This window comes from Micromonospora craniellae, assembly GCF_014764405.1.
Taxonomy (GTDB): Bacteria; Actinomycetota; Actinomycetes; order Mycobacteriales; family Micromonosporaceae; genus Micromonospora; species Micromonospora craniellae.
Window position 1 is genome coordinate 806,719 of record NZ_CP061725.1, and the last position, 922,746, is coordinate 1,729,464.

Here is a 922,746-nt window from a genome sequence, read left to right on the forward strand (position 1 = left end):
CGGGTACGGAGACCAAGAACTCGTTCCTGACGACCGAGTTCTGGATCTACGCGGCGGCTGTCACCCTCGTGGTGATCTCTGCCTTCTGGCGTGGGACCACTGCGAACGGCCTGAACCTGAACAACCCCGGCCAGGCGTGGTTCTTCATCACGCTGCTGACCATCGGTTACCTGGGTAGCCGTGGCCTCGCCAAGGCGGGTAGCCAGCGGCGTTCGGCTGCGGAGCGCAAGCAGCGCGGGCGGCGCTGACCCCTCGCGTGCGGTGGCCCTCCGGGAGACTTCCCGGAGGGCCACCGTCCTGTCTCCACGCGTCCCGCCGAACGCGTGCGGCGTCGCCTAGAACTCCTCGAAGCCGCCGAAGTCACCGCCGCCGTCGAAGTCACCGCCGAAGTCGCCGGCCGCCTCGGTGACCTCCTCCTCGCCACCGTCGAAGGCGTTGCCGATCATGTGACCGGCGAGCATGCCGCCCGCCGCGCCGAGCGCCGCGCCGGCGACCACGCCGCCCATGCCGACCCCGCCCCGCCGCTGCGGCGGGCCGAACTTGTTCGGGGCGCCGTAACCCTGCGGACCGTAGCCCTGCGGCGCGCCGTACCCCGGCGGGCCGAAACCGGGCGCACCGTAGCCCTGGGGGCCGTACCCCTGGGCACGCAACGCGCCGAACCGCCCGATCGTCTCCTGGATCCAGCCGTCGACCGTCTCCACCCAGTCGGACCGCTCGGCGTCGGAGTGGGCCACCTGGTACCGGCCGAACACATCCTGGCCCGGTGCGAGGAACCCGCCCCGCTTGTCGCACTCCAGCACCACGTCCACGCCGTGCGGGTTGGCCACGAACGTCACTTCGAGCTCGTTGACGGTCTGCGCGTACTGAGGCGCGGCGAAGAACTCGATCTCCTGGTAGAACGGCAGCGTCTGGCGTACGCCCTGGATCATGCCGCGCTCCAGGTCGGCCTTCTTGAAGCGGAAGCCGAGCTGGAGGAACGCCTCCAGGATCCGCTCCTGCACCGGCAGCGGGTGCACGTTGATCTCGTCCAGGTCGCCCTTGTCGACCGCGCGGGCAATCGCCAGCTCGGTACGCAGACCCATCGTCATGCCGTGCAGCCGCTGGCCGTACAGCCCGGTGATGGGAGTCTCCCACGGCACCGGAAGCTGGAAGGGGATGGACAGCGCCTGCTTCGCGGCAAGCTGGAGCGGGCCGCTGACGACCTGCCGGTGGAACTCCATCACCCCGGCCTGCTCACCGACCTCGACCCGGGTGACCAGGCCGATCACGATCTGCTCGATGCTCGCCACCGCCTCCCCGCCGAGCAGGTTCACCTGACCGTCGAGGGCCAGCCCGGGCCTGGTGTTCGGGTTGGCCAGGACGGTGTCCACACTCGGACCGCCCACGCCGAACGCGCTCAACATCTTCTTGAAGACCATTCAGTTCTCCTGCGGGTCTGGTGCCCGGGCTCCCTTTAGGAACGGACGCTGACGGCGGCACCGTATCGGGCCGCCCTGAGAGCTAGCTGGGAAGACCTGCGCGGGACCGGGGCCAGTCACGCGGATTCGTGCTGCTCGACGCCGACGATCACTGCCCAGCCGACCTCGGTCCACGCCTACTCGGCCGGGCGCAGGCAGCCCGGGCGAACACCAAAGTCGGGGTGGTCCTACCCAAGGTGGACCAGGCACCCTTGGCCGCAAAGTTCGATCTGCACGCCGCACGGGCGAACTCATCGTCGTTCGACAAGCTCTGGCGGGAGGTACAGAACCTTCTCCTGATCGAGTGGCACACCGTGCAGGTGTCACGGCCGCCGACCTGACCGCCAGCCTGCCGGAACAGCGCTACCTGCTGATGCGCGCCGTTCGTCTCACCTGAAAGGGTGATGGTGGCCGGGCCCGCGCGGGACCCGGCCACCGAGGAGGTACGTCGTCAGCTCGCGGTGCAGGTCACCGCAGGAGCCGGGTTGCTGCCGTTCCAGCTACCGATGAAACCGAAGCTGGTGCTGGCGCCGGCCCCGAGCTGACCGTTGTAGGAGACGTTGCGAGCGGTCACCGCGTTGCCGCTGCTGGTGACCGTGGCGTTCCAGGACTGGCTCACCGACTGGCCGCTGGTGAAGGTCCAGCGCACCGTCCAGCCCGTGATGGCGCGGCTGCCGGCGGTCACCCGGACGTCGCCCTGGAAGCCGCCCTGCCACTGCCCGGTGATCGAGTACGTCGCCGTGCAGCCGGCACCCGGCGGCGGGGTGGTCGTCGGCGGAGGCGTGGTGGGCGGCGGGGTCGTCGGCGGAGGCGTGGTGGGCGGCGGCGTGGTCGGCGGCGGCGTGGTCGGCGGCGGCGTGGCGCCGAAGACGCTGGCCTCCCGGGCGGTCTGCCGGATGCCGTTGGTGCCGTTGAACAGGCGCTGGCCCCAACTGGTCAGCTGGTTGGGGTTGAACGAGGTGGCCATGTCGAGGTAGCCCACTTCGCTGCTGTTGCCGCTCCACGACCAACCCAACCAGCCGATGCCGTTGGCCTGCGTGTAGGAGAGGATGGCGTCCTCGTCGGGATCGCCGTCGGAGTGGTAGTGGCCGAACTCGCCGACCACGATCGGCAGGCCCCGGCTGCGGAACCGGCCCAGGTAGTCGCTGATCTCGGCGGCGGTGTCGAAGACGCCGTACATGTGGATCGAGAAGACCGTGTTGCGGGCCGGGTCGGCGTTGAACACCGTCGGCGCGCTGTCCCGCATCGTGAAGGACCAGTCCTGGCCCCAGTTCGGGCCGTCCACCATGATGGTGTGCGCGAAGCCCGCGGTACGCAGCCGCCGGATCGCGTTCGACGTGTCGGTGGCCCAGGACGAGTAGTTCTGGTTCCCGTAGGGCTCGTTGCCGATGTTGACGATCACGTACCGTTCCTGGCCGTTGAGCACGCTGGCGATGCTCAGCCAGTAGTCGACCGCCTGGTCCAGGGTGGCGGCGCCGCTCTGCTCGCCGTAACCGGTGGTGTCGTGCACCTCCAGGACGCAGATCAGCCGGTTGGTCTTGCAGAGCTGGATCACGTTCGCCACGTCGTCGGCGCTGTTGCGGGTCCACCGGTCACCGCTGGCCAGCACCACCCGGACGGTGTTCGCCCCGAGCGCCTTGATGTTGGCGAAGGAGCTGGTCTGGTTCGCGTACCAGGTGTGCGCGTGGTTGACGCCGCGCATGATGAACTCGTTGCCGTTGGCGTCGTAGAGTTTGCCGCCGCTGACCGTGAACCCGGTGGCGGCGTGCGCCGACGGGCCGAAGGCGAACACTGCGGCGACGGTCGCCAGCAGGACGGCGCCGACGGCCCCGAAAAGTCTTCTCATCGATTCCTCGCAGGAGTTTCTCTCCCCCGTGCCCAGGAGGGATTGCGGTGAGTGGCAGGTGCGGCGGCTGTAGCCCGGCAGCCGCGGTGAGAGGCCCGGCGAGACAGGCATCAGCGTAGGCCGATGGAGCGTCGGAAGCAACCGGTTCAGGAGGGCGGCCGATGGACGGCGACCCGTGACGGCCCACGAGAAGCCGAGCCGCCACGGGCGGGCCATCCCCACCACAGGATGGGCGCCACGCCGGTGTCTGAACCGGTTCAGGCAACGGTATGCAGCCTCCGGAGAGCCCGTCAAGCGTCGATGAGGGTTGACCTCACCAGGTCCGGCTACCCGCCGACCACTACTACCCCTGGCTGGAGTCGCAGGGCCACTCGCCGTACGCCTGGTCGGTGCTGGGCGCAGTCGCCCACGCCACCTCCCGCGCGGAGCTGATGTCGTTCGTGACCTGCCCGATCCGCCGCTACCACCCGGCGGTCGTGGCGCAGAAGGCCGCCACCGTCGGACTCCTCTCCGACGGGCGGTTCACCCTCGGCCTCGGTGCCGGGGAGAACCTCAACGAGCACGTGGTGGGAGCCTGGCCGCACGTGCAGCAACGGCACGAGATGTACGAGGAGGCCGGCGGCGCCGGGCGACCCCGCTACGGTCAGGTGGCCATCTGCTACGGACCGGACGAGGCCGAATGCCGCACGATCGCGCACGACCAGTTCCGCTGGTTCGGACTCGGCTGGAAGGTCAACGCCGAACCGCCCGACACCGGCTTCACGCACGTGGCGCTGGTCCAGGTCGGCGGCGGCAGTCAACCGATGTTCCTGGACTGGGCGCAGGAGCAGTTGCTGCCCCGGCTCCGCGACCTGTGAGCGGCCGGGTGTGATCAGCCAAGCGCGGCAACACGGAGCTCCGACCGGCGGGCGGCGGCCTCGGCTGCGTGCCCACTGGAGTTGACCAAGGAGTTTGCGCCCTCCGCCCTCCTCCTCCGTGACCAAAACTCCTTGATCAACGCGGGTAAGAGCGGGTGGGTCAGAGCGGGTGGGTGAGGGTGAAGGTGGCCTGGAGGGGGTGGTGGTCGGAGGCTTGGTAAGTGTCGGGGGTGCGGATCACGTGGGTGTCGACGAGGTGGGCGGCCAGGGCGGGGGTGGCCAGCAGGTAGTCCAGGCGCATGTCGGCGAACTCCGGTGTGCAGCCGTGTGCGGTGGGCACGGTCGGGCCGGCGGTGGCGGCCAGGTCGACCAGGCCGGCGTCGAGTAGCCGGGCCACCGCCCGCGTGTCCACTCTCCGTCCGTCGCGGCGCAGGTGCCGGCGACGGTACGCCGGTGTCAGCCGCTCCAGGCTGGCGGCGTGGTCGGCGTACGGGGCGAGGGTGTTCAGGTCCCCGGCGAGCAGGGCGAGGGCGGTGCGGGCCCGGCGCAACGCGGTGGCCGCCCAGCGGGCCTCCACGAGTCGCCGTCCGCCACGGTACGGATAGAAATGGGTGTTCAGGACCACGAGCGGCCCGGCGTCGGTGCCCAGGGTCACGCGCTGCGCCGCGTGGTGGAACGGGCGACGGACCGGCCCGGCCGCCCGGGTCGGCCAGCGCGGGTGCACGAGTATCGCGACCGGCTGGCCGAAGGGCGACCGGGCCAGGTGGGGTGTCAGGCCGGCGTCCGCCGCGAAGCGGGCCACGTCGAGGCCGCGCAACTCCTGGAGGGCGAGGACGTCCGGCCGGTGCGCGGCGACGACCCGGGCCAGCAGGGCGCGCCGGTCCGGGCCGCCCCGGTCCTGCCCGCCGTTGCGGATGTTCCAGGTCATCACCCGCAGCACGGTCGCCTCAGCCCGGCCGACCGGCCTTGGCCAGCTCGTCGTCGAGGGTGTCCACGTCCTCCGCCTCGATCTCCGGCCGGTTGCCGGCCCGCACGTCCTCGTTGGGGCGCACCACCCAGTAGAGCAACCCGATCCAGAGTGTGGTCAGCATGATCGCGCCCATGAAGTCGGTCGGGTGGTGCATGCCCCGGTACATCCGGGAGACCGCCACGCCGACCGGCATGATCACCGCCGCGGCCACGAACAGCCACCGCCACCACCGGTCGGTACGCGGCAGCATCACCACGGCGATCGCCACCCACAGGCAGAGCGTGGCCGCGATGTGGCCGGACGGGAAGGAGGACGTCGGCATCGGGCCGTCCAGGTTCTCCACCGGCGGGCGCGGCCGGTCCACGGCGGCGGCGGAGGCGAGGAAGAGCGTCAGCTCGCCGATCATGGTCAGCGCCACGAAGAGCACCGGCCGCCAGCGTCGCCAGATCGCCAGCACCAGCGGGCAGAAGACCATCGAGATGAGCAGGATGGCGTGGGTGTCGCCGACCTTGCTCCACCACCAGCTTACCTCGTCCAGGAACGGGGTGCCGTGCTCGGCGAACCAGCGCGGCACGGTCTCGTCGAGCCGGGCCAGGAAGGTGCCGTCGGCGTAGTAGCTGACGAACATGCCGAAGGCGTAGAGCGCGCCGAAGACCAGCACCCAGCCGACCACGATCTCGGCGATGCCGGCGCGCGCGTGCGGCAGCAGCTTCTCCTCGTCCGGAGCGGGGGCCACCTCGTGTGCCGCCTCCGGTTCCAGGCCCTCGGTCAGCGGGGCAGCCGGCCGGCCGCGTTCCAGCCGCCACAGCCGGAAGGCGTACGCGGTGACGCCGAGCCAGGCCGCGCCGAGCAGCCAGGCACCGAGCACGTCGGAGAGGAAGTGCACGCCGAGCGCGACCCGGGTGAATCCGATCAGGACCACCACGGTGGCGACCAGGGCGATCGCCGGCTTACGCCAGCGGGGCGCCATGGCCGGCAGGAACACCAGCAGCAGCGCGCCGTAGGCGACCATCGACCCGAGCGCGTGGCCGCTGGGGAAGCTCTGCCCGGCGTACGTGCCGATGGGCACGTCCACCTCGGGGCGCAGCCGGTCGACGAGCGTCTTGAGCGACGGGTCGAGGATCAGCGCGCCCGCACCGGTGACGATCAGGAAGACCGCGAGCCGCCCCTGCCGGCGGATCAGCAGCCCGACCACGGCCACGGTGACGAGCCAGACGATCACCGGTCGGCCGCCGAGGTCGGTGATGGCGTTGAGCACCGTCACCAGCGGACCGACCTGCGACACCTGCTCGTTGAGCCAGCTCGCCACGCCGTGGTCCACGTCGTACAGCGGGGACCACTGGACGCGGACCAGCACCAGCAGCAGCCCGAAGCCGACCCCGGCACCGAGGACGAGCAGCAGCCCGGCGAGGGTACGTTCGGTGAAGTGACCGAGGGGTCGTCGCAGTACGTCCCTGACCGCTCCCACGGCAGCCTCCTTCGCCAGGTGGCGCCGTACGGCGGCGCCTTCTGGCGTGGCGCTGTACCCGCGTCGATGCGCCCCTACACCCGACGGGGCGCTACAGCGCGGTCATCTCACCGGTGTCGAGCAGGCCCGCTCGCGGGTTGTCCGGCTCCCACAGGTCCGGCTTGGCGGGCCCGGACACGCCGATGCGGACCGCCTCCAGTTGGGCGGCGAAGGCGAGTCGGCCGAACAGCGCCATGCCGGTGAGGTTTGCCCAGAGCAGCAACGCCATCATGCCGGTCAGCGCGCCGCACGCCAGCCGCCATCTTGGTGCTACTCCCCCCGGCCCTCCTCGATGAGCCGCTCACCCCGCTCGGCGGCGGCGGACGCGTCCTCGGCCAGGTCGGGTGTGCGGTCCGGCTGCGGTACGCATAGCCACAGGGCCCGTCGGCGGATCCGTACGCTCAGCTCGCGGCCGGGCTCGATCAGGTCGCCGTCGAGTTCGCGGGGCTGGGCCCGGTTACTGGTGATCGTCACCCGACGGGCGCGGAAGACCTCCATCCTTGGCACCCGGTCACGGCGGCGTATCACCGCCCAGCCGAGGGAGAGCCAGTGCCGCAGCGTGTGCGGGGTGAGCACGGCGACGTCCAGGTAGCCGTCGTCGGGTTCGGCCTCGGTGAGCAGGCGTACCCCGCCCTGGAGCCGGCCGACGTTGGCGACCAGCACCGAGCGGGCGCGGCGACGCAGCGGCGGCTGGTCGTCCAGCGAGATCCACACCCTCATCGGCCGGTCCCGCAGGTGCCGGGCGGCGCCCACGACGTACGCCGGCCAGCCGATGCGCCGCTTGGTCGTCTCGCTGGTGGCCTCCAGCATCTGGGCGTCGAAGCCCATGCCGGCCATCACCGCGAAGTGCTGCCCGTCCACCTCGCCGACGTCGAGCAGCCGCCGACCGCGCTCGACGGCCACCTCGATCCCGGCGGCCAGGTCGTTGGAGAGACCCAGGTTGGCGGCGAGCAGGTTGCCGGTGCCCTGGGGAAGCACAGCGAGCGCCACGTCGGTGCCGACCAGGGCGCTCACGCAGGCCATCACGGTGCCGTCGCCGCCGCAGGCGAAGACCACGTCGACGCCGTCGGCCAGGGCCTGCTCGGTCTGGCCGCGACCGGGGTCGTCGACGGCGGTCTCCAGCCACAACGGCTCGGGCCAGCCGGCGACGGCCAGCGCGTCGACGACGGTACGGCGAAAAGCATCGAGATCGTCGACCTTGACCGGGTTCACCACGACCGCGCTGCGCAGCGACCGTCCCTGCCGTCCAGCTTCCACGGCGTCAGTGTGCGGCACGGTAGGCGGTTCGGCGACCCCACGCCGGGTGACCAGGTTCACCCACCCGGCGGGTGTGCCGCCGACCTGTGGCGTCGCGGCTCAGGCGGCGGCCCGCAGAGCGGTCTCCGCCCGGTGGCGTACGTCGGCCAGGTCCGGCCCGGCCTCGGTGAGCACCAGCGCGTGCCCTCCTCCGCTAGGGTCAGGGCCGCGCGGGAGCCGCCCCGCCGGTCGTCGGTCGGAGGTCGAGTGAGCCGGGTCGCCAGAGACGAGGTGCGGCGCTTCGCGCTCGCCGACCTGACGCTGGAGGTGGCCGGCGGCAGCGTGGTCGGCAACCGCTACCGCGAGAACTACGACGTGCTGCACGTCGATCCCGCGCTGCCCTACGCGGTGGTGGCCGACGGCATGGGCGACGGCGAGGGCAGCCGCCGTGCCGGTGCCGCCGCCGTACCGACGTTCGCCGCCCAGGTCCGCGCCGGGTGGCCCGAGGTCGGGGCGGACCTGTTGCGCACCGCCGCCGCAGCGGCCCAGACCGCCGTACGCGAGGCCGGGACGGAACGCGCCCAGCTGACCGGGTGCACCCTGACCGGCCTGGTCGTCGAGCCAGCCGGTGGGCAGGGCTGGGTGGTCCAGCTGGGAGACTCGCGCGCCTACCGGCTCCGCGACGACCTGCTGGAACTGGTCACCACCGACCACACGGTGGCCTGGCTGGGCGTGCTGCACGGCTGGTACCCGATCGGCTCGGCCGCCGCCGCCCGGGCCCGCTACCAGCTCACCCGCTACGCCGGCCATCCGGCCGCGCCCGAGGCCGACCTGCTGGCCGTGACCCTGCGCCCCGGCGACACCTGGCTGCTCTGCACCGACGGGGTGAGTGACCAGGTGAACTACCACGGGATGCGGGACGCCCTGGTCCGCCCCGACCTGGCGGACGCGGTCGCGACCCTGCTGGACGCCTCGCTGGACGCCGGTGGGGCAGACAATGCCAGCGCGGTCGTGCTCCGGGCCCGGCCGGCACCCTGACCAGGGCGGCCGTCCGGCGATCACGCCCCCGGGCCGCACCGGCGCGACTAGCCTCGACAGCAGGCCGAGCGCAGCTGCGGGGGTGATGGCGGATGGCCCCGGGCAGCGAGGCACCGGTCCTGGTCGGCGTCGGTCCGGACGACGCGCTGCCGGTGGCCCGGACCGCCGCGCGGGTGGCCGCCGCCCACGGTCGCGCGTTGCACCTGCTGCACGCCTTCAACTGGGCCGCGCTGGAGGCACCCGCGGTCACCGCGTCCCGCTCGCACGCCGAGGAGCTTCTCGCCGGGGCGACCGGGGCGGCCAACCAGAGCGAACCGGGCGTCCCGGTCAGCACCGAGATCATCGAGGGCGCGGCGGTGGCCACCCTGGTGCGTAAGTCCGAGGCGGCCTTCCTGGTGGCCGTCGGCGACGGCGGCATGGCCCACTGCGACCGCTGCATCCCGGCCGACACTCCTGCCGTCCAGGTGGCCGCCCGCGCCGAGTGCCCGGTGCTGGTCGCCCGGCAGGAGCCCCCGCCGGCCGGGCCGGTGCTGGTCGGCGTGGACGGCTCGGCCTCCGCCGAGATCACCCTGGCCTGGGCCTACGCATGCGCGGGCCGACACCGCTCGCACCTGCTGGCGGTCTGGGTGGTCGAGTCCGACGCGGCGGTGGGCGAGGCCACCGACCGACTCGCCGCCCTGGTGGCCCGACACCGTGGCGCGTACCCCGACGTCGCGGTGGAGTGCCGCGTCCTGCGGGGCGAACCGGGTGAGGTGCTGATCGAGCAGTCGCGCGCCGCGCAACTGGTGGTGGTCGCCGCACGGGGCGACGAATCGTGGCGCGGCATGCTCGGCGCGGTCAGCCAGTCGCTGCTCTACCACGCCCCGGCCCCGGTGCTGGTGGTGCGCGGCGTGACCGGCCCGCCCACCGACGACGGGCCGGGGCACCCGGGCGGGCGGGACCAACGGCCCTGACCCACGCCCGCCGATCCCGCGAAGCTGGAGGCAGGAAACCCGCGCTGCGGATGCAGAATCCACCGACCCGCGAGAGGCTCAAGCAGTATGGACACGGCCGTGGACATCCCGAGCACCCTGACCGATGAGGAACTGCGCCGCCTGGACGCCTACTGGCGGGCCGCGAACTACCTGAGCGTCGGGCAGATCTATCTGCTCGACAATCCCCTGCTCCGCGAACCACTGACCGCTGAGCACGTCAAGCCCCGACTGCTCGGGCACTGGGGCACCTCGCCCGGCCTCAACCTGATCTACGCCCACCTCAACCGGGCGATCGTCGCCCGGGACCTGTCGGCCCTCTTCGTCACCGGCCCCGGCCACGGCGGCCCGGCGATCGTCGCGAACACCTGGTTGGAGGGCACCTGGAGCGAGCGGTACCCGGGCGTCGGCCGCGACGAGGCCGGCATGGCCCGGCTGTTCCGGCAGTTCTCCTTCCCCGGCGGCATCCCCAGCCACGTGGCGGCGGAGGTGCCGGGCTCGATCCACGAGGGCGGCGAGCTCGGGTACGCGCTCAGCCACGCCTACGGCGCCGCGTTCGACCACCCCGATCTGCTGGTGGCCTGTGTCGTCGGCGACGGCGAGGCGGAGACCGGCCCGCTGGCCGGGAGCTGGCTGTCCACCGTGTTCCTCAACCCCGCCCGGGACGGCGCGGTGCTGCCCATCCTGCACCTCAACGGCTACAAGATCGCCAATCCGACGGTACTGGACCGGATCCCCGAGTCCGACCTGCTCGCCATGCTGCGTGGCTACGGCTACCAGCCGTACGTGGTGGCCGGTGACGAGCCCGCCGCCGTGCACGAGGCGCTCGCCGGCACCCTGGACCGGGCGCTGGACGAGATCGCCGAGATCCAGCGCCGGGCCCGCTCCGGTGCCACCAGCGAGCGTCCGCGCTGGCCGATGATCGTCCTGCGTACGCCGAAGGGGTGGACCGGTCCGCGCGAGGTCGACGGCAAGCAGGTCGAGGGTACCTACCACGCCCACCAGGTGCCGTTGTCGAACGTCCGCAGCAATCCGGAGCACCTGGCCGAGCTGGAACGCTGGCTGCGCAGCTACCGGCCGGAGGAGCTGTTCGACGCCACCGGCGCCCCGGTCGCCGAACTGGCCGCCCTGCCGCCCACCGGTGACCGGCGGATGAGCGCCAACCCGGTCACCAACGGCGGGACGGTGCTGCGTGACCTGGTCCTGCCGGACTTCCGCGACTACGCCGTGGACGTGCCCCGGCCCGGCGCCACGGCCACCGGCGCCACGGGGGAACTGGGCGGATGGATCCGGGACGTGATCGCCGCGAACCCGCAGACCTTCCGGCTGTTCGGGCCGGACGAGGTCGCCTCCAACCGGCTCCAGGCGGCCTTCGAGGTCACCGACCGGGCCTGGATGGCCACCACCGTGCCCGGCGACGACCATCTCTCCCCCGACGGGCGGGTGATGGAGGTCCTCTCCGAGCACCTGTGCCAGGGCTGGCTGGAGGGCTACCTGCTGACCGGCCGGCACGGCCTCTTCACCAGCTACGAGGCGTTCATCCACATCGTCGACTCGATGGTCAACCAGCACGCGAAGTGGTTGAAGGTGACCCGGGACATCCCCTGGCGGATGCCGGTGGCGTCGCTGAACTACCTGCTCTCCAGCCACGTCTGGCGGCAGGACCACAACGGCTTCTCGCACCAGGACCCGGGCTTCATCGACCACGTGATGAACAAGAAGGCCGAGGTCGTCCGGGTCTACCTGCCCCCGGACGCGAACACCCTGCTCTCCACCATGGACCACTGCCTGCGCAGCCGGCACTACGTCAACGTGGTGGTGGCCGGCAAGCAGACCGCGCCGAACTGGCTGACCATGGACGAGGCCGTCCAGCACTGCCGACGCGGGGTGGGCATCTGGGACTGGGCCAGCACCGACGGCGGCAGCGAGCCGGACGTGGTCCTCGCCTGCGCCGGTGACGTGCCGACGCTGGAGACCCTGGCGGCGGCGGACCTGCTGCGCCGGCACCTGCCCGACCTCAAGGTACGCGTGATCAACGTGGTCGACCTGATGCGGCTCCAGCCGTCGAGCGAGCACCCGCACGGCCTGCCGGACTCCGCGTTCGACACGCTGTTCACCCGCGACAAGCCGATCATCTTCGCGTACCACGGCTACCCGTGGCTGATCCACCGGCTCACCTACCGCCGCACCAACCACCACAATCTGCACGTGCGCGGGTACAAGGAGGAGGGCACCACCACCACGCCGTTCGACATGGTGATGCTCAACGACCTGGACCGGTTCCACCTGGTCATCGACGTGATCGACCGGGTGCCCGGGCTCGGCGACCGGGTCGCGTACCTGCGGCAGGAGATGACCGACGCCCGCGACGCGGCCCGCGACCACACCCGCCGGTACGGCGAGGACGACCCCCGGGTGGCGCAGTGGCGCTGGGTCCGCGAGACCGACCCGACCAACCCCTGAGGAGGACGCAGCGATGACCAGGAGTACGAGCGACGCCGAGATCGTGGTGGGCTATGACGGCTCGCCGGACGCGGCGGCGGCCCTGGACTGGGCGCTGGAACAGGCGCGCCGGGACGGCCGGCCGATCCGGCTGGCGTACGTCTTCGAGTGGCTCACCGTGGCCGGCTGGGTCGGGCCCGGCGTCACGCCCGGGATGTGGCCCGACGAACAGGCCCGGCAGCAGGTCGAGGAGCTGGTCAACAAGGCTGCGGCGGACGCCGCCGCCGCCAACCCCGAGCTGACCGTACGCGGTGAGGTGCGCGACGGCCCGCCGGCCCTGGTGCTGGAGGAGAGCTCGGCGGAGGCCGGCCTGCTGGTACTGGGCGGCCGGGGACACGGTGGCTTCACCGGCCTGCTCGCCGGCTCGACGGCGGTCAGCGTCACCGCGCATGCGCACTGCCCGGTGGTGGTGGTCCGCCGGGACACCGCCGAGGCCGCGCGCGCCGGGCACATCACGGCCGGTGTGGACGGCTCAGAACCCTCCCTGGTGGCCCTCGGCTTCGCCGTCGAGCAGGCGGCCCTGCGGAGGGTGCCGCTGCAGGTGGTACGCGCCTGGCAGCCCGGACGCGAGCACTGGAACCTCACCGGTGAGCAGGCCCGCGACGCGGCGCTGGCCGAGGGCCGCGCGGAGCTGGACGAGGCGCTGCGCCGTTGGCAGGAGAGGTTCCCCGACGTCGAGATCAGCGTGCAGACGGCCACCGCCGCACCGGCCGCCCTGCTGATCGATTCCAGCCGCCAGGCGCAACTGGTGGTGGTCGGCACCCGGGGCCGGGGTGGTCTGCGCGGCATGCTGCTCGGCTCGGTCAGCCAACAGCTCATCCAGCACGCGCACTGCCCGGTGGCGGTCGTCCGGGAACGCTGACGATGAACCCGAGCGGACCCTGCGAACCGAGGTGCGGCACGATGAGCAGAGACGAAAGGTCGTGAGGATGAGCCACCAGACGCCGGCCCCGCATCGCCCGCTGCCCACCGCACTCGCGGAGGCCGCCACGATGGCCGGGCGGGCGCCGTCGGTGCACAACGCGCAGCCGTGGCGCTGGCGGGTACTGCCCGACTCGCTGGAACTGCGGATGGTCCGCGACCCCCAGTTGACCGCGACCGACCCGGAGGGCGACCTGGCCCGGCTGAGCTGCGGGGCGGCGCTGCACCACGCCCGGCTGGCGCTGGCCGCCGAGGGCTGGACGGCGACCGTGCGGCGGATGCCCGACCCGGCGGAGCCGGACCTGCTCGCCCGGCTGACCGACCTGCGTCCCAGCAAGGCCGACCCGGACGCGATGCGCACGGTGCAGTGCATGCAGGTCCGGCACACCGACCGGCGACCGGTCAGTGACGAGCCGGTCGGCGACGAACGACTGGACGCGGTCGGCACCGCCGCCCATCGGGAGGGCACCCGGTTGGAGATCCTCGACCGGGACCAGGTGCTGGAGCTGGCCGCCGCCGCCTCGCGCGCCGCCACCGTCGAGGCGGACGACTCCCGGCTGCGCGAGGAGTTGGACTACTGGACCAGCCGGGCCGCCGGGACCGGGTTGACCGCCGAGGTGCTGCCCGAGGAGGCGGCGCAGACCACGGTGCCGGGCCGGGACTTCGGCCGCCTGGGGACGTTGCCGGTGGGGCCGGGGCACGACCGGGCCGCATCGTACGGGGTGCTGCACGGCGACCAGGACGAGCCGGTGGACTGGCTGCGGGCCGGTGAGTCGCTCTCGGCCGCCTGGCTGACCGCCACCCGGCTGGGTGTCTCGGTGGTGCCGCTGAGCGGGGTGGTGGAGGTGCCGGCGACCCGGCAGGTCCTACGCGGGGTGCTGGCCGGGCTCGGTAACCCGTACCTCGTCCTGCGTCTCGGGGTCGCGGACCCGGCGCACGCCGGTCCGCCGCACACGCCGCGACTGGACCGCGCGCAGGTGGTGGACCTGTCCGCCGTCGAGGGGACGGCGGGGTGAGCCGAGGTCCGGCGGGCGTTCTCCGCCCGCCGCCGACCGGTTAGCATCGCCGGGTGACCGTCGGCGAACCTCACCCCCGGCACGAGCCGCCCTCCCTCGGGCTCAGTCCGCTCTCCCGCGTCCACCTGGACGAACTGCTCCAGGAGATGCTGGACCGCGTCGGGGAGGTGATGACCAGCCGGGAACGGCTGCGGGCCCTGCTCGACGCGGTGGTCGGCATCGGCAGGGACCTGGACCTGCGCAGCACCCTGCAACGGATCGTGCAGTCCGCCTGCGACCTGGCCGGCGCCCGGTACGGCGCGCTCGGCGTGATCGGCGCCGACCGGATGCTGCACGACTTCATCGTCCACGGCATCTCCCCCGAAACGCACGCCGAGATCGGAGACCTGCCGCACGGCCGGGGCGTACTCGGCCTGCTGATCGACGACCCGAGGCCGCTGCGGATGCCGGACATCACCCAGCACCCGCGCTCCTACGGGTTCCCGCCGCACCACCCGCCGATGCACACCTTCCTCGGTGTGCCGGTGCGCATCCGCGACCAGGTCTTCGGCAACCTCTACCTGGCCGAGAAGCAGGGCGGCGCGCAGTTCACCGAGGACGACGAGGAGATCGTCGTGGCGCTCGCCGCCGCGGCCGGGGTGGCGATCGAGAACGCCCGGCTGTACGCGCTGGCGCACCGGCGGGAACGCTGGCTCGCCGCCACCGCCGAGATCACCTCGCTGCTGCTCGGCGAGGTACGCCGCACCGACGCGCTGACGCTGGTGGCCCGGCGGGCCCGCGAGGTCGCCGAGGCTGAACTGGCCCTGGTGCTGCTCTACGACGACGAGGCCGACCACTTCACGGTGGAGGTGGTCGACGGCGCCGGCGCTCAGGCCCGCGCGCTGGTCGGCACGGTGCTGCCGGCGGCGGACACCAGTTTCGCCGGTCCGATCGCGGAGGGCCGCCACGACTCGGTGGACGACCTCGCCCACGCCGCTCCCTGGCCGGCGGTGCTGCACACCGGGCCGGCGGTGATCTCGCCGCTGGCCACCGCCGACACCCTGCACGGCGTCCTGGTCATCGCGCACACGGCCGAGCACGGTGGCGCCACCGACGAGGACGTGGCGCTGCTCGGCAGCTTCGCCGGGCAGGCCGCGCTGGCCATGGAACGCGCACGCGGCCAGGAGGAACGCGAGCAGTTGGTGGTCCTGGAGGACCGCGAACGCATCGCCCGGGACCTGCACGACGTGGTCATCCAGCGGTTGTTCGCCACCGGCCTGCACCTGCAGAGCGCGGTGCCGCTGGCCGCACGGCCCGAACTCACCAAACGGCTCAACGCGGCGGTCGACGACCTGGACGCCACCATCTCCGACATCCGCCGCACCATCTTCGAGCTGCGCAGCCCGGTGAGCGCGGCGCTGCGTACCGAGATCCGGGAGGCGGTGGAGGTGGCCGCCGAGTCGTTGGGCTTCCGTCCCCGGCTGGACCTGACCGGCCCGGTCGACAGCGCCGTCCCGGACGCGGTCCGCCCCGATCTCACCGCCGTGCTCCGCGAGGCCCTGTCCAACGCGGTACGCCACGCCGAGGCGTCGGCGGTGACGGTGTCGGTGCGGGTCGACGGCGGCCGGGTGACCGTGGTGGTCACCGACGACGGGGTGGGGTGCGACCCGGCCGCCGCCCGGGGCGGCCTGGTGAACCTGCGCGAGCGCGCGGAGCGCCACGACGGTACCTTCGAGGTGCGTCCGGCCCGTCCGCACGGCACCGAACTGCGCTGGTCGATCCCGCTGCGGGACTGACCGGCGGGGTGGCGTGTACGGTCAGCGGGGCTTGCCGAGCAGGCGGGTGGCGAGCACGGCGGCCTGGGTACGCCGTTCCAGGCCGAGCTTGGCCAGCACGCTGGAGACGTAGTTCTTGACCGTCTTCTCGGCCAGGAACATCTTGCCGGCGATCTCCCGGTTGGTCAGCCCCTCGGCGACGTACTCCAGGATCCGCCGTTCCTGCTCGGTCAGGGACTGCAACTCGCGCGGCTGCTCCACGCCGCTGCGGATGCGGTCCAGCACGCGGGTGGTGATCGCCGGGTCGAGCAGCGACTGCCCGGCCGCCACCCGGCGTACCGCGTCGACCAGGTCGGTGCCGCGGATCTGCTTGAGCACGTACCCCGAGGCACCGGCCATGATCGCCGCGAACAGCGCCTCGTCGTCCTCGTACGAGGTGAGGATCAGGCCCTTGATCGAGGAGTCCACGGCCCGCACGTCCCGGCAGACGTCGATGCCGTTGCCGTCGGGCAGGCGGGCGTCGAGGATCGCCACGTCGGGCCGCAGGGCCGGGATCCGGCGGGCGGCCTCCGGGGCGGAGCCGGACTCGCCGACCACCTCTATGTCGCCGCTGGCCTGGAGCAGGTCGGCAAGGCCACGACGGACGACCTCGTGGTCGTCGAGCAGGAACACCCGGATCATCCCTCGTTTCTACCCGTTCCCCCCACCGTATGCACGGGCCGAAGGTCCCGTACCGCGCCGCCCGGAGAACCGGGGTGGGGGCGGGGTGTCCCGGAGGTTCGGGACGTGTGGCCCTGCTGGGCGGGGGTCCCCGAGGCGCACCGTAGGGAGGTACCGGCGAGCGTGAGGGGGCAGGACCATGGAGACCGGCTACACCGTCGAGCAGCTTCGCGTCGCCGCGGCCGACGCGGTGCGCGCACCCTCCCTGCACAACGTCCAGCCCTGGCGGTTCCGGCTGCGCGACGGCGGGATCGAGGTGCTACTCGACCCGCAGCGGCGGCTGCCCGCCACCGACCCGAGCGGCTGGGGCGCCCGGGTCGCCGGTGGCGCGGCACTGTTCAACCTGCGGCTGGCGCTGGCGGTGGCCGGCACCCCGGCCGGCGTCCGGCTTCGGCCGTACCCGGCGGAACCGAGTGTGCTGGCCCGGCTGGTGCCGGACCTGCCGCGCCGCCCCACACCGACCGAACAGAACCTGCACGCGGCGATTCGCCGCCGGCACAGCAACCGCGCCCCGTTCTGGCCCGACCCGGTACCCGCCGACACCCGCTGGCGTCTCGGCGAGGCGGCCCGCGCCGAGCATTGCTGGCTGGAACTGCTGATCGGGGTGAGCGCGGTCACCGCCTTCGCCGAGATCGCCCGCGGCGCGCACCGCGTCCTCGAACGCGACCCCGCCTACCGGGCCGAACGCGTCGCCTGGGTACGCGCCGAGCCCGCGCCCGACGGGGTACCGGCCGCCGTCGGCGGGCCGCAGGCCGAACCGCAGGACCTGCTGCCGTCGCGCGGCTTCGGCGTCGCCCAACGCGCACCCGGCCGCGACTTCGAGCCGGAGCCGCTGGTGGCGGTGCTCGGTTCGGCCGGCAACACCGCCGTCGACCAGGTCGTCGCCGGGCAGGCGTTGCAGCGGGTGCTGCTCACCGCGACCGACTCCGGGCTGTCGGTGTCGATGCTGTCCCAGCCGATCGAGGTGCCCTCGGCCCGCGAGCAGCTCCGGATGTCGTTGGGGCGGTTCGGCACCCCGCAGATGGTGATGCGGATCGGGTTTGGCCGTCCCGGCCGGCCCACTCCGCGCCGCCCTGTCGACGAGGCGCTGGACCTGCCGGTGCGCCTGGGCTGACCGGCGCGCCCGCAGGCCCGGCGTGGTGGGCTGCGGTGGTACTCAGCGGGCCGGCGGAACCGGATGGCCGGTGGTCAACTCGGCGAGCAGGGCGGACTCCCGGCCGGGTCGAGTCCCACCGGCTCCCGGGCCGGCCGACCCGCCCGGCCGGGCACCTCACCGACCCGGCGCAGCCACGCCCAGGTGTCGGCATTCTCATGCGGTCCACCCTGCCGTGTGTCAGGCGCGGCGAGGGGCCTCGTTCACCCTGAGCAGATCTGCCCTGGGCAGAAGCCGGTCAGTGCCGTGCCCGGCGTACGCCTGCGGCGTGCGCCGGGCACGGGCTTCGGCAGGGTGATGCCGCGGGCACGGCGGGCACCCCTGGCCGGCTCCTTCATCGAAGGTTGGCACGCTAAATCGTCGTCCCGGACCGAGACGCGCGTCAATGACTTCCGGAAATGTATCGGTACCTCATCCGGTGGCGGGCGCGGCGGCGCTGTCCCGGACGACCAGTTCGGTGGCCAACTCGATCCGGGGACTCTCCACCTTCTCCCCCTTGGCCAACCGCAGCACCGTACGCGCCGCCAGCATCCCCATCTCCGCCAACGGCTGACGCACCGTGGTCATCGGCGGTGAGGACCAGCGCACCTCCGGCAGATCGTCGAAACCCACCACACTGACGTCGTCAGGCACCCGAAGCCCCCGCTGCCGGACCGCCTCGTACACCCCCAACGCCATCTGGTCACTGGACGCGAAGATCGCCGTCGGCGGATCGACCAACCCCAACAGGCGGGTTCCGCCGACGAAACCGGACTCGTGATAGAAGTCGCCCGGGCGGACCAGCGCGTCGTCGAAGACCAGCCCGGCGGCCTCCAGCGCCGCCCGGTAGCCGTCCATCCGGGCCCGGCTGCACATCAACTGCGGCGGCCCGGCGATGAACCCGATCCGCCGGTGCCCCAGCCCGATCAGGTACTCGGTGGCCCGCAGACCACCCGCCCAGTTGGTGGCGCCGACCGTGGGCGCATCCTGCGGCGGCAGGCCGTCGGCGTCCACGATCACCACCGGGACGTCCATCCGCCGCAACTCGGCCCGCATCGGGGCCTCCACCATCGAGAGCACGAAGATGACGCCCTCGGTGCCCCGTCCACGCAGGCCGTTGAGCCACTGCTCGGCGGGGGCCGTCTGCCGGTGGATGGCGGAGACCACGGTGCCGACCCCGGCAGCGTGCGCGACGTCCTCCACACCCCGAATGATCTCCACCGCCCACGGGCTGTCCAGATCATTGAAAACCAGATCCACCAACCCCGAACTCGCCCGCATGCTCGGCGGACGCCGCCGATACCCATGCCGCGTCAGCAACTCCTCCACCCGCTGACGCGTCTGCGGCGCCACATCCGAACGCCCGTTGATCACCCGCGACACCGTCGGCACCGACACCCCGGCCAGATCGGCGATCGCCGAAATGGTGACCCTGCGGGTCTCTCTGGCAACCACAGCTCCACCCACCCAACCCGGTACGGCGACCCACCCCGGCGAGGCAGCCGACAACCCCCACCCTAGTGCCGGAATTTTCACGCGCATACCGGGAGGTGGGACAGATCCGCCGGGCCGTAGGGTGGTCAGCTCCTCGGCGCCGCCGCGCTGTCCCGGACGACCAGTTCGGTGGCCAACTCGATCCGGGGACTCTCCACCTTCTCCCCCTTGGCCAACCGCAGCACCGTACGCGCCGCCAGCATCCCCATCTCCGCCAACGGCTGACGCACCGTGGTCAACGGGGGTGAGGACCAGCGCACCTCCGGCAGATCGTCGAAACCCACCACACTGACGTCGTCAGGCACCCGAAGCCCCCGCTGCCGGACCGCCTCGTACACCCCCAACGCCATCTGGTCACTGGACGCGAAGATCGCCGTCGGCGGATCGACCAACCCCAGCAACCGCACCCCGCCGGAGAATCCGGCCTCGTGATAGAAGTTGCCGGCCTGGATCAGCCGGTCGTCGACGGGTATGCCGGCCGTCTCCAGCGCCGCCCGGTAGCCGTCCATCCGGGCCCGGCTGCACATCAACTGCGGCGGCCCGGCGATGAACCCGATCCGCCGGTGCCCCAGCCCGATCAGGTACTCGGTGGCCCGCAGGCTGCCGGCCCAGTTGGTGGCACCGATCATCGGCGCGTCCTGGGCGGGGACACCGGCCGGGTCGACGATCACCACCGGGATGTTGAGGCGGCGCAACTCGGCCTGCTGCGGCGCTTCCAGCGTGGAGGTCACGAAGATGACCCCCTCGGTGGAGCGGGTCCTGATGTTGTCGAGCCACTGCTTCGCCGAGGAGGTACGGCGGTGGATGGCGGAGACCACGGTGCCGACCCCGGCAGCGTGCGCGACGTCCTCCACACCCCGAATGATCTCCACCGCCCACGGGCTGTCCAGATCATTGAAAACCAGATCCACCAACCCCGAACTCGCCCGCATGCTCGGCGGACGCCGCCGATACCCATGCCGCGTCAGCAACTCCTCCACCCGCTGACGCGTCTGCGGCGCCACATCCGAACGCCCGTTGATCACCCGCGACACCGTCGGCACCGACACCCCGGCCAGGCGGGCGATCGCTGCGATGGTCACTGTGCGATTGTCGTTGGCAGCCACGCGGCGCCTCCATCTCCTCGCTCGCCCGGGGACACCGCCGACGGGAACGTCACTGCTGGCTCTTTGCCACCGCGGTGATGTCCCTGACGATCTGATCCGGCCGTTTGCGGCCGACCATCAGCTCGGCGACGCTGTCGTTGACCTGCTGACCGACCGCCGGCGGGTACGCCTGGTCGAGGTAGAGCTGGAAACCGCTCGCGACGGCCAGGTGCGCCGCCACCACCTGGTTGTTCGGGTCCTTGATCCGGCCCACGGCAGCCAGGTTGGTGGGGAGCACGGCCCCGGTCTCGGCGGCCCGACGCTGATTGTCCGACCGCAGCAGCGAGCGCAGGAAGTCCACCGTCGCGGGCGGCGCGTCACGGCCGACCGCGAAGCCGTTGCCGCCGCCGAACGCGTCGGTGGCGTCGCCCTTGCCGCCCTCCACGGTCGGGAAGGTGAAGAAGCCGAGCTGGTTGCCGATGCCGCGCTTGCTCTTCGACGACGACGCCTGGATCGAGGGCGCCCACTGGCCCATCAGCTCCATCGCGGCATCGCCGTTGCCCATCGTCGCGCCCTGGCCGTCCTCCGTGCCGTACTCCGCGTTCCGCCAGTTCCGCTGGAACGGCCTGAGATCGACCAGCTCCTGGAGGCGCTCACCCGCGGTCACGAAATCCGGGGTGTCGAAGTTGCCGGTCTCACCTGCGCGGCGCAGGGCCTCCAGGCCACCGACGCGCATCGCCAGGTACGCCCAGTAGAAGTGCCCCGGCCACTTGTCCTTGCCGGCGAGCGCGATGGGGGTGATGCCACGCGCCTTGAGCTTGCCCACCGCCTCCAGCAGCCCGGTCCAGGTGGTCGGCGGCGAGGTGATGCCGGCGTCGGAGAAGTGGTCCCGGTTGTACCAGAAGCCGGTCATGCCGACGTCGAACGGGATGCCGTAGATCCGTCCGTCGATCGTGTAGGGCTGCAACGCGGCCGGCAGCAACTGCCCGATCCACGGCTCCACCTCGGCGGTGATGTCCTTGACCAGGCCCGCCTCCACCTGCTGACGCAACAGGCCGCCGCCCCACGACTGGAACAGGTCCGGTGGCGCGCCCTGCTTGGTGATCTCGGCCAACTCGGCCTTGAAGATCTCGTTCTCCAGCGGCTCGATCTCGATCGTGACATTCGGGTGCCGGCCAGAGTACAGCCGTGCCATGTCGGCCCAGACCGGCAGCATCGGCTCGGTGTTCTGGATGTGCCACCAGTTGATCGTCTGCGGGCTGCCGGGGCTGTCGGACTCACCCCCGCCGCACCCTCCGAGCAGGAACGCGCCGGTGCCGAGACCGGCCAGACCGAGCAGTGACCTACGGGAGACGGGTGCTGTCATCTGTATCCCTTCGACAACCTGTGGGGTAGGCATCGCGACACCACGATCGGCGACAGGGCACGAAGGCACCCCGAAAGTTTTCAACCCGTTGCCGGTATTTTCGCCGTGATGGCCGGCACGTTACGACGCGTCGCCGTACGCGGTCAAGAGGGCTGTCTCAAGCGGACAGTCCGGGCAACCGTGAGCCGAATCCTGGCGGTTCCCGCAGCACACTTCCGGAAATTCACCGGGATCAAATTCTGAAGGAGCGCAGCGTACTGTCCCTCCTCGTCTACATCGACGTGGCCAGCTTCAAGGGCGGCTACTGGGACGGGGTCGGCCTGCGGGTGACCTTCGACAGCCGGCACGCCACCTACCTGGAACACTGATCGGCGGGCTGTCCGGAAAGTTCTCGATATCGCTTTCCAGGGCTGCCAGCAGGCAACATGTCGAGAGTTGGACGTATCGACGGTTGACGCCGCGGCATCGATGGCCGTAACGTTTCGACCAAGTTACCGGACGCTCCCGGAACGACCGCATCGCCACCGCAGCATCGTCGCCGTGCCGGGTGGGGCGGGTCCGCGCCCCACCCGACCTACTCGCCGCACCACCCCCGTCGGAAGGCCACCGGTGATGCCACCGTCCACCCAGCCTCGGCACACCCCCTACCCCGCCGTCACGCTCCGGCTGGGCATCGGGCCCCCACCGGCACGCCCGGTCGAGGTGATCGACACCGGGCAGGTCCTCTGCCTCACCTTCGACGACGGACCACACCCGGTCCACACCCCGCGCCTGCTCGACGTGCTGGCAGCCCACGATGTCCGGGCGATCTTCTTCCTGCAGGGCAGCCAGGTCGTCAAGCACCCCGACCTGGTCCGCCGGATCACCGCCGCCGGTCACGCGCTCGGTAACCACAGCATGCGGCACGACGACATGAGCACCTGGGCCGCCGGCCGCATCGCCTCGGACCTGTTGCAGACCAACGCGGTGATCCGGCAGGCCGTGCCGTACGCCCGGGTCGGCTACTTCCGCGCCCCGTACGGCGCCTGGGGCCAGACCCCCACCGTGGCCGCCGCGCTCGGGATGCGGCCGATGGGCTGGCGGCTCGCCGTCACCGACTGGGAGCCACCCGGCACCGACGAACTGCTGCGGCGACTCACCGACGGCACCGTACCCGGCGCGGTGGTGCTGCTGCACGACGGCGGCGGAGACCGCAGCCAGACCGTCGACGCCGTCGATCGCTTCGTGCCGTCGGCGCGTACCGCAGGATGGCGCTTCGCCCTGCCCGACAGCAGCGGCCGTCACTGACGGCGTGACCGGATCGGACGACGGGTGACACCTAGCGCCTCAGCGCTACGTGGTGGTGGGCGATACTGGGTTTGAACCAGTGACCTCTTCCGTGTCAAGGAAGCGCGCTCCCACTGCGCCAATCGCCCGTGGAGACCGCCGGCACCCGAGAGTGCGGCAGACTGCGAGCGGACGACGGGATTCGAACCCGCGACCCTCACCTTGGCAAGGTGATGCGCTACCAGCTGCGCTACGTCCGCGTGCCCCCGTCGAGTGCCGAGGACGGGCCAACTCTACCCGATGACAAGATCGCCCGACCAGCCACCCCACTTCCCGGAGTGATTGTGCCGGTCACCGCCGGGGTACAGACCTCACACGACAGCACATCGCGCCCCTTGAGAGAAGGAGGCTGTCATGGGTATCGGAACAAGTGTTTTTCTGCTCGCGCTCGGCGCGATCCTCGCCTTCGCGGTCAACGCCAGCATCGGTGGTCTCGACCTGGACGTGGTCGGCTGGATCCTGATGGGCGCCGGCGTACTCGGTCTGATCATGACCACCCTGCTCTGGGGACGCCGCCGTCAGGTGGTCGCCGCCGAGCAGCCGGCCGAGTACCGCCGGGTCGAGGAGCGCCGGGACGTCGCGCCGCCGCTGTGACCGGCGTCCGGCGGGCGGGTCGGCGGCAGACGGAGCTGATCGGTCGCCGAGGGCCCGGTGGGGGCGGTCATCGTGATGGTGGCTGTTGTCGCGCCGGCACCTGAAAGATCAATCGGCCCGCTATCAGGTTCTGATAGCGGGCCGCCCGATTTGCGACTATCGATGGTGGGCGATACTGGGTTTGAACCAGTGACCTCTTCCGTGTCAAGGAAGCGCGCTCCCACTGCGCCAATCGCCCGTGCTGTTGTTACACCGAGGTGGGGACGGGATTTGAACCCGCGTACACGGCTTTGCAGGCCGTTGCCTCGCCTCTCGGCCACCCCACCGAGGTTGCCCCCGTCACGCGTGGCGGCAGCTCCGAGCGGACGACGGGATTCGAACCCGCGACCCTCACCTTGGCAAGGTGATGCGCTACCAGCTGCGCTACGTCCGCACGTCTCCGGTTTTCCGGTGACGGATGAGAACTTTAGCCGAGCGGTGGAACGGTTGCCAAATCGGGGTCCACCCGGCGCGTCCGGTTTTCCGGCGTGCGTCCGACCTCTCCCGGGCGCGCCCACGACCGAAGTCGCGAGTGTCCGGGTTCCGACTGTCGCAAGGCGGATCACCAGGGGTTTGGTGACACGCCGTGTGCGCCCCGATGGGCTACGGTGACGGGCGTGACGAGACGTGCGGCCGAGATCCGCCTGGATGCCCTGCTGCGCACCGCTTGTGACGTGATCGTGCAGCGTGGGCTGGCGAACACCCGAACGGCGGACGTGGCGCAGGCCGCCGGGGTGAGCCAGGCCCTGGTCTTCTACCACTTCGCCACCAAGGAACGGCTGCTCGCCCAGGCCTTCGCGTACGCGGTCGAGCAGGATCTGGCCCGACTGGACACGGTGACCCGGTCGAGCGCCCCGCCGCTGACCAAGCTGCGCCGCATCCTGCGGCTCTACACGCCCGCCGGCCGGCCCACCTCCTGGTCCATGTGGATCGACGGCTGGTCGGAGTCGCTGCGTACCCCGGAGTTGGAGAAGGTCTCCCGCAAGCTCGACCTGCGCTGGCGACAGGACCTCGCCACCGTGATCTCCGACGGGGTCCGTGAGGGCGTCTTCGAGTGTGCCGACCCGGCCGGCGCGGCCTGGCGGATCAACGCGGTCATGGACGGCCTGGCGGTCCAGCTCGCCGTGCACGACCGGGTGATCTCCCGGCGGCAGTTCGCCGAGTGGGTCCGCCTGGTGACCGCCCGCGAACTGGGTCTCGACCCCGCGCAGCTCGACTGAGTCCGCACCGGGGCGACGACCCGACGGCCGAGGTCCGACGCCGGGCGAACGGCCGCCGGAACCGCCCGGCGGCGACGACAATGACGCCATGGACCTGCTCGAGATGTACGTCGTAGCGGTCGCCCACCGGCGACCAGCTCGGCGACGACCCGGTCGGGGCGGCACGCGACACGGCGGCACAGGCCGAGTTGGCCGCCGCCTCCCCCGGGGCGCTGGCCCGCACCGTGCACCTCTCGGCCGGCGACACCCCCGCCGAGGAGTACCTGCACCAACTGCTCGCCGAGCATCTCGTGCACGGGTGGGACCTGGCGGTGGCGATCGGCGCCGACCCGAGGATGGACGCCGACGCGGTCGCCGAGTGTGCGCGCTGGTTCACCGGCACGGTCGGTGACTACCGACGCGACGGGCTGGTGCACGACCGGGTCGGCGTCCCGGCGCAGGCCGACGAGCAGGACCGGCTGATCGCCGCGTTCGGCCGCTATCCCGGCTGGGCCCCGTGACGGCACGCCCGACCGCCCGCACCACCGCGACCCGGCCCGACACGTACGGCGGCCGGCGCGGGATCACCCGCGCCGCCCGCACCCCCGGTGTGTGAAGTACGCGGACGGTCAGCCCAGCCGACCACCGTCACGGGGTACCGTGCGCCATCGCTGGCGTGGCCCGGGTTGCCGCTCCCAACGGTCCGCGGCGGCCACCGAGACGCCGTCGGCCGGAACCGGTTCCGGATCCTTGGTCAACTGCCGCAGCCGCATCAGCAGGCCCACCCCGAGGAACAGCAACAGCCCGCCGAGCAGGAAGGCGACCTCGGTCAGGCCGAGCCCGGCCCCGGTCTGCGAGACGTTGCCGGCGGCCCCCGCGTCCGGCGCGTCGGCACCGCCCCCGGCGGCACCGGCATCGACCCTCTCCCCCGGCCCCTCCTCCGGCGGGTCCTCCGTCGGCTGCGGCTCCAACTCCCGGGGCGACTCCGTCGGCGTCACCTCGATCGGGGTGGGCGCCACCGAGGGGCGGGCCGCCCCTCGGCCGACCACGTCGCGGTTCGCCGTCTGGCGGGACAGCAACCGCAGGTTCTGGTCGTACGCCTCGACGGCGAGCCGCACCTGCCCCTGGTCGGCGTCCCGGGCGAACGAGATCCGGTACTGCGCGGTCACCGTACGCCCCGGGCAGAGCGTGCCCGGGTCGAGCTGCCGGTCGGTCAACCGGGCCGCGTTGCCCTCGGTCCGCACCTGCACCGGGAACGAACCGTTCTCCTCGATCCGGTCGATCCGCACCTGGTCCAGCCGCACGCCCTGCACACCGACCACCATCGACCAACGCACCTTGATGCAGCCGCCCTGGTCCGAGCGGGACACCACGGCGGAGACCGTCTCCACCCGCCCACCGGCGGTGAACCGGTCCGGCAGGCCGCCGAGTTCGGTGGCGAACGCCGCCTGCGCCGGCGCGGACATGGCCAGGTGCACCCCGGTGACGCAGGCCAGTACCACCCCGATCCGTAGCGTGTTCCGCCACAGCCTTCTCACGATCCGTCCTCCTGTTGGTCGCCTCCATCGGCCACGCTATGAGGGCCGGACGCCAGCCGGTAGACGGGCGTGTTCGCACGTGGTGTGAAGCAAGATGCCCCTTTTCACGCACGGTATTGAACTGATCACCCGACACCCGCGACACGCCGAACAGGGTCACGATGGACAATCAGCGGGTGTCCGCGCTCTCCACCGCTTTCGTCCAACTGCACGCCCGGCTCGGCCCCGTCGCCTTCGTACCCGAGGTGCGGCTGCACCAGGCGGACGAGCCGATCGGCCTGTGGGAGCTGACCGAGGGCGAGTTCCGCAGCGACCGGCCACCGCCGTTCTGGGCCTTCGCCTGGGCCGGCGGCCAGGGCCTCGCCCGGTACGTCACCGATCATCCGGCGCTCGTCGCCGGCCGGCGGGTCCTCGACCTGGCCTCCGGCTCCGGCCTGGTGGCCATCGCCGCCGCCCGGGCCGGCGCCGCCGCCGTGCGCGCGGTGGAGGTCGACGAACTGGCCGTCGCGGCGGTCGCGCTCAACGCCGAGGCCAACGGCGTACGCGTCGACGCCGAACTCGGCGACGTCCTCGATCGGGACGCCGGGGACGCCGAGGTGGTCCTCGCCGGGGACGTGTTCTACAGCGAGGCGATGGCCAACCGGGTGCTGCGGTTCCTGCTGCGCGCCACCCGGTCCGGCGCCACCGTGCTGGTCGGCGATCCCGGACGGGCCTTCCTGCCCAAGGATCGCTTCGACGAACTGGCCGCCTACGACGTGCCGGTCAGCGAGGCGCTGGAGAGCGTACGGGTGAAGCGCACCACGGTGTGGCGGCTGCGCGCGGGACGGCCCTCGGCGGCCCGCTAGCGTGACGCGGTGCTGTTCCGCGCCTGGGAGCAGGCCCCGGAGGCGACCGGAAGCGCCGGGGCCGGTGCCGACGTGGCCCGGGTCGTCGACCACGTCGGCGGCGTACACCTGCTGGTGACCCGGCACGCGTTGGTGCGGCAGGTGCTGACCGACCAGGTGACGTACCGGCCGGACAACGCCCTGGACGCGGTGACCCCGATCCCGGTGGCCGCGCTGCGGGTCCTCGCCGCGCACCGGTTCCGGTTGCCGCCCACGCTGGCCAACAACGGCGGCGCCGACCACCCGGAGATCCGCGCGCTGGTCGCCGACGCGCTGCACCCGAGGCGGGTGGCCGACCAGCGGGACTGGCTCGCCGCGCTGGTCCGTCGGCGGGTGGCCGGCCTGGACGCCGCGCTGGACGAGGGCGTACCCGTCGACCTGCACGCCGGGCTCGCCGCGGACCTGCCGCTGCTGGTCCTGGCCCGGCTGGTCGAACTGCCCGACGCGCCGGTGGCGGCGGTGAAGGAGTTCGCCCGCGCCGCGCTGGAGCTGTTCTGGGCACCGCTGGACGCCGACCGACAGCAGGCCCTGGCCGTCGAGGTGGGTCGCTTCCACCGGGTACTGCGCGAGTTCGCGGCCACCGGCGGCGGCCTCGCCGCGTCGCTGCGGGACGCCGGGCACCCGCCCGACGTGGTGGGCGGCGCGCTGTTCTTCCTGCTGGTCGCCGGCCAGGAGACCACGTCGCAGTTGCTCACCCTGCTGATGCACCGGCTGATCGGGGAACCGGCCGTACTCGCCGGGCTGCGCGACGGCTCGGTGGCGGTCGCCGACGTGGTCGAGGAGGGGCTGCGGCTGGAACCGCCGATCGTCACCTGGCGGCGCGTCGCCGCCGTCGACACCACGCTGGGCGGGACGGCGGTGGCGGCGGGCACCAGCGTGGTGCTCTGGCTGGGCCGCGCCGGACGCGACCCGGGCGTGGTGGAGTCGCCGGACGGGTTCCGGCCGGGGCAGCGCGGGTCACGCCGGCACCTGGCCTTCGGCGCGGGTGTGCACCGCTGCGTGGGCGACCAGCTCGCCCGGATGGAGGCGGCGACCGTGGTGACCGAGGCCGCCCCGCTGCTGGCCCGGGTACGCGTGCTCCGCGCACCCCGCTACCCGGACAACCTCACCTTCCGGATGCCGGACGCTCTGGTCGTGACGCGCGACCCGCTCAGGTGATCTCGTCGGCCTCAGTTGATCTCGTCGGCCCAGGCCCGCCAGTCGTCGAGCACGCCGTACAGCGCGGGGGTGAGCCAGCCCGGCGCGGACCGCCGGAACACGCCCGGATCCATCGCCCCGGCCCCGGACGGCAGCGCGCCGAGCAGGTTCGGCAGCAGGTCGCTGACGTTGGCCCAGTGCACCAGCTCCGGGTCGGCCGGCCAGGCGCCGATCACCACCCCCGCCGGCACCGCCCGCCGGTCCAGCGCCTCCAGGGTGAGCGCGGTGTGGTTGATGGTGCCCAGCCCGGCACGGGCCACCACCACCGCCGGGGCGCCCAACGACACCGCCAGGTCGGCCACCGTCCACGCCTCGCCCGAGGGGCGCAGCCCCATCGGTACGAGCAGCCCGCCGGCCCCCTCGACCAGCACGAGGTCGTGCTTGTCCGCCTCCTCGCGGATCGCGTCGACGGCGTTGTACAGCTCCAGCGGCGGCAGCTCGGCCACCCGGGCGGCGGCCAGCGGGGCGAGCGGATCGGGGTAGGCGGCCAGGGTGCGGGCCGTCATCGGGGCGGAGAGCCGGGTGACCGCCTCGACGTCGCCGGGCTCCCCGGTGGCCGTACCGGTCTGGCCGGGTTTGATCACCGCCACCCGCAGCCCGGCCGCCTGCGCGGCGGCCGCTATCGCCGCGGTCACCACCGTCTTGCCGACCTCGGTGTCGGTCCCGGTGACCAGCACCGGTCCGCGCCACTGATCCGTCATGGCGCACATTCCACGATGACCTCCAGGGCCCGCTCGAAATCCGCCCGCGACGGCCCGGCACCGATGGTCAGCCGCAGCCGGGAACGGCTGTCCGGAGTGGAGGGCGGCCGGAAGCAGCCGACCGCCACGCCCGTCTCGCGGCAGGCGGCGGCCCAGTCGGTCGCCGCCTCCGGGCCGGGCGCGGTGACCGAGACGACGGCGGCGTCCGGGGCGGAGACGTCCAGGCCGGCGGCGCGCAGGCGGTCCACCGCGAGCGCGGCCCGGGCGGCCAACTCGGCCCGGAGGCCGTCGCCGTCGCGGGCCAGCCCGACGGCGGCGTGCACCCCGGCGGCCACAGCCGGCGGCAGGGCGGTGTCGTAGATGAAGGTCCGCGCCGTCTCCACCAGGTGCCTGACGAACTCGGCCGGACCGGCCACCACCCCGCCGGCGCCACCGAGCGCCTTGGACAGGGTGGCGGTGACCACCACGTCCGGCTCGCCGGTCAGCCCGGCGGCGGCCACCGCGCCGGCCCCGGTCGGGCCGACGACACCGAGCGCGTGCGCGTCGTCGACCAGCAGCACCGCACCGTGCACGCGGGCGGTCGCGTGCAGCCGCGCCAGCGGCGCCAGGTCACCGTCGACGGAGAAGACCGACTCGGTGACCACCACCGCCGGACGGTCGGGGGCCGCAGCCAGGGCCGTCGCGACCGCGTCGACGTCGGCGTGCGGGGTCACCACGGTCTCCGCGCCGGAGATCCGGCACCCGTCGATCAGGCTGGCGTGGTTGTGCGCGTCGGAGACCAGCAGCGTGCGGGGGCGCACCAGGGCCCGGACCGCGCCGAGGTTGGCCAGGTAGCCGGAGGAGAAGACCAGCGACCGGTCGACGCCGAGCCAGTCGGCGAGGGTCTCCTCCAACGCGTGGTGGGCGCCGGTGGAGCCACGGACCAGCCGCGAACCGGTCGCGCCCAGCCCGTACTCGGACAGCGCCTTCGCCGCCGCGGCGACCACCTCGGGGTGTGCGGACAGGCCCAGGTAGTCGTTGCCGGCCAGGTCCACCACGGCGTCGTCGGCGGTACGCGGAGACAAGCGGCGGGTGAGTCCCGCCTTCGCCCGCAGGTCGGCGCGGCGTGCCAGGGCCGCCAGCCAGTCCGCCACCACCACGCCCCTTCCCCGCCGGTTCCCACCGTCAGGCGTCGTCGCCCGGTCGCACGCTGTCGCCCCGGGCGCTTCCGCCGGGCGAAGTTACCACCCGTCCGGGCTGTCCCGGCGTGGCGGCGTCCGGCTCGCCGGAGGGCACCGGAGCGGGGCCGCGCGCGTTTCCGCCCGTCGGACGGCCTTGTAGGGTACGTGCCATGCCAGAGATCCTCGACCAGGCCCGTACCCAGGTGCTGGAGGGTGGCGTCGGTCTGGACCAGGCCGGTGTCCTCGCGGTGCTGAACCTGCCCGACGAGCACCTGACCGCCACGCTCCAACTCGCCCACGAGGTGCGGATGCGCTGGTGCGGTCCGGAGGTCGAGGTCGAGGGCATCGTCTCGCTGAAGACCGGCGGCTGCCCGGAGGACTGCCACTTCTGCTCGCAGTCCGGACTGTTCACCTCGCCGGTGCGCTCGGTCTGGCTGGACATCCCCTCGCTGGTCGAGGCGGCCAAGCAGACCGCCGCGACCGGGGCGACCGAGTTCTGCATCGTGGCCGCCGTACGCGGCCCGGACGCCCGGCTGATGACGCAGATGCGCGAGGGCGTCGCCGCGATCAAGGCCGAGGTCGACATCCAGGTCGCCGCCTCGCTCGGCATGCTCAGCCAGGAGCAGGTCGACGAACTGGTCGACGTGGGTGTGCACCGGTACAACCACAACCTGGAGACCTGCCGGTCGTACTTCCCGAACGTGGTCACCACGCACTCCTGGGAGGAGCGCTGGGAGACCCTGCGGATGGTCCGCGAATCCGGCATGGAGGTCTGCTGCGGTGGCATCCTCGGCCTCGGCGAGACGGTCGAACAGCGGGCCGAGTTCGCCGCCCAGCTCGCCGAGCTGGACCCGCACGAGGTGCCGCTGAACTTCCTCAACCCCCGGCCGGGCACCCCGCTCGGTGACCGCCCGGTGGTCGAGGGCAAGGACGCGCTGCGGGCCATCGCCGCGTTCCGGCTGGCCATGCCGCGCACCATCCTGCGGTACGCGGGCGGCCGGGAGATCACCCTCGGTGACCTGGGCACCCGGGACGGCCTGCTCGGCGGCATCAACGCGGTGATCGTCGGCAACTACCTGACCACCCTCGGTCGACCGGCCACCGACGACCTCAAGATGCTCGACGACCTCAAGATGCCGGTCAAGGCGCTGTCGGCGACGCTCTGATGCCGATGGGCGAGTTGGTCGGGACGTGGTGCGACCGCTGCGGCGAGGCCGTGGCGACCGGCACGCACCAGGGCTGCGCGGCGGCCCGGGTGCTCGAACCGCCCCGGTACTGCGCCGGATGCCGACGCCGGATGAAGGTGCAGGTGCTACCGGTCGGCTGGTCCGCGACCTGCGTAGAGCACGGCGAACGGCGAGGCTGAGGCGTGACGTTACGCGGACAGGCGGTGACCCTGCGGCCGGCGAGCGCCGGCGGCCGTTCTCGGGTGGTTGGTCATCGGGTCTCGCCCCGACCAGCCGGAGGAGATGGCACAAGCTTGCCTGCCGAACGGGCCGACCGATCTCAGGCGAACGGTCCGACCTGGGCGGACGGGCGGGTCCCGTGTCGGGGCGTCGGGGTGGAATCAGGGTCCGCGTGCGGCGTGTCGGTGTAACACGATTCGGCCCTGAGACGCTCCTCGCCCCGGCCCGCTCTTGGCCCGATTTCGGCGTGGCGTTCGCCCGGTCGCGATCGGCCTTCCCAAACGGGTGAGCGCCAGATTACATTGCTAGTCATCCATGGGAGCGCTCCCGGTCCTGCTGGAGCCACTCTGCCACCACCGCCGGCAGCCGTCCACCCCGATGCGACCGCGTCGACGCTGCCTGCCCCACACCGACAGGAGCAGCCGCATGCACCACATCAGACGGCCGGGCCGCGCTCGCGGCGACGATCCCGGCCGACACGGCCACCGGTCGCGTCGCCTCCGCAGCGCCGGTACGGTCCTCGCTGCCGGGCTGGCGCTGGTGATCGGCGTGCCGGCGGCAGGTGTCGCCGCACCGACCAGCACCGCCCCCAACGACACCGCACCCAACAGCGCCGCCGCCGCGCCGACGTTCAACTACGCCGAGGCGTTGCAGAAGTCGCTGCTGTTCTACGAGGCGCAGCAGTCCGGGAAGCTGCCGGACTGGAACCGGGTCTCCTGGCGCGACGACTCGGCGTTGCGGGACGGCGCGGACGTGGGGCTCGACCTCACCGGCGGCTGGTACGACGCCGGTGACCACGTCAAGTTCGGCTTCCCGATGGCGTTCAGCGCGACGATGCTGGCGTGGGGTGCGGTCGAGTACCGGGCCGGGTACGTGGCGTCGGGCCAGCTCATCCACCTGTTGAACAACCTGCGGTTCGTCAACGACTACTTCGTCAAGGCGCACCCCTCGCCGAACGTGCTGTACGGGCAGGTGGGCAAGGGCGACGACGACCACAAGTGGTGGGGGCCGGCCGAGGTGATGCCGATGGCGCGGCCCGCGTACAAGATCGATGCGAGCTGTGGCGGCGCGGACCTGGCGGGTGAGACGGCGGCGGCGATGGCCGCGTCGTCCATGGTGTTCCGGCCCACCGACGCCGCGTACGCTGACAAGCTGCTCACCCACGCGCGGCAGCTCTACACGTTCGCCGACACGGTGCGGAAGAGCTACAGCGAGTGCATCACCGACGCGACCAGCTTCTACCGTTCGTGGAGCGGCTACCAGGACGAGCTGGTGTGGGGTGCGATCTGGCTGTACCGGGCCACCGGGGACGCCACCTACCTGGCCAAGGCGGAGAGCGAGTACGACAAGCTCGGCACCGAGCCGCAGACCACCACCCGTTCCTACAAGTGGACGGTGGCCTGGGACAACAAGCAGTTCGGCGCGTACGTGCTGCTGGCCAACCTGACCGGGAAGCAGCGCTACGTCGACGACGCCAACCGGTGGCTGGACTTCTGGACCGTCGGCGTGAACGGGGAGCGGGTCCGGTACTCCCCCGGCGGGATGGCCGTGCTCGACTCGTGGGGCGCGCTGCGGTACGCGGCCAACACCGCGTTCGCCGCGCTGGTCTACAGCGACAAGACCACCGACGCGACCCGCAAGGCCCGCTACCACGACTTCGCCGTCCGGCAGATCAACTACGCGCTCGGCGACAACCCGCGCAACTCCAGCTACGTGATCGGCTTCGGCACCAACCCGCCGAAGAACCCCCACCACCGCACCGCGCACGGCTCGTGGTGGGACAGTCAGACCGTACCCACCGAGACCCGGCACACCCTGTTCGGCGCGCTGGTCGGCGGGCCGTCCTCGCCGAACGACGCATACACCGACAGCCGGTCGGACTACGTGATGAACGAGGTCGCCACCGACTACAACGCCGGTTTCACCTCCGCGCTGGCCCGGCTGGCCCAGGAGTACGGGGGTACGCCGCTGGCCGGTTTCCCGGGTGTCGAGCAGCCCGACATCGACGAGTTGACCGTGGAGACCACGGTCATGCAGAACGAGACCCGGGCCACCGGCCTCAAGGTCATGATCTACAACAAGTCGGCGTTCCCGGCGCGGGCGCTGACCGACGCGAGGTTCCGCTACTACTTCCGCCCCGACGGCACCGGCCCGGTGCAGGTTACGCCCGGCTACACCCAGGGCTGCCCGGCACCGAGCACCGCCCGCCAGGCCGGCGGTGACCTCTGGTACGTGGAGGTCGACTGCACCGGCCACACCATCGCGCCGGCCGGGCAGTCGCAGCACCGGATGGAGGTGCAGTTCAAGGTCGGGGTGCCCGAGGGCGGCACCTGGAACACCGGCAACGACCCGTCGTTCCAGGCCACCGCCGGGCCGAACCGCAACGTGCCGTTGTACGCGGGCGGGGTCCGGGTGTGGGGCGTCGAGCCCACCGGTGACACCGACCCGCCGCCGCCGGACCCGGACGACACCGTCGCGCCGACCGCCCCCGGCCCGGTGACCGTCTCCGGGATCACCGCCACCGGAGCCACCCTGAGCTGGGGTGCGGCCACCGACAACGTGCGCGTCACCGGGTACCGGATCTACCGCGACGACGTGCTGGTCACCACCGTCACCGGCACCACGTACGCGGCGACCGGGCTGACCGCGCAGACCACGTACCGCTTCCACGTGGTGGCCCTCGACGCGGCCGGCAACGTCTCGCCGCCCACCACGAAGGTCTCGGTGACCACCTCGGCGCCGCTGCCGACGATGCCCTGCCGGGTCAGCTACGGCACCAACGACTGGGGCAGCGGCTTCACCGCGAGTATCACCATCGCGAACACCGGCACCTCGACGATCAACGGCTGGACCCTGGCGTTCACCTTCCCGCACAGCGGCCAGCGGGTCGGTCAGGGCTGGGGGGCGACCTTCCAGCAGACCGGCACGTCGGTGACCGCGACCAGCCTGTCCTACAACGGCACCATCGCGCCGGGCACGTCGACGAGCATCGGTTTCAACGGTACGTACACCGGCAGCAACCCCCGACCGACAGGCTTCACGGTCAACGGGGCCACCTGCACCGTCGCCTGATCCGGAAGAGGCGGTACGGCCGGGCACGTCGGTCTGGCCGCACCGCCCCTCCATCACGCGGAATCCCCGATCGGTTCACCCTCAGTGCAGATTGTGTGAACCTCCATAAGATCCACCCGCACGATCGCGGCGGCGTGGTCGGGTGTGCGGGGATGGGGAGAGCACGACTCGCCGCAACCCGGCGGGCATCACGAACAACTGCCGCTTCTCCGTACCGGTCGAGCTGGTAACACTGGATCCAGGTCCAGCCGTACGGCGGATGCCAGTCGGCCTGCTCGCGGACGACCCGCACCGCGATCGCGTGCGAAACTGCGGGCTCGCCTCGCGGGTCAGCAGGTACACACCGGGCTCGACCACCGGCGTCCCGTCCGGCCGACGCCGCTCACCAGGCACGACGCGGCACGACCACGGCCCGGTCCACCCGCACCCGGGCGTACCGGCGACGGGCCTGGAGCGTCCCGTCGGCCTGCACCGCGTGCCCGCTCACCTCGGCCCACACGTGGCCGTCCGCCTGCTGCGCCCGGCCGATCACCTCAGCCACGTAGAGCAGCAGCTCTCCCACCCCGGGCAGGTACGCGATGGGTCAGCCAGGGACGTGTTCCGCCAGATGCGTCATCGTGCCCGCGTAGCAGAGATCCTGCGAAGGGACATGGAGGACCTTTGGCCGGACGCGCAGCGACGTGAGGAGCCCGCGTGGTTTCTGCCGTGGACGCAGGTCGAGCGGGAGGCCACCGGACTCCGCTGTTACGAGTCGTCGGTGATCCCGGGGCTGCTGCAAACCGAGGAATACGCGCGGGCCGTGATCGTCTCCGGGCCGCTGATGGCCGACGCCGAAAGCCTCGTCGCACTCAGGATGGAGCGGCAGGCAGCGGTGTTCGACCGGCCCCGACCACCGCTGGCGGTCTTCGTGATCGACGAAGCCGCGTTACGCCGGGGCGCACCGGAGATCGTGGGACCGCAACTCGACCACCTGATCTCCATGGCGCAACGGCCGAACGTCATGGTGCATGTCATTTCACTGACAGCCGGTCTACATCCGGGCCAGGCCGGACCGTTCGTGATCGCCACGACGGCAGACGGAGGCGACGTCGGTCATCTGGACGATCAAGCCCAGGGCCGGATCACCAATGACGTTGCTCCACTCTGGGCCGTCTGGGATACCGTGAGGTCGGTGGCGCTTCCGCGTGACCAATCCATCGAGTTTCTGAGAGCGCGGGCATGGCTGACCTGACCGGCGCCCACTGGCGCACAAGCACTCGGAGCAGCTCCAACGGCGGGAACTGCGTGGAAGTCAGCGACAACCTTCCCGGCACCGTCCTTGTCCGCGACACCAAGGACCGTGACGGCGGGACCTTGGCGTTCGCCCCGACCATGTGGCAGACGTTCGTCTCCCAACTCGCCGAACGAGCCTGACCGACCACTCCGGACATTCGAGGGCGCCCGGCCCACCGGGGCCGGGCGCCCTCACCGTCCCCAGTAGCCGCCCCGACAGCTCCGTCAGCCACAGGTCCCGTCGATCATGGAGTTGTGGCATCGACAAAAAGCGCGCGGCCCGCCCACCTCACCGTCCTCCGCACCGGAGGTCGGTCGTCTGTGCTGTCAGCCGGCGCGTTCCGTCGCCACCGGCATCTCGACCCCGAGGGGCACGGTCATGGTGAGCAGGGAGCCGTCGCGTTCGGCGGTGGTGGGTCGGGCCAGCCGACGCAGGGTACGCAGCATGGGCGTGTTGTCCGCCTGGATGTGCAGCACCATTGCCGCGTACCCGGCGGACTCGGCCTGCCGCGTCAACCGGCGCAGCAGGGTCGAGCCGAGGCCGCGCCGCTGCCAGTCGTCGCGGACCAGCAGGGCCAGTTCGGCCTCGTCGCCCTCGGCGAGCAGGTTCGCCATCGCGACGACCGACTCCGCCGCCCCGTCGGAGCCGGTCGTCACGGCGATCAGGGTCTGCCCGCGTGCCGGCTCCAGGAGCTGACGCAGCCGGGTCGGGGTGGGCAGGCAGGCACCGCCCAGGTAGCGGCGTCGGCGGGTGCCCGCCGTGCACGCCTCGTGCAGCTCGGTCACGGCCGCCAGGTCGTCCGCGACGGCGGGGCGTACGGTCAGCTCGGCGCCGTCCGGCAGGACCACGGTGACCTGTTCGGTGGCGCGGCGGGCTGCGGTGGCGCCCAACTCCAGCAGGGCCTGCGCGCGGGCGTACTCGGCGGGGGTGAAGCTCGGCGCGACCCGGCGCAGCAGGTAGGACCCGCCGTTGGGGTCGGTCAGCAGCATCATCGCCCCGTCGACTCCGGCGCGCGTCATGGAAGGCGCCGGACGCCAGGTCACGTGGTCCGCGCCGAGCAGGGCGCGCAGCACCTCGCCGGTCGCGTCCGGGTCGTGGACCAGCCGGGTGGCCAGCCCGAGTACGCGGGTCGGCTGGTCCGCCAGGCCACGCGCCTCGCTGCGCGCCACCCAGCAGTCCCGCCCCCGGCCCCGTTCCACGGCGGCGATCAGACCCGCCTCGTCGAGAGTGTCCGGCGCGTCCACGAGGAAGTCGTCGACGGCGCCACGTTCGGTGGTGTGCACCTGCACGGTGAGGATGTTGACTCCACGCAGCGCGAGGCTCGCCGTGAGCACCGACAGGTAGCCCGGCCGGTCGTCCACGGTGGCCCGGATCCGCCACAGCGTCATGGTCGCCTCCTTTCCCCTGTCACCCTGGCCTGCGGCTGTTGCGGGCCGGTTGCCCGACCGTGTCCGGCGGCGACGGGCCCTGCGGTCTGCGTCACACCAGGTCGCGGCCGGTCAGGGGTTGGCGGTGACGGTCGGGGAGCCGACCAGGTCGAGCCGGTCGCCGAGAATCACCGCGCTGGCCCGGACCAGTTGGGCGAGCCGGTCGACCTCGGTGCTGTGGAAGGCGGCCGGGGTCAGCGTCTCGTTGTGCTCGCGGGAGACCACCAGGACCAGCCCGGCGCGGCCGAAGGGCGCGACCGCGAAATGGCCGCCGTCGGGCATGGTCATCGACCGGGCGCGCAGCGGGGTCACCTCCGGCAGCTGCGGCGGCACCGGCGTACGCCAGCTCGCGTGCCCGACCGTCGCCCCGCCGCCTCCGCTACGGGAGGCCCAGTCGACCGGTACGACCGCGGCCACGGCCCACTCGGCGGCGAGCAGCCCGGGTACCGCGTCGACCAGGCTGGCCAGCCCGTCGGCCGGGTTCGCGGCGACCTGGGCCAGCAGTTCGGCGTCCTGCCCGGTGGTGGTGGGCGCGCCGATCGCCCGCCAGACCCCGTCGACGCGTACGCCCGGGATCGCGGCCAGGCCGGCCAGTAACCGTTCCACCCGGGCGGCGCCTGGCCAGACCACGGTGAAGTCGTCGACCGCCCGCCCGCCGAGCCGTTCCAGGACGACCACCTGGACGATGTCCGCGCCCGACACCCCGAGGGTGCGGGCCACCTGGCCGAGCGTGCCCGGCCGGTCCGGCAGGGTTACCCGAACGCGCAGCAACATCTGAACCCTCCGCTCGGCGGGCCGGCACAATGCCAGCAGGCTGACCCAGAGCCTGGCAGTTGACCATTTCGTCCCTGTTGCTGCGGCATGTCCCCCGAGCAAAACCTGACCTTGACAACCCGTCGGGGCTGCCATCAACTGTCCGGATGACCGATCCGGTTGCCCGTTCCCCCGCCGGTCTGGACCTCGACCGTCTCGGCGCGTACCTCGCGACGCATCGACCGGAGCCGACCGGGGCGCCGCTGCGCGCCGACCTGATCGCCGGTGGGCGGCCGCGAGTTCCGGCTGATCTCTGCGCTGGCCGCCACCGACGTGCCGGTCCCCCGCGCCCCTGCTGCTCTGCGCCGACCTGGAGGTGCTCGGCACGCCGTTCTATCTGATGGAGCGCGTTCCCGGCGACGTGTACCGGAGTCGCGAACAGACCGACCGGCTCGGCACCGGGCAGCGGCAGTGCCTGGACATGGCGATCCAGACGTACGGCGCAGCCGGCGTCAGCCAGGACACCCCACCCCGCCCACCGGGCGGTCGCCTCCAGACCCTGCTCCGCCCGGAACCTACTCGCCCCCGGCCCGCCTCGCGTCCGCCGGAGGTACCCACCGCCGCCCGAACCTGTATCCGAGCCGGCCGCCACCCGCCCCGCTCCTGCGGACACCACGACGAACCAGTACTGCCACCCAGCGCCTTTCGAGCTGAGAGCGAGGACGGATAGCCGCCAGTCGACCTGCCAGGGACCATCCGGCGGCGACCAACCAGCGGCGGCCGGCTAGCGGCGAGAGCAAAAACGGTTCAGCTCGACAGTGCCCCAGCGGGAGACACCCGCGTCGCTGGCAAATGCTCCTGACCTCGCTCTGGTCTGTCTCGACGCCTTCCAAAGGCGGTCGGCAGTCGAAGACGATGAGAGTGCCAGCGGGCAGCGGGAGTGGCCGGGCCGGGCTCCCGGCTCCATGTGGCTGGTGGCGGCAGCGCCCGGAGGGCCGGGGGTCAGGCGGTGGCGCGCTCGACGAGTTGGGTGTCCAGGACGATGTGCGGATCGGGGATCTCGTCGCCACGGATGCGGGCCACCAGCAGGCGGGCCATCTGCCGGCCCATCTCGTCGACCGGCTGGAACACCGAGGTGAGCGGCGGGTTGGCCTGCCGGGCGATGGGCGCGTCGTCGAAGCCGATCACGGCCACGTCCTCCGGTACGCGGCGGCCGGTCTCGCGCAGCGTCCGCATGGCGCCGAAGGCCATCAGGTCGGCGGCGACGAAGACCGCGTCCAGGTCGGGGCAGCGGTCCAGCAGCTGCCGCATCGCGGTCGCCCCGCTCTCCTCGCTGAAGTCGCCGTACCCGATCAGGTCGGGGTTGATGCCGAAGCCGGCGGTGCGGACCGCGTCCCGGTAGCCGGAGAGACGGGCCAGGCCGGCGCCCATGTCCTGCGGGCCGGCGATGGTGGCGATGCGGCGGCGGCCCCGGGCGGCGAGGAACTCCACGGCCTGCCGTGCGCCACCGGCGTTGTCCACGTCGACGAAGGAGACGGGCTGGGCCTCGGGGTGCAGCATCCGGGCCGGACGGCCGCCCAGCACGGTGGGCAGCCCCCGCTCCTCCAGCAGGGTCGGCAGCGGGTCGGCGTCGTGCAGCGACAGCAGCAACACCCCGTCGACGTGCTGGTTGGTGAGGTGGTGCTCGACCCGTTCCCGCTCCAGCGGTGACTGGGCCATCGCCAGCCAGAGCTGCAACGGCGTCTCCAGCAGGACCGAGCTGATCCCCCGCACGATGCCGGCGAAGAACGGCTCGGCGAAGATGCGCTCACCGGACTCGCTGACCACCAGGGCCACCGAGTCGGTGCGTTGGGTCACCAGGGCCCGGGCCGCACGGTTCGGCACGTACCCCAGTTCGGCGATGGCCTGCTGCACGGCGGCGCGGGCCTCCGGACTCACCTGGGGGGAGCCGTTGACCACGCGGGAGACCGTCCCGCGCCCGACTCCGGCGCGGGCGGCGACCGCGTCGAGGGTCGGGCGCCCGAGCGACCGGGTGCGCTGCGTTGTCATCGTCTGCTCCTCCGACGTGGGCGGACCCGGCACCTGGTTCAGCGCCGGTGCCGGGCCACCCGTTACTGGCTGGCCGTCGCCCTATTGTGCGGCCAGACCGTTGCGTCGGATCACCTCCGCGTACCACCTGGCGCTGGACTTGGGGATGCGGGCCTGGCTGTCGTAGTCGACGTAGATCATCCCGAACCGCTTCGTGTAGCCCCAGGCCCACTCGAAATTATCCAACAGCGACCAGGCGAAGTATCCCCGCAGGGGCACGCCCGCGCTGATCGCCTCGTGCGAGGCGCGCAGGTGAGCGTCGAAGTACGCCAGCCGATCGGCGTCGTCGACCTGGCCGTCGACCACCGCGTCGACGAACGCCGACCCGTTCTCGGTCACGTAGAGCGGCAGGTCGGTGTACTCATCGTGCACCCGGCGCAGGGTCTCCACCAGGCCGGGAGCGTCGATCTCCCAGTTCATGTCGGTGACCGGGTAACCCCGGGTGACGAACCGGACGTTCTCGCTTCCCGGCCAGGTCGACGGGGCCCGCCAGTACTCCTCCGGGTCCTCGCCGGGCACCGGCGCGGCCACCACGTGCCGGCTGTAGTAGTTGATGCCGACCACGTCGAGCGGGCTGGAGATGACCGCCAGGTCACCGTCGTGGACGTGCCCGAAGTCGGTCACCGTCGCCAGGTCCGCGACCAGGTCCTCCGGGTACGCCCCGCGCAGGACCGGGTCCAGGAAGAAGCGGTTGGCCAGTCCGTCGATGCGCCGGGCGGCGTCCAGGTCGCCGGGGGCGTCGCTGGCCGGGGTCACCGGGTACAGGTTGACGGTCACGCCGAGCTGGGCGCTCGGGATGGCCGCGCGCAACGCCTGGACTGCGAGGCCGTGGCCGAGCATCAGGTGGTGTCCGGCGCGGACCGCGTCCGCACCGTTCTGGCGGCCGGGCGCGTGCACGCCCGAGCCGTAGCCGAGGAACGCCGAGCACCACGGCTCGTTGAGCGTCGTCCAGTACTTCACCCGGTCGCCCAACGCACCCGCCACGAGCTGCGCGTAGTCGGCGAACCGGGCGGCCGTGTCACGGGCCGGCCAGCCGCCGGCGTCCTCCAGCTCCTGGGGCAGGTCCCAGTGGTAGAGGGTGAGCCACGGCTCGATGCCGTTGGCCAGCAACTCGTCGACCAGCCGCTGGTAGAAGTCCAACCCCTCGGCGTTTGCCGGGCCTGTGCCGCCCGGCTGCACCCGCGGCCACGACACCGAGAACCGGTACGACTTCAACCCCATCTCGGCCATCAGGCGAACGTCGTCGCCGAGCCGGTGGTAGTGGTCGCAGGCGACGTCGCCGGTGTGCCCGGCGACCGTCCGGCCCTCGGTGTGGCTGAAGGTGTCCCAGATCGACGGGGTACGGCCACCCTCGCTCGCCGCGCCCTCGATCTGGTAGGCGGCGGTGGCCGCGCCCCAGAGGAAGTCGGACGGGAAGGTCAACGGCGCGCGTTCGTCGAGGACACCCACCGCGGGTGGGATGGCGGGGTTGCTCACGACTTGACAGCACCTTCCATGATGCCGCCGATGATCTGGCGGCCGAACAGGATGAAGACCAGGACCAGTGGCAGGGTGCCGACCGCCGTGGCGGCGAAGACCTGGGAGTAGTCGGTGTAGTAGGCGTACGAGAGGAAGGAGAGCGAGACCTGGAGGGTCGGGTTCTCCGGGGTGAGGATCGCGTACGGCCAGAGGAAGGAGTTCCACGTCTCCATGAAGGTCAACAGACCGAGGACGGCTGCCGCCGGACGCAACGCGGGCAGCACGATGTTCCAGTAGATCCGGAACGTGCTGGCGCCGTCGACCCGACCGGCCTCGATCAGCTCGTCGGAGATCGCCTGGCTGGCGTACTGCCGCATCATGAACACGCCGAACGCGCTGACCAGGAACGGCACGGTGACGGCGTAGAGGGTGCCGTACCAGTCCAGGGTCTGCATCATGCCCCAGAGCGGGATGAGGCCGAGCTGGGTCGGGATCATCATGGTGATGACGATCATCAGCAGCAGGATGTTGCGGCCCCGGAAGCGCAGCTTCGCGAAGGCGAAGCCGGCCAGCGAGCCGGTGAGGACCACCGACAGGGTGACCACCGAGGAGACGATGACCGAGTTCATCAGACCGGTGAGGAAGTTGGCCGCGTCGTTGTCGAGCACACGCCCGAAGTTGTCACCGAAGGCCCCGCCCGGGGTGAGCGGCGGCGGCACGTCGTTGATCGAGTCCAGGCTGCGGGTACCGATCACGATCATGTAGTAGAACGGGTAGATCGACAGCAGCGCCGCCAGGACGAGCGCGATGTAGGTCAGCGGACTGGTGCGCCACAGGCGCCGGGAAGCCGAGGTCACAGCTCTCTCCTCACTTGGCCGAACGGCGGACGAGTAGGAAGTTGAGCAGCGACATCAACGCGATGATCAGGAAGATCGCCCAGGCGACGGCGGCGCCGTAGCCAGCGGTGTTGAGGTTCTCGATGCCCTTCTCGTACATGTACATCGCCAGGGTCTGGAACTCCCGCTGGTTACCGCCGAGGATGCTGCCGTTGGCGAAGAGCAGCGGCTCGGTGAAGAGCTGCATGCCGCCGATCGTGGAGAGGATGACCACGAAGATCAGGGTGGGACGGACCATGGGCACGGTGATCTGCCAGAACTGCCGCCACGGGCCGGCGCCGTCGATCGAGGCCGCCTCGTAGAGGTCCTTCGGGATGGCCTGCATCCCGGCGAGCAGGATCAGGGTGTTGTAACCGACCCAGCGCCAGTTGACCATGGTCGCGATCGCGGTCCAGGAGCTCCACCGCTGGCCGTCCCAGTCGATGTTGTCGACGCCGACGAAGCTGAGCAGCCAGTTGATGAGGCCGAACTCCCGCTGGAACAGCATGCCGAAGACGATCGCGACGGCGGCCACCGAGACCACGTTCGGGATGAAGATCGCCAGCCGGAAGAAGGTCTTGGCGCGCAGCAGGGTGCTGTTGAGCAGGTTCGCCAGGAAGAGCGCGAGCAGCAACTGCGGGATGGTCGACAGCGCGAAGATGCCGAACGTGTTGAAGAGCGCGTTCCAGAAGTAGTCGTCCTTGACCAGCGCGACGTAGTTGTCGAGCCCGATGAACGAGTTGTCGCCGATCATGTCCCAGTCGTGCAGGGACATCCAGGCGGTACGCAGCATCGGGTACAACCCGAAGATGCCGAAGATCAGGAAGAACGGCGCGATGTAGAGGTACGGGGAGTACTTCAGATCCAGGCGGTTGAGCAGGTGCCCGCGCCGACGCGGGGGCTCGGAACCCGGTGGTGTGACGTTCGACGGGGGGGCCGTCGTGGCCGAGAGGCTCATGATTTTCCTTTCCCGGCGGGAGCCCTTCCGAGGGGGCCCACGCGCAGGGTGCAACCCAGACGGGGACCGACCGATGGCGCCCGGGGTAGTCCCCGGACGCCACCGGTGGGAAATCACTGTCAGAAGGCGCCCTGGATGGCGGCGTCCTTGACGAACTGCTCCCAGGCCTTGTCCTTGTTGGCCTGCCCGTTCTCGAACGACCGCAGGGCCGGCTCGAGCGCGTTCTCCTTGACCGCCTGGTGCTTCGGGCCGAGGTGGACCGGCTCGATCTTGGCGACGCTCTCACCGAAGATCTTGCCGGTCGGCGCGTCGCTGAAGTACTCGTTGGTGTAGCTGAGGAACGCCTCGTTCTTCAGCGCCTCCAGGTTGGTCGGCAGCGGGCCCTTGAGCTTGAAGGCCTCGACCTGGCTGGTGGCGTTGGTCAGGAACTCGGCGAGCTTCGCCGCCTCCTTCTGGTGCGCGCTCTGCTCCGGCACGGCCAGCCACGAGCCGCCCCAGTTGCCACCGCCGCCCGGCACGGCCGCCACGTCCCACTTGCCCTTGTTGGCCTCACCCGAGTTGTCCGCGACGATGCCGAGCATCCAGGACGGGCAGAAGGTCGCCGCGAAGGTGCCCTGCTTGAAGCCGCCCGACCACTCCGGCGACCAGGTCGCCGCCTTGGCGGAGATGTCCGACATCGAGGTCGCGGTGTCCCACGCGGCCTTCACCGCGGGGCTGGAGTCCGCGATGATGTTGTTCTCCTTGTCGTAGAACAGGTCGCTGCCCTGCTGGAACAGCACGCCGTTCGAGACCGCGGTGATCGAGTCGATGAACGCCTTGCCGGTCGCGTCCTTGTACTTCTTGCCAGCCGCGTGGAAGCCGTTCCAGTCCGGCCAGAGCGCCGAGACCTGGTCACGCTCGGTGGGCAGGCCGGCCGCCTGGAACAGGTCCTTGCGGTAGCAGACCGCGAGGCTGCCGACGTCGGTCGGCAGGCCGATCAGGCGCCCGTCCGGCGCCTTGCCCAGCTCCCACTTCCAGGGCAGGTACTCCTTGGAGTGGTCGTCGATCAGCGGAGCGAGGTCGACCCAGTTGCGCGGGTTGGCCTTGAACTCGTTGAGGATGCCCTCCTCCAGCGCGGTGACGTCCGCCGCGCCCCTGCCGGTGGCCAGGTACCGGACCAGCTTCGGCCGGTACTCGCCGAGCTGCGCGGTCTTCCGCAGCTCGATCTTGATGCCGCTCTGCTGCTCGTACTGCTTGACGAGCTCGTCGTAGCCCATCTCGCCGAAGGTGTCGACGACCAGCTTGGCGGGCTTGCCGCCCTCGCCCGAGTTGCTGTCGTCGTCGCTGCCGCAGGCCGCGAGACCGCCGACGGCGGTGACCGCCGCCAGGGCGGCCGCCGCCAGGCGGGTACGCCGCGTGGTGAGGCTCATCCTGACCCCTCTTTCAGTGGTGAGGCTGGTTTATGTGTGGTGGGGGTGCCGCAGCGCCATCCGGCACCGGCTTGGTCAGCCGGTGTCGGGCGCTCGGGGCGGGACTGTGATCCACGCCATCTTGGGAACGCTCCCATGAGATTGCCGGGAGGTATCCGGAGTGTCAATAGCCCGCTGGGAGCGTTCCCAGATCGTTACCGCGAAAATGTTTACCCCGCGCTCCAGTGCGGATCGCGGGGCTGCTCAGCGTAGTGGTCGAATGGACGATTCAACAGAGTCGGCGCAGCAGCGTGCGGACCCGACCGGGGTCGAACGCCTCCGGATCGAACCCGGGGCCCACCCACTCCCGCATCGACCGGTGCTCCGAATGGCCTGGATCGCTCAACGCGGCAAGCAGCAGCAGATAACCCTGCGGGCCGCCGACGTCCTCCGGCGGGCCGGCCCGTTCACCGTCCAGGCAGGTCGGGTACCGCTCGTCCGGGTCGGCGGCGACGGCGTCCTCCACCACCAGGTCGTGCTCCCACCAGTCGCCGAAGTCGTACGTGTAGTGGAACCGGCTGCCCTTGCCCACCACCGCGTCCAGCCGCACGTCCAACTCGTCGTGCACGCTCAGCTCGCAGTCGGGGTCGGGCTCGCCGTACTGCATCCCGTCGATCTCGAACGAGTGCAGGTGGCAGTCGCGCCACCCCATCGCGTGCTGGACCACCCGGTGCACCCGGTCGAGCGTGTACCCGCCGGGCACGAGGACCCGACGCCAGATCGTGGGACGCACCCCGGCCAGGGACATGCGCAGCGCGAAGATCTGACGTGGCATGCCGCGTCACCCTCCCTCGGCATAGGCTGCCGGCATGATCTGCCGAGCGTGCCGGAGGCGACGGCACGACGACTGTCCGGGCCGAAACTGGTGCGACTGCCAGCACCGTACCCCTCGACCCACCCCTCCGGTCACCGGTCCGGCCGGCGAATGACCGTCGGCCTTCCGATTCGCGCACTCTGGCCCGACCCGTCACCGGGACCGGTCGGCGACGACGCGCTCACCGCGCTCTACCGGCGTGCCGATCGACCGCACCTCCGGATGAACTTCGTGACCAGCGTCGACGGCGCGGTCAGCCTCGACGACTACTCCGCCGGGCTCTCCGGCGAACCCGACAAGCGGGTCTTCGGGCTGCTCCGGATGCTCTGCGACGCGCTGCTGGTGGCCGCCGGCACGCTACGCCACGAGGGCTACCGGGCGATCCGCCTCGACGCGCGGCGTCGCGCCTGGCGGCGGGCGCACGGGCTGGCCGAGTACCCGACCCTGGTGGTGGTCTCCGGCAGCGGCCGGCTCGACCCGGCCCAGGCCGCCTTCGCCGACGCCCCGGTACGCCCCGTGGTGCTCACCCGCTCCGACGCCTCCCCGCCGCCCGGCCTGTCCACCGTGGCCGACGTGGTGCCCTGCGGCGACGATCGGGTCGACCTCGTCGCCGGCCTCGCCGAGGTACGTCGACGCGGGCTCGCCCAGGTGCTCTGCGAGGGCGGTCCGTATCTGTTCGGCGCGCTCACCGCCGACGACCTCGTCGACGAGGTGTGCCTGTCGATCGCCCCGCTGCTCGCCGGTGCGGGCGTCGGCCGGATCACCGCCGGTGACCCGAGTCCCGCCCGCCATCTGCCGCTGCGGCACGTCCTGCACGCCGCCGACGGCACACTGCTGCTGCGCTACGCCCGAGGGTGACCCCACCGGCCCGAGTTGCCGCAATCCGCCACGTCACCGCAGCTGCGCTCACTACCGTGAACCGGGATCGGCAGATGCCGGGAGGCGGGGCGTTGACGCACGAGGTGGTCGAGCTACGGGTGCACGGGGTCTCCGGCTCCTCCGCCGAGTCGCTGCTCGACCACCCGGTGGTGATCCGCGTGGCCGGCGACGCCAACGCCGGGTTCTACCGCCCCCGCCCCGGTTTCGGGATCAGCAACCGGCCCGCAGGGATGCACGTGGAGGCGTACCGGTGGAGTGCGCTCACCGCAGGCGGCGCGGTGCGTACCCTGTCGCTGCTCTTCCTGCTGCCGTTCATGCTGGTCAACCTGGCCGTGTGGGCCCGACCGCCGACCGGCGGCAGCGGCGGTCTCATCGGCCCGGTCTGTCGACTGCTCGCCGCCACCCTGACCGCCGCGTTCGTCCTGTCGATCGTCGGCGTGACCGTGGACATCGTCGGCTGGCAGTGCACGCCCTACGAACCCTGCGTACGCAACCGCCCGTACCTGTCCTGGCTGTCCGACCTGCCGCTGGGGCCGCGTCTGGCGCTGCTCGCGCTGCTGCCGATCGGCGCGATACGGCTGCTCTGGTGGCTCGGCGAGCGGTCCGCCCGGGTGTTCGAGGCGTTCCCGGCCGCACGCGGGCAGGACCGGGGCGGCGTGGAGGACCGGATCGACAGTCCGGGTTTCTGGAACGACGCGCTCGTGGTGCAGCGCCTACGCGCCATCCACGTGGCGGTCGGGCTGGGCACCCTGGACGCCATCCTGCTCGGCGCGCAGCTCAAGATCTATCCCACTCCGGTCGCGTACGTGCTGTTCGTGGCGACCTGGTTCCTGCTCGCGGCCTGCGTGGTACTGCTCTGCGTACCCGCCCGCCGGGTCGACGACGGGCCAGGTCGGGGGGCGGTCGACGAACGGGGCATCCACCCGCTGCGGCTGGTCGTCACCGTGCTCACCGTGTCGGCGCTGGTCTACACCGCGCTGCCGCTGGAACCGCCCCCGCCCCGCGAGCAGTTGCCCGGGTACGAGGGTGCGGTGGCCGCGCTGATCGCGGTCCAGGCCGCCCTGCTGGCCGTGCTGACCGCCGCCACGCTGCACCAACGGCGACACAGCCCAGGCAACGGCTCGTCCTGGTTGGGCGGACTGGCCGCGCCGGTGTTCGCCGCGGCGGCGATCGCCGCCGCGTACGGGTTCTCCGCCGCCCTGGTCTACCGGGTCGCCGACTTCCTGGACCGGGGCGAGATCCCGAACCCGGCCCGGCCGAACGTGGCCCATGCGCCGCCGCTGGAACCGCCCGCCTCCTACCGCTGGGCCGCGCTGGCCGGGCTGGTGGCGATCGTGCTGGTCGCCGCGACGACAATGTGGCGGGTGCTGAGCAGCCGACGTCGCCGACGCCGGATGGCCGAGGAGATCGTGCGGCGGGACTTCCCCGACGTGCCGCCGGAGGCGGTTCCCCGGCGTCGGGTCGTCCGCGAGGTGGTCGCCCGGGCCGCGATCGCCGAGCAGCTCAGCCCGGCCTTCATCGTGTTCCTGGTGCTGTCCCTGCTCGGCGTGGCGGTGGTGGGGCTCGACCTGGTCGGCACCGGGCCGTCGGAGCTGAGCCAGCGGCTGATCGCCACCGGAGGCGAGGCGAGCACCAACCTGGCCATCGCCACCGACGTCGGAATGTACGTCATCGGCCTGGTCGCCCTCGGCATCCTGGTGCTCGGCCTGTTCTCCTACCGGTCCGAGGATACCCGCCGCTCCGTGGCGGTGATCTGGGACCTGGGCACGTTCTGGCCGCGTACGGTACATCCGTTCGCACCGCCCTGTTACGCCGAGCGCGCCGTGCCGGAGCTGGCCAAGCGGATCACCGCGCTGACCACCCGGGGCGACGTGGTGCTCTCCGGGCACAGTCACGGCGCCGTCCTCGCCGCCGCCACACTGCTCCAGTTGCCGGCCCCGGTGCGGCAGCGGGTGGCGTTGCTGACCCACGGCAGCCCGCTGCACCGGCTCTACGCCCGCCTCTTCCCCGCCTTCCTCGGCGATCCGACCCTGTACGAGCTGGGCGACCGGGTCGGCTGGCGGTGGGTGAACCTGTGGCGCGACACCGACCCGGTCGGCGGGCCGATCTTCTCCGCGCACCACCCGGGTGAGCGTCCACGCGTGTCGGGGCCGGCCGGCACCGTCGACCGACGGCTCCGCGATCCCTGCGCGGTCGTGGTCGACCCGGACGACACCGTCCCGCCGCCGATCGACCAGCACTGGCCGTACCACACCGACCGGGGATACGAGGCGGCCGTGCACGAGCTGGCCGGGCGGCTCGACCCGAGCGGGTACCCGCCGCAGCGGCACCGGTAGGCGCCCCGGTCACGGGCACGCACGGTCACGGCCCGTCGCGGTACGCGACCGGCGGGTGGCCGGGGCGTGGTCTCCGCCGCGTCGCGTGGCGGCCTGTCGTACTCCTCCGGCAGGATGCAGGGCGTGTGTGCCGACCGCGACGACCAGCCGACCGGAGCTGCCTGATGACTGACCAGGGGATCCACAGTCCGGGCGAGATCGACGGCCCGGGCGAGGGGGTCGGCCGGGTGCTCGGCACCGCCGACGCCACACCGCTGCAGTTCTGGACGGCGGTCTCCCCCGGCAGTTACCTCCAGCTCGACGACGTGGTGGTCACCCGGCGGGAGCTGCCGGACCGCGAGCCGGTGACCATTGCCGGGGTGGTCACCCAGGTCCGCGCGCGGCACGAGGGCGCGCAGTTCGACTCCGACGTGTTCGCGATCGCCGACGGCACGCTGCCGGCGCAGGTGCAGGAGGCCGCCGAGATCACCACCACCCGGGTGGATCCGGAGTTCTACGTGCCGCCGCACCCGGGCGCGGTGGTGCACCGGGCCGAGGGCGACGCCCGCGCCCGGGCGCTGCACTTCGACCGGATGGAACGACGTGTCCCGATGGGCACCGGGCGGGACGGGGTGCCGGTCTACCTCAACGCCGACTTCCTCGACGGCACGCGCGGCGCGCACGTGTCGATCTCCGGCATCTCCGGGGTCGCCACCAAGACCAGCTTCGCCACCTTCCTGCTCTACTCGGTGTTCCGCTCCGGCCAGCTCGGCGGGGACGCGGTCAACGCCAAGGCGCTGATCTTCAACGTCAAGGGGGAGGACCTGCTCTTCCTCGACCACCCGAACGCCCGGCTGGACGACGCCACCCGGGCCGCGTACGCCCGGCTCGGCCTGGTCGCCGACGCCTTCCCGGACGTGCGGGTGTACGCCCCGCCGAGGGTCGGCGACTCCTCCGGCACACCCGACGTGCACAACCGACTGACCGGGGTGGACAGCTTCTACTGGACGCTGACCGAGTTCTGCGAGAAGCGCCTGCTGCCGTACGTCTTCGCCGACGCCGACGACGAGCGGCAGCAGTACACGATGGTGGTCCACTCGGTCGCCGCCCACCTGGCCCGCTACGCCCAGCCCGCCGACGGCGGGGTCAGCGTCGACGGGGTGCGGCTGGGCACCTACGCCGACCTCGTCGACCACATCGTCGAGCAGCTCAGCGACGACGAGACGCGCAGCGACTGGGCGGGCAGCGCGGTCGGCCTGGGCACGGTGAACGCCTTCGCCCGCCGACTGATCGGCAGCAAGAAGGATCTGTCCCGGCTGATCCGGGGCGACCTGGCGACCCGCCGCCCGCACTCGATCAACACCGCCGAGTCGGCCCAGGTCACAGTCGTCGACCTGCACAACCTGCCGGATCGCGCGCAGCGCTTCGTGGTCGGCGTGACCCTCAAGACCGAGTTCGACAACAAGGAGAAACAAGGCGCCAAGCCGCTGCTGTTCGTGGTGCTCGACGAGCTGAACAAGTACGCCCCCCGCGAGGGCGCCTCCCCCATCAAGGAGGTGCTGCTCGACATCGCCGAGCGGGGCCGCTCGCTCGGGGTGGTCCTGATCGGCGCGCAGCAGACCGCCAGCGAGGTGGAGCGACGCATCGTCACCAACTCGGCGATCCGGGTGGTCGGCCGGCTCGACCCGGCCGAGGCGTCCCGCCCCGAGTACGGTTTCCTGCCCCCGGCGCAACGGCAGCGGGCGTTGCTGGCCAAGCCGGGCACGATGTTCGTCAACCAGCCCGACATCCCGGTGCCGCTCTGCCTGGAGTTCCCGTTCCCGGCGTGGGCCACCCGGGTCTCCGAGGCCGGTGCCGCCCCGTCGCAGACGCTGCGCTCGATCACCCAGTCCGCCGACCCGTTCGCCGTGGTGGGCACCGGCGGCGGCGCCGACGACGACATCCCCTTTTAGAGAAAGGGCGAGTCCGGTGAGCGCGAGGAGTGCAGCGAAGCGGAGCCCCGCAGTCGCGAACGAAAGGCCAGTTCAGTGAAGATCCTGCACACCTCGGACTGGCACGTGGGCAAGGTCCTCAAGGGGCAGTCCCGGGCCGAGGAACACAAACAGGTGCTGGCCGGTGTCATCGACATCGCCCGCCAGGAGCGGCCCGACCTGGTCGTCATCGCGGGCGACCTCTACGACACCGCCGCACCGACGGCGGAGGCGACCCGCCTGGTCACCCGGGCGCTGACCGCGCTGCGTCGCATCGGCGCGGACGTGGTGGCGATCGGCGGCAACCACGACAACGGGCCGGCGCTGGACGCGCTTCGGCCGTGGGCCGAGGCCGCCGGCATCACGCTGCGCGGCGCGGTCCGTGAGGATCCGGCCGAGCACGTCGTGGACGGCACCACCGCCGACGGGGAACGCTGGCGGTTGGCCGCGTTGCCGTTCCTGTCCCAGCGGTACGCGATCCGCGCGGTGGAGATGTACGAGCTGACCGCCGCCGAGACCAACCAGACGTACGCCGACCACCTGGGGCGCATCCTCACCCGGCTCACCGAGGGCTTCGACGAGCCCGACCGGGTGCACCTGGTCACCGCTCACCTGACCGTGGTGGGCGCGACCACCGGTGGCGGCGAGCGGGACGCGCACACCGTGCTGGGTTACGCGGTACCCGCCACGGTCTTCCCCGGCACCGCGCACTACGTCGCGCTGGGGCACCTGCACCGTGCGCAGCGGGTGCAGGGGCCGTGCCCGATCCGCTACAGCGGCGCGCCGCTCGCGGTGGACTTCGGCGAGCAGGAGAACGTCCCGTCGGTGACCCTGGTCGAGGTGAGCGCGACGACGGCGGCGCGGGTCCGGGAGGTGCCGGTGGCCGAGGCGACGGCGCTGCGCACGGTACGCGGCACGCTGGCCCAGCTCGCCGAGATCACCCCGCCGGAGGGCTGGCTGCGGGTGTACGTCCGCGAGCAGCCCCGGGCCGGGCTGCGGGAGGAGGTGCAGGAGTTGCTCCCCCGCGCGTTGGAGATCCGCATCGACCCGGAGCTGGTGCCCGCGCCGGGCAGTGGCACCCGGGTCGCCCAGCGGGCCGGGCGGTCACCCCGCCAGCTCTTCGCCGACTACCTGGACAGCCGGGGTCACGCCGACGACGGGGTCCGGGAACTCTTCGACGAGCTGATCGAGGAGGTCGATCACTGATGCGGCCGATGCGGCTGGACATGGCGGGCTTCACCGTCTTCCGCGAGGAGACCACCGTCGACTTCACCGACGCCGACTTCTTCGCCCTGGTCGGGCCGACCGGCTCGGGCAAGTCGACGGTGCTCGACGCGATCTGTTTCGCGCTCTATGGCACGGTGCCGCGCTGGGGTGGCGCGCGGGGGCTCGGCAACGCGCTGGCCCCGTCGTCGACCGAGGCGCGGGTCCGGCTGGTCTTCGAGTCCGGCGGGGCCCGCTACGTGGCCACCCGGGTGGTGCGCCGGGACAGCCGGGGCAACGCGAAGACCGCGAACGCCGGTCTGCAACTGATGCCCGACGGCTTCGACGTCACCAAGCTGGACACCGGGCTCAGCCCGGAGGACCTGGGCGAGGTGGTCGCCGGTACGCCGGCCGACATGGAGGCCGCCGTGCTGGAGGCGGTGGGCCTGCCGTACGAGCAGTTCACCAGTTGCGTGGTGTTGCCGCAGGGACAGTTCGCCGACTTCCTGCACGCCCGCCCGGCGACCCGGCAGCAGATCCTGGTCAACCTGCTCGGTCTCGGCGTCTACGAGCAGGTGCAGCAGCGGGCCACCACCCGCGCCGGACAGGCCGAGGCCAAGCTGGAGGCGGTCGACCAACTGCTGGCCGGGCTCGCCGACACCGACGACGCCACACTGGCGCAGGTCACCGACCAGGTCGACCGGATGCGGGACCTGGCGGAGGCGGTGGAGCGGTGCGTACCGGAGCTGGACGCGGCGCGGGCGACGGTGCGCGAGGCCGGTGCGGCGCTGGCCGCGCTGGACGCCGAGTTGACCGTGCTGGGCGACGTCCGGGCGCCGGACGGGGTGGCCGAGGTGGCCCGGGCGGTGGACGCCGCGCGGGCCGAGGCCGACGCGGCGGCGGGCGCGGTGTCGCTGGCCGAGGAGCGCGAGGAGAAGCTGCGCGGGGAGTTGGCCGCCGCCGGTGACGAGAGCGCGCTGCGGATGCTGCTGCGGGCGTACGCCGACCGGGAGCGGCTCGCCGCCGAGGCGGAGCAGGTACGCGCCGTGGTGGAGACCGCCGGCGCCGAGCACGAGGCGGCGGTCGAGGCGCTGACCGAGGCGCGGACGGCGGCCGAGGGCGCCGAGGCGGACCTGGCGGCGGCGTTCCAGGCCCACGAGGAGGCAAAGGCGGCCGATCAGGCGGTGGCGCTGCGGGCGCACCTGACCGACGGGCAGTCCTGCCCGGTCTGCGAACAGACCGTCGCCCGGGTGCCGGCGATGCCCGCCGGTTCGGCGGTGGCGCAGGCGGTGGCGGCCGGCAAGGCGGCGCGGACGGCCAGCGAGGCGGCCAAGCGGCTGCTGGCCGACCGCGACTCGGCCGCCCGCGACCTGGAGCGGGTGCTGCTGCGGGCCCGCGCCGAGCAGGACGGGCTGCGGGCCCGCCAGACCGAGTTGGACGAACGGCTGGCCGGTGCGGCCACCGCCGAGGCGCTGCGGGCGACGCTTGCCGAGCTCGCGCGGCTGCGGCAGGGGCTCGACGAGGCGGCAGCGGCGGTCCGCGCCGGTCGGGACACCGCTCGGCGGGCGCGGGGGGCGTTTGACGCGGCGCAGGAGCGACTGCGGTCGGCGTGGCGGCGTTTCGACGGCGTCCGGGACGGCGTGGCCCGGTTCGGGCCGCCGGCGGCCGACCGGGACGACGTCGCCGCCGCGTGGACCGCACTGTCGGAGTGGGCCCGGGAGCAGGCGCGGCAACGCCAGACGCTGCGGGCCGGGTCGGCGGCGTCGGTCGCCGCTGCCGAGACGGTGGCCACCGAGGTCGCGGCCCGGATCGCGGGCATCTTCACCGCCGCCGACCTGCCCGCTCCCGACGATCCGGTACGCGCCGCCACGGTCGCCGTGGAGCGCGCCGAGGCCGACCTGCGCCGGTTGACCGAACGCCGGGCCCAGGCCGAGGAGCTGCGCGCCCAGCGGGCCGGGCACGAACGGCAGGCCCGGGTGGCCCGGGCGCTGGCTGGGCACCTGCGGGCCAACAACTTCGAGCGGTGGCTGCTGGCCGAAGCGCTGGACCTGCTGGTCGACGGCGCCTCGGGGATCCTGCGGGAACTCTCCGGCGGGCAGTACGACCTGGTCCACGACAAGGGCGAGTTCTTCGTCGTCGACCACTACGACGCCGGGCTGCGTCGCGGGGTGCGCACCCTCTCCGGCGGTGAGACGTTCCAGGCGTCCCTGTCGTTGGCGCTGGCGCTCTCCGAGCAGTTGGCCGGGATGTCCACCACGGCGGCCAGCCTGGAGTCGATCGTGCTGGACGAGGGCTTCGGCACCCTCGACGCGGCCACTCTCGACACGGTCGCCGCCACACTGGAGAACCTGGCCGCCCGGGGCGACCGGATGGTCGGCGTGGTCACCCACGTACCGGCCCTGGCCGAACGCATCCCGGTCCGCTTCGAGGTCCGCAAGGACGCCCGCTCGGCCCGCATCGAACGGACCGGCCGGTGAGCGCGAGGAGTGCAGCGCAGCGGAGCCCCGCAGTCGCGAACGAAGGGCAAGTCCCGTGAGCGCGGGGCGGTTCTTCGTCGACGCGTGGGATCCCGCCTACGGGGCGTCGTTCGAGGCGTCCACGGCGGGTCCGGCCGCGCCGAGCAGCGCCCAGGTCGAGGCGGATCACGAACTGCCCGTGGTGGACTGGCGGGCGATCGGCCCTCGTCCCGGTGTCCGCGCCCCGGACGTGGTGTTGCTGGTCGACGGGGTACGCCGGATCGACGCCAGCGTCTGGACGGCGGAGGAGGACGGTACGTCGTTCCCCGGCCTGGCCGCCTCGTACGCCGCCGGGGTGGTCCGGTGCGACCTGCAGCAGGGCGCGGCCCGGTTGGCCGGCGCCCAGGTGGGCCGGGGCCTGTTCACGGCCAGCCCGTCGGCCACCGACGTGGTCGCCGGCACCGTCCGCTATCCGGTGCACCGGGTCAGCGGCAGCGGGGAGTTGGCCAAGCTGCCGGCCGCCGTGCAGGGGCCGCTGACCGCGCTGGAGGTGGAGGTCTCGGCCGCCGCGCGTACCGATGACGACCTGCTGGTGGTGGACGGTCCGTTACGCAACCGGCGGCAGTTGCCGCGCACCCTCGGCTACATCAAGACCCAGCACAGCCAGTACCTCGACGCCCGGCTCACCGCGGTGGTCACCGGGCTCGCCGCCGGCCATCGCTCGCCGGTGTTCCGTCTGGGCACGGCGTGGGGCGGATGGTCGTGGTATCTGCGGCTGCCGGTGGCCGCCGGTGCGCCCTGGGCCGGGATCGTCCGGTTGGAATGCTCGGCGGACCTGGAGATCGCCGAGGCGGTGCGGCTGGCCGACCTGTCGCTGGTCACCCTGCCCCGCTTCGCCTCCACGCCCTACAAGGACCCCCGGGCCCCGCAGAACCTAATTCCGATCGCCGGGCTGGAACGGCTGCTGCGGTCCCGGTTGGGCGACTCCCGGCTGCTGCACCGCGCGCTGACCGCCGCCGCGCGGACGGGCCGCTGATGGGGCGGAGACGCGACGCCGACCGGATCAGCGTGCGGGTCGACACCGGGCAGGCCGAGCTGGCGCCCGACCCGGACCGGCCCGGAGGGTGGACGTTGCTGCTGGACGGCGCCCCGCAGTCGCATGTGGACCTGAGCGACCCGACCCACCTGGAGTTCGAGTACGTGCGCCGGCTGGCCGCCGCGACCGACCTGGTCGCGCCCGCCGGGACACCGTTGCGGGTGCTGCACCTGGGCGGCGGTGCGCTCACCCTGCCCCGGTACGTCGCCGCCACCCGGCCCGGTTCGGTGCAGCGGGTGGTCGAGGTGGACGGTGCGCTGGTCGACCTGGTCCGGCGGGAGCTGCCCTGGCGGCCCGATCCGCGACTCAAGGTCCGGGTGGGCGACGCGCGGGCGGTGCTGGCCGCCGGCCGGGACGCCGGCTACGACGTGATCGTCGCGGACGTCTTCGCCGGCTCCCGGACGCCGGCCCGGCTGACGTCGGTCGAGTTCGCCACCGAGGTGGCCCGGGTGCTGCGACCGGACGGCTGGTATCTGGCCAATGTGGCCGACGGGCCGCCGCTACGGTACGCCCGTGGGCAGGTCGCGACCGTCCGCGAGCTGCTGCCCCGGGCCTGCCTGGTGGCCGACGCCGCGGTGCTGCGCGGGCGGCGCTACGGCAACCTGGTGCTGGTGGCCGGCCGTCAGGAGCCGCCGGTGGCGGCGTTGACCCGGCGGGCCGCCGGTGACTGGTTCCCCGGTCGGGTGCTGGCCGGCGCGGACCTCGACCGGTTCTCCGCCGGGGCCCCGGTGGTACGCGACAGCGACGCCAGCGACTCCACACCGCCTCCGCCGGGGATTTTTTCCGTCCGCCGTTGATCCGTTCGGCGAGGCCCTCCGTACTACCCGGCAGCCATGCCCGTGGGGGGACGGCTTCTGTCCAGGGACATCCGGAGGTCTGCATGCATGCACTGGCGGTCGGTTGGCAAGGCGACCGGGTGCGGGCGGACTGGATGTCCGCGCGATCCCAGTCGCGGCCGACCACGTCCGATCGTGGGGTCGACTCCCGCGCGACGCCTCGCCAGAATAGCCCGGTGACGCCGCGACCCGCCCCTGGCCGGCACCAGGCCACGACGACTGAAGCCGCCCACTCCGACCAGTTGATCCGCACGCTGTACGCCGAGCACGCCGGCCCGCTGCTGATGTTCGTGATGCGGCTGACCGGTGGGGACCGGCAGCGGGCGGAGGACATCGTCCAGGAGACGCTGCTGCGGGCCTGGCGCAACGCGCACCGGCTGGGTACGCAGGGACAGGGATCGCTTCGGCCGTGGCTGGTGACGGTGGCCCGCCGGATCGCCATCGACGAGCACCGCAGCGAGCAGGCCCGCCCGGCCGAGACGTACGACCGGGATCTGACCGCCTTCGCCGAGTCGGACAGCACCGATCGGGTGCTGCGCTCGATGACGGTGGCGGACGCGTTGCGTACCTTGAGTCAATCGCACCGGGAGATCCTGGTGGCGACGTACTTCCGGGGCCGGACGGTCCCGGAGGCGGCCGAGGAGCTCGGGCTGCCGTTGGGCACCGCGAAGTCGCGGGTCTACTACGCGCTGCGCGCGCTGCGCACAGCTCTGCAGGAACGGGGGGTGACGGAATGAGCCGGGTTGACCACATGGACGTCGCCGCGTACGCGCTCGGCGTACTGGACGAACAGGACATGGAGCGGTTCGAGGAACACCTCGCGACCTGCTGGGCCTGCGCCGCCGAACTGGAGTCGATGGTGCCCGTGGTCGGGCTGCTCTCCGACATCGACGAGGAGTCGGTGACGGTGCTGGAGCAGACCCACTCCGATCCGGTCCTGTTGGACCGGACGCTCGTGGCGTTGCGGACCCACCGGCGCAAGGCCCGGTTCCGGCAGATCCTGGCGACCGCGGCGGCCGTGGTGGTCTTCGGCGGGCTGACCGGTGTGGTGTTCAGCAACCTGGCCGGCGAGAGCAGCGCGCCGCCGATCGCCGGGGGCCCGAGCAGTGTCCCGTTCGATCCGTCGGGCGGCGGCCCCGGTAACCCGGGCCCCGGCGTCGGTGGCAACGAGCAGGAGGGCGAGCAGGTCGACGTCACCGACCCGAGCACCGGTGTCGAGGGCACGTTCTGGCTCATCGGCAAGGACTTCGGCACCAAGATGGACTTCAGCCTGGGCCGGCTGCCCGGGCCGCGCACCTGCCGCCTGGTCGTGGTCAAGAAGGACAACAGCACCGAGGTCGTCTCCACCTGGACGGTGCCGACGTCCGGGTACGGCACCAACAGCAACCCGACCAGGGCCGCGCTCTCCGCGACCACGTCGGTGCAGATGGAGGACATCAAGCACGTCGAGGTGCAGGAGGTGAACGGCAGGGGCACCGCCCGGCCGCTGCTGACCGTGCCCGCCCCCTGATCCGTACCGCCCGAACGAAGGCCCGTCTCCGGCTCGGAGGCGGGCCTTCGCGGCGCTGGTCAGCGGATACGGACTCCTACGCAGGTTCGGGCCTTCCGGTTCAACGGCTCGCTGTGAAATGAGCCACCGTTCTGCATTCAACCTTGACACTGCCACCCCCGTATATCCCGGTGACTGTCAAGCATGAGGAGGGCACGTGGCACAGATCAAGCGGACCGTCATCGCCGTGAGCGCCGTGGGCGCCATGGTCGCACTTACGGCCTGCGCTCCCGCGGGCTACGACGGGACGAACGCCGGTGCGGCCGAGCCGGTCGCCGTTGCCGCGGCCGAGCCCACCGTGACCGTCGACCCCGAGTCCAGCGCGAACCCCGAGGCGAGCGCCACGCCGGGCGCCTCGGCATCACCGGGCGCGGAGAGCGAGAACGACGTTCCCCTGCCCGACGGCCTCGAACTGACCGAGAGTCTCACCGGCAAGAAGTTCCCCCGGATGGGCAGCGCGGTGGTCAACCAGGACGGCTTCCTCCTGTACCGCTTCGACAACGACACCAACGACCCGCCGGCCAGCAACTGCGAGGGCCAGTGCATCGAGGTGTGGCCGGCCGCGCTGACCGACGGCAACCCGACGCTCAAGGGCGTCTCGGACGACGCGGTGGGCACCATCACCCGCCCCGACGGCACCCGCCAGATCACCCTCGACGGCTGGCCGCTCTACACCTACATCGGCGACAAGAAGCCCGGCCAGTGGAAGGGTCAGGGCGTCGGCGGGACCTGGTTCGTGGTCAACCCGGACGGCAGCAAGAACCTGGAGTGCCTGCCCAAGGGCACCCCGAAGGCGGTCTCCCCGCCGTCGAAGACCAAGTCGGACAGCGACTCGGACTACTGATCCGACGCCCACCGGTGGCCGGTCGCAGCCCGTACGGGCGCGGCCGGCCACGGTCGTTCTGTCGGCGCAACGGGACGCGGCCATTCCAGCGGTCGACCGAAGTGGCACAGTAACCCCATGACCGGGACCGCGCCGACCGCGAGCCGGACGCTGTGCCCGCCGCCCGGCTACCGGCTGGCCGCCACGATCCGGCCGCTCACCTTCAGCCCGTACGACCCCTGCGCGCGGATCGTCGCCGGCTGGAACGCTGCGCGGACGCCGCCGAGGCCACCCGCCGGTTGACCGCCGTCGCCGGCATCGGCGCCTGGACCGCCGCCGAGGTGGTTCGCGTGGCGTACGGCGACGCGGACGCGGTCAGCGTCGGCGACTTCCACGTGAACACGGTGGCCTGGGCGCTGGCCGGTGAGCCGCGCGGGGACGACGCCCGGCTGCTGGAGCTGCTCGAACCGTTCCGGGGACACCGGGGTCGGGTCTGCCGGCTGCTGGAGGTCGCCGGCGTCCAGGCGCCGAAGTTCGGCCCCCGCGCGCCGATCCGCTCCTTCGCCCGCTTCTGAGCGGATCAGGCGGCTTCGCGCAGGTCGGCCAGGCTCACCGGGGTACGTACCGGCGGACACCGCACCCACGGCGCGACCGTGATCTGCCTCACCGCTGTCGCTGCCGTCTGGTTGACTGGCGCCGTGGACCTGCCGATCAACCCGCCGGTGGAGCCGATGCTGGCGCGCAGCGTCGCGTCGATCCCGACCGCGCGGGGAATGACCTACGAGCCCAAGTGGGACGGCTTCCGCTGCATCGTCTTCCGGGACGGCGACGAGGTGGAGCTGGCCAGCCGGGGCGGCAAGACGATGACCCGCTACTTCCCCGAGGTGGTGGAGCAGGCCCGTCGGCAGCTGCCGGAGCGCTGCGCGGTCGACGGCGAGCTGATCGTGATCCGCCGGGACGGGCCGGGCGGGCAGCCCCGGCTGGACTTCGAGCCGCTGGCCCAGCGCATCCACCCGGCGGCGTCCCGGGTGAAACTGCTGGCCGAGACGACCCCGGCCGACTTCGTCGCCTTCGACCTGCTGGCGCTGGACGGCGAGAGCCTGCTCGACGCGCCCTACCCGACCCGCCGCGCCCGGCTGGAGCAGGCGTTGGCCGGGGTACGACCACCGGTGCACGTCACCCAGGTCACCACCGACGCGGACACCGCCCGCCGCTGGTTCGACGTGTTCGAGGGCGCCGGGCTGGACGGGCTGATCGCCAAGCCGGCCGACCTGCCGTACGAGCCGGGCAAGCGGCTGATGTACAAGGTCAAGCACGCGCGTACCGCCGACGCGGTGGTGGCCGGGTTCCGGTGGCACAAGTCCGGCCCGGTGGTGGGTTCGCTACTGCTCGGGCTCTACGACGACGCCGGGGTGCTGCACCACGTCGGGGTGAGCGCCTCGTTCACCATGGCCCGCCGGGCCGAGCTGCTGGAGGAGCTGGCGCCCTATCGCGACGTCGGCGCCGAGCACCCGTGGGTGCACGGCGACCACGAGCGGGGCCAGCGCATCCCGGGCGGGGTCAGCCGGTGGACCGGCACCAAGAACCTGGAATGGGAGCCGGTCCGTCCGGAGCTGGTGGTCGAGGTGGCGTACGACGCGATGGAGGGCGACCGGTTCCGGCACACCGCGCGGTTCGTCCGCTGGCGGCCCGACCGCGACCCGCGCTCCTGCCGATACGATCAACTCGACCGGCCGGTGCGGTTCGACGTGGACCAGGTCCTGCGGGGCGACCCGGCGGTGCCGGTGGGATCCGCGCCCGACTGACCCGCGGCCGTCGACCCCGATCACGGAGGCCCAGCTCGTGACCCGTACTTCCGACCGGATCCGCCGCCTGCGGCTCACCCTGGCCGGCCTGACCGCTGCCATGGTCGTCACCGCCGGCTGCACGCTGCCGGCCTTCGCGCCGCGCGCCGACGTCGACGCGCAAGGGTCGGCCGCCCCGCCCGGCACGGCACCCGACTGGCGGGCCTGCCCCGAGGTCCCCGACGACCTGGTCGGACGCAGCGCCCCGGGCGTCCGGTACGAATGCGCCCGTATCCAGGTGCCGCGCGACTGGGCCGGCGGCACCGGCGCCACCACGGGTCCCGGCGCCGACGAGACCTTCGAGATCGCCCTGCTGCGGGTCCGCTCCGACAACCAGCGCAACCGCATCGGCTCGCTGCTGATCAACCCGGGCGGCCCGGGTGGCTCGGGCGTGGACACCGCCGTCTACCTGTCGTTCGGCGAGCAGTTCGGCGGCCTGCCCGACAGCATCATGGAACGATTCGACATCATCGGCTTCGACCCGCGCGGCGTGGCCCGGTCCAGCCCGGTCGAGTGCATCTCCGACGCCGACCTGGACGGCGTCTTCGGCTACGACCCCGACCCGGAGAGCCAGGAGAAGTTCGACGTCCTCGTCATGATGGCCAAGCGCATCGGCCAGGGCTGCGGTGACAAGTACGGCGACCAGCTCAAGCTCTACTCCACCGAGCAGACCGCCCGGGACATGGACGCGATCCGCGCGGCGGTCGGCGACGACAAGATGACCTACCTCGGGTACTCCTACGGCACGCTGCTCGGTGCCACGTACGCCCAACTCTTCCCGCAGCGGGTGCGGGCGCTGGTGCTCGACGGCGCGGTCGACCCCCGACAGAATCTGATCGCCGGCTCGGAGAGCCAGGCCAGGGGCTTCGAGCGCGCCTTCGACAACTTCGGCCGGTGGTGCGCGGCCAACGCCGCAAACTGCCCGATCGCCCCCGACGCCCGGGCCGCGGTCGTCTCCGCCATCGACAAGGCCAGGTCCTCCCCGATCCGCTCCGCCGACGGCCGCGAGGCCACCGCCGGCTGGGTCTTCTACGCGGTCATCTCGTCGCTCTACAACGAGACCGGCTGGCGGCAGCTCGCCCGCGCCATCGACCAGTTGGACAAGGGCAACCCCGAGGCGGTGTTCCAGCTCGCCGACAACTACGCCGACCGCGACCAGAACGGCCGCTACACCAACCTGTTCGACGCCAACACCGCGATCAACTGCGCCGACGACGAGGAACGACCCAGCCTGGAACGGATCCGCCAGTTGCAATCCCAGTGGCGGACGCAGTACCCCCTCTTCGGACCAGCGCTGGCCACCGGCCTGGTCTCCTGCACCGAATGGCCCGGCGGCACCGACCCCTACCCCACCGGCCGCGCCACCGGCGCCCCGCCGATCCTGGTCATCGGCACCACCGGCGACCCCGCCACCCCCTACGAGCAGACCCCGGCCCTGGCCGAGATGCTCGGCGTCGGACGCGTGCTGACCTGGGATGGCGAGGGGCACACGGCTTACCCGCAGACCCCCTGCATCACCGAGGCCGTCGACGCGTACCTGATCGACCTGACGCTGCCCGCCGAAGGCCTGCGCTGCCCGGCCCGTTAGCAGTGGCGGTGATCGAGGCGGTGCGGATCCGCTCGGACCAGCGCGGGCGGGGCGTGGGCCGCCTGATGCTGGCGTGGGCGATCGACCGGGCCCGGCAACGTGGCTGCGGGCTGGTGCAGCTCACCACCGACAAGAGCCGCCACGACGCGCACCGGTTCTATCTCGGCCTCGGCTTCGTTTCGAGCCACGAGGGCATGAAGCTCAGTCTCTGACACCCTCTGCGGATCGTTCCTCCAGAGTCAGCGAGGGCGGTCGCGGTCCTTGGAGGGTTGGACCCGCTTGGGTTCGCCGGGCATCTTCGGGTGGTCCGGCGGGTACGGCAGGTCACCCTCGCCGGCTGCGGCGTCCCGCTCGGACCACTCCAGCAGCGGGGTGATGTCCCACCCGGCGTCGTCGATGCCGGCGTGTGGGTCGCCGCGCTCGGCCAGCCGCTGCGGGACGGTACGCAGGTCGAAGTCGTCGGGGTCGACGTCGGGCAGCTCGTCCCAGGTGACCGGGGTGGAGACGGTGGCCCGGGCGTTGGCCCGCAACGAGTACGCGCAGGCGATGGTGCGGTCCCGGGCCATCTGGTTGTAGTCGACGAAGACGCGCTCGCCGCGTTCCTCCTTCCACCAGGCGGTGGTGACCAGTTCGGGGCGGCGGCGGGCCAACTCCCGGGCCAACGCGATGGTGGCCCGGCGTACCTCGACGAAGCTCCAGCGCGGCTGGATGCGCAGGTAGACGTGCACTCCCCGGCCGCCGGAGGTCTTCGGCCAGCCGGGCACCCCCAGCTCGTCGAGGATGGCGCGCAGCTCGGCGGCGGCGGTGGCCGCGTGGGCGAAGTCGGTGCCGGGCTGCGGGTCGAGGTCGACGCGCAGTTCGTCGGGGCGGTCGACGTCGGCGGCCCGGACCGGCCAGGGGTGGAACACCACGGTGCCCATCTGCGCGGCCCAGGCCACGTGGGCGAGGTCCGCCGGGCACAGCTCGGCCGCCTTGCGTCCGCTGGGGAAGCTGATCTCGGCGGTACGCACCCAGGGCGGCACGCCTCGCGTCGGCACCCGCTTCTGGAAGAACATTTCGCCCTCGATGCCGTCAGGGAAGCGTTGCAGGGTGGTCGGGCGGTCGCCCAGCGCCCGCATGATGCCGTCACCGACGCTGCGGTAGTAGTGGAAGACGTCGGCCTTGGTGAAGCCGCGCTCCGGGAAGATCACCCGATCCGGGCTGGACAGCCGGACCGTGTGCCCGGCGACCTTGATCTCCTCGGCCGCAGCCTTCGCACCTGCCATGGCGCGACCATATGCGATGGGTCCGACCTTCGACGTACGGTTGGCCGGTGAGTCTTCCCGACAGCGAGCTGCCCCGCACCGAGGATGAGTGGCGGGTCCGGCTCAGCCCCGAGGAGTTCCAGGTGCTGCGCGAGGCCGGCACCGAACGGGCGTGGACCGGAGAGTACGTCGACACCAAGACGCCGGGGAGGTACCGCTGCCGTGCCTGCGGCGCGGAGCTGTACCCGAGCGACACCAAGTTCGACTCGCACTGCGGATGGCCGAGCTTCGACGACGCCATCCCGGGCGCGATCACCGAGATCGAGGACGCCAGTCACGGCATGCGGCGGACGGAGATCCGCTGTGCCCGCTGCGACAGCCACCTGGGGCACGTCTTCCGGGGCGAGGGCTTCACCCCGAAGAACACCCGGCACTGCGTCAACTCGCTCTCGATCCGCCTGGACCCCAGCACCCCCTGACCGCCGGGCACCCGTCGGCCCCCGCGCCGCGTCCCGGTCAGCCCTGAGCCCACGCCGCGTCCGGTCAGCCGTCGGCTGCCGGGCGCGCCGCCAGCATCGCCACCTGGGCGGTACGCGACTGCGCGACGCGCCGGGCGAGGTCGCGTACCCGCTCGTCGGTGCCGGCCTCGAGATGCGCCCGGGCCAGGTCGGCGGCGGCCTGTTGGTGGGCGCCGAGCACCTCGATCAGCACCGCGTCGACCTCGCCGGGTGCGGCGTGGCGGAGCCGGGCCAACTGGTCCGGGCCGGTGCCGTGCCCGGTGTGGTCGTCGGCCCGTGCACTGCGCCCGGCCTGCGCCAACCAGGCACGGGCGTCGGCCAGCTCGTCGGTCTCGGTCACCTCGATGGCGGCCACCAGGGTCCGCAGCTCACCGTCGACCAGCCGGTCCCGGACCAGGCGGACGATCTCCAGGGTCTGCTCGGTGTGCCCGGCCATCATCGACAGGAACAGCAGGTCGATGCCGGTCATCCCGGTCGCCGCGGACGGCGTTTCCGGGGCAGCGACCGCTGACGGCGTACCGGTCGGCGCGTGGTCCACAGCCGGCACGGACGGGCCGCCGCATCCGACGGCGAGCAGCACGACGAGCAGGGCGGCGAGCGCGGCACGCCAGCGACGCGACGCGACGGACCGCACGGTACACCGGTGGTGCCGCAGGCGGGACGCGGTGGGGCGTGTCGCCGGGTGGGGAGCCGGCGTGAGGTGCGGTGCGGGCCGGGCCCGACCGCACCTCGCGCTGGTCAGACCTGGGTCCACAGCGCCGCGACGTTCGGCGGCTCCCATCCGGCGATGGCGGTGTGCGCCTGCCGGCAGCGGTACGTGCGACCGCCGTAGGTGACCTGGTCGCCGACGGCGTACGCCCGGCCGGCGGTCCAGGTGCCCCCGACCGGCGGGTTGGTGGTCGGGCCGGTCGTCGGGGTAGGCGACGGTGCCGGCGGGGTGGTCGGGCTCGGGCTCGGCGTCGGGTTGCCGCTGCCGCCACCGACCTGCAGGTCGACGCAGGAGTAGAAGGCGTTGGCGGTGTCCGAGATGTTCCACACGGCCAGGAGCTTCTGTCGGCCCGAGTAGCCGGACAGGTTGACGGTGTGCGAGACCGTGGCACCCGGCTGGCGACCGCCGCCGCTGAACACCGCGACCCGGGTGTTGCCGATGAAGTACTCCCAGTCGCGGGTGGCGTGCATGGCGGTGTTGCCCCAGGTGAAGGTCGCCGTGGTGCCGACCGAGGTGGCGGGCCAACCCCGGTTGTCATCGTTGAGGGCGGCGAAGTGGGAGATGTTGGCGTGGCAGTTCCGCAGCCCCTTGGGGCCTTCCACGCTCTGCGGCTCCCAGCGGATCTGGCCGCAGTCGGGGACCCGGTTCTGGGCACAGAGCGCCTGGCGGCTCGGCGGCGACGAGACGTAGCCGTGGGCCTGGGCCGGGGTGGCGACGGCCAGGGTGGAGACCACGGCCCCGGCGGCGACGAGTGGGAGGGTGATTCTTCGACGCATGGCGGCACTCCCTTTCGGCATGTTGCCTGGTCAGGTGCCACCAACATAATTTAAACCTTGTTAACAGTAAAGACCGACATCGATAAAGCGCGCAGCTCCGCGAGCTGACGGACCAGCGGCTCGCGGGAGTCGACACGCCCAGCCGGCCGGCCGAGTCGCCGCGATTCCCGCCGAGCGGGCCCGCAGTTGGCGCAAGCTTGGACAAAGGGTTCTAACTGGAGGGGGCTACGGTGGCGATCTGCGAGGTCTGCGGTAACGACTACTGGCTGGCGTTCGAGGTGCGTACGGTCAGCGGCGACGTGCACACGTTCGACAGCTTCGAGTGCGCCAGCCACAAGCTGGCCCCGATCTGCGAGCACTGCGGCGTCAAGATTCTCGGACACGGCGTGGAGGTGTCCGGCCGCTTCTTCTGCTGCGGGCACTGTGCGCGAGCGGTGGAGAGCGAGCAGGGTGCCGAGATCCGCGACGCCGTCGGTGCCCGCCCCGCCTGACGGCTCCCCCACCGATCGCCGCTCGGGCGTTAGGAAGGGTCCCCTGCTATACACGAGGCGTTAGCAAGGGTCCCTTCCTTACCACCAGGCGCCGTGACGCCGGCCCCGAGCAACCTACCCGGGTCGACCGGGTCGACCGGATCGGCACGGCCTAACCTGGCCGGGTGTCGAGCACCGAACTGCAGGTCGCACGCTTCGCCGACCTGGACGCCCGGACCTTTCACGACCTGGTACGCCTGCGCGCCGACGTGTTCGTGGTCGAGCAGCAGTGCCCGTACCCGGAACTCGACGGGCGGGACGTCGAACCGGGCACCCGGCATCTCTGGCTGACCCACGACGACACACCCGTCGCGTACCTGCGGATCCTGGCCGACCCGGACGGCGCAGCCAGGATCGGACGAGTGGTGGTGGCCCCGGCGGCGCGCGGCGGCGGGCACGCCGGGCGGCTGATGACCGAGGCACTGGCCCGGATCGGCGACCGGCCCTGCGTGCTGGACGCCCAGTCGCACCTGGTGGCCCTCTACGCCCGGTACGGCTTCACGGTCAGCGGGCCCGAGTACGTCGAGGACGGCATCCCGCACACCCCGATGCGCCGCACCGCCTGAGCCGCGGACACCGGGCCCCCGTCAGCCCCACCGACCCCGCCACCACATTGACCAGTGGCGATGGTCTGTGCCATTCTTCGGGCGAAAGCCGGGGCAACGTGATCAGGCCGGGAGGGGCAACTCCCGAGCGATCCGGGCGATGTCGCGATCCGACGACTCCCCCTGGGGGCTCCATGTCCAAACTACTCCGAAACTCACGGGCACTCTCGCTGCTGGGTGTGACGGCCGGCGCCATGCTGCTGCTCTCCACAGCGCTGGTCGCCCCCGCGTCCGGACACGGTTCCGTGGCCAACCCCGTCTCCCGCAACTACGGCTGCTGGCAACGCTGGGGCAGCGACTTCCAGAACCCGCGGATGGCCACCGAGGACCCGATGTGCTGGCAGGCCTGGCAGGCCAACCCGAACGCCATGTGGAACTGGAACGGCCTGCTCCGCGATGGGGTGGGCGGCAACCACCAGGGCACCATCCCGGACGGCCAGCTCTGCTCGGGTGGCCGTACCGAGAGCGGGCGCTACAACGCGTTGGACGCGGTCGGCGCCTGGCGGACCACCTCCGTGGCCAACAGCTTCCGGCTCAAGTTCTACGATCAGGCCAGCCACGGCGCCGACTACATCCGGGTGTACGCGACCCGGCCGGGCTACGACGCGCTGACCAAGCCCCTGGCCTGGTCCGACCTGGAACTGGTCGGCCAGATCGGCAACACCCCGGCGTCCCGGTGGCAGCCGGAGACCGGCGGGGTGTCCACCGAGATCCCGGTGAACGCGCCGGGACGCAGCGGACGGCACGTGCTGTTCACCGTCTGGCAGGCCAGCCACACGGACCAGGCGTACTACATCTGCAGCGACGTGCAGTTCGGTGGCGGATCCAACCCGCCCCCGACCACGCCGCCGGCCTCGCCGACGCCGACCCCGACCTTCGACCCGCCGACCACGCCCCCGCCCACCACCGCACCGCCCGCCACGGGCGCCTGCTCGGCGACGTACCGGGTCACCTCGACCTGGTCCGGTGGCTTCCAGGGTGAGGTGCAGGTGACCGCGGGCAGCGCGGCCATCCGCAGCTGGCGGGTGACCTGGACGTACGCCAGCGGCCAGCAGGTCAGCCAGGCGTGGAACGCCACCGTCAGTTCCAGCGGTTCGACGGTGACCGCCCAGAACGTCAGCTACAACGGCGGGCTCGGAGCCGGGACCAGCACCACCTTCGGCTTCCTGGCCTCCGGCAGCGGGTCGAGCGCGCCGACGCTCACCTGCACGGCGACCACCTGACCCCGAGCGGGGCCGCGCCCACCTCCCTCGGGCGCGGCTCCGCCCGGCTCGTCACATCCGCCGGTGCCGGTGCCGGTGCCGGTGTTAGCAGGGGTCCCCTGCTATGCACGAGGCGTTAGCAGGGGACCCTTCCTTACGCCTCAGCCGAGCGCGGAGACGATGTCGGCGATCGGGCGGCGGCGGCCGGTGTAGAACGGCACCTCCTCGCGGACGTGCAGGCGCGCCCGCGAGCCGCGCAGGTCACGCATCAGGTCGACGATGCGGTGCAGTTCGTCGGCCTCGAAGGCCAGCATCCACTCGTAGTCGCCGAGCGCGAACGAGGCGACCGTGTTGGCGCGTACGTCCGGGTAGCCCCGGGCCATCTGGCCGTGCTCGGCGAGCAGCTCGCGCCGCTCTGCGTCGGGCAGCAGGTACCAGTCGTACGAGCGGACGAACGGGTAGACGCACAGGTAGGCGCGGGCCTCCTCGCCGGCCAGGAACGCCGGGATGTGGCTCTTGTTGAACTCGGCCGGCCGGTGCAGCGCCATCTGCGACCAGACCGGAGTCAGCGCCCGGCCCAGCGTGGTACGCCGCAGCCGCAGGTAGGCGTCCTGGAGGTCGTCGCTGGACGAGGAGTGCCACCAGATCATCAGGTCCGCGTCGGCGCGCAGGCCGGACACGTCGTACGTGCCGCGCACCACGATGTCCTTGCCGGCCAGCTCCTCGATCAGCGACTCGACCTCGCCGGTGACGCTGTCCCGCGACGACGGCAGCGGCGCGCTGGCCCGGAACACCGACCACATCGTGTAACGGATGGTGGCGTTGAGCTCCCGCAGCCGCGCCGCGTTGCTCTGCTCGGTCATCTCCCCGATCCCTCCAGTGCTGTGATGATCTCCTCGGCCGCCGTCTCGCCGGAGCGGACGCAGACCGGAATGCCGACCCCGTCGTAGCCCGCGCCGGCCAGCGCCAGCGTCGGACGTGTCGCCCGCAGCGCGGCCCGCGCGGCGGCCACCCGGTCGAGATGACCGGGGGTGTACTGCGGCAACGCGCCGCCCCACCGCTGCACGTGCCCGTCGACCGGGGCGGGCAGCGGCGTGTCGAGCACCGCCGACATTTCCCGGTGCACGGTGGCGGCGAGATCCTGGTCGGGGCGCTGGAGCTGGGCCTCGTCGCGGTACCGGCCGACCGAGGCGCGCACCAGGGCCAGCCCGTCCGACCGGCGCAGGTGCCCCCACTTGGTGGTGAAGAAGGTGGACGCCTTGATCAGCAGCCCCTCGGTGCCCGGCACCAGGAAGCCGGAGAGCGCCGGCAGCGCCGGCTCAGGCAGGGCCAGGGTGACCAGCGCGACGCTGGCGTAGTCCAGTTCGCCGATTTGCGCCGCCACCTCGGCGGCCGGTCCGGCGAGCAGCCGGGCGGCCGGGCGGGCCGGGACGGCCAGCACCACCGCGTCGACGTCGACGTGCTCCGGGTCGCGGGTGGGACCGACGGTGAGCCGCCAGCCGGGGCCGACCGGGGTCAGTTCCCGGACCGCGGCGTTGCGGCGGACGGTCGCCTCGCCGGCCGTCGCGGCGGCGTCGACCAGGGTGCCCAGTCCGCCGGCCAGGGTGCCGAAGACCGGCTCGCCGGGGGCACGCGGGGTGGCGGCCTGCGCCGCGCGTACCGCGCCGAGCAGCGTGTGCTCCACCCGGGCGGCCCGGGCCAGCGCCGGCATGGTGGTGGCCAGCGACAGGTCGTCGGCGCGGCCCGCGTACACGCCGCCGAGCATCGGGTCGACCAGCCGGTCGACCACCTCGTCGCCGAAGCGGGCGCGGACCAGCGCGCCGACCGAGACGTCCTCGCCGGGCCCGAGCAGCGGACGACCGCCGTCGTGGTCGGCCGCAGGCGTCGGCCGGGCCACCGCCGCCACCTTCGCCAGATCACCGGGTACGCCCACCAGCGTCCCGCCGGGGATCGGGCGCAGCCCGCCGTCGACGGCGAGAGCGGCCTGCCCGACGGTCGGGTGCACGATCCGGTCGGCCAGCCCGAGCCGGCGGACCAGGGTCACCGCGGCGGACTCGCCGCCGACCGGGTCACGCATCAGGAACGACTCGGCGCCGAACTCCACCGGCCCACCGGCCAGCTCGCCGGTGCGCAGCTTGCCACCGAGCGCGCCGGACTGCTCGTACACGGTGATCTCGGTGCCCTCGGGGGCCCGGTCGCGCAACCGGAGCGCGGCGGCCAGGCCGGTGATGCCGCCACCGACCACCGCCACCCGCCACCGCGTCGCCATGACGGTCAGTCCCGGTCGGCGGGCCGGGCGGAGAGTTCGTGCACCAGCGCGACCACCCGGGTCAGCACCTCCGGGTCGGTCTCCGGCAGCACGCCGTGGCCCAGGTTGAACACGTGCCCGGGAGCGGCCCGGCCCTCGTCGAGGATCCGGCGCACCTCGGCCTCGATCACCGGCCACGGGGCGAACAGCAGGCACGGGTCGAGGTTGCCCTGCACGGCCTTGTCCGGCCCGATCCGGCCGGTCGCGACGTCCAGCGGCGTACGCCAGTCCACGCCGACCACGTCGGCGCCGGCCTCGCCCATCGCGCCGAGCAGCTCGGCGGTGCCCACCCCGAAGTGGATCCGGGGCACACCAGCCTCGGCAAGCCCGCTGAGCACGGCCGTCGAGTGGGGCAGCACGAAGCGGCGGTAGTCGGCCTCGGAGAGCGCGCCGGCCCAGGAGTCGAAGAGCTGCACGGCGGAGACCCCGGCCTCGATCTGCACCCGCAGGAACGCCAACGTCACCTCGGCCAACCGGCCGGCCAGCGCGTGCCACAGCTCGGGCTCGCCGTACATCAGCGCCTTGGTCTTGGCGTGGGTCCGCGACGGGCCGCCCTCGACCAGGTAGCTGGCCAGCGTGAACGGAGCGCCGGCGAATCCGATCAGCGGGGTGTCGCCCAGCTCCTCGACCAGCATCCGGACCGCCTCGTCGACGTAGGCGACGTCGCTGCGGTCGATCAGTCGGATCCGCTCGACGTCGGCGGCGGTGCGTACCGGCTCGGCCGCCACTGGGCCGGTTCCGGGCACGATGTCCAGGTCGACCCCGGCGGCGGCGACCGGCACCACGATGTCGCTGAACAGGATCGCCGCGTCCACGTGGTGCCGGCGCACCGGCTGGAGGGTGATCTCGGTGACCAGATCGGGCCGGCGGCAGGACTCCAGCATCGCCACGTTGGCCCGGATCTCCCGGTACTCCGGCAGCGAGCGGCCGGCCTGGCGCATGAACCAGACCGGGGTGTGCGGGACGGACCGGCGGCGGCACGCCCGCACGAAGGGCGAGCCGGCCGGCCCGTCGGGGCGGGGTGCGTCGTCTCGGGCAGCGTCGCCCGTGGTGTCGGTGGCCATCGCGGCCATCGTGCCACGCGCCCGATCCCCGCTCCGCGCCCACCACCGGCTTTGTGACGTGAAAGGAAGGGCCCCCTGCTAACGCCTGCGGTAGAGCAGGGGACCCCTGCTAACACAGCAGGCGGGCGGTGGTCGTGTGGGGAGATCGTCGGCGCGCCGTCCGAGCCGGGAACCGGGCGGCGGCTTAGGCTGCGAACATGGCCGCCCCGATCGTGCTCCCGGACACCTTCGCCCGCGCGGTCACCGGACTCCGGGTGGCGGCACCCCGACCGGAGATCGAGCTGGAAGAGGTCGGCGCGCCGCAACGGCTGGCGCCGTACTCGTTCGCGCTCTCCGCGGCGGTGCTGCGGGACGGCGACGAGGTGGCCACCGCCCGGCTGATCCTGCTGCACGACCCGGCGGGGCACGAGGGGTGGCAGGGCACCCTGCGCCTGGTCACCTACGTGACCGCCGAGCTGGAGGTCGACCTGGCCGCCGACCCGCTGCTGCCCGCGGTGGCCTGGACCTGGCTCACCGACGCGCTGGAGGCGCACGACGCCGGGCACCGCGCGATCGGCGGCACGATCACCCAGACGGCGTCGACCCGGTTCGGCGACCTGGCGGGTCCCGCGGCGGCCTGCGACATCGAGATCCGCGCGTCGTGGACTCCGACCGGTGTCGAGCTCACCCCGCACCTGTACGCCTGGTGCACGCTGCTCGCCTCCACCGCGGGTCTGCCGCCGCCCGGCGTCACCGCGCTGCCCGAGCGCCGCGCCGCGGCTGCCGGTTGACGGGGCCGCCCCGGCCCGGAGTCGGCGAACCGCCGACACGCGGCAGGGCGGGTGCGCGCCGCACGATCCAGTGGCGCACTAGGGTTGCCAGGTGACCGACGAACCACCCCTGCGCCGTCGGACCGCCGCAAGCCGTACGGGAAACGACACGCACCACGAGCCGTCGGCGCGGCCGGAGCCGTCGGACGCGGGGACCGAACCCACCGGCGGCGAGTCCGTGCCGTTGACCGCACCCCGTGAGGGCACCCCCGAACCGGTGGCGACACCGGACCAGCTCGCCGAGGTGGTGGCCCGTTTCGCGGCCGGCACCGGCCCGGTGGCCCTGGATGCCGAACGTGCCTCCGGCTACCGCTACAGCCAGCGGGCGTACCTGGTGCAGTTGCGCCGCCAGGGCGCCGGCACCGTGCTGATCGACCCGCTACCGCTGCCCGACCTGAGCACCCTCGACGCCGCGATCGCCGAGTCGGAGTGGGTGCTGCACGCGGCCAACCAGGATCTGCCCTGCCTCGCCGAGTTGGGGTTGCGACCGCGCCAGCTCTTCGACACCGAGCTGGCCGCCCGGCTGGCCGGCTTCGAGCGGGTCGGCCTGGCCGCGCTCACCGAGCAGTTGCTCGGTTTCAGCCTGGAGAAGCACCACTCGGCGGCGGACTGGTCCAGTCGGCCGTTGCCGGAGTCCTGGCTCACCTACGCCGCGCTGGACGTGGAGCTGCTGACCGACCTGCGGGACGCGCTCGACGCGGAGCTGTCCCGGCAGGGCAAGTCCGCGTGGGCGGCCGAGGAGTTCGCCGCGCTGGTGAACAGCGGGGACCGTCCACCGCGGGTCCGGGCCGATCCGTGGCGGCGTACCTCCGGCATCCACCGGGTACGCGGGGCGCGGGCGCAGGCCCGGGTGCGCAGCCTCTGGTACGCCCGGGACCAGATCGCCGCCCGCCGCGACGCGGCACCGGGGCGGGTGCTGCCCGACTCGGCCATCGTGGCCGCCGCCGAGCTGGACCCGAAGGACGAGAAGACGCTGCTCACCCTGCCCGGTTTCGGCGGTCGGTCGGTACGCCGGCTGGCCCGGACCTGGCTGACGGCGCTGGACGACGCCCGGCAGTTGCCGGACGACGCGTTGCCGGTGACGCCGACGGTGGAGGGTCCGCCCCCGCCGCACCGTTGGGCGGAACGGGATCCGGCCGCCGCCGCCCGGCTCACCCGCTCCCGCGAGGTGGTGCTGCGGGTGGCCGGCGAGCACCACCTGCCGCCGGAGAACCTGATCTCCCCCGACACCATCCGCCGCGTCGCCTGGCAGCCCCCCGAGGAGATCACCGAGCACACCGTCGCCGAGGCCCTCCGCAGCCACCACGCCCGCGACTGGCAGATCACCCTCCTCCTCCCCGCCCTAGCCCAAGCCCTCACCACCCCACCCCCACCCCCACCCCCCGACTCCCCCACCCCACCCGCCTGATCCAGCGTTGATCAAGAGGTTTGCGTCGGCGACCGCACGCCTGCCTGACGCAAACCTCTTGATCAACGCGACAAGACGAGCCGTCGACGCGTGGGGTGGGTGTGGGGGTGGGTGTGGGGGTGTGGGGGTGGGTGGGGGGGTGTGGGGGTGTGGGGGTGGGTGGGGGTGTGGGGTGGGCCACAGCGGGGGCGGAGGCGCGGGTTATTACCGGCTAGTAGCATTCGGGGGAAACGCCAGTGCTGGCTAGGAGGCTCAAGTGCCCCGTGAAGTTCGGGATGTCGTCTTCGTGGACGGCGTCCGTACCCCGTTCGGCAAGGCGGGTGGGATGTACGCCAACACCCGCGCCGACGACCTGGTGATCCGATGCATCCGCGAACTGCTGCGCCGCAATCCGCAGCTACCCCCCGAACGGGTCGAGGAGGTGGCCATCGCCGCCACCACCCAGATCGGTGACCAGGGCCTGACGATCGGCCGAACCGCCGCCCTGCTGGCGGGCCTGCCCAAGACGGTTCCCGGCTTCGCGATCGACCGGATGTGTGCCGGTGCGATGACCGCGGTGACCACCGTCGCCAGCGGCATCGCCGTGGGCGCGTACGACGTCGCGATCGCCGGTGGGGTCGAGCACATGGGCCGCCACCCGATGGGCGAGGGCGTCGACCCGAACCCACGCATCGTCGCGGAGAAGCTTGTCGACCCGTCCGCGCTGGTGATGGGCTCCACGGCGGAGAACCTGCACGACCGGATCCCGCACATCACCAAGGAGCGCACCGACGCGTTCGCTCTCGCCTCGCAGCAGAAGACCGCGAAGGCGTACGCCAACGGCAAGCTCCAGGACGACCTGGTCCCGGTGGCGGTCCGCGACCCGGAGACCGGCTGGGGCCTGGCCACCGTGGACGAGGCGCCCCGGGACACCTCGCTGGAGAAGCTGGCCACGCTCAAGACCCCGTTCCGCCCGCACGGCAAGGTGACCGCAGGCAACGCGGCCGGGCTCAACGACGGCGCGACCGCCAGCCTGCTGGTCGCCGAGGACGTCGCCCGCGAGCTGGGCCTGCCGGTCGCCATGCGGCTGGTGTCGTACGGTTTCGTCGGCGTCGAGCCCGAGGTGATGGGCGTGGGCCCGATCCCGTCGACCGAGAAGGCGCTGCGCATCGCCGGTCTGACCATCGGCGACCTCGGCCTGTTCGAGTTGAACGAGGCGTTCGCCGTGCAGGTGCTCGCCTTCCTCGACCACTTCGGCATCGCCGACGACGATCCCCGGGTCAACCCGTGGGGCGGCGCGATCGCCATCGGGCACCCGCTCGCCTCCTCGGGCGTACGGCTGATGACCCAGCTAGCCCGGCACTTCGCCGAGCACCCGGAGGTCCGCTACGGCCTCACCGCGATGTGCATCGGCATCGGCATGGGCGGCACGGTCATCTGGGAGAACCCGCACTGGACCGAGTCCGGCCAGCCGGCTCAACGGGAGGGTGGAGACAAATGAGTCTCGCGGCACCGAACGAGGTGGTCACCAGGGCGCTGCTGCGTCAGGTGAACGTGCCGGGGCTGGACCGCCCGGCCACTCTGATCACCCTCGACAACGGATTCGACCACACCAAGCCGAACACCTTCGGCCCGGGCGGCCTGACCAGCCTGGACGAGGCGATCAGCGCCGCGCTGGCGGCCGACCCGGCGTTCATCGCGGTGACCGGCAAGCCGTACATCTTCTGCGTCGGCGCGGACATCACCAGCCTGCCGCTGCTGGCCGACCGGGCGCAGGCGTTGGAGATCGGCCGGCTGGGACACCGGGTCTTCGCCCGGCTCAAGGACAGCCCAATCCCCACCTTCGCCTTCGTCAACGGCGCGGCGATGGGCGGCGGCCTGGAGCTGGCCCTGCACTGCCACTACCGGACGCTGTCCGGCGGCGCGGCGGCGCTGGCGCTGCCCGAGGTGTCGCTCGGGCTGATCCCGGGTTGGGGCGGCACCCAGCTCCTACCGAACCTGATCGGCATCCCGGCGGCCACCCAGGTGATCATCCAGAACCCGCTGATGCAGAACAAGATGCTCAAGCCGAAGCAGGCCGCCGAGCTGGGCATCGCCGACGTTCTGCTGGAGCCGGCCGACTTCCTGGAGCGGTCGCTGGAGTGGGCCGCCGGGGTGGTGCGCGGCGAGGTCACCGTCACTCGGCCCGAGGTCGACAAGGACATGTGGGCGGGCGTGCTCTACTTCGCCCGGCAGACGCTGGACCAGCGGCTGCACGGCGCGGTTCCGTCCGCGTACCGGGCGCTGGACCTTCTGGAGACGGCGAAGGACGCCGACTTCGCCACCGGCACGGCCGCCGAGGACGAGGCCCTGGCCGACCTGGTCTTCTCCGAGGAGCTGCGCAGCGGCCTGTACGCCTTCGACCTGGTGCAGCGGCGGGCCAAGCGGCCGGCCGGCGCGCCGGACAAGGCGTTGGCCCGCCCGGTGACCAAGGTCGGCATCGTCGGCGCGGGCCTGATGGCCGGCCAGTTGGCGCTGCTGTTCGCCCGCCGCCTCCAGGTGCCGGTGGTGCTCACCGACCTCGACCAGGCCCGGGTGGACTCCGGCGTCGGCTACGTGCACGCCCAGATCGAGAAGGCCGTCAGCAAGGGCCGGATGGACAAGGGCACCGCCGCCAAGCTGTACGGCCTGGTCAGCGGCACGGTCGACAAGAGCGCATTCGCGGATGCCGACTTCGTCATCGAGGCAGTCTTCGAGGACCTGTCCGTCAAGAAGCAGGTCTGGGCCGAGCTGGAGAAGATCGTCTCGCCGGAGGCGGTGCTGGCGACGAACACCTCCTCGCTGTCGATCACCGCGATGGCCGAGGGCCTGGCGCACCCGGAGCGGGTGGTCGGCTTCCACTTCTTCAACCCGGTCGCGGTGCTGCCGCTGCTGGAGATCGTCCGCGGTGAGCGGACCGACGAGGCCACCCTGGCCACCGCCTTCGCCGTCGGCAAGCAGCTCAAGAAGTCGTCGGTGCTGGTGAAGGACGCCCCGGCGTTCGTGGTCAACCGGCTGCTGACCCGCTTCCTCGGCACCGTCTTCGCCGCCGTGGACGCGGGCACCCCGCTGGAGGTCGCGAACCGCGCGCTGGACCCGCTGGGCCTGCCGATGCGACCGCTGGCACTGCTCCAGCTCGTCGGCCCGGCCGTCGCCCACCACGTCGGCGGCACCCTGCACGCGGCCTTCCCGGAGCGGTTCACGGTCAGCGAGAACCTCAAGCGGATCGCGGATTCCGGCCAGCCCATCGTGGTGGACGACGAGATCAACGCCGAGGTGGCGAAGCTGCTGGTGGTCGGCGACCAGCCGCTCACCGAGGAGCAGGTACGCCAGCAGGCGCTCGACGCGCTGGCCCAGGAGATCCGGCTGATGCTGGACGAGGGGGTCGTCGCCGAGGCGCAGGACGTGGACCTGTGCATGATCCTCGGTGCCGGGTGGCCGTTCCACCTGGGCGGCGTCACGCCGTACCTGGACCGGACCGGCACCAGCGAGCAGGTCACCGGCCGGCGCTTCCTACCGCGCGGTGTGGCCAGCCTGGCCGGCTGAGCCGAGCCGCGTCACGGTGGTCGCCCGGTCCGGGCGACCACCGTGACCTGGGGCAGCTGCATGAGCGGCGGTTGGCTACCATCACCGGTTCCACCCTTCACCAGGAGCTGACCGCATGTCCCACCCGGACCAGCACCACAATCCGCCCGGCGCCGGCCCGTACCCACCGGGCGGCAGCTACCCGCCGCCGAGCAGCGGCCCCTACCCGCCGGCCGGGTCGTATCCGCAGGCCGGTGGCTACCCACCGCCGCCGGGTGCCGGCTATCCCTCGCCTCCGCCGGGTGCCGGCTATCCCCCGCCCCCGCCGGGCGGCGGGTACCCTGCGCCCGGTCAGTCGTACGGCGCCTTCCCGACGCCCCCACCGCCGAAGAAGTCCAGCGCCGGGAAGATCGTGCTGATCGTCCTCGCCGTACTCCTGGTGCTCTGCGTCGGCGGCGGCGCGGTCGTCTGGTTCGTGGTCCGGGACACCGTCGGCGAGGCGGTCGACGCCAGCCGGACCCGGGTGGTGGCGCCGGAGACCCTGGCCGGGCGCCCGAAGGTCACCGATCCGGAGTTGCAGCAGCTCTCCGACTCGATGGTCCGGGAACTGAAGTCCTCGATCCAGAACGAGACGGGCGCGGTCGGCGCCTTCTACGGTGACCCGTCACAGGAGAGCCTCGTGATGATCGTGGCCGTCTCCGGGCTGATGGCCGACCCGAAGAAGGAACTCGACGAGGCGGTCCAGGCGATCTCGACCGAGCTGGCGGTCAGCAACATGACGCCGGTCGAGCCGGGCCCGCTCGGCGGCGAGGCCCGCTGCGGCGACGGCCGGGCCGACGTGGCGCTGGGCATCTGCGTCTGGTCCAACCGGGGCAGCCTCGGCATGATCGTCATGTACTTCTCCTCCCGCGCCGACGCCGCGGCCGAGTTCGTCACCATTCGGGGCCAGATCGAACAACGATCCTGACCAGAAGCAGCACACTCCGTCGACGGCCCGCCCGCCGAGCCGGGCCGTCCGTCCCGGTGGCCACCTGCTCGTCGGGTTCCAGGCCGGCGGAGGGGTGTACTGAGCGGTCAGCCGACCGTCGTGGAGTGTTCCGCCACGCTGCGTTCCACGCAGAACTCGTTGCCCTCCGGGTCGGCCAGTACCGCCCATCCCTTACCGTCCGGCCGACGGTGGTCGGCGACCAGCATGGCACCCAGGTCGAGCAGGCGGTCGGCCTCCTCGTCCCTGGTCCGGTCGATCGGTTGGATGTCCAGGTGGATGCGGTTCTTCGCCACCTTGCCCTCGGGCACCCGCTGGAAGAGCATCCCGCCACCGGCCACGTCCGGGCCGGACAGCAACGCGCACTCCTCATCCCCCGGCTGGTCGTCCGGGTCGGGCCGCAGCCCGGTGACCGCTGCCCAGAAGGTCGCCATGGTGTACGGGTCAGCACAGTCGACGTCGATCCAACGCACTCGGGAAGCCATGCCCCCAACCTCTCACCGTGATCAAGCGAATTTCTGCCCGGCGGTCAGCGGGCGTCCTGCTCCACGGTCGGCGCGGCGTCGGCCGCCGGCAGGTTCACGGTCACCTCCAGTCCGCCCCCGGGCTGCGCCACGGCGGTCACGGTGCCGCCGTGCGCGTCGCAGACCGCCCGGACGATGGAGAGGCCGAGGCCGGACCCTCGGGCACCGGTCCGTTCCCGGCCGCCGCGCCGGAACGGCTCGAACAGCCCGGGTACGTCGGCCGGGTCGACCTCGAAGCCGGTGTTGCCGACCACCAGCCACGATCGCTGTCCGTCGGAGCCGGTCCGCACCCAGAGCCGGCCGTGCAGGTGGTTGTAGCGGACCGCGTTCTCGATCAGATTGCCGGCCAACCGGTCCAGCAGCCCGGGGTCGCCGACCACCGGTGCCGGTTGGAGGGAGGTCCGCACGTCCAGTTTGATCCGCTCCACCTCACGGCGGACCGCGGACAGCGCGTTGAGGGTGCCGGCGGCCAGGTCGCACTCGGTACGCCGAGCAAGCCGCCGGCCCGTCTGCGCCTCGCTGCGGGCCAGCACCAGCAGGGCGTCGACCAGCCCGTTGGCCCGTTCGGAGGCGTCGCGCACCACGGTCGCCATCCGGCGGTACTCGGCCGCGTCCGCGTCGTCGTCGCTGAGCGTCACGTCGATCTCGGTACGCATCACCGCCAGCGGCGTACGCAACTCGTGCGAGGCGTTGGCCACGAACCGTTTCTGCGACTCGAAGGCGGCGCCGATCCGGTCCAGCATCGCGTCGAAGGTGTCGGCCAGCTCGGCCACCTCGTCGTCCGCTCCGGAGTAGCCGATGCGCTGGTGCAGGGTGGTCTCGCCGAGTCGCCGCGCGGTGGCGGTCACCTGGTGCAGTGGTCGCAGTGCCCGCCCGGCGACCGCGTACGCCCCGATCACGCCGACCGCCCCGATGGCCAGCAGCGCGGCCAGACCTTTGGCCAGCAGTTCCCCGGACGCCGAACTGACCAGTTGCCGCTGCCACGCTCCGGCTTCCAGGGTGCTGCCGTCGGCCAGCACCACGGTGGTCCCGGGCAGGAGTTCGTCGGTGGGGCGCAGCGCGTCGCGGACCAGCAGCCAGGCCAGCAGCAGCAGGATCGCCCCGGCGCCGATCAGCAGCACGCCGTTGAGCAGGGTCAGTCGCAGCCGCAGGGTGGGCCGCGGACGCAGCCGTGCGACGGGCCCGAGCCCCAGTGCGGGCGTCACGCCGCCACCCCGGCGGTACGGTAGCCGGCCCCGACAACGGTCTCGATCAACGGCGGGTCGCCGAGCTTGCGGCGCAGCGTCATCACGGTGACCCGGACGATGGTGGTGAACGGGTCGGTGTTGGCGTCCCAGACCCGTTCCAGCAGTTCCTCGCTGGAGACCACCGCGCCACGGGCCTTGAGCAGCTCGCAGAGCACGCCGAACTCCTTGTTGGTCAGCTCCACCGGTTGCCCGGCCCGGGTGGCCACCCGCCGGGCCGGGTCGACGACCAGGTCGGCCAGCTCCAGCACCGGCGGCGCCGCCGGGGTGGCCCGCCGACCCAGCGCCTGCACCCGGGCCACCAGCTCGTCGAAGGCGAACGGCTTGGGCAGGTAGTCGTCGGCGCCGAGCTGCAACCCCTCGACCCGGTCGGCGACCGTCCCGCTCGCGGTCAGCATCAGCACCCGGGTCAGCGCCCCGGACGCGGCCAGCTCGGCGCAGATCTGGTCACCGTGCATGCCGGGCAGGTCCCGGTCGAGCACCACCACGTCGTACCGGGTGACGAAGGCCATCTCGTGTCCGCTGTCGCCGTCGTAGGCGACATCCACCGCCATGCCGCGTTTGCGCAGGCCGCGCGCGATCGCGTCGGCGAGGTTGCGCTCGTCCTCGACCACCAGTACCCGCATGTCACGCCCCTTTTCCGCCGGTGACCACCCGACAACCTAGCGTCGGCCGCCAAGTCGCCGCGGCGCCACCGGCCGGTGTCACTCCGGCAGTCGCCAGACCCCGAAGTCGCCGTCCTGTCGGCGGCAGGCCACGAGGTCGTAGCGGGCCTGGCATCCGCCACGCGCCCCGGCCAGCACCTCGATCGGCCGGGCCTGGTCCTGGTCCGGATCGAGTCGGGCCAGCACCAGGCCGACGTCGGGCACCGGTCGCACGGCGAGCAGGTGCGGCGCGTACTCGTAGCGGTGGACCTGCTCCCACGTCCCGTGGTCGGCCAGCACCGCCCCGGTCGTCATGTCGACGGTGACCAGTTCCGTCGCCCCGCTGGCCCGACCGGACAGGGCCAGCGCGCGGCGTTCCCCGGCCAGCAGAAGGTCACCCACGTTCCGGTCGTCCCACCGTGCGGCGCCGGTGGCCGGGTCGAGGACCTGTACCCCACCGCTGGCCATCCAGGCGCAGAGCAGCGCGGCGCAGACGGTGACGTGGTAGACCGTCGGCACGGTGGTCTGCCAGCGCGGGGCCAGCCCGTCGACCGCATAGGCGGCGACGGTGTTCGAGTTGCGGACCACCGCCACCAGGTCGCCGACCACCCACGCCGACTGGTAACCGGCCGGGTCGTCGGCGGGCGCCGGCAGACGGTGCCGGACCTTCCCGGTCTCCGGGTCGCGCACCTCGACGTCACCGTCGAGGGTGGACACTACGATCGCGTCGACCGCACCGTCGCGCAGCCGGTAGTCGACGCTGGACGCCGAGAGCGGCACCGACCACAGCTCGCGGGCGCTCGGCAACTCGATCGCCCGCAGCGTGTTCGGCATGCTCTCGCGGTGGGTCCGCAGCAGCGCACGGCGGGGGTCATCGTGGAGCGCCACGCCCGGCTCGCGCCAGCGAGGCCGACCGGTACGCGCGTCGAGCAACAGGCTATGGCTGTTCTCGGGCGCCTCGGCGGACGTCGAGACCAGCACGCCGTCGTCGGCGACGGACTGCACCCGGAAACCCCAATGGCCGGACGGCAGGAGAACCCGCCACGACGGCGTCAGCTTCGGCGGCGTACCGATGGCCCGCTCGGGAGGGGGAAAGGCGAGCAACTCGGGCCTGTCGCCGGTGGCGTCGGTGCCGGGGACGACGGCGAAGATCTGGTCCGCCGTGAGATGCAGGGAGGCACCGAGCGGCACCGGCACCGTCGCGTACACCCGGCGGGTCGGCGGCGCGGCGCCGGCCATCGACATCAGCACGACCACCGCGAGCAGCGCGGCCCGGAAGTGGCGCGAACCGGCGACGGTCCGGCGGCGTCTCGGCGGCTGGTCGGTCGGCTCGGTGAGTTCACCGAGGTCGATCACCGTCACGGTCGTCCTTCCTGCGGCGCACCGACGCGGCCCTCACGGGCGTCGGCGGCCCCGGCGACCGCCTGTACGATGGCCCGTCGTGGCTGTGCCGGTGATTGATTCCTCGTTGAACCCCGTCCCCGAGACCGTCGAGGCGGAGTCAGCGACAACACGTCGCCGACGCGGGCCGACGCGCATCGACGTGTTGGCCATCGGAGCCTACGTGCTGCTCGGTGTCCTCGTCTGCCTCTACTACTGGGTGGACGTGCAGAACCGCGTCTCGTCACATCTGCCCACCGACCACAGTTGGTTCGAGTGGTTGTTCTCGCACGGTGCGTACTCGGTGCTGCACCTGGAGAACCCGCTGTTCAGTACGCGGCAGAACGCCCCCGACGGGGTGAACATGATGGCCAACACCTCCCTGCTCGGGGTGACCCTGCCGCTGGCCCCGCTCACCTGGCTGCTCGGCCCGCAGGTGGTGTACGCGCTCTACCTGGGTGGTGCGCTGGCGGCCACCGCCGCCACCTCGTACTGGATGCTCTCCCGGCACCTGGTGCGGTCCCGGGCTGCCGCCTTCGTCGGCGGCGCGTTCCTCGGCTTCGCCCCCGGCATCGTGCACCACGCCAACGGCCAGCCCAACTTCGTCTCCAACTTCCTGCTGCCGCTGATCGTGGTGCGGGTGTTCCGGCTGGCCGAACCCGGCCGGTGGCGGCGCAACGGGCTGGTGCTGGGCCTGCTGGTGGCGTACCAGATCTTCATCAACGAGGAGATGCTGCTGCTCACCGCGATGGCCTGCCTGGTCATCGTGATCGCGTACGCGGCCATGCGGCCGCGCGAGGCGTGGGCCCGCGCCGGCACCTTCGGCGCCGGTCTGGGCCTCGGCGGTGGCGTCGCCCTGCTGCTCACCGCCTATCCGATCTGGTTCCAGTTCAACGGCCCGCAGTCCTACCGGGGCCTGCAGGGCGGGGTGTTCCACAGTTGGGGCGAGGACGTCGTCGCCTTCGTCACCTTCCCCCGCGACACCATCGCCGGCAACGAGGCGGTCGAGGCGACCATCGGGCTGACCGAGCAGAACACCTGGTTCGGCTGGCCGATGGTGCTGTTCACGGTGGTGGCGCTGGCGCTGCTGGTACGCCGGTCGCTGGTGGCCCGGATCCTCGCCGTGCTGGTGGTGCTCTTCTCGGTGGCCTCGCTCGGCCCGGAGATCCGGTTCAACGGCGAGCTGACCGGCATCGCCGGCCCGTGGTCGTACATCCCGGAGGACGTGCCGCTGATCGAGATGATGATGCCGACCCGGCTGACCCTGGTCACCACCGCCGCGCTCGGTGTCCTGCTCGCCCTGGCCTGGGACGCGGTGGCCGGCAACCGTCGACCGCCGGTGCCGGCCCCGCGCTCCGGCGAGCCCACGCCCGCCGCCGGGTCCCGGCCCCGGTGGCAGCGCGGCGTCGGGTACGCGGCCATCTCGCTGGCCGTGCTGCCGCTCTTCCCCACCCCGCTGCCGGCCGAGGAGGTCGCCCCGCCGCCGACCTTCATCACCTCGGGCGCCTGGCGGCCGTACGTGCCGGCGGGCCGCACGCTGGTGCCGGTGCCCCTCCCCAGCAACGTGCACGGGCTGTCCACGCTGCGCTGGAGCGCGTTGACCCAGCACGAGTTCCCAATCCCGGCGGGCTACTTCATCGGCCCCAACCTGGACGGCGAGGGCGTCTTCGGCGCACCGAACCGGCCCACCAGCACCCTCGTCTACCGCACCATGGACGCCGGTGAGGTGCCCGAGCTGACCGACGAGAACCGCCAGCAGGCAGTCGAGGACCTGCGCTTCTGGCGGGCCTCGGTGGTGGTGCTCGGCGCCCACCCCCGGGAGGCCGTGTTGCGGGACCTGCTGACCGGCCTGCTCGGTGAGCCGCAGCGGGTGGACGACGTCTGGCTCTGGGACGTCCGCGACCGAGTCTGAGGATGTGTAAGGAAGGGTCCCCTGCTAACGCCTCGTGCATAGCAGGGGACCCTTCCTAACCCGCCGGAAGCCGGCGGAGCCGCCGCCGGACCGCGTCGCCCGGACCGCGCGCCGCCGGGGGCGGCTCAGTCGACCAGTGGGCGGACGTCCCAGACCAGCGCGCCGTCGATCTCCCCGGGCGGGCCGAGCAGGGCCTCCAGGGTGTGCCGCACCGGCTCGCCGTGGTGCAGCCCGCCCTGCACGACCACGGCCGCCCGCCAGTGCCGCAGGTCCACCACCGCCTGCCGGCGGTCCGTCTCGGTGATCGGCGGCACCACGCCGGTGTCCGCCACCCACCGCAACAGCACCGAGGTGGGCCTGTCCGGGGCACCCCACCGGGCCGTCGGGTCGTCCGGGGCGCGCGGGCCGATGAAGAAGCCACCCGGCGCGGTGAAGGCCAGGCCCGTCCGGGCCGACCAGAGCATGCCCGGGCTACGACCGGCGTTGGTCACCGGCGGCACCGGCACCAGCGTCCGGCCCGCCGGCACGTACGCCCGCCAGGCGCCGTCGGCGACGAACGCCGGCACCGGCCGGCTCGGCACGGTCCGGATCGGGGTCGGCACCAGCGGCAGCAGGGCGACGGCCAACGCGGCGGGCCCGACAAGGCGGAGCGGCCGGTGCCACCGGCCTCGGGCGGGCGCGGTGTCGACGGCCGCGCGCCGAATCCACAGGTCCACCGCCAGCGCGACCAGGACACCCAGCACCGGGGCGCAGACCAGCGCGAACCGGGCCGGCACCACGTGGTCGAGCAGCGGCAGCTCGGCGATCAGCCGGTACGGCCCGGGCAGGTCGGTGGCCGTCCCGTCGAGGCGTACCCGGGCGCCGAGGGAGAGCAGGGCGAACACCAGCCCGCAGGCGGCCAGCGCGCGGACCAGCGGCCGACGCCACAGCCGGACCGTGACCACCACGGCCAGCACCAGCAGGCCGACGCCGAAGAACGAGTTCTCCTCGGTCGGGTTGGGCGCCAGCAGGCCGGGCGGTCGGTCGTCGCCGAACAGCGTCTGCCGGGCGAACCCGGTGAACGAGGCCGCGTCCAACTGGTAGCTGTACGCGTGGAACGGCATATCCCGGTAGTGGCCCGGCCCGAAGAACTGGAACCACAGCGGGTATGCCAGCAGCACCCCGGCCACCAGCGCACCGATCCCGATCCGCCCGGCCGTCGACGGGGCGAGCCGGCGGGCGGTGGCCGGGTCGGCCGCCGCGTAGCCGAGGACGAGCACGCCGGACGCCAGCGCCACGAACAGCAGGACCTCCTCACCGAGGAAGACCTGGTACGTCACGACCAGCCCGAGCAGCACCCCGTGCCGCCGCACCCGGCCGTCCGGCTCGGGGCGGAACACCAGCGCCAGGATCACCGGCACCAGGAACTGGGCGGCCATGTGCAGGTGCGTACCGGCCTGGGCGATCATGCCGGGCGCGAAGCCGCAGATCAGCCCGCCGACGGCGGCGGCCGGCCAGGCGGCGGCCAGGCGGCGGCGCAGCAGCACGTACCAGGCGGTGGCGGTGCCGGCGAGGCAGAGCACCACCGCGACGCCGAAGGCGGCCTGCGACCCGAACAGCAGCGTGACCGGGGTCAGCGGGACACCGAGCCCGAGCACGGAGGTGTTGGCCATCAGGTTCACCCCGCCGGGCGCGTTCAGCGCGTCGCTCCACAGCGGGTTCTCCAGTCCGACCACGGCACGGGCCGCGCGGGCCAGCATCCACTCGAAGAGGATCTGGTCACCGGCCTGGTGGAACAGCCGGTCCGGAGGGCCCCACTGGCGGTGGGTCAGCCACACCGCCAACGCGAGGTAGCCGACCGGCACCGCCATGTCCGGGGTACGCGCGGGCAGCCACCGGCGACGGCGTGACGCCACCTCGGCGGTACGGTCGGCCGTGCCGACCACCGCCATCAGGTCGTCGGAGCGGTCAACGACCGTACGTCCCACACCCAGACGTCCAACTCCTGCCGGGCCGGGCCGACCAACTGCTCGACGGTCTGCCGCAGCGGCTCCGAATGCGGCTGGCGCAACGGCAGCACCAGCACGGCCGCCTTCCAGTGCCGCAGCTCGTCGAGGGAACGACGCCGCTGACGATCGTCCAGTTCCGGCGTACGGCCGGTCGTCGCGACCTCCTCCAGCAGCTTCCCGACACCGCTGGGCCGCCCGTTGAAGCGACCCGGGTCACCGGTGGTGGCGTTGCGCGGGGCGAGGAAGTAGCCGCCGGGCATCTTGAAGTCGAGGTTGGTGGAGGCCGCCCAGCGCATCCCGTGGGTGTTGCCCATGCTCGGCACCGGGATCGGCACCAGCGTCTGGTCCGGCCCGACGTAGGCGCGCCAGCGGTCCGAGGTGATGAAGTCGGGCACCGGCGGCCGGGAGGTCATCGGCAGCGGCATCGGGGCGATCGGCAGCAGGGCGAGCACCAGACTGGCAACGGTCAGCGTACGCACCACCCGCCGGTCCAGGTCCAGCGTGCGGCTGCGCTCGATGGCCAGCGCCAGCAGGATCGCCACCACCACGCTGACGATCATGCCGAACCGGGTCGGCACCACCGCGTCGAGCAGCGGCAGCCGGACCAGCCACTCCCACGGGCCGACCATCAGCTCCCGGTCCCACCAGGTGATGCGCTCGCCCAGGGAGAGGACGACGTAGAACCCGGCGGTCGCCGCCAGCGCCCGGACCAGCAGTTCCCGCCGTAACCAGAGGACGATCCCGGCCGCGATCAGGGCCAGGCTCCACCCGAAGAAGGCGTTCTCCTCGGAGTAGTTCGGGGCCAGGTTCACGTTGGCCCGCTGGTTGCCGCCGATGGTCGGCGAGCCCGGGGCGAAGTACGCGGCGATGTCGTTGCCGTAGTCGCGGACCGCGTCGCTCAGCCCGTGGTAGGCCATCGGCCCGGCGAACTGGATGTAGAGCGGGTACGCCAGCAGCGCGCCGGCGATCACCGTGCAGGTGGCGACCGCCTTGCCCAGCGGACGCCAGGCCGCCGACCAGAGTCCGGGACGCTGGACGACCACCGCGATCAGGAAGATGCCGCAGCCCATCGCGGTGAAGAGCAGGATCTCCTCGTTGATGAACGCCTGCACGGTGACCATCAGGGCCAGCAGCGCACCGTCCCGGTACGGCCGGGTGGAGCGGGTGATGACCATGACCCGCCACACGATGAACGGCAGCAGGAACTGGCTGATGATGTTCGGATGCCAACTGGCGTGCGACAGCATCGCCGGGGAGAACCCGCAGAACCAGCCGCCGACGATCGCGGCCAGCGGGTAGCTGACCACGTGCCGGGACAACACGTAGTACCAGGCCGAGGCGGTGCCGGCGAGGGCGAGCGTGACCAGCACCACGAAGGTGACGGCGGGCCCGAACAGCAGGGTCACCGGCACCATCGGGATGCCCAGCGCCAGGATGGCCGTGTTGGCCATCAGGTTGACGCCGTCGGGGTAGTTGAACTGCTCGGTGAAGAACGGGAACTCGCCGTGCAGCACCACCCGTACCGAGTGGGCGAGGAAGAACTGCACCTGTGCCGGGTCGCTGCTGTAGAGCGAGGCCACCCGACCGGCCGGGTCCATCCAGATCTGGCTGGTCACCCAGATCGCGGTGAGCAGGAAGCCGCCGAAGACCGCCAGGTCCTGCCGGCGGCGGGTCCAGCGGAACCGTCGCCACCGTGACGGTGCCGAGCCGGCCGCTGCGGCGCCCGCCAGCGGGTCCGCGTCGGTCGGCGCGTCAGGGGCCGACGTGGTCGCGGAGTCGGCCGGGGCGTCGACCGCCGGCACGGTCCCGGCGGCGGTGGTCGGCGTGTCGTCGATTACCGGCGTGCCCGTGCGGGCCTCCACAGTGGACGCGGCGGAGGCTCCGTTCCCCACAGAAGCGTCCGTGGCGTCGATGGTCGGCGCGGAGTCGCGCGCACCCTCACCCTGCGTGACGGGTTCGAACGGCGAGCCTGCGACGACGTCGGACTTCGGCGGCGATGCGGCGCGGGTCTCAGCAGGCGTCACAGTCGGCGGAGTCTACCCGAGTGGGGAAATAGCTCCCAAGTCGACGCGGCGTCCCCTGTGGCCGGTGTTGCTGCCCGGGCGACGCAGCGTGAGGCGGCGCGAGCCGACGACCGGGCGTCTCGTACTATTGCCCAGCGAAACGACGGCCGATGTGATCGGGGGCGTGACAGGTGGCTCCAGCCCGCTGGCGCGGCTTGACCGCCACCGGCCTGTCCAGTCTGCTGCTCGCCGTCACCGCCTGCGGTCCGGTCGCCGAGCGTAGGCCGCAGGACCTCCGGGTCGGCTACGACAGCATGGACGGGTCGCTGACGGTGTGGCCGCCCCGCGGCTCGCTGGTCGAGGACGCGGCGGCCATCGCCGCGGTGACCGAGGCGGTCCGTGAGTGGCGCTCACCGATCGACGACCGGGTGCACGTACCCTCCTCCGGCATCCTCTTCTCCGGCGAGGTCGACGGCGCCCCGCTGGCCCTGGTGGCCGCGTCGGTGCCCGGCCAGGCCGCGTCCTGGCTGCTCCAGCTCGGCGGCGGCGAGGGCGGGTACGAGGTCAGCCAGGCCACCGAGTACACCGACCCGGGCTATCTCGTCTACTCCGACGTGCTGCCGGTGCAGACCGCCGAGGGGCGGCGCTACCTCACCTCGGAGCGGGTCCGGCGGCTGGTCGGCCCGAACGGGCGTGCCGTTTCGGCCACCGACGGCCTGACCGACCCGGTGGACGTCCCGCAGTGCGAGGCGGTGCCGGTCACCGCCACGCTGCGCTCCACCGTGTCGCTGCCCCGGGGCCGTGCCGCCGACCGGCTGCTGGATCTCGGCACCGGCACCGCGAACCCCCGGTACCCGCTGGTCCGCGACGACAGCGGTTCGGGTCGGCGGGCCCTGGCGGACCTGGACACCTGTGCGCTGGCCGGCGAGGATGGTCCGTTCGGCAGCGTCACCCGACGGGTCGGCGACCGGGACACCCCGGATTCGGTGCCGGCGTCCTGGCCGAAGGCGAAGGTCGCCGTGCGGACCCTCGGCGAGCTGGCCCTCGGCGGCGGCGAGCCGGCGGAGCTGGAGCAGCTGACCTGGGAGACCGCGGACGGCACGATGACGGCGCTGGTCTACCGGCCCGCGGACAGCGGCGCGACGGTGCTCTCCCCCGCCGACCGGACCAACCCGTTGCAGGTCTACGAGCTGCCGGTGCCGGGCCAGCCGCTGGTCGTGCTGAGTTGGCGCGCCACCAAGGACACCACGCTGTCGGTGCCGCCCGACACGACCCGCCTGCTCGACCGTCCCGGCCTGGTGGTGGCGCCGCTCCCCGAACGCAGCGAGACCTTCAGCCTCGCCGCCGACGACAAGACGCACTACCGCTCCGCCGGCCACCGCCGCTGACCTCACGGGCCGCCCTCCCCCGCCACGCACCGCCCCGCACCGCACGCCCCGGTGCGGGCCACCGGGCGAGACACGCCCGCGATCATGGAGTTGTGGCGCTCACAAAAGGGGCGCAACACGCCAAAAGCTCAACCCGAACTCCATGATCGGCGCTGAGCCGACCACGCCTCCATGATCGAAGGGGCGAGGCGAGGCGCCGCCCGTACGCCGTCGGCGTACGGGCGGATGGCCCACGACGGGAGCGTGCGGCTCCCGAGGGTCAGTTGGCGGACGGGGTGGGGGTGCTCTCGGAGGTCAGGCGGGGCGGGTCGACGGGGGTGCTGTCCAGGCGGGATATCCAGCCGGTGACGTCGCGCGCCACGTCCTGCGCGGTCAGGCCGAGGTCGGCCAGGATCTGCGCACGGGAGCCGTGCGGGTGCCACTCGGCCGGTACGCCCAGGTCGCGCAGCGGCACCTGGACGCCCGCGTCCCGCATGGCCTGGGCGAGCGCGTCCCCGACGCCGCCCAGCCGGACGCCGTCCTCGACGGTGACCACCAGGCGGTGCCCGACGGCCAGCTCGACCAGCTCGGCCGGGATCGGACGCACCCAGCGCGGGTCCACCACGGTGACCCCGTAGCCCTGCTCGGCGACCCGGGTGGCGACCTCCATGCCGAGCTGGCCGAAGGCGCCGACCGCGACCAGCAGCACGTCGGTACGCGCCGACTCGGCCAGCACGTCGACCGTGCCGATCCGGCGGATCGCGGGCAGGTCGGCGGCGACCGAACCGGTCGGGTAGCGCAGCACGGTCGGGCCGTCGTCGACGGCGACCGCCTCGCGCAGCTCCTCGCGCAGGGTGGCGGCGTCCCGGGGGGCCGCCATCCGCAGACCCGGCACCACCCCGAAGACCGACATGTCCCAGATGCCGTAGTGGCTCGGCCCGTCCGGGCCGGTGATGCCGGCCCGGTCCAGCACGAACGTCACCGGCAGCCTGTGCATCGCCACGTCCAGCAGGACCTGGTCGAAGGCCCGGTTGAGGAAGGTCGCGTAGACCGCCACCACCGGGTGCAGCCCGCCGAGCGCCAGACCCGCCGCCGAGGTGGCGGCGTGCTGCTCGGCGATGCCCACGTCGTAGGTGCGCTCGGGGTACTTGCGGGCCAGCTTCGCGATGCCGGTCGGCTCGGCCATCGCGGCGGTGATGCCCACCACGTCGGGCCGCTCGTCGGCGATCGCGACCAGCTCGTCGCCGAACACGTGGGTCCACTTCACCGACGGCGCGGCGGTGGCCTTGCCGGTGGCGATGTCGAAGGCACCCGGGCCGTGGAAGCAGTCCGCCTCGTCCTCCTCGGCGGGGCGGTAGCCGTAGCCCTTGCGGGTGACCGCGTGCACGATCACCGGGCCGCCGAAGTTCTTCGCCGCGCGCAGCGCGGTCTCGACGGCGGCCACGTCGTGCCCGTCGACCGGGCCGACGTACTTGATGCCGAGGTCCTCGAACATCGCCTGCGGCGCGACGGCGTCCTTGATGCCCTTCTTGACCGCGTGCAGCACCTCGTACATCGGCTTGCCGACCAGCGGGGTCGAGCCGAGGGCGTCCTTGACGGTGTCCAGGATCTTCTCGTAACCGGGGTTCAGCCGCAGGGTCGAGAGGTGGTCGGCGAGTCCGCCGATGGTCGGCGCGTACGAGCGGCCGTTGTCGTTGACCACGATCACCAGCGGGTTGCCGGCGGCGGCGATGTTGTTCAGCGCCTCCCAGCACATGCCGCCGGTCAGAGCCCCGTCGCCGACCACGGCGACCACGCTGCGCGCCTCGCCCCGCAGCGCGTACGCCTTGGCCAGCCCGTCGGCGTACGACAGGGCGGTGGAGGCGTGCGAGTTCTCGATGATGTCGTGGTCGCTCTCGGCACGGCTCGGGTAGCCGGAGAGCCCGCCGCGCTGGCGCAGCTGGTCGAAGCCCTCCTGGCGGCCGGTAATGATCTTGTGAACGTACGCCTGGTGGCCGGTGTCGAACAGCAGCCGGTCCCGGGGAGAGTCGAAGACCCGGTGCATGGCGAGGGTGAGTTCGACCACGCCCAGGTTGGGACCGATGTGTCCACCGGTGCGGGACACCTTGGCGACCAGGAAGTCGCGGATCTCGGCGCCGAGGATGTCCAGTTCGCTGGCGGACATCCGCTTGACGTCCTGGGGACCATGCACCGTGGCCAGCAGCCGGCCCTGGTTGGCCGTGTCCTCTTCAACACTCATGACCGCAGAGTCTATCGGCCTTCACACACCTCGCAGCCCGGGTCACCGCCCCCGCTCCCTGACCGCCAGGTCAGGCCCGCACCCGTAGGCGGCGGGCGGCACCACCCCGGCGGACCGGGCGGTCAACTCGGTCAACGTGGCGAACACGTCGTCGACGGCCACCGGCTCGTCCAGAGCGGCCAGCCTCCGGTCGAGGTACCCGGCGTGGAACAGCTCCCGGCCGGTCGACCACCAGCGGCGCGCCCTGCCCACCGGCGGCGACGTCCGCCGAGCGCAGGTCGGCGAGCACCGGTACGCCGGCCCGGGTGGCCACCCGGGCCGCCGCGCCGAGTTGCAGGGTGCCCCGGGCCCGGCCGCCCTCGACCCAGTGGAAGACCGTCTGCCCCGGCGAGACCACCACGTCGACGCCGCCCCCGGCCAGGTCCAGACCGACGGTCGCCGCCTCGGCGAAGACCTCGCCCAGCCGGTTGTCCAGCCGGCACACGTCGGCGATCGTGGTCGCGCCCGGCGACAGCACCGCCCCGATCGCGGCGCGCAGCTCGTCGTCGTAGGCCAGTCCCCGGTGCCCGAGCGGCCGCAGCAACAGCGTGTCGCCCTCGACGGTGAACTCGGCCGCCACCACGTCCACCCCGTCGTACGAGGTCCCCGACATCAGCCCGACGATCTTCACCGGCCCAGGCTAGGCGCCCGGGCCGTCAGTCGGCGGCCGGGCCTGGGACCAGCAGCGCCACCAGCTCCACGTGCTGGGTCATCGGGAAGAGGTCGTAGCCGCGCAGCGTCGCCAGCCGCCAGCCCAGGCCGGTGAAGACCCGCAGGTCCCGGGCAAACGCGGCCGGGTCGCAGGCCACGTAGGCCACGGCGCGCGGCCCGGCGGCGACCACGTCGCGCACCACCCGGGCACCGGCGCCCGACCGGGGCGGATCGAGCACCACCACGTCGACCGGGCCGGTGATCCGGCGGCGGGCCAGCGCGGTCTCCACCCGGGCCGCCACCACCTCCACCCGGGGCAGGTCGCGCAGGTTCTCCCGGGCCGCCGTGACGCCGGCGCCGGCCGCCTCGACCAGCGTGACCCGGCCCGACTCGCCGACCCGTTCGGCCAGCGCGGCGGCGAAGAGTCCGGCCCCGCCGTAGAGGTCCCAGGCGGTCTCGCCCGGCTGCGGGTCGGTCAGTTCCCGCACCGCGTCGACAAGCGCGTCCGCCGCCGCCGGGTGCACCTGCCAGAAGGACGAGGCGGGCAGCGCCCACTCCCGGCCCGCGGCCCGCTCGCGCACCCGCTCCGGGCCGCTGACGATCCGGGTACGCCCGGCCACGACGGCGGTCACCGTCACGTCCCCGCCGGTGGAGGCGACCGTCTCCACCGCCTCGGCGTCGGGCCACTGCGCACCGGCGGAGGTGAGCACCGGCAGTTCCTGCACGGCCGGGTGGGCGATCAGGCAGCGGTCGATCGGCACCACCTCGTGCGAGCGGTGTTTGAGCAGACCGGCCCGGCCCGCCGCGTCGACCGCGTAGCGAACCCGGGAGCGCCAGCCCAGCGGCCCGCCGGGCAGCGCCTCGACCCGGACGCCCAGCGCGTCGCAGGCGGCCTCGTCGAGGCCGCCGATCCGGACGAGTTGCTCGCGGACGACCGTGGTCTTCCAGTCGAGTTGGGCCTGCGGGGCGACGTGTTGCAGGTCACACCCGCCGCACTGGCCCGGGCGGGCGTACGGGCAGGGCGGGGTGACCCGCTGCGCGGCGGTCTCCAGCACGGTCACCGCGTCGGCCCGGACGAATCCCCGGTGCACCTCGGTCACCTCGGCCACCACCCGTTCGCCGGGCAGCGCGTGCCGGACGAAGACCACCTGCCCGTCGACCCGGGCCACACAGTGGCCACCGGGGGCGACCGCCGCGACGGTCAGCTCGACCCGCTGGGCCTCCTCCAACCCGCCGCCAGCCGGCCCGCTCATCGCGGCTCACCGCCCGGCGTCTCGCCGTCCCGGGACGACACCGAGCCGGCCGGTGGGACGCTCGGCGGCAGCGTGCTGCGCGGCGTCACCCGGGGCCCCCGGGCCGGTCCCCGGCTCAGCGTGGCGTCCATCCGGTCCAGGTCCTTGCCGGCGGTCGAGGCGAGCTGCCACGGCACACTCGTCACCATCACTCCCGGTTCGAAGAGCAGGCGGCCCTTGAGCCGCAGCGCGCTCTGGTTGTGCAACAGGTTCTCCCACCAGCGGCCGACCACGTACTCGGGGATGAAGACGGTGACCACGTCGCGCGGCGACTCCCGGCGGACCCCCGCCACGTAGTTCAGGATCGGCCGGGTGATCTCCCGGTACGGCGAGTCGACCACGGTGAGCGTGACCGGCACCTCCCGCCGCTCCCAGTCCGCCTGCAACTGCCGGGTGTCGGTGTCGTCCACGTTCACGGTCACCGCGGTCAGCGTGTCCGGCCGGGTGGCCTGCGCGTAGGCCACCGCCCGCAGCGTCGGCTGGTGCAGCTTGCTGACCAGCACGATCGCGTGGTTGCGGGCGGGCAGCACCGGGCGGCCCTCGTCCGGGGACAGCTCCACCGCGACCCGGTCGTAGTGCCGGCGGATGGCCAGCATCAGCAGGTAGATCACGCCCATCGCGACGATCGCGATCCACGCGCCCAGCAGGAACTTGGTGATCAGCACGATGACCAGCACCGTTCCGGTCATCGCCATGCCGAAGGCGTTGATCGCCCGGGAGCGGACCATCCGGGACCGCACCCGGGGGTCGCGTTCGGTGCGCAGCAGCCGGTTCCAGTGCCGGATCATGCCGGCCTGGGAGAGCGTGAACGAGACGAAGACCCCGACGATGTAGAGCTGGATGAGCTTGGTCACCTCGGCCTGGAAGCCGACGATCAGCACGATCGCGAAGGCGGCCAGGAAGAGGACGCCGTTGGAGAAGGCCAGCCGGTCGCCCCGGGTGTGCAGTTGCCGGGGCAGGTAGCGGTCCTGGGCCAGGATCGAGCCGAGCACCGGGAAACCGGTGAAGGCCGTGTTCGCGGCCACGAACAGGATCGTGGCGGTGACCCCGACCACCAGGAACAGCAGGATCGAGCCGGATCCGAAGATGGTCTCGGCGAGCTGCGCGGTGACGGTCTTCTGCACGTACCCGTCCGGGCCCCCGACGATCTGGTGTCCCGGGGCCTCGACGAACTGCAACCCGGTGAGCCGGGCCAGCCAGACGATGCCGACCAGCATGGTCACCGCGACCAGGCCGAGCATCAGCAACGTAGTGGCGGCGTTGCGGCTCTTGGGGGCCTTGAACGCCGGCACCCCGTTGGAGATCGCCTCCACGCCGGTGAGCGCGGCGCATCCGGAGGAGAAGCTGCGCAGCAGCAGGAACGCCATCGCCCAGCCGGTGGTGTCGTGCCACTCGGCGGCGATCACCAGGTCGGCGCTGGGGGCGCGCAGATCCTCGCCGAGCACCACGATCCGGACCAGCCCGGTGAGGATCATGCCGATGATGACGATCATGAAGCCGTAGGTGGGGATGGCGAACGCGCTGCCGGCCTCCTTGAGCCCGCGCAGGTTGACCGCGGTGAGCAGGACCACCGCGCAGACCGCGATCAGCACCTTGTGGGTCGCCACGAAGGGGATCACCGAGCCGAGGTTGGCCACCCCGGAGGAGACCGACACGGCGACCGTCAGCACGTAGTCGACCAACAGGGCGCTGGCCACCCCGACTCCGGCCCGTGGACCGAGGTTGACCGTGGCCACCTCGTAGTCGCCACCGCCGGAGGGGTAGGCGTGCACGTTCTGCCGGTAGCTGGCCACCACGGCCAGCATCACCACGACGACGCCGAGGGCCACCCACGGCGAGAACACGAAGGCCGAGGCCCCCGCGATGGAGAGCATCAGGAGGATCTCGTCCGGCGCGTACGCCACGCTGGACAGCGCGTCCGAGGCGAACACGGGCAGGGCGATGCGCTTCGGGAGGAGGGTGTGCTTGAGGCGGTCGGACCGGAACGGTCGACCGACGAGCAGCCGCTTCAACAGGGAGGTGGATCGGGCCACAACCGCCAAGCGTACGACCGCTGCCGGCCGGGACGCGCGGTGGTCGCCCGCAGTCGCTCCCGGAGCCGGAGTACCGTCGGTCCCCGTCCGCGACGCCGACGTGGCAGGCTCGCAGGCGACGAGGCGCGGCAGTACGCACCGTGGGAGGAAGCGTGCATATCGTGATCATGGGATGTGGCCGGGTCGGCGCAACCCTGGCACACAGCCTCGAAGCCCGGGGGCACTCGGTGGCGGTGATCGACCACGACGCCGAGGCGTTCCGCCGGCTGGGTCCGGACTTCGCCGGGATCACGGTCACCGGGGCCGGTTTCGACGGCGACGTGCTGCGCGAGGCCGGCATCGAGCGCGCCGACGCCTTCGCCGCCGTCTCCAGCGGCGACAACTCCAACATCATCTCGGCCCGGCTGGCCCGCGAGACGTTCGGCGTGTCCCGGGTGGCGGCCCGCATCTACGACCAGCGTCGCGCCCAGGTCTTCGAGCGCCTCGGCATCCCCACCGTGGCCACCGTCCGCTGGACCTCCGACCGGATGCGGCGGCACCTGCTGCCGGAGGGCAACGTGGAGATCTTCCGCGACCCGACCAGCACGGTCTCGATCATCGAGGTGCCGGTGCACGAGGACTGGATCGGCCGCCCGGTTCGGGCGCTGGAGGAGGCCACCGGGGCCCGGGTGGCGTACCTGATCCGGTTCGGCATCGGCACGCTGCCCACCGGTTCCAGCGTGGTGCAGGAGGGCGATCAGGTCTTCATGCTGGTGACCGACGACATGGTGGCCACGGTCACCGCGACGGCGGCGGCGCCGGAAGGGGGGCAGTGACGTGCGGGTCGCCATCGCCGGCGCCGGCAACGTGGGCCGCTCGATCGCCCAGGAGCTGATCGAGAACGGCCACCAGGTGATGCTCATCGAGCGGCAGCGGCGGAAGCTGCGGCCGGAGCGGGTCCCGGACGCGCAGTGGGTACTGGCCGACGCCTGCGAGCTGACCAGCCTGGAGCAGGCCGACCTCGCCGGTTGTGACGTGGTGGTCGCCGCCACCGGCGACGACAAGGCCAACCTCGTGGTCTCGCTGCTGGCCAAGACCGAGTTCGCGGTGCCCCGGGTGGTCGCCCGCGTCAACCGGGCCGAGAACGAGTGGCTCTTCACCGAGCAGTGGGGCGTGGACGTGGCGGTCAGCAAGCCGCGCGTGATGGCCGCCCTGGTCGAGGAGGCGGTGACCGTCGGCGACCTGGTCCGCCTGATGACCTTCCGGCAGGGTGAGGCCAACCTCGTCGAGATCACGCTGCCGCCGACCGCGCCGTACGTCGGGCAGCCGCTGCGGGCGGTGCCGCTGCCCCGGGACGCCGCGCTGGTGGCCATCCTGCGCGGCAAGCGGGTGCTGGTGCCCAGCCCCGACGACCCGATCGAGGCCGGCGACGAGCTGATCTTCGTGTGTACCGCCGAGATGGAGGACGCGGTCCGGGCCGTGATCCTCGGCCCGGACAGCGTCGAACGGACCCGCGAGTCGCGCTGAGCCGACGGTCAGGTCGGCAGCGGCGTCGGCTCCGACTCCCGCATGACCCGCCGGACGGTCCAGACCGTGATCAGCAGCAGCAGGACGTACGGCGGGTAGCCCAGCGCGAGCCGGGCCACGCCCAGCGCGGTGTCCTGCTCGGCGAGGTAGAGCCCGGCCTGCACCCCGACCTTGGCCAGCCAGACCACGCCCCACAGCACGGTCAGGCCGGTGAAGGTCCGCACCAGCTTCGGGTCGTCGCGCCACGCGGAGCTGCCCTTGGCCACCAGCACCGACCACAGCCAGCCGACCAGGGGCTGCCGGATCGCCGCCGAGATCAGCAGCGCCACCCCGTAGCCGATGCCGTAGAGGATGCCGGGCAGGTAGAAGTCGCGGGCCTCGCCGGTCCGCCAGGCGATGGCGGCACCGATGCCGATGCCGAACAGCCCGTTGACCGCGTGGCGCACCGGCCGGCGCTGGGCCAGCCGCAGCACGCCGATCAGGACCGCCACGCCCACCGACGCGATCACCGCGGGACGCAGCTCGCCGAGGATGTTGACCACCACGAAGACGACCACCGGGATGCTGGACTCCACCAGCCCCCGCCATCCGCCGAGCTGGTCGGCCATCTGCTCGGCGACGGTCGGCAGCCGCTCCTCGTCGGTCGGCTCGGTCTCCGGCTGGGTGGCCGGATGCTGTCCGGTGGTCATCGCCCGCCTTTCATCCGCCGCGTCCGCGCAGTCACGTCGACGGCTCCAACTCGTAGTACGGGTTGTAGATCACCTTGCGGTCGTCCCGCACCGCGATCCGCCCCTTCGCGGTCAGGTGTCGCCCGGGTTCGATGCCGGTGATGCGCCGTTGCCCCAGCCAGACCAGCGTCACGACGTCACTGCCGTCGTAGAGGTCGGCCTCCAGCGCCGGTTGGTTGGTGCGCGGCGTGTAGACCACCGTACGCAGGCGGCCGGTGACCGACGCCACCTGGCCCCGGGCACACTGCGCCGCCGGGACACCGCCGCACCGGGCGCTGTCCCGCTGCAACTGCTGCGCCTCGATCTCGGCCTCACTCGCGGTGAGCCGTCGCAGCATCCGCCGCAGCGAACCCCGCCCCTCGCCGGTGCTCATGACCTCCGCGTCACCCCATCCACGCCGGCCGGGACGTCACCGGCACCCGCCGCGATCCCGGCGGCGCCGGAACGACTCACGCCAGCGTACGCCGGTCCGGGCCGTCCCGGCGTGTTCGCCGAAGCCGGACTCAGCGCGCACCGGGTGCCGGTGCCGCCTCGGCGTCGGCCTCGACCTGACCGCCCGCTTCGCGGGGCAGGCGCAGCGGTAGCGGTTCCCGCACCGGCTTGGCCTCCTGTCCCCGGTCGACGACCAGGCCGTCGAGGCAGTCGGCCAGCGGACCGGCGGCGGCAGGGTCGGTGGCCGCCGCACCCTGGTACACGGCACGGACCATCCACCGCGGCCCGTCGACACCGACGAACCGCAGGTTGGTCAGGCCGTCCTCGGTACGCACCCGGGCGTGCAGCTCCGTGCCGTACTCGCCGACGACCTCCTGGGCGGCGGCGCCGTCGTTGTACAACGATTTGCGGATCTCCTCGCGCACCTCGTCCCAGATCCCCTCGGACCTCGGCGCGGCGAAGACGCCGAGTTGCAGGGCGCTCGGCCCGTGCACCAGGACGACCTGCTGGATCACCCCCTGCGGGTCGGCCTGCACCCGCACCTCGACCTCGGGGACCGCCGGGATCTGCAGGCTGCCCAGATCGAGCCGCTGCACCCCGTCCGGCGCCTCGGAGACGTCGTACGGCCCGCGCGCCGGCGCCTCCGACGCCGACTCGGCGCCGTCGACCGTCTGGAGCGCGTCCGTGGCTCGCTCGTCACGGGCGTGCCGTCCCGCGGCCCGCTTTCGGGAGAAGATCACTGCGTCCACCCTCCGCTGTTCGCACTCACCGTGCCATCTCTTCCGTCCGCGCCGTCCGAGGCCGGCGGCGGCACCAGCCCGACGTGTCCGCCGGTGGAGCCGTGCCCGCCGGTCCCGCGTCCGGACGCGGGCAGCTCGGCCACCGGCTGGAAGGCCGCCCGTTCCACCCGCTGCACAACGAGTTGCGCGATCCGGTCGCCCCGCGAGATCTTCACCGGCGCGGCCCGATCATGGTTGATCAGGTTGACCAGGATCTCACCCCGGTAGCCGGCGTCGACCGTACCGGGCGCGTTGAGCACCGTCACGCCGAGTCTGGCCGCGAGCCCCGATCGGGGATGGACCAGGCCCACGTACCCGTCGGGCAGCGCGATCGCCACACCCGTCGGCACCAACGCCCGGCCGCCGGGCGGCAACTCGACGTCGGCCGCGGCCACCAGGTCGGCCCCGGCGTCACCGGGATGCGAGTACGCCGGCAGCGGCAGCTCGGGGTCGAGCCGCCGAACCGGCACGGGCACCAGGTCGGTCACGGTTCACCTCTTTCGTCCGTTCCGCTGGACTGACCCTGCCATCCTGCCCGGTACCCGGCTTGCCGCGCGCCGTACCCTGGCACGAGTGAGCACGTCACCGTCCCCCTCCCCCACCACGGCGACCCCGACGTACACCGAACGGCTCCGCCTGCCCTGGTGGCTGTGGCCCACCGGGCTGGCGGTCGCCGCGCTGCTCGCGGTGGAGGTCTGGATGGGCGCGGCCGGCGTACGCGCCTGGCTGCCGTTCGCGGTGCTCGTCCCGCTCGCGTTGGCGACCATGGCGTGGCTGGGCCGGGTCCGGGTCGCGGTGACCGACGGGGAGCTACGGGTCGACGACGCCCGCCTGCCGGTGCGCTTCGTCACCGACGTCGTCCCGTTGGACGCCGACGGGCGGCGTGAGGTGCTCGGTGTCGGCGCCGACCCGCTGGCGTTCGTCGTGCAGCGACCGTGGATCCCCGGCGCCGTCCAGGTGGTGCTGAACGACCCGGACGACCCCACTCCGTTCTGGGTGGTCAGTTCCCGGCGCCCGGTCGAACTCGCCGAGGCGCTTCTGGCCGCGCGGGACGCGGCACGCTGACTCCCACCCACCCGGCACTGACTCGGGCCTCCTCGACGCACTCAGGGCCGTTCCCGGCACTGTTCCGGGGCTCAGCCGCCGCCGGACGATCGGTCAGGAGGCGGGCAGCGCGGGCGGTCCACCGGACGACGGCGGCCCGGGCGGCGCACCGGGCAGCGGCCGCCGCTGTCGACGCAGATCGGTGCGGAGCTCGTCGGCCAGCGCCCGGGTGGCCCGCCGGTTCAGGAAGCTGGCCACCGCCGCGCCGGTCAGGAAGGGCCCCAGCGTGGTCAGGTTGCGACCGAACCGCTTGAGCAGTGTGTCCCGCAGTTCGTGACGGGCGGCCGTGCCGAGCACCGCACCCACCCCCACGCCCGGCATCATCGGGTTGACCCCGCGCCGGTTGGCCCACGCCTGCACCAGGGCGACCGTGCGCTGGGTGCCGCCGCCGGGCAGCGGGACGCCGTAGATCTCGTGCAGCTCGCCGGTCAGCTTCAGCTCGATCGCCACCACGGTGACCGTCTCGGCGGCCAGCAGCACCGGCGCGGACAGCAGGCTCGGGGTGACCGTCCACTGCACCGCGGAGGCACCGCCGCCGGCCGCGCCGATCCCTGCGGTCGCTCGGGACGCGTTGCGCACCAGCCGGTCGGCCAACTGCTCGTCGTCCAGTCCCGGGAAGTGCCGGCGCAGGGTGGCCAGATCGCGGATCGGCACGTGCGGGGCGATCTCGGCGACCGTGTCGACCATCCAGCGCACCGCCGCCTTCGGTTTGAACAGGTCACCGATGCCCCGGGCCCGGGCCTGCCCCACCAGGCGTCCGAGCAGCTGACGGCGCGTCGCCGGCTCGACGTCGTCGGCGGTCAGCGCCACGACCGTCGCGCCCAGCTCGTCCGTACCCTGCTCGTCCGCGTTCCGCCCGTTCGCGTTCGGCTCGCTCATGCCGCCACTCCGCTGCCCTCCGTGCCGGCATGACGCACCGCGACACGGAGCCGATGACTCGACCGCTGCCGCGCGCCCATGCCTGACCTCCACCGGCTGACCGCCACCGCGTGGCGCGTCACCTCACGAGTGAATCAGGTCTCGCGCACCGCCGCGCGCCGAGCCGCGTAGCGGCGGCCCCGTGGAGGAGCCGCCGCTGTGGTGGTGTCGGGCCGTCGGTCAGACACACTCACGGCAGATCAGCTCGCCGTTGCGCTCGACTGCCAGCTGGCTGCGGTGGTGCACCAGGAAACACCGGGCACAGCGGAACTCGTCCTGCTGCATCGGCAGCACCTTGACCGTGAGCTCCTCGTCGGCCAGGTCGGCGCCGGGCAGCTCGAAGCTCTCCGCCACCTCCGCCTCGTCGACGTCCACGGCACCCGACTGCGAGTCGACGCGCCGGGCCTTGAGCTCTTCCAGGCTGTCCTCGCCGAGGTCGACCTCGTCGCGGCGCGGGGCGTCGTAGTCGGTGGCCATCGGTTTCACTCTCCCATTTCGATGTTGTCGCTTCCGGTTGTAACGCCGGACGACGCTGTTTCGGTTCCGCTGGCGGGCCACCGCAAGTGTCGGCCACCCGACCCGACGACTCCGCGGGCCAGACCGCCAGAGGATCTCCCCGACGAGCGCGGAACCTACCCCCCCTTGGGCGAGGCATGTATACCGCCCTCGTGGCCGAGATGTACGCCCCTGCACGGGAAGTTGTTCCCAATGTGACTCAGGCGACACGAAGATAGGGGTAGTACTACCCGGTTCCAGGGTGGCGCGCCGGTATGTCGGACTGTTTCCACGCGACGGTCGGACAACCGTTAACCTCAGCGGCGTACCCGGCGGCCGGCGGGACGGCCCTTCACGCCGACGGCCGCTGCCACCCATCCATCGCCCGGGAGCGCCCTGATGAGCTTTGCGCGAGTGCGAGCACTCGTTGTCGTCGGCATGCTGGCGGTGGTCGCCCTGGTCTTCGTGGTCGTCGCACTCGTCAAGGACACCCAGGGTAACGCGGGCTCGGCCCAGGGCTGCCCGGAGGACTGGCCGCGTGCCGACGTCACGTTGCGTGAGCGCAAGGACGTCAGGATCAAGGTGCTGAACGCCACCGACCGCCCCGGGTTGGCCGCCAGCGTGGGCGACGAGTTCCGCAATCGCGACTTCCAGGTCCAGAAGGAAGGCAACCAGAAGAAGCAGGTCGACGACGTGGCGGTGCTGCGGTACGGCCCGAAGGGCGTCGGCTCCGCCCACCTGCTGCGGGCCTACTTCCTGAATGCCGCCGCGTACGAGTACGACGCCACGCGCGAGGACGACGTGGTGGACGTGATCCTCGGCAACGGCTTCCGGCAACTGGCGACCACCACCGAGGTCAACCAGTCCCTCGGCGACCTCGGTTCCCCGGTGGCCCCGCCGATGACCTGTCCCATGCCGGTCGAGGACTGACCGACGGATCGGTCCGGCCGGGTGGACCGGACGAGCCGGGCGGGTCGATCTGGCCGGCCGTGCGTCCGGACTACGGATCATCCGGCCGGACGATCACGGGCCGCCGGAGGCGTCCAGCGCGGCCAGCCGGTCATGCAGGGGCGCGAACAGGTCCGGCGGCGCGGCGATCACCATGTCCGGTCCGGGGCCCTGCCCGTCGATCCCGCCGATCCGCAGACCGGCCTCGGTGGCCACCAGCCCGCCGGCCGCCCGGTCCCAGTCCGCCAGGCCCTTCTCGTAGAACGCGTCGGCCCGCCCCTCGGCGACCAGACAGAGGTCGACGGCGGCAGCCCCGAGTCGGCGGATGTCCCGGACGTGCGCGATCAGCTCGGTCACCACCCGGGCCTGGTGGGCGCGGCGGGCCGGGTCGTAGCCGAAGCCGGTGATCACGAGCGTCTGCCCGAGGTCGGTCTCGGTGGAGCAGCGCAGCCGCCGGCCGTCCCGCCAGGCGCCGCCACCGGCCGTCGCGGTCCACTCCTCGCCGGTGTGGATGTTGCGCACCACACCCGCCACGACCTCGCCGTCCACCTCCGCGGCGATCGACACCGCGCAGTGCGCCAGCCCGTACAGGTAGTTGACCGTGCCGTCGATCGGATCCACGATCCACCGCACCGGCGCCGGTGCCGCCGTACCGCGCTGCGCCGCGCCGTACTCCTCACCCAGCACGGCGTCGTCCGGGCGCAGCCGGCGCAGCGCGTCGACGATCTGGCGCTCCACCGCCCGGTCCGCCGCGGTCACCACGTCCGTGGCGGTGCTCTTGGTGGCCGCGACCCGGACCCCATCAACCCTCATCCGGTACGCGGTGGCCGCCGCCTCCCGCGCCACCTCGATCGCGATCTCCAGCAACTGCCCTGGCTGCGGTGCCGAGCGGTCCATCGTCCGTCCCCTTCCCCGCACGGCCGGGTTTCCGAGGCCTGCGCGGGTATCATCCTTACAAAGTCCACAAGCGCACCGAATCGGCGGTCTCGATCGCCGGTCAGCCGTGCGGCGCAGGATGATCGCCGCAGACGGCGTTACAATTCACCCCTGCCCACCGCCACGGGCGGCCGGACGACCGGTCGACCGGGGACACGGGGGTTCCTCAACCACATCGCCCGGCGTGGTGCCCTACGCTGCGCCGGACGATCCCGGCCGTGCTCGCTCTTCGCCTCCGGAAGGTCATTCGTGACAGAACCCCGCCAGACCGGCGCCGACGTTCGCTCGCTCACCGACACCCTGATCGCCCACGCGCAGAGCGCCGGCGGCCAGCTCACGTCGGCCCAGCTCGCGCGCACCGTCGAGTCCGCCGAGGTGACTCCGGCCCAGGCCAAGAAGATCCTGCGGGCGCTCTCCGAGGCCGGGGTGACCGTGGTGGTCGACGGCTCGGCCAGCACCCGCCGCCGGGTCGCAGCCGCCCGCTCCGCGACTCCCGCCTCCCGGGCCACCACCGCCAAGACCACGAAGAAGGCGGCGGCTCCTGCCCCGAAGCAGGCGGCCGCAGCCGACGAGGCACCGGCGCCGGCGCCCCGCAAGGCGACCGCGCGCAAGGCCGCCGGCACCACCGCCGAGGTGGCCAAGGCCGTCGCGCCGGCCAAGAAGTCCACCCGCGCCACCAAGGCGACGGTGGCCGCCGCGACCGGCGCCAAGCCGGCCAAGACCGCCGGCAAGGCCAAGGGCGAGGGCCCCGGGGGTGAGGTCGACCCCGAGGAACTCGCCGCCGAGATCGAGGACGTGGTGGTCGAGGAGCCGGCCGAGCTGGCCCAGGCCGCTGCCGCCGACGCGGCGAGCTCGGCCACCGACAACGACTTCGAATGGGACGACGAGGAGTCCGAGGCGCTCAAGCAGGCGCGCCGGGACGCCGAGCTCACCGCCTCGGCCGACTCCGTCCGGGCGTACCTGAAGCAGATCGGCAAGGTGCCGCTGCTCAACGCCGAGCAGGAGGTGGAGCTGGCCAAGCGGATCGAGGCCGGGCTCTACGCCGCCGAGCGGCTGCGCGCGGCCGACGAGGGCGAGGAGAAGCTCGTCCGCGAGATGCAGCGCGACCTGCTCTGGATCTCCCGCGACGGCGAGCGCGCCAAGAACCACCTGCTGGAGGCGAACCTCCGCCTGGTCGTCTCGCTCGCCAAGCGGTACACCGGCCGTGGCATGGCCTTCCTCGACCTCATCCAGGAAGGCAACCTCGGCCTCATCCGCGCCGTCGAGAAGTTCGACTACACCAAGGGCTACAAGTTCTCCACCTACGCCACCTGGTGGATCCGCCAGGCCATCACCCGCGCCATGGCCGACCAGGCCCGCACCATCCGCATCCCGGTGCACATGGTCGAAGTGATCAACAAGCTGGGCCGGATCCAGCGTGAGCTGCTCCAGGACCTGGGCCGTGAGCCCACCCCGGAGGAGCTGGCCAAGGAGATGGACATCACACCGGAGAAGGTGCTGGAGATCCAGCAGTACGCCCGGGAGCCCATCTCGCTCGACCAGACCATCGGTGACGAGGGCGACAGCCAGCTCGGTGACTTCATTGAGGACTCGGAGGCCGTCGTCGCGGTCGACGCGGTGTCCTTCTCGCTGCTCCAGGACCAGCTCCAGCAGGTCCTCCAGACGCTGTCCGAGCGGGAGGCGGGCGTGGTACGCCTGCGCTTCGGCCTCACCGACGGCCAGCCGCGCACGCTGGACGAGATCGGGCAGGTCTACGGGGTGACCCGGGAGCGGATCCGGCAGATCGAGTCCAAGACGATGTCCAAGCTGCGGCACCCGTCGCGTTCCCAGGTCCTCCGGGATTATCTCGACTGATCAGCGCACGTCAACTGATCGTGTCGTTTTGACCACCTGGCGTCAACGCCGGATGGTGATCAGGCGGTTGCACGAATGTGATCGTTGACGTGGCACCCTGGGTGCACGGCACACTGTCCGTGCCAGGTGTGACCTCGGTCCCCCGCGGGCACACAGGGAAGGCGAGGCCCTACAAGGGTGTTGCACGATAGGTGACCAAGACCGAAGAGAGTGTTCATCGGTGACGACCAGAGGAGGAAGGCGATGACCCCGACCCTCACGCCGCCGCCCGAGACGGTGAGCCCCCCGGCCGCCGATGAACGGTGCGACCGCTGCAATGCCGCCGGCAAGCTCCGGATCACCCTCTCGGGTGGCAGTGAGCTGGTGTTCTGTGGGCACCACGCCAACAAGTACGCGGAAGATCTCGTGAAGATCACCGTACGGTTCGCGACGGACCCGGAGTTCACCTGGCGTGGCGCCGATCTGATGGCCAACTAGAACCCACGGCCCACATAGCCGGCCGGAGGCCCCTCACGGGACCTCCGGCCGGCTCCGTCTCTCCCCTCCCCCTCCCCCCCTCCCCCTCCCCCCCACCTCGGGGTCACGCGCGTGATCAAGAGGTTTGGGCCACAATCGCCGATTCGCCCGACGCAAACCTCTTGATCACGCGCGTCAGGGGTGGGGTGGTGGGTGGAGTTAGAGGGTTTGGACGGTGGCTATGCGTTCTTCGAGTTGTTCGATGGTGGCTTGGGCGCTGGGTGGGCCGCCGCAGAGGCGGCGGAGCTCGGCGTGGATCTTGCCGTGCGGTTGGCCGGTGCGGTGGTGCTGGGCGGCCACCAGGGCGTTGAGCTGGCGGCGTAGCGCGACTCGGCGTTGTGCGGCGTTCATCGGTGCCGGTGCGGCCGGTGCCGCCGGCTCGGCCGGCCGTTCGGTCGCCCGCCGTTTCCGGGCCGCCAGTTGCTCGGACTGCCGCTTGGACAGCAGTTCCGCCACCTGCTCCGGGGTCAGCAGCCCCGGCAGGCCCAGGTACTCCTCCTCCTCCGGGGTACCGGCCTGGGCGGCGGTGCCGAACGAGGCACCGTCGAAGATCACCTGGTCCAGCTCGGCGGTGGCGGACAGTGCGGCGAACCGCTTCTCCAGTTCGCCGCTGGCCTGGTCGTCACGCTGGGCGCGCTCCAGCAGGTCGTCGTCGAAGCCCTCACGGTCCTTCGGCTTGCCGAGCACGTGATCCCGCTCAGCCTCCATCTCGCTGGCCAACCCGAGCAGGTGCGGGACGCTGGGCAGGAACACCGAGGCGGTCTCGCCCGGCCGACGGGCCCGGACGAACCGCCCGATCGCCTGCGCGAAGTACAGCGGGGTGCTGGCACTGGTGGCGTAGACGCCGACCGCCAGCCGGGGGATGTCGACCCCCTCGGAGACCATCCGTACCGCGACCATCCACCGTTGCTCGGACGCCGCGAACGTCGCGATCCGGGCCGAAGCGCCCACGTCGTCGGAGAGTACGACAGCCGCCTTCTCCCCGGTCACCTGCTCGATGAGCTTCGCGTACGAGCGGGCGGACTGCTGGTCGGTGGCGATCACCAGGCCCGCCGCGTCCGGCATGCCCGCCTCGCGCAGCACGGTCAGTCGGGCGTCGGCGGCGCGCAGCACCTGCGGCATCCAGTCGCCGGCCGGATCCAGGGCGGTACGCCAGGCCTGGGCGATCAGATCCTGGGTCATCGGCTCGCCCAGCCGGGCCGACAGCTCCTCCCCGGCGTTGGTACGCCACCGGGTCTCGCCGGAGTACGCCAGGAACAGCACCGGCCGGACCACGCTGTCACGCAGCGCGTCGCTGTAGCCGTACACCGAGTCGGCCCGGGACCGCAGCAGCCCGTCCCCGCCCCGCTCGTAGCTGACGAACGGGATCGGGTTGTCGTCGGAGCGGAACGGCGTGCCGGTCAGCATCAGCCGGCGTACGGCCGGCTCGAAGGCGGCCTTCACCCCGTCGCCCCAGGTACGCGAGTCGCCGGCGTGGTGGATCTCGTCGAGGATGACCAGGGTGCGTCGGGTCATGGTGCGCCGCCGGTGCACCTGCGGCGCCATGCCGACCTGCGCGTACGTGATCACCGCTCCGTGGAAGTCCGCCGACGAGTGCAGGTCGGCGTTGCGGAACGCGGCGTCGAGCTGGATGCCGACCCGGGCCGCCGCAGCCGCCCACTGGGTCTTCAGATGCTCGGTCGGCGCGACCACGGTGACCGCCTCGACGGTGCCGTCGGCGAGCAGCTCGGCGGCGATCCGCAGGGCGAAGGTGGTCTTCCCGGCGCCGGGCGTGGCGACCGCGGTGAAGTCCTCGCTGCGTCGTCGCAGGTACTCCACCATGGCTTTGCGTTGCCAGGCCCGTAAGGGCGGGAACGTCTCGAGCGCCGGCGTCCGGGGTGCCACGGCTCGCTCCTCTCCGACCGCAGTGTCCCGACCGCAGGCCGGCGGACCCGGGCCGGGGGCGCGGTAGTCGCCCCACGAAAACGCCTCCGCGCACAAGAAGCCGCGAAGGCCGACTCAGCATAACCAGGACCGGCGACCGGCCCCACGCGACGCCACACCAGCCGGCCGGTGCCCTTCGCCACTGCCCGGCCGGACGGCCACCAGGGTCACTCCGGCGGTGGCCCGGGCGCCTCGGTGCGGGGTGGGTGCAGCATTGCCACCGGCGCCGACCAGCGACGCCGCAGCGCCACCAGGCGTACGCCGAAGACCAGCACGGCCGCGGCGGTGAGCGGGATCGGGCCGGTCTGGTCGAGGCCGTACAGGACCGTGACCACGATCGCGCCGACCAGTGCCGCGAGCGCGTAGATCTCCCGCCGGAGCACCACCGGTATCTCGCCGGTGAGCAGGTCCCGGACCAGGCCGCCACCGATCGCGGTGAGCATCCCGATCAGGCACGCCCCGACCGCCGGAACCTCAGCTTCGAGCGCTTTGAGGGTGCCGGTGACGGTGAACAGGCCGAGCCCGGCCGCGTCCAGGATCAGGACTGTGGTGCGCAGCCGGGCCAACTGCGGGTGCAGCCAGAAGATCGCCCCGGCGGTCAGCGCGGCGGTGGTCGCGTACCGCCAGTCGCCGAAGGCCAGTGGCGGGGCCTCGTTGATGACGAGGTCACGGAAGATCCCGCCACCGAGGGCGGCGACGAAACCGACGAAGACCACACCGAACAGGTCGAGCCGTTTGGCGACCGCCGCTGAGGCTCCCGCGGCGGCGAAGACCGCGACCCCGGCCAGGTCGGCCAGGAGCAGGGCGGTGGAGGTGGTCACCGCCGCAGGTTACGCGGGCGGACGGGCGATCGGCCCGGGGTCACTCGCGGTACGAGTCGTAGATCTCCTTGCACTTGGGGCAGACCGGCGAACCCTTCTTGGGGGTCTTCGTCACCGGGAAGGTCTCCCCGCACAGTGCTACGACGAAGGTGCCCATGACGGCACTCTCGGCGATTTTTTCCTTCCGGACGTAGTGGAACATCTCCGGACCGGTGTCGGCGTCCTTCAGCTCCGGACGCTCGAGTACCTGTGTGCTCACGTCTGCACCTCCAACCGTCAAGTCTGGCAGGTCACTGTGGCCCCGGTCCACCTGAGGTGACCGGGGCGGCGGCAGTACGGTGGGCGACTGTGACCGACTTTCACCTTCGCCACGGCACCGAGGTGGCCCGGGCGCTGCGCGAGCGGCGTCCTGTGGTCGCCCTGGAGAGCACCATCGTCTCGCACGGCCTGCCCCGGCCGGACAACCTGCGGGTGGCCCGGGAGATCGAACAGGCCGTCCGGGACGCAGGCGCCGTCCCGGCCACCATCGGGATGGTCTCCGGCGAACTCGTGGTGGGCCTCGACGACGCCGAGCTGACCCGGCTGGCCACCGCCGAGGACGTGACCAAACTCTCCGTACGCGATCTCGCGGTGGCCGCCGCGACCGGCGCGGACGGCGCCACCACGGTGGCCGCGACGAGCGCGGTGGCGGCCCGGGCCGGCATCGGTGTGTTCGCCACCGGTGGCCTGGGCGGGGTGCACCGCGAGGCCGCGCAGACCTTCGACGAGTCGGCCGATCTGGTCACCCTCGCCCGGACGCCGATCGCAGTGGTCTGCGCCGGCGTCAAATCGATCCTCGACGTGGGCGCGACGTTGGAGCGCCTGGAGACCCTCGGGGTGGCCGTGGTCGGCTACCGCACCCGCCGGTTCCCGGGCTTCTTCATCACCGACAGCGGCTTCGACCTGGACTGGTCCGTCGATTCGCCGGAGCTGGTCGCCGACGCGCTGGCCGCCCGCGAGGCGCACGGCGTGCACCACGGTGGTCTGCTCGTCGCCAACCCGCTGCCCGTCGACGAGCAACTCGACCCGGACCTGCACGACCGCACCCTCGCCGAGGGACTGGCGCGGCTGGAGCGCGACGGAGTGAGCGGCAAGGCGGTCACGCCGTACCTGCTCTCCCACTTCCACTCCGCGACCGAAGGGGCCAGCCTGGCGGTCAACGTCCGGACCATCCTGCGCAACGCCGATCTCGCCGCCCGGATCGCGGTGGCCGCCGCCACCCGACGCGACGCCGCGTGAACGGATTTGGCGTACGGACCGGCACCGGAGCGCGCCGCGTCGGCGTCGCCGGCCGGGTGCTTTTGGTCGGTGACGTGATCACCGACGTGCTGGCGGTGCTGGCCGCCCCGTTGGCCCGTGGCACGGACACGCCTGCGGCGATCCGGTTCACCGGCGGCGGGCAGGCCGCGAACACCGCCGCCTGGCTGACCACGCAGAGCGTGCCGGTGACTCTGGTCGGCGCGGTCGGCGACGACGCCGCCGGACGGGACCGGATCGCGGAGCTGACCGCCGTGGGCGTCGACTGCGCGGTGCGGACGGTGACCGGGGTCGGCACCGGCACGGTGATCGTGCTGGCCGGTGGTGGCGAACGCACGATGGTCACCGAACGCGGGGCGAACGTGCGGCTGCGGCCCGAACAGGTCGACGCCGCGCTGGCCGAGGCGCCGGAGGCGAGCCACCTGCACCTGTCCGCGTACACCCTGTTGGACCCGGAGTCCCGCCCGGCGGGCCGGCACGCGTTGGCCGCCGCCCGCGAGCGCGGCCTCACCACCAGCGTGGACGCGGCCTCCGCGGCGCCGCTGCGGGCCGTCGGCTCGGCGGCCTTCCTGTCCTGGGTACGCGGGGTCGACCTGCTGCTGGTGAACACCGACGAGGCGACGGTGCTGGCCGGCGGCCTGGATCCGGCCGCCCAGGGGCGGGCACTGGCCGCCACCGCCCGGCGGGTGGTGGTCAAGCGCGGTGGGGCGGGCGCCACCTGGGTCGAGCGGACCGGCACGGTCGTCACCTCACCGGCCCGTCGGGTCGCGGTGGTGGACGTGACGGGGGCGGGCGATGCCTTCGCGGCCGGGCTGCTCGCCGCCTGGCTGGCCGGTGCGACTCCGGAGGCCGCCCTGAACCGGGCCACCGACCTCGGCGCGGCGGCGGTCTCCCAGGTGGGCGCCCGACCGGTCGCCTGAACCGCTCGATCAGTTCCGCCCGGGTCGGGGCGTTCCGACCCACGCTCCCCGGGTGGGACTGCGCCCGCGTCAGGGCTCGGCGTCAATGACCTTGTGCGGCCGTTCCTCGGCGGTGAGGCTCATCGTCGGTGCCTCCTGCCGCCGCCGTGCCGACCGGCCGATCAGACGGTGCTGTTCCTTCGGCGGCCGGTCGTTGGCCAGCAGCACCGCGAGCCACGGGACGACGATCATGCCCAGCGCCACCAGCGGCAGCCAGAGCCAGAGCAGGGGCGCCCGCATGCCGACCAGGATCGCGCCCACGATCACGCAGGCCACCCGGACGCCCATCATCGCGACGTACCGCCGCTGCCGGCTGGTGAGCTGGTCGTGCTGGCTGCGCGAGGCGTCGGTGATGAGGATCGGCCGGTACGCCTGATGCTTCACCGTGTACCTCCTTGAGGGGTCGCTCCCATCCTGTCACCTCGACCGGGCCCACGACGACGTTCGTCGGGCCATCGCCTCGCCGGACCGCTCAGCCCCCGGCGGCCTTCGCCTTCGCCGCCGCCTTCTGCTGCTGCTTGTACTCCCGGACCAGGCGCAACGACTCGGCGTCGGTGACGTCGGCCACCGACCGGTGGACCTCCGGCTCGCCGTAGCCGCCGGCCGCCTCCTGCCAGCCCGGCGGTCGTACGCCGAACCGCTTGCCGAGCAGGGCGAGGAAGATCTGCCCCTTCTGCCGGCCGAGCCCCGGCAGGGCGGTGATCCGCGTGAGCAGTTCCGCACCGTCGGCGGGGTCGGCCCAGAGCCGGGCGGCGTCGCCGTCGTACCGGTCGACCAGCGCCCGGCAGACCTCCTGCACGCGGGCCGCCATCGCCTTCGGGAACCGGTGCAGCGCCGGCGGCTGGGCGAAGAGAGCCACCAACGCCTCCGGGTCGTACTCGGCGAGTTCCCGGGCGTCCAGGTCGTGACCGAGCCGCTGGGCCAGCACGTACGGCGAGGAGAACGCCTTCTCCATCGAGACCTGTTGGTCCAGAACCATCCCCGTCAGCAGCGCCAGCGGACTCTGCGTGAGCAGCCGGTTCGCCTCCGGGTCGATGGGCAGTGCGAGTGTCATGCCCCTCATCCTGCCCGCCCCGGCCGCAGCAGGTGATCCAACACTCAGCTTGATTCCGGATTAGGTTAGGCCGTGCTAACTCCGGCGCTCGGTCGCCCCGGGCCGCGGAGGAAAGGGTTCATCGTGCTTCTCACCCGCCGTACCACCGGCGCGTTGCTCGCCGCCAGCTTGCTCACCGTCGGGCTGGCCGCCTGCGGATCAGGTGAGGAGGACGGACGCGGCGGCAGACTCGGGCCAGTCGACCGACAAGTCGATCACCGTCAACGCCCGGTACGCGAACACCGCGCAACTCGCCGCCCAGCTCGTGGAGGAGGGCGACCGGTCCCCCGCCGACGTGTTCTTCGCGCAGGACGCGGGCACCCTGGGCACCGTGGCCAAGCAGGGCATGTTCACCACGCTCGCCGAGGAGACCACGGCGAAGGTGCCGGCGTCCTACCGCGCCGGCAACGGCCAGTGGGTCGGCGTGAGCGCCCGCGCCCGGGTGCTGGCGTACAACGCCGACCTGGTGAAGGCCGAGGAGTTGCCCGCATCGGTGTTCGACCTGACCGGCCCGGCCTGGAGGAGGTGGCCCGGTCGCTCGGCCGTGGCCCCTGGACCGTGCTGCGCACGGTGGCCCTGCCGCTCACCCTGCCGGGCATCGGCGCCGGGGCCGCGCTGGTCTTCCTCACCGGCATGAAGGAACTCCCGGCCACCCTGCTGCTGCGCCCCACCGGCACGGACACCCTCGCCACCGAGTTGTGGACGAGTACGGCCGTCGGCGCCTACGCGGCGGCGGCCCCCTACGCCGCGCTGCTGGTGCTGATCTCGGCGGTACCCACCTGGCTGCTGGTCGCCCGCAGCGGCCTGCTCGACCGGGAACGCAACGCATGAAACACGCAACGGAGTGGAGGGGTGGCATGAGTGACGTCGTGCTCGACGGGGTGGTCAAGCGGTACGGGCGGGTCACCGCGTTGGCTAGCGCCGACCTCAGCGTGCCGTCCGGGCAGTTGACCGCGGTGCTCGGGCCGTCCGGCTGCGGCAAGACCACGTTGCTGCGCTGCCTGGCCGGCTTCGAGCGGCTCGACGGCGGCGAGATCCGGATCGACGGCGCGGTGGTCGCGGGCGGCGGCCGGCACCTGCCGGCGCACCGGCGCCACATCGTGGTGGTGCCCCAGGAGGGTGCCCTCTTCCCGCATCTGCGGGTCGCGGTGGCCCGCGCGCTCGCGCCCCGACCGTCGGTGGTGCTGCGCGACGAGCCGTTCAGCGCTCTGGACGCGGGGCTGCGCGCCGGGCTGCGGCACGACGTACGCGAGGCGCTGCGCGCCGACGGGGCGACCGGTATGCTGGTCACCCACGACCAGGGTGAGGCGCTGTCGGTCGCCGACAAGGTGGTGGTGCTGCGCGACGGTCGGGTGGTGCAGGCCGCCGCGCCGACCACGGTCTACCGGAAACCGGCCGACCCGTGGGTGGCCGGCTTCGTCGGTGACGCGGGCGCGGGTCTTTCCGGCGGACGCCGCGCGCAGGTCCCCGGTCGACCTCGCCGCCTGACCTCGACCGGTGGTCCGGCGGGCCCTGGTCGGCACCGGTGGCGTCGGCCCGGTTCGGTCTGGTCTTCGGTGGTCACGCGCGGGCCCGGCGGACGCTGGAGCCGTCCGCCGGGCCGGTGTGCGTCAGGGTCAGTTGACCACGAACAGCAGGCGGTTCGGCGAGCCGCTGCCCGGGCTGGTCACCACGCCGGTGGTGGCGTTACTGGTCAGGTAGTTCTTGACCTGGGCCGGGGTGTAGGACGGGTTGGCCGAGAGCACGAGCGCGGCGGCGCCGGCCACGTGCGGGGAGGCCATCGAGGTGCCGCTCAGCGTGCTGGTCGCGGTGTTGCTGGTGTGGTACGCGGACAGCACGCTCGACCCGGGCGCGAAGATGTGCACGCAGGAGCCGTAGTTCGAGAAGGACGACCGGGCGTCGGTGCTGGTCGTCGAGCCGACGGTGATGGCGGTCGAGGTGCGGGCAGGCGAGTAGTTGCAGGCGTTGGCGTTGAAGTTGCCGGCCGCCACCGCGTAGCTGACGCCGGAGGCGATCGAGTTGGCCACCGCGTTGTCGATCGTGCTGCTGGCCCCGCCGCCGAGGCTCATGTTCGCCACGGCCGGCTTCACCGCGTTGGCGGTCACCCAGTTGACCCCGTTGACCACGCTGGCGGTGGTGCCGCCACCGGAGCAGTTGAGCACCTTCACCGCGACCAGGCGGACGGACTTGGCGACGCCGTACGTCGCGCCGCCGACGGTCCCGGCGACGTGGGTGCCGTGGCCGTTGCAGTCGGTGTTGTTGGAGTCGACCGTGTTGGTACCCCAGGTGGCCCGGCCACCGAACTGGTTGTGGGTGGTCCGGATGCCGGTGTCGATGATGTAGGCCCGTACGTTCGAGGCCGTGTTCGGGTAGGTGTAGGTGCCGCTCAGCGGACGGTTCCGCTGGTCGATGCGGTCCAGGCCCCAGGTGGGGTTGGTCTGGGTGGCCTGGACGGTGAACGCTTGGTCCTGCTCGACGTACGCGACCGCCGAGTTGGCGGCGAGCCGGGCCGCCTGCTTCGCGGACATCTTGGCGGCGAAGCCGGTCAGTGCCGCCGAGAAGGTGTCGGAGACGCTGCCCCCGTACCGCTGGACCAGGGCGGTGGCCCGGTCCGGCACTGCGGTGCGAGCCGCCGACGAACCGGCGGCGCCGACCGCGTCGGAGCGCAGGACGACGAGGTAGCTGCCGCTGACCGCGTTCGCGGCGCCGGCGCCACGGATCTCGCCGGTGGGTGCGGCGACCGCCGCGGTGGTGCTGGCCGCCGAGACGGCCGCCGCGGTGGCGACGACGGCGAGCGCCCGGATGACGTGCCGTCGCGCGGTGAACCCTGAGGACATCGTCTGCCTCCCTAACCGGAACGACCGACCGGGTCATGGCCGGACGGTGCGTCCCATGGACTCGAATGGATGAGATGCTAGCGCTAGATCGATGAACATGACAGAGATGTTCATCGATTGACTGAGATTGTCACGGGCGCCCGCACCCCGCCCCGACGTCACCAGGCAGGATGGCGGTGTGGACGGAAACGACATGCTGCTCTCCCCCGCCGGCGTCGAGGCGCTGCGGACCGCGTTGACGCGAGCCGCGTTCACCGCCAACGGCATCGCCACCCGGCTCGGCCCGCAGGCCACCGGCGGGGTGGCCCGCAACGACTTCCGGGCCGCGCTGCGCGCCACCACCGACGGTGATCCGCTCGCCACCCTGATCCGGGTCTTCGTCTGCGAGCAGACCGAGCCGGAGGCCGCCGTCGCCGCCGCGCTGGCGCCGCTCTCGATCGACGAGGCGCTCGCCGCCGGACTCGTCGAGCGGTACGGCGACGGGCTGCGGATGGGGCTGGACCTCGAACCGTACGGCGACGACTGGTGGGTGCTGGCGGATGTGCCGGCGAGCGCCCGCCCCGGTCGCTCGCTGCACGCCGAGCACGTGCTGGGCATCGGCGGGGCGACCCAGACAATGATCGGCGCGGCCGTCCGGCAGCCGGTGGGGAGCGCGCTCGACCTGGGCACCGGCTCCGGCGTCCAGGCCCTGCACCTGAGTACGCACGCCCGGCAGGTCACCGCCACCGACGTCTCCCGGCGGGCGCTACGGTTCGCCGCCACCACCGCCGCGCTCAACGGCCAGCAGTGGGAGCTGCTGCGCGGCGACATGGTGGAACCGGTCGCCGGTCGCCGCTTCGACCTGGTGGTCAGCAACCCGCCCTTCGTGGTCGGGCCGGGCACCACCACGCACGTCTACCGCGACTCGGGGCGGGTCGGCGACGCGATCGGCGCCGAGTTGGCTGCCGCCGCCGACGGGCTGCTCACCGAGGGCGGCACCATGCAGTACCTCGCGAACTGGGTGCACGTGGCCGGGGAGGACTGGGGCGAGCGGGTGGCCGGCTGGTTCGCCGGGACCGGCCTGGACGCCTGGGTGATCCAGCGCGAGGTCGCCGACCCGATGGCGTACGTCAACCTCTGGCTCACCGACGTCGGCGAGGCGACCGACCCGCAGCGGATGGCCGACTGGCTGGACTGGTTCGACGCGCACAAGGTGGAGGCGATCGGCTTCGGCATCGTCTCGCTGCGTCGCGGCGGGCACGACGACCCGGTGCTGCGGGTGGAGGACCTGCGACAGCGGGTGCAGGCCCCGATGGGCGACCGGGTCGCGGCCTGGTTCGACCGGCAGGACTGGCTGCGCCGGCAGGGCGCCGACGGGCTGCTGGACGCCCGCTACCGCGCCGCCGACGGGCTCCAGTTGCGGCAGGAGGCGACCATGGGCCCGGAGGGCTGGGGCGTCGACCGGCAGGTCCTCACCATGCCGCACGGGCTGCGTTGGACCGAGGAGATCGATCCGCTGGTACTCGCGCTGGTGGGTGGCGCCGACGGGCGCCTGCCGCTGCGCGACCAGATCGCGCTGCTCGCCGTCGCGCACGACGTGACCCCGGACGAGCTCGGCGAGGCAGCCGGACCGATCGTGGCGCACCTGGTCGAACGCGGCTTCATCGAGCCGGTGCGGTCGTGACGCGCCCCGACCCGGCACGGCCGTCCGGGTACGACGACCCGACGACGACCGAGGAACGGCGCTGATGCGGGCGGTGGTGCAGACCGTCGGACGGGCCGGTGTCACCGTCGACGGTGAGGTGGTCGGCGCGGTCGAAGACGGCCTGCTGGTGCTGGTCGGGGTGACGCACACGGACACCGCCGAGACCGCCCGGACGCTGGCCCGCAAGGTGTACGAGCTGCGCATCCTGGACGACGAGCGGTCCGCCGCCGACGTCGGGGCGCCGATCCTGGTGGTCAGCCAGTTCACGCTCTACGGCGACGCCCGCAAGGGACGCCGTCCGAGCTGGACCGCAGCGGCTCCCGCCGAGGTGGCCGAGCCCCTGGTCGACGCGGTGGTGGAGGCGCTGCGTCAACGCGGCGCGACGGTCGCCACCGGCCGCTTCCGGACGCACATGCTGGTCGAGAGCGTCAACGTCGGGCCGCGCACCATCCTCCTCGACCTCTGACGCGCGACCACGGGGCGGGTGGGCGTCGGACCACGTCGCCCGCCCGTCCCGTGGTCACCGGTCAGCCGAAGAGCCCCCGGCGTTGCAGGGACTGACGCAGCCACCCGTCGAGCTGCGCCGCCCAGTCCGTACGGTCCATCGTGGCGTAGTCGACGGTGAAGCGGCCGAAGACGTCCCGTCCCTCGCTCAACAGGCCGCCGCGCTTGTCCAGCTCCAACACCACCTGCATCTGCCGGGGATCGGCGACGAAGGTGACCTCCAGTTGCTTCATCGCACCCGCGTACTGCGGCGCGGGATAGAACTCGATCTCCTGGTAGAACGGCAACGTCTGGTGCACGCCGTAGATGTGTCCCCGCTCGACGTCCGCCCGGGCGAACCGGAAACCGAGCCGCAGCAGCGCCTCCAGCAGCCGCTCCTGCGCCGGCAGCGGGTGCACCGCCACCGGGTCGAGGTCACCCTTGTCCAGCGCCCGGGCCACCTCCAACTCGGTACGCAGCCCCATCGTCATCCCGTACAGGTGCTGCCCGTACAGCTCGGTGACCGGCATCTCCCAAGGCACCGGGAACCGGAACGGGACGTCGTAGCGCTGCCCGGCCTCCAGGCGAAACGGGCCGGTCACCTGCTGCCGGTGGAACTCCTGGTTCGTGACGTACTCGCTGTCGCCGCTCTCCACCTCGACCCGGGTCATCAACCCCAGAGCCACGTACGAGATGTCCACCCCGTGCTCGCCTCCGGTCACCGCGATGCTGCCCGTCAGCTCGCCGCCCGGCCGGCAGTTCGAGTTCGTCAGCACCGTCTCCACGGACGGGCCGCCGACTCCCATCGCCTGCATGAGCCGCTTGAAGACCACCGTTGCCTCCGTCGTGTGATCGCCCGATCCCGGCACCCGGGGTACGGGGTTGCGCCGGCCCGACGGCCGACCGCTGGCACGGTAACCCGGCGCCACCAAGTCGCATCTGCCGAACCGGCACACCGACCCGCAAGGAGGGGGTAACGGAACGGTCACTGTCGGTTCTCCGATCGCCTCACTCCCGTTTTACGCCTCACCCGCCAAGCTGGGTGTCACCGGCTGCTACTGGGCCGGGGCGACACGGCACGGACGTGGAACGGGGAGAGACAGAGATGGCCCTGCAGATGATGGAGCACCGGATGCGCGCCGGCACCGAGGCGGAGCACGGCGTCGACACCCTTACCGACCTGGACGCCACCGACGAGCGCGGCGTCTCCACCGACCTGGTCCGCGCGTACCTCAACGGGATCGGCCGGACCAAGCTGCTCACCGCGGCCGAAGAGGTGGACCTGGCGAAGCGGATCGAGGCCGGATTGTTCGCCGAGGAGAAGCTGTCCACCTGCACCCCACTCTCGGCCGACCTGCACGCCGACCTGGCAGTGGTCGCGCAGCAGGGGCGGGCCGCCAAGAACCACCTGCTGGAGGCGAACCTCCGCCTCGTGGTGAGCATCGCCAAGCGGTACACCGGCCGTGGCATGGCCTTCCTCGACCTCATCCAGGAAGGCAACCTCGGCCTCATCCGCGCCGTCGAGAAGTTCGACTACACCAAGGGCTACAAGTTCTCCACCTACGCCACCTGGTGGATCCGCCAGGCCATCACCCGCGCCATGGCCGACCAGGCCCGCACCATCCGCATCCCGGTGCACATGGTCGAGCAGGTCAACCGGATGGTCCGGGCCCGCCGCGAACTGTCCGTCTCGCTGGGCCGGGAGCCCACGGTGGCCGAGGTCGCCCACGCGCTGGACGTACCCGAGTTCCAGGTCATCGAGCTGATCTCGTACGACCGGGAGCCGGTCAGCCTGGACCAGGCCGTCGGCGAGGACGGGGAAAGCGCACTGGGTGACTTCGTCGCCGCCGTCGACCCGGCCGGCGAGCCCGGCGACGCCACCGCCCAGGGCGAACTGCGCAACGAGGTGAGCATCGTGCTCGCCACGCTGTCCCAGCGCGAGCAGGCGGTCATCCGGCTGCGGTTCGGGCTCGACGACGGCCGGCAGCGTACCCTGGACGAGGTCGGCCGCGAGTTCGGACTGTCCCGCGAGCGGATCCGGCAGATCGAAAAGGTGACGCTGCTCAAGCTGCGGGCCCCGGAGCGGGCGCAGCGGCTGGAAGCGTACGCCTCCTGACGTGACTGGTGTGCGATCGGCCCCGGCGGTGCGCCGGGGCCGATGTCGTATGTGCCCGGGGTCGTATGTGCCCGGGTGCGACCGTCCCGGGCGGCTCGTGTCGGGCGGCCGCGATGTAAGGAAGGGTCCCTTCCTATACACGAGGCGTTAGTAGGGGACCCTTCCTTTCACAAACGGCGGGGGCCGGTGTCGGGGCGGGCGGCGGCCGAGCCGATCCGGACCGAGGCGTGCAGCACGGACAACCCGTCCGGACGGGCCAGCACCGGGTTCAGCGTCAGTGCGCGTACCCGGGGCTGTTCGTCGGCGAGCCGCCCGATGCGCAGCAGCAGGTCGGCCAGGGCCGCCCGGTCCACGGGAGCGGCACCACGGTGACCCCGCAGCAGGGGTGCCGCCCGTGGGGCGTCGACCAGCTCGGTCGCGTCCCGGTCGGTCAACGGCACCGCCCGCCAGGCCCGGTCGCCGAGCAGGTCGGTGGCGACCCCACCGAGACCGAAGCCCACCACCGGGCCGAACGCCGGGTCCTCGACCAGCTCCACCACGCAGGCCACCCCGGGCGGCACCATCGGCTGCACCAGCACGTCCGCACCGAACACGGCGGCCAGCTCGGCGTACGCGCGGCGGACCGTGTCGGCGTCGGGCAGGTCGAGGCGGACCGCACCGAGGTCGAGGCGGTGCCGTAGTCCACCGGAGGCAGCCTTGAGCGCCACCGGGAAACCGAGCCGCGTCGCCGCGTCGACCGCCGCGTCGACCGAGTCGATCCGCGCCGACTCGACCACGTCGATGCCGTACGCGGCGAGCAGCGCCTCCGGATCGCCACCGTCCGCCCGCAGCGCCACCTGCGCCGCCACCGGATCGACATCGGAAAGATCGGGCAGTACGCCGGCGGGACGACGCCGCCAGTTCGCGTACGCGGTGACCCGGGCCAGCGCGTGTACCGCCTCCTCCACGCTCGGGTAGGCAGGCGTGCCCGCCGGGGCCCGACCGACCAGGAAGGTGGCCACCGTCGGCTTGTCGGTCGTGGGCGCGGTGAGCGCGGCGGCGAAGTCCGCCTCGGTGCCGGTGAGCTGCCCCGGCAACGGTGGTGCGAAGAGGACCACCAGCGCGTCGACCGAGTCGTCGGCGGCGGCCCCGGCGAGCGCCGCGCCGAACTCGGCGGCACTGGCCCGGGGACCGACGTCGCGTGGGTAGCCCGGTGCGACCCGCAGGCCGTGTGCCGCGCAGGCGGTGGCCGCCAGTCCGGCCAATGCCGAGGAGTTGGCGACCACACCGACCCGGTTCCCGACCGGCAGTGGTTGATTGGCCAGCAGCGCCCCGACGTCGAGCAGTTCGGCGACGGTGTCCACCCGGATCACCCCGGACTGGGCGAACAGGGCGCTCACCGCCGTCTCGTCCGGGCCTGCGGAGTCGCCCAGCCCGGGCGGGCGGGCCGGGGAGGCCAACGCCACCACCGGTTTGTCGCGGCCGATCCGCCGGGCCAGTCGGGCGAACTTGCGCGGGTTGCCGAAGGTCTCCAGATACAACATGATCACGTCGGTGGCGGGGTCGTCCTGCCAGTACTGCAACAGGTCGTTACCGGAGACGTCGGCCCGGTTGCCGGCCGAGACGAAGCTGGACAGGCCCAGCCCGCGCCGGTCCGCCTCGGCCAGCAGCGCCACCCCGAACACGCCCGACTGGCTGAAGATGCCGACCCGGCCGGGCACCGGCAGGCGTGGCGCGAGGGTGGCGTTGAGGCGTACCGCCGGGTCGGTGTTGGCCACCCCGAGGCAGTTGGGGCCGATCACCCGCATGCCCGCCGCGTGGGCGGCGCGCACCAGGGTGCGCTGCACGGCGGCGCCCGCCATCCCCGCCTCGGCGAAGCCCGCCGAGATGACCACCAGGCCGTGTACGCCGGCCACCGCGGCGTCGGCGACCACCTCGGGCGCCGACTCCGGCGGCACCGCCACCACGGCCAGGTCGACCGGCAGGCCGGCGTCGACCGCCGACGGGTACGCGGGCAACCCGGCCACCCGGGCGGCGGTCGGGTGCACCGGCACCACCGACCCGGCGTACCCGCCGTCGCGCAGGTGCCCGAGCACCGCCGCGCCGACGCCCTGGCCGGTGGCGCTGGCACCGTAGACGACCACGCCGCGCGGGGCGAGCAGCCGGGCGATGGACCGGGCCTCGGTGCGGTGCTCCCGCCCGCGCTGCACCTCCAGGGTCGCTTCGGTGGGCGCGATCGGAAAGGTCAGGTGCACCACGCCGTCGGCGAACTGGCGCTGGATCTGGTAGCCGAAGTCGGCGAAGACGCGCAGCATCGCGCCGTTGGCCGGCAACACTTCGGCCACGAAGTTGACGATCCCGCTGCGCCGGGCCGCGTCGGCGAGGTGTTCCAGCAGCACCGAGCCGATGCCCCGGCCCTGGTATGCGTCCTCGACCACGAACGCGACCTCGGCGTCGGGCGAGGCCGGGCCGAGCCGCTCGTACCGGCCGACGGCGACGATCCGGTCGCCGACGAGCACCACGAACGCCTCCCGGTCGCGGTGGTCGACGTTGACGAAGCGGTGCAGGTCCCGCTCGGGAATGCGCGGGTACGGCGAGAAGTACCGCAGGTAGCGGGTGCGCTCGGAGAACCGGGAGTGCATCTCGACGATCGCCGCCGCGTCGGAGGGGCGGATCTGTCGCAACTGGACGGTGCTGCCGTCGCTGAGCAGCACGTCCACGGCTGGTTCGGTTGTGGTCACCTCGGGCGGCCCTCCCCCGGCCAGCTCAGTCGCGCGGGTCGTACGGATCGAGGCCGAGCAGCGGGAAGACGGCCTTCCGGGTGGCTGCGATGGCCCGGTCCACCGGGTTCGGCTCGCCGGTGGGCTGCCACGGCTCGTAGCCCGGGTCGACGTCGTCGGTCATCCGCAGCGGGATGTCGGCACCGGGACGCCGGGCCCGGGCCAGGTCCCGCCAGCCCGGCGGAGTCAGCGTGGCCGGGTCCAGCGGCGCGCCGGTGGCCACCGCCAGCAGGTGCGTCCAGGCCCGGGGCACCACCTCGACGAGCGCGTACCCGCCCCCGCCGGTGGCCACCCACCGGCCGTCGCACAGCTCGTCGGCGAGCGCCCGCAACGCCAGGTAGGTGGCGCGCTGCCCGTCCACCGACAGGTGCAGGTCGGCGAGGGGGTCGACCCGGTGGGCGTCCGCCCCGCACTGGGTGAACAGCACCTGTGGACGGAAGGCGCGCAGCACCGACGGCACGATCGCGTGGAAGGCGCGTTGCCAGCCGGCGTCCTCCACCCCGGGCGGCAGCGGGACGTTGACCGCGCTGCCGGCGGCGTTCGGGCCACCCGTCTCGTCCGGGAACCCGGTGCCCGGGAACAGCGCGAGCGGGGTCTCGTGCAGGCTGACGGTCAGCACCCGCGGGTCGTCCCAGAAGATCTGCTGCACCCCGTCGCCGTGGTGCACGTCGACGTCGACGTACGCGATGCGCTCCGCGCCCAGGTCGAGCAGCCGGGCGATGGCCACCGCCGGGTCGTTGTAGACGCAGAAGCCGGCGGCCCGGTCGGCCATGGCGTGGTGCAGGCCACCGGCCACGTTGACCGCACGCCGGGCCTGGCCCCGCCACACCGCCTCGGCGGCGGCCACCGTCGCTCCGGCGATCAACGCGCTCGACTCGTGCATTCCCTCGAAGACCGGGTTGTCCGAGGTGCCCAGACCGAAGCCGGTGAAGAACGGTTCGCGCGGCGCCATCCGGACCGCGCCCAGGTAGCGCGGGTCGTGCACCCGGCTGAGCAGTTCGTCGTCGGCCGGGTACGGCTTGACCATGCGGACTCCGGGCCGGTGCAGCACGCCGAGTTCCCAGGCGAGCGCGAGGGTCAACTCCACCCGGACCGGATCGAGCGGGTGGTCGCCGAGGTCGTAGGCGAGCAGCGACTCGTCCCACATCACCACCGTGTCGTCGGACATCTGCCCATGGTCGCACGCGACCGGGCAACCGGCCTGGTCAGGCGTCGGTGCCCGAGCCGGTGGCCACCGGCCGGTCCGGGTCGGCCACCCAGTTGCTCCACGAGCCGACGTACAGCGCGGCGTCCGGACGCCCGGCCAGATGCAACGCGAGCACCGCCTGCGCGGCGGTCACCCCTGAGCCGCAGTACGCCCCCACCGGCGCCCCGGCGGCCACCCCGGCTGCGGCGAAGCGGTCCCTCAGCACCTCGGCGGCCGGGAAGCGGCCCTCGGTGACGTACTCGGAGGCGGGCACGTTCACCGCGCCGGGGACGTGCCCGGCGACCGGGTCGATCGGCTCCTGTTCGCCCCGGTAGCGCGGCGCGGCCCGCACGTCGAGCAGCACCCCGTCAGCGGCGGCCAGCCGGGCGGCGGCCGAGGCGTCGAGCACCGGCAGCGCAGCCGGGCGGACGGTCACGTCGCCGGGTTCGGGCGTCGACACGTCGTCGCTGGTGGACAGGCCAGCGGCCAACCAGGCCGGGAATCCGCCGGACAACAGGCGTACCGGCCGGTGCCCGGCCCAGCGCAACGTCCACCAGGCGCGGGCGGCGGACATGCCGTCACCGCCGTCGTACACCACCACGGGGTGCCCTTCGCGCACCCCGGCGGCCCGCAGTGCCGCCTGCAACGCGGCCGGGTCGGGCAGGGGATGCCGGCCGGCCGGGCCGGGCGGGCCGCAGAGCGCGGTGTCCAGGTCGACGAAGACCGCGCCCGGGACGTGCCCGGCCGCGTAGTCGTCCCGGCCGGGTGGGCCGACCAGGCGCCACCGCACGTCGAGCAGGGTGGGCGGCTCGGCCCCGTCGAGTTCCGCAGCGAGTGACCGCGCCTCGACCAGAAGATCGTCTGTACCGGACATGCATCCAGTCAACACCATCAGTGACGGCAACAGCGGTTCGGTGACCGTCGATCGGGGTGCGGCAGGGTAGCATCGATACCCGGAGGGCCGCTGACACTATGAAGTCTCACGACTTGGTCGATACGACCGAAATGTACCTGCGCACCATCCTCGAACTCGAAGAGGAGGGAGTGCCGCCGCTACGCGCACGGATCGCCGAACGGTTGCGCCAGAGCGGCCCCACCGTGAGCCAGACCGTCGCCCGGATGGAGCGCGACGGCCTGCTCACCGTCGAGGGTGACAGGCACCTCAGCCTCACCGATCTCGGCCGCGCCACCGCCGTCTCGGTGATGCGCAAGCACCGGCTCGCCGAACTGCTGCTGGTCAACGTGATCGGGATGCCCTACGAGGAGGCCCACGAAGAGGCCTGCCGCTGGGAGCACGTGATGAGCGACGCGGTCGAGAAGCGGGTCTACGACCTGCTCAACCGGCCGACCCGGTCGCCGTACGGCAACCCCATCCCGGGTCTGGACGCGCTGGGTCCGCCCGCCCAGACCGAACCGGAGACCGCCGAGAGCGAGCGCAACCTCGCCTTCCCCGGCCTGAGCGGCAAGGTGATCGTCCGGCGGATCTGCGAGAGCGTGCAGACCGACGCCGAGGTGCTGCGCCAACTGCACGCCGCCGGAGTCGACCCCGGGGCCACGGTCACCGTCGCGCAGGAACGCGACGGCGTGTCGATCGACCGTTCCGGCGAGAGCGTCCGGCTGCCCCGCGAGGTCGCCTCCCGGGTCTTCGTCGCCGCCGCCTGACCCGTCACTGGACGTACGGACAGTGCCGGCAGCCCCGGCCGCAGCACGTACCCCGGCGGGCCAGGAAGCCGGCACTGAGCACGAACAGGCCGGTGTCCGGGTCGAGGTAGCCGGCGTCCCCGGCAGCCAGGGCCGCATCGTGCGCGGCGATGATCCGCTGCCGGCCGGGATGCTCGGGCGACAGCCGGGACGGGTGCGGCTCGGTCAGGGGCCGCGCCGCCAGGGGCTTTCGCTCGCCGCTCATCCCGGGCAGTCTAAGGACTGTTCCACGAGCCCCGGGCGGATGATCCACCCGGGGCTCGTCGCGTACTCGTGGATCAGCTGCAGCCGCTGGTGGAGCCGCAGCCCTCGCAGACGTAGCAGCTACCGGCCGGGCGCATCTTCGTACCGCAGGTGAAGCAGAGCGGTGCGTCGGCGGCCTTGCCGATCACGGCCTCCAGCAGCTCGGTGCTGGAACCGACCGACGGTGCCGGCTTGATCGCGGCCGCGTCGGTGAGTTCCTGGGCCGGCTGGGCGACCGGGCCGCTCTTCGGCTCGTCCGGCTTGTCTTCCACCGGGGCGGACGCGGCCATGGCGGTGAGGTCCGTGCCGTTGGCCTCCGCCTCCGCCTCGGTGGCGAGCTGGGCGGCCCGCTCCTTGGCGGTGAAGATGCCGATCTCGGCTCGGCGCTCGTAGGGCAGGAAGTCCAGCGCCAGGCGACGGAAGATGTAGTCCATCACCGAGGCGGCCATCCGCACGTCCGGGTCATCGGTCATGCCGGCCGGCTCGAAGCGCATGTTGGTGAACTTGCTGACGTACGTCTCCAGCGGGACGCCGTACTGCAGGCCGATGGAGATGGCCACCGAGAAGGCGTCCATCACCCCGGCCAGGGTGGAGCCCTGCTTCGACATCTTGAGGAAGACCTCGCCAAGGCCGTCGTCCGGGTAGGACGAGGCGGTGAGGTAGCCCTCGGCGCCGCCGACCGAGAAGGAGATGGTCTCCGAGGGGCGCTTCTTCGGCAGCCGCTTGCGTACCGGGCGGTACTCAACGACCTTCTCCACCACGGGCTCGACCACGGTGGCGGTCGCCTCCGGCTCGGCGGTCTTCTTCTTCGCCGCCGACAGCGGCTGGCCGACCTTGCAGTTGTCCCGGTAGATCGCCAGCGCCTTGAGGCCGAGCTTCCAGCCCTCGAAGTAGATCTTCTCGACGTCGGCGACGGTGGCCTGCTCCGGCATGTTGACCGTCTTGGAGATGGCGCCGGAGATCAACGGCTGGACCGCCGCCATCATCCGTACGTGGCCCATCGGCGCGATGGACCGCTCGCCCATGGCGCAGTCGAAGACCGGGTAGTGCTCCGGCTTGAGGCCGGGGGCATCCACCACGTGTCCCTGGTCGGAGATGTGCTCGACGATCGCCTCCACCTGCTCCTCGTGGTAGCCGAGGCTGCGCAGGGCGCGCGGCACGGTCTGGTTGACGATCTGCATCGAGCCGCCGCCGACCAGCTTCTTGAACTTGACCAACGCCAGGTCCGGCTCGACACCGGTGGTGTCGCAGTCCATCATCAGGCCGATGGTGCCGGTCGGGGCGAGCACGCTGGCCTGCGAATTCCGCCAGCCGTTCCGGTCGCCGATCTTGTTGCCCTGGGTCCACTGCTTGGTGGCTTCGCGGACCACCGCGTTGGCCACCGTGCCGGCCGGCTTGATCTGGTCGTTGGCGGCGGCGTGCTTGCGCATGACCCGCTTGTGCGGCTCGGCGTTGCGGGCGTAGCCGTCGTACGCGCCGACGATGCCGGCCAGCTCGGCCGAGCGGCGGTACGCCGTGCCGGTCATCAACGAGGTGATCGCGGCGGACAGGGAACGGCCCTGGTCCGAGTCGTACGGCAGGCCGGACGCCATCAGCAGGGCACCGAGGTTGGCGTACCCGATGCCGAGCTGCCGGTACGCCCGGGTGGTCTCCCCGATCTTCTCGGTCGGGAAGTCGGCGAAGCAGATCGAGATGTCCATCGCGGTGATGACCATCTCGACGCTGCGGACGAACTTCTCCACCTCGAAGCCACCGTCGGCGCGGAGGAACTTCATCAGGTTCAGCGAGGCCAGGTTGCACGAGGAGTTGTCCAGGTGCAGGTACTCCGAGCACGGGTTCGACGCGGTGATCCGGCCGGTCTCCGGGCAGGTGTGCCAGTCGTTGATGGTGTCGTCGTACTGCAGGCCGGGGTCGGCGCACTCCCAGGCGGCCTGGGAGATGGTGCGGAACAGCTTCTGCGCGTCGATGGTCTCGATCACGGCACCGTCGAGTCGGCCGCGCAGGTCGAAGCCGCCGCCCTGCTCGACCGCCGCCATGAACTCGTCGGAGACCCGGATCGAGTTGTTGGCGTTCTGGTACTGCACGCTGACGATGTCGGCGCCGCCCAGGTCCATGTCGAACCCGGCGTCGCGCAGCGCGCGGATCTTGTCCTCCTCGCGCGCCTTGGTGACCACGAACTCCTCGATGTCCGGGTGGTCGACGTCGAGGATGACCATCTTGGCCGCGCGCCGGGTGGCGCCGCCGGACTTGATGGTGCCGGCGCTCGCGTCGGCGCCGCGCATGAAGCTGACCGGGCCGGAGGCGGTGCCGCCGGAGGAGAGCAGCTCCCGCGAGGAGCGGATCCGGGAGAGGTTGACCCCGGAGCCGGAGCCGCCCTTGAAGATCAGGCCCTCTTCCTTGTACCAGTCGAGGATGGAGTCCATCGAGTCGTCGACGGCGAGGATGAAGCAGTTGTGGACACGGAGGTTTCCGGCCAGGAACTCGCCGCTCTCGGTCTGGATGTCGTAGACCGCCATCGCGCCCAGCGGCTCGATCCGGTCGATCTCCAGCCGCTTGACGTCGTTGGCCGGACGTCCCGGCGTGGCGAAGCTGGCCTCAAGCTTGGCCATCTTCTCCGCGCCGACGAAGCCGATGTGGGTGGCGAAGGCGTCGCGGTCACCGTCGTTCTGGATCCGGACGGTCCACATGTCCTGCCGGTTCGGCCGGGGGTCGGCCTTCCGGGAGACCCGGGAGAAGATCCCGAACCGCAGCAGCAGGCTCTGCACTCCCCGGATGAGCTGCTCGGAGACCATGTCCGCCGCCACGAGGGTCGAACGCTCCCGGGACGAGACGTACCCCTCGGCCTGGAAAATGCTGCGCAGGTACGCCGTGACAACCGGCAGCGGCGCGGTGAACAGCCGCTGCGGCACCGTCATGTCGGCGCCCCGGACCGACAGGTTCCACTTGTCCACGAAGGGCCGCAGATGCTCGCCGTGGAGGCGGGTGCGCCGGCAGTCCAGCTTCTCGTCCTGGGTCGTCACGGTGCGAACCTTGCGGTGCGCGTCCGGGAAGACCTCGTCGATGGTGCCGGTCACCCAGTCCAGTTCGTCGTCGTTGACGGTGATCGCCTCGATCGTCAACGACCGGTTGGCACCCTCGGCGTACTGGCCGACGAACCCGTCCGACTGGAGCCAGCCCGCGAGGGCGGCCTCCCGGATCTCCCGCAGGTCGATCTCGCCCTCGCCGTGGGCGAAGGTCCGGTGCCACTCGAGCTGGTCACCCGGCTCCAGGGTGCCCGCCTCCACCCAACGCCCGGTGCCGACCCCGGTGCTGAGCCAGACGACGTGGTCCGGGGTGACGTCGAGCTGGTAGCCGGCCTTGGTGTGCAGCCGGATGACCTCCCGCACACCGTTGTCCTTGACGGCGACGATCTTGGTTAGCCCGGTTCCGTCGTACACCTTGGTCCCGACGGCCCCGTCCTCGATCAGCTTGCCGATCGGCACCAGGCCGTCCGGGGTGCTCACCAGCGAGTCGTACGGAAGACAGGCGCTGACCTGCTGCGGCGAGGGCGTGCCGACGTTGAACCAGACCGGCGAGTTGAAGCTGAACACCTGGTGCAGCAGCATCCAGGTCAGCTCGTGGGCGAAGACCTCGGCGTCGGCCGGGGTGGCGAAGTAGCCGTACTCCTCACCGGCGGTGCGGTAGGTGGTGACCACCCGGTCGATCAACTGCTTGAGCGACCACTCCCGCTCCGGGGTGCCCACCGCGCCCCGGAAGTACTTGGTGGTCACGATGTTGGCCGCGTTGACGCTCCAGCTCTCCGGGTACTCCACCCCGCGCTGCTCGAAGTTGATTGAGCCGTCCCGCCAGTTGGTCATCACGACGTCGCGGCGCTCCCAGGCGACCTCGTCGTACGGGTGCACGCCCTCGGTGGTCCAGACCCGGTCCACCCTGAGGCCCGCGTTCGCCTTGTTCCGTGACCTGCTTGTTGTCGCACCGTCCCCCGGCATCTCATCCGCCCCCTCGCTCACGCGGGCACCCCGCGTGATCCGACTGTCACTACTGCTGCTCAGAAGTTCACTGCGCGTGGGCCGCTTCGGCCCCGGCACCCTCCCGGGCGCGCGCGGCGGCTCGCAGCGTCTCGATCTCCCGCTCGAAGTCGGCGAGCGAGTCGAACGACCGGTAGACGCTGGCGAATCGCAGGTAGGCGACCTCGTCCAGGTCCCGCAGGGGACCCAGGATGGCCAGCCCGACATCGTGGCTGGGGATCTCGGCGGCCCCCTTGGCGCGGATGGTCTCCTCGACCCGCTGTGCCAGGATCGCGATCGAGTCCTCGTCGACCGGCCGCCCCTGGCACGCCTTGCGCACTCCGCCGATGATTTTCGTACGACTGAACGGCTCGGTCACCCCGCTGCGCTTGACCACCGCCAGCACCGCCTCCTCGACGGTGGTGAACCGTTTGCCGCACTCCGGGCAGGAGCGCCGCCGACGGATCAACTGGCCGTCGTCCGCCTCCCGCGAGTCGACCACCCGGGAGTCGGCGTGCCGGCAGTACGGACACCGCATAGCGCGACCTCCTTGATCGACTTCGAGTGGTGCCCCCACCCACCTCCGGGCACACGCAGGGACGGCGGAGCCGTCCCGCAGGACGACCGCCGGCTCGGCGGTGCAGAAGCGCGGTGGGTAGTCCAACCCAACCTGTAGGCGACTTACGCCAATGTGACTACTACATCTAGGGGTCGACCGTATGTCGCTGGCGATCCGAGGTCAAGTTGACCGGCGTGTCCGGCGCGCCACCCGACAGCCCACCTACTCCCCCCTCTCCGCGCAACCGGAGAACCCAACGCGAACCGGTGGCGGGGGTTACCGTCCGGCCGGACAGGACCACCGACTATCCGTACGGGGTCGAACACCCGTTCGACCCGCGTACCATTCATCAGAACGGACGTACGACTGTCGCGCTATTCCGGCCCGACACGCGGAGACAGGTCGTACAGATGTTTGAAAACGACCGATCCCACCGATACGGTCAGGAACAGCCGGAGGTGACCATGGTCGCCGCACCGGCCGAGAGATCACCGTGCGCACCATGAGCCGCCGAGGCACCCCAGCGCCGACCAGGGAGGACGGACGTGACCGAGGACCGGGCCAACCGGCCGAAGAGCCCGCAGCAGAGCACCGAGGCGGGTCCGCCGGCCGCCCGTCGCCGCAGCGTCACCCGCACCCGTTCCGGCCAGCCCGCCGTACGCCCGGTGACACCGGTGGTCAGCGGATTTCCCGACCCGGCGACCGTCGACCTGACCGCCCGTCAGCGACGCATCCTCGACTTCATCCGCACCTGGGTGGAACGGCACGGCTACCCGCCGAGCGTGCGTGAGATCGGCGAGGCGGTCGGGCTGGTTTCCCCATCGAGCGTCGCCTACCAGCTCAAGGAGTTGGAAAAGAAAGGCTTCCTGCGACGCGACCCGAACCGTCCCCGCGCGGTCGACGTCCGCTCCCCCAGCGACGTCGACGACGAGTTGGCCCGCTCGCAGCGCCCCACGCCCGCGTACGTGCCGATGCTCGGCCGGATCGCCGCCGGTGGACCGATCCTCGCCGAACAGTCCATGGAGGAGGTCTTCCCGCTGCCCCGCGAGCTGGTCGGCGAGGGCGAGGTCTTCATGCTCCAGGTCAAGGGCGACTCGATGCTCGACGCGGCGATCTGCGACGGCGACTGGGTGGTCGTCCGGCAGCAGCCGACCGCCGACTCCGGCGAGATCGTCGCCGCCATGCTGGACGGCGAGGCGACCGTGAAGACCTACCGGCGGCGCGACGGCCACGTCTGGCTGATGCCGCAGAACCCGGCCTTCGACCCGATCTCCGGTGACGACGCCACCATCATGGGCCGGGTGGTCGCGGTGCTGCGCCGGATCTGAACCGCCACGCGACCGGTGCCGGCCCCGAGGTCAGTACCGGTCGCCTCGGTAGCCGTAGTTGCCGCCCGGCATCTGGCCGTACGGCTCGTTGCCGTCCTCGCGGTAGCGGCCGGAGCGCCGGCCCCGGTAGTCCGGTTCTCCGCCGGATCCACCCCGCCGGGGCGGTTCCGCGCGGCCACTGCCCCCGGGCTGGCCACCCTGCCCACCGCCGGGCCGCCCGCCCGCACGGCCGCCGCCACCGGGCACACCACCGCTGCGGCCACCGCCACCGGGAGCACCACTGCCACGGCCGCCGCCGGGCACGCCACCACTGCGGCCGCCACCGCCGGGGGCACCACGGCCGTCGCCACCGCCACCGGGCGGCGGCCCGCCGGCCCGGCCACCGCCGCCGTAGACACCGCCGCCGCCGGAGCGTCCGCTGCCCGCCGGGCGGCCACCACCACCGGGGCGGCCGCCGCCGTAGGCCGGGCCGCCCTCGCCGCCGGACCGGCCGCCACCGCCGTAGACGCCACCGCCCTGCGCCGGGCGAGAGCCGTTGGCAGCCGCGGGACGGCCGCCGCCGTAGACCGCCCCCGAGCGGGCGCCGTCGGGCCGTTCACCCTTCGCCGGACCGCCGTGGACGGCACCGGACTGGACGCCGCCGTACACCGCGCCCCGACCTCGGTCCTTCGGACCAGAGCCGGCGTCCTTGCGGCCCGGGTCGTCGTCACCGTCGCCGTCGCGGCTCTTGCCGGCCGGCACCGGGCGCTTGCGCGCCCGCAGGATGCCGACAATGCCGGCGCCCACCAGTAACGCGCCGAGCACGCCCACGGTGGCGATCAGGTACGTGATGTCGTTCAGGGTCAACCCGTCGAACCACGACCGGCCGGCAGCGTTCTGCACCGCGTCCGGATCGTCGGCGAGGTTCTTCGGACCCTCCGTGGAGGGGGTGTAGCTGAGGATGTCGACCGGCTCGTCGTCCTCGAGATGTCCCGCGTCGGAGACGGTCAGGAAGGTCTTGCCGTCGGTCGAGTACGCGATCGCCTCGCCGAACGGGTCGGCCAGCGCGGTGACCCGGGGCGTGGTCCTGGTCAGCGCGCTGACGATGTCCCCGTTCTGCACGTCGTACTCGAAGGCGTCGGCGTACGTACGCAGCACCACCCGGGCGCCGTCCGGGGAGCGGGCCGCGCCGGTGATCGCCACCCGGCCGAAGGTGCTCAGCGGGTTCTCGGTGTCGGTCTTGGGCAGCTCGATGTCGCCGAGTTTCTTCATCGGCACCGGCTCGGTGTCACCGGTCTTGAGCTCACCGTCGGCGGTGAAGATCTCCGCCTTGCCGGAGGTGACCTTCGTGATGATCAACGGGAGGTTGTCGTTGCCGATCAGCAGCGCCTCGGCGTCACGGGGCTTGCCGTCCGGGTACGCCAACCGGTGCAGGACCGGCGACTTGCTTCCGTTGATCGGCATGCTCCAGACCGCGACCCGCTTGCGGCGCTCCCGGCTGGTGATGTTGTCACCGGTGTCGGCGATCCACAACGTCCTGCCGTCCGGTGAGACGGCGAGGTCCTCGGTGTCGAACGGCCCCGCACCGGAGTACGGGACCGCGCGGGTGACCTGGCAGTCCTTGTTGAGATAGAAGACCTGCTTGCGGCTGTCCTGTTCGGTGCTGTCGTTGATCACGATGTACCCGTTGCGGGTGACCACCAGACCGGACATCTCCCGCAGCCTCGGGTCGGTGACCGAACACTGCTTCCTGGGCACCGCCGTGAGCGGCCCGGCCGCCACCGGCGCAGCGGCCACCGGCACCGCCGCCGGCGCGACGGCGCCAGCGGCGAGCACCGGCCCCACGTCGGTCGATGCGGCCGGCGGGGCGACATCGGTCACCAGCGATGCGGCGTACGCGGGCGGCGACGACCCGGGCGCGGCGATAGTGACGCCGGTGACCGCCACGGTGGCCCCGAACAGGCCGAGCGCAACCGTGACCGAGGAGACAGTGCGGTGCATGGAAGGAAGTGTCGCACGCCGCAGGTTTCCTTCGGGTGACGCGCCTGGGCGCTCACCGCGCGGTACGAACCGCCTGCGTCGCGTCGACGTACTCGATCAACTCGGCGGCAAGCGCCTCGTTGACGCGTACGTGCAGCATGGTGCCCTCGGGCAGGTGCGCGGTGCTGAGTACCTCGCCCTGCCGGTGCAGGCGGGCCACCAGGTCACCCCGCTCGTACGGCAGCACCACGCGCAACTCCACCGCCGGGCGTGGCAGCCGCTGCTCGATCGCCGCCCGCAGATCGTCGATGCCGCTACCACGGTGCGCGGATACGAAGATCGCCTCGGGCCAGAGTCGCTTGAGGTGCAGCAGAGTCTCCTCGTCGGCGGCGTCGGTCTTGTTGACCACCAGCAGCTCGGGCAGCCGGTCCGCACCGACCTCGCCGAGCACCTCGCGGACGGCCCGGACCTGCTCCTGCGGGTCGGGGTGGGCACCGTCGACCACGTGCACCACCAGGTCCGCCTCGGCAACCTCCTCCAGAGTCGAGCGGAACGCCTCGACGATCTGGTGCGGCAGGTGCCGGACGAAACCGACCGTGTCCGAAAGCGTGTAGACCCGCCCGTCGGCGGTGGTGGAACGGCGGGTGGTCGGGTCGAGCGTGGCGAAGAGCGCGTCCTCGACCAGCACACCGGCACCGGTGAGCCGGTTGAGCAGGCTCGACTTGCCGGCGTTGGTGTAGCCGGCGATGGCCACGGCCGGCACCGCGTTCCGGGTACGGCGGGCGCGCTTGGTCTCGCGTACCGTCCGCATGGCCTTGATCTCACGGCGGAGCCGGGCGATCCGGTGGCGGATGCGCCGCCGGTCGGTCTCCAGCTTGGTCTCACCCGGACCGCGCACACCCACGCCGCCACCGGCGCCGCCGCCACGGCCGGAACCACCGGTCTGCCGGGACAGCGTCTCGCCCCAACCACGCAGGCGGGGTAGCAGGTATTCGAGCTGGGCCAGCTCGACCTGGGCCCGGCCCTCCTTGCTCTTGGCGTGCTGGGCGAAGATGTCGAGGATCAGCGCCGTCCGGTCGACCACCTTGACCTTGGTGCGCTGCTCCAGGTTGCGCAGCTGGGACGGGGACAACTCACCGTCGCAGATCACCGTGTCGGCACCGGCCGAGAAGACCACCGAGCCCAGGTCGTCGACCTTGCCGCGCCCGATGTAGGTGGCCGGGTCCGGCCGGGTACGCCGCTGGATCAGCCCTTCCAGCACCTGCGAGCCGGCGGTCTCGGCCAGCGCGGCCAGCTCGGTCAGGGAGTTCTCCGCATCGGTCTGGGTGCCCTCGGTCCAGACTCCGACCAGGACAACCCGCTCCAGCCGGAGCTGGCGGTATTCGACCTCGGTGACGTCGGTCAGCTCGGTGGAGAGGCCGGGGACCCGTCGCAACGCCTGCCGCTCGGAGAGCTCGTAATCACCGGTGGTGGCGTCGAGCTCGTCGTCGAGAAATGGAACCTGGGTCTCCTGGTCGCGCAAGCGTCTCTCCTGTCCGTTCTGTGCATGTACCGAGCAATCCTGACATGTGTAAACGCCCGGTGCACCTGCTATATGCCCACCGCGAGAACGGGCAAAAGCGGGGGCGGCTGCCAGCCGCCCATCCAGGGCGAGTAGAAATGGGCGAGCCGTTCAGCGCCGACGGAGGGGATCCGCGTGCCCACTACCCGACTGCCCAGTGCCGGATTCTCGATCACGATCCGGATCGCCGTACCCGCCGATGCGTCCTCGATCGGCCGGTTGACCACCTCCGTGGGCGAGGCCGGGGCCATCGTCACGGCACTGGACGTGGTCGACTCCGACCCGACCCACGTGATCGTCGACCTCACCTGCGACACCGCCGACGCCGGGCACGCCGACCAGGTCGTGGACGCGCTCACCGCGCTGGACGGCGTGGACGTGCGCAAGGTCTCCGACCGTACCTTCCTGCTGCACCTCGGCGGCAAGATCGAGGTCAGCTCGAAGGTGGCGCTGCGGACCCGGGACGAGCTGTCCCGGGCGTACACCCCGGGGGTGGCGCGGGTCTGCCAGGCGATCGCGGAGAACCCGGCCGACGCCCGGCGGCTGACCATCAAGCGCAACACGGTCGCCGTGGTCAGCGACGGCTCGGCCGTGCTCGGACTGGGCAACCTCGGGCCGGCCGCCTCGCTGCCGGTGATGGAGGGCAAGGCGGCGCTGTTCAAGCGCTTCGGCGGGGTGGACGCCTGGCCGGTGGTGCTGGACACCCAGGACACCGACGAGATCGTCGCCATCGTGAAGGCGATCGCGCCCGCGTACGGCGGGATCAACCTGGAGGACATCGCCGCGCCGCGCTGCTTCGAGATCGAGGCGCAGCTGCGCGAGGCGCTGGACATCCCGGTCTTCCACGACGACCAGCACGGCACCGCGATCTGCGTGCTGGCCGCGCTCACCAACGCGCTGCGCGTGGTGGGCAAACAGCTCGCCGACGTGCGGGTAATAATCTCCGGCGCCGGCGCGGCAGGCACCGCGATCATGAAGCTGCTGCTGCGCCAGGGCGTCGGCGACATCATCGCGTGCGACCGGCAGGGTGCTCTGTACCGCGGCCAGACCGACCTCAACCCGGCCTGGGAATGGCTGGCCCAGAACACCAACCGGGACGGCTACTCGGGTGACCTGGCCGGTGCGCTCGACGGCGCGGACGTCTTCATCGGCGTGAGCGCGCCGAACCTGCTCACCGGCGACGACCTCGCCACCATGGCCAAGAACTCGATCGTCTTCGCGCTGGCCAACCCGGACCCGGAGGTCGACCCCCGGGAGGCGCGCAAGCACGCCGCCGTCGTCGCCACCGGCCGCTCCGACCAGCCGAACCAGATCAACAACGTGCTCGCCTTCCCGGGCGTGTTCCGCGGCATGCTCGACGCGCACGCCGAGGAGTTCACCGAGGAGATGGCACTGGCCGCCGCCCGGGCAATCGCCGACGTGGTCGGCGAGGAGAAGATCAACCCCACGGTCATCGTGCCCAGCGTCTTCGACTCCCGGGTGGCCCCGGCGGTCGCCGCCGCCGTCCGCGCCGCCGCCCAGAACCCGGCCGCCACCCCTCCCCCCGCCGCCGACCCGGGCCCCGCCGACCTCCCCGAGATCGCCGCCAACGCCTCCGCCACCCCCTGACACCCCCGCCCACCGCCCGCCCTCGCGCCGCCTGACGGTGCCGCACGAGGCCAGAAGCGCCACGCCGGACCGGGGTCGATCATGGAGTTGTGGCGCGGACAATAGCCCTGCAAGTAGGGCATATCGTCAACCACAACTCCATGATCGGCGCGGTCAACCAGGGGGTGCGGCGGGGGGTGGGGGGGGTGGGGTGGGGTCAGACGAGGGTGATGGTGCCGGTGGCTACGAGGACGGCGGGGCCGGAGAGCCAGCAGGAGCCCTCGTCGACGGTCACCGTGAGACGGCCGCCGGGTACGTCGACCGCGACCGTGCCGGTCTCCCGGCCGGCGTCGTACAGGGCGACGGCGGCGACCGCGCACGCGCCGGTGCCGCAGGAGAGGGTCTCGGCCGAGCCGCGCTCGTAGACCCGCATCAGCACGTGCGGGTCACCGCCGTCGACGGCGTCACCGGGGGCGGTGAACTCGACGTTCACCCCGTGCGGGAAGAGGTCCTCGTCGACGTGGGGCGCCCGGGTCAGGTCGAGTCCGGCGAGATCCAGGCCGGCGGGCAGCGGGCAGACCAGGTGCGGGTTGCCGACGTCCACCGCCGTGCCGGGCAGGGCCAGCCCGCCCAGGGCGGCCGTCGAGGCGGCGTACAACCGGGGACGACGCATCTGGACGGCCACAGCGTCGCCGGCGACCCGGGCGTGCACGATGCCGGCGCGGGTGGCCACCGGGAGGTCGCCGTCGCCCGGGGTGGCCAGCCCGGTGTCCAGCAGGTACCGGACGAAGACCCGGGTGCCGTTGCCGCACATCTCGGCGAAGGATCCGTCGGAGTTCCAGTAGTCCATGAACCACTCGGCCTCGCCAGCCAGGGCGATGCCGTCCGGGTGCCTGGCAGCGCGGACCACCCGCAGCACACCATCCCCGCCGAGGCCGCGTCGCCGGTCGCAGATCGCCGCCACCTTCTCGGGTGTCAGGTCGAGTGCGCCGTCCGGATCGGGCAGGATCACGAAGTCGTTGGCGGTGCCGTGTCCCTTGGTGAACTCCACGCCTTCCATCATGGCGCAGCGGCACGGACCGTCCGGAGGGTGGCCTCGATCAGTCCCGGATCGGCCGAGTCGAGCCAGTGCACTCGCGGGTCACGCCGGAACCAGGACCGCTGGCGGCGGACGAAGCGACGGGTGGCCCGGATCGTCTCGTCATGCGCCTCGGTCTCGGTCAGCTCGCCGGCGAGGAAGCGCAGCACCTGCTGGTAGCCGAGCGCCCGACTGGCCGTACGCCCCTGCGCCAGGCCGTGGCCGACCAGCTGCCGGGTCTCGGCGACCAGACCGTCGGCCCACATCCGGTCCACCCGGGTGGCGATGCGGTCGTCGAGCCGGGCGGTGTCCAGATCGACGCCGAGCTGGACGGCGGGGTAGTACGGCGTCGGCTCCGGCAACGCGGCGGTGAACGGCCGGCCGGTCAGCTCGATCACCTCCAGCGCCCGGACGATCCGCCGGCCGTTGCCGGGCAGGATGCCGTCCGCCGCCGCCGGGTCGGCCGCGCGCAGCCGCGCGTACAGCGGTGCCGGGCCGACGGCGACCAGCTCGCCCTCTAGGCGTTCGCGCAGTGCCGGGTCGGTGCCGGGGAACTCGAACCGCTCCAGCACCGCCCGCACGTACAGTCCGGAGCCGCCGACCAGCAGCGGCACGCGGCCCCGGGCCAGGATGTCGTCGATCGCCGCGCGGGCCAGCCCCTGGTACTCCGCGACGCTGGCCGGCTCGGCCACCTCCCAGAGGTCCAGCAGGTGGTGCGGCACGCCCTCCCGTTCGGCGACGGTGAGCTTCGCGGTGCCGATGTCCAGGCCCCGGTAGAGCTGCATCGAATCGGCGTTGACCACCTCGCCGTCGAGCGCGTGCGCCAGCGCGATGCTCAGCGCCGACTTGCCCGCCGCCGTCGGCCCGACCACCGCGACCACGGTGCCCGGGGCGCTCATGCGCGTTCCCAGTTCGCCACGAGGTAGGCCACGCCGTAGGGCGCGCTGTGGTGACGCAGCTCGCCGCGCCAGTCGCCGCCGGTCGCCCGCGCCGCGCCGGCGAGCACCTGCCAGGGCGCCCGCCCAGCGACCTTGAGCTGCGCCGACAGGACAGGGTCCAGGCCGAGCAGCGCGTCGACGTCCGCGTCGGCGAGGGCTTTCCCGACCGTCTCGTCGTACGCTTCGGCGCGCGGATCGGCGTAGCCAGGCGCCTTCTCGCCCCGGCTGGCCGACCCGTCCCCCATCACCAGCAGCGCCCACGGATGGTTCGGCCCGAGTTGGGCGCCGAGAGCGGCACACGTCTCAGTCGACGTGTCAGCGGCGACGGTCGACATCCGCCAGCTCGTGCCGCCCGACGCCGTCACCGGTCGCCGGCTCAGCAGCCAGGCGCCGACGAGCAGGCTGAGCGGCAGGCGGTCGGTGCCGACCCGGCCGTCGGGAAGGCTGCCGAGCAGCACCTCCACCGACACTCCCCAGGGCGCGAAACTGCCACGGTACGGAAAGTCGAGATCGGCGGTGCGGTCGTCGACGCCGATCACCAGGACACGGCGGGCGCCGGAGTCGAGCAGCCGGGCGACGGCGGCGTCGCAGGCGGTACGCAGGTCGTCCAGTTCGGGCGCGGCGGCACCGGCCGCCTCGGGGACCAGCAGCGGTGGGTGGGGGCAGACGGCGGCGGCGACCAGTGGCACCCGGCAACCGTATCGGGCGGCTGGGCCGGGACCGTCGCGTACCGGCCGCCCACGCCCTGTCGGCGGGCCCCTCGGTCGTACGCCGTTCGGCGAAGAGCGGCACGCCGGTTCGGACGGTGACGGTAGGTGGCTAGGACACCGTATGGTCACGGTCGGCGATAGGCGCTCGACGCGGACCGGGGCGGACCTGTGACAATGCCCGGAGAAACTTGGCTGCGCCGTGGCGGGCCCGGGAGGCTGCTCCCTGGGCACCGGGAGATCGAGGATGGGCACATGAGCGACTGGACTGCCTTCGGACGGGTGGACGCGGACGGCACCGTTTACGTCAAGACCGCCGAGGGCGAGCGGGTGGTCGGATCCTGGCAGGCGGGAGCACCGGAGGAGGGATTGGCGCACTTTGCGCGCCGCTTCGCCGACCTGGTGACCGAGGTGGATCTGACCGAGGCGCGGCTCAACTCGGGCGCGGCGGACGCCAACCATTCGCTGAGCACGATCCGCCGGATCCGCGCCTCGTTGGCCGAGGCGCACGTGGTCGGTGACATCGACGCCCTCGCCGCCCGGCTCGACAAGCTGGCCACGGTGGCCGAGGAGAAGGCCGGCGAGGCGCGGGCCGCCAAGGAGGCCGCCCGCACGGAGGCCCTGGCGCGGAAGACCACGCTGGTCGAGGAGGCGGAGAAGCTGGCCGCTGAGTCGACCGGCTGGAAGACCGCCGGCGACCGGCTCAAGGAGATCCTCGACGAGTGGAAGACCATTCGGGGGGTCGACAAGAAGGCCGACGGTGAGCTGTGGAAGCGGTTCGCTGCCGCCCGGGACGGCTTCACCCGCCGTCGGGGCGCCCACTTCGCCTCCCTGGACGCGCAGCGCAAGCAGGCGCAGACGGTCAAGGAGGAACTGGTCGCCGAGGCCGAGAAGATCTCCGACTCCACCGACTGGGCGTCCACCGCCAACCAGCTCAAGGAGCTGATGAACCAGTGGAAGGCCGCGCCGCGCGCCTCCAAGGAGGCCGAGCAGCGGCTGTGGGAGAGGTTCCGGGCCGCGCAGGACGCCTTCTTCACCCGGCGCAGTGAGGTATTCTCGGCGCGCGACAACGAGCAGCGCGCCAACCTGGAGCGCAAGCAGGCGCTGCTCGGCGAGGCCGAGGCGCTGGACGTCGAGGGCGACCCGAAGGGCGCGCAGGCGAAGCTGCGGGACATCCAGGCGCAGTGGCACGAGGCCGGCCGGGTTCCCCGGGAGACGGCGGCCGGGCTGGAGCGCCGGCTGCGGGCCGTCGACGAGAAGGTCCGCGAAGTGATGGACTCGGCCTGGCGCCGGACCACCCGCGAGGACAACCCGCTGCTGGCCCAGATGCGGTCCCAGGTGGCCGAGGCCGAGGAGCGGCTGGCCCGCGCTAAGGCGGCCGGCGACGCCCGACGGATCAAGGAGGCCGAGCAGGCGCTCGCCTCCAAGCGGCAGTTCCTCCAGCTGGCCGAACAGGCCGGCTGAACGCACTTCGGACAACCCCGGTCCCCCGTGCGGGAACCGGGGTTTTTCGTCGTCGAAACTCCTGGTCAGGGAGATGTGAACGTACGACATTTACATCAAGCCGATTCTATGGTTATCTGGGGAAAGCGCTTGCCCTACGGGGCCAGACACGCCGAGCCACTCCGACCCACTACGTCCGACGGCAGGCCGCACTCCGCGACCGCCACCGGCACCGCTGCCACTGGGCAGGGCAGTCATTGGCGCCGGGGCGTACTCCCTGCCGACCGGACGACGCATCGAGGCCAGCCACGGGACGCACCACCGGCACCCGACCGTGGCGGGCCGCATCGCGGACGTGTCCGGGCACCGACAGTCGGTCCGCGAGCACCACGCGTCGTCCGACCCGTTCCGCGTACCCGAGGATGAGGAGAAATCTCCGTGCTTGCATTCGTCACGCGTCGCCTGACCCGGCGACTCGCGGTGCTGGCCGCCACGGCGGTCGCGCTGCCCACGGCGCTCGTCGCGGTGACAGCCGCCCCGGCCACGGCGGCGACCGTCGACACCAGTGCCTACTACGTGTTCGTGAACCGCAACAGCGGCAAAGCGATGGACCTGTGGGAGTGGTCCACCGCCGACGGTGGCGAGATCCGCCAGTTCAACCGCCTCGACGGCACCAACCAGCAGTTCCAGTTCGTCGACGTGGGCAACGGCTACTACCAGCTCCGCAACCGGCACTCCGGCAAGGTCGTGACCGTACCGAACTCGAACGACGGCGTACAGGTCACCCAGGTCACGGCAAGCAGCGACACCAAGCAGCATTGGGCACTGCGCGACTCCGCCAACGGCGACGTACGGTTCATCAACCGGCACAGCAGCAAGGCGCTAGAGGTGTGGGAGTGGTCCACCGCCGACGGCGCGGTCGTCTCGCAGTACGCGGACCTGGACGGCGCCAACCAGCAGTGGCAACTCGTCAGGCTGGGTGGCGGCACGACTCCCCCGCCCAACCCCGGCCCGCAGACCGGGCTGGTCGGCTGGGCCACCCAGAACGGCGGCACCACCGGCGGTGGCAACGCCGGCGTGACCACGGTGACCACGGCGTCGGCGTTGACCAGCGCCCTCGGCTCCAGCAGCGCGGCGGTGATCCGGGTCTCCGGCACCATCAACTGCTCGGGGATGCTGCGGGTCCGGTCCAACAAGACCATCCTCGGCAACGCCGGGGCGACGATCGCCGGCTGCGGCTTCACCATCAACGGTGACCGCAACGTCATCATCCGCAACCTGACCTTCCGGAACTGGGGCGACGACGCGATCAACATCGAGCAGTCGGCCACCAACATCTGGGTCGACCACAACACCTTCAGCGCCGGCTACGACGGTGCGGTCGACATCAAGCGCGGCTCCGACTTCATCACCGTCTCGTGGAACCGGGTGTTCAGCCACGACAAGACCATGCTGCTCGGGCACAGCGACAGCAACGCCAGCCAGGACGTCGGACGGCTGCGCGTGTCGTACCACCACAACTGGTTCGACGGCAGCAACCAGCGCAACCCGCGGGTCCGCTTCGGTAACCCGGTGCACGTCTACAACAACTACTACAGCAACGTGCGCGGCTACGGCGTGGCGTCCACGATGAACGCCGGCGTGCTGGTCGAGGGGAACTACTTCGAGAACACCCCCGACCCGTACCACCGTGGTGAGGGTAACTCCGGGCCGGGCGGCCTGGTGGCCCGCAACAACCACTTCGTCAACTCGGGCGGCGGACAGGCCGGCGGCAGCGTGGCCGGCATCCCGTACCCGTACACCCTGGACACCCCGAGCAACGTCAAGTCGATCGTGACGGGCGGCGCGGGCGCCGGACGGATCTCGGTCTGACCGCGCGGGTCGGTCGGGGCGCGGCTCGCCGGGCCCCGACCGGCCCTCAGGGCGAGACGGCGCAGCCGGTCGTCGGCGCGGGCGCCACGGCCGGCGCGCCGACGGACGGCAACCCGAGCAACACGCCGGCAGTACGCGGCGAGCGGCCCGCCTCGGCCGCGTCACCGGCCCGGGTACGCCGGTGCGACAGCGGCGCCCCGTCGGCGTTGAGGTGGTGCGGGGCGGCGTAGGTGATCGCGGTGTGCACGATGTCGCCCGGCCGGATCACGCCGGGCTGGCCCTTCGCGCCGGCCTCGCCCGTCGCGAAGTGCACCAGGCGGCCGTCGCGGGCCCGGCCCGACATCCGGCCGGTGCGCTCGTCCTTGCGCCCCTCCCCGACCGCGACCAGCACCTCGACGGTCTCGCCCACCAGCTTGCGGTTCTCCGCCCAGGTGATCTCCTCGACGCAGGCGATCAACCGCTCGTACCGCTCCTGCACGACCTGCTTGGGCAGCTGACCGTCCATCGTCGCGGCGGGCGTGCCGGGGCGCTTCGAGTACTGGAACGTGAACGCGGAGGAGAACCGCGCCTCGCGGACCACCTCCAGGGTGCGCGCGAAGTCCGCCTCGGTCTCGCCGGGGAAACCGACGATGATGTCGGTGGTGATCGCGGCGTCCGGCATCGCGGCACGGACCTTCTCGATGATCCCCAGGTACCTGTCCGACCGGTACGACCGGCGCATCGCGCGCAGCACCTCGTCGGAGCCGGACTGCAACGGCATGTGCAGCGAGTGGCAGACGTTCGGCGTCTCGGCCATCGCGGCGATCACGTCGTCGGTGAAGTCCTTCGGGTGCGGGCTGGTGAACCGGACCCGCTCCAGCCCGTCGATCTCACCGCAGGCGCGCAGCAGCTTACCGAAGGCGTACCGGTCGCCGAACTCCACGCCGTACGAGTTGACGTTCTGCCCGAGCAGCGTCACCTCCAGCACGCCCTCGTCGACGAGCGCGCGTACCTCGCTGAGGACGTCCCCGGGGCGGCGGTCCCTCTCCCGGCCCCGCAACGACGGCACGATACAGAAGGTGCAGGTGTTGTTGCACCCCACCGAGATCGAAACCCAGCCGGCGTACGTGGACTCGCGGCGGGTCGGCAGCGTCGACGGGAACACGTCGAGGGCTTCGAGGATCTCCACCTCGGCGGCCGCGTTGTGCCGGGCCCGCTCCAGCAGCACCGGCAGCGAGCCGATGTTGTGGGTGCCGAAGACCACGTCGACCCAGGGCGCCTTGCGGACGATGTCGCCGCGGTCCTTCTGGGCCAGGCAGCCGCCCACCGCGATCTGCATCCCCGGGTGCCGGTCCTTGACCGGACGCAGGTGCCCCAGGTTGCCGTACAGTCGGTTGTCGGCGTTCTCGCGGACCGCGCAGGTGTTGAACACCACCACGTCCGGGGTGTCGTCGGCCTCGCCCGCGCGGACGTAGCCCGCCTGTTCGAGCAGGCCGGAAATGCGCTCGGAGTCGTGCACGTTCATCTGGCAGCCGTAGGTGCGCACCTGGTAGGTGCGCGGGCCGCCCGCCGCTGCGGTAGTCATGACGTGCAAAGCGTAGCCGGACCCGTGGAACGGTCGGAACGAGGAGGAGCCGTGTGTCGGAGCATCAAGACCCTGCGTGAGCCGTACACCCCACAGGTGACCGACGCGGACGTGGAGGCCGCGGCGTTGCAGTACGTCCGGAAGATCTCCGGGTTCCGGGCGCCGGCGGCGCACAACGCCGCTGCGTTCGACGCCGCGGTGGCCGCGGTCGCCGCCGCCACCCGCACCCTGCTCGACGAGCTGGTGGTACGCGGCGCCCGCCCCAGCTGACCCCGCACGTCGTGGCTCGCCGTGAAAGGTGAAAGGTGAAAGGTGAAAGGAAGGGCCCCTTGTTAACGCCTGCGGTAGAGGAGGGGCCCCTTGTTAACCGCAACCTCGCGCCAGCGGCTCGTGCCGTTAAAAGGGGGCCCGTGCTATGCACGAGGCGTTAACAGGGGGCCCTTCCTTACACCTCAGGCGGCGGCGAGGGCGGGGTTCACCGAGTCCGGGGTCCAGCGGGAGCGGTGGCACCGGGACCAGCCCCGGCAGCGCGAGTCGGCCTCGGTGCAGAGGCGACGCTCGCTGAGCACCTCGCCGTCGTCGGTCTCGCGCACGTCGAAGTGCACCGGGCGGATGCTGCCGTCGGGAGCGACCAGCAGGTGCCGGGTGTCGTCGAGCGTGTCGTCGCGCAGCAGGCAGTTGCGGTCGAGCAGCCGGGCCAGGGCCGCGACGCTGGGCAGCTCGGGCAGACCGTCGGGTACGCCGTAGCAGTCCACGATCGTGGCGAACTCCCCCGGCGCCTGCCACACGTCGCAGATCACCGCGTACGTTGGCAACCGGGCCGGGTCGGCCACGGCCAGGGGCATGACCACCCGGCCGATCGCCTCGGCCAGTGCCGGGTAGACCTCCACCGGTCGTACCTGGTCGATTCTCCAGTTCCACAGCTCGGTCACGCCGCCTCCTCGCTGTGCTCGTCCCACCGGCCTCCGGATCGGGCCTTACTGACGATGGTGGGGGGCATTTGCCCCGGGCCGGGGGCAAGTTACCGGTCTGTGACCATTCTGGGCAAAATTTCCCGACCCGATATCGCCGCGGGTAGCGGGAAGGTGACAGTTTATCGGGTATGGTCCGCGCTCCCACACAACGGCTCGCCGGGTCAGCGCCGCACGAGCCGGCGCTCGGCCCGGCCAGGGCAGCACGAGCCGGCGCTCGGCCCAGCCAGGGCAGCACGCTCAGGCGCTCGGCCTGGTCAGCGCAGCACGAGCCGGTGCTCGCCGCGGGGCAGCAGTTCGCCGATCACCGGGGCGCCCGGCACCTCGCCGGCCACCAGCAGGCCGCCGGAGGTCTGCGCGTCGGCCAGCAGCAGCCGTTCCGTCTCACCGACCGTGCCGAAGTCCGTCCACGGGGTCACCCATTCGAGGTTGCGGCGAGAGCCGCCGCTGACGTACCCGTCACGCACCGCTTCGGAGGCGCCGGCCAGATAGGGCACCCGGGCGGTCTCGATCGCTACGGTGAGTTCGCTGGCCCGGGCCAGCTTCGAGGCGTGCCCGAGCAGACCGAAACCGGTCACGTCGGTGCCGCAGCGCACCCCGGCCGCCACCGCCGCCCGGGCCGCGTCCCGATTGAGGGTGGTCATCGCGGCGACCGCCTCGGGAAAGCTCTCCCCGGTGTTCTTGTGCCGGGTGTTGAGCACGCCGACCCCGAGCGGCTTGGTCAGCGAGAGCGGCAGTCCGGCCCGCCCACCGTCGAGGGTGATCAGTTCCTCCGGCCGGACCAGCCCGGTGACAGCCAGCCCGTACTTGGGGCCGTCGTCGTCGACGCTGTGCCCGCCGGCCAGGTGACAGCCGGCCTCCCGGGCCACGTCCAGGCCGCCGCGCAGCACCTCACGGGCCAGTTCCAACGGCAGTACGTCGCGCGGCCAGCAGAGCAGGTTGAGCGCGACCAACGGGCTGCCGCCCATCGCGTACACGTCGGACAACGCGTTGGCGGCGGCGATCCGGCCCCAGTCGTACGCGTCGTCCACCACCGGGGTGAAGAAGTCGGCGGTGGTCACCACGCCGGTCCGCTCGTCCAGCCGGACCACCGCGGCGTCGTCGCCGTGATCGAGCCCGACCAGCAGGTCGGCGACGCCGGCGGCGGGACCGAGGCCGGCCACCATCGCCTCCAGCTCGCCGGGTGGGATCTTGCACGCGCATCCGCCGCCACGGGCGTACCGAGTCAGCCGCACGCGTTCAGTCATCTGCCCATGATCTCCGTCACTGGGCGTGAACACCAGCGCTCACCGGCAATTTCGGACTTGGGGCCGCGATCCAGGTCGGTGTTACCGCTCCGTGACCAACTGAGTTGTCTTCTGCCATCTAGCCCCGCCTACAGTGGCCGCTAACCGAGGGTCAACCGGCCCTCAAAGCAATGAGGGGGACGGTGGACGCCGTGGCGACGGGCGAACCGCTCATCGTGTTGGACTCGGTCAACAAGTGGTTCGGGCCGTTGCATGTGCTGGACGACGTCTCGGTGTCGGTCAACCGCGGCGAGGTGGTCGTGGTGATCGGACCGTCCGGCTCCGGTAAGTCGACCCTGTGCCGCACGATCAACCGGCTGGAGCCGATCAACTCCGGCACCATCACGTTCGACGGCCAGACGCTGCCAGCCGAGGGCAAGGCCCTGGCGAAGCTGCGCAGCGAGGTCGGAATGGTCTTCCAGTCCTTCAATCTCTTCGCGCACAAGACGATCCTCGAGAACGTCACGCTCGGCCCGGTCAAGGTGCGCAAGGAGAAGGCGTCGGTGGCCCGCGAGCGGGGTCTGGCCCTGCTCGACCGGGTGGGCATCGCCAACCAGGCCGACAAGTACCCGGCCCAGCTCTCCGGCGGCCAGCAGCAACGGGTCGCGATCGCCCGCGCGCTGGCCATGCAGCCGAAGGCGATGCTCTTCGACGAGCCCACCAGCGCGCTGGACCCGGAGATGGTCGGCGAGGTGCTGGACGTGATGACCTCGCTGGCCCGCGACGGCATGACCATGGTCGTGGTCACCCACGAGATGGGCTTCGCTCGGCACGCCGCCAACCGGGTCATCTTCATGGCCGACGGCAAGCTCGTCGAGGAGGCCACCCCGAGCGATTTCTTCGCCAACCCGCAGACCGAGCGGGCCAAGGACTTCCTCTCCAAGATCCTCACTCACTAGTCCGCCCGAAATAGGAGCACGCCGTCCCCCGGCGGCGGAGCTTTGTCGCAGAAGGAGATGAAAAGTGCGTATTAAGCGCATAGCGGCGGTTGCCGCCGCAGCCACCCTCGCCCTCGGCATGACCGCCTGTGGCGGGGACGACGCCGACGAGGGCACCGGCGGCGAGACCAAGGACTTCGCCGCCGGCAGCACGATGGAGCGCCTCAACCAGGCCCAGTCCATCAAGATCGGTACCAAGTTCGACCAGCCGCTGTTCGGCCTCAAGGGCCTCGACGGCGCCCCGCAGGGCTTCGACGTCGAGATCGGCAAGGTCATCGCCGCCGAGCTGGGCATCCCGGAGAGCAAGATCCAGTGGGTCGAGACCGCGTCCCAGGTCCGCGAGCAGCGGATCGAGGAGTCGGCGGTCGACATCGTGATCGCGACCTACACGATCAACGAAACCCGCAAGGAGCGGATCGACTTCGCCGGGCCGTACTACATCGCCGGCCAGACGGTCCTGGTCCGGGCCGACGAGAGCGAGATCACCGGCCCCGACTCGTTCAAGACCAGCGGCAAGAAGGTCTGCTCGGTGCAGGGCTCGACCCCGGCCAAGAACATCGAGCCGTACCTGGGCAACATCGCCGAGCAGCTCGTCGTCTTCGACGTGTACAGCAAGTGCCTCGACGCCCTCAAGGGCGGCCAGGTCGACGCGATCACCACGGACAACGTCATCCTGACCGGCTACATGTCCCAAAACGAGGGCCAGTTCAAGCTCGCCGGTGAGACCTTCACCGAGGAGCCCTACGGCATCGGCCTCAAGAAGGGCGACAACGACTTCCGCACCTTCCTGAACGACACCCTGGAGGCGGCCTTCTCCGACGGCCGTTACCTGCAGGCATGGAAGGACACCGCGGGCAAGGTCGACTCGGCCGACCCCAAGATCCCGACCGTCGACCGCTACTGATCCCTTAGCTGAAGGGTGATCTCGTGAACGTCCTCGTCGACAATTTCGACGTCTTCCGCAGTGGATTCTTCGTCACTCTTCAGCTCTGCATCCTGTCGGCCACGGGGGCGTTGATCCTCGGCGTTCTCGTGGCCGTCATGCGGATCTCGCCGGTGCCGCCACTACGGTGGCTCGGCGGAGCGTATGTCACGGTGCTGCGCAACTGTCCACTCACGATCGTCATGTTCTTCGCCGCGTTCGGTCTCCCGGCACTCGGGTCCAACGCCGACTTCCTCCGGATCCCAGGGCTGGACGCGATCTTCCAGCGTATGGGCACCGACCTCCCGTACTTCCGGTTCGCGTTCATCGCGCTGAGCGTCTACACGGCCGCGTTCGTGGCCGAGGCGGTCCGCAGCGGTGTCAACGGCGTCGCGAGCGGCCAGGCCGAGGCGGCACGGGCCATCGGGCTCACCTTCACCCAGAACCTGCGCTTCGTCGTCCTGCCCCAGGCATGGAAAGGAGCGATCGTGCCGCTCGGCAGCGTGCTGATCGCCATGATCAAGAATTCGGCGCTGGCCGGCTTCTTCGGCGTCACCGGAGACCTCTCCGCCAGCGGCGTGTCGCTCACCAGCGTGGGCGGCCACCCGATCATCCCCGTCTTCATCGGCATCAGCGTGGGCTACCTGATCCTCACGGTCCCCCTCGGCCTGACGCTGGACCGGATCGAGCGCCGGCAGGCGGTGGCCCGATGAGCAACCAGACCTCCGTCCTCTACGACGCCCCGGGTCCGCGCGCCCGCCGGATCACGATCATCTCCAGCGTGCTCGCCGCCGTCGCGGCCGTCGCCGGGGCCTACTTCCTCGTCTACCGCCCGCTCGACGAGCGTGAACAGTTCACGATGGAGAAGTGGGGACCGCTGATCGACCCCGGCAACGAGGTCTTCGGCCAGGTGTGGACCCAGCTCGGCCAGGGATTCCAGGCGACCCTGATCGCCGCCGCGCTCGCCATCGTCAGCTCGCTGGTCTTCGGCACCCTGCTCGCGATCCTGCGGGTGCAGCTCAAGGCGCTGATGCGCCGCCGCTTCACCACCCTGGCGCCGCCGGTGGCCCTGGCCGTACGCGGGCTGAGCTGGGTGCTCAACGGCGTGACCAAGTTCTTCGTCGAGGTGTTCCGCGGACTGCCGGTCGTCATCACGATCTTCTTCTGCGCCAGCGGCCTGCCGGTGCTCGGCGTGGACCTGGGCAGCATCCTGTGGTACCTGGTGATCGGCCTGACCATCTACAACGGTGTGGTCATCGGCGAGATCCTCCGCTCCGGCATGGAGGGCCTGCCCGGCGGCCAGCGCGAGGCGGCCGACGCCATCGGTCTGACCTCGTTCCAGGCGACCCGGATGATCCTGCTGCCGCAGGCGTTCCGGATCATGCTCCCGGCGCTGATCAGCCAGCTCGTCGTGGTCTTCAAGGACACCTCGCTCGGCTTCATCATCAGCTACGAGGAGGTCCTTCGGAAGAGCAGCTTCATCATCCAGGTGCTGGACAACCCGATCCAGGTGTACTTCGTCGTCGGCGTCATCTACATCGCCGTCAACTACCTGCTGACGAAGCTCGCCGAGTACACCCAGCGGCGCCTCGCCCAGGGCCGTCGGACGGCCAAGAAGCCGGAGCCGACGCAGGCCGCCCCCATGACGGGATCAGCCACCCCCCAGGAGACCGAGGCGGTCGCCGGCACGGCCACCTGACCTCGATCAGGAGCACCACCCGAACCGGATGGCCGGTCGGAGGCGAGAAGCCCCCGACCGGCCATCGGCGTCAGCGGGCGATCTCGGTGACCCGGGACTCGCGTACCACCGTCACCCGGATCTGCCCCGGGTAGGTCAACTCCTCCTCGACCTGCTTGGCCACGTCGCGGGCCAGCACCGCCGCGCCGATGTCGTCGACGTCGTCGGGCTTGACCATCACCCGGATCTCCCGGCCCGCCTGCATGGCGAAGACCTTTTCCACACCGTGCTTGCCGGCCGCGATCTCCTCGATCCGTTCCAGCCGCTTCACGTACGCCTCCAGGCTCTCCCGCCGGGCCCCCGGCCGTCCCCCGGAACAGGCGTCGGAAGCCTGGGTGAGCACCGCCTCGACGGTCTGCGGCGGCACCTCGTTGTGGTGCGCCTCGATGGCGTGCACCACGTCCTCGCTCTCGCCGTACTTGCGGGCCACGTCCGCGCCGATGATGGCGTGACTGCCCTCCACCTCGTGGGTGAGCGCCTTGCCGATGTCGTGCAGGAACGCCGACCGCTTGATCAACGGCACGTCCAGGCGCAGTTCGGCGGCCATCACCCCGGCGATGTGCGCGGTCTCGACCAGGTGCTTGAGCACGTTCTGCCCGTACGAGGTGCGGTATCGCAGCCGCCCCAGCAGCGTCACCAGCTCGTCGTGGATCTCGGTGATGCCGACCTCTACCAGGGCGTCCTCGGCGGCCCGCCGGCAGAGCTGGTCCACCTCCTGGCGGGCCAGGTCGTGCACCTCCTCGATCCGGTGCGGGTGGATCCGGCCGTCGAGCACCAGCTTCTCCAGCGTCAACCGGCCCACCTCCCGGCGTACCGGGTCGAAGCAGGACAGCAGCACCGCCTCGGGGGTGTCGTCGATGATCAGGTTGACGCCGGTGACCGACTCGAAGGCCCGGATGTTGCGGCCCTCCCGACCGATGATCCGGCCCTTCATCTCGTCGCCCGGCAGGTGCAGCACGCTGACCACGCTCTCCGCGGTCTGTTCGCTGGCCACCCGCTGGATCGCGTCGACCACGATGTGCCGGGCCCGCTGCTCGGCCGTGGACCGGGCGTCGGTCTCGATGTCCCGCACCAGCAGCGCGGCCTCCCGCTTGGCCTGGGTCTCGATCGCCTCGACCAGCTCGGTCCGGGCCGCGTCGGCGGTCAGTCCGGCCACCCGCTCCAACTCCCGCCGCCGCTGGTTCTCCGCCTCGGCCAGTTCCGCCTCCCGGACGGCCAGCGCCGCCTCCCGGGCGGCCAACGCCGCACTCGCGGCGGTGAGCTGGCGCTCCCGCTCGGCGAGCCGCTCAACCTCCTCGGTGTGCAGCCGTTCCCGCTCGTCCATCCGGGCGGCTCGCCGCTCGACCTCGGCGGCCTGCTCGCGGGTGGTCGCGGCGAGCACCGCCACCTCCCGCTCACCGCTGCGCCGAGCCGCCGTCCGCAACTGTTCGGCGTCCGCCTCGGCCTGCTTGTGCGCCCGCTCCAGCACGGTGTCCGCCTCGGCGCGGGCGTCGTCGAGCACCCGCCGGGCCTCCGCCCGGGCCGCCTTCGCCTCCGCCTTGGCCCCCGCCGCCTCCGCGCGTGCCGCGGACGCCGCCGACTTGGCCACGTCAATGGTGCTGTTCACCTCGTCGGCGGCGGTCCGCAACGCCGCCAGCGACTGCTCCTGACGGTCCTTCTCCGCGATGTACGCCGGATCCTCCGGCGCCGGGCGCGCCTGCATGCCGCGCAACACCCGCAGCCCGAGGAAAGCCGCGCCGAGCACCACCACGGTCAGCAGCAGGACGGCGACCAGGAGCACCACGTCCAGGGCGCTCATACAGCGGCTCCCCGGAATGTGTCACCGGTCGCCGCAGCGTCGCTCGGCGGTGGGGCCGGCTGCTCACCCGGCGACCCTGAACTCTGCTCACCGTCGTCGGTGGCCCCCGCACCCGGCGCAGCGGATGCGCCCGTTCCCCCGCTCATGCCGGCCACCCGATGGACCCGTACCGCCTCGACATGGCGCGCCTCCCCTGAACGTCGCGCCGCAGGCAGCATGCCGGTGGGCACGCTCCTACGGCTCTGGACGCCCGACCGGAGCGCCTGGCCGTGGGATGGCTTCCTCCGCCGACGGGGTCGCTGAGACCGTCGGCGGGCCGGGTGCAGGTGTCCCGTCGACCCGGACCGGCCTGTCCGTGGTCGACGTATGCAGCCGGTGAAACCGGCCAAAGTGATGCTGTTCTGTTACGAGATCTATGTTGTGCGCTTAGCCTGCGCCGGTCGGGCAATGTGAGCCTTTATGGCGAGGCTAGGACTCCGACGGCCTCCGGTCAAGAAGTCATGATCAAACCACCCGGACGGAGAGAAGTTAACTCATCACCCTGAGTCACTAAAGAGTCGGACTTCAGCGGACAAACAGTACCGGCGACCGGACGAACCGCGGTCAGTCGCCCGGGCCGCCCGCAGCGTCCCCCTCGGCGTCGATCAGCGCGTCCGCGTCGAGCCGCTCGGCGAACTCGGCCGCCTCGGCGCTCTGCGCCGCCAGGGCCTCCTTCACCGCCCGGATCGCCACACCCGGTGGATAGCCCTTGCGGGCGAGCATGCCGACCAGCCGCCGGAACACCGCGTCCGGCTCGCCCCGGGCCGTCCGCAGTTTCCGCTCGACCAGGGCCCGGGCGGTCCCCGCCTCGGTGGTCTCGTCCAACTCACCGAGCGCCTCGCTGGCGGTGTCACCGTCCACGCCGCGTCGACGCAGCTCGTTGGCGAGCGCCCGGCGGGCCAACCCACGGCCGGCGTGCCGGCTGGTCACCCAGGCGCGGGCGAACGCGGCGTCGTCGATGATGCCGACCTCGTCGTACCGGTCGAGGACCTGGTCTGCGATCTCCTCGGAGATGCCCCGTCGGGCCAGCGCGGTGGCCAACTCGGCACGGGTGCGCGGGCGCGCCGCGAGCTGCCGCAGGCAGATCTCCCGGGCCACCTCGGCCTCGTCCCGAGGCGGGCCCGCACCTCGACCGCCCGCCGTTGCGTCGGCCGACGGCGTGCCGGAGCCCGTCTCGTCGTCGGGCAGACCGGCGGTCGAGCCGGACTTGTCACCGGTGGTGCGGCGACCCCGGCGTGGACCCGGGGTGCCGTCGCCCGTACGAGGCGGGCTGGCATCCCAGCCCCGCCCCGTACGCGCGCGTCGTCCTGCCACGAGTCAGGATCAGAAGTCGACCGGCGGCAGCTCCGGCCCACCGGCGGCATCGCCCGCGCCGACCCCGACGCCGAGCTTCTCCAGGATCTTCTTCTCGATCTCGGCGGCCACGTCCGGGTTCTCCCGGAGGAACTCGCGGGCCTTCTCCTTGCCCTGGCCGAGCTGGTCACCGTCGTAGGTGTACCAGGCGCCGGACTTGCGGATGATCGCCTGCTCGACGCCGACGTCGATCAGCGAACCCTCGCGGGAGATGCCCTTGCCGTACATGATGTCGAACTCGGCCTGCTTGAACGGCGCGGCCACCTTGTTCTTCACGACCTTGACCCGGGTGCGGTTACCGACCACGTCGGTGCCGTCCTTGAGGCTCTCGATCCGGCGCACGTCGAGCCGGACCGAGGCGTAGAACTTCAGCGCCCGACCACCCGTCGTCGTCTCGGGGCTGTTGTGCACCATGACCCCGTCGACGAAGTAGTTGTGGTTGCCCTCCACCTCGATGTCGAACCGGTTCATGGAGCGGGTCTTCGGCTTGACCCGCACGTCGATCACCCGGGCGGGAACCGGCGTGAGCTCCTCCGGAACGAACTGCGGCTCGACGGCGTACCGACCACGGAACCGCGGCAGCAGCTTCGACTCCATCGCCGCCGGCACGTACGGAGCGACCAGCTCCTGGAACCTCGCCGACGACTCGGTGGTGAAGATGATCGACGCCGTCTGCCGAGCCCCACGGGAGACCAGCTTCACGTCCATCCCGTACGCGTCACGCAGGTGCTCGACCAGCCGGTCGCGGCTGCCCTCCGCCATCGCCTCGACGCAGATCTCGATCCGCCCGGAACCGCCGGCCGTGCGCTCCTGCACACCCTTGGACCGGACCGTGAAGCAGCCGTCGTCCATGTACCACACCGCGAGGGCCAGCGGAGTCAATGCCTTGAGGTAGTCCCAGCTCAGGTGCTTCTTACCGTCGCCCAGGTAGACCGCGCGACGCAGCTCGTCCAGCTCCGGCAGCGGAGTGAAGTCGACGAAGGCCGCGCCTCGGGAGTCGGTGCGCCGGGAGTGGCTGAGGTTGCCGAGCAGCGAAACCTTCCAGTCGAGGTAGTCGACCTGCTGCGCGCCGTGACCGAGGCGGAAGCGGACACCGGAACGGTCCCGGCGGTTCGGCGACAGGGCACCGTCACCCATCAGCGAACCGAGCACCACCTGCCACTGCTGCTCGCTGAGGCGCCGCGCCTCGGCCAGCATCACCCGGTCACCGGCGATCACCTCGCCCGCCTCGCGCCAGCCACCGGGAGTGCGAATCAGGTGGTTGGCGGTGGCGGCGAACTGCGCCCGCCCGTTGCCGCCGGACTTGGCGACGGTGAACTGGAGGAACTGCTCCGCCGGACCGTTGTTGAACCAGTTGACGATCCGCTTCGGCTCGACCCGGTCGGTCTCCGGATCGTAGGAGAGGACCTCGACGTCCATGCGCTGGTTGACGATCTTGCCGATCTTCTCCTGGGTGCCGTCGGCAAGGGTGACCCGGGTCGAGTACGACATGCACCCGAACATGACGCCGATCTTCTCGCGGAGCTGGTTGATGAAGATCGCGGTGGTGCCGGTGTTGTTGAGCACACCGGTTATCTTCCGCAGCGCCTGGCTCATCAAGCGGGCCTGCAGACCCACGTGGCTGTCGCCCATCTCGCCCTCGATCTCGGCGCGCGGCACCAGCGCGGCGACCGAGTCGATCACGATGATGTCGAGCGCGCCGGAGCGGACCAGCATGTCCGTGATCTCCAGCGCCTGCTCGCCGGTGTCCGGCTGGGAGACCAGCAGGGCGTCGGTGTCGACGCCGAGGGCCTTGGCGTACTCCGGGTCGAGCGCGTGCTCGGCGTCGATGAACGCGGCGATGCCACCGGCCCGCTGGGCGTTGGCCACCGCATGCAGGGCGACCGTGGTGTTGTGGGAGAGCACCCCGTTCGCCAGGAAACTGTGCGTTCCCGGGAGCATCACGTCGAACGTGGGCTGGGTGCCCGCATCGATAGCCTCGACGACCTTCTCGTAGGTGTAGGCGGAAGTGGACAGGTGCCCGAGGTGCGCCAGAATCGCCTGGCCCGACGCCGACAGGCGGTCCGCGCGCTGGTCAGCCCACTCCACGATCTTCATCAGACGGCTGCGGGAGCAGGCCAGATCGGCGTCCGCGCGGAAGAGGTCTCCGGCGGCCCGGTCGAACGCCCGGTCACCTCCGCAGTCGTCGCGCAGGTCCTGGATGAGCCCCTTGAGATGCGGGATGTTCTCGAACTGGGCGTCACGCGTGCTGACCCGGAAGCAGCGCTCGACCTGCGCGCGGCGTCGGGCGGACCGGAACCCGACCTCGTTGACGAACCGATGCGCGACCGAGGGGTTGACCGTCACGGTCCAGTGGTCGCGCTGATACTTCTCGTTCCACTTGGCGGAGATGGTGTTCGGGATGTTGAGCCCGTAGAGCAGCAACTGAACCTCACGGGCCAGTTGCTCGGATGCGGTACCGAGCCCGATCGTGGAGCTCTCGTCGATCCATCCGTCGCCCTCGAACAGCGCCGACAGGAACGCGCGCTGCGCCTTGTCGCCAGCGGTCCGCACCCGGTAGGGGACACTCTTGCCGTGCGCGGTCACGTAGTCGAGGCCGTACTCCTCGGAAAGGCGCTTGCGGAACGCCCCGCCCGAGACGACGAACTCCTTGTTGTCGTAGTTGCGGACGTCGACACCGAAAGTCTGCTCCATGAGGCGGGAGTACTCACCGCTCACCTCAGGATCCCAGTTGGCGAACCGGACGCTGTGCTGATGGCCAAGTGAGCCCTCGGCGACGAGATAACCCAGGAGCACAGCCTCATCCTCGGAAAGGCCCTCGCCGTGAGCAGCCTCTGATGCGCCGAAGGTGGCCGACACGAGGTAGTCGCCCGGCCGAATGCTCCCGACCGTCCGCCATGCGATGAATCCGCGCTCGGTAACCACCCGTAGCGGATGATTCTTCGTCGCGGTCACGGTCCGCCCGGATCGCAGCCTGAGCTTGATCACCGGCTTGCGGTTGTTGTGAGTCAATGCCGCGACAGGTTCGAGCTCACCACGCTCGTTGACCATTCTCACGCCGAGTTCCCGGATGTCAGTGACTCGACTGGTGCAACTCGTCGGCTGACCGCATCGCGCGAAGAGTTCCTCGACAGTCTCGAGGCCCATGTCCGTCCAGAGGTGCGTGTCAGCGGTCAGGCACTTACCGCTGCTCTCCGGGCCGTAGATCTCGACGACCCGGCCCCGGGGCAGGCCGCCGACACCCAGCGCGACGTCGAGCGCGATGGAGCTGGTCTGGATCACCGCGGTCTGGATGACCGGCCGCTCCCCCAGTCGCATCACCGAGCCCTTGCCGAACTGTTTATCGATCTGGGCGAGAGCAAGGTCGAGCGCCTTCTCCCGGTCCGGCCCTGCCGCCATCGTTGCCACCCCTGCCTTCGCCGGCGTCTTTCCTGAGCTTCGCGTCACGCGGGACACGCTAGGCGCTGGGTCCGACAGAAAACCAGCCGACGGGCCGCGATCTGTGGACGAGCACCCCGCTGTGGACAATAGCCGAACAGGTGTACGAGTCGGCAAGGAACACGCGGAAGTAACGAATCAGCTGCTCAGCGTAGTCGGGCGGGTACCCGGTCGGGGTAGGCGGCGACCACCGCACGCCACACCACGTGCGTCTGGGCACCGGCGGCGAGCGCCTGCTCGATGGTCCGCCCGTCGAGCTGCGCCAGCACCTGGTCGCGGGCGATGCTGGCCGCGTACCCGGGGCCGAACGCCTCCTCCAGCCGCGCCCAGAAGTCGGTCAGCCGCACGTCGATCAGTCCTCCTCGTCCGGTGCGCTCGCCGGCACCGGCCGCAACGCTAGCGCCAGCAGGGGGGCCACCGCGACCGCCGCCAGCAGGGTCAGCACGGGATATCCCGACACCTGCACGACAAACCCGCTGACCGCGCCGGCCAGCGCGCCGGCCAGCCCCATGAGCAGGTCGGACAGGCCCTGGGCGCTGGGGCGTACCGCGTCCGGCACGGACTCCGACAGCAGCGTGGAACCGGCCACCATGGTCGCCGACCAGCCGAGCCCGAGCAGCACCAGCCCCACGACCAGCCGGGGGGTGTGGTGCCCGGCGGTGCCGGCGACCGCGCAGGCGGCCAGCAGCGTGCCGACCCCGCCGAGGATCACCGCGCGTCGGCCGAACCGGTCGGCGAGCAGACCGACCACCGGCGCCAGCGCGTACATGCCGGCGATGTGCAGGCTCAGCACCAGCCCCACCACCGGCAGCACCTCCTCCACCGGGTGGAACTCCCGCAGGTGCACCGGGGTCATCGCCATCACGGCGACCATCACCAGGTGGCCGATGGCCACGGCGGCCACGCCGAGCCGGGCGGCCGGCCGGGCGCGTACCACCGACCAGGCGGCGCGCAACCCCGCGCCGCGCCGGGCCGACGGCGCCGGCACGGGCTCGGCCGTCACCGGGTCACCAGGCGGCGGCGCGGGGGTGGACCGCGCACCGGCCGCCTCGGGACCGACCTCACCCGGACCGTCGGGGACGGCCGCCGCGAGACGGCGCGCGGTCAGCAGCGGGTCGGGCCGCAACCGGATCAGCAGTACGCCGGCGGCGAGCACGAACGCGGCGGAGCTGAACGCGAACGGGCCGGACAGCGGTGGCAGTCCCCAGCCGCCGGTGACCCGGTCGGCCAGCGCGGCGAAGTTCGGGGCGGCCACCGCGCCGACGGTGGTGGCCCAGACGACCAGGGACAGGTGCCGGGCGCGGCGGGCGGGCGCGGCCAGGTCGACGGCGGCGTAGCGGGCCTGGAGGTTGGCCGCGGACCCGCCGCCGAACAGCAACATGCCGAGGAAGATCAGCGGGATCCACCCGGTCGCCGCGGCCAGCACGATCAGCGTCCCGCCCAGCGCGCCGACGCCGTACGCGACGGCCAGGCCCGGCCGGCGACCGTGCCCGGTGATGATCCGGGTGATCGGTACGGCCAGCAGCGCGCCGCCGACCACGGCGGCGCTCTGTGCCAGGCCGGCCGCGGCGGTGCCGGCGATCTCGGCGACGAGCAGCGCACCGACGGCGAAGCCGATGGTCACCCCGATCCCGCCGAGCACCTGGGTGGTGCAGAGCAGGCGCAGGGTACGCCGCTGGAGCGACGCGACGTCAACGGGCGCCATCGTCGGTGTGCTCAGGTCGGTGGCCAACGAACCGCTCCTCGGTAAGGGGTTCCGATCCTGACGCACCCTACGACGGCGATCGCCGGGGCGTCCGACGGGCGGTCAACGGGTGAGCGCGCGGGCGGCGACGGTGAGGTCGGCGACGAGGCCGTCGTAGGCGATGTCCTGGTTGTCGGCGCGCAGCACCGCCGACGGGTGGATGGTGGCCAGCACCCGGGCGCTGGCGTCGCCCCGGCCGAAGACGATCCGCGAGGCGTCCCGGTGCAGCTCGCAGCCTCGGCAGCCGGCTGCGGCGGCGCGACAGGTCGTCGCATCCTGGTCAGGCGCTGAACCCGGCGGGTGGGGCAGGGCGGGCCGCGCGGGCCAGGGCGTCGGCCAGCGCCGGCAGGTCCTCCTCGTCCAGCGGGCTGACGGTGATCCGCAGCGCGGGCGGGCCGGCGATACGGTAGAGCGCGCCCGGGGCGGCCAGCCAGCCGGCGTCCCGCAGCACGGTCGCGGCGAGGGTCTCGTCGGCCACCGGCAGCCACACGTTGATGCCGCTGCGGCCGTGGGCGGGCAGGCCACGGGTGGCCAGGGCGGCGACCAGGCCGTCGCGCCGCCGTTCATAGCTGTCGGCGGCCCGCTCGATGGACGCGGTCACCGCCGGGTCGTGCCAGAGCGAGAGCACCAGCCGTTGCAGCACGGTGGATACCCAGCCGGCACCGACCCGGGCCCGTCCGGCCACCCGGGCCACCGTGGTCTCGTCCCCGGCCAGCACGGCCAGCCGCAGGTCGGGGCCGAACGGTTTGCTGACCGAACGGAGGAAGGCCCAACTGCCGGTCGCGCCGGCCAGCGGGTGCAGTGGCACCCGGGCCAGTTCGGCGGCGTGGTCGTCCTCGATCAGCAGCAGGTCGGCGTACTCGGCGAGCAGGGCGCGCAGCGCGGCGGCCCGGTCGGCGGAGACGGCCGCGCCGGTGGGGTTCTGCGCCCGGCTGGTCACCACCAGCGCCCGCGCTCCGGCGGCGAGCGCGGCGGCCACCCCGGCGACCATCGGCCCGTCGTCGTCGACCGGTACGCCGATCGGCCGCATCCCCAGGGCGGCGATCAGGTCGAGGAGGCTGGCCCAGCCCGGGTCCTCCACGGCGACCGCGTCGCCGGGCCGCAGGTGCGCGCCGAGCAGGCGTTCGATGCCGTCCAGTGCGCCGCCGGTGAGGGTCACCTCGGCCGGGGGGACCCCGTCGGCAGCCAGTCGTGCCCGGGCTGCCTCGGCGACCTCCGGCAGCACGCCGACGTCGGGGTAGCCGACCGGCGTACCGGCGGATTCGGCCAGCCGGGCCAGGTGCGGGCCGAGCGGGGGCAGCAGCCGGGTGTCGGGCTCACCGGCGGACAGGTCCCGCAGCCCGGGGGCGGGAGGTGGGCGCAGGGCGGCGCGGCGGGCGGCGACCGGCGGGCGGGGGCGTACCCGGGTGCCGTGCCGGCCTGCGGTGACGACCAGGCCGCGTCGGCGCAGGTCGGCGTAGGCGCGCGAGACGGTGGCCGGGCTGACGGCCAGGTCGGCGGCGAGTGTGCGGACCGGCGGCAGCGGGTCACCGGGGACGAGGGTGGCGTGGCGGATGCCCGATTCGATGCTGGCCGAGATCTCGGCGGCCGTCGCACCGGTCACCTGATAGCGTGCTGACACAAAAAAGAGATCGTACTAGAACAAAGGTGGGAGCATGTACACGCCGACCGCCCGCACCACCGCCAGCCGCTCCCGGGAGCGGATGAGCTACGACCGCGACGCCGCGCACGCGGTGCTCGACGAGGCGTACCACTGCGCGCTCGCCTTCACCGTGGACGGTGCGCCCCGCGTCCTGCCCACCCTGCACGTCCGCGTCGGCGACACCCTCTATCTGCACGGCTCCACCGGCAGCCGGCCGCTGCTGGCCGCCCGCGGCGACGGCCTGCCGGTCTGCGTGGCGGTCACCCTGCTGGACGGCCTGGTCTACGCCCGGTCCCAGTTCCACCACAGCGCCAACTACCGATCTGTGATCGCGCACGGCACCGCCCACCTGGTCACCGACACCGGCCTGCGGGCCGAGGTCTTCACCGCTCTGATGGAGAAGATCGGCGCCGGTCGCGCCGCGCAGAGCCGCCCGCCGAGCCGGCGGGAACTGGCCGAGACCGCCCTGCTGGGCCTCCCGCTGCGCGAGGTCTCCGTCCGCTCGCGCACCGGCGGCGTCCGCGACGAACCCGCCGACCTGGCGCTGCCCTACTGGGCCGGGGTGGTGCCGCTGCGGCTGACCGCCGGGTTGCCGCAACCCGACACCGGGGTCACCGCGCCGATGCCGGCGTACCTGCGACCGGCCACCACGCCATGGCACGAGCCGGCCGTGCTGCACGGCACGCACGTCCGGCTGGAACCGCTGGACCTGTCGCACACCGACGAGTTGTACGCGGCCACCACCGACCCGGAGGTCTGGCGGCACCTGGGCGTCCCCCAGCCGACCGATCCGGAGGCGCTGCGCGACGGGATCGCGACGGCCCTGGCCGCCCAGCACCGTGGCGAGCGGGTCGCCTGGGCGCAACGGTGCGCGGTGACCGGGGCCGTCGTCGGCGCCACCTCGTACTACGAGATCGACGACGACCGGCGGTCGGTGGCCATCGGCTACACCTACCTCGGGCGGCCCTGGTGGCGTACCGGGATCAACACCGAGGCGAAGCTGCTGCTGCTCGGCCGCGCCTTCGACGACCTGGACGCGGTCCGGGTGGTCTGGCACACCGACATCCGCAACGAGCGCTCGCAGCGGGCCATCGAACGGCTCGGCGCCACCCGGGAAGGCGTACTGCGGATGCACCGGCAGCGGCCGGACGGCTCGTGGCGGGACACCGTGCAGTACTCGATGACCGCCGACGAGTGGCCGAACGCACAGGTCAGGCTGCGGGAAAGGCTTCTCGGGCGCTGTTCCTCGGCTTCGGATTCAAGCTCGCTCAGGGCTGAGGGCACTCGGTGTCGTTGTTTGTAAGGAAGGGTCCCCTGCTAACGCCTGCGGTATAGCAGGGGACCCTTCCTTACACCGGCGGGCGCGAGGTGCCGCGAGGCGAGAACGGGCGCGAGGTGACGCGGCGGGCGTCAGGTGCCGTCGCCGCCGCCTCCACCGCCGCCTCCGACACCCGCTCCGCCGGCCGTGCCGCCCAGGCCGAACCCGGGCGTGATCGGCCGGTCGGGCGGGCGGCTGACGTGGGCGGACTCGGTGATGGTGGCCGACCAGTCGGCCTGCGCTGCCGCTGCCGCGTGCCGGTTGATCGCCTCGCGCAGCCAGCCGTCCACGATGGAGATCCAGTCGCGCTGACCGGCGTCGGCGTGCCAGATGCGGAACCGGCTGATGCTGGTGTGGGTGATCCCGGCCAGCGCCAGCCGGCGGTCGCACCAGAGGATCACCTCGAGGCCGGCGGAGTTGGCCACGAAGATCACCTCCAGCTCGGTGATCGGCCCGGCGTAGAGCGGCCCCACCCAGAAACCCCACCGCTGGTGCAGCGGCAGGGTCTGCTCCACCCCGGGCAGCCGCCCGTCGACCAGCCCCGACTGGCGCACGCTGAACCCGAGCGTGTCCAGCGCGGCCAGGACGTGCTGCTGGGTGGGCAGCGGATGGACGAAGACCGGCACCATGGCGCCCTGGTCCAGCGCCGGGTCGAGCGCCACCTCGGTCCGCAGCCCCATCCGCAGGCTGAGCAGCGGCGCCCCGCCGTACGTGGTCACCGGCGTCTCCCACGGCAGCGGGAACTCGAACGGGATCGACCGCGCCCGACCGGCCCGCAGCACCAGCGCGTCGGCCACCTGTGCCTGGTGGAACTGCACCAGCCGCCGAGGGGCCTCCGGGTCGTCCGGCTCGACCGAGCTGACCAGGCCGAGCCGGACGTGCAGGACCGGCACGTCCACCGCACCGGCGATCAGGTTCACCCGCCCCGGCAGACGCAGGCCGGGACGGGTGCTCGGATTGGCCAGCGCGGTCTGCACCGTCAGGCCCGTACCGCCCGGTGACACCCCCGTCAGCCGCATCCGCGTCGCTCCTACCTCAGGCGGCGTACCGCGCGCGGGATCGGATCGGTCTCGTCGTCGAACTCCCCGATGACCTCCTCCAGCAGGTCCTCCAGGGCGACGAAGCCGACCGGCCGGGCCGGACCACCACCGTTGCGCACCATCGCGAGCTGGGATCGGCGGGCCCGCATCACGGCCACCGCCTCGGTCACCGTGGCCGTGCCGGGCAGCGTGATCGCCTCGTTCATCAGGTCCACCGCCCGGGCCTCGGGTCGCACGGCGGTGGCCCGCACCGCCTCCCGTACGTGCACCAGACCGCAGACGTCACCGGCGGCGTCCAGCACCGCCAGGCGGGACCGGCCACTGTCCCGGCTGACCTGCTCGATCCGGTCCACCGGGTCCTCCCGGCGTACCGTCACCATCCGGTCGAAGGGCTCCATCACCTGCGCCACGGTCGTCGCCTGCAACTGGAGCATGCTGGTCAGCAACTCGTGCTGCGCGGCACCGAGCAGCCCGTGCTCGTGCGACTGCTCCAGCAGCATCCGCAACTCGTCCGGGCCGTGCACCTGGGCCAACTGGTCCTGCGGGTTGACCTTGAACAGCCGCAGCATCGCGTTGGCCACCGCGTTGAGCACCGACAGCACCGGCCGGGCCACCCGGGCGAAGGCCCGGAACGGCAGGGCCAGCAGCAGCGCGGACCGCTCCGGGTGGGTGATCGCCCAGGACTTCGGCGCCATCTCGCCGACCACCAGGTGCAGGAAGGTGACCAGGCTCAGCGCGAAGATCAGCGCGATCACGTGGCTGGCGCCGTACGGCAGGCCGACGGCGTGCAGCAGCGGCGCCAACAGCCGTTCGATCGCCGGCTCGGCAAGCGCACCGAGGCCCAGCGTGCACAGGGTGATGCCGAGCTGCGCGCCGGCCAGCATCAGCGACAGCTCGCGTACGCCGTCCAGGGCGGCCTTCGCCGCCCGCCCGCCGCCGGCCGCCGCCTGCTCCAGGCGGTACCGCTTGCTCGCCACCAGGGCGAACTCGGCGGCCACGAAGAACCCGTTGAGCGCCAGCAGGACCACCGAGGTGATCAGCGCGAATCCGGTACTCACGCGCCCACCTCCTCGGGCCCGCCGGTGACCTGGAGACGGACCGAGTCGGCCACGTGCCGGTCCACCGCGAGCACCTCGACCAGGGCGCGCAGCCCCGGACCGTGGTCGCCGTCGGCCGGCAGGCTGATCTTCAGCCGGTCACCGACCTCGGGTACCCGCCCCAGCTCCCGCATCACCAGCCCGGAGAGGGTGTCGTACTCGGGGCCCTCGGGCAGGGCGATGCCGGTGCTGTCGGCGACCTCGTCGATGCGCCAGCGCGCCGGCACCACCCACGAGCCGTCCTCCTGCCGCGCCGGAGCCCGCTCCGGCGGGTCGTCCTCGTCGCGGATCGGGCCGACCAGCTCCTCGGCGATGTCCTCCAGCGTGATGACGCCCGCGAAGCCGCCGTACTCGTCGACCACGCAGGCGAGCTGCCGGTGCCCGGACCGGAGCCGGTCCAGCACGGTGGGCAGCGGCAACGTCTCGGGTACCAGCAGCGGCGCTCCGGCGACCGTGCTGACCGGGGTGCAGGCGCGCTGCGCCGGGGGCACCCGGAGCACATCGGCGATGCCGATCACACCGACCAGGTCGTCGACGCCCTCGGTGCCGCGTACCGGGAACCGGGAGCGCCCGGTGTCGAGCAGCTCGACCACCCGGCTGATCGGATCCTGGGCCAGGACGGTGTGGACGTCGACCCGGGGCACCATCGCCTCGCCGGCGGTCAGCTGGCGGAAGTCGAGCCCCCGGTCCAGCAGCTCGGACATCTCGGCGTCCAGGTGGCCGCCCTGCCGCGACTCGGCGATGATCTGCTCCAGGTCCTCCGGGGTGGCGCCGCTGGGCAGTTCCTCGATCGGCTCGATGCCGACCCGACGCAGCAGCCGTACCGCGGCCCGGTCGAACAGCTTGATGAGCGGCCCGGCGACCGCCAGGTAGACCAGGGTGGAGCGGGCCAGGGCCCGGGCCACCGGCTCGGGGCGGGCGATGGCCAGGTTCTTGGGGGCCAGCTCACCCACCACCATCTGCACCACGGTCGCGATGACCAGGGCCAGCGCCACCGACAGCGGAAGGCTGACGGCGGTGGACACGCCGGAGACGCCGAGCAGCTCGGCCAGGCCGGCACCGAGGTAGGGCTCGGCGAGGTAACCGACCAGCAGGGTGGTGACGGTGATGCCGAGCTGGGCGCCGGAGAGCATGAACGACAGCCGTCCGGTGACCTCCAGGGCACGGGCGGAAGCCTGGTCGCCCTCGTCGGCGCCCTGCTTGAGCTTGCCCCGGTCGACCGCGACGTAGCCGAACTCCTGCGCGACGAAGTAGCCCGTCGCGACGGTCAGAACAATGATCAGTACGAGACCGACGGTGATCAACACGGGAGGCTCAGGGCTCCCGGTGTCGTCGGGTCGGGTGGATGCCGGGGCTTACCCGGCTGGCTACTGCTGCCCTCCTGGGCAGAAGAGTCGATCATCCCGTCATTCTACCGGCGAGGACGCCCGCCTCGCGGGTTGTGAAGGCACCCCGTCACCGCTCGGCCAGGTCGTCGGCCTCCAGCAGTTGCCGGTCCAGTCGCCCGCTGCGGTACGCCGCCCTGCCGATCATCTGCGCGGCGACCGGCGCGGTGGCCAACTGGAATACACCGACCAACGCGATCATCCCGAGGTCGGAGACCGTTCGCAGCCGCAGCCCCACCCCCAGCAGCAGGAGCAGGACGCCGAGCACCTGCGGCTTGGTGGCCGCGTGCATCCGGGTCGGCGCGTCCGGGAACCGCACCACGCCGATCGCGGCGGCCAGGCTCAGCAGCGCACCGGCGATCAGGCTGGTCGCGCCCAGCCAGTCGGCGACCGCGCCGGGCGTCACCCCGTCCAGCCAGTCGGCGGCCGACACCCCGGTCGCCCAGGCGGTGGCCGTCACGGCTTCTCCCGCACGGCGAAGCGGACCATCGACACCGAGCCGACGAAACCGAGCAGGCCGAGCGCCACCAGCACCGGCAACGTGGTGGCGTGCCGGTTGATCGCCGCCTCCGCGCCGACCGCGCCGATCATCGTGGCCAGCAGCATGTCGGCGGCGATCACCCGGTCCAGCAACGACGGTCCCCGGTAGAGCCGGGCGAGGGCGAGCAGCGCGGTCACCGACAGCAGACCGGCCAGTACGACGATGAAGACGGTGTTCACGAGGGCTCCTTGTCGGCCGGGTCGGCGCGCAGGCGACGGACCTCGGCCGTCGAACCCACCGCCTCGATGATCCGTTGTTCCACGGCGCGTACCTGCTCGCGTGCGGCGGCGAGGTCACTGCGTCGACGTACGTCCAGCACGTGCGCGTAGAGCGTCGCGCTGGCCCGGTCCACGTCCACGATCAACGTGCCCGGCACCAGCGAGAGCGCCTCGGCGGTGAGGGCCAGGTTGAGGTCGGTGCGCACCCGCAGCCGGACCGCCACGATGGCCGAGTGGGGCACGTACCCGGGCTGCACCGCGATCCGGGCGACGTGCACGCTGGCCCGGACCAGGTCGACGACGAACCGGACCGCGAACACCAGCAGCCCCCGGGGCCGGAGCCGCCCGGCGAAGGTCACCGGCGGGAGCGGGAAGAACACCAGCACCGCAGTGCCGAGCAGGATCCCGCCCAGCAGATTACCCCAGGTGAACTCGCCCCAGAGCAGGTTCCAGACCAGCACCAGCCAGCCGACCGCGATGGCCTGGTCCCGCCATCGGCCCGCCCGGCCGCGCACGTCCCGGCCCGGCCCGTCGGCCGACCCGTCGCCGGGGTCGGTCCCGGTCACGGCGGACCGTCCGGCAGTACGGCATGGATGTACGGGGTCCGGTCGCGCAGGTCGACGGCGGCGCCGGTGGTCACGTCGAACAGCGGGCCCGCCACCACGGTCAGCGATACCCCGAGCGCCACCAGGGCGACGGTGGCCCCGACGGTCAGCGCGGGCAGCGGGGCGGTCGGTTCGACGGTCTGGCAGGGCGTACGCCAGAACGCCAGGTTCCACACCCGACTGGCCACGTACAGGGTGAGCAGGCTGGTCAGCGTGCCCACCGCCACCAGCGTCCAGGGCAGCACGCCCCCGACGGCCACGCCCGCCTGGAGCAGCCCGAGCTTGCCGAGGAAGCCGGAGAACGGCGGGATTCCGGCGAGGTTCATCGCCGAGACGAAGAAGAGCACGCCGAGCAGTGGCGTCACCCGGGCCAGCCCGCCGAGCCGCCGCAGGTCGGTGCTGCCGGTGCGTTGTTCGATCAGGCCGGCGACCAGGAACAGGGTGGTCTGGATGGTGATGTGGTGGACCACGTAGAAGATGGCACCGACCAGCCCGGCGACGGTGCTGAGCCCCACCCCGAAGATCATGTAGCCGATGTGGCTGACCAGCGTGAACGAGAACAGCCGTTTCAGGTCCGACTGGGCCACCGCGCCGAGGATGCCGACCAGCATGGTCAGCCCGGCCACCACCATCAGCAGCTTGCCGGCCTGCTCACCGGGGAAGAGGAGGGTCTGGGTCCGGATGATCGCGTACACGCCGACCTTGGTGAGCAGGCCGGCGAAGACCGCGGTGACCGGCGCCGGGGCGGTCGGATAGCTGTCGGGCAGCCAGGCCGACAACGGGAAGACCGCCGCCTTGATCCCGAACGCCAGCAGCAGCATCAGTTGCAGGCTCAGCCGGACGCCCTCGGGCAGCCCGTCGAAGCGGGCCGCCAGGTGGGCCAGGTTGAGCGTGCCGGTGGCCGCGTACACCAGGCCGACCGAGATCAGGAAGATCATCGAGGCCAGGACGTTGACCACCACGTACGTCGAGCCGGTGCGGATGCGCAGTCGGGTGCCGTTCAGCGTGATCAGGACGAAGCTGGCGGCGAGCAGCATCTCGAAACTGACGAAGAGGTTGAACAGGTCACCCGCGAGGAAGGCGTTCGTCACGCCGGCGGTCAGCACCAGGTAGGTGGGGTGGAAGATGGCCAGCGGCGCAGACTCGCCGGTCTCCGCCTGGCCCTGGCCGATCGAGTAGAGCAGCACGCACAGGGTCACCGCCGAGGAGACCACCAGCATCAACGCGGCCAACTGGTCGGCCACCAGCACGATGCCGACCGGCGCCGGCCAGGCCCCGATCTGCACCACCGCCGGCCCGTACCGGTACGCGTGCACCAGCAGCAGCACCGCCACCACCAGTGTGGTGGCCAGGCAGCTCACGCTGACCACGCGCTGCGGCACCGGCCACTTCGCCAGCAGCAGGGTCAGTGCCGCGCCCAGCAACGGCAGCAGCACCGGCAACGGCACCAGGGCGGTCATCGGCGCCTCCGGCGGGGCGGCGCGTACCGGCTCATCCCAGGCCCTCCTCGCGGCGCTGCCACGGCGCGGGCACGTCGACCTGCTCGGGGTCGCTCTCCGGCGGTTCACCGCCGAGGTCTGCGGTGGAGACCTCCTTGCGCGCCGCGCGGCGCACGATCTGCTGGTCCTCAAGGTCGTCGGGCACCTCGTCGTCGCCGGTCAGGTACCAGCTGCGGTAGCTGATGGCCAGCAGGAAGGCGGTGAACCCGAAGGTGATGACGATGGCGGTGAGCACCATGGCCTGGGGCAGGGTGTCGCTCATCCGCTCCGGTTCGGTGACCCCGGCGATCGGCGCCCGCCCGGACCGTCCACCAAAGATGATCAGCAGGTTGACGCCGTTGCCGATCAGGATGATGCCGAGCAGGACCCGACTCAGGCTGCGCTCCAGCAGCAGGGTCACCCCGCAGCCGACGAGTACCCCGATCGCCACGAACGAGACCAGGTTGGCGTCGGCGCTCACCGGGTGCCCCCCCGACGCTCCACGGCGAGCCCACCATCGGGTCCACCGGCCGCCTCGATGTGCCGGTCCACCTCGGCGCCGAGACTGCGCAGCACGTCCAGCGCCAACCCGATCACCACCAGATAGACGCCGATGTCGAAGAAGAGCGAGGTGATCAGGTAGAAGTCGCCGATCACCGGCAGCCAGAGGTCGATCCGCGTGCTCTGCAGCACGGTGCCGCCGGCCAGCAGCGAGGCCACCGCGCCGCCGACCGCCAGACCCAGACCGGCGCCGAGCACGGTGCCGGCGGAGATCGGTGCGGCCTCGGCCAACTCGTACCGGCCGCCCGCGAGGTAGCGCATGGTCAACGCCAGGCTGGCGACCAGGCCACCGGCGAAGCCGCCACCAGGGGCGTTGTGGCCGGAGAACAGAAGGTAGAACGAGAACAGCACGGCGGTGTGGAAGATCAGCCGGGTGACCACCTCCAGCACGATCGAGCGGTTGCGCTCGATCAGCGTGGCGCCGCCACGCAACCAGATCGGCCGCCCGGCCACGCTCTCGCCCCGGTCGGCGTCCAGGCGGCGGGGACGGGGGCCGGTGCGGGACTGCTGGAAGATCAGGCTGGCCACCCCGGTCGCCGCGGCCACCAGCACCGCCAGCTCGCCCAACGTGTCCCAGGCCCGGATGTCGACGAGCGTCACGTTCACCACGTTGCGGCCGTACCCCCCCTCGACGGCGAAGCGGGGGAATTCCTCGGAGATGGTGCGCGTGTGCCGGGCCGCCGTCGCGGCCAGGGCGAGTCCGGCCACGGTGAGGCCGACCAGGACACCGATCGACCGGCGGATCCAGCGGCTGCGGCGCAGTGGGCGCACCGAGAACCGTTCCGGCAGGCGACGCAGCACGAGCACGAAGACCGCGATCGTCATGCTCTCCACCAGGAACTGGGTGAGCGCCAGGTCGGGCGCGCCGTGCAGCACGAAGACCATCGCGGTGCCGTAGCCGGTCACCCCGACCAGCAGCATCGCGGTGAGCCGGCGGCGGGCCCCGACGGCGAGCAGCGCCGCCATCGCGATCACCAACAGCACCACCGGTTGCGCGGGCGAGCCCCACAATTTCAGGGCCTGCTCCCACGGCCGGATCACCAGCAGCACGCCGCCCGGCACGGCGGACAGCACGATCAGGATGAGACCGAGGTACTGCGGCAGCGAACCCCGCTGGGTGACGCTGGTGACGTCCACGGCGGTCCGGTCGAAGCGGTGGACGAGCCACTCGTAGCCCTGCTGCCCGGTGACCGGCGACCGCAGCCGGGCCAGCGCCGGAGCCAACGGACCACGCAGCAGGAACAGCACCGCGCCGCCGGTGAGGGCCAGCGCGGAGAGGCCGAGCGCGAGATTGAGGCCCGGCCAGAGGGTCAGGTGCGCGTGGACCGGTCCGAGGAGTCGCGCGTACGGGCGGATCACATGGTCCAGTGCGCCGGCCGCCGGCCCGGCGACGAGTCCCGCCCCGGCGAGCACGGCCGGCGGCACCAGCATCGCCGTCGGGATCCGGCCCAGGTCGGTCGGGGCCCGACCGGGACGGGTGCCGAACGCGCCCCAGATGAACCGGAGGCTGTAGGCGACCGTGAGGACGGTGCCGACGACAAGCACAGCCAGGGCCGCCGGGCGGTCGGTGAAGGCGGCGAAGATCGCCTCCTTGGCGACGAAGCCGACCAGCGGCGGCACCCCCGCCATGGAGGCGGCGGCGAGCCCGGCCACCACCGCCAGGTACGGGGCACGCCGGCCCAGGCCGGACAGCTTCCGCAGGTCACGGGTCTGCGCGCCGTGGTCGATCACACCGACCACGAGGAACAGCGCCGCCTTGAACAGGGCGTGCGCGACCAGCATCGCCACGCCGGCCAACGCGGCGTCCGGGGTGCCCACCCCGATCGCCACCGCCACCAGGCCGAGCTGGCTGAGCGTGCCGTACGCCAGCAGCAGTTTCAGGTCGGTCTGCCGCAGCGCGGCCCAGCCGCCCATCACCATGGTGGCCAGCCCGGCGACCAGCACCACCGGACGCCACGGGCCCACCTGCGCCAGCACCGGGGCGAGCAGGCCGAGCAGGTACACGCCGGCCTTCACCATGGCTGCCGCGTGCAGGTAGGCGCTGACCGGCGTCGGTGCCGCCATCGCCACCGGCAGCCACGACGTGAACGGCAGCAGGGCCGACTTGGACAGCGCCCCGAGCAGGATCAGCAGCACCGCGACGACCAGGTACGCCCCGCCGGGCAGCGGGTGCTGCGACAGTTCCGACAAGCGGTAGGTGCCGGCGTGGTGGCCGAGCATGATGAACCCGACCAGCATGGCCAACCCGCCGAACGTGGTCACGGTCAACGCCTGGGCGGCGGCCCAGCGGGCGGAACGCCGCTCGGCGCTGTGCCCGATCAGCAGGTACGAGAAGACCGTGGTCAGTTCCCAGCAGACGTAGAGCAGCAGCAGGTCGTCGGCGAAGACCAGGCCGAGCATGGCCCCGGCGAAGCCGACCACCACCCCGACGAACTGGGCCGTGCCGACGGCCGGCGGCGGGAAGTACCGCGCGCTGTAGACCAGCACCAACGCGCCGACACCGCCGATCAGCAGCGTCATCACCCAGGACAGGGTGGTGGTCCGGAAGGCCAGGTCGAGCCCGAGCTTCGGGATCCACGGGTACGTCTCGACCACCGCACCGCCGTCGACCACGTCGGGTGTACGGAACACCGCCCAGCCGAACGCGGCGGCCGGCGCCAGCGCCAGCGGATAGCAGGCGCGTGCACCCCACCGGCGGACCAGCAGCGGTGCCGCCAGCGCCACCACGAGGTGCAGGATCAGCAGTACGAGCACGCGCGCTCCCGGTCGAGGTGGCAGCGGCGCCTGTTCCGCGTGCATGGCGCCTACCTGCGATCAGACGACATCCGCAGGGCGCAATAGGCGGTTTTGTCGAAAAAAGCCCACATTCACCTTTGTCCGGCGCGCATGCACCAGGAAGTGGGCCATTGGCAGCGGCCGCCGGGACCGCCCGCCCTACCCGGCGCGGGTCTCGACCATCAGGTCCGGTCGGCCGAGTTGCCGTGCCGCCTTGTTGACCAGCCGCTGCGCGGCGGCGAGGGAGCGTACGGAGAGTAGCTGGCCTCTGCTCTCACGGCGGAGCACGAAATAGTGCACGGCAACGCGCACCCGGGCCCGGTCGGCGGCGCTGGCCTGGGCAGTGGAGACGACCAACTCCCGTAGGCAGCCGGCGAGACGCTCAGCCAGCTCAAGATCGGGGCCGTGCAGGCCAGCACGGAGAGTGGCGACATGACTGTCGACCTTGCGAATGAGGACGTCGGTGCCGGACCCTGGACTCCGCTCCTCCACGTCCATCCGACCTCCTCGCCGCGCGCCACACCGCGAGTGAAGTTACTTTATGTTGCAGGATGCGAGCAAGCAGTTAAGTAAGACTTAACGGATTCAACGGCCATGACGCCTGCAACGCCTTAAACCGGCATACCTCTCCACGGCCGTACCCCGGCGATGCCGGTCACCGGGGGCAGTATGGGGTCGTGGCGGATTCCAGCGGTGGGTCGACCGGGGTGCTCTCCCGCTTCGGTCCGGCGACCCGGGAGTGGTTCGGGACGGCCTTCGCCGCGCCCACGGCGGCGCAGACCGGCGCCTGGACGGCGGTCGCGGCCGGGCAGCACGCCCTGGTGGTGGCGCCGACCGGTTCCGGCAAGACCCTTGCCGCCTTCCTCTGGTCGCTCGACCGGCTGGCCCGCGAGCCGGCCCCGGCCGACCCCCGGCGCCGGTGCCGGGTGCTCTACGTCAGCCCGCTCAAGGCGCTCGCGGTCGACGTCGAACGAAACCTGCGCGCACCCCTGGCCGGCATCCGGCAGGCCGCCACCCGGCTCATGCTCCCCCCGCCGGAGATCACCGTCGGCATGCGGACCGGCGACACCCCGGCCGACGAGCGGCGGGCCTTCGCCCGAACCCCGCCGGACATCCTGATCACCACTCCGGAGTCGCTGTTTCTGCTGCTCACCTCCGCCGCGCGGGACGCGCTGCGGGGTGTCGAGACGGTGATCGTCGACGAGGTGCACGCGGTCGCGGGCACCAAACGCGGCGCCCACCTCGCGCTCTCCCTGGAGCGTCTCGACGAGTTGCTGCCCACCCCGGCGCAGCGGATCGGGCTCTCCGCCACCGTCCGGCCGGTCGACGAGTGCGCCCGGTTCCTCGGCGGGGCCCGCCCGGTCGACGTGGTGGCCCCGGTCAGCGCCAAGACGATCGAGGTCAGCGTCCAGGTCCCGGTAGAGGACATGACCCGCCTCGACGAGCAGGAACAGCCGGAGGACGAGCTCGGCGGCCCCCGGTCGGCGTCGATCTGGCCTGCCGTCGAGGAACGCGTCTACTCGCTGATCCGGGCACACCGCTCGACGATCGTCTTCACCAACTCCCGACGCAGCGCCGAGCGCTTCTGCGCCCGCCTCAACGAGCTCGCCGTCGAGGAGAGCAGCGAGGAGCAGGCCGGTGGGTCGGTGCCGCCGACCGGGCGGCTGGTCCGGACCTCAGCGGAGATGATGGCCCGGGCCGGGGCGGTGGCCGGCGCCCCGCCGGTGATCGCCCGCGCGCACCACGGCAGCGTCTCCCGGGAGGAACGCCGGCACATCGAGGAGTCGCTCAAGGCCGGGCAACTCCCGGCCGTGGTCGCCACCTCCAGCCTCGAACTCGGCATCGACATGGGCGCCGTCGACCTGGTGGTGCAGATCGAGGCGCCGCCCAGCGTGGCCGCCGGCCTGCAACGCGTCGGCCGGGCCGGGCACCAAATCGGCGCGGTGTCCCGAGGGGTGGTGCTGCCCAGGCACCGGGGCGACCTGCTCTCCTGTGCCGTGGTCGCCGAGCGGATGGGCGACGCCGCGATCGAGGAGCTGCACCATCCACGCAACCCGCTCGACGTGCTCGCCCAGCAGATCGTCGCGATGGTCGCGCTGGACGAGTGGCCGGTGGCCGACCTGGCGGCGGTGGTCCGCCGGGCGGCGCCCTTCGCCGAGCTGCCCGACTCCGCGCTGCACGCCGTGCTCGACATGCTCTCCGGCCGCTACCCGTCGACCGCCTTCGCCGAGCTGCGTCCCCGCCTGGTCTGGGACCGCGCCACCGACCTGCTGACCGGCCGGCCGGGCGCCCAACGACTCGCGGTGACCAGCGGCGGCACCATCCCCGACCGGGGCCTGTTCGGCGTCTTCCTGGCCGGCGCCGAACGCGCCGCCCGGGTCGGCGAGCTGGACGAGGAGATGGTCTACGAGTCCCGGGTGGGCGACGTCTTCCTGCTGGGTTCGTCGTCCTGGCGGATCGAGGAGATCACGCCGGACCGGGTGCTGGTCTCCCCCGCACCCGGCCAGGCCGCGAAGATGCCGTTCTGGAAGGGCGACCAACCGGGCCGTCCGTTCGAGCTGGGCCGGGCCATCGGTGCCCGGGTCCGCGGCCTGCTGCGCCAGGGCGACGAGGAGGCGACCGCCGCGCTGCGCGCCACCGGCCTGGACGACTGGGCCGCCGGCAACCTGATGGCGTACCTGCGCGAGCAGCAGGCCGCCACCCGCGCCCTGCCCGACGACCGGACGGTGGTGGTCGAGCGCTTCCGCGACGAGCTCGGCGACTGGCGACTGGCGGTGCACAGCGTGCTCGGCGCGCGGGTCAACGCGCCGTGGGCACTGGCCGTCGGCCGTCGACTTGCCGAGCGGTACGGCGTGGACGCCCAGGTCCTGCCCGCCGACGACGGCATCGTGGTACGCCTGCCGGACACCGCAGACACGCCGCCCGGCGCCGACGTGGTGGCGTTCGACCCCGAGGAGATCGTCCAGCTCGTGGAGGAGTCGGTCGGCACCTCGGCGCTGTTCGCGGCCCGGTTCCGGGAGTGCGCCGCGCGATCGCTGCTGCTGCCCCGCCGCGACCCGCGTCGCCGCCAGCCGCTGTGGCAGCAGCGGCAACGCGCCGCCCAACTGCTCGACGTCGCCCGCGAGTACGCCGACTTCCCGGTCACCCTGGAAGCCGCCCGGGAATGCCTCCAGGACGTCTTCGACCTGCCTGCGCTGACCCAGGTGATGCGGGACCTGGCCGGTCGACGAGTCCGGCTCGTCGAGGTGGAGACCCCGCGCCCGTCGCCGTTCGCCCGCTCACTGCTCTTCGGGTACGTCGGCGCCTTCCTCTACGAGGGCGACTCGCCACTGGCGGAGCGCCGGGCGGCGGCGCTGGCGCTCGACTCGGCCCTGCTGGGCGAGTTGCTCGGTCGGGTCGACCTGCGCGAGTTGCTCGACGCCGAGGTGCTCGCCGAGACCGAGCGGCAGTTGCGCTGGCTCACCCCGCAACGTCGTCCCCGCGACGCCGAGGACGTGGTCGAGCTGCTGCGCCAGATCGGCGACCTGAGCGACGACGAGCTGGGCGTACGCGGGGTGCCGGTGGAGTGGCTGACCGAGCTGGCCGCCGCCCGACGGGTGCTACGGGTCCGCGTCGCCGGGCAGGACCGCTGGGTCGGGGCGGAGGACGCCGGCCGGCTGCGGGACGCGTTGGGAGTGGCGCTGCCGGTGGGTGTCGCCGAGGCGTACCTCGAACCGGTCGCCGATCCACTCGGTGACCTGGTCGCCCGGTACGCCCGTACGCACGCGCCGTTCGCGGCGAGCACCTGCGCGGCCCGGTTGGGGCTGGGCGTCTTCGTGGTGGAGCAGGCGTTGCGTCGGTTGGGGGCCACCAGCCGGGTGGTCTCCGGCGAGTTCACCCCGGAGTCGGTCGGCGCCCAGTGGTGCGACGCCGAGGTGCTGCGCATGTTGCGTCGCCGTTCGCTCGCCGCGCTACGCCGCGAGATCGAGCCGGTGCCGCCCCGGGCGCTGGCCACCTTCCTGCCCCGCTGGCAGCAGGTCGGCTCGTCGGCGCGGGGAGTCGAGGCGGTGGCCGCCGCGGTGGAGCAGTTGCAGGGCGTCTCGGTGCCCGCCTCGGCCCTGGAACGGCTGGTGCTTCCGGCCCGGGTGGCCGACTACTCCCCCGCCCAGCTCGACGAGCTGTGCGCCAGCGGCGAGGTGCTGTGGACGGGCGCGGGTGCGATCTCCGGTGGCGACGGCTGGGTCGGCCTGGCGTACGCGGACGCCGCCGCGCTGCTGCTGCCGCCGACGGACGGCACGCTGGCGCGTACGCCCCTGCACGACGCGGTGTTGGACGCGCTCGGTGACGGGCAGGCGATGTTCTTCCGTCCGCTGGCCGACCGGGTCGGGTCCACCGACGACGCCGCGCTGACAGCGGTGATCTGGGAACTGGTCTGGTCCGGTCATCTCACCAACGACACGCTGGCGCCGCTGCGGGCGCTGCTCGGCGGCGGTGGCGCGCACCGGTCCCGACCGAGCGCCGCGCAGGGCCGCTACCGGCGATCGGGGCGGGTGGCCCTGCCGGCCCGGGGTGGCCCGCCGACGGTGGCGGGGCGCTGGTCCCGGCTGCCGGAGCGGGACACCGACCCGACCCGTCGGGCCGCCGCCCTGGCCGACGTGCTGCTGGAGCGGCACGGTGTGGTGACCCGGGGCGCGGTCGTCGCCGAGCAGGTGCCGGGCGGGTTCGCGGCGGTGTATCCGGTGCTCGCGGCGATGGAGGAACGCGGCGCGGCCCGACGGGGGTACTTCGTCGACGGGCTGGGCGCCGCGCAGTTCGCGGTGCCCGGCGCGGTGGACCGGATCCGGGCCCTGGCGGAGCCGCTCGACGGCGGGCGGGCGAGCCGGGGTGCCCCGGCGGTGGTGCTGGCCGCGACCGACCCGGCCAACCCGTACGGCGCGGCGCTGCCCTGGCCGGAGAGGGTGGTCGACTCCGGTGACGCGTCGACACCGGCGCCCACCGGGCACCGCGCCGGGCGCAAGGCCGGCGCCCTGGTCGTGGTGGTCGCCGGTGACCTGGTGCTCTATGTCGAGCGTGGCGGCCGGACGATCCTCAGCTTCACCGACGACGCCGACGCGTTGACCGCCGCCGGCATGGCGCTGGCCGACGCGGTCCACTCCGGTGCGCTCGGCCCGATGTCGGTGGAACGCGCCGACGGTGAGGCCGTCCGCTCGTCGCCGCTGCGGGACGCCCTCACCGCCGCCGGATTCCGCACCACCCCGCGCGGCCTGCGGCTCCGCACCTGACTCAGTCGAGCTCGGTCAGCGCCTTCTCGTAGGCGGGGCGGTCGGCGCGGGGGGTCTTGGCCTCCAGGTAGTTGAGCACGACGGTGCCGGAGCGGAACGAGGCACCGGCCCACACCTCGGCCATGTCGGTGGCGCTGACCTCGTCGGGGAAGACGTAGACGGCCACCCCGTCGGTGACCACGATCTCCGAGCAGCCCAGGCCGAGCCCGTCCGGCCCGCAGTCGACGGAGCGGTCCTTGGACCTGCCCGCCTTGAGCCCGGCGCTCCGGAACGCGGCGACGACCTCCCGCGCGCTGGGCTCGCCGGCCTGACGAGGCGGCAGCTCGACCGGGGGCGGGCTGGGCGGACGGCGTTCGGTGCTGCCGGTGACGGTCGGCTCGGCGGTGGACGGCCCGCTCGACGGGGCGTCCGACGGGGCTGGCGCGGTGGCCGGCGCGCTGGCCGAGGGCGGCGCGCTCGTCGGGTCGGCGGCGGACGGCTGTTCCTTCTCCCCACCACCGCAGGCGGTGAGGGCGGCGGCGACCGCGACGAGGACGAGGGCTGGCAAGATCCGGTGGCTCACTCCGAGGAGTCTGCCGGGCGGGCGGCCCGCTGTGCAGTGGCCGGTCGGTCAGGCGGCCTGTCACCTATCCGGCACCCGCACCGGACCGTACGATGCGGTGCCGTGACCAGCAGCGTGGACCGCGTCGTCTCGTTCACCACCGACTACGGCCTGACCGACGGATTCGTGGCCGCCTGCCATGGGGTGATCGCACGGCTCGCCCCGACGGTGCGGGTGATCGACGTGACGCATCTGGTGCCGCCGGGCGACGTCCGGCGGGGCGCGACGGTGCTCGCCCAGACGGTGCCGTACCTGCCTGGCGGCGGGGTGCACCTGGCGGTGGTCGACCCCGGGGTGGGGACGGCCCGGCGGGGAGTCGCGCTGGCCACGCCCGGGGGCCTGCTGGTGGGGCCGGACAACGGTCTGTTGTGCGACGCGGCCGACGCGCTGGGCGGGGTGCGTGCCGCCGTGGAGCTGACCGATCCGGCGTGGCTGGCCACGCGGGTCTCCGCCACGTTCCACGGCCGGGACGTGTTCGCGCCGGTGGCGGCCCGGCTGGCCACGGGCGCGCCGATGGCACAGGCCGGTCCGGCGATCGATCCGGGGACGCTGGTGCGGCTGCCGGATCCGGTGGTCGAGTCGACGCCGGACGGCTTCGTCGCCGAGGTGCTGACCGTGGACCATTTCGGCAACGTGCAGGTGGCCGCGTCGGCCGACCTGCTCGCTCCGCTGCCGGGACGGTTGCACCTACGCCCACAGGACACCGAGTCGGTACGGGTCGCGGTGCACGGGCGGACGTTCGGTGACGCGCCCGTCGGTGGGCTGGTGGCGCACGCCGACTCGGCCGGTCTGGTGGCCCTGTCGGTCAACGGTGGACGCGCGGTGGACCTGCTCGGGGTGGCACCGGGTAGGCTGCTGCGGGTGTGGGCGGCCCCCGCCGACGAGGTGCCCCGCGCCACACGCCCGTAACGTCTACTGTGGAAAGCTGTTCCGGTGAACGATCGCTGGGTTCCCGCCGCCTGCCCCTGCTGCGCGTACCGGACCGGCGGCGGCACCTGTCCGGTCTGTTTTTGGACCGACGACGGTCAGGGCGACGCCGACGCGGATGTGGTTCGTGGCGGCCCCAACGGGGACCTGAGCCTGTCGCACGCCCGGCTGAACTTCGCCGTCTACGGCACCTGTCACCCTCGCTACCAGGACGCGGTCCGGGCACCCCGGCCGGACGAGCTGCCCTGAGCCCAGGCCGGGCCGGCGTAGGAGGACACCGGCCCGGCTCCGCGCGCGGAGTTCAGCAGCGCGGCACCGTGGGGCCCAGACCGCCCAGACGTTCACGGCGCGGCTGCCGGCGCCGGTCCACAGGTAGGCCACGTCGACCCAGGCGTTGGTGGTCCGGGGGAGGATGGTGGAGTGCCCGAAGGTGACACCGTCTGGAACACCGCCCGCGTCCTGGACCGCGTCCTGGCCGGTGCCCGACTGACCGGCAGCGACTTCCGGGTGCCCCGACTGGCCACCACCGACCTGACCGACTGGGCGGTACGCGAGTGCGCCAGCCGGGGCAAGCACCTGCTGCTCCGCCTGACCGCGCCGGCCCACGTCGGCCCCGCCACCAGCCCCACCCCGACCGGCGGCACCACCCCGACCGGCGGCACCACCCCGACCGGCGGCACCCGTACCGGCGTCGGCCAGGAACACTGGACGCTGCACTCGCACCTGCGGATGGACGGCGCCTGGCGGACGTACGCCCCCGGGGAACGCTGGACGGCCCGGCCGGCGCACCTGATCCGGGTGGTGCTGCGGGCCGCCGCCGCGACGGCCGTCGGCTACCACCTGCACGACGTGACCCTGGTGCCCACCGCCGACGAGGACCGACTGGTCGGGCACCTCGGCCCCGACCTGCTCGGCACCGACTGGGATCCGGCCGAGGCGGTACGCCGGCTCGGCGCGCACCCGGACACCGCGATCGGTGTCGCGCTGCTCGACCAGCGCAACCTGGCCGGAGTCGGCAATTTCTACAAGTGCGAGGTGCTGTTCCTGCGCGGCGTGCATCCGCGTACCCCGGTCCGCGAGGTGCCCGACCTCGACGGCCTGGTCCGGCTGGCGCAGGAGTTGCTGGCCGCGAACCGGGGGCGGTGGACGCAGAGCAGCACCGGCTCGCTGCGGCGGGGCCAGACCAGTTACGTGTACGGCCGCCGGGCGCAGCCGTGCCGCCGCTGCGGCACGGCGATCCGCAAGGAGGAGTTGGGCGAACGGGTCACCTACTGGTGCCCGGTCTGCCAGCCCGCCGCCTGACTCCCGACGGCGTGGAAGTTCCGCCGCTCCGGACGCAAGTTCCACGGTGTCTGCGCAGGTGAAGGGCCGGGCCGGAGTGGCGCAGTCGACACGCCGGGCGGTCGGCAGATAGGGACGATTGGGTACTTCCTAACCGACCCCGGGTCGTCGCATGCTGCGATTGAGCGCTCACGGATCGTCAAAGTCGCGCGCCGAGCCTGCCACATCGCGGTGGTGGCCGCCGCGCCCCGACCCCGGGGAGAGCCATGGCCGTGTTCCGCAGATTCCGGTCGACCTGGCGGGATCGCGCCACCCGCAACGGCGAGTCGAGCCCGGGTGCCGTCCCCGAAGCCCGCACCGACCCGGACCACGCGGACCCCGGCTCCGTCCCGCCACCGCAGGGCGCATCGGCTTCCCCGGCACCGCCCGCCCCGCCGGCCAGTGCGCGACCCGCCACGGCCCGGAGCGCACCCCCGGCGGAGGCGTCACCGCACGCGCCCGGCCGGACGGCACCGCACGCGCCGACCCGGAGCGCGCCGGGCGAGCGACCGTCGGCACCGGCCAGCCTGGACCCGGCGGCGGCGCCCCGGCTGTTCGGCCCGGTGCCGAACCACGCGTACAGCCCGCTGCCGGTGGTGGACTCCGACGGCGCGGTGGTGGGCGGCACCGGCATCCGCAAGTTCGTCGACCCGCTGCCCGGTCTCGGTCCACTCGGGCGTACGCCGCGCGGCGCGCACCTGCCGGTCGCGGTGCCGGACACCATCAGCTATCCCGGCTGCGACTACTACGAGATCGGTCTCGCCGAGTACGACCAACGCCTGCACACCGACCTGCCGGCCACCCGGTTGCGGGGCTACCGGCAACTGAACCTCGGCACCGACGTCGACGGGCACAACACGGTGGCCCCGCCCCGGCAGCCGTGGCACCTCGGGCCGGTGGTGCTGGCCCGGCGCGGCCGACCGGTACGGATCAAGTTCATCAACCAGCTCCCCGCCGGGCCGGCCGGCGACCTCTTCCTGCCGGTCGACCCGACCGTGCCGGGTGCCGGGACCGGGCCACTCGGCGGACCGGCACCGTACCCGCAGAACCGGGCGGTGCTGCACCTCAGTGGCGCGTCGACCGGCTGGAGCAGCGCCGGCAACCCGTGGCAGTGGATCACCCCGGCCGGGGAGATCACCCCGTACCCGACCGGTGTCGGGCTGGTGCACGTCCCCGACATGCCGCACCCGGGCCAGGGCGCCACCACGCTCTGTTTTCCCAACGAGCAGAGCGGGCGGCTGCTCTGGTTCCACGACAACACCGCCGGGCTGTCCCGGCTGACCGTCTACTCCGGACAGGTCGCGCTCTGTCTGCTCACCGACGAGGCGCAGGAGCGGCTGACCGACGACGGGTTGCTGCCGTGCGAGCAGCTCCCGCTGGTCTTCGAGGACAAGACCTTCGTACCGGACGACGCGCAGCTCGCCACCCAGGACCCGACGTGGGACCGCAGCCGCTGGGGGGCGCGTGGCAGCCTCTGGCACCCGCACGTCTACCAGCCCCGGCAGGACCCGCACCGCCCCGAGGGCGTCAACCCGACCGGCCGCTGGGACTACGGCCCGTGGTCGCGTACCGCCGTGTCGGCCGGGCCGGAGGTCACCGCCGCCACCGTGCCCAACCCGCACCACGACCCGGTCACCGACCCGGACGAACCACCGGAGGTGCCGGGCGTGCCGCACCCGAGCGCGGTGCCCGCCGCGTACGGCGACACGGTGCTGGTCAACGGCGCGGCGTACCCGTACCTGGAGGTGGAGCCGAAGGTCTACCGGTGGCGGATCCTGAACGCCTGCACCGACCGGTGGCTGAACCTCCAGCTCTACCGGGCCGCCTCGGACGCGCCGATGTGGACACCGGAGGGCCGGCTGGCCGACGCCGACGCGGGCGAGGTGCCGATGGTCGAGGCGGTCCGGGCACCCGACCGGCCGGCGGGTTGGCCGACGGACGGCCGCCCCGGTGGCGTACCGGACCCGGCCGCCGCCGGACCGGAGCTGATCCGGATCGGCAACGAGTGCGGCCTGCTGCCCGAGCCGGTGGTGGTCCCGAGCCGCCCGATCGGTTTCCGGTACGACCGGCGCGAGGCGACCGTGCTCAACGTCGAGGGTCACGCCCTGCTGCTGGCCCCCGGCGAACGCGCCGACGTGCTGGTGGACTTCGCCACCGTCCCGCCCGGCAGCACGCTGATCCTCTACAACGACGCCCCCACCCCGCTGCCCGCGTTCGACCCCCGGCACGACCACCACACCGGTGGACCGGACCGCACCGCCGAGGGCGGCACGCCACCGACCCGCCCCGGGTACGGCCCGAACACCCGCACCCTGATGCAGTTCCGGGTCTCCGGCACCCCCGCGTCCCCGTACGACCTGGACCGGCTGCGCGAGCGGCTGCCCGGCGCGTACGCGGCCAGCCAACGTCCTCCGGTCGTGCCGCAACCCGCCTACGACGCCTGCTTCGGCACGGCCTCCGCGCCGACCCGGCTGCCGGTGCACGCCGCCGCCCTCACGTTCACCCCGACCGGCGCACCCGCACCGGTGACGCTGCCGCTGGCGGTCAAGGCCGTCCGGCAGGTCTTCGAACCCGAGCACGGCCGCGCCACCGGCCGCCTCGGCGTCGGCCACCCGCACGCCGGCCCGCTCGACGAACCCACCCTGCCGCTCGGCCCCGCCGACCCGGCCACCGAGACCCTGCACGTCAGCGACCCGGCCCTGCCGGTCGGCGCACCCGGCGACGGCACGCAGCTCTGGCGGGTACGCGGCACCGGCCGGCACACCCATGCGGTCCGCTTCGACGGGGTTGACGTGCAGGTGGTCAACCGGGTCGGCCGCGACGGCCGGATCCGGCCACCACACCCCGGCGAACTCGGCTGGAAGCAGATCGTCCGGGTCGACCCGGGCGAGGACGTGCTGATCGCGCTGCGGCCGGAGGCACCGCCGCTGCCGTTCAAGCTCGGCGACAGCGTCCGGCTGCTCGACCCGACCCGACCGGCCGGCGTACCCACCGGCTCCACCGAGGTCAGCCCGCTCGACGGGCGTCCCGCCTCGGTGGTCAACCGCCTGGTCAACCTGGGCTGGGAGTACCGCTGGGGCAGTGCCGCAGCGGGTCTGCGCGACCAGGGCATGAGCCGTCCCCTGGTGGTCCGCGTCGCGCCCCGCTCCCCCACCGGCCTGAACGCCACCCCGGCCCCCGGCTCGGCCACCGCCCTGCCGGCGATCAACCTGACCTGGACCGGCAACGGCGGCCTGCCCGCCGCCACCAGTCACCGGTTGCACCGGGCCACCGACTCCGCCTTCACCGGCGGCCTCACCGAGATCACCGTGGCCGGCACCGCCACCCGCTACACCGACGCCACCATCACCCCCGGCGTCACCTACCACTACCGCCTGCGCGCGGAGAACACGGTCAGCTGCTCCGCCTGGTCGAACAGCGTCCCGGCCGCCGTGCAGCTCACCGCCCCCACCGGCCTGACCGCCACCGTTCCACCGGCCGCCCCGCTGCGGGCCGCGCTGCGCTGGGCCAACCGCTCCTTCGCCACCGGCATCGACGTCCAACGGGCCACCAACCCCACCTTCACCAGCGGCCCCGGCACCACCGCCATCGGCGTCGGCGACCACCACCTCGACACCGCGCTCGCCCCCGACACCACCTACTACTACCGGGTACGCACCACCTACCTGGGCGTCGCCTCGCCCTGGTCCACCGTGGCCACCGTGATCACCCCGCCGGTGCCCGGCGTACCCACCTCGGTCAGCGTCGCCACCAGCACCCCCGGCCCGGACACCGCGACCGTCGTGCTCGGCTGGGCGGCGAGCACCCCCACCGGCACGGGAGCCGGCTTCACCGTGGAACGCGCCCTGGACGCCGCGTTCACCCGCGAACTGGCCACCTTCACCGTCACCGGACGCGGCTTCACCAACACCGGCCTGGCCCGGGGCGTCACCTACCACTACCGGATCCGCTCGTTCAACGTGGTCGCCGCGTCGCCGTACACCGGCCCCATCCCGGTCACCACCCCGGAGTGACCGGAGGGTCATCTTCGGCGACGAAAACGGCGCCCGTGGCGATCCGGACATCCCGTGTGGGCGGGGTTGTTCGCTGTCCGCTTCGGCCAGATGCGCCCGACGGCAATACGTTTGACACCCTCTCCTGGTGAAGGAAACCTGGCTCTACCAGGAAGAAATAGCGGCTTTGCCCTTGACGGCAGTTGTCGGCGCTGCCGATAGTGAGCGCCAAGGCAAAACGTTACGCCGTGGAGGTGCGATGACATCCGAAGCGATTCCCGTCGCCGAGCTCATCGACATCTCCAAGTGTTATCCCGGTGGTCTCGCCTCGGCCGTCCGGGGCGTCAACCTCGAACTCCGCGAAGGGGAGTTCTTCTCACTGCTCGGACCGAGCGGCTGCGGCAAGAGCACCACGTTGCGCATCGTCGCCGGCCTGGAGAGCCAGACCACCGGCACGGTCAGGATCAAGGGTGAGGACATGGGCCGGCGACCGGCCAACCGCCGGCCGACCAACATGGTCTTCCAACACCTCGGCCTCTTCCCCCATCTCGATGTCGCGCAGAACATCGCCTTCGGGCCGAAGCTGCGGCGGGTACCCCGCGACCGGCGTGCCGCCGACGTCGACCGGGTACTCGAACTGGTAGAACTCTCCGGATACCAACGCCGCTACCCGGAACAACTCTCCGGCGGTCAGCAGCAACGGGTGGCTATCGCGCGGGCGTTGATCAACCGGCCCGCCGTCCTGCTACTCGACGAGCCGCTGGCGGCGCTCGACCTCAACCTGCGGCACCAGATGCAGCAGGTGCTCCGCGAGGTGCAGCGCAACTCGGGCACCACCTTCCTTTTCGTCACCCACGACCAGACCGAGGCGATGACGCTCTCGGACCGCATCGGGGTGATGCGCGACGGGGAACTGTGCCAGGTCGGCGGCGCGGAGGACCTCTACCGTCGCCCGGCCGACCGTTTCGTCGCCCGCTTCATCGGCGACGCCAACGTCCTGGAGATCCCGGTCGAGCAGGGCAGTGCCCGGATCGGCGAGAACGCGGTCCGGGTGGCCGTCGGGGGCACCGGCGTCGCCCTGTCGGTCCGCCCCGAGGACGTCCGGATCGGTCCGGACACCACGGCCGCCGGAACCACCGCCGACGGCTCGGACGCACCGGCCGGCACCGACACCCCACCGGGACTCGCCGCCCGCATCACCGGCGCCACCTATCTCGGCCCCCAGATCCGCTACGACCTGGAGACCGTGGACGGATTCGCGCTCCGCGCGGTCCGCCCGGCGAACGCCGACCGCCTGCCGGTGGGTGACCTGGTCACCGTCCGCTGGCGCCCGGAGGACGCCGTCGTCCTGCCCGCCTGACCCCACCGCACCGTCACGCCGCCGACGATCGGCCCAGGCCTCGGCCGGAACGGGCCACCCCTCCCACCCCCGACACAGCGAGCGACGGGCGACCCGTGACGGCCGCCCGCGGAAGGAGTTCCGCGATGAGACAAGGTCGGATCAGCCGGAGAAATTTCCTCGCCGCGGCGGCAGCGGCCGCCGCACTTCCGGCGCTGGGCGCGTGCGGACGCGAACTCGACCCGGCTGACCAGCGGTCGGACGGCGGCGGCACTCCGGGCAAGGAGACCGTCACGATCTTCGCCTTCCTCGGCAACCGGCTCGCCGACATGCCGAAGGCGTTGGCCGAGGACTACATGAGCCGGCACCGGAACGTCGAGATCAAGATCTACGAGGACAGCAACGCCGTCGGTTACCCGAAGATCCTCGCCGCCCGGCAGACCACGCCCGACAGTCCGCTGGTCAACATGGGCTTCTTCAACTCGCAGATCTCCGCCCAGGGCGACCTCGACGGCGTCTGGAACACCCTCGACTACGCGGGCCTGAGCAACGCCGCCGACGTCAGCGACACGTTCCGCCGTCCCAACTTCAACGGCATCGGCATCGGTGCCGACCAGATCGGCATCCTCTACAACACCGAGGCGATCACCACCGCCCCGACGGGCTGGGCCGACCTCTGGGACGACCGGCACCGCGGCAAGGTCACCCTCTTCGACTACTGGTGGCAGGTGGTGATGATGGCCGCGAGGCTCAACGGCGGGTCGTTGGAGAACATGGAACCGGGTTGGGCGCTCTGGAAGGAGAAGGCCCGCAACATCCGCACCCTGGTCACCGCCAATCCCGAGTGGCAGCAGGTGCTCAGCAACGGCACCGCCGACATCACGAGCTGCTGGAACGGCACCGGCCTCCAGTTCAAGGACGACGGCGCTCCGGTCGACTACGTGGTGCCGCAGGAGGGTGCCATCGCGGTCCCGGTCTACCTCCAGACGGTGGCCGGCAACACCGACAACCAGCAGGAGATCTGCCTGGACATCCTCAACGAGATGCTCTCCCCCCGCTGGTGCCAGATGTGGGCGGAGACGGCGGTGCAGACACCCGCCAACAGTGCCGTCACCCTTCCGGCCGAACTCGCTGACCTGCCCGGCTTCCAGCAGGCCAACGTCGAGAAGCTGATCTCCGTCGACTGGGGTCTGGTCGCCGAGAACATGACCGCCTGGCGGTCCCGCTGGGACGCCGACATCAAGGCAAACATCTGACCGGCATGGTCCAGACCACCCCGACCGCGCCGGACCGGGCCGCCACACCGGCCAGGAGGCAGCGGATGCGCGGCGTCGCACCCCGCTACCTCCTGGTCCTGCCCGCCCTCGTCCCGCTCGCCGTCATCTTCCTGGGCAGCCTGGCCCAGCTCGCCGAACTCGGCCTGCGTCCGTACTCCGCCGGGCGGATCGGCACCGGGGTCACCCTGGACAACGTCCGCCGGTTCGCCGACGACCCGTACACCTGGCGGGTCCTGGGCGACACGGTCACCCTCGGCGTGATCTGCGCGGTGCTGGCGGTGGCGCTCGCCTATCCGATGGCGTTGGCGCTGCACCGGATGCGCAGCGCCGCGCTGCGTTCCGTCGCCGTCTTCCTCATCTTCTCGCCGCTGTTGACCAGCGTGGTGGTGCGGGCGTACGGCTGGAACGTGCTGCTCGGCGACGGCGGAGTGGTCAACCGCTTCCTGATCGACATCGGGCTGATCGAGACGCCGCTGCGGATGATGTACGGCTTTCCCGCAGTGGTGATCGCCATGGTCCACGTCCTGCTGCCCTTCGCCGTGTTCCCGCTGCTCGGCGTGGTCGCCCAGGTGCCGGCCTCGGCCATCGCCGCCGCCCACGACCTCGGCGCCAACCGGCACCAGGTCTTCTGGCGGGTCACCTTCCCGCTGACCCGGTACGGGGTGGTGCTCAGCCTCCAGCTCTGCTTCGCGCTGACCGTCAGCGCCTTCGCCACCCCGGCACTGCTCGGTGGCGGGCGGGTGCAGGTGCTCAGCGGGCTGGTCTACACCAACGTCGGTGCGGTCGACTGGCCGATGGCGGCCGTGCAGTCGTACGCGCTGCTGTTCATCGCCCTCGCGCTTATCGGTGTCGTCAGCGTCGCCACCCGACTGACCGGACGGAGGCGGGGATGAACCGCAACCGGACCTTCACCCTCACCGCGCTCCTGCTCGGGCTGGCCTTCCTGGTCACCCCGTTGGTCTTCGTCGTGGTCAACTCCTTCAACGACTCCGGCTACGGTGCCTGGCCGCCGCCGGGCTGGTCGTTGCGCTGGTACGAACGCCTCGCCGAGCAGGAGGGCTTCGCGCAGGCCGCGCTGCGCAGCCTCGGCATCGCCGTCGTCGCCGCCCTGGCGGCGGTGGTCGCCGGCACGGCCGCCGCGGTCTCGCTGACCCGGTTCCGCTACCCCGGCCGGGGCCTGGTCGAGTCGCTGCTGCTCGCTCCCCTGATCGTGCCGAAGGTCGCGATCGGGCTCGGCGCGTTCATCCTCTTCCTGCAGGCCGGCTTCTACGGCAGCGACGGCGCGTTGGTCGGCCTGCACCTCGTGCTCCTGCTCCCCTTCACCGTCAACATCGTCGGCGGGGCCCTGGTGCGGATCCCCCTGGTCTACGAACAGGCGGCCCGGGACCTGGGCGCCGGGCCGGTACGGGCCTTCGTCTCGGCGACCCTGCCCCAGCTACGCCGCTCACTGCTCGCCGCGTACGTGCTCTGTTTCATGATCAGCTTCGACGAGGTGGACGCCACGGTCTTCGTGGTCTCCCCCGACCAGCTCACCCTGCCCGTGTCGATGTACCAGTACCTGCAGCGCTACCAGGACCCCACGCTCGCCGCGCTCTCCACGATCCTGATCGGCGCGACGTTCGCCCTGGTCGCCGTCGTGATGGCGACGGCCGGCACCTCGGCGGTCTCGGGCCTGCACTCGGGGAAGGAACGCCGCCGATGAACCCGACCGGACGGACGGAGCCCACCGTCACCGTGATCACCGGCGCGGCCGGCGGCATCGGCGCCGCCGTCGCCCGCCGCCTGGCCCGCGACGGCCACCACCTCGCCCTGGTCGACCGTCCCGGTCCGGCCCTGGAGGCACTCGCCGCCGAGTTGCGGGACGCCGGCCATCCGGTGCTCACCCTCGACGCCGACGTCCGCGACCCGGCCGCCACCGAGTTGGCGGCGGCCGCCGTCGAGAACCGCTTCGGCGGCTTCGACGCCCTGGTCACCTGCGCCGGCATCGGTCGCATCGACCCGATCGACCAGACCACCGACGAGATCTGGGCCGACACCCTGGCGACCAACCTCTCCGGCACCTTCTGGTGGTGCCGGGCCGCCGTACCCCGACTGCGCCGCCGGGGCGGCGGGGTGATCGTGCCGGTCTCCTCCACCACCGCGCTGGTCGGGCTTCCCGGCCGGAGCGCGTACGCGGCGGCCAAGGCCGGGGTGCTCGGACTGGCCCGTACCCTCGCCGTGGAGTGCGCCGCCGACGGCATCCGGGTCGTCCCGGTCTGCCCCGGCGCCACCCGCACCGACCTGGTCCGGCAGGGGTACGCCCGAGCCGCCGACCCGGCCGCCGCCGAACGGGCGCACGCCGCCCTCCAGCCGATCGGGCGACTCTCCGAACCGGAGGAGATCGCCGAGACCATCGCCTTCGTCTGCTCGTCCCGGGCGGCGACCATCACCGGCGCGACGCTCGTCGTCGACGGCGGATACACCGCGGGAGGACCCTCTTGGAACACGTGAACCGCCGCCACGCCGCGCTGCGGGAGATGAACGCACGCGGTGTCGACACACTGCTGGTCTCGAAGATCACCCACGTGCGGTACCTCACCGGCTTCACCGGCACCGCCGGTGTGCTGCTACTCGGCCCCGAACCGGTGCTGGTGGTCGACTTCCGCTACGCGGCCCAGGCGGCGCAGCAGGCCGAGGGAATCACCGTCGACGGCGGCTGCGCCCCACCCCGGCTCTGGGCCACGATGCTCGACCGGTTGCGGGCCGACCAGGGCCGGATCGGTATCGACCCCCGCAACCTCACCGCCGAGCAGTACCTCTCCCTCCCCGAACCCGGCGCGACGGTCGACTGCGCGGGGCTCGTCGAGCGGCTGCGCGCGGTCAAGGACGCCGACGAACTGCGCGCCCTCCGCGACGCGGCGGACCTCGCCGAGACGCTCGTCGCCCGGCTGCCCGAGTGGCTGCGTCCCGGCCGCGCGGAGAACGAGATCGCCGGTGAGATCGAGTACGCCCAGCGCCACCTCGGCGCCGAGCGCAGCGCCGCCCCGATCCTGGTCTCCTCGGGCGAACGCTCGACCCTGCCGCACGGTGCCGCCTCCGACCGGGTGATGCGGGCCGGCGAACCGGTGGTGGTGGACCTCTCGCCGGTGGTACGCGGGTACCGTGCCGACATCACCCGCACCTTCCACCTCGGACCGGCGCCGGCCGCGTTCCATCGGCTGCACTCGGCCGTCCGGGAGGCGCACGGCAGGGCGATGGCGACCGTCCGGGCGGGGGTCCGGGCCAGCGCGGTCGACGCGGTGGCCCGCGGGGTGTTGGCCGGTCACGGCCTGGACGGCTATTTCAAGCACTCGCTGGGCCACGGCATCGGCCTGGACCAGCACGAGCCGCCGCTGCTCTCTCCGCACGACGACACCGTGCTGGAAGCCGGCATGGTCGTGATGATCGAGCCGGGGGTCTACGTACCCGGCGTGGGCGGCACCCGGATCGAGGACGCGGTGCTGGTCACCGAGACCGGCTGCACGCCGCTGACCACGTCGGACCCGGGATTGCGCGAGCTGTGAGCGGCGGCGAGCAGCGGGCCGGCGTGGAGGTCCCCCACGCCGGCCCGCACCCCACCCCGTCGACCGGGGAACACCGGATCGCGTTCCGAGGCGTGATCCGCACCGGCGCGATCACCCTCGGCCCCGGCGACCTCGCCCTGCTCGATGCGGCCGGCGGGGACGTCACCGCGACGGCGGGCACCCCCGGCGATGTGGTCCGGGTGGCGTACCCGCCCCGGCTCGCCGACGCCGAGGCACTCGCCGCCCGGCTCGACCGGAACCACCCCGCGCGGCTGGTGGCGATCGGCAACGGCGCGACCCTGGACGTCGCCAAGCAGGCGTGGCGGCTCGGCGCCGCCGGACCGGCGCTGCTGTTGGCGCCGGTCGGTGACGAACCCTGGCGGGCCTTCGCCCCCTTCACCAGCCTCTACGACCCGGACGGGAGCCGGGTGAGCCGACCGGACCCGGCGCTGGGTGACGCCGAGGTGCTCCTCGACGCCGCCGCGCTCGCCCGCCGACCGGAACGGGTACGCCACCTGCACCGCGCCGACTCCATCGTGCACGCTATCGAGGTGCTGCTGAGCAGGCGCACCCAGGAATGGGGGCGGGCTCTCGCCGCCGCCGGCCTGACCGCGCTGGGCCGGGACGCACCGGACGACCACCTGGCCGGAGTGGTCGGCGCCGGGCTGGTGACCGAGGCGTTCGCCTCGACCGGACTCGGACTGGCCCACGCCGCCGCCTCCCCGCTCGGCGCCCACGCCGGCCGTACCCACGACGCGGTCAACGTGCTGCTCGCGCCGCACGTGGTCGCGTACTGGGGGGACCGGGTCGACTGGCGGGCGGTGGCGGGTCCCCTCGGCACGGCGCCCCGCGCGGACGCCGTCACCACGCGGCTGACCGACCTCGCCGACCTCGCCGGAGTCCCTCGGGCCCTGAGCGCCGCCGGCTTCTCGTGGGAACAGGTACGCGCCGCGGTCCCCGCCGCGATGCGCAGCTCCGGTATGCCGTGGCTGCCCGCGCCGGTCGACGAGGCGACGCTGACCGAGCTGCTGCGCCGCGCCTGGGCGGGACAGTGAACGGCTCAGACGAGGCTCAACCCGCCGTCGACCGTCAACGTCTGACCGGTGAGGTAGTCGCAGCCGCCAGTGACCAGCAGGTGCACCAGACCGGCCAGCTCCGCCGGCTCGCCGACCCGGCGCAGCGGCACCCGGCCGGTCAACTCGGCCTCCACGGCCGGCTCCCGGTCGAGCCGCGCGGCGAGCAGCGGGGTACGGATCGCCCCAGGGCAGACCGTGTTGGCGGTGACGCCGTACGGGCCGTACTCCAACGCGAGCTGCCGGGTGAACGCGATGACCGCCCCCTTCGCGGCGGCGTAGCCGGCGCGAAGGGGGATGGGACGCAGGGCGGTCAGCGAGGCGACGGTGACCACGGCGCCGCCTCCGCGCGCCACCAGGTGCGGCAGCACCGCACGGCAGACGTGGAAGGCCGTCGACACGTTGGTGTCCAGGTTCCACCGCCAGTCCTCGTCGGTGGTGTCCACCACCGAGCCGGCGCGGACCGCACCGGCGGCGTTGACCACACCGGAGAGGTCGCCGTGGGCGGCGAGCGCCTCGGCGACGACCGCCGTCACCCGGGCCGGATCGGTCAGTTCGGCCCGGTGGACGCTCACGCCCCGCGTACCGCAGGCCCGCGACGCGGCAGCCAGCCCGTCGCCGTCCCGGTCGACGAGCGCCACCCGGTGGCCCTCGGCGGTGAGTCGACGGGCACAGGCCAGTCCGATCCCGGAGGCGGCGCCGGTGACCAGCACGGTGGCCGGGACACGCCCCCCACCCGAAACAGAAGGATTTTCGGATGACGTCATTCCGCGACGCTATCAACGCAGGCCAGCTTGGTGAAGTGCAGGAACTCACCGTGCTGCGGGGTGGACGCCTCCTCACCGCCGACGCTGCGCCGACCGTGGTCGACCTGGTGATCGCCGGTGAGCGGGTGCAGGCGGTCGAGCCGGTCGGCACCGTCGACGCCGGCACGGTCGTCGACGTCGACGGTCTCGACGTCATGCCGGGCGCCATCGACCTGCACGTGCACCTGCGTGATCCGGGACAGACCCACAAGGAGACGGTGGAGACCGGCACGGCTGCCGCGGCGGCCGGCGGCACCACCCTGGTCTGCGACATGCCGAGTACCCAGCCGCAGGTGACCTCGGTAGCCCGCTACCGGGAGAAGATCGCCTCCTGGAGCGGACGCGCCACGGTGGACTTCGCGCTCTGGGCCGGTGGCACCGACCCGACCGCGCTCGCCGCGATGGCGGAGGCCGGGGCGATCGGGGTCAAGATCTACATGGCCACCTCCCCCGGCTTCGAGGAGCTCTACTCCCCCGACGCGGCCGCCGTCGCCCGGGTGCTGGAGGTCTCCGGCCGGCTCGGCTGGGCGGTCGCGGTGCACGTCGGCGACCAGCAGGCCAGTGACGCCCACCGGGACCGGCTCATCGCCGCCGGGCGACGCGACCCGGCCGCCGTCCTGGAGGTCACCCGGGGACCCGGCAACCTGTCCGGCCTGCGGACCGTCCTCGACCTCGCCACCGCCACCGGACAGCGGGTGCACCTGGCCCACCTCAGCGCGTACGGGCTCGGCGCCCTGGACCTCTTCGCCCACGCGCGGGCCGGGCATCCCGGGCTGACGGCGGAGACCTGCTTCCCGGCCCTGAGCGAGGAGGAGGACCTGGTGACCCAGGGGGTCTACGTGCTGCCGACGGTCTTCTCGGCGACGGCCCGGCGGCGGTGGCTCACCGCCCTCGCCGATGGAGTGGTCGACGCCGTCGCCACCGACCACGCGCCGCACACCCGGGCCGAGAAGGACCGGGGCCGCGACGACGCCTGGGCGGCATCGCCGGGATACCCGGCACTGGAGACGTCGCTGCCGCTGGCCTACGCGGCGATGCTCGACGGTGAACTCAGCCCGCAGCGGCTGGTCGACGCGGTGGCCGGTGCCCCGGCCCGGATCCTCGGGCTGCCGCGCAAGGGCCGGCTGGCGCCGGGGTGCGACGCCGACCTGGTCCTCTTCGACCCGGCCGGTAGCTGGCGGGTGGACCAGGCGACGATGCGGACGAAGGTCGGGTGGAGCCCGCTGCACGGTCGGACCCTGCATGGCCGGCTACACGCCACCTGGCTACGGGGACGACCGATCGTCCACGATGGTGAGATCCTGGAGCCCGGTGGTGGACACTTCGTCCGTCGGCCGGGTGCCGGCGACGCGGATCCGGGACGGGGTTGAGACGACTGTGACGGGTACCCAAGGCACCCAGCCGACGTTGCGGGACGTGGCCCGGGTCGCCGGGGTGCACCTGGCCACCGCCTCGCGCGCACTCAGCGGCTCCAAGAGCCGGCCGGTCAACTCCCGCACCGAGGCGCTGGTGCGGCAGGCCGCCGCCGAACTCGGCTACGTACCGGACCAGATGGCCCGGAGCCTGCGCACCCACCGCAGCGCGGCGATCGGCGTGCTGATCCCCGACATGTCCAATCCGGTCATGCCACCGCTGGTGCGCGGCGCCGAGCAGGTGCTCGCCCGGCACGGTTACACCACGCTCTTCGCCGACACCGACAACGACCCGGTGGCCGAGGCCAAACGCCTCGGCATGTTGCTCTCCTGGCGGGTCGCCGGCATCATCCTGGCCACCGCCCGCCGGGACCAGCCGCTGCCCGTGGAGCTGACCGCGTCCGGAGTGCCGGTGGTGATGATGTCCCGCAAGGTCGACGCCACCACCGTCCCGTCAGCGACGGTCGACGAGTCGGTCGGCGTCGCACAGGCGCTCGACCACCTGATCGGCCTGGGACACCAGCGGATCGCCTACCTCGGCGTGCCCCTCTGGACATCTGCCGGCCACGAGCGGTACGTCGCCTTTCACGACATCATGCGCGACCGTGGCCTGCCGGTGCCCGACGGATACGCCGTCGCCCGCGAGGGCTACTCGGAACGGGACGGGGAGAGCGCGCTGGCCGCCCTGCTGGCTGGCGGCGACCCACCCACCGCGGTCCTCGCCGGCAACGACATGATGGCGCTGGGCTGCTACGCCGCGATCCGCGCCGCCGGTCTGAGCTGCCCCGGGGACATCAGCGTGGTCGGCTACAACGACATGCCGCTGACCGACCGCGTCGACCCGGCGCTGACCACGGTGCGGGTCCCCTACTTCGACGTCGGCCGTCGGGCGGCGACCCTGCTGGTCGAGGCACTCACCGACGGCGACGCGCTGGACCACTCGGTCCGGCTCACCCCACGGCTGGTGGTGCGCGCCTCGACCGCGTCGGTCCGCCCTCGCCCGTCACAGGACACCGGGCCGTAGGGTCCATCGGTCAGGAGGTGGTGGCGGGGCGGCCGACGGCCCGCAGCTCGGACAGCGCCGACGCGAACCCGTGCAGCATGTCCGTGGCCTCGGTCAGCCGCGCCGCAGAAGGGTGCTCGCTGTCCGGCCGGTACTCCCCGGCCAGGTATCCGGCCGCAGCCACCACCAGCCGTTCGTACGCTCCCACACCGGCATCCAACTGCCCGACCAGCGTTTCGTGCGCCTCGGTCAGCGCCGGACGCGCGTCAGGCGGCGCGAGGTGCGCCGCTCGCTCCACACTCGCCACCCGGTTCGCCAGTTCCCGCAGCGACTGCTCGGCCACGGCGGCCTCGGCGACGGCCGGTTCGGCGAAGCCGGTCAGCCGGCCGCCCATCGACGCCAGGGTCGACGCCGCCCGGTCCAGCCGTTCCCACGGCCGGGCCGCGCTGGTGCCGCGTAGCGCGGTGCGGGACCGCACCCGGCGTACCTCGGCCACCACCCCGGCCCCGACCGGCAGCCGCTCCACGGCGGCGACCAGGCGGGCGCGGCTGCGGGCGGCGGCCTGAGCGGGGTCGAGGGCCGGTGGGGCGGGCTGGGCGGCCAGCGCCCGCAGGTCCACCCAGCGCCAGGCGGCCAGGGCGGTGGAGGCGCCTGCGGCGGCGGCCCAGAAGGCGTCGGCGAGGCCGATGCCGGCGTACGGGGTCAGGATGACGGTGGCGCCGCCGAGCCCGCCGGCCAGGACACTCCACCGGCGGGCGGAGCGGCGAAGCTTGCCCAGCCGGCGGAAGTAGCGGGTGCGCTCGTCTGCTGCCACCGTCGCCTCCTTGACGCCTCGGTTCAGCCGGCGGCGCTGGCGTCGCCGGTGTTGCGATCCCGATTCATGCTGGCCCGCAGCTCGTCGAGGCGGGCCACGCCCGGGTCGTTGGTCTGTGCGGCCGGCTGCTGTCCGCCCACGGCCTCCCGGTCGGCGGTGCCGCCGAGCTGCTCACCGGCCATGCTGGCACGGATCTGGTCGAGCCGGGCCGATCCGGCCACGTCCAGCGTCGCCTTCTGGATCTCCAGCATCCGGCCCTCGGCCGAGTTGCCGGCCAGCTCGGCGCGGCCCATGGCGTTGGAGTAGCGGCGTTCGATGCGGTCGCGGACCTCGTCCAGGCTGGGCGTGCTGCCGGGGGCGGTGAGCGCCGACATGGACTCCAGCGAGGAGGCCACGGTCTCCTGCATCTTGGCCTGTTCGAGCTGGCTGAGCAGCTTGGCCCGCTCGGCGAGCTTCTGCTGAAGGATCATCGAGTTGTTCTCGACCGCCCGACGGGCCTGACCGGCGGCGGCGAGCGCCTGGTCGTGCAGGGTCTTGAGGTCCTCGGCGGCCTGCTCGGAGGAGACGAGCTGGCTGGCCAGGGTCTGCGCGGACTGCTCGTAGCGGCCGGCCTCGGTCTCGTCGCCCTTGGCCCGGGCCTGGTCGGCGAGGACCAGCGCCTGCCGGGCGTTGCTCTGCAACCGCTCGACGTCGGACATCTGCCGGGAGAGCTTCATCTCCAGTTGCCGCTGGTTGCCGATCACTGCGGCGGCCTGCTGCACGAGCGCCTGGTGTTGCCGGTGCGCCTCGTCGATGGCCTGCTGGAGCTGCACCTTGGGATCGGCGTGCTCGTCGATTCGGGCGCCGAAGAGCGCCATCAGGTACTTCCACCCCTTGACGAACGGGTTCGCCATCTCCGCCGTATCCCCTCAGTCACGTCGCTGCGCCAACCGCCATGTCCGGCCGGCCCAGCTCGGCCACCGGCGATGGTGGGTCCATCGTCCCAGCCGAGCGCCAGCACGGCATCCGTACCGGCGCGAGGGGGACGCTGCGATCAACCCTACGCGGCGGTCGCCACCTCGACCATCGGCGGCGGCTCACGCGGTGTGGAACACGCTCAGGCGGCGCAGACCACGTCCCGGTCGGCGCGCTCGGCGGAGCGGACCCGGGTGCTGCGCAGGGTCGCCTTGAGCGGGGACTCCTGGCGCACCGCGACCGCGACCGAGCCGTCGGAGCTGACCTGGCGTACCTGCCGGCCGGTGGCCCTCTGCACCGCCGTCGCGCCGACCGGCGTCGTCTCGGCCGGCTCGTCCTGCACCGGGACCAGCACACCCGGCAGCTGCTCGGCGAGGGCGACGGTGTCGCTGACCTCGCGCAACAGCTCGGACAGGCGGGCGCCGAGCGCGTCGCAGATCGCGGCGAGCAGTTCGCTGGAGGGTTCCTTCTGGCCGCGTTCGATCTCGGACAGGTAGCCCAGGCTGACGTTGGCGGCGGAAGAGACCTCGCGCAGCGTGCGGTGCTGCCCCTGCCGGCGCGCCCGTAGTGCGTCACCGATCACCCGGCGTAGCAGGACCATCGCACCTCCCCTGAGGGACACAGTTCGCCCGGCCGCCGGCCCGGTGCTGCGCACCGGCTCCGACTGTCGGAACTTTCCCGCAACCGTACCCGTTGCGGGCCGCCACGACATCCCGCCCCGCCCTCCTAGCTTGCGGCGGGAACGTCCCCCTGGACGTGGGCGGCGACCATCCGCAACGCCTCGGTGACCGTTTCGCCCCGAATATGGTCCCGGCTGCCCTCCAGGCGCAGTTCGCGTACCTCGGCGCCGTAGGGGCCGGCGACCGCGACGTAGACCAGTCCGACGGGCTTGCCGTCCTGCGGCTCCGGGCCGGCGACACCGGTGGTGGCCAGGCACCAGTCGGCGCCGCAGCGCCGCCGTCCGCCCTCGGCCAGGGCGGCGGCCACGTCGCCGTCCACCGGGCCGCGCGCCGCCAACAGATCCGCCGGTACGTCGGCGAGCTGCTCCTTCAGCTCGGTGGCGTACACCACCAGCCCGCCCCGGTAGACCGCGCTCGCCCCGGCGACCTCCACGATCGTGGCGGCCAGCAGCCCACCGGTCAACGACTCGACGGTGGCGAGGGTCTCCCGCCGCTCGGTGAGGCGGTGCACCACGCCGGCCGCCGCGCTGCCCATCTGTCCTTCGCCTTCTTTGACACCCACACCCTGCATACTTCCCGACAAGCGGGCGGTCTACTCGCCGCACCGCCCGGGCGAACGATCACCCGGTGCGGCGCAGCCGCAGGGCCTGGACGATGTAGTCGAAACCGGTGACCACCGTCACCGCGACCGCCGCGGCCATGATCCAGGGGCCGATCATGGCCAGCTCGGCCGGCATCGGCCAGAGGTACCAGGTGATGGCGAGGATCTGGAGCGCCGTCTTGATTTTGCCGCCCCGGCTCGCGGCGATCACCCCGCGCCGGATCACCCAGAAGCGCAGCACGGTGATGCCCAGCTCGCGGGCGAGGATGACGACCGTCACCCACCAGGGCAGTTGGCCGTACCAGGAGAGCAGCAGCAGGGCGGCTCCGGTGAGCGCCTTGTCGGCGAGCGGGTCGGCCACCTTGCCGAAGGCGGTGACCAGCGAGAACCGGCGTGCGATCCAGCCGTCGACCAGGTCCGTCGCCGAGGCCACCACGAAGATCACGCAGGCGACGCTGCGCCACCCGGCGTGTGTCATGCCGGAGACGGCCACGCAGGCGGCGAAGACCGGTACGAGCAGCAGCCGCAGCGCGGTCAGCGCGTTGGCGGCGTTGACCACCGGGACCACCCGGGCCGCCACGGGCAGCGGCGTGGACTCCGTCGCCTCGGTCATCGGCGCGCTCTCCGGCACCACACCTGGTCGCTCCCCCGACTCGTCCTGGCCGGCGGTCACCGTGCCGCGCCGGGCGCCGCCGAGATCATCTCATCGGGTACGGCGACCAGGTCGACGCCTTCGGTGTCGGTCACGGTGGCCCGGACCAGGTCACCGGGGCGCAGCGCGGCCAGGTCGACCCCGCCGCCGTCCGGGGCGACCAGGGTGGTCGAGCCGTCGACCTCGGGCGCCTGGTGTGCGGCCCGCCCCTCCACCACGCCGCCGTCGACCGAGTCGACCAGCACCTCGACCGTGGCGCCGAGGCGGTCCTCGGCGCGCTGCGAGCACAGTTCGTCGGCGAGGGCGCTGAGCTTGTCGTACCGGCGCTTGATGGTGGCGGCGGAGACCTTGCCGGGCAGTCCGGCGGCCTCGGTGCCGTCCTCGTCGCTGTAGTCGAAGACCCCGATCGCGTCGAGCCGGGCCTCGGTGAGGAAGCGGACCAGCTCGTCGACGTCGGCGCGGGTCTCGCCGGGGAAGCCGACGATGAAGTTGCTCCGCGCGCCGGCCTCCGGTGCCAGGGCCCGCGCCGAGGCCAGCAGTTCCAGGAAGCGGTCGGTGGAGCCGAAACGCCGCATCCGGCGCAGCACCGGCTCGCTGGAGTGCTGGAACGACAGGTCGAAGTAGGGGGCCACGCCGGGCGTGGTGGCGATCGCCTCGACCAGGCCGGGCCGGGTCTCGGCCGGCTGGAGGTAGCTGACCCGTACCCGGACGATGCCGTCGATCACCGCGAGCTGCGGCAGCAGCTTCTCCAACGCGCGGGGGTCGCCCAGGTCCTTGCCGTACGACGTGGAGTTCTCGCTGACCAGCACCAGCTCACGGACACCGCTCTTGGCCAGCCACTCGGCCTCGGCGAGCAGCTCGTCCGGCGTACGCGAGACGAACGCGCCCCGGAACGCCGGGATCGCGCAGAACGTGCACCGCCGGTCGCAGCCGCTGGCCAGCTTGAGCGAGGCCACCGGGCCGCTGTCCAGGCGACGACGCAGCACCGGGCGCAGGTGCGCCGGGGTGTGCCCGTCCACCTCGACCACCGTGCCGTGACCGGGCAGCGACACCGCGCTGTCCCGCCGGGCCACCGGGGTCAGTGGCAGCAGTTCCCGCCGGTCGCGGGGGGTGTGCGCGGCGAACTCCCGCCCGGCGACGACCGCGTCCAGCCGGGCCGCGATGTCCGGGTAGTCGTCGAAGCTGAGCACCGCCTGCGCCTCGGGGAGGCTGTCGGCCAGCTCCCGGCCGTACCGCTCGGCCATGCAGCCGGCCGCGACCACCTTGGCCCCGGTGTCGGCGGCGGCCAGCAGCGTCTGGATCGAGTCCTGCTTGGCCTTCTCCACGAAGCCGCAGGTGTTGACCACCACCACGTCGGCGCCCTCGCCGTCGGTGGTCACCTGCCAGCCGTCGGCGTGCAGGCGGGCGGCCAGCTCCTCCGAGTCGACCTCGTTACGGGCACAGCCCAGGGTCAGCAGGGCGACCCGGCGGCCGTCGGCGGGCGACCGCTCCGGGTCGCGGGGCGACGCCGGACGCACCGCGTGGGAGTCGTCGACAGGAGAGGTGGCAGACACCATCCGAGGGTACCGGGCCACCGGCCCCCGGCCGACAGCCCGGCCGGGCCACCACCGGCCGGGCGGGCTCGGGCCGACCGGGCAGGGCGCGCGCCGACCGACCGGGCACGGCCGGGCCGGACGTCAGGCGGCCGGGGCGAGAACCGAGACCAGGCGGTCGAGCAGGAAGACCTCGGTGCCGGCCAGGCCGACCGAGCAGAAGACCGAGATCTGGTCCGCGTCGGTGCGGCCGGGTGCCGTGCCGGCCAGCACCGCGCCCAGGTCGCACAGGCGCGCGGCGTACGGCGGCTGGGCGGCGAGCATCGGCGGGACGTACGCGCCGGCCTGCTCCGGGGAGTCACAGGCCAGCACCGCGGCGGCGTCCAGCAGGTCGGTGCCGAACTCGGCCCGGTCGCACTGCTTGAAGCCGACCGCGTTGACGTGCGTACCCGGGGAGACGTCGGCGGCGGTCAGCAGCGGCGTGGTGGACGTGGTGGCCAGCACCACCACGTCCCGGTCCCGGGTGGCCCCGCGCACGGTGTCCACCGCGCGGGCCGGGACGCCGAGTTCGGCGCGGACCCGGGCGGCGAACGCCTCCCGGCGGGGCACCGAGCGGCTGTGCACGGTCACCTCGCGCAGCGGTCGTACCGCGGCGGCGGCCCACACCTGGGCCCAGGCCATCCGTCCGGCACCGATCACGCCCAGCGTGGCGGCGTCCGGGCGGGCCAGCGCGTCCACCGCGGCCCCACCGATCGCGCCGGTTCGCCGCGAGCCCAACTCCTCCCCCACCGCCACCGCCCGCACCGCCCCGGTACGCCCGTCGTGCAGCACCACCACCTGCTCGGATCCCGGGTGCCCGAAGGTGTCGTACGAGCGGTAGCCGTACCACTCGCCGCGCAGGTGTCCGGCGGTCAGCACCATCCGGCCCCCGCCCAGCGGCGCGGCGGCCCGGGGCGGGGCCACCAGCCGTCCCTCGTACGCGGCGATCAGGGCGTGGCGCATCGCGTCCACCGTGGTCGCGGCGTCCAGCGCGGCGGCGACCTCCGGGTCGGAAATGAGGACCGTCATGTCGCTATCGTGCAAGTTGAAGTCACATTGAAGTCCACTCCCAGTGAGCGTACTCACCCGGGCCGGCCGCCGGGCCCGGTGCTACGGTCGGTCCCGACGGCCCGCGTGGCCGTCCCGGACGAGTCGTGGGCGTACCCGGTGAGCCAAGACGCCCCGCGTGATGGACCCGACTCGTCCCGGTGCCCCGGCGGCCCGGGCGGCCCTGAAGAGGTGACCCGATGGCCTGGATCGCACTGGTGATCTCCGGACTTCTCGAAACGGCGTGGGCGATCGCCCTGGACCGCAGCGCCGGATTCACCCGACCCGTCCCCTCTGCGGTCTTCGCGGTCACGCTGGTGCTCAGCATGGCCGGCCTGGCGTACGCGCTGCGCGAGATCCCCGTCGGCACCGGCTACGCGATATGGGTCGGCATCGGCGCGACCGGCACCGCCCTGGTCGGCATGATCGCGTTGGGCGAGTCGGCCAGCCTGCCCCGGCTGCTCTGCCTGCTGCTCGTCGTCGCCGGTGTGGTCGGGCTCAAGATCTATCACTGATCCGTGGTCCGGGTGCTGTTTGGACAGCGCCCCGGCATGGGTACTGGCCGATCAACGACGAGTCGACCACCGGAGGAGATCATGGCCAACATGCACGCCGGCACCCGCCCGCGCACCAACGCCGCCCGCATCTGCACGATCCTGGGCTTCGTCTTCGCCGGTATCGCGCTGTTCCTGTTCCCGCTGCTGTTCGGCCTGGTCGCCGTCGGTCTCGGGGTGGCCGGTGCGGTGCAGGGCGACAAGCCGCTCGGCTGGTACGCCGCCGGTGCGGGCGTGGCCGCGATCCTGCTCAACATGATCCTCGCGGCAGCCCTGATGTGACCAGCGCAACCGCGATCGAGGGCCCGCCGGATATCCGGCGGGCCCTCGACTTTCGTGCGTTCCGACGGGCGGTCAGCCGTCGGCGCCCCGCAGGCCGTCCAGGACCTCTTCCAGCTCGTCCGGCTTGATCAGCACGTCGCGGGCCTTGGAACCCTCGGAGGGGCCGACCACACCCCGGGTCTCCATCAGGTCCATCAGCCGGCCCGCCTTGGCGAACCCGACCCGCAGCTTGCGCTGGAGCATCGAGGTCGAGCCGAACTGCGAGGTGACCACCAGCTCGACCGCCTGCACCAGCAGGTCCAGGTCGTCGCCGATGTCCTCGTCGATCTTCTTCTTGCTCTCCTGGGCGGCGGTCAGCACGTCCGAACGGAACTCCGGCTCGCGCTGGTCCTTGCAGAACTTCACCACGTCGACGATCTCGCGCTCGGTGACCCAGGCGCCCTGGATCCGTACCGGCTTCGACGCGCCCATCGGCAGGAACAGGCCGTCACCGCGCCCGAGCAGCTTCTCCGCGCCGGGCTGGTCCAGGATGACCCGGGAGTCGGCCAACGACGAGGTGGCGAACGCCAGGCGGGACGGCACGTTGGCCTTGATCAGGCCGGTCACCACGTCGACGGAGGGGCGTTGGGTGGCCAGCACCAGGTGGATCCCGGCGGCCCGGGCGAGCTGCGTGATCCGGACGATCGAGTCCTCCACGTCGCGCGGCGCGACCATCATCAGGTCGGCCAACTCGTCCACGATCACCAGCAGGTACGGGTACGGGCGCATCTCCCGCTCGCTGCCCGGCGGCGCCTTGATCTCACCGTTGCGGACCTTGCGGTTGAAGTCGTCGATGTGCCGGACCCCGTTGGCCGCCAGGTCGTCGTAGCGCATGTCCATCTCGCGGACCACCCACTCCAGCGAGTCGGCGGCCTTCTTCGCGTTGGTCACGATCGGGGTGACCAGGTGCGGGATGCCCTCGTAGCCGGTCAGCTCGACCCGCTTCGGGTCGATCAGCAGCAGCCGCACCTCGTCCGGCGCGGCCCGGGTCAAAACAGACATAAGTAGCGAATTTAGACAACTCGACTTGCCCGCGCCGGTGGCGCCGGCGATCAGGATGTGCGGCATCTTGGCCAGGTTGGCCACCACGAATCCACCCTCGATGTCCTTGCCGAGGGCCACCACCATCGGGTGGTGGTCGCTCGTGGCCGCCCGCGACCGCAGCACGTCGCCGAGCGCCACGTTCTCCGGGTCGGTGTTCGGGATCTCCACGCCCACCGCGCTCTTGCCCGGGATCGGGCTGAGGATGCGTACGTCCGGCGACTTCACCGCGTACGCGATGTTGCGGGAGAGCTGGGTGATCCGCTCGACCTTGACGCCGTGGCCCAGCTCGACCTCGTACCGGGTCACCGTCGGCCCCCGGGTGAAACCGGTCACCGCCGCGTCCACGTCGAACTGGTCGAAGACGCCGGTCAGCGCGGCGATCACCTCGTCGTTGGCCTTGCTGCGGCTCTTCGGCGCGGCACCGGTGCTCAGCATGTTCGGCGGCGGCAGCGTGTAGTCCCCGGCCATCCCGGTCAACGCGAGCTGCTCGGCCCGGGTCGGCGCGGGCGAGTGCTCCGGCGGGTCGGCCGGCTTGCGACCGGCCGGTACCCGGGACGGCGCCTTGCGCGGCAGGACCACGGTCTCCTGGAGGTCCACACCGTCCAGGTCCTCGAAGTCGTCCGGGTCGACCGGCGGCGGCGTCCGCTTCGCCGGCCGTCGCCGGGGCGACCCGGCGGGCGTCTCCGCCTCGTCCTCCTCGTCGGTGCGGCCGATCACCGTCCCGGCCAGCAGGCCGAGCCGCTCGGGCACCTTGTTGATCGGCGTCGCGGTCACCACCAGCAGCCCGAACACGAGCAGCAGGAGCAGCAGCGGCACCGCCACCCAGGCGGTGACCGCCCGCTCCAGCAGGCTGCCCACGCCCGCGCCGACCAGACCACCGGCGAAGTCCCGCTCGCTCGGGTCGGCCGGCTGCTGGCCGATGTGCAGCATCGCGGCGGTGGCGACCAGCATGGAGCCCCAGCCGATCAGACCGCGTCCCCGGTGCTCGGGGTCGCCGGGCTGCCGCATCAGCCGCCACGCGCCGATGCCGAGCAGCACCGGCACCACGATGGAGATGGCACCGAGGAACAGCCGGATCGTGTCGGCGAGCTGAGCGCCCAGCGGACCGGCCCCCGAGAACCACAGTGCACCGGCGGTCAGCAGGGCGAGGCCGATCACCAGCAGTCCGGCGCCGTCGCGGCGGTGCTCCGGGTCGATGTCACTCGCGGAGGCAGCCTGCCGGCCGGCGGCGCGTACCGCCCACCCGACGCTGTGCGCCAGGCCCATCCACACCGCCCGGACCGCCCGGCCGACGTACGCCGCCGGGCCCGGTCCCCGGGCCGTGCTGCGACGCCGGACCGGCGCGCGGGTCTTCTTCGCCGGTTGGCGGGCACGACTGTTGTTCGTGCCACCGCGCGGCGACGCGCCGCGTCGGCGGCTCGCCTGAGAGGTACGGCCCGCCATAGCATCACCGTAACGGCGGGCTCCGGAATACGCCGGTCTTAGTGGTCGCCTCCGCGTGTCGCAGCGCGACCACCGCCGCATGCCGTGATATCCGCCGCACGGAAGGGTGCCCGATGGCGTCGCCGGAGTTCGAGGACGGTCCGTTGAGCGGGTACCCGTCGGCACTGCGGCCGTTGACGCACGACCTCGTCGCGGCCGTGTTGGCGCACCGTGGGCACCCGGTGACCGCCGACGCCGGGGGTGCGCTGGTCGGCCGGTGGGCCGACGGCCACATCTGGTTCCTGCGCGCCGGGGACGACGGCGAGATCCTCCAGGTACGCACCGTCGCCACGCGCGCCTTCGACGTCGAGGAGGTCGCCCGGCTGCACGAGTTCTGCAACACCTGGAACCACGACCGGTACTGGCCCAAGGCGTTCGTGCACGTCGACGACGCCCGCCGGGCACGGGTCTGCGGCGAGGTGATCACCGACCTGGAACGCGGCGTCACCCCGCACCAACTCGACCGGCTGCTGGACCGGGGCATCTCCACCGGCCGCCGGCTGGCCGCCGAGGTGGGTCGGCTCGTCGGCGTGGAGCGTCCGTGACCGGGCGGCGTACCGGCCCCGGACGTGGCCGGCAGCGCAGCCGCACCGCACCGCCGGCGTCCGGCGAGCGACCCGCCGACGCGCTGCACGCCGCGCGGGACATGCCGGACGGCGAACCACGGATCACCGAGCTGGAGCGCGTCGCCGCCCTCGCCGAGGCCACCGGTGACACCGCCACCGCGCGGTCCGCCTGGTCCGAACTGGTCGAGACGCACCTGCGCGGCGGTGAGCGGTGGCGGCTGTTCGAGCCCGTCCGGCGGTGTCTCGCCGCCGCCCGCGCTCGGCCGACCCCCGGCGGCCCCGACGACGAGACGCTGCGCCGCTACCGCCGGTACGCCGTCGAAGCCCTGCTCGGCACCCCCCGCATCGGTCTGGACCAGGCCGCCGACCTGCTCGACACCCGCACGGAGGTCGGGGTGAAGGCGGCGGTCGGGGACGGTGCGGACGCGGTGGTGGCACAGGTGCGCTGCCGGATCGCCGACCACCTCGGCGACGAGCCCGCCGCCCGGCACTGGCTACGCCGGTGGCAGGCCGTGCCCGCCGACCCGGCCGCCGGTTGTCCCGACTGCCTGCCGGTACGCCAGGCCGAACTGCTCGCCGGGTGGGGCGACTGGACGGAGGCGTGCGCCGTGGTCGCGTCCGTCCTGGACGGCCCCGACGGCTGCACCGCCCAGCCCGAAGCGGCCCTGACCGGCGCACTGCTGCCCTGGCTACGGGCCGGCGAGACGCACCGGGCGGCCCGCGCCCACGTACGGGCGTACCGTCGGCACCGGGTCGAACCCGACGGGTTCGGCCACCTTGCCACCCACCTGCGCTTCTGTGCCCTCGGCGGGCACCTCGGGCGCGGGCTGGCGATCCTGGTCGAGCAGCTGCCCCGGTTGGACCAGCCACACGACGACCGGTCGGTGATGGAGTTCGCCACGGCCGGCGCGTTGGTCTGCGCGTGCGCCGACGCCGACCGGACGGTACTCCGCCCGGCCTACCGGGGACGACCGGCGGCGCAGGTCACGGTGAGCGCGCTCGGCGCCGAACTGCTCGCCGTCGCCACCGCGCTGGCCGGCAGTTTCGACGCCCGCAACGGCACCGGGCACCAGTCCGGCCGGATCGCCGCCTGGCTGGCCGAACGGCCGCTGGCCGAGCCGGTGCCGCTGCCCGCCGAGGACGAGATCGAGCCGGACGACGAGCCGTGGCCCGGCGACGCCGCGACGACCGGGTCCGAGGACGGCGGGACCGGGGCCGAGGTCACGGCGGGCGGTGGAGTCGATCGGTCGGCGGACGAGATCGGCGCGTTGACCGTGACGATGATCACCGAGGCGCTGGATCGGCGGGGCGACGGGTACACCCTGGATCCCACCGGCACCGTCCTCGGGCGGTGGGGCGACGCGGTGATCCAGTTCCGGCGGACCGGGGAACACGGCGAGATCCTGCATGCCCGGGTGGTCGCCGGTCGCCGGTTGCCGGCGGCCCGGCGCGCCGAGGCGTACGCGTTCTGCAACGGGTGGAACCGCGACCGGCTGCTGCCCACCGCGTACGTGCACGATCCGGGCGTGGGTGAACTGGTGCTGGCCGGCGAGGTGACCACCGACCTGGCGTACGGGGTCGCCCCGGCACAGGTCACGGTGCTGGTGGACGCGGCGGTCCGCACCGGGGTCGCGTACGCGGAGGCGGTCGCCGCCCTGCCGTGACGGCGACGGCCCGGCCGGACGTGACACGTCCGACCGGGCCGCCGGCAGATCAGCGCCGGCTGCCCAACGTGGCGAAGTTCTGCGTGGTGAGCAGGGTCAGGCTGTTGCGTTGCAGGATCTCGTTCACCGGCTGGTAGAACGTCGTGCCACCGCGTACGCAGTCGCCCGAGCCGCCGGAGGTGACGCCCTGTGCCTGGTTGCCCGAGATCCACGAGCCGCCCGAGTCGCCGGGCTCCGCGCAGACGTTCGTCCGGACCAGCCCGCTGACCAGGCCCTCCGGGTAGCGGACGGTGGCGTTACGCGCCAGCACGGTGCCGCAACGCACGCCGGTGGTGGAGCCGGAACGGCAGATCGACGACCCGGCCGGCACCTCCCGTGAACCGGCGACCCGGGCGATGCCACCCCGGAAGTCGGTCACCTCGGGCAGCACCCGGGTGTTCTGGTTGACCTGCACGAAGGCCCAGTCGTCGCCGGGGAAGGAGGAGGCCCGGAAAACACCCTGCACCTCGCCGTCCGGGCCGGAGGTGCGGGCACCGACCCGGCCGCAGTGCCCGGCGGTCACGTAGCCGCCGACCACCGCGAAACCGACCGAGCAGCGGCCGGAACCGACGAAGAACGGCTCGCCGCCACGGACGTCGGCGAAGAGTCGCGGCTGCTCCTCGGTGGCCATCCGGACCGCCTGCCGGGGTACGCCCGCACGGGCCACGAACCGCCAGCCGGCGTCTTCGGCGCCCGGAGCGGCGAGCACCACCACGCTGTTGGTGGCCACGTCGACGTACCAGCCGGAGACGTTCCCGGCCCGCCCGGCGGTGCGGTCCATCCGGGTCTTGAGCGCGTCGAGCTGCCCGACGCCGCGCTCCACCACCTTCGGCACCGCGCCGGTGGCGCGTACCCGCTGGGCCTGGGCCGCGTCGGCGACCGCGACGTTGAGCTGGCCGCCGTCGGCGCTCAGCCAGCTACCGGCGTAGTCGCCGCCGAGGTCCGACCGGAGCTGGTCGACGACCCCGCTCGCCCAGCGTTCGGTCTTCAGCCGCGCCGCGACCTGCGCCTGGTCCAGCCCCAGGTCGCGCCGCATGGCCTCGACCACCTCGGCGTCGACGCCCTCCACCGCCTGGGCGGTCGGCGCGGCGTTCGGCGCGCTGTCGTCACCGGCGAACGACGGCAGGGCCACCGCCGCCGCCGCGCCCACCGCCGCCACCACGACACCGATGGCTGTCAATCGTCTGCGGTCCATCCGCCATGCTCCTCCCGGCCGGCGCGGGGCACGCCTGCCGGATCGGAGTACGGGCGGATAGACCGAACGGTTCAGACTTCGACGACAGTGGGTACGATCATCGGCCGACGCCGATAGGCGTCGTTGACCCAGCGGCCCACGGTCCGGCGGACGATCTGCTGGAGCTGGTGCGGGTCTGTGATGCCGTCCGCCGCAGCCCGGTTCAGGGCCTCGGTGACCAGCGGAATCACCGCGTTGAACGCCTGTTGGTCCTCGGAGAAGCCCTTGGCGGACACGGTCGGCCCGGCAACCACCTTGCCGGTCACCGAGTCCACCACCACCGTCGCGGCGATGAACCCGCCGTCACCGAGGATCCGACGCTCGGTGAGCAACGACTCGCTGACGTCGCCGACGGCCAGGCCGTCGACGTAGACGTACCGGCTCTTGACCCGTCCGACCAGGCTGGCCCGGCCCTCCACCAGGTCGACCACGTCGCCGTCCTCGCAGAGCACCACCCGGTCGGCCGCCACGCCGGACTCGATGCCGAGCCGGGCGTGCGCCCGCAGGTGCCGCCACTCGCCGTGCACCGGCATCAGGTTGCTGGGCCGGACCACGTTGAGCAGGTAGAGCAGCTCACCGGCGGGCGCGTGCCCGGAGACGTGCACCTTGGCCACGTCCTTGTGCACCACCACCGCACCGGCCCGGGCCAGCCGGTTGATCACCCGGTAGACCGACGTCTCGTTGCCCGGCACCAGCGAGGAGGCCAGCACCACGGTGTCGCCCGGGGCGATGGTGATGTGCCGGTGGTCGCCGCTGGCCATCCGGCCCAGGGCGCTCATCGGCTCGCCCTGCGACCCGGTGGACATCAACACGATCTGCTCGGGCGGCATCGACGTCGCCTCGTCCAGGCCGACCACCAGACCGGCCGGGATGTTGAGCAGACCCAGGTCGCGGGCGATGCCCATGTTCCGCACCATGGATCGGCCGATCAACGCGACCTTGCGGCCGTGCTCCAGCGCCGAGTCGAAGACCTGCTGCACCCGGTGTACGTGCGAGGCGAACGAGGCGACGATGATCCGGCCGCGCGCCTTCGCGAAGATCGAGTCGAGGACCGGGCCGATCTCCCGCTCCGGGGTGACGAAGCCGGGGATCTCCGCGTTCGTGGAGTCCGACAGCAGCAGGTCCACGCCCTCGGCACCGAGCCGGGCGAACCCGGCCAGGTCGGTGATCCGGCCGTCCAGCGGAAGCTGGTCCATCTTGAAGTCGCCGGTGTGCAGCACCAGACCCGCCGGGGTACGGATGGCCACCGCCAGCGCGTCCGGGATCGAGTGGTTGACGGCGAAGAACTCGCACTCGAACGGCCCGAGCCGTTCCCGGCCGCCCTCCCGCACCGTCAACGTGTACGGCTGGATCCGCCGCTCCGCCAGCTTCGCCTCGACCAGCGCGAGGGTGAACTGGGAACCCACCAGCGGGATGTCCGGCTTGTGGGCGAGCAGGTACGGCACCGCGCCGATGTGGTCCTCGTGGCCGTGGGTCAGCACGATCGCCTGGATGGCGTCGAGCCGGTCGAGGATGGGACCGAAGTCCGGCAGGATCAGGTCGACACCAGGCTGCTCCACGTCGGGGAAGAGCACGCCGCAGTCCACGATCAGCAGCTTGCCGTCGTACTCGAAGACGGTCATGTTCCGGCCGATGGCGCCGAGCCCGCCGAGCGGGGTTATCCGCAGCCCGCCCTCCGGCAGCGGCGGGGGAAGTTGGGCCTCCTCGTTGTGCGCCTCGGTCACGCGTTCACCTCATTCTGCGACGCCGTCACCCGGCGTCCGTCGTGTCGTTTGATCATTCGGGCAGCGGTAGCCCCGCCGCCGCACAGTCGGCGCGCAGCTGGGCGAGCTGGTCTTCGGTGGCGTCCACCAGCGGCGACCGGACCGGACCGGCGGGCAGCTTCGACGCGTTCAGGCCCGCCTTGACCAGGATCGTGCCCTGGGTGCGGAAGATCCCGGTGAACAGCGGCAGCAGCCGACGGTGCAGGGCCAGCGCGGTGGCCATGTCCCCCGCGTCGTACGCCTCGATCATCCGCTTGGTGTCGACACCGCTGAAGTGCGTCGAGGTGCCGACCACACCGACGCAGCCGACCGACAGCGCGGGCAGCGTGGAGGCGTCGTCGCCGCTGTAGTACGCCAGCTCCGTCCGGCTGGTCACCCAGCTCGTGGCGGTCAGGTCACCCTTGGCGTCCTTGACCGCGACGATGCGGCCGTGCTCGGCGAGCCGGACCAGCGTCTCGGTCTCGATCGGCACCCCGGCGCGGTGCGGGATGTCGTAGAGCATCACCGGCAGGCCACTGGAGTCGGCTACCTCGGTGAAGTGACGCAGCAACCCGGCCTGCGGCGGCTTGTTGTAGTACGGGGTCACCACCAGCAGCCCGTGCGCACCGGCCTTCTCCGCGGCAGCGGCCAGCTCGACGGTGTGCCGGGTGTCGTTCGTACCGACCCCCGCCACCACCCGGGCCCGCTCACCGACGGTCTCCACCACGGTCCGGATCAAGCGTTCCTTCTCCGCGTCCGTGGTGGTCGGCGACTCGCCGGTGGTGCCGTTGACCACCAGCGCGTCGTTGCCCTGCTCGGTCACGAGGTGGTCCGCAAGTCGCGCGGCACCGTCGAGGTCGAGCGCACCGTCGGTGGTGAACGGGGTCACCATCGCGGTGAGCACTCGCCCAAAGGGCCGGGAGGCCGCCCGGACCGGTGTGTCAAGGTGGTCGTGCGTCATGGTGACAACCTAGCGGACGGCCGGCGGTCGGCCGCCGGGGAAGGCCTCAGGACCCCTCAGGGTGCGGGGGCTCTCCCACTCAGGATGCCGCGATGTGCGGGCTCGCCGCCACCTCAGTGCCATCGGCGAGAGTCGAGACGACGAAATCGGCGAACACGTTCGGCGCCACCCGCTGCAACTGCCGCAGGCACTCCACCGCCAGCTCACGGATCTCCACGTCGGCGTGCTCGGTGGCCCGCATCCCGATGAAGTGCCGCCAGGCCCGGTAGTTGCCGGTCACCACGATCCGCGTCTCGGTGGCGTTCGGCAGCACCGCCCGCGCCGCCTGCCGGGCCTGCTTGCGCCGCAACGTCGGGTTGGGCTCGTCGGCGAAGTGCCGCTCCAGCCCCTCCAACAACTCGTTGTACGCCCGCACACTCGCCTCGGCCGCCTCGACGAACCGCTTGTGCAGCTCCGGGTCCTCGGCGATCACCCTCGGCTCGACCATCGCCGCGTCCCGCTCCGGCACGTACCGCTGCGACAACTGCGAGTACGAGAAGTGCCGGTGCCGGATCAGCTCGTGCGTGAAGGACCGGGAGACCCCGCTGAAGTAGAAGCTCACCGACCCGTGCTCCAGCACCGAGAGGTGCCCGACCTCCAGGATGTGCGCGAGGTAGCCGGCGTTGGTCGCGGTCGCCGGATTCGGCTTCTTCCAACTCTGATAGCAGGCCCGTCCGGCGAACTCCGCGAGCGCCTGTCCGCCGTCCGCGTCAGTCGACCACGGCACGTCCTCCGGCGGGTCGAAGTGGGTCCACGCGATCAGCTTGACCTGGGGCTGCACCATCTCCGGCATTCCTGCGACTGTAGCGGCCCACCCCCAACCACCCCCACCCCCCCCTGCCGCCGCCGCGTTGATCAAGAGGTTTTGGTCACGAGCGAGGACGACGGTGGCGAAAAGCCCTTGATCAACTCCATCGGGAGGGGGGTCCGGCGGGGGGCGCTCCGGCGGGGGCGGGGCGGGGGTTTAGACGTAGAGGGCGGTGAAGGGGGGCCAGGGGAGGTTGCGGATCACGGTGAAGGCCAGCCAGGCGCCGAGGAAGCCGCCGACCAGCTTCGGGCCCACGCGCAGCTCGGGCAGGCGCCAGCCGAACGCCTGCTTGCCGGCCCAGGCGACGAAGAAGTACGCCAGGAAGGGCAGCGCGAAGACGAAGAGGAAGTGGTGTCGGGCGGCGGCCGGCAGGTCGGCGTTCAGGACGTACCAGAGTGCCCGGGTGCCACCGCAGCCGGGACAGTCCAGCCCGGTGGTGAGCTTGAGCAGGCAGCTGGGCAGCGCGTCCGGGGCGGAGCGGGCGGGGTCGCTGATCAGCGCGTACCCGATGCCGGCGGCGACACAGCCGACGGCGGCCAGCGGCACCACCCAGCGTGGGGTGCGCGCGTGCAGGCGCGTCACGAGGCGGGTGAGGCGGTCGGGCTCGGCGATCGGCGGGTAGTAGCCCGGCGGATAGCCGCCGGGATAGGCGCCCGGGTGGTCGCCGGGCGCCTGCGTCGTGGCTACCGCTCCCGGGTCGCCCGCCGCGACGGCCGGATCGGGGTGAGCGGGGGTGGCGGGCGCGTGGGGATCGAGGGCGGGCGGGGGTGGCTGGGCGCCCGGTCGGTCAACGCTCGTCACGTTGCTCACCGTACACCTGCCACGCCCAGCAGCGCGGCGGCCAGCGGGGCGGCCAGGTCACCGGCGGACGGCGGGGCGACCGCGTCCAGGCCGAGCCAGCCGGCGAGCCGGTACAGCTCGGCGGCGAGGGCCACGGCGGTCTCCCCGGGATCGGCGCCAGGCTCGACCCAGGCGGCTGGCACCAGCAGCACCCCGGCCTTGCGGTCGGCCTTGAGGTCGACGCGGGCGGTGAACCGTTCACCCTGGCGAAACGGCAGCACGTAGTAGCCGTACACCCGCTGGGGTGCGGGCACGTAGATCTCGATGCGGTAGGTGAAGTCGAACAGCCGCTCGGTGCGGGCGCGTTCCCAGATCAGCGGGTCGAAGGGGCTGACCAGGGTGTTGCCGCGTACCCAGCGGGGCAGCCGGGCCTGCGCGTGCAGCCAGGCCGGCTGGCGCCAGCCGGGCACGGTCACCGGGCGCAACTCCCCGGCCTCGACCAGCTCGGCGACGGCCTGCCGGGCGCCGGCCACCGGCAGCCGGAAGTAGTCGCGCAGCTCCACCTCCGCGGCCACACCGAGCGCGCGGGCGGCGACGCCGACGAGCGTGCGGTACGCCTCCGCGTCGGTCAGCGTGGGTGCGTCGAGCACCTCGGCGGGCAGCACCCGTTCGGGCAGGTCGTAGCGGCGGGCAAAGGAGGTGGTGCGTTCCGCCGCGCACACCTCGCCGGCCCAGAACAGGTATTCCAGCGCCTGCTTGACCGCCGACCAGTTCCACCCCCAGTTGCCGGTCTCCCGGGGCGCGTCGTGCTCGATCTCGGCCACGGTCAACGGGCCGCGCGCGGCCACCTCGTCGCGTACCCAGGCCACCAGGGCGGGCTGCTCCCGGGCGATACGGCGCATCCCGCCCCAGGCGTCGCTGTGCGCCCGCGCCATCCGCCAGCGCAGCGCCGGATGCAGGCCGACCGGCACCAGCGACGCCTCGTGCCCCCAGTACTCGAACAGGTCGCGGGGTCGGCGGTAGGCGGCGGTGTCGAGCAGCGTCGTCGGATACGGCCCGAGCCGGCTGTAGAGCGGCAGGTAGTGGGCGCGTTGCAGGACGTTCACCGAGTCCATCTGGATCAGCCCCACCCGGTCGAGCACCCGCCGCAGGTGGCGGCGGGTGGTCGCCCCGGTGGGCATGGGGTCGGCGAAGCCCTGGGCGGCCAGTGCGACACGGCGGGCCTGGGCGAGCGAGAGCGATTCCGGTGCGACCATCGCAGCGCAGGCTACGTCACCGGTACGACACCGGTACGACACCGGTGCGGACGCTGGACCTGACGCCCCGGGCCGCCTAGAACTGGAGCCATGCCCACCATCCGTCGGGAGGAACCCGAGGACGCCGAGGCGATCGCCCGGGTGCACGTGAGCGGCTGGCAGGCCGGGTACGCCGGGATCATGCCGGACGAGGTGCTGGGGCGACTCAACCCGGTGGCCTGGGCACAGCGCCGCCGGGCCCTCGGCACCGCCGACCCGGAGCACCCGTTCACCACGCTGCTCGCCGAGGTCGACGGGGCCCTGGCCGGGTTCACCACGTTCGGGCCGTATCGCAACAACCAGGACCGGGGCGACCTCGACCCGACGTACGGCGAGGTCGTGGCGCTCTACGTCGCGCCCGCGCACTGGGGCGACGGCACGGCACCGGCGCTGTTCACGGCCGCGCACGACGGGCTACGGGAACGCGGCTGGTCGGAGTACCGGGTGTGGGTGCTGGCGGACAACCACCGGGCCCGCCGGTTCTACCAGCGGGCCGGGCTGTCACCGGACGGTGCGGAGTCGACCTATCCGGTGCCACTGTCCGGCGGGCGTCCGCCGATCGGGCTGATCGAGTTGCGGTACACCGGCCGCCTCGACGGCTGACCGCGCGGCCGGCACCGGCGGTTCGCCCCGGCCCAGCGGCAGGAAGGCCAGCAGCGCCAGACTGATCCAGACGTACGTGTTGCCGAACAGGAAGCCGTCGACCCCGCTGAAGTCCTTCTCCCACGCCCAGACGATCCGGCTGATCAGGAAGGCGTAGCCGACCGTGGCGGCGACCAGCAGCAGCCGACGGCGGCGGCTGCGTGGAGGCGCGGCCATGCCGTGGTCCACCAGCAGCAACAGCCCCGGCAGCAGCCAGACCAGGTGGTGCACCCAGGTGACCGGGCTGACCAGGCACATCACCGCACCGGTCAACGCCAGGCCGGCGGCTTCGTCACCGGCCGCCACGGCGGCCCGGGAGCGCCAGATCCACAGCGCGACCGTCGCGGCCACCAGCGCCAGCCAGGCCAGCGTGCTGGGGCTCTGCGGGTCGAGTCGGGCCACCACGCCGCGCAGCGACTGGTTGGAGACGAAGGCTAGCTCACCGACCCGGCCGGTGTTCCACAGGGCGGAGGTCCAGAACTCCCGGGAGGCGTCCGGGAACGACGCGGCGGCGAGCACGGTCGCCCCGGCCGCCGTGCCGGTGGCGGTGAGCGCCGCCCGCCAGCGGCCGGTGACCAGCAGATAGATCAGGAAGATGCCGGGCGTGAGCTTGATCGCGGTGGCCAGGCCGATGCCGACACCCGCCCACCGGTGCTCGCGCGGCAGCAACCGCAGCAGGTCCACCGCGACCAGGAACAGCAGCAGCGTGTTGACCTGACCGAAGTTGATGGTCTCGCGCATCGGCTCGAACGCGGCGGCCAGGCAGAGCGCCACCGCGAACGCGAACCAGCGGGTCCAGCCGGCCCGCCGGGACACCGGGTCCAGCAGCCACCAGACCAGCACCGCGGCGGCGGCCACCCCGGCGGCCACGCTCACCACGATCGCCCCGTGCCAGGACAGGTACGCCATCGGCAGCATCACCAGCGCGGCGAACGGCGGGTAGGTGAAGCCGTACTGGGTGCCGGGCTTGAGGTAGTCGTAGATCTCGCCGCCGTCGTGCACCCACCAGACCAGCGCGCCGCGATAGACGTGCAGGTCGAAGAAGCCGTGCCGGACCGCAGCCACGGACAGGAAGGCGGTCACCGCGACGGCGAGTACGACCACTGCGACGACCTGTCCGATCGTCCGCCTGACACCCTGCGCCACCGTCGCCTCCCTCACCCTGCGTAGGCTGTCGTCCCATGGCTCTGGGGTTTGTCCGCCCGGCGCGTCCGGAGGACGCCGCCGAGATCGCCCGCATCCAGCTCGCGACCTGGCGGGTCGCCTACCGGCGGCTGCTGCCCCGGCACGTGCTGGAGAACCTCGACGAGGCGTGGCTCGCGCGGCGGTGGGACGCCGCAGTGCGCCAGCCGCCCGGCGACACCCATCGGGTGCTGGTCGCCGTCGAACAGGCCGAGCAATCGTATCTGGTGGGCTTCGCCGCCTCCGGCCCGGTCGACGCGGAGGCACTCGCCCCGAACGAGCCGGTCGACGCGCTCGGCGCCGACGTGGTGGCGGTGACCGACCTGCTGGTGGAGCCGCGCTGGGGCCGGCGCGGGCACGGCAGCCGGCTGCTCGCCGCCAGTGTGGACCTGTGGCGGGAGTCCGGCTTCACCCGCGCCGTCGACTGGGTCTTCGAGGGCGACGAGGCGTCCCGGAAGTTCCTCGGCGCGGCCGGCTGGGAGCCCGACGGTGCGGGCCGGGCGCTGGACGTGGACGACATGCTGGTGCCGCAGCTCCGCCTGCACGTAGCGGTGCCCACCGAGGCGGACTGAGCGGCCGTCGGACGGCCGGGCCGGTGACAACCGTCGCTCAACGCACCGCTACCCCGGCTACCGTCACTTCGGCCTGCCGTCACTTCGGCCTGCCGTCACTTCGGCCTGCCGTCGCCGGCTCTGTTCCGGCCGGCCACCATGCGCCGGTGCTGCGGCAGCACCATGACGGGACGGTACTGCCACCCCGGCACCTGTCGAGCTGAGAGCAGAGACGGATCACCGATAGCCCACTCGGCAGCGAGCAGCCAGCGACGGCCCGTCCGGCAGCGACGGCTCACACGTAGGCCGACCGAAGGTGACGGGCGGCCGACCGGGAAGTGACAGCGAAGACGGTTCAGCTCGACAGTGCCCGAAGCAGGGGTAGGTCACGGCCTCGGTCTGTCGCGGCGACCTCCGCCCGGAAGGGGCCCACATCGCGCGTCCCGGCCGCCCGGGCCGGGCTCAGTCGAGCAGCGGGTCCAGGCCGAGGGTCAGACCGGGTCGGCCGGGCACCGCGCGGACGGCCAGCAGCACGCCGGGCATGAAGGAGACCCGGTCGTACGAGTCGTGCCGGATGGTCAGCGTCTCGCCAATGGTGCCGAACAGCACCTCCTGGTGGGCGAGCAGGCCGGTGGCCCGGACCGCGTGCACGCGTACCCCGTCGATGTCGGCGCCCCGGGCACCGGCGACCTCGTCGGCGGTGGCGTCCGGCACCGGACCCAGCCCGGCCTCGGCGCGGGCCGCCGCGACCAGGCGGGCGGTGTGCGTGGCGGTGCCGCTCGGCGCGTCGAGCTTGCGCGGGTGGTGCTGCTCGATGATCTCGACGGACTCGAAGTGCCGGGCCGCGCGGGTGGCGAACTGCATCATCAGCACCGCGCCGATGCCGAAGTTCGGGGCGATCACCACACCCAGCTCCGGCCTGCCGCCCAGCCAGCCCCGCACCTGGTCCAGCCGCTGCCCGGTGAAGCCGGTGGTGCCGACGACCGCGTGCACGCCCTGGTCGACGCACCAGCGCAGGTTGTCCATCACCACGTCCGGGGTGGTGAAGTCGACGACCACCTGCGCACCGGCGTCCGCGACGGCGGACAGCGGGTCGCCCTGGTCGACCGTTGCCACCAGCTCCATGTCGGCGGCGCCGTCGACGGCCTTGCACACCTCGATGCCCATCCGGCCCCGGGCGCCCAGCACACCGACCCGGATCGGCCCGGTCGCGCCCTTCTCCTGCTCGTCAGTCACGCGGCACAACCTATCCCAATCGGGACGCCGGCACCCCGGGGGTACGGCGGCCCCACCCGGGCGGCCGGATCAGGCGACGAAGTCCGACTCGCCGAACGGGCCGACCACGGCCAGCGACATGGGTCGGCTGAGCAGGTCGGCGACGAGAGCGTTGACGTCGTCCAGGGTGACCGCGTCGACCCGGTGCAGCAGCTCGTCGACCGGGACCAGGTCACCGTAGAGCAGCTCGCCCTTGGCCAGCCGGCTCATCCGGGAGCCGGTGTCCTCCAGCCCGAGCACGAACGAACCCTTGCTCATCCCCTTGCCGCGCGCCAACTCGGCCTCGGTGACGCCGTGCTCGGCGGTACGCGCCAACTCGGCCCGGGTCAGCTCCAGCACCTCCTGCACCCGACCCGGGGCGCAGCCGGCGTACACGCCGAACAGCCCGCTGTCGGCGTACTGGCTGGCGTAGGAGTAGACCGAGTACGCGAGACCGCGTCGCTCGCGGATCTCCTGGAACAGGCGGCTGGACATGCCGCCGCCGAGCACGTTGTTGAGCACCCCGAGGGCGAACCGGCGCTCGTCGAGGCGGTCGATGCCGGGGCAGCCGAGCACCACGTGCGCCTGTTCGGTCTCCTTCGCGTGGACGACCACGGTGGGGGCCTGGGTGCGTACCGCCGGGGTGGTCGGGCGGTGCGGCGCGGGCGTCGCCGGGTCGGTGTCCAGCGGGCTGCCCTTGAGCGCCGACCGGACCAGCCGGACAACGGTCGCGTGGTCGAGGTTCCCGGCGGCGGCGATGACGATGTGCGGTGCGACGTAGCGGCGGCGGTAGAAGCTTTGGATCTGCCGGCGGGTCATCGGGGTGACCGTCTCCGCGGTGCCGGAGATCAGCCGGCCCAGCGGGTGGTCACCGTAGACGGCCCGGGTGAGCAGGTCGTGCACCTCGTCACCGGGCTCGTCGTCGTGCATGGCGATCTCTTCGAGGATGACGCCGCGCTCGGTCTCCACGTCGGCGGGTTCGAGCACCGAGTCGGCGACCAGGTCACACATCACGTCGATGGCCAGGGGCAGGTCCTCGTCCAGCACCCGCGCGTAGTAGCAGGTGTACTCCTTCGTGGTGAAGGCGTTGGTCTCACCGCCGACCGCTTCGATCGACGAGGAGATCTCCAGGGCGTCCCGCTTGTGGGTGCCCTTGAACAGCAGGTGCTCCAGGAAGTGGGCGGCACCGGCCTGCGGCCCGGTCTCGTCCCGCGAGCCGACGGCCACCCAGATGCCGAAGGAGACGCTGCGCATCGCCGGGATCGCCTCAGTCAGGACCCGCAGCCCGCTGGGGAGCACCGTGCGGCGGACCGTGCCGCCCAGCGGGTCGTCGCTCAACGTCCTGGTCACCGCGCGGGTGGCCGCTCCGGCGGACCGGGTGGTCGCGGTGGCGTGCCGACCGCCGGGCGGCGTCACTCCCGGTCGCGCCGTGGGGAAGGACGAACGGCGGGTCCGACTCACGGCAACCTGCTTCCAAGTACGACGAGGGGTGGTTGATCACGAACCGGCCGGGCGACGGTGTCGCCCGGCCGGTCAGCGGTGGTACTACTGGTCGGCGATCAGCTGTGCCGGGTGCGGCGCCGCGGACGGGAGTCCCCACCGCCCTCGCCGCCGTCCGGGCCACGGCCGCCCCGGTCGCCACCGCGCTCGCGGTCGCCCCGGTCACGCGGGCCCCGGTCGCCCCGGTCGCGGCTGGCCGGCCGCTCGCCGTCAACCTCGGCGGCGGGTGCCTCGGCGCCCTCCGGCCGGACCTTGTCCAGGTAGATCTTGCCGCGCTGGTCGATGTCGGCGATCTCGACCTCGACCTTGTCGCCGACGTTGAGGAAGTCCTCGACCTTCTCGACCCGCTTGCCGTCGCCCACCTTGGAGATGTGCAGCAGGCCGTCGCGGCCCGGCAGCAGCGAGACGAACGCGCCGAACGGCGCAGTCTTGACCACCGTGCCCAGGAAGCGGTCGCCCATCTTGGGCAGGGTCGGGTTGGCGATCGCGTTGATCCGCTCGACCGCGGCCTGCGCCGACGGGCCGTTGGTGGCGCCGACGTAGATGGTGCCGTCGTCCTCGATGGAGATCTCGGCGCCGGTCTCGTCCTGGATGGCGTTGATGGTCTGACCCTTCGGGCCGATCACCATGCCGATCTTGTCGACCGGGATCTTCACCGTGGTGACCCGCGGCGCGTAGTCGGACATCTCGGCCGGGGCCTCGATCGCCCGCTGCATCACGTCGAGGATGGTCTGCCGGGCCTCGTACGCCTGCTGCAACGCGGCGGCCAGCACATCCGACGGAATGCCGTCGAGCTTGGTGTCGAGCTGCAGGGCGGTGACGAAGTCCCGGGTACCGGCAACCTTGAAGTCCATGTCACCGAAGGCGTCCTCGGCACCGAGGATGTCGGTCAGCGTCACGTACTGGGTCTTGCCGTCGACCTCGTCGGAGATGAGGCCCATGGCGATACCGGCCACCGGCGCCTTCAGCGGCACACCGGCGGAGAGCAGGCCCAGCGAGGAGGCGCAGACCGAGCCCATCGAGGTGGAACCGTTGGAGCCGAGCGCCTCGGAGACCTGCCGGATGGCGTACGGGAACTCCTCGCGCGACGGCAGCACCGGGATCAGCGCCCGCTCGGCCAGCGCGCCGTGCCCGATCTCGCGGCGCTTCGGCGAACCCACCCGGCCGGTCTCACCGGTCGAGTACGGCGGGAAGTTGTAGTTGTGCATGTAGCGCTTGGACTTCTCCGGGGAGAGGGTGTCCAGCGCCTGCTCCATGCGCAGCATGTTCAGCGTGGTGACGCCCAGGATCTGGGTCTCGCCGCGCTCGAACAGCGCCGAGCCGTGCACCCGGGGCAGCACGCCGACCTCGGCGCTCAGCGGCCGGATGTCGCGCGGCCCACGGCCGTCGATCCGGACCTGCTCACGCAGCACCCGACCGCGCACCTCGGACTTGGTCAGCGAGCGGAAGGCGGCCGACAGCTCCTTCTCCCGGCCCTCGAAACGCGGGCCGACCTCCTCCAGCAGGCGGGCCTTGACCGCGTCCAGGGCCTCCTCGCGGTCCGCCTTGCCGGCGATCTGCAGGGCCTCGGCGACATCGGCGCGAGCGAACTCGGCGACCGCGTCGTACGCGTCGTTCTGGTACTCCAGGAACACCGGGAACTCGGCGACCGGCTTGGCGGCCACCTCGGCCAGCTCGCTCTGCGCGCGGCACAGCTCACGGATGGCCGGCTTGGCGGCCTCCAGGCCGCTGGCCACGATCTCCTCGGTCGGCGCGGGTGCGCCACCGGCGACCAGGCTCACGGTGTGCTCGGTGGCCTCGGCCTCGACCATCATGATCGCGACATCGCCGTCGGCCAGGGCGCGACCGGCCACCACCATGTCGAAGGTGGCCCGGCTCAGCTCCTCGTGGGTCGGGAAGGCGACCCACTGACCGTCGACGTGGGCCATCCGGGTGGCCCCGATCGGACCGGAGAACGGCAGGCCGGAGAGCTTCGTCGACATCGAGGCGGCGTTGATCGCCACCACGTCGTACGGGTGCTGCGGGTCGAGCGCGAGGATGGTCTCGACGACCTGCACCTCGTTGCGCAGGCCCTTGACGAACGAGGGGCGCAGTGGCCGGTCGATCAGGCGGCAGGTGAGGATGGCGTCCTCGCTGGGGCGACCCTCACGGCGGAAGAACGAGCCGGGGATCCGGCCCGCGGCGTACATCCGCTCCTCGACGTCGACGGTCAGCGGGAAGAAGTCGAACTGCTCCTTCGGCTGCTTGCCGGCGGTGGTGGCGGAGAGGACGACCGTCTCGCCGAGCTGGGCGATGACGGAGCCGGCGGCCTGGCGGGCCAGCCGACCGGTGGAGAAGGTGATCTCGCGGGTGCCGAACGACCCGTTGTCGATCACGGCGGTGCGGATCTCGGTGCCGAGTTTGGTCTCGGTCATGGTGCGGCAATGCTCCTTCGCATCGGGGGCCACGACGCGGGAGCTGTGCGGACGGCCGGTCTTCGATCGAAGCGCCCGGTGCCACCGGCGGATGCCGGGGCCTCCGGAGGCCACTACCGGAGACCGGTACGCCGACGGCTCCCCTTGTCTCAGGTGCGCGCGGCCCGTGTCTCGGATGGGACGCGGACGGGGGGAGCGGCCCGTCGGGCCGCTCCCCCCGTCACGTCACCGACGCAGACCGAGTCGCTCGATGAGCGACCGGTAGCGGTTGATGTCCTTCTTCTGCACGTAGTTGAGCAACCGACGGCGACGGCCGACCAGCAGCAGCAGCCCACGGCGGCTGTGGTGGTCGTGCTTGTGCACCTTCAGGTGCTCGGTGAGCTCGGCGATCCGCTTGGTGAGGACCGCGACCTGCACCTCGGGCGACCCGGTGTCACCCTCGGCGGTCGCGTACTCTTCGCGGATCTTGGCCTTGGCCTGCTGGTCGAGCGCCATGTTCTCCCTGTTCTGATGGGTTGTCGATACGGTTCGTCGGGCCGGGCTAGGGCACCGGCGACGAACGGCCTTCGCGCCCGCGGCGTCGAGCAGGCAGCGAGGCCCCACGTCGGTCAGCCGACGTCCACGCCAGCCTACCAGCACCTGGTCGGGATCGCCCTGACGAGCCCTCAGCCCAGCGCCCGGCGCGTCTGCGCGACGTCCTCGGCGATCTGGGCGACCAGCGGTTCGATCGCGTCGTACCGGACCTGCCCGCGCAGGCGGGACACGAAGTCCAGGGCGAGCCGCTCGCCGTAGAGGTCGCCGTCGAAGTCCAGCGCGTACGCCTCGACCCGCCGCTCCCGCCCGGAGAAGGTCGGGTTGGTGCCGATCGAGACCGCGGCGGACAGCGGGTGTCGCTGCCCCCGACGCATCATCCGGGCCGCGTAGATGCCGTCCGCCGGGACCGCCGCGTACCGGTGGCAGAGCAGGTTCGCCGTGGGGAAGCCCAGCTCCCGGCCGCGCTGGTCACCCCGGACCACGACCCCCTCCAGCCGGTGCGGGCGGCCCAGCGCGACCGCTGCGGCGGCCACGTCGCCCGCGTCGACGCAGGAACGGATGTACGTCGACGAGAAGACCGTCCCGGCCTCGGACACCAGCGGAGCGTCCTCGACGGCGAACCCGAACGTCCGGCCGAGCCGGTCGAGCAGGGCGACGTCCCCGGCCGCCCGGTGCCCGAACCGGAAGTTGTCCCCCACCACCACCAGCGCGGCGTGCAGGTGCGCGACCAGGATGTCGTGCACGAACGCCTCGGCGGGCAGCCGGGAGAACTCGGCGGTGAACGGCACCACGCAGAGCACGTCCACGCCAAGCGACTCGATCAGCTCGGCCTTGCGGGCCGGTTCGGTGAGCACCGCCGGGTGGGAGCCGGGCCGGACCACCTCGGCCGGATGCGGGTCGAAGGTGACCACCACCGACTGCACGCCCAGTTCGCGGGCCCGGGCGACGGTGTGGCCGATGGTCGCCTGGTGCCCCTTGTGCACGCCGTCGAAGACGCCGATGGTGACGACGGACCGTCCCCACCCGCCGGGCACCGCGTCGAAGCCCCGCCACCGCTGCATGCTGTTCCTCCGCTAGTCCGCCCACCCGCACCGACCGGGCCGGCATCCGCCGTCAGGCCGGGGCGAGCACGATCTCCGCGCGGGCCCGGCCACCCCGCTCGCTGACGATAGCGATCAACCCACCGGCCGGATCGAAGACCGCGTACGGTCCGGCCAGCCCGACCGGCTCCAGCGGCCCACCGTGGGAGAGCACCTTCGCCTCGTCGGGTCCGGCGTCGCGGCGGGGGAAGAACCGGTCGGCGGCGGCCGCCAGCGGCACCCCGACCACGTCGGGCGCGCGCTGCTCCAGCTCGTCGAGGGTGGCGGCCTCGGCCAGGGTGAAGCCGCCCACCGCGGTCCGCCGCAGCGCGGTCAGGTGCCCACCGACCCCGAGTGCCAGGCCCGCGTCGCGCGCGATCGCTCGGATGTACGTGCCGGTGGAGCAGGACACGTCGATGTCGACGTCGACGACGTCCGGGTGGTCGCGCCGGATCGCCAGCACGTCGAGGCGGGACACGGTGACCCGCCGGGCCGGCAGGTCGACGCTCTCCCCCGATCGCACCCGCTGGTACGCCCGCTGTCCGTCGATCTTGATGGCGCTCACCGCGCTCGGCACCTGGTCGATCTCGCCGCTCAGGTCGGCCAGCGCGGCGCGGATCGCCTCGTCGGCGAGGGCGCCGGCGGGTGTGGTGGCGATCACGTCGCCCTCCGCGTCGTCGGTGACCGTGGACTGGCCGAGGCGGACGGTGGCGGTGTAGCTCTTGTCCGCCCCGATCACGTACGTCAGCAGCCGGGTGGCCCGGTTCATGCCGATCACCAGGACCCCGGTGGCCATCGGGTCGAGTGTGCCGCCGTGGCCGACCCGTCGGGTCCGCGCGAACCGGCGGATCCTCGCCACCACGTCGTGCGACGTCATGCCGCCGGGCTTGTCCACCACGATCAGACCGTCAGTGCTCACGACGTGCAAGCCTGCCAGACCGCCCGCGCCCGCCCGACACCGGACGACCAGCCGGAAATCGGGTGTACGCGCCGGTGGCCGCCCTGCGAGGATGGTGCGCCGATGGCCGCGAGGTGCCACCGGCGGATCGCGAGGAGACGAGATCGCCACGAACGGTGAACCGCCGCCGCATCGCCGTCACGCGACGGCGTCGGCGGTCCGCGCCTCGTCCCGGACCGCGCCGGTCACCGCCCAGGCGCCGCTGCGCAGCCGCAGCACCAGACCGACCAGCCGGATGACGACGAACAGCATCAGGCCCGCCCAGATCCCGCCGAGCCCGAGGTCGAAAGCGTAGGTGAGCCAGATCGCCGGCAGGAACCCGGCCAGCGCACCGGCCACGGTCAGATTGCGCAGATAGCGGATGTCACCGGCACCGATCAACACGCCGTCCAGGGCGAACACCACACCGGCCAGCGGGAGCATCGCGACGAACCAGGGCCACGCCACCATCGCCTGCGCGTGCACGGCGGTGTCCGGGGTGAACAGGGCCGGCACCACGCCGGCACCGGCCGCCACCAGCGCCCCGAACGCGGTGCCGCAGACCGCGCCCAGCCAGGCGACCCGGCGGGCCAGGGCCCGAGCCACCGCCGCGTCACCGCCGCCGAGCGCCGCGCCGACCAGCGCCTGCGCGGCGATGGCCAACGCGTCGAGCGCCAGCGCGGCGAAGAACCAGAGCTGCACGGCGATCTGGTGGGCGCCGACCACGGCGGCACCGAACCGGGCCGCCACGGCGGTGGCCGACAGGAAGCTGGCCTGGAACGCCATGCCCCGGATCAGCAGGTCACGACTGAGTACGAGTTGCTGGCGGATGACCCGGAGGTGCGGGCGCAGCGATGCCCGCTCGGAGATCAGCGCGCCGACGAAGAGCACGCCGCCGAGGGTCTGCGCGATCGCGTTCGCCACCGCCGAGCCGATCATCCCCATCCCCAACGGATAGACCAGCAAGGGGCAGAGCACCGCGGAGAGCAGGTTCGGGCCGACCACGAAGAGCAGAGGCCGGCGGGTGTCCTGCACGCCCCGCATCCAGCCGTTGCCGGCGGCGGCGAGCAACAGACCGGGCGCACCGAACGCGGCGACCCGCAGCCATTGGCCGGCGGCCTCGCCCACCTCGCCACCGCCGGCGAGGGCACCGGCCAGGGCACCGCCACCGAACTGCATGGCGCCCACGACCAGCAGCCCCACCCCGAAAGCCAGCCAGGAGGACTGCACTCCCTCGGCAACTGCGGCGGCCCGGTCACCGGCGCCGAAGCGGCGGGCGGCCCGGCCGGTGGTGCCGTAGGCGACCACGGTGCCCAGCCAGGCGGTGAGGGTCATCACGGTGCCGCCGACCGCGACCGCAGCCAGTGGCACGCGCCCCAGGTGGCCGACGACGGCGGTGTCGACGAGGACGTAGATCGGCTCGGCGGCCAGCACCACGAGGGCCGGCAGGGCGAGCGCGGCGAACCGGCGCGGCGAGGCGACACGGCTGGCGACAGAGGTCTGGCTCATCGCCGCTGATCGTGGCACGCGACGAGTAAGGGCAGCAAGCTCCTACGCTACTTACCTGTCGCTGACGTCCGCCGGGGCGGGGAGAGGACAGGCGACCCGGCGGTACGCGACCGGTGGCGCGGGCCGCACCGGAACCGTCAGGCGATCCGAGGCGGTGGCGCCGTACGCGCGGTGCGGCTCTGCGTCACCGCCGGTCGCGTACGGTCACTGACGGGTGTCCATCGAGGTCTGCAGGGCACGGCGGGCCTGCTCGCGGGCCTCGTCGGTGGTCTCGGGCTTGGGCTTGGCGGGCATGGCGGACCCCTTCCAGGGCGCGCGCCGAGAGGCGCGACGGCATCACGGGCGGTGTACGACAGGCACCCGAGACCGGCCCCGGGATCACCGGAGCTATGGACGGGTGGTGTGGTGGCGGCCCGGGTCGGTCGCCCCTGGAGGGGGAAGCGACGCCAGGTAGGGCTCCGCTCCCGTGACCTGTGCCACAGCAGCACCGGTCTATTCCCAAGTTATCGTTCAGGTCCACATGGTGCGCGCTGTTCCCGCCATCTGGACCGGTCAGATCCCGGTCACCGGGCCAGGAAGTGCCAGCCCACCCACCACCAGAAGCCGAACATGCCGATCCGGCCCACCGGGACCGGACCGACCTCGTACCGCATCACGTACGCGCACGCCTCGCCGAGCGTCGGGATGCGCGAGCCCTCCCGCCGGGCCAGCCACTCGACCAACCCGAACAGCGCCAGGCCGACCAGGAAGCCACCGATCGCCAGATACCGCATCATCGGCGCACCAACCCCCAGAACGCCGACAGCCACACCAGCCAGGCGGCGGAGCGGACCATCCGGTCCTCCAGCAACGGGTCGGCCAGCAGCGAGAAGGTCGGGAAGTCGTCACCGGCCGCCGCGAAGAACGTGGCCCCCTCGAACACCCCGAAGACCACCACCGGCAACGTCCACCAGACCGCGCCGGAACCCAGGCGCTCGGGTGCGGGCCGGGCCTGCACCCGCTTGGTCAGTCCCAGCCAGATCAGGAGCCCGCCGGTGCCGAACACGTAGAGGTTCGCCTCCGTGGAGAACGACGGGAACCGCCCGCCGACCAGCGAGAGGGCCACCAGCACCGGTACGCAGACGACCGGTCGTTCCCACGTGCGGGGAGCGTCGATCGTGAGGTCGTGGGGCTGCTCCATCACTCGATTCTCCCCGTCATCACTCGGCAGCGGTATGGCAACACTCCCCGGAGCCGCCTCTGAAATCACCCCTCGGGGGCGACACCACTCCCCGGCCCGGGCGTCAACTCGGCCCGGACCCGGTCGACCACCTCGTCCACGGTTCCCCGGCCGGTGAACCCGGCGGCGAGTCGATGACCGCCGCCGCCCAGCGCCACCGCCACCCGGCTCACGTCCACCGCGCCCTTGCTGCGCAGCGACACCGCCCACTCGTCCGGCCCGGTCTGCTTCACCACGCAGCTCACGTCGGCCTCGGCGGTGCACCGCACCGGATCGATGAGCGCCTCCAGCACGTACGGCCGCTGGTCGTGCCGGGCCAGGTCGTCCTGGGTCGCGTACGTCCAGACCAGGCCGTGCCCGGACGCCGCCTCGGGCTCCAGCCGGGCGCGGCCGAGCACCTCCCCGAAGAGACGCACCGCGCCGAAGGGCCGGCTGTCGAACACCCGCCGGGAGATCTCCCCCGGCCGGATGCCGGTGGCCAGCAGGCGGGCGGCCATCTCGTGCACGGCCGGCGTGGTCGCGTCGAACCGGAACGAGCCGGTGTCGGTGCTCAACGCCACGTACAGGCACTCGGCGATGCCGGCGTCCAGCGGTACGCCGAGCCGGGCCAACAGTTCCTCCGCGACCACCGAGGTCGCCGCCGCCGCCGGATCGACCAGGTTGACGTCACCGAAGCCGGCGTTGGAGGCGTGGTGGTCGAGCACCAGCGCGGTGCCCGGCCCGGCCAGGCGGTCGGCCAGGTCACCGAGACGCGAGTCGCTGGCCGCGTCGAAGCAGATCACCAGATCCGGCTCCAGGTCGGCCTCGGTCGCCGGCACCAGCAGTTCCAGCCCGGGCAGTCCACGGAACGGTTCGGGCACCTCCGGCGGCCCGGGGAAGGTCGCCTGCAACCGGCGTACGCCGAGTCGCCGCAGCCCGAGCCCGAAGCCGAGCATGCTGCCCAGCGCGTCGCCGTCCGGGTTGACGTGGCAGATCAGCAGCACCCGCCCGGCGGGTGCCACCTGGCGTACCGCCGCCACCGCCGCGGCCCAGTCGGCCTCGCTCGGCGCGGACCCACCCGGGTCCGGCGAGGTCGCCGCCCCCGTCGAGGCTCCGGTGGCCGCCGCGTCCGGGTCGGCGGAAACCGCCGGCCCCTCGGCCGTGCCGGGGCGGGCCGGACTCGGCAACGCCGCACCCGGGCCCGACTCGGTCAGCGCACCGCCGGAGGGGGCGGTCACCGCCGCTCCCCGCTCCGGGCGTCGTCCGTGTCACCGGTGCCGGTCTGGTTCTCGGCCTCGCCGGCCTCGTCTTCCTCGTCTTCGAGCCGGTACGGCTGGGCCTCACCGGCGTACTCGGCCTTCGCGGCGAGACGCTGCACCTCCGCGTCGGCGGTCCGGGCCGCCGCGAGCAGGTCGTCGATGTGCTTCACCTGGTCCTGCACGTCGTCCAGGACGAAGGTCAGGGTCGGCGAGTGGCGCAACCCGAGCGCCTTGCCGACGGTGCTGCGCAGCATGCCCTTGGCGCTGTCCAGCGCGGCGGCGGTGCCCGCCTGCGCCGCCGCGTCACCGAGCACGGTGTAGAAGACCGTGGCGTCGCGCAGGTCGGCGGTTATCCGGGCGTCGGTGATAGTGACCATGCCGAGCCGCGGGTCCTTGATCTGGCTCCGCACCACCGACGCGACCAGTTCACGCACCCGCTCCGCGTGCCGACGTACCTTGGCCGGATCCGTCATCTCCGCCACCTCCACGGCGTCCCGCTGCCGGCCGGAACCGGCGACGCCGTCACCGGAGCCCGCACCGACCCCAACACTGGAAACCCTACCCGCGCCACGTGCCCCGGCGCGCGGGGCGGCAGGGTGGCCGCATCCGCCACCGGTCAGTCCTCCGCGCCGTGCAGCCGGCGGCGCACCGACAGCAACTCGACCTCCGGTCGACCGGCCACCAAGCGCTCGCACGAGTCGAGCACCTCACGGGCGTGAGCCGCCTCCGCGGCCACGACCGCCACTCCTATCTCGGCTCGCCCGTGCAGGTCGAGCGCACCCACCTCGGCGGCCGCCACCTCGAAGCGGCGCAGCGCCGCCACGATCGGCCGTACGTACGATCTCTTCGCCTTCAGCGACCGGGAGTCGCCCGGCAGCAGCAGGTCGAACACTGCGGTTGCGGTGAACATCGCTGCGGACACTACCCGCACCCCACCCCACATGATCAAGGGGTTTACGCCATTCGGCGTAAACCCCTCGATCAGTGCGTCACTACCGGATCAGGCGCGAACCTTCTCCCGCATCTCGAAGGTCTCGATGATGTCGCCCGGCTGCACGTTGTTGTAACCGGACAGGGTCAGACCACACTCGAAGCCCTCGCGGACCTCGGTCGCGTCGTCCTTGAACCGCTTGAGCGAGCTGATCGTGATGTTGTCCGCCACGACCGTGCCGTCGCGCAGCAGGCGCGCCTTCGCGTTGCGCCGGATGATGCCCGACCGGACGATGCAACCGGAGATGTTGCCGATCTTGGACGAGCGGAAGACCTCGCGGATCTCCGCGCTGCCCAGCTCGACCTCCTCGTACTCCGGCTTGAGCAGGCCCTTGAGCGCCGCCTCGATCTCCTCGATGGCCTGGTAGATGACGGTGTAGTACCGGATCTCCACGCCCTCGCGGTCGGCCATCTCGCGGACCTTGTTGGAGGCCCGCACGTTGAAGCCGATGATCGTGACCGGCTCGGACGAGGCGCTCGCGAGCATGACGTTGCTCTCGGTGATCGCGCCGACGCCCCGGTCGAGGACCTTGAGCTGGACCTCCTCGGGGATGTCGAGGTTGAACAGCGCGTCCTCCAGGGCCTCCACCGAACCGGAGACATCGCCCTTGAGGATGAGGTTGAGCGACGTCTTCTCGCCCTCCTTGAGCTGCTCCATGAGCGTCTCGAGGGTGGCCCGGCCACGGGAGTTGGCGAACGCCGCCGCCCGCCGCCGCGCCTGGCGCTGCTCGGCGATCTGCCGCACCGTGCGGTCGTCCGCCGCGGCGAGGAAGGTGTCACCGGCGCCGGGCACCGCGGTCAGACCGAGGACCATGACCGGACGTGCCGGGCCGGCCTCGGTGACCTGGTTGCCGTTCTCGTCGAGCATCGCCCGGACCCGGCCGTGCGCCCCACCGGCGACGATCGAGTCGCCCGCCCGCAGGGTGCCCTTCTGCACCAGCACCGTCGCCACCGCACCACGGCCCTTGTCCAGGTGCGCCTCGATGGCCACACCCTGCGCCGGCCCGTCCGTCGGAGCGGTCAGCTCCAGCGACGCGTCGGCGGTGAGCAGCACGGCCTCAAGGAGTTCCTCGATGCCGATGCCGGGCTTCGCGGCCACGTTGACGAACATGGTCTCGCCGCCGTACTCCTCGGCGACCAGGCCGTACTCGGTCAGCTGCTGGCGGACCTTGTCCGGGTTGGCCTCCGGCTTGTCGACCTTGTTGACCGCGACCACGATCGGCACGTCCGCCGCCTTGGCGTGGTTGAGCGCCTCGATGGTCTGCGGCATCACGCCGTCGTCGGCCGCCACCACCAGGATCACGATGTCGGTGACCTGGGCACCACGGGCACGCATGGCGGTGAACGCCTCGTGACCCGGGGTGTCGATGAAGGTGACCGCCCGGTCCTCGCCCTCGTGCGGGACGTGGACCTGGTAGGCGCCGATGTGCTGGGTGATGCCACCGGCCTCGCCGGCCACCACGTTCGCCTTGCGGATCGCGTCGAGCAGCTTGGTCTTACCGTGGTCGACGTGACCCATGACGGTCACCACCGGCGCACGGCTGACCAGGCGGTCCTCCGCGACCTCGGCGTCGAGGTCGATGTTGAACTGCGCGAGCAGCTCGCGGTCCTCGTCCTCCGGGCTGACGATCTGCACGGTGAAGCCGAGGTGCTCACCCAGCAGCAGCAGGGTGTCGTCGGAGCACGACTGGGTCGCGGTGACCATCTCGCCCAGGTTGAACATCTCCTGGACCAGCGAACCCGGGTTGGCGTTGATCTTGTCGGCGAAGTCCGACAGCGAGGCGCCACGGGAGAGCCGGACCGTCTGCCCCTGACCCCGGGGAGCACCCGAGCTCATGGTCGGGGCCGACAGGTTGTCGAACTCCTGTCTGCGCTGCTTCTTGGACTTGCGACCACGGGTCGGCTTGCCACCCGGACGCCCGAAGGCACCGGCGGCACCGCCGCCACGGCCACGGCCACCGCCACCCGGGCGACCGCCGCCACCGGCCGGCCCGCCCGGCCGGAAGCCGCCACCAGCACCGGCACCGCCACCGCCACCGGGGCCGCCACGGTAGCCACCGCCACCGCCGCCACCGCCACCGGGGCCGCCACGGTAACCGCCGCCACCGCCGCCACCACCGGGGCCGCCACGGTAACCGCCGCCACCGCCGCCACCCGGACGACCGGCACCGCCGCCACCGGGGCGACCGGCACCCGGGCCACCCGGACGACCGGGACGCTGGCTCGGCATGGAGGCCGGGCTGGGCCGCGGCGGCATCGAGGCGGGACTCGGCCGCGGCGGCATCGAGGCCGGGCTGGGCCGGGGACCACCGGCACCGGCGGCCGGCGGCCGCTGCTGGCTGCCCTGGATACCGAAGGGGTTGTTACCGGCGCCACGCGCCGGCGGGCGACCCTGCCGGCCGCCCGGGCCGGGGTTCGGGCCACCGGGACGACCTGCGGCCGGAGAACCCGGGCGGGGCGGCATGGCGCCGGGACCGGGCCGCGGACCTGGACGGGCGCCGCCGTCGGCCGGAGGCTCCCGGCGGACGTTCTCGCGCTGCTGCTGGCGGGCGGCCTGCGCGGCCTTGACCGCGGCCTCCTGCTCGGCCTTCAGCGCGGCGGCGCGCGCCTCGGCGGCGGCCACCTCGATGTCATGGGCACTCGCCGGCTTGGCGACCGGGGTCACTGACGGCGGAGGGCCGGGAACCGGTGCCTTCGGCTTCGGCCCGGGCATCGCCGGACGCCGTGGCGGCGTCGGCTTGGCGGTGACCCGAGGTTCGCCGGGGGTCGGCGGCGGGGTGGGCGCTGCCGCCGGAGCCGGGGCGGCCGACGGCGGAGCCGCCGGAGCCGGGGCGGCCGACGGCGGAGCCGCCGGAGCGCCAGCGCCACCGGAGGCGACGAACGCGTTACGCAGCCGACGGGCGACGGGCGCCTCGACCGTGCTCGACGCGGACTTGACGAACTCGCCCATTTCCTTCAGCTTGGCGAGAACGGTCTTACTCTCGACCCCGAGCTCTTTCGCAAGCTCGTGTACGCGGGCCTTGCCTGCCACTGCACTCCTCACTCCGAGGTCGTGCGGGCAGCACCCGCAGCGACCTCACTCGTGCACTTGAAGCCTGATCATTTCTGGGACTTCATCGTGTGCTCATGTCGGTCGTCCTACCTTGCTAGCGGCCACACCCGGTCGGATGACCGGACGTGGTGGTTAACGCGTCAGGTACTCCGCGAGGGCGCCGTCATCCGGAACCCCGGCGAGGCGCAGCGCGCGCCCGAAGGCGCGACGCCGCACTGCCTGCGCGAAGCAGGCCGGATCTGGGTGCATGTTCGCTCCCCGACCCGGCAGTCTGCGGGCCGGATCGGGTCGGAGGCTGAATCCAGCCTCGTCGCCGACCGCGACGATCCGCAGTAGTTCACTGGCCGGCGCCCGCCGTCGGCAACCCACACAGGTGCGCTCCGGCAGCGCGCGTCGTGCCACTGGCAGAAGTCTACCCCTAGCTACCCGAGACCGCTCCGCCCGGTTCCCGGACGTGATCAGCCCCGGGTCGGCCGCCGGAGCCAGACTGCTCGGCGTCGGACCGGATGTCGATCCGCCATCCGGTCAACCGGGCAGCAAGCCGGGCATTCTGCCCTTCCCGCCCGATCGCCAGGGAGAGCTGGAAATCCGGCACCGTCACCCGGGCCGCCCGGGCACCCAGGTCCACCACCTCGACCCGCAGCGCCTTGGCCGGTGACAACGCGTTGCCGACGAAGGTCGCCGGGTCGTCCGACCAGTCGATGATGTCGATCTTCTCGCCGTGCAGCTCGCTCATCACCGCCCGGACCCGCTGCCCCATCGGGCCGATACAGGCGCCCTTGGCGTTGACTCCGGGAGTGGTGGACCGGACCGCGATCTTCGTACGGTGACCGGCCTCACGCGCGATCGCGCTGATCTCGACCGTACCGTCGGCGATCTCCGGAACCTCCAGGGCGAAGAGTTTCTTCACCAGGTTCGGATGCGTACGCGACAACGTGATCTGCGGGCCGCGCATCCCCTTGGCCACGTGCACCACCACGCAGCGAATCCGCTCGCCGTGGGTGTACCGCTCCCCGGGCACCTGCTCGGACTGGGGCAGCACCCCCTCCAGCTTGCCCAGGTCGACCGTGACGATGCCCTTCTCGGCTCGGGCCTCGTGCGCCTGCACCACACCGGTCACCAGGTCACCGTCGCGGCCGGCGTACTCGCCGAAGTGCACCTCGTCGGTGGCCTCCCGCAACCGCTGCAGGATGACCTGCTTGGCGGTCATCGCGGCGATCCGCCCGAAGTCGTGCGGAGTGTCGTCCCACTCCCGTTCCACGGTGCCCTCGTCGCCCAGTTCCTGGGCGTAGACCAGGGCCACACCGGTCTTACGGTCGATCTCCACCCGGGCGTGCGACTGCGCACCCTCGGTGTGCCGGTACGCGGTCAACAGCGCGGTCTCGATCGCCGCGAGGATCGTGTCGAACGGAATCTCCCGCTCGCGCTCGAGTGCGCGCAGCGCCGCGAGGTCTATGTTCACCTCTCCTCGTCCTCCACATCGTCATCGTCATCGTCGTCGACGTCTTCTGATTCGGCCAGTTCGTCGAGGCGGCTGAACTCGACCTGCACCCGGCCCGGCCCGAGCTCGGCGTACGCCCACCCGGCGCGGTCGGCGTCCGTCTCCAGCACCACGTGCTCGTCGTCGGCCTCGACCACCCGGCCGGTGACCTGCCGGTCGCCGGCCGGTCGGCCGTCGGCCGTCCCGCCGCCGCGCACGGTCACCCGGACCAGTCGGCCCACGTTGCGCCGCCAGTGCCGGGGCAGAGTCAGCGGACGGTCCACCCCCGGCGAGCTGACCTCCAGCTGGTACTCCCCGGCGACGATGTCGCCGCCGGTCTCCTCGGCCGCGTCCAGCGCTGCCGAGACCGCCCGCGACACGTCGGCGACCGCGTCCAGGTTGATGCCGCCGTCGGCATCGACGATCACACGTACCACATGCCGTCGACCGGCCCGGGACACGGCCAGGTCCTCCAGGTCGTAGCCGGCCTCGGCGACCACCGGTGCGATCACCGCGCGCAGCCGCTCGCGGCGGGCGGCCAGGTCACCCCGGGGCCCCTGCGCGCTGCGCGGCGCGGGACCGCCTCGCGGTGCCTGGCCGCCACGGGGTCGCCCCGTCGTTCTGGTGGCACGGCCACGCTGCGTCATCTGTTGGACCTTCCACTACTCGTCGGCCGCCATGCCGGCACGCCACCGGTGCGGGCGCGCGTCGGTGGTTGCGCAGAGCGTAACGCGCCCGGCGGAGGAGAGCCCGGGCGGCGCACCGGCGCCACCGCGCCACACGAACCGCGCCGATGGTGTTGACTTGTCCGGTGGTGATGGACATGACGAGTCGGCCGGACGGGTCCGCCGCGTTCTCCCGGCGCGCGGTGCTGCGGGCCGGTGCGCTGCTGGCGCTGGGTGGGGCCACCGTGCCGTTGAGCGGGTGCGGTCTCTTCGGCGGAGACGAGCAGCCGCCGGAGCCGGACCCGCTGACCCCGCTGGTCGACGAGTCGCTGAGCCTCGCCGCGGGGCTGCGCGCCGCCGCGACCGCCCACCCCGATCTGGCCGCGCGGCTCGTCCCGCTCGCCGAGTCGCACGAGGCGCACGCGGCCGAACTGGCCCGGCTGACCGGCGCCGCGACACCGTCCGGCTCGGCCGCCCCCACCGGGGCGGCCTGGTCCTCCCCCGCCGTGCCGCCGGGCGAGCCGACCGCCGCGCTGGCCGCGCTGCGCCAGGCCGAGCGGACCGGCCGGGAGTCGGCCAAGGCCGCCTGCGCCGCCGCGCCCACCGACCGGGCCGCGGTGCTGGGCTCCGTCGCCGCCGCCCGAGCCAGCCACCTGGAGGCGCTGCGATGAGCGAGTGGGTCACCGGACGCAGTGCGCCCGCCGGGCCGGGCGAGGCGCTCGCCGGGGCGTTGACCGCCGAGTACGCGGCCATCTGGGCCTACGGCCCGATCGGGGTACGCCTGACCGGCGACGAACGGAAGGCCGCCGCCGACGCGGAGGCGGCCCACCGAGGCCGGCGGGACGCCCTGGTGATGCAGATCAGCACCGGCGGCGGGACCGTGCCACCGGACCGGGCCGGCTACGCCCTGCCCTTCGCGGTGACCGACCGGGTCAGCGCGCTGCGGTTGGCGATCGAGGTGGAGGAGCGTACGGCGGCGTTCTGGCGGGCGGCGCTGCCGGTCAGCACCGGGGCCGAGCGGGAGCAGGCCCTGGCCGCCCTGGTCGAGTACGCGGTCCGCGCGACGCGCTGGCGGCGCAGCGCCGGCACCACCCCGTTGACCGTGCCGTTCCCCGGTCGTCCCACCTGAGGCGACACCGCCGGTCGATGGGTAGGCAGCGTCACGGTCCGCACCGGTTGCGGATGGCATACCAGGTATGCATACTCCGGTTCCATGTCCATCCGTCACGGCCTGCTCGCCCTGCTCGAACGCGGCCAGATGTACGGCTACCAGCTCCGGGCCGCCTTCGAGGAGTCGACCGGCTCCACCTGGCCGCTCAACATCGGGCAGGTCTACACGACCCTGTCCCGCTTGGAGCGGGACGGACTGGTGCGGTCGTTGCCGGAGAGCGAGGCCGGGCAGCGGCCGTACGAGATCACCGAAGCCGGGCGGGCGGACCTGACGCTGTGGTTCGCCACCCCGATCAGCCGCAACGACCGCCCCCGTGACGAACTGGCGATCAAGCTGGCGCTGGCGCTGACCACGCCGGGGGTGGACGTCCGCACGGTGGTGCAGACCCAGCGCACCGCGACGATGCGGACACTCCAGGAACTGACCCGGCTGAAGTACTCCAGCGACCGGCCCGAGGACCTGCCGTGGCGGCTGGTGCTGGACGCGATGGTCTTCCAGGCCGAGGCGGAGGTGCGCTGGCTCGACCATTGCGAGACCAGCCTGGTACGGCACCGCCCCCCGGCCCCCGGCCCGACGCCACTGCCCGAGGCAGCGGGCCGCAGTGGTGAGGAGGCCTGGCGGTGAACGCGGACGACCGCCCCGCGGCGGCCACCCGCGACACCGCCGCGACACCCGACCCCAAGACGCCCGACGGCGCCGGGGCCGCCCGGGAGGCGGTGCTGGAGCTGCGGGAGGTGCACCGGACCCACGGCAGCGGCCCGGCCGCGGTGCACGCGCTGCGCGGGGTGAGCCTGGTCGTCCGTCCCGGCGAACTGGTCGCCGTGATGGGTCCCTCCGGCTCCGGCAAGTCCACCCTGCTGACGCTGGCCGGTGGGCTGGACAGCCCGACCACCGGTGAGGTCCGCGTCGAAGGGCAGCCGCTGCACGCCCTGGACCGCCGTGGCCTGGCCCGGCTCCGCCGCCGCCGGATCGGCTACATCTTCCAGCACCTCAACCTCATCGGCAGCCTGACCGCCGCCGAGAACGTCTCGCTCCCCCTCGAACTCGACGGCGCGGGCGTCCGGCGGGCCCGCCGGCTGGCGCTCGACGCGCTGACCGAGGTGGGTCTCGCCGAACTCGGCGACCGGTTCCCCGACCAGCTCTCCGGCGGCCAGCAGCAGCGTGTCGCGATCGCCCGGGCACTGGTCGGCGAGCGACGTCTGGTGCTGGCCGACGAGCCGACCGGGGCGCTGGACTCGCAGACCGGTGAGGCCGTCCTGCGGCTGCTACGTCGCCGGGTCGACGCCGGGGCGGCCGGCGTGCTGGTCACCCACGAGGCGCGCCACGCCGCCTGGGCGGATCGGGTGGTGTTCCTGCGTGACGGCGTGGAGGTCGACTCGACCGCCCCGCTGGTCGGCATCGACGCGCTGCTCTCCGGCAGCGCCCGGTGACCATCCGCCCCCAGTCGCAGCCGGTGCACGAACCTCCACCCGAACGGCCCCGCCGGACCCGGCTGGCCGAGGCGGTCGGCTCGTGGCGGGCCGCGTTGCGGATCGCCCGCCGCGAGGCGATGCGGGCCCGTGGTCGTACCGCCCTGGTGCTGGCGATGATCGTCCTGCCCGTGCTGGCGCTCTCCTTCATCGCGGTCAGCGCGGACATGGCCAACCTCACCTCCGCCGAAGAGATGGACCGGCGGCTCGGCGATGCCGACGCGGAGCTGCGCATGATCAGCCAGGGGCCGGTCACCCAGGACGCCGACGGCAGCGGTTGGACCGGGTCGGACGATCGGGTCCCCGAGGCGGTCACGGTGGACGCCATCGCCCGCCTGCTGCCGACGGACAGCCGGATCCTTCCGGTACGCCGTTGGGTGCCGCTGCACGTGCGGGACGGCAGCCGGGTCCGCGACGACGTGCTCGCCACCGCGGCCGACCTCACCGATCCGCTCGCCGCCGGCCTCGTGCGGATCCACCAGGGGCGGGTACCGGCCACGGCCGACGAGATCGCGGTGAATCGCGCCGCCCGACGCACTCTCGGTGCCGGGATCGGGGACGTCCTGACCGCCGGGGACGGTACGCAGAACTGGACCGTCGTCGGTGTGATCGAAATGCCGGAGGCGCTCGAACCGAAGATGTTCCTGCACCCCGACGGGGTGCCGTCGGGGCCGCGCAGCCACGACACCGTGTTCCTGGTCGACCTGCCCGGTCCGGTCACCAAGGACCTGTTCCGTCACCTCAACCGCAACGGGGTGGTGGTCGGCGCCCGCACCTCCGCGCCGCCGACGGCGCTGGACGTGGCCGGTCCGTTCTCGGGCAGCCTCGGTCCGGAGGCGATCGGCACCGGGTTGCTGGCCGGCGGACTCGGTCTGCTGGAGGTGGTGCTGCTGGTCGGCCCGGCCTTCGCGGTGGGGGTCCGACGTCGGAGGCGGGAACTGGCGCTGGTCGCGGTGGCCGGCGGCGACGCGGCCCAGCTACGCCGGGTGGTGCTCGCCGACGGCGTGCTGCTGGGGTGCGTCGGTGCCGCCGCCGGGTTGGCGCTCGGCGTGCTCTCCGCGTTCGCCGCCCGACCGCTGGTCGAGGAGTTCGTCTTCCAGCACCGCTTCGCCGGGTATCGCGTCTGGCCGGCGGCACTGGGCGTGATCGCACTGGTCGCGGTGCTCGCCGGGGTGCTGGCCGCGCTCGCACCGGCCTGGACCGCGGCCCGGCAGGACGTGGTCGCCGGGCTCGCCGGCCGGCGCGGCGCAACCACCCACCGGCGGCGCTGGCTGACCCTGGGTGTGCTGCTGGCCGTCGGCGGGGCGGTGGTGGCCGGGTTCGGCGCGGCGATGGTCAGCCCGGTGGTCATCCTCGGCGGACTGGTGCTGGGCGAACTCGGGCTGGTCTTCGCCACGCCGACGCTGGTCGGGCTGCTGGCCCGACTCGGCAGGTTCCTCCCGCTGGCGCCCCGGATCGCGGTGCGCGACGCCAGCCGCAACCGCTCCTCGGCCGCGCCGGCCATCTCCGCGGTGATGGCGTCGGTCGCCGCCAGTGTCGCCCTCGGCGCCTTCCTGGCCAGTGACGACATCCGCACCGACCAGCAGTACCGTCCGCTGCTGCCGGACCGGACGGTCCTGGTCACCGCCGACGATCCGGAGGGCGCCGGACCACCGGACGAGGCCGCGATCACCGGCACGGCCCGGGAACACCTCGGTGCCGGGGCGATCGCCCCGCTGGCCACGGCCGGTTGCCGAACGACCTTCGAGGCCTGCCTGGTGAGCGCGGTGCCGCCGCCCGCGCAGATCTGCCCGTGGCGCCCCTATCCCCCGATCACCGAGGCCGACCAGCAGCGGGCCCGTGCCGACCAGCGCTGCCAGGGGCCGGCCGAGGACCACCTCGACGGCTACCTCCAGGTGGCGGTCGACGACGGGGCGGCGCTGCCGATGCTCACCGGTGCCACACCGGCCGAGGTCGCCGCTGCCACGGCCGTCCTGCGCGCCGGTGGCGCGGTGGTGACCGACCCGCGTTACCTCGGCGACGGCCGGTTGCACCTCCAGGTCGAGCACGGTGAACCGACGAGGACGAAGGAGGCGATCGTGCCCGGGTACGCGGTGCGGAGCGACCTGCGCCCGCCCTGGCTGGTGCTCTCGCCCGCCGCGGCCGACCGCCTCGACCTCGCCGTCCGGCAGACCGGATGGGCGATCGAGGCCGACGAGCCGCCGGGGCAGCGGCAACGGGACCGGTTTGTCGAAGCGGTGGAGTCCATCGGCCCGGTCGGCACGCAGTTCGAGGTCGGGAAGGGCTTCGGCGGCGCCGAGCCGCTGCTGCTCCTGCTGGCCGGGGTCTCCGCGGTGGTGACCGTGGGGGCCGCCGGGATCGCCACCGGACTCGCCGCCGCCGAGGGGCGGGCCGATCTGTCCACCCTCGCGTCGGTCGGTGCCGGCCCCGGCGTCCGCAAGTTGTTGTCGCTCTGCCAGGCCGGGGTGATCGCGGTGCTCGGTTCGCTGCTGGGCATCGTCGCCGGGCTCTGCTCCGCGCTGATCATCCTGACCTTCACGAATCGACGGTTGACCGAAGGATGGCCGGTGGAGCCGCCGTACCCGCTGGTGATGCCCTGGCTCACCCTCGGCGTACTGGTGGTGGTGCCGCTGGTGGCGATGGCCGGGGCGGCGCTGTTGACCCGGTCCCGGCTGCCGGTCGAACGTCGACTGGACTGAACCGGCCCAGCCCGGCTGAACGGCCGGTGTCGTACCGATGCCGGTGGATGCAGAATGTCCGGATGTCCGTACTGCGAGGCGTGACCCGCCGGATCGGCCACCATCCCTGGTTCGGTGCCACCGCCCGGCTGCTGGTGCCGCTGGACCGGGCCGTCGGTCGGCTGACCCGGGGCAGGGTGGTCGCGCTCGGGCTGGTGCCCTCCCTGGTCATCACGACCACCGGCCGCCGCTCCGGCAAGCCGCGCAGCAACCCGCTGCTCTTCGTGCCTGACGGCGACGGGTACGTGGTGGTCGGCTCCAACTGGGGCCAGACCCAGCAGCCCGCCTGGTCGCTGAACCTGCTCGCCGACCCGCGCGCCGAGGTGGACGTCGCGGGACGCCGCATCGCGGTACACGGCGAGCCGGCCACCGGCGCCGAACGCGAACGGCTGTGGCGGTTGCTGGTCGACGCCTGGCCCGCGTACGAGGCGTACGTGCGGCGGGCCGGCAACCGGGAGATCCGGATCTTCCGGCTGGTGCCGGTGGCGTCCGGCACGCCCGACGGCACGGACGAACCCGCCGAGAAGCAGAGGAACGACGACAGCGCCGCCGCCCACGGGTTGGAAGACGGCGGGTCGCAGCCACCCGCCGGAGACGTCCGCATGGTGGTGCTCCCGCGGGGCGGCAGGGGTGTCGGTCACGGCAGCGTCAGGATCTCGTACCCGTCCTCGGTCACCAGTACCGTGTGCTCGAACTGGGCGGTCCACTTGCGGTCCTTGGTGACCACCGTCCAGCCGTCCTCCCACATGTCGTACTGGTGGGTACCGAGAGTGATCATGGGCTCGATGGTGAACGTCATGCCCGGCTCCATCACGTCGGTGGGCCGTGGGCTGTCGTAGTGCGGCACGTACAGGCCGCTGTGGAAGGCCTCCCCGATGCCGTGGCCGGTGAAGTCGCGGACCACGCCGTAGCCGAACCGCTTCGCGTACGACTCGATGACCCGGCCGATCACGTTGATCTGCCGGCCGGGCGCGACGGCCTTGATGCCTCGCGTCATCGCCTCGTGGGTCCGCTCGACCAGCAGCCGGGCCCCCTCGTCGACCTCGCCGACGCAGAAGGTGGCGTCGGTGTCGCCGTGCACCCCACCGATGTACGCGGTCACGTCGACGTTGATGATGTCGCCGTCGACCAGCACGGTGGAGTCGGGGATGCCGTGGCAGATCACCTCGTTGAGGCTGGTGCAGCAGGACTTGGGGAAGCCCCGGTAGCCCAGCGTCGACGGGTACGCGCCGTGGTCGATCAGGAACTCGTGCACCACCCGGTCGATCTCGTCGGTGGTCACACCGGGCTTGCAGTGCTCACCGGCGAGCTGGGTGGCCTGAGCGGCGAGCCGCCCGGCGACACGCATCTTCTCGATCGTCTCCGGTGTCTGCACGTGCGACCCCTGCCACGGTCGAGGGGACTTCTTGCCGACGTACTCGGGCCGGACGATATGGGCGGGCACCGGCCGCCACGGGGAGAGCGTGCCTGGGGTCAACGGCGCACGGACGGTCATGCGGCAAGCCTATCGCCGCGCCCCGGGCGGCCCCCAGCACCGTCGGTGGCCCACGGTTGTTGCCCTACCTCAAGCGCTGTGTCAAGGTGTCAGCGTGGATCAAGGGGGAACACCGGCCGTCTTCTCCGCCAGCGCGGAGATCGACGGTGATCACCTCCGCGTGGTGGTCGTCGGCGAGGTGGACATGGCGACCGCGGACACCATGCTGCAGACCGCGCTGCGCGAACCGGCCACCCGGCTGACCCTCGACCTGCGCGCGGTGACCTTCTTCGACTCGGCGGCGATCCACGCGGTGGTGCGGCTCGCCGGTCACTATCCGGACACCCTGGCGGTGCTGCCGTCCCGGCAGGTCAGCCGCGTCCTGCACATCGCGGGACTGGGCGAGCAGCGCTGGATGCGGCCCGTCTGACCCGCTGCGCCCACCGGCTCAGGCGCCCAACTCCCGACGCAGGGTCACCTGTGTGCCCTCCGGATCACGGGTGACCGACAGCTCCCCGAGTGCCCGGATCAGCGACAGTCCCCGTCCCCGGAAGCCCGACCCGGTCGACTCCCGCCAGCGTCCGCTGTCGCGGACGGTCGCGGTAACCGTCCGGCCCTCCACGGTCACCTCGATGCCGATCGTCGGCTCCACCGGGTCGACCGGGTGCTCGATCGCGTTCGCCGCCGCCTCGGAGACCGCCACCGTGAGGTCGAACAGGTCGGTCTCGTTCACGCCGTGCGCGACCAGGAAGTCCTCCAGCCGCTTGCGCAGCACGCTGAGCCGGGTCGGGTCGGCGGGCAGCCGCAGCGCGAACCGGTCGAGTTCGGCGGCCTCCAGCGCGAGCACCGCCACGTCGTCCCGGCGGGGCCGGTCGACGACCCGCTGGACCACCGCGTCGACCACGTCCACCACGTGCTCACCCGGCCGGGCCGCGTCGGCGCGGAGCTGGGCCAACGCCTCGTCGATGTCGACGAGCCGGTCCTCGATCAGACCGTCGGTGTAGAGCAGCAGCCGGTCGCCGGCACACAGTTCGCCGAGCACCGTCTCGTACTCCACGCCCGGGATCGCGCCGACGGGTGGCCCGAGCGCCCGGTCGTGCAGGAACGCCACGTCGCCTCCTCGGATCAGCAGCGGGGACGGATGTCCAGCGTTGGCGTACCGCAGCCGCCCGCTACGAGGGCTGAACCACAGGCAGAACACCGTGGCAAACGACCGGGACTCGGTCGACCCCACCAGCCGGTTGAGCCGGGTCAACGACTCACCCGGATCGAAACCCTCCAGCACGTACGCCCGCAGCGCGTTGCGCAGCTGGCCCATGGCCGCCGCGGCCGGCACCCCCTTGCCGACCACGTCCCCGATGACCAGGACCATCTCGTCGTCCTCGCAGGTCACCACGTCGTACCAGTCGCCACCGACCTCGACGTCGTCGCTGCCGGGCAGGTACCGACTGGCCACCACGGCACCGGGCAACTGGGGCAGGGTGCGCGGCAGCAGGCTGTGTTGCAGGGTGGTGGCGATGCGGTGCTCCACCTCGAAGAGCTGGGCGTTCTCCAGGCGTACACCGACCAACCGGGCGAGTTGGGTCAAGGCGGCCTCGTCCGTGCCGGCCGGTTCGGCGACCGCACGCCACACCCGCAGTTCGCCGAGGCGCTTGCCGCCCACGCCGGTCAGCGGCAGGACGAAGGCAGGGTCGATGGCGCTGGTGCCGCCGCCGTCGGCTTCGAACCGTGCCTCACCGGCGGTGACGGACACCCGGACGGCCTCGGCGAGACTCAGCGCGTGCCGTGCCGCGACCTGGAGCACGTCGTTCGTGGAGCGGGCGGTGTTCACCGCGACCGCCGCGTCCGCGAGCGCCGCCAACCGGCGGATGAGCTGGCCGCGCAGTTGACCCAGTTCGACGTTGGCCCGCACCCGGGCGACCAGCTCCTGCCCGGAGAACGGCTTGGTCAGATAGTCGTCGGCGCCCACCGCGAGGCCGGCCACCTCCTCGGCCGAGCCGGCGCGTGCGGAGAGCAGCACGATCGGCACATACCGGGTGCGCGGGTCCGCGCGCAGCGCGGCGACCAGGCCGAAGCCGTCCAGCCGCGGCATCATCACGTCGGTCAGCACCAGGTCGAATTCGTTGTCGACGGCCAGACGCAGGGCGTCCACACCGTCGGTGGCGGTGAACACCTCCCAGGTCGGCGAGAGCAGCCGAGCGACGTGTTCGCGCAGGTCCGGGTTGTCGTCGACGACCAGGATGCAGCCCGCCGACCCCGGGTGGCGCATCTCACCCGCCCCGGACCGGCCGTCGCTCCACCGCTCGGTCTCGGCGACGAAGAGGGCGCTCTGCCGGGGCTCGCGGTCGGCGCCGGTCCCGGCCACCCGGTCGGCCTCAAGGTGCCCGGAGCCGAACGGGACGGTGACGACGAAGCGGCTGCCCTCGTCGACCCGGCTGGTCACGCTGACCTGGCCGCCGTGCATCTCGACCAGTTCCCGGACCAGCGCCAGGCCGATTCCGGTGCCCTCATGGCTGCGTGAAGGTCCCCCCGGCACCCGGTGGAACCGCTCGAAGACGTGCGGCAGCTCGTCGGCGACGATGCCCACGCCGGTGTCGACGACCTCCAGGCGGGCCATCCCGTCGACCGCTCGGACCTCGATCCGGATCTCCCCGTCGAGGGTGAACTTCACCGCGTTGGAGATGAGGTTGAGAACGACCTTCTCCCACATCTCCTGATCGACGTAGACCGGTTCGGGCAGCGGCGGGCAGTCCACCGTCAGCCGCAACCCGGCGCGCTCGGCGGCAGAACGGAACGTACTGGCCAGCCGGGCGGTGTAGTCGGCCAGGTCGATCGGCTCGTAGTGCGCGGCCAGCCGACCCGACTCCAGCCGGGAGAAGTCGAGCACCGTGTTGACCAGCTTGAGCAGCCGCAGCGCGTTGCGGTGCATCATCGTCAGCCGCTGGGTGTACGCCTCCGGCAGGCCGGGATCGGCGAGCAGGTCCTCCAGCGGGCCGAGCACCAGGGTCAGCGGGGTGCGGAACTCGTGGCTGACGTTGGCGAAGAATTTGGTCTTCGCCAGGTCCAGGGCGGCCAGCTCGGCGGCACGGGCCTGCTCCTGCTCGTACGCGCGCTGCTTGCCGACGGCCCGGGAGACCTGCGCGGCGACCAGTTCGAAGAAGGTGCGGTAGTCGTCGGTGAGCGGCAGCCGGCGGGTCACCCCCAGCACCAGCACTCCCGCCTGTTCCGCGGTGGCGGTGACCGGGAGCACCAGCGCTTCGTCGGCGGCGTCGGTCGGCACCTGATCGAGCAGCCCGGCGGCGGGCACCGTGCCACCGCTGGCGGCCGCCAGCTCGGCCAGTCCAGCGGGCGGTTCCCCGGCGCCGCTCGCGGGGCAGCTCGCCCCGGCCAGGCGCAGGGCGCCGTCGGGGTCAGTCAGATAGAGCAGCCCGAACGGTACGTCCTGCCGGTGCCGGTCGAGCACGGCGGCGGCCACCCGGCCGAGCTCCGCGCTGCTGCCCACGTCGGCCAGCTCGGAGCCGAGTTCGGCGAGCGCGCGCAGCCGGCGTTCGTTGAGCACCCGGCCGGTGGTCTCGCTGCAGAGGCAGAGGACTCCGCTGATCGAGCCGTCGATGTCGCGGATCGGGTCGTACGAGACGTCGAAGTAGACGTCCTCCACGAAGCCGTACCGGTCGAGCAGGAAGTGGTGGTCCCGCGCCTGGTACGCCTCGCCGGTGCGCAGGACGTCGGCGAGCAGCGGCCCGAGCACGTCCCAGGTCTCGGCCCAGTGCCTGCGGGCCGGCTGCCCGAGGACCGCGGGATGCTTGTCCCCGATGGTCGGCCGGTAGGCGTCGTTGTAGAAGGCCCGCTGGTCCTCGCCCCAGAAGAGGGCGATCTGCGCCTTGGACGCGAGCATCGTGCTGACCGCGTTGCCGAGCGCGGTGGGCCAGTGCTCCGGAGCGCCGAGGGGGCTGGTCGACCAGTCGTGGTCGCGCAGCACCGCGCCCATCTCGCCGCCGCCCGCGAACGCTGCCGCGAGCAGTGGCGGAAGCTCACCGCGCGCCGCCGACGGATCGCCCCCGTCCACGCCCCCCTGGGCCGAGTTCATGCATCCTCCCCGGCCTGTTCGCGACGTGCCCTGATCATCGCTGCCGTGACCGGACTTCTACCCCGACGAACGAGGAACGTAACGCATCTGTCGACCTCGGCGCGGATTAGCTCCACGACGCTTGTCGATCAACCGATACGATCCGCCCACTCGATCACCGTAAGTGTCGGCAAGATTACAGCGGGGTGACGTAGGCGCCGGTGATCCCACCGTCGACCACGAACTGCGCGGCGGTCATGAACGAGGCGTCGTCACTGGCCATGTGCGGGATGACGTACTTGCAGCACAGGTAGACGCTGGTCGTGTTGACCCGCGGCACCCGCTCCCAGGCGTCGACGTCCACGCAGACCACCCGGGCCCCCTCGGCGGCGAACCGCCGCACGGTGGCCAACCCGATCCCGCTGGCCGCGCCGGTCACCACGGCCACCCGGTCCTGCAACCGCTGCATCGCTCACTCCTCCGTGCCGATGAAGACGTTCTTGACGTCGGTGAACGCGTGAGGGCGTCCGGGCCCAGCTCGCGGCCGAGGCCGGAGCGTTTCATCCCGCCGAACGGCGTCCAGTACCGCACCGAGGAGTGCGAGTTGAGGCTCAGGTTGCCCGACTCCACCGCCCGCGCCACCCGCAGCGCCCGGCCCACGTCGCGGGTCCAGATCGAGCCGGACAGGCCGTACTCGGTGTCGTTGGCCAGCCGGATCGCGTCCGCCTCGTCGTCGAACGGAAGGACCGGGACGACCGGGCCGAAGACCTCCTCGTGCCAGTGCCGGTCGGCGGGCGAGTCGGCGAGCAGCACCGTCGGCGGGTACCAGTAGCCGGGGCCGTCCTGGGCGGCACAGCCGGCCATGATCCGGGTGCCGACCTCGGTGGAGCCGGTGAAGCAGATCTTGCGTACCGCCGGGTGGCTACGGAACCGGTCAGAGGCGCTCGAAACCACGGGCGAGTTCCCAGTCGGTGACGGCCGCGTCGAAGGCGGCCAGTTCGACCCGGGCCATGTTGGTGTAGTGGGCGACCACGTCGTCGCCGAAGGCCGCGCGGGCGACGGCGGAGGACTCCCAGAGCGTGAGGGCGTCCCGGAGAGTCCCGGGTACGCGTTCGGCCGCCCCGTCGTCGTACGCGTTGCCGGTGCACTCCTCACCCAGCTCCAACTCCCCCTCGATGCCGTGCACCGCGCCCACCACCAGTGCCGCGATCGCCAGGTACGGGTTGACGTCCGCGCCCGGCACCCGGTTCTCCACCCGCGTCCCCTGACCGTGGCCCACCACCCGCAACGCGCAGGTGCGGTTGTCGGTACCCCAGCGCAACGCGGTCGGGGCGAAGGAATCCGGCTGGTAGCGCTTGTACGAGTTGATGTTCGGCGCGAAGAGGAGGCTGAACTCGCGCATCGTGGCGAGCAGCCCGGCCAGCACCCGCTGCCCGGTGACGCTCAGATGTCCCGGCCCGTCGCCCAGCATCGCCGACCCGCCCGAGGCGTCCCGCAGCGAGAAGTGGATGTGGCAGGAGGTGCCCTCCCGGGCGTTCGGCTTGGCCATGAACGTGATCGACATGTCCTCCTGGGCGGCGATCTCCTTCGCCCCGTTCTTGTAGATCACGTGGTGGTCGGCGCACCGCACCGCCTCGTCGTAGCGGAAGGCGATCTCGTGCTGGCCCTGGTTGCACTCGCCCTTGGCGCTCTCCGGGGTGAGCCCCGCGCCGGCCATCTCGTTGCAAATTGCGACGCAGCAACGGCTCCACCCGGGCCGTGCCGAGCAGCGAGTAGTCCACGTTGTACTGGTTGGCCGGGGTCAGCTCGCGGTAGCCGCGCTGCCACGCCTGCTCGTACGAGTCGCGGAACAGCACGAACTCCAACGTTTGCCCTGTAGCCGGCCCTGCATGTCGACCAGGGCCAGGACCACGGTGTCGATCTCGCCCTCGACGACGGCGACCCGCAGTTGCTCCAGCGTGAGCGGCGCGTTCCTCATCGGCGAGCCTCCATCACCAAGGTCTACCCGCCGAGCCGATCACCGTCAACGGGCCGCTCCGCTCGTACCCCGTTCCGCTCCCCCGGCAAACCGGTCCGGCGCTCGTACCGCTGCGGACGGACGACGCGCCGCGCACCGCCCGCACCGGGTCTAATCGCGTTGCCGGTCGGGCCGTGCCTGGCGCATCCTTAAACCTGTGACCAGGCCCGATCGCGACGGGCCGACCACGGGCCCTCGGAACGGCCCGGCAGCCGCGGCGGCGCGGGACAACGTCACCTCTCTCTCGGGCACGGCGCTGCGCCCTGCCCTGGCTCCGTCCCGCGCCGCCCGGCGACCACCGCGCCCAGGCCCGGCACCACCAGTGGGCCCGGCACCACCACCGGGCGCCGCACGGCTCAGGTCATCACCAGACCGGTCACCCAGAGCATTCCGATCACCATGCCGGAGAGGAACTCGATCAGCATCGACAGACCGGCCGCGCCGACCGCCTGCTTCGTCGCCGGCCAGGCCAGCCGGGTGTCGCCCAACCGCAGCCGCTCCATCGCGAAGATCCCGCCGACGAAGCCGATCACCAGCCCGACGACCGGGATCACGAAGAACCCGATCAGCCCGAGCACCGCACCGGCGAGCAGCGAGGTGGTGGGCACCCCGGCCCGTTTGAGGTTGCGGCCCGGCCAGGCGTACTTGACCACGGTGCCGCCGAGCGCGACCAGGGTGGCCGCGCCGAGCACCAGCCACCGGCCGGCACCGGCCCCGCCGAACAGCGTCCACACCAGCACTCCGCCCCAACACAGCGGCAGCGCCGGCAGGCCGGGCACCACCACCCCGGCCAGCCCGGCGAGGATCGCCAGGGCGGCGACCACCGACACCACGCCGCTGGTGTCCGTCAGATCCACGTCGACTCCCCATCAGATCGTCTCGGCCGGGTCACGCCGCCTGAGATCGTGCCCCAGCACCGCCACCGGGCCACCGCGCCGGGCCGCGACACCGCGAGCAGGGCGGGTCCGCTCATGACGGATCGCCGCGCAGCCGGGCGACGATCGTCTCCGCCGGGCCCGGCGGGCCGAACAGCCGGCCCTGGGCGGAGTCGCAGCGCAGCGACCGCAGCCGCTCGGCCTGCGCCTCGGTCTCCACCGCCTCGGCGGTCACCCAGAGCTCCAGCGCGTGGGCCAACCGGACCAGCGCGTCCACGATCCGCACGTCACGGTGGTCGGCGGCGGACGGTTGGTCGCCCCGCAGGCCCTCCACGAACGGCCCGGCCAGCTTCAGGCAGGTGATCGGCAACCGGCGCAGGTACGCCAGGTTCGAGTACCCGGTGCCGAAGTCGTCCACCGCCAGCCGTACGCCGAGCGCGGCGAGCCGGTACAGCGTCCGCAGCGGCTCGCCTGCGGAACCCATCACCGCGCTCTCGGTCAACTCCAGTTGCAGCAGTTCGGCGGGGAGCCCGCTGTCGGCCAGCGCGTCGGCCACGGTGTCCACGATCGCTGGGGCGTCGGCCTGGCGGGCGGCCAGGTTGACGCTGACCACCAGCCGGGCCTCCGGGAAGTCGGCGTGCCACCGCTGGGCGTCCCGGCAGGACTGCCGCAGCACCCACTCGCCGAGCCGCACGATCAGCCCGGTCTCCTCGGCCAGCCCGATGAACCGGTCCGGCCCGACCAGGCCCCGCTCCGGATGCTGCCAGCGGACCAGCGCCTCGACGGCCAGCATCCGGCCGTCCAGCAGGGACACGATCGGCTGGTAGTGCAGCACGAACTCGCCCCGGTCCAGCGCCGTGGGCAGTTCGGCGGCCAGCGCGGACCGGGCGATGTCCCGGGCGCTGCGCTCCGGGTCGTACACCGCCCACCGGCCCCGACCCTCCGCCTTGGCCCAGTAGAGCGTGGTGTCGGCGGCCTTCATCAACTCGGTGGCGCTGGTGCCGGCCAGATCCGAGTCGACGATGCCGATGCTCGCCGACACGGCGAGCTGCTGGTCACCGATGTGCACCGGGGCGGCGACGGCGGCCAGCACCGTCTCGGCCACCGCGGTCACGTCCTCGATCCGGGCGATGCCGTCGACCAGGATGACGAACTCGTCGCCGCCCATCCGGGCGACCAGGTAGCCGCGATCGGCCACGGAGTCGGCCAGCCGCCGGGCGATCAGCACGAGCAGCCGGTCACCGAGGTCGTGACCCAGGCTGTCGTTGATCGCCTTGAACCCGTCCAGGTCGAGGAAGCAGACGCCGACCCGGCCGGGTGGGTGCGTACGGTTCACCAGCCGGCCGAGCGACTCGAAGAACAGCGTCCGGTTGGGCAGGCCGGTGAGCGGGTCGTGCAGCGCCTGGAACCGCAGCCGCTGCTGGAGTGCGTACCGCTCGGTGATGTCCTCGACCACGGCGACGGTGAACCGGGGCCGGCCGTCGTCGTGGCGGATCAGCGACACCGCCAGGTCCGTCCAGACGGCGGTGCCGTCCTTGCGGTGGTAGCGCTTCTCGACCCGGACCGCCTCGTGCTTGCCCTCGATCAGTTCCTGGTACAGCTCGAACATCCCGGCGGCGTCGTCGGCGTGGAACAGCGATGCCACGTTCTTCTGTCGCAGTTCCTCGATGGTGTAGCCGAGCATGTCGGCGAAGCTCTGGTTGACGTCGATGATCGTCCCGTCGATCCCGGCGATGCCGATGCCGATGGCCGCCCCGCTGAAGACCGCACGGAACCGCGCCTCGCTGTCGCGCAGCGCCCGCTCCACGGTGTCCCGGGCCTGCCACGCCGAGCGCGCGATCCGCTCCTGCTGGGCGAAGGTGCGGTCGCGCAACGCACCGGCGAAGCCGGTCGCCAGGCCCGCCTGCGCCGCCGAGACCCGCTCGACGAGGCCGGGCAGGCCCGCCCGGACGTCCAGCACCTCGGTGGGGAAGCGGACCGCGAGGGTACGCACCGCCCAGCCGACCACCCCCGGCTCGATCAGGTGGGCCGCCACCAGGGCCCGCCCGACCTCCTCGGCGGCCGGGGTCACCGGTTCGCCGTGCAGCAGCACCCGAGCCAGCCGCAGGGTGTGCCCGAGCAGCAGCCGCTCGGTCTCGGCCGGGCTCAACGGCACGAACCCGAGCGCGCGTACGGCGCGGGTCCAGTCGGCCGCGTACCGCTGGGCACCGGTCTGGTCGACGGCGTACCCGCCGGAGTCGCCGACGGCGGACATCATGGGAGTCCGTCGGGGGTCTGCACTGGCACCTCGGCTCGTCGCGTGATGCCGACCACTCTAGGCCGGTCGGTCACGCCGAGGGACATCCACGAACACCTTTCCCGGTCGGCCGCGCGCCGCTCCCGCCGACGTGGCCGGTCAGGCCGCCGCCAGCAGCAGCGACATGCCCTGACCGACGCCGACGCACATGGTGGCGAGGGCTCGCCGTCCGCCCCGGCGGCGCAACTCCAGCGCGGCGGTGAGCGCCAATCGGGCGCCGCTGGCGCCCAGCGGATGGCCCAGCGCGATGGCGCCGCCGTTCGGGTTGACGTGCTCGGCGTCCTCCGGCAGGCCCAGCTCGCGCAGCACCGCCACGGCCTGCGCGGCGAACGCCTCGTTCAGCTCGATCACATCGACGTCGGTCAGCGCCAAACCACACCGGTCGAGCAGCCGCCGGGTCGCCGGGACCGGGCCGATGCCCATGATCCGGGGCGCCACGCCGGCCGCCGCCGCACCGGCGACCCGGGCCAGCGGAGTGAGGCCGTACGCGGTGACGGCCGCCTCCGAGGCGACCAGCAGCGCCACCGCGCCATCGTTGACACCGGACGAGTTGCCCGCGGTCACCGTGCCGCCGTCGCGGAACGGTGTGGGCAGTGCGGCCAGCTTCTCCAGCGAGGTCTGCCGGGGGTGCTCGTCGACCTCCACCAGCCGCGTCTCGCGCCGCCCGGCGGGCACGGTCACCGGCACGATCTCCTCGGCCAGTCGACCGGCGGCCTGGGCCTTGGCGGCCCGCGCCTGCGACCGGTACGCGAACCCGTCCTGCGCGGACCGGTCCACGCCGTACTCCTCGGCCACGTTCTCGGCGGTCTCCGGCATCGAGTCGACGCCCCAGCCCCGCTGCATCAGCGGGTTGACCAGTCGCCAGCCGATGGTGGTGTCGTGGACCTCGGCGGCCCGGGAGTAGGCGGTGGTCGCCTTCGGCATCACGAACGGGGCCCGGCTCATGCTCTCCACGCCGCCCGCGACGACCAGGTCCGCCTCACCAGCGGCCACCGCGCGGGCGGCGGTGGCCAGCGCGTCGAGACCGGAGCCGCAGAGCCGGTTGATCGTGCTGCCGGGCACCTGCTCGGGCAGCCCGCCGAGCAGCGCGGCCATCCGGGCGACGTTGCGGTTGTCCTCGCCCGCCTGGTTCGCGCAGCCGAGGACCACGTCGTCGGTACGCGCCCAGTCCACCGTCGGGTGGCGGGCCACCAGTTCGCGGATCACGTGGGCGGCCAGGTCGTCGGGGCGTACGCCGGCCAGGGCTCCGGCGTAGCGGCCGATCGGGGTACGGACACCGGCCACCAGGTAGGCCACGGTCATCGCGAGTCCTTCGGGGGTGGGAAGGGCGGGCACGGCCGCCCGGTCGGGTCCCGCCGGACGGCCGGCGGCCAGGATATCCCCGGCGGGTGCCGATAGGTTGTTCGGCATGGCCCGACCTCACGCGATCCACCACCAGATCGGCCCGACCGGGGTCGTGCCGTACGGGCGTGGCTGAACCGTCCACGGCGTACCGCCGGGTACCGGGGTGGGCCGGGGTCGCGGCGGCAGGCGCCGCGCTGGGCGTACTCACCGGGACGGCCCTGGTGGTCCTCGCCGTGGTCGCCGGTCCGGGACCGGGCCTGACCGGGTACGTCAGCGAGGCCGGTGTGGCCGAGAGCGAGTACGCGTGGCCGTACCGAATCGGGGTGTTCTCCCTGGCCACGGCGTTGTTTCTGCTCGCGCTGGCCCTTCGTGCCGAGTCCCGGTCGCCGGGCCTGACGCGGGTGGAGCAGCCGGGCGTGGCGACGGTGCAGCGGCTCGCGGGCCACCGGGGCGTGGCGCTGCTGCGGCAGGTCGCGTCGCTGGGCGGCGCGGTGGTGCTGCTCGTCGTGGGGGGTCTGACCACGCTGCTCTCCGGGGCGGTGACCTGCAGCGCCGGCTGCCCGTTGCCGCCGTTCGAGCCGGCCACCGTGGCCGACCTGGTGCACGGTGGTGCGAGCGTCGCGGCCACCGCGGCGGTGGTGTTCGCGATGATCGCCGTCGCCCTCGCCCCGCAGGTCGACCAGCGGCTGCGCCGGCCGGCCACGATCGCGGCGATGGTGGCGCTGCCGCTCGCGGTGTCCGTGGCCGCCGCCATGCTGTTCGTCGGGCGGGGCTCGCTGGTCGGAGTGTTGGAACGGCTGGTGCTGGCGGTGATCGTCGTCTGGGGCCTGACCACCGCCCTCACCCTGGCGTCCGCCCGACGGCCCGAGCGGAGCTGACCGGGCGGAAGTGCCCGATCCCACAGCCCGGCCCCGCGACCGGCGGCCGGGGGGAGGATGGCGCTATGAGTTCGTTGTTCACGCCCCTGGCGCTGCGCACCGTGACCCTGCCCAACCGGATCGCGATGGCGCCGATGTGCCAGTACAGTGCCGGCCGCCGCCCGGATCCGCCGCGAGGCAGGAGTACCCACCGGCGCGGTCGGCCTGATCGTCGACCCCGCGCAGGCCGAGGCGATCCTCGCCGACGGTGCGGCCGACCTGGTGCTGCTCGGCCGGGAGCTGCTGCGCGACCCGTACTGGCCGCGCCGGGCCGCCACCGAGCTGGGCACCGACGCGGACTGGCCGCCCCAGTACCGCCGGGCGGTCTGACCCGGCGTCCCCGCCCAGCCTGATCCCCGCTGGCCCGGAACAGCCGGCCCGGCGCGGCCGTGCCGGGTCAGCCGGCCAGGTGGCCCCAGCGCGGCGCCAGCTCGCGCCACGTCCCCTGCGCCCGGACCGCGCCGTCGACGAGCACCACCACGTGGTCGGCCCGCACCAGCGCGGCCCGTTTGGAGGTGGAGCCGATCACGGTCACCCCGCGTTCGCGCAGCGCCTGCCAGAGGGCCAGTTCGGTGGTGACGTCCAGCGCGGACGACACGTCGTCGGCGACCAGCAGTTCGGTACGCGGCGCCAGCGCCCGCGCCAACGCCAGGCGCTGCAACTGCCCACCGGAGAGCCGGGTGCCCTTGTGCCCGATGAGCAGCCCGAGGCCACCTCCGGTGACGGCCAGATCGTGTTCGAGCTGTGCGGTCGCCAGCGCGTGCGTCGGGTCCACCGGGTGGCCAAGGGTGATGTTGTCGGCGACCGTGCCGGAGAGCACCCGGGGTAGCTGGCCGACGTAGCCGACCTGGTTCGGGCGCAGGAACAGCTCCGGCTCGGTCACCGGTTCCCCGTTCCACGTCATCGACCCGGTGTGCGGGGCGATTCCGGCCAGTGCCCGCAGCAGCGAGGACTTGCCCGAGCTGACCGGGCCCACGATCAACACCAGTTGCCCGCGTTCCACGGTCAGGTCGACATCGCGTACGGCGGTCAGACCATCGGTGTGCCGTACCCCGAAACCGGCCAGTTCCAGCCGCCGCAGCGGCGTACGCGCAGTCACCGGCGGTGCGGACGCGGTGCCGGTTGCCAGGTCCATGCCGGGCACCCGCTCCGAGTACGCCTCGATCCCGGTCATGTCCACCGTCCGCCGGGTCCACACCCGAGCCGACGGTATCTGGGAGATCAGCGATGCGGTGGTCCAGGCGAACCAGCGCGCCGCAGCCAGTGTGGACACCGCCACCAACGCCGCGCCGGTGGCGAGCGCACCGGTCAGGAACAGCGCCCAGACCCCGATCGGGAGCAGCCCACTGAGGATCGAGGGCGCCGAGCGGGCCCAGACCTGGACGGCGATCTCCCGGCGTTGCCGTTCGCTGCGGACCTCGTCGAGATCGGCGAGGTGGGTCAGCACCGGTCGGGTCGCCCCGGCGAGCTTCACCGTGCGTGCCGCCGAGAGCGTGGACACCAGCGCGGTGGCGAACGCCGCGCGGGCGGTGACGGTGTCCCGCGCCGTACGTTCCAGGTGGGTGCCGAGCGCCATGGCCGTCAGCCCGGACAGCAGCATCGTGCCGAGGAAGAACAGCCCCGGCACCACACTGCCGGTGACCAGGGTCATCGTGACCAGCAGGATCAGCGCGACGACCTGGTCCAGCCCGTTGTCGGCGAGTTGCACCACCCGCTCGGTGTCGCCGCCCTGGGCCACCACCTCGGCCGGGGTGTGCCGGCTGACCCGGCGCGGGCCGGTCTGGCCGTACACCAGGCGGGCGCTGATCCGCAGCATCTGCCGTACCCACCAGACCGGGATCCACAGGTGGGACCAGTAGTGCGCGGGAACGGCGAGGAGCAGCCCGGCCACGATGCCCAGCGCGGGCAGCCACGGATCACCGGTGCCGTCGACCACGTCGGCCCAGAGCCAGGCCAGCACCGGCCCGTCCAGGCCGAGAACGGCCAGCACGGCGAAGAGCCCGGCCGCCACCGCACCGTAGCGGGGGTCGTTGAGACAGAGCCGGAAGATCTCCCGCAGGGTCCGGCCCCGGGACGCGGGCCGCGCGTCACCGACCGCATCCGCGCCGCCGGTGCCTCCCGTCGGGACCGTGGTGACCGTGCCGACCGTGGGGACCTTTCGCCCGTCGGTCGGCGCGACCGGCTCGGGCCCGACGACGGGTGCGGGATCCACCACGGTCGTCGGCCCGGACGCCCGGTCGAACGGAAGCCGGGTGGGATCGGCGCCGGCGAGCACGTCTGGGAGTACGGCGGATCCGGGTACGCCTCCGACCCGGGTCGCGCCGCCCGCACCGACCAGAGCCGGTTCGTCACCCGACCGGTCGGCGACCGATGCGACCAGCAGGCCGCTCCCGGCGTCGGCGGCGAACCCACCGGCGGCGTACCCACCGGCTTCGCTGTCGGCGAGGAGTTCGGCGAAGCGGCGCGACCGGGCCAACGGGGCGGCCTCGACCACCGCGCCGTCGGCCAGCACCACCACCTCGTCACACTGGCGCACCGAAGAGAGCCGGTGCGCGATGACGATGCCGATCCGGCCTCGCAGGAGCCGCTCGGTGGCCTGCTGCACCCGTGCCTCGGTGACCGGGTCGAGCCGCGCGGTGGCCTCGTCGAGGATCACCACGTGCGGGTCGCGGACCAGTACGCGGGCGAACGCGACGAGCTGTTCCTGCCCGGCCGAGAGCACGTGCCCGCCCTCACCGAGGCGGGTGTCCATCCCGGCGGGCAACTCGGCGACCCAACCGGTCAGGCCCAGCTCGTCCAGCGCCCGCGTGGCGGCGTCGCGCAGCTCGGAGTCGAACAGTGTCACGTTCTCGGCGAGTGTGCCGGCGAGGATCTCGGTCCGCTGCGGCACCACGGCGATCCACCGACGCAGCAGCTCGATGTCCAGATCGCGCACGTCCCGCCCGCCGAGAAACACCGTGCCCGATGGCACGTCGACCGCCCGGGTGAGCACCTTGGCCAGCGTCGACTTGCCCGACCCGGTCCGCCCCACCAGGGCGTACGAGCGGCCCCGGACAAAGGTCAGGTCGACCTCCCGCAACGCGGGGGGCCGGTCGGCCCCGGCAGCCGGGTAGTGGAAGGTCAGCTCCCGGACGACCAGGTCACCGTCGAGCGGGGTGGCGCCACCGGCGGGCTCCTGTGGGGCGTCCTGGAGCAGTCGCACCCGCCCCCAGGCGCCGAAGGCGTACTGCACCTCGGGCACCATCCGGCTGATGTGCTCCACTGTCATCCCGAGCGAGAGCGCGAGCAGCCAGATCGCGGTGAGCCGGGCGGCGTCGACCCGGCCGGTGGTCAGCGCCCAGACCCCACCGAGCACGACCAGCGCGACACCGACCCGGGTCACTCCGGCCGCCACCAGGTTCACCTGGGCGGAGAGCCGCCACACCCGCCAGCCGCGGCGCAGCACCTCGGCGGCCCGTCCGGCGTACAGCCGCAGCACGTACGGCCGGGCCAGGCTGGTGCGGACGTCGTCCTGGCCGTGAACGGACTCCTCCATCACCGCTGCCAGATCCGACCATGCCTCCTCCTCGTGCATCCGGGCCGGGCCGATCCGGTTGGCGGGCCTGCGGAGGGTGACCGCGAGCAGGAGGCAGATCAGCAGCATGCCGAGTCCCGCCGGCCACCACACGGTGATGGCGACCACGGTGGCGAGCAGCCCCCCGACCAGAGACTGCGTCAGGTTCACCCCCGGACCACGGACTCCGGAGGACACGTCGTACACGTCGCCGTCGATCCGGTCGAGCATCTCGCCGACCGGCGTGGTCTCCAGGGCGGGTACCGGCTGCCCCATCGCCACCCGGCACAGCCGACGTCGCAGGTCGGCGGCCCAGTCCGCGGTGACCCGCGCCATCACCAGGCTGACCACCAGATCGGTGACGACCACGACGACCAGTGCCGCCGACAGCACCACGAAGAAGCCGACCGACCGGTTCACCAGCACCGGCCCGGCGAGGGCGGCGGCTGCCGCCTGACCGGCGCCACCGAGCACGATCAGGACGACCACCAGGGTCACCCGACGGGGAGAGGTGGCCCACAGATCACGGAGCAGGCGCATGGATCGGTTCTCCCCGGTCTCGTGACGGAGGTTCCAGCCTGCTGCCCGCGACCGCGCTGCTCAACGCATTTTCCTCAGGACACGGGGCGTGTGCTGGAGCTACCGGGGGATGCTCAGAACAGGACGGTGGCGAGGGTGCCGACCAGGCGGAACCCGCAGCGTTCGTAGACCCGCCGGGCGGGCAGGTTGAAGTCGTTGACGTACAGGCTGACGGTCGGGGCGACCCGGTTCAGCGCGTCGCGGACCACCGCTGCCATCGCCGCCGTGGCGATCCCTCTGCCGCGCCACTCCGGCGCCACCCAGACCCCCTGGACCTGCGCGGTGCGCCGGGTGACGACCGCGAGTTCGGCCTTGAAGACCACCCGGCCGTCGACGAAGCGGGCGTACGCCCGGCCGGAGCGGATCATCTCGGTGACCCGACGGCGGTACCCGCGCCCACCGTCCTCGGCCAACGGCGAGACGCCCACCTCCTCGGTGTACATCGCCACCGCGGCCGGAAAGAGCAGGTCGATCTCGCTGCCCCGGACCAGGCGTACCTGCGGATCGGCGCGTACCTCGGGCATCGCCCCGGTGGCCAGCAGCGGCTGGTTGGGGCGGACGTCGCGGGCCGGCCCCCACGTGCCGGCAAGCCGGTCCCACAGTTCCAGCACCGCGTCGGCGTGCCCGACGATGGAGGAGCAGAGCCGCTCCTCGCCGGAGAGCAGCTCGGCGAAGGCGGCGACGGCCTGCGACGAGGCGAGGACCGGGGTGAGGTTGCCGCCGAGCCAGCAGACCGATTCGAGATGGCGGCGGTTGCCGTAGCCGAGCACCCGGCCCTCGGCCCGCCACCACGCCAGCCCGCGCGCGGCCACCCGCTCCGCGACCTGCGCGCTCGCGTACGGGTCGGAGTCGAGCAACCGTTCGACCGCGCGACGTTCCGACTCCCCCAGTTGCCGCACCGGCGCCGTCAACACGGTTACAGCCTGCCAGATCCGCTCGGACCGTGGTGGCGGACAGTGACCGGGAGGCCCGGATGCGCGGATTCGGCTTCCCGCCCGGCCCCCCTTCCCGCACGCGGGCCATGGCCACCACGACCAGCGGGAACGGGCTGCCCAGGTGCTCGACGGGACCCGCCGCAAGCTGTACGCGCCGTCGGTCAGTGCACGCTGACCGTGGCGCCGGGCAGCAGGCCGCGCAGTTCCTCGGGCAGCTCGGCGCCCATCTCGTCGGCCAACCGCAGCGCCTCCTCGATCAGGGTCTCCACGATCTGCCCCTCGGGCACGGTCTTGATGACCTGACCCTTGACGAAGATCTGCCCCTTGCCGTTGCCGGAGGCGACACCCAGGTCGGCCTCACGGGCCTCACCGGGGCCGTTCACCACGCACCCCATCACGGCGACCCGCAGCGGCACCGGCAGGCCCTCCAGCCCGGCGGTGACCTCCTCGGCCAGCTTGTAGACGTCCACCTGGGCCCGGCCGCAGGACGGACAGGAGACGATCTCCAGGCCGCGTTCGCGCAGCCCGAGCGACTCCAGGATCTGCGCGCCGACCTTGATCTCCTCGACCGGCGGTGCGGACAGCGACACCCGGATGGTGTCGCCGATCCCCTCGGCCAGCAGCGCCCCGAAGGCGACCGCGGACTTGATGGTGCCCTGGAACGCCGGGCCGGCCTCGGTCACGCCCAGGTGCAGCGGGTAGTCGCACTGCTCGGCGAGCTGCCGGTAGGCCCGGATCATCACCACCGGGTCGTTGTGCTTGACCGAGATCTTGATGTCCCGGAAACCGTGCTCCTCGAACAGCGAGCACTCCCACAGCGCCGACTCGACCAGCGCCTCCGCGGTGGCCTTGCCGTACTTGGCCAGCAGGCGCTTGTCCAGCGAGCCGGCGTTGACGCCGATCCGGATCGGCGTACCGGCGGCGGAGGCGGCTGCCGCGATCTCGGCGACCTTGTCGTCGAACTGCCGGATGTTGCCCGGGTTCACCCGCACCGCCGCGCACCCCGCGTCGATCGCGGCGAAGACGTACTTCGGCTGGAAGTGGATGTCGGCGATCACCGGGATCTGCGACTTGCGGGCGATGGCCGGCAACGCCTCCACGTCGTCCTGGCTCGGCACCGCCACCCGGACGATCTGGCATCCGGAGGCGGTCAGCTCGGCGATCTGCTGGAGGGTCGCGTTGACGTCGGAGGTGAGCGTGGTGGTCATCGACTGCACGGAGACCGGCGCCCCGCCACCGACCGGCACCGAGCCGACCATGATCTGACGGCTCGCCCGCCGGGGCGCGAGCGGTGGCGGCGGCACGGCGGGCATACCGAGACTGACAGCGGTCACTTCAAGCACTCACCTTGAGAAGATCGAGATCGGGTTGACGACGTCCGCGGTGATCGTGAGCAGCGTGAACGCGCCACCTATCAGGATCACCGCGTACGTGACGGGCATCAGTTTGAAGTAGTCGACGCGGCCCGGGTCGGGCTTGCGCAGCAGCGCGTACACCCAGGACCGGACGCGTTCGAACCAGGCGATGGCGATGTGCCCACCGTCCAGTGGCAGCAGCGGCAGCAGGTTGAACACCCCGATGAAGAAGTTCAACGAGATGAACAGCATGATGAACAGTTCCCAGGCGTCGTTGGCGACCGCCTCGCCACCGAGGATGCTGGCGCCGACCACGCTGATCGGGGTGTCCATGTCCCGCTCGCCACCGGTGATTGCCGACCAGAGGGCGGGGATCTTCTCCGGGAGCCGCTGCAACGCCTGCGCGGTGGCGACCGCCATGTCACCGATGAAGGTGCTGGTCGCACCGATCGCGTCGATCGGGCCGTGGGAGACCAGGCCCGGGGTGGAGACGACCAGGCCCACGCCGAGCGCGGAGACCTCGGTGACCGGCCCGTTCGGGTCGTCGATCGGCGGGCGCTTGGTGGTGGCCAGCGTGGTCTCGGCGGTGCCGGGCTGGCCGTCGCGGACGTACCCGAGGGTGGCGGTGCCACCCGGGGTGGTGGTCCGCAGCGTGGTCAGCAGGTCGCCGTAGCTGTTGATCGGGGTGCCGTTGATCGAGGTGATCCGATCGCCGTTGCGCAGCCCGGCCGCACCGGCGGGGCTGGCCGCGTCACCGGCCTCGCAGACCCGGTAGGTGGTGTCGGGCAGGACGCACTCCTGGATGGCGATCACCGCCGGCTCGGCGCGGATCTGCTCCTCGGTGCTCGGGAAGTTGGGGTTGGGCAGGCCGAACGTCATCGCCGCCAGCCAGGCCGCGAAGATCGCCAACCCGAAGTGGGTGATCGAGCCGGCGGACATCACGATCGTGCGCTTCCACACCGGGTAACGCCACATGACGCGCTTCTCGTCACCGGGCTCGACGTCGTCGTCCTGCGGCGTCATACCGACGATCTTGCAGAAGCCGCCGAGCGGGATGCCCTTGAGGCCGTACTCGGTCTCGCCCCGTTTGAAGGAGAAGATGGTCGGGCCGAAACCGACGAAGTAGCGGGTGACCTTCATCCCGAAGGCCTTGGCGGTGAGCATGTGCCCGGCCTCGTGCAGGCTCACCGAGATGAGGATGCCGAGAGCGAACAGCACCACCCCGAACGCGAACGACATCAAGCTCCTTCCACCGCAGCAGCGATGATCTCCTGCGCGTGCCCGCGCGCCCACGACTCGGCTTCGAGTACGTCCTCGACGGTACCCGGTGCACCGAAATCGGGAGCGTCCTCCAGCACCCGCTGTAACGTGTCCACGATGCCGAGGAACGGCAGTCGCCCGGCGACGAACGCCGCGACGCATTCCTCGTTGGCCGCGTTGTAGATCGCCGGCCGGCAGCGCCCCGCCGCACCGGCCGCCTTGGCCAGCGCCACCGCCGGGAACGCCTCGTCGTCCAGCGGCGTGAACTCCCAGGTGTGCGCCGTGGTCCAGTCGACGGCAGCGGCGGCCCCGGGCACCCGATCCGGCCAGCCGAGACCCAGCGCGATCGGCAGCCGCATGTCCGGCGGGCTGGCCTGGGCCAGCGTCGAGCCGTCCACGAACTCGACCATCGAGTGGATCACCGACTGCGGGTGCACCATCACGGTGATGTCGGCGTACGGCACGTCGAACAGCTCATGCGCCTCGATCACCTCCAGCGCCTTGTTGACCATCGTCGCCGAGTTGATCGTGACGACCGGCCCCATGTTCCAGGTCGGGTGCGCGAGCGCCTGCTCCGGCGTCACCGCCGTCAACTCGTCGCGCCGCTTCCCCCGGAACGGCCCACCACTGGCCGTGACGACCAGCCGCCGCACCTCACCCCGGCTGCCGCCGCGCAGGCACTGCGCCAGCGCCGAGTGCTCCGAGTCCACCGGCACGATCTGCTCCGGCCGCGTCACCGCCGCCTTGACCAACGAGCCACCGGCGACGAGGGACTCTTTGTTGGCCAGCGCGAGCGTACGCCCGGCGCGCAGCGCGGCCAGCGTCGGCGCGAGCCCCAGCGACCCCACCACGCCGTTGAGCACCACGTCGCACGGCCACTGCGCCAGCTCGCTCATCGCGTCCGGCCCGGCCACGATCTTGGGCAGCTTGAACTCGCCACTGGTCCAGCCCCGCCGGCTCGCCTCGGCATAGAACGCGAGCTGGAGATCCTGCGCGGCGGACGCCTTGGCCACGCCGACCGCCTCGACACCGAGTTCGAGCGCCTGCGCGGCGAGCAGCGCGACGTTGCCACCACCGGCACCGAGCGCCACCACCCGAAACCGGTCCGGGTCACGCCGCACGATGTCGATGGCCTGGGTACCGATCGACCCGGTACAGCCCAACAACACAAGATCGCGGGGGGAGTTCACGCGCCCATTGTTCCCCACGCGGCCCTGGCACAAGGACGGGCACCTATCAAGAGGCCGCCCAGACTGGTCAAGATCATGAGTGGCGGGTGGGGCGGGAGCTCAACGGTCGGTGCTGAGCTGGCGTACTAGGCTCCAGCGGGTGGACCTCCAGGCGCAGACTGACGCCGTGGCGGTGCTGCGCGCGGACCTGTCGTCGGGACGCTCGGTGCTCCTCACGGGCGACGCGGGATCCGGGCGCACCGCGGTGCTGGAGCAGCTCCGCAGCGAGTTGACCGCCAGCGGGCGGGCGGTGGTGCTGGTGCGTGGGGCCGACGCGGTCGCCGAGGTGCCCCTGGCCGCCTTCGCCGAGGTGATCGCCGACCATCAGATCGCCGGTGCCGCGCCGTTGGCGGTCTACACGACCCTTCCTGTCCGGGTACGGGCGCGGGGGACGGTCGTGTTGGTCGACGACGCCGACGCCCTGGATCGCGCGTCTGCGGTGCTGCTCGGGCAGCTGACGAGGGCGGGAACCCTGGTGGCGGTCGCGGTGACGTCTCCCGAGAATCTGCCGAAGTCGGTACTCGACGAGGTGATCCACGGCCGATGGGGACGCCTCGATCTTGCTCCGCTGGGCTCCGACGACGTGCTGCGGGTGGCAGCGGAACTGGTCGGCGACGAGCTCGCGGCACGGTCGGCGGCGATGGTGGTGTCCCTCGCCGAGGGGCACCTGTCGACGGTCGTCGAACAGGTGGCTGCCGTGGGGGTCCTGGGCCGTGGTCCCGCCGGCACCGAGGTGGGCGACCCCGTGGCGACACCCGCGCTGCGTCGACGTGCCAAGGAGGCGACCCGCGGCGTGGGTCCGCAGGCGTACGCCGCGTTGGAGCGCCTGGCCCTGGCACCCGAGCTCCCTGTCGGTCTGTTCGCCGGTCCGGTGGTCGCCGACCTGGTGGAGGCGGGTCTGGTCGCGGTGGAGGGCACCTCGATCCGCCAGACCAGACCGCTGGTGGGCCTGGCGCTGCGGTCGCGGTGGTCGGCGTCGGAGCGTGCCGCGCGACTCGGTCGGTTGGCCGATGACCTGGGTGACTGGCCGGCCTGGGCCGGTACGTCGATGCTGATGGCGGTGCGGGCGGGGCGTCGGATCAGTGACCACCTCCTACTGGACGCAGCCGATGTCGCGTTGGCTGCCGCCCGGAGTCAGGAGGTCACGGAGTTCCTGGACGCCCTGGACACCTCGTCTCCGCGTGAGCGCCTGTTGCGGGGCGCGGTCGCCGCGGCGGAGGGTGACATCGCCGCGGCGGAGGAGTTCCTGCGCGACATCGACCTCACCGCGGTGGACGACCGCATGCGGGTACGCGTCGGGCGGGTGTGGGGGCTCGCCCTGGCCGTACGGGGGGCGGACCCGCAGCGCGCGGTCCGTCAGGTCACGACGGTCCTCGCCACGATCGGTGACCCCGTCGCCGGGCGGGTTCTCGAAACGGATCTCGTCAAGTGGCGCCTCATGGCGGGTGAGCAGCCCGCAGGTGTCGAGGTCTCCCCGACGTCGGACGATCCCCGCGTCCGACTCGACGAGGCCGTGATCGGCGCCATGCTGGCGAGTCTCGGCGGGACGGCGCCGGAGGTGCTCGCGTACGTCGACACCGGTCGTGCGCTGGTGTCCGAGATCGGCGAGGTGCCCAGCTCCGTCCCGGCTCTCCTGACCCTGTCGGAGTATCTGAGTGTCGCGTTCGACGGTCGGGTCGCCGAGGCGGAGGCCCTTGCGTCGTACCACCGTGACCGTGCGGCACGGGAAGCCGACCCGTCACTGGGCATGTGGGAATTCGCCGCGGCAGAACTCGCCCTGCACCGCGGGGACCTGACCCAGGCGGACGCGTTGGCCAGGCGCGCGACCCGGCATCTCGCCTGGCGGGATTTCACCGGCCTGCAATCAACCGCTGTCGCCCTGATGGCAGCCGTCGACGCCCGTCGGGGCCGACTCGGCGCGGCCGAGGACCTGATCGAGGACATCACCGATCTGCACACGGCTGACGTCAAGGTCGCCCTGCACGTGGCACGTACCCGGGCTGAGCGGGCGCTCCGGTCCCGTCGGCGCGACGAGGCCGCCGACCTGCTGTCGGATGCTGGTCACACCGCGCTCGCCCATGCGCACCTACACCTCGCGTTGATGGCTCTGGACGAGGCATTCATGCTCGACCCCACCGACGACCGCGCTCAGGCCGTGATCGACCAGCGAGGGCTGTCGCCACTTGCGGCTACGCTTGCGCGCCGGGTCGAGGCGGTTCTCGCCGGTACGGTGGCCGAACTCGCTCCCAGCGTCGACGAGTTGGACGGGATGGGCTTCATCGGGCGGGCCGCTCACGCGGCGCAGCTGGTGTCCCGGATGCACAGCCGAGCCGGTGACCCGGCCACCGCGCGGAAATGGAGATCGCGAGCCGTCCTGCTCACCAGCCGCTGCGGTACGGTCTGGCCGCCCGCGCCCGATGGTGACGCCTTGTCACCCCGCGAGCTCGACATCGCCCGCCGGGCCGCCCGGCGAGAACGCAGCCGTGAGATCGGGGCAGCGCTGGGGCTTTCGGTGCGGACCGTCGAGAACCATCTGGCTCGCATCTATCGCAAACTCGGCATCGCGGGGCGGGACGGCCTCGCCGATGAGGTGCTCGGTGAACACGTCACACAGCGCTGACCACGTCCCACTTCCGCGTCACTAGGTAGAAGCTACTCAACGCACGACGGGCCATTCTGCGCTTTCATGTGCACCGCCGACAGCCGCAGGCTCGCGCACCGTCCTCCCCGGTCGCCTGCCCGGTTCACGCACCTCGATCGGTGGCCGACAGGAAAGTGACACCACATGCGCCGCACCGCCGCCCGTACCCTCCGCATCTGCACAGCCCTCGGACTCATCGCGGCAATGTCCGCGTGCGACGACCAGGAACCGACGGCAACGACTCAGACGCCGTCCGCCTCCACCTCCACCGCTGCCTCCGCCTCCGCCTCCACCGCTGCCGCCGACGACACCCGACAGGCGAGTTGGGAGGACGCAACCGACCCGGAGGCGATTTCCGTTGGGTCCTGGGCTTCGACGGCACCGAATCCGGCACCTGGACGGCGAAGTCGGGCCAACTCGTTCTAGAGACCGGCGCGGGGGGACGACTCGCGGGCGACCACGAGGTCTCCATGGACGGCCAGCCGCTTCCGACCAGCGCCCTGCCGGTCAGCGGGACCCCGTGGTCGGAGACGCTGACCACGACATGCGATTCCGATGGCTTCGTCGCGACCCCGGCGGACGAGCCGTCCGGCATGAAGATCGTCCTCACGCGACTCGGCTGACCGTCAGCCAGTCCCCCCGGCGATCGCCACCCCGCAGCCGCCCTGATACCCGATCGTCCCCTGACCCGAACCGGAAGGCACGACATGAGAACCTCGCCTCGACGGCTGGCCGGCTACGGCCTGGCAGCCATCGCCACACTGCTCCTGACGGCCTGCGGTGATGACGCACCGCCCGCTGACGCCCGCGCCGCAGGCGCGTCCCCAGCCTCGGAGTCGACATCGTCCGGTTCGACGGCCCCGAGTGCGAGCCCGGAGATCACATCCGACCTCGACAAGCTCGGCTTCGCGCTCAAGACCGCACTCGGCGAGGACACGACCTACCGCGTGGACGGCTCGAAACTCCGCGTGAAGATCAGCGACAACTTCACCCAGTACCTGTCCACCGAGTGCACCTCGGTCTCGTTGGCGGCAAGCTCGGTGACGTTGCCGCCCGACTCCGTGGTCGAGATCGAGTATGCCGACGGCCACGTGGAGGTCTGCGATGTCTGACCGTGTGAGGCGGCGGCGGATGGCTTGTGCGGGGGGCATCGCGCTGGTCCTCCTCCTCACCGGATGTGGTTCCGCTGACGCAGGTGACGGTGCCACGGAAGCACCGATCAGCTCCGCGAGCAGCGGGGACACCGCTCCCGCGAGCGGCGGGGACACCCCGGAGGCCAACGACCCCGGTGTCGAACTCCCGGCGAGCTATCCCACCGACGAGGTCCCCCTCGTGACGGGCGCCATCGTCTCGGCCGATGTGATTCCCAGCAAGGGCTGGAACGTGGTCCTCACCCCGGAGACATCGCTGGACAAGGTGGCCGACGAGGCCGGCGCGTTGGTGCAGGCGGCGGGGTTCACGCAGCACACGCAGAACCGTAGGGCGCCCGACAACCGCGGCTACCGCAACGACAAGTACGAGATCTTCATCAATCGCCAGGACGCGGACGGCACGGTGTCGTACACGGTCTTCACACGCTGAGTAGCCGGACCACGGCGAGCACCTACGACACGACGGTCGATCGTCTCGGACACAGCCGTCGTCGCATCACGGCAATGACCCCGGTCGCACGAGAGCGACCGGGGTCGAGGCATGCATCGGGGCGTGGAGAGTGACCTGGCGCCGGTCAGCGGCCGATGCTGTTCAGCTCGGCGATGCCCTCGCCGGACAGGGCGAGCGGGTGCCGAGATGTATTACCTACCAGGTGACGCAGACCTCGAAGGTCGGCAGGAGGCCGTTCGCGGAGCCGGCCGAACAGGCCGTACGCTGGGTCCGCTCGGCCCCGAAAGGACCACACATGTCTGATCTTGAACGTACCCCGGAACAGGCCGCCCGCGAGGCCGGGCTCCGCGAGGTCTCCGATGCGCTGCTCAACATCGAACAGGCCATCAAGCGGACGGAGCGGGCGAAGCGCGCCGTTTCCATGACGGTCGGGTGCGACGACCTGGCCCGGATGCTGGACACGGCCGCCCGGAATCTGGAGATCGCCCGCAAGGACCTGTTTCAGGGCGCCTATTTCTCCGGAGACTCGCCTAAGCTCTTCTGACCATGCGCAGTGGTGAGCAGATCCGGACGGCCCTGGTCACGTTCGTCGGGCGGTGGCAGACCTACGCCGGCACGGAACGCTCCGAGGCACAGACCTTCCTCAACGAGCTGTTCGAGTGCTACGGGCGCAACCGTAAGGACGCCGGTGCGGTCTTCGAGGACGCGCACGCCTCCACCGGCATCATGGATCTGCACCTTCCGGGCCTGCTCATCGTGGAGATGAAGGCGCCGAAGGAGACCACCCGGCTCGCCCAGCACCGCACGCAGGCGTTGGACTACTGGCACAACTCCGCCGACGTGGCGACCGAGCGGCCGGCACCGCAGTTCGTGGTCCTCTGTTCCTTCCAGCGATTCGAGATCTGGGAGCCGGGCAGGTATCCGAACGCCCCGCTGCTGGAGTTCGACCTCGGCGAGCTACCCGACCGGTACGAGTCGCTGATGGTGCTCGCCGGGGACGAGCCGCTGTTCCACCGCAGCAACCGTGAGTTGACGAAGGCCGCCGCCATCGCGGTGGCGAACGTCTATCGGGGGATGCTCACCCGCCAGGCGGCACCGCCCGAGTCGATCCAGCGGTTCATTCTCCAGATGGTGTGGCTGTTCTTCGCCGAGGACTACGACATGATCGAGGGGCGGCCGACTGAGCGGACCCTCAGGTTCCTGACCGACGCCGGTGACTACTGGTCGTCGTATCTCATGCTCGGCGGCCTCTTCACCTCGCTCAACGACCCTGACGACCACGGTCGGCACGGCGTCCTCAAGGGCACGCAATATGTCAACGGGGATCTCTTCGAGCAGCCGGCGCGGGTGCACCTGACCAAGGACGAGGCGACGGCGCTGCTGCGGATCGCCGAGTACAACTGGCGTCAGGTCGATCCGACGATCTTCGGATCGCTCATCGAGGGCTTCCTCGGCACGGACCAGAGCGCACTCGGCGCCCACTACACGCACGAGATCGACATTCTCAAGATCGTTCGGCCGACGATCGTCAAGCCGTGGCGGGCCCGCATCGACGCGGTGCGTACCCCGGACGAGGGGGTCGCGCTGCTGGAGGAGCTGTGCCGGTTCCGGGTGCTCGACCCGGCCTGCGGCTGCGGCAACTTCCTCTATGTCGCCTACCGCGAACTGCGCCACCTGGAACACACGCTCAAGGAGCGGATCCGGGAGTTGGCCAGGTCGTCGGGGCTGCCCGTGCCGACCGGGCTGCCCTACTTCCCGCTGCGCAACATGCAGGGGATCGACGTGGTGCCGATGGCGACCGCCGTCGCCCGGGTCACCCTCTGGATGGGCCACCGGCAGATGATCGAGCAGTACGGCGCGGCCGAGCCGCCGCTGCCGCTGGTCAGCCTCGGCTCGATCCAGACGGCGGACGCGCTGCGGGTGCCGTGGCCGGAGACGGACTGCATCGTCGGCAACCCGCCCTTCCTCGGCTCGCAGTACATGCGCGAGGCCCACGGCGACGACTACCTCAGATGGCTGAGCACCACCTTCCAGGTCGGCATCAAGGACTTCTGCGTCTACTGGTTCCGCCGCGCCCACCAGCACCTCAGGCCGGGCCAGCGCGCCGGGCTGGTCGGCACCAACTCGATCGCGCAGAACCGCGCCCGCTCGGCGAGCCTGGAGTACGTCACCGGCAACGGCGGCGTGATCACCGACGCCGTCTCCAGCCAGGTCTGGCCCGGCGAAGCCAGGGTGCACGTCAGCCTGGCCAACTGGATCAAGTCACCCAGCGAACCACCCACCGAGTTCGTCCTCGACAACGAGCCGGTCACCGGCATCACCGCCGAGTTGAAGGCCCCGGAGTCGTCCACCTGGGAAGCGGTTCCGCTCACACCCAACCGGGGCAGGTGTTTCCAGGGACCGATCCCGGTCGGTGATTTCATCCTGCGCGACGGGGAGGAGCGTGCCCTGCTGCGACGCAAGGAGGCAGAGTACCGGGAGGTGGTCCGCCCCTACATCGTCAGCGAGGACATCGCGGACGACCCCGCACAACGGCCGCGCCGGTGGGTGATCGACTTCGCGCAGCGACCACTCGAAGCCGCCATGAAGTATCCCGCCGCCTTGGATCTGGTACGCGAACGCGTCAAGTCCGTGCGTGAGACCAATAGCCGTAAGACACGGCGTGAGAAGTGGTGGCTGTTCGGCGAGGTTGCGGTGGGTATGCGTGCAGCGCTTACCGACCTGAGCCGCTACATCGCGGCGGGGCGGGTGGGTAAGCGGCTGCTGCTGGCCTGGTGCGAGCCGTGGACCTGCCCGAGCGACCTGGTCTACGTCTTCGCGTTCGATGACGACTACTCGATGGGTGTGCTGTCGTCGTTCACGCACAGCACCTTCGCGCGGTCGCAGTCATCCACCTTGGAAGACCGACTCCGATACACCCCGACCTCGGCGTTCCTGCCGTTCCCGTGGCCGTGTCCGGTGACCGGCGAGCAGCGGGAGCGGGTGGCCGAGGCGAGCCGACGGGTGATCACGCGGCGGCAGGAGATCTGCGCCGCCGAGGAGTTCGGGCTGACCCGGCTCTACAACCTGGTGGATGAGGGCGCGTACACGGAGGTGAAGACGTTGCACCGGGAGTTGGACGAGGCGGTGGCCGCCTGTTACGGCTGGCCCGCGTCGATCGCGCAGGACCGGGACGAGATCACCCGGCGGCTGCTCACCCTGAATGCGGAGATCGCCGCCGGGCGTCTCCCCTACGACCCGTTCGCCGAGCGGGACGGTCGGGCGGTCGCCCAGCAGCTCGGCCTGCCGGTCGCCTGACCGACGCCCGCCCGGCAGCCCACGTGCCCGACCCGCTCGGCAGCCCTGTCGCGCCCGGCAGCCCTGTCGATCGGGTCGGCGGGTCTGCTCGGCGAGGCCGACCGCGCGCCGCGCCGGTGCCGACCCTGGTCGGGCCGGCACCGGCTCAGGTCGGACTCAGGCCGGTAGGTCGAAGCGCCCCGCGCGGGTGGCGGCGACGAATCGGGTCCAGCTCGGCGCGGCGAAGCTCAGCTCCGCGCCCTGCCGGTCCTTGCTGTCGCGTACGCCGACCGCGTCGGCGAACCCCGCCACCTCGACGCATTCACCGTTGCCGCCGGATCGGGACGACGTGCGCCACACCCCGTCACGTGTCATGGTTCATCTCCTTCGCAATCGCCGTGATCAGCTCACGGGAGTCGTCGATGTCGAGTGTCCGCTCGCCGAGCGAACGCCAAGCGTCCTCGTAGGTCTGGATCTCGTGCGGCTTGTCAAGGTAGACCGCCCCGCACGGACCGTCCATGTAGACGGTGGTCGGCTCCGGCTCCCGCACGTCGGTCGGGAAATCGAGCATGGTGAAGGTGCCGGTCTCAGCCCAGCGGAACAGCCCGGCGCGCAGGGGCAACACTCGGATGGTGATGTTGTGCTGCCCACCGGCCACCACCAGGGCGTCGAGCTGCCGGGCCATCGCCGCCGGGTCGCGCAGCGGCCGACGCAGCACCGCCTCGTTGAGAATCACGTCGTAGTGCGGGGCTCGCGGCACCGCCCGCGCCAGCAGCCGCTGCCGACGCAGCCGGACGTCGGCCTTGGCCTGCCGATCCGCCTCGCTCAGATCCGGGTGGTCAACGGCGATCACCTCGCGCGTGTACTCGACGGTCTGCAACAGGCCCGGCACCAAGTCGGCCTCGTACTTGCGGATCTTCGTGGCGGCGGCCTCCAGGCCGACGTACAGCTTGAACCAGTCCTTGATCGCCTCCCCGTAGCTGTGCCACCAGCCGTGCGCCTTGGTCTCCCTGGCCAGGGCCCGCATGGTCTGGATGGTCTCCGGCGTCGCGCCGTACAACCGGCACATGGCCTCCACGTCGTTCGGGTGCATCGGGACCTGACCGGTCTCGTACCGCCAGACGCGCGGCGCCGACCACTCCAGTTCCTTGGCCGCCGCAGCCGCCGTCACGTGCGCGCTTTCCCGAAGTTCTCTCAAATACCTACCGAGTTGCCTACGCGGGACGGTGCTTCCCGAGTCCTCCACGTCATCTCCTTCGCTCTTGTCGCGTAAGGCACCTCATCCCTTGGGACGCATTCTTCCGCAGATGATTGCATCCAGCCAATAGCGAAAAGACGATCGTAGATAACCGGTCGAACCCCCTTTCGCCGGTCACGACCGGGGCGGACGCCTTCCCCGAAACCTCATCCCGGCGTCCGCCCCGGCACGTCACCATCCAGCAGAGGGAGGACCGGCCCGTGGATTCCACCGACGAGACGCTCGGCGAGATCCCGCTCCCGCCGTACGTCACCGCCGAGGACGTCACCTTCGCGCTCCGGGCCGTCCGGGTACACGCCGCCGAGCACCAACCCGACGGGCCGCGCTGCCGCAACGACCGGGCCCCCCATCCCTGCCGGCTACACCGCTGGGGCCGCCGGGTGCTCGCCGAACGCGGCCTCACCGACCACGACATCCAGACGATGCTCGCCGAGCAGGAGACACCACGCCCATGATCTACAAAACCGGAGAACGACCCCTGCCCCAACAGGTCCGCGCGGCCACCTTCGACACCCGTCGACGGGGCCTCGACCCCACCCAGGTGTACGCCTACCTCGACCGACTCGCCGACGAGATGGAACACCTCCGCCGCGACCTCACCACCGCCACCACCGAAGCCGAACGCATCCGCCAGGCACTACGCCAATGGCAGTCCCGCCAGAGCGTCGGCCGCCACGCGGACACCACCCACCATCGGGGGCCACGATGAGCGCGCCATTCTGGATCATCCACCTGCCCACCAGGCTGACCACCCTGAACGACGCCACCACCCTCGCCATCGCCATCCGCGAATCCCTCGGTCACCTGACGACCATCGACTTCGGCGAGACCACACTCAGCGAAGAGGACCGCCAGTTCCTCCGCCACCGAGTCTGGTGCGACACCCCACTCGACAACAGCACCCGCTGCCACCGCCCCACCGAACACCACGGCCAGTGCACATCCACCGTCGACCCGGCCGACACGTAATCGGTACTTCGTGATCACGACCGGCTCACCGGTACGCTCGACCCCGTCCAGCACCCGACCCGCGCCATCGCGGAACTCCCGCAGCGTAATCCTCACCATGCACCGAACTGCACCATGCGGTACCGTTCCACCATTTCACTCCGAGTGAGGGCATAGGTCTCGATCCGGAACCGTCTCGCATCTCGGTAGACTTCGACCTTCACGCCGCCTCACCGCTCGGACGCTCGGTGCGGAGGCTCGGTGATTTAATCCCACCACTAAAATCTGTACCAGTTGCCGCATCCTGGGCGGTGGTCGCGTCACCACCGCCACCCTTACCGCGAATGGAACCCTTTCGGCCTGAGCTTCTTGCTATCTGCTCGATAGCTCGCCGGGCAGCCTCCCGCGCGTTTGCTTCGGTGTCCACCGTCCTCTTGACCCGGCGCCGCAATAGGACAAGTAGCCAGACTCCGAGCAGAGCAGCATGCAGAACCGCGACAACTAGGATCAACCACCACAGGTCACCCACGACTACCTCGCCTTCACCAAATTCGGCAGGACCGCATTCGGATCACCAACTCAACGCCCTCTGGCGTTCTTAATTTTCGCCCAGATACCCAAAACCAAGATCAAAGCCCCGCCGATCGGATCCCCACTCATCTTGATCGCCTCCATCTCAAACTTGACGCCGCGACCGACCGAGTTACGGACCGTTTGCTGGTGGTTCAGTTCATCGGCATGTGAAGCACGTCGATTCGCGGCTTCCGAATACCCGTTCCGGTCGAGTGGACCTGGGGAAGCAAAATTTGTTGCCACCTATCGGTGCGGAGTCCCCTGGAGTGTGCTGCGAGAAGTTCTTGATCGGCTGGAGGTTCATGGTCCTGTTGCGTGGGCGCGTGCGCGCGGGGCCGGAACGGCTGTAGCGCGTGCGCGTGCGTCCGGCGCAGCCGGGCGCTCTTGACTCTGTAGAGCGGTTTTGAGCCGGTCGGATCTTGGCTGGGCAGGATCGTGGGGTGGGAGGGCTACGCGATGGCGGCGATGTCGCCGTCGTCGAAGTAGATGGCTTGGTGGAGACGTCCGCCGAGGGCGGCGGCGTAGCGGGCGAGTACGTCTTGGCCAGAGATCTTGCCTTGTTCGATCTGGGAGATGCGGCCTTTGGTGACGCCCATGTGGTCGGCGACCTGTTGCTGGGTCAGGCCGCGGGTGCGGCGTACCTCGGCGAGGCGGTGTCCGACCACGGTGGCGAGTAGTTCCTGCTTGCTGGCTTCGACTGCGTGTTCGCCGCCCGCGCGCTCAATGTGAGCGGCGCGGACGTCGCTCCACCGCGTGTAGTTGCTCATGGCTGTCGGCCCTCCTCCTCGGCGCGTTCTTTCAGGTAGGTGTCGTAGCGGTGTTCTGCCAGGGGGATGGCTTCGGCGTACCACTCGGTCCACCTCCCGGCCTTGTCCCCGGCGACCAGCAGAATGCTGCAGCGCCACGGGTCGAAGGCGAACAGGATCCGGACGGTGCCGGGTCGCAGTTCCTTGAGGTTGGCGACGGACGAGCTGTGGATCGTGTCGACCAGCGGCCGGCCGAGTCCAGGACCGGCCTCGGCGAGCAGATCGATGGCCTGCACAACACGGGCGTGGGTGGCTGGGTCGAGGCTGTCGATCCAGTCCCGGACCTCGTTGACGAGGTAGATCTCCCACTCTGTGGTCGCCACCAGAGGAGTATAGCGAGCGGTAAACCCACGGGGCGACGGGACCGGCAACGCTGCCAGGCTGACACGTCCGCCGTTGCTCCTTGTCTCCCAGGTTGCCGTCACCGTAGCCGTCAACATCGATGGGCATCGGCAAAGCGAGGCGGCGTCATACGCGAAGGGCCAGGCAGGGGCCATGAAGGCGTAGGTCACGCTGCGTGGCCGCAGTGAAAATCCCACACGTACCATGTGGTGGCAGACGAGACGCCGAGACTCGTCCACAATGTCAACGCTTCATGCCCGGTGCATGGAGGAGCGGCTAGTACCGCAGCCGCCATTGTTTAGTTGACCAGGGCGTATTCGCGGTTGAGGCGGGTGTGTTGGTGGAACCAGCGTGAGCGGGCTTGGTGACGCCGGCACCGGGAATTCTCTGCCTCCGGACACCGCGTATCGGATCGTCGGAACAAGGCGTGGCTGGTCGCGGGACGGGGAAGAGAAGCGGGATGGGCGGTGCGTGGCAACGGACGAGACGGATCACCCGGGCCGCCTTCCGTCCGGTACGCGGGCGGGACCTGTCGCTGCACGCCGCCGCGATCACGTTCTACGGGGCGATCGCGGTGGTGCCGGTGGCGTTGCTGGCCATCTGGCTGACCGCACTGCTGGCGGGAGCCGGACGGGTCCGCCGGCTCACCGCGTACGCCGTGGAGACGCTGCCGGACGCCATCGGCGCACCCCACGCGGTGGCCGCCCTGGTCGAGGCCGGGGTGGGTCTGACGCCGTGGCTGGCGCTGGCCGCGTTGCTGCCCGCCTCGCTCTATGGTGAAGGGTTCCGGCGGGCGTTCGTCTCGGTCGCCGCTCCCCGCACCGACGAACACCTGGTCGGCTGGCGGGGCCGGTTGCTGTTGCTGCCGCTGCTCGCACCGGCCCCGGCCCTGCTGCTGTCGATCCTGCTGGCCCTGCCGACCACCACCGAGCTGGTGCGGCGGGGCGGCTGGGCCGGCGCGCTCGGCGTGGTGCTGTCCTTCCTGGCGGTGTGGCTGGTGCTCACCCCCGTGCTGATGTGGGTGTTCCGGGTGGTCGGCCCGGCGTCGCCGGACTGGCTCTCCACGCTGGCGGTCGGGTCGTTCACCGCCGCGAACATCTCCGGCTTCCTGCACGGTTTCGTGCTGTTCGCCTCGCTCCCGCTCGACCTGGGCCTGCCCTTCGGCGGCCTGGTCGAGGTCGGTGCCGCAGTGGCCGTCCTGCTCTGGCTCTACGTCTTCCATGTGATCGTGCTGGCCGGCTACTCCGCCACCCTGGCGCTGGCCGACTGGCGCACCCGCCGCGCTGCCCGCGCCGACGACGGGTCGCCGGCCTGAGCATGATCAACTCGGTCCCGGAGCAGGTGCGGACGGGTTAGGGTGCGGGGATGAGGGGTGAGGTTCCAGGGCGCGCGGACGTGGTCATCGTCGGATCCGGACACAACGGGTTGGTCTCTGCCATCCTGCTGTCCCGAGCCGGCCTGGACGTGCTGGTGCTGGAGGCCGCCGACGTGATCGGCGGGGCCACCCGCACCGAGAACCCCTTCCCCAGGGTGCCCGGGCTGCGCCACTCCACCGGGTCGTACCTGCTCGGTCTGATGCCCCCGGAACTGCTGGCCGCGCTCGACGTCCGCATCCCGGTGCGCCGCCGCGACCCGCACTACTTCCTGCCCACACCGGGCGGCATCGGGTCGCCGTACCTCCTCTTCGGCACCGACGCCCCGGCCACCCGGGCCCAACTCGCCGAGTTCTTCTCCCCCGCCGACGTGGCCGCCGACGACGCGTTGCAGGCCGAGCTGGCCGCCCTGCGCGAGGACCTCTCCCCGGCCTGGCTGGCCGAGCCGATGCCCGTGGAGGAGACCGCCGACCGCTACGTCCGGCCCGAGCTGCGCCAGGTCTTCGTCGACCTGGTACGCGGCTCGGTCGCCGACCACCTCGCCCGCTTCGACTTCCGCTCCGAGCTGCTGGTCAGCATGTACGCGGTCACCGACGGCCTGTCCGGGCTCAACGCCGGGCCGGACGACCCCGGCACCGGGCACAACTTCCTGGTGCACAACATGTGCCGGCTGCCCGGCTCGGACGGCACGTGGATGATCGCCGAAGGCGGGATGGGCACCGTGTCGCGTACCTTCGCCGACGCGGCGCGGGCCTCCGGTGCCCGGATCGTCACCGGTACGCCGGTCACCGCGATCACCCTCGACGGCGGTGCCGCGTCCGGCGTCGTCCTCGCCGACGGGCGGCAGGTCGACGCCGAGGTGGTGCTGGGCGCCTGCGACCCGTACCGGCTGATGGCGCTGCTGCCCGACGGCGCGTTGCCGGCCGAACTCGGCGAGCGGATGGCGGCGGTCCGGCGCACCGGCACCACGCTCAAACTCAACCTGGCGCTGCGCGACCTGCCCCGCTTCTCCTGCCTGCCGCCGGATGCGCCGAGCCCCTTCGGGTCGACCATCCACCTGCTGCCCGGGTCGGCGTCGCTGGCCGGTGGTGGGGGCGAGTCGCCGATGGCGGCGCTGCGCGCCATGTGGGCCGACGTGCAGGCAGGGCGGCTGCCGGCGGAGCCGACCATCGAGTGGTACCTGCACACCACCGTCGACCCGTCACTGGCCGACCCGGACGGGCACCACTCGTCGGCGCTGTTCGTCCAGTCCGTGCCGTACGAGCTGGCCGGCACCACCTGGGACGCGGCGCTGCCCGGGTACGTCGCACGGCTGGTGGAGATCTGCGAGCGGTACGCCCCCGGCACCGGCGACCTGATCGCCGACGCGGTGCCGCTGCCGCCCCCCGGCATCGAGGCGCACTTCGGCATCACCGGCGGGCACATCCACCACGTCGACAACACCGTCTCGTTCACCGACCGGATGCCGTACGCCACCGGCGTCGACGGGGTGTACGCGGGCAGCGCGGGCTGCCACCCGGCCGGCAGCGTGATCGGCGCCGCCGGGCACAACGCCGCCCAGCGCATCCTCGCCGACCTCGGCCGCTGAACTCCGCCCGTCAGCTCGTCTGGGCAGTCTCCGGCGCCTGGTCGCCGGCGCGGTGCGCGCGGACCTTGTGCCCGACGCTGGTCAGGCAGCGGCCGCTGGGCAGGTCGAAACGCCACCCGTGCAGCTGGCAGGTGAGCTGGTCGCCCTCGACGATGCCGAACCGGCTCAGGTCGGCCTTCAGGTGCGGGCAGCGCCGCTGCACCACCCAGTCGCCCAACGTGATGTCCTCGGCGTCCACCGCCCGCTCGTGCTCGTCGTACCAGCCCTCGGCGTACTGGAGGCGCTCGGTGGAGAGGCACTTGAAGAAGGCGTACACGAACTCGTTGTACTGGCCGATCCGGGCGGCCGAGAAGCGGCAGGAGAGGAAGAGCGAGTTGACCCAGTCCACCTCACCGATGTGCAGCAGGTGCTCCACCAGCGCCCGCTCGGTACGGAACCGGTAGCGCACCTTCTCGTCCGCGTACGGCCGGACCTGCTTGCCGGGGAAGTCGACCACGATGGATTCGATGCTCTCGCCGTCGTAGCCCACCAGGTCGAAGCGGACCGGGCCGCCGACGCCCTTGGCGAGGTAGATCGACTCGTCCAGCAGCGGCTCGATCCGCCGCTTCATCTCCTTGAGCACGTCCACCTCGGGGTGCCGCCAGGACGCCTTCTCCGCCTCGATCACCGGCCGCTTGCGCTCGCGCATCTCCTCCAGGTGGGCGACCTTGTTCGCGAAGAACTCCTCGATCGGCGCCGGGTGGGTGGTGGTCGCTCCCTCGGTGGTCACCTCGGAGACGCTGCCGGGCAGCAGCACGATGCCGTTGGTGCCGCCGACCTTGGCGTACTCGCTCAGGAAGACCGACTGGTCGGGAAAGATGTTCCCCTCGTCACCGAAGATGTCGTTGAACTGCCACAGCTCGTCGTCGAGGAAGCACGGCGGGCCGGCGATCGGGAAGACGTGGTCGGCCTTGAGGTCGTCGATGTAACGCCAGGTGCGGTCGAACTGCCGGTCCCGCTTCTGCTTGCCGAACGCGGTCTTCGCCGACTGCGGCAGCTCGTACACCATCGGGTACCAGATCGCGCCGGAGAACTGGAGCAGGTGCGCGTGCACGTGACCCAGCTCGGCGAAGGTGCTCAGGTCGGTGGGACGGGCGTCGTTCTGGTTCAGCAGCCGGACACCGTCGTGCTCCACCCAGAGCGACGAGTCACCGATCGGGCCGTCGGTCGGGCTGGTCAGCGCCTGAATCATGATCTTCAGGCCACCGTCCAGCTCGTACACCTCCTCGTTGCGGGTCTTGAGGAACTTCGTGAAGCCCAGCGCCCGGAACTCGTCCTCCATCTCCGAGGTGGGGAACTCCGGCAGCAGCACGGTGGCCTTCTTCGACACGTACCGCTTGAGATGGGCCGCGTCGAAGTGGTCCCGGTGCAGGTGCGAGACGTACAGGTAGTCGACGTCGCCGAGGGTCTCCCAGTCGAGCAGCGAGTTGTCCGGGAACGGGAACCAGGAGGCGAAGTAGGCCGGGTTCACCCACGGGTCGCACAGGATGCTTCCCGCCGCCGTGTCGATCCGCATGCTCGCGTGCCCGGTCCCGGTCACTCGCACCGCAGTTCCCCCTCAAAAAAGACAATCAAGGTGTACGTCAGAACGCTACCGGAGGCAGTCTGGTCCGCGCCCCGCGACGCCGCCATAGCCGCCCGCCCCACCCGGCCGGGCCGAAGGTCCCGAGGTCGACGCGGCCCGTCCGGCCAGCCGTGTCCGCCCCACCGCAGGTCCCCTCCCGGGTGGCGTGCCAGACTAACCGGAGATCCGAACGCGAGGAAGGACCGACAGTGGCGGGAAGCGAGCCGGTAACGTCGCCAGACCAGCACAAGCCCGGGCATCGCAAGGCCGGGCGGATCGGCGCGGTCGTCACCGCGCTCGCGATGCTGGCCATGCTCTGCGGCAACCACGAGGGCAGGGTCGAGGACCTCTGGCTGGTCGGGGTGGCCGCGCTCCTGCTGCTCATCGTGATCGGCGACACGGTGCTGCGGCGCAACGGCCTGCGCTCCTGAGCCGACCGGACGACACGACGTACGACGAGGGCCCGCCCCCGGGGGCGGGCCCTCGTCGTACCGCCACGCAGGGCGGCTCTCGTCGTGGTGGCTCAACGGCCGAAGAGAATGTCCTGCACGTTCTTCAACGCGGCGTCGACCTCGGCCTCGAAGTAGCCGCCCTGCACCAGCCCGAACCGGAGCGTGTCCAGGTCCTTCGGGTTCACCGGCATCGAGTTCCGTCCGGCCATCCCACCGAGCAGGCTGTCGAAGAACCGGTCCACCTGGTCGGGGTCGTACCCGCTGCCGAAGCGGCGCACCTGGAAGCTGCGCCGGATCTCGTCCACCCGGTAGAGGTCGCTGCCGGGCGGCCCGGCCATCGGCGGACCGCCCACGGCTGACGGACCGCCAATCGCGGGCACGCCAATCGACGGGCCGCCGATCGCCTGCTGCGGCGGACCGGGCGGGCCCCCCTGCGGACCACGGCGCGCGTCGCGGTCCGGCATCCGGATCTCCGCGGTCATGTCGGCGCGGCCGCGCCGACCGGCCTCGAAGCCGTCGAACCGCGGCTCGTCCGGCGGGCCGTAGCCACCCCGGCCCTCCGGCGGACCGTAACCGCCCGGGCCGTAGTCCGGCGAGCCGTAACCGCCCGGACCTTCCGACGAGCCGTAACCACCTGGGCCGTCCGGCGGACCGTAGCCACCCCGGCCCTCCGACGGCGGACCACCGTAACCACCGGGACCGGCGGGCAGGCCACGCGACGGCGGGCCGCCGTGCCCCATCTGGCTGCCGGGGGGCCCCATCGGCCCACCGTGCCCCATCGGACCGCCACCGCGCGGCCCGTCGTACCCGCCGCGCGGGGAGTCGTACCCGCCGGCGAAGGCACCGGTCGGTTCGTCGTAGCGGCCGTAGGGCGGACCGGCCTGTGCCGGCATCGACCGGGGCGGCATCGGCGGCTGCGACACCGGCGCCATGCCTCGTTCGTCGCGCATCGGCGGGCCCATCCGATCCGGCGGGCCCATGCGGTCCGGCGAGCCCATCCGATCCGGCGGCCCCATCCGATCCGGCGGCCCCATCCGATCCGGCGGCCCCATCCGATCCGGCGAGCCCATCCGATCCGGCGGCCCCATCCGATCCGGCGAGCCCATCCCGGAGTCGCTGCCCCGGGCAGCCGCGCCGCCGCGCTCCTCCAACTCGGCCAGCTGCCGCTCGACCCGGTCGAGGTGCAGGTCGACCTGCCACTCGTCGTAGCCGTTGAAGCGGACCCGGAAGACGACGTCGTGGACCTCCTGCGAGACCACCGGGGCACCGACGGGCTGACCCGCGAGGGTCGCCTCGACCCGGTCCAGGAAAGCGTCCACCTCGTCAACCTTGTAGCCCCGGCGAAGCGCCTTACGCCGGAAACGCTGACCCTGACTCGCCACTATGTCTCCTGGTCTCGTTCGCCACGCTCGGTCACGCTGACATCTCCCCGGCCGGGTCGGTGCCCCTGTCCTCAGCGGCGGCCAACTGCCCACACGCCCCGTCGATCTCGCGACCTCGGGTGTCCCGCACCGTGGTGGACACCCCGGCGTCGCGCAACCGCCGGACGAACTCCCGCTCGACCGGCTTCGGGCTGGCGTCCCAGCGGCTGCCCGGAGTCGGGTTGAGCGGAATCAGGTTCACGTGGGCCAGCTTGCCGGCCAGCAGCCGCCCGAGCAGATCCGCTCGCCACGGCTGGTCGTTCACGTCCTTGATCATCGCGTATTCGATCGACACGCGACGCCCTGTCCGGGCCGCGTAGGCCCAGGCCGCCGCCAGCACCTCGGACACCCTCCAGCGCTGGTTGACCGGCACGAGTTCGTCGCGAAGCTCATCATCGGGCGCGTGCAGCGACAACGCAAGAGTCACCGACAGGTCTTCGCTGGCCAGCCGGTGAATGGCGGGTACCAGGCCGACCGTGGAGACGGTGATGTGACGCTGCGACAGGCCGAGGCCCTCGGGGGCCGGGGCGACCAGCCGACGGACCGCGGCGATCACCCGGTTGTAGTTGGCCAGCGGCTCCCCCATGCCCATGAAGACCACGTGCGAGAGTCGCGGCGGCGACCCGGCGACCGCGCCGGAGGCGGCCACCCCGGCCAGGTACACCGCCTGGTCGACGATCTCGGCGGTGGAGAGGTTGCGGGTCAGCCCGGCCTGGCCCGTGGCGCAGAACGGGCAGGCCATGCCGCACCCGGCCTGGCTGGAGATGCAGACCGTGACCCGGTCCGGGTAGCCCATCAGCACGCTCTCCACCAGCGAGCCGTCGTGCAGCCGCCAGAGCGCCTTCCGGGTCGCCCCGTCGTCGCAGGCCATCTCCCGCACCGGGTTGAGCAGCCGGGGCAGCAGCCGGTCGGTCAAACGGTCGCGGGACGCCGCCGGCAGGTCGGTCATCAGAGCCGGGTCACGCACCAGCCGGCCGAAGTAGTGGGTGGAGATCTGGCGGGCCCGGAAAGCCGGTTCACCCAGCTCCGTCACCAGTTCTCTGCGGCCGTCGAGGTCGAGGTCGGCGAGGTGTTGCGGTGGCATCGCCGCCCGGCGCGCGCCGGGCGCGTCCGGGTCGACCGGAATCAGGGGCAGACTCGTCATGGCCCGTCCAGTCTGGCACGCCCGCCAGGGAACGCACCCGTCCGGAGGGAACGCACCCGCTCCGACCCCCTGCGCGACCCGGGCACGCCGGCATGGTCCATGCCTCAGTTCACCGCCGGCACGAAGACCACGAGCAGCAGGTACGCGGTCGGCACGGCGAACAGGACCGAGTCGAGCCGGTCCATCAGGCCGCCGTGCCCGGGCAGCAGGTTGCTCATGTCCTTCACGCCCAGATCCCGCTTGATCATGGACTCGGCGAGGTCACCGACGACCGCCGCGACCGAGATCGCCATCCCGAACACCGCCCCCCACCAGGGGGCCACGTCGAACAGCAGCCAGAGCAGCACGGCGCTGCCCAGCGCCGCAGCACCCAGCGAGCCGGCCAGCCCCTCCCAGGACTTCTTCGGGCTGATCGTCGGCGCCATCGGGTGCTTGCCGAAGTTGGCGCCGGCCGCGTACCCGCCGGTGTCGGAGAGCACCACCGCGACCAGGGTCACCAGCACCCGCAGCGGACCGTCCCCGGGCGAGGACGCGAGCAGCGCGGCGAAGCCGCCGAGGAAGGGCACGTACACCGCGATCAGGGTGGCCGCGGTCATGTCCCGCCGGAGACCGGCGACGCCGTCCCCGAGCCGCCAGACCAGGGTGCCCGCGACGGTGACCAGCAGGCCGAGCAGGAGCGCGTCCAGGCCGGCGAACCAGGCCAGGGTGACGGTGAGCACGCCACCGGAGACCAGCGGCACCAGCGGCACCCGGGCGCCACCACGGCGGACCGCCCGGGACATCTCCCAGATGCCCACCCCGTAGGCCGCGGCGATCAGCAGCAGGAACGCCGGGGTGTAGAGGAACAGCGGCAGCAGGACGGCCGCGCCGAGGCAGACCCCGACGGTGATGGCGGCCGGCAGGTTCCGGCCGGCACGGTTCGCCGGCTGCGGTGTCGCCGGACGGCCGGCACCGGCCCGCCGTCGTCCCCGGTGACGTCGGGCCTGCGCCGGGTCCGCATCGGGTTCCGGCGCCTCCTCGGCCGGCACCGGAGCGAACTGGGTGGTCGGCGCGTCGTCGTGGTCCCGGCCGTCGCCGAGGCGTACCGGTGCGAGCTGTGCGGTCGGCGCGTCCTCGTGCTCCAGGTCGCGGCGTCCGTTCACCTCGGCACGCCGAGGGTCACCGTCGGAGGTGTCACGCGGGTCACGGTCGTCGTACGGCTCGGGTCGGGTGGCGAAGCCGGTTCCGGCCGGGCCGTCGCGGTCCTCGGCGGGCCGGGCGTACGGGTTGTCGGCCGGCAGGCGTGGACGGGTACGCGGCTCGGCGGAGAGCTCAGCGCCGGGGCGCGGTCCATGTGACCACGGGCCGGGTTCGAGGTCCGGGTCGGGCCAGGGCAACGAGGTCGGCCGATCCGGGCGGTCCCAGCCGCGGGCCTCGGCGCCACCGTAGGGGTCGAGGTGGGACATCACGCACCGGACGACAGCGGTACGAGATCAACCACTTGACGCACAGCCACTACCATCCCCTACCCGCGCGAGGCGCTCCGTCTGATTTCGCCGGCCGGTAAGCCGGTTGATCTCCACCGTTCACCCCCGGGTCGCCGGGAATCGTGCCGAGCCTACTGCACCCGGAGGCTCCACAGGACGCACCAGTACCCACCACCCACCTCGTCGATCATGAGCTTGTTCTACCGGCCGGACGGCCGGATGACGACAACGTCGCGATCGACGAGGTGGGTGCGTACGAGCCGGGGGCGGCTGCGGATCAGACCTCCAGCAGCTCGGCTTCCTTGTGCTTGACCAACTCGTCGACATGCGCCACGTAGCGCTGGGTCACGTCGTCAAGTTCCTTCTCCGCGCGGCGGCCATCGTCCTCGCCGACCTCGCCGTCCTTGACGAGCCGGTCAAGCTCTTCCTTGCCCTTGCGACGGATGTTGCGGATGGCGATCTTCGCCTCCTCGCCCTTGTTCCGGGCGACCTTGATCATGTCGCGGCGACGCTCCTCGGTCATCTGCGGGAGCAGGATGCGCAGCTGGTTGCCCTCGTTGTTCGGGTTCACCCCGAGGTCCGAGTCGCGGATCGCCTTCTCCATGGCGTTGATCTGCGAGTTGTCGTACGGCTTGATGATCGCCATACGCGGCTCGGGGATGCCCACGGACGCCATCTGGGTCAGCGGCGTCGGGCTGCCGTAGTAGTCGATGATGATCTTGGAGAACATGGCCGGAGTGGCACGACCGGTGCGGATGGCACCGAACTCCTCCTTGGCGTGCTCGACCGCACGCTCCATCTTCTCCTCGGCCTCGAGGAGGGTGTCGTCGATCACCGGTCTCCTCGCCTCCTTCTTGTGCTCGTCGTGGGCTTGTCGGGTCACCGGGACCGCCGAGGTCACCGTCGACGGTCAGCTCAGGTGGTGATCAGCGTGCCGATCTTGTCGCCGCCCACCGCGCGGACGATGGTGTCGTCGCCCTGCGCGCCGAAGACCAGCATCGGTAGTCCGTTCTCCATGCAGAGGCTGAAGGCGGCCGCGTCGGCGACCCGCAGGTTGCGGCGTAGCACCTCGGAGAAGGTGATCGAGTCGAACTTACTGGCGGTCGGATCGATCCGGGGGTCGGCACTGTAGACGCCGTCCACACCGTTCTTGCTCATCAGCACCACGTCCGCGTGGATCTCCAGCGCGCGCTGGGCGGCCGTCGTGTCGGTGGAGAAGTACGGCATGCCCGCGCCGGCGCCGAAGATGACCACCCGGCCCTTCTCCAGGTGCCGGATCGCCCGCAGCGGGATGTACGGCTCGGCTACCTGCGCCATCGTGATCGCGCTCTGCACGCGGGTCTCGATGCCCTCCTTCTCCAGGAAGTCCTGCAGGGCGAGGCAGTTCATCACGGTGCCGAGCATGCCCATGTAGTCGGCCCGGGCCCGGTCCATGCCCCGCTTCTGCAACTCCGCGCCGCGGAAGAAGTTGCCGCCGCCGACCACCACCGAGACCTGCACACCGCGGCGGACCACGGTGGCGATCTGCCGGGCGATGGCCTGGACCACGTCCGGGTCCACACCGATCTCGCCGCCGCCGAACACCTCGCCGGAGAGCTTCAGCACCACCCGGCGGGACCGACCGGGCGGCGGTGCCGTCGGGTCGTCCACCGCCAGCGTCGGGTCACTCACAACCTGCGTCATACGCCCGTCCTTCCCCCACTGCCGCGCCCGGGTGCGCACATCTGCCGTTGCCGACCTTATGGGACGAGGAGACCGCGGTGTGTGTCGCGTACACCGGCGGCCTCCTCGACGTGTCGTTGCCCAGCACGGGCGCGTACGCCCGGCCGGAGGTCAGGACTGGCCGACCTCGAACCGCACGAAGCGGGTGATCTCGATACCGGCCTCGGCCAGCACCTGCTTCACCGACTTCTTGTTGTCGGTGACCGACGACTGCTCCAGCAGCACGAAGTCCTTGAAGAAGGAGTTGACCCGGCCCTCGACGATCTTCGGCAGAGCGGCCTCGGGCTTGTTCTCCTCGCGGGCGGTCTGCTCGGCGATGCGCCGCTCGGACTCGACGATCTCGGCCGGCACCTCGTCCCGGGTGAGGTACTTCGGACGCATCGCGGCGATCTGCATGGCCACGCCACGGGCGTCGGCGTCGCCGGCCTCGTCGGCCTTGCCGGCGTACTGCACCAGCACGCCGACGGCCGGGGGCAGGTCCTGGGCCTTGCGGTGCAGGTAGACCGCGACCGTGCCGTCCAGCTTGGCGAAGCGGTTCAGCACCAGCTTCTCGCCGATCTTGGCGGACTGCTCCTGGACCAGGTCGGCGACCGGACGGCCGTCGATCTCGCTGGCCAGCAGTTCCTCGGCGGTGCTCGCGCCCGAGCGCTCACCGTGCTCGACCAACTGCTGGGCGAGCGCGATGAAGGCGTCGTTCTTGGCGACGAAGTCGGTCTCGCAGTTCAGCTCCAGCAGGGCCTGACCGGAGTGGGCGACGAGGCCGTTCGCGGCCGTCCGGCCGGCCCGCTTGCCGACGTCCTTGGCGCCCTTGACGCGCAGGATCTCGACGGCCTTGTCGAAGTCGCCCTCGGCCTCGGTCAGGGCCTTCTTGCTGTCCATCATGCCGGCGCCGGTCAGGTCGCGGAGCTTCTTGACGTCCGCCGCGGTGATCTGGGACATGGCTCTCTCTTCGGTGTTGGGACTGCGGGTGAAATGGACTGAGGTGACGATTACCCGGTTCCGAGAGGTTCGTGCCCGGCCTGCCCGCCGCCGGCCACCACCGTCAGGGACGGACGGTGGCCGGACGGCGGTGCGGGTCACTGACCGGCGACGGCGGCCGGCTGCTCGGCGGGCTGCTGCTCGGCGGCCGGCTGCTCGGCGGGCTGCTGCGGCTCGTCGGCCTTCTTCGGCTCCTCAAGCAGCTCGCGCTCCCACTCGGCCAACGGCTCGTCGGTGGCCACGCCGGCCTCCGGCTTCTCGTCGCCACCCCGGCGACGGCCGGAGCGGGCGATCAGACCGTCGGCGACGGCGGCGGCGACGACCTTGGTCAGCAGCTCGGCCGAGCGGATCGCGTCGTCGTTGCCCGGGATCGGGAAGTCGACCTCGTCCGGGTCGCAGTTGGTGTCGAGCACGGCGATCACCGGGATGCCCAGCTTGCGGGCCTCGTCGACGGCGATGTGCTCCTTCTTGGTGTCGACCACCCAGACCGCAGCCGGGAGCTTCTGCATGTCCCGCAGACCACCCAGGGTGCGGGTCAGCTTGATCTTCTCCCGGGAGAGCTGCAGGGTCTCCTTCTTGGTGTAACCGGCGGCGGTGCCGCTGAGGTCACCGAGTGCCTCCAGCTCCTTCATCCGCTGCAGCCGCTTGTACACCGTCTGGAAGTTGGTCAGCATGCCACCGAGCCAGCGGTGGTTGACGTACGGCTGACCGACCCGCGTGGCCTGCTCGGAGATAGCCTCCTGGGCCTGCTTCTTGGTGCCGACGAAGAGGATGCTGCCGCCCTCGGCCACCGTGTTGCGCACGAATTCGTACGCCTTCTCGATGTAGTCGAGGGTCTGACGCAGGTCGATGATGTAGATGCCGTTACGCTCGGTGAAGATGAAGCGCTTCATCTTCGGGTTCCAGCGCCGGGTCTGGTGCCCGAAGTGAACACCACTCTCCAGCAACTGACGCATGGTCACGACGGCCATGGTTCGCACTCCTTGCGCTCCCTGGTTGTGCCGCCCGACCGGCGGTCGGGCGTCCTGGTGCCCGGTCGCCGGCCATGGCGGGCCCGACAGGATCGGGACCAGGGAGGCCGTCGCCCCACGACGATTCGTGGAGAGGGCACGCGAGGTCGACCGCGCGAGGCGGTCGCCAGTCGACCAGTGTACGCGCCCTCCCCACCCCGCCACGCCCGGGTGTAAGGAAGGGACCCTTTCTATACCGCAGGCGTTAGTAAGGGTCCCTTCCTTACATCCGGGAACGCCGGCGTCCGCCCGCCGAGCGCGGCGCGGATGCCGGCGGCGGGTCAGCCGGCGGCCAGCGCGGCGACGAGGAAGAGCGCCAGGCCCACGGTCAGGTACGCGGTGGGCGGACGCAGCCAGCCTCGCGCCCCGTCGGTCAACGAGAAGCCGGTGGTCCGCAGCCCGTACAGGCCGGCCGCGAAGATCGGCAGGCCGATCATCAGGAACGTGCCGGTCAGCACATCGGCGGCGGAGACCGGACCGGCGGTGACGCCGTGCAGCAGCACCAGCAGGGCGGGCACCTCGAAGATCGCGACCAGCACGGCGAACAGCACCGCGAGCACCGGACGGCGCGAACGGTAGACACCGTCGGCGGCGGGCAGTCCCGGCTGCGCGGCCAACGCCTGGTAACCGGCGGTGGCGGCGTCGGCCTGGTACCCGGATCCCACTCCACCGGCCTGGAAGCCGGTACCTGTGGCGGCCGCCTGATACCCGGCGCCCGCGCCGACCGCCGACTGCTCGGTGTCGCCACCGGCCGGATGCGGGTGGTCGGCGTTCGGCAGGTCCGTCCGGGGCGCCACCGGGGGCATCGGCCCGGTCGGCATCTCCAACGGGTTCGCCGCCTCCGCCGGCCGTTTCGCCTCGACGATCGGGTACCCGCCCAGCGGGGCCGGCCGGGTCGGGTCGACCAGCGGCGATGCTCCGCCGGAGGTCGGCGCCGTCTCCCGGGCGGCACGGCGGCCGGGGCGGTCGGGGCGGTCGGGGCGGTCGGGGCGGTCGGCCGGCAGTTCGCCGGAACTCTCCGGGTCGGTCGCATCCGGCCGCCGCAGACGCGAGGCCCGGTAGCGCTCGGTCTCGACCGGCGTGTCGCCGAGCGGATCAGGGGTGCCGAAGCGTCGCGGCGAGCCGTACCGATCGTCGTCGTCCGCCCGTGGCTCGGGAGCGGTCAGGGGGTCGTCGTCGCGGTACCGCGGCTCCGAGGTACCGCGCCAGTCCGGGTCGCCGTAGCCGCGGTCGCGTTCACCCGGGTACCAGCGCGACTCCTGGTCATCGGCAAAGCTGCGTCGTCCGTCCACGTCGGCACCGTATGCGACCAGACGGGGCGTACGCCATTCCGTCCCGCCGCTGGCCAGAGACCGCGTGCCATTTCGACCAGATACGCAGAGTAACGGCTGGATTCGTGGATTAACGTACGCCTAGCACACGGAAGGCATGATCGTCTGCTCGTCCACAACCCCTCCGGTTGTCCACAGGTCCCGTCGGCAGGGTCGCCCCGGCACCGCGTACGGGCGCAGGGTGCCGTCATGACCAAGCGGAACCAGGCGGTCGGCGGGTACGGGGAACGCTGCGCCGTCCGACACCTGATCGAGGCGGGCCTGCGGCCGGTGGAGCGGAACTGGCGCTGCCCCTCCGGAGAGATCGACATCATCGCCTGGGACGGGCCGGTGCTCGCCTTCTGCGAGGTGAAGACCCGCCGCACCACACGCTTCGGCAATCCCGCCGAGGCCGTGGTGCCGCGCAAGGCACGCCGCCTGCGCCGGCTCGCCGCCGCCTGGCTCGCGAGCACCGGCACCACCGCCGACGAGATCCGCTTCGATGTCCTCTCGGTCCTGCTGCCCGCGACCGGCCGGGCCCACGTCGAACACCTCAAGGGCGCCTTCTGATGCCCCGCCTGGCCGGACGCGGCACGACGCCGCCACCGACCGGCGGTGGGCAACGCACGCCGACCGGCGGAGTCGTGCTGCCGCGCGAGTGCCCGGTGGGTCTGCGATGAGCTACGCCCGAGTGCTCTGCGTCGGCCTGGTCGGGGTGGACGGGCACCTGGTGGAGGTGGAGGCCGATCTCGCAGCGGGGCTGCCCGGGGTGGTGATCTCCGGGTTGCCCGACACGGCGCTGCACGAGGCCCGCGACCGGGTCCGCGCCGCAGTGGTGAACTCCGGTCAGCGCTGGCCCAACCGCCGGATCACCCTCAACCTGCTGCCGGCCACCCTGCCCAAGTTCGGCTCGGCGTTCGACCTGGCAATCGCGGTGGCCCTGCTCGGCGGTTCGGGCGAACTGCCGCTGCTGCCGCTGGAAGGCGTGGCGATCCTGGGCGAGTTGGGTCTCGACGGCGCGGTACGCCCGGTCCGGGGCGTCCTGCCGATGGTGGCCGCGGCGGCCCGGGCCGGCATCGACCGGGTGATCGTGCCCGCGGACAACGCGGCCGAGGCCGCCGTGGTGCCCGGCCTGCGGGTGCGGGGCGTGGACAGCCTGCACCGGCTGGTCTGCTTCGTCCGCGACGGCCGACCGCTGATCGAGCCGGCGGTCGACGAGATGCCGGAGGCCACCACCGGCCCGGATCTCGCCGACGTCGCCGGGCAGGGTCTCGGCCGGCGGGCCCTGGAGGTCGCCGCCGCAGGCGGACACCATCTGGCGTTGATCGGGCCACCCGGCGCGGGCAAGACCATGCTCGCCGAACGCCTGCCGTCGATCCTGCCGACGTTGGACGACGACGCCGCGCTGGAGGTGACCGCGCTGCACTCCGTCGCGGGCCTGCTGCCGGCCGGCGGTCGACTGATCCGCCGGCCGCCGTTCCAGGCCCCGCACCACACCGCCACGGTGCCGTCCATCGTCGGCGGCGGCGCGGGACTGGCCCGACCGGGCGCGATCTCCCTCGCGCACCGGGGCGTGCTCTTCCTCGACGAGGCACCCGAGTTCAGCAAGCCGGCGCTGGAGGCGCTGCGCCAGCCGTTGGAGCACGGGCGGGTACTGCTGACCCGCAGCCGGGGCAACGCCGAGTACCCGGCCAGGGCGCAACTGGTGCTGGCCGCCAATCCGTGCCCGTGTGCCAACCCGGCGGGCGACGACCGGTGCGAGTGCGCGCCGACGGCCCGCCGCCGCTACCTCGGCCGGCTCTCCGGCCCGCTGCTCGACCGGATCGACCTCCAGGTCCGCCTGCAACCGATGCGGGCGGCCGAATTGATGGAACCCGCCGCACACGAGTCCTCGGCGGTCGTCGCCGCGCGGGTCGCTGCCGCACGGCAGGCCGCGGCCGGGCGATGGGCGGCGCTGGGTAGGCGACTCAACTCCGAGATACCCGGGCCGTACCTGCGCCGGCCACCGTGGCGGCTGCCCAACCCGGTCACCGCCGACCTGCGGGCCCGGTTGGACTCCGGGTCACTGTCCGCCCGCGGCTTCGACCGGGTCATCCGGCTCGCCTGGACGATCGCCGACCTGGACGGGCGGGTCCGGCCGGACCACAAGGACATCGCCGAGGCCATCACACTCAGGACGGGAGAGGGTACGTGAGCACGCACGAGGAATCGCGGTTGGCACGGGTGGCGCTGACCTGGCTGGCCGAGCCGGGCACCCGTTCGGTGTACGGGCTGGTGAACGAAATCGGACCGGTCGCCACACTGGAGTTGCTGCTCGACGGTGGGGCGCCGCAGGAGAAGCTGCGCGACAGCGTGGCCGCACGGACCCGGGCCGGTGACGCCCGGGCGGTCGCCACCGAGTCGCTGCGCCGCGCCGACCGGCTCGGTGCCCGCCTCGTCACGCCCGACGACGACGAGTGGCCGATGACGGTCGAGCAACTGCGCCACCTCCGGCTGGACCTGCCCGGCAAGCCGCGTCGGGTCGACATCGAGACGGATCCGCCGCTCTGCTTCTGGGTACGCGGCGCGTGGCGGCTGGACGAGGCGCTGGAGCGCTCGGTGGCCGTGGTGGGGGCGCGGGCGGCCACGCCGTACGGTCTGCACGTCGCCACCGACCTGGCCTACGGGCTGGCCGACCGGGAATGGACGGTCGTCTCCGGCGGCGCGTTCGGCATTGACGCCGCCGCGCACCGTGGCGCCCTGACCGCCGGCGGGTTGACCGTCGCGGTGCTCGCGTGCGGGGTGGACCGGCCGTACCCGCTGGGCAACACAGCGCTGTTCGACCGGATCGCCGAGACCGGCCTGCTGGTGAGCGAGTGGCCGCCGGCCGCCGAGCCGTTGCGGCCGCGCTTCCTCATCCGCAACCGGGTGATCGCGGCGGCCACCAGGGGCACCGTGCTGGTGGAGGCGGCGGCGCGCAGCGGCGCTACCCAGACCACCCGGCGCGCGCTCGCCCTGAACAAGCGCGCGATGGTGGTGCCCGGCCCGGTCACCTCCGCGATGTCGGTCGGCGCGCACGAGATCCTGCGGGAAGAACCGGCGGCGCGGCTGGTGACCGGGTTGGCCCAGGTGTTGGAGGAGGTGGGCCCGATCGGCGAGTTGGCACCGGTGCCGCGCGGCCCGGAGCGGCCGGCCGACCTGCTCGACGACGACGCGAGGGCAGTCCTGGAGTCGCTGCCCCGGCGCGGCGCCCTCGGGGTGGATGACATCGCGGCCAGAGCCGGCCTGGCCGTCCGCACGGTGCTGCGTACCCTGCCGCTGTTGGAGGAACTGTCCTTCGTGGTGCGACGCGAGGACGGCTACGCCCTGGTCGCGAGCGCCGCCGGCCGGTCGTAGGCTGGCAGCCGTGCGGGGTACGGGCGGCGGCGTGCGGGGTACGGGCGGCGGGCAGGGCCGCGACGCCCGTGGCACCCGGGCCGTGCACGCGGCGCTGCCGGAGCCGCTGCGCGACGCGGTGGACGACTTCGCGCGCCACCTCGCCTCGGTCCGCAACCGGTCGGCGCACACGGTGCGGGCCTACGTCGCGGATCTGGTGTCCCTGCTGGAGCATGCCCGACGGATGGGCTGCACCCAGGTCGCCGAGTTGACCCTCGACACGGTACGCAGCTGGCTGGCCCGACAACGCGCCATGGGCGCGGCCCGGGCCTCCATGGCCCGGCGTGCGGCGGCGGCGCGGACCTTCAGCGCCTGGGCGCACCGGGAACGGCTGCTGCCCACCGACGTGGCCGCCACCCTGGCCAGTCCCCGTCCGCAGCGGACCCTGCCCACGGTGCTCCACGCCGATCAGGCCGCCCAGCTCATGGAGGCGCCGACCCGCGCCACGGCCCCGCACACCGAGTCGGCCGTCGACGGCACCGGTGCCAGCGGATCGGACCGGCGGGCTCCCGCCCCCGCCGACGGCCCCGAAGACCCGGACCGGGCCGCCGGGGCGGTGCGACTGCGGGACCGGGTGCTGCTCGAACTGCTCTACGCCACGGGAGTACGGATCAGCGAGGCGTGCGGGCTCGACGTCGCCGACATCGACCACGCCCGACGCGTGCTCCGGGTCCATGGCAAGGGCGGTCGGGAACGGACCGTGCCGTACGGGCTGCCGGCCCAACACGCTCTCGACGACTGGCTCGGGTGGGGGCGTACGGTGTTGGCCGTCCCGGACTCGCGCGACGCGCTCCTGCTCGGGGCCCGGGGCGGTCGCCTGAACCCGACGACCGCCCGCCGGATCGTCGCCGGGTACGCCGAGGCGACCGACCTGCCCCGGACGAGTCCGCACGCGCTGCGCCACTCGGCCGCCACCCATCTACTCGAAGGTGGCGCGGACCTGCGGGCGGTGCAGGAGTTGCTGGGGCACTCGTCGCTGGCCAGCACCCAGGTCTACACCCACGTCTCGGTGGAGCGGCTGCGCGCCGCGTACCGGCAGGCACACCCCCGCGCCTGACCGGAGCGGTCCGGGCGACGCCGGTCAGCGGTTACGATCATCGGGTGAGCGTCCCGCCACCACCCGAGCCGATCGCGGGTGCCCGTCTGCTCTTCTCCCTCGATCCGGCGACCAGTCACCTCAACCACGGCTCGTTCGGGGCGGTGCCGATCGTGGCGCAACGGGCCCAGCAGCGGTTGCGCGACGAGATGGAGTCGGACCCGCTGCGCTTCTTCGTGCAGGGCCTGGCCGACCGGATCGCTCACACCCGCCGGCACCTGGCCGAATTTCTCGGCGCGGACCCCGACGGCACGGCGCTGGCCCCGAACGCCACCACCGGCGTGGCGGTGGTGCTCCAGACGCTCGGGCTGCGGGCCGGGGACGAGGTGGTCACCACCGACCACGGCTACGGCGCGGTCACCCTGTCGGTGCAGCGGGAATGCGGCCGGACCGGGGTGACGCACCGGGTGCTGCGGGTGCCGTTGGCCGCCACCGACGAGGAGATCCTGCAGATCGTCCGGTCCGGGCTGCGGCCGGGGCGTACCCGGCTGCTCGTGGTGGACCAGGTCACCTCGGCCACGGCCCGACTGTTCCCGGTCGCCGCGATCGTCGGGATCGCCCGGGAGCAGGGCGTACCGGTGCTGGTCGACGCCGCGCACGCTCCGGGCATGCTGTCCGCGTCGGTGCGGAGCATCGGCGCCGACTTCTGGGTCGGCAACCTGCACAAGTGGGGGTACGCGCCACGCGGCACCGCAGTGCTCGTGGTGTCACCGGCGTGGCGGGACCGGATCGAGCCGCTGGTGGTCTCCTGGGAGCAGGAGTCGGGCTTCCCCGGCCGGTTGGAGTGGCAGGGGACGGCGGACTACACCGCATGGCTCAGCGCACCGGCCGGGCTCTACACGCTGCGCAGCCTGGGGGTGGACCGGGTACGCGCGCACAACGCCGCACTGGCCGCGTACGGGCAGCGGGTGGTGGGGGATGCGCTCGCGGTGCCGCCCGTCGAACTGCTCGACCCCGGCGGACCCACCGTCGCCATGCGGATCGTCCCGTTGCCGGCGGGGCTCGCCACGACCATCGACGCGGCGCGGGCGTTGCAGGCCCGGATCGCCGAGCGGCTCGCCGTCCAGGTGGCTGTCATGACCTTCGACGGGCATGGGTTACTGCGGCTCTGCGGGCAGGTGTACAACTCACCGGACGAGTACGAGCGGCTCGCTGTCCGGCTGCCCACCCTGCTCGCCCAACGCTGACCGCACCCCGCCGCACAACGCTGTCCGCACCTCGCCGGCCGAGACTGACCGCGGCACGAGGTCCCGCGGCGGCCGGGTCCGCGTCGAGCGGCAGCAGGCGTGATCGACCGAGACCGAGCAGGGTCAGCGGGTCAAGGTAGTCGTCTCCCCGGCGCAGCCCCCAGTGCAGGCACGCCGCCTCCGGGCAGCCGCCATGTCCCGGCAGCAGGGTGCCCAGGGCGGTGCCCGCCGACACCGACGTGCCGACCGTGACGTCCGGCCGGACCGGTTCGTAGGTCGTCCGCAGGCCGTCCGGGTGACCCACGGAGAGCACCGGACGGCCGGCGACCATGCCGGCGAACAGGACCGTGCCGGTGCCGGCGGCGCGGATGGTCGCACCGGTCGATGCGAGCAGGTCGACTCCGCGATGACCGGGCAGCCACGGTCGGGGCGGCGGATCGAACCGGCGCACCGGCTGCGGCCGCCCGTCGACCGGCCACCTGAACCGCCCGCCATCCCCCGGCTGTTCCCCGGACACCGGTGCGGCCCAGGCCGATGGGGCCGAGAGCGGTGCGGCAGAAGGCAGCGCAGGCGGGAACTCGGTCTGCACCACAGAGGCTCGCGGTCCGGCCGCGAGCGCCGTCGGTGCCAGGGCCGGCACCAGCGCGACGAACCCGGCGAGCAGGACGCGCCCGGCCCGAGCCGCCCACCCACCGCCCGCCCGGGCGGCGAGAGTTGGCACAACCTCGCCATCCCGCGCCGGGGAACGCCCTCCCGGAACAAGCACAACCGAGGCATGCCCCGGCAAGGCGGGCCACACCGAGGCACGCTCTGCCACGGCAGGCGACGCCGAGGCACACCGCACCCGGGCACGCCGTGCCCAGGCGGGAAGGACGGGTCTGACCAGCGAGAACCGGGTGGGCATACCGGCGATCCTGACCGCACGGCCAGGCCCCCGCCGCCCCGGCGGGCTCGCCTGTGGACGGCGAGGCGTCCTGTGGACAACCCACGCCGGAGAAGGTGATCTGCTATGACACAGCGCCTTGGATCGACGGGGTGACGCGCGATCGGCATGCCTGCGGGCGGTCAGTCTCTGTGCCGGTCAGGGGGCGACCTGATTCCGGTGCTGGCGGCCCAGCCGCGTGGCGGCGTGACCGCCCGGCTGGTCACCGGACACGATGGACGGATCGCGGTGGTGGGGGCCACCGGCGATGCCCGTCCGGGCGGGGACGCGCGGATCAGCCGCCGAAGCCGGAGTCGGCGGGGAGGGAGATGTCCGGCTTCTCCAGCTCCTCGACGTTGACGTCCTTGAACGTCATCACTCGAACATTCTTCACGAACCGGGCCGGACGGTACATGTCCCAGACCCACGCGTCGTGCATCTCGACCTCGAAGTAGACCTCGCCGTCGGAGTTACGCACGTGCAGGTCGACCTGGTTCGCCAGGTAGAACCGGCGCTCGGTCTCCACCACGTAGGAGAACTGACGGACGATGTCGCGGTACTCCCGGTAGAGCTGGAGCTCCATCTCGGTCTCGTACTTCTCGAGATCTTCCGCGCTCATCGCACTCCGCCTTCCATGACCACATCTTCCCCCACCGACGCCGGAGGCCGAGACTGCTCGCCCGACGCCACGCCGACGGTACCCCCTACGGCGGCTGAGCGCTCCATCGGCTCGTCCGGGCTTGCACCAAGCGGCCGCCGGGAGCGTGGCGGCCGACCGTCCCGTCCCGAGACGGCAGCCACATTGACGTACGAGAACCGGTGCTGCGGGCACGGCCCATGGTCACGCAGCGCCGCGCTGTGCTCCGCAGTGACGTACCCCTTGTGCTCGGCGAAGCCGTAACCGGGATGCGCCGCGTCCAGATCCACCATGATCCGGTCCCGGGTGACCTTGGCCAGCACGCTCGCCGCCGCCACACAGGCGGCCACCCGGTCGCCCTTCCACACCGCCAACCCGGGAACGCCCAGACCGTCCACGCCGAACCCGTCGGTCAGCACGTACTCCGGGCGGACCGTCAGCGAGGCGAGCGCCCGACGCATGGCGGCCAGGTTGCACACGTGCAGCCCCCGAGCGTCGACCTCCTCGGCCGGGACGACCACCACCGCGTACGCCAGGGCGCGCGCGACGACCTCGTCGTACACCCGCTCCCGACTGGCCGCGGTGAGCAGCTTCGAGTCGGCCAGCCCCTCGATCTCGCCGCGTCGCCCCTCGGGCAGGATCGCGGCGGCGGCCACCAGCGGCCCGGCGCAGGCGCCCCGGCCGGCCTCGTCGGCACCGGCCACGTGCCGGAATCCCCGCCGTTGCAGGGCGCGTTCCAACGCGTAGAGACCGGCTTCGCGGCGTACGACGGTGCGGGGCGGGGTCAGCATGCCGCACCCGAGATCAGGGCCGGACCGTCGGCGAGCGCCCGGGCCAGCACCTGCGGCAGGTCCTGCGGGTAGTACCGCTCGTCGGTGCCGGTCAACTCCGCCGCCGACCACCACCGGTGGCCGTCCACGCTGTCCCGCTCGATCTCGTTGAAGCCTGCGGTGTCGACCTCGTGCGCCGCCACCCGCACAAGGAAGAACTGCTGCTCCTGCCGGTACCACACCCCGTCGAAGGGGAACTCGATCAGGTCGGCGTGCACCGGCTCGCCGATCTCGGCCACGGTCAGCCGCAATCCGGTCTCCTCGGCCAGCTCACGGGCGGCGCCCTCGGCGTACGTCTCGCCGGGGTCGAGGCCGCCTCCGACGGTGAACCACCAGCGCCCATGCTCCGGCCGGGCCGGGTCGACGCCACGGAAGAGCAGCAACCTGCCCGCCGCGTCGACCAGGAGCACGCGGGCCGCGCGCCTCGGGGTGTAGACCGTCACCGCACCAGACTGCCAGACCCGGGCGACAACTCCCATGCCGCCCGTTGGGCCAGGCCGGGATCAGGGTTGCGGTATCGACTCGAACTGCTCGGGCACGGTCAGCAGGGTGGCCCGGCCGACCGGCCAGAAGATCGTGAAGGCCCGGCCCACCACCTCCTGCTCGGGGATGGTGGCCGTGTCGACGTTCTGCCCGGACTGCTGGTAGTGCTCCAGCGAGTCGCCGGAGGCCGAACGGTGGTCGCCCATCACCCAGAGCCGGCCCGGTGGCACCTGCACGTCGAACTCCTGGTCCGCCGGCTTGTCGCGCCGCCCGTCGAAGGAGAAGATGTACGGCTCGTCCAGCGGCGTACCATTGATCACCAGCCGGTCCTGGTCGTCGCAGCAGACCAACCGGTCGCCGCCGACGCCGATCACGCGCTTGATGAAGTCCTCGCCCGCAGGGTTGCCGCTCCACTCGACCGGCGCCTTGAAGACGATCACCTCACCCCGGTGCGGTGACCGGAAGTTGTACACCAGCTTGTTGACCAGCACCCGATCGTCGATCTTGAGAGTGTTCTCCATCGACGGCGAGGGGATGAAGAAGGTCTGCAGTACGAAGGCACGCACCAGTACCGCGACCACGATCGCCACCCCCAGGAGGATGGGCAATTCCTTCCAGAACGAATGGCGCGACTTGTCGGTCTGCTCGTCAATCACGGAAGAAGCCTACGTTGCCGGGTCGAGGACCATCGTCCGGAACGCGCGAGAACGGTCAGCGTGGCCGCGATCGGAAGGATCAGGACGACGCCCCCGTCGGGTGTGGGGCGGACCGGCGGCGCGGCGCCACCGGCACCGGCGGGCGGGGCGACACCGGCGAACGTCTCCGGCACCGGCAGTGAGTGCCAGCGGCTCGACGGCCAGACCACCGCGAACGCCCGCCCCACCACGTTGTCGATCGGCACCGAGCCCTGGCAACGGGCGTCCTGCGAGACCAGACGGTGGTCACCCAGCACGAACATCTGCCCGGGCGGTACGACGATCTCCTCGAACCGGCGGGAGCGACACTCCTCCGGGTTCGGCGGCAGGTCCAGCGGGGAGTCCCGCAAGACGTACGCCGACTCGTCCAGCGGGGTGCCGTTGACCAGCACCCGGCCCTGGTCGTCGCAGCAGCTCACCCGGTCGCCGGGCAGCCCGATGACGCGCTTGATGAAGTCCTTCTCGCCGGGCCGGCCGGCTCCGACCAGGTCACCGATGGTGCGGCCGAGCTTGTCGGCGAAGCCGGTGGGCGGCTGCGTGTCGACCTGCGGCACCCACTGGTCGGTGCCGCGGAAGACGACCACCTCGCCGCGTTCCGGGTCGCGCATGGTGTAGACGACCTTGTTGACCAGCACCCGGTCATTGACCAGCAGGGTGTCCTCCATCGACCCGGAGGGGATGAAGAACGCCTGGAGCAGGAAGGTGCGGATCAGCACCGCGAGGCAGAACGCGACGACGAGCAGCAGCGGCAGCTCCTGCCAGAGCGGCATCTGCGGTTTGGTGCGGCGGGTGCGTCGTCGCCACGGATCGACCGCGCCGCTGTCGTCAAGCGCCTGTGCCACGCGCACTCCCCGGTCCGCAGAAACGACTACCGCCCGGAAGTCTCGTCGAGACCTCCCGGGCGGTAGTGGGGTTCATCCGCCTACCAGGCGGCTCACCGCCCCGCTGCGCCCGTACCGACCAGGGTAGTGCGGTCTGGCCGGTACGGCATACGCGCAGCTCGGGCGGCGTGGCGCTGGGCGATGTCAGCTCGGCTGCTTCTCGCGCAGCTCCTTGATCTTGGCCTTCTTGCCCCGCAGCTCCCGCAAGTAGTAGAGCTTGGCCCGGCGCACGTCACCACGGACCACGACCTCGATCCGGTCGATCGCCGGGCTGTTGATCGGGTAGGTCCGCTCGACACCCACACCGAAGCTGAGCTTACGGACGGTGAACGTCTCACGCAGCCCGTCGCCCTGGCGGCGGATGACGACGCCCTGGAAGATCTGGACCCGGGACCGGTTGCCCTCGACCACCCGGGCGTGCACCTTGACGGTGTCACCGGCACGGAAGTCGGGCAGGTCGGTGCGCTTCGACTGGGCGTCAAGGGCGTCCAGGATGTTCATCGTGGTGTCCTCGTGAGGCTCACGGCGCACCGTCACTCGGCGCGCGGATGGGTGATACTGATCTCCGGGTGGCAGCCGGCCGGAACCGACCCCGGTCGGGGATCCTCGCAGCCGTCCACGGCGTGGGCGACTGCGGCAACCCCTCTACTTTGCCACATCCCCCCGGGGCACCTGAAATCCGGCCCGCTCCAGCGCCGTGACGTCCCGCTTGTCGAGGCTGCCCGGGTCGATCGCGGCGAGCATGTCCGGACGACGCCGGCCGGTCCGCGCCAGCGCCTCGTCCCGACGCCAGCGGGCGATCCGGCCATGGTCGCCGGAGCGGAGGACCGCCGGCACCTCCAGATCGCGCCAGGTCGCCGGCTTGGTGTACATCGGCGCCTCCAGCAGCCCGTGCGCGTGCGACTCGTCGTCCAGCGAGCCGGCGTTGCCGAGCACGCCGGGCAGCAGGCGGGTCATCGCCTCCAGGATCACCAGCACCGCGACCTCGCCGCCGAAGAGCACGTAGTCGCCGAGGCTGACCTCGGTGACCGGCATCCGCGTCGCGGCATGGTCGAGCACCCGCTGGTCGATGCCCTCGTACCGGCCGCAGGCGAACAGCAGGCGCGGCTCGGCGGCCAACTCGTGCGCCAGCGCCTGGGTGAACGGCACACCGGCCGGGGACGGCACCAGCAGGCGGGGCGGCGGCGCCTCCGGCGGGGCCAGGGCGTCCAGCGCCGCGCCCCACGGCTCCGGCCGCATCACCATGCCGGGCCCGCCGCCGTACGGGGTGTCGTCGACGGTGCGGTGCACGTCGTGCGTCCAAGTACGCAGATCGTGTACGACCAGCCGCAGCGTGCCGTTGGCCCGGGCCCGGCCGACCAACGACAGGTCCAGCGGGGCGAAGTACTCCGGGAAGATCGACACGATGTCGACGCGCATCAGGGGTGCTCCCGGGTCTACAGGTCGAGCAGGCCGCCGGGCGGGTCCACCACGACACGACCACCGGCGAGATCGACCTCGGGGACGATCTCCTTGACGAACGGGATCAGCGCGGTGCCGCCCTCAGGGCGGCGCAGCACCAGCAGGTCGGAGGCGGGCGCGTGGTCGATCCGGGCCACCTCGCCGAGGCGCTCGCCGTCCGGCGTGACCACGGCCAGGCCCACGAGCTGGTGGTCGAGGAACTCCTCCGGGTCCTCCGGCGGAGCGACATCGGCGCTGTCCACCGCGACCAGGGTGCCACGCAACGCCTCCGCGACGTCGCGGTCCAGCACTCCCTCGAAGGCGACCAGCATCCGCCCCTGGTGCCAGCGGGCCGCCTCCACGGTCAGCTCGCCGGGCACCTCGAACGGCACTCCGGGACCGGCGGGCGCAGCACCTCGACCGTTCGCGGCGTTCGCCCCCGCCATGGTGGTCAACACCATGCCGGGGGCGAACCGCGTCTCGGGCTCGTCCGTCCGCACCTCCACGGTGACCTCACCACGGATGCCGTGCGGCTTGCCGATCCTGCCGACGATGAGCAGCATCAGTACGAATCGACGATGTCGACGCGTACGCCGCGCCCACCGATGGAGCCGATCACCTGGCGCAGCGCCTTGGCGGTCCGGCCGGACCGCCCGATCACGGTGCCCAGGTCCTCGGGGTGCACGCGGACCTCGAGCCGCTTGCCCCGACGGGAGTCGACCATCCGGACGCGTACGTCCTCCGGGTGGTCGACGATGCCCTTGACCAGGTGCTCCAACGCCGGCCGCAGTGCCATGTCAGGCCTGCTCGCCGGAGTCAGCGGCGGCCGGCTCCTCGGCCTTCGGAGCCTTGGCCTCGGTGGCCTTGGCGGCCTTCTTCGCCGGCTTGGCCGGCGTCTCGGCCAGGCCGGCGGCGGCCTTCGCCTCGGCCTCGTACGCCGCCTTGCGGTCGGCCCGCTCGGGGGCGACCTTCAGCGGCGGCGGGGCCGGCAGGCCCTTGTACTTCTGCCAGTCACCGGTCAGCTCCAGCAGCCGCTGCACCGCCTCGCTCGGCTGGGCGCCGACGGACAGCCAGTACTGGACCCGCTCCGACTTGACCTCGATCACCGAAGGGTCTTCCTTCGGCTGGTAGATCCCGACGAACTCGATCGCCCGGCCGTCGCGCTTGGTGCGCGAGTCGGCGACGACGATGCGGTACTGCGGGTTGCGGATCTTGCCCATCCGCAGGAGCCGGATCTTTACGGCCACGGTTGTTTCGCTCCTGTTGCGATATCACCGGCCCGGTATGGGCGGTGTGCATGGGTGAACGCCGACCGGCACAGTGGGGTTGGGCCGGAGACCGCTCGGGTGGACAGGCGACGCGCCCGGGTTAGAGGGCGCCGGACACGCGCCGGATACCAGCCAGCCATTCTGCCAGATCGGTCCCGGAACCCTCACACCGGACCGGCCCACGTCACCGACCATGACCCGAACGTGACCCGGAACACACTCGGGTGGAGAAGTCAGCGGGCCGGCGGGCGGTCCCAGCCGGGCGGCAACTCCGGCGGCGCGGTCCACTCCGCCGGGGGGACGAAGTCGCACCAGGCCCCGTCGAACGGGAACTCGCCCGCCTCAGCCGTCCGGATGGCCCGCTTGCCCTCGGCCCGGACCGCCGCCTCATCCGGCACCCAGTAGTGCTCCGGGAAGGCGAGCCGCTCGGTGAACTCGTCCTCGTCCTTCCACGCCCAGCTCAGGTCGGGGCGCACCACCACGTCGAGGTCCTGGTCCACGATGTCGACGCCGGCCAGGTCGCCGTCGTCCCAGCGGATTCCGGGCTCCTCCAGGTTGACGTACCAGTGGGTGAAACACCCCTGCGCGTCCTGGAACCACCAGACCGAGTGGGCGGCGCCCGTCGGCAGGAACTTCAGCAGCGGCGGTCCCAGCCACCGGCCGGTCGCCAGCCGGTACGTCGAGACGACCCACTCGGCGAACGGGATCCCCCGCATGCCCACGCCGGCCTCGGTCACCTCGCTGGCCACCGCCGTGTCCCGGGCCAGCCACAGCAGCAGGCCCCGGTCGTCGTCGCTGACCACGCGTACCGGGCGCACCCAACCGATCCGGCCCCGCCGGACGTTGCGGTGCACGATCAGGCGGCCCGGTTCGAATCTCACCGTCGTGACCGGTTCCTCAGTACGCGCGGGCCAGGATGGCGACCAGGTCGGGCTCGTCCTCGGTGTCCGGCACCGAGCCGTCGGCGCGGACCAGACAGCGGACGGTCACGCCCTGCCCGTTGGCCTTCGCCTCGCCCTCCACGCCGACCGCCGACCACGGCACCCGGGCCCAGCCGGTGGCCGCCGTCTCCAGCGCCTCGTCCAGAGTCGCCGCCTCGACCGTGCGCGACTGGCGGAAGGCGAGCGCCTGGTCGTGCAGGGCCTGCTGGTCGGCCTCCAGGGCGGCGAGCACCGCGCCGACCACGTCGGCCACCGGCGTGGGCGCCTTCGACCCGTCGGTACGCCGCACCACGACCGCGTTGCCGGCGGCCAGGTCGCGGGGACCGACCTCGACGCGTACCGGGTACCCGCGCAGCTCGGCGTCGACGGCCCGGCGGCCGAAGGGGGTGTCGGTGCGGTCGTCGAGGGTGACCCGGACACCGGCGTCGCGCAGCGCGTCGCGGAGCTTGGCCGCCGCAGCGCCCACGCCGTCGCCGTCCTTGACCACCATCACGTACGCCTGCACCGGCGCCAGCTTCGGCGGCACCCGCAGCCCGTTGTCGTCGCCATGGCACATGATCAGGCCGCCGAGCATCCGGGTGGAGGTGCCCCAGGAGGTGGTCCAGGCGTGTTCCCGGCCGCCCTCGGCGGAGGAGTAGCTGATGTCGAACGCCTTGGCGAAGTTCTGCCCGAGCTCGTGGCTGGTGCCGAGCTGGAGCGCCTTGCCGTCGCCCATCATGCCTTCGCAGGTGTACGTGGCGGTCGCCCCGGCGAAGCGCTCACGGGCCGTCTTGAGCCCGACTACCACCGGGATGCCGAGCACGTTCACCATCAGGTCCTCGTACGCCTCGTGCAGGATCCTGCGGGCGTACGCGCGGGCGTCGGCGCGGGTGGCGTGCGCGGTGTGCCCCTCCTGCCACAGGAACTCGCTGGTACGCAGGAAGACCCGGGGCCGCAACTCCCACCGGACCACGTTGGCCCACTGGTTGAGCAGCAGCGGCAGGTCCCGGTACGAGTCGATCCACTTGGCCATGAACTCGCCGATCACCGTCTCGCTGGTGGGGCGCACCACGACCGGCTCGGCCAACTGCTTGCCGCCACCGTGGGTGACCACCGCCAGCTCCGGCGAGAAGCCCTCGACATGCTCGGCCTCACGCTTGAGGTAGCTCTCCGGGATGAACAGCGGGAAGTACGCGTTCTCCGCCCCGGCCGCCTTGATCCGGTCGTCCATCTCGGCCTGCATCCGCTCCCAGATGGCATAGCCGGCCGGCCGGATCACCATGGTCCCCCGCACCGGCCCATTGTCGGCCAGCTTCGCCTTAGCGATGAGGTCCTGGTACCAGCGGGGAAAGTCCTCCGCCCGGGGAGTCAGCACACGCGCCATGACCACACATCCTATGCGCCCCCACCCACCCCACACCCCCCACCCACCCCACCTCACGGGTTGATCAAGAAGTTTGGGTCGCCGCCGGGCAGGAGCTTGACGCGAACTTCTTGATCAACCGGGAGGTGCGGGGGTCAGCGGATGAGGTTGCCGCGGAGGATGAGGCGGGAGGGGGTGCGGAGGGCGTTCAGGTCTCGGCGGGGGTCTTCCGCGTAGACGGAGAGGTCGGCCAGGCCGCCCTCGACGAGGCCGGGGAAGCCGAGCCAGGCGCGGGCGCCCCAGGAGGCGGCGGCGAGCACGTCCGTCCGGGACATGCCGGCCTGCTCGTGCAGCAGCAGCATCTCCTCCACGGCGAGACCGTGGTCGATGCCGCCGCCCGCATCGGTGCCCACGTAGATCGGCACTCCCGCCTCGTACGCGGCGCGCACCACCTGCGGGAAGCGGTCGCGCAGGGCGATCATGTGGTCGGCGTACCCGGGGAACTTGGGTCGGGCCTGGTCGGCGATCCCGCCGAAGGTCCGGATGTTGATCATCGTGGGGATCAGCGCGGTGCCCTGCCGGGCCATCAGGTCGATCAGGTCCAGGCTGAGCCCGGTGCCGTGCTCCACCGAGTCCACCCCGGCCCGCACCATGATCTCCACGGCGGACTCGCTGAAGGTGTGCACGGCGGCGCGTGCCCCGGCGGCGTGCGCGGCCGCCACCGCGGCCGTCATCGTGTCCGCGTCCCAGGCCGGCGCCAGGTCACCGACGCCCCGGTCGATCCAGTCTCCGACCAGCTTGACCCAGCCGTTGCCCGCGGCGGCCTGCGCCGTCACGGCGGCGGCGACCTCGGCGGCGGCGACCTCCATCCCGATGTCCCGCAGGTACCGCTTGGGCGGCGCGACGTGCCGGCCCGCGCGGGCCAGTCGCGGCAGGTCGGGCTCGTCCTCCAACTCCGGGTACGGGAAGGGCGAGCCCGCGTCCCGGATCGCAAGGACACCGGCGTCCCGGTCGGTCCGGGCCAGCGTCCGGGCCTGGTCGAGCGAGGTGATCGGCGTGGCCCCCCGGGCGATGCCGATGTGACAGTGTGCGTCGACCAACCCGGGCAGCACGAAGCCGCCGTCGACCACCGTCTCGGCACCGGGCACCGGATCGAAGGTGACCCGGTCACCGACCAGCCACAGGTCCCGTACCTCGTCGTCGGGCAGAAGCACGCCACGGACATGCAGAGCCATGTGTAAGTCCTACCCGATCATCGAGCCCTTGTGAATGTCAGGGCAGGTGGGGGCCTCTTCGGGCCTCTCGCACCCGGATCGGAGAGCCGACCTTCTGCCGGACGACGACGAGTGGGGCCGGCTAGGGCTTGTCCCGCTTGCCCAGCTTGTTGAAGTCGATCTTCGGCAGCTTGAAGCCCGGCGGCAGTCCCTGGCCGGCGGCCAGGTCGTCCGGGTTCATCCCCGGCGGGAGCTGCGGCATACCGCCCGGGAAGCCGCCCGGCATCCCGGCGCCGCTACGCGGCCGGTTGCCGCCCTTGGTGCCCTTGCGCTTGTTCTTCGGGCTCTTGGTCGCCTTGCGCCGGCCGCCGCCGGGCAGGCCCATCATGCCGCCCATCTGCTTCATCATCTTCTGCGCGTCGGTGAAGCGGTTGAGCAACTGGTTGACGTCCATCACGGTGACGCCGGAACCGTTGGCGATCCGGGCCCGCCGGGAGCCGTTGATGATCTTCGGGTTGGTGCGCTCGGCCGGGGTCATCGAGCGGATGATCGCGGTTATCCGGTCGAAGTGCTTGTCGTCCAGCTCGGCGAGCTGGTCCTTGACCTGCCCCATGCCCGGCATCATGGCCAGCACGTTGGCGATCGGCCCCATCCGGCGTACCGCGATGAGCTGGTCGAGGAAGTCCTCCAGGGTGAACTGCTCGCCGCCCATCAGCTTGGCGGTCATCTTCTCCTTCTGATCGGTGTCGAAGGCCGCCTCGGCCTGCTCGATCAGAGTGAGGACGTCGCCCATGCCGAGGATCCGGCTGGCCATCCGGTCGGGGTGGAAGACATCGAAGTCCTCCAGCTTCTCGCCGGTGGAGGCGAAGAGGATCGGTTGCCCGGTCACCTCGCGGACCGACAGTGCGGCGCCACCGCGCGCATCGCCGTCGAGCTTGGACAGCACCACGCCGGTGATGCCGACGCCGTCACGGAACGCCTCGGCGGTCCGCACCGCGTCCTGACCGACCATCGCGTCGATGACGAAGATGACCTCGTCCGGCTGGACCGCGTCCCGGATGTTCGCGGCCTGCTGCATCATCTCCGCGTCGATGCCGAGCCGGCCGGCGGTGTCGACGATGACGACATCGCGGGCGGCCCGTCGGGCGTGCTCGATGGAGGCCTTTGCCACCTGCACCGGGTCACCGACGCCGTTGCCGGGCTCCGGGGCGTACACCTCGACACCGGCCCGGCCACCGAGCACCTGGAGCTGCCCGACGGCGTTGGGCCGCTGGAGGTCGGCGGCGACCAACAGCGGCTGGTGCCCCTGGGTCCGCAGCCAGCGGGCCAGCTTGCCGGCGAGGGTGGTCTTGCCGGAGCCCTGGAGGCCGGCGAGCATGATCACCGTCGGCGGCTGCTTGGCGAACTGGAGCCGACGCCCCTCGCCGCCGAGAACCGCGACCAGCTCCTCGTTGACGATCTTGATGATCTGCTGCGCCGGGTTGAGCGCCTGGGAGACCTCCGCTCCCCTGGCCCGCTCCTTGACGTTCGTGATGAAGCCCTTGACCACCGGCAGGGCGACATCGGCCTCCAGCAGCGCGAGACGGATCTCGCGCGCGGTCGCGTCGATGTCGGCGTCGGTGAGGCGTCCCTTGCCGCGGAGCTTGGTGAAGATCCCGGAGAGGCGGTCACTCAAGGTGTCAAACACACGAACATCCCGTTTGTCAGTGTTCCGGCGAGCACGAGTGGGGCCGGATGAGCGCTCCGACCACCGTTAGCGTATCCGGCCACCGGTACCGCCGCTCCACGCCGTCTCTCCCGCCGCCCCGGGTGAAAGGAAGGGACCCCTTCTATACACCAGGCGTTAGTAGGGGACCCTTCCTTGCATGGCGCGCTAGACGGCGGCGAGCACGGCGGATTCCAGACGGTCGCGGTCGGCGTCCGAGGGCCACGAGCCGACGAGGTAGAACACGTCCACCACGTCCCCGCCGAGGGTGGCGATCCGGGCCGCCCGGACCTGCGCGCCGGCCGCGTCCAACGCGGTGGTCACCCGGTAGAGCAGGCCCGCCGCGTCGGCGGCACGCAACTCCAGCAGCACGGCGTCGGTGGCGGCGTCGCGGTGCCAGACCACCCGGGGCTCGGCCCCGGCGCCCCGCCCGGCCCGGGCCCGCAGGCGCTGCGTCACCGACACGTCGCCGCCGATCGCCCGGCGCAGGTCCGCGGTGAGCGCGACCGGATCCGGCGTCAACCCGTACCGCGGCTGCACCCGGCACTCGACCAGCGCCCGGCCGTCCACCGTCGACGCGTCGGCGGCGAGGACCTCCAGCCGGTGCAGCGCCAGGCAACCGGCCACCGTCGCGAGCAGACCCCGCCGGTCGGCCGCGGCCACCGCCACCCGGTCCCCGGTCAGGTGTACGACCGGCAGCGGCCCCGCCACCAGCGCCGGATCGGGTGCGGGTGGCTGCGGCACGGCGCCGGTGTCGAGCGTGGTCCGGACCCGGGCGACCAGCTCGGCGACCAGCCGCCCCTTCCAGGCCGACCAGGCACCCGGCCCGGTGGCGGCGGCGTCCGCGCGGACCAGCGCGTACAGCAGGTCGAGGGTGGCCACGTCGCCGACCGTCTCGGCCACCCGGGAGATGGTGACCGGGTCGGCGAGGTCCCGCCGGGTGGCCACCTCGGGCAGCACCAGGTGCAGCCGGACCAGCGTGCCGATCAGCGACGCCTCCGCCTCGGGCAGGCCGATCCGGGCGGCCATCGCCTCGGCGATCGGCGCACCCACGGTCGAGTGGTCACCCGGCAGGCCCTTGCCGATGTCGTGCAGGAACGCGCCGAGCAGCAGCAGGTCCGGCCGGTCCACGTCGCGGGTGTGCCGGCTGGCCTCGTACGCGGTCTGCACCAGGTGCCGGTCGAGGGTGAACCGGTGCACCGGGTTGTGCTGGGGCAGGCTACGCAGCCGGGTCCACTCCGGCAGCCAGCCGTCGATCAACCCGTACCGGTCGCAGGTCTCCCAGGCCGGGAGCAGCCCCGCACCGGCGCCCAGCAGCGTGGTCAGCGCGGCCCGCGCCTCCACCGGCCACGGCGTCGGCAGCGGCGGGCAGTACGACGCCAGCCACTCGCACGTGGCCCGGGCGATCGGCAGGCCGGTGACCGCTGCGGCGGCGGCCACCCGCACCGAGAGGCTGGCGTCGGGGCGGGCGCCGATGGCGGTGCGGGCCAGCACCAGTTCCCCGTCGTGCTCCACCACGTCGCGGGCGACCGGCCGGCGCACCGGGCGACCGTCGGCACCCCGACGGCGGCCGGAACGCAGCCGGTCGGCGGCGCGGAGCGCGTCGTCGAGAGCGTGGCTGACGGTACGCGCGTCGCCGGCGACCCGGCGCAGCAGCGCGTCACCGTCGCCGTCCTCAGCCTGCGTTCGCCGTTCCCGGAGCGGCGCGAGATCGGTGGCGTCGTTCGAGGCCGGGTATGGTTCGTCCTCGGCCGGCGCCTGCCGGAGTCCGAGCAGCGCGGCCACCCCGGCGCGTTCCTGGGCGAGCAGCCGGTCGACCCGCCGGCCGAGCTGCTGGTGCAGCGCGTCGCGGGTGTCCAGCAGGCGCAGGTGCGCGGCGTGCACGGCGGGACGCAGCGCGTCGGTGATCCCGGCGAGGGCGATGGCCTTGAGGATGCCGACGTCGCGAAGGCCGCCGGCCGCCTCCTTGAGGTCACCTTCGAGCAGGAACGCCAGCTCGCCGTGGGACTGCCAGCGGGTCGCCGCGCTCTGGCGCAGCGGGGCCAGTTGGCGTACGGCGGTACGCCGCCAGTGGTCCACGGCGCTGTTCACCAGCGTGACGGCGAGTTCCGGGTCACCGGCGACGAGGCGGGCGTCGAGCAGGCCCAGGGCCACCTTCACGTCGTCCTGGGCGACCGACAGCGCCTCGGCCACGGTGCGTACCGAGTGGTCCAGCCGCAGCCCCGCGTCCCAGATCGGGTACCAGAGCGAGGCGGCCAGCTCGTCGATGCCGGGCACCCCGGCGTGCAGCAACACCAGGTCGAGGTCGCCGTGCGGGGCGCACTGCCGCCGGCCCAGCCCGCCGACCGCGAGCAGCGCGACGCCCGGCCGGTCCGGCAGCAGCCGGGCCAGCCAGGCGTCGTACGCGTCGGACCGGGCCCGGCGCGCGGCGGCGCCGATCCCGGCCGGTACGCGGACGACCTCGTCGGCCGGGAGTGCCCTACCGCAGTCACGTTCCACGGCTGTCCTCCCGGCCGACGAGGTCATCGAACGGTGTCCTACAGGGCGTCCAGGCCGCGCTCACCGGTGCGGACCCGGACGACCTCCTCGACTCCGGTCACCCAGACCTTGCCGTCACCGATCTTGCCCGTCCGGGCGGCACCGACCACCGCGTCGACGATCTTGTCGACGTCGATCTCGTCGGTGAGCACCTCGACCCGGATCTTGGGCAGGAACTCGACCGTGTACTCGGCGCCCCGGTAGACCTCGGTGTGGCCCTTCTGCCGTCCGTAGCCCTGGACCTCGCTCACGGTCAGTCCGGCCACGCCCAGCGTGTGCAGGGCCTCCTTGACGGCGTCCAACTGGTGCGGCTTGATGACCGCGGTCACCAGCTTCATGTCCAACCCCTCCATTCCGAGAACGTTAGCCGGCGACCTTTTCGCTTACCGCTTCGGTGGGCTCACTCTTCGGCTTGGCCGACGGAGCGATACCCGCGGCGGCGAACGCGCCACCGCCACCACCACCACTGGTGGAGCTGAACTCGTACGCGCTCTCCGCGTGCTCGGCGGTGTCGATGCCCTCGACCTCGGCCTCAGGGCTGACCCGGAAGCCGATGGTCTTCTCGATCGCGAAGCCGATGATGTAGGCGACCACAAACGAGTACGCCAGCACCGCGACCACTCCCAGCGCCTGCAGGCCGAGCAGCTTGATGCCGCCGCCGTAGAGCAGACCGGCGTTGCCCTCACCGGCCAGCACCTCGACGGCCAGGAAGCCGATGAGCAGCGAGCCGATGATGCCGCCGACCATGTGCACGGCCACCACGTCGAGCGAGTCGTCGTACTTGAGCTTGTACTTCAGGCCCACGGCGAGCGCGCAGACCGCACCGGCGATGAGGCCGAGGGCGATCGCGCCCAGCGGCTCCAGGAACGCGCAGGCGGGGGTGATGCCGACCAGACCGGCGACCGCGCCGGAGGCCGCGCCGAGCGTGGTCGGCTTGCCGTCGCGGAGCCACTCCACCACGATCCAGCCGAGCACCGCGGCGGCGGTGGCGACCTGGGTGTTGATCAGCGAGACGGCAGCGGCGCCGTCGGCGGCGCCCGCCGAGCCGGCGTTGAAGCCGAACCAGCCGAACCAGAGCAGACCCGCGCCGAGCAGCACCATCGGCAGGTTGTGCGGCTTGAACTTGTCCTTGGGCCAGCCGATCCGCTTGCCGAGCACCAGCGCCAGGGCCAGGGCCGCCGCACCGGCGTTGATGTGCACCGCGGTGCCACCGGCGAAGTCGAGCACCCCCAGCTCGTAGATCCAGCCGCCGCCCCACACCCAGTGCGCGACGGGGAAGTAGACCAGGGTGGCCCACAGGCCGGCGAAGAGCAGCCAGGGGCCGAACTTGGCCCGGTCGGCAATCGCACCGCTGATCAGGGCGACGGTGATCACCGCGAACATCAACTGGAACCCGGCGAAGAGAAGGTCGGGAATCCCGCCCTCGGTGCCGCTCTCCAACATGCCACGAAGACCGGCGGCGGAGAGATCACCGGTGATCCCGCCGACGGTGTCGCCGAATGCGATGCTGTAGCCGTAGAACACCCACAACAGGCTGACCAGGCCGATCGCCCCGAAGCTCATCATCATCATGTTGAGCACGGACTTGGATCGCGTCATGCCGCCGTAGAACAGCGCCAGGCCGGGCGTCATGAGCAACACCAGCGCGGCAGAAGTCAAAATCCAGGCGGTGGCACCAGAATCTAGCTCCGGCACGCTGCCTCCTCTCGGGTTGAATTCCCTCCCTCCCGGCATCGCGCAGCATCGCCCGTACGCCGGTTGCGCGGAAGCCTGATCGCCGGCTGTTTCACCCAGAGTCCCCGGCTGGTTTCCGAACCGTGACGGCTTGTTTCGGACGTGTGAAGAACCTCGCACGCCTCGGTGACACGGCGGGGGTGGATCGGCCGTCCGGCGTATCCCGTTCCACCGATGGATCAGCGCAGGGCGTACTCGAGGGCATGCCGTTCGTAGTCGAGCAGGCGCAGGTCCCGCATCGGCCGGCGTAGGTGCCCCTTGTGCACGATCCGGACGAAGGCCGGCTCCCCGGCGGCGGCCATCCGGCGGATGCCCTCCACGTGGTCCACGATCCGCTTGCGGATCGTCCGGATCAACCGGTGCCGGTCACGCGGGATCAACCCGTACGCGTCGGCGAACAACCGCAGCCGGCGTGGGCGGTCCGGATGCTTCCAGCCGAGGATGATCGAGTCCCGGTCCGAGAAGACCGGCACCCAGGTCCAGGCCGCGTACGCCACGTCGTAGATCCGCGCGCCGGGTGAGGCGAGATCGAAGTCGATCAGCCCGAGGGTGCCGTCCGGACGCCAGATCACGTTGTGCGGCGCGGCGTCGTGGTGGCAGATGACCTCGGTGTCCGGTGGGGGCGGGCCGAACGAGCGCCACACCGCCTGCGGGGGCGGGGCGAAGCCGTACTGCGCGTCGTGGAACATCCGCAGCATGGTGGCGACGGTCACCAGGGCCTCGTCGGTGACCCAGTGCGGAGCCAGCGGGTACTCTCCGCACTCCCCCTCCAGGTACGACAGCACCTCGCGGTTGCGCTCGTCCATGCCGAGGGCGCGGGGTGCGCCGGTGAACCCGACGTACTCCAGGTGACGCAGCAGAGCGTGCACGGCCGGCGTCCACGGCCCGACGTTGCGCCGCACCGTGTCGCCCACCCGTACGACGGTGCTCACGTTCCCGCCGTGCAGCGGGATCTCCTGCGAAGTCACGTACGGTCTCCCGAGGCGCTGCGACGGGTGGCTCGGGTCGCGCCAGCCCGCGTACGCGCGATCGTCTCTGGTCACCCGAGGTTACGCGGTCGGACCGGAGGATTCGGTACCCAGCAACGCGTCGACGAACTGCGCGGGGTCGAACGGGGCCAGGTCGTCCGGGCCCTCGCCGAGCCCGACCAGCTTGACCGGGATGCCGAGCTTGCGCTGCACCGCGATCACGATGCCGCCCTTGGCGGTGCCGTCGAGCTTGGTCAGCACGACGCCGGTGACGTTGACCACCTCGGTGAAGACGCGGGCCTGCTCCAGGCCGTTCTGGCCGGTGGTGGCGTCGAGCACCAGCAGTGTCTCGTCGATCGGGCCGTGCTTCTCCACCACCCGCTTGACCTTGCCCAGCTCGTCCATCAGGCCGATCTTGTTCTGCAGGCGGCCGGCGGTGTCCACGAGCACGGTGTCCACGCCGGTGTCGATGCCCCGCCGGACCGCGTCGAAGGCGACGCTGGCCGGGTCGGCCCCCTCCGGGCCGCGCACGGTCTCCGCGCCGACCCGACCGGCCCAGGTCTCCAGCTGGTCGGCGGCGGCGGCCCGGAACGTGTCGGCCGCGCCGAGCAGCACGGTACGCCCGTCGGCGATGAGCACCCGGGCGATCTTGCCGCAGGTGGTGGTCTTGCCCGCGCCGTTGACGCCGACGACGAGCAGCACCGCCGGCACGCCCTCCTTCGGCGTGGTGTGCAGGGAGCGGTCCAGCGCCGGGTCGAGCGCGTTGACCAACTCGGTGGCGAGCAGGGTACGCAGCTCGGCGACCGACCGGGTGCCCAGCACCCGGGTCCGCTCCCGCAGCCGGTCGACGATCTCCCGGGTGGCCTCGACGCCCACGTCGGCGGTGATCAGGCTGTCCTCGATCTCCTCCCAGACGTCCTCGTCCAGCCGGTCGCGGCTGAGCAGGCCGAGCAGGCCCTTGCCGAAGGCGTTCTGCGAGCGCGACAGCCGTGAGCGCAGCCGGACCAGCCGTCCGGCGGTCGGCTCGGGCACCTCGACGGTCGGGGCCGGCGCTTCGATGACCGGCGGCTCGACCAGGACGCCGGTGGACAGATCGGACCCCGGGGCGGTCACCGGCGGCCCGGCCAGGTCCTCCTCGGCGCGGGTGTCGACCTCCGTACGCGGCAGCGGCGGCTCCGGCCGTCGGCGCAGCCGCGGCACGACCAGCCCGATGCCGGCGAGGATCAGCACGCCGAGCAGGGCGAGTGCGACGAGGAGGTAATCCATCATGCCGAAATCCTGTCAGATGCCCGCGACGGCGTCTCATCCACCGCTCCCTCCGGGGCCTTCCACCGGACGGCGGTAGGCTCGCCCAGCCAGCCATGCCACGGCCGCCGGCGGGGTAGTAAGTAGAGGTCCCCCTCACCTCGGAGGTTCGCCATGCCCACCGCCCGACTGCTCATCGGTCCGCTCCTCCGGCGGGTCGTCGGCACCCGGGCCACCGTGTGGGTCGAGACCACGGCACCGGCGGTGGTCACCGTCCGCACTGCCGGCGGCGCCACCGGCACGGCCGCCACCTTCTCCGCGTACGCCCACCACTACGCGCTGGTGGTCGTGGAGGGGCTCACCCCGGACAGCGCCACCAGCTACGAGGTGCTGATCGACGACGAGCTGGCCTGGCCTGCGCCCGACAGCCGCTTCCCGCCCAGCGTGATCCGTACCCGGGCCGCCGACGACCGGGACCAGCCGGTGCGGCTGCTCTTCGGATCCTGCCGGGAGACCACCCAGCACGCCACCACCCGTAAGCTCCCGCCGGACGCGCTCGACGCGTACACCCGGCGGGTGCTGGCCGACCTCGACCCGGCGGCCCTGCCCGATCTGGTGATGCTCCTCGGCGACCAGGTCTACGCCGACGAGACCTCGCCCACCATCAAGCGACTGCTGCGCCGGCGTCGGCGGCGGCCCAAGGGCGCCCCCGACGATCAGGTGGTCAGCTTCGACGAGTACACCAAGCTCTATCTGGAGTCGTGGAGCGACCCGGAGATCCGCTGGCTCTTCTCCACCGTGCCGAGCGTGATGATCTTCGACGATCACGAGATCATCGACGACTGGAACACCTCGGCGTCCTGGCGGGCGGACGTACGCGAGCAGCCCTGGTGGGCCGAACGGATCGCCAGCGGACTGGCCTCGTACTGGGTCTACCAGCACCTGGGCAACCTCTCCCCGGACGAGATCGCCGCCGACCCGGTCTTCGCCAAGGTGCGCGCGGCCGAGGACGCCACCGAGGTGCTGCGCGAGTTCGGCAAGCGGGTCGACACCGAGGCCGACCTGGCGCACGACACCGCACGCTGGCACGCCGTGCAGTACCAGTGGAGCTACGCGCTCGACCTGGGCCGGACCCGCCTGGTGATGCTGGACAGCCGGTGCAGCCGCGTGCTCATGCCCGGCCGACGGACGATGCTGCCGGCCGCCGAGTGGTCCTGGTTCGTCGACCAGGCCCACGGCAGCTACGACCACCTGGTCGTCGGCACCTCGCTGCCGTGGCTGCTGCCGCCCGGCATCCATCACGTCGAGGCGTGGAACGAGAAGCTTGCCGACTCGACCCGCCCGTGGGTCGCGGGCCTGGCCGAGAAGCTGCGCCGCGCGCTCGACCTGGAGCACTGGGGTGCGTTCCGGCGCTCCTTCGAGGGTCTCGCCGAACTGTTCGCCCGCCTCGGCGGTGGCACACCGGGCGGGCCCGACGACCGCAAGGGCGCCGGGCCGGCCTACCCGCCACCGGCGTCGATCAGCGTGCTCTCCGGCGACGTGCACCACTCGTACGTGGCCCGGGTCCGCTTCGCCGCCCCGGACGTACACACGCCCGTCCACCAGCTGACCTGCTCACCGATCCACAACCAGGTGCCGGCCGGGATGCGCCCGCTGATGCGACTCGGCTGGGCCCGCGGACCGGCTGCGGCGACCCGGGCGCTGGCCCGCTCGGCCGGGGTACGCCGTTCCTTCATCAAGTGGCGCAAGCTGGCCGGGCCGTACTTCGGCAACGCGGTGTCGACGCTGACCAACGCCGGCCGTGGGTCGGAAGTGGTGATCGAGGGCACCACCAGCGACGGTGCCCTGCGTGAGGTCGCCCGACAGCGGCTCACCCCGTGAAAGGAAGGGCCCCCTGTTAACGCCTGCGGTATAGGAAGGGCCCCTTCCTAACATTTCACGGCGCGGCGACGTGCGTGGCGGGCGACCGGTCACCGGACACGTGCCCACCGGGCCCGCTCAGGCCGCCAACGCCGCCCGCAGGTACCGCAGGTCCCCCGGGCCGCTCCAGCGGTGCGCCGACAGGCCCGCCACCCGGGCGCCGCTGACGGCCCGGTCCTCGTCGCCGACGAAGAGCACCCGGCCCGGCGCGGTCTCCAGGGCCTCGCACGCGGCCTGGAAGTACTCCCGAGCCGGCTTGTGCACCCCGACCACCGAGGAGTTGACCACCACGTCCAGCTCGCCGGTCAACCCCAGCGTCTCCAGGTCAGCGTCGAGCAGATCGGTGGCGTTGGTGCCCAGCCCGACCCGGATACCCCGGCCGCGTACCTCGCGGACGAAGTCGAGCACCGCGGGGTCGACCTCACCCCGGTAGCGCTGCCACTGCTCGACGGCGGCCCGGGCCCGCTGTGGGCCGCCCGCCGAGTCGGCCAGCGCGCCGGCCACGCTCGACACCCACTCGGCGTGCGTGACCCGGCCGGTCAGCACCGGTTGCAGCTGCTCCCACTGCATGGCGATCTCGCCGAGCACCCCCTCGGAGAGGCCGTACTCGCGCTCCACCCCGGCGGCCACCGCCGGATCGAAGCGCCGCAGTACGCCGTCGAAATCCACCAGGAGCGCCGTCGCGCGTTCCCGAGCCACTACCCGTTCTCCTCGCCGCGGCCGTGCCGCTCGTCGTCGGTGTCGGCCCGGTTGAGCCGTTGACTGATCACCTGGGTGACCCCGCCGCGCATGGTCACGCCGTACAACGCGTCGGCGATCTCCATGGTCCGTTTCTGGTGTGTGATAACGATGAGCTGGCTCTTCTCCCGCAACTGGGCCATCAGCGTGATCAGCCGACCCAGGTTGACGTCGTCCAGCGCCGCCTCGACCTCGTCCATGATGTAGAACGGGCTGGGCCGGGCGCGGAAGATCGCCACCAGCATCGCCACCGCGGTCAGCGACCGCTCGCCGCCGGAGAGCAGCGAGAGCCGCTTGATCTTCTTACCGGGCGGGCGGGCCTCGACCTCCACACCGGTGGTCAGCATGTCGTCCGGCTCGGTGAGGATCAGCCGGCCCTCGCCACCGGGGAACAGCACCTCGAAGACCTGCTCGAACTCCCGCGCGGTGTCGGCGAACGCGCTGGCGAAGACCTCCAGGATGCGGTCGTCCACGTCCTTGACCACGGTGAGCAGGTCACGCCGGGTCGCCTTGAGGTCCTCAAGCTGCTCCGAGAGGAACTTGTACCGTTCCTCCAGCGCGGCGAACTCCTCCAGCGCGAGCGGGTTGACCTTGCCGAGCAGGGTCAGTTCCCGTTCCGCCTTGGCGGCCCGCTTCTCCTGCACCGGCCGCTCGTACCGGACCGGCTCGGGCACCGGCAGGCCGTCGCGTTCGGCGGCGGCCACCTCGGCCCCGGTCGGCGGTACCGGCTGCCCCGGGCCGTACTCGGCGATCAGGGTCTCCACGGTCAGGCCGAAGTCCTCGGCCGCCTTGGCCTCCAACTGCTCGATGCGCAGCCGCTGCTCGGCCCGCGCCACCTCGTCCCGGTGCACCTGGCTGGTCAGCCGGTCCAGTTCACCGCCGAGCCGTTTCGCGGCGGCCCGCACCTCCTGCAGCTCCGCCTCGCGGGTGGCCCGTTCCCGCGCCACCGCGTCGCGGTGCTCCTCCGCCCGGGCGATGCTGGTGGTCAGCCGGGTCAGTGCCGCCCGGGCGCCGCCGGCCACCGCCCGGGCGATGCCCGCGCCCCGGGTACGCGCGGCCCGCCGCGCCGCCGCCCGTTCCCGCGCCGCCCGTTCGGCGGCGGCCTGCCGGCGCAGCGAGTCGGCTCGCCCGGCGATGGACGCCACCCGCTCCTCGGCGGTACGCACCGCGAGCCGGACCTCCATCTCGTTCTGCCGGGCCTGCGGCACCATCGCGGCGAGCTGGTCACGTTCCTCGGTGGACGGTTCGGCGTCGATCGGGGTCGCCTCGGCCAGCCGCAGCCGCTCCTCCAGCTCGGCCAGGGCGGTCAGGTCCCGTTCCCGGGCCGCCTCGGCACGCGACCGGGACTCGCCGAGCCGGTCGGTCTCCGCCTTCGCCGACCGGGCGGCGGCCCCCAGTTCGGCCAGCCGGCGGGCAGCGGCGTTGCGGTGACTCTCCGCCTCCCGCTTGGCGGCGGCGGCGTGCTGCACCACCTCCTTGGCGGCGGCCACCTCGGCCCGCGCCTGCACGAGTCGGTCGCGCAGGTCGGCACTGCCCCGTTCGGCGGTGAGCCGGTTGGCCCGGGCCTCCTCGACGGCCGCCTGCACCTCGATGTAGCTGGGTGCCTTCGCCGAGCCGCCGGCCGCCGCGTACGCCCCGACGACGTCTCCCTCCCGGGTGACCGCCCGCAGCTCGGGGTTGACCGTGACCACCTCGGTCGCGGCGGCGAGGTCGTCGACCAGCACCACGTCGCGCAACGTCCGGTGCACCGCCGGTCGGATCTGCGCGTCACAGTCCACCAGGTCCGGAGCCCAGTGCGCGCGGTCGGGCAGCTTGGGACGCAGCGCGTCGGCCGAACCGGACATCCCCGGCCCGGCCGGGCTGCCGACGAGCAGGCCGGCCCGCCCGGCGTCGGAGATCTTCAGCAGTCGCATCGCCTCGACGGCCTCGTCCACCCCGCTGACCGCGACCGCGTCGGCGAGCCCGCCGAGCGCGGCGGCCAGCGCGGCCTCGTGGCCGGGGGCGACGGTGAGCAGGCCGGCGAGGCTGCCCAGCAGTCCGGGCACCTGGTCGGCGCGGGCCAGCAGCGCGCCGGCGCCATCCTTGCGGCGCAGGCCCAGGGCGAGCGCCTCCTCCCGCGCCTTCCAGGTGGCAGCGTCCTTCTCCGCCGCCCGCTCGGCGTCGGAGAGCGACCGTACGGTCGCCTGCGCCTTCTCCTGGGCGCTGACCGCCTCGGCGTGCCGGGTGTCCAGGTCGGCGTTGTCGCGGTCCGCCTCGGTGGACTGCTCGGCGACCGCGTCCAGGTCGGCCTGGGCCCGCTCGGCGCGGGCCAGCGCGTCGGTGTGCGCGGCGGCGAGTCGTTCGATCTCCTCACCGGCGCTGGTGGTCCGGGCACGGGCGGAGTTCACCTGCCCGGTGAGCCGGGCCAGCCCCTCCCGCCGGTCGGCGATCGCCTTCGCCGCGGCGACCAGTTCCCGCTCCGCCGCGGCGAGCTGGCGTTCCAGCTCCTGGCGGTGCTCGACCGCCTCGGCGAGCCGGATCTGGTCCTCGGTGAGCGCCGCGCGCAGGTCCTCCTCCTGCTCGCGGACCCGCTCGGCCTCGGCCTCCAACTGCTCCGGGTCACGGCCGGGACGCTCGTCGTCGGGGGTCGCGCTGAGGTGCCGCAGCCGTTCCAGCGCGAGTTGCTCGATCGAGCGAAACCGTTCCTGGAGGGCAGCGAGCTTGTACCAGGTGTCCTGGGCGGCGGCCAGCAGCGGCGCGTCGGAGGCCAGCGCCTCCTCCAACTCGCCGAGGCGGAACTGCACCTCGGCGTGCTCGGCCTCCACCTGCTCCCGTCGCTGGCGCAGCGCCGTCTCGTCGGCGATCTCCTTGTCCAACGTGGTACGCAGGGTGGCCAGGTCGTCGGCGAGCAGCCGCAGCCGCGCGTCCCGCAGGTTGGCCTGGATCACGGCGGCCCGGCGGGCCACCTCGGCCTGCCGGCCGAGCGGCTTGAGTTGGCGGCGCAGTTCGGCGGTGAGGTCGGTGAGCCGGTTCAGGTTGGTCTGCATCGCGTCGAGCTTGCGCAGCGCCTTTTCCTTGCGCTTGCGGTGCTTGAGGACGCCGGCCGCCTCCTCGATGAACGCCCGCCGGTCCTCGGGCTTGGCGTGCAGCATGCCGTCGAGCCGGCCCTGGCCGACGATGATGTGCATCTCCCGGCCGATGCCGGAGTCGGAGAGCAGTTCCTGGATGTCGAGCAGCCGGCAGGAGTCCCCGTTGATCTCGTACTCGCTCTCGCCGGAGCGGAACATCCGGCGGGTGATGGAGACCTCGGTGTACTCGATCGGCAGGGCGCCGTCGGTGTTGTCGATGGTCAGCGTCACCTCGGCCCGGCCGAGCGGGGCCCGACCGGCGGTGCCGGCGAAGATGACGTCCTCCATCTTGCCGCCCCGCAGGGCCTTCGCGCCCTGTTCACCGAGCACCCATGCGATGGCGTCGACGACGTTGGACTTGCCGGAGCCGTTGGGGCCCACCACGCAGGTGATCCCCGGCTCCAGCTTGAGCGTCGTCGCGGAGGCGAAGGATTTGAAGCCCTTCACCGTCAGGCTCTTGAGATGCACGTCCCGATCCTCGTCCGGTGGCCGCCGTACCGTCGCCCGGCTGCGCGGACCCTGGTAAACCCGCAGAGTAACCCGGCACCGGGTGGCTCACCCCACGCGACCCGCCTGCCGGCGTCCGGGGCCGGGCAGGAATGCGCGCCGGCACACATCGTGTCGGCGCGCTGCTGTGCGGTGGTGCTATTCGGTTGTGGCGACCAGGTGGGTCAGGTCAGTGCCGGCTCGGCCAGACGGAGCAGATCGTCCGTCTCCGCCGCGGCCGCCGCGAGCCGATCGTTCTCGGCACGCAGACGGGTGACCTCGAACTCCAGTGACTGAACCCTGGAACGCAGTCGGGTGACCTCGTCGAGCAGACGCCGGTCGGGCGCCGCACCTACGTGGCCATAGAGGGCCTTCGCCATTTTGACTCCTTGATATGCGCTGCCGGAGAGGCCGGCCAACGCGCGCCCTGGTGTACGCGACTACCACTCCCACGGATTCTGGGCATGGCCGGGCGCGACTGGCGACACATACATATTGAGCCGGGAGCCCCTGATTCGTCAAGTTCTCGCAGGCCGTAGATCATCTCGACGTCGGCCCGACCGGTCACCGGCGGCTGCCACGAGGCGCGGACACGCTCTGTCCGGACGCCCCGACTCTACGCGCCGGTTCGCTGGATTACCTCACCCGGATGTACAGGGTCCTCTTAACTCTTCCTTAGCCGGATTGCTGCTGCCAAGGGTGACACGTAGCGTCACCTGGGCCCGTAACCGACCCGTGGAGGCGACAGGCGTGCACGGCTGGAACGACCCGCTCGACCCGGAGGCCAGCCCTCGGCGACCGGAACCCCCGACCGAGGACCCGGCGTGGTTGACCGAGCGTCCCGCACCGAGGTCGGCCTACCTGTTCGGTGACGAACCGGATGGTTCGACCGACCGGTGGTACGACGATCAGCCGACCGAGCAGTGGCAGCCGGATGCGACGCACACCGCCCGGCAGGAGGACACCGCCTGGCGGGCCGGCCAGCACCACCACGCCATCGAGCCGGAGAGCGGGTACTACGAGCCGACCGACCGTGGCTGGACGCAGGACGGTCCCGGCGGGCCGGGTGCTCCCGTCGCCGGGTGGGCCGCACCTTCCGACCGCCCGGCCCGACACGCCGCGCCGGAGAGCGACCACCGCGGTGCCGGCTGGGACACCCGGCGGTACGACGCGCCGGCCGGGCCCGCGTCGGGCTACCCGGTCGGCGGGGACCAGGGCCGCCACGACCGGTACGACACGACCGTCGAGGGCCGGTACGGCGTCGCCGCCGGCCCTGGCCCGTACGCCGGCACCGGCGGCCCTGGCCCGTACGCCGGCACCGGCGACCACGGCCGGTACGGCATGCCGGAGGACCGGCGGGGCGAGGCCGACCAGCCGGACGAGCCGGCCGGCACCGGCGATCGCGGGGCACGGCGCCGGTTGCGACGCCCGCTGGTGATGGGCGGTGCCGCCGCGGCAGCCACCCTCGTGGTGAGCATCGGCGTCGCGGCGCTCGCGTTGCCCGGCGACGACAAGCCGACCGGCACCACCGCCGCCGACATTCCCGCCGCCACCGCGCCGGCCCTGCCGGACGATCCGCTGGACCTGCCGCTGGACCCGACCGACTCCCCGAGTCCGAGCCCGAGCCCGAGCGTCTCGCCGAGCAGCGCGTCACCGTCGCCGTCGCCGAGCCGGACCAGCAGCCCCACCCCGGCGGCGTCGCGCAGCACCGCACCCTCGCGGCAGAACGTCGACCGTCAGGGCAGCCCGAACCGCGCCAGCACGCCCAGCGCCACCCCCTCCACGGGCAGCACCTCGGAGGCGGCGGAGGTCGTACGGCTGGTCAACGCCGAGCGGGCCAAGGAGGGTTGCGGCGCGCTCAGCATCGACGACAAGCTGATGACCGCCGCCCAGCGGCACAGCCAGGACCAGGCCGACACCCGGAACATGTCGCACACCGGCAGCGACGGCAGCAACCCCGGGGACCGGATCGACCGGGTCGGCTACACCTGGCGTACCTACGGCGAGAACGTGGCGTGGAACCAGCGCACCCCGGCCGCGGTGATGAACGCCTGGATGAACAGCGAGGGTCACCGGGCGAACATCCTCAACTGCGCCTTCACCGAGATCGGCGTCGGGGTGGCCAGCAGCAACGGGCCGTACTGGACGCAGGTCTTCGCCACCCCGCGCTGACACCGCGCCGCCGGTCCCGGGCCGGACTGCGAGTCCTGATCGGGTCTGTCCTCGTTTGACCGGGTGAGGTACGCACCTGGTTGGACGTACGCCGGTGGGACGTGCTGCGTCCGGTGCTGGCCCGTAGCCTCGACCTGTCCCCCGGCCTGCTCGGTGCCCTGCCCCAGGTCGCCGCGCTGGCACCCTGCCCCGCGCCGTGAACCGGGGCCCGCGCACCGACCGGGCCGCGTCGACTCGTGATCAGCCCCGCAGCGAGCCCCGCGGACGCGGTTGGCAGCGCGGGCAGCTGTACGAGGAGCGGTTCATGAACGCCTCCCGACGGATCGGCGCACCGCAGCGGTGACAGGGCTGCCCCTCCCGGCCGTACGCGTTCAACGACCGGTCGAAGTAGCCGCTCTCGCCGTCGACGTTGACGTAGAGCGCGTCGAAGCTGGTGCCGCCCGCGGTGATCGCCTCGGCGAGCACGTCCCGGACGTGACCGAGTAGCCGTCGGGCGGCCGGGCCGGTCAACGCGTCGGTGGGCCGGACCCCGTGCAGGCCCGAGCGCCACAGCGCCTCGTCGGCATAGATGTTGCCCACGCCGGAGATCAGCGTCTGGTCCAGCAACGCGCGTTTGACCTCGGTACGCCGCCGCCGCAGCGCGGCCACGAACTCGTCGTCGGAGAACTCGGGGTCCATCGGGTCCCGGGCGATGTGCGCGATCTCGGCGGGTAGCCCGGCACCGCCCTCGCTGACCGACAGGCCGCCGAACGTCCGCTGGTCGACGAAGCGCAGCTCGGGTCCGTCGTCGGTGAACCGGAACCGCACCCGCAGGTGTGCCTCGTCGGGGGTGCCCGCCGGTTGCAGCAGCAACTGTCCGGACATCCCCAGGTGCCCGATCACGGCGTCGCCGCTGTCCAGCGGCAGCCACAGGTACTTGCCCCGCCGCCGTACGTCGAGCACGGTCCGGCCGGCCAGGACGTCGGCGAAGTGGACGCCGCCCGGCTGGTGCCGGCGTACCGCCCGGGGGTGCCGCACCTCGACCACGTCGATCCGGCGGCCGGTGACCCAGCGGGCCAGGCCCTGCCGGACGGTCTCCACCTCGGGCAGCTCAGGCACGGTTCGCCTGGACCTCGCCGACGCTCGTGGCCCGCCCGTCGACGGTCACCGCGTCCCGCTCACCGGTCGTGTCGGTGGTCGCCTCGGCCTGGCTCGACTCCGCCTCGGCGTCTGCGGTCAACATCCGCCAGGCGGACTCGGCCGCCCGCTGCTCGGCTTCCTTCTTGCTGCGCCCGTCGGCACCGCCGTACCGGTTCCCGGCGACCACCACCCAGGCGGTGAAGGTCTTGAGATGGTCCGGGCCGGTGCCCTCGATCCGGTACTCCGGCACTCCGAGCCCGAGCGCGGCGGTCAGCTCCTGGAGGCTGGTCTTCCAGTCCAGCGCGGCGCCCCGGCCGGCCGACTCGGCCATCAGCGGGTCGAACAGCCGGTGGATCACGATCGCGGCGGTGTCCAGCCCGTACTGAAGGTAGATCGCACCGAGCAGTGCCTCCAGGGTGTCGGCGAGGATGCTCGCCTTGTCCCGGCCTCCGGTGGTCTCCTCGCCCTTACCCAGCAGCAGGTACAGGCCGAGGCCGTCCGGGCCCAGACCACGGGCCACCTCGGCGAGGGCGCGCATGTTCACCACGCTGGCCCGCAGCTTGGCCAACTGCCCCTCGGGCAGGTCCGGATGGTTGTGGAAGAGCGCGGTGGTGATCACCACGCCGAGCACCGAGTCGCCGAGGAACTCCAACCGCTCGTTGGTGGGCAGACCACCGTTCTCGTACGCGTACGAGCGGTGGGTGAGTGCGCGCTCCAGCAGTTCCGGGTCCAGCCTCACGCCGAAGGCGGCTTCCAGATGGCCGACGGAGGGCCTCCGCCGCTTGTCGTTGCTCATGATGTGCGTACCTCGGTGTCGGTGGTGCGGTCGGTGCGGTGGCCGGCAAGCAGCGCGGCGACCCGGTCGGTGGCGTCGCGTCGCCAGAGGTGGGCGGCCAGGGCGATGCCGGAGGAGATGTCGTCGGGGCGGGCGGCACCGTGACAGACGACCACCGTCCCGCCCACCCCGAGCAGGGCGGCGGCCCGGGGCGCACCCCCACCGGGCGGCGGTCCGCCGGCCATCGCGTACGCGCCCTCGACGGCCTTGAGCAGCACGTTACCGGTGAACCCGTCGGTGACCACCACATCGGCACGCGTGCCGACGCAGACGTTGTACCCCTCGACCAGGCCCACGTAGCGGGCGCCGGCGGGCAGGGTCACGGTACTGAGCACGGGATCGGTGAGGCGGCGGGCCCGATCGCCCTTGCCGGGCTCGGTGCCCACCGAGAGCAGGCCGACCCGGGGTGCGACGACACCGTGGGCGGCGCTGGCGTACGCGGCGCCGAGCACGGCGTGCCGGGCCAGGGTCGCCGGGCTGGGTTCCAACGAACCGCCGACATCGAGCAGCACCACCGGTCCGGAGACGGCGGGCAGGACGGCGGCGAGCGCCGGACGCCGGACCTCGGGCCAGCGACCCAGGCCGAGGGCGGCGGCGGCGACGGTCGCGCCGGTGGACCCGGCGGAGACCAGCGCGTCGGCCTGGCCGGAGTGCACGGCCGCGACGGCCGCACGGACGGTCGAGTCGGCGCGTGCGGTGACGAGTTCGTCGGCCATGTCGACGGCGGTACGCGCGGGCCGGACGGTGACCCGGGCGCGTTCGGCCGGGTCGAGGGCGTGGATCAGCGCGCCGGCCACCTCGGTCGGGCCGACGAGCAGCAGATGCAGGTGAGGGTCGGCGCGCACCGCCCGCAGAGCGCCGTCCACCACGACGGCGGGAGCGTCGTCCCCGCCGAGGAGGTCAACGGCGATCCGTGCGGTGCCCGGCTCCGTCGCGACGCCGGCCGGTGAGAGCCGGCCGGCGTCGGCGGGAGTACCGGGCAATCGCCGGGGTGTGCGCGTCGCCCGACCTGTGGTCGGAGACGTCACTCGGCGTCCAGGTCAGACCTCGAGGACCTGGCGGCCGTTGTAGGTGCCGCAGACGGCACAGGCGGCGTGCGGCAGCTTCGCGGACTTGCACTGCGGGCAGGCCACGGTCGCGACCGCCGCGGCCTTCCAGTTCGCCCGGCGGGACCGGGTGTTGCTGCGCGACATCTTGCGCTTCGGGACGGCCACGGTTCTTACTCCTCTGTACGGGTCAGTTGCGACAGGCCCGCCCAACGCGGGTCGATCTGCTGGTGGCTGTGATCGGCCGGCAGATCGACCAGGTGCACCCCACAGTCGAGGCACAGGCCCGGGCAGTCCTGGCGGCAGAGCGGGTTGGTCGGCAGCGCGAGCACCACCGCGTCCCGCACCGCCGGTTCCAGGTCGATCAGGTCTCCCTGCATCCGGCCGACCTCGTCATCCTCGGTGGTGACGTCCGTGGTGCTGTTCTCGTACGCATACAGCTCCTGGATCGTCACCGACACCGAGTCGTTGATCTCGCGTAGGCAACGCCCGCACTCGCCCCGGACCGGACCGCTGACGGTCCCCGAGACGAGCACCCCCTCGGACACCGACTCCATCCGCAGATCGAGGTCGAGGTCCGCGCCCTCCGGCACGCCGATCAACTCCACGCCGAGGTCCGCCGGTGCCGGGACCACCCGTGTGACGGCACGCAAGACACCAGGCCGGCGCGGTAGCTCCCTCGTGTCGAGGACCAGCGGCGACCTGGGGTCGAGTGAAGTGGGTGAATTCTTGGGCATAGTCAGACTCCGGCCGGTGAGAGGCCGACAAACGAGGTTACCTGCACCGGCGGCCCACCGTCGAACCGGGGCCGGCCTGGGCTGCCCCGGCGTCGGCGGGGATGCCTGCGGCGGGCACCGGCCGGGACGGGCGGCCGCCGGTCGCCGGGCCGCGTCGGCGGCATGCTCGGCGGCGGTACGCCCGCACCGGCGGGTACCGACCGTGGGTCAGAAGGGCAGTGGGCGCTCCGCCTCGTCACCCGCGAAGGTGCCGATCTCGCGCAGCGCGTGCATCTTGTCCCGACCGCGTTCGATGGAGGCCAGCGCCCGGGTGAGGAACTGCTCGAAGTTGGCCAGGGCGGTGTCGACGTAGTCGTCGACCTCCTCACGCAGGCGCTGCGCCTCGGCACGCGCCTCGGCGATGATCCGGGCGCCCTCGTGCTCGGCGGAGACCGTGATCTCGTTCACCGAGACCAGGCGGGCGTGTTCCGCCTCACCCTCGCTGATGATCCGGTCCGCCTCCCGCTTGCCCGCCTCCATGATCTTGTCCCGCTCCTCCAGCAGGACGGCGGCGCGGCGCAGGTCAGCGGGCAGTTCGGCACGCAACTCGTCGAGGGCCGCGATCATCTCGCCCCGATCGACCATGCAGTTGTTGCGCGACATGGGGACGGAGCGCGCCTGCTCCACCATGGCGATCATTTCGTCGATGCGGTCGAGCGGGTCCACCGGTACCTCACTCCTGTCGTTCGTCGGGCCGACCTACATCATGCGGGCTGCGGCCAAGTTCCCGCTTCACCCAATGATGTCGTCCCGGCACCTTCACGACACCCCACCCCGGTCTCCGGCGCGTCGCGCTCCGGCCCTCGGGGCACCCGTGGCACGGGCACGGCCGGACGCCGACGGGCGGCCGGGGCCGCGTCAGGACGGTGAGGTCAGGCGGGCCCTGAGCGCCTCGCGGACCAGGTCGGGAACGTGCGGGCTGACGTCACCGCCCCACTTGGCCACGTCCTTGACCAGGCTGGACGAGAGGAAGGAGTAGAGCGGGTTGGTCGGCATGAACAACGTCTCGACCCCGGCGAGACCGATGTTCATCTGGGCCATCTGCAGTTCGTAGTCGAAGTCGCTGACCGCCCGGATGCCCTTGATCAACACAGTCGCCTGCTGGGCCCGGCAGAAGTCCACCAGCAGCCCGCGAAACGACTCCACCCGGACGTTGTCGTAGGAGGCGGTCACTTCGCGGAGCATGCCTATCCGCTCCTCGACGGTGAACACGCCCGTTTTCGACTGGTTGATGAGCACACCGACGATCACCTCGTCGAACAGTCGGCTGGCCCGACCGATGATGTCGAGGTGACCGTTGGTGACCGGGTCGAACGAGCCGGGACACACCGCACGTCTCATGATCGGCGACCGTACCAAAGGGTGGTCTCGCCGTACCGGCGACTGCGCAGGCCAGTGACGCCTTCCACCCACTCGACCGGGTCGCCACGACTGGAACGCTCGACCACCAGCAGGGCGTCCGGCGCGAGCCAGCCGCCGCCGACCAACCCGGCCAGCATCGCCGTGACGCCGTCGTCCGGCAGCGCGTACGGCGGGTCGGCGAAGACCACGTCGTACGGGTCGCCCTCCGGACCGCCGGCCAGTACCGTGGCGACCTTGCCGGTGACCAGCCGCGCGACGGGGGCCGCCCGCAGCACCGCGATGTTCTCCCGGATCACCCGCGCGGCACGCGCGTCGGACTCGACCAGCAACACGTGCGCGGCCCCCCGGGACAGCGCCTCCAGGCCGACGGCGCCGGAGCCCGCGAACAGGTCGGCGAAGCGCGCCCCGTCCAGGTCCGCCTCCGCCTGCACCGCGCTGAACAACGCCTCGCGGACCCGGTCCGAGGTGGGTCGGGTGCCGGCACCCGGCGGCGCGGCGATCCGCCGGCCACCGAGGCTCCCGGCCACGATCCGGGTCACCCTTCGCTCCTGCTCATGCCCCCGACGCTACGCGAGGGCACGGTGACCGTCGCGACGAGTACGCGGCGGACCGACCGGGCCGACCGTCCGAACCGGACGCTAAGAGCCCTCGACCGATCACCCAGCGTACATCAATTATCTCGCATTTATAACATCATTCTTAGCTCGCGCTGAGGACTGTCCCGTTCCGCACGATCTCGCTATGGTCTGCCCCGGTGCCGGCCGCATCGCCGCCGGCCATCGACACGGGTGGCACCCCTTCCGGCGCGGCACGCTCCGCCGGCGCCGTCCGTCCCACCCGTGCCGACCCGACGCTTCTTCACCCCGGGAGTACGCGTGATCCGACCCAAGCTGTCGCTTCGGCGACCGCTGGCTGTCCTGGCAGCCGCCCTCATCGGCATGACCGGAGCAGTGGCGGTGGCCACCCCGGCCAGCGCCCACCACAACAACATCTCCGCCACCGTCGCCTGCGACCAGCTCAGTGGCGAGCGGGTGATCACCTGGAAGGTGGAGAACCGATACCGGACCGCCACCGTCAAGGGCGTCAAGGCGAACCCGAACACCCCGGTGACGGTGGCGGTCGAGGGTACCGAGAGCGTCCCGCTGCAGGGCTTCGTGATTCCCCAGAACAGCACCATCGAGGCTGTGCAGCGCGTGCCCGGCGACACCGAGCGTGCGGAACTCAAGGTGGCCGCCGCCTGGTACGACAAGGAACGCCGGGGGTCGGACGACCGAAGGATGCGGGTCCCGACGTCGGAGGACACGGGCACCATCGACCTCACCGCCGACGGCACGTGCGCGCCGGCGCCGAAGTGCGTCGACGCCAGCGACGCCAAGTACAGCCACACGTTCGACGGCCCGAAGGGCACCGCGACCGTCGAGCTGAAGGGCGACCTGCCGCTCTGCGGTGACGCGAAGCAGTACTTCACGCTGGTGTCGTACTTCGCGCCGCGCCCGCAGTTCGCCACCCCGCAGTACGTCTACGGCACGCCGGCCAGCGACTACCTCGGCGGCGCCCAGACGAAGATCGAGCTGAACGTCGGTGTTCCGGAGTGCCACACCCAGGTCGACCTGATCTGGGGCGGCGTGGACGAGGTCATCGACCCGCTGGTCGAGAACGGCAAGCGGTACGGCGACAAGAAGCTCGGCGAGAAGGGCGCGCCCGGCAACCGCTCGTCCGGCCCGCAGGGCTGGTACAACGGCGGCAGCAAGAACTGCACCACCCCGACGTCCACCTTCGCCTCCGCCTGCGACGGCACGGTGACCGTCTCGCTGAGCAACGACGGTTCGATCTCCAAGTACGCGGTCGAGTTCGAGGTGCGCGGCGCGAACGGCTGGTCCAAGAAGGTCACCGTCGAGCCGGGCAAGGCCGACAACGAGACCGTGGTGCCCGCCGAGAACGCCGGTGAGATCGAGGTGCTGGTCGACGGCAAGGTCATCGAGGGCGGCACGTACACGTGGCAGCGTCCCGAGGACTGCCCGCTGCCCACCATCACCGCCGACGCGACCTGCGAGACCTTCGCGCTGACCGCGTCGAACCCGGAGGGTGGCCTGCCGGTCAAGGTGGAGTTCACCTACGGCGACAAGACCGAGACCCGGACCGTCGAGCCGGGCAAGTCGGAGAAGGTCACCTTCAAGGCCGGTGACGACGAGGTGGCTCTGGTCGCCCTGCCGGAGCTGGACCTGGAGCTCGAGGTCGTCTACGCGCCCGAGGGCTGCGGCGGTGGCGGCGGTGGCGAGGAGCCCCCGGGCCTGCCGGTGACCGGCGCGGCGGCCGGCGGGATCGCCGCGGGCGCGCTCGCCCTGCTGGCGGTCGGCGCGGTGCTGTTCGTCATGGCCCGGCGGCGTCGGATCCACTTCACCGCCTGAGCCGAGCTGAGGGGTCCCTCCCGCGACTGAGGCGGGACCCCGGCGAAGCCTGAGTCCGAGGGCGCGTCGACCACCCGGTCGGCGCGCCCTCGGCGTCGACACGCCCATCCGGCCCCGGCACACGTCGCTCCTCCCGGCACACGTCGCGGCCCCGGCACACGTCGCGGCCCCGTGATCGTGCTCGATCCAGGATCGAGTGCCTTCCAAGTCGCGCCGGGGCCACTCGATCCCGGATCGAGCGTGATCAACGCCAGGCACTCAGCGCAGGCACTCAGCCCTTTTCGAGGTACTCGGCGCGGTCCGCGTCGACCAGGGCGGCGACCGACGCGGCCAGTGCCGGGTGCCGGGCCAGGTCGGGGTCATCCTCGACCAGCTCAATCGCCTCCGCCCGTGCGTCACGGATCAGGTCCGCGTCGCGCAGCAGCGACAGCAGCCGCAGGTGCGAGCGGCGGCCGGACTGCGTCGCGCCCAGCACGTCGCCCTCCCGCCGCTGTTCCAGGTCGAGCTCCGCGAGCTTGAAACCGTCCGTGGTGGACGCGACCGCGTCCAACCGTTCCCGGGCGCTGCTGCCCTCGGTCGCCTCGGTCACCAGCAGGCAGAGCCCGGGAGCGGTGCCCCGGCCCACCCGGCCCCGGAGCTGGTGCAGCTGGGAGACGCCGAACCGGTCGGCGTCCAGCACCACCATCATCGTCGCGTTGGGCACGTTCACCCCGACCTCGACCACCGTCGTGGCCACCAGGACGTCCAGGTCCCCGGCGGCGAAGGACCGCATCACCGCGTCCTTCTCGTCGGCGGGCAGCCGACCGTGCAGGACACCGATGCGTACCCCGTGCAGGGGTCCCTCGGCCAGCAGCGGGGCGACCTCGGTCACCGCCAGCGGTGGGCGCCGTCCGTTGTCGTCCAGTTCCGGCGGCTCCTCGTCGGCGCCGGACTTCGCGTCCGCCTCCCCGATCCGGGGGCACACCACGTACGCCTGACGCCCCTTGCCGACCTCCTCGCGCAGTCGGCGCCAGGCCCGGTCGAGGAAGGCGGGCTTCTCGGCGGCCGGCACGACGTGCGAGGCGATCGGCGAACGGCCCTGCGGGAGCTGGGACAGCGTGGAGATCTCCAGGTCGCCGTAGACCGTCATGGCCACCGTCCGGGGGATCGGCGTAGCGGTCATCACCAGCACGTGCGGCGGCTGGTCGGCCTTGGCCCGCAGTGCGTCCCGTTGTTCGACGCCGAACCGGTGCTGCTCGTCGACCACCACCAGACCCAGGTCTGCGAAGTCGACGCCCTCGTAGAGCAGGGCGTGGGTGCCGAGCACGATGCCCGCGGCCCCGCTGACCACCTCGGCCAGCGCCCGACGCCGGGCCGCCGCACCCAGCGAGCCGGTGACCAGCTCGACCCGGGTGGCCTGCTCGGCGGCACCGAGCTGCCCCGCCTGGGCGAGCGGGCCGAGCAGGTCGAGCATGCCCCGGTGGTGCTGGGCGGCGAGCACCTCCGTCGGGGCCAGCAGTGCGGCCTGCCCGCCCGCGTCCACCACCTGGAGCATGGCCCGCAGCGCCACCACCGTCTTGCCGGAGCCCACCTCGCCCTGCAACAGGCGGTGCATCGGGTGGTCGGTGGCCAGGTCGGCCGCGATCTCCACGCCGACGTCGCGCTGGCCACCGGTGAGCTCGTACGGCAACCGGGCGTCGAACGCGTCGAGCAGCCCGCCCTGCCGCGCCGGGCGGGCCCGGGCCGGCCAGGCGGCGGCCTGCAGCTTGCGGCGTACCAGGGTCAGCTGCACGGCGAACGCCTCGTCCCACTTCAACCGGCGGCGGGCCCGGTACAGGTCGTCGCGGCTGGACGGCCGGTGGATCTCGCGCAGGGCGGTGCCGAGACCGATCAGCTTCCGGGTGGCACGCACCGTGGCGGGCAGCGGGTCCTCCGGCGGCTCGACCGTGTCCAGCACCACCCGTACGCAGCGGGTGATCACCCAGGTCGGTACGGCCGCAGCCGCCGGGTAGACCGGGATCAACGCACCGGCGAACTCCTCGACCTGCTCGTTGGCCGCGGCCTCCCCGTCGGTCTGGTCGCCGAGCAGCACGTACTCGGGTCCGTTGAGCTGCCGCTTGCCACGGAACTCGGTGACCTTGCCGGCGAACATCCCCCACCGGCCCGGGCGCAGCTCCCGCTCCCGCCATGCCTGGTTGCCGAAGAAGGTCAGGGTGAGTGTGCCGCCGGAACCGTCGCCGACGGTCACCTCCAGCAGGTTGCCCCGGCGCTGGCGCATCGGGCGTACCGCGGTGCGCTGCACCTGGGCCAGCACGGTGACCTGCTCCCCGACGTCGAGCGCGCGGATGTCGGTGTGCTCGCCACGCTCGTCGTACCGGCGCGGGAAGTGGTAGAGCAGGTCACCGGCGGTGTGCAGGTCGAGGTGACCGGCGAGCGCCTTGGCCGTCTTCTCACCGACGAGCTTCTTGAGCGGCGTGTCCACGCTGGACGCTTCCGAGGTCATTCGACACCTACCAGCAGGGAATAACGCGGCTGTCCGCCCGGATACGTGTGCACCTCCACGAAGGGCCACCGGCCGGCGATGTGCGTACGCACCGCCTCGGCCAGCCCGTCCGGCGCGTCCGCCCCGACGAGCAGGGTGACCAGTTCGCCGCCGCCGCCGAGCATCCGGTCGACCAGGGCGACACTGGTCTCCACCAGATCGGTGCCGATCAGGTGCACCTCCCCCTCGACCAGGGCGAGTACGTCACCGGCGCGGCAGGGACCGGCGACGGTGAGCGCGTCCCGGCCGGCCCGGCACACCTCGGCGTGCCGGCAGGCGCCGGCAGCCTCGGCCATCGCGATCACGTCGTCCTCGAAGCGCCGGCCCGGGTCACGGACGGCGAGCGCGGCGAGCGCCTGCACCGGCGAGCGGGTGGGTACCACGCTGACCTTCACGCCCGCCCGGTGCGCCTCCACGGCGACCTGGTTCGCCACCGCCTGCGCGTCCGGGTCGTTGGGCAGCACCACGACCCGCGCCGCCCCGGTCGCGCGGACCGCGTCGAGCAGTTCGCCGGTGGACGGGTTGCCGGACACCACCACCGCTCGCTCACCGGCCAGCAGATCGGCGATACCGGGCCCGGTGGCCACCACCACGGCACCCCGGCCGCCGGAAGCCGGGCCCGGCTCGGTCGCCGTGTCCTGATCGAGGGGTGCCGGGGCCGCATCGGGGGCCGGGGCCGGCTCGGGTGGCCGCTGGTCGGCGAAGCGGGTCACCGAGATCTGGTACGGGCGGCCGGCCACCACGCCCGCCTCGATCGCCGCGCCGACGTCGTCGACGTGCACGTGCACCTGCCAGGTGCCGACGGTCGGGCTGCCGTCGCCGACCACCACCACGGAATCGCCGATCGCGTCCAGCTCGTCGCGCATCCGGCGGACCGCCTCGGGCTCGGCGTCGAGGAGGAACTGCACTTCGTAGGCGTACCCGGGGGACCGGGTCTCCCGCGCGACGGCCGACGGCGGCACCGACCGGGGTGTCGGCGGGCAGGTCACCGGGCTCTCCCCCGTGACCACCTCGACCAACGCGTCCAGCAGCAGGCAGAGCCCCCGCCCACCGGCGTCGACCACACCGGCCCGGGCCAACGCCGGCAACTGCTCGGGCGTACGGGCCAGAGCCGTCGCCGCGCCGGACGCGGCGGCACGCGCCACCGCGGGCAGTTCGCCGTCGGCCGCCCGCTCGGCCGCGTCGGCGGCGGCGGACGCCACCGTCAGCAGGGTGCCCTCCACCGGACGGGCCACCGCCGCGTACGCCGCGCTGCTCGCCGCGCGCAGGGCTGCGGCCAGCTCCCGGCCGCGTACCTCCGGGACGGGGCCCAGCGCGTCGGCGAGGCCGCGCAGGATCTGCGACAGGATCACGCCGGAGTTGCCCCGGGCCCCGAGCAGGGCGCCCCGGGCCAGCAGCCGCAGGGCGTGCCCGTGCGCGGTCGAGGTGCCGTCGGCTCCGGTGTCGAGATCCATCGCCAGGGCCTGCTGGGCCGAGGTGAGGGTGAGCACCAGGTTGGTGCCGGTGTCGCCGTCGGGCACCGGATAGACGTTCAGATCGTCGATCTCCCGCTGGTGCCGCTTGAGCGTGGCCAGCCCGCTGGCACACCAGCGGCGCACGGCGGCGGCATCGAGGGTGTCCAGCACGGTGGAAGCCTACTGTCGTAGGCTGACAACCGCCGGGCGTGTCACGCCTCGGCCGGATCCGCGTGCCGCACGCTTCGGGGAGAGTCTCTGGTAGTGGCGGCCGGCATCCCCTGGTAGGGCCGGTGCGCGGCCACCGAGGCCGGGCCAGGCCCGATTGGGCAGGCGGATGAGGCATCGGGTACCCTGGCCAGGTTGCCCGGGCAGCGCCTGCCGGCGACCTCATGAACGTTCAAACCCAGGAGTATCCCGTGGCTAGCGTGTGCGACGTCTGTGGCAAGGGACCGGGCTTCGGCCACAACGTGTCCCACTCGCACCGGCGGACCAACCGCCGCTGGAACCCGAACATCCAGTCGGTGCGTACCCCCGCCGGTGGCGGCACGACCAAGAAGCTGAAGGTCTGCACGTCCTGCATCAAGGCGGCCAAGGTCGCCCGCGCCTGACGCGGGACCGCGCTGTCGTCCGATGCCGGTGGGCCGTTGGTCCACCGGCATCGTCGTGTCAGCTCTCGGAACGCCCGCGCCGCTGCGGCACCGGGATGTGCCGCCACGCCGGGATGTTAGGAAGGGTCCCCTGCTATACACCAGGCGTTAGCAGGGGACCCTTCCTTGCACTCACAACGTGCGGCCGAACGACAGGCAGCCGGGCGCGTCGGCGTAGAACCCGAAGTTGGGGATCCGCTCGTAGCCGGCACCGGTGTACATCGCGATCGCCTCGGGCTGCCGGTCGCCGCACTCCAGGATGAGCCGCTTACGCCCGTGCTCGCGGGCCGAGCGCTCGATGGCGGCGAGCACCGCACGGGCCACCCCCCGGCCACGGACCTGCGGGTCGGTGTACATCCGCTTCAGCTCGGCGGTGTCGCCCTGGTCGCCGTGGCTGCGCCAGCCGCCGCAGCCGACCGGCTGCCCGTCGAGGTGAGCCACCAGGAACGCCCCGGCCGGGGAGACGAACTCAGCGGCGTTCACCGGCGTCTCGTCGCCGCTGCCGCCGTACCGGGTGCCCAGATCGGCCAGCGTGGCGGTGATCAACCGCTGCGCGACCGGGGAGTCGAACGGCACGACGTGGATCTCGATCTGCTGCACAGGTAAAGGGTACGACCCGACCTGCCCCTTACCCGGCGGGGTCACCGGAAGTGATCCCAGCCGCCCGGGCCGTCGAACGGGAGGCCGTCCACGGTCACTCCGGCACCCTCCCCGACCCGGCCGACCACCCGCCATCCGGCGGGCAGCGCCGTCGCCGCCGGGAAGGTCGCCACCAGCGCGTGATCGTCGCCACCGGCCAGCAACCAGGCGTACGGGTCGACGCCGAGCGCCTGCGCGGCGTCCCGCATCTGCGGCGGCACCTCGAAGGCGTCCCGGGTGAGGTCGACGGCCACCCCGCTGGCCCGCGCCACGTGCCCGAGGTCGGCGAGCAGTCCGTCGGAGACGTCGATCATCGCGGTGGCGCCGAGCCGGGCGGCCTGCGGTCCCGCCGGATACGGCACCTCCGGCCGCCGGTACGCCTCGACCAGCAGCCGGGGCGTCCGGAACCCTCGGGAGAGCACCGTGAACCCGGCCGCCGCGTACCCGGTGCGACCGGCCAGGGCGACGAGGTCCCCAGGTCGCGCCCCGCCCCGGGTCACCGGGGTCCGGCCGCCCAGATCGCCCAGGGCGGTGACCGCGATGGTCAGGGTGGGACTGGCCGACATGTCCCCGCCCACCACGCTGGCGCCGACCTCGGCCGCCTCGGCACCGAGCCCGTCGGCCAGTCCCTCCACCCAGTCGGTGGCCGCGTCGGCCGGTACGCAGAGCGCCACCAGCAACGCGGTCGGGTCGGCGCCCATCGCCACCACGTCCGCGAGGTTCGCCGCCGCCGCCCGACGCCCGATGTCGTCCGCGCTGGACCAGTCTCGACGGAAATGCCGCCCCTCCACCAGCACGTCGGTCGACGCGACCACCCGGGCGTCGGGCGCGGCGACCACCGCCGCGTCGTCGCCGGGGCCGAGCAGGACCGTGCTTCCGTAGGACAGCCGGGAGGTCACCCGGTCGATCAGCCCGAACTCGCCGACACCCGCGACACTCACGCCGGGACTCCGTCGCGCCGCATGCCGACGTGAGACACCGTCGCGCCCAGCCGCACAGCTCGCTCGCTCACTGCTTCTCCTTGGCCACCGATAGGGATCACCCCTGGTCCGTAAGGTACTTTCTCCCTTCGGGCCGCTTTGGCAGGCGGCGACGGAGGGAGGTCGAGCGTGGTACAGGCGTACATCCTCATCCAGACAGAGGTCGGTCGGGCACGTGACGTGGCCGGTCTCATCGCGGATCTCGCCGGTGTGGTCCGGGTCGACGCCGTCACCGGGCCGTACGACGTGGTCGTGCTCACCGAGGCCGACACCGTCGATGAGCTCGGCAAGCTCATCGTCAGCAACGTGCAGATGGTGCCGGGCATCACCCGCACCCTGACCTGTTCGGTGGTGCGACTGTAAGTGGACGAGACCACCAAGCCGGCCGACGACCGCACCGAGGGTGCGAAGGCGCCCGACCGCACCAACCGCTCTGCCGCGCTGATCGCCACCGCGGTGGCGCTGCCGGTGGCGCTGCTGGTGGGCGCGGTCGCCTGGGCCAACCTCCCGTCGAGCGAACCGGCCGCCGCACCCACGGCGTCACCGAGCACGCCCGGCCCTCAGTCCACCACCCCGGTCGAGATGGCCGCTCCGGAGCTGGCCGAACGCCCCACCGTGGTGTGCCGCGCCCTGTTGTCGCAGTTGCCGGCGACGGTCCGCGACCTGCCGCAACGGCCGGTCTCCGCCGGTCCTGAGCAGAACGCCGCGTACGGCGATCCGGCGCTGACGGTGGCCTGCGGTGGCGACCGGCCCGAGCTGGCCCGCGACGAGCACCTCTACCTGGTCAACTCGGTCTGCTGGTACGCGGTGGAGGGGCCGGACGTGACGGAGCTGACCACGGTCGACCGGGAGACGGAGGTGACCCTACGGGTGCCGCACTTCTACGGCGAGGCGTTGCAGTGGGCCGCCCCGATCTCCGCGACCATCGTCGAGTCGATCCCGTCGGGCGACACGAAGCCCACCGGCTGCACCTCATGACCCATCCACCGGCGGCGGGCCGCGCCGGTGACGGCCCGCCTCGGATGGGGACTCAGTACTGTCCCGGACCCCGGGTCAGCGCCGTGCGGATGAGCCGGTCGATCAGCTTCGGGTACTCCAGCCCGGCCGCCGCCCACATCCGGGGGAACATCGACGTCGGCGTGAAGCCGGGCATCGTGTTGATCTCGTTGAGGTAGACGTCCAGCTCCGGGGTGACGAAGAAGTCGGCGCGGGCCAGGCCGGCGCAGTCCAGCGCGGTGAAGGCCCGGACGGCGTAGTCGCGTACCTGGCGGGTGACCCGGTCGGGCAGGTCGGCGGGGAGGTCGTACTCGCAGGCGGACTCTGCGTCGATGTACTTGGCCTCGAAGTCGTAGAACTCGTAGTCACCGACCACCCGCACCTCGGCGAGCACGGACGCCTCGGGCATCCCGCCGGCCTCGCCCTCCAGCACGCCGCACTCGATCTCGCGGCCGACGATGGCCCCCTCGACCAATACCTTGCTGTCGATCTCGCGGGCGACGGCGATGGCCGTCTCCAGGTCGGCCCAGTCGCTGACCTTGCTGATTCCGAACGAGGACCCGGCCCGGGAGGGCTTGACGAAGACCGGCAGGCCGAGTCGCTGCTTGTCCGCCTCGCCGAGCGTCATCCCGCTGCGCAGCACCGCGTACGGGCCGACCGGGATGCCCTCGGCGGCGCAGAGCTTCTTGGTGAACTCCTTGTCCATGGCGGCGGCCGAGGCGAACACCTTCGCCCCGACGTACGGGATGCCGGCCATCTCCAGCATGCCCTGGATGGTGCCGTCCTCGCCGTAGGAGCCGTGCAGCACCGGGAAGACCACGTCCACATCGGCCAGCGCGCGGGGCCCGTCGGCCGGGTCGAGCACCAGCAGGCCGCTGCCGGTCGGGTCGGCGCGCAGCACGACGTCCACACCGGACTCTGCGGTGATCTCCGGCAGCCGACGTGACCTGATCGCCAGTTGGGCGGGGTCGCCGGTGGTCAGCACCCACTGCCCGGCCCGGGTGATGCCCACCGGCACCACCTCGAACTCGTCGGGGTCCAGCGCGGCGAGCACGCTTCCGGCGCTGACGCAGGAGATGCCGTGTTCCGGGCTGCGGCCGCCGAAGACGATCGCCACGCGGGTCTTGCCTGGGGTGGTCACTGCGGTCACCTTTCCGGGACGCACTGCTGGCGCTCTCCCGGATGACCTTACTGTGCGTGGCGGGGTCGGGTGACCGATACCCGACGGGAACGCGGGATGGCCGCATTCGGTCAACGCGCCATATACGATGCGTTACCGGTCGGCCGTGACCAGCAGTGTCAGCCGACCAGCTGCCGCTCGCCGAACGCATGCCGTCGACCGATGGCGATGACCTTGACCCGCTGCCGGCCGGCCCGCACCATGCCCAGCGCCATGAACGCGCCGGCGATCCGGTCCGCCGCCTCCCGGCTGCTCGCGCCGACCACCTGGCGTCGACGCTCCGGGGCGACCCGCTCGTTGCGACCGTCCACCTCGTACGGACGGACGTCGGTCAGGACTACCAGGAAACGTGTCATCGCCGGCCGCCGAGGCGCTCGGCGCACACCCGCTGACCAGTTCGCACGTCGATTCCCTTCCGGTGGCCGACAACTGGCGCGGCACGCGGCGGCCGGGTACGGGGGAATAACCCGACCGCCGCGCGCCCCATCCCCTCCGGTCGCTCACCACCACCGTCGCCACGACAACCGGCGGTGAGGACGCGATAACAGAATGGCAGGTCCATGGGCATGAATGCAACTCTCACTGACGTTCTCTCATGTACACAGTCCCAAATACGTGCGACCATCGATGCATGGCACCGAAGACCGCTCGCGCTCGCCGGTTGGGCCTCGCGCTGCGCCACCACCGGGAAGCCGCCGGCCTCACCCTGGAAGCTGCGGCCGACGAGATCAACAGCACCCGTAGCACGCTGTCCCGCTACGAGAACGCGCAGACACTGGTCAACCCCGCCACCGTACGGGCGCTGCTCACCCTCTACGGCGTCAAGGCCGAGGAGGTCGCCGCCGCCGTCGCGCTGGCCAAGGACGCACGCAAGCCCGGCTGGTGGGTCTCCTACTCGTACCTGCTGGACCGGCGCACCATCGACTTCATCGCGTTGGAGGCCGAGGCCACCGGCATCGCCAACTTCGAGCCGTCGGTAATGCCGGGTCTGCTGCAGACCGCCGACTACATCCGCGCGGTGATGCGGGGCGGACCGCACACGCTCAGCGACAACGACGTCGAGGAGCGGGTCCATATGCGGCTCGACCGGCAACAACGGGTCTTCGAGCAGGATCCGCCGATCTTCGACGCGATCCTCGACGAGGCCGCGCTGCTACGCCCGGTCGGCGACGGGTCGGCCATGCAGGGGCAGCTCAACCATCTGCTCAAGATGAGCGAACTGCCGAACATCACCGTGCAGGTGATCCCGTTGGTCGCCGGCTACCACCGGGGCACCCGAGGTTCGCTGCACATCCTCGAGTTCGCCGACCCGGAGGACCCGATCATCGCCTCCGTGGAGACCGTCGCCGGGCAGATGATCCTGGACCGGCCCGGCGAGCTGCGCACCTGCACCAAGATCATGGAACACCTGCGGACCGTCGCGCTCAGCCCGGCGGCCAGCCGCGACCTACTCCTGAACCTGAAGGGACGGTAAGAGGATGACACCGACGACCAACACCGTGGTGGCCGTGACCGGGTGGCGCAAGAGCAGCCACAGCGGTGACGAGGGAGCCTGCGTGGAGGTGGCGGTCGTTCCCGGGACGGTGGCCGTACGCGACTCCAAGGACCCGGACGGCCCGCTGCTGCATTTCCCGCCGGCCGCCTGGACCGCCTTCGCCCAGGCACCCCCGACCTGCTGAACCGGGTCCACACCCCCCGGAGCCGTACCACCGCGAGCTGACCCCCCAGAACCGCTGACCGGGCCGGTAAGGGCACCGCCGGCCCGGTCAGCCCTGGATCAGTCGCCGACCAGCGGCGGTGGTGCCGGCAGGTCCCGGGCCGCCTCCAGCGCGGCGAGCGCGACGCCCCGCGCACCGGCCATGTCGCGCTCCGGCACCAGTGCGAACGTGGCCAGCGCGGCCTGCTCCGCGCGGAGCGCGGTGTGCTCGCGTACCGCCGTGAGGAACCAGTCACGGAACTCCGGGGCCGTCTCCACCACGCCACCACCGACGAAGTAGGCATGCGGATCGGTGAAGTTCGCCGTGATGGTGAACAGCGCACCGAGTGCCCGCGCCTGCTGCGCGAAGATCTCCCGGGCCAGTTCGTCGCCGCGCTCGCCGTACCCGCGCACCAGCTTGGCCGCCCGGGCCGGTGGCTCGGCCGCCAACGGGTGCCCCGGGAACCGCGTCAACCAGTACGGCAGCAGGTTGCGCCCGATCGCGGTCAGCGAGGCCACGCTCTCCACGTCACCGACGAAACCGCAGGCGCAGGTCGGCACCGGCTGCTCCGGGGCCAGCACGGTGGTCAGCGGGATCTGCACGTGCCCCAGCTCGCCGGCCATGCCGGCCGCACCGGACACCACCCGACCGTTCTCCACCACACCGCCGCCCAGCCCGGTGCCGACGATCGCCGCCACCGACGACCGCTGCATCGCGTCGGTGCCGAAGTGCACGTGGTGGGCGTAGAGCGCGGCGGCGTTGCCGTCGTTGTGATAGACCACCGGCAGCCCGAGCCGGCGTTCCAGCGCCCCCCGCACATCGTACCCGCGCCAGGCCGGCTGGGAAAAGTTCGTCGAGCCCTTCGACGAGATCACCCCGGTGGCGCTGGCCGGGCCCGGCGTGTCCAGCCCGACCGCCCGGACCGACTCGCGGGGCACACCTGCGCGAGTCAGTACGCCGTCGAAGGCCCGCGCCATCGCCGCCACCGCCGCCTCCGGCCCGGCCTGCACCTCGCTGGGCGTCTCCACCAGCTCGTCCACCAGGAACCGCCCGTCGAGGGTCAGGACCGTGGTGTTGTTGCTCGTACCCCCGTTGTCGATCCCGACGACCACCGGCACCGTTGCGCCATCCACCGAAACCCGCCTCCCGTCGTCCGAACCTGACGCGAGGTTAGTTCTCGGTCCGCCGGCCTGCCATGCCCGCCGGGCCGTTCCTGCGGTGCCCGGCACAGGCCGGCCGGCAGGCGGTCATCACGGTGGCCCCCAGATCGCCGTCACGGACCACCTCCGGCACCAGCCCGACACCGGTCAGCACCGTCCGCAACTCGTCCACCTGGTCCTCCCCCACCTCCACCACCAGGTGCCCGCCCGGCGCGAGCCACCGCGGCGCGGTGGTGGCGACCCGGCGCAGCACCGCCAGGCCGTCCGGGCCGCCGTCCAGCGCCACCGGTGCCTCGTGCCAGCGGGACTCGGGCGGCAGCAACGGCAGCGCCGTCGTCGGCACGTACGGGGCGTTCGCCACCACCAGGTCCAGAGCACCCCGGCAGGCGGCCGGCAGCGGCGCGAAGAGGTCACCGCAGAGCACCGGCACCGCCAGGTCGGCCAGGTTCCGCCGGGCACAGGCCACCGCCGTCGGATCCAGGTCGACCGCGGCCACCAGCCGGGGCGTGGTGAGCCGACCGGCCAGCGCGCTGGTCACCGCGCCGGAACCGCAACACAGCTCCACCACGGTCGCCGCCGGTCCGGTCACCGCCACGGCGGCCGAGACCAGCAACGCGGTACGCGACCGGGGCACGAAGACCCCCGGGCGTACGCCGATCCGCTCGCCGCAGAACTCCGCCCAGCCGAGCAGATGCTCCAAGGGTTCACCCGCGACCCGCCGGTCGACCAGACCGGCCAACGCCTCCGGGCTGTCCGCCCCCTCCACCAGCAGCCGGCTCTCGTCCTCGGCCCAGACACAACCCGCCTCCCGCAGCCGGCGCACCAGGGCGTCGAACTCGGCCGGGGAGACGGGCCGCATCAGGTTGCCGCGTCCAGTGCGGCCGTGACGTCGGCGACCAGGTCGACGGTGTCCTCCACCCCGCAGGAGAGCCGGACGAAGCCGGGTGGGGTGTCGTCGCCCCACTGCGCCCGCCGGTCGGCGGTGGTGTGCAGGCCGCCGAACGAGGTCGCCGCGCCGACCAGCCGGGCCGCGTCGAGGAACCGGGCGACCCGCTCGGCACCACCCAGGTCGAAGGAGAGTACCCCCGGCATCCGCCGCATCTGCCGCGACGCCACCGGGTACGCCGGGTCGTCCGGCAGGCCAGGCCAGCGCACCCCCGTCACGTCGGGGCGGGCCGCGAGCAGCCGGGCCAGCGCCTCCGCGTTCGCCGTCTGCCGGGCCAGTCGCAGGTCGAGGGTGGCCAGCGACCGGTGGGCCAGCCAGGCGTCGAACGCCCCGGGCACCGCCCCGGTGACCGTCCGCCACGCGGTGGCCTGTTCCAGCAGCGGGGCCGACCGGGTGGCGAGGTAGCCGAGCAGCAGGTCGGAGTGCCCGGTCAAGGCTTTGGCGCCGGAGGCCACCACCAGGTTCGCGCCGAGGTCCAGCGGGCGCTGGCCGAGCGGCGTGGCGGTGGTGTTGTCCACCGCCAGCAGGGCACCGGCCGTGTGTGCCCGCTCGGCCAGGGCGGGCAGGTCCACCACGTCCAGGCCCGGGTTGGCCGGTGTCTCCACCAGCACCAGGCGTACGCCGGTGAAGTCCGGGTAGGGCCCGGCGGTCGGCGCGAACAGCACCCGTACCCCGTTGCCGGCCAACGTGTCGGTGGCGAACGCGCGCACCGGGAAGTAGCCGTCGGCGGGCAGCACCACGGTGTCACCGGCCCGCAGCACCGCCAGCAGCAGGCCGGTGATCGCCGCCTGGCCACTGGCGAAGACCCGGCAGTCGCCGCCCTCCAGCTCGCCGATCGCCGCCTCCAGCAGCCGGCGGGTCGGGTTGTCCGGCCGCCCGTAGCCGTTCGGCGCCGCCGCCGGTCCCTGCCACGGGTCCAGGTGGTACGGCGCGGCGAAGACCGGACCGGGCAGGAACGGCGCGCCGGGCGTCGGCTCGGGCAGACCCGCGTGTACGCACCGGGTGCCGTCACCGGCGGACCGATCGTCCTCCTTCGGGAGGCGGAAACCCTCGTCGTCCACGGTGCTCACTCCGGCTTGGTGGTGCGGCTCATCAGGGCCCGGACCGCGCGGCGCGGATCGACCCCCTCGTGGCAGACCAGCTCGACCTGCTCGGTGATCGGCATCTCCACCCCGTGCGCGCGGGCCAGGTCCCGGATCGCCAGCGCGCTCTTGACCCCCTCGGCGGTCTGCCGGGTGGCCACCCGCGCCTCCTCCAGCGTGGCGCCCCGACCCAGGTGCTCGCCGAAGGTGCGGTTGCGGGCCGACGGGGACGAGCAGGAGGCGACCAGATCGCCCATGCCGGCCAGGCCGGCGAAGGTGAGCGGGTCGGCGCCGAGGGCCACCCCGAGCCGGGCGGTCTCGGCCAGCCCACGGGTGACCAGCATCGCGCGGGTGTTGTGCCCGAACCCCATCGCGGTGGCGATGCCGTACGCCAGGGCGATCACGTTCTTCACCGCCCCGCCCAGCTCACAGCCGACCACGTCGTCGTTGGTGTACGGACGGAAGTACGGCGTGGTGATCGAGTGCTGCACCTGCGCGGCGCGGTCGGCGTCGGTGCCGGCGACCACGGTGGCGGCCGGCTGCTCGGCCGCGATCTCCGGCGCCAGGTTGGGCCCGGAGACCACCACCACGCGATCCGCCGCCACCCCGGCGGTCTCGACGATGACCTCGCTCATCCGCTTGGTGGTGCCGAGCTCGATACCCTTCATCAGCGAGACCAGGGTGGCGTCGGGGTGCAGGTGACCGACCCACTCGGCGAGGTTGCCGCGCAGCGTCTGCGAGGGCACCGCCAGCACCACCATCTCGGCGCCCTCGATCGCCTCGGCGGCGTCACCGGTGCCGGTGACCCGCTGCGGCAGCACCACTCCCGGCAGGTACTCCGGGTTGCGTCGCTCGTCCCGGAGGACGTCGGCGATGGCCTGCCGCCGCGCCCAGATCGTGACGTCCCGCCCGGCGTCACCGAGGATCTTGGCGAACGCCGTCCCCCACGACCCGGCCCCCAGCACCGCCACATGCCCGCTCTGCTGCGCGCCGCCACGGGGCTGACGCTCGCTCATGCCGACGCTCCGCTTCGCTGCGCGCCGCCACGAGACACCCCGCACCGATGACTCACTCGCTGACGCTCGCTCATGACGCTGCCTCGGGGCGGTCGGCGTTGGCGCGGGAGGTGCGCTGCCAGAGCGGCGGGGGTGTGCCGCCCCGGATCTCGGCGAGCAGGTCCCGCACCCGCAGCATGATCACGTCGGTCATCTCCTCGAGCACCTGCCGGCTCGGCGCTGACCCGGCCCAGTGGCTCAGGTCGACCGGCGGCCCGGCCACCACGGTCACCGGGATGCGGGGGCGCGGGTTGAGCCGGGCACGGCGCGGGTCGAACATCTGCTCCGGCCCCCACATCGCCACCGGCACGACCGGGGCACCGGTGGTCAGTGCCAGCCGGGCCGCGCCGGTCTTGCCCTTCATCGGCCACAGGTCCGGCTCCCGGCTGGTGGTGCCCTCCGGATAGATGATCACCGCCGCGCCCTCGCTCAGGGCTTTGACCAACGCGTCCAGCGACTTGACCGCGTCGACCGAGCCGCGCTCCACCGGGATCTGGCGGCACCGGTGCAGGATCCAGCCGATTACCGGAACCTTGAACACGCTCGCCTTGCCGAGGAACTGCGGCCACCGACCGGCGTCATAGACGAAGTGCGCCGACACCAGCGGATCGGCGTGCGAGATGTGGTTCGCCACGATGATCACCGGGCCGTCCTGCGGCAGGTACTCCATGCCCCGCCAGGTACGCCGGGTCCATACGGTCACCACCGGCTTGACCAGCACCACGGCGAACCTCCGCCAGAACCCCAGCCTGCGCCGACCCACCGTGCCTCCTCGTGCCCACCCCGACCCGCCCACCGGAGACCTCCGGTGACGCCCGCAGCCGAAATCATGCCTGTTCGCCCCCGGTACGGCCAGTGAGGGTACCGCCGTCGGGCTGGCAGGATGACAGGTGTGAGTCAGCCCTGGACCGTGGTGGTGCCGGTCAAGCGCCTGGTCGCCGCGAAGTCGCGGCTGCGTGGCGGGCTGCCCGGCGTACCGCACGAGGAGCTGGCGCTGGCGCTCGTGGCCGACACCCTCGACGCGGTGCGGGCCTGTCCCGAGGTGGTCGAGGTGCTCGTGGTCACCGACGACGCCCGGGTCCGCGCCGAGGCCCTCGCGGCCACCGCCCGGGTGCTGCCGGACGTCCCGGACGCCGGCCTCAACGCCGCGTTCCGGCACGGCGCGGCACAGGTGTCCGGCCCGGTGGCCGGGATCACCGCCGACCTTCCCGCGCTGCGCCCGGCCGAGCTCGCGGCGGCGCTGCGCGCGGTGGGGGAGGCGCCGCCCGGCGTCCGCTGCTACGTGGCCGACGCGCCGGGCGCCGGCACCGTGCTGCTGGCCGCGCCGGCGGGCGTACCCCTTCGGCCGTGCTTCGGGCCCGGCTCGGCCACGGCGCACGCGGCGAGCGGCGCCCGGCCGCTGGCCGGCGACTGGCCGAGCCTGCGCCGGGACGTGGACACCCCGGACGACCTGGCCGCCGCCGCCCGGCTCGGGCTCGGGCCGCGCACCGCGCGACTGGCCGCCGGCTGCCTCACCGGCTGAGCTCCCCCGCCGGTGTACGGTGCTGGGCATGCAGGGCACGGTGGCGACCTTCGACGCGGCGACCCGCAGCGGGCTGCTGCTGCTCGACGACGGCACCGAGCTGTCCTTCCCGGCCCGCGCCTTCGACGCCTCCGGGCTGCGGCTGCTCCGGCTCGGCCAGCGGGTCCGCGTCGAGACCGACGCCGCCGGAGACGTGGTTCGCGTGACCCTGCCGACGATGTCCTGAGGCAACCCAGCGAAAGTTCATTTTGCGTTAACCCGAGTCGGGTGATTATGAGCAGGTGAGCACCCCTCGCGAACGTAACGCCAGCCCCGCCGGCACCGACGACCACACCAGCCGCGACGCAGAGCGCCCCCGAGGATCCGACGGGCGCTTCCGCCGTACCCGGCCGGCGACCGACCTGGCCGGCACCGACCCGGCCGCCGCCTCCACCGGGCTGGAGGAGGTGCTCGATCCGGTAACCGAGCCGGGCGCAACCGGACCCTCCGGCGGCGAGCCGCCGCCGGTCCGGCCGCTGCCGGAGGACCGGTTCCTCAACCGGGAGCTGTCCTGGCTCGACTTCAACGCCCGGGTCCTGGCGCTGGCCGAGGACCCGCACACCCCGCTGCTGGAACGGGCGAAGTTCCTGGCCATCTTCGCCAGCAACCTCGACGAGTTCTACATGGTGCGGGTGGCCGGGCTCAAGCGTCGGCTCTCCGCCGGCCTGCCGGTACGTGGCGGTGACGGGATGCCGCTGCGTACCCAGTTGGCGCTGGTCGCCGAGAAGGCCGCCACCCTGGTCACCCGGCACGCCACCTGCTCCGTCGACGACGTGCTGCCCAAGCTGGCCGACGAGGGCATCCGGATCCTGCGCTGGTCCGACCTGGGCGACGCCGAGCGGGAACGGCTGCGCACCTACTTCCGGGAGCAGATCTTCCCGGTGCTCACCCCGCTCGCGGTCGACCCGGCGCACCCGTTCCCGTACATCTCCGGCCGGTCCCTGAACCTGGCCGTCTCGGTACGCGACCCGGACGGCGGGCCGGAGCTGTTCGCCCGGGTGAAGGTGCCCAACAACGTGCCCCGGTTCGTCCGGGTCGACCGGGACCAGCCCGGCGTGCGGATGGTGCCGGTGGAGGACGTCATCTCGGTGCACCTCGGCCAACTCTTCTCCGGCATGCAGGTGGTGGAGTGCCACCTGTTCCGGGTCACCCGCAACGCCGAGGTGGAGGTGGACGAGGACCGCGACGAGGACCTGCTCCAGGCGCTGGAACGGGAGCTGGCCCGGCGTCGCTTCGGTCCGCCGGTGCGGCTGGAGGTGGCCGCCTCGATCTCCGACCACATGCTGGAGCTGCTCGTCCGGGAACTGGACATGGACGCCCAGGACGTGCTGCGGGTCCGCGGGCTGCTCGACCTCTCCGCGCTCTGGCAGTTGTACGGCGAGGCCGACCGGCCCGACCTGAAGGACCCTCCGTTCGTGCCGGCCACCCATCCCCGGCTCGCCGAGGGCGAGGTGCCGCGCAGCGTCTTCGCCACCCTGCGCGACGGAGACGTGCTGGTGCACCACCCGTACCACTCCTTCGCCACCAGCGTGCAACGCTTCGTCGAGCAGGCCGCCGCCGATCCGAACGTGCTGGCCATCAAGCAGACGCTCTACCGCACCAGCGGCGACTCACCGATCGTGGACGCGCTGGTCGACGCCGCCGCCGCAGGCAAGCAGGTGGTGGTGCTGGTCGAGCTGAAGGCACGGTTCGACGAGGTGGCCAACATCGGTTGGGCCCGCACCTTGGAACGGGCCGGCTGTCACGTGGTCTACGGCCTGGTCGGGCTCAAGACGCACTGCAAGACCGCGCTGGTGGTACGCCAGGAGGGCAACCAGATCCGGCGCTACTGCCACATCGGCACCGGCAACTACCACCCGAAGACGGCCCGGCTGTACGAGGACTTCGGCATGCTCACCGCCGACCCGGAGATCGGGGCCGACCTCACCGACCTGTTCAACGTGCTGACCGGCTACAGCCGGCAGACCGCTTACCGGCGGCTGCTGGTGGCGCCGCAGGGCATCCGCAGTGGCCTGATCGAACGGATCGAGCGGGAGGTCGCCCACGTCCGGCTGGGTATGCCGGGGCTCGTGCAGTTCAAGGTGAACTCGCTGGTCGACGAGGAGATCACCGACGCGTTGTACCGGGCCTCCCAGGCCGGTGTCCACGTCGACCTCATCATCCGGGGCATGTGCACGTTGCGTCCCGGCGTACCCGGGCTGTCGGAGAACATCCGGGTACGGTCCATCCTCGGCCGGTTCCTGGAACACTCCCGGGTCTTCCGGTTCGGCAACAACGGCGACGCCGAGTTCTGGATCGGCTCCGCCGACCTGATGCACCGCAACCTGGACCGGCGGGTCGAGGCACTGGTGCAGGTCAGCGACCCGGTGGCCCGGGCCGAGTTGGACCAGGTGCTGGCTGCCGCGATGAGCCCCGACATCGACGCGTTCGAGTTGGCGGCCGACGGGAGCTGGACCCGGCGTACCGGCACGACCGACGCGCCGCCGCCCCACCTGCAGGGGATGCTGCTGCGTCGGGTCGGCAGCACCGCCGGGTGAGCGTCGCCGGAATAGGCTGAGTGGATGGTCGAGGAGGAACGGCGACGGACCGGATGACCGACGTGTTCGAGATCCGGGCGGCCGGCGGGGTGGTGTGGCGGCCCGGAACGCACGACGACGTCCAGGTCTGCCTGGTGCACCGCCCCCGGTACGGCGACTGGACGCTGCCCAAGGGCAAGCTGGAGCCGGGCGAGCACCCGTTGACGGCCGCCGTGCGGGAGGTCGCCGAGGAGGCCGATGCCCGGGCCACGCCCGAGGTACGCCTGACGTCGGTGCGGTACCGCAGCGAGGGGCGACTCAAGGAGGTCGACTACTGGTCGATGCGGGCGGTAGGCGCCGGTGGATTCCAACCGAACACCGAGGTCGACGCGGTGCGCTGGCTCGACGTGGACGACGCGGTGGCGCTGGTCAGCTACCCGCACGACGCGGAGGTGCTGGCCGCGTTCGCCGCGCTGCCGCGGGTCACCGCCACCATGGTGCTGGTTCGCCACGGCCACGCCGGCAAGCGGTTGACCTGGTCCGGCCCGGACACGGCCCGGCCGTTGGACGCCCGTGGCTGGTCGCAGGCGCGCGCGTTGGCGCCGCTGATCGCGCTGACCCGGCCGAGTCGGCTGCTGTCGGCGTCAGCGCGCCGTTGCGTACAGACCCTGGACCCGGCCGCCGCGACGCTGGACCTGCCGATCGAGATCAGCGGCGACCTGGACGAGCCCTTCGCCGGCCAGCAGCCCGACGAACGGGTGCTCGCGGCGGCGGCGCGGATGGCCGCGCTGGCCGCCTCCGGTGCGCGTACGGCGGTGTGTGGCCAGGGCAAGGTGATCCCGGGCGCGCTGGAACGTCTCGCCGGGCAGACCGGCGACTACCACACCGACAAGGGCGCGGGCTGGTTGCTCGCCTTCACCGGCGATCGCCTCGTCGCCGCCGACCGGCTCTGATCCGACGTCAGCTGGCACCGCCGGGCAGGGTGAGGGTGACCGCGACCGGCAGGTGGTCGCTGGCGGTGCCGGGCATCGCGACAGCCTCCGAGGCGACCAGGTCGGGCGAGACGAAGACGTGGTCGATCTGCTCGCGTGGGTCGTCGGCCGGGCTGGTCGGCAACGGGCGGGCGGCGGCGAACGCGTCGACCAGACCGGCGTCGGTGAGCGCGGCGAAGGCCGGGTCACCCGGCTCGGTGTTGAAGTCACCGGCGACCACCAGCGGCAGGCCGTCGGCGTACTCGGTGGCGAAGTCGGCGACGGCGCGGGCCTGGACCACCGGGTCCGCGCCGGGCGGTGGTTGCAGGTGGGTGCTCACCACGGCCAGGCGTACGCCCTCGCTGAAGTCCACGGTGACGCCGAGCGCCTGCGCGCCGGTGGGTGCGCCCACGGCGGGCAACACCCGGGTCCGGGCCCGGCCCACCAACCAGCGGCTGAGCACCGCGTCACCCCAGAGCGCGTCGGCGGCCGGCGCGAAGACGTAGGGCAGGCCCAGCCGGTCGGAGAGCAGGTGCAGGGTGTCGTGGCCGCCGTTGAGCAGCCAGCCCCGGTCCACCTCGCTGAGCACGACCACGTCGGCTCCCCTGACCGCCCGTTCCAGCGCGGTCAGGTCGAACCGGCCGTCCATGCCGAAGCCCATCCGGATGTTGTAGGCCACCACCCGTACCTGCTCCGGCGGACCGGGCCGATTGGTCGCCATCGGCCACGGCTCGTGCAGCACCGCGGCGGCGAAGGCGGTCAGCGTGGCGAGCGCGGCGATCGGCACCGCGGGCAGCCGGGCGAAGGCGCGGGACTCCCGGGCCGTTGAGACAGCCGCTGGGGCGACGGACTCCTCGGTGGCCGGTGCGGCCGGACGGGGCCGTAAACGGCCCTCCAGCGCGATCAGGCCGGTCAGGACGGCCACCAGGGCCGGCAGCCACCCGTTGGGGTAGCCGAGGTCGTAGGCGGCGTAGTAGAGCACCGAGACGACCGCGAAGACGAGCATCCCGCCCACCACGGCGTATCCCCGCCGGCTCGCGGCCCGCGCCGTCGGCCCGGCGGCGCCGTCGGCCAGCGCGAGGCAGCCCCCCAGACCGGCGGCGCTGAGCAGTACGGCGACGGCCAGCAGCGACGGCGGGCCGTACCCGAACAGCAGGGCCCCGGCCAGCAGCAGAGCCGGCCACACCAGCCGGGCGCGTGGCCGGGGCGGGGCCAGGGCGGCGAGCAGGAGCAGTGCCACCGCCACACCGAGCGGCGCGAACGCGAACAGCGGTGTCGAGGCGGTGCCCGCCTCCCCGAACCAGAAGGACGTCGCGGTGCTCACCACCGCCGGTGACAGCGCCACCATGCCGCCCAGCACCAGCGCCGGCCCGGTGAGCAGCCACGCCCGGACGTGTGGCACCGGCGTCGACTCACCGCGGCGACGGGCGAGCAGGACCTCACCGGCGAGCAGCGCCGCCACCGTCGCACCGCCGGCCACCCACGCCGCCCAACTCCCCCGCCAGACCAGGTCGTACGTGCCGACGAGCACGTGCCCGAGCGCCGCGGCGGCCAGTCCGAGCGCCAGTCCGGGTACCGCGCGCTCGCCCCGGGCGGCGGTCGCGGCGAGCCACACCAGACCCGCGAGCAGGCCGGCGCTGGCGAGCCAGAGCTGCGCCCAGCCGCCGGGCCCGGCGGTCAGCGCGAGCCGGGCGGCGCCCAGCAGCGCCACGGCCACCACGCCGACGACGCGGCTGCCGACCAGCCGGACGAGTGGCGGCGCGGCGAGCGCCAGCACGAACCAGCCGAGGGCGAACGCACCGAGCAGTTCGGCCGGGGTCGACGCGGCCTGCCCGAAGATGGTGATGACCGACGGCAGGAAGACGCGCAGCACGTCGGTCAGGACGACGAGGCCGAGTGCCAGGGTGGCGGTACCGAGATGGCGGTGACGCAGCACGGTTCCTCTTTCGCCGAGGGGTGGTCCGGCGATTCTGGGCCTCGTGCCCCGCTCCGTCAACGCCGTGGGTCCGGACCTCAGGTCGCGGACCCACGGACATGGCGAGGGCGCCCACCGGTGCGGCGGACGCCCTCGTCGTACGACCGGCTCAGCGCCGGGTCGCGCTCTTCCTGGCCGGCGCCTTCTTCGCCGGTGCCTTCTTGGCCGTCGCGGTCTTCTTGGCCGTCGCGGTCTTCTTGGCCGTCGCGGTCTTCTTGGCCGTCGCGGTCTTCTTGGCCGTCGTGGCGGTCTTCTTCGCCGGGGCGGTCTTCTTCGTGGCGGTCGTCTTCGTGGCCGCGGCGGTGGTCTTGGCCGCCTTGGCCGCGGTCGTCTTCTTGGCCGCCGCCGTGGTCTTCGTGGCGGTCGTCTTCTTGGCCGCCGCAGTGGCCTTCGCCGTGGTCGTCTTCTTGGCGGCGGTCGCCTTCACACCCGTCGCCTTCGCACCGGTGGTCTTGGCGGTGGCCGCGGCGGCCTTCTTCGCCGCCGCCGTGGCCTTCGGCACCTTGCCGCTGGCCACCATCTCCTTGAACCCGGCGCCCGGACGGAAGGTCGGCACCGAGGTCTTCTTGACCTTCACCGCCTCCCCGGTCCGCGGGTTGCGGGCTGTTCGCGCGCCCCGTACGCGCTTCTCGAACGCTCCGAAACCGGTGATCGCCACCTTCTCGCCCTTGGTGACCGCCGCCTGGACCTCAGCGAGGACCGCGTCGAGCGCGGCCGTCGCCGTTTTCCGGTCTCCCAGGCGAACGGCGAGGGCCTCGATGAGCTCGGCCTTGTTCACTACTTCCTCCTGATTGTGCAACTGACTCGACGCGAGCCATTCTGCGCGCACCGTATGCCCTGTGCTGCCGGGACACAAACATTCGGTGGAAAAAAGCCCTTGTGTCGCAACGGATTCGCCCCCACCGGTGGCACCGGTGGGGGCGAAATCGGCGGTGGAGCCGGGATGAACGGCTAGGCGACCCGGGGCAGGAACGGCGACCGGGTCCCCTCGAAGGCATCGATCTGCGCCTCGTGACGAAGGGTGAGTCCAATGTCGTCCAAGCCCTCCATCAGCCGCCAGCGGCTGAAGTCGTCGAGCGGGAACGACCACGTGGAACCGCCCGCCTGCACCTGCCGGGCGGTGAGGTCGACGGTGACGGTGGCCTTCGGGTCGGACTCCGCCAGGGCCCAGATCTCCTCGACGGCTTTCAATTCCAGCTCGACCGGCAGCAGACCCTCCTTGAGGGCGTTGCCCCGGAAGATGTCACCGAAGCGCGGCGAGATCACCACCTGGAAGCCGAAGTCGCGCAACGCCCACACGGCGTGCTCCCGCGACGACCCGGTGCCGAACTCCGGGCCGGCCACCAGAATCGAGGCACCCGAATATGATTCATCGTTGAGAACGAATCCCGGGTCCTCCCGCCACGCGCTGAACAACCCGTCGGCGAATCCGGTACGGGTCACCCGCTTGAGGTACACGGCCGGGATGATCTGATCCGTGTCCACGTCGGACCGACGCAGCGGCACGGCGGTGCCGGTGTGCACGGTGAACTTGTCCATCTGTCGCAGCCCTTCTCTACAGGTCGGCGGGGGCGGCCAGCCGACCGGCCACGGCGGTGGCGGCGGCGACCGGCGGGCTCACCAGGTGGGTACGCCCACCCCGGCCCTGCCGGCCCTCGAAGTTGCGGTTGGAGGTGGAGGCGGAACGCTGCCCCGGGGAGAGCGTGTCCGGGTTCATGCCGAGACACATCGAGCAGCCGGCGAAGCGCCACTCGGCACCCGCGTCGGTGAAGACCTTGTCCAGCCCCTCGGACTCGGCGGCCTCGCGTACGGCGGCGGAGCCCGGCACCACCAGCATGCGTACGCCGTCGGCGACCTGGTGGCCGCGCAGCACGTCCGCCGCGGCCCGCAGGTCCTCCAGCCGGCCGTTGGTGCACGAGCCGACGAAGACCACGTCCACCGAGAGGTCCCGCAGCGGCATGCCCGGCCGCAGGTCCATGTACTCCAGGGCGCGGCGGGCGGCGGCCCGCTCGGGCTCGGTGCCGAAGTCGTCGGGGTTCGGCACCGAGGCGCCCAGCGGTGCGCCCTGCCCCGGGTTGGTGCCCCAGGTGACGAACGGCGTGATCGCGGCGGCGTCCAGCGTCACCTCGGCGTCGAACGTCGCGCCCTCGTCGGTGGGCAGCGTCCGCCAGTACGCGACCGCGGCGTCCCAGTCCGCGCCGGCCGGTGCGTTCGGCCGCCCCTTCAGGTACGCGAAGGTGGTCTCGTCCGGCGCGATCATGCCGGCCTTGGCGCCCCACTCGATGGACATGTTGGCGATGGTCATCCGGCCTTCCATGGACAGCGCCCGGATCGCCTCGCCCCGGTACTCCACGATGTGTCCGCGCCCGCCGCCGGTGCCCACCTTCGTGATGAGCGCGAGGACCAGGTCCTTGGCGGTCACGCCGGGGCCGAGCCGGCCGTTGACGGTGACCGCCATCGTCTTGGGCCGGGCCTGCGGCAGCGTCTGGGTGGCCAGTACGTGTTCGACCTCACTGGTGCCGATGCCGAACGCCAGCGCGCCGAACGCGCCGTGGGTGGCGGTGTGCGAATCGCCACAGACGATCGTCATGCCGGGCTGGGTGAGCCCGAGCTGCGGCCCGATCACGTGCACGATGCCCTGGTTCTCGTCGCCCAGCGGGTGCAGCTTCACGCCGAACTCGGCGCAGTTGCGGCGCAGCGTCTCGATCTGCGTACGGGAGGTGGGGTCGGCGATGGTGAGCAGGTCACCACGGCGCTGCTGGAACGAGGGCTCCGCGTACCCGGTCGGGGTGTTGTGATCCTCGGTCGCCAGCGTGAGGTCGGTACGGCGCACCCGGCGACCAGCGAGCCGCAGCCCGTCGAAGGCCTGCGGGCTGGTCACCTCGTGCAGCAGGTGCAGGTCGATGAAGAGCAGATCGGGCTCACCATCGGCGGACCGGACGACGTGCGCGTCCCAGACCTTCTCGGCCAGGGTCCTCGGCTCAGGAGTGACTCCCACCATCTGGACATCCTAAATTCTGGGAGGTAAATTTCGGCTTGTGGGACACAGTATGAGCGGTGTCGGCGTTCTCGACAAGGCGGTGGTCATCCTGGCCGCCTGTGTCGACGGCGCCAGCCTGGCCGAACTCGTTGAACGCACCAAGCTGCCCCGGGCCACCGCGCACCGGCTGGCACAGGCGCTGGAGATCCATCGGATGCTGGTCCGGGACACTCAGGGCCGCTGGCGTCCCGGTCCGCGCCTGGGCGAACTGGCGAACGCCGCACCGGACGTGCTGCTGACCGCCGCCGAGCCACTGCTGGCCGCCCTGCGCGACGCCACCGGCGAGAGCGCGCAACTCTACCTGCGCCGGGCGGACGAACGGATCTGCGTGGCCGCTGCGGAACGTGCCAGCGGCCTGCGGGACACCGTCCCGGTGGGCTCGGTGCTGCCGATGGTGGCCGGTTCGGCGGCGCAGATCCTGCTCGCCTGGGAGCCGCCCGAGGCGGTGATGCCGCTGCTGCCCCGGTCCAAGTTCACCGGCCGCACCCTCGCCGAGGTACGCCGCCGAGGCTGGGCGCAGAGCGTCGCCGAACGCGAGGCCGGTGTGGCGAGCGTCTCCGCACCGATCCGCGACCGCACCGGCCGGGTCATCGCCGCGATCAGCATCTCCGGCCCCATCGAACGCCTCGGCCGCCGCCCCGGCGAACGCCACGCCATGGCCGTCGTCAGAGCCGGCCAACGCCTCTCCGGCCTCTAGGCCGTGTGTCATAAGTGCCCGTGGCCCTGCTGTGAGGTGATCGGCTGGGTGTGTCGGTGATCGATATGCGGTGAGGTCTCCGGTAGATGGGTTATCGACCAAGACAACCATCTGCACGGAGACCTCGTGGCCAGCGTAGCGGTGACGAGGCGGCACGACCTGACCGACGCGCAGTGGGCGGTGCTGGAGCCGTTGCTGCCCGGGCGGAAGAAGCCGGGTCGGCCGCCGAAGTGGAGCAAGCGGCAGCTCATTGACGGGATCAGGTGGCGGGTCCGTACGGGTGCGCCGTGGCGGGACGTGCCGGACTGCTATGGGCACTGGCGGACGGTGTACGGGCTGTACCGGCGCTGGCAGCGGGCGGGGGTGTGGGCGGGGATCCTGGCCGGGTTGCAGGGTAGGGCCGACGCGCTCGGGTTGATCTCCTGGGACGTGAGTGTGGACTCCACGATCGTGCGGGCGCATCAGCACGCCGCCGGCGCCCGCCGGGGCAGTCACACGCAGGTCGAGCCGCCGGGCGGCAGCAGCGCCGCCGAGCCGGCGGATCACGCGCTGGGCCGGTCCCGGGGCGGTCTGACGACCAAGCTGCACCTGGCCTGCGAGCAGGGCCGCATGGTGCTGGCGTTCGTCATCACCGGTGGGCAGCGCGGCGACAGCCCGCAGTTCACCACTGTGCTGGACCGCATCCGGGTGCCTCGTCTCGGTGTCGGGCGGCCCCGGTGTCGGCCGCAGCGGGTCCTGGCGGACAAGGCGTACAGCAGCAAGGCCAACCGCGGCTACCTGCGGCGCCGTGGTATCGGCTGTGTCATCCCGGTCAAGGCCGACCAGGCCGCGAACCGCCGTAAGAAGGGCTCGGCGGGTGGCCGGCCACCCGCCTTCGACCCCAGCGCATACCGGCAGCGTCACGCCGTGGAGTGCGGCATCAGCCTGCTCAAACAGCACCGTGCCGTGGCCACCCGCTACGACAAACTCGCAGTGCGCTACGAAGCCACCGCCACCATCAGCATGATCGACAACTGGCTCCGGCGCCTCGAACGGCACTTATGACACACGACCTAAACCCCACCCCTCCCCCTCCCTCTCACCCTCCCCCGCCCTCTCCCGGTTGATCAAGGAGTTTGGGTCTTCGGCAGGGCCGGATCCCGACGCAAACCTCTTGATCAACTCGCCGAGGGGCGGGCCGAGGCCGGCGTGGGTGGGTGGGTGGGTGGGGCTTTGGGGTGGGTGGGTGGGATGGGAGAAGCCCGTCTCGCGGGGCGAGACGGGCTTCTTGTGGTAGCCCCGACCGGATTCGAACCGGCGCTACCGCCTTGAGAGGGCGGCGTCCTGGGCCGCTAGACGACGGGGCCAGAACTTTCCTGGTTCACCGCCCCTGCGGGCGGTGTGGCAGTAGTCTAGCGGCGTCCTACGAGACTGCGGAATCTGGGGTGGGACGGTTCCGTTGGCCCAGGCCGGATACGGTTTCACTCGATCGGGTCGACCGCGCACGTCACCCAGCGGTGCGCCGCCGACGGCGGTGCGTCCCGGGAAACGCGCTCGGATGCCGGCACAACGAAACGGCCCGTCCCGCTGAGCGGGACGGGCCGTCACGTGAATCTGTAGCCCCGACCGGATTCGAACCGGCGCTACCGCCTTGAGAGGGCGGCGTCCTGGGCCGCTAGACGACGGGGCCAGAACACATTGCGACACCACCTCACGATGGTGCCACCGAACTCTACCAGAACTCGTGACCGACGCCCCTGCGGAACGTCGGTGCTGAACTCCACCAGAGTCCAGCGACCTCGATTCTTGCGAATCGCGGCTGCGCTGGGGTACCAGGACTCGAACCTAGACTAACTGAACCAGAATCAGTTGGGCTGCCAATTACCCCATACCCCATCGGCCCCTTGCGGCACCGGGAGCAAACTCTACCCTCCCGGCGCCGACGGGCCAAATCGACTTCCCCAAACCGCCCTTGAGCTGTGTAAACGGCGGTCAGTTCGCGGACACGACAGGGTTGGCCAACTCGCCGATCCCCTCGATCCGGACGGCCACCGTATCCCCGTCCGTGATCGGGCTAACCCCCGCCGGGGTGCCGGTCAGGACGATGTCTCCGGGCAGCAGCGTCATCACGTGCGAGACGTACGACACCAGGGCCGGCACGTCGAAGACCATGTCCCGGGTACGGCCGAGCTGACGGACCTCCATCTCCTCCGGGTCGCGTCCCACCTCGCAGCGGATCTCCAGGTCGGTGACGTCCAGACCGGTGGTGATCCACGGGCCGATCGGGCAGAAGGAGTCGAACCCCTTGGCCCGGGTCCACTGACTGTCGTACCGCTGGAGGTCCCGGGCGGTGACGTCGTTGGCGCAGGTGAAGCCGAAGATCGCCCGTTCGGCGGCGGCCCGGTCGGCACGTCGGGCGCCCGGCGCGCCGATCACGACCGCCAACTCCGCCTCGTGCTCGACCTGCTTGCTGAACTCGGGCAGCCGGATCGCGTCCCGGGGGCCGATGACGGAGGTGGAGGGCTTGAGGAACAGCAGCGGTTCCTTCGGCACCTCGTTGCCGTGCTCGGCGGCGTGCTCGGCGTAGTTGCGGCCGACACAGACCACCTTGCTGGGCAGGATCGGCGAGAGCAGGCGGACGTCGGACAGCGCCCACCGGACACCGCTGAACGTGATCTGGCCGAACGGGTGTCCGGTGATCTCGGCGACGGTCAGCCCCTGCGGCCCCGCCTCCGGCTCCCCCTCGACGACACCGAACGACATTCCCTTGGCATGAGCGAAACGAGCGATACGCACCAGCTCAATGTAGTCCGGTCGCAGATCGGACCGGCCAGCGCAATCTCGTCCGGTCGCAGATCGGACCGACCAGCGCAATCTCGTCCGGTCGCAGATCGGACCGACCAGCGCAATCTCGTCCGGTCGCCGACCGGGGCGGCACAGCTTACCCGCGATGATCAGCATCGGGGCCGGAAACGTCGCTTCGTACCCGCACGACGTGCACGCGCCCCTAGCGTCGGCTGCGGAGGTTCGTTCGTATGCCTGCATCGACACGACACCACAGGAAGCTCGCGGCGATCGTGCACTGCGTCGGTCTGCTCACGGCGCTGCCGGTCCTGCCGGCGGCCGCCGTCCCGGACGCTCCTGCGCCGGGCCGACCGCACGCGGTAGCCGCCACGCCCGAGCCCACCATGCCGTCGGCACCGCCCGCGGTACCCACGCCGACCCGGGTCGCCTCACCGGCCCCCAGGCCGGAGATCAGCGTGGCGGTCAGAACGCAGAACACCGCCGCGCCCGGGTACCGCATCGAGGTCCGCAACCGGGGCGACGCGCCGGTGTCCACCACCGTGCGCCAGGAGCTGCCCGAGGGCGTCACGGCGACCACGATCAGCGCCGGCGGCCGGGAGGTACGCCCAAACGGGGCGGCGGCGACCGAGGTCACCTGGCGCCTGAGCCTGCCGCCACGCAGCAGCAGGACGCTGGACACCACGTTGGCCGCCGCCCCGGCCCAGCAGCCGCTGACCACGCCCGCCTGCGCCTTCGGCGTCGACGACCAGCAGCCGTACGACTGTGGGTCGGCCACCTGGACGTCGCCGGACGCGCCGACGGCCGCCGCGACGGAGTCGGATTGGCGGCACCAGGCGCCCGCACTGCTGGCGGGTGCAGTCGCGGTGCTGGTCCTCGGCGCCATCGGGTTCGTCACCTGGCGTCGGCACAAGCGCCCGGTCGCGGCTGCCCTGGCGTCGAAGGGACCGGGCACGGTGTATCCGCGCCCGGCCGCGCCACGACCTCCGGCCCGTCGCCGTACGCCACCGGTCTGGCTGGTGGTGCCGGTGGCCGCGACGGTGCTCGTCGCCACGATCGGCCTGGCGGCGTGGACCGCTACCCGGCGGGTCACCGCGATCGACACCGACAGCCAGCCGACCAGCGGCGCCTGGAAGGGCACGGGGATCAGCGGTGGGCTCGGCGTCCCGCTGCGCGAGGACGCGTTCGAGTTCACCGTCTACCGGATGGCCTGCGAGCCGGGCCGGGGCGCCCGCACGTGCCAGGCGACGGTGGGGGTGCGCAACGTCACCCCGGAGCATCACAGCTGGCACGGCAAGTTGCAGCGGGCGTACCTGGCGGACGGCAACTGGGTCACCACCGACGAGCAGGCCACCCGGCGGGCCAACCGGGGGCGGGACGTCTTCGCCGAGCCGATGGCGGCGGGCAGTCGTATGGTGCTGCCGCTGGTCTTCACCGTCGACGGCGCAGAGGCGCTCCGGCACCTGGAACTGCGCAGCGGCGTCTTCTCCCCCGGGGTGCGGGTGGACGTGCCCTGACCGTCCGTTCGAGCAGCTTCGGCCGCGCAGGCACAATGAGACATGTGACCGCCGAACACCTGACCGCGACGCAGTGGCGTGGTCGGCGCGTCCCCGCCGCAAGCTGGCTTCCCCTCCTGGAAGCTCACGAGAAGCGCGCCGACTCCCTTACCGCAGGCCACCGCGCCCGCAAGGCCACGAGGGAACGCCACGCGATCGATGACTTCCTGTACGACTACTACGGCACCCGGCCGTCCGTGCTCCGACGGTGGCACCCCGGCGTGGGCCTCTCCTTGGCACCAGGACCGCACGGCTCTGCCCCACACCGGCAGTGGCGTTGGTATGCCACGGACGCGAACGGGCTGGTGAGCTTCGACATCGCAGCGTTCCTCGCCGACCGGGCTGAGTCGGTACGCTTCATCCATCGACTGTTGTCCGCCATCTCGTCACGACCAGCCTTCACGGGCTGCTTCGGCCTGCACGAGTGGGCGATGGTGTACCACCAACGTGAGCATCGGCATCCACTCCCCCTGCGACTTGGGCAAGCGGGGACTGACGCGGTAGTCGAGTCTCACCAGATCCGCTGCACTCACTTCGATGCGTTCCGGTTCTTCACCCCTGACGCAGTCAGCCTCAACCGGCTTCAACCAACGAGGGAGAGCCGGGTAGAGCTTGACCAGCCGGGCTGCCTGCATGCCTCGATGGACTGCCACAAGTGGGCGACCAAGCTGGGCCCTGCGGTTCCGGGGCATCTGGCGCTCGACTGCTTCGAGTTGGCGAGGGACATCCGGCTGCTCGACATGCAGGCGTCCCCGTACGACTTCTCCTCCTACGGGGAACCGGCGGTGGCCATCGAGACACCCGAGGGCAAGGCCGAGTACGTCGCTCGTCAACGCGAGTTTTCGCAGCGCGCGGGCCGACTACGCGCCCGGTTGATCGATGTGTGTGCGGCGCTGCTTGAGGGAACGGAGCCACCGGAGAGGGTCAGGGTTGTCGGGTCAGGCCGACGACGGCGGCCAGTCGCGTGACGTCGGCCGGTGCGGGTCCGCGTTGGATGGTCTGGGTGAGGAGGGTACGGGCGGCGGGGCGGCTGCGGACTTCGGCGGGTGCGATGCTGTCGGCGTCGAGGAGTACGTGTCCGGCTCGGCCGGGGTCGCCGACGTCGGGGTGGGCGTGGGCGGCGTCGACGAGGTGGGCGGCGCGGTGTTCGGGTGGCAGTCGGGGCCAGCCGTCGCTACGGACGGCGGCTTCGTGGCGTTGGACGGATTCGACGGTGTCGCCGAGGCGGTGGGCGGCGAAGGATCGGGCCGCCTGGACGGCGACCGGTCCGAAGCCGGTGTGATGCGGGTCGGTGTGGTCGAGGGGGCCTTCGGCGAGGGCGGCGGCGTGGTCGAGCAGGTCGTGGGCGTTGCGGCGGTCGCCGTCGGCGGCGGCGGCGAGTCCGGCCTCAAGGTGCAGGGTGCCGCGTACGGCGTGGTCGTCCGTGGTGGCCGCGGCGGTGAGGGCGGCGGTGAGGGCGAGGCGGTGGTGGCCGAGGGCGCGCAGCGCCTGGGCGACGCCGATGGTGGCGGGGGCGGTCAGGGTGGGGTCGTCGGCGGCGGTGGTGACGGCGCGGTCGGCGGCGAGCCAGGCGAGGTCGGCGTGGTCGAGTTTGACCAGCACGGCGGCGGTGATCCGGTAGGTCGACGCCAGCAGAATGCGGGTGCCGTGGGTGGCGTCGAGCAGGCCGGGCAGGGTTGCGAGGAGTTGCGGGTAGCGGCCGTGCTGGTAGCTCATCCAGGCGTGTGTGACCTGCCGGGCGGCCTGCTGCGCCGTGACGGTGTGCTGCGGTCGGTGCTGGTAGCAGGCCAGTGCGGCCCGGATCGCGTCGACACCGTCCAGAGTCGGCGTCGTGGGCAGCGGCCGGCGGGGGCCGAGGAGCATCTCCGGATCGAGACGCAGCACGTCGGCGATCTCCTGGATCACCGAGTACCGGTCGAGCTGACGTACGCCGCGTTCGACCTTGTCGACCCAACTCTTCGACTTGCCGAGCCGATCCGCGAACGCCTGCTGCGTCATGCCCCGGTACGCCCGCAGCTCAGCCACCCGCCGCCCGAGAGGCACGGAATTGTGGTCACGCCAACGGCTCACCTGCCGCCACCGACCGGAGGCACAGCGTCGGTCGGAGGCAGGGCGTCGGTCGACTCCCCACAACGCGGACACCACCGCGACTTCACCCGAAACGCAAACAACCCAGCCAGGAACCCCAGCAATACGGCACCAAGCAGCACCGGAACCATCTCGACGATCACGACGCCCGCACCTCCCCGCAGGGTGGGGAGCCGGGCACCTGCCCGGAGCCAGGAATGCTTCGGCTGCGGGTGACGGGACGCGGTCGCCGCACGCGCCTCGTTGTCATCCGGTCAGATGGATACGGGTACTGGGACTGGGCCAGATGCTCCCGTTCTGAGACGTATCGATTCACTTGTTCAGGTTTGCATCTACCCGATAGTCTAGTCGACAGGCAATTGCCGAAAGGATAGAATGGATCTACCTACGTTCGGAACGTGGACCGTGGGCCAGGCCGCCTGATGGGGCCTTACGAGATCGCGCAGCGCCTCGATGTCTCGCGGCAGCGGTTCCAGCAACTCGCCCGGTACCCCACCTTTCCCAAGCCGTACCAAGAGCTACGGGGGATGAAGGTGTGGCTTGCCGAGGACATCGAGGAATGGATCGCCAAGTACCGACAGCCTCGACCCGCCGACGACGACTGACGGTGGCAATGCCAAGGTGGCCGCTGCATAGGAGTTGAGGCGCTGCCGCACCGAAGGTGTTCTCCCAGCTGGTGATTGCCTTATCCCAGGTGCTCGGCGGCGATCTGCTCGGCGGCGGCTACAAACTCATCCAACTCGGTCGGGGTCAGGTTCGACTCCAGGAGCATCTGCCCGAGGACGAAGATTTCGATGCCCAGCACGGTCTCCGCAGGGATGTTGGCGATCAGTTCAGGCTCGCCCACGGCGGCTCGGATGACGCCTTCCGTCTCAAGCGCGGGTGGAGTCGCGCCCTGCTCGTACCGGGCGCGAGCTGACGACACGAAGGCGGCTATGTCGGTCGGAGTGGCGTTGACTCCGAGGTGCCGGTGAACCGCAAGGGCGAATGCGGCCTCGATCAGCCGTAGGCTCCCGGGCAGGCCATGTTGCCTGATGTTCGCCGCCACGGCGTCTGCGGCATCCCAGTCAGCCCTGGCGAAAGCTCGAATCAGGTCGCTCAGCGGGTTAACGTCCACGTCTTCTGAACCTCGCTATCCGTTCACTGATCACCGCAGTGATCCTATGTGCCGCCACGCCTGCCAGGATGCCGAGCACTGCGAGGTTTCCTGCGGCTTCCGCAGCGTCGATCTTCGGCCGTGGCGCGGCTGCAGGTGCCGTCGGGGTGACGGTCCCGCTTGAATGTGTCCCGCTGGGGCCGTAACGGTCACGGAACGCGCTGGCGAAGTGTTGGATCGTGTTTGCGGTAGTGGTCGCATGGTCCTGCACGTCGTCGGCTTTCCGGGCAGGCCGAGTGAGGAACCCTCTCAGCATCGCGCGGCTCAGGTCACGTTGGTCACTGTCGGCCAAGAGTTCCTCGCCTGACGGCGGGCCTGAGTGGGTCGGCAGAGCGGCCGTACCGGGCGCGATGGCGCTCAGGTAGGCGGCGACGTGCTGGGCGGCATCGCTACTCAGTCGGGCAAGCCGGCGGGCCTTGTCGACGCCGACACGACTCTGCAACGCAGCAGCCCGCAGCTGCGGGTGGTCAGAGCCCGTGCCGACTCTCGCGTAGATGGCGTTTGCCTCGGTGGCATCCGTTGCGGCGCGTGTAGCGCGTACCGCGAGTTCATCCAGTTGGTCAACAGCCGACTTGAGCTGCGCGATGACCTGGGCGAGCAGGCTGCTCATCCCAACACTTTCCGGTACCCGTTCCCGCTGTCTTGAGCGGTAGCGATAGCCCGTAGACTCAACTTCACCTCGCGTACCGCGTCGGCGATGGCCTTGCGTGCCTGCGCGGCCTCGGTCCGCTGGCTGTCGTGCAGGGTGGAGAGCAGGAGCGCGGAGACATCTTCCAAGGCCGTGCCGACTCCCGCGATCTTGGTCTTGCCCTGCTCAAGCAGGTAGTTGGCTTCGTTGAGTGCCGCCTTGATCTCACCGATGCTCACCGGCCAGCCGAGAATGCTGATGTATTGCCGGGCGGCCTGGGTGCTGCCCGCGAGGACGGTGGCCGCCTCGATCAACCGCTGTTTGCTCTGTTCGGCGCGGTTGATCGCCTCGGAGATCGCGGGATGTCCGGTCCCGGCCGCGACCGCCCGAAGCCGGGAGAGCACCTGTTCGGTGCCCTCGATGGCGGCTCTGATCTGGTTCGTCGTCGCGTTGCACTGCTCAGCTGCCTGGGCAAGCTCGGCCTTGACTTGCTCGATGCTGGCCATGCCGTCCTTCCGGTACGCGGCGAGGGATGCTGGCGTCTACACATGCCGTAGCGAGGCAGACACTATCCAACATGAATCCTCTTCCGCAGCCCCGTACGCCTGACCAGGGTGGCAGCGGCAGAACTTGCCGAAGGAGAGCGCGTTGCGACGCGCCATCGACAGGTCAAGAGCGTCGGCCAGGGCAGCCTGGTCGATTCGAGGCCGGTGTTTGTAAGCCACGATCGGCCGATTCTGAGGGCGGTCAGGTAGCCGTAGGGATCCGTCCGCCATGTCAGCGAGGCGACTTCCGCAGCGTCGCTTCGGCTCCCTGGTTCAGCGGGAGTTCGCCGAGCGGGCCGGGCGGCTGCTGGCGGCGGTCCCCGCCTGACACCGGTCCGGGGCCACCTCCGATGGAAGCGACCCCGGACCGGTGGTCAGGAGGCCGTGCAGCTCACCGCCGAGGCGGTGGGGATGCCGCCGGTACTGGCCAGGAAGCCGAACGTGGTCTGGGCGCCGGAGGCCAGCGCGCCGTTCCAGGCAACATTACGGGCAGTGACCATCGTTCCGCTCTGGACCACCTCGGCACCCCATGCCTGGGTGATCCGTTGAGCGTCGGCGACATCGAACCGCACCGTCCAACCGGTCATTGCGAGCAACCCTCCATTACGGACAGTCACTTCACCCTGGAAGCCGCCCTGCCACTGTCCCACCACCCGGTAGCTCGCCACGCAACCTCCGGGCGGCATCGTGGGCGTCGGCGTGACGGGCGGCGTGGGAGTGGCGGGCGGCGTGGGAGTGGGCGTCGCGGGAGGCGTCGGGGTCGCGGTGGGCGTGGGTACGGGTACGCCGGTCAGCGCCGCCACCAGCGCCGGGTACCAGCGATCGGCGATCTTCCGGTCGCCCGCGGCGTTGGGGTGCACCCCGTCGTTCGTGTCGGTGGTGGTGCTGAACCCGGTCCACTGGTCCACCACCACAATCGGCGACTGGGCGGTGGTCTTGCCCGCCGCCCACCCGTCGACGACGTTGTTGAGGGCGACGACCCGCTGGCCGCACTCGGGGCAACTGCTCGGCGCCATCGGGATGATCTTCGCGACGAGGATGCGCATGGCGGGATTGGCGGCCCGCATCTGGTCCACCAACCGGCCGTACGCGGCCAGGATCGTGGCGGGGGCGAGGTTGCTCCACACGTCGTTGGTGCCGAAGTGCATGAGCACGACGTCCGGGCGGGTGGCCGACAGCCAGCCCGGCAGCAGGTTCTGGTTGGCCACATTGGTGACCAGGTACCCGCCGTGCCCTTCGTTGTCGCCGTCGTACGGCTGGCCGCAGCCCTGCGGGCCGAGGGTGCCGACGAAGTCGACGGCGGTGTGACCAGCGGACTGGAGGCGGTTCCAGAGCACCGCCCGCCAGCAGCCGGGGGAACCGGTGATGGAGTCGCCGAGCGGCATGACGCGTACTGGATCGGCTGCGGCGACGGCAGGTGCCGGCCGGATGTCGGCGGCCGGTGCGGCGGCGGAGGGACGGGCCGCGACCGAGCCGGCGGCGAGGGCGAGGACGGCCGCCGCGAGACCGGCGGTCGCGGCGTTGCCCAGGGACTTTCGGAGCATGGTGGAGGGACTCCCGTCACGTGTCGTGGCTGTGGTGTGACCGGCCCTGGCGCTCCCGTCCACAGTCAACCAGACGCAACGACGTTCATCAATCAGCCGCCCTCCCGCAGCCGCAGCCGCCCTACTCGCCGTCCACCCGGCGGTCGCGTTTGCGCTGCGAGCGGCGCTTCTTCTCGGCGAGCCGCCGTTCCTTGGCACCGCGGGACGGTCGGGTCGGCCGGCGCGGCGGAGGCGGCGGCGCGACCGCCTCGCGCAGCAGTGCGGCGAGCCGCTCCCGGGCCGCCTCGCGGTTGGCGAGCTGCGCCCGGTGCTCGCTGGCGGCGATGATCAGCACGCCGTCGACCAGCCGGCCGGCGAGCCGCTCCAGCGCCCGCGCCCGCAGCGACTCCGGCAGGCTGGGCGACCCGGCCAGGTCGAAACTCAGCTCGACCCGGGAGTCGGTGGTGTTGACCCCCTGACCACCGGGCCCGGACGACCGGGAGAACCGCTCCCGCAGCTCGGCGGCGGGGACACTCCACCGGTCGGTCACCCGCAGTCCGTCGTCCACACCCCGAGGCTAGCGTGCCGGCCGCGGCTCCGGAGCACTGCTCGGATTCGGCTCCGGCGCGGTCGGCTCGTCACCACCGACCGCCGCGTACGCGACCGCGCCGACCAGCAGCAGGGCGATCACCCCGACCTTCGTGGTGACCACCTTGATCAGCAGCCAGGCGGCACGCCGCGCGCCGGGCACCGACTTCTTCGCGGCCCGATAGTCGTTCCAGCCGCGCCGGGCCCGCGCGTACGACGACCCGACACCACTTCCGATGATGAGGCCCACCAGCAGGAGGACCGCGATGAGAGGACGCTCCACCCACGCCAGTATCCATACTCAGCGTAATATTTCCATTTTCCGATCATCGACCGCCAGAAATCCGACAGACCGCGCATCCCCCCGTAATTGGACAATCACTCTGTGCTACATCAGCCGCCTTTGCCGATGATCGTGTCGGCGGTCTGCTGCACCTGCTCGATCGGGATGGCGAACCCGATGCCGATCGAGCCGTTGCCGTCGATGGTGGCGATCGCGGTGTTCACCCCGACCACCTCGCCCCGGGCGTTGACCAGTGGCCCCCCGGAGTTCCCCGGGTTGATCGAGGCGTCGGTCTGCACCGCCCGGTGCCGGTTGTCGCCGAGGCGCACCTGGCGGTCCAGCGCGCTGACGATGCCCGCGGTGACCGTGCCCGGCAGCCCCAGTGGCGAACCGACCGCCAGCACCGGCTCGCCCACCCGGGTCGATCCCGGCTTGGCCAGCGGCAACGCCGTCAGCCCGGCGGACGGCGGCACCCTGAGCACGGCGAGATCGCTTCCCGGTTCCCGGCCCACCACCTCCGCCGCGAGCCGCCGGCCGTCCGGCAGCTCGACGGTGACCGCGCCGCGCCCCCTGGCCAGGATGTGGTCGTTGGTGATGATGTGCTGCTCGGTGTCGACAGCGAAACCGGAGCCGGTCGCCGAGGCGCCGCCGGCGCCGTCCACCAGCACCGACACGACCCCGGGCACGGTCTTCTCGGCCGCGGTGACCAACTCGGCCGGCACCGGGGCGGCGGACGCCGCAGCCGGACCGGGCACGCCGTCGCGGGCGGCCACCCAGCCACCGGCCACCGCCCCCGACCCCGTCGACAGGACCACCACCGCCAGCCCCGCCAGCAGCCGACGCCGCCAACTCCACACCGCCCGGTCCCGGGCCGTCCCGTCCGGTCCACACCGCCCGTCCAGATCGAGGTCCGGCGAGACGAACCAGGGTCCGCGTGGCTCACCCAGACCGGTCTGCACTGCCATTCGTACGCTCCTCACGTGTGGCGGGCCCGGGTCGGTGTCGCCAGGGCGGATCAGGGCAGGCGGGAGAACCACCGCATCGAGCCGTACGCCGCGCCCATCGCGAACACCAGTCCGAGCCCGATGAACCGGGACGAGACGTCCTGCCGTACCTTGCGCCAGCCCACCGAGCTGCCGATGTCGTCGTAGACGGCCCGCAGCTCGTCGCTGGTGGCGGCCTCGTGGAAGACGCCCCCGGTCTGCTCGGCGACGGCCTGCAACGTCTCCCCGTCCACCGGCACCTGGATCGGCCGGCCGCCCCGGTCCACGAAGCCGCTCAACGTGCCGAACGAAATCGTGTGCACCGGCACCTCGACGGCCACGGCGTCGGCGGCGGACTCCATCGGGTCCATGCCCGAGGTGTTCGCGCCGTCGGAGAGCAGGATGATCCGGGCCGGTGGCGGCTGGGTCGCGGCGGCCTCGTCCAACGCCTTCACCGCCCCCAACGAGGTGCTGATCGCCTCGCCGATCGCGGTCCCCTGCACCCCGGTCACCCCCTCGGCCAGCCGCTCGATGCCGTCGTGCAGGGACTCCCGGTCGGTGCCCGGCGGCACCAGCACCGCCGCACTGCCGGCGAAGGCCACCAACCCGACGTTGAACTCGTCGGGCAGACCGTCCACGAACTGCCGGGCAGCGCCCTTGGCTGCGGTGAGGCGGTCCGGTTCGACGTCGGTGGCGAGCATCGAGGTGGACACGTCCACCGCCACCATCACGGTGGCCCGTTCCCGGGGCACCCGCACCTCGGCGGTGGGCCGGGCGAAACCCACCACCAGCAGGGCCAGCATGGCCAGGAAGAGGCCGGCCGGCAGGTGCCGCCGCCAGGTCGGCCGCCGGGGCGCCACCCGGTCGAGCAGCCGCAGGTTGGTGAAGCGGACCGCGTACCGGCTGCGCCGTCGCTGTGCCACCAGGTAGGCCAGGGCCAGGGCCAGCACACCGAGCAGGAGCCAGAGCCGGACCGGCGACTGCCAGATCACGCCGTACCTCCCCGGTTCGGTCCGGCGCCGGCGGCGGCCAGCCGGCGCTGCGCGTGCACGTGCCGCACGATGTCGGCCGCCCAGTCCCGGTCGGTACGCAGGACCAGGTGCGTCGCGCCGGACCGGCGCACCGCGTCGCGGACCTGGTCACGCTCGGCGGCGGCAGCGGCCGCGTACCGCTCACGCAGCCGCCGGTCGCCGGTCCACACCTCGCGCCGCTCGCCGGTCTCCGGGTCGGCCAGCGTGATCAGCCCGACGTCCGGCAGCTCCAGCTCACGGGGATCGGTGATCTCCACCGCCAGCACCTGGTGCCGCACGGCCAGCCGGCGCAGCGGGCGTTCCCAGGTGGCCGGCAGCCGGGGATCGTCGGGCAGTCCGTCCAGGAAGTCGGAGACCACCACCACCAGGCCACGCCGGTGGGCCACCCGGTGCACCGCCGCCACCGCGTCGGACAGGTCGGCCGCGCCGGGCAGGGGCCCGCCGGGCCCGTCGTGACCGCCCACCCGAGGTTCGGCCAGCAGCCCGCGCAGCAGCCCGAGCAGATGGGTACGCCCACCACGGGCCGGCAGCCGACGCAGCCCGGACGAGGTGAGCACCTCGGCACCGAGGCGGTTGCCCGGTCCGGTGGTCAGGAAGCCGACGGTGGCAACTGCGGCCACGGCCAACTCCCGCTTGTCCAGCTCGGCGGTGCCGTACTCCATGCTGGGGCTGGCGTCCACCAGCAGCCAGGTGGTCAGCTCGCGGTCGGCGTCGACCTGCCGGACGTGCGGCACGGTGGTCCGGGCGGTCACCGACCAGTCCATCCGGCGTACCTCGTCCTCGCCGGGCCGGTACTCCCGGCTGCCGGCGGGTTCGCTGCCCGGACCGGGCAGCAGGCCCCGGTGCTCGCCGTGCAGCAGCCCGTCGAGACGGCGGGTGACGGTCAGTTCCAGCCGACGCAGCCGCTGGCCCGGGGTGAGGTCCGCGAGCACCGGATCGGCCGGTACGGGCACCGGGACGTTCCGGCGCATCAGGCGGCTGCCAGGTCGGGCGCGTACTCCGGCTGACCGGTGGCCGCCACCCGGGGCGGTGGGACCACCTCGACCAGGCGGCGCACGACGGCCTCGGGGGTCACCCCGTCGGCCACCGCGTCGAAGGAGAGCACCAGCCGGTGCGACAGCACGTCGCTCGCGAGGTCCCGGACGTCCTCGGGCAGCACGTACTCCCGGCCACGCAGCAGCGCCTGGGCCCGCGCGGCGGCGACCAGGCCGAGGGTGGCGCGCGGACTGGCGCCGTACGCCAGTAACGGGGCGATCTCCGGCAGCCCGAACCGGACCGGGTCCCGGGTGGCGAGGATGAGGCGGACGACGTACTCGGCGATGGCGTGGTGTACGAAGACCTGCGTGGCCTGGCGCTGGAAGGCGCGCAGGCGGTCCGCGTCGAGTACCGGACGGGCCCGTGGTCGGTCGGCGCTCATCCGGTAGAGGATGGCCAGTTCGTCGCCGCCGTCCGGGTAGTCGACCAGGACCTTCATCAGGAAGCGGTCGCGCTGCGCCTCGGGGAGCTGGTAGACCCCCTCCGACTCGATCGGGTTCTGGGTGGCCAGCACGAGGAACGGTTCCGGCACTTGGTAGCTGCGCCCGCCGATCGACACCTGCCGTTCGGCCATCGCCTCCAGCAGCGCGGACTGCACCTTGGCCGGCGCCCGGTTGATCTCGTCCGCGAGCACCAGGTTGGCCATGACGGGCCCGAGTTCGACGTCGAAGCTCTCTTTCGACGCCCGATAGATGCGGGTGCCGACGATGTCCGAAGGGACGAGGTCGGGGGTGAACTGGATCCGGGAGAAGGTGCCGCCGACGACCGTGGCGAGGGTCTGCGCGGCGAGGGTCTTGGCCACCCCCGGTACGCCTTCCAGCAGGCAGTGCCCGTCAGCGATCAGCGCGGTGAGCAGGCGCTCGACGAGCCGATCCTGCCCGACGATCACGCGTTTGACCTCGAAGAGCGTCTGGTCCAGCTCGGCCGCGGTCGCATCGGGATCGGCCGGGCTGGGCAGGCTGGCCATGGTGTCCGAGATGTCCGTCACGGTGCTTGCTTCCCGAGGCGTACCTCCGACAAACGTCGGAATTACCGACCGTCGGCGACCCAGACAGGTCGGCCGCCACCGTTCCGGCATGGACCGCACCGGACGTCACGAAAGGTGCCGGTCGGGGTCGTTCGGTGCCGAAACGGGACGGCGGTCCGGCAGCACGACAACGGCCCCCGCCCGGCGGGACGGAGGCCGTTGTCAGTGCACCGCTCAGCGGTGCACGAGAAGGAAGAACGGCAGGTCGGCGGCAACACCGGCGGAGTTGCGCGTCTGGATGAACACCCCGTTCGGGGTGAGCAGCCGGGGTGCCACCGAGACCTCCCCGGCGGGCGGGACGCAGCACGAGCCCGCTTGGCCGATCGTCGCCACGTAGATGCCCGAGGCGACGTTGCTGCCGAACTGCACCTCGTACTGGCCGACGCCGTACTTGATGACGACGCCGTTGCCGCGGGCCTTGGTGCCGTTGGCGTTGACCGCCGTCGCGTACCCGGAGGTGCTGGCCGCGGCGACCTCACCCTTGGCCAGCAGGGCCCGGGCGCTGTTCATCGAGGCGGTGGTGACCGCCGGCTGCTGCGCGGTGGTGCGGGCGGTGGGCTGGTTGCCCGCCTCGGTGGGCTTCGCCGCGGCGATGCCACCACCGGCGAGGGCCAGTGCCAGGGCCGCGATCGACACCGCAGCCGCCTTCCGTCGGAAAAATCTGGTCATGACAGGTCTCCCTTGGTGACCGTGGGGATACGCCGACCCGCGGCACGCGGGGCGGGAATTTCCTTTTTCGAAGTCGGGCCGCAATGACCGCCGAACGCCGGCGGCCCTATTTTGGATCGCACCCGCAACGGCTACACTCGATCGCCCACATGCGCTCTGAGCTGGGACTATCTCCTCGATCGCAACCACCCGACCAGCAGGAACGTAGCACCGGAAAATACTGTCGGTCAATAACCCATCACCCTTTTGTGAGGGTGTCGGATCATCGCCACTAATTGTGAGAACCGCATTCACGAATCAGGCGTGAGAAGTGTTCGGTCAATTGCGGCCCGCCGATCACCCACGCGACGGATCTCGCACCGGTCGCGGGTCGTCGGGCAGGGGCTACCCTGCCTGCTGTGGCGATCACTCTCGGCCGACCGTCGGCGCTGTCCGGACGTACCGTGCTCTGCTGGCTCGCCGTCGCACCCGGGGCCGGGTGGGCGGTGGTCCGGTTGGCCGGCCTGGACCGGGGGCCGTTGGTGCAGGCGCTGGCCTTCACGCCGTACGCGGTGCTCGGCAGCCTGCTTCCCCTGGTGCTCGCGGTCGCCCTCCGGCGCCGCTGGCCGGCGGCGGTCGCGGCGGTGACCACGGCGACGTTACTCGCGGTGGTCGTCCCCCGCGCGCTGCCCTCGCCACAGCCGGCGGCGGACGGTCCCGCGTTGCGGGTGCTCACCGCCAACCTGCTGGCCGGTGCCGCCGACCTACGGGTGATCGCCGCACTGGTCCGCGACGCGCGGGTGGACGTGCTGGCGGTGCAGGAGTTCACCCCGGCGGCCCAGGCCGAACTGGACCGGCTCGGCCTGACCGACCTGCTACCGCACCAGCAGCTCAACCCAGTGGAGGGCACCGGAGGATCCGGGCTCTATGCCCGCTATCCGACCGGCGACGGTGGTGTCCGCCAGCTCGCCGGCGGTCTACGTTTCACTCAGGCGTACGCGACGGTGGCCGTGCCCGGGGCGCCGGCCGTCCGCGTCGAGTCGGTCCACCCGGCGGCCCCGTACGCGGTCGACCAGGTGCCCGGTTGGCGCGAGGACCTGGCGGCCCAACCGGCGGCCACCCCGGACGGGCCGCTGAGCATCCTCGCCGGTGACTTCAACGCCACCCTCGACCACGGCCCGCTGCGCGCCCTGCTGCGCACCGGGTACGCCGACGCCGCCGCCTCGGTCGGCGCCGGGCTCACCGGCACCTGGGGCCCGTACGACGGCGACCCCATCCCGCCCGTCGCGATCGACCACGTGCTGGTCGACCACCGGATCGCGGTACGTGCCGTGACGGTGCACCCGCTACCCGGCAGCGACCACCGGATGATCCTGGCCGACCTCCAACTGCCCGCCTAGACGCGGGCGCGGTCGAGGCCGTAGGTCAGCGCGTCGACCAGGGCGTGCCAGCTCGCCTCGACCACGTTGGGGTGCACGCCGACGGTGGTCCAGCCACCGCCGCGGCCGTCGGCCGTCTCGACCAGCACCCGGGTGACCGCGCCGGTGCCGTGGCTGCCCTCCAGGATGCGGACCTTGTAGTCGGCCAGCTCGAAGTTCCGCAGCTCCGGGTAGTGCCGGCCGAGGCCGACGCGCAGCGCCTCGTCGAGCGCGTTGACCGGGCCGTTGCCCTCCGCCGTGGCGATCACCCGCTCACCGCGTACCCGGATCTTGACGGTCGCCTCGGAGACCACCGCGCCGTCCTCGCGGTGCTCGACCAGCACCCGGTACGACTCCAGCGTGAACGGTCGCACCGGGGCAGCGTCCGGCAGCTCGGAGCGGACCAGCAACTCGAACGAGGCGTCGGCGGCCTCGAACGACCAGCCGCCGGCCTCCAGCTCCTTCACCCGGTTGGTGACCCGGGACAGCGTCTCCGGATGGCCGGCCAGATCCAGCCCCAGCTCACGACTCTTGAGCTCGATGCTGGCCCGGCCGGCCATCTCGGTGACCAGGATCCGCATGTCGTTGCCCACCACCTCGGGTTCGACGTGGTTGTAGAGCAGCGGATCCACCTTGATCGCACTCGCGTGCAGCCCGGCCTTGTGGGCGAAGGCGGCAGCCCCGGCGTACGCCTGGTGGGTGTCGGGGGCGATGTTGGCGATCTCGGCGATGGCGTGGGAGACCCGCACCATCTGCTCCAGGCAGCCCTCCGGTAGGACCGGCAGCCCGAGCTTGAGCTGAAGGTTCGCCGCGACGGCGAAGATGTCGGCGTTGCCCGGCCGCTCGCCGTACCCGTTGGCGGTGCCCTGCACGTGGCGGACACCCGCCTCGACTGCGGCGAGGGTGTTGGCGACCGCGCACCCGGTGTCATTCTGGGCGTGCATGCCGAGCACCTCGGGCGCGACACCGATCCGGTCGGTGAGGTCGGTGATGGCCGCGGTTACCCAGGAGGGCAGCATCCCGCCGTTGGTGTCGCAGAGCACGAATCGTTCCGCACCGGCCGCCAGCGCAGTTTCCACCACCGACGCCGTGTACGCCGGGTCGTGGCGGTACCCATCGTAGAAGTGCTCGCCGTCGACGAAGACCCGACGCCCCTCGGCGACCAGGTGGGTCACCGTGTCGTGGATCATCGCCAGGTTCTCCTTGGCGGTGGTGCGCAGCGCCCGCTCGACGTGCCGCAGGTCGGCCTTGGCCACCAGGGCGATCGCCGGGGTCTGCGCGTCGAGCAGGCCGCGCACCTGCGGGTCGTCGGCGGCGACCGCGCCGGCGCGGCGGGTGGCGCCGAAGGCGACCAGCACCGCGTGCTTCAGGTCGAGTTCGGTACGCGCCCGGCGGAAGAACTCGGTGTCCTTGGGCACCGCACCCGGCCACCCGCCCTCGATGAAGCCGACACCGAACTCGTCGAGCAGCCGGGCCACCGCGAGCTTGTCGACCACCGAGTAGCTGACCCCCTCGCGCTGGGCACCGTCGCGCAGGGTCGTGTCGTAGACCTGGAACGTCATGGGGAGATCCCTTCGTACAGGCACCGGCCGACGCAACAAAAAGACCTCCCGCGGATGCGGGAGGTCTGCGCGCTCGGCGGAGGAAGAAGCCGGCGCGCTAGTTGCCAATAATGAGGGCGGTGCTGGTCACGCTGGGTACTCTGCCACTGTCGGACAGCTTGTGGGAGGGGCAATCCACATTCCGGGACAGGACATCGAGGTTGATTCCCCGCAGCGCGTGTAGAAGGCGTCGCGCCGGGTACGTGTCTTCGGGACAGCGAACCACTTCCTCCGGGACGACTGTGCGCAGTCGGGGCAGGAGAGATCCCATGGACAGGCTCAACACGGACAGCACGCACGCCACGCCGGACCCGGCGCTGCACGGCACCCAGGCCGACCCGACGCTGCGCGCGGTGTCGAGCGAGGACGTCACCATCCAGGGCGACCAGGGCACGGTACCCGGCGGGGCCCCCACCGGGGCCTTCGACCCGTGGAGCTACCGGGACGAGGCCGGAGTGGCCGGCGCCAACCTGGTCGGCTACAAGGTCGAGGCCACCGACGGGTCGATCGGCAAGATCGACAGCAGTAGCCAGGAGGTCAACGCGAGCTACCTGGTGGTCGACACCGGGCCGTGGATCTTCGGCAAGAAGGTCATGCTGCCCGCCGGCACCGTCAACCACGTCGACCACGAGGAGCAGAAGGTCTACGTCGACCGCGAGAAGGACCAGATCAAGGCCGCTCCGGAGTACGACGAGACCGCCACCGACCCGGCGTACCGCGACAAGCTCGGCGGCTACTACAACGACTCGTACGCCGCCACCCCGCCCACCTTCCTCCGCTGACGGTTCCCCTGCATGGGCGTACGGCCTGACGGCCGGTGGGCATCCGCCCACCGGCCGTCTACCGTGACAGGGTGGACGCCATCGAGGTCAACCGCAGGATCCCGTTCACCACGACGTTCAACTTCCGCGACGTCGGCGGCTACCGGGGGCACGACGGTCGCACCGTACGCACCGGCCGGCTCTACCGCTCCGACTCGCTGCACCGCATCGGCGACGGCGACCGGGACGCCTTCGCGGCGCTCGGTGTCCGCACCGTCATCGACCTGCGTCGGCCGCACGAGGTCGACCGGGACGGCCGGGTCCCCGACTTCGACGGGCTGACCTACCGGAACATCCACCCCGAGCACGCGGAGTGGGGCGGGCTGCACGAGCCCCACACCAACCTGGCCCGCTACCTCGCCGACCGGTACGCCGACCTGGCCCGCACCGGCACGGCCGGGCTGGCCGAGGCGATCGGCCTGATCGCCGACGCGGCGAACAGCCCGGTGGTGGTGCACTGCGTGGCCGGCAAGGACCGCACCGGCATCGTCTGCGGACTGACCCTCGCCGTGCTCGGAGTCGACGACGAGGAGATCGCGTCGGACTACGCGCTGAGCACCGAGGCCTCGCAACGGTTCATGGCGTGGGTCGCGGCCACCCTGCCCGACGCCCCGCCGCTGCCGGCGCCGTTCCTGTCCTCGCCGGCCGAGGCGATGCTGCTGTTCCTCACCGAAATCCGGGCGGGACACGGTTCGGTCGAGGACTACCTGCGGCACGCCGGGATCACCGACAAACAGCTCACCGCCCTGCGCACCCACCTGCTCGCCTGAGCGAGCGCACCCCCGACGCCGCTGCCGCGCGCACGGCGCTGCGGCACGGATGTGTTAGGAAGGGTCCCCTGCTATGCCGTAGGCGTTAGCAGGGGACCCTTCCTTGCATCTCAGAGCACGACGGCTCAGAGCACGCGGTGGACCCAGCCGGCCGGGTCGGTCGCCTTGCCCCGCTGGATGTCGACGAGTTGCTGACGCAGGCCCATGGTCACCGCGCCCGGCTCGCCGCCGCCGACGGCGAACTCCCCCTCGGGGAAACGCACCACGCCGATCGGCGTGATCACCGCCGCCGTGCCGCAGGCGAAGACCTCGCGCAGCCGACCGCTGGCGGCGTCGGCCCGCCACTCGTCGAACGTCACCGGACGCTCCTCGACCCGGTGCCCGGCCGCCTCGGCCAGCGCGATCACCGACTCGCGGGTGATGCCGGGCAGGATGGTGCCGGTCAGCGGCGGGGTGGCCACCGAGCCGTCGTCGTAGACGAAGAAGACGTTCATGCCGCCCAACTCGTCGACGAACCTACGCTCCACCGCGTCCAGGAAGACCACCTGGTCGCAGCCGTGCTCGATGGCCTGGGCCTGGGCGGCCAGCGAGGCGGCGTAGTTGCCGCCGCACTTGGCCGCTCCGGTGCCACCGGGCCCGGCCCGGGTGTAGTCGGGCGAGACCCAGACCGTCACCGGCTTGACGCCGCCGGAGAAGTACGCCCCGACCGGCGAGGCGATCACCGAGTAGAGGTACTCGTTGGCAGGTCGGACGCCGAGGAAGACCTCGCTGGCGAACATGAACGGACGCAGATAGAGGCTGCCGTCCTCGCCCTCCGGGATCCACTCGCGGTCGATCTCGATCAACCGGTGCAGCGAGTCGACGAAGGTCTCCTCCGGCAGCGCCGGCATCGCCATCCGGGTCGCCGAGGTGTTGAACCGGGCCGCGTTGGCGTACGGGCGGAACATCGTCACCCCGCCGTCCGTGGCGCGGTACGCCTTCATCCCCTCGAATATCTCCTGCGCGTAGTGCAGCACCGCGCTGGCGGGATCCATCGGGATCGGCGCACGCGCCTCGACCCGGGCGTCGTACCAGCCCTTGCCGTCGGCGTAGCGGATGGTGATCATGTGGTCGGTGAACACCCGACCGAATCCGGGGTTGGCCAGCAGTGCGGCCCGATCGGCGGCGGATACCGGCGCGGGATTCGGACGGATCTCGAAGTCGAGCTTGTCACCACCACTCATTGCGCTGACCTCCTTGGGGGACGACGACATGCGCCGACCGCACATGTCGGAAACGTTTTGTGCCAGAAACTTACCCCGAACGGTCGTTCAGCGGATAGGTCGACCGGCGGGTAGCAAGCCGACAATCGGTACGGAGCCCGCGGAACACGCTGGTCGACGCGGGTCACCGATCGAGGTCCGGGAGATCGCCCGGTGGACACCTCGGGCATTCGTCACCGGGGTCACCGGCGACGGCGCGGCAGCCTCAGGCGGCTACCTGCGCGGCGATCCGGTCGCCCACCTCGGCCGTGCGCAGGGCTACGTCCGGGCCACGGGCGGCCAGTTCCGCGCTGACCGCCGCGGTGATCCGGGCGGCGGCGTCGGCGTGTCCGAGCTGGTCGAGCAGCAGGGCAGCGGAGAGTACGGCGGCGACCGGGTCGGCCACACCACGGCCGGCGATGTCCGGCGCGGAGCCGTGCACCGGCTCGAACATCGACGGGTACGTCCCGTCCGGGTTGATGCTACCGCTGGCGGCCAGGCCGATGCCGCCGGTGACCGCGGCGGCGATGTCGGTGAGGATGTCGCCGAAGAGGTTGTCGGTGACCACCACGTCGTACCGCTGGGGCTGGGTCACCAGGAACATCGCGGCGGCGTCGACGTGCTGGTACTCGGTGGTGACGTCCGGGTGCTCGGCGGCCACCGCCTCGAAGGTGCGGGCCCACAACGAGCCGGCGTGGGTGAGCACGTTGGTCTTGTGCACGAGGGTCACCTTGCGCCGCTCACGCCGACGGGCGCGGGCGAAGGCGTCCCGGACCACCCGCTCCACCCCGTGCCGGGTGTTCAGGCTCTCCTCGGTGGCGATCTCCGCCGGGGTGCCCCGGTGCAGCGCGCCACCGGCGCCGGCGTAGAGCCCCTCGGTGCCCTCCCGGACGACCACCAGGTCCACCTCGCCCGACTTGACGGTGGCCAGCGGGCTGGTCACCCCCGGCCAGAGGCGCGACGGGCGGAGGTTGACGTACTGGTCGAAGGCGAACCGCAGCTTGAGCAGCAGGCCCCGCTCCAGCACGCCGGGTGGGACGGTCGGGTCGCCGACCGCGCCGAGCAGGATCGCGTCGTGCCCGGCCAGCTCGGCCAGCACCGAGTCGGGCAGTACCTCGCCGGTGCGGTGGTAACGTGCCGCGCCGAGGTCGTACTCGGTCGCCTCGACGCCGGGCAACACGGCGTCGATGACCTTGCGGGCCTCCGCGACCACCTCGGGTCCGATCCCGTCCCCGGCCACCACCGCGATCCGTGCCACCGTCAGCTCCTTCGCTCGTATCGGGTCGACGGTACGCTGCCGTCCCGCCTCCCGGTACGAGTGTTCCACTCTTCGGGAATCACTGACGCACAGCACCTTCCCAGGAGGCATTCATGGGGCGGTCATGTCCGCTGCCTAGGGTGATCTCCTACGGGCCACCGGGCCCGGACGGTCGGCGTAACGGCGCGGCGGACGTCGAGGAGGGGGCGGACACGATGTGGACCGACGAGCAGCCACGGACCCGCTGGATCGACCCGGCGGTCTTTCGCTACCGCCGGCCCGACCTGCGGCTGGGCACCCGCGACCCCAAGCCGGGCCGCACCAGCACGGTGGCCGGCGACCGGATCGCCGTCACGCACACCGTACGCACCTCGACCGCACAGTACCGCCTGTTGCTGAACGCCCCCGAGTGGCTCGGCCGACGGGGAGTCGGCGAGGCGCTGCGGGACGCCGTCGCCGAACTGCGGGCCATCGACCTGACCTACGGCCCGAACCGGCCGGAGAGCCTGGTGTCCCGGCTGCGCCGGGGTGAGATCAGTGCCGAGTCGTACCCGCCACTGGCGGAGCTGGTCGACCAGTGCGCTGCCATGCGGGCGGCCACGGACGGTTGGTTCGACGCCTGGGCGGTACCCGGCGGATTCGACCCGGGCGGTCTGCTCGGCGGGTGGGCGGTCGAGCGGGCGGCGGCCCGCCTGCGCGCCGCCGGCATCCACGACTACGCCGTGCTCGCCGGCGCCGACCTGGTGGTACGCGGCCACGCGGCACACGGTGGACCGTGGCGGGTCGCGATGCACCACCCGACCAATCGACACCGAGGACCACTGGTGTTGGAGATGACGACGGGCGCGATCGGCACCTCCGGGGTGACCGGACGGCAGGGTCACGTGGTGGATCCGCACACCGGTGAACCCGCCGACGAACTGATCGCCGCCACGGTGATCGGCCCCGACCTCGCGGTGGCCGACGCGTACGCCACCGCGCTGTACGCCGCAGGGCCGGCCGGCCTCGCCTGGTTCCGTTCCGACTCGGACTACCACCCGTTGTTCGCTACCCGAGGCTGAGCACGCGGGGCGTGCACATCGCCGAGGCACGGAGTGTCGATCGTGGGCGTGGGCGGCGACAGCGATCGGCCTCCACAGCCACGGCAACGACCGTGGAGGCCGGTCGACGACGAGTGCGCAGGACTCACGCAATCGAGGGGTGCGGGCCGGTCGGCCGGACGTCGACCTCGCCACCCGAAGACGGGCCGCAGCCACGAACTCGGCCGGTAACCGCACCCGTACGCTATCGAATAGACGTGATTCGCGGCAAGGGCTCCACAGGGGAGCGTCTGGAACGGTTCGGCCGGCGCGCAAACGCTTTCGCAACCGAGCCGTTTTCGACAAGGTGCACACCGGATGGCACGCTGTCCGCCGTGAGTTTCGATCTGAGCGTGTGGGCGCTGCCGGACGGGGCGACGCCCGAGGACGTACGAGCGGCGGTGCAGCAGTGCCGGAACGGCCGGCACGGCGAACGCCAACCGGACCCACGGGTGGTGGCCTTCTATCGGGCGATCACCGCCAGCTACCCCGACCGGCCGAACGGCTCCCGGACGCCCTGGGCGGTGATGCCGCTGCATGCGGCGGCCGACCACGTGGAGATGAACCTGGATCCGGGCTGCCCCGACCAGGTGCTGCTGGACATCGAGCGACTGGCCGGGCAGTACCGGCTGATGCTGTTCGATGCGCAGGACGGCTCGGTCTACCCGCCGCCGGCCGTCCGACTGCCCGGCTGACCGCGTACCGACACCCCGGTCGGTTCCGCGCGGCGGACTGCGACACGACGAGGGGCCCGGCCGTCGGCCGGGCCCCTGTCAGTCGTGTGTGGACTACTCGTCGCGCAGGTCCGCCGCGCTGGCCGCGGTCGCGCCGATCGAGTCGGCTGCCGAGGTGAGCAGCTCGGCACCGAGCGCCTGGTCGACGGTGAGGGTCATCAGCGTCTCACCACCGGCCTCCCGGCGGGCCACCTGCATCGCGGCGATGTTGATGCCGGCCTCGCCGAGCAGGGTGCCGACGGTGCCGACCACGCCCGGCCGGTCGGCGTACCGGAGGAACAGCAGGATGCCCTCCGCGCCGATCTCCACGTCGAAGCCGTCCACCTCGGTCAGCTTGATGACGTCCCGGGTGCCCGCGTGGGTCACCGTGCCGGAGACGCTCACCGTACGACCGTCGGGCAGCGCGCCGCGCACGGTGACCAGGACCGGGTGCTCGACGGTCTCGGTCTGCGTGGTCAGCGACACCTCCACACCGCGCTGGGCGGCCAGGTGCGGCGCGTTGACGTACGTGACCTGCTCCTCCACCACCGAGCTGAACAGTCCCTTGGTGGCGGCGAGCTTGAGCACCGTGACGTCGTGGTCGACGATCTCGCCGCGTACCTCGACGGTGACGCTGGCGGCGATCCCACCGGCGACCGCGGTGAAGGCCCGGCCGAGCTTCTCGGCCAGCGGCAGCAGCGGCCGTACGTCCTCGGCGACCACGCCGCCGGCCTGCACGTTGACCGCGTCCGGCACGAACTCGCCCTGCAACGCCAGCTTGACGCTCTTGGCGACGGCCAAGCCGGCCTTGTCCTGCGCCTCGGCGGTGGAGGCGCCCAGGTGCGGGGTGGCCACCACGTTGTCGAACGCGAACAGCGGCGAGGCGGTGCACGGCTCCTTGGCGTACACGTCCACGCCGGCGCCCGCGACGCGGCCCTCGGCCAGCGCGTCGGCCAGCGCCTGCTCGTCGACGAGGCCACCCCGGGCGGCGTTGACGATCCGCACGCCCGGCTTGACGATGGACAGCTCCTTCTCACCGATCAGGCCCACGGTCTCCGGGGTCTTCGGCAGGTGGATGGAGATGAAGTCGCTCTCCCGCAGCAGCTCCTCCAGCCCGACCAGGCGTACGCCGAGCTGCGCGGCGCGAGCCGGCTGGATGTACGGGTCGTACGCGATCAGCCGAGTGCCGAACGCGGCGATCCGCGACGCGAACAGCACGCCGATGCGGCCCAGGCCGACGACGCCGACGGTCTTGCCCTGCATCTCCACGCCGGTGTACTTGGACCGCTTCCACTCCCCCGCCTTGAGCGCGGCGCTGGCGCTGGCGGTGTTCCGGGCGACCGCGAGCAGCAGCGCGACGGCCTGCTCGGCGGCGGAGACGATGTTGGAGGTGGGGGCGTTGACGACCATGACACCCCGCGCGGTGGCGGCGGGCACCTCGACGTTGTCCAGACCCACCCCGGCCCGCGCCACGACCTTGAGTCGCGGAGCGGCGGCGATCGCCTCGGCGTCGATCTGGGTGGCACTGCGGACGATGACGGCGTGGGCCTCGGAAAGCGCCGAGAGCAGGGCCGGGCGGTCGGTGCCGTCGACGTGCCGGACGTCGAAGTCGTGGGCGAGCACCTCGATGGCGGCGGGGGCGAGTTCTTCGGCGATCAGTACGACAGGAGTCATTGGTCCTCGTAGATGTCGTCAGAGCGGTCGGCCGGTGCGGTGGACGCTGCGATGCGCCCGGCGCGGGCGGGGCCATGGCCGTCAGGTGCCGCCTGGAGCACCTACCCGCGATCGTATGGGGCGGGTAGCCCGGCGTGCCCCGGACTACGGGGTGAGCGCCCTCACAAACCGGACGTGACGTGCGCATTAACGACCGTTAGCCACCCGGCGAACAGCACGGCACCCGGTCCCGACGTCGGGGAGAACGTCGGGACCGGGTGCCGTGGGTGAGAGTGCTCTCAGGTAACCGAGATCTCAGGCCGTCTCGGTGATCGGCCGGTCGACCCAGCTCATCATGCCGCGCAGCTTGGCGCCGGTCTCCTCGATCGGGTGCGCCGCGCCCTCGGCCTGCCACTTGCTGAAGTTGGGGCGGCCCGCCTCGTCCTCGGCGACCCACTCGCGGGCGAACTCGCCGTTCTGGATCTCACCGAGGATCTTGCGCATCTCCTCCTTGACCCGGCCGTCGATGACCCGCGGGCCCCGGGACAGGTCGCCGTACTCGGCGGTGTCGGAGACGCTGTACCGCATCCGGGCGATGCCGCCCTCGTACATCAGGTCGACGATCAGCTTCAGCTCGTGCAGGCACTCGAAGTAGGCCACCTCGGGGGCGTACCCGGCCTCGGTGAGCACCTCGAAACCGGTCTGCACCAGCGCCGCGGCGCCGCCGCAGAGGACCGCCTGCTCGCCGAAGAGGTCGGTCTCGGTCTCCTCCTTGAAGGAGGTCTTGATGGCGCCCGCCCGGGTGCCACCGATGCCCTTGGCGTACGACAGGGCCAGCGCGAGCGCGCCGCCACTGGCGTCCTGCTCGACGGCGACCAGGCAGGGCACGCCCTTGCCGTCGGCGTACTGCCGGCGGACCAGGTGACCGGGGCCCTTCGGGGCGACCATCGCCACGTCCACCTCGGCCGGCGGCGTGATCAGCCCGTACCGGATGTTGAAGCCGTGCCCGAAGAACAGCGCCTTGCCGGCGCTGAGGTTCGGCGCGATCGACTCGGCGTAGATGTGCCGCTGCGCGGTGTCCGGCGCCAGCACCATGATCACGTCGGCCTCGGCGGCCGCCTCGGCCGGGGTGAGCACCCGCAGGCCCTGCTCCTCCGCCTTGGCCCGGCTCTTCGAGCCCTCCTTCAGACCGACCACCACGTCGACACCCGAGTCGCGCAGCGACAACGCGTGGGCGTGGCCCTGGCTGCCGTACCCGATCACGGCGACCTTCTTCGACTGGATCAGACCCAGGTCGGCGTCGTCGTCGTAGTACACCTCAACGCTCATGACTTCCCTTTCGTACGGCGGCCGCAGTGGCCCGTCGTGGCTTCGTGGTTGCCGCGGCCAGGGGAGCCGGGCCGGCGGTTCGGTTCTGATCGGCCCGCGCGACAGGCCGGCGGTCTCGGGTCAGGCGGCCCGCAGGGCGGGGCCGGCGGTGATGGCGCGCGAGCCACGACCGATCGCCACCAGACCCGACTGCACCATCTCCTTGATCCCGAAGGGTTCGAGGTCGCGCAGCAGCGCGTCGAGCTTGTCCGGGGTGCCGGTGGCCTCGATGGTGAGCGTGTCGGAGGCCACGTCGACCACCCGGGCCCGGAACAGGTTGACCGTCTCCAGGACCTGGGCACGGGCGTTGCGGTCGGCGCGCACCTTCACCAGCAGCAGCTCGCGCGCCACCGAAGTCGACGGGTCCAACTCGACGATCTTGAGCACGTTGACCAGCTTGTTGAGCTGCTTGGTGACCTGCTCCAGCGGAGACGACTCGGCGTTGACCACGATGGTGATCCGGGAGACGTCCGGGTTCTCGGTCGCACCGACGGCGAGACTGTCGATGTTGAAACCTCGCCGGGAGAACAGCCCGGAGACCCGGGCCAGCACGCCCGGCTTGTTCTCCACCAACACGGACAGCGTGTGCATAGTCATGCCACGACCTCGCTGCGCTCGGTCGCGCCATGACGCGACAACGGGCTGAACCGGATGATTCGTTCGCTACGCTCACTCATTAAAGGTCATCCTCGTCGAAGGTCGGGCGGACGCCACGGGCGAACATGATCTCGTCGTTGCTGGTGCCGGCGGGGACCATCGGCCAGACCATGGCGTCCTTGCCGACCACGAAGTCGATCACCACGGGCACGTCATTGATGGACATCGCGGCCTCGATGGTCTTGTCGACGTCCTCGGCGTTCTCGCAGCGCAGCCCGATGCAGCCCAGCGCCTCGGCGAGCTTGACGAAGTCCGGGATGCGGTGCTTGTGCGTGCCGAGGTCGGTGTTGGAGTACCGCTCGCCGTAGAACAGGGTCTGCCACTGGCGAACCATGCCGAGGTTGCCGTTGTTGATCACAGCGATCTTGACGGGGATGCCCTCCAGGGCGCAGGTGGCCAACTCCTGGTTGGTCATCTGGAAGCAGCCGTCGCCGTCGATCGCCCAGACCACCGTGTCCGGCATGCCGACCTTGGCGCCCATCGCCGCCGGCACCGCGTACCCCATGGTGCCGAGGCCGCCGGAGTTCAGCCAGGTCTGCGGCTTCTCGTACGAGATGAACTGGGAGGCCCACATCTGGTGCTGGCCGACCCCGGCCACGTAGATCGCGTCCGGTCCGACGATCTCCCCCAGCCGCTTGATCACGTACTGCGGGGAGAGGGTGCCGTCGCTCGGTTCCTCGTAGCCCAGCGGGTACCGCTCACGCAGGTCGTCGAGCTGCGCCCACCAGTCGGTGAGGTCGGTGCCACGGCCGGCGGCCCGCTCGGCGTTGACCGCCGCCAGCAGCTCGTCGATGACGTGCCGGGCGTCGCCCACGATCGGCACGTCCGCGTGCCGGTTCTTGCCGATCTCGGCCGGGTCGATGTCGGCGTGCACCACTGCGGCATCCGGGGCGAACGAGTCCAGCTTGCCGGTGACCCGGTCGTCGAACCGGGCGCCCAGCGCCACGATCAGGTCGGCCTTCTGCAGGCCGTAGACCGCGGCGACGGTACCGTGCATGCCGGGCATGCCCAGGTGCTGCCGGTGCGAGTCGGGGAAGGCGCCCAGCGCCATCAGCGTGGTGATCACCGGAATGCCGGTCAGCTCGGCCAGCTTGCGCAGGCCCTCGGTGGCACCGGCCTTGAGCACACCGCCGCCGACGTAGAGCACCGGACGGCGGGCGTTGCTCATCAGCCGGGCCGCCTCCCGGATCTGCTTGCCGTGCGGGTGCAGGGTGGGCCGGTAGCCGGGCAGGTCCAGGGTGGGCGGCCAGGCGAAGGTGGTCGGCGCCTGGAGCACGTCCTTGGGGATGTCCACCAGGACCGGGCCGGGACGGCCGGTCGAGGCCAGGTGGAACGCCTCGGCCAGCACCCGCGGGATCTCGGTGGCGTTCTGCACCAGGAAGTTGTGCTTGGTCACCGGCAGCGTGATGCCCTGGATGTCCGCTTCCTGGAAGGCGTCCGTACCGATCGAGGGCCGCGCCACCTGACCGGTGATCGCCACCAGCGGCACCGAGTCCATGTACGCGTCGGCGATCGGGGTGACCAGGTTCGTCGCGCCCGGCCCGGAGGTGGCGATGCACACACCGACCCGTCCGGTGGCCTGCGCGTAGCCGGTGGCCGCGTGCCCGGCGCCCTGCTCGTGCCGGACCAGGATGTGCCGGACGGTCGAGTCGTAGAGCGGGTCGTACGCCGGCAGGATCGCGCCACCCGGGATACCGAAGACGACGTCGACGCCGAGCGCCTCAAGGGAACGCACCAGCGAACCGGCGCCCGAGACCTGGGCCTGGGCCTGGGTGGGGCGTACCGCCGGGGTGGGGGCGGCGGCGCGGGCGGCGTCGGTGGTCTCGGCGGCGCTACGGGCCCGCCGGGCGGAGTGGGCGAGGGTCTCTGGCGTGGGTCTCGTCATGGCGGTTTGCCTTCGGCTGGAGTGGGTGGGGCTGCTCACGGGTGGACGCGGCGGTCCGGCGGCGTCCGATGGGTTCGACGGCAAGAAAAAAGCCCACGTGCCAGATGCACGGGGCCAGCGCACTCTCAGTCAGGGAGAGTGCGCTCAGGTAAGTACTCGCAGCGACCGGTTCGACGACATGGGCCAAGCCTGACGCATCTCACGCGATGAGTCAACTGATCCCACATATTGGTTCACGGATCTCGGCGCGTCCCGTCCGGCACGCCGCCCACACCCGGCCCGACATGCTCGGACGCGCTCTCGACCGCAGGCGGCAGGGGCGACCGGAAGGGGCTCACAGGTGTCCCGTCCACCGGCACCGGGCGGACCGGGCGGGCACCCGGCGACGTCGCCGCCTCCAGCATCGCCTCCAGGTGCTCGGCCGGTACGCCCCAGCCGAACAGCGCTCCCTGACCGAACCGGCAGCCGGCGGCGACCACCGCGGCCATTTCCGTGGGGTTGGTCACGCCCTCGGCGATGACCTCCAACCCGAGCTGGTGGCCCAGCCGCATCACGATGTCGACCATCGGCGCGAAGGCCGGGCCGTCGCGCCCCACCGGCCGGACCGGCTCGTGCTCGGCGACCAGACTGTGGTCGATCTTGAGGATGTCGATCGGGAGCCGACGCAGCTGCCCCAGGGACGAGTAGCCGGCCCCGAAGTCGTCCAGCGCGATCCGCACACCGGTCAGGCGCAGCGCGGTCAGCCGCCGGATCAGCTCGTCCAGGTCGGTGGCGACCGCGTGTTCGGTGACCTCCAGCACCAGTCGCTGCGGCGGGACGTGGTGCGCGCGCAGCGCCTCGGCGACCTGCACCACGTACTCGGCGGCGTGCAGCTCGCGCGGCGAGACGTTGACCGACACCCAGACGTCGTGCCCCTCGGCGAGCCAGCGGGACAACTGGTAGCACGCCTGGTGCAGCACCCACGCGCCGAGCTTGGCTATCATCCCGCACTCCTCGGCGAGCGGGATGAACTCGTCCGGCCGGACGTTGCCCAACTCCGGGTGACGCCAGCGCAGCAGCGCCTCGGCGCCGACCGGGCGCACCGACGGCAACGAGGCCACCGGCTGGAAGACCAACCGCAGCTCGTCGCGCTCGATCGCGCCGCGCAGCTCGTGTTCCAGCGTCGTCCGGCGGCGCAGCAACCGGTCGTACGCCCCGTCGTAGCGCTCGATGCGGTTCTTGCCGCGCTGCTTGGCGTAGCGCAGCGCGGCGTCCGCCTGGCGCAGCAGCAGCTCGACGTCGGGCTCCTCGGCCCAGCCCGCCAAGCCGATGCTGACCGAGAGGAACACCGGCCCCTCGGACTGCTCGTAGGCGCCGCCGAGCACCTTGAGCAGCCGCTCGGCCACCACCCCCGCCTCGGCCGGGCCACCGTGCATGAGCACCGCGAACTCGTCGCCGCCGAGCCGGGCAGCCAGGTCGCCGGGGCGCAGGTTGCCGCGCAGCCGCCGGCCCACCTCGGCCAGCACCGCGTCACCCACGTCGTGACCGCGCATGTCGTTGACGTTCTTGAAGCCGTCCAGGTCCAGACCGAGCAGGACGCACGGCACCCGGGTCTCGGCGGCCCGGTGCAACGCCTGCGAGAGCCCCCGCCGGTTGGCCAGGCCGGTGAGCGCGTCGGTGTGCGCGAGCTGGCGGAAGTGCGCCTCCCGCTCGGCGAGCCGCCGGGCGTAGGCCCGCACGTCGTGCAGGGTGAGGTACTGCCGGGCCACCAGGGCGAACCCCTCGATGCTGCCGGCGACGATGGCCGGACCGTCGAACCGACCGTCCTGCAACAGGTGGTACATCGCCGAGGCGGCCATCGCGACCATCGGCACCACCGCGTACTCGCTGTCGCGGCGGATCACGTCGACGGCGACCTGGTCGGGCGGATCGATCCGGCGTACGGCCAGTGCGGCGGCGAGCAGGCCCAGGGCGAGCACTGCCGCACCGGTGAAGGTCACGCCCGGCCCGCCCTGACAGAGCCCGGCCGCGACGGCCAGCCCGCCACCGGTGGCCACGGTGATCCCGCCGCCCAGCACCGCGAGGTGCTGCCGGGGCGGCGGCGCGCGGAAGACCATGATCGCGGCCAGCCCGGTGCTCAGCGCCGCGCTGGCCGAGGCGAGCAGGATCGCCGGGCAGGCCGTCGGAGTGGCCGCGCCGAACAGCCGGGTCGGCTCGGAGAGCAACACCCACCCCACGAACCACAGCGCGGCGCCGACGATCACCCCGTCCAGGGCCAGCCGGGCGGCCGAACTCGCCGAGCCGGCGACCCCGGGCATCCGGAGCAGGCCGGCGCCGAAGAGCAGGCTGCTCGCCGCCGTGCCGAACGCGACCAGCGTGGCCCAACCGGTGCGTTGCGCCTGCTCGTGTGCCCAGTGCCCGTCGACCCAGAGCGCCTCCGTCACCCCGACCAGCAGGGTCAGCAGGGCGATCACGCCGCCCGCGGCCAGCAACGCGTACGCCGTGCGGTGCGGGGCGGACCGGCGGCGTACCGCCATGGCGAGCAACACACCGGCCGCGACGGCGACCAGTGCGCTCGACACCGCGACACCGATCATGGCCGGGGGTGTGTGCACCCCGTCAACTCTGCCGGATGAGCTAGCGCCGTGGGGGGATCGGGTGTGCATCTGTTGGGACACGGTGCGTGTGCCTGTCCGACACCGGGTTCACGGTGCAAGACTGGTACGCATGCCTGAGCTGCGGTCGAAGACCTCCACGCACGGTCGGACGATGGCCGGTGCCCGGGCCCTGTGGCGGGCCACCGGGATGACCGACGACGATTTCGGCAAGCCGATCGTCGCCATCGCGAACAGTTTCACCCAGTTCGTGCCCGGCCACGTACATCTCAAGGACCTCGGCGGGCTGGTCGCCGACGCGGTGGCCGAGGCCGGCGGGGTGGGTCGGGAGTTCAACACGATCGCGGTCGACGACGGCATCGCCATGGGCCACGGCGGCATGCTCTACTCCCTGCCCAGCCGGGAGTTGATCGCCGACGCGGTGGAGTACATGGTCAACGCGCACTGCGCGGACGTCCTGGTCTGCATCTCCAACTGCGACAAGATCACCCCCGGGATGCTGCTGGCCGCGCTGCGGCTGAACATCCCGACTGTCTTCGTCTCCGGCGGGCCGATGGAGGCCGGCAAGACGGTCGCGATCGAGGGCGTCGTCCACTCCAAGATCGATCTGATCGACGCGATGATCGCCTCCTCGAACGAGGTTGTCACCGACGACCAACTCGACGCCATCGAGCGCTCCGCCTGCCCGACCTGCGGCTCCTGCTCCGGCATGTTCACTGCGAACTCGATGAACTGCCTTACCGAGGCGATCGGGCTGGCGCTACCGGGCAACGGGTCGACGCTGGCCACCCACGCCGCCCGGCGGTCGCTCTTCGTCGAGGCAGGCCGCACCGCCGTGGAGATCGCCAAGCGGTGGTACGACCACGACGACGCCTCGGTGCTGCCGAGGGTGGTCGCCTCCCGGGCCGCATTCGAGAACGCCGTCGCGCTGGACGTGGCGATGGGCGGTTCGACGAACACGATCCTGCACCTGCTGGCCGCCGCCCGCGAGGCCGAGATGGACTTCACCGTGGCCGACATCGACGCGATCTCCCGCCGGGTGCCCTGCCTGGCCAAGGTCGCCCCGAACTCGCCCCAGTACCACATGGAGGACGTGCACCGGGCCGGCGGCATCCCGGCCATCCTGGGCGAACTCGACCGTGCCGGGCTGCTGCACCGCGACGTGCACGCGGTGCACTCCCCCTCGCTTTCGCAGTGGCTGGCCGACTGGGACGTGCGGGGCGGCTCGGCGACCCCGAAGGCGATCGAACTGTTCCACGCCGCACCCGGTGGCGTACGCACCACCGAGCCCTTTTCCACCACCAACCGCTGGTCGAGCCTGGACACCGACGCCGCGGGCGGCTGCATCCACGACCGGGAGCACGCGTACAGCGCCGACGGCGGGCTGGCCATCCTGCACGGCAACCTCGCGCCGGACGGCTGCGTGGTGAAGACCGCAGGCGTGCCCGAGGAGTGCCTGACCTTCCGCGGCCCGGCGAAGGTCTACGAGTCGCAGGACGACGCGGTCACCGCCATCCTGGCCAAGGAGATCGTCGCCGGGGACGTGGTGGTGATCCGCTACGAGGGCCCCAAGGGCGGCCCCGGCATGCAGGAGATGCTCTACCCCACCTCGTTCCTCAAGGGCCGAGGGCTGGGCCGGGCCTGCGCGCTGCTCACCGACGGCCGGTTCTCCGGCGGCACCTCCGGGCTCTCCATCGGGCACGTCTCCCCCGAGGCGGCCTCCGGCGGCCTGATCGCGCTGGTGGCGCCGGGCGACGAGATCGTCATCGACATCCCGAACCGGTCGATCGACCTGAACGTGCCAGCCGACGTGCTGGAGGCCCGCCGGATCGCCCAGGAGAAGCGGGACCGCCCGTACACCCCGGTCGACCGGCAGCGTCCGGTCTCCGCCGCCCTGCGCGCGTACGCCTCGATGGCTACCTCGGCCAGCGACGGCGCCTACCGCCGCGTCCCCGAGTGAGTGCAAGGAAGGGTCCCCTGCTAACGCCTCGCGTATAGCAGGGGACCCTTCCCAACATCCGACGCGGGCGCGCGGAGCCGTCAGGGCTGCACGGACATCTGCCCGATGCGGATCTTGTTGCCGAACGGGTCGCGGATGCCGAAATCGGTCCCGTACGGCCGTTCCATCGGCTCGTCGGTGATGTCGACGCCCTTGGCGACGAGGTCCTCGTACGTCTTGTGGGCGTCATCGGTGGTCATGAAGAGGAAGCCGCCGGCCGCCCCCTTGGTGAGCAGCTCCCGGACCTGCTCGGCGGTGGCCGGGTCGAGGCTCGGCGGGCCGGGCTTCTCCAGCAGGATCTCGCGCTGGCGGTCACCGGGCAGGTTCACCGTGAGCCACCGCATGAAGCCCAGATCCTGGTCGGTGTGCACCTCCAGGCCGAGCTTGCCCACGTAGAAGTCGAGCGCCTCGTCCTGGTCGAGGACGTAGACCTGGGAGCGGCTGATTGCGTTCATCGTCATGCCCGAAACGCTAGTGCAACGCCCTGACCTGCTGCTTATCCAAAACTGCTCGGCCTCTTCCACGCCTTGGTGAAGCAGCCCGGCACCGGCGCGGCTGGCGCCGTCCGCCGCTTGCGGTAGTCGGTGGGCGACTCGCCGACGATCTGTCGGAAGGTACGGCTGAACGTGCCGAGACTGCCGAACCCGACCGCATGGCACACCTCGGTCACGTCCTGCTCGGTGTGCAGGAGGAGGTACATGGCCCGCTCCACCCGACGCCGTTGCAGGTAACGGTGCGGCGTCTCGCCGAAGGTCGCCCGGAACGTGCGGATGAAATGCGCCTCGGAGACGTATGCGATCCTCGCCAACGTCGGGATGTCCAGAGGTTGCGCGTACGCGCGGTCCATCGCGTCCCGGGCGCGCAGCATCGCCCGGTTCGTCTGCTCGACCGCCCTGCTCACGCGTGCTCTATTCCCCGAAACCTGCAAGGAACTCACCCGGCCCGCCGACTGCTGACCAGCGACCGCCCGCCCGGGTCACCGTACCCCGTTCAGGGGATCGGCCTGACCTGAGTGGCACCTCGCCAGCAGCCGGTCCGCGCCACCGGCGAGGTCCAGCTCTGGCCGGACAACTGCACCTGGACCCAGACACAGGTCCGCGTGCTGTTCAACAGGTTGCCGAAGGTGGAGATGCCGGCGTAGTCCATCGCGAAGTCGGCCCGCCGGTCGGCATCGTCGCCGTCGCGCACGGTGAGCTGGATCTGTGCGGGACGAGGCACCTCCGCCGCTGCCGGCACCGGCACGAATCGCGGCCAACTCGCCCCGCAGGCCGGCGAGTAGCGCAGCTCGGCCGTCCCGACCACCCGGTCGTCAAGCAGCACCGCGGTGCTGTCCACGGTGGTCACTGCGGGATCGGCCGCGCAGCCGGTGTCCTTCGGGTCGGTGCCGTCGCGTACCTCCGGAGCGCCGGTCGCCGAGCCTGGCTGTTCGGACCGTGACGCCGGTGACTCCGCGTCCATCGGAGCCGCATCCCGCCCTGCGCCCGCCCGGAATCCCCCGGCGAACCAGGGCAGGGTCGCGAACCCCACGACCATCACGGCAGCCAGGGCCAGGGCGCCCCGGGTACGTCGGCTGCGTCGACGCGGCGTACTGGCGACCGCCTCCGACGGTGTCCTGTCCTCGACGGACGGCACGACTCCGTCGTCGGCGGGTGGAACACCGCCCGGTGTTCCCGTTGCCTCACCGGCGGCTGTCGCCCCGTCGGCGGCCTGAGCCCCTGCGGTCGCCTGCCACCGATCGGTCCACTCGGTCTCGTCGCCCCCGAGCGCACGGACGTAGGCCAGTGTGGTGTCCAGCGTGGGGAGCTTCCGCCCGCCGGCGGCCTCCGACAACGAACTGGCCGACCGGTGTGCCCGGCGTGCCAGCGCCTCGTAGGTGGGTCGTCCGCCTGCGTCCCGCAACCTGCGTAGCTCGGCCGCGAACGCCTGGACAGGACCAGCGGTGGGGTCCAGGGGACGCTCCGCCCGGGCCATCGGCCGCTCCTCGGGATTGATTGACCATCGCCGCGATTCATTGTCCAACGCCACCGAGCGTAGAGACCACAGTCGACAGACGGTAGAGATGGGAAGCCGGATCTCCGGGCCTCGGCAGCCCACCGGACGGAGGAACCATGACGATGCGCCTGTCCCGACGACTGGCGGCCACCGCCGCCGCCAGCGCCCTCACGGCCAGCATGCTGATCGCGACGCCCGCCAGCGCCGCATGCAGTGGGTACGGCTGTGACGGCACCGACCCGGCGGACACCGGTTGTTCCAGCGGCGCCCAGAACGCCACCGCCAACCCGGCGTACATCATGCAGGGCTCCACGACGCTGGCCGTGGTGGAGCTGCGCTGGAGCCCGAGCTGCAAGACCAACTGGGGCCGGATCTCCAACCGGGTGAGCCCGCACAACCGTGTCGAGGTATACGTGTACCGGTCGAACCCGTACGCCACCACCAGCAGCTACGGCGGCACCGGCACCCAGTACTACGGCGACCAGCTCTACGGACAGAACATGACGGTCTGCGCGGTCGGCAAGGTGGTGACCGCCTCGGGGACCACGATCAACAGTTCCCCCCTCTGCGCCTGACCGACTGCCGCCCTGGGCACGTGCGGTCGGTGGGGCCTGAGGAGGTCCACCGACCGCACCACCCTCGGCAGTTCAACGGTCGTTCACGCAGCGGAGTACCGGGCGGCTGGTGAGGGCGGTCGGGTCCAGGGGCGTCGACGACCGCACGACGAAGGTCGTCGACTCGCCGGGCAGCAGCGTCACCAGGGCCTCGTCGACCTCGGCGGACGGGTCGAGCCGGTCGGGGAAGAGGGTCAGATCGCGCAGGATGGTGCGGGCGGTGACGCGTACCCGCTGGGTGCCGTCGGCCTCTTCCACCACGGCGTCGAAGGACGCGGTCGGCCAGTGGACGTCGCGGTCCTCGGCGAAGAACCAGCGTGCCCGGTCGGGGCCGGCATCCGCGACGAGCAGTTCGTCCCGGGCCTCGTCCGGCCGGGTCAGCTCCGCCGGCAGCTCCAGCGTCACCGAGGTATGGGCCGGCACCGCAAGCTCCAGGGTGGTCTTGGCGCGCGGGTCCCCGGCCAGGGTGAGCCGGGTGACCGTGGTCGTCGCGTGCCACGGCCGGCCGCTGTCGTTGACCGCGACCAGGGCCGGGCCGCCGTCGCGGGGCTGGACGGTGAGCAGGCGGTCGGCGTAGGACCGGCGCAACGCGTACCAGAGGGGCTTGCGGCGACCGTCGCCGTCGACGGCGGCCCACGAGGTGACCGGCCAGCAGTCGTTGAGCTGCCAGACGATGGTGCCCATGCAGTAGCCCCGGTGGGAGCGGAAGTGCTCGACGCCGAGTTGGATGGCGCGGGCCTGGTTGAGCTGGGTCAGGTAGTGCCAGTCGTCGAAGTCGCGCGGCACGGGCAGGTGGGCGTCCAGTCCTCGGCGCAGCTTGAGGTCGCCGTCGGTGGCCTTCTGGTGGTGCGCCATGCCGGGCGAGTCGTGGGCCAACGGCTCGTCGGACAGGGCCCGCCGCAGCGTGGCGTACGCGGGTGGGGCCTGGTAGCCGAACTCGGCGACGAACCGGGGCAGGTGCTCGCGGTACTTCGTGTAGTCGTCGGTGTTCCAGACGTCCCAGATGTGCGTGGTGCCGTACGCCGGGTCGTTGGGGTGGACGTCGTCGCGGCCGGAGTAGGGGCTGCCGGGCCAGTACGGGCGGGTCGGGTCCAGCTCGGCGACGATCCGGGGCAGCAGGTCCAGGTAGTAGCCGTGTCCCCAGGTGCGTCCGGCGAGCGGCTGCTGCCAGTCCCAGTCGTGCCAGCCCCAGATGTTCTCGTTGTTGCCGGTCCACAGCACCAGCGACGGGTGCCCGGCCAGCCGGGTCACCTGTTCGGCGGCCTCGGTGACCACCTCGGTGCGCAGCGGCTCCTCCTCCGGGTACGCCGCGCAGGCGAAGAGGAAGTCCTGCTGCACCAGCAGGCCCCGCTCGTCGGCCAGGTCATAGAAGTCGTCCGACTCGTACCGACCGCCGCCCCAGACCCGCAGCAGGTTGACGTTGGCCGCCTCGGCCTGGTCGAAGCGGTGCGCCAGACGGTCCCGGGTGACCCGGGTGGGGAAGACGTCGTCGGGGATCCAGTTCACCCCGCGTACGAAGAGGGGCACGTCGTTGACGTGCAGCGTGAAGGGAGCGCCGTGCGCGTCGGGGGTGGTGTCCAGGCGTACCGAACGGAAACCGATCCGGCGGTGCCAGTCGTCGAGCGCCGCACCGTCCGGCCCGCGCAGCGTCACCGTCAGGTCGTAGCGGGGCTGATCGCCGTGGCCGCGCGGCCACCACAGCTCGGGTCGGTCGACGGTGACGGTCAGCAGTGCCGACCGCTCCCCCGCCGGGATCGTCACCTCGGCGGCCTCGGCCGCCACGCCGGCCACCTCGGCGTGCACGGTGACCGGCACGTCGGTGACGCGGTCGACCTCGACGTGCAGCTCCGCCCGGCCGGTGTGTCCCTCGACAATGACCAGCGGGCGCACCATCGCCAGCCGGGCGGTCGACCAGCCGTGCAGGCCGATCTCCTGCCAGATGCCGGCGGTGACCAGGGTCGGTCCCCAGTCCCAGCCGAAGTTGCACGCCATCTTGCGGATGAACTGGAACGGCTCCGGGTACGCGTTGGGGCGGTCACCGAGCCGGTCGCGCTGCGCCTCGGCGTACCGGTAGGCGGAGTCGAAGTGGACGACGAGGTTGTTGTCCTCGGCCCGCAGCAGCGAGGTGAGGTCGAAGCGGTACGCCCGGTGCATGTTCTCGGTGCGGCCGACCTCGACCCCGTTGAGCGTGATCGTGGCGACCGTGTCCAGCCCCGCGCAGACCAGGTCGAGGCGCTGGTGGTCGCCGTCGGGCCGGTCGAACGTGGTCTCGTACACCCAGTCGGTGCGGCCGATCCAGGCCAGCGCGGTCTCGTTGTCGTCCAGGTACGGGTCGGGGATCAGGTCTGCCGCCAGCAGGTCGGTGTGCACGCAGCCGGGGACGGTGGCCGCCACCACCCGGCCGTCGACCTCCGGTGGCACCTGTGGGCCGGGCACCGACCGCAGGGTCCAGCCGTCGTGCAGCGGTAACCGGACCGACCGGCTCCCCCGTGCGTCGCTCAAGACTTCACCGCGCCTTCCATGATTCCTCGGACGATCCGGCGACCGCCGATGATGAGCACGACCAACAGTGGCACGGTGGCCACGAACGCACCTGCCAGCACCCGTCGATAGATCACGTAGTTGCCGCTGGCCAGATCGGAGATGGCCACCATCGAGGTGGGGTAATCGGTGCCGTTCAGCGTGATCAGCGGCCACTGGAAGTCGTTCCAGGTGGCCACGAAGGTCAGCAGGCCGAGCACCGCCAGCGCCGGGCGGATCGACGGAAGGACGACGCTCCAGTAGATCCGCATGGTGGTGGCGCCGTCGACCCGGGCCGCCTCGACCAACTCGTCGGGCACGGAGTTGACGATGAACTGTCGCATGTAGAACACGCCGAAGGCGGTGACCAGGCCGGGCACGATCACCGCCAGCAGGGTGCCGTTCCAGCCCAGCTTGCCCATCACGATGTAGAGCGCGACGACCCCGAGCTGGTTGGGCACGGTCAGGGTGAGGACCACGAAGAGCATCAGCGGCCGGCTGCCCCGGAACCGCAGCTTGGCGAAGGCGAAACCGGCCAGCGAGCAGAAGAACAGCACCGCCGCGGTCACCGTGGTGGCGACGATGACGCTGTTCACCAGGGACGCGGCGAAGTAGACGTCCTGGAGGGTGAAGACCTCGTTCAGGTTCACCAGGAACTGGTCGCCCGGGATCACCGCCGGCGGCAACTGGGCGGTCGCCTCGTCGGTGCTGGTGGCGATGACGAACATCCAGTACAGCGGGAACGCGGCGAACAGGGTGGTCACCGCCAGGAACAGGTACGTCCCGATGCCGGCCGGGGTGTCCTGCGGCGCCCGGCCCTGGAGCGCGGCCCGCTTGCGTCCGCCGGCCGACGCGGGCGTGGGTCGGGTGCCCGTGGTGCTCGGTGCGCTCATCTGCGACCCCCCGATATGCGGTTGGTCAGCAGGGTGTTCAGGGCCGCGACCACGAGGATGATGAGGAACAGGGCCCAGGACATCGCGGCGGCGTACCCGAGGTTGAGGTCCTTCCAGCCGACCTTGTAGATGAGCTGCGCGACGGTCTGCCACTCACCGCCGGCACCGCCCCGCGCGGTCTGCGCGTTCAGGTCGAACAGCATCGGCTCGGTGAACAGTTGGAGCCCGCCGATGGTGGAGAGCACCACGGTGAAGATGACCACCGGACGGATCATCGGCACGGTGATCCGCCAGAGTTGGCGCCACGGCCCGGCCCCGTCCAGCGCCGACGCCTCGTAGACGTCGCGCGGGATGGACTGCATCGCGGCCAGGTAGAGCAGGGCGTTGTAGCCGATCCACTTCCAGTTGACCATCGTGGCGATGGCGATCCAGGAGTGCAGCTTGTCCGCCCGCCAGTCGATCGGGGTCTCGGTGCCGATGCCGAGCAGGCCCAGTGCCCAGTTGGCCATGCCGAAGTCACGGGAGAAGAACACGTTGAACACCAGCGTGGAAGCGGTGATCGGGGTGATGTAGGGCAGCAGCGCGCCGACCCGCCACCAGGTCTGTGCCCGCAGCCGGCGGTTGAGCATCGACGCGATGATCAGTGCGAGCAGCAGTTGCGGGACGGTGGAGAGCAGGAAGATGCCGGACGTGTTGTAGAGCGCGTTGCCGAAGTCGCCGTCGGTGAGGAGCCGCCGGAAGTTCTCCGTACCGGCCCAGCCGGTCAGCTCCGGGTCGTCCAGCCGCCAGTGGCGCAGCGCCACCACCCCGTTGAAGACCATCGGGAACAGGCCGAAGACGAGGAAGAGCAGGAAGAACGGCGCGATCAGCAGGTAGGGCACGTATCGCACGTCGAAGCGGTGCAACCGGTCCCGCCAGGTCGACGACCGGACCGGGGTGGGTCGGGGGCGGCGGGTGGCCGGGTCGGGTGCGGCGCGCGTGGTGGGCATGGGGACGCTCCAGGTGCCGGGCGACGGGACGGATACCGGACGGAGTGGCGCGGGCGTGCCCGCGCCACTCGCGCGGCGTTACCTGCTGGCCTTCCCGGCTTCCTTGATCGCCTCGGCCCAGGCCGCGTCCGGTGTGAGCGTGCCGTTCTGCACCCGGTTGATGACGTTCTCCACCGCGACCCGGGTAGGCCCGTTCTTCCGGCCGAAGTACTGCGGCGTGAGGCCCTCCGCCATCCTGGGGAAGATCTGGCCGACCGGCGCGGAGCTGAAGAACTCGTTCTGGTATTCGGCAATCGCCGGGTCGCTGTAGAGGGCGGGCTGCGACGGCAGGTTGCCGACCTTCTTGAAGACCTCGATCTGCTGCTCCGGCTGGATCAGCCACTCCACGAACTTGTACGCCTCGTACACGTTGCGGCCCTGCTTGGGGACAGTGAGGAAGGAGCCGCCCCAGTTGCCGCCACCGCCGGGCACCGCGGCGATGTCCCACTTGCCCTTGGTGCCGGGTGCGGTGTTCTGGATGTGCCCGAGCATCCACGCCGGGCAGGGCAGCACGGCGAACGCGCCGCTGGTGAAGCCCTTGTCCCAGTCGGCCTGGAAGCTGGTGAGGTTCGCGGAGAGGCCGGCGTCCGCCGCCTTGACGGCGAAGTCGAAGGCGACCTTGGGGCCGCCCGCCATCTGCAACTGCTCGCTCTCGTCATAGAAGCCGACCGGCTGCTGACCGAGGATCGGGTTGAACAGGTTGGTGGCGTTGTCGACGAACTTCTTGCCGGTCTTGGCGGTGTATCCCTGGCCGACCTCCAGGAACTTCTCCCAGGTGGGCCAGAGCGCGGAGACCTGGTCACGCGCGGTGGGCAGCTCGGCAGCCGCGAAGAGGTCCGTGCGGTAGCACATGGCCAGGCCGCCGACGTCGGTGCCGAGGCCGATCTGGGTGGTGCCGTCGGCGGAGAGCGACTGCTTCCACTTCCACGGCAGGTAGTTGGTCTCGTACCTGCCCGCGTCCTTGTCGAGCAGGTTGACGAACTTGTCGGCCTGGCTGCGGAACTGGACGATGAATCCCTCGTCGATCGCGGCGATGTCGGGGGCGCCGGAGCCGGCGATGAGCTTCTTCTGTAGGTCCTCGTGCTGGGCGTTGTACTCGCCCGAGTTCAGGGCGATCTTGACGTTGGGGTGGTCCGCCTCGTACTTCGTCTTGAGGTCCTGCAGGCCGAAGTCGCCCCAAAAGTTGATCGTCAGGGTGACCTCACCGTCGGAGCCGCCGGTGGTGCTGCGTCCGCTGCACGCGACGACGAGCGAACCGACCGCCAGACCCACGGCTGCGACCCGCAGCCACCTGGGCGTGGACCGTCTCATGACCCCTCCTCCAACCAGGCTGGGAACGCTCCCGAGATTGAGGAACGTCGACTGAACCGGATAAGTGAGGCCACCGTAAGGGCGCACCCAGGCGGTGTCAACGGCGCGTTACGGACTGGTACTTCCGGTAACCATCCCGGCGGCTGAACCGAGCAAGTGACAGCGCCCGAGAGGTGCCGGCGCCACAGCGACCAACCACCCCCGGGACGGCGGCGGACGACCGGTAGCGTTGGTGCACGACGCCCGCGCCCCCGCGCGCGGCGGGCAGGCAGAGCGACCAGGAGGACGTACGCCGGTGAAGCGGCCCACCATCGCGGACGTCGCCCGGCGGGCGGGGGTCTCCAAGGGCGCGGTGTCCTATGCGCTCAACGGGCAGCCGGGGGTCTCCGAGGCGACCCGGCGACGCATCCTCGCCATCGCTGCCGAGATCGGGTTCAGCCCGAGCAGCGCCGCCCGGGCGCTCTCCGGCGCCACCGCCCGGGCGATCGGGCTGATCCTGGCCCGACCGGCGCGGACGCTGGGCATCGAGCCGTTCTTCATGGAGCTGATCAGTGGGGTCGAGGCGGAGCTCTCCGCCCGCTCGTACGCGCTGACCCTCCAGGTGGTGGCCGACCAGGACGCGGAGATCACGGTCTACCGGCGGTGGTGGGGCGAACGGCGCGTCGACGGCGTACTCGTCTGCGACCTGCGCACCGACGACCGGCGGGTACCGGTGCTGGAGGAGTTGCGACTGCCCGCCGTGGTGATCGGCGGGCCGTCGGGCACCGGCCGGCTGACCAGCATCTGGTCCGACGACGCGGCGGCGCTGGTGGAGACCGTGGAGTACCTGTACGCCCTGGGACACCGGCGGATAGCCCGGGTCGGCGGCCTACCCGACCTGCTGCACACGGCGACCCGCACCCGGGCGTTCGGTGAGGTCTGCCAGCGCCTGGGGCTGGCCGAGGCGGTGACGGTCTCCTCCGACTACACCGGCGAGGAGGGCGCGCGGGCCACCCGCCGGTTGCTCAGCTCCCGGATCCGGCCGACCGCGGTGATCTACGACAACGACGTGATGGCCATCGCCGGGCTGTCGGTGGCCCAGGAGATGGGGCTCACCGTCCCCACCGAGCTGTCCATCGTGGCGTGGGACGACTCCCCGCTGTGCCGGCTGGTGCACCCGCCGCTGACCGCGCTGGGCCGGGACATCCCGGCGTACGGCGCGCACGCCGCCCGGCATCTGCTCCACCTGATCGAGGGCGCTCCCGCGGTCGTGATCGAGGACGAGACCGCGCACCTGACCCCGCGCGGCAGCACCGGCCCACCCCCGCCTCGCTCGTGAACCGGTTAAGCCGCATCCATCGTCATCGGGATGTGGACGGGAACTCCTCGAAGTACGCCTCCACCCGCTCCGCGGTCGCCGGGCGGGCCAGTTCGAAGCCCTGGCCGTAACGGCATCCGGCACGCTGTGCCCCGTCGACCTGGTGGGCGGACTCCAGGCCCTCGGCGACCACCTCCAAACCCAACCGGTCGGCGACGGTGACCACCACGTCCAGCAGCGGACCGGCCGGATCTCCGCTCGCGACCACCGACTCCGGACCGACCTTGAGCAGGTCGATGGGGAGCCGCCGCAGTTGGGCCAGGGAGGCGTGCGCGGCCCGGAAGTCGTCCAGGGCGGTCCGGATGCCCATCGACCGCAGACCGGCCAGCCGGGCCACCACGGTGGACAGTTCGGCTCCCACCCGGGGCTCAGCCACCTCCACCACGAGTTGGTCCGGCCCCACCCCGTACGCGTCCAGCACGGCCGCCGTGCGCGGCACGAAGTCCGGCGAGGTCAGTTCCCGGGTGGTGACATTGATCGACATCCAGAGCCGCCGACCGCCGCCGGACCAGTGCGCCAACTGCCGGCAGGCCCGGTCCAGCACCCAGACGCCCAGCTCGCCCACCATGTCGAGGTCCTCGGCCACCGGCAGCAACTCCGCCGGGAACACCGTGCCGAGCACCGGGCTGCGCCAACGCAGCAGCGCCTCGGTGCCGACCGGCGAACGATCGGCCAGGTCGACCACCGGCTGGTACACCAGGTCCAGCTCGCCCCGGGCGACCGCGCCCGGCAGTTCCCGTTCCAGGTCCAGCCGGCGGACCAGTTGTTCCTCCAGGTAGGCGTCGTACCACTCGACGCGTTCCCGGCCGAGTTGGGCGGCGCGCCGCCGGGCGAGATCGGCCTGCCGCAGCACGTCCTCCGGGCGGCCGGGAGCCAGTTCGGCCAGCCCGACGCTGGGTCGCGAGCGCAATACCGCACCGGCCACCTCGTACGGCCGCCGCAACTCGGTGATCAGGCGGCTTCCCAGCGCGTAGGCCAGCATCGGCCCGGCACCGGTGACCACCGCCAGTCCGCTGCCGGCCAGGTCGAACACCTCGTCGTCGGCGGCCACGGCGCGCGCCCGGCGCACCGCCTCGGCCGCCACGTCGTCGCGCAGGGCCACTCCGGACAACTCGGTCAGGTGCAGGTCCACCACCAGCAGGGCGCCGTGGTCCGGCCCCGCCGCCAGCGCCCGCAGCAGACCGGCCCGGCCGTCCGGGCCACGGCCCTCGACGGTCACCGGCTCCGGCCCCGGTGGCGCCGAGGTCGGCCTCGTCGGGTCCGGTGCCGCAGCACCTCGGACCAGTTCCCGCGCCACCAGCGGAGGCACTGCGGCGAGCGCGAGCAGGACCGACGTGTGATCCAGCAGAAGGCCAGCGTGCAGTTGGTGGACGACGGCGAGCACCACCGCCACCGCCGGGACCACCACCAGCGGCCAGACCCGGGCGGCCCGGGCCTCCGGTTCGGGCCCGGACCGCACCACCCGCCGCATCCCGGCGGCGACCAGCAGAACCCCGGCCACCAGCGGTCCGACCGCCAGCAGCGCCACCCGGCCGGCGGCCGGAGCGGCCGGCAGCACCGCCAGCAGCACCAGCGCGAACAGGATGGCCGACGCGCCGGCCCGGCAGCGGCTGCCGCCGCCCGCGCGGTGTGCACCGGTCAGCACGAGCAGTGCGTCGACCGCCAGCATGCTCAGCGCCACCGCCGCGATCAGCCGAACGGACGGTGCGGCGCCCGCGTACGGCAGCAGCAGCCAGGCGACGAGCACCAGCCAGACCCCGGGCGGGGCGGCGTCCAGCACCCGCAGCAGCCGGACCCGCCACGGCGGTCGCGGCGGTCGGGGCAGGCTCGACAGGCCGCCGGCGAACAGGGCGGCGGTGCCGACGAGACCGATCAGCGCCGCTGCCGGCCGATGGCTCACCGAGGCCAGCGGCAACACCGCGGCGGTCAGGCCGGCGGCCACCACGGCGCCGTGCAGCAGGGCGGCGGCGCGACGGGGGCGGGCCGCGCGACGGCGGGCCAGCCGGCCGCCGTCGCCGGACGGCACGTCGGTGCCGGTGGCGAGCCGGGACAGGCGGACTCCCGCCAGCGTGGAGCCGGCCGCACCGGCGAGCGCCACCACCGCCAGGGGCGGGACCGCACCGGCCACACCGGCCACGACCAGCATCGCGACCAGCGCGAGTACGCCGGACTCCGGCAGGAACGGAGAGCGGACGCCGGCACGGAACGGGGCGGCTCGGAACACAGACGCGACGGGCACGACGGTCGCCTTCGTGAGGGGGCACGGGGGCGGTGCGGCGGTGCGCGGGCGGCGGCAGGTGAAATCCGCCGCCCAACATCGATGAACGACCCAGTTCGTCGGCGGTGACGGTCACTCGACAGTGAGTCAGGTCACGTGTTCCGGGCGCGGCGGTGGGGACGACCCGGTGCGGACGGCATCCGGCCTGGTGCGATCATCGGGACATGGCTCGCTCCGACACCACCCGGTTCCGGCACAACCAGGCCATCCTGGTGGCGGCGATCGTCGCCACGCTCGGCTCCCTGCCGCTGGCCAGCGCCCGCGCCTACCTACTGCCGGTGTTGCTGCTGCCGCTGGCGGTGGCGGTCTGGGCGTGGCGGGCCGGCACCGACGCCGACCTCGCCGGGCTGCGTCTGCGCGCGCTGGCCGGTCAGCGCCGGATCCCCTGGGACCAGGTGGTCGAGCTAGGCGCCGACCCCCGGGGCCGGGCGCGCGCCCGGCTCGACGACGGTGAGCAGCTCATGCTGCCCGCGGTGCGCCGCGAGGACCTTCCCCGGCTGGTGGCGGCGGCCGGCCGGGGCGGGCCCGAGGTGGCTCAGTAGCCGTCGACCACCACGTTCTCCGGCCGCTCACCGGCGGCGAAGCGGCGGATCTGCTCGCCGACCAGCCGGTACGCCCGGGGCAGCAGCCCGCGTACCGAGCCGGCCACGTGCGGGGTGATCAGCACGTTGGGCAGCTCCCAGAGCGGGTGGTCGGCGGGCAGCGGCTCCGGGTCGGTGACGTCCAGCGCGGCGGAGATCCGTCCGGTGGACAGCTCGGCGAGCAACGCGTCGATGCGAGCCACCGGCCCCCGGGCGGCGTTCACCAGCAGCGCGCCGTCCGGCATCGCGGCGAGGAACTTCTCGTCGACCAGGCCCCGGGTCTGCGGGGTCAGCGGGACCAGCAGCACCACCACGTCGGCGTGCGGCAGCAGTCCGGGCAGCTCGTCCACGCCGTGCACCCCCTGTGCGGCACGGGCCGTCCGGGCGACCAGGGTGAACTCCACCTCGAACGGCGCGAGCCGGTCCCGCACGGCGGTGCCGATCGAACCGGCCCCGATGATCAGGACCCGCTTGCCGGCCAGCTCGTCGGTGGGCGCCACCTCGTCGTACGCCCACCGGCGCTCGGCCTGGGCGCGGATCATCTCCGGGAAGGCCCGCAGGCGGGCCAGGATCGCGGTGACCACCCACTCGGCGGTGGACGGGTCGTGCACACCCCGGGCGTCGCAGAGCACCACCCCGTCCGGCACGCGGCCGACCCAGGCGTCCGCGCCGGCCGAGAGCAGTTGCACCACCGCCAGGTCCGGCAGCTCGTGCGCGAACGGGACGATCTCGCGGGTGGCGAGGAAGGGTGGCACCCAGAACCGGACACCGGCAGCCGACGAGGGCGGCCTCGCCAGGTCCTCCATCGTCTCGACGGTGATCTGCGCTGGCAGCTCGCCGAGCAGGGCGTGACCGGTCTCGTGCGGGATCCATACCTTCACGCCAGCCGACGATAGACCCGTCGTCCGTACCGCTGCTGGGGCGGGGGGCCGCCGACCTCCACGCCGGCCGGCACGGCGGGCTAGGCTCGGGCGGGTGAGCGTTCCCCCGTACTCTCCCGCCCGCCGGGTCCGCGGGTTCCTCGCGGCCTCCTGCACGGCGCTGCTGCTCGCGGCCACCGGTTGCAGTCTCGGCGAGCCGGAACCGGACCCGGCCGGCCGGCCACCCAACCTGCCGACCCCGTCGGCCAGCGCTGCGGGCGGCGGCCAGGAGGTGGTGGCCACCGTGCTGGCGCGGGGGCTGCGGGTGCCGTGGGGTATCGCCTTCCTGCCTGACGGCGGAGCGCTGGTCACCGAACGCGACAGCGGCCGGATCGTCCAGGTCGGCCCGGAGTCGAGCCCGGACGGCCTGCGGATCACCGAGGTGCAGACGGTCGACGACGTGGTCGCCTCGGGCGAGGGCGGCCTGCTGGGCATCGCCGCGTCGCCGGAGTTCGCGCAGGACCGCACGGTCTTCGTCTACTACACCGCCGAACGGGACAACCGGATCGCCCGGATGCGGCTGGGAGAGAAGCCCACCCCGATCCTCACCGGCATCCCCAAGGCGGGCGTCCACAACGGCGGCGGCCTGGCGTTCGGCCCGGACGGCCGGCTCTACGCCAGCACCGGCGACGCCGGGGACACCGACCAGTCCCAGGACGCCGAGGAGCTCGGCGGCAAGATCCTGCGGATCACCACGGAGGGCAAGCCGGCGCCCGGCAACCCCTTCCCGAACTCCCCGGTCTGGTCCCTCGGCCACCGCAACGTGCAGGGCATCGCCTGGGCCGGCGACCGGATGTACGCGGTGGAGTTCGGCCAGAACACCTGGGACGAGATCAACCAGGTGGCCAAGGGCAAGAACTACGGCTGGCCCGAGGTCGAGGGACGCGGCGGCGACAAGGAGTTCGTGGACCCGATCGTGCAGTGGTCGACCGACGAGGCGTCCTGCTCCGGCCTGGCCGCGAGCGAGCGGCTGCTGGCCACCGCCTGCCTGCGCGGGCAGCGCCTCTGGCTGGTCGAGCTGACCGACACCGGCACCGTGCTCGGGCAGCCGCAGGCGCTGCTCACCGAGAAGTACGGGCGGCTGCGGGCGATCGCCGCGGCACCGGACGGCTCGTTCTGGGTGGGCACCTCCAACCACGATGGGCGGGGCCGACCAACACCCGAGGATGACCGCTTGTTGCGGCTTGTTTTCGCAGGTGGCGGCGCTGGCCGCAGCTGAGGCACTCTCGACACGCAGCACCTCGGGTTTGCCAAGATCCTCAACCGGGCAGGTCAGAATCTCAGTATGGACGATCACGAGAACGAGAAGCCGCACCGCGATCCGGACGGGAACGACCCGACCGGTCGCCCGCGTCGCTTCGTCTCGCTGCGGCGGGCCGCCGCCGGTTCGCCCCGCGCCGGGCGGCGCAGCGGGCTGCGCCGGATAGGGGCCGGCCTGGCGCTGCTGGTCGTCACGCTGACCGGGGTGCTGCTCGGGTTGCTCGCCGGCGGGCACGTCAGCACCGACATCGGCCCGTTCCAGGCCCGGCTGTCCGTTTCGCCCTCGGTCAACGGCAGCACCACCGTCGACATCCCGCCGCTGGGCGCGCTGCTGCTGGACAGCCACGACGGGCCGACCCGGCTGACCGTGGAGCTGGGCGCGCTGGACCAGGGCCGCACCGAGGCCCTGATCGACGACCCTGCCAGCATCAACCGGGCCACCCAGTCGGCCGTCGACGACGTACGCGAGGGCGTGCTGCGGCTCGGACTGCGTACCGTCGGCGCGACCGTGCTGGCCACGCTGGTGCTGGCGCTGCTGGCGTTCCGGGACACCCGGCGGGCGGCCTGGGCCGGCGCGCTGGCGCTGGCGATCAGCGCGGGCAGCCTCGGCACCGCAGCGGCCACCGTCCGGCCGCAGGCGATCGAGGAGCCCACGTACGAAGGGCTGCTGGTCAACGCCCCGGCGATCGTCGGCGACGTACGCAAGATCGCCGACGACTACGGCCGGTACGCCGAGCAGCTCCAGCGGCTCATCGGCAACGTCACCCAGCTCTACACCACCGTGTCGGCGCTGCCGGTGTACGAGCCGGAGCCCGGCACCACCCGGGTGTTGCACATCTCCGACCTGCATCTCGGCCCGGCCGCCTGGCAGCTGATCCGGACGGTGACCGAGCAGTTCGGCATCGACGTCGTGATCGACACCGGCGACATCACCGACTGGGGCAGCGAGCCGGAGGCCTCCTACGTCGGCTCGATCAGCCTGCTGGAGAAGCCGTACGTCTTCATCCGGGGCAACCACGACTCCCCGCGTACCGCTGCGGCGGTGGCCCGCCAGCCGAACGCGATCGTGGTGGACAACACCACCGTGACGGTCGCCGGGCTGACCATCGCCGGTATCGGCGATCCCCGCTTCACCCCGGACAAGAGCACCTCACCGGCGAGCGGCGGGCTCAACCCGTCCACCGCCGACATACTGATCGACAGCGGCGAAACGCTCGCCGCCACGATCCGAAGCTCCCCGCGACCGGTGGACATAGCGCTGGTGCACGACCCGGCTTCGGCCGGTCCGCTCTCCGGCACCTGCCCGCTGGTGCTCGCCGGTCACACCCACGACCGGCGGGTGAACACGCTGCCCGAGGTGCCGGGCGAGCAGCCGACCACGCTGATGGTGCAGGGCTCCACCGGCGGCGCCGGGCTACGTGGCCTGGAGGGCGAGGAGCCGACCCCGCTGGCGATGACCGTCCTCTACTTCGACCAGGACAAGCAGCTCCAGGCGTACGACGACATCACCGTCGGCGGCACCGGACAGGCGCAGGTGAACCTGGAACGTACCGTGGTGCAGCCGCCGACCCCGCTGCTGCCACCGACGCTCAGCCCCACCCCGACACCGACCCGCTGACGAGCGCGACCGACCTGCCGACGGCGGCCTGCACGATCCGTCGACGCCGTCAGCTCGAAAGGGCCCGAACCCGATACCCCGGCCTACGCACGCACGCCTACCCCGGCGTGGAGCGACAGGGACAGGCACCGACCGGCGTTCCGAACTGACGGCACGAGTCCGATTCGCGTCGCTCACCCCCAACAACACCGGCACAGGTCAGCGCCCGGCACGCTGGGCACGGTGGCGGTGCGTACGCCCTGCCGCAGGGTGCGCTGCCACGCGCGGCGAGCACCTCGGGCAGGACCGCGCCCGAGGCGGCCAGTTGCACCGTCGGCGCGTCGACGCTCGACGAAGGTCACGCCCGGCAGTTCCAGCCCCACGCTGGCGGTGATGGTGGACTGTGCGCGCCGCCCTCCGGGGCGAGGGTGACGCCGTAGAGGAACGCGTCCAGCCCGCGCTGGCCGAGCAGCAGGAACAGGTTCATCTCGGAGATGCCCAGCTCGATGTGCTGCCCCCGGGGCTCTCCGTCCACCCTGTCCGGGTCCTTCGTCCGCGACGGGTACGACTGCAACCCGCCCCGGGCGCCCAGCGTGGTCAGGTACGACCGGTCCAGGTTGCCGAGCAGGTACACCTCAGGCGCCGAGGCGCTCCAGGATCAGCTCGCGGACGGTCTTGGCGTCGGCCTGCCCGCGCGTGGTCTTCATGACCGCGCCGACCAGCGCGCCGGCCGCGGCGACCTTGCCGCTGCGCACCTTGTCGGCGATGTCGGGGTTGGCGGCGATCGCCTCGTCCACCGCGGCGGTCAGCGCACCGGTGTCGGAGACGACCTCCAGGTTCCGGTTGGCCATGATCTGGGTGGGCGTGCCCTCGCCTGCGACCACGCCCTCCAGCACCGTACGGGCCAGCTTGTCGTTGAGCTTGCCGGCGTCGACCAGCCCCTGGAGCTCGGCGACCTGCCCCGGGGTGGCACCCACGTCGGCCAGCTCCACACCGGTCTCGTTGGCCCGCCGGGACAGCTCGCCCAGCCACCACTTGCGGGCGGCGGCCGGGGTGGCGCCGGCGGCGACGGTGGCCTCGATCAGCTCCACCGCACCGGCGTTGAGCACCGACTGCATGTCCAGGTCGGAGAGTCCCCACGCCTGCTGGAGGCGACGCCGGTGCAACCGGGGCAGTTCCGGCAGGGCCGCCTTCAGCTCGGCCACCCAGGCGGTGTCCGGCGCGAGCGGCACCAGGTCCGGCTCGGGGAAGTAGCGGTAGTCGGTGGCGGTCTCCTTGGACCGGCCCGGGGTGGTGTCCCCGGTGTCCTCGTGGAAGTGCCGGGTCTCCTGGGTGATCCGTCCGCCCGCGTCCAGCACCGACGCCTGCCGCAGCATCTCCGAACGCACCGCCCGCTCGACCGACCGCAGCGAGTTGACGTTCTTGGTCTCGGTGCGGGTGCCCCACTCCTCGCCGGGCAGGTTCAACGACGTGTTCACGTCACACCGCAGCGACCCCTCCTCCATCCGCACGTCGGAGACGCCGAGCGAGCGCAGCACGTCCCGCAGCTCGGTGACGTACGCCCGGGCCACCTCGGGGGCGAGCGCGCCGGTGCCCGGGATCGGCTTGGTGACGATCTCCACCAGCGGGATGCCGGCCCGGTTGTAGTCGACGAGCGACTCGGTCGCGCCGTGGATCCGGCCGGTGGCGCCGCCCACGTGCAGCGTCTTGCCGGTGTCCTCCTCCAGGTGCACCCGCTCGATGCCGATCCGCACCGTCTCGCCGTTCACCTCGACGTCCAGGTAGCCGTCCACACAGAGCGGCTCGTCGTACTGGCTGATCTGGAAGTTCTTCGGCATGTCGGGATAGAAGTAGTTCTTCCGGGCGAACCGGCACCACTGCGCGATAGAGCAGTTCAGCGCCAGGCCGATCCGGATGGTCGCCTCGATGGCCGCCTTGTTGGCCACCGGCAGCGAGCCGGGTAGGCCCAGGCAGACCGGACAGACCCGGGTGTTGGGCTCGCCACCGAAGTCGGTCGGGCAGCCGCAGAACATCTTCGTGTTCGTGCCCAGCTCGACGTGGGTCTCCAGGCCGATCACCGGCTCGAATCGCGCGACGACCTCGTCGTACGCGGGCAGCGTCGTGGTCATGAGAACTCCAGCTTTCGGGCGGTAGCCGGCCCGCGCCGGCATCCGGACACAACGCCGCCCAGCCTAGCCGCTCCCCCCGCCTGGCCTCGGTCGGGCGTCACCCCGCGGTGAACCTCTGCCGACGGCGGTACGCCACCACGAGCAGGATGCCGCCGATGCTGAACGCCACGACGCCGAGGAGCATCAGCACCAGGGCCGAGTTCTCCCCGGTGACCGGCAGCCAGGCCCCGGTCGTCCGGGACGGCGACGGTGCGGCGGCGGCCGGCGTCGGGCTCTGCGACGGCGCGGTCGGGTACGCGGTCGACTGCTCGGTGGGGGTCGGCGAGGCCGACGGGGTGGCCGTCGGATCGGGGTAGACGACCAGCGACACCTCATCGGTGTCGCTGGTGGCGGTGCCGGTGGCCAAGATCGTAAAGTCGAAGGAGCCGGCGACGGTCGGGGTGCCGCTGAGCACGCCGTCCGGGTCGAGCACGAGCCCGTCCGGCAGCGCCCCGGCGGCCAGCCCGAACCGGATGTCGGAGTCGCCCTCGGCGGTGAACCGGAACGAGTACGCCTGTCCGGCCGTGCCGAGCGGCGGCTCGGCCGAGGTGATGACGGCCGCCGCCGTGGCGATCACCAGCGTGACGTCCTGCTGCCCCTGGAAGCCGTTCGCGTCGGTCACCAGCAGCCCGAAGCGGTGACGTCCGGCCTGGCTCGGGAAACCGGCGAGGACACCGGCCGAGGAGAGCGACAGACCCGGCGGCAGCGAGCCCGACGCCAGCGAGACGGTGTGCGGGGCGGTGCCGCCCGAGACGGTGAACCGGTACGTCGGATAGACCTGCCCGACGTACCAGGGCGAGACCGGCTCCGGCGACGTCACGGTGACGACCGGCTGCACCACCACCACGGTCACCTGGTGGTCGGCGGTCTCCCCGCTCGGTGCGCCGGTGGCCCGGACGGTGAAGGCGAAGCGGCCGGCCACGGTGGGCGTACCGGTCAGGGTGCCGGCCGACGACAGCGCGAGACCCGGCGGGATCGCACCGGCGACCAGCGAGATGCGGATCTCCTCGTCGCCGGTGGCGGTGAAGGTGTGGCCCGGGTACGGCTCGTAGGCGGTCACCCCGGACGGCGGCGGGGCGGAGGTGACGGTGATGGTGACGACCGCCGGATCCACGATCACCGGATCCACGATCACCGGATCGACGACGGCCGGTTCTGCGGCAGCGGGCGCGGCGACACCGATCAGCAGCATCGTGAGCACCGAGACAATCGTGATCGGCCGCAGCGTCTTCATCGCAGTTCCAGTCGGCTAGTAAGCCAATGCTTGCGTTTCGCCAGCGGCTCGAACTCTATCCAACCCACGCACGTCACCACGCGCTATGAGTCCGAACGGTGACCTCGTGTCACCGAGGTCACGGCCAGGTCGGACTCGTTCCGACGCTCGATCACGCTCGGCGCGAATGACATCTCATCGACCGGAGGCCCCTCGATGGGGCGATGAAAGAGATCGGCCACATCGCCACGCATGTGCTGATCGCGTCAGCATCCCGCCTACCTCACAGCACCGGCGGCGTGAGGGTGCCGACCGCGCTCTCCAGCGCGGCGGCCACCCGGTACATCCGGTCGTCGGCCATCGTCGGGGCCATCACCTGCAACCCGACCGGCAGCCCGTCGGAGAGGCCGCACGGCACCGAGATGCCCGGGCCGCCGTACAGGTTGGTCGGGATGGTGTACAGGTCCGCCAGATACATCTGGTACGGGTCGGAGGTACGCGCGCCCAGCGGGAAGGCCACGAACGGCGTGGTCGGCGAGATCAGCGCGTCGACCCGCTCGAACGCGGCGGTGAAGTCGCGGGTGATCAGCGTACGGACCTTCTGCGCCTGCCCGTAGTACGCGTCGTAGTAGCCCGACGACAACGCGTACGTGCCGAGCATGATGCGCCGCTTGACCTCGGGGCCGAAGCCAGCCTCCCGGGTCAGCGACATGACCTCCTCCAGCGACCGGTTGCCGTCGTCGCCGATTCGCAGACCGAACCGGACCCCGTCGAAGCGGGCCAGGTTGGAGGAGCACTCGCTCGGCGCGATCAGGTAGTAGGCCGGCAGCGCGTACTTGAAGTGCGGGCAGGAGATCTCGACGGTCTCCGCGCCCAGCTTCGTCAGCGTGTCGACGGCCTCGTTGAAGGCGGCCATCACGCCCGGCTCGGCGCCCTCGCCGACGAACTCGGAGACGATGCCGAGACGGACCCCGGTCAGGTCGCCGGTCGCGCCGAGCTTCGCGGCGGCCACCACGCCCGGCACCGGCGCCGGGATGGAGGTGGAGTCACGCGGGTCGTGGCCGCCGATCGCCTCGTGCAGCAGCGCGGCGTCGAGGACGGTGCGCGCGCACGGGCCGGGTGTGTCCAGCGAGGAGGAGAAGGCCACCAGGCCGTACCGGGAGGTGCTGCCGTAGGTCGGTTTGGCGCCGACGGTGCCGGTGACCGCGCCCGGCTGGCGGATCGAGCCGCCGGTGTCCGAGCCGATCGCCAGCGGCGCCTCGTACGCGGCCAGCGCCGCCGCGCTGCCTCCGCCGGAGCCGCCCGGGATCCGCTCGGTGTCCCACGGGTTGCGGGTCGGCCCGTACGCCGAGTACTCCGTGGAGGAGCCCATGGCGAACTCGTCCATGTTGGTCTTGCCGAGCATGACCGTGCCGGCGGCGCGCAGCCGCTCCACGATCGTCGAGTCGTACGGCGGGCGCCAGCCCTCCAGGACCTTCGAGCCGACCGTGGTCGGTACGCCCCGGGTGGTGAGCACGTCCTTGACCGCGACCGGCACTCCGGCCAGCGGGCCCAGCTCCGCTCCGGCGGCCCGCCGGGCGTCCACCTCGCGGGCGGCGGCGAGCGCACCCTCGGTGTCGACGTGCAGGAAGGCGTGCACCCGGTCGTCGACCGCGGCGATCCGGTCCAGGTGCGCCGAGGTCACCTCGACCGCCGAGGTCTCGCCCGAGGCGACCAGCCCGGCGATCTCGGTGGCGGTGAGTCTGGTCAAGTCGGTCATGACGCCACATCCTCGTCCAGAATCCGTGGTACGCGGAACCGCTGCTCCTCTGCGTCGGGCGCGCCGGACAGCGCCTCCTCGGGGGTCAGGCACGGCGTCACGACGTCCTCGCGGAGCACGTTGGTCAGCGGCACCGAGTGCGAGGTCGGCGGGATGTCCGCGGCGGCGACCTCGCCCACCTGGGCGACCGCCTGGAGGATCACGTCGAGCTGGCCGGCGAAGGTGTCCAGCTCCTCCTCCGTCACGGCGAGCCGCGACAGTCGCGCCAGGTGCGCGACCTCCTCGCGGGAGATGGCGGCCATCGGTGCCCCCTTCGTGGCTGTCCTGCGTCTGCCTACGCCCACCAACGCGGCGCACGAGGCGGCGCGCGGTGACCGCAGCGAGTCTATTGTTCCGCGCCCGGCCCGCCGCCCCCGGCTCCCCGGGGCGTCCGGTCCGCCGACCGGACGCCCCGCCCGACGGGCGGTGTGCGGCGGGTCCGGCGGCGGGTCACCGAGGGCTGCGGCGGGGTACGTCCGGCTCGTCGTGGCCGCCGAGCGGGCGCAGCGGGCGGTAGCGGGCCAGCCAGGCCACCAGTTCCTCGGCCGGCATCGGCCGGGCGTAGAACCAGCCCTGTGCCGCGTCACACCCGGCCGCGTGCAGCATCCGCCAGGTCTTCTCGTCCTCCACGCCCTCGGCGACCACCCGCAACCCCAGCGCCTTGGCCAGTCCGATCGTCGACCGGACGATCGCCGCGTCGTCGGAGTCCTCGGTCATCCCGAGAACGAAGGACCGGTCGACCTTCACCTCCGACAGCGGCAGCCGGCGAAGGTGTTGCAGCGAGGAGTAGCCGGTGCCGAAGTCGTCGAGCGCGATGCCGACCCCGATCCGGTGTAACCGGGTGATCGTGGTCAGCACCCGGCGCGGATCGGCCATCAACGCGCCCTCGGTGATCTCCAGTTGCAGCCGTTCCGGCACCACGCCGTAGCGGGTCAACCGGTCGGCGATCTGGTCGGCGATCTCGCCGGTGTGCAGGTCGCGCACGCTGACGTTGAGCGCCGCCCGCAGGCCCAGGCCCGCCGCCGACCACTTGGCCAACTGTTCGACCACGTCGTCCACCACCCGACGGGTGAGCAGGCGCATCACGGCGCTCTGCTCGGCGACCCGGATCAGCTCCTCCGGGTCGACCATGCCCCGGCGGGGGTGCCGCCAGCGCAGCAGCGCCTCGACCCCGACCACCTCGCCGGTGGCGATGGCGATCTGCGGCTGGTAATACATCATGATCTCGCCCGCGTCCCCGGACGGATCGCCGCCGAACGCGGCACCGGTGGAGGGCACGACCTCGTCACCCGGCCGGTGGGCGCCGGCCGGTCCGGACCACGGCTCGCCGGGGACCGCCGCCGGGTCGCCGGGCTGGACGGTACGGCGCAGGATCGGGTCCGCGCCGGCGACGATCCGGGCGATCAGTTCGTCGTCGGGCGCGATCGCCGGGGGTCGGCGACGCCGACGGAACCACCCGCCGCGCTGCGGCACCGCCGGGGTCGCGGTCAACGCCGCCCCGTCCCCGCCCCGTACCACCGGCGCGTCGCCCGGGGCACCGGCGGACCGGCCCGCCGGGCCAGCGTCCAACACCCGGCGCAGGTCGGCCAGCAGGCCCAGCCGCTCGGCGGAGTTGTGGTCGGACTCGGCGGTGTAGACGGCGACCGTGCCATTGCGGTGCTTGGCGTCGTACATGGCCACGTCGGCGTGGCGCATCAGGGTGGCGAAGTCCTCGCCGTGCTCCGGGTACAGGGCGATGCCGATGGAGCCGCCGACCTCCAGCGGCAGCCCGTCCAGCGGCACCGGCTCGGCGAGGACCCGCACCACCTGGTCGGCCAACGCCCGGGCCTCGGTGACGTCGTCCACCCCGGTCATCACGATCGCGAACTCGTCACCGCCGAGGCGGACCACCATGTCCGGTGCGGGCACGAGGTCGGTCAGCCGGGCGCTCACCTCGACCAGCAGGCGGTCGCCGACAGCGTGCCCGAGGGCGTCGTTGACGTTCTTGAAACGGTCCAGGTCGATCAGGAGCAGGGCCAGGTGGGCACCGGGCTCACCGCGTGCGGCGCGCTCGGCGTGCCGGTGCACCTGCTCGTTGACCTCGCTGAGCAGCGCCTTGCGGTTGGGCAGCCCGGTCAGTGGGTCGAGGGCGGCGAGTTGGCGCTGCTCGACGGTGAGCCGGGCCATCCGGTACACCGCGAACAGCGGCACCAGCACCAGCGGGACCAGGGCCGCACTGGCCCGCGCGGCGGTGACCAGCACCGGTGCGAGCAACAGCAGGGAGCCGGTGGAGAGCAGTTCGAACGGCAGGCCGTGCCGGGCGTTGGGCCACCACCGCTCGCCGAAGCGCAGCCGGACGGCCGTGGTGACCAGCCCGTAGTTGACCAGGAACCAGGCCACCCCGGCGCCGCCGATCGCGGCGATGTCGGTCCACCCCAGACCGCCGCCGTCGAAGATGCCGCCCGGCCCGAGCCGGGTGACGGCGTACGCGGCGGCCAGCGAGCAGGCGTACTGCCCGGCGTTGAAGGCGACCCGCCAGGGGGCGTGCCGCATCCGGGCTCCGGAGACCAGCACGGCGACCGCCTGCACCGCGACCGCCGGGCCGAGACCCCAGCCGAGCAGGATGGCGAAGGTGAAGCAGGTCGACGGGAAGACCGCGGACGAGGAGGGCCGACGACCGGGCGGCAGGAACGGGCGCGCGTCGCAGGCGACGGCGAGCACGGCCATCGTCCAGAACGCGGCCGGCAGCTCCGACAGCGTTCCGGCGAGCGAGACCAGTGGCCCGACGGAGAGCAGCACGGCCACGGCCAGCACGCCGCCCACGAAGACCGAGAACGGCGCGGTGCGCCCGGGCGGGACGAGGTTGCGCGGATCGGGCGGCTCCATCACACCTCCCGTTACAGGACGCGACGCGTGGGTCCACGCGCCGTGTCCCCAATGAAACGCCCCCGACGACCGGAAACCAGGTACGACAGCCGCAAATCGGTCGTAGTCGTAATTAAGTTGGTATCCGGACGAGTAACCGCAAGATCGGCAAGTGCCGCCTTACTCCTCGACGCGGGCCACCGCGCGGGCCGCGTCCGCCCCGGAGTCGAGCAGCACCCGGAAGCCCTCCTCGTCGAGGATCGGCACCTTCAGGCCGGCCGCCTTGTCCGCCTTGGATCCTGGATTGTCGCCGACCACCACGAAACCGGTCTTCTTCGACACCGAGCCGCTGACCTTGCCGCCCCGGGACTGGATCGCCTCGGCGGCCTGGTCTCGCGAGTAGCCGGCCAGCGTGCCGGTGACCACCACGGTCACCCCCTCCAGCGGTCGTGGGCCCTCCCCCTGCGCCTCCTCGGCCATCCGGACACCCGCGTCGGCCCACTTGCGGATCACCTCGCGGTGCCAGTCGACGGCGAGCCACTCCCGGATGCTCGCGGCGATGGTCGGCCCGACACCGTCGACGGAGGACAGTTCCTCCTCCGACGCGGCATCGATCGCCTCGATCGACCGGAAGTGCCGGGCGAGCGCCTGCGCGGCGGTCGGCCCGACGTGCCGGATGGAGAGCGCCACCAGCACCCGCCACAGCTCGCGTTCCTTGGCGACGGCGAGGTTGTCGAGCAGCTTGACGGCGTTGCTGCCGAGGCTGCCGTCCTTGTTGACGAAGAACGGCGAGCGGGCCAACTGCTCGGCGTCGAGCGAGAACAGGTCACCCTCGTCGGTGATCACCTGCGCGTCGAGCAGCGCGGCGGCGCTCTTGTAGCCGAGCGCCTCGATGTCGAACACCTTGCGCCCGGCCAGGTGGTAGACCCGCTCGCGCAACTGCGCCGGGCAACTGCGCGAGTTGGGGCAGCGGATGTCGACGTCGCCCTCCTTCGCCGGGGCGAGCGGGGTGCCGCAGGCCGGGCAGGTGGTGGGCATGACGAACGCCCGGGCGTCGGGCGGGCGCAGCTCGACCACCGGGCCGAGCACCTCGGGGATCACGTCGCCGGCCTTACGGATCACCACCGTGTCGCCGATCAGCACCCCCTTGCGCTCCACCTCGCGGGCGTTGTGCAGGGTCGCGTACGCGACGGTGGAGCCGGCCACCTTCACCGGCTGGAGCAGCGCCCGGGGCGTGACCCGACCGGTCCGTCCCACCTCGACCTCGATGTCGAGCAGGCTGGTGTTGACCTCCTCGGGTGGGTACTTGAAGGCGATCGCCCAGCGGGGTGCCCGGCTGGTCGAGCCGAGCCGCCCCTGGATCGGCACCGGGTCGACCTTGACCACCACGCCGTCGATCTCGTGTTCCACGTCGTGCCGGTGCGCGGCGTAGTGCGCGATGAAGTCCCGGACGCCGGCCAGGTCGGACACCACCCGCCAGCGGTCGCTGGTGGGCAGCCCCCAGGCCCGCAACGCCGAGTACGACTCGGACTGGGTGGCCGGCTGGAAGCCGCGCCGGGCACCGATGCCGTGCACCACCAGGCGCAGCGGTCGGGACGCGGTGATCCGCGGGTCCTTCTGCCGCAGGCTGCCGGCGGCGGCGTTACGCGGGTTGGCGAACGGCGCCTTGCCCTGCTCGACCAGGCCCGCGTTCAGGTCGGCGAAGGCCTCGACCGGGAAGTAGATCTCCCCGCGTACCTCGATCAGCTCGGAGACCGGCCCGAACTCCGCCGAGTCGGTCAGCCGGGTGGGCACGTCCCGGATGCTGCGCACGTTGGCGGTGACGTCCTCGCCGATGCGGCCGTCGCCCCGGGTCGCCGCCCGCACCAGCCGACCCGACTCGTAGGTGAGGTTGATCGCCAGCCCGTCGACCTTCAGCTCGCACAGGTAGGGCACCGGGCCGCCCGCGTCCCGCTCGACCCGCTCGGCCCACGCCGCCAGCTCCTCGTCGGCGAACGCGTTGTCCAGCGACATCATCCGTTCCGCGTGCGCGACCGGGGCGAAGTCGGTGGAGAAGGTGCCGCCGACACGTTGGGTCGGCGAATCCGGGGTGCGCAGCGCCGGAAACTCCTCCTCCAACGCTTCCAGCTCCCGCAGTTGCCGGTCGAACTCGGCGTCCGAGACGGTCGGCGCGTCGAGCACGTAGTAGCGGTACTGGTGCTCGGTCAGCTCCTGGCTCAGCGTGGCGTGCCGTTCCCGCGCCTGCGGGGTGGGCTCGGCGCCGGCCGCCGCCTCCTGCGCCGCGCTGACCTGCTGGTCGATGGCTTGCTCGGACAACCCCGCGACCTCCTGTGATGGGTACCCCGGCACGGTATCCGGCGGGTCGGACAGTTCGCCGACAACCCCTCCGGTTCCGCCGCCGGTCAGCGCTGCCAGGCGGCGGCGAGGGCGGTGAGCTGGTCGGCGTACTCGATGCGACCGGCCCAGTCGGCGGGCCAGGCGGCGGCCCCCACGGCGGCACCGACGAAGGCCCCGGCCAGGGCGGCGATCGAGTCGGAGTCACCGGCGGTCCGGGCACCCCGGGCGAGCGCACCGACCGGGTCGTCGACGTGCCGGACGGCGCAGTAGAGCGCGGTCGCCAGGGCCTCCTCGGCGATCCACCCCTCGCCGGTCAGCCGGCACGGGTCACCGCCGTCGTCGGGAGCGGCGATCGCCGCGTCGAGCCGGGCCAGCGCCCGCAGGCACTCGTCCCAGCCCCGGGCGATGAACTCCTGCGGCGTCCGTACTCCCGGGCGTTGCCACAGGTCGCCGAGCCAGTCGGCCCGGTAGGTCCGACGTTGGTCCCGGGCCCGCGCGGCGAGCAGGCCGGGCAGTTCGGCGATCGCGGTGCCCTCGGCCAGCAACCGCACCGCGTACGCGGTCAGCTCGCTGGCCGCCAGGCCGGTCGGGTGCCCGTGGGTCAGCCCGGCCTGGAGCTGGGCCAGCCCGGCGAAGGTGTCGAGGTCGACGTCGAGCAGCCCGACCGGGGTGACCCGCATGTTCGCCCCGCAGCCCTTCGAGCCGGCCTGGGTGACCTGCTGCCAGGGCAGCCCACCGGACAGCTCGGCACAGGCCCGCAGGCAGGTCATCCCGGGCGCGCGGTTGTTGTCCGGGCTGGCCGCCCAGGCCAGGAAGCGCTGCCTCAGCAGCGGCTCGACCGCCTCGGGCGTGTACGCGGGCGCGTCGTGCAACGCCCAGCCGACCGCGAGCGCCATCTGGGTGTCGTCGGTGACCAACGCGGGGTCGCCCACCAGGTCCCGGGGGCCGGTGGGGCCGTACCGTTCCTCGATCTCGGTCACGGTGAGGAACTCGGCGGGCCTGCCCAGGGCGTCACCGTAGGCGAGTCCGAACAGCGAGCCGGCGGCCCGCCCGTGCACAGGGCTGATCATGAAGACGATCATGCCTGCTCGGGCGGGCCGGCGAAACCTCACTCCTCGGCGAGCCGACGCCCCGCGTCGCGGCAGGCGGACAGGACCGCGCGGGCGTGTGCCGGGGGGGCGCCGGCCAGGCCGCAGGCGGGTGTGACGACCACCTGCTCGGCGAGCCGGCGACGGGGGAAACCGAGCCGGTCCCAGAGGGTGCGGACCCGGTCGGCGACCTGGGCCGAGGTCGGCGCGCGACCGGCCGACGCGGTGCCCGGCGCGGCGCCGGCGAGCAGGCCCAGCCCGGCGTCGATCGCCTCGCCCAGCGCATCGAGGTCGGTGACCAGGTCCAGGGCGAGGGCGACACCGACGGCGCCGGTGGAGCGGATCAGGTGCAGCGGTACGTCCGGGGCGCAGCAGTGCACCACGGTCGGTACGCCGACCGCCTCGATCACCGTGGCCAGCAGCGCACCTGCGTCCCCCGGCTGCACCGCCCGGTACGTGCCGAAGCCGCTCTCGGTGGGCACCCGGCCGGCCAGCACCGCCGGCAGCGACGGTTCGTCCACCTGGAGCAGGACGGAGGCGCGGGGTACCCGGCGGGCCACCGCCGCCACGTGCGCGCGGAGCCCCTCGGCGAGCGAGCCGGCCAGGTCGCGTACCGCACCGGGGTCGCGCACCATCCTGCCGCCGACCGGCAGTTCCACCGAGGCGGCGAGGGTGAACGGACCGGGTGCCTGCACCTTGATCGGGCCGGCGTACTCCTCGGCCTGCTCGGCGAGTTGGTCGAGGTCGCGTTCCATCAGGTCCCGCGCCCGGCGCAGGTCCCGGCCGGGGCGCAGGGCCACCCGCCAGCGCGCGGCGTACAGCTCCACCGGCAACTCGACCAACAGGCCGGCGCCGCGGCCGATCATGTCCGCGCCCGGGCCACGGGCCGGCAGCTCCGGCAGGTGGGGCAGGGCGGGCAGTTCACCGAGGACGATCCGCTGCGCCTCGGCGATGTCGGTGCCGGGCAGCGATCCGATGCCGGTCGCCGCGCCGGCAGGCCACGGCCAAACCTGATCACTCACCGCCGAAGGGTACCGGTCAGTCGGTGATGGTGGCGGAGCCGAGCACGATGTCACCGGCCGGGTCGGGGCGGTAGGCGACGATCGCCTGGCCGGCCGCGACGCCCCGGACCGGCTGCCGCAGGTCGGCGCGGAGGCCGTCGCCGTCCACGGTGACCTCGGCCGGCACCACGACGCCGTGCGCCCGCAACTGCACCTCGCACTCGATCGGGCCGGCGGGGCGCGGGCCGCCGGTCCAGACCGGGGTGGCGGCCCGCACCTCGGCGACCTCCAGCGCCTCGGCCGGCCCGACGGCCACCGTGTTGGTCGTCGGCGTGATGGAGAGCACGTAGCGGGGTCGGCCGTCCGGGGCCGGGCGGTCCAGGTGCAGGCCACGCCGCTGGCCGACGGTGTACGCGTACGCGCCGGCGTGCCGGCCCACCACCGCACCGGTGGTGGCGTCGACCACGTCGCCGGGCGCCTCGCCGAGCCGCTGGGCCAGGAAGCCCCGGGTATCGCCGTCGGCGATGAAGCAGATGTCGTGCGAGTCGGGCTTGTCGGCCACCGCCAGTCCCCGGTCGGCGGCCTCCTGCCGGACCTGCGCCTTCGTCGAGTCGCCGAGCGGGAAGATCGAGCGGTCCAACTGCGCGCGGGTGAGCACGGCCAGCACGTACGACTGGTCCTTGGCCACGTCGACGCTGCGCCGCAGCAGGCCGTCCGGGCCGAGCCGGGCGTGGTGGCCGGTGACCACGGCGTCGAAGCCCAGGGCGACCGCCCGGTCCAGCACCGCGGCGAACTTGATCTTCTCGTTGCAGCGCAGGCACGGATTGGGGGTACGCCCGGCGGCGTACTCGGCCACGAAGTCGTCGACCACGTCGGCGTGGAACCGGTCGGCCATGTCCCACACGTAGAACGGGATGCCCAACACGTCGGCGGCCCGCCGCGCGTCCCGGGAGTCCTCCAGGGTGCAGCAGCCCCGCGCACCGGTGCGGTAGGTCTGCGGATTGCGGGCCAGCGCCAGGTGCACGCCGGTCACGTCGTGACCGGCCTGCACCGCCCGCGCCGCCGCCACGGCGGAATCCACACCGCCGGACATCGCCGCCAACACCCTCACCCGGACCACGCTCCCTTCCCCACCGAGCCTATCTCCGCACCGCCGTGCGGCGGTCTCCCCCGTCCACGCTGCCGAAGTCAGCGCGGCGTCCGCAGCGCGGCCGCCCGGCGGGCCCGGTCGACGGCCGCCGGCAGGGCGGCGATGAGCGCGTCGACCTCCCCGGCGGTGCTGGTGTGACCGAGCGAGAAGCGCAGCGAGGACCGGGCCCGGTCGTCGTCGGCACCCATCGCGAGCAGCACGTGCGAGGGCTGCGCCACCCCGGCGGAGCAGGCCGAACCGGTCGAGCAGGCGATGCCCTGGGCGTCCAGCAGGAGCAGCAGCGCGTCGCCCTCGCAGCCGGGGAACGAGAAGTGCGCGTTGCCGGGCAGCCGGTCCGTCGGGTCACCGTTGAAGACCACCTCGGGCACCGCCTGCCGGACCCGGTGGACCAGGTCGTCGCGGAGCGCGGCGACCCGGGTGGCGTACTCCTGCTGGCCCTTGACCGCCGCCTCGACGGCGACCGCGAAGGCGACGATGCCGGCGGTGTCCAGGGTGCCGGAGCGCACGTCGCGCTCCTGGCCGCCGCCGTGCAGCAACGGCACCGCGGCGACGTCCCGGCCCAGCAGCAGCGCACCGATGCCGACCGGGCCGCCGAGCTTGTGGCCGGTCACGGTGAGCGCGGCGGCGCCGCTGGCGGCGAAGTCGACCGGCACCTGGCCAACCGCCTGGATCGCGTCGGTGTGGAACGGGACGCCGTACTCGGCCGCGACCGCGGCCAGTTCGCCGATGTGCTGGACGGTGCCGACCTCGTTGTTCGCCCACATGGCGGTGACCACGGCCACCCGGTCGCCGTGCGCGGCCAGTTCGGCGCGCAGCGCGTCGAGGTGCAGCCGACCCGTGCCGTCGACCGGCAACAGGCCCACCTCGGCGCCCTCGTGCCCGCCCAGCCAGTCCACCGCGTCGAGCACCGCGTGGTGCTCGATCGCGCTGGAGACCACCCGGGTCCGCTCGCCGTCGGCGGCCCGGCGCGCCCAGAAGATGCCCTTGACCGCGAGGTTGTCGCTCTCCGTACCGCCGCCGGTGAAGATCACCTCGGACGGCCGGGCGCCCAGCGCGGCGGCCACCCGTTCCCGCGACTCCTCGACCCGCCGCCGGGCACGCCGGCCGGACGCGTGCAGGGAAGACGCGTTGCCGACCTCGCGGGCGGTCGCGACGTACGCCTCCAGTGCCTCGTCGAGCATCGGAGTGGTCGCGGCATGATCCAGGTAAGCCATCACGGTTCAGCCTAACGACCGGGCCCCCCTGGGCCGCAGTCCGGAGGCACTGGTCGGGATTGCCGAGCTTCAGCGAATCTCCCGGCCGTCCCGGGGTACTACAAGGTCCGGCGCACCGACCGCCCAGCGTCGACCTCGGGCAGTACTCTGTTGTCGACATCTCCGCCCGTTGAGGGCCCCTTGACGGGCTGATCGGCGGGCCGGATCAGCTCCCCGGCCCGCCGATCAGCTCCCTCGGCGCAGACGACGAAGCCGCCGCCCGGACACCCGGGCGGCGGCTTGCGCGGTCACGCCTCACTTGCGCTTGCGGATCTCCTCGGCGGCCTGCGGGACGATCTTGAACAGGTCGCCGACCACGCCGAAGTCGGCCAGCTCGAAGATCGGCGCTTCGCCGTCCTTGTTGACCGCGACGATCGTCTTCGAGGTCTGCATGCCGGCCCGGTGCTGGATCGCACCGGAGATGCCGAGCGCCACATAGAGCTGCGGTGCGACGGTCTTGCCGGTCTGGCCGATCTGGAACTGGTGCGGGTAGTAGCCGGAGTCGACGGCGGCCCGGGACGCGCCGACCGCACCGCCGAGCAGGTCGGCCAGTTCCTCGACCAGCTTGAAGTTGTCGGCGTTGCCGACACCACGACCGCCGGAGACGACCACGCCTGCCTCGGTGAGCTCGGGGCGCGAGCCCTTCTGCTCGGCAACCCGGTCCACGACCTTGGCCAGCTTGTCGGTGTCGCTGACGGTCACGGTGAGCTGCTCCACCGCCGGGGTGGCGGCGGCGGGAGCCGGGGTGACCGAGTTCGGCCGGACGGTGACCAGCGGCAGGCCACGGGTCACCTTGGACGTGACCACGGCCGAGCCGGCGAAGGCCACCTGGGTGGCGGTGCCGTCGGCGGCCAGGGCCACCACGTCGGTCAGGATGCCGTTGTCCAGCTTCACCGCCAGGCGGGCGGCGATCTCCTTGCCCTCCTGCGACGAGGCGAGCAGCACGGCGGCCGGCTGGACCCGCGCGACCAGGTCGGCGACCACGGTGGCCTTGGGGGCCACCAGGTAGCCGTCGATCTCCGCGCCCTCGGCGGCGTAGATCTTCTCCGCGCCGTACTCGCCCAGCTTGCCGGCGAGCGCGTCGGCGGCACCGGCGCCGCCGAGCACCACCGCCGTCGGAGTGCCCAGCTCGCGCGCGAGGGTGAGCATCTCCAGGGTGACCTTCTTGACGCCGAACTCCCGCGTGGCTTCGACGACGACGAGAACCTCAGACATATCCCACACCCCTCACACGAACTTCTCGGTGGCGAGGAACTCGACCAACTGGACGCCACCGGAGCCGTCGTCGGTGACCTTCACCCCACCGGAACGCGGCGGGCGCTTGCTGTGCGAAAGCACCGTGCTGGTCGCTCCCTCGAAGCCCACCTCGGCGGCGGCCACGCCCAGGTCGGCCAGGGCGAGCGTCTGCACCGGCTTCTTCTTCGCGGCCATGATCCCCTTGAACGACGGGTACCGCGGCTCGTTGATGGTGTCCCACACCGAGACCACGGCCGGCGTCGAGGCGGTGACCACCTCGTAGCCCTCCTCGGTCTGCCGCTCCACCGTCAGCGTGCTCCCGTCGACGGTGAGCTTGCGGGCGCCGGTCAGGGCCGCCACCCCCAGCCGCTCGGCCAGCATGTGCGGCAGCACCTGTACCCGGCCGTCGGTCGACTCGGCACCGCAGAGCACCAGGTCCGCGCCGAGCTGGCCCAGCGCCGCGGCCAGCACCTTCGAGGTGGACACCGCGCAGGAGCCGTGCAGCGCGTCGTCCACCACGTGCACCGCCTTGTCCGGCCCCATCGACAGCGCCTTACGGATCGACTCGGTCGCCCGGTCCGGCCCCATGGTCAGGATCGTCACCTCGCCGCCATGCGCCTCCTTGATCTTCAACGCCTCCTCGATGGCATATTCGTCCATCTCGTTGATGACGTTGTTCGCCGAACCGCGGTCGACAGTGTTGTCGTCAGGACGCAGGTTGCGGTCCGCGCCCGAATCGGGCACCTGCTTGACGAGTACGACGATGTTCATCGCGCTTCGACGACCCTCCTGCTGTGGTGGTGTGCTCAATCGCCCCCGGTCTGGGGCGCAGCCTTGCGTGTCTGTTGCCGTCAGGTCAACCGTGGGCTGCTGTGCAGTTGCCCACGGCGCGATGTTACCTGTCGGTAGCATAGGCTTCCCCGAGCGACCGACGTGACGCAGCTCACCACAGCCGCGCGGCTGTCTCAGGACGACTCGCCCAGCACGTCCCTGATCCGGTCGATCGCCTCGGCCTCGGCCGGACTGACTCCCCGGTGGGCACGCGCGGTCCGGTCCGCGGCGGCCAGCACCACCTCGCGGTAGACCCCGACGTCCTGCGGCGCCTTCTCGGTGAGGATCCCGAGTGCCCGACGCAGCGCCGGCAGCACCACCGACTCGATCTCCAACGCCGAGTCGCGCGGCAGCTTCGGCAGCGGTCCGCTGGTCAGCGCCTCTCTCACCACCCCGCTGGCGCCGGAGATCGCTCCGGAGGCGGCGAAGCTCTCCCGGAAGACCGCCAGCAGGCCGGGCTCGGCGTTCGAGACCATGAGGACCGCGCCGAAGGCGCCTGTCTTGAGGGTCAGCTTCTCCTCGTCGGTCAGCCGCTGCGTCATGATCACGGAGTGTAGACGTAGGGCGTGGTCGTGGAGACCGCGACGAGACCGAGCCGCTCCAACAGCGGACGACTCTCCGCGCCGGCGTCGACCTGCAACAGCGTCCGGTCGCGCTGACCGGCGGACCGGGCCCGGTAGGTGACCAGCGCCCGGTAGATCCCCTGACCTCGCCACTCCGGACGGGTCGAGCCGCCCCACAACGTGGCGAAGGTGCTCTCCGCCGGGTACCGCACCCAGCCCGCGCTGACCAGCGTCCGATCCGCCTCGGCCACCACCACCGTGATCGACTGCGGGTCGGCCGCGATCTCCCGCGCCAGCCCGTCGGCCAGACCGGACAGGTCCCCGCCCCAGAGCTCCGTCTCCAGCTCCGCGATCCGGTCCAGGTCCGCCCGACCGGTCACCTCGCGCAGGCGTACGCCCTCCGGCACGACCGGCAACGCGGAGGCCAGCGACGCGACCGGCCCGACCAGCACGGACTCCTCCGCCTCCGGCGTGAACCCGGCCGCGCGCAGCCGCTGCGGCAGGTCGGCCGGCTCGTCGTGACCGTGCAGCTTCCACTCCACCGGCTCGCCCCGCTCGACCGCGATCGCCACCTGCCGGCCGATCAACTCGTCCAGCTCGGCGCCGGTCAGGCCGCCGAGATCGCGATAGGTCACCAGGACCCTGCCGTCCAGCCCGAGCACCCGGAACACCGGACCGTCCCGCTCCACCGAGACCCCGTCCGGCACCGGATCGGGCAGCCCCGGCCGAAGCTGGGTGTCGTACGTCGTACGCAACGTGATCGCGTCAAGATCCGCCATGTTTCCATCTATGCCCTATCGGAACCCGGATAATCACCTGCGTGCAGCAGTTGATCAAAAACTGGTTCGCCCCCCGGAGATGCGCCGGATTCGCCCTGCTCGGCGTGCTGCTGGTGCTGCGCGGGGTGTGACCATCCCGTCGGGTAGGACATGATGGGTACATGGCCCGGCTGTACATCCTCCTCTTCGTGGTGCAGGTCGTCCTCGCCGTCTGCGCCCTGATCAGCTGCCTGTCCGCCGAGGAAGACGACATCCGTCACCTACCCCGGATCGCCTGGGTGCTGATGATCCTCTTCGCCCCGCTGATCGGCTCGATCGCCTGGTTCGTCGCCGGGCGGAAGCGCAGGACCGACGGTGGCGGCATGTGGTCGACGGGCGCGCGACCGGCCGAGCGGGGGCCTCAGCGGCCCCTCGCCCCGGACGACGACCCCGAGTTCCTGCGCTCGATCGAGGAGCGGTCCCGCAAGGAGGACCAGCAGCTCTTCCAGCGCTGGGAGGAGGACCTGCGTCGGCGCGAGGACGACCTGCGCCGACGCGAGGGAGACCCGCCGCGCGAGGGACCCCGCCCCGAGGTGTGACCGCCGGGGCGGGGCTCGTGCTCAAGCCAGGTTCGAGGAGCGGGGGTACGCGTCGGCCGGGTCGGTGAGCACGTTGACCAGGTACGGCACTCTCGCGTCGAACGCCCGCGTCAGGGCGGGGCCCAGGTCGGCCGCCTTGGCGACCGTCTCCCCCGCACCGCCGAGCGCGCTCACCACGTGGTCGTACCGCAGCTCGGGCTGGAGGTCGGCGGCGACGTCGTAGCCGTACATAGCGCGCATCGGGTGCTTCTCCAGGCCCCAGATGCCGTTGTTGCCGACCACGATCACCACCGGCAACTTCTGCCGGACCAGGGACTCGACGTCCATCAGCGAGAACCCGGCGGCGCCGTCGCCCATCAGCACGCAGACCTGCCGGTCCGGGTGGGTGATCCGGGCCCCCATCGCGTAGCCCATGCCGGTGCCGAGGCAGCCGTACGGGCCCGGGTCGAGCCAGGTGCCGGGCTGGGCCGGTTCCAGGTAGCGCCCGGCGTACGAGACGAAGTCACCGCCGTCGCCGATGGTGACCGCGTCGGGGGCGAGGACCTTGCGCAGTTCCCCGTAGACGCGGGCGGGTCGGATCGGGTCCGTCTCGGCGGCCATCTCCTCGGCGTCGCGGGCCTTGGCGGCGTCCTCGGCGGTGCGCAACTGCGCCACCCAGTCGGCGTGGTCGACCCGGTCGCCGGTGTACTCGGCGAACGCGGTGAGCACGGCCCGCAGGTCACCCGCGGGAGCGGCGGCCGGCTCGACGTGTGAGGCGCGCTGGCTCGGCGCGTCCACCACGTGCACCACCTGGGCGTCGCCGAAATCGCCGAAGGAGAGCCGGAAGTCCAGCGGGGTGCCGACCACGACGACCACGTCGGCGCCGGAGAGGGCTACCCGGCGGGCCTTGGCGAAGGCCAGCGGGTGCTCCGGTGGCAGGGCGCCCCGGCCCATGCCGTTGGTGAACACCGGCACGGTGAGCGCCTCGGCGGCGGCGCGCAACGCGTCCACGGCGTCACCGGCGTACACGTCGGAACCGGCGACGATGACCGGGCGGGCCGCACCGGCGATCAGCCGCGCGGCGCGGGCCACCTCGTCGGGGTCGGCCTCGACCGCCTCGACGCCCGCCGCCGTCGGCAGTTCGGCGTCGCCCACCGAGAAGATCGCCTCCAGCGGGAAGTCGAGGAAGACCGGCCCCCGGTGCGGGGTGAGCGCGGTGCGCAGCGCGGCGGCGACGGCCCGGGGGATGTCGTCGGCGGTGAACACCGTCTCGGCGTGCTTGGTGACCGGGGCGACCAGCGGCAGGTGGTCCATCTCCTGGAGGCTGCCCGAGCCCCAGCGGAACTGCGGGGCCCGGCCGCCCAGCACCAGCACCGGCGAGGCGTTGAAGTACGCGCTGGTCAGGCCGGAGACGCCGTTGGTCACGCCCGGTCCGGCGGTGAGCACGGCCATGCCTGGGCGACGCTGGAGCTTCGCCACCGCCTCCGCGGCGAAGACCGCCGACTGCTCGTGCCGCACGTCGTAGATCGGGAAGTCGGACTTGTACGCGGCGTCGTAGAGCGGGAACACGTGCCCGCCGGAAAGGGTGAACATCTCCCGCACCCCGTACGCGCGCAGCGCCGCGAGCGCGAGTTCCCCGCCGTGCCCCTCGATCCGCTCCGTCATTCCCGCTCCTTCTCGTCGGCCGACCGGAGTCACACGCTACTGGCCGGTAGCTGGAATGTGAACCGTCTTCATCGACCGGTGAAGTCCGGCTTCCGCTTCGCCACGAACGCCGCCATCCCCTCCCGCCGGTCGTCGGTGGCGAACAGCGCCGCGAAGAGCTGACTCTCCCAGGCCAGCGCGGAGTTCAGGTCCATGTCCAGGCCGCCGTCCACGGCGAGCTTCGCCGCCCGTAGCGCCTGCACCGGGCCACGCAGGTACGGCTGCACCAGCGCCACCGCCGCGTCGTAGACCTCGCCGGCCGGCGCGACCCGGTCGGCCAGACCGATCCGCAACGCCTCCTGCGCGTCCACCATCCGGCCGGACATGATCAGATCCTTGGCGCGGGCCGGCCCGATCAGCCGGGCCAGCCGCTGGGTGCCGCCGGCACCGGGGATGATGCCGAGCTTGATCTCGGGCTGGCCGAGCTTGGCGTCCTCGGCCACCACCCGCCAGTCGCAGGCGAGCGCCAACTCGCAGCCGCCACCGAGGGCGTACCCGGTGATCGCGGCCACCACCGGCTTGGAGATCCGGGCGATCGCGCCGAGCGCGCTGGACAGGTCGGCCGCCCGGTCGGCCATGTCCACGTAGGACATGTCGGCCATCTCCTTGATGTCCGCGCCGGCCGCGAAGACCTTCTCCCCGCCGTACACGATGACCGCGCGGACCTCGGGATCGGTGGTGGCGGCCGACGCGGCGGCCCGCAACTCCTCCTGCACCTGGGTGTTGAGCGCGTTCATCGGTGGCCGATCCAACCGGATGGTGCCGATGCCGTCCCTGGTCTCCAGCCGCACGAACTCGCCCACGCTGACCCTCACTTCCTCGTTGAAGTCGCGTGCCAACCTTACGGCGCACCTGGTCGGGCACGTAGTCTGGCTGCCAGTCCCACCACCCGGAGTTCCCGCGATGGTCACGTACTACGACGACAGGTCCGTTCAGGTCACCTCCAGTGCCGTCACCGTCGACGGCGACTCGTACCCGCTGACCGAGATCAGCGAGGTCTGGCACCACCGGGGCAACCTGTCCTGGCGGGTGCTGGCCGGACGCGGCGCCCTCGGCGCGGCGATGATCGTCCCGCTGGTCTTCGCCGTCATCGGCATCGCCGTCGGCATCTGGCTCGACCGGTCGCCGACCGTCACCGTCGCCATCATCGGCACCTCCGTGCTGATCGGTCTGGCCGCCCCACCGATCGCCGACCAACTCTTCGAGTACTTCGATCGCTCGTACGCCCGGGGCAGCCGCCAGCGGGAGGTCTGGATCCGCTGGCGCGGGCACCCTGTCCGGCTGCTCCAGACCCGCGACGCGCTGCGGTTCGGACAGATCTACCGCGCCGTGCAACGGGCCATGGAGGCGAGCGAACCGGCACGGCCGCCCCGCCGCCGCTGACCGCGCTGACCTCCACGGGACAGACACAGAACGCCCGGAGGTGGTTAGGCTTAGTGATGGCGCTCTATTACCGGGACGACACGGTACAGGTGACGTCGGAGTCGATCCGGGCCGGAGGACACGTCATCCCGATGCCCGAAGTGACCTACGTCTGGCACGCCAAGGGACAGACCACCCTCGCCGTCCGGGGGCGGGTGCTCGGCCGGGGGGTCCTGGTCCTGCTGCTGTCCCTGCCCCCGCTGGTCGGGCTGGTCTGTGTGATCTCGCTGGCCTGGTCCGCCTCGGACCGGGGCGAGTGGATGCCCGCACTGATCGTCTTCGCCGCCTGTGTGGTCATCGCGCTGGCGCTGGTGCCGTTCCTGGAGATCCCGCTCGGTTGGCTCGACCGCTCGTACGAGCGGGGCAACCGGGTCAACGAGCTGTGGGTGCAGTACCGGGGCCAGGAGGTGATGGTGCTGCGCACCCCCGACGCGTTGCGATTCGGGCAGATCTACCGGGCGGTGCAGCGCGCCGTCGAACAGCAGGGAGACCACTGGTGACCGGCCGCGCGGTGCCACTGGCCGGGGCGGCGCACACTTGACGCCATGGCGATCCCTCTTCCCCGGCCGGCCTCGGTCGTCGGTCTCACTCGTTCCGCCCTCGATCAGGCCGCGTCCTTCGCGGCGGTCCCGACCCGCGCGTTCGCGGTGCTGGACGGCGTGGAGGAGCTGCTGACCCGGATCAACGGCGTGGTGGACCGGATCGAAGGCGTGGTGGACCGGGTCGAGCAGACCCTGGACCGCACCGACCAGATGCTCACCGACGCCGACGTGGCCGTCCGCGAGGTGGTGGTGATCAGTGCAGCGGCCACCACCGCCGTGCAGCAGGCCACCAAGCTCACCGCCACGGCAGCCGGGGTGGTCGGCGAGGCCGAGCGGGTGTCGGCCGCCGCCGCGACAGTGGTGGCCAACGCCGACCGGGTCGCCCGCGCGGCTGCGGGCGTGGTCGACACGGCGCAGTCGGTGGCCGGACGGGCCGCCGGCACGGTGGGCTCGGCGGCCGAGGCGGCGGCCACCGCGGCCGAGTTGCTGGCCGCGTACGAGCCGGCGCTGCGCCGGGCCGCCCCGATGGCCAACCACTTCATCGAGCAGCTCAGCGAAGAGGAGGTGACCGCCGCCGTCCGCCTCGTCGACGAGCTGCCGAGGCTCCGGGAACACCTCACCTCGGACATCCTGCCGATCCTGGCCACCCTCGACCGGGTCGGCCCGGACCTGCACGACCTGCTCGACGTCACCCGGGACCTCAAGCTCGCCGTGGCCGGCATCCCCGGCCTGGGCATGCTGCGTCGGCGGGGCGAGAAGCTCAGCGACGACGCCGGCTGACACGCGACGTCCCGGCCGGTCCCACCGTCCGGCCGCCGCTTCCGCCGCGCACCGGCCCGGTGCGCGGCCGGGCCGTGGTCAGCAGTACGTCACCACCCGGGCCGTCGGCGGCACCGTCACCGCCGCCTCCTCGGCGATCCGGGCGGTGGGCAGGTGCACGGCGCCGGGCAGGCGGCCCTGCTCCCAGGCGGCGTCGCCCCGGGAGTCGACCACCACCAGATCGGGCACCCCGGCGGTCAGGTCGGCGTGCACGTCGGACACGTCGGTCTCGAACCGGAGCCGGTCGAGGAACTGGGTGACGGCGGCGTCCGGCGTGGCGGCCGGTACCGCGAAGACACGACTCATGGCACCGATCCTCGACCAGCGCGACGGTACGGACGACCGGCATCGTCACCGAGGTCTTCGGGCTGCCCCGGCCCGAGCTCGGCGTGCCCTGGTACGAGCTGCGGCTCTGCGCGGAACGGCCCGGCCCGGTGCCGGTGATCGGCGGCGCCAGCCTGCACAGCCCGTACGGCCTGGACGCGCTGGCCGCCGCCGGGACGCTGATCGTGCCCGGGGTGCCCGACGTGCTGTACCTGGACGACGGGGACGTCTGCACCAGCGCGGGCAGCGCCGCCGGTCTGGACCTGTGCGTGCACCTGGTCCGGCGGGACCACGGGGTGGCGATCGCCAACGCGGTGGCCCGGCGGCTGGTGATCGCGCCGCACCGGGACGGCGGTCAGGCGCAGTTCATCGAGACCCCGGTGACGGCCGGCCCGGACGACGACCGGATCGCCGGCAGCCTCGCCTGGGCGTTGGCGCACCTGACCGAACCGTTGACGGTGGCGCGGCTGGCCCGGCAGGCACACATGTCGCCGCGTACCTACCTGCGACACTTCGCCCGGGCCATGCGGACCTCGCCGTCGGCGTACCGCCGGGCCTTCCGCGCCGACGGCGACACCGCACCGACGCGCGCGACCGGGCCCGGCGACGGGCACCTGGCCGGCCGCGGCGGTCAGGGTGCCGGGACGTAGAGCTGGTCGATCTCGACCCGATGCGGCAGCGACACGCTCGCGCCGAGCCGGCGGACGCAGGCCGCGCCGGCCGCCGCCGCCCAGCGGACCGCGTCGACCAGGTCCCGGCCCTCGCCCCAGCCCACCGCGAGCGCCGCGGTGAACGCGTCACCGGCGGCCGTCGAGTCCACCGTGTCCACCCGGACTGCGGGTACGTGCACGGCGGTGCCGTCCCGGTCGCCGTACCAGGCGCCCTGCCCGCCGAGGGTGAGCACCGCCCGGGGCACCAGGTCGAGCAACGCCTGCGGATCGTCCCGACCTCGCCCGGTGTACGTCTGCGCCTCGTTCTCGTTGACCACCAGCAGGTCCACGGCGGCCAGCAGCTCCGGCGGCAACGGGACGGCCGGCGCCGCGTTGAGCACCACCCGGGTACCGGCGGCGCGGGCGGTCACCGCCGCCTCGGTCACCGTCTCGACCGGGATCTCCAACTGCGCGACCAGCACGTCCGCGTCGCGTACGGCGGCCAGCTCGGCCTCGGTGAGCGCGGTCATCGAGCCGTTCGCTCCCGGCGTCACCAGGATCGCGTTCTCGCCCTCGGCGTTGACCATGACCAGGGCCACCCCGGAGGCGCCGTAGCTGGTGCGGAGCTGACTGGCGTCGACCCCGGCGGCGGTGATCCGGGCCCGGAGGGTAACCCCGAACGAGTCGGAGCCGATCGCCCCGAGAAAGGCGCAGGCGGCACCCGCGCGGGCCGCGGCGATGGCCTGGTTCGCCCCTTTGCCGCCGGGCACCGTGACGGAGTCGGTGCCGAGCGTGGTCTCCCCCGGCCGGGGCAGGGCCGGGGCGGTGGCGACCAGGTCCATGTTCGCGCTGCCCACCACGACGACCCGGGTCTGGCGCACGGAAGCCTCCTGCGGCTGGCTCGTGTGTGTGAGGAGGGGTCCCCTGCTATACCGCAGGCGTTAGCAGGGGACCCTTCCTTTCACGCGGCGCGGGCGGTGTAGCGCTCGCCGTGGCGTTCGACCAGCAGCGGCAGGCCGAAGGTCTTGGTCAGGTTGTCGGCCGTGAGGGTGTCGCCCAGCAGCCCCTGGGCCATCACGGCGCCGTCGCGCAGCAGCAGCGCATGGGTGAAGCCGGGCGGGATCTCCTCCACGTGGTGCGTGACGAGCACCAGCGCCGGAGCGTCCGGGTCCTGGGCCAGCTCGGCGAGGCGGGCCACCAGGTCCTCGCGGCCACCGAGGTCGAGCCCGGCCGCCGGTTCGTCCAGCAGCAACAGCTCCGGGTCGGTCATCAGCGCCCGGGCGATCTGCACCCGCTTTCGCTCCCCCTCGGACAGCGTGCCGTACGTCCGCTCGGTCAGCGCGCCGACACCGAGCTGGTCGAGCAGCGCCCGGGCGCGGGACTCGTCGGCCGGGTCGTAGCTCTCCCGCCAGCGGCCCACCACCGACCATGCGGCGGTCATCACCACGTCGACGGCCCGCTCGTCGGTGGGCAGGCGCTCGGCGAGCGCGGCGGTGGCGAGCCCGATGCGGGTACGCAGCTCGGTCACGTCGGTCCGGCCGATCCGCTCGCCCAGCACGTGTGCGGTGCCGGTGGTCGGGTGCAGCCGCCCGGCGGCGAGGTTGAGCAACGTGGTCTTGCCGGCGCCGTTGGGGCCCAGTACCACCCAGCGTTCGTCCAGCTCGACCCGCCAGTCCACATCGTGCAGCAGGGCGGTGCCGGACCGGCGTACGGCGACGCCGTCGAGGCTGACCACCAGATCCGCGTCCACGGGTGAGGGGGCGAGGGCGGCGCCACCGGCGCCAGGGATCAGGTCACCAGTCACCCGCCCATCCAACCACGCACCGGTGAGCTGCCCCCACGGGTGTATGCGCCCGCCGTCGGGTGAGGCGCCGTGTCATTCCTCACCCGAAGGGCGGCTCATGACGAGTGCGGTCATCGAGATCGAGGGTCTGCGGAAGACCTTCCGTAGCCTGCGCCGGGGCAGCCGCGTCGCGGTCGACGGCTTCGACCTGCTCGTCGAGGCCGGTCAGGTGCACGGGTTCCTCGGTCCGAACGGGTCGGGCAAGACGACCACGTTGCGGGCGCTGCTCGGGCTGGTTCGCGCCGACCAGGGCCGGATGCGGGTGCTCGGCGCCTCCGCGCCGGAGCAGTTGCCCCAGGTGGCGGGCCGGGTGGGCGCGATCGTGGAGAGTCCGCAGTTCTTCGGCAACTTCACCGCGTACCGCACGCTGCGGCTGCTCGCGCTGGCCGGAGGCGTACCGGTCACCCGGGTGGACGACGTGCTGGAGCAGGTCGGCCTGCTCGACCGGGCGCACGAGCGGGTCAAGGGTTACTCGCTGGGCATGAAGCAGCGGTTGGCGGTGGCCTCGGCGCTGCTCAAGCGACCGGAGCTGCTGATCCTCGACGAGCCGGCGAACGGGCTGGACCCGGCGGGCATCCGGGAGATGCGCGACCTGATGCGGGCGCTGGCCGAGCGCGGGGTGACCGTGCTGGTGTCCAGCCACATCCTGGCCGAGATCCAGGTGATCTGCGACCACGTCACGATCATCTCGCGGGGGCGGCGGGCGGCCACCGGGCGGGTGGCGGAGGTGCTCGCGGGCCACGACCGGCACGAGTGCCTGGTCCGCGCCGACGACCTGGCCCGGGCCGAGGAGCTGCTGGTGGCCGCCGGGCTGGCCGTCACCGGGCATCCCGACCATCTGGTGGTGGGCGGGGCGCCGGATCCGGCGTTGGTCAACCGGACCCTGGGCGAGCAGGGCCTCTGGGTACGCGAGCTGACTCCACTGCGCCCGGATCTGGAGAGCGTCTTCCTGGATCTGACCGGCACACCGGAGCCACCGGGAGTGCCCCGGCAGGTGGGCGGCACGGCGGACGACGCGACCGTCGGCCGCGAGATCGACCTCGGCACCCGGGAGGTGGGCGCGTGAACCTGTTCCGTGCCGAGGCGGAGCGGCTGGCGGCCCGCCGTTTCGTGCAGCTCATGGTGGCGTTGCTGGCGCTGGCCTTCGTGGTCACCGCAGGAACCACGATCGCCGGTTCGCACCAACCCAGCCCGGCCGAGTTGGCCGCGGCCCAGAAACAGGCCGCCGACGACCGGCGCAGCCTGGAGCTGGAGCACGACTGGTGCCTGGCCCGGCAGCGGGGCGAGCACCCCCGGGACAACGACGACTACCTGCCGTCCGACTGCAGCGAGGTCGATCCGGCCCTGCGGGACCGGTTGCCGGTGGCCGCCGACTACCTCAGCGGCGTGTTCACCTTCACCCGGCAGGCCGAGCCGCTGCTGTACTTCCTGGTGGCGTTCCTGGTGCTGTTCGGATTCCTGGTCGGGGCCTCGGCGATCGGCGCGGATCTGAACTCCGGCGGGGTGGTGAACCTGCTGCTGTGGCGACCGCGCCGGATGACGGTGCTGGGCACCAAGCTCGGCACGCTTCTCGGGGCGGTGCTGGCCCTGTCCCTGCTCGCCTCGGCGGCTTACCTGGTCACCTTCTGGGTGATCGCCCAGCTGGCCGGACATCCGGGCCCGACGAACCCGGCGTTCTGGGGCGAGTTGGGCGCGATCTGGGGTCGTGGCCTGGTGCTGGTGCTGCTGGCCACGGCGATCGGCTTCGCCGTCGCCACGATGGGCCGGCACACCTCGGCTGCCCTCGGCGCGGTGGCCGCGTACCTGGTGGTGTGGGAACTGGGCGGCCGGATCGTGCTGGAGATCGTGGAGGTGGCCCGGCCGGACCAGCTCATGCTGACCAGCTACATCTGGGCGTGGCTCACCGGGAAGGTCGAGCTCTGGGACGACAGCGCCTGCACCGACCTGCTCTCCAGCTACTGCGACGGCCTCTACGTCCTGACCTGGCGACCGGCCCTGGCCGTGCTGCTGTCGCTCACCGCCGGGCTCACCGTGGCGGCCTTCGCGCTGTTCCGGCGCCGCGACCTGACCTGAGCACCGGACCGGAGGTGGCACATGGACGGCGGGACCGCGGGCTCAGCCGACCGTGGAGCCGAAGACCTCGTCCCGGACGGCGTCCAGCGCGGTACGCAACGCCCCGTGCAGGATCGGCTCCTCGGTCAGCCCGGTGGGCACCACCCGAGGGCGTACCAGCGTGATGGCGGCCACCTCGTGCTGCACCCGCTCGGCCAGCGCCGCCCCGCCGGCCTGACCCACCTCGCCGGCGAGCACCACCAGCGGCGGGTCCAGCACCACGCAGGTGCTCGCCACGCCCAGGGCCAGCCGGCGGGCCACCTCGTCGAGCATCGGCCCTCCGGCGGTGCCGTCGGCGATCGCGGCGCGTACCGCGTCGGCCGCACCGGTGTCCGGATAGCCGTGCTCGCGGGCCAGCGCGCGAATCGCGTCGGCACCGGCCACCTGCTGGAACGCCGGTTTGGCCCGCCGGGAGACGTCGCGCGGGATGGGCGCGCCGGGCACCGGCAGATAGCCGATCTCCCCGGCCGCGCCGCTGCTGCCGTGGTGCAGCCGACCGCCCAGCATGATCGCCAGACCGACGCCGGCACCGACCCAGACCAGCACGAAGTCCGACAGGCCCTGGGCCGCGCCGGACTGCGCCTCGGCGACCGCGGCCAGGTTCACGTCGTTCTCGAAGACGACCGGAGTGTCCAGGTCATCGCGGAGCGCGGCGAGCAGACCCCGGTGCCAGCGGGGCAGGTTGAACGCGAAGGTGATGTCGCCGGTGCCCGGGTCGACCAGGCCGGGGGTGCCGAGCACGATCCGCCGTACGCTCGACAGCTGCGCACCGGCGCTGCCCGCCACCTGCACCACCGCGTTGTGCACCACGCCGACCGGGTCGTCGGTGTCCCGGGTGGACTGCTCGACCCGGCCGATCACCGCGCCGGTGATGTCGGCGCAGGCGGCCACCACCCGCTCGGGGCCGACGTCGACGCCGACCACGTGCGCGCTGCCCGGTCGCACCGCATAGAGCTGGGCGTTCGGCCCCCGCCCGCCGGCCTGCTCACCCACTCGGGCGACCAGGCCACGCTCCTCCAACCGCTCCACCAGTTGGGAGGCGGTGACCTTGGACAGGCCGGTCAGCTCGCCGATCCGAGCCCGGGTCAGCGGCCCCTGTTCCAGCAGCAGTTCCAGCGCCGCGCGGTCGTTGAGGGCGCGCAACAGACGTGGGGTGCCGGGCAGCCGGGTCGCACTCATGCCATGTCCTCATGTATTAGTAAACTTTGCTAACTATCTTGCTTTGGTGACAGTAAACCGACCATGGAACGGGTAGCCGTAGCGTATCGGCCGGGTGGAAGCAGGGCTCTCGGCCGACCCGGTACGAGATCCGCACCGGCCGGCACCGAGAGGAGACACCCCGTGGGGCTCGATCCAGGACTCCGCCGGCTCGCGCTGGGCACCCTGCTGGCCGCGTACCCGGGGCCGGTCCCGCCCGACTGGGCGGTCGAACTGGTCGCCGACGGGCTGGCCGGACACACCCTGTTCGGCACCAACATCCACCGACCCGAGCAGGTGGCCGCCGCCACGGCCGCGTTGCGGGGCGGACGGTCCGACGTGCTGGTCGCCATCGACGAGGAGGGCGGCGACGTCACCCGGCTGGCGCACGCCACCGGCAGCCCGTACCCGGGCAACGCGGCGCTCGGCGCGATCGGCGACGTGGCTCTCACCCGCCGGGTCTACCACGCCATCGGCACGGAGCTGGCCGCCCTGGGCATCACCGTCAACCTGGCACCCACCGTCGACGTCAACAGCACCGACGACAACCCGGTCATCGGCACCCGCTCGTTCGGGGCCGACCCGGTCCAGGTGGCCGCCCACTCCGCGGCCGCGACCACCGGACTCCAGGCCGCCGGGGTGGCCGCCTGCGCCAAGCACTTCCCCGGCCACGGCGCGACGATCGCCGACTCCCATCACGAGCTGCCCACCGTGGACGTGCCGCCCGAGCTCCTCCGCCAGCGCGACCTGCCCCCGTTCGCCGCGGTGATAGCGGCGGGAACGAAGGCGGTGATGACCGCACACATCCGGGTCCCCGCACTGACCGGCGACGGACCGGCCACCTTCAGCCGCGCCGTCCTGACGGACCTGCTGCGCGACCGGTACGGCTTCGACGGCGTCGTGGTCACCGACGCGTTGGAGATGCGGGGCGCCACCCTCGCCGCCGGCGGCGTCGCACCGGGCGCGGTGCGGGCCCTGGCCGCCGGAGCCGACCTGCTCTGCATCGGCGCCAAGGTCGACGCGGACCTGGTCGAGACCGTCGTCGCCGAGATCGTCGCCGCGCTGGCTGACGGCCGGCTCGACCGCGCCCGGGTGGAGCAGGCGGCCGGTCGCGTCGCGGCCCTCGCCGCCTGGACCCGGACCGACCGCCCCGACGCCACCGCGCCCGACGGCCTGGGGTACGCCGCCGCACGCCGGGCGGTACGGGTGGAGGGAATCCTGGCCGGGCTGGAGGGACCGCTGGTGGTGCAGTTGCACGCCCATTCGACCATCGCCGAGGGACGGGTGCCGTGGGGTCTCGGCCCGCACCTCGACGGCACCGAGGAGATCCGCGTGGTGGCCACCGAAGCCGACCCGGAGGCGCTGCGCCGCCGCGCCGGCACCCGGCCGATCGTGCTGGTCGGCCGCCACCTGCACCGCCTGCCCGGCGGCCCGGAACTGGCCGCCGCGCTGGCGGCCACGCATCCGGTGGCGGTGGTCGAGATGGGGTGGCCGGCCGCCTGGCGTCCGGCCGGCGTACGGGCCTTCGTCACCACCTTCGGTGCGAGCCACGCCAACGGCCAGGCCGCCGCCGAGGCGTTGGGCCTGACCGCGCACCCGGGATTCACACGCTGAGTCACCCCGCAGTCGACCCGCGTCGACGCGTCCTACCAGGTCAAGTCCGCTTCTCGACACCATAGACCACGCGGTGGCTACTTGCCGACCACCAATCGGATACGTAGCGTGATCGCATCGAGTCGCACGCGGGCCTGGGGGAAGGCTGCGGACCGTGGATCCGGCCCGGGATCCACGGTCCGCGCCCTGCGATCAGACAGACGCAACCAGGACGGCAGCCCGGCGGCGCCGGGCTGCATCCACTCACCGACGTCGGGCAGTGGCGCGGGGGCGACGCTCCAGCGGAACACGTCGTCGTGCACGACCCAGCCCGGATGACCGACCGCCGCCGGCAGCGCACCCGGTAGCGACTCCGGCCGCGGGTCGAGCATCGCCCCACCTCCCGCACCGTCGCGCCGGCTCCCGCCGATCACGGTACGTCGGGCGCTCCGGGCCGCGGTACCGATCAGGTGACCGACACCCCGGACGGGAACCCGACCCATCGACCAACCGTCATATCCATTTCCATACATGGACAACTTTCTTTGGAACGGTGGGGACATGCCGATTCAGCCCAATGACCGCTACGGGCAGGACACCCGACGGATATGGGGTGACGCGGGACGCTTCCCGGGCCAGCCCTCGTACCGCGGTCACCGCGCCGACCTCGGCACACTCTCCTGGCACGACCTGAACGCGCTGCCGGCGGGCTTCTCCTCCCGCCGCCACCTCAACACCCACTGAGGACCCTCCGACGCCCGGGATGACCCGGCGAGCCAGCGCGTCCTTTCGCACACCTGTCGGGTAACGTCTGCTGGTCCTCCGACAGGCCACGACAGGAGCAACTGCGCACATGGGCAAGAAGACGATCCGCGTCTCCGACTTCAGCGGCACGGCGCTGGGCCCCGACGACGAGGCGGTCCGCGTCGTCGTCGTCGAGCATCCTGACCTGGTGGCCGGGCCCGTGCAGTTGGACGCGATACCGGTGGAGGTGGAGAGCATCGACGACGCCGCGCTGGACGTGGCGGTGGTCGAGATCCACGACCGGCACGGCAACGGGGAGCCGCGCCGAGTGGTGCTGACCGCGAGCGAGTTCGACGCGATGGCCACCGACATGCCGATGGCCCAACTGCTGAAGACCGCCGAGCGGGTACGCCCGCCGAAGGCGCGGCGCGCGGCGGAGAAGATCGACTACGGCGCCATCGAGCACGCCGGGAAGCCGCACCGGGGACGGGTCACCGAGGAGGAGGCCCGGCTGGTGCGCGAGCACCTGGACGAGGTCAACAAGCGCCTCGCCGACGCCGGGCTGCGCCAGATCGAGCCGGCGGACCCGGAGCACGCGGCCCGGTACGGCTTCCCCACCGCGTCCTGATCGCCTACTCGAACACCCGGATCTTGGCCAGGGCCGCCGCGATGTTCGCCTCCGCGGCGGCCTTGTCGACGCCGAGACCGGTCAGCACGCCCTCACCGTCCTCCTGCTCCAACAGCGCCAGCAGGATGTGCTCCGTACCGATGTAGTTGTGGCCCAGCCGGAGCGCCTCACGGAAGGTCAACTCCAGCGCCTTCTTGCCGGCCGCGTCGTACGGGACCAGGTCCGGAACCTTGTCCACGGACGGCGGCAGTGCGGCGGTGGCCGCCTCGCGTAGCGCCTCGGCCGAGATCCCGCCGGCGGCCAGCGCCTTCACGGCCAGCCCGTCCGGCTCGGCGAGCAGGCCGAGCACCAAATGCACCGGCCCGATCTCGGCGTTGCCGGCGGCACGGGCCTCGTTCTGCGAGGCCATCACGACGTTGCGGGCCCGTGGGGTGAATCGGTTGAACCCCTGCTGCGGGTCGATCGGCCCGGCGTCCCCCTTGGACACGAAGCGCTTCTGCGCAGCCTGCTTGCTCACCCCCATGCTGCGACCGATGTCGGTCCAGGAGGCGCCGGAGCGGCGGGCCTGGTCCACGAAGTGACCGATGAGATGGTCGGCGACCTCGCCGATGTGGTCGGCGACCATCACCGCGTCGGTGAGCTGGTCGAGTGCGTCGGTGTGGGCCTGCTTGATGGCTTGGATCAGGTCGTCGAGCCGGACGGGAGTGTTCATCGGGACCGGATTCGTCATGCGTCAACCATAGGTTGACGCTCGCCATCGTCAACCAAAAGTTGACGATCACCGAGCGTGGCGCGGCGCCATGATCGCTGTTAACAACCTTGACTAAATCTTCATAAATCGACAGACTGCGATTCGGAGAGCGCTCTCCCCTCCTCGTCGGGGCACCAGCCTCATCCGCCCACCCCCAAGGAGACCATCGTGTCCACCATCTCCCACAGGCTCCGACGGACAGCCGCCGTCCTCGCCGCAGCCGTCGTCGCCAGCCTGCTCGTCGTACCCGTGACCGCCGCGCCGGCCGCCGCCGCCATCGGCGGGCTCACCTGGCAGGACGAGTTCAACGCCCTGCCCGGCACGCCGGTCGACCAGTCCAAGTGGCGCTTCGACATCGGCGGCCACGGCTGGGGCAACAACGAGCGGCAGTACTACACCAACAGCACCAGCAACGCGGTGCACGACGGGCAGGGCAACCTGGTCATCACCGCGCGCCGGGAGAACCCGGCCAACTACCAGTGCCACTACGGCCGGTGCGAGTACACCTCGGCCCGACTGCTCACCGCCGCCACCTTCAGCCAGGCGTACGGCCGGTTCGAGGCCCGCATCAAGATTCCTCGCGGTCAGGGGATCTGGCCGGCCTTCTGGATGCTCGGCAACGACTTCGGCAACGTCGGCTGGCCGGCCTCCGGCGAGATCGACATCATGGAGAACATCGGCCGCGAGCCGAACACCGTGCACGGCACCATCCACGGGCCGGGCTACTCCGGCGGCGGCGGGATCACCGGCAGCCGCGTCATCGGGCAGCCGCTGGCCGACGCCTTCCACACCTACCGGGTCGACTGGGAACCGAACAGCATCCGCTGGTACCTCGACGGCCAGGAGTTCTTCCGCGTCGACCCGAGCCGGCTCGGCGGTAACCGCTGGGTGTTCGACCACCCGTTCTTCATGATCCTGAACGTCGCGGTCGGCGGCAACTGGCCCGGCCACCCGGACGCGAGCACCCGGTTCCCGCAGCAGATGCTGGTCGACTACGTACGGGTCTACGCGTACGTCCCGGACGGCAACACCGGCACCACCCGGATCCGGGGCCAGCAGAGTGGACGGTGCATCGACATCCCCAGCGCCAACCCGTACGACGGGGCGCCGTTGCAGATCTGGGACTGCAACACCACCGCCGCCCAGGCGTGGACCTTCGCCGCCGACGGCACCGTACGCGCCATGGGCAAGTGCATGGACCCGGCCTGGGCCGGCACCGCCAACGGCACCGAGGTCAACCTGGTCGCCTGCAACGGCAACCCGGCCCAGCGGTTCACCCTCAGCCCCGCCGGTGACCTGGTGAACCTCAGCGCGAACCGGTGTGTCGACGTCCGGGAGAACAACCCGAACAACGGCGGCCGGCTGCAACTCTGGGACTGCGCCGGCACCGCCAACCAGAAGTGGTCCCGCGCCTGACCGCAGCGCCCGTGGGCTCACCGCCGTCGGCGGTGAGCCCACACGCCTTCTCAGCCGTAAGAGTCGATGACGGGCACGGCGGGTAATAGCCCTACGGTCACCGAGGTACGGGAGGCGACGTGGAGAACAATCAAGCGGCCGACGGGCGGCGGTTCTGGTGGTGGCTCGGCGGAGCACTGCTGGTCCTGGTGGTGGTGCTGGTGTCCACCTGGACCTGGGTGACGGTCCGCGGCGACGGCCGGTCCGGGCACGTCGTCACCGGCAGCGCCGACGACCTGCGGGAGGCCACCTTCGTCCTGCTCGACGGCGCCGACGTGGTGCGGCTGCGCACCGCCGACCTCGGCGGGGACGCGTACCGGGTGTCGACGCCCCGCGACGCGGGCGTGCGCCCTGCGGTCTCCCTCACCGACGGCAGCCTGCTCACCAGCCTGCGCAGCAGCGGACAGGACGGGCCAGCCATCGTCGAGGTGGTGCTGCACCACTCCGTACGCTGGCATCTCCGGCTCAGCGGCGGCGCCAAGGAGCAGCACCTCGACCTGCGCGACGCCCAGCTCGGCGACGTCGAGTTCACCGCCGGAGCGAACCGGATCGAGCTGACCCTGCCGCCGGCCGACGGGACACAGCGCACCGTCCTCAGTGGTGGCGCGAGCCAGGTCGTCGTCCGCCTGGCCGGTGACGCCCCGGTGCGGGTACGCGCGGGCGGTGGCGCCGGGTCGGTCACCGTCGACGGGTCCACCCACTCCGGCGTGGCCGGCGGCACGGTGCTGACGCCACCGGAGTGGGAGTCGGCCCCGGACCGCTACGACATCGACGCCACCTCCGGCGTCTCCACCCTCACCGTCGACCGCACCGACGCCGACCGCTGAACCCCGCCCGGCCACCGGTCGGCATCGAGCGCCTGGATACCGTACGTCGGCGAGGGCGGGCAGAGGGCCTCGCCGTCTGGAGTGAAGGTGGTCGACACCATGCGTCTGCACGTCGGATGTGCGATGTGGGCGCACAAGGCATGGCAGGGTCGACTGCTGGCCCATCCGCTGCCGACGCAGGAACGGCTGCGGCACTACGCCGGGTGGTGCGACGCGGTCGAGGGCAACACGACGTTCTACGCCACGCCGACCCGGGACACCGTGGCCACCTGGGTGCAGCAGACCGGCACCGACTTCCGGTTCGTGGCCAAGCTGCCGAAGGTGGTGACCCACGAACGCCGACTCAGCGAGGTCACCGAGCCGATGCGGGTGTTCCTGGACGCGATCGCGCCGCTCGGCCCGCGCGCCCACGCCCTCTGGGTCCAGCTTCCCGGTTCGTTCGGCCCGGACGACGTACCCACGCTGGCCCGCTTCCTGCGCCGGCTGCCCGCCACCTACCGGGCGGCGGTGGAGGTCCGCCATCCCGCCTTCTTCACCGAGACACGTGCGACGCGGCTGCTGGAGACCGTGCTCGGTGAGGCGGACGCCGAATGGGTCTCCTTCGACACCACCGCCTTCTTCGCCGCACCGCCGACCAGCGACGCCGAACGCGACGCCTGGACCAAGAAGCCACGGATGCCGCTACGCACCCACGCGCTGACCGACCGGCCCATCGTGCGGTACCTCGGCCGTGACGACGCCGACCGGACGGTCGAGGGCTGGCAGCACTGGGTCGACATCACCGTCGACTGGCTGCGCGAGGGCCGCTCCCCCACCATGTTCGTGCACACCCCCGACAACGTCGACGCGCCCGTCCTCGCCCGCCGCTTCCACGACGAGGTCCGCGCCCGCGTACCCGACCTGGCGCCTCTGCCCGAGCCGATCCCGCTGGAGCCCACCACCCTGTTCTGACCCGCCGCACGGCATCGGTCATGCTACGAGCCGACCTTGCTGACCTGCACGAACGGGCGGTCGTCCCACCAGATCGCGTGGATGATGAAGCTGCGGCCCGGCGCATTGAAGTAGACCGCCATGTTGTCCGGCGAGTTCTGCACCTTCTGCACCGCGTACCCGTCCGCCGGGGTCGCCGTGACCAGCTCGACCACGCCCACCGAGGTCATCCGGACGACCGCCTGGCCGCCCTCCACGCGGAACGAGCGGACGTAGCTGCGGACGCCGTCGTCGCCCACCGTCACCGTCCAACCGTCCTCGGTGGTCACGGTCGGTGCGGTGGTCCGGCTCGGTCTCGTCGTCGGGCGGCGGCTCTGCACCGCTTGCGGCGTGGTGCTCTCCGTCTGGTCGGGGCTCGTGCGGGGTGTCGGCGACGTCGTACCGGTCGGCACGGCCGCCGACGATGGCAGTGGCGTCGGCGGGCCGGGTGTCTGGGCCGCGGGTAGACGGCTCAGCGTCCGGTCCTCCGCGACCGGCTCCCGCAACACGGGCAGGATCGCCATCGACGCGAGCACGATGCTCGACGCGGTGGCGACGCACCACCCCGCGATCGGCGCCCACCAGGAAGATCGCACGAAGACATCGTCTCATCTACCCATATGGTGTACGCCATGGCGATGATCCTGTTGGTCGAGGACGACCGCAACATCGCGGCCGCCCTCACCCGTGCGCTGACCGACGCCGGTCACGTGGTACGGCCTGCGGGGCACGCCGCCGAGGCGTTGCGCGTCGTCACCACCGAGCGACCCAACCTGGTCATCCTCGATCTCGGCCTGCCCGACATCGACGGTGCCGACGCGCTGCGGATGATCCGTTCGGTCTCCGACGTACCGGTGATCGTGGCGACCGCCCGCCGCTCCGAGACCGACATCATCAGTCTGCTCGGCGGCGGTGCCGACGACTACGTGACCAAGCCGTTCTCCGGTGGACACATCCTGGCCCGCATCGACGCGGTGCTCCGCCGCGCCCGGCCCACCGCGAACGAGACCCCACCGTGCATCAGCGTGGGCGAGCTGACCATCCGGCCCCGGCAGCGCCTGGCCGAACTGCGCGGGCAACCGCTGCAACTGACCCGGCGCGAGTTCGACGTGCTGGCGTACCTGGCCGAGCGGGTCGGTCAGGTGGTCAGCCGTCGGGAGCTGATGAACGAGGTCTGGCACCAGGCAAAGATCGGTGAGGAACAGACCATCGACGTGCACATCTCCTGGCTGCGGCGCAAGCTCGGGGAGACGGCCGCCCGGCCGCGCTTCCTGCGTACCGTGCGCGGGGTCGGCGTGATGATGGTCGAACCGCGATGAGATGGGCGCTGAACCGGCTGGCCATCGCCATCACCTCGATGGTGGCACTGGCCTTCCTGGTGCCGCTGGCCATCGCGACCGGGCAGATCGCCCGGGACCGGGCGGTCAGCGAGGCCCGACAGCAGGCCACCGCGCTGGTCACCGTGCTGGGCATGGACGCCGACCCGATGCTGCTCACCAACGCGGTGGCCAGCACCACGGCGGGCAGCGCCGGGAGGCTCGCCGTGCACCTGCCGGACAGCGTGCCGATCGGCAGCACCCACGTCACCGGCGCGCAGGTGCGCAGCGCCGCCCAGGACCGCCGCTCGGTGCTGGCCCCGGCCGACGACGGCGTCGCGTACCTCCAGCCCACCGTGCTCGCCGACGGCCGCACTGTGATCGTCGAGGTGTACGTGCCGGAGGCCGAACTGCGCCGTGGCGTCGGTACCGCCTGGTTCGTCCTCGGTGGATTGGCGATCGTCCTGGTCGCCGGCTCGACGTTGCTCGCCGACCGGCTCGGTGGCCGGCTGGTGCGCGCCACCCGGGACCTGTCCACGTCGGCGCGGCGGCTCGGCGGCGGCGACCTGACCGCCCGGGCGGAGCCGAACGGCCCGCGTGAACTCCAGGATGCGGCCCGCTCGTTCAACGCGATGGCCGACGACCTGCGGCTGCTGATGAACCGGGAACGCGAGCTGGCCGCCGACCTCTCCCACCGGTTGCGTACGCCGCTGACCGCGCTCCGCCTCGACGCCGAGGCGATGCCGCCGGGCCCGATCGGCGAGCGCATGCGGCAGGCCTGCGACCTGCTCGACGAGGAACTGGACTCGATCATCCGTGGGGTCCGGCGCGGCACCGACGGGCGGGACGGGCAGAGCGCCGACCTGGTGGAGGTGCTGGCCGACCGGTTGGCGTTCTGGTCGGTGCTGGCCGAGGACCAGGAGCGCCCGTGGGAGGTGACCGGCGGCGACGTGCCGGTGATCCTGCCGATGCCGCGCAGCGAACTGATCCTGGTGGTGGACGCGATGCTCGGCAACGTCTTCTCGCACACTCCGGACGGCGCCGCCTTCCGGGTCAGTGTCTCGCCGGACGGGTTGTTGGTGGACGACGCCGGCCCCGGCATCGCCGACCCGACCCGGGCGGTGCAGCGGGGCGTGAGCGCCGCCGGGTCGACCGGCCTCGGTCTGGACATCGTGCGGCGGGCCGCCGAGACGTCCGGTGGTCACCTGGTGGTCACCCGCAGTCCGCTCGGCGGCGCCCGGGTCGGGATCCTGCTCAGGCCGGTAGACCACGCTCCGGAGCGGCTCGGAAGCAGCCCGGGCTTTCATGATCCTTTCCGGAGCCGTTAAGGCTCCTTTATGGAACCGCGCATTAGCGTCCTCGCCGTCACAGCCGCAGCGAGCCGTACGGAGTTCAGATGCGCAGGAAGATCACCTATCCACTGGTGGCCCTCGGCATGGTCGCCTCGACCCTGGCGGTCTCCTCGCCCGCCCAGGCCCACGGATACGTGTCCAACCCACCCAGCCGACAGGCCCTGTGCGCGGCCGGGACGGTCACCGACTGCGGCCCGATCCAGTTCGAGCCGCAGAGCGTCGAGGCGCCCAAGGGGTCTCAGCGGTGCGACGGCGGAGTGGCCCAGTGGTCCGTACTCTCCGACGAGTCCCGCGACTGGCCGGCCCGGAACGTGGGCAGTTCGGTGACGCTCACCTGGGTGCTGACCGCCCGGCACCGCACCGCCGACTGGCAGTACTTCATCGACGGCAACCTGGTCGCCGAGATCGACGAGGGCAACGCCCAGCCGGACGCGACCGTGTCGCACACCATCGACCTGAGCAACTTCCCGGGTCGGCAGCGGCTGCTCGCGGTCTGGAACATCGGCGACACCCCGATGGCCTTCTACAACTGCGTCGACCTGATCGTCGGCGGCGGCGGTGCCGCGCCCGCCCCGCGCCCGACCACGGCCGCACCCACCGCCGCACCGACCACGGCCGCGCCCACCAGCGCGCCGACCCGGCCGGGCACCGCGCCGACCACCGCCGCACCGACCAGCGCGGCCCCGCCGCCGGCAGTCGGGGGAGACGCCTGGGCGGCCGGCGTCAGCTACCGCACCGGGGACGTGGTGACGTTCGAGGGCAGGCGGTACGAGTGCCGGCAGGGCCACACCGCGATCAACAGCTGGGAGCCCTCGATCTACACCCTCGCGCTGTGGCTCCCGCTGTGAGGCGCCGACTGGTCGCTGTGGCCCTCGTCATCCCGTTCCTGCTCGGCGCGTGCGGCTCGCCCGCCGCACAGCCGCCGCCCGTGTCGACGAGTGACACGACGGTCGCCGAGATCACGGCCGGCGACGAGTACAACGACACCGACGTGATGTTCCTCCAGATGTTCGTCCACCACCAGCGGCAGGCCCTGCAGATGACCGCCACCGCGGTGAAGCGGGCCCAGGACCCGGAGCTGAAGACCCTGGCCCAGGCGGTGCAGGTCACCGAATCCGACGAGCTGAAGATGATCGAGGGCTGGCTCAAGAGCTGGGGCAAGTCCACCGAGGTCGACACCGCGCCCAACCTGCACGCCCACCACGGCGGACTGCCCGGCACCGGACCGGCCGAGATCGAGGCGTTGACGACGGTCAAGGAAGCCGAGTTCGACACCGCGTTCCTGAGCCTCTTCCTGGCCCACCAGCACAACGCGATGGAGCTGGCCAACCTGGTCCGCACCGGCGGGAAGAACGCCGAGACCAAAGCCTTCGGCGAGCGGGTACGCGCCTCCCGGCAGGGCGGGATCCAGCAGATGCTGAAACTGATGACCAAGTAGCCGGTATCGCGGCGGGGGACGGTGGCCACCGCCGTCCCCCGCCGCCGAGGTCGCTCTGAACTGTCGAACCTGCGTCCGTGCCGTGCGTTCTCAGGGCGTCTCCGCCGCATCCCGGGTCGGCGATCGGCCCCCGACGCCCACCTCTGCGGCTTCGCGACCGCGCTGGCGTGGAACACGAGCCGTTGGCCAGGGCCGCCGAGCCGCTTCCAGCGCAGCGGCGGCACGCCGCTCCAGGCTGCGATAGCCCGCCCGACGGGTCATCTCCACCGCACGGCTCGCCCGCTCGGCGGCCTCGGCCCGCCGATCAGTCCGGCCGAGTAGCACCGCCGATCCGATCAGGGCCTCCGCTTCCGGACGCAGCGAGCCAGTCTGGTGAGCTCTGCGCAACGCCTGCTCATAGTGAGCCATCGCACCCTTAACGTCACCCTGGAGAGCAAGCGCCTGCCCGATCCCGTTGTGGGCGTCGGCCTCCATCTGACGGTCGCCGAGTTCCTCACTCAGCGCGAGTGCCTCGACCGCGGCACCGAAGGCTTCCTCGTGCTCGCCGCTGTCGGCCCGTACCCGGCTCAGCTCGATCAGGGCAGTCGCCTCGCCGTAACGGTCTCCGATGCCTCGATGGACCTCCAGACCCTCGTCGATCAGGCTCCTGGCGGCAGCCAGGTGACCCAGTTCCCTCCGGACCCCGCCAAGCCCGGTCAACACGCTGGCCTGCCCGGTCGGAGACCTCAACATGCGGTAGCGAACCAGCGCGGCGGCAAGATAGTCGACCGATTCCAGGAGCTTGCCCATGCGCCGGTACGTGTCACCAAGGTTGTTCAGGTTGACCGCGATCCCAGCGAGGCTGTTGCTGACCTCGTTCGCATGCAGCGCCCGGGTGAAGTGCGACACAGCCGCCTCAAGCTCACCGAGATCGCTGTAGACGATGCCCAGATTGCACAGCGCCGCCGTGCGCCCCTCTGACCAGCCAGCCTGCTCACTGAGTGCGAATGCCTGGCGCAGGTGGCTGATGGACTTGGCGTAACGCGTCGTGCTGTGGCACGCCTGCGCGAGACTGTGATGCGCTGCCGCCTGCCCGATCACACTGCCCTCGGCGCATGCGGCGGCCAGCCCAGCCTCGGCGATGGTGAACCAGTCGTGCATGTACTGGCGTAGGGCGAGATAGCCACGCAGCGTGTCCGCGAGCAGCCAGATCAACGGACGCACCTCGCTGTCGGTGACCACCTTGGCCAGTGCCACGAGGTTGGGTCGTTCGTGATCGAGCCAACCCAGTGCCGCCTGATGGTCGTTCAGTGACACCACCGGGACGCCCGGTGGCGGGTCCGACAGCCGGAGCCGAAACATCTGAGGGTACAACTGACGGGCGGCAGAGTCCGCAGTTTGCAGGTAGTGGGCCAGCAGCCGCCCCAGGGCGGCACACCGCATCTCGCTTGTGAACTCGATCTGTGCCTGCCGTCGGGCGTACAGGCGCATAAGATCGTGGTGGCTGAACCGGCCCGGACGGTGCTCGTCCAACAGATGGGTGGCGACCAGCTGTTCCAGCAGCAGTTCTGCCATCGAGACGGTGTCGCCCAGCAACGCGGCCGCGGCGGACACGGAGATGTCATTGCCTGGCGCGACCCCCAGCAGGCAGAACATTCTCCGCGCCCCTTCCGGCAGTGCGCGGTAGGAGAGATCGAAGGCGGCACCCACCATGCTCCGCTCGTCGTCGCCGGTGGACAGCAGATGAAGCCGATCGCCGACGTTGAGCTTGTCGATGTAATGCTCCACCGACTGCGCCGGCCGGTCCGCGATGGTCGCGGCCGCAATACGCATGGCGAGCGGGAGATAGGCACAGGCTGCGGCTAGGGCGTCGATGTTCTCCGACCCGGTGTTCCCCGCTTGCCGGCCAAGCAGGTGAGTAAACATGGTGTTGGCGTCATCCGGAGTCAGCACGTCGAGATGCAGCCGACACGCCCCATCCAGAGCCACCAACCCACGTAAGCGGTTCCGGCTCGTCACGAGCACCATGCACCCGGGTGTCGCCGGCAGCAGCGGACGGACGTCACTGACCGACGCGACGTTGTCGATCACGACGAGCACACGACGGTCCGCCAGCAGCGAACGGTACAGCGCGGACAGTTCGTCGACGCCCAGTGGGATGCTCTGCACCGGTGCCCCGAGAGCTCGGACGAACTGGGCGAGCGCCTCGGCGGGACGCACCGGTGCCCGGTTCGCGTAGCCGTACATGTTGATGTAGAGCTGGCCATCCGGGAAGTGGTGCCGGGCGCGGTGAGCCCAGTGTGCCGCGAGCGCCGTCTTACCGATGCCCGCCATCCCGTCGATCGCGACGACAGCCGGAGGCGTCTCGCCAGCACCTTCGGCATGCTGCTGAAGAGTCCGCAGAACGGTGGCAGCCTCCCGTTCTCGGCCGGTGAGCCGAATTCCTTCGCCCGGCAGGTTACGCCAGGGGAGCTCCGGCTCGGGCACAGCTGCTGGATCGGTGGTGCCGGGCAGCAGCCCGTTTGTGAGGATGCGATAGTGAAGCTCCGCCAACTGCGGCTCTGGGTCCATGCCCAGTTCCTCGCGCAGGAGACGGCGCGTGTTGTCGAACACCCTCAGCGCCTCAGCCCGCGCCCCCGAACGACACAACGCGATCATCAACTGTGCCACGAAACGCTCACGGAACGGGTTCTCGGCCACGGCCGCCGTCAGTTCGCCGATGAGCGCCGAGTGCTCGCCACTCTCCAGTTCGAGATTGACACACTGTTCGAGGACAGTCAGCCGCATCTCCTCGACGCTGACAACCTGGGACAGCAAGGGTGCGCTGGTCGACCCGGTCAACGCCCGGCCACGCCAAAGCGACAACGCAGAGCGCAGTGCTTTGATCTTGAGCGCCGGTTCGGTCAGCGCTCCGGCCAGCTCGACCTCGCGGTTGAAATCCTCCAGGTCGAGCGACGCACCCGCGCGGTCTAGACGAGTAGTTCCGAAGTCAGGGGTCGATGTCTGGGCATGAAGAGAGGGCATCCAAGATCATGGTGTGACGCAAGACCTGGATACCCTCTTGACCGCACTGTACGTGAAGATCGACGACAGCATCCGCACCCCCCGGTGGCGGGGACGGCCGCCGCTACTGACCGACTCCGAACTGGTATGCCTCGCGGTGGCGCAGGTCCTGCTCGGTGCCCGCTCTGAGGCGCACTGGATCCGCTACGCCCGTATCCACCTGCGCCCCTGGTTTCCCTACCTGCCGCAGCGGCCGGGCTACAACAAACGGCTCCGCGCTGCCCTGCCGCTGATCAAAAAGGTCATCCGGGACCTGGCCCGCGACAGTGACTTCTGGTTCGACCACCACTGGATCGTCGACTCCACCCCCATCCCGTGCGGCATGTCCCGCCCCACCGCCCAGCGCTCAGACCTCGCCGGCTGGGCCGGATACGGCTACTGCGCCTCCCATTCCCGCTTCTTCTGGGGACTCCGGCTCTACCTGGTCTGCACCCCGACCGGGATGCCGATCCTGTGGGCCCTCGCGAACCCGAAGATCGGCGAGCGAGAGGTCCTCGCCGCGATGCTGGACGTCGAGGCCGGCGTGGTGGCAGAGCACGACAGGATCCTGCTGATCAGCGACAAGGGATTCGCCTCCAAGCCATTCGAGCGGCAGTTGGCCGAGCAGGGCATCGAACTGCTGCGCCCGTCCCGCAAGAAGGAGAAGGCCCGCTACGGCGAGCCGATGCTCAAGAAGGTCCGCCAGTTGATCGAGTCGGTCAACGACACCCTCAAAGGCCAGCTTGACCTGGAACAACACGGCGGACGAACCTTCGACGGTGTGGCCGTCCGGGTCGCCCAACGCCTCCTCGCCATGACCGCGGCGATCTGGCACAACAACAAGACCGGCGCACCCGTCACCCGGTCACTGATCGCCTACGACCACTGACCGCAATTCGGAACAACTCGTCTAGCAGGTAGCCGTCGCCGATCGCACTGATCGTCACCCCGGTGCCAACCAAGAGGTGACGCAGATGTGACACCGCGTTGCGGATCTGCTTGGACGCGGTCGACGGCGCGGCTGCGCTCCACACCACGTCGACGAGTCGGGAAAGCGCCACCGGCGTGCCGTCGGCCAGCAGGAGCATGCCTAGTACGGTCTGGTTCTTCGCGCCGTTGATACGGATCGTCGTATCGTGCGTCTGACAATCGAGCGGTCCGAGAACACGAAACACCGTAACCGGCACTAGTTACCCCTCGTAACTATGTGGCGATTTGTCAAGCAGCACCACCACTCGACGACGGTGGTCGAATTGGATCACCGCTGCCGGACAGGCGACGAGCAGTTTCATGTTCACCGCAGCGTGAAGCACAATCTGACCCGCGGTCGTTATGCTATCGACGCTTCGGACTCCCGTCAACGACGACAACGAATCATCCGAGCGTTCCACGCCGTCCATGGGTTAACCCTAGAACCGAAGCACGGTCAGTTGAGCCGAGTCGTGCCTGGTGAAGGATTCAGGTCACGCGGTAGTTGGTGGCATCCATGGGTCGCCGAGCAGGGCGTTGCGGAGTTCGGTGGCTGCGCGGTGACCGTTCTTGCGGATGGTGGAAACGTAGCCGCGGATGGACAGGAAGGTCTGGGCACCGGTGAGCGTGCGGAAGCCGCCGCCGACCCGGGTCTTGGACTTGACCATCCGGACGGCTTGTTCGGCGATGTTGTTCGAGAAGCCGACGGTGAAGTCGGCGGCGAACCGCACGGTACGTCAACAGCCTAACCGCCGCCCAGGCCGACCCGGCGGACCTGCTCGCCCATGTCCGCCAGCACTGAGGAACCGAAGTTCTTCCCTGGGTCAGGGATGCGACCTTCGGGGAGAACGCCTCCCGGATCCGCACCGGCAACACACCCCGTGTCATGGCGGTGGCGGAGTGCATCGGCAGCGGGCCGTCCGCAGGATACCGCGACGCAAGATCTGCCCAAGCCCGCACAAGACATCAGCAAGGTAGGTCCGCGATCGTCCGGCTGATCGTGACGGCGTCGAATGTGCTCAGCTCGTGATGGCCACCTGCAACCTGTCTACGGACACGCCCTCAGGCAACGGAAGTCCCAGGACCACGAACAGCGCGATCAGGAAGGCGGCGCGCTCGGATTCGTCGATCGTGCCTCCCCGCCGGATGGTCTTCGCGGTTGGTCCGACTGCTTTGAAAGCGGCCGCGAAGTCGGCGGCGGCGAGCGCCGCGGCGACCTGTCCAGCCACCTGAGACTGAGACGGCGTGTCATCCGATTCCACGGAGCCGGCCACCGCCGCCGCATGGTCCTTCGCGATCCTGCCGATCTGCTCGCCCATCTGGGCCTTCACCGAAACCGTTTCGTGAGGCGGGCCTGAGACGAGCAGCGAACCGTCCATCCACTGCGGGTCGACGGTCTGTGCGGACCCGACGCGGGCCACTGGCACCACCAGCGCCGGCGGGCGGTGGACGTCGAGGTCGAGCATCAGCAGACGCAGCCACAACAGGTCGGTTCCGACCGCGTCCGTGGAACAGACGATCACCGGTGCACCTGCCGCGAACTCCGCTGCCGCGACGAGCAACGAGGTTCCCTGCATCGACGCTGACACCATCGGAACCTTCGCGTCCCTCTCGATCAGGCTGCGCGCTCTCAGAGCGGGCGACCAGTGGAGGTCACCCGCAGAATCTGCGGTGAACACGGCGAGCGGCACCCGGCCGAGCGAAAAGGACTCGGCGCGGTCGGCATGCCCGGACTCCAGCAGGTCGCTCAGGTAGGCGTCGAACGCCTCCTCGTGGCTTCGGCCATCGTGCCGACCTGCCCGTATCACCTGCCCGGTCCTGATAATCGGCGGCGTCAGCCAACTGGCTGGGTCGGCACCGGGCTCGTGCGGCCCGAGGCCAAACCGGACCGGTAGCCCGGTGGTCAGCGCGAACTCCAGATCGGCCGCCGAGTGCGCCGGGTTGACGATGACCGCCCCGGTGCCGAACTCGGGCTTGACCCAGTCCGCGACCCACACGGGCAGCAGATCGCCATGCAGTGGATGCCGCACGAAGCGGCCACTGAAATAGGGACGCCGCCGCAGCTCGGTTCCCGCGAGCGCCTCGTGATCTGGATGAACTGCCACCGCGCAGGCCGCGGTGAACGGCGACCAGTCGGTGGTGAAGGTGGCCAACGCGTCGCCGCTCGTCGCACCGGTCACGGGGTCGGCGAAGGGCAGCCGGAAGACCGCTCCCGGTGCCCGACGCAACGCCTTCTGTTGCTTGGCGTCCAGCCGCGCACCCCAGGACGACGTCGACCCCTTGGCCACCGCCGCGAGCGCCTTCGGCGAGGGCGTATAGGCCACCGTCCAGGGCCCTGCATGCTCGTCATCCGTGCTCACCGCAAGCCTTCCCGCAGACGCCAGGGCCCTCAGCAGGCCCGTAGCGGACGTCGCCGGTGCCGATGCCGGTGCCGGTGCCGGTTTCGCGAAGTCGAAGAGCACACCGAGTCGTTCACAGGCGGCGGTCACCGCCTCGACCCGCCGCTCGTGGAGGTCATTCGCCAGTGCACCGATTGTCAGGACCTTGCTAGTCACGCTCGCCTCCACCACTGCTGTCGCCAGGATCACCGACATAGTAGGGCCCGACATCCCCAGAAATACGTAGCCCTGATGCAAATCAAGAACGTACAAGACCTGAGGTCCGGGAACCGACACGATCGAGCCGACAGGACTGTCCGCATGCTCATCGGTTTGGAGCGGATGCAGTGAAGTTATCTCAACAAGATTCGGATAGGTATTTGTATTCGAAGTGGGTCAGGTGTAATGCGGCGGCGACGATGTCGCCGATTCGGCGTGGGCTGATGTTCGTGTGGCGGAGCGTCTTCCAGCGTCCGATCAGGATGGCGAAGCCGCGTTCGCCTTGCCATCGCAGGCCGCGGAGCAGTCGGTTGTAGGCGCGGTTGTCGGGCGCGAGGCGGCTGCCGTCGGTGGGCTGCTTGATCGGGGTCTTGATGCCGTGGCCTGTGCTTTCGTAGCCGGAGTCGGCCAGGGCGGGCAGGTCGAGTTCGGCGGCGGACCAGTTCAGGGCGGCGGTGACGCCGAGTTCGCGGGCGCAGCTGGTGTCATGCAGATGCCCGGGCATCGCCGCCGATGTCCAGATCGGTAGCCCGTCCGGGCGCATGACGGCTTGGATGTTCGCGCCGAAGTCGCGGTGCTTTCCCGAATACCAGGCGTCGATGGTCTCGCCCTTGACGGACAGGGTGGTCTCGGTGAGCCGGTCGCAGTCGAACAGTTTGCCGTCGAGGATCACGTGGGACCAGCCGTCGGCGGCGGCCCGACGCAGAGCGGTGTGCAGGTCGGTCGCCTGGGCGGCGAGTACGGCTACGCCCTCGTCGCGGTAGCGGTAGGCGGTGGCCCGGGAGATCCCGAATCCGGCGGCCAGCAGGGTCAGGTCCTCGGCTTTGCGGAACCAGATGAGCACGAGAAGTGCCTGGTGGAAGCAGGTCAGGGCGCGGGTGTCACGCCGGGTTCCGCGGGCTCGGCGTTCGGCGGCCAGCAGCCGGCCGAGGTACTGCACGAGTTCCCTGGGGACATCGATCATGGCACGATAGGCGATCACGCGGAGTCCTCATGGTGTAGGTGATCTTGTGGTGAGAACTACCTACCGAGGACTCCGCGTCCTCTTCCAGCACCGTCCGATCTCAACAGTTTCGCCCGTGTCGCACCAATCAACACATTCGCGTCGCTGAGATCAGCTCAGTGATCGCAATAGAGGATTCCGGAACTCGGCTGGAGCGGCTCTCGGTGGGCCAGGAACAACTGTGGTTCCTCGAACAGATGGCACCAGGGCTGGCCACGTACAACGTTGCGGTGGCCCACCGGATTCGCGGACCGCTGGACAGCGAGGCGCTCAGGACCGCCCTCACCGAACTCGTTCGGCGACACGAGTTGTTGCGCGGTACGGTGGCCACCATCGACGGCACGCCAGGGGTACGTATTCAGCTTGATATTGCCGGTTCCGGTAGCCATGGTCCGGTGGTGAAGAGTTGTTCGAGCACGTCGAGGGCGTCTTTGCCGTGTTTGGTGGCGGTGGACAGGTAGGACCGTAGGGTGGCGAAGTCGGCCAGGCCTTGCAGGGTGCGCCAGGTCGCGGAGATCTTCTGTTGGAGTTTGACCGGGCGGAGATCGCGTTCGGCCTGGTTGTTGGTGAAGGGCACGGCCAGATCGACGGTGAACCGTAGGATCATGTCGCGGTGGGCGGTGAAGCGTTCGACCAGCGTGCCGGCTCGTGACGGCTTGCCGTCACGATCGGGCGGGTTCTGCTGGCGGCCGTAAGCGAGGGCCCCGGCGTAACAGGCACGGATGTGACTGATCTCGTCGGCTGACAGTGCGTCCCGGCCCGCGGTGACGGCCTGCTCGGTCATCTTCTTGGCCATCAGCAGGGTTTGCGCCATCACCTCGGCCCACTGCTGGCCGGCCGGGTCGGACTCGTGCACGCCGCGCAGATCGCGGATCAGATGTGCTCCGCACCAGGCGTGATCGGCGTCGGCCAGGTGGCGGTAGGCGGCGTAGCCGTCACGCACGAGGGTGCCGGTGAACCCGGGCAGGACCTTCCCGGCGTCGATGTCGGCCTTGCTGCGGCCGCCGACGTGGAACAAGGTCAGCTCAGGGGTGCAGGCCACGTGCACGTACTTGAAGCCGCCGTCGACCCTTGCCGGGGTCTCATCGGCGTGCAGCACCTGCTGGACGTGCAGCAACGCGGCCGTGCGGGACACGAACGGCCCGAGCCTGCGGGCCGCCTCACCGACCACCTGGTGCACGAACCCGGTCGACACCCGCACCCCGAGCAGATCACCCAACAGCGCGGCGGCCCGGGCGAAGGGCAGGAACTGGACGGCCCGCGCGTAGACGACGGCGGCCTTGACACCGACGCCGTACTGCACCCGCCCGGACACCCCGCCGGGTGCCACCGGCTCGCTGACCTGCCCGCACCCGCCGCACTCAACCGCGACCAGTTGGTGCTCAACGACCACCGACCGCCGCTCGGGCAGCTCGATCACCTGCCGGCGCTGCCGCCCGTACTCACGCCCATCACCCAGCGGAGCCCCACAACCCGGATGGCCACACCGCTGTGGCCGGTGCTCGATGACCTCATCCGGATCCGCGACCAGTTCGAGGGTCCATCCCGGCGCTCCCGGCTGCTTGCCCCGCCGCCGCCCACTGCCTTTACCCGGCTGCCGGGCCGGACGGCCCGGACCGTCCGACGAGGGAGGCTTCGACGAGTTCGAGGAGTTCATCCCCAACCGGCGTTTCAGTTCAGCGTTCTCGGCTTCCAACCGATCAACCCGTTCCCGCAGCTCAACCAGCATCGCGACCAGATCCTCGTACGAGAGCGGGACCTGCGGGACGGACGACACCCCATGATCATGTCAGCCGATCGACCAGAGTGGACAACCGGCCCCCCACTCACCTCAAGCTGAATACGTACCGCCAGGGATGGCGATCGCAGCGCCATCGGACGTGCCGCTGCCGGTCACCGATCTGGCCGACGAGGCACCCGAATCACGTGAGGCGACCCTCGCAAAAGGCCTGCGGGAACACGCCACAATGGCGTTCGACCTCGTCAGCGGGCCGCTATACCGGTTCAAGCTGTTCCGGGTCGGCTCGGACGAACATGTGATGTCACTCGCCTTCCACCACATCGTCACCGACGGATGGTCGACCAGCCTACTGCTGAGGCAACTTCCGGACGCGTACGCCGCCGCGCTCACCGGCACCGAGCCGAGCTCGACCAAGCCCGCCGACTCGGCCCACACAGTTCGCTATGTCGAGTTCGCGGCCGCGCAACGTGCCGCACTCGACAACGGTGACTTGGAGGAGCAGCTCCAGTACTGGCAACAGCAGTTGGCCGGAGCCGTCCCACTGGACATGCCGACCGATCGGCCACGCCCGGCCGAGCCGAGCTTCACCGGCACCTCTGTGGCCGCCGACCTGCCCGCCGACCTCGTGAAGGCCGTGCGGGTACTGGTCGACCGTGAGGGGGTGTCCCCGTTCACGGTGCTGTCGGCAGCCCTGATCGTCGTGCTCAGCCGATACAGCGGCCACGACGACATCTGCCTGGGCACCGCTGCGCTCGGCCGTACGGACCCTGACCTGGAGCAGGTCGTCGGATACTTCACGAACATGGTGGTGCTTCGCGCCACACTGCAGGACGATCCCACCTTCACCGAGCTCGTCGGCCGGCTCTCCGACACTGTGCTCGACGCGTACGACAACCAGGACGTCCCTTTCGAACGCGTCGTCGACCGCCTCAGCCCACACCGCGACCCAGGACGGAATCCGTTGTTCGGAGTCTGCGCCCAGTTCCTCACCGAGCACACCGCCGGTACCGTTCTGGGACTGCCCGGGATGACTGCGGAAGCGATCGAGGCGCCGTCGCTCGGAGCACGTTTTGACCTGGCACTGACGTTCGTCGAGTCTCCGGACCGCCTGCGCGTGTTCGTCGAGTACGCTCTCGACATCTTCGACGGCTGGCGGATCAACGCCCTGGTTCGTCACCTCACGCAGGTGCTCTCGGCGGCGTGTGCCCAGCCGGACCGGCCGGTGTCGGAACTGCCGCTGCTGGACGAGGCGGAGATCCGGGAGCTGTTGGCGGCCGGCACCGGTGAGATGCTCGTCCACGCCGACGAGCCGGTCCATGTCGCGATCTCCCGTCGGGCTCGGGAACAGCCGGACCACGTCGCCGTGGTCCACGGAAAGGACAGCCTGACGTATCACGAGTTGGACCGCAGGGCGTTCGAGGTCGCCGCCTTCCTGCGCAACCGTGGCGTAGGCGATGGACAAGTCGTCGCCGTGGCGGTGGAGCGCGACCTGGACGCGCTCGTCACGCTACTCGGCGTACTCAAGGCCGGCGCCGCTTTCGCGGTGCTGGATCCCTCGCATCCGGCAGGCCGGCTGGAGTACATCATCAGGGACACCGCGGCGACGGTGGTGATGACACAGAGCCGCGTCCGGGACAGGATTCCGGAGGCGGGAGCATGGTCGATCGTGGAGGTCGACAAGGATCGACAGGCGTTCGCGGAGGCGGGTGCCGCAGCGAAGCCGTGGGCCACGGCAGGCAGGGATTCACTCGCGTACGTCCTCTACACCTCGGGCTCGACCGGCCAGCCCAAGGGCGTACTCATCGAACACCGCGCTCTACAGTCGTTCATCGCCTCGTACCGTCGAATTTTCGATCTTCAGCCCGACGACCGGATGCTCCAGCTCGCGGCGCTGACGTTCGACATGTCGCAGGGAGAGATCTTCGCCGGCCTCACCGCCGGTGCGAGTCTGGTCCTCGTCGACAAGGAGACCGGACTCTCACCCGCCGGGCTCGCCACACTCATGCGTCAGGAGAGGGTCACCTACATCTGCATGTCACCAGCGATGCTGGCGTTGGTTGATGGAGGTTCGTACCCCGACCTGCGAAAGATCATGGCGGGTGGTGAGGCGGTACCAGCCGAGATGGTCGCCAAGTGGAATCTGCCGGGACGCAGACTGATCAACTGCTACGGCCCCACCGAGGCCGCTGTCGGCTGCACGTCCTACGAGTGCCCACACGAGCCAGCTCGCGGTGCGCCGCCGATCGGGAAGCCCTTCACCGACCGTCGCATGTATGTGGTCGACAAGGCGGATCGCCTGGTTCCCCGGGGGGTCCCCGGTGAGCTGCTGATCGGCGGTGAGGAGGGCCTTGCCCGTGGCTACCTGAACCAGCCGGAGCTGACCGCCAGGGCGTTCGTCGAGGATCCGTTCCACCTCGGCGGCAGGGTCTACCGCAGCGGCGGCTTCGTCCGCTGGAACCGGCATTTCGAACTGGAGTTCCTTGGCCGTGCCGACGGTCAGGTGAAGTTGCGTGGCTTGCGAATCGAGTTGGAGGAGATCGAGTCGTCGCTCATGTCCCACCCGGACGTCGGTGTCGCAGCGGTGACGCTGCGCCCGGACCGGCGGGGTGAGGGACGTCTGGTCGGGTACGCCGCTCCCCGCGTCGGGCGACGGCTGGATGCCACCGAACTCCGCGCACACCTCGCCGAACGGCTGCCGGAATACATGATTCCGACGGCCTGGGTGTTTCTCGACGAACTGCCGCTGACCACTGCCCGCAAAGTGGACCGCAAGGCGCTGCCGGAACCGGTCGACGCCGATCCCGAGATGGACTACGTCGCACCGGAGGGCAACACCGAGACGGCTGTGGCGCGGATCTACGCCGAGGTGCTCGAAGTCGACCGGGTGAGCGCGGCGGTGGCGTTCTTCGCGGCCGGAGGGAACTCCCTTCAGGCGATGCGTGTGGTCAGTCGTCTGGCCAAGGAGTTCGGTGTCAAGCTACGGATGCGTGCGATGTTCGCCGACGCCACGGTGCGCTCGATCGCGACCGAAGTGGACCGGTTGGTGCTGGCGAAGGCGGCTAAAGCCACGGAAGGTACCGTCGGTGGACGCTGACCTGCTGGTGCCGTTCAGCGCGGGCGGGGGCGACGCATCGCCCCTGTACTGCGTGCACTCCGCCTCCGGCTCCGCCTACACCTACCTGCCTCTGGCGGGGATGCTCGACGGTCGGCGCGTCGTCGGCATTGAGGCACCGGGCTACGACAGCGACGGCCTGCCCCCCACCGACCTGTGTGTCCTGGCGGAACGCTACGTCCAAGCGGTGGCTGACGACTGCCGGAAGCCGGAAGCCTGTCTGCTCGGCTGGTCCATGGGCGGATCGATCGCGTACGCGATGGCGTGGCGGCTGCGGGCCTTGGGGATCGCCGTGCCACTCGTCGTGCTCGTTGACGCCCTGATGCATCACACCGAGACGGCACCCGCTTCGCGCGAGATTCTGACCAGGTTCGCCATCAATCTGGTCAGGGAGGGGAGGGACGGACGGCCCGAGGAGCGCGTGGTCACCGAGCTACGCGCATGGCCGGTCGGCGCACCGGTCGCGCAGGCGTGGGAGCTGCTCCGTCGTGGCGGCCTGATTCCGGAGGAGTTCGACGCGGAGACGCTCGATCGCCGGTTCGAGGTATTTCGGCGTAACGTCCACGCGCTGCACGGATACGCGCCCGAGCCCGGATATCCCGGCCGGCTGCTTGTCATCGACGGCGAGGATTCAGTACGCGGTCACCAGCGGTGGGCGGATGTGGCGCAGGACGTGCGTACCGTGACGGTACCCGGGGACCACTTCTCGATCTGGCGGGGGGCGGGCCTGGCGGCGCTGGGCGAGCACGTCAGCGCCGCGCTGAGGGAGATCTGTCCCGTGCCGTCCCGGGTGGTGCGAACATGACCACCCGGAACGACGTGCGATCGGGCGATGTCGTGGCCAGGAAGAGCCTGTGGCACCACAAGGACTTTCTGAGGTTCTGGTCCGGCGAGACGTTCTCGCTGTTCGGTGCGCAGATCACAATTCTGGCTCTGCCGTTGACCGCGGTGCTCACCCTCGACGCCGGACCCGAACAACTCGGCATCCTGCGGTTCCTGCAGATGGTGCCGTACCTGCTGTTCGGACCGCTACTCGGGGTATGGGTCGACCGCTACCGGCGCCGTACGGCGATGATCGGGGCGAACGTCGTCCGCATGGTGCTGATCGGGATGGTGCCGGTCCTGGCCGGACTCGGTCACCTGAACATGCCCCTACTTCTCATGATCACGTTTTGCGTCGGACTGGCTGCGGTGCTTTTCGACATTAGCTGGATGTCGTTCATTCCCACGCTGATCCGTGATCCTGAGCATCTCGTTGACGCCAACTCCAAGCTCGCCGCCACGTCCGCCACCGCCGACGCGGCCGGGCCCGGCGTAGCCGGATCGCTGGTGAGCCTGCTGACAGCACCTGTCGCGATGGCGGCGAACGCGGCGACATACCTCGGCTCGGTCATCTCGCTCCTGCTCATCCGCACAGAAGAGACGCCGCCCCCGGCCACGGCGAAGCGGCGGGTCCGTACCGAGTTGTCCCAGGGACTCAGGTTCGTCGCCGGTGACCGCCTGCTGCGGTGGATCGCACTGGTCGGTGGCATGGCCAACTTCTTCATCTCCGCCACGGTGCCGATGTTCATTCTGTTCGCGGTACGCGACCAGGAGATTCCGTCCTCGGCGCTCGGCTTGATCTTCTCGCTCGGAGCGTGCGGCGGAATCATCGGTGGAGTCCTCTGCCGTCGGCTGATCACACGACTGCGCCTCGGTCCCGTCTACGCCGGCGGACTGTGCGTCGCCTTCATCCCCACGGTGCTGCTGCCGGCGGCCACCGGAACCTCCCTCGTGCTGGGCATCCTGTACACGATCGCGTGGTTCCTCGGTTCGCTCGGACTGACGATCGTCAACATCGTGATCATGAGTGTGCGACAGAACATCACGCCCCCGTCCCTGCTGGGCCGAATGAACGCCGCGGTACGCGCAGTGATGTTCGGGCTCGGCGCGCTCGGCGGCCTGGTCGCTGGACTCGTCGCGGCAGAAGCCGGGGTGCGAGAGGCATTGTGGATCTCGACCGGCGGATCGATGGTGTTCGTACTGTGCGGGGTCGCTCTGTCCCCGCTCACCCGACTACGCACGATGCCGGAGACCGCAAAGAATCCCGCCTGATGGAAAGGGCAGCCGGTACCTGGCCGCACAATCGGCCAGGTACCGGACCGGCGGTACGGAGGCACGTGGGCCTTGTAGATTCGTGGCGTGGATGTGGGTCAGCGGGTGACGGCGTGGCGGCCAGCCGTTGATGGCATCGTCGAGGTGCTGCACGCCACGTTCACCATGCACGCATACCCGATGCACACCCATGGCTGCTGGACGCTGCTGGTCGTCGACGATGGGATGATCGAGTACGACCTGCACCGTACCCGCCACGGCGTCCTGCGGTCCCAGGTGACGCTGCTGCCACCGGACGTCGCGCACGACGGTCGGGCCGCATCGCCGGACGGCTTCCGCAAGCGGGTGCTCTACCTGGATTCGACGATCCTCGACACGGGACTCATCGGCGCGGCGGTGGACGCCCCGAATCTGACCGAGCCGACGCTACGGAGGCGGGTCCATCTGCTGCACCAGGCGCTGCGCCAGCCCGGTGAGGGGTTCGCCGCGCAGAGCCGCTTCGCGCTCATCTGCGAAGGGCTCTCCCGGCACCTCCGCCCGACACCCTATGTCCGGCCCGAACCGGCACTGGCTCGTCGGCTGCGCGGCCTGCTGGACGAACGGGCGGTGGCCGGAGTGACGCTGGAAACGGCGGCCCGAGAACTCGATGCCAGCCCAGCGCACCTGGTGCGTTCGTTCACTGCCGCGTACGGCTTGGCACCGCATGCGTACCTCACCGGACGCCGCATCGACGAGGCTCGCCGGCTGCTACTGCGGGGTGTACCGGCGGGTCAGGTCGCCGCCTCCACCGGCTTCTACGATCAACCCCATCTGACCCGGCACTTCCGCCGCTACCTGGGCGTCACCCCGGGCCGGTACGCTGCCGGGTGGCCTTCTCGCAGTACGGAAGCCAGAGTTTGAGGCACGTCAGCAGGCCACGTCGACCCGAGCATCGGCGGCCGGGATCCGGCTGGGAACCGGCGGCCAACGAATGGCGCGAGTCGGTGCGGAGTTGGACTCGTACCGGCGGTCGGTGATGTTGGGACGGGAACCGGGGCTGACGAAGCACTACAACCTGGTCCACGACAAGCAGGTGACCAGCGCCGACATCAGCTGCCTGCGAACATCCACGTCGAGGTGCAAAGAGGCGTGCGGCTTCGCCCTTGTCAAGGGTCAGGACGAACTCCAGCGGAACCGCAGCCCGCAAACGCTTGTTGTAACCAGACTGCCCCGGCAGATACGGAAACGCCCGGGCAGATGCCCAGGGACGAACCGCAACCAACGGGCCTCGGAACGCGACCGCCAAGGTGAGCAGCTCCGCGTCGAATAGCTTCGGTGGCCTACCGGTCCTCCGAGACCCAGCGGGACGGATTCCCTACAGAAAGATCTTGGTCCACCCACTCAGCTATCTCACCTTGTGAGACAGCCCTCCCGTTAACTAACCACCCGACGCCGCGACCAGGTGTTTCTCGATTTCGATCAGCCCTCGGCGCGGAGGGCGATGTTCAGGGCCTCGACAGTCAGGCGAGTGAGATCAGAGAGTTGATCTTCACCGAGGAAGACGCCTTTCAGGTTGTCCAACGGTGTCCTGAGGTCGTGCAGTCGGTTGCCCCGCAGATCGGCGCCGTCGAGGCGGCAGGATTCCAACTCCAGGTGCCCGAGAACGCAGGAACGCAGCGCGATACCGGGCAGGCGGCAGGATGACCAATTGCCGTGGCCGAAGGTGCAGTTGGTGAAGGCCACCGAGCCGGCGGCGCTGACGCGGTTCAGGGTGGCGTAGTCGAACCGGCAGTTGTCGAAAAGGATATCTTTGAGGCGGACGTCAATAAGCCGAGTGCCGGTGAAACGGGATCCCGTGAACGCGCACCGCTCGATGCTGATGCCCGTGAGGGTCGCCCCGGACAGGTCCGTCCCCACGATCTCGCACCCGTAGAGCGCCCCGGCTTCCCAGCTGACCTCACCGAGGTCCGCGCTGGTGATCCGGCAGCCTCGGATGCTCCGGTCCGCAAGCTGCCCGCCACGCCAGGAAACCCCATCGAAGAGCACGTCTCGGACCTCATCGTCGAACAGATCAGTGACCTGGTCCAGGTCCTCCGGATCGAGGTCCGGCAGGAGAATGGTCACGTCACCCACGGTCGTCGTCCGCATGTCTCCTCAACCTGTACGGGCGCGGGGTGGGCACGCCACCCCGCGTCGAATGATGTCGCTGGTCGGCGGCTACGGCGGAACTGGTCCGCCGATTCGCCGATCGATACCACCTTGCCGTCGTCGATGACATGATTGACGACAACGTCGATGTCCTCGTCATCGGCTCGGGACTGTGTGGCCTCACCATCGCCGTTACCGCTGCCCGGCGCGGGCTACGCGTCCGCTGCCTCGGCGACGGACGCCCCGGTGCCTCGCTGGCCAACTTCGGGCAGTTGCACTCCGGTGCCGTCTACGCCCCGGTGCTTCCCTCGCTGAGCGCGGCCTGCTGGGATCACCGGGACCGCTGGCGACCTGGCCGTGCCTGCACGGGTGGGGCAAGCCGACGGGCTTGCGCTGTTTCATTGAGCCGATACCGTCCAGCGCTACCTGGACTTCTGGAACCGAATCGGTATCCCGGTCGAGGAGGTCGACCCGCGAAGCGTAGAACACTTTCCGTCGCCGGCAGCCGCCTTCCGCATCCCCGACTACAGCATCGACTTGCTGGCCCTCAGCGCCGGCCTCGTCGATCTGGCACGGACCACCGGCGTACCGGCTGTGCAGCGACAAGCCGCCATCCTGCGGCGCGATCCGGAGAGCACCCTCGTCTCGATCGCGCCTCCAATGCCGCGGGCACGGGTGGTGGTGCTGGCAGCCGGTGCCAGCACACCGGCTTTGCTGTCCGACGCCGGAATTCAGCACACCTTGCGCACACGCCGAATTGCCTGGGGCCGGCAGCCTGGCATTGCGGTAGAGGGCGTCACCTACTGGCTGGACGGCGACCTACTCGCCCTCAGCCCGGATCGAGGCGGCATCCGAGCGGGCTTGCCCAGCGTTCAGGGTGAATACGGAACAGCCGCAGAGGAGCGTGCTCGACTACTGGACGCACTCGATCGACACCGCCTGAGCCAGTCCCGGCCGGAACTCAGCATGATCTGGGGGACCGTGTGCGAGCCAACCAGTTTGCTGGCTGACCCATCCAGCCTTGTCGTGGACCTCCGGCGACCTCCGGATGGGTGGACTCCAACTGGGAACCTGCTCGTCGCGCTGCCCGGCAAATGGACCACCGCCTGGCACTGCGCCGACCAGGTGGTCGACGCACTCGCCTGACAGACGGGGCACGAGCTATCCGATGCCGATGGCGTCTCTCACCCGATCCAGCAACGGCCTGGTCTGCTTCCGGGCCTTGTCCGCACCGTGGGCGAGAAGGTCGTCCAGTTCGCTCCCCTGCGCCATCAGCGCCTCGTAACGCTCCCGAAGCGGCGCGAACTCGGCGACGAGCGCGTCAGCGAGATGCGCCTTGACCTCTCCCCAGCCCATCCCGCCGGCCGACAGCCGCGCCCGCGTGTCGGCGACCACGTCCACCTCGCCGAACCGCTCAAGCAGCTTGAACACCGCAGCCGAGTCCGGGTCCTTCGGTTCCTCCACCGGCACGCTGTCAGTCGGGATACGCCGCACCAGTTTCCGCAGGCTGGGCTCTGGCGCGAACAAGGGGATCGTGTTGCCGTACGACTTACTCATCTTGCGACCATCGGTGCCGGGCAGGGTGTGCGCCGACCCCTCGTCAGGAATGACAGCAGTGGGGATCTTGAACTTGAACCGGTCTCCGTAGACGGCGTTGAAACTGCCAGCGATGTCTGCCGCGTACTCGACGTGCTGGACCTGGTCGCGACCGACAGGCACCACGTCGGCGTCCATGATGAGGATGTCGACCGCCATCAGCACCGGGTAGTTGAACAGGCCCATGTTCACACCGGCGTCAAGATCATCCTTGCCGGCTTCCCGGTTGCGGTCACGCGCCGCTTTGTAGGCGTGCGCCCGGTTCATCAGGCCCTTGCCGGCCATACACGCCAGGATCCAGTTCAGCTCGAAGATCTCCGGGACATCCGACTGGCGGTAGAACGTGGTGCGATCCGGGTCGAGTCCGGCCGTCAGCCAGGTGGCCGCCACGGAGCGGGTGTAGTGCTGCATCAGCTCACGATCGCGGATCGTCGTCAGCGCGTGATAGTCAGCGATGAAGTACAGCGACTCGTAACTGTCAGCCAAACGCAGAGCCGGCAGGATCGCGCCGATGTAGTTGCCCAGATGCGGCTCACCGGTCGGCTTGATGCCGGTCAGCGATACCCTTCGCGCCGTCGAACCCATGGGCACGACATTACCGTGAGCCGCCTTCGATCTTCCGTCCTCATCGGCTGTCGGCGCGTACCGAAATGCTGTTGTTGGTATCGGCAAGGCCGAGCAACGACGGCAACTCCGCCAGGTCCCCGAAAGTTCGGACCGACCCTGACGTGGAGCCATCGGGCGCGTACCGCAGGACGCGCATTCCTGCGCTGCGTGCAGCCACCACTCCCGACTCGCTGTCCTCGACGACGACGCAGCGGGCAGGTGGTACGCCCATCCTGGACGCCGCCAGCAGGAAGAGATCAGGAGCAGGTTTGCCATGCGCGACCTCGGCGGCCGTGAAGATCCGGCCCTCGAAGTACGGCGCCAGGCCACAGACGCCCAGGGTCAACGCGACCTTCTCGGGACGTCCGTTCGACGCCACGCAGAAAGGAACACGAAGCTGCTGCAGCAATGCAGCGACCCCGGGCACCGGGGCCACCTCGGCACGCAGCGCGGTATCCACCACGACCGTCAGTGCGTCGAACCAACCGGTGGGCACGGCACCGCCCAGGCGATCGGCGATCAGCCGGGCCGCCACTGCTTGATCGAGACCGGCGAACGCCGTGGCGCACTCCTGGTCGGTGATCTGGATACCCAGGTGCCGCATCCGGTCGGCGAGCACCCGGCGAGCGACCAGCCACCACGGCGTACGCGAAATAGGCCCCGACTGGCAGAGTTCTGCCAGGTCAGGGCCTTGCTGCTTGGTGCGCCGCCAGGGACTCGAACCCCGAACCCGCGGATTAAGAGGTTGATCTTGGTCGAGTCGTCTGGTCCAACGAGGTCACTTGGGTCCATCTGTTCGCGGTCAGGCCCCAGCTTCACGGGACGGCGTCCGGCCCAGTCCGTCGCGCGCTGGCCCCGTCCCATCGCGCCCGAGCACCCATGGAGACACCACGTGGATCATGACAACCAGCTGGCCAAGGATCACGGTAGGCCCTGGGCCATGCTCGCGCAGAATCACTCACACGGACCGGGCCCACTCCTCACTCACCGATCCGGGGGTCACGCGTGCCTGAACGTCCTACAACGACGGTCGGTCGAGCCATGCCCCGACGCAAGGTCGGCACCTAGAGTGTTGCGGTGCTGACCCTCGGCGTCGACCTCGCAGCGGCGGACAAACGTACGGCGATGGCGACCATCGAATGGCTGTCGGACCGCGCAGTGGTTCGAAACCTGGTCCTGGACGTGGGCGATGCCCAGATCGTCAAGGCCAGCCAGGACGCGGACAAGGTCGGGTTGGACTGCCCACTCGGCTGGCCCGAACCCTTCGCCGCGCTCGTCACGGCCCACCGGTCCGGCCACGTCACCGTCGCCGACGGCGATGCCGCACAGTGGCGGCGTCGTCTGGCCTACCGGGTGACCGACGAGGTGGTACGCGAGACGACCGGCATCATTCCGCTCAGCGTGGCCGCGGACCGCATCGCTCATGCCGCTTTCCGATGTGCCGGGCTGTTGGCGATGCTGGCCGCCGCCGACCAGGACGTCGACCGGTGCGGCGACGGCAGAATCGTCGAGGTGTACCCGGCCGCGGCCCTGTTCCGTTGGGGGTTGGCCTACCGCGGTTACAAGGGACGGGGCCAGAAGACGCAGCATGCCGACCTCGTGACCGCGCTCTGCGCGGCCGCACCCTGGCTGGAACTGGGCGCTTCCGAGGCGCTGTGTCGCCGCAGCCACGACGCCTTCGACGCGGTCGTCGCGGCCCTCAACGCGCGTGCCGCCGCCATAGGCAGGGCGACCCGACCCGACGACGAGCAGCGGCAGGTCGCAGGGGTCGAGGGCTGGATCGCCCTGCCCACGGGGCCGCTCAGCGACCTTGTCGACGGCGCCGAAGCGGGCGGGAGGCGTCCATGGCCTCGGGGCTGAGTTGGCTGGACACGTCTCGCGAGGATCAGCAACGCATGCGTGAGTTGCTCAAGCTCTTCAGCGACACGCAGAGCCGGGACGAGCTGGGCGTCGGTCAGGTCCGCGACGCGTTCAGCGACCTGCTGTTTCCCGGCACGTCGGTCCTGCAGAACCGGGCACGGTACCTGTTGATCGTGCCCTGGTGCTACCAGGAGGCGCAGAAGCGTGGGCTACGCGGTGACCGCCTCGCCGCGCGGGTCGACCGCAACGAGCGGAAGGTGATCGCCGCTCTACTGCGCGGCAGCGACACGGAGGGCATGATCGGCAGTCGTGCCGGAGTCGGGGTTCGCACCCTGCCCTCGAACATCTACGCCGTTGCTCTTCAGGAGTACGGCATCCGCAGCGGTGCGGATGACACGGCACCGGACCGACGGCTGGTATCCCGGCTGGCCGAGGCTGATGAGCTGACCGAGCGGTCACGCAGCAGCTGGATTCCGACCCTGCCCGGGGCACCGGCGAACTTTCCGCAGGAGGTCGAGGGTGGGCTTAGGTTACACCCGGACGAGGCCCGTTGGCTGCGCGAGCGGATCATCGCTGCGGTTCCCGGCACCCTGCTGGCGTACCTGCTCAAGCCCGCGCATCGCCCTGGGTCGGAGGGCGATGCGCCGTGGGACGAGCCGGCGGCGCTGGCCGCGCCGGAGCCGATCGGTTCCCTGGTTCGGGACGCGCAGCGCTTCTCGCTGGCCATGCATGGTGCGGCGCTGTTGTACAACCTGCTCGTCGCCGAGCGGTACGAGCGGGCGGGCCTGTCCGAGCACGAACAGCCGACGGCTCGCTACCGCGACAGGCTGTCGGCATGGAGCGATCGGGTGTCGGCGGAGCAGAGCCTTAAGGGCTGGGATCGGTCGGGGATGTGGACGCTGCTGATCGAGAAGAATCCCCGGATCAGCACGAACGTCAGGGCCCGGCAGTTCATCGAGCGGTGGCTCGACGCGGTGACCAGCGGGGCTGCCGGCGAGGCGATCAGCGACCCGGCCCTGCGGGATCTCGTCGGCGAGCGGGAGCGGTCGGTGAAGAAGGGCCAGTCGCGGTTGGTCAACGACAAGTTGTTGCGTACGTGGAGTGGCGCGTCGGGCAGTCGACGGCTGGTGTTCCGTTGGCCGCAGGTCCGCCGGATCCTCACCGACATCCACGACGGTTGCGCTGCTGGTCCTTCGGAGGCTGCCGGTGCTCGCGCCTGACTCCCGCGCGCTGTTGCTCGACTCGTTGCGCCCACCGCCGGGGGCGCGGTTGTGCCGGGCGGCGGCGTTGACGTTCACCCTGGATCTGGAGAGTCTGCTGGTCGCACCGTTGGCGTTCGCCGCGCATGGCCTGCGGGAGTCGGCGGACCCGATCGCGGTCATGGAGGGTGTACGGCGCTGCGCGGACCGCATCGACGTGTTCTGTCAGGCGGGGCAGATCGTGGTGCCGTCAGGGGCGTCGGCGCTGTTGGCGTTCGTCGAGCCCATGGTGCACGAGGTGCACCGCCCCAAGCCGGGTCACCTGTTCCACCCGAAGCTGTGGGCGCTGCGGTTCATCGACGACACGACGGGAGAGGTGTCGCTGCGGCTGCTGGTGCTCAGCCGCAATCTGACCAAGGATCGCGGCTGGGACGTGTGCCTTCGGTTGGATGGCGTGCCCGGCACCCGCCCGAGGGCGGACAACCGGCCTCTGGCTGACCTTCTGCGGTATGCGGTGCGGCTGGCGGTCACGCCGCTACCGGCCGCCCGGCACGCGGCGATCGAGGCGCTGTGCGAGGACCTGCGGCGCGCCGATTGGGAATTACCTGAAGACGCCCGAAGCATGGTCTTCCACGCCCTCGGGGTGCCTGGTAGCCGCCCGCCGGACTTCGCGGGGACGCGTCACCTGGTCATATCGCCGTTCTGCACGCCGGGTGGACTGAACCGGTGCGCACCCAGCGGCATGCTGTCGGTGGTAAGCCGGCAGGAGGCGCTCGACCGTCTGCCCGAGGAGAGCCTGACAGGTGCCGAGGCGTTCGTGGTCAGCGCCTTGGCCGGTCTGCCCGCCGAGGAGGCGCCGCCGGGTCAGGAGGTGCTGCACGGTCTGCACGCGAAGGTGTACGTGGTGGAGAAGGGCCATCAGGCGCGGGTCCTGCTCGGCTCGGCGAACGCCACCGACGCGGCGTTCGGCGGCAACGTCGAGTTGCTGGTGGAGCTGATCGGCAGCCGGAACCGGTGGGGGACCAACGCACTCCTCGGCCCCGACGCGGGTTTCCGGGAGATCCTCGAACGGCACGAACGCCGAGACGTCACCGAGCCGGAGCCCGACACCGGTTTGCTACGCGACCTCATCCGTGACATCGCCGCATTACCCATGTCAGCCACCGTCACGACCTCAGCCGTCGGGTACGAAATCCGGCTCGACTCGCAGGAATCCGTTCCTGAGGTCACGGGTGTACGGATCACCGTGCAGTTGCACACGCGCCGTGGTGAAGCGGTGTCGCTGGTTCCGGGGCAGCCGGTGTCCGCGGTGTTCGTCGGGCTCGCGCTGGCCGATATCACCCCTTTCGTCCTGGTGGTCGCCGAAGACCGTACAGGCCGGGAACAGACCGTCGTTCTCGCCACCCTGATCGGTGACCCGGCCCATCGGCTTGACCACGTCCTCGCCCAGCAGATCGACACGCCCGAGAAGTTCCTGCGGTTCCTGTTGTTGATGCTCGGCCTCGGCACCGAGGCTGCCGCCGCCGTGAGCGGCGACGCTGGCGGGCAGGGCGTCTGGCGTACCGGCGGCACCGGCATCCTCGAACTGCTACTCAATGCTCTCGTGGACCGCCCGGAGCAGCTCGACGACCTGGCCCGGTTGGTCGCCCGTATCGAAGCCGACGGCGACAGCAGGCGGCTGCTGCCGCCCGGATTCACCGAGCTGTGGCGGGTCATCGACCAGGCGCGGGACGCGAGGGCAGAGGCGGTGGGCCGGTGAAGCGGTACGACGCGGGGCCGGTCATGGCCGGCCTGAAGGACTTCCAGCGTGCCACCGTCGCGCATGTCGTCGACCGGTACTTCGGTGCCGACCCGACCCGCCGGTTCCTGGTCGCCGACGAGACCGGGCTCGGTAAGAGCGTCGTGGCCAGGGGTGTCATCGCCGAGACCCTGCAGCGGCTGCAGGACGACGACAGCGTGGAACGGGTCGACGTCATCTACGTCTGCTCCAACCAGGACGTCGCCCGGCAGAACATCGACCGGCTGCGGGTCACCGCCGACAAGATCGTCACCCTGTCCAGCCGGCTCACCCTGCTCGCCAAGTACGCACATCGGCTCAACGCCGCGACCGCCACCACCGGCAAGCCGATCAATCTGATCGCTTTCACCCCGGGCACCTCCTTCGACCAGGGCTGGCGGACCGGTGCCGTGGAGGAGCGGGCGCTGATCTTCCTGCTCCTCGAACAGGCCCACTCGTGGGGCGGCTGGCGAACCGGAGCCGCGCTACGCGCGTTGCAGGCGACCGTCGCCACCCCTGAACGCTTCGAGGAGCAGTGCGACAGGCTCTGGGAGCAGCTCGAAGGAGAGATCGACCCGACGATCGCCGAGGGGTTCCTGCGTCGTGCCCGCCACGGCGGCCTGCTCGACGAGTTCGACGCGCTACTCGACGGCATCGGTCGACGCCCCGCCCTGCCCGACGCGCTGCGGGAGAAGGCCCGCACACTCACCGGTGCTTTGCGAACGGCGCTGGCCACCGCCGGGGTCGAGGTCCTCGACCCGGACCTGGTCATCCTCGACGAGTTCCAGCGCTTCCGGGAGCTCCTCGACCCGGACGGTGGCGATAGCGCGGAACTCGCCCGGCACCTGTTCGATCATCGAGCCGCCCGAGTGCTGCTGCTGTCGGCCACCCCGTACAAACCGTTCACCTTCGCCGAGGAGGCTGGTGCCGGCGAGGACCACTACCGCGACTTCCGGCAGGTCCTGCGCTTCCTCACCGACGACGAGTGCTGGCACGCCGACGTGACGAAGACCTTCGAGGCGTACCGGGACGCCCTGGTCCGCGGCGAACCCTGCGGCGACCTACGCGACCGGCTGCGCGCCCTGTTGTTGCGGGTCATGTGCCGCACCGAACGGCCCGCGCTGGGCCAGGACGGGATGCTGAGCGAACACCTCGACCTGGCCGACGACCTCGACCCCCGTGACGTGCGCGGCTACGTGGCGATGCGCCGGGTCGCCGACGCCGTCGACGCACGGATGTCGGTTGAGTACTGGAAGTCCGCCCCCTACTTCCTGAACTTCCTCGACGGCTACCAACTCGGCGACAAGGTCCGAAAAGCGCTCGACGGCAAACCGGACCCCGACGTCACCGCGCTGCTGGCCACCGCGCAGCTACTCGACGCCGACACGATCAACCGACGAGAACCCGTCGATCTCGGCAACGGCCGGCTACGGCGACTCGCCGCGGACACCGTCGACCGGGGCTGGTGGCGACTGCTGTGGCTGCCCCCGTCCCTGCTGTACCACACTCTCGACGAACCGTTCGCCACCGCGGCGGCCGAAGGCATCACCAAGCGGCTGTTGTTCTCCTCCTGGAACGCCACCCCCACCGCGGTGGCCGGATTACTCAGCTACGAAGCCGAACGCCGGCTCGGCGGCCACGGGGAGGGACACCGGCACCTCGACTACCGCACCGAGAACAGCCGCCCAGCGGCAATGAGCGTCCTGGCACTCTTCTGGCCCCATCCCGCTCTGGCCGCGCTGTGCGATCCGCTGGCCCTGGCCCGGCAGCGACCGGACGAGACTGCGCCGCTGGCCGTGTTCGAACGCGAGGTGCGGGAACGGTTGCTCGCGCACGCCTCCACCGATACGGCGGTCGCCGAAGCGAGCCCGGCTGAGCCGTGGGAACTGGTCTTCCGGTGGCCAGGCGCCGACCCCGGCCCGGACGACGCCGCTGCCGCCCTGGGTACCTCCGCCGACGAGCAGACAACGGCCACCGGCCTAGATCGGCACGTGGAGCGAGCTCGTGAGCTGGCCAGCAACGCCCGCTACCCGACAGCAGACCATCTCCACGGTCTGCTCGGCAGCGTCGCGGAGATCGGCATGCACGGGCCGGGCAACATCGTCTGGCGGGCCCTGTCCCGACTGATCCACCCCGACGACGCGGTCACCTCCGCAGGGCACTGGCGCGCCGCGGCGGTACTGGCCAACGGACTGCGGTCCCTGTTCAACCGGCCGGAATCCGCCCAACTGCTCGACAGCCTGTCGATGGGCCCGGTCTACTGGCAGGCGGTACTGCGCTACTGCGCCGCCGGCGATCTGCAAGCCGTCCTCGACGAGCACCTGCACACCCTGCGCAGCGGGGCCGCCGACATCTGCCTCGACGACGAGGAAGTCTGCCGGCTGGCCGACGAGGCACGGCAAGCAATCGCCAGCCGACCATCGACGTACGAAGCCTTCGACCCGCGTCATCCCGACGAGCGGATCAAACTGCCCGGCCGGTTCGCGCTGCGCTACGGCGGCCGCGGCGAAGAACAATCCCAGGCCGACCGCAAAGCAGTCGTACGTCGGGCCTTCAACAGCCCGTTCTGGCCGTTCGTTGTCGCCACGACCAGCGCCGGCCAGGAAGGCATCGACTTCCACCAATGGTGCTCGGCCGTCGTGCACTGGAACACCCCCGCCAACCCCGTCGACTTCGAACAACGCGAGGGCCGAGTGCACCGCTTCGGCGGACACGCCGTACGCCGCAACATCGCCGCCGCACACCGCGCCGCTGCCCTGCGCTCCCCCGAGCCAGACGTGTGGAAGGCCCTGTACGACGCGGCACGAGCAGAATCCGGAGAGCTCGGCGACTTCGCCCCGTACTGGGTGTTCCCCGGCCGGGCAAAGATCGAACGGCACGTCCTGCCGTACCCCCTCAGCCGCGACCAAGCGAAACTCGACCGGCTCAAATCCGACCTGGCGATGTACCGGCTGGCGTTCGGCCAACCACGGCAGGAAGACCTCCTCAACCTGCTCCGACGTCACACCACCGACAGGACCAACACGACCGAAATCCTGAACCTACGACCGGCCCCCGAAAGACTGCCTCAGTGACAGACCAAACCAGCCGGCTTCCTTGACCAGCGGACTTCACAGCATGCAGCGGGGCGAAGCCCCACTGGACGAGCAGCTTCAACACTAACGTCCGCACAGGATCACCAGGTCAGCCCCAGGAGTCTTGGAGTGAACCGCCTGACAGTCGTCGGGGACGTCAGCGGAGCGGCCACTCCCCGCGGTTGAGTCGCGTCAGCACGTCGTTCGCCTCCTTGAAACGCCAATTGCACACCCGTCCGAAACCGCCCACCGCGGAGGACTTGCAGACCTGCAACAGGGACGTCGCGTACTCGATCCAGTTTCGGTGCGGTGACGGGGCCTCCCAGTCGAACGGGTCGGGATCATCGCTGGCCTGGGCCGCGAGCAGGATCGCCCGGCCGCTGAGGAACTTGGTGACGAGCGGGGTCTTGCCGGTGCGGTCCTGCTGGAGGATGCGACAGGCATCGAAACAGTCGAAGGCCCGGCGGGTGCGTTCGGCCACCGCGGTGGCGTCGTGCTGCCCCTCGGTGAGGTCGGCCCGCCTCAGGTAGATCGAACCGAGCGCCTGCAGGAGATCCACGTCGGTGAAGTTCTCCAACAGCAACTCGCCGAGCATCGAGGAACTCTCGTCCTCCACCACCATGGCGTCCTGCTGCTCCACGCCGTCGCCGTCCGCCGGCTCCGCGACCGGGCCGCCGTGGGACAGTTGCCGTAGCTGGGTTCTCACCTCCGAGCTGAGCTGGTCGGCGACCGATCTGTGGAAGACCGAACCGTACCGTCGGATGGTGAGGTACCGGCCGATGTTACGGGAGTAGTCGTCCCCGATGATCTCGTCGAAGACCCGGTCGACCCGATCCCAGTCGACCTCCTCGTCCAGTTCCAGCGCGACCCGGTGGCGAAGCAGCGCGAAATCGGCGGGAAGCGAGCGCTCCTGGATCTCGTCGTCGAGCAACTGCCGGGCGTCCGTGAGCATCTGTTGGCGCTTCGACCCCGGAAGGCGGTTGTCATACTGGGCCTGGGTCACCGCGCTCTCCACCGCGCCGTAGACCGCTCGGAGCCGGTCGTGCGCGTTAGTCGCCATCGTCACAAGCTTCTGGTATTCGGCAATCGCCTCGCCGTGCTCCCAGATGTAGCGGTGGAAATCGGCGATGGACGCCACCAGGGCCGGATTGTGTGGCCACCGATCTTCGGCTCGCCGAAGCAGCTCCCAGACCGCGCTGTTGTCGACATTCCTCCGCCAGATCACCGACTGCCACCGCTGGTACTGCCGTTCGAGGTGCACCTGCATCCGGCAGAGTTCGATCGACGGTCCGTACACCCGCTCGTGCCCCAGCAACGACCTCCGGCGCTTGCGGTACGCCTCCTCTAGCCGCTGCTCCTTAATCCCCCGGGGCAGCCGGCTGAAATCCTCTCCCTCCCGGGCCGACGCGACGGTCAGGTTGCCCTCCTCGGACCACAGCGTGCGCATGCACCACAGGTCGAGCACGGCATGGGCCCACGTCATCGGGCCGTCCTGGTTACGCAGCCATTCCTGAGCGATTCCGGCTTCCCGCTTCAGCTGCGTCCGGGTGCCGCCCGGCGCATCCCGTGGCGGGCTCCACAGGATGACCGTCCGGAGTGCCTGGAGCCAGAGCAGATAGGCACGGGCAGCGGTCTCGCCGCCGGCGGTGGAGACGCTCAGATCACGGCAGGTCTCGGCGAGGCTCAGCGCTCGGCGCGCCTCCGTGAGCGCCTCCTGGAGCTGGTCGTTGACCCGCAGGGTACGGGCCAGGAACAGGTGCGCCTCGACCTGCGCGATCAGCAGGGCCTGCTGCCCCTCCCGCTCCTCGGCGTCGCCCTGCAACAGCAGCGACAGGGATCGGCGCGCGGCGGTCAGCCGCCGGTCCGTCTCGACCAGACCACGGAAGGTCCCATGCATGAACCGCCAGACCGCGACGCGAACGGCGACCGGCCACGGAGCGTGCGGCTGCCACACCGTCGTGAGCTGGTCAAGCACCCCGGTGACGAACGCCTCCTGGTCGTCGGCCGCCCGGAGCTCCAGCGCCAGCACGGAGGCGGTGTCGATGTGCCGGGAACACCAGAGCGCGAGTTCGTCGGCGCGTTTGGAGAGGCCGAGCCCGGTCTTCGTGCGCGCGAACGCCCGGCGCAGGCCGCTGATCCGGTCGGCGTGGCTGTCGGCGCACCGCGCCTGCAGGCGACCCAGGCGGTGCTCCATCTGCAGCCGGGTCATCTGCTGCCGGGTGTCCCGCGCCTCCGGGAGCAGCGTGAATATTTCCTCGGCCTTCCCCCAGGTGCCCCGGGCCTGGTCCCGCCGGCCGGCGTCGACTTGGGCCTCCGCGGTGTTGAGCAGCCAGGAGAGCACCACCAGCACGCGGTCCGTCCGGCTGGCGCCGGCGGTGACGGCTCCCTGGTAGAGGGCGTCGGCCGCCCGCTCCCGCGCGGCGAGCAGGCTCGTCGTCGACCGGAGCCGCCGGCCGGCCAGGAACAGGGTCGCGTCCACGGACTTGAGCAGGTGATAGGACACCAGGTCGGCAGGGCACGCCACGATCGCGTCGGCGACCTCGGACGCGGCCCGCACGAGTCCGTCGAGTATGCCGGCGGCCGTGCCCTGCTGCCGTGCGGCCACGGTCAGGCGTGCCGCCGCCGCGAGGAGACGCTCCAGGTCGGCGGTGTCCGGCGAGAGAGCCGATTCAACGGCGTCGACGGTCACCGGCGACGCCGAGCGCTCTGGGACGACGCTGAGGTACACCGCGTCACCGTCGTACGCATTGATCACGGAAAGCGCGTCACGCAGCCGCGGTAGCCGGCCGGCGGCGTCCTCGTCGATCCACCCGACCGCCCACCGGACCGCCTGGACGAGTTCCGGGACGCGGTCCGGGCTTAGCTGGCTGATCGTGGTCTGAAGCGCCGTGCCAGCCCTGGCCAGCGCCTCGTCCAGCTCGTCCGGAGACGCCTCGCGCTCGGGGCCGGGTAGCGTGCTGATGGTCCGTCGGATCGTCGCCATGCCCGCCGAGTCCACGCCCTCGGCGCTCTCGTCGACACCGAGCAGGACGAGCAGGAGCAGGCGCAGGGTGTTCCGGCTGGCCGGGCCGATCCCATAGGACGGCGCGCCGTCCCCGGCCTCGATCCGCAGGACTCGGGCGTCCGTGAGCTGCTCGATCTGGGCCCGGAAACCCACGTCCGCAGATTGCAGGACCTGATGACTGACCGGCAGCCCCTCGGTCAGCGCCCAACAGATCAGCACCGCGAGGGGCCCGTGCCGGTGCCCGGTCGGCGACGGTTGCCGCAGTTGCAGGCCACCGGCGTCGCGCAGGGCCCGGAGCACCGTCGGCACGGAGCGGTTCAGCAGTGCGTCGACCAGGCTGCCGGCGACGAGTTCGCCGGTGTCGGTCAGCTGGTGGTCGGCGATGAACCCGTCCACCCCGTTCACCAACACCCCGGGCAGCCGAACCAGCGGATCATTCAGCCGTCGCAGGACCTCGGCCTTGAGGTCGAGGCCGTCGAGCTCGATCTGCTCCGCGTCGAGCAGGTTGCCGAGCAGCTCGCCCGCCTCGTCGTCGGAGAGCTCACCGAGCGGGATCGGTGGCAGGTCTCGTAGTTGCCCATCGCCGGTCAGGTCCAGTTTGGTGCGGGCCTTGACCACCGTCACGGCCCGCCGGAAATAGGGGTCCTCCAGCAGGGTGTCCAGTTCCGCCCGCACGGCTGCCGGGTCGGGCCCGAGCCGTGTGCAGTCGATGTGGATGAGCAGTTTCCGGTCGCCCACCTGCTGCATCAGGCTGGTCACCAGCCGTCGGCGGCGCCCGTCCAGGCTGGCCATCGCCGCCGGCTCGATCGCGTCCCGTTCGTCGAGATGTTCGCCCAACGCCCGGGACAGGCTCTCCAACACCGGTTCTTCCGCGGTGGCGATGGGGATCTCCAGCCCGAGCAGGACATCCTTCTCGTCGAACGTCCCGCGGGACCGGACCTCGGCGATCAACTGGTCGGCGAAGTGGTCCTTACCCGCCTTGAGCGGACCGGTGACGGTCAGCACGCCACCCGCGACGACTCGCTTGGCCCCGAGTTGGAGTTCGCGCTTCCGCCCGACGAACCGGGCATCCCGCTCCGGCCAGGCCAGCAGCCCGGGCAGCCCTCGGTGTCCGCTGAACGGACTGGCGGGTGGCCTGTTGGCCAGGAGGTTTCTGGTGACGGGCGGTGGTCGGTACCGGCGGTTCCGCAGCCACGGGTCGTCCTCCCAGGCCGCGTGGTTGGTTCTCGGCTCCCCTCGAGCAAGGTCGCGGCGTGCGCCAGCACCGTCCTCGGCGACAGGCTCCGCCCCACCCCGGGCGAGCCTTCGAAGCTGGCGAGGAGCGCGGCGGTGAACGGGGTGAACTCCTCGTCCAACCGCGCGTTCTGGGCCGGCACCACGTCGGTGGCCGCGATCAGCAGCCAGCCGGCCGCCTCATTCGCCGCCTGAGTCTCGGCTTTGAGACTGCCGGCGGCGGCCCCGGAATAGCAGCAGTCGAGGATGAGCAGTTTCCGAGCAGCCGCCGATGACGCGGCGGCTTCGGTCAGCTCGGGAATGGTCAACAGTGTGCTCGTCTGGCTCAGGTTGGCGTCTGAACCGGCCAGATAGAGCGTGCCACCGCCGTAGAGGGCGTGACCGACGAAATAGATGAGCAGAATTCCGTCGTCATCCGGGATCCGGGCCGCGTTGGCGACCGCGTCGAGCATGTCGGCCTTGGACGGGTCAGCCTCGACGACGAGCCGGTGGTTGCCGCGTAGCCCCCACAGTTCCGGGTCGGCGAACGAGCAGCGCAGGGCACCGGTGTTCCGTGGCGCGGCCGGCACCGGCTCCAGCGACGTGTTCGGATAGGTCTCGACGCCGAACAGCACCGCCGACGACTGCGAGGGATCTACCCGATCCGACCTACTGCCCATCGGAACCTCCTATCGTCGACCGCCGCCCCCTCTACTCGGCCGACCTGAGCGCCGCCACCACGGCGTCGACGTCTCCACTGATGCTCACCGTCTCGTGGCGGGCGCCATCGGGCAGATCGGTCCGGGTAATCGTCACGGAGAGCTGCTGGGCGGCCCGGCCACCTAACCGACTCTTCAGATAGTCGTAGAGGGCCTGCACGGTGAGCGGGAGCAGGATGTTCTGCCCGATGAACTCGATCACCTCGGCCGCACCGAGCGTCTCCGGGCGGGGCGGCGGAAAAATTGTCCTGACCCGCGCCTGTCGGGTTCGGGGATCAGCGGTCAGCACCGACACGACGCGGCGGTTCTCGTCACTCTCGCCACCACGCACGTCAATCAATAACCGCATCGCCACCCCTTCACCCCGTCGGCAGAGCCGTCGTCCATTCTGGCAGGCGAGGTCAACATCCCGTGATCGGATGATCATTGAGAACCTTCGTGTCACTGTCCACGGCGACCGAGCACCTGCCGAGCACCCGTATGTACGTTGAGCCGGGGCGTACGCCGAAAGGCGATAACCGCCGCCCAAGACGGAGCCCAATGCTTCGGGCCAATGGTTCACCAAGTTGGTCCGGCGGCAGTCACAAACCCGCCGCCGGACCAGCCGGTTACCGCTGTCGCGCTTTCCTCCACGCCGCCGCGAACACCGGCTCCGGTTCCCACAGCCCGTCGTCGGGTCGCTCGACAAGCACGTCGAAGTACCGCAACGCCTCCACCGACCGGGCGCCGCCACATTCGGTTACCTCGAGCCAGGTGGCCAGGTCTTCGCTGCTCATCGGAGCGTTGTAGTCGAGCAGCGAGTCGAACGCGGCCGCCAGCGTCGGGTTGTTCGCCAGTCCGACCTGGTCGACGAACACACCGGCGACTTCGGCGCTGTTGAGCCTTGCTGCGGTGATCGCATCGCACACGCGTCGAGCGGTGCGTTCGGTGGCCGCGAGCCGGGCGGCGTCGTCGAGCAGCACCGTCCATCCGCCGGTGGCTTCCAGCAGCGTCTTCTGGCTGGCCGCGTCACCGAAACACGAGATCTCGTTGTCGACGACCCACGACCGCAGGCCGCCCGGCGACAGCCGACGCAGCACGATCACCCGGTCGGTGACCTCCCCTAGCGGCGGAGCGTCGTCCTTGGTGAACAGTTCGCTAACGCTGGCGTCGACGACCGCGACCACGGAGCGGGTCACCCCTGCTGCCGGCAGCAGGGTGTCGACCTGAAGCAGTTCGTTGAGCGCATTGTCGAGCCTCGTTGTTGACAGGTCGCTGAGCACGACCCGGTGCCGGTCACCGGGCGCCCCACCGCGCAGTTCCCGCCGGTAGCCTGCTGGTCCCCGGGTCACGTGCAGGGTGAACCGCGCCCCGATCATGTCTGCTTCCTCAGTCAGCCGCGTCGCGACCCGGTCGATCCCGGTCGCCTGGGTGCCGACGACCACCCACAGGTGGTTGCCCCGTTCGGTCAAGGTGGCCAGCTGCTTCTCGGTCACCGGCGAAATGCGGCCGTCCGTCAGCGTACGACGGGCCTGCTCGGCCGACAGGGTGGTGACGACGTTACGCCATTCCAGGGCGCACAACTCTTCCTCGATGGTCTCCGCGGTGCCGAGAAGACGCAGCACGTTGCTGGACCGTAGCCGCCACCGGCCGCTAGTTTCCGACAGGACCCCGAGGCCGCTCATCTCCGACAGCAACGACCGGAACTCGTCAGCTCCCTGGTCGACGAACCCTTCCGGCCACCACGCCAGGCACTCGTCCCGCAGCACGTGCGTGGGGATGGCATGGTCGGCACCCTTCTCCAGCGCGGAGAGGGCGACGACGAGAGCGATCAGCTTGTACCGCGAGTCGAGGTTGAGGGTCAGGTGCACCGTCTCACGGATCTTCTGCCGGACGGCGTTGGAGCCGATCACGCGTTCCAGGTCCTCGTCGCGGATGCGGTACCGCGGCCCTTCCAGGCCCCGTCGGCTCAACGCTTCCCGCACGAGCTCCTCGCCGACCATCTGCAGCAGCTTCGGCTGGTAGTTGCAGTAGGCGAGGACCCGATGGATGAGCTCGTCGGAGTCAAAGGAGATCCCGAGGGTGTCCATCGGGGTGAACATCAAATCGTGGGCCGCGGCTGGTGTCAACGGGCCGATGGCGATCGGGTCGCCGAAGTGCGCGCTGGCGAGCGGCTGGTTGGGCAAGTGTGCGAACCGCTGGACCTGGTGCAGGCCGGCGAACACTGGCTTGAAGTTACGGTTTGTGGTCATCATCAGGTTACGCAGGCGGGTGGTGTGCTCGAACCCTGTCCGGGCGTCGGCGTCGAAGAACCCGTCGCATTCGTCGAGAAGCAGCAGCAGTCTGCGCTGGTTGTTGCTGCCCAGCCACGTGGTGATCGTCGTCTCGACGTACTGGGCGGCGTCGCGGGCCCGTTTGCGCGGCGAGGTGATACCCCGCTGGGCGAGCCGTTCGGCGATCATGTTCCACAGGTCGTCGATCTTGACCGTGGCGCCGAATCCGCCTGACAGCGGCAGGTACACCGCGACCCGGTCCTGGTAGAGCTCGAACTGGCGAGCGGCGGCCTGCAGCAGCGCCGACTTGCCCAGCTGCCGGCCGCCGTAGAGCAGGTTCGCGCCGTACGGGTCGAGAATGCTCTTGCGTTCGTCGACGCGGCCGAAGAAGATCTCCCTGGGCAGCGCGTCGTGTCCGCTCGGGTGGTACGGGTTGGTCGCCGCGTACGGCAGCAGGATCCGTTCGGTCGTAGCGAACAGCCCGCCTCCGCGGGCGGCGAGGAACGCAATCGCGGCGTCGTCGACGACCATGACCGGCCGGTCGGCGCGGGCCGCACACTCTTTGGCTAGGACCTTACGCTGTTCAGCCGACATGCTGCCGAACAGCAACACGAGGATCGGGTCGTTGCTCTCGTCCTGCTCCACCCAGGTCAGCAGCGTGGCGGCGTCCTGCACGCCCCAGCACAGCATCACCTTCAGCAGGTCACCGGCGCGGGACCCGAACGCCGGAACCCGTGCCCCACCGGTCAGCTTGACGCTGGTGAGCTCGACCCATTTCCGGGTCGGGGCGTTACCGAGCTTGTACGGGGTCCTTTCGCTGGTGAACTCGACACCGGCCAGCCGCAGCGCATGCCCGAGCACCGACTTCGTCCGTTGGTGGCGCAACGACTGCCGTTCCGTGGTCAGCCGGTGCCACTGCTCGAGGCCCTCGACGGCATTGGTCCGTTCAAAATCGTTGAGCCGGCTGAAGTCAAGGCCGTTGTGGGCGCCGCCGTCCCGGGCGGCCCGGATCAGCGCCGGGGTGACACCGTCGGTGGCAACGCCGAGGGCAGCGAGGAACTTCTCCAGGTCGGTAGGCCGGGTGGTGCTGGGTGGATCCTCTCCCGCGAGGGCGTTGAGCAGGTACTCCTCGGCGGTGGCGAGGTCTCCGGTGTCGATGCGGGCGTTGATGAGCTCCGCGGCGTTCTCGGCGACCTTGGGTCCGTTGGTGTTGGCCGCCCGGCTGGCGGCCTCGTTAAGTTCGATCGTGACACGGCTGCGCATCGCATCCCGGGCCTGTTCGGCGTATTCGGGCAGGCGGCTGACGATGTCTTCGAGTTGACGTCGGACCGCGCCCAAATCGGGCCGGTCGAGGCGGGCCGCCTCCAGTTCGGCGAGGACGCGGGAGTTATTGGCATGGCTGAGCTGTCCCAGCCGGGCTGCTTTCTCCACCTGCGTGGCGACATCCGCCCGCAACGCCCGCACCTCGTTCTGCGACCGGGCGATGCTGCCCTCGATGCGGTCCACCATTTCCTCGGCCCGTCGAGGGTCTTCGTCTGCGACCGCGTCGATGATGATCCGCGCCGCGCCGTAGTCCTCGATGGCAAGCCGGGCGTCGAACGCGGCCGCCCACGATGTCGCCACCGCCGACTCGATATCGGTGATCGTCACCGGCCTGGCGAAGTTCAGTTTCGCGTCGACCGGCAGGGCCCGGCTGCGCAGCACCTCCCGGTTGAGGACGGTGTTCGGGTCCGGTTCGGCTCCGCCCAGCCTTGTCCCGTCCAACAGCTCGACACTACGGGCGACACTCTCGCGGCAGACCGCCGCGGCCGCTGCAAGCAGGCCGTCGTCGCCGGTCGACGCCGTGTCGTGCAGTTCGATGTCGGCGTCGATCCATCCCGCGCGGACCTCGTTACGCAGCTCCGCCAGCTGCGGGGGCACCTGAAGGCTGTCGCGGGCCGCGTCCGGGTTCGCCCGGACCGCGTCGACCCAGTTGCCGACGGCGTCGAGACATTCGCGTGCGTGATCGGTGAGGCGCCGGCGGACCGCGCCTTCCAGCGGCCGGGTGTTCTTCGCCCGGATCTGGGCGTCTTCCCGCATCAGTTCCTCGACGATTGCCTCCCGGCGGGAGAACTTGCGCAGCCGCTCGACGGCGACGTCAATGTCAACCCGACGGTCGTGGGCGGCGATGTCGAGCACCTGGCCGATGAACCCGTCGGCGGACCACCACTGGTCGGCGATCTGCTGCGCGCGGGCGAACCGCACGGTCCGAAGCCGGTCCCGTGCCTGGACGGCGGCTTCGACGGCGGTGGCGATGCTCTGGTCAGCGCCCGCGATCGGGGCAAGCGCGGCGAGTGTCGCGCTGCTGGACAAAAGCCCGCGAGCGGAGGCCGTGCCGATCGCGCCGGCGACCCGGGCCAGGTGCGGCAGTTCATGCAGAGAACCGACCAAAGCCTGCAGGATCGTTCCGGCGTTAGGATCGGCGGTCACCAGCGCCGCCCGAACGGCGGCGGCGAGCAGCGCCAGTTGGGCGGCGCGGTCACCGTCGAAGTGATGAACGTGCAGCGCGTCGAGGTCGGCGCGCAGCGCAGCCGACGTGGCGCCGCTTTCACTGCGGACCGCTTCGGACAGCGCGAGCATACGCAGCGACTGTGCCCGGGCGGCGCTCCCCCGCACGGTCTCGGCATGAAACGCCAGGCAGTAGCGCCGTTTGCGTAGTAGCGACGCGATGAGGCTGTCGCCCGCGGCGTCATCGGGTTTTCGCGGCGAGACAGCTGGCTGATGCTGCTCAGACGGCGCCGTCGGCTGCAGATTGATCAGATCGGCCCCGTCGCTGGGCTGATCTGTGGTGCGGCGGGGCGCGCTGACGTCGTCGGTGTCGCCCGTTGCGGCAGCTACCCCCTCAGATGCTGCAGCCGCCTCCGTACCGTTGTCCGTTGTGTTTCCTGGATCGACGTGACCGGGAGCGGTGTCCGATACAGGTACCGGCGACTGGGCGCTGTCGGAGGTGATGTCCGTCGCGGCCGGCGGCGCGTCGACGGAGATACTCTCGGTGGCCATGATCGGACCAGACGGTGGCGCACCGACAGCGTCTACGGCCTCGGTGGGGACCCGGTCTTCGGGCGCCGGCCCGGCCACATGCTCGACGGCATCGTCCTGGCTGAGGTCGCCGACCGGCGCCGGGGTGTTGTCGATTCCGGTGGTCAGTTTGCCCATGAGCGCGACAACCAGGACCGGTCCCAGTTCCGTGGGCAGGCGATGCTGGGCGGTGGCGTACAGGTGCATCGCCGTGGCGGTGTCGTCGGCTTCGGCGGCGTCGATGATCTGCACCAGGGTGGTCAGCGCGACGACATGGTTTCGCTGGTTGTCGTCCCAGCAGTCCTTGTCGAGCAGCTGCTCGGCGAGTTGGCGGACGCCTCCCAGCACATCGGCGCTCGTTGCCGGCCCAGACAGATGAGTCAGTCGTGTCAGCTGCTCGCGGGCGGTGTTCTCGTTGTCCTGCTCGGCTGAGGCGCGGTCGAGCGCGGCGGCGAGGGCGTCGCAGTCGTCACCGAAGTCGGTGTCCACACCGAAATCGGCGAGGACGGCCCGGGCATGCGTGACAACCGTGCCCAGCTCGGCAATCCGGGCGAGCAGGTGCGGATCGGGCAACTTTGACGCGGCGAGAGCGTCGAATATCTGCTGGGCTGCGTTGTGGGCGCTGTCGACGGCGGCACGCACCCGGGCGGCGAGCTCGGCGGCCGTCGTAGCTCCCGTCAGGTCCGGGTCGACGCTGTCCGGCGCCGTATTGGTGGTGGCGTCTGGTCCGGGAGGGTTGGTTTCAACAGGACCGTGGTGGCCGTCGACCACGTCAGCGGTGGCATCGCCGACGTCGGGCACGTCCCCTCCGTCTTCGGCATCGGCGCCTGATTCGCCGCTGCCGACGGGTTCATCGCGCAGCACCTCAAGGCGGCCGCAGGCGGCGGCGATGTCGTCGACGACGTCCGCAGGCCAGGTCGGCAGCGCCAGCCCGCTGGTGAGTGCGATCCGCAGCGCGGCGACGACCTGTGGAAAGTCGTACCACCAGACGAGCACCATCAACCGGACCGCATTCGCCTGGCTGACATCGTCGACCAGCGCCTTACGCAGAGCGGCGTCATCCCCGTCGATGAGCCACGCACTGAGTGGCTCCATCAGCCGCCGCAACACCGGCCGGGTGATGGTTCGGGCCGCCCGCCGGCGATCCTCAGTGGTCCACGTGCGCAGCCTCGCCAGCCCGTTCGCCGCCGCGATCGGCACGGGTTTCTTCGCCGACGGCACGCGCAGGTGACTCAGGAAGTCGGTGCGTTCCGGGTTGGGGATCCGCCAAACGAGGTCGGCGAATTCTTCCGGGGTCAAGACTTTGAACGCCGCCTCCAGCGCATCGTTGAGGCGTTCGAGCTGGGCGGCGAGTTCCGCCTTAGCGGTGTATCCCTGCCGCTCTGCCTCGTCGGTGGCCTCTGCGGCCAGCTCGGCGAACCCTTCCGATGTGCAGATCAGCACCGGTGCTTGCCGGTGGCGGTGCCGCAGACGACCACTCACTTGGGTGTGACTCCTATTCGCGGATGGCTGTGCGCTGGAAACGGTGCTGGTCGTCGGCGGCCGCCGACGGCGAAAAGGGCAGTAGAACGGCCGGGTATGACATCGATGACGTCGACACGGTCACGTTGTCGGTGTCACGTCATCGGTAACCAAAATGGACCGGGATCACTCCCCCGTTGGTGCCCATTGACGAAGGTGAACCCTTCGGGAAGCCTCGTGTCGGCGTTCGGGCCCCAAACCTTGCGGACGTGCCGGGCATAGTTCTCCTTCGCCTGGTCGCTGGCGCGGTACCCGTGCGGAAGCGCCCGGCAGTTGGGCGGCACCCAATGCTCGCGGGTGCGCTCCCGCAGCGCCGCGTGTCGCTGTTGCGCCGCGGCGTAGTCGGCGTGCTGGCGGGCCGACTGGCTGGGCCACCACACGAACGTGTCCGGTCCACCGCTTCCCGGCTTGTCGGCACGTCCCGGGTTCGGTTCACAGGTGAGCTTGCCGGCGTCGACAAGACGTTCACAGGTGTAGATCACCTGCCACATCAGCGGCGGGTTGTCGAAGTCTGCGCCGAACAGGACGCCGAGCAATTGTTTGCCGGTCAGCCTGCGGGAGCCGAACGTGCCCTCGATGCCGTGACGGCGAAACGCGGCGAGGATCAGCCGCCGCAGCGGGTCGATCCCCTGGTATTTCGCCGGCACCGTCGGCGGTGCCGGTTCGTCGTCTGCGTCCGGCTTGGTGCCGTCAGTCAACTCGGGTGCCGGGTCGGGGTCGAGGTCGATTCCAAGGGCGGTGGCAAGCAGTCGATGGTCGGAGTCCCAGCGGAACTCGTCACCGTAGGGCAGCGGCCGTTCGAGCAACGTCGTCGTAGCGGCCAGTCTGCGGGCGCCGCGGGCGAGCGAGACCATGACCTTGATCCCCGGGTAGAACGACAGCGGCCAAGCGACGCCGGTCAGCGCCCCGTCGCCGTGTTCGACCGTGTGGATCCTCTCGTCGTCGGCGAGGTCGTCGCCGTCGTGGTGCAGTTCGATGACGAGGGCGCCGTCGGCGAGCATGGCGGCGATCCGGTCAGGTACCGGCAGGGTGTCGTTGTCGAGGTGGATTGGTCGCAGCGCGACGGTGTACACGGCGATGTTGTCGTCGAGGTGTTCGACAACGACCTCGTCTCCGGCGGGTTCTTCTGTCTCGGTGTCGTCCGGTTCCGGGTGGGTCGTGTCGGGGTCCGGACCGGGTTCCCGCTGATCTGTGCGGGTGCCGGTGATCGCTTCGGTGTCGTCAGTCGGCTGCTGGATATCGGCCGGATCGGTCGCGCCGGTACCGTCATCGGTGCTCTGGGACGGCGGCTGTGACTGGTGGTAGCCGAGCCCGAGGGGTCGTAGCGGGTCGACGTCGCGCAGGTCCGCTGGGACCGGGGACGGTTGCGCCAGCCACACACCGCCCACCTGCCACGGGTCGTCGACGCGCAGGTGGACTCCGTTCGGCTGCAACCCGTCGACGGCTGCCGTGGCGTGATCGGCGACGGCGAGGTTGGCGTGCACGACCGCTTCGGCGGCCGCGGTAAGCTCGAACGGGTCGACGTCGACGTCTCCCGGGTCGGTGGCGAACACCTCGTCGACTCTGCCGGCCAGCAACGGCCACACACCGGTGAACCGTGGTCCGGTCCCCGACCGTGCGATGGTGTGGACCAGGTCGTCGAGGTCTTCCCCGCCCAGCAGGCCAGGGTCTTCCCGCCGCTGGTGGTACCGGTCGACCGGGGTGGCGTAGCCGCCCCATCGACGCAGGTGCGGTGCGACGTCCAGCAGTTTGTCGATCGTGTGCAGCGCCGTCTGCAACGCTACGGCGAGGGTGTCGTCGTCGTGCGGGTTGATCAGCAGACCGCCGAGCGGGCCACCGACCAGTAGTGGTTTGCCGGCGGTGAGCAGATGGTGGGCATACAGGGCGACGTCGTCGAGGCCGGCCAGACGAGGACCGGGGTAGCAGACCTGTCCTGTCAGGTGTCCGCGCTCGTCGAGGAGCACACCGCGCTGGCGCAGCCGGTGAAGTTCGGTGCGTTCCCGGGGTGTGAGTGGTGCGCCGAACGCTTCCGGGTCGACGATCACCCGTTCCGACCGGCAGCCGGTGTCGTCGAGGACCGCCGGTGCTCCGGACAGGCGTGCAGGGACCCACCCGTCCGGGTGGACGCCGTCGGCGGTGCCGAACCGGGCGACGACCTCTGCCCACAGCGACTGCTGACCCCGTTCGATGCGCACGAACGTGCCGACGGGCAGCGCCGGCGGCGTCGCGGCATCGGTGGTCAGCCGCACGAACATTTCGGGGTCGAGGACGGCGGCCTGGTAACCACGGGCCTGGGGGTCGAAGCCGAAGTGCAGCGCGTTGAACGCGGTGGTGGTGTGTAGCGGCGCCCGGCGAACGTGGGCGACCTGCTCGAGGTAGGCGATGACGGCCGCGCGTACCGCGTCGGGGATGTCGTCGACCTCGCGTAGCAGGTCGTCGGTGAACAGCGGTTCGTCGTCGAACGGTCGCCATGTCGGTGTCGCGGTCATCGTCATCGGGCGGCTCCTGCCTGCCGCGCCGCGGCGCGGGCGTTGTCACGGTCGACGTGCCGGCGAAGCCGCCAGACCCGGCCGCCGTCGGTCAGGACCGCCTCGCCGGTGGCTTCGAGCCGGGCGAGCGCGTCGGTGACGTGGGTGAGCTTCATGCCGGGGTCGACGCCGCGCAGCCGGTGGTAGAGCAGCTGCGGCCACAGCGGTCGCAGTCGACCGGAGCGGCTGTCGCGGTAGGCTTCGTCGCCGCGCAGGACCCGGTGCAGCATCCCGGCGGTCAGCCCGTGGAAGTTGTCCCACAGCAGCGCCCGCAGGTACCGGTCGACCGCCGCCTGGTATGGCGCGCCGTCACGGTCGGCGGCCGGCCGCGGCCGCGGGGTGTTCAACGCGTTCAGCAGCGCCGGTGTCGGTGTGGTGTCGGCGCTCGACGACCAGCAGGTGGAGCAGCGGCACGCGGCGGTGCTGCAGGTGCCGTCGGGTACCGACCGCCCAGGCTGACCGAAGTACTCGGCGAAGCCGACGTTGGCGCACCGGGCCTGCTCGGCGTACCAGTCCCGCAGCGCGGTGAGTTCGGTGTTCAACCGGGCCCGGTGGGCGTTCATCCGGGTGGCGAAGTCAGCGGGCAGCCGGCCGGTCCGGTCGAGCATTCGCACCGAGACCAGGGTCTGGGCGTTGCCGGCCTGGGAGACGTCGACGACGCCGAGGTCGTGCAGGGTCGCCAGCAGCGCCCAAGTGCCGGCGACGTCGTCGGCGAGGCCGTCGTAGCCGGTCACGGCTGCGGCGAGCTGTTGGTGGACGTCGGTGAGCTGGTGACGTCCCGGCCGGGTCGCGGCGAGCTGCTGCAAGACCGCGGCCGCGTCGGCGAGGGTGTCGTCGCAGCGGATCGGATCGTCGAGCGGGGTCAGCGTGACCGTCGCCGGGAAGTCGCCGCCGTCGTCGACCGTTCCGGCCGCGTCGAGAGCGGCGAGCGCCCGGATCACCGTGGTGCGGTACATCGTCATCGTCGCCGGTTTGCGGGCGTCGTCGAGCGACATCCACCCGGCGTCGACCTCCTCGCCGATAACGATGTCGGCGACGTGGTCGGGATTGAGCACTCCGCTGCCCCGGGCGGCGGCCACGACCGCGTTCCCGATGCGCTGCAAGGTCGGGTTCGCCAGACCTTGCGAGATCATCCACGCGACGGTCCGGAAACCACGGCCGGTGCCTAGGGCGAGCCCGTACGACGGTGCGGTGATCTCCGCGGGGTCACAGCCAGCCTGGTCACGGCCGGCGCGGCCGAGTTGCTGGTACAGCCCGGCGAGGTCGGTGGGTGGGGAGACCACGAACACGCAGCGGATGTCGCCACGGTTGACCCCGAGACCGAACGCGCTGGTCGCCACGATCAGCAGCGGAACGTACCCCTCCTCCCCCTTCTTGGGCGCGTCGCGGAACTCGGTGAGGGCCGCCGCTTTCTCCGCCTCCGACAGCCGGCCGTGGAAGCGGCGCACCCGCCGGGTTTCGCCCTCCCCCACGAACTCGCGCAGGTGCGCGTACAGCGTGTCGACCTCCCGGACGGTTAGGCAGTAGAAGATCGCATGGTCGTCGCAGGCGGAGGTGACCGTTTCGGCGAGCCCAGCGACGACGTTCGGACCGGCGGCCCGGAACGCCCGCCGGTAGATCGCAAGTTCGGGCCGTAGCGGGTCCGCGGTGACGGTGACAAGACGTTCACCGGCGGACGGGGTCTCGGGCAGACCGAACAGGCCGCTGCGCAGCCCGGCGCGCACCCCACGGTTGGCGGTGGCGGTGACCGCGGTGACCCGGACGCCGTGCCGGTCGCGCAGCTCAGTCAGCAGACCGGCGGCGCGGCGGAAGCTGGGGCGGAAGTCGTCGCCCCACTGCACGAACGTGTGAGCCTCATCAACGGCGACCCGCCGCAGCTGCCCGTTGGCTGCCCCGGTGCGCAGCAGCTGCTGGAACCGCCGGTTGCCCAGCCGTTCCGGGGAGATGTAGACCAACTTGATGCCGTGGTCGTGGACACTGGTGAGCTGTTCAGCGACCTCCGTCTTGCCGCGGCGGCTGTTGGATTCGGCCATCGGCCCGACGAGGGCACGGACGGCGCCGCCGACGCTGGCGTTGAGTTCGAGGGCCTGGTCGGCCATCAACGCCACGAGCGGTGACACGACGACGGTGACGCCGGTCAACGCGAGCGCGGGCAGCTGGAACGTGTAGGACTTGCCGAAACCGGTCGGCAGCAGCGCGAGCACGTCAGCGTTGTCGGCGACCGCGCGGATCACCTGCTCCTGCTGGTCGCGCAGCTGCAGTGGGACGTCGGAGAACCGCAGGTACCCGGCGATCTGGGAGCAGCGTTCGACGAGCAGGTCACCCAGTTTGCCTTCGGCACGGGCAGTGGTTTCGGTGTCGTCGTCGATGCGGGCGGCGAGAATCTTTCGGGTGGCCGGCAGCAGGGTGTGTTCAGCTAGCGCATCAGCGGTGCACAGCTCGTCGGCCCGCGCGGCAGTGATCTTTCCGCAGTCGGCGAGGAACCGCCAGATCCGCTCCCAGCCGTCAGCCATCGTCGTCAGGTTCCCACCGGCGGCCTCCCCCGTGTCGGGGTCGGCGACCAGCAGCCCGGGGTCGAGCGACTCGAGGAACACCCGCCGGTAGCTTCGCCGAAGCGCGGTCTGGCCGGCGAGTTTGCGGTCGCTGATGATCACGACACCGCGGTGGTGGGCTGACCGGATCAGCCGGCCGACGGCCTGCCGCAGATCCATCGCCGCTAAGGGCAGGTAGTACGACTCGGTCGCGACCCGGTCCGGGTCCGGATGGCCGGTGTCAGCGGCCCGGCGGGCGACCGCGGCGCGGCGGGCGGCGACGACCGGATCGGCGAACGGCGCGAATGGCAGCTTGTTGATCCACACCAGCGACAGCCGCTCGGCGGGAAAGTCGACCCCCTGCCACATCCCGCGGGTCGCGACGCAGAACCCTCCGGTTTCGGTGAACGCCCGCGCCGCCCGCGCGTTGCCGAGGATCGGGGCGACCGCGACCGGGACGTCCGGCGCGACCGCGGGCAGTTCGGCGAGCAGCCGTTCGGAGATCGCCGACGCCGCCCGTGTCGACGTGGTCAGCACCAGCGCACCACCGGTGAACGCACCGGTGGCCGCGCTGCCGTAATCACCGGCGGTTTCCGGGCGGGTGACCTCTCGGGCGTAGCCGGTGAGGTGGTGGGCGACGGTGCGGACCGCACCGTCGGCCTGCTCCGCCCAGCTGGGGAAGTCGGTCAGACACACCAGCCTCGCCTGGGAGGCGAGGTCGAACGGGCCGGGCAGGTAGTGGGCGTCGACGTCGGATCCCAGTCCGAGCCGACTGCGGATGTAGTCCCATCGGCCGGACACCTGCAGCGTCGCCGACACGTAGAAGATCCGGTCGAACCTCGACCGGGCGAGCCTCCACTGCGGGTCGTGGGCCAGTTCGATCGGCGCGGACGTCACGGTGAACGCGTACCGGCGGGCGGAGACACTCAGGCCTTCCAGCTCCAGTTCGGTGGCGAACACGACCCGGTTCGACACCACCGGCGCCAATGCGGAGTCGTCCGGCGTGAGGTCCGGCCCAGCATCGTCAGCGCCGACCTCGCCGAGGCGCTCCTCGAGCGGGTCCATCGGCGCTTCGGTCTCCCCCGACTCATGGTCGTCGGCGCCCGGAGCGTCGTCCCCACCGCTGCCGGCAGCTTGGTCGGCTGGCGTGCCCGGCTGCCCAGCAGCGTTCCCTGCGTCGGGGCGGGGAGGGTCGAGGATGGCATGGGCATCGGTGACGATCTGGTCGGCTGCTTCGGCCAGGGTGCACACCCTGCTGGCAAGCGACGTCGCCCGTTCCCGTTCCCACCACGACGCCGCCTGCATCTGCTCCGATCCGAGGTGACCGGACAGTTGCCGGTAGACGAGCCCGGCGACGACGGCAAGGCGTTCCACCCGGGCGAGCAGCTGCCGCGCCGAGGCGCTGCCGCCGAGCCCACCGAACGGGCTCGCCAGGGTCGCCGCGCGATTGCCCGGCTCTCCGCCGGCGGCGTCGAACACCGCCTGCGCGGCCCGTGGCATCACCTCAGTGTCGAGCATCGCCTCCAGGTCGGCGATCTGCTCCCCCAGCGCTGCCGGTTCCCCGCGCTGGCTGGCAAACCAGCGACGCAGCTCGGCAACGAGGTTCTCCACCGCCCGATAGTCCACCTCGGCGCTGGCGGCTCCTGTCGCGGCGTGTTCGAGGGAGTGCGACTCGTCGACGACGAGCAGGGTGTCGTCGGCGAACGCGTCCGGGTTGCTCAGCAGCAGCGCATGGTTGGCGACGACGAGGCGATTGTTGGCCAGCGCTTCGCCGACGGTGTCGGTCATATGGGCAAGCGGCGACGCGGAGCCGGGCCCGTAGTCGTCGGACTCCTGGCTCACACTGCCCAGCCACAACCCCAGCAGCGGGCCGGCTGTCGTCGAGATGTACTCGGCGAGGAAGATCGGAATGTCGGCGGTGTCGACACTTCGTGCCACCCACGCCTGCTGCGCCGATGTCGCGGTGGCCAGCCGCTGGACCAGGTACACCAGCAGCTCCCGGTAGCCCGGGTGGGCGGCGAACCGGTTCCGGCGATCCCGGCGGCTTGCTCCGGCGGCCACGGCGACCGCGTCGGTGAGCGCGGCGACGAGTGCCCGCAGTGAAAGCCGGTTGCGTTTACCTTTCACCAGGTCGGCGACGTCGTCGAGGCCGGGCACGACCATGGCGAGCCGGGTGATGTCGGCGGCTAGCTGGGTCTGCAGCTGTTTGGTGAACGTCGCCAGGACCACCCGTCGGCGGGAGTTGCTGGCGAGCCAGTCGAGGGCGGTGGCGAGAACCGCGAGGCTCTTACCAGTTCCCGTCGGTGCTTCACACAGCGCATCCCGGCCAGCGTCGACCTGGCGGGCCAGGAGTTCGGCCATGTGCTGCTGCGCCGGCCGGCGTTCGACCGAACCGTGCGCGGCCGCCAGGGCGAGTGCGTGCGGGTCCACGTGACCGGTGCGGTCGAACAGTCGCTCCGGCACCGTCAGGTTCTCCGGTACGGGTCGGCCACGCCGGGTTGGTTGCCGCAGGTCGCCACTGCCGAGCACGTCCGCGAGCACCTGGGCGACCGAGCCGTCGTCCGCGGCCGGCCGACCAGATGGTGCGGATAGCAGCGACGCGAGCAGGTCCCAAGCAGGTGACCCGGCACCGGCGGCGAGCAGCAGATCCCGCAACGGCCCGTCCCAGCCTGAGACGGTGTTCGCGGCGTGCCGCAGCAGCCGGGCTGTCAGGTCGGCATCGTCTGCGGCGTCGTGCCAGCTCAGCCCGGACCGGCCGACACCTACCTCGTCGGCGAGCTCCGCCAAGCGATGGGAACGGGCGGTCGGCCAGACCGCGTGGGCGAGGTACAACGCGTCGGCTCGGCGCAGCGCGCCGAACGGTGGCTGCTCAGCGCGGGTGGCCGCATCGTCGAGCATCGGAAAGTCGGCGCTGATGCCGTTGTAGGCCACGAGGACGTCCGCGTCCGTCAAGTAGTCCCGCAGATCGTGCAGCGCCTGCTCGACAGGGATCGCGTGTGCGGCGTACTGGTCGCGGACGGCCGCGGACCGCAGCTGCTCTTCCCAGTCAACGTCCGGCAGCCGCACCCAGGCGGTGAAGCGTGGTGACTCCTCGACCCAGCGCCGTTCCGACGACAACCGCACCGCACCGATCTGGTAGATACGCCGGTCCCCGTCGGGGTGATCCGCAGTGGGACGCACAACAGCTTCGACGTCGACGACGACAGCCCGGGGAACCTGCGCAGTCCCCGCCGATCGATGCCCGGACGGGTGTGGGGTTGCGGGCGCATCGGCTGCCCTGAGGATGCCGTTGTCTTCGTGAATGAGCCCAGCACTGAGTGCCGAAGCGGTGATCCTCTGAAGTCGCGCCTGCGTCATCGCCGGCCAGCGCTGCCGCGCGGCCTCGAGAACCTGGCCGCCGTTACAGGGTCCGACGTCCGAGATGAGCCGCGCGAGTTGCTCCTCGCGGCTCCCTGCTCCGTCCGTTGTGCCGTTCCTTCCGTCCGTTCGGCACACCGCCCCGGCGTGCGGCGTTGACACCTGCTCGTCTATCGCACGTTCCGATTCGTCCTATCAACCCTGCATGCGACTGCCACCGTGGCCGCTCAACTCCTGCAGGGCACTTAGTACGAGCAGCCACCGTTGGAGATCTTGCTGGTGAGGTGACATCTACAGCGACTGATGCGCTGCCGATCACGATGAGTGCGTACTGTAACGAGACTGCACGGTTCGCGGGGAGGGGCTGCAGGACCGAAGTTGTGTCGGGAAGAAGACAAACAGGACGTACGCATCGCCGATGAACCGCAAGCGCCCGGCTCGAGACACGTCGGCGTCCTACAAGGATCGCCTCGTGGCATCCGTCTAACTGCAGACGTGCTTCGGAACGATCCGCGACGTGAACGACCCGGCCCAGTCCTCGGGGGACCTGGCTGCCGACCGGACACCGCGAACCCGGCTCGGCAAATCGGCTATCCCAACAGCCACGGATGACAAGCGGGGACTTCGGTCGGGCTACCGACAGAAATTTGCATTGCTTCGAGACGCAGTCGGCCTTCTCAAGTCAGAATTCCGATCGCGGTTCAAGCTCCCTCTGGGCAGGCAGCACAAATGCCAGTTCGAAGATCAAGACGGAGTTGACCTTTCGGATGGGTTGAGGACTCCAATTGCATACGTGAGCACGCGGGCCCACATCGGCCGCCTAATACGGATACGCTTCGCATATGTATCGGGCTGTCTGGTTGTCATACCGATGCGGTCCAATGGAAGTCACCCCGCCTTGCCTACGTCTCACTCACGCGGAGTGCACATATGATCGATGCACCTTCAGACCCGTCATGGCTGCCCATCCCGCGGGTTGCTGTTGCGCAGCTCGCAAGCGGGATCCTCGAGTACGCCCAGCAGACCGCATCGGGTGACGCGTTCCGGCTGCCGTACCCGGCAAACCTGCAGCTCGCGCTGGACCGGCTGACCCTGCTCGCCTGGCATCAGGGCGCGCCCGCGCCGGCCAGCGTGGTGGAGCTGCTTCAGCTTGCACAGGAGCCGTTCAGCGACTGGAAGATCGACCTCACCGGCACCGACGTCGACCCTGACGAGGCGCTGCTCATCTACGGCCGCCCGACGGCGGCCTGCGAGGAACTCGGCAGCCTCCGTGGGGATGTCGAAGGCGAGATCCGCGAGAACGCGCTGTTGCGGGCGGTGATGGACAAGTCCCGGGCCCACAACGCACCGCAGTCCTACATCGCGTTCCGCGAGCTCCTGATCCGACAGCCGGCGATCGCGGCGATGGAGCTCGACGCACGGCTGGCCGATCCTGACTTGGCGCTGCTGGCGGATGAGGTGCGGCAGGCGTACGTGGAGGCACCACCGGAGGCGATGGCGGATGGCGTGATCCGGACCTGCGGCGGGTGCAGCGGTCTTCGATTGCCACTGGATGACGACCGGACCTGGGTCTGCGAGGACGAGACCTGCCCGGCACCCGGTACGACCGGGACGGACCACCCCGCCAGCGAGGGCGTGTGGTGGTTGCGGCGTGAGCTCCGCACCTTCATCACCGCACCGGGTCGTGCAGAGCTGCGCATCGCCGACGCGATCGGGAAGCTCGGCGTATCGGTGGCGTTGTGGCCGGACTTCGACGCGTGCGACATCGCGGTCTTCGCGGAACGACCGTGGGTCGCCGACATCAAGGCCTGGCGCAACCCGGTACGGCTGGCCCGACGGCTGCGGGAGCGGCTGTTCACCGTGTCGCCCGAGGCGGAGAGGGCCTATGTCGTCATCGGCCAGGAGCAGGTCAAGGCACATCCGCGGTACGTGGCACGGCTGCGGAAGGCGTGCCCCCAGGTGCGGCCGGGCCAGCGAATCGTGGCGGTCTCCGAGGCGGAGTTCATCGGTGCCGTGAAGCGGCGGGTGGAGGCCGAGGCATGAGGCATATCAACACCATCCGCAACCGCTTCACCCGCGCACTGCGCGGCCACTACACCCCGACCGGCGACCAGCCTTCACCCTCCCGGCTGATGGACACCGAACTGTGCCTGTATCTGCTGGAAACAGTCGCCGCCGACCAGGCCGCCAGCGGAGTACCCGCGTTGCTCGACGGCTACCGGGCGCTGTGGGACTCGGTGCCGCGCCCACCAGCCGACGCGGCGGTCCGGCTCGCCAACGCGCGAGCCCTGCTGTGGCGCAGCCAACGCCCCTACGGGTGGGACGAGTTGCTGCGGGCTTACCGGTCTGCCCCTGAGACAGTGCGGGGTTACCACCTGGACTCGCTCGGCCGACCGGTACGCCGGCAGTGCAGCGTGGCGACCAACCGGTGGGACTGGTACGAGCAGCTACTCACCGAGCCCTTGCCCTTCGCCACCACCGGCGTCCGGTTCGCCGCACCCGGCCGATACCGCATGAGCTCCACGGCGCGTGGTCACGGCCTGACCGTGCCGGACAACCTCCCACCCGCGCCGACTCCGGCTCTGCATGACCTGGCCGTCCGGACGCGTGCACCGATCGAGGTCACGTGGCAGGAGTTGGTGGAGACCGCCCGAGGTATGGACGCCGCCGATCTGCAGGCCGGACGTTCCTCTCACCGGTGGGAGGAACGCCTGCAGGACATCACGCTGCAGGTCCGGCTGGCCGAGGACACCTTCGGCGACGCCACGACCCTTTGCATCGACCGGGTCCTGCACATGGTCGGCATGGTCAGCGTCGGCAAGAGCACCCTCGTGGCGATCCTGGCGACCTGGGCAGCGCAGCACGGCCTCCGGGTGACGATCGTGGTCGGCGACAACTCGGCAGCCCTACGCATGGCGCACGAGCTGTCCTGGTACGACGGCGTGGTGGCGGCGCCGGTCATGGGGCAGAACCGCACTCGGCATGCGGAACGGCTGCATCGGCTCCAGCCGCCGGCCCCCGGCCGGCTTCTACCCCTCGAGCCGTACGGGTTCGACCTGGTCAGCACGGCCTGCCCGCTCGATGCGGTCCGAGACAAGGCCACCCCACTTGAGGTACGCGAGGCGCCCTGCCAGCACCTGATCGAGACGGATCCGGACGCGCCGGTGGATGGCTGGCGGGACGGGGCACGGCGCACCTGTCCCCTGTGGCATCGATGCCAGCGGCATGAGGCCGCGCGCCGGCTGGTCACGGCGAACGTGTGGATCGCGACGCCGTGGAGTCTTGTGCACACCCCTGTGCCCGGACCGTTGAGCCACGAGCAGCTGCGGTACCTGGAGGCGGCGTGGCGGCGCAGCGACCTGATCCTGGTCGACGAGGCAGACCAGGTGCAGGCAAACCTCGATGAGATGTTCGCCAGCGCCCAGGTACTGCTTGGCCCCAGCCAGGAAGCGTGGATCGACGAGATCGGGGCGCGGGTGGCGGAAAAGTTGCGTGCAACCGGCCGCGCACCGGTCAGTTCCCGGCAGATCCGGCGGTTCACCACGGCACTGAACCAGGCTCGATCCGCAGCAGACATCATCTACCAACTGCTGCAACGAGACCGGGTTCGCGCCGGCAAGCCGGTATTGAACTGGCTCGACCCCGACTACTTCACCGCATGGACCCTGTTCAATAGCCTTGCTCAGGACTGGGCCGGCTACGCCGCGGCAAAGGGCCGCAGGCCGGACCCCGGCTGGGACAACGATGAGCTCTACAAGCTGCTGCGCGAGCAGTTCAACGCCTTCATCGACGACCCGACCAGAGCATCCGGCGAGGTCGCCGGGGGTCTAGCCACCTTGGCCGAGGCGCAACTGTCCGACACCGAAGAGGAGACGCGGGAAGACGCCGTCCGGCAGTGGCTGACCGAGCTGAGCGATCGAGAGCTGGTCGAAGGTAGGAAGATCGCACCAGCGGAGCTCGACCGCAACGTGTGGCGGCTGGAGCTGGCGGTCGCCGTAGCGGTGATGGCTCACCGGCTCAACCTCATGCTCGCTATCTGGCCGGAAGTCGCGGCCGAGCTGGACATGTTCGACACGCTTCCGGCGGAGGTACGCCGCCCGCCCAGCGACCTCGCCGTCGCGGTACCCGAGTCCCCGATGGGCAACGTACTGGGCTTCCAGTACGTCGAGGACGAGACCGACCGCCGTGATGGCCAGCTGGGCGAGTTCCGGTTTTTCCGCTACACGGGCGTAGGGCGGGCCCTGTTGGTTGGCCTGCCCGACCTATTTCCCGCCGACGGGCCGGGCCCGAACGTACTGCTGTTGTCCGGGACCAGCTGGGCCGGAACCTCGCCTCGCTACCACATTGATGTGCCGGTCGAAGCGATCCTGCGCCCGTCACCGCAAAAACTCGCCGCCATCTCCGAGACCACATTCGCCCTGGACATCCAGCACCAAGGCGAACGGAGTACACCGATCTGGGTGTCCGGCCGCTACGGGGAGGAACGCACGAGCGCCCTGCGGCAGATGGTCGCAGCCCTAACCCAGCCCGGCGCGGGTCCCGGGCGACCGAACCGCCTGGAGCGGGAACGAGCCGCCCTGCCGCCCGGCCGGCAGAAGGTCATGCTGCTGGTCGGCAGTTACGCCGAGGCCCGCACCGTCACCAACGAGCTACTTCGGCGCAAGGCCTCCTGGGAGGGGCAGGTGCGCTGCCTCATCGGCGACGACGAGTTGGAAACTGGCTGGGACGACGGCCACTTGCTGCGCCGCGGTGACGTCGCGGACTTCGGCACCGACAACGCGTGGCTGCTGGTCGCCCCCATCCTGGCCGTCGAGCGCGGGCACAACATCCTCAACAACGACGGCGTGGCCGCCATCGGCGCCGCGTTCTTCCTGGTACGTCCCCACCCACGGCCGAAGGATCTCAGCTACGTCACCCAGCGGATCAACCAATACGCCCTCGAACAACTACGCCCGCACCCGCTCGACGACGACTGCCCGGCACACGAACGCCTCGCAGGTGCCGGCAGCCAGCGACGCCGAGCCGCGCAGCGCCAGTGGCGGCGGCTGCTGCACGCCCTGGTCGCCTACAGCCAGCTCGGCACGGACGAACGCCAACGCGTGGCCTGGACCCAACTCGTAACCATCTGGCAGGTCGTCGGCAGGCTTCTACGCGGCGGCCAAGCCGCGAAGGTCTACTTCTGCGACGCCGCCTTCGCACCGGTCACCGCACGCAGAAGCGACACCGACACCGACCTCGACGACGCCAGCACCAGCCTGCTGCACGGCATGCGCGAGGTGCTCACCCCGTACTTCGAACCCACCGGCGCCAACACCGATCGGCACCTGGTCCAGGCGCTCTACCAACCTCTGTACCGCGCACTCACCAACATGGGAGACCACTGAATGGCACCCCGCTACGACGACCTCGCTGTCACCGTCCTGCGTCTCGATCCCGAAGCCCCGATCCAGCGCACCTACCACCTCATGCGGTTCCCAGGCCGCTGGAAGGAGCCGTTGCGCCGGCTCGCCCAGGCGCAGCGCGGCGGCGACGTCGCCAGCATCCCGATCGCCTCACTCAACGACGCGATCACCGCCCTCGTCCCCGACTGCGTCGTCACGCTTCCGTACGCCGGACGTGGCGACGACGACCAGGAGTGGCTGCTCGCATACCGCGCGGTGAACCCGGCGGCCATCTTCAACCTGGTCGCGGCGTGGGTACGCGCGCAGAAGGGCACCCCGGAGCAGATCTCCCTGACCCTGTCCCAGCTGCACGCAAGCCACCTCACCTGGTCGCCGGTTCACCTCAACCTGACCGGGCCGGAAGATCGACAGCGCGCCATGCGCCTGCTCCCGATGGAGATCGCGGCGACGTTGTCTCGCCCGGGCGCGACTTGCCCGCATAACGAGTTGCGGTTCCTGCGTTGTCCGAGCGCCGACGGCACGGAGATCATGTCCTGGCCGCCGGAGCGGATCGAGGACCAGACCCCGTTCTCGGTCAAGATCGGCGTCAGCGTGCAGACCCTGCCCACCAGTGATGAGCTGCTGGTCTATCTGTCGTACGGGGTGCGGCGCTGGATGCCCGTGCGGGGCAAGCTCGCCTTCGACCACGGCCACTCGGTGTACCTGGCGCCGACCGTGCCGTATCTGGCCGGCCTGGAGAACTCTCGTCACTTCGGCACGGCGCGGATCAAGCAGGTCAAGGTGACTGAGAGGGACGGCTCAAGCAGCTATGGGCCACGCTGGGACGACGCCCTCGCGAGGGTACTGAAGAAAGCCGGTTGTCTCAATCGCCTGCCCGACCCGCAGCAGCTGGTCGACAAGCCACTGGACTACCTGCAGCGCCACGGCGACGCAGCTGCGCTGGTCTACAGCACTGGCATGCTGTCGGCTGAGAAGGTCAGCGCCGGGCTGTCGGTCGCCGATCGCCAGCCGCTGATGGACTGGGTCATCAACGAGCTCACCCCACACCTCCGTCCGGCCACGGCGCTCCCCCGCGAAAAGTGCACTGTGTACAAAGGGCTTGGCGGCATCAGCGGAAGTCGGGTTTCGGCCACCTATCTCAATGAGATCGTCGGGCCGCGCCTGGACATCGAGTTGCTCACCGACACCGACCGCGCCACACAATACGCCCTCGACCGGCTCGCCACCCGTCTCGGTGTCCCGATGCCCCGTGCCGAGCAGCTTGACGAGGCCGGATCTCACGTCGACCTTGGCGCGGTAACCATCGGGATTCGGCGGCTGGCAGCACCCACGATCCGCGCCGACCTTGACCGGGTCGGACGCCGGCCCCAGGCCGCGGTGGAGGCCCGCATCGCGCACATCGCCGACACGCTCGGCCAGGCGGCAAACCCGACAATCGCCCTGGTCGAGATCGCCCACCCCGACGCGTATCAGGGCCGGCAACGCGGCGACGATCCCAAGTTCGCCATCCGGCATGGCCTGCTGCGGACGGGACGGCTCAGCCAGTTCGTCACCCCGGTTGCCGAGCCGAAGCGTCCCCCTCGTGCCCATGAGGGCAGGGAGCCCTCTGACCCGAACCGAGAGCGGTTCGCCGCCGCCGTCGATGATCTGTTCCGGCAGCTCGGCGTACGCCCCGAACCGCTGCCTGGGCCGGCGCGGAATACCCTGCTCCGGCAGCCTGCCCTCCTGGCCATCTGGATGATTCGCCAGAACAAGGGACGCGTCTGGGGGCTCGCGCGACAGGTCCCGGTCGCTGTGCTCGTCAACCCCACCGGTCAGCATGTGCAAGTCCGTGCGCCCAAGGTGCCCTGGCAGCCTCTGCATACCGGGCTCGTGGACATCGGTAAGCAGTACGTCAACGTGGACCTCAAGTGCGGCCCCGACGACGTGGTCCGGTTCGCCAGGGACGTCATTGATGAGGCCACCAGCGCTTTCCCCGACACCCTGCTGCTCACCCATGCGCAGAACCTGCGCGGCGTCTGGAACACCCTCACCAATGGCCGTATCCAGCTCGACAGCCTCGGCTTCGGCGCCGCTGAACCTCAGCCGATCAGCAAGCTGTCCGGCCTGCGCCATGTGCGCGTTCGCACTGCCGAAGGTGGCGAGACGCCGGAGTGCTACGGCGTGACCGATGATGGCACAGGCCAGCCCAAGGGTCTGTGGCGCTTCCTGGTCCCTCGGGTGTACGGCAGCACTACGGGCAAACCCAGCACGCACTCCGGGGCGTTGAAGGGCGTGTCGAAACTGGTCCCCGGCGAGCACAACGGCAAGCTCACTGCCCCGAAGCCAAAGGCCCAGGTGTGGAACCCGCAGTTCATCGAGCTACTTGTGGCGGGACTTCAGGATGGCGACCAGCCCGAGCACTGGGCGGCGCTGGCGCACGAGCTGCGGGATGCAGCACCGTACGTCCGGGGCACCACCGTTCTGCCATGGCCGCTTCATCTCGCGGAGCAGATCGAGGAGTACCTTCTGCCAACCAAGATCACTGACCTCGGTTCGCAAGAGGTTCTCGGGGACGAGTAGGGGCCGTGGCCTCCCTGGCCCTCTCTGGGCGAGGGAGGCCACGACCGCGAGCATCTGCCGCTGGGCCCGGCGGCCTATGCCGATTGCGCTCCGCTGCCCCGCCGTCGGGGTACCACAGCCGCTGTTACCTCGGCGGCGGCGTGGGACAACTCCGGGAGGACGTCGCCGTAGAACTTGGCGGTGAAGTGTGGGCTGGAGTGGCGGAGTCGGTTGGAAATGACTTTCATCTGGACGCCGGCGGCGAGGCCCATGGTGGCGGCGCCGTGGCGGAGGTCGTGAAGCCGGATGGGTGGTAGTCCGGCTTGGGCGGTGAGGTGGTGGAAGTGGTCGGTGACGTCGGCGGGGTGGAGCCGTCCACCGGTGGGCGTGGTGAAGACGAGCCCGGTCTTGGTCCAGGCGGTTCCGGCGGCGAGGCGTTCGCGGTGTTGCCGGGTGCGGTGGGCGCGCAGGACGGTGACAGTTTCGGCGTCGAGGGCGACTGCGGCCTCGCTGTCGCTGGTCTTCGGGGTGTCGATGGCGGTAGCCCAGCCGTGTTGGACGAGTTGCCAGCGGACGGTGAGGGTCTGGTTGTCGAGGTCGAGGTCGTCCCAGTGCAGGCCGCATGCTTCGCCTCGTCGGAGGCCGGTGAAGGTGATGAGGTGGTAGAGGGCGTAGAGCCGGTCGTTTGCGTCGTGGGTGTGGTCGAGGAATCTGCCGGTGTGTTCGGGGGTCCAGATCATGACGGGGCTGGGGGTCTTGCCGGTGTCGCGCCAGGTGCGGATGCGTTGGTCGGTCCATACGGTGGGCTTGGGTGGTCGGGCTGTGGGTAGTTCGACCATGAGGGCTTGGTTGGTGTCGATGTAGCGGTGGCGGCGCATCGCGTCGTTGAGGGCCTTGCGGAGGGTGGCGTGGATCAGGTGCAGGGTCCGGTTGCCGACGATCCGCTGGTTCTTGACCTGGTCGCGCTTCGCGGGGTCGCGGCTGGCGCGCAGGGTGGTGATGGTGGTGTTGCGTTCTTCGATGGCGTCGTACATGGCGTCGATGTGGCCGGGGCGGAGCCGGTCGATGCGCAGGTGGCCGAGGTGCGGGATCAGGTATAGCCGGATGTGCCCTTCGTAGGAGCGCACGGTGCCTGCCTTGATGTTCTTGCGTCCGGCAAGCCAGTCGGTGAGGTACGCCTCCATCGTGGGCAGCTCGGTCGGGGTGATGTCCAGGTGCAGCGCCCGCCGGATCTGATCGGGGGTGGGGACGGGCGCGCCGGTCTTGACGGCGGTTTCGATGAGGTCGCCGGTGGTGACGGTGGTGTGCGGATCGGTGGGATCGGGGACGGCCAGCGCAGCCCGGATACGATCCAGGACCGCGTCGGCGTCGGCCTGGGTGGCGTACGGGCCGTGGCGGAGTGGGCGGCGGGTGCCGTCGGCGCGGGCGGGGATTTCGATCTGCCAGTGCCAGTGGCCGTGGGTGCGGGACCAGCCGCCGCCGGGCCGGCGAAGCTGGGGACAGGAGCGTCCCAGTCGCCGGCCCGTGACGCTGTCGCGGCAGCCGCAGCGTTTGAAGGTGGATCCCTTCACTCGTAGTCTCCTGGATGCTTCGTATGGTGCCGCCAGCGGTGATGGGTGGAATCCGCTGGTGGCGGGGTCGTCGCATCCACGCTCACCTTCGGGTCGGGTTCAAGTCGCCGGCCACCGCCCGCCGGGGCGGGGTCGTCGTGGAGTAGCAGGAGGTGGAGGAGTCCGGCGACCGGGACGATGATGCGGCTGCCAGCGCGGATCAGCGGCGCGGGGAAGGTATCGGTGGCGGCGAGCCGGTAGGCCTGGGATCGGCTGATCCCGAGGACCGATGCGGCGGTGGCGAGGGTGGTGGTCACGCCGAGGGTGCGGACGCGGTCGACGGTCCATACTTCGCTGGCGGGCGTGGCTGCGGTGGGCGTGATGTCTGTCGTGGTGTCGTGCTCGGTGGGGTTCACGTTGGTGCTCATGATTCGGGGTTCTCCTGCCCGTTCAATGGATGTCTGGGATGCGTGGGTTCGAGATGGCTTGCTGGTGGGGGCAGCCTCGTGCCGCCGTACGCGATCGCGTGAGTCGCTTGCTGCCGACTTGATGGCGGTCGTGGTGACAGGCTCACCGGTGGAGTTGAGTCCTGCGGCGCGGGCGGCGAGGTTGCCTCAGCTTTGAGGGTCTTGAGGAGTTCGGATACCCGGGTGTTGGACACGGTGTGGCCTGTTCCACGGAGGGCTTCGGCGAGCGCCGCCCGGGTCAGGGCCTGCCCGTCCGCGGCGAGGTGGTCGCGGACGCGGCGCGCCGCCGGCAGCAACTTGGCCACGTCACCAGGCTGCGCGGACCGTCCCCTGCCGGCGTTGCGGTGACGGCGGTTCCGTCCGTGAGGTTGATGAGCGACCTCTGCCAGGCCGCTCGTCCGCGTGGCGGACCGCCGCCCTGCCGTCCCGCCGGACCGCGTCGGCTCGGCCGGTCCGCTCGGGGGCGTGGTGTGCGTGGGCTGGTCCGGCAGGTGGTCCGCGGTCCGGGCGGCGTTGGTTGGGGTCGTGGTGCCGGCGTAGCCGAGGGCGATCTTGACCATGACGAGGAAGCCGAGCGCGGGCACGGCTGCGGCGGTCCAGCCGATCGGTGACGGTTCGGCCTCCACGACCTGCGCGGCCAGCGAAAGGGTGACCGCGCAGGCCAGCACACTCGCGGGGAACACTGTCGAGGTGTGGGCGCGTTTGCGGCGGCGTAGCTCCAGGCCGGAGGCGATGGACATCAGCTCCAGGACGATCGCGTCGGCCCAGGCCAGCCATCCGGGTTGGCCGTGGGCGGCGGCGACGTTGTGGACGTGGGTGAAGCTGGCCGCACCAGCGGCCCCGCCGATCGCCAGCATGATCACGATCTGGACGGCGCCCTCGACGCGGCTGCTGCGCGGACCACCGTCCGGGTCAGACGTCGGTGCGTTCGTGACGGACCACCTCCCCGGACCGGACTGAGGCGAAGGCTCGTCCGCCAGCCAGGTAGAACTGGACACTTACGCGGACGGTCCAGGCGGCGTCGTCCGGGACCGTGATCCCGGAGAGGAAGCCGCCGGACCGTCCGTGGTGAGCGCGCGACCATACCTCTGGCCTCTCGCTGTCGGAAGGGATCGCCGCTCTTCCCGGTCTGTCAGGTCCAGCGGAGCGGGCGCTGACAGACCGGTGACAGTGACCAGGTCTTGCTGTCTCCCGCAGACGCGAGGTACTGTCCGCGGCCGTCTTGGCGCTGCCAGGCATCACGCCGCCTCACCCGCCCGTCCAGCGTCGACGACGTAGGAGGCGAGGTCGACCAACCGCTGCCGCTGCCCTCCCCCGCCCGGGACGGCCCAGACCGCCTCAGCGGGACACAGGCCCGCCATGGCGGCATGGTCGCGGGCGCCGGTCGCGGCCAGCGCCCGCAGCGGCGTGTCGGCGAGCAGGCGGCGCAGATTGGCCACTCGGGCGGCGGAATGCAGCCAGAACAGCACCGGCCACACCCGATCGAGCGTGGCGAACAACTCCCCATAGCCGGCGAGCTTGCCGACCAGAACCGACAACGGCTCCGTCCCGGTGTCGTACTCAACGAAGAACGGAACCGCGACGCTGTCCTCGACCCACAGGCCGTAGCCGTCCGGACGCACCCGCAGCTGGTAAGCCTGCACCAGGACCGGATCCCCACGACGGGTGAACGTGCCAACGCGCTGGCAAGCCGCTTCCGGCAGCCACTGGACCAGCTCGGCGCCGGGGTGTGTGCGGGTGTAGCGGGCAAGGTCGGTGAAGAAGCCGTTCACCCCGAGCCGATGCGCCAGGCTCCGACTCGATGTCCAGCGTCGCCGTTCCACGCGGGCGTGGTCACGCCGCGGTGGGCGCTCGTCCCGGCTCGCCGCGACGACCTCGGCACCCAGCTGGTCGATGACGTAGTGGTACGGATACGAGCCGCCGTCAGCGCGCTGCGGCCGGAACCGGGCCACCAACCGCAACCGGTACAGAGTCCGCAACCGGCGCTGGCAGAAGTCCAGCGACGGGAACAACGCCTCGGCGATCTGGAGCGACGTCAGCACCCCGTGGTCGTACAGCCAGCCCAGCAGGACCCGGTCTCGGTCGGTCAGCTGCGACTGGACACGCAGAACCGGATCATCCATCCACCATCACCTCCTCTCCGATACGTATGGCCTCCCCAGGGGGAGACCCGAGACCAGGACGGGTCTGTCGCAGCACAACCAGCCAGTCCTGACAGACGGGCGGACCTGCGGTGTGAGCGGGAAAAGGGGGTCCGTTCGGGCGTCCGGTTGAAGACTGACCCCAACGGGGACGTCAACCCGGACCCCGGAACGGGCATCAACACGGGATCTGTCACCGCCACCGGCAGAAAACCGGAACACGGTGAGATGGGATGTACAGAGAACACAAAAGCTCCTTGATCGAAAAAGAATGGTGGCGTCGACGTCGCGACGCCGTAGGTGTGCACCGCAGCCACCGGCGGGCGCGGGAGACTGCGGCAAGGCGCACTGTGGAGTTGTCAATGAACACGCCGACCGGCGCACCGGCCGACCCGAAGACGGATCAGGGCAGCAACGACCGACACGACCACCAGTGAGGCGGTCGCGGCAGGGAACAGCGGTAGCAGTTACGGAGGGCAGGGCGGCACAGTGCCGCGCCGGCAGCGGGCTCGCCTCAGCCTGCGAAAGGTGCTCCGCGAGCCGTCGACATCACGACGGCCCGGCGGGGGCGTCGACTCAACCCGCCGGAGAAAAATCCTTCATCGCGAACCCCCTGCCACTCGAACCCATCGACGGCCCGCCACTCCCGAGCCTCGAACGACCGGCGACGCACCCGGAAGGAGCGCCACCAAAACGGCCGATCGAACCCGGCGGGCAAACCGCCACGCGGTCGCGTTCATACCAGTACGCCTCCGCCGGCAGCACCCTGTCAACCAGCATCCCCGGCAATCGATCACGACGTTTCCGGACCCAGCCGGACGCGCTGGCACCCGCCAAGCCGTACTAATCTCCAACTGGACGGACTCCCCGGCAAAAATGGCAGAAAAATCTTGGCCCACCTGCAAATATGTCTCACTTTGTGAGACAGCACTCCCGCTAACCGAGCGGGCCAGGGTAAAGGTCGCCGAGGGCACCAGCGGCGAAGTGGACCCGCATGGCTTCCATGCATCGGGCTGTACTCGGTGTGGCCGACAGCTCGGCACTGGCCCGCCGGGCGGCTCGGCTCGCGGTACACGTTGATCCTGATGGGAGCACCAGGCACAATCGCCGGGTGATCGCGAGCGTGTTCTTCGATGTAGGCGAGACCATCGTCGACGAGTCCCGGGAGTACGGCACCTGGGCGGACTGGCTCGGGGTGCCGCGCCACACCTTCTCGGCCGTCTTCGGGGCGATCATCGCTCGCGGCCTGGACTACCGGGAGACGTTCCAGGTCTTCCGGCCCGGCTTCGACCTGACTGAGGAGCGGAAGCGTCGGACGGCGGCGGGACAGCCGGAGTCGTTCACCGAGGAGGACCTCTATCCGGATGCTCGGCCGTGCCTGGCCGCGCTACGCGAGTCGGGGCTACAGGTCGGGCTGGCCGGCAACCAGACGGCGCGGGCGGAGACGATCCTGCGGGCCCTGGACCTACCGGTCGACGTGATCGGCACCTCGGACGGCTGGGGTGTGGAGAAGCCCTCCGCCGCGTTCTTCGACCGCGTGGTCGCCGAGGCGGGATGCCCGGCTGATCAGGTGCTCTACGTCGGGGACCGGCTGGACAACGACATCCGGCCGGCGCAGGAGGCGGGTATCGCGACCGCCCTGATCAGTCGCGGACCGTGGGGTTGGATCCTTGGTGACAAGGCGGTCAGCGATCGGTGCCTGTTCCAGCTCGACTCGCTGGCCGAGCTGCCTGACCTCGTCCGCAAGCACAACGACTCGGCGCGCTAACTGCCCGGCAGCGCGGCGCGGCCGGCGGTGAGGGCGGCGACGCGTTCGTCCAGCAGGGTGCCGTGTTGGCTGTCACCAAGCAGGGGACGGACGGCTCGGACCCGGTCGAGACCGACGCCGTACCAGTCGTTGTGCAGGGCGTCGACGGCCTGGTTGAGGTAGTCGGCGGCCTTGTCGCCGTCTTGGCCTTGGGCGGTGGCGAGGTCGGCGAGTACGACACTGCGCTGCTTGGCGCCAGTGGCCGTGAGCGCGGCAAGTGCCTGGTTGAGCTGGCCGGCGGCTTCGCTGTGGTCGCCGCCAGCGAGGGCTGCGTATCCCGCGAACGAGTGCAGACGGCCGTTGTCGTAGAAGTCGAGCCATTCGGGCGGGGTGTCGTCACCGTCGACCGCGCCTGCGGCGAGGTCGATGTGGCGGCGGCTCGCGGCGGCGCCTCCGGCACGCGCCTCGACCTCCGAGGCGACGCAATGCAGCCATGACCGGACCATGGGGCTGACGCCGTGCCAGGTGTGCTGGAGGGCAGCGTCGATCAGCGGCCGGGCGTTGGCCGGCCGGTGGCCGAAGGCGGGAACGAAGGCCATGTGGCCGAGAACAGCAGCGGCCAGGGCGTGGTCACCGGCCTCGCGGGTCGCAGCGAGGGCGACGTCAAAGCAACGTTCGGCGACGGCGGGTTGGCTGAGATCGAAGAAGGCGAGCCGAGCGGTGAGCAGCGCGGACTCCGCGAGGGCGGAGGCGAGGCTGGTTCGGCTGCTACCGGTCGCAGCGCGCAGAAGCCCGACGCCGAGCTGGGTGTGGGCGTAGGCAGCCTCGTAGAGCGGCCGGGCCGGACTGGTCCAGTACAGCTCCCGCTGGCACCGCACGATCTGCTGGTACGAGTCGGGGTCGATGGTCTTGCCGTCGGCGTGTGCGGCTTTCGGGTCGAGGGACAGCAGGGGTGCGACCAGGGGCAGCATGCTGGCACCGACGAGTGCGCGGAGCACCGACGCACGGTCCCAACCGTTACCGTTGTCGTCTGCAGTGAGCATGTCCCATAACCTCCTGAACTCGTGCAGATTTTCGGTGTCCGGGCGTACGGCCAGCTCGTCGGAAGTGAGTAGGCCGAGGTCGCTGGCCGGCTTCCCGAAGATCGCGACCAGGTGTTTGCGGTACCGGGGGTCTGGCCACCGCTCGCCGATCTCCCACCGCCGGACCCTCCCTGTCACGCTGATGTGAGACAGCCCGTCTACCAGGGGATACTCTTCCTGGACGGCCCTGAGGAGAGCACATCAGCATGACGTCGAAGCCCCATGAGAGTCTGGATCCGGACGCCCGGCCCCAGCGGCGGACATTCACCGCGGAGTTCAAGGCGAGGATTCTGGACGAGTACGAGTCGGCGCCGGACGCGGCGGCTCGCGGGGCGATTCTGCGCCGGGAACGGCTGTACGGTTCACACCTTCTCGACTGGCGCAAGGCGCGGGATGCCGGAGCCGCGGCCGGCCTGACGGACCGGCGGCAATCGGCTGCGCGGGCGGCGAAGAAGGCCGAGAACGCTGAACTTTCCCGTCTTCAGCGGGAGAACGCCCGCCTGCAGGCCGAGTTGAACAAGACCCAGACCGCGTTGTCGATCATGGGAAAAGCTCACGCGCTCTTGGAACTGCTCTCCGAGAGCGCGGATGCCGTGGCGATGCCGAACTCGTCCTCGCCGAGGCGCAGGCGGCGCTGACGCCGTTGTGGGGCATCGCGCCCGCGTGCCGGCTGACCGGCCTGTCCAGGGCGACGCTGTATCGCCGTAGTGCCCCGCCGCTGGTCTCCCGGCCACGGGCGCCGCGTAAGCCGCCGCCGTCCGCGCTGACCGAGCCTGAACGCCGGCAGGTCCTGGACCTGCTCAACAGCCCGCCATACGTGGATCTGGCCCCGGCGCAGGTGTGGGCCCGCGAACTCGACGAGGGCCGCTGGTGGTGCTCGGAGTCCACGATGTACCGGATTCTGCGGGCCGCCGGGCAGACCGGCGAACGCCGCAGCCAGGCCACCCATCCGGCCCGGACCAAACCCGAACTGGTCGCCGACGCCGCGAATCAGGTGTGGTCGTGGGACATCACGAAGCTGCGCGGCCCGGTCAAGGGCGTCTGGTTCCACCTTTACACGGTGATCGACATCTGGTCCCGCTACGTCGTCGGGCACATGGTCGCCGCCCACGAGGACGGCCAACTCGCCGAAGCGCTGATCGCCGACGCCGCCGCCCGCGAACGCGTGAACCCCGATCAGCTGACCGTGCACGCCGACCGCGGCGCCGCGATGACCAGCAAGACCGTCACCCAGCTGCTGACCGATCTCAAAATCGGCCGCAGCCACAGCCGGCCCAAGACCTCCAACGACAACCCGTACATCGAGGCCAGCTTCAAGACACTCAAGTACGACCCCACGTTCCCAGAGCGGTTCGGATCGATCCAGCACGCCCGACAGCACTGCGAAGCGTTCTACAGCTACTACAACCACGAACACCGGCACTCCGGGATCGGCCTGCACACCCCGGCATCGGTCCACCACGGCACCGCCGGACAGATCCGTGAACAGCGGCAACGCACCCTCGACGCCGCCTGGGCCGCACATCCCGAACGGTTCGGACGCCGCCGTCCCCAACCACCCCGGCTACCGGACCGGGCATGGATCAACAAACCCGACAACAGCCACCCGGAACAGGCCGTGACCTCGGCCGGAGCCCCTCTTCCACCAGCACAAAGCTAAACAAAATCAAGAAATTGTCTCAGTTGACTTGACAGGTTCCGGGACGGTGTTGGCGTTGAGTCCGGTGTCGGTCTCTCCAGCGCGGCTCATCTCGGTGCGAATGCGTTCGGTCACCTCCTCGTAGGACCAGCCGCGTTGGAGTCTTTCCCACGCTAGCCGTCGGTTCGAGGGGTAGCGCCGTCCCGCCATCGCGCACCTCCGGGCATCGCCTGTCGACATCGATCACGCTAGCCAGTCCGGCTACCCGTCGTCACCACGTGGTTGCGATTGGACGGGTAGTGGACGGTACCGGTCTGCTGCCGTGGACGGTTCGCTATTGCCGAACATCGAAGCCGCCTGCTCCGGGCTGGCCTCGGTGGTCGCCGACCAGTCCCGTCAAAGGCATGAGGTTCATGGTGGACATGTCGCACCGACCCGACAACGCGTCGCCCCGACCGGACCCGATTGCCACGACGGCGGTCGGCTTCGGTGCCGTGAGGTTGACTCCGCGCCCGCGTACTGCCAACGAGGCTGCGCAGGCGAGTGACCGGCGAGATTTTCCCACTCGCCGCCTCCCGGTTGCGGGCCCGCCAGGCTCCCGGCGGGCCCGCCACACCGGCAGCCGACGTCGCACGCCCGACCGCCGGCCACACCAGCCCGAGCACGGTACGGCGCACGTGGGGGCACAGCGGCGATGACTCTTTACATCTCCCGCCATGCCACGGCAACGACTGCCAACAACTCCACCCGACCGGTCCGTTCTGAACCCGTGCTCACGGCCGAGCGACTCGACCTCCCTCGCATCGACCCGCCCCTGTTCAACCACGTCTGGCAGCGACTTTTCGAGCAGACCATGCGAAAGGAAGAGCAACGATGATGTCTCGGGCCCTTGTCACCGGTGCCGCCGGATTCATCGGCTTGCACCTCGCCGCCCGGCCGGGCGTACGGCTGCCACGCCGCACCCGCGGCGAGTCCCGGCCCGAGCTGTGCGGTGCTCGCCGGAACGGTATGTCGGCCTCGTGGTGGTCGGCGTGAGAGCCCGACAGGTCGCCGCCCCGACCGGCCCATGGTCCCCGGACGTTCTGCACACGCTCCTACGGGACGCCTCACCGTCGGCAGATGAGCGATGGCGACGCTGGTGCGCTGACCTGCTCCTCGCGGATCGCCTCGGTCCGGCGGAGCTGTCCGAGTGGTGGAAGGTGATCACCGAGTTCGACGAGGTGCTGGGTGGCTACGCCGAGCAGCCGCTGGACGTGCCCGAAGGCTCCGTCGTCGTGGCGGGCAGCGGCAAGGAGCAGTTCAAGACCTTCAACGTCAGCACCGCCGCCGCGGTCCTCGCCGCCGCCAGCGGCACGTCTGTGGTCAAAGGGATCTCGCGATCGGTGTCAGCGGTTTCTGGAGCCGCCGACATCCTGGATGTGCTGGACATCCGTGCCGTCGACCGGCCGGAAGCCATTCCCGAGATGCTGGCTCGATTCGGGATCGCCTTCGTCTCGTACCCCCTGTTCTGCCCGCGCTACGCGGCTCGATACGACGGCGTCTTCGGTGCCTTGAATCCGGCGAGCTTCTTCATGCCGATCGCCACCATCTGCGTGCACGCCAGGGGGTACGTGTTGGGCCTGGCGCACCGAGACGTCACCCTCGCCGCAGCAGCTCTCCTGAGGATCAGGCCGGATCTCACCACAGGCGTCGTCGCGTCCACGGAGCTGTCCCCCGGCGAAATGATTGACGAGGACGGTGACGTCGGTACCAGAAGGCTGGCGCGTCTCGCCGACGGACTCATCACCTGCGGAATCCGCCAGGGACAAGATCCGGCCCAATCCTGGCGTCACGCGGTTGCCCACCGGCCCACTCACCGTGGTAACGCCGCACTCGTGGTCTCCGCGCTAAAGCCCGGAGACGACACGCCCGTCACCGCACTGGTCGAGCTGAACGCCGCCCTCGTCGTCGCAGCGAGCGGGACAGACATCGACGAGGCGGTCGACCTGGTCCGCCATGCTCGCCAAGCTGGGCACGCCATCCGCCTGCTGAGCACGCTCACCTGATCGAAGGAGCCGCCATGCCCGCCATGTCTATCGACGCCGAATCAGCAGCAATCCTGACCGAACGGCTTGGACCGACCGCTGTCCGGTTCACCCACACCGACGACGCACTGTGGGTCTTGCACCCCGACCGACGCGAGTCGTTGGCGATCGTGACGGGCTTCGGCCCGACGAATGCACCGACCGCCGGCACCTTGTCGGTCATGCTCGGCGCGGTCGAGTTGCAGCGACACCTCGGTGTGCCGATGACGGTCGTCATCTCCGACCTCGGGGCGTGGAACTCCCGCAACGTTTCATGGTCGGCTCTGGTGCGGGTTCGCGACCAGATGCTGGCGTTCCTTGTCGAGCTCGGCCTGGGTCCGCACAAAGCCGAGCTGCGGTCCCACCTTGAGCACGACAACCTCGTGCGTGCCGGTCGGATCGCCCGTTATCTGTCCCGGGCTGACTTCCAGGAGCACCGTGAGAGCCTTCTGGAGCTTTACGCCGAGCACGGCTTGCTCGGCAGCGAGACCGGCGTGGTGGTCGACTCGCTGTACACGGTCGCTGACGTGCTCGGCCCCTTCGACAACGGCGCCAGCAACGTCCTCATGGTGTCGGGTATGGAGGAGGCGTACTTCACGGACCTTGCCCGCCTGGTGCTACAACGACAAGCGGACGCCGGTGAGCTGAGCCTCGGCTGGAGCGGTCGGATCGGCGGCCTGTACTTCCGGGTCCTCGAAGGGCTTGCCGGCTACCCCAAGATGTCCAAGAGCATCCCCGCGTCGAGCATTCACCTCAACATGACCCAGGCCGAGATCACCGACCGGGTGATGGACGACGAGGAGTCGTCGCAGGCCGCATTGCTGTCGGCGATCGAACTCAGCAGCGGCTGGGACGCCGTGGATGTCGCCCGCGCCCGCGAGGCGTTCGCAGACCGCGTCCTGCGTCCGGACAGTTGGCGCCAGGCTCGACGAGAGTTCTGCCGCTCATTCGCCCAATTCGCGGTGTTGTGGCAGCGATGCGCTCGGTGAGCCCGGTCCTCGTCCTCCTCGGTGCGTCGGGGCGCCTGGGCCGTGCCGTCCAGCCGCTGGCCGTCGCCGCCGGATTCCACGTCGTTGCGGTCGCACGGACGCCGCCGGCTGCCCCGAGATCGGGCAGCACTCAGTGGGTTGGCGCAGACTTGACGGTCGTCCGGGACCGCGCCCGAGTTGCCGCCGCCGTTACAAACCGGACCGCCTCATCCGGTCCTATCTACGTCGTGGACGTCGTTCTCGACCGTAGCGGGGTAGACGCCATGCGCCGCAGCATCCGAGGCGCGACCGAAGGCGTGCTGCAGCTACGAACCGAGTTTCGCGCCGCTGGCCGGGAAACGACGCTCATCGCCGCGAGTACGACCGCTGTGCTCGCTCCCGGGCTGTATCAGACGCCGTACGGGCTCGCGAAGCGCAGGCAGGTCGTCACCTATGCCCGCTCCGGCGTCGCGGGCGCGGCGCTACTGCTCCCCCAACTCGGCCCGGAAACGGGCACCGCATCGAAACCTCAACCGACCTGGTCCTTCGAGCAGGCCGCTCAAGCATTGGTCAGCGCCGTGTCGGCCGCACCGCACCACGGCTTCACAGTGCGTGTGCCCGCCCTCGCCGCCGACGTCAGGAGCAGCCACGTGGCTATCAACGACAGCACACTCCTGGCCCATCTCCACAGTCTTGTTCTCGACCGCGACTCCATGCTCGCCCATCGAGCAGCAGCCCGGGGCCGGCTGGGCTGGACTCCCGAGCGACTGCGGCTCCGCTTCGATCATCACCACGCACCGGCGGAACTGGTACGCCGATTCGCCAAGCGATACCACCTTGCCGTCGTCGATGAGCGGTCCGGCTGCGGTCCTATCCCCTGGGGGAGTCATGATTGACGACAGCGTCGATGTCCTTGTCATCGGGTCGGGGCTGTGTGGCCTCACCATCGCCGTCACCGCCGCGCGGCACGGGCTGCGCGTTCGCTGCCTCAGCGACGGACGCCCCGGGGCCTCGCTGGCCAACTTCGGCCAGTTGCACTCCGGCGCCGTCTACGCCCCGGTGCTCCCCGCACTCAGCACAGCCTGTTGGGAGCAGCGGGACCGCTGGCACGACCTGGCCAGGCCCGCACGCTTCGGGAAGGCTCACGGACTGGCGCTGTTTCACTCCGCAGATGCCGCGCAGCGCTACCTGGACGCCTGGAGGCGGATCGGTATCGACGCCTTGGAGGTGGACCCGCGCGGCGCGGGAAGGTTCCCGTCGCCGGCAGCCGCCTTTCGCATCCCGGACTACAGCGTCGACATGTCGGTCCTCAACGCCGGCCTCGTCGATCTGGCACGGACCAGCGGCGTACCGGATGTGCAGCGGTATACCGCCGTCCTGCGTCGCGATCCGGAGAGCGGCCTCGTCTCGATCGCGCCTCCAGCGCCGCCGTCGCGGATGGTGGTGCTGGCCGCCGGCGGCGGCACACCGACCTTGCTGTCCAACGCCGGAATCCAGCACACCCTGCACAACCGTCGAATTGCCTGGGGCCGACAGCCCGGGCTTGCGGCAGAGGGTGTGACCTACTGGCTGGACGGCGATCTGCTCGCCATCAGTCCGGATCGTAGCGGCATCCGCGTGGGCTTGCCCAGCGTGAAGGGTGGATACGGCACAACGGCGGAAGAGCGTGCCCGACTACTGGAAGCGCTCGATCGACACCGTCTCCACCAGTCCCGCTCGGACCTCAGCCTGATCTGGGGGACCGTGTGCGAGCCAACCAGTTTGCTGGCTGACCCATCCAGCCTTGTCGTGGACCTCCGGCGACCTCCGGATGGGTGGACTCCCACTGGGAACCTGCTCGTCGCGCTGCCCGGCAAATGGACCACCGCCTGGCACTGCGCCGACCAGGTGGTCGACGCACTCGCCTGACAGACGGGGCACGAGCTATCCGATGCCGATGGCGTCTCTCACCCGATCCAGCAACGGCCTGGTCTGCTTCCGGGCCTTGTCCGCACCGTGGGCGAGAAGGTCGTCCAGTTCGCTCCCCTGCGCCATCAGCGCCTCGTAACGCTCCCGAAGCGGCGCGAACTCGGCGACGAGCGCGTCAGCGAGATGCGCCTTGACCTCTCCCCAGCCCATCCCGCCGGCCGACAGCCGCGCCCGCGTGTCGGCGACCACGTCCACCTCGCCGAACCGCTCAAGCAGCTTGAACACCGCAGCCGAGTCCGGGTCCTTCGGTTCCTCCACCGGCACGCTGTCAGTCGGGATACGCCGCACCAGTTTCCGCAGGCTGGGCTCTGGCGCGAACAAGGGGATCGTGTTGCCGTACGACTTACTCATCTTGCGACCATCGGTGCCGGGCAGGGTGTGCGCCGACCCCTCGTCAGGAATGACAGCAGTGGGGATCTTGAACTTGAACCGGTCTCCGTAGACGGCGTTGAAACTGCCAGCGATGTCTGCCGCGTACTCGACGTGCTGGACCTGGTCGCGACCGACAGGCACCACGTCGGCGTCCATGATGAGGATGTCGACCGCCATCAGCACCGGGTAGTTGAACAGGCCCATGTTCACACCGGCGTCAAGATCATCCTTGCCGGCTTCCCGGTTGCGGTCACGCGCCGCTTTGTAGGCGTGCGCCCGGTTCATCAGGCCCTTGCCGGCCATACACGCCAGGATCCAGTTCAGCTCGAAGATCTCCGGGACATCCGACTGGCGGTAGAACGTGGTGCGATCCGGGTCGAGTCCGGCCGTCAGCCAGGTGGCCGCCACGGAGCGGGTGTAGTGCTGCATCAGCTCACGATCGCGGATCGTCGTCAGCGCGTGATAGTCAGCGATGAAGTACAGCGACTCGTAACTGTCAGCCAAACGCAGAGCCGGCAGGATCGCGCCGATGTAGTTGCCCAGATGCGGCTCACCGGTCGGCTTGATGCCGGTCAGCGATACCCTTCGCGCCGTCGAACCCATGGGCACGACATTACCGTGAGCCGCCTTCGATCTTCCGTCCTCATCGGCTGTCGGCGCGTACCGAAATGCTGTTGTTGGTATCGGCAAGGCCGAGCAACGACGGCAACTCCGCCAGGTCCCCGAAAGTTCGGACCGACCCTGACGTGGAGCCATCGGGCGCGTACCGCAGGACGCGCATTCCTGCGCTGCGTGCAGCCACCACTCCCGACTCGCTGTCCTCGACGACGACGCAGCGGGCAGGTGGTACGCCCATCCTGGACGCCGCCAGCAGGAAGAGATCAGGAGCAGGTTTGCCATGCGCGACCTCGGCGGCCGTGAAGATCCGGCCCTCGAAGTACGGCGCCAGGCCACAGACGCCCAGGGTCAACGCGACCTTCTCGGGACGCCCGTTCGACGCCACGCAGAAAGGAACACGAAGCTGCTGCAGCAATGCAGCGACCCCGGGCACCGGGGCCACCTCGGCACGCAGCGCGGTATCCACCGCGACGGTCAGCGAATCGAACCAACCGGTGGGCACGGCATCGCCCAGGCGATCGGCGATCAGCCGGGCCGCCGCTGCTTGATCGAGACCGGCGAACGCCGTGGCGCACTCCTGGTCGGTGATCTGGATACCCAGGTGCCGCATCCGGTCGGCGAGCACCCGGCTCACGATCGGTTCGCTGTCCACCAGCACCCCGTCACAGTCGAAGATGACGAGATCGACTTCGCCATGATCGCCCAACGGTGATCGCCTCCCCTCCACGCCGCGTCCCACCGGAAACAGCCGGTCCCCGCACCGCCGACCCGGTCCAACGGCTCCCGAGCACCCGGCGAGCGACCAGCCACCACGGCGTACGCGAAAAAGGCCCCGACCGGCAGAGTTCTACCAGGTCAGGGCCTTGCTGCTTGGTGCGCCGCCAGGGACTCGAACCCCGAACCCGCGGATTAAGAGTCCGCTGCTCTGCCAGTTGAGCTAGCGGCGCTCGTTGGCAACGGGGAGAACCGTAGCACGCCCCCCGAGGCGCGTTCCAATCCGATACCCGGGTCGTCCCTTCGGGCGAGCTTTCCGGACATTTGACAACAAGGACACACATGGCGTGGGACGGCTTCATGTTGGACGGCGGGTATGGGGCACGATGTGCGCCAGGTGCGCTAGGACAGGGGTGGGGATGGGCAGGTTCGCGCGGGTCGGGGCGCTGGTGGGCACCCTGGGCCTGGTGGCGTCGCTGGCGTTGTCGGGCTGTCGCGAGGAGGGCTCGGCGGCCGAGTTCCTCCCGGGGCCAGCGGCGACCGGGGCGGTGACGCCGGACACGCCGCCGTCGAGTGGGCCGCCGCTGGCGGTGAGCCCGGCCGACGGGGCGAAGAAGCGGCCGGTGAGCGTGGAGATCGGCGCCGAGCTGCCGGACGGCGCGACGGTGTCGGAGGTCAGTCTGACCACCGCCAACGGCAAGGAGGTCAAGGGCAAGCTGCGTACGGATGGCTCGTCCTGGGTGCCGTCGGCGCCGTTGAAGTGGTCCACCACGTACACGGCCACGGTCACCGCGAACCAGCCGGACGGCTCGGTCAGCGAGGGGACCAGCACGTTCACCACGATGGCCAAGCCCGGCTCGATGATCACCTCGGGGCTCTACCTGTTCGACGACCGGACGTACGGGGTGGCGATGCCGGTGGTGGCGGAGTTCCACCCGGGCATCCCGAAGAAGGACCGGGCCGCCGTGCAGAAGCGGATGTTCGTGCAGACCGATCCGCCGCAGCCGGGTGCCTGGCACTGGGTGAGCAACGGCACTCAGGCGTTCTACCGGGCGCCGGAGTACTGGAAGGCCGGCACGAAGCTGTCCGTACGGATCGCATTGGCCGGCATACCGCTGAGCAACGGCCGGTTCGGCAACGTCGACCGGAGCGCCACCGCGAAGATCGGTTCGGCCTTCGAGATGAAGGTGGACAACGCCGACAAGCAGATGCGGGTGTACGAGGACGGCAACCTGATCAAGACCCTGCCGGTGAGCCTGGGCAAGAAGAAGACCCCGTCGTCCAGCGGCACGCTGGTGGTGATGGAGAAACAGGAGGCGACGGTCTTCGACACGATGGACGATCCCGATCCGGAGAACCGCTACGTCACCGACATCCAGTTCGCCCAGCGGCTCACCTGGGGTGGCGAGTACATCCACGCGGCGCCCTGGTCGGAGCACGTCCAGGGACGGCAGAATGTGTCACACGGGTGCGTGAACGTGTCGCTGGCGAACGCCCGGTGGCTCTTCGAACGGACCAAGATCGGTGATCCGATCACCATCAAGGGCACCGAGCGCAAGCTGGCCGCCGGCAACGGCTGGACGGCGTGGGATCTGAGCTGGTCGGAGTTCGTCAAGGGCAGCGCGCTGCCGGTTCCGGACGGTGGTGCCGGTCCGGCGCTGTGACCGTGCCAGATATGTCACTATCCGGACATCCCGCTCCACGTGTTTGGGTTCACCTTCCGCAACGGGTACGTGTTCCGGTGCGTCTGTGATGTGGACGGGCAGCGGACCACGACTGTGAGGACACCATGCGAGTTCGGGACCAGCGCAACCGCCGGCGGGGGGTGCTCGCCGCGGGGATGCTCGCTGCGGCGATGGTGCTGACCTCCGCCTGCACCGGCGGCAAGGGTGGCGACGACGGGCCGGGCTGGCAGGACGGCGCCGACCAGCCGACGCCGAAGGCGTCGGTAAGCATCAGCGAGCCGGCCGCCGACGCGAAGGACGTTCCCGCCTCGACGGCGATCACGTTCGCCGCCGAGCAGTCCGAGGAGACCGCCGTCGAGCTGACCGACGCCGGCGGGGAGCCGGTCAAGGGCGCGCTGGTCGCGGACGGCAGGAGCTGGCTGCCGGCGAAGGCGTTGGCGTACGGCGAGTCGTACACCGCGACCGTCACCGCAACCGGCGATGACGGTGTCCCGGTGACCGCGACCAGCGCGTTCACCGTGATGAAGCAGCCGGGCAACCAGGTCCGGATCACCAGTTTCCTCGGCGACGACCAGACCGTCGGGGTGGCGATGCCGCTGATCGTGAAGTTCGGCCGGGAGATCCCGGAGAAGTACCGCGCCGACCTCCAGCGGCGGATGACGGTCACGTCCACGCCCGCCCAGGAGGGCGTCTGGCACTGGGTCAGCCCGACCGAGGTCCGTTACCGGCCCAAGGAGTTCTGGCAGGCCGGCAGCAAGGTCTCCTACCGGGTGCAGGCGGGCGGGTTGCCGCTGGGCGACGGCTGGTACGGCCGGGCCGACCTGACCGTCGACATCACCGTCGGCCCGAAGCAGGTCATGACGGTGGACAACCGGACCAAGCGCATGGTCGTCACCCGGGACGGCGAGACGGTCAAGACGATCCCGGTGAGCCTCGGCAAGAAGAGCACGCCCTCCTCCAGCGGCACGATGGTGGTGATGGAGAAGCTGCGCAAGACGGTCTTCGACACGTACGAGGAGTTGGGCCCCGAGGACGGGTACCGGACGAAGATCGACTACGCCCAGCGCCTGACCTACGGCGGCGAGTTCATCCACGCCGCGCCCTGGTCCGAGGGACAGCAGGGCACCACCAACGTCTCGCACGGCTGCGTGAACGTGTCGATGGTCAACGGCGCCTGGCTGTTCGAGAACACGAAGGTCGGCGACCCGATCGTGGTCAAGGGCACCGAGCGCAAGCTCCAGAACGGCAACGGCTGGACGGACTGGAACGTGAGCTGGGAGGAGTACGTCAAGGGCAGCGCCCTGCCGTACGAGCCGGCGGGGCCGGACGCCACCGACCAGGAGACCTCGGCGGACGAGTCCGAAGCGCCCACCACCTGAGGTTCGGCATCGGCGGCGGTCCCCCGTGCGGGGGACCGCCGCCGTGGTCGTGATGCCCCACCGATCCCCTAGAGAGACTCAGGCCCCGTCCGGAGACGGGGCCTGAGCCGCGGATACGGAGATCCGGAAACCGGGTGACTGATGGGAATTGAACCCACGACAACCGGGACCACAACCCGGTGCTCTGCCAACTGAGCTACAGCCACCATGCCGCCGCGCCTGGCCAATTCGCCCGGTGCGGGTGCGGGGAAATCATACCCCCACCACGGCCGACCGCGTCCAGCGGGTTGCCGGGGTGGCTCAGAGGTCGGCGGCGATCGCCCTGGCGCTCTCCACGTCCGGCCCGGGCAGCGGGACGAAGATGGTGCGGCGGTAGTACTCCAGCTCGCGGATGCTCTCCCGGATGTCCGCCAGCGCCCGGTGGGCGAGACCCTTCTGCGGCTGGCCGAAGTACACCCGGGGGTACCACCGGCGGCACAGTTCCTTGATCGAGGAGACGTCGATCATGCGGTAGTGCAGGTGCGCGTCGAGGCGGGGCATGTCCCGGGCGATGAAGCCCCGGTCGGTGGCGATCGAGTTGCCGCAGAGCGGCGCCGTCCGTGGGTCCTTCACATGGCTGGTGACGTAGTCGAGCACCATGTCCTCGGCCTCGGCCAGGCTGATTGTGGAGCGGCGGACCTCGTCGGTCAGCCCCGACTTGCCGTGCATCGTGCGGACGATCTCCGGCATGGCGTCGAGCGCCGCGTCGTCGGCGTGGATCACCACGTCCACGCCGTCACCGAGCACGCGCAGATCCGGATCGGTGACCAGCGCAGCCACCTCGATCAGCTTGTCGCCGCCGAGGTCGAGCCCGGTCATCTCACAGTCGATCCAGACGAGAAGATCAGCCATCGGCACAGCCTACGCGCAGCCCACGCACCGTGGCTGCGCGCCGCCGACCCGACCGACCGCTAGGGTCTTTCCCGTGCCCGCCGAACCCGCCACACCGTCCAGCGTCGACCTCGAAGACCCTGGTAGCCGCAGCACACGGCGGATCGTCGCGGCGCTGGCGCTCGCCTCGGTGCTGCCGGTGCTCTACCAGCCGGGCACCGTGCACGACTTCTTCGACCTCAAGATCTATATGGCGGCGATGGACTGGTGGGCCGCCGGCAATCCGCTCTACGACTACGCCCAACCGGACCGGGTGCAGGGTGAGCTCTACTTCACCTACCCACCGTTCGCCGCGCTGCTGCTGCTCCCGTTCTCCCTGTTGAAGCTGGGCGCCACCGTGGCGATCTTCACCGGGTTGACCGTGCTCGGCGTGGTGGTCACCACGAAGTGGCTGCTCGACCCGGTGATCCGCCGGCACCGCCTGCCGTACCTGTTCACGCTGGTCGTGGGCTCGCTGCTCATCCTCGGCGTGGAGAGCACCCGGGAGACGATCACCTTCGGACAGATCAACATGCTGCTGGTGGTGCTGATCCTCGCCGACCTGCTGTTCGCCGTACCCCGCGGCAGCCGGTGGGCCGGGGTGGGCATCGGGCTGGCCACGGCGCTCAAGCTCTTCCCGGGCATCTTCATCGTCTACCTGCTGGTCACCCGGCGCTGGCGGGCGGCGGTGGTGGCGAGCGCGGCCGCCGCCGGCGCCACCCTGCTCGCCGCGGCGGTGGCGCCCGGCGACTCGTGGCGCTTCTGGACGCACGAGCTGTGGGCCACCGACCGGGTCGGTCGCACCGACTACACCGGCAACCAGTCGCTGTTCGGGCTGTTGAGCCGGCTCACCGCTCCGGAGGAGCCGAGCCGGCTGATCTGGCTGCCCCTGGTCGCGGCCGTCGTCGCCTACGGCCTGTGGCGGGCGGTACGCGCCACCCAGGCCGGCGACACGCTCACCGCCCTGACCCTGACCGGCCTGGTCGCCGCCTTGATCAGCCCGATCACCTGGACGCACCACATCTACTGGTTCATTCCGGCCGTGCTCATCCTGCTCGACGCGACGTTGCGCACCGATCCCCGCACGCCCGAGGGGGCACGGCGGCGGCGCCGGCTGGGCGGCCTCGCGCTCGGCACCTCGATGATCATCGTCTACGGCGTCGTGACGTTCTACGACTGGGGCGTCGACCCGACGCCCACCCAGACGCCCTGGGAGTTCGTGCTCCGCAACGCGTACGTGCTGCTCTGCCTGCTGCTCCTGGTCGTCCTGCCGGTACGCCCACGGGCGGACCAGCGGGCGAACGAGCCTCGCGAAGCAGACACTCTTCCCGAGGCGACCATTAACCGGTAATCTACCCGTATAGGCATCCATCACCCAATGGGCACCGATATCCCCCGGTGATGGGCGGCCCTCCACGTCGGCAGCGCGGAGGGCCGCCCCGCCCCGCCCCGCCCCCCTCCGGCCGGACGGGCGCCCGAAGGCCGTCAGGACGGTGGGGCGGGCGGACGCAGCGGGTGGTCCGGAGCGGGCAGGTCGGCCAGGGTCTCCGGGCGCGGCACCGGGGCGATCGCGGCCCGGGTGGCACCGGCCACCGACACCAGTTGCCGCTCGGGCACCGTACGCGGCGACGGCGGGATGCCCAGGCCGCTGAGCGAACTCACGCCCAGCCGGCCGGCGAGCACCGGAACCTGGTCGGGTTCGACCACGAAGACCACCTCGCGCGGGCGTACCGGGCGCAGCAGCACCAGCGCCGCGAGGACCACCAGCAGGATGCCCCCGGTCAGCGAGCCCCAGGTGGCCGGCGAGATCCACCCGGCCCGCAGCTCGGCCCGCAGATCCAGGACCAGGTCACCCCGACCGTCGGGGTGCATCAGCACCAGGCTCAACGGTTGGCCGGTCAGGTCCTCGGGACTCCATTCGAGGACGCCGGCACCCGCGCGTACCCAGAAAGTCTCTGCGGCGGGAGCAGCCGGCACGGTCGGCGGTGTGCCGGCCGCCGGGGTGCGGTGCTCCAGCCGGACCGGCAGCGGACCTCGGGCCAGCGCCATCCGCTGCACCACGGCGTGCGGCGCCCCGGCCAGCCAGCGGCGCACCTCGTCGGTCGGCGCCAGCCCGACGAAGGCCGGGCCGTCCGGGGTGCGCGCGTCCAGCCGCAGCCGGGCCTGCCCGGCCCGGGCGAACGGCATCTCCTGCCGCAGCAGCGCGTCCAGGTCGGCCACCACCACCGCGTGCCCCGGTGTCCGCACGGTCTCGACGCGGGCGGTGAACCCCCCGCCCGGGTCCGCGTGACCGGTCAACAGGCCGAGCCCGGCGGCGCCGAGCAGCGCGGTGGTGCCGGTGATCAGGAGCAACATGCCGGCCAACGCCCACACGAAACGCATCCGCCTTGTTCCCCTCCGTAGCGAGATACCCGGCCGACCTTACCTACGCCGAACGGCTGATCTGCGGATATCCACGGCAGCGGGTTCGAAAGCGGGCGGGCCCGCCGGAAACACTCGGCGGGCCCGCGACGCGGTGACGGTCAGGAGGAGGCGGTGGTGGTCGTCGCCTCGCCGCCGCGATCCACCGTGTCGGCGTCCCGGCGGGTACGCGCGAACGCGAGCCCGCCCAGCACCAGGCCACCGACACCGGCGACCAGCCCGGCCACGCCCAGCCCGACGGACAGCCCGTCGCCGTCGCCGTCGTCACCGTCGTCCGCCGCCTCGGGCGCGGGCGCCCCGGCCGCCCCTTGCGTCGGGGTGCCCGCAGCGGTAAGGCTGAGCACCGCCGCCGGGGCGGCCGGCTCCTCACCGCCCGGCTGCGGCTCGTCGATCCAGCGCACCACGCCGCCGTCGGAGTAGGTCTGCAACGCCTTGAAGACCACCTGGTCCACCTCTGGCAGCGGACCCATCATGACCGGGAACTCCAGGAAGGTGCCCGGGGCGATCCCCGCGTCGCCGCTCGCCGTCCAGGTGACCTTGGCGACCACGTCGGAGATCTCGGCGCCGTGCACCAGGATCGGCGGGTCGACCCTGCGCTTCTCCACCGCCACCGTCCAACCCTGCACCGGCGTGGTGGAAACCGAGCCGATCGCGGCGTTCTCCGGCAGGAAGATCTCCAGCTTGGTGGTCGACGCCGTGTCGCTCTCGTTCGGGACCCGGAAGGCGAACCGGGTGTAGTCGCCCTGCTCGGCCACCTCCGGGGCGATCGTGACGTGGGCCGACGCGGGTGTCGCGAAGCCGAGGACGGCGACGACGCCCAGCGCCAGTGCTGTGGCGGCGCCCGCGGTACGCCGGTGACGGATCATCGGTATGGAACCTCTCTAGCTGACGGGCACGGTGGCGGTCACCGTGGCCTGGTCGATCTCGGTGGTCCGGGCGGTGACCCGTATCTCCCACTCCCCCGACGCCGGCAGCGTGATCTCACCGGTCGCGTGGTTGTCGGTCAGGGGCAGCAGCGGGATGTCGATCCCCTCGATCCCGGCCGACGGCAGCGCGATGGTCGCCTTCCACTCCTCGACCGGCTGCGGCCGGTTGTCCAGCGTGTACGCGTAGAAGTGCAGCGTGTTGTTGCCCCGCTTGGCGGGGGACATCTCGATCTGCAACGAGTACAGCGTGCTCTCCACCCGGGTGGTGAAGTAGCCGGCGTCGACGGCGGAGACGTCAGTCGAGGCGGTCCGCGCGGGAGTGGTCTGCACCAGGACGGCGGAGACGCCGAGCACGACCGCGGCGACCGCCAGTTCCACCCAGACGGCCCGGCGTACCGGGGCGGGGCGGCTGGCCGCGACCCGCTTGCGGACCAGGTTCCGCGAGTACGCGGCCACCACGATCACCACGGCGAACAGCCCGACCTTGGCCAGCACCAGGCGGCCGTACGTGGTGCTGAACAGCGCCGATGGGGTGGCCACCTCGATCAGCGCCTGGACGATGCCGGCGAGCAGCAGCGCGGAGACCGCCAGCGCGGCCCAGCGCGACCAGATCGGCAGGATCGCGCCCAGCTCCCGCTCGTCCGCCCGTGGCAGCAGGAAGGCGGCGAGCATCACCAGGCCGCCCAGCCAGACCGCCATGCTGCCCAGGTGCACCGCGTCGACGATCACCGACACCGCCGGGGCGGGCGAGGCCGCCGGGTGCCCGGACAGCGGCCAGGTGAGCAGCGCCGCACCGGCGAGCACCCCGAGGATGATCAGGTCGGCCCGACCGACCGGCCCGGCCAGCAGCGGCCGGAGCAGGAACGCCGCCGCCGCGAGCAGCCCCAGCCGGATCAGGTGAGCGGCACCGAAGGTGCTGCCGAGCACCAGGCTCAGCCCCTCGCCGGTGATGTCGAACAGCCCGCCGCCGCTGGTGTACGGCACCTGCCACAGCGCCGCCGCGACGGTGGCCGCCGCCACCAGCCCCAGCCCGGTCCAGGCCAGTCGGGCCGGGCCCTGCCGGGAGAGCCGGCGCGGCCAGAGCAGCGCGAGCACCAGCGCGGGGCCGACGAGCAGCAGCAGGCCCACGTACCCGACGAACTTGGCGGTCTTGATCGCGTTGGTGACCAACGGGTCGGCCCGGCCGTCGTCGCCGCTGTCCACCGGCGGTTCCGAGGGCGCACCGACGGAGTAGGTGAACGCGCCGGAGACCGGATGGCTGTCCGCCGAGATCACCCGGTAGGTCACCAGGTAGGTGCCGTTGCCGCCGGAGGTGTCGACGTCGATGGTGACCACACTGTCGGTGAAGGTCGCCTCGCCCTGGTCGACACGGGACCCGTCCGGTGCGATGACGCGGATCCGGTCCGGCACCCGGCGGACCGTCTCGCTGAACGTGAGGACGACCTCGGCCGGCGCGGCGGGCACCACGGCCGACGCGGCGGGGCTGCTGCTGGTCAGCACCGCGTGGGCGGCGGCCGGTCCGGCCGGTACGAGCAGCAGTGCGACGACGGTGACCAGCAGGCCGGCGGCGGCCCACCGGGCGGATCGGCGGCGAGGGACGGCAGTCATGACCCACATCGTCTCCGACCGGACCCCTTCCCGGCGAGTCGCGGCCGTCAATTGATGACCGTCATCCGCGATCGGACGCGGACGCACGGGTGCCAAGCCGGGGTCATGAGCGGGTAGTCGGGCGGAGCCCGGAGATAGTTCCCGGCGTGGCGCAGCCCATGAAGGGCCGAAGGACCCTGCTGCCGCCGATGGGGCCGCGTAACCTGGACTGTCGTGATCCCCGTCCCGCGCGACACCCGTGCCGCCGCCGAACCCGGCGACGCGTACCCCGGTCCGGACCCGGCGACCGGCTGGGCGCTCGCCGCCCGCGACGGTGACCCGGCCGCCCAGGCCGCCTTCGTCCGGGCCACCCAGGCCGAGGTGTGGCGGTTCACGGCGGCGTTGCTCGACCCGGACAGCGCGGACGACCTCACCCAGGAGACCTACCTGCGGGCGTTCCGGGCGCTGCCCGCCTTCGAGGGCCGGTCCAGCGCCCGCACCTGGCTGCTCGGCATCGCCCGGCGGGCCTGCGCCGACCACCTCCGTACGGTGGTCCGGCGGCGACGCCTCGACCAGCGACTCACCGCCCACGCGCACACCGACCTGTCGCACCCCGACCCGGCCGGGCAACTCGGCACGGCCGACCTGGTCCGCCGACTGTCCGCCGAGCGGCGCGGCGCGTTCGTGCTGACCCAGTTGCTCGGCCTGTCGTACGCCGAGGCGGCGACCGTCGAGGGCGTGCCGGTGGGCACCATCCGCTCCCGGGTCGCCCGGGCCCGCGCCGACCTCGTGGACGCGGTCGGTGAGGCGCTGGCCGGGTGAACGGGCGGGGCGCGACATCGAGGTGGACGCGGTGGCGGCCCTGGCTCGGGCTCGCCGTCCGGCTCGGGCTGGCCGCCGTCTGGCTCTACGCCGGCGCCACCAAGGTCGGCGACCTCGCCGCCTCCGGCCGCAGCGTGCACGCGTACCAGGTGATGCCGTACGACCTGGCGGTGGTGATCGGCGCGGTGCTGCCCTTCGTCGAGCTGGCGTTGGGCGTACTGCTGCTGCTCGGGTTGGCCACCCGGCTGACCGCCGGGGTCTCGGTGGTCCTGCTGCTGCTCTTCGTCGCGGGCATCGCCTCGGCGTGGGCCCGCGGCCTGGCGATCGACTGCGGCTGCTTCGGGACCGGCGGCGAGTTGCCGGCCGGGCAGCGCCCCAGCTACCTCCCGGAGATCCTCCGGGACGTGGCCTTCCTGGCGATGGCCGGGTTCCTGCTGATCTGGCCCCGGACGGCCGTCTCGCTCGACGGCGTCCTGACGAGCGAACCGGTGGAGGACGAGGATGAGTAGTCGCAAGGGACGCAAGGACGCGGCCCGGGTCGTCCGGGAACAGCTTGCCCGGGAACGGCGCCGCAAACAGACCCTGTGGATCTCGCTCGGCGCGGTGGTGGTGCTGGTGATCGCCGGACTGGTCGGATGGAGTGTCTGGTCGGGCCAGCGGTCCGGCGACTTCACCCCGCCGCCGGGCGCCAACGACTCCGGCAGCGGCGTGGTGGTCGGCTCCGGGCCGGTCACCGTCGACGTGTACGAGGACTACATCTGCCCGGCCTGCAAGCAGTTCGAGCAGACCAGCGGCCCCGCCCTCAAGCAACTCGTCGACGAGGGCAAGGTCCGGGTGGTGTACCACCCGGTGGCCTACCTGAACCGCTTCTCCAGCACCCAGTACTCGACCCGGGCGTCCGCCGCCTCCGGATGCGCCGCCGAGGGCGGCAAGTTCACCGAGTTCGGCGCGGCGTTGTTCGAGCGCCAGCCGCCGGAGGGCGGCGCCGGTCTCAGCGACGACCAACTCATCGACATCGGCGCCGAGGTCGGGCTGGACCGGAACGCCTTCGGCACCTGCGTCCGCGACGGCAAGTACAAAGCGTGGACCGCGCACGTCACCGAGGAGGCGAGCCGCGCCGACGTCACCGGCACCCCGACCGTCCTGGTCGACGGCGAGCCGGTGCAGCAGTGGACGCCGGAGAACATCACCGCCGCGGTGGAGGCGGCCGGACGGTGATCCGTGCCGTGTGGGCCCGTACCGGGCTGCTGCTCACCGGCGTGGTCGTCGCGCTGCTGGCGACCGCCGCCCCCGCCGCCGCGCACGGCGCGGACGCGCCCGACGGCACCGACTACCGGGTGGCGGTCGGCGCGGTCTCGTCCCGCCCGGACCTGCGGGTCCGGGTGGTCGAGGCGGGCGCACGCCTGGAGCTGACCAACACCGGTGACGGGCCGGTCGAGGTGATCGGCTACTCGGGCGAGCCCTACCTGCGGGTGGGGCCGGACGGAGTCTTCGAGAACACCCGCTCACCGGCGACCTACCTGAACCGCACGATCCTCGCCGACACGCCGCTGCCGGACGAGGTCGATCCGGCCGCCGCCCCGCAGTGGCGACGGATCGACACCGGCACCACCGCCCGCTGGCACGACCAGCGGGCGCTGTGGCGCGAGGCGGGTCCGCCCGCCCAGGTCCGCGCCGCACCCGACCGCGAGCACCGGGTACGCGACTGGGCCGTACCGCTGCGCGACGCGGACGGGCGCACCGAGATCCGGGGCACCCTGGACTGGGTGCCACCGCCGGACGCGTACCCGTGGTGGGTGGCGATCACGCTCGGCGCGCTCGCGGTGGGCGCGGCCGGACTGCTGCCGGCCGCCTCGCCGCCCGGCGGGCGGGCCCGGACCGGCCTCGGTGCGCTGCTGACGGTCGGCGGGGTGGCGGCGGTCGTGCTCGCCGTGGGACGGGTGCTCGACGCCGGGGCCGAGGGAGTCGGCGCGGTGCTGGCCGGGCTGCTGGCCGGTCCGGTCTGGACCCTGGTGACCGGGCTCGGCGCGATCGCCGCCGGTGGCTTCGCGGCGACCCGGCGCGACGGCGTGGACTTCGTGACGGCGCTGGCCGGGGCGTGCCTGGCCCTGTTCGCCGGGGTGTCCAACGCCGCCGTGCTGTCCCGTGCCGTCCCACCGGTGCCGTGGTCGGCCACCGCCACCCGGATGCTGGTCGTGGTGGTCCTCGTCACCGGTGCCGGGGCACTCGCCGCCGCGGTGCTGCGCCTGCACGCCACCGGCCGGAACGCCGCGCCGACCGAACCGGTCACTCGGTGACCGGGTGCGACACGGGGCGGCGGTAGGGTCGTGCCATGACCGCACCCGCTCGTCTCGCCGCCGGTGACCCGGCGCCCGAGTTCACCCTCCCCACCGACGCCGGAGGACAGCTCACCCTGGCCGACCTGCGCGGCCGCAAGATCATCCTGTACGCCTACCCGGCCGCGATGACTCCCGGCTGCACCACGCAGGCGTGCGACTTCCGCGACTCGCTCGCCTCCCTCCAGACCGCCGGCTACGAGGTGATCGGCATCTCACCGGACAAGCCGGAGAAGCTGGCCACGTTCCGCGAGCGCGACGCGATCACGTTCCCACTGGTCGCCGACACCGACAAGTCGGTGCTGACCGCGTACGGGGCGTACGGCGAGAAGCAGTCGTACGGACGCACGGTGACCGGGGTGATCCGCTCGACCTTCGTGATCGACGAGAACGGCAAGATCGAGCGGGCGCTCTACAACGTGAAGGCCACCGGCCACGTCGCCAAGCTCCGCCGCGATCTCGGCCTGGGCTGACTGTCGTACCCGCCCGCCGGCTCGACACGGTCACGGCGCGAGGCTCTAGACTCTGTCTCGCCGGCGGGAGTGGCGTAACGGCAGCCGCGGTAGGTTTAGGTCCTATTGTCCGAAAGGACGTGGGGGTTCGAATCCCCCCTCCCGCACCGACCGACCCGTAGCCGCCGATGTGGCTCGGGTTGACCGACGGCGCGGCGGAGGGTCCACGCCGCTGACGGGCGAGCGGGGACGTCAGGTACCGCAGCCCGGCGACGCGGCGGCCACCGGCACGGGCGGCAGGTCCCCCGGATCGGTGGTCGGCGCGGCTGGGGTCGCGGGCTCGACCGGGGTCGCGGTCTCGGCCGGTGGCGTGGTCTCGGCCGGTGGCGTGGTCTCGGCCGGTGGCGTGGTCGAGGCGGACGGGGTCGGGCGAGGGGTGGCGCTGGCGCGCGGCTTCGGGCTGGCCGACGGCGACGCGCCGGTCGTACCGCCCGTCGTGCCGCCGTACATCCGGACCGTGGAGCGCTGGACCTGGCCCGGAGACATCCGGACGCCGGTGGCGGTCACCCGGTGTCCGCGGGTGTCGGTCACCCGGATCTGGTACGGCCCGGGGCCGGCGCCGGAGTCGATCAGCCAGTAGTTGTAGCTCTCCCGAGCGGCCGCCCGCCAGCCGCCCGAGCCGCCCTGGCGCACCTCGACCGCGCGCAGCGGGTTGCCGTGTCCGGCGACCAGCACGGCGAACCAGTACTGCGACGCCCCTTCCTTGATCCGGAAGGTGAGCGGACCGGCCAGCGGCGGGTCGACCACCAGGCGGTAGCTGACGTTCACGATGCCCTGCACCGGGTCGGCGATCCGGGCGAACGCCTCCCGGGACAGGTCGATGTGGCCGGGCGCGCACTCCGGGCACTGGTCCATGATCATGACACGCACCTTGCCCTTGGGCCCGGTCACGTCGAGGTAGCCGCCGCAGGCCGCGCCGTCGGCGTACTCGCTGGGGCCGAGGGCGACGTAGAGGCGGTCGGCGGGGGCCGCCGGGTAGGAGCAGTTGCCGCCCTCGCCCTTCGAGTCGTAGAAGGTCGATTTTCCCTTGTTCAGGGTGCCGGCGGCGGGCGGGGCGAGCAACACGGCGGCGACCGGCGCGGCAGCGGCTCGGGCCGGCGCGGCGCAGGTGGGCGCGGCACCCGACCGCAGCGCGAGGCTGAGGCCGAGAACCGTGGCGAGCGTCGCCACGGCCCCACCGGCCAGCCAGCGGCCCAGCTTGGGACGCCGGGTGCGGGCTCGGCCGGCGGGGCCGTCGGTTCCGTCGGTCACACGGACCGATGCTGCCGGACGGCCACCGGATCGGACAAGCGACCTAAGCAAAAGCTAAGACGAAGATCAGCGGGACCGGGCAGCGCTGCTCAACCGGCCGGTCGCACCTGGTCACCGACCGTGAGCCGCCCGGACTCCTGCGGCACGACGTTCAGCCCGAACAGCAGCTGGCGCCCGATGTTGCGGTGCCGGGCGAGGGTGCGCAACGGTTCCCGGCCGCGTACCCCGGTCTCCTGGTCGGTGGTGGTGACCAGGCAGCGGGCCGACGGGCCGGCGGCCCGGAACGCGACGCCGCCGATCCGCAGCTCTCGCCCCTCCCAGCCGTCCTCCGCCCAGGCCGGGGCGCCGTCGACGACCAGGTTGGGCCGGAACCGGGCCATCGGCACCGGTGCCGCGCCCGCCGCGGTGAGCCAGTCGCCGAGCGCGGCCAGCGACGCGGTGCTGGTCAGCAGCACCGGGTACGCGTCGGCGAAGCTGACCCGGTCCCCCGGGTCGTGCTTCCTGCGGCCCGGTTCGATGTGCCGGGCCGGCTCAGCCAGCCAGACCAGGCGGACCGGCCGGTCCAGTACCGCACTGAGCCAGGCATCGGCGGCCGGACCGGCGGGGAGCGCGTCGACCCGCAAGAGCCGTCGGCGAAAGGTGCGTACCGCCACCGGGGTGGCGCCGACCGGCTCAGGCACCGGCAGGTCGGGTTGCCCGTCGGCGTGCAGCAACAGCCCGTCGGGGCCGGGTCGGGCGTGCACCCGGACCAACGCGGTGGCCTCGCGCTGGGTGACGCCGATGCCCTCGGCGTCCACGACCATCCAGCGTCGGTCGCCGTCGAGGCCCCACGGCGCCACGGCGACCTCGGCGTGGCCGAGCCGCCGGCAGCCCTTGATCGGATAGGTGCTGATCTCGGTCAACCACACCCGGTCACCACGCCACCCCGATACCGTCGCCGGGGTACCAGTGGTTGGCCGGCGTCTCCCGGTAGGCGAGAAACCGGCGGCCGGTCCGTTCGGCGTGGTCGGCCAGCACGTTGGTGTGCGTGACGTTGTCGGTGAGCAGAATCGCCCCCGGCGCCAGCTTCGGCTCGACGGCGTCGAACTCGCGCTTCTCGTAGACACGGCTGTGGTCGCTGTCGTGCAGGAACAGGTCGACCGGCCGGTCCAGGGCGCCGATCGACTCGACGGAGTCGCCGACCACCAGGTCGATCACCCCCGACCAGGGCGCGACCCGCGCGAGGTAGCCGGCCTCCGGGTTGATGTCGATCGAGCTGACCCGGCCGGGGTGGCCCTCGGCGGCGTTGCGCAGCAGGGCGGCGGCGAGTACGCAACTGCCCAGGCCCTTGTCCACACCGGTCTCCACGATGTGCTTCGGCTTGCGGGCCCGGACGATCGCGTACCAGCCGACCCGGCGGGCGTACCGGACCTGCTTGTCGGCCAGCCCGCGACGGGCCGCACCAGCGGTGGCCGAGGCGATGTGCTGCCGCAGCGCGTCGTCCGCCTCGATCTCCTTCAGGTAGCCGCGCACCTGCTTCACCGGCAGGTCGCAGACGACGCTGACGAACCAGGCGAGATGGCTGCGGCTGAGCTTGGTCAGCTCGTACGTGTAGTTGTGGTGCTCCCGCGAGGCGACCAACCAGCGGGCCGACGTACGGAGCACCCGCGCGTCGTGGCGGGCGACCGCGACCAGTCGTTTCGGGAAGGCGGCCACGGGGGCGAGGCGGGTACGGGCGATGGCCCGACGCAGCTTGACGGCGTCCACGTCAGGGTTCTACCAGACGGAGGGAAACACCGATACCGCGTACGACATTTACCCTTTCTTCCGGAACGCGAACGGCCCGATGGGGGTATGCGAGCAACTCTCCGGAATCAGTAGCATCCCCCCATGCAGCAGCGCCACGACCCGGTCGAACCCGACACCACGACCGCCGTCGGCACACCGCCCGAGCAGACCACCGAGGGGCAGCCGTCATCGACCGGCGACGCGCCGCGGGGCAAACGCCGCTGGCGTCGGATCGCCCTGATCAGCTTCCTGGTGGTGGCGCTGCTCGGCGGAGCCGGCACGATCGCGGGGGCGTTGTACCTGCGCTCGGTCGAATCCGACATCGACCGGCTCGACGCCTTCGTGGGAGTTCCGCAGGAGTCGCGTCCGCAGGTGGTGGCGAAGGACGCGATGAACATCATGATCCTGGGCAGCGACTCGCGCGATCCGGACAGTTCGTCCGGCTCCCGCACGGACACCATCATCCTGGCGCATCTGCCTGCGGACCGGTCGAGCGCGCAGCTCATCTCGATCCCCCGGGACACCTGGGTCAGCGTGCCCCGGTCCGCGGAAGGCCGCGGAGGACGGGATGCGAAGATCAACGCCGCGTACGCCTGGGGCGGGGTGCCGCTGATGGTGCAGACCGTGGAGCAGTTCACCAAGGTCCGCGTCGACCACGTGGTGATGGTCGACTTCGCCGGTTTCAAGGAGATCATCGACGCGCTCGGCGGGATCGAGGTGAACTCGGAGAAGCAGTTCACCTCGATCCATCCGCCGTTCCGCACCTTCCAGGCCGGTCCGCAGAAGATGGACGGCGAGGCGGCTCTGGACTACTCCCGTCAGCGCAAGCAGTTCGCCGACGGCGACTTCTCCCGGATCCGGCACCAGCAGCAGGTGATCAAGGCGATCATGGACAAGGCCACCTCCGGTGGGTTGCTCACCAACCCGGCCCGGCTGAACTCCTTCCTCCAGGCCACCTCCGGCTCGCTCTCGATGGACAATGACCTGTCCCTGGTCGACATGGCCACCGAGAACCGCAACCTGCGCGGCCGGAACCTCACGTTCGTGACCAGCCCGACCAAGGGCACCGGGCGGGTCGGCTCGGAGAGCGTCGTGTTCGCCGACGACAAGCGGGTCGACACGTTCTATGCGGCGGTGCGTCGGGACTCCGTGCAGGACATCATCGACGGGGCCGACAACAAGTGACCGGACGTGGTGCGGCGTTCCGGTCGGGCACGCCGCACCACAGACGCCCTAGTGTTATGTCTCGTTAATTAGTAGCCGGCTGGTGTGAAGTTGGTCGTGAATCGTGCTGCTGCGCCGTGTAGCGCCGCCGCCACTTCGCCCGGGGCACGACCGGGCGACCGAAGACCGACCGGGGCATACCGTTCGACGTGTCTCGGTGGGGGTCACGGTCGGTCCGTTCAGCCGGCCGAGCTCGTCGACAAGTGCCGCGTACGCCGGTTTGGGACGCAGGTCCTCGTCGAACAGGCAGGCCGCACCGTATCCCCGGTGGTAGCCGGAAAGTAGCTCATCTATTGGCCCACCGGGTCTGGCGGCTGTCGCCAGGGCGGCCGTATCCTGCGTTCGCTCCGGTGGCTCCGACGCCAACGGCGGTCACTCCACGGGGGAGAGAAACTGGACATGTCGAGGCAACCTGTCGTGGGCTGTCCGACCACGAACGTGCCCGACGACGTGGGGATGTCGATCCTGGACGAGCAGCCTCCGGCAGTAGATCCGGAGCACGAGGGCCGCGTACCGCAGGTGACCGAGACGACCGAGGTCCCGACCGCGTCGACGGCGGAGAACACCGACCCGAGGCCCGACCTCGACGTGACCACAGTGCTGCCGTATACAGGTTCCCCCGCTTCGGCCCGTACCCGGGGTCTGCGTGCGTGGATGTTGACCGCGCCGGTCGACGTCGCCGCGCTGTTGTCGCCACTCGCCGTCACTCAGCAGTACTGGCGCGGTACCCTCATGATGACCGCCCTGACGGTGGCAGTCTTCGCCGCCGGAGGGCTCTACCGCGCCCGCCGCCACGTGAGCATCCTCGACGAACTGCCGAGCCTGTGCGGCCGGCTGCTGGCCTCCTCCGCGATCGTCGTGATCATCGCGGCGCTGCGCCACGACTCCCCGCAGTACCTCGTCGGGTTCATTCGCGGCATGGCCGCCGCCGCCGTCCTGGTGCTGGCCGGACGCCTGCTCACCCGGGAGATCGCCACCCTGGCCCGCCGTCGCCGCTGGGTGGAGCACAACGCCATCATCATCGGCAGCGGTCCCACCGCTGTGGAGCTGGCCCGGTTGCTGCGCCGATACCCCCGTTACGGGCTGCGGTTCGTCGGGCACGTCGACAGCCCGTCACCGTCGACCTCGTCCACGGTGCCCGTGATCGGGACGCTCGACCAGCTCGGGCACCTGGTCCGGCTGACCGAGTGCGACGTGTTGATCGTCGCCGATCCGGACTGTCCCGAACTGGTGCTGATGGAGATCCTCCGGCAGCCGACGGTCGCCCCCTGCGACCTGTGGGCGGCCCCCCGGCTCTGGGGCTCCCGGTCCCACGGCGACCACATCGGCGCCATCCCGATCGTCAAGGTGGGCGACACCATCCTCTCCGGGCCGCACTGGGCACTCAAGCGCGCCTCCGACGTGCTCTTCGCCGGCTCGGCCCTGCTGTTGCTCAGCCCGATTCTGCTGCTCTGCGCCTCGCTCGCGTTCGTCGACGGCGGACGCGGCGTCTTCTTCCGGCAGGAACGCATCGGCCGGCACGGTCGGCCCTTCGACATCATCAAGTTCCGCACAATGCGACCGCGCAACGAGCAGGAGTCGCAGACCAACTGGTCGATCGCGCACGACCGGCGGGTCTCCCCGATCGGGCGTTTCCTCCGGCGTACGTCCCTGGACGAACTGCCTCAGCTCTGGAACATCCTCAAGGGCGACATGAGTGTGGTCGGGCCGCGTCCCGAGCGCCCATACTTCGTGGAGAAGTTCTCCGCCGAGTATCCCAGCTATGCCATGCGTCACCGGGTGCCGGTGGGTCTCACCGGCCTTGCACAGGTCAGCGGCCTGCGAGGCGACACGCCGATCTCCGATCGAGCCCGCTTCGACAACTACTACATCGAGAACTGGTCACTGTGGCTGGACGCCAAGGTGCTCCTGCGGACCGTGGCCGAGGTGTTCCGCGGTGGTGGTCGCTGAGCGATCTGTCATAGTCCGTGCCGTCGCCCGGACCCGGACGGGCAGCCTGATCGCCCCGATCCCGGCCGGCGACCCCTCGCCGACGTGCCCCTGAACCCACCGGCTCCGCCCCTCGACGCGCGGCCGAACTGCTTGGAGAAATCCCGATGCCGGACGTTTCGGTAGTCATCCCGACGACGGGCAGGCCCAGCCTCACCGAGGCCGTCGCCACCGCCCGCACGCAGCGAGGCGTCTCGGTGCACGTGGTCGTCGTGTGCGATCTGGCCGAGGTACCGGCCAGCGTGACCGAGTTGCGTGGCCAGATCGACGAGATCGTCTGCACCGGCGGTGGACGACGCGGATCCCACGCCCGCAACCTGGGCGTGCGACACGCCGCTCCGGGCAGCCACGTGGCCTTCCTCGACGACGACGACGCGTGGATGCCCGGCAAACTGGCCGCTCAACTGCCCGTCCTGGAACGGCTGGCTGGCGAGGGCTGGTTGCCGGTGGTGTCGTCGCGGACGCTACAGCGCAAGGCAGGCGGCAGTCCGCTCCCCTCCGCCGTGCCGCGCGCGCTGATCGCCGAAGGTCAGCGACCGGAGGACTACCTGTTCCGTCGACGGCAGCTCGGCGTGGCACGCCAGTCACTGCCCACCTCGACGCTGCTGACGACCATGACACTGGCCACCCAGTGCCCGTGGGACGAGTCGCTGCCCCGGCACCAGGACTGGGACTGGCTCGTCCGGGCGGCCCGAGTGCCGGGTGCGAGAATCGTGCAGATCGAGGAGGCGACCGCCGTCTACACGGTGGGCAGCCCCGGCTCCATCTCGGCCGGTGCCGACTGGCGTACCTCTTGGGCCTGGGGCCAGCGCTGGGAGGGCGTCTGGGCACCGGAGACCTTCGCCGACTTCGTCACCGCACAAACGTTGCGGTACGCGCTGCAGGCCCGCGACCGCGAGGGCGTACGCGAGATGGTGCGTGCCATCCGCCGCAACTCCGCACCGTCGGCGAGCAACACCGCTCTCGCGGTGCTCGGCCTCGTGCCACGCTCCGCGCTCGAACGGGTGGCGATGCGCGGATCCCGGGCCACCGGCGGCGTGCCGACGGGTGGGCCGCAGTGATGCGTCTGCACTTCGTACTCCCTCAACTGGAACCGCTGTACGGCATGGAACTCGCCGCCGCGCTGCTGATGCGAGGCATGCAGGACCAGGGCGTCGAGGTGTCGGCCACGGTGGTGTCGGGCCCGGTCCCGGCCACTCTGGGCGACCTGGTGATGGACACGCTCGGGCTCGGCACCCGGATCACCCGCTTGATGGAGGCGGTTCCGCCGCTACGACGCCGGTTGCAACGGCTCCCGGCGGACGCGCAGATCGTGGCGAGCGGTCTCTGGGGCAGCGTTCCGGTCGGTGCCGCGTTGGCCGGCACCAATCGCGACTACGTCGCCTGGGAACACTCACTGCTGCCGGAGCGGCTGCGCATCGACGGCCGGGTCCGGATGCTCTCCCGGGTGGCCCGGGCCCGCGGGTTGCGGCCCCGACTCGTCGTCGCCGTCTCCGACGGTGTCGCGCGGACCGTCCGGCGACTCGCTCCCGGGCAGCCGGTGGTGACGATCCCCAACCCGATGCCGGCCAAGCCGTTCGTCGCGCCACGCGAGGTGGCGGACCGGGCGCGGATCGACCTGCTCGCCACGGCCGCCTTCCGGCCGTACAAGAACCACTCCTGCGCGCTCGAAGCGCTGGCCCTGCTGCCAAAGAACTACCACCTGACACTCGCCGGCGACGGGGAGGAGCGCGACCTGCTGCACGACGCGGTGCGCCGGCTCGGGTTGCAGGACCGTACGACCTTCCTCGGCCGGGTGCCGACGGTGGCCCGTCTCCTGACGCAGGCGGACGTGCTCGTCCATCCGTCCCGCGCCGAGACGTTCGGCTTCAGCCTTGTGGAGGCCGCCGAGGCCGGGCTGCCCGTCGCCGCGCTGCCGGTGCCCGCCCTGGACGAGATGATCCCGACCTTCGTGCCGGGCACGCTGGCGGCGGACACCTCGGCCGAGGCGCTGGCCGCCGCGATCGTGCGGCTGACCGGCGACGGGCGCCCGGGCGTCGCGGACTTCGAGAAGGCGTGGCAGGCCCGATGCACCGAACTGGACCCGGCCGTGGCCGGTGGCCGGTGGGTGGAGGCGTTGACGTGACGGCGGTTCCCGGGGACGCCGCACGGCCGATCGCCGACGCGCGCACCGACCGCCCAGGGCACGGCCGGCGGATGTCGTTCCGCGCCCGGCGAGGCGACGGCTTCCTGCGCAAGTCCGGCACGTTCTTCACCGGCACCCTGCTGCGCACCCTCGCCCAGGGGGCACTCTTCGTGCTGCTGGCGCGGGAGATGCCGATCAACACCTACGGTCTGTTCGTCGGTGTCACCGCGCTGGTCGCGGTGGTCTCGCCCTTCGCGTCGGCCGGCACACCGAGTCTGATCATGCAAAACTACGCGGACGCGCCGGGCGACTGGCCTCGCCACCTCGTTCGTGGGATGTTCCTGTCCACAGTCTTCGGCTCCGGGGCCACCGTCCTGGTCGCCGCCGCGGGACTGGCCATCTGGGGCGCCGACGTCGGGCTGGTGGACCTGCTCTGTCTGGCTTTCGCCGACCTGGTCGCCTGGCGACTCATCGAGGCCGTGGCCGCGTCGATCCAGGTACGCGGTCGGATCCTGCTCGCCGCGCTGATCCCAGCCCTGCTGCACGTCTGTCGGCTGGCCGGCGCCGTGGTGCTGACCGTCGCCGGGGGACCGATCACGCTGCACGACTGGGCAGTGACATCCGTGGTGCTGTCCGTCGTCGTGTGCCTGACGGTGATCCTGGGCGGCCTACGCGGCGGCGGCCGGCACGTGATCAGCGTCCGGGGTTCGCTCCGGCAGGCCCGGACCGGGATGCTCTTCGCCGTCGGGCTGTCTGCCCAGTCGGTCTACAACGACGTCGACAAGGTCATGTTGTCACGTTTGGGCACCCCCGAAAGCGCCGCCATCTACGCTGCGGCCTACCGGGTGGTCGACCTGGCGTATACACCGGCCCGGTCGATGAGCGCGATCGCCTACCCCCGCTTCTTCGAGGCAGGCCGGAACGGCCCTCGGGCGGCCCTGCGGATGGCCCGTGGGCTGCTGCCGCGCTTCCTGGCGTTCAGCGTGCCGGTGAGCCTGCTGCTGGTCGCCTTCTCGTGGATGATGCCGCTGGTGTTCGGTGCCGACTTCGAGGCAGCCGTTCCGGCGGTCCAGGGTTTGAGCGCGCTGCTGGTGCTCAAGTCGCTGCACTACCTTGCCGCGGACGCATTGTCCGGAGCCCGGATGCAGGGGCGACGGACGATCTGCCAGATCGGCGTCGGCGTGCTGAACGTCCTGCTCAACCTGTGGCTCATTCCGGCGTACGGCTGGCAGGGTGCCATCTACTCCAGCCTGGCCTGTGACGCGCTGCTCGCCGTACTGCTTTGGGGATGTCTCGCCGTCGCCGTCCGCCGCGACACTGCGGGCACGCCTCCCGCACCACGTCCCAGGGAAAGGGTCTGAGGTGACCACACTCTTCGGTGTCCTGCTGAGCGCTGCGGGCCTCGCGGTGGCCGGCTGGCTGGTGTACGCACGTCAGGCGGTCGCCGCCAGCTTCGGCGGTGCGTCGACCGCCGTCGCGCTCATCGGATTCGCGGCGCTCGCGAACGCCGCGCCCGTACTGGCCGGTGACCACTCGTCGGCGCTCATTGGCGTGCTGGTGTTCGCCCTCGTCGTCTGGTTGCTCGTCGTACACCGTGGACGGCTGGCCGGTCCGCCCGAGATCTGGCGACGGATCTGCCTGGGGCTGGCCGGGGCAGTGCTCGTCTGGTGCGTCGGCGTCGACGTTCTCACCGGTGACGGCGTGTACGGGTCACGACTGCCGGCGTACGCCGCCGCCGGTCTGCTGTTGGTGGCGGTCTGGTTGCTGGCGGCCGGTGCTCCGGTGAGCCTCGGCGCGATGGCCTACACCGGGTTGGCCGTCCTGTCCCTGCTCACCATTCCGACGGCCGTGTACGGACAGGCTTGGCGGGCCTGCACCGATGGCCAGTTGGAGAAGTGCTCGCTGGCGGGCGGCCTGTTCAAGAGTTTCTACGACTCCGAGAACTACATCGCTCTGATCACCTCGTTCACGCTGGTCGCCGCCGTCTGCGCGCTGCGCCGGGCCGAGCGGTGGGCGGTGGTGACGTTCTGCCTGCTGGTCATCGTGGCGACCGGGTCCCGGACCAGCTACCTGGCGCTGGCCGCCGTCGGCGTGTGGGTGCTCGGTGCGTGGATGATGGAGTGGCGGCGGCCGTACCAGAGGATCCACTTCGTCCTCTGTGTGCCGCTGGTCGTTGGCGCCGTCGCCGTTGCCACCTATCTGGCCTGGAGCGCCTCCAAGACCACCCTGAGCAACCGGGGCAACATCTGGATCCATGCGCGGGAGTACATCGCCGGTTCGGAAGGCACCGGCGTGGGCGTCTCCAAGTGGTACTACCTGAGGGACATCGGCGAGGCACCGCACCACTTCTTCCACTCGGGTTACGTGCTCGCCATCTTCTCCGGCGGCTTCGTCGCGCTGACCCTGTGGGGCCTGCTGCTGGCCACGCTGCTTCGCGCTCCGGTCGTCGACGGCCGGGCATTCTCCGCCAAGGCGCCGGTGGCACTCTTCGTGATCTACTCGTTCACCGAGGTGGTCTGGAACCCGCTCTCGGTCGACGGACTCACCTGGATCTTCGTCCTGATGGTGCTGACCGGGTCCGCGCTAGGATCGACCGGCCCCGTCCCGGTCGACGCGACGGCCGACCCGCGGCCGAGTGCGCTGACCAGGCTCCGCCGGATGACCGGCCGGCCGGCCTCCGGCAGCGCCCCCACCGAGGCGCGTGACTGACCGGACACCGGACCGGTCTCCGCCACGGTCCTTGCGGGCCGCACGTCCGCTGGTGTGAGGAAGGACCCGATGTCGTCAGGCTCCGTCACGGCGCCGGTTCATCGGGCCGCCGCTCGGCGACCGCCGGCGCCCGGCTCGGGTTTCCGCCAGGACATCCAGGGATTGCGCGCCTTCGCGGTCGTGGTGGTGATCCTCGAACACGTCTTCGGGTGGCCGGCCGGCGGTTTCGTCGGCGTCGACGTCTTCTTCGTCGTCTCCGGTTTCCTGATCACCGGCCTGCTGCTCGACGAGCACGACCGGAGAGGACGGATCTCCTTCGCGGACTTCTACCGGCGCCGGGTCCGCCGCATCCTGCCGCTGGCGATGCTCGTCCTGGCGAGCACCTACCTCGCGTCGTCGCTGCTGTTCCTCGGCGAGCGGGTGCGCGCGACGGCCTGGGACGCACTCTGGGCCGGACTCTTCGCGGCCAACTGGCGCTTCGCGGCCGCCGGCACGGACTACTGGCAGACCGACGGGCCGGTCTCGCCGTTACGGCACTACTGGTCGCTCTCCGTCGAAGAGCAGTTCTACCTGGTCTGGCCGGTACTGCTGGTGGCGGTGCTCGGCCTGGCCGCCCGACGGGGCGGGTACGGCAGCCGGTCCCGGTGGGCGGTCGGTGTGGTGCTGGCGGCCGTGGTCGTCGGCTCTATCGCGTTCGCCATGTGGGAGGTCGGTCAACGCCCGACTGTCGCCTACTTCTCGACCTTCTCCCGCGCCTGGGAACTCGGGGTGGGGGCGCTGCTCGCGGTGGCGGCGCCGCTGCTGGCCCGGATTCCGACCCCGGCTCGCCCGGCATACCAATGGCTGGGCCTGACCGGCTTGGTCGTCTCGGTGCTCGTCATCACCGCGCAGTCGCCCTTCCCGGTCCCAGGCGCCTTCCTGGCGGTGATCTCGACGGCCCTGGTCATCGCCGGGGGCGTGGGTGGCCAGCGGCTGATGTTCCCGCTGACCAACCGAGCGGTCGGGTACGTCGGTGACCTCTCCTACTCGCTCTACCTGTGGCACTTCCCGCTGCTCATCCTGATCGGGGCCGCTCTGCCGGCCGGTGGACACATCGTCGCGGTACTCACGCTCGTCGGCACGGCGGCGCTATCGGTCCTCTCCTATCACCTGGTGGAGAATCCGGTCCGCCGATCGTCCTGGCTGGAGCGGCGGCCTCCGGGCACGCCTCGACAGCTCACCGGCGTGGCCCGCTTCCGCCGCGCCGCCAGCCTGGTGGCGCTGGCCGCAGTCACGGTCTCGGTGGGCACGGTGGCAGTCCGTACCTCGTCGTCGCCGCAGGTCGTACCGGAGGTGGCGGTGGTCGCCTCGCAGCGGGAGCTGTCGCAGCAGATCGGGGCGGCACTCGACGCCGCCGACTGGCCGGTGCTGACCCCTCCTCCGGGCGAACTGGACACTCTGGGATTCACGCGCGGGGATGGCCAGGGTTGTCGGCCCTCGGTCCCGGAGGGCAACGACTGCACCGTCACGCCGCGCCCCCGCAGGCTGGCGGTCGTCGTCGGAGACTCGATCGGCAGTGCCTGGCTGCCTTTGGTGCGGCGGGTGCTCGAACCGGACGGGTGGGAGGTGCGGGACCTGACCTACGCCGGCTGCCCCTTCCTCGCCTCGGACACGGTGTCACCGACCGCGAGCATCACCGAGGCGTGCCCCGGTCACCGGCGGGCGGTACGTACCGTCATCGAGAACAGCCGGCCCGATCTGGTGATCCTCAGCAACGCCTACCGGCAGCGGTTCGCCGACACCGGCGGGAACCCGTCGCTGGCCGAGTGGGAGCAGGCCGCCCGCACCGCCAAGGAGAGGTGGCTCGGTGCGGCGGGCCGCGTGGTGGCCCTGCAACCGCCGCCGCTCGGCCCTGATCCGAAGACCTGCATCACCCGACTCTCCGTGCCCCGCGACTGCGTCTCGACGCTCTCGGAGGAGTACCGGTCGTACGCCGAGGCCGACCGGAGAGTCTGGGGCGGTAAGGGCTCGTGGTACATCCCCACCACGGACTGGTTCTGTCTCTCCGGGCGCTGCCCCATCTTCATCGGCGGCGTCATCGTCCGACGCGACGGCAACCACGTCACGGCAGACTATGCCCGCCGGCTGAGCCCGCTGTTCGACGACGCGCTGACCCCGGTCCTCGGTCAGCCGTCGACCGAATAGGCCCGAGCGCTACCGTACGTTAGGTCGCCGCCGCAGCAGGACCAGCACGACGAGCCCACCCACCAGGGCGACTCCGGCCGCGACGAGCAGCGGTACCGCCCAGCCGGGCCGGGACTGCACCTCGCCACCGGCCGCGACGGATGCCTCCCGGTACGCCTGCGCCAACGCGTTCGTCGGCGCCGCCTCCGCCGCCTCGGCGAACCGGGTGGCGGCCTTGGCCTCGTCGTCACCGAAGTACGCGTCCAGGGCGCTGCGGTAGAGCCGGTCCGGCTCGCCGAGGGTGTGCTCGACACCGGCGGCGGCGAGGAGCCCGGTCATCCGGGAGACCGGGACAACGAGACGGTTCGGCCGGTCGGGCTGCAACAGGTCGTTGTCGAGCATCCCGACCACCCGCCCCTGCCCGTCGATCACGATGCCGCCTCGGGACGAGGAGCCGATGTCCTCGTTGATGCGGTAGGTGAACGACTCGACGTCCAATTCGGTCACCTGCACCGGCTTGGCCAGGACCTGGTAGGCGGCGGATCGGTAGTCGGTGTCGGTGGTGCCGTAGCCGAGCGCGTGCAACGCCGTCCCGGCGGTGATCGCGGCCGACGTGTTCAGCTCCACGGCGGGCAGGTTCGCCTGGTCGAGCTTGACCAGTGCCAGGTTGCCCTCGTCAAGGCTGAGCGCACGGACGACGGTACCGGGGATCGCCGGGCCGTCCTTGAGGTCACCCTTCGCCACGTTCAGCTGTCCGTGCAGGGTAGCCGCCGGCTGTGTACCGGGCTCGAGTCCGGTGAAGACGCTGCTCGCCTGCCTGGCCCGGACGAAACCGCGGACCTCGGCGGCCTTCAGTTCGCCGTCCGCCACCAGGGTGTCGGCCAACGAACCGAGCGCGTGTTCGAGCAGGATGTCCGGGGTGGGCTGCACGCACTGCCCGTTGGTGAGCACGTGACCGTCGTTGTTGACCACGAACCCCGTGCAGCGGCGGCTGAAGGTGAACGGCTCCGGGTGCAGCAGCGCGTTGTCCTGCCGGTTGCGGATGAAGCCGGTGAGGACGGCCTCCAGGAAGACCATCGAGGGTACCGCAGTGGCTAGGGTGCGCTCCTCCGCGCTGCGCGGCGTGCTCTCCGCCCATGGCTTGAGTCCCGGTGCGGGCGGAGTGGCGGTCGGGGCGGGGGCTGGCGTCGCGGGGTCGGACCCGCTCGCCGAGATGGCCCAGACGCCTGCGCCGCCACCGGCGACCGCGGCCAGGAGCAGCGCGGCGACCGCGACCCAGAGGCCGGTCTGCCGCTTGGGCGGTGCCGAGGGCTGAATTCGGCGCGCCGGGGCGGTGAACGGGTCGTGCTGCGGCGGATCGTCGAGGGCCGCACCGAGGCCCGGCGAGGTCGGTGCGCCCGAGACAGGATCGGCGTAGACCGGCTGCGTGGGGATTGGACCGGGCTGCGTCGACGTGCCGGAGACCGGTTGCGGCGCACCGGAGATCGGTTGCGGCGGGCCAGAGATCGGGTGCGGGGCACCGGACACCGGCACGGGCGGACTCGACACCGGCGGCGGGGTAGGCGTGGGTACGGGCTGGTAGTCGACCCCGAGGGCCGGGAAGAGCTTCTCCGCGGCCGGCCCGACGTCGGCGGAGTAGGCCACCCAGGGGGCGGCGGCGGAGAAGTCGGCGTACGTGAAAGGCAACCCGCCCGGGGCCTGCGCCAGGTTGTTGACGATCCCGGCGAACGCCTCGCGCCAGCCCGGGGTGGCGGCGACTGCGGCGTCCAACACCACCACCGTCACGAAACGGCCCTGCCCGTCGATGGCCGCCCATGCCTTACCGACCGGCGACCCGCCCAGCAGGTGGGTGTACCGGTAGGGGCCGTCCGGCTGCATGACAACTCCCTCTACTCGACCGCGCTGCGGATCCTATCGACCCGCCGCATCTCGCCTGGGCCACCGGTGGTCGCCCTGCCGGCAACCGCCCCGAATGCGCAGGTCACGACCGGTGAGGAGACGCAAGGGTTGCTATGTGAAAGTTTTCATGCATAGAGTCGCTCTGTGAATGACGGAGTCACCGTGGCGCCGACCGAGCGGGTCCTCGGCCTGTTCGACGGGGTCCGGCTGACTCCGACGCAACGACGCATCGCGCACTGCCTGGTGCAGCACGCGCCCTCCGTCGGCTACCTCTCCGCCGCCGAGGTCGCCGAGCTGGCCGGGGTCAGCCAGCCGTCGGTCACCCGGTTCGCGGTGGCGCTGGGCCACGACGGCTATCCGGCGCTGCGTCGCCGGTTGCGCGAGCTGACCGCCGCCGCGCCCGGTCCGGCCACCGCCGGCAACGAACTCCAACAGGCCGTACGCGCCGAGATGGGCAACCTCGACCGGCTGGCCGCGCAGCTCGCCGACCGGGACCGGATCGCCGAGACCGGGCGGCTGCTGGCCGCCAGCCGGCCACTGCCCGTGCTCGGGCTGCGCGCCGCCGCGCCGCTGGCCGCGTACTTCGCGTACTTCGCCGCCAAGGTGCACCCGGACGTGCGGGTGCTCGACGACGGGGGCAGCCTGCTCACCGACCGGGTGGAGCAGGCGGCCGAGGCCGGGGCCGGCGCGCTGCTGGCGTTCGTGCTGCCTCGTTATCCCCGGGAGACGCTGGACGCGCTGCGCGAGGCCCGGTCCGCCGGGCTGACCGTGGTCGCGATCACCGACTCGCCGGTCAGCCCGGCGACCGAGCACGCCGACGTGGTGCTGGCCGCGGCGGTCGGCGCACAGCTCGTGTTCGACCTGCACACCGCTCCGATGACCCTGGCCATGGTGCTGCTCCAGGCGATCTGTGACGCCGCCCCGGCCGATACCCAGCGGCGGCTGGAGGCGTTCGAGACCTCGGCCGCCCGTCGTCAGTTGTTCCTCGGTTAGGGGGAGTTCCGCTATGACGCGATCCACGTCGACCACGCCCGGACACATCCGGGCCGCGCGCGGCACCGAGCGCACCGCCCGTGGCTGGCAGCAGGAGGCCGCGCTGCGGATGCTGATGAACAACCTCGACCCGGAGGTCGCCGAACGCCCCGACGACCTGGTCGTCTACGGCGGCACCGGGAAGGCCGCGCGGGACTGGCCGTCGTACCACGCCCTGGTGCGGACGCTCACCGACCTGCGTGACGACGAGACGATGCTGGTGCAGTCGGGTCGGCCGGTCGGTGTGCTGCGGACCCACGAGTGGGCGCCCCGGGTGCTGCTGGCCAACTCCAACCTGGTCGGTGACTGGGCGACCTGGCCGGAGTTCCGCCGCCTGGAGCAGCTCGGCCTGACCATGTACGGCCAGATGACCGCCGGTTCGTGGATCTACATCGGCACCCAGGGCATCCTCCAGGGCACCTACGAGACCTTCGCGGCCGTCGCCGAGAAGCTCGCCGGCGCCCGTGGTGACGGGCAACAGCGCAGCGGCGGCACCCTGGCCGGCACGGTGACGCTCACCGGCGGGTGCGGCGGGATGGGCGGCGCCCAGGCGCTGGCGGTCACCATGAACGGCGGCGCCTGCCTGATCGTGGACGTGGACCGCACCCGGCTGGAACGCCGGGTGCACGACCGCTACCTGGACGAGATCGCCGACGACCTGGACGACGCGGTCGAGCGGGTCCTCGCGGCGAAGCGGGATCGTCGCGCGCTCAGCGTGGGCGTGGTCGGCAACGCCGCCACGGTCTTCCCCGAACTGCTACGCCGGGGCGTGCCCATCGACGTGGTCACCGACCAGACCAGCGCCCACGACCCGCTGTCGTACCTGCCGGAGGGGGTGGAGCCGGCCGACGCCCGGGAGTACGCGGCGACGGCGCCGGCCGAGTTCACCGACCGGGCCCGGGCGTCGATGGCGAAGCACGTCGAGGCGATGGTGGGCTTCCTGGACGCCGGCGCGGAGGTCTTCGACTACGGCAACTCGATCCGGGGCGAGGCGCAGCTCGGCGGGTACCAGCGCGCCTTCGACTTCCCCGGCTTCGTGCCGGCGTACATCCGGCCGTTGTTCTGTGCGGGCAAGGGACCGTTCCGGTGGGCGGCGCTCTCCGGCGACCCGGCCGACATCGCGGCCACCGACCGGGCGGTCCTGGAGCTGTTCCCGGAGAACGAGTCGCTGGCCCGGTGGATCCGGTTGGCCGGCGAGCGGGTCGCCTTCCAGGGCCTGCCGGCGCGGATCTGCTGGCTCGGCTACGGCGAGCGGGACGTCGCGGGCGTACGGTTCAACGAGATGGTCGCCTCCGGTGAGCTGAGTGCCCCGGTGGTGATCGGGCGCGACCACCTGGACTGCGGCAGCGTGGCGAGCCCGTACCGGGAGACCGAGGCGATGGCCGACGGCTCCGACGCGATCGCCGACTGGCCGCTGCTGAACGCGCTTGTCAACACCGCCAGCGGGGCGTCCTGGGTGTCGATCCACCACGGCGGCGGAGTGGGCATCGGCCGGTCCCTGCACGCCGGTCAGGTCTGTGTGGCCGACGGCACCGCGCCGGCCGGGCAGAAGATCGAGCGGGTGCTCACCAACGATCCGGCGATGGGGGTGATCCGGCACGTCGACGCCGGCTACGACTCGGCCCGCGAGGTCGCCGCCCGCACCGGCGTCCACGTCCCGATGGCGGAGTAGGCGTGAGCGTGAGGAGTGCAGCGAAGCGGAGCCCCGCAGTCGCGAACAACAGGAGAACGCCATGACGGAGTTGCCCGACAGGTTCCGGGAACTTTGGGACGAGATCGCGCCGGTCGGGCGGGACGCGGACAGCGGCGGCTACCTGCGGTACGCGCTCACCGCGCCGGAGCTGCGGCTACGGGCGTGGTTCCGGGAGCAGGCCGACGCCCGGGGCATGCCGGTGGCCCAGGACGGCAACGGCAACCTGTTCGCCTGGTGGGGTGACCCGGACGCGGGTGGCGCGGTGCTGACCGGCAGCCACTTCGACTCGGTGCCGCACGGCGGCGCGTACGACGGGCCGCTGGGCATCGTCAGCGCCTGGCTCGCCGTCGACGAGCTGCGGGCGGCCGGTGTCACCCCGACCCGTCCCCTGGTCGTCGCCGCCTTCGTCGAGGAGGAGGGCGCCCGTTTCGGCGTACCGTGCCTGGGCTCGCGGCTGCTCACCGGTCAGATCACGCCGGAGCGGGCGGGCGCGTTGCGGGACGCGTCCGGGGTGAGTTTCGCCGAGGCGCTGGGCGACCGGCCGGCGGGCGCCGATCCGGCGTTGCTGGGCCGGCTCGCGGCCTTCGTGGAGCTGCACGTCGAGCAGGGCCGCGCGCTCGTCGACCGGGACGCGCCGGTCGCGGTGGCCAACGCCATCTGGCCGCACGGCCGCTGGCGTTTCGATGTCACCGGCGAGGGCAACCACGCCGGTACGACCCGGATGACGGACCGCCGCGACCCCATGTTGACGTACGCGTTCACGGTGCTCGCGGCGAACAAGGAGGCCCGGCTGCGCGACGCGCACGCCACCGTGGGTCGGGTGACCGTGGAGCCGAACGCCACCAACGCGATCCCGTCCCGGGTGACCGGGTGGCTGGACGCCCGGGCCGCCGAACCGGAGACGCTGGCCGGGCTGGTCGAGGCGGTACGCGCCAAGGCCACCGAACGGGCCCGGCGGGACGGTACCGAGGTGAGGGTGACCGAGGAGTCGGCGACGCCGCTGGTGGCCTTCGACGGCGGGCTGGCCGACCGGCTGGCCGGGCTGCTGGCCGCGCCGGTGCTGCCGACCGGGGCCGGACACGACGCGGGGGTGCTGGCGGCACACGTACCGACCGCGATGCTCTTCGTCCGCAACCCGACCGGGGTGTCGCACTCCCCCGCCGAGTCGGCCACCGACGCCGACTGTGCCGCCGGAGTGGCCGCCCTGGCCCGGGTACTGACGGAGCTGACGCAGGCGGCTCGGCTTGACGGGGGGTGGGCCTGATGACCGCGACGCGATGGCTGGCCGAGTACGCGTGGCTGCCCGCACACGCCGAGCCGACCCCGGACGTGCTGATCGAGGCCGTCAACGGCCGGATCACCGCCGTGACGCCACTGACTCCCGGCGGCGACCCGAACGCGGGCGTGGACGTGCTGGCCGACGCGGTGCGGTTGCCCGGGTTGACGCTGCCCGGTCTGGCCAACGCCCACTCGCACGCGTTCCACCGGGCGCTGCGCGGCCGTACCCACGGCGGACGCGGCGACTTCTGGAGCTGGCGCGACCAGATGTACGCGGTGACCGGCCACCTGGACCCGGACACGTACCTGGCGCTGGCCCGCGCGGTCTACGCCGAGATGGCACTGGCCGGGATCACCTGTGTGGGCGAGTTCCACTACCTGCACCACGGTCCGGGCGGCACCCCGTACGCCGACCCGAACGCGATGGGCACGGCGCTGGTCGAGGCGGCGGCACAGGCCGGGATCCGGCTGACCCTGCTGGACACCTGCTACCTGACGGCCGGTGTGGACGGTGCGCCGTTGCTCGGGCCACAGCAGCGTTTCGGCGACGGTGACGCGCGGCGGTGGGCGGAACGGGCCGGCGCGTTCACCCCCGACCGGGAACGTGCCCGCGTCGGGGCGGCCGTGCACTCGGTCCGTGCCGTTCCGGCCGATCAGCTCGCCACCGTGGCCGGCTGGGCGCGGCAGCGGGACGCACCGTTGCATGTGCACCTGTCGGAGCAGTCTGCCGAGAACGACGCCTGCCGGGCCGTGCACGGGTTGACTCCGGCCGGTCTGCTGGCCGAGCACGGCGTGCTGGGACCGGCCACCACGGCGGTGCACGCCACTCATCCGACCAGCGCGGACGTGGCCCTGCTCGGGGAGAGCCGGACCGGTGTCTGTCTCTGCCCGACGACCGAACGCGACCTCGCCGACGGAATCGGACCGGCCCGCCGGATGGCCGACGCCGGGATCCCGCTGAGCCTGGGCAGTGACAGTCACGCCGTGATCGACCCGTTCGAGGAGGCCCGCGCGATGGAACTGGACGAGCGGCTGCGTACCCGTCGACGCGGCCACTTCGCCCCGGCCGAGCTGCTCACCGCCGCCTCCGAGGCCGGGCACGCCGCGCTGGGCTGGACCGACGCCGGCCGGCTCGCCGTGGGTGACCGCGCCGACCTGGTCACGGTACGGCTGGACAGCGTACGCACGGCCGGGGTGGCCCCGGCGGGCGTGTGGTTCGCGGCGAGCGCCGCCGACGTGGCCCAGGTGGTGGTCGACGGTCGGGTGCTGGTCCGCGACGGCCGGCACGTCCGCGTCGACGTTCCGCGCGAGCTGGCCACGGCGGTCGCGGAGGTCTCCGGCGGGGAGGGACACCGTGCCCAGTGAGCCCCGAGCAGCGGGCAGCCTGCTGGTGGACAACATCGGGGAGCTGGTCACCAACGAGGCGGGCGAGGCCGGGCCGTTGGGCATCCGTCGGCGGGCCGCGCTGCTGATCGAGGAGGGCGAGGTGGTCTGGGTCGGTCCGGCCGCCGACGCGCCGGCCGCGGACCGGCGGATCGACGCCGACGGCGCTGCGGTGCTGCCCGGGTTCGTGGACAGTCACGCGCACCTGGTCTTCGCCGGGGACCGGGCAGCGGAGTTCGCGGCCCGGATGGCCGGACAGCCGTACACCGGAGGGGGGATCCGGACCACGGTCGGCACCACCCGCTCGGCCACCGACGGGCAACTCCGCGCCACCGTGCGCCGACTGCACGACGAGGCGTCGCGGCAGGGCACCACCACGATCGAGATCAAGAGTGGGTACGGCCTCACCGTCGCCGACGAGGCCCGCTCGCTGCGGATCGCCGCCGAGGTGACCGAGGAGACCACGTTCCTCGGCGCGCACGTGGTGCCGACCGAGTACGCCGACCGGCCCGACGAGTACGTGGGGCTGGTCTGCGGGCCGATGCTGGCCGCCGCCGCGCCGTACGCCCGCTGGATCGACGTGTTCTGTGAGCGGGGCGCGTTCGACGCCGATCACGCACGGGCGATCCTGACCTGCGGGCAGGCGTCCGGTCTGGGGGTGCGGGTGCACGCCAACCAGCTCGGCCCCGGCCCGGGGGTACGCCTGGGGGTGGAGCTCGGCGCGGCCAGTGTGGACCACTGCACGCACCTGGACGACGCCGACGTCGACGCGCTGGCCGCCACGGACGGCGGTACCGTCGCCACCCTGCTGCCCGGCGCCGAGTTCTCCACCCGGTCGCCGTATCCCGACGCGCGTCGGCTGCTCGACGCCGGTGTCACCGTCGCCCTGGCCACCGACTGCAACCCCGGTTCGTCGTACACGTCGTCGATGCCGTTCTGCGTCGCGCTGGCCGTACGCGAGATGCGGATGACCTCGGCGGAGGCGGTATGGGCGGCCACCGCGGGCGGCGCGCGGGCGTTGCGCCGTACCGACGTCGGGGTGCTGCGGCCCGGTGCCCGGGCCGACCTGATCATCCTCGACGCCCCGTCCCACCTGCACCTGGCCTACCGGCCGGGGGTTCCCCTGATCCGCCGGGTCCTGCGCAACGGAGTGCCACGATGACCGTCACCATCGAACCCACCGGGGTCGCCCCCGCCGACGTGCTCGCCGTGGCGCGCGGTGCCGCCAAGGTCGTCCTCGCCCCGACCACGGTGGCCGCGATGACCGCCAGTCGATCCATCGTGGACGGCATTGAGGCCGCCGGCCGTCCGGTGTACGGCGTCTCCACCGGCTTCGGCGCGCTCGCCAACACGTTCGTCGCTCCCGAGCGGCGTGCCGAACTCCAGCACGCGCTGATCCGCTCGCACGCGGCAGGGGTGGGCGCGGCGATGCCCCGCGAGGTGGTGCGGGCGATGATGCTGCTGCGGGTCCGGTCGCTGGCGCTGGGCCACTCCGGGGTACGGCCGCTGGTCGCCGAGGCCCTGGTCGACCTGCTCAACCACGACGTGACGCCGTGGGTGCCGGAGCACGGCTCGCTGGGCGCGTCCGGCGACCTGGCGCCGTTGGCGCACTGCGCGCTGGTGCTGCTCGGCGAGGGCTGGGTGCTCGGCCCGGCCGGTGAGCGGCGGCCCGCCGCCGACGCGCTGCGCGAGGCCGGTCTCGCTCCGGTGGAGCTGGCCGCCAAGGAGGGCCTGGCGCTGATCAACGGCACCGACGGCATGCTCGGCATGCTGCTGCTGGCCGTCCACGACGCCGCGCACCTGTTCACCATGGCCGACGTGACCGCCGCCCTGGCGATCGAGGCGATGCTCGGCTCGGAGCGGCCGTTCCGGCCCGAGCTGCACGCCATCCGCCCGCATCCCGGGCAGGGGGTCTCGGCAGCGAACATCCACCGGCTGTTGCAGGACTCGGCGGTGATGGACTCGCACCGCGACGACCTGGCCCACGCGGTGCAGGACGCCTACTCGATGCGCTGCGCGCCACAGGTCGCCGGGGCGGCCCGGGACACCCTGGACTTCGTCCGTACGGTCGCCGGCCGGGAACTGGTGTCCGTGGTGGACAACCCGGTGGTGCTGCCGGACGGGCGGGTCGAGTCGACCGGGAACTTCCACGGCGCGCCGCTGGGCTTCGCGGCGGACTACCTGGCCATCGCCGCCGCCGAGGTGGGCGCGATCGCCGAACGTCGGGTGGACCGGCTGCTCGACGTGACCCGCTCCCGGGACCTGCCCGCCTTCCTCTCCCCCGACGCGGGGGTCAACTCCGGGCTGATGATCGCCCAGTACACCGCAGCCGGGATCGTGGCGGAGAACCGGCGGCTGGCCGCACCCGCCTCAGTGGACTCGCTGCCCACCAGCGGCATGCAGGAGGACCACGTCTCGATGGGCTGGGCGGCCACCAAGAAGCTGCGTACCGTCCTGGAGAACCTGACCAGCCTGCTCGCGGTGGAGCTGCTCGCCGCCGTACGCGGACTCCAGCTCCGGGCCCCGCTGACGCCGTCCCCGGCCGGACGGGCGGCGATCGCCGCCCTCGGCTCCGTCGCCGGACGGCCCGGCCCGGACGTCTTCCTCGCACCCCTGATGGAGGCGGCCCGGGCCGTGGTGTCCAGCCCCGAGCTGCGCACCACCATCGAGGCCGAGATCGGTCCCCTGCCCTGACGCGGCGGCCGACCTGAGCAGCGCAGGCGGCTCGCGGATCTTGGTGCGTTGGCGCCCCTCGGGGGGTCGGTTCGTACCAAGATCGGCGGCTATCCGCTGTTCGGGGACAGACTGCGGGTCGATCGGGCGATCCCGGGGTGGGTCAGGGGGCGGTGGGGAGCACCTTGGCGATCAGGGTGGCGAGTTCGCGGAGGGCCTTGCCCCGGTGGCTGACGGCGTCCTTCTCCTGCGGAGTCAGCTCGGCGTTCGTGCCGTCCTGGCCGTCACCCAGGAAGATCGGGTCGTAGCCGAAACCGCCCTCACCGCGAGGGCCACGCAACAGTCGGCCCGCCTGGCGGCCGTCCACCAGGTGCTCCTTGCCACCGGGCAACACCAGCGCGACGGTGCAGACGAAGGACGCGCCCCGGTGCTCGTCCGGCACGTCGGCGACCTGGTCCAGCACGAGCTGGAGGTTCGCCTGGTCGTCACCGTGCCGGCCGGCCCAGCGGGCGCTGAACACGCCCGGCATGCCGTTGAGCGCGTCCACCGCCAGCCCGGAGTCGTCGGCGATGGTGGGCAGGCCGGTACGCCGGAAGCCCTCACGCGCCTTGATCAGCGCGTTCTCGCCAAAGGTCAGCCCGGTCTCCGGCAGTTCCGGGTACGCCTCGACGTCGTCGAGCCCGAGCAGCGCGACCCGGTGCGCGCCGAGCGCCCCGTCCAGGATCCGTTGCAGCTCGATGAGCTTCTTACGGTTCCGAGTGGCGAGCAGAACCTTGTTCATAGGGCTACCTCTCGTTCGCTCGCGCTCACCGGGTTACTTCTCGTTCGTTCGCGCTCTTCACCGCAGGGCCTTGCGCTGGGCCTCGGCCAGGTCGAGACAACCGGCCACGCCCAGGTCGAGCAACGCGTCCAACTGCTCGCGGGCGAAGACGCCGGCCTCACCGGTGCCCTGCACCTCGACGAAGTCACCGGTGCCGGTGCAGACCACGTTCATGTCGACCTCGGCGGCCACGTCCTCGTCATAGCACAGGTCCAGGCGCGGCTCGCCGGACACCACACCGACGCTCACCGCCGCCACCGACCGGTGCATCACCTTCTCCGGCTTGCCAGCCAGCGCCTTGCGGTCGGCGAGCCAGCTCACCGCATCGTGCAGTGCCACGTACGCGCCGGTGATCGCGGCGGTCCGGGTGCCGCCGTCGGCCTGGAGAACGTCGCAGTCGAGCACGATCGAGTTCTCGCCGAGGGCCTTGAGGTCGATGGCCGCGCGCAGGCTCCGGCCGATCAGCCGGGAGATCTCGTGGGTGCGCCCGCCGACCCGGCCCTTGACGCTCTCCCGGTCGGAGCGGGTGTTGGTGGCGCGGGGCAGCATCGCGTACTCGGCGGTGACCCAGCCCAGACCGGAGCCCCGGCGCCAACGGGGCACGCCTTCGGTGACGCTCGCCGTGCAGAGCACCCGGGTCGCGCCGAACTCCACCAACACGGAGCCTTCCGGGTGGCTGCTCCAGCCACGGGTCAGGGTCACCGGTCGGAGTCGGTCGGGCTCCCGCCCGTCAGGTCGCGCCATGCCTGCACCCTATGCGGTGCCTTGATCGGACCGTCCCCGGGTGCCGTCGGGGCGACTCAGTCGTGCCCACCGACGCCCAGGGTCACCTCGACGCGCCCGTCGACGGACCGGTTTCCCGGAACGTTCAGGACGGTCGCGGTCATCTCGAAGCCGTCCCGGGTCCACCTGTGCACCAGACAGGACGGGGCGCCCGGATCGGCGAGGCACTCCCGCATCCGGTCCACGGTGATCCGCAGGCCGGCGTTGCTGAGGAACGCCTGCACACTCTGGGCCACGTCCACCGGGCACGCGCCGCGCCGGCAGTCGAGCCGGTAGCTCGCGCCGACACCGATCACGAGACCCACCACCAGACCGGTGCGGGACCGCTTGCGCGGTGCCGGCACGGGCGGAAACGGCCCCGGACGCGGTGGGTGGCCGCCCCCGGCGGCGTGCGGCCCGGGTGGCGGCGACCAGGCTTGCGGCGCAGGCGGTCCGAACGTCGTGGGTACGGCCCGGCCGGCGGCTGGCCCGACGGCGGAGGTGCCGGCCGGTCGTCGGGACGCGGCTCGGGTGGTTCGGCTGAGGGGTCGCTCACCCGCGCGATCCTAGAGTCTGATCAAGAACCCCGCTGCCCGCTCCCGGCGGCGCCTCAGATGTCGTAGCTGGCGCCCGGCCGCACCACTTCCAGCGGACCCGTGTACGCGGACGCCGCCGACGTCACGGTGTGCGCCTCACTGCCCCAGGCGGCCACCAGATGAGTCAGCAGCAGTCGCCCCACGTTGGCCTTGGCCGCCGCCTCGCCCGCCTCCCGGCCGGTGAGGTGCAGGTCGGGCGGATTGTCCACGCCGTCGAGATAGCTCGCCTCGCAGAGGAAGGCGTCGGCGTTCTGGGCCAGCCGCAGCAACGCCTCGCAGGGGGCGGTGTCCGAGGAGTAGCAGAGCGTCCGGCCGTCGTGCTCCAGCCGCACGCCGTACGTCTCCACCGGATGCAGCACCCGGTCGACGGTGACGGTGAACGGGCCGATCGGGAAGGTGCCGGGTTGCAACGCGTAGAACTGGTACACGTCCTCGACCGTGCTGTCCTCCTGCCCGTACGCGGCGGCGAGCCGGTCCGGGGCACCGGCCGGGGCGTACACCGGCAGCGGCGGGTACGGGCCGTCCGGGGCGTACCGCCGGACCACCACGTACGACGCGGCGTCGAGGATGTGGTCGCAGTGCAGGTGGGTCAGGAGGATGGCGTCCGGGGCGTGCAGCCCGGCGTAGCGCTGGAGGGTGGACAGCGAGCCCGAGCCGAAGTCCACCAGGAGCCGGAAGTCCTCGGCCTCAACCAGATAGGCCGAGCAGGGGGACTCGGGTCCGGGGAAGCTGCCCGCGCAGCCCAGGACGGTCAGTCGCATCGAGTTGTCTCGCTGTCACGATAGGTAGCGATCGAGCCGGTCGCCGCTCCGGAGATGATCAATACCGACGCGTACGCCACGCTGCGCAGCCTACGCCCGCCCACCTGGGGGCAAGAATGATCCGCTGGAAGATGTCACCAACGTGACACCCGTTCCGCCCATCCGATCGAGCCCGGGTTACCGGACCGGCCGACCCGGGTCGGCCGACGCGACGAGGGCCACCGACACACCGTCGATGACCCTCGTCGATGCCGCGAGCCTCGCGGCTCAGGCCCAGAGCTGCCCCTCCAGGGCGTCCTCCGCGTCGGCGAGCGTGCCACCATACGCCCCGGTGCTGAGGTACTTCCAGCCGCCGTCGCTGACCACGAACGCCACGTCGGCACGGCGGCCGTCCCGCACCGCCTCGTGCGCCATGGCCAGGGCGGCGTGCAGCACCGCCCCGGTGGAGAAACCGACGAAGAGGCCCTCCACCTCCACCAACTGCCGGGTCCGCAGCACCGCGTCGCGGGTGCCGACGGAGAACCGGCGGTTGAGCACGGTCGCGTCGTAGAGCTCCGGGACGTACCCCTCGTCGATGTTGCGCAGACCGTAGACCAGTTCGCCGTAGCGCGGCTCGGCCGCGACGATCTGGATGCCCTCGACCTTCTCGCGCAGGTAGCGCCCGGTCCCCATCAACGTGCCGGTGGTGCCCAGCCCGGCCACGAAGTGGGTGATCGTGGGCAGGTCGTGCAGCAGCTCGGGGCCGGTCGTCTCGTAGTGCGCCCGGGCGTTCGCCTCGTTGCCGTACTGGAACAGCATGACCCAGTCCGGGTGCTCGGCGGCGATCTGCTTCGCGGTGGCCACCGCCTGGTTGGAGCCGCCGGCCGCCGGCGAGAAGATGATCTCCGCGCCGTACATCCGGAGCAGCTGCACCCGCTCGGTGGAGACGTTCTCCGGCATCACACAGACCAGCCGGTAGCCGCGCAGCTTCGCCACCATGGCCAGCGAGATGCCGGTGTTCCCGCTGGTCGGCTCAAGGATCGTGTCGCCGGGCCGGAGCCGGCCGGACTCCTCGGCGGCCCGCACCATGAACAGCGCGGCCCGGTCCTTGACGCTGCCGGTCGGGTTGCGGTCCTCGAGCTTGGCCCACAGCCGCACCGGCGGCACCCCGTCGGGCACCGTCGGCGACAGTCGGGGCAGCCCCACCAGGGGCGTACCACCACAGGCGTCCAGCAGGCTGTCGTACCGCGTCATCGCGGCCGCCTCAGCTCGCGGCGACGGACGCGCGACGCCCGGCGACGGACGCGCTGCGCCCGGCGACGACGCTGTGCTGACTGATCGCCGCAGCTGCGGCGAAGCCGAACGCGCCACCGGCCACCGCGGGCAGGATGGTGACGCTGTCGCCGTCGTTCAGCTTGGCGTCCAGCGCGCCCAGGAAGCGCACGTCCTCGTCGTTGACGTAGACGTTGACGAAACGGTGCAGCGCGCCGGCCTCGGTGACCAGCCGGCCCCGCAGCCCGGCGTGCCGGGAGTCCAGGTCGGTGAGCAGGTCGTCCAGCGTGTCACCGCTGCCCTCGACGACCTTCGCGCCGCCGGTGTAGCTGCGCAGGATGGTGGGGATGCGAACCTCGATGGCCATGTGTCGTACTCCTCGATCGGGTGTGCTCGGTGACGGAAAGGGGTGTGCGGGGGCTGAAGGAGATCAGCGGCCCGAACACTCGTAGTCGACCGTCGCCGGGCTCTGCCCGAACATGTACGACTGCACGGCGTGTGGATCCACCCCGGCGTCGAGGATCCGCACCGGCTCCTCGGTGACCACCCCGTCCACGATGCGGAAGGAACGGATCTCCTCCGTGTCGGGTTCGCGGGTGGAGACGAGCAGGTAGTGCGCGCCGGGCTCACCGGCGAAGGAGATGTCCGTCCGCGAGGGGTACGCCTCGGTGGCGGTGTGCGAGTGGTAGATCACGACCGGTTCCTCGTCGCGGTCGTCCATCTCGCGCCACACCCGCAGGTGCTCCATCGAGTCGAACTCGTAGAACGTCATCGAGCGGGCGGCGTTCTCCATGGGGATGTGCCGGGTCGGGGTGTCGGTGCCGACCGGGCCGGCGACCACGCCGCAGGCCTCGTCGGGGTGGTCCCGACGGGCGTGGGCGACGATCGCGTCGACGATCGACCGGTCGATGCTCAGCACGCCGCCCAGACTAGCGCCCGGCGGCCCACGACCGCGAGGTCGTGCCGGTCACAGTCACTCGATCAAGGCGTTGAGCAGGGACTCCTGGAGATAACCGAGATACGCGTAGACCGAAAGCTGGAACACCCGACTGGAGGACGGATCCTCGGCGACCGCATCGTCCAGTTCCGCACCCAGGTCGGTGCCGTCCTTGACCTCCAGCCGTACGCCCATCGCCAGCCGGGCGTCGTTCAGCGCCCGCAGCCACGCCTCGGCCGCCTCGGCGTCCAGGCGCACCTCCCCGGCGCCGTCACCGTCGTCGGGGAGCGCGGCCAGGATCGCACCGGCTTGATCGATCTTGGCGGTCTTGAGGTCGCCCTCGGTGTAGCGGCGGAACTCCGCCGTCCCCGCCGCGTCGTCCGGATAGACCTCGGGAAAGAGTCGGCACACCACCGGGTCGGAGTGGTCGAAGCCGTCGGTCAGCAGCCCGACCACCTCGGAGGCGACCTTGCGCAGAACACGCACCTCGTCGACGGCGAACGTGGCGACATACCGGTCACCCCGGCGGCGGAACATGCTCACGAGCGCTCCACCGTCGCCCACAGCCCGTACGCGTGCAGTTGCGAGGCGTCGTGCTCCATGCGCTCGCGGGCCCCGCTGGAGACCACCGCCTTGCCCTTGTGGTGCACGTCCAGCATCAGCTGCTCGGCCTTCTCCCGGCTGTAACCGAAGAGCTTCTGGAAGACCCAGGTCACATACGTCATCAGGTTGACCGGGTCGTCCCACACGATCGTCACCCACGGCCGGTCGGAGGCCGGCACCTCATCGGTGTCCGGGGTCTCGGCCGGTGCAACCTGCGGAGCCGCCATGCCCCCCATCGTGCCACCGGATCGGCGGAACCGAGGAACCGGAACGCCGGACCGGGTGGGATCGCCACCGACCGCCGCCCGATGAGCACGGCTGGTCGTCCTGAGCGCGCACGCGGGCACCCCGGCGGCGGTACCGTCGGGGTGCGCCGCGTCACGGTCAGGCGAGCAGGATGCCGTGTTCGGCTGCATCGGACAGCACCATGCCGAGCGAGAGACGCACCACCTCGAAGCGGCGGGTGATCTCCCGGGACAACTCCAGCTCGATCTCCCGCAACGCCCGCTGGGACCAGGCCCGGGCGGCGCTCTGGTCCGCGTTGCCGGGCGTACGCCAGTGTTGCCAGCAGCCACCCGCCAGCGACACCGCGACCGGCGGCAGGATCCCGGTCCGCGGCGCGGTGGGGTACGACGCCAGCGCGTCGACCGCGGCGGCGCCGGTCAGCGACGCCACGCCCGCCGTGCTGGTGACCAACAACACCCGCTGCAACTCCGGGCCGGTGACGTGGTCGGACATCCCCCACCGGACCGCCTTGGTGATCCGGCGACGGACTCCTTCGGGCAGCGGCACACCGAAGAGCCGGCCGCCGATGTCCTCGACCAACTCCCGCACGGCGTGGTCGCACTGCGCGGTGGCCAGCAGGGAAAACGTCTCCATCTCACGGTCGAGCAACTGCGGCAGACCGGCGCAGCCGGCGCCGAAGACGATCTCCTGCACCACCCGCAGGTGCAGCTTGGCCAGTTCCAGCGCCAGGTGCTGGCGGATGCGCCGGCCGGCGGACCGCACCTGGCGATCGAGCCGTTCGGACCACTCGCCCGGCTCCGGCAGCACCGGCACCCGGCCGTGCATCCCGGGCACGTCCGGCGGGTCGAGGCTGGAACGGTGTAGTTCCTCGTCGGAGGCCCAACCGCCCAACGCCCGCCGCAGGTCCAGCGCGTCGCCCTCGACGACCGGGAGCCAGCGGGCCTCGGCGAGGCTGGGTACGGCGGTCAGCAACGTGGCCCGGTGCGCCTCGACGGTGACCGCGACCGGGTCGACCGGGTCGGCGTCGGGTTCCTCCGACGGTTCCGGCGACACCCAGCCGCTCGTGCCCGGCGTGACCGCGAAGAAGACCTGGACCGGGCTGTCGGCGATCTCGGCGAGCAAATGCAGTTCGTCGGCGCTGAAGGACTGGTCCGCCGCGATCACGAACAGCAGCGCCCCGGCCCGGCCGGCGGCGTCCAGCAGAACCCCGGTGCCGGCCCGACCGAGCGACGCGATGTCCGGCGTGTCGATCAGGCGGAAGCGTCTGAGCAGTGGCGAGGGCAGGCTCAGCTCGACCCGGCGCGGAGGTCGGGCCAGTGCCGGCCCCACCTCCGGCAGGTCGGTCCGGTACGAGAACGGCGTCCGGTAGCCGGGCACGTAGGCGGACCGGCTCGCCTCGGTCGCGTGCCGCAGCAGCAACCAGCTACCGGTCGGCACGGCGAGCATTCCGGCCTCCAGGTCCAGCAGGGCGGCCAACACGTCCGCCCGACCGGCGCGGGCCGGCCCCACGGCGACCACCGCCGGTCGCTCACGCGGGTCGACGGTCACGCCGAGCCGATCGGGGAACGGGCGGGGACCCGGCGGCCCGGTCGCATCGTCGGGCGTACCGAGGTCGTGGAGAGGGCCCGGCTTCATCAGGCGGCGGCCTCCGAGGCTGGGCGGCCGGCAGAGCCGGTCGCGGTGAACATCCGGCGACGCACCCGGATTTCGGAAGAGTACGGGCGTCGGCGTCGGGAATGGGACAAACGAAAGTACTCTGGGGTAACTCCGCGACTACTCAACTTCACCCGCCCGGGCTACCGGTCGGGGCACAGTTCCATCGATATGCTGCGCGAATGAGTCGGTGGAAGTTCGTGGGCCGCACGGCAGAACTCGACCGTCTGCAGGCGGCGGTGACCGGTGCCGAGGGGCGGCGAGGCATATTCTTCGCCGGAAGCCCCGGTATCGGCAAGAGCCGGTTGCTGCGGGAAGGGGTGGACGCGCTTCCCTCCGAGGAGTACGCGGTCTGGTGGATCGCGGCCAGCGCCACCACTCAGGCGGTGCCGTTCGGCGGTCTGGTCCAGGTGCTTCCGGTGGAGCAGCCGCAGGGACTCTCCCCGGCCGGCATCCTGCGCTGGGCCGTGGACGTGTTGCAGCAACAGGCAGCGGGCCGACGGATCGTGCTCGCCGTCGACGACGCGCACCTGCTCGACCCACCGTCGGCCGCGCTGGTGCACCTGGTCGCCCGGTCCGAGAACGCCTTCGTGGTGGGCACGCTGCGCGACGGCGAGCAGATCCCGCTGCCGATCCGGGCACTGTGGACGGACGGACTGGTCGCCCACGCCGAGGTGAGTCCGCTGCCACCGGCCGAGACCGCCCGGCTGCTCCGGGAGATCCTGGGCTGCCAGGTCGACCATGCCTCCTCCGAGCGGCTGGGCCGGCTCAGCTCCGGGAATCCGCTGCTGCTGCGCGAGCTGGTGCACGCCGCCACCAACAGCGGCGAGTCCAGCAAGACGTACGGCGTCTGGACCTGGACCGGCCGGCTGGAGCTGGCACCCAACCTGACCGAGCTGATCGACATCCGGATCAACCAGCTCACGCCCGGCGTACGCACGGTGGTCGAGCTGGTCGCGTTCGGCGAGCCGCTGGGTCTGCGGCTGCTCTACCGGGCGGCGGAACAGGCAGATGTGGAGACCGCCGAGGAACGCGGCCTGATCACGGTGGCCCCCTCGGACCGGCGGGTCGACGTGCGTCTGGCCCACCCGCTCTACGGCGAGGTGGTGCGCCGGCAGTGTCCGGTCAGCCGGACCCGCCGGTTGCAGGCGCACCTCGCCGAACTGCTGGAAGGGGCCGGCAAACGACGCCGGGAGGACCTGCTGCGGGTGGCGGTGTGGCGGCTGGACTCCGGGACCGCGCAGGACCCGGCGATGCTCGTCGACGCGGCCGGTCAGGCTTTCGCGCGCTACGACGTACCGCTGGCGACCCGGCTGGCCCGGGCCGCGCTCGACGCGGGCGGCGGCTTCGACGCGGCCGAGCTGCTGGCCACCATCCTGATGTTCGCCGACCGCCCGGCCGAGGCGCTCGGCGTGCTCGACGCCGTCGCCACGGACACCGGCGACGAGGAACGGCTCAGCCGGTGGCTCACGGTTCGCGGCATGGTCAGCTACTGGGGACTCAGTCAGCACTCGACGGTGGAGGAGATCGCCAAGCGCGGCGGCGACCTGAAGGACCACGCCGCCCAGGCCCGGGTACGCGCCTTCGAGTCGATCATGCGCCTGCACCGGCTGGACGCGCCGACCGCGCTGCGGCTCGCCCAGCACGTGCTGGACCGCCCGGCAGCCAGCATCGCCGCGCGGGAGCTGGCCCGGTGCGCCATCGCCCACCTCCAGGCGGTACAGGGGCAACTGTGCCGCAGCGCCACTGCGGTCGAACTCGTGCAGGCGAAGGTGGCCAGTTGGCGGGCGGACATGCCGTACCTGCAACTCGCCGTCGAGTTGGCCCGAGGCACCCGGCTGGCGCTCTCCGGCGATCTGGCCGGCATCGACGCGCTGGTCGCCGACGAGTTCGCCGACCTGGCCGACGCAGGCGACTTCCGGCTGGGCAGCGGCTACCTGTCGATCCTGCGCGCGTACGCGGCCCGGCTGCGCGGGCGCAGCGACGCGGCGTTGCAGGCCGCGCTCGGCGCCTGCGCGGTGCTGGCGACCAGCCGGGTCTACGCCGGCCTAGCCCAGGCCGAACGGGCGCAGGCCGCCGCGTTGCGCGGCGACGCCCGGCAGGCGGCCGAGGCGATGGCCGAGGCGGACCGCATCCACGCGCCGAGCATGGCGGTGCTGTATCCGTGGCTGGAGCAGGCCCGGGCGGCGACGCTCGCGGCCGGCGGTGACGTGGCCGGTGCGGCGGCCCACCTACACGGGCTGGTTGACCGGCTGCGGGTGGACGGCTTCGCCGGGCACGAGACCCTGGTGCTGCACGATCTGGTCCGGCTCGGCGAGGCCACCGCACCGACCGGCCCGACCTGCTCCGACGGCAGCCGCCGGACGGTCGCCCAGCGGCTGGCGGAACTGTCGGAACAGGTCGACGGCAACCTGCCTCCGCTGCTGGCCCGGCACGCCCGCGCGGCGGCCGAGAGTTCACCGGAGCAGCTACTCACCGCCGCCGACGGCTTCCTGGACCTGGGGTTGGCGCTGCCGGCCGCGGAAGCCGCCGCCGAGGCGGTGCACCTGCTGCGGCAGCGTCGTTCGCCGCAGCTCGCCAGTGCCGGCGAACGGCTCGCGGTGATGCTCGGCTGCTGTGACATGGTGCACACTCCGGCGCTGCGCGCGGCCACCCCGACACTGAGCGACCGGGAGTGGCAGGTGGCCCGGCTGGCGGCCCTCGGCGAGACCAGTCGCGCGATCGCTGAGCAGCTGTTTCTCTCCGCGCGGACGGTGGAGAACCACCTCCAGCGGATCTACACCAAGCTCGGGGTGACCGGGCGTGCGGAGCTGAGGGCGGCGCTGCGGGCGATCCCGGGCCACGACGGCACGGCGACAGCCTGAACCCTAGGCTGGGGGTGTGCACAGCCTTCGTCCCGCCCTGCTGACGGATCACTACGAGCTGACCATGGTCAGCGCTGCGCTGCGCGACGGCACGGCGGATCGCCGCTGTGTCTTCGAGGTGTTCAGCCGGCGGCTGCCGATCGGCCGGCGGTACGGCGTGGTCGCCGGCACCGCCCGGCTGGTGGAGATGATCCGCCAGTTCCGTTTCGACCCGGCCGACCTGGACTTCCTGCGCCGCACCGGCGTGGTCGACGAGCAGGGCGCCGCCTGGCTCGCCGACTACCGGTTCACCGGCGACATCGACGGGTACGCCGAAGGCGACCTGTTCTTCCCCGGCTCCCCCATCCTCACCGTCTCCGGCGGCTTCGCCGAGTGCGTGGTGCTGGAGACGCTGGTGCTGTCGGTGCTCAACCACGACTGCGCGGTGGCCGCCGCCGCGGCCCGGATGGTGACCGCCGCCCGGGGGCGGGCGCTGATCGAGATGGGATCCCGGCGGGCGCACGAGGAGGCGGCCGTCGCCGCGGCCCGCGCCGCGTACCTGGCCGGGTTCCGGTTCACCTCCAACCTCGCCGCCGGCCAGCGCTACGGCATCCCCACCGCGGGTACCGCCGCGCACGCGTTCACCCTGCTGCACGACGACGAGCGGGCCGCCTTCGCCTCGCAGGTCGCCACGCTGGGCAAGGACACCACGCTGCTGGTCGACACGTACGACATCAGCCAGGGCATCCGGAACGCGATCGAGGTGGCCGGGCCGGAACTGCGGGCCGTCCGGATCGACTCCGGCGACCTGGCGGTGATCGCCCAGCAGTCCCGGGAGTTGCTGGACTCGCTCGGCGCCACCGAGACGAAGATCATCGTGTCCGGCGACCTCGACGAGTACGCCATCGCCGCGCTGGCCGCCGAGCCGGTGGACATGTACGGCGCCGGCACCGCCGTGGTCACCGGCTCCGGAGCGCCCACCGCCGGCCTGGTCTACAAGCTGGTCGAGGTCGAGGGACGGCCGGTGGTCAAGCGCTCCGAACACAAGGCCACCATCGGCGGGCGCAAGGTCGCGGTCCGGCGGCACAAGCCCACCGGCACCGCCACCGAGGAGATCATCGTCCCGCAGGGCGTACCGGACCGGCACCCCAACGACCGGCTGCTGCAACGGTCGTACGTGGCCGACGGCGAGCCGATGGGGCTGCCTACGCTTGACGAGTCGCGGGAGCACCTGCGCCAGTGCCTGATCTCCATCCCGTGGGAGGGACTCAAACTCTCCGCAGGCGACCCGGCCATCCCGGTCACCGTCGTACCCGCCGAGTGACCCTCGTACCCGCCGAGTGAAAGGAGCGCGGCCGGTGAGCAACGCGCTGATCATCGTCGACGTGCAGAAGGACTTCTGCGAGGGCGGCTCGCTGGCCGTCGCGGGCGGAGCCGGCGTCGCCGCCGGGATCTCCCGGCTGCTGGCCACCGAGCCGGACCGCTGGGACCACGTGGTGGCGACGAAGGACTACCACATCGATCCGGGCGACCACTTCTCCGACGCACCGGACTTCGTCAGCACCTGGCCCCGGCACTGTGTGGTCGGCACCCCGGGTACCGACTTCCATCCGGAGCTGGCCACCGACCGGATCGAGGCGGTCTTCCTCAAGGGTGAGTACGCCGCCGCGTACTCCGGCTTCGAAGGAAACGCCGAGGACGGCGAAGGGCTGGCCGACTGGCTGCGCCGACGCGGGGTGGACCGGGTCGACGTGGTCGGTATCGCCACCGACCACTGCGTCCGCGCGACCGCCCTGGACGCCGCCCGCGAGGGCTTCGCCACCACCGTGCTGCTGGACCTGACCGCGGCCGTCGCACCGGACACCACCGACGTCGCGCTGCGCGCCTTCGACGGTGCCGGAATCACCGTGCACGGCGCCCCTGTGCTCAGGGACGCATGACTGACTGAGTGCTGCCGTAGCCGCCGCCACAGCCGCAACTCCCAGGGCGGTCAGGGAAGGGCGACGGGCGCCGACCCCGGGTGGGGGTGGCGCCCGTCGTGGGTGTGTGCGGTGGTGTCAGCGGCGGTCGATGTCGCTGGAGGTGTCCTCCTGGTAGCTGGCACCGCCGTCGGACTCGCTGGTGAGCGGCTTGGAGCCGCCCTCGGGCGGGCCGGCCAGGGTCTGCCCGGCGGCCAGCTCGGGGAACTTGGCGTCGAAGGCGGGACGCTCGGAGCGGATCCGGGGCATCCGGTCGAAGTTGCGCAACGGCGGCGGGGAGGTGGTCGCCCACTCCAGCGAGTTGCCGTGGCCCCACGGGTCGTCCACCTCGACCACCGGACCGGCCTTGTACGCCTTCCAGCAGTTGTAGATGAACGGCAGCGTGGAGATACCGGTGATGAACGCGCCGATCGTGGAGATCATGTTCAGCGTGGTGAAGCCGTCGATGGCCTGGTAGTCGGCGTACCGCCGGGGCATGCCCTCGTTGCCGAGCCAGTGCTGCACCAGGAACGTGGTGTGGAAACCGATCATGGTCAGCCAGAAGTGAATCTTGCCGAGCCGCTCGTCCAGCATCCGGCCGAACATCTTCGGGAACCAGAAGTAGATGCCGGCGAACACCGCGAACACGATCGTGCCGAAGAGCACGTAGTGGAAGTGCGCCACCACGAAGTACGAGTCGTGCATGTGGAAGTCGAGCGGCGGGGCGGCCAGCAGCACGCCGGTCAGGCCACCGAAGAGGAAGGTGACCAGGAAGCCCACGGACCAGAGCATGGGCGTCTCGAAGCTGATCTGCCCGCGCCACATGGTGCCGATCCAGTTGAAGAACTTCATACCGGTCGGCACCGCGATCAGGTAGCTCAAGAAGCTGAAGAACGGCAGCAGCACCTGGCCGGTGGCGAACATGTGGTGCGCCCAGACGCTCATCGACAGGCCGGCGATAGCGATGGTGGCGGCGACCAGACCCTTGTAACCGAAGATCGGCTTGCGGGAGAAGACCGGGATGATCTCGCTGATGATGCCGAAGAACGGCAGCGCGATGATGTACACCTCGGGGTGCCCGAAGAACCAGAACAGGTGCTGCCACAGCATCGGGCCGCCGGTGTCCGGGCTGTAGACGTGGGCGCCGAGGAGACGGTCGGCGGCGAGCGCGAACAGCGCGGCGGCCAGCAGCGGGAAGACCAGGATCACCAGGAGGCTGGTGACCAGCATGTTCCAGGTGAAGATCGGCATCCGGAACATGGTCATGCCGGGGGCGCGCAGGGTCAGGATCGTGGTGATCAGGTTGACCGCGCCGAGGATCGTGCCCAGACCGGAGATGGCCAGGCCGACCACCCACATGTTCGCGCCGACACCGGGAGCGTGCTCGGTGGTGCTCAGCGGGGTGTAGGCCGTCCAGCCGAAGTCCGCCGCGCCGCCCGGGGTCAGGAAGCCGGCGGTGGCCATGGTGCCACCGAACAGGTACAGCCAGTACGCGAAGCTGTTCAGCCGCGGGAAGGAGACGTCCGGAGCGCCGATCTGGATCGGCACGATGTAGTTACCGAAGGCGAACACGATCGGCGTCGCGAAGAACAGCAACATGATCGTGCCGTGCATGGTGAACAGCTGGTTGTACTGCTCGGGCGAGAGGAACTGCAGCCCGGGCCGGGCCAACTCGGCCCGCATGATCAGGGCCATCAGACCACCGATCATGAAGAACACGAACGCGGTGACCATGTACATGATCCCGATTTGCTTGGCGTCCGTGGACCGCAACAGCCGCGCGATGGCCGACCCCTTGACCGGCTCCCGGACCGGCCAGGGCCGGGTCACGACCGGCTTCGGTGCGACGGTGGTCACGAGTGGCCTCCGGTTCCTGGGTTGTCCCGCTCGGCACGCGTGTCTCTACGGGCCGTCATCCGCAAGGAGGATAGTCCCCGGCAGGTGAGAGCGCCGCGTGGGGTCACCGGGCGTGGATCACAGCGGGCCGAGAAGCAACCGGTAATGCTCGCCGAAGATACGGTCGCCGCGTCCGCGCAGCAGCGGGTCGCGGAGCGCCGGCGGCACGTCCCGGGTGCGGTTGCGGTCCCGGGTCCGGTCCCGCACCCACCGGGTACGCGGCCGGCGGCGGCTCTCGTACGCGGTCAGCGCCGCCTCGACGCTCCCGGCGGCGCGCAGCGACTCGGCGAGCACCACCGCGTCCTCCAGGGCCATCGCGGCACCCTGGGACAGGGTCGGCGCGGTGGCGTGGGCGGCGTCACCGACCAGCAGCACCCGGCCCCGGTGCCAGCGCCCGAGTTCGACCTCGTCGGTGACGCTGGCGTGCACCGTGCCGAGCGCGTCGAGCACCTCGGGCACCGGGCCGCCGTAGCCGCCGAACAGCTCGCGCATCCCGGCCCGTGGGTCGGCCGGCGGTGCGGTGCCGGCCTCGTCGGCGTAGCAGTGCAGCCGACCCGCGCCGATCGGCACCACCAGGATCCCGCTGCGTTGCCCGAGCAGCGCGGTCCAGTCCCGCACCACCGGCCCGTCGCGCACCACTCCCCGGTAGACCACCTGGCCGGCGGGACGGGGCGGTCCGCCGAGCGCGGCCAGCACCCGGATCGAGGAACGCGGACCGTCGGCGCCGATGACCAGGTCGTACTCGGTCTGGGTGCCGTCGACGAAGGTGACGCCGACGGTGTTCGGCAGCAGGTCGATGGTGCGCACCTCGGCACCGTGCCGGACCGCGCCGCCGGCCCCGCTGAGCAGGACCCGGTGCAGGTCGGCGCGGGGCAGGGCGCGGCATTCGCCGACGCCGGCCCAGAGTGTGTCGAGGTCGACGTCGCACAGCGGCACGCCGGCCGCGTCCAGGAAACGCTGGCGGTGGATGACCTGCCCGTAGGGGCGTACCGGGTCGTCGAGGTCGAGTCGACGCAGCGCGCGGGCGGCGTTGCCCGGCAGGTAGAGACCGGCGTCGGCGAGTTCGCCCGGGGGTGCCTTGTCGGTCACGTCGGGCCGGAAGCCCGCCAGACGCAGCGCCCGGGCCACGGCCAGACCGGCGATGCCCGCGCCGACGACGAGAATGCGCAGGGGGGAGCCACGCATGGGGTTGTACGCCTCCGGAGGGGTCGGCACGCGTTGGAGGCAAGACACTACTCGGCGCAATCGGTGCACGCCAGAGGCAATTAGCCCACGACGGACATCCCTCGACGACCGCCACCCCTCCCGTCGGCGCCGCCCACCGCCGGGCCGGAGAGCCCCGGGTGACCGATCGGCGCGTACAACCGGGCGGAGGGTGCGAAAGGATCAGACGCGGCTGAGGCGTACCGCGTCGGCGACCACGTAGCCGCTGGCGGAACTCCAGCGGCTGACGGCCACCCGGTTGGCGTCGCCGGCCGGCAGGGCGAAGGTGCCGAGGCTGCGCCACCGTCCGCCGCCGGTGCGCTGGTCCACCTGGATGGTCCGGTTGCCACCGATGGTGGTGCCGATGTACGGGGTCGCGCTGTTGTAGCCGGGGTCGGCCGGGTGCCAGACCTCCACCCGGTAGGTGGCACTGGCCGGGACGTCGAAGCGGTACCAGGCGGCGTCGCTGGCGGCGACCGGTGTGGCGTACCGGTAGTCGGGGCCGTGACGTTGCCCCGAGTACGAGGAGACGCCCCAGTTCGTGCCTGCGGTGAACCGGCCAGCGGTGCCGTTGTCGACGGTCGCGGTCCACGTGGTGCTGCCGGACATCCGCGCCGCGACGTCGGCACGCATCACGTTCAGGTCGATGAAAGACGGGTCGATCTTGCCGGTGGTGCTGGTCTCGCGGTGTCCTCGGGAGTGGCTGGCGTCCCGGCCGAGTCGGGTGAGCACGGCGGCCGTGGCGGCAACCGAGGCGGCGTACTGGGCGGCGGTCATCTGCTGGTCGACGCCGTTGTAATCGATCTCCCAGCCGACCATGAGGGTGTTGCCGTCGCCGGTCGGGATCGGCCCGCTGCCGCCGCTGGCGCCGGCGTGGTTGGATCGTCGCCATCAGGAATCCCGGAGCAGGTCGGCGAGGCACTCGGCCGGCGGGGCGGCGCTCGCGGCGGCGGGCCGGGTGAACAGGGTGAGCGCGGCGGCCATCAGGGCCGGCACGCCGAGCAGCCCTCGGCGGCACAGGCGGACAGGGTGGGCATGGTGGGCAGGAGCCATGGCGAGCCTCCCGGACGACGATGCTTGTCGATGTGGCCGAGACGCTACAGCGGCACGACGACCGATGTCGATAGTCTCCGCGAAGATCACTGTCGATGAAAATTTCCACCAGTCGACGCGGTTGCCAAGGTCGGTGCGGGCGCGCACACTGGCGGAGCCGACGACGGGAGGACCGACTGTCCGCACAGATACGCCTCACGGTGACGGGCTCGTCCTGCGCCCGTGGGCGGAACGTGACCTGCCCCAACTCGTCCTGATCTTCGACCATCCGGAGATGGCCCACCGGCTGCCGGTGGCCTCGCCGTTCGACCGGACCGCGGCCGAGGCGTACCTGGCGAAGGCGAGCGCCTCCCGGGAACGGCTGTACCTGGCCGTCACCGGCCCCGACGACCTGGCCCTGGGCGAGGTGATGCTCAACCTGGTCACCGGCGGCATCGGGTACGCGGTCGGGCCGCCCTACCGGGGCCGCCGGCTGGCCGCTCGGGCACTGCGGCTGGTCACCGCGTACGCCGACTCGATCCCGGGGCTGCCGAGCACGTACCTGGAGATCGAGGCGGACAACGCGGGCAGCATCGCCACGGCCAGGGCGATCGGGTACCGGCCGGCCGGGGGCGAACCGGTCGTCGTGCACGAGGGACGACGCCGACTCGTGCTGCACCGCTGGGAACGCGGCGGCGCGGTCACGCCCCGCACCCGCTCCTGATGTTAGGAAGGGGCCCTTCCTATACACGAGGCGTTAGGAGGGGGCCCTTCCTTACATCTGCGGGTCAGGTGGTGCCGAGGGCGTCGATGTCGCGCATCTCCTCGGCGTTGAGCGAGAAGCCGAAGACGTCGGCGTTGGCCCGGATCCGGTCCGGGGTCACCGACTTGGGGATCGCCACGATCTCGTGGTCGAGGTGCCAGCGCAGCACCACCTGGGCCGGCGAGACGTTGTGCGCGCCAGCGATCCGGGTCAGCACCGGGTCCGACAGGTCACTGCTCTTGAAAGGGCTGTAGCCCTCCAGCACCACTCCCCGGTCGCGGTGCTCGGCGTGCCGCTGCCGGTCGTACAGCCGAGGGCTCCACTTGATCTGGTTGACCGCCGGGTTCTCCTCGGTGGCCTGGATCAGCTCGTCGATCTGCGGGGTGCTGAAGTTGCTCACGCCGACCGCGCGGGCCAGGTTCTCGTCCCGGGCAGCGAGCATTTCCCGCCAGGCCGGGATCAGGTCGCCGGGATTGCTCGGCGGCCAGTGCATCAGCCACAGGTCGACGTGGTCGACGCCGAGCGCGCGCAGGCTCGCCTCGATCGTCTCGCGTTCCCGACCGACCTGGTCGGGCGGCAGTTTGGTGGTGATGAAGACGTCCTCGCGACGCAGCCCGCTCTCGCGGATCGCCCGGCCGACCTCCTCCTCGTTGCCGTACATCGTGGCCGTGTCGATGTGCCGGTAGCCCGCGTCCAGTGCGGCGAGCACGGCCTTGTAGCCGGTCTCGCCGGTGGCCTGCCAGGTGCCGAAGCCGAGCAGAGGGATCCGGACGTCGCCGGGGAGGACGGCGGTGGGCTGGTCGAGGTGGTCCATACCGACCGTTCTACCCCTGATCGCCGCCGCCATTCCCGGACTCGGGCACGCCGGCCCGGTTTGTCGGAGAATGTCGTCGTGGCTGACCGGCTGGAGGAGTACCGGCGCAAGCGGGACGCGGCGCGTACCCCGGAGCCGGTGCCGAGGCCCTGCGCACCGCCCGTGAGCAGGGGTTGCCCGGGGTCGTGGCGAAGCGGCTGGACTCCGGCTACGAGCCCGGACGGCGCAGCCCGGCGCGGCGCAGCGTCGACGCGAGCTGAGAGGGCCCGACGTGCACCTGACCCACCTGGAGTGCCCGCGCTGCGGCACCGAGCACGACGCCGGCGTACCGCAGAACCTCTGCGGGTGCGGCTCGCCGCTGCTGGCCCGCTACGACCTGGCGGCGGTGCGGCGGACTGTCGAGCCGGAACGGTTCGGGCTGCGCCCGGCCGACCTGTGGCGCTACCGGGAGCTGCTGCCGGTGACGGAACCGGCCCACGTCACCACGCTCGGTGAGGGCTGGACGCCGATGCTGCGCGCCCCGGCGTACGGTGCGGAGATCGGTGTCGACGAGTTGCTGGTCAAGGACGAGGGGTTGACCCCGACCGGCTCGTTCAAGGCGCGCGGCGCCGCGGTGGGGGTGAGCCGGGCCCGGGAGTTGGGGGTGCAGCGGATCGCCATGCCGACCAACGGCAACGCGGGCGCCGCCTGGGCCACCTACGCGGCCCGCGCCGGGATGGGTGCGACGATCGCCATGCCGCTGTCCGCACCGACCATCTGCCGCCGCGAGTGCGTGGCCGCCGGGGCGGACCTGCGCCTGGTCGACGGGCTGATCGGCGACGCCGGGCGCCAGGTCGCCGCGCTCGTCGCGGCCTCGGCCGGTTCGGTCTTCGACGCCGGTACGCTGCGCGAGCCGTACCGGCTCGAAGGCAAGAAGACGATGGGGTACGAGATCGTCGAGCAGTTGGGCTGGCAGGTGCCCGACGTGATCGTCTACCCGACCGGTGGCGGGGTGGGGCTGATCGGCATCCACAAGGCGCTCGGTGAGCTGAGTGAGCTGGGCTGGGTCGAGGACAAGTTGCCCCGGCTGGTGGCGGTGCAGTCCACCGGCTGCGCGCCGATCGTGCGCGCGTTCGCGGCCGGTGCGGACCGGGCGGAGCCGTGGGCGGACGCGCACACGGTGGCGTTCGGCATCACGGTGCCGGCGCCGCTCGGCGACGAGTTGATCCTGACCGCGCTACGCGCGACCGCCGGGACCGCGATCGCGGTGGACGACGCCGAGTTCCTCGCCGACCTGCGGGACTTCGCGGCCCGGGAGGGTCTGCTGCTCTGTCCGGAGGGGGCGGCCTGCCTGACCGCCGTCCGCAGGTTGCGCGCCGGTGGCTGGATCCGCGCGGGCGAGCGGGTGGTGGTGCTCAACACCGGGGCTGGCCTGAAGTACCCGGACACCGTGGACGTGAGCGGCGTACCGGTGCTGCCCGCCTGACGCCCGGCCGGTCACTCGGCGGACGGGTCGGTCAACCGCCAGGCGGCGTTGACCAGGCCGATGTGCGACAACGCCGGCGGGGTGTTGCCGAGCTGCGCGCCGGTGGTCAGGTCGATCTGTTCGCTGAGCAAAACGCGTAGTCGGAGATCGGCGGCTGCGCCATCCGGTGTGCGTACCCGGGTCCTCGACCACATCACGCCGGCCCGGACGCCCGGGCCGGCGGGACGGGTCAGGAGGTCGGCGGCTCGTCCTCGCCCGCGGCCTCGGCCGCGTCGGCCTCCTCCTTGGTCTTGTGCACCGCCTGGTCGGCATGCTCCGGCGGCCCGTAGACGGTGTAGAGCACCAGCGGGTTCGGTCCGGTGTTGACGAAGTTGTGCTTCGTCCCGGCCGGCACCACCACGAGGTCGCCCTGCACGACCTCGCGCTTCTCGCCGGCCACTCGGGCCTCGCCGGTGCCGCTGACGAAGGTGAGGATCTGGTCGATGTCCTCGTGGACCTCCTCGCCGATCTCACCGCCCGCCGGGATCGTCATGATCACCAGTTGGGTGTGCTTCCCGGTCCACAGCACGCGCCGGAAGTCCGGGCTCTTCTCGGCGACCGTGGCAATAGTGAAGTGCTCCATGACCGGCACATACCCCGTTGCGCGCCACCCCACGCCGGGACTTGCAGATAGTGGAATTGGGCACGATCCGAGGGTTTGGACACGCTCCGAACGGGGATCGACACGACCGGCCGGCACTGGTCGGCCATGCCAGGTCCCCGCTGACGTACCGCCGTACGGGCTGCGGTGGCGGGAGACGGCTGAGCGCGGCGACGTTCGGGTCCTCGGATCGAACGGCGCCGTGCGCTCGTGCCCGGCTCCGCTCGGCGCCCGCACGGGCTACGCCAGCACGGCCAGGTGAAACGGCCGGTCGGCGGAGGCCCCGGCGCTGTCGAAGGTGGTCACGAAGACCGCGTTCGGGATGCCGGTACGCCCGGCGACGGCGATCTGACCGGACGGCCCCAGCCCCGAACTGCCCGACAGCCCCACCGTGCCGACGCAACCGGCAGCGGTCACGTCCTGGTCGAAGACCACCTGGTACATCCCGGTGCTCAACCGGTCGGCCGTCGCCGCGCCCATCCCCCGGACCAGGACGCCGTTGGCGGCGACCACTGCGAACAGCACCCTCGCCGTGGACGGCATGCCGGCGCCGCCGCAGGTGGTGTGCGCGGCGTCGGCGCGGGCCGTGGTCTCCTCTCCCGGCTCCGGCTGGGCCGCCCGTTGGCTCCTGGCTCTCGCGCTGGACATTGTGCTCCTCTCCAGCCGGCCCCGGTGGCCGAGGCGTGTTGAGTTGATTCGGGTGGCTAAGAAGGATCAGCACCGATCAGCACCCTTTGTGCCTCGAACGTATGTCGCGTTCCCTGTCGGTAGCCACCCGACAGACTGTCCGATCACGGACAGTCGACATCTCGATCATGCCTCTGACCTGCGACGAAGCCCCGGCAGTGCGGTGTGTCGTCAGTCGTCGTCCAGATCCAACACCGGCACGCCGGCCTGGCACCGCACCGACAGCTCGTGCTCGCCGCTCGGGCCGACGAACTTCACCTCGGCGTCGTCGTCCGGGCCCCGGTCCACGTCCTCCACCGAGTAGCCCTGCTTCGGGGACCAGTACGCCAGCCACACCCCGCCCGGCACGCACTCGGCCACCACGCTGCCGCCCGGGTTGGAGAAGCTGCGCCGGTGGGACGCGTCCGGCGTGGGGCTCACCGGCGGCGTACCCGTCGGCTCCGGTGAGCCGGTCGGGCCCGGCGTACCGCTCGTCGTCCCGACCGTACGGGGCGGCGCGGCCAACTCGCGGGCGATCTCCTCCTGGCTGCGGACGCCGCCTGGCGTGCCGGTGAGGCTCTCCCCCACCAGCCGGATCGCGGCGAGTCCGATCAGCGTGGCGACCACCGCGGTGGCCAACCACCCGGCGACGGCGAGGAGCGTGCGACGTCCCATCACCCGACTATCCCTGATCGCGGGTTGCGGCGACCTTCGGGGAAGACTAAGGGAGGGTTAACGAAAGCCGTGGTCGGGCCCGGGCGGATATACCCTGCCTGCTGTGGCCCGCCTGCTGCTCATCGAGGACGACCTGACCATCCGCAACCCGCTGGTGCGGGCGCTGCGCGAACGGGGACACGCGGTGGCGGCGGCGTCGACCGCGATGGCCGGGCTCCGCGACGCGCTCGAAGACCGCCCCGACCTGGTCGTAATCGACCTCGGGCTGCCCGACCTGGACGGCCGCGAACTGCTGCGGATGCTGCGCGCGGTCAGCGCGGTACCGGTCATCGTCGCCACCGCCCGCGACGACGAGACGGAGATCGTCCGGGTCCTCGACGCCGGGGCCGACGACTACGTGGTCAAGCCGTTCACCGCCGCCCAACTCGACGCGCGGGTCCGCGCGGTGCTGCGACGCGGGCCGGGCGGACCCGCCGAGGAGGATCCGACCGTGGTCGTCGGCGGGCTGCGGATCGACCCCCGCGCGCGGCAGGTCAGCCTGGACGGCGCGCCGGTCGAGCTGACGCCGCGCGAGTTCGACCTGCTGCGGCACCTGGCCACCCGGGTCGGCGAGGTGGTGACCAAACGCGAGCTGCTCACCGAGGTGTGGCAGATCCCGTACGGCGGGGCGGACAAGACCGTCGACGTGCACCTGTCCTGGCTGCGTCGCAAACTCGGCGAGAGCGCCCAGCAGCCTCGCTACCTGCACACCGTACGCGGGGTGGGGGTCCGGCTGGTCTCGCCCGAGGTGCAGCGGTGAGGGCGCGACTGGCACTGCTGGTCGCCGCCGTCAGCGTGCTCATCGTGATCGCCTTCCTGGTGCCGCTGGCGCTGCTGCTGCGGACCTCCGCCGAGGACCGGGCGACCGCACGGGCCACCGCCGACGCGCAGGGTCTCGCCCCGGTGGTCGGCACCGCCGACTCCGAGACCGTCCGGCTGACCGTCGACCAACTCGTCCAGTCCGGCCGACCGGTCAGCGTCTTCCTGCCCGACGGCAACCAACTCGGCTCACCGGCCCCCCGTACGCCCGCCGTCGTGCTGGCCGCCCGGGGGCAGAGCCTGACCGCCGAGACGCCGGAGGGCCGCGAGGTGGTGATCGCGGTCCAGGGCCGTACGGAGGGCACCGCGGTCATCCGCACCTTCGTGCCCAACGCCGAGCTGACCAGCGGGGTGGACCGGGCCTGGCTGGTGCTGTCCCTGCTCGGCCTGCTGCTGGTACTGATCGGGCTGGCCGTGGCCGACCGGCTGGCCCGCACCCTGGTCCGTCCGATCGGCGAGCTGTCGGCGGTGTCGCACCGGCTGGCCAACGCCGAACTGGACGCGCGCGTCGAGCCGTCCGGGCCGGCGGAGCTGCGCGAGGTGGGCGGTGCCCTCAACCACCTGGCCGGCCGGATCCAGGAACTGCTGGTGCAGGAACGCGAGCAGGTGGCCGATCTGTCGCACCGGTTGCGGACCCCGCTGACCGCGCTGCGGCTGGAAGCCGAATCGCTGGCCGACCCGCAGGACGCCGCCCGGATCGCCGGTGCGGTGGACGGGCTGGAACGGGCGGTGACCGGGCTGATCAGGCAGGCCCGGTGGCGTACGCCCGCCGACGGTGCGGTGGTCTCCGACGCGGTGGCGACGGTGACCGAGCGGGTGGCCTTCTGGTCCGTGCTGGCCGAGGACACCGGCCGGGCGGTCGACCTCGACCTGGCACCCGGCCCGCTGCCGGTCGGCGTCCCCGCCGACGAGTTGGAGGCGGCGGTGGACGCGTTGCTCGGCAACGTCTTCGCGCACACCCCCGACGGCACCGCCTTCGCCGTGCGGCTCGTACCCGACGGCGACCAGGTGGTGCTGACGGTGGCCGACGAGGGCCCCGGCATCGCCGCCGAGTCGGTCCGTCGCGGGGCCAGCCAGGCCGGGTCGACCGGCCTGGGGCTGGACATCGCCCGCCGGGCCGCCCAGGCCAGCGGCGGCCGGCTGGAACTGGGCGAGCGCCCCGGCGGCGGCGCCGAGGTGGTGCTGCATATGGGGGCCGGTCGCTCTTAACCCGACCTTAGTGTTCGGACAGCGCGCCGCTATCCCGCCCCGACCGATGCTGTGTGCATCAACCGAGGAGAGGTGGCACCGATGAAGCGCAACCCCCTGATCCTGGCGTCGGCCGGCGGCGCCGCGGCGGTCCTCGCGGCGGTCGGGATCTTCCTGGGCGTCACGGCGGCCGACAACGACCGCGCGCGGCAGACCACGCTGACGGCGGCGACCGGCACCCCGGACGAGAGCGTCCCGAGCACTCTCGACATCGTCACCCCGTCGGCCGACCCCGGCACGGCGGCACCGACGGCCGACCACAGCACGGCCGCTCCGCCGACCGGCACCGGCGCCCCGGAGACCGCCGACAAGGTGAGCCGGGAGCGGGCCGGCGAGATCGCCCTGGCGTACGCGGGCGGCGGCCGGATCACCGAAATCGACCGGGACCGGGAGAACAACCGCCCGGTCTGGGAGGTCGAGATCGTCAAGGGCGACATCGAGCACGAGATCGACGTCGACCGGGAGACCGGCCAGGTGATCAAGGCCGAGCAGGAGCGGTACGACGGCGATGACGACGACCGCGATGACGATGACGATGACGATGACGACGATGACGACGACCGGGACGACGACTGACCGGTCGGCATCGGGTCGGTGACGGCCATTGACACCCCGGAGCGGCAGCCGCCGCCCGGGGTGTCACGCTGTTCCGGCCCGCGCCCCGGACCGCCGGCCGGCCCGGCTCAGCGGCCCCGGTGCAGCCAGGCGAGCAGGTCCGGCGGGGCCAACGCGGCGGCCCGGCGGTGGTAGCGGGCCAGGGTCTCGGCATCGAGCAGCGCGCTGCCCTGGCCGGAGCGGCCACTGCGGAAGAAGGCCCGCCGGTCCTTGAACACCCCCGCCGGGTCGGGAGCGAGGCGGTCGGCGCGCGCCCGCATCCGGTCGAACGTGGCGGCCTCGACCAGCTCCGGACCGGGCGGTTCGAGCCCCATCCGCTCGGCGAGCCGGCCCATCTGCCCGGCCAGGTCGGCGGTGAGGTCGTCGTAGTGGACCAGATGGACGTTGGGCCGGCGCCGACGTGCCCAGACGTCCCGCAGGTGCGCCATGACCCCGGGCAGGGAGTCCAGCTCGACCCGAGGGTCCGGATCCGCGTCGACCCAGCGTACGAGCGCCTGCTCGACCGGCGGTGGGGACGGCTCGGCCACCGGTGGCGGGGACGCCGGGTTGCCGGTCAGCTCGGCCAGGCGGGCACGGTCCAGGTTCGCGCCCTGATGGTGCAGGGAGACCGCCAGGTCCAGCGGGTGGCGGGCCACCACCACGTAGTGCACCCGTGGATCGGCCGGTACGCCGTCCAGCGGGGTGTGCGTCTTGACGAAACGGCGGTGCGACTGCGCGGCCAGCCGGCGGTACACCGACTCCGTCGGCTCGACCAGCCAGTCCAGCCAGGGCGACAGCTCCGACAGCGGGGCCGGCAGGTCCGGCGTCCGCAGCACCAGCAGTGCGCAGATCATCTGCATCCACGTCGTGCCGCTCTTGGAGCGGGTGCTGATCACGATGTCACCGGGGCGGAAGACGAAGTCCCGCCACCGGGCGCTGTCCTCATCGGCGGAGCGATACCTGGCAAGCGATCCGGGCATTCCCGCGACAATAGTCGCGGAGCTGACAGTGTTCTGCCGAATTTCCGGCTGCATGCCCTGTGAGCTGGGTAATCACCTGGCTACATTTAATTATGGTGCCCGCCCACAGGGGCTGGGCGACGGAACCGGTCTACCGTCCCGTTCTCGCCGCACGGCGAGGGGAACTGGACGCGCTCGGCCACCTCGACGACGCCCTCGCCCCGCTGATCGCCCCGATCCTGCACGTGTCCGAACTCGACAGGTCCATCGTGGAAGCCGTGAGCCGGTTGCCGCCGGGGCTGGTTCCGGCCGTCGACGTCGGCGCACTTCCCGATCCGGCCGGCGCCGAACCGCTCCGGTGGGGCGTACCGCTGGTGCCGGTGATCGGTCCGGCCGACGGTGAGCAGCGGTTGGCGACCCACGGCGTGACCGCGCGGGCGTACTGCGGCCGGGCCGTGGTGCGACTGCGGATCCGCCTGGACCGGGCCGGCCCCGACGCCGCCACCACCGCCGTGGAACGGATCTGGCGGTACGCGCGACTGGCCCCCGAGCAGTGCGACCTGATGCTCGACTGCGGTGACGTGTGCTGCCCGGCGGACGTACGCACGACCGAGCCCCGGGTACGCCGGGCGCGGGACTGGGCTCGGCGGCACGCCTGGCGCTCGGTCAGCGTGGTGGCCGGCGGGATGCCACCGGCGTTGGCCCGGCTGCCCACCGACGAACCGGTCCGGCTGGACCGCTGGGACTGGCTGCTCTGGCGACGGCTGGCGGACCTCGGTGTCGGTTTCGGTGACTACGGTGTCGCCTCCGCCGCTCCGGGGACGGAGCCGGTCGACCGGTTGCCCACCCTCCGCTACACCGACACGGACGCCTGGTGGCTCTACCGGTGGTCCCGTCGCGGGCGGCGCGGCGACGAGCGGGTCGCCGACCTGTGCCGCGAACTGGTGTCCGCGCCGCACTGGCCGTCGACGGGTGCCGGCTTCTCCTGGGGCGACCACGAGATCGTGCGCCGGGCGCGCCGGGCCGCCGGAGCCGGATCGGCGACGAACTGGGTGGCCTGGAGCACCTCGCACCACCTGGCGCACGTGCTGGCCACGCTGGTGCGTACCAGCGGCGGTGGGGCCCGGCCCCAGGGCGCCGTCCCGCCCGCGCGGCCTCGTGGTGGGCAGAACCGACGCGTGGGCTGAGCCGAGGGCTACGGCTTCTCGGTGAACCCGAACTGCACCACGCCCTCGTCGTCGACGCTGGCGTCGACCGAGGCGTCACCGAGCAGGTCGGCGGCGTCGGAGTCGAGGAAGATCCGGGCGCCCTGGTTGTCGACCACATGGTCGCCCTCGACCGGTGCGGCGACCAACTCGACGGTGAGCGATCCGGCCATGGTGTCCGCGGCGATGCGTACCCCACCGCCGTCGGCCACGTCCTGCTGGTTGGCGAGGTCACGGATCACCAGGACGGCATTGTCGGTCATCGTGAGCATGGTAGGGCTCCTCGTGGGTTCTCGACTCCCGGCGCCGGAGGCACACTGCCGGCCAAGCCGCGAGCGGGCCGGGGATCGGCCCGCACACCGGGTACGGATGTGGCGGCCTTGCGAGGCCGACCACACCCGGCGCGGCTCGCCGGGCGGCGGTCGCCTACCGCCGCATCGGGGCAGCTCAAGGCCCCTCCACTGCCCACGGTGCCCGCTACGAGGAGATCCGTCAAGTAGACGTCCGTCGATCGGTGTGGGCGGTGTGAGTGCCGCCGGAACGGGTACGCGTCGAGGTCGCCCCGGCGGCAGTGTTTGGAGGGGGCCCTTCCTATACACCAGGCGTTAGGAAGGGCCCCCTCCTTGCGTCCGGGGGCGTGGGGACGGGAGCGGCGGGGTCGCCGCGTTCGATGAGCGCGGCGATCTCGGCGTCACGCAGGCCGCGCAGCGCCAGGACACGGGTGCCCCAGCGGTGCAGCCGGCACGGATGCGGGCTGGCGTCGTTGCGGCAGACCGTGCCGCCGGACCATCTCCGGGGCGCGTGCACCACGACGGCACGGACGGCGAACTGGGCATCCTCGGCGGTCACGTACGGCGGCAGCGGGATCTCCCGCAACGCCGTTCCGGTCGACTCGTCGGCGGGCGGGGACGGACGGAGAGTACTGCTGCTGTTCATCGGCCTGGCCTCCACACAGGACGGTCGTACCCGGACAGCAGGACGGTACGGTCCGGTGGAGGAGGCCCGACGGACAAACTGCCCGACGGCGGGCGGCGGTGCGCGGCGCTGCGGGGTCCGGGAACGGCTCAGCCGAGGACCTCGAAACCGAGGGCGCGGACCATCGTCACGGCCTGTACCGCGTCGACGATCGCGCCGGAGCGCCGCACGGCGGTCGGATCCAGCCCGGAGAGGTCACTGCCGCGCAGGTCCGCGCCGGACAGCCGGGCCCCACGCCACTGCACGTCGGACAGGTCGGCCCCGCTCACGGTCGCGCCGGTCAGGTCGGCACCGGACAGGTCGGCCTCCCGCATGCGTACGCCGGTGAGGCGCGCACCGCGCAGGTCGGCCCCGGCGAGCGTGACGAACGACCAGTCGCCGCCGTCGACGGTCAGCGGACGCAGGTCGCACCGGTCGAAGCTGCTGCCCACCAGCTTGCAGCCGGTGAACTCGGCCTCGAACAGGTTGCAGCGGGTGAACACGCAGCGCATGAAGGCCGCATCGACGTGCCGGGAGACGTTGAACAGCACGTCGCCGAAGGTGCAGCCGTCGAAGACGGCACCCCGGCTGGTCGCCTCGGTCCGGTCGACCCGGTGGAAGGTGCAGCCGACGAAGTGCCGCTCGGTCAACTCCTCGGCGTACCAGTCCTCGTCGTGGAAGGTGACGCCCTCGATCGGCTCCGGCATGAGGCGGAGCGTAACCAGTGACACCGACAACCTTCCGCTTCCCGGCCCTCGTACCGGCCGGTAAGTTCGGTCTGATGAACATGGCACGCAGCATCGAGCCGGCCCAGGTCGGTCTCGACCCGACTCGGCTGGCCCGGATCGACACGCACTTCGGCCGGTACGTCGACGACGGCCGGCTCGCCGGGTTCCAGGTTCTGGTCACCCGGCGCGGCGAGATCGCGCACAGCGCGACGTACGGGCTGCGGGACCGCGAGGCCGGTACGCCGGTCGAGGCGGACACGCTCTGGCGGATCTACTCCATGTCCAAGCCGATCACCTCGGTGGCGGCGATGATGCTCTGGGAGGAGGGCCGCTTCGAGCTCACCGACGAGATCGGCCGCTGGCTGCCCGAGTTCGCCGACATGCGGGTCTATTCGAAGGGCTCGACGCTCAAGCCGTACACCGTGCCGGCGGTCGAGCCGATCCGGGTCTGGCACCTGCTCAGTCACACCTCCGGGCTGACGTACGGCTTCATGCAGACCTCGGTGGTCGACGGCCTGTACCGGGCCGCCGGGTACGACCTGTACCCGCCGTCGGACGTGGACCTGGCCGGGGCCTGCCGGGTCTTCGGTGAGCTGCCGCTGCTGTTCCAGCCCGGCACCGCGTGGGGCTACTCGGTCGCCACCGACGTGCTCGGCCGGCTGGTCGAGGTGGTCTCCGGGCAGAGCCTGGACACGTTCCTGCGCGAGTGGATCCTGCACCCGCTGGGCATGATCGACACCCGGTGGCACGTGGAGGGGGCGGACGTCGAGCGGCTGGCCGCGTTGTACGTGCCGGACCCGGCCACCGGTCGGGCGGTACGCCATGACCGGCTCGGCGACCTGGCGTACGCGAAGCCGACGTTGCTCTCCGGCGGCGGTGGCCTGATCTCGTCGGCCGCCGACTACCACCGGTTCACCCAGATGCTGCTGCGCGGCGGCGAACTCGACGGGGTACGCCTGCTCGGCCCCCGCACGGTCCGCCTGATGACCCGCAACCACCTGCCCGGCGGCGGGGACCTGGGCACGCTGTCGACGGGTGGGTTCGCCGAGACGACGCTGGACGGCATCGGGTTCGGTCTCGGCTTCGCGGTGGTGGACGATCCGGTGCCGAGCCGGCTGCCGAGCAGCGTCGGCGAGTACTACTGGGGCGGGGTGGCCAGCACGGCGTTCTGGGTCGACCCGGCGGAGGAACTCACCGCCCTGCTCTTCACCCAGCTCATGCCGTCGAGCACCTGGCCGCTGCGCTCGCAGCTCCGGCAGCTCGTCTATTCCGCGCTGATGGACTGAAGGTCGATCCGCACCGGTGGGCTGAAGGATCGCCGTTCCGCCGACGTGCCCGGGGCCCGGTCCATAGCCTGGGGTGGTGAGCGACATCGTCGTGTTCGGGGCGGGCGGCACCGCGGGTTCCCGCATCGCCGTCGAGGCGTTCGACCGGGGACATCGGGTGGTGGCAGCGGTACGCCGGCCGGAGGCCACCTCGTACCTGCCGCCGGGCGTGCGGGTGGTCACCGGGGACGCCACCAGCGAGCGCAGCGTACGCGAGTTGGCGCCGGACGCCGACGCGCTGGTGGTGGCGATCGGCGGCGGCGACCGCACGCTGTGGCCCGACGCGGCCCGGACCCTGCTCGATGTGCTGAGCGGGATGCCGGCCGCGCCCCGCGTGATCCATGTCGGTGGCGGTTCCACCCTGCTCACCCCGTCCGGGACGCGGTTGCTCGACGAGCCCGGCTTCCCCGCCGAGTACCGGGAGGCCGCGCTGGGCCAGTCCGACGCTTTGGACGTCTACCGCTCCGCTGCCGACGGTGTCACCTGGACCTATCTCTCCCCGCCACCGCTGGAGTTCCACCCGGGCGAGCGCACCGGCCGCTACCGCACCGGCACCGACCGACCGGTGACCGACGACGACGGTCGCAGCGTTCTCAGTTGCGAGGATCTGGCGGTCGTGGTGGTCGACGAGATCGAAAGCCCACGATTCCGGAACATGCGCTTCACTGCCGCATACTGATTCCTCGGCATCGCCAGCGCAAACCATCGCGAAAGAACATCAGCCTGGAGCGGTTGCAGGTGTCAATGGAGCGATCGTCAGTCGGCCAGGCGGGCCGGGAAGCCGCCGGTGGCCACCGGCCCCCACGAGGTGATGGTCACCCGGATCAGCGATTTGCCCTGGCGCGTCATCGCCTCCCGGTACTCGTCCCAGTCCGGATGTTCCCCGGAGATGCTGCGGAAGTACTCCACCAGCGGTTCCAGGGCGTCGGGCAGGTCGAGCACCTCGGCGGTGCCGTCGAGCTGCACCCACGGCCCGTTCCAGTCCTCGGAGAGTACGCACGCCGACACCCGTGGGTCCCGGCGGATGTTGGTGACCTTCGCGCGTTCCGGATAGGTGGAGATCACCAGTCGGCCGTCGGCGTCCACTCCGGCGCTGACCGGCGAGGACTGCGGACGGCCGTCCGGGCGGGTGGTCATCAGCACCACCCGGTGCCGGGTTCGGACGAAGGCGAGCAGGTCGTCGCGGGCGACCCGGGTGTTGCGAGCGATCGGGCGTGGCATCGTTCGTTTGTACCAGCCGTCAGCCGATCCGGCCTGCGGACGGCTGGCGGGGCACCCGGGGACGCGACGAGGGCCGCCAGGCGCGGCCGTTGGCGTAGATCACCCGGAAGCCCAGGTACGAGGCCAGCGGCGCCCAGTGCGCCGAGCCCATCCGTAGCTCGGCGGCGTTGTGCCGCCGACCGTTGGCCAGCACGTCGAGCAGGACCGTCTCGAACGCCGCCGACTCGACCCAGTCCACCTCGCGGGTGAATCCGCAGATCAACGCCGCGCCGGTCACCTCAAGGAACTCCCGCAGCACCGGCTCGGGGGCGCGCAGCACCGAACAGCTGCCGAAGTAGAGCCGGCGTCCCTCGCAGCGGCCGGCCATCAACTCCGCCACCTCGGTCAGCTCGACCGACTGCCAGTCGGTCAGGCACAGCCGGTTCGGCTCGCCGTGCATCGCGAAGAAGCCCAGCCGGTGGTCGGCGTACTGCTTGAGCAGCCAGCGGTCGACGAAGTAGAACAGCTCGTCCCGGGTGGCCGCGTCCTTGTGGATGAAGCGGACCTTGCCCAGCCGTTCGAGCAGTTCGAGGGTGGGCAGCACCGATCCCCGCTCGTTGAGGTCCCGGTGCCACTGGCCCTCGATGCAGAAGATGCCTCCGCGCGCCACACCCGCCCCCAGTCGTCGCCCGGCGCTGAGGTTACCGGGCCGACTCGGCTCGGCGACATCACCCGTACTGCGGTCACCTGCGGCTTTCCGTACCACGACGGCCGGTCCGACGGCTCTGCGGCAAGGCCGGAACAAATGCTCGTTTCTCTCGAAACGGACTGATTCCGGGGCGCGACGCCGGCCCGGGCGTGGGCGGGGGGGGATGCCCGTACGCCCCGGGCCGGCGTCGTACCGGCGGACGAGCCCGCTCAGCTCGCCCGCGGCCAGCGCGGCGCGGTGGCGGGGGGTGCCACCGGCCGGCCGGGGGTCCGGACACCGGCGCGGGCCGCCGGAGCGGTCACCCTCGGGACCGGGCCTCGCGCCGGGTGACCGGCACGTTCGGTACGCGGCGGATATCCGGCCGCCCGGTCGGCGCGTCCCGGATAACCGGCGGACCGCTCGGCACCCGCCGGACGGGCGACCGGGGTACGGCCCTGTTGCGGCCCGTTCACCAGGAACGGGAACGGTACGTGAACGAACGGGTTGCCGTGCCGGATGAGGGCATCGAGCTGCCGTTCGTTGAGTCCGTGGTCGAGCAGCACCTTCCGGCCCCAGCGATGCAGCCGGCAGGGGAACCTCGCGCCGTCGTTGCGGCAGAGGGCCCCCGTGGGCCATTCCTCCGCCGCGTGCACTACCACCGCCCGTACCGCCAGGCGGACATCCTCGGGTGTCAACGGCGTCGGGACCGGCAACTCGCCCAGGATCTGATCGATGGGATCCGTCGACTGACCATCAACTCGCACGGCAGGCCTCCCGCAGCTCCGGTGGCGATGCGCCTGAGCACCGCACCTCATGCATTCATACGGCCTGGCGCGCGGGAAAGTTCAAACCCCGTCGGTGCACCGTTCGCCGGCGGCGCGACCAGGCCCGGCGGCCCCCGGTCAGACCAGCCCGGCGTCGTGCACGAGAAGCGCCACCTGCACCCGGTTGTTGAGGCCGAGCCGGGTCAGCAACCGCGAGACGTACGCCTTGACGGTGGCGACGCTCATGAACAGCTCGGTGGCGATCTCGGCGTTGGTAAGCCCCTGGCCGATGGCCATCGCCACCGCGCGTTCCCGTTCGGTGAGCCCGCCGAGCAGCCGGGTGGCCCGGTCCTGTCGCGGATCGCTGGCGGTGCCCACGGTGACGTGCGCGATGAGGGTCCGGGTGACCGTCGGCGACAGGGTCGCCTCGCCGGCCGCCACCCGGCGTACCGCCTGCACGATCTCCACGGGCGGAGTGTCCTTCAGCAGGAATCCCCCGGCGCCGGCGCGCAACGCTCGCAGCACGTGCTCGTCGGCGTCGAAGGTGGTCAGCACCAGCACCTCCGGTGGTCGGGGCAGCGCCCGCAGCGCCTCGGTGGCGGCCAGCCCGTCCACCCTCGGCATCCGGATGTCCATCAGCACCACGTCCGGCCGGCAGGTGACGACCGCCTGGACCACCTCGCCGCCGTCCGCCGCCTCGCCGACCACCTCCAGGTCGGGCGTACCGCCGAGGATCATCGACAGCCCGGCGCGCACCAGGGCGTCGTCGTCCACGATCAGGACCCGGATCCGACGTGGCCCCGCCACCGGCGGCACCTGCACCGGGCCGGTCACGACGCCGGCCAGGGCAGCCAGGCGGCGAGCCGGAAGTCGCCGCTGGAGTCGCGGCCGTGCTCCAGCCGCCCGCCCGCCAGGGTGACCCGCTCGGCGACACCGACCAGACCGGTGCCGGTACCCGGGATCGGCGCCTCGGCCTCACCCACCGGCCACCGGTTGCGGATCTCCACGGCCAGCCCGTCGCCGGGGCCTCCGCTGAGCCCGACCGTGACGGCCGCGCCACCGGCGTGCTTGCGGGCGTTGGTCAGGCCCTCCTGCACGATGCGGTAGACGCTGCGGCCCAGCCCGGCAGGCAGCCGTTCCGGCGCGCTGACCCGGTCCCGCAGGTCCACCCGGGTGCCGGCGGCCCGGGACTCGGCGACCAGCGCGGGCAGGTCGTCGAGGGTGGGTTGCGGGCGCTCCGGCTCGGCGGTGAGGGACGCGTCGGCCCGCAGCACGCCGATCACCTCACGCAGGTCCTGCAATGCGGCGTGCGCGCTGCCCCGGATCACCCCGGCGGCCCGGGAGACCTCCTCCGGCGCGGCGTCGGGCCGGAACTCCAGCGCACCGGCGTGCAGGCTGAGCAGGGAGATCCGGTGGGCCAGCACGTCGTGCATCTCGCGGGCGATGCGGGTGCGCTCCAACTGCCGGGCCTGGGCCACCCGAAGCTGCTGCTCGGCCTCTGCCCGTTCGGCGCGTTCGCGCAGCGACAGCACCAGTTGCCGGCGCGCCCGCACGAACATCGCCCAGGCCATCACCAGCAGGGTGATCACCACCCCCCAGATGGTCGCGGGCCAGTAGCTGCTGTTGGGGTCGGGCCGGAACAGGGCGAAGAACATGTTGGTGACGAGCCCGCCTGCGGTGACCGCCAGCGCCACCGCGGTCCGCCGGTGCACCACCACGGTGAAGTAGATGATCAGCAGCGCGGCGATGGAGGTGACCGAGAACATCGTCAGCGGCAACGTCACCAGCGCCAGCCCCAACGGCCAGCGGCGACGCCACCAGAGCGCCGCCGTACAGGCCAGGCCGAGGACCGCGTCCGCGACGATCATCCAGCCGTACGGCAGCCGCTCGGCGAGGATCGGGGCCGGCGTGAGGGCGTCGAACGTGGCCAGCACCACCCAGCCGAGCGAGACCAGGAAGCAGGTGCTGTCGATCAGCCAGTCCCGCATGGTGCGCCGGGGGCGACGGTCGGTCGCGCCGAGCGCCCCGGGCAGCAGCCACGGGTGTTCGGGGACGACAGGGCTGGTCACAGCCGTAATGGTAGGCAGCCGCCGTGGCTCGGACCAGCTACCAAAGTCGGTCCTTCGGCATCGACCTTGGTCTAGCCGGGTGTCGACCGCCGGCCGCTGCGGACGGCCGGGTGGCCTCGGCAGCCTGACGGACATGATTGTCGTAGACCAGCTCACCAAACGGTACGGACGGCACACCGCCGTCGAGGACGTGTCGTTCCGCTGCGAACCGGGCACGGTCACCGGCTTCCTCGGGCCCAACGGGGCGGGCAAGTCGACCACGATGCGGATGCTCTGCGGGCTGACCCCGCCGACGTCCGGCACCGCCACCGTCGCCGGGCAGCCCTACCGCCGGCTACCCAACCCGGGTCGCACCGTCGGCGTCCTGCTGGACGCCTCCGCCCAGCACGCCGGGCGCACCGGCCGGGAGGCGCTGGCCGTGGCGGCGGCGACGATGGGCGTGGACCGGCGCAGCGTGGGCCAGGTGCTCGACCGGGTGGGACTGGACGGGGTCGCGGCCCGGCGCCGGGTCCGCGCGTACTCGCTGGGGATGCGCCAGCGGCTCGGCCTGGCGCACGCGCTGCTGGGCGACCCCCGGGTGCTGGTGCTGGACGAGCCGGCCAACGGCCTCGACCCGGAGGGGATCTTCTGGATGCGCGGCCTGCTGCGCGACTTCGCCGACCGGGGCGGCACCGTGCTGCTCTCCTCCCATCTGCTGCGCGAGGTCGAGGCGGTCGCGGACCGGCTGGTGGTGATCGGGGGTGGCCGGATCGTGGCGCAGGGCGACAAGGCGGAGCTGCTGGCCGACGGCGGCACGCTGGTGCGCTCCCGCGACCGGGTGGCGCTGCGGGGCGCATTGGAGCGGGCCGGCCTGCCGGTCAGCGAGGGCACCGACGGGCTGCTGGTCCGCGCCGACACCGAAGTGGTCGGCGAGGCCGCGCTGGCGGCCGGCATCGCCCTGACCGAGTTGCGACCGGCCGGTGGCGGTGGCCTGGAGCAGCTCTTCCTCACCCTCACCGCGACCGCCGGAGCGCAGACCACCGAGACCAGCGCCACCGAGCCGACCAGGGAGCCCGTCCGATGACCACCACCATCGCCCCCGAGGACACCCGGCCGGTCAGCCGGGCGTCCGAGCGGGCACCGTCACTCACCAGGCTGACCCGGGTGGAGCTGCGCAAACTCGTCGACACCCGGGCCGGTCGTTGGCTGTTGATCACCATCGGCCTGGTCGCCGCCGTCATCGTCGCCCTCCAACTGGTGTACGCGCCAGCCGCCGAGCAGACCTTCGTCAACTTCTTCCTCCCGTCGCTGTTCCCGGTCGGGGTGCTCCTGCCGGTGCTGGGCATCCTGTCGATCACCAGCGAGTGGGCGCAGCGCACCGCGCTGACCACGTTCGCGCTGGTGCCCCGGCGGGAACGGGTGATCGCCGCGAAGCTCGCCGCCGTGGTGCTCGCCGCCCTGGCGTCGGTGTTGGCCAGTCTCGCCCTCGCCGCCGTCGGGACGCTGATCGCCGACGCCACCGGCGGTGCCGGCACGTGGCGGATCGACGGGATGCTGATCCTGCACGCCGCCGTGTTCCAGGTGATCAACGTGTTGATGGGCGCCGGGTTCGGCCTGCTGCTCCTGCACACCCCGCTGGCCATCGTGGCCTATCTCCTGCTGCCGATCCTCTGGTCGGTCGTGGGCGAACTGGTCCGGCCGTTGCACCGCGCCGCGGAATGGCTGGACACCACGCGCACCATGGAGCCACTTCTCGCCCCCGAGCTGACCGGCGGGCAGTGGGCCCGGCTGGCGGTCTCGCTGCTGGCGTGGCTGGTCGTACCCTTGGTCGTCGGATGGGTGCGGACGATGCGTCGGGAGGTGGCGTGACGGCGTACGGCACGCCGACCGTGGTCAGCTGGGGTCGACTGGAGTCGCTGCTGCTCTGGGTCGGGTTCCCGCTGGCCGGCGGTGCCGCAGGGGCGGGGCTGGCGGCCAGGGCGGGCTGGATCGCCGGCCTGGCCTGGGCCCCCGCGCAGGGGCTGTTCCGCCTGGTCGACGGCATGCCCGACCAGCAGGCGCTGGCGACCGGGGCGGCGGTCGGCATACTGGCCGGGCTGGTGTTCGGTGCCGTCGCAGCCGCCGACCGGGTCGCCGTCGAGGTGGCCGTGGACCGGGTACGCGTGCGGCACGGCGGCAAGGAGCGGGAGTTCGCGCGGCGGGACGTCCGGATGGCCCACCTGGACGGCAAGGAGCTGGTCCTGCTCGGCCCGGACGACGAGGAACTCCTCCGGCGGCGCTCCGACCTTCCGGGCGCCGACCTCGCCGGGGCGTTCCGGGAACACGGCTGGCCCTGGGCGGACGAGGACCCGCACCGGGCCGCGTACCGGCTCTGGGTGCCCGAGCTGCCCGGGTTGCCGCCGGGCGCGGACGCACTGCTGAAGGCCCGCCAGAGGGCGCTGGACGACGACCGGGGTGACGAGGCCGGCGAGTTGCGGACCGAGTTGGGCCGCTACGGCGTGGTGGTCCGGGACGAGGGCAAGCGACAGCACTGGCGGCTGTCCCGTTCCGCCGCCCCACCGGAGTGAACGAGGCAGGGCGACTACCGTTCCAGGTCTGGGGAGGTACGTCGATGTACGTGGTGTCCGTTATCAACTACAAGGGTGGGGTCGGCAAGACCACGGTGACCGCCAACCTCGGGGCCGAACTGGCCAACCGGGGAATGAAGGTGCTGCTCATCGACCTCGACCCGCAGGCAAGCCTGACCTTCGGCTTCTACGACCCGGATGACTGGCGGGAGCGGTTACGCGACTCCCGGACCATCAAACGGTGGTACGACGGCCTACGCGAGGGCGACACCGCAATCACTCTCGGCGATCTGGTGGTGTCCCCCGGTCCGGCGAACACCCGACTCTCCGGGGCCGGCCGGCTCGACCTGATCGCCTCGCATCTGCAACTGGTCGACATCGACCTGGCGCTGGCCCGCAGCGTCGCCGGTGGCGAGGAGTACGACGCCTCGCTGTTCCGGGTGCGCGGTTCGCTCGCCGACGGACTGCTCGCCGACGGGCTGGAACCGTACGACATGGTGTTGATCGACTGTCCGCCGAACTTCAACGTGGTCACCCAGTCCGCCATCATCGCCAGCGACCATCTGGTGATCCCGGCCAAGGCCGACTACCTGTCCACGCTGGGCATCGACTACCTGCACGGCAATGTCCGGGAACTGGTCGAGCAGTACAACGCCGACGCCCGGCGGTTCGCCACCGTACGCCGGCACCAGAAGGTCGCGCCCGGCGTGGCCGGCGTGGTCTTCACGATGATCCAGTTGCTGGCGCAGCGGCCGATCGCCACCCACCAGGGCTACATGGACCAGGTCCGCAACCTGGGGCTACCGGTCTTCCCGACCGCGCTGCGGGAGAACGTCACCCTCTACGCCACGAACACCCCGCGCGGTGTGCCGGTGGTGCTGCGCGACCGGGTCACGGTGCCCGCCGTCCGCGCGGAGCTGCGCCAGCTCGCCACCGAGTTCCTCGACCACCTCCAACCTGACCGGCAACCCGCGTGAGGGGGCCGGAGGCCGTCGACCCGGCACGGCTAGCCGACGCGCTGGCGACCATGACCAGCCGGGCCGACGGTACGGCGTACCTGTCGGATCGGCCGGCGCGCGACCTGCGGGAACTGGCCGCGCACCTCGGGCTACGCGGTCTCGGTGGACTGCGCAAGGCGGAACTCGTCGAGCGGATCGTGGACGCCACCATCGGCTACCGCCTCGACTCCACCGCGCTGCGCCGACGCTGACCCGGGCACTCGGGGACGGGCGTGAGAACCGTATCGCCAGCGGGTATGTCGGCCCGATGGCCAGCACGGTGGCGCACGACAGCCGCCGCTAGATCCGATCTAGCGGCGGCTGTCCGTGGTCTCGCGCCTGCACGGAGCCGGCGTCGTTGTAGCAGGCGGACGGCGACGGGATTGACGGAAGGAAGCACCGAGATCATGAATAGACGCACTACCGGCCTCGCCATCGAGGCGGAGGGCCTGACCCGGTCGTTCGGTGACACACGTGCGCTCGCCGGCCTCGACCTCCAGGTGCCCGCCGGTGCTGTATACGGAGTGCTCGGCCCGAACGGCGCCGGAAAGACCACCGCGGTACGGATCCTGGCGACGCTGCTGCGTCCCGACGGCGGACAGGCCCGGGTCTTCGGGCACGACGTGGTCACCGAGGCCAACGCGGTCCGCGGCCGGGTCAGCCTGACCGGCCAGTACGCCTCGGTGGACGAGGACCTGACCGGCGCCGAGAACCTGATCCTGCTGGGCCGGCTGCTCGGTCTGCGCAAGCCGGCCGCCCGGGACCGGGCAGCCCAGTTGCTGGCCGCGTTCGGGTTGACCGAGGCGGCCGGGCGGCAGGTCAAGAAGTACTCCGGCGGTATGCGGCGGCGTATCGACATCGCGGCGAGCATCCTCGGCACCCCGGATCTGCTCTTCCTCGACGAGCCCACGACCGGGTTGGACCCGCGCAGCCGCAACCAGGTGTGGGAGATCGTCCGGGCGGTGGTGGCACACGGCACGACCGTGCTGCTGACCACGCAGTACCTGGACGAGGCCGACCAGTTGGCCGGCCGGATCGCGGTGGTCGACCACGGCCGGGTGATCGCGGAGGGCACCCCGGGCGAACTCAAGTCCTCGGTCGGGTCCGGCACGGTGCACCTGCGGCTACGGGACGCCGACCAGCGCCCCGAGGCACAGCGGTTGCTGCAGGGCGTGCTCAGCGAGACGGTGCAGCTGGAGGCCGACCCGGTGGCGATCACCGCGCGGGTCGGCGGGGCCGGCAACGACCTCGACGCCAGCGCGCAGGCCGCCCGGGCCCTGGGCGAGCTGTCCCGCGCCGGGATCGTGGTGGACGACTTCTCGCTCGGCCAGCCGAGCCTGGACGAGGTCTTCCTGGCCCTGACCGACCGTCCCGCCGAGCCGACCGCCGCCGAGCGGGACGATGAGCTGGAGGCAGCCCGATGAGCAGCGACACCGCCACCTCGACCGGCCCGGCGCCGTCGGTCTACGTACCCTCCTCCGAGGCGTTGGCGACGGTGCTCGCACCGGCGGCGCGCCCGCCCCGCCCGAGCCCGCTCTCGGCGTCGCTGACCTTCAGCTGGCGTGCCATGCTGAAGATCAAGCACGTGCCGGAGCAGCTCTTCGACGTCACCATGTTCCCGATCATCATGGTGCTGATGTTCACGTACCTGTTCGGCGGCGCGCTCGCCGGCGACCCGCGTGACTACCTGCAGTTCTTCCTGCCGGGCATCATGGTGACCAGCGTCGTGATGATCACGATGTACACTGCGGTCGGGCTGAACAGCGACATCGAGAAGGGCATCTTCGACCGGTTCCGGACGCTGCCGGTGTGGCGACCGGCCGCCCTGGTCGGCATGATCTTCGGCGACGTGCTGCGGTACATCCTCGCGGCCACCGTGATCCTCACCCTGGGTCTGGTGCTCGGCTTCCGTCCCGAGGGCGGGCTGCTCGGGGTCCTCGGCGGGATCGGCCTGCTGGTCGTCTTCTCGTTCGCGTTCTCCTGGGTCTGGACGCTGTTCGGGCTGATCCTGCGTAACGAGAAGTCGGTGATGGGGGCCAGCATGATGGTGCTGTTCCCGCTGACCTTCCTGAGCAACGTCTTCGTCGACCCGTCCACCATGCCCGGCTGGCTCCAGGCGTTCGTCAAGGCCAACCCCATCACGCACCTGGTGTCCTCGGTCCGGGCCTCGATGGCCGGCACGTCGGACACGTCGGCCATGATGTGGACGTTCGGCTGGAGCGTGCTGTTCGTGGTGGTCTTCGGCATCCTCACGATGTATCGCTACAACCGCCGCTGACCCTCGGCCGCCGAACCGGTTCCGGGCAGCGTCCCGCCCAGGAGGATGCTCCCGGAGCCGGTCCGGTCACAGCCGCCAGGGCACCGGTGCGGCGGGAAGATACCGGCAGGCGGCACCGGTCGAGACGGTCTCGCGCAGGTGCGCGGCGAGCGGCGGATGTCGTTCGTCGAGGCGGCGCAGGGTGTCCCTGATCCGGGCGGTGACCGTCTTGCGGGCCCGCTCCGCCTCGTCGCCCAGTCGGCGGGTCCGCCCGGCCAGCCCGGCGGCCGACCGCAACTGCGCGATCAACGCACTGCGCTCGGCGTCCAGCGCGGCCACCTTCGGCTCGTCGCCACGGGCCGCCGCCCGGTCGATCTCGTCGTCGAGGCGGGTCAGGTGACGCCGGTAGCGGTTCCGCGCCTCCCCGTCGAGCACCTCGTCGCCGCCCATCCGACGGGCCGCCACCAGATCCGGGCCCGCCGCCGGGTCTAGCAGTTCGACGGCGGACACGTCGACACCGGGACTGCCGAGCAGCAGGCGCAGGTCGTGCAGCCCCTTGGCGTCCGGGAGGTGCGCGGTGAACCCCTGATAGGTCAGCCGCCAGACCGCCCCGTCGCGGCGGAACTCGTACGCCGGGGCCGCTGGCGTGGGGACCGGTCTGGTCGGCGTACCCGTCGAGGTGGCCGCCGCCCGGCCGCCCGGAGCGTCCTCGGCGAGCCCGGCGAGCACCTGCGGCAGGGCGAGTTCGCGGGCCTCGTCCCGGGTCGTCGCCCGGATCGTGGCGGCGGTGGACGCGTCCCCCGGACGGCCCCGGGCGAGGAGAGCCTCGACGAGCGCCACCCGGGCGAACAGGGACCACGGCCGGGCGCCCATCCGGTCGGCGGCGTCGCGGGCGGCGGTGAACCGGGCGACCGCGTCGTCCCACCGCCGGTCGGCGGCGTCGATCACGCCTAGCCAGTGGTCCACCGGCCCGCTGAGGTCGCAGCCGAACAGCGAGACCAGCCACTGGCCCTGGTACGGCAGCAGCGCCTGCCGTGCCTCGGCGCAGCGGCCCGGATCGGCGACGGTGGCCTGGGCGCACAGCCGCAGCCAGAGCGGGACGACCGGGCCGGGGTACGTGGTCCCGGCGGCGTCGAGGTCGACGGCGATGCGGGTGGCGGCGCGGTGGTCGCCGCGTTCGGCGGCGGTGATGCCCCGCAGCAGCGCCAAGTGCGGGTGGTCGCCGTCGCCAAGCCCGTCGACCAGATCGTCTGCCGCGTCGAAGTCGCCCTTCAGCAGCAGGTACGACCAGCGCAGGTGATGGCCGAGGAAGTTGTTGTGCTCGGGCTGCTCCCAGTCGTCAAGGTCGCCCAGGTCGGAGAAGCAGGTCTCGGCCCCGGCGAAGTCGCCCCGGAAGGCGCTGGTGATGCCGGCGTCGATGGCCGCCGCCATCTGGTGGCGTGGTTTACCGGTCTGCCGGGCTGCGGTCACGAACGCGGTCAACTCGTCCTGGTAGCGGGGATCTCCGAGTTCGAGCAACGCCACCCAGCGCAGCGAGTTGGCCCACAACTCGGTCTCCTGGTCACCGCCCCGGCGGGCCACCTCCCGGATCTCGGCGGTCAGGGCGACCCGTTCGGCTGCGGTGCCCGGCCCCCAGGTGGCGTCGTGCCGGGCCCAGAGACTGAAGGCGAGCGCGTCGTCGTCGTGCACCCGGCGGGCGAGCGCCTCGGTGGCAGTGATCAGGTCGGCTTCCAGGCTGCGTACCGGGGCGCCGTCGCCGGGTTCGCCGACGAGCCGGCGGTGCGCCTCGCGCACCAGGCGCTCCGTGTCGACGGCGATCCGGGGATTGGTCTGACGGTGACGGTGCACGTTGAGGGCGAACCGGGCCAGCAGGGCCGGCTCGTCGGTGGTCAGCGCCAGCGCGGCGGTGTCGGCGAGGATCTGGTCCGCCTCGTCCCGGCCGCCGGTGTGGAAGAGTCGGTCGGTCAACTCGATCATGATCTTGATCCGTTGGGACGGGTCCGTCGCCACCGTCGCCGCACGGCGCAGGTGCACGGTCGACTCCTCCAACGCCAACCGGCAGGCGGCGTCCCGGGCGGCGGCGAGCAGCAGTTCCGCGCGGCGGTACGCCGCCAGCTGCGCGTCGGCGAGCCAGGCGTGCCGGGCCAGGTCGGCCGGGATCAGCCACTCGGCGAGCGCGGCGTGCTCGTCCACGGCGCGGACGACGGCGGCATGCCGCACCCGGCGCTCGCCATCGGCGAGACCGTCGTACAGGGTCTCGCGGACCAGATCGTGCGCGAAGGCGTACCGGCCGTCGGCGCCGGAGAGCACCAGCCGCGCCGCCACCGCCACGTCCAGCAGGGCGTCGAGCCGGGCCGGTGGCAGACCGGCGCTCGCGGCGAGGACCGCCGGGTGGAACTCCCGCCCGAGCACCGCGGCGACGGTCAGCACGTCGACCACCGCGACGGGCAACCGGTCGAGCCGCTGTCGCACCACCTCGCGTACGCCGGGCGGGATGCCGGCCAGTTGCCCGTCGGAGTGCCACAGCCGGGCGGTCTGCTCGACGAAGAAGGGATTGCCGCCAGTACGCCGGTGCACGTCGTCGACGCAGTGCGAATCCGGCTCCCGGCCGGCGGTGCGGGTCATCAACGCGCCGACCTCGTCGCGGGACAGGCCGGTGAGAGTGATCGGGGTGGCCTTGGCCACCAGCGACATCAGCAACGGCCCCAGCGGATGCGCCTCCGCCTCGACCTCCGCGTCCCGATAGGTGCCGACCAGCAGTAACCGCTCGAACCAGGTGTGCTGGGCGGCGAACCGCAGCAGCCGCACCGACGCCGCGTCGGACCAGTGCAGGTCGTCCAGGACCACCAGCACCGGCCGCCGCTGCGAAACGGCGACCAGGGCGGCGGTGACCGAGTCGAAGAGGGCGAACGCCTCCCGCTCGGCCGCGTCACCGCCATCGGACCCGAGCGCCGGCGGCAGCAGCCCGTCGCCGCTCGTGGTGGTCGGCGTCATCATCGGCGGGCCGTGGAGTCTCGACGTGGGATCCACCTCGCCGAGCAGCAGGCGCAGCGCCGGCTCAGCCGACTCCCGGGCCACCACCCAGTCCTCCGGCGACCGGCGCAGGCCCCGCAGCACCTGCACCCACGGCCAGTAACCGGGAGCGCTGGCCGAATCCCAACAGGCCGCACCGAGCACCAGCGCGCCCTGCCGGCGGGCCTCATCGGCGGCGGACGTCACCAGGGTCGTCTTGCCGATTCCCGGCTCACCGGTGACCAGGACCAGGCCGCCGTGACTGGCGGCGGCCCGATCGACCTCGGCGCGCAGCAGGGCGGCAGGGTGGTCCCGTCCGATCATCGTGCCGCTGGGCCACGCCTTCATGGCAACCGACGGTATCTGACGCCACCGACAGACCCGGGCGGATCCGCGCCGGCACCGCCTCGCGCCGGGACGACCCGGGTCACACGTCCGGGCCGACCGGGCCGAGCGCCGCCAGGTGGGCGAGGACGGCCTGGTTGGCCTCCCAGCCGTCGGGGAACTTCACCGGCACGTCCAGTTGCGGCGCCTCGGTCGACGGGTGGGCGTCCAGCAGCTCGCCGATGCCCGCGCGGGCCACCACCACGCAGGCCTGCCGGTGCCGGGAGGCGAGCACGCAGAGCCGCCCCGACTCCAGGTGGAAGGCGGTCGCGTCGCGCCGGCCGGAGAGCGGGTGCAGCACGATCGTCATGTCGTACTCGCGGCCCTGGAGCCGGTTGGCGGTGTCCACGGTGACGCCCGCTCCCGCCTCGCCCAGCAGCGACCGGATGACCGCGACCTGGTCGCGGTGCGCGGCGCCGACCGCGATCCGGTCCGCGGTCACCGGCGCGCCGCCGGGCGACTGCTCGCAGATCGCGACCGCCCCGCGGCGCAGCACCCGCGTGGCGAGCGCGGCGCACGCGGCGGCGGCCTCGGCGTCGGTACGCAGGGTGTGCCGGGCCGGCAGCTCGTAGAGCGCCCAGCCGTCGGCGGCGGCCAGATCCACCGCCCGGTCGACGGCGTCGCCCGGCCCCGCCTCGGTGAAGTGCAGCGCCCGCTGGGTGGACACCGTGCCGGAACGGAACTCGGTGAAGGGATAGAACGCCTGCGACACCACCGGGGCGGCCGAGGCGGGCAGCCGCCACGACACCGGCAGCCGGTGCACCGGCAACTGCGGGTTGTGCCGCAGCAGCACGGCCACCGCCGACTGCATCGGATCCCAGGTCAGCCCCGCCCACCGCCCGGTCTCGACGGTGGAGAACGGGTCGAGTTGGCCGGGATCGCCCACGAACAGCGCCCGTTCGAACCTGCCGGCCACGCGCAGCAACGCGTCCGAGCGCATCTGGTACGCCTCGTCCACGATCGCCCACGGCCACGAGCCCTCGGCGACCGTGGCCCACTTGGCGGCCGTACCGATGACGACGGCCGAGGCGGCGAGATCGGTAACCTTGGCGGCGACCCGGACCTGGTCGTGTGAGCGCACCCGTTCCGACGGCCGGTAGTCGCCGGCGGAGAGCCGACCGATCCGCAGCTCGGGGGCCTTCCGGGCGAGCCGGTCGATCAGGTCGTCGACCTGCTCGTTGGTCTGCGCGATGATCATCAGCGGCTCGCCGGTGCCGGCCAACTCGACGGCGGCCCGCACCACCAGCGTGGACTTGCCCGCGCCCGGCGGCGAGTCGACCACCACGCCCCGGTGCTCGCCGGACCGCAGGTCGGCCAGCACGGTCGTGATCACGCGTTCCGCCTCGATCCCCGGCGGCACCGTCAACTGCGGCAGCATCGGGCGCTCAGTGCACGATGACCGGGGCCCGGGGCGCCTCGCCGGGCTGCTCCCCCGGTTGGTCGTCGAGCAGGTGCGACCGCTCCCGCCGCCGGGGCAGGAAGGCGGCCGGGATGAACGTCGCCGCCACCAGGGCGAACGCGACCCAGAACGTGGTCGCGAAGGAGTTGGCGGCGAAGTCGAGACCGCGCTCGATGAGCGACGGGTCGGGCACCTGCTGGGCCAGTTCGGGCCGCTGCTGGGCAGCGACCGCCAACCCGGCCTCGGTGACCGGCTCGCCGTTCGGGCCGGTCAGGCCGGGGATCGGCTGGGACTTGTTCAGCTCGGTGGTGAGGATCACCGACATCACCGCCGCGCCGACCGAACCGCCGATCTGCTGGAGGATGTTCACCAGCGTGGAGCCTCGGGCGACCTCGTGCCCGGTCAGCGTCTTCAACGCCGAGGTCATGATCGGCATCATCGTGCCGCCCATGCCCAGGCCCATGACGAACAGCGAGCCGCAGAGCAGCATGTACGAGGTGTCCGCGTCGAGCTGGGTGAAGGTGAAGAACCCGGCGAGGATGAGCACCAGCGCGAACGGCACCGTCCGGCCGACCGGCACCTTGTCGGCGAGCATGCCGGCGATCGGCATGGTGACCATGGCGCCGAGGCCCTGCGGCGCCATCAACAGACCGGCGTGCAAGGTCGACTCGCCGCGCACCTGGAGGAAGTAGCTGGGGAAGAGCAGCCCGGCCCCCATGAACGCGATGATGAAGACGAACATGGTCACCGCCGCGATGGTCAACCGGCGGTTGCGGAACAGCCGCAGGTCCAGCAGCGGATGTTCGGGCTTGAAGGAGTACAGGACGAACGCCACCACCAGCGCGGCGCCGACCAGCATCGGGCCCCAGACCTCCGGCTCGGCGAACGTGCCGGTCTCCGGCAGCGTGGAGACGCCGTAGAGGAACAGGGCGAGGCCGGGCGAGAGCATCAGCATGCCGAGGAAGTCGAACGACTGGGAGGGCTCGGCGCTGTCCTTCGGGAGCGCCATCTGCGCGTAGACCAGCGCGACCACACCGATCGGCAGGTTGATCAGGAAGATCCAGTGCCAGCTCGCCACGTCGATCAGCCAGCCGCCGAGGATCGGGCCGCTGATCGGGCCGAGCAGCATCGGGATGCCGAGCACGGCCATCAACCGCCCGATCCGGTTCGGGCCGGCCGCCCGCGTCATGATCGCCATGCCGATCGGCATCAGCATGCCGCCGCCGAACCCCTGCAACACGCGGTACGCGATCAGCTGCCCGATGGTGTCGGCCGTGGCGCAGAGGCCGGACCCGATGGTGAACAGCGCCAGGGCGATCATGTAGAGGCGTTTGGTGCCGAACCGGTCGGCGGCCCACCCGCTGAGCGGGATGACCGTGGCCAACGCCAGCGTGTAGCCGGTCATCGTCCAGGCGACGCGGGCGTACGAGGCGTCGAACTCGCTCTGGAAGGTCGGCAGCGCGACGCTGACCACCGTCACGTCGAGGATCGACATGATCGCGCCGAGCACGACGACGCCGGCCACCTTGAGTACCGCGGCGTCGAGCTTGTCCGATGTCGGGACAGGTTGCGGTGCCGCGACAGATTGCTGTGCCACGAAGTCTCCTGTTGTCGGATCTGACCGTTAGGACGAGCGGTGGTGGCCGACGCGGTGCCTGCGACGCCCGCAGCGCAGATTAGCCCCCACCGTCGACACTCCGCCGCCCGTTTAGCGGCTGGCAGACCCGGTTCGCCGGTGTTCCTCGTCACCACTCGTTCCCGGCGGCCGAGGGCACGACCATCGGAAGTCGCGGCGCGGACCGAGGTTGCTACCGTGGCCGCCGCGTCCCTCGTCGCGTACGTCACGGGAAGGCCGGAACTCGCGGCGACTGTGGCCTCGCTCGGTGCCGCCGCCACGCTCTGGGTCACGGCAGTCGTCGTGACCTGGCCGGCGGTGAGGGCGCCCGGCACGGCGGCTGACCCGAGGGCGGCGGGGTCGGATGCGGGCCCTGTCGAGCTGACTGCGTCAACGGATGCGGTCCGCCCGTTCAGGTCAGCGAGTTCTCGGTGCTGGTGGGGGCGACCAGCCCGGCGTCCCGAAGCTGATGGGTGAGGGTGCCCATAGCGGCCTGGAAGTCGTGCCGGTCGACCAGGTGGAACCGCCGGAAGAACCAGTCGGGAACACGAGCCTGGCGCTGCCGGCTACGGAAGACCAGGTCCTGGACCTGACGGGCGAGGACGAGCAGTTCGGCCGTGGTGGCCTCGCCACACCGCTCGATCGTGGCGGTGATCCTCGCCTGCACGACGGCGAGAGCATGTTCCCGTTCGGTCGCCACGTCCCGCTGGCTCCGATAGATCTCCAGCCCGAGCAGCAGCGCGCCCAGCGACGGGACGTACCACTGGAGCAGCAGTTGGGAGACGGTCAGCCCGGCGGTCACGCCGAACACGACACCGAACACGGCCCATAGTGCCGTTCCGCCGAGCACCACGTGGGAGTAGCGACGGCGGATCCGGGCTCCCCAGCCGAGGTTCTGCTGCTGGCAGGCGAGTACGTCGTACGGGCGGGGCAGGTGGGGCACCTCGTAGTAGTCACGCAGGTATGTCTCGTCACCACGGTAGGCGCGGTGCAGGCGGCTCACCTCGGCGGCGCTCACCTCGTCTCCGGCGGCCACCGTGTTCCAGGGCAGACCGAAGAGTCGGACGTCGAACATCTCCTGAAGTACGGCCGCGCGCCCGAGTTGGCCGCGTGACCAGGCACCCAGCCCGACCGCGTTCGCCAGCGCCCAGAGCGCACCGACTGCGGTGACCACCGTGGACGACACGCCGGTGATGGCTACCACCGCGCCGACCGCACCGATCAGGATGGAGAGGACCATCCGCAGGTTGTCGAGTTGCTGCGCCCGCGCATGGCAGACGGACATGGCCCGCAGCAGGGCCATCATCTCGGGCTCGGTCTGGCGGCTGAGCAGGGACTTAGCGGGATCGGTCACGACAGCCTCCCGGGTCCGGGCAACCGGTCACAAATCTAGATCTCTGGATGTTACCCAGAGCATCACAACAACCTCGGAAAGTGATCCACTGGTTACCTTTTAGTAGGGTTCGTGGCGGGCTGAGGAAAGCTGACTGATTAGCCCGACAGTCGGCTACATTGAGCCGAAACACAGTCAGGAGTGCCGATCTCCGGCCAGGGCAACGTCTGCGGCGCCCCTCTCCTGCACCCCTTTGGAAGGTCCAACGAACGACATGGACAACAGAGTCGCCAATGATCGTCCGGTACCGGACATCCACGTCACCTCGGCCATCGAGGAGTGGGCCGGGGCGGACGACGTCCTGATCGTGCCGGAGTTCCACCCGGATCCGAACAAGACCGATGCCCAGCTGTACTGCGTCGAGGTGACCTCCCACGAGGGCGAGCAGTCGCTCAGGCAGAGGTTCGTCGTCAAGGTCGTCTCGGCCGAGACGGCAGCGAGGCTTGCGGCCGGACACCGCCGGGCAGAGCGATCACACCCCGCCTTCGCCAGCCGCCACATCGTCGAGCACCGTGGCCTCTACCGGGTGGATGATGCCCGGCGGCTGCTGATCCAGCAGGTCGCCAACGGCGGTGACGAAGTCGTGAGCCTCGCGGCGTCGGGCGACAGCGAGCGGCTGGTCGCCCTTCCACTGATCGCCGACGCGCTCGTCAATGTGTGGAACGCAGCCGACCCGGCACGGCACGGATCCGGCCTACCGACCAGGACGACCAGCGTCGGCGAGTTCGTTCGGCAGGAGGTCGCGCATCTGGCGACCACGGAGTCGGTGCTGGTCGCCGCCGCAGAGCTCGGGGTGCCCGATGACGCCGGTGCGACACTGGTCCTCGACGGTGCAGACCGCCCGAATCCCCTCGACCTCCTCATCCGGACCGAGTCACCGCTGAGCCAGCGGCGCGTGGTCCATCTCGTCGGTCACACTCACGGTGATCTGAACGGCGGCAACGTCCTCATCCCGTTCGAGACGGGCAAGCCGAGGTACGGCGCGTTCCTGCTCGTCGACCTCGGCGGCTACCAGCACGACGGTCCGCTCACCCGGGACCTGACCTTCGCGTTGTTGGGCACGCTGCTCAGGACGGTGGCACCACCACCGTTCCCCGGGGAACCCGCCGAGGTGCTGCCCCGCGACCAGGCCGAGGCCCTACGCCGTTTGATGATCAATCCGGAGACTGCGCCATCGGACAGGGTGCTACCGGGCCTCACCCAGCTCGTCCGGCAGGTCTACCAGACCGGCCTGACGCACGCCGAGCAGGCCGGCCTCAGGCCGGCATGGCGCCAGCAGTGGCTTCTCACCCTGGTCGGCCAGGCCCTGGTCCACCTCACCTTCGACGACATCGGCGAGGCCGGACGCCGCTGGTGTCTGCGACTGGCGGCAGAGTCGCTGGAGGCGTACGTACGACTGGTGTCCGGCAAGGACACGCCGGAACTGCCGCAGGTCGCGTCGTCCACGTTGCCGGCCGGCCAGGGTGGCAGCGACGCGTCGAGCAGAAGACTCGACCTGCGATGGCCGACCCAGTGGTCGCCCGATCAGCAGCGAGACTTCCACCACCGGGAAGCCGGCGGGTCGACGTCCCAGGTCCACGAGCACGCTTGTGCGGGCCGGGGTGACGCCGCCGCACGTCGGCCGGCGAATCACGTCGCTACGGCCGCTCCTGTCCCGACGCAACACAACCGCGCACCCCGTCCTCGCGAGCGACGCCAGGACGACTCCGACGACACCGCACCGACACGCCCCGACAGAGTCTGCCTGCCGATCATCAGTCTCCCCTTCGTGACGGCAGCGCTCCTCAGCGTGGGCCTGGTCGGGGGCGCGGCATACTTCGGACTGTCCGATCGACGGAAGGATCACGGCGCGGCACCGACCCAGACGATCACCCCGGGTTCGACCAGGGGGGAGTCGCCCGCCACGACCCGAGACCACGGTGACCGCGGCCCGACGCTTCCCCACAGCCTCGACGAGTTCGCCGAGGCTGTCGCCGACCTGGTGGAGGACCCTCCGCTGGGCAGGTACGCGTGCACCCGTTACGAAGTGCGGTCCCCGGAGGGCGGACCGGGCAGGTCGGCGCAGTTGCGCCACCACCGGCAGGAGTTGTGGTTCACTGACGATCGCGCGGGCAGGAAGGTGGTGACCGACCTCGACGCGACCGGGCCGAACCGCAAGACCTCCACCCCGTACCTGCCCGGTGAGATGGACGAGGTCAGGCCGGTTCCGGAGGACGACCTGGACGCGCTGCGCCAGCAACTGTTGTGGGAATGGGGCAAGCAACCTCCGGAGTTGCGTACGACAAGCGGGATGGTGCGGCTGGTCGCCCGGATCCTCCTGCACAACCCCCTCGTTCCCGCACAGCACGCCGTGCTCCTGGCAGAACTCGCGAAGATGCCGGGCATCGAGTTCGCCGGCAGCTATCGGGACGATGACGGCGAGCCCGGAGTCTCCTTCCAGGCCGAGGATCAGGACGGCCGGCGGGACACCCTGCTGTTCGACCGCAGCGGCCGGCTCCTCAGGCACGACCTCACGCAGGGCGACGTGCTGCTCAGTCAGCACCTTCTCCTCGCCACCGGGCGTACGGACACGATGGACACGCCGTGTCGGTAGCGAAGGTCAGGGGCAGTGCCGGTAGACGCGGCTCGCCCAGTTCCGCCACTTTCCGGCATCACTGTGGACCCGCTTGCTCGGGTTGACCCGGAACAGCTCCTGGTCGTGGTAATAGAAGCCGACATGGCCGCTGCCGAGGTTGTAGTGCGCCGACTCGACCCGGAACTGCCAACTCCAGTCAGAGAGGTTCTGCCAGCCGCAGGAGGAGAGCCGCCCGCGCGGGTAGCCGTAGTTCGGCCACTCGTAGAAGCAGAACCAGCCCGCAGGACAGTCGGCCACCCCGTAGCTGCCCACCGGGGCGTCGAGGGTGACGATCAGCTCGCCGTTCCGATAGCTGATCTCGTTGTCGTTGAGCACCGTGCCGCCCGGGTTGGCGGCGAGGTACCGCGTGACGCGTTCCGCCGTCCCCGTCGACGGCTCGGCCAGGGCCGGCGTGGGCACCGCGACGGCGGCGAGGAGTACGGCCACAATCGCAGTGAACAGGATACGAAGACTGTTGATGGTCGGCATCAGGAACCCCCGTGACACAGCACCGGACGACAGAATGGGACCACTGTCCGCCCCGCGTCTCGGGGCGCGGGCCGTCCCGATCCAGCGTAGGAAGCACCCTGTTCAGATCACCAGGAGTAACCCCAAGACCGCTTCTTCATCATTCTCGAAATGCCTCAATCCTCACCAGGAAAGCAGTTGCTGACTGCAAATTTGCATTCACCTGGACCAATGAGGAGGCCACACCTGCCGCGCCTGCCTCATGCTTCCACCCACGTTGTCGATGAACGCCAGCTTCATGGTCCCGCGCGCCGGTCATCGCCACGGGATCCGATCCGGCAGATGAATCCGATCGGCGGGTATCCCGGCGGTGGGAAGTCGTCGCTGGGCAACGTCGAGCATCGCGGGCGGACCGCAGACATAGACATCCTGGCCGGGACGGTAGTGATAGAGCCCGAGGGCCAGCGCGTCACCCTGCTCGGCGGGTGCGACAGACGGGTCGTGGGAGAACGCCGGCACGACGGTCAGCCAGGGGTGAGCCTGGTCGAGCTTGTCCAGGGTGATCGCGTCGTAGAGGTCGGCGACGGTGCGTACGCCGACGACCAGGGTCATCCTTCGACTGTCGGGCGCAGCGGCAACCTGTTCGACCAGGGCGCGCAGCGGGGCCAGCCCGGTGCTGCCGGCCACCAGCAGCAGGTCCCGGCGAGGGACCGACGGCGAGGAGACGGGCAGGCTGAGGCCGACATCGACGGGTGGGCCGAAGTGGAGCGAGTCGCCGGGGCGTACCTCGTGGACGAGGCTGCGGGAGACGGCGCCGGCGGCCACCGCGCGGACGTGCAGCTCGACGGTGCCGTCGGGGCGTGGGACGTTGGCCGGGCAGTACCAGCGCCACCGGCCCGGGTGCTGCGGCAGGCAGAGCGGCACCGCCTGGCCGGGCCGGAACGGCAGCGGGTGCCACGGGCGTACCGTCAGGATGGCGATGCCCTCGGCGGCCAGGTCGCGGCCGGTCACCTCGGCCGACCAGAACGCCGGCCCGTCGCCGATGCGCCCGGCGGCGCGCACGACGAGCGCCCAGGCCCACCGCCACCGTCGCTCCCAGCCGACGGCGACCGGCGGCGGACAGAGTCGCGGTGCCACCGTCGCCAGGGCGGCGCCGATCAGCGGACCGTGCTCGGGCCGCAGCCGATGCCGGTGGTGGACCCGGCCGAGTACCGCCAGCAGCGCCCACCGCTCGGCCCGGTCACCGCCGCCGCCGACCAGCCGGGCCAGGGCGGCGACGACGAGCGCCAGCTCCGATGCCGGTAGCGGGCACTGCCCCGCCAGACTGGCCTGGAACTCGGCGGCGACCTCGTCGATCACCGCAGGGCCGCCGCTCGCGAGCGCTCCCGCCAGGTAGTCACCGGCCCGCCGCCGCAGCGCCTCCGACAGCCCCGGCCACCCCTCCAACACCGGCCCGCCGCCCACGAGTTGCCGGATCAGGTGCGCGGCGAGCCGGTCCAGATCGACCCCGATGAGGTACGCGGACAGCTCCGTATCCGCCTGCACGAGCCGCAGCCAGCGGGTGACCGCCGCCCGTGCCGCCGCCTCCGTCACCGGCGCTCCCCCACCGGGTGTACGTGCCGCGCCTGCCGGTTCTCGGTCCGCTGGTGCTCGACCTGCCGGTTCTCGGTCTGGCGGGACTGCCACTGCCGCAGCGCCTGCCGGACCCGCTCGGCCTCGGTGTTCGCCGTGACGAGCTGCCGGTGCAGGCGGTCCAGCTCATCGGCGACCCGGTCAAGGTAGTCGTACACCTGGGCGGGGTCCAGACCTCGCCAACGCCGACCGAAGTCGGCGGCCCGGACGTGGTGCGACTGGAGTCGTTCCCCGCTCACGTAGATCATCGCTGCGCTACCTCCTGCTCGGCGGTCACGTACTACGGCGGCCTCGGCACGCTCGTTTCGCTCATGTGATGCGGCACCGAGGCGGGCGGGGTCGGTACGCGTCGTTCGGGTCGACGCCTACCGGAGCCCAGCACCCGCCCCGGGCCCTGCATCCACCCTGGTAAGGAGGGCTTCGATACCGACATGACTACGGACTGCACCATGCCGGTAACTGCACTGCACGCACTGGCGATAGGCTGCACTTCAACCGATGCCGACGCGAGCAGAAGGCGGCACGATGACCACGGTGCAGCGGTGGACCGGGCTGGAGACACGAGCGCTTCGCCAGGCGCTCCGATTGAGCATCAAGGACTTCTCTGCCCACCTCGGCGTAGCCGAGCGGACTGTGTCCAAGTGGGAAGCCGGGCAGAGTGCGGTTTACCCACGGCCGGAAATGCAAGCTGCACTCGACACGGCTCTCGGCACGTCCACCGAGGACGTTCACGAGCGTTTCAATGTTGCTCGCTATGCCGTCCAAGGAGATCAAAGGACCCTGGCAGTGCCCGCTACTGCCGATTCGATGTGTGGCCTGACGGCTGTCTATCAGAGTCGATGTGACCTGACTGCGGCTATACCGGCAGATCAATTGTTCGAGGGTGCACGAGTCGTGCGGGCGGTCGGGCTGTCGCTCAACGTGCTCTGTCAGGACTACGCCGACCGACGTTGGCAGGAGCTCCTAGAGCGGAACGCGCATGTCCGCTGCCTGTTCCTTGACCCGGACGGCACGTCGATCCAGTCGCGTGAGCGGGAGGAAGGATTCCCGACTGGCCAACTCGCGGCGTTAACCAAACTGAATATCGAGACCTTGCTTCGGGTCCGCGATCGTGTGCCCGTCGCACTACGGGATCGGCTGGAACTGGCGACGTACGACGAGACACTCCGCTTCAACATCATCCTGGTAGATGATTTGTGCGTGGCCCAGCCCTATCTGGGAAGCAACCGTGGCGTCGACTCCCCTGCCTTCGTGATGCGCCAGGGACAGCCAGGAGTGGGACTATACCCGGTGTTTGAACAGGTCTTCGAGTCGCAGTGGCGGGGCAGGCGGGCGCTGTGAGCGACTACCGGGAGTATCTGTCGCTTGCGGCCGAGGCTACGCGGCGGGCGGCAGACGCGATGCGATGGCAGTCACCCGGAGCGCTTGCCGCCAAGGGTGACCGAGATGTCGTCTCCGAGCTGGACTACGCGATCGAACGGGATCTACGAACCTTCCTGAGAACTGAAACGCCCGACATCGGATTCCTCGGCGAAGAGGGAGGATCGAGCGGATCGACAAGCAAGCGGTGGGTTCTCGACCCAATCGACGGGACATCGAACTACGTTCGGAGCCTGCCGCTGTGCGCGGTGTCGCTCGCGCTCGTGCACGGCAACGAAGCAGTACTTGGCGTCATCGAACTGCCGTTTCTCTCCGCGACCTACACCGCCGCGAAGGGTGAGGGGGCGCACGCCAACGGGCAGCCGATCACTGTCAGCAGCACCATCCGCATGAGTCAGGCCCTCGTCGCCATCGGGGACTACGCGGTTGGCCTTGACGCGGAGGCACGAAACCGGCTGCGGCTCGCCTTGACTGGCCAACTGGCAGCCGAGGTCCAACGGATCCGGATGACCGGCAGCGCGGCGCTCGACCTGGCATGGCTCGCCGAGGGCAGGCTCGACGCCGCTCTGACCCTGTCCAACCATCCGTGGGACATGGCGGCCGGGGTAGTCATCGCCAGAGAGGCGGGAGCCACCGTCATCGACGGCAATGGTGCCCGCCACGACATCAACTCCACAACGACGCTTGCCGTCACACCCGAACTCACTGGCTCCATCTTGGCGGCGTATGAAAAGGCCGTCGCCTTTGGGACGAATACACGCTGACGTGGAGACGGATGAGCAATGAGGATGGCCTTAGCCGTGTGCCAGTTCACGGCTACGACAAACAGGTGACGGGATGATCGCTAATCTCACGCTGCAGACCTACGGTGCCGACGCGGCCGAGCAACTCACGGACGCACTCGTGCGGATCTACCTGCTCGTCCGTCCTGACAATGCGATCGCCCGAGGTGCCTATGACTCGTGGGGCTGGGCGCAGGAGACCCGGCTGCGATCCGGTTGGGAAAGCGTGCCAGATTGCATCGTGCACCGCGGATCTCCGTCGATCGTGGTCGAGGCGAGTCTTGCGGCATGAACAGTCAAAGGGTGTTGGCCCTGGTCGTCTGCGCGGCACCTCCGGTGCTGCGGATCGGTGAACTGATCGACCTGCTGCAGGAAGACGGCTGGGCCGTGTGCCTCACCGCCACACCGACCGCCGCGACCTGGATCGACCGCGAGGCGCTTGCAGAGCAGACCGGCTACCCGGTGCGGGCGGAATGGCGAAGGCCCGGCGAGCCGGAGCCACATCCGCCAGCTACGGCTGTGGCGGTCGCACCGGCCACCTTCAACGTGATCAACAAATGGGCTCAAGGTGTCAATGACACTCTCGCACTCGGCATTCTCAACGAAGCACTCGGAGCCAGCATCCCCGTCCACGCCTTCCCCAACGTAAAGCCTCAATTGGCTGCCCACCCGAGCTACAACCGGCACCTGCAGCTACTCCGAGAGGCAGGCGTCGCAGTGGCACCCCTCAACGCTGAGTCGGACTGGGAGACAGTTATCAGAACGCTCAAGGTCCCGCTATAACGGGGCTGCGCCGCGTCTGGCCAGCATCTACTGTCCACTCGCGCCTTCTCGGTAGGCCGACCAAGCCTGTGCCGCGTCGAGAAGCGGGCCGCGATGAGGTGCAGGACGTGAGCACTGCCGCTGCTCCCCCAGTCGCACCAGTCCGATGGCGAAGGTAGTGACAGCCTCGTCGGACGCCTGCGCCCAGGCCGGGATCTGTCTGGCCCATGCCTCGGCGTCCGCCGGAGTGTGGCCAGCGAGGATGAGGCGTACCAGCATGAACGCGGCGTCGATCCAGGCGGCGCCTCGGCAAGGGGCGGACCAGTCGACAAGCCTGAGCCGGTCGCCGAACAAAAAATTCCGAGGTGTCATGTCGGTGTGCAGCAGGGTGTCCCCGTCGACCAACTCCGGGGCGATGAGCCCGCGCCACCGTATGGTGAACGGCTGCACCTCGACCGGCGGACATGGCGTCAGATCCCGGGCGAGCATGGCCAACAGGTCGGCGACGGCGTCCAGATCCGGGGAGCCGGGATCCAGCCTCGGGTAGCGGCCGGACACGTGCTCGAAGCCGAGCAGAAGCCAGCCGTCACGCTCGACGGTCCAGCGGAGGCGGGGTACGACGTCAGGAAGCCACCGGTTGATCCGGGCTTCCTTGCGATAGAGCCACGCAGTCCGGCTGTCGGCCTGCCCACCCTTGCAGAACACCTGACCTGCGGCAGTGTCGAGCGTGACGGCGAGTTCACAGGAGGCCCCGTCCGGCACGATCTCAGCCCGAATGATTCCGCCGGTATGCCGCTCGACCTCCCGACGCAGTGAGCCGGGGAGGTCGTGCCAGTGGTGGCGGTGGTGCGGCATCGGTGGCCTTCCGGGCGGCGGTCCCAGCCAGCGTAAGCCCGGGACCGCCGTCCGGACGGATCAGCGGGTCGGGCTGTCGTGGCAGCCGGCGTGGCACTGACTGCACTCCGCAGATGCGCCACCCCACAGCTCATGGTCGACTGCGAAGCCGGCGGCGACGATGGCGGCGACCGTCCGGGAGATCGGAGCGCCGATCGGCTCGGGTCCGGAGCGGCGTGAGTCATCCGGGTCAGGTTCAGGCTGGTGATGGATGAACCGACCGGCGAGGCGCTGACAGAACTCGGCGTACTCGCGTGTGTGCAGGATGAACGTGTGCCAGCCGATGTCCACCAGGTCACTCGGACCGAGCGGGTTCGTTGGTGGTGGCGCAGGCGGCGAGAAAGGCGAGCGCCTGATCCAGGATCCGGGCAGGCAGGTCGGCGGCCAGTTCAGGATGGTCGCGGACGATACGGGCGGTCAGCCGGGCGAACAGTTCCTCGGAGACGAGCGTCCGGCCGGTGCTGACTCGGTCGATGGTGAGCATCCTGCTCCTTCCGTCGGATGGTCTCCACGCAGGCTGAGTCCGACCACACTCCGACGACATGACACCGCGAGGATGGTCGATATACGTGACGCGTATACCGCGCGCCCACAAAACCGTTTGAATGGTTAGGCTCGACGGAGCGCAACGGACACAGCCACCCGCGAACGGCGAGGTTGCCGGTGACACCTGCGAACTGCCCCCGCTGCGGAGGACGCCTGGCCCGCGACAACGACAGCGGACGCTGCGCGCCCTGCCACGCGGCTGAACGCGACCGACTCAGCGCGCCGCCGGAGGTGCCTGCGTCGTTCTGGTCGCACCCGCCGCTGCGAGCGGCTCTCGCTGATCGCCACCTCGGGCGGGTGATCCGGGCGTACCGGCACCACCCGTATCACGGGAGGGGAGCGTGACCTCAGGCCGTGGTGGCGGGCTGGTTAGGCATCACGCAAGCACAGCCCAGCCGCGTGGAGAACGGCCCGCAGATGGTGCACCTCGACCGACTCTCACATTGGGCGACCCTGCTGGGTGTTCCTGCAGAACACCTATGGTTCGACGTGGCAGGCCGGGGCCGTCGCTCCGAGAGCATAAGGACACCTCGAACCGTCACCGCCGACAAGGGGCCTGACGAAAGTCGGCGGATGCTCCTAGCGGGAATCGCCGCCGTCGCTGCCGGTGCAGAATTTCTCGGCGGCAGCACTGTCTCACGCCGACGTATCGGCACTGCCGATCTCGCGCGCCTGAACGCCGTGTTGGAGCTCTACTGGTCGGTCGATGCCGAGTGTGGTGGCGGCTTGCTGTACGAGGAGGTGTCCAGGTTCGCCGAGTCGGTCTACCAGATGCTCGACTGGTCACACCCCGCCAGCCTGACACCGCAGCTCGTCGCGGCCGTCGCAGCGGCTCGACAGCTGGCCGGCTGGACCGCCTTGGACGCGGGCCGGCACTCGGCGGCCCAGCGGCATTTCGTCGCCGGTGAACGAGCCGCGCTGACGGCCGATGACCGTCCCTTGACTGCGATGATCCGGTACTCGCAGGCAAAACAGTTGCAGCACCTGCGACACAATCGCGACGCCCTGGCTGCCCTACAGCTCGCTCGCGGGCAGCTCGGGCTGCAGGCGACACCGGCGGTCACGTCCCTGCTGCTGGGCGCGGAGGCGGCCTCACTCGCGGCAATAGGCGATCATCAAGCGGCAGAGCGGACGCTCGGCGAATCCAGTTCGCAGTTCGAGCGGATCCGGCCAGAGCGGGAACCAAGTTGGATGTCGTTCTACGACCGTGGAGAGCTACTGGCCCAGTACGGTCGCGTGTACCGCGACAAGGCCCGGCAGGACAAGAAGCATGGGGCGGCAGCAGTGCGCTTTGTGAGCGACGCGGTCACTGCGTTCGGTCCCGGAAACGTACGTAGCAGCGTGCTCAACGAGGTCGGACTGTGCAGCGCGCTCTTCCTCGCTGACGAACCTGAGCAGGCGCTGGCCGTTGGGCGCCGCATGCTGCAGCAAGCTCAGAGCATGAGCTCAGTGCGGGTAATCGATCGGGTGCACAACCTGCGCCGTGATATGGGACGGCACCGGGAGCTCCCAGAAGTTGCCGCCTTTGCGCAGGATGTCGCCACTCTCGAAGCTCGGCGGTGAGCATGCGGGCGAAGGGCCGGTTCACCGAGGAAGCGATGACAGAAGCCATGCGGCAGATCGCCGCCCGGCTAGACGTCCCGACCGGAGATGCTCGACTACTCCAGCTCGCGAACAACGCTGTCTTCGCCCTCCCCGACCCAACGTTGGTCATCCGGATTGCCCGAACCCATCGGCTCCGGGACCGAGTAGCGAAGGTCGTTGCCCTCGCCCACTGGTTTGCGCTGATGAACGCACCCACGATCCGGCTCGCCCCGGCAGCTCCGGAACCGATGGCCGTGGGCGATCTGCTCGCCTCTGTGTGGACCTATGTCCCACCCACACCCCCGGGTCCCACCGTCGACGATCTCGGCCAGGTCCTACGGGAGTTCCATGCACTTCCCGTTCCGTCGATCGAGCCCCCCGAGTGGGATCCGATCGGTGATGCGCGTCGTCGGTTGGCCGACGCGGAAGGGCTCAGGCAAGACGAGCACGACTTCCTCTCGACGTGGTGCGACCGCCTGGAACCCCAGTTGACAGCACTGAGGCAGCGGACGGCCTCGGGACTCATCCATGGGGATGCTCACGTCGGCAACCTCCTCAGGGAGCCCTCCGGACGCGTCGTCATGTGTGACTTCGACGCCACGTGCCTCGGCCCATGGCAGGTCGACCTTGCTGCTGTAGCCGCCAACGAGACCCGCTTCGGTGAGGTCGGTTACCACGCCAGGATGGTCGCCTCCTACGGCGTCGACGTCACTACCGATCCGTGCTGGCCGCTGCTCCGCGACGCCCGCGAGCTGAAGATGATCGCTGCCGCCACGCCACTCCTGGCAACCTCCTCGGCCGTCGCCGCTGAGTTCCGGTGGCGCGTCAGGTCGGTCCAGGAAGATGATCACGAAGCGCGATGGACACCATTTGCCGACCTCGAACGCTAGTCAACGAACAGGCGTGATCACCACCCAACCACGAGGTAGCGAAAGCGCACCCGCACGATCAACTTCTCGACCGGTCGGCCGAGATGAGATGGCCACCGAGGTGGTCGATCTCGATTCGAAGATTAAAGAAACTGTCCGACATGCGACAATACGATGCCTCGACTACTGGACATGCACGTTCTTTTCACCACGAAAGCTGCGACTGTCGGGCGATCGCACGGATGCCAATACCCTGGATCGCTGGCTAGGGTTTCGGCTCCGCACTCGTCTACCTCTTAGGACAAACGTGGGAATCCTCAAGGAGATGCAGCGGGCGCACGCACGTCAGGTACGCGCTCAACGGCATGCTCAGACTGCGGCTTACCGGCATCACCAACAGTTGCAGCGCGAGGCGGAGCGGGCCAAGAGGGAAGCCCAGCGCGCCGCTCTAGTGAATGAACGCGAACGCAAGCGGCTGTACGCCGAGGCGCGTAGCGCAGAGGTGGCCGCCATGAACGCGGACCTTGAGCTTCGCCTTGGCGCGTTGGACAACCTCTTGGCCGCGACGCTCGAGGTAGATGATCATATTGACTTTAGCCAACTCAAGAAGACTGTCGCCCATCAGCCGTTCACCCCTGGAAGGCTCGGCACCCCTGCGCCACCGCCGGACTGGCGCCGCTTTGAACCATCACCACCGACGGGTCTGAGCAAGCTGTTCGGGGGCCAGGCCAGGTACCAGCAGCAGCTCGCCGTCGCGCGGCACGCGTTTGCCCAATCTCAGTCGGAGCACGCGACCGCCGAGGCCGACCGCCAGCGGAAGCTCGCTGCCGCACAGCAGACCTATCAGCGCCGCTGTGCTAAGGCCGACGCGGACGCTGCCGCCCACAACGCCGAGATTGACAAGTTCGCCGTCGCGTTCGCCGCCGGGGAGCCCGGGGTGGTTGTCGAGTACTTCAGCATGGTCTTCGGCAACTCGGTTTACCCCGACGACTTCCCACAGCAGTACCGACTGGCATACGTTCCTGAGTCCCGTCAGCTGGTCGTGGAGTATCACCTGCCGACGCTCGATGTCGTCCCACCTGTACGGGAGTACCGCTACGTCAAGGTCCGTGACGAGATCACCGCGACGGCTCGGCCAACAAAGGAGATCAAAGAACGCTACGCGAACATCGTCGGTCAGGTCACGCTGCGTACCGTGCACGAGCTCTTCGAGGCCGACCGCTCTGGCCTCGTAGACACGATAGTCTTCAACGGCATCGTCGACACCACGGATCCACGCACTGGGGTTAACGTGCAGCCCTGTCTGGTGACGCTTCGGACCACGCGCGACGTCTTCGCCGGACTGAACCTCGCTGCGGTCGACCCCAGCGCCTGCCTGCAACACCTCAACGCATCCGTGTCGAAACGCCCGGCCGAGTTGGCACCCGTCCGCCCCGTGCTCGAGTTCGACATGGTCGACAAGCGCTTCGTTGACGAGGTTGACGTGCTGGCTGACCTCGACCAGCGGCCAAACCTGCTGAAGCTGAGTCCCACCGAGTTCGAGAGCTTGATTCAGAACCTCTTCGCGAAGATGGGGCTAGACACCAAGCAGACGCGCGCCTCCCGCGATGGTGGAGTCGACTGCGTCGCCTTCGATCCTCGGCCTATCTTCGGCGGCAAGGTAGTCATCCAGGCCAAGCGCTACCGCAACACCGTCGACGTTTCGTCGGTCCGGGACCTCTTCGGCACGCTGCAGAATGAGGGCGCTTCCAAGGGCATTCTGGTGACCACCAGCGGCTACGGACCCGCGTCGTACGAGTTCGCCTCCGGGAAGCCGCTTGAGCTGATCGACGGATCCAACCTGCTCTTCCTGCTCGCCGAACATGCGGAGGTGCAGGCCCGGATCGATCCAAGCGAGCTGAGCTGATCGATGGTGGCTAACACTGAGCGCCCGCGGCCGACCACGATCATGCACTTCACGCATATCGATAACTTGCCGCGCGTCGTGAAAGCCGGCCGACTCTTCTCGGACACCAGCGTCGGCCCGCAGTTGGCGACCAACGTTGGCGCCGCAGAAATCAAGGCTCGCCGACGGCATCGACCCGTCCCTTGCCCACCCTACGGCTTCGTCGCTGACTACGTGCCGTTCTACTTCGCCCCACGCTCCCCCATGATGTACCGGATTGCGTGCGACCATCGGGACGGCAAGCTGGGTTGCTACCCGGGCGGCGATGATCCGCTCGTCTACCTGGTCAGCTCGGCAGAACAAGTTCATGCTGCCAGGCTCAGCTGGGTGGCGAGTGACGGCAACTGTGCCGTCGGGCTCACCACCTTCACGACCGTGCTCGGTGAGCTGGCGACCCTCGTCGACTGGCCGTTGATGCGGGCAAGGTTTTGGAGGGATGGCGATGAGGACATGGACCGGATGCGTCGACGGGCGGCCGAGTTCCTGGTGCATCGAGAGTTTCCCCTCAGCCTGCTCGCCGGTTACGTCGTGCGGACGATGGATCGGCAGGAGCAGGTGAGGCAGGTCTTTCGTGACGCTGGCATGATCGAGCCGTACGTTGATGTCAGACCAGACTGGTACTACGGATACAAGCGGGGGGAGGTGTAGCGATGATCATTCCGAGTCGGGGCAATCTGCTGACCGCCGATGCCGACGCGCTGGTTAACACCGTGAACACGGTCGGAGTGATGGGCAAGGGCATCGCACTCCAGTTCAAGCGCGCTTACCCGGCCAACTACGCGGCCTACCGGACGGCATGCGCGAACAACGAGGTCGGGCTTGGTCGGATGTTCGTGTTCGACTCGACCCGCCTCGGCCCCCGCAGATACGTGATCAACTTCCCCACCAAGGGTCACTGGCGGGCCAACTCCAAGCTTCCCGACATCCAGGCCGGCCTCGCTGATCTCGTCCGCGTCGTACGCGAACGGCAGATCACCTCGATAGCGGTGCCCGCTCTAGGTTGTGGCAACGGTGGGCTTGCCTGGGGTGATGTTCGTCCGGTCATTGAGCGGGCCTTTGCGGAGCTTCCCGAGGTGCGGGTGCTGCTCTTCCCACCGGAGGGGGCACCGGATCCGGCCGATATGCCAGTAGCGACCGAGAAGCCCTCGCTGACCCTTGGGCGGGCCACTCTGCTACGGGCCGTTGACAATTACCTACAACGCGCGCGAGCTCTCGAACCACGCGACGGTGTCACACTCCTCGAGATTCAAAAGATCGCCTACTTCCTTCAGGTTCTAGGACAGCCGCTACGGCTAAAGTTTAGTCGCGGCAGATACGGCCCCTACGCCGAAAACCTCAACCACGTCCTTGACCGGTTGGAAGGGCACTACCTCAGCGGCTTCGGTGATAGGTCGGCACGAGTCGAGGAGCTTCAACCGATCCGCCTCACGGCCGGCGCCGTCGAAGCAGTCAGTAGGTTCTGGGCAGCCCAAGGCCCGCCGCCCCCAGAAGCGTTGAAGCAGTTCTCGCGACTCGTCGAAGGCTTCGAAGCTCCCTACAGCATTGAATTGCTGGCCACCGTGCACTACGCGGCCTCGTTACACCCACCGACCAATGACCTCGCCGAGTTGACCGAGCGAGTCCGTAACTGGAGTGGCCGCAAGGCACGGATCTTCACACCTCCACACATCAAGTTGGCCTACGACCGGCTGCAGACATCCAGTCTGCTACCGGCAATGAATCCCGCGTGATACTCGGTGGTGTCAAGTCGTCACCACGCCGCGCGAATCAGCAGACAACGAGAAGTGACGGTGCTTCCGGGTGACTGACCTTGAGCGGGGTGTCTACGAGCACGTCGTCACCCGCGAACTCGCCGAGCGGCTGCGGCGCGTCGACCCCGCGCTGGTCCAGCACGGGAAGCTCGACCCGGCTGACGCCCCGGATGCCCTCGCCCGTCACATCGCCACCCTCGCTCACCGCGCCCTGCACGCCGTCGGCGGTGGTGACGACAAGCTCCACCGTCAGGTCGAGTTGGCCAACCGCATAGCCGACACCATCGCCGCCCTGAGCCCGCAGGCAGCCACCGTCGATGACCAGGTCACCGACGCGAAGTACCTGCTGCACGCCATCGCCGCACCGCCGACCGCGCCCGCCTTTCCGCAGCGGCCCACCACCCCGCTCTCCACCGGCGCGCTGCTGGTCAACGGCCGGCATCAGCCGCGTATCGGCCACGAGGTCACCCACGAGATGGCCTCGGCGGTGCAGGTGGACCTGCTCTGCGCGTTCATCAAGTGGCACGGTCTGCTCCAGGTGCAGGGCGCGATCCGCGAGCTGATCGACCGTGGCGGTCGGCTGCGGGTCATCACCACGACGTACCTCGGTGCGACCGACCAGCGCGCCCTGGACCGACTCGCTGAGTTGGGTGCTGAGATCAAGGTGTCCTACGAGACCCGGACCACCCGCCTGCACGCCAAAGCCTGGCTGTTTCGCCGCAACAACGGCATGACCACCGCGTACGTCGGCTCCCTCGGACCTGTCGAAGACGGCGCTGATCGACGGGGTGGAGTGGAACGTCCGGATCTCGGACGTCGAGCAGCCGTACGTCATCGACACGTTCACCGCGACGTTCGAGGACTACTGGCACGATCCGGCGTTCGAGGACTACGACCCGGGCCAGGACGCCGACCGGCTGCGCACCGCGCTGCGTGGCGAGCGCCGTGACAAGGTCCATGGTCGGTGGCGGAACCTGGTGGTGATGGCCACCGGTACGGGCAAGACGGTGGTCGCGGCGCTCGACTACCGCCGGCTGCACCGGGAGAAGGCGGTCGACTCGCTGCTCTTCGTCGCGCACCAGGAGCAGATCCTGCGGCAGAGCCTGGCGACGTTCCGGCAGGTCATGGGCGACGGCAGCTTCGGCGAGACGCTCGTCGGGGGCCGGGCGCCGCAGAACTGGCGGCACGTCTTCGCCTCCATCCAGTCGCTGCACCGGCGGGAGATCGATCCCGAGGCGTACGACATGGTGATCGTCGACGAGTTCCATCATGCGGAGGCACCGACGTACGCCCGGCTGTTGGAGCGGCTTCAGCCGCGCGTACTCCTGGGATTGACGGCGACGCCGGACCGCAGTGACGGCGGCGACGTGCGGCGGTGGTTCGATGGCCGCGCCGCCGTGGAGCTGCATCTGTGGGAGGCGCTGGAGCGGCGACTCCTGGCACCGTTCCAGTATTTCGGCCTGCACGACGATGTGGACCTGTCGCAGGTGGGGTGGAAACGCGGGCAGGGGTACGACCCGGCGGAGCTGGACGGCGTCTACACCGGCAACGACGCGCGGGCGCGGATGGTGCTGCGGGCGGTACGCGACGACTTCCCGTCCCTGCCGAGCGGCTGCCACACCCAGCTCGACCGGGTGGCCAAGGACATTGTGCTGCGCAATCTGCGCTCGGCACTACCCACGTCGAGGCCGGGCCTGCTGGCCGAACTGCGCCAGCTCGGGAACGTGAGCCTGGCCGAGTACCTGCGCGAGGCCGGCGTGGAGATCGAAGACGTCTACCGGTCGGCGAGCATCGGCGAGGCCTTCGGGGCGAATTTCACATCAAGCTTGCGGTCCAGGGCGCGAGCGAGCCGCTCGAGAACGGCCAAGGTGGGAACGGTGCCTCCAGCCTCAAAGCGGGCTACCGCAGACTGCGTCATCCCTGCGGCGCCGGCTAGCTGACTCTGGCTCCAGCCACTGCGTTCCCGGAGGTGCCGCACCTCCTGACCAAGCTCGAAAGCCAGGCGCGTCGCCTCGTACGCCTCCGCCACACCGGGCTCCGTCATCCGGCGTTCCCGCAGGTCGTTCCAGTCAACCCGATCGGCCATCACTCTGCCCCCTCGACCACGATATGCCGTTCAGCCATACAGCGCTCAAGCTCTTGGCGCGCCCGCTCGATCTCCCGATCCTCGCGCATCCGAGTCTTCCCAAACACGGTCTACAGGATGATCCTCCGACCGGAGGCCATCCAGTAGGTCACGCGCACCGCGTCGCGATCCAGGTAGAACCGCAGCTCCCTGAGCTTGCCGTCGATCTGCCTGGTATACGGCTCGCCAAGCAGCACGCCTTGCTCCGCCAACAGATCGATGTAGAACGCGGCTCTTGCGAAGTACTCGCCCGGCAACTCCTCCAGCCAGTCTCGGACTTCCGGTTCCAGCTCCACGCTCCCCCAGGTCATAGCATCGATGCTATGTCCTGAGCGAGCACCACGTCAGCCCCGGACCAAAGGAGCCGAGGTTGATCTGCCGCCCGCACCAGCAGTGTCAAGCATCCTTGACGTGACAAGGTTGCTTGACATCGGAGGTGCTGGTTGCGGAACGATCTCCGTGAACTGCGGCAGGCTGCCGGGCTGTCCCAGCGGAAACTGGCCGAGGCCCTGGACGTCTCGCGGCAGACGATCAACTCGATCGAGACCGGTCGCTACGACCCATCGCTACCCCTGGCCATCGCCATCGCCCGCCACTTCCACCGCACCGTAGAGGAGATCTTCCATGTCGACTGAGGATCGCAGCACGACTGAGGGGCACCACACGACTGACGATCGCAGCACGACCGAAGGTCGCAGCACCCTGCGGAAACTGGCGGTCGGCGGCATCCTGCTGGCGGTCGTGGCGCTGATCGTCACCGTGGGGTTGCTGCTGCGGGAGCACGCGCCCGGCAACATGGGTGTCGGGTTCCTCCAGGGAGCAGCGGTCGGGCTGCTCGCCCTCCTGCTGATGGTCTGGCGGCTGAGCAAACGACCGGACCGCGCCACCACGTTCGAGCGGGCCTGGTCGCAGACCGGGGACGAACGCGACGACGCCATTCTGACCCGGGCCCTGGCCGTGCTGGGTCTGGCCGCGTTCCCGCTCACCTCGGTGGCGGCCGTCGCCGTCGCGCTCGGTGTCGAGCCGAGCATGGTGTTCGCGCTGCTGCTCTTCGCCGAGATCGTCGTCGGCGGTGTCGCCTTCGTAGTGATCAACCGCCGGAACTGACCGGGCCGGACCCGGCACCCCGGGAAGCAGGCTGTCCCGTGAAGGACACCGGATCGTAGGTGCCGGGTGGCGTGTGTGCGGTGCAGCGGCGCAGCCGGTCCGCGGCCATCCGGCCACCGACCGCCAGAACCGTACCGTTCGACGGCCGTGAGGCCGTACGCGCTACAGGTGGGCGTGAAGCGGCACCGTCCCGGCCATCGGTGGGACAGCCACCGGCCAATCATCGACTTCGACTATGTCAAGGCTTGATTGATAGATGCACTTGTGCAAAGGATACGAGGGCGCTCGATCAGCGTGCGTAGATCCATAGCCCCTGGCCAACCGGGGTCGAGTGGGTCTGTCGGCTATGAGGAGGTTCTGTGGCTCGACGCCGCTTTGCGGGGATAGCAGCCTGCGCCATCGTCCTACCGTTCTTCGTCGTCGCCCAGCCGGCGGCGGCCAGTCCGAGCACCGAGGCGGCCCAGCCCGCTCCGGCTCCGGCGACCGGGATCGCCAGCGACGTCCGTGACCTCACCCGGAAAGACTTCACCTTCAACGGCAAGCCCGTCGAGGTGCCCCGGCAGTATCAGCCGCAGGCGCAGCGCAAGTCGGCGCAGGCCGCCGAGACGCCGCCGGTGGGCACGGTACGGCAGTGGCTCGCGCTCGACGACTATCAGGGCGTGATCTACCTCAAGGACTACACGCTGCGCGGCGTGGGCGACCACATCGAGGTCTGGGTCGCCAACGACACCGAGTTCCCGGAGGGCGACTGCCGCCGGCAGATCGCGAACTCGACGGTGGTCACCGACGCGCAGGTGACCCGCCTGGTCGACGAGTTCGACACCAACATGTATCCGAAGTCGACGGCCGCGTTCAGCACGCCGCCGGACCGGGACGGCAGCAACGCGCAGCTCGACGGCGACTTCACCGGCGCCGGCAACCGTACGGTGACGCTCGTCGACAACGTCCGGGACGACAACTTCTACGACTTCCCGGCCGCGCCGACGTACATCGCCGGGTTCTTCTTCTCGCTCTTCAACGAGTTGCTCGACCGCAACATCATGACGGTCGACGCGTACGACTGGGCGCATCGGACCGGCGTCAACCCGCCGAACGAGCCGACCGACGACCTGTGCACCAGCCGGCCGGCTCGTCCCAACCTGTACGAGTCCACGTTTATCCACGAGTGGCAGCACCTGGCGCACTACTACACCGACCCGTTCGAGAGCATCCTGATCAACGAGGGGCTCTCCGACTTCGCCCAGACGCTCGGCGGCTACAGCGACGCGGCGGCCCGGATCGACCAGCCGGGCGCGGACAGTCACATCTACTGCTTCCAGGGCTTCGGAACGGTCCGCACGGACTACAACACGAATCCCCGGGACTGTGGCGGGCCGGAGAACTCGCTGAACCTGTGGAACGAGGGCGGCAACCCGAACGCGGTACTCGCCGACTACGGCAACGCGTACTCGTTCACGTTGTTCCTCTACGACCGGTACGGCCTGGACTTCATCTCGCGGCTGCACCGCGACGGCGACCTTCAGGGCCTGGCCAGCCTGGAGGCCGCGCTCGCCGACGAGGGGGTCACCGATCTCTACGGCGTGATCCACGACTACCAGACGATGAACCTGGTCGACCGGATCGTCGGCAACTCGAAGCTCGGCGTGATGCTCGGCCGGGACAAGCGCAAGGTCACCTCGGCCAGCCTGAACGCCACGGTGAACCTGGCCAACCCGGCCACGCACGCGATGCCGGGCGCGGCGCCGAACGGTGCCGACTACGTCCAGTTGCGCAAGGCGAACGGCAAGCCGCTGAGCCGGGGCGAGCTGCGGTCGATCACCTTCAAGGGCGCCGAGACGCTGCCGGCGGTGCCGCTGGCCTGGACGACGGTGACCGACGACCCGGACCGTCCGGGCAACGCGGTGCTGTGGTCGGGCAACGGCAACAGCCTCGACGTCGCCGCGGTGACGCCGGTGAGTGTGCCGGCCGCCGACCCGACGCTGACCTTCCTGGCCAAGTACGGCGCCGAGGCCGGCTACGACTACGGCTACGTCAGCGTCTCGACCGACGGTGGCAAGAGCTACACCGCCATCGAGGGCGACAAGACCGTCGCCGGGCCGTACGGGCCGTCGCTGAACGGCACCACCGACGGCTTCGAGCCGCACTCGTTCGACCTGTCGGCGTACGCGGGGCAGGACATCCTGCTGAGCTTCCGCTACGTCAGCGACGGTGGGGTCAACGAGGGTGGCCTGCGGGTCGACGACATCACGGTCGGCGGCACGCTGGTCAGCGACGGGTCGAACCTGGATGCGTTCGACTCGCCGTCGGAGGTCTCCCCGACGCCGGTCGCGAACTGGAACGTCCGGTTCGTCGGCTTCGACGAGAAGCTTCGGACGGCCCTGCAGTTCGAGGTCGACGGCAAGTCGGGCTTCACGCTCGGGCTGGTGCAGACGGCGTTGCTGGCAGCCTTCCCCACGGTGGTCGCCATCGTCGCCTACGACGAGCCGACCGAGCAGGTCACGCAGTACGCGCCGTACCAGTTGACGGTGAACAAGGTCGTGCAGCCCGGCGGTGCCCCGCTGAGCTGACCGACCTTCGGTGAGGACTCCCGGTGCCGTGGTAGCGGCACCGGGAGTTCCGCGTCCGGGGCCTTCCTCAGGCGGCAAGGCGGCCCCGTGCCGGGCTAGATTGCCGGCCGGCCCGCGAGACGTCCTACGGCGGGTACGCCGGCTACTTCGCCGATCCGGACGGCCACCTCTGGGAGATCGCCTGGAACCCGGGCTTCCCGATCGCCGCGGACGGGACGATCACGGTGCCGGATTTCGGGCCACCACGATGACCATTCCCTGCGTCTGCTCCTCGGTCAGCATGTGGCGCCACCCCTGTTCGAGTTCGGTGTCGGTGAGCGGCGGCCGGTCCGGAGTGCCCTTGAGGGTCGGCGCGAAGACGTCGAGAATCTGGTGCACCTCCGCCGGCACCGGGTTGTCCCGGGCGTACCGGCGCAGTTCGAGGTAGGTCCACATGCTGCTGTACTTCACGTGGTCGGTGATGTCGGTGACCTCGTCGAGCAGGATGCCGGCCTGCGCAGCGATCTCCGGGTAGTCCTCCGCGCCGATGGGGGCTGCGGTGACCCGCCAGGAGTCGTGCACCCTGACCAGGGTGTCATCGGAGCGCCCGTGCGGGCCCTCCCGGACGGTGAAGTCGGTCAGCACGATGCGCCCGCCGGGGCGTACCACTCGGGCCATCTCGCGCAGCGCCCGCACCCGGTCGGGCACGTGGACGATCGACTCGAACGCCATCGCGTGGTCGAAGGAGTCGTCGGGGAAGGGCAACGCGGCCATGTCGGCCTGTTCGAAGCGCACCCGGTCCGCCACCGCCTCGGCGTGGGCGAGCTCGTTGGCCAGGCGGACGTCCTGTTCGCTGACCGAGATCCCGACGACCTGGGCCCCGCCCGCCTGGGCCAGCCGTACGCCGGGCCGGCCCAGACCGCAGCCGGCGTCCAGCACCCGCTCGCCCGGCCGCGCGGCGACCCGTTCGATCATCATGTCGGTCAACCGGGCGCTGGCCGTGGCGAAGTCGCTGTCGTCGTCGGGCCCGGTCCAGTAGCCGTGGTGCATGGAGCCGCCCTGGACCCGGGCGACGATCGAGTTCACCTGGTCGTAGAACGCGCCGACGGATTCCGGCGTCGGCCCTTTGATTCCAGTGTGCACCGCTGTCACCGCTTCCTTTTTGTCAAAAGTGCCGGGTCGGAAACACGCCACTGTCCGGTTCGATGATCAAGCGTTGCAGCACCTCACCTCCCGATCGCCATCGGCGCGGCGGGGACGCGTGATCCCTTTTCGCGGAAAGTCGATCAGGTGACCTGAACCCCGGCTTAGTGGAAACGATGTTCAGGAAGGCCACTGTAATCGGGACACCCGACCCGGTCAAGGAATTGGATCTGTCGGCAAAGCGCGGCTCTGCCTCGCTTCTTGTCAAAGCATTGAGCTCCGACAAACTAATAGAAAGTTCCGCATCGGACTCGGAAGTACCACGACTCCATGACCAGCGGGCTGCGGCGGGTCAGCGGCGGCGGGTCCGGGCCAGGGTGAGCACGACCAGCAGCGAAGCGGCGGCCGCGCCGCTGACCATCACGGCCATCGGCACCGCGCTGCCCTCGCCACCGAGCCCGACCAGCGGTGCGGCGCCGGCCGCGATCACCGCCTGGAGGCCGCCGAGCAGGGCGGCGGCCGTGCCGGCGTGCGCGGAGTGCCGTTCGAGGGCGAGGGCGGTGCCGTTGGGCATCACCGTGCCGAGCGACCCGAGGAAGAGGAAGAGGGCGACGACGACCAGCGGCAGGGCGCCGAGCAGTGCCCCGACGAGCAGGACGAGCGCGGAGAGCAGACCGAGACTCAACCCACAGATCAGCAACGGCCGGGGGTCGAAGCGGTCCAGCAGCCGGGCGTTGAGTTGGCCGACGGCGACGAAGGCCAGGGCGTTGAGCCCGAAGATCAGGCTGAACGCCCCGGCGGAGAGTCCGAAGACGTCCTGGAGGACGAAGGAGGAGCCGGAGAGGTAGGCGAACAGGCCGGCGAAGGCGAGGCCCTGGGTCAGCGCGTACCCGAGGAAGACGCGGTCGGCGAGCAGGGCGCGCCCGGCGGCGGCGGTCGCGGGCAGGCCACCGGTGTTGCGGCGCTCGGCGGGCAGGGTCTCCGGCAGCCGCCACGCGACGGCGGCGGCGATCAGCACGCCGGCCAGGGCCAGGGCGAGGAAGATGGTGCGCCAGCCGCCGAAGCCGAGCACCAGGCTGCCGAGGGCGGGCGCGGCCATCGGGGCGATGCCGAAGATCAGGACGAGCCGGGAGAAGTATTTCGCGGCGGCCCGTCCGCTGTAGAGGTCGCGGACGACGGCGCGGGCGACGACGGTGCCCATGCCGCCGGCGAAGCCCTGGGCGAAGCGGAACGCGGCGAGGGTCTCCGCCGACGGCGCGAGCGCGCAGACCAACGACATCACGACGAACGCGCCAACGCCGACCAGCACCGGCAGGCGACGCCCCCAGCGGTCGCTGAGCGGGCCGGTGACGATTTGCCCGAGAGCCATGCCGACCAGGCAGGTGGTCAGGGAGAGTTGGATCTGCGCCTGGCTGGCGTCCAGGTCGCGGGCCATCTCGGGGAACGCCGGCAGGTAGGTGTCCAGCGACAGGGGCCCGATCGCGGTGAGCGCGCCGAGCAGCAGCAGCAGCCCGACGGCGGCCCGGCCAGTGGGGGCGGCGACCCGCTCCGGCGGCCGGACGATCGGCGCGGCGGTCTGCGGCATCGTGGCCCCCTCGGCGATTGGTTGCGCCGGGCTACGATAGCTCTGCTTACAGAGTTGTTGCCGTGGAGAGGGCCGGACTGTGACCGAAGAGACGCTCGGGCAGCTCAGCGACGCCCTGGGCGACCTGCACCGGGTGCTGCGCCGCACGGCCACCCAACGGACCGGCCGGACCGCCCTGCCGGACGCGCAGGTGGAGGTGCTGCGGCTGGTGCAGCGACAGCCGGGGATGAGCGTTCGGGAGGTCGCCCAGCGGCTCGGCACCGCCCCGAACACGGTGAGCACCCTGGTCGGCGAGCTGACCGCCGCCGGTCTGCTGAGCCGCGACCGGGATCCGGGCGACCGGCGGACCGTCCGACTGACGTTGACCGACACGACGTGGGAGCGGATCGCCGCCTACGGGCAACACCGACGCGACCTGCTCGCCGCCGCGCTGGCCGGGCTGGACGCCGCCGACCGGGAACTACTGCTCGCCGCCGCGCCGGCCCTGTCCCGCCTGGCCGACCGCGCCGCCGAGCAGCGCTGAGCCGCCCGCAGATCCGCGCCTCGGGCCGGCGCCCGGTCAGCCCCAGACGGTACGGCGGACACCGCCGTGCGTACCGCACGCACGCGGGCTGCCCCCGGCCAGGCTGACCATGCCGTCCTTGCACTGCACCAGGTAGCCCCGACCGTTCCAGAATCCGGGTACGCAGTCGAAGTGCTCGCACACGTCACGGGCCGGCTCCCGGACCCGCTCACCGCCGCAGAAGTCGTACCCCATCGGGTTGACCGGGGCGCCGCAGCGCCGTTCCGGTGTCGGCACCTCCCGCCGAGGCGCGGACGAGCCGGTGGCGCGGGGCACCTTCGGCACGCCGGTGGCGGCGACCGGCGCCGGTGTGGCGGCGACCGCCGTGTCCGGACCGGCCGGGTCCGGACCGGAGTTCGCCAGCGCCACCGGCACCATCACGGCCAGCGCGGCGGCGACCACGGCGGTACGCCGGCCACCGGGGATCAGCGCCGACAGCCGGGCCTGGCCGGGGGTGGCGATGCCCGGCCGGGACGGGCGCAGCCGGGCGTGCTCGGCGATCAGCTCGTCGAGCTGCGCGATCACCGCGGCCCGGTGCTCGATCGCGTCGGCGAACGCCAGAGTGAGCACGAAACGGAAGTCGGCTGCCGCGCCGGGGGGCAGCAGCACCCCGGAGCCACGTCGGCGGTCCAGCACCTGGATCAGGGTGACCGGTGCGTGCGGGTCGTGTGCCAGCCCGGTCATCCGCGCGTACGCCCAGTCGCGACGGCCCCGCCCGCCGAGCAGCACCAGCCGACGGCTGGTGATCACGGCCATTCCGGCGTCGGCGACCCGTACGCCCTCGGGGAGGCGCTGGCGCAGCCGGCCGGTCTGCGCGGCCACGGTCAGGTCGGGCGCGGGCAGGACGGCGTTGTGTCGCACCTCGACCAGTTGTGCGGCGGGTACCACCCGCAGCACCGCCTCGTCGGCGGCCAGTTCGAGCGGGAGACCGTTCCCCGCGGTGGCCGAGCCGTGGCACTGCTCCGCGAGCGTCCGCAGGCGACGCAGTTCGTCGTCGCGTCGCCGCCACTCCCCTTCGGCACTGCGGAAAATCCGCCGCCGGCGCTCGTTCTGCCGGCGCGCCCACCGGTACCGCCATGTCGAACCCGTCGAATCAGTCCTTGCCACGCCGACTCCTTCGCCGCGCAGGCCACCTGAATGGGGTGCCACAGTGTCAACGACCTTGGGAACCACCATGGACACGGCCAAGAGCGGGTGAATTACCCGATCGGTGGACTAATAAGGACAAGATGGTGGTTTCGCCGCCCGCCGACAGCAACCGGCTCAGGCCCGGGTGATCGCGTTCGCATGGCTGGCCTCCGCCGGCCCGCCCGCCGGCGCCCCGGACGCCATCAGCGCGACGATCCGCCGCCCCCAGGCAGGGCGGCCTTGGTCAGGACGGCCCGCAGCTCGGCCAGCGCCGCCGGGCGGCCGTAGCGGTAGCCCTGCCCCTGTACGCAGCCGATGGCGGCCACCGCGTCATGCTGCCGCTCGGTCTCCACCCCCTCGGCCACCACACCCAGGTCGAACGCGTCGGCCAGCCGGGTGACCATCTCCACGGTCGCGTACGCCCGCGCGTCGTCGGAGATCCGGGAGACGAACGAGCGGTCGATCTTCAGTTCGGTGGCCGGGATGCGGTGCAGGTAGCTCAGCGACGAGTACCCGGTGCCGAAGTCGTCGATGGCGATCCGGATGCCGAGTTCACGTAGTTGCCCCAGCCGGTCGAGCACCGCGTCGCTCCCCTCGATCAGCGCCGACTCGGTCAGCTCCAGCGTCAGCGCCCGGGGTGCCAGGCCCGCACCGGCGGTGGCCTCGGTGACCGTGGCGATCAGATCCGGGCGGCGCAGGTGCGCGGCGGCGATGTTCACCGCCACCGTCGCGGTCGGGACGCGGTCCTGCCAGGTGGCCGCCGCCCGGCACGCCTCCTTGATGACCCACCGGTCGATCGGCAGGATCAACCCGGTCTCCTCGGCCAACGGCAGGAACCGGGCCGGGCTGAGCAGGCCCAGTCGCGGGTGCCGCCAGCGCACCAGCGCCTCGGCGCTGCGGACCGCCCCGGTGGCCAGGTCCACGATCGGTTGGAACTCCAGGCGCAGTTGCTCCTCGTCGACCGCCCGCCGCAGGTCGGCGATCAGCTCGGCCCGGCTCACCGCCGACTCCCGCAGCGCGGGTGTGCTCCGCCGGTACGCCGACTTGCCCGCCGCCTTCGCCGCGTACATCGCGATATCGGCGTCGCGCAGCAGGTCGGTGTCGGAGATGTGCTGCGGCCCGTACTCGGCGATGCCGATGCTGGCCGACGGGTGCACCCCCACCAACTCCTCGCCCGGTGAGGGTTGCAGCGCGGCCAGCAGCCGTTCCGCCAGGCGTTCCGGCTCGGCGGGCGGGCTGCCGGTGACCAGCACCGCGAACTCGTCGCCGCCGATCCGGGCGATCATCCCGTCGGCACCGACCGCGCGCCGCATCCGCCGGGACAGCCCGGTCAGCAGCGTGTCGCCGGTGGTGTGCCCGAACCTGTCGTTGACCTGCTTGAACCCGTCCAGGTCCAGCAGGAGTACGGCGACCCGGTTCGTGCCGAGCAGCGCCGCGCGCAGCCGACGGGTGAACGCCAACCGGTTGGGCAGCCCGGTGAGCTGGTCCATGTAGGCGAGCTGCCGCAACCGGCCGACCAGCCGCAGGTTCTCGTTGGCCGCCAGTCCCTGCCGCAGGGCGAGCGTCGCCAGCAGCGCCATCATCGCGATGAAGATCGGTTGCGGGACGTAGCCGTCGGGCCGGCTGGCCAGCACCACCGCCACGATCGCCCCACCCACCGGCAGGTACGGCAACGCCACCCGCCACCAGGGCGGCAACGGTGACTCGGCCGCCTCGTCGGGATCGGCCCGGTAGCGGGGCGGCCCGAGTCGGGTCGCCAACCCGATCAGCAGGTAGCTCAGCGGCCAGAGCACGTCGACCAGCCGGCCCGGCTGGTAGGTGCCGGCGGCCGCCAGCGACACGTACGCGGTGTCGCCGACCGCACGGACGGTCAGGCTCGCGCCGAGCAGCGTCAGCACCGGCCACACCGGCCGGCTCGGGCCGATCACCGCGACCAGGATGGTCAACTGCATCAGGTCGAACATCGGGTAGAGCAGGCCGGCGGTGCGCAGCGGCTCGTCGAGATCCGCCATCGCGACATCGCGGAAGATCAGCATCCAGCCGACCGGGATCAGCGCCAGCCCGACGATCACGCCGTCCAGCAGGGTCCGCACCCGCCCCACCGCGGTACGCGGCGCGGTGACCGAACACAGCAGGGCAGCGGTGCCGGTGACGAGACCGGCGACGAACAGCACCCCGACCGGCAGCGTGTGCGGCAGACCGCCACCCACCAGCCGCAGCACCGTCCACAGTGTTCGGCCGATCATCGCCAGGGCCATGGTCGCCGCGAGCAGCAGCCAGAAACACCGTACCGGCGGCTGCCGGCGGGCGGCGCCCAGGCAGGCCAGCGCCGCCCAGCCGGCCACGACGAGCGCGCCGAGGTCGCTGACCAGTGCAGCGCCGGGCAGCTTCAGCAGCAGCCAGGCCGTCTCGACGACGACGGCCAGACCGGCGGCGTACAGCCCCGCCCGGCCGACCCGGTCCCGCCCGGGCCACCGCGCGGCGGTCCGCCCGACGTCCTCTCGCGACACAGCGCTCGCTCCGGCTCTCTCTCGGCCCATCCGTTCATCCACATGCGCCGCCCGGCGCGCAACCATCTTCACGTACGGTGACCGCCCGGTACGCCACGACCCGCCGTGAGGGTTCCTCCGGGTTCATCGACGGTGTAAGGAAGGGACCCTTTCTATCGCCTGGTGTATAGAAAGGGTCCCTTCCTTACACCTCGTCGCGGTCCGGTCCGGACGACGGCTCGGCCAACGGCGGGTCGGCGGTGGGTGGGCCGCCGTGGGTCCACGGGGTCTCCGCCACGGTCGGGAACGTCCCGCTCGGCACGAACGCCTCGCTGAGCGTGGTGTAGCAGAGCCGCTGCCCCACCTCGGGCACGCTGCCGGGGCTCGCGGTCAGCCCACGGCCCATCCCGCCGGACAGCTCCAGCACCACCTCGGTCTTGCCCTCGGCGGTCGGGGTCACGAAGACCACCCGGGCCTTCTGTGCCGGCCGTGCCGGGTTGCACAGGCTCGCGCCGACCGGCACCAGCACCGGTTCGGTGGTCACCAGTTGGATGCGGGGGCGCAGCACCGGGCGGCGTCCGGTGTCGTCCACCCGCGTCGGGTCGACCAGCACCACCTCGCCGACGAACGCCTCACCGGTCAGCCGGTACTCCGCCATCACCAACGGGTCGTCGTAGGCGCGCTGCACGGCGTAGCTCGCGCCGGCCCGTTCCAGGCGGTGCAGCCGGGTGGCGGCGGCCACCGCGCCATCGCGGCTGGGCTGCGGCGCACCGCCCTCGTCGACGCGGTCGGCGTGGGCGGTGAAGGCGTCCCGGTCGCCGGTCCACCGGGCCGCCACCCGGGCACCTGGCGGCAACGCGCGCAACAGCCCCAGGCCGCGCCACATCAGGTCCCAGGTGGGGGTCAGCTGGTCGCGCAGCAACCTCTCCAGCTCCGCGTACGCCTCGGCGCGAGCCGCCTCGTCCGCGTCGGCCGCCGCGTACGCCTCGATGGCCGGGGCGAGCAGCCGGTTATCGAAGTCGGGATCGGTGGCCGGTCCGGCGGGCGGGCACACCGCCGGGTCCTCGGCCCGGGCCGCCGCCTCGGCGCCGGTCAGCCCGGCCGGCGGGGCGATCCAGCCGAGCAGCGCCGGCAGGTGCAGGTCCTCCACCGCGCTCTGCCCGGTCGCCCAGTGCATGCTCAGCGCCTGGGTCAACGCCAGCAGCGTCGCCGAGCCCGGATGCTCCGCGCGTTCGGCGAGGAAGGTCAGCCATCGGCCGAGCAGCGGCACCGATGCGGGGACCGGGTGGTCGCCGTCGAGGCGACGGAACCGCGTGGCGCGACCGAGCAGCCGCAGGAACGTGACGCCGGCCGGGTTCGGCACCACCAGTTGCGGGGCGTCGAGGTACCGCTGCCGGACGTCCTTGCCCCGGTCGACCGCGACCGTCTCGGAGCCGAGGCGATGCGTGTCGATGTAGGGCAGCAGGATGTCGGCCAGCGCGGCGGCGAACCCGAACCGCTGGTCCCGGTTGCGCGGCTGCGGCACGACGAGCAGGTGTCCCCGGCCCGGTGCGGTGCCGACCATCGCCGCCAGCGGGGCGTTCGCCTCGCCCGCCATGGCCAGCGGCACCAGCACCAACGGCCGGGCCGACAGGTGCACGTGCCGTACGGTGGCCACCGGCTGTGCCACCCCGGCGGCCACCGCCTGCGCCGCCGCGAGCGCGCGCAGCGTACTCATGCCGATGCTCCACCGGGCGCGGGCCGGGCCCGGTGCGGACGCCTCACGCCGACCCGGCCAGGGCGTCGGCGCGCAGGCGGGCGGCGGTCCGCAGCAACGCGGCGGCCTGCTCCTGCTCCGGGTCGGCGGCGGGTTCGCCACCGGCGAGCGCCAGGACTCGATCCACGTCCTCGATGCCGCCGAGCGCCTCCCGCACCGGGCGACCGAGCGCACCGGTGTGTCCGCCCGCCTCGTCCCGGCAGAAGTACGCCAGCTCGCAGCTCGCCAGGCAGTCGGGGGCGTAGCGGGCCGGCACCCCGCCCAGCGAGGCGAGCAGCGCCGACGCATCGGCGGCCGGATCGGCGGTGAAGTCGGCCGGTACGCCGTCGAGCAGCGTGTCCAGCCGGTCCATCCGGTCCAGTTGCCGGCGTACCGCCAGCAGTTGCTTGCGCACGTCGAGCAGGTGCGCCACCGGCTGGTTGGTGAAGTCGCGCGGGCACACCAGCACCACCTCGTGCGACACCGACTCCGGCGGCTGACCGGCGGCGACGAGCAGGTCCCGCAGGGCCAGCACGTACACCGCGGACTGGATTGCGGCGGCGGCCAGCTTGGCCGGGTCGGCCTGGCCGTCGATCACCGGGAAGGACTTGACCTCGACCACGTGGAACCGGCCGCCGAGCCGCGCGGCCACCAGGTCCGGCTCCAGATGGACCCGCTGCCCGGCGACGTCCAGGGCGAGCATCGGGTGGTCGAACAACGCGGCCGAGTCGTCGGGGCCGTCCGGCGCGGCGGTCAGGAGCGCGGCCGAGCGTCGCTGGCGGGCCGCCATGTCGTCGCCGTCGCCGAGCGCCGTCCACCGCGCCGGGGCCGGCACAGGTACGCCCAACCGCTCGGCGACCAGCCGCAGCAACTCGGCGCCGCCGTCGGCCTTCACCTGTGCCTCGAACGCGTTGCCCCGGGTGATGGCGAACCGGGACTGCCCGAACCGGGCGGGGAAGCCGATCCGCTCGGCCAGCAGTGGCTTGTCCACTCCGGCGCCGTCCAGCACCGCCCGCCGGGTGCATCCCGGGTTGCCGGTCAGCGCGGCGATCGTCCGGGCGTTGTGCCGACGCGGGGGGAGTCCGCCCCGGATCGCGGCCAGTCGCTGCTCGCTGCTCGTCACGACAGGCCACGATAGCCGCGCCGACCCACCGGCCCGGCCGACCCGCCACGACGTCACCGGCACCTTCGCGCTACGTGGTGTTTGCGACACTGTCTGCGGCATCGAGGCATCGCGATCCAAGGAGTCCCACGTCGTGTTCCCCGACCTGTACGCAACTTCCGCGCAGGTACTTCCGGTATTGATGCTCGCCTTGCTCTGGGAGTCCCGATTCCTGGAGCGAATTCAGACGCAACCCCGGCGGCCCCGGAGTGAGGACCCGGTGCACGGCGTACGGTTCTGGACCAGACGGCGGGTCGGCCTCTACGCCGGTTTCGTGGCGACCACGAGCGTGGCCGGCACCGCTCTCGCGGTCCTGGTGCTGGCCGGGGTGCTGCCGGACGCCCCGGCGCTGCGGGTGGTCGTCTGCGGATGCATCCTGTTGGCGCTCGCTACGCTGCTGACCCGCACGCTGATCGACATCGCGCAGGCCACCGCCCCGACGGCCGCGCCGACGCCGACCCCGTCGGCGGAGGTGCCGGAGCCTCGATCGACCGACGATGTCGGAAAGAAGACAGCGGCGTAGTCTCCGCAAGAAGGTCCACTTCGGACATCGGTGATCTATCGCCACCGTTGGGGGCGTCGTCCCGAAAACAAAGGGCAACTCGGCCCTTGCCTCGGCCGGTAACCTGGCCTTTGCAGAACAGTCGGAAACGTTCGACAGACCGGATGGTCCATGACCCATCTTCCACTGCCGGGCGAAAATCAGCGCCACCGCATCGAGAGGGAGCTGGTCGACATGCTCGCCGCGATGCCGCTGATGGGGCATGCGGATAGTCGCCGGCAAATGGTGCAGCGCCTGCGCCGGGAACTGCACGACGGCGATCAGTTCAACGACGTGGCCAATCCACGGGGCCAGAGCCTGGAGATCGCGAAAGCCTGCCTCGGCGAGCCGCCCGAGGTGGCCGTCCTGGTCGAAATGGTGCGACTGTTCGACCCCGCCGCCGACGAGCTGCCCGACCTGGAACGGCTGCGCTACGAGGCGGACGCGGTCGGCGTGCTGGCCGACAGCGACTGGTCCGAACTGCGTACCGCGTTGCTGGCCGTCCGGCTGGCCCCGCTGACGCGACTGTTGCAGCGGGCCAGCGAACACAAACTCGCCAGCCTGCCCCCGTGGTGCGCCAACGCCTGGGACGTCTTCGTCTACCTCACCGGCCAGAACGCCCCGCCGCGCGGACTGCCGCCGGGAATGCTGTTCCTCGCCCTGTTGGAGAAGGAGGTGGACGCCGAGACCGCCACGCTGATCCGTCGACGCAACCGGCGGGAGGCCAGCACACTCGAACTCACCGAGGAGCTGGACCGGCGCCGGGTCCTGGTCAACGCCGGAGGCGAGGCGACGACCCGGTACGCGTACCTGGTCATCCAGATCGAAAACGACCTGGAGCCGGGCAGCGAGCGGTACACGGTGTCGCACTACCGGCAGTGGCACGGCGGCGGGGAGTGGAACTCGAAGCTGCGCGGGCGCATCCCCGAGGTCGCCTACGACGAGCTGGAGTCCACCGTGGAGCGGATCGTCCACGAGATGGAGATCGAGTGGGCGGACCGCCCGGCCGAGGTGGCGGTGGAGCTGGTGCTCCCCATCGAGCTGCTCAACGAGGACGTGCCCTGGTGGCGCAAGGAGCGGGCCAGCCAGTACCTCGAACAGAAGGTGCTGGCGATGGACTACCCGGTCGTGGTGCGCAGCCTGGACCGGCTACGCGCCACCTCCTGGCACCGGGCCTGGCGACTGCGCTGGAACCGGCTCCAGGCCGAGCCGTGGAACAGCGGGCTCTATCGCAGCGTGCCGGACGGGCCCGCCTACCTGACCCGGATGGAGGCGGAACTGAACTCCGACCAGAGCCTTGCCACGGTGGTGCTCAGCGCGGCGCCGACGACCGCCGCCGAGGCGACCGTCAAAGAGATCATGACCGCGCTCCGGGCCGGGCTGCCGGTGGTCGTCTGGCACCGCACGGTCCCCACCGACACCGACTTCTGGGACGAGATCCAGTCGATGACCGAGCGGGCCGGCGTGGTGCGGCTGCCGGAGCTGGCCAAACGGTCCCGGTTGTCGGCGTTGCAGGTCCCGCCGCCCGAGCAGGGCCGCCACCACGGCCGGCACCTCGTCGTCCTCTGGGACGACCCGTACCGCACGCCGGAACTGGACACGCCCCGCAGCACCCCGGAGGTGACCGGATGACGGACCTGACCAGCTCGCCGGCCACCGCCGAGCCGACCGGATGGCGCATCTACACCGGCACCGGCCGCGCCGTCGAGGCCGCCGACCGCGACCGGCGGTGGCCGGCACCGCCCCGCTGGCGGGCCTTCGACGGCGGTCCGGACGAGCCGCCACCGCCCCAGGAGGACCCGGAACTGGAACGCCGGCTGGGCGAGCCGATCGTCTCGCACCTGGTCGACGAGTACGAGGTCGACGTGGTCAACGCCGCGCTGCACCTGCGGCGGCCCCTGTTGGTGACCGGGCGCCCGGGGACCGGCCGGTCCAGTCTGGCCTACCGGATCGCCCGGGAGCTGCGGCTCGGCCGGGTGCTGCGCTGGCCGGTCACCACCCAGGTAAGCCTGCGCCACGGGCTGTACGACTACGACGCCATCGGGCTGGTCCAGGCCACCGGCCAGGCGGCGGCGCAGGGCCGGGACACACCGCTGCCACAGGTCGGCGACTACGTACGCCTCGGGCCGCTCGGCACCGCGCTGCTGCCGTACCGGCTGCCCCGGGTGCTGTTGATCGACGAACTCGACCAGAGCGACATCGACCTGCCGCAGCAGCTGCGCAGTGTATTCGAGGACGGCGGGTTCGAGATCCCGGAGCTGGTCCGGGTCGCGGGGCGGACACCGGAGGCGGTGGTGCACACCGCCGACCCGGGGCGGACCGCCACCGTACGCGGCGGCCGGATCACCTGCCGCGAGTTCCCGCTGGTGGTGATGACGTGCAGCGAGGACCGCGACTTCCCGGCGGCGTTCCTGCGGCACTGCCTGCGCCTGCGCCTGCCCGAGGCGGGCGAGGCCGGGCTCGCGTCGATGGTCGCCGCGCACTTCCCCGACGGGGCGGAGGGCTCCATCGAACTGATCCAGGAGTACCTGTCCCGACGCGGCGAGTGGGATCCCCCGGCAGTGGACCAACTGCTCGACGCCGTCCACCTGCGTACCTCCGGCGCCTTCACTCCGCGTGACCGGGGCGAGTGGCGGCGGCTGATCGAGGCACTGTGGCGCCGGCTGCCGCCGGACGGCACCGAGTGACCGGACCCGGCAATGGGCTCACCCGCGCCGAACTGGCCGACTCGATCTGGCTGGCCGCCCGGCTCGGGCCCGGCGCCGGGCTCGCCGGGCCACCCGGCACCGCGCTCACCACCGACCCGTCCCGCCCGGACGACGGCCCGCCGCTGTCGGAGGTCCTGCACCCGTTCCGGCAGTTGGTCCCCGGACGCGAGCGGTACGAGTTCGACGAGGACACCACCGCCGAGCACCTCGCGGCGGGAGTGGCCTGGCCGGCCCTGCGCCGTACGCCACGCGCCGGATGGGACGCCGTGGTGGTCGTCGACGACCACCTGTCGATGACCGTCTGGTCCGGCCGGATCCGCAGCTTCGTGAAGCTGCTGCGCCGGCACGTCGCCTTCCACGACGTCCGGGTCTGCCGGCTGATCACCACCACCACGGAACCGGCCGGGGTGGTGCTGCGTGGTCGCCGTGGCGGCCCGGTCGACGGCCCGTCGACGGCGCTGCCACCGGTCGGCCGTCGCCGCCTGGTGCTGGTGCTCAGCGACGGGGCCGGGCCGGCCTGGCACTCCGGCGCGGTCCTCCCCCACCTGTACGAGTGGGCCAGCCGGCAACCGGTGGCGATGGTCCACCTGCTGCCCCAACAGATGTGGCACCGCACCGGCGTGCAGCCGCTGCGACTGCGACTGCGGGCCGCCGTACCGGCGGCGGCCAACTCCCGGTGGGAGTGGCGTCACCACAACACACTCCAGGCGCTGCTGGCCGAGGAGCCCCGACCGGCCGGCGGCCCGGTGCCGGTGCCGGTGGTGGAGCTGCGTCCGCGCTGGCTGGCGGCGTGGGTCGAGCTGCTCGCCTGCCGAGCGCCACGATGGATCGACATGCCCGCCCTGCTCACCACCGACCGGCCGGCCCCGGGCCAAGCCGCCCGACCCACCGCCGGTCCCGACGCCGCCCGCCGGGTACGGGAGTTCATCTCGTGGGCGTCACCGGAGGCGCTGCGCCTGGCCACCCACCTGGCCGCAGCGCCACTGGACCGGTCAGCCGTGCGGGTGGTGCAGCGGACGCTGCTGCCCCGGTCCACGCCACTGCACCTGGCCGAGGTGCTGACCAGCCCGCTGGTGCGGACCGTCGGCACCGGCGACGACCGGGCCTTCGAGTTCCTCCCCGGCGTACGGGCCGAGTTGCTGGCGGCCGGCCGCCGCGCCGACACCGTACGCGTCTGGCAGCTCCTGTCGGCCCGGCTCGGGCGGTTCCGCCCCGCGATCGCGCACTGGGGACGGGTGCTCGACGATCCGAAGAGTGTCGAGATTCCGACGGTGACCTCGGCCGACGTCGCGCTGGTGCGGATCGAGCAGGACGTGATGCGGGCGCTGTCCGGGCGGTACCTGCCCCGGGCGCGGCTGCTGGGCGACGCGCTGGCGGCGGCCGACCGGGACGGCGACACCGACCTGGTCGTCAGGACTCCCGCACCTGGCGATCGGGATGCGATGATAGCTGTCGGCGCTGACGCCGACGCAGACCGTAGCGTAGGTACCGAAGGAGTCGGCTTGTCGTCCAGCACTCCCGCAGACGCCACCGCCCCGACCCGCACGCCGGCCGTCTGGGGCAACATCCCACCGAAGAACCCGAACTTCACCGGCCGCAAGGAGCCGCTCGCCCTGCTGCACCGGCAGGTACGCGGCGGCACCACCGCGGTGCTGCCGCACGCCCTGCACGGGATGGGCGGTGTCGGCAAATCCCACCTGGCCGTCGAGTACGTCTACCAGCACCAGGCCGAGTACGACCTGATCTGGTGGATACCGGCCGAACGACCCACCCAGATCAACGCCTCCATCGTGGAACTCGCGGCACGGATGAACCTCGCCTCCGGGCCGGACATCGGCAGTGCCCGTGTCGCCGTGCAGGAGGCGCTGCGGCTCGGTCGGCCGTACCCTCGCTGGCTGCTCGTCTTCGACAACGCCGAGAGCCCCGAGATGCTGCTGCCGTACCTGCCGACCGGCGGGTCCGGCGACATCATCATCACGTCCCGGAACCCGGGGTGGGCCAACGTCGCCCGCACGCTGGAGGTCGACGTCTTTCCCCGGGAGGAGAGCATCGAGCTGCTGCGTCGCCGAGGTCCGGAGCTGACCGCCGAGCAGGCGGACCGGCTGGCCGAGGCGCTCGGTGACCTGCCGCTCGCGTTGGAGCAGGCGGCGGCCTGGCGGGCCGAGACCGGCATGCCGGCCGAGGAGTACCTGCGGCTGTTCGAGGAGAAGCGGATCGAGCTGCTCGAACAGGCACCGCCGATGGACTACCAACTGCCCGTCGCCGCCGCGTGGAACGTGTCGCTGGACCGGCTCGTCGTCTCCAACCCCGCCGCGTTCCGGCTGTTGCAGGTCTGTTCGTTCCTCGCCCCGGAGCCCATCCCGCGCACCCTGTTCAGCGGCGCACAGAACGACGACATCCACCCCGAGCTGAACGCCGCGCTGCGCGACCCGATGCGGCTCAACCGCGCGATCCGCGACATCAACCGGTACGCGCTGGCCCGGGTGATCCACCGGACCAACTCGATCCAGATGCACCGGCTGATCCAGGCCGTCCTCATCGACCGGATGGCCGGACCGGACCGGGAGACCGTGCGGAGCAGCGCTCACCTTCTGCTCGCTTCCGGAGACCGCAACGACCCCGACTCGCCGGCCAACTGGGCCAGCTACGCCGAGCTGTACCCGCACGTGATGGCCTCCGACGCGGTCCACTCCACCCAGCCGTGGGTGCAGCAACTGGTCTTCAACGAGGCCCGGTACCTCTACTGGTGGGGCGACTTCACCGCGTCGCTGGAGCTGGCCGAGCAGGCGTGGCGGGCCTGGAGCAGCAGCCTGGGCGAGGACGCGCCGATGACGCTCACCATCGGCCACTGGCTCGGCTTCATGCTCTACCGCCTGGGCCGCCACCGCCAGGCGGCCCAGCACAACGCCCGCATCCTGGAGCTGTACCAGCGCACCACCACCGAGGACACCGAGGAGTTGCTGCGCGCCATCGGGCAGGTGGCGGCCGACCTGCGGGCGTCCGGCGACTTCCGCCGCGCCCTGGAGATGGACGAGGACCTCTACCAGCGGCACATCCAGGCGCTCGGCGAAGACGACCCGAACACGCTCAACGCCGCGCACAACCTGGCGGTCAGCCTCCGGTTGACCGGCGACATCCGGCGCGCGTACGAGGTCGACCGGGAGACGTACGCCCACCGGGTGGTGCTCTTCGGCGAGGACCACGCGCAGACCCTGGAGTCGCACCTCAACCTGATCATCGACCGCCGCGAACTCGGCGAGTACCTGCCCGCCCGAGCCGAGATGCAGAACGTCGTCGACCGGTTGCCCCGGCTCTGGGGCTCGGCGCAGACGCAGACGTTGACCGCACGGCGGCGACTGGCCTCCGCGATCCGCAAGGCCGGCGACCACCACGCGGCCCTGGCCCTGTCCCAGGAGGTACGCGACGGCTTCGCGTCCCGCTTCGGCGAGCACCACCCGGACACCCTGCTGGCCGCCTTCGGCCTGGCGGTCGACATGCGCGCCACGGGCGACCTGGACGCCGCCGCCACGCTCACCGCCGAACTCGTCACCTGGTATCGGGAACTCTTCGACTCCGAGCACCCGTACACGGTGGCGACGCAGCTCAACGGCGCGATCGTCGACCGGTTGCAGGGCAACGTCGCACGCGCCCAGAGCACCAACGAGAAGGGGCTGGCGGTGTTGACCCGGCGGCTCGGGCCGGATCACCCGCTGACCCTGGCCGCCCTGATCAACCTCGGCAACGACCTCTACCACCTCGGCGAGCACGCCGCCGCGTACGACCTCGACCAACGCACCGCCGCGCGCTGCGCCGCGGTGTTCGGGCCGGACCATCCCACCACGCTGATCTGCCTCGGCAACCTCGCCCAGGATCTCGTCTCGCACGGTCGGGAGGAGGAGGCGAGCAGCCTGCACGCCGAGATCACCCAGAAGTTCGCCACGGTGCTCGGCGAGCAGCACCCCGCCACCGTGGCGGGCACCGACCTGACCATCCGGGGCGACTGCGACCTGGACCCGATGCCGCTGTAGCGACCTCCGGGGAGGTCGCTACAGCGACGCCGTCACCTCGTGAGGCCGGGGGTGTGGCACCACCGACCCGCCGGGAGTGCGCGCCGGTCCCTCACCGGTCGGGCCTCAGGGCCGGTCGGGCCTCAGGGGGTGTCGGCGTCGATCCAGGCGGCCAGTTCCAGCGGCTCCGGCAGTGGAGTGCCCTGGTCGCGCAGCGCGAGGTGCACCGCGCGGACCAGTTCCGGCCGGTCCCGCAATGCGTTGGCCGCCGGTCCCGGGCGCAGGGCCCCGGCGGTCAGGCCGAGACCGGCCCAGGCTGCCGGCGAGCCCGGCTCGGCCGACAGTGCGGTCAGGTAGCCCGCCTGGGCCTCGGCCACCTCGCCGCAGACGAGGGCCAGTTCGGCCGGTCCCGCGCCGGAGACCCGCGCGCCGACCGCCGACGGGTCGGTGCGGAGCCGCTCGAAGCCCTCCGGGTCGGTGATCCGCCACAACTCCAGCACCGCCCGGGTGTCCAGGCGGCGAGCGGCGGCGTCCGCCGCCACGGCCGGCGCGACGTCGGGAACCGTCGGCGCGGGGTGTCCGGCCGTCCACGCCACGACCAGAGCCGACACCGCCTCGGGGGCGGGCCTCAGGTGGTGGGTCCGCCACCGCGCCCGATGATCGGCCACCGCCGCCCGAGCCGCCGCGAGCGGGTCGGGCGGCACCGGCTCGTCCTGCCATCCCTCGGCGGTGCTGGTCAAGCCCGCCACCAGGTGCCGTCCGACATCGGTGAGCTGCGGCAGGTCGCGCATCATCGTCAGGGTGGCCCACACCTGCACCCGCCACCGGGCGAACTCGAAGTGCGCCAGCCCGGCGGCGGCACCGGTCGCCACCTGCCGGTACGCCCGCCAGAACTCGACGATCCCGACGAAGGCGTACACGCCCTGGATGAGACCGCCCAGCGGACGGGGATCGTCACGCCAGGGCGCGTAGAGCCGGTGTGGTGGTTCGCCGTCGATCAACGGGGCCAGGTGCAGCAGCCCGCCGAGCTTGATGTGCTGGAACTCGTGGACCAGCGTGACCGCCAGTTCGGGAGCGTCCTCCGGCTCGGAGACGATCATGCTGCCGAAGGCATCGCCCGCCGAGGCGCTCATCGTCCGGAACCGTTCGGCGGCCGGTTGGGGCACCACCGAGGTCAGGCCACGGGCGATCGGCACGGCCAGGTCGGGGCAGACCCGCACCAGCAGCGCCCACGCCTGTTCGAGCAGTTCCCGCCACCGCTGCACGTCGGCGGCGACGTCCAGGTGCGGCGCGGTGGGCGTACGCAGGTTGCGGTAGGGATCGATGAAGTCGAGCGTGACTTCGAGGGTGTGCCCGCCGACGGTGGAGCGTACGGTCGGCAACGGCACCCAACCGTCGGTGCCGGTGCCGGTGGCGTCGAATTCGATGACCGTGCCCGCCACGGTCAGCGTCGCCCGCCCGCCGCCGCCCACGACCTCCGCCTCGTCCCACTCGTGGGCCTTGGGGACCTGGGCGCCGCCGAGCGTCGGCAGCACGACGAAACCGCCCCGCACCGGCACCCGCATGGTGAAGTCGCATCCGGTCCGTACGGCTGCGGCCACCGCCAGCGCGTGCAGGTACCCGAGGTCCACCCAGAGCGGCCCGGTGGCGGTGACCGTGGTGCCCCGAATCCGGCGCAGCGCGTACCCCGCCCAGGTGCCGACCTGCGGATGCAGGATCAACTTCTCCACGGTCTCGCGGTCGCGCCGCTGCGCGGCGACGAGCAGCCGCCACGCCTCGGCGACCGGCGGCAGCGGCCCGGTGGCGTCCGCCACACCGGCGGCGGCGTCCAGGACCGCCCGTAGTTGGATCTTGCGCCAACTGCTCTCGGCGGCCAGCAGTTCGGCGATGGTGTCCGCGTCAGCGGCCCCGGTGGCCAGGGCCCCGAAGTGGTGCGGGTCCAGGCGATGGCGGGCGGGCCGACCGACCGGCTCCGCCGCCAGATGTTGAGCGGTCACAACTTCTCCAAGGAAGGCCGGCCCCGTCAGTCGAGACGCTGGGGATTGTAGCCACTGGTGATACTTTCGGGATCGTCGACACGACGGAGGAGTCGCCGCATGATCGGGCCGAGAATCTCCTGGTCGTAGTCGACCAGGAGATCAAGAGACACATCCGCGAGGTCGACGAGTTCTGAGTCGACCTCGACAGCGAACGGTTGATTCACGGCATACCTCTTACCACACTCCGCGCCCGGCGACGGTGATGGACCGCCGGTTGGCCGACACCGCAGGGCCCCTCGCCACCGGTTCGGTTGTCGCGGACAGAAGTCACTGTTCAGGTCATCCAGGTGCCCTAACATCCGAGCTATGACGGGCAAGCTGGCAGAAAAGGTAGCTGTGATCACCGGGACCGGCGGCGGTCAAGGCCGGACGGCGGCCCTCCTGTTCGCGCGGGAGGGCGCGACGGTCGTGGGCTGCGATCTCAAGGCGGGCTGATCATGTCGCCGGCCACCAGCGCCATGGCCGAGGTTCCAGGACTGCTGGACTCCTTCATCGGCCACCAGATCATCAAACGTATCGGTGAGCCGGAGGACCTTCTTCGAGGGCTGTACGGCGACCTGAACGAGGTCTTCGCGCCGTGAGGTAACGTCGTCCCGTGTCCGAAACAGCCGTCGTGTTCGTACACGGTTTCCTGTCCTCAGCCGACACCTGGGCGGCATTCGTCCGACTTGCCGCCCAGGACGACGATCTGACCGGCCTTCACGTGCACACCTTCGGGTACGAATCGCCGTTGGTCTCGCTCAATCCGCTGCGCCGGATACCGCACATCGACGACATCGCCGACGACCTACGCACCTACCTGTCCCAGGACCTGGCCGACCACTCCCGCCTGGCGCTCGTCTCGCACAGCCAGGGCGGGCTGGTGGTCCAGCGGGCACTGGCCCGGATGCTCGCCGACAACCCCGGCGAACTCGACCGCCTCCGCCTGGTGCTCATGTACGCCTGCCCGAACGCCGGTTCGGACCTGGCCCTGCCGTTGCGCCGCACCTTCCTGCGCCGGCACCCCCAGGAGGCGGACCTGCGTCCGTTGCGCGCCACCGTGTTGGACGCCCAACGGGTGGTGCTCCGCCAGATCGTCCACGCGCCGCAGCCGACCATCCGGGTCAAGGTCTACGCCGGCGCCAGCGACGGCGTGGTCCCGCCCGCATCGGCCCGCAGCGTCTTCCCGGACGCGGGTGTGCTGCCCGGCGACCACTTCTCCATCATCCAGCCGGATTCCCTCGAACATCGCTCCTATGTGGTGCTACGACGGGCTCTGCTCGCTCTCGACGATCCCGCGCTCCCCGCCGATGCCACCGCGGACGCCCCAGCCGCCACGACGAGCTTGTCGCCACCGGCCCCCGTCACACCGCCACCGGCCACGGTGTCGTCGGCCGGAGGCCAGACGGTCGCCGGCCGCCCGGCAAAGCCGGAACAGGCCGCCGGCCCGAAGGCGGAGCCGACCGGCGACGAGTACGCCGAGCTGGTCCGGCTGCTGCTCGACCTGCCACACATCCACGATCCGTCGTTCCGCCAGCAGCTCTACACGCTGTTGCCCGGGCCGGTGCAGGAGCAGTTGCCGCGCAGCCCGGTGGCCCGGTTGGAGCTGATCGGGATGCTGAGCATGCTGTGGCGCTACCGCCACCTGGATAGCTGGCGGGCCCTCGGCGCAGGTCTCGAAGCGCTCGTTCCCGATCACCCGGCCACCGTCACCCTGCTCGCGCGACTCGACGCACTCGCCCGGCCCTGAGCCGACCACGGTCGGGCGAGCGGGTCTTGCGGGCTACGGCAGCCAGTCCGGGCGCAGCGGGTAGCCGTTGACCGCGTCCGGGCCGTTGCGCGTGGCCAGTACCTGATGCAGCTGGATACCGTTGCGCTCGAACGCGAGCCGCGAGCCGGCCATGTAGAGCCCCCACACCCGGGCCGTGCCGCCGCCCACCTCACCGACGCAGAAGTCCCAGTGCTCCACCAGGTTGCGGCACCACGCCGCCAGCGTCAGCGCGTAGTGCTGGCGCAGGTTCTCCTCGTGGTGCACCTCCAGCCCCACGTCGTGCAACTCGCTGATCACCCGCCCGGGACCGGCCAGTTCGCCGTCCGGGAAGACGTACCGGTCGATGAAGGCGCCCGAGCGGTGCGGCGCCCGGTTGTCGGCCCGGGTGATGCAGTGGTTGAGCAGCCGCCCCTGCGGTCGCAGCCGGTCCCGCAGGAAGGCGAAGTACACCGGGTAGTTGCGCACCCCGATGTGCTCGGTCAAACCGATCGAGGAGACCGCGTCGAACTCCTGCCGGGGTGCGTCACGGTAGTCCAGGTGTCGCACCTCGGCCAGCCCGGTCAGCCCCTCGCGCGCGATCGCCGCCTGCGCCCACTGCGCCTGCGCCCGGGACAGGGTCACCCCGAGGGCCTTGACGCCGTACTCGCGGGCCGCGTGCCGCACCATGCCGCCCCAGCCGCAGCCCACGTCCAGCAGCCGCATCCCCGGACGCAGCGCGAGCTTGGCGGCGACCAGGTCGTACTTGCTCGCCTGGGCCTGCTCCAGGCTGTCGTCGGGGCTGCGGAAGACCGCGCAGGTGTACGTCATCGACGGCCCCAGCACCTTCTCGTAGAAGGCGTTGGAGACGTCGTAATGGTGGCTGATCGCAGTGCTGTCCCGCACCCGGGAGTGCCGCAGGCCGCCCACGACCCGCTTCCAGCGGGGCAGCGCCTCCTGCGGCGGCGCCGGTGGCGGCAGCAGCCGCTCCCAGCCCAGCCCGCGCGCCAGCGCCAGCCCCTCGGCCACCGTGGGTGTGCGTACCCGCAGCTCGTCCTTGAGCACCCGCAACGCGTCGTACGGGTCGCCCGGGTGCACCCCCTCCAGAGCCAGGTCCCCGCTGACGTACGCCCGTGCCATGCCCAGGTCGCCGGGGGCCGTGAGCAGGTACGACAGTCCCCGCTCGGATCGGATCGACAGGGTGATCCCGGCGTCGGCCGGACCGAGTCGACTGCCGTCGTACCCGGTGACCCGGACCGGCAGCGGTCCTGCGGTGAGCGCCCGGACCACGTCCGCGACGCTCGGCGCACGTCGCCCGTTCCCGGGGGGCGGTGAGGCGGAAGCGCCGGCCGCTCCCTGCTCTCGATCGATGAGGCTCATGCCAGCACTCCGCTTCGCTCGCTCATGCGCGCGCTACCGCCTTCTCGTACAGTCCGGTGAGCCGATGCTCCGGGTCGTACCGGTCCCGCACGACGCGCCACGTGTCGCCGCCGTAGAGCCGGTCGAACGAATCCCGGTCGTAGTACGCGTCGGAGTAGAGCGACTTGTGCCCGCCCGCCTCCGACACCGCGCGCTCGATCTCCCGGTTGACGTCGCCGTCGGCGGCACCCTCGGCGATCGGCACGCTCCCCCAGAACCCGATGTTGACGTAGTCCTGCCCCGGCCGGAGCGGGTACAGCGGCCAGGACCGGGCGGATCCCCTGCCCGCCGGCTCACGCAGCCGCAGCGGGCACAACCACACCGGCGTCATCCCCACCCGACGGGCGAACCAGCGCAGGAAGTCGGCGGTGCGCTCCAGCGGGATCTCCACGTCCTGCACCACGCGTTCCCGGGCCGGCTGGCCGCGCCACCTGTCGATCCGGGCTGCCACCTGGTGCCGGTACTCCAGCCGCACGATGCGGTGGTAGACGTCGCTGCGCCGCCACCGGGCCGGCCACACCCGTCGCACCAGCGGATGCTGTGCGCCGAACGCCGCCGAGCACCAGAACCAGTCGGTGTCCCAGCGCCACAGGTAGTCGTGGGTGGTCAGCGTGTCGTGCGGGAGCCGGCGCAGCGACCGGTAGTAGATGTCCTGGCCGGTGTAGTCGGAGGCCCGGCGCGCGTCGTCGGTGAAACGGGCCAGCACCAGGTACGCCTCGCCGGGGCTGAACATCACCCCGTCCATCGCGTCGACGCCCTCCCCCGCCCAGGCGCGGGCGGCGGTGATCTCGCCGATCGCCTCGGTCAACGCGGTCAGGTCGGTGAACCGCACGTTGCGCAGCGCCACGTGCCGCCGGACCGGTTGCAGCGCGATGCGCAGCCGGGTGGCGTAGCCGAGGCTGCCCAGCGAGTTGGGGAAGGCGGCGAAGAGGTCGGCGTGCTCGCCCTCCGGCCGGGCGGTGACCAGTTCGCCGGCCCCGGTGAACACGTCCATCTCGGTCACCGACTCGTGCGGCAGGCCGTTGCGGAACGACGTCGACTCGATGCCGAGCCCGGTTACCGCCCCGCCGAGGGTGATGGTGCGTAGCTGCGGCACCACCAGCGGCATCAGGGCGTACGGCAGGGTCGCCTCGACCAGCCGCTCATAGGTGCACATGCCCTGCACGTCGGCGGTGCGGGCGGCCGGGTCGACGTGCAGAACGCCACCGAGCCCACTGACGTCCAGGCCCGGCGCGCGCGGGACGTTGCGCGGGCGGAACAGGTTGGAGGTCCGCTTGGCCAGCCGCACCGGCCGACCCGGTGGCACCGCCGCGTACGACCGTCGCAGCTGAGCCACCGCCACGTCATGATCACGCAAAGCGAGCATGTGGTCACTTTACGCGTCGGCGGTGCCACCGGCGGGCCGTCCACGCGAGAGTTACCGCACCTGCGATGGCGTACCGGCCGGGGGTGGGCCAGGATGCCGGCATGTCGGAAACCGATGGATCGGGCACCGTCTACGGCACCCGCCGTTCCGGACCGCCCCGGGACCCGGTGCTGCTGGTCGCCGCTGCGGTCGGGCTGGCCGGCGTACTGGCCGGGGTGCTGTTCGCCACCGGCCTGCTCGGTGGCGGTGACGATCCGCCACCGACCCCGGTCGCCGGCAGCCCGACGTCGGCCGCGCCGAGCCCGAGCGAGAGCTTCACGCCACAGACCGTCGAGAGCCCCGAACCGACGTCGACGCCGACCCCGTCGCCCACGCCCGCCGAGCCCGACCCGAACACCGGGCCGAAGGTGCTCCGGGGCGTCGGCTCCGGCCTCTGCCTCGGGCTGGACGGCGACGGCGAGCGTGCGGTGGCGAAGCTGGCCGGCTGCACCGGCGGACCGGAGCAGCAGTGGGTGGTCAACCCGTTCGGCCCGGACACGGTGACACTGACCAACGGCGCCCACAACCAGTGTCTCGACGTGGAGGGCCGCAGCGGCGACGACGGTGCCCGGTTGCAGCAGTTCGGCTGCCACGGCGAGGACAACCAGCAGTGGCGTCTCCAGCCCACCGGCGACGGCACCGTACTGGTGGTGGCCGTACACAGCGGCAAGTGCGCCCAGGTCCGCGACGGTGGCGGCGAGGCCGGCACCGACGTCGTCCAGGCCCCGTGCGACGGCAACCCGGCGCAGCGCTGGGCGCCGCAGTGAAAGGAAGGGCCCCCTGCTAACGCCTGCGGTATAGCAGGGGTCCCCTGCTAAGAGACCGTCGGGTAACCAGGTGACTACGTGGCGATAAGTCGTTCAGCGTTGATACGTCGGGCGGCTTCGCGTTCGGTAGTGTTGCTCCACCGGACCGCCTGCCCGGCCAGACGTATCGTCATGAGTCGAATCATCGCTACCTTGATCATGGCCTCAGAGTTGACGGTCAACCGCTCGTAGTCCCGGGCCAGACGCCGATTACGTACCAGCCAGCCGAACGTCCTCTCCACCACCCACCTACGCGGCAGGACCTTGAAGCCCTTGACATCGTCGGTGCGCTCGACGATCTCCAGCAGGATTCCGAGCTTGTCCTTTGCCCAGCTCAACAGGCTGGAGTCGATGCTGTTGGCGTAGCCGCCGTCGGCCCACACCAGCGCGACGGTGGCGAATGCCTCGGCCAGTCGTTGCAGGATCCGCCGGCCTCCAGGACGGTCGTTGACGGAGGCGGAGGTGACCATCACCACCAGGATCAACCCCATCGTGTCGACAACCAGATGCCGCTTACGGCCTGTCGTCTTCTTGCCCATATCGAACCCACGGCATTCGCCACCCTCGCTGGATTTGATCGACTGGGCGTCCAACACCGCCGCGGTCGGCTCCGGCCCACGACCCGCCGCCACCCGTACCTGCCGGCGAAGCTCGTCGTGGATCGCATCCCACGTCCCGTTTCTACGCCAAGCGGTGAACCAGCGATGCGCCGCATCCGGCGGCGCCAGATCACGCGGCATCATTCGCCACGCACAGCCCGACCGCAGCACGTAGAAGATCGAGTCGAGGATCAGCCGGTCGTCCCACTTACGGGGCCGGCCGCCTCTACGCAGGTCACGCACCGGCATGAGAGGGGCCAGGATCGCCCACATCGCGTCGGTCAAGCTCGACGGATAGCATGAGCGGGCGTCATCCCCGCCAAGGTCTACGTTGCACACACAACCCGATCATGGCGGGGATGACCTATTTGTCGAGCGTCCCGCATCGACGTGTCTCGCCGTCACACAACGCCCCGAGCCGGTTACCCGACGGTCTCTAACAGTTCCCGGACAGCGGGTGCCGGGCGGCGGGTGCCGGACAGCGGGTGCCGGGCGGCGGGTGCGGGCAGGGCGTCAGGTATGCAGCGCCCGCAACTCGGCCAGGTGTCGGGGCAGGTGGACGCGGGTGTGCAGGTCGATGATGCGGCCCCACGGCAACGGCTCGTCGACGACGAGGTCGAAGCCCTCGCGCAGGTGCGTCTCCACCGGTGTGTCGGCTCCCGCGCCGAGCCGGGCGACCAGGGCGAGCAGGCGGTCGCTGCTGAGCCGGAGCCGGACGGCCAGCCCGTCCAGGCCACCGGCCTCGGCGGTCAGCGCGTCCAGTTCCGGCCGGTGGATCTCGTCCAGCTCGTAGAAGGCGTACGGGGAGCCGGCCAGCATTGCCTCGGTGGCCTCGCTCATCAACTCGTCGCTGGTGAGCAGGTGCGCCACGATCTGCTCGGCGCTGTAGCGCCCGGGTGGCAGCGGCCCGAACCCGCCCGCGTCGACCTCGGCCAGCAGCGTGTCGTACGCCCGCCGCAGCCCGTCGGCCTCCACCCGACCGAGCCTAGCGGCGACCGCGCCGTGACCGCAGGTAGTCGCTGACCACGTACTCGCCGAGGTCCTCGGTGTCCGGGGTGAAGACCCGGCCGCCGCTGCGGCGGGCCACCGCGTCGACGAAGCGGCGCAGCCCCGGATCGTCACCGAGCATGAACAGGTTCAGCGTCGCCCCGTACCGGCCGAGCCGGTCCACCTCGCGGATGGTCGCCTCGACGGTCTCCGGCAACGACGGCCAGTGGAACACCGCCTCGCCGTCGGCCGGGTCCAGGTGGGCGGTGGGCTCGCCGTCGGTGACCACCAGCACCACAGGTTCGGCGTCCGGATAACGGCGCAGGTGCCGGCCGGCGAGCCGCAGGGCGTGTTGCAGGTTGGTGCCCTGGGTCAGGTCCGGCTCGACTGCGGCCAACTCCTGCTGCGTCAACGTCGCCGCCCGGCGGCCGAACCCGATGATCTGGAGGGCGTCCTGCGGGAACCGGGTCGCCATCAGGTGGGCCAGGGCCAGGCCGGTCTGCTTCATCGGGCCCCATCGGCCCTGCGAGATCATCGAGTACGACAGGTCCACGCAGAGCGCCACCGCCGCCGAGGCCCGCCGCTCGGTCTCGACCACCTCGAAGTCCTCGACGGCCAGTTGCACCGGCACGCCGGGCCCGGCCCGGCGCACCGCGCGGGTCAGCGTCCGCACCACGTCGATGGGCTGCTCGTCGCCGTACTCCCAGGGCCGGGACGCACCGGTCACCTCGCCGGCCGCACCGGCCGACCGCAGGTCGTGCTGCCCCCGGGGACCGGCGGTCAACTCGGCGAAAACCTGCCGCAGTGCGGTGCCGCCGAGGCGGCGAAGCGCCTTCGGGCTCAGCGTCAGCCCCTCCGCGTCGCGGGTCACCCAGCCCTGCCGACGCAGCTCCCGCTCCAGTTCCCGGAGCCGGCGTACGTCGTCGGCGGCGTCCCGGCCGAGGGTACGGGCCACCGACTCGACGTCGATGTCGTCCAGGGTCGCCCCCGGGTACTCCTGACCCAACTGGTCCAGCAGGTCGTCCAGCTCGGCGATCTCGTCCAGCGCCCCGGTCGCCTCGCCGTAGCCGAGCGGTTGCTCGCCCCGCATCCGCTCGCCCCGGCCCCAACGCAGGTCGGGGCGCAGCGCCCGCAGGTTGCTCTCCAGGTCGGCCAACTCCCCGGCCAGCCGGTCGCCGAGCGACTGGCGCATCAGGCCGGCGAGTTCCTCCCGCTGCCGGTCGGAGAGCGAGTTCATCAGCCGTTGCCCGGCCGCCGCCCGGCGGGCCAGCAGGTCGATCAGCTCGTCGACGTCGGTAGGCCGTTCGGGGAAGAAGTCGCCGTGCCGGCGCATGAACTCGGCGAACGCGTCGGTGGTGTCCTCCGCGCGGGCGTGCCGGGCCAACAGGGCGTTCAGGTCCCGCATCATCGCGGCCAGCCGCTCCTGCACGGCCGGGTCGGCCGCAGCCCGGGCGGAGGAACGCAGTCCGGCGAAACGCTGGCCGAGCACGTCGTTCCGCAACCCGTCGAGGATCCGCTGGTACGCCTGCCGGGCCTCCTCGCTGGCCCACCGGTAGTCGGCGAGTTCCCGCACCGCCTGGGCGGTGGATCGGGGCAGGTTGTCCAGCATCGCCTCGGCGAACCGGGCCGCCTCGTCCGGGCGGCCGGACAACTCGTCCCGCTCGGCGGCGAGCGCCTGGTCCAGCAGGGCCTGTGCCCGGGTCACCGCGCCGTCCAGGTCACCCCGGCGCAACGCCTCCCGCCGCAGCCGGCGGGCCCGGGCGGTCAGCGCGTCCAGCCCACCCCGCTCCTGCGGCCCTCGGCGCAGCAGCTCCCGCAGCGCGTCCCGCAGGCTGCCGCCGGCCAGCACCTCCTGGCCGACCTGGTCCACCGCGGCCTGCACGTCGTACGGCGGTGCCAGCGGGTCGGGGCCACCCCGCCACTGCCCGTACCGGAACCGGTTGCCCGCCATGGTCAGTCCCGGCCGCCGTAGCGGGTCCGTCCCGAGTCGGTCACGTCCTTGCCCAACCGTCGACTCAGGTGCAGCCCTTCCAGCACGAACTCGACCGCCGCAGCGGCCTGCCCGGGGCTGGGCGCGTCACCGACGCCGAGCCGGTCGAGCACCTTGGCCAGCCCCGGCACCGTGCCCACCTGGCGCAGCAGGTCGGCCGCCGACACCAGTTCCCCGGTCTCGACGGTCTCGCCCTCCTCGACCAGCGTGGTGAACCCGGACAGGTCGAGCCCGGCCAACCGGGCCCGGAACGTGTCGGCGGTGGCGGTGCGCAGCAGGTGGCCGAGGATCTCGATCTCGCGGCCCTCCTCGCCGCTCTCGAACTCGACCTTGCCGCGCAGGGTGGAGGTCACCGACACGGCGTCGCCCACCCGCGCCACCGCGTCGAGTGAAAGGAAGGGCCCCCTATTAACGTCTGCGGTAGAGGAAGGGTCCCCTGCTAACACCTCGCCCCGAGCCGCAGACGCGCCCGGCACGGCAGACGCGGCGGCCAGCAGGCCGGCCCGGCGCAGCGCGACGGCGGCGACCGTCTCGGCGGCGGCGACGGCGAACCGGGCGGAGACACCGGAGCGCGGGTCGACCGAGGGCGACTCGCGGACCGCGCGGGCGAACCGGGCGAGGACTTCCAGCACATGCTCCGGCACCTCGGCGACCAGGTCGGCCTCCTGCCGGATGAGTTCCAGCTCCCGCTCCAGGTCGGTCGGGTAGTGGGTACGGACCTCGGCGCCGAACCGGTCCTTGAGCGGGGTGATGATCCGTCCCCGGTTGGTGTAGTCCTCCGGGTTGGCGCTGGCCACCAGGAGCAGGTCCAGGGGGAGTCGGAGCTGGTGGCCCCGGACCTGGATGTCCCGCTCCTCCAGCACGTTGAGCATCGCCACCTGGATGCGTTCGGCCAGGTCCGGCAGTTCGTTGACGGCGAAGATGCCCCGGTTGGTCCGCGGTACGAGCCCGAAGTGGATCGTCTCGGGGTCGCCGAGCGTACGGCCCTGGGCGAGCCGGATCGGGTCGACGTCGCCGATCAGGTCACCGACGCTGGTGTCCGGGGTGGCCAGTTTCTCGCCGTACCGCATCGAGCGGTGCAACCAGCCGATCGGCAGGTCGTCGCCGGACTCGGCGACCAGCGTCCGCGACGCCGGGGTGACCGGGTGCAGCGGGTGCTCGTTCAGCACCGACCCGGGGATCACCGGGGTCCACTCGTCCAGCAGCGTCACCAGCGACCGGATGAGCCGGGTCTTGCCCTGGCCCCGCTCGCCGAGCAGCACCATGTCGTGCCCGGCCAGCAGCGCCCGCTCCACCTCCGGCAACACCGTGTCGTCGTACCCGACGATGCCGGGAAAGCGTGGCGCGCCGCTGCGCATCCGGGCCAACAGGTTGTCCCGCAGTTCCTGCTTGACGCTGCGGTACCGGTGGCCGGCGGCGCGAAGCGCACCGAGCGTGCCGGGCAGGTCGGCCGGTGGGACCGGGGTCGTCGAGGTCGGTGCAGTCACCCGCCCAACGCTAGCGCGCTCGGGTGGCTTTCAGCTCTCCCGGTCGGATCCCCGGCTGAACCGGAAAGACAACCAACAACCACTGAGGGTGACTGCCGCGCCCGTTGAAGCAGAGCAAAGGGCACGGTAGGGCTGAGGTCGGCAGCCGGAGCACCGGGCGATGCAGGGCAGAGCGGTCGAAGCGCAGCAGGACGCCAGGCGGAGCAGGACAAGGCGCGGGTCGAGGCGGAGCAGGGCACCGGGCGCGGCAGCGCGCCGGGCGGCCGTTGGATGGAGCGGGTCAGCGGCCGGCGCGGGTTTTGATCATGCGCGGTACGGCGGCCAGGCCGGTCAGCGGGCGGAACGCCCGGGCCGCGTTGACCAGTGCGGCGTACTCGTCGTCGGTCAGGTCGATCTCGGCGGCGGCGGCGTTGCGCTCCATCTGCTCCACGCTGGACGCGCCCGGAATGGCCACCACGTTCGGGTGCCGCAGCACGTACGCCAGGGCGATCTGGCTCGGCGTGGCGTCGTGGGCGGCGGCCACCTGGCGCAGCGTCTCGATCAACGCGGTGCCCCGGGCCAGGTTCTCCGGCAGGAAGTACGGGTTGGCGCGGCGGATCGCGCCGACCGGCGGGTGATGTGCGTCGTACCGGCCGGAGAGGAAGCCCTGCGCCAACGGGCTGTACGCGATGACGACCCGGCCCGCCTGCGCCGCGTACGGCAGCAGGTCCTGCTCCGGCTTGCGGTCCAGCATGCTGTAGCGGACCTGGTTGCTGAGCACCCGCCGGCCCAGCACGGTCTCGGCCACCTGCCAGCGGCGCAGGCTGTAGTTGCTCACCCCGACCTCGCCGACCAGGCCGACGTCCTGCAACGCGCGCATGCCCCGCATGGTGGTGCCGTCCGCGACGAGCGGGTTGGGCGAGTGCACCTGATAGAGGTCGATGCTGCTGACACCGAGCCGGGCCGCCGAGGCGACCGCCCGCTGCTGCACCACCGCCGCCACCGGCAACACCGGAAAGATCTTGGTGGCCACGGTGACCTTCTCCCGGTCGCCGGCCAGCGCGGTGCCGAGGATCCGCTCGCTGCGACCGAGGCCGTAGATCTCGGCGGTGTCGAAGACGGTCACCCCCAACTCGACGGCGCGCCGGACGATGTCCGCCGCCAACCGTTCGTAGTCGGGGCCGTAGCCCCACTCCCGCGAGCCGAACTGCCAGGTGCCGAGACCGATCTTGGACAGGGGCTTCGGGGTGTCGAGCTGCACGTAGCGCATGACGTCGACCGTACCCGCCGCGCTGTGCCCCGGCCGCCGGTCCGGCGCGCGAGGCCGCACCGGGCGGTCACCAGGGGCGCGGGTTGGCCCGGTGGTTGCGGACGGTGCAGGCGGGCCCCTTCGGTGGCCCGCTGCGCGAGCCGCGCAGCCGCAGGGCGAGCGACACGAGCAGCAACGTGACCAGCAGGCCGCCCGCGACCAGCGGCCAGCGGCGGCCGTCCAGGTAGGTGACCGCGGCGACCGGTACGTTGTCGGCGACCTCGGTGGTCGCGTCGGCACCGACGCCCGGCAGCCCGTTCTCGGCCTCCGGAGTGCCACCGGCGGAGCCTGCCGGCGTGATGCCGCCCGGCCGTAACGCGTCGACCGCCACGATGTCCACGTCCGAGCAGGAGTAGTAGGTGTCGGCGGAATCCGAGTGCTGCCAGATCGTGTAAATCACGTGCCGGCCGCTGCGGTCCGTCGGCAGCCGGCCGGACATCAGGTACGTCCCGTCCCGCAGCGGCGGGTCGGTGATCCGCAGGAAGGGCAGCCTGTCCAGGTCCGCCCAGGTCAACGCCCTCGACGGGGTGTAGCCCGGCCGGGTCAGATAGAGCCGGAAGGTGCCCTTCTGGGCGGCGGTGGCGCGGTACTGGAAGGCGAACTCCGCGCCGGCGGTCAGCGGCGTCGCCGGCCAGTCGGTGCGCGGCAGGTCCAGCCCCCGGTACGCGGACAGGCCGCCGCTGCACAGCTCCCCGTCGGGGATCGTCTCCCGGTCCCGGCCGTCGACGCCGTACACCCGGACGTTGTCCCACTCGCGTAGCGCGGCGCCCTCCTTCTCCGCCGCCAGGCAGGCCGACGTGCCCACGTGCGGACCGTCCGGCGCGCAGCCGGCCGAACGGCTGACCGGGTACGTCGGGGCACCCTGCGCGGCGGCGGGCAGCGCACCGGCCGTCGTCCCGACGAGAGCGACCAACGCGACGACGACAACTCGACGTACGGCCATGATTGTGGACCTCCCACGCACCAGTACGGGCCGGAGGCGTCGAGAGTTCGATCTCTCCGGCCCGGATTGGCGGGCGGCCCGATCGACCGGCGTCAGGAGCGGTACGCGGCCACCGCCTTGGCGAACCGTTCCACCAGTTCGCGGCAGTCGTCGGTGGAGACGGTCAGGTGCGGCAGCAGTGGCATCACGCCGCTCGCGTAGCTGGTCAGCAGCCCGTGCTCACGGCACACCCCACGCAGGTCGTGGACGTCGCGCAACGACCAGAGTTCGCCGTCGGCGTCGCGCAGCTCGACGCCGAGCATCATGCCGACACCGCGGACCGCGCCGATGCGGGGATCCACCTGCGACGCCGCGTCCAGCATCTCGACCAGTTCGGCACCGCGTCGGCGCACCGCAGGGAGGAAGCCGTCGGTGGTGAGGATGTCGAGCACCGCCAGGCCGGCCGCCGCCCCGATCGGGTGGCCGTCGGTGGTCGAGCCGTTGGGGAAGCCGAGCCGGATCGGCGGGTCGGCGAGGGCGTCGTAGACGTCGCTCGCCACGACCAGTGCGGCGAGCGGGAAATAGCCGGCGCTCAGGCCCTTGCCGAGCACCAGCATGTCGGGCACCTCGGAGAGCCGCTCGATGTACGTCATCGCGGCGACCCGACCGGCGCCGGTGGTCACCTCATCGGCGATCGCACTCGCCGGTGCACGCGCCGGGGTCGCAGGTCACCGGCGGCGGGGTCGACACGTGCACCACGTGCCCGTCGATCGGGGCGGAGTAGTCGTGCAGGATCGGCTCGTCGGTCAGCGCGGTGGCCAGCGGCCCGGTCCCGTGGCACGCCTCGTGCAGGGCGATGACGGTGTGCCGGTCCGTCTCACCGGTCATCCGGCGGTAGAACCGGGACAGCATCGCCGCCGACTCGGTCATCTGGCTGCCGGTGTTGCCGAACCGTACGTGTCGCAGCGGCGCCGGCAGGAGCGCCACGAGTGCGGCGGCGTAGTCGACGGTGACCTGCGGCGGATGCTCGTAGCGCATCACGGTGCCGGAGGGCAGCACGTCGAGCTGACGGGTCATCGCCTGCTTCACCGAATCGCAGGGAGTAGCCCAGCGTGACGTTCCACATCGACGAGCGGGCGTCCAGGTAGCGCCGTCCGGCGGCGTCCTGCAGGTGGCTGCCGGCACCGCTGACCAGGAACAGGTCGGGGCCGTTCTCCCGCAGGTGCGGGCCCATCGGCGTGAGGCCGTGCCAGACCGCGTACTCGCTGTTCATGGTCATCTCCGCGGGGTGAGGGGGCCGAGGTGTCGAGCGCCGCGCGGACGATGCGGTCCGCGTCGGCTAGCAGACCGTCGAGCAGTGCCGGGCTCACCGGCGCGGGAACCGGAGCGCCGGTGAGCAGCTCGACGTGCTCGGGCCGGGCAGCACCGGTGCGTACCAGGTGATAGGCCAGGTCGGTCAGCACGGACCCGGCCCGGGGCTGTTCGCCCACCAGGATCACCGGCCGGTCGGGTACCACCATCGCGGCGACCCCGTCCCGGTCCAGCGGCGCTGCGGTCCGCAGGTCGACCACCCGGGCCTGGACGCCGTGCTCCGCCAGCCGCCGCGCGGCCAGCATGCTCTCGATGACCGTGTTGCCGATCCCGACCAGCGTCAGGTCGTCACCGGGGCGGGCCAGCCCGGCGACGCCGAACGGCAGCGGGGCGGCGGACGGCTCGGGCAGGTCGGTCCAGGTGGGGGTGAACAGGCGCGGGGACTCCAGCAGGACGAGCGGGTCGGGGTGACGCAACGCGGTCCGCAGCAGCCCGCCGACGGCGTTCGGCGAGCCGGGTACGGCAACGACCAGGCCGGGGATCTGGCTGAGCCGAAGTTCGACACCGACCCGGGCTCTCCGACGCCGACGCCGAGGGGCTGCACAAGCTCACCGGCGTCTGGATCGACGCGTACCCGTCCAGCTCGCTGCGGATCCTGAGCTCCGACGACGAAGAGATCGTGATCGAGGACCGGCGGGTCGGCTGGTCGGAGCAGGACCACCGGATCACCGGGGCCGGTTTCGTGGCCGCGTACCGCGAGCTGGGGAGCGGGCGGACCGCGAAGGCCCTGGCCGCCCGGGTCGCCGAGCACGGCCTGGCCGACCAGGAACTGCACGGTGATCGACTTCGACGCGCTGCGCGCGGACCCGGCGGCGTACAGCCTGCTCGCGGTCGAGCTGCCCGAGCCGTTACGGTTCGGGCAGTCCCCGGCGCAGGACCTCGACCTGCTGCGGCTGCTCCGCGCGGTCACCAGCCACGCGGTAAGGCTACGGTGGACGCTCAGTGGCCGCCCGTCGTTCCCGCTGCACACCTACTCGCACCTGCTGCCGCCGTGCCTGGGCGTGGAGCTGGACGACGTCACCCACACGGTGGCCCGGGCGCGGGACTACCGCTACGGGTCGTTCTACTACCGCCGAGGGCCGGGGGATCGTGACGATCAAAGACGTCCGACCCGGCCAGCCGGCCTCGCAGATGGTCATCGAGGACGGTGCCGACCGGTTCGAGCATCTCGCCGAGTCGGCGGACGGCCGCCCGGGGGCCGACGACGCGGAGCTGGTCGATGACGCGGTCGAGGCATGCCTGGCCGTCGAAGCCGATGGTCGCACGCTCGTACTCCCGTTCCGGATGCGGCACTGGCCGGTGCCATACCTGGCGGTCTGATCAGACCAGGCCGCGTCGCGCGGCTTGGACACCGGCCTGGAATCGGGTGCTGGCGTCGAGCCGGTGCATCATGTCGGACACCCGCCGCGCGAAGGTACGCCGGCTCATGTGCAGCGTCGCCGCAGCCTGGTCGTCGGTCAGGCCCTCGCCGAGCGCGCGGACCAGTTCCTCGCCCTCGTCGACCCGGGGGGCCGCCCGGACGGCCCGGGTGTGCTGCACTGCGGTGTCCCACATGAGGCCGAACACCGTCGCCAGCGAGTCACCCATCACCACGCTGCGGATCCGCGTCAGCCGGCCGTTGCCCGGGTTCACCGGATCCTGGTGGGGCAGGTAGACCACGGCCCGGTCCCGCACCACGAGGAAGTAGGGCAGGTCCACCGGGGACCGCAGCGCGATCCCGTCCCGGGCGAGGGCGGCCACCGGTTCGGCCAGCGGCTCCCGGCCGGGCGTGAAGAGCAGGCGGACCGTCAGGTTGCGGGCCCGCAGCTCGCCGAACACCTCCGCAGGTAGCGGCATCTGACCGGGTATCGGCGCCACGACCAGGAGTTCGGTGCGGGTCAGGTCGGTCAGCTCGGCGCTGAGCAGGAGGGCGCTGAGGTCGGCGCTGAGCACTCGCCGGTCCTGATAGGCGGCCCGCTGCACGAGGTTTCTGTCAGTTATGGTGGAACGGACTGGCATAGAGCCTGGGCTATCGTATATCACCTTTTATGCCCATCGATAACGGCACGCGTCACCGACCAGCCACTGGCCGGCACGGTCCTCCTACAATTTCCACCGGACCACGGAGAGTCAGCATTCGCCTCTCCGCGCCCATTAGAGCGGGTGTCGGACGCCGATCACAGCTCCCACTGCCGGATCACTTCCCAGCCGTCGAGCCGTTCGGCAGCCCGTACACAGAGATCAGCCAGAGTCAGTTCGGCGGATCTCATGTCACAGATAGCGACATAGGCCCCTATCCACATCAACCCCGCCCGTTCTATCACCTTGACGTGTTCGACTCGGTCGCCATCCACACGACAGCCGAGAATCAGGTCCCTTAGCCGTTCGGGCGTCAGCGGCGTCCGTGCCGTCGTCACCGGAATGAGCGTTACGGCTGACAGCTGCACGTTTCCATCCAATGTGTCGTAGTAAATCCCCCCGCCAACACACCCCCACGCTCAGCGAACGGCACCCGCGACCTAGCGCAGCGGCATTCCCCAGGAGAACCCGGCGGTCGGCCGCTGCTTCTTGTTCAGGGGAACCCGCTCGCCGTGCAGCGGAGTGGCAGCGCTGACCACGAAAGCCAGGGCGGCAAGGGCGATCTTCAGGCGACGAGACATATAGCCGCTTTCCTTCCCGAATCAGGCAACCTGCCTAACGGTTCCCCCATTGCACCGCGTCGGCGATGCCAGTCTCTTGCGATGCCCGGATACGGTCAACAAGATCCAAGTGACGGGATCGCGCCAGGCGGGTTCACGTCAGAGCGGCAGGATCTTGCCAGCCGTCTTTGCCGTCTGACAATCTCTTTCCCGGCACGCCACCCGGTCGGGCACGAGCACTAGTGGGAGGAGCAGAGTGTTCAGCACCCTGGGCATATCGACCACCGCAGAGGCCGTCTACATGACCATGTTGCGCCAGTCGACCTGGGGGGTCGCCGAGATCGCCGAGTCTTTGGGGATCGACGCGGGGCAGGTGCACGACGCACTCGACGAGCTGATCGAACTCGCGCTGGTCCGCGAGTCACCCGTCCGCCCCGGCAACCTCACACCGACCAGCCCCAAGGTCGGCCTCGCGGCGCTGCTCGCCCGCGCCAAGGCGGACATCGCCCAGCAGCAGTACGAGATCGAGGCGACCCAGGCGGCCATCGACGCCCTCTCCGAGGCCCACCACGTCGACCAGTCGGACCAGTCGGACCAACTGGTCCAGATCGCCCAGCTCGACTCGGTACGCCAGCGCCTCCAGCAACTCGCCCGGATGACGCAGGTGGAGTGCCTCTCCTTCAACCCCGGCGGCGCGCACCGGCCGGACGCGATGGCCGCCAGCAAGCCCGTCAACCAGGAGGCCCTGGAACGGGGCGTGACCATCAAGTCGATCTATCAGGATAGCTTCCGTAACGACCCGGACACGCTTGCCTACGCCCGCTGGTTCAACAGCCTGGGCGGCGAGACCCGCTGCGTTCCGGTGGTCCTGTTCCAGATGATCATCGTCGATCGTCGGATCGCGCTGTTGCCGGTCGACCCCACCGACGCCCGCAAGGGCGCCATCGAGATTCACAACGCGGGGATCATCGCGGCGCTCAGCACCCTGTTCGACCACGCCTGGTCCACGGCGACACCGTTCGGCTCCGCCGCCACCGCCGACGAGAACGGCCTGGAACCGACCGAGCGGCAGTTGCTCCAACTGCTCGGCGACGGCAACACCGACGAGGCCACCGCCCGCAAGCTCGGCCTGTCGGTGCGTACCGTGCAACGGATGATGTCCGACCTGACCACCCGGCTCGGCGCGGAGAGCCGCTTCCAGGCCGGTGCCAACGCCGTACGGCAACGCTGGCTGTGATCCGGCCCGCGCCTCGCCCCGGAGACTTCCGCGTCGGGGCGAGGCGCGGCGGGTCACACCGACGGCTCGCAGATGAGCCAGTCGCCGTCCTCGCGGAGCATCGACACCATCCGCGCCTGCGTGGTGCCGTCGGCGTAGCTGACGCTGACCCCGACCGTGCCGGTGGTCTTCCACGGCAGGCCGTTGACCCGCAGCTCACCGGTCATCTCGTGGGAACTGGGCAGCCGCGCCTCGGCCGCCGAGGTGAACGCCTCCCGGGACTGGTCGGCGCGTACCTCGGCGCAGAGCGAACCGTACGCGTCGTCGAAGCGCCGCTCCTCCAGCGCGCGGTAGTAGTCGTCCACCACGTCCTTGGCGACACCGCCACTGCGTGCCGTCAGGAACACGGCCGAGCCCGCCCCGGCGAGCACCAGCAACACGACCGCACCGACCACCACCAGCAACACCGTCCTCCTGGTCTGCGCCGACTCCTGCTTCCTCATGCCGGCACTCCGCTCTGCTCCGTGCCGCCCTGGAGGGCGTCCGCCTCGATGATCTGCTCACTCCGTTCGCTCGTGTCGGCTCCGAACACGGCGGTGGTCGCGCCGGCGGTCTCCGCGCCGTCGATGACCAGCTCCTGCCCGGTGAGGAAGCTCGCCTCCGGAGAGGCCAGGTAGTGGAACGCCGCCGCGATCTCCTCCGGTGACGCGTGCCGTCCGGCGGGAATCTTCGCGTTCACCTCGTCGAGCATGGCCGGCGTGTACTCGGCCAGTTGCATCGGCGTCAGCACCGCACCCGGACTGACGCAGGCCACCCGGATCCACGGGCTCAACTCCAGGGCGAACGTGCGGCAGAGCGCCACGATGCCGGCCTTGGTCGCGTTGTAGTCGGCGTAGAGCGGGTAGCCCCGCAGGCCGTTGACCGACGCGGTGGCCAGCAGGACGCCAGCCCGCTGCCGCACCATCACCCGGGCCGCCGCCTGCCACAGCCCGAGTACGCCCAGCAGGTTGACGTCGACCACGCGGCGCGCGTCGGCCTCGGTCAGTTCCAGCACCCCGTGCCGGACGCTGATGCCGGCATTGGCGATCACGACGTCGATCGGGCCGATCTCGGCGACCTGCGCCACCGCGTCGCGGACCGCAGACCAGTCCGCGACGTCGGTCTCGATCCACGTGACCGCCGGGTTCTGCGGATCGGCGGAGGGCCGCACGTCCAGGTTGAACACCCGGTCCCCGCCCGCGGCGAACCGTTGGGCCGTGGCCCAGCCGATGCCGCTGGAGGCACCGGAGATGATTACCGTCCGCATCGAACTCTCCCAGTTCTCGTGTGGGTCGTGGTGGGCGCGGTGGCCGCGCCCACCACCGGTATTCCCGGTCAGACCAGCACCCTGCTGCCCGCCGGTACCCCGCTGCCCGACCGCAGGTTGCGGCTGACCGTCAGCTTCTTGAGCCACCGATCGGTCCCGTCGTACCGGGCCCGGAACGACTTGCGGCCGTGCACCGCCTGGTAGTTGTCGACGATGAGCAGCGTGCCGCGCTCCACCACCACGTCGTGCTGGTGCGCGAGCAACTGCGAGTGCAGGGCGTTCAGCGCCCGCCGGGCGACCGCGTCGTCGTCACCACCCACGCACCGCATGAACGGCAGGTCGATCCGCAGGTACGGCCGGGACGGATCACCGGACAGCACGGCCACCGGCTCGGGATCGTCCCGCATCCGCTCGACCAGCTTGAGGGCCGGATGGTCCGGCTGGCTCAGGGTGAGCTGACGGATGTGCTCGTCGTCGGGGAGGATGTGGTAGCGCGGCTGCCGGAGCACCTCGACGTCGGCCGGGTCCAGGTCCAGTTCCCGGACCGACGCCACCGTGGTGGCCACCTTGTCCTCGTTGCGGACGCCGAAGAGCAGCAGGTAGTCGCAGCGGCTCGGGTGGAAGGCGTCCTCGGTGTGGAACTCCAGCAACGCCTCGCTGCCGTGACCGTTCTGCCGCGCCTCGTCGCCCGCGATCGGCACGATGTTCTGGACGAGCCGGCCGCCCTGGAGCGTGGCCCAGGTGAACGGGTCCCCCAACGCCATGCCGCACAGCGCCATGCACACCTCGACCTCGGTGACGTGGCTGCCCCGCCGCTCGGCGTCCCAGTGCGTCGGTGTCGGCCCGACCTGCCGGTCGTCGACCGGGAAGCCGAGCACCGAGCAGGCCGCCGCCGGTTCGCCGTGCCGGAACTCGTCCAGAAACTCCCACAGCCCCGCCGGCAGGCGCCGCACCGCGGACCGGTGGCGGTCGTAGAAGTCCGGCTGCCGGGGGTCCACGTCGGGAGTCGACCGTACGGTCTCGCCGATCGCGCGCAACGCGATGAGATCGGCGTCGCTGAGCTGGTATCGGGGCCAGTCGGTGGTCACCGGGACGCTCCGGAGTCCGCCGCCATCGCCCGGGCGAGGCTCGCCGGCCGCATGTCCGTCCAGGTGAACTCGACGAAGGCGAGGCAGTCGGCACGCCCGGCCGGGCCGTGCGCCACCGACCAGCCGTCGGGCACCGGGTTCGACTCGGGCCACAGGGAGTACTGCGCTTCGGCGTTGACCAGCACCAGGTACGTGCCGTCGGGCCGGTCGAACGGGTTCGACATCTCAGGCGCTCCTGGGGGCCGACGGAACCAGCTCGAAGAGAATCCCGGACGGCGGAGCGGCCACGTGGCGCTCGCGGACCAGGTCCCACCCAGCCGCCTCGAACGCCTCCAACCACTCCCTCCGACTGGGGATGTAGACGCCCATCAGGGCGTGGATCAACTCGAAGCCGATGGTGAAGATGGTGGTCGTCTCCGGGCTGGCCGGCCCCGGGGTGCGGACCACGTCGCAGAGCAGCAGGCGCTTGACGTTCGGGAACGCCCGACGCAAATTCGCCAGCCCGTCGACGCAGCGCTGCATCGGCCAGAAGTCGTGACCCATGAAGACGCAGGTCACCACCTCCACGTCGGCGAAGATCTCGGTGGGCTCCAGGGCCAGCACGTCGCCCTGCACGATGTGGACGCGGCCTTCCAGGCCCGCGTCGGCTACCGACTTCTCGGCCAGTTCCACCGAGCCCCGGGCGATGTCGACGCCGACCGCGCTCACCGACGGGTCCCGCTCGGCGATCCGGATCAGGCGCTGCCCGGAGCCGCAGCCCAGGTCGGCGATCACGGCGAAGTCGAGCCCGGTGACGATCTCGTCGAAGAGCGGCTCCACCTCGCTGTCGCCGATCAGGCGGGAGCCGATCGCCACAGCCCGCATGTCGCGATGGTAGAAGTCGCCCACCCGCTGCTCGGGCACGGCGACGTCGGGTGCGATGGAGAACAGTTCCCCGCACCCCTTGACCAACCAGTAGAAGTAGCCCCGGGCGGCGTAGACGTCGGCGAAGCCCGGCCCGACCGTGTACCGGTCCCCGTCGGGCTGGACCACCTTCGCCCAGACCAGGGTGTCCAGCAACCCACGGACCACGCCGTGGTCGAGGCGGCCGCCGGCGGCCGTGGCCACGTCCGTGCCGCCCTCGGCGTGCAGCAGGTCGAGCAGGCCGATCTGGTGGCTGGCGGAGATCGCCGAGGTGACCACGTAGGACGAGAAGAGGCTGGCGGCCGCTCCGACCGTGTACGGGGGAGTTTCCGCCGGGTATGTCTCGACGAATGTGTCGGTCATTGTTTCCTCCTTTAGCGGATGTGCGGCGCCGCCGGAGCCGACTCAGCCCACAACGCGTCCATCGTCTCGTGTGAGATGTGCCGATCCAGATCGGTGGTGGCGGCGTAACCCATGTTGATGATCGTCCGGACGCCCCCGGTGATCGGATAGACCCTGTGCAAGGTGGTGTCGGTGCGCATCAGATAGAGGTCACCGGGCACGAAGGAGGCCGAATAGGTCGGCCCGGCCAGAAATGCCCGGTGGATCTCTGGATTCTCCTTGTTCCACGTCGTCCCCGGCACGCACTGCACGAAGCCGCCGTGCTCGACCGCCGGGCACTCGATGATCCAGACCAGCGCGAAGGCGTAGTCGTCCCAGTGCCAGCCGTGCGTGTCGCCGCTCTCCTCGAGCCGGGTGATCACGTACTGCTCCGGCTCGTACGGACAGGGCAGCACCGCCTCGCCGGCCACCTTGGACAGCAGCGCGAGCAGGGCTTCGGACTCGTACACCGCCGGGATGACCGTGCTGCGCTCGACCACCTCGTCCCGTCGCACGTTGCGCATCCGGCGCAGGGTGTTGCCGGTCGCCGCGAACCGCAGGTCACGGCGGACCCCGGCCTCGCCGACCAGGTTCAACACCTCGGCCGCGACGGCCTCCTTCAACTCCTCCGGAACGATAAAGGACAGTTTTGTGAAACCGTACTTCGCGAGGTGCTCACGTGCCTCGGTCAGCTGCGCCGAGCTGACCTCGTGCGCCGCGAGTCTCGCGAGGGGATCCACCACAGAAGCTTCCACAGTTACCTCCTATTCGCTTCTCTTACGCCGTCTTCGCCCATGCCCGAGCCGCCGATCGCGGCGCGGACAGCGCACTTTCCATTGCGTCGAACATGTGGCAGGAACACGGTCACCCCACGGTTGACCGGAAGAACTCGACGAGCAGTGCGTTGACGGCGTCCGGCCGTTCCAGATAGCCGAAGTGCCCGCACCGGGCGACCTCGGCGAACCGGGCACCGGGAATCGCCTCGGCGACCTCCCGGCCCAGATGCGGCGGTGTCACCAGGTCGTCGGCGAAGCCGACCACCAGAGCGCCGTCCGGCGGCGGCGTGACGGCCCGGTACGCGTCGAGCCGGTCGGCCATCCGTTCCAGTTCGGTCTGGGCCTCGGCCACCTCGAGGGAGGGTGGGAAGAACTCCATCAGGTCCAGCCAGTAGCGGGCCTGCTTCTCGTCGTTGAGCGTGTGCGGGGACAGGCTCTGGATCAGCCGCCACACGGCGTACGCCTGCGGCGGCAGCTTCGCCTCCCCCAGCGCGATGGCCGCCTCAGCGGTGGCGAGCGCACCCCGGAAGGTGTCGGTCCGGCCCCGCGTCGCCATCAGCACCGCCTGCTGCACCAGGTCCGGCCGGGTGACCATCACCTCCTGCACCACGTGTGCGCCCATCGACGTGCCGACCAGCCGGGCCCGGCCGCCGCAGAGGCGCTCGACCAGAGCGACGACGTCGCCGACGAGGTCCTCCACGGTCGGCTTGGCCGCGCCCGGCGGCAACGGCGCGACGCCACGGTTGTCGAAGGTGACGACCCGGTACCCGGCCGCCACCAGCGCCGGCACCTGATGCAGCTGCCACACGCTGCCCGGGCTGCCGGTCCCCATCACCAGGACGACCGGCTCCCCGGTGCCACGCTCGGCGTAGCTGATCTTCGTGCCGTTGGCCACGACGAGTGGCATGACTGGCTCCTTCGATCCTGGGTCAGGCCACCGGAAGGGACAGGTCCCGGATTTCCCGGGCCGGACGGGTCGGCGTCAGCGGCAGCGACCTCGTTCCGCCGACCACGGTGCGGCGCGGGCGGGGCATCGGGTCGACGTCGCTGTCGGAGACGCAGACGCTCATCACCCGGTGCCCCTCGAAGAAGAGCAGCCCGCGATCCCGCAGCCCGGCCAGCCGTTCCTCCAGCACCTCGGCCAGATGCGGCAACTCGGCCAGATGCGGCAACTCGGAGCCCAGCTTGTCCACCCGTACCGGCTTGTCGAGGTGCAGCAGCAGCTCGGTGTCGAGGCCGTCGACCGGATAGACCAGCTCCGCATTGGAGCGGGTGTCCCGGACGGTGGTGCCACCGTCGCCCCGGGTCAACGTCAGTGCCGGGCCGCTGCCCGCCGCCCACGCCGTGTTCCACTGCCCGTCGGCGTTGGGGCCGGTCCCCTTGCGGTAGCGGCTCTCCATCTGGTTGCGCCGAGTCACCACCCCACGGATCCGGTGCGCCCGATCCAGGTCGTCGTCGAGCACGCTGCGCAGGAACTCGGGGAACGTGACCAGCGAGGGACCGGAGAAGACGAAGTCGAGCTGCGAACAGTTCTGCGCCACCGCCGCACCCATCGGCGCCTCGCAGTTGGCACCGCCGATCAGCGTGGTCACCGCCGGGTTGCGGTCCTTGACCATCCGGGCCGCCGCGAGGCTGGGCAGGTTCTGGGTGAACATCGAGCTGAAACCGAGCAGGTCCGCCTCGTCGAGCCGGTACTTCTCCACCATGCCGCGCAGGAAGTCCTTGAGACCCTCGCGGCGGCGCAGCACCGTACGCCGCAGGTCGGCCTTTGCCGGGCCGGTAAGGTAGCGACTGAAGTACTCGTCCACGTTGTCCGGTAGCTCCGGGAAGGCGAGCTGCCGGAACATCCAGTCCCCCACCCCCGCCACATGGAAGTCCATGTCCCCGGCGATGGCGTCGTACTCCTCGGCACCGAAGTAGCGGACGAAGTCGTGGTTGAGGTAGCAGACCCGCACGTCGAAGTCGTCCGGGAAGTCCCGGCGGACCAACGCGGAGAGCTGGCTGAGCGCGAACGACGGTCGGCGCCGGTCGGCGAAGGGCATGTTGACGAGGACTAGCTGGCGCACGTGGACCCTTCCACGATCGTGGGCTGCCACCGCGAGTACTGGCGCAACCCGTACAGCAGTGGGGTGTCGGCGGTGTACTGGACGTCGGAGACCTGTCCCACCACCAGCGCGTGGTCACCGACGACCCGGACGTCGGAGAGCGTGCAGGCGGCGAACCCGCAGGCGTCCTCCACCAGCCACGGCAGCCGGTCGTCTCCTTGGGGCTGCCAGACCACCTGGTGGAAGCGGTCCGCCGCGCCGGTGGCGAAGACCTCCGCCGCCCGCTGGCCCCGGGCGTGCAGCAGGTTGACCGCGAACCTCCCCCGGTCCTCGATGGCGGCCAGCGTGCGGCTGCCCACCCGGAGGCTCACCAGCAGGGTCGGCGGCGCCAGCGTGACGCTCATCAGCGACGAGCAGGTCAGTCCCCACGGCGCCCCTTCGCCGTCCACGCTGGTCACCACCGCCACCCCGGTCGGGAAGCCGCTCATGAAGGTCCGGCAGCCGTCGGCCAGCGACGGCTCGGACCCGGGACGCATCGGTACGACCGTCATCACCCCTCCGCCGCCGGTTGGATGGTGCTCAGGTACTCGTACGCGCTGGGCAGGGTCTTCACCAGGCGCTCGGCGTCGGCCCGGATCCCGGCCAGCTCGGCCGAGGCGCGGACCGGGTCGATGTGCGCCAGGGCCGGCCGGGGACTCTTCGGCGCCAGGCCCATGCCGAGGCAGATGGTGATCCACGAGTACACCTCGAACCCGTGGTAGTACGGGTAGATGGTGCTCTCGTCGAGGAGCCGCACGGCGGCGGTCTCCAGCCGCTCGGCCAGCCCGTCCGGGATCGCGCGGACCTTGGTCTCCCGCCAGTAGTCGGTGTCCTGCCGGGGCGAGGCGACGTAGTGCAGGACCAGGAACTCCTTGACGCCGTCGATCACCCGCGCGACCTTGTCGTTGTAGCCCCGGATCAGCGTCTGGTCCCAGGTGTTGTCCGGGAAGTGCTTCACCAACTGCTCGATGGCGTGCTGGATGAAGAAGATGCCGGTGGACTCCAGCGGCTCGACGAAGCCGCTGGACAGGCCGACCGCCACGCAGTTGTTCACCCAGGACCGCTCGTTGCGGCCGATCCGCATCCGGATGTGGTTGGCCTCCAGCTCGTCCTGCCCGGGGGCGGCGAACTCGCGCAGCGTGCGCTCCGCCTCCTCCGGCTCGCAGAACTCGTCGGAGTAGACGTAGCCGGTACCGATCCGGCCGTACAGCGGGATGGTCCAGATCCAGCCGGCCTCCTTGGCGGTGGCCTTGGTGTACGGCGCGATGCCGTGCTCGGCCATGTCCCGGGGTACCCGCAGCGCCACCGCGCGGTTGTTCGGCAGCACGTCGGTGAAGGAGACGAACTTCTCCTTCAGCGTCTGGTTGATCAGCAGGCCCCGGAAGCCGGTGCAGTCGACGAAGAGGTCACCGGTCACGTCGCCCTGGTTCCGGGTGGAGACGTGGGTGATCCAGCCCCGCTCGTCCTGCCCGACACCCACCACGTCGTCGACCACGTGCCGGACGCCCTGCGCGACACCGAGCTTGGTCAGGTAGCGGGCCATCAGCGCGGCGTCGAAGTGGTAGGCGTACGGGAACTGCGCCCGCTGCTCGTCCAGGGTGGAGCGGCCCAACTCGCCGTCCAGGCTGGCGGTGAAGAGAGTCCCGTCGAGCATCCGCGGGGAGCGCTCCGCCTCACACAGGTACGGCGTGATGAACGAGCCCCGGTCGAAGCTCTCGGTCGGGTCGCCGAGGGCCAGGTTCCACTCCGCCGCGGTGAACCCGTCGGAGGTACGCAGCCGCTCGAACGGGTGGAAGAAGTGGCTGCCGTCACCGCGCCAGTTGTCGTACTTGATGGCCAGCTTGTAGGAGCCGCTGCACTCCGGCATCCACTCCCGCTCGTCCAGGCCGAGGTAGTCGAAGAAGTGCCGGATGGTGCTGAACGTCGCCTCGCCGACGCCGATCGTGCCGACCGCCGCCGACTCCACGAGGGTCACCGAGATCCGGTCCTGGAAAGCGGTCTTGAGGTAGGTGGCGGTCATCCAGCCGGCGGTCCCGCCACCGACGATGACAACGTCGCGGATCATCATGCCTGCACTCCCTGGATCGCTTCCCGAACGGTCCGCACGCTGCGCGGCCGCATGTCCTTCCACACCCGGTCGATGTGGTCGAGGCACTCCTGACGGGTGCCGTCGGTGCCCTCGTCCTGCCAGCCCGGCGGGTTGGACCGGTCCGACCACCACACCGAGTACTGCTCCTCGTGGTTGACCACGACCTTGAAACGGACGTCATCCGGCTGCTTCATCGGTGGTTCCTCTCATGCCGTGGGGATCTCGTGGCCGTGGGCGTGCCGCAACCGGTCGGCCAACGCCGGGCCGATGGTGTCCAGTGCCGGTGCCTGCGTCATCCGGTCGTGCTCGCAGTCGACGGGCAGCACGTCGACCCGGCCGTCGACGTACGCCTGCCAGACCGTGGCCGGGTCGAGGCGGTGGTCCCAGGTCTGCGTGGCCACGAACAACTGCACGTCGCCGTGGAAGCGTCGGGGCGTGAACGCGTCCATCAGGCGGGCGTTGTTCAGCACCACTCCGGTCAGCGCCTCGACGGTCTTGGCGTCGAGCAGTTCGTCATCGGGGTCGGCCTGAGCCCCGTCGCCGGAGGCCGGGTCGTGGTCCCCGGCCGACCCTGGCCGGCCGAGGGCGTCGAAGAGCAGCGCGCGGGCCTGGGCCACGGTCTCCACCCGCACGTCCTCCACGTCCATCGCCGGGTAGCTGTCGATCAGCGTGAGCACCGCGACCCGCTCGCCGTCGGCCTGCAGACGGGTGGCCATGGCGTGCGCGACCAGGCCGCCGAAGGACCAGCCGAGCAGGTGGTAGGGGCCGCGCGGCTGCACCCGCCGGATCTCGGCGAGGTAGTCGTCGGCCATCTCCTCGACGCTGCCGGCCAGCACCTCGCCGCCGTCCGCGCCGCGCGCCTGCAACCCGTAGATGGGCCGGTCGATGCCCGCCTGCCGCAGCAGCCCCGAGTAGCACCAGCTCAGACCACCGACCGGGTGTACGCAGAACAGCGGCTCGCCGTCGCCGTGCACGCGCATCGGCATCAGCACGTCGAACGGGTCGGCGGCCACCCCGGACTCGACGGCCGAGGCGAGGCTGGCCACGGTCGGGTTCTCGAACAGCGCCCGGATGGTCAGCTCCACGCCCAACGCCGTCCGCACCCGGGACACCAGGCGGGTCGCCAGCAGCGAATGGCCGCCCAGGTCGAAGAAGCCGTCGTCGACACCGACCGAGTCCAGGCCCAGCACCTCGGCGAACAGGCCGCACAGCACGGTCTCGCGGGGGCCCACCGGTCCCCGGCCACCGGCGCCGCCGGTCGACTCCGGTACGGGCAGCGCCGCGCGGTCCAGCTTGCCGTTGGGGGTCAGCGGCAGCGAGTCCATCGGCACCAGCGCCGAGGGCACCATGAAGCCGGGCAGTTGTTCGCCGGCCTGCGCCCGCAGCGCAGCCAGGTCGACCCGGCCACCGGCGACCGGGCAGACGTAGGCGACCAGCCGCTGGTCGCCGGGGCGGTCCTCGCGTACCACCACGGCGACCTGGCCGACGGCGGGGTCGGCGGCCAGGACGGCCTCGATCTCGCCGAGCTCCACCCGGAAACCGCGGACCTTCACCTGGTCGTCGGCGCGACCGACGAAGCTCAGGTTGCCGTCCAGCCCCCAGCGCACCACGTCGCCGGTGCGGTACATGCGCGAGCCGGGCGGGCCGAACGGGTCGGCGACGAACCGGGTCGCGGTCAGTCCGGCCCGTCCCCAGTACCCCCGGCCCAGCCCGGCGCCGGCCACGTACAGCTCACCCGCCGCACCCGGGGCCACCATCCGCAGGGCCTCGTCCAGCACGTACAGCCGGGAGTTGAGGATCGGCTTGCCGATCAACGGCACGTCCCCGTCGGCGACCCGGTACGACGCGGTGTCGTTCGAGCACTCGGTCTGGCCGTAGAAGTTGTAGCTGGCCGTGTTTGGGGTGGCCCGCATGGCGTTCCACAGCGTCTCGGTGACGGCCTCGCCGCCGACCATCAGCACGGTCGGGTGGTGCCGGCCGTCGGCGAACATGCCGGCCGCCACGAGCTGCTGCATGAACGACGGCGTCAGGTCGACGAACCCGATGCGCTGCCGGTCGATGTAGTCGACGAAGGCCTCCGCGTCGCGGCGGACGAAGTCGTTGATCACGTGCAGCTCGTGCCCGTCGAGCATCCACAGCAGGGAGTCCCACGAGGTGTCGAACGTCAGCGGAGCGGTGAAGCCGATCCGCAACCGGCCGCCGCCGGCCGCCGCCACCTCGGGGCGGAAGAACGTGTTGCGGTGGCTCCAGTACAGGTTGACCATGCCCCGGTGCTCGATGACGACCGCCTTCGGCCGGCCCGTCGACCCGGAGGTGTAGATGACGTACGCGGGGTTCTCCGGCCGCAGCGGCGCAAGCCGTTCCGGGTCGGCCAGTTCCGCGTCGGAGAGCGCGGCCAGTTCGGTGCGTACCGTCTCGTCGTCGAGCTGGACCACGGGGGTGGTCAGCGGGGGCAGCGCCGCCAGGCCGGCGGCGGTGCCGAGCACGACCACCGGTGCGGCGTCGGCCAGCATGAAGGCCAGCCGGTCCGCCGGATGCTCCAGGTCCAGCGGCAGGTACGCACCGCCGGCCTTGAGCACCGCGAACAGCGCCACGACCATCTCCGCCGACCTCGGTACGGCCAGCGCGACCACGCGTTCCGGGCCGACGCCCCGGTCGACCAGCAGCCGCGCCAACCGGTTGGCCCGCCCGTCCAGCTCGGCGAAGGTCATCCGCGTGTCGTCGTGGACCACCGCCACCTCGTCCCCGGTGGCGGCCACCTGCTCGGCGAGCAGATCGATCAGCCGCACCGGCGGCGCGGGCCGGACCGACCCCATCCAGTCCACGGTGAGCGCCCGACGCTCGTCGGCCGACATCACCTCCAGCTCGCTGACCGGCAGGTGCGGGTCGGTGGCGGCGGCGGACAGCAGCCGCACCAGACGTTCGGCCAGGGCCGCCACCGACGGCTCGTCGAACAGGTCGGTCGAGTACTCCAGGTAGCCGCGCAGACCCGCCGGGGAGCCGTCCGGGCCGTGGTCCTCGAACACGTCGAGCGTCAGGTCGTACTCGGACACCCCGTGCCGGACCGCCTCGTGGCTGACCTGCAGACCGGCGAAGTCGAACGCGGCCGAGGCGTTGTTCTGGAACGCCAGCAGCACCTGGAACAGCGGGAACCGGGCCAGCGAGCGGGTCGGGCTGACCGCCTCCACGACCCGCTCGAAGGGCACGTCCTGGTGGTCGTAGGCGGCCAGGTCGGTGTCGCGTACCCGGTCGAGCAGCTCGGCGAAGGTCGGGTCGCCGCCGACGTCGGTGCGCAGCACCAGGGTGTTGACGAAGTAGCCGACCATCGCCTCCAGCGCCGGGTCGCCCCGGCCCGCCGAGGGGGTGCCGATCGGGATGTCGGCGCCCGCGCCCATCCGGGACAGCAGCGCGGCGAGCCCCGCCTGCACCACCATGAACAGGCTCAGCCGCCGGTCGCGGGCCAGCCGCAGCAGCCCGTCGTGCTGGTCGGCGTCGAGCCGCAGCGCGACGGTGTCCCCCGCGTAGCTGGCCACCGGCGGGCGGGCCCGGTCGGTGGGCAGCGACAGCTCCTCCGGTGAGCCGGCCAGGTTGGCCCGCCAGTAGTCGAGCTGCCGGTTGACCTCGCTGTCCCGGTCGCCGTCGTCGCCGAGGATCTCCCGCTGCCAGACCGCGTAGTCGGCGTACTGCACCGGCAGCGGCGACCACTGCGGGGCCCGGCCCCGCCGGCGCAGCGAGTAGGCGTCGGCCAGGTCCCGGCTCAGCGGCGCGAGCGACGCACCGTCGACCGCGATGTGGTGCATCACCAGCAGCAGCACGTGCAGTTCCGGATCGATCCGGAACACCTGCGCCCGCAGCGGGATCTGCGCGGCGAGGTCGAACCCCTGGGCTGTGGCCGAGGCCAGCGCGTCGGCGAGGTCCGCCTCGGTGATGTCCCGCACCGGCATCGGCGGCCGGGTCGGCGGCAGCACCGTCTGGAACGGCACCCCGCCCTCCTCGCCGAACACGGTGCGCAGCGGCTCGTGCCGTGCCACCAGGTCGGCGACGGCAGCGGCGAGCGCGTCGGCGTCGAGCGGCCCGGCCAGCCGCAACGCGATCGGGGTGTTGCGGGCGCCGGTGTCGGTGCCGTCCATCCGGTCCAGGAACCACAGGCGCTGCTGGCCGAAGGAGAGTGGGATCCGCTCGCCGCGTGGCACCGCGCGGACCGCCGGCCGAGCGGTCACCGTGGGGTCGATGGCCTTGGCGAGCGCGGCCACCGTCGGGTTCTCGAACAGCGCCCGGATGGTCAGCTCCGTTCCCAGCACCGACCGCACCCGGGAGACCAGGCGAGTGGCCAGCAGCGAGTGCCCGCCCAGGTCGAAGAAGCCGTCGTCCACGCCGACCCGGTCGACGCCCAGCACCTCGGCGAAGAGCCCGCACAGCACCGATTCGCGGGGACCGACCGGGCGTCGACTGCCACCGATGTTGCGGGTCGGTGCCGGCAGCGCGGCCCGGTCCAGCTTGCCGTTGGGCGTCAGCGGCAGCGCCGCCAACCGCACGATCGCCGACGGCACCAGGAAACCGGGCAGCCGTTCGGCAGCCGAGGCCCGCAGCTCCTCCACGTCGACCCGCGCGCCGTCCGCCGCGCAGACGTAGCCCACCAGTCGCTGGTCGCCGGGCCGGTCCTCGCGTACCACCACGGCGACCTGGCCCACTCCGGGGCCCGCCGCCAACACCGCCTCGATCTCGCCCAACTCGACCCGGAACCCGCGGACCTTGACCTGCTCGTCGGCGCGGCCGAGGAAGCTCAACCCGCCGTCCGGCCGCCACCGCACCAGGTCGCCGGTGCGGTACATGCGCGAGCCGGGCGGCCCGTACGGGTCGGCGACGAACCGCGAGGCGGTCAGGCCGGGCCGTCCCCGGTAGCCACGGGCCAGCCCGGGACCGGCCACGTACAGTTCGCCGGCCGCCCCGGGCGCCACCAGGCGCAGCCCCTCGTCCAGCACGTAGACCCGGGCACCCTCGATGGGGCGGCCGATGTCGGCACGGACCGACTGCGGGTCGGGCAGGCTGTCCGCTCCGTACACCCGGGAGCTGACGTCGATGGTGGCCTCGGTCGGCCCGTACGCGATGACCATGCGGCGGCCCGTCGACCAGTACGCGGCCACGTCGGGCGGGCAGCCCTCGCCACCGGTGATGATCGTGCGCAGGTGCGGCAGGTCCCGTTGCGGGACGGTGGCCAGCACCGACGGCGGGATGTGCGCGTGACTGATCCGGTGCTCGGCCAGGTAGGCGTGGAGTTCCTCGCCCGCCACGGTGGTCGGCGACACCACGAGGCAGCCGCCGGCCAGCAGCGCCATCGACACCTCCGCCACCATCACGTCGAAGCTCGGCGACACCAGCTGCGACACCCGCGCGCCGGGCCGGGCGTCGTGCCGGGCGATCTGGTTGGCCAGCAGCCCGGCCAGGCCGGAGTGGGTCACCTCGACGCCCTTGGGCACGCCGGTGGAGCCCGAGGTGTAGATGACGTACGCCGCGTCGGTGACCCGCAGCGGGCCGAGCCGGTCGGTGTCGGACAGGTTCGCCGGGGAGGCCGCCGTCAGGTCGATCTCCTCCAGCACCACCGTCGCGGACGCCCCCGCCACCGGTGCCACGGCCAGCCCGGCCCGGCTGGTGAGCACCACCGTGGGGGCGCTGTCGTCGAGCAGGAAGGCAAGCCGCTCGGCGGGATACGTGAGGTCCACCGCGAGGTAGGCCGCGCCGGTCTTGGCGACCGCGACGATGGCGACGATCAGGTCGATCGAGCGGGGCAGCGCGAGCGCGACCGTCCGCTCCGGGCCCACCCCTAGGGCCACCAGGGCCCGGGCCAGCCGGTTGGCCCGCTCGTTGAGTTCGGCGTAGCGCAGCGTGCCTCCGTCCGCCTCGACGGCGGGGGCCGACGGGGTGGCCGCCACCTGCGCCTCGAAGAGTTCCGGCAGGGTCAGGGTGGGCGCCGTGCCGGCACTGCCCGCCCAGGTGCTGAGCAACTCCCGCCGTTCCCGCTCGGCCAGGATCTCCACCGCGCAGACCGGTGCCGTCGACTCCGCCACCAGGTTGCCCACCAGCCGCACCAGCCGGTCGGCCAGCAGCTCGACGGTGGTGTGGTCGAACAGGTCGGTGGCGAAGTAGACCTCGCCGGTGAGCCGGTCGTCGACCAGGTGCATCATCAGCGCCAGGTCGAACTGGAGCGACGAGAGCGCCAGGTCCTGCGTCCGTACCTCGACCTCGGCCAGCCCGGTGGGCTCGTCCTCCGCGCCGGCCAGCGTGAACATCACCTGGAACAGCGGCGACATGCTCTGGTCCCGGACCGGGTTGAGCCGCTCCACCACCTGGTCGAAGGGCACCTCGGCGTGGCTCAGCGCGCCGAGCACCGTGCCGCGTACCCGGTCCAGCAGCTCGGCGAAGGTCGGGCCGTGCGGGCCGTCGCCCAGCTCGGTGCGGACCACGACGCTGTTGACCAGGAAGCCGACCACGTCGGCGAGTTCGGGGTGGTCGCGGCCGGTGACCGGGGTGCCCACGGCGATGTCGCGCTGGCCGCTCACCCGGGCCAGGAGCACCTGGAACGCGGTCAGCAGCACCATGAACGGCGTGACGCCACGTGCCGCGGAGAGGTCCCGCAACCGCCGGACGGTCTCGGCCGGCACCTCCAGCCGCACCCGGTCGGCGGCGAAGCTGGGCGTCGCCGGGCGTGGCCGGTCCAGCGGCAGGCGCAGCACCGGCAGGTCGGCGAGTTGCCGCTGCCAGTAGCCGAGCGCCTCCTCGTACCGGCCGCTGTCCCGCCGCTCCCGCTGCCACCAGGCGAAGTCGGCGTAGTGCAGGGTCACCGGGTCGAGATCGGGTGCGGTGCCGGCCCGCCGGGCCCGGTAGCACTCGGTCACCTCGCGCCACACCACCTGGTGGGACCAGCCGTCGTAGGCGATGTGGTGCAGCACCACCAGCAGCACGTGGTCGTCCTCGCCGACCCGCAGCAGGCAGCCGCGCAGCACCGGGCCGCTGCCCAGGTCGAACGGGCGGGCCCACTCGTCGTGCAGGACCCGGGTGACCAGGTCGTCGGCGAGGCCGGTGACCGTGACCATGGGCAGCTCGACGCGGTAGGGCGCGTCGACCACCTGCATCGGGCCGTCGTCGGTGGCGACGTAATGGGTCCGCAGGATCTCGTGCCGGGCGACCACGTCGCCGAGCGCGCCGGCCAGCGCGTCCGCGTCGAGCGCGCCGTGCAGCCGCACCGCGACGGGCATGTTGTACGCCGGTGACTCCGGCGCGTACTGCCAGAGGAAGTAGAGCCGCTCCTGCGCGTACGACAGCGGCATCCCGCCGGGCAGGCGGGGCACCGGCGCCGGTGCCGGACCGGCGGTGTGCGCGCTGGTGGCGAGCCGGGCGGCCATCGAGGCGACCGTGGGCGCGTCGAACACCGCCTGCACCGGCAACTCGATCCCGAGCGCCTGGCGCAGGCCGAAGACGACCCGGGTGGCCAGCAGCGAGTGGCCGCCGATCTCGAAGAAGTCGTCGTGCACGCCGATCGGCTCGGCGCGGCCCAGCACCTGCCGCCACACCTGCGCCACAGCCCGTTCGGTGTCGTCGCGGGGGGCGACCCGGTCCACCGCGCCGTCCTCGGGCGTCACCGCCGGCAGCCGGGACTTGTCCACCTTGCCACTGAGCGTGCGGGGCAACCGGTCGATCGGCACGAACGCCGAGACCCGCAACTGCGCCGGCAGGCGTTCGTCCAGGTACGCCCGGAGGTCACCGCCGGTGGGCGCGGTGCCGTTCGCGGCCACCACGTACGCCACCAGCCGGTGGTGGGAGACCCCGTCCCGGACCGCCACCACGCACGCCTCGCTGACCGCGTGGTGCCCGCGCAGCACCGCCTCGATCTCGCCCGGCTCGACCCGGTGGCCCCGGATCTGCACCTGGTCGTCGCTGCGGCCGATGAACTCGACCACCCCGTCGGCGAGCCACCGCCCTCGGTCACCGGTCCGGTAGAGCCGACTGCCGCTGTCGCTGCCGTACGGGTCGGGCAGGAACCGGTCGGCGGTGAGGCCGGGCCGGTTCAGGTAGCCCCGGGTCACCCCGTGGCCGCCGACGTAGAGGTCACCGACCACCCCGACCGGTACCGGACGCAACCGCTCGTCGAGCACGTGGACGGCGGTGTTGGCCACCGGGGAGCCGACCGGCACGATGCCGGAGGCGGTGCTCACCCCGGGGCGGGCCGCGAACATGGTGCTGTCGATCGACGTCTCGGTGGCACCCCAGGCGTTGACGATCCGTACCCCGTCCGGCAGCACCGCCAGCGCGGCCGTGTAGTCGCTGACCGCGAAGCTGTCCGCACCGACCATCAGCAGCTTGAGCTCCGGCAGCCTCCGGCCGCTCTCGGTCAGGTGCGCGGTGATCGCGGTCAGCACGGCGGGCACCGTGTCGAAGGCGTCGACGCGTTCCGCCGCCAGCGCGTCCACCAGCGCCTGCGGGTCACGGGCCAGCGACCGGGGACCGAGCACCAGGCAGCTACCGAAGGCCAGGCTCCGGACCACGTCACCGACGAAGACGTCAAAGGCGGAGCTGGCGATCGTCATCCAGCGACGTAGCGGTCCCGGGTCCCAGGTGGTCCAGGCCGCGCGCAGGTTCGCCGTGCCGCCCCGGGTGACCATCACGCCCTTCGGCGTACCGGTCGAACCGGAGGTGTGGATCACGTAAGCGAGGGCGGACGGCGGCGCGGTGCGCGACGGCCGGACCGCCGACACGTCGGCGAGCGTGGCCGGGTCGTCGAGCCGGATCAGCCGCCACGGACCGGCGGGCAGGTCGGGCGCGGTGGTGGCGTCGCAGAGCACCACGGTCGGCGTGGCGTCGTCGAGCAGCACGGCGATGCGGGCGGCGGGCTGCTCCGGGTCCACCGGCAGGAACGCCGCGTCGGCCTTGAGCACGGCCAGCGGCGCGACCACGGTGTCGTGACCGCGTCCGACACAGATCGCCACCCGGTCGTCGATGCCGACGCCGTGCCCGCGCAGCAGGTTCGCGATCCGGTTCGCGCGTTCCTCGACGCCTGCGTAGTCGAGCGTCCGCCCGTCCCAGACCAGCGCGGGCGCGTCCGGGGTGGCGTCCGCGTACGCCTCGAAGTGCTGCTCGACGGAGATCGACGGCGAGTAGCTGAGCCGGGTGCTGTTCCAGTCCCGCACCAGGCGACGCTCGTGGCTGGTGGAGAGGCGGTAGTCGCCGATCGGGCGGTCCGGCGCCTCGGCGATGCCGGTGAGCAGCTGTTCCAGGTGCTCCACGATCCGTTCGGCGGCGTCGGCGTCGAAGAGGTCCACGCTGTACTCAAGTTCACCGGTCAGGCCCTCGGGGCTCTCCCGCAGGCCGAGCGTGAGGTCGACCTGCGCCCCTTGGGCCGCCCCCGAGTACGGCTCCACGTCGACGTCGCCCAGGTCCCAGGCGTCGTTGGCGCCGGCCGCGTCACCGTCGGTGGTGAACATGACCTGGAACAGCGGGGTGGCGCTGGCGTCGCGGGCCGGGTTGATCCTCTCGACGACCTGGTCGAAGGGCACGTCCTGGTGGGCCAGGCCGTCGAGCACGACGCCCCGGACGCGGGCGAGCAGTTCGGTGAAGGTGGGGTCGCCGGAGAGGTCGCCGCGCAGCACGACGGTGTTGGCGAAGAAACCGACCAGTCCGGCGACGGCCTCGGAGTCCCGTCCGGCCACCGGCGTGCCGACGGCGATGTCCGGCTGGCCGGAGAGCCGGGACAGCAGCACCTGGAAGGCGGCGAGCAACACGACGAACGGGGTGCAGCCGGTGGCCCGGCCGAGTTCCCGCAGCCCGTCGGCGACTGGGACGTCCAGCCGGACCGGCACCCGGTCACCGGCAAAGGTCGGGGTGGCCGGCCGGGGCCGGGCGACCGGCAGGTCCAGCACCGGCACGTCGGTCAGCCGCTCCTGCCAGTGCCGCAGGCCGGGCTCGTACCCACCGTCGGCCTGGCGGCGGCGCTGCCACCAGGCGACGTCGGCGACCTGCACGGGCAGCGCGGGCAGCCGCTCCGCCGCCGCCACACCGTCCCGGTAGACGGCGGACAGCTCCCGCCACATGATCGGCAGGGACCAGCCGTCGCAGGCGATGTGGTGCATCACCAGCAGCAGCACGTGTTCCTCGGGCGTCCGCCGGAACAGCGTCGCCCGCAGGACCGGACCCTCGGCCAGGTCGAACGGCCGCAGCGTCTCGGCGCCGATCAGCTCCCGCAGCGCCGCCTGGGCACCGGCGCCGGCCGGCACGTCCACCACCGGCAGCGGCACCGGGGACGCCGGGTCGACCACCTGCTCCGGGCCCTGCGCACCGTCGACGTAGCGGGTCCGCAGCACCTCGTGCCGATCCACCACGGCCGACAGCGCGGTGCCCAGCGCCGCCACGTCCACCCGCCCGGTCAGGCGCACCGCCACCGGCGCGTGGTACGCCGCCGAGGCCGGCGCCAGCCGCCACAGGAAGTAGAGCCGCTCCTGGGCGAACGACAGCGGCAGGGCCTCGTCACGCGGGGCGCGGGAGATGCCGGTGGGACGCGCGTCACCGCGGCCCAGCCGCTCCAGCAGCAGCCGCCGTCGCTCCGGGGAGAGCTGGGCGAGCCGCTCGGCGAGGGTGTCAGACATGGAGGTCCCTTCGGAACTGGGCCGTCGGTGGCCGGCTAGGAGTTCGCCAGGAGCGTCCGGACGTCCTCGTCGGACATCGACTCGACGCTCTCCAGCGCCTCGGCGAGGAGGTCGTCCTGTTCGCCGAGCGCCTCGTTGATGGCCTTGGCCAGGTCCTCGACGTACGGCGCCTCAAGGATCCGGCGCAGCTCCAGGTCCACCCCGAACGTGGTGCGGATGCGGAACGCCACCTGCACGGCCTGGAGCGAGTGCCCGCCCAGGGCGAAGAAGTTGTCGCCGATGCCGACCCGCTCGACGCCGAGGATGTCGGCCCAGACGGCGGCCACCTCCCGCTCCAGGGCGTCGCGCGGCGCCACGTGGGCGCCTGCGGCCTCCGGCCGCTCGGGGTCGGGCTCCGGCAGCGCCGCCCGGTCGATCTTCCCGTTCGGGGTCAGCGGCAGCGTGCCCATCACCACGAACGCCGACGGCACCTCGTACTCCGGCAGGCGCTCGGCCATGAACTCGCGCAACTCCGCCACGTCCACGGACGCGCCGGCCGCCGGCTCCGCGTAGCCGACCAGGCGTACCGGGCCGGTGCCGGACCGCAGCGCCAGCACCACCCCGGAGGCCACCGTCGGGTGCGCCACCAGCACCGACTCGACCTCGCCGAGCTCGACCCGGAAACCCCGGACCTTGACCTGGTGGTCGGCGCGGCCGACGAACTCCAGCGTCCCGTCGGCACGCCAGGCCACCACGTCCCCGGTCCGGTAGAGCCGGGCACCGGGTACGCCGGAGAAGGCGTCCGGCACGAACCGGTCGGCGGTCAACCCCGGCCGGTTCCAGTAGCACCAGGCCACACCGGGGCCGCCCAGCCACAGCTCACCGGGGATTCCCACGCCGACCGGTCGGCCCCACTCGTCCACCACGTACGTGGTGGTGTTGGTGATCGCCGCACCGATCGCCCCGGAGCTGGCCGGCACCTCGGACAGCGGGTTGCAGGTCGAGATGCTGGTGACCTCGGTCGGGCCGTAGATGTTGTTCATCCGGGCCCCGCCCGCCCGCACCGCGGCGGCGATCGCACCGAGGTTGATCCGCTCGCCGCCGATGTAGACCTGCTTGAGCGTGGTGAACGCGTCCGGGATCTCGTTGACCGTGGAGTTGAACAGCGCGGTGACGATCGCGACGGCGGTGACCTGCTCGCGGCGCAGCAGCTCGACGAAGCGCGGCGGCGAGAGCGCCACGTCGGTGGGGACCACCACCACCCGGCCGCCGTTGAGCAGCGGCCCCCAGACCTCGAACAGCAGCGGGTCGAAGGAGGCGTTGGAGACCTGACCGACGGCGCGCAGTTCCTCGGGCCGGATCAGGTCGGTGTCGCGGAGCAGGCGGATGATGCCGCGGTGCGGCACGATCGCGCCCTTGGGCCGGCCGGTGGAGCCGGAGGTGTAGATGAGGGTCGCGGCGTCCTCGGCGACGGTGCCGGGGGCGGTGGGGGTGTCCCGGCCGGTCGGCAGCGGCGTCACGTCGGTGATGTCGACCGTCTCGCGGCCGGTCAGCGGGAGCTGGTCGAGCAGGTCCCGGTGCCCCACCACCACCCGCACGTCGGTGTCCGTGAGCATGAACTCCAACCGCTGCGCCGGATAGTCCGGGTCCAACGGCACGTACGCGCCACCGGCCCCCAGCACGCCGAGCATTCCCACGACGAGATCGGCGGACCGCCGGCAGCACAGGCCCACCAACGAACCCCGGCCCACGCCCGACTCCGCCAACCGCGCGGCCAGCGCGTCCGCGCGGGCCACCAGCGACGCGTACGAGAGCGACACCTCGCCGTCGACCACCGCCACCGCATCCGGCGACGACTGCGCCCACCCGGCCACCAGAGCGTCCACGGTCAGTTCCGGGGACTGGTCCCGGGCGGTCCGGTTCCACCCGTCGATCTGGGCGCGCTCGGCGGGCGAGGTGAGGTCCGCCTCGGCCAGCGACCGGTCCGGGTCGGCCACGATGGAGCGCAGCGCGGCCAGGTAGTAGCCGCGTACCCGCCGGATCTGCTCCGGCGGGAACTCGGTGGTGTGGTAGTCGAGCCCCATCAGCAGGCCGCTGGCGCCCGGGTCGCGCAGGAAGCCGCAGACGAACGGGTAGTTGGTCGGCTCGACCCGCATCGTGGTGAAAGAGTTGATCTTCGGGTCGACGATCCGGACGTCCCGGTCGGCCAGGCCGCGCATGACGTGGAAGTGGTTGTAGACGAAGTGCGTCTCGTAGAGCGACTCCCCGCCGGCCAGGCGCTGGATCTCTGCCATCGGGAAGCGGCGGTGCGGCAGCAGCTCGTTCTCCTCGTCGAGCATCGCCCGGATCAGGTCCGCCCAGGTGCCACCGGCCACGGTCGCCGTGACCGGCAACGAGTTGAGGAACAGGCCCCGCGACTCGGTGCCGTCCAGCACCTCCAGGCGGCCGTTGAAGGCCATCCCGGTGGACACCTCACGGCTGCCGGTCAGGTGGGCCAGCACCCGCATGTGCGCGGCGAACAGCACGCTCTTCAGCGGTACGCCGACACCGGCGGCCACCCGCTCCAACCCGGCGCAGAGGTCGTCCGGGATCTTCGTCTCCAGCCAGCGGTAGAAGTCGGAGTGTCCCGGCGGCAGTTCCCACTCCAGCAGCGGCTGCTCGTCCGGGGCGGGCTCCGGCTGCGCCAGCGGTTCCACCTCGGCGCCCTGCGGCCAGCGCGGCAGCCGGAGGCGGTTGGCCTGCCGGACCCGCGCCGACCAGAACTCCCGCTCCTGCGCCGAGGCGAGCGCCTCCCGCTCGGCCTCGACGAACTCCCGGTAGGTCGAGGCGGGCTTCGGGTCGGCGCTGCTCGACGGGTCCCGCATCAGCTCCATGTAGCGCTGGAGGATCTCGGTGATCGAGGAGTGCAGGCTCCAGCCGTCGAGGATGGCGTGGTGCTCGACCAGGGTCCACTCGAAGGACTCCGCGCTGCGCCAGTGGAAGACGAAGCGCCACAACGGCGGCCGGGCCAGGTCGAACGGGACGTCGCGCAGCCCCTCGATCACCTCGACGATGCGGCGGTCCTGCTCCCGCTCGTCCAGTTCGCGGACGTCGTACACCTCGATCGGCAGGTCCGCCTCGCGGTGCACCACCTGGAGCATCTCGCTGTACTCGCTGAGGTGGAACGAGGTCCGCAGGATGTCGTGCCGGTCGACGATCTGCCCGATGGCCCGCCGGATCAGCGCCTCGTCGAACGGCGCGCGGACGTGGAAGCTGTCGACGTTCTGGTACAGCCGACGTCCCTCGTCGGCCTCCATGTGGAAGATCATTCCGGCCTGGAGCGCCGCCATCGGGTACGCGTCCACCGCGTCCTCGGGCAGCCGCTCCCGGTCCGCCTCGGAGATCAGCGCGAAGGGCTGCCGCTCGGCGGCGGGAGCCTGCGCGGTGGTGACCGCACCGGCCAGCGCGGCGATGGTGGTGCGCTGGAACAGGTGCTGCAACGAGAAGTCGAGTCCCCTCGCGCGGGCCAGGCCGATCACCTGGACGCTGCGGATCGAGTCGCCGCCGAGGTGGAAGAAGTTGTCCTCGACGCTGACCTGGTCGAGTTCCAGGACGGTCGCCCAGATCTCGGCGAGGGCCTGCTCGGTCTCGTTGCGGGGCGCCACGTACGGCCGGGCCAACGCCGGGCGGTCGACGCCGGGCTCCGGCAGCCGCCGCCGGTCGATCTTGCCGTTGGCGGTCAGCGGGAAGGCGTCGAGCACCGTCACCACCGACGGGATCATGTGGCTGGGCAGCGTCGGTTCGAGGAACTCGTGCACCTCGGGGACGGTCAGGTCGCCCTCGGCGACCAGGTAGGCGACCAACCGACGTTCGGTGCCCGGCTCGCCGTGCGCGACCACCAGGCAGGCGCTCACCGCGGGGTGGGCCAGCAGCGCGGCCTCGACCTCGGCCGGCTCGATCCGGAAGCCCCGGATCTTGACCTGGTGGTCGAGGCGGCCCAGGTACTCCAGCGTGCCGTCGGGACGCCAGGTCGCCAGGTCGCCGCTGCGATAGCGCCGCCCGCCCGCGATCACCGGGTCGGCGACGAAACGCTGCGCGGTCAGCTCCGGCCGACGCCAGTAGCCGTGCGCCACGCCGTCGCCGCCGACATAGAGCTCACCGGGTACGCCGATCGGGGCGGGCCGTCCGTACTCGTCCAGCACGTGCAGACTCAGGTCGGCCACCTGCCGCCCGATCGGGCTGTGCCGCTCGGCCAGCAGATCGGCGGTGAGCAGGCAGTACGTGGTGTGCACCGTGGTCTCGGTGATGCCGTACATGTTGACCATCTCGGGGCCGGTCTCCGGGTGCCGGGTCCACCAGCGACGCACCGCGTCGGGGTCCAGCGCCTCACCCGCGAAGATGACCACCCGGACGGCCAGGCCCGTCCGACGCCGCTCGTCGACGGCCTCGAACTGACGGAACGCCCCCGGCGCCTGGCTCAGCACCGTGACCCCGGCGCGCTCCACCAGCTCGTAGAACGCCTCCGGGTCGCGGCTTTCCCAGTAGCGCACCACCGCCAGCGTGGCGCCGTGGGTCAGCGCGCCCCACGCCTCGAAGACGGAGACGTCGAACGAGGCCGAGTGGAAAAGGCTGAACACGTCCTGCGGGCCGAAGTGGAACTGCTCCTCGGTGGCCGCGAACAGCCGCAGCACGCTGCGGTGCGAGACCATGACCGCCTTCGGCAGCCCGGTCGAGCCGGAGGTGTAGATGAGGTACGCGGGGTCGTCGACCGCCGGGGCAACCAGGTCCGGTGCGTCGGTGGTGTCGGCGCGTACCGCCTCCTCGATCGCCACGGTGCGGACGTCCTCGGGCAGCGTGAGGTCGGACGGAATCGCGTCGCTCTGGGCCACGACGACCCGCAGGCCGCTGTCGCGCACGATGAAGTCGAGCCGGTCGGCCGGGTAGTTGGGGTCCAGCGGCACGTAGGCTGCGCCCGCCCGCAGCGCGCCGAGCATCCCGACGACCAGATCGGTCGAGCGTCGGCAGCACACGCCCACCATGTCGCCCCGGCCGACCCCGGCCCGGCGCAGGGTGGCGGCCACCGCGTCGGCGGCGGCCAGCAGCTCCGCGTACGTCGTGCGGGTCTCGCCGTCGAGCACCGCGACGTGGTCGGGGCGCTGCCGCGCGTGCCGGGCGACCAGGTCACCGAGGGGCGCGTCGACGGGGAAGGTCCGGGTGATGCCCGACCAGCCCTCGATCGTGGCGCGCTCCTGCTCCGGCAGACCGCAGACCTCGGCGACGGACCGGTCCGCGTCGGCGACCAGCCGCTGCACCAGGGTGAACCACTGCGCGGCGAAGCGGTCCATGGTGGTGGCGTCGAACAGGTCGGTGGCGTACTCCAGCTCCACCCGCATGCCGCCGGTGCCGGTGTCGTAGACCAGCAGGGTGAGGTCGAACTTGGCGGTGCCGGTGTCGATGCCGACCGGGTCGGCGGTCACGCCGTCGCCGAGCCGCCACCCGGCGGGGTCCTGGCGTTGCAGCACGAACTGCACCTGCACCAGCGGCGACCAGGCCAGCTCGCGCTCCGGCGCGAGCGCCTCCACCAGCGCCGCGAACGGCACGTCCTGGTGGTCCTGGGCGTCGGCCGAGGCGGTGCGGACCCGGCCGACCAGGTCGGCGAAGGTCGGTGCGCCGGAGGTGTCCACCCGCAGGGTGAGGGTGTTGACGAAGAACCCGACCAGGTCGTCCACCTCCGGCACCGGCCGACCGGCGACCGGCGTGGCCACCACCACGTCGGTACGGCGCGACCAGCGCCCGAGCAGCAGGGCGAAGCCGGCGAAGAGGACGTCGAAGACGGTGCTGGACCGCTGCCGGGCCAGCGACCGGACGGCGTCGGCCACTGCGGGCGCCAACTCGGCGTGCCGGGTCTGCCCGGCGTAGCTCTGCACCGGGCGGCGGACCCGGTCGGCGGGCAGTTCCAGCACCGGCGGCAGGTCGTCGAGCTGCTGCCGCCACCACTCGACGCCGTCCCGCACGCGGTCACCGGTGAGCTGGTCCCGCTGCCAGGCGGCGAAGTCGCCGTAGCCGAGGGACCGGTCCCGGGCCGGGGGCCGGACACCGGCGACCAGCGCCCGGTACGCCTCGGCGAGTTCACCGAGCAGGATCTCCAGCGACTGCCCGTCACAGGCGACGTGGTGGATCGACAGCCAGAGCAGCCACCGGTCGTCGGCGTGCCGGATCAGTCCGCCGCGCAGCAGTGGCGCCCGCGACAGGTCGAACGGTTCGGCGACGGCGGCCCGCGCCGCGTCCAGCGCCGCCGCCTCGGCTCCCGTCCCCTCGGCGCGCAGGTCGTCGACCCGCCACGACACCGGTGTACCCGCCTCGGCCCGGAGCAGCCGGGGCCGACCCTGCTCGGTGTCGATGGCGGTCCGCAGCGACTCGTGCCGGTCGACCAGGAGCTGCACCGCGGCGCCCAGCGCGTCGGGGTCCACCGCGCCGGTCAGCGCGAAGGCGACCGGCACGTTGTAGAGCGGCAGACCGGGCCGCCAGCGGTCGAGGAACCACAGGCGTTCCTGGCCCGGCGACAGCACCGTCGGCACGCCCGTGGCGACGATGACCGGACGGGCGACGGTGTCGGTGATCCCCGCCTGCGCGAGCAGGTGGTCGATGAGCTCGTCCTCGGTCGGCCCCAGCGACCCGGCGGAATCAGTGGTCGTCACCAGTGTTCTCCTTCGTTGCTGCGGACGCGGTGCCGAGTCGTGCGGCGCGTTCGGTGGGGCTGAGTCGGCGGACCTGCACGACGACGGCGGCGATCTGGTCGATCCGGCCGGCGTCGGGTCCCTCGGCGCGCAGGCGCCGGGCCAGGTCGGCGACGGTGGGTTGTTCGACGAGGTGGCGCACCGAGACCGGGGTACGCAGCGTGCGCTCCAGCCGGCCACAGACCTGCACGGCGTGCAGGGAGTGCCCACCGAGGCCGAAGAAGTTGTCGTCGAGGCCGATCTCGGCGACGTCGAGCACCTCGCCCCAGGTCGCGGCGATGATCTGTTCGAGCGGGTCGGCCGGGGCCCGGAAGGCGACCTGGTCGACTCGCTGGTCGGTGTCCGGATCGGGCAGCGCCGCCCGATCGATCTTGCCGTTCGGGGTCAGCGGCAGCGCGTCCATCACCACGAACACCGACGGCACCGCGTGCTCCGGCAGCCGTTCGGCCAGGAACTCGCGCAGCCCCGCCACGCTGACCGGGGCACCCGCCGCCGGCTCCACGTAGCCGACCAGCCGCACCGGAGCGCCGTCGGACCGCGCCGCGACGACCACCGCCGACGCCACCGCCGGGTACGCCAGCAGCGCCGACTCGACCTCGCCCAGCTCGACCCGGAACCCCCGCACCTTCACCTGGTGGTCGGCGCGGCCGACGAACTCCAGCGACCCGTCTGGCCGCCGGAAAACCACGTCCCCGGTCCGGTACAGCCGGGCACCCGGCACACCGGAGAAGCCGTCCGGCACGAACCGGTCGGCGGTCAGCCCCGGCCGGTCCCAGTACCCCCAGGCGACGCCCGGGCCGCCCAGCCACAGTTCGCCGGGTACGCCGACGCCGGCCAGGCCGTCCCCGTCGTCCACCACGTACGCCCAGGTGTTCCCGATCGCCGTACCGATGGCGCCGGTGCTGGTGGGCCGCGCCGTCAGGCGCGTGTAGGTGGCGAAGGTGGTCACCTCGGTCGGGCCGTAGATGTTGTGCAGCCGCGCCGGACCCTGTCCACCCTCGACGACCCGGCCCACCGTCCCCGGATCGAGGCTCTCGCCACCGAAGTAGAGCTGGTCCACGGTGGCGAAGGCGTCGGGCACCGTGTTGACGGTGGCGTTGAACAGCGCGGTGGTGATGAAGACCGTCGTCACCGACCGGGTACGCAGCAGCGCGGCGAGACCCGGCGGGGAGAGCACCGTCTCGGTGGGCACGATCACCACCTGCCCGCCGTTGGCGAGCGCGCCCCACACCTCGAAGGTGATGGCGTCGAAGCTGGCGTTGGCGAGCTGGGCGAGGACGGTCCGTGGGGTCAGCTCGACGTAGTCGGCTCCCCCCACCAGGCGGGTGATGCCGCGATGCGGCACCACCACGCCCTTCGGATCACCGGTCGAGCCGGAGGTGTAGATGACGTAGGCGGCGTCGTCACCGCCGCGCGCCGACCGGAGGTCGGCACGGGCGATCGGATCGACCTCACCGGCGGCCTCGGGCAGGGCGACGGCGTGCCGGTCACCGAGCGGGAACCGGTCGAGCGGATCGCGATGCCCCACCACCACCCGCACGTCGGTGTCCGTGAGCATGAACTCCAACCGCTGCGCCGGATAGTCCGGGTCCAACGGCACGTACGCGCCACCGGCCCGCAACACCCCCAACATCCCCACGACGAGATCGGCCGACCGCCGGCAGCACAGGCCCACCAACGAACCCCGGCCCACACCCAGCCCCGCCAACCGGGCCGCCAACGCGTCCGCCCGGGCCACCAGCGACCCGTACGACACCGACAGGTCCCCATCCACCACCGCCACCGCATCCGGCGACGACACCGCCCACCCGGCCACCAACTCGTCCACGGTCGACTCGGCGGGATAGTCGCGGGCCTGCCCGGCCCAGTCCAGGAGTCGACGCTCCTCCTCGGCGGGCAACGCGGACACCGACGTGATCGGGGCGTCGACATCGGCGAGCAGCCGCTCCAGCAGCACCGTCCACTGCACGGCGAAACGGTCGGCGGTCGACTCGTCGAACAGGTCGGTCGCGTACTCGACCTCCACGCCGAGATCCGGGCCGCCGGTGTCGACCACCGCCAGGGTGAGGTCGAACTTCGCGGTGCCGGTGTCGACCGAGTCGAGTTCAGCGACGAGTCCGTCGGACTCCCAGCGGCCCCGGGCGTGCTGGTTCATCCCGAAGGCGACCTGGGCGAGCGGGGCCCGGCCCTGGTCACGGTCCGGATCGAGGGCGTCCACCAGGGACGCGAACGGGATCTGCTGGTGGGCCTGCGCGGCGGCGGACACGGCGCGTACCCGGTCGACCAGGTCCCTGAAGGTGGGCGCGCCGCTCAGGTCGGCCCGCAGCACGACGGTGTTGACGAAGAAGCCGACCAGGTCGTCGAGTTCGGGCAGCGGACGCCCGGCGGACGGGGTCGCCACCAGCACGTCGGTCCGACCCGACCAGCGACCGACAAGCAGCAGGTACGCGGTCACCAGCAGGTCGAAGACGGTGACCGAATGGCTTCTCGCGGCGGCACGCAGCGCCGACACGGTCGAGGGGTGCAGCCGGTGCCGCAGGGTGGCGCCCGCGTGGCTGGCCACCGCCGGGCGACGGCGGTCGGCGGGCAACTCCAGCAGGCGCGGTGCACCGGCCAGTCGCTGCCGCCACCAGGCGACCTCGTCGGCGATCACCTGCGGGGTGAGCACCTCGCGCTGCCAGGCGGCGTAGTCGGCGTACGTCGGCGCGAGTGAGGAGGGGTCCCTTTTACTACACGAGGCGTTAGTAGGGGACCCTTCCTTACCGAAGATCTCGGCGAGCAGGATGTCCAGTGACCAGCCGTCGCAGGCGGCGTGGTGGACGGAGAGCCAGAGCAGCCACTGGTCGTCGGCGATCCGGACCAGTCCGCCCCGCAGCAGCGGGGCCTGCGCCAGGTCGAACGGTCGGGCGACACCGGCGGCGGCCAGTCGCCGCCCCTCCCGCTCACCTCCGGCGCGGGCGTCCGAGACGGTCCAGTCGATCTCCGCCGGGTCGGCCGTGCGGGCGACCGGACGACCGTCGACGGTCGCCAGCGCCGTACGCAGCGCCGGGTGGGCGGCCACCACCGCGCGGACGGCGTCGTGCAGCCGCTCGGGGTCGACCGTGCCGGTCAGCCGCACCAGCACCGGGACGTTGTAGAGGGCCGAGCCGTCCCGCAGCCGGTCCAGGTACCAGAGCCGCTCCTGCCCGAACGACACCACCGGATCGCCGGTGTGCGCGGTGAGGGCGGGCAGCGCGACCGCCGGCTCACCGGCGTCGACCAGCGCGGCGAAGTCGGCGAGGACCGGATGGGCGAAGATCTGGTCCACGGTGAGGGCCACCCCGCGCTCGGCCGTCGTCCGGGCGACGACCTTGGCGGCCAGCAGGGAGTGCCCGCCCAGGGCGAAGAAGTTGTCGTCGGCGCCGACCCGGTCCAGGTGCAGGACGTCGGCCCAGACGGCGGCGAGCAGCCGCTCCGTCGGGGTGGCGGGCTCGACAGGTTCGCTGGTGGGCAGGCTGTCCACGGCCACTGTCACGGGATCGGTCCCGCCCGCGCCCGGCAGGTGCCCGGTGCCCGCCACCAGCGCGGTCAGGATCTCGTCGAGACGGTCCAGGTGGGCGGCGACGCTCACCTGGCCGTACCGGTCCTCGTCGTGGTCGCAGCGCACCACCAGCCGACCGTCGCGGGCGGTGAACTCCAGGACGGCGTCGCACCAGACGATCTCGTGTTCGAGGTCGGCGACGTCGCCGGGGTCGAGTCCGCCGCCGAGCGCGCCGAGCGGGACCACCGCGATGCGTACCTCGCCGTCGGTCGCCGGCCGCGCCGCCGGCAGCGCCGTCGCGGCGCGCTCGGCCATCCGCCGCAACGGCAGCTCCGGTTCCACCGCGCAGTGCACCGCGCGCAGGGCGACGCCGTCGGTGTCGGCGACGATCACGCCGACCACGGTCGTCGTCGCGGACGTCCGACCCCGGTCGCCGGCCACCAGGGCCTGCGTCGCGGCGGCCAGCACCGCCGCCGGTGTGGTGCCGAGGTTGTCGGCGAGGACGGTCAGGTCCGCCTCGGTGACGTCGAGCGCGCGGGTGGCCTCGCCGCGACGGAACGACAGGCCGGGCATCACCTCGTCGTCGGCGGCGAGGGTCGCGGCCACCAGGGGGCCCCGGCTGACCTCGACGGTCACGGTCGGTCCTTCCCGGCGCTCGGCGGCGTGACCGTGTACGACCCGATGACCAGGCGGTCCAGTCCACCGCGCAGCAGGGTGTCGACGGCGATCTCCGGGTTCCGCACGATGGGCTGCCCGCGCAGGTTGAAGGAGGTGTTCAGCAGGACCGGGATGCCGGTGCGGTCGGCGAACGCGGTCAGCAGCTCCCAGAGCAGGGGGTTGCCCTCGCGGGTGACGACCTGCACGCGGGCGGTGCCGTCGAAGTGGGTGACCGCACCCAACGAGTCCCGGTGTTCCGACCTGGTGCGGGTGGTGAACAGCATGTGCCGGAAGCGCTCCTCGTCCCCCGGCTCGATCTCGAAGTACGTCGACGCCGCCTCTTCAGTGACCACCGGTGCGAAGGGACGGAAGTCCTCCCGGCGCTTGATCAACGCGTTGATGTGGTCGCGCATCCGCGCGTCCCGTGGGTCGGCGAGGATGCTGCGGTTGCCCAACGCCCGGGGGCCGAACTCCATCCCGCCCTGGAACCACGAGACCACCTCGCCGGCCTCCAGCGCCTCGGCGGTCCCGGCGAGCAGCCGCGCCCGGTCCGGTACGTGCCGGACCACCACGTCGGTCCGGCTCCCGACGGCCGCGCCGATCTCCTCGTCGGTGTACGAGGTGCCCCAGTACGGCATGGACATCGCCGGGATCCGCGTCGCCGGCTCCTGCTGGGCCTGCACGTAGAGGGCCGCACCGACGGCCGACCCGTCGTCGCCCGCGCCCGGCGGGATGAAGATGCGCTCGAACAGTCGACTGCGGGCGATCACCCCGTTGGCGGAGCAGTTCAGCGCGACGCCACCGGCGTAGCACAGGTCCCGCAGCCCGGTCTCGCGCCGGAAGTGCCGCAGCACGTGTACCAGGCAGAGTTCGACCACCGCCTGGAGGGCGGCGGCGACGTCCCGGTGCCGCTGCTCGATCGGGGTACCCGGCTGCCGGGGCGGACCGAAACGCTCGGCGAGCAGGGCCAGCACGCCCCGGTGCGTCTCCCGCTCCCGCAGGTCACGGTCGGCGGCCAGCGCCGACACCGTGAACGTGCCGCCGTCGAGCAGCTTGACCAGCTTCGACATCTCGGCGAAGTGGACCCGCCGGTCCCCGAAGGCGGCCAGGCCCATCACCTTGTACTCGTCCATCATCATGTCGAAGCCGAGGTACATGGTGAAGACGCCGTAGAGCGTGCCGATCGAGTGCAGCGCGGGAATGCGGTGCAGGACCTCCAGCTTGCCGCCGGTGCCCGCCGCGACGGTCAGGCTCTCCGTCTCCCCCATCCCGTCCGCGACCAGGACCAGCGCCTCGTCGTACCCGCTGGGGTAGTAGGCGCTCGCGGCGTGGGCGAGGTGGTGCGGGACCGGCGCCAGCTTCGCGGCCCAGTCCACGCCCGGGAACTCCCGCCGCAGCCAGGTCAACTGCACGTCGGGGTCGTAGACCTCGGCGTACCGGGTGGCCAGGTAGGGGTCGGACAGGTCCAGGTCGGCGGCCCGGTGGGCGAAACCGTGTGCGACGACGTCGATCTCGTCGGGGGTGACGCCGGTCCGCCGGAGCGCGTCGCGGATCGCGTGTGCCGGGAAGCTGCCGGTCGCCTTCTCGGCGGTGTACCGCTCCTCGGCCGCTGCGGCCCGCACCGCACCGTCGACGACGAGTGCCGCCGCCGAGTCCAGGCCCTGCACGACCCGGTACTCGCGGGCACTGAGGTCCGGCAGCTCACGGCGTTTGAAGTCGACGCTGTTGTGCAGTCCGCTGATGCCCAGAACCCTCATGATGGCGTCTCCTCGGAACCGGCCCGACGGTGGATGTGTGCCGTCGCCGCCTCCCGCAACGCCCGCCGGTCGACCTTCTGGCTGGGCGTGAGGGGCAGCTCCGGTAGCGCGACGATCCGTTGCGGCAGCAACGCGGTGGGCAGCGACGCCGCCAGGTGCTCGCGGAGGGCCGCGTCGGTGACCGTCGGTCCGTCGCCGCCGGTCCGCACGTACAGCACGAGCCGTTGGTCGTCCTCGGCCGCGCTCACCACCACCGCCGCCGCCTGGTTCACCGCCGGATGGCGCTCGGCGTACGTCTCGATCTCTTCCAGCTCGATCCGGTGTCCCCGGATCTTGACCTGGTTGTCGGCGCGCCCGTGGTACGACAGCGTCCCGTCCGGACGCCAGGCGCACAGGTCACCGGTGCGGTACTCGTCGTCCCGGAACACCTCGGCGGTGCGGTCGGCGTCGCCGAGGTACCCGACGGCGAGCTGCGGACCGCCCACGTGCAGTTCACCGACCTGCCCGACCGGCACCGGCCGCCCGTCGCGCCCCCGGACCACGGCGACGGTACCCGGCAGCGGTGCGCCGATCGGCACCGGATCGGGCACCGGCCGATCGAGCCGCTGGGCGGTGCACCAGATGGTGGCCTCGGTCGGCCCGTAGACGTTCCACACGGTGGCCCCGGTGTCCACCAGGCGGGCGGCCAGGTCGGCGGTGACCGCCTCGCCGCCGCAGAGCAGCGTCCGCCCGGCGAGGTCGCCCGAGAGGTGCGGCAGGAGCAGCCGCCAGCCCGACGGTGTCGCCTGGATCAGGTCGGGCCGGGCTGCGGACAGGTACCCGCCCAGCCGGGCCGGGTCGCGTCGGGTCGCGTCGTCGACGAGCAGCAGCCGACCACCGGTGGCCAGCGGCAGGAAGAGTTCGAGCAGCGAGATGTCGAAGGTCAGTGCCGTCGTGCCGGCCACCGTCCCGGGTGCCAGCAGGTCGGCGAAGGTGGCGACGCAGTGCGCCAGCGCGGCGTGCGACACCCCGACCACCTTCGGACGGCCGGTCGAGCCGGAGGTCGACATCGCGTACGCGAGATCGTCGCCGGTCGGCGGGTCACCGGCTGACGTGGCCTCGACGGGAAGCGGGGCCGCAGCCGGGAGCGGGTCGCCGTCCGGGGGCGCGACGACCCGGCAGCCCGGACGGGTCACCGCCTGCGGATCGGTCAGCACCGCGAACCGCGCGTCCGCAGTGTCGAGCAGGGTGTCCAGCCGGGCGCGCGGATGCCCGGGATCGACCGGCAGGAACGCGGCCCGCAGCGACCACACGGCCAGCAGCGTGACCACCAGCTCGGCCCGGCGGGGCAGCCCGACCGCGACCACGTCGCCGGATGCCACGCCCGCCGCCCGCAGTACACCCGCGTACCGGTCGGCCGCCGCGACGAGGTCGGCGTAGCTGACGCTGCGCGTGGCCTCCTCGATCGCGGTGGCCTGCGGCCGGGCGAGCGCCTGGGCGCGGACGAGGGCCGGCACGCTGTCGCCCGGCGCGCGGCCCGGGCGATGGGCGGCCGCGACGATCCGGAGGTCCTCCTCGCCGTGGAGGTCGATCGCGCCGACCGGCACATTGTCCGCTGCCCCGAGGGCACGGTCGACCCGCCCGGCCAGCAGCGCCGCGTCGGCCGACGGAGTGACGTCCGCTCCGGTGACCAGGACGTGCGGCCCGTCGCCGTGGTCGACCCGGATCGCGGTGACCGCGCCGAGGCGCGCCATCTGCTTGCCGACGGCGGCGGCGAGGACCGACCGGCGGGCCCGCCACGGCGCCGACACGGTCACCGACCGCCCGGTCGCCGGGTCGGTCAGCTCACCGGTGACGGTCTGCGCGGCGCCGGCGTGCGCGAGCACCAGCAGGCTCGCCGCGACTGTCTCGACATTGACCGACGCACTCGCCCCAGCGGCGTTTCCGGTAGCCACCAGCGATCGCGTCATCGCGTACTCCCTAATACCGACGAGGGCAGCGAGAAGCAATTCATCGCCTCGCCACCCACCCCATTCGTGTCGGACGAGTGATCCTTCAATTACTGTCCGTGTCCGGAAATTGGATCGCCTCCCGCCGAGTTACGAGGCAGCACGCTAGGAGTGACCGGATCGGGGTGTCAACGGGCACAGCCGGGCGGAACCAATCGGACATGCCACCGAAGATTGGGTCAGATACCCCGGCGTACGTGCCATCTTCGGGCCGTTTTTGCCTAGTTCCGGCGCGCACCCGCCAAGGGGTCGGCTGGCGGCACGCTGGCAGAACTGTGCCAAGTGGAAACGGATCCACCCCTTCAACTGGTCTTTTGTGTGACCCTTGGGGGCAGCCTTTAGGCCGTACCCGCGTCGGCGCCCTTAATCAAGGAGAAGGACATGTCACGGATTCTTGCCACGCGACGGATGCGGCTTTACGTATTGGCGGACACGGCGTCCAACCTCGGCGACTTCGCGCTGTTCCTCGCCATGACGATCTGGGTCAAGACGATAAGTGGAAGCACCTCGGCCGCCGCCCTGGTGATGTTCTCCTTCGCCGCCGGCAGCCTTCTCCTGCCCGCTGCCGGGCTGCTCTCCGACCGGGTACGCCGCCGTCCCCTGCTCATCGGCGCGAACCTCGCCCTCGCCACGGTCGTCCTGCTGCTGCTCCTGGTCGGCGGCGCCCACCACGTCTGGCTCGTCTACGTGGTGATGTTCGCCTACGGCGCGCTGGGCAGCGTGACCGGTCCCGCCCAGCTCGCCCTGCTGCCGTCCCTGGTGCCCAAGGATCTGCTGGGCGACGCCAACGGACTCATCCAGTCGGTCCGTGGCCTGATCCGGGTCTTCGCACCGGTGGTCGGCGCGGGCCTGTTCGCCTGGCTCGGCCCGGAGGCGGTCATCCTCATCGACGCCGCGTTGTTCGTCCTGGCCGCCGGCGCGCTGCTCGCGATCAAGGTGGACGAGGCGAAGCCGGTCCCGTCCGGTGAGCCCTGGCGCACCGAGATCACCGCCGGCCTGCGCTTCATCGGCCGCACCGTCACGCTGCGCCAGCTCGTCATCTCCTGTGGACTGGCCATGCTCGTGCTGGGCTTCTTCGAGGCGATCGGGCTGGCCGTGGTCACCGCCGGGCTGGACCGCGAGCCGACGTTCCTCGGCGTACTCGGTGCGGCGCAGGCGATCGGGACCATCATCGGTGGGGTCTCCGCAGGCGCGGTCCTACGCCGGACCAGCGAGAGCATGACGGTGATCATCGGCCTGGCGATGGTCGCCGTCTCCAGCATGCTGCTGATGATCCAGATGACGCCGCTGGCAATCGCCGCGATGGCCCTGCTCGGCCTCTGCGTACCGTGGCTCGTCGTCGGTGCCACCACCGCCCTGCAACGCCGCACGCCGGAGCACCTGCTCGGCCGGGCGTCGGCGGCCTTCGAGTTCGCGGTGACCGTGCCGCAGACCCTGTCGATCGCCGTCGGCGCGGCCCTCATCGCCCTGCTCGACTACCGGCTGCTGCTGGGCATCGTGGCCACCGCCGTCACCGTCTCCGCCGTCTACCTGGTCACCCGGCCCGAGCAGCCCACCGACTCGGGCGAGCAGCCCACCGACGGGCAGCCGGACGACGGGCCGCCCGGCGAGGTGCTGGCCGCCACCGCCAAGCCGGTCACCACGCCGACGTCGGACCGCTAGGCAGCGCCCACCACCCCACGGCCGGACCGACGCCCCCGGCGGCCGACAACTCACCGCTCTCACCAGGAGACAGACACCCATGTCTTCGTATCAGGTTCCGCCACTTCTCCTCGCGTTGGCACTGATCTCGCTACTCGCCTTCGGGGCGGGCGCGGTGGCCCGGCGGCTGCGGCAACCTCCCGTCGTCGGTGAGGTGGTGGTGGGCATCCTGCTCGGCCCGACGCTGTTCAACGGCCTCATCTCAGACACCCTCTTCCCGACCGACATCCGGCCGTTCCTGACCGCACTGGCGACGATCGGCGTCGTGCTGTTCATGTTCACCGTCGGGGCCGAGCTGAACGCCGGCCTGCTGCGAGGGCATCGGGTGGTGGCCGGCACGGTCGCCGCCGGCTCCATCGCCCTGCCGTTCGGCCTCGGCGCGCTGCTGGCCCTCTACCTGTTCCCCCGGCACCCCACCGACAGCAAGCTGGGGTTCGTGCTGTTCATGGGTGCGGCCATGTCGGTGACCGCCTTCCCGGTGCTGGCCCGCATCCTCATCGACCGGGGCCTGAGCCGCACCTGGCTCGGCAGTGTGGCACTGGCCTGTGCCGCCATCGACGACGTGCTCGCCTGGTCGCTGCTCGCCGTCGTGGTCGCGGTCGCCGGTGCCGGCGCCGGATCGGTCTGGGTGCTGCTGTTCGTGCCGTACGTGTTGGCCATGTTCCTGGTCGTCCGGCCGCTGCTGCGTCGGCTGCTGGCCGAACGTGCCGAGGGCGGCCCTCCCCGGCCGTCGGCCCTGGTGATCACGCTGGTCGGGTTGCTGCTGTCGGCGGCGTTCACCGACTGGATCGGGCTGCACTACATCTTCGGCGCCTTCCTGTTCGGCGTGGTGATGCCCCGCTCCGTCCTGCCCGAGCAGGGCGTCACCGCGCAGGTCAGCGAGCGCATCATCCACCTGAACAGCAGGTTGCTGCTGCCGATCTTCTTCGTGGTCGCCGGGTTGAAGGTCGATCTGTCCACCATGGACGTCAGCGACGCCGTCGAACTGGGGCTCATCCTGGCAGTCGCGGTGGGCGGCAAGTTCGTCGGCGCCTTCACCGCCGCCCGCCTCGGCGGAGTGGCCCCGCGACCGGCGAGCGCACTCGCCGTCCTGATGAACACCCGTGGCCTGACCGAGTTGATCATCCTCGCCGTCGGCCTGGAACTCGGCATGCTCGACGGCCAGCTCTACTCGTCGATGGTCGTGATGGCGCTGGTGACGACCGCTATGGCCGGCCCACTACTGCAACTGCTCTACCCGATGCCCAGCGGCCGGGACACGGCACCGCCGCACGCTCCGGATCTGGAACCGGCGGGCGTGCCCGGCCGGTAGCGCGGAGACACACCGTGGCGGCGCGTCACGCGACACGCCGCCACGGTGTGCCATCTGTCCGAAACCAAACGTAGCGGTGTCGACGGACAGACAGAGGCGAGTCTGGATCAACCGGACCGATATAGCTTCCCCATCGACAGCGTCACTGTTCGATGAGGAGGGCCCACGTGACCCGCACACCGTCCATCACCGCTCGACTGCGGATCATGCTCGCGGTCGGCCTGACCGCCGCGCTGGCGTCGGTGGTCGCCGCCGCGCCGGCCGCTGCGGCGCCGACCACCCCCGCCCGGTCCGGCGCGCACGGCGCCGTCGCCGACTCCGGGACCGTACCCACCCTGGCCGCCCTGCCCAGCAGCGTGCGGCGGGGCGTCGACGGCTCCCGGGGTGCCGGCAGCGCCGGTGCCGCCGGCAGCGGGGCCGTCCAGCCCGGCGGGCTCCGTTCCGACGCCGGTGGCCAGTCCCTGAAAGCGGGCGGCGGGGCCTCGGCCGGCGTGTTCAGCGTGATCGGCACCGACAACCGGGTCCGGGTCAATCCGACCACGGTCTTCCCGTCCCGGGCGATCGTGCAGATCGTCCGGACCACCGGCGGCTCCACCTGGGGCTGCACCGGCTGGCTGTACGGAGCCAGCATCGTGGCCACCGCCGGGCACTGCGTCCACCCGGGTGGCGGCGCCAACGGCGGTGGCGGCAACGGCTTCTACCCGCGCGGCGACTTCCAGATCATTCCCGGCCGCAACGGGGCGTCGACGCCATACGGCACCTGCACCGCGACCCAACTGCTCTCGGTCACCGGCTGGACCCAGAACGGCAACGAGACCAACGACTACGGCGCTATCCGGCTCAACTGCTCCGCCGGCGACACCACCGGCTGGTTCGGCTTCTGGTGGCAGGGCGCCACGCTGACCGGCGCCGCCAGCACCGTCAGCGGCTACCCGTGCGACAAGACCTTCGGGCAGCAGTGGCGGCACGCCGGACAGACCATCCAGGTCACCCACGACCAGCAGCTCTTCTATCAGAACGACACCTTCGGCTGCCAGAGCGGCAGCCCGGTCTACCAGACCCGGGCGGCCGGCAGTTCGTTCTGCACCGGCCAGTGCGTGATGGCCATCCACGCGTACGGCCTGCACGGATCCCCTCCGCACTCGACCAACAACCACGGCACCCGGATCACCGAGTCGGTCTTCAACAACCTGATCACCTGGCGAAACGGCTGACCGGAATCGGACGTGGGGTGGGGGTGAACTACCTCCACCCCACGGAACCGCCGGCCACTCCGACACGTCCCAGTAACTGTCCGTCACCATGAGCGAGGGAGCAGTTATGCGCGAGCGAAGCGGGGTTCCGGTATGAGCAGGGGGCGCCTCGGGGCGCTCGCACTGCTGGTGACCGCGCCGCTGCTGATCGGGGCCGGCCTGCTGGTGTGGCACGGCGACCGGTCGGTTTCGGACGACGGACCATCACCACCCCCACCCCGGAGTGACACCACCGGCACCGTGACCGGCACCGCCACCACCGCCGCCGGCGATCCGGTGCGGGGCGCCGCCGTGCTGGTCGAGGCGCTCGACGACCCGGCACCGGCGATCGGTGAGATCGGCGTCCTCACCGGCGACACCGGCCGGTACGAGTGGCGCCTCCCGCCGGGCCGCTACGAGATCGTCGTGGACACCGGCGACCGCATGAGCGAGCCGCAGGCCGCCACCGTCACGGCCGGCGCGGTCACCACACTCGACGTCGTCCTGCCCTGAGCGGCCACCGCCGCCCCGGCAGCGAACCCACCCGCCCTCGTCAGCGGGCGGCCCGGAAGGCGCGGCCGACCTCGGTGGCCTGGCCGCCGGGACGGTAGAGGCCGGTCTGGTCCCTGTCGCTGGCGGGCAGCCCGAACCAGGCGTACCGGTGCAGCCACGGCAAACCGCGCAGCATCCGGGTCGCCTCGGTGAGGAACGCCGCCTGCTGTGCCTGGGTCGGGAAGCGGACCCCGTTCGAGAAGTCGATCAGCGCGAACTCGGTGAGCCAGATCGGCAGCCCGTACCGGTCGTGCACCGCCTGGAGGTAGGAGCGGAGCTGGCTCACCGCATTGGCGGTCCGGAAGTCGCCGCCGTACCAGTGCAGGGCGATGAAGTCGACCCGTAGGCCGCGTTCCTTCACGCCAGCCATGAAGCGGTCGAGCCACTCGCCGGGCCGGTCCCCGCCCCAGGCCACCGCCGGGCTACCCAGTGGCAGGCCGGTCGCCTCCAACTGCGGCCACAGGTCCAGCGCCCGCTCCACGCTCATGTTCGCCTGGCCGCCCAGGTCCGGCTCGTTGAACCCGAGCAGATACTTCCCGTTCTGCCTGGCCTGCCGCAGGTTGGCGGCCGTGACGCTGTCCGCGCCCCAGATCATCGGCACGAACTCGCTGACGCGCGGAGCGGTCACGCCGGGATGCGCGACGTTCCAGGTGTAGTACCAACTCGCTCCGGAGTCGGCGAGCGCCCGGTCGACACCGTCGAAGGTCCAGACGCCGACGCCCTTCTTCGCCGAGGTGGCGGCGGGCGGCGGCGCAGCCGGGCGTACCGCCGTGGGTGCCGGTCGGGACGACGGGCTCGCCGACGGGCTCGCCGACGGTGACGTGCTGGCGGCCGGGGTGGTCGGTGCTGCGGACGGTGTGGCCGGGGAGGCCGACGGCGAGGACGCCTCGAATGCCGGTGCCGCCACCGGTGGTGGTGCCGCCGGTGCGGGCGTCGGGCTGGTCCGCTGCGCGACCGCGATGGCCCCGACGGCGAGGACGGCCACCGCGACGGCGGCGGCGACCGGCACGACGTTCGGGGTGAGGGTGGGCGACAGCGGCAGGTGGGCCAGCACGCTCTCGGCCGTGCCGGGCGGGACGGGCAGCACCGCACTCCGGGCGGACGAGACACCCCGGCCGATGCCTCCCCACAGGAGACGGCGGGGCCGGGACGAGATAACAGTTTCCGCGAACATCGTCGCCGGGGCCACGGCCGGTGTGTCGCGGACTCAGATGAGGCGAGCGACCTCGTCGCGCATGACCTCGGTGGCGCCACCGCCGATGGCGAGGAAGCGGACGTCCCGGCTGATCCGCTCCACCGGGCCCTCCCGGACGAAACCGGCCCCGCCGTGGAACTGCACCGCCGTGTAGGCGATCTCGTTGGCCAACTCCGGCAACTGCGCCTTGAGCAGCGCCGCGTACACCCGGCCGTCGGTGCCCCGGTCGAGCTGTGCGGCGGCGTGGTAGAGCAGCGTCTTGCCGGCGGCGAGCCGCCCCACCAGGTCCGCGACCCGGTGCCGGACCGCCTGCTTGTCCCAGAGCACCCCGCCGTACGCGGGTCGGGTCCGCGCCCAGTCGACGGTGGCCGCGAGCGCCGCCTCGGCCAGCCCGACCGCCTGTGCCGCCAGGCAGAGCCGCTCGTGGTCTAGGCCGCGCATCAACAGCGCGAACCCCGCCCCCTCCGGACCGATCCGGCAGGCCGCCGGGATCCGGCACCCGGTGAGGACGAGTTCGCCGGTGTCGGCGCAGTGCCAGCCGGACTTGTCGAAGGTACGGCCGTTCGCCAGGCCGGGAGCGTCCCGCTCGACGGCGAACAACGACAGCCCGTGCCGCCCCGCGCCGCCGGTGCGGGCCACCACGAAGAAGAGACCGGCGATGTTGGCGTTGGTGATGAAGGTCTTCGTGCCGTCCAGGACGTACGCGTCGCCGTCGCGGCGGGCCCGCAGGCCGAGCCGGGTGAGATCGGAACTCGCCTCGGGTTCGGTCACCGCCAGCGCGGCGACGGTCCGCCCGGCCAGGATCGCCGGCAGCCACCGGTCGACCTGCGCGGCGCTGCCGGCCCGGGCCAGGTGCAGCCCGGAGAAGTCGGTGTGCGTGCCGACCGAGCTGGCCACCCCGCCGAAGGTGGACCGGGCCAGTTCCTCGTGGAACACCACGGCGCCCCGGACGCCCGCCTCCCCGCCGCCGAGGCGGGTAGGGAACGACAGGCCGAGCAGTCCGAGGTCACCGAGGCGGGTGAACGCCCCGGGTGGTACCCGCCGCTGCCGCTCCCACTCAGGCGCGGCGGGTACCACGTCCCGGGCCACCACCAGCCGCAGCAGGTCGCGCAGCGACCGGTGCTCCTCGGCAAGGAACGTCCGGTCCAGGTCGAGGGCGGCGAGGACGCCGTTGTCGGCCACCCCGGTCACCCGCCCCCGGGCGTACGGGTGGGTTCGTGCCACTGGATCGCCCGGCCCTGGCGCAGTTGCGCGATCGGGTTGCCGGCCCGGTCGTGCAGCGTCGACTCGTCCACGCAGAAGTCCTCCGTCGACCAGACCGTCCGGTTGACCACGTGGTGCCAGCCGCCCGCGACGTCGCCGACATCGGGGGCGAAGTGGACGGTGAAGTCCACCGACGGCACGAAGTGCGGTGGCGGGGCGAGGCTGAACAGGCCGGGCGGCAGCGCGTCGAGATAGATGGAGGCGACGGCGTGCGGGCCGAGTGCCTCCCCCAGCTCGGCCTCGGGTGCGATCCGTACCCAGGCGGAGGTGCCGTCGGCCAGGCTCGCCGGGCTGCCGGTGCGCACGTCGAGCTGGGCGCTGTAGGCCAGCGGCCGGTGCCGGGGCTCGTACGCGGGCAGCGTCTCCGGGTCGCCCCAGGCCGTCGGGTCCTCCCGGCGTCGCCAGCGGAACCGCTGACCGACCGGCACCAGCGAGGCCATCGCGTGCACCCGGGCCCGGTCCTGCTGACTGAGCGTGATCCGCAGGCTGGCGGTGGCCCGTCCCCGGTGCAGCGTCTCCGTGGTCACCTGCACCGGACCCGGGCGTACCCCCGCCACGAAGTGCATGGTGACGGCCTGCGGGGCGAAGCCGTCGACGCTGTCGGCGGCGTCCACGATCCGACCGAGCACGAACCCGCCGAAGATGCCCTGCATCCCGAGCCACCGTTGGGCGAAGACCGGTGAGCCCATCCGCTACCTCTCCAGCCGGACGAGGTCCTGCGGTCCCGGCGCCGCGCCGCTGCCCAGCCGCCGCCAGCCGGACAGGTCGGCGTTCAGCACGTCGCCGGTGGCGTCGGGGGGTACCGCCGCGCCGCGCCGCCAGAGCGCGCCGGGCAGGTCCGGCAAGGTCGCGTCCGGTCCGAGGTGGACGGTCTCGGCCAGCGGCAGGGCGGGGGCCGGCAGCCGGTCGGCGGGGTGGAACTCCGCCGGCCCGCCGAACCAGGCGAGCACGGTGGCGCCGTCGGGAGCGCTCATCCGGGTCCGGACCGCGCCCGCCGGAACGAAGGTCAGGTCACCCCGGCGGTATGTGGTGTCGCCGAGCAGCAGCTCGCCGTCGAGCACGACGAACTCCTCGTCGACCAGGTAACCACCGGCCACGTCGCGGGCGAAGCCGGCCGGGAAGCGGCCGTGCACCACGAACGCGCCGGACCGGGAGGCCAGCCGGGTCAGGTAGAAGCCGAGGTTGGCGCCGGGCATCGGCACCTCCCGCCACGGGTGGCGGGAGGCGGTCAGGTCGACCTGCTCGGGCCGGGGCGTCCGGCCGTGACCGACGGCGGGCCCGGCCGGGCCGGTGCCGCTCACTCGACACCCGCCGCATCGGCCAGGGCCAGCGTACGGCGGGCGGAGCGCAACACCGCCGGGTCGACGAGTCGGCCCGACTCGTCGAGCACCACGCCGCTGCCGGCGGCGGTGGTCCGGTCGAGCAGGGCGATGACGGCGCGGGCCGCCGTCACCTCCGCCCCCGTCGGGGTGTACACCTCGTGCACCACCGGTAGCTGACGGGGGTGGATGCAGGCGCGTCCGGCGAAGCCCTGCCGGCGCAGCCGACGCGTCGAGTCGGCCAGCGCCACCGGATCAGCGGTGACCGTGGAGACCGGCCCGACCGGCGGGTGCAGGCGGGCGGCGGCGCTGGCCACCACCACCCGGCTGCGGATCGGGGCCAGTTCGGCGTCGTCGGCACCGGGAGAGAGACCGAGTTCGCCCGCGAGGTCGACCTCGCCGATCTGGAGCTGGTGAACCCGCGCCTGCCGGGCGAGCGCGGGGACGTCGAGCAGTGCGGCGGCGGTCTCCACCATCGGCATCAGCAGGGTGTCGTGGTCACCGGCGGCGGCGAGCAGCTCGGCGGCGGCGGTCACGTCGGCTGAGGTGTCCACCTTGGCCAGCACCACCCCGGTCAGGGCCGGCGCTCCGGCCAGCGCCCGCAGGTCGGCCTCGGCGAGAGGGCCGGAGTTGACCCGTACCCAGATCGGCAGCTCGGTCGGGCGGCCGGCGAGCCACGCCACCACGGCGTCGCGGGCGGTGGCCTTGCCGGCCAGCGGCACCGCGTCCTCCAGGTCGACGATAAGCGCGTCGGCACCCCGCTGGGGCGCCTTGGCCAGCTTGTCGGCGGCGTTGCCGGGCACGTACAGGTAGGAGCGGGGCGGGAAGGGCGCGCCCATCAGATCGTCACCTCGCCGCGCACCAGGGCCTTGGCGACGACGGTACGCAGGATGTCGTTGGTGCCCTCGCCGATGCTCATCAGAATCGCGTCACGGTAGAGCCGCTCGACCTCGAACTCGGTGGAGTAGCCGTACCCGCCGTGGATCTTCATGGCCTCGATCGCGGCCTCCAGCGCCACCTCCGAGCAGAAGATCTTCGCCATGCCGGTCTGCGCGTCGGCGCGCCCCCGACGGACCGCGTCGGCCGACCAGTACGCCATCAGCCGGGCCGCCTGCACCTGGGTGGCGATGGTGGCGAGCTTGATCTGGACGGCCTGGAAGTCCGCGATGTGCTTGCCGAACGCCTTGCGCTGCCCGGCGTAGCCGAGCGCCTCCTCGTGGGCGCGCTGGGCGATGCCGACCGAGCGGGCGGCGATGTTGACCCGGCCCCACTCCAGTGCGGACAGCGCCTGCTTGAGTCCGGTGCCCTCGACGCCGCCGAGCAGCCGGTCGACGGGCACCCGTACGTCGTCGAGCAGCACCTCGCAGGACTCGGTGCCCTTGTAGCCGAGCTTCGGGATGTCCCGGGTGACGGTGAAACCGGGCAGGTCCGCGTCGACCAGGAGGATGCTCATGCCCCGGTGCGCGGGTACGGCCGTCGGGTCGGTCTTCACCAGCACCGGCAGCGGGTCGGCGTACCGGGCGTTGGTGATCCACATCTTGGTGCCGTTGACCACGTAGTGGTCGCCGTCGCGGCGGGCGGTGGTGCGGATGCCCTGGAGGTCGGTGCCCGCGTCCGGCTCGGTCAACCCGATGCCGGTGCGGCGCTCGCCGGTGGCCAACCCCGGCAGGTACGACTGCTTCTGCTCCTCGGTGCCGTGCATGGCGATCATGCGGCAGGCCAGCGAGTGGCTGCCGAGGATGCCGGCGACACCCATCCAGCCGCGCGAGATCTCCTCGAAGACCAGGGCGAACGACACCGGGTCGAGGTCGAGGCCGCCGTAGGACTCGGGGACGGTGATGCCGAACAGCCCCATGTCGGCCATCCCTCGCACGATCTCCGTCGGGTAGCGGCCGGTCTGCTCCCATTCCCGCGCCACCGGGATGATCTCCCGGTTCACGAAGGAACGCAGCAACTGCTGGAACTCGCGCTGCTCCTCGGTGAGGGTGAAGTCCATCGGTGTCTCCTGGGGGGTGACGTCAGCGGGGTGCGCGGCGGAAGATCGGCAGGGCACGGCCGTCGGGCAGGTCGACCCAGTCGACCCGGACCCGGTCGCCGATCCGCCAGCCGTCGGGATCGTCGGTGACGAGCCGGGCGAGCAGCAGCGGGCCCTCGGCGAGCCGGACCCGGGCGATCGTGTACGGGGCGGCCAGGTCCCGCCGGGGCGGACGGTGCACATGCGTGTACGTGTCGACCCGTCCGTCGCCGCCGACCTCGGTGAAGCCCAGACCGGTGGTCGCCCCGCACCGGGTACAGACCGCACGGGGCGGGAGCTGGCGGTGCCCGCAGCCGGTGCACGCCTGCACCACCAGCCGATGGTCACGGGTCGCCTGCCACCAGCCGTCGGTGAGGTCGTCGGCGGGCGGCACCTCGGGTACCGGGTCCATCACCGCACCCCCAGCACGACGGTGGCGTGGGTGGACAGGATCGCGCCGGTGCCGTGCGCCACCGCGATCCGGGCACCCGGCACCTGTCGGGCCCCGGCCTCGCCGCGCAACTGGCGTACCGCCTCGACCAGCAGCAGCACCCCGAACTGACCGGGGTGGCAGTAGGACAGGCCGCCGCCGGAGGTGTCCAGCGGCAGGGCGCCGCCCGGCCGGATCCGGCCGTCGGCGATGAAGTCGAGCACCTCGCCCTCGCCGCAGAAGCCGAGCGCCTCGATGCTGAGCGCGGCGGTGATGGTGAACGAGTCGTACACCTGCACCACGTCCACGTCGGCCGGGGTGATCCCGGCGCGCGCGTACGCCTCGGCGGCGGCCTGGCGGGCCCCGGTGTCGAGGATGTCGTCGGCACCGGTCATCGAGGCGGTGGTCGAGCGTTCCCCGTAGCCGAGCACCGCCACCGGGGTGTGCCGCAGGTCGCGGGCCCGGTCGGCGCTGGTCAGCACGATCGCACCGCCGCCGTCGGTGACCAGGCAGCAGTCCGCGACGGTCAACGGGGTGGAGACCATCGGCGCGGCCCGGACCTCGTCGACGGTCAGCGGGGGCGCGTCGTGGCGGTACGCGGCCGGATTGAGCCGGGCCCACTCGCGCGCCGCGACGGCGATCTCGGCGAGCTGGTCCGGGGTGCCGCCGCCGTACCGGTGCAGGTACGCCTGCGCCGCCATCGCGTAGTACGAGATCGGGTACAGCGGCGCGTACGGCGTCTCGAACTGGGCTTCCGGGGTGTGCTGCTCGACCACCCCGGCGAGGCTGCGGGAGCGCGCCGACCGCTGGTTGGACGCGAAGCTGACCACCACGACGTCGGCCTGACCGGCGCCGATCGCCTGCACCGCGCGGGCGACCATCATCTCCGCGGCGCTGCCGCCGACGAAGCTGGCGTCGACCCAGCGGGGCCGCACGCCGAGGTGCTCGGCCAGCGAGGTGGTGGAGAAGCGGGAGACGCCGGTGGTGGCCAGCCCGTCGACGTCCGCGAGGGTCAGCCCGGCGTCGGCGAGGGCCCGGGTGACCGCCTGGGTCTGCAACGTGAGCGTGCCGGCGGTGGTGACGCCGAGATCGGACTCGGCCGTGCCCACGACCGCCACCGTCGCGCGGTCGCGCCCGGTCACGTCGCACCGCCCGGCGACGGTACGGCGGCGGGCGCGCCCGGCCCGTCGGCGGTGCCGAGCAGCACGGTCGCCCGCGCCGGCCGGGCCGCCGGGCGCTCGGGGCCGTAGTCGCTGGCCAGGATGGTGGCGTCCAACTCGACCTCGATCCGGTCGTCGGCGACCCCGACCACGGTGCCGGTGCACCGCACCGTCTCCCCGGCGAACATCAGGTTGCGGAAGGTGAAGGAGAGCTGGTGCACGAAGCAGGCCGGGCCGAAGGTGTCCTGAAGCAACTTCACGAAGAGGGCGCCGAAGACCTGCCCGTCGACTACCGGACCGGGCACCCCGGCGGCGGCGACGAACTCCGGGTCGTAGTGCAGGCGGTACCAGTCCCAGGTGGCACCGGCGTACGCGATCATGTCGACCAGGGCGATGGTGCGGCGCAGCTCCGGCAGGGTGTCGCCGACGCGGGGGATCATCCGGCCTCACCGTCCATCGCGACCAGGATGATCGTCTCCTCGTTGACGGCGAGCAGGTCGCCGTCCTGGTTCGTGTAGGTGGCCCGGGAGCCGACGATCAACATGTCCCTGCCGTCGCGGGTGCGCTTCTCGGTCAGGTCGTGGATCTCCCACGTCGCGGTGATCACGTCCTCCGGCCGGATCCGCCGGTGGAAGGTGTACGCGTTGCCGCCGCGCACCTGCCGGGTGCCCGGCACGTGCAGGTGCCAGGAGTGCCCGGCGTAGCCGTCCCGGTCCATCGGCAGCCCGGTGTACTGGCCGGTCTCGCAGATCAGCGTCGGCGGCGCGGTCACCCCGGGCAGCCCGTGCACGCGGGCGTACGCCTCGTCGCGGTAGATCGGGTTGTCGTCGCCGACCGCCTGGGCGAAGTAGCGGCAGGCGGCGGCGCCGAGGGCTTCCGGCGCGGTGTAGACCCGACGGTTGCCCAGCAGCGCCCGCACCTCGTCGGTCAGCAGGCTCATCGGCTCCCCCCGGCGTTCTCGGCGGGCTCAGCATGCTCGGGGTAGACAGCGGTCGGGAAGACCTCCAGCAGGAACTCCGGGCGCAGCAGCGCGGCGCAGATCGCCCCGGTCGACGCCGGCCAGGGCGGTCCGAGCAACCGCTCGCGTACCCCGGCGACGGCCCGGTAGTCGCCGATCGCCGACGCCACGCAGTACTCGGTGGTCTCCACCAGGTCCTGCGGGCCCAGCCCGGCGTACTCCAGCAGGTGCCGGATCGCGCCGTACGTCACCTCCGCCTGCGCGCCGATGTCGTCGGGGTGCAGCGCCTGCTGGGTCTGCATGTCCAGGGCGGCGAACCCGGACATGTACAGCGTCCGGCCGGCGCGTACCCCGGGCGCGTAGGTCAGCGAGTCGTAGCGCGACCAGCCCGGGTTGACCAGTTCGAGCGGGTGCCGCGACGCGGTGACGTCGATGGCCACCAGCACGTCGGGGTGGTGCAGCCGGCTCATCAGGATGCCGCCGGCCCCCGGGTACACCCCGGCGCCGCCGAGGCGTTCGGCGCGGACCCGGTGGGTCCTGCGATAGACGTCGCGGGTCGCCGGGGTGGAGTAGTCGTAGGTGGTGACAGCGGCGTCCAGGGAGAGCCCGACGGCGGTCAGCAGATCCTGCGCCCGGTCCAGGCAGTACGCGTACTGGCTGACGAAGTCGCCGGGGTGGACTACCTCGCCGGCGGCGTCCAGCGGCAGCATGGTCGGCAGGTAGACCGCGCCGTCGTGCCCGTCGCGCACCGGTGAGGGCACCCAGGTCCCGGCGGCACGGGGTTCGCTGGCGGCGAGCGTCTGCCCGCCACCGGCCACCGCGTGCAGTTCCACCTCGATCAGCGCGGCCCGGCGTACCAACCGTTCCACCACCACGGTGCGGACCACCGGCTGGTGGTCGCCGAACACCTCGGCGCGGACGGCCGCTGCGGCGGCGTACTCGTCGAGGCCGGCGACGGTGATGTTCTCGGTGACGCGGGTGACGTCGGCCGGACCGTGTCCGGCGGCCTCCAGGATGGCCAGCACCTTCCGGTACGCGGTACGGGCCTGGCTGGCCATGTCACCGCCGACGGTCATCCTGCCCAGCGCGGGGTCGAGCGCGGCGGCCGTGTGGCCCGACGTCCAGGCCGCGTCGCCGTCGGCCAGGCCGAGGCAGAAGGTGAACCCGTCGTACGGGAACCAGGGGAAATGGGCGGGGCGGATCGCGGACAGCGGCACGTGGGTCTCCGGGTCAGTCGCCGGCGGCGGCCAGGGCCGCCACGATCGGGTCGAGGCTGTCGAGGTCGTCGAGTCGGCGCACCAGGTCGACGACGGGCGCCCCGGCGTCACCGGCGTTGCCGAGGAACTTGGCGGTCAGCTCGTCGTCGCCGAGCGGGGCGTCGGGTCCACCGCCGCTGCGCGGCACCGTGCCGCGTACGGTCGTGCCGTCGGCGAGGGTGAGCACGACGGTGCCGGGGGCGTCGGCGGCGTGGCCACCGGTGTCGGCGATCCGCCAGCGCACCCGCCCGGCGAGGGCCGCCACGTCGGGGCGGGCGATCGACTCGGGCCGGTAGCTGGCGGTGGTCAGATCGCCGTCGAGCAGCATCGCGGCGACGCTCCACGGTAAAGAGAACTTCGCCGCGTACGGGGTCGCCGGTCGGGCCAGGTCCCGGCCGGGCCCGCAGACGGTGGGGGCCGAGTCGGGATGCACGTCGACGTCGACGCGGGTCACGGCGGCCAGGTCGGTGGGGAAGCCGGGTTGCCGGCGGGCCGCTCGGGCGGCGTCGACCGCGGCGTGGGCGAGCTGGCAGGCCGGGTAGGGCTTGATGCCGATCCGGGTGGTCTCCCACCGGGCGCCGAGCCCGTCCACGATGGACGCGGGCGCGACGGGACCGGCGGCCAGGGCGTCGAAGACGCCGTGCGGGCCGTCGAGGACGTTCGCCGGGCCGGAGGCGCCGGCGGCGGCGAGCCGGGCGGCGAGCACACCGGCGTGCGAGGCGAAGCCGGGGTGCAGTTGCTTGGTCGACGCGCCGGTGTGCAGGAAGGCGAGCAGGCCGCCGGCCTGACTGCCCGCGATGCCGAGGGCGTCGGTGGCCCGGGCCGCGTCGAGCCCGAGCAGCCGGGCGGTGACCAGCGCGGACGAGAAGACCCCGGCGACCATGGTGGCGTGCAGGCCACGGGTGTGGAAGCCGTGCGGGGCGGCGGCGGCCACCCGGCACACCGTCTCGTAGCCGACGACGGCAGCGGTCAGCACCTGCCGCCCGGTCGCCCGCACCTGCTCGCCGACGGCGAACGCGGCGGGCAGCACCACGGCGGTGGCGTGCACCAGACCGGCGGCGTGCGTGTCGTCGAAGTCCAGCGCGTGCACCAGGGCGCCGCTGGCCAACGCGGCGGCCGGGGCACCGATCCGGGCCCGGCCGCCGAGCGGGGTCGCCTCCGCCGGGCCGCCGAGGTCGCGGGCGACCACCAGCACCGGATCGACCACGCCCGCGCGCCGACCGGCCAGGGCGGTGCCCAGGCCGTCGAGCAGGTGCCGCAGCGCGGTGTGCCGCACCGCCTCCGGCAGTTCGACGGTGCCGGTCGCCCACTCGGCCAGGTCGGACGCGATCATCGGCTGGCCGCCTCCGTGCCGGGATCGGCGGTACGCGGGCCCGCCGACCCGCCGTCGCCGGTCGTGCCGCCGTCGGCGGCCGGTCCGAACGCACCCGCCTCGGCGAGCACCGCGACCGCCTGCGGGTCGAGTCCGAGCAGGTCGCCGGTGACCGTGGCGAAGTCCTCGTTGCGCAGCGGTGCCCGCCGGTAGGCGGGCGCTTCGCCGCCGACCCGGACCGGGCTGGCGAGTTGCTGCACGGTGCCGAAGCGGGGATGGTCGGTGGTGACGATCAGGTCGCGGGCGGTGGTGTGCTCCTCGGTCAGCGCGGCGCCCACGTCGTTGATCGGTCCGCACGGGATCGCGGCGGCGTACAGCTCGGGCAGCCACTCGTCGACGGTCCGTTGCCGGAAGATGTCCGCCAGCGCGGCGAGCAACTCCTCGCGGTTGTCCCGGCGGGCACCGAAGGTCGCGTACGGCGACCCGTCGGCGGCCCACTCCGGGTGGCCGACGAGCGTGGCCAGGCGGGCCCAGAACTTCTCCTTGGCGCAGCCGACCACCATCCAGCCGTCCTTGGCCTGGAAGACCTGGAAGGGCACCAGGGACGGGTGCGCCGAGTGGTGGGTGCGCACCGGCTCGAACCCGGCGTTGAGGTGCCAGGTGGCCGGGTAGGTGAGCAGTGAGATCGCGGTGTCGTAGAGGCTGACGTCGCAGTCCATGCCGACGCCGTCGCGACGGGCCGCGTGCACCCCGGCGAGCAGCGAGATGGCCGCGACGAACCCGCCGGAGAAGTCGACGAGCGACAGCCCGGACTTGGTCGGCGGGCCGTCCGGCTCGCCGGTCAGCTCCATCCAGCCGGCCAGCCCCTGGAGGATGTAGTCGTAGCCGGGCTCGGCGTGGCGGGGCCCGGTCATCCCGAACCCGGTCAGCGAGACGCAGACGATCCGTGGGTTGAGGTGCTTGAGGTCGTCGTAGCGGATGCGCATCTTCGCCGGCACGTCGCCGCGCAGGTTGGAGTAGACCACGTCGGAGACGGCGACCAGCTTCTCGAACACCTCCCGCCCGGCGTCGGTGCTCAGGTCCAGCGAGAGACTGCGCTTGTTGCGGTTGAACGTCTCGAAGAACAGCGAGTCCTCGTCCTGCGCGTACGGCGGGACGTACCGGCCCACGTCGCCACCGGCGCGCGGGTCCTCGATCTTGATGACCTCGGCGCCGAGGTCGGCGAGGTGCACGGTGCCGAAGGGTCCGGCGCCGTACTGCTCGATCGCGATGATGCGGATGTCGGCCAGGGGTCTCATGTGGCGGCTCCGGTCAACTCGGCGATCAGGGCGATGATCTCGTCCTGGGCGGCTCGGGTGTCGGCGGCCGGCAGGCCGTGGGTGGGCGGGCTCAGCTTGACCGAGTCGGCGATCCCGTCGTACGCGGCGATCCGGGCGGCGACGTCGGCGCGGGTACCGGTCAGGGTGAGCGCGTCGACCATCCGGTCACTGACGGCGTCGGCGAGGTAGTCGGCTCCGGCTCCGGCCCGGAACGCGTCGACGACCTGCTGCTGGTCCTCGGCCAGGTCGTGGAAGGCGAAGAAGTCGGCGTAGGTGCGTACGGTGGCGTAGAAGCCGACCAGCCCGGCGGCGCGGCGGCGGGCCACCTGCCGGTCGTCGGCGATCGAGCAGCAGGCCGAGACGACGACGTCGAGGTCGGCGCGGGTACGGCCGTCGACGCGGTCGATGCCGACGGTCAGGTCGGGCAGGATCTGCTCGGCGAGGTAGCGGGGCGAGCAGAGTTCGTGGCTGATCCACCCGTCGCCGATCTCACCGGCCAGGCGGGTCATCAGCGGCCCCATCGCGGCCAGGTAGACCGGGATCGCCTCGGCCGGCGCCGCGAAGGGGCGCTCGTAGCCCCGGATCCGCATCGGCTCGTACTCGCCGTCGAGCATCATCGGCTCACCGCTGGTGCAGTGACGCCAGAAGTGCCGGATGTTGCGGACGGTCTCCCGCAGGTGCGGCACGGGCTTGCCGAACGCCACGTGGTGCCAGTCCTCGTTGAGCCGCCGGACGCCGGAGCCGAGACCCAGCACGAACCGTCCACCGGAGAGTTCGTCCAGGTCCAGCGCCTCCAGGGCGGTGATCATGGGACTGCGGGTGAAGGCCAGCACGATGGACGTACCGATCCGGGCGGTCTCGGTGGCGGCGGCCAGCGCCGCGGCCGTGCCGGTGGCGCTGCGATGCAGCTCGGAAACCCAGAGCATCTCGGCACCGGCCCGCTCGGCCCGCCGACCGGCGTCGGCCACCTCAGCGAGCGTCTCGCCCCACGGCTGGTACGTCAGGCGCAGGGTCATGCGTCCGCCTCGTCTGGAAGGGACAGTGGGACGGCGGCGACCGGGAAGATCCCCTCGACCTGTCCGGCGCCTCGCTTGTAGACGTAGAAGGTGCGCTTGAAGGCGCACACCTGCTTGCCGTCCTGATTGAGCGTGCGGGTGCGGACGGTGACGAGGCCGGCGTACGGCCGGGAGCCCGACTCGCGCTTCTCCAGCACCAGGGACTCGCTGTAGAGCGTGTCTCCGGCGAACACCGGGTGCGGCAGGCTGATGTCGTCCCAGCCCAGGTTGGCGAAGGCGTTCTGGGTGAGGTCGGTGACGCTCTGCCCGACCGCGATGGCCAGCGTCAGGGTCGAGACGACGAGCGGTCTGCCGAACTCGGACCGGGCGGCGTACTCCGCGTTGAAGTGCATCTGACTGGTGTTCATCGTCAGCAGGGTGAACCAGGTGTTGTCGGTCTCGGTGACGGTGCGCCCGAGCGGGTGCTGGTAGACGTCACCGATCTGGAAGTCCTCGAAGAAACGCCCGGTCCATCCTTGGCGCACCGTCATCGGTCGATCCTTTCGACAGCCCTGAACTGTGGCCAGTTTATTTGTCTGACATTTTGCATGTCAAGGCTCCCTAAGCGATCTGGACTGCCAATATGGGCATACAAAAGGCGCCCTGCCGTCGCTCAGCAAGGCGCCTTGATGAAAACTCAGAACTTTAGGGTGACACTTCTTTCACCGCTGCTCGTACGCCCGCCGCACGGTGCCCAGATGAGCCCGCATCGCCTCGCGCGCACCGGCCTCGTCGCGGGCCTGCACGTACCCGCAGATCTCGGTGTGCTCGGCGTCGATCTGGCTCCAGTACTCCGCCGGCATGTCCCGGTCCGCAGTCCGTGCCTGCAAAACCCGGAACACCGGCTCGACCATCACCCCGAGCAGTTGGTTGCCGGTCGCCTCGACCAGGACCCCGTGGAACGTCACGTGCTCCCGGAACTTGCGGCCCCGGGCGCGGGTCAGCTTCTCCCGCTCCACCGCCTGGCGCATCAACGTCAGGTGCTCGTCGGCGTGGCGCAGCGCGGCGAGCCCCGCAGCCGGCACCTCCAAGCTCTCCCGCGCCTCCAGCAGATTGTCCAGCGTGATGTCGCGCGCCCCGGACATCAGCCCGAGACTCATCTCCAGGTACTCGCTGACCTGATCGAACTGGACCCGCGCCACGAACGTCCCGCCGGTGGTGCCCCGGGTGGTGCGGATCAGGTCCTTGGAGGCCAGCACCCGCAGCGCCTCCCGGATCGTGCTCCGGCTGACCCCGAAGATCTCGGACAGCTCGATCTCGGTGGGCAGCCGGTCACCCGCCGTCAACGAGCCGTCCAGGATCCGCTCCCGGAGCTGGTCGGCAACCTGCTGGTAAGCCGGGCGCACCCGGGTGACCCCGAGCACCTCGGGGCCCTTGCGGTCAGCCGGAATCACCTGCTCCGGCCGGGCAGTCTGGGCCCCCGTCACGTCCTTGGCCATGGTCACTCCGGCTCCGCATCCCCTCGGCCCCGCACCCTCGCGTGCGGCTTCGTCGCGAACAACCACGGTAGGCCATCCGATGCTCGGCGCAGCGTCACCCATGGCCGACTCCGGTACCTCAAAGATCCGCGCCCGTGGCGCCTGCCGACGCCGACGCCGTGGCCAGCTCGCCGACCAGGGCACGGGTCGCCGCCCGCTCCTGCGGCGTGCCGTAGAGCTGTGCCGCGAACGTCGTCGCCCCGGCCGCCTCGTAGCGTCCGATCTCCGCCCGCACCTCGGCGGCGTCGCCGACGATCGCCATCTGGTTGGCCCGCGAAAAGCCCTCCCGGTCCAGCATCGCGCGGTACGACGGCTTGTCGTCGTACCAGCCGAGCACCGGGTCGATGGCGGCACGGGCGCGGCGGGGATCATCGGTCACGCACACCGCCGCGGTCACCACCACCTCGGGTGCCGGCCGGCCCGCCCCGGTCGCCGCCGCGGTGATCGCCGGCACGGTCAGCTCCGCGAGGGTACGCGGGCCGACCATCCAGGTCACCGTGCCGGCGGCCAGCTCGCCGGTGAGTTCCAGCATCTTCGGGCCGAGCGCGGAGACCATCACCGCCGGCACCGGTGGGTCACCGGCGATCGTCAGGTCGCCCCGGGCGGTGACCACCTCGCCGGAGAACCGGACCCGCTGGGTCAACGCCCCGTTGAGCGCGGCCAGGTACTCCCGCATGTACCGGACCGGCCGGGCGTACGACATGCCCCAGCAGGGCTCGACCACCTGCGGGTGCGACGGGCCGACGCCGAGCACCAGCCGCCCGCCGATCAGCATGTTGGTGGTGAGCGCCTGCTGGGCCAGCGCCATCGCGTGGCGCGGGTACACCGGCACCACGGCGGTCCCGATCCGCAGCCGCGACAGACCGCGCCCGACCGCCCCGATCACGGTCAGCGCGTCGTGCCCGAACCCCTGGGTCAACCAGACACTGGCGATCCCGTCGGCCTCCGCGCCGTGCAGGAGCTGCTCGATCTCGTCGATCTGCTCGATGTGGCTGAAGATCCCGTACTGCATCAGAGCCCTTCCCCGCCGCCGTGCCGGAACTCCCGCATCGTCTCTCCCCGGTGCTGCGCCGAGGCGTCCGACCGGGCCAGCATCGCCAGCCCGAACGCCTCGGCGGCGCCACGCTGCGCCTGCACCGCCGTCCAGACCGTCTCCACGGTGGTGGTCAACACGTCCAACGGGTGCCGGGCGATGTCCGTGGCGATCGCCAGCGCCCGGTCGGTCAGCGTCTCCGCCGGGGTCACCTCGGTGACCAGGCCGAGTTCGAGCGCCCGGCGGGCGTCGATCCGGTAGCTGCGCCCGGTGAGCACCATCCGCATCACCTCGCCGAGCGGCAGCCGGCTCAGCGCGCCGACCGCCTCGACCGGGTTCGCCAGGCCGACGTCGTGGTGGGTGTCGAAGAACGTGGCGTGCTCGGCGCAGAGCACCACGTCCGCGTCGTTGACGAAGTGCCAGCCGCCGGCACAGCAGTGCCCGTTCACCGCGGCCACCACCGGCTTGAACACCCCCAGGTCGCGGGCGGTCAACGCGACCCGACCGGCGTAATCCAGCGACGGGCTGGTGACCCCGGCGTCGAGGGTGTCGTCGACGTCGAAGCCGGTGCAGAAGCCGCGCTCGCCGGCACCGGTGACCACGGCCGCGTGCAGCCCGTCGTCGGCGCCGAACGCCTGCCAGGTGCGGCGCAGCTCGTCGACCATGGTCCGGTCGTAGGCGTTGAGCCGGTGCGGCCGGTCCAGGGTGACCAGCAGCACCCGGTCGTGGCGGGCCAGACCGAGCGTGGTGGTCCGGGGCAGTCCGCTCATCCCGGCTCGCCCGGCTCGGCCGCCGGCAGCGGGCTCAGCAGGTAGGAGCGGGTCATCCGCAGCACCGTCTCGTCACGCTGGTTGCGGACGTCGTCGTGGACCGCGCCGACGTACATCCGGCCGCCCCGGGTCGGTTCGAAGCGGGACACCTCGATCCGTACCCGCAGCGTGTCCCCGACGTACACCGGGCCGAGGTAACGGATCTCGTCGATGCCGAGCGCGGCGTGACAATCCAGTCCGGCCGCGTTCCAGGCGGCGTACATGGTGGTGGAGGTGAGCCCGGCGGCGATCGCGATCAGGCACGGACCGCCGAGGATCGGGCGACCGAAGCCGGTCCGGCCCATGTACTCGACATCGGTGTGCAGCGGCCCGTTCTCCCACGAGACGTTGACGATCGTGGAGAAGTCGCCGTCGGTCAGGGTCCGGGCCGGGGTCAGCAGCACCGCACCGGTCGCGAACGCCGTGGGCAGCCGCGGGGTCAACGGCGGGCCGGCCACCGGGGCGCTCACCGCGCCGCCTGGGGCCCGGCCAGCCGGGCGTGCTCTTCGCCGACGACCAGACCGCCGTCGTCGGTGCTGACCATCGACGAGATGATCTCGTGGGTCAGCTCACGGCTGACGTCGAACAGCCGGGGGTCGTCGTAGCTGCGCGGCAGTGGCACCTCCACCTCGACCACGCGACGGATCGTCGAAGGGCGGTTGGACATCAGCACCACCCGGTCGGAGAGCACGGCGGCCTCGAACACGTTGTGTGTGACGAAGACGAACGCCTTGCTCTCCTCCTGGCTGCGCAGCTCCAGCAGGAGCTGGCGCAGACTGCGGGCGGTGAACTCGTCAAGCCCGCTGAACGGCTCGTCCATCAGCATCACCGGCGCGTCCAGCACGAACGCCCGGGCCAGCGCGGTGCGCTGCTGCATGCCGCCGGAGATCTGGTGCGGGTAGTGGTTCTCGAACCCGGCCAACCCCACCCGGCGCAGCACCGGCAGCACCCGGTCGGCCCACTGGGACCGGTCCACCCCGGTGGCCTTGAGGGCGAACTCGACGTTCTGACGCACCGTCTTCCAGGGCAGCAGCCTCGGCTCCTGGAACACGTAGCTGAAGTGCACCCCGGGCGCCCGGCTGCGGATCTCGGCGGTGCCGGTGAAGTCCGTGTCCAGCCCGCTGAGCATGTTCAGCACGGTGGACTTGCCGCACCCGGAGGGGCCGACCAGCGCGACGAACTCCCCGTCGGCGATGGTGAGGTCCATCCCGTCGATGACCGTGGTGAAGCCGTGCCGGGTGTGGAACCCCTTCACCAGGTTCTTGATCACGATCCGGTCGTCGGTGCTCATCGGGCTCCCTCCGGACGCCAGCGGAACAGCTTCGCCTCGATCGGTTTGAAGACGGCGAGTTCGAGCACCACCATCAGGATCGAGAAGAAGAGCGTGAGGGCGAAGACCTGCTCCATACGGAACAGCTGGAACCAGTAGTTCAGCCGGTAGCCGATGCCGTCGGTACGCCCGAGCAACTCGGCGATCACCACGACCTTCCAGACGATGCCGAACCCGAAGCGGGCCGACGCCATCACCGCCGGCAGCACCTGCGGCAGGGTCACCTCCCGGGTCCGCAGGCCACGCGAGGCGTTGAGGGTACGGGCCATCTGCCCGAGCCGGGGATCGATCGCCTTCACCCCGGTCCACATGTTGATCGCGATGATCGGGAACGACGTCAGCGTGATCGCCACGACGGTGGCGGTGTCGTTGAGCCCGAACATGATGAACGCGACGATCACCCAGCAGAGGCTGGGGATGGTCTGGCCGACGGCGATCCAGATGTCCAGCAGCCCCTCGGCGATCCGGGACAGCCCCATCAGCAGGCCGACGAGCACACCGAGCGCCATCGACGCGGCGAACCCGATCAGGATCCGGACCATGGTGACCTGGAGGTCGGTCCAGAAGGTCTGCTGCTGCATGCTGTCGGCCAGCGCGGAGGCGGTCGTGCCGGGGGTGGGCAGGATGCGCTCACCGACGACGAGTGAGCCCAGCCACCAGATGACGAGCAGGATGAACACGGAGGCCACCCGCAGCACGATTCCGTTGCGCAGAAGACTACGGGGGCCGCCGGGCCCGCCGCCGTGTCCCGGCGGCGCGCCACGGTCCGCCGTGCCAGCCGCCACGGCCGCCGGCTTGGTGGTTTCGGACAAGGTCATCGGTGCCTCTCCTCGTGCCGGGCTGATGGTCAGGCGAAGAGCCCGTCGGGCACCGTGGGCAGGAACTCGGGCTCGCCGTTCTCGCTGAGGAAGGTGAGCAACTGGGCCGCCTGCTGCTTCTCGGCGTCGCCCCACTGCTCGACCAACCGGCCACGCTGGCTGTTCCAGATCACGTCCAGCACCGCCTGGTCGTCGATGTCGTAGAGCTCGCGCAGCGCGGCGTCCCACAGCGACTGGTCGTTGTTGAACCGGGTCTGGTAGCGCAGGTTGACGTCGATGAACGCCTGCACCGCCTCCTGGTTGTTCTCGATGAAGTCGCTGGCGAAGTCCCAGCCGGCAGTGAACGTCTGCAGCCCGGATGCCTCCTCCAGCAGGACGCCGAGGTCACCGAGGGAGCGGTACCTCCCGCTGGCCACCTCGGGCGCGCCGGCCGGGTCGATCACCAGGGCCATGTCCACGTCGCCCTGCCCGAGCAGTTCGGCCATCAGGTTCGGCGCGCCGTACTGGACCTCGCAGTCGGTCGTCGGGTTGAACCCGTGGTATTCACGGCAGAGCGCGAAGAACTGGTTGGTGGAGGAGCCGATGGCGCTGCCGAAGAGGCCGAGCTTGCGGCCCTTGAGGTCGGCGAGCGACTGGATCCCACTGTCCGCGCGGACCAGGATCCCGTTGGTGGTGCGCTGGAGCGCGAAGACCACCTTGCGGTCCACACCGGTGGCGACCAGGTTGGCGGTGGAGGGGATGCCGCCCAGGCCGCCGTCGACCTGGCCGGCGCGGTAGGCGGTGTAGACGGCGGCCGACTCCGCGTACTCCTCGTACCTGATGTCCAGGCCGGCCTCCTCGAACGCGCCCTCCTGGAGGGCGAGCTTGAAGGCCGCGAGGGCGGAGGCGGGGATGCCGGCGAGGCGGATGGTGGTCCGCCCGTCGTTCGAGCCGGAGTCGGCGTCGTCGCTGCCGCAGGCGGTCAGCAGGGCGCTGCCGACGAGGGCACCCCCGAGACCGGTGAGCAGGCGACGGCGGGAGAGGGTGGCACCGGGGCTATAGAGGTGGGACACGATGGCCTCCTGATGGCGAAGTCCGTACGGCCCGGCGTGAAAGCCCGGGGGCCGCATCTACACCTGATTACGGCGACCATAACGGTCCCCAGGCAGGCAGTCTATAAAAAGTCAGGGTTTTTCAGTACTGACATCTCTATCGATCAGATACACGACTGGCAGCACTTGTCGACCCAGCGAGCCACCTGGGCCTGGACGCGTAACCGGGATTCGTGAACCGGCACGCGGAACGTCAGACTTTTGGCCTAACGGGTCTGGCTCTGCTCCGGCGGGCCGGCGTACTCGTCCCGGATGGTGCGCTTGAGGATCTTGCCGCTCGGATTGCGCGGCAACCGGTCCACCAGATGCCACTCCCGGGGGACCTTGTACCGGGCGACATGCTCCCGCACGTACCCGTCCAGCACGGTCACGTCCACCTGCCGACCTGGGCGGCCGACCACGAACGCGGCGACACGCTCGCCGTACACCTCGTCCGGCACCCCGATCACCGCGACGTCGTCGACCGGTTCGTGCCGGGCGATGACCTCCTCGATCTCACGCGGGAAGATGTTCACGCCGCCCGCGATGATCATGTCCTTCTTGCGGTCCACGATGGAGATGAAGCCCTCCTCGTCGCGGACCGCCACGTCACCCACCGAGAAGAAGCCCTCGGCGTCGTACCCGGCCCGGGTGGCCTCCTCGTCGTCGAGGTAGCCGGTGAGCAGCAGCGGGGAGCGCGCGTACAGCTCACCCGGCTCGCCCGGCCCCACCTCGGCACCGTCCTCGCCGACCAGGCGTACCTCGTTCCAGAACCAGGGGTGGCCGACGCTGCCGGCCCGCGCCAGGGCGAACTCCGGCCGCAGGTTGGTCACGATCGAACACTCGGTCGACCCGTACAGCTCGTGGATCGCGACCCCGGGGAACGCGGCGATCACCCACTCCTTGAGCGCCACCGGCAACGCGGCGGCGTTGAAGTAGAGGGTCTTCAGCGCCGACAGGTCGTAGCGGGCCGCCGGGTCCTCGCAGAACCGGCGGACGTGCTGGGCGTGCGTGGGCACCAGGAAGACCGTCTCCGCCCGGCTGCTCACCATCAGGTCGAGCAGTCGCTCCGGATCCCAGCTCGGCAGCACCGTGCACGAGCCGCCGAGCATCGGAGCCGCGTACGCGAACTCGAAACCGGCGCCGTGGTACATCGGCGCCACCGCGATCGTGCTCTTGTTGGGCCCCAGCCCGTAGTCGAGCCCGACCCCGAAGGCGGTCAGCACCCGTCCCCGGTGGGTCAGCAGCACGCCCTTGGGCCGCCCGGTGGTCCCCGAGGTGTAGGTGATGCAGAACGGATCCATCTCGTCCACCGGCACCGCCGGATCGACGGCGCGACCGGCGGCGACGAAGGAGTCGTAGTGCTCGCCCACCCCACCGTCGAAGCTGAGCACCAGATGCAGGTCGTCGACGAGTCCGTCGACCCGGTCGGCCAGTTCGTCCGCCACGACGATCCCCCGGACCCCGGCGTGGCCTAGGACGTACGCGTTGTCGCCGACGTTGTTGCGCGGGTTCAGCGGCACCGTCGGGATGCCGGCCTTCGCCATCGCCGCCGAGATCTCGAAGTACTCGTAGCGGTTGTTCGCCAGGACCGCGATCCGCTCGCCGGGGCGCAGCCCTCGGTCCAGAGTGGCCGAGGCGAGGCGGCTGGACCGCTCGTCAAGCGTGCCGAAGGAGATCTGGCGGTCACCGTCGACCACCGCCACCCGGTGCGGCGTGGCCCGGCCGAACTCCCGGATGCCGGCCGCCATGTTGAGCTGCACACCTCTCACCTGGTGTCCTCCCTTCCTGTTCCGTTCATCAGCATCACGGCCTCGACCTCGGCGACCGGCTCGTCGTCGGCGTCGATCCCGGTCCAGCGGAAGTCCACGACCTGCGTGCCACGGGAGGTGACCCGGCTGGCGACGCGTTCGATCCGCACCCGCAGGGTCGTGCCGGCCTTCACCATCCGGTGGAACCGCGCCCGGCGCAGTTCCAGCAGTGCGATCGCGTCGTCGAGCAGACCGGACTGTTCGACCAGCCCGCCGAGGAGCAGCACGACCGCCTGACCCGGCAACGGCGGACCGTCGGCGTCGCCGCCGGGCGTCCGCTGGAACAGCGGGTGGGTGTACCCGCCCCGGCTGATCAGCATGTCGACCAGATCCGCATCGACGAGCACCTGCGGGGTCGCGGTCGGTTCAGGCGAGGTTGCGGACATCGACGTCCCCCCAGACCGGTCGGCGCTTCTCCACGAACGCGCGATAGCCCTCGGCCACCTCGTCGACCTCCTCGTGCAGCCGGGAGAACATCTCGCGCTCGTAGCGCAGGCCCTCCTCCAGGGTCATCGTGTGCACCGAGTTGAGCAGCCGCTTGGTGATCGCCAGCCCGGGCCGGGACCGGCCGCGCAGCATCGCCAGCAGCCTGCCCACCTCGTCGTCCAGCTCGGCCCGGGGTGCGCTGGCCAGCGCGACCCCCCACTGCACCAACTCCGGGCCGCGCAACCACGTAGGGGTCAGCATCAGCGCCTTGGCCCGCTGGTCGCCGAGCTTGCGCGGAGCACGCTGGCTCGACCCGGCGCCCGGCGGCATCCCGAACTCCAGGTGGATGTCGCCGACCCGGGCCTCGTCGGCGGTGATCACGAAGTCGCAGGCGAGGATCAATTCGAAGCCACCGGCCCGGGCCAGGCCGTTGACCCGCGCGATCACCGGTACGCCGAGCTGCTCGATCCGGCGCAGCACCGCGTGGTACGACCGCAGGAACGGCAGGAAGGTCCGTTGTGGATCGGCGAAGCACGACTCCAGGAAGTCGATGTCCATGCCGACGCTGAAGGCCCGCTCCCCGGCACCGGTCACCACCACCGCCCGCAGGCCGTGGTCCTGCTCGGCCTCGTCGAGCGCCGTGTCCAGCCCGGCGATCACCGCCGGGGTCAGGCTGTTCATCGAGTCCGGACCGTCCAGCACGATGGTCATCACCTGGTCGTCCGTGGTGTGCCGTACCCGCGTCATGCCCGCTCCCCCACCTTGACGAACAACTCGACGTCGGTCGTCGCGGTCAGCGTCGGTGCCGGGGCGTCGGCGGGTACGTGCAGCAGCGAGCAGGGGGTGAGCGTCACCCCGTCCACCACGAGGTCGCCGCGGGTGGTGACCAGGAAACGCTCCCGGGGCACCGGAGTGGGTGCCCCGGTGTATCCGGCCGGCAGGCGCACCAGGGCGCTACAGGCGCCGGTGGCGACGTTGTGGCTCAGCGGTTTGCCGAGCGGAACCGCCTCGCCGGTGGTGGACCACGCCCCGCCGGACGCGGCCGGCAGGCCGAGCACGACGGCGTCCACCCCCGACCACGGCGCGTCCAGGGGAGTCCAGGGCACGAACCGTGACTCGACCCGCCGCTGGTAGCCCCGTGGCCCGATGCCGCCGTCCGCGGAGTCGCGCGCCTGGGCGCCGGCCCGGTCGTCCGCGCAGACCACCCGGGAGACCCGGCCACTGTGCTCGCTGGCGACCTCCCCCTCCATGCAGAGGATGTTCTCGAAGCCCTCGTCGCTCCACGCCTTGTGCACCCAGCCCGGCGGACGCCAGAAGTAGTCGCCCTCGACCAGCCGCCCCTCGGCGCTCAGCTCGGCGACCCCGCCCAGGAAGTACGACTCCTCGACGCTGTCGTGGTAGGCCTCGCTGAGGTCGCGGTATCCGGGCACGGCCCGCACGTGGTCGATGCGTCGGGTGCTCGCGCGGTCCAGCCACAACGACCGCATCCAGTACCGGGACAGCAGGTCACGCACCTGCTCCGGGTCGCCTCCGAAGTTGTCCCGGAAGGCAGGTTCCATCGAGTCGTACACGTCCTGGCCGTTGACCCACGGCAGCGTCGTGGAGTCGACGATCGTCACTGTCACCTGCGTTCCTCCACCTCTCGCCGGGTGTGGGGTGTTCTCCAGGTTCTGAAACGCATATGTCAGGTGTTAAGCAGGAAGGTGACGTTGGCACGTCGTGAAGCGCCCCGTCATTTCCGGCTCGTAACGCCCACCTGAGCAGCTCAGGTGCACACTGTGCAGGCCGAGGACCGAGTCTGGCAAGACCTTGACACTGTCGCTGTTGATTCCTCAGACTTTTCGGCGGAAGGCGGTGCCTAGTGTCTACCTCTCTGCCCCGGAGCCCCTGAGGTGCGCGACGGCACCGCCATCGGCCCGCCGGACGCCCCGGCGTACCGACCTTCGGTGGTGATGGCAGCCGCCTCCGGCGCGCTGGTCCTGGTGGCGGTGCTCGGCAGTTTCGCCGCGTCCCCGCTGTTCGCGGTCTACGCGCAGCGGTGGGACCTCGACCCGGCGCAGGTGAGCCTGGCGTTCGCCGGCTACCCGGTCGGGGTGATCGTCGTGGTCACGCTGCTCGGCGGTCTCTCCGACCTGATCGGTCGACGCGTCACGATGCTGCTCGGCGTCGCGCTGGTGCTGCTCGCCTGCCTGGTGACCGCTGCCGCCACCACCCTGCCGGTGCTGGTCGCCGGACGGTTCGTGCAGGGCATGGCGACCGGCATGGTCAGTGCCACCACCGCCGCCGCGCTGCTGGACTTCCACCCCCGGGGCACCCGGGCCGGCAGCCTCACCCACGCGGTCTGCACCACTCTCGGCATGGGCTTCGGCCCGTTGGTCGCCGGTCTCCTCGCCGACCACACCGCGTACCCGTTGGTGCTGCCGTACGTCGTCATCGCTGCGGTCGCGCTGGTGCCGTTGGTGCTGCTGCTCCGGGCCCCGGCCGACCGCCGGGCGACAGGCCGGGTACGGCTGGTCCGCACGGTCCGCGTACCCCGGGCGATCCTGCTGCCGTTCAGCATCGCCACCTGCTCCCTGATGACCCTCAACAGCTGCATGGCCCTGTTCGGCACCTTCGGCGGGCGCATCCTCACCGAGGGGGCCGGCACCAGCACCGCAGGCGGCACCGGTGGGCTGCTCACCCTGCTGGTCACCATGACCCTGCTCGCCCAGCTCACGGCGAACCGGGTGCCGGCGGCCCGATCGGTCGGCCTCGGCGTCCTGGTCATCGCCGCCGGCGCCGGCACCACCACCGCCGCCCTGCACCTGAACAGTGGCGCGATGACGATCGTCGGCACGGCGCTGGTCGGCACCGGTGGCGGCCTGGTGCTGCTCGGCGCGACCCGGCTGATCGGCGACTCCGCGCCGACACACCGCCGCGCCGAGGTCTTCGCCGCCTGGATGGTCGCCGCGTTCGCCACCCTGGGCGGCACCTCGCTGCTCGGTGGGCTCGCGCTGGGCGGTGTCGCCCTGACCACGGTGATGGCGGTGGCGACCGGCGGCATCGCGGCGCTGGCGGCGTACACCCTGGTCGCGATGGCCGTGCAGACGCGCCGCGACCGGCGGTCGGCACGGTGAGCCGGGGCCGCCCGACCCGACGGCCGGACGGCCCGGTCGGTCAGCCCGCGTCGTCGGCCAGCCTCGTCACCGCCTCGACCGCGTCGGCCATCTGCATCCGCAGGTCGTCCAGGACGGCGGCGACCGAACGGACCCCGGTCACCAGGCCGACGGCCTGCCCGGCCGCCGAGCCCATCACCGGGGTCACCTGGTGCTCGAACGCGCTGACCACGGTGTCCCGGGCCAACACCTGCTGGACCGGCGACGGTAGCGGCGCCGGAGCCTCCGGTGTCCGCCACGCCTCGGTCCAGACGGTGGTGAGCTGCCGGGTCGGCTTGCCGGTGTACGAGGTGGTCTTCTCGGTGTCGGTCGCCGCCGCCGCGACGATCTTCTCCTTGACCACCGGGTCGAGGTCGCTCTCGGCGGTGGCGAGCCAGACCGATCCGGTCCAGACCGCCTGGGCGCCCAACGCGAGGGCGGCGACCACCTGCCGGCCGGTGGCGATCCCACCGGCGGCGACCACCGGTACGTCACCGGCGGCGGCCACCACCTGCGGCACCAGCACCATCGTGGTGATGTCGCCGGTGTGCCCGGCCGCCTCGTAGCCCTGCGCCACCAGCACGTCCACTCCGGCGGCCAGTTGGTGGCGTACGTGCCGAGGATCGCCGACCAGACCGGCGAGCAGCATGCCGCGTCGGGTCGTCTCGGCACGCACCTCGGCCGGCGGCGGGCCGAGAGCACTGGCCACCAGGCGGATGGGATGCGCCCGAGCGACCTCCCACAGGGCGTGGGCGTTGGCGTGGGTCATCAGGTGGTCGATCTCGGTCGGCATGCCGCCGAGCCGGTTGTGGCCGGGCTCGCTGCGGCGTACCGGCACCCCCCACCGGGTCCGCAGCGCGTCCACGAACGCCCGGTGGTCGGCCGGGATCCGACCGGCCAGCTCCGCCGGGTCGTCCCCGGCCGACTTCGCCGGAAAGAGCAGATCCACGCCGTACGGCCGCCCGGCGCACTCCCGGTCCAGCCAGGTGAGGTCCCGGTCGAGGTCCTCGGGGGTCATCGAGGCGGCACCGAGTACACCCAACCCGCCCGCCCGGCTGACCGCCGCGACCACGTCCCGGCAGTGGCTGAACGCCAGCACCGGCAGGTCGATCCCGAGGCGGCGGCAGAGCGGGGTCACGACGACGGCCCGGCGGTGACCGCGCAGACCTCGCAGCCGGCGATCGCCGACTCGGCCGCGTCCACTGTGCCCAGTTCGGTGAGCAGATGATCGTATTTGGTACGGGCGAACCGGCGCAGTCGCGGGCCCACCAGGTCGGTGACGAGACCGGGTGGATCGGGCAGCACCGGGGCTCGTTTTGCGTCGGAGTTGATGACCGCCAGCCGTCGAGGCTCACTCATGTCGACCTCCCGCGAAAAGTCTGACTTATTTAGAGGATCAGTGTCAACGACGTGCATGGATCATCATCTCCACAGCTGAGGGATCTATCTGTCCACACTTCCGAAAGGTCTGCTTCCCGAACTACTCGTTGGCTTGAGTCGCCGCTCGCCCTCACGTGAGCGCGGCGGTCAGGAGCCGGGCCAGGGCCGCGTGCGCCTGTTCGCGCGCCGTCGAGGCATCGTCGTGTCGCGCGATCCAGAGCGCGGCTTCGTTCATCGCTCCGGACAACTGCGCCGTCAACGCGCCGAGGAGCCCGTCCGGCACGCCCGCCGCACGGAGAGCCTCACTCAGGTGAGCGGCGGAGTTCTCCGCGTCGAGCAGGCGCCAGTGCTCCCACCCCAGCACGGCTGGACCGTCGACGAGCAGAATGCGGACGGCATGCGTGGCGGTGATCGCGTCGAGGAACGCATGCGAACCCGCCCGCAGCTGCTCACCGGGGTCATCACCGGCCCGGTCGGCCGCCCCCACCACCCTCTCGGCGACCTGCGCCTGGAGCTGCGCCACGGCAGCACGGAACAGCCCCGGCTTGTTCCGGTAGTGGTGATAGACCGCGCCCCGCGTCACTCCTGCGGATCGCGCGACGTCGTCGAGGGAGACGTCTGCGAAACCCTTGGCAGCGAAGAGGTCGATCGCCGAATCGAGGACCTGCTGGGCGGTCCGGGCGGCGGCAGCCGCAGAGGCGCGAGGCATGGACCTTCCTTTACGTGCGCAGCGTATGCATCGTGCACCGTGTTACATGCACAGTGTACGTAAAGGAGGTTTCGATGAACGTCACCAGCTTCTACCCGGTCCTGACGGCACAGGACGTGGCCACCACAGCAGACTTCTATCGACGCACCACTGCTCGAGGGTTGCACCGGCGATCCGCTGCACCCCGCCAGCAGCAGCACAGCAACAGCACCAACGACCGCGATTCGCCGCACGGAATCCCCCCCGATTCCGAGACCAGGCGATGATCTTAAGATGCGCACCCACATCCTGGGGCCCCTCGACGCCCACACCGAGACGGGCGACTACACCACGGTGGCCGGCCTGATGCTGGCGCACCTCGGTCGCATCCCACCGCACCGGGCGAGATCGTCCGGGTGCCGAGATAGTCTGTCGAGGTGACCGAGGTGACCGGACGCGCCATCACCCGGGTCCGGCTACGCCGCGACAACGACACCGTCGAGCAGGCCCCGCAGGCGATCTCCGGCACTCACGGCGGCGTGACGAGACGATCGATCAGGTGGCCCACGTCCGGCGACGCGGGCAGGAGCGCGGATGCCCGACAGGTCGGTCCCTGCCCGACCGACGGGCATCCGCTGGATGCCGCTACTTCACGCCGGTGAGGGCGACCAGGGCGCTAGCGGTACGGAAGTACGGGTTGCGTCCCAGATCGCCGACGGTGGTGATGTTGAATGCCTCCTTGAGCAGCTTGGCGTCACCTTCGCTGACCCCGGCCAGAGCGGACACCGGGGCGTCGACGATCTCGGTGAGGTTCTTGTCCTGGTAGGCCTTGTCGACGAGCTTGGTGAGATCGGCAGTAGCGGGCATGCACACTCCTTCGAGAACCACCGATCGGACGTTCCGACCGGAAGCGCGGCACACGGCTCGGAGTAGAGTCTCCGGCGCCGAAATCCCTTGTGCCGCAACGAGACCAACGCCGTCCATAGTGGATGGTGCCGCGACACAAGCTACCGGACCCACCTGAGAAGTAGCTGAGTGTATTCGCTCAGTTACTTGCAGCGGCGCCATCCGCGCCTGAAGCAGGGCAACGTGGCATCGCGGATGGGTTCACAGGGTGCGGCACGGTCCGACCACGCGTGGGCCGGAGGCGTCACCATGCGAACCAGTCGGTGACCATCACCGGTGGCCGCTACGGCTGCGAATGGGCAGGCCAGCCCGATGAAGCGCGATTCCAACCGTGGCCTAGAAGCGGTAGGCGTCGCGTCGGTGGCGGATCGAGTGGATCTCCACGACGCGTTTGGCTTCGTTGATCCGGTAGATGATCCGGTACGTGCCGCGGCGGGCGGAGTGAAAGCCGTCGAAGGGCTCGTCGAGTGGTTTACCAGCCCGATAGGGGTTCACCGCGATCGCGTGCTGCATGGTCTCCGTCGCCGCGACCGCGACCTCCAGCGGCAGTTCCTCGTGCAGGTTGCGGCGGGCCTGCCGGGAGAACATCACCGTGTACGGGCTGGTCGCCTCGCGCGTGTCGTCCCGTCGCCCGCTCTGCGGAGGCATCAGGCCGCCCTACCGCGACGCCGTTCCAGCTCGGCGCGAACCTCGTCCATCGAGAACGTGTCGCCGTCCGCGAAATCCTCCCGCGACTGGCGCAGATCCGCGAGGGCCTCGTCGTCGGAGAGCAGGTCGAGCGTCTCTCGCATCGACTCGTACTCGGCGACCGAGATCAGCATCACGTCGGCACGTCCGTTGCGGGTGATCGTGAAGTGGTCGTGCTCCCGAGCGACCCGGTCGGCAAGCTCGGCGATCCGGGCCTTGGCTTCGGTGATCGGAATGGTCTCCATGGCAGCCATTTTAGCGACCGGTTGGAATTATGACCAAAATGAACCCGTATCGCGACCCGGCCTCTGCACCGCTCGTTGAGCGTCCGGACCAGCATCGAGGCCTCGGAGGACCCAAGCTGTAGGGCGACGTTGCGGAACCCGCTCGCCGGACTGCCCTAAGGTCACGACGGGTTACCATGCCGTCATGAACTTCGAACGGATCACCGTCAACCCGGCCCAGATGGGCGGTGCACCGTGCATCCGTGGGCTACGCATCCCGGTCGCGACGGTCGTGGCAATGATCGCGGACGGCATGAGCGCAGACGAGATCGTGTCAGACCTGCCAGACCTGACCGTTGAAGACGTCTGGGAAGCGCTGCGCTTCGCCGCCGAGGCTGTCCGGGAGCGGGAGCTGCCGCTACATCACGCGGCATGAGATTCCTGATCGACAACAACCTGTCGCCAGCGGTTGCCGCAGGTCTGCGCGCTCAGGGGCATGATGCCGAGCACCTCAGGGACTACGGCCTGGCAGCGGCGCCGGATGAGATTGTGCTGGATCGGGCACGCCAGGAACAGCGAGTGTTGATCTCCGCAGACACCGACTTCGGCACTCTGCTGGCCTCCTCCGGGGCCAGCGAACCGTCCGTGTTGCTGGTGCGGCGGATCAGCGGTCGTCGAGCCGCACAAATCGTCGCGATCCTGGTGGCGAACCTCGCCGCAGTCGCCGACGACCTGTCCAGTGGAGCGATCGTCGTAGTCGGCCGAGGACTGGCTGCGGGTCCGGCCCTTGCCCATCCTGCACGGCAAGTGACCCCCAGGGCGCCAGCACCGGCAGCGGTACGGCAATCTCGATCGACCGGGCGGTCACGGCGGCTCAGGCCCAGGACGCCCCCGGGCCATATTTGATCATGTTTCCCGAGGGCGAAAAAGGCGTGTTCACGGTGATGAGCAGCCAGTGGTACGACGTCGGCAACACCGCCGAATCCGACGTGAGCAAGGAAACGACCATCCACGTCGGTCAGTACAGCGGCGAAATGGTCCGGACGCGCCCGGATCCGTTGCGGTGCAACGAGATGACGCAGAACCCCGGCATGAAGGTGGTCCTTCCCGGGATCACCGTCATCGGTCGGTCGCCGCGCCTTCCCACGGCTGGCTCAGGGCGGCCTATCCGTGGCCGCCCTGAGCCGCTCCGGACCCTGTTCGCCACCGGTGTTCTCAGGATCGCACGCTCGGTGTCGAGGGCTCGCGATCCTGCTCGACCAAGCTGTCCTCGATGGATAGTCGTAGTTCGCGGCGCAAGGTGACGAATGCCTTCGTCTCCAGGAACTCCTCGTTGCGGGGGCGCTTCTCCGGCACCTCGAATACGCGGGAGATACGCCCCGGCCGCCGTGACATGACCACCACCCGGTCAGCCAACAGCAGAGCCTCGTCGATGTCGTGGGTGACGAACAGGACCGTGGCGCCGGTGTCCCTGCTGATTGTGGACACCTCGATCTGCAGCCGCGCCTTGGTCATCGCGTCCAGCGCCCCGAACGGCTCATCCATGAGCAGGACCTTGGGCCGGGTGGCGAGGGCCCGGGCCAGGTTCACACGCTGCTGCATGCCTCCGGAGAGTTGGCTCGGGAATCGGTCGGCGAACTCCGTCAGTCCGACCAGGTCCATCGCCCAAGCTGTGCGCTCGGTCTGTTCGCTCTTCTTGACGGCCCGCTGTAGTTCCATGCCGTAGGCGATGTTGCCGCGCACGGTGCGCCAGGGTAGGAGCGAGGCCTGTTGGAACACGACGCTGCGGTCGAGACCTGGACCGCGTACGGGCTGCCCGGCGACGACGATCTTTCCGGAGGTGAGGGACGTCAGTCCGGCGATAGCGTTGAGCAGGGTCGACTTGCCGCAGCCGGACGGGCCGAGGAGGGTGACGAAATCGCCGGGACGCACGGCGAGAGAGACGTCTTGCAGTGCGTGCACCGGCTGGCCGCCGGGCTGCTGGAAGGTTTTGGTGGCATCTCGGACATCGAGCGCGAGGTCGGCGGGGAGGTCACTGTCACTGGTGGTGGGCATCGGTGGCTACTCCGTGAAGGTGACGTCGAAGACCTTGGCGGGATCGAAACCCGAGGCCTGTGGTGTGGTGTGGGCCAGTTGCTCGATGACGTTCTTGTGGTCGGCGAGGCTCGGTGTCAGCGCCGGGTCCATCTGGGCGACGGCGACGTCGAAGCTCCGCTTGACCAGTTCCTTGTCGGAGGTGCCGGTGAAGGTGGCGATGATGTCGATGATCCGGCCTTCGTTGGCGGGGTCCTGGTATGCGGCGGCGGCTTCCTTGAGGGCTGCGATGACGGCCCTCACCGTCGTCTCGTTGCGGTCCGCGTAGTCGTTGGTGACCACCACACCGGCGTAGGGCCAGGAGAAGTCCTGTTCCGCGTAGTCGATGAGCAGTTTCGCTCCGGGCAGATTGGCCAGCGCCGTGTAGGTGACCGGTGCGCCGAAGATCGCTGCGCTGACCTGTCCGGACACGAACGCGTTCAGGGCGGCGCTCTGCCCTCCGACGTTACGACGTACGACGCCGGTCGCGGGGTCGAGACCGGCTTCACGCAGCAGCATGTCGGTGTAGATGGCGGTGGTGGTGCCGGGTGAGGAGACCGCGACCGCCTTCCCGGCCAGGTCCTGCACGCTGTTGATGCCGGGCGCGACGACCAGGCCCAGGTTGGCCCGGTGCGACCAGGTGCCGATGTACTTGATGGGTGCGCCCTGCACCGCCCCGACCTCGGGTGCCGGTGCCGAGTAGACCCCGAACTGGAGGCTTCCGCCGACGAGGCCGGCGGTGATCTGCGGCCCGCCGGGAATCATTTCGATCTCGGCGTCGATGTTGTGCTTGGTGAAGATGCCGAGATCGCGAGCCACGGCTGGCAGGGACTGTTCCGCGGTCGGTGCGGCGACACCGATCTTGATCTTCAGCGGCGAACCGTCCGCTGGCTGGTCACCCGAGTCGCCGCCACAGGCGGTGAGGGCGAGCAGGACGGCGGCGGACATGGCGATGGAGGACCGGCGAAACTTTTGAGCGAACATGTCACGAAACTCCCTTGGGGGATGGGGGCCGGGTGGCGTAGTTACTCGCGCCACGCGGTGAGACGGGATTCGATGATGCGCAGAAGAGCCGTCAGCAGGAGGGCGCTGCCGGCGATGATGAGCACGCCCACGAAGGCGATGTCGGTCCGTAGTTCCAGGCCGGCGCTGGTGATCATCGCGCCGAGGCCGATGTTGCCGCCGAAGAACTCCGCGACCACCACGCCGATCAGGGCCTGGTTGATCGCGTGGCGCAGGCCCGAGATGATGTAGGGAATTGCGCTGGGGATCACCAGCGTACGGAAGATGGCCAGGTCGCTTCCGAGATAGCTGCGTGAGACGCGAAGGAGTTGCGGGTCGGTCGCTCGGACCCCTGCGATGGTGTTGATGAGGAGGGGAAAGACGGCGGCCAGGACGACGACGATGAGTCGTGACTCGAATCCGATCCCCGCCCACACGAGGACGAGTGGGATCAGCGCGATCCGTGGGGTGGCGTAGAGGATGGACACGAACGGGTCGACGATCGCGTCGAACCAGCGGTACCAGCCCATCGCGATGCCGAGCGGAATCGCGATGGCCACGGAGAGCAGGAAGCCCAGGACGAACAGCTCCGCGCTGGCCTTGAAGTTGAGCGCCAGTTGGCCGTTGGACCAGATGTCCTGCCCGGCCTGCACGATGGCCAGGGGTGAGCTGGTGAACAGGACGTTGACCCAGCCTTGGTCGGCCGCGATCTGCCACGTGGTGAGAAAGGCGATCACGCTTGCGGTACCGAGCACCAACCGCTGTCGCTGCACCAGCTGGTTCCGTACCGTCGCCCAGCGGGAGGGTGGAGTCACCGGGCGGGATTCGGCGAGCTGTGTCACCACTAGTGCTGCCCCCCGTCCCCCGTCAGGAACGGCCACGCCAGGTCGTTGAACTGGTCAGCCTTCTCGTACTGCGGCCAGTGGCCGCACTCGTCGAAGAGCTCCAGGCGACAGCCGGGAATCGAGTCACGGATGAAGAAGGCTTCCGCCGTCTTGCCGAACGGGTTCTGCCGCCCCCAGATGAGCAACGTCGGGGTGCTGATACGCCCCAACCGCTCCTTGTCGAGCAGGTATCGCGTGCGGGTCGGAAGGTCTTGCAGGCAGAGGATGTGCGCAAGGGCGGTACGGAAGTCGTCCTGCGTGTAGATGGCATGGCGAACCTGGACCAGTTCGTCAGTGACCTGCCGTGGGTCGTGCATGAGCAGTTCGAGTCGTTGCCGGGTGCGGTCCAGTGAGGCGTTCAACACGGCCGCCTCGGTACTCTGCTTGATTTTGGCCATGACCTCGGGCGTGGCAGCGGTGCCGCCCGGGGCCACCAGGATGAGTCGTCCGACCTCGTCCGGATGGTCGGCAGCCAGCCAGGCCGATACCCATCCGCCGAGTGACTCCCCGATCAGGTGGGGCCGATCCAGACCCTGGGTTCGGATGTAGGCGCGTAGGTGATCGACGTGCTGGGGAGGTGTGTAGTCGAAATCGGGCTTGTCGGTGTAGCCGTGTCCGAGCATGTCCAGCGCGTGGACGGTGAAGCCGGCGTTCACTGCGGCTTCGATGTTCCGGGTGAATGCCTCCAGGTGTCCACTCGTGCCGTGCAGACAGATCACGTCCGGTCCGGAGCCTGCTTTGAGGACCCGTGTCCGGACACCGTCCACGTTTACGTAGGACAATTCGAAGGGGATCCGACCAATGGTCGCCCAGATACTCATTGTTGGTTGCCTCTCATGTTGAAGTCCGGGGCGGATGCGACAGCGGTCACGTTGTTGACGAAGCACCACTTGTTTCGCTGGGCCAGTTCCGCTGCCGGCTCGACCCACCAGGATCCGCCCAGGAGTAGCAGGGCTCGTTCGTCCGGGAACCGCGAGATCGCGGTCGCCGTCAGGTCTCGGGCTGTTCGGGCACCGTCGACGAGAGTTGTCTCTGCGTTGTCGGTCATGCTTGCGGGTCGTGCCAGCACGTCCACGCAGGTGAGGCCAGCGGAGTCGAGGAAAGTGACGAGGGCATCGTCGGAGACTCCGGCCAGCCGGTGGGCCACCACGACTCGGTCTGTCGTGTGCCGACGTAGTTGGTCGATGACGGCCACCATGTCCGTGATCACCGGTACGCCGAGCCGGGCGCTGATCGTTGCCAGTTCGGCTTTCAGATCGTCGAACCGGTACGAGAGACTGAATGCGCTTCCACCGAGCACGACGCCGGCGGTGGTGTCCGGGTCGACGGACAGCTCACGCATGGTGTGGCGCAGGATCTCCCGACCGATCTCCGGTTGATAGCCGGCAACCTGCTGATGCCGCACATCGAGCAGCAGACCGGGTGGCGCGTGCCGGTAGTAGGTGTACGGGACGATGTCGCAGCGGGATCCCGGGCACAGATAGACAACCGATCGGGGTGGGCAGAGGTCAGGCATGGAGCACCGCCTCTGCCAGCGCCGACGGCATCAGGTGCGCTCCGGCGGGCGCATCCAGTGGCATGGCCAGGAGCGTGGCCGCCCAACTGTCGCCGTTGGACAGGAGCGAGTCCCACTTCACCGCCAGCGTGGTGTCGGAGAACGGTCGTCCCACGGCGCCTGCGGGCGCTGGTACGAACGTCTCCTCCCGCCCGCAGCGGCGTTCGACGGCGACCAGCGCCGGCCAGGATGCCGGGTACAGCCGGTCGACCGAGCTGACGGGTGGTTGCAGGAGCACCCTGGGCTGAGGAAGATCGGCCGGTACCCGGCGGTACGCGGCCGGAGTGGCGGCGAGCCCGGCCAGCGCGAGTCGCGCGACATAGACAACGCTCGACCGTCGGGCGCTGATGGTGTCCGGGGTATCTTGCTGGTTGAGGAAGGAACGCACCTGAGACGGCAGCGTCACCTCCACCTGCGTCACGTCGTCCGTCGCCCGTGCCGGCTGTTCCATCAGCGCATCGACCATGGCGTGGAGTGGACGGGCACACGGGTAGCGCTTGAAGGATGTCTCGTCGACGGCGGGGATCCAGTCGGTGGTGTCCACGACGGCCATTCGGGCGTCCATGTCCGTCCGGTCGAGCGCGACACCCTCGCCGTCGAGCACGGCCAGCGGGCCGTGCACACCGTTCGCGGCGCCCAGGGCCGCTTCCATTCCGAGTCGGCTACTCAGTCCGCCGACGAGATAGTGGGCGTCCGTGATCGTCGGGAGCAGGGTGAACCCGGTCGAGGCGGCGACGGCGATCGCGTGCGCGGTGTCTCGCACGTCGAGGCCGAGCAGAAGGCTGGACGTTGCTGCGGCGCCGAGCCGACAGAACAGGGAAGAGGGCCAGAGCCTCGCCTGGTACAGGCTGGGGCCGTCGGCCGCGTGCGCTGCGGTGACCGCAACCTCGAAGCCGGCGACGACCGCGCGCAGGGTCTGCTCGATCGTGGTGGGCCGGACCATGCCGAGCGCCACCGCGGGTGCCACACACAGCCCCGGACATGTCGCGCTCGCGTCGTGCAGCGCGTCGAACTCCTCGACGTGCGTGAGGCAACCGATCGCTGCGGCCACGCATGCCACCGAGGCGTCGGACCGCCCGCCCGGTACGGTGTCTGCCGCGTGCAGCGTCCGCAGCAGGTGGCGGCCGGATTCCGTGTCGACAGCAGCGGTCGCGCACGCGAGGGCGTCGATCACATGTTCTCTCGCCCGGTCGAGCGTCGCCGCGCCGGCTCGCGAAGCGGCGGCGTGGGCGAGGTGGGCCAGCACCGCTGCGGACGTCTCGGTCATGTGGTCTTCACCTGCCCGCCATCCACGTTGATCAGCGCGCCGGACAGGTACGACGCTCTGGGCGAGGCGAGGAAGAGCACGACGTCCGCCACCTCGTCGACCTGGGCGGCTCGTCCGAGCGGGATATCGGCGAAGAGCTCGGCTCGTGCCTGTTCGACGGAGATGCCACCTGCGGCGGCACGGGCCGCGTGGTGCCCCTCCAGGCGGGTGCTTTCGATGGCGCCGGGGTTGACCACGTTGACCAGGACGCCGTCGTTGGCCAGGAGCCGGGCGTAGCCCTTGGCGAAGAGGTTGAGTGCGGCGTTGGCGGCGCCGCCCGGCAGGTGGACGTCCATCGGTTGGACCCCACCCACACCGGACACCACCACGATGCGGCCCCCTCGGCCCCGCATCACCCGTGCGCCGGCGAGTATCAAGGCCACGTTGATGAGGAGCTTGTTGGTCATGGCGTCGGCGAAGTCCGTCGTGGTGAGCGCCTCCGGCGGCACCCGGCGGGTCGACCCGGCGGCGCTCACGATCACGTCGATCCCGCCCAGCGTGGCGGTGATCGCATCGAGGGCGGAGAACGTCGCGGCGTCATCCATGAGGTCGCACTGACGGATCTCGACCGGCGTCGTCCGTACGGACATCTGTGCGGCGACCTCCCGCAGCGCGGCTTCGCTGCGGCCCAGCAACACGAGGCGGCAGCCTTCGCGCGCGAGTCGTTCGGCGATCGCGGTGCCGAGGGCACCGGTCGCGCCAGCGACCACGGCGACCTGCCCGTCCAAGCCGAGTTCCATGGCGGCCTCCTTCCGTTTCGTATCCGGCCGTCAGTGCAACGACAGCGACAGTTCATCCGCCGCCTTGGTCAGCAGCGTGCGTACGTGCTCCACGCGGGCCTGGTCGAAGCGCTGCACCGGGCCTGCGGCGCTGAGCGCCGCGACCACGGCACCGGACCTGTGCCGCACCGGAACCCCGACCGCACGCACTCCCTCGTAGCGCTCCTGCTCGGAGACGGCGTAACCGTTGACCCGGATCCGCTCCAGCTCAGCCCTCAGCCGGTCGACGTCGACGATCGTCCTCTCGGTGTAACCGACGAGTCCTGCCGTCACCACCTGGTCGAGCAGATCGGGTTCGCCGAACGCCAACAGGACCTTTCCGCTGGCGCTGGCGTGCAGGGAGGTGAGCGGCGAGGGGAGACGGGCCAGACGCACGGCGGTGTCTTCCGGTTCGCGGCGGTCGAGATAGAGCAGTTGGGTCTGGTACAGCACGCCGAGATGCACGGTCTCGCGGCAGGCGAGGACGAGGCGGTCCAGCACCGGCCTGGCGGCGCTGACCATGGCGTCCTTGCCACCCGCGAAGATGCCGAGGGCGATGATCTTCGGGCCGAGGGTGTACTCCCGGGACGACAGTTGCTGCACGTAACCCCGCCGTTCGAGGATGGCCAGGATCCGATGCACGGTCGGCTTGGGCATGCCGGTACGGGCCGCGATCTCGGCCAGGGAGCAGCGGTTACGCCCGGTCTCAAGCGATTCCAGGATGATGAGTGCCTTGTCGATCGCCGTGTCCATCGTTTCGCCCATCTCGTAGTCGAATCCCTCCGGCCGGAACCGATCGTGCCTCAGTCCCGACCGTCGTGACCGGCGGAGGCGTCACCCGCGCCCGGTACGCCCGTGTCGTCCTCCCTTTCGGCGCTGATGGATAGCCGAGATCAGGAGGAGCGGCTGGCGAACGTGACGACGCCCATTCCGGTCAGCCACTCCGCGATGGGCCAGTAGCCGATCACGTCGACGTCGGCTGGCCCGACCGCCGTGCGGGTGGCGATCCAGTTGCGCAGTTCGGCGCCGCCGTTACCGGCCTCGGCATCCAGATCGACGAACGTCGCGGCGAGTTCGGACGCCTCCATCTCGGCAATAGCCGACAGGAAGCGGGCGTCGAACTCGGGATTGATCACAGCGTCCGCGGACCGGATCAGTTCGCGACGCTGCGCCTCGTACCGCTGCCAATCCGAGCGACCGTTGAGCCACGCCTCGACCAGGAATCGGTCCTGCTCCGTGGCCGGGTGACGCCAGTCCGGCCAGGGCAGGGTGTGGGACAACCCGCCGGAGCCCACCACCGCGACCCGTTGATCACCAGGCAGTGCCCGGACGACTTCGCCGATTGCGCGTCCGAGTGCGGCGGATCGGGTGATCGACGGCAACGGCGGAGCAAAAATGTTGATCACGATCGGTACGACGGGAATCTCCGGCGACGGTGACAGGTGCTGCACCGCGTGGGTGATGCCGTGGTCGATGGTCATGTCGATCGAGAAGGCCATGTCGATGTCGCGGGCGGTGAGCCCTTCAAGGAGGTGACGCGCCAGGGTCTGGTCGGTCGGCAACTGGCCCTTCGGCGTTCCGCTCTCGCCGGAACCTGCGACCTTCCCCACGCCGATCGAGAATGCCGGCAGGAGGTCCAGGAAAAAGCCGCGGAAGTGGTTGGAGCCGATGTAGATGATCGCGTCGGGCTTCAGCTCGGTCAGGAAGCTGCGGCCCTTGCCGAGGGCGTCCCGGAACGCCTGGGCCGAGGTCCTGTCGACGACACGGTCGAAGTCGGTGTTCATCAAGGTGCTGTGCGAAGCGGCCACGCCACCTACGAGGTGCGCCATGACGCCTCCATTCCATATAGCGGAACGCGTTCCGTTGTGATCTGAAGCATGTCATTGCAGGTCAGTGGCGTCAAGGATTCCGTTTCGTTACGCCGAGGAAGCCTCGACGCCACCGTCCGGCGGTCTAGCTGTCCTGTGCCGCCGACTGACCGAGCACCGCCGTCAACGCCCGTTCCAGCAACATCAGGGCCTCTGCGTCGTCCTGTGCCGGCCGCACGTGCCGCCAGGCGACGTACCCGTCGGGACGCACGAGCAGGACGCCCGCTTCGGCGATCTCCCGCACCCGGAACCAGTCATGGTAGGAGTCCCGGGTCTGCGGCTCGCCGACCACGACCGAACGCAGGAACGGCAGCGCGAGCTTACGGACGGCTGCGGCCCAGGCATGGCCGGCGAGCCCGGTGACGACGGTGAACGAGCCTTTACCGACGACGTCGAGGGTGGAGCGCTTGTGACCGGTCTCGTCGATGAGCCACACGTGCGGGATCTTCGCCCCGGGGCGGGTCGTCGCCTGCACGTAGAGTCCGCGGTCTCGGCTCCACTGCTCCTGCGGAGCGTTCGGATCGACCAGTACCGCTGTGGACTCGTACCGCTGGTTGAGCTCTGTGCCGTGGGCGTTGAACTCCTCGTTCTTGCGTTCCACCGCGGCCACCAGTGCCTCCCGGGCAGCGACCCCGTCCGGGCCGGGGTCCTCCAGGAGCCGCAGGCGAGCCTGGGCAGACCCGCTGTCATGTGATCCGATGACCTCGTTGAGCAACCCGTAGTCCATCCGGGACTGGTTGGCGCGTGCGACGACCTGTTTACCGATGGGCACGCGCTCCGGCGAGTAGGTGTCGAGAAGTCCCGGGTCGGCCCAGCCCTTGACGACGTAGGCGAGTTTCCAGGCGAGGTTGAACGCGTCCTGGATCGAGGTGTTGGATCCGAGTCCGCTCGATGGCGGATGTCGGTGCACAGCGTCCCCTCCGCAGAACACCCTCCCCTCGTCGTAGCGGGTCGCCCATGCCTGATTGACCTGCCACCGGGTGACATCCGTGATGGTGACTTCGACGTTCGGGTCACCGATCATGGATCGGATACGGTCGAGCACCACCGCTGGGCGGAGATCCGGCTCTGGGCCGTCGAGGTCATAGCCCCAACCCGCGATCCATTCGTGCCACGGTCGAACGGCGCGCAGGGTGTTCAGTCCGATCTCGCCGAACGCCGGGATCATGATGCGGTGCAGGATTCCCGGACGATGTGCGACGTACCGTGCCAGATCGGCCGTGAAGCGCGCGTACACCGTCCCGGCACGGCCCATCGTTCCCTCGATGGGTAGACCCAACTCGTCCACGATCGTCGAGCGAGCCCCGTCCGCACCGAACAGGTACCGGCTGCGCACCGTGTACTCGTGCCCAGTCAACAGATCTCGCAGCACCGACGTCACCCCGGTGTCGTCCTGGCGGTGCGACAGGTACTCGGTGTTGAACATGACCTGGGCACCACGGGCTGCCGCGTTCTCGACCAGCACGGGCTCCAGATACGGTTGGGGAATGTCCAGCAGTGGGCACGGACTGCCCTGAAGGTAGTCGCTGAGCCGGTTCTCCCCCGTTCCCCACGTCCGCAGGCGGGCGATCTCCGGTCCGGTCAGGCTCGGGGCGAACACCATCTCGCCCATCGAACTCCACTGGGTGGCGACCGCCGTCGCCTGCTCTTCCACCCCCAGGTCGCGAAGAACTTCGAGCGCTCGTTGATTGGTGATGTGCGCCCGAGGGCTGTTGGCGAGCCAGTTCCACCTGGTCGCGACCCGGACGCCGATGCCGTACGTGGCCAGCGCGAGGGCACAGGTGGCACCCGCTGGTCCGGTTCCGACCACGAGCACGTCAGTATCGAACATGTCGGTGTTGGCGCTCCCGTCGATGTTTGTCATGGCAGGTCCTGGCCGTGGGGTGCTTGTGCGGGTCGAATTCGGGCCGGCTCCTTGCCGATTCCCCCCAGGTCGAGCGCCACGTCGACGATCATGTCTTCCTGGCCGCCGACCAGCCCGCGGCGACCGATCTCCACGAGGATGTCGCGGGTGTCCAGGCCGTAGTCAGCGGCGGCGCGTTCGGCATGGCGGAGGAAGCTGGAGTACACACCGGCGTATCCGAGAGTGAGGGTCTCCCGGTCGACCTGGACGGGACGGTCCTGCAGGGGCCGGACGAGGTCGTCGGCGGCATCCTGCAACGCGAAGAGGTCACAGTTGTGCCGCCATCCGTGCATCGTCGCCACGGCGACGAACGGCTCGATGGGACAGTTGCCGGCACCGGCACCCATACCGGCCAGTGACGCGTCGACGCGGGTGACGCCGTTCTCGACGGCGACCACGCTGTTCGCGACGGCGAGAGACAGGTTCTGATGGGCATGGATGCCGATCTCGGTGGCGGCGTCGAGGAGGTCGCGGTACGCGTGGACCCGATCGCGCACGTCGTTCATCGTGAGCCGGCCGCCGGAGTCGGTGATGTAGACGCAATGGGCCCCGTAGGACTCCATCAACCTGGCCTGCCTCGCCAACTCCGCCGGCGGCGCCATATGGCTCATCATCAGGAAGCCGGCGACGTCCATGCCGAGCTCACGTGCCTTGCCGATGTGTTGGGCGGCGATGTCCGCCTCGGTGGCGTGGGTGGCCACCCGAACAGAGGTCACGCCGAGCTCGTGGGCGCGTTCGAGATGCTCGATGGTGCCGATCCCGGGGAGCAGCAACGTCGTCAGCCGGGCATTCTTCACCACCGCGCCGACAGCGCCGAGCCATTCCTCATCGGTGTGCGCACCCGGACCGTAGGTGAGGCTGGTGCCGGCCAGGCCGTCGCCGTGCGCGACTTCGATCGCGTCGACGCCGGCCGCATCGAGCGCGGCGGCGATCGCGGTGACCTCGTCGAGGGTGTAGCGGTGCCGGACGGCGTGCATGCCGTCGCGCAACGTCACGTCCTGCAGGTACACCCTCGGCGACCGGAGGTCGGGCTGCGGGCGGGTCAGGGGACTGTCACTCATCGGACCTCCACGGGCTGTGCCCCGCTCCGCCCGGCGGGGTCGGCCAGCCGTTCGCCCACTCGCAGCGCGGCCGACGTCATGATGTCGAGATTGCCGGCGTACGCAGGCAGGTAGTGTCCGGCCCCCTCGACCTCAAGGAACACGCTGACCTGGGTCCGGTCCCCCGGCGGAAGGTCCGGGTTGAGGGTGCGTACGTCCGCGGCGGCGTCGAGGTCGTGGAACTGCACCGCCTGCTTGAGCCGATACCCCGGTACGTACGCCGCGACGTCGGCGACCATCTGCTCGACCGCCGTGGTCACCTTGTCGCGGGTCGCGGTGTCCAGTCGATCGGTCAGGCACAGGACCGTGTCCCGCATGATCAGAGGTGGTTCGGCCGGGTTGAGGACGATGATCGCCTTACCTCGGGCCGCGCCGCCGACCTGCTCGATCGCCGACCGGGTGGTCTCGGTGAACTCGTCGATGTTCGCGCGGGTCCCGGGACCGGCCGACCTGGACGCGATCGAGGCCACGATCTCCGCGTAGTGCACCGGCGCGATCGCGGAGACGGCCGCCACGATCGGAATCGTCGCCTGCCCCCCACACGTGACCATGTTGACGTTCGGCGCGTCCAGGTGCGCCGCCAGATTGACTGCCGGCACGACGTACGGGCCGATGGCGGCAGGGGTGAGATCGACGAGACGTTTGCCGAACGGCGCCAGTACCGTCGCGTTCGCGATGTGGGCCTTCGCCGACGTGGCGTCGAAGACGATCTGGATGTCATCGAAGCCGGGAAGGCGGACGAGACCTGCCGCGCCTTCGTCCGTGGTGGGGACTCCCCACCTCCGGGCCCGGGCCAGACCGTCGGATTCCGGATCTATCCCGACCAGCGCGGCGACCTCCAGCACCTCGGACAATCGCATCACTTTGATCATCAGATCGGTACCGATGTTGCCCGATCCGATGATCGCCACCTTGGTTCTGTCCACTACCTGGTCCTCCGCTCCGTGTCACCGCTGAACGAGACGCTGACCTGACCCACCCCGGTGATGTCGGCGCTGAAGGTCGCTCCCGGCGTGACGGGGACCATCGGGCCGAGCGCGCCGGAGAGCACCACCTCGCCGGCTCGCAACGGCTCGCCGAGATCGCCCACCGCGTTCGCCAGCCAGGCGACCGCCGCCAAGGGGCTTCCGAGGCAGTCCGCGCCGCAGCCGGTCGACACGACGCGACCGTCCGACGTCATCGTCATCTCGACTGCTGCCAGGTCGACGGAATCGACCATGACCTTGTCGCGGCCCAACACGAACAGTCCTGACGAGGCGTTGTCCGCGATGGTGTCCACGATGCCGATGTCCCACCCGGCGATGCGGCTGTCGACGATTTCCAGGGCGGGAAGCACGTGGTCGGTCGCCGCGACCACGTCGGCCGCACTGATCGGTGCCGACCTCGGACTCGTCACCAGATCGACACCGAGGACGATCGCGATCTCAGCCTCGATCTTCGGCTGCAGCAGCCGGCCGAGATCGACGGTGGAGTCCGGCGGACACACCATGTCGTCGAACAGCGCGCCGAAATCGGGTTGGTCGACACCGAGTTGCGCCTGCACTCTCGGATTGGTCAGTCCGATCTTGCGACCGACGAGGTGCGCGCCTGCGGCCACCCGCTGCTCCACCATCCGCCGCTGCACTCGATAGGCAAGTTCCACGGCGACCGTGGTGTCGTCGGCGACGATCAGGTCACGTACCGGTGCGCAGGGGCGGCCGTCGGCGATCGCCGACGCCAGTCGTTCGGCTGCTGACCGCACGACGACCTTGTCTGGGCTGGTCATCCTCGCCTCGCATCGTCGTTGAGCTCGGCGCATTGTTCGAGCCATTCGAAGGGGATCTGGAAGCTCCCCACGTGCTGAAGCATCACTTCGCTGATCCCGCAATCGCGTAACGACCGCAACTGCTGCCTGATCTCGTCGAGCCCGCCGAAGAAGCAGAACCGCCGGGCGAAGACGAGTGCGTCCTCATCGCTGACCAGATGATCGACCGCTTCCACCGCAGAGTCCCAGTCCTCGGCATGGACCAGGTCCGGGTACACCGGACGGGACGGCGGCTCGTCGGAGACCCGCACGCCGGCCGATGCGAGAGCGGACCCACCGCCAAGTTGTTGGGCCATCGCCACGCAGAGCGGCTTGAGTCGGCGGGCATCCCGCTCCGGCGCCACGGTCGGTAGGCAGAACGAGGTGACCGTGCGTCGTAGCGGTCGAAGGCCCACCGGGCGTCGAGACTCCCCCGCCTCGACGGCGCGCAGGCTTGCCTGGAGGGCAGCCTGGTCGGCGCCGTTGAGCATCAGCACCCCGTCGGCCAACTCACCCGCCAGGGCAAGATTCCGGGGGCCCGTCGCAGCGAGATAGAGCCCCGAGATCGGGACGTTGCCCACCTGCCGCACCGGTCCGACCCCGAAGTCGTGCGACTCGCCCGCACCCAGACGACGAATGGCCTCGACTGCCGCGCGCACCTCTGCGGTACGCGACTGCGGCAGACCCACCGTGCCGGTCGCCGAACTACCAGTCCCCAGTCCGAGCCTGAACCGGTCGGGGGCCAACTCGGCAAGAGTCCGGTGCAGACCGGCCACGACAGAGACGTGCCGCGTGGCGACGGTCGAGACGGCGATGCCCACGGTCAGGCTGCTCGTCTGCAGGAGTGCCTGGGCCGCGGCGAGGTACGGGTCCCGCCACAGCAACTGCGAATCAGGAAACCACACGCCGGTGTAACCAAGCGCCTCGCACTTCTGAGCCACCCGGCCCAGTTCCGGCACGGACACACAGGGTGGGATCCGAACCGACACCGACGGAGTCACCGTCCATCTCCCCAGGCTTGGGCGACTCGCATGGCTGCCACCTTCGGCCACCACCCGAGTCGCGAGCTCTCGTCGGACGACGCGGCATCGGCCGGTACATCACAGGATCCCGGGTACTCGATCATGAACACCAAGCCGTTCCATAATATGGAATGCGTTCCGTTTACGGCTTAGGCTCGCACGCGGCCATCCGTGCCGTCAAGCAGGACCTGAAGGCGTCTGACTTGCGCATCCCGCAGACAGCACAGGCTGCCGGGCGGGTCGCCAGCGACGCGGCAGCCCATCCGGATCCGACTTGACATCGACCAACGCCTCAATCGAAAGTTGTAACGGTTCATTCGGGTTCGCTCGCCACGTCCGCAGCGAGGAAGCGGGCTTCGGCACGCCGGTCGGGCCACGCGTATCCAGCCGAGGCGATCCCGATGAACCTCGAAGGCGAGGTCCTCTTCGGCGACTACACCGGCCGGGACACCGGACGCGGCATGGTCGGCGGCATCATCCCCGCGGCGCCCGGCCTGGAGGGGTGGTCGGCCATGCCTCCGAACGCGGCCGACCTGGGCATGGGTCTGATCTCACCTGGAAGCCGCCCTGCCACTGCCCGGTCTGGGTGTAGCTGACCGCGCACGAGGCCGGGCCCGGCGGGGTGGTGGGCGGCGGGGTCACCGGCGGTGAGTCCGTCCGCACGAGCGCGAGGTCGTCGACGACGAGGTATCTGTTGCCGGACGCGGCCCGAATGGTGACGACGGTGGCGGTGCCGGCGGAGAGCGGGATGCCGGCCAACTCCCGCCGGGTACACCCGCTCGAAGAGGGCACGTTTGAGCGTGCCCGTGCCGCCGCTGGCGTCGGTGGCCGTCACATGCGCGGCGCTGAGCGATCCGCGGAATCGAGGATTCAGTTGTTCGCCGGCCCGACACGCCACTCGCCGGTCGTGGCGTCGAACTGCCACTGGCTCACCGAGTGGAACTCAGGCCGGGCGCTGACTGGCGAGGCAACAGGCAAGTCAGATCTCTTGTGCGACGAGTTGGTTGACCCGCGCGACGAGAGCGTCGACTGCGAAGTTGTAGGTCTCCTGGGCGGGAAGCAGAACCAGTTCGCTGGCCCACTCCACCACCAGTGGGAAGTCCGTGACCGGCAGTGCGGCGTAGAAGTGTTCCTGCTGCCGTCGTAGCTCCTGCACCTCGGGAGTCGACGCCCATCCCCACGGTCGCGGGGCGCGGTATGTCGTATAGCCGATCGCGTGCTGGATCAGAAACCCGTAACACTGAGTGGCCAGCGGCGCCGGAAGCCCGGCCGAGACGAGCCGGCGCAGCACCGCCTCCATCGCCACGCGCATGGAATCGCGACTACGGGTCGTCCTGGTCGCGAGCAGGGCTACGACACTCGGATGTTCGCTCATGAGATCCAGGAAGGCATCGGCGACGGCTCGGATCGCTTCTCCGGGCGATTCGTCCGGTACGTCAGGCATTCGGAGCGTACCCATCACGTGGTCCGCGACGGCGTCGAGAAGGTCCTCCTTGCTCCTGAAATAGCCGTAGAGCGTCATCGTCCCGACGTTGAGGCGATGGGCGAGGCTGCGGATGGTAACTGCGTCCAGGTCAGGAGCGGCGTCCGACATCTCCAGCGCCGCGACGATGATGTCCTCCCTGCTCAGCTTCGCGCGCTTGGACGGGAGCCGTCCTCTACCCGCCGCCCCTCTCACGACTGACATCAGATTCTGTCCTCTCCGTACCCGACGCTCGGCCACGTCAGCCTGTCTCGGTGCCCCCGTGGCAGTCCCATGATCCGGCCGGCTCACCGAAATCGTGGCGCGATCGAGTTCCACGGTCTGGCCACTTCCACTTGGCGTGCCACGCGGAGCAGCACGTCCTCCCGACCGAACTGGGCGACGAACTGAACTCCGAGTGGCAACCCATTCTCCGTCAGGGCGGTTGGCACCGATATCGCCGGTTGCCCTGTCGTGTTGAACGGTGCGGTGAAGGTCAGCACGTCGACCGACTTCTTGATGCCGTCCGGTTCGGTCCAGGGCCAGCTCACCTTCGGCGCCGGCGTGGCGAAAACCGGGCAGAGAAGCAGGTCGAAGTCTGTCCACCAGTGGCCCATCTGGGCCCTGTACCCCTGCTGCCAGGAGAGCTCGTCAGCCAACTCCAGCCCGCTCAGCTGACGGCCGCGTTCTTCCCAGTATCTGGTGATCGGGTCCAACTCGTTGAGACCGGGAGGCGCTCCGACCTCCGCCGCCAACTCCTCCACCGACTGCGCGACGGTGACGCTGAGGGTGTCGAAGAACGCCTCAAGGACGTACGGGTCGAAGAGACCAGCCGGGTGTGCCTCCTCCACGCGGTGGCCCATCGACTCCAGCAGCACGGCCATCGACTCGACCGCGCCTCGGACCTCGGGATCGACCTGGGCACAGTGGGCGGGTGCGCTCTGGACGAATCCGATGCGCAGGGGCTGCGAGTCGATGTCGGCAACCGCCTCGTTCAGGTCACCATGTGCAAATGCCGGAAGCCGTGGACTCCGGTGCGGCCGGTCGGCCAGGAACTCGATCAGGGCCGCCGTGTCCCGGACACTTCGGGTGACGGCGGCCGGGACGCTGTGTCCCCAGCGGTCTCCCTTGGTGATCCGGCCCGGCACCAGACCGTGGCTCGGCTTCAGTCCTACAAGGTGGCAGAACGCTGCCGGCATCCGGATCGAGCCACCGCCGTCACCTCCCGGACCGACAGCCACCATTCCCGCGCTGACGGCCGCCGACGCCCCGCCGGATGATCCGCCCGAGGTTCTGGTGAGGTCCCACGGGTTACGCGTGATGCCGTGGATCGCCGTCTCGCTGACCGAGACAAGGCCGAACTCCGGAGCGGCACTCTGCCCCAGGACGATGAAGCCGGCCTGGCGAAGCCGACCAACTACTGCCGAGTCCTCGACCGAGACCCTGCCCAACTTCTGGAGATAACGCGAGCCGAGGTATGCCGGCGCACCGGCGAGCCCATCGGTCGCCTTCGCCAGCGTCGGCACCCCCGCGAACGGACCGCTCCTGGGCTGCCTGGCCTCGTCGATCGCTTGCTCGAACCGCTGATGGACGACCGCGTTCACCGCACCGTCGCGTGCCTCGATCGTACCGATGGCGGCTCTCACCAGTTCCTCAGCGGAGACCTCACCCCGCTTGACGAGCTGTGCCTGCGCGAGCGCGTCGAGATCCATGAGCTCGGTCACCACGACACCCTCCCCGTGCGATCGCCGCCCGCAGTGGTCGAGTCCTCGAAGGGCTCGGTGGTGCTCTCCAAATGCGGGAAGTGGCATGCCACCTGCTGCCCGCCGTGGACGACGGTCAGCGACGGCACCTCGGTCCAACACCGTCGCTGTGCCTGAGGACACCGTGTGGCGAACGCACAGGCGGCAGCGTCGACCGACACGGGTGCCGGCGTCCTCGCGCGACCGTCGACGCCGGCCGCCTCGTCCGTGGGGTCGTCCCGGTTGCGGGGGTCCGTCGACGGGACGGCCGCGAGGAGAGCACGGGTGTACCAGTGCCGAGGGTTCGCGAAGATGGTCTCACCGTCGCCCACCTCGACCACCCGACCGGCGTACATGACCGCGACGCGGTCGCTCACCGCACGGACCACGGCAAGATTGTGGGAGATGAACACATACGTGAGATCGTGCTGACGCCGGACCCGATCGAGAAGGTCCAGCACCTGTGCCTGCACCGAGACGTCGAGCGCCGAAGTGGGCTCGTCGAGGATGACGACCCTCGGTGAGCAACTCAGCGCTCGGGCGATCGCGATGCGCTGTTTCTGTCCACCGGAGAACTCGTGCGGCAACCGATGCTCGCTCGACTCCGGCAGGCCCACCTCACGCAGGAGCTCTCGCACCCGGTCGCCGGCTTCGCCCCGATTCATCGCCCGCACAGAACGCATCGGCTCCCTGATCGAGGTGCCGACCTTGAGCCGTGGATTCAGCGAGCCCGCCGGATGCTGGAAGACCATTTGTACCGCTTCCCGGAAGCGGCGGGCTCGTGATCCCAGCTTGGCGTACTCGATCCCCTCCATCGCCAACGCGCCCTCATCTGGCGTGTCGAGGTGTACGAGCAGCTTGGCCAGCGTGCTCTTGCCCGAGCCGGACTCGCCGACGACGCCCAGCACCTCGCCCTGCTTGACCGTCAGGGAGACCTCGTCGACGGCGGTGACGCGACGGCCCTTCGATCGGAAGCATCGCGTCGCACCGGCCACGGTGATCAGGTCGGCGCGGTCAGGTGGGCTGTTCCGGACACCGGCGTCCGACGTGTCCGCGCCGGTCCGGGTCTTCGCCGTGTCCAGGGTCGGTGCGGATTCAAGCAGCTTGCGCGCGTAGGGCGTCTCCGGACTGAGCAGGACGTTCTCGACTGTACCCTGCTCGATCACCTTGCCGTCGAGCATCACCGCGACCCGGTCAGCGGTCTGGGCGATCACTCCCATGTCGTGAGAGATGAGCACGATGCCGACCCCGAGCTCATCGCGGATTCGCCGGAAGAGTCGAAGGATGCCGGCCTGCACCGTGACATCAAGTGCCGTGGTGGGCTCGTCCGCGAGAAGGATCTTCGGCTTGCCGGCGAGAGCGAGCGCGATCGCGGCACGCTGGCGTAGCCCGCCCGAAAGCTGGTGCGGGTACTGGCGGGCTCTGGTCTCGGGATCTGGCAGGCCGACCCGGGACATCAGATCCAGGACCTCGCGGCGACAAGCCGCGCCCTTGAGACGCTGATGGCGCTTCACCACCTCCGCGATCTGGGCGCCCACTCGCATGCACGGGTCCAGGGCTCCCATGGCGTCCTGGAACACCATCGCTATGGAGCTGCCACGCAGCATGGTCAGCTGTCGCGACGAGGTCGAGAGGAGGTCCACACCGCAGACATCGAACCGATCGGCCGTCACTCGGGCATCGCGGGGCAGCAGGCCCAGCGCGGCCATGGCGACCGTGCTCTTGCCGCTGCCGCTTTCCCCGATCAGCCCAAGAATCTCACCTGGTTCGACCCGTAGCGTCACGTCCTGGACACTCGGTGCCGCCTGCGCGTAGGCGACCGTCAGGTTCCGGATGTCGAGCAGAGGCGTCCCGGGTGAGGTGACTCCGTCGCGACGCGACGCCTCTGCTGACGATGTCGCACCAATCACGGCAGGTCATCCCATCCAGGCGTACTTGAGGAAGAGCCGGGTTCCGCTGGCATCCGCCTGGTAGCCCTGCACCTTGGGCGACCAGACCTCGAACTGGCTCGGAGAGGCGTACGGCACGATCTGGTAGACGTTCGTAGCGATGTAGTCGGTGATCTCCTTGTACATCGTCCGACGTGCCTCGATACCGTCGGTGGTAGAGATCGCGTTCTCCATCATGTCCCACAGCTTCTGGTCGTCGACCTTGGTCGACGGGATGCCCTTGGCGAACCAGAGCGCGAGGTACTGGCTGGCGTCCGCGTTCAAAGCGGCGTTGAGCTGGATCATGTCTGCCTGCCAGTTGCCGGACAGCAGGTTACTGACAAGCGTCGCGAACGGAACCTGCTGCACCTGCAGGTCGACGCCGATCTTCTTGAGTTGCTCGCTCATCAGCTGGGCGGTCGGCAGCGACTGCTGGTTTTCGGACTGGATCGCGAGCTTGAGCTTGACGTTCGTGACGCCCGACTCGGCCAGCAGTTGCTTCGCCCGCTCCGGGTCGTGCTTGTAGAACGGGGTGTCCTCGCTCGCCGGGGCGCCGAGCGGGTCGGCAGGCGGAACGGTGTACGCCAGCTCGCCGGTGCCCTGGGACCCGATCTCGATGAGCTGCTTGCGATCCAGCCCGAGACTGATCGCCTGCCGGACTTTGTCGTTGGCCAACGGCCCCTGGCTCACGTCGAGGCCCACCCAGTAGGTCAGGTTGAAGCCGTCGCCGACCTTCATGCCGCGGTCGCCCAGCGCTGTGGCGTTGCGGGGCAGCCGCACCTGGACCATGTCGACGGCACCCGAGGACAGCGCCTGCTGGCGGGTGGACTCGTCCGCCATCAGCCGGTAGTCGACCCGGTCGAGGTAGGGTCGCTCGCTGTCCCAGTACCCGTCGAACCGGACGGTGCTGATGAGGGAGCCCTCTTGGAAACTCTGGAGCTTGAACGGGCCGGTACCGTTCGCCTGGGTCTTGAGTACGTCCTTGTCCTTCCCCTGCATCCAGCTTTCGTCGACGATGCCGGCGCTCCAGGGCTGGGCGAGGAGGTGCAACAGGGATGCCTGCGGGCGATCAAGAGTGATCTTGACGGTGTTCGGGCCCACGGCCTCGATGGTCTCGAAGTTGTAGAGCGAGGAGTACGGCGAGTGCTGGTTCGGGTCGGTGATCCGCTTGAGGCTGAACACGACGTCTTCCACGGTCAGGGTCTCCCCGTTGTGGAACTTGACGCCCTCCCGGAGAGTGAACTCGTACTCGGTCGACGACACCTCCTTCCACTCTGTGGCGAGCGCGGGCTTGAGCGTCTCCAGGTCGGTGTCGAGGGCCAGCAGGCCCTCGTAGAACTGCGAGACCATCCGCTTGGAGTTGAAGGACTGGGCCATGATCGGGTCAAACCCGCTCAACGGTTGGCTGTCCTCGCCGATGGTCAGCGTGCCGCCTCGTTTCGGCTCGCCCCCTTCGGTGCCGGGGTTCGAGTCACTGGGCGAGCCACCGCAGGCGGTCAGCACAACTGACAGTGCGGTTATCGACGCGGCAATTGCCCCGAGACGACGGGCGTCATGCAAAAGCGACATGGTTGCGCCTTTCTTCGGGAGCTTGTCGGAAAGACCGACACAGCTGGGGGACGGAAGCTGGTGCCAGGGTCAGATCAGGGAGCGGCGTCCGCTGTTGAAGCCCTCGCCGATCAGGCCCCAGGCAACCGAGGCGAGCAGAAGCACCCCGGCCGGCCCGAGCGGCAGCCACGGGCTGTCGGTCATGTAGTTCTGCGAGGCGTAGATCATGTTTCCCCAGCTCGGATCGGGGGGCTGCACACCGAGCCCGAGGTAGCTCAGCGAGGACTCGACGAGAATGGCGATCGCCGCTGTGTTGGCGAACTGGACTGTCATGAGCGGCAGCACGTTCGGCACGAGATGCTTGACCGCGATGATCGGATCCGGCACACCGGAGACGCGGGCGGAGAGAACGAATTCCCGTTCCCTCAGTTCCATGCATCGTGAACGGACCACACGGGCGAACTGTGGTACGGCTATCAGGGCGAGGACGAGCACGAGAGTGGTCTTGGTAGGGCTGAAGACGGTGACCGCACTCAGCGCGAGCAGCAACGAGGGAAAGGAGAGGACGAGGTCGATGACTGCCATGAGCACCGAGTCGAGCCAGCCACCCCGGAGCCCGGCGGCGATCCCGATGGCCGAGCCGACCAGCAGGGCGATACCCGCCGCGAAGAACGCGATACCGAGCGAGGTCTGGCCGGCTGTCAGCAGCCGGACCAGGTAGTCCCGCCCCAGGTCGTCTGTGCCCAGCGGATGTGCCCCGCTCGGGGCGGAGAAGGGCGCACCAGCCACTTCAGACGGTGAATAGTTCGTCCACAGGCTGACGGTCATGGACAGCACGACGAGTGTGACCAACAGGACGACCCCGACGGCGGCTTCCCGCCGAGAACGGAACACGGACAGTACGGGTGACCACCATCCACGGGATGCGGTGCCAGCCCGACCTGGCGCTACAGCCGTCATCGATCTTTTCCGATCTGCGGGTCGATGAGTGGAAGGAGGAGGTCAACCGCGAGGTTCAGCACGACATAGGTAGCGCCCAGCACGAGGATGCAGGCCTGCGCCACCGCGATGTCGAGGTGCGTGATCGCGGTGACCGTGAGTTGTCCGATCCCTGGAATCGCGAACACGTTCTCGATCAGGATCGAGTTGCCGACGATGCCGGCCATCTGCAGCCCCGCGACTGTCGCCACGGGGGCGGCGGCGTTGCGTAGTCCGTGCCGCATCGTCGCCTGCAGTTGGGTGCTGCCGGTGGCGAGCGCGGTCCGGATGAAGTCCTGCTCGTAGACTTCGAGCATCGACGAGCGCATGAAGCGGCATAGCGTCGATCCGAGTGGCAACCCGAGCGCAATGCTGGGTAACAGCATGCTCTGCAGGTTCCTGACCGCATCCTCGGAGAAGGGTACGAATCCCAGGGTCGGCCAAGCCGGAAAGAGGATCGAGAAGAGCAGGACCAGCGCCACGCCGAAGGCGAACACCGGGATGGCCAGGCCGACGAAGGTTACGGTCCGGGCCGTCACATCCACGGCGCGACCACGGCGCATCGCGGACAACGCCCCGGCTGGAACCCCCCATGCGACCGAGATGATGGTCGCGAAGACCGCCAGTTCCAGGGTGTTCGGCAGCCGTTCGCCGATCATCTCGCGCACCGGAAGGCCGTTGAAGACCGAGGTGCCGAGGTCACCTCGCAGCGTGTTGGACAGCCACGTCACGTACTGAACCGGGAGGGGCTTGTCGAGCCCCAGGTCGGTCGTGAGCCGGGCGCGCGTGGCCGCGTCGCTATAGGGACCGGCCAGTGTGTCGACCGGACTCCCGGGCAGCATGTGCACCAACCCGAAGGCCAGTAGGGAGAGCGCGAACAGGACCAGCACGCCGCGCAGCACCCGCCGAAGGACGAAGCGGACCCACGCCGGCGGAACCGGCACGCGGGGTACGCGAGGCCGGGACACAAGGCTCGGCTCCCTCGTCACAGACTGCGGCATAGCAACTCCCGTAAGTTGTGCAGCTCGGGTTGCGGGTGGCAGAACATCTCCTGGTCAACGCGTTTCGTGTTCTGTATCGTACGATGTACGGCTATCTCGTCAAGAGGCAAAACCGCGATCGATCAGGCTTTGTCACGTAACAAAAGCGGCTGTTCGGACGGAGATCACGCCCCTGTCGAGCCCGGCCACCGCCACCGGCTTCGCACGGATCGAAGCACCGGCCGTGGTGAGGAGGATGTCTACTCGGTGGCACCGACCGACGGTAAGGAGCAGTCCCATGACACGGGACACGAGGAGTCGCGATCAGGCGAACATGCTCGAGAAGAGCATGCGGATCCTCCAGGCGTTCCGGTCGGGAGATCGCAAGCTGAGGCTGAGTGAAATCGCCGAACGCACCGGGATGCCGAAGTCGACGGCGCATCGGCTCAGCCAGGCCCTCATCGACCACCAACTCCTCGCCTGGGACGCCGACGGCTACGAACTCGGCCTCGGCCTGTTCGAACTGAGCGCCCTGGTGCCGCTCAAGCAGCGACTACGCGAGAGCGCGCTGCCGTTCATGCAGGATCTCTTCCTCGCCACCCATGAGACGGTGCACCTCGGCGTCCGTGACGGCACCGACGTGATCTATGTGGAGAAGATCTACGGACACTCCGATCTCGCGCTGCCATCACGGGTCGGTGGACGCCTGCCGTTGACCTGCACCGCCGTCGGGAAGGCTCTGTTGGCCTTCAGCACCGACGAGATCCGCACCGCGGTGCTCGCCAAACCCCTGCGCCGTATCACCACCAAGTCGGTCATCGACCCGGAACGGCTCCGACGGCAACTGGCCGAGATCCGCGCCACCGGACTGGCGTTCGAGAGCGAGGAGGCCACGCTGGGTCGGGCGTGTGTCGCCGCGCCAGTGATCGTCCAGGGCGAGGCGGTGGCCGCCATGTCGATCTCCGTGCCGATCGCGCAGTACCGGATTCCGCAGCTCGCCGCCGCCGTTAAGACGGCGACGCTGGGACTGACCAGACAGCTTAGGAGCACGACGAGATGAGCCGGCGTAAGCCAGCACACCCCCGATCAGGGACGGTACGCGTTCCGTGACACGGGACAGACGGTCCACGTCAAGACCCAAATCGGCCAAGGTGGAGCCATGTCCACACGTTCACCGGTCCATGACCGCCTGCATGACGCGGCCCATAGCCTCCGCCGGGCGGCGACGACCCGGACGCCGGTTCCGGCGGTCCGCACGACCCTCGGTTCCGCGGACATCCGGGCCGCCTACGACGTGCAGCGCCACAACATCCAAAGACTCGTAGCGGCTGGCGACACGATCGTGGGACGCAAGATAGGACTCACTTCGGCCGCGGTCCAGCAGCAACTCGGTGTAACCGAACCCGATTTCGGCACGCTGTTGGGCTCCATGCGCGTGCCGAACCACAGTACCGTCGCCTGCACGAAGCTGCTACAGCCGAAGATCGAAGCTGAGGTCGCCTTCGAGATCGCGGAACCGATCACCCGCGTCCCGAACGACCCCGAGGGCCTCGTACCACTGATCCGCTGCGCTCGCCCAGCCCTTGAGATCGTCGACAGCCGCATCGAGCGGTGGGACATCGCCATCGTCGACACGATCGCCGACAACGCATCGAGCGATGATCGCGATGGGTGAGCATCTCCAGGCCGGTGACATCGTCCTCAGCGGGGCGCTCGGACCGATGTGCGCCGTAACACCACACGATGTTTTCGCCGCGACGATCGGCGACGCCGAGGCCGTCACCGTCAGCTTCTCGGAAGGGGCATCCTCGTGACGTCACCCGTCGGCAGCGGCATCGGGCGGCCCGGCGACGCTGGGCGGTCGCGCAAGGTTGCCGTGATCGGTTCCGGCAACATCGGCACCGATCTCATGATGAAGGTACTGCGCTCGGACGTGTTGAGCATGGGTGCGATGGTCGGCATCGATCCTCGGTCCGACGGCCTCGCGCGGGCTGACAAGCTGGGCGTGCCGACCACCGCAGAAGGCGTACGGGGCCTGCTGGGCATCCCGGAGCTGGCCGAGATCGCAGTGGTGTTCGATGCGACATCGGCGCGGGCCCACGTGGCGAACTACGAGCAACTCCGGGAAACCGGCATCCCGGTCGTCGACCTCACGCCCGCAGCCATCGGACCGCTGGTCGTGCCCGCAGTGAACCTGGCGGAGCTCGCGCACGAACCGAACGTCAACATGGTCACCTGCGGGGGCCAGGCCACCATTCCGATCGTGGCGGCCGTCAGCGCGGTCAGCCGCGTCCACTACGCGGAAATCGTGGCCTCCATCGCCTCCCGGTCCGCCGGGCCCGGCACCAGGGCGAACATCGACGAGTTCACGAAAACGACGAGCCGTGCGATCGAGACGGTGGGCAATGCCCGCAGGGGCAAGGCCATCATCATCCTCAACCCCGCCGAACCCCCGATGATCATGAGGGACACCGTCTACTGCGTCACTGGTGGCGGGTACGCCGAGGAGATCCGGCGGTCCGTCGCGGAGATGGCGCAGCGGGTCAGGGAGTACGTGCCGGGCTACTCGATCAAGCAGGAGATTCAGGTGCGGCGACTCGCCTGCGGCGACCCGCTGCGCTCGCTCGCCGGGGACCAGGCCGACGGCGACCTCGACCTCGTCACCGTGTTCCTGGAGGTAGCCGGCGCCGGCGACTACCTGCCTGCCTACGCCGGCAACCTCGACATCATGACCTCGGCTGCGGTGCGTGTCGGGGAGTTGCTGGCCAGTCGGCAGCCGCTCACGACGTGGAAGGCAAGCTCATGACCGGCAGCAACCTCTACATCCAGGATGTCACCCTCCGCGATGGCATGCATGCTGTCCGCCACCAATACACCCTGGACCAGGTTCGCACCATCGCCGCCACGCTGGACAACGCGGGCGTGGACGCAATCGAGATCAGCCACGGCGACGGCCTCTCCGGCAGCAGCGTCAACTATGGGCCAGGTGCCCACACCGACCTGGACTGGATCACGGCCGTGGCCGAGACCGTCCAGCGGGCGAAGGTCACCGTGCTACTCATACCGGGCATCGGGACGATCGACGACCTTGTCGACGCCTGGCACGCCGGAGCGCGCTCGGTCCGCATCGCCACGCACTGCACCGAGGCCGACATCGCCATCCAGCATATCGAGGCAGCCCGGTCGATCGGGTACGACGTCGCGGGCTTCCTCATGATGTCCCACATGTCGGACCCGTCGTCGCTCGCCACACAGGCGCGCATCGTGGAAGCGGCCGGCGCCCACTGCGTCTACATCACCGACTCCGGCGGCCATCTCCTGATGCGGGACGTGCGCGAACGGGTAGACGCCTACCGTTCCGCCCTGTCCGAGCAGACCGAAATCGGCATCCACGCTCACCACAACCTGACACTCGCGGTGGCGAACACCATGACCGCGGTCGAGGCGGGCGTGACCCGGGTGGACGCTTCGCTGGCAGGCCAGGGCGCCGGAGCCGGCAACTGCCCGATCGAGGCGTTCATAGCGGTGGCGAACCTCTCCGGCTGGCAACACGGCTGCCACCTCGACGCACTGATGGACGCCGCCGACGATCTCGTACGGCCCCTGCAGGACCGGCCGGTGCGCGTCGACCGCGAGACACTCGCCCTCGGGTACGCCGGCGCCTACTCCAGCTTCCTGCGGCACGCCGAGAACGCCTCGGTCCGCTACGGCGTCGAGACGCGGCGGCTGTTGGTCGAGGCCGGCCGCCGCAAGCTGGTCGGCGGCCAGGAGGACATGATCGTCGACATCGCCCTCGAACTGCTCAAGGAGTCACCGGAGCAAGCCGCGTGACCACGTGCGGGCCGACAATCGACAGCCACCCGCACCACCGGAAGGAGGAGGAATGAGCACCATCGTCGCGGGCGTGGCCGCGTCGCACAGCACGTTGATGAACACCCACTGGTCCGAGGTCGACCACCTCGACTCGGCCCATCGCTTCCGCGACGGCCTGGAGACGGCCCGTGCCTACGTGGCCGAGCAGGCTCCCGACACGATCGTGGTCATCGGCTCCAACCACTTCCGTGGCCTGTTCCTCGACCTCATGCCCACCATCACCGTCGGCGTCGCAGAGGTGCTCGGTGCCGGCGAGGCACAGACACCCGAGGGCGCTCTGCCGGTCGACCAGGACCTTGCCAAGAAGCTGGTCGACGGGCTGGTCGGCGACCACTTCGATCCGGCCCTGTCGCTCCGGCTCACGGTCGACCACGGTGTCACCCACAGCCTGCAACATCTGGTCCCGGGCCTCGACATCCCGATCGTGCCAGTCGTGGTGAACATGTTCACGCCGCCACTCATGCCGCTGCCCCGTGCCCACGCGCTGGGCACGTCCATCGCGTCCGCGATCGCCGCCGACGGCGCCGACAAGCGGGTACTCGTGCTCGCCTCCGGCGGCCTGTCCCACCGGCTGCCCTGGCCAGACTGGTCCCAGACGCTCTCCGACGACGACCGGTTCCTCGTCGAGGCGTGGCTCAACGGCCGGCACCAGTGGAAGGAGTACGAGGTCCGGCGGCGCCAGATCATTCGGGCCGCGACGCCCGACGTCAACGCCGACTTCGACCGCGACTTCCTCGCCCAACTCGAGTCCGGAGACCTCAGCCGGACGCTCGCCCTGAACAACGACGAACTCGAGGACGTCGCCGGCAACGGCGCCCAGGAGATCCGCTCATGGATCGCGATGACGGCGGCCGTCGGCCCGGGGCGCGGCCGGACCCTGGCCTACGAGCCGATTGACGAGTGGCTCACCGGAATGGGTGTCGCCCTCTTCGAGCCGGTTTCGTCTCCCGCAGCACCGAAAGGAAAAGCATGACTATCTGGACTGAACTGGCGAACGTGGAGTTCTCCCTCGGTTACGTCGACGCGGGCGGGCTCAGGACCCGTACGCTGCGGGCCGGTCGGGGCGAGCCCGTGGTGATGCTGCACGGCACGAGCGGACACCTCGAGGCATTCGTCCGCAACATCGCCGTCCTGGCCGACCACGTGGAATGCCACGCGATCGACATGATGGGGCACGGCTACACCGACAGCCCGGGCCAGCCGTACCGCATCCCGGGGTACGTGCGGCACGTGCTCGACTACCTCGACGCGGTGGGAATCGAGCGCGCCCATTTCATCGGTGAGTCCCTCGGTGGTTGGGTTTCCGGCCGCCTGGCCGCCGACCACCCCGAGCGGGTGCTGAGCGTGACGCTGGTCGCCCCCGGTGGCACCGTGGCCAATCCGGCGGTGATGGACCGGATCAAGACCAGCACCAGGAGGGCCGTGCTCAGCGACGACATCGAGTTGACCCGCAAGCGCCTGCACCTGTTGATGCACGACCCCGGCAACGCCACCGAAGAGCTGGTCGAGGTCCGGCATGCGATCTACCACCGGCCCGAGTTCATGGCGAACCTCGACCACCTGCTCTGCCTTCAGGAGATGAACAACCGCCGCGAGGATCTCCTCAACACCGAGCAGATGGCCCGGATTTCGGCGCCCACCCGCATCGTCTGGGGTGCGGAGAACCCGTTCGGTGACATCCCGGAGGCCAACGCCATGCACGCGGCCATTCCCGGCTCGGCCCTGACGATCTACCCGCAGTGCGGACACTGGCCCCAGCACGAGCACGCGGAGCGGTTCAACAAGGAGACGCTGGAGTTCCTGGCGGGGGTACCGCGGTGACCGCTGGCGTCTCCGTCGGCATCCGCGTGCCGCCGTGCCGGCCGGCAACCGAGGTGGCCGACTTCGCCGCCGAGGTGGAGCGGCTCGGCTTCGACACCCTCTACGTGCCGGACTCCCAGTTGCTGTGGCGCGACGGCTATCTCAGCCTGCTCGCTACGGCGCTGCGGACCTCGCGCATCGGTCTCGGCACCGCCGTGACAAACGTGGTCACGCGCCATCCCAGCGTGGTCGCCTCGGCGGCGCGGACCGTCGCCGAGGCCGCAGAGGGCCGGTTCCGGCTTGGGCTCGGCGTGGGCAACAGCTCCGTCGAGCCGGTGGGGCTGAGCCCGAGCAAGCAGGCGGAGCTACGGGCCGGCATCGACACGATCAGGGGACTGCTCGCCGGTGCGGAGGCCTCTTTCAACGGGGTGTCCGGGCGGCTCCGCGATCCCTTCCCCGGAATCCCGATCAACGTCGCCGCCAGCGGGCCCCGCAATCTCCAGTTCGCCGGCGAGGTCAGCGACGGTGTGATCCTGCTCAGCGGTGTCGCGCCCGTGCTGCTCGAACGCAGCGTGCATCTGGTGCGCCAGGGTGCCGAGACGGCCGGACGGAACCCGGACGACGTGCAGATCATCGTCGCGGCCCACGCCATGGTCACCGACGACCTGGAACGAGACGCCCGGATTCTCAAGCCCGTCTGTGCCGGCATCGCGCAGAAGGGCGGACGGGCGGCGCTGGCCACCGCCGGCATCGACATCGAGGTACCGGCCCAGGTGCCCGGCGTCTACCCCGACCTCATCCACGCCGAGGACTGGGAACTCGCGGTGGACCGATGCGCGGAGTGGGTGAGCGACGAAGACGCGGTGGCGTTCGCACAGACCTTCTGCCTCTTCGGCACCGCCGAGGAGATCGTCACGAAGATCGAGGCCGCCAACCGGCTCGGCGCCACCGCCATCTTCCTCCAGCACGTGGGCTCCTACGATTTTCCCGAACAGCTGGCCTCGGACGTGGCCACGCAGGTCCTTCCCCGGCTCGCCGACCGTGCAGACTGATCACGGCGTCAGGGACGAGCCTGCACCCCTCCTCCGCCACGGTCCCCGCCGTGCGGGGATGACGGCCTCGTGGACGTTGTTGGACGGCCCGGCGTCCCGCGCCTTCGGATCCGACCCCACCTTCTTTCGCGAGGCGCGGGCGGTCTGGGACGGGCCGGCGCCGACGGTGCGGTTGGTCGCGGATCGAGACGGTCCCTTCACCTGGGACAGCCGGGTGTCCTGCAGGACCGCGACCGGAGAGGTGGTCGCGGTGACCGGCACGCCGAACGTGAATGGCGACCCAGAACGCCTCCACCAGAAGTTCCGCACCAACGCCGCCGCCGGCGGCCTGTCGGCGAGCACGGCGGCGGCGCTACTCGAGACGATGTCGCGGCTGTCCGAGATCGACGACGTCGCCACGCTCGTGCCTTTCGACGCGCGAGAGATCTGATCGATCCCCTGCAGGAGCAACCGCTACCGCAGGGCACCGGCGTCCGGCAACCCGCAGATGTCGAGCGCGGTACGGATGACATGACGGGTGAGGCGCTGCATCTCCCTGATGTCCACGACGTTCATGCCGGCGGGAAAGTCGAGCGGCAGGGGCGCGTCGGGGCCGATCCGGTCCATTCCGATCCGCGCCGTCGGCACTCCCCTGCCCCGCAGGATGTTCGCGTCGGTCGCACCGCTGTTGTGCAGGATCGGCTCGTGTGGCTGCCCTGTGGCGCGCTCCCATGCCTCGACGGCGGCCCGCACGACACGGTCGGCCGGATCGGTCCGGGTGCCAGGTATCGAGAGCATCATCTCCCATGACACCTCCAGGTCGGGGTGGGTGTCCCGGATCCGGTCGATGGCGGCGGCAAACTCGCGGCGGATCGCGGCCGGTGACGAGTCCGGTCCGATCCGGAGATCCACCATCAGGCTGGCCTGGCTCGGTGACACCGCGGGAAGATGCATCCAGCCGGATCGCATCGCACCGATGTTGCCCTGCGGCGCGACCGTCCCGGCGGTGTGCGCCGCGCTGTACTCACGAAACCAGTCCTCAAGGCCGGCGACGACCTTCCCGGCCTCGACGATCGGGTTGCGGTACCGCATCCGGTGCCGGCTGCCGACATAGCTGAAGGTGCCCTTCACGACGACCTCGAACCAGCACAGTCCGACCTCTTCCCACGATACGGACCAACCAGGCTTAGCGATCAGGGCATAGTCCGGGTACACACCCTGCTCCAGCAGGAAGGAGCAGCCGACACCCTGGCCGGCGTTCTCGCGCGTGACGTGCGGCGTGGCCCGCCGGTTGGTTGGCATGCCACCGGCACCGAGCCCGAGCCACAGGTCACCTTCGAGTGGGATGCCCGAGGCGTGGATGGCCTCGACGGCCGCGGTCACCACGGCGGCGTGTCCCTTGGGGTTGCTCGCGCCGAGGCCGAGGACGTAGTCGCCGTCCACGGTGGCGCAGGCGCGCATGTCAGGGCGCAACGCCGCAGCGGCGTAGGGCTCGTCCTCCTCGGGGTTGCCGGTGGTCAACGTGTCGATCGGGGCGTACAGGAGCAGCGACCGGCCGTTGGCCCGGCCGGGAATCCAGCCGACCGCGTTGGCCTGGGTGAGGTCGATCGGCTGCAGGCGCGCGTCGACACCGGCGGCGGTCAGGCGCGCCACGGCCCAGTCGGCCAGCTCGCGTTCCTCCCCGGTGGGGCTGGCGATGTCGACCATGCCCACCACGATCTCGCGCAGCAGATCCGGCGTGACGTGCGCGTACGCCGCATCGGTCAGGCGATCGAGTTCATGGGCGCGTTCGCTCATCGGGTCGGGCCCTCCCGCCGTACGACGGTGCCCGTCCCGTGCAGCAGCAGCTTGTCGAGCGCACCGCTGAGCAGCAGTACGGCGGCCCCGACGACGGTGGCAGCCAGGACGGTCCTCGGTTTGATCCTCATCGGGTTTCCTCTCCAGTCGCTTCTCGGCTCACGAACTCACGGACCAGCCCCGCGTACGCCGCCGGGCGTTCCTCCTGTGGGTGATGGGAGGTGCCGCCCAGCACCGCGACGTCCGCACGCCGCATCGACGCTGCGACGTCGACGGCGTAGGACGGCGGCGCGAAGGGGTCGTGCGCCCCCCACACCCAGAGCACGGGGTGCGGGATGTCGGCGAGCCGGTCGGAGAGGTCCTGGGGCTCTCCCCGTCCCGAGCCGTCGGCGACCGCCAACGCCCACGCAGTGGTGCTCGCGGCATACCGCTCCCGCACGGTCCGCTCGGGGACGGCGGTGGCGTCGTGCCACTCCAGCCCGGCCAGCAGTTCCCGCATCCGGTCCTCGCTCGGCCCGTCGCCGCCGTAGTACGCACGGCGGGCCCTGACGCCCAGCGACGGGTCGGCGCCAGGATGGGCGACCGGCTGGCTGCCGGTCACCACGATCCTGCCCACCCGGGCCGGTGCCAGCGCCGCCATGTCGAGCGCCACCGAGCCACCGAGCGACTGTGCGACCACGTGTGCCCGACAGATACCCAGACCGTCGAGGAGCGACAGAACGCAGGAGGCGTGGAAGTCCAGCGCCGGGCCGTCGATGACGCCCGCCGCCGAATCCCCGTATTGGGCAAGGTCTACGAAGATCTGCCGCCAACCCGGGCCGAGCCGCTGCGACACATCACGGAAGTCCAGCCAGCTGGTGCAGCCTGGCCCGCCACCGTGCAGATAGACGATCACAGTGCCCTCCCCGAGCTCCCGGTACGCCAACGGCACGACGCCACCGGCGTACCGGACGTCCACCGGGACCGGCTGGCTCGCCGGCTCAGGTGGCATGAGGCGTCCGATCGATCTGCACCTCGGGGTTGGCCTGCTCGATGTGCCGGCGCCACGCGGTCAGCGAGAGGTCGGGACGGTAGAGCTTCTCCGGCGGCGCGTTCATCACATCCACCATCCAGGCGTCCTGCGCGGTGAACTGGCCGTGGAACAGCCAGCGGATGGCGGCTAGGTACTTCGCCTTGAACGCCATGGCTTTGGCACCCGTCTCGAAGCGGACCATGATCTGCACGTAGCGCACCTGGCTCTCGTTCACCGGCACGTACCACTCGTAGTGGATGAACTGCGGGTACGCGACCCGGAGCAGCCCGGGGAGCCGGATCGACACGAACCCGGGCAGGTTGAGGTCCCGGATGACCGGATTGACAGTGCCCTTGCCCTTGCCCGGGGCGTCCGGCAGAGGCATGCGCTTCCACCACCGACGGTTGGTCCACTTCCCCAGTCCCGGGAAGTCGGCCTCCCAGTGCACCTCGTCCTGGACCCGGACCAGCCATCCGTCCTGCTCGACGATCCGGGTCTTGTTCCAGGCCGGCATGACCTTGAACAGTCGCCAGAGAGCTGTGTTGTGCAGGTACTTCGCATGTCCCTCGTCGAAGCCGTTCTCGGCCGCGAAGCGCCAGTTCCCCTCACGGATCTCCCACCGGCCCCCCATCACGAACTCGTTGTCCACGAGTTCGTCCGGGATGTCGCGCTCGACGGGAGGCGGGTCGCCGTCACCGACGTACACCCAGACCAGCCCCAGTCGTTGCGCGACCGGGTACGTCGCCACCTTGACCCGGTTGTTGATCGGTGACTCCGGCCCGTCGGTCAGGGCAGCGCACATCTTCCCGCTGTCGAGCCGGTAGGTCCAGCCGTGGTACGGACAGCTGATCGTTCCCTCGTACTGCCGGCGGCCAAGGGACAGCGGCACCCCACGGTGCGGACAACGGTCGTGCAGCGCGTAGATCTCGTCCCCTTCACGGACCAGGACGATCCGCTCGCCCAATAGCTGGATCGGGACCGGCTTTCGGCTCACCTGCTCCGCCCACTGCACCGGGTACCAGTAATTGCGGAAGCCGAGATCCGCAGCTTCGTAGACCGGCCAGGCGCGCCAGTCGTTGCCTACGGATTCGGGCTGTTCGGTCGTGGTGGGGCGTCGACGCGGCGCTCGGCGCTTGGCGACCGGCGGCTCCTCGGGTCGAGGATCGGTGACGGCCATCAGGTCTTCCTTTCTTGATGTACAGGCAGCCGGAACGTGCCGGCCTCAGATGTCGAGCACCAACTCGTCGCTCTTGGCCCGCGACACGCAGACAGCCATACTCGTGGTGTCGGTCAGTTCCGCGCCCGAACGGATCGAGTCCCGGTGATCCGGTACGCCGCCGAGCACCGGCACCTCGCACGAGCCGCAGACTCCGTCACGACAGGCGTTGGCGACGTCGACGCCGGCCAACTCGAGCGCCAACAGGATGCTTTCGCCGGCCGGCACGTCCAGGGTCAGCTGCGACCGAGCGCACCGTACCCGTACCGGCAGGGACGGCAGCGCGGAGATGTCCTTGGCTACGAACCGCTCGAAGTTGACGGCGTCGGACGGCCACGCCGCGCAACGCGACTCGACCGCGTCGATCAGGCCTCCGGGTCCACAGCAGTACACCGCCAGACCGTCGTCGTACGCCGGCAGCAGCGCGTCGAGGTCGAGACGTCCTGTCTCCTCCTCCGGACAGACCTGAACCTGGTCGCCGTACTGCCGCAACGACCGGAGGAAGGCCATCGAACGACGGCTCCGGCCGCCGTACACCAGGCGCCATGGCGTCCCGTGCTGTCCGGCCTGCCTGATCATTGGGAGAATCGGCGTGATCCCGATGCCGCCCGCGACAAAGACGTACTCCTTCGCCGGGTTGAGCGGGAAGTGGTTGCGCGGACCGCCCACCTCCACCGGCTCGCCGGGGCGCATCGACCGGTGGACGTAGTCTGACCCACCCCGGCTCTTCGGCTCGCGGAGAACGGCGACCCGATAGCGGAGGCGGTCATCGGGATCACCGCACAGCGAGTACTGCCGGACCACGTCGAGCATACCCAGGTCGATGTGCGACCCCGGGGTCCACTCCGGTAGCCAGCCGCCCCCCGGATCGACCAGAGTGAGACCGAGCACCCCCTCCGCCTCGACCGTCATCGACTCGATCACCAGGTCGAGCACGCCCTCATCCTGCGTGGTTGCACTCATCGGCCATTCATCTCTCTTCGCTCTGAACAAGCCTTGTCACGACTCCAGCGGTGACCGGCGAAACCGACAAGCACGGCTGCGGCGACGGCGACCAGCGCCATGAACGACCACGCCGAGGTGTACCCGCCGTTACGTCCCACCGCCACGAACGCCAACGGACCCAGGACACCACCGCCGAAGATCCCCGCCTGGGCGAGTCCCGTCGACGCCGCTATCCGACCCGGACGGGCACGGGTCAGGCTGAGGTTGAAGATCCCGTTCCAGCCCCAGCCACAGGCGTAGGCGAGGACCGCGCCCAGTCCGAAGACCCACGCCGTGCCCGTTCCGAGCAGGAGGTAGCCCCCTGCGCCGAAAAGAAGCAGGCAGGTGACGCCGGAGAGCAGCCGTGGCCCACCGAGCACGGCGCCGCGCCAGGTGAACGACACCCGCGCGACGATGCAGGCGAGGCTGCCGACGACCTGCGCGGTCGCGACCGCCGCCGGCCCCAGTCCGCTGCCCTGCCCTGTCACGGCAACGAACGCTGGCAGCGTCGCGGCGGCGAGGGATGCCAGCAGGCCGCCCGCCACGAGCGCCACCATGAAGGTCCGCCCTCCGACCGGGGCGTCATCGGGCCCTTGTTCGGGCTTACCGCGACGGCTCGGACCGGCAGCCGTCGGCCCTTTCGTGATGACGAACTGCCCCACGACGGTCAGCGCGGCGACCAGCCAAAAGGCGGTGCGCCAGGATGCCCCCTGACCGAAGATCCCCAGCAGGACGCCGGAGAGCAGCGTGGCCACGGGGATGGCGGACTGGACAAGGCCGAAGGACAGCCCTTGCCGGCGCACCGAGGTGACGGACGCGAGCACCTGGTTCGACGCGGGTTGCACCAGTGAGTTGGGAAGGCCGAGCAGCGCCAGCGCCAGCACCACACCGCTCGCCGAAACGGCCGTGGCTGCCACCACCAGCCCGAGGGTGCATCCGGCACAGGCCAGGCGCAGCGCCAACTCCGTCCCGAGCCTGCCCACCAACCGACCCCCGAACGGTGAGATCACCGCCGAGGTGAGGTAGTAGCAGGCGACCCCAAGGGCGATGTCCCGGGCCGTGAAGTCGAAGGTCGCCCCGATCTGGACCGACATGGTCCCCACGAGGAATGGGGCGATGGAGGCGGCGACCATCCCGACGACCACGGACGCCACGCCGCGCGGCCCGTGCCGAGACCACCGAGCAGCCGACGAGCTCACCTCGACGGCCTCACCACGCACCACACCCTCCCTCATTTAGACAAGTCGTACGACGTACGGTACGATATAAGAGGGGTCCTGGGAAGGGCAAGAACCCGGAAATCGGGACTCCAAGCAGGCCCGATCCGAGACCTTCACGCACACCGGCAGGCCCTGCTCGGACACCGGCGCCGACGGCGCGTGGAGTCCAGGACTCAAGTGGCAGGCAGATCGAGCCGATTCAAGGGCCCGAGCTGAGGATCAGCTCGGGAGGCCGCGGTCACGGGCCGATCACCCGCGGCGCCGCCGCCCTCCGGATATCGGCCGGCGCGGCGATCGGGCGCGGTGCGGCGACACCGAACCCGGTGGTGGTCCTCGACGCACCGCTGGCGACGCAGCGATCAGGCTCGTGCCGATCCGATCTCACGAAGAAACGCCAGAACCTCGGCGGCAAAGGCCTCGGGATGGTGGTCGACGGCGGGCACACCCGTTCCGGGAAGGACACGGGCACGGGAACCCGGAATGGCGGAGACCAGACGTGGGACGTCCGGCATGGAGAAGTCGTCCAGTTCACCGCAGATCACAAGGGTCGGCGCGGTGACGAGACCGATCCGCTCCTCCATCCGGTACGTGTTCACCGCCACGTGGCCTTCTTCGGCCTGCTCGATGACCCGGCAGGCGTCAGCGACAAACCGGGACAGCAGGTCGGGCCGATCCGGCGGATAAAAGGGACGACGACGGTTCCACAGCTCCGTCAGATGACTGCCATCTTCGGTCAACTCGACGTGGTCAATTGGCGGGCGGCTCGCCGCCACCAGGCGCCGACGAGCCTCGTCCACATACGGGGTACCCGAAAGGACAAGGCCGGCCACCGAGGGACCGCGGCGCGCGGCGACCTCAAGGGCGACGACCCCACCCGTGTGGTGCCCGACCAGGACGGGGCGATCGAGGCCGAGCCCCTCGATCACATCCTCGACGCCATCGGCGAACAACTCCATGGTCTGCGCCACGTCAAGCCGGGCAGACGCACCGTATCCAACGGTATCCATCGCGAGGACACGTGCCGCTCGCCCCACGATGGGCAGCACGTCGCGGTATTCGTCCCACGACCGAGGCGTCTGATGCAGGAAGATCACCGGAGAACCGTGACCCGCGTCCACCACATGCAGTTGCCCGAACCGAGAGTCCACATAACCCTTCCGCATGCTTCCTCCCGCAGCTCAACCAACGCCCAACCCATCGGAACACATGGGCACCGATCACCCGTACGCGAATCCGTACCTTGTACGGGTGATCGTCTCCGACGCCCACCCGCATGTCAACATCGAGCCGAGAGGCGCCAGCGCGGCAATCCGCCCAAAAAGCCCGCTTGGCTGTGAAATCGCACATGAAGGGCAGAGGCCAGGCGCAGCCCGAGCGGGGCGAGGACGACTGCCACCCCCGCGCGTAGCGCGTGCGCGTGGTCGCCGGTGGTCGTTACGCCACGTTCCGGCGACACCGTTCGGCGGCACACGGTTGGCAGCTCGTCGATCCGTAGCCCGGGGGCCTTCATACCGCCGCCGCAGTATGCATATAATGACAATCGTTTTCAGTTGCATGGAGGTGGGTGGATGTCGTCGTCAGCACAGGCTCCGACGGGCGCCGTGACCATCGACACCGATGATCGTCCGTCGTTGACCGTGCTGTCCGGGTTCTGGCCGGCGACCTTCGCGGTCGCCCGGTCGCTGCTCGCCGCCGAGCCGTCGTCGCTGCTGGTGCGCCACGACATCACCAGGATCCGTGACGGCCTCGTTCGACGGACGGTGAGCCGTGGCGCCGACATCGTCGAGGACGAACAGATCGAGGTCCGGCACCACGATGTCTTCCGTATTCTGCGCGAGGACGTGGTGCCCACCCTCGTCCGGCTCAGCCGCGACCGCCCCGACGACGACCTGGTGCTGGTACTGCCCGACGTCGTGGAGCCGGAGGCGGTGGTCGCCGCCTGCACCTTCTGCCGTGTCGACGGCACGCCGGTCACCGACCTGATCCGTATCGACTCGTGCGTCACCGTTGTCGACGCCGAGCATCTACTCGACGGGCTTGCCAGCGACGACGAGCTGAGCGTGCTGGGGATCCAGGCCGCCGCTGACGACCATCGCACCGTCGCCGACGTCGTGCTCCGGCAGATCGAGTACGCCGACACCCTGGTGCTCTGGGGGGAGTCCCGGAACGGAACATTCGACACCGACAGACTGGCCGTCCTGTTGCAACGGCTCGCGCCCTGGGCAGCACACGTCCGGCTCGACAGTGACCGCGTCGATGCCGACAGGTTGCACCGACAGCTGCGGCACACTCATCGGCACCGAGCCGAGATCCACGGGGTGCTCAATCGCGGACTGCAGGGCTACTCGTTGGGTGTCCACGAGCCGGAGCCCGACTGCGGAGTCGTCTCGGCAGTCTTCCGCGCCCGCCGGCCGTTCCATCCTCAGCGCCTGCACGACGTGCTGGAGAACGTCAACGCCGAGGTGATCCGTTCTCGCGGGCACCTCTGGTTGGCCAGCCAGCCCGACAGCGTGGTGGCCTGGGAGTTCGGCGGCGGCGGCCTGGCGATGGGTTCCCTCGGACACTGGCTGGTCAGCCTGCCTGAGGACCGCTGGGAGCACGTCGACGCCCAGCGCAGTCTGGCCGCCGCCGTCGACTGGGACCCCTACTACGGCGACCGGCACCAGCACCTGGTCTTCATCGGCCTCGGTCTGGATGCCGTCGAGCTGCACCGTACTCTCGCCGGCTGCCTGCTGACCGACGCCGAACTCGCCGACGGCGAGGACACCTGGCGTACCTACCACGACCCGTTCACCGGCTGTTTTCCGCTCGACACCGAGCTGACCCAACCCACTACCCAAGGAGCGCAACCCGCATGAAGCCCGGGATCCACCCCGACTACCGGCCGGTCGTCTACCGCGACAAAGGCGCCGACTTCGCCTTCCTCACCCGCTCCACCGCCACCAGCGACCAGACCATCGAATGGACCGACGGCAACACCTACCCCGTCATCGACGTCCAGATCTCGTCCGCCAGCCATCCCTTCTGGACCGGCAAGCAGCGCCTGCTCGACACCGCCGGCCGGGTCGAGAAATTCCGTCAGAAGTACGCCCGCCACTCACCTCAGGGCAGATGAGCACCGACACGCCGGTCTCCTGGGACGCTCTGGTGCCACAGCTGGTCGACGCCGCTCGGCAGGACCGGACCTGGTACCTGACGGTCGCCCGCGAGCTGGTCGGCCCCGCCGACCGGCTCGCGGTCGACGTCGGTTGCGGCGCCGCCGGGATGTCCCTGGCCATCGCACGGATGATGGCCTGCGGCCGGGTGGTCGCGGTGGACGCGAGTCCGGCGGTCCTCGCCGCCGCCCACGATCACATCCGCAGCGGGTGGTCGGACCCACGCGTGCGCATCGAGCTGGTGTGCATCGACTTCCCGGCCGAGATCGACGCCCTGCGGGAGACGCTCGGCACCGGGGTCGACCTGGTCTGGGCGTCGGCCGCGATTCACCACGTCGGTGACCAGCAGGCGGCGGTCACCGCCCTCGCCGACCTGCTCGCCCCTGGTGGACGGATGGCCCTGGCCGAGGGCGGTCTGCCGGAGCAGCACCTTCCCTGGGACGTCGGCCTGGGCGAACCCGGCCTGGAGGTGCGACTGCACGCCGCCCAGGACCGCTGGTTCGCCCGGATGCGGGCAGAACTTCCCGACAGCCGACGGATGCCCTACGGATGGACCGAAGCGTTACGCCGGGCCGGCCTGTGTCCGGTGACCACCCGGACCATTCTGGACGAGCAACCCGCACCACTGGCCGACGTCGCCAGGCGTACGGTGCTGGACGCCCTCTCCCGACGGGTTGCCTGGCTACGACCGACCGGGCTGCTCTCCGACGCCGACCTGTCCGTCTGGGAGCGTCTCCTCGATCCGGCGGACGAGAGGTGGCTGGGCCACCGCGACGACCTGTTCCGGCTCTCCGCACGCAGCGTCCACCTCGGCGTACGTCCTGATCCGCCATGACGCCGACCTTCATCCCGGACGCCCAGTTACGCAGAGCCGGCCTGTCCTCCACCACGCAGCGTCGCGCAGTCCTCACACTGCTGGTCGGGCGTCTCCGTCCGCTCACCGCCCAAGAGGTACATGCCGAACTCAACAGCAGCGGGCAGCACATCGGGCTCACCACCGTCTACCGTGCGCTGCACAGCCTGGCCGGTGTCGGGCTCCTGCACACCTTCGAGCTGGGCGGCCAACGCGCCTACCGCCACTGCGGCGCGGCACCGCACCAGCATCTCATCTGCACCCGGTGCGATGCGGTGAGCGAATGCCCGCCCGGCATCGTGGCGACTTGGCTCAACGATCTGCACCAGCACACCGGCTTCGTCCCGCACCCCGACCGACTCGACCTCAGAGGCACCTGCGCCACCTGCGCCGAGACATGACGTGGGTGACGGTCAGAGCCCGGGCCGATCCGTCCGTCGGATGAGTTCGACCACCGCGTCCCATTGAGGTGGGGTGTTCATCGCCGTTCCACGGGCCGGTGGAACGCCATCAGAGCGTGTTCGGCCCGCTGGAGAAGCAGTCTCGCGTCGGTTAGTCCCGCTCGCTGGGCCGTCCGGCGGTGCCAGTCGACCGGTGCGACGAACTCCGCGCTGCCGAGGCCGGTCAACGCGGCTGCCCGCGCACGCAACATCGACGCCATCGGCGGCACGTCAGCCAGCGCCCGCCACCACACGGTCCAGGGATCGGGCCCGGTGGCCGAGCGCCGTACCACCTCGGTGGCGGGATCTCGCATCACGTCGGCCACGAGCAGCACGCCGCCCGGTCGCAGCAACTGCCGGACCTCGGCGTACCAGTCGCGTACCCGATCTTCGGACAGGTAGTGCACTGTCATCAGTGCCAGCACCACGTCGTACGGGCCGTCGGTCGACGTGAGCCACTGCGCGCTACCAAGATCGCCCCGGACCGCGCGGACCTGCGGCAGAGCCACCTCGGCCAGAGCCAGCAGGACCGGGTCGATGTCGAGCACGGTGACGTCCGCATCGGGCCAGCGCCGCAGCATCACCTCGGCGGTGGCGCCAGGCCCCCCACCGATGTCGAGTACCCGTTCCGGTGCGCGTCCGTGGAGCTCCTCGACGGCGGCGACAATGGCGACGAGGAGATCGTCCCGGCCCGGCTGGTAATGGTGCATCATCGCGTTCCAGTCCCGTCGCCACCGGGCGACGTCACCGGAATCGAGCTGGCCGGACATGGTCAGACCGCGACCGTCTCGGCATGGTCGTGGTCGTGCAGGTCGCCCAGATCCCACTCAGGAAACGGGTCGGGCAGCGCCCGCCACGCGGACTCACCTGCGGCGATCTCGGCGTCGGTGAGCAGACAGCCGGCCAACGCGGCGCGCAGCCCGTCGCCGTCCAGGCCCACGCCGATGAGAACGAGTTCCTGCTGCCGGTCGCCGAAGACCGGGTGCCAGCGCTCGACCAGCTCTGCCCGTTCCACGGGATCCTCCGGCCACTCCCCCGACACCGCGACCGGGACTCCGACCGGGTCACAGCGTCCGGACGAGCCGGCCTGCGACCACAACGCCTGCACGTCCGGGCGGCTGGCCAACCACAGGAACCCCTTTGACCGCACCACCCCGTAGTCGTCCAGACCGGCGGCGAGCAGATCCCACAGTCGTTGTGGGTGCAGCGGTCGGTGGTCACGAAACACGATGCTGGAGATGCCGTACTCCTCGGTCTCCGGCACGTGCTCGCCGTTGAGTTCGGCGACCCAGCCGGGCGCGGTCTCCGCCCGCTCCAGGTCGAACCGTCCAGTGTTGAGGATCTCCGCCGCTGGCACGTGCCCGTGCATGGCACGGATCTGCCGGGCAGCCGGGTTCAGCCGGGTCAGCAGGGCCTCGACCACCGCCAGATCCTCCGTGGTGACCAGGTCGGTCTTGTTGACCACGAGCACATCGGCGAACTCGATCTGGTCGACCAGCAGGTCCGCGATGCTGCGGTCGTCGCCCTCGTACGCGGCCAGCCCGCTCGCTTCGAGCGTCTCCCCTGCCTTGATACGGGCCAGCAGCCCCGCCGCGTCCACCACGGTGACGGTCGTGTCCAGCCGGGCCAGGTCATCGAGGACCTGCCCATCCTCCACGCCGAAGGCGAACGTGGCAGCCACCGGCATCGGCTCGGAGATCCCGCTGGACTCGATCAACAGGTAGTCGAACCGGCCCAGCCGCGCGAGGCGGGCCACCTCGTCGAGCAGGTCGTCCCGGAGCGTGCAGCAGATGCATCCGTTGGTCAACTCGACGAGCCGCTCCTCCGTCCGGGACAACGCCCCGCCGTCACGCACCAGGGCGGCGTCGATGTTGACCTCGCTCATGTCGTTCACGATCACCGCCACCCGCAGACCGTCCCGATTAGCCAGGACATGGTTGAGCAGGCTGGTCTTCCCAGCGCCCAGGAAGCCGGAGAGCACCGTCACGGGCAGCCGACCGGTCACGGCTGCTCCTCCACCTGACGACCCTTGTACAGGCCGCAGTGCGTGCACGCCCGGTGCGGCACCACCATCTCCCGGCGCGGACACGGGCACGGGGTCAACCGCGGCACGCTTGCCTTCCACTGCGCCCGCCGGTGGCGGGTGTTGGGACGCGACATCCTGCGCTTCGGTACGGACATCGGATGCTCCTTCGTCGAGGGATCACCTTCAGTCTAGCGGGAATGGTTTTCATTACACTCGGCACGCCCACCGCAGCCGGACGCCCGCGCAACAAGACCTCTCATGGGTCTTGTTGACAATGACAACCGCATGTAAGTATTCCTGAACCTGCCTACCGAACGGAGTGGAGTTGTCACGCTCCAGCTCTCAGGTCATGCCTGCACGCGGCCAGGAAGCCGCCCCTGCCGAAGATCCCATCGCCGTTGCGCGCCGTCGACGGCGCAGGTTCGCGCTGCTGCTCTCGGGACTCGCCATCGCCTTGGGCGTCGTCATCGTGCTGGCCGTCGGACTGGGGCCGGTACTCGTCCCGCCCCGCATCAGCGCGTTGGTGATCCTGCACGAACTCGCACCGGCACTTGTCGAACCGGACTGGCGGCCCGTCCAGCAACAGATCATCATCGAGTTCCGGTTGCCCCGAACCCTGCTGGCCGCCCTGGTCGGCGCAGGGCTGTCCATCGTGGGCGGCACCCTTCAGGCGGTGGTACGGAATCCGCTGGCCGATCCCTTCGTGCTGGGCATCTCCTCGGGTGCCGGGGTCGGTGCGGTGCTGGTCATCGTGGCCGGTTCGGCAGCGATAGCAGGCCTGTCCCTGTCCGCGGCGGCGTTCGCCGGCGCCACGCTGGCCACGGCGATCCTGTTCCTGCTGGCCCGACATCGCGGCCAGCTCACCCCCTTGCGACTGGTGCTCAGCGGCGTCACCCTGTCCTACCTGTTCAGCGCGGTGACCAGCTTTCTCACCCTGACTACGGACGCGGACAAAGTGTTCAGCGTCCTGTTCTTCCTGCTCGGCAGCGTCTCTGCGGCGACCTGGGGCGACCTCCAGATACCCGCGCTGGTGCTGGCGCTGGTCGCGGTCTGGCTGTTGAGCCGGGCACGGACTCTCAACGCCCTTCTCGCCGGCGACGAGACCGCCACCTCGCTGGGCGTTGACGTCAACCGTCTACGGATGGAGATGCTGCTGCTCACGTCACTACTGACCGGAGTGCTGGTCGCCGTCAGCGGAGGCATCGGATTCGTCGGTCTGGTCGTCCCGCACGTGGCACGACTCCTGGTCGGGGCGGATCATCGACGTATGCTTCCGGTCGCCGCGTTCGGCGGCGCCGTGTTCCTGGTCCTCGCCGATCTGCTGGCCCGCACCGCTGCCAGTCCAACCGAACTGCCCATCGGCATCGTGACGGCAACGGTCGGGGCGCCCTTCTTCCTCTGGCTCATGCGCCGCGACACGGCCGCTCGACGGGCCGGGATGGCCCGATGAGGATCCGCATCGACGGCGTGGACGTCGTCGTCAACGGCCGCACACTGGTGTCCGAGGTGACCGTCGACGTGCCCGACGGCGGCGTCGTGGGGCTGCTGGGGCCCAACGGCAGCGGGAAGTCGACCCTGCTTCGCACCATCTACCGGGTCCTACGGCCGACCGTCGGCACGGTACGGCTCGACGCCGACGACGTGTGGCGGATGTCCACCCGCGAGACAGCGCGTCACGTCGGTGTCGTCGTCCAGGATTCCGCCGTCGACTTCGACCTCGACGTCCTCGACGTGGTACTCATGGGCCGCACCCCGCACCGGACGTCGTTCGCCCGCGACACCGACGAGGACCTGGCCATCGCCGACGCCGCGTTGCGCAGGGTCAGCGCGGCCCACCTGGCACAGCGCATGTTCGCCACCCTCTCCGGCGGGGAACGGCAACGCGTCCTGCTGGCCCGTGCGCTCGCCCAGCAGACCCGCGTCCTGGTACTCGACGAACCGACGAACCACCTGGACATCGCGTTTCAGATCGAACTGCTGGAGCTCGTGCGAAGCCTCGGCATCACCGTCGTCGCCGCGCTGCACGACCTCAACCTGGCCGCGACCTACTGCGACACCCTCGTGGTGCTGCACCACGGAGTCGTGGTGGCCAGCGGGCCACCTGCCGATGTCCTCCTGCCCGACCTGGTACGCGAGGTGTTCGCCGTCGAGGCGGCGCCGATGCGCCATCCCATCACCGGCCACCTGCTGCTGGCGTTCCACCGCCCGCCGTCGGCACCGGCTCCGTAACCCCGCGAGCATCGCGAAAGGAACCTCACCATGACCAACTGCATAGACCGTGGTCGATCAATAATCGCCGTGGTCGCCCTGGTGCTCACCACCGGCCTGACGGCCTGTGGGGCTGGGACAGACAGCTCCACGGCACCGCCCGCCCCGGCCGGCGAAGGACGCGTCACCTATCCCGTCGCGATCACCAGCTGCGACCTGCCCCTGTCGTTCCCCGCGGCGCCGAGCCGAGTCGTCAGCTTGGCCCAGCCACAGACCGACCTGCTGGTCGCCCTCGGTCTCGCCGATCGCGTCGTAGGTCAGGCACAGGTCCTCGCACCGAACAGCCTGCCCGGCTCGGGCACGACCTCCACCAGCGAGATCCCGGTGCTCAGCGACGACGGCGTACCGAGCAAGGAGATCACGCTGTCGGCAGAGCCCGATCTGGTGCTGGCACCGACTCCGTTCGAGTTCCGCGCCGCGCAGGGCTTCGCCAGCGTCGATGACATCGTCAAGGCTGGCGCGAACGCATACCAGGCGACGGCGGGCTGCACGGGCCACGGCAAGAACCGGGCGGTGACGGACACCCTGACCGACATCGAGAACCTCGGCCGCATCTTCGACGTCGAGCAACGGGCCGGTGACCTCGCCGACCGTTACCGGAGCACGCTCGACGAGGTCGCCGAGAAGGTCGCCGACGCCACCCCGGTCCGGGTCGCCGAGCTGTACGTGTACGGGGAGAGCATCGAGGCTCTGTCAGCCAGCTCGAAGACCGACACGGTCAAGGCAGCCGGCGGTCAGAACATCTTCGACGGCACCGAAGAGATGTTCAAGGACGTCCACTACGCGAAGGTCTCCGCCGAGATCATCGCCGCCGAGCAGCCGGACGCCATCATCCTCCCGGTGAGCAGCCCCGCCGAGGCGGACGCGGCAGTGGCGTTCCTGACGAAGACGTTCCCCAACGTCCCGGCGGTACGCGACAACCGCATCATCCCGTACAGCAGCGCCGCCTCGCTGCCCGGGTCCCTGCACCTCCCGGAGGCGATCCGCGCCATCGCACAGCGGTTACACCCCAACCGCTTCTGACCATGCCCTGATCCGACCCCAGCCCACGGTGCGCGGCGCTCCACAACCAGCAGGGCGCCGCGCACCCGCACCGGCAAGGACGTGATCATTTGGCAGAGTTGCTGCTGACCGGAGACTGGAACAACGATCCGCGCACTTTGATCGATCTCCTGCAGCACGGCCACGCGCTGGCACCGATCGGGCCGCTCCCGCGCGAGTCACCCACGCTGCTCGTGGCGGCAGTACAGGATCCGGGCACGGTCGACGAGGCCGCCCGAACCGCACGCGACCACGGCCTGCCCTGGATGGCCCTCGACTGCACGTCCGATGCCAGCTGCACCGCCTCGGCATACGAGCAGGGTGCCCTGGCGGTGATACACCGGCAGCAGCCCGGCACGCCACTGGCGGACGCGGTCCGCAACACGCTGACCCTGCTGGTCGAAGCGCGCGCCGAGCCGACCGGACCGGAAACCGCCGGAAACAGCCTGACCCGCCACCGGGCCGGGCAACGACTGACCATGCAGCACGGTGAGGTGCTCGAAGTCATCGAGGGTGTCGTCATCACCCGCGCTCTGCACAGCGACGGCACCGAGTCCCTGCTGGACTGGGCCGAACCGGGTCGGCTGCTGCTGGCCCATCCACCCGACCAGTGCCACCTGGAACGGGTCGCACAGACCGACACCGTCGTTCGGCGCCACGAATCGGCCGACCTGGCGCGGGACGACACGTACGTCCAGCGCTTGAGCCATCACATCGTCGAACGCGAGGCATGGTCGGCGATGCAGGCCAGACCACACGTCGAGGACCGCATCCTCGGGCTGCTCACGCTGCTGGCGGAGCGGTTCGGCGTCGGGGATCCCCGGGGGGTGCTGATCAGCCTGCACCTGACTCACGCCCAGATCGCCGCCGCGACCGGCTGCACTCGGCCGACAGCGTCGCGCCTGATCCAACGCCTGGTCCGCGCCGGCCCCATCGCAGTCATCGGCTCCGGGAGTCGAACCCGGTTCCTGCTGGTCAGCGGCCCGTCAAGCCGCGACGGCGGCAGGGAAATTCCACAGACAGACGCCGATGTCTGTGCGATTGCGCACCGTCGCACCGTCTGAATTGTATGCCAAGGGCGGTAGCCGTAGGCACCGACAGCACGCGAGCGATGACGCAAGGTATGTACGTCGATCCGGCCCTCGGGTCGACGTTCCACCGACGAAAGGATCGTCATGGACAAGAAGCTCCTGCGTCGGGTCAGCACCCGCACCCGCAGCGGTGCTCCCGTGCTGCACTCGCACAACCACGCCGTCGCCGGCTCCCCCTTCGCCTGGGAGTAAGCCGACGCCTGCAACACCGGCCCGGGCGGCGTCACCCGCCGCCCGGGCACCCCCACGGCGTAGACCTCGCAGCGAGGAGTTCCTGATGACCCTGACGCAACCCGCCTCCACCGCCACCGATCCGGTACGGCTGAACCCGAACGTCACGGTGTTCAGCGGCCCCACCGATCGGCTGATCGTGCACTTCGGCGGCGACGAGTTCGTCGTCCTGGAGCTGCCGGAGCATCAGGTCGCCGCACTGTCCGGTCTGCTGGTCGGCGAGCGGACCGGCACCGACGCCGCTGCCGCCTTCGACGACGGGGAACTGGACGCGATCCTCGCCGAGATGGCCGCCGAAGGCGTCATCGCCGCACCGGTCGGTCCGGTGCCACCTCAGGCGCTCGGGCGGGTCCGCGTGCTCGGTGACAACGCGGTCGCCACAGCGGTGCGCGAGCACCTCGCCGCCGCCGGTGCGCGACTGTTGGCCGGGGCGGAGCTGACCGGTACCGACGTGCTCGTCGACTGCGCCGGGTGGCTGCCGGACGCGCGCTGGCGCGCGCTCGACCGCCGATGCACCGAAGCGGCGATCGCCTGGCACCGCTGCTACGGCGACGCCACCTCGTTCGTGGTCGGTCCCTTCACGGTGCCCGGCGTGTCGGCGACCTATCGCGACACCCGCGCACGCCTGCTGGCCGCCACCGACGTACCGGATCTGCCCACGGCGCTGTGGGCGTACCTGGACACCCGGGGCCCCGACACGCCGTTCCCCTGGCCCGCGACGCCGGCGATCGCCACCGTGGCCGCACTGCTCGCCGCGGACGTGACCGCCTATCTGGCCGGGGCACAGCCGCCGCATCTCGGCATTCAATCGGTGTTTGATCTCGCCCGCCACCGGTGGAACCACCACCAGGTCCTGCCGCTACCGGAGGGACTCGACGAGGGGGCGAACGGATGAGCCTCGATCTGGCTCCCACGCCCTACGACGTGCTGGTCGACGAACGGTTCGGTCCGATCAGGAAGGTCATCGAGTTCCCGCTCCCGCCCCGGTTCCCACGTCCGCTGGTCACGCGCGGAGCCGACGTCGCCCATTCCCTCGCACCCACCCGGTGGCACGCCGACCGCGCCGCCGTCGGCGCTGCCTTCGACGACGAGTCGGCCGCCCGGCAGGCCGCGATCGGCGAAGCGGTCGAGCGCTACTGCGGCAACTTCGTCCCCTCCGGCCTCCGCCGTGCCTCGTACGACGAGTTGCGTCGCGCCGGCCTTCCGGCCCTGGATCCGCACGAGCTCGTGCTGTTCTCCCCGCGGCAGTACGCCGCCGCTGGTTTTCCCTTCGTGCCCTTCACCCGTGACCTACGGGTCCAGTGGGTCCCCGGCCACGATCTGGCCACCGGCGCCGAGACTCTGCTACCCGCCTCCTGGGTGTACTGCAACTATCACTTCGGCGAGCGGATCGGCGTCGAGCCGCCGACGCATGGCGTGATCTATGCGGGCGTCGCCGCCGGCCCCTCCCGCGACTTCGCCGAACGGTCCGCCATCGAGGAGCTCATCGAGCGGGATGCGACGGCGATCTGGTGGCACAGTGGGGCACCGGCCGTCGGGCTGGACGTCACGGACTCGACACTTCTACGCCGGGCGATGGTCAGCGTCGAGGATATCGTCGAGTACCACTTCTTCCGGATACCGAGCCTGTTCAACAGCCCGGTCATCGGCTGCCTGATGCACGACCGCGAACTCGACGTGGTCGGAGCCGGTTTCGCCTGTCGCACCGACGCCACCGCTGCCGCGCTGAAGGCACTCAGCGAGGCCATCGGCACCTGGTTCTACTCCACCGGTCTGCTCGATCCGAACGGCGCCGTGTGGTCCGCGATCGACGCCGGCGCGCTCGACGCGCGCGCGTACAAGCCGCATCGGGCCGACCGCCGCTACCTCGACGATTTCCGGGCCGACTTCCGTGATGTCATCGACCTGGGGTCCCAGTTGCAGGTCTACCTCGACCCGCGCATGCTGTCGCACACACGGCGGATGACGGACATCCCTGAGCGGATCGCGATCGGCGAGGTGCCGGGGGCGCCCAGTGCCGGCTCCCATGACCGCGGGCATTACCTCGACGAACTCTCCCGGCGCGGGTTGCGCGCCTACTCGGTCGACCTGACCACCTCCGACGTACGGCCCAGCGGGCTGCGGGTGGTACGGGTCCTCGTGCCGGGGCTGTATCCGAACGCACCGGCCGCTCTGCCGCATCTGGGCGGCACCCGGCTCTACACCGAGCCGGAGGCACTCGGTCTTCTCGAGGAACCGCTCACCGAGGACCGTGTCGACCTGACTCCGATACCGCACGCATGAACGGCGCCACTCCCACGCCAGCCGTCTCCCGGATGCTGGTCGACGCGCGGTGTGGAATCGTCCGCGGCATCGACGGGTTGGCGCTGCACCCTGATCTCCCGTCGGCGCTGAAGGCAGCCATCGCCTCGCCCAGTGCCTATGTGCCCGGTGCTCCCGCCGGCCACCAGGCATCACCGGGCGGTGCCGCCTGGTGGCAACCGGAAGCGGCCGCCATGGCCGCGCTCGGCGAGACGATCGAACGGTACTGCGCCCACGCGGTGCCGGCCGGATTGACAATGACCAGCTGGAACGAGCTCCACCTGCAGGGCACCGACGCGGTCGACCCACACCAGCTGGCGCTGTACGACGACGAACAGTACGCGGCGCGCGGCTTCCCGTTCACCCGCTTCACCCGAGACGACACGGTCACCTGGGCTGCGGGCAGCGACACCGTCACTGGCGCACCGGTCCTCGTGCCGGCTTCGCTCGTGTACTTCTCCCCCGCCACCCGCGGTCGCATGCCACACCTGCCCGTCAACGCCGGTCTGGCGGCAGGACACGACCTCCGGGACGCGACCCTGCGGGCGCTGGAGGAAACCATCGAGCGGCACTGCCTCGCCACGGCGTGGCTCGCCGGAGCGGGCTTCGTCGACGTCGGAGCACCAGCCTGGCTGGTCGACGTCCTCGGTGGCACGGACCTCTTCGAACTCCAGGTGTTGCACGTGCCGAACCCCTTCGCGCTCCCGGTGACGGTCGTGCTGCTGCGCAACAGCCACTCCGGCCTCCTCGGCATGGGGGCCGCGTTGCGGCCGCGCCGTGCGGACGCCGTCGCCAAGGCCGCCGCCGAAGCGGTGGTGTCGTACCACGCCGCCAGCCAACTCGACGACGAGGAGATCTTGGGCGGGTGGCTGGAAGGCGCCTCGTCGACCGCGCTACGGCCTTGGCGCGCCGATCGGTCCTACCGCCAGGCATACCGCGCCGACTGGCGCGATGTCGTCGACGTCTTCTGCCACGTACAGCTCTACCTCGATCCCGCCATGTGGCCCCCGTTGCGTGACCGACTGTCGGTCACACACGCCCCCGACGCAGATCGGTGCGTGGAGGCGGCGGACCGCGAGGAGTACCTGAAGCGGCTCGACGCGCACGGTCTTCGCATCGTCGGCGTCGATCTGACCACGACGGACGTACGCCACGCGGGTTTGTCGGCCGCCCGCGTCGTCGTGCCGGGCCTCCGCAGCACCGCACCGGCCGCCTTTCCTTTCCTGGGGGGCTCCTGGTCACTCCGGCGTACCGGGCCGGCCTGCCTGCTGCCGCTGCCACACGCGTGAGAGGAACCGCATGAACCGACTGCTGCCGGGTGACACACCACTGGTCAAACTGCACACCGACGGAACACACCGGGTCGCACCACTGGCCGAGACCATCGACCGGGTCCGCCGCCACTTTGGCCCGCTGGGCATCACCCGGGTCGCCGACGTCACCGGGCTCGATCGCATCGGTATTCCTGTCGTCATGGTCGTACGCCCGAACTCGCGGTCGTTGGCCGTCAGCCAGGGCAAGGGCACCACCCTGGCCGCCGCCCGGGCATCCGGACTGATGGAAGCCGCCGAGACCCACCACGCAGAGCATCCGCCGGTGCCACTGCGCCTGGCCACCGCTACCGACCTGGCCCGTACGGCGGACGTCATCGCCACCGGGCTCCCGGTCCCGGCCCACTCCGGGTTCCACCCGGACCTGCCGATGCTCTGGGCCGAGGGCACCGACCTGACCAGTGGAGCGCCGGTGTGGGTGCCGTACGAGACGGTGCACACCGACTACACAGTGACGGATCTGCCCGGTGCCGGTTGCTTCTACGCCACCTCCAACGGGCTGGCCTCCGGCAACCATCCACGGGAGGCCGTGTTGCACGGACTCTTCGAGGTGGTGGAACGTGACGCCACCGTGCTGTGGTCGTTGGCGGCCCCGGAGACACAAGACATCACCCGCATCGACCTCGCCACTGTCGACGACCCGGGTTGTCGCCGTCTGCTCGACGACTTCGATCGGGCCGACGTCCTGGTGGCGGTCTGGGACCAGACCTCCGACCTCGGACTGCCGGCCTTCAGCTGCGAAATCATCGACCGGTACGCCAATCCCCTGCACGTGGTCCCCGCCGCCGCCGGCATGGGCTGCCACACGGATCGCGGCGTGGCCCTGTCACGCGCGCTCACGGAGGCAGCGCAGAGCAGACTGACCGCGATCACCGGATCACGCGACGACCAGCCACCTCCGGCCTACGCCCGCAGCCACGATCTGCACGCTCTCGCCGGGCACCGGGCCGTATTGGCTGACGAGAGCCCGGCCCGACGCGATTTCCGACAGGTACCCGAGATCCGGCACGACACTGTCGACGACGACATCGCCGACGTGTGCGCCCGGCTGGCAAAAGCCGGCTGCGACCGCGTCGTCGCCGTCGACCTCAGCCGTCCCGAGTTCGGCATCGACGTGGTCCGTGTCGTGGTTCCCGGCCTGGAGCATGTCGACCTCGACTCGGCCGAGGTCATGATCGGGCCCCGCGCGCGGCAGGCCATGGCATGAAGGCGGTGGTGTTCGCCGGGCCCACGATCGGACCGGACGACGTGGCGACGCGGGGCATCCGATGGCGGCCACCGGCCGCGCAGGGCGATGTGTACCGGGCAGCGCTGGGCAGACCCGCTGTCATCGGCATCGTCGACGGCTACTTCTCCGCCGTGCCTGCGGTCTGGCACAAGGAGATCCTCTGGGCAATGAGCCGGGGTATCCATGTGCTGGGTGCGGCCAGCATGGGGGCACTGCGCGCCGCCGAGCTGCACCCGTTCGGGATGGTCGGCGTCGGTGCGGTCTTCGACGGCTACCGGGACGGTTCGTACCAGGCCGACGACGAGGTCGCGGTGGCGCACGGCGATGCCGACTCAGGCTACCGCGTGATGTCCGACGCGCTGGTCAACATCCGTGCCACGCTGGACCGCGCCGTCCACGACGAGGTGCTCACGCCCAGCGTCGCCGGTCGCCTGCTGGACCTGGCCCGAGGTCTGTTCTATCCCGAACGCCGCTATCCGCGGGTGCTCGACCTGGCCCGGCAGGACCCCGAGCTGCGCGCCTTCGCCGACCAGGTGACCATGTTCAGCCGCTGGCTGCCCTCCGGACGGATCGACCAGAAGCAGGCAGACGCGCGAGCGCTGCTGCAGCGGGTACAGCAGCTGGTCGACACCGGCGTCGAGGCCGCACCGATCTCTTTCCGGTTGGCCCAGACGCAGGTGTGGCGTCAGGCGCAGGCCCTCAGCGCCGCGGCGGACACCGGTGGCGGCCCGAACACCGACCTCACCCTGCTGCGCGACGAACTTCGCCTCGACGGTGAGTATCCGGAGGCGTACCGGCAAGCCCTGTTGCGCCACCTCATGCTCCGCGAGGCACACCAGCGTGACCTGCGGCCGGGCCGCGACACGCTGGCCCATGCGGCGGACCGGATGCGTCGACGCCATCAGATCGACGGGAAGGCCGCGATGGACCGGTGGCTGGCCGACAACGATCTGAGCGCCTGCGACGGCGAACGGCTCATTCGGGAACAGGCCACTCTGCCGCTGGTCGACGTCGTACACCAGCAGGAGGCGCTCGTGCTCCTGCCCGACGTGCTCCGCCTCGATGGTCGGTACCGCACGCTGGCCAGCCGGGCGCACGCCAAGGCCGATTGGCTCGCACAGCGTGGTGGTCGCCCACCTGAGCTGGCCGACTGTGGCCTGGCCGAGGACGAGCTGTGGACGTGGTACTTCCGGCATCAGCGCCACAGCCCGGTGCCGGAGGATCTGGCCTCCTATGCCAGGGCCGCCGGCTTCTCCGACCTGGACGAGTTCCGTCGAGCCGTCCTGCTCGACCACGCCTACCATCAGGAGCCCAGATGACCATCTCTCCCACCCGCGCCACCGACTACCCGATGGCACGGCGCGACGACCTCGTGGAGGATCACCACGGGACCGCCGTCGCGGACCCGTACCGCTGGTTGGAGGATCCCGACGACCCGCAGACGCAGCAGTGGGTCGCCGCGCAGCACCGACTCAGCCGGGAGTATCTCGACCGTTCACCGTGGAAGCGGATCATCCGGGAGCGGCTACGCGCGGTGTGGAGCCTGCGTACCTGTCACACCGCGCTGGTCCAGGGTGGCCGGTACTTCTTCTTCCACAACGACGGCGAGCAGGAGCAGGACACGCTGCAGGTGATGGACTCCCCGGACGCAGAGTCGCGGGTGCTACTCGACCCGGCCGAGTTCTGTGGGCCGGACAACGGGCACGACGGGGCGGTGGCGACGATCTCCTATGCCACCGCCAGCCCGGACGGGCGACTGCTCGCCTACAGCATGTCCTACGGCGGATCGGACTGGCAGGAGTGGCGGATCCGCGAGGTGAGCACCGGGCGTGACCTGCCCGATCAGCTGTTGTGGAGCAAGTTCTCGTCGGCCGGATGGAATGCCGACGGGACCGGTTTCTACTACACCCGCTACGATGCGCCGCCACCGGAGGCCCACGACTGGGATCCCGACCGGGATCCCCGGGTGGTGTTTCACCGGGTGGGCACCAGCCAGGACGACGACGAACTGATCTATCAGGACCCGGACAACCCCGAACAGGGGATCACGGTCGGCACGACCGAGGACGGCGCGTACCTGTTGCTGTTCATCTGGCGCGGCACGGACACCACCAACCTGCTACGGGTGAAGGACCTGCGGACACCCGGCGCTGCGATCGCCGAACTGCTGCCGTCGGCTGCGGCGGCGTACTCGTACATCGCGGGGCACGGCGACACGTTGTGGCTGCAGACGGACCTGGACGCGCCGCGGGGGCGGATCATCACCGTCGACCCGCGCCGCCCGGACGAATTCACCCAACTGGTCGCCGAGGCCGACGACGCGATCCAGGGAGCCGGGGTCATCTCCGCGAAGCTCTATGTCGCCTACCTGACCGACGCCGCCTGCCGGGTACAGATCTTCCACCGCGACGACGGACAGCCGCTCGGCGAGTTGCCGCTGCCGGAGCGCGGCACCCTGGAGGGGTTACGCAGCGCGCCGACCGGTACGGAGGCGTTCTTCTCCTTCACCAGTTTCACCCGCCCGGCGACCGTGTACCGGCTCGATGCCAGCGACGACAGCGTCACGGTCTTCTTCGCGCCGACCTACACCTTCGACCCGGACAGCTTCCTGGCCGAGCAGATCTGGTACGACAGCGCCGACGGCACGCGTGTGCCCATGTGGGTGTGCCGGCACCGCGACGTACCGCTGGACGGAAGCGCACCGACGTTCCTGGCCGCGTACGGCGGGTTCGGTTTCGCCATCACCCCCACTTTCACCCCCGGCCCGATCGCCTGGATGCAGCTCGGTGGCGTGTACGCGCTGGCCAACGTACGCGGCGGCGGTGAGTTCGGCGAGGAATGGCACCGTGCAGGCTCCGGCCGCAACAAGATCAAGGCCGTCGAGGACCTGATCGCCGCCGCGGAGTGGCTCTCGTCGCACGGGTACACCAGCCCGCAACGGCTCGGGCTCGGCGGCATCAGCAACGGCGGTACCCTGGTGGCCGCCGCCGCGGTGCGCCGTCCCGACGTCTGTGGGTGTGTCATCCCGGTCAACGGCGTGTTGGACCTGCTGCGCTTCCACCAGTTCACGATCGGCTGGTCGTGGGTGTTCGAGTACGGTTCAGCGGAGGATCCGGAGGACTTCGCGGCCCTGTACGAGCTCTCGCCCCTGCACCGGCTCCGGTCGCACCAGACGTATCCGGCGACGTTGATCTGCACCGCCACCCGTGACGACCGCGTCGTGCCGGCGCACAGTTACAAGTTCGCCGCGACCTTGCAGCACACACAGTCCGGGACAGCACCGGTCCTCCTGCGGGTCGACCTCACCTCGGGGCACGCGCGTGATGCCCGGGCCACCGAAGGGCTGGAGGATCTCAGCGACCGCTGGACGTTCGCCGCGCACACACTGGGCATGCGGGTGCCGCCGGAGGCGTGAACCCATCAGTCGGGCCGGCGGCGTGGTCATGCTGCCGGCCCGTGTCTGCCTGCCTTCCCCGTGCCGCTCGTCGCCCAAGCGGCGAACTGGTCGTTCAGGACTCGGCGGCGCCCTCGATGGCGGATCGCGCCCAGCGGCCGGTGCGGTACCGCCAGAGGGTGAGCCCCGCTCGGACCCACAGTCCGGTGGCGAAGCCGACGTAGACACCGGCCAAGCCGAGATCCGTGTACGTCACGCAGAGGTAGGCGAGGGGCATTGCGACGACCACCTGGCTGAGCACCCCGATGTACATCAGACCCCGGGTGTCGCCGGCGGCCCGCAGTACGCCTGCGAGAGTCATCGCGACAATCATCGCGGGCACGATCGCGATCAGTGCGTACACGACGTTCCGGGCCTCAGCGACGACGGCCGGGTCGTCGGTGAATCCGTGGAAGACGACACCGGGGGCGAGCAGCGGCGCGGCGACCACGATCACGGCGAGTGCCGCCATGACGACTGCGCCCGACCGGCGGTAGGCGTGGGCGCCGGGCAGGTCACCGGCGCCAAGGCGCTGGCCGACCAGGATCGCGATGCCGCTGCTGGCACCGAAGATCACCGCCCACAGGACGGTCACCGTGATCACCATGAGTCGGTATCCGGCCAGCGGTTGCTGGCCGAGCGTGGCCACGAGGACGACGAGCACGACCTCACTGCCGTAGGCGAGCACCGAGAACACGAGATCGGGCCAGCCCATCCGCCACAGCGAGCCGCCCATGCCCGCGGATCGGTGCAGGTGTGTCGGGCGCCAGAAGGGATACCGGTCAGACAGTCGCCGTCGGGCCTGCACCGTGATGTACACGGCACCCATCAGGCTCGCAGTGAAGGTGCCCCAGGCGGAGCCGACCGCGCCGAGATCGAGACCGAACACCAGCGCATAGTCGAGCGGGATGTTCACGAGGCTCACCAGCATGACGACCCGCATGGCGGTCTTCGTCTCGCCGATGCCGCCGAACACGCCCCGGAAGTGAGCGGTGAGAGCGATCAGCGGAAAGGAGGCAGCGAGGATCCGCAACACCGCCGCAGCCTCGGCAGGCGGGTCTCCGTGGGCGATCACGGACACGATCAGTGGTGCGAGGACGGCGACGACGACAGTGATCGCCAGTCCGACGGTCAGGCACAGCACTGCGCCGACATCGAGAACACGGCTGATCCGTGCGGTGTCGCCGGCTCCCTTCCACCGGGATACGTGCACCTGGACGGCCGTGGCCCACGGCAGGATCAGCGCAGAGCCGAGCACATAGACCGGCAACACGAGGCTCATCGTGGCAAGCGCCTCGGTGGAGTACTGTCCGACGATCGCGGTGTCCACGACGCTCAGGGCGAGCGTGGTCAGTCCGCCGGCGATGATCGGCCAGGTGACCCGCCAACTCTCCGCGAACCGCTCTCGGAAGCCGGACGTTTCAGACTCGATTAGATCGGCCTGGTCGGCCGGCATCATGGCCACGGCTACCCTCCGTGTCGACGTCAACGAGCGCACCGGTACGCACGCCTGAAAGAGGGGGTGGTCGCCTCAGCGCTGCGCGGCGGACAGGGGGAAGCATATCGATGACGAATATCGTTATCAACAACCCGGCCGAGGGTCGGAAGTAGAACCAACCGAGGCGACCTCCTGAAACCTCAACACATGCGTCTCATTGCATGTATCGTGGGAGGTGACGCGACACGATCAGGGAGGAAAGCGCCATGAGTACCGACACCACCACACATCCCACGCACCCGGTGGCGCACCAACACACCCACGGCCCCGAATGCGGGCACCGCAGCGTGCGACACCTCGGACATGTCGACTTCCTGCACGACGGGCACCTGCACCACGCACACGAGGGGCACTACGACGAGTGCAGCGTCGACGGCCACAGCCCGGCCGAACAGCACGAACACCGTCACGGCGCCGGATGCGGGCACGTCGCGGTCGAGCACGACGGGCACACCGACTACCTGCACGACGGCCATGTGCACCAGGTGCATGACGATCACTACGACGAGTGCGCATCGGATCAGCACGTGATCGCCGAGGACCACGCGCATGTCCACGGGGACGGCTGCGGCCACTCCCCGGTGGCGCACGGCGATCACCTCGACTACGTCCACGACGGTCACCGGCACGCCGCGCACGGTGGCCATTACGACGAGCACTGAGCCGCCGGGTCGACCGGGACACCCCCCCCGCGCGGTAATGATTACCGTTACGGATTGCACTATGGTGCGGGGATGAGCGACGAATACCAGATCGCCGGGGAGTACCTGCATCTGCTCAGTGAAGCCGCCTGGCAAGCGCTGCGCACGCCGGTCACCCAGGCGCTGCGCGGCGCAGCCGGGGACGCCACGCTGGTCGACATCGGTGCGGGCAGCGGCCTCGGGACGGAGGTGCTCGCCGCGACCGTCCCGGACGGCGACGTGATCGCGGTCGAACCGTCACCGCTCCTGCGGGCGGTCCTGCTCTCCCGGGTCGCCGCCCACCCCGATCTGCGGCAACGGGTCACGACGCTGGCCGGGGACGCACTCGGTGTCGAGCTGCCCGGACGCCTCGGTGCCGTGCTGGCGATGAACATGATCGGCCACCTCGATCCCGACGGGCGCCGCACGTTCCTGCGACGGGTGGCCGAGCGACTCGTGCCGGGCGCGCCGCTGGTGCTGAACCTACAACCACCCGCAGAGCCGACGCCGGTGCCGTTCACGGTCTTCGGTGAGGTCCAGGTGGGTCGCCACACCTACGAAGGAGGTGGGTCGGCCGAGCCGTCCGGCTCGGCGGCGGTGACCTGGCGAATGCGCTATCGGGTCCTGGACACCGACGGCGCCGTGCTGCGGGAGGACCACGCCGACTACCGCTGGCACGTGGTCGCGCCCGAGGTCCTGCTCACCGAGATGGCCGACGCCGGCCTGACCGGCGAAATCGGAGCGCTGGACGTCGTCCGTGCCACGCGCCGCCCGTGAGTGAGGCCTGAGTCCGGGCCGACGGTGTTCTCCGCCGGCCGGACGTGCCCGCACCGCAGGCCGGTGGCCATCGCCGGTCAGGGACACCCCGGTCATCGACAGGTCGTCAGGTACGCGCCCGCCACCGGCGTCCGGGGCCCGGCACGACCATCGGCGTCCCTGCCACCGGGTCGGCGACGATGACGGCGTCCAGGCCAAAGACCTCGCTGATGAGGTCCTCGGTGACGATGTCCTGCGGCCTACCGGCGGCGACCACCGCGCCGTCCTTCATGGCGATCAGGTGGGTGGCGTACCGGCAGGCGTGGTTCAGGTCGTGCAGCACCACCGCGAGCGTACGGCCCGCCTCGTTGAGGGTGTGGCAGAGGTCGAGGACATCGATCTGATGGGTGATGTCCAGGTACGTCGTTGGTTCGTCCAGCAGCAGCAACGGCGTCTGCTGGGCGAGGGCGGTGGCGATCCAGACCCGTTGCCGTTGGCCGCCGGAGAGGGTGTCCACCGGCCGACCGGAGAGATCGCTGATGTCCGTGACCCGCATCGCGTCCCGGACCGCCGTCTCATCATCCTCGGTCCACTGCCGCAGAAACCCCTGGTGGGGATATCTGCCACGGGCAACGAGTTCGGCGACCCTGATTCCTTCCGGTGCCACGGACGCCTGCGGCAGAATCGCCAACCGCCGGGCCACCTCACGGGTGCGGTACCTCGCGATGTCGGCCCCGTCCAGGATCACGGTTCCCGCGATCGGGCTGATCAGCCGCGCCAGTGCCTTCAGCATCGTCGACTTTCCGCACCCGTTCGGGCCGACGATGATGGTCAACGAGCCGTCGGGAACGGTGACCGTCAGGTCCTCCGTCACATGGTGGTGGGCATAACCCAAGGTGACCTGGTGGACAGCGAGGCGCTCGGTCGGCGACGAACTGCCGGCGTCGGATGGGTCAGTCGTCGTCATGAGGTTCGAATCCGTATCCGTCGCGTGAGAAGCCAGGTCAGGTAGCTGCCACCGATCACCACGGTGACGATGCCGACCGGCACGGGACTGGGGAAGACCCGACCGGCTACCAGGTCGGCAATGATGAGGAGCGCTCCCCCGACGGCTGCGGAAGCTATCAAATTGGTGCCGGCACTGGCGGTAAGGACCCGGGCAAGTTGCGGTGCGGCGAGGGCGAGAAAGGCGACCGGACCACACACGCTGGTGACCAACGCGATCAGACCGATGCCGGCGACCACTGATGCGAGCCGGGTGGGTTCGATCCGGGCGCCGGTGCCGCGGGCATGGTCGTCGCCGAGTTCCAGCTGCCGTAGGTGCCGTCCGATTGCCATGGTGGCCGGGATCATCGCGGCGAGCAGCAGCGTTGACGGGGCAGCCTGGGCCCAGCGGAGATTCTCCAGGCTCCCCTGGCCCCAGATCGAGGCCGTCAGGGCGACCCGCGTGTCGGCCTTGAGCACGATCAGCGAGTTGACGGCGGACAGGGCCGCCGAGACACCGACGCCGACCAGCACGAAGCGAAAACCGTCGACCCCTGACCGGTAAGCCAGCAGGTAGACAGCGACAGCAGTGGCGATGCCGCCGATGAATGCGAAGGTGATGGTGGTCAGCGCGCTGCCGGACAGGAACACGATCGAGATCAGCGCGCCGGTGAAGGCTCCGGTGTTGAATCCGATCACATCCGGGCTGCCGAGTGGGTTACGAGTCAGCGATTGGAACACCGCGCCGCTGACGCCCAGTGCCGCGCCGAACACCACGGCGGCGACGGCTCTGGGCAACCGCCATTCCAACACCACCTTGGTCGGGAAGGGCTTGCCCTGCCTGGACACGATGTCGATGAGCTCACCTGTCGACACCGGGTACGGTCCGGTGACCACACTGACGAGGAATGCCACAAGGCAGACCACGAGGCAGACCACCGTGACCGCCGCGACGCGCGTGTTCGCCACGATGGAGAAGCGGCTTCCCCATCGGATCTGGAGGCGGGCCGGGCCAAAGTCGACGCGTCCGGAGAGCGGAGAGCTCATGACGGCCTGATCCGATCTCCGCGAGCGAGCATGATGAGGACCGGTGCGCCCAGCAGAGCGGTCATCAGGCCAGCCGGGGCCTCGTCTGGCCAGATCACGAGTCGGCCCGCGACATCGGCGACAAGCATCAGGAGCGCGCCGAGGACGGCGCTGTACGCGAGGACCCACCCGAGTCGGGTCCCGGCGATCCAGCGGGCGATCTGCGGGACCATGAGCCCGATGAAGAGGATCGGCCCGGCCACCGCCGTGGCGGCGCCGGCGAGAAGAGCGACGGCGCCGGCCACGGCGATCCGGGTGGCGGTCACCGGCACCCCGAGGGAACGGGCCAGATCCTCACCCAGAGCGAGCTGACCGAGCGGACGAGCGGTCGCCACCGTCGTGAGGGCGGCCACCAGAACGACGGGAGAGATCATCCCGATCGAGCTCAGGTCGCGGCCCACCACCGATCCGGCCAGCCACCCTCGCATGACGTTGAAGCTCTCCGGGTCGGTGAGGGACAGCGCGGTCACGATGCCGAGCAGTACTGCGGAGATCGCGACCCCGGCCAGGACGAGAGCGGCCGGTGAGGTCCCGACCCGACTGAACCCCAACAGGTAGACCGCTGTCGACACCAGCAAGGCGCCGGCGAGGGCGAACCACATGTACTGCTGGATGTGGGTGAGACCGAACATTCCGACGGCGAGGACGACCGCCAGGCTCGCGCCGGCGTTGACCCCGAGCAGCCCCGGATCCGCGATCGGGTTGCGGACCAATGCCTGCATGAGGGCTCCGGCCAGACCGAGACAGAGGCCCACAACGACCGCGGCGACGGTACGGGGCAGTCGCATGTCCCGAATGATGATCTGCGTCGCCTCGTCACCCCGGCCGAGCAGCCCATCGAACGCCTCCGACGTCGAGAGGAAGACCGACCCGACGAGGACGCCGGACAGGCAGACCACAGCGAGCAGAACGACCAGGGGCACCATCAGAACGCGGTGCCGCGATACGGAGCCGGGTTGCACCGGTGCAACCCGGGCGATATTGGGCACTACGCCGTGATCAGGGACTGGAACTGCTTCCAGCGCTGTGCGGCGTCCGCCTCGGTGCCGACGACGATCGACCCCGAGGCGAAAGCCGCCAGATCGACCAGGACCCAGTACACCGCGAAGCCGTAACCGCCGGTCCACATGTCACCGTTGACGATCGGCGCCCGGCCCTGCTTGACCGCCGGCAGGGCTTGGAACAGCGGTTGCCTGGTGACGATCTTCTCGTCGTAGTAGGTCGCCTTCGGCACCGCCACGATGTCGGCATCGTGCTGCGGGATCTGCTCGGGTGAGAGCATGACCCAGCCACCGTACGACTGGCCCTCAGGTGCGGCCTTCTCCTCCCCTGCGGGGCGGGTGAATCCTGACTCGGCGATCACCGTCGACAGGCTGTTACTGGAGTCGGTCACCATCACGGAATCGCCGCGCACGGCTCCGAGCAGCACCGACAGCGACTTGGGACGGTCGGCGTGCTTCGTCGCGACCTCCTTGGTCATCGAGGTCAGTACCTCGATGACCTTGTCCGAGGCGGCTCCCTTGTCGAAGTATCTGCCGTATGCGCTCACCAACTCGCGCCACGGTTCCATGTAGGGTGCCCGCAGGGTCGGTGCGACATCCCCGAACGGCGCGAGTTCCTGCTCGCTGCCCGCCACAGCGGTGACGACGATGAGATCCGGCTCGATATTCGCCACGTCCTCGACGGCCGGCCGACGACCTCCGCCGGTCATCGGCCGAACCTCCACGCCCGCCTCCTGCAGAATCTTCACAGCGACGTCCGAGCCCCAGGCGTTGTACGTCACCTGCGGTTTCATCCCCAGCATGAGCAGATTCAGAGCGGCGTTCTCGTCCAGCGCGACGATCCGCTCGGGAGCCACCGGGATGGTGACCTCGCCGAACCAGTCGGTGACGGTCCTCGTTTCCGCCCCATCCCCGGCCCCGGTGGAGCCGGGAGTGGCGGTCGTCGAGCAGGCGACGAGACCAGTCACCACCAGAAGACTCGCCATGATCGCGAGGCGTCGACGAAACAACACCGAAAAGGACATCCGTTCCCCCAAGCGTCTACGAGCGCGTGGCGACGTTCACCGGCCACAGCGACGTCGCCAAAGTAGACAATGACAACCGCTTTCAGCAAGGGGGAAAGTCGATCCGGTGGAGTGCCGTCATGTCGGCTCGTGGGGGGTGAGTGCGCATGGGTTCTGCGCCGACCGGGCTGACAGATCCGGATATAGACTCGATGTCGGTCAGGAAGATGCCCGGATCGGCCGGCCTCGGGACTCCCGTACATCCTTCGACAGGGCGAAAGAATCGCCTCGACGGCCGGACCTTGTCGACGGACGCCGGCCCGTGCTTCCGGTGTCGCTGCCGGACGTTCGTGGATTGCCGTCGGTCCGGGTGCCCCGGCGGGCCAGCGGTGCGGTGGAAGGCAACGTCGCCGGCGAACACCGACGATCCAAGGTGCCGCCGGCGGGGCCGGTGAACACGCCGACGTACAGCCGATCAACCGGAGAGGACAACCGCCCGCCGACTCACCTCAAGCTGAATACGTACGGTGAAACGCCTGGCACACCGTTTCCGACCCGTTCGCCGGCTGCTTCCCGCTCACCGATCCAACTGCGACCTGAGCCCGGCCAGGATCAGGTCGAGGCCGCCCCGGAAGAGTTCCGGAAGCGGCAGCGTGAAGAACTCCCGCCCGACCCGGGTGGCGGTCGGGTGGGCAGCGGCGTCGACGCCGGTCAGGCCGTCGACGAACGCCGCCGCGCGGTTGGAGGCCCGGCGGCGGACGCGGACATCGGCGGAGTCCTCGATCGCCACCCGGGTGAACGTCCAGCTGGTGATCGCGGCGGCACCCCGGGCGACCGTCGCGTCGTCGAACCCGGCGTCGGAGAGTGTGGCGACGAGCAGTTCGAGCAGGCGGTATGCCTGCGGACCGGCCGGCCCGTTGTCGATCAGCCACGCCGCGACGCCCGGGTGCCGCCGGAGCACCTCGTGCTGCGTCATCGCCCAGTCACGCGCGCGCTGCTCCCATGATGCGTCGGGCGGCGTCTGTGGGTGGATGAGTTCGCCGATCCGGTCGGCGACCAGCCGCACCAACTCCTCACGGTCGGCGACGTGGCGGTAGAGGGCCATCGCGGTGACATCGAACCGGGCGGCGACGGCCCGCATGGTGACGGCGGACAGGCCCGCGCTGCGGGTGATGTCGATTGCAGCGTCAACGACGGCGTCCCGACTCAGCGCCAACGCTGCCCTCACCTTCGCCATATTCGGATATGACAATCATTTTCATCTGCTGGTATACGTAGTAAACGTACCCGACCGCGAGCTCAGTGGTCGAACAACGAAAGTGATGGTGAGGGATGGTGTCGATCACGACACGCAGACTGGTCGCGGCCGTAGCCGTCGGCGCGGCCCTCGCGGCGGCGGGATGCTCGGGAGACCCGGACGACGGCGGGCAGGCGTCGGCCGGCGGGACGCTACGAGCCGCGTTCGCTGGCGGCGGCTCCAGCGAGACGCTCAACTACCTGGTAGGCCCGACCCCACTGGACTACGTCCGGGCGAAGCTGGTCCACCCTCCGCTGTGCGAACTCGACCCGCAGGCGCCCGACGGCGTGGCGTACGGCGTCGTCGAGTCGATCACGGTCTCCGACGACCGCAGGACGTACACGCTGAAGGTGCGCAACGGCGTGACGTTCACCAGCGGCAAGGCGATGACCTCGGCGGACGTGCTGTACTCGCTACGCGCGCCGACGGTCCTGAACGGCCTCCCCTTCACCAGGATCATCTCCCGCAACTTCGACGTGGAGAAAGCCTCGGCCCCGGACGCCACGACGGTGATCCTGCCGACCCTGTCGCCGATCGCCGACGGACGCGAGGTGATCTGCCAAAGCATGCTCGCCATCCCCGACGGAACGACCGAGTTCACGCCGGACACGCCCTCCGCCGGCGCCTTCACGATCGAGACCTTCGAGCCCGGCCGTTCGACGCTGCTCAAGCGCAACGACGCCTACTACGGTGAGAAACCGTCGCTGGAGCGGATCGAGCTGTTGTCCATCATCGACGGCACGGCGCGGGTGAACGCGCTGCGACAGGGCCAGGTCGATTTCATCAGCGGCATCGGGCCCGCCCAGGCGAGGACGCTGGAGGGCGTCGACGCCGTCGAGGTCAGCACCAGCGAATTGCCCTACGCGGCCCACCTGCAGTTCACGATGAACACCGCGACCAAGCCGTTCGACGACCCCCGGGTGCGGGAGGCGTTCCGACTGGCGGTCGACCGCGAACGCATCGTGGCGAACGTCTACTTCGGCCGCGCGTTCGTCGGCAACGACGTCCCGGCGCTCGGCTTCCCCAGCTACGACAGGTCGCTCACGCAGCGCACACCTGATCGCGACCGGGCCAAGCAGTTGCTGGCCGAGGCAGGCGCGAGCGGTATGACGGTCGAGCTCACCGCCGGTCCCGAGATGCCCGGCATGGTGGAGACGGCAGCGCTCGTCGTGGAGGACCTGAAGGCGATCGGCGTGCAGGCCACCGTGCGGGAACTCCCCGCCGGCCAACTGTTCGCCGACTACCCCGCCTACCTCTCCTGGCCGTTCAAGGCCGGCTGGAACCCGCCTGCGTTCTTCGAGATCAACCACACGCCGGGCACCTTCCCGGACGTCGACGCCCTGGTGCTGCAAGCGCGCGGCGCCGCGACCCGGGACGAGCGGCTCGCCGCGTCACACCGGGCGCAGAAACTGCTGTGGGAGAAGGGCAATCAGATCGCGCCGGTATTCGTCCCGACGATCAACGCCGGCTCCGACAAGGTCGACGGCGTACGAAACCTGCAGTTCCCCGACCTGATCCGCGCCACCATCCGGACGTGACCGGTGCGACTGGCCGGTTGGCTCACGGTAAGGGCCGCCGCCGCCGTGGCGACCCTGGCCGTGCTGTCCGCCGTGGTGTTCTGGGCCACCGAGGTCCTACCCGGCGACGCTGTCGGAACGACCTCGGGGCCGAACGCCACCGACGCTGAGCGGGCCGCGATCCGCATCTCGCTCGGCCTCGACCGCCCCGCGCACGAGCGGTACGTGGACTGGATCGGTGACGTCGCGCGCGGTGACCTCGGCACCTCACTCACCGGACGGGGGGTCGGTGAGATCATCGCCGACCGGCTGGGCGCGAGCCTCTCCGTGCTGGTCCCGGCGGCGGTGTTGATCCTGGTGCTCGCGGGCGCGCTCGGGGTCACGGCGGGGTTGCGGGTGGGCGGCCGGCTCGACCGGGGGCTGAACGCGACCACGCTCGGCCTCGTCGGGTCGTCGGACTTCCTGCTGGCCACCGGGCTGCTCGTGGTGTTCACGGCCTGGTGGCCGGTGCTGCCGGCGGTCGCCCTCGTGCCCGCCGGCGACCAACTGTGGCAGCATCCGGACCTCGTCGCCCTGCCTGCGCTCGCGCTGGCCCTCGGCGGGTTCGGCGCGACGATGCGCCTGCTGCGCGCGTCCGTCGCGCAGACGGCCGCAACCGGCTTCGCGGAGTTTGCCCGTCTCAACGGCGTCCGCGGCCCGCGATACCTCTGGACCGTGGTCTCCAACGCCGCAGCGCCGGCGCTGCACGGCCTGGCGATCATGCTCGCCGGCCTGCTCGGCGGCAGTGTCGTCGTGGAGACGCTGTTCAACGTCCCCGGCATCGGCTACGAACTGACCCGGGCCGTCGCCGAACGGGACATCCCGCTGATCCAGGGCCTGAGCATGACCCTCGGGGCCGCGACGCTGGCGATCCTTCTCGCCGGCGACCTCCTCGCCGCGCTCCTGGACCGGCACCGGGCGCACTCACCGGCGGGCATCCGGTGAAGCTGCGCCTGATCCTGCCGCTGCTGGTGCTGGCTGTCGCTGCCCTCGGGCCGTGGGTTCCGGTCGGCAGCCCGACCGCACCGGTCGCCGGGCCGTTCGAGTCCTGGTCGGGCGCGCACGTCCTCGGCACCGACATCCTGGGGCGGGACGTGCTCGCCCGGGTGCTCGCCGGTGGCCGAATGTTGGTCGTCCAGGCGGCTGTGGCCACGCTGCTGGGCAGCGTTGTCGGGCTCGGGGTCGGTGTGTGGGCGGGGATGACCCACCGGCACCGGGCCGCGCGGTTCACGGTGCGGGGCATCGACGCGCTCGCTGCCCTGCCTGGGATCCTGCTGCTGCTCGTGCTGGCCACCGGCGCACCCGGCAGCGGCGCCGCCATCGTCGCCGCGAGCGTACTGGTGAGCGTCCCGTTCTCGGTTCGGGTGAACCGGGAACGCGTCGCCGCCCTGGTCCGCACCGATTACGCCCGAGCGGCCCAGGCGCGGGGCGACACGGTCGCGACACGGCTGCGGTACGACATCGCGCCCGGGCTGGCACCGACTGCGCTGGCCGAGGCCGGCATCCGGTTCGTCGCCGCGGTTCAGCTCGCGGCCACCGCGGGGTTTCTGGGACTGGGGGCGTCCGCGCCGGCCGCGAACTGGGGACGGATGGTGCAGGAAAACAGCGCCGGACTGACGACCAATCCGCTGCCGGTGGTCGTCCCCGCGTTCCTCCTCGTCGTGCTCGCCGTCGGTGTGACGTTCCTGCTCGACCACCTGGCCGGTCGGGTTCTCGGCGAAGCCGACCGGATCGGGGCCGGTCGATGAGGACGGTCGCGCGGGTGGACGGGTTGAGCGTCACCGCACCGGACGGCACCCGTATCCTGGACGCCGTCGACCTGGAACTGGCCCCGGGGCGGGTCACCGGCCTTGTCGGCCCGTCCGGGTCCGGGAAGACCACGCTCGCGCTCGGACTGCTCGGACACCTCGGCCGCGGCCTGCGCCGCACGGCGGGCACCGTCCAGGTGGCCGGCCACGACCCGTTCCGCCCGGCCGGACGGCGACGGCTGCGCGGCCGGGCGGTCGGCTACGTCCCGCAGGATCCGGCCAGTGCCCTGGATCCCCGCCGTCGCGTCGCGGCGCTACTGCGTACCGCGGCCCGGATCGCCTGGCCGCAGGACGACCGTACGGGCCGTGCCGAGCGGGTCGAGGTGGCCGCACGCGATGCCGCCCTCGACCCGCGCCTGCTGCACCGCTATCCGGCACAACTGTCCGGCGGCCAGGCCCAGCGCGCGGTACTGGCATGGACGCTTGTCACCCGGCCGACGCTGGTCCTGCTCGACGAACCCACCAGCGGGCTGGATCCCGGGACCGCGCTGCGGATCAGCCGGCAGTTCACCGGGCTGCCCTGGCGACCAGCGGTCCTGCTGATCAGCCACGACCTCGCCCTGGTCGACCGGATCGCCGACGAGACGCTGATGATGGATCGGGGCCGGATCTCCCCCGCACCGCCCCGCACCGCCGCGCCACCCGCACCCGCCACGCAGTGCCCGGTACCGTCCGAAGACCGTAAGACGGCGGTGACTGTCGACGGAGTCACGGTTCGGTACGGCTCGACCCGAATCCTCGACGGTGCCCGCGCCGACATCGGGGTCGGCGAACTTCTCGGCATCCGTGGGGTGTCAGGCAGCGGAAAGACCTCGCTGGCGCGGGCATTGTGCGGGCTGGCCCCGCCGGATGCCGGGCGGCTGCTGGTGCACGGCTCGCCCATCAGCTGGGACGCGGCCACTCGCGTACGCGCCGGCCAGCCGTACCTCGCCTACGTCGGTCAGGACGCCCGGTCAGCGCTCAACCCGCACGAGACCGTCCGGCACGCGCTGACACGGGCGCTCGCCGTGGCCGCCCGCCGCGGCCGGGCCCCGGCCTGGACGCTGGACGAGATCGCCGACCGGTTCGCGCTCCCCGCCGAACTGTTCGGCCGGACGCCCGACCGGCTCAGCGGCGGCCAACGCCACCGCGTCGCCCTCGCCCGCGCCGTCGCCGCCGCACCTGCGATGCTCGTGTGCGACGAGTCAACGGCGTCGCTCGACCACGACACCCAGGCCCATGTCCTGGACACCCTCGACGCCCTACGACACCGCGACGGCACCCCGATCGTGCTGGTCACCCACTCCGACCGCGTCGCCGCCCGTGTCGACCGTGTCCTCAACCTCTCCGAAGGGCAGCTCCGATGATCCTGCTCCGACCCGTTCTGCAGGTCGCCCCACGCCGCGACGGAGACGACCCGGAAACTCGCCGCGACCACGCGCAACCCGATGGTGCCGCCGCGCACCTTCTCCGAGAAGCGGTGTTCGGAGTTCGTCGCCGTTGTCCGACGCGGCACCGCGCCGCAGGACCATCGGCGGTGACCTCGACCACGCCGCCGTCGCCCCGCTGGATCGACCTGCGTTCCGCAAGATCATGTTTCTATAGGGGCATGGAATCGGGGTATGAGCTGGGCAAACGCGGGTCGGTCCGGTGACGTGGCGTGTCACTGGGCCGGGGTGTTGGTGCTGGTCAGGGGGTTGCGGATGTCGCGTGGATGACGCGGGGCGGCTCGGTGATCTTCAGCTTGGCGAACAGGGCCTTCTGGGGTTGGGACAGCTCGGTACGCTGGCGGAAGGTGCCGGCGTCACGTTGGGTGGCTTCGGGGTTGAGGCAGATCACGAACCGGTCGTCGGCGTCGATGTTGACTTCCTTGACCTGCAGGTTGTCGGCGACGATGGCGTAGCGGCCCTGTCGGGCCAGGGCGGCGCCGGCCTCGGCGGTGTCGGCGCAGCTTCTCGCCGAGGATGTAGCCGCCGGCGCCCTGCTGCAGGAAGCGTCTGTTCTCGGCGGAGGCGAAGCCGCGGTCGGCGACCCACACGACGCGGGCGAAATTCCACTCCCGCATGTCGGTCTTGACCTGGCGGATCAGCGCCGAGTCACCCGTGTTGCCCGGCCAGCACCACACCCGCACGGGGATGCCGGTGCGGGTGACGGCCATACCGACCACGACCCGGGGCAGGTCGTCGCGGTGGTCGTTGCTGCTTGACCGCCGTCGGGTCGTCTTCGGCCACGGCCTTGCCCAAGGCGTCGCGCCAGAGCAGTTCATCTACCTCGTCCAACTCGAAGTACGTCGACGTCGTATCGAAGAAGAGAAGATCCACTTCAAGGTTCAGCAGGTCGGCGATGTGGTCGTAGACCGCCCGGGTCAGCGCCGGTTCGACGCCGACCAGCTCGTCCATCGCCCGATAGCAGGCATCGTCGGTGAGCGTGTCGAGGCCCGGCACCGCCACATCGTGGCAGACCCAGTGCGCGGCGGCCAGCTTGCTCGACGGCGCCAAGGCGCGGCCCGCCACCAGGGCGAAAAGCACACGTTCCACGTCGGCTTCCCGCCAGCGGGTGCCCACCAACCCGGTGAGATCTTGTCGTTGCCCAACTGCCGCCACAGCCCGTCCAGCAGCCACACCCCGCCCAGCGGCCTAGACTCCACAAACGACAGCCCCGCCGGCGCCACCGTGGCCAGGGCATCGGTCGGCTCCAGCAGCCAGCGGCACCGCCACCGAACGCAAAGCCGCCATCGAGACCCTCATCGCCGAAGTTCAACTCACCGACCAGGGAGTCGTACCCGTGTTCAAGATCCCCACCGACACGACAATGCCCCCGCCCGAAACGGACGGGGGCATATCAGGAGTACCACCGGTTCGCACAATGGTGCGGTCGGTGGAGCCGAGGGGACTCGAACCCCTGACCCCCACACTGCCAGTATCGTAACGATTCTGTCACGCCATGCCGCCGGATGCCTGCGTTCCGCAGCTCGGCGTCGATATAGGCGGCGGATCTGGGCTGTGAGCTGGGCAAACAGCGGTGGGCCCGGTGACGGGGCGTGTCACTAGGCGGCTGTGTTGTCGCAGGTCAGGCGGTTGCGGGTGTGGCGTCGAAGATCCGGGGCGGCTCGGCGATCTTCAGCTTGGTGAGCAGGGCCTTCTGGGGTTGGGACAGCTCGGTGCGCTGGGCGAACGTGCCGGCGGGGCCGGTGAACACGCCCAGGTGCAGCCGGTCGATCTCGGTGCGGATCGCGGTCCAGGTGCGGCCGGTCTCGGTCTCGGCGACCCGGATCAGCAGCAGGGCCAGCCAGCAGAGCAGGATGTGAGCGCGGATGCGGTCCTCGCGGCGGTGGAACACCGGGCGCAGGTCGAGGGTGGTCTTCATGTCGCGCCAGCCGCGTTCGACTTCGAGGAGCTGCTTGTAGCCCAGGGCGATGTCCTCGGCCGACAGTGTCGGGTCGGAGCAGCGCAGCAGGTACTTGCCGTCCAGGCGCTGTTCGGCCTTGACCTTGGCCTGGTCGAGGCGCAGCAGGCCCTTGGGGGTGACGCGCAGGAACCGGTTCAGGCCGGGCTTGGTGGAGATCACGCCGCGTAGCTCGGCGCGTTTGGTGGCCGGCAGCCGGTCGGTGTCGTCGATCAGGTCCGTGAGCTGGGCGATCAGCCGTTGGCGGACAGCGGCGTCCCGGTCGGCGGCCTCGGGGTTGTAGCAGATGACGAACCGGTCGTCGGTGTCGATGTTGACTTCCTTGACCTGCAGGTTCTCCGCGACGGTGGCGTAGCGGCCCTGCCGGGCGAGCGCAGCGTCGGCTTCGCTGGTGCCGGCACGCAGCTTCTCACCCAGGATGTAGTGCCCGCCGCCCTGTTGCAGGAAGCGGCGGTTCTCGGCGGAGGCGAAGCCGCGGTCGGCGACCCAGACGACGCGAGCCAGGCTCCACTCGCGCATGTCGGTCTTGACCTGCCGGATCAGGGCGGAGTCGCTGGTGTTGCCGGGCCAGCACCACACCCGCACGGGAATGCCGGTGCGGGTGACGGCCATCCCGACCACGACCTGGGGCAGGTCGTCGCGGGAGTCCTTGCTCTTGCCATGGGTGCGGAACCCTGCCTGCTTGACCGCCGCCGGATCGTCCTCGGCCACGACCCGGCCCTGCTGGTCACGCCACAGCGGTTCGTCGGCCTCATCGAGTTCGAAGTAGGTGCTGGTGGTGTCGAAGAACAACAGGTCGACCTCAAGGTTGAGCAGGTCGGCGATCTGGTCGTAGACCCCGCGGGTCAACGCGGGCTCGACCTCGATCAACTGGTCCATCGCCCGGTAGCAGGTGTCGTCGGTGACGTGCGGCAGGTCGGGCAGGTACACGTCCTGGCAGACCCAGTCGGCGGCGGCCAGCTTGCTCGACGGGGCCAGGGCCCGGTTGGCGACCAGCGCGAACAGCACCCGTTCGACGTCGACCTCCCGGCGGGACGAGCCGACCAGCGGCCGCAGGACGGTGTCGATGCGCAGCCGGCGCCACAACCCGTCGAGCAGCCACGCCCCGCCCAGCGAACGGGACTCCACAAACGACAGGCCGGCCGGCGCGGCCGCGGCCAGGGCGTCGGCCGGGGCGAGCAACCGCGACAACGCGTCGACCAAGCGGCGGATACCGGCCACGTCGAGCTGGTCTTCGCGGCCGAACGAGTACAACACCCGGGTCTTGGACGCCTTCGCGGCCGGGTCCCACTCGTTGTGAGCCAGTTGCAGGTAGCGGATCGTCTGCCCGTCGCGGGTCTTGCGGGTCGACGCTTTCACGTACACGAGGCACGACCGTACACCGACTATGAGACCAGCAACAGATCAGCAGCTCAACAAAGTTATCCACAGGCAGGCGTGTCACTAGGCGTTTTCGCCGTTCCCGCCAGGCCGCAACGCCCTGAACTGCACCTTCACACCGCGACGCCGACTATATCGACGCTGAGCTGCGGAACGCAGGGGATGCCGACAGGTGCTTTGAGCAGGAAATACCCCTCTCAGGTAACTGACATCTCCTACCGCCGGATATCGCGCAATGATGGTCATTTGATCTTGTACGGTGACCACCGGTGTGACCACGATCAGTGTGGGAGGCTCCCTGCTACCCCATCCAGGCCGTTGCCGAACGGCCGATGGCAATAGACCGGCTTCGCGATTGCCAACGACAGCGAGCAGTTCACCGCGCTCGCCAGTTACGGCGATCCGACCAGCTGGCTCAGCAGGACCGGCGTGACCGCCGCAGAACTAAGATCAACTATCGACCTGGCGATCTCCTCGACGGAGTGCTCGCTCGACCATGCCAAACCGGATGCGTTCCTGCTCCAGACGTAGCGCCGGGGCGTACCGATCAGCGAGAAGGTCGGCGTAAAGGTCGGCCTCGTCCGGGTGCAGATGGGGCAGCTCAGCCCGGTTCGGGCTCGGCTCCCGGCCCCAGTGGTCACGGTGGGCGAGCAGCGTCGCCCGGTCCATCAGGATCGACCGGGCGTGCGGAAAGCTCTGGCGGAGCCGGTCCAGGATGGCGAAGCCGTGCGTGTCCATGTCGCCCCAGTAGATCAGCTCACGGGATTTTAGCCAGTTCAGCGGCGCCAGCCCGGACAGCGCGTACCCGCCGCCAAGGACCGCGACGGCATCGTCCACCTGCGGCAGCGCCAGATAGGTGATCTCGTTTTCCACCACGATGACCCGCGATGCCTCGGCCGGAGTCGCCGCCAGCTCCTCCACCCGTACCGTCACCTCCCGGTACGGCCCGGGCGTCGGCGGCCTTCGTCCCAGCGCCCGCAGCCGGACGTACATCGGCTTCGTTCGGAAGCCGTATCGCTGCGCGAACCGGCTCGGCGTGTGTGCCTGGTCGATCCGGCTCGGCTCAAGCTGACAGTCGAGCAGTCCGGCGAGCACTCCACGGTGCTGCTCGATGAACTTGGTGTCGACGCCCGGCACATCGATGTGGCGCAGATACGTCTCCGGCTGCCCGTGGCGGTAGATCCAGAGCACTGTGTCGACCAGCCTGCTCCAGCGCTCCGCCTGCCCGAGCACCTGCATGGGATGGGCCACCACCCAGTTCAGTAATGCCGGTGCGCTCGCCTGAGTGACCTCCAGCAGTCGTTCATACGTCGCCACCTGTGCACCGACGCGCAGCAGTGCCCAGAGTTGCGGTGCAGTGTCGATCACCGCTCGGGCGGGCACACGGTTGGTCCCGATCACTCGGCCGCCGACCGTACGGTGCTCAAGCCGTACGAGATCCCCGTTGACCTTCTTCCATCGACCAATCCAGTCCTGAGCCGGACCGAAGTGGCCCGCGAGTTCGGCTGCGGTCGGAGCGCGCACCGGCACCACGACCGGCTCCCACGGCGTGCCCCGTCCCAGCGCGGTGAGAAACTCCCCCGCCTCCCACCGACGACGCAGCCGCTCTACCAGATCGTCGGGCCCGGTCCACCGTGGTATCCGCCCGGCAGTGCCCATGTCAGACCTCGGACGCGGGCGACGCGTTCGATTCGTGTGCCTGCCGCCGCTCGTGGTACTCCTCGATGGTCAGGCTCTGCAGCCGCGAGTAGTTGCCGTTCGGGTTGTCCACGAATCCGACTGCCGCCACGTACGGCTCGATGACGTGGATCTTCTGCAACGGGGTCACGATCAGCAGTTGCAGGCCGATGCGCTGGAACAGGGCGAGCGCGAATTGGGTCGACGTCTCGGAGCCGCGCCCGAACGCCTCGTCGATCACCACGAACCGGAACGTGTTCGCGTCACTGGCCGGAGAGTCGAGCTTGAACTGGTAGGCCAGTGACGCGGCCAGGATGGTGTAGGCCAGCTTCTCTTTCTGCCCGCCGGACTTGCCGCCCGAGTCGGTGTACGTCTCGTGCTCGGCGTCGTCCTCCCGCCACCGCTCGGAAGCGGAGAAGACGAACCAGTTACGCACGTCGGTGACCCGCCGTGCCCAGGTCCGGTCGATGTCGGTGAAGCCTTCCCGGCCCTGGAACCGCTCGATGATCCGCTTGACCTGGAGAAACTTCTGTTCCGAGTACTGGTCCGAATCGTCGCCGCCGAGTGAGTTGTCGGTGCAGGCCCGTAGGTCGCCGATGAAGTCTCGAATCTCCACGTTCGGCGACGGATTGCCGTCCAGCCGAATGTACCGGCCCGGGTTGTAGTCGATGCCGACCAGCGACTGGTTGATCGTCGCGATCCGCTCTCGGATCAGCGCCGTCTGCTTGTTCAACTGCGAGTGGAAGCTCGCGATGTCCCGGATCGTGTTCGTGTTCAGGTAGTTCTTGAACTCCGCCTCGAACCGGGGCAGGTCGTCGCGGATCAGTCGGTCCCGCATCACCCGGTACTCCCCCGCGGACTGGATGGAGTTATCCAGCTCGGCGGCCTCCAACGGGTAACGGCGCCGAAAGTAAGCATTCAGGGCCACTCCATGACGTAGCCGTTGGTGGCAGTGTGTGATGGGTGGTGGCGGTCGTTGCTCGTGGTGGGTTAGCCGGGTGCCCAGGCGGGTGGTGTCCAGGGTCGGCCGAGGATGGCGTCGCGGATGGCGGTCATGACATCCGCGCCGTGTTTGGTCACTGTGGAGACGTAACCGCGGATGGCGTAGCGGTGTTCGGTGACCTTCTCGCTGGTGAGCCGTCCGGAGATCTTCTGCTGGGTCTTCGCGGGCCGTAGGTCGCGTTCGGCCTGGTTCGACGTGGGTGGGATGCGCAGGTCGGTGGTGAATCGCAGGATGTCGGCTTCTCGGTCGTGGAGGTCTTCCAGCAGTGCCCGGTGTTTCGGCTGTTTACGGCCGTCCACCCGGGCGACCTCCTTGAGCCCGATCCGCACGCCGTGCCGGTAGGCGTCGATCAGCGGGCCGGCGATGTGTTCGCCGATCGCGGGCAGGTTCTGTGCGCGGGCGAGGTTCGCGGCGTGGACGAGTCCCTGTAGCGCCTGGCGGATCTGGATCGGCCAGTGCGCGTCGGGGTAGGTCTCGGCGGCGTCCTGACAGTCGCGGATCAGGTGGGCTACGCAGAGTTGGTGGACCAGGTGGGCGAAGATCTTCGCGTCGTAGTTCTGGTAACGGTCGTGCACGACCACCCCGGTCAGGTCCGGCAGGACGAACACCTTGAACGTGTCGAGGCTGCGGTCACCGAGCAGGTACCAGGTGTAGAGGCGGGTGCAGGCGACCAGAAGGTACTTCTTGACCTTGCGGGCACCGACCCGGATCGGGGTCTCGTCGCAGGAGACCACATGCGCGAGGGCGATCAGCGTGCGGATGATCCGGTTCGACTCGGCCACCCCCGCCGCGGCCCGGCCGATCAACGCGTGGACGAACCCGTCCGACGGACGCGAGCCGGTCAACGCGGCGACCAGGTCAGCGCACCGGGCCACCGGAATCGCGTGCACCACCATCAGATAGACGCACCACGCCTGAAGATTCGGCCCGTACGAGACGCCTGCGTCCGGCACCCCCTCGGGGCGGGCCGCCACGTGCATCGCCCCGCACCCGCAGCGCACCGCGTGCCGATCATGCTGGGTGACCGTCGCCGTCATCGCCGGCACATCGACCTGCTGATGCGAGGCGTAAACCCCCAGATCAGCCGCCGATGCCAGATCCGATCCGCATCCACACGGCCCGCCCGGAAAATGATCCACAATGCCGTCCGGAAACGGTGACCAGGACAGCTGCGCACCCGGCGCACCCCGCTGCTTACCCCGCGACCGCTTACCAGCACCGGCTGCCGGCACCGGCGTGGACACCTCCGCCGGCGGCGTCCGTCCCGGATCATCATCCTTCGACGGCGGCATCCCCGAGTTCCCACTGTTACGCGACACCAGGCGTTCCAACCGCGCGACCCGATCAGTCAACTCCCGGTTCGCCTGGGTCAACTGTTCCACCTGAACGATCAGCCGTCGCGTGAGTCCGATCAACTCCTCGCGCGACAACTCCTCCAAGCCCGGCACCCACCGATCACAACACATCGATCGCACCCGGCCGCGCATCGACACACCGTCAAGATCGACCCAGCCCGTCAATCACAGACAGCCACTCACGGCCACCACCCGGAGTGGCCCTGAATGTTTACCGCCGAAAGTCCGCCATCCGGCCGACCGCTCGGTTACTCGCCGCGGCCTGCCGGCGGGCAGCCTCGTCCCGCTCCAACCGGAGTTGGGTCTCGATCTCGTCGCGGAGCCGGTCGTAGCCGGCCGGCTCCGCAGGCACCGTGTCACCGGCGCGCTTGCCCAACGTGTCAAAACACTCCAGCGCCGCGCCGTACCCGGGCTCGTCCAGCAGCCGCCGCGTGTCCCGCAACCCCTGCTCGGCCCGGTCGACCTGTCCCCGCACCTGGCCGATCCGGCTCTGCCTGGTGTCCCGCTCGTCGCCGAGTTCAGTGAGCTCCACAGTGACCCGTTCCAGCTCGGCGGTGAGCCGGGCGAGTTCGCCCGAGGACGCCTCCAGCTGCCGCTTCTCCGAGCGCAGCCGTTCGATGCGTTGCACTGCCGCTGCCCAGTCCAGCTCGGTGAAGTCGGTGAACTCGACAAGTTTGCTCAGCGTGCCGTGGCGTCCGGTCAGCCGATTCAGCTGTTTGATGAGCCCATCCCGGTCAGCGGTGGCCCGAGTCTGCCGTTCGGCAAGTAGCTGTGCCTTTGCCAGCAGAGCGTCGATCTTCTGTTCGACGCTCCAGCCGAGCACGTAGCCGCTGCGGTCGTCGATGCGGGACCGGTCATCTTTCTCGTGCCGACCACCGACATCCTTGACCTGGCCAGTCCGGGTCAACGCCCGGTCAACCCGACGGAATTCGGCGAGCGAGTCTACGCACTGGTAGCCGGCACGTCGGCGTAATTCCCGTTCCAGCCAGGGCCGCAGCGGTGACTCAGGATGCAGCTCCAGTTTGGCGAAGAGGGTCTGTCGCTCGTCGTAGCCGGGTTCGGGCTGGCGGGGCAGGGTCGCGGGCACCCGGTAGTAGACCAGCCGGCCGCCGAGGTGCCGCCGGTCCACCCAGTCCGCGACGGCCGAGTAGTGCGCGTCTGGCACCAGCAGGGACAGCGCAAATCCACGCAGTACCCGTTCGGCGGCTCCCTCCCAGTCAGATTCCCCGGGACGTACCTGGATCAACTCACCGGCGAACGGCAGCGTGACCTCGGGCAGGTTCAGCTCGGCGCAGATCCGGGCCCGGAGTTCAAGACTGCGACGGGGGATGTTGCTCCGCCGTTCCCGCAGGCTGCGCAGCTCGGCATTGATCTCCTGCTCCTGACCCGCGAGCTCCCGCACCGCGACTGCGGCCTCGGTCAGCTCGTTCTGCCGGTCGGCGCGGTCCTGGCCGCATCGGGCCAGCTCGTCGGCGACTTCCCCCCGGCGGTCGGTGAACTGCGGCAGCGCCTCGACGGGTGCCAGTCCCGCCTCGGCGAGCAACCCAGCGTAACGATCAAAACGCCGCCGCCGCTCCTCCCGCGCTGTCTCGGTCTCGCTGACCTGTCGCTCCAACTCGGCGACCCGGTCACCGCCATGCCCCGCGCGCTCCAATGTCAGCCGGTCCCGTCGCTGCCCCAGCTCAGCAATCCGCCCTTTCACGCCCGCCAACGCGGCCTGCTCTGCCGCCAACGCCGAGCTGTGTGTGGTGACCTCGGCCCGAAACAGTTCCGCCTTGCCCCGTGCGCAGAAGTACGGCAAAGCCGAGCGCTGGGCGTCCAAGGACGCGATCTGGGCCGCATGGCCGTCGTACGCGTCGCACGCATCCAGGAGGGGATGCAGCTCAGCGAGCTGCTCGCGGGCCTTCACCACAGCCTCGTGTGCACGGGTCAGGTCGTCGAAGTGCGCGACCAGCCGGCGAATCCAGTCCGCGGCGTCGAACGGCTCCAGCATGTGGTTACGGACGAAGTCGTTGAGATCGCCGACCGCCTTCATCGACACCGTCTGGTGGAACAGGTCCATCGCCTGGTCGGAGGCGATACCGAGGCGCCGCCGGAAGTCCTTGCCGTACTCCGGGAAGTGGTCGTAGATCTTGGCACCGGACTGTCTCAGCCGCTTCCTGAGCTGGGCGACCTCACTGCCAAAATCGACGAAGTCGGTGCCGACCGTGAGCTCCTCGCCGGCGGTCACGAAGAACCGCTCCGGCTGCCCGGAGTTGCCGTCCCGGGTCCAAAAGACCTGTCCGAGCGTGACGGTGGCGCCGGTCGCCGCGTTGCCGAAAACCCCGAGCAGCACCGAGTAGCTGCTGCCACCACGCAACCCGACCGGCCTGGACGTCCCGGTCGCCTCGTTCCGCTCCGACTTGTAGTAACCCAGCACGTATGAGCGCAGCGACCGTTCCCGAGTTTCGGCACCGGCAGCCCGGTTGTAAGAGATTTTGTGGGCTGGGAGCAGCAGCGTGGTGATGGCATCAACCACTGTCGACTTTCCGGAACCTATGTCGCCGGTCAGCAGCGCGGTGGCGCCGTCCAGCCGAAAGGTCCAGACCCGGCCGTCGAAGGTACCCCAGTTGCGAAGTTCCAGCCGCAGCAGCCGGAATCCCGGCGCTGCCGCGACGGCACCGGTCTGGTCATGATCGGTCAATGTGGCCCCGCCGTGGTTCCGGACAGCTCGGCTGCGTACTCGGCGAGCCGGGTGTCCAAGTCAGCCAACCATTGCCCGTCGACGAAGGCCTTGATGATCCGCCGCACCTCGTAGCTCGCTTCCCCGTCGTCGAGCCGGCGGAGGAACCCCAGCTCGACCACCTTGTTGAGATGGGTGTCGATCTGGTCGACCAGCCGGGCTTCGCCGATCGTCGTCGGCATGAAGGTCGTGAGCAGGTCGATCACCTGCTGGCGGGTAAGCACCAGCCGGGTGTCACTGTTGTTCGCGTCGAACTCGGCGAGTTTCTTGCGCAGGAGCGCCAGCAGCAGGCTGACGTGGAACGACAGCGACCGACGCGGGATCAGCCGGGGCACGGCGGGCCCGTCCAGGTCGGAATCGTCCGGTCGAGAGCGCAAAAAGGCATATCCCTCAGCCTCATCGATCGCCACGGTCAGCCCCATCACCGCGACGTAGTCGCGTACCTGTGTCTGCATCTGCGTCAGGTGCAGCCACGGAACCGGGTGGGCGTCCCGGTAGACAACGCCCTTCATCAGGTGCGTGACGGCGATCGAGAGGTTGGGCTCGGCAGGCCGGGACGTTCGAGACACTTTATTCGCCTCCGGGGAGGGATCTGCGCACGAAAGCCACCGCAGGCAGGATCGCTTCCCGCTGCCGGCCGTCTGCGTCGTGCCAGCGTACGTGCTCCTGCCGCCGCTCATCGAAGACCAACTCGAACGTCAGGTCCCTGTCCAGCGACAGATAGGTGACGAGTTCCGCCAGCCCCTGCTCCAGGGGATGCTTGGCCAGTAGCTCGGGCAACGAAACCTGCGTGCCGCCGCTGAGCGCTGCCCGGACGGCCTCCCGCAGCCGCGTTGGATCGACGTGTACCTGCTCGAAAAGGGCCGAGACATCGACCTCCGGCGGGGCCGCGTCGGCGTCGGAACCGCTGTCCAGCACCTGCTTCGCCCTGATCTGGTACAGCGGTCGCTCCATCGGCAGGACGACATGGGGAGCCACGCCGTCGATCTCGTACCCCAGGTCACCCGTCGGGTGGTCGCGCAGCGCAAGGGCATGAATCTCCACGCTACGCAGGATGTCCATCACCCGTCGGTTCTCCAGCCAGACCCCTGCGTTCCGCAGCTCGGCGTCGATATAGGCGGCGGATCTGGGCTGTGAGCTGGGCAAACAGCGGTGGGCCCGGTGACGGGGCGTGTCACTAGGCGGCTGTGTTGTCGCAGGTCAGGCGGTTGCGGGTGTGGCGTCGAAGATCCGGGGCGGCTCGGCGATCTTCAGCTTGGTGAGCAGGGCCTTCTGGGGTTGGGACAGCTCGGTGCGCTGGGCGAACGTGCCGGCGGGGCCGGTGAACACGCCCAGGTGCAGCCGGTCGATCTCGGTGCGGATCGCGGTCCAGGTGCGGCCGGTCTCGGTCTCGGCGACCCGGATCAGCAGCAGGGCCAGCCAGCAGAGCAGGATGTGAGCGCGGATGCGGTCCTCGCGGCGGTGGAACACCGGGCGCAGGTCGAGGGTGGTCTTCATGTCGCGCCAGCCGCGTTCGACTTCGAGGAGCTGCTTGTAGCCCAGGGCGATGTCCTCGGCCGACAGTGTCGGGTCGGAGCAGCGCAGCAGGTACTTGCCGTCCAGGCGCTGTTCGGCCTTGACCTTGGCCTGGTCGAGGCGCAGCAGGCCCTTGGGGGTGACGCGCAGGAACCGGTTCAGGCCGGGCTTGGTGGAGATCACGCCGCGTAGCTCGGCGCGTTTGGTGGCCGGCAGCCGGTCGGTGTCGTCGATCAGGTCCGTGAGCTGGGCGATCAGCCGTTGGCGGACAGCGGCGTCCCGGTCGGCGGCCTCGGGGTTGTAGCAGATGACGAACCGGTCGTCGGTGTCGATGTTGACTTCCTTGACCTGCAGGTTCTCCGCGACGGTGGCGTAGCGGCCCTGCCGGGCGAGCGCAGCGTCGGCTTCGCTGGTGCCGGCACGCAGCTTCTCACCCAGGATGTAGTGCCCGCCGCCCTGTTGCAGGAAGCGGCGGTTCTCGGCGGAGGCGAAGCCGCGGTCGGCGACCCAGACGACGCGAGCCAGGCTCCACTCGCGCATGTCGGTCTTGACCTGCCGGATCAGGGCGGAGTCGCTGGTGTTGCCGGGCCAGCACCACACCCGCACGGGAATGCCGGTGCGGGTGACGGCCATCCCGACCACGACCTGGGGCAGGTCGTCGCGGGAGTCCTTGCTCTTGCCATGGGTGCGGAACCCTGCCTGCTTGACCGCCGCCGGATCGTCCTCGGCCACGACCCGGCCCTGCTGGTCACGCCACAGCGGTTCGTCGGCCTCATCGAGTTCGAAGTAGGTGCTGGTGGTGTCGAAGAACAACAGGTCGACCTCAAGGTTGAGCAGGTCGGCGATCTGGTCGTAGACCCCGCGGGTCAACGCGGGCTCGACCTCGATCAACTGGTCCATCGCCCGGTAGCAGGTGTCGTCGGTGACGTGCGGCAGGTCGGGCAGGTACACGTCCTGGCAGACCCAGTCGGCGGCGGCCAGCTTGCTCGACGGGGCCAGGGCCCGGTTGGCGACCAGCGCGAACAGCACCCGTTCGACGTCGACCTCCCGGCGGGACGAGCCGACCAGCGGCCGCAGGACGGTGTCGATGCGCAGCCGGCGCCACAACCCGTCGAGCAGCCACGCCCCGCCCAGCGAACGGGACTCCACAAACGACAGGCCGGCCGGCGCGGCCGCGGCCAGGGCGTCGGCCGGGGCGAGCAACCGCGACAACGCGTCGACCAAGCGGCGGATACCGGCCACGTCGAGCTGGTCTTCGCGGCCGAACGAGTACAACACCCGGGTCTTGGACGCCTTCGCGGCCGGGTCCCACTCGTTGTGAGCCAGTTGCAGGTAGCGGATCGTCTGCCCGTCGCGGGTCTTGCGGGTCGACGCTTTCACGTACACGAGGCACGACCGTACACCGACTATGAGACCAGCAACAGATCAGCAGCTCAACAAAGTTATCCACAGGCAGGCGTGTCACTAGGCGTTTTCGCCGTTCCCGCCAGGCCGCAACGCCCTGAACTGCACCTTCACACCGCGACGCCGACTATATCGACGCTGAGCTGCGGAACGCAGGAGACCTGGTCGTCGAGAAACCGTCGTAGCTGTTCGGAGAGCAGCCGGACGGTGGCCTGGGTACGCTCCGCCGCGTCCAGCCAGTCGTAGTGGATGCCCCGCATCCGCGGGTCCGGTTCACCGATCGCTGCCAATGACTGCACGCGAGCCAGCAGGTCGCTGAATTCCTGCTGACGCCGGGGTGACAGGAGGAAGTCGTAGAAGGCGTGGAAACTGCGGCCCTGGTCGGACTCCGCGATGTCGTTGCGGTTCCCCACCACCTCGTCCAGGAGTTCCCCCTTCGACCTGTCCCAGGTGGCGATCCGCTCCCGCAGTTCCCGATCGAGGGTGCGAAAGTTCGCCTCCACCTCCCGGAAGTCGCCCAGCAGCCCTCGGGCGGTCGTCACGAACTGCTGGTATCGGTCGCGTTGCGCCGACGGATCGAGCAGGTCGACCTCGCCAGCGGAGACCCGGGCGATCTCGGCGTCCAACTCCTCGCGTCGATGCCGCAGCTCCGCCAGCCGGACATCCGGATTGGTCTCGGCACCGAACGCCATCTGCCGCAGCAACTCCAGCGCGATGTTCAGCCGAGATTCGGTGCCGACGAAGGAGCGGGCGCGCAGCGACTGCACCCAGGCAAGCGCGCGTTCCACCGCTGGCGTGGCGTCGAAGTGCACCTGGTCCGATCCGGGCAGGTAGTACTTGCGCAGCCAGCCCACGTCGGGCTGTGCCCACTCGTCCAGGTACGCCTTTGCCGTACGCGGATACGTACCCTCCCCGAACCGCTCGTTGAGCGCGAAGAGCTCGTCCTCCAGTCGCCCGGCCAACTCGACCGCAGAGATCGAGCGGATGTTCTCCTCGACAAAAACCCGCCCCAGAAACGACAGCACCAGGGCAGCGTGGTCGGCCCGGAGCAAACGCCACGCGGGGCTGTTTCGACGAAGCCAGTCAAGGCTGTCGAAATTCACTCCGGCCCGCCCCTGCTCCACTCCGCGTCCAGTGACCGCACAGATGTTACGGAATTCTGTTACCGAGTGCTATCCACCGACCACGCCAGATCGATCTCTGGTTGGCCGTCGCCAGGACTGGGCTGCGTCGATGCGACTGATGAGCAACTGGACCGCTGTGGCGGCCCGGTGCACATCGGCCGGTACGTAGTCTTCGAGGCCTTCGGCTGCCGCCGGGTATAGGTCCTCGAGCGCGGTTCCACCTTTGACCAGCAGTGGTGGGCCGCTGATCGGCTGCTCGACCCGGGAGAGCATTTCGGTGACAACCAGGGCGCTGAGCTGTCGCTGAACCCGCCCCACGAGCGCTCCCTGACCTATGCTCGCCGCGTGACGTTCGAACTGCAGCGTTCGGCGGATGGCTGTCGCCTCATCATCCGCGCCCGGCTGATGGCGGACTGGGTTGGCGAAGAGAAACCCGTAACGCCGAAGGGAGTGTTGCGGCCGGCCGATGTCGCTGTCGTAGGTGCCGCTCTGGGGGTGAAGGTTCCGGCCCGGGTTCGTACCGCTGCGGATGTCGAGGTTGTGCACTGGCCCTGGGTGGCGGCTGAGGCAATCGGGTGGCTGCATGTTTCAGGGAACCGGGCGGTCGCGGCTGCCGCGACGGACGATGACCCGGTGGAGCGCTGGTGGACGGCGGTTCGGGCCGTGCTGCAGGCCGAGTCGCACGACGACCGAGGCCGCGGAGCGCCAGTCTTGATGCGGATGCTGCTGACGGCTATGACTGCCGAGCCGGCGCCTGGCTTCGACGTTTCTGAGGCTGTTCACCAGTTGCTCCACTACTCCGACGTCGGTGATGCGAGCGCGGTCTACTCGGCTTTTCGGCGGGGTGTCATGCCGGTGGATGCCGGACTCGAACTGCTCGCCGAGGCCGGTGCGGTGGACGACGGCGGACGTCCGACCGAGTTGGGTCGGTGGATGTGGAAGCGTTTGGTCGAGGAGTGGCCGCCGCCGCTGTCTCCCGATGTGTCTGCCGCTCAAGTGCTCGAACGGCTGGCCACCTTGCCTGACGACGAGGTGTGGGAGCAAGCGGGGCCATGGCTGGCCGGGCGTGAGACGGGCGAAGCGGCCGCCGAGTTGCTCGAAGCGGCGGCTACGGCTCCGCCGGCACAGCGGATCGTGGCAGTCGACATGGTGGTCGGTCTGGGAGATGCCGCCTTGCCCGCGTGGCAGAAAGCCGCGGAGGTATCGACGCTGGCGTCGCATGCCCAGCTCGTGCTTGCCGAATTCGACGATGACGGCGACGACGATGAACCGCCGGAGCCCGCTGCGGCCGACCTGCGGTGGCTCGCTGTGGAGTTCGCTGCTGCGGCGCTGGCTGTCGACGGCCCGAACGAGGCATACCTTGTCCTTCGCGAGCGCGACGGCCTCGATGCCTGGAGCAACAGCGGGCATCCGGACGAACCGACCCTGCGAGATGGCTTGGCCGAACTCATCGCAGCGGGCGGGCCGCCGATCCCGACGTATCAGTTGAAGATCTCTCTTACTCGGATCCGGCCGCCGGTCTGGCGACGCGTTCGGCTCCCAGCCGCCGTGACCTTGGACGAGCTGCACCGACTGATTCAGATCGTCTTCGACTGGGACGACGATCATTTGCACGTATTCACGGTGGCCGGGCGACGCTATGCCGATCCGTTCTTCGGCCTGGAAGGAACCGCGGACGAGTCCCGGGCGCGGCTGGGGAAGCTGGCGCCGAGTGTCGGAGCTGAGCTGACGTACGTCTACGACCTTGGTGATGAATGGGAGCACCGCATCGTGGTCGAGCGGATCATCGAGGTAGATGAGCCGGAGACCTCGGCATCCTGCGTCGGCGGCCAGGGCGATGCGCCTGAGGAGGACTGGTTCCCTGGCTGCGGCAGACATGCGACACCGTTCGATCTCGTCGCGATCAATCAGCAGCTGTCCGGAGCTGCAGCGGGATGAACGAGTCGGTGCTGTGCTGATCGTGCGCGCGACCAAAAGCTGCGCCAGCGTCTCGGCTCAGCCTCACAAGGTGGGGACGAGGTACGTATTCAGCTTGAGTTGATCGGTTGAGCGTGGGCTGCTGTCTACTGTGGCGGTGGCGGCTGCCATGATCTTGGTGTGCATCCGGACTCGCGACCTGACTCGATCGAGCAGCTTGTCGTGGTGGTCGCCCAGTTGCAGGCTGAGGTGCAGCGGCTGCGGGCGGACAACGAGCAGGTGCGTGCCGAGAACGCCGTGCTGCGTGCTGAGAACGCCGACCTGCGGCGTCGGCTGGGGATGAACTCGTCGAACTCGTCCGTGCCGCCGTCGTCGGACGGCTTGGTCCGCCCTCGTGCGCAGGCGGGGGCGAAGGCCGGCGGTCGGCGGCGGGGTAAGCAGCCCGGGGCGTCGGGGTTGACGTTGCGGCTGGCCGAGGATCCGGACCGGGTGGTGCAGCACCGGCCGCAGCGGTGTGCCGGGCTTTCGTGTGGTGCTGATCTGGGTGACGGCCGTGAGTACGGGCGGCAGCGGCGGCAGGTGCTCGAGCTGCCCGATCGTCGGCCGGTGGTCGTGGAGCATCAGTTGATCTCGGTGGAATGCGGCGAGTGCGGGCAGGTCAGCGAGCCTGCGGTGCCGGCGGGTGTGTCCGGGCGGGTGCAGTACGGCACCGGGGTCAAAGCCGCCGCGGTCTACGCGCGGGCCGCGCAGTTCCTGCCGTTCGCCCGGGTCGCCGGGCTGCTGGGTGATCTGCTCGGGGTCCGGGTGTCGACCGGGTTCGTGCACCAGATGGTCGCCGAGGCGGCCCGCAGGCTCGGGCCGTTCGTCTCTCGCACCGCCGCGTTGCTGCACGTGCAGCAGGTGCTGCACGCCGATGAGACCCCGGCAAGGGTCGGCGGCGGCTTCAAGTACGTGCACGTGGCCTGCACCCCTGAGCTGACCTTGTTCCACGTCGGTGGCCGCGGCAAGGCCGACATCGACGCCGGGGGTGTGCTGCCCGGGTTCACCGGCACTCTGGTGCGGGACGGCTACGCCGCTTACCGGCGCCTGACCGATGCCGAGCATGCCTGGTGCGGGGCACATCTGATCCGCGATCTGCGCGGTGTGCACGAGTCCGACCCGGCCGGGCAGCAGTGGGCCGAGGTGATGGCCACGACCCTGCTGGCGGCTAAGAAGACAACCGAGCAGGCCGTCGCCGCCGGCCGGGACTCGCTGTCGAACGACGAGATCAGTCACTTGCGGGCCTGTTACGCCGGAGCCCTCGCTTACGGCCGTGAGCAGAACCCGCCCGATCGTGACGGCAAGCTGTCTCGGGCCGGGACGCTGATCGAACGCTTCGCCACGCACCGCGACATGATCCTGCGGTTCACCGTCGACCTGGCCGTGCCCTTCACCAACAACCAGGCCGAGCGCGATCTCCGTCCGGTCAAGCTCCAGCAGAAGATCTCCGCGACCTGGCGCACCCTGCAAGGCCTGGCCGACTTCGCCACCCTGCGTTCCTACCTGTCCACCGCCGCCAAACACGGCAAGGACGCCCTCGACGTGCTCGAACAGCTCTTCACCACCGGACCGTGGCTACCGGAACCGGCAACCTCGAGCTGAATACGTACGGGACGAGCCGTCCACTACCCTGTTCCGTGACTGGTACGCGACCATTCTCCCCTGGCGGCCGCGTTAGCTGGTTCTCCTGGTCAACGAGCAGACGCTGCTGCCAATGCTGATGCCGCTGGCGGCGGCCGCTACAGCGCGTCATCCCGGATCGGCCCAGAAATCGCCGCAGCCTTGGCCGTTCATCAAGCTCCTGTCCCTCTCGTCGATGGGGAATTGAGCCAGATGCGTGCCTGCTGGTTTGCTGCGACCGCCAACCGCAGAGTCGTCGGCCTCATGACGGATTTCTCCTTCCTTGCGGACGTCTACCGGCGTAGCGATCCCGACCTCAGCCTGCTGGAGCTGGCCAAGAGACTGGCCGACGCCCTGCAGCCCGCTCTATCGTCGCCGCGCCAGCCCGGACAGGGACCATCAGGCGTTCCTGCGGGTGGCATGACCATCCAGCGGGATCGAAGCTGGCTGGTCGGTGTCGGGCCGGGTGGGGCCGGCCCACCGTTGGGAGTCCCGGAGTCGTGCCGGTACGGGAGCATGGCAGATGTGTGAACGGTAGCCTTCGAGATGCTTCTGCGGTAGCGTTGCAGCATGCTGCCGTATCAGCTGCGGTCCGTCGATCAAGAGCTGGATGAGCTGCTCGGCGGTTTGCCTGCCATCAGTCTCGAGGGGCCGAAGGGCGTCGGGAAAACCGCGACGGCCCAGCGTCGCGCCGCCACCGTCTTCGCCATGGACGACGCGACACAGCGGGAGCTGCTCACCGCCGATCCGCAGCGCCTCGACCGAGCCCCGGCGCCGGTCCTCGTCGACGAGTGGCAGCGCGAACCGGCGGTCTGGGACTTCGTGCGGCGCAGCGTCGACCGTAATCCCGTACCGGCCCGGTTCCTGTTGACCGGCAGCGCCACCCCCACGTCCGCGCCGACACATTCCGGAGCCGGGCGCATCGTCCAGCTCCGGATGCGACCGATGAGCCTCGCCGAGCGGGCCCTGGCCGAGCCGACGGTCAGTCTTCGGGAGTTGCTTACCGGACGGCGGCTGGCCGTGAGCGGAGGCAGCGCGCTGAGCCTGGTCGACTACGCCGAAGAGATCGCGCGCTCCGGATTCCCCGCCATCCGCCAACTGCCGCCCCGCGCTCGCAGGGCACAGCTCGACGGCTACCTGAACCGAATCGTCGAACGAGACTTCCCCGAGCAAGGCCACCTGGTACGCCGACCCGACACCCTGCGCGGGTGGCTGGCCGCGTACGCCGCCGCGACGGCAACCACCAGTTCCTACAACGCCATCCTGGACGCAGCCACCCCGGGCGAGACCAACAAGCCCGCCAAGACGACAACGACCGTGTACCGCGACGTGCTGTCGCAACTGTGGCTGCTCGATCCCGTGCCCGGCTGGCTGCCCAGCCGCAGCGCCTTCAGCAGACTCGGCGCCGCACCGAAACACCACCTCGCCGACCCGGCCCTCGCCGCCCGACTCCTCGGTGTGGACGTACCCGCACTGCTCCACGATTCAGCACCGGACACACCCGTCCGCCGGCCCGGTCCCCTGCTGGGCGCCTTGTTCGAGTCGCTGGTGACACTCAGCGTGCGGGTCTACGCGCAGGCAGCCGAAGCCACGGTTCATCACCTACGTACCTGGGACAGTCGCCACGAGGTGGATCTCATCATCCAACGCGCCGATCAACGAATCGTGGCACTCGAAGTCAAGCTGTCCCCGTCGGTGAGCGACGACGACGTCCGTCACCTCACCTGGCTGCGTGGACAACTCGGCGACGACCTACTCGATGCGGCGGTCATCACCACCGGGCCTGAGGCATACCGCCGCGCTGACGGAATCGCGGTGATCCCGCTCTGCTTGCTCGAACCCTGACAACCAGCGCATGCCACCTTCCAGCCCGGCGACGCCGACCTTGCGCATCTGACGACACAGGCCGGCACCCGGGTACCACACTGTTTTGCGCCCCACATTCCGCCCTGGCAGCACTCGGACCACACACGCAGTCGAAAGATCCCTGTTCAGAGGCCGGTTCTGACGAGATCTCAAAACCGATCTTCGAAGTGCAGTGTGGGGCGCTGGGTGACCACGGCTGTGACCAGGAGATCACAAGAAACAGGCACCAGTCGATGACTGATGCCTGTTCACCTGCATAAACGCGAGGTGGAGCCGAGGGGACTCGAACCCCTGACCCCCACACTGCCAGTATGGTAACGATTCTGTCACGCCATGCCGCCGAATGCCGACAGGTGCTTTGAGCAGGGAAAATTCTCTACGTCAAATCACACCCCCTGTCGCCACATGTCGCGCAATGATGGCTATTTGATCTTGGGCTGTGACCACCAATGTGACCACGCTCAGTGTGGGAGGCTTCGTGCCACCCCGTCCGCCCACCACTGCCCGCACCAGATCGACTAACCCAGGGACGCGATTTGGGAAACGGATCGTCTTCGCGATGCTCGCACCAGCGAAGCTGTTCACTACGCCGGTCGTACACCACTTCCATGGACGCAACCCGAGTGGTGATGCTGTCTGAGCCTTCGGCCTCGACTGTTTTCCCGGTGCGGAAACCTGATGTCCCCCGCTACGGTTGCCGATGTGCCAGCGGGACCATCGAGCAAGCCGAAGCGCCATCACTACTTTCCCCAGGCGTACCTTGTCAATCCCCTGGAATCGCGGAGGGCGTCTTTATGCGGGCCGGGCCTCCAGCGCGCGGGTCTCTGATCGCTCGTAGTCGATGGGTGATCGCCAGTCGCAGACGGAGTGCCGGCGACGGCGGTTGTAGAAGTCGGTGATCCAGGTGGCGATTCTCAGTCGGGCCTCGGTACGGGTGCGGAAGTGGCGGCGGTGGACGTACTCGACTTTGATGGTGGAGAAGGTGGCCTCGGCGACGGCGTTGTCGAAGCACGACCCGACCCTGCCCATCGACTGACGTACCTTCCACCGGTTACAGGCCCGGGCGAAGTCGGCCGAGGTGCACTCACTGCCTCTGTCGCTGTGGAAGATCACCCCTTGGACGGTGCCGCCTCGGGTGACGGCGGCCATGTTCAGCGCAGCGACGACCAGCCCGGCGTCGTGGTGGACGCCCATCGCGTAGCCGAGGATCCGACGGGAGTACAGATCGATGACGGTGGCAAGGTAGAGCTTGCCCTCGTCGGTACGGATCTCGGTCATGTCGCCGCACCAGGCGACATCCGGCGCCGGCGCGGTGAACCTGCGTTTGACCAGGTCCGGCGCGGCCAGACGAACACGATGGCCGAATCATACAGCTACCGCAGCGCCGCCGCTTCCGCGATGGAGAAGTCACCGACCACCACACCGACACCGGTCACAGCTGCCGCCAGCACGAGAGCCAGCGCGATCATGACACCGGCGGTCAGGACAGATCGGCTCGCCGCGAACAGGACCGCTCCCGCCAATCCACCCAGCACGGTGACCAACGTCGCGCTGACGCTCACACCGGCCCAGTACGCGGCAAGCGCCCCCGCTGCCAGGTAGCCGCCGCCCTCATCGACCGGCACCGCCACGCCGACTGCCCCGCCGTCGCGGATAGGCCCATACCGCTGGATGGCGGCCCGGTTTCGAGCCAGGGAAGGGCGGGATCACAGCCGCAGCCGATTTCTGATCTCAAAGATCAAGAAGGCCATGACCAGGATGGACGAGATTTCCGGCAGTCTCCTCATTGGTAGGAGCGTTGCTGGAGGCCGTAGAGGTCGGCGTATAACCCGCCTCGCTCCATAAGTTCCTCATGACTTCCTGAATCGGCGACACGGCCATCGACGACGACCAGGATCAAATCGGCCATCCGGACCGTGGAGAACCGGTGAGACACCAGTATGGTGATCGTGCCGGAGGTTTCCGCCAGCCGCCGGGCATTGGCGGCGTACCGCTCGAACAGCAGGTGTTCGGATTCGGCGTCCAAGTCGGCTGTCGGCTCGTCGAGGATCAGCAGCAGCGGGTCCTCGCGCATCATCGCCCGCCCCAATGCCAGCTTTTGCCACTGTCCTCTGGACAGTTCCGCCCCGTCGGCGTACGACTTGCCGAGTTGCGTGCCGAGCCCGTGCTCGAGCCGGTTGAGCACGCTTTCGCTGCGGGCCCGACGAAGAGCTCCCAGGACGGCGTCGTCAGAGCCGACCCGCGGCAGGTCGCCGACGCCGACGCTCTCTCGGGCGATGAACTCGAACCTGACGAAATCCTGGAACGCTCCGGCGATACGCCGTCGCCACTCGGGCGGCGACAGGCTCGCCAGGTCGGTGCCGTCGACCTCGATGACGCCTTCTGTCGGCTCGTAGAAGCGGCACAGGAGCTTGACAATCGTCGACTTTCCGGCACCGTTCTCGCCCACGACGGCCACCGTCGACCCCGCAGGGAGCAGGATGTCGACACCCTCAAGCGCCGGTGGTCCGGTCTGCAAGTAGGCGAAGCTGACATCGCGGAGCCGGATGCCGTGGTTGATCCGCTGGGGCGCCGCTGGCCGCTCGCCGGCCGGCAGGGCCGCGGCGGGCAGCGGGGCGATCAAGTGTTCGAGCCACCGCACGTCGGCGAGGACCCGAGCCACCCGCTGCAGGTCCTGCAGAAGCGCCACCGCCGCGGTCACCTGGTAGTTGGCGAGGGCCGCCACGGAGAGCACGAGGATCACGTCGCCGACGCTAGGGCCGCCGGCGGCGGCTGCGCTCACCACGATCAGGATCGCGGACACGTAGCCGAACGCGAAGCAGAGCTGGCCGAGGATGCGCAGGCGGGCCGCCTTCACCTCGGCCGCCCACATCACCCGGGTCGCGGACTCGAACAGCGTGCGGTGCCGGAACGTGAGCTCATTGGCGAGCCCAGCGGTGCGGATCTCCTTCGCCGTGCCAGCCTCGGTCGCTACGGAGAACAGATGCCTGGCGCGGCGGGTAGGCTCAGCTGCCGCTTCCCGACCGGCGGCCTGCAGCGCCTGTGCTCGGCCGCCCAGGTAGACCGCAGGTAACGCGGTCAGTGGCAGCATGAGCAGCAGTAGATCGAGCCGGGCCAGCAGCACACCGGTGATGATCAGGGAGAGCGCTGTGCTCGCCGCCGACAGCAGCGCCTCCATGCTGGCGTAACCGACCCGCTCCACTTCCTGACGCAACACCTGCATCTTGTCGGCGTACTCGGGGCGCTCGTGGTGGTTCAGACCGACCGAGCCGTTCGCCAGCTCGATGAGCTGGCGCTCCTTGGTTAGCAGGTTCACCTCACCCAGTTCGAAGTAGAAGACGTGGGCGAAGTGCGCCATGGTGATGGCCGCGATGACGAGGCACGCCGTCACAGCCCCAGCGATCGCCGCTCGGCTGGAGTCGCCGGCCAGGGCGGCGTCGGTCAGCGCGCCGAGGCCGGCTGCGGACAGGGGCAGCGCCGCTGCCGCGCCGAGCTTCAGGACCACCGAGGCGACGAGTTTGCCGGCGCTCTGCCGCCAACACAGCGCAAGCAGCTCGCGGCAGGCAAGGATCGCCTCTTTCATCGTGTCACCAGCTCTCCGTACGTTCGGTGAACCGCTCCGCCTGCAGCTTGAACAGCCGCTCGTAGCGGCCACCCTCGGCCAGCAGTTCGTCATGGGTGCCACGCTCGACAACCTGACCGGCCTCGATCACAACGATCGTGTCGGCTCGGCGCACGCTCGAAAAGCGGTGGGAGATCAACAGGGAAGTCACGCCCTTCGTGAGGTCGAGGAAGCTGTCGAAGAACGCCGCCTCGGCTCGGACGTCGAGTGCCGAGGTCGGCTCATCGAAGATGAGCAGGCGGCTGCCGGCGTCAGCCGCGTACAAGATGCGGGCGATGGCGATGCGCTGCCACTGCCCGCCGGACAGATCCCGTCCGCCGACGTACGCGCGCGACAGGGGCGTTTCGAAACCGCCCGGCAGTCTTTCGATGAACTCCAGCGCACCGGCCCGAGCAGCGGCTCTTCGGATCCGCTCCGGATCGGGTGGGACGTGCGCTGCCCCGAGCGCGATGTTCTCGGCCACCGTCAGCTCAAACTTCACGAAGTCCTGGAAGATGACGCTGACCTGCCGGCGCCAGCGATCGAGCGGGAAGTCCCGGATATCGTGGTCGCCGAACAGGATACGACCCTCGACCGGGTCGTACAGGCGGGTCAGCAGCTTCGCGATGGTGGTCTTTCCGGCACCGTTGACGCCCACCACAGCCGTGCACTTACCGGCTTCCAGCTCGAGGTCCAGGTGCTCGAAGACGGGGCGGTGCGAGCCTGGGTAGGAGAAGGCGACTGCTTCCAGACGTACTCCCGTTTGGTCCTCCACGGCCGGATCGGCCGCGCCCGTGGCAGCCATCTCGGCCGACGGATAGGCCGCGGCCGCCCTGGCGAAACGATGTAGCGCGCTGACCGAGAGCATGCCGAGCTGGGTAACGTCGTCGGACTCCGGGTAATACTCGGCAAGCAGCAGGGCCGCGACGATCGCCTGCAGTGCGAGGGCGAGTTCGGTGAGCGACAAGGCCCCGGAGGCGCCGGCCCGTGCGACGAGGACGAACACCAGGACCGCCACCGCGAGCCCCAAGGCCGTGTAGCCGAGGTACGGCACCAGGTAGATGCGGCGCCGGGCCCGCCACACCGGGGCAAGCCAAGTGCGGTAGACGCCCTCGTAGCGATCGACGAGCCAGCCAACGAGCCCGAAGATCCGCAGTTCCTTTCCTGCCTCTGGGCGCAGGCCCAGGTCACGGAGGTAGAGGTAGTGCCGGAAGTTGGGGAGGGACTTGCCCCACTCGGCTGAGTACTTCCGCAGCCCGCCGCGGTTGCCGTAGCGAAACACCATCACCGAGCCGGTCAGAGCGGAGGCTGCGAGCCAGGACACTGAGACACCGACCAGCGCGGCGAAGCCCGCCAAACGCGTGTACCGGGCCACGAGCGCCAGTAGACCGGCGCAGGCCATACCGGGCGTCTCCATGCTGCCGTCGATACCGCGGCTCGCCTCCTTCAGGGCGTCCAACGCGTCCTGGTCCTCCATCGGAGCGATGCTGACCGCAGCCAGTGCCGTGGTCATGATGCGCTCGTGGACGTTTCCGTCGACCCGCCGCCGCATCAGCTCCCCGAGCGCCACCTGCACCGGTGCCAGCACCTGCTGCAGTACGAAGATCGACGAGGCGACCAGGAAGGAGACGACGAGCCGGTCCCATGCGGGGGAATTCCTCCCGCCTGTGACCGCGTCAGGGACGGCACCGATGACGAGGCTCGTCGCGATGACGAACGCCACCGGCACCAGGCCGAGCACGAGGTTGACCAGCAGCAGGCCCACCACTAGGGGCCAACCCGCCTGCGGGGTGAGGCGCGCGATCATCAGACGGGGTTCGACGGCGTCCGCCCACCAAACGTCAGAGGCTCGCTGGCGGCCGTTGGCGGCGGGGGGCGTCACGTCCTCTCCTCCTGAGCCTGCCCCAGGCTGTCGATGATCTCCAGGGTGGTCGCAACGTCGGCAACGTGCGCGGCCCGGAACACGGGGTCCGCCATGACCCGGCGCATCAGGTCGAACGCGCCGTTCGCCTTCTCCCGGCCAGGACGGTCCGGCAGAGGCGGGTCGTCGAGGTCAAAGCTCAGCTCCCCGGTGCTGCCGACCGCCGTCATGCTCGCCTCCACCCGAGGAAGCCAGGGACGGTAGGCCACCTCTATCCGCCCGATGACGTCGCCCCACCGCCCAACGCCGACTGCGGCGTTGCCGTACACCGGGATCACCGCGCCAACGGGTCTGACCGGCACCGGCAGGCGCACGCCGTTGCGATGCCAGGCGAACTGGTCGGGCCGGCCCAGCAGCCGGACCATCGGAGCCACGACATAGGGTCCGAGGTCGCGGATGACGCACGACTCGGCGCCAAAGAACCATGCGCGACTGGCGTCAATATAACCGCGCCGGGCAGGTCCGGCCGCCAAGAAGGCCCCGTGGACCTCGCCCGGCACGCCGATCCCGCCTGCCCGCACCTGCTTGACGAGCGTCTCCACGCCCGGAAAATACGCGGTCACCGGCGCCGCCGCGAGGGCACGGCCGGAGCGCTCCGCGAGCGCGACAAGCTCCAGCCACCGCCCGGCCGTCGGCGCTGCCGGCTTCTCCGACAACACGTGATGACCCAAACTGAGCAGACGCTCGGTCACCGCGGCGTGCCGGGGTCCGGGCACCAGGTTCAGCGCCACGGCGTCACCGGCGGCGGGCGGCAGATCGTCCAGGGCGTTCAGCAGTGCGGCCTCCGGCAGCGCACGGGCCGCTGCCGCTCGCCGGTCGGCCGACAGCTCGACCACGGTCACCCGATCCTGGATCGAGACGAGTTCGGGGCCGTACAGAACCTCGGCGATGCGGCCGTATCCGACCAGGACCAGGCGGAAGTCGGGCAGGACCTCCGTCACTCGAACCACCCCGCGAACTCGGCGAGCGAGGTGGCGTGCAGGTGGTCGGCCGTCTCCGCGCAGTCGCCGTACGGGTCGAAGTGCACCGACAGTACCCCGGCGCCCCTGGCCGCCTCCACGTCGTTGCGCACCGAGTCACCGAGGCACACGCACCGTTCGGGCACAGTGCCGAGCAGCTCCGCGGCGAGCCGGAAGATCTCCGGGTCAGGTTTGTGCACGCCCAGCGTGGCCGAGTCGATGACCGCTGTGACCTCCATGCCCGGCCCCGGCCCAACCTGCGCGATGCCCAGCCGCCGGACCATCTCCTCGGCGCCTCCCTCGGAGTTGGTCACGAGCGCGATGCGCGGCAGGTGCACGACGATCCGGCGCAACGCGGCTATGTCGCCGGTCAGGTTCCGCGGCACCCATGAGGAGAACAGCACGATGTCGCGCAGTTCCGTGAACACGGCGCGGACCTGCTCCGGGGTCGCCCCAGCGGCGACGGCGAACCGGAACACAAAGTCGTCGTCGTCATCGCCCGGCCCGAGCCCGGCCCCGACCCGCCCGTGACAGTAGAGGGCACGGTCCAGGGAATCCTCGGTGACCGCGGGAGCAGAGTCGAGGGCGGCGAGAAGCCGCGCCGTGTCCGGCCGGACGAGCAAGCCACCGACGTCGAGCAGCAAGACCTCCTTGGAACGGACCTCGGACAGCGTGTCGGAAAGCCGCACGGTGCTCATGCGCTCGTCACCGTGGCGGGGCGGGGCGCCGACGGGTGTCCGGCCGGCAGGGTGCGCAGCCAGTCGAGCACCGTGACGATGCCCTCATCGAGGCTGATCCGCGGCTCCCAGCCCAGCTCGGTACGCGCAGTCGTGTTGTCCAGCACGACACGACGCACCTCGCCGGGTAGGGCCCGGCCGCGCACCGGTACGAGATCGGTTCCCAGCCGGATGCCGACCAACTGGTGAATCTCGTTGACCGAGGTGCCCAGCCCGGTCCCGATGTTCATCAGGCCGGTGCCCCGCTCGGTGGCCAGTACGAACGCCCGCGCGACATCTTTGACGTGCACGTAGTCACGGGTGGTGCGCCCGTCCCCGTTGATCACGCAGGGGCGGCCGGAGAGGATGTTACCGGCGAAGATCGAGACCACCCCGGCCTCGCCGTGGGGGGACTGGCGTGGCCCGTAGACGTTACCCAGCGCCAGTGCGGCGTAGTCGAGGCCGGCCTGCATTCGGTAGACGGCCAGATAATGCCCCAGTGCGGCCTTGGTGACGCCGTAGAACGACACCGGTGCCGTCGGGTAGTCCTCGCGCAGTGGTAGCCGGTCCTCGTCGACCGAGCCGTAGATCGTCCCACCGCTCGAGGCAAAGACGACCTTGCGGCACGCCGACGCCTTGGCCGCCTCCAGCATCTTCAGCATGCCGATCACGTTGACCCGGGCGTCCTCCATCGGGTCCCGCATCGAGACCTTGACGCTCGACTGTGCCGCGATCAGCAGCAGCGCGTCCGGTGCCTCCTGCCGGACGATCGCCGCCGCCGTGTCGTCGGCGATGTCCACCCGGTAGGTGCGCAGGCGGCTGTCGTCGCCACCGGTAGCGGCCCGCAGGTTGTCCTCCAATCCGGTGGAGAAGTCGTCGAGCACGACGACTTCGTCGCCCCGCGCCAGCAGTTGTTCCACCACGTGTGAACCGATGAACCCGGCGCCGCCGGTCACCATCGCTTTCATTGAAGTGCATCCCTTGTCTGATGGTCGGCTGGTTCGGGTGCCCAGTCGGCGACCGCAGCCGGGCGGACGGGGGTCGGTTGGAAGATCCGGGGTTGGCCGCCGTGCAGCGCACGGACGACCATGTGCCCGAAGGCGATGTGCAGGTCCTCGGCGATCCCGTAGTCGCCGTCGCCCATGAGCACCAGATGATCGAGGTAGTTGGCGACGGTGCCGAGATGACCGAGGACGCCGATCGTGGTCATCTGGAGGTCGCGCGCCACGGACGCGGCCCGGATCAGGTTCTCGGATTGTCCGCTGACGCTGAGCAGCACCAGGACGTCACTCGGCTGGCCACTCGTGCGCAACTGCTCGGCAAAGACGTCCGCGTAGGAGTGGTCGTTGGCGATGGCGGTGAGCCGGACGACGTTCTCGCAGAGGGCCACCACGGACGACGTGAACCCGAGTCTCGCCGCCGCGTTGGCCCAGTCCGCAGCCAGGTGCAGGGAGGCACTGGCGCTGCCGCCGTTGCCGGCGACGAACACCCGTCGCCGGCGCACCAGGGCGCCATGGATCAGGTCCACCGCGTAGCTGAGGGCGCCGCGGTCGATCTGCCCGGCGGCTCGCGCGAGATCGTCGAGGTAGTCGGCCGCCACCGAGCGGCCGGGAGCGGCTCGCTCGAAACGGTCCGTGGCCGCGATTGATTCCATCAATGGAGTGCATCCTTCTCGCCTGGAGGATGAGCAGCCGGGTCGTAGCGGGTGGCGTCTCCGTAACTGCCGCCCGCCTGGCGCGGCACGGCCATCGCCGCCCGGTTGATCCGTAGCGTGCCGTCGCGCATCGGCGGCCTCGGGTGATCGAGGTGGTAGAGCCAGCCGACCGGCCGGCGCAGGACACCGTGCCGCCGCAGCATGAAATAGAACTCGTTGTCCTCGTCGCCCCAGCCGCGATAACGCTCGTCCTGCCCGCCGACATGGTCGAAGAGCTTCCGCGTCGCCACGATGGCACCGCCGTAGATCTCACGCATGAGGTAACCGCGCAAGCCGGATCCCTGTGCCGGCACCCCGCGCCCGCCAGTGATGTCGGCGACGACGCGGGCGCTGGACCGGGCGTCGAGGTACAGCAACCGGTCGTACGGCAGCAACGCGTCGACATCGCCACCCAGCGCTCCGACGCACTGGCGGGCGAAGTCCGGTCCCACGACCATGTCGGCGTCGAGCAGGCAGACAGGAGCGCCGCCGGCGACGGTACGCACCCCGACGTTGCGGCCCCAGGCGTAGTTGAAAAGCCCGGGGTTGGGCGCGAACACGTAGTGGTCGACCATTGGGCCGACCACATCTGCGGTACGTGCCCGCTCGTCCTGCTCCACGGCGACGATCTGCAGCCGATCGGAGCCGTGCACCTGGTGCAGCGCCTGGAGACAGCAGAGGAGGTTGCGCAGGCGTTCTGGGGTGTCGTCGGCGACCCGGTAGGAGACGACGACGACGAGATCCGGTTCCCGCCGCTGAGCCGGTCGCCGCCGCATCGACACGCGCAGCCGCTCGATCTGCGCGAGCACCGACTCGAAGGCGGTGTCGTCATAGGTGTCACTCTCGTGCGGCAGTAGTCGCCCGGCCTCGGCGATCACCCCCAGGAGGCGGAGCACCTGCCGCAGCTGCGCGGAATCCGTACGCAACTGCACGCCCACCGCCGCTTCCAGCCGTGCACGGCGTCTCGGATTGCCCGGCTCGCGCCCGTGTCTGGCCAGGTCGCTGGCGACCGCCTCGCCAATCCCGGCGACTATCGAGGCCGACGCCCGGTAGTACGGTTCGACACGTGACCAGAGTGAAGGGCTGACACCCGCCTCGGGGTCGTGCGCGGCGGCCGCGGCCAAGACAGCCAGGCGGGCAACTGCGTCCGGGTTCACTGGTGCTCGCGGAGCCGTGCTCATTTCGCCACGGCAGGGGCAGTCACCGTGCAGACGAACCAGCCTTCGGTGGCGAGCAGCCCGTCCACGCACGTCAGGGTGGGATGGTAGCGACCGAGCCCGGCCAGCTGGGAGGCGTGCTCGCGGACAACTGCGATCTTCGCCGCCGTGGCGGCGGGGGTGAGACGGCGCAGCTGCAGCTCACTCAGCGCTACTCCGTCTGGCAGGCTGGCGAACGCATCGGCCCAGCGCAGCGTGCCGGTGCGCTCCTCGTCCAGCGTCGCCCAGCCAAGGGCACCCGCGTAAGGGTTGTCGGCATACAGCAACAGCCGCGGAATGGCCAGACGCTGGGCGGCCAGCAGGACGGCTTCCCGGGTGGCGAGGTGGTCTTCGTGGATGCCGATGCCGGTCGGCGCCCAGATTTCCTCCGCCTCGGTCAGATACGGCTCGATCGCCGTGGCGACCGCCTCGATGTCCTTCGGCCCCGAGTATGGAAAGTCGGCGAAGGGCAGGTGGACCGGCGTGGCACCGGCCGCAGCGCAGGCCCGCTCGTCCTCCTGCTGGCGACGGGTCGCCGCCTGGTGGCCGTCGATGAAGCCGCAGCGCCAGTCCCAGCTGGAGGGCGGAGTACCCGGGCCGGGCGATCCACCGCAGACTGTCAGCACGGTGGTCGCGGCGCTGCCGCTCAGCAGGGTGTCGCCGCAGGACAGCACCGCGTCGTCGAAGTGCGGGGAAACGATCAGCCTTTTCGACATGCTCATCCTTTCTCAGCTCGACGCGGCGGTGAGGCGTGCCGCGTCTTGTCTGATGTCCGCGCACAACTCAGCCAGGCGCAGCACGGTGTCGCGCTCGGCGAGCAGTACCCGGTGATGGATCCAGACGGTGGTGCCGGGGACCGCCTCCGCGACGGGCGCGGTGGCGATGGTGAAGCCGTCGCGCAGGCTGCGCCGGGTCGGCGCAAAGCGCCGCTGGGCGAACACGTCGAGCGTGGTCAGCGACGGGTACGGCTGCACCACCGGGACGCCATGCGCGGAGAGCAGATCGCGGAACGTCTCGCACGGCATGCCCGCGAACTCGTCGCTGCGGTAGTGGACGACGAACGCGTAGTACCCCTGGCTGTCCAGCCGTTCGTCGCGTGTCTGCGCGGTCAGCCCTGGGACTTGGGTAAGGGCGCGGGCGAGGGCCAGACCGTTGGCGTTACGGGTCGCGCACTGCTGCGGGTACCGGTCAAGTTGGGCGGCGAGAACGGCACCCTGCCACTCAGTCATGCGGCTGTTCGTGCCGATCGAGGGATGATGGTAGGTCGTACCGATCGCGTCCCGGCCGCCGTTGGCGTAACCCCAGGCCGCCTGAGCCAGCGCCTGGTCGTTGGTGACCAGGACACCGCCCTCGCCTGCCGTCATCAGCTTGGACTGCTGGAAGGAGAAGCTGCCGAACGCGCCGAAGGAGCCCAGGCCGCGGCCACGCCAGCGACTGCCGTGTGCGTGCGCGCAGTCCTCGACCAGAGCCAGGGAGCGCAGCTCACAGAGGGCGACCAGCCCGTCGATGTCGCCGGCCGCGCCAGCGAGGTGCACCACGATCACGGCTCGGGTGCGCTCGGTCACGGCCCCGTCCACGAGGTCGGCACGCAGGCAGAGTGAGCCCGGGTCGACGTCGACGATCACCGGTACGGCACCCACCCGCAGCACGGCGCTGGCGGTGGCGACGAACGTGAGCGCCGGAACGATAACCTCGTCGCCCTCACCGACGCCGAGTGCGATCAACGCCGCCTCGAGCGTGGTGGTGCCATTGGACAGCGGCACGCCGTGGGCGGCGTCGTGGTAGCGGGCGAAGGCTGCGGCGAAGTCCCGCGTCTGGCGGGCTCGACTGCCCGCCCAAGCGCCTGATCCCAACGCAGCGATCAGATTATTCTGCTCGGCGGTGGTCCATGCCGGCCACTCTGGAAACGCGTCCGCCGCGAACGCGGGGACAGGTGGGCGGACCGGCGGCGAGGCGGTCATGCGCCGCCTCCACCACGTGTTTCGAGCCGGAATGTGGCCACCGAAGCACGCGCAGCCAAAAGTCTTCGGTCAAGCATTGAATTATTCCCCCGTGCGATGCGACGCTTGCCGGACATGGATAGCCCGAAAGCACCCGGAACATTAAAGCCGTTTGGTCTGCATAACCACGCGCATTGGACGCATGACAATAGGCGCCAGTGGCGCATTCCACCGGAAGGGCAACCACGCTAGCCACCGCATGCCGGTCGCCAGCTCCCCCTTTTGGGAGCGCTCCAAATACGCTATCAAGGCGCATGACCACCGTCAAGGTGTATTGCTACGCATTGACATCCGTTCAGCCCTTGCCTAGCATCTTCGGCGCAGGCAACGGGGGTCTGCCACCACTCTCATAGGTATGGCCGCGCCCTCCGAATTATGTTTCTGCGGATGAGGGGGGATTGTGCGCATGCCTCCACTGGTGATGCACCTGCGCTCCCTCGACGGTCACGACGTCGCTGGTGATGTCGACCTCGAGGCACTCAACAAGGCCGCAGCAGCGCGTCTCTGGAACATCGTGCCGTTGTTGCACGCCCAGGCCGACCCGGTCGGGCCGATCCTGAACACGTACGTCGAAGCCCGCGACGAGGGCCGTCTCGGCAACGTCAGCGGTATCGCTGTGCACACCGACCGGCCCTGCGACCTCGCCACACCGCACGCTCCCATCTACGTGTACGTGACGGGTCCGGCCGCGACACCCGGCGCACTCCTGGCGGCGCGACGCCGGTACGGCCTGGTCATGGTGGACGACTCCGACACCGACCTGGCAAACCTCGACGGCCCGATCGACGGCCTGGCACCGCTCCTCGTTCGGCACACCGGCACGGTGCCGGTCGACGGGTTCGCCGCAGCGGCGCGCGACAGCGCATTGACCCTGTGCGTCGATCTCACCGGGCCACCCGCCCGCTGGCTGCCGGTCATCCGGCTCGCCGGGCCGGAGCGCGTCGTCGGCCTGGCCGAGCAGCCTGAGGGAACGCTTGGCCTCTCCGCAGGCGGCGATCTCCCGGCACTTGGCGGCTGGGAGTTGCCGGCGGGGAACGGCGTCACCGCGGCGATCACACGGCTGCGACTGGCCGGCTTCACCGAGGACGACATCGAGGAGGTGCTCTGCGGCACCGCAGAACGCGCCATGGCCGAAACCACTCCGCAGGCGATCCGGTCGACCGCATGATCGAGCAGTCCGTCCAGACGCATCCACGGCTGGCCCGCGACGACTGGTCCGGCCGCCTGGTCTACATCGCCCCAGCACGATCGGCACGACCGGTCGTCAACGGGGACGGTTGCCCGTTCTGTGCCGGTGGCGACGAGGCTCCGCACCCCTTCGTGTCGCCGTACGCATTCGCCAACCGGTGGCCCGCGATCGCCGGACGGTGCGAGGTGATCGTGCACAGCGACGACCACGACGACTTCGGCACCATGTCGCCGGACCGGATCCACCGGGTCGTCGACCTGTGGGCCGAACGCAGCGCGGGGATCGGCTCCCTGCCCGACGTCTCCTGCGTGCTCGTCTTCGAAAACCGCGGTGCCGAGGCGGGTGCGACGGTGGCGCATCCGCACAGCCAGCTCTTCGGCCTGCCGATCCGGCCGGTCCACTGGGTGTCCGGCGACCATGAGCGCTGCCCCGGGTGCACCTCTAGCGATCCAGGGCTGACGGTGCAGGAGTCGGCGCACTGCCGCGTCGAGGTGCCGCAGGCGCCGCTGGCACCGTTCACCGTACGAATCGTGACGCGGCGCCATGTCAACGACCTGGCCGGCCTGCAGCCGGTGGAACGCGCCAGCCTGGCGCACGCGCTCGCCACAGCGGTACGCGCGCTCGACGGTCTCGTCGCCCGGCCGATGCCGTACCACCTCTGGGTTCAACAGGAGCTCCGGCCGGGCGCGACCGCGCACCTCGCCGTCCACCTGGTCGGCCTGCTCCGTTCACCGTCTCGGCTGCTCAACCTGGGTGCCGCCGAGACGGCGACCGGCTTGCGATTCACCCCGATCGACCCATACCACGTCGCGGCGCAGGTCCGCGCCGTCATGAAGCAGGCCCGATGAACCCGTTGCGCCCAGTCCGCATCGACCACGCCGCAGCCGGCGGGCCGGCCGCGGCGTTCCTGGACCGCGACGGCGTCGTCATCGCCAACCGGCCGACGTACGTGCGGAGCGTGGCCGACGTGGAGTTCCTGCCCGGCGTGGGTCCCGCACTGCGCCGCCTCAACAAGGCCGGGCACGCCCTATTGCTGATCACCAATCAGGCGGTAATCGGCAAGAACCTCATCACCCTGGAGCAGGCTCTGGAAGTTCACCAGTACATCACCGACCACCTAGCCCGGCAAGGAGTCTCGCTCACCGCCTCCTACCTGTGCCCGCACGTCGGGCCGGACCGTTGCGGATGCCGCAAGCCGGAACCGGGGATGCTCCTGCGCGCCACCCGTGACCTGTCGCTCGACCCCGCCCGTTCCGTCATGATCGGGGACGCCTGCAGCGACCTCGAGGCGGGACGGCGCGCCGGGGTCGACACCGTGCTCCTACTGACCGGACGAGGACGTGACGAGGTGACCCGCCTCAGCTATCCGGCGACCGTCGTGGACGACCTACCCGCTGCCGTATCCATGCTGTTGGGTCGCCGGGGTGCCGTCCGGTGACCGGCCGGACGGAGGCCCCGGCCCTCGCCGTGCTGAGCCGGGCACCCATGCGGGTCTCGCTCGCTGGTGGCGGAACCGACCTGCCCAGCTACGCCGGACAGTTCGGAGGCCGCGTCCTCACCATGGCGATCGACCGCTTCGTTACCGTCGCGCTGCAAGCCCGCAGCTTCAACGGGTCGGTCACCGCCGCGTTCGAGGAGACGCAGGTGACAGCCCGTGTCTCGGACCTGCACAACGCGATCGCGCGCGTCGCGCTCACCCGACACGGCATCCACGAGAACCTGCAGGTCGCGTCGTTCACCGACGCGCCGAGCGGCCTCGGACTCGGCAGTTCGGCCGCGTTCGGTGTCGCCTTGCTCGCCGCACTCGCCACAGCCGAGGGCCGGACGACGGACCGGACACAACTGGCCGAGGAGGCCGGCGACCTCGAACGCATCGATCTGGGTCGCCCGGTCGGCAAGCAGGACCACTACGCTGCGGCGTTGGGCGGCGTGCTGACGCTCGAGATCGCGCGATCCGGAAGAGTACGGCCGTCGCCAGTGGTGGTGCCGCAGCCGACGATGGACTACCTGTGCCACCGCCTGCTTGCCTTCTACGCCGGCCAGCGGCGTGATGCCGGAGCGGTGCTGACGGCGCAGGCCCAGAGCGTCTCCCGCGGCGACCACCGCACGATCAGCCGGATGCACGCGCTCGCCAAGCTCGTCGCCCCGATGCACGCCGCCATCACCGAGGGCAAAGTAGACGACATCGGACCACTGCTCGACCAGCAGTGGCAGATCAAACGTGAGCTCAGTCCACACGTGAGCACCCCAACCGTGGACCGGCTCTACCGACTCGCGCGTGAGCACGGCGCCGACGGTGGCCGGCTGCTCGGTGCGGGCGGTGGCGGCTGCCTGCTGCTCAGTGTGCAGGCCGGCGAACAGGCGCCGCTGCGTGCTGTCCTGACGGCGGCCGGCGCTCACGAGATTCCGTTCGTTCCGTTCACCGCCGGGGCTGACGCGACAGCCTTACCACTGACCACGAGGGAGCACCGCCGTGCTTGACAAGATTCTCTTCGCCAGGCATGGGGAAACCGCGGACAACGCGATCAACCGGCTGTCCACCTCGCCACCGGGCCCACCGCTGAACGACAACGGTGTCGCCCAGGGCCGCGAGCTGGCGGAGATGCTGGCCAGCATCGACATCGTGGCCGTGCACACGACGCCGCTGGTACGCGCGCAGCAGACCGCCCAGATGGTGGCCGCTGAGCGGCCCGGCGTACCGATCGTGGTAGACGCCGACCTACGGGAGTTCTCGGTCGGTGAGATCGAGGGACGCGACTACAACGAGGTGTTCGACCAGATCGACCGGACCTGGCATGCGTGGACCGTCGAGGGCCGGCTGGACGCCGCCACCGCCCCAGGCGGGGAGACCGCCCTGCAGGTGCTGCAGCGGTCCATCCCCGCCGTGCAACGGATGGCCCAGGCATACGACGGCGGAACGGGCCTCGTGGTGGCACACAGCGGCATCCTCCAACTGCTCATCCCGGCCATCTGCGAGAACCTGCCGTACGGCTACGGATACGAGAACTGGTTGCGCAACTGCCAGATCGTCGCCGTCGCCGTGCACCCAAACCGCTACACCTGTGTGGACTGGGCGGGCGTACAGCCCCCCGACGGTCCGGTCGCCAAGGATCCCCTCGCCGTCACGGCGCAGTAGGCGGTCGCTGGCCATGTCCGCCCGTACGATGCTGTCCGCAGCCGTCATGGCGCACCCCAGACGGTCGGTCGCGGTGGCCCGGCTGCGCCAGCAGCTGCCCGGTCTCAACGTTGCGCTGGACCCGCGGCCCGACGGTCCGCCGACCAGCGTGCGCTCGGCCGCCATCGCCTGGGGCGCCGTCGCCCCCGACGCCACCCACCACCTGGTGCTGGAGGACGACGCGCTGCCGTGTACCGACCTGCTCGACGGCTGTACCGCGCTGGCGCGGCGGTTTCCGGCCGCCGCCGTCGCTCTGTTCGTCAACGACAGTGCCCGCACCGCTGCTGTGGCACGCATGGCGGTCTGGTCCGGGCGGGACGTGGCGCCGGTCATCGACATCTACGTGCCGACGCAAGGTCTGATCCTGCCGGCCGAGACCGCCCGCGGCCTGGCCGCTTTCCTCAGCGCGCACGACGATCTGGCCGAGGCGGGCGACATCGCTACTCTCCGGTACCTCTGCGCGGAAGGGATCGCGGTACTCGTCGCTGTGCCGAACCTGGTCGACCACGACGACCTCAGCAGCATCATCGGCAACGACGACCACGGCCGGCGGGGTTCGGCCTGCTATCTCGGCCACCGCAGCGACGCCGGCACCTGCCGGCAGCTCGAGCTCCCGGAGCTCATCCCTTATCTGTCGGAGAGCACCACTCGCTCGATCCTCACCAGCACGCCCGCAGCGGACCGGTCGTTTCGCGGGCGCACCGCCGACCTGTTGGCCGTCCGGCCTCTCCCGAACGACCTGGCTCGCCGAAGCGAGGCGGCGGGCCTGCCACCGGCCGTGCCCGGCAGGCCAGTGTACGAACTATGGGTCACCGCTGTCGCGAGCGGAATGTTGCTCACCGGCGGCGGACACTGCGGACCCGACGAGGTACGCCGGCACGCGGCCACGCCAGCCGGGCGGGCTGCCGCTGCTTCGATGGCGCCAGGCGGTCTCGGTCGCAGCGTTCCGAGGTCACTCCTGGCGAACGAGGCTGGTCTGCTCACCGACATCGTCCTGCACGGAGTCACCGTGGGCGCGGACGCCGGCGTCACCCGTCGGTGGCCCACGGCCTCCGACCTGCTGTCCACCGTGGCACCGCAACGCAGAGAGGCAGCGGCACCCCGATGATCGACGGTCAGTACAAGGATCCCCGCACCCTTCCCCACGAGTCCGAACAGGAGCGGGCCGCCCGAACCGGCCTCACCGAGCTGATGCTCGGATCGCCCATCCCCCCCGACTACCTTCTCGACAGCCTCAGCCTGTACATGCGCCGCCATCAGCTGGTCGACCTGCTGTCGATGGACGCGCTCTATCGGATGAGCATGAGGGTGCCCGGCGTCGTCATGGAGTTCGGCGTGTTCCACGGCCGTCATCTCGCCACCTTCACCGCCTTGCGCAGCATCTACGAACCATACAATTCGACTCGCCGGATCATCGGGTTCGACACCTTCACCGGGTTTCCGGACCTCGCCGACCTCGACCGGGTCAGCCCAAGCGCCAGCCTCGGACGGTTCGCGACCCCGGCTGGCTACGCCGGCCACCTGCGCGACGTCCTGGCCACGCACGAGTCCCTGGACCCGCTCGCGCACATCCAGCGGACCATGGTCATCGAAGGCGACGTGCGGGAGACCCTGCCTGCGTACCTGAGCGAGAACCCGCAGACGATCGTCTCGCTCGCCTACTTCGACCTCGACATCTACGAGCCGACCCGCAAGGCATTGGACGCGATCGAGCCCTACCTCACGGACGGCAGCATCCTGGCATTTGACGAGATCGCCCACCCGAAGTGGCCCGGCGAGACGCGAGCTCTCCGGGAAAGCATCGGCGTCAAGGGCCTGGAGCTGCGCATGCTCGACGTCCAGGGACGCGAAGCGCCCATCGCTTACGCGCGATGGACGCGATGAGTACGAGCCGCCGATGGCCGGTCGGCGGTCAGATCATGCTGCGTCACTCGATCGGTGAACGTACCTGGGCGCTGGTCCCGGTCACCGTGCTACGCGACACGGCCGAGGCGACACTGCTGAGGATCAGTGCGGGATCCCTCTACCTGGCACCGCACGACGACCACGGCCGCTTGCTTCGGCTCGGGACCGACCGATGGACGCTCGCGCCCCGGGCCTGGACCACCCATGACATCCACTATCTGCTCCCCCGTGACCGGTGGTTCGCCCTCGGCCTGCTGCTCCACGCCGGCACGGCGGAGGCGGTGAGCTGGTATCTGAACTTCCAGAACCCGCCCGTCCACCGCCCCTGGGGCATCGACACCCTCGACCTCGAGCTCGACATGGTCGCCCCGGCCGGTCGCCACGGCCAGCTCCGTTGGAGCTTGAAGGACGCCGCCCGATTCAGGTACCTGGCCGGCAGCGGGTTCTTCAGCAAGGAGCAGATGCGGCACACTGTCGCCGCAGTACGCGAACTGCGCGGGTCGGGCACGCTACGGGACGAACGCGCCGACATGTTGCGGTCCGCGGGCCGGCACGGCCCGCCGGCCGACATGGCCACGGCCGCCGCGTTCTGCGGCGCGCTGCCACCCGATCTCGCCCTGCGGGATCTCCCGGCACCCGCTTCACCCCACCTCAAAGTACGGTCGGCGACAGCCGACCCCGTCCTGTTGAGAGGCGAGCAACGCATGACTGAACAGCAGGAATTTCGTGGCGGAGTGAACGTCGTGCGCCGCCACGGCGACGTCGTCCACCGGCCAGCGTCACCGGCAGCGCCGGCGATCCACCGGCTCCTGCGGCACCTTCACGACCACGGGTTCCACGGCGCGCCGCAGCCACGTGGCTTCGACAGCGAGGGCAACGAGATACTCACGTTCCTCGACGGCGAGGTACCCGACGTGCTCACGCCTGAGCTGCGTACGCCCGAGTTCCTCGCCACCGCGGCTGCACTGCTGCGCGGCCTTCACGACGCGAGCGTCACGTTCCGGCCGCGCCCCGACGACCCCTGGATCTTCCCGGTCCGACAGCCGGCCGAGGTCATGTGCCACGGTGACGTCGCCCAGTACAACAGTGTCGTCAAGGACGGCCTGGCAGTCGGTTTCATCGACTTCGACGCGGCCCACCCCGGACCGCGCATCTGGGACGTCGCCTACGCCGTCTACCGGTTCGCGCCATTGCAGGGGCCGGACAACCCGGAGAGCTTCGGCACACCGCAGGAGCAGGGACGCCGGGCCGCCGAGTTCTGCCGCGCATACGGGCCGGAAGTGGGCGCCGAGGTCGTCGACGTCGTCCCGGACCGGCTGCAGGCGCTCATCGACTTCATGCGCGACCAGGCCGGCCAGGGCAACGAGGCGTTCCAGCAGCACATCGCGCAGGGGCACACCGATCTGTACGAGGCGGACATCCGCTACGTACGGGCGCACCGCGACATGCTGCGCGCCGCCTTCACGGAGGGCTAGACCGTGCCCCACGCGTTGCTGCTGGCCCCATGGTTCCCGCCCTGCCCCGGCGGCGCGGAACGATACGCCTACCGTCTGTACGAGCAGGCGGTACGGAACGGCTGGACGATCACCGTCGCCACCGACGGCCACACCCGGTCGCTACGCGAGGCGGTGCCCGCGCTTGAGGAGGGGGTGTATCGGCTCACCCGCTACAAGGAGCAGCTTTCCGACAACCGGCGGGTGACCTGGCGGTCCATGCAGTTCTCGGTCCTCGACGAGCTGCATGGTCTGCTAGACGGTCTCAGGCCGATCGACCTCGTGCACGCGAACAGCATCGAGACCGCCGTCCTTGGCCGGATCGTCGCCGACCATCACGACGTCCCGCTCGTCGTCACGATCCACGAGCATGCACCGCAGACCGAGACGTTCGGGCGCGGCCGGCTCCGGCTCGCCTTCCACCGGCTGGCGCCGGATGCGGTCATCGCACCCAGTTCGTTCTACTACGAGCGGGCACGCGCCCAGGGTGTGCCGCTTGACCGGGTCCACCTCATCCCACACGGTGTCGAGGTGCCACCAGTCGTGCCCGCCCGTCCATCGACCGGACATGGGCCGGCATGGGGACTGCCCGAGGACACCTGGGTCGCCGTGAGTGTCGGGCGAATCTACCGTCCCAAGGGAACACTGGAGCTGATCCGGGCAGCGGCGATCGCACGACGGCGGGCGCCGCAGCTACGCGTGGTGATCGTCGGCCCGGACGGCCCCTCCGAGTACGCGCGCGCCGCCCGCGAGGAGGCACGACGCCTGAATCTCGGCGAGGTGGTCCGGTTCGCCGGCCCACGGCGGCCGGAGGAGATGCCGGCGGTGCTATGGCAGGCCGATGCGATCGTCGCCCCCAGCCTGGCGGAGGGGTTCGGTCTGGCGGTGGCCGAAGGCATGGGCCTCGGCAAACCGGTTGTAGCCACGGCCGTCGGCGGGCTTGCCGACCTCGTCGCCGACGGCGTCAACGGCGAGGTCGTCACGCCGGGCGACCCGGAGTCACTCGCCGATGCGCTGACCCGGCTGGCCACGGACCCGGAACGCTGCGCCCGACTCGGTGCCGCGGCCCGGCGTTCAGTTCTCCGACGCCACCACGTGGCCACCATGGTCGCCGAAACCACGGCGCTTTACGCCAGCTTGGTCATGACCGCCCGACAGTCTCCGGCCACGGTGTCGACGCTATCCCACAACGGGCCTTGATTCATCAGCGGCGCCGGTATCCTTAGCCGGTGCCCTAAGGGCTATTCGAGACGCAAAGGAGTGGTGGCGTGACATAGTCGTTTTCGGGTGGCGGGATACGGTAAGGAGTTGGCATCGCGAGCCGATCTCCGTTCTCCAATCCAGCAAGAAGGTAATCGACAGCATACAAAGAGGTAACGATGACCCCCCCTACGCGAGTCGGCGCCACGAAGAGACAGTGCCTTACGGCAACGACGCGAAGTCGACCCACCCCCACGCAAGCCAATCCGCGAAGTTCGCACCTTTTCCGATAAGGATGACGCATGCCGGTATCGCGCTTCGTTCTCACCAGTGGTCTGCATCTATACGCTCAAAGCAGAAGCGAAGCCCAGTTCCAGTATGACGAGATTTTCGGTCACGACTGCTACAAGGTAGCCGGTTTGCGTCCGAACGCTGTCGTGGTGGATGTTGGCGCCAACATCGGCCTATACACGCTCTTTGTCAAACAGCACAACCCAGACGCCCACATTTATGCCTTCGAGCCGATCCCTGAGTCTGCCGAGGCGTTTGAGAAGAACATACTCCTACACGGACTGAGGGACGTCCGATTGACAAGGTGCGGCATCGGCGCCCAACCTGAACCCCGTGCCCCATTTACGTACTATCCGAACACCCCCGGCAATTCGACCCGATATCCCGAGCAAAAGCAGCTTCAGATTGACCTACTGACACATCGCCACCCGAGACTCGATTATCGGTCCGAGTATCGCGCAGAAATCGTATCTGCGCCGATTGAGCCACTATCCGCCGTCCTACCCAGTTCACCTGTAATTGACCTGCTCAAGGTCGACGCCGAAGGGGCCGAACTCGACATCCTCATCGGCGTCAAAGACCGAGACTGGCAACGAATCAAACGAGTCGTTCTCGAAGTTCAAGACGTCGATGGGCACCTTGCTAAGATCGCATCACTGCTCACCGATCGAGGCTATGTGGCCGAAGTCAGACCGAGCCCGATGATCGAACCCGAACTCCGGACCTTCTTGGTCACCGCGTCAAGGTAGCGTCGCGCCCACAACGTCGCGGGCAAATGCTGAACCGGTCGAACACCAGCTCAAGCAGTTATTTTCAACAGAGCTAAACCTGAGTTGTTGCCAACCGTCGACCGTCTCATGGATGCGCCTCTTGGCCACCAACTCGCCATGCTCGTCGACCAGCGTGATCTCGTGATGCCGTTCGGCCCAGTCGATTCCGCAGAACACCTTGCTCAAAGCTGCTCCCGTTCACTCGAACGCTTCATATCGACCTAGTCAAACCCCTGACAGGATCGCGCGGCACCCTAATAGCGAGGCTCGTGACTACCCTCCGATGAGCCGTTTCGCGATCCCAGCGACCACCACGATTCCCGTGCTGGTGTAGAGCTCGACGGCTCCCGGTGAGCGAGGGGTGCATCATGCTGGCGGGCTCGAACCACGAACAAGTAACCATCCTGACCTGCGTGAAGTGATCCGTCCCCACGGTGCCGATCGTGCTGGGCCTGTAGCGACCGTGCGGCGGCAATCGAAACAACTTCTGGGATGAACGGCCGCCGCCCGACCACCTGACGTGCACTCGGCAGGGCGTACCAAGCCTGGAAAGAGGCCTCACAGGACCGGAGTCTTTAGTAGGAATCGACCCGGCTTCGGCATAGTCCCGAGGTCAGCGGCGGCCGTTCGGGTTCTATTAGCCTCGATCGTTCACGGCTGATGTCGGGCGTTCCGGTCCCGCGTCTGCGATCGTTCATTGTCGATGCGATCGGGTTCGGGGTACGGTGGCAGGCCGTCTGTCGCGGCGATGGGCGTGGTCTCCTTGGGTCCTCCGGTCGTCGGGGCAGGGCTGAGCTGGTCAGCCAGGGGCGGGGATCGCCGCGATCCGGGTGAAAGCGGCGGTGATCTGGTTGGCCCAGGGCCAGGTCGATGGGATGCGTAGCCCGGCGACGTCGACCTTGACGCGCCCGGGCGCGCTAGCCGAGGGCCACCGGCGACCTGGCCCTCGACGAGACCCGCAACACCCGGATCGCCGACGACGTCGCCGCGGCCTGACCCGCGGCCGCAACCGTCTCGTCCTGACCCGACGGGTCGCCCAGGTTGAGGCACGCACCGCTCTGCTCGCCGCGACTTGCATCACGGCCCGCTACCCCGCCGCGCACCAAGCGGGTACGCCAGCACACCAGCGGGGCCGCATCTGACGGTACGAGCCAGCACCCCGGTACCACACTGTTTTTCGCCCCACATTCCGCCCCGGCAGCACCCGAACAGGCGGCGCAGTCGAAAGATTCCTGATCAGAGGCCGTTTCGGACGAAGTCTCAACATCGATCACCGAAGTGCAGTGTGGGGCGCTGGGTGACCAGCGCCGTGACCACAAGATCACAAGCAATCGGCGCCAATCGATGACTGACGCCGATTCACCTGCATAAACGCGAGGTGGAGCCGAGGGGACTCGAACCCCTGACCCCCACACTGCCAGTATGGTAACGATTCTGTCACGCCATCCCAGCCAGTGTCAGCACATGCGCTGAACAGGCAATATTCAGATCCACAGATCACATCTGATGCCATCGAGTATCGGCCGATGACGGCTTCTTGATCTTGGCCTGTGAGCATGTGTGTGAGCACAGAAAATGTGGGAGGCCGGATGCCATCCCGTCCGCCCCCACGCCGCCCACAAGCCTGCCCGTCACATTCATCGACAACTAGCAATTAAAGGTCGGCCCTGATCACAGGCGTGCTCACAGGCAGACGCGCTGGGTCCCACGAGGTTGCCCGTCAACGTGGTGCAGGAGATGCCCACGGATGCTGGTTGCCACCCAGAGACCTAGCGTTCTCAGCGTCAATTCAGAGTCCTCTAAGCTGTATCCGGGAGGTGACTGCCCGGCGTCACGGACGGGGCGGTTGCGTCCGAGCTGGGTGCGGCGGGCAAAGGTCAAGGAGGACGATGGCTACGCTCGGGGTTGCCTGCACATCGTCGTGTGCATACCTCGTGGTCGCGGACGGGGAATCCGTTCTGCAGGGCAAGCCGGAGCGGCTTGCGTTCCGCAACGGTTTGTCCGACGCCGACCGTCTGGTGGAGTTCGGCAAGGACGTCGCCCGCGCGCTGCGCGACGCCGGGGCGTCTGAGGTGGTAGTCCTGCGGGCCGTTTCCAACTACACGGACACGCACACCGGATGGACGGACCGCTTAGCGATGGAGACGTTGCTACGGCTGGAATGCGCGAAGGCAGGCGTGCCTTGCCGATACCTGTCGCAGCAGGCCGTGAAAGGCGCGCTCGGGCTGACCGGACGTGGTGGCTTGGCGAAGCTCGGCGAGGGCCGAATCGCCCGGAGCGGCAAGTACTGGGGCGATGGGCGGGGTATCGCCGCACTCGCTGCCGTCGCCGCGGAACAGCGGGCCTGACATGCTCCACGGCGATCGGCTTGACAAGCCGACCTATTCATTCCTTCAGACCCTGCCTGGTGGTGCAGTCGGCGAGGTCCGGCTTGTATGGCACAAGCCGCTGCAGCGGATGCTCGTGCAGAAGACCATCGACCTTCTCGGGCTCGAGGACGCCGTCGCCTACCGGGAGCCGAGACTCAATGCCATTAAGTTAAGGCGTCTGGGCAGGCCAGCCTGGGTATGGCGGGCCCGTCGTGGCGGGTGGTCCGGTCGGTGGGTCGTTTGACGCGGTAGGAGTTGTGGCGGGCGCGTTTGATGACGCGGGGGCAGCTGCGGTCGCGTCGGGGCGGGTTCGGCTGGTGGCGGATCTCGGTGAGGGCATCGTCGAGGGCGGTGGAAAGGTGCTCAGGGGGTAATGGCCGCCTGGTCGGTGACCTGGCGGCGTACGACGCGTAGGCCTTTGACGAACGACATGCGGTCGGGGTCGTAGCCGGCCGGGTCGGCGGCTTCCAGCAGCAGTGCGCGGATGGCGTAGTGGGCCAGCAGTAGTCCCCACATCTGCTGTTCGACCAGGTCAGGGACCTTCGATCGGAGGACTTCGCCGCGGCCGCGCAGGTCCGTCTTGATCTCGTTCAGAGTGGACTCTTCTTCCCAGCGCTGCTGGTAGGCACCCGCCAGTTCCATCGCGGGGACCTCGTGGTGGTCGGTGAGGGTGGTGACCACCACGATGAGTTCGCCGTCGGGGTTGCGGTCCGGGACGGTGTACTCGACCACCCTGACGAGGCGGGCGAGATCGGCCGGGATCTCCTGGCCGGTCCGGGCCTGCTCGACCAGCCTGGCCCGGCGTTGCGCGGACAACCCCGCCTTGAAGATCAGTGCCTGGTAGGAGCCGTCCGCGAGCCACCGCAGATGCCCGATGGACACGCTCGCGCCGACTCGCCAGGCAAGGTCCGCGCCGGTGGCGGCGAAGGAGTTGAACAGGTCGAAGGAGTACAGGCCCGCGTCGGCCAGGACCAGCATGCCCGGCCCGACCCGCCCGGCCAGATCCTTGATCAGGGTACGTTCCCCGGTGCGGCACGACCCGAGTACCGCCCCGACGATCGCGTGGCTGCCGCACTCGGCCAACGCCGCGATGTGCAGCTTCGGGTACGCCGACGCCTTCGGCCCCGACCCCATCCGGTCGAAGCGTTCCACGTTGGCCGGGGTGTCGGCCACGTCGAGGGTGGTCGCGTCGATCGCCATCAGCCGGCGCCGGGCCAGCCAGGCGCCCTTGGTGCCCGGTCCAGCCAAGGGCACGCACGCCCTGTCGAACAACATCTTCACCGGCTCGGCGCCCAGCCGCTGACGTGCCTGGGTGATCGCCGACGCCGTCGGGACCTGCCAGTCATCGTCCCAGGAACCAAGTCTGCGCAGGTTACCCACCAGCCGGCGCATCACCTCGTCAGAAGACTCGGCGCAGAACAACCCCATCGCGATCACGTAACGGATCATCACGTGCGCCGGCAGCCGCCGGACCCGCTTCTCACGCCGCCCGCTGCGGTTGAGTACCTCTTCCAGCAGATCCCGGTTGAACCGGGCCGACACCACCCCGAGCCCGATGTGATCGGTCAACCGGCCCTGCGGCCGCAGCGACTCCACCCCAGACGACGTCACGCCACGGCACGGTACCGGCCCGCCGACCCCTAGTCAGCTCACCGCGCTGACCAGCACTGATGCCTTAACTGAACGGCATTGAGCCGAGACTGCTCGACCGAGTCGAACACGATCACGTCGTCAAGATCCGTGACGCCCAGCCGGACCGCGATATCCAGCATGGTCTGACTCTCGTGATGGACTATCTGGCCGGCGGGAGCGTGCACAGCGCTCTGCAAGGCGGTCATCGTTTCGGGGTCCGCCGGGCGTTGGTACTGGTAGGGCACATTCTCGACGCACTCGACCATTTGCACGCCAAGCACGGATTCTTGCACCGCGACGTCAAGCCAGGAAACGTACTACTTGACGAAAGCCGGGAAACGGCTTATCTCGGCGATCTCGGCTCGGCTGCACCCCTGTCGGACGATGACAGGACTTGCGAGGCACACGGCGGAACCTTGCTCTACCGGCCGCCGGAGTACGGGACCGGCATCTTGGACGTGCGGTCGGACATCTACAGCCTCGGCGTGACCCTTCTGGAGATGCTCCGGGGGCCTTTCCCGTACGAAGAAATGGACCCCCTGCAGATGGAGGAACGGCTAGGGCGTGGACGTCGCGCCTTTCCGGATCGCTTCGCGGAGTTCCCGCCGTGCGTCAACGACCAGGTACGCCGCGCTGTGCGGGCGCTCGTCTCACAGAATCAGTCGTCCCGGCCTGCCTCGGCGATGGACGCACTCCGTCGGCTTCAGCAGTGCAAGACTATCGATTGGAAGGTAGGCGGGCCCCGCGATACCGCGCCCGACCAATGGGAGGGAGCTGGGTTACCTGGCCGCGACGGGAAGGTTCGTTCCTATCGCGTTGAGGTCGTGTCCTTGTCGGGCGGCCCCAACCGGGGGCGCTTCCGTGTGAGGTCTCTCTACCGAGACAGAGACGGCGGCAACTGGCGACGGCTGGTGCCTGACTCCGTGGCTGATCTCGGTGATCGGGAAGCTCTCGATCGCGCCTTCGCCGCAGCGGACAAAGACGCGTTCCAGCGCTGAACGGCCCAGAACAGAAGGTCTGCGTCGACCGGACGACGGCGCAGAAATTCACGCCGCGCGGAAGCGACTGACCCTGCGGCCAGTTCCCACCCTGCCGACGCACCGGACCCGACGGCTACCACCAGACCTTGCGATCTAAGCGAGCGTAGAGCCTGCTCCGTCCCCACGACCCGTACGCCTACGTGCGGGTCTGGCCGAGTTACGGCCCCGTCGAGCGGGTCGGCCAAGCCGGCCGCATCGGCTCGTTCGCGTAGCTCGAGCAGGGCACGATGTAAAGGCCACGCTGGGTCTACCAGGGCTCGAGTGACCGGGCCGCTGGCGAGTAGGGCGAAGATGACGCCGGCAAGACCGGTCGGCAGGGCTTCAGCCGGGAGATCGGACGTAGGTATCAGTCTGGGTTGAACCATGCCAATCCCTTCCGCCTCGTTACCCGCGGTCACTGACTAACACTTTGAGTTACTGCATCTAGGTACCAGCATGCAGTATCCGCGCCCCCGCCACCAGGTTCCCCCAACCCTGGGTCGCTGCCCAACGCGCGCAGCAGCGCCCGGCGCCGGTCTCGCGCCTGCTGCCGGGTGGTCACCAGCGTGCGCTTATACCCACCGCCTCTTCGACCTGTTCGACCTCGACCACTACGCACTCATCCGCTGACTACCAAGGTGGGTAATACACCACCACCCACGCCTCAGCCAGCGAAAACACCACCAGGATCAGATAGCGGCGGGACTCCCGCTAGGCTCCAACGGGCGCCGGACCGCCCGGAGCCTACAACTGGAAGACGGTGTCCGGATCGTCCATGGCTCGCCTAAGATCAGCGAGGTCGCCGATCTGGGCCAGCGGTGAGATCCGGGCCACTTCGACGATCCCGCCGACGAAGGTTTGCATCGCGGCTACGTCACCGGCTTCTCTGGCCTGCCGCAGGCCGTCGAACAGTACCTGGTTCTGCTCGCGTCGCTCGGCGAAGATGCGATCGAAGTAGTCGCGCAGCACCCGCTCGGACGCCTTGATTCGCTCGACTTCGGTCGCCCGGTATGTCCGCAGCCTCTCACGTTTGGTGCTCTCGATCTCGTGAATCTCGATCACCTCGCGGCTGACACTGATCAGCTGCTTCAGCGCGCTCAACGCATCCGCCGCGCTGATCCCCCGCGACGCGACGCTGTCGGTCCTCGATTCGACTGGCAGCGTGGTGCCGGTGAGGACCGTCTTGTCGTCAGGCATCCGATGTCTCCTTGCATGCGGTGCGGTACTTGAACACGAGCTTCTCGGTCTGGGGATCAAGATCGCCGTTCGCGTCGACGATGGGCGCGCGGCGCACCTCACCGACGGCGGCGGCCATCTTCAACGCTGCGTGCAGCCGCGTGTCGTGAGCGCCCCGGTCAAACGGCTCGGATTCGAGCAGGTCGAGCACAGCGGTCGCCTGCCCTGTCAGCCAGGTAAGTGTCTCGTCGAGCTCCTGTGCCCGTATGCCCACCCCGCGCAGAAGCTCGTCGTACAGGTCGAGGTCGGCCATGGCGGTAGCCACGTGGGTGTGGTGCCGGTCTGCGTCGGTGCGTGTCTGGGTGGCCTGCTTCACCGCTGCGACGCTGGCTGCGGCGACGATTGTCCCCGTGACGATCGCAATCCGGACCTTCGCACCGAGGTCTCGTCCGCCACCGCCGAGACTTTTTGGTCCTCCGCCGAGAAACGCGTCCTCGGCGGATCTCTGCGCGGCCCCGTACAGCTCCGAGATCGGTCTGCCGGTGCCGGCGCGGGCCAGCTGGGTGACCGCCTGGTGAATGAGTTTCGTGGTAGTGGTGCCGGCCCTGGCGGAACGTGTCAAGGGTTTGAGGCCAACGGGAGTTAAGCGGCTTGTTGTTGCGGCTGGGGCTGGGGTTGGTTGATCCAGACCTGTTCGGGCAGGTCGAGGATCTTTGGTGTGGTCCGGGTGGTGGCGCCGAACCGTTCCGGATGCGCGGCGCGGGCTGCGGCGAGAGTGTCGAGGCGTGCGGCGTGGACTTGGTGGTGGCGGCCGTGGTGGACGTCGGCGGGGGTGTGCAGGCCGATTCCGGAGTGCCGGTGGGCGTGGTTGTACCAGGTGACGAAGTCGTTCATGAACGCTCGGGAGTGGGCGAGCGACGCGAACCGGTTGGGGAAGACCGGCGCGTACTTCAACGTCTTGAACCATGCTTCGCTGTACGGGTTGTCGTTGGACGTCTTGGGCCGCGAGTGCGAGCGGGCTACCTGAAGGTCTTCGAGCAGGTCAGCGACCGATTTCGAGGTCATAGACGTGCCCCGGTCGGCGTGGACCACGTGGGGGACGCCGTGGACGTCGAACACCTCGCGCATCATGTTCTCGGCAAGCGGGCCGGACTCGCGGGCGTGCACGCGGACGCCGACGATGTACCGGGAGTAGACGTCGATCATCACGTACGCGTCGTAGTAGATCCCTTTCACGGGGCCAGCGAGTTTCGTGATGTCCCACGTGTAGACCTGCCGCGGCGCGTCGGCGACCAGCTCCGGGCGCTGCCGGGCCGGGCGCCGGGCCTGCCGGCGACGCTCGCGGACCTGCTCGTGTTCGCGCAAGATCCGGTACATGGTGGCGATCGAGCCGACGTACACACCCTGATCCAGCAGCGCCGCGTAGATCTGCGCCGGGGCCGCGTCGACGAACTCCGGGCTGTTCACCAGCCGCAGCACATGCTCCCGCTCGGCCAGGGTGAGCGCGTTCGCTGGCGTGCGTCGCATCGGCCGGGCCGGTGTCGGACGCCGCCGGTCCCGATCCGCGCTGGACCGAGCGATCCCGGTCAGCCGCTTCGCCTCCCGCGTCGGGACCTTCGCGCTGGTCAGCTGGTGGTAGGTGTCCATCAGCGTCTGCCGAGCCCGAACACGTCCGGACCGTCCGGCTCGCTCCTGGAGATGTCCTCCAAGAGCTCGCGCGCTTTTCCCATGATCGTCAACGCCGTCTCCGTCCGCGCCAACTTCGCCTGCGCCAGTTCCAGCTCACGGCGCAACCGGGCGATCTCCGCCTGCTCCGCCGACGGCCGCCCTACCGTCTGCCCAGCCGGCTTGCCCTGCAACAACCCGGCGTCACGGGCCCGGCGCCACTCCGACATCAACGACGAGTACAAGCCCTCACGCCGCAGGAACGCCCCACCGTCACCGGCCGCGACGGCCTTCTCGTATCCGGCCAGTAGCTCCAACTTCTGACCCGGGGTGAACGACCGGCGGGCACGCGGACCACCCGAACGCGGTCCCTTCTTACGACTCATGACCCCATCCTCGGCCACGGCCATGTCAACAGCAGTAGTCAACGCTTCTCAATCCTCAACTCGCCCTGTCCGGCGGACTTGCTATGAACCGCTGGCCTCAACTCACCCTGGCAGACAGGGTGGCCGCGTTGACGAGCCCCTGCACCCAGCCCTCGAGATTCAAGTTGAGTTTCGGCTTCCCCGTAACCCGCACGAGCGGTGGGTCCACCCCGTCTAGGAACCGGTCATCGTACGCCTGCGAGTTCAAGTTGATCCCCGTCAGGAAATCCCGCATCCGGTCGGTGACCTCATGTCGTGACCGTTCCTGCGTCCGGCCGTAGGCACGCAGGCGCCCGTTCGCCTGGATGACCCTGGCCAGGTGACGCTCGTAGCGCAGATCGTAGCCGGCCTGGTCGTCACGGATCTGCGTCACAGCCCCGATAATCTGGTGGCCAGCGTAGGTGAACACCGCAGCGCCAGCGCCTCCGACGACGGAGGCACCGACGAATCCGATGACCGGAGCGGGCCTCAGGACCATCGCCACAAACCTCCTGATGACACCGCCAGGCGGCGTGCGACCTCCTGTTGCTTCGTGCGCGAATGGTAGCCGCGAGCGTCTCTGTAAGTCACCCCGCCGCCCTGTCAGACTTGAGCGACCCCCACCGCGCATCGCGCAACCAATCACCGGCACCTTCGGCAGCGGTGGGTCAAGCTAACTTGAATGACGGACCCGTTTCCTACACCAGGTCCGTGGCATCGCCGATGAAGGTTCCGACGTGGTCGACATGAGCCCCGTCCTCGTCCCGTAGGCAGTCGGACCATCAGCTAGCAGCGCTGGGGGGCCGGGCTTCGTCGGGTACGGTGGCGGCTTCCAGCGCGGCGGCGACCGCCTCGAATTCGGCTAGGGCGGCGGTGAGGTCCTCGACGATCTCTCGGGCGATGACCTCGGGTGCCGGGAGATTGTCCATGTCCTCTAGGGACTGGTCGCGTAGCCAGGTAATGTCGAGGTTGGCCTTGTCCCGGGCGAGCAGTTCCTCGTATGTGAAGGACTTGAACCGCACGGTCTCGACGCGCTCGGAGCGGGGCTTACCCGGTAAGTAGCAGGCGACAAAATCGTCGAGGTGGTGGCGGCGTAGCGGGTTCTGTTTGAGGGTGAAGCGCTGGTTGGTCCGCAGATCATAGATCCACAGGCGGTCGGTCCAGGGCCGTTCGGCGGCAGGCTTCTTGTCGAAGAACAGCACGTTGGCCTTGACGCCTTGGGCGTAGAAGATGCCGGTGGGCAGGCGCAGCATGGTGTGGAGGTCGCAGTCCCGCAGCAGCCGCTTCCGCAGGGTCTCCCCCGCCCCGCCCTCGAACAACACGTTGTCCGGCAGGACGACAGCGGCGCGGCCGTTAAGCAGGTTGCCGTAAGTCCTGTCGGTAACCGTCTGGGTTGAGGCTCGTCGTGCGGTATGAACCTCGCTGGGTTTGCATGGAGTTTCCAGACAACGTGCAAACACCAGCGAGGCCACGATCAGTATGCGACCCCCGCAGACCTACGCCAACCTGACCGACCGGCAGTACCAGGACCTCCTCACCACCTTGCACCAGCGGTGGCGGGTCGCCGCGCGGGCGGTGATGATCCTGCTCTCGGCAGACGGTATGAGCCCGGCCGAGATCGCTGACCTGCTGCACTACGACCCGGTCACCGTACGGCGGTGGATCGCCCGCCACGACGCCGAAGGCCTGACCGGCCTACCCGACCGGCCCCGTCCGGGTCGCCCCCGGCACGGCAGCACCGGCCTCGGTGGCCGCATCCGTGCCCTGCTGGCCACCCCGAAAGCCTGGACCACCATCCGGATCTGGCGAGCCCTGGGCCGCCCGGCGATCAGCCTACGCACCATGTACCGGCGTATCCGCGAACAGGCCACCTGGCGCCGGCCACGTCTGGTGGCCAGGACCGACCCCGACCACGACGCCATCTGCGCCCAGGTCCGGGCCTACCTACGCCGACTCCCTGTTGGAACGGTGCTGCTGGCCGAGGACGAAACCTACCTGGAACTGCTGGCCAAGGTCCGCGCCTGCTGGATGCCCCTCGGCGTCCGTCACCGGGTCGACACTCCGGGGCGTAACCAGCGTCGCAGCATCTTCGGCGCGGTCAACCTCACCACCGGCGCCTGGCACTGCCACCCCTGCGTCAAGGCCGTCTCCGAGGTGTTCTGCTACTTCCTGGAACAGCTCCTCGACGCCTACCCCGACGCTCCGGCCGTGGTCGTGCTCTGCGACAACGACACCACCCACACCAGCCGCTACACCCGGACATGGCTGGCCCAGCATCCCCGCCTGCGTCTGGTGACCGGCGCCCGGTACAGCCCTCAGGACAACCCCGTCGAACGCATCTGGGCCGTCCTCAAACACCACATCGCCAACACCGCGGTCACCACCCTCGGCGACCGACTCCGACAGGCCCACGCCTTCTTCCGCCACCGCACCCCCGACCAGAACCTCGCCACCGCCGCACCCTGGACCAGCCCATGGCTACCCCACGATTACCGACAGAACTTCTGGCCAGGTGCTTAATGTCGAGGATCGTGGCGATGTGCTGGACAAAGTTGAGTTGCTTGTTCGCGGTAGTGACGACAAAGTCCTGCCGCTCGATCTCCCGCTCCTCACGAGCCTCCCGGCCATCAGCGCCGACCATGGTGAGGGACGACTTGCGGCCGAACGGCGGGTTGGACAGCACCACCGAGTACCGCTGGCCTGGGTCGGCGATCAGCGCGTCCTTGACTTCAATGAGGCTGTCGCCGGTCGGGGTGCCGATGCCGTGCAGCAGCAGGTTCATCGCGGCGAGCCGCGCGGTGCCATCGACCAGTTCGACACCGTTCACGAAGGTGTCGCGCAGGTGGGCTCGCTCGGTCGGCGTCAACGTCTCGGCATCGCGGGAGGCGTACTCGTGCGCTGCCAGCAGGAAGCCGCCGGTGCCGGCGGCCGGGTCGACGACAGTGTCCCGGACGGTCGGCTGAATACAGTCAACCATCGCCTGAATCACCGCACGCGGCGTGAAGTACTGGCCAGCGCCGGACTTGATGTCCTCCGCACCCTTGGAGAGCAGTTCCTCGTACGCGTCGCCCTTAATGTCCGTGCCGGCGGCCGACCAGCCTCGATCCGTCAGAGGGTCTTGCTCCCTGCCTGACCGTTTCGGCTTGACCGTTTTGTCCACCCGGTTTGGGTGTGATATCGCCACGTGTCGCTGTGGAAGCGCGAGTTCTCCGGGCCCTCGGTCACGGTCTTTCTACTGGTAGGTACAGGGGTCCAGGGTCAGGTTGTCAGTGGTAGCAGGGTGAGGCGCTGCCAGCAGAGGGTGAACGCGTCGGCCCACGGCCAGGTCTCGGGGATGGACAGGACACGCCGGCGGGCGTGGGCGGCCAGTTTCGCGGGCAGGTGCAGCAGCCGGTAACGCAGTGTTGCGGGTTCGGCGTGGGCGAGGTCGTCCTGGTCGTGCAGGCCGAGCAACCGGGTCCAGGAAGTGATGTCCGCGGCGATGTTGGCGGCGAGGACCCAGCCGCGGTTGACGGTCCAGGCCTTCGACGGCAGGTTCCGCAGGCCCATGGCCTTGTTCGTGCGCACCTTGTCTTCCACTCCTGCGTGCGAACGATGCAAAGCGTCGATCCATTGCGGCTGGTGCGAGCCCGGCACCCCGGCGATCCGGCTGATGTTGGTGGCGACGATCGCGTACCGCCAGCCGGTCCGCTTCTCCAGCGCGGTGAGATTCTTCGCGTGCCGGGCCGACGGCTTCGTGCGCCGCACGAGCAGCCGTAGCCGGCCGTTCCAGTTCTCCAGGCGCTGGTTGAGGCCGGTCAGTTCCGCGACATGCGCGGTGTCGACGGCCGTGCCGTCCTGGGCGAGGCCGTCGGTCCACGCTTCAGCAGGCAGTTGCTCGATCGCGATCTCGTCGGCGTCGGTGATCGTCCAGCCGACGGTGAACTTCACGCTGCGCCACAGCCGGTTCATCGCCTCGATGTGCTCGAGCAGGTCGTGGGTGGCACCGGCCCCATCGACCCTGATCAGAATCTTGCGCCGGTAGGCGACCGGCAACTGAGCGATCGCCTCACCGAGAACCCGGATGTGATCGGCGACCGTATTCGAGCCGGCACTGCCGGGCCGCAGCAGCATGGCCAGGCATTCCGCGGTGTTCGCACACCACGCACCGAGCGGATGGAACCCGAAACCCTTCTTGAACGTGGCCGCCGCACCCTGCTTCGGTGAGTGAGCGGTGATCAGGGTGGCGTCCAGATCGATGACCACCCACCCGGACAGCAGCTTGCCCGCCACCGTCAGCCACGGGAACCCTTGCGGGCGGCGGGCGAGCAGGGCCCATACGTGAGCGCGGACCTTCGCCCGCGCTTTGCCGATCCGTTTCAGCGCGGTCTCGTCGAGACCGGCCAACGCTCGCCGGACGGTTGGCTCCGACGGCCGATCACCGAAGACCAATCCCTGATGGGCGAGGACCGCGATGTCGGACATGCTCGTGGCGCCGAGCACGATCGCGACCGCGAGTGAGACCAGGACCGTGCCGCGATCCCACCACCCAGGGCCCTTGCCGCGCGGTAGCACCTTGTTCAAACCGCTGGTCAGACCGGTCCGATCTGCGCATTTGCGCAGCAGGACCGCACCCGCGTGACCGACCAGACCCTTCCCGCCCGCGCCGACGACCAGCCGCTGATCCCACCCGCTACCCTTACTCACCAGAAAGGTGCACCCGCTTCTGCTGTGGACATGGACTCGACACCCAAATCCTTGCAGGTCAGGAGCACCTTTCGTTTATCGCCCTCGATCAGTCAAATCGCCTCTGACTCGGGGAGGCCAGTTCTCCTTGTCGATCAGGTCAACGATCAGCCGCTTCAGCTTGGCCGGGTCCTGGATGCGGTTCTGCGCCTTCCGGTAGATCGTGCCGAGCGTGCCAGGCTGACGGGCCAGGTCTTCGAGGATGTGCCGGTAGGTGATCTCCAGGTCGTCGCCCTCGGCGTCCAGCAGCCGCTGCCAAGAGCAGTGTGCCGGTACGATCCGCTCCGGCTTCAGCGGCCGGGTCTCGCGCTCGTGTGCCATCTTCAGGAACAGCAGGTAGGTGAGCTGCTCGGTGTATTCGATCGTGCCGACTCCGTCGTCGCGCAGCACGTTGCAGTACGACCACAGCTTGTCGACCAACCGCCGCGCGTCAGACACCGTGAGGTGACCCGAGAACTCCGGACACGTCCCCAAGTAGGGTGACGAGGAGTCCGGGAGGAACAGTACGTGAGCAAGAAACCTGCGAAGTATTCGCCTGAGTTGCGGGCAGAAGCGGTGCGTTCGGTGGTCGAGGGTCGGCGTACCTATGCTGAGGTTGCGCGTGATTTCGGTCTGGTCGCCGAGACAGTCCGGAACTGGGTGATCGCCGAGAAGAAGCGTAATCCTGGGCAGACCGACGAGACGCGGGATGCGATCGATCGGGCGAGGGTCGCGGAGATGGAACGGCGTATCCGTGAGCTGGAGCAGGAGAACGCTTTCTTGAAAAAAGCTGCGGCCTTCTTCGCGAGAGAACAACGATAAGCGAGCGTTACGCGCTTGTCGCTGCGGAGAAGGCTGCCTTCGACGTGACGATGATGTGCCGCCTGGTCGGTGTTTCCCGGTCCGGTTTCTACGAATGGCTGGATCGGCCGCCGTCGGCCGGAGAGCGACGTCGTGTGGAGTTGACCGCGATGATCGAAGCCGTGTTTATCGGCTCGGGCCGCACGTACGGGTATCGGCGTGTGCACGCCGAGCTCGTCCGCGGTGGGGTCGAGGTCGACGATGACCTGGTGCGGCGGCTGATGGGAGCGAAGGGGCTGGTGCCGGTGCAGGTGAAGCGGCGGCGAGGGCTGACCGTGCCGGACCGTGCTGCGGGGCCGATCCCGGACCTGGTCGGCCGGGACTTCACCGCGACGGTGCCGGGCGTGAAGATGGTCGGCGACATCACCCAGATCGATACCGGCGAGGGGCCGTTGTATCTGGCTTCGGTTATCGATTGCTATTCGAAGAGTGTTATCGGGTGGGCGGTCGACGAGCGTTACCCGGCTTCTTTGGTGTGCGCTGCCGTGGACATGGCAGCGCGGCGTGTTCCGCTGCCGGACGGGGCTGTTTTTCATTCCGATCGCGGCAGCCAGTACACGTCCGGCGACTTCGCGGCCACGCTTGCCCGACACGAGATTCGGCAATCAGTCGGGCGGACCGGCATCTGTTTCGATAATGCCATGGCCGAGTCGTTCTTCGGGAAACTGAAGACCGAGTGGGTACATCATCGTGTGTTCGCTACCCGGGCTGACGCACGCCGCGAGATCATCCGGTTCATCGAGGGCTTCTACAACCGGCGTCGGTTGCATTCCGGCCTTGGCTATAGACCGCCGGCCGAAGTTCTCGATGAATGGTTTGCTAATCGTCAAGTCGCATGATAGATTGCATTTGGTTCGAGTCCGGATTTTTCGGATCACGTCACTTGTCGCTTAGCAGCAGCCTCGGACGCACACGTCCGACCGTAAACATTCAGGGCCACTCCGGGTGGTGGCCGTGAGTGGCTGTCTGTGATTGACGGGCTGGGTCGATCTTGACGGTGTGTCGATGCGCGGCCGGGTGCGATCGATGTGTTGTGATCGGTGGGTGCCGGGCTTGGAGGAGTTGTCGCGCGAGGAGTTGATCGGACTCACGCGACGGCTGATCGTTCAGGTGGAACAGTTGACCCAGGCGAACCGGGAGTTGACTGATCGGGTCGCGCGGTTGGAACGCCTGGTGTCGCGTAACAGTGGGAACTCGGGGATGCCGCCGTCGAAGGATGATGATCCGGGACGGACGCCGCCGGCGGAGGTGTCCACGCCGGTGCCGGCAGCCGGTGCTGGTAAGCGGTCGCGGGGTAAGCAGCGGGGTGCGCCGGGTGCGCAGCTGTCCTGGTCACCGTTTCCGGACGGCATTGTGGATCATTTTCCGGGCGGGCCGTGTGGATGCGGATCGGATCTGGCATCGGCGGCTGATCTGGGGGTTTACGCCTCGCATCAGCAGGTCGATGTGCCGGCGATGACGGCGACGGTCACCCAGCATGATCGGCACGCGGTGCGCTGCGGGTGCGGGGCGATGCACGTGGCGGCCCGCCCCGAGGGGGTGCCGGACGCAGGCGTCTCGTACGGGCCGAATCTTCAGGCGTGGTGCGTCTATCTGATGGTGGTGCACGCGATTCCGGTGGCCCGGTGCGCTGACCTGGTCGCCGCGTTGACCGGCTCGCGTCCGTCGGACGGGTTCGTCCACGCGTTGATCGGCCGGGCCGCGGCGGGGGTGGCCGAGTCGAACCGGATCATCCGCACGCTGATCGCCCTCGCGCATGTGGTCTCCTGCGACGAGACCCCGATCCGGGTCGGTGCCCGCAAGGTCAAGAAGTACCTTCTGGTCGCCTGCACCCGCCTCTACACCTGGTACCTGCTCGGTGACCGCAGCCTCGACACGTTCAAGGTGTTCGTCCTGCCGGACCTGACCGGGGTGGTCGTGCACGACCGTTACCAGAACTACGACGCGAAGATCTTCGCCCACCTGGTCCACCAACTCTGCGTAGCCCACCTGATCCGCGACTGTCAGGACGCCGCCGAGACCTACCCCGACGCGCACTGGCCGATCCAGATCCGCCAGGCGCTACAGGGACTCGTCCACGCCGCGAACCTCGCCCGCGCACAGAACCTGCCCGCGATCGGCGAACACATCGCCGGCCCGCTGATCGACGCCTACCGGCACGGCGTGCGGATCGGGCTCAAGGAGGTCGCCCGGGTGGACGGCCGTAAACAGCCGAAACACCGGGCACTGCTGGAAGACCTCCACGACCGAGAAGCCGACATCCTGCGATTCACCACCGACCTGCGCATCCCACCCACGTCGAACCAGGCCGAACGCGACCTACGGCCCGCGAAGACCCAGCAGAAGATCTCCGGACGGCTCACCAGCGAGAAGGTCACCGAACACCGCTACGCCATCCGCGGTTACGTCTCCACAGTGACCAAACACGGCGCGGATGTCATGACCGCCATCCGCGACGCCATCCTCGGCCGACCCTGGACACCACCCGCCTGGGCACCCGGCTAACCCACCACGAGCAACGACCGCCACCACCCATCACACACTGCCACCAACGGCTACGTCATGGAGTGGCCCTGAATGCTTACGTCCGACCAGCACAGAGGCCCCGACATAGTCAGTAGTGTTGGCTCGACTCACGAGCAGGTCACCCTGACGAATCTCATACTGGGGATTAGCGGCCGATGCCGGGATGGCCTTATTCTCGTCCGGCCGAAATTCTCCCCACGTCATCGCACTTACCTTGATGATCCCCCACTGCTCCGGAGCCGCAGGGCCACTCGCACCACCAAAAGACTTCCCTGCCTCGATCCGCTCTACCAAGTGCCGTAGCGGCACCATCTGCCGATCGGCGGGCTGAAGCACCGTCGTCAGCGCCGAGCGACGCAGGGCGACGAGCTTTCGCCTTCCCGTGGATTGCAGGCGTTCAGCCGCGTCGAGGCGAGAGAGGTGGTCTTCGATGAGATTGACAATCCGTCGCTGCTCATCGAGCGGTGGCACAGGAAATTCGACAGATTTGAGACGGCTTGCAGACAGGTGGGCGATGTTCGTGGTGATTCGCGCCTCGCGGGCGAATCGCCGGGCGTGCATGTGCCGACGGAATACGATCAGTGCCCATTCAGGTAGGACATGCGGGCCGGCGCGGAACCTGAGCAGCGTGTTGGTGAAGGCTACGTTCTCGGGGCTACCGCGGTAGATGGCGGGCCTGCCAAGGAGTTCTGGGCTCTGGCCTTCGTTCAGTAGAACATCTCCAGGTTTCAGCTTGTACCGCTCGAAGACGCCCGAGAAGTCCATCTCCTTCAGGTCCGACGTGTCGATCCGGTCTTCGAAAACATTGGCGACCCGGAGGTAGGGGCGCATTTCTGGGCCGGTGTGCCAGTTGGGGTGCCGCTGACGTCCAAGGTCTATACGGCCTACCTCGCCAACTGTCGCCCAGCGCCATCCGGGAGGCAGGTTCGTCACGCGGTTAGCTCCGTGTTGAGCTGGTCGATGAGGGCGGCGATGCTGGGGCCGAGGTCGCGGATGGCGCCGTCGATTCCGCCGCGTTCGGTGAAGGGGGTGTTGTCCAGGTCGTCGGGGTTGATGCCCGCCGAGACTGCGATCACTTCGGCCATGCGGTCCAGCCACCACCTCTCCGTCTCGGTGAACGTCGCTCCGGCCTGCTCTTGCTGACGGAGCCAGCCTGCGTACCGCTCGCGGACCTTCTCCGCGTAGGGCACGAGTTCGTTATCTTGCCCGATGGTGTACCGGATCAGCGACACCAGGTCGGTGAGGGTGTGCCGGTCACTGTGCCGGACACGGCCCGCTTCGATCGCTTGGTGGGCGGCCCAGATGAGGTCGATGGTCCAGTTGCGGGGTGGCCGCTGGATGCGTTCGGCGAGCTCCTTGATGTCGGCAAACGCTATCCGCCGCTCACGCGCCTCCATCAGTAGCTGGATCGCGGTGATCTCGTCGCGGTGCTCGTCCAGATACGCCCGCCAGGACTCGACTATCGACCGGGCGCGGGAGGTGTCGACCACTCCGTAGGCGTCTTCGAGCACGTCGACGCTGACCTCGTCGATGATCCGGTCGTGGGTACGACGTAGCTCCAGAATCCGCTGCCGTAGCTGCGGGTTCGCTGCGACAGGGCGTACCGCGGTGTCGAGCAGGTCTTGGACGGCGGCTTCGGGATCTGCGGCGCCGGCAATGGCGCGGGCTTGAGTGTCGGGGTCGACGGCGTCGACCAGGCCGCGGACGATGCCGCGGACCGAGCCACCGGCGACGGCGTCGAGTTCCGTGCGCTCGTCGGGCGTGAGTTGCAGTTCCAGTGCGGCCAGGCGGGAGGCGAGGGTGGCGGTTTCGGCCTCGGTGAGGGTGAGGGTGGCGGCCTTGTCGAGCAACTGCTTGAGCGAGATGCCCTTGTCCCGGTTCAGGGGTGGGTCGACGAAGTCGTGTTCGGTGACACCGATGACGTCGACGATGACGAACCGGGTCTTCTGGGTGGCGTCGGGGGTGACGGCCTGGAAGTCGGCGGCGGCGATGGTGCGGGCGCCGCGGCCCTTCATCTGTTCGAAGTACGCCGCGGAGCGCACGTCGCGCATGAAGAACACGCATTCCAGTGGCTTGACGTCGGTGCCGGTGGCGATCATGTCGACGGTGACCGCGATGCGCAGACTCGCCGAGGTGCGGAACGCCTGGAGTTGGCCCTTGGGGTCGCGGGCGCTGTAGGTGATCTTCGCGGCGAAGTCGTTGCCCTTGCCGAACACCTCGCGGACGGTGGTGACGACCTCCTCGGCGTGGGCGTCGTCCTTGCAGAAGATCAGTGTCTTGGGGACGGTGTGCCGGTCGGGGAAGATCTCGGTGAACAGCTTGTCCCGGAACGTTTCCAGCACCAGGCGGATCTGCGAGGTGGCGGTGACTGCCCGGTCGAGTTGCTTGTGGGTGTACTCCAGGTCCTCGTCGAGGGTTTCCAGGCGTTGGACGCGGGTGCGGCGGTCGACCTTCGGCACAACAGTGCCGGCGTCGATCTTCGAGCCTTGGCTGCTGATTTGGGTCTTGATGCGGTACAGGTCGAAGTCGACGTTGACGTTGTCGGCCACCGACTGCGGGTAGGTGTACTCCGACACCAGGTTCTGCCGGAAGAACCCGAAGGTCTGCTTGCCGGGGGTGGCGGTCAGGCCGACGATGTGCGCGTCGAAGTACTCCAGCACCCCACGCCACACCCCGTAGATCGAGCGGTGCGCCTCGTCCACGATCACCAGGTCGAACGTCTCCGGCGGCATCCCCGCGCTGTAGACGACGCTGACCGGGGCGTCAGGCACATACCCGTCGAGACCCGGGTCGTCGCCCTCGGGAGCGGTGTCGCCAGCGAGGACCTTGTAGACCCGCTGGATCGTGGAGATCACCACGCTGGAGCTGCCGAGCATGCCGGCGCTGGTGAGCTTGTCGACGTTGTACAGCTCGGTGAACCGCCGCCCGTCGTCCGGGGTGCGGTAGTTCTGGAACTCGGCCAGGGTCTGGTCGGCCAGGTTGTTGCGGTCGACCAAAAACAGTACTCGGGTGAACCCGCCGTGCTTGAGCAGCCGGTAGCACTCGGTCACCGCCGTGTAGGTCTTACCCGCACCAGTGGCCATCTGCACCAATGACCGATCGAACCGCTGCTCGGCCAGCGAGCGCTCCACACCCTCAATCGCGGTGATCTGCGCCGGCCGAAGTGGAGCGACGTTCAGCGGTGGCAGGTGACGAACCTTCGCCCGCCACGTCGGCCGTTTCGGATCGGCCTCCGCACCACGGACGATCCTCGCCAAGGCCTGCGTTCCGCAGCTCAGCGTCGATATAGTCGGCGTCGCGGTGTGAAGGTGCAGTTCAGGGCGTTGCGGCCTGGCGGGAACGGCGAAAACGCCTAGTGACACGCCTGCCTGTGGATAACTTTGTTGAGCTGCTGATCTGTTGCTGGTCTCATAGTCGGTGTACGGTCGTGCCTCGTGTACGTGAAAGCGTCGACCCGCAAGACCCGCGACGGGCAGACGATCCGCTACCTGCAACTGGCTCACAACGAGTGGGACCCGGCCGCGAAGGCGTCCAAGACCCGGGTGTTGTACTCGTTCGGCCGCGAAGACCAGCTCGACGTGGCCGGTATCCGCCGCTTGGTCGACGCGTTGTCGCGGTTGCTCGCCCCGGCCGACGCCCTGGCCGCGGCCGCGCCGGCCGGCCTGTCGTTTGTGGAGTCCCGTTCGCTGGGCGGGGCGTGGCTGCTCGACGGGTTGTGGCGCCGGCTGCGCATCGACACCGTCCTGCGGCCGCTGGTCGGCTCGTCCCGCCGGGAGGTCGACGTCGAACGGGTGCTGTTCGCGCTGGTCGCCAACCGGGCCCTGGCCCCGTCGAGCAAGCTGGCCGCCGCCGACTGGGTCTGCCAGGACGTGTACCTGCCCGACCTGCCGCACGTCACCGACGACACCTGCTACCGGGCGATGGACCAGTTGATCGAGGTCGAGCCCGCGTTGACCCGCGGGGTCTACGACCAGATCGCCGACCTGCTCAACCTTGAGGTCGACCTGTTGTTCTTCGACACCACCAGCACCTACTTCGAACTCGATGAGGCCGACGAACCGCTGTGGCGTGACCAGCAGGGCCGGGTCGTGGCCGAGGACGATCCGGCGGCGGTCAAGCAGGCAGGGTTCCGCACCCATGGCAAGAGCAAGGACTCCCGCGACGACCTGCCCCAGGTCGTGGTCGGGATGGCCGTCACCCGCACCGGCATTCCCGTGCGGGTGTGGTGCTGGCCCGGCAACACCAGCGACTCCGCCCTGATCCGGCAGGTCAAGACCGACATGCGCGAGTGGAGCCTGGCTCGCGTCGTCTGGGTCGCCGACCGCGGCTTCGCCTCCGCCGAGAACCGCCGCTTCCTGCAACAGGGCGGCGGGCACTACATCCTGGGTGAGAAGCTGCGTGCCGGCACCAGCGAAGCCGACGCTGCGCTCGCCCGGCAGGGCCGCTACGCCACCGTCGCGGAGAACCTGCAGGTCAAGGAAGTCAACATCGACACCGACGACCGGTTCGTCATCTGCTACAACCCCGAGGCCGCCGACCGGGACGCCGCTGTCCGCCAACGGCTGATCGCCCAGCTCACGGACCTGATCGACGACACCGACCGGCTGCCGGCCACCAAACGCGCCGAGCTACGCGGCGTGATCTCCACCAAGCCCGGCCTGAACCGGTTCCTGCGCGTCACCCCCAAGGGCCTGCTGCGCCTCGACCAGGCCAAGGTCAAGGCCGAACAGCGCCTGGACGGCAAGTACCTGCTGCGCTGCTCCGACCCGACACTGTCGGCCGAGGACATCGCCCTGGGCTACAAGCAGCTCCTCGAAGTCGAACGCGGCTGGCGCGACATGAAGACCACCCTCGACCTGCGCCCGGTGTTCCACCGCCGCGAGGACCGCATCCGCGCTCACATCCTGCTCTGCTGGCTGGCCCTGCTGCTGATCCGGGTCGCCGAGACCGAGACCGGCCGCACCTGGACCGCGATCCGCACCGAGATCGACCGGCTGCACCTGGGCGTGTTCACCGGCCCCGCCGGCACGTTCGCCCAGCGCACCGAGCTGTCCCAACCCCAGAAGGCCCTGCTCACCAAGCTGAAGATCGCCGAGCCGCCCCGGATCTTCGACGCCACACCCGCAACCGCCTGACCTGCGACAACACAGCCGCCTAGTGACACGCCCCGTCACCGGGCCCACCGCTGTTTGCCCAGCTCACAGCCCAGATCCGCCGCCTATATCGACGCCGAGCTGCGGAACGCAGGCAAGGCGCCGGGCTGCGGAAAGGCGAAGATCCGCCGGGCCCGGGGCTGCGGGTCGTAGCCGTTGGTGAAGTGGGTCTCCGAGCCGCTGGCCTCGAACACGAACGGCAGCCGCCCGTCGCGGGTCAGCGCCTTCAGCCGCACCGCGGGCGGCAGGCCCTCGGCGTACATGGCTGACTGCCACTCCACTCCCGACAACGGCGTCCCTTCCGGCTTGGCCTCAATCACGCCGACTACCCGCTGGTCGACATACAGCAGGTAGTCGACCCGACCATGGCCCTTCGCCATGATGGCCTCACGAACGGCCACACCCGTGCCCACGAAGAGGTTGATCTCGGATCGGTCTTGCACGACCCAGCCGGCATCTCGAAGCTGCCGGTCGATCAAGACCCGGGCGCGCTGCTCCGCCTGGAGCCGAGGATCGTCAGCCATTGCCCCCACAGCCAGTAGAGGCTAGTCGATCAAGCATACGGTCCGCATCCTCCTCGTGACCGAGGATCACAGTTCGAACGGGTTCACCGTGTGTGCCGGCGAGGTAGCCATGGGGCGCTGAACGCCGGTCCGATGCAGCAGAACATCAGGCAGAGCATGCGTAACGTGTGGGCTTGCCTCGCACCGTTGGAAATGGTTTGTGTCTGAGGGGCGATTGATACCGCGCTTGGGCAGCCGTACCCGGCCATCGCTGCGTTGGGTTGTTCGACGCGCTATCAAGACCATCCATCCGCTGCCGGTCCTAATTCGCCTCGCTCGGGGACACCTGCTCGGTAGGCCAACTGCTGTGCTATTGCTCGAGCGGCCGGGGGCCTGGACTGGTGTCGGTGGGGTGGTGTACAGCGGTCCAGGGCAGCAGGGCTGCGGTGGCGAGTAGCAGGGTGGCGAGGACCACGATGGCGGTGCGGATTCCGGCTGCGGCGGCGAGGAGTCCAGCTGCGGCGATGAAGACGGGTTGGACGAGTTTGTTGGTCATGGCCCAGGCGCCGACGACGCGGGACAGGTGGGTGTCGGTGGTGACGTTCATCCGGTAGGTGGCGAACGCCGGGTTGAACACGCCGGCGCACAGCAGCAGTGCCCCGTCGGCGGCGATGATCAGGACGAGTCCGCCGGTGGTGCCGGGTGCGAGCAGGATCGGGCCCATCCACAGGCAGCGGGCTGCCCCGGCGATCAGCAGGGTGCGGGTCAGGCCGGCGCGACGGATGATCGTCGGGGCGAGTAGCGAGCCGAGGATTCCAGCGGCGCAGGGCAGGCCGAGGGCGAGCCCGTACTGCAGGGGCGTGAAGTGCAGGTCGCGCAGCAGGTAGACGGCGATCAGCGGGGTGGAGGCCGTGATGCAGCCGCCGAAGAGCATCGCGTTGGCGAACAGCATCCGCAGTGGCGGACGGGTGAGGATGTACCGCCAGCCGCCGACGGTCTCGGTCAGCCATCGCCGGTCCTTCGGCGGCTGGGGTGGTGGCGGTTCGCGGTGGCGGATCCGCCGCCAGCCGAAGGCGGAGAGCAGGAAACTGGCGGCGTCTGCCAGGACCGAGGCGAGTGGGCCGGTCCAGGACACCAGCAGCCCACCGACTGGCGGCCCGAGGGTACTCGCGGTCCAGGTGGTGCTCTCCAACCGGCTGTTCATCGTGGCCCGCTGGTCGACTGCGGTAAGGGTCTTGAGGTAGCTGTTGCTGGCCGCCAGCGACACGATCGTTGCGGCGGTCTGCACGACGGCCACCGCGCACAGGTGAGCGTAGGTGAGCGCACCGGCCGCCGCCGCGGCCGGCACGCTGGCCAGGGCGGCAAAGCGGGCCAGGTCGGCGCTGATCATGGCCGGTCGTTTGGGGCGGAACTCGATCCACGTCGCCAGTGGCAGGGTGACCGCGACACCGGCCAGGCCGGCCAGCGCCGCAAGCAGCGACACCTGCCAGTCTGTGGCGTGCAGCACGAGGATCGCGACCAGCGGAAGCGCGCCGGCGCCGACGCCGCTGCCGATCGCGCTGATCCCGTACGCCGACCAGTAGCGACGAAGGTCGCGCCGGTTCGCCTCGGGGTGACGGGTGTCCGGGCCGGTGACCGCTGCCCTGTGGGTCTGTCAAGTTAACGGTGTAACTGGGGTTGGTTGATCTTCTACTTGCGGCCGGCGGACAGGCGTCCGTCGAAGGTGATGTCGAAGGCGTTGAGTGCGCTCTTCCAGCGGGTGGCCCAGCGTTTGCGGCCTTGCCCGGTCGGGTCGAGGCTCATCACCGCGAGGTAGACGCACTTGAGGGCGGCTTGCTCGTTGGGGAAGTGTCCGCGGGCGCGGACGGCGCGGCGGATGCGGGCGTTGACGCTTTCGATGGCGTTGGTGGAGCAGATGATCCGGCGGATCTCGGCGTCGAAGGCCAGGAACGGCACGAACTCGGCCCAGGCGTTCTCCCACAGCTTCACGATCGCCGGGTAGCGGCTGCTCCATGCCTCGGCGAACTCGAGGAATCGTTCGGTAGCGGCGGCCTCGGTCGGTGCGGTGTAGACCGGTTTGAGTGCCTTGGCAATCGCGTCCCAGTGCTGGCGGGCCGCGTAGCGGAACGAGTTCCTGAGCAGGTGCACCACGCAGGTCTGGACCACGGTGCGGGGCCAGACCTCTCCGATGGCATCCGGCAGGCCGGTCAGTCCGTCACAGACGGCCATGAGCACGTCGTCGACGCCCCGGTTCTTCAGTTCGGTGCAGATCTGCAGCCAGAACTTGGCGCCCTCCCCGCCGTCGCCGGCCCACAGGCCGAGGATGTCTCGGTGGCCGTCGGCGGTGACCGCGAGAGCGACGTAGATCGGCCGGTTGGCGACCTTCCCGTCCCTGATCTTGACGTTGATGGCGTCGAGGAAGACCACCGGGTAGACCGGATCGAGGGGCCGGTTCTGCCACTCGGTCATACCGTCCATCACCTTGTCGGTGATGGTGGAGATCGTCTGGCGGGAGACCTCGGCGCCGTAGACCTCGGCCAGATGCGCGGAGATCTCGCCGGTGGTCAGGCCCTTCGCCGACAGCGACAGCACCAGGTCCTCCACCCCGGACAACCTGCGCTGACGCTTCTTGACGATGGCCGGTTCGAACGAGCCCGCTCGATCGCGTGGCACGTCGATCTGCACCGGCCCGACATCGGTGAGCACCGTCTTGGACCGGTTGCCGTTGCGGGAGTTGCCGGAGTTCGCGCCGGCCTGGTCGTGTTTGTCGTAGCCGAGGTGGTCGGTGATCTCACCATCGAGGGCCGACTCCAGCACGATCTTCGTCAGCTGCTGCAGCAGCCCACCCTCACCGGACAGCTGCAGCCCCTGCTCACGAGCCTGGGTCACCAGCTGTGACACCAGCGCCGGGTCGACACCCCCTGGCGTCGTCTTCGTACGCGGCCGCTTGGCCTTCTCGTCACCGGGCACAGCGGCAGTGTCCACCGCATCGGTCGTGATCGTCATCAGGTGCTACTCCCTTGATCGGAGTTACACCGTTGTTTTTACAGTCCCTCTGCCGTCGGCCTCCGCGTGAGCTGGATAGCAGTCCGCCGCCGGGCAGGGCTGCATCAGCGGGAACGACGTGTCTTCGAGGGCGAGGCTGGCGACTTAGGTCTCGCCCGGCTCGGTTCAGAGCTGGCGGAGGTCGCCGCCTTCAGCGACAGCGATACCCGCTCGCGCGCGATATCGACGTCGAGGATCTGCACGGTGACCGTCTCACCCACGTTGACGACCTCTGACGGGTGCTCGACACGGCGGTCTGCCATCTGTGAGATGTGGATCAAGCCGTCGATCTCGCCCAGGGTGACGAAGGCACCGAAAGGCGTCAGGCGCTTCACCGGTCCTGCGATGGTCTGGCCTGCTTCGAGTTTGCTGAGTGCTGCCCGGCGTCGTTCTGCCCTCGATGGCGCCGTCGGCCGGCGGGCCGCCCGTTCGGTGCCGCTGCTCGGTGCGAGGTGTTGGTTCGTCTGGGTGGCGTCAGAGCCGGGCCCGGCCTCGGCGCGGTATTTGGCGGGAAGGGTGCCGACCACCTCGACCGCGTGGGCGCATGCCTCGGTCAGGTAGGTGTCGTAGGCGCGGTCGGTGAGTGCTTGGTCCTGGACGAGTTCGCCGTCGTCTGGGCGGTAGATGCGTGACGGTTCGCCGCGGAATGACAGCCAGTTGAAGTTGGTGGTGATGTAGTAGCTGTCGCTGATCAGCATTTTCGCTGGGGTGGTGGCGACCCGTACGACGGCGAGGCGGTTGGCGCGGCGGGCGGCGGCGTGCAGGGCGTCGAGGGCTTCCTGATCGGTTCCGTCGGTGTCGCCGGGGCCCCACACGATCGTCACGTCGACGGTGCGGGCCAGGTTTTCCAGCGCACGGATCCACCGGCTGGACGCGACGGCCGTGCGGATCTGTGGGCTGCTGATGATCAGCCGGCGCCGTGAGGTGGCGAGGGCGGCGTCGAGCCAGGCCGGGTGTTCGTACACGCCCAACCAGCGAATCGCCGCCTGGTTTAAGGCGGCATTCCCACCGTCACCGTCCGGATCGTCTCCGGCGGCTTGGAGGGCGAGGACTTCGGCTTTGCTCAGCCGCTTGCCGGGGTCGGTGACGGGTGCGTGGGGGTGTTCGACCGGTGCGGCCGATAGCCGCAGGCGTTCGACGGCACCGATGTTCTCCAGCGCGGCGGTGTGCGGTTCGCTCCACTTGCCGTCGACGTCGACGCCGAGGCGTATCTGGCGGGTCTCGTCGTCGGTGAAGACGAGCAGGATGGCGTCGTGGTAGAAGTTGCGGTTCTCGATAACGCCGCTGATCCCGAGCAGGCGTGCCCCGTCGCGGCTGCGCGGGTCCAGGGTGCTGGTAAGCGCGGCGAGGCTGAGGTCGACGACGCGGACCGGCATGCTGCTCGCCGGTGGCAGCAGGAGGCGCCCGGGATCAGCTTTCGCTTGGTTGGAGCGGCGTAGGGAGTTGCGTCGCCAGTCGGTTACGGTGCCGGTGAGGCGGTCGTAGACGACCGGCATGGTGGTGGACATCGGGCGGCGTAGCTGGGCGTCGCGGGCGGCTTCCTGCCCGGCGGGCAGCAGCTGCAGGCGCCGCAGACCGCCGTCGGCGGGTGGCTGATAGGTGATGTACTCGGCGAGGAGGAGTCCGGCGACGGCGCGGCCGGTGTCGCCGTCGTTGAGACCGAGAAACAGTTGCAGGTCTTCGACGGTGTCGATGCCGCCGAGCAGGGCGCGCAGGGTGTACTTCTGGCCGGCTTCGAGGTCTTCGGACTGCTCAACCAGAACGTCGACAGTCAGCACGGAGGCGGGGATGGCGCACGGCTCCGCGGCGAGCAGGGTGTGTCCCGGCAGTGCGTGGGCGTGGCGGCGTGCGGCGTCGGCGAAGATGTCGCGGCTCACAGGTACTGCACCCTTCCTCCGGTGGTCGTGATGTGGGTGAGTACCCGGTTGAGGGGGCCTTGTTTGCTGCTGCAGAACTCGGAGTCGCCGACGATCCAGAGCAGTTCCCGGGCGCGGGACAGGGCCACGTTGACGCGGCCCTCGTATCGATCGGCGAGGAAGCCGAGTTCGCCGCTGAGGTTGCTGCGGGTGACAGAGAAGATGACCACGTCGGCTTCGCGTCCTTGGACCGCGTCCACGGTTTTGACCTGCACGGTGACGTGCCGCAGGGTGAGGCGCCGGAGCGCGCGTTCGATCTCGGTGCATTGCCGGCGGTATCCGGTGAGGATCAGTACTTCCAGCTTGCCGCCGTCGGTGCGGGCGTACTTGCCGGCGCGGACGTCCGTGTCGAGGCGCGCGACGAGTCCGGCGACTTTCTTCGCCTCAAGCTTGTTCGACGTGCTCGCGCTTCCGGCGTGGCGGGCGTCCTCGTGGCGATTCGTGCGTCGGCTGGTGGAGAACCACACAAGCCGGTCGCTGTCGTTAACCGACTCGGGCGCGAGGACCGGTACAGGGTCGTGCACGAGGGTGCCGCTGTAGAAGACCTGAGAGATCAGCTCACCAATTGGTTGGGCCATGCGGTGCTGGGTGACCAGACTGGCCGTGCAGGCTGGCGGTGCCTCACCGAGCAGGATGTCAAACAGCGACGAGGTGAGGAACATCTTGTCCAAGTCGAAGGTCTCGACCAGGTCACGATGCTCGAACACCTCCTCCACCATGGGCGGGAGCTGCTTGGTGTCGCCCACCATCACCCACCGCTTGGCCCGGGTCATCGGCACCAGCAGTTCAGGGGCGGTCGCCCGCGATGCCTCGTCGATGATGCACAGATCGAACTGCATGTTCTGGATGTGCGGGTTGGCCAAGAAGCCCATGCACGTTCCGGCGACCACGCTCTGAGTGGGAAGGAACATCGGTTCAGCCGTCTGCGGGTCGTTGAGGCTGGCCAGCCAGTCGCCTTGGGTCCGCAGCAGTTCCCGCAGCCGCGGCCCGGCGCCGGGCGCGTCCAGCAGGCCGGCGACGAGCTTCTCCAGCTCCGGCTCCCCCAAGTCGTCCGGCACGGTGACCTCAAGGGCCCTGGCCGCGGTGCGGACTTCAGCGGCGGCGGTGTCGGCGCGCTCGACGGCGCGCAGATAGTCCGCCAGCAGCTCGGCACGTTCCTCGGACAGGTCTTCGTTGTCGAGCCGGTCGTCGTCATCAAGCGGGCCAAGCAGCTCGGCGATCTCGGTCTTCTGCCGCAGGGTGGCCAAGGCTTCCTCGACAAGAAGTGCCAGGGACAGATGGTCGACCTGTAGACCCTCGCGATCGGCCAACGCGGCCATGCCGGCGCGGGCGCGAGCGCGAATTTCGTCCGCCCATGCGCGCAGCTTGTTCGACAGCAGTAGGTGGGCGGCGTCCGGGTCAACGTTGTCGTCGCGGCTCGACAGACGCACGACCGAGGTGACGCCGGAGCGGTACAGCCGAGTGACCGCGTTGTCGATCGCGACGTGCATCTGACTGACCAGCAGGACCTTATCGCCAGGGCGTGCGGCGAGGTGCTGGTGAACGAGTTCGGCGATGAACGAGGTTTTGCCCGTGCCGGGGGGACCTTGGACGAGAAACAGGTCCGGTGAGCCGAGCGCGTGCGCGACGGCGATTTTCTTGTCATCGTCGAAGTCCGGGCGCAGCGGCTCGAACGCCACCGGCTCCGGCGCGCTCGCCACTGACGGATCCAGCACCAGCTCGCGCAGGTGCGGGCGGGCGGAGCTGCCGTCGCGCAGGGCGGCGAGCGCGGTCTTCTGCCGGCGGATCGCGGCCTGGGACGGGGTGCGGTCTCGCACCAGCACCCCGTGGAAAGGCAGATCGACGCCGGGTCGGGTCGCCCGCACCGTGATGTCCGTACCGTCGACCTCGGCGATCGTCACCGCAACGCCCCGCATCGCGGGTTCGTCGACGGGGCGGGCCATGCGCTCCTGGTCAAGGAACGCGCCGGTCAGCGGAGTCGTCGTCTGCACATCGAACAGGACGCCGTCGCGGCTGACCCGGGTGTAGGTGATGGGTTCCTCAAGGCGCTTCTCCAGCGCTTCCTTGGCCTCGATCAGCTGTGACCAGTTGGTCAGCCGTGCCTGCTTGAAGGTGTCGCTGTGGCGATCACCCGCGTCTTGGACAGCCTTTTCCAGCAGCAGACGCAGCTCGTCAGCGGCTGCGGCGGCTCTCTGCGGGTTTGTCGACCGTAGCGTCGTCCAGGTGAGGTCGCGGCTGTCCAGGACGACCGCTTCGTCTTTGTGGCGCCAGCGTTCGAGCTCGTCGAAGTCCTTGATCTCAGCGCGGGTACAGAGCAGCTGGTGGCGATTCTTGAAGACCAGCACCAACTCGACCTGGTCCCCTACAAGGCGGAACTCGTCGGCGGTAAGCACCATGCGCCCGGCGATGTTCTTTAGCCGGGGTAGTACGTAGGTAGCCGCGCCGAGCAGCCCCGCGATGACGTTGTCGGCAGAGCGGCCCTCACCGGCCTCCTCCAGCGATCGGCGCGCTGTACCAGACAGCTCGAACGACAGCACCTTCTGGTCGTGCCAGTTCTCGCTGCGCGCCGCCTGAATGGCCTGCAGCTCGAGGTAGAACTGCTGTCCGTCGGCCGGCCGCTTCGCCGCATCGACGCTCAGGCAGCGTCGCAGCAGCGCCAGGACAGCGGGCGGCAGGTCGGCCTCATCGAGCGCGCGGGCGATGTCTGGCAGGTCACGTAGCTCCCAGCCGGTGACGCATTGCAGCAGCGTCGCGGCCAGACTGTAGACGTCGAACCTGGTCGAGCCACGCGAGGCCAAATCCGGTGGTGCCCAGGGCGCGCTGGTCATCCCGGCAACCGTCGCGTCGGTTGCGCCCGCGAGTTGGTCCTTGATCTTGCTCAGGGCAAAGTCGGCGATCAGCGGCTTCTCGCCGTCCCACAGCACGTTGCTGGGCTTGATGTCGCGGTGCAGCACCGCCATCGAGTGTGCGTGCGCCAACGCCGACGCCAACGGCAGCGCGACAACCTCAGCAACATCGTCCCAGCCCGGCGTCTCGGGCGCGGTTGCCACCAGCCAATTCTGGAGCGACACCGGCACCCAGCTGAGCACGACGTAGTACACGCCGGCGCCGTGGTCGGTGCCGCTGTCCAGCAGCGACACGATGTTCGGGTGGTCCAGCTTGTGGTGCGCCGCGGTCTCCCGCTCGAAGTAGATGCGGTAGATCTCATCCGAGGTGGCGGGAACCAGCTTCACCGCCACGTGCCTGCCGCCCTGATGCAAGTCGGCGGCTTCGAAGACCTCTGCCTGACCACCAACACGACGTGTGTTCGCAATCTCGGCATACCGCCCGGCGATCAGACGCACCGCCCACGCTCCTTCCAGGAACGACCTGTTCGTGCGGACCGGCCGCTCAGGATACTGGACCACGGAGCCAGCGCTCGAGAACGCCGAGCGGCATCCGAGGCCTTCGGGAAGAGCGGGCAACAGTCTGCCGCCGGTGACCTGCCCGCCGCTGGCCGGAACCTGTCAAGTCAACTGAGACAATTTCTTGATTTTGTTTAGCTTTGTGCTGGTGGAAGAGGGGCTCCGGCCGAGGTCACGGCCTGTTCCGGGTGGCTGTTGTCGGGTTTGTTGATCCATGCCCGGTCCGGTAGCTGGGGTGGTTGGGGACGGCGGCGTCCGAACCGTTCGGGATGTGCGGCCCAGGCGGCGTCGAGGGTGCGTTGCCGCTGTTCACGGATCTGTCCGGCGGTGCCGTGGTGGACCGATGCCGGGGTGTGCAGGCCGATCCCGGAGTGCCGGTGTTCGTGGTTGTAGTAGCTGTAGAACGCTTCGCAGTGCTGTCGGGCGTGCTGGATCGATCCGAACCGCTCTGGGAACGTGGGGTCGTACTTGAGTGTCTTGAAGCTGGCCTCGATGTACGGGTTGTCGTTGGAGGTCTTGGGCCGGCTGTGGCTGCGGCCGATTTTGAGATCGGTCAGCAGCTGGGTGACGGTCTTGCTGGTCATCGCGGCGCCGCGGTCGGCGTGCACGGTCAGCTGATCGGGGTTCACGCGTTCGCGGGCGGCGGCGTCGGCGATCAGCGCTTCGGCGAGTTGGCCGTCCTCGTGGGCGGCGACCATGTGCCCGACGACGTAGCGGGACCAGATGTCGATCACCGTGTAAAGGTGGAACCAGACGCCCTTGACCGGGCCGCGCAGCTTCGTGATGTCCCACGACCACACCTGATTCGCGGCGTCGGCGACCAGTTCGGGTTTGGTCCGGGCCGGATGGGTGGCCTGGCTGCGGCGTTCGCCGGTCTGCCCGGCGGCCCGCAGAATCCGGTACATCGTGGACTCCGAGCACCACCAGCGGCCCTCGTCGAGTTCGCGGGCCCACACCTGCGCCGGGGCCAGATCCACGTATGGCGGGCTGTTGAGCAGGTCCAGGACCTGCCGGCGTTCAGGCTCGGTCAGCGCGGACGGCGGCGGCTTACGCGGTGCTCTCGGCCGGGAGACCAGCGGCGGGGCACTACGGCGATACAGCGTCGCCCTGGACAGGCCGGTCAGCCGGCACGCGGGCGCGATGCCCCACAACGGCGTCAGCGCCGCCTGCGCCTCGGCGAGGACGAGTTCGGCATCGCCACGGCATCCGCGCTCTCGGAGAGCAGTTCCAAGAGCGCGTGAGCTTTTCCCATGATCGACAACGCGGTCTGGGTCTTGTTCAACTCGGCCTGCAGGCGGGCGTTCTCCCGCTGAAGACGGGAAAGTTCAGCGTTCTCGGCCTTCTTCGCCGCCCGCGCAGCCGATTGCCGCCGGTCCGTCAGGCCGGCCGCGGCTCCGGCATCCCGCGCCTTGCGCCAGTCGAGAAGGTGTGAACCGTACAGCCGTTCCCGGCGCAGAATCGCCCCGCGAGCCGCCGCATCCGGCGCCGACTCGTACTCGTCCAGAATCCTCGCCTTGAACTCCGCGGTGAATGTCCGCCGCTGGGGCCGGGCGTCCGGATCCAGACTCTCATGGGGCCTCGACGTCATGCTGATGTGCTCTCCTCAGGGCCGTCCAGGAAGAGTATCCCCTGGTAGACGGGCTGTCTCACATCAGCGTGACAGGGAGGGGCCTGCGTCGTCGGGGCAGGTGAAGTCGATCAGTGTCCACTGGGCGGGCTGGTCGCCGGTGGCGTTCCAGGCGGGAAGGCGGTGAATACGCCGCAACGTCAACGGCACGTCGATCGTGGCGTTCAGGGCCAGGCTCTCGACGACAAGGGCGCCCACGATAGGCAAGAGGAGTCACCACCTGCGTTCTGGTGGCTAGGGCAGCAGCCAACCTAGTCGCCTCGAACGAGTGTTCCAATTAGGGTTTGGCGTGTCGGAGCGTCGCCCCTCTTTGGCACGATGATGTTCGGGCAAATGCACGGTAGCCGTGGACGCGTTCCGCAGTCCCCCGGCAGAACCCCCAGGCTTCGGGCTGGTGCTGTCTGCCTCCCGGTACCAGACAATCAGCTGATGCTGTGCTGAGTGTCGGGGACCTGAGGCAGCCAGGTGACCGCGTCGTCGCGGAAGGACTGGTTGACCGGGACGAGAAGGGGATCGTCCTGGTCGTCCAAGGCGGTGAGGTTGATGCCGATGAGCGTGTCGCCGTAGTCGAACGCCGCCACCGGGCTGCCGCAGAACTTCGGGCCGGCCGGATCGGGCGTTACCAGAGGTGGAGTTGGTCGAGGAGGTGGGCTGCGCGGGGCAGGGGCGCGGTGGGCTGGCCGGTGATCAGCGTGTCGGGGAGTGGGATGTCGGTACGTAGGCGGATGGCGTCGCGCCAAGCGAGCAGCTGGGTCCACTGGTGGGTGATGGGGTGGCAGCGTGGGTTGCGGAGTCGGGGGCTGTCGGGGAGTTGGTCGAGGTGCCAGCCGTCGGTGAGGAGGTTGGCAGCGGTGGTGGGACCGATGCCGCGGATGCCGGGAATGTTGTCGGCGGGGTCGCCGGTGAGTGCCCGGCAGTCCGGCCATTGGCAGGGGTGGATGCAATAGCGGTGGTGGATGTCGGCGGCGGTAATGAAGGTGCGGCGTGGGGTGAGGACAGTGACGGTGGGCTGTAGGAGTTGGTAGAAGTCCCGGTCGCTGGAGTAGCAGACGACGGATCGGCCCGCATGGACGGCGCTGGTGGTGGCGGTGGCGATGACGTCGTCGGCTTCCATCTGGTCGATCTCTGTCCAGCGGACGGCCGCGGCGTCGAGCGCCCGCTTGACGTCGGGCAGCGACGCGATGGGGGTGTGGTCGGCACCAGCCCGGTTCGCCTTGTAACCAGGCACGGCGGCGGCGCGCCGGGCGGCGGCGTGTTCGCCGTCGAAGACGACGACGAGTTCGTGGTCGGGTGCGTGAAGGCGGTGGGCTTTGCGCATGAGGGCGAGAAACCCGAACACGCCCGTCAGGTCGCGGGTCTTGTCGCGGCTGGTGATCCGGGCAGGGAACCCGAACCAAGCGCGGTAGAGCAGTTGGTGCCCGTCGACGAGGAACAACCCGGTCACCGGTCCTCCCTGTGGGCGGGAGGGCTGGTGATGACGCGGACTCCCGGCCACCGCTGCGCCGGCTGGTGGCGGGAAAGCCGCTCGTAGGAGGTTTGTTCGCTGACTCGGGTGGGATTGCGTCGCCACACGCCATCGAGAAGATCATCAAGGCTATGCGGCGCACAGACCTCGATGTGATTGTCGGGGTCGAGGTGGATCGCGACGGCGGTGGCGTACTCGGGCCAGGTCGCGACCGCCTCGGCGATGCCGCGAAACGGTGGGACCGGCGGCCCGCCGAACCGGTGCGGGTACCAGGTGTGCACGGCGGCCTGGTTCTTCGCCTCCCACGGCACGCCCGGTTCGATCGTGGCCAGCCGGGCGGTGGCCCGATCGTCGTTGTCCCGGCTCAGGTCGGCAGGGTCGAAGAACGCAACGTCGACATCCTGCACCGTACGCAGGTCAAACCCGGTGCCGTAGCGGCGTCCCCAGATCAGGTCGCGCAGGACACCCGCGCCTATCCACGCGTCGGGCAGCCCCGAGTCCCGCACCACGGTCAGCGCCCGCATCAGCGGCACGTTGGCCCTGACCAACTCCCGCAACTCGCTACCGCGCCTAACGTCTGCCGGGTCCGCCCAGCCGGCGGGCAGCGTCGTCATGGCCGTTCCGGCCCGTCGGGGTGGTTGTGGTGCAGGCGCTGGGCGAGGTAGTCGCCCAGCGACGTCGCATGCGGCACGTGCGGATCACCGGTCGCGCCGGCTGGAACGTAGCGGGTACGCCGGAACGCATCGACGAACGCGGTTGAGGGTGCTCCGGCTCGGAGTGCGGTGGTGATCGCGGTGGACAGGGCGTCGGTGAGTCCGGCCAGGGTGGAGTTGTGCGTGCCGGCCCGCAGGTCGACGTGACCGACCTCGCCGTTCGACGTAGCGGTGGTGACCAGGCGTCCCGGAACACCATCGATCACGAACGTGCTGGTCAATTCGGTTGTCTGTCGCGATTCCGTGGGCATGTCTCTCATCGATACGGTCCTTCTTTCCCGGCGTACGCCTTTGAGTGGCTTGCGGTGGACAAGAGCGGGTCTGATCTGCGGAGTTCCGGTCCGGAGGCGGCGTCACGGAGCCTCCGTCGCGGTGGTCGTCTGGTCGGCTTTGCGGGCGCAGTGCGGGCATCGTCGTGGGCAGGGCGTCTGCGGGACGACGGTGGTGAGGCCGCTTGCGTGCAGGATCGTGGTGACCGTCTGCTCGAAGGTGCTGGTCTCGCCGATGACGGTCTCCCCGGGGACGTCGAGCAGGTCGCGGTCGGTGTACCAGCTGCGCATCTGTGCGGGGGTGAAGGACATGGGTTCGTCGCGACGGAGGTGGCGGCGGACGGTCTCGTCGAAGGACACGTCGAGGTAGAACACGGCGACCGGTCCGGCATGGTTGTCGATGAGCTGACGGAGTACGCGGGCGTAGCGTTCGGTGTGCAGGATGCCTTCGAGGATGACGTGGTAACCGAGGTCGAGGGCGGCGCGTGCGGTCACGGTGATGAACGTCGGGGCGACCGGGTCGATGTGGGCGATGTCGTGTTCCCGGAGCACGGTTCTGCGCAGGTAGTCCTGTTCCAGCAGGGCCGCACCGCGTCCGAAACGGCGTCGTACCTCACGGGCGGTCGTGGTCTTCCCACTGCCGGAATTTCCACGGATGATCACCAACGTTGGAGAGCCCGGGGAATTGCGTTCGATGCACGAGCCGGTGGTCACCGCGCACCCCCCCGGCATTGGCCAGGTCGTGGCGATCACGGTGTGCCGACGGGGCACGACGAGTTGTGGCTGCCCGGTAGCTGGTGGTGGGGTGGTGCCGTGCGGGTGGACCGCAATCTCCGGAGCGGGTGCATGTCGGTAGTCACGGTCCCAGACGGCGATGAGGTCAAGCAGGTCGGCGGTGAGCGCACGCGCGTCGGGGCCGAAGCCGTGAGCGCCGAACTGCCACCGGTCATCGCCGATCTTGCGCATGGTCAGGTAGGCGAGGCTGCCGGACGTGAGCAGGGTCGGGCAGGTGAACCGGTCCTGCGGGTCGACCAGGCCCTCGGTACGTTGCCGGTCGACGGCGAGGGCACCGAACGGGCGGGGCTGGCTGGACAGCCACAGGTGCAAGCGTTCGAACGACTCAAGCTCGTGCATGGTTATGGTGACCGGCGACCACACATCCCGTCGCGGCTGGTCGAGGGCAGCAGTGAGAGCGCCGGCATCTACCTCGGTCGGATCGTCGAGCAGCAGGACGATGTCGTTGCCGCGCAGCGGCACCCGGCGGGCGAGCTGGCTGCCGTTGCCCTGCATCGCGACGAAGCCACATTGCAGGGCTGCGGTCGCGACGAGATGATCACCGGATCGCCGCAGAGTGAGGTAGCGAGTCAGCGTCCGTATCCGCATCGGAACGACGATCCTGCCGCTCGGAGCGAGTTGCTCGATCCAGGACGGGGCGATGTCGCCGGCCTCAACGGACACGATGATCGCGTCGAACGGGGCTCCCGGTGGGTGGCCGAGGTTGCCGTCGCCGTGCACGACCTGAACCTGGGGGTAGCCGGCCCGGTCGAGGTAGGTGCGGGCCTGGCCGGTGATGTCGGCGTCGATGTCGACGGTGACCACGTGCCCGTCCGGGCCGACTAGTTCGGCCATCAAGGCCGCCTGGAAACCGCCGGAGCCGACCTCGAGGGCGCGTGCGCCCGGCCGCAGATCGGCCTGTTCTAGGGCATATGCCTGGAGATATGGCGCCGAGACGGTGCTGGTCGACTTGCCGTCGGGCCCGCGCTTGGTCACGACGATCGTATCCTCGTACGCCTGTTGTGGGGTGACCGTGTCCGGCACGAACAGGTGCCGGGGCACCGTCCGGAAGGCGTGCTCGATCGCTGGTGTGCGGATCCAGTTCTTCGCTGTCAGGGTTGCTACCAGGTCGGCGCGGAGCCGGTCCGGTGAGGTGCTCTCGACCGTGGTGTCCACTCCTGCTGTCCTTTCCGGAGGTGTTCATCTGCGTGATGCGGGGTGTCGGGCGCGGGCGCGGCGAAGCCGCTACCGTCCGCGTCACTGGTGGGTGTTGAGCACGCCGTCGGGCAGGGCCGGGAGCGGCCAGTCGGCCGGTACCCGCCAGGGGCGGGTCGCAGGTGTCGATGCCGTCCGGCTTGAAGACAACAGTCAACGGGAGGCCTCCGTTCACGAGGTGGCTGCCGAGCGGGGAGAGTGCGAGCATGTCGGGCGCATTGAGGCAGCGGCTGCACTCGCCGGGTCAGTCGCCGGGGGGGGGGGGGGAAGTTGGGCCAGGCTGTCGGGGGGCGAGTGCTCTGCCCAGCCGTCCAGGGAGAAGGGGCGCCCGCTGTGGATCTGTTCCAGGGCGGCCACGGTGTACGCGATCGTGGTGGCGGGTGGCTGCGCCGGGTCCGCCCAGATCAGGCCTGCGCATTTGTGGGGTTCCCGGTTGACCGGCTGGCCTTGCCAGCCGGTGGCGAGGAAGAAGAAGCCGAGCCGCGGGTCGTCGTGGCCGTGGCGGCGGTGCACGACATGAACGAACTCCAGATTCGTCTCGGACAGCTCGACACCGGTTTCCTCGGCCGTCTCCCGTATCGCGCCGACGACGACCGATTCCCCGTCTTCGAGGTGTCTACCGGGCAGACAGAGCTGGCCGGCGGCTTCACCGGTGCCGGCGCGTTGCAGGAACAGGACCTGGCCGTCGGCGCGGCGCAGCAGCACGTGCACGACGACGATGGTGCGATATCGGCTGGTCAATAGGTTGCCCTTCCACCTCGGTTGCGGGCCTGCTCAAGGGCGGCGAGGCTCATCGACGCGCCGCGGCGGCTGCCGGTCGGGTGGTCACGGAGCCGTGGCCGACCTGCAGGTCCCAGCCGGCGAGGTCAGGGCCGTCGTGCGGCACGAGGGTGCGGGCGAAGGACTCGGGTGCCGGACGGCCGGCGTGTTCCCACCGTTGCAGCCAGGTCCGCAAGGAGTGCAGCGACGGCGAGTCCGGCCGGTCCGCGATGACCCTGCCATCGGTCAGGATCACCGCCGCCGAACGTGGTGTGGTGTGACCGAGTCCGCGGATCTCGTTGCGCAGCGACACCAGGCTCAGCTGCGGGTCGCCGAGCGCGGACGTCCAGGTGTACCAGGAGCGCCAGTGCAGCTCCATCTGCCGATACGTGTCGGTGTACCCGGGATGCAGCAGCTGGCCGAGGGCGGAGCGGGCGCCGGTGTGCTGGGCGTCGTCGGCAGAACGCCAGCAGATGCCGATCCAGGACGGATCGGGCCGGCGGTCGCAGTAGTCGACCCAGCGGCCGGGGACGGTCAGGGCATCGTCGACCGCGACGGGCGTGCTCTGGGCGTAGCCGCCCCCGGCGAGGGCTTCGATACGAGGTTTCCCGGCCGCGACGGTGATGGTGGCGATCAACGTGGCCGACGGCAGAGCCGTGATCGGCAGACACGCGACGATCCCCCCACCGTTCACGACCTGCTGCGTCCACGCCTTCGGCAGCCGCGGCGGAGCACACCACGAAACAACTCGATGGAAGGGCGCTGCGGTTGGATAGCCGGCCAGGCCGTCGCCAACATGGCAGTCGACGCCGGTTACCCCGCGCTCGGCGTGGATGGCTGCCGCGCGGCGGACGAGTTCGTCGCTGATGTCGATGCTGGTGACCTGGCCGTCCGGGCAGCACTGCGCGAGCAGCGCGCCGCTGTACCCGGAGCCCGTACCGATTTCGAGCACCCGGTCCCCGGGGTGGACCTGCAGGGCGGCCAGCTCGCGGCGGATCGACTCCGGTGCCGAGCGGTGCACCGTTTCGCCGTGCCGCTCATGGTGGGTGTAGATCGGGCCCGGTACGGCGTGGAAGGCCCGGTCGAGGTCGGTCACGGCTGCTCCCTTTACAGAGGCTCAGGGTTGGGTGCGGTCGAAGCTGCGGGCATCGGTGACCCGGCGGGTGGCGTAGATGTCACCGGCCCGGGCGGCGGCTCGCCACGGCCGGGCCTTGTTCAGCGCGATATCCAGGTCCGCATCGGTGCGGTCCAGATCGACGCAGACGACGTCCGGGCCGTCCGACTTCGCGCGGCGCAGCAGATAGCCGTGCGGGCCGATCAGCGCGCAGGACGCGGCCGGCGCGCATTGGGCGGGCACGGCCATGCTGACCCAGCATCCGGTGGTGGCAGCGTGCCCGCGGGCGATGATCTCGAAGATCGGGTCCTCGGAGAAGCTGGAGAACAGCACGCAGTCCACACCGAGGTCGGCCTGCTGCATCCACAGCTCAGGGAAGTTGACCTCGATGCAGAGCAGACAGCCGAAGGTGAACCCGTCCACCGCGAAGGTGCAGACGTGCTCACCCGGGGTGTAGAAACCGCTGACCTCGTTGTGCGACAGCAGCCGCTTGTCGTACCGGTCGACCACATCGCCGCTGTCGGCGATCACCCACAGCGAGTTGTGGGGCCAGTGGTCTCCGGTGAGCCGATGGTTGCCGCCGACCACGACCCACACCCCGAGCTCACCGGCCAGTGCCATCGTTGCGGCCAGTTGTTCGGCGACCGGCGCCCAGTCGATGCGCCATCCGGCGTAGTGCGGCTTGGCCGCACCCGCGTAGCCGCTCAGCGCGCCTTCGGCGAAGTGGACGAGCCGGGCGCCGCCGTCGGCGGCCTGCCGCACGGCGGCCCGGATCGCGGTGCCGTTGGCGGCCGGGTCGGCGGCGACGTGAGTCTGCGCGATGGCGATACGGATCCGGTCAGCCACGTTCACCGCCCCGCGGGTGTCGGGTCGCCGGCTTGTCCGAGCCGGCTGCAGAGTTGCGCCGCGAGCGCTCTGGCGCACCCTCGAAGCCACCGCTTGGCAAAAGCCTTCACAGATCTGACCGGTAAGGCAGACCCCACTATGCACCTGTCTGCCCCGCTTTCACGTTTGCGAGGCGTCCTCCCCAAGGGGACTGGGTGACTTGCACATGCAAGCTTCGTGGGGTTCGACGTCGTCATGGCGTGCTCCGTCCGGCGGTCGCGGTCTGCCGGGGCACCGCCGCAGCGGGACCAGTGGTGTCGTAGCCGGCGGCTTGGAGGGTGAACAGTTCGGCGTACCGCCCGTCGGCGTTCATCAGGTGGTCGTGGGTGCCGGACTCGACGAGACGGCCGTGGTGCAGGACGAAGATACGGTCGGCGTGGCGAACGTTGGCCAGCCGGTGAGTGATCAGGATGGTGATGCCGCGCCCCTGCCGGTCTCGAATGGCCTGGAAGAGGGCGTCCTCGGCACGGGGGTCGAGGGCGGACGAGGGTTCGTCCATGACGAGCACGTCGGCGTCGCGCAGGAACCCGCGGGCGGCGGTGATGCGCTGCCATTGGCCGCCGGAGAGGTCTTGGCCGCCGGCGAAGGTGCGGTCGAGCAGCGTCTCATAGCCGTGAGGCAGGTCGGTGATCATGTCGTGGGCGACGGCGCGTGCGGCGGCGGCCTCGATGCGGGTCCGCTCGGCGTGGGTGGTGATGTCGCCGACGGCGATGTTCGTGGCGGCGGTGAACGGCCACTTGTGGTACTCCTGCGTCACCACCCCGATCCGCGCTCGTAGCGCGTCGCTGCCCCAGTCCTCGGCTGGTCGGCCGTTGTAACGGATGGTGCCGCTGGTCGGGGTGCGCAGGGTGACGATCATGGTAGCGAGGGTGGACTTGCCGGAGCCGTTCTCCCCGACGAACGCCACCGTCTGCCCCGCCTCGATGGTCAGGCTGACCTGGTCGACGGCCGCCGTGTCACGGTCGGGATAGCGCAGGCTCACCGCATCGACGGTGATCCCCTCCAGCCGGCCCGGTGCCGGCAACTCGGCGGCCGGTTCGGCGTGGGGTGGCAGGTAGTCGGCGGCGCGGGTCATGAAGCCGGTGTAGTCGCGGAAGTGCTGCCCCTCGGTGTAAACCCGGTCGACCTGGAACGTGACCACCGCCAGGGACCGTTGCGCGGACTGCACGGCGATGACGCAGGTCGCGGCGGCGGCGAGGGGGATCTGGCCATCGATGAGCAGCAGGCCGAGCAGGACGTACACCACGGCGGTGGCCACTCCGCCGATCATCGCGCCGACGGTGGTCGTCGTGGTGACCCGCCGGGCGAGGGCGAGTTGGATGCCGGTCTCGACGGCCATGACCCGGTCGTACTGGTCGAGCAGGAAGCCGCGCAGACCGTAGGAGCGTAGTTCGGGGGCGGAGTCGCGTTCGGCCATCAGCCGGTGCAGCAGCCACAGCCGGCGTCGGCGTACCGACCCGGCGGCGTACGTCTGGTAGCGCAGGTGCCCGGCGCGCAGCGACGCCCACCCGTTCGGCACCGTCGCCACCAGCAGGGCCAGCAGCAACAGCGGGTGGACGACCACCACGGCGACCGCGACCGCGAGGACGCCGGCGAGGCCGGCGAGCAGGTTCATCGACGCCTGCACCAGGCCGGTGGTGGAGTTCGCGCCGCGGGAGGCTCGCTCCATGTCGTCGGCGAACGCGTCGGCGTCGAACGCCTCCAGCCGCACGGCCGTCGTCACCTCGAACAGGCCGCGTTCCACCTCCCGATCGACCTTCGGCGTCAGGCCGTTCTGCGCGTACCCCATCGCGGCGGCCATGCCGGCGCGCAAGGCCGTCACCGCCGCGAGCGCGGCCAGGGCGGGCAGCGCGGCCAGCACCTTGTCGGCGGTCGGTCCGCCGGCGAACAGCTCCACCAGCACCCGCTGCGCCGCGAGGAGCCCGAACGCCGCCATCACCCCCGCGCCGACCGTCGTGACACCGACGACCGACGTCCGCAGCCGGTCGGCGCGCCAGCTCACCACGAGCGCGGCCCAGACCAGCCGCGGCAGCTCCGAGAACACGGCGAACAGACCGGCCTGCGCCCGCGCCCGCACACCGGTCTCCCACCACACCTCCCGCAACTCCGGCAGCACCGAATCCCGCTGCGGTTGGGGACGGGCCGGCGTCCGGTCGGGGTGGTCGATTCTGGGCATGGCGGTACCTCCCGAAAGGTAAGCAGGGTGAACTGCGGTGGGTGGTGGTGGTGTCTCGTGGAAAACGGCGGGACCGCGCAGGTGCCGCTGTCGGTGATCTCGGTTGGTGCCGCCGAGGCAGCGCCTTCCGCAGGAAGGCCCCGTTGGCCTGCGGTCAGGTGACCCGGACGCCGTCTTCGAGGTAGTAGGTACACCCGTCAGCGCGGGCGCGCAGCGCCTCGGCGATCCGGCGGGCCAGCAGCGGCCGTAACCGCTGGGCGGTCTGTGGCGGGTCGGACCACGCCCAGCCCTTCAACTCTTCCGGCGGCACCACGATCCGTTCCGTCGTGGTGGCATCGAGGGTGCCGCCGTCGTAGATGACCATGACGCCCTCGGTGCGCCCCTCTCGGGCCGGTACCCAGTCCATGACGAGTAACCGGCCTGGCGACATGCCCAGACCGAGCTCTTCCCGGCACTCTCGGATCGCGGCCTGGTAGGGCGACTCGTCAGCCTCGACGCACCCGCCGGGGATCTCCCACTGCGCCTTGTAAACGGGTTCGACCAGCAGAACCCGCTCGTCCGCGTCGGTGATCAGCAGCCCGGCGGCCATCCGCTTACGGGGCAGATCGGCGGTGAAATCGCGACGTCCGGAAGGCATGCGGAGACGGTAGGACGGGGCAGGGGCGACACGCCCGCAGCGCCGTGCGCTGACATTGTCGGCAGATTCCGACACCAACTCCGACACCGCCAGCACTGCCGTCCCGGCCTGCCGGCAGGGCGTCGAGAGCCCGCACGACCACCGCAGACAGCCAGGCAAAGGCCGTCAGTGGCAGCCGAAAAGTGTCACCGGGTGCGGCTACGGTGTTCGCTCATCGTGACCGCAGCAACCCGGGGGTGGCAGCAGCGATGGTCGACCACGACGAGATCACCGCCGCTCGCCGCGCGCTCGGCCGCCGCCTCGCCCACCTGCGCAAAAACGCCGGCCGCACCCAGCACGGGCTCGCCCGGCTCGTGCAGTACGGGCGCAGCTCGATAGCGAACACCGAAACCGGCCGACAGCTCCCCGAGCGGCCGTTCTGGACCCGCTGCGATCAGGTGCTGGGCACCGGGGGTGTGCTGATCGCTGAGTACGACCGCATCGCCGACCTGAACTACCGCCGACTCCCGCGACCGGCTGCTGGTACATCACGCCGCGCCGCCGATTACGGTGGGGAGGCCAGCATTCGAACCAGCGGGAGAGAACAGTCCGTGCGGGTGATCTGGGTGAACGGCGCGTTCGGCGCGGGGAAAACGACGCTGGCGCAGCAGCTGATCGCGGACGATCCCCAGCTACTGCTCTTCGACGCCGAACTACCTGGGTTCATGCTCCGGGAGATCGTGCCGCTACCGCCCAGCGGGGACTTCCAGGACCTGCGGGTATGGCGACGCAGCGTCGTGGACACGGCGGTCGCACTCGCGCAGGAATACCAGCGGACACTGGTCGTGCCCATGACCGTCGTCGTCTGGCCCTACCTCGATGAGATCCTCACCGGACTGCGTGCCCACGGCATGGACGTCACGCACTACTTCATCACCGTTCCGACCGACGTCATCCGGAGGCGGATCGAGGCGCAGTCGCTCTAGCCACAGGATCCAGCCCGAGACGCGCAGGTCCGCACCTGGCGGCTGGCCCAGGTGAATCGGTGCGCCCAAGCGGCTCAGACCCTGCCGGCCGGCACTGTCACCCTCGACGGGACACTGCCCGTAGAGCAACTGGCGGCACGGGTGACAGGCGCGGCTCGTGGCTGACCCGCAGGGTCCGTCGCACAAGGGTTGCCGAGCCGGGGACCCGGTGCCGCGGTAGTTGTCGTCAGGGCTGCCGGGGCCCGCACATAGGCGGCGGCGACTCAGTACTCCCGCTCGTAGAGCAGGCCCTCGGCGTCCAATGCGTCGCGGCTGCCGACCGGGTGGCCGAAGTGCTCCGGTGCCCTCCTCTCGCTCGGCTTCGACGTCCTTCCGGGTATGCGCTCGGGCTGTCGGGGTTCGGCGGGTGCCGTCTCGGCGGGTGCAGGCGGGGTGTCGTACCAGGAAGGGATCTCGCCGGCTGCCGCGATGACGGATGCGGAGAATGTTCGTACGGGGCATGGGGTTCTGCCGCACCTTACGCATGCTGCGGTCGAGGTCGGGTGATGGCGCTTACAGCTCGACGGCGGTGGTGTGAGTCAGGGTGCCGCGCAGCGTGGGGATCGGGCGATGCATCGGCCCTCCCTCTCGTCTCGGCGGTTGGCGGCTGTCAGGAAGCTGGGCGTATGCGGTTCGCGTGGTGAATCGGGGTGGCGGTGGGCCTGCGGGCGGCAGCCGGGTGGTCATGCGCGCCGGGAATGGGGCCTTCGGGGTCGTCGAGAAGTAACCAGAACCGGGCTTTGGAGTGGCTGTCGGCGGCGGTGAGGGCCTGGTCCAGCACCGACTGCTCGTCGAGCGCAGGGGTGGTCCGGTGCTCCCAGCTGGAAACGGTTGCGATGGTCATGCCGAGGTGTTCGGAGAACGCACGTGGGCTCATACGTAGTGCTTCGCGTAACGCGCGGATCTCCCGTGTGGTCCACCGGCCGACGACGGCCGGCCCGCACGCACAGGCAGCCGGACAGGCCAGCACTGGAGAGATGGGCGGGGTCGACGGTGTCCCGGCCTGCTGGCGCACCTGGTCGCGTGCGTGATCTCGTTGTGCCTGAAAGTCCTGTACAAGTGCCCGGACCTGGTCAGACATGGACAGCAGTGCTCCCCGTGCGCCCAGGGCAGCGTCGGCGTTGCGCCAAAAAACGCGGGTGGTGTTGTCCCGGCCGACTTCGACGTTGGCGATCTGGCTTCGGGAGTAGCGAATGAGCTTGGCAAGATCGACCTGTCGCAGCCCGGCGACGGCACGCCACTGGGCGAGGTGGCGGCCAAGTTCTTTGCGCGCTTCGGCGATGTCGGTCGGGGTGATTCCGCCCTCCGTGCCGAAGCGGCGCGGCACCGGAGGCATGTGCCGGGCCAGATGTGAGGGCTGCGGACTCTGAGCAGGGATCATGGCCGCTGCCGCTGTTGATCGATCGGACGAGCCGATGCGTCGCCGACAGTCCCCGGCGCACTGATCGGGGTCAGACTGCCTGGCTTGACCACGCTGGGGTCAATCGGCTTCCGGATCGGTCCGGCGGTCACCACCGCGAGGAGACCGGGTGGCCCGACATCCTGGCGGACGCCGGTTACCACCTCACTGGCGCCCGGCACCGTCCGTGTCAGGCCGCACTGAGGGCGAGACATCGCGCAGACGTGGGTAGGTACCAGCCCTGTCGTCATCGCGATCCGCCTCCGGTGGCCAGATCCGCCGCTTGCGCCTGGGATGCGGGGACCTGTCCCGCCTCCCAGGACCTTGAGGCGAGCGGGCAGTGCGCCTGGTTGATCGGCATGCCGCATCCCGGACACCATCGCTGCGCACGCCTAAACAACGCGAATCCCGCCGCGAAGCCCACCAGCAGCGCCGCACACACCGCGATCCCCACTAGGTACCCCACCGTGTGTACCTCCCCGACCTGATCGAGCGCTGATGGCAGACGTTCGCCGACCGACAGCTGACTAGTCTTAGGCGTTCCTAGTCTTACAGGGCGGACTAGATCCAGACAAGTTGCGTGGTCGATGTTGTCGTGGGATGTGACATGCTGTCCTGGTGCCGAACTGGCCTACTTTGAGACGCAGACGGCTCGCGCGAGAGCTGAGCAAATTGCGTGAGTCCATCGACATGACGATCGAGGAAGCTGCGGCGAGCGCGGGGATCTCCTCGTCTCACCTCTCGCGGGTGGAGCGTGCGCTCGTCGGCGTTCGGGTGCCGGCGGTGCGGGCGTTGCTGCAGACCTACGGCGCGAACGCCTCCACCACGGCAGACCTACTCGATGTGGCCCAGGCGTCCACACAGCGTGGATGGTGGCATCGGTACGCCGGAAGCATCCCCGACGAGTACGCGACCTACATCGGATTCGAGTCCGATGCCACCAGGATCTGGAACTTCGAGCTGATCTCGATCCCCGGCCTGTTACAGACCGAGGGATACACCCGATCGAGCCTGCACGGCGGCGTCGCTCGCCTCACCGAAGAGGAGATCGAGCGGCGAATCGAGATTCGCCTGCGTCGACAGGCGCTGCTGCACCGCGATAATCCACCAGCGCTGTGGGTCGTTCTCGACGAGGCCGCGATCCGCCGGCAGGTCGGCGGTGCGGCAACGATGGCCGAGCAGATGAACCATCTCGCCACCATCGCGGCCCTGCCGCACGTCGACGTTCAAATCGTGCCGTTCGAAGCGGGCGCCCATCCCGGCGCCCCCGGAGGCTTCGTGATCCTCGGGTTCACCGACCCCGCCGACCGCGAAGTCGTTTACATCGAGACGATGGCCGGTGATCTCTACCCTGAAGGCGACGCCGAGGTACAGAGCGTGACCCAGGCGTTCGACCGACTGAGGGCGATGGCGCTCAGCCCGGATGACTCCGCATCGATGATCCGGGACGCTGCAAGGGAGCTTTCATGATCGACTTCAGCCGCGCCGTCTGGCGCAAGAGCACCAGAACCCAGCAGAGTGGCCAATGCGTGGAGGTGGCGAGGGTTGGTGAGGTGATCGGCGTGCGGGACTCCAAGGACCCTGACGGTCCCGTGCTGGCGTTCACGACCGGAGAGTTCGCCGCGTTTCTCGACGGGGCAGCCAAGGGAGAGTTCGACGACCTTGTCTAGAAGGACCAGCTGCGGCTGACCGAGGTCGCCCGCCGGCTGAGACGCCCGGCTCGGGCCTGCGGGCCGGGCGTTCTCACTCCCACCACGACGCAAGCTGGGCGGGAAGGTCGCCGGCACGCGCCGGGTGAATCGATCACAGGTTGCTGAACTCTCCCTGGTCGGCGCCCCGGAGGAAGGCTTGCCATCCGGAACGCGAGAAACGGAGCATCCCGCCCTCGGGATTCTTGGAATCCCGTACGGCAACCCCCTCGCTCAGCGACGCGACCTCCACGCAGTCGCCGTTGAGGCTCTCCGAACTCTTACGCCATACCAGGCGTCCGGAAGCGTCGGACACGTTGACTCCCTTCGTTGTCTGGGTCGAGACTGCCACAGAGCGCCCACCGCGACTAGTCTCTAGCCTCGACTAGACTTGATCGGAAGGTGGCGGCAGAACGGGACAACCTGATGCAGATGGGCGAACTTCAACGCAGGCTGAGCACGGCCGCGCGGTCGGTGTTTCGACTCGAAACGCTGACCGCGTACAACGCGGCGGGCGAGGTCGACCTGCTGCGCGACTTCCACGCGGGACGCCCGCTGCCACCCCGCACACCCGAAACCGATCCCTGGCTACGCATGGTGGCCGACAGCGTGCAGGCCGGCACCCGTTGGAGCCGTGTCCACGTCCTACACCGCCCGCTATCGGACTACCTGCGCTTCGAGCTGCTGGGCTATCACGGCAACGTCGCTGCCGGCGAGGACGTTCGGATCGCGGACCGGGCGACGGCCCCCGAAGCACTGGGCGCGCTGAGGCAGGACTTCTGGCTCCTCGATGACGAGTTCGGCGTGATCATCGAGTACGACGGGGAGGGCCGGCGTCTCGCCATGGAGCCCACCAGAGATGTCGGGAGCCTCATCGAACAACGGGACCTCGCGATGACGCACTCGATCCCACTTCGGGACTACCTGCCGACAGTTCAGGACGAATTGCGTAGATCCTGGTGAATAGACCTGCGAACGACCGGACGGCGCTCGCGACCAGGCTGCGTGAACTCCGAGAGGACGCAGGTCTGTCGACCACGCGACTCGCCGCCGCTCTGGGCTGGTCACAGTCAAAGGTCTCGAAGATCGAAAACCGTCGCACGAAACCGTCCGTCGACGACGTCCGGTCATGGTCCGCCGCCACAGGCGCCAGCGCCGAGGTCACCGCCGAACTCGCGAACGCCGCGGAGTCCATCCAGGTCGCATCGATCATCTGGGACCGGACGCTGACCGGCGGCCGAGCCGCGCACCAACGCCGGATCGGCCGGACCCTCGCCGAGGCAACCCGGGTGCAGGTCTTCCAGCACGCCGCAGTACCCGGACTCTTCCAGACCGCGGAGTACGCCCGCAGCGTCCTCGCCCTCGCCGACGTGTTCGGCGTCAGCGACACCACGAGGGCAGCAGCCGCACGAGTCGAACGGCAGACAGCCCTCTACGAGAAGGGCCGACAGTTCGACTTCCTCATCACCGAAGCCGCGCTGCGGTTCCGCCCCGTACCCCACGACGCGCTCGCCGCCCAATACGACAAGATCCTGTCAGTCGCCACGCTACCGAGCGTGAGCCTGTCAATCCTGCCGACCGGCGTCCGCCCCTCAGCGGTACACGCCCATCCCTTCGTGATCTACACCCTGCCCGATGGCTCCCAACTCACCACGATCGAGACCTACACCCGCGAACTGACCCTCACCGACCCAGAAGAGATCCGCGTCTACTCACAGGTATACGACTCGCTCCTCGCAGATTCCGCGACCGGCAAACAGGCCCGCCAACTGCTGGAAACGATGCGGGCCGAAGCCCTGGACTCAGCGGAGTCGCAGCCCCGGTGACCGCAAGCTGGGAGACAGACTGGCTCTCGTCTCGTGCCGGTCGAAGGCATCGGCCTGCTCGTCCGATACCGGACCCCCCGTCGAACGGAGCCGCGCCACCATCGCTGCGCCGGAAACACCGCACCTCCCGATAGTCGACAGGATCTGAGGCCCACGAACGGCTGACGCGTGACGGTTATCGCCGAGGCGGGCGACAGCGTTCCCGCCGGATTCGACCGAGGCGGGCGAAGCCACACCATCGCCTTCCACACCGAGCCCTCCCCCGCAGCGGTCTGGCCTACTGGTTGGCGTGTTCGGTGGAGAGCACCCGGCGTAGGGTCTGCACGACCACGCCGGGTGCGAACCGTTCACCGGCCTGCCGTTCCGCCCTCGCGACCGCTGCGAACAGCTGTTCCGGCGCCGCGACCCGCAGCGTGGCGACCAACCACCCCTCCAGGTCGTCCACCTCAGTCGGCAACTCCAACGCCGCCGGGGTCGGCGTCGGAATCGCCGCGCCCAGTTCCGGCAACGGCACACCGGCCGAGGCGTACCGGCCCGGCGGCATACCGACGCGGTAGGGGTGCACGCACACCGGATGCCCGCCCGGGTCGACCCGCCAGCCCGCTGCCCGGTCGTACGCGAACTCCGGGCCTGGCCGGTCGACCACGTCGAAGCCGCCCGGACCCAACTCCTGCGCTGGGCACACCACGCAGGTGCGCTCGCACCACGCGGGCAGCGGACCATCCACCCGCCCAGGCTAGACCGCGAAAGGGCACAGACAGTGAGCACTCTCGCCACGTCACGTCACCCACTCATCCGCCAAGCCCTCACCGACGCCCGCACCTCCTCGACCGGAGGCCACTCACGCCGGTGGTGTCGAGATCTCGTGTCGAAGGTGTTCGACATCAAAGCACGATGGGTTCATTGGTCATGCCGCAGCGTCACCATCTACTTGGAGCAGTCGATGTGTGTCCCCCGTGACCAGGCTCCTCGCCTCGATTTCCAGACGGCTGCCGGATGGCGGCAGGCGTCCGGAAATGGCGTCGGTCGCCAGGTTCCGTGTCGAGGTGATGCTCGGGCTCCTCGGCAGCGGCTGGGCCGGAGCGCCCCTTGTCTCGGTTGGCGTCTCGACGCGGTTGACCACTCATCAGGAGGCTCATGATGACCATGCTTGGCATGCCCGCTATGCCGTCCGTCGCGCTTGAGCAGACGGGTCCGGTCGCCTTCACCGCTGGACATCACTTCACGGCGCGTGACGCGTCGATCGAGGAGTTGGTGAAGGCGGCGAGGGTTCCCCTGTCGGTGATCCTGCAGGTGACGAAACGGTGCAACTTCGACTGCTCGTTCTGCTCCGAGACGCTTCAGCTCCCGGATCCGACGCTGCCGCAGTTGGACACCATCCGCCGGAATCTGGCGGGTGTGTCGCGGGTGTTCCTGTCCGGTGGTGAACCGCTGCTCCGACGGGATTTCGGGGAGATCGTGGACATGTACACCGGGGACTTCATCGTCGGTGTGCCGACCAACGCCACCCGGGGGTTGCAGCACGCCAGGTCGATGGTGGGGAAGGTCGCGTTCGTCAACGTGGGCTTGGAGGGGCCGCGGTCGACCACCAACCGGGTTCGCGGCGACTACGACGAGGTGCTGGCAGGCGTTCGGGGGTTCCTGGAGGCGGGCCTGCCGCTGTCGCTGTCGGCCGTGGTATACCGGTCGACGCTGCACGCCTTGCCGTTCACCTATCAGATCGCGGACGTCATCGGCGCGGGCAAACTGAAACTGATCCTGCCACTGCGCAAGGGCAACGCCCTCGACCTGGAGGAGAACGAGTTCATCAGCCTGGAGGAGGCTGGGCAGACCTTCGATCGGCTGACCGAGTCGCGGGCAGTGCACGACTGGCGGCCAGCGCTGCGGATGACGACGTGGACCCCGGACACCGAGGGGCACATGATCCTGGTGGAGGTGACCGGCAAGGCAAGCGCATGGCCGGTGTACGACGCCCCGGACCTGCTGGAACCTCTCGGCAACCTCCTGGACGAGCCGGTGTCGGAGATCTGGGCACGGTACCGGTTCAAGCGCAACCACTTCGCCAAGTATCTCGGTGCCAGCATCCGTACCGTGTCCAACGCCGGCCCGGCCGGGTCGGGTGGACACGCCCGTGCGTGAGTACACGAACCTGCAGTGGCCGGAGGCACCGTTCGGCGCCGACCAGCGTCCATTCGGCCGGCAGCGCGACATGCTGGCCGCCTTCGCACTGGCCTGGGCGAACCAGCCAGACGAGGGGCCGCTCCCGGTCGCGGCAGCGACCGTCTACCTCGGGGTCCGTCGGCACGGCAGCGCCTACGAGGTGGGTGAGGAGAGTCTGTCGATCGGATTCCGGGCCGATGTCGTCGAGGACAGGACCGAGATACCCGAACTTCTCAGGTTAACCGATCGGGCGTTGACCCGGGCCCGCCGGCACGCGGCGATCCTGGCCGGTCACCGTCTCGGCGACGACCTGTCCCGCATGGCCACGCTGTCCGCAGTGCCGCTGCGCGGTGCGGCCGGGGTGCTCGCCACGTGGGTGAACCGCGCCGCGAAGCAGCGGGGCATGGCGCTCATGGTGGACACCTCGGTCGAAGCCAGCGACACCGGCGCCGATCTGGACATGCCGCTTGAACCACTGCACCGCCCGCTGCCGCAATGCCCGGCGTGCGCCGCCGAGACGGGGCGGTACGTGCTGGGCCGGGGCCTGGCGATCGGGTTGACAGCGGCAGTGCACGCTGGCCGTTACCGCTGGGAGGGGGCCTTTCGCGTCACCGATGCCGTCGACAGGGCGGCGTGGGACGTACTGGAAGTCAGCGGGACCGAGCACCACGCACACGACACGGCCCATCCAAAGGATGCCCGCGCAGCACAGTGACGACCGCTAGCCTCGATGGCCGTCACCCGCGACGTACCTGCAGACGGCGGTCAGCCTGCCCGTGACCGGTACGTCTCAGATGAAGGGATGCAGGTCTGGTGCGAGTGATCAGCGACATCGGCGGGCCGGGCAGGATTCCCGACCGGCCGCCGGGCACGCGCCTGATCGCCTCGATCGACGTCGAGTGGAGCAAGAACTACCGGATCAAGAACGGCAACCAGGCGTTCTGCTACTCGGTCGTCTGGCTCGCCGTACCGCTCGCCGGTGAGCCGCTGGTCGTGACATCCGGGCTGCCGTTTTGGGCGACGAGCGTGTACCTCGACCGCGAGGACGAACGGCCGGACCTGGTGCAGGCAGCGGCCAGTGACATCGGCACAGCGGCCGACGCCGCGGATCTGGTCGTCGGTCACCAGCTGTGCAGCGACCTGGCGGTGCTGGCCGCGAACGCAGGTACGGCGGTGCCGGCTGCCCTCGCCGCCGCCCGGCAGGCATGGCGCGACCGCCGACACGCGGCCGTACGCGACCAGCGGGTGCTCGACACCCGCTTCGACGCCGCAGGCGTCCTGTCCCACACCTCACGACGGCTGGTCGACGTGTGCGGCGAGATGAACCTCGACGTGACGCAACCCGAGCTGGCGCGCAAATCCATGACCGCGCTCAACCGCGACTGGCTCCACAACGCCGACACCGAAGCGCGCGAACGAATCACCGTGCTGAACCTGCGACACAGCCTGTCCACCGCGTACGTCGCGCTCCGCGCGACCGGCACACTGACCTGGCAAACTCCGTTGAACGTCAACACCATGCTGGCCGACAGGCTCGCTGGACGGGTCGGCTGGCTCCAACACCCCACCTTCCGAGCGCTCACCAACGGGGGACGCGAATGAGCGTCCGGGACTGCGTACTCATCGGAATCGAGGGCACACACGCCGCGGGGAAGACCACCCTGGTACACGCCCTGACCGCCCACTACCGGCAGCGCGGAGTACAGGTCGACTGCACCGGCGAGCCGGCCCGCACCAGCCCGTTCATCGAAGAAATCGTCATCCACGGCAAGGGCACCTTCGACCTGGCAACCGAGGTCGACCTGTTCGCGCAACAGCTCTCGATGACACTGCGCACCGCCCGCCACAACAAACTCCTGATCTGCGACAAAACCGTCGTCAACGTGCTCGCCTACGCCCGCATGGTCCTACCCGCCACCGAAGCCAGCCACGACGCCGACGTACTCGACGCGATGGCTCACTTCTGCCGGGCCTGGGCCCCCACGTACGACGCAGTGTTCTACCTCCCGGACCGCTACCCCGACCCTGCCGATCCCTTCCGCGCCAAGGTCACCCACCTGCAAGACCAAACCGCCGAGGCGGTACGGCGAACCCACGCCGAGGTCGGGCTGACACTGGTGGAGGTGCCAGGTGGGCTTGGCACCCCCGAACGCATCGACTGGATCGCCCGGCGGGTCGACCCGCTTCTCGCTGGTCAGCCAGCTATCCTCCGCCAGCGTGACCGCACCACCGACCCACCCCGTTGACGTACTACTCCTGCTCACCGACGCCGACCACGTCCTCCTCGCACTCCGCGACGGCACCGGCTACGCCGACGGACAATGGAACCTGCCCAGCGGCAAACTCGAACCCGACGAGGACGCGATCAGCGCCGTTATCCGCGAGGCCCGCGAAGAAGTCGACTTGCGGCTCTCCTCGGACGAACTACGGCTCGTCACCACGGTGCACCACCGCAACCCCTCCGGACACGCCCGCGTCGGCCTCGTCTTCACCGCCACCCACAACCCTCGCCAGCAGGGCGAACCTATCAATGCGGAACCACACAAATGCGCCAAGATCGAATGGTTCCCGACATCGCTGCTGCCCATGAACACCTACCCGTACACCACAGCCTGCGTCCAAGCCTTCCGCGACGGCCGACCCCTCGCTCTGGACGGCTGGCCATAATCCGGACGTCGAAGGCACGACGACACCTGGCAAGGGAATTCGGGGCGACCCGGTCGCGGATGCGCCGGGGCTCTCGCCGGGCTGCAGCGTCCGCAGACGCGGCCGGAGCGGGATCGCCTGATGCAGAAGGAGTCCCGGCAGTCGTCACCACCGTTGTCGATCAAACGAGTGTTCACACACGCCGCGTTCGGCTGGCGGACAGGCGTGGCTGAAGGTTTACCGTCGCCGGCAGGGCGCCACAAACGCCCGCCGCCCAGTCGGCGACCCGCTGATACGGGCACCGTTGGCCCAAGTGCCGAGGACAGGTGATTGTGATTACGAAGCCGACCGTCGCCGCGCTGGCGATCATTTCCACCGCTGCTGGTGAGGTGGTGTTCGTCCGGCAGCAGCGCGGCCCGTACGCGGGATGGCTACTGCTGCCCGGCGGCAAGATCGAGTTCGGAGAGTCGGCGCAGGACGCAGCCCGCCGGGAAGCGGTGGAAGAAGCCGGCTTCGAGGCCGGCGAGCTGACACTGACCGGTATGTACGAGATTCGCGCCGAGAACGGCTCATACCACTTCCTGATGTTCGCCTTCCACGCCGGCACCGCGACCCAAGTGACGGCCGGCGGGCATCACGTGGACGGCGTGCTCCAGGCAGCGGTCGACGACGTGCAACCGCATCCGACGGTGATGCAGATCCTTAACGACGCGGGTGTTGCCCACTACCCCGCACGGGACATCAAGGCAGGACTGCGCCGAGACGGAATCCTGATGCGCGGGCATCTGACCGCAACTGCGGGCACCCCAACCTGACGGGCTCACTGGCGCCCGCCAACGCTTAAGAAGTGCGGCGATCGCATCGACACGGACGGGCTATGACCCTGCTCACGACGTGCATCTTTCTGTCGGTCTTAACCTTGAGAGTTCGGGACGCTTCGCGCGTTGCTACCGCTGCACGCCGCTGCTCACGAAGGTCGTCGCGGCGGCCACTCCGTCGGCGACCGCGTGGGAGAGCGGGATCTGGTGAGCGAGCCGCGCGGCGAGAGTGCCGAGGAAGGTGTCGCCTGCTCCGCTGGTGTTGATCGCGGTGACGTGGTGTGCGGGCACGAGCGCGGTGTCGTGGGCGTCGCTGTAGGCGGCACCCCGTGGGCCTGCGGTCACCACAGCTGCGCTGGGGCCCAGTTCGCGGAGTTCCCGTGCGGCGACCGTCGGGTCGTCGTGGTGGCGGCCGAGTATCGCCGCTGCCTCGGCTTCGTTCGCCACGAACAGGTCCAGTGGGGCCAACGCAGCTGGTCCGAGCGTGGGATGCGGTACCAGGTTGCCGATGAGCATCGGTGCACGGTGGTGTCGGAAGACGGCGTCGACGGCGTCGGGCGGGAGATCGAGTTGGGTCACCACGACCGACGCGCGCGGCCCTGCGAGTCTGCTGCTTACCTGCTCGCCGGTGAGTTCGGTGTTCGGGGTCCGCGCAAGGATGATGCGGTTCTCGCCGTCCGGGTCGACTTCGATGAGCGCGATTCCGGTCGGCGCCGACGGCACGAGGTGGAAGCCGGACACGTCAACGGTCGCGTCGGTAAGGGTTCGGTACAGGAAGGTGCCCCAGTGGTCGTCGCCGGCGTTGGCGATCAGGCTGGCGTGCACGCCCGTCCGGCTGGCGGCCAGGGCCTGGTTGAGGCTCTTGCCGCCGGCGGTGGTCGTCGCCGGCGACGAGGCGAACGTCGTGCGGCCAGGAACCGGCGGCCCGGGGATCCGCACAGTGATGTCGATGTTGGCGCGGCCCACGACGGCGACACGCGGCACAGCCGACACCTGCGCCGGCTCGGGCGAGTGGCTCATCCGGCCGTGGCCAGCTGGTCGAGCAGATGTCGTACATCCCGTTGGCCGCGGAAGGGTTCGAGCTGCCGGGCCAGGGCGGCGACGTCGCGGCGGACCCGCGCCGAGCCCGTGGTGGTCGCCACCGTCAACGCTTCAGCGGCTACCGTGGCGGCGTGGCCGGGCTCCGAGGCCGCTAGGTACGCGTGCGCGGTGCGGGAGAGGTATACACCCCGCTCGCGCCGGTAACGCTCGGGCCACTCGTTGACGGCCGCCGTGAAACTTCCGATGGCCTTGTCGGCCTGCTGGAGACGCAGCCACCCCTCGCCTTCCTGCGCCGCCAGGTAGGGGCGGGTGCAGAACGATCCGAGGGAGTCATCGCCGCTGGTCGGTGAGGCGTCCGCGACGAGTGAACGCGCGCGCTCGATCGCCGTCTGGAAGCCGGTGACGTCTCCCTGAGCGACGCTGCCATGCGCCTGCTGGACCGCGGCGAAGGCACGCACGAGTGCAGGCGTACCAGGTAGGCGCAACGCCGCACGGGCCAGAGCGGCGACCCGGTCCTCATCACTGGTGCGGACCATCCGCTGCGCCTTGCGGGCCAGCACATAGGCCCAGAAGTCCTGGTCATCGGCCTCCTGTGCGAGGCTTCCCGCACGGTCCAGCCACCGCTCGCCGGCCGCCCGATCTCCCAGGTCGTCGGCGAGCCACCCCGCGAACTCGCTCCACCGCGCCTGCGTGCCGACCAACCGGTCCCGAAGCTCCCCACGCGCCTGCCTGCGCAGAGCGGCGATCAGCGCGATCTGCTGCTCGACTGTCGACAGGACAGTGAGGCCGCCGAGCTGGTCGTCGGCTCGCACGAGGCATGCGCGCAGCTGCGCGAAGTAGTCCACGATGGCGGGATCGACAACCGACGAACGAGGCACGTCCACGGCGGTGACAGCCGGCAGCGTCACCACCCCGGCGGCGAGTTCCAGCAGAGCCCTTCGACTCACCCGCAACGACACCACCCGCCCATCGGACATTGCCGCAAGGGTAACGACGTCCTCATCGCCGACGCCGTTACCGTCAGCCGCCACGACGCCAGCAAGCTGCACCGCCGCAGTCAGAGACCGTCGGGTAACCGGCTCGGGGCGTTGTGTGACGGCGAGACACGTCGATGCGGGACGCTCGACAAATAGGTCATCCCCGCCATGATCGGGTTGTGTGTGCAACGTAGACCTTGGCGGGGATGACGCCCGCTCATGCTATCCGTCGAGCTTGACCGACGCGATGTGGGCGATCCTGGCCCCTCTCATGCCGGTGCGTGACCTGCGTAGAGGCGGCCGGCCCCGTAAGTGGGACGACCGGCTGATCCTCGACTCGATCTTCTACGTGCTGCGGTCGGGCTGTGCGTGGCGAATGATGCCGCGTGATCTGGCGCCGCCGGATGCGGCGCATCGCTGGTTCACCGCTTGGCGTAGAAACGGGACGTGGGATGCGATCCACGACGAGCTTCGCCGGCAGGTACGGGTGGCGGCGGGTCGTGGGCCGGAGCCGACCGCGGCGGTGTTGGACGCCCAGTCGATCAAATCCAGCGAGGGTGGCGAATGCCGTGGGTTCGATATGGGCAAGAAGACGACAGGCCGTAAGCGGCATCTGGTTGTCGACACGATGGGGTTGATCCTGGTGGTGATGGTCACCTCCGCCTCCGTCAACGACCGTCCTGGAGGCCGGCGGATCCTGCAACGACTGGCCGAGGCATTCGCCACCGTCGCACTGGTGTGGGCCGACGGCGGCTACGCCAACAGCATCGACTCCAGCCTGTTGAGCTGGGCAAAGGACAAGCTCGGAATCCTGCTGGAGATCGTCAAGCGCACCGACGATGTCAAGGGCTTCAAGGTCCTGCCGCGTAGGTGGGTGGTGGAGAGGACGTTCGGCTGGCTGGTACGTAATCGGCGTCTGGCCCGGGACTACGAGCGGTTGACCGTCAACTCTGAGGCCATGATCAAGGTAGCGATGATTCGACTCATGACGATACGTCTGGCCGGGCAGGCGGTCCGGTGGAGCAACACTACCGAACGCGAAGCCGCCCGACGTATCAACGCTGAACGACTTATCGCCACGTAGTCACCTGGTTACCCGACGGTCTCTCAGACCACCCCAGCCGTCAGCCCCATCCACGGCACCGACATCGCCCAGCGGCCTTTCCGCCTCACCAGCCGGAACACCAAAAGCACCAGGCGAAGGCATGCGGTCCTCGACCTCGCCCCACCGCGCACGCTGCGCCGCGTCCACTCTCTCTTGATCAAGCTGCTGCTTGAGGCGACGGTAATCGTCATAGCCGGCCAGCAACTCTCCGCCAGCTTCCAGGGCCGACTCACAACGCTGCCAGAAGACCCGGTCCGGGCACTGCCGCCCAGTCTCCACCCCAGCGATCGTGGTCCGAGAAACCGGCACCCGCCGAGCCAAGGCCAACTGGGTCACCCCACGCGCGTTCCGCCACCCCGCGAGCCTCGCGCCCAGCGCCCGTCTCGCATCGTCCACCCGCTGCGGATCGATCACCAATCCCGCCCCTCCACAACGCCGCACAGGCACGACAGCCACATTGACGGGAAGCGACGTCACCCTAGCCGATCACAATAAACCCGGCCAGTAACCGCCGACGGCCCACTGCCACCTCTCCAGCACGTGAACTCGATAGTGACAGGCCACATCATGATCAAGACCCAACCGCGCCGGGATGCCACTGCGGATCCACGACCGCCGACAGGGCGGGACTAAGCCCTACGTCGTTCGCGCCCCTCTTGGGGGCCGCTGCAGCCAGGACGTGACAGAAACCCTCACGGGGATAACATCTCCATCAAGGATGCGCCAAGCACCGGCCATGCCTCGAAGACCGATGCAGAACCGTCCGCACGCACCAAGTTAGTACATTCGTTCTAAGTTTGCGGTATCGTCCTGGGATGGCCGCTCCCGATGTGCCGCCCGGTCCGGTGTCGTTGACTGACCGGCAGCGGCAGATCCTCGCCGTGATCCGTGCCTGGGTGCAGCGGCATGGCTACCCGCCGACGGTGCGGGAGATCGGCGCGGCCGTCGGACTTGGGTCCCCCTCGTCGGTGGCGCATCACCTGAAGACCCTCGCGCACCACGGCCTGATCCGGCGGGCTCCTGGCGGGCCGCGCGCGGTCGACGCCCGCCCTCTGGTCGACGACGATGACCCGCCGGTGAAGTCAGAAGCCCAGCGCGGGGCGCTTGTGCCTCTGTTGGGAGCCATCGCCGCCGGCACGCCGATCCTTGCCGATGAGCACGTCGAGGAGATGCTTGCCCTACCCGCCGAGCTGGTCGGCCGGGGCACGCTGTTCGCGCTGCGGGTACGAGGCGATTCCATGATCGACGCGGCCATCACCGACGGCGACATCATCGTGGTCCGTCAACAGCCGGTCGCCGACAACGGCGACCTCGTCGCCGCCATGATCGACGGGGAAGCCACCGTCAAGCAATACCGAACCCGCGACGGCCGCATCGAACTCGTGCCCCGCAACCCGCGCTACCCAATACTGCCCGGCGATCACGCCACGATCATCGGCAAGGTCGTCTGCATCCTGCACCGCCCGTGATCCCGGACGACCACCGCCGTTCCGGAACGTGTCAAGGGTTTGAGGCCAACGGGAGTTAAGCGGCTTGTTGTTGCGGCTGGGGCTGGGGTTGGTTGATCCAGACCTGTTCGGGCAGGTCGAGGATCTTTGGTGTGGTCCGGGTGGTGGCGCCGAACCGTTCCGGATGCGCGGCGCGGGCTGCGGCGAGAGTGTCGAGGCGTGCGGCGTGGACTTGGTGGTGGCGGCCGTGGTGGACGTCGGCGGGGGTGTGCAGGCCGATTCCGGAGTGCCGGTGGGCGTGGTTGTACCAGGTGACGAAGTCGTTCATGAACGCTCGGGAGTGGGCGAGCGACGCGAACCGGTTGGGGAAGACCGGCGCGTACTTCAACGTCTTGAACCATGCTTCGCTGTACGGGTTGTCGTTGGACGTCTTGGGCCGCGAGTGCGAGCGGGCTACCTGAAGGTCTTCGAGCAGGTCAGCGACCGATTTCGAGGTCATAGACGTGCCCCGGTCGGCGTGGACCACGTGGGGGACGCCGTGGACGTCGAACACCTCGCGCATCATGTTCTCGGCAAGCGGGCCGGACTCGCGGGCGTGCACGCGGACGCCGACGATGTACCGGGAGTAGACGTCGATCATCACGTACGCGTCGTAGTAGATCCCTTTCACGGGGCCAGCGAGTTTCGTGATGTCCCACGTGTAGACCTGCCGCGGCGCGTCGGCGACCAGCTCCGGGCGCTGCCGGGCCGGGCGCCGGGCCTGCCGGCGACGCTCGCGGACCTGCTCGTGTTCGCGCAAGATCCGGTACATGGTGGCGATCGAGCCGACGTACACACCCTGATCCAGCAGCGCCGCGTAGATCTGCGCCGGGGCCGCGTCGACGAACTCCGGGCTGTTCACCAGCCGCAGCACATGCTCCCGCTCGGCCAGGGTGAGCGCGTTCGCTGGCGTGCGTCGCATCGGCCGGGCCGGTGTCGGACGCCGCCGGTCCCGATCCGCGCTGGACCGAGCGATCCCGGTCAGCCGCTTCGCCTCCCGCGTCGGGACCTTCGCGCTGGTCAGCTGGTGGTAGGTGTCCATCAGCGTCTGCCGAGCCCGAACACGTCCGGACCGTCCGGCTCGCTCCTGGAGATGTCCTCCAAGAGCTCGCGCGCTTTTCCCATGATCGTCAACGCCGTCTCCGTCCGCGCCAACTTCGCCTGCGCCAGTTCCAGCTCACGGCGCAACCGGGCGATCTCCGCCTGCTCCGCCGACGGCCGCCCTACCGTCTGCCCAGCCGGCTTGCCCTGCAACAACCCGGCGTCACGGGCCCGGCGCCACTCCGACATCAACGACGAGTACAAGCCCTCACGCCGCAGGAACGCCCCACCGTCACCGGCCGCGACGGCCTTCTCGTATCCGGCCAGTAGCTCCAACTTCTGACCCGGGGTGAACGACCGGCGGGCACGCGGACCACCCGAACGCGGTCCCTTCTTACGACTCATGACCCCATCCTCGGCCACGGCCATGTCAACAGCAGTAGTCAACGCTTCTCAATCCTCAACTCGCCCTGTCCGGCGGACTTGCTATGAACCGCTGGCCTCAACTCACCCTGGCAGACAGGGTTCTCCTGCCGACAGGATCACGGAGGCGCGAGCCTGCGGCTATCACTCAGCCAGGTCCGGACGCCACATCGTGATCTCGCCGTCGAGGTCGCCGCTGCGGATGTCGTTCAGGGCAGCCATGTATCCGACCTCGGTGGCGTCGATAAGCATCCTCAGAACCTCGGTCGGCGCGTCCTGGTAGCCGTAAGCCGACCAGACGTTGGCCATCGCCTCGTAGGCCCGCCGCACGTCGCCCGCGCCTTGAGCGGTATTGCCGTGGAGGTTCGCTACGGCCTCGGACCAGCCGGCTACATCGCGCTCCGAATAGGACATGCGAGAAGTATGCGTGAGGCGATCGCTGCGCGGGAGCCCGCCGTTAGCGATGGGCGAGCCCTCACCGCCGCGGCCGAAGCGGGCCGTTGCCAGGTCTGCCCGCCCCAACTGCCTGGCATGAGGGTTACCAGCCTCGCTGGGCCTGGTAGGGCGGTAGCTGGCCGCGGAGCACCTGCGCGAACTCTGCCCGCAGTCTCGTCAGGTCGATCGGGCGTCCGGCCATGCGCTCGCCCAGCTCGGCGATCGGCCATGTCGCGAGGTGGCCGAACCTCGCCGCGTATACCGCGAGGGTGTGCAGCCCGTACCGGTCCGAGTAGTCCATCAGCGTGTACCCAAGTAGCTGGTCGAGGTCGGTTCGCGCCAGCGAGGCAGCACGAGTGCCGTCCGCCCGAGGTTTGCCTCCCTGGCCGGACTTGATATCGACCAGCATCCCACCGGCGATCAGGTCCGCGTCGGCATTCAGGTCGGCACTGCCGTCGAAGGTCATGCCGGTCGTCACCGGCCCTGACGGCAACCCCGACAGCAGCCGCTCGGCCGCCAAATCCCGCATCGCGACCAGGTCGGTCACCTCCGCGTCGATGGCCAGCCCCAGCAGGTCCGCCGCCCTGCTCGACTCGCTGAGGCGCATCAGGCGGGAGTATTCCACCGACGCCGCTCGATACAGCTCCACGAGAAGCGCCAGCGCGTAGCACACCCGCGCCCACCATTCATCACCACGGTCAGCGAACCCTGCCGGCCGCATCCGCAGTTCCACCCCGCCCCCTTCAACGCGGCGGGGTGCGTCTCCGGCCGCGAGTTCGCCAAGCAGTTCCCGACCGGCCCGCACGCACGGTGCCCGCCCCGACAACAGCCCCATCAGCGGCAGGGCGATCGACGGGTTCGGGTCGACGAGCATCCGCAGCCAGAAGTCGATCGCCGCGCCCTGAGTGCCTGGTGCGACTCCGGGCGGCATGGCCAGTCGCTGCGGGCCAGCCGCGACTCGGAACTCTGCCTGGATTTCCTTGTACGCCGGGAACCTCGTCCGCAGCCACACGGCCACCGGACTCCGGGCGTCCTTCACCTCATACGTCAACGCGGACATGACCGGAAGCTACAGAAAGCCACCGACAGAACGCCGAAGGTGATCGCCAAGCGTATGCGAATGTGAACCCCATTCTTCGTCCTCACCAGCTGCGGCTCCGCCAGCCCGCAGAGCTACGTCCATCCGCCTCGTGCCCGGCCCGCATCCTGTCGCCGCTCCCAAGATCACATCGAACTCACCATCCGGCTTGGTGTCGGGATTCGCTGTCGGACCTGCTCGACACAGGACTCATCGACTGCGCTGGAGAAAGTCTCCGGCTCTCAACGACAGGGTCGGCCGGAAGGAAGGTGGCTGGGATGGTGGCCGAACCGCCCGGCGATCAACGGTGGACGCGGATACTGCCGGACGCGGCAGTCCGAGGAGTTAAGCAGCAGCCGTCGAGCCAAGTACCTGTCTGCCCTCAACTGAACGTCGTAGGCCGCCAGCGGCGAACAGTTGCCGCTGGCCGAAGCCCGATGGCGGTGGGCGCGGCTCAGCATCGCGGTCGCATCCTGCTGGTGGTCACCGATGACACCGCCGACGCGCTGGAGAGTCGTAGAGGTCGTGGTGGCGACTCAACCGGGTTACGAATCATGACTATGACGAGCACCGCGGCATGCGCCGTCGACGCCGGCGTGCGGATGCCGATTCCGCCTGGCGTGGATGCGGTGCCCGGCGCGAGCCTGGCCAGCGACGGCGAGGACTTGCATGTCTGGTTCAGCGGCGTCAGCGCCGAGGGGCATCGGCGACTTCATCACGCGGTCAGCGCCGACAGCGGCGCCACGTGGTCCCCGCCCAACACCGTCGTCGGTCTGGAGCCTCTAGCTGGTCAAGGGCTCTCGCTTTCGGTGCTGCGACGGCGGGACGGCTGGTGGATGTGGTACGTCATCCACGGCAGTCGAGGGCGACGTGTGTTCGTAGCCGGCTCCGACGACGGGCTGGTGTGGCAGCGTCTTGGGGTGGCCCTCGACCTTGGCGAACCTGGCAGCGCTGACGCCGACGGAGTCGACTGCCCAGCGGTTGTCGGCACCAGTGGCGGCAGCTTGGTCATGGCCTACGGTGCATGCAGCTCGCGCAGCGTCGCGGCGGCGGTCTCTCGTGACGGTGTCACCTGGCGCAAGCTCGGTCCGATTCTGCACCGCCGGCTCACCGGTCCGGACTCCCGCTGTATCTGGTACCCGGTGTGGCTGCCCACCAGGCCGGACACGGCTGACTTGCTCTACGCAGGGCAGGACGATCGTGGCCGCTGGAGTATTCTCACCACCGGCCGGGTCGACCTCGCGGCGCTGGCCTCCCGGCCCAGCCCTCTCCCCCTGGCCACAGCGGTCGATGCCGCGATCACCCACATCCGCTCTGCTGTCACCGCCGATTACCTGGTCGAGCCCGACTATCACCGGCCCGCTCTGGTCTACAGGTCGCCGGACGGCCGGGTCGAGCAGCTGCGACCCAGCACCAGCCCGGTGTTCGCCGTTCGAGACGGGCACGGGCACCCCGCAGGTGTGGTGAAACTCGGCCGGGACCGGGCGAGCGCCGAGCGGGAGTTCTCCGGCCTGCAGACCCTTGCCCGCTTCTACCCGGTCCCTGCGGCGACACTGCACTATCGGCAGGGCCGGGCCGCACTGGTCATGGAGCACCTCGACGGGGTACCCCTTGCCGGGCTGGCCGCCACCGATCCCGACCGGTTCGAGACCGTACTGGGCGACATTGCCGACCACCTGGCCACCGCCGCGCAGAACACCCTCATGCCGGCCTGTGACCTCGACGGGCCGCCGGATCACACCGAGGAGACCCCGGTCGTCCTCGCGGCCTGGGCGGCCGAGCTCGTCGCCCGACTCCGTCCGTGGGCCCGGCACCGGATCACTATCGACGGTGACCCGCTCGACGCTACCCTCGCCGATCTCTTCGACCTCACCCACCACAAGCTCAGGCAGCCGCCGCTGTGGGTCGTCCACGCCAGCGGCGACCTGCATCTCAACAACGTGCTCGTCGCTCGCGACGGGCGCCGATGGTGGCTGATCGATTACGAGTACGCCGGGCTGCACGATCTCGAATACCTCCTGGCGAAACTAATCACCTCGTGTGTCAAGCACACGGGGCTGCTCACCGCCCACGCCGCGACCACTCACGATCATCTGCATCTCACCACCCGCCTCGCGCATCCGCTCGCCCGCCGGGTGCTGAGCATGGCGTGGCTGCTGGACCGGCTCGCCGGGTTTCCGGTGGATCGGGAGCGCCTGGCCGCCCATCTGCTGCCGCTGCTGTATTTCCGGTTCACCCCCGAGAACGACGCAGACCCGCCCGCGTTCGGTTTGGCCGCCCTTGTCCTGTCCGCCGACGCGATCCTCCACCGGAGTTGACCTGACGCTGTAGCCGGACCTGGCGCGGGGGCAAGAGCACCCGGTTCCGGCACGCCAACGGCCCAACCTGGCCGGTAGCCGAAGCGGACGGCTCAGGAAACTCGCAGGTCAGGTCCTTGACGGCGGCCAGCGGCGGGGTGAGCATCAGGGGTGCGGTCCACGCATCGGACCGTGCCGGGAGCCAGCGAGGTGATGGTCCGCGCGCTGGCCGGCACTCCCCGGCGGCAAGGTGGAACGCCCGACAGCGGCCGGGCCCGCCTCGACCGCGGACCTATCAATGAGACGTGTCGTCCCGAACCCCGTGCTGGGGCGGGGCGCGGCCACTTCCCCGGACGGGAAGTTCGAGGGCCTGCGGTGTACCCGCGTGCGACGTGGTCACCGCGCCGAGAAACGCCGCTCACTCGCGTCCCTGACGTGCGCGCACGCCCCTGAACCTCTGTCGGTAGCGGCTGGCGTGCGCGCATGCCGGTGCTTCCCGGAGGGAGGTGCACACCATGCCGAAGGAGACCCCGATGACCCGCGAGGCGGCCGACCGGATCCGCGAGGCGGCCGAGCGAGACCCGCACTCGCCGACTGCGCAGGACGGATTCCCCGACCGCGCCGATCGGGCCGTCGACCGCAACGAGGACCAACAGGACCCAGAGGAGGAGTAACCCATCGGGTGTGGGCCCGGCCACCAGGCCGGGCCCACATCCGATGGACGCAGCGCTTACGTACGCCGGAGCACCGTGACCGTCCGTGATCTCCGTGTCTTCTGCCCGCACACGGCGCCCGTTGCGGCGACGATGGACGCATGATGCTGTTTCCGCCTGCGGCACTGCTGCTGGACTTCGGTGGCGTTCTCGTCGAGTCGCCCCGCCACCAGCGGACCCTTCCACCCGACCTGGTTCAGCGGCTGCACACCCTCACGGGACACGCCGTCCCGGTCGACACGATTGTCCGGGACATCACCGACGGAGCCCGTCGGTATTCGCGATGGCGCGATGACACCAGCCGCGAACGGGGTCCCCGAGAGGCGAGCCACGACCAGGTCTGGGACGAGTTCATCACCGTGGGCTGGCCGGAGGCGGCGCGGGCTGCCGTGCGGGCGGAGGCGGTGCCGTTGAGCTACGCGTGGGCGTGGGGCGACAACTGGACCGTACGCGACGGCATCACCGAAGCACTACAGGCAGCGGAGGCCGGTGGGATTCCGATGGTCGTGGTGAGCAACGCGATCAGCGGCGCCGCGCACCGGGACTTCCTCGCCTCCGCCGGACTCGGTGCGCTGTTGGCGGCCGAGCTGTACAGCGATGAGGTCGGGGTACGCAAGCCGAACCCCGAGTTGGCCTGGCGCGCGGCGGACACGATCGGCGTACCGATCGGGAAGTGCTGGTTCGTCGGCGACATGATCGACCGCGACATCGCCTGCGCCCGCCACGCCGGAGCCGGGGCAGCGATCCTCATGCGCTCGTCGCGCACCGCACGGACGGTGCCCACGTCGGGGTTCGAGCCGGATGTCGTCGTTGACGACGGGTACGGACTGCGGGACCTGCTACGCCAAGCTGGGCTGCACTGACTGCCGAAACCGAGGGAATTGCCGGGCCATGAAAGCTGTCGGCGAGCACATCAGCTACGACGTGAGGGCGTGCAGCTCGCGGTGGGCCTGAACGTGCAGGGTCCGCAGCAAGGGCAGCCGGGCGGCGATCACCGCGCCGGGCGGCAGGGACAGGTGGATGCGGATCTCGCGGCAGACCAGTAGCAGGTAGTTCACCGTGTGAGGGACGGTGATGTCGGCGGCGGCGACCCGGCGGGCGATCACACGAGTGAGGGTCGGGCTGGCGACCGTGGCGATGACGCGTAGAAGCGCAAGATCGTATCCGGGCAGGTAGGCACCGGCGTGTTCCCAGTCGATCAGTCCGCAGCCGCGGTCGTGAATGAGGAGGTTGGCGGGAAGGGGATCTCCGTGTTGGGATGTACGGGCAGGTCCGGCGCGATCGACAAGGGTATGCAGGGTTGCCTGGTCGCGGTCGTCGAGAAGCTGCGCCGCGTGCTCGTCGTCGATGCGCTGGTGGTAGTCGACGGGTTCGGGCAGCGGGTGCCGTGGTGCCCACCGCGTGACCTGCTGGACAGTGTCTGCGACCAGTTCGGCCTGTGCTGGCGGGATGTCGTGGGTGAGGTGCCGCTCGTGGTAAAGCCGCTGTCCGGGTAGCGCGGTCAAGACGGTGAGCTGCTGGTCGGCCCACAGCAGCCTGGGCACGTCGACGCCGGGAGGATCAACCTCGAACCGGGAGTACATATCGAGTTCGTGGTCGCGCCGGCTGATCCAGTACGGGTCGCGGCTGGTCAGCAGTTTCACGACCACCCGGTGCCCGCAGCGGGTCCCGATGGCGACGAGTGCCTTGTCGGTGTCGTGAACGATCTCGCTTACCTTCACACTCGCTCGCTCGGCCCGGCTGACCAGGTCACCCCATGACGGATGCTGGTCGCGCTTCAACGGACGCGGGGACGACATCGCCCTATCGTCCATGCTCAGGCGCGGTCGGAGCGGGTGTGCCGCGAGCAAGGGCTGGTGAGGCAGCGTGTGACGGCGGGGTGTTGGCAGCCGGCCGGCGGGGTGTCGGTGTCCGGGGTGCGGCGGCTGTCGGTGTAGAGCCGGTAGCCGTCGGCCTCAGCGACGATCGCGTCCCGGGCGTGGGGCCCAAGGAGCGGATCCGTGGAGGGGACGGGACCGGTGATGGTGGTGAAGGCGGCGAGGATCTGGCCGGTGTTCGGATCGATGGTGAGGACGTCGCGTCGTGGCACGCCGGAACGGTCGGTGTACGGCAGGGCGATGTCGATGCCGGTCCGCCCGACGCGGTCGGTGACGCCGGTTTGGACGAGGAGGCCGGGGTGCTCGGCGAGGAGCCGGAGGAGCGCGGCACGGACCGGGCGGGTGAGGGCGTGACGTTCGTAGAGCATCGCGACGCCGCCGATAAGGTGCCCCGGGCGGTCCCGGTCAGGGCCGGCGGTGATGAGCAGGTGGGACCGCAGGTCGGCGGCCCTGGTCGGTGGTGGCTGGTCGAACCGGTCGCCCCCGCTCTGGCCTGTCCATCTGTGGTCGGGACCGTCCGGGGTGCAGCCGGTGGTGCTGATCCGGGTGCTGACCTGCCGACCGTTCGCGGCGTCGTCGGTGCGCCAGAGTTGGTCGACGCGGATGCGCTGCGGCCATCCAGCCGGTCCAGGTGGGCCGGTGATGTCGCGGTACCAGGTGCGGCGTTCGACGTACTGGTACCTGCCGCTGGTGGTGTCGGCGGTTGCGGTGCTAAGGCTGCTGGCTAAGCGGGTCAGCACCGGGCCTGCCGGAACCCATGGCGTGCTGGTCGGGGGCGGGGGCATCGGCGACGGAGCGGCAATGTCCGCGCGGTCGGAGGCCGCGTCCCAGCCTGCGGGGATTTGCGTCGCGTCAGCGGTGCGATGGTGCGGGCCGGTGTGGATCGGATAGGTGAGAACTGGCGTCATGGCGATGGTGAGGGAGACCAACGCCGCCGTCAGTCGTACCGTTCGGGAGGTCCGCGGTCGTCGTTGCGAGGCTGGCGTACGGAGCGGAGTCACGGGGTGTTCCTCATCGTTGTTCTCGGTCGTGCTTATGGGAGTGGTGGCTCGCTGCTGTTGTGGCAGGCGTTGTCAGTCGGCCGCGTCGTTCGAGAGGGGTGGGCGGTAGGAGGTGAAGTAGGTCGCCGATGGCGTGGGTGACGGTGGGGTACCGGGGCACGGTCGACGGGTGCGGTGGGATGTCCGTCGGCTGGTGGGAGATCCAGATCGGAATCAGGCCGGCTGTTTGAGCGCCTTGGATGTCGGTCCGCCAGTTGTCGCCGATGTGCAGGCATCGTGTGGGGTCGACGTTCAGTGCCCGGCTGCAGGCGTGGAAGGGAGCGGCGTGGGGTTTCGCAATCCCGCTGTCCGGAGCGCAGATGACGGCGGTGACGAATTGGGTGAGGCCGGCCCTGCTCAGCTTCTGCCGGATCGAAGCGCGCGGCCCGTTGCTGCAGACCGCGAGCGGTACGCGGTCTGCCAACGTCCGTATAAGGCGGTGGAGTTCCGGGTCCGGCTCAATTTTGGCGAGCTGGGTGGCGGCGCACGTGTGCGCCAGCCGGTCGAGGTCGGTGCTGTCGAGCGTGACGCCGATGCTCCGCAGCGCTGTGCCCCAGAACCGTCGACGCAGGTCGTGCAGGCTGTGGGTGCCGGTGTCGGCGGGATGCGTCCAGAAGGTTCCGAACGCCTGGTAGTAGGCAGCGGTCAGCTCGTCCGGATCGACCTGCGAGGACAATTGAGCTGCGAGTTGGCTGCCTGCTCTGACACCGTGGGCGAGGCTCGTGCTGGTGTCGACGAGGGTGTCGTCGACATCGAAGCTGACGGCCACGGGCGGGCGCAGCGGCGACGAACCGAGTCGCGTGCGAAGGTAGTCGGCCAGCACCGGCAGCGTATCCGTGGAACGCCCGAGGTCGTGGGTGGGTGTAAACAGGTGACACGCTCTCGTCGCTAGCGTGGGTGTCATCGCCCCACGCTCACTGCGGCTCGGCGGGGTACGGGGGTTTTGAAGCGGGCGGACCAGGGTGGGGCGGTCGTGCCGAGGGCGTGTTCGGCGAGCCGGAGGAGTTGGATGTCGGAGGTACCGGCCGGGGCGAAGATGTGCAGGGCGTCTCGGAGGTAGCGCTCCAAGGATGACTGCTGGGGGTGTAGGCCGTGCGCGGCGTGGATCTCCATGGCGGTGCGGGCGGAGTCGATGGCGTACTCGGCGTTGATGAGTTTGGCGTTGATGAGTTCGGCGTCGCAGGGTTGTCCGGTGTCGAGCAGGTGGGCGGCGTGGTAGACGGCCAGTCGGGCGGTCATCAGCCGGGATTGGATGGCGCCGAGGCGCTGTGTGACGACTGGTAGGTGGGCCAGCGGATCGCCGTATCGGTGCTGGCTGGCGGTGTAGGCGATGGTCGTGTCGAGGATCGCCTGGTGCAGGCCGAGGGCGACGGCGGCGAGGTTGGGTCTGCCGTACAGGATGCTGGAGGAGTAAGCGACGTCGAGACCGTCGCCGTCGGCGCCGAGCCGGTTGGCCGCGGGGACGCGGCAGTTGTCGAAGACGATCTCGCCGAAGCTGAAGCCGTGCAGTCCCATGGCGGGTTGATGTGGGGTGAGGTGTACGCCGGGGCGGTCGGCTTCGATCAGGAACGCGGACAGGCCACGGGAGCCGGGTCCGGTGCGGGCCACGACGCCGTGCAGGTCGCCGATGTGGCTGTTGCCGACGAAGGTTTTGGTGCCGGTGATGAGGTAGTCGTCGCCGTCGCGGACGGCGGTGGTGGTCATGCCGAGCACGTGGCTGCCGGATCCGGGTTCGGTGACGGCGATGGTGGGCAGGCAAGCGCCGGCGGCGATACCCTGTCTGCCAGGGTGAGTTGAGGCCAGCGGTTCATAGCAAGTCCGCCGGACAGGGCGAGTTGAGGATTGAGAAGCGTTGACTACTGCTGTTGACATGGCCGTGGCCGAGGATGGGGTCATGAGTCGTAAGAAGGGACCGCGTTCGGGTGGTCCGCGTGCCCGCCGGTCGTTCACCCCGGGTCAGAAGTTGGAGCTACTGGCCGGATACGAGAAGGCCGTCGCGGCCGGTGACGGTGGGGCGTTCCTGCGGCGTGAGGGCTTGTACTCGTCGTTGATGTCGGAGTGGCGCCGGGCCCGTGACGCCGGGTTGTTGCAGGGCAAGCCGGCTGGGCAGACGGTAGGGCGGCCGTCGGCGGAGCAGGCGGAGATCGCCCGGTTGCGCCGTGAGCTGGAACTGGCGCAGGCGAAGTTGGCGCGGACGGAGACGGCGTTGACGATCATGGGAAAAGCGCGCGAGCTCTTGGAGGACATCTCCAGGAGCGAGCCGGACGGTCCGGACGTGTTCGGGCTCGGCAGACGCTGATGGACACCTACCACCAGCTGACCAGCGCGAAGGTCCCGACGCGGGAGGCGAAGCGGCTGACCGGGATCGCTCGGTCCAGCGCGGATCGGGACCGGCGGCGTCCGACACCGGCCCGGCCGATGCGACGCACGCCAGCGAACGCGCTCACCCTGGCCGAGCGGGAGCATGTGCTGCGGCTGGTGAACAGCCCGGAGTTCGTCGACGCGGCCCCGGCGCAGATCTACGCGGCGCTGCTGGATCAGGGTGTGTACGTCGGCTCGATCGCCACCATGTACCGGATCTTGCGCGAACACGAGCAGGTCCGCGAGCGTCGCCGGCAGGCCCGGCGCCCGGCCCGGCAGCGCCCGGAGCTGGTCGCCGACGCGCCGCGGCAGGTCTACACGTGGGACATCACGAAACTCGCTGGCCCCGTGAAAGGGATCTACTACGACGCGTACGTGATGATCGACGTCTACTCCCGGTACATCGTCGGCGTCCGCGTGCACGCCCGCGAGTCCGGCCCGCTTGCCGAGAACATGATGCGCGAGGTGTTCGACGTCCACGGCGTCCCCCACGTGGTCCACGCCGACCGGGGCACGTCTATGACCTCGAAATCGGTCGCTGACCTGCTCGAAGACCTTCAGGTAGCCCGCTCGCACTCGCGGCCCAAGACGTCCAACGACAACCCGTACAGCGAAGCATGGTTCAAGACGTTGAAGTACGCGCCGGTCTTCCCCAACCGGTTCGCGTCGCTCGCCCACTCCCGAGCGTTCATGAACGACTTCGTCACCTGGTACAACCACGCCCACCGGCACTCCGGAATCGGCCTGCACACCCCCGCCGACGTCCACCACGGCCGCCACCACCAAGTCCACGCCGCACGCCTCGACACTCTCGCCGCAGCCCGCGCCGCGCATCCGGAACGGTTCGGCGCCACCACCCGGACCACACCAAAGATCCTCGACCTGCCCGAACAGGTCTGGATCAACCAACCCCAGCCCCAGCCGCAACAACAAGCCGCTTAACTCCCGTTGGCCTCAAACCCTTGACACGTTCCGTCTCGGCGTCGAAGGCCAGGAACGGCACGAACTCGGCCCAGGCGTTCTCCCACAGCTTCACGATCGCCGGGTAGCGGCTGCTCCATGCCTCGGCGAACTCGAGGAATCGTTCGGTAGCGGCGGCCTCGGTCGGTGCGGTGTAGACCGGTTTGAGTGCCTTGGCAATCGCGTCCCAGTGCTGGCGGGCCGCGTAGCGGAACGAGTTCCTGAGCAGGTGCACCACGCAGGTCTGGACCACGGTGCGGGGCCAGACCTCTCCGATGGCATCCGGCAGGCCGGTCAGTCCGTCACAGACGGCCATGAGCACGTCGTCGACGCCCCGGTTCTTCAGTTCGGTGCAGATCTGCAGCCAGAACTTGGCGCCCTCCCCGCCGTCGCCGGCCCACAGGCCGAGGATGTCTCGGTGGCCGTCGGCGGTGACCGCGAGAGCGACGTAGATCGGCCGGTTGGCGACCTTCCCGTCCCTGATCTTGACGTTGATGGCGTCGAGGAAGACCACCGGGTAGACCGGATCGAGGGGCCGGTTCTGCCACTCGGTCATACCGTCCATCACCTTGTCGGTGATGGTGGAGATCGTCTGGCGGGAGACCTCGGCGCCGTAGACCTCGGCCAGATGCGCGGAGATCTCGCCGGTGGTCAGGCCCTTCGCCGACAGCGACAGCACCAGGTCCTCCACCCCGGACAACCTGCGCTGACGCTTCTTGACGATGGCCGGTTCGAACGAGCCCGCTCGATCGCGTGGCACGTCGATCTGCACCGGCCCGACATCGGTGAGCACCGTCTTGGACCGGTTGCCGTTGCGGGAGTTGCCGGAGTTCGCGCCGGCCTGGTCGTGTTTGTCGTAGCCGAGGTGGTCGGTGATCTCACCATCGAGGGCCGACTCCAGCACGATCTTCGTCAGCTGCTGCAGCAGCCCACCCTCACCGGACAGCTGCAGCCCCTGCTCACGAGCCTGGGTCACCAGCTGTGACACCAGCGCCGGGTCGACACCCCCTGGCGTCGTCTTCGTACGCGGCCGCTTGGCCTTCTCGTCACCGGGCACAGCGGCAGTGTCCACCGCATCGGTCGTGATCGTCATCAGGTGCTACTCCCTTGATCGGAGTTACACCGTTGTTTTTACAGTCCCGATACAGAGAGCCCGGAACCGGTCCGTGAAGTATTTCGGATGGTACGGCGTACCGTCCTCCTTACAGAAGACGTAGCCGAGCTCCTTGTACAGCAGGCCAGCTTCGGCCATTTCCTTCTGCTGTCGGCGCTGGTGCTCCGACAACACCGTGCCCAAAGCGGAGCCGAAGAGGATGGACCTCTTGCTCTTGCCCTTCGGCGCCTTCTCGACGACGCCGCCCTCGACTTCGCCGGATGCAACAGCGCGTTGCCAGTGGACGTGGAGGATCTTGCGATCCAGATCGATCTTCGACCACTTCAACCCGGCCACCTCGCCGCGACGCAAGCCGCACACGACGACGAGCACCCAGGCCGCGTAGAGGCGGTCATCGGCGATGTGCGCCAAGAATTGAGCACACTGCTTCGCCGTCCAAATCCCCTTTCGGCCATGTTCCTCACGTTCGTCGGGGCGTGGCTGCCGGACGCCATCGATGACGACGCCAAGGTCCTTGAGCGCCTTCATCAGTGTCCGGTGGACGTGCCTGACCGTCTCCGCCGAAAGCCCCGTACCCCTCCGGCCGCCCTTCCTCAACAGATGACGGTAGAAGTCGTTGATCGTTTGCCTGTCCAGGTCATACAGTCGCCGAGCACCCAGCCGCGGAATGATGTACTTCATGATCGCGTTGCGGTAGTTGCTCAGCGTTGTCACCGCAACATCCAGTTCGCGCTCTTCCAGCCACTTCACCAGTTCAGCGGCCATCGTGCCGTCTGCCGCCAACTCGCTTTGGCCGAACTGCTTGCGAGCCAGTTCCTCGGCCTTTAGGGCCTCCTTCTCCGTCTCGAACCCGCGAACGAACTTTTGCTTACGCTTGCCGTCATCTCCACGCGGCAGATCGATGACGTAGTACCAGGTGTTCCGTTTCGGGTCTTGTCGGACGCTCATCGCCGGACGCCGTTCAGCGGGATTCGGGGCGCAGAAATGCGCATCCGCGCTTGCCCGGCAGGCAACGACCGGCCCTTCGCATACGATCGGCGCACAGGGCTCGTGGCCTCGCCTCTGGCGAGACGGCTCGCTGGGACGATCGCTAGCGCCACCGGCCGGGCAGGCTGCGATCGTCGGGTCTTAGGGTGGTTCATGGGTTGGACCTCCTGCGTCCAATCAAGGTCCCGGTCAAGTGGTGGAGCACGTGGCCGGGACCGCCATCCATACCTGGGCGCGACGATCCGGAGCACGGTGATCTCACCGCGCTCATCGTGAGCGGCCAGGGTTATCGGGAGCGCTACGGCTGAGAAGGCTGTCCCACGCAGGCACCGCAGAAGAAGCGGCGTGCAGAGGCGTTCCGGAGAGACAGACGGAAGTCTGACCTCGCTGCGGCCCCACTCATCGTTGACGAGCGTCGGACCGTCAAGGTGCTACGCCTTGGGTACGGCAGGGCGTCAGGAACTAGCCCCACACCTGAATCGCGGACCGCCATCTTTCCTCCCGTGCTCACAGCCGAGCGCCATGGGAGTCAGCGTAACGGATCATTGTGAGCACAGCTGTGAGCACAAGATCACGGTAGATCGGCCTCTGCCGATGAATTCCACCCTTCCACCTGCGGTGGAAAATGGTGGAGCCGAGGGGACTCGAACCCCTGACCCCCACACTGCCAGTGTGGTGCGCTACCAGCTGCGCCACGGCCCCTTGCTGTCGTACCCGGTCGCCCGGGCACTGGGAGAACTATACACGCGCTCGCTGGCATGGTCATCTCTCGGGGGTCTCCCGCGCGACGGCGTCGCGAGCGGGTTCAGTTCAGTGCCACGTCCGGGGGGAAGTGCGCCACCGCGGCCATCATGCCGCCCTGCCGGCGCAGCACCATCGGCCACAGGTCGTCCGGGCGGTCGACGAACGCGTCACCGGGCAGCGCGTCCAGCACGAACCAGGAGCCGTCCTCGATCTCCTGCTCCAACTGTCCCGCGCCCCAGCCCGCGTACCCGGCGAAGACCCGGATGCTCTCCACGCTCTCCCGCAGCCGCTGCGGGTCGACCGAGAGGTCGAGGGTGCCGACCGCCCCGGAGACCTGGTGAAAGCCCTTGAACCGACGGACCGGCTGCCGCATCCGGGCGAGGCAGATCGCCGAGTCGGGCTGCACCGGGCCACCCTCGAACAACACCGCCGGATGGCGGGCCAGGTCGCCCCAGTCGCGCAGCACGTCGGCCACCGTCACCTCGGTCGCCCGGTTGAGCACCACGCCGAGCGCGCCGCCGGGTTCGTGCGCGACCAGCAACACGACTGTGCGGTCGAAGTTCGGGTCCTTCAGCGCCGGCGTCGCCACCATCAGTTTCCCCGCCATCGACTCCGTCGCCCGTCCGCCGATCGCCTGCCCCTCTTCCTGCATCACCGCACCCGTCAACCGTGAACCGGGCGGCGGAAGCGATCGCACATCGGGACGGCGGACCCGATCGGCACCATCCACGCTGTCTTAGCCATGCCTGGCACCATAGCCTGCGTCCACGGCGGTCGCGTAGGTCTGATCGTCGGGTGATCGACACCGGTGTTGGCAGGCAGGGGCGAAACCGCGCCGACGGCCGGGGCAGCGGTCGGAACGGACCGCCGCGCAAAGGCGAAAAGCCCTATGGAACCGGGTCGCCCGGATAGATTCGAAGGCGATGGCAACGGTCCGGGACACCACCTACGAACTGCTCCGCGTCCTCGGCATGACCACCGTCTTCGGTAACCCCGGCTCCACCGAGGAACCCTTCCTCCAGGATTTTCCCGCCGACTTCCACTACGTGCTCGCCCTTCAGGAGGCGTCCGCGGTGGGCATCGCCGACGGGTACGCCCAGGCCACCGGCGGGCCCGCGCACGTCAACCTGCACACCGCGCCCGGCACCGGCAACGCCATGGGCAACATCGTCACCGCCTGGCACAACCGGACTCCGCTGATCGTCACCGCCGGCCAGCAGACCCGGGAGATGCTGCTGCTCGAACCCCGGCTCGCCGCCCGGCACCCCACCGAACTGCCCCAGCCGTACGTCAAGTGGGCCCACGAACCGGTCCGCGCGCAGGACGTTCCGGCGGCGCTCATGCGGGCGTACGCCACCGCCGTCCAGCCGCCCGCCGGGCCGGTCTTCCTCTCCCTGCCGCTGGACGACTGGGCCCAGCCCGCCGACCCGCCACCCCAGGCCCGTACGGTGGCCACCCGGTTCGCTCCCGACCCGCGGCGGCTCGCCGAGTTCGCCACGGCGTTGGCGGGCAGCCGGTCACCGGCGATCGTCCTCGGTGCGGCGGTGGACCGGGCCGGCGCGTGGGAGCACGCGGTCGCCCTGGCCGAGCGGCTGGCCGCCCCGGTCTGGACGGCGCCAGCACCGGAGCGGACCGCCTTCCCCGAGGACCATCCGCATTTCCAGGGCGTCCTGCCCTTCGCGATCGCCCCGTTGGCCGAGCGCCTACGTGGGCACGACACCGTGCTGGTGGTCGGTGCCCCGGTGTTCCGCTACTACCCGCACGTACCGGGCGAGACGCTGCCCGGCGGCGTACGGCTGCTGCACGTCACCGACGACCCGGAGGAGGCAGCCCGGGCCCCGGTCGGTGACAGCCTGCTCGGCGACGCCGGCCTCACCCTCGCCGCGCTGGCCGACCGGGTGCCGCCGGCCGACCGGCCTCCGCCACCGGTCCGCTCCGAATCCCCGGCGGTGGAGGACACCGTCCCGCTCAGCGCCGACGCACTCTTCGCCGCGCTGGCCGCGCACTGGCCCGAGGACGCGGTGCTGGTGCAGGAGTCGCCGTCGAACCTGTCCGCACTACGGCGACGGCTGCGGTTCACCCGACCCGGGTCGTACTTCACCATGGCCAGCGGCGGGCTCGGCTACGGCCTGCCGGCGGCGGTCGGCATCGCGCTGGCGCAACGCGACACCGGCCGGCACCGACCGGTGGTCGCGGTGATCGGCGACGGCTCGTTCCACTACTCCGTGCAGGCGCTGTGGACCGCTGCCCGGCTGCGGCTGCCGCTGGCCGTCGTGGTGCCGGTGAACCAGCAGTACGCCATCCTCAAGGCGTTCGCCGACCTCAAGCAGACGCCCGGCGTACCCGGACTGGACCTGCCCGGGTTGGACATCGCCGCGATCGCCCGTGGCTACGGCTGCGCCGCCACCGTCGTCGACACCCCGGACCGGCTCGGCGAGGCACTCGGCACCGCGCTACGCGCCGACGGCCCGACCGTGTTGCCCGTCCCCATCCGCACCGACATCCCCCCGATCCTGTGATGTGAAAGGAAGGGCCCCCTACTAACGCCTCGTGTATAGGAAGGGACCCTTCCTAACACACACACGTCAGCCGGCGGCGAGGCGTAGCGGGGTGCCGCTGAGCACGTCCAGAACGGGACGCGCGCCCACCGGGGCCTTTAGCGTCACCTCCGCCGGGTGCAGGTTGAGCCTCTCGTCGCACCCGCCGGTCGGCGGCACGACCGTACCGCCGACCACGATCACCTGGTCCTGCTCCAGGACCAGCGGAGTGATCTCGGTGTCGCAGCTGCCCACACCGAGCCGGAACCTCAGCGTCGTACCGTCGGCCGTCTCGATCTCCTGTGCGCCCACCAGTCCCGGTGCGGGCGTCCCGGACGGCGGGGAGGGCGTGGGCGGGGTGGCGACCGCCTCGGGCGCGACCGCGACCCGGGCCACCACCGCGCCGATCTCCGGCACGGTGAACAGCCAGGCCGGCACCTGCGCCGCTCCCCGGGTGGTGTGCACCGGCGCGACACCCAACTCGACCTTGGTGACGGTGAGCGCGACGCAGTCACCCTGCGGCCGGCTGCCGACCGCGCTGTCCGGTCCGTCGCCCGGCGCGGGCGCCGGCGGGATGGCCGGGTCCGTCGGCCCCGGACAGGCGCCCGGGTCGCTCTGGCGCAGCTCACGGTACGCCTGCGCCGCGCTGACCAGCGGAACCCGCGCCGACCCGTCCGGGAAGCGTACGGTGCCCTCGGCCGGCTTACGGTCGGGCAGGTCCACGGTGGCGCGGTACCACCCGGCCTGGAAGGCGGTCTTGGTCTGCGGGGTGAAGTCGGGTTCGCCGACGAGCACGGTGGGTTCCTGCAACGGTACGTAGCCCGTGGTCCAGGCACCGTCGGGCCGCCACGCCTCGGCCACGGCCGCCGCCCGCTGTGTGAACGCCCCCTGCCGGTCCTCCGGCCCGCCCGGCTGGCCGGACGCGGCACCGGACTCGTCCGGCTCGGTGCCCACCGGGGCACACCCGGCCACGATCATCATCAGGGACAGGCTCAACAGGGCGACTGATCGGCGCATACCCGGTTCGACGGGTGACCGCCCGACGGGGTTCCCGCCCGAGATCGAAACGACTGCGCGCCCCGGTCGTGATGACCGGGGCGCGCAGTACGGGGGTGGAGGTGCCGGGATTCGAACCCGGGTCCTTCGCTGCCTTGTCAGGGCTTCTCCGAGCGCAGCTCGCTGTGCCTCTACTTGGCCCCTCCGATCACGCGAGCGAGTCGGTGTGACGGGCCCAGTCGCTGATTGATCTCGCCGCACGGACCCCGCGACCGGGTCCGGTTGGCCAGCCTTCTAGCTGATGCCGGCTATCTGGGTCGAAGGCGCTCCCAGGCCGACAGACTTGCTACTCGCCTCAGGCGGCGAGAGCGAAGTCAGCGCGATTGTTCTTGGCGCTTATTGGTTTCCGACGAACGATTCTCGAGACGACGTCGGCTTCCTCGGCTCGCTTCCCCTGCCGCAACACACGAAGTCGAAACCAGTCACCCCCTCGACGTGCCGCCGGAGATCCGGCGACTCTGACAAGCCTAACGCCTGCCGCAACCGGATTCATCCCGAGCCTGGGTCGACCGACCTGAGACCGGACGATCCGGACAAATCAGCCATCCATCCCTTTGCCTCGCCGACCGACGGCCCGCATGATCTCCCGATCCGCGTCCCGCTTCGCGAGGTCCTGGCGCTTGTCGTACGCCTTCTTGCCCTTGGCGAGGCCGATCTCCACCTTGGCCCAGCCGTCCGAGAAGTAGACCTGCAACGGCACCATGGTCAGACCGCTCTCCCGGGTCTTGCCGATCAGCCGGTCGATCTCCAGCCGCTTGAGCAGCAGCTTGCGGGTCCGCCGGGGCTCGTGGTTGGTCCAGGTGCCCTGGGTGTACTCGGGGATGTGCATCCCGTGCAGATACAGCTCGCCGTCACGCTCCTGGGCGAACGCGTCGACCAGCGACGCCCGCCCGGCCCGCAGCGACTTCACCTCGGTGCCGGTCAACGCCATGCCCGCCTCGTACGTGTCGAGGATGGCGTAGTCGTGTCGGGCCTTCTTGTTGGAGGCGACGACCTTGCGTCCCTTTTCCCGTGGCATCGCCGGCCCCCTCTCTCGTGAACGCCCCCCGGCTGGCGGCGCGGCCCGCCGCTGAGCGGAGATCATGCTACCCGAACGACAAGAGCCCGCCCGCGCCGTTTGTTCCGGCACCGACGGGCCCTGCCGACGGAAACTAGACCCGCAGGTAGAACCGGAGGGTGACCCAGGCGGTGACCGCACTGATCAGGCCGCCGACACCGGCCATGATCGGGAAGGTCAACAGGATCTCGCCCCAGCTCACCGGCGCGAACAGTCCCTGGAGAGCGCTGAGCGCACCGTCGAAGAGGAACACCTTCAAGGCGACCAACGCCCCGAGACCCAGGATCGAGCCGATCAGGCCGGCCACCACCGCCTCCAGCACGAACGGTGCCTGGATGAACCAGTTGGAGGCGCCGACCAGCTTCATGACCGCGACCTCGCGCCGCTTGCTGTACGCCGCCACCTGGATCGTGTTGGCCACCAGCAGCAGCGCCGCGACAGCCATCGCGATCGCGGCGACGAGCGCGATGTTCTGCCCGGCGGTGAACAGATTGAAGATCTTGTCGAGTACCTGGCTCTGGTCGACCACCTGGTCGACGCCCTCGGCCCCGGTGTACTGGTCGGCGATGGTCCGGTACTGCTCCGGGTCCACCAGCCTGAGCCGGTACGACTCGGGCAGTTGGTCCGCCTGGACCGCGCTGAGCAGGTCCGGCGAGTCGCGGAACATCTCCTGGAAGCGCTGGAACGCCTCGTCCTTGTTGACGTAGGTGACCTGCGAGATCAGCGGGTCGGCCTCAAGCTGGCCGGCGAGCGCGGTCCGCTGCTCGTCGGTGACATCGGCCTCGAGGAAGATCGAGACCTCGATGTTCTCGAAGTACAACTGCTTCATGTCGGCGACCTTGGTGTAGATCAGGCCGCTGGCGCCGAGCATGGTCAGCGAGACCCCCATCGTGATGATCATCGCGATGGTCATGGTCACGTTGCGCCACAGTCCGACCAGTACCTCGGACAGGACGTATTTCATCCGCATCGGGATTTCCTCCGGCTCTCCGGCGTGAGGTGTTAGTCGTCAGATCGGGGTGCGGTGGGTTGCGCTCGTCACCCGTAGACGCCGCGTGCCTGGTCGCGAACGATGCGCCCACTCTCGATCTCGATGACGCGGCGACGCATCTGATTCACGATGTTGGAGTCGTGCGTGACCATCACGACGGTCGTGCCGGTGCGGTTGATCCGGTCCAGCAGGCGCATGATCTCGATGGAGGTGTCCGGGTCCAGGTTTCCGGTCGGCTCGTCCGCCAGCAGGATCAGCGGGCGGTTCACGAACGCCCGGGCCACCGCCACACGCTGCTGCTCACCACCGGAGAGTTCGTGCGGGTAGCGGTGCTCCTTGCCGCCGAGGCCGACCAACTCCAGCACCTCCGGCACGACCCGGCGGGCCACCGCCTTGGTCTTGCCGATCACCTCGAGCGCGAAAGCCACGTTCTCGTACGCGGTGCGGTTCGGCAGCAGCCGGAAGTCCTGGAAGACGCAGCCGATCGAGCGGCGGAAGTGTGGGCGCTTCCAGGACCGCATCGACGTGACGTCCTTGCCGTTCACCACGACACGGCCCTTGTTGGGGGCCACCTCGTGGAGCAGCATCTTGATGATCGTGGACTTGCCGGAGCCGGATGGGCCGATGAAGAAGACGAACTCGCCCTTGTCGATCGACACGGACACGTTGTCGAGCGAAGGCCGCGACGCCTTCGGGTACGTCTTCGTCACTTGCTCAAGCTGAATCACGGGTGGTGAGTCTACGCGGTGTAACTGTCGTGCCAAGTCCCACGCCCCGCCGTTGCGGGCCATGTCATCTAATCAGCACGTCAGGTGGAGATCGATGCTGCGGTCCGCCCACGATCGATCACGCACTGTCGCCGGCCAGTTGCTGCTGCTTACGCCAGCGGATGCCCGCCTCGATGAAGGAGTCCAGCTCACCGTCGAAGACCGAGGTCGGGTTGCCGGTCTCCTGCTCGGTACGCAGGTCCTTCACCATCTGATAGGGGTGCAGAACGTACGAGCGCATCTGGTCGCCCCAGGAGCCCGCCGCGTCGGTCTTCAGACCCTGGAGCTTGGCCTGCTCCTCCTGACGCTTGCGCTCCAGCAGTCGGGCCTGGAGCACCCGCAACGCCGAGGCCTTGTTCTGGAGCTGCGACTTCTCGTTCTGGCAGGTCACCACGATGCCGGTCGGTACGTGCGTGATCCGCACCGCGGAGTCGGTGGTGTTGACGCTCTGTCCACCCGGTCCGGACGACCGGTAGACGTCGATCCGCATCTCGTTCTCGGGGATGTCGATGTGGTCGGTCTGCTCCACCACCGGCAGCACCTCGACCCCGGCGAAGCTGGTCTGCCGCCGGCCCTGATTGTCGAACGGGCTGATCCGCACCAGCCGGTGGGTACCGGACTCCACGCTGAGCGTGCCGTACGCGTACGGCACCTTGACCGTGAAGGTGGCCGACTTCAGGCCCGCCTCCTCGGCGTAGGAGGTCTCGTAGACCTCCGTCGGGTAGCCGTGCCGTTCGGCCCAGCGCAGGTACATCCGCAGCAGCATCTCGGCGAAGTCCGCCGCGTCCACACCACCGGCGCCGGCTCGGATGGCCACCAGCGCCTCCCGGGAGTCGTACTCCCCGGAGAGCAGGGTGCGGACCTCCATCTCCTGGATGGCCTTGCCCAGCCCGGCGATCTCCGTCTCGACCTCGGTGAGCACACCGGAGTCGGACTCGGCTTCGGCGAGCTCCAGCAGCACGTTCGCGTCGTCGAGCCGCGAGCGCAGGCTGCCGAGCTTGTCGATCTCCCCGTTGACGTAGGAGAGCTGGGAGGTCACCTGCTGTGCCCGGGCCTGGTCGTCCCACAGGTCCGGGGCGGACGCCTCCTGCTCCAGGCGGGCCTTGTCCGCGCGCAGGCGATCGAGGTCGAGCACCGCCTCGATGTTGCGCAGGGTGGCGTCGAGGTCCTTGAGCTGTTCGGCGTAGTCGGCAGCGGTCACGACAGACAAGACTACTGCTCGGGCGAGGAGTGAGCTTGCGAGCCCCGCAGTCCCGGGCCAAATCCAACCTGCCCGGGCGGGTCGTCAGCCGACGGGGGCGCTCTTGAGCCAGGTCAGGGCGGCTTTGTGGTAGGCCACGGCGAACTCCAACGCGCTGGCGTCGAAGTTGTCGCCTTCCTTCTTGGCGCTCTTGACCTGCTCACGGACCCTGGCCAGGGCCTCGGTGTGGTACTCGTTGGCCGCCACCTGGAGGTTCTTGAGCTGGATCGACGAGTGCAACTGCCCGAAGGCGATACGCAGGGCGATCGGGTTGCGGATGGTGTCCCGCCCGGGGTCCTCCGCGAGCCAGCGGGAGAATGTCCGCTTGCCGGCGGCCGTGATCGCGTACGGTTGACTCATCCGCGGCCCGGGTTTGCCCAGCCGGACGAAGCCCCGCTCGGCCAGCACCGGCAACTCCCGGTAGACCTGACTGCGGGTCATCGACCAGTACGGCGCCAGTCGGCGCTCGGCGGCGGCCATCAACTGGCCACCTGTCATGGGTCCCTCGTGGAGCAGCCCGAGTAGGGCCGCCGCCGTGGGGTTGACTCCGGATTCCGCCATGCCGCTTACGCTGCCACTTTGCTGAGCCGGCGTCCAGGATTTCACCGTTTCGCCACCCATTGGGGTTTCCTATGTGCACTGTCGGCGCACGACGGTGCCCCGCAGCCGCCCCACCTGCACCGTTCCGGCCACCCACACCCCCGGCACCCACCCCGATTCCAGGGCCCAGATGTTAGGAAGGGTCCCCTCCTATGCACGAGGCGTTAGAAGGGGACCCTTCCTTACATCCGGTTACGTCGTGCTACCTCTCAGCCCATGTGGGGGTATGTGTGGTCGGTGGGCGGCACGAAGGTCTCCTTGATCGTCCGGGGCGACATCCAGCGGACCAGGTTGTGCCAGGAGCCGGCCTTGTCGTTGGTGCCGCTGGCCCGGGCGCCGCCGAAGGGCTGCTGCCCGACCACCGCGCCGGTCGGCTTGTCGTTGACATAGAAGTTGCCGGCCGCGTACCGCATCTTCTCGGCCACCGCCTCGACCACCCGGCGGTCGGTGGCGAAGATCGCCCCGGTCAGGGCGTACGGGGCGATCGACTCGGCCTGGGCGACCACCTCGTCGAAGCGGGCGTCGTCGAAGACGTGCACACCGAGGATCGGGCCGAAGTACTCGGTGGTGAAGGTCTCGTGGGCGGAATCCCCGCACTCGAAGATCGTCGGGCGGACGAACCAGCCGACCGAGTCGTCGGCGGTACCGCCCGCGATGACCCGGCAGCTGTCGTCGCCGGAGATCAGCTCCAGCGCGGCGGTGTGCCGGGCGAACGCCTTGTCGTCGATGACCGCGCCGCCGAAGTTGCCGAAGTCGGTGACGTCGCCGTAGGTCAGACCGTCCGCGGTGGCGGCCAGCCGGTCGCGCAGGCCGCCCTCCCAGATCGACCGCGGCACGTACGCGCGGGAGGCCGCCGAACACTTCTGGCCCTGGTACTCGAAGGCGCCCCGGATCAGCGCGGTGTGCAGGGCGTCGACGTCGGCGCTGGAGTGCGCCACCACGAAGTCCTTGCCGCCGGTCTCACCGACCAGTCTCGGATAGCCGCGATAGCCCGCGATGTTCTCCCCGACGGTGCGCCACAGGTGCTGGAACACCTTCGTGGAGCCGGTGAAGTGGATGCCGGCCAGGTCGGGGTCGGCCAGCACCACGTCGGAGACCTCCTCGCCCCGCCCGGTGACCATGTTGATCACTCCGGGCGGCAGCCCGGCCGCCTCGAACAGCCGCATGGTGAAGTGCGCCGCGAACTGCTGGGTCGGGCCCGGCTTCCAGACCACGGTGTTGCCGAGCAGGGCCGGCGCGGAGGGCAGGTTCCCGGCGATCGCGGTGAAGTTGAACGGGGTGACCGCGTAGACAAAGCCCTCCAGCGGCCGGTGGTCGAACCGGTTCCACACCCCGGGCGAGGACATCGGCTGCTCGGCGAGCAGCTTGCGGGCGAAGTACACGTTGAACCGCAGGAAGTCGATGAACTCGCAGGCGGCGTCGATCTCGGCCTGCACGGCGGTCTTCGACTGGCCGAGCATGGTGGCCGCGTTGAGGGTGTCGCGCCACGGACCGGAGAGCAGCTCGGCGGCGCGGAGGAAGATCGCCGCGCGCTCCTCGAAGGGCAGCGCACGCCAGCCGGGTGCGGCCTCCTTGGCCGCCATGACGGCGGCCCGCGCGTCGTCCCGGGTGGCGTGGCCGGTCACCCCGAGCACGTGGGCGTGCCGGTGCGGCTGCACCACGTCGATCGGTTCACCGCCGGCCATCCGCTGCGCGCCCGCGATGGTCATCGGCAGGTCGATACGCTCGGCGGCCAGTTCGGTGAGCCGCCGTTGGAGCCGTTCCCGGTCGGTGCTGCCCGGCGCATAGGCGCGTACCGGCTCGTTGTGTGGCTCGGGTACGGAGAACACGGCGTCCATCAGGGCTCCTGGCGATCTCGACGGCAGTGGCGAAACCGTCCCGCGGCGGCGGGAGGCGGTGGCGCAACCGTCCCACGGTGGCGGGACCTCGACCAATCCTCCCACGCCCACCGCCGGTCGATCACATCTCGACCAGGTGATCACCGATGATCACGAGGCGTATTCGCCGATCCGGCATGGATTCGTACCAGGCTGACGCGTGTAGCCGAAGGAACCCAGGTTCCGGGAGTGGCGCTCAGGGTTCGGGCCTGCACCCGGACGGGACGCGTACGCTGGGTTGCCGGTGACGTACCCGGGCCAGGTCGTCGGGCCCGGCGCTGAAGGGGAGACGATGAGCGACCAGCCCGGCGGTTCGACCGCTGCGCAGCCCGATCAGGCCGAGACCGGCGACCCCGCCGCCACCGGGGCGACCGCCGGGCGGCCCCTGCGCGCTCCGGGCGGCCCGGTGCTGGCGCTGCTGGCGTTGGGCTGGCTGGCGGCGATGCTCTGGTCCACCCGGGAGGCGATCAGCTCGGCCACCGCCGGGGTCACCGCGGTCAGCCTGTCGGCGTTCGCGCTGCCCGGGGTGATCTCGGCCGCCCTGGTGGCCGGTGCCGCGGTCGGGCTGGCCGCCGCCGAGCCGGTGACCCGCCACCGGGACCGGGTGACCCTGCGATTCGCGGTGGCGGTCGGTGCCGGCCTGCTGGTCGGGATCGCCGCCGCACTCGTGATCGACCTGACCTACGTCGGCAACACGACCACCCGCACGATCGCCAGCACCACGGCCGCCGCAGCGGTCATCGGCGGCGCGCTGGCCGGTGCGCGCAACGGCGCCGTCGTCGGGGCGGTGGCCTCCGCCACGCTGGGCACGTTGCTGTTCGTGGTGGCCTTCAGCGCGGCCCGGGACCCGCTGTTCGATCTGTTCGGCGCGGGCGACAGCCAGCAGTCGCTGGTCAGCGCGGCCGCCTGGGTCTCCCGTACCGAATCGCTGCTCGCCGGGCTGATCGCCGGCGCCCTGGCCTTCGGCTACCTCACCTGGGCCCGGCGGCGGGCCGCCCGGGCCGAACAGGGCGTCACCGGGCAACGTTGGCCGGCGTACCTCGTCGCCGGGGCCGGTCCGGGGCTCCTCCTGCTGCTCGCCGAGGTGATCATCCGCATCGGCGGGCGCTCGTTGATCGACCTGGCCGCCGCGCTCAGCGAGGCGGACGCGGTGGCGCAGACCTCGCTGGGCACCTCCCGGGTGGACAACGGCATCTGGGTGCTGTTCGTCGGCGCGCTGACCGCGCTGGTCGCGTTCGGCCGCACGCTCGGCCCGGCCTCGGACGACGAGCCGGAGAGCGGCACCGAGACCACCCCCGCCGAGGGTTCGACCACCGCCGGCCGCTGAGGCACCCGCTGGCTCAGCTTCCGCCGGAGGCCGCGCGCAGCAGCAGTTCCAGCTCGCTCGGGTCGTACCACTCGAGTTCGTGGTCCTCGGCGCTGTCGACGGTGAACTGCGCGTCCGGGTCGCCGGCCAGCGCCTCCGCCACCACCTCCGCGGCGGCGGCGACGTCTGCGGCGGCGTCCGCGCCGTCCACGTGGATGGCCGCGACCGCGGCGGCCGGGACCACGCCGCCCAGCTCGACGACGCTGGACCCGAGATCGCCGTCACCTCGGCCGATCGTCGTGGCGGGCAGGTCCGCCGAGACCACCACCCGGCGGCGCGGGGCGGCGGGGTCGTGCCGGATCAGTTGCAGGGCGTCCTGGGCGGCCCGGGTGAAGGCGACGTACTCCAACTCCTCCTCGTCGCCCTCGGCGTACCACTCGCGCAACATCGGCGTCACCGCGTGCGCCTGGGTCACCTTGAGGCCGTCCTCGGAGAGCCTGGCCAGCATCGGCACGGTCGCCGGCACATAGACCCGCACTAGCTCGTCGGTCACCGGTGGTCTCCCCCGCTCTGCTCGTGAACCGGCCCCGCCGGTCTCTCCCGTACGTACGCCCAGACCGTCATACACTCCGCACCCGCTCCGGCGGAAGTTCCGACCGACCCGGGTGTGTCCGGGTCGAGGGCCGGAACACCGCGCAGCGACTGGGCTGCACCAGGTCGACAATGGCAAACTGACGCAAACGACGCCAACCCGGGGAGTTTTCGTGGAGCCGAGGTTCCTGCTCCTGTCCGACGTGGCCGCCGAGCTGAACGTGTCGGACTCGCAGGTCTACCACATGGTACGCAGCGGAGAGCTACCCGCGATCAAGATAGGTGGCCGGGGCCAGTGGCGGGTGGAGCGGGCCCGGCTGGAGGAGTACATCCAGCGTAAGTATGCGGAGACCGCCGAGTGGGTCCGGGGCAATCCGCTCACCGACCGCGAACCCGAGTAGCCACACAATCCCGCCCCGCCATTGACCGCCCCTGATCTATGCCCGAAGATGGGAGCTGTCGAAGGCAAACGAAGGAAAACGCAATCAACGACCGCTGACATCCGAGGGGCGCAGTGCGATGACCGACCTCCGGCGACCCGGGCCGACCCGTCCGCCCGTACGGCTGCGGCCCGCCCCCGCGTTCGACCCGCCGTTCCTGGACGAGGACGCCACCGGCTGGCCCGGCCCGGTGCACGGCCAGCTCGCCCTCGACCTCTTCGCCGACGCCCCAGCGTGGCCCGTCCGCCGTGAGCCCGACCGGCCACCCACCCGACGCCCCGCCCTCGGTCCCACCTCGCCGGCCGGCGACGCCGGCCCGCACACCCGCCCGGCACCGTCGGGGCCGAGGGCTGACCGAGCCCGACGACTGCCGCCCGACGCCCTGGTCACGGCCACTCCGGCGGCCACCCGGGTGGCCCACCGGTTCGTCGCGACCTGCCTGGAGGTGTTCAACGGCTTCCGGCCGCCGGTGCAGTTACGGCGTCATCTCGACCCGGCCCGCGCCGCCCACCTGCTGCCCGAGCTGGCCCGGGCCACCGCGCGAGGTGCCCCGGCCCGACGCCGGTCGACCCGACCCGGCCTCCGGCTGCGCCGACTACGCGTCTGCGAGCCGCGTCCCGCCGCCATCGAGGTCGCCGCGGTCCTCGCCGGAGCCGCCGGCCGCACCTGGGCGATGGCGCTCCGCCTGGAACACCGGCGCGGCACCTGGCTCTGCACCGACCTCCGCGTCCTCTGAGCTCCGGCGTCAACCCGCCGAGGGGCCCCCGGGGGCACCGTGGCAGCGCTTGTACTTACGACCCGAACCGCAGGGGCACGGCGCGTTGCGGGACGGCCCGTTGCCGGCACTCGCCTGCCCGGTCGGTGCCGCCTGGCGGGCCGTGCTGGCGGCCACACCGGCGCCCCGGCTGGCAGCCGAGCGCTGCGGTGCCGAGGGAGCCGTCCGACCCGGCGCCGCCGGAGCCGTCGGCGCCGGGCCACCGATGCCGAGCGCGGGGGCACGCTGGTCGTCGCGCTGCACGGCGACCGCACCGGCTCCGGCCTCCCCGTCGATGGTCGGCGCGGAGTACTGCAGGCCCTGCTGCTGCGGTGCCCGACCCAGGCCCTTGGCCCGGACCTCCACCGGCTTGTCCAGCAGCTGGACCTCCTCAGCCTCCGGCTCCGGCTCGTTGACCTGGACGTCCAGGTTGTAGAGGAAACCGACCGTCTCCTCCTTGATGCCTTCCATCATGGTGGTGAACATGGCGAAGCCCTCGCGCTGGTACTCCACCACCGGGTCACGCTGGGCGTAGGCGCGCAGCGAGATGCCCTCCTGGAGGTAGTCCATCTCGTATAGGTGCTCACGCCACTTGCGGTCGATCACCTGGAGCAGCACCATCCGTTCGAGCTGCCGGGTGCCCTCCTCGCCGAGCTGCTCCTCACGCCGGTCGTACGCGGCGTTGGCGTCGTCCCTGAGCTGCGCGACCAGGAAATCGGCGTCGACGCTGGCGCGCGAGCCGCCGGCCTCCTCCTCGAGTTCCTCGATGGTGATGCCGACCGGGTAGAGCTGCTTGAGGTTGGTCCAGAGCTGCTCGAGGTCCCAGTCCTCGACGTACCCCTCGGAGGTGGCCCCCACCACGTACGCCTCGACCACATCGTTGATCATGTTGCGGACCTGGTCGGAGAGGTCCTCGCCGTTGAGTACGCGCAGCCGCTCGGCGTAGATCACCTGGCGCTGCTTGTTCATGACCTCGTCGTACTTGAGGACGTTCTTCCGGATCTCGGCGTTCTGCCCCTCGATCTGGGCCTGCGCGCCCTTGATCTGGCGGGTGACCATCTTCGACTCGATGGGCACGTCCTCCGGGATGTTGAAGCGCTCCATCACCGCCTCGACCGCGCCGGAGCGGAACCGCTTCATCAGGTCGTCCTGGAGGGACAGGTAGAACCGCGACTCACCCGGGTCGCCCTGCCGACCGGACCGGCCACGCAGCTGGTTGTCGATCCGTCGGGACTCGTGCCGCTCGGTGCCCAGGACGTAGAGCCCGCCGGCACCGGCGACCTCCTCCGCCTCGGCGTCGCATGCCTGCTTCCACTTCGGCATGACCTCTTCGAGCGCCTTGTCGTACTCCTCGGCGTTCTCCGCCGGGTCGAGGCCACGCTGGCGCAGCTCGCTCGCGGCGAGGAACTCGGGGTTGCCGCCGAGTAGGATGTCGGTGCCTCGACCGGCCATGTTGGTGGCGACCGTGACCGCGCCCTTGCGACCCGCCTGGGCGACGATCTCCGCCTCGCGGGCGTGGAACTTCGCGTTCAGCACCGAGTGCGGGATGCCCCGGCGGCGCAGCAGCTGGGACAGGATCTCGGAGTTCTCCACCGAGACGGTGCCGACCAGCACGGGCTGCCCGGCCTGGTGCCGCTCGGCGATGTCCTCGATGACCGCGTTGAACTTGGCCTTCTCGGTCTTGTAGATGACGTCGGCGCGGTCCTCGCGGACCATCGGCCGGTGGGTCGGGATGGTCACCACGCCGACCTTGTAGACCTTGTTGAACTCGCCCGCCTCGGTCTGGGCCGTACCGGTCATGCCGGAGAGCTTGTCGTAGAGACGGAAGTAGTTCTGGAGGGTGATGGTGGCCAGGGTCTGGTTCTCCTGCTTGATCTCCACCCCCTCCTTGGCCTCGATCGCCTGGTGCATGCCCTCGTTGTAACGCCGACCGTGCAGGATGCGGCCGGTGAACTCGTCGACGATCAGGACCTCTCCGTCGCTGACGATGTAGTCCTTGTCGCGCTTGTACAGCTCCTTGGCCTTGATGGCGTTGTTCAAATAGCCGACGAGCGGGGTGTTCACCGACTCGTAGAGGTTGTCGATGCCGAGCCGGTCCTCGACCTTGGCCACACCGCGCTCGGTGACCGCGATGGTGCGCTTGGAGAAGTCGACCTCGTAGTCACCCTCGCCGTCCTTGCCCACCTGGAGGCGGGCCACCACGGCGGCGAACTCGCCGTACCAGCGGGCGGAGTGCTCGGCCGGGCCGGAGATGATCAGCGGGGTCCGGGCCTCGTCGATCAGGATCGAGTCGACCTCGTCGACCACGGCGAAGTTGTGGCCGCGCTGGACCAGCTCGTCCCTCGACCACGCCATGTTGTCGCGCAGGTAGTCGAAGCCGAACTCGTTGTTCGTGCCGTAGGTGATGTCGCACTCGTAGGCCGCGCGGTGCTCGGCGGCCGGACGGTTCGGCAGCACCACACCGACGGTGAGGCCGAGGAACTCGTGCACCCGGCCCATCCAGGCGGCGTCCCGCTGGGCCAGGTAGTCGTTCACCGTGACCACGTGCACGCCCTCGCCGGACAACGCGTTGAGATAGACCGGCATCACCGAGGTCAGGGTCTTGCCCTCACCGGTCTTCATCTCGGCGATGTTGCCGAAGTGCAGCGCCGCGCCACCCATCACCTGCACGTCGTACGGCCGCTGGCCGAGCACGCGCGCCGCCGCCTCCCGGCAGACCGCGAAGGCCTCGGGCAGCAGGTCGTCCAGGGTCTGCCCGTCGGCGAGGCGCTCCCTGAACTGCTCGGTCATGCCGCTCAGCTCTTCGTCGGTGAGGTTGACGTAGTCGTCCTCGATCGAGTTGACGGCGGCGGCGATCGCCTTGAGACGGCGGACCATGCGCCCCTCGCCCGCGCGAAGGACCTTTTCCAGAATCGACACGGATCAACGCTCCCCTAGACAGTCTCGAACCATCGTAGGCGTTCCCACGGGCCGATGGTCACTGGTGGCGGTGGTCGGCCGCCATGAAACCCGACATAACGCACCGACGGGCCGCCCGCCCCTCGGTCATCCGGTTACGCCGTGGGCGAACGATCCGGCACGATGTCTCGGATGGAGCCCGTGGAGATCGCCGAGGACGGAGTGCTGCTGCGTCCGTGGCAACCCGAGGACGCCGCCGACGTGTACCGCGCCTGCCAGGATCCGGACATCCAGCGCTGGACCACCGTACCCCGCCCGTACCGGCCGGTGGACGCCCACCGGTTCGTCGCCGAACTCGCCCCGGCGGCCTGGGCGGCCGGCACCGGAGCGCCCTTCGCCGTCTGCGACGCCATCACCGGTACGCTGCTCGGCTCCTGCGGTCTCGTCTCGATCGACCGTGGCACCGGCGAGGTCGGCTACTGGACCGCCCCGTGGGCCAGTCGACGAGGCGTGGCGGTACGCGCCACCCGGGCGGTCGCCCGCTGGGCCTTCGACGCGGTGCCGCTACGCCGCCTGATCTGGCAGGCGGAACTGGGCAACCACGCCTCCCGGCTGGTCGCGCTACGGGCCGGTTTCC

Annotated in this window: 802 protein-coding genes, 13 tRNA genes, 1 other RNA gene, 39 pseudogenes and 1 riboswitch (2 of these 856 cut by a window edge); of the genes and pseudogenes, 333 read left to right on the forward strand and 522 right to left on the reverse strand. The window is 70.9% G+C overall.

The window, feature by feature from the left end; all coding sequences use genetic code 11:
* On the forward strand, nucleotides 1-248 hold the 3' portion of the coding sequence (locus ID554_RS03670) for a hypothetical protein (RefSeq protein ID WP_191088856.1). 94 nt of this gene lie to the left of the window's left edge; the window shows 248 of its 342 coding nt (coding positions 95-342); its start codon lies beyond the left edge, outside the window; it ends in the stop codon at nucleotides 246-248.
* 87 nt (nucleotides 249-335) lie between these two features.
* On the opposite strand, the gene ID554_RS03675 is transcribed toward ID554_RS03670, so the two are convergent.
* On the reverse strand, nucleotides 336-1,418 hold the full coding sequence (locus tag ID554_RS03675; protein ID WP_117226513.1) for a sporulation protein: 1,083 nt from the start codon (nucleotides 1,416-1,418) through the stop codon (nucleotides 336-338).
* Nucleotides 1,419-1,908: 490 nt separating this feature from the next.
* Entirely contained in the window at nucleotides 1,909-3,303 is a 1,395-nt protein-coding gene (locus ID554_RS03680; protein ID WP_117226515.1) for a cellulase family glycosylhydrolase, read from the reverse strand.
* 332 nt (nucleotides 3,304-3,635) lie between these two features.
* Here ID554_RS03680 and ID554_RS03685 point away from each other — a divergent pair.
* A pseudogene (locus ID554_RS03685) lies at nucleotides 3,636-4,160 on the forward strand (LLM class flavin-dependent oxidoreductase); the annotation flags it as partial.
* A 160-nt stretch (nucleotides 4,161-4,320) separates the two neighbouring features.
* On the opposite strand, the gene ID554_RS03690 reads toward ID554_RS03685, so the two are convergent.
* The 4 genes and pseudogenes from ID554_RS03690 to ID554_RS03705 form a co-directional block, all read right to left on the reverse strand.
* The gene (locus ID554_RS03690) at nucleotides 4,321-5,088 is read right to left on the reverse strand and encodes an endonuclease/exonuclease/phosphatase family protein (protein WP_223884620.1); all 768 of its coding nucleotides are present in this window, start codon (nucleotides 5,086-5,088) and stop codon (nucleotides 4,321-4,323) included.
* Nucleotides 5,089-5,107: 19 nt separating this feature from the next.
* The gene (locus tag ID554_RS03695) at nucleotides 5,108-6,598 is read right to left on the reverse strand and encodes a phosphatase PAP2 family protein (protein ID WP_117226517.1); all 1,491 of its coding nucleotides are present in this window, start codon (nucleotides 6,596-6,598) and stop codon (nucleotides 5,108-5,110) included.
* 91 nt (nucleotides 6,599-6,689) lie between these two features.
* Nucleotides 6,690-6,884 (reverse strand): annotated as a pseudogene (locus tag ID554_RS03700) (hypothetical protein); the annotation flags it as partial.
* 23 nt (nucleotides 6,885-6,907) lie between these two features.
* Nucleotides 6,908-7,894 carry a diacylglycerol/lipid kinase family protein gene (locus ID554_RS03705; protein WP_223884427.1) on the reverse strand — a complete coding sequence of 329 codons (987 nt, stop codon included), beginning with the start codon at nucleotides 7,892-7,894 and terminating at the stop codon, nucleotides 6,908-6,910.
* A 246-nt stretch (nucleotides 7,895-8,140) separates the two neighbouring features.
* Between ID554_RS03705 and ID554_RS03710 the strand changes: the two genes are divergently transcribed.
* From ID554_RS03710 to ID554_RS03735, 6 genes are all read left to right on the forward strand, one after another.
* The gene (locus ID554_RS03710; RefSeq protein WP_117226518.1) at nucleotides 8,141-8,911 is read left to right on the forward strand and encodes a PP2C family protein-serine/threonine phosphatase; all 771 of its coding nucleotides are present in this window, start codon (nucleotides 8,141-8,143) and stop codon (nucleotides 8,909-8,911) included.
* Between the two features lie 92 nt (nucleotides 8,912-9,003).
* Nucleotides 9,004-9,864 carry a universal stress protein gene (locus ID554_RS03715; protein ID WP_117226519.1) on the forward strand — a complete coding sequence of 287 codons (861 nt, stop codon included), beginning with the start codon at nucleotides 9,004-9,006 and terminating at the stop codon, nucleotides 9,862-9,864.
* A gap of 87 nt (nucleotides 9,865-9,951) precedes the next feature.
* On the forward strand, nucleotides 9,952-12,345 hold the full coding sequence (locus ID554_RS03720) for a phosphoketolase family protein (RefSeq protein ID WP_117226520.1): 2,394 nt from the start codon (nucleotides 9,952-9,954) through the stop codon (nucleotides 12,343-12,345).
* A 13-nt stretch (nucleotides 12,346-12,358) separates the two neighbouring features.
* The gene (locus ID554_RS03725; RefSeq protein ID WP_117226521.1) at nucleotides 12,359-13,246 is read left to right on the forward strand and encodes a universal stress protein; all 888 of its coding nucleotides are present in this window, start codon (nucleotides 12,359-12,361) and stop codon (nucleotides 13,244-13,246) included.
* 67 nt (nucleotides 13,247-13,313) lie between these two features.
* Nucleotides 13,314-14,321, forward strand: coding sequence for an Acg family FMN-binding oxidoreductase (locus ID554_RS03730; RefSeq protein WP_117226522.1), 1,008 nt, complete (start codon nucleotides 13,314-13,316; stop codon nucleotides 14,319-14,321).
* Nucleotides 14,322-14,467: 146 nt separating this feature from the next.
* A complete protein-coding gene (locus tag ID554_RS03735; RefSeq protein ID WP_191088857.1) occupies nucleotides 14,468-16,096 on the forward strand; it encodes a sensor histidine kinase in 1,629 nt (542 codons plus the stop codon).
* A 21-nt stretch (nucleotides 16,097-16,117) separates the two neighbouring features.
* Here ID554_RS03735 and ID554_RS03740 read toward each other — a convergent pair whose 3' ends face one another.
* Nucleotides 16,118-16,756, reverse strand: a complete 639-nt coding sequence (locus ID554_RS03740) for a response regulator (RefSeq protein ID WP_117226524.1) — start codon at nucleotides 16,754-16,756, stop codon at nucleotides 16,118-16,120.
* A 178-nt stretch (nucleotides 16,757-16,934) separates the two neighbouring features.
* Between ID554_RS03740 and ID554_RS03745 the strand changes: the two genes are divergently transcribed.
* Entirely contained in the window at nucleotides 16,935-17,909 is a 975-nt protein-coding gene (locus ID554_RS03745; RefSeq protein WP_117226525.1) for an Acg family FMN-binding oxidoreductase, read from the forward strand.
* A gap of 450 nt (nucleotides 17,910-18,359) precedes the next feature.
* Here ID554_RS03745 and ID554_RS03750 read toward each other — a convergent pair whose 3' ends face one another.
* From ID554_RS03750 to ID554_RS03760, 3 genes are all read right to left on the reverse strand, one after another.
* Nucleotides 18,360-19,382: a LacI family DNA-binding transcriptional regulator gene (locus tag ID554_RS03750; protein ID WP_117226526.1), complete on the reverse strand. Its 1,023-nt coding sequence runs from the start codon at nucleotides 19,380-19,382 to the stop codon at nucleotides 18,360-18,362.
* 125 nt (nucleotides 19,383-19,507) lie between these two features.
* Entirely contained in the window at nucleotides 19,508-20,527 is a 1,020-nt protein-coding gene (locus ID554_RS03755) for a LacI family DNA-binding transcriptional regulator (protein ID WP_117226527.1), read from the reverse strand.
* 49 nt (nucleotides 20,528-20,576) lie between these two features.
* Nucleotides 20,577-21,872: an extracellular solute-binding protein gene (locus ID554_RS03760; protein WP_117226528.1), complete on the reverse strand. Its 1,296-nt coding sequence runs from the start codon at nucleotides 21,870-21,872 to the stop codon at nucleotides 20,577-20,579.
* 612 nt (nucleotides 21,873-22,484) lie between these two features.
* Here ID554_RS03760 and ID554_RS03765 point away from each other — a divergent pair.
* The gene (locus ID554_RS03765; RefSeq protein WP_117226529.1) at nucleotides 22,485-23,159 is read left to right on the forward strand and encodes a polysaccharide deacetylase family protein; all 675 of its coding nucleotides are present in this window, start codon (nucleotides 22,485-22,487) and stop codon (nucleotides 23,157-23,159) included.
* 53 nt (nucleotides 23,160-23,212) lie between these two features.
* Here ID554_RS03765 and ID554_RS03770 read toward each other — a convergent pair.
* Nucleotides 23,213-23,287: transfer RNA gene (locus tag ID554_RS03770), tRNA-Val, on the reverse strand.
* A gap of 38 nt (nucleotides 23,288-23,325) precedes the next feature.
* A tRNA-Gly gene (locus tag ID554_RS03775) sits at nucleotides 23,326-23,398 on the reverse strand.
* A gap of 154 nt (nucleotides 23,399-23,552) precedes the next feature.
* On the opposite strand from ID554_RS03775, the gene ID554_RS03780 reads away from it, so the two are divergent.
* Nucleotides 23,553-23,792, forward strand: a complete 240-nt coding sequence (locus ID554_RS03780) for a DUF6458 family protein (protein WP_117226530.1) — start codon at nucleotides 23,553-23,555, stop codon at nucleotides 23,790-23,792.
* 163 nt (nucleotides 23,793-23,955) lie between these two features.
* Here the strand turns inward: ID554_RS03780 and ID554_RS03785 are convergent.
* The 3 genes from ID554_RS03785 to ID554_RS03795 form a co-directional block, all read right to left on the reverse strand.
* Nucleotides 23,956-24,030 (reverse strand) — tRNA-Val (locus ID554_RS03785).
* A 17-nt stretch (nucleotides 24,031-24,047) separates the two neighbouring features.
* A tRNA-Cys gene (locus tag ID554_RS03790) sits at nucleotides 24,048-24,118 on the reverse strand.
* A 34-nt stretch (nucleotides 24,119-24,152) separates the two neighbouring features.
* Nucleotides 24,153-24,225: transfer RNA gene (locus ID554_RS03795), tRNA-Gly, on the reverse strand.
* A gap of 223 nt (nucleotides 24,226-24,448) precedes the next feature.
* On the opposite strand from ID554_RS03795, the gene ID554_RS03800 reads away from it, so the two are divergent.
* Nucleotides 24,449-25,051, forward strand: coding sequence for a TetR/AcrR family transcriptional regulator (locus ID554_RS03800; protein WP_117226531.1), 603 nt, complete (start codon nucleotides 24,449-24,451; stop codon nucleotides 25,049-25,051).
* Between the two features lie 176 nt (nucleotides 25,052-25,227).
* Nucleotides 25,228-25,551 (forward strand): annotated as a pseudogene (locus ID554_RS03805) (TIGR03086 family metal-binding protein); the annotation flags it as partial.
* A gap of 108 nt (nucleotides 25,552-25,659) precedes the next feature.
* On the opposite strand, the gene ID554_RS03810 reads toward ID554_RS03805, so the two are convergent.
* A complete protein-coding gene (locus ID554_RS03810; protein WP_191088708.1) occupies nucleotides 25,660-26,568 on the reverse strand; it encodes a hypothetical protein in 909 nt (302 codons plus the stop codon).
* Nucleotides 26,569-26,744: 176 nt separating this feature from the next.
* Between ID554_RS03810 and ID554_RS03815 the strand changes: the two genes are divergently transcribed.
* Nucleotides 26,745-27,413 carry a class I SAM-dependent methyltransferase gene (locus ID554_RS03815; RefSeq protein WP_117226781.1) on the forward strand — a complete coding sequence of 223 codons (669 nt, stop codon included), beginning with the start codon at nucleotides 26,745-26,747 and terminating at the stop codon, nucleotides 27,411-27,413.
* Between the two features lie 9 nt (nucleotides 27,414-27,422).
* The gene (locus tag ID554_RS03820; RefSeq protein WP_117226533.1) at nucleotides 27,423-28,610 is read left to right on the forward strand and encodes a cytochrome P450; all 1,188 of its coding nucleotides are present in this window, start codon (nucleotides 27,423-27,425) and stop codon (nucleotides 28,608-28,610) included.
* Between the two features lie 11 nt (nucleotides 28,611-28,621).
* On the opposite strand, the gene bioD is transcribed toward ID554_RS03820, so the two are convergent.
* Entirely contained in the window at nucleotides 28,622-29,359 is a 738-nt protein-coding gene (gene bioD, locus ID554_RS03825) for a dethiobiotin synthase (protein WP_117226534.1), read from the reverse strand.
* Entirely contained in the window at nucleotides 29,347-30,483 is a 1,137-nt protein-coding gene (locus ID554_RS03830; RefSeq protein WP_117226782.1) for an 8-amino-7-oxononanoate synthase, read from the reverse strand. The genes bioD and ID554_RS03830 overlap by 13 nt, the downstream gene beginning before the upstream one ends.
* A gap of 197 nt (nucleotides 30,484-30,680) precedes the next feature.
* Between ID554_RS03830 and bioB the strand changes: the two genes are divergently transcribed.
* The 3 genes from bioB (at nucleotide 30,681) to ID554_RS03845 (ending at nucleotide 34,988) form a co-directional block, all read left to right on the forward strand.
* Nucleotides 30,681-31,676, forward strand: a complete 996-nt coding sequence (gene bioB / locus ID554_RS03835) for a biotin synthase BioB (RefSeq protein ID WP_117226535.1) — start codon at nucleotides 30,681-30,683, stop codon at nucleotides 31,674-31,676.
* Nucleotides 31,676-31,876, forward strand: coding sequence for a biotin synthase auxiliary protein BsaP (gene bsaP / locus ID554_RS03840; RefSeq protein WP_117226536.1), 201 nt, complete (start codon nucleotides 31,676-31,678; stop codon nucleotides 31,874-31,876). The genes bioB and bsaP overlap by 1 nt, the downstream gene beginning before the upstream one ends.
* Before the next feature lie 466 nt (nucleotides 31,877-32,342).
* The gene (locus ID554_RS03845; protein WP_117226537.1) at nucleotides 32,343-34,988 is read left to right on the forward strand and encodes a glycoside hydrolase family 9 protein; all 2,646 of its coding nucleotides are present in this window, start codon (nucleotides 32,343-32,345) and stop codon (nucleotides 34,986-34,988) included.
* A gap of 382 nt (nucleotides 34,989-35,370) precedes the next feature.
* Here ID554_RS03845 and ID554_RS03850 read toward each other — a convergent pair whose 3' ends face one another.
* Nucleotides 35,371-35,550 (reverse strand): hypothetical protein, encoded by a 180-nt coding sequence (locus ID554_RS03850; RefSeq protein ID WP_117226538.1) that lies wholly within the window; start codon nucleotides 35,548-35,550, stop codon nucleotides 35,371-35,373.
* Between ID554_RS03850 and ID554_RS03855 the strand changes: the two are divergent.
* Both ID554_RS03855 and ID554_RS03860 read left to right on the forward strand, forming a co-directional pair.
* Nucleotides 35,550-36,219 (forward strand): annotated as a pseudogene (locus ID554_RS03855) (DUF5753 domain-containing protein); the annotation flags it as partial. The gene ID554_RS03850 and the pseudogene ID554_RS03855 sit on opposite strands and share 1 nt — an antisense overlap.
* The gene (locus ID554_RS03860; RefSeq protein WP_117226783.1) at nucleotides 36,216-36,401 is read left to right on the forward strand and encodes a DUF397 domain-containing protein; all 186 of its coding nucleotides are present in this window, start codon (nucleotides 36,216-36,218) and stop codon (nucleotides 36,399-36,401) included. The pseudogene ID554_RS03855 and the gene ID554_RS03860, both read left to right, overlap by 4 nt.
* A 186-nt stretch (nucleotides 36,402-36,587) precedes the next feature.
* Here the strand turns inward: ID554_RS03860 and ID554_RS03865 are convergent, their stop codons facing one another.
* The gene (locus ID554_RS03865) at nucleotides 36,588-37,649 is read right to left on the reverse strand and encodes a GNAT family N-acetyltransferase (RefSeq protein WP_117226539.1); all 1,062 of its coding nucleotides are present in this window, start codon (nucleotides 37,647-37,649) and stop codon (nucleotides 36,588-36,590) included.
* Nucleotides 37,650-37,760: 111 nt separating this feature from the next.
* Complete coding sequence (locus ID554_RS03870) at nucleotides 37,761-38,462, reverse strand: ACT domain-containing protein (protein WP_117226540.1); 702 nt, start codon at nucleotides 38,460-38,462, stop codon at nucleotides 37,761-37,763.
* A 146-nt stretch (nucleotides 38,463-38,608) separates the two neighbouring features.
* On the opposite strand from ID554_RS03870, the pseudogene ID554_RS31325 reads away from it, so the two are divergent.
* Nucleotides 38,609-38,949, forward strand: a pseudogene (locus ID554_RS31325) (phosphotransferase); the annotation flags it as partial.
* 494 nt (nucleotides 38,950-39,443) lie between these two features.
* Here ID554_RS31325 and ID554_RS03875 read toward each other — a convergent pair.
* The 6 genes from ID554_RS03875 to ID554_RS03900 form a co-directional block, all read right to left on the reverse strand.
* A complete protein-coding gene (locus ID554_RS03875) occupies nucleotides 39,444-40,490 on the reverse strand; it encodes a LacI family DNA-binding transcriptional regulator (protein WP_117226784.1) in 1,047 nt (348 codons plus the stop codon).
* A gap of 81 nt (nucleotides 40,491-40,571) precedes the next feature.
* Nucleotides 40,572-42,005 carry a GH1 family beta-glucosidase gene (locus ID554_RS03880; RefSeq protein ID WP_117226541.1) on the reverse strand — a complete coding sequence of 478 codons (1,434 nt, stop codon included), beginning with the start codon at nucleotides 42,003-42,005 and terminating at the stop codon, nucleotides 40,572-40,574.
* Nucleotides 42,002-42,844 carry a carbohydrate ABC transporter permease gene (locus ID554_RS03885; protein WP_117226542.1) on the reverse strand — a complete coding sequence of 281 codons (843 nt, stop codon included), beginning with the start codon at nucleotides 42,842-42,844 and terminating at the stop codon, nucleotides 42,002-42,004. The genes ID554_RS03880 and ID554_RS03885 overlap by 4 nt, the downstream gene beginning before the upstream one ends.
* A gap of 10 nt (nucleotides 42,845-42,854) precedes the next feature.
* On the reverse strand, nucleotides 42,855-43,820 hold the full coding sequence (locus ID554_RS03890) for a carbohydrate ABC transporter permease (RefSeq protein WP_117226543.1): 966 nt from the start codon (nucleotides 43,818-43,820) through the stop codon (nucleotides 42,855-42,857).
* 119 nt (nucleotides 43,821-43,939) lie between these two features.
* Nucleotides 43,940-45,229 carry an ABC transporter substrate-binding protein gene (locus ID554_RS03895; RefSeq protein WP_117226544.1) on the reverse strand — a complete coding sequence of 430 codons (1,290 nt, stop codon included), beginning with the start codon at nucleotides 45,227-45,229 and terminating at the stop codon, nucleotides 43,940-43,942.
* 268 nt (nucleotides 45,230-45,497) lie between these two features.
* Nucleotides 45,498-46,043 (reverse strand): plasmid pRiA4b ORF-3 family protein, encoded by a 546-nt coding sequence (locus ID554_RS03900; RefSeq protein WP_117226545.1) that lies wholly within the window; start codon nucleotides 46,041-46,043, stop codon nucleotides 45,498-45,500.
* Between the two features lie 150 nt (nucleotides 46,044-46,193).
* Between ID554_RS03900 and ID554_RS03905 the strand changes: the two genes are divergently transcribed.
* The 15 genes and pseudogenes from ID554_RS03905 to ID554_RS03975 all read left to right on the forward strand — a co-directional run.
* Nucleotides 46,194-46,940 (forward strand): pyrimidine reductase family protein, encoded by a 747-nt coding sequence (locus ID554_RS03905; RefSeq protein WP_117226546.1) that lies wholly within the window; start codon nucleotides 46,194-46,196, stop codon nucleotides 46,938-46,940.
* 56 nt (nucleotides 46,941-46,996) lie between these two features.
* On the forward strand, nucleotides 46,997-49,297 hold the full coding sequence (locus tag ID554_RS03910) for a hypothetical protein (protein ID WP_223884428.1): 2,301 nt from the start codon (nucleotides 46,997-46,999) through the stop codon (nucleotides 49,295-49,297).
* Nucleotides 49,298-49,461: 164 nt separating this feature from the next.
* Nucleotides 49,462-51,228 (forward strand): ATP-binding protein, encoded by a 1,767-nt coding sequence (locus ID554_RS03915; RefSeq protein ID WP_117226548.1) that lies wholly within the window; start codon nucleotides 49,462-49,464, stop codon nucleotides 51,226-51,228.
* Nucleotides 51,229-51,303: 75 nt separating this feature from the next.
* Complete coding sequence (locus ID554_RS03920) at nucleotides 51,304-52,452, forward strand: exonuclease SbcCD subunit D (RefSeq protein WP_117226549.1); 1,149 nt, start codon at nucleotides 51,304-51,306, stop codon at nucleotides 52,450-52,452.
* Entirely contained in the window at nucleotides 52,452-54,926 is a 2,475-nt protein-coding gene (locus tag ID554_RS03925; protein WP_117226550.1) for an AAA family ATPase, read from the forward strand. The genes ID554_RS03920 and ID554_RS03925 overlap by 1 nt, the downstream gene beginning before the upstream one ends.
* Before the next feature lie 55 nt (nucleotides 54,927-54,981).
* Complete coding sequence (locus ID554_RS03930) at nucleotides 54,982-55,941, forward strand: hypothetical protein (protein WP_117226551.1); 960 nt, start codon at nucleotides 54,982-54,984, stop codon at nucleotides 55,939-55,941.
* Nucleotides 55,941-56,798: a spermidine synthase gene (locus ID554_RS03935; RefSeq protein ID WP_117226552.1), complete on the forward strand. Its 858-nt coding sequence runs from the start codon at nucleotides 55,941-55,943 to the stop codon at nucleotides 56,796-56,798. The genes ID554_RS03930 and ID554_RS03935 overlap by 1 nt, the downstream gene beginning before the upstream one ends.
* 83 nt (nucleotides 56,799-56,881) lie before the next feature.
* Complete coding sequence (locus ID554_RS03940) at nucleotides 56,882-57,574, forward strand: sigma-70 family RNA polymerase sigma factor (protein WP_117226553.1); 693 nt, start codon at nucleotides 56,882-56,884, stop codon at nucleotides 57,572-57,574.
* Nucleotides 57,571-58,347 carry an anti-sigma factor family protein gene (locus ID554_RS03945; RefSeq protein WP_117226554.1) on the forward strand — a complete coding sequence of 259 codons (777 nt, stop codon included), beginning with the start codon at nucleotides 57,571-57,573 and terminating at the stop codon, nucleotides 58,345-58,347. Before ID554_RS03940 ends, ID554_RS03945 begins: the two co-directional genes overlap by 4 nt.
* A gap of 196 nt (nucleotides 58,348-58,543) precedes the next feature.
* Complete coding sequence (locus ID554_RS03950; RefSeq protein ID WP_117226555.1) at nucleotides 58,544-59,230, forward strand: COG4315 family predicted lipoprotein; 687 nt, start codon at nucleotides 58,544-58,546, stop codon at nucleotides 59,228-59,230.
* 117 nt (nucleotides 59,231-59,347) lie between these two features.
* Nucleotides 59,348-59,512, forward strand: a complete 165-nt coding sequence (locus ID554_RS03955; protein WP_191088953.1) for a hypothetical protein — start codon at nucleotides 59,348-59,350, stop codon at nucleotides 59,510-59,512.
* Nucleotides 59,467-59,784, forward strand: a pseudogene (locus ID554_RS03960) (DNA-3-methyladenine glycosylase 2 family protein); the annotation flags it as partial. The gene ID554_RS03955 and the pseudogene ID554_RS03960, both read left to right, overlap by 46 nt.
* A 123-nt stretch (nucleotides 59,785-59,907) precedes the next feature.
* Nucleotides 59,908-61,014 (forward strand): ATP-dependent DNA ligase, encoded by a 1,107-nt coding sequence (locus ID554_RS03965; RefSeq protein ID WP_117226785.1) that lies wholly within the window; start codon nucleotides 59,908-59,910, stop codon nucleotides 61,012-61,014.
* Nucleotides 61,015-61,114: 100 nt separating this feature from the next.
* The gene (locus ID554_RS03970) at nucleotides 61,115-62,641 is read left to right on the forward strand and encodes an alpha/beta hydrolase (protein ID WP_117226786.1); all 1,527 of its coding nucleotides are present in this window, start codon (nucleotides 61,115-61,117) and stop codon (nucleotides 62,639-62,641) included.
* Nucleotides 62,642-62,649: 8 nt separating this feature from the next.
* A pseudogene (locus tag ID554_RS03975) lies at nucleotides 62,650-62,853 on the forward strand (GNAT family N-acetyltransferase); the annotation flags it as partial.
* A gap of 27 nt (nucleotides 62,854-62,880) precedes the next feature.
* Here the strand turns inward: ID554_RS03975 and ligD are convergent.
* The gene (gene ligD / locus ID554_RS03980; protein WP_117226556.1) at nucleotides 62,881-63,906 is read right to left on the reverse strand and encodes a non-homologous end-joining DNA ligase; all 1,026 of its coding nucleotides are present in this window, start codon (nucleotides 63,904-63,906) and stop codon (nucleotides 62,881-62,883) included.
* A gap of 47 nt (nucleotides 63,907-63,953) precedes the next feature.
* On the opposite strand from ligD, the gene msrB reads away from it, so the two are divergent.
* A complete protein-coding gene (gene msrB / locus ID554_RS03985) occupies nucleotides 63,954-64,364 on the forward strand; it encodes a peptide-methionine (R)-S-oxide reductase MsrB (protein ID WP_117226557.1) in 411 nt (136 codons plus the stop codon).
* 64 nt (nucleotides 64,365-64,428) lie between these two features.
* On the opposite strand, the gene ID554_RS03990 is transcribed toward msrB, so the two are convergent.
* Nucleotides 64,429-65,037, reverse strand: a complete 609-nt coding sequence (locus ID554_RS03990) for a DUF305 domain-containing protein (protein WP_223884429.1) — start codon at nucleotides 65,035-65,037, stop codon at nucleotides 64,429-64,431.
* A gap of 104 nt (nucleotides 65,038-65,141) precedes the next feature.
* Nucleotides 65,142-65,888 (reverse strand): lytic polysaccharide monooxygenase, encoded by a 747-nt coding sequence (locus tag ID554_RS03995; RefSeq protein ID WP_117226559.1) that lies wholly within the window; start codon nucleotides 65,886-65,888, stop codon nucleotides 65,142-65,144.
* 230 nt (nucleotides 65,889-66,118) lie between these two features.
* Between ID554_RS03995 and ID554_RS04000 the strand changes: the two genes are divergently transcribed.
* From ID554_RS04000 to ID554_RS04010, 3 genes are all read left to right on the forward strand, one after another.
* Nucleotides 66,119-66,379 carry a Prokaryotic metallothionein gene (locus ID554_RS04000; protein WP_117226560.1) on the forward strand — a complete coding sequence of 87 codons (261 nt, stop codon included), beginning with the start codon at nucleotides 66,119-66,121 and terminating at the stop codon, nucleotides 66,377-66,379.
* 164 nt (nucleotides 66,380-66,543) lie between these two features.
* Complete coding sequence (locus tag ID554_RS04005; RefSeq protein WP_117226561.1) at nucleotides 66,544-66,984, forward strand: GNAT family N-acetyltransferase; 441 nt, start codon at nucleotides 66,544-66,546, stop codon at nucleotides 66,982-66,984.
* Nucleotides 66,985-67,157: 173 nt separating this feature from the next.
* A complete protein-coding gene (locus ID554_RS04010) occupies nucleotides 67,158-68,246 on the forward strand; it encodes a lytic polysaccharide monooxygenase auxiliary activity family 9 protein (protein ID WP_117226562.1) in 1,089 nt (362 codons plus the stop codon).
* A 140-nt stretch (nucleotides 68,247-68,386) separates the two neighbouring features.
* On the opposite strand, the gene hemQ is transcribed toward ID554_RS04010, so the two are convergent.
* Genes hemQ through hemE form a run of 3 tightly spaced genes read right to left on the reverse strand, consistent with a single transcriptional unit; the run spans nucleotide 68,387 to nucleotide 71,606 of the window.
* Nucleotides 68,387-69,088 (reverse strand): hydrogen peroxide-dependent heme synthase, encoded by a 702-nt coding sequence (gene hemQ / locus ID554_RS04015; RefSeq protein ID WP_117226563.1) that lies wholly within the window; start codon nucleotides 69,086-69,088, stop codon nucleotides 68,387-68,389.
* A complete protein-coding gene (hemG, locus tag ID554_RS04020) occupies nucleotides 69,085-70,494 on the reverse strand; it encodes a protoporphyrinogen oxidase (RefSeq protein ID WP_117226564.1) in 1,410 nt (469 codons plus the stop codon). The genes hemQ and hemG overlap by 4 nt, the downstream gene beginning before the upstream one ends.
* A 5-nt stretch (nucleotides 70,495-70,499) precedes the next feature.
* Nucleotides 70,500-71,606, reverse strand: coding sequence for a uroporphyrinogen decarboxylase (gene hemE / locus ID554_RS04025; protein WP_117226565.1), 1,107 nt, complete (start codon nucleotides 71,604-71,606; stop codon nucleotides 70,500-70,502).
* Nucleotides 71,607-71,794: 188 nt separating this feature from the next.
* Here hemE and ID554_RS04030 point away from each other — a divergent pair, with 188 nt between their 5' ends.
* The 5 genes from ID554_RS04030 to ID554_RS04050 all read left to right on the forward strand — a co-directional run bounded on the left by ID554_RS04030 (nucleotide 71,795) and on the right by ID554_RS04050 (nucleotide 78,303).
* On the forward strand, nucleotides 71,795-72,367 hold the full coding sequence (locus tag ID554_RS04030) for a DUF3000 domain-containing protein (RefSeq protein WP_117226566.1): 573 nt from the start codon (nucleotides 71,795-71,797) through the stop codon (nucleotides 72,365-72,367).
* Between the two features lie 91 nt (nucleotides 72,368-72,458).
* Nucleotides 72,459-73,814: a ribonuclease D gene (locus tag ID554_RS04035; protein WP_117226567.1), complete on the forward strand. Its 1,356-nt coding sequence runs from the start codon at nucleotides 72,459-72,461 to the stop codon at nucleotides 73,812-73,814.
* Between the two features lie 256 nt (nucleotides 73,815-74,070).
* A complete protein-coding gene (locus ID554_RS04040) occupies nucleotides 74,071-75,294 on the forward strand; it encodes a thiolase family protein (protein ID WP_117226568.1) in 1,224 nt (407 codons plus the stop codon).
* Nucleotides 75,291-77,357, forward strand: a complete 2,067-nt coding sequence (locus tag ID554_RS04045) for a 3-hydroxyacyl-CoA dehydrogenase NAD-binding domain-containing protein (protein WP_117226569.1) — start codon at nucleotides 75,291-75,293, stop codon at nucleotides 77,355-77,357. The genes ID554_RS04040 and ID554_RS04045 overlap by 4 nt, the downstream gene beginning before the upstream one ends.
* Before the next feature lie 115 nt (nucleotides 77,358-77,472).
* Complete coding sequence (locus tag ID554_RS04050; protein ID WP_191088710.1) at nucleotides 77,473-78,303, forward strand: hypothetical protein; 831 nt, start codon at nucleotides 77,473-77,475, stop codon at nucleotides 78,301-78,303.
* Between the two features lie 107 nt (nucleotides 78,304-78,410).
* Here the strand turns inward: ID554_RS04050 and ID554_RS04055 are convergent, their stop codons facing one another.
* From ID554_RS04055 to ID554_RS04070, 4 genes are all read right to left on the reverse strand, one after another.
* Complete coding sequence (locus ID554_RS04055) at nucleotides 78,411-78,806, reverse strand: VOC family protein (protein WP_117226570.1); 396 nt, start codon at nucleotides 78,804-78,806, stop codon at nucleotides 78,411-78,413.
* Between the two features lie 44 nt (nucleotides 78,807-78,850).
* Nucleotides 78,851-80,050, reverse strand: coding sequence for a sensor histidine kinase (locus ID554_RS04060; RefSeq protein WP_223884430.1), 1,200 nt, complete (start codon nucleotides 80,048-80,050; stop codon nucleotides 78,851-78,853).
* Entirely contained in the window at nucleotides 80,047-80,715 is a 669-nt protein-coding gene (locus tag ID554_RS04065) for a response regulator transcription factor (protein ID WP_117226571.1), read from the reverse strand. Before ID554_RS04065 ends, ID554_RS04060 begins: the two co-directional genes overlap by 4 nt.
* Before the next feature lie 78 nt (nucleotides 80,716-80,793).
* The gene (locus ID554_RS04070) at nucleotides 80,794-82,095 is read right to left on the reverse strand and encodes an outer membrane protein assembly factor BamB family protein (protein ID WP_117226572.1); all 1,302 of its coding nucleotides are present in this window, start codon (nucleotides 82,093-82,095) and stop codon (nucleotides 80,794-80,796) included.
* Nucleotides 82,096-82,174: 79 nt separating this feature from the next.
* Here ID554_RS04070 and ID554_RS04075 point away from each other — a divergent pair, with 79 nt between their 5' ends.
* Nucleotides 82,175-84,025, forward strand: coding sequence for a hypothetical protein (locus ID554_RS04075; protein ID WP_117226573.1), 1,851 nt, complete (start codon nucleotides 82,175-82,177; stop codon nucleotides 84,023-84,025).
* A gap of 125 nt (nucleotides 84,026-84,150) precedes the next feature.
* On the opposite strand, the gene ID554_RS04080 is transcribed toward ID554_RS04075, so the two are convergent.
* Nucleotides 84,151-85,992 (reverse strand): hypothetical protein, encoded by a 1,842-nt coding sequence (locus tag ID554_RS04080; RefSeq protein WP_117226574.1) that lies wholly within the window; start codon nucleotides 85,990-85,992, stop codon nucleotides 84,151-84,153.
* Entirely contained in the window at nucleotides 85,956-87,815 is a 1,860-nt protein-coding gene (locus tag ID554_RS04085; RefSeq protein WP_396888533.1) for a hypothetical protein, read from the reverse strand. The genes ID554_RS04080 and ID554_RS04085 overlap by 37 nt, the downstream gene beginning before the upstream one ends.
* 392 nt (nucleotides 87,816-88,207) lie before the next feature.
* On the opposite strand from ID554_RS04085, the gene ID554_RS04090 reads away from it, so the two are divergent.
* Nucleotides 88,208-89,404, forward strand: coding sequence for a hypothetical protein (locus tag ID554_RS04090; RefSeq protein WP_117226575.1), 1,197 nt, complete (start codon nucleotides 88,208-88,210; stop codon nucleotides 89,402-89,404).
* 259 nt (nucleotides 89,405-89,663) lie between these two features.
* Here the strand turns inward: ID554_RS04090 and dxs are convergent, their stop codons facing one another.
* The 5 genes and pseudogenes from dxs to ID554_RS04110 form a co-directional block, all read right to left on the reverse strand.
* The gene (gene dxs / locus ID554_RS04095) at nucleotides 89,664-91,622 is read right to left on the reverse strand and encodes a 1-deoxy-D-xylulose-5-phosphate synthase (protein ID WP_117226576.1); all 1,959 of its coding nucleotides are present in this window, start codon (nucleotides 91,620-91,622) and stop codon (nucleotides 89,664-89,666) included.
* A gap of 42 nt (nucleotides 91,623-91,664) precedes the next feature.
* Nucleotides 91,665-91,874, reverse strand: coding sequence for an anhydro-N-acetylmuramic acid kinase (locus ID554_RS32905; RefSeq protein ID WP_223884432.1), 210 nt, complete (start codon nucleotides 91,872-91,874; stop codon nucleotides 91,665-91,667).
* A 34-nt stretch (nucleotides 91,875-91,908) separates the two neighbouring features.
* Nucleotides 91,909-92,274 (reverse strand): annotated as a pseudogene (locus ID554_RS32910) (anhydro-N-acetylmuramic acid kinase); the annotation flags it as partial.
* Between the two features lie 43 nt (nucleotides 92,275-92,317).
* A complete protein-coding gene (locus ID554_RS04105; RefSeq protein WP_117226577.1) occupies nucleotides 92,318-93,565 on the reverse strand; it encodes a class I SAM-dependent RNA methyltransferase in 1,248 nt (415 codons plus the stop codon).
* Nucleotides 93,562-95,637 (reverse strand): APC family permease, encoded by a 2,076-nt coding sequence (locus ID554_RS04110; RefSeq protein WP_117226578.1) that lies wholly within the window; start codon nucleotides 95,635-95,637, stop codon nucleotides 93,562-93,564. The genes ID554_RS04105 and ID554_RS04110 overlap by 4 nt, the downstream gene beginning before the upstream one ends.
* Before the next feature lie 152 nt (nucleotides 95,638-95,789).
* Between ID554_RS04110 and ID554_RS04115 the strand changes: the two genes are divergently transcribed.
* Both ID554_RS04115 and ID554_RS04120 read left to right on the forward strand, forming a co-directional pair.
* Nucleotides 95,790-96,452 carry a potassium channel family protein gene (locus ID554_RS04115; RefSeq protein ID WP_117226579.1) on the forward strand — a complete coding sequence of 221 codons (663 nt, stop codon included), beginning with the start codon at nucleotides 95,790-95,792 and terminating at the stop codon, nucleotides 96,450-96,452.
* A gap of 1 nt (nucleotide 96,453) precedes the next feature.
* Nucleotides 96,454-97,143, forward strand: a complete 690-nt coding sequence (locus ID554_RS04120) for a potassium channel family protein (protein WP_117226580.1) — start codon at nucleotides 96,454-96,456, stop codon at nucleotides 97,141-97,143.
* Between the two features lie 8 nt (nucleotides 97,144-97,151).
* Here the strand turns inward: ID554_RS04120 and ID554_RS04125 are convergent, their stop codons facing one another.
* The 4 genes from ID554_RS04125 to dut form a co-directional block, all read right to left on the reverse strand.
* Nucleotides 97,152-97,832: a DUF3159 domain-containing protein gene (locus ID554_RS04125; RefSeq protein WP_117226581.1), complete on the reverse strand. Its 681-nt coding sequence runs from the start codon at nucleotides 97,830-97,832 to the stop codon at nucleotides 97,152-97,154.
* A gap of 31 nt (nucleotides 97,833-97,863) precedes the next feature.
* Complete coding sequence (locus ID554_RS04130) at nucleotides 97,864-98,244, reverse strand: OB-fold nucleic acid binding domain-containing protein (protein ID WP_117226582.1); 381 nt, start codon at nucleotides 98,242-98,244, stop codon at nucleotides 97,864-97,866.
* A gap of 130 nt (nucleotides 98,245-98,374) precedes the next feature.
* Complete coding sequence (locus tag ID554_RS04135; RefSeq protein ID WP_117226789.1) at nucleotides 98,375-99,043, reverse strand: DUF3710 domain-containing protein; 669 nt, start codon at nucleotides 99,041-99,043, stop codon at nucleotides 98,375-98,377.
* Nucleotides 99,040-99,570, reverse strand: a complete 531-nt coding sequence (dut, locus tag ID554_RS04140; protein WP_117226583.1) for a dUTP diphosphatase — start codon at nucleotides 99,568-99,570, stop codon at nucleotides 99,040-99,042. The genes ID554_RS04135 and dut overlap by 4 nt, the downstream gene beginning before the upstream one ends.
* 76 nt (nucleotides 99,571-99,646) lie before the next feature.
* Here dut and ID554_RS04145 point away from each other — a divergent pair, with 76 nt between their 5' ends.
* The gene (locus ID554_RS04145) at nucleotides 99,647-100,147 is read left to right on the forward strand and encodes a DUF3093 domain-containing protein (RefSeq protein ID WP_117226790.1); all 501 of its coding nucleotides are present in this window, start codon (nucleotides 99,647-99,649) and stop codon (nucleotides 100,145-100,147) included.
* A gap of 93 nt (nucleotides 100,148-100,240) precedes the next feature.
* Here ID554_RS04145 and ID554_RS04150 read toward each other — a convergent pair whose 3' ends face one another.
* Both ID554_RS04150 and ID554_RS04155 read right to left on the reverse strand, forming a co-directional pair.
* Nucleotides 100,241-101,065: a hypothetical protein gene (locus ID554_RS04150; RefSeq protein ID WP_117226584.1), complete on the reverse strand. Its 825-nt coding sequence runs from the start codon at nucleotides 101,063-101,065 to the stop codon at nucleotides 100,241-100,243.
* Between the two features lie 219 nt (nucleotides 101,066-101,284).
* Nucleotides 101,285-101,581: a DUF4193 domain-containing protein gene (locus ID554_RS04155; protein WP_007075406.1), complete on the reverse strand. Its 297-nt coding sequence runs from the start codon at nucleotides 101,579-101,581 to the stop codon at nucleotides 101,285-101,287.
* 432 nt (nucleotides 101,582-102,013) lie between these two features.
* On the opposite strand from ID554_RS04155, the gene ID554_RS04160 reads away from it, so the two are divergent.
* Nucleotides 102,014-102,529, forward strand: coding sequence for a LytR C-terminal domain-containing protein (locus tag ID554_RS04160; RefSeq protein ID WP_191088860.1), 516 nt, complete (start codon nucleotides 102,014-102,016; stop codon nucleotides 102,527-102,529).
* A gap of 93 nt (nucleotides 102,530-102,622) precedes the next feature.
* On the opposite strand, the gene ID554_RS04165 is transcribed toward ID554_RS04160, so the two are convergent.
* Nucleotides 102,623-103,444, reverse strand: coding sequence for an inositol monophosphatase family protein (locus tag ID554_RS04165; RefSeq protein WP_117226586.1), 822 nt, complete (start codon nucleotides 103,442-103,444; stop codon nucleotides 102,623-102,625).
* Between the two features lie 288 nt (nucleotides 103,445-103,732).
* Between ID554_RS04165 and ID554_RS04170 the strand changes: the two genes are divergently transcribed.
* Together ID554_RS04170 and ID554_RS04175 are read left to right on the forward strand one after the other, a co-directional pair.
* Nucleotides 103,733-105,337, forward strand: a complete 1,605-nt coding sequence (locus ID554_RS04170) for an RNA polymerase sigma factor (RefSeq protein WP_117226587.1) — start codon at nucleotides 103,733-103,735, stop codon at nucleotides 105,335-105,337.
* Between the two features lie 243 nt (nucleotides 105,338-105,580).
* A complete protein-coding gene (locus tag ID554_RS04175; RefSeq protein ID WP_117226588.1) occupies nucleotides 105,581-105,814 on the forward strand; it encodes a DUF7455 domain-containing protein in 234 nt (77 codons plus the stop codon).
* A 198-nt stretch (nucleotides 105,815-106,012) separates the two neighbouring features.
* Here ID554_RS04175 and ID554_RS04180 read toward each other — a convergent pair whose 3' ends face one another.
* The 3 genes from ID554_RS04180 to ID554_RS04190 form a co-directional block, all read right to left on the reverse strand.
* Nucleotides 106,013-107,737, reverse strand: coding sequence for a DEAD/DEAH box helicase (locus ID554_RS04180; RefSeq protein WP_117226589.1), 1,725 nt, complete (start codon nucleotides 107,735-107,737; stop codon nucleotides 106,013-106,015).
* Between the two features lie 206 nt (nucleotides 107,738-107,943).
* Nucleotides 107,944-108,597, reverse strand: a complete 654-nt coding sequence (locus ID554_RS04185) for a trimeric intracellular cation channel family protein (protein ID WP_117226590.1) — start codon at nucleotides 108,595-108,597, stop codon at nucleotides 107,944-107,946.
* Nucleotides 108,598-108,637: 40 nt separating this feature from the next.
* Complete coding sequence (locus tag ID554_RS04190; RefSeq protein WP_117226591.1) at nucleotides 108,638-108,856, reverse strand: DUF3039 domain-containing protein; 219 nt, start codon at nucleotides 108,854-108,856, stop codon at nucleotides 108,638-108,640.
* Between the two features lie 89 nt (nucleotides 108,857-108,945).
* Here ID554_RS04190 and ID554_RS04195 point away from each other — a divergent pair, with 89 nt between their 5' ends.
* The gene (locus ID554_RS04195; protein WP_117226592.1) at nucleotides 108,946-109,875 is read left to right on the forward strand and encodes a pseudouridine-5'-phosphate glycosidase; all 930 of its coding nucleotides are present in this window, start codon (nucleotides 108,946-108,948) and stop codon (nucleotides 109,873-109,875) included.
* Nucleotides 109,872-110,813 carry a carbohydrate kinase family protein gene (locus tag ID554_RS04200; protein ID WP_223884433.1) on the forward strand — a complete coding sequence of 314 codons (942 nt, stop codon included), beginning with the start codon at nucleotides 109,872-109,874 and terminating at the stop codon, nucleotides 110,811-110,813. The genes ID554_RS04195 and ID554_RS04200 overlap by 4 nt, the downstream gene beginning before the upstream one ends.
* A gap of 69 nt (nucleotides 110,814-110,882) precedes the next feature.
* On the opposite strand, the gene ID554_RS04205 is transcribed toward ID554_RS04200, so the two are convergent.
* Entirely contained in the window at nucleotides 110,883-111,236 is a 354-nt protein-coding gene (locus ID554_RS04205; RefSeq protein ID WP_117226593.1) for a DUF3099 domain-containing protein, read from the reverse strand.
* Between the two features lie 88 nt (nucleotides 111,237-111,324).
* The gene (locus tag ID554_RS04210; protein WP_191088712.1) at nucleotides 111,325-111,906 is read right to left on the reverse strand and encodes an HhH-GPD-type base excision DNA repair protein; all 582 of its coding nucleotides are present in this window, start codon (nucleotides 111,904-111,906) and stop codon (nucleotides 111,325-111,327) included.
* A 120-nt stretch (nucleotides 111,907-112,026) separates the two neighbouring features.
* Here ID554_RS04210 and ID554_RS04215 point away from each other — a divergent pair.
* The 3 pseudogenes from ID554_RS04215 to ID554_RS04225 all read left to right on the forward strand — a co-directional run.
* Nucleotides 112,027-112,498, forward strand: a pseudogene (locus ID554_RS04215) (extracellular solute-binding protein); the annotation flags it as partial.
* Nucleotides 112,456-112,776, forward strand: a pseudogene (locus tag ID554_RS04220) (ABC transporter permease subunit); the annotation flags it as partial. The pseudogenes ID554_RS04215 and ID554_RS04220, both read left to right, overlap by 43 nt.
* Before the next feature lie 26 nt (nucleotides 112,777-112,802).
* Nucleotides 112,803-113,462: pseudogene (locus ID554_RS04225) on the forward strand (ABC transporter ATP-binding protein); the annotation flags it as partial.
* Nucleotides 113,463-113,561: 99 nt separating this feature from the next.
* Here the strand turns inward: ID554_RS04225 and ID554_RS04230 are convergent.
* Nucleotides 113,562-114,782, reverse strand: coding sequence for a S8 family peptidase (locus ID554_RS04230; RefSeq protein ID WP_117226595.1), 1,221 nt, complete (start codon nucleotides 114,780-114,782; stop codon nucleotides 113,562-113,564).
* Nucleotides 114,783-114,960: 178 nt separating this feature from the next.
* Between ID554_RS04230 and ID554_RS04235 the strand changes: the two genes are divergently transcribed.
* The gene (locus ID554_RS04235; RefSeq protein ID WP_117226596.1) at nucleotides 114,961-116,445 is read left to right on the forward strand and encodes a DUF7782 domain-containing protein; all 1,485 of its coding nucleotides are present in this window, start codon (nucleotides 114,961-114,963) and stop codon (nucleotides 116,443-116,445) included.
* Nucleotides 116,446-116,509: 64 nt separating this feature from the next.
* Nucleotides 116,510-116,932 (forward strand): D-aminoacyl-tRNA deacylase, encoded by a 423-nt coding sequence (gene dtd, locus ID554_RS04240; protein ID WP_117226597.1) that lies wholly within the window; start codon nucleotides 116,510-116,512, stop codon nucleotides 116,930-116,932.
* Between the two features lie 61 nt (nucleotides 116,933-116,993).
* Here the strand turns inward: dtd and ID554_RS04245 are convergent, their stop codons facing one another.
* Nucleotides 116,994-117,782 carry a sporulation protein gene (locus ID554_RS04245; protein ID WP_117226792.1) on the reverse strand — a complete coding sequence of 263 codons (789 nt, stop codon included), beginning with the start codon at nucleotides 117,780-117,782 and terminating at the stop codon, nucleotides 116,994-116,996.
* A gap of 272 nt (nucleotides 117,783-118,054) precedes the next feature.
* Here ID554_RS04245 and sigB point away from each other — a divergent pair, with 272 nt between their 5' ends.
* Nucleotides 118,055-119,065 (forward strand): RNA polymerase sigma factor SigB, encoded by a 1,011-nt coding sequence (gene sigB / locus ID554_RS04250; RefSeq protein WP_117226598.1) that lies wholly within the window; start codon nucleotides 118,055-118,057, stop codon nucleotides 119,063-119,065.
* Nucleotides 119,066-119,232: 167 nt separating this feature from the next.
* Here sigB and ID554_RS04255 read toward each other — a convergent pair whose 3' ends face one another.
* Genes ID554_RS04255 through ID554_RS04265 form a run of 3 tightly spaced genes read right to left on the reverse strand, consistent with a single transcriptional unit; the run spans nucleotide 119,233 to nucleotide 123,884 of the window.
* A complete protein-coding gene (locus tag ID554_RS04255) occupies nucleotides 119,233-121,785 on the reverse strand; it encodes a bifunctional acetate--CoA ligase family protein/GNAT family N-acetyltransferase (RefSeq protein ID WP_117226599.1) in 2,553 nt (850 codons plus the stop codon).
* A gap of 25 nt (nucleotides 121,786-121,810) precedes the next feature.
* Complete coding sequence (locus tag ID554_RS04260; protein WP_117226600.1) at nucleotides 121,811-122,992, reverse strand: acetoin utilization protein AcuC; 1,182 nt, start codon at nucleotides 122,990-122,992, stop codon at nucleotides 121,811-121,813.
* 37 nt (nucleotides 122,993-123,029) lie between these two features.
* Nucleotides 123,030-123,884: a sulfurtransferase gene (locus ID554_RS04265; protein WP_117226601.1), complete on the reverse strand. Its 855-nt coding sequence runs from the start codon at nucleotides 123,882-123,884 to the stop codon at nucleotides 123,030-123,032.
* Nucleotides 123,885-123,982: 98 nt separating this feature from the next.
* On the opposite strand from ID554_RS04265, the gene ID554_RS04270 reads away from it, so the two are divergent.
* On the forward strand, nucleotides 123,983-124,672 hold the full coding sequence (locus ID554_RS04270; RefSeq protein WP_117226602.1) for a metal-dependent transcriptional regulator: 690 nt from the start codon (nucleotides 123,983-123,985) through the stop codon (nucleotides 124,670-124,672).
* Nucleotides 124,673-124,676: 4 nt separating this feature from the next.
* Here the strand turns inward: ID554_RS04270 and ID554_RS04275 are convergent, their stop codons facing one another.
* From ID554_RS04275 to nrdR, 5 genes and pseudogenes are all read right to left on the reverse strand, one after another.
* Nucleotides 124,677-124,916, reverse strand: coding sequence for a DUF5522 domain-containing protein (locus ID554_RS04275; protein ID WP_117226603.1), 240 nt, complete (start codon nucleotides 124,914-124,916; stop codon nucleotides 124,677-124,679).
* Between the two features lie 73 nt (nucleotides 124,917-124,989).
* A pseudogene (locus ID554_RS32670) lies at nucleotides 124,990-127,413 on the reverse strand (vitamin B12-dependent ribonucleotide reductase); the annotation flags it as partial.
* Nucleotides 127,414-127,593: 180 nt separating this feature from the next.
* Nucleotides 127,594-128,457, reverse strand: a pseudogene (locus ID554_RS32675) (LAGLIDADG family homing endonuclease); the annotation flags it as partial.
* 14 nt (nucleotides 128,458-128,471) lie between these two features.
* A pseudogene (locus ID554_RS32680) lies at nucleotides 128,472-128,943 on the reverse strand (vitamin B12-dependent ribonucleotide reductase); the annotation flags it as partial.
* Between the two features lie 67 nt (nucleotides 128,944-129,010).
* The gene (gene nrdR, locus ID554_RS04285) at nucleotides 129,011-129,499 is read right to left on the reverse strand and encodes a transcriptional regulator NrdR (protein ID WP_117226604.1); all 489 of its coding nucleotides are present in this window, start codon (nucleotides 129,497-129,499) and stop codon (nucleotides 129,011-129,013) included.
* A gap of 566 nt (nucleotides 129,500-130,065) precedes the next feature.
* On the opposite strand from nrdR, the gene lexA (ID554_RS04290) reads away from it, so the two are divergent.
* Nucleotides 130,066-130,848, forward strand: coding sequence for a transcriptional repressor LexA (gene lexA / locus ID554_RS04290; RefSeq protein WP_117226605.1), 783 nt, complete (start codon nucleotides 130,066-130,068; stop codon nucleotides 130,846-130,848).
* 30 nt (nucleotides 130,849-130,878) lie between these two features.
* On the opposite strand, the gene ID554_RS04295 is transcribed toward lexA (ID554_RS04290), so the two are convergent.
* Nucleotides 130,879-132,828, reverse strand: coding sequence for an SMP-30/gluconolactonase/LRE family protein (locus ID554_RS04295; protein WP_117226606.1), 1,950 nt, complete (start codon nucleotides 132,826-132,828; stop codon nucleotides 130,879-130,881).
* A 52-nt stretch (nucleotides 132,829-132,880) separates the two neighbouring features.
* Nucleotides 132,881-134,329, reverse strand: a complete 1,449-nt coding sequence (gene hflX / locus ID554_RS04300; protein WP_117226607.1) for a GTPase HflX — start codon at nucleotides 134,327-134,329, stop codon at nucleotides 132,881-132,883.
* A gap of 174 nt (nucleotides 134,330-134,503) precedes the next feature.
* Between hflX and ID554_RS04305 the strand changes: the two genes are divergently transcribed.
* Nucleotides 134,504-135,976, forward strand: coding sequence for an NAD-dependent malic enzyme (locus ID554_RS04305; protein ID WP_117226608.1), 1,473 nt, complete (start codon nucleotides 134,504-134,506; stop codon nucleotides 135,974-135,976).
* Between the two features lie 196 nt (nucleotides 135,977-136,172).
* Here the strand turns inward: ID554_RS04305 and dapF are convergent, their stop codons facing one another.
* The 3 genes from dapF to ID554_RS04320 are packed head-to-tail and all read right to left on the reverse strand — an operon-like array spanning nucleotide 136,173 to nucleotide 138,660.
* Nucleotides 136,173-137,006 carry a diaminopimelate epimerase gene (dapF, locus tag ID554_RS04310; RefSeq protein WP_117226794.1) on the reverse strand — a complete coding sequence of 278 codons (834 nt, stop codon included), beginning with the start codon at nucleotides 137,004-137,006 and terminating at the stop codon, nucleotides 136,173-136,175.
* Between the two features lie 8 nt (nucleotides 137,007-137,014).
* The gene (gene miaA / locus ID554_RS04315) at nucleotides 137,015-137,932 is read right to left on the reverse strand and encodes a tRNA (adenosine(37)-N6)-dimethylallyltransferase MiaA (protein ID WP_117226609.1); all 918 of its coding nucleotides are present in this window, start codon (nucleotides 137,930-137,932) and stop codon (nucleotides 137,015-137,017) included.
* Nucleotides 137,929-138,660, reverse strand: a complete 732-nt coding sequence (locus tag ID554_RS04320) for a class III extradiol dioxygenase subunit B-like domain-containing protein (protein WP_117226610.1) — start codon at nucleotides 138,658-138,660, stop codon at nucleotides 137,929-137,931. The genes miaA and ID554_RS04320 overlap by 4 nt, the downstream gene beginning before the upstream one ends.
* Before the next feature lie 273 nt (nucleotides 138,661-138,933).
* Between ID554_RS04320 and ID554_RS04325 the strand changes: the two genes are divergently transcribed.
* A complete protein-coding gene (locus ID554_RS04325) occupies nucleotides 138,934-140,142 on the forward strand; it encodes a DUF349 domain-containing protein (protein ID WP_117226611.1) in 1,209 nt (402 codons plus the stop codon).
* A 417-nt stretch (nucleotides 140,143-140,559) separates the two neighbouring features.
* On the forward strand, nucleotides 140,560-141,993 hold the full coding sequence (locus ID554_RS04330; protein ID WP_117226612.1) for a pectate lyase family protein: 1,434 nt from the start codon (nucleotides 140,560-140,562) through the stop codon (nucleotides 141,991-141,993).
* A 46-nt stretch (nucleotides 141,994-142,039) separates the two neighbouring features.
* Here the strand turns inward: ID554_RS04330 and miaB are convergent, their stop codons facing one another.
* Entirely contained in the window at nucleotides 142,040-143,557 is a 1,518-nt protein-coding gene (gene miaB, locus ID554_RS04335; RefSeq protein WP_117226613.1) for a tRNA (N6-isopentenyl adenosine(37)-C2)-methylthiotransferase MiaB, read from the reverse strand.
* Between the two features lie 51 nt (nucleotides 143,558-143,608).
* Here miaB and ID554_RS04340 point away from each other — a divergent pair, with 51 nt between their 5' ends.
* Nucleotides 143,609-143,827, forward strand: a complete 219-nt coding sequence (locus ID554_RS04340) for a DUF2277 family protein (protein WP_117226614.1) — start codon at nucleotides 143,609-143,611, stop codon at nucleotides 143,825-143,827.
* A gap of 182 nt (nucleotides 143,828-144,009) precedes the next feature.
* Here ID554_RS04340 and ID554_RS04345 read toward each other — a convergent pair whose 3' ends face one another.
* Nucleotides 144,010-144,489, reverse strand: a complete 480-nt coding sequence (locus tag ID554_RS04345) for a hypothetical protein (RefSeq protein WP_117226615.1) — start codon at nucleotides 144,487-144,489, stop codon at nucleotides 144,010-144,012.
* Nucleotides 144,490-144,785: 296 nt separating this feature from the next.
* Nucleotides 144,786-145,775 (reverse strand): selenide, water dikinase SelD, encoded by a 990-nt coding sequence (selD, locus tag ID554_RS04350; protein ID WP_117226616.1) that lies wholly within the window; start codon nucleotides 145,773-145,775, stop codon nucleotides 144,786-144,788.
* Nucleotides 145,776-145,945: 170 nt separating this feature from the next.
* On the opposite strand from selD, the gene ID554_RS04355 reads away from it, so the two are divergent.
* The 4 genes from ID554_RS04355 (at nucleotide 145,946) to ID554_RS04370 (ending at nucleotide 149,373) form a co-directional block, all read left to right on the forward strand.
* Entirely contained in the window at nucleotides 145,946-146,713 is a 768-nt protein-coding gene (locus tag ID554_RS04355) for an amino acid ABC transporter ATP-binding protein (RefSeq protein WP_191088713.1), read from the forward strand.
* Between the two features lie 64 nt (nucleotides 146,714-146,777).
* Nucleotides 146,778-147,656, forward strand: coding sequence for a glutamate ABC transporter substrate-binding protein (locus ID554_RS04360; protein ID WP_117226618.1), 879 nt, complete (start codon nucleotides 146,778-146,780; stop codon nucleotides 147,654-147,656).
* 23 nt (nucleotides 147,657-147,679) lie between these two features.
* Nucleotides 147,680-148,387: an amino acid ABC transporter permease gene (locus ID554_RS04365; protein WP_117226619.1), complete on the forward strand. Its 708-nt coding sequence runs from the start codon at nucleotides 147,680-147,682 to the stop codon at nucleotides 148,385-148,387.
* A complete protein-coding gene (locus ID554_RS04370) occupies nucleotides 148,384-149,373 on the forward strand; it encodes an amino acid ABC transporter permease (RefSeq protein WP_117226620.1) in 990 nt (329 codons plus the stop codon). The genes ID554_RS04365 and ID554_RS04370 overlap by 4 nt, the downstream gene beginning before the upstream one ends.
* 70 nt (nucleotides 149,374-149,443) lie before the next feature.
* Here the strand turns inward: ID554_RS04370 and rny are convergent, their stop codons facing one another.
* From rny to ID554_RS04405, 10 genes and pseudogenes are all read right to left on the reverse strand, one after another.
* Nucleotides 149,444-151,210: a ribonuclease Y gene (gene rny / locus ID554_RS04375; RefSeq protein WP_117226621.1), complete on the reverse strand. Its 1,767-nt coding sequence runs from the start codon at nucleotides 151,208-151,210 to the stop codon at nucleotides 149,444-149,446.
* Between the two features lie 603 nt (nucleotides 151,211-151,813).
* Nucleotides 151,814-152,563: a regulatory protein RecX gene (locus tag ID554_RS04380; RefSeq protein ID WP_117226622.1), complete on the reverse strand. Its 750-nt coding sequence runs from the start codon at nucleotides 152,561-152,563 to the stop codon at nucleotides 151,814-151,816.
* 9 nt (nucleotides 152,564-152,572) lie between these two features.
* Nucleotides 152,573-153,073: a hypothetical protein gene (locus tag ID554_RS32685; protein WP_223884623.1), complete on the reverse strand. Its 501-nt coding sequence runs from the start codon at nucleotides 153,071-153,073 to the stop codon at nucleotides 152,573-152,575.
* A gap of 171 nt (nucleotides 153,074-153,244) precedes the next feature.
* Nucleotides 153,245-153,799: pseudogene (locus tag ID554_RS32915) on the reverse strand (LAGLIDADG endonuclease); the annotation flags it as partial.
* A 60-nt stretch (nucleotides 153,800-153,859) separates the two neighbouring features.
* Nucleotides 153,860-155,809 (reverse strand): annotated as a pseudogene (locus ID554_RS32700) (LAGLIDADG family homing endonuclease); the annotation flags it as partial.
* A pseudogene (locus ID554_RS32705) lies at nucleotides 155,789-156,001 on the reverse strand (recombinase RecA); the annotation flags it as partial. The pseudogenes ID554_RS32700 and ID554_RS32705, both read right to left, overlap by 21 nt.
* Nucleotides 156,002-156,186: 185 nt before the next feature.
* Nucleotides 156,187-156,387, reverse strand: coding sequence for a DUF3046 domain-containing protein (locus ID554_RS04390; RefSeq protein WP_117226624.1), 201 nt, complete (start codon nucleotides 156,385-156,387; stop codon nucleotides 156,187-156,189).
* A 5-nt stretch (nucleotides 156,388-156,392) separates the two neighbouring features.
* On the reverse strand, nucleotides 156,393-157,772 hold the full coding sequence (locus ID554_RS04395) for an MFS transporter (RefSeq protein ID WP_396888468.1): 1,380 nt from the start codon (nucleotides 157,770-157,772) through the stop codon (nucleotides 156,393-156,395).
* A 75-nt stretch (nucleotides 157,773-157,847) separates the two neighbouring features.
* Nucleotides 157,848-157,967: pseudogene (locus ID554_RS31350) on the reverse strand (UdgX family uracil-DNA binding protein); the annotation flags it as partial.
* 97 nt (nucleotides 157,968-158,064) lie between these two features.
* The gene (locus tag ID554_RS04405; RefSeq protein WP_117226625.1) at nucleotides 158,065-159,405 is read right to left on the reverse strand and encodes an aminotransferase class I/II-fold pyridoxal phosphate-dependent enzyme; all 1,341 of its coding nucleotides are present in this window, start codon (nucleotides 159,403-159,405) and stop codon (nucleotides 158,065-158,067) included.
* Between the two features lie 34 nt (nucleotides 159,406-159,439).
* On the opposite strand from ID554_RS04405, the gene ID554_RS04410 reads away from it, so the two are divergent.
* The gene (locus tag ID554_RS04410) at nucleotides 159,440-160,729 is read left to right on the forward strand and encodes a bifunctional pyridoxamine 5'-phosphate oxidase family protein/GNAT family N-acetyltransferase (protein ID WP_117226626.1); all 1,290 of its coding nucleotides are present in this window, start codon (nucleotides 159,440-159,442) and stop codon (nucleotides 160,727-160,729) included.
* A gap of 107 nt (nucleotides 160,730-160,836) precedes the next feature.
* On the opposite strand, the gene ID554_RS04415 is transcribed toward ID554_RS04410, so the two are convergent.
* From ID554_RS04415 to ID554_RS04460, 10 genes are all read right to left on the reverse strand, one after another.
* Entirely contained in the window at nucleotides 160,837-161,763 is a 927-nt protein-coding gene (locus tag ID554_RS04415) for a sporulation protein (RefSeq protein WP_117226627.1), read from the reverse strand.
* A gap of 11 nt (nucleotides 161,764-161,774) precedes the next feature.
* Nucleotides 161,775-162,842 (reverse strand): hemolysin family protein, encoded by a 1,068-nt coding sequence (locus tag ID554_RS04420; protein ID WP_117226628.1) that lies wholly within the window; start codon nucleotides 162,840-162,842, stop codon nucleotides 161,775-161,777.
* Nucleotides 162,839-164,188, reverse strand: coding sequence for a hemolysin family protein (locus ID554_RS04425; RefSeq protein WP_117226629.1), 1,350 nt, complete (start codon nucleotides 164,186-164,188; stop codon nucleotides 162,839-162,841). The genes ID554_RS04420 and ID554_RS04425 overlap by 4 nt, the downstream gene beginning before the upstream one ends.
* A gap of 148 nt (nucleotides 164,189-164,336) precedes the next feature.
* Nucleotides 164,337-164,672, reverse strand: a complete 336-nt coding sequence (mnhG, locus tag ID554_RS04430; protein ID WP_117226797.1) for a monovalent cation/H(+) antiporter subunit G — start codon at nucleotides 164,670-164,672, stop codon at nucleotides 164,337-164,339.
* A 50-nt stretch (nucleotides 164,673-164,722) separates the two neighbouring features.
* A complete protein-coding gene (locus ID554_RS04435; protein ID WP_117226630.1) occupies nucleotides 164,723-164,986 on the reverse strand; it encodes a monovalent cation/H+ antiporter complex subunit F in 264 nt (87 codons plus the stop codon).
* On the reverse strand, nucleotides 164,983-165,591 hold the full coding sequence (locus tag ID554_RS04440; RefSeq protein ID WP_117226631.1) for a Na+/H+ antiporter subunit E: 609 nt from the start codon (nucleotides 165,589-165,591) through the stop codon (nucleotides 164,983-164,985). Before ID554_RS04440 ends, ID554_RS04435 begins: the two co-directional genes overlap by 4 nt.
* Nucleotides 165,588-167,090 (reverse strand): Na+/H+ antiporter subunit D, encoded by a 1,503-nt coding sequence (locus tag ID554_RS04445; protein WP_117226632.1) that lies wholly within the window; start codon nucleotides 167,088-167,090, stop codon nucleotides 165,588-165,590. Before ID554_RS04445 ends, ID554_RS04440 begins: the two co-directional genes overlap by 4 nt.
* Before the next feature lie 31 nt (nucleotides 167,091-167,121).
* On the reverse strand, nucleotides 167,122-167,589 hold the full coding sequence (locus tag ID554_RS04450; protein WP_117226633.1) for a Na(+)/H(+) antiporter subunit C: 468 nt from the start codon (nucleotides 167,587-167,589) through the stop codon (nucleotides 167,122-167,124).
* Complete coding sequence (locus tag ID554_RS04455; RefSeq protein WP_117226634.1) at nucleotides 167,586-170,423, reverse strand: Na+/H+ antiporter subunit A; 2,838 nt, start codon at nucleotides 170,421-170,423, stop codon at nucleotides 167,586-167,588. The genes ID554_RS04450 and ID554_RS04455 overlap by 4 nt, the downstream gene beginning before the upstream one ends.
* A 180-nt stretch (nucleotides 170,424-170,603) precedes the next feature.
* On the reverse strand, nucleotides 170,604-170,942 hold the full coding sequence (locus tag ID554_RS04460; RefSeq protein WP_117226635.1) for a hypothetical protein: 339 nt from the start codon (nucleotides 170,940-170,942) through the stop codon (nucleotides 170,604-170,606).
* 179 nt (nucleotides 170,943-171,121) lie between these two features.
* Between ID554_RS04460 and ID554_RS04465 the strand changes: the two genes are divergently transcribed.
* Entirely contained in the window at nucleotides 171,122-175,705 is a 4,584-nt protein-coding gene (locus ID554_RS04465) for an ATP-dependent helicase (RefSeq protein WP_117226636.1), read from the forward strand.
* Nucleotide 175,706: 1 nt separating this feature from the next.
* Here ID554_RS04465 and ID554_RS04470 read toward each other — a convergent pair whose 3' ends face one another.
* A complete protein-coding gene (locus ID554_RS04470) occupies nucleotides 175,707-176,267 on the reverse strand; it encodes a hypothetical protein (protein WP_117226637.1) in 561 nt (186 codons plus the stop codon).
* 114 nt (nucleotides 176,268-176,381) lie between these two features.
* Here ID554_RS04470 and ID554_RS04475 point away from each other — a divergent pair, with 114 nt between their 5' ends.
* The 11 genes from ID554_RS04475 (at nucleotide 176,382) to ID554_RS04525 (ending at nucleotide 189,758) form a co-directional block, all read left to right on the forward strand.
* Complete coding sequence (locus ID554_RS04475) at nucleotides 176,382-177,215, forward strand: SAM hydrolase/SAM-dependent halogenase family protein (RefSeq protein ID WP_117226798.1); 834 nt, start codon at nucleotides 176,382-176,384, stop codon at nucleotides 177,213-177,215.
* Nucleotides 177,216-177,239: 24 nt separating this feature from the next.
* A complete protein-coding gene (locus tag ID554_RS04480; RefSeq protein WP_117226638.1) occupies nucleotides 177,240-177,482 on the forward strand; it encodes a CPCC family cysteine-rich protein in 243 nt (80 codons plus the stop codon).
* A 171-nt stretch (nucleotides 177,483-177,653) separates the two neighbouring features.
* Nucleotides 177,654-178,535 carry a zinc finger domain-containing protein gene (locus ID554_RS04485; RefSeq protein WP_117226639.1) on the forward strand — a complete coding sequence of 294 codons (882 nt, stop codon included), beginning with the start codon at nucleotides 177,654-177,656 and terminating at the stop codon, nucleotides 178,533-178,535.
* Nucleotides 178,536-178,780: 245 nt separating this feature from the next.
* On the forward strand, nucleotides 178,781-182,566 hold the full coding sequence (locus tag ID554_RS04490; RefSeq protein WP_117226640.1) for a hypothetical protein: 3,786 nt from the start codon (nucleotides 178,781-178,783) through the stop codon (nucleotides 182,564-182,566).
* A 238-nt stretch (nucleotides 182,567-182,804) separates the two neighbouring features.
* On the forward strand, nucleotides 182,805-183,905 hold the full coding sequence (locus ID554_RS04495; RefSeq protein WP_117226641.1) for an ABC transporter ATP-binding protein: 1,101 nt from the start codon (nucleotides 182,805-182,807) through the stop codon (nucleotides 183,903-183,905).
* Nucleotides 183,906-184,030: 125 nt separating this feature from the next.
* Entirely contained in the window at nucleotides 184,031-185,140 is a 1,110-nt protein-coding gene (locus tag ID554_RS04500) for an ABC transporter substrate-binding protein (protein ID WP_117226799.1), read from the forward strand.
* A gap of 5 nt (nucleotides 185,141-185,145) precedes the next feature.
* The gene (locus tag ID554_RS04505) at nucleotides 185,146-186,054 is read left to right on the forward strand and encodes an ABC transporter permease (RefSeq protein WP_117226642.1); all 909 of its coding nucleotides are present in this window, start codon (nucleotides 185,146-185,148) and stop codon (nucleotides 186,052-186,054) included.
* Nucleotides 186,051-186,863: an ABC transporter permease gene (locus tag ID554_RS04510; protein WP_117226643.1), complete on the forward strand. Its 813-nt coding sequence runs from the start codon at nucleotides 186,051-186,053 to the stop codon at nucleotides 186,861-186,863. Before ID554_RS04505 ends, ID554_RS04510 begins: the two co-directional genes overlap by 4 nt.
* Nucleotides 186,860-187,651, forward strand: a complete 792-nt coding sequence (locus tag ID554_RS04515) for an SDR family NAD(P)-dependent oxidoreductase (RefSeq protein ID WP_117226644.1) — start codon at nucleotides 186,860-186,862, stop codon at nucleotides 187,649-187,651. Before ID554_RS04510 ends, ID554_RS04515 begins: the two co-directional genes overlap by 4 nt.
* On the forward strand, nucleotides 187,648-188,703 hold the full coding sequence (locus tag ID554_RS04520; RefSeq protein WP_117226645.1) for a M24 family metallopeptidase: 1,056 nt from the start codon (nucleotides 187,648-187,650) through the stop codon (nucleotides 188,701-188,703). The genes ID554_RS04515 and ID554_RS04520 overlap by 4 nt, the downstream gene beginning before the upstream one ends.
* Nucleotides 188,700-189,758: a dehydroquinate synthase/iron-containing alcohol dehydrogenase family protein gene (locus tag ID554_RS04525; RefSeq protein WP_158573670.1), complete on the forward strand. Its 1,059-nt coding sequence runs from the start codon at nucleotides 188,700-188,702 to the stop codon at nucleotides 189,756-189,758. Before ID554_RS04520 ends, ID554_RS04525 begins: the two co-directional genes overlap by 4 nt.
* A 5-nt stretch (nucleotides 189,759-189,763) precedes the next feature.
* Here ID554_RS04525 and ID554_RS04530 read toward each other — a convergent pair whose 3' ends face one another.
* Complete coding sequence (locus ID554_RS04530) at nucleotides 189,764-190,543, reverse strand: SDR family NAD(P)-dependent oxidoreductase (protein WP_117226800.1); 780 nt, start codon at nucleotides 190,541-190,543, stop codon at nucleotides 189,764-189,766.
* Between ID554_RS04530 and ID554_RS04535 the strand changes: the two genes are divergently transcribed.
* Both ID554_RS04535 and ID554_RS04540 read left to right on the forward strand, forming a co-directional pair.
* Entirely contained in the window at nucleotides 190,534-191,952 is a 1,419-nt protein-coding gene (locus ID554_RS04535) for a dihydroorotase (RefSeq protein ID WP_117226647.1), read from the forward strand. The genes ID554_RS04530 and ID554_RS04535 overlap by 10 nt on opposite strands.
* A gap of 7 nt (nucleotides 191,953-191,959) precedes the next feature.
* Nucleotides 191,960-193,018, forward strand: a complete 1,059-nt coding sequence (locus ID554_RS04540) for a LacI family DNA-binding transcriptional regulator (RefSeq protein ID WP_158573671.1) — start codon at nucleotides 191,960-191,962, stop codon at nucleotides 193,016-193,018.
* Between the two features lie 10 nt (nucleotides 193,019-193,028).
* Here ID554_RS04540 and pspM read toward each other — a convergent pair whose 3' ends face one another.
* From pspM to ID554_RS04575, 7 genes are all read right to left on the reverse strand, one after another.
* Complete coding sequence (gene pspM / locus ID554_RS04545; RefSeq protein ID WP_117226649.1) at nucleotides 193,029-193,811, reverse strand: phage shock envelope stress response protein PspM; 783 nt, start codon at nucleotides 193,809-193,811, stop codon at nucleotides 193,029-193,031.
* 23 nt (nucleotides 193,812-193,834) lie between these two features.
* Entirely contained in the window at nucleotides 193,835-194,704 is an 870-nt protein-coding gene (locus tag ID554_RS04550; RefSeq protein ID WP_117226650.1) for a PspA/IM30 family protein, read from the reverse strand.
* Nucleotides 194,705-194,907: 203 nt separating this feature from the next.
* The gene (locus ID554_RS04555; RefSeq protein ID WP_117226651.1) at nucleotides 194,908-195,366 is read right to left on the reverse strand and encodes a helix-turn-helix domain-containing protein; all 459 of its coding nucleotides are present in this window, start codon (nucleotides 195,364-195,366) and stop codon (nucleotides 194,908-194,910) included.
* A 125-nt stretch (nucleotides 195,367-195,491) separates the two neighbouring features.
* Nucleotides 195,492-196,016 (reverse strand): CinA family protein, encoded by a 525-nt coding sequence (locus tag ID554_RS04560; protein ID WP_396888534.1) that lies wholly within the window; start codon nucleotides 196,014-196,016, stop codon nucleotides 195,492-195,494.
* A gap of 49 nt (nucleotides 196,017-196,065) precedes the next feature.
* Entirely contained in the window at nucleotides 196,066-196,659 is a 594-nt protein-coding gene (pgsA, locus tag ID554_RS04565; RefSeq protein WP_117226801.1) for a CDP-diacylglycerol--glycerol-3-phosphate 3-phosphatidyltransferase, read from the reverse strand.
* Between the two features lie 56 nt (nucleotides 196,660-196,715).
* On the reverse strand, nucleotides 196,716-198,254 hold the full coding sequence (rimO, locus tag ID554_RS04570) for a 30S ribosomal protein S12 methylthiotransferase RimO (RefSeq protein WP_396888470.1): 1,539 nt from the start codon (nucleotides 198,252-198,254) through the stop codon (nucleotides 196,716-196,718).
* 120 nt (nucleotides 198,255-198,374) lie between these two features.
* On the reverse strand, nucleotides 198,375-199,298 hold the full coding sequence (locus ID554_RS04575) for an ornithine cyclodeaminase family protein (RefSeq protein WP_117226654.1): 924 nt from the start codon (nucleotides 199,296-199,298) through the stop codon (nucleotides 198,375-198,377).
* Between the two features lie 92 nt (nucleotides 199,299-199,390).
* Nucleotides 199,391-199,456, forward strand: a riboswitch (guanidine-III (ykkC-III) riboswitch).
* A 60-nt stretch (nucleotides 199,457-199,516) separates the two neighbouring features.
* Here ID554_RS04575 and ID554_RS04580 point away from each other — a divergent pair.
* Together ID554_RS04580 and ID554_RS04585 are read left to right on the forward strand one after the other, a co-directional pair.
* The gene (locus ID554_RS04580) at nucleotides 199,517-199,831 is read left to right on the forward strand and encodes a DMT family transporter (RefSeq protein ID WP_117226655.1); all 315 of its coding nucleotides are present in this window, start codon (nucleotides 199,517-199,519) and stop codon (nucleotides 199,829-199,831) included.
* A gap of 81 nt (nucleotides 199,832-199,912) precedes the next feature.
* Nucleotides 199,913-200,152, forward strand: a complete 240-nt coding sequence (locus ID554_RS04585) for a hypothetical protein (RefSeq protein ID WP_117226656.1) — start codon at nucleotides 199,913-199,915, stop codon at nucleotides 200,150-200,152.
* Nucleotides 200,153-200,224: 72 nt separating this feature from the next.
* Here the strand turns inward: ID554_RS04585 and ID554_RS04590 are convergent, their stop codons facing one another.
* Nucleotides 200,225-202,678, reverse strand: a complete 2,454-nt coding sequence (locus ID554_RS04590; RefSeq protein ID WP_117226657.1) for an FtsK/SpoIIIE family DNA translocase — start codon at nucleotides 202,676-202,678, stop codon at nucleotides 200,225-200,227.
* Between the two features lie 113 nt (nucleotides 202,679-202,791).
* Here ID554_RS04590 and ID554_RS04595 point away from each other — a divergent pair, with 113 nt between their 5' ends.
* Together ID554_RS04595 and ID554_RS04600 are read left to right on the forward strand one after the other, a co-directional pair.
* Nucleotides 202,792-203,262 carry a YbjN domain-containing protein gene (locus ID554_RS04595; RefSeq protein ID WP_117226658.1) on the forward strand — a complete coding sequence of 157 codons (471 nt, stop codon included), beginning with the start codon at nucleotides 202,792-202,794 and terminating at the stop codon, nucleotides 203,260-203,262.
* Complete coding sequence (locus ID554_RS04600) at nucleotides 203,259-204,947, forward strand: YbjN domain-containing protein (protein WP_396888471.1); 1,689 nt, start codon at nucleotides 203,259-203,261, stop codon at nucleotides 204,945-204,947. Before ID554_RS04595 ends, ID554_RS04600 begins: the two co-directional genes overlap by 4 nt.
* Before the next feature lie 49 nt (nucleotides 204,948-204,996).
* Here ID554_RS04600 and ID554_RS04605 read toward each other — a convergent pair whose 3' ends face one another.
* From ID554_RS04605 to ID554_RS04630, 6 genes are all read right to left on the reverse strand, one after another.
* Nucleotides 204,997-206,181, reverse strand: a complete 1,185-nt coding sequence (locus ID554_RS04605) for a S1 family peptidase (RefSeq protein WP_117226659.1) — start codon at nucleotides 206,179-206,181, stop codon at nucleotides 204,997-204,999.
* 71 nt (nucleotides 206,182-206,252) lie between these two features.
* Complete coding sequence (locus ID554_RS04610) at nucleotides 206,253-207,944, reverse strand: ribonuclease J (RefSeq protein WP_117226660.1); 1,692 nt, start codon at nucleotides 207,942-207,944, stop codon at nucleotides 206,253-206,255.
* Nucleotides 207,945-207,996: 52 nt separating this feature from the next.
* Nucleotides 207,997-208,923, reverse strand: coding sequence for a 4-hydroxy-tetrahydrodipicolinate synthase (gene dapA, locus ID554_RS04615; RefSeq protein WP_117226661.1), 927 nt, complete (start codon nucleotides 208,921-208,923; stop codon nucleotides 207,997-207,999).
* Nucleotides 208,924-209,002: 79 nt separating this feature from the next.
* Nucleotides 209,003-209,746 (reverse strand): FAD-dependent thymidylate synthase, encoded by a 744-nt coding sequence (thyX, locus tag ID554_RS04620; RefSeq protein ID WP_117226803.1) that lies wholly within the window; start codon nucleotides 209,744-209,746, stop codon nucleotides 209,003-209,005.
* Nucleotides 209,747-209,926: 180 nt separating this feature from the next.
* Nucleotides 209,927-210,580, reverse strand: coding sequence for a DUF2752 domain-containing protein (locus ID554_RS04625; RefSeq protein ID WP_117226662.1), 654 nt, complete (start codon nucleotides 210,578-210,580; stop codon nucleotides 209,927-209,929).
* Nucleotides 210,577-211,806 (reverse strand): winged helix-turn-helix domain-containing protein, encoded by a 1,230-nt coding sequence (locus ID554_RS04630; protein ID WP_117226663.1) that lies wholly within the window; start codon nucleotides 211,804-211,806, stop codon nucleotides 210,577-210,579. The genes ID554_RS04625 and ID554_RS04630 overlap by 4 nt, the downstream gene beginning before the upstream one ends.
* Nucleotides 211,807-211,896: 90 nt before the next feature.
* Here ID554_RS04630 and ID554_RS04635 point away from each other — a divergent pair, with 90 nt between their 5' ends.
* The gene (locus tag ID554_RS04635) at nucleotides 211,897-212,448 is read left to right on the forward strand and encodes a GNAT family N-acetyltransferase (RefSeq protein WP_117226664.1); all 552 of its coding nucleotides are present in this window, start codon (nucleotides 211,897-211,899) and stop codon (nucleotides 212,446-212,448) included.
* On the opposite strand, the gene ID554_RS04640 is transcribed toward ID554_RS04635, so the two are convergent.
* Nucleotides 212,347-213,633 (reverse strand): glycosyltransferase family 87 protein, encoded by a 1,287-nt coding sequence (locus tag ID554_RS04640; RefSeq protein WP_117226665.1) that lies wholly within the window; start codon nucleotides 213,631-213,633, stop codon nucleotides 212,347-212,349. The genes ID554_RS04635 and ID554_RS04640 overlap by 102 nt on opposite strands.
* 35 nt (nucleotides 213,634-213,668) lie before the next feature.
* On the opposite strand from ID554_RS04640, the gene ID554_RS04645 reads away from it, so the two are divergent.
* Nucleotides 213,669-214,241, forward strand: coding sequence for a GNAT family N-acetyltransferase (locus ID554_RS04645; protein ID WP_117226666.1), 573 nt, complete (start codon nucleotides 213,669-213,671; stop codon nucleotides 214,239-214,241).
* 441 nt (nucleotides 214,242-214,682) lie between these two features.
* Here the strand turns inward: ID554_RS04645 and dapB are convergent, their stop codons facing one another.
* The 16 genes from dapB to rimP form a co-directional block, all read right to left on the reverse strand.
* Nucleotides 214,683-215,456: a 4-hydroxy-tetrahydrodipicolinate reductase gene (gene dapB, locus ID554_RS04650; RefSeq protein WP_117226667.1), complete on the reverse strand. Its 774-nt coding sequence runs from the start codon at nucleotides 215,454-215,456 to the stop codon at nucleotides 214,683-214,685.
* A gap of 69 nt (nucleotides 215,457-215,525) precedes the next feature.
* Nucleotides 215,526-216,890 (reverse strand): M16 family metallopeptidase, encoded by a 1,365-nt coding sequence (locus ID554_RS04655; protein WP_223884624.1) that lies wholly within the window; start codon nucleotides 216,888-216,890, stop codon nucleotides 215,526-215,528.
* 143 nt (nucleotides 216,891-217,033) lie between these two features.
* Nucleotides 217,034-219,388, reverse strand: coding sequence for a polyribonucleotide nucleotidyltransferase (locus tag ID554_RS04660; RefSeq protein ID WP_117226669.1), 2,355 nt, complete (start codon nucleotides 219,386-219,388; stop codon nucleotides 217,034-217,036).
* Between the two features lie 225 nt (nucleotides 219,389-219,613).
* A complete protein-coding gene (gene rpsO, locus ID554_RS04665; protein ID WP_117226670.1) occupies nucleotides 219,614-219,883 on the reverse strand; it encodes a 30S ribosomal protein S15 in 270 nt (89 codons plus the stop codon).
* 170 nt (nucleotides 219,884-220,053) lie between these two features.
* Nucleotides 220,054-220,983: a bifunctional riboflavin kinase/FAD synthetase gene (locus ID554_RS04670; protein WP_117226671.1), complete on the reverse strand. Its 930-nt coding sequence runs from the start codon at nucleotides 220,981-220,983 to the stop codon at nucleotides 220,054-220,056.
* Between the two features lie 52 nt (nucleotides 220,984-221,035).
* Entirely contained in the window at nucleotides 221,036-221,920 is an 885-nt protein-coding gene (gene truB, locus ID554_RS04675; protein WP_117226804.1) for a tRNA pseudouridine(55) synthase TruB, read from the reverse strand.
* Nucleotides 221,921-222,097: 177 nt separating this feature from the next.
* On the reverse strand, nucleotides 222,098-223,447 hold the full coding sequence (locus ID554_RS04680; RefSeq protein ID WP_117226672.1) for an MATE family efflux transporter: 1,350 nt from the start codon (nucleotides 223,445-223,447) through the stop codon (nucleotides 222,098-222,100).
* A gap of 563 nt (nucleotides 223,448-224,010) precedes the next feature.
* The gene (locus tag ID554_RS04685) at nucleotides 224,011-224,220 is read right to left on the reverse strand and encodes a DUF6186 family protein (protein ID WP_191088862.1); all 210 of its coding nucleotides are present in this window, start codon (nucleotides 224,218-224,220) and stop codon (nucleotides 224,011-224,013) included.
* On the reverse strand, nucleotides 224,220-224,627 hold the full coding sequence (locus ID554_RS04690; protein WP_117226674.1) for a hypothetical protein: 408 nt from the start codon (nucleotides 224,625-224,627) through the stop codon (nucleotides 224,220-224,222). The genes ID554_RS04685 and ID554_RS04690 overlap by 1 nt, the downstream gene beginning before the upstream one ends.
* Nucleotides 224,628-224,692: 65 nt before the next feature.
* Nucleotides 224,693-225,685, reverse strand: a complete 993-nt coding sequence (locus ID554_RS04695) for a DHH family phosphoesterase (RefSeq protein WP_223884625.1) — start codon at nucleotides 225,683-225,685, stop codon at nucleotides 224,693-224,695.
* A gap of 194 nt (nucleotides 225,686-225,879) precedes the next feature.
* Nucleotides 225,880-226,377 carry a 30S ribosome-binding factor RbfA gene (gene rbfA, locus ID554_RS04700; protein ID WP_117226806.1) on the reverse strand — a complete coding sequence of 166 codons (498 nt, stop codon included), beginning with the start codon at nucleotides 226,375-226,377 and terminating at the stop codon, nucleotides 225,880-225,882.
* Nucleotides 226,378-226,520: 143 nt separating this feature from the next.
* Nucleotides 226,521-226,814: a DUF503 domain-containing protein gene (locus ID554_RS04705; protein WP_117226675.1), complete on the reverse strand. Its 294-nt coding sequence runs from the start codon at nucleotides 226,812-226,814 to the stop codon at nucleotides 226,521-226,523.
* Nucleotides 226,815-226,904: 90 nt separating this feature from the next.
* Nucleotides 226,905-229,925 carry a translation initiation factor IF-2 gene (infB, locus tag ID554_RS04710; protein WP_117226676.1) on the reverse strand — a complete coding sequence of 1,007 codons (3,021 nt, stop codon included), beginning with the start codon at nucleotides 229,923-229,925 and terminating at the stop codon, nucleotides 226,905-226,907.
* A 153-nt stretch (nucleotides 229,926-230,078) separates the two neighbouring features.
* Nucleotides 230,079-230,348 (reverse strand): YlxR family protein, encoded by a 270-nt coding sequence (locus ID554_RS04715; protein WP_117226677.1) that lies wholly within the window; start codon nucleotides 230,346-230,348, stop codon nucleotides 230,079-230,081.
* 16 nt (nucleotides 230,349-230,364) lie between these two features.
* A complete protein-coding gene (gene nusA / locus ID554_RS04720) occupies nucleotides 230,365-231,408 on the reverse strand; it encodes a transcription termination factor NusA (RefSeq protein ID WP_117226678.1) in 1,044 nt (347 codons plus the stop codon).
* On the reverse strand, nucleotides 231,405-232,073 hold the full coding sequence (rimP, locus tag ID554_RS04725; protein WP_117226679.1) for a ribosome maturation factor RimP: 669 nt from the start codon (nucleotides 232,071-232,073) through the stop codon (nucleotides 231,405-231,407). The genes nusA and rimP overlap by 4 nt, the downstream gene beginning before the upstream one ends.
* A gap of 221 nt (nucleotides 232,074-232,294) precedes the next feature.
* Between rimP and ID554_RS04730 the strand changes: the two genes are divergently transcribed.
* From ID554_RS04730 to ID554_RS04755, 6 genes and pseudogenes are all read left to right on the forward strand, one after another.
* Entirely contained in the window at nucleotides 232,295-232,762 is a 468-nt protein-coding gene (locus tag ID554_RS04730) for a hypothetical protein (protein ID WP_117226807.1), read from the forward strand.
* Entirely contained in the window at nucleotides 232,759-233,220 is a 462-nt protein-coding gene (locus ID554_RS04735; protein WP_117226680.1) for a ferritin-like domain-containing protein, read from the forward strand. Before ID554_RS04730 ends, ID554_RS04735 begins: the two co-directional genes overlap by 4 nt.
* Before the next feature lie 84 nt (nucleotides 233,221-233,304).
* Nucleotides 233,305-233,886, forward strand: a complete 582-nt coding sequence (locus tag ID554_RS04740; RefSeq protein ID WP_117226681.1) for a PadR family transcriptional regulator — start codon at nucleotides 233,305-233,307, stop codon at nucleotides 233,884-233,886.
* Between the two features lie 92 nt (nucleotides 233,887-233,978).
* Nucleotides 233,979-234,692 carry an ABC transporter ATP-binding protein gene (locus tag ID554_RS04745; RefSeq protein WP_117226808.1) on the forward strand — a complete coding sequence of 238 codons (714 nt, stop codon included), beginning with the start codon at nucleotides 233,979-233,981 and terminating at the stop codon, nucleotides 234,690-234,692.
* Nucleotides 234,689-237,430 (forward strand): FtsX-like permease family protein, encoded by a 2,742-nt coding sequence (locus ID554_RS04750; protein WP_223884435.1) that lies wholly within the window; start codon nucleotides 234,689-234,691, stop codon nucleotides 237,428-237,430. Before ID554_RS04745 ends, ID554_RS04750 begins: the two co-directional genes overlap by 4 nt.
* 62 nt (nucleotides 237,431-237,492) lie before the next feature.
* Nucleotides 237,493-237,957: pseudogene (locus ID554_RS04755) on the forward strand (nitroreductase/quinone reductase family protein); the annotation flags it as partial.
* 30 nt (nucleotides 237,958-237,987) lie between these two features.
* On the opposite strand, the pseudogene ID554_RS33355 reads toward ID554_RS04755, so the two are convergent.
* A pseudogene (locus ID554_RS33355) lies at nucleotides 237,988-238,110 on the reverse strand (VIT1/CCC1 transporter family protein); the annotation flags it as partial.
* Nucleotides 238,107-238,964: a type I methionyl aminopeptidase gene (gene map, locus ID554_RS04760; RefSeq protein WP_117226682.1), complete on the reverse strand. Its 858-nt coding sequence runs from the start codon at nucleotides 238,962-238,964 to the stop codon at nucleotides 238,107-238,109. The gene map and the pseudogene ID554_RS33355, both read right to left, overlap by 4 nt.
* Before the next feature lie 94 nt (nucleotides 238,965-239,058).
* Here map and ID554_RS04765 point away from each other — a divergent pair, with 94 nt between their 5' ends.
* Nucleotides 239,059-239,373, forward strand: coding sequence for an STAS domain-containing protein (locus tag ID554_RS04765; RefSeq protein ID WP_223884436.1), 315 nt, complete (start codon nucleotides 239,059-239,061; stop codon nucleotides 239,371-239,373).
* An 18-nt stretch (nucleotides 239,374-239,391) separates the two neighbouring features.
* Here ID554_RS04765 and ID554_RS04770 read toward each other — a convergent pair whose 3' ends face one another.
* From ID554_RS04770 to pcaF, 8 genes and pseudogenes are all read right to left on the reverse strand, one after another.
* Nucleotides 239,392-243,030 (reverse strand): SpoIIE family protein phosphatase, encoded by a 3,639-nt coding sequence (locus tag ID554_RS04770; RefSeq protein WP_117226683.1) that lies wholly within the window; start codon nucleotides 243,028-243,030, stop codon nucleotides 239,392-239,394.
* Between the two features lie 175 nt (nucleotides 243,031-243,205).
* A complete protein-coding gene (locus tag ID554_RS04775) occupies nucleotides 243,206-243,478 on the reverse strand; it encodes an SDR family NAD(P)-dependent oxidoreductase (protein WP_117226684.1) in 273 nt (90 codons plus the stop codon).
* A 3-nt stretch (nucleotides 243,479-243,481) separates the two neighbouring features.
* Nucleotides 243,482-243,957, reverse strand: a pseudogene (locus ID554_RS04780) (aldehyde dehydrogenase family protein); the annotation flags it as partial.
* A pseudogene (locus tag ID554_RS04785) lies at nucleotides 243,944-244,883 on the reverse strand (glutamine synthetase family protein); the annotation flags it as partial. The pseudogenes ID554_RS04785 and ID554_RS04780, both read right to left, overlap by 14 nt.
* Nucleotides 244,811-244,987 carry a hypothetical protein gene (locus ID554_RS04790; RefSeq protein ID WP_191088716.1) on the reverse strand — a complete coding sequence of 59 codons (177 nt, stop codon included), beginning with the start codon at nucleotides 244,985-244,987 and terminating at the stop codon, nucleotides 244,811-244,813. The gene ID554_RS04790 and the pseudogene ID554_RS04785, both read right to left, overlap by 73 nt.
* Before the next feature lie 395 nt (nucleotides 244,988-245,382).
* Entirely contained in the window at nucleotides 245,383-245,883 is a 501-nt protein-coding gene (locus tag ID554_RS04795) for a DUF456 domain-containing protein (protein ID WP_117226685.1), read from the reverse strand.
* Between the two features lie 112 nt (nucleotides 245,884-245,995).
* Nucleotides 245,996-248,155, reverse strand: coding sequence for a putative bifunctional diguanylate cyclase/phosphodiesterase (locus tag ID554_RS04800; RefSeq protein WP_117226686.1), 2,160 nt, complete (start codon nucleotides 248,153-248,155; stop codon nucleotides 245,996-245,998).
* Between the two features lie 141 nt (nucleotides 248,156-248,296).
* Entirely contained in the window at nucleotides 248,297-249,499 is a 1,203-nt protein-coding gene (pcaF, locus tag ID554_RS04805) for a 3-oxoadipyl-CoA thiolase (RefSeq protein ID WP_117226811.1), read from the reverse strand.
* 167 nt (nucleotides 249,500-249,666) lie between these two features.
* Here pcaF and ID554_RS04810 point away from each other — a divergent pair, with 167 nt between their 5' ends.
* Nucleotides 249,667-250,419, forward strand: a complete 753-nt coding sequence (locus ID554_RS04810) for a DUF998 domain-containing protein (RefSeq protein ID WP_117226687.1) — start codon at nucleotides 249,667-249,669, stop codon at nucleotides 250,417-250,419.
* Between the two features lie 147 nt (nucleotides 250,420-250,566).
* The gene (locus tag ID554_RS04815; RefSeq protein WP_223884437.1) at nucleotides 250,567-250,788 is read left to right on the forward strand and encodes an oxidoreductase; all 222 of its coding nucleotides are present in this window, start codon (nucleotides 250,567-250,569) and stop codon (nucleotides 250,786-250,788) included.
* A 67-nt stretch (nucleotides 250,789-250,855) separates the two neighbouring features.
* Here ID554_RS04815 and ID554_RS04820 read toward each other — a convergent pair whose 3' ends face one another.
* The 5 genes from ID554_RS04820 to dxr all read right to left on the reverse strand — a co-directional run bounded on the left by ID554_RS04820 (nucleotide 250,856) and on the right by dxr (nucleotide 259,330).
* Nucleotides 250,856-254,551 carry an ATP-binding cassette domain-containing protein gene (locus ID554_RS04820; protein WP_117226688.1) on the reverse strand — a complete coding sequence of 1,232 codons (3,696 nt, stop codon included), beginning with the start codon at nucleotides 254,549-254,551 and terminating at the stop codon, nucleotides 250,856-250,858.
* Nucleotides 254,552-254,664: 113 nt separating this feature from the next.
* Complete coding sequence (locus ID554_RS04825) at nucleotides 254,665-255,504, reverse strand: GNAT family N-acetyltransferase (protein ID WP_117226689.1); 840 nt, start codon at nucleotides 255,502-255,504, stop codon at nucleotides 254,665-254,667.
* A 182-nt stretch (nucleotides 255,505-255,686) separates the two neighbouring features.
* Nucleotides 255,687-256,859 (reverse strand): flavodoxin-dependent (E)-4-hydroxy-3-methylbut-2-enyl-diphosphate synthase, encoded by a 1,173-nt coding sequence (gene ispG, locus ID554_RS04830; RefSeq protein WP_117226690.1) that lies wholly within the window; start codon nucleotides 256,857-256,859, stop codon nucleotides 255,687-255,689.
* A gap of 9 nt (nucleotides 256,860-256,868) precedes the next feature.
* Nucleotides 256,869-258,119: a M50 family metallopeptidase gene (locus ID554_RS04835; RefSeq protein WP_117226691.1), complete on the reverse strand. Its 1,251-nt coding sequence runs from the start codon at nucleotides 258,117-258,119 to the stop codon at nucleotides 256,869-256,871.
* On the reverse strand, nucleotides 258,119-259,330 hold the full coding sequence (gene dxr / locus ID554_RS04840) for a 1-deoxy-D-xylulose-5-phosphate reductoisomerase (protein ID WP_117226692.1): 1,212 nt from the start codon (nucleotides 259,328-259,330) through the stop codon (nucleotides 258,119-258,121). Before dxr ends, ID554_RS04835 begins: the two co-directional genes overlap by 1 nt.
* A gap of 139 nt (nucleotides 259,331-259,469) precedes the next feature.
* Between dxr and ID554_RS04845 the strand changes: the two genes are divergently transcribed.
* The 6 genes from ID554_RS04845 (at nucleotide 259,470) to ID554_RS04870 (ending at nucleotide 266,909) form a co-directional block, all read left to right on the forward strand.
* Nucleotides 259,470-261,989, forward strand: coding sequence for a helix-turn-helix transcriptional regulator (locus ID554_RS04845; protein ID WP_117226693.1), 2,520 nt, complete (start codon nucleotides 259,470-259,472; stop codon nucleotides 261,987-261,989).
* 491 nt (nucleotides 261,990-262,480) lie between these two features.
* Nucleotides 262,481-262,633, forward strand: coding sequence for a hypothetical protein (locus ID554_RS04850; protein ID WP_158573672.1), 153 nt, complete (start codon nucleotides 262,481-262,483; stop codon nucleotides 262,631-262,633).
* Nucleotides 262,634-262,717: 84 nt separating this feature from the next.
* Nucleotides 262,718-263,122, forward strand: a complete 405-nt coding sequence (locus ID554_RS04855) for a hypothetical protein (RefSeq protein WP_117226694.1) — start codon at nucleotides 262,718-262,720, stop codon at nucleotides 263,120-263,122.
* 220 nt (nucleotides 263,123-263,342) lie between these two features.
* Nucleotides 263,343-263,591 (forward strand): hypothetical protein, encoded by a 249-nt coding sequence (locus tag ID554_RS04860; RefSeq protein WP_147333393.1) that lies wholly within the window; start codon nucleotides 263,343-263,345, stop codon nucleotides 263,589-263,591.
* Nucleotides 263,592-263,721: 130 nt separating this feature from the next.
* Nucleotides 263,722-264,156 (forward strand): hypothetical protein, encoded by a 435-nt coding sequence (locus ID554_RS04865; protein WP_191088717.1) that lies wholly within the window; start codon nucleotides 263,722-263,724, stop codon nucleotides 264,154-264,156.
* 2 nt (nucleotides 264,157-264,158) lie between these two features.
* Nucleotides 264,159-266,909, forward strand: a complete 2,751-nt coding sequence (locus ID554_RS04870) for a DNA methyltransferase (protein ID WP_117226697.1) — start codon at nucleotides 264,159-264,161, stop codon at nucleotides 266,907-266,909.
* A gap of 156 nt (nucleotides 266,910-267,065) precedes the next feature.
* Here ID554_RS04870 and ID554_RS04875 read toward each other — a convergent pair whose 3' ends face one another.
* Nucleotides 267,066-267,248, reverse strand: a complete 183-nt coding sequence (locus ID554_RS04875) for a DUF397 domain-containing protein (RefSeq protein WP_117226698.1) — start codon at nucleotides 267,246-267,248, stop codon at nucleotides 267,066-267,068.
* Nucleotides 267,249-267,252: 4 nt separating this feature from the next.
* The gene (locus ID554_RS04880) at nucleotides 267,253-268,134 is read right to left on the reverse strand and encodes a helix-turn-helix domain-containing protein (RefSeq protein WP_117226699.1); all 882 of its coding nucleotides are present in this window, start codon (nucleotides 268,132-268,134) and stop codon (nucleotides 267,253-267,255) included.
* Nucleotides 268,135-268,346: 212 nt separating this feature from the next.
* On the opposite strand from ID554_RS04880, the gene ID554_RS04885 reads away from it, so the two are divergent.
* From ID554_RS04885 to ID554_RS04895, 3 genes are read left to right on the forward strand one after another with little or no spacing between them, the layout of a single operon-like run.
* Complete coding sequence (locus ID554_RS04885) at nucleotides 268,347-268,601, forward strand: hypothetical protein (RefSeq protein WP_117226700.1); 255 nt, start codon at nucleotides 268,347-268,349, stop codon at nucleotides 268,599-268,601.
* Nucleotides 268,598-268,855, forward strand: a complete 258-nt coding sequence (locus ID554_RS04890) for a DivIVA domain-containing protein (RefSeq protein ID WP_117226701.1) — start codon at nucleotides 268,598-268,600, stop codon at nucleotides 268,853-268,855. The genes ID554_RS04885 and ID554_RS04890 overlap by 4 nt, the downstream gene beginning before the upstream one ends.
* Entirely contained in the window at nucleotides 268,852-269,115 is a 264-nt protein-coding gene (locus tag ID554_RS04895) for a hypothetical protein (protein WP_117226702.1), read from the forward strand. Before ID554_RS04890 ends, ID554_RS04895 begins: the two co-directional genes overlap by 4 nt.
* On the opposite strand, the pseudogene ID554_RS04900 reads toward ID554_RS04895, so the two are convergent.
* From ID554_RS04900 to ID554_RS04910, 3 genes and pseudogenes are all read right to left on the reverse strand, one after another.
* Nucleotides 269,092-269,199, reverse strand: a pseudogene (locus tag ID554_RS04900) (prevent-host-death family protein); the annotation flags it as partial. The gene ID554_RS04895 and the pseudogene ID554_RS04900 sit on opposite strands and share 24 nt — an antisense overlap.
* 917 nt (nucleotides 269,200-270,116) lie before the next feature.
* Nucleotides 270,117-270,434, reverse strand: coding sequence for a helix-turn-helix domain-containing protein (locus ID554_RS04905; RefSeq protein ID WP_117226703.1), 318 nt, complete (start codon nucleotides 270,432-270,434; stop codon nucleotides 270,117-270,119).
* Nucleotides 270,431-270,796, reverse strand: coding sequence for a type II toxin-antitoxin system RelE/ParE family toxin (locus tag ID554_RS04910; protein WP_117226704.1), 366 nt, complete (start codon nucleotides 270,794-270,796; stop codon nucleotides 270,431-270,433). Before ID554_RS04910 ends, ID554_RS04905 begins: the two co-directional genes overlap by 4 nt.
* Nucleotides 270,797-271,275: 479 nt before the next feature.
* Between ID554_RS04910 and ID554_RS04915 the strand changes: the two genes are divergently transcribed.
* Nucleotides 271,276-272,130 carry a YhjD/YihY/BrkB family envelope integrity protein gene (locus ID554_RS04915; protein ID WP_117226705.1) on the forward strand — a complete coding sequence of 285 codons (855 nt, stop codon included), beginning with the start codon at nucleotides 271,276-271,278 and terminating at the stop codon, nucleotides 272,128-272,130.
* A 50-nt stretch (nucleotides 272,131-272,180) separates the two neighbouring features.
* Entirely contained in the window at nucleotides 272,181-273,776 is a 1,596-nt protein-coding gene (locus ID554_RS04920) for a phytoene desaturase family protein (protein ID WP_117226706.1), read from the forward strand.
* 10 nt (nucleotides 273,777-273,786) lie between these two features.
* Here ID554_RS04920 and ID554_RS04925 read toward each other — a convergent pair whose 3' ends face one another.
* Nucleotides 273,787-275,361 (reverse strand): Rieske 2Fe-2S domain-containing protein, encoded by a 1,575-nt coding sequence (locus tag ID554_RS04925; protein WP_117226707.1) that lies wholly within the window; start codon nucleotides 275,359-275,361, stop codon nucleotides 273,787-273,789.
* A gap of 227 nt (nucleotides 275,362-275,588) precedes the next feature.
* Here ID554_RS04925 and ID554_RS04930 point away from each other — a divergent pair, with 227 nt between their 5' ends.
* Nucleotides 275,589-275,810 carry a DUF2631 domain-containing protein gene (locus ID554_RS04930; RefSeq protein ID WP_117226708.1) on the forward strand — a complete coding sequence of 74 codons (222 nt, stop codon included), beginning with the start codon at nucleotides 275,589-275,591 and terminating at the stop codon, nucleotides 275,808-275,810.
* Between the two features lie 92 nt (nucleotides 275,811-275,902).
* Here ID554_RS04930 and ID554_RS04935 read toward each other — a convergent pair whose 3' ends face one another.
* The 8 genes from ID554_RS04935 to ID554_RS04970 form a co-directional block, all read right to left on the reverse strand.
* Complete coding sequence (locus ID554_RS04935; RefSeq protein WP_117226709.1) at nucleotides 275,903-277,213, reverse strand: DivIVA domain-containing protein; 1,311 nt, start codon at nucleotides 277,211-277,213, stop codon at nucleotides 275,903-275,905.
* A gap of 31 nt (nucleotides 277,214-277,244) precedes the next feature.
* On the reverse strand, nucleotides 277,245-278,396 hold the full coding sequence (rlmN, locus tag ID554_RS04940) for a 23S rRNA (adenine(2503)-C(2))-methyltransferase RlmN (protein WP_117226710.1): 1,152 nt from the start codon (nucleotides 278,394-278,396) through the stop codon (nucleotides 277,245-277,247).
* Nucleotides 278,397-278,500: 104 nt separating this feature from the next.
* The gene (locus ID554_RS04945) at nucleotides 278,501-279,841 is read right to left on the reverse strand and encodes a phosphatidate cytidylyltransferase (RefSeq protein WP_117226711.1); all 1,341 of its coding nucleotides are present in this window, start codon (nucleotides 279,839-279,841) and stop codon (nucleotides 278,501-278,503) included.
* Nucleotides 279,842-280,139: 298 nt separating this feature from the next.
* The gene (gene frr, locus ID554_RS04950; protein ID WP_117226812.1) at nucleotides 280,140-280,697 is read right to left on the reverse strand and encodes a ribosome recycling factor; all 558 of its coding nucleotides are present in this window, start codon (nucleotides 280,695-280,697) and stop codon (nucleotides 280,140-280,142) included.
* A gap of 80 nt (nucleotides 280,698-280,777) precedes the next feature.
* Nucleotides 280,778-281,545, reverse strand: coding sequence for a UMP kinase (gene pyrH, locus ID554_RS04955; RefSeq protein WP_117226712.1), 768 nt, complete (start codon nucleotides 281,543-281,545; stop codon nucleotides 280,778-280,780).
* Nucleotides 281,546-281,695: 150 nt separating this feature from the next.
* Nucleotides 281,696-282,523: a translation elongation factor Ts gene (tsf, locus tag ID554_RS04960; RefSeq protein ID WP_117226713.1), complete on the reverse strand. Its 828-nt coding sequence runs from the start codon at nucleotides 282,521-282,523 to the stop codon at nucleotides 281,696-281,698.
* A 137-nt stretch (nucleotides 282,524-282,660) separates the two neighbouring features.
* On the reverse strand, nucleotides 282,661-283,533 hold the full coding sequence (gene rpsB, locus ID554_RS04965) for a 30S ribosomal protein S2 (protein ID WP_117226714.1): 873 nt from the start codon (nucleotides 283,531-283,533) through the stop codon (nucleotides 282,661-282,663).
* A 320-nt stretch (nucleotides 283,534-283,853) separates the two neighbouring features.
* Nucleotides 283,854-284,864 (reverse strand): hypothetical protein, encoded by a 1,011-nt coding sequence (locus ID554_RS04970; protein WP_223884438.1) that lies wholly within the window; start codon nucleotides 284,862-284,864, stop codon nucleotides 283,854-283,856.
* 228 nt (nucleotides 284,865-285,092) lie between these two features.
* Here ID554_RS04970 and ID554_RS04975 point away from each other — a divergent pair, with 228 nt between their 5' ends.
* From ID554_RS04975 to ID554_RS04995, 5 genes are all read left to right on the forward strand, one after another.
* Entirely contained in the window at nucleotides 285,093-285,452 is a 360-nt protein-coding gene (locus ID554_RS04975) for a YraN family protein (protein WP_117226716.1), read from the forward strand.
* A 106-nt stretch (nucleotides 285,453-285,558) separates the two neighbouring features.
* Nucleotides 285,559-287,076 (forward strand): YifB family Mg chelatase-like AAA ATPase, encoded by a 1,518-nt coding sequence (locus tag ID554_RS04980; protein WP_117226717.1) that lies wholly within the window; start codon nucleotides 285,559-285,561, stop codon nucleotides 287,074-287,076.
* Nucleotides 287,073-288,257, forward strand: coding sequence for a DNA-processing protein DprA (locus ID554_RS04985; protein ID WP_191088718.1), 1,185 nt, complete (start codon nucleotides 287,073-287,075; stop codon nucleotides 288,255-288,257). Before ID554_RS04980 ends, ID554_RS04985 begins: the two co-directional genes overlap by 4 nt.
* A gap of 31 nt (nucleotides 288,258-288,288) precedes the next feature.
* Nucleotides 288,289-289,353 (forward strand): tyrosine recombinase XerC, encoded by a 1,065-nt coding sequence (locus tag ID554_RS04990; protein WP_117226718.1) that lies wholly within the window; start codon nucleotides 288,289-288,291, stop codon nucleotides 289,351-289,353.
* A gap of 44 nt (nucleotides 289,354-289,397) precedes the next feature.
* The gene (locus ID554_RS04995) at nucleotides 289,398-290,579 is read left to right on the forward strand and encodes an aminotransferase class V-fold PLP-dependent enzyme (protein ID WP_117226719.1); all 1,182 of its coding nucleotides are present in this window, start codon (nucleotides 289,398-289,400) and stop codon (nucleotides 290,577-290,579) included.
* Here the strand turns inward: ID554_RS04995 and ID554_RS32920 are convergent.
* The 20 genes and pseudogenes from ID554_RS32920 to ftsY form a co-directional block, all read right to left on the reverse strand.
* Complete coding sequence (locus tag ID554_RS32920) at nucleotides 290,467-291,483, reverse strand: M23 family metallopeptidase (RefSeq protein WP_117226720.1); 1,017 nt, start codon at nucleotides 291,481-291,483, stop codon at nucleotides 290,467-290,469. The genes ID554_RS04995 and ID554_RS32920 overlap by 113 nt on opposite strands.
* A gap of 313 nt (nucleotides 291,484-291,796) precedes the next feature.
* Nucleotides 291,797-292,120 (reverse strand): DUF2469 domain-containing protein, encoded by a 324-nt coding sequence (locus ID554_RS05005; protein WP_007075222.1) that lies wholly within the window; start codon nucleotides 292,118-292,120, stop codon nucleotides 291,797-291,799.
* Complete coding sequence (locus tag ID554_RS05010) at nucleotides 292,117-292,929, reverse strand: ribonuclease HII (protein WP_117226721.1); 813 nt, start codon at nucleotides 292,927-292,929, stop codon at nucleotides 292,117-292,119. Before ID554_RS05010 ends, ID554_RS05005 begins: the two co-directional genes overlap by 4 nt.
* A complete protein-coding gene (locus ID554_RS05015; RefSeq protein WP_117226722.1) occupies nucleotides 292,923-293,411 on the reverse strand; it encodes an NUDIX hydrolase in 489 nt (162 codons plus the stop codon). Before ID554_RS05015 ends, ID554_RS05010 begins: the two co-directional genes overlap by 7 nt.
* Nucleotides 293,412-293,471: 60 nt before the next feature.
* Nucleotides 293,472-294,107, reverse strand: a complete 636-nt coding sequence (gene lepB / locus ID554_RS05020) for a signal peptidase I (protein WP_117226723.1) — start codon at nucleotides 294,105-294,107, stop codon at nucleotides 293,472-293,474.
* A 9-nt stretch (nucleotides 294,108-294,116) separates the two neighbouring features.
* A pseudogene (gene lepB / locus ID554_RS05025) lies at nucleotides 294,117-294,988 on the reverse strand (signal peptidase I).
* A 183-nt stretch (nucleotides 294,989-295,171) separates the two neighbouring features.
* Nucleotides 295,172-295,528, reverse strand: coding sequence for a 50S ribosomal protein L19 (gene rplS, locus ID554_RS05030; protein WP_117226724.1), 357 nt, complete (start codon nucleotides 295,526-295,528; stop codon nucleotides 295,172-295,174).
* Between the two features lie 144 nt (nucleotides 295,529-295,672).
* A complete protein-coding gene (gene trmD / locus ID554_RS05035) occupies nucleotides 295,673-296,446 on the reverse strand; it encodes a tRNA (guanosine(37)-N1)-methyltransferase TrmD (RefSeq protein ID WP_117226725.1) in 774 nt (257 codons plus the stop codon).
* Between the two features lie 17 nt (nucleotides 296,447-296,463).
* Nucleotides 296,464-297,027, reverse strand: a complete 564-nt coding sequence (rimM, locus tag ID554_RS05040) for a ribosome maturation factor RimM (RefSeq protein ID WP_191088864.1) — start codon at nucleotides 297,025-297,027, stop codon at nucleotides 296,464-296,466.
* A 2-nt stretch (nucleotides 297,028-297,029) separates the two neighbouring features.
* The gene (locus ID554_RS05045) at nucleotides 297,030-297,263 is read right to left on the reverse strand and encodes an RNA-binding protein (RefSeq protein ID WP_117226727.1); all 234 of its coding nucleotides are present in this window, start codon (nucleotides 297,261-297,263) and stop codon (nucleotides 297,030-297,032) included.
* Between the two features lies 1 nt (nucleotide 297,264).
* Nucleotides 297,265-297,714 (reverse strand): 30S ribosomal protein S16, encoded by a 450-nt coding sequence (gene rpsP, locus ID554_RS05050; RefSeq protein WP_117226728.1) that lies wholly within the window; start codon nucleotides 297,712-297,714, stop codon nucleotides 297,265-297,267.
* Nucleotides 297,715-297,968: 254 nt separating this feature from the next.
* On the reverse strand, nucleotides 297,969-298,616 hold the full coding sequence (locus tag ID554_RS05055; RefSeq protein WP_117226729.1) for a DUF402 domain-containing protein: 648 nt from the start codon (nucleotides 298,614-298,616) through the stop codon (nucleotides 297,969-297,971).
* A gap of 16 nt (nucleotides 298,617-298,632) precedes the next feature.
* Nucleotides 298,633-300,039, reverse strand: a complete 1,407-nt coding sequence (gene proS, locus ID554_RS05060) for a proline--tRNA ligase (RefSeq protein ID WP_117226815.1) — start codon at nucleotides 300,037-300,039, stop codon at nucleotides 298,633-298,635.
* A gap of 134 nt (nucleotides 300,040-300,173) precedes the next feature.
* Nucleotides 300,174-301,253, reverse strand: coding sequence for an amidohydrolase family protein (locus tag ID554_RS05065; RefSeq protein WP_117226730.1), 1,080 nt, complete (start codon nucleotides 301,251-301,253; stop codon nucleotides 300,174-300,176).
* A 121-nt stretch (nucleotides 301,254-301,374) separates the two neighbouring features.
* Nucleotides 301,375-302,919, reverse strand: coding sequence for a signal recognition particle protein (gene ffh, locus ID554_RS05070; RefSeq protein WP_117226731.1), 1,545 nt, complete (start codon nucleotides 302,917-302,919; stop codon nucleotides 301,375-301,377).
* 186 nt (nucleotides 302,920-303,105) lie between these two features.
* Complete coding sequence (locus tag ID554_RS05075) at nucleotides 303,106-305,436, reverse strand: [protein-PII] uridylyltransferase (protein WP_223884439.1); 2,331 nt, start codon at nucleotides 305,434-305,436, stop codon at nucleotides 303,106-303,108.
* 38 nt (nucleotides 305,437-305,474) lie between these two features.
* Nucleotides 305,475-305,813 (reverse strand): P-II family nitrogen regulator, encoded by a 339-nt coding sequence (locus ID554_RS05080; protein ID WP_176092961.1) that lies wholly within the window; start codon nucleotides 305,811-305,813, stop codon nucleotides 305,475-305,477.
* Nucleotides 305,814-305,838: 25 nt separating this feature from the next.
* On the reverse strand, nucleotides 305,839-307,107 hold the full coding sequence (locus tag ID554_RS05085) for an ammonium transporter (RefSeq protein WP_233527391.1): 1,269 nt from the start codon (nucleotides 307,105-307,107) through the stop codon (nucleotides 305,839-305,841).
* A 281-nt stretch (nucleotides 307,108-307,388) separates the two neighbouring features.
* Nucleotides 307,389-308,252, reverse strand: coding sequence for a phosphotransferase (locus tag ID554_RS05090; protein WP_191088720.1), 864 nt, complete (start codon nucleotides 308,250-308,252; stop codon nucleotides 307,389-307,391).
* A gap of 6 nt (nucleotides 308,253-308,258) precedes the next feature.
* Nucleotides 308,259-309,446: a signal recognition particle-docking protein FtsY gene (gene ftsY, locus ID554_RS05095; RefSeq protein ID WP_117226735.1), complete on the reverse strand. Its 1,188-nt coding sequence runs from the start codon at nucleotides 309,444-309,446 to the stop codon at nucleotides 308,259-308,261.
* Between the two features lie 150 nt (nucleotides 309,447-309,596).
* Here ftsY and ID554_RS05100 point away from each other — a divergent pair, with 150 nt between their 5' ends.
* Entirely contained in the window at nucleotides 309,597-311,303 is a 1,707-nt protein-coding gene (locus ID554_RS05100; protein ID WP_117226736.1) for an alkaline phosphatase D family protein, read from the forward strand.
* 117 nt (nucleotides 311,304-311,420) lie between these two features.
* On the opposite strand, the gene ID554_RS05105 is transcribed toward ID554_RS05100, so the two are convergent.
* From ID554_RS05105 to ID554_RS05115, 3 genes are all read right to left on the reverse strand, one after another.
* Nucleotides 311,421-312,041 carry an HAD family hydrolase gene (locus ID554_RS05105; protein WP_117226737.1) on the reverse strand — a complete coding sequence of 207 codons (621 nt, stop codon included), beginning with the start codon at nucleotides 312,039-312,041 and terminating at the stop codon, nucleotides 311,421-311,423.
* Nucleotides 312,041-315,655, reverse strand: a complete 3,615-nt coding sequence (gene smc / locus ID554_RS05110; protein WP_117226738.1) for a chromosome segregation protein SMC — start codon at nucleotides 315,653-315,655, stop codon at nucleotides 312,041-312,043. Before smc ends, ID554_RS05105 begins: the two co-directional genes overlap by 1 nt.
* A gap of 203 nt (nucleotides 315,656-315,858) precedes the next feature.
* The gene (locus ID554_RS05115; protein WP_117226739.1) at nucleotides 315,859-316,053 is read right to left on the reverse strand and encodes a hypothetical protein; all 195 of its coding nucleotides are present in this window, start codon (nucleotides 316,051-316,053) and stop codon (nucleotides 315,859-315,861) included.
* Nucleotides 316,054-316,372: 319 nt separating this feature from the next.
* Here ID554_RS05115 and ID554_RS05120 point away from each other — a divergent pair, with 319 nt between their 5' ends.
* Nucleotides 316,373-317,845 carry a CAP domain-containing protein gene (locus ID554_RS05120; protein ID WP_223884440.1) on the forward strand — a complete coding sequence of 491 codons (1,473 nt, stop codon included), beginning with the start codon at nucleotides 316,373-316,375 and terminating at the stop codon, nucleotides 317,843-317,845.
* Nucleotides 317,846-318,085: 240 nt separating this feature from the next.
* Here ID554_RS05120 and mutM read toward each other — a convergent pair whose 3' ends face one another.
* The 8 genes from mutM to rsmD form a co-directional block, all read right to left on the reverse strand.
* A complete protein-coding gene (gene mutM / locus ID554_RS05125) occupies nucleotides 318,086-318,943 on the reverse strand; it encodes a bifunctional DNA-formamidopyrimidine glycosylase/DNA-(apurinic or apyrimidinic site) lyase (protein ID WP_117226741.1) in 858 nt (285 codons plus the stop codon).
* Nucleotides 318,936-319,760: a ribonuclease III gene (gene rnc, locus ID554_RS05130; protein ID WP_117226742.1), complete on the reverse strand. Its 825-nt coding sequence runs from the start codon at nucleotides 319,758-319,760 to the stop codon at nucleotides 318,936-318,938. Before rnc ends, mutM begins: the two co-directional genes overlap by 8 nt.
* Complete coding sequence (locus ID554_RS05135) at nucleotides 319,757-320,782, reverse strand: phosphate acyltransferase PlsX (protein WP_223884441.1); 1,026 nt, start codon at nucleotides 320,780-320,782, stop codon at nucleotides 319,757-319,759. Before ID554_RS05135 ends, rnc begins: the two co-directional genes overlap by 4 nt.
* Nucleotides 320,783-320,839: 57 nt before the next feature.
* Nucleotides 320,840-321,013: a 50S ribosomal protein L32 gene (gene rpmF, locus ID554_RS05140; RefSeq protein WP_117226744.1), complete on the reverse strand. Its 174-nt coding sequence runs from the start codon at nucleotides 321,011-321,013 to the stop codon at nucleotides 320,840-320,842.
* Between the two features lie 5 nt (nucleotides 321,014-321,018).
* Nucleotides 321,019-321,582, reverse strand: coding sequence for a YceD family protein (locus ID554_RS05145; RefSeq protein ID WP_117226745.1), 564 nt, complete (start codon nucleotides 321,580-321,582; stop codon nucleotides 321,019-321,021).
* Between the two features lie 207 nt (nucleotides 321,583-321,789).
* Complete coding sequence (locus ID554_RS05150; protein WP_117226746.1) at nucleotides 321,790-322,287, reverse strand: SPFH domain-containing protein; 498 nt, start codon at nucleotides 322,285-322,287, stop codon at nucleotides 321,790-321,792.
* A gap of 192 nt (nucleotides 322,288-322,479) precedes the next feature.
* On the reverse strand, nucleotides 322,480-322,962 hold the full coding sequence (gene coaD / locus ID554_RS05155; RefSeq protein WP_117226747.1) for a pantetheine-phosphate adenylyltransferase: 483 nt from the start codon (nucleotides 322,960-322,962) through the stop codon (nucleotides 322,480-322,482).
* Complete coding sequence (gene rsmD, locus ID554_RS05160; RefSeq protein WP_117226748.1) at nucleotides 322,959-323,522, reverse strand: 16S rRNA (guanine(966)-N(2))-methyltransferase RsmD; 564 nt, start codon at nucleotides 323,520-323,522, stop codon at nucleotides 322,959-322,961. The genes coaD and rsmD overlap by 4 nt, the downstream gene beginning before the upstream one ends.
* A gap of 336 nt (nucleotides 323,523-323,858) precedes the next feature.
* Here rsmD and ID554_RS05165 point away from each other — a divergent pair, with 336 nt between their 5' ends.
* Nucleotides 323,859-325,391 carry a cell wall anchor protein gene (locus tag ID554_RS05165; protein ID WP_117226749.1) on the forward strand — a complete coding sequence of 511 codons (1,533 nt, stop codon included), beginning with the start codon at nucleotides 323,859-323,861 and terminating at the stop codon, nucleotides 325,389-325,391.
* 271 nt (nucleotides 325,392-325,662) lie between these two features.
* On the opposite strand, the gene recG is transcribed toward ID554_RS05165, so the two are convergent.
* Nucleotides 325,663-327,873 carry an ATP-dependent DNA helicase RecG gene (recG, locus tag ID554_RS05170; protein ID WP_117226750.1) on the reverse strand — a complete coding sequence of 737 codons (2,211 nt, stop codon included), beginning with the start codon at nucleotides 327,871-327,873 and terminating at the stop codon, nucleotides 325,663-325,665.
* The gene (locus ID554_RS05175; protein ID WP_117226751.1) at nucleotides 327,870-329,537 is read right to left on the reverse strand and encodes a DAK2 domain-containing protein; all 1,668 of its coding nucleotides are present in this window, start codon (nucleotides 329,535-329,537) and stop codon (nucleotides 327,870-327,872) included. Before ID554_RS05175 ends, recG begins: the two co-directional genes overlap by 4 nt.
* Nucleotides 329,538-329,785: 248 nt before the next feature.
* Here ID554_RS05175 and rpmB point away from each other — a divergent pair, with 248 nt between their 5' ends.
* The gene (gene rpmB / locus ID554_RS05180; RefSeq protein ID WP_117226752.1) at nucleotides 329,786-329,977 is read left to right on the forward strand and encodes a 50S ribosomal protein L28; all 192 of its coding nucleotides are present in this window, start codon (nucleotides 329,786-329,788) and stop codon (nucleotides 329,975-329,977) included.
* 171 nt (nucleotides 329,978-330,148) lie between these two features.
* Here the strand turns inward: rpmB and ID554_RS05185 are convergent, their stop codons facing one another.
* Nucleotides 330,149-330,616 carry a GNAT family N-acetyltransferase gene (locus tag ID554_RS05185; protein WP_117226753.1) on the reverse strand — a complete coding sequence of 156 codons (468 nt, stop codon included), beginning with the start codon at nucleotides 330,614-330,616 and terminating at the stop codon, nucleotides 330,149-330,151.
* 41 nt (nucleotides 330,617-330,657) lie between these two features.
* A complete protein-coding gene (locus tag ID554_RS05190; RefSeq protein WP_117226754.1) occupies nucleotides 330,658-331,596 on the reverse strand; it encodes a thiamine-phosphate kinase in 939 nt (312 codons plus the stop codon).
* 168 nt (nucleotides 331,597-331,764) lie between these two features.
* On the opposite strand from ID554_RS05190, the gene ID554_RS05195 reads away from it, so the two are divergent.
* Together ID554_RS05195 and ID554_RS05200 are read left to right on the forward strand one after the other, a co-directional pair.
* On the forward strand, nucleotides 331,765-331,998 hold the full coding sequence (locus tag ID554_RS05195; RefSeq protein WP_117226755.1) for an Lrp/AsnC ligand binding domain-containing protein: 234 nt from the start codon (nucleotides 331,765-331,767) through the stop codon (nucleotides 331,996-331,998).
* Nucleotides 331,999-332,613, forward strand: a complete 615-nt coding sequence (locus tag ID554_RS05200) for a DUF3515 domain-containing protein (RefSeq protein WP_117226756.1) — start codon at nucleotides 331,999-332,001, stop codon at nucleotides 332,611-332,613.
* A 52-nt stretch (nucleotides 332,614-332,665) separates the two neighbouring features.
* On the opposite strand, the gene ID554_RS05205 is transcribed toward ID554_RS05200, so the two are convergent.
* Nucleotides 332,666-333,772, reverse strand: a complete 1,107-nt coding sequence (locus ID554_RS05205; protein WP_117226757.1) for a D-alanine--D-alanine ligase family protein — start codon at nucleotides 333,770-333,772, stop codon at nucleotides 332,666-332,668.
* 158 nt (nucleotides 333,773-333,930) lie between these two features.
* Complete coding sequence (locus tag ID554_RS05210; protein ID WP_117226758.1) at nucleotides 333,931-334,167, reverse strand: hypothetical protein; 237 nt, start codon at nucleotides 334,165-334,167, stop codon at nucleotides 333,931-333,933.
* A gap of 275 nt (nucleotides 334,168-334,442) precedes the next feature.
* Here ID554_RS05210 and ID554_RS05215 point away from each other — a divergent pair, with 275 nt between their 5' ends.
* Both ID554_RS05215 and ID554_RS05220 read left to right on the forward strand, forming a co-directional pair.
* Nucleotides 334,443-335,285: a helix-turn-helix domain-containing protein gene (locus ID554_RS05215; protein WP_117226759.1), complete on the forward strand. Its 843-nt coding sequence runs from the start codon at nucleotides 334,443-334,445 to the stop codon at nucleotides 335,283-335,285.
* Between the two features lie 4 nt (nucleotides 335,286-335,289).
* Entirely contained in the window at nucleotides 335,290-335,490 is a 201-nt protein-coding gene (locus ID554_RS05220; RefSeq protein ID WP_117226760.1) for a DUF397 domain-containing protein, read from the forward strand.
* 98 nt (nucleotides 335,491-335,588) lie between these two features.
* Here ID554_RS05220 and ID554_RS05225 read toward each other — a convergent pair whose 3' ends face one another.
* The 5 genes from ID554_RS05225 to ID554_RS05245 all read right to left on the reverse strand — a co-directional run bounded on the left by ID554_RS05225 (nucleotide 335,589) and on the right by ID554_RS05245 (nucleotide 340,514).
* Complete coding sequence (locus tag ID554_RS05225; protein ID WP_117226761.1) at nucleotides 335,589-336,641, reverse strand: ROK family protein; 1,053 nt, start codon at nucleotides 336,639-336,641, stop codon at nucleotides 335,589-335,591.
* 37 nt (nucleotides 336,642-336,678) lie between these two features.
* Complete coding sequence (locus ID554_RS05230) at nucleotides 336,679-337,527, reverse strand: putative protein N(5)-glutamine methyltransferase (RefSeq protein WP_117226762.1); 849 nt, start codon at nucleotides 337,525-337,527, stop codon at nucleotides 336,679-336,681.
* Entirely contained in the window at nucleotides 337,527-338,675 is a 1,149-nt protein-coding gene (locus ID554_RS05235; protein WP_117226816.1) for a cystathionine gamma-lyase, read from the reverse strand. The genes ID554_RS05230 and ID554_RS05235 overlap by 1 nt, the downstream gene beginning before the upstream one ends.
* Before the next feature lie 5 nt (nucleotides 338,676-338,680).
* A complete protein-coding gene (locus tag ID554_RS05240; RefSeq protein WP_117226763.1) occupies nucleotides 338,681-339,712 on the reverse strand; it encodes an NAD(P)H-dependent glycerol-3-phosphate dehydrogenase in 1,032 nt (343 codons plus the stop codon).
* Between the two features lie 70 nt (nucleotides 339,713-339,782).
* A complete protein-coding gene (locus ID554_RS05245) occupies nucleotides 339,783-340,514 on the reverse strand; it encodes a lysophospholipid acyltransferase family protein (RefSeq protein WP_117226764.1) in 732 nt (243 codons plus the stop codon).
* A 129-nt stretch (nucleotides 340,515-340,643) separates the two neighbouring features.
* On the opposite strand from ID554_RS05245, the gene cofC reads away from it, so the two are divergent.
* The 4 genes from cofC to ID554_RS05265 are packed head-to-tail and all read left to right on the forward strand — an operon-like array spanning nucleotide 340,644 to nucleotide 344,781.
* A complete protein-coding gene (cofC, locus tag ID554_RS05250; protein ID WP_117226765.1) occupies nucleotides 340,644-341,273 on the forward strand; it encodes a 2-phospho-L-lactate guanylyltransferase in 630 nt (209 codons plus the stop codon).
* 28 nt (nucleotides 341,274-341,301) lie between these two features.
* Entirely contained in the window at nucleotides 341,302-341,499 is a 198-nt protein-coding gene (locus tag ID554_RS05255) for a cold-shock protein (RefSeq protein WP_191088721.1), read from the forward strand.
* Between the two features lie 55 nt (nucleotides 341,500-341,554).
* Complete coding sequence (locus ID554_RS05260; RefSeq protein WP_117226767.1) at nucleotides 341,555-343,849, forward strand: RNA degradosome polyphosphate kinase; 2,295 nt, start codon at nucleotides 341,555-341,557, stop codon at nucleotides 343,847-343,849.
* A gap of 53 nt (nucleotides 343,850-343,902) precedes the next feature.
* Nucleotides 343,903-344,781, forward strand: a complete 879-nt coding sequence (locus ID554_RS05265; RefSeq protein WP_117226768.1) for an NUDIX hydrolase — start codon at nucleotides 343,903-343,905, stop codon at nucleotides 344,779-344,781.
* A gap of 7 nt (nucleotides 344,782-344,788) precedes the next feature.
* Here the strand turns inward: ID554_RS05265 and ID554_RS05270 are convergent, their stop codons facing one another.
* From ID554_RS05270 to leuC, 4 genes are all read right to left on the reverse strand, one after another.
* Nucleotides 344,789-346,735, reverse strand: a complete 1,947-nt coding sequence (locus tag ID554_RS05270; RefSeq protein ID WP_223884442.1) for an endonuclease/exonuclease/phosphatase family protein — start codon at nucleotides 346,733-346,735, stop codon at nucleotides 344,789-344,791.
* Between the two features lie 148 nt (nucleotides 346,736-346,883).
* Nucleotides 346,884-347,552, reverse strand: coding sequence for an HU family DNA-binding protein (locus ID554_RS05275; RefSeq protein WP_191088722.1), 669 nt, complete (start codon nucleotides 347,550-347,552; stop codon nucleotides 346,884-346,886).
* 173 nt (nucleotides 347,553-347,725) lie between these two features.
* On the reverse strand, nucleotides 347,726-348,313 hold the full coding sequence (leuD, locus tag ID554_RS05280) for a 3-isopropylmalate dehydratase small subunit (RefSeq protein WP_117226770.1): 588 nt from the start codon (nucleotides 348,311-348,313) through the stop codon (nucleotides 347,726-347,728).
* Nucleotides 348,314-348,329: 16 nt separating this feature from the next.
* Entirely contained in the window at nucleotides 348,330-349,775 is a 1,446-nt protein-coding gene (gene leuC / locus ID554_RS05285; RefSeq protein ID WP_117226771.1) for a 3-isopropylmalate dehydratase large subunit, read from the reverse strand.
* 49 nt (nucleotides 349,776-349,824) lie between these two features.
* Here leuC and ID554_RS05290 point away from each other — a divergent pair, with 49 nt between their 5' ends.
* Both ID554_RS05290 and ID554_RS05295 read left to right on the forward strand, forming a co-directional pair.
* Nucleotides 349,825-350,511: an IclR family transcriptional regulator gene (locus ID554_RS05290; RefSeq protein WP_091084913.1), complete on the forward strand. Its 687-nt coding sequence runs from the start codon at nucleotides 349,825-349,827 to the stop codon at nucleotides 350,509-350,511.
* A gap of 126 nt (nucleotides 350,512-350,637) precedes the next feature.
* The gene (locus ID554_RS05295) at nucleotides 350,638-351,555 is read left to right on the forward strand and encodes an IS5 family transposase (protein WP_113974896.1); all 918 of its coding nucleotides are present in this window, start codon (nucleotides 350,638-350,640) and stop codon (nucleotides 351,553-351,555) included.
* 226 nt (nucleotides 351,556-351,781) lie between these two features.
* On the opposite strand, the gene ID554_RS05300 is transcribed toward ID554_RS05295, so the two are convergent.
* The 4 genes from ID554_RS05300 to ID554_RS05315 form a co-directional block, all read right to left on the reverse strand.
* Nucleotides 351,782-351,857 (reverse strand) — tRNA-Glu (locus tag ID554_RS05300).
* A gap of 250 nt (nucleotides 351,858-352,107) precedes the next feature.
* A tRNA-Glu gene (locus ID554_RS05305) sits at nucleotides 352,108-352,180 on the reverse strand.
* Nucleotides 352,181-352,314: 134 nt separating this feature from the next.
* Nucleotides 352,315-352,386, reverse strand: a tRNA-Gln gene (locus tag ID554_RS05310).
* 96 nt (nucleotides 352,387-352,482) lie between these two features.
* Nucleotides 352,483-353,286 (reverse strand): fumarylacetoacetate hydrolase family protein, encoded by an 804-nt coding sequence (locus ID554_RS05315; protein WP_117231285.1) that lies wholly within the window; start codon nucleotides 353,284-353,286, stop codon nucleotides 352,483-352,485.
* A 239-nt stretch (nucleotides 353,287-353,525) separates the two neighbouring features.
* On the opposite strand from ID554_RS05315, the gene ID554_RS05320 reads away from it, so the two are divergent.
* Nucleotides 353,526-354,809: a hypothetical protein gene (locus ID554_RS05320; RefSeq protein WP_117231283.1), complete on the forward strand. Its 1,284-nt coding sequence runs from the start codon at nucleotides 353,526-353,528 to the stop codon at nucleotides 354,807-354,809.
* A 35-nt stretch (nucleotides 354,810-354,844) separates the two neighbouring features.
* A complete protein-coding gene (locus ID554_RS05325) occupies nucleotides 354,845-355,816 on the forward strand; it encodes a 3-methyladenine DNA glycosylase (RefSeq protein ID WP_396888475.1) in 972 nt (323 codons plus the stop codon).
* Here the strand turns inward: ID554_RS05325 and ID554_RS32330 are convergent.
* Nucleotides 355,773-356,891, reverse strand: a complete 1,119-nt coding sequence (locus ID554_RS32330) for a helix-turn-helix domain-containing protein (protein ID WP_263407324.1) — start codon at nucleotides 356,889-356,891, stop codon at nucleotides 355,773-355,775. The genes ID554_RS05325 and ID554_RS32330 overlap by 44 nt on opposite strands.
* A gap of 443 nt (nucleotides 356,892-357,334) precedes the next feature.
* Here ID554_RS32330 and ID554_RS05335 point away from each other — a divergent pair, with 443 nt between their 5' ends.
* On the forward strand, nucleotides 357,335-357,541 hold the full coding sequence (locus ID554_RS05335; RefSeq protein ID WP_223884444.1) for a helix-turn-helix transcriptional regulator: 207 nt from the start codon (nucleotides 357,335-357,337) through the stop codon (nucleotides 357,539-357,541).
* 80 nt (nucleotides 357,542-357,621) lie between these two features.
* Here the strand turns inward: ID554_RS05335 and ID554_RS05340 are convergent, their stop codons facing one another.
* From ID554_RS05340 to ID554_RS05395, 11 genes are all read right to left on the reverse strand, one after another.
* Nucleotides 357,622-358,053, reverse strand: a complete 432-nt coding sequence (locus ID554_RS05340; RefSeq protein WP_117231281.1) for a hypothetical protein — start codon at nucleotides 358,051-358,053, stop codon at nucleotides 357,622-357,624.
* Nucleotides 358,043-358,702, reverse strand: a complete 660-nt coding sequence (locus ID554_RS05345; RefSeq protein WP_117231280.1) for a hypothetical protein — start codon at nucleotides 358,700-358,702, stop codon at nucleotides 358,043-358,045. The genes ID554_RS05340 and ID554_RS05345 overlap by 11 nt, the downstream gene beginning before the upstream one ends.
* Nucleotides 358,699-359,226 carry a hypothetical protein gene (locus ID554_RS31365; protein WP_223884445.1) on the reverse strand — a complete coding sequence of 176 codons (528 nt, stop codon included), beginning with the start codon at nucleotides 359,224-359,226 and terminating at the stop codon, nucleotides 358,699-358,701. The genes ID554_RS05345 and ID554_RS31365 overlap by 4 nt, the downstream gene beginning before the upstream one ends.
* Before the next feature lie 413 nt (nucleotides 359,227-359,639).
* Nucleotides 359,640-360,809: a cellulose binding domain-containing protein gene (locus ID554_RS05360; protein ID WP_117229555.1), complete on the reverse strand. Its 1,170-nt coding sequence runs from the start codon at nucleotides 360,807-360,809 to the stop codon at nucleotides 359,640-359,642.
* Between the two features lie 121 nt (nucleotides 360,810-360,930).
* Nucleotides 360,931-361,356 carry an alternative ribosome rescue aminoacyl-tRNA hydrolase ArfB gene (arfB, locus tag ID554_RS05365; RefSeq protein WP_117229556.1) on the reverse strand — a complete coding sequence of 142 codons (426 nt, stop codon included), beginning with the start codon at nucleotides 361,354-361,356 and terminating at the stop codon, nucleotides 360,931-360,933.
* Nucleotides 361,357-361,365: 9 nt separating this feature from the next.
* Complete coding sequence (locus tag ID554_RS05370) at nucleotides 361,366-361,659, reverse strand: hypothetical protein (RefSeq protein ID WP_117229557.1); 294 nt, start codon at nucleotides 361,657-361,659, stop codon at nucleotides 361,366-361,368.
* A gap of 110 nt (nucleotides 361,660-361,769) precedes the next feature.
* Complete coding sequence (locus tag ID554_RS05375) at nucleotides 361,770-362,624, reverse strand: S1C family serine protease (protein ID WP_117229558.1); 855 nt, start codon at nucleotides 362,622-362,624, stop codon at nucleotides 361,770-361,772.
* A 50-nt stretch (nucleotides 362,625-362,674) separates the two neighbouring features.
* A complete protein-coding gene (locus ID554_RS05380) occupies nucleotides 362,675-363,634 on the reverse strand; it encodes a VWA domain-containing protein (RefSeq protein WP_117229559.1) in 960 nt (319 codons plus the stop codon).
* Complete coding sequence (locus ID554_RS05385) at nucleotides 363,631-364,644, reverse strand: DUF58 domain-containing protein (protein ID WP_117229560.1); 1,014 nt, start codon at nucleotides 364,642-364,644, stop codon at nucleotides 363,631-363,633. Before ID554_RS05385 ends, ID554_RS05380 begins: the two co-directional genes overlap by 4 nt.
* The gene (locus ID554_RS05390) at nucleotides 364,644-365,696 is read right to left on the reverse strand and encodes an AAA family ATPase (protein ID WP_117229561.1); all 1,053 of its coding nucleotides are present in this window, start codon (nucleotides 365,694-365,696) and stop codon (nucleotides 364,644-364,646) included. The genes ID554_RS05385 and ID554_RS05390 overlap by 1 nt, the downstream gene beginning before the upstream one ends.
* A gap of 213 nt (nucleotides 365,697-365,909) precedes the next feature.
* A complete protein-coding gene (locus ID554_RS05395; RefSeq protein ID WP_117229562.1) occupies nucleotides 365,910-366,404 on the reverse strand; it encodes a hypothetical protein in 495 nt (164 codons plus the stop codon).
* 398 nt (nucleotides 366,405-366,802) lie between these two features.
* On the opposite strand from ID554_RS05395, the gene ID554_RS05400 reads away from it, so the two are divergent.
* Nucleotides 366,803-367,783 (forward strand): endonuclease/exonuclease/phosphatase family protein, encoded by a 981-nt coding sequence (locus tag ID554_RS05400; RefSeq protein WP_396888476.1) that lies wholly within the window; start codon nucleotides 366,803-366,805, stop codon nucleotides 367,781-367,783.
* On the opposite strand, the gene cimA is transcribed toward ID554_RS05400, so the two are convergent.
* A complete protein-coding gene (cimA, locus tag ID554_RS05405) occupies nucleotides 367,780-369,363 on the reverse strand; it encodes a citramalate synthase (protein WP_117229563.1) in 1,584 nt (527 codons plus the stop codon). The two genes, ID554_RS05400 and cimA, sit on opposite strands and share 4 nt — an antisense overlap.
* 308 nt (nucleotides 369,364-369,671) lie before the next feature.
* On the opposite strand from cimA, the gene ID554_RS05410 reads away from it, so the two are divergent.
* Both ID554_RS05410 and ID554_RS05415 read left to right on the forward strand, forming a co-directional pair.
* Nucleotides 369,672-370,184 carry a PRC-barrel domain-containing protein gene (locus ID554_RS05410; protein WP_223884446.1) on the forward strand — a complete coding sequence of 171 codons (513 nt, stop codon included), beginning with the start codon at nucleotides 369,672-369,674 and terminating at the stop codon, nucleotides 370,182-370,184.
* 41 nt (nucleotides 370,185-370,225) lie between these two features.
* Nucleotides 370,226-370,993: a tyrosine-protein phosphatase gene (locus tag ID554_RS05415; RefSeq protein ID WP_396888535.1), complete on the forward strand. Its 768-nt coding sequence runs from the start codon at nucleotides 370,226-370,228 to the stop codon at nucleotides 370,991-370,993.
* A 125-nt stretch (nucleotides 370,994-371,118) separates the two neighbouring features.
* Here ID554_RS05415 and ID554_RS05420 read toward each other — a convergent pair whose 3' ends face one another.
* Both ID554_RS05420 and ID554_RS05425 read right to left on the reverse strand, forming a co-directional pair.
* Nucleotides 371,119-372,216, reverse strand: a complete 1,098-nt coding sequence (locus tag ID554_RS05420; RefSeq protein WP_117229564.1) for a branched-chain amino acid aminotransferase — start codon at nucleotides 372,214-372,216, stop codon at nucleotides 371,119-371,121.
* Between the two features lie 244 nt (nucleotides 372,217-372,460).
* The gene (locus ID554_RS05425) at nucleotides 372,461-373,492 is read right to left on the reverse strand and encodes a 3-isopropylmalate dehydrogenase (protein ID WP_117229622.1); all 1,032 of its coding nucleotides are present in this window, start codon (nucleotides 373,490-373,492) and stop codon (nucleotides 372,461-372,463) included.
* Nucleotides 373,493-373,707: 215 nt separating this feature from the next.
* Between ID554_RS05425 and ID554_RS05430 the strand changes: the two genes are divergently transcribed.
* On the forward strand, nucleotides 373,708-374,553 hold the full coding sequence (locus tag ID554_RS05430; RefSeq protein ID WP_117229623.1) for an FAD:protein FMN transferase: 846 nt from the start codon (nucleotides 373,708-373,710) through the stop codon (nucleotides 374,551-374,553).
* A 353-nt stretch (nucleotides 374,554-374,906) separates the two neighbouring features.
* Complete coding sequence (locus tag ID554_RS05435) at nucleotides 374,907-375,266, forward strand: hypothetical protein (protein WP_117229565.1); 360 nt, start codon at nucleotides 374,907-374,909, stop codon at nucleotides 375,264-375,266.
* Between the two features lie 93 nt (nucleotides 375,267-375,359).
* Here ID554_RS05435 and serA read toward each other — a convergent pair whose 3' ends face one another.
* The 5 genes from serA to ID554_RS05460 all read right to left on the reverse strand — a co-directional run bounded on the left by serA (nucleotide 375,360) and on the right by ID554_RS05460 (nucleotide 383,441).
* The gene (gene serA / locus ID554_RS05440; RefSeq protein ID WP_117229566.1) at nucleotides 375,360-376,958 is read right to left on the reverse strand and encodes a phosphoglycerate dehydrogenase; all 1,599 of its coding nucleotides are present in this window, start codon (nucleotides 376,956-376,958) and stop codon (nucleotides 375,360-375,362) included.
* A gap of 294 nt (nucleotides 376,959-377,252) precedes the next feature.
* Nucleotides 377,253-378,266, reverse strand: coding sequence for a ketol-acid reductoisomerase (gene ilvC, locus ID554_RS05445; protein WP_117229567.1), 1,014 nt, complete (start codon nucleotides 378,264-378,266; stop codon nucleotides 377,253-377,255).
* Nucleotides 378,267-378,386: 120 nt separating this feature from the next.
* Nucleotides 378,387-378,902: an acetolactate synthase small subunit gene (gene ilvN / locus ID554_RS05450; protein ID WP_117229568.1), complete on the reverse strand. Its 516-nt coding sequence runs from the start codon at nucleotides 378,900-378,902 to the stop codon at nucleotides 378,387-378,389.
* A 79-nt stretch (nucleotides 378,903-378,981) separates the two neighbouring features.
* Nucleotides 378,982-380,847 carry an acetolactate synthase large subunit gene (locus ID554_RS05455; RefSeq protein WP_117229569.1) on the reverse strand — a complete coding sequence of 622 codons (1,866 nt, stop codon included), beginning with the start codon at nucleotides 380,845-380,847 and terminating at the stop codon, nucleotides 378,982-378,984.
* Nucleotides 380,848-381,080: 233 nt separating this feature from the next.
* A complete protein-coding gene (locus ID554_RS05460; RefSeq protein WP_317985210.1) occupies nucleotides 381,081-383,441 on the reverse strand; it encodes a putative bifunctional diguanylate cyclase/phosphodiesterase in 2,361 nt (786 codons plus the stop codon).
* A gap of 112 nt (nucleotides 383,442-383,553) precedes the next feature.
* Here ID554_RS05460 and ilvD point away from each other — a divergent pair, with 112 nt between their 5' ends.
* Entirely contained in the window at nucleotides 383,554-385,401 is a 1,848-nt protein-coding gene (gene ilvD, locus ID554_RS05465) for a dihydroxy-acid dehydratase (protein WP_117229571.1), read from the forward strand.
* 80 nt (nucleotides 385,402-385,481) lie between these two features.
* Here the strand turns inward: ilvD and ID554_RS05470 are convergent, their stop codons facing one another.
* The 3 genes from ID554_RS05470 to ID554_RS05480 all read right to left on the reverse strand — a co-directional run bounded on the left by ID554_RS05470 (nucleotide 385,482) and on the right by ID554_RS05480 (nucleotide 387,411).
* Nucleotides 385,482-385,901: a VOC family protein gene (locus ID554_RS05470; RefSeq protein WP_117229572.1), complete on the reverse strand. Its 420-nt coding sequence runs from the start codon at nucleotides 385,899-385,901 to the stop codon at nucleotides 385,482-385,484.
* Nucleotides 385,902-385,936: 35 nt separating this feature from the next.
* A complete protein-coding gene (locus tag ID554_RS05475) occupies nucleotides 385,937-386,341 on the reverse strand; it encodes a helix-turn-helix domain-containing protein (protein ID WP_117229573.1) in 405 nt (134 codons plus the stop codon).
* Between the two features lie 89 nt (nucleotides 386,342-386,430).
* A complete protein-coding gene (locus ID554_RS05480; protein WP_117229574.1) occupies nucleotides 386,431-387,411 on the reverse strand; it encodes a helix-turn-helix domain-containing protein in 981 nt (326 codons plus the stop codon).
* A gap of 137 nt (nucleotides 387,412-387,548) precedes the next feature.
* Here ID554_RS05480 and ID554_RS05485 point away from each other — a divergent pair, with 137 nt between their 5' ends.
* Nucleotides 387,549-388,007 carry a DUF2690 domain-containing protein gene (locus ID554_RS05485; RefSeq protein WP_117229575.1) on the forward strand — a complete coding sequence of 153 codons (459 nt, stop codon included), beginning with the start codon at nucleotides 387,549-387,551 and terminating at the stop codon, nucleotides 388,005-388,007.
* A gap of 72 nt (nucleotides 388,008-388,079) precedes the next feature.
* Here the strand turns inward: ID554_RS05485 and ID554_RS05490 are convergent, their stop codons facing one another.
* The 4 genes from ID554_RS05490 to ID554_RS05505 form a co-directional block, all read right to left on the reverse strand.
* Entirely contained in the window at nucleotides 388,080-390,548 is a 2,469-nt protein-coding gene (locus ID554_RS05490; protein WP_117229576.1) for a glycoside hydrolase family 2 protein, read from the reverse strand.
* Complete coding sequence (locus tag ID554_RS05495) at nucleotides 390,545-391,459, reverse strand: carbohydrate ABC transporter permease (protein WP_117229577.1); 915 nt, start codon at nucleotides 391,457-391,459, stop codon at nucleotides 390,545-390,547. The genes ID554_RS05490 and ID554_RS05495 overlap by 4 nt, the downstream gene beginning before the upstream one ends.
* Nucleotides 391,456-392,448: a carbohydrate ABC transporter permease gene (locus ID554_RS05500; protein ID WP_117229578.1), complete on the reverse strand. Its 993-nt coding sequence runs from the start codon at nucleotides 392,446-392,448 to the stop codon at nucleotides 391,456-391,458. Before ID554_RS05500 ends, ID554_RS05495 begins: the two co-directional genes overlap by 4 nt.
* Nucleotides 392,449-392,526: 78 nt before the next feature.
* Complete coding sequence (locus tag ID554_RS05505) at nucleotides 392,527-393,798, reverse strand: ABC transporter substrate-binding protein (RefSeq protein WP_117229579.1); 1,272 nt, start codon at nucleotides 393,796-393,798, stop codon at nucleotides 392,527-392,529.
* Nucleotides 393,799-394,093: 295 nt separating this feature from the next.
* Here ID554_RS05505 and ID554_RS05510 point away from each other — a divergent pair, with 295 nt between their 5' ends.
* Nucleotides 394,094-395,116 (forward strand): LacI family DNA-binding transcriptional regulator, encoded by a 1,023-nt coding sequence (locus tag ID554_RS05510; protein WP_117229580.1) that lies wholly within the window; start codon nucleotides 394,094-394,096, stop codon nucleotides 395,114-395,116.
* A gap of 22 nt (nucleotides 395,117-395,138) precedes the next feature.
* Here ID554_RS05510 and ID554_RS05515 read toward each other — a convergent pair whose 3' ends face one another.
* Nucleotides 395,139-397,394 carry a GGDEF domain-containing phosphodiesterase gene (locus ID554_RS05515; protein ID WP_117229581.1) on the reverse strand — a complete coding sequence of 752 codons (2,256 nt, stop codon included), beginning with the start codon at nucleotides 397,392-397,394 and terminating at the stop codon, nucleotides 395,139-395,141.
* A 203-nt stretch (nucleotides 397,395-397,597) separates the two neighbouring features.
* Here ID554_RS05515 and ID554_RS05520 point away from each other — a divergent pair, with 203 nt between their 5' ends.
* Nucleotides 397,598-397,975, forward strand: a complete 378-nt coding sequence (locus ID554_RS05520) for a PH domain-containing protein (protein ID WP_117229582.1) — start codon at nucleotides 397,598-397,600, stop codon at nucleotides 397,973-397,975.
* Here ID554_RS05520 and ID554_RS05525 read toward each other — a convergent pair.
* On the reverse strand, nucleotides 397,969-398,895 hold the full coding sequence (locus ID554_RS05525; protein ID WP_117229583.1) for a 2-hydroxyacid dehydrogenase: 927 nt from the start codon (nucleotides 398,893-398,895) through the stop codon (nucleotides 397,969-397,971). The genes ID554_RS05520 and ID554_RS05525 overlap by 7 nt on opposite strands.
* Before the next feature lie 94 nt (nucleotides 398,896-398,989).
* Here ID554_RS05525 and ID554_RS05530 point away from each other — a divergent pair, with 94 nt between their 5' ends.
* The gene (locus ID554_RS05530; RefSeq protein WP_117229584.1) at nucleotides 398,990-400,153 is read left to right on the forward strand and encodes a PQQ-dependent sugar dehydrogenase; all 1,164 of its coding nucleotides are present in this window, start codon (nucleotides 398,990-398,992) and stop codon (nucleotides 400,151-400,153) included.
* A gap of 66 nt (nucleotides 400,154-400,219) precedes the next feature.
* On the forward strand, nucleotides 400,220-401,812 hold the full coding sequence (locus tag ID554_RS05535) for a metallophosphoesterase family protein (protein WP_117229585.1): 1,593 nt from the start codon (nucleotides 400,220-400,222) through the stop codon (nucleotides 401,810-401,812).
* 337 nt (nucleotides 401,813-402,149) lie between these two features.
* Here ID554_RS05535 and ID554_RS32925 read toward each other — a convergent pair whose 3' ends face one another.
* The 15 genes from ID554_RS32925 to ID554_RS05610 form a co-directional block, all read right to left on the reverse strand.
* Entirely contained in the window at nucleotides 402,150-402,425 is a 276-nt protein-coding gene (locus tag ID554_RS32925; protein WP_396888579.1) for a hypothetical protein, read from the reverse strand.
* 1 nt (nucleotide 402,426) lies between these two features.
* On the reverse strand, nucleotides 402,427-403,920 hold the full coding sequence (gene gatB, locus ID554_RS05545) for an Asp-tRNA(Asn)/Glu-tRNA(Gln) amidotransferase subunit GatB (protein WP_117229586.1): 1,494 nt from the start codon (nucleotides 403,918-403,920) through the stop codon (nucleotides 402,427-402,429).
* Nucleotides 403,921-404,017: 97 nt separating this feature from the next.
* Nucleotides 404,018-405,151 carry a putative Ig domain-containing protein gene (locus tag ID554_RS05550; protein ID WP_223884626.1) on the reverse strand — a complete coding sequence of 378 codons (1,134 nt, stop codon included), beginning with the start codon at nucleotides 405,149-405,151 and terminating at the stop codon, nucleotides 404,018-404,020.
* Between the two features lie 304 nt (nucleotides 405,152-405,455).
* Nucleotides 405,456-406,931 (reverse strand): Asp-tRNA(Asn)/Glu-tRNA(Gln) amidotransferase subunit GatA, encoded by a 1,476-nt coding sequence (gene gatA, locus ID554_RS05555; protein WP_117229588.1) that lies wholly within the window; start codon nucleotides 406,929-406,931, stop codon nucleotides 405,456-405,458.
* Complete coding sequence (gene gatC / locus ID554_RS05560; protein ID WP_088995614.1) at nucleotides 406,928-407,233, reverse strand: Asp-tRNA(Asn)/Glu-tRNA(Gln) amidotransferase subunit GatC; 306 nt, start codon at nucleotides 407,231-407,233, stop codon at nucleotides 406,928-406,930. The genes gatA and gatC overlap by 4 nt, the downstream gene beginning before the upstream one ends.
* 187 nt (nucleotides 407,234-407,420) lie before the next feature.
* The gene (locus ID554_RS05565; RefSeq protein ID WP_117229589.1) at nucleotides 407,421-409,835 is read right to left on the reverse strand and encodes a putative bifunctional diguanylate cyclase/phosphodiesterase; all 2,415 of its coding nucleotides are present in this window, start codon (nucleotides 409,833-409,835) and stop codon (nucleotides 407,421-407,423) included.
* Between the two features lie 159 nt (nucleotides 409,836-409,994).
* Nucleotides 409,995-412,130 (reverse strand): NAD-dependent DNA ligase LigA, encoded by a 2,136-nt coding sequence (gene ligA / locus ID554_RS05570; RefSeq protein WP_117229624.1) that lies wholly within the window; start codon nucleotides 412,128-412,130, stop codon nucleotides 409,995-409,997.
* Nucleotides 412,131-412,216: 86 nt separating this feature from the next.
* The gene (locus tag ID554_RS05575; protein WP_117229625.1) at nucleotides 412,217-413,221 is read right to left on the reverse strand and encodes an ADP-ribosylglycohydrolase family protein; all 1,005 of its coding nucleotides are present in this window, start codon (nucleotides 413,219-413,221) and stop codon (nucleotides 412,217-412,219) included.
* Nucleotides 413,222-413,259: 38 nt separating this feature from the next.
* On the reverse strand, nucleotides 413,260-414,261 hold the full coding sequence (locus ID554_RS05580) for a methionine synthase (RefSeq protein ID WP_117229590.1): 1,002 nt from the start codon (nucleotides 414,259-414,261) through the stop codon (nucleotides 413,260-413,262).
* Between the two features lie 16 nt (nucleotides 414,262-414,277).
* Nucleotides 414,278-415,351, reverse strand: coding sequence for a tRNA 2-thiouridine(34) synthase MnmA (mnmA, locus tag ID554_RS05585; RefSeq protein ID WP_117229626.1), 1,074 nt, complete (start codon nucleotides 415,349-415,351; stop codon nucleotides 414,278-414,280).
* 77 nt (nucleotides 415,352-415,428) lie between these two features.
* Nucleotides 415,429-416,604: a cysteine desulfurase family protein gene (locus ID554_RS05590; protein WP_117229591.1), complete on the reverse strand. Its 1,176-nt coding sequence runs from the start codon at nucleotides 416,602-416,604 to the stop codon at nucleotides 415,429-415,431.
* A 294-nt stretch (nucleotides 416,605-416,898) separates the two neighbouring features.
* A complete protein-coding gene (locus ID554_RS05595; protein ID WP_117229592.1) occupies nucleotides 416,899-417,858 on the reverse strand; it encodes an electron transfer flavoprotein subunit alpha/FixB family protein in 960 nt (319 codons plus the stop codon).
* A gap of 12 nt (nucleotides 417,859-417,870) precedes the next feature.
* A complete protein-coding gene (locus ID554_RS05600; protein ID WP_117229593.1) occupies nucleotides 417,871-418,650 on the reverse strand; it encodes an electron transfer flavoprotein subunit beta/FixA family protein in 780 nt (259 codons plus the stop codon).
* Between the two features lie 194 nt (nucleotides 418,651-418,844).
* Entirely contained in the window at nucleotides 418,845-419,258 is a 414-nt protein-coding gene (locus ID554_RS05605; RefSeq protein WP_117229594.1) for a hypothetical protein, read from the reverse strand.
* Nucleotides 419,255-420,052, reverse strand: coding sequence for a GNAT family N-acetyltransferase (locus tag ID554_RS05610; protein WP_117229595.1), 798 nt, complete (start codon nucleotides 420,050-420,052; stop codon nucleotides 419,255-419,257). The genes ID554_RS05605 and ID554_RS05610 overlap by 4 nt, the downstream gene beginning before the upstream one ends.
* A 161-nt stretch (nucleotides 420,053-420,213) precedes the next feature.
* Here ID554_RS05610 and ID554_RS05615 point away from each other — a divergent pair, with 161 nt between their 5' ends.
* Entirely contained in the window at nucleotides 420,214-420,630 is a 417-nt protein-coding gene (locus ID554_RS05615; protein WP_117229596.1) for a PLD nuclease N-terminal domain-containing protein, read from the forward strand.
* A 21-nt stretch (nucleotides 420,631-420,651) separates the two neighbouring features.
* Here the strand turns inward: ID554_RS05615 and ID554_RS05620 are convergent, their stop codons facing one another.
* Nucleotides 420,652-422,274 (reverse strand): acetolactate synthase, encoded by a 1,623-nt coding sequence (locus tag ID554_RS05620; RefSeq protein ID WP_117229597.1) that lies wholly within the window; start codon nucleotides 422,272-422,274, stop codon nucleotides 420,652-420,654.
* 68 nt (nucleotides 422,275-422,342) lie between these two features.
* Entirely contained in the window at nucleotides 422,343-423,116 is a 774-nt protein-coding gene (locus ID554_RS05625) for an enoyl-CoA hydratase/isomerase family protein (RefSeq protein WP_117229598.1), read from the reverse strand.
* A 100-nt stretch (nucleotides 423,117-423,216) separates the two neighbouring features.
* Here ID554_RS05625 and ID554_RS05630 point away from each other — a divergent pair, with 100 nt between their 5' ends.
* Genes ID554_RS05630 through ID554_RS05640 form a run of 3 tightly spaced genes read left to right on the forward strand, consistent with a single transcriptional unit; the run spans nucleotide 423,217 to nucleotide 425,057 of the window.
* Complete coding sequence (locus ID554_RS05630; RefSeq protein ID WP_117229599.1) at nucleotides 423,217-423,696, forward strand: DUF6232 family protein; 480 nt, start codon at nucleotides 423,217-423,219, stop codon at nucleotides 423,694-423,696.
* A 56-nt stretch (nucleotides 423,697-423,752) separates the two neighbouring features.
* Entirely contained in the window at nucleotides 423,753-424,235 is a 483-nt protein-coding gene (locus ID554_RS05635; RefSeq protein ID WP_117229600.1) for a DUF6232 family protein, read from the forward strand.
* 45 nt (nucleotides 424,236-424,280) lie between these two features.
* Nucleotides 424,281-425,057, forward strand: coding sequence for a hypothetical protein (locus ID554_RS05640; RefSeq protein ID WP_117229601.1), 777 nt, complete (start codon nucleotides 424,281-424,283; stop codon nucleotides 425,055-425,057).
* A gap of 78 nt (nucleotides 425,058-425,135) precedes the next feature.
* Here ID554_RS05640 and ID554_RS05645 read toward each other — a convergent pair whose 3' ends face one another.
* Nucleotides 425,136-425,402, reverse strand: a complete 267-nt coding sequence (locus tag ID554_RS05645; RefSeq protein WP_191088723.1) for a rhodanese-like domain-containing protein — start codon at nucleotides 425,400-425,402, stop codon at nucleotides 425,136-425,138.
* Between the two features lie 41 nt (nucleotides 425,403-425,443).
* On the opposite strand from ID554_RS05645, the pseudogene ID554_RS05650 reads away from it, so the two are divergent.
* A pseudogene (locus tag ID554_RS05650) lies at nucleotides 425,444-425,959 on the forward strand (AraC family transcriptional regulator); the annotation flags it as partial.
* A gap of 92 nt (nucleotides 425,960-426,051) precedes the next feature.
* On the opposite strand, the gene ID554_RS05655 reads toward ID554_RS05650, so the two are convergent.
* Nucleotides 426,052-426,951, reverse strand: coding sequence for a ribokinase (locus ID554_RS05655; RefSeq protein WP_117229604.1), 900 nt, complete (start codon nucleotides 426,949-426,951; stop codon nucleotides 426,052-426,054).
* An 80-nt stretch (nucleotides 426,952-427,031) separates the two neighbouring features.
* Nucleotides 427,032-427,874 (reverse strand): ABC transporter ATP-binding protein, encoded by an 843-nt coding sequence (locus tag ID554_RS05660; RefSeq protein WP_117229605.1) that lies wholly within the window; start codon nucleotides 427,872-427,874, stop codon nucleotides 427,032-427,034.
* Nucleotides 427,875-427,971: 97 nt separating this feature from the next.
* Between ID554_RS05660 and ID554_RS05665 the strand changes: the two genes are divergently transcribed.
* Nucleotides 427,972-428,979, forward strand: a complete 1,008-nt coding sequence (locus tag ID554_RS05665) for an ABC transporter ATP-binding protein (RefSeq protein ID WP_117229606.1) — start codon at nucleotides 427,972-427,974, stop codon at nucleotides 428,977-428,979.
* The gene (locus tag ID554_RS05670) at nucleotides 428,976-429,986 is read left to right on the forward strand and encodes an ABC transporter permease subunit (RefSeq protein ID WP_117229607.1); all 1,011 of its coding nucleotides are present in this window, start codon (nucleotides 428,976-428,978) and stop codon (nucleotides 429,984-429,986) included. Before ID554_RS05665 ends, ID554_RS05670 begins: the two co-directional genes overlap by 4 nt.
* A gap of 42 nt (nucleotides 429,987-430,028) precedes the next feature.
* Here ID554_RS05670 and ID554_RS05675 read toward each other — a convergent pair whose 3' ends face one another.
* Nucleotides 430,029-431,204 carry an ROK family transcriptional regulator gene (locus ID554_RS05675; RefSeq protein WP_117229608.1) on the reverse strand — a complete coding sequence of 392 codons (1,176 nt, stop codon included), beginning with the start codon at nucleotides 431,202-431,204 and terminating at the stop codon, nucleotides 430,029-430,031.
* Between the two features lie 162 nt (nucleotides 431,205-431,366).
* Here ID554_RS05675 and ID554_RS05680 point away from each other — a divergent pair, with 162 nt between their 5' ends.
* Nucleotides 431,367-432,836 (forward strand): glycoside hydrolase family 3 protein, encoded by a 1,470-nt coding sequence (locus ID554_RS05680; protein WP_117229609.1) that lies wholly within the window; start codon nucleotides 431,367-431,369, stop codon nucleotides 432,834-432,836.
* Nucleotides 432,837-433,024: 188 nt separating this feature from the next.
* On the opposite strand, the pseudogene ID554_RS05685 reads toward ID554_RS05680, so the two are convergent.
* Nucleotides 433,025-433,183, reverse strand: a pseudogene (locus ID554_RS05685) (GNAT family N-acetyltransferase); the annotation flags it as partial.
* 193 nt (nucleotides 433,184-433,376) lie between these two features.
* On the opposite strand from ID554_RS05685, the gene ID554_RS05690 reads away from it, so the two are divergent.
* Together ID554_RS05690 and ID554_RS05695 are read left to right on the forward strand one after the other, a co-directional pair.
* Nucleotides 433,377-433,559: a DNA repair protein gene (locus ID554_RS05690; RefSeq protein WP_117229627.1), complete on the forward strand. Its 183-nt coding sequence runs from the start codon at nucleotides 433,377-433,379 to the stop codon at nucleotides 433,557-433,559.
* A gap of 109 nt (nucleotides 433,560-433,668) precedes the next feature.
* The gene (locus ID554_RS05695) at nucleotides 433,669-434,187 is read left to right on the forward strand and encodes a hypothetical protein (protein WP_117229610.1); all 519 of its coding nucleotides are present in this window, start codon (nucleotides 433,669-433,671) and stop codon (nucleotides 434,185-434,187) included.
* A gap of 4 nt (nucleotides 434,188-434,191) precedes the next feature.
* On the opposite strand, the gene ID554_RS05700 is transcribed toward ID554_RS05695, so the two are convergent.
* Nucleotides 434,192-434,917, reverse strand: coding sequence for a Clp protease N-terminal domain-containing protein (locus ID554_RS05700; protein ID WP_117229611.1), 726 nt, complete (start codon nucleotides 434,915-434,917; stop codon nucleotides 434,192-434,194).
* Nucleotides 434,918-435,106: 189 nt separating this feature from the next.
* Between ID554_RS05700 and ID554_RS05705 the strand changes: the two genes are divergently transcribed.
* The 3 genes from ID554_RS05705 to ID554_RS05715 all read left to right on the forward strand — a co-directional run bounded on the left by ID554_RS05705 (nucleotide 435,107) and on the right by ID554_RS05715 (nucleotide 438,171).
* Nucleotides 435,107-436,354, forward strand: a complete 1,248-nt coding sequence (locus ID554_RS05705; RefSeq protein WP_117229612.1) for a glycoside hydrolase family 16 protein — start codon at nucleotides 435,107-435,109, stop codon at nucleotides 436,352-436,354.
* 119 nt (nucleotides 436,355-436,473) lie between these two features.
* Nucleotides 436,474-437,220 (forward strand): hypothetical protein, encoded by a 747-nt coding sequence (locus ID554_RS05710; RefSeq protein ID WP_117229613.1) that lies wholly within the window; start codon nucleotides 436,474-436,476, stop codon nucleotides 437,218-437,220.
* Between the two features lie 123 nt (nucleotides 437,221-437,343).
* Nucleotides 437,344-438,171, forward strand: a complete 828-nt coding sequence (locus tag ID554_RS05715) for a DUF72 domain-containing protein (protein ID WP_199489254.1) — start codon at nucleotides 437,344-437,346, stop codon at nucleotides 438,169-438,171.
* A 23-nt stretch (nucleotides 438,172-438,194) separates the two neighbouring features.
* On the opposite strand, the gene ID554_RS05720 is transcribed toward ID554_RS05715, so the two are convergent.
* Nucleotides 438,195-438,785, reverse strand: coding sequence for a DNA mismatch repair protein MutL (locus tag ID554_RS05720; RefSeq protein ID WP_117229614.1), 591 nt, complete (start codon nucleotides 438,783-438,785; stop codon nucleotides 438,195-438,197).
* 36 nt (nucleotides 438,786-438,821) lie between these two features.
* Between ID554_RS05720 and ID554_RS05725 the strand changes: the two genes are divergently transcribed.
* From ID554_RS05725 to ID554_RS05740, 4 genes are all read left to right on the forward strand, one after another.
* Complete coding sequence (locus tag ID554_RS05725; RefSeq protein ID WP_117229629.1) at nucleotides 438,822-439,508, forward strand: response regulator transcription factor; 687 nt, start codon at nucleotides 438,822-438,824, stop codon at nucleotides 439,506-439,508.
* A complete protein-coding gene (locus tag ID554_RS05730; RefSeq protein ID WP_117229615.1) occupies nucleotides 439,505-440,833 on the forward strand; it encodes a sensor histidine kinase in 1,329 nt (442 codons plus the stop codon). Before ID554_RS05725 ends, ID554_RS05730 begins: the two co-directional genes overlap by 4 nt.
* Nucleotides 440,834-440,901: 68 nt before the next feature.
* Complete coding sequence (locus tag ID554_RS05735) at nucleotides 440,902-441,705, forward strand: lytic polysaccharide monooxygenase (RefSeq protein WP_117229616.1); 804 nt, start codon at nucleotides 440,902-440,904, stop codon at nucleotides 441,703-441,705.
* Nucleotides 441,690-442,295 carry a DUF305 domain-containing protein gene (locus ID554_RS05740; protein ID WP_223884447.1) on the forward strand — a complete coding sequence of 202 codons (606 nt, stop codon included), beginning with the start codon at nucleotides 441,690-441,692 and terminating at the stop codon, nucleotides 442,293-442,295. The genes ID554_RS05735 and ID554_RS05740 overlap by 16 nt, the downstream gene beginning before the upstream one ends.
* Before the next feature lie 90 nt (nucleotides 442,296-442,385).
* On the opposite strand, the gene ID554_RS05745 is transcribed toward ID554_RS05740, so the two are convergent.
* Nucleotides 442,386-445,298 (reverse strand): ATP-binding protein, encoded by a 2,913-nt coding sequence (locus ID554_RS05745; protein WP_117229618.1) that lies wholly within the window; start codon nucleotides 445,296-445,298, stop codon nucleotides 442,386-442,388.
* 13 nt (nucleotides 445,299-445,311) lie between these two features.
* On the opposite strand from ID554_RS05745, the gene ID554_RS05750 reads away from it, so the two are divergent.
* Nucleotides 445,312-446,205 carry an IS982 family transposase gene (locus ID554_RS05750; RefSeq protein ID WP_191088568.1) on the forward strand — a complete coding sequence of 298 codons (894 nt, stop codon included), beginning with the start codon at nucleotides 445,312-445,314 and terminating at the stop codon, nucleotides 446,203-446,205.
* On the opposite strand, the gene ID554_RS05755 is transcribed toward ID554_RS05750, so the two are convergent.
* The 4 genes from ID554_RS05755 to ID554_RS05770 form a co-directional block, all read right to left on the reverse strand.
* Nucleotides 446,174-446,503: an AfsR/SARP family transcriptional regulator gene (locus tag ID554_RS05755; protein WP_191088724.1), complete on the reverse strand. Its 330-nt coding sequence runs from the start codon at nucleotides 446,501-446,503 to the stop codon at nucleotides 446,174-446,176. The two genes, ID554_RS05750 and ID554_RS05755, sit on opposite strands and share 32 nt — an antisense overlap.
* A 276-nt stretch (nucleotides 446,504-446,779) precedes the next feature.
* Entirely contained in the window at nucleotides 446,780-447,016 is a 237-nt protein-coding gene (locus tag ID554_RS05760; protein ID WP_117231374.1) for a transposase, read from the reverse strand.
* A gap of 288 nt (nucleotides 447,017-447,304) precedes the next feature.
* Entirely contained in the window at nucleotides 447,305-448,840 is a 1,536-nt protein-coding gene (locus ID554_RS05765; protein ID WP_191088725.1) for a class I tRNA ligase family protein, read from the reverse strand.
* Between the two features lie 181 nt (nucleotides 448,841-449,021).
* Nucleotides 449,022-449,846 carry a transposase family protein gene (locus ID554_RS05770; protein WP_191088867.1) on the reverse strand — a complete coding sequence of 275 codons (825 nt, stop codon included), beginning with the start codon at nucleotides 449,844-449,846 and terminating at the stop codon, nucleotides 449,022-449,024.
* 203 nt (nucleotides 449,847-450,049) lie between these two features.
* On the opposite strand from ID554_RS05770, the gene ID554_RS32930 reads away from it, so the two are divergent.
* The gene (locus ID554_RS32930; RefSeq protein ID WP_191088726.1) at nucleotides 450,050-450,346 is read left to right on the forward strand and encodes a condensation domain-containing protein; all 297 of its coding nucleotides are present in this window, start codon (nucleotides 450,050-450,052) and stop codon (nucleotides 450,344-450,346) included.
* Here the strand turns inward: ID554_RS32930 and tnpC (ID554_RS05780) are convergent.
* Complete coding sequence (gene tnpC / locus ID554_RS05780) at nucleotides 450,244-451,662, reverse strand: IS66 family transposase (protein ID WP_191088609.1); 1,419 nt, start codon at nucleotides 451,660-451,662, stop codon at nucleotides 450,244-450,246. The two genes, ID554_RS32930 and tnpC (ID554_RS05780), sit on opposite strands and share 103 nt — an antisense overlap.
* A 79-nt stretch (nucleotides 451,663-451,741) precedes the next feature.
* Between tnpC (ID554_RS05780) and ID554_RS05785 the strand changes: the two genes are divergently transcribed.
* The 4 genes from ID554_RS05785 to ID554_RS05800 all read left to right on the forward strand — a co-directional run bounded on the left by ID554_RS05785 (nucleotide 451,742) and on the right by ID554_RS05800 (nucleotide 457,732).
* On the forward strand, nucleotides 451,742-454,720 hold the full coding sequence (locus ID554_RS05785; protein ID WP_117231255.1) for a non-ribosomal peptide synthetase: 2,979 nt from the start codon (nucleotides 451,742-451,744) through the stop codon (nucleotides 454,718-454,720).
* The gene (locus tag ID554_RS05790; protein ID WP_158573879.1) at nucleotides 454,710-455,543 is read left to right on the forward strand and encodes a thioesterase domain-containing protein; all 834 of its coding nucleotides are present in this window, start codon (nucleotides 454,710-454,712) and stop codon (nucleotides 455,541-455,543) included. Before ID554_RS05785 ends, ID554_RS05790 begins: the two co-directional genes overlap by 11 nt.
* On the forward strand, nucleotides 455,540-456,832 hold the full coding sequence (locus ID554_RS05795; protein ID WP_117231253.1) for an MFS transporter: 1,293 nt from the start codon (nucleotides 455,540-455,542) through the stop codon (nucleotides 456,830-456,832). Before ID554_RS05790 ends, ID554_RS05795 begins: the two co-directional genes overlap by 4 nt.
* A gap of 87 nt (nucleotides 456,833-456,919) precedes the next feature.
* Nucleotides 456,920-457,732, forward strand: coding sequence for a helix-turn-helix transcriptional regulator (locus ID554_RS05800; RefSeq protein WP_117231252.1), 813 nt, complete (start codon nucleotides 456,920-456,922; stop codon nucleotides 457,730-457,732).
* A gap of 265 nt (nucleotides 457,733-457,997) precedes the next feature.
* On the opposite strand, the pseudogene ID554_RS31370 reads toward ID554_RS05800, so the two are convergent.
* Both ID554_RS31370 and ID554_RS05805 read right to left on the reverse strand, forming a co-directional pair.
* Nucleotides 457,998-458,183, reverse strand: a pseudogene (locus ID554_RS31370) (IS982 family transposase); the annotation flags it as partial.
* 107 nt (nucleotides 458,184-458,290) lie between these two features.
* Complete coding sequence (locus ID554_RS05805) at nucleotides 458,291-458,959, reverse strand: pentapeptide repeat-containing protein (protein WP_117231251.1); 669 nt, start codon at nucleotides 458,957-458,959, stop codon at nucleotides 458,291-458,293.
* Nucleotides 458,960-459,087: 128 nt separating this feature from the next.
* Between ID554_RS05805 and ID554_RS31375 the strand changes: the two are divergent.
* A pseudogene (locus ID554_RS31375) lies at nucleotides 459,088-459,246 on the forward strand (FAD-dependent oxidoreductase); the annotation flags it as partial.
* Between the two features lie 250 nt (nucleotides 459,247-459,496).
* Nucleotides 459,497-460,105: a hypothetical protein gene (locus ID554_RS31380; protein ID WP_223884730.1), complete on the forward strand. Its 609-nt coding sequence runs from the start codon at nucleotides 459,497-459,499 to the stop codon at nucleotides 460,103-460,105.
* A 15-nt stretch (nucleotides 460,106-460,120) separates the two neighbouring features.
* On the opposite strand, the gene ID554_RS05815 is transcribed toward ID554_RS31380, so the two are convergent.
* Nucleotides 460,121-461,140, reverse strand: a complete 1,020-nt coding sequence (locus ID554_RS05815) for a tryptophan--tRNA ligase (RefSeq protein ID WP_117231439.1) — start codon at nucleotides 461,138-461,140, stop codon at nucleotides 460,121-460,123.
* Nucleotides 461,141-461,180: 40 nt separating this feature from the next.
* Nucleotides 461,181-461,780: an HAD family hydrolase gene (locus ID554_RS05820; protein WP_223884448.1), complete on the reverse strand. Its 600-nt coding sequence runs from the start codon at nucleotides 461,778-461,780 to the stop codon at nucleotides 461,181-461,183.
* Between the two features lie 458 nt (nucleotides 461,781-462,238).
* Between ID554_RS05820 and ID554_RS05825 the strand changes: the two genes are divergently transcribed.
* From ID554_RS05825 to ID554_RS05840, 4 genes are read left to right on the forward strand one after another with little or no spacing between them, the layout of a single operon-like run.
* Nucleotides 462,239-463,021, forward strand: coding sequence for a DUF429 domain-containing protein (locus tag ID554_RS05825; RefSeq protein WP_117230564.1), 783 nt, complete (start codon nucleotides 462,239-462,241; stop codon nucleotides 463,019-463,021).
* 35 nt (nucleotides 463,022-463,056) lie between these two features.
* The gene (locus ID554_RS05830; protein WP_147333565.1) at nucleotides 463,057-464,241 is read left to right on the forward strand and encodes a DUF6361 family protein; all 1,185 of its coding nucleotides are present in this window, start codon (nucleotides 463,057-463,059) and stop codon (nucleotides 464,239-464,241) included.
* A complete protein-coding gene (locus ID554_RS05835) occupies nucleotides 464,228-465,979 on the forward strand; it encodes a phospholipase D family protein (protein WP_117230562.1) in 1,752 nt (583 codons plus the stop codon). The genes ID554_RS05830 and ID554_RS05835 overlap by 14 nt, the downstream gene beginning before the upstream one ends.
* On the forward strand, nucleotides 465,976-469,071 hold the full coding sequence (locus ID554_RS05840) for a C-terminal helicase domain-containing protein (protein ID WP_117230561.1): 3,096 nt from the start codon (nucleotides 465,976-465,978) through the stop codon (nucleotides 469,069-469,071). Before ID554_RS05835 ends, ID554_RS05840 begins: the two co-directional genes overlap by 4 nt.
* A gap of 157 nt (nucleotides 469,072-469,228) precedes the next feature.
* On the opposite strand, the gene ID554_RS05845 is transcribed toward ID554_RS05840, so the two are convergent.
* From ID554_RS05845 to ID554_RS05870, 6 genes are all read right to left on the reverse strand, one after another.
* Nucleotides 469,229-473,080, reverse strand: coding sequence for a hypothetical protein (locus tag ID554_RS05845; RefSeq protein ID WP_117230560.1), 3,852 nt, complete (start codon nucleotides 473,078-473,080; stop codon nucleotides 469,229-469,231).
* The gene (locus ID554_RS05850) at nucleotides 473,074-473,967 is read right to left on the reverse strand and encodes a caspase family protein (RefSeq protein ID WP_117230559.1); all 894 of its coding nucleotides are present in this window, start codon (nucleotides 473,965-473,967) and stop codon (nucleotides 473,074-473,076) included. The genes ID554_RS05845 and ID554_RS05850 overlap by 7 nt, the downstream gene beginning before the upstream one ends.
* 31 nt (nucleotides 473,968-473,998) lie before the next feature.
* Complete coding sequence (locus ID554_RS05855) at nucleotides 473,999-474,355, reverse strand: effector-associated constant component EACC1 (RefSeq protein WP_147333564.1); 357 nt, start codon at nucleotides 474,353-474,355, stop codon at nucleotides 473,999-474,001.
* Between the two features lie 259 nt (nucleotides 474,356-474,614).
* On the reverse strand, nucleotides 474,615-480,797 hold the full coding sequence (locus ID554_RS05860) for a hypothetical protein (protein WP_147333563.1): 6,183 nt from the start codon (nucleotides 480,795-480,797) through the stop codon (nucleotides 474,615-474,617).
* 134 nt (nucleotides 480,798-480,931) lie between these two features.
* On the reverse strand, nucleotides 480,932-483,331 hold the full coding sequence (locus tag ID554_RS05865) for a hypothetical protein (protein ID WP_117230556.1): 2,400 nt from the start codon (nucleotides 483,329-483,331) through the stop codon (nucleotides 480,932-480,934).
* Complete coding sequence (locus ID554_RS05870) at nucleotides 483,328-489,252, reverse strand: DEAD/DEAH box helicase (protein WP_223884449.1); 5,925 nt, start codon at nucleotides 489,250-489,252, stop codon at nucleotides 483,328-483,330. Before ID554_RS05870 ends, ID554_RS05865 begins: the two co-directional genes overlap by 4 nt.
* A gap of 930 nt (nucleotides 489,253-490,182) precedes the next feature.
* Here ID554_RS05870 and ID554_RS05875 point away from each other — a divergent pair.
* The 3 genes from ID554_RS05875 to ID554_RS05885 are packed head-to-tail and all read left to right on the forward strand — an operon-like array spanning nucleotide 490,183 to nucleotide 497,216.
* Complete coding sequence (locus ID554_RS05875) at nucleotides 490,183-491,295, forward strand: pPIWI_RE_Y domain-containing protein (protein ID WP_117230554.1); 1,113 nt, start codon at nucleotides 490,183-490,185, stop codon at nucleotides 491,293-491,295.
* Nucleotides 491,292-494,636: a pPIWI_RE_Z domain-containing protein gene (locus ID554_RS05880; RefSeq protein ID WP_117230553.1), complete on the forward strand. Its 3,345-nt coding sequence runs from the start codon at nucleotides 491,292-491,294 to the stop codon at nucleotides 494,634-494,636. Before ID554_RS05875 ends, ID554_RS05880 begins: the two co-directional genes overlap by 4 nt.
* Nucleotides 494,637-497,216 (forward strand): pPIWI_RE module domain-containing protein, encoded by a 2,580-nt coding sequence (locus ID554_RS05885; protein ID WP_117230552.1) that lies wholly within the window; start codon nucleotides 494,637-494,639, stop codon nucleotides 497,214-497,216. It abuts the gene before it with no gap.
* 74 nt (nucleotides 497,217-497,290) lie between these two features.
* Here ID554_RS05885 and ID554_RS05890 read toward each other — a convergent pair whose 3' ends face one another.
* The 4 genes from ID554_RS05890 to ID554_RS05905 form a co-directional block, all read right to left on the reverse strand.
* Nucleotides 497,291-498,766: a tyrosine-type recombinase/integrase gene (locus ID554_RS05890; protein WP_117230551.1), complete on the reverse strand. Its 1,476-nt coding sequence runs from the start codon at nucleotides 498,764-498,766 to the stop codon at nucleotides 497,291-497,293.
* Nucleotides 498,763-499,173 (reverse strand): helix-turn-helix transcriptional regulator, encoded by a 411-nt coding sequence (locus ID554_RS05895; RefSeq protein ID WP_223884450.1) that lies wholly within the window; start codon nucleotides 499,171-499,173, stop codon nucleotides 498,763-498,765. Before ID554_RS05895 ends, ID554_RS05890 begins: the two co-directional genes overlap by 4 nt.
* A complete protein-coding gene (locus tag ID554_RS05900; protein ID WP_117230550.1) occupies nucleotides 499,170-500,069 on the reverse strand; it encodes a DUF2637 domain-containing protein in 900 nt (299 codons plus the stop codon). Before ID554_RS05900 ends, ID554_RS05895 begins: the two co-directional genes overlap by 4 nt.
* 381 nt (nucleotides 500,070-500,450) lie before the next feature.
* Nucleotides 500,451-501,335, reverse strand: coding sequence for a replication-relaxation family protein (locus ID554_RS05905; RefSeq protein ID WP_117230549.1), 885 nt, complete (start codon nucleotides 501,333-501,335; stop codon nucleotides 500,451-500,453).
* Nucleotides 501,336-502,464: 1,129 nt separating this feature from the next.
* On the opposite strand from ID554_RS05905, the gene ID554_RS05910 reads away from it, so the two are divergent.
* A complete protein-coding gene (locus ID554_RS05910) occupies nucleotides 502,465-503,121 on the forward strand; it encodes an HAD family hydrolase (protein ID WP_117230548.1) in 657 nt (218 codons plus the stop codon).
* Here ID554_RS05910 and ID554_RS05915 read toward each other — a convergent pair.
* Nucleotides 503,118-504,320: an XRE family transcriptional regulator gene (locus ID554_RS05915; protein ID WP_191088727.1), complete on the reverse strand. Its 1,203-nt coding sequence runs from the start codon at nucleotides 504,318-504,320 to the stop codon at nucleotides 503,118-503,120. The two genes, ID554_RS05910 and ID554_RS05915, sit on opposite strands and share 4 nt — an antisense overlap.
* A 68-nt stretch (nucleotides 504,321-504,388) precedes the next feature.
* Between ID554_RS05915 and ID554_RS05920 the strand changes: the two genes are divergently transcribed.
* The 7 genes from ID554_RS05920 to ID554_RS05945 all read left to right on the forward strand — a co-directional run bounded on the left by ID554_RS05920 (nucleotide 504,389) and on the right by ID554_RS05945 (nucleotide 510,760).
* Entirely contained in the window at nucleotides 504,389-504,820 is a 432-nt protein-coding gene (locus ID554_RS05920; protein WP_191088728.1) for a transposase, read from the forward strand.
* 5 nt (nucleotides 504,821-504,825) lie between these two features.
* Nucleotides 504,826-505,842, forward strand: coding sequence for an IS3 family transposase (locus ID554_RS05925; RefSeq protein ID WP_113974893.1), 1,017 nt, complete (start codon nucleotides 504,826-504,828; stop codon nucleotides 505,840-505,842).
* Nucleotides 505,843-506,515: 673 nt separating this feature from the next.
* Entirely contained in the window at nucleotides 506,516-506,698 is a 183-nt protein-coding gene (amcA, locus tag ID554_RS32935; RefSeq protein ID WP_396888481.1) for a multiple cyclophane-containing RiPP AmcA, read from the forward strand.
* A 322-nt stretch (nucleotides 506,699-507,020) separates the two neighbouring features.
* Nucleotides 507,021-507,866, forward strand: coding sequence for a hypothetical protein (locus ID554_RS05930; protein ID WP_158573886.1), 846 nt, complete (start codon nucleotides 507,021-507,023; stop codon nucleotides 507,864-507,866).
* A gap of 14 nt (nucleotides 507,867-507,880) precedes the next feature.
* On the forward strand, nucleotides 507,881-508,873 hold the full coding sequence (locus ID554_RS05935; RefSeq protein ID WP_147333647.1) for a nucleotidyl transferase family protein: 993 nt from the start codon (nucleotides 507,881-507,883) through the stop codon (nucleotides 508,871-508,873).
* A 227-nt stretch (nucleotides 508,874-509,100) separates the two neighbouring features.
* Entirely contained in the window at nucleotides 509,101-509,748 is a 648-nt protein-coding gene (locus ID554_RS05940) for a hypothetical protein (RefSeq protein ID WP_147333646.1), read from the forward strand.
* Complete coding sequence (locus ID554_RS05945) at nucleotides 509,741-510,760, forward strand: NAD(P)/FAD-dependent oxidoreductase (protein ID WP_117231320.1); 1,020 nt, start codon at nucleotides 509,741-509,743, stop codon at nucleotides 510,758-510,760. Before ID554_RS05940 ends, ID554_RS05945 begins: the two co-directional genes overlap by 8 nt.
* A gap of 15 nt (nucleotides 510,761-510,775) precedes the next feature.
* Here the strand turns inward: ID554_RS05945 and ID554_RS05950 are convergent, their stop codons facing one another.
* The 3 genes from ID554_RS05950 to ID554_RS05960 all read right to left on the reverse strand — a co-directional run bounded on the left by ID554_RS05950 (nucleotide 510,776) and on the right by ID554_RS05960 (nucleotide 512,757).
* Complete coding sequence (locus tag ID554_RS05950) at nucleotides 510,776-511,795, reverse strand: tryptophan--tRNA ligase (protein ID WP_117231439.1); 1,020 nt, start codon at nucleotides 511,793-511,795, stop codon at nucleotides 510,776-510,778.
* Nucleotides 511,796-511,835: 40 nt separating this feature from the next.
* Nucleotides 511,836-512,516 carry an HAD family hydrolase gene (locus tag ID554_RS05955; protein WP_191088730.1) on the reverse strand — a complete coding sequence of 227 codons (681 nt, stop codon included), beginning with the start codon at nucleotides 512,514-512,516 and terminating at the stop codon, nucleotides 511,836-511,838.
* Between the two features lie 165 nt (nucleotides 512,517-512,681).
* Nucleotides 512,682-512,757, reverse strand: a tRNA-Lys gene (locus ID554_RS05960).
* 186 nt (nucleotides 512,758-512,943) lie between these two features.
* Between ID554_RS05960 and ID554_RS05965 the strand changes: the two genes are divergently transcribed.
* Both ID554_RS05965 and ID554_RS05970 read left to right on the forward strand, forming a co-directional pair.
* On the forward strand, nucleotides 512,944-514,188 hold the full coding sequence (locus ID554_RS05965; protein WP_117229029.1) for a L,D-transpeptidase: 1,245 nt from the start codon (nucleotides 512,944-512,946) through the stop codon (nucleotides 514,186-514,188).
* A gap of 125 nt (nucleotides 514,189-514,313) precedes the next feature.
* Nucleotides 514,314-515,588, forward strand: a complete 1,275-nt coding sequence (locus ID554_RS05970) for a L,D-transpeptidase (protein WP_117229028.1) — start codon at nucleotides 514,314-514,316, stop codon at nucleotides 515,586-515,588.
* A gap of 133 nt (nucleotides 515,589-515,721) precedes the next feature.
* Here ID554_RS05970 and ID554_RS05975 read toward each other — a convergent pair.
* Together ID554_RS05975 and orn are read right to left on the reverse strand one after the other, a co-directional pair.
* Nucleotides 515,722-515,794: transfer RNA gene (locus ID554_RS05975), tRNA-His, on the reverse strand.
* A 94-nt stretch (nucleotides 515,795-515,888) separates the two neighbouring features.
* A complete protein-coding gene (orn, locus tag ID554_RS05980) occupies nucleotides 515,889-516,485 on the reverse strand; it encodes an oligoribonuclease (protein ID WP_191088731.1) in 597 nt (198 codons plus the stop codon).
* A gap of 67 nt (nucleotides 516,486-516,552) precedes the next feature.
* On the opposite strand from orn, the gene ID554_RS05985 reads away from it, so the two are divergent.
* Nucleotides 516,553-517,848 carry a glycosyltransferase family 87 protein gene (locus ID554_RS05985; RefSeq protein WP_117229026.1) on the forward strand — a complete coding sequence of 432 codons (1,296 nt, stop codon included), beginning with the start codon at nucleotides 516,553-516,555 and terminating at the stop codon, nucleotides 517,846-517,848.
* A 134-nt stretch (nucleotides 517,849-517,982) separates the two neighbouring features.
* Here ID554_RS05985 and ID554_RS32940 read toward each other — a convergent pair whose 3' ends face one another.
* The 3 genes from ID554_RS32940 to ID554_RS06000 form a co-directional block, all read right to left on the reverse strand.
* The gene (locus ID554_RS32940; RefSeq protein ID WP_396888536.1) at nucleotides 517,983-518,399 is read right to left on the reverse strand and encodes a hypothetical protein; all 417 of its coding nucleotides are present in this window, start codon (nucleotides 518,397-518,399) and stop codon (nucleotides 517,983-517,985) included.
* 620 nt (nucleotides 518,400-519,019) lie between these two features.
* Nucleotides 519,020-519,784 (reverse strand): YcnI family copper-binding membrane protein, encoded by a 765-nt coding sequence (locus ID554_RS05995; protein ID WP_117229024.1) that lies wholly within the window; start codon nucleotides 519,782-519,784, stop codon nucleotides 519,020-519,022.
* 15 nt (nucleotides 519,785-519,799) lie between these two features.
* Nucleotides 519,800-521,461 carry a copper resistance CopC/CopD family protein gene (locus ID554_RS06000; RefSeq protein WP_117229023.1) on the reverse strand — a complete coding sequence of 554 codons (1,662 nt, stop codon included), beginning with the start codon at nucleotides 521,459-521,461 and terminating at the stop codon, nucleotides 519,800-519,802.
* 204 nt (nucleotides 521,462-521,665) lie between these two features.
* Here ID554_RS06000 and ID554_RS06005 point away from each other — a divergent pair, with 204 nt between their 5' ends.
* From ID554_RS06005 to ID554_RS06030, 6 genes are all read left to right on the forward strand, one after another.
* Nucleotides 521,666-522,253: a sigma-70 family RNA polymerase sigma factor gene (locus ID554_RS06005; RefSeq protein WP_117229022.1), complete on the forward strand. Its 588-nt coding sequence runs from the start codon at nucleotides 521,666-521,668 to the stop codon at nucleotides 522,251-522,253.
* A complete protein-coding gene (locus ID554_RS06010; RefSeq protein ID WP_117229021.1) occupies nucleotides 522,250-522,762 on the forward strand; it encodes a MauE/DoxX family redox-associated membrane protein in 513 nt (170 codons plus the stop codon). Before ID554_RS06005 ends, ID554_RS06010 begins: the two co-directional genes overlap by 4 nt.
* Nucleotides 522,755-523,471 carry a DsbA family protein gene (locus tag ID554_RS06015; RefSeq protein ID WP_117229020.1) on the forward strand — a complete coding sequence of 239 codons (717 nt, stop codon included), beginning with the start codon at nucleotides 522,755-522,757 and terminating at the stop codon, nucleotides 523,469-523,471. Before ID554_RS06010 ends, ID554_RS06015 begins: the two co-directional genes overlap by 8 nt.
* Nucleotides 523,468-524,550: a hypothetical protein gene (locus ID554_RS06020; RefSeq protein ID WP_223884452.1), complete on the forward strand. Its 1,083-nt coding sequence runs from the start codon at nucleotides 523,468-523,470 to the stop codon at nucleotides 524,548-524,550. Before ID554_RS06015 ends, ID554_RS06020 begins: the two co-directional genes overlap by 4 nt.
* A gap of 35 nt (nucleotides 524,551-524,585) precedes the next feature.
* Nucleotides 524,586-525,062 (forward strand): thioredoxin-dependent thiol peroxidase, encoded by a 477-nt coding sequence (gene bcp, locus ID554_RS06025; RefSeq protein ID WP_117229019.1) that lies wholly within the window; start codon nucleotides 524,586-524,588, stop codon nucleotides 525,060-525,062.
* A gap of 63 nt (nucleotides 525,063-525,125) precedes the next feature.
* Nucleotides 525,126-525,208 (forward strand) — tRNA-Leu (locus ID554_RS06030).
* Between the two features lie 85 nt (nucleotides 525,209-525,293).
* Here ID554_RS06030 and ID554_RS06035 read toward each other — a convergent pair.
* The 3 genes from ID554_RS06035 to ID554_RS06045 form a co-directional block, all read right to left on the reverse strand.
* Nucleotides 525,294-526,352 carry an expansin EXLX1 family cellulose-binding protein gene (locus tag ID554_RS06035; protein ID WP_223884453.1) on the reverse strand — a complete coding sequence of 353 codons (1,059 nt, stop codon included), beginning with the start codon at nucleotides 526,350-526,352 and terminating at the stop codon, nucleotides 525,294-525,296.
* An 89-nt stretch (nucleotides 526,353-526,441) separates the two neighbouring features.
* Entirely contained in the window at nucleotides 526,442-527,260 is an 819-nt protein-coding gene (locus ID554_RS06040; protein WP_117229018.1) for an MOSC domain-containing protein, read from the reverse strand.
* Between the two features lie 4 nt (nucleotides 527,261-527,264).
* Nucleotides 527,265-528,098 carry an O-methyltransferase gene (locus ID554_RS06045; protein ID WP_117229017.1) on the reverse strand — a complete coding sequence of 278 codons (834 nt, stop codon included), beginning with the start codon at nucleotides 528,096-528,098 and terminating at the stop codon, nucleotides 527,265-527,267.
* Nucleotides 528,099-528,221: 123 nt separating this feature from the next.
* Here ID554_RS06045 and ID554_RS06050 point away from each other — a divergent pair, with 123 nt between their 5' ends.
* The 7 genes from ID554_RS06050 to ID554_RS06080 all read left to right on the forward strand — a co-directional run bounded on the left by ID554_RS06050 (nucleotide 528,222) and on the right by ID554_RS06080 (nucleotide 538,350).
* Entirely contained in the window at nucleotides 528,222-529,304 is a 1,083-nt protein-coding gene (locus tag ID554_RS06050; protein WP_117229016.1) for an LCP family protein, read from the forward strand.
* A gap of 438 nt (nucleotides 529,305-529,742) precedes the next feature.
* Complete coding sequence (locus tag ID554_RS06055; RefSeq protein ID WP_223884454.1) at nucleotides 529,743-531,293, forward strand: sugar transferase; 1,551 nt, start codon at nucleotides 529,743-529,745, stop codon at nucleotides 531,291-531,293.
* A gap of 146 nt (nucleotides 531,294-531,439) precedes the next feature.
* Nucleotides 531,440-532,393 carry a glycosyltransferase family 2 protein gene (locus ID554_RS06060; protein ID WP_117229015.1) on the forward strand — a complete coding sequence of 318 codons (954 nt, stop codon included), beginning with the start codon at nucleotides 531,440-531,442 and terminating at the stop codon, nucleotides 532,391-532,393.
* Nucleotides 532,393-533,457 carry a glycosyltransferase gene (locus ID554_RS06065; RefSeq protein WP_117229014.1) on the forward strand — a complete coding sequence of 355 codons (1,065 nt, stop codon included), beginning with the start codon at nucleotides 532,393-532,395 and terminating at the stop codon, nucleotides 533,455-533,457. Before ID554_RS06060 ends, ID554_RS06065 begins: the two co-directional genes overlap by 1 nt.
* Nucleotides 533,454-534,818 carry a lipopolysaccharide biosynthesis protein gene (locus tag ID554_RS06070; RefSeq protein ID WP_158573779.1) on the forward strand — a complete coding sequence of 455 codons (1,365 nt, stop codon included), beginning with the start codon at nucleotides 533,454-533,456 and terminating at the stop codon, nucleotides 534,816-534,818. Before ID554_RS06065 ends, ID554_RS06070 begins: the two co-directional genes overlap by 4 nt.
* 1 nt (nucleotide 534,819) lies before the next feature.
* The gene (locus tag ID554_RS06075; RefSeq protein ID WP_117229012.1) at nucleotides 534,820-536,166 is read left to right on the forward strand and encodes an O-antigen ligase family protein; all 1,347 of its coding nucleotides are present in this window, start codon (nucleotides 534,820-534,822) and stop codon (nucleotides 536,164-536,166) included.
* A gap of 69 nt (nucleotides 536,167-536,235) precedes the next feature.
* The gene (locus ID554_RS06080; protein ID WP_117229011.1) at nucleotides 536,236-538,350 is read left to right on the forward strand and encodes an acyltransferase family protein; all 2,115 of its coding nucleotides are present in this window, start codon (nucleotides 536,236-536,238) and stop codon (nucleotides 538,348-538,350) included.
* A gap of 9 nt (nucleotides 538,351-538,359) precedes the next feature.
* On the opposite strand, the gene ID554_RS06085 is transcribed toward ID554_RS06080, so the two are convergent.
* Nucleotides 538,360-540,207 (reverse strand): S1 family peptidase, encoded by a 1,848-nt coding sequence (locus tag ID554_RS06085; RefSeq protein ID WP_117229010.1) that lies wholly within the window; start codon nucleotides 540,205-540,207, stop codon nucleotides 538,360-538,362.
* A gap of 165 nt (nucleotides 540,208-540,372) precedes the next feature.
* Between ID554_RS06085 and ID554_RS06090 the strand changes: the two genes are divergently transcribed.
* The 6 genes from ID554_RS06090 (at nucleotide 540,373) to hutH (ending at nucleotide 548,308) form a co-directional block, all read left to right on the forward strand.
* The gene (locus ID554_RS06090) at nucleotides 540,373-541,221 is read left to right on the forward strand and encodes a MurR/RpiR family transcriptional regulator (protein WP_117229009.1); all 849 of its coding nucleotides are present in this window, start codon (nucleotides 540,373-540,375) and stop codon (nucleotides 541,219-541,221) included.
* Between the two features lie 13 nt (nucleotides 541,222-541,234).
* Nucleotides 541,235-542,932 (forward strand): urocanate hydratase, encoded by a 1,698-nt coding sequence (gene hutU / locus ID554_RS06095; RefSeq protein WP_117229008.1) that lies wholly within the window; start codon nucleotides 541,235-541,237, stop codon nucleotides 542,930-542,932.
* A gap of 61 nt (nucleotides 542,933-542,993) precedes the next feature.
* Nucleotides 542,994-544,217, forward strand: a complete 1,224-nt coding sequence (locus ID554_RS06100; RefSeq protein ID WP_117229007.1) for an allantoate amidohydrolase — start codon at nucleotides 542,994-542,996, stop codon at nucleotides 544,215-544,217.
* On the forward strand, nucleotides 544,217-545,596 hold the full coding sequence (locus tag ID554_RS06105; protein ID WP_117229043.1) for a formimidoylglutamate deiminase: 1,380 nt from the start codon (nucleotides 544,217-544,219) through the stop codon (nucleotides 545,594-545,596). Before ID554_RS06100 ends, ID554_RS06105 begins: the two co-directional genes overlap by 1 nt.
* Nucleotides 545,586-546,776: an imidazolonepropionase gene (gene hutI / locus ID554_RS06110; RefSeq protein ID WP_117229006.1), complete on the forward strand. Its 1,191-nt coding sequence runs from the start codon at nucleotides 545,586-545,588 to the stop codon at nucleotides 546,774-546,776. Before ID554_RS06105 ends, hutI begins: the two co-directional genes overlap by 11 nt.
* Nucleotides 546,773-548,308 carry a histidine ammonia-lyase gene (hutH, locus tag ID554_RS06115; protein WP_117229005.1) on the forward strand — a complete coding sequence of 512 codons (1,536 nt, stop codon included), beginning with the start codon at nucleotides 546,773-546,775 and terminating at the stop codon, nucleotides 548,306-548,308. Before hutI ends, hutH begins: the two co-directional genes overlap by 4 nt.
* Before the next feature lie 142 nt (nucleotides 548,309-548,450).
* Here the strand turns inward: hutH and rdgB are convergent, their stop codons facing one another.
* The 10 genes from rdgB to ID554_RS06165 all read right to left on the reverse strand — a co-directional run bounded on the left by rdgB (nucleotide 548,451) and on the right by ID554_RS06165 (nucleotide 555,898).
* On the reverse strand, nucleotides 548,451-549,068 hold the full coding sequence (gene rdgB / locus ID554_RS06120) for an RdgB/HAM1 family non-canonical purine NTP pyrophosphatase (RefSeq protein WP_117229004.1): 618 nt from the start codon (nucleotides 549,066-549,068) through the stop codon (nucleotides 548,451-548,453).
* 57 nt (nucleotides 549,069-549,125) lie between these two features.
* Complete coding sequence (gene rph / locus ID554_RS06125; RefSeq protein ID WP_117229003.1) at nucleotides 549,126-549,851, reverse strand: ribonuclease PH; 726 nt, start codon at nucleotides 549,849-549,851, stop codon at nucleotides 549,126-549,128.
* Nucleotides 549,852-549,907: 56 nt separating this feature from the next.
* Nucleotides 549,908-550,234: a hypothetical protein gene (locus ID554_RS06130; protein WP_117229002.1), complete on the reverse strand. Its 327-nt coding sequence runs from the start codon at nucleotides 550,232-550,234 to the stop codon at nucleotides 549,908-549,910.
* A gap of 245 nt (nucleotides 550,235-550,479) precedes the next feature.
* A complete protein-coding gene (locus tag ID554_RS06135) occupies nucleotides 550,480-551,226 on the reverse strand; it encodes an MBL fold metallo-hydrolase (RefSeq protein ID WP_117229001.1) in 747 nt (248 codons plus the stop codon).
* A 267-nt stretch (nucleotides 551,227-551,493) separates the two neighbouring features.
* Nucleotides 551,494-552,459: a PLP-dependent cysteine synthase family protein gene (locus ID554_RS06140; RefSeq protein WP_117229000.1), complete on the reverse strand. Its 966-nt coding sequence runs from the start codon at nucleotides 552,457-552,459 to the stop codon at nucleotides 551,494-551,496.
* Between the two features lie 10 nt (nucleotides 552,460-552,469).
* The gene (locus tag ID554_RS06145; RefSeq protein ID WP_117228999.1) at nucleotides 552,470-552,844 is read right to left on the reverse strand and encodes a MoaD family protein; all 375 of its coding nucleotides are present in this window, start codon (nucleotides 552,842-552,844) and stop codon (nucleotides 552,470-552,472) included.
* Between the two features lie 63 nt (nucleotides 552,845-552,907).
* On the reverse strand, nucleotides 552,908-553,396 hold the full coding sequence (locus tag ID554_RS06150) for a Mov34/MPN/PAD-1 family protein (protein ID WP_117228998.1): 489 nt from the start codon (nucleotides 553,394-553,396) through the stop codon (nucleotides 552,908-552,910).
* Between the two features lie 54 nt (nucleotides 553,397-553,450).
* On the reverse strand, nucleotides 553,451-553,951 hold the full coding sequence (locus ID554_RS06155; protein ID WP_191088870.1) for a DUF2017 domain-containing protein: 501 nt from the start codon (nucleotides 553,949-553,951) through the stop codon (nucleotides 553,451-553,453).
* Nucleotides 553,952-553,953: 2 nt separating this feature from the next.
* Complete coding sequence (gene clpS, locus ID554_RS06160; RefSeq protein WP_117228997.1) at nucleotides 553,954-554,244, reverse strand: ATP-dependent Clp protease adapter ClpS; 291 nt, start codon at nucleotides 554,242-554,244, stop codon at nucleotides 553,954-553,956.
* 157 nt (nucleotides 554,245-554,401) lie between these two features.
* Nucleotides 554,402-555,898: a P-loop NTPase family protein gene (locus ID554_RS06165; RefSeq protein ID WP_117228996.1), complete on the reverse strand. Its 1,497-nt coding sequence runs from the start codon at nucleotides 555,896-555,898 to the stop codon at nucleotides 554,402-554,404.
* Between the two features lie 200 nt (nucleotides 555,899-556,098).
* Between ID554_RS06165 and ID554_RS06170 the strand changes: the two genes are divergently transcribed.
* From ID554_RS06170 to ID554_RS06180, 3 genes are read left to right on the forward strand one after another with little or no spacing between them, the layout of a single operon-like run.
* Nucleotides 556,099-558,780, forward strand: a complete 2,682-nt coding sequence (locus ID554_RS06170; RefSeq protein ID WP_117228995.1) for a helix-turn-helix transcriptional regulator — start codon at nucleotides 556,099-556,101, stop codon at nucleotides 558,778-558,780.
* A gap of 16 nt (nucleotides 558,781-558,796) precedes the next feature.
* The gene (locus tag ID554_RS06175) at nucleotides 558,797-560,083 is read left to right on the forward strand and encodes a nicotinate phosphoribosyltransferase (protein WP_117228994.1); all 1,287 of its coding nucleotides are present in this window, start codon (nucleotides 558,797-558,799) and stop codon (nucleotides 560,081-560,083) included.
* A 34-nt stretch (nucleotides 560,084-560,117) separates the two neighbouring features.
* Nucleotides 560,118-560,699 (forward strand): isochorismatase family protein, encoded by a 582-nt coding sequence (locus tag ID554_RS06180; protein WP_117228993.1) that lies wholly within the window; start codon nucleotides 560,118-560,120, stop codon nucleotides 560,697-560,699.
* Between the two features lie 117 nt (nucleotides 560,700-560,816).
* On the opposite strand, the gene ctaD is transcribed toward ID554_RS06180, so the two are convergent.
* The 5 genes and pseudogenes from ctaD to ID554_RS06200 form a co-directional block, all read right to left on the reverse strand.
* Nucleotides 560,817-562,574, reverse strand: coding sequence for an aa3-type cytochrome oxidase subunit I (gene ctaD / locus ID554_RS06185; RefSeq protein ID WP_117228992.1), 1,758 nt, complete (start codon nucleotides 562,572-562,574; stop codon nucleotides 560,817-560,819).
* Between the two features lie 117 nt (nucleotides 562,575-562,691).
* Complete coding sequence (locus ID554_RS06190) at nucleotides 562,692-563,798, reverse strand: FAD-dependent monooxygenase (protein ID WP_117229041.1); 1,107 nt, start codon at nucleotides 563,796-563,798, stop codon at nucleotides 562,692-562,694.
* Between the two features lie 201 nt (nucleotides 563,799-563,999).
* Nucleotides 564,000-564,449, reverse strand: coding sequence for a golvesin C-terminal-like domain-containing protein (locus tag ID554_RS33360; protein ID WP_449560075.1), 450 nt, complete (start codon nucleotides 564,447-564,449; stop codon nucleotides 564,000-564,002).
* A 33-nt stretch (nucleotides 564,450-564,482) separates the two neighbouring features.
* Nucleotides 564,483-564,692 (reverse strand): annotated as a pseudogene (locus ID554_RS33365) (N-acetylmuramoyl-L-alanine amidase); the annotation flags it as partial.
* Nucleotides 564,693-564,707: 15 nt separating this feature from the next.
* Nucleotides 564,708-564,869 carry a hypothetical protein gene (locus tag ID554_RS06200; RefSeq protein ID WP_191088732.1) on the reverse strand — a complete coding sequence of 54 codons (162 nt, stop codon included), beginning with the start codon at nucleotides 564,867-564,869 and terminating at the stop codon, nucleotides 564,708-564,710.
* Between the two features lie 64 nt (nucleotides 564,870-564,933).
* Here ID554_RS06200 and ID554_RS06205 point away from each other — a divergent pair, with 64 nt between their 5' ends.
* Complete coding sequence (locus ID554_RS06205; protein WP_223884455.1) at nucleotides 564,934-565,572, forward strand: GNAT family N-acetyltransferase; 639 nt, start codon at nucleotides 564,934-564,936, stop codon at nucleotides 565,570-565,572.
* Nucleotides 565,573-565,636: 64 nt separating this feature from the next.
* On the opposite strand, the gene ID554_RS06210 is transcribed toward ID554_RS06205, so the two are convergent.
* On the reverse strand, nucleotides 565,637-566,425 hold the full coding sequence (locus ID554_RS06210) for an aldo/keto reductase (protein WP_117228989.1): 789 nt from the start codon (nucleotides 566,423-566,425) through the stop codon (nucleotides 565,637-565,639).
* Between the two features lie 271 nt (nucleotides 566,426-566,696).
* Here ID554_RS06210 and ID554_RS06220 point away from each other — a divergent pair, with 271 nt between their 5' ends.
* Entirely contained in the window at nucleotides 566,697-567,890 is a 1,194-nt protein-coding gene (locus ID554_RS06220; RefSeq protein WP_117228988.1) for a threonine synthase, read from the forward strand.
* An 11-nt stretch (nucleotides 567,891-567,901) separates the two neighbouring features.
* Here ID554_RS06220 and ID554_RS32945 read toward each other — a convergent pair.
* The 4 genes and pseudogenes from ID554_RS32945 to ID554_RS06235 form a co-directional block, all read right to left on the reverse strand.
* Nucleotides 567,902-568,111 (reverse strand): annotated as a pseudogene (locus ID554_RS32945) (hypothetical protein); the annotation flags it as partial.
* Between the two features lie 8 nt (nucleotides 568,112-568,119).
* The gene (locus ID554_RS06225; RefSeq protein WP_117228987.1) at nucleotides 568,120-568,512 is read right to left on the reverse strand and encodes a cupin domain-containing protein; all 393 of its coding nucleotides are present in this window, start codon (nucleotides 568,510-568,512) and stop codon (nucleotides 568,120-568,122) included.
* Nucleotides 568,513-568,770: 258 nt separating this feature from the next.
* Nucleotides 568,771-569,178 carry a hypothetical protein gene (locus tag ID554_RS06230; protein WP_117228986.1) on the reverse strand — a complete coding sequence of 136 codons (408 nt, stop codon included), beginning with the start codon at nucleotides 569,176-569,178 and terminating at the stop codon, nucleotides 568,771-568,773.
* A gap of 210 nt (nucleotides 569,179-569,388) precedes the next feature.
* Entirely contained in the window at nucleotides 569,389-569,871 is a 483-nt protein-coding gene (locus ID554_RS06235; protein WP_117228985.1) for a septum formation initiator, read from the reverse strand.
* A gap of 103 nt (nucleotides 569,872-569,974) precedes the next feature.
* On the opposite strand from ID554_RS06235, the gene ID554_RS06240 reads away from it, so the two are divergent.
* The 3 genes from ID554_RS06240 to ID554_RS06250 all read left to right on the forward strand — a co-directional run bounded on the left by ID554_RS06240 (nucleotide 569,975) and on the right by ID554_RS06250 (nucleotide 572,553).
* Nucleotides 569,975-570,670: a response regulator transcription factor gene (locus ID554_RS06240; protein ID WP_117228984.1), complete on the forward strand. Its 696-nt coding sequence runs from the start codon at nucleotides 569,975-569,977 to the stop codon at nucleotides 570,668-570,670.
* Complete coding sequence (locus tag ID554_RS06245) at nucleotides 570,667-571,938, forward strand: sensor histidine kinase (RefSeq protein WP_117228983.1); 1,272 nt, start codon at nucleotides 570,667-570,669, stop codon at nucleotides 571,936-571,938. Before ID554_RS06240 ends, ID554_RS06245 begins: the two co-directional genes overlap by 4 nt.
* 81 nt (nucleotides 571,939-572,019) lie before the next feature.
* Nucleotides 572,020-572,553 (forward strand): PepSY domain-containing protein, encoded by a 534-nt coding sequence (locus tag ID554_RS06250; protein WP_117228982.1) that lies wholly within the window; start codon nucleotides 572,020-572,022, stop codon nucleotides 572,551-572,553.
* Nucleotides 572,554-572,660: 107 nt separating this feature from the next.
* Here ID554_RS06250 and ID554_RS06255 read toward each other — a convergent pair whose 3' ends face one another.
* Entirely contained in the window at nucleotides 572,661-573,551 is an 891-nt protein-coding gene (locus tag ID554_RS06255) for a sulfotransferase domain-containing protein (protein WP_117228981.1), read from the reverse strand.
* A gap of 92 nt (nucleotides 573,552-573,643) precedes the next feature.
* Between ID554_RS06255 and ID554_RS06260 the strand changes: the two genes are divergently transcribed.
* Entirely contained in the window at nucleotides 573,644-574,717 is a 1,074-nt protein-coding gene (locus ID554_RS06260; RefSeq protein ID WP_117228980.1) for a beta family protein, read from the forward strand.
* Between the two features lie 8 nt (nucleotides 574,718-574,725).
* Here ID554_RS06260 and ID554_RS06265 read toward each other — a convergent pair whose 3' ends face one another.
* The 3 genes from ID554_RS06265 to ID554_RS06275 all read right to left on the reverse strand — a co-directional run bounded on the left by ID554_RS06265 (nucleotide 574,726) and on the right by ID554_RS06275 (nucleotide 576,396).
* Nucleotides 574,726-575,007 carry an adhesin gene (locus ID554_RS06265; protein WP_117228979.1) on the reverse strand — a complete coding sequence of 94 codons (282 nt, stop codon included), beginning with the start codon at nucleotides 575,005-575,007 and terminating at the stop codon, nucleotides 574,726-574,728.
* Between the two features lie 319 nt (nucleotides 575,008-575,326).
* On the reverse strand, nucleotides 575,327-575,671 hold the full coding sequence (locus tag ID554_RS06270) for a hypothetical protein (protein ID WP_117228978.1): 345 nt from the start codon (nucleotides 575,669-575,671) through the stop codon (nucleotides 575,327-575,329).
* A 128-nt stretch (nucleotides 575,672-575,799) separates the two neighbouring features.
* Nucleotides 575,800-576,396: a pentapeptide repeat-containing protein gene (locus tag ID554_RS06275; RefSeq protein WP_117228977.1), complete on the reverse strand. Its 597-nt coding sequence runs from the start codon at nucleotides 576,394-576,396 to the stop codon at nucleotides 575,800-575,802.
* Nucleotides 576,397-576,470: 74 nt separating this feature from the next.
* Here ID554_RS06275 and ID554_RS06280 point away from each other — a divergent pair, with 74 nt between their 5' ends.
* Nucleotides 576,471-577,703 carry a serine hydrolase domain-containing protein gene (locus tag ID554_RS06280; RefSeq protein ID WP_117229040.1) on the forward strand — a complete coding sequence of 411 codons (1,233 nt, stop codon included), beginning with the start codon at nucleotides 576,471-576,473 and terminating at the stop codon, nucleotides 577,701-577,703.
* 76 nt (nucleotides 577,704-577,779) lie between these two features.
* Nucleotides 577,780-578,421 (forward strand): NAD(P)-dependent oxidoreductase, encoded by a 642-nt coding sequence (locus tag ID554_RS06285; protein ID WP_117229039.1) that lies wholly within the window; start codon nucleotides 577,780-577,782, stop codon nucleotides 578,419-578,421.
* A gap of 77 nt (nucleotides 578,422-578,498) precedes the next feature.
* Here ID554_RS06285 and ID554_RS06290 read toward each other — a convergent pair whose 3' ends face one another.
* From ID554_RS06290 to ID554_RS06310, 5 genes are all read right to left on the reverse strand, one after another.
* Nucleotides 578,499-578,963, reverse strand: a complete 465-nt coding sequence (locus ID554_RS06290; RefSeq protein ID WP_117228976.1) for a PPOX class F420-dependent oxidoreductase — start codon at nucleotides 578,961-578,963, stop codon at nucleotides 578,499-578,501.
* 19 nt (nucleotides 578,964-578,982) lie between these two features.
* The gene (locus ID554_RS06295) at nucleotides 578,983-579,612 is read right to left on the reverse strand and encodes a DUF6642 family protein (protein WP_117228975.1); all 630 of its coding nucleotides are present in this window, start codon (nucleotides 579,610-579,612) and stop codon (nucleotides 578,983-578,985) included.
* Between the two features lie 248 nt (nucleotides 579,613-579,860).
* Nucleotides 579,861-580,394: a hypothetical protein gene (locus ID554_RS06300; protein WP_117228974.1), complete on the reverse strand. Its 534-nt coding sequence runs from the start codon at nucleotides 580,392-580,394 to the stop codon at nucleotides 579,861-579,863.
* 138 nt (nucleotides 580,395-580,532) lie between these two features.
* Nucleotides 580,533-581,249: a response regulator gene (locus ID554_RS06305; RefSeq protein ID WP_396888537.1), complete on the reverse strand. Its 717-nt coding sequence runs from the start codon at nucleotides 581,247-581,249 to the stop codon at nucleotides 580,533-580,535.
* The gene (locus ID554_RS06310) at nucleotides 581,225-582,463 is read right to left on the reverse strand and encodes a sensor histidine kinase (RefSeq protein ID WP_117228973.1); all 1,239 of its coding nucleotides are present in this window, start codon (nucleotides 582,461-582,463) and stop codon (nucleotides 581,225-581,227) included. Before ID554_RS06310 ends, ID554_RS06305 begins: the two co-directional genes overlap by 25 nt.
* A 133-nt stretch (nucleotides 582,464-582,596) precedes the next feature.
* On the opposite strand from ID554_RS06310, the gene ID554_RS06315 reads away from it, so the two are divergent.
* From ID554_RS06315 to ID554_RS06345, 7 genes are all read left to right on the forward strand, one after another.
* On the forward strand, nucleotides 582,597-583,526 hold the full coding sequence (locus tag ID554_RS06315; protein WP_117229037.1) for an ABC transporter ATP-binding protein: 930 nt from the start codon (nucleotides 582,597-582,599) through the stop codon (nucleotides 583,524-583,526).
* Entirely contained in the window at nucleotides 583,523-584,311 is a 789-nt protein-coding gene (locus ID554_RS06320) for an ABC transporter permease subunit (protein ID WP_117228972.1), read from the forward strand. The genes ID554_RS06315 and ID554_RS06320 overlap by 4 nt, the downstream gene beginning before the upstream one ends.
* A complete protein-coding gene (locus tag ID554_RS06325; protein WP_117228971.1) occupies nucleotides 584,308-585,009 on the forward strand; it encodes a YqeB family protein in 702 nt (233 codons plus the stop codon). Before ID554_RS06320 ends, ID554_RS06325 begins: the two co-directional genes overlap by 4 nt.
* A 44-nt stretch (nucleotides 585,010-585,053) precedes the next feature.
* A complete protein-coding gene (locus ID554_RS06330; protein WP_117228970.1) occupies nucleotides 585,054-585,986 on the forward strand; it encodes a ParA family protein in 933 nt (310 codons plus the stop codon).
* A complete protein-coding gene (locus tag ID554_RS06335; RefSeq protein ID WP_117228969.1) occupies nucleotides 585,983-586,219 on the forward strand; it encodes a Rho termination factor N-terminal domain-containing protein in 237 nt (78 codons plus the stop codon). Before ID554_RS06330 ends, ID554_RS06335 begins: the two co-directional genes overlap by 4 nt.
* Nucleotides 586,220-586,414: 195 nt before the next feature.
* Nucleotides 586,415-587,431, forward strand: coding sequence for an ATP-binding cassette domain-containing protein (locus ID554_RS06340; RefSeq protein ID WP_117228968.1), 1,017 nt, complete (start codon nucleotides 586,415-586,417; stop codon nucleotides 587,429-587,431).
* Nucleotides 587,428-588,285, forward strand: coding sequence for an ABC transporter permease (locus tag ID554_RS06345; RefSeq protein ID WP_117228967.1), 858 nt, complete (start codon nucleotides 587,428-587,430; stop codon nucleotides 588,283-588,285). Before ID554_RS06340 ends, ID554_RS06345 begins: the two co-directional genes overlap by 4 nt.
* Before the next feature lie 66 nt (nucleotides 588,286-588,351).
* Here ID554_RS06345 and ID554_RS06350 read toward each other — a convergent pair whose 3' ends face one another.
* The 4 genes from ID554_RS06350 to ID554_RS06365 all read right to left on the reverse strand — a co-directional run bounded on the left by ID554_RS06350 (nucleotide 588,352) and on the right by ID554_RS06365 (nucleotide 596,028).
* The gene (locus ID554_RS06350) at nucleotides 588,352-591,624 is read right to left on the reverse strand and encodes an AAA family ATPase (RefSeq protein ID WP_117228966.1); all 3,273 of its coding nucleotides are present in this window, start codon (nucleotides 591,622-591,624) and stop codon (nucleotides 588,352-588,354) included.
* A 79-nt stretch (nucleotides 591,625-591,703) separates the two neighbouring features.
* Nucleotides 591,704-593,038 (reverse strand): AAA domain-containing protein, encoded by a 1,335-nt coding sequence (locus ID554_RS06355; protein ID WP_117228965.1) that lies wholly within the window; start codon nucleotides 593,036-593,038, stop codon nucleotides 591,704-591,706.
* Between the two features lie 7 nt (nucleotides 593,039-593,045).
* Nucleotides 593,046-594,656 (reverse strand): DHA2 family efflux MFS transporter permease subunit, encoded by a 1,611-nt coding sequence (locus tag ID554_RS06360; protein ID WP_117228964.1) that lies wholly within the window; start codon nucleotides 594,654-594,656, stop codon nucleotides 593,046-593,048.
* Nucleotides 594,657-595,086: 430 nt separating this feature from the next.
* Nucleotides 595,087-596,028, reverse strand: coding sequence for an S-4TM family putative pore-forming effector (locus tag ID554_RS06365; protein ID WP_117228963.1), 942 nt, complete (start codon nucleotides 596,026-596,028; stop codon nucleotides 595,087-595,089).
* A 253-nt stretch (nucleotides 596,029-596,281) separates the two neighbouring features.
* On the opposite strand from ID554_RS06365, the gene ID554_RS06370 reads away from it, so the two are divergent.
* Nucleotides 596,282-598,660 (forward strand): hypothetical protein, encoded by a 2,379-nt coding sequence (locus tag ID554_RS06370; RefSeq protein ID WP_117228962.1) that lies wholly within the window; start codon nucleotides 596,282-596,284, stop codon nucleotides 598,658-598,660.
* A gap of 6 nt (nucleotides 598,661-598,666) precedes the next feature.
* Here the strand turns inward: ID554_RS06370 and ID554_RS06375 are convergent, their stop codons facing one another.
* The 3 genes from ID554_RS06375 to ID554_RS06385 all read right to left on the reverse strand — a co-directional run bounded on the left by ID554_RS06375 (nucleotide 598,667) and on the right by ID554_RS06385 (nucleotide 601,029).
* Nucleotides 598,667-599,128 (reverse strand): peptidase inhibitor family I36 protein, encoded by a 462-nt coding sequence (locus tag ID554_RS06375; RefSeq protein ID WP_147333498.1) that lies wholly within the window; start codon nucleotides 599,126-599,128, stop codon nucleotides 598,667-598,669.
* Between the two features lie 336 nt (nucleotides 599,129-599,464).
* The gene (locus ID554_RS06380) at nucleotides 599,465-600,742 is read right to left on the reverse strand and encodes an FAD-binding oxidoreductase (RefSeq protein WP_117228960.1); all 1,278 of its coding nucleotides are present in this window, start codon (nucleotides 600,740-600,742) and stop codon (nucleotides 599,465-599,467) included.
* The gene (locus ID554_RS06385; RefSeq protein WP_117228959.1) at nucleotides 600,739-601,029 is read right to left on the reverse strand and encodes a DivIVA domain-containing protein; all 291 of its coding nucleotides are present in this window, start codon (nucleotides 601,027-601,029) and stop codon (nucleotides 600,739-600,741) included. Before ID554_RS06385 ends, ID554_RS06380 begins: the two co-directional genes overlap by 4 nt.
* A 277-nt stretch (nucleotides 601,030-601,306) precedes the next feature.
* On the opposite strand from ID554_RS06385, the gene ID554_RS06390 reads away from it, so the two are divergent.
* The 4 genes from ID554_RS06390 (at nucleotide 601,307) to ID554_RS06405 (ending at nucleotide 603,726) form a co-directional block, all read left to right on the forward strand.
* A complete protein-coding gene (locus ID554_RS06390; protein ID WP_158573777.1) occupies nucleotides 601,307-602,122 on the forward strand; it encodes a DUF5919 domain-containing protein in 816 nt (271 codons plus the stop codon).
* On the forward strand, nucleotides 602,119-602,925 hold the full coding sequence (locus tag ID554_RS06395) for an inositol monophosphatase family protein (protein WP_223884456.1): 807 nt from the start codon (nucleotides 602,119-602,121) through the stop codon (nucleotides 602,923-602,925). The genes ID554_RS06390 and ID554_RS06395 overlap by 4 nt, the downstream gene beginning before the upstream one ends.
* Nucleotides 602,926-602,998: 73 nt before the next feature.
* Nucleotides 602,999-603,235: a hypothetical protein gene (locus tag ID554_RS06400; protein WP_117228957.1), complete on the forward strand. Its 237-nt coding sequence runs from the start codon at nucleotides 602,999-603,001 to the stop codon at nucleotides 603,233-603,235.
* Nucleotides 603,236-603,246: 11 nt separating this feature from the next.
* Entirely contained in the window at nucleotides 603,247-603,726 is a 480-nt protein-coding gene (locus ID554_RS06405; protein WP_223884457.1) for a flavoprotein, read from the forward strand.
* A gap of 27 nt (nucleotides 603,727-603,753) precedes the next feature.
* Here the strand turns inward: ID554_RS06405 and ID554_RS06410 are convergent, their stop codons facing one another.
* Genes ID554_RS06410 through ID554_RS31395 form a run of 3 tightly spaced genes read right to left on the reverse strand, consistent with a single transcriptional unit; the run spans nucleotide 603,754 to nucleotide 605,083 of the window.
* Nucleotides 603,754-604,560 carry a protein kinase family protein gene (locus tag ID554_RS06410; RefSeq protein ID WP_117228955.1) on the reverse strand — a complete coding sequence of 269 codons (807 nt, stop codon included), beginning with the start codon at nucleotides 604,558-604,560 and terminating at the stop codon, nucleotides 603,754-603,756.
* Nucleotides 604,561-604,620: 60 nt separating this feature from the next.
* Nucleotides 604,621-604,890 carry a glycine-rich domain-containing protein gene (locus tag ID554_RS31390; RefSeq protein ID WP_223884458.1) on the reverse strand — a complete coding sequence of 90 codons (270 nt, stop codon included), beginning with the start codon at nucleotides 604,888-604,890 and terminating at the stop codon, nucleotides 604,621-604,623.
* 4 nt (nucleotides 604,891-604,894) lie between these two features.
* Entirely contained in the window at nucleotides 604,895-605,083 is a 189-nt protein-coding gene (locus tag ID554_RS31395) for a hypothetical protein (protein ID WP_223884459.1), read from the reverse strand.
* 416 nt (nucleotides 605,084-605,499) lie between these two features.
* Between ID554_RS31395 and ID554_RS06420 the strand changes: the two genes are divergently transcribed.
* The 6 genes and pseudogenes from ID554_RS06420 to ID554_RS32715 all read left to right on the forward strand — a co-directional run.
* Nucleotides 605,500-606,708, forward strand: a complete 1,209-nt coding sequence (locus ID554_RS06420; protein ID WP_223884460.1) for an XRE family transcriptional regulator — start codon at nucleotides 605,500-605,502, stop codon at nucleotides 606,706-606,708.
* Between the two features lie 2 nt (nucleotides 606,709-606,710).
* Nucleotides 606,711-607,619, forward strand: coding sequence for an aminoglycoside phosphotransferase family protein (locus ID554_RS06425; RefSeq protein WP_223884627.1), 909 nt, complete (start codon nucleotides 606,711-606,713; stop codon nucleotides 607,617-607,619).
* Nucleotides 607,620-607,707: 88 nt separating this feature from the next.
* Nucleotides 607,708-609,504, forward strand: a complete 1,797-nt coding sequence (locus tag ID554_RS06430) for a restriction endonuclease (protein WP_223884461.1) — start codon at nucleotides 607,708-607,710, stop codon at nucleotides 609,502-609,504.
* A 6-nt stretch (nucleotides 609,505-609,510) separates the two neighbouring features.
* Complete coding sequence (gene darT / locus ID554_RS06435; protein ID WP_158573776.1) at nucleotides 609,511-610,191, forward strand: type II toxin-antitoxin system toxin DNA ADP-ribosyl transferase DarT; 681 nt, start codon at nucleotides 609,511-609,513, stop codon at nucleotides 610,189-610,191.
* A gap of 2 nt (nucleotides 610,192-610,193) precedes the next feature.
* Nucleotides 610,194-611,273, forward strand: a complete 1,080-nt coding sequence (gene darG, locus ID554_RS06440) for a type II toxin-antitoxin system antitoxin DNA ADP-ribosyl glycohydrolase DarG (RefSeq protein WP_117228952.1) — start codon at nucleotides 610,194-610,196, stop codon at nucleotides 611,271-611,273.
* Nucleotides 611,274-611,343: 70 nt separating this feature from the next.
* Nucleotides 611,344-612,880, forward strand: a pseudogene (locus tag ID554_RS32715) (DEAD/DEAH box helicase family protein); the annotation flags it as partial.
* A 188-nt stretch (nucleotides 612,881-613,068) separates the two neighbouring features.
* Here the strand turns inward: ID554_RS32715 and ID554_RS32720 are convergent.
* Nucleotides 613,069-613,380 (reverse strand): helix-turn-helix domain-containing protein, encoded by a 312-nt coding sequence (locus ID554_RS32720; RefSeq protein ID WP_117229034.1) that lies wholly within the window; start codon nucleotides 613,378-613,380, stop codon nucleotides 613,069-613,071.
* A gap of 110 nt (nucleotides 613,381-613,490) precedes the next feature.
* Nucleotides 613,491-613,730 (reverse strand): type II toxin-antitoxin system RelE/ParE family toxin, encoded by a 240-nt coding sequence (locus ID554_RS06455; protein ID WP_191088733.1) that lies wholly within the window; start codon nucleotides 613,728-613,730, stop codon nucleotides 613,491-613,493.
* 132 nt (nucleotides 613,731-613,862) lie between these two features.
* Here ID554_RS06455 and ID554_RS06460 point away from each other — a divergent pair, with 132 nt between their 5' ends.
* Together ID554_RS06460 and ID554_RS06465 are read left to right on the forward strand one after the other, a co-directional pair.
* Entirely contained in the window at nucleotides 613,863-614,054 is a 192-nt protein-coding gene (locus ID554_RS06460) for a helix-turn-helix transcriptional regulator (RefSeq protein WP_117228951.1), read from the forward strand.
* Complete coding sequence (locus ID554_RS06465) at nucleotides 614,044-614,526, forward strand: hypothetical protein (RefSeq protein ID WP_199489245.1); 483 nt, start codon at nucleotides 614,044-614,046, stop codon at nucleotides 614,524-614,526. The genes ID554_RS06460 and ID554_RS06465 overlap by 11 nt, the downstream gene beginning before the upstream one ends.
* A 164-nt stretch (nucleotides 614,527-614,690) precedes the next feature.
* Here the strand turns inward: ID554_RS06465 and ID554_RS32950 are convergent.
* Nucleotides 614,691-614,750, reverse strand: a pseudogene (locus ID554_RS32950) (hypothetical protein); the annotation flags it as partial.
* Nucleotides 614,751-614,885: 135 nt separating this feature from the next.
* Here ID554_RS32950 and ID554_RS06475 point away from each other — a divergent pair.
* Nucleotides 614,886-617,093, forward strand: a complete 2,208-nt coding sequence (locus tag ID554_RS06475) for a choice-of-anchor J domain-containing protein (protein ID WP_223884463.1) — start codon at nucleotides 614,886-614,888, stop codon at nucleotides 617,091-617,093.
* A gap of 219 nt (nucleotides 617,094-617,312) precedes the next feature.
* Here the strand turns inward: ID554_RS06475 and ID554_RS06480 are convergent, their stop codons facing one another.
* Nucleotides 617,313-618,215, reverse strand: a complete 903-nt coding sequence (locus tag ID554_RS06480; protein WP_158573775.1) for an SAM-dependent methyltransferase — start codon at nucleotides 618,213-618,215, stop codon at nucleotides 617,313-617,315.
* A 352-nt stretch (nucleotides 618,216-618,567) separates the two neighbouring features.
* Nucleotides 618,568-619,800, reverse strand: a complete 1,233-nt coding sequence (locus ID554_RS06485) for a multidrug effflux MFS transporter (RefSeq protein ID WP_117228949.1) — start codon at nucleotides 619,798-619,800, stop codon at nucleotides 618,568-618,570.
* 79 nt (nucleotides 619,801-619,879) lie between these two features.
* Here ID554_RS06485 and ID554_RS06490 point away from each other — a divergent pair, with 79 nt between their 5' ends.
* Nucleotides 619,880-620,323, forward strand: coding sequence for a MarR family winged helix-turn-helix transcriptional regulator (locus ID554_RS06490; RefSeq protein WP_117228948.1), 444 nt, complete (start codon nucleotides 619,880-619,882; stop codon nucleotides 620,321-620,323).
* A gap of 36 nt (nucleotides 620,324-620,359) precedes the next feature.
* On the opposite strand, the gene ID554_RS06495 is transcribed toward ID554_RS06490, so the two are convergent.
* The 4 genes from ID554_RS06495 to ID554_RS06510 form a co-directional block, all read right to left on the reverse strand.
* Nucleotides 620,360-621,469, reverse strand: coding sequence for a hypothetical protein (locus ID554_RS06495; RefSeq protein ID WP_117228947.1), 1,110 nt, complete (start codon nucleotides 621,467-621,469; stop codon nucleotides 620,360-620,362).
* 224 nt (nucleotides 621,470-621,693) lie between these two features.
* Nucleotides 621,694-624,000: a putative bifunctional diguanylate cyclase/phosphodiesterase gene (locus ID554_RS06500; protein ID WP_223884464.1), complete on the reverse strand. Its 2,307-nt coding sequence runs from the start codon at nucleotides 623,998-624,000 to the stop codon at nucleotides 621,694-621,696.
* A gap of 184 nt (nucleotides 624,001-624,184) precedes the next feature.
* Entirely contained in the window at nucleotides 624,185-625,696 is a 1,512-nt protein-coding gene (locus ID554_RS06505) for a hypothetical protein (RefSeq protein WP_117228945.1), read from the reverse strand.
* Between the two features lie 43 nt (nucleotides 625,697-625,739).
* Entirely contained in the window at nucleotides 625,740-626,837 is a 1,098-nt protein-coding gene (locus ID554_RS06510) for a hypothetical protein (protein ID WP_117228944.1), read from the reverse strand.
* Nucleotides 626,838-626,970: 133 nt separating this feature from the next.
* Between ID554_RS06510 and ID554_RS06515 the strand changes: the two genes are divergently transcribed.
* The 4 genes from ID554_RS06515 (at nucleotide 626,971) to fxsT (ending at nucleotide 634,153) form a co-directional block, all read left to right on the forward strand.
* Nucleotides 626,971-627,399, forward strand: coding sequence for a hypothetical protein (locus ID554_RS06515; protein WP_147333497.1), 429 nt, complete (start codon nucleotides 626,971-626,973; stop codon nucleotides 627,397-627,399).
* Between the two features lie 150 nt (nucleotides 627,400-627,549).
* The gene (locus tag ID554_RS06520; RefSeq protein ID WP_147333496.1) at nucleotides 627,550-629,049 is read left to right on the forward strand and encodes a VMAP-C domain-containing protein; all 1,500 of its coding nucleotides are present in this window, start codon (nucleotides 627,550-627,552) and stop codon (nucleotides 629,047-629,049) included.
* Nucleotides 629,046-630,104, forward strand: coding sequence for a MoxR family ATPase (locus tag ID554_RS06525; RefSeq protein ID WP_117228941.1), 1,059 nt, complete (start codon nucleotides 629,046-629,048; stop codon nucleotides 630,102-630,104). Before ID554_RS06520 ends, ID554_RS06525 begins: the two co-directional genes overlap by 4 nt.
* On the forward strand, nucleotides 630,101-634,153 hold the full coding sequence (gene fxsT, locus ID554_RS06530; protein WP_147333495.1) for an FxSxx-COOH system tetratricopeptide repeat protein: 4,053 nt from the start codon (nucleotides 630,101-630,103) through the stop codon (nucleotides 634,151-634,153). The genes ID554_RS06525 and fxsT overlap by 4 nt, the downstream gene beginning before the upstream one ends.
* Before the next feature lie 122 nt (nucleotides 634,154-634,275).
* Here fxsT and ID554_RS06535 read toward each other — a convergent pair whose 3' ends face one another.
* The gene (locus tag ID554_RS06535; protein WP_158573774.1) at nucleotides 634,276-636,129 is read right to left on the reverse strand and encodes an HEXXH motif domain-containing protein; all 1,854 of its coding nucleotides are present in this window, start codon (nucleotides 636,127-636,129) and stop codon (nucleotides 634,276-634,278) included.
* A gap of 26 nt (nucleotides 636,130-636,155) precedes the next feature.
* Nucleotides 636,156-636,335 carry a hypothetical protein gene (locus ID554_RS06540; protein ID WP_117228938.1) on the reverse strand — a complete coding sequence of 60 codons (180 nt, stop codon included), beginning with the start codon at nucleotides 636,333-636,335 and terminating at the stop codon, nucleotides 636,156-636,158.
* A gap of 142 nt (nucleotides 636,336-636,477) precedes the next feature.
* Between ID554_RS06540 and ID554_RS32345 the strand changes: the two genes are divergently transcribed.
* Genes ID554_RS32345 through ID554_RS06555 form a run of 3 tightly spaced genes read left to right on the forward strand, consistent with a single transcriptional unit; the run spans nucleotide 636,478 to nucleotide 637,900 of the window.
* Nucleotides 636,478-636,606 carry a hypothetical protein gene (locus ID554_RS32345; RefSeq protein WP_263407325.1) on the forward strand — a complete coding sequence of 43 codons (129 nt, stop codon included), beginning with the start codon at nucleotides 636,478-636,480 and terminating at the stop codon, nucleotides 636,604-636,606.
* 2 nt (nucleotides 636,607-636,608) lie between these two features.
* Nucleotides 636,609-636,752, forward strand: coding sequence for a hypothetical protein (locus ID554_RS06550; RefSeq protein ID WP_158573773.1), 144 nt, complete (start codon nucleotides 636,609-636,611; stop codon nucleotides 636,750-636,752).
* Nucleotides 636,753-636,766: 14 nt separating this feature from the next.
* Nucleotides 636,767-637,900, forward strand: a complete 1,134-nt coding sequence (locus ID554_RS06555; RefSeq protein ID WP_117228937.1) for an esterase/lipase family protein — start codon at nucleotides 636,767-636,769, stop codon at nucleotides 637,898-637,900.
* Nucleotides 637,901-637,933: 33 nt separating this feature from the next.
* On the opposite strand, the gene ID554_RS06560 is transcribed toward ID554_RS06555, so the two are convergent.
* On the reverse strand, nucleotides 637,934-639,277 hold the full coding sequence (locus ID554_RS06560) for a class I SAM-dependent methyltransferase (RefSeq protein ID WP_117228936.1): 1,344 nt from the start codon (nucleotides 639,275-639,277) through the stop codon (nucleotides 637,934-637,936).
* 22 nt (nucleotides 639,278-639,299) lie between these two features.
* Entirely contained in the window at nucleotides 639,300-640,682 is a 1,383-nt protein-coding gene (locus ID554_RS06565) for an FAD-binding oxidoreductase (protein WP_117228935.1), read from the reverse strand.
* A 101-nt stretch (nucleotides 640,683-640,783) separates the two neighbouring features.
* Here ID554_RS06565 and ID554_RS06570 point away from each other — a divergent pair, with 101 nt between their 5' ends.
* A complete protein-coding gene (locus ID554_RS06570) occupies nucleotides 640,784-641,488 on the forward strand; it encodes an RICIN domain-containing protein (RefSeq protein ID WP_117229031.1) in 705 nt (234 codons plus the stop codon).
* 155 nt (nucleotides 641,489-641,643) lie between these two features.
* Here the strand turns inward: ID554_RS06570 and ID554_RS06575 are convergent.
* The 9 genes and pseudogenes from ID554_RS06575 to ID554_RS06615 form a co-directional block, all read right to left on the reverse strand.
* Nucleotides 641,644-642,465 (reverse strand): annotated as a pseudogene (locus tag ID554_RS06575) (IS5 family transposase); the annotation flags it as partial.
* Between the two features lie 174 nt (nucleotides 642,466-642,639).
* The gene (locus ID554_RS06580) at nucleotides 642,640-643,101 is read right to left on the reverse strand and encodes a hypothetical protein (RefSeq protein ID WP_117228473.1); all 462 of its coding nucleotides are present in this window, start codon (nucleotides 643,099-643,101) and stop codon (nucleotides 642,640-642,642) included.
* A 10-nt stretch (nucleotides 643,102-643,111) separates the two neighbouring features.
* On the reverse strand, nucleotides 643,112-645,064 hold the full coding sequence (locus ID554_RS06585) for a vWA domain-containing protein (protein WP_117228474.1): 1,953 nt from the start codon (nucleotides 645,062-645,064) through the stop codon (nucleotides 643,112-643,114).
* Between the two features lie 2 nt (nucleotides 645,065-645,066).
* Complete coding sequence (locus ID554_RS06590) at nucleotides 645,067-646,590, reverse strand: magnesium chelatase (RefSeq protein WP_117228475.1); 1,524 nt, start codon at nucleotides 646,588-646,590, stop codon at nucleotides 645,067-645,069.
* A gap of 280 nt (nucleotides 646,591-646,870) precedes the next feature.
* Entirely contained in the window at nucleotides 646,871-647,839 is a 969-nt protein-coding gene (locus ID554_RS06595; protein ID WP_117228476.1) for an aldo/keto reductase, read from the reverse strand.
* Nucleotides 647,840-647,906: 67 nt separating this feature from the next.
* A complete protein-coding gene (locus ID554_RS06600; RefSeq protein ID WP_117228477.1) occupies nucleotides 647,907-648,821 on the reverse strand; it encodes a lytic polysaccharide monooxygenase auxiliary activity family 9 protein in 915 nt (304 codons plus the stop codon).
* A 92-nt stretch (nucleotides 648,822-648,913) separates the two neighbouring features.
* Nucleotides 648,914-649,483 (reverse strand): aminotransferase class III-fold pyridoxal phosphate-dependent enzyme, encoded by a 570-nt coding sequence (locus ID554_RS06605; protein ID WP_117228478.1) that lies wholly within the window; start codon nucleotides 649,481-649,483, stop codon nucleotides 648,914-648,916.
* A 1-nt stretch (nucleotide 649,484) separates the two neighbouring features.
* Nucleotides 649,485-649,877, reverse strand: coding sequence for an aminotransferase class III-fold pyridoxal phosphate-dependent enzyme (locus tag ID554_RS06610; protein WP_147333459.1), 393 nt, complete (start codon nucleotides 649,875-649,877; stop codon nucleotides 649,485-649,487).
* Nucleotides 649,878-649,885: 8 nt separating this feature from the next.
* Complete coding sequence (locus ID554_RS06615) at nucleotides 649,886-650,587, reverse strand: transketolase C-terminal domain-containing protein (protein ID WP_158573737.1); 702 nt, start codon at nucleotides 650,585-650,587, stop codon at nucleotides 649,886-649,888.
* 360 nt (nucleotides 650,588-650,947) lie between these two features.
* On the opposite strand from ID554_RS06615, the pseudogene ID554_RS32955 reads away from it, so the two are divergent.
* A pseudogene (locus ID554_RS32955) lies at nucleotides 650,948-651,244 on the forward strand (DUF5825 family protein); the annotation flags it as partial.
* Nucleotides 651,245-651,260: 16 nt separating this feature from the next.
* A complete protein-coding gene (locus ID554_RS06620) occupies nucleotides 651,261-651,491 on the forward strand; it encodes a hypothetical protein (protein WP_117228481.1) in 231 nt (76 codons plus the stop codon).
* On the opposite strand, the gene ID554_RS06625 is transcribed toward ID554_RS06620, so the two are convergent.
* From ID554_RS06625 to ID554_RS06635, 3 genes are all read right to left on the reverse strand, one after another.
* The gene (locus ID554_RS06625; protein WP_147333461.1) at nucleotides 651,492-652,103 is read right to left on the reverse strand and encodes a helix-turn-helix transcriptional regulator; all 612 of its coding nucleotides are present in this window, start codon (nucleotides 652,101-652,103) and stop codon (nucleotides 651,492-651,494) included.
* 224 nt (nucleotides 652,104-652,327) lie between these two features.
* Nucleotides 652,328-652,597, reverse strand: a complete 270-nt coding sequence (locus ID554_RS06630; protein WP_117228483.1) for a hypothetical protein — start codon at nucleotides 652,595-652,597, stop codon at nucleotides 652,328-652,330.
* A gap of 72 nt (nucleotides 652,598-652,669) precedes the next feature.
* On the reverse strand, nucleotides 652,670-652,810 hold the full coding sequence (locus ID554_RS06635; protein ID WP_158573738.1) for a hypothetical protein: 141 nt from the start codon (nucleotides 652,808-652,810) through the stop codon (nucleotides 652,670-652,672).
* Nucleotides 652,811-653,045: 235 nt separating this feature from the next.
* Here ID554_RS06635 and ID554_RS06640 point away from each other — a divergent pair, with 235 nt between their 5' ends.
* Nucleotides 653,046-654,026 (forward strand): helix-turn-helix transcriptional regulator, encoded by a 981-nt coding sequence (locus ID554_RS06640; RefSeq protein WP_117228484.1) that lies wholly within the window; start codon nucleotides 653,046-653,048, stop codon nucleotides 654,024-654,026.
* Between the two features lie 53 nt (nucleotides 654,027-654,079).
* Here the strand turns inward: ID554_RS06640 and ID554_RS06645 are convergent, their stop codons facing one another.
* The 16 genes from ID554_RS06645 to ID554_RS06720 form a co-directional block, all read right to left on the reverse strand.
* Nucleotides 654,080-654,508: an Rv0361 family membrane protein gene (locus tag ID554_RS06645; RefSeq protein ID WP_147333462.1), complete on the reverse strand. Its 429-nt coding sequence runs from the start codon at nucleotides 654,506-654,508 to the stop codon at nucleotides 654,080-654,082.
* On the reverse strand, nucleotides 654,505-655,311 hold the full coding sequence (locus ID554_RS06650) for an SDR family NAD(P)-dependent oxidoreductase (protein WP_117228486.1): 807 nt from the start codon (nucleotides 655,309-655,311) through the stop codon (nucleotides 654,505-654,507). Before ID554_RS06650 ends, ID554_RS06645 begins: the two co-directional genes overlap by 4 nt.
* Nucleotides 655,312-655,379: 68 nt before the next feature.
* Nucleotides 655,380-656,399: a guanitoxin biosynthesis L-enduracididine beta-hydroxylase GntD gene (gene gntD / locus ID554_RS06655; protein ID WP_117228487.1), complete on the reverse strand. Its 1,020-nt coding sequence runs from the start codon at nucleotides 656,397-656,399 to the stop codon at nucleotides 655,380-655,382.
* On the reverse strand, nucleotides 656,396-656,623 hold the full coding sequence (locus ID554_RS06660) for an MbtH family protein (RefSeq protein WP_117228488.1): 228 nt from the start codon (nucleotides 656,621-656,623) through the stop codon (nucleotides 656,396-656,398). The genes gntD and ID554_RS06660 overlap by 4 nt, the downstream gene beginning before the upstream one ends.
* A gap of 1 nt (nucleotide 656,624) precedes the next feature.
* A complete protein-coding gene (locus tag ID554_RS06665; protein ID WP_117228489.1) occupies nucleotides 656,625-657,665 on the reverse strand; it encodes a class I SAM-dependent methyltransferase in 1,041 nt (346 codons plus the stop codon).
* 11 nt (nucleotides 657,666-657,676) lie between these two features.
* Nucleotides 657,677-658,423 (reverse strand): HalD/BesD family halogenase, encoded by a 747-nt coding sequence (locus tag ID554_RS06670; protein WP_147333463.1) that lies wholly within the window; start codon nucleotides 658,421-658,423, stop codon nucleotides 657,677-657,679.
* Between the two features lie 124 nt (nucleotides 658,424-658,547).
* On the reverse strand, nucleotides 658,548-659,366 hold the full coding sequence (locus ID554_RS06675; protein WP_117228491.1) for an alpha/beta fold hydrolase: 819 nt from the start codon (nucleotides 659,364-659,366) through the stop codon (nucleotides 658,548-658,550).
* Between the two features lie 22 nt (nucleotides 659,367-659,388).
* Nucleotides 659,389-660,525 carry a hypothetical protein gene (locus ID554_RS06680; RefSeq protein WP_117228492.1) on the reverse strand — a complete coding sequence of 379 codons (1,137 nt, stop codon included), beginning with the start codon at nucleotides 660,523-660,525 and terminating at the stop codon, nucleotides 659,389-659,391.
* A complete protein-coding gene (locus ID554_RS06685; RefSeq protein WP_199489199.1) occupies nucleotides 660,513-661,055 on the reverse strand; it encodes a flavin reductase family protein in 543 nt (180 codons plus the stop codon). Before ID554_RS06685 ends, ID554_RS06680 begins: the two co-directional genes overlap by 13 nt.
* Complete coding sequence (locus tag ID554_RS06690; protein ID WP_199489200.1) at nucleotides 661,055-662,611, reverse strand: tryptophan halogenase family protein; 1,557 nt, start codon at nucleotides 662,609-662,611, stop codon at nucleotides 661,055-661,057. The genes ID554_RS06685 and ID554_RS06690 overlap by 1 nt, the downstream gene beginning before the upstream one ends.
* Entirely contained in the window at nucleotides 662,608-662,826 is a 219-nt protein-coding gene (locus ID554_RS06695; RefSeq protein WP_117228493.1) for an MbtH family protein, read from the reverse strand. Before ID554_RS06695 ends, ID554_RS06690 begins: the two co-directional genes overlap by 4 nt.
* 12 nt (nucleotides 662,827-662,838) lie before the next feature.
* Nucleotides 662,839-673,266 (reverse strand): non-ribosomal peptide synthetase, encoded by a 10,428-nt coding sequence (locus tag ID554_RS06700; protein WP_117228494.1) that lies wholly within the window; start codon nucleotides 673,264-673,266, stop codon nucleotides 662,839-662,841.
* 35 nt (nucleotides 673,267-673,301) lie between these two features.
* Nucleotides 673,302-679,922, reverse strand: a complete 6,621-nt coding sequence (locus tag ID554_RS06705) for a non-ribosomal peptide synthetase (RefSeq protein WP_158573739.1) — start codon at nucleotides 679,920-679,922, stop codon at nucleotides 673,302-673,304.
* On the reverse strand, nucleotides 679,909-684,117 hold the full coding sequence (locus tag ID554_RS06710; RefSeq protein ID WP_117228496.1) for a non-ribosomal peptide synthetase: 4,209 nt from the start codon (nucleotides 684,115-684,117) through the stop codon (nucleotides 679,909-679,911). The genes ID554_RS06705 and ID554_RS06710 overlap by 14 nt, the downstream gene beginning before the upstream one ends.
* Complete coding sequence (locus tag ID554_RS06715; RefSeq protein ID WP_117228497.1) at nucleotides 684,114-685,895, reverse strand: carbamoyltransferase family protein; 1,782 nt, start codon at nucleotides 685,893-685,895, stop codon at nucleotides 684,114-684,116. The genes ID554_RS06710 and ID554_RS06715 overlap by 4 nt, the downstream gene beginning before the upstream one ends.
* Nucleotides 685,892-687,844 (reverse strand): amino acid adenylation domain-containing protein, encoded by a 1,953-nt coding sequence (locus tag ID554_RS06720; protein WP_117228498.1) that lies wholly within the window; start codon nucleotides 687,842-687,844, stop codon nucleotides 685,892-685,894. The genes ID554_RS06715 and ID554_RS06720 overlap by 4 nt, the downstream gene beginning before the upstream one ends.
* A gap of 420 nt (nucleotides 687,845-688,264) precedes the next feature.
* On the opposite strand from ID554_RS06720, the gene ID554_RS06725 reads away from it, so the two are divergent.
* The 4 genes from ID554_RS06725 to ID554_RS06740 all read left to right on the forward strand — a co-directional run bounded on the left by ID554_RS06725 (nucleotide 688,265) and on the right by ID554_RS06740 (nucleotide 692,641).
* Entirely contained in the window at nucleotides 688,265-689,545 is a 1,281-nt protein-coding gene (locus ID554_RS06725) for an MFS transporter (protein WP_117228499.1), read from the forward strand.
* A gap of 79 nt (nucleotides 689,546-689,624) precedes the next feature.
* Nucleotides 689,625-690,896: a cation:proton antiporter gene (locus ID554_RS06730; RefSeq protein ID WP_117228500.1), complete on the forward strand. Its 1,272-nt coding sequence runs from the start codon at nucleotides 689,625-689,627 to the stop codon at nucleotides 690,894-690,896.
* A 167-nt stretch (nucleotides 690,897-691,063) separates the two neighbouring features.
* Nucleotides 691,064-692,110, forward strand: a complete 1,047-nt coding sequence (locus ID554_RS06735) for a trypsin-like serine peptidase (RefSeq protein ID WP_117228501.1) — start codon at nucleotides 691,064-691,066, stop codon at nucleotides 692,108-692,110.
* Nucleotides 692,111-692,242: 132 nt separating this feature from the next.
* Nucleotides 692,243-692,641 carry a carboxypeptidase-like regulatory domain-containing protein gene (locus ID554_RS06740; RefSeq protein ID WP_117228502.1) on the forward strand — a complete coding sequence of 133 codons (399 nt, stop codon included), beginning with the start codon at nucleotides 692,243-692,245 and terminating at the stop codon, nucleotides 692,639-692,641.
* A 40-nt stretch (nucleotides 692,642-692,681) separates the two neighbouring features.
* Here ID554_RS06740 and ID554_RS06745 read toward each other — a convergent pair whose 3' ends face one another.
* From ID554_RS06745 to ID554_RS06870, 26 genes are all read right to left on the reverse strand, one after another.
* Complete coding sequence (locus ID554_RS06745; protein ID WP_117228503.1) at nucleotides 692,682-693,767, reverse strand: glycoside hydrolase family protein; 1,086 nt, start codon at nucleotides 693,765-693,767, stop codon at nucleotides 692,682-692,684.
* A 120-nt stretch (nucleotides 693,768-693,887) separates the two neighbouring features.
* Nucleotides 693,888-695,099 carry an acyl-CoA dehydrogenase family protein gene (locus ID554_RS06750; RefSeq protein WP_158573740.1) on the reverse strand — a complete coding sequence of 404 codons (1,212 nt, stop codon included), beginning with the start codon at nucleotides 695,097-695,099 and terminating at the stop codon, nucleotides 693,888-693,890.
* A complete protein-coding gene (locus ID554_RS06755; protein ID WP_117228504.1) occupies nucleotides 695,063-695,827 on the reverse strand; it encodes a thioesterase family protein in 765 nt (254 codons plus the stop codon). Before ID554_RS06755 ends, ID554_RS06750 begins: the two co-directional genes overlap by 37 nt.
* Before the next feature lie 3 nt (nucleotides 695,828-695,830).
* Nucleotides 695,831-696,439 carry a cupin domain-containing protein gene (locus ID554_RS06760; protein ID WP_117228505.1) on the reverse strand — a complete coding sequence of 203 codons (609 nt, stop codon included), beginning with the start codon at nucleotides 696,437-696,439 and terminating at the stop codon, nucleotides 695,831-695,833.
* Nucleotides 696,436-697,296 carry an HpcH/HpaI aldolase/citrate lyase family protein gene (locus ID554_RS06765; protein ID WP_117228506.1) on the reverse strand — a complete coding sequence of 287 codons (861 nt, stop codon included), beginning with the start codon at nucleotides 697,294-697,296 and terminating at the stop codon, nucleotides 696,436-696,438. Before ID554_RS06765 ends, ID554_RS06760 begins: the two co-directional genes overlap by 4 nt.
* Nucleotides 697,296-698,453, reverse strand: coding sequence for an acyl-CoA dehydrogenase family protein (locus ID554_RS06770; RefSeq protein WP_117228507.1), 1,158 nt, complete (start codon nucleotides 698,451-698,453; stop codon nucleotides 697,296-697,298). Before ID554_RS06770 ends, ID554_RS06765 begins: the two co-directional genes overlap by 1 nt.
* A gap of 22 nt (nucleotides 698,454-698,475) precedes the next feature.
* Complete coding sequence (locus tag ID554_RS06775; RefSeq protein WP_199489201.1) at nucleotides 698,476-698,883, reverse strand: Zn-ribbon domain-containing OB-fold protein; 408 nt, start codon at nucleotides 698,881-698,883, stop codon at nucleotides 698,476-698,478.
* A complete protein-coding gene (locus ID554_RS06780) occupies nucleotides 698,883-700,043 on the reverse strand; it encodes an acetyl-CoA acetyltransferase (RefSeq protein WP_117228509.1) in 1,161 nt (386 codons plus the stop codon). Before ID554_RS06780 ends, ID554_RS06775 begins: the two co-directional genes overlap by 1 nt.
* Nucleotides 700,040-700,501 (reverse strand): MaoC/PaaZ C-terminal domain-containing protein, encoded by a 462-nt coding sequence (locus tag ID554_RS06785; RefSeq protein ID WP_117228510.1) that lies wholly within the window; start codon nucleotides 700,499-700,501, stop codon nucleotides 700,040-700,042. The genes ID554_RS06780 and ID554_RS06785 overlap by 4 nt, the downstream gene beginning before the upstream one ends.
* On the reverse strand, nucleotides 700,498-701,001 hold the full coding sequence (locus tag ID554_RS06790; protein WP_117228511.1) for an FAS1-like dehydratase domain-containing protein: 504 nt from the start codon (nucleotides 700,999-701,001) through the stop codon (nucleotides 700,498-700,500). The genes ID554_RS06785 and ID554_RS06790 overlap by 4 nt, the downstream gene beginning before the upstream one ends.
* Nucleotides 700,998-702,236: a RidA family protein gene (locus ID554_RS06795; protein ID WP_158573741.1), complete on the reverse strand. Its 1,239-nt coding sequence runs from the start codon at nucleotides 702,234-702,236 to the stop codon at nucleotides 700,998-701,000. Before ID554_RS06795 ends, ID554_RS06790 begins: the two co-directional genes overlap by 4 nt.
* Before the next feature lie 13 nt (nucleotides 702,237-702,249).
* Complete coding sequence (locus ID554_RS06800) at nucleotides 702,250-703,608, reverse strand: MmgE/PrpD family protein (protein ID WP_117228513.1); 1,359 nt, start codon at nucleotides 703,606-703,608, stop codon at nucleotides 702,250-702,252.
* Entirely contained in the window at nucleotides 703,605-704,885 is a 1,281-nt protein-coding gene (locus tag ID554_RS06805) for a CaiB/BaiF CoA transferase family protein (RefSeq protein WP_117228514.1), read from the reverse strand. Before ID554_RS06805 ends, ID554_RS06800 begins: the two co-directional genes overlap by 4 nt.
* On the reverse strand, nucleotides 704,882-705,922 hold the full coding sequence (locus ID554_RS06810) for an LLM class flavin-dependent oxidoreductase (protein ID WP_223884465.1): 1,041 nt from the start codon (nucleotides 705,920-705,922) through the stop codon (nucleotides 704,882-704,884). The genes ID554_RS06805 and ID554_RS06810 overlap by 4 nt, the downstream gene beginning before the upstream one ends.
* Nucleotides 705,919-706,452 (reverse strand): MaoC family dehydratase, encoded by a 534-nt coding sequence (locus ID554_RS06815; protein ID WP_117228515.1) that lies wholly within the window; start codon nucleotides 706,450-706,452, stop codon nucleotides 705,919-705,921. The genes ID554_RS06810 and ID554_RS06815 overlap by 4 nt, the downstream gene beginning before the upstream one ends.
* A 171-nt stretch (nucleotides 706,453-706,623) precedes the next feature.
* Nucleotides 706,624-707,400, reverse strand: a complete 777-nt coding sequence (locus ID554_RS06820; protein ID WP_223884629.1) for a FadR/GntR family transcriptional regulator — start codon at nucleotides 707,398-707,400, stop codon at nucleotides 706,624-706,626.
* Between the two features lie 118 nt (nucleotides 707,401-707,518).
* On the reverse strand, nucleotides 707,519-708,451 hold the full coding sequence (locus ID554_RS06825) for a TIGR03564 family F420-dependent LLM class oxidoreductase (RefSeq protein WP_117228517.1): 933 nt from the start codon (nucleotides 708,449-708,451) through the stop codon (nucleotides 707,519-707,521).
* Nucleotides 708,451-709,242 carry an enoyl-CoA hydratase/isomerase family protein gene (locus ID554_RS06830; RefSeq protein ID WP_117228518.1) on the reverse strand — a complete coding sequence of 264 codons (792 nt, stop codon included), beginning with the start codon at nucleotides 709,240-709,242 and terminating at the stop codon, nucleotides 708,451-708,453. Before ID554_RS06830 ends, ID554_RS06825 begins: the two co-directional genes overlap by 1 nt.
* A complete protein-coding gene (locus ID554_RS06835; RefSeq protein WP_117228519.1) occupies nucleotides 709,239-709,751 on the reverse strand; it encodes a MaoC/PaaZ C-terminal domain-containing protein in 513 nt (170 codons plus the stop codon). Before ID554_RS06835 ends, ID554_RS06830 begins: the two co-directional genes overlap by 4 nt.
* Nucleotides 709,748-710,572, reverse strand: a complete 825-nt coding sequence (locus tag ID554_RS06840; protein ID WP_117228520.1) for an ABC transporter ATP-binding protein — start codon at nucleotides 710,570-710,572, stop codon at nucleotides 709,748-709,750. Before ID554_RS06840 ends, ID554_RS06835 begins: the two co-directional genes overlap by 4 nt.
* On the reverse strand, nucleotides 710,569-711,429 hold the full coding sequence (locus tag ID554_RS06845; protein WP_117228521.1) for an ABC transporter permease: 861 nt from the start codon (nucleotides 711,427-711,429) through the stop codon (nucleotides 710,569-710,571). Before ID554_RS06845 ends, ID554_RS06840 begins: the two co-directional genes overlap by 4 nt.
* Nucleotides 711,430-711,458: 29 nt before the next feature.
* Nucleotides 711,459-712,481 carry an ABC transporter substrate-binding protein gene (locus ID554_RS06850; RefSeq protein ID WP_158573743.1) on the reverse strand — a complete coding sequence of 341 codons (1,023 nt, stop codon included), beginning with the start codon at nucleotides 712,479-712,481 and terminating at the stop codon, nucleotides 711,459-711,461.
* 245 nt (nucleotides 712,482-712,726) lie between these two features.
* Nucleotides 712,727-714,271, reverse strand: coding sequence for a class I adenylate-forming enzyme family protein (locus ID554_RS06855; protein WP_223884466.1), 1,545 nt, complete (start codon nucleotides 714,269-714,271; stop codon nucleotides 712,727-712,729).
* Nucleotides 714,268-714,696: a hypothetical protein gene (locus ID554_RS06860; RefSeq protein WP_117228523.1), complete on the reverse strand. Its 429-nt coding sequence runs from the start codon at nucleotides 714,694-714,696 to the stop codon at nucleotides 714,268-714,270. Before ID554_RS06860 ends, ID554_RS06855 begins: the two co-directional genes overlap by 4 nt.
* The gene (locus ID554_RS06865) at nucleotides 714,677-715,483 is read right to left on the reverse strand and encodes an enoyl-CoA hydratase/isomerase family protein (protein WP_117228524.1); all 807 of its coding nucleotides are present in this window, start codon (nucleotides 715,481-715,483) and stop codon (nucleotides 714,677-714,679) included. Before ID554_RS06865 ends, ID554_RS06860 begins: the two co-directional genes overlap by 20 nt.
* Nucleotides 715,480-716,361: a cupin domain-containing protein gene (locus ID554_RS06870; protein WP_147333464.1), complete on the reverse strand. Its 882-nt coding sequence runs from the start codon at nucleotides 716,359-716,361 to the stop codon at nucleotides 715,480-715,482. The genes ID554_RS06865 and ID554_RS06870 overlap by 4 nt, the downstream gene beginning before the upstream one ends.
* A 267-nt stretch (nucleotides 716,362-716,628) precedes the next feature.
* On the opposite strand from ID554_RS06870, the gene ID554_RS06875 reads away from it, so the two are divergent.
* Nucleotides 716,629-717,852, forward strand: coding sequence for an MFS transporter (locus ID554_RS06875; RefSeq protein WP_117228526.1), 1,224 nt, complete (start codon nucleotides 716,629-716,631; stop codon nucleotides 717,850-717,852).
* A gap of 40 nt (nucleotides 717,853-717,892) precedes the next feature.
* On the opposite strand, the gene ID554_RS06880 is transcribed toward ID554_RS06875, so the two are convergent.
* The 3 genes from ID554_RS06880 to ID554_RS06890 form a co-directional block, all read right to left on the reverse strand.
* Complete coding sequence (locus ID554_RS06880; protein ID WP_117228527.1) at nucleotides 717,893-719,008, reverse strand: NAD(P)H-dependent flavin oxidoreductase; 1,116 nt, start codon at nucleotides 719,006-719,008, stop codon at nucleotides 717,893-717,895.
* Nucleotides 719,005-719,229 carry a hypothetical protein gene (locus ID554_RS06885; protein WP_117228528.1) on the reverse strand — a complete coding sequence of 75 codons (225 nt, stop codon included), beginning with the start codon at nucleotides 719,227-719,229 and terminating at the stop codon, nucleotides 719,005-719,007. Before ID554_RS06885 ends, ID554_RS06880 begins: the two co-directional genes overlap by 4 nt.
* A 151-nt stretch (nucleotides 719,230-719,380) precedes the next feature.
* Complete coding sequence (locus ID554_RS06890) at nucleotides 719,381-719,959, reverse strand: TetR/AcrR family transcriptional regulator (protein ID WP_117228529.1); 579 nt, start codon at nucleotides 719,957-719,959, stop codon at nucleotides 719,381-719,383.
* Between the two features lie 74 nt (nucleotides 719,960-720,033).
* Between ID554_RS06890 and ID554_RS06895 the strand changes: the two genes are divergently transcribed.
* Nucleotides 720,034-720,225, forward strand: coding sequence for a hypothetical protein (locus ID554_RS06895; RefSeq protein ID WP_147333465.1), 192 nt, complete (start codon nucleotides 720,034-720,036; stop codon nucleotides 720,223-720,225).
* Nucleotides 720,226-720,583: 358 nt separating this feature from the next.
* On the opposite strand, the gene ID554_RS06900 is transcribed toward ID554_RS06895, so the two are convergent.
* The 3 genes from ID554_RS06900 to ID554_RS06910 all read right to left on the reverse strand — a co-directional run bounded on the left by ID554_RS06900 (nucleotide 720,584) and on the right by ID554_RS06910 (nucleotide 721,776).
* The gene (locus ID554_RS06900) at nucleotides 720,584-720,805 is read right to left on the reverse strand and encodes a hypothetical protein (protein ID WP_117228531.1); all 222 of its coding nucleotides are present in this window, start codon (nucleotides 720,803-720,805) and stop codon (nucleotides 720,584-720,586) included.
* 375 nt (nucleotides 720,806-721,180) lie between these two features.
* Nucleotides 721,181-721,492 carry a type II toxin-antitoxin system RelE family toxin gene (locus ID554_RS06905; protein ID WP_117228532.1) on the reverse strand — a complete coding sequence of 104 codons (312 nt, stop codon included), beginning with the start codon at nucleotides 721,490-721,492 and terminating at the stop codon, nucleotides 721,181-721,183.
* Nucleotides 721,492-721,776, reverse strand: coding sequence for a type II toxin-antitoxin system Phd/YefM family antitoxin (locus ID554_RS06910; protein ID WP_117228533.1), 285 nt, complete (start codon nucleotides 721,774-721,776; stop codon nucleotides 721,492-721,494). The genes ID554_RS06905 and ID554_RS06910 overlap by 1 nt, the downstream gene beginning before the upstream one ends.
* Nucleotides 721,777-721,960: 184 nt before the next feature.
* Here ID554_RS06910 and ID554_RS06915 point away from each other — a divergent pair, with 184 nt between their 5' ends.
* Both ID554_RS06915 and ID554_RS32960 read left to right on the forward strand, forming a co-directional pair.
* Nucleotides 721,961-722,191: a DUF433 domain-containing protein gene (locus tag ID554_RS06915; protein ID WP_117228534.1), complete on the forward strand. Its 231-nt coding sequence runs from the start codon at nucleotides 721,961-721,963 to the stop codon at nucleotides 722,189-722,191.
* Entirely contained in the window at nucleotides 722,188-722,661 is a 474-nt protein-coding gene (locus ID554_RS32960; RefSeq protein ID WP_199489202.1) for a DUF5615 family PIN-like protein, read from the forward strand. Before ID554_RS06915 ends, ID554_RS32960 begins: the two co-directional genes overlap by 4 nt.
* A 309-nt stretch (nucleotides 722,662-722,970) precedes the next feature.
* Here ID554_RS32960 and ID554_RS06925 read toward each other — a convergent pair whose 3' ends face one another.
* From ID554_RS06925 to ID554_RS06990, 14 genes are all read right to left on the reverse strand, one after another.
* Nucleotides 722,971-723,810, reverse strand: a complete 840-nt coding sequence (locus ID554_RS06925) for an ABC transporter ATP-binding protein (protein ID WP_117228535.1) — start codon at nucleotides 723,808-723,810, stop codon at nucleotides 722,971-722,973.
* A gap of 6 nt (nucleotides 723,811-723,816) precedes the next feature.
* The gene (locus ID554_RS06930; RefSeq protein WP_117228536.1) at nucleotides 723,817-724,812 is read right to left on the reverse strand and encodes an ABC transporter substrate-binding protein; all 996 of its coding nucleotides are present in this window, start codon (nucleotides 724,810-724,812) and stop codon (nucleotides 723,817-723,819) included.
* A gap of 41 nt (nucleotides 724,813-724,853) precedes the next feature.
* Nucleotides 724,854-725,645, reverse strand: coding sequence for an ABC transporter permease (locus tag ID554_RS06935; protein WP_147333466.1), 792 nt, complete (start codon nucleotides 725,643-725,645; stop codon nucleotides 724,854-724,856).
* 29 nt (nucleotides 725,646-725,674) lie between these two features.
* Nucleotides 725,675-726,535 carry an alpha/beta fold hydrolase gene (locus ID554_RS06940; protein ID WP_117228538.1) on the reverse strand — a complete coding sequence of 287 codons (861 nt, stop codon included), beginning with the start codon at nucleotides 726,533-726,535 and terminating at the stop codon, nucleotides 725,675-725,677.
* Entirely contained in the window at nucleotides 726,532-727,230 is a 699-nt protein-coding gene (locus ID554_RS06945) for an aspartate racemase/maleate isomerase family protein (RefSeq protein WP_117228539.1), read from the reverse strand. Before ID554_RS06945 ends, ID554_RS06940 begins: the two co-directional genes overlap by 4 nt.
* Nucleotides 727,223-728,536 (reverse strand): MmgE/PrpD family protein, encoded by a 1,314-nt coding sequence (locus tag ID554_RS06950; RefSeq protein ID WP_117228540.1) that lies wholly within the window; start codon nucleotides 728,534-728,536, stop codon nucleotides 727,223-727,225. Before ID554_RS06950 ends, ID554_RS06945 begins: the two co-directional genes overlap by 8 nt.
* Entirely contained in the window at nucleotides 728,533-729,315 is a 783-nt protein-coding gene (locus ID554_RS06955) for an SDR family oxidoreductase (protein WP_117228541.1), read from the reverse strand. Before ID554_RS06955 ends, ID554_RS06950 begins: the two co-directional genes overlap by 4 nt.
* A gap of 30 nt (nucleotides 729,316-729,345) precedes the next feature.
* The gene (locus ID554_RS06960; RefSeq protein WP_117228542.1) at nucleotides 729,346-730,098 is read right to left on the reverse strand and encodes an IclR family transcriptional regulator; all 753 of its coding nucleotides are present in this window, start codon (nucleotides 730,096-730,098) and stop codon (nucleotides 729,346-729,348) included.
* A 128-nt stretch (nucleotides 730,099-730,226) separates the two neighbouring features.
* Nucleotides 730,227-731,162 (reverse strand): DODA-type extradiol aromatic ring-opening family dioxygenase, encoded by a 936-nt coding sequence (locus tag ID554_RS06965; protein ID WP_117228543.1) that lies wholly within the window; start codon nucleotides 731,160-731,162, stop codon nucleotides 730,227-730,229.
* A 124-nt stretch (nucleotides 731,163-731,286) separates the two neighbouring features.
* Nucleotides 731,287-733,065: an FAD-dependent monooxygenase gene (locus ID554_RS06970; protein WP_191088734.1), complete on the reverse strand. Its 1,779-nt coding sequence runs from the start codon at nucleotides 733,063-733,065 to the stop codon at nucleotides 731,287-731,289.
* A complete protein-coding gene (dmpG, locus tag ID554_RS06975; RefSeq protein WP_117228544.1) occupies nucleotides 733,062-734,165 on the reverse strand; it encodes a 4-hydroxy-2-oxovalerate aldolase in 1,104 nt (367 codons plus the stop codon). The genes ID554_RS06970 and dmpG (ID554_RS06975) overlap by 4 nt, the downstream gene beginning before the upstream one ends.
* Complete coding sequence (locus ID554_RS06980) at nucleotides 734,162-735,076, reverse strand: acetaldehyde dehydrogenase (acetylating) (protein ID WP_396888538.1); 915 nt, start codon at nucleotides 735,074-735,076, stop codon at nucleotides 734,162-734,164. The genes dmpG (ID554_RS06975) and ID554_RS06980 overlap by 4 nt, the downstream gene beginning before the upstream one ends.
* Before the next feature lie 53 nt (nucleotides 735,077-735,129).
* On the reverse strand, nucleotides 735,130-735,969 hold the full coding sequence (locus ID554_RS06985; RefSeq protein ID WP_117228546.1) for a 2-keto-4-pentenoate hydratase: 840 nt from the start codon (nucleotides 735,967-735,969) through the stop codon (nucleotides 735,130-735,132).
* The gene (locus ID554_RS06990; protein ID WP_158573744.1) at nucleotides 735,966-736,946 is read right to left on the reverse strand and encodes an LLM class flavin-dependent oxidoreductase; all 981 of its coding nucleotides are present in this window, start codon (nucleotides 736,944-736,946) and stop codon (nucleotides 735,966-735,968) included. Before ID554_RS06990 ends, ID554_RS06985 begins: the two co-directional genes overlap by 4 nt.
* 464 nt (nucleotides 736,947-737,410) lie before the next feature.
* Between ID554_RS06990 and ID554_RS06995 the strand changes: the two genes are divergently transcribed.
* Nucleotides 737,411-737,605 (forward strand): hypothetical protein, encoded by a 195-nt coding sequence (locus ID554_RS06995; RefSeq protein WP_117228548.1) that lies wholly within the window; start codon nucleotides 737,411-737,413, stop codon nucleotides 737,603-737,605.
* A 383-nt stretch (nucleotides 737,606-737,988) separates the two neighbouring features.
* On the opposite strand, the gene ID554_RS07000 is transcribed toward ID554_RS06995, so the two are convergent.
* The 6 genes from ID554_RS07000 to ID554_RS07025 form a co-directional block, all read right to left on the reverse strand.
* A complete protein-coding gene (locus ID554_RS07000) occupies nucleotides 737,989-738,687 on the reverse strand; it encodes a TetR/AcrR family transcriptional regulator (protein ID WP_158573745.1) in 699 nt (232 codons plus the stop codon).
* A 92-nt stretch (nucleotides 738,688-738,779) separates the two neighbouring features.
* Nucleotides 738,780-740,195 (reverse strand): amidase, encoded by a 1,416-nt coding sequence (locus tag ID554_RS07005; protein WP_117228599.1) that lies wholly within the window; start codon nucleotides 740,193-740,195, stop codon nucleotides 738,780-738,782.
* A complete protein-coding gene (locus ID554_RS07010) occupies nucleotides 740,192-742,123 on the reverse strand; it encodes a dipeptide ABC transporter ATP-binding protein (protein WP_117228550.1) in 1,932 nt (643 codons plus the stop codon). Before ID554_RS07010 ends, ID554_RS07005 begins: the two co-directional genes overlap by 4 nt.
* Nucleotides 742,124-742,129: 6 nt before the next feature.
* Nucleotides 742,130-743,539, reverse strand: a complete 1,410-nt coding sequence (locus ID554_RS07015) for an ABC transporter substrate-binding protein (RefSeq protein ID WP_191088735.1) — start codon at nucleotides 743,537-743,539, stop codon at nucleotides 742,130-742,132.
* Between the two features lie 240 nt (nucleotides 743,540-743,779).
* A complete protein-coding gene (locus ID554_RS07020; protein WP_191088736.1) occupies nucleotides 743,780-744,517 on the reverse strand; it encodes an ABC transporter permease in 738 nt (245 codons plus the stop codon).
* 128 nt (nucleotides 744,518-744,645) lie between these two features.
* Nucleotides 744,646-745,611 (reverse strand): ABC transporter permease, encoded by a 966-nt coding sequence (locus ID554_RS07025; RefSeq protein WP_158573747.1) that lies wholly within the window; start codon nucleotides 745,609-745,611, stop codon nucleotides 744,646-744,648.
* A 334-nt stretch (nucleotides 745,612-745,945) separates the two neighbouring features.
* On the opposite strand from ID554_RS07025, the gene ID554_RS07030 reads away from it, so the two are divergent.
* From ID554_RS07030 to ID554_RS07065, 9 genes are all read left to right on the forward strand, one after another.
* The gene (locus ID554_RS07030) at nucleotides 745,946-746,707 is read left to right on the forward strand and encodes an IclR family transcriptional regulator (RefSeq protein WP_199489204.1); all 762 of its coding nucleotides are present in this window, start codon (nucleotides 745,946-745,948) and stop codon (nucleotides 746,705-746,707) included.
* A 99-nt stretch (nucleotides 746,708-746,806) separates the two neighbouring features.
* Nucleotides 746,807-747,322: a 2-keto-4-pentenoate hydratase gene (locus ID554_RS31420; RefSeq protein WP_199489205.1), complete on the forward strand. Its 516-nt coding sequence runs from the start codon at nucleotides 746,807-746,809 to the stop codon at nucleotides 747,320-747,322.
* The gene (locus ID554_RS31425) at nucleotides 747,315-747,461 is read left to right on the forward strand and encodes a hypothetical protein (protein WP_223884468.1); all 147 of its coding nucleotides are present in this window, start codon (nucleotides 747,315-747,317) and stop codon (nucleotides 747,459-747,461) included. Before ID554_RS31420 ends, ID554_RS31425 begins: the two co-directional genes overlap by 8 nt.
* Nucleotides 747,458-748,453 (forward strand): acetaldehyde dehydrogenase (acetylating), encoded by a 996-nt coding sequence (locus ID554_RS07040; RefSeq protein ID WP_223884469.1) that lies wholly within the window; start codon nucleotides 747,458-747,460, stop codon nucleotides 748,451-748,453. The genes ID554_RS31425 and ID554_RS07040 overlap by 4 nt, the downstream gene beginning before the upstream one ends.
* The gene (dmpG, locus tag ID554_RS07045) at nucleotides 748,450-749,478 is read left to right on the forward strand and encodes a 4-hydroxy-2-oxovalerate aldolase (RefSeq protein WP_117228555.1); all 1,029 of its coding nucleotides are present in this window, start codon (nucleotides 748,450-748,452) and stop codon (nucleotides 749,476-749,478) included. The genes ID554_RS07040 and dmpG (ID554_RS07045) overlap by 4 nt, the downstream gene beginning before the upstream one ends.
* Before the next feature lie 52 nt (nucleotides 749,479-749,530).
* Nucleotides 749,531-750,493 carry a DODA-type extradiol aromatic ring-opening family dioxygenase gene (locus tag ID554_RS07050; RefSeq protein WP_117228556.1) on the forward strand — a complete coding sequence of 321 codons (963 nt, stop codon included), beginning with the start codon at nucleotides 749,531-749,533 and terminating at the stop codon, nucleotides 750,491-750,493.
* Nucleotides 750,490-751,341, forward strand: a complete 852-nt coding sequence (locus ID554_RS07055) for an alpha/beta fold hydrolase (protein ID WP_117228557.1) — start codon at nucleotides 750,490-750,492, stop codon at nucleotides 751,339-751,341. Before ID554_RS07050 ends, ID554_RS07055 begins: the two co-directional genes overlap by 4 nt.
* On the forward strand, nucleotides 751,338-752,372 hold the full coding sequence (locus tag ID554_RS07060; protein WP_117228558.1) for an LLM class flavin-dependent oxidoreductase: 1,035 nt from the start codon (nucleotides 751,338-751,340) through the stop codon (nucleotides 752,370-752,372). The genes ID554_RS07055 and ID554_RS07060 overlap by 4 nt, the downstream gene beginning before the upstream one ends.
* Before the next feature lie 250 nt (nucleotides 752,373-752,622).
* On the forward strand, nucleotides 752,623-752,802 hold the full coding sequence (locus tag ID554_RS07065) for a hypothetical protein (protein ID WP_147333468.1): 180 nt from the start codon (nucleotides 752,623-752,625) through the stop codon (nucleotides 752,800-752,802).
* Nucleotides 752,803-752,825: 23 nt separating this feature from the next.
* Here ID554_RS07065 and ID554_RS07070 read toward each other — a convergent pair whose 3' ends face one another.
* From ID554_RS07070 to ID554_RS07095, 7 genes are all read right to left on the reverse strand, one after another.
* The gene (locus ID554_RS07070; RefSeq protein ID WP_117228560.1) at nucleotides 752,826-754,148 is read right to left on the reverse strand and encodes a M20 family metallopeptidase; all 1,323 of its coding nucleotides are present in this window, start codon (nucleotides 754,146-754,148) and stop codon (nucleotides 752,826-752,828) included.
* On the reverse strand, nucleotides 754,145-754,279 hold the full coding sequence (locus ID554_RS32355) for a hypothetical protein (protein ID WP_263407327.1): 135 nt from the start codon (nucleotides 754,277-754,279) through the stop codon (nucleotides 754,145-754,147). Before ID554_RS32355 ends, ID554_RS07070 begins: the two co-directional genes overlap by 4 nt.
* Nucleotides 754,276-755,139 carry an alpha/beta fold hydrolase gene (locus tag ID554_RS07075; protein WP_117228561.1) on the reverse strand — a complete coding sequence of 288 codons (864 nt, stop codon included), beginning with the start codon at nucleotides 755,137-755,139 and terminating at the stop codon, nucleotides 754,276-754,278. The genes ID554_RS32355 and ID554_RS07075 overlap by 4 nt, the downstream gene beginning before the upstream one ends.
* The gene (locus tag ID554_RS07080; RefSeq protein WP_117228562.1) at nucleotides 755,129-756,337 is read right to left on the reverse strand and encodes a Rieske 2Fe-2S domain-containing protein; all 1,209 of its coding nucleotides are present in this window, start codon (nucleotides 756,335-756,337) and stop codon (nucleotides 755,129-755,131) included. The genes ID554_RS07075 and ID554_RS07080 overlap by 11 nt, the downstream gene beginning before the upstream one ends.
* 45 nt (nucleotides 756,338-756,382) lie before the next feature.
* The gene (locus ID554_RS07085) at nucleotides 756,383-757,339 is read right to left on the reverse strand and encodes a PDR/VanB family oxidoreductase (RefSeq protein ID WP_117228563.1); all 957 of its coding nucleotides are present in this window, start codon (nucleotides 757,337-757,339) and stop codon (nucleotides 756,383-756,385) included.
* Nucleotides 757,336-758,595 (reverse strand): MFS transporter, encoded by a 1,260-nt coding sequence (locus ID554_RS07090; protein WP_117228564.1) that lies wholly within the window; start codon nucleotides 758,593-758,595, stop codon nucleotides 757,336-757,338. The genes ID554_RS07085 and ID554_RS07090 overlap by 4 nt, the downstream gene beginning before the upstream one ends.
* A 344-nt stretch (nucleotides 758,596-758,939) precedes the next feature.
* A complete protein-coding gene (locus tag ID554_RS07095) occupies nucleotides 758,940-759,674 on the reverse strand; it encodes an alpha/beta fold hydrolase (RefSeq protein WP_199489207.1) in 735 nt (244 codons plus the stop codon).
* A 474-nt stretch (nucleotides 759,675-760,148) separates the two neighbouring features.
* On the opposite strand from ID554_RS07095, the gene ID554_RS07100 reads away from it, so the two are divergent.
* Genes ID554_RS07100 through ID554_RS07115 form a run of 4 tightly spaced genes read left to right on the forward strand, consistent with a single transcriptional unit; the run spans nucleotide 760,149 to nucleotide 762,989 of the window.
* Nucleotides 760,149-761,438, forward strand: coding sequence for a CobW family GTP-binding protein (locus ID554_RS07100; RefSeq protein WP_117228566.1), 1,290 nt, complete (start codon nucleotides 760,149-760,151; stop codon nucleotides 761,436-761,438).
* Nucleotides 761,435-761,695, forward strand: a complete 261-nt coding sequence (locus ID554_RS07105; protein WP_117228567.1) for a type B 50S ribosomal protein L31 — start codon at nucleotides 761,435-761,437, stop codon at nucleotides 761,693-761,695. Before ID554_RS07100 ends, ID554_RS07105 begins: the two co-directional genes overlap by 4 nt.
* Entirely contained in the window at nucleotides 761,692-762,570 is an 879-nt protein-coding gene (locus tag ID554_RS07110) for a class I SAM-dependent methyltransferase (RefSeq protein WP_117228568.1), read from the forward strand. Before ID554_RS07105 ends, ID554_RS07110 begins: the two co-directional genes overlap by 4 nt.
* A complete protein-coding gene (locus tag ID554_RS07115; RefSeq protein WP_117228569.1) occupies nucleotides 762,567-762,989 on the forward strand; it encodes a Fur family transcriptional regulator in 423 nt (140 codons plus the stop codon). Before ID554_RS07110 ends, ID554_RS07115 begins: the two co-directional genes overlap by 4 nt.
* 77 nt (nucleotides 762,990-763,066) lie before the next feature.
* On the opposite strand, the gene ID554_RS07120 is transcribed toward ID554_RS07115, so the two are convergent.
* The 3 genes from ID554_RS07120 to rpmF (ID554_RS07130) are packed head-to-tail and all read right to left on the reverse strand — an operon-like array spanning nucleotide 763,067 to nucleotide 765,209.
* Complete coding sequence (locus ID554_RS07120; RefSeq protein ID WP_117228570.1) at nucleotides 763,067-763,798, reverse strand: class I SAM-dependent methyltransferase; 732 nt, start codon at nucleotides 763,796-763,798, stop codon at nucleotides 763,067-763,069.
* A gap of 2 nt (nucleotides 763,799-763,800) precedes the next feature.
* Nucleotides 763,801-765,033, reverse strand: a complete 1,233-nt coding sequence (locus ID554_RS07125; RefSeq protein ID WP_117228571.1) for a GTP-binding protein — start codon at nucleotides 765,031-765,033, stop codon at nucleotides 763,801-763,803.
* A complete protein-coding gene (rpmF, locus tag ID554_RS07130; protein WP_117228572.1) occupies nucleotides 765,030-765,209 on the reverse strand; it encodes a 50S ribosomal protein L32 in 180 nt (59 codons plus the stop codon). Before rpmF (ID554_RS07130) ends, ID554_RS07125 begins: the two co-directional genes overlap by 4 nt.
* Nucleotides 765,210-765,403: 194 nt before the next feature.
* On the opposite strand from rpmF (ID554_RS07130), the gene ID554_RS07135 reads away from it, so the two are divergent.
* The 10 genes from ID554_RS07135 to ID554_RS07180 all read left to right on the forward strand — a co-directional run bounded on the left by ID554_RS07135 (nucleotide 765,404) and on the right by ID554_RS07180 (nucleotide 777,960).
* Nucleotides 765,404-766,504, forward strand: a complete 1,101-nt coding sequence (locus ID554_RS07135; RefSeq protein ID WP_117228573.1) for a FecCD family ABC transporter permease — start codon at nucleotides 765,404-765,406, stop codon at nucleotides 766,502-766,504.
* Complete coding sequence (locus ID554_RS07140; RefSeq protein WP_117228574.1) at nucleotides 766,501-767,283, forward strand: ABC transporter ATP-binding protein; 783 nt, start codon at nucleotides 766,501-766,503, stop codon at nucleotides 767,281-767,283. Before ID554_RS07135 ends, ID554_RS07140 begins: the two co-directional genes overlap by 4 nt.
* Nucleotides 767,284-767,313: 30 nt before the next feature.
* Complete coding sequence (locus ID554_RS07145; RefSeq protein ID WP_117228575.1) at nucleotides 767,314-768,345, forward strand: ABC transporter substrate-binding protein; 1,032 nt, start codon at nucleotides 767,314-767,316, stop codon at nucleotides 768,343-768,345.
* Between the two features lie 89 nt (nucleotides 768,346-768,434).
* Complete coding sequence (locus tag ID554_RS07150; RefSeq protein WP_147333469.1) at nucleotides 768,435-769,427, forward strand: Crp/Fnr family transcriptional regulator; 993 nt, start codon at nucleotides 768,435-768,437, stop codon at nucleotides 769,425-769,427.
* A 304-nt stretch (nucleotides 769,428-769,731) separates the two neighbouring features.
* Nucleotides 769,732-770,580 carry a hypothetical protein gene (locus ID554_RS07155; protein WP_117228577.1) on the forward strand — a complete coding sequence of 283 codons (849 nt, stop codon included), beginning with the start codon at nucleotides 769,732-769,734 and terminating at the stop codon, nucleotides 770,578-770,580.
* Entirely contained in the window at nucleotides 770,577-771,968 is a 1,392-nt protein-coding gene (locus tag ID554_RS07160; protein ID WP_117228578.1) for a YcaO-like family protein, read from the forward strand. The genes ID554_RS07155 and ID554_RS07160 overlap by 4 nt, the downstream gene beginning before the upstream one ends.
* Nucleotides 771,965-773,275, forward strand: a complete 1,311-nt coding sequence (locus tag ID554_RS07165) for a YcaO-like family protein (protein ID WP_117228579.1) — start codon at nucleotides 771,965-771,967, stop codon at nucleotides 773,273-773,275. Before ID554_RS07160 ends, ID554_RS07165 begins: the two co-directional genes overlap by 4 nt.
* Before the next feature lie 10 nt (nucleotides 773,276-773,285).
* The gene (locus ID554_RS07170; RefSeq protein WP_117228580.1) at nucleotides 773,286-774,524 is read left to right on the forward strand and encodes a YcaO-like family protein; all 1,239 of its coding nucleotides are present in this window, start codon (nucleotides 773,286-773,288) and stop codon (nucleotides 774,522-774,524) included.
* Complete coding sequence (locus tag ID554_RS07175) at nucleotides 774,521-775,864, forward strand: TfuA-like protein (RefSeq protein ID WP_117228581.1); 1,344 nt, start codon at nucleotides 774,521-774,523, stop codon at nucleotides 775,862-775,864. Before ID554_RS07170 ends, ID554_RS07175 begins: the two co-directional genes overlap by 4 nt.
* Nucleotides 775,861-777,960: a prolyl oligopeptidase family serine peptidase gene (locus ID554_RS07180; RefSeq protein ID WP_117228582.1), complete on the forward strand. Its 2,100-nt coding sequence runs from the start codon at nucleotides 775,861-775,863 to the stop codon at nucleotides 777,958-777,960. The genes ID554_RS07175 and ID554_RS07180 overlap by 4 nt, the downstream gene beginning before the upstream one ends.
* A gap of 94 nt (nucleotides 777,961-778,054) precedes the next feature.
* On the opposite strand, the gene ID554_RS07185 is transcribed toward ID554_RS07180, so the two are convergent.
* Nucleotides 778,055-779,437 carry an MATE family efflux transporter gene (locus tag ID554_RS07185; RefSeq protein WP_223884630.1) on the reverse strand — a complete coding sequence of 461 codons (1,383 nt, stop codon included), beginning with the start codon at nucleotides 779,435-779,437 and terminating at the stop codon, nucleotides 778,055-778,057.
* Between the two features lie 245 nt (nucleotides 779,438-779,682).
* On the opposite strand from ID554_RS07185, the gene ID554_RS07190 reads away from it, so the two are divergent.
* Both ID554_RS07190 and ID554_RS07195 read left to right on the forward strand, forming a co-directional pair.
* A complete protein-coding gene (locus tag ID554_RS07190; protein WP_117228584.1) occupies nucleotides 779,683-780,138 on the forward strand; it encodes a hypothetical protein in 456 nt (151 codons plus the stop codon).
* 72 nt (nucleotides 780,139-780,210) lie between these two features.
* Nucleotides 780,211-780,933, forward strand: a complete 723-nt coding sequence (locus tag ID554_RS07195) for a class I SAM-dependent methyltransferase (RefSeq protein ID WP_117228585.1) — start codon at nucleotides 780,211-780,213, stop codon at nucleotides 780,931-780,933.
* Nucleotides 780,934-781,039: 106 nt separating this feature from the next.
* On the opposite strand, the gene ID554_RS07200 is transcribed toward ID554_RS07195, so the two are convergent.
* The 5 genes from ID554_RS07200 to ID554_RS07220 all read right to left on the reverse strand — a co-directional run bounded on the left by ID554_RS07200 (nucleotide 781,040) and on the right by ID554_RS07220 (nucleotide 786,203).
* Nucleotides 781,040-781,879 carry an ABC transporter ATP-binding protein gene (locus ID554_RS07200; RefSeq protein WP_117228586.1) on the reverse strand — a complete coding sequence of 280 codons (840 nt, stop codon included), beginning with the start codon at nucleotides 781,877-781,879 and terminating at the stop codon, nucleotides 781,040-781,042.
* Nucleotides 781,876-782,943 (reverse strand): FecCD family ABC transporter permease, encoded by a 1,068-nt coding sequence (locus ID554_RS07205; RefSeq protein WP_117228587.1) that lies wholly within the window; start codon nucleotides 782,941-782,943, stop codon nucleotides 781,876-781,878. The genes ID554_RS07200 and ID554_RS07205 overlap by 4 nt, the downstream gene beginning before the upstream one ends.
* On the reverse strand, nucleotides 782,940-783,908 hold the full coding sequence (locus ID554_RS07210; protein ID WP_199489208.1) for a FecCD family ABC transporter permease: 969 nt from the start codon (nucleotides 783,906-783,908) through the stop codon (nucleotides 782,940-782,942). Before ID554_RS07210 ends, ID554_RS07205 begins: the two co-directional genes overlap by 4 nt.
* A 62-nt stretch (nucleotides 783,909-783,970) precedes the next feature.
* On the reverse strand, nucleotides 783,971-784,951 hold the full coding sequence (locus tag ID554_RS07215; RefSeq protein WP_191088738.1) for an ABC transporter substrate-binding protein: 981 nt from the start codon (nucleotides 784,949-784,951) through the stop codon (nucleotides 783,971-783,973).
* A 613-nt stretch (nucleotides 784,952-785,564) separates the two neighbouring features.
* Complete coding sequence (locus ID554_RS07220; protein WP_158573750.1) at nucleotides 785,565-786,203, reverse strand: TetR/AcrR family transcriptional regulator; 639 nt, start codon at nucleotides 786,201-786,203, stop codon at nucleotides 785,565-785,567.
* Between the two features lie 116 nt (nucleotides 786,204-786,319).
* Between ID554_RS07220 and ID554_RS07225 the strand changes: the two genes are divergently transcribed.
* Genes ID554_RS07225 through ID554_RS07240 form a run of 4 tightly spaced genes read left to right on the forward strand, consistent with a single transcriptional unit; the run spans nucleotide 786,320 to nucleotide 790,994 of the window.
* Entirely contained in the window at nucleotides 786,320-787,822 is a 1,503-nt protein-coding gene (locus ID554_RS07225) for an ABC transporter substrate-binding protein (RefSeq protein ID WP_117228590.1), read from the forward strand.
* Between the two features lie 3 nt (nucleotides 787,823-787,825).
* On the forward strand, nucleotides 787,826-788,785 hold the full coding sequence (locus ID554_RS07230; protein WP_223884470.1) for an ABC transporter permease: 960 nt from the start codon (nucleotides 787,826-787,828) through the stop codon (nucleotides 788,783-788,785).
* Nucleotides 788,782-789,588: an ABC transporter permease gene (locus ID554_RS07235; protein WP_117228591.1), complete on the forward strand. Its 807-nt coding sequence runs from the start codon at nucleotides 788,782-788,784 to the stop codon at nucleotides 789,586-789,588. The genes ID554_RS07230 and ID554_RS07235 overlap by 4 nt, the downstream gene beginning before the upstream one ends.
* Nucleotides 789,585-790,994, forward strand: a complete 1,410-nt coding sequence (locus tag ID554_RS07240) for an ABC transporter ATP-binding protein (protein WP_117228592.1) — start codon at nucleotides 789,585-789,587, stop codon at nucleotides 790,992-790,994. Before ID554_RS07235 ends, ID554_RS07240 begins: the two co-directional genes overlap by 4 nt.
* A 322-nt stretch (nucleotides 790,995-791,316) precedes the next feature.
* On the opposite strand, the gene ID554_RS31430 is transcribed toward ID554_RS07240, so the two are convergent.
* The 12 genes from ID554_RS31430 to ID554_RS07290 all read right to left on the reverse strand — a co-directional run bounded on the left by ID554_RS31430 (nucleotide 791,317) and on the right by ID554_RS07290 (nucleotide 805,212).
* Nucleotides 791,317-791,466 (reverse strand): hypothetical protein, encoded by a 150-nt coding sequence (locus ID554_RS31430; RefSeq protein ID WP_199489215.1) that lies wholly within the window; start codon nucleotides 791,464-791,466, stop codon nucleotides 791,317-791,319.
* Entirely contained in the window at nucleotides 791,432-791,785 is a 354-nt protein-coding gene (locus ID554_RS31435; RefSeq protein ID WP_199489209.1) for a transposase, read from the reverse strand. The genes ID554_RS31430 and ID554_RS31435 overlap by 35 nt, the downstream gene beginning before the upstream one ends.
* Nucleotides 791,724-792,164: a hypothetical protein gene (locus tag ID554_RS31440; protein ID WP_199489210.1), complete on the reverse strand. Its 441-nt coding sequence runs from the start codon at nucleotides 792,162-792,164 to the stop codon at nucleotides 791,724-791,726. Before ID554_RS31440 ends, ID554_RS31435 begins: the two co-directional genes overlap by 62 nt.
* A gap of 532 nt (nucleotides 792,165-792,696) precedes the next feature.
* Nucleotides 792,697-794,397: an IS1634 family transposase gene (locus ID554_RS07250; protein WP_117231419.1), complete on the reverse strand. Its 1,701-nt coding sequence runs from the start codon at nucleotides 794,395-794,397 to the stop codon at nucleotides 792,697-792,699.
* 465 nt (nucleotides 794,398-794,862) lie between these two features.
* Entirely contained in the window at nucleotides 794,863-796,071 is a 1,209-nt protein-coding gene (locus tag ID554_RS07255; RefSeq protein ID WP_117231380.1) for a Wadjet anti-phage system protein JetD domain-containing protein, read from the reverse strand.
* 1 nt (nucleotide 796,072) lies between these two features.
* Entirely contained in the window at nucleotides 796,073-796,927 is an 855-nt protein-coding gene (locus ID554_RS07260) for an SbcC/MukB-like Walker B domain-containing protein (protein WP_191088739.1), read from the reverse strand.
* Nucleotides 796,928-797,079: 152 nt separating this feature from the next.
* Nucleotides 797,080-798,540 carry an IS66 family transposase gene (gene tnpC / locus ID554_RS07265; protein ID WP_117231431.1) on the reverse strand — a complete coding sequence of 487 codons (1,461 nt, stop codon included), beginning with the start codon at nucleotides 798,538-798,540 and terminating at the stop codon, nucleotides 797,080-797,082.
* A gap of 118 nt (nucleotides 798,541-798,658) precedes the next feature.
* On the reverse strand, nucleotides 798,659-801,130 hold the full coding sequence (locus ID554_RS07270; RefSeq protein ID WP_117231360.1) for an ATP-binding protein: 2,472 nt from the start codon (nucleotides 801,128-801,130) through the stop codon (nucleotides 798,659-798,661).
* Complete coding sequence (locus tag ID554_RS07275) at nucleotides 801,127-801,738, reverse strand: DUF4194 domain-containing protein (RefSeq protein ID WP_199489323.1); 612 nt, start codon at nucleotides 801,736-801,738, stop codon at nucleotides 801,127-801,129. The genes ID554_RS07270 and ID554_RS07275 overlap by 4 nt, the downstream gene beginning before the upstream one ends.
* Nucleotide 801,739: 1 nt before the next feature.
* On the reverse strand, nucleotides 801,740-802,315 hold the full coding sequence (locus ID554_RS07280; protein ID WP_223884471.1) for a DUF3375 family protein: 576 nt from the start codon (nucleotides 802,313-802,315) through the stop codon (nucleotides 801,740-801,742).
* Nucleotides 802,316-802,369: 54 nt separating this feature from the next.
* On the reverse strand, nucleotides 802,370-804,070 hold the full coding sequence (locus ID554_RS07285; RefSeq protein ID WP_117231419.1) for an IS1634 family transposase: 1,701 nt from the start codon (nucleotides 804,068-804,070) through the stop codon (nucleotides 802,370-802,372).
* 128 nt (nucleotides 804,071-804,198) lie between these two features.
* Nucleotides 804,199-805,212, reverse strand: coding sequence for a DUF3375 domain-containing protein (locus ID554_RS07290; protein WP_317985214.1), 1,014 nt, complete (start codon nucleotides 805,210-805,212; stop codon nucleotides 804,199-804,201).
* Between the two features lie 345 nt (nucleotides 805,213-805,557).
* On the opposite strand from ID554_RS07290, the gene ID554_RS07295 reads away from it, so the two are divergent.
* The 4 genes from ID554_RS07295 to ID554_RS07305 all read left to right on the forward strand — a co-directional run bounded on the left by ID554_RS07295 (nucleotide 805,558) and on the right by ID554_RS07305 (nucleotide 810,633).
* Entirely contained in the window at nucleotides 805,558-807,150 is a 1,593-nt protein-coding gene (locus ID554_RS07295; RefSeq protein ID WP_191088741.1) for a plasmid pRiA4b ORF-3 family protein, read from the forward strand.
* A gap of 159 nt (nucleotides 807,151-807,309) precedes the next feature.
* Nucleotides 807,310-808,770 carry an IS66 family transposase gene (gene tnpC / locus ID554_RS07300; protein WP_191088742.1) on the forward strand — a complete coding sequence of 487 codons (1,461 nt, stop codon included), beginning with the start codon at nucleotides 807,310-807,312 and terminating at the stop codon, nucleotides 808,768-808,770.
* 156 nt (nucleotides 808,771-808,926) lie between these two features.
* Nucleotides 808,927-809,319 carry a DUF6933 domain-containing protein gene (locus tag ID554_RS32965; protein ID WP_396888539.1) on the forward strand — a complete coding sequence of 131 codons (393 nt, stop codon included), beginning with the start codon at nucleotides 808,927-808,929 and terminating at the stop codon, nucleotides 809,317-809,319.
* Nucleotides 809,320-809,358: 39 nt separating this feature from the next.
* Nucleotides 809,359-810,633, forward strand: coding sequence for an ATP-binding protein (locus ID554_RS07305; protein WP_117231440.1), 1,275 nt, complete (start codon nucleotides 809,359-809,361; stop codon nucleotides 810,631-810,633).
* A gap of 813 nt (nucleotides 810,634-811,446) precedes the next feature.
* Here ID554_RS07305 and ID554_RS07310 read toward each other — a convergent pair.
* The 11 genes from ID554_RS07310 to ID554_RS07360 all read right to left on the reverse strand — a co-directional run bounded on the left by ID554_RS07310 (nucleotide 811,447) and on the right by ID554_RS07360 (nucleotide 822,701).
* The gene (locus tag ID554_RS07310) at nucleotides 811,447-812,001 is read right to left on the reverse strand and encodes an IS3 family transposase (RefSeq protein ID WP_117230899.1); all 555 of its coding nucleotides are present in this window, start codon (nucleotides 811,999-812,001) and stop codon (nucleotides 811,447-811,449) included.
* 26 nt (nucleotides 812,002-812,027) lie between these two features.
* Nucleotides 812,028-812,285 carry a DUF389 domain-containing protein gene (locus ID554_RS07315; protein ID WP_117230900.1) on the reverse strand — a complete coding sequence of 86 codons (258 nt, stop codon included), beginning with the start codon at nucleotides 812,283-812,285 and terminating at the stop codon, nucleotides 812,028-812,030.
* 152 nt (nucleotides 812,286-812,437) lie between these two features.
* Complete coding sequence (locus tag ID554_RS07320; protein ID WP_117230901.1) at nucleotides 812,438-814,237, reverse strand: ABC transporter ATP-binding protein; 1,800 nt, start codon at nucleotides 814,235-814,237, stop codon at nucleotides 812,438-812,440.
* 4 nt (nucleotides 814,238-814,241) lie between these two features.
* Entirely contained in the window at nucleotides 814,242-816,137 is a 1,896-nt protein-coding gene (locus tag ID554_RS07325) for an ABC transporter ATP-binding protein (RefSeq protein WP_147333593.1), read from the reverse strand.
* A complete protein-coding gene (locus ID554_RS07330) occupies nucleotides 816,134-817,126 on the reverse strand; it encodes a Gfo/Idh/MocA family oxidoreductase (RefSeq protein ID WP_317985215.1) in 993 nt (330 codons plus the stop codon). The genes ID554_RS07325 and ID554_RS07330 overlap by 4 nt, the downstream gene beginning before the upstream one ends.
* Nucleotides 817,114-817,833, reverse strand: a complete 720-nt coding sequence (locus tag ID554_RS07335) for an HAD family hydrolase (protein WP_117230904.1) — start codon at nucleotides 817,831-817,833, stop codon at nucleotides 817,114-817,116. Before ID554_RS07335 ends, ID554_RS07330 begins: the two co-directional genes overlap by 13 nt.
* Entirely contained in the window at nucleotides 817,830-818,819 is a 990-nt protein-coding gene (locus tag ID554_RS07340) for a GDP-mannose 4,6-dehydratase (RefSeq protein WP_117230905.1), read from the reverse strand. Before ID554_RS07340 ends, ID554_RS07335 begins: the two co-directional genes overlap by 4 nt.
* On the reverse strand, nucleotides 818,816-819,505 hold the full coding sequence (locus ID554_RS07345; RefSeq protein ID WP_117230906.1) for a D-sedoheptulose-7-phosphate isomerase: 690 nt from the start codon (nucleotides 819,503-819,505) through the stop codon (nucleotides 818,816-818,818). The genes ID554_RS07340 and ID554_RS07345 overlap by 4 nt, the downstream gene beginning before the upstream one ends.
* A complete protein-coding gene (locus ID554_RS07350; protein ID WP_191088743.1) occupies nucleotides 819,505-820,482 on the reverse strand; it encodes a glycosyltransferase family 2 protein in 978 nt (325 codons plus the stop codon). Before ID554_RS07350 ends, ID554_RS07345 begins: the two co-directional genes overlap by 1 nt.
* Nucleotides 820,483-820,721: 239 nt before the next feature.
* The gene (locus ID554_RS07355; protein WP_158573855.1) at nucleotides 820,722-821,456 is read right to left on the reverse strand and encodes a PIG-L deacetylase family protein; all 735 of its coding nucleotides are present in this window, start codon (nucleotides 821,454-821,456) and stop codon (nucleotides 820,722-820,724) included.
* Nucleotides 821,457-821,468: 12 nt separating this feature from the next.
* A complete protein-coding gene (locus tag ID554_RS07360) occupies nucleotides 821,469-822,701 on the reverse strand; it encodes a DegT/DnrJ/EryC1/StrS family aminotransferase (protein WP_117230909.1) in 1,233 nt (410 codons plus the stop codon).
* Between the two features lie 445 nt (nucleotides 822,702-823,146).
* Between ID554_RS07360 and ID554_RS07365 the strand changes: the two genes are divergently transcribed.
* From ID554_RS07365 to ID554_RS07410, 10 genes are all read left to right on the forward strand, one after another.
* On the forward strand, nucleotides 823,147-823,908 hold the full coding sequence (locus tag ID554_RS07365) for a hypothetical protein (RefSeq protein WP_117230910.1): 762 nt from the start codon (nucleotides 823,147-823,149) through the stop codon (nucleotides 823,906-823,908).
* Nucleotides 823,905-824,777 (forward strand): HIT family protein, encoded by an 873-nt coding sequence (locus tag ID554_RS07370; RefSeq protein ID WP_117230911.1) that lies wholly within the window; start codon nucleotides 823,905-823,907, stop codon nucleotides 824,775-824,777. The genes ID554_RS07365 and ID554_RS07370 overlap by 4 nt, the downstream gene beginning before the upstream one ends.
* Nucleotides 824,774-825,367 (forward strand): D-glycero-alpha-D-manno-heptose-1,7-bisphosphate 7-phosphatase, encoded by a 594-nt coding sequence (locus ID554_RS07375; protein WP_117230912.1) that lies wholly within the window; start codon nucleotides 824,774-824,776, stop codon nucleotides 825,365-825,367. Before ID554_RS07370 ends, ID554_RS07375 begins: the two co-directional genes overlap by 4 nt.
* Before the next feature lie 47 nt (nucleotides 825,368-825,414).
* Complete coding sequence (locus ID554_RS07380; RefSeq protein ID WP_191088744.1) at nucleotides 825,415-826,410, forward strand: GHMP family kinase ATP-binding protein; 996 nt, start codon at nucleotides 825,415-825,417, stop codon at nucleotides 826,408-826,410.
* A complete protein-coding gene (locus ID554_RS07385; protein ID WP_117230914.1) occupies nucleotides 826,403-827,065 on the forward strand; it encodes a histidine phosphatase family protein in 663 nt (220 codons plus the stop codon). Before ID554_RS07380 ends, ID554_RS07385 begins: the two co-directional genes overlap by 8 nt.
* Nucleotides 827,066-827,078: 13 nt before the next feature.
* On the forward strand, nucleotides 827,079-828,212 hold the full coding sequence (locus ID554_RS07390; RefSeq protein WP_117230915.1) for a hypothetical protein: 1,134 nt from the start codon (nucleotides 827,079-827,081) through the stop codon (nucleotides 828,210-828,212).
* Nucleotides 828,209-828,988 (forward strand): class I SAM-dependent methyltransferase, encoded by a 780-nt coding sequence (locus ID554_RS07395; RefSeq protein ID WP_117230916.1) that lies wholly within the window; start codon nucleotides 828,209-828,211, stop codon nucleotides 828,986-828,988. The genes ID554_RS07390 and ID554_RS07395 overlap by 4 nt, the downstream gene beginning before the upstream one ends.
* Entirely contained in the window at nucleotides 828,985-830,484 is a 1,500-nt protein-coding gene (locus ID554_RS31445; RefSeq protein ID WP_223884472.1) for an aminoglycoside phosphotransferase family protein, read from the forward strand. Before ID554_RS07395 ends, ID554_RS31445 begins: the two co-directional genes overlap by 4 nt.
* A gap of 3 nt (nucleotides 830,485-830,487) precedes the next feature.
* Entirely contained in the window at nucleotides 830,488-831,702 is a 1,215-nt protein-coding gene (locus tag ID554_RS07405) for a glycosyltransferase family 4 protein (RefSeq protein ID WP_117230917.1), read from the forward strand.
* Between the two features lie 302 nt (nucleotides 831,703-832,004).
* Nucleotides 832,005-832,742, forward strand: a complete 738-nt coding sequence (locus ID554_RS07410; RefSeq protein WP_117230918.1) for an FkbM family methyltransferase — start codon at nucleotides 832,005-832,007, stop codon at nucleotides 832,740-832,742.
* Here ID554_RS07410 and ID554_RS07415 read toward each other — a convergent pair.
* Together ID554_RS07415 and ID554_RS07420 are read right to left on the reverse strand one after the other, a co-directional pair.
* A complete protein-coding gene (locus ID554_RS07415; RefSeq protein WP_191088745.1) occupies nucleotides 832,734-832,949 on the reverse strand; it encodes a transposase in 216 nt (71 codons plus the stop codon). The genes ID554_RS07410 and ID554_RS07415 overlap by 9 nt on opposite strands.
* A 1,193-nt stretch (nucleotides 832,950-834,142) precedes the next feature.
* Nucleotides 834,143-834,211, reverse strand: a tRNA-Ala gene (locus tag ID554_RS07420).
* A gap of 441 nt (nucleotides 834,212-834,652) precedes the next feature.
* On the opposite strand from ID554_RS07420, the gene ID554_RS07425 reads away from it, so the two are divergent.
* Nucleotides 834,653-835,111, forward strand: coding sequence for a hypothetical protein (locus ID554_RS07425; protein WP_147333594.1), 459 nt, complete (start codon nucleotides 834,653-834,655; stop codon nucleotides 835,109-835,111).
* 384 nt (nucleotides 835,112-835,495) lie between these two features.
* Here ID554_RS07425 and ID554_RS07430 read toward each other — a convergent pair whose 3' ends face one another.
* Nucleotides 835,496-836,743 (reverse strand): IS4 family transposase, encoded by a 1,248-nt coding sequence (locus ID554_RS07430; protein WP_191088608.1) that lies wholly within the window; start codon nucleotides 836,741-836,743, stop codon nucleotides 835,496-835,498.
* Nucleotides 836,744-836,832: 89 nt separating this feature from the next.
* Here ID554_RS07430 and ID554_RS07435 point away from each other — a divergent pair, with 89 nt between their 5' ends.
* A complete protein-coding gene (locus ID554_RS07435) occupies nucleotides 836,833-837,762 on the forward strand; it encodes a protein kinase domain-containing protein (RefSeq protein WP_223884632.1) in 930 nt (309 codons plus the stop codon).
* 765 nt (nucleotides 837,763-838,527) lie between these two features.
* On the opposite strand, the gene ID554_RS07440 is transcribed toward ID554_RS07435, so the two are convergent.
* From ID554_RS07440 to ID554_RS07460, 5 genes are all read right to left on the reverse strand, one after another.
* Nucleotides 838,528-838,980, reverse strand: a complete 453-nt coding sequence (locus ID554_RS07440) for a hypothetical protein (RefSeq protein ID WP_199489327.1) — start codon at nucleotides 838,978-838,980, stop codon at nucleotides 838,528-838,530.
* Nucleotides 838,973-839,581 (reverse strand): hypothetical protein, encoded by a 609-nt coding sequence (locus ID554_RS07445; protein WP_147333660.1) that lies wholly within the window; start codon nucleotides 839,579-839,581, stop codon nucleotides 838,973-838,975. The genes ID554_RS07440 and ID554_RS07445 overlap by 8 nt, the downstream gene beginning before the upstream one ends.
* 20 nt (nucleotides 839,582-839,601) lie before the next feature.
* A protein-coding gene (locus ID554_RS07450) for an IS3 family transposase (RefSeq protein ID WP_396888540.1) occupies nucleotides 839,602-841,034 on the reverse strand; the annotation gives its coding sequence in 2 pieces (ribosomal slippage) (nucleotides 839,602-840,677 and nucleotides 840,677-841,034; 1,434 coding nt in all).
* A gap of 73 nt (nucleotides 841,035-841,107) precedes the next feature.
* Nucleotides 841,108-841,533 carry a hypothetical protein gene (locus tag ID554_RS07455; protein ID WP_147333655.1) on the reverse strand — a complete coding sequence of 142 codons (426 nt, stop codon included), beginning with the start codon at nucleotides 841,531-841,533 and terminating at the stop codon, nucleotides 841,108-841,110.
* Nucleotides 841,534-841,810: 277 nt separating this feature from the next.
* On the reverse strand, nucleotides 841,811-842,500 hold the full coding sequence (locus ID554_RS07460) for an N-6 DNA methylase (protein WP_317985216.1): 690 nt from the start codon (nucleotides 842,498-842,500) through the stop codon (nucleotides 841,811-841,813).
* 7 nt (nucleotides 842,501-842,507) lie between these two features.
* Here ID554_RS07460 and ID554_RS07465 point away from each other — a divergent pair, with 7 nt between their 5' ends.
* Nucleotides 842,508-843,548: an IS630 family transposase gene (locus ID554_RS07465; RefSeq protein WP_117231366.1), complete on the forward strand. Its 1,041-nt coding sequence runs from the start codon at nucleotides 842,508-842,510 to the stop codon at nucleotides 843,546-843,548.
* A gap of 16 nt (nucleotides 843,549-843,564) precedes the next feature.
* Here ID554_RS07465 and ID554_RS07470 read toward each other — a convergent pair.
* The 3 genes and pseudogenes from ID554_RS07470 to ID554_RS07480 form a co-directional block, all read right to left on the reverse strand.
* Nucleotides 843,565-844,212 (reverse strand): annotated as a pseudogene (locus ID554_RS07470) (HsdM family class I SAM-dependent methyltransferase); the annotation flags it as partial.
* Between the two features lie 74 nt (nucleotides 844,213-844,286).
* Nucleotides 844,287-845,714 (reverse strand): IS1380 family transposase, encoded by a 1,428-nt coding sequence (locus tag ID554_RS07475; RefSeq protein WP_199489339.1) that lies wholly within the window; start codon nucleotides 845,712-845,714, stop codon nucleotides 844,287-844,289.
* 75 nt (nucleotides 845,715-845,789) lie between these two features.
* Nucleotides 845,790-846,191 (reverse strand): type I restriction-modification system subunit M N-terminal domain-containing protein, encoded by a 402-nt coding sequence (locus ID554_RS07480; RefSeq protein ID WP_223884473.1) that lies wholly within the window; start codon nucleotides 846,189-846,191, stop codon nucleotides 845,790-845,792.
* A 69-nt stretch (nucleotides 846,192-846,260) separates the two neighbouring features.
* Between ID554_RS07480 and ID554_RS07485 the strand changes: the two genes are divergently transcribed.
* The 3 genes from ID554_RS07485 (at nucleotide 846,261) to tnpC (ID554_RS07495) (ending at nucleotide 849,098) form a co-directional block, all read left to right on the forward strand.
* The gene (locus ID554_RS07485) at nucleotides 846,261-846,554 is read left to right on the forward strand and encodes a transposase (protein ID WP_191088698.1); all 294 of its coding nucleotides are present in this window, start codon (nucleotides 846,261-846,263) and stop codon (nucleotides 846,552-846,554) included.
* A complete protein-coding gene (locus ID554_RS07490) occupies nucleotides 846,551-847,432 on the forward strand; it encodes an IS3 family transposase (protein WP_191088873.1) in 882 nt (293 codons plus the stop codon). The genes ID554_RS07485 and ID554_RS07490 overlap by 4 nt, the downstream gene beginning before the upstream one ends.
* Nucleotides 847,433-847,637: 205 nt before the next feature.
* Complete coding sequence (gene tnpC / locus ID554_RS07495; protein ID WP_117231431.1) at nucleotides 847,638-849,098, forward strand: IS66 family transposase; 1,461 nt, start codon at nucleotides 847,638-847,640, stop codon at nucleotides 849,096-849,098.
* Nucleotides 849,099-849,128: 30 nt separating this feature from the next.
* Here tnpC (ID554_RS07495) and ID554_RS07500 read toward each other — a convergent pair whose 3' ends face one another.
* Together ID554_RS07500 and ID554_RS07505 are read right to left on the reverse strand one after the other, a co-directional pair.
* Nucleotides 849,129-850,052 (reverse strand): restriction endonuclease subunit S, encoded by a 924-nt coding sequence (locus ID554_RS07500; protein WP_199489326.1) that lies wholly within the window; start codon nucleotides 850,050-850,052, stop codon nucleotides 849,129-849,131.
* Nucleotides 850,049-852,376 (reverse strand): type I restriction endonuclease subunit R, encoded by a 2,328-nt coding sequence (locus ID554_RS07505; protein ID WP_223884474.1) that lies wholly within the window; start codon nucleotides 852,374-852,376, stop codon nucleotides 850,049-850,051. The genes ID554_RS07500 and ID554_RS07505 overlap by 4 nt, the downstream gene beginning before the upstream one ends.
* Before the next feature lie 177 nt (nucleotides 852,377-852,553).
* Between ID554_RS07505 and ID554_RS07510 the strand changes: the two genes are divergently transcribed.
* Complete coding sequence (locus ID554_RS07510; protein ID WP_117231419.1) at nucleotides 852,554-854,254, forward strand: IS1634 family transposase; 1,701 nt, start codon at nucleotides 852,554-852,556, stop codon at nucleotides 854,252-854,254.
* An 83-nt stretch (nucleotides 854,255-854,337) separates the two neighbouring features.
* On the opposite strand, the gene ID554_RS07515 is transcribed toward ID554_RS07510, so the two are convergent.
* The 19 genes and pseudogenes from ID554_RS07515 to ID554_RS07605 form a co-directional block, all read right to left on the reverse strand.
* Nucleotides 854,338-854,796 (reverse strand): hypothetical protein, encoded by a 459-nt coding sequence (locus tag ID554_RS07515; RefSeq protein WP_199489333.1) that lies wholly within the window; start codon nucleotides 854,794-854,796, stop codon nucleotides 854,338-854,340.
* A 349-nt stretch (nucleotides 854,797-855,145) separates the two neighbouring features.
* A pseudogene (locus ID554_RS07520) lies at nucleotides 855,146-856,342 on the reverse strand (MFS transporter); the annotation flags it as partial.
* 122 nt (nucleotides 856,343-856,464) lie between these two features.
* Nucleotides 856,465-857,781, reverse strand: a complete 1,317-nt coding sequence (locus ID554_RS07525; protein ID WP_191088637.1) for an IS256 family transposase — start codon at nucleotides 857,779-857,781, stop codon at nucleotides 856,465-856,467.
* Nucleotides 857,782-857,885: 104 nt separating this feature from the next.
* Nucleotides 857,886-859,697 carry a S1 RNA-binding domain-containing protein gene (locus ID554_RS32725; RefSeq protein ID WP_117231310.1) on the reverse strand — a complete coding sequence of 604 codons (1,812 nt, stop codon included), beginning with the start codon at nucleotides 859,695-859,697 and terminating at the stop codon, nucleotides 857,886-857,888.
* Complete coding sequence (locus tag ID554_RS07535; RefSeq protein ID WP_147333642.1) at nucleotides 859,694-863,080, reverse strand: serine/threonine-protein kinase; 3,387 nt, start codon at nucleotides 863,078-863,080, stop codon at nucleotides 859,694-859,696. Before ID554_RS07535 ends, ID554_RS32725 begins: the two co-directional genes overlap by 4 nt.
* 194 nt (nucleotides 863,081-863,274) lie before the next feature.
* Nucleotides 863,275-864,291 carry an IS3 family transposase gene (locus tag ID554_RS07540; protein ID WP_191088746.1) on the reverse strand — a complete coding sequence of 339 codons (1,017 nt, stop codon included), beginning with the start codon at nucleotides 864,289-864,291 and terminating at the stop codon, nucleotides 863,275-863,277.
* 5 nt (nucleotides 864,292-864,296) lie between these two features.
* On the reverse strand, nucleotides 864,297-864,728 hold the full coding sequence (locus ID554_RS07545; RefSeq protein WP_113974894.1) for a transposase: 432 nt from the start codon (nucleotides 864,726-864,728) through the stop codon (nucleotides 864,297-864,299).
* A 63-nt stretch (nucleotides 864,729-864,791) separates the two neighbouring features.
* The gene (locus ID554_RS07550; RefSeq protein WP_147333595.1) at nucleotides 864,792-864,974 is read right to left on the reverse strand and encodes a hypothetical protein; all 183 of its coding nucleotides are present in this window, start codon (nucleotides 864,972-864,974) and stop codon (nucleotides 864,792-864,794) included.
* Between the two features lie 215 nt (nucleotides 864,975-865,189).
* A complete protein-coding gene (locus ID554_RS07555) occupies nucleotides 865,190-865,348 on the reverse strand; it encodes a hypothetical protein (RefSeq protein ID WP_191088747.1) in 159 nt (52 codons plus the stop codon).
* Between the two features lie 38 nt (nucleotides 865,349-865,386).
* On the reverse strand, nucleotides 865,387-866,211 hold the full coding sequence (locus tag ID554_RS07560) for a 5'-3' exonuclease (RefSeq protein ID WP_199489301.1): 825 nt from the start codon (nucleotides 866,209-866,211) through the stop codon (nucleotides 865,387-865,389).
* Nucleotides 866,208-866,846 carry a nucleotidyltransferase family protein gene (locus ID554_RS07565; RefSeq protein WP_117230921.1) on the reverse strand — a complete coding sequence of 213 codons (639 nt, stop codon included), beginning with the start codon at nucleotides 866,844-866,846 and terminating at the stop codon, nucleotides 866,208-866,210. The genes ID554_RS07560 and ID554_RS07565 overlap by 4 nt, the downstream gene beginning before the upstream one ends.
* Nucleotides 866,843-867,166: a TSCPD domain-containing protein gene (locus ID554_RS07570; RefSeq protein WP_117230922.1), complete on the reverse strand. Its 324-nt coding sequence runs from the start codon at nucleotides 867,164-867,166 to the stop codon at nucleotides 866,843-866,845. Before ID554_RS07570 ends, ID554_RS07565 begins: the two co-directional genes overlap by 4 nt.
* Nucleotides 867,167-867,298: 132 nt before the next feature.
* Nucleotides 867,299-867,910 carry an AAA family ATPase gene (locus tag ID554_RS32970; protein ID WP_396888541.1) on the reverse strand — a complete coding sequence of 204 codons (612 nt, stop codon included), beginning with the start codon at nucleotides 867,908-867,910 and terminating at the stop codon, nucleotides 867,299-867,301.
* A gap of 51 nt (nucleotides 867,911-867,961) precedes the next feature.
* A pseudogene (fxlM, locus tag ID554_RS32975) lies at nucleotides 867,962-869,164 on the reverse strand (methyltransferase, FxLD system); the annotation flags it as partial.
* Between the two features lie 210 nt (nucleotides 869,165-869,374).
* Nucleotides 869,375-869,914 (reverse strand): NUDIX hydrolase, encoded by a 540-nt coding sequence (locus tag ID554_RS32980; protein ID WP_223884476.1) that lies wholly within the window; start codon nucleotides 869,912-869,914, stop codon nucleotides 869,375-869,377.
* A gap of 79 nt (nucleotides 869,915-869,993) precedes the next feature.
* A complete protein-coding gene (locus ID554_RS07590; protein ID WP_117230924.1) occupies nucleotides 869,994-871,058 on the reverse strand; it encodes a protein-L-isoaspartate O-methyltransferase family protein in 1,065 nt (354 codons plus the stop codon).
* Nucleotides 871,059-871,079: 21 nt separating this feature from the next.
* The gene (locus tag ID554_RS07595; protein WP_223884477.1) at nucleotides 871,080-871,928 is read right to left on the reverse strand and encodes a carbon-nitrogen hydrolase family protein; all 849 of its coding nucleotides are present in this window, start codon (nucleotides 871,926-871,928) and stop codon (nucleotides 871,080-871,082) included.
* 226 nt (nucleotides 871,929-872,154) lie between these two features.
* A complete protein-coding gene (locus ID554_RS07600) occupies nucleotides 872,155-874,137 on the reverse strand; it encodes an ABC transporter ATP-binding protein (protein WP_117230925.1) in 1,983 nt (660 codons plus the stop codon).
* Between the two features lie 154 nt (nucleotides 874,138-874,291).
* Nucleotides 874,292-874,774, reverse strand: coding sequence for an NUDIX domain-containing protein (locus ID554_RS07605; protein WP_223884478.1), 483 nt, complete (start codon nucleotides 874,772-874,774; stop codon nucleotides 874,292-874,294).
* Between the two features lie 248 nt (nucleotides 874,775-875,022).
* Between ID554_RS07605 and ID554_RS31455 the strand changes: the two genes are divergently transcribed.
* Nucleotides 875,023-875,739, forward strand: coding sequence for a helix-turn-helix domain-containing protein (locus ID554_RS31455; protein ID WP_223884635.1), 717 nt, complete (start codon nucleotides 875,023-875,025; stop codon nucleotides 875,737-875,739).
* 649 nt (nucleotides 875,740-876,388) lie between these two features.
* Here the strand turns inward: ID554_RS31455 and ID554_RS07620 are convergent.
* Nucleotides 876,389-877,105 carry a helix-turn-helix domain-containing protein gene (locus ID554_RS07620; RefSeq protein ID WP_223884479.1) on the reverse strand — a complete coding sequence of 239 codons (717 nt, stop codon included), beginning with the start codon at nucleotides 877,103-877,105 and terminating at the stop codon, nucleotides 876,389-876,391.
* 690 nt (nucleotides 877,106-877,795) lie between these two features.
* Here ID554_RS07620 and ID554_RS07625 point away from each other — a divergent pair.
* Both ID554_RS07625 and ID554_RS07630 read left to right on the forward strand, forming a co-directional pair.
* A complete protein-coding gene (locus tag ID554_RS07625; protein ID WP_223884480.1) occupies nucleotides 877,796-878,647 on the forward strand; it encodes a DUF5753 domain-containing protein in 852 nt (283 codons plus the stop codon).
* Nucleotides 878,644-878,847, forward strand: coding sequence for a DUF397 domain-containing protein (locus ID554_RS07630; RefSeq protein ID WP_091330000.1), 204 nt, complete (start codon nucleotides 878,644-878,646; stop codon nucleotides 878,845-878,847). The genes ID554_RS07625 and ID554_RS07630 overlap by 4 nt, the downstream gene beginning before the upstream one ends.
* Before the next feature lie 133 nt (nucleotides 878,848-878,980).
* Here the strand turns inward: ID554_RS07630 and ID554_RS07635 are convergent, their stop codons facing one another.
* Nucleotides 878,981-879,181 carry a DUF397 domain-containing protein gene (locus tag ID554_RS07635; protein WP_099845045.1) on the reverse strand — a complete coding sequence of 67 codons (201 nt, stop codon included), beginning with the start codon at nucleotides 879,179-879,181 and terminating at the stop codon, nucleotides 878,981-878,983.
* An 86-nt stretch (nucleotides 879,182-879,267) separates the two neighbouring features.
* On the opposite strand from ID554_RS07635, the gene ID554_RS07640 reads away from it, so the two are divergent.
* Together ID554_RS07640 and ID554_RS07645 are read left to right on the forward strand one after the other, a co-directional pair.
* Nucleotides 879,268-879,828, forward strand: coding sequence for a DUF6879 family protein (locus ID554_RS07640; protein WP_223884481.1), 561 nt, complete (start codon nucleotides 879,268-879,270; stop codon nucleotides 879,826-879,828).
* Nucleotides 879,825-880,691 carry a helix-turn-helix domain-containing protein gene (locus ID554_RS07645; RefSeq protein ID WP_117230928.1) on the forward strand — a complete coding sequence of 289 codons (867 nt, stop codon included), beginning with the start codon at nucleotides 879,825-879,827 and terminating at the stop codon, nucleotides 880,689-880,691. Before ID554_RS07640 ends, ID554_RS07645 begins: the two co-directional genes overlap by 4 nt.
* A gap of 277 nt (nucleotides 880,692-880,968) precedes the next feature.
* Here the strand turns inward: ID554_RS07645 and ID554_RS07650 are convergent, their stop codons facing one another.
* Nucleotides 880,969-881,418 carry a hypothetical protein gene (locus ID554_RS07650; protein ID WP_117230929.1) on the reverse strand — a complete coding sequence of 150 codons (450 nt, stop codon included), beginning with the start codon at nucleotides 881,416-881,418 and terminating at the stop codon, nucleotides 880,969-880,971.
* A 428-nt stretch (nucleotides 881,419-881,846) separates the two neighbouring features.
* Here ID554_RS07650 and ID554_RS07655 point away from each other — a divergent pair, with 428 nt between their 5' ends.
* The 6 genes from ID554_RS07655 (at nucleotide 881,847) to ID554_RS07680 (ending at nucleotide 886,312) form a co-directional block, all read left to right on the forward strand.
* Complete coding sequence (locus ID554_RS07655) at nucleotides 881,847-882,830, forward strand: radical SAM protein (protein WP_223884482.1); 984 nt, start codon at nucleotides 881,847-881,849, stop codon at nucleotides 882,828-882,830.
* Entirely contained in the window at nucleotides 882,823-883,566 is a 744-nt protein-coding gene (locus ID554_RS07660) for a hypothetical protein (protein WP_147333596.1), read from the forward strand. The genes ID554_RS07655 and ID554_RS07660 overlap by 8 nt, the downstream gene beginning before the upstream one ends.
* Before the next feature lie 98 nt (nucleotides 883,567-883,664).
* A complete protein-coding gene (locus ID554_RS07665) occupies nucleotides 883,665-884,453 on the forward strand; it encodes a hypothetical protein (protein WP_147333597.1) in 789 nt (262 codons plus the stop codon).
* Nucleotides 884,450-885,097: an AAA family ATPase gene (locus ID554_RS07670; RefSeq protein WP_117230932.1), complete on the forward strand. Its 648-nt coding sequence runs from the start codon at nucleotides 884,450-884,452 to the stop codon at nucleotides 885,095-885,097. The genes ID554_RS07665 and ID554_RS07670 overlap by 4 nt, the downstream gene beginning before the upstream one ends.
* Nucleotides 885,069-885,518, forward strand: a complete 450-nt coding sequence (locus ID554_RS07675; RefSeq protein ID WP_117230933.1) for an NUDIX hydrolase — start codon at nucleotides 885,069-885,071, stop codon at nucleotides 885,516-885,518. Before ID554_RS07670 ends, ID554_RS07675 begins: the two co-directional genes overlap by 29 nt.
* A gap of 311 nt (nucleotides 885,519-885,829) precedes the next feature.
* Nucleotides 885,830-886,312, forward strand: coding sequence for an NUDIX hydrolase (locus tag ID554_RS07680; RefSeq protein ID WP_223884483.1), 483 nt, complete (start codon nucleotides 885,830-885,832; stop codon nucleotides 886,310-886,312).
* Nucleotides 886,313-886,444: 132 nt separating this feature from the next.
* On the opposite strand, the gene ID554_RS07685 is transcribed toward ID554_RS07680, so the two are convergent.
* Both ID554_RS07685 and ID554_RS07690 read right to left on the reverse strand, forming a co-directional pair.
* Complete coding sequence (locus tag ID554_RS07685) at nucleotides 886,445-887,299, reverse strand: ribokinase (protein ID WP_158573858.1); 855 nt, start codon at nucleotides 887,297-887,299, stop codon at nucleotides 886,445-886,447.
* 32 nt (nucleotides 887,300-887,331) lie between these two features.
* Nucleotides 887,332-888,405: an XRE family transcriptional regulator gene (locus ID554_RS07690; RefSeq protein WP_117230936.1), complete on the reverse strand. Its 1,074-nt coding sequence runs from the start codon at nucleotides 888,403-888,405 to the stop codon at nucleotides 887,332-887,334.
* Between the two features lie 109 nt (nucleotides 888,406-888,514).
* Between ID554_RS07690 and ID554_RS07695 the strand changes: the two are divergent.
* Nucleotides 888,515-889,336: pseudogene (locus tag ID554_RS07695) on the forward strand (IS5 family transposase); the annotation flags it as partial.
* A gap of 81 nt (nucleotides 889,337-889,417) precedes the next feature.
* On the opposite strand, the gene ID554_RS07700 reads toward ID554_RS07695, so the two are convergent.
* The gene (locus tag ID554_RS07700) at nucleotides 889,418-889,915 is read right to left on the reverse strand and encodes a helix-turn-helix transcriptional regulator (protein WP_317985217.1); all 498 of its coding nucleotides are present in this window, start codon (nucleotides 889,913-889,915) and stop codon (nucleotides 889,418-889,420) included.
* A 338-nt stretch (nucleotides 889,916-890,253) separates the two neighbouring features.
* Here ID554_RS07700 and lexA (ID554_RS07705) point away from each other — a divergent pair, with 338 nt between their 5' ends.
* On the forward strand, nucleotides 890,254-890,907 hold the full coding sequence (gene lexA / locus ID554_RS07705) for a transcriptional repressor LexA (RefSeq protein WP_117231420.1): 654 nt from the start codon (nucleotides 890,254-890,256) through the stop codon (nucleotides 890,905-890,907).
* A 55-nt stretch (nucleotides 890,908-890,962) separates the two neighbouring features.
* Here lexA (ID554_RS07705) and ID554_RS07710 read toward each other — a convergent pair.
* The 3 genes from ID554_RS07710 to ID554_RS07720 form a co-directional block, all read right to left on the reverse strand.
* Nucleotides 890,963-892,395 (reverse strand): IS3 family transposase gene (locus tag ID554_RS07710; RefSeq protein WP_396888540.1). Its coding sequence is split into 2 segments (ribosomal slippage): nucleotides 890,963-892,038 and nucleotides 892,038-892,395, totalling 1,434 coding nucleotides; the frame shifts between segments, so codons are not numbered across the junction.
* Between the two features lie 138 nt (nucleotides 892,396-892,533).
* A complete protein-coding gene (locus ID554_RS07715; protein WP_117231238.1) occupies nucleotides 892,534-892,803 on the reverse strand; it encodes a hypothetical protein in 270 nt (89 codons plus the stop codon).
* 124 nt (nucleotides 892,804-892,927) lie between these two features.
* Complete coding sequence (locus ID554_RS07720) at nucleotides 892,928-893,884, reverse strand: hypothetical protein (RefSeq protein WP_117231239.1); 957 nt, start codon at nucleotides 893,882-893,884, stop codon at nucleotides 892,928-892,930.
* Between the two features lie 296 nt (nucleotides 893,885-894,180).
* Here ID554_RS07720 and ID554_RS07725 point away from each other — a divergent pair, with 296 nt between their 5' ends.
* The 3 genes from ID554_RS07725 (at nucleotide 894,181) to ID554_RS07735 (ending at nucleotide 897,775) form a co-directional block, all read left to right on the forward strand.
* Nucleotides 894,181-896,220: a phosphotransferase gene (locus ID554_RS07725; protein ID WP_147333628.1), complete on the forward strand. Its 2,040-nt coding sequence runs from the start codon at nucleotides 894,181-894,183 to the stop codon at nucleotides 896,218-896,220.
* Between the two features lie 494 nt (nucleotides 896,221-896,714).
* Nucleotides 896,715-896,873, forward strand: coding sequence for a hypothetical protein (locus tag ID554_RS07730; RefSeq protein ID WP_158573876.1), 159 nt, complete (start codon nucleotides 896,715-896,717; stop codon nucleotides 896,871-896,873).
* Between the two features lie 143 nt (nucleotides 896,874-897,016).
* The gene (locus ID554_RS07735; RefSeq protein ID WP_176739846.1) at nucleotides 897,017-897,775 is read left to right on the forward strand and encodes an HAD family hydrolase; all 759 of its coding nucleotides are present in this window, start codon (nucleotides 897,017-897,019) and stop codon (nucleotides 897,773-897,775) included.
* Between the two features lie 54 nt (nucleotides 897,776-897,829).
* Here ID554_RS07735 and ID554_RS07740 read toward each other — a convergent pair whose 3' ends face one another.
* From ID554_RS07740 to ID554_RS07755, 4 genes are all read right to left on the reverse strand, one after another.
* Nucleotides 897,830-898,711, reverse strand: coding sequence for a phosphotransferase (locus tag ID554_RS07740; RefSeq protein ID WP_158573877.1), 882 nt, complete (start codon nucleotides 898,709-898,711; stop codon nucleotides 897,830-897,832).
* 17 nt (nucleotides 898,712-898,728) lie between these two features.
* The gene (locus tag ID554_RS07745; protein ID WP_117231242.1) at nucleotides 898,729-899,529 is read right to left on the reverse strand and encodes a hypothetical protein; all 801 of its coding nucleotides are present in this window, start codon (nucleotides 899,527-899,529) and stop codon (nucleotides 898,729-898,731) included.
* A 271-nt stretch (nucleotides 899,530-899,800) separates the two neighbouring features.
* Nucleotides 899,801-900,652 carry an HAD family hydrolase gene (locus tag ID554_RS07750; RefSeq protein WP_223884484.1) on the reverse strand — a complete coding sequence of 284 codons (852 nt, stop codon included), beginning with the start codon at nucleotides 900,650-900,652 and terminating at the stop codon, nucleotides 899,801-899,803.
* 77 nt (nucleotides 900,653-900,729) lie between these two features.
* Nucleotides 900,730-901,725 (reverse strand): acyl-CoA dehydrogenase family protein, encoded by a 996-nt coding sequence (locus ID554_RS07755; RefSeq protein WP_117231244.1) that lies wholly within the window; start codon nucleotides 901,723-901,725, stop codon nucleotides 900,730-900,732.
* On the opposite strand from ID554_RS07755, the gene ID554_RS07760 reads away from it, so the two are divergent.
* Nucleotides 901,700-903,132 (forward strand): IS3 family transposase gene (locus ID554_RS07760; RefSeq protein ID WP_396888540.1). Its coding sequence is split into 2 segments (ribosomal slippage): nucleotides 901,700-902,057 and nucleotides 902,057-903,132, totalling 1,434 coding nucleotides; the frame shifts between segments, so codons are not numbered across the junction. The two genes, ID554_RS07755 and ID554_RS07760, sit on opposite strands and share 26 nt — an antisense overlap.
* A 22-nt stretch (nucleotides 903,133-903,154) precedes the next feature.
* Here ID554_RS07760 and ID554_RS07765 read toward each other — a convergent pair.
* The 4 genes and pseudogenes from ID554_RS07765 to ID554_RS07780 form a co-directional block, all read right to left on the reverse strand.
* Nucleotides 903,155-904,243: pseudogene (locus tag ID554_RS07765) on the reverse strand (IS256 family transposase); the annotation flags it as partial.
* Nucleotides 904,244-904,267: 24 nt separating this feature from the next.
* Entirely contained in the window at nucleotides 904,268-905,212 is a 945-nt protein-coding gene (locus tag ID554_RS07770) for a site-specific integrase (RefSeq protein ID WP_223884486.1), read from the reverse strand.
* A gap of 665 nt (nucleotides 905,213-905,877) precedes the next feature.
* Nucleotides 905,878-905,953: transfer RNA gene (locus ID554_RS07775), tRNA-Ala, on the reverse strand.
* 103 nt (nucleotides 905,954-906,056) lie between these two features.
* Nucleotides 906,057-906,647, reverse strand: coding sequence for a YqgE/AlgH family protein (locus ID554_RS07780; protein WP_117229379.1), 591 nt, complete (start codon nucleotides 906,645-906,647; stop codon nucleotides 906,057-906,059).
* A 271-nt stretch (nucleotides 906,648-906,918) separates the two neighbouring features.
* On the opposite strand from ID554_RS07780, the gene mdlC reads away from it, so the two are divergent.
* Nucleotides 906,919-908,514: a benzoylformate decarboxylase gene (gene mdlC / locus ID554_RS07785; RefSeq protein ID WP_117229380.1), complete on the forward strand. Its 1,596-nt coding sequence runs from the start codon at nucleotides 906,919-906,921 to the stop codon at nucleotides 908,512-908,514.
* A 66-nt stretch (nucleotides 908,515-908,580) separates the two neighbouring features.
* Here mdlC and ID554_RS07790 read toward each other — a convergent pair whose 3' ends face one another.
* The 8 genes from ID554_RS07790 to pruA form a co-directional block, all read right to left on the reverse strand.
* The gene (locus ID554_RS07790; protein WP_117229381.1) at nucleotides 908,581-909,549 is read right to left on the reverse strand and encodes a hypothetical protein; all 969 of its coding nucleotides are present in this window, start codon (nucleotides 909,547-909,549) and stop codon (nucleotides 908,581-908,583) included.
* Between the two features lie 93 nt (nucleotides 909,550-909,642).
* Nucleotides 909,643-910,018: a transfer-messenger RNA gene (gene ssrA, locus ID554_RS07795) on the reverse strand.
* Between the two features lie 108 nt (nucleotides 910,019-910,126).
* Nucleotides 910,127-910,606: an SsrA-binding protein SmpB gene (gene smpB, locus ID554_RS07800; protein WP_117229382.1), complete on the reverse strand. Its 480-nt coding sequence runs from the start codon at nucleotides 910,604-910,606 to the stop codon at nucleotides 910,127-910,129.
* Nucleotides 910,607-910,739: 133 nt separating this feature from the next.
* Nucleotides 910,740-911,615, reverse strand: a complete 876-nt coding sequence (ftsX, locus tag ID554_RS07805) for a permease-like cell division protein FtsX (RefSeq protein ID WP_117229383.1) — start codon at nucleotides 911,613-911,615, stop codon at nucleotides 910,740-910,742.
* 68 nt (nucleotides 911,616-911,683) lie between these two features.
* Nucleotides 911,684-912,364, reverse strand: a complete 681-nt coding sequence (ftsE, locus tag ID554_RS07810; RefSeq protein ID WP_117229384.1) for a cell division ATP-binding protein FtsE — start codon at nucleotides 912,362-912,364, stop codon at nucleotides 911,684-911,686.
* A gap of 118 nt (nucleotides 912,365-912,482) precedes the next feature.
* The gene (gene prfB, locus ID554_RS07815; RefSeq protein WP_117229385.1) at nucleotides 912,483-913,604 is read right to left on the reverse strand and encodes a peptide chain release factor 2; all 1,122 of its coding nucleotides are present in this window, start codon (nucleotides 913,602-913,604) and stop codon (nucleotides 912,483-912,485) included.
* 84 nt (nucleotides 913,605-913,688) lie between these two features.
* Nucleotides 913,689-914,204: a PadR family transcriptional regulator gene (locus ID554_RS07820; RefSeq protein ID WP_117229386.1), complete on the reverse strand. Its 516-nt coding sequence runs from the start codon at nucleotides 914,202-914,204 to the stop codon at nucleotides 913,689-913,691.
* A 248-nt stretch (nucleotides 914,205-914,452) separates the two neighbouring features.
* Nucleotides 914,453-916,081, reverse strand: coding sequence for an L-glutamate gamma-semialdehyde dehydrogenase (gene pruA / locus ID554_RS07825; protein WP_117229387.1), 1,629 nt, complete (start codon nucleotides 916,079-916,081; stop codon nucleotides 914,453-914,455).
* 331 nt (nucleotides 916,082-916,412) lie between these two features.
* Between pruA and ID554_RS07830 the strand changes: the two genes are divergently transcribed.
* On the forward strand, nucleotides 916,413-917,447 hold the full coding sequence (locus tag ID554_RS07830) for a hypothetical protein (protein WP_117229388.1): 1,035 nt from the start codon (nucleotides 916,413-916,415) through the stop codon (nucleotides 917,445-917,447).
* Between the two features lie 13 nt (nucleotides 917,448-917,460).
* On the opposite strand, the gene ID554_RS07835 is transcribed toward ID554_RS07830, so the two are convergent.
* The gene (locus ID554_RS07835; RefSeq protein ID WP_117229389.1) at nucleotides 917,461-917,979 is read right to left on the reverse strand and encodes a DUF6912 family protein; all 519 of its coding nucleotides are present in this window, start codon (nucleotides 917,977-917,979) and stop codon (nucleotides 917,461-917,463) included.
* Between the two features lie 211 nt (nucleotides 917,980-918,190).
* Here ID554_RS07835 and ID554_RS07840 point away from each other — a divergent pair, with 211 nt between their 5' ends.
* Together ID554_RS07840 and ID554_RS07845 are read left to right on the forward strand one after the other, a co-directional pair.
* On the forward strand, nucleotides 918,191-918,418 hold the full coding sequence (locus ID554_RS07840; RefSeq protein WP_117229390.1) for a helix-turn-helix domain-containing protein: 228 nt from the start codon (nucleotides 918,191-918,193) through the stop codon (nucleotides 918,416-918,418).
* A 118-nt stretch (nucleotides 918,419-918,536) separates the two neighbouring features.
* Entirely contained in the window at nucleotides 918,537-919,193 is a 657-nt protein-coding gene (locus ID554_RS07845; protein WP_117229391.1) for an Rv3235 family protein, read from the forward strand.
* A gap of 9 nt (nucleotides 919,194-919,202) precedes the next feature.
* On the opposite strand, the gene secA is transcribed toward ID554_RS07845, so the two are convergent.
* Nucleotides 919,203-922,130 carry a preprotein translocase subunit SecA gene (secA, locus tag ID554_RS07850; protein ID WP_117229392.1) on the reverse strand — a complete coding sequence of 976 codons (2,928 nt, stop codon included), beginning with the start codon at nucleotides 922,128-922,130 and terminating at the stop codon, nucleotides 919,203-919,205.
* Between the two features lie 171 nt (nucleotides 922,131-922,301).
* Here secA and ID554_RS07855 point away from each other — a divergent pair, with 171 nt between their 5' ends.
* Nucleotides 922,302-922,746 carry the 5' end (the start) of a GNAT family N-acetyltransferase gene (locus ID554_RS07855; RefSeq protein ID WP_117229393.1) on the forward strand. It continues 704 nt past the right edge of the window, so the window shows 445 of its 1,149 coding nt (coding positions 1-445); its start codon is at nucleotides 922,302-922,304; its stop codon lies off the right edge, out of view.

Bases quoted from the DNA above. Each gene is read 5' to 3' on its own strand.
- ID554_RS04055 (WP_117226570.1), bottom strand. From the start codon at position 78,806: ATGGCTTCCCGAGTGCGTTGGATCGACGTCGACTGTGCTGACCCGTAC.
- ID554_RS03895 (WP_117226544.1), bottom strand. From the start codon at position 45,229: ATGAGCCTCACCACGCGGCGTACCCGCCTGGCGGCGGCCGCCCTGGCG.
- ID554_RS06400 (WP_117228957.1), top strand. From the start codon at position 602,999: ATGATCGCTAATCTCACGCTGCAGACCTACGGTGCCGACGCGGCCGAG.
- ID554_RS07200 (WP_117228586.1), bottom strand. From the start codon at position 781,879: ATGACGACGACTGACCCATCCGACGCCGGCAGTTCGTCGCCGACCGAG.
- ID554_RS04500 (WP_117226799.1), top strand. From the start codon at position 184,031: ATGAGACAAGGTCGGATCAGCCGGAGAAATTTCCTCGCCGCGGCGGCA.
- ID554_RS05210 (WP_117226758.1), bottom strand. From the start codon at position 334,167: ATGACACGTTTCCTGGTAGTCCTGACCGACGTCCGTCCGTACGAGGTG.
- hutH (WP_117229005.1), top strand. From the start codon at position 546,773: ATGACCGTCACCATCGAACCCACCGGGGTCGCCCCCGCCGACGTGCTC.
- hutU (WP_117229008.1), top strand. From the start codon at position 541,235: ATGACGCGATCCACGTCGACCACGCCCGGACACATCCGGGCCGCGCGC.
- ID554_RS07375 (WP_117230912.1), top strand. From the start codon at position 824,774: ATGAACCCGTTGCGCCCAGTCCGCATCGACCACGCCGCAGCCGGCGGG.
- ID554_RS06720 (WP_117228498.1), bottom strand. From the start codon at position 687,844: ATGACGCGATCGCTGGTGGCTACCGGAAACGCCGCTGGGGCGAGTGCG.
- ID554_RS04155 (WP_007075406.1), bottom strand. From the start codon at position 101,581: ATGGCCACCGACTACGACGCCCCGCGCCGCGACGAGGTCGACCTCGGC.
- ID554_RS07075 (WP_117228561.1), bottom strand. From the start codon at position 755,139: ATGCCACCTGAGCCGGCGAGCCAGCCGGTCCCGGTGGACGTCCGGTAC.
- ID554_RS06865 (WP_117228524.1), bottom strand. From the start codon at position 715,483: ATGACGCGGGTACGGCACACCACGGACGACCAGGTGATGACCATCGTG.
- ID554_RS04770 (WP_117226683.1), bottom strand. From the start codon at position 243,030: ATGAACTCGGCCCAGGGGGGCGTGGACGGGGGCGATCCGTCGGCGGCG.
- ID554_RS06930 (WP_117228536.1), bottom strand. From the start codon at position 724,812: ATGTTCGCTCAAAAGTTTCGCCGGTCCTCCATCGCCATGTCCGCCGCC.
- ID554_RS05965 (WP_117229029.1), top strand. From the start codon at position 512,944: ATGGGCAGGTTCGCGCGGGTCGGGGCGCTGGTGGGCACCCTGGGCCTG.
- ID554_RS06485 (WP_117228949.1), bottom strand. From the start codon at position 619,800: ATGCCGCAGACCGCCGCGCCGATCGTCCGGCCGCCGGAGCGGGTCGCC.
- ID554_RS06565 (WP_117228935.1), bottom strand. From the start codon at position 640,682: ATGCTCGCTTTGCGTGATCATGACGTGGCGGTGGCTCAGCTGCGACGG.
- ID554_RS05905 (WP_117230549.1), bottom strand. From the start codon at position 501,335: ATGGATGATCCGGTTCTGCGTGTCCAGTCGCAGCTGACCGACCGAGAC.
- ID554_RS07170 (WP_117228580.1), top strand. From the start codon at position 773,286: ATGAACCGACTGCTGCCGGGTGACACACCACTGGTCAAACTGCACACC.
- rlmN (WP_117226710.1), bottom strand. From the start codon at position 278,396: ATGACGAGTCTGCCCCTGATTCCGGTCGACCCGGACGCGCCCGGCGCG.
- ID554_RS04270 (WP_117226602.1), top strand. From the start codon at position 123,983: ATGAAGTCTCACGACTTGGTCGATACGACCGAAATGTACCTGCGCACC.
- ilvD (WP_117229571.1), top strand. From the start codon at position 383,554: ATGCCTGAGCTGCGGTCGAAGACCTCCACGCACGGTCGGACGATGGCC.
- ID554_RS03995 (WP_117226559.1), bottom strand. From the start codon at position 65,888: ATGCGTCGAAGAATCACCCTCCCACTCGTCGCCGCCGGGGCCGTGGTC.
- ID554_RS06100 (WP_117229007.1), top strand. From the start codon at position 542,994: ATGACGGAGTTGCCCGACAGGTTCCGGGAACTTTGGGACGAGATCGCG.
- ID554_RS05785 (WP_117231255.1), top strand. From the start codon at position 451,742: ATGGCGATCGCAGCGCCATCGGACGTGCCGCTGCCGGTCACCGATCTG.
- ID554_RS06410 (WP_117228955.1), bottom strand. From the start codon at position 604,560: ATGCCGCACCACCGCCACCACTGGCACGACCTCCCCGGCTCACTGCGT.
- ID554_RS06945 (WP_117228539.1), bottom strand. From the start codon at position 727,230: ATGCCTGACCTCTGCCCACCCCGATCGGTTGTCTATCTGTGCCCGGGA.
- ID554_RS06740 (WP_117228502.1), top strand. From the start codon at position 692,243: ATGAGCAGGGGGCGCCTCGGGGCGCTCGCACTGCTGGTGACCGCGCCG.
- rdgB (WP_117229004.1), bottom strand. From the start codon at position 549,068: ATGAACAAGGTTCTGCTCGCCACTCGGAACCGTAAGAAGCTCATCGAG.
- ID554_RS06385 (WP_117228959.1), bottom strand. From the start codon at position 601,029: ATGATCTACGTGAGCGGGGAACGACTCCAGTCGCACCACGTCCGGGCC.
- ID554_RS05895 (WP_223884450.1), bottom strand. From the start codon at position 499,173: ATGAGCACCAACGTGAACCCCACCGAGCACGACACCACGACAGACATC.
- ID554_RS04630 (WP_117226663.1), bottom strand. From the start codon at position 211,806: ATGGTCGCACCGGAATCGCTCTCGCTCGCCCAGGCCCGCCGTGTCGCA.
- ID554_RS04580 (WP_117226655.1), top strand. From the start codon at position 199,517: ATGGCCTGGATCGCACTGGTGATCTCCGGACTTCTCGAAACGGCGTGG.
- ID554_RS07345 (WP_117230906.1), bottom strand. From the start codon at position 819,505: ATGGAATCAATCGCGGCCACGGACCGTTTCGAGCGAGCCGCTCCCGGC.
- ID554_RS05640 (WP_117229601.1), top strand. From the start codon at position 424,281: ATGGCGATCCCTCTTCCCCGGCCGGCCTCGGTCGTCGGTCTCACTCGT.
- rny (WP_117226621.1), bottom strand. From the start codon at position 151,210: ATGAGCGCCCTGGACGTGGTGCTCCTGGTCGCCGTCCTGCTGCTGACC.
- ID554_RS04550 (WP_117226650.1), bottom strand. From the start codon at position 194,704: ATGGCGAACCCGTTCGTCAAGGGGTGGAAGTACCTGATGGCGCTCTTC.
- ID554_RS03760 (WP_117226528.1), bottom strand. From the start codon at position 21,872: ATGACAGCACCCGTCTCCCGTAGGTCACTGCTCGGTCTGGCCGGTCTC.
- map (WP_117226682.1), bottom strand. From the start codon at position 238,964: ATGACCGTCCGTGCGCCGTTGACCCCAGGCACGCTCTCCCCGTGGCGG.
- ID554_RS03955 (WP_191088953.1), top strand. From the start codon at position 59,348: ATGACCGGGACCGCGCCGACCGCGAGCCGGACGCTGTGCCCGCCGCCC.
- ID554_RS31365 (WP_223884445.1), bottom strand. From the start codon at position 359,226: ATGGCCAGCATCGAGCAAGTCAAGGCCGAGCTTGCCCAGGCAGCTGAG.
- ID554_RS06520 (WP_147333496.1), top strand. From the start codon at position 627,550: ATGACCCATCTTCCACTGCCGGGCGAAAATCAGCGCCACCGCATCGAG.
- trmD (WP_117226725.1), bottom strand. From the start codon at position 296,446: ATGCGCGTCGACATCGTGTCGATCTTCCCGGAGTACTTCGCCCCGCTG.
- ID554_RS06225 (WP_117228987.1), bottom strand. From the start codon at position 568,512: ATGGAGCACTTCACTATTGCCACGGTCGCCGAGAAGAGCCCGGACTTC.
- ID554_RS06080 (WP_117229011.1), top strand. From the start codon at position 536,236: ATGTCGTCAGGCTCCGTCACGGCGCCGGTTCATCGGGCCGCCGCTCGG.
- ID554_RS04690 (WP_117226674.1), bottom strand. From the start codon at position 224,627: ATGGAGCAGCCCCACGACCTCACGATCGACGCTCCCCGCACGTGGGAA.
- ID554_RS07380 (WP_191088744.1), top strand. From the start codon at position 825,415: ATGCGGGTCTCGCTCGCTGGTGGCGGAACCGACCTGCCCAGCTACGCC.
- ID554_RS04595 (WP_117226658.1), top strand. From the start codon at position 202,792: ATGGCGTCGCCGGAGTTCGAGGACGGTCCGTTGAGCGGGTACCCGTCG.
- ID554_RS05100 (WP_117226736.1), top strand. From the start codon at position 309,597: ATGCCCACCGCCCGACTGCTCATCGGTCCGCTCCTCCGGCGGGTCGTC.
- ID554_RS03690 (WP_223884620.1), bottom strand. From the start codon at position 5,088: ATGACCTGGAACATCCGCAACGGCGGGCAGGACCGGGGCGGCCCGGAC.
- ID554_RS06350 (WP_117228966.1), bottom strand. From the start codon at position 591,624: ATGAAGGCGTGGCCCAGCGGCACGATGATCGGACGGGACCACCCTGCC.
- ID554_RS06715 (WP_117228497.1), bottom strand. From the start codon at position 685,895: ATGAGGGTTCTGGGCATCAGCGGACTGCACAACAGCGTCGACTTCAAA.
- pgsA (WP_117226801.1), bottom strand. From the start codon at position 196,659: ATGACCGAGGCGACGGAGTCCACGCCGCTGCCCGTGGCGGCCCGGGTG.
- dtd (WP_117226597.1), top strand. From the start codon at position 116,510: ATGCGGGCGGTGGTGCAGACCGTCGGACGGGCCGGTGTCACCGTCGAC.
- ID554_RS06200 (WP_191088732.1), bottom strand. From the start codon at position 564,869: ATGGCTCCTGCCCACCATGCCCACCCTGTCCGCCTGTGCCGCCGAGGG.
- ID554_RS04175 (WP_117226588.1), top strand. From the start codon at position 105,581: ATGACCCCGACCCTCACGCCGCCGCCCGAGACGGTGAGCCCCCCGGCC.
- ID554_RS07195 (WP_117228585.1), top strand. From the start codon at position 780,211: ATGAGCGACGAATACCAGATCGCCGGGGAGTACCTGCATCTGCTCAGT.
- coaD (WP_117226747.1), bottom strand. From the start codon at position 322,962: ATGAGACGTGCGGTGTGTCCCGGCTCGTTCGACCCGGTCACCAACGGT.
- ligD (WP_117226556.1), bottom strand. From the start codon at position 63,906: ATGGCAGGTGCGAAGGCTGCGGCCGAGGAGATCAAGGTCGCCGGGCAC.
- ID554_RS06600 (WP_117228477.1), bottom strand. From the start codon at position 648,821: ATGGCCGTACGTCGAGTTGTCGTCGTCGCGTTGGTCGCTCTCGTCGGG.
- ID554_RS03730 (WP_117226522.1), top strand. From the start codon at position 13,314: ATGAGCCACCAGACGCCGGCCCCGCATCGCCCGCTGCCCACCGCACTC.
- ID554_RS04515 (WP_117226644.1), top strand. From the start codon at position 186,860: ATGAACCCGACCGGACGGACGGAGCCCACCGTCACCGTGATCACCGGC.
- ID554_RS04575 (WP_117226654.1), bottom strand. From the start codon at position 199,298: ATGACGGTCCTCATTTCCGACCCGGAGGTCGCCGCCGCGCTGGACGCC.
- ID554_RS06430 (WP_223884461.1), top strand. From the start codon at position 607,708: ATGGCCACCGAGGTGGTCGATCTCGATTCGAAGATTAAAGAAACTGTC.
- ID554_RS06900 (WP_117228531.1), bottom strand. From the start codon at position 720,805: ATGCCCGCTACTGCCGATCTCACCAAGCTCGTCGACAAGGCCTACCAG.
- ID554_RS06885 (WP_117228528.1), bottom strand. From the start codon at position 719,229: ATGAGTGAGCCTCGACGGCTGGCGGTCATCAACTCCGACGCAAAACGA.
- ID554_RS03720 (WP_117226520.1), top strand. From the start codon at position 9,952: ATGGACACGGCCGTGGACATCCCGAGCACCCTGACCGATGAGGAACTG.
- ID554_RS04585 (WP_117226656.1), top strand. From the start codon at position 199,913: ATGGCCAACATGCACGCCGGCACCCGCCCGCGCACCAACGCCGCCCGC.
- ID554_RS06675 (WP_117228491.1), bottom strand. From the start codon at position 659,366: ATGCCACTCGTCGTGGCCAACGGCACGAAGATCAGCTACGCCGAGCGT.
- ID554_RS06860 (WP_117228523.1), bottom strand. From the start codon at position 714,696: ATGTCCGCAACCTCGCCTGAACCGACCGCGACCCCGCAGGTGCTCGTC.
- clpS (WP_117228997.1), bottom strand. From the start codon at position 554,244: ATGGCGGCTCCGCAGGTTGCACCGGCCGAGACCCCGGACACCGATGAG.
- gatB (WP_117229586.1), bottom strand. From the start codon at position 403,920: ATGACCACGACGCTGCCCGCGTACGACGAGGTCGTCGCGCGATTCGAG.
- ID554_RS07830 (WP_117229388.1), top strand. From the start codon at position 916,413: ATGAGCGACCAGCCCGGCGGTTCGACCGCTGCGCAGCCCGATCAGGCC.
- ID554_RS05520 (WP_117229582.1), top strand. From the start codon at position 397,598: ATGGCTCGCTCCGACACCACCCGGTTCCGGCACAACCAGGCCATCCTG.
- ID554_RS04150 (WP_117226584.1), bottom strand. From the start codon at position 101,065: ATGAGCGAGCCGAACGCGAACGGGCGGAACGCGGACGAGCAGGGTACG.
- ID554_RS06790 (WP_117228511.1), bottom strand. From the start codon at position 701,001: ATGAGCCTGCTGACCGACGAGGTGCGGGCGCTGCTGGGCAACCGTCGG.
- ID554_RS05500 (WP_117229578.1), bottom strand. From the start codon at position 392,448: ATGCCCACCACGCGCGCCGCACCCGACCCGGCCACCCGCCGCCCCCGA.
- ID554_RS32685 (WP_223884623.1), bottom strand. From the start codon at position 153,073: ATGAACCGGTTCGACATCGAGGTGGAGGGCAACCACAACTACTTCGTC.
- ID554_RS06695 (WP_117228493.1), bottom strand. From the start codon at position 662,826: ATGAAGCAGCCGGATGACGTCCGTTTCAAGGTCGTGGTCAACCACGAG.
- ID554_RS05505 (WP_117229579.1), bottom strand. From the start codon at position 393,798: ATGAGACGGTCCACGCCCAGGTGGCTGCGGGTCGCAGCCGTGGGTCTG.
- ID554_RS05480 (WP_117229574.1), bottom strand. From the start codon at position 387,411: ATGGCCCGGGCGGAGCGTCCCCTGGACCCCACCGCTGGTCCTGTCCAG.
- ID554_RS04980 (WP_117226717.1), top strand. From the start codon at position 285,559: ATGAGCTACGCCCGAGTGCTCTGCGTCGGCCTGGTCGGGGTGGACGGG.
- ID554_RS04905 (WP_117226703.1), bottom strand. From the start codon at position 270,434: ATGAGCAACTACACGCGGTGGAGCGACGTCCGCGCCGCTCACATTGAG.
- ID554_RS05420 (WP_117229564.1), bottom strand. From the start codon at position 372,216: ATGAGTGGTGGTGACAAGCTCGACTTCGAGATCCGTCCGAATCCCGCG.
- ID554_RS32720 (WP_117229034.1), bottom strand. From the start codon at position 613,380: ATGGCCGATCGGGTTGACTGGAACGACCTGCGGGAACGCCGGATGACG.
- ID554_RS06085 (WP_117229010.1), bottom strand. From the start codon at position 540,207: ATGCAGCCGGACGGCCCCTACCGGTACACCCACCTGCTGGGCGGGTCG.
- ID554_RS07155 (WP_117228577.1), top strand. From the start codon at position 769,732: ATGACCCTGACGCAACCCGCCTCCACCGCCACCGATCCGGTACGGCTG.
- ID554_RS07160 (WP_117228578.1), top strand. From the start codon at position 770,577: ATGAGCCTCGATCTGGCTCCCACGCCCTACGACGTGCTGGTCGACGAA.
- ID554_RS05320 (WP_117231283.1), top strand. From the start codon at position 353,526: ATGCCTGCATCGACACGACACCACAGGAAGCTCGCGGCGATCGTGCAC.
- ID554_RS06955 (WP_117228541.1), bottom strand. From the start codon at position 729,315: ATGGAACTCGGCTTGGACGGGCAGGTCGCCGTGGTCGCTGGCGCGACC.
- ID554_RS07390 (WP_117230915.1), top strand. From the start codon at position 827,079: ATGTCCGCCCGTACGATGCTGTCCGCAGCCGTCATGGCGCACCCCAGA.
- ID554_RS07780 (WP_117229379.1), bottom strand. From the start codon at position 906,647: ATGCAGGAAGAGGGGCAGGCGATCGGCGGACGGGCGACGGAGTCGATG.
- ID554_RS05855 (WP_147333564.1), bottom strand. From the start codon at position 474,355: ATGCGGTTATTGATTGACGTGCGTGGTGGCGAGAGTGACGAGAACCGC.
- ID554_RS06155 (WP_191088870.1), bottom strand. From the start codon at position 553,951: ATGTTCCGCCGCCGGGGTGACCGGTATGTCGCCACGTTCGCCGTCGAC.
- ID554_RS07845 (WP_117229391.1), top strand. From the start codon at position 918,537: ATGACCGACCTCCGGCGACCCGGGCCGACCCGTCCGCCCGTACGGCTG.
- ID554_RS05085 (WP_233527391.1), bottom strand. From the start codon at position 307,107: ATGACGCCCGGCCTGGCGCTGTTCTACGGCGGCATGACGCGATCCAAG.
- ID554_RS06810 (WP_223884465.1), bottom strand. From the start codon at position 705,922: ATGACCCTGCGCCTGACGTACCAGCCGTGGGGCGAGACGCTCGCTGAG.
- ID554_RS06830 (WP_117228518.1), bottom strand. From the start codon at position 709,242: ATGAGCGGACTGCCCCGGACCACCACGCTCGGTCTGGCCCGCCACGAC.
- ID554_RS06925 (WP_117228535.1), bottom strand. From the start codon at position 723,810: ATGCCCACCACCAGTGACAGTGACCTCCCCGCCGACCTCGCGCTCGAT.
- ID554_RS07525 (WP_191088637.1), bottom strand. From the start codon at position 857,781: ATGACGATCACGACCGATGCGGTGGACACTGCCGCTGTGCCCGGTGAC.
- ID554_RS04605 (WP_117226659.1), bottom strand. From the start codon at position 206,181: ATGGACCGCAGACGATTGACAGCCATCGGTGTCGTGGTGGCGGCGGTG.
- ID554_RS07355 (WP_158573855.1), bottom strand. From the start codon at position 821,456: ATGTCGAAAAGGCTGATCGTTTCCCCGCACTTCGACGACGCGGTGCTG.
- bsaP (WP_117226536.1), top strand. From the start codon at position 31,676: ATGCCGATGGGCGAGTTGGTCGGGACGTGGTGCGACCGCTGCGGCGAG.
- ID554_RS07080 (WP_117228562.1), bottom strand. From the start codon at position 756,337: ATGGCCGTCACCGATCCTCGACCCGAGGAGCCGCCGGTCGCCAAGCGC.
- ID554_RS07055 (WP_117228557.1), top strand. From the start codon at position 750,490: ATGACTATCTGGACTGAACTGGCGAACGTGGAGTTCTCCCTCGGTTAC.
- ID554_RS03875 (WP_117226784.1), bottom strand. From the start codon at position 40,490: ATGACAACGCAGCGCACCCGGTCGCTCGGGCGCCCGACCCTCGACGCG.
- ID554_RS04705 (WP_117226675.1), bottom strand. From the start codon at position 226,814: ATGTTCACCGCAACCGCAGTGTTCGACCTGCTGCTGCCGGGCGACTCC.
- dmpG (WP_117228544.1), bottom strand. From the start codon at position 734,165: ATGAGTGACAGTCCCCTGACCCGCCCGCAGCCCGACCTCCGGTCGCCG.
- ID554_RS06650 (WP_117228486.1), bottom strand. From the start codon at position 655,311: ATGCGGACGGTAATCATCTCCGGTGCCTCCAGCGGCATCGGCTGGGCC.
- ID554_RS03925 (WP_117226550.1), top strand. From the start codon at position 52,452: ATGCGGCCGATGCGGCTGGACATGGCGGGCTTCACCGTCTTCCGCGAG.
- ID554_RS05635 (WP_117229600.1), top strand. From the start codon at position 423,753: ATGGCGCTCTATTACCGGGACGACACGGTACAGGTGACGTCGGAGTCG.
- ID554_RS06915 (WP_117228534.1), top strand. From the start codon at position 721,961: ATGAACTTCGAACGGATCACCGTCAACCCGGCCCAGATGGGCGGTGCA.
- ID554_RS06660 (WP_117228488.1), bottom strand. From the start codon at position 656,623: ATGTCGAACCCGTTCGACCGGCCCGACGGCACGTACCTGGTGCTGGTC.
- ID554_RS06825 (WP_117228517.1), bottom strand. From the start codon at position 708,451: ATGCAGTACGGGATCTTCAGCCACATCGAGCAGATCGACGAGATCGAG.
- ID554_RS04535 (WP_117226647.1), top strand. From the start codon at position 190,534: ATGACGTCATTCCGCGACGCTATCAACGCAGGCCAGCTTGGTGAAGTG.
- ID554_RS06205 (WP_223884455.1), top strand. From the start codon at position 564,934: ATGTCGATAGTCTCCGCGAAGATCACTGTCGATGAAAATTTCCACCAG.
- ID554_RS06805 (WP_117228514.1), bottom strand. From the start codon at position 704,885: ATGAGACCCCTGGCCGACATCCGCATCATCGCGATCGAGCAGTACGGC.
- ID554_RS07165 (WP_117228579.1), top strand. From the start codon at position 771,965: ATGAACGGCGCCACTCCCACGCCAGCCGTCTCCCGGATGCTGGTCGAC.
- ID554_RS07205 (WP_117228587.1), bottom strand. From the start codon at position 782,943: ATGAGCTCTCCGCTCTCCGGACGCGTCGACTTTGGCCCGGCCCGCCTC.
- ID554_RS06135 (WP_117229001.1), bottom strand. From the start codon at position 551,226: ATGCGACTGACCGTCCTGGGCTGCGCGGGCAGCTTCCCCGGACCCGAG.
- ID554_RS07670 (WP_117230932.1), top strand. From the start codon at position 884,450: ATGAGCGTCCGGGACTGCGTACTCATCGGAATCGAGGGCACACACGCC.
- ID554_RS07565 (WP_117230921.1), bottom strand. From the start codon at position 866,846: ATGACGACGCTGCCCGCCGGCTGGGCGGACCCGGCAGACGTTAGGCGC.
- ID554_RS06270 (WP_117228978.1), bottom strand. From the start codon at position 575,671: ATGAACAGCAGCAGTACTCTCCGTCCGTCCCCGCCCGCCGACGAGTCG.
- ID554_RS06260 (WP_117228980.1), top strand. From the start codon at position 573,644: ATGGTGCCCGCCCACAGGGGCTGGGCGACGGAACCGGTCTACCGTCCC.
- ID554_RS04445 (WP_117226632.1), bottom strand. From the start codon at position 167,090: ATGACCGCCCTGGTGCCGTTGCCGGTGCTGCTGCCGTTGCTGGGCGCG.
- ID554_RS05590 (WP_117229591.1), bottom strand. From the start codon at position 416,604: ATGGCTTACCTGGATCATGCCGCGACCACTCCGATGCTCGACGAGGCA.
- ID554_RS05470 (WP_117229572.1), bottom strand. From the start codon at position 385,901: ATGACGATGAACGCAATCAGCCGCTCCCAGGTCTACGTCCTCGACCAG.
- rph (WP_117229003.1), bottom strand. From the start codon at position 549,851: ATGGCGCGACCTGACGGGCGGGAGCCCGACCGACTCCGACCGGTGACC.
- ID554_RS06905 (WP_117228532.1), bottom strand. From the start codon at position 721,492: ATGCCTCCGCAGAGCGGGCGACGGGACGACACGCGCGAGGCGACCAGC.
- ID554_RS03940 (WP_117226553.1), top strand. From the start codon at position 56,882: ATGCATGCACTGGCGGTCGGTTGGCAAGGCGACCGGGTGCGGGCGGAC.
- ID554_RS32355 (WP_263407327.1), bottom strand. From the start codon at position 754,279: ATGAGGATCAAACCGAGGACCGTCCTGGCTGCCACCGTCGTCGGGGCC.
- ID554_RS07175 (WP_117228581.1), top strand. From the start codon at position 774,521: ATGAAGGCGGTGGTGTTCGCCGGGCCCACGATCGGACCGGACGACGTG.
- hemE (WP_117226565.1), bottom strand. From the start codon at position 71,606: ATGGCCGCGATGGCCACCGACACCACGGGCGACGCTGCCCGAGACGAC.
- ID554_RS07720 (WP_117231239.1), bottom strand. From the start codon at position 893,884: ATGTCCGCGTTGACGTATGAGGTGAAGGACGCCCGGAGTCCGGTGGCC.
- dxs (WP_117226576.1), bottom strand. From the start codon at position 91,622: ATGAGTGTTGAAGAGGACACGGCCAACCAGGGCCGGCTGCTGGCCACG.
- ID554_RS05290 (WP_091084913.1), top strand. From the start codon at position 349,825: ATGAGCGGTGTCGGCGTTCTCGACAAGGCGGTGGTCATCCTGGCCGCC.
- ID554_RS03890 (WP_117226543.1), bottom strand. From the start codon at position 43,820: ATGAGCCTCTCGGCCACGACGGCCCCCCCGTCGAACGTCACACCACCG.
- ID554_RS05345 (WP_117231280.1), bottom strand. From the start codon at position 358,702: ATGAGCAGCCTGCTCGCCCAGGTCATCGCGCAGCTCAAGTCGGCTGTT.
- ID554_RS05410 (WP_223884446.1), top strand. From the start codon at position 369,672: ATGGACAGGCTCAACACGGACAGCACGCACGCCACGCCGGACCCGGCG.
- ID554_RS05240 (WP_117226763.1), bottom strand. From the start codon at position 339,712: ATGAGCGAGCGTCAGCCCCGTGGCGGCGCGCAGCAGAGCGGGCATGTG.
- ID554_RS07630 (WP_091330000.1), top strand. From the start codon at position 878,644: ATGATCGACTTCAGCCGCGCCGTCTGGCGCAAGAGCACCAGAACCCAG.
- ID554_RS07790 (WP_117229381.1), bottom strand. From the start codon at position 909,549: ATGCGCCGATCAGTCGCCCTGTTGAGCCTGTCCCTGATGATGATCGTG.
- ID554_RS05485 (WP_117229575.1), top strand. From the start codon at position 387,549: ATGACGATGCGCCTGTCCCGACGACTGGCGGCCACCGCCGCCGCCAGC.
- ID554_RS06890 (WP_117228529.1), bottom strand. From the start codon at position 719,959: ATGCCTCGCGCCTCTGCGGCTGCCGCCGCCCGGACCGCCCAGCAGGTC.
- dmpG (WP_117228555.1), top strand. From the start codon at position 748,450: ATGACCGGCAGCAACCTCTACATCCAGGATGTCACCCTCCGCGATGGC.
- ID554_RS04920 (WP_117226706.1), top strand. From the start codon at position 272,181: ATGAGGGGTGAGGTTCCAGGGCGCGCGGACGTGGTCATCGTCGGATCC.
- ID554_RS05950 (WP_117231439.1), bottom strand. From the start codon at position 511,795: ATGGGTTCGACGGCGCGAAGGGTATCGCTGACCGGCATCAAGCCGACC.
- ID554_RS05600 (WP_117229593.1), bottom strand. From the start codon at position 418,650: ATGAACATCGTCGTACTCGTCAAGCAGGTGCCCGATTCGGGCGCGGAC.
- tsf (WP_117226713.1), bottom strand. From the start codon at position 282,523: ATGTCCCAGATCACCGCGGCGGACGTCAAGAAGCTCCGCGACCTGACC.
- ID554_RS06845 (WP_117228521.1), bottom strand. From the start codon at position 711,429: ATGACCTTGTCCGAAACCACCAAGCCGGCGGCCGTGGCGGCTGGCACG.
- ID554_RS06280 (WP_117229040.1), top strand. From the start codon at position 576,471: ATGAACATGGCACGCAGCATCGAGCCGGCCCAGGTCGGTCTCGACCCG.
- ID554_RS05565 (WP_117229589.1), bottom strand. From the start codon at position 409,835: ATGGAGCCGCCCGATCCGCGCAACCTCGTCCCGCCCGGGCGCACCGCG.
- ID554_RS06330 (WP_117228970.1), top strand. From the start codon at position 585,054: ATGTACGTGGTGTCCGTTATCAACTACAAGGGTGGGGTCGGCAAGACC.
- ID554_RS07050 (WP_117228556.1), top strand. From the start codon at position 749,531: ATGAGCACCATCGTCGCGGGCGTGGCCGCGTCGCACAGCACGTTGATG.
- ID554_RS06755 (WP_117228504.1), bottom strand. From the start codon at position 695,827: ATGGGCTCACCGGTCTTCGCCCAACGGTGGCTCGGGATGCAGGGCATC.
- ID554_RS04230 (WP_117226595.1), bottom strand. From the start codon at position 114,782: ATGTCCTCAGGGTTCACCGCGCGACGGCACGTCATCCGGGCGCTCGCC.
- ID554_RS07320 (WP_117230901.1), bottom strand. From the start codon at position 814,237: ATGAAAGAGGCGATCCTTGCCTGCCGCGAGCTGCTTGCGCTGTGTTGG.
- ID554_RS33360 (WP_449560075.1), bottom strand. From the start codon at position 564,449: ATGCGTGCCGACGTCGCGGCGCGGATGTCCGGCAGCACCACGTGGACC.
- ID554_RS07770 (WP_223884486.1), bottom strand. From the start codon at position 905,212: ATGAGCGTCCGACAAGACCCGAAACGGAACACCTGGTACTACGTCATC.
- ID554_RS04105 (WP_117226577.1), bottom strand. From the start codon at position 93,565: ATGAGCGGGCCGGCTGGCGGCGGGTTGGAGGAGGCCCAGCGGGTCGAG.
- ID554_RS03745 (WP_117226525.1), top strand. From the start codon at position 16,935: ATGGAGACCGGCTACACCGTCGAGCAGCTTCGCGTCGCCGCGGCCGAC.
- ID554_RS04835 (WP_117226691.1), bottom strand. From the start codon at position 258,119: ATGTCGTTCGCGTTCGGGGTGGTGCTGTTCGCTCTCGGCATCCTCATC.
- leuC (WP_117226771.1), bottom strand. From the start codon at position 349,775: ATGGTGGGAGTCACTCCTGAGCCGAGGACCCTGGCCGAGAAGGTCTGG.
- ID554_RS07030 (WP_199489204.1), top strand. From the start codon at position 745,946: ATGACACGGGACACGAGGAGTCGCGATCAGGCGAACATGCTCGAGAAG.
- ID554_RS03915 (WP_117226548.1), top strand. From the start codon at position 49,462: ATGACTGACCAGGGGATCCACAGTCCGGGCGAGATCGACGGCCCGGGC.
- ID554_RS03970 (WP_117226786.1), top strand. From the start codon at position 61,115: ATGGTCGTCACCGCCGGCTGCACGCTGCCGGCCTTCGCGCCGCGCGCC.
- ID554_RS04165 (WP_117226586.1), bottom strand. From the start codon at position 103,444: ATGGACCGCTCGGCACCGCAGCCAGGGCAGTTGCTGGAGATCGCGATC.
- ID554_RS07340 (WP_117230905.1), bottom strand. From the start codon at position 818,819: ATGAAAGCGATGGTGACCGGCGGCGCCGGGTTCATCGGTTCACACGTG.
- ID554_RS06970 (WP_191088734.1), bottom strand. From the start codon at position 733,065: ATGACAAACATCGACGGGAGCGCCAACACCGACATGTTCGATACTGAC.
- ID554_RS04370 (WP_117226620.1), top strand. From the start codon at position 148,384: ATGAGCAACCAGACCTCCGTCCTCTACGACGCCCCGGGTCCGCGCGCC.
- ID554_RS05725 (WP_117229629.1), top strand. From the start codon at position 438,822: ATGGCGATGATCCTGTTGGTCGAGGACGACCGCAACATCGCGGCCGCC.
- ID554_RS05630 (WP_117229599.1), top strand. From the start codon at position 423,217: ATGGTCACGTACTACGACGACAGGTCCGTTCAGGTCACCTCCAGTGCC.
- ID554_RS05770 (WP_191088867.1), bottom strand. From the start codon at position 449,846: ATGATCGATGTCCCCAGGGAACTCGTGCAGTACCTCGGCCGGCTGCTG.
- ID554_RS05875 (WP_117230554.1), top strand. From the start codon at position 490,183: ATGATCGATGCACCTTCAGACCCGTCATGGCTGCCCATCCCGCGGGTT.
- rpsO (WP_117226670.1), bottom strand. From the start codon at position 219,883: ATGGCGCTCGACCAGCAGGCCAAGGCCAAGATCCGCGAAGAGTACGCG.
- ID554_RS06140 (WP_117229000.1), bottom strand. From the start codon at position 552,459: ATGACGCGGTACGACAGCCTGCTGGACGCCTGTGGTGGTACGCCCCTG.
- ID554_RS06730 (WP_117228500.1), top strand. From the start codon at position 689,625: ATGTCTTCGTATCAGGTTCCGCCACTTCTCCTCGCGTTGGCACTGATC.
- miaA (WP_117226609.1), bottom strand. From the start codon at position 137,932: ATGAGCGCCCCGGGCACCGTGGTCGCGGTGGTCGGGCCGACGGCGGCG.
- ID554_RS04685 (WP_191088862.1), bottom strand. From the start codon at position 224,220: ATGCGGTATCTGGCGATCGGTGGCTTCCTGGTCGGCCTGGCGCTGTTC.
- ID554_RS05665 (WP_117229606.1), top strand. From the start codon at position 427,972: ATGACGAGTGCGGTCATCGAGATCGAGGGTCTGCGGAAGACCTTCCGT.
- ID554_RS07605 (WP_223884478.1), bottom strand. From the start codon at position 874,774: ATGCCTTCCGGACGTCGCGATTTCACCGCCGATCTGCCCCGTAAGCGG.
- ID554_RS07255 (WP_117231380.1), bottom strand. From the start codon at position 796,071: ATGGGCACTGCCGGGCGGATACCACGGTGGACCGGGCCCGACGATCTG.
- ID554_RS07120 (WP_117228570.1), bottom strand. From the start codon at position 763,798: ATGTCCGGCCAGCTCGATTCCGGTGACGTCGCCCGGTGGCGACGGGAC.
- ID554_RS05935 (WP_147333647.1), top strand. From the start codon at position 507,881: ATGCCCGCCATGTCTATCGACGCCGAATCAGCAGCAATCCTGACCGAA.
- ID554_RS07730 (WP_158573876.1), top strand. From the start codon at position 896,715: ATGCCGAAGGAGACCCCGATGACCCGCGAGGCGGCCGACCGGATCCGC.
- ID554_RS05995 (WP_117229024.1), bottom strand. From the start codon at position 519,784: ATGATCCGTCACCGGCGTACCGCGGGCGCCGCCACAGCACTGGCGCTG.
- ID554_RS07715 (WP_117231238.1), bottom strand. From the start codon at position 892,803: ATGTCCTATTCGGAGCGCGATGTAGCCGGCTGGTCCGAGGCCGTAGCG.
- ID554_RS31445 (WP_223884472.1), top strand. From the start codon at position 828,985: ATGAGTACGAGCCGCCGATGGCCGGTCGGCGGTCAGATCATGCTGCGT.
- ID554_RS07260 (WP_191088739.1), bottom strand. From the start codon at position 796,927: ATGCGGGACCGACTGATCCGCGACGACCTGCCCCGGTTCGAGGCGGAG.
- ID554_RS06055 (WP_223884454.1), top strand. From the start codon at position 529,743: ATGTCGAGGCAACCTGTCGTGGGCTGTCCGACCACGAACGTGCCCGAC.
- ID554_RS05385 (WP_117229560.1), bottom strand. From the start codon at position 364,644: ATGCGCCGGAACGTCCCGGTGCCCGTACCGGCCGATCCGGTGCTCGCG.
- ID554_RS07135 (WP_117228573.1), top strand. From the start codon at position 765,404: ATGCCTGCACGCGGCCAGGAAGCCGCCCCTGCCGAAGATCCCATCGCC.
- ID554_RS06390 (WP_158573777.1), top strand. From the start codon at position 601,307: ATGACCACGGTGCAGCGGTGGACCGGGCTGGAGACACGAGCGCTTCGC.
- ID554_RS07410 (WP_117230918.1), top strand. From the start codon at position 832,005: ATGCCGGTATCGCGCTTCGTTCTCACCAGTGGTCTGCATCTATACGCT.
- ID554_RS05265 (WP_117226768.1), top strand. From the start codon at position 343,903: ATGACCGACGTGTTCGAGATCCGGGCGGCCGGCGGGGTGGTGTGGCGG.
- ID554_RS07365 (WP_117230910.1), top strand. From the start codon at position 823,147: ATGCCTCCACTGGTGATGCACCTGCGCTCCCTCGACGGTCACGACGTC.
- bioD (WP_117226534.1), bottom strand. From the start codon at position 29,359: ATGTGCGCCATGACGGATCAGTGGCGCGGACCGGTGCTGGTCACCGGG.
- ID554_RS05230 (WP_117226762.1), bottom strand. From the start codon at position 337,527: ATGCGGCCCGTCTCCCCGGCCGAGTTCGACGCCCTGGTGCGCCGGCTG.
- ID554_RS07225 (WP_117228590.1), top strand. From the start codon at position 786,320: ATGGTGTCGATCACGACACGCAGACTGGTCGCGGCCGTAGCCGTCGGC.
- ID554_RS03765 (WP_117226529.1), top strand. From the start codon at position 22,485: ATGCCACCGTCCACCCAGCCTCGGCACACCCCCTACCCCGCCGTCACG.
- ID554_RS03935 (WP_117226552.1), top strand. From the start codon at position 55,941: ATGGGGCGGAGACGCGACGCCGACCGGATCAGCGTGCGGGTCGACACC.
- sigB (WP_117226598.1), top strand. From the start codon at position 118,055: ATGGCCCTGCAGATGATGGAGCACCGGATGCGCGCCGGCACCGAGGCG.
- ID554_RS07600 (WP_117230925.1), bottom strand. From the start codon at position 874,137: ATGCCCAGAATCGACCACCCCGACCGGACGCCGGCCCGTCCCCAACCG.
- smpB (WP_117229382.1), bottom strand. From the start codon at position 910,606: ATGCCACGGGAAAAGGGACGCAAGGTCGTCGCCTCCAACAAGAAGGCC.
- ID554_RS04260 (WP_117226600.1), bottom strand. From the start codon at position 122,992: ATGTCCGACGACACGGTGGTGATGTGGGACGAGTCGCTGCTCGCCTAC.
- ID554_RS06255 (WP_117228981.1), bottom strand. From the start codon at position 573,551: ATGCCCGGATCGCTTGCCAGGTATCGCTCCGCCGATGAGGACAGCGCC.
- ID554_RS05885 (WP_117230552.1), top strand. From the start codon at position 494,637: ATGGCACCCCGCTACGACGACCTCGCTGTCACCGTCCTGCGTCTCGAT.
- ID554_RS31455 (WP_223884635.1), top strand. From the start codon at position 875,023: ATGGTCGACCACGACGAGATCACCGCCGCTCGCCGCGCGCTCGGCCGC.
- lexA (WP_117231420.1), top strand. From the start codon at position 890,254: ATGGCCGCTCCCGATGTGCCGCCCGGTCCGGTGTCGTTGACTGACCGG.
- ID554_RS04645 (WP_117226666.1), top strand. From the start codon at position 213,669: ATGGCTCTGGGGTTTGTCCGCCCGGCGCGTCCGGAGGACGCCGCCGAG.
- ID554_RS04045 (WP_117226569.1), top strand. From the start codon at position 75,291: ATGAGTCTCGCGGCACCGAACGAGGTGGTCACCAGGGCGCTGCTGCGT.
- ID554_RS07740 (WP_158573877.1), bottom strand. From the start codon at position 898,711: ATGTCGTCCCCGCGTCCGTTGAAGCGCGACCAGCATCCGTCATGGGGT.
- ID554_RS06645 (WP_147333462.1), bottom strand. From the start codon at position 654,508: ATGAGGAAGCAGGAGTCGGCGCAGACCAGGAGGACGGTGTTGCTGGTG.
- ID554_RS06635 (WP_158573738.1), bottom strand. From the start codon at position 652,810: ATGTCTCGTCGCCTGAAGATCGCCCTTGCCGCCCTGGCTTTCGTGGTC.
- ID554_RS03725 (WP_117226521.1), top strand. From the start codon at position 12,359: ATGACCAGGAGTACGAGCGACGCCGAGATCGTGGTGGGCTATGACGGC.
- ID554_RS06815 (WP_117228515.1), bottom strand. From the start codon at position 706,452: ATGACGGTGCGCCAAGGATGGACCGGGCGTTTCTTCGAGGACTTCCAG.
- ID554_RS03870 (WP_117226540.1), bottom strand. From the start codon at position 38,462: ATGTTGCTGCGCGTTCGGGTAACCCTGCCGGACCGGCCGGGCACGCTC.
- ID554_RS06560 (WP_117228936.1), bottom strand. From the start codon at position 639,277: ATGAGCCTCATCGATCGAGAGCAGGGAGCGGCCGGCGCTTCCGCCTCA.
- ID554_RS32345 (WP_263407325.1), top strand. From the start codon at position 636,478: ATGACGGGCAAGCTGGCAGAAAAGGTAGCTGTGATCACCGGGACCGGC.
- ID554_RS05255 (WP_191088721.1), top strand. From the start codon at position 341,302: ATGCAGGGCACGGTGGCGACCTTCGACGCGGCGACCCGCAGCGGGCTG.
- ID554_RS04130 (WP_117226582.1), bottom strand. From the start codon at position 98,244: ATGAGCACCGGCGAGGGGCGGGGTTCGCTGCGGCGGATGCTGCGACGG.
- ID554_RS06235 (WP_117228985.1), bottom strand. From the start codon at position 569,871: ATGGGACGTCGCACGCTCCTCGCCGTCGCCGGGTGGTTGGCCACCGCG.
- ID554_RS04050 (WP_191088710.1), top strand. From the start codon at position 77,473: ATGTCCCACCCGGACCAGCACCACAATCCGCCCGGCGCCGGCCCGTAC.
- ID554_RS32960 (WP_199489202.1), top strand. From the start codon at position 722,188: ATGAGATTCCTGATCGACAACAACCTGTCGCCAGCGGTTGCCGCAGGT.
- ID554_RS06250 (WP_117228982.1), top strand. From the start codon at position 572,020: ATGAAGCGCAACCCCCTGATCCTGGCGTCGGCCGGCGGCGCCGCGGCG.
- ID554_RS03905 (WP_117226546.1), top strand. From the start codon at position 46,194: ATGACCGTCGGCCTTCCGATTCGCGCACTCTGGCCCGACCCGTCACCG.
- ID554_RS06465 (WP_199489245.1), top strand. From the start codon at position 614,044: ATGTCGACTGAGGATCGCAGCACGACTGAGGGGCACCACACGACTGAC.
- ID554_RS05535 (WP_117229585.1), top strand. From the start codon at position 400,220: ATGGACGATCACGAGAACGAGAAGCCGCACCGCGATCCGGACGGGAAC.
- ID554_RS07655 (WP_223884482.1), top strand. From the start codon at position 881,847: ATGCCCGCTATGCCGTCCGTCGCGCTTGAGCAGACGGGTCCGGTCGCC.
- ID554_RS06765 (WP_117228506.1), bottom strand. From the start codon at position 697,296: ATGGGCGCGCCCTTCCCGCCCCGCTCCTACCTGTACGTGCCCGGCAAC.
- ID554_RS07110 (WP_117228568.1), top strand. From the start codon at position 761,692: ATGAGCACCGACACGCCGGTCTCCTGGGACGCTCTGGTGCCACAGCTG.
- ID554_RS04670 (WP_117226671.1), bottom strand. From the start codon at position 220,983: ATGCAGCGGTGGCGGGGCTTCGACGCGGTGCCCGGCGGGTGGGGACGG.
- ID554_RS03715 (WP_117226519.1), top strand. From the start codon at position 9,004: ATGGCCCCGGGCAGCGAGGCACCGGTCCTGGTCGGCGTCGGTCCGGAC.
- cimA (WP_117229563.1), bottom strand. From the start codon at position 369,363: ATGACGTTCCAGGTCTACGACACGACCCTGCGCGACGGTGCCCAGCGC.
- ID554_RS07240 (WP_117228592.1), top strand. From the start codon at position 789,585: ATGAGGACGGTCGCGCGGGTGGACGGGTTGAGCGTCACCGCACCGGAC.
- ID554_RS06940 (WP_117228538.1), bottom strand. From the start codon at position 726,535: ATGAGTATCTGGGCGACCATTGGTCGGATCCCCTTCGAATTGTCCTAC.
- dapA (WP_117226661.1), bottom strand. From the start codon at position 208,923: ATGACGCACGACCACCTTGACACACCGGTCCGGGCGGCCTCCCGGCCC.
- ID554_RS05850 (WP_117230559.1), bottom strand. From the start codon at position 473,967: ATGGGCAGTAGGTCGGATCGGGTAGATCCCTCGCAGTCGTCGGCGGTG.
- ID554_RS06290 (WP_117228976.1), bottom strand. From the start codon at position 578,963: ATGCCACGCCCGATCGCTCGCAACACCCGGGTCGCCCGCGACGACCTG.
- ID554_RS31395 (WP_223884459.1), bottom strand. From the start codon at position 605,083: ATGCTCACCATCGACCGAGTCAGCACCGGCCGGACGCTCGTCTCCGAG.
- ID554_RS04555 (WP_117226651.1), bottom strand. From the start codon at position 195,366: ATGGTCCTGCTACGCCGGGTGATCGGTGACGCACTACGGGCGCGCCGG.
- recG (WP_117226750.1), bottom strand. From the start codon at position 327,873: ATGACCTCGGAAGCGTCCAGCGTGGACACGCCGCTCAAGAAGCTCGTC.
- ID554_RS05970 (WP_117229028.1), top strand. From the start codon at position 514,314: ATGCGAGTTCGGGACCAGCGCAACCGCCGGCGGGGGGTGCTCGCCGCG.
- ID554_RS04915 (WP_117226705.1), top strand. From the start codon at position 271,276: ATGGGCGGTGCGTGGCAACGGACGAGACGGATCACCCGGGCCGCCTTC.
- ID554_RS07140 (WP_117228574.1), top strand. From the start codon at position 766,501: ATGAGGATCCGCATCGACGGCGTGGACGTCGTCGTCAACGGCCGCACA.
- ID554_RS06425 (WP_223884627.1), top strand. From the start codon at position 606,711: ATGCGGGCGAAGGGCCGGTTCACCGAGGAAGCGATGACAGAAGCCATG.
- rimP (WP_117226679.1), bottom strand. From the start codon at position 232,073: ATGACGCAGCGTGGCCGTGCCACCAGAACGACGGGGCGACCCCGTGGC.
- ID554_RS06910 (WP_117228533.1), bottom strand. From the start codon at position 721,776: ATGGAGACCATTCCGATCACCGAAGCCAAGGCCCGGATCGCCGAGCTT.
- ID554_RS05645 (WP_191088723.1), bottom strand. From the start codon at position 425,402: ATGAGTCGTGTCTTCGCGGTACCGGCCGCCACGCCGGACGCCGCCGTC.
- ID554_RS04870 (WP_117226697.1), top strand. From the start codon at position 264,159: ATGCGCAGTGGTGAGCAGATCCGGACGGCCCTGGTCACGTTCGTCGGG.
- ID554_RS04490 (WP_117226640.1), top strand. From the start codon at position 178,781: ATGGCCGTGTTCCGCAGATTCCGGTCGACCTGGCGGGATCGCGCCACC.
- ID554_RS05690 (WP_117229627.1), top strand. From the start codon at position 433,377: ATGCCGATTCAGCCCAATGACCGCTACGGGCAGGACACCCGACGGATA.
- ID554_RS06265 (WP_117228979.1), bottom strand. From the start codon at position 575,007: ATGCTCACGATGACCGACAATGCCGTCCTGGTGATCCGTGACCTCGCC.
- ID554_RS04590 (WP_117226657.1), bottom strand. From the start codon at position 202,678: ATGGCGGGCCGTACCTCTCAGGCGAGCCGCCGACGCGGCGCGTCGCCG.
- ID554_RS06505 (WP_117228945.1), bottom strand. From the start codon at position 625,696: ATGAGTACGCTGCGCGCGCTCGCGGCGGCGCAGGCGGTGGCCGCCGGG.
- ID554_RS07425 (WP_147333594.1), top strand. From the start codon at position 834,653: ATGGCTACGCTCGGGGTTGCCTGCACATCGTCGTGTGCATACCTCGTG.
- ID554_RS05595 (WP_117229592.1), bottom strand. From the start codon at position 417,858: ATGTCTGAGGTTCTCGTCGTCGTCGAAGCCACGCGGGAGTTCGGCGTC.
- ID554_RS04740 (WP_117226681.1), top strand. From the start codon at position 233,305: ATGTCCATCCGTCACGGCCTGCTCGCCCTGCTCGAACGCGGCCAGATG.
- ID554_RS05870 (WP_223884449.1), bottom strand. From the start codon at position 489,252: ATGACGCAGGCGCGACTTCAGAGGATCACCGCTTCGGCACTCAGTGCT.
- ID554_RS03675 (WP_117226513.1), bottom strand. From the start codon at position 1,418: ATGGTCTTCAAGAAGATGTTGAGCGCGTTCGGCGTGGGCGGTCCGAGT.
- ID554_RS06340 (WP_117228968.1), top strand. From the start codon at position 586,415: ATGAATAGACGCACTACCGGCCTCGCCATCGAGGCGGAGGGCCTGACC.
- ID554_RS04495 (WP_117226641.1), top strand. From the start codon at position 182,805: ATGACATCCGAAGCGATTCCCGTCGCCGAGCTCATCGACATCTCCAAG.
- ID554_RS05080 (WP_176092961.1), bottom strand. From the start codon at position 305,813: ATGAAGCTGGTGACCGCGGTCATCAAGCCGCACCAGTTGGACGCCGTC.
- ID554_RS07090 (WP_117228564.1), bottom strand. From the start codon at position 758,595: ATGAGGGAGGGTGTGGTGCGTGGTGAGGCCGTCGAGGTGAGCTCGTCG.
- gatC (WP_088995614.1), bottom strand. From the start codon at position 407,233: ATGGCCGCCATCTCCCGCGAGGAGGTCGCGCACCTGGCGCGACTGTCG.
- ID554_RS07440 (WP_199489327.1), bottom strand. From the start codon at position 838,980: ATGCCTGACGACAAGACGGTCCTCACCGGCACCACGCTGCCAGTCGAA.
- ID554_RS07145 (WP_117228575.1), top strand. From the start codon at position 767,314: ATGACCAACTGCATAGACCGTGGTCGATCAATAATCGCCGTGGTCGCC.
- ID554_RS07370 (WP_117230911.1), top strand. From the start codon at position 823,905: ATGATCGAGCAGTCCGTCCAGACGCATCCACGGCTGGCCCGCGACGAC.
- ID554_RS05325 (WP_396888475.1), top strand. From the start codon at position 354,845: ATGAGACATGTGACCGCCGAACACCTGACCGCGACGCAGTGGCGTGGT.
- pyrH (WP_117226712.1), bottom strand. From the start codon at position 281,545: ATGACGCAGGTTGTGAGTGACCCGACGCTGGCGGTGGACGACCCGACG.
- ID554_RS07465 (WP_117231366.1), top strand. From the start codon at position 842,508: ATGCGACCCCCGCAGACCTACGCCAACCTGACCGACCGGCAGTACCAG.
- ID554_RS05920 (WP_191088728.1), top strand. From the start codon at position 504,389: ATGACGTCGAAGCCCCATGAGAGTCTGGATCCGGACGCCCGGCCCCAG.
- ID554_RS03900 (WP_117226545.1), bottom strand. From the start codon at position 46,043: ATGCCACGTCAGATCTTCGCGCTGCGCATGTCCCTGGCCGGGGTGCGT.
- ilvN (WP_117229568.1), bottom strand. From the start codon at position 378,902: ATGACTATGCACACGCTGTCCGTGTTGGTGGAGAACAAGCCGGGCGTG.
- ID554_RS04210 (WP_191088712.1), bottom strand. From the start codon at position 111,906: ATGACACTCGCACTGCCCATCGACCCGGAGGCGAACCGGCTGCTCACG.
- ID554_RS05795 (WP_117231253.1), top strand. From the start codon at position 455,540: ATGACCACCCGGAACGACGTGCGATCGGGCGATGTCGTGGCCAGGAAG.
- ID554_RS07105 (WP_117228567.1), top strand. From the start codon at position 761,435: ATGAAGCCCGGGATCCACCCCGACTACCGGCCGGTCGTCTACCGCGAC.
- bioB (WP_117226535.1), top strand. From the start codon at position 30,681: ATGCCAGAGATCCTCGACCAGGCCCGTACCCAGGTGCTGGAGGGTGGC.
- ID554_RS03740 (WP_117226524.1), bottom strand. From the start codon at position 16,756: ATGATCCGGGTGTTCCTGCTCGACGACCACGAGGTCGTCCGTCGTGGC.
- miaB (WP_117226613.1), bottom strand. From the start codon at position 143,557: ATGACTACCGCAGCGGCGGGCGGCCCGCGCACCTACCAGGTGCGCACC.
- ID554_RS07755 (WP_117231244.1), bottom strand. From the start codon at position 901,725: ATGACCCCATCCTCGGCCACGGCCATGTCAACAGCAGTAGTCAACGCT.
- ID554_RS06595 (WP_117228476.1), bottom strand. From the start codon at position 647,839: ATGCGCTACGTGCAGCTCGACACCCCGAAGCCCCTGTCCAAGATCGGT.
- pruA (WP_117229387.1), bottom strand. From the start codon at position 916,081: ATGGACGCCGTGTTCTCCGTACCCGAGCCACACAACGAGCCGGTACGC.
- ID554_RS06980 (WP_396888538.1), bottom strand. From the start codon at position 735,076: ATGATCAAAGTGATGCGATTGTCCGAGGTGCTGGAGGTCGCCGCGCTG.
- ID554_RS04295 (WP_117226606.1), bottom strand. From the start codon at position 132,828: ATGCACCGCACTGTCTCCTCGGTCACGGTTGCGCTCGGCCTGTTCGGG.
- ID554_RS06665 (WP_117228489.1), bottom strand. From the start codon at position 657,665: ATGACCGACACATTCGTCGAGACATACCCGGCGGAAACTCCCCCGTAC.
- rpsB (WP_117226714.1), bottom strand. From the start codon at position 283,533: ATGGCCGTCGTGACCATGCGTCAGTTGCTGGAGAGTGGTGTTCACTTC.
- ID554_RS05815 (WP_117231439.1), bottom strand. From the start codon at position 461,140: ATGGGTTCGACGGCGCGAAGGGTATCGCTGACCGGCATCAAGCCGACC.
- ID554_RS31425 (WP_223884468.1), top strand. From the start codon at position 747,315: ATGGGTGAGCATCTCCAGGCCGGTGACATCGTCCTCAGCGGGGCGCTC.
- ID554_RS06585 (WP_117228474.1), bottom strand. From the start codon at position 645,064: ATGGCGGGCAACCGGTTCCGGTACGGGCAGTGGCGGGGTGGCCCCGAC.
- ID554_RS03865 (WP_117226539.1), bottom strand. From the start codon at position 37,649: ATGACGCTGTGGCGGATCCGGGCCACCGTGGACGACCGGCCGGGCTAC.
- ID554_RS07180 (WP_117228582.1), top strand. From the start codon at position 775,861: ATGACCATCTCTCCCACCCGCGCCACCGACTACCCGATGGCACGGCGC.
- ID554_RS06015 (WP_117229020.1), top strand. From the start codon at position 522,755: ATGAGTAGTCGCAAGGGACGCAAGGACGCGGCCCGGGTCGTCCGGGAA.
- selD (WP_117226616.1), bottom strand. From the start codon at position 145,775: ATGACTGAACGCGTGCGGCTGACTCGGTACGCCCGTGGCGGCGGATGC.
- ID554_RS04850 (WP_158573672.1), top strand. From the start codon at position 262,481: ATGGACGGCCAGCCGCTTCCGACCAGCGCCCTGCCGGTCAGCGGGACC.
- ID554_RS06275 (WP_117228977.1), bottom strand. From the start codon at position 576,396: ATGCCGGAGCCGATCGAGGGCGTCACCTTCCACGACGAGGACTGGTAC.
- ID554_RS06610 (WP_147333459.1), bottom strand. From the start codon at position 649,877: ATGACCCGTCAGCTCGACGTGCTGCCCTCCGGCACCGTGATGCGCTAC.
- ID554_RS07070 (WP_117228560.1), bottom strand. From the start codon at position 754,148: ATGAGCGAACGCGCCCATGAACTCGATCGCCTGACCGATGCGGCGTAC.
- ID554_RS06345 (WP_117228967.1), top strand. From the start codon at position 587,428: ATGAGCAGCGACACCGCCACCTCGACCGGCCCGGCGCCGTCGGTCTAC.
- ID554_RS05115 (WP_117226739.1), bottom strand. From the start codon at position 316,053: ATGGCGAAGGCCCTCTATGGCCACGTAGGTGCGGCGCCCGACCGGCGT.
- ID554_RS07100 (WP_117228566.1), top strand. From the start codon at position 760,149: ATGTCGTCGTCAGCACAGGCTCCGACGGGCGCCGTGACCATCGACACC.
- serA (WP_117229566.1), bottom strand. From the start codon at position 376,958: ATGACTCCTGTCGTACTGATCGCCGAAGAACTCGCCCCCGCCGCCATC.
- ID554_RS07305 (WP_117231440.1), top strand. From the start codon at position 809,359: ATGCTGCCGTATCAGCTGCGGTCCGTCGATCAAGAGCTGGATGAGCTG.
- ID554_RS31420 (WP_199489205.1), top strand. From the start codon at position 746,807: ATGTCCACACGTTCACCGGTCCATGACCGCCTGCATGACGCGGCCCAT.
- ID554_RS05945 (WP_117231320.1), top strand. From the start codon at position 509,741: ATGATTGACGACAGCGTCGATGTCCTTGTCATCGGGTCGGGGCTGTGT.
- leuD (WP_117226770.1), bottom strand. From the start codon at position 348,313: ATGGACAAGTTCACCGTGCACACCGGCACCGCCGTGCCGCTGCGTCGG.
- ID554_RS06060 (WP_117229015.1), top strand. From the start codon at position 531,440: ATGCCGGACGTTTCGGTAGTCATCCCGACGACGGGCAGGCCCAGCCTC.
- ID554_RS07335 (WP_117230904.1), bottom strand. From the start codon at position 817,833: ATGAGCACCGTGCGGCTTTCCGACACGCTGTCCGAGGTCCGTTCCAAG.
- ID554_RS07020 (WP_191088736.1), bottom strand. From the start codon at position 744,517: ATGACCGTCAGCCTGTGGACGAACTATTCACCGTCTGAAGTGGCTGGT.
- ID554_RS03945 (WP_117226554.1), top strand. From the start codon at position 57,571: ATGAGCCGGGTTGACCACATGGACGTCGCCGCGTACGCGCTCGGCGTA.
- ID554_RS05005 (WP_007075222.1), bottom strand. From the start codon at position 292,120: ATGAGCGCGGAAGATCTCGAGAAGTACGAGACCGAGATGGAGCTCCAG.
- ID554_RS04355 (WP_191088713.1), top strand. From the start codon at position 145,946: ATGAGGGGGACGGTGGACGCCGTGGCGACGGGCGAACCGCTCATCGTG.
- ID554_RS06800 (WP_117228513.1), bottom strand. From the start codon at position 703,608: ATGATCGCGTCCGACCTGGCCGAGTGGGCGACCGGCACCGTCGAACTG.
- ID554_RS06065 (WP_117229014.1), top strand. From the start codon at position 532,393: ATGCGTCTGCACTTCGTACTCCCTCAACTGGAACCGCTGTACGGCATG.
- ID554_RS06105 (WP_117229043.1), top strand. From the start codon at position 544,217: ATGACCGCGACGCGATGGCTGGCCGAGTACGCGTGGCTGCCCGCACAC.
- ID554_RS06770 (WP_117228507.1), bottom strand. From the start codon at position 698,453: ATGGACTTCACCCTCACCGAGGAGCAGCGCGAGTTCCAGCAGTTGCTG.
- ID554_RS06050 (WP_117229016.1), top strand. From the start codon at position 528,222: ATGCAGCAGCGCCACGACCCGGTCGAACCCGACACCACGACCGCCGTC.
- ID554_RS07360 (WP_117230909.1), bottom strand. From the start codon at position 822,701: ATGACCGCCTCGCCGCCGGTCCGCCCACCTGTCCCCGCGTTCGCGGCG.
- ID554_RS06820 (WP_223884629.1), bottom strand. From the start codon at position 707,400: ATGGCCAAGGACGTGACGGGGGCCCAGACTGCCCGGCCGGAGCAGGTG.
- ID554_RS05455 (WP_117229569.1), bottom strand. From the start codon at position 380,847: ATGACGAGACCCACGCCAGAGACCCTCGCCCACTCCGCCCGGCGGGCC.
- ftsY (WP_117226735.1), bottom strand. From the start codon at position 309,446: ATGATGGATTACCTCCTCGTCGCACTCGCCCTGCTCGGCGTGCTGATC.
- ID554_RS06370 (WP_117228962.1), top strand. From the start codon at position 596,282: ATGGACAACAGAGTCGCCAATGATCGTCCGGTACCGGACATCCACGTC.
- ID554_RS04895 (WP_117226702.1), top strand. From the start codon at position 268,852: ATGAGCGCGCCATTCTGGATCATCCACCTGCCCACCAGGCTGACCACC.
- ID554_RS05010 (WP_117226721.1), bottom strand. From the start codon at position 292,929: ATGCTGACCCCGCCCCGCACCGTCGTACGCCGCGAAGCCGGTCTCTAC.
- ID554_RS05735 (WP_117229616.1), top strand. From the start codon at position 440,902: ATGCGCAGGAAGATCACCTATCCACTGGTGGCCCTCGGCATGGTCGCC.
- ID554_RS04510 (WP_117226643.1), top strand. From the start codon at position 186,051: ATGAACCGCAACCGGACCTTCACCCTCACCGCGCTCCTGCTCGGGCTG.
- ID554_RS06725 (WP_117228499.1), top strand. From the start codon at position 688,265: ATGTCACGGATTCTTGCCACGCGACGGATGCGGCTTTACGTATTGGCG.
- ID554_RS06550 (WP_158573773.1), top strand. From the start codon at position 636,609: ATGTCGCCGGCCACCAGCGCCATGGCCGAGGTTCCAGGACTGCTGGAC.
- ID554_RS06230 (WP_117228986.1), bottom strand. From the start codon at position 569,178: ATGTCCAGCGCGAGAGCCAGGAGCCAACGGGCGGCCCAGCCGGAGCCG.
- ID554_RS05880 (WP_117230553.1), top strand. From the start codon at position 491,292: ATGAGGCATATCAACACCATCCGCAACCGCTTCACCCGCGCACTGCGC.
- ID554_RS04275 (WP_117226603.1), bottom strand. From the start codon at position 124,916: ATGAGCGGCGAGCGAAAGCCCCTGGCGGCGCGGCCCCTGACCGAGCCG.
- ID554_RS07820 (WP_117229386.1), bottom strand. From the start codon at position 914,204: ATGGCGGAATCCGGAGTCAACCCCACGGCGGCGGCCCTACTCGGGCTG.
- ID554_RS05745 (WP_117229618.1), bottom strand. From the start codon at position 445,298: ATGCCCTCTCTTCATGCCCAGACATCGACCCCTGACTTCGGAACTACT.
- gatA (WP_117229588.1), bottom strand. From the start codon at position 406,931: ATGACCGACTTGACCAGACTCACCGCCACCGAGATCGCCGGGCTGGTC.
- ID554_RS07185 (WP_223884630.1), bottom strand. From the start codon at position 779,437: ATGATGCCGGCCGACCAGGCCGATCTAATCGAGTCTGAAACGTCCGGC.
- ID554_RS31435 (WP_199489209.1), bottom strand. From the start codon at position 791,785: ATGGCCGTCACCCGCACCGGCATCCCCGTGCGGGTGTGGTGCTGGCCG.
- ID554_RS04680 (WP_117226672.1), bottom strand. From the start codon at position 223,447: ATGAGCCAGACCTCTGTCGCCAGCCGTGTCGCCTCGCCGCGCCGGTTC.
- ID554_RS06000 (WP_117229023.1), bottom strand. From the start codon at position 521,461: ATGTGGGTCATGACTGCCGTCCCTCGCCGCCGATCCGCCCGGTGGGCC.
- ID554_RS06320 (WP_117228972.1), top strand. From the start codon at position 583,523: ATGACCACCACCATCGCCCCCGAGGACACCCGGCCGGTCAGCCGGGCG.
- ilvC (WP_117229567.1), bottom strand. From the start codon at position 378,266: ATGAGCGTTGAGGTGTACTACGACGACGACGCCGACCTGGGTCTGATC.
- ID554_RS06455 (WP_191088733.1), bottom strand. From the start codon at position 613,730: ATGACCTGGGGGAGCGTGGAGCTGGAACCGGAAGTCCGAGACTGGCTG.
- ID554_RS06170 (WP_117228995.1), top strand. From the start codon at position 556,099: ATGAGTCGGTGGAAGTTCGTGGGCCGCACGGCAGAACTCGACCGTCTG.
- bcp (WP_117229019.1), top strand. From the start codon at position 524,586: ATGACCGCACCCGCTCGTCTCGCCGCCGGTGACCCGGCGCCCGAGTTC.
- ID554_RS04415 (WP_117226627.1), bottom strand. From the start codon at position 161,763: ATGCGGCTGACGGGGGTGTCACCGGGCGGTACGGGCCTGACGGTGCAG.
- ID554_RS04775 (WP_117226684.1), bottom strand. From the start codon at position 243,478: ATGCAGCGGTTGCAGGACCGGGTGGCCGTGGTGACCGGCGCGGCCAGC.
- ftsX (WP_117229383.1), bottom strand. From the start codon at position 911,615: ATGCGGATGAAATACGTCCTGTCCGAGGTACTGGTCGGACTGTGGCGC.
- ID554_RS07735 (WP_176739846.1), top strand. From the start codon at position 897,017: ATGCTGTTTCCGCCTGCGGCACTGCTGCTGGACTTCGGTGGCGTTCTC.
- nrdR (WP_117226604.1), bottom strand. From the start codon at position 129,499: ATGCGGTGTCCGTACTGCCGGCACGCCGACTCCCGGGTGGTCGACTCG.
- ID554_RS07395 (WP_117230916.1), top strand. From the start codon at position 828,209: ATGATCGACGGTCAGTACAAGGATCCCCGCACCCTTCCCCACGAGTCC.
- ID554_RS04125 (WP_117226581.1), bottom strand. From the start codon at position 97,832: ATGACCACCGGACAGCATCCGGCCACCCAGCCGGAGACCGAGCCGACC.
- rimO (WP_396888470.1), bottom strand. From the start codon at position 198,254: ATGGTGTCTGCCACCTCTCCTGTCGACGACTCCCACGCGGTGCGTCCG.
- rnc (WP_117226742.1), bottom strand. From the start codon at position 319,760: ATGAGCAACGACAAGCGGCGGAGGCCCTCCGTCGGCCATCTGGAAGCC.
- ID554_RS07725 (WP_147333628.1), top strand. From the start codon at position 894,181: ATGGTGGCCGAACCGCCCGGCGATCAACGGTGGACGCGGATACTGCCG.
- ID554_RS06210 (WP_117228989.1), bottom strand. From the start codon at position 566,425: ATGGACCACCTCGACCAGCCCACCGCCGTCCTCCCCGGCGACGTCCGG.
- ID554_RS04530 (WP_117226800.1), bottom strand. From the start codon at position 190,543: ATGACGTCATCCGAAAATCCTTCTGTTTCGGGTGGGGGGCGTGTCCCG.
- ID554_RS04010 (WP_117226562.1), top strand. From the start codon at position 67,158: ATGTCCAAACTACTCCGAAACTCACGGGCACTCTCGCTGCTGGGTGTG.
- ID554_RS05375 (WP_117229558.1), bottom strand. From the start codon at position 362,624: ATGGCAGTGCAGACCGGTCTGGGTGAGCCACGCGGACCCTGGTTCGTC.
- ID554_RS32920 (WP_117226720.1), bottom strand. From the start codon at position 291,483: ATGCCCACCCGGTTCTCGCTGGTCAGACCCGTCCTTCCCGCCTGGGCA.
- ID554_RS04030 (WP_117226566.1), top strand. From the start codon at position 71,795: ATGGCCGCCCCGATCGTGCTCCCGGACACCTTCGCCCGCGCGGTCACC.
- ID554_RS05220 (WP_117226760.1), top strand. From the start codon at position 335,290: ATGACACCGACGACCAACACCGTGGTGGCCGTGACCGGGTGGCGCAAG.
- hemQ (WP_117226563.1), bottom strand. From the start codon at position 69,088: ATGACCGAGCAGAGCAACGCGGCGCGGCTGCGGGAGCTCAACGCCACC.
- ID554_RS06985 (WP_117228546.1), bottom strand. From the start codon at position 735,969: ATGACCAGCCCAGACAAGGTCGTCGTGCGGTCAGCAGCCGAACGACTG.
- rbfA (WP_117226806.1), bottom strand. From the start codon at position 226,377: ATGACGGATCCGGCCAAGGTACGTCGGCACGCGGAGCGGGTGCGTGAA.
- ID554_RS06190 (WP_117229041.1), bottom strand. From the start codon at position 563,798: ATGCGTGGCTCCCCCCTGCGCATTCTCGTCGTCGGCGCGGGCATCGCC.
- ID554_RS05695 (WP_117229610.1), top strand. From the start codon at position 433,669: ATGGGCAAGAAGACGATCCGCGTCTCCGACTTCAGCGGCACGGCGCTG.
- ID554_RS06995 (WP_117228548.1), top strand. From the start codon at position 737,411: ATGAACCTCGAAGGCGAGGTCCTCTTCGGCGACTACACCGGCCGGGAC.
- ID554_RS06785 (WP_117228510.1), bottom strand. From the start codon at position 700,501: ATGATCCCCCGCGTCGGCGACACCCTGCCGGAGCTGCGCCGCACCATC.
- ID554_RS04065 (WP_117226571.1), bottom strand. From the start codon at position 80,715: ATGCGGGTACTGGTGGTCGAGGACGAGCGCAACCTCGCCGACGCGATC.
- ID554_RS03845 (WP_117226537.1), top strand. From the start codon at position 32,343: ATGCACCACATCAGACGGCCGGGCCGCGCTCGCGGCGACGATCCCGGC.
- ID554_RS05715 (WP_199489254.1), top strand. From the start codon at position 437,344: ATGTGGGCGCACAAGGCATGGCAGGGTCGACTGCTGGCCCATCCGCTG.
- ID554_RS04945 (WP_117226711.1), bottom strand. From the start codon at position 279,841: ATGTCCCACCTCGACCCCTACGGTGGCGCCGAGGCCCGCGGCTGGGAC.
- ID554_RS07190 (WP_117228584.1), top strand. From the start codon at position 779,683: ATGAGTACCGACACCACCACACATCCCACGCACCCGGTGGCGCACCAA.
- ID554_RS04635 (WP_117226664.1), top strand. From the start codon at position 211,897: ATGCCCACCATCCGTCGGGAGGAACCCGAGGACGCCGAGGCGATCGCC.
- ID554_RS06570 (WP_117229031.1), top strand. From the start codon at position 640,784: ATGTCGGAAACCGATGGATCGGGCACCGTCTACGGCACCCGCCGTTCC.
- ID554_RS05395 (WP_117229562.1), bottom strand. From the start codon at position 366,404: ATGACCAGATTTTTCCGACGGAAGGCGGCTGCGGTGTCGATCGCGGCC.
- ID554_RS07115 (WP_117228569.1), top strand. From the start codon at position 762,567: ATGACGCCGACCTTCATCCCGGACGCCCAGTTACGCAGAGCCGGCCTG.
- ID554_RS06775 (WP_199489201.1), bottom strand. From the start codon at position 698,883: ATGGACCCGGTACCCGAGGTGCCGCCCGCCGACGACCTCACCGACGGC.
- ID554_RS04660 (WP_117226669.1), bottom strand. From the start codon at position 219,388: ATGACCGAGACCAAACTCGGCACCGAGATCCGCACCGCCGTGATCGAC.
- rplS (WP_117226724.1), bottom strand. From the start codon at position 295,528: ATGAACATCCTGGACGCCCTTGACGCCCAGTCGAAGCGCACCGACCTG.
- ID554_RS04790 (WP_191088716.1), bottom strand. From the start codon at position 244,987: ATGAGGAACGCGCCGCTCACGCTGGAGCAACTGCGGGTCGCCGTCGTC.
- ID554_RS06690 (WP_199489200.1), bottom strand. From the start codon at position 662,611: ATGATGATCCGCGACGTTGTCATCGTCGGTGGCGGGACCGCCGGCTGG.
- ID554_RS04505 (WP_117226642.1), top strand. From the start codon at position 185,146: ATGGTCCAGACCACCCCGACCGCGCCGGACCGGGCCGCCACACCGGCC.
- ID554_RS05550 (WP_223884626.1), bottom strand. From the start codon at position 405,151: ATGCTGCTGATCGGTGTCGCCGCGCCCGCTGCCGCAGAACCGGCCGTC.
- ID554_RS07545 (WP_113974894.1), bottom strand. From the start codon at position 864,728: ATGACGTCGAGGCCCCATGAGAGTCTGGATCCGGACGCCCGGCCCCAG.
- ID554_RS06525 (WP_117228941.1), top strand. From the start codon at position 629,046: ATGACGGACCTGACCAGCTCGCCGGCCACCGCCGAGCCGACCGGATGG.
- ID554_RS05430 (WP_117229623.1), top strand. From the start codon at position 373,708: ATGTGGACCGACGAGCAGCCACGGACCCGCTGGATCGACCCGGCGGTC.
- ID554_RS04410 (WP_117226626.1), top strand. From the start codon at position 159,440: ATGTACACGCCGACCGCCCGCACCACCGCCAGCCGCTCCCGGGAGCGG.
- darG (WP_117228952.1), top strand. From the start codon at position 610,194: ATGATCATTCCGAGTCGGGGCAATCTGCTGACCGCCGATGCCGACGCG.
- ID554_RS05360 (WP_117229555.1), bottom strand. From the start codon at position 360,809: ATGCTCCGAAAGTCCCTGGGCAACGCCGCGACCGCCGGTCTCGCGGCG.
- ID554_RS07085 (WP_117228563.1), bottom strand. From the start codon at position 757,339: ATGAGTGCAACCACGCAGGATGAGGGCGTGCTCGACCTGGTGATCGAG.
- ID554_RS06965 (WP_117228543.1), bottom strand. From the start codon at position 731,162: ATGGCGCACCTCGTAGGTGGCGTGGCCGCTTCGCACAGCACCTTGATG.
- thyX (WP_117226803.1), bottom strand. From the start codon at position 209,746: ATGGTGCAGCCCCAGGTCAAGCTGATCGCGTGGACCCACTTCGACCCG.
- ID554_RS04975 (WP_117226716.1), top strand. From the start codon at position 285,093: ATGACCAAGCGGAACCAGGCGGTCGGCGGGTACGGGGAACGCTGCGCC.
- ID554_RS05615 (WP_117229596.1), top strand. From the start codon at position 420,214: ATGGCCCGGCTGTACATCCTCCTCTTCGTGGTGCAGGTCGTCCTCGCC.
- ID554_RS06685 (WP_199489199.1), bottom strand. From the start codon at position 661,055: ATGACGGTCGTACCGATGCGTCCCGGGTCCGAGCCGTCGCTGGCCGAC.
- ID554_RS06840 (WP_117228520.1), bottom strand. From the start codon at position 710,572: ATGAGCACCGACGACCGGATCGTGATCAAGAACCTGGTGAAGGGGTTC.
- ID554_RS04460 (WP_117226635.1), bottom strand. From the start codon at position 170,942: ATGGACGTGGAGGAGCGGAGTCCAGGGTCCGGCACCGACGTCCTCATT.
- ID554_RS05865 (WP_117230556.1), bottom strand. From the start codon at position 483,331: ATGACGATGACCGCGACACCGACATGGCGACCGTTCGACGACGAACCG.
- ID554_RS05900 (WP_117230550.1), bottom strand. From the start codon at position 500,069: ATGCTGGCGATCGGCGGGGCCGCTGGTGCGGCCAGCTTCACCCACGTC.
- ID554_RS06165 (WP_117228996.1), bottom strand. From the start codon at position 555,898: ATGAAGCCGGGCCCTCTCCACGACCTCGGTACGCCCGACGATGCGACC.
- ID554_RS05620 (WP_117229597.1), bottom strand. From the start codon at position 422,274: ATGACGGAGCGGATCGAGGGGCACGGCGGGGAACTCGCGCTCGCGGCG.
- ID554_RS04325 (WP_117226611.1), top strand. From the start codon at position 138,934: ATGAGCGACTGGACTGCCTTCGGACGGGTGGACGCGGACGGCACCGTT.
- ID554_RS03780 (WP_117226530.1), top strand. From the start codon at position 23,553: ATGGGTATCGGAACAAGTGTTTTTCTGCTCGCGCTCGGCGCGATCCTC.
- ID554_RS03735 (WP_191088857.1), top strand. From the start codon at position 14,468: ATGCTGGACCGCGTCGGGGAGGTGATGACCAGCCGGGAACGGCTGCGG.
- ID554_RS06355 (WP_117228965.1), bottom strand. From the start codon at position 593,038: ATGCTGCCGCAGTTGACGGTGCCGCCGGGGATCGAGGCGGAACGCGTG.
- rpmF (WP_117228572.1), bottom strand. From the start codon at position 765,209: ATGTCCGTACCGAAGCGCAGGATGTCGCGTCCCAACACCCGCCACCGG.
- pcaF (WP_117226811.1), bottom strand. From the start codon at position 249,499: ATGACCGTGGCCTACCTGGTGGCCGGTGTCCGTACCCCGATCGGCCGC.
- ID554_RS04560 (WP_396888534.1), bottom strand. From the start codon at position 196,016: ATGCAGGGTGTGGGTGTCAAAGAAGGCGAAGGACAGATGGGCAGCGCG.
- ID554_RS05700 (WP_117229611.1), bottom strand. From the start codon at position 434,917: ATGACGAATCCGGTCCCGATGAACACTCCCGTCCGGCTCGACGACCTG.
- ID554_RS06145 (WP_117228999.1), bottom strand. From the start codon at position 552,844: ATGGCCATCGAGGTTCGCATCCCCACCATCCTGCGCAGCTACACCGGC.
- ID554_RS05065 (WP_117226730.1), bottom strand. From the start codon at position 301,253: ATGGCTCTGCATGTCCGTGGCGTGCTTCTGCCCGACGACGAGGTACGG.
- ID554_RS05730 (WP_117229615.1), top strand. From the start codon at position 439,505: ATGAGATGGGCGCTGAACCGGCTGGCCATCGCCATCACCTCGATGGTG.
- ID554_RS06960 (WP_117228542.1), bottom strand. From the start codon at position 730,098: ATGGGCGAAACGATGGACACGGCGATCGACAAGGCACTCATCATCCTG.
- ID554_RS04800 (WP_117226686.1), bottom strand. From the start codon at position 248,155: ATGTCCGCCGTCGGCGACTCCGGCGGGTACGCCGTCGACCAGACCGGT.
- ID554_RS06315 (WP_117229037.1), top strand. From the start codon at position 582,597: ATGATTGTCGTAGACCAGCTCACCAAACGGTACGGACGGCACACCGCC.
- ID554_RS07210 (WP_199489208.1), bottom strand. From the start codon at position 783,908: ATGGTGCCCCTGGTCGTTCTGCTCGCTGTGGTCTGCCTGTCCGGCGTC.
- ID554_RS06895 (WP_147333465.1), top strand. From the start codon at position 720,034: ATGAACGTCACCAGCTTCTACCCGGTCCTGACGGCACAGGACGTGGCC.
- proS (WP_117226815.1), bottom strand. From the start codon at position 300,039: ATGGCGCGTGTGCTGACTCCCCGGGCGGAGGACTTTCCCCGCTGGTAC.
- ID554_RS04735 (WP_117226680.1), top strand. From the start codon at position 232,759: ATGAGCGAGTGGGTCACCGGACGCAGTGCGCCCGCCGGGCCGGGCGAG.
- ID554_RS05610 (WP_117229595.1), bottom strand. From the start codon at position 420,052: ATGGCGGATCTTGACGCGATCACGTTGCGTACGACGTACGACACCCAG.
- ID554_RS04890 (WP_117226701.1), top strand. From the start codon at position 268,598: ATGATCTACAAAACCGGAGAACGACCCCTGCCCCAACAGGTCCGCGCG.
- ID554_RS05145 (WP_117226745.1), bottom strand. From the start codon at position 321,582: ATGCCCAAGAATTCACCCACTTCACTCGACCCCAGGTCGCCGCTGGTC.
- ID554_RS05675 (WP_117229608.1), bottom strand. From the start codon at position 431,204: ATGAGTGCGACCCGGCTGCCCGGCACCCCACGTCTGTTGCGCGCCCTC.
- ID554_RS04855 (WP_117226694.1), top strand. From the start codon at position 262,718: ATGAGAACCTCGCCTCGACGGCTGGCCGGCTACGGCCTGGCAGCCATC.
- ID554_RS05045 (WP_117226727.1), bottom strand. From the start codon at position 297,263: ATGGCACTGCGGCCGGCGTTGGAGCACCTGGTCAAGGGCATCGTCGAC.
- ID554_RS07515 (WP_199489333.1), bottom strand. From the start codon at position 854,796: ATGGCTGACGATCCTCGGCTCCAGGCGGAGCAGCGCGCCCGGGTCTTG.
- ID554_RS05830 (WP_147333565.1), top strand. From the start codon at position 463,057: ATGCGTGAGTTGCTCAAGCTCTTCAGCGACACGCAGAGCCGGGACGAG.
- ID554_RS05805 (WP_117231251.1), bottom strand. From the start codon at position 458,959: ATGCGGACGACGACCGTGGGTGACGTGACCATTCTCCTGCCGGACCTC.
- ID554_RS04820 (WP_117226688.1), bottom strand. From the start codon at position 254,551: ATGCGCCTGCTCCGTGATCTGTGGGCCACCTCTCCCCGTCGGGTGACC.
- ID554_RS04265 (WP_117226601.1), bottom strand. From the start codon at position 123,884: ATGTCCGGTACAGACGATCTTCTGGTCGAGGCGCGGTCACTCGCTGCG.
- hemG (WP_117226564.1), bottom strand. From the start codon at position 70,494: ATGGCGACGCGGTGGCGGGTGGCGGTGGTCGGTGGCGGCATCACCGGC.
- ID554_RS06950 (WP_117228540.1), bottom strand. From the start codon at position 728,536: ATGACCGAGACGTCCGCAGCGGTGCTGGCCCACCTCGCCCACGCCGCC.
- mdlC (WP_117229380.1), top strand. From the start codon at position 906,919: ATGGCAACGGTCCGGGACACCACCTACGAACTGCTCCGCGTCCTCGGC.
- ID554_RS05575 (WP_117229625.1), bottom strand. From the start codon at position 413,221: ATGATCAGCCCTGTGCACGGGCGGGCCGCCGGCTCGCTGTTCGGACTC.
- ID554_RS03680 (WP_117226515.1), bottom strand. From the start codon at position 3,303: ATGAGAAGACTTTTCGGGGCCGTCGGCGCCGTCCTGCTGGCGACCGTC.
- ID554_RS05495 (WP_117229577.1), bottom strand. From the start codon at position 391,459: ATGAGCGCACCGAGCACCACGGGCACCCGACCCACGCCCGCGTCGGCC.
- ID554_RS06700 (WP_117228494.1), bottom strand. From the start codon at position 673,266: ATGTCTGACACCCTCGCCGAGCGGCTCGCCCAGCTCTCCCCGGAGCGA.
- ID554_RS05215 (WP_117226759.1), top strand. From the start codon at position 334,443: ATGGCACCGAAGACCGCTCGCGCTCGCCGGTTGGGCCTCGCGCTGCGC.
- amcA (WP_396888481.1), top strand. From the start codon at position 506,516: ATGACTCTTTACATCTCCCGCCATGCCACGGCAACGACTGCCAACAAC.